The 922,746-nt window shown below is 39.2% G+C and carries 835 protein-coding genes, 22 tRNA genes, 3 rRNA genes, 1 other RNA gene, 14 pseudogenes, 11 riboswitches and 2 other annotated features (1 of these 888 running past the window's edge); of the genes and pseudogenes, 252 read left to right on the top strand and 623 right to left on the bottom strand.

Annotated elements, in window-relative coordinates; translation table 11 throughout:
- The 10 genes from RRV45_RS17275 to RRV45_RS17320 all read right to left on the bottom strand — a co-directional run.
- Positions 1–699 carry the 5' portion of a phosphotransferase family protein gene (locus tag RRV45_RS17275; protein WP_315669071.1) on the bottom strand. The gene continues 90 nt to the left of window position 1, outside the view, so 699 of the gene's 789 nt are visible here — the first part of the coding sequence; the start codon lies at positions 697–699; its stop codon lies off the left edge, out of view.
- A gap of 521 nt (positions 700–1,220) precedes the next feature.
- The gene (gene pulA / locus RRV45_RS17280) at positions 1,221–3,386 is read right to left on the bottom strand and encodes a type I pullulanase (RefSeq protein ID WP_315665923.1); all 2,166 of its coding nucleotides are present in this window, start codon (positions 3,384–3,386) and stop codon (positions 1,221–1,223) included.
- Positions 3,376–4,350: a diacylglycerol/lipid kinase family protein gene (locus RRV45_RS17285; protein ID WP_315665924.1), complete on the bottom strand. Its 975-nt coding sequence runs from the start codon at positions 4,348–4,350 to the stop codon at positions 3,376–3,378. The genes pulA and RRV45_RS17285 overlap by 11 nt, the downstream gene beginning before the upstream one ends.
- 11 nt (positions 4,351–4,361) lie before the next feature.
- Positions 4,362–5,363: a nuclease-related domain-containing protein gene (locus tag RRV45_RS17290; RefSeq protein ID WP_315665925.1), complete on the bottom strand. Its 1,002-nt coding sequence runs from the start codon at positions 5,361–5,363 to the stop codon at positions 4,362–4,364.
- Between the two features lie 87 nt (positions 5,364–5,450).
- Positions 5,451–6,023: an RNA 2',3'-cyclic phosphodiesterase gene (gene thpR / locus RRV45_RS17295; RefSeq protein WP_315665926.1), complete on the bottom strand. Its 573-nt coding sequence runs from the start codon at positions 6,021–6,023 to the stop codon at positions 5,451–5,453.
- A 58-nt stretch (positions 6,024–6,081) separates the two neighbouring features.
- Positions 6,082–6,936: a D-amino-acid transaminase gene (gene dat, locus RRV45_RS17300; RefSeq protein WP_315665927.1), complete on the bottom strand. Its 855-nt coding sequence runs from the start codon at positions 6,934–6,936 to the stop codon at positions 6,082–6,084.
- Positions 6,937–7,000: 64 nt separating this feature from the next.
- Positions 7,001–8,416: a dipeptidase PepV gene (gene pepV, locus RRV45_RS17305; RefSeq protein ID WP_315665928.1), complete on the bottom strand. Its 1,416-nt coding sequence runs from the start codon at positions 8,414–8,416 to the stop codon at positions 7,001–7,003.
- A 94-nt stretch (positions 8,417–8,510) separates the two neighbouring features.
- Positions 8,511–9,704: an ABC transporter permease gene (locus tag RRV45_RS17310; RefSeq protein WP_315665929.1), complete on the bottom strand. Its 1,194-nt coding sequence runs from the start codon at positions 9,702–9,704 to the stop codon at positions 8,511–8,513.
- Entirely contained in the window at positions 9,697–10,410 is a 714-nt protein-coding gene (locus RRV45_RS17315) for an ABC transporter ATP-binding protein (protein WP_315665930.1), read from the bottom strand. Before RRV45_RS17315 ends, RRV45_RS17310 begins: the two co-directional genes overlap by 8 nt.
- Positions 10,411–10,508: 98 nt before the next feature.
- Positions 10,509–11,783: a M48 family metallopeptidase gene (locus RRV45_RS17320; RefSeq protein ID WP_315665931.1), complete on the bottom strand. Its 1,275-nt coding sequence runs from the start codon at positions 11,781–11,783 to the stop codon at positions 10,509–10,511.
- 426 nt (positions 11,784–12,209) lie between these two features.
- Between RRV45_RS17320 and RRV45_RS17325 the strand changes: the two genes are divergently transcribed.
- Positions 12,210–12,431 (top strand): DeoR family transcriptional regulator, encoded by a 222-nt coding sequence (locus tag RRV45_RS17325; protein ID WP_315665932.1) that lies wholly within the window; start codon positions 12,210–12,212, stop codon positions 12,429–12,431.
- Positions 12,432–12,470: 39 nt separating this feature from the next.
- Here RRV45_RS17325 and RRV45_RS17330 read toward each other — a convergent pair whose 3' ends face one another.
- Complete coding sequence (locus tag RRV45_RS17330; protein ID WP_315665933.1) at positions 12,471–13,190, bottom strand: pseudouridine synthase; 720 nt, start codon at positions 13,188–13,190, stop codon at positions 12,471–12,473.
- 15 nt (positions 13,191–13,205) lie between these two features.
- Positions 13,206–14,822 carry a putative polysaccharide biosynthesis protein gene (locus RRV45_RS17335; protein WP_315665934.1) on the bottom strand — a complete coding sequence of 539 codons (1,617 nt, stop codon included), beginning with the start codon at positions 14,820–14,822 and terminating at the stop codon, positions 13,206–13,208.
- Positions 14,823–15,066: 244 nt separating this feature from the next.
- Here RRV45_RS17335 and RRV45_RS17340 point away from each other — a divergent pair, with 244 nt between their 5' ends.
- Complete coding sequence (locus RRV45_RS17340; RefSeq protein WP_315665935.1) at positions 15,067–16,335, top strand: BaiN/RdsA family NAD(P)/FAD-dependent oxidoreductase; 1,269 nt, start codon at positions 15,067–15,069, stop codon at positions 16,333–16,335.
- A gap of 24 nt (positions 16,336–16,359) precedes the next feature.
- Here RRV45_RS17340 and RRV45_RS17345 read toward each other — a convergent pair whose 3' ends face one another.
- The 6 genes and pseudogenes from RRV45_RS17345 to RRV45_RS17370 all read right to left on the bottom strand — a co-directional run.
- The gene (locus RRV45_RS17345; RefSeq protein ID WP_315665936.1) at positions 16,360–16,542 is read right to left on the bottom strand and encodes a sporulation protein Cse60; all 183 of its coding nucleotides are present in this window, start codon (positions 16,540–16,542) and stop codon (positions 16,360–16,362) included.
- 132 nt (positions 16,543–16,674) lie between these two features.
- Positions 16,675–17,358, bottom strand: a complete 684-nt coding sequence (locus RRV45_RS17350) for a phosphoribosylaminoimidazolesuccinocarboxamide synthase (RefSeq protein WP_315665937.1) — start codon at positions 17,356–17,358, stop codon at positions 16,675–16,677.
- A gap of 215 nt (positions 17,359–17,573) precedes the next feature.
- Positions 17,574–17,882: a rhodanese-like domain-containing protein gene (locus tag RRV45_RS17355; protein ID WP_410489305.1), complete on the bottom strand. Its 309-nt coding sequence runs from the start codon at positions 17,880–17,882 to the stop codon at positions 17,574–17,576.
- 134 nt (positions 17,883–18,016) lie between these two features.
- The gene (leuS, locus tag RRV45_RS17360) at positions 18,017–20,437 is read right to left on the bottom strand and encodes a leucine--tRNA ligase (RefSeq protein WP_315665938.1); all 2,421 of its coding nucleotides are present in this window, start codon (positions 20,435–20,437) and stop codon (positions 18,017–18,019) included.
- 69 nt (positions 20,438–20,506) lie between these two features.
- Positions 20,507–20,727 (bottom strand) — a binding site (T-box leader).
- Positions 20,728–21,028: 301 nt separating this feature from the next.
- Positions 21,029–21,805 carry a 3-hydroxybutyrate dehydrogenase gene (locus tag RRV45_RS17365; RefSeq protein WP_315665939.1) on the bottom strand — a complete coding sequence of 259 codons (777 nt, stop codon included), beginning with the start codon at positions 21,803–21,805 and terminating at the stop codon, positions 21,029–21,031.
- 98 nt (positions 21,806–21,903) lie between these two features.
- A pseudogene (locus tag RRV45_RS17370) lies at positions 21,904–22,515 on the bottom strand (GntP family permease); the annotation flags it as partial.
- A 156-nt stretch (positions 22,516–22,671) separates the two neighbouring features.
- Between RRV45_RS17370 and RRV45_RS17375 the strand changes: the two are divergent.
- Complete coding sequence (locus tag RRV45_RS17375; RefSeq protein WP_315665940.1) at positions 22,672–22,989, top strand: hypothetical protein; 318 nt, start codon at positions 22,672–22,674, stop codon at positions 22,987–22,989.
- Positions 22,990–23,032: 43 nt separating this feature from the next.
- Here the strand turns inward: RRV45_RS17375 and RRV45_RS17380 are convergent, their stop codons facing one another.
- The 3 genes from RRV45_RS17380 to RRV45_RS17390 all read right to left on the bottom strand — a co-directional run bounded on the left by RRV45_RS17380 (position 23,033) and on the right by RRV45_RS17390 (position 24,876).
- Positions 23,033–24,214: an MDR family MFS transporter gene (locus tag RRV45_RS17380; RefSeq protein ID WP_315665941.1), complete on the bottom strand. Its 1,182-nt coding sequence runs from the start codon at positions 24,212–24,214 to the stop codon at positions 23,033–23,035.
- 221 nt (positions 24,215–24,435) lie between these two features.
- Complete coding sequence (locus RRV45_RS17385; protein ID WP_315669074.1) at positions 24,436–24,597, bottom strand: glycogen biosynthesis protein GlgD; 162 nt, start codon at positions 24,595–24,597, stop codon at positions 24,436–24,438.
- 15 nt (positions 24,598–24,612) lie between these two features.
- Positions 24,613–24,876: a YtzC family protein gene (locus RRV45_RS17390; protein WP_315665942.1), complete on the bottom strand. Its 264-nt coding sequence runs from the start codon at positions 24,874–24,876 to the stop codon at positions 24,613–24,615.
- A gap of 177 nt (positions 24,877–25,053) precedes the next feature.
- Between RRV45_RS17390 and RRV45_RS17395 the strand changes: the two genes are divergently transcribed.
- Both RRV45_RS17395 and RRV45_RS17400 read left to right on the top strand, forming a co-directional pair.
- Entirely contained in the window at positions 25,054–26,022 is a 969-nt protein-coding gene (locus tag RRV45_RS17395) for a TIGR01212 family radical SAM protein (protein WP_315665943.1), read from the top strand.
- Positions 26,019–26,591 (top strand): tRNA (mnm(5)s(2)U34)-methyltransferase, encoded by a 573-nt coding sequence (locus tag RRV45_RS17400; RefSeq protein ID WP_315665944.1) that lies wholly within the window; start codon positions 26,019–26,021, stop codon positions 26,589–26,591. Before RRV45_RS17395 ends, RRV45_RS17400 begins: the two co-directional genes overlap by 4 nt.
- Positions 26,592–26,660: 69 nt before the next feature.
- Here the strand turns inward: RRV45_RS17400 and RRV45_RS17405 are convergent, their stop codons facing one another.
- Positions 26,661–27,755, bottom strand: a complete 1,095-nt coding sequence (locus RRV45_RS17405; protein ID WP_315665945.1) for a tetraprenyl-beta-curcumene synthase family protein — start codon at positions 27,753–27,755, stop codon at positions 26,661–26,663.
- A gap of 46 nt (positions 27,756–27,801) precedes the next feature.
- Positions 27,802–28,605 carry an alpha/beta hydrolase gene (locus RRV45_RS17410; protein ID WP_315669075.1) on the bottom strand — a complete coding sequence of 268 codons (804 nt, stop codon included), beginning with the start codon at positions 28,603–28,605 and terminating at the stop codon, positions 27,802–27,804.
- Positions 28,606–28,766: 161 nt separating this feature from the next.
- On the opposite strand from RRV45_RS17410, the gene RRV45_RS17415 reads away from it, so the two are divergent.
- On the top strand, positions 28,767–29,279 hold the full coding sequence (locus tag RRV45_RS17415) for a gamma carbonic anhydrase (RefSeq protein WP_315665946.1): 513 nt from the start codon (positions 28,767–28,769) through the stop codon (positions 29,277–29,279).
- Between the two features lie 53 nt (positions 29,280–29,332).
- Here RRV45_RS17415 and asnB read toward each other — a convergent pair whose 3' ends face one another.
- The 3 genes from asnB to RRV45_RS17430 all read right to left on the bottom strand — a co-directional run bounded on the left by asnB (position 29,333) and on the right by RRV45_RS17430 (position 33,377).
- Positions 29,333–31,147, bottom strand: a complete 1,815-nt coding sequence (gene asnB / locus RRV45_RS17420) for an asparagine synthase (glutamine-hydrolyzing) (protein WP_315665947.1) — start codon at positions 31,145–31,147, stop codon at positions 29,333–29,335.
- 184 nt (positions 31,148–31,331) lie between these two features.
- Positions 31,332–32,531, bottom strand: coding sequence for a methionine adenosyltransferase (gene metK, locus RRV45_RS17425; protein WP_315665948.1), 1,200 nt, complete (start codon positions 32,529–32,531; stop codon positions 31,332–31,334).
- A 183-nt stretch (positions 32,532–32,714) separates the two neighbouring features.
- A riboswitch (SAM riboswitch) is annotated at positions 32,715–32,908 on the bottom strand.
- 94 nt (positions 32,909–33,002) lie between these two features.
- Positions 33,003–33,377 (bottom strand): thiol-disulfide oxidoreductase DCC family protein, encoded by a 375-nt coding sequence (locus RRV45_RS17430; RefSeq protein WP_315665949.1) that lies wholly within the window; start codon positions 33,375–33,377, stop codon positions 33,003–33,005.
- A 234-nt stretch (positions 33,378–33,611) separates the two neighbouring features.
- Between RRV45_RS17430 and pckA the strand changes: the two genes are divergently transcribed.
- A complete protein-coding gene (gene pckA / locus RRV45_RS17435; protein WP_315665950.1) occupies positions 33,612–35,198 on the top strand; it encodes a phosphoenolpyruvate carboxykinase (ATP) in 1,587 nt (528 codons plus the stop codon).
- Positions 35,199–35,291: 93 nt separating this feature from the next.
- Here pckA and RRV45_RS17440 read toward each other — a convergent pair whose 3' ends face one another.
- Complete coding sequence (locus tag RRV45_RS17440) at positions 35,292–36,065, bottom strand: alpha/beta hydrolase family protein (RefSeq protein ID WP_315665951.1); 774 nt, start codon at positions 36,063–36,065, stop codon at positions 35,292–35,294.
- Positions 36,066–36,365: 300 nt separating this feature from the next.
- Here RRV45_RS17440 and RRV45_RS17445 point away from each other — a divergent pair, with 300 nt between their 5' ends.
- The 3 genes from RRV45_RS17445 to RRV45_RS17455 are packed head-to-tail and all read left to right on the top strand — an operon-like array spanning position 36,366 to position 38,954.
- On the top strand, positions 36,366–37,364 hold the full coding sequence (locus RRV45_RS17445; protein WP_315665952.1) for an ABC transporter substrate-binding protein: 999 nt from the start codon (positions 36,366–36,368) through the stop codon (positions 37,362–37,364).
- A 23-nt stretch (positions 37,365–37,387) separates the two neighbouring features.
- Entirely contained in the window at positions 37,388–38,167 is a 780-nt protein-coding gene (locus RRV45_RS17450) for an ABC transporter ATP-binding protein (protein ID WP_315665953.1), read from the top strand.
- Positions 38,145–38,954 (top strand): ABC transporter permease, encoded by an 810-nt coding sequence (locus RRV45_RS17455; RefSeq protein ID WP_315665954.1) that lies wholly within the window; start codon positions 38,145–38,147, stop codon positions 38,952–38,954. Before RRV45_RS17450 ends, RRV45_RS17455 begins: the two co-directional genes overlap by 23 nt.
- A gap of 63 nt (positions 38,955–39,017) precedes the next feature.
- On the opposite strand, the gene ytkD is transcribed toward RRV45_RS17455, so the two are convergent.
- Positions 39,018–39,485 carry an RNA deprotection pyrophosphohydrolase gene (gene ytkD / locus RRV45_RS17460; protein ID WP_315665955.1) on the bottom strand — a complete coding sequence of 156 codons (468 nt, stop codon included), beginning with the start codon at positions 39,483–39,485 and terminating at the stop codon, positions 39,018–39,020.
- A 168-nt stretch (positions 39,486–39,653) separates the two neighbouring features.
- Here ytkD and RRV45_RS17465 point away from each other — a divergent pair, with 168 nt between their 5' ends.
- Positions 39,654–40,526 (top strand): DUF6612 family protein, encoded by an 873-nt coding sequence (locus RRV45_RS17465; RefSeq protein ID WP_315665956.1) that lies wholly within the window; start codon positions 39,654–39,656, stop codon positions 40,524–40,526.
- A gap of 52 nt (positions 40,527–40,578) precedes the next feature.
- Here RRV45_RS17465 and RRV45_RS17470 read toward each other — a convergent pair whose 3' ends face one another.
- Entirely contained in the window at positions 40,579–40,905 is a 327-nt protein-coding gene (locus tag RRV45_RS17470) for a hydrolase (RefSeq protein WP_315669076.1), read from the bottom strand.
- Positions 40,906–41,158: 253 nt separating this feature from the next.
- On the opposite strand from RRV45_RS17470, the gene RRV45_RS17475 reads away from it, so the two are divergent.
- Together RRV45_RS17475 and ytzI are read left to right on the top strand one after the other, a co-directional pair.
- A complete protein-coding gene (locus tag RRV45_RS17475; RefSeq protein ID WP_315665957.1) occupies positions 41,159–41,416 on the top strand; it encodes a DUF6154 family protein in 258 nt (85 codons plus the stop codon).
- A gap of 143 nt (positions 41,417–41,559) precedes the next feature.
- Positions 41,560–41,733 (top strand): YtzI protein, encoded by a 174-nt coding sequence (ytzI, locus tag RRV45_RS17480; RefSeq protein WP_315665958.1) that lies wholly within the window; start codon positions 41,560–41,562, stop codon positions 41,731–41,733.
- A 75-nt stretch (positions 41,734–41,808) separates the two neighbouring features.
- Here the strand turns inward: ytzI and RRV45_RS17485 are convergent, their stop codons facing one another.
- The gene (locus RRV45_RS17485; protein ID WP_315665959.1) at positions 41,809–42,282 is read right to left on the bottom strand and encodes an S-ribosylhomocysteine lyase; all 474 of its coding nucleotides are present in this window, start codon (positions 42,280–42,282) and stop codon (positions 41,809–41,811) included.
- A gap of 168 nt (positions 42,283–42,450) precedes the next feature.
- On the opposite strand from RRV45_RS17485, the gene yidD reads away from it, so the two are divergent.
- Positions 42,451–42,681, top strand: a complete 231-nt coding sequence (gene yidD, locus RRV45_RS17490) for a membrane protein insertion efficiency factor YidD (protein ID WP_315665960.1) — start codon at positions 42,451–42,453, stop codon at positions 42,679–42,681.
- A gap of 47 nt (positions 42,682–42,728) precedes the next feature.
- Here yidD and RRV45_RS17495 read toward each other — a convergent pair whose 3' ends face one another.
- A complete protein-coding gene (locus tag RRV45_RS17495; protein WP_315665961.1) occupies positions 42,729–43,292 on the bottom strand; it encodes a beta-class carbonic anhydrase in 564 nt (187 codons plus the stop codon).
- Between the two features lie 202 nt (positions 43,293–43,494).
- Between RRV45_RS17495 and RRV45_RS17500 the strand changes: the two genes are divergently transcribed.
- A complete protein-coding gene (locus RRV45_RS17500) occupies positions 43,495–44,472 on the top strand; it encodes a metal ABC transporter solute-binding protein, Zn/Mn family (protein WP_315665962.1) in 978 nt (325 codons plus the stop codon).
- A 142-nt stretch (positions 44,473–44,614) separates the two neighbouring features.
- Positions 44,615–44,773 (top strand): DUF1540 domain-containing protein, encoded by a 159-nt coding sequence (locus tag RRV45_RS17505; protein ID WP_315665963.1) that lies wholly within the window; start codon positions 44,615–44,617, stop codon positions 44,771–44,773.
- Between the two features lie 79 nt (positions 44,774–44,852).
- Here RRV45_RS17505 and RRV45_RS17510 read toward each other — a convergent pair whose 3' ends face one another.
- From RRV45_RS17510 to RRV45_RS17530, 5 genes are all read right to left on the bottom strand, one after another.
- Positions 44,853–46,328: an o-succinylbenzoate--CoA ligase gene (locus RRV45_RS17510; RefSeq protein WP_315665964.1), complete on the bottom strand. Its 1,476-nt coding sequence runs from the start codon at positions 46,326–46,328 to the stop codon at positions 44,853–44,855.
- Between the two features lie 82 nt (positions 46,329–46,410).
- Positions 46,411–47,232: a 1,4-dihydroxy-2-naphthoyl-CoA synthase gene (menB, locus tag RRV45_RS17515; RefSeq protein ID WP_315665965.1), complete on the bottom strand. Its 822-nt coding sequence runs from the start codon at positions 47,230–47,232 to the stop codon at positions 46,411–46,413.
- Positions 47,233–47,306: 74 nt separating this feature from the next.
- Positions 47,307–48,143 carry a 2-succinyl-6-hydroxy-2,4-cyclohexadiene-1-carboxylate synthase gene (menH, locus tag RRV45_RS17520; protein ID WP_315665966.1) on the bottom strand — a complete coding sequence of 279 codons (837 nt, stop codon included), beginning with the start codon at positions 48,141–48,143 and terminating at the stop codon, positions 47,307–47,309.
- Positions 48,143–49,894, bottom strand: a complete 1,752-nt coding sequence (menD, locus tag RRV45_RS17525) for a 2-succinyl-5-enolpyruvyl-6-hydroxy-3-cyclohexene-1-carboxylic-acid synthase (RefSeq protein ID WP_315665967.1) — start codon at positions 49,892–49,894, stop codon at positions 48,143–48,145. The genes menH and menD overlap by 1 nt, the downstream gene beginning before the upstream one ends.
- The gene (locus tag RRV45_RS17530; protein ID WP_315665968.1) at positions 49,891–51,297 is read right to left on the bottom strand and encodes an isochorismate synthase; all 1,407 of its coding nucleotides are present in this window, start codon (positions 51,295–51,297) and stop codon (positions 49,891–49,893) included. Before RRV45_RS17530 ends, menD begins: the two co-directional genes overlap by 4 nt.
- Before the next feature lie 301 nt (positions 51,298–51,598).
- On the opposite strand from RRV45_RS17530, the gene RRV45_RS17535 reads away from it, so the two are divergent.
- Both RRV45_RS17535 and RRV45_RS17540 read left to right on the top strand, forming a co-directional pair.
- Positions 51,599–52,528, top strand: coding sequence for a 1,4-dihydroxy-2-naphthoate polyprenyltransferase (locus RRV45_RS17535; RefSeq protein ID WP_315665969.1), 930 nt, complete (start codon positions 51,599–51,601; stop codon positions 52,526–52,528).
- Between the two features lie 187 nt (positions 52,529–52,715).
- A complete protein-coding gene (locus tag RRV45_RS17540; RefSeq protein WP_315665970.1) occupies positions 52,716–53,468 on the top strand; it encodes a TraR/DksA C4-type zinc finger protein in 753 nt (250 codons plus the stop codon).
- Positions 53,469–53,521: 53 nt separating this feature from the next.
- Here RRV45_RS17540 and RRV45_RS17545 read toward each other — a convergent pair whose 3' ends face one another.
- The 5 genes from RRV45_RS17545 to glgB form a co-directional block, all read right to left on the bottom strand.
- Positions 53,522–55,906, bottom strand: a complete 2,385-nt coding sequence (locus RRV45_RS17545) for a glycogen/starch/alpha-glucan phosphorylase (RefSeq protein WP_315665971.1) — start codon at positions 55,904–55,906, stop codon at positions 53,522–53,524.
- On the bottom strand, positions 55,896–57,347 hold the full coding sequence (glgA, locus tag RRV45_RS17550; protein ID WP_315665972.1) for a glycogen synthase GlgA: 1,452 nt from the start codon (positions 57,345–57,347) through the stop codon (positions 55,896–55,898). The genes RRV45_RS17545 and glgA overlap by 11 nt, the downstream gene beginning before the upstream one ends.
- Entirely contained in the window at positions 57,344–58,372 is a 1,029-nt protein-coding gene (locus RRV45_RS17555) for a GlgC family sugar phosphate nucleotidyltransferase (protein ID WP_315665973.1), read from the bottom strand. Before RRV45_RS17555 ends, glgA begins: the two co-directional genes overlap by 4 nt.
- 95 nt (positions 58,373–58,467) lie before the next feature.
- Positions 58,468–59,613: a glucose-1-phosphate adenylyltransferase gene (locus RRV45_RS17560; RefSeq protein WP_315665974.1), complete on the bottom strand. Its 1,146-nt coding sequence runs from the start codon at positions 59,611–59,613 to the stop codon at positions 58,468–58,470.
- A complete protein-coding gene (gene glgB / locus RRV45_RS17565) occupies positions 59,543–61,495 on the bottom strand; it encodes a 1,4-alpha-glucan branching protein GlgB (RefSeq protein WP_315665975.1) in 1,953 nt (650 codons plus the stop codon). Before glgB ends, RRV45_RS17560 begins: the two co-directional genes overlap by 71 nt.
- Before the next feature lie 419 nt (positions 61,496–61,914).
- Between glgB and RRV45_RS17570 the strand changes: the two genes are divergently transcribed.
- Positions 61,915–62,112 (top strand): hypothetical protein, encoded by a 198-nt coding sequence (locus RRV45_RS17570; RefSeq protein ID WP_315665976.1) that lies wholly within the window; start codon positions 61,915–61,917, stop codon positions 62,110–62,112.
- 87 nt (positions 62,113–62,199) lie between these two features.
- Here RRV45_RS17570 and RRV45_RS17575 read toward each other — a convergent pair whose 3' ends face one another.
- From RRV45_RS17575 to RRV45_RS17690, 24 genes are all read right to left on the bottom strand, one after another.
- Entirely contained in the window at positions 62,200–62,817 is a 618-nt protein-coding gene (locus tag RRV45_RS17575) for an HAD-IA family hydrolase (RefSeq protein ID WP_315665977.1), read from the bottom strand.
- Between the two features lie 170 nt (positions 62,818–62,987).
- A tRNA-Glu gene (locus RRV45_RS17580) sits at positions 62,988–63,059 on the bottom strand.
- 6 nt (positions 63,060–63,065) lie between these two features.
- Positions 63,066–63,156: transfer RNA gene (locus RRV45_RS17585), tRNA-Ser, on the bottom strand.
- A 4-nt stretch (positions 63,157–63,160) separates the two neighbouring features.
- A tRNA-Asn gene (locus tag RRV45_RS17590) sits at positions 63,161–63,235 on the bottom strand.
- Positions 63,236–63,265: 30 nt separating this feature from the next.
- Positions 63,266–63,342 (bottom strand) — tRNA-Ile (locus RRV45_RS17595).
- A 5-nt stretch (positions 63,343–63,347) separates the two neighbouring features.
- Positions 63,348–63,421 (bottom strand) — tRNA-Gly (locus RRV45_RS17600).
- A gap of 172 nt (positions 63,422–63,593) precedes the next feature.
- Positions 63,594–63,669, bottom strand: a tRNA-Phe gene (locus RRV45_RS17605).
- A 168-nt stretch (positions 63,670–63,837) separates the two neighbouring features.
- Positions 63,838–63,914, bottom strand: a tRNA-Asp gene (locus RRV45_RS17610).
- A gap of 3 nt (positions 63,915–63,917) precedes the next feature.
- Positions 63,918–63,991: transfer RNA gene (locus tag RRV45_RS17615), tRNA-Met, on the bottom strand.
- A gap of 166 nt (positions 63,992–64,157) precedes the next feature.
- A tRNA-Ser gene (locus tag RRV45_RS17620) sits at positions 64,158–64,250 on the bottom strand.
- Positions 64,251–64,265: 15 nt separating this feature from the next.
- Positions 64,266–64,342: transfer RNA gene (locus RRV45_RS17625), tRNA-Ile, on the bottom strand.
- A 6-nt stretch (positions 64,343–64,348) separates the two neighbouring features.
- Positions 64,349–64,425: transfer RNA gene (locus RRV45_RS17630), tRNA-Met, on the bottom strand.
- A 29-nt stretch (positions 64,426–64,454) separates the two neighbouring features.
- Positions 64,455–64,530, bottom strand: a tRNA-Ala gene (locus tag RRV45_RS17635).
- Between the two features lie 17 nt (positions 64,531–64,547).
- Positions 64,548–64,624: transfer RNA gene (locus RRV45_RS17640), tRNA-Pro, on the bottom strand.
- Positions 64,625–64,647: 23 nt separating this feature from the next.
- A tRNA-Arg gene (locus tag RRV45_RS17645) sits at positions 64,648–64,724 on the bottom strand.
- A 15-nt stretch (positions 64,725–64,739) separates the two neighbouring features.
- Positions 64,740–64,828 (bottom strand) — tRNA-Leu (locus tag RRV45_RS17650).
- A 5-nt stretch (positions 64,829–64,833) separates the two neighbouring features.
- A tRNA-Gly gene (locus RRV45_RS17655) sits at positions 64,834–64,908 on the bottom strand.
- Between the two features lie 13 nt (positions 64,909–64,921).
- Positions 64,922–65,003, bottom strand: a tRNA-Leu gene (locus RRV45_RS17660).
- Between the two features lie 9 nt (positions 65,004–65,012).
- A tRNA-Lys gene (locus RRV45_RS17665) sits at positions 65,013–65,088 on the bottom strand.
- Positions 65,089–65,252: 164 nt separating this feature from the next.
- Positions 65,253–65,328, bottom strand: a tRNA-Thr gene (locus RRV45_RS17670).
- A 163-nt stretch (positions 65,329–65,491) separates the two neighbouring features.
- Positions 65,492–65,567, bottom strand: a tRNA-Val gene (locus RRV45_RS17675).
- 9 nt (positions 65,568–65,576) lie between these two features.
- A 5S ribosomal RNA gene (rrf, locus tag RRV45_RS17680) occupies positions 65,577–65,693 on the bottom strand.
- A gap of 119 nt (positions 65,694–65,812) precedes the next feature.
- Positions 65,813–68,747 (bottom strand): 23S ribosomal RNA (locus RRV45_RS17685).
- Between the two features lie 457 nt (positions 68,748–69,204).
- Positions 69,205–70,754 (bottom strand): 16S ribosomal RNA (locus RRV45_RS17690).
- Together the 16S, 23S and 5S rRNA genes with 20 tRNA genes alongside form the textbook arrangement of a ribosomal RNA operon.
- Positions 70,755–71,258: 504 nt before the next feature.
- Here RRV45_RS17690 and RRV45_RS17695 point away from each other — a divergent pair.
- Complete coding sequence (locus RRV45_RS17695) at positions 71,259–71,651, top strand: DUF488 domain-containing protein (RefSeq protein WP_315665978.1); 393 nt, start codon at positions 71,259–71,261, stop codon at positions 71,649–71,651.
- A gap of 467 nt (positions 71,652–72,118) precedes the next feature.
- Here the strand turns inward: RRV45_RS17695 and RRV45_RS17700 are convergent, their stop codons facing one another.
- Together RRV45_RS17700 and RRV45_RS17705 are read right to left on the bottom strand one after the other, a co-directional pair.
- The gene (locus RRV45_RS17700; RefSeq protein ID WP_315665979.1) at positions 72,119–72,682 is read right to left on the bottom strand and encodes a GNAT family N-acetyltransferase; all 564 of its coding nucleotides are present in this window, start codon (positions 72,680–72,682) and stop codon (positions 72,119–72,121) included.
- Positions 72,683–72,693: 11 nt separating this feature from the next.
- Complete coding sequence (locus RRV45_RS17705) at positions 72,694–73,632, bottom strand: DMT family transporter (protein WP_315665980.1); 939 nt, start codon at positions 73,630–73,632, stop codon at positions 72,694–72,696.
- Positions 73,633–73,862: 230 nt separating this feature from the next.
- Here RRV45_RS17705 and RRV45_RS17710 point away from each other — a divergent pair, with 230 nt between their 5' ends.
- Positions 73,863–74,558, top strand: a complete 696-nt coding sequence (locus RRV45_RS17710) for an MgtC/SapB family protein (RefSeq protein WP_315665981.1) — start codon at positions 73,863–73,865, stop codon at positions 74,556–74,558.
- 62 nt (positions 74,559–74,620) lie between these two features.
- Positions 74,621–74,693: transfer RNA gene (locus RRV45_RS17715), tRNA-Ala, on the top strand.
- A 103-nt stretch (positions 74,694–74,796) separates the two neighbouring features.
- Here the strand turns inward: RRV45_RS17715 and RRV45_RS17720 are convergent.
- The 4 genes from RRV45_RS17720 to RRV45_RS17735 form a co-directional block, all read right to left on the bottom strand.
- Positions 74,797–75,240, bottom strand: a complete 444-nt coding sequence (locus tag RRV45_RS17720) for an SRPBCC family protein (protein ID WP_315665982.1) — start codon at positions 75,238–75,240, stop codon at positions 74,797–74,799.
- Between the two features lie 322 nt (positions 75,241–75,562).
- The gene (locus RRV45_RS17725; RefSeq protein ID WP_315665983.1) at positions 75,563–75,961 is read right to left on the bottom strand and encodes a VOC family protein; all 399 of its coding nucleotides are present in this window, start codon (positions 75,959–75,961) and stop codon (positions 75,563–75,565) included.
- Positions 75,962–76,048: 87 nt separating this feature from the next.
- Positions 76,049–76,546, bottom strand: a complete 498-nt coding sequence (locus RRV45_RS17730) for an SRPBCC family protein (protein ID WP_315665984.1) — start codon at positions 76,544–76,546, stop codon at positions 76,049–76,051.
- A 21-nt stretch (positions 76,547–76,567) separates the two neighbouring features.
- The gene (locus RRV45_RS17735; RefSeq protein WP_315665985.1) at positions 76,568–76,939 is read right to left on the bottom strand and encodes an ArsR/SmtB family transcription factor; all 372 of its coding nucleotides are present in this window, start codon (positions 76,937–76,939) and stop codon (positions 76,568–76,570) included.
- A gap of 322 nt (positions 76,940–77,261) precedes the next feature.
- On the opposite strand from RRV45_RS17735, the gene RRV45_RS17740 reads away from it, so the two are divergent.
- Positions 77,262–78,110, top strand: a complete 849-nt coding sequence (locus RRV45_RS17740) for a DUF2935 domain-containing protein (RefSeq protein WP_315665986.1) — start codon at positions 77,262–77,264, stop codon at positions 78,108–78,110.
- 257 nt (positions 78,111–78,367) lie between these two features.
- Here RRV45_RS17740 and RRV45_RS17745 read toward each other — a convergent pair.
- The 13 genes and pseudogenes from RRV45_RS17745 to RRV45_RS17805 all read right to left on the bottom strand — a co-directional run.
- A pseudogene (locus tag RRV45_RS17745) lies at positions 78,368–78,451 on the bottom strand (thiol reductase thioredoxin); the annotation flags it as partial.
- Between the two features lie 35 nt (positions 78,452–78,486).
- Positions 78,487–79,491 (bottom strand): proline racemase family protein, encoded by a 1,005-nt coding sequence (locus tag RRV45_RS17750; protein WP_315665987.1) that lies wholly within the window; start codon positions 79,489–79,491, stop codon positions 78,487–78,489.
- Between the two features lie 125 nt (positions 79,492–79,616).
- Positions 79,617–81,299, bottom strand: a complete 1,683-nt coding sequence (locus RRV45_RS17755) for a peptide ABC transporter substrate-binding protein (RefSeq protein WP_315665988.1) — start codon at positions 81,297–81,299, stop codon at positions 79,617–79,619.
- A 53-nt stretch (positions 81,300–81,352) separates the two neighbouring features.
- The gene (locus RRV45_RS17760; protein WP_315665989.1) at positions 81,353–82,420 is read right to left on the bottom strand and encodes a M24 family metallopeptidase; all 1,068 of its coding nucleotides are present in this window, start codon (positions 82,418–82,420) and stop codon (positions 81,353–81,355) included.
- Between the two features lie 24 nt (positions 82,421–82,444).
- Entirely contained in the window at positions 82,445–82,798 is a 354-nt protein-coding gene (locus RRV45_RS17765; protein ID WP_315665990.1) for a DUF3899 domain-containing protein, read from the bottom strand.
- A 32-nt stretch (positions 82,799–82,830) separates the two neighbouring features.
- Positions 82,831–84,831 carry an ABC transporter ATP-binding protein gene (locus tag RRV45_RS17770; RefSeq protein WP_315665991.1) on the bottom strand — a complete coding sequence of 667 codons (2,001 nt, stop codon included), beginning with the start codon at positions 84,829–84,831 and terminating at the stop codon, positions 82,831–82,833.
- A 12-nt stretch (positions 84,832–84,843) separates the two neighbouring features.
- On the bottom strand, positions 84,844–85,860 hold the full coding sequence (gene opp3C, locus RRV45_RS17775; RefSeq protein WP_315669077.1) for an oligopeptide ABC transporter permease: 1,017 nt from the start codon (positions 85,858–85,860) through the stop codon (positions 84,844–84,846).
- Positions 85,860–86,786 (bottom strand): oligopeptide ABC transporter permease, encoded by a 927-nt coding sequence (opp3b, locus tag RRV45_RS17780; protein ID WP_315665992.1) that lies wholly within the window; start codon positions 86,784–86,786, stop codon positions 85,860–85,862. Before opp3b ends, opp3C begins: the two co-directional genes overlap by 1 nt.
- A 327-nt stretch (positions 86,787–87,113) precedes the next feature.
- On the bottom strand, positions 87,114–88,604 hold the full coding sequence (locus RRV45_RS17785) for an aldehyde dehydrogenase family protein (RefSeq protein ID WP_315665993.1): 1,491 nt from the start codon (positions 88,602–88,604) through the stop codon (positions 87,114–87,116).
- A gap of 21 nt (positions 88,605–88,625) precedes the next feature.
- On the bottom strand, positions 88,626–89,519 hold the full coding sequence (gene dapA, locus RRV45_RS17790) for a 4-hydroxy-tetrahydrodipicolinate synthase (protein ID WP_315665994.1): 894 nt from the start codon (positions 89,517–89,519) through the stop codon (positions 88,626–88,628).
- A gap of 212 nt (positions 89,520–89,731) precedes the next feature.
- Positions 89,732–90,685: a proline racemase family protein gene (locus tag RRV45_RS17795; protein WP_315665995.1), complete on the bottom strand. Its 954-nt coding sequence runs from the start codon at positions 90,683–90,685 to the stop codon at positions 89,732–89,734.
- A complete protein-coding gene (locus RRV45_RS17800; RefSeq protein ID WP_315665996.1) occupies positions 90,682–91,722 on the bottom strand; it encodes a proline racemase family protein in 1,041 nt (346 codons plus the stop codon). The genes RRV45_RS17795 and RRV45_RS17800 overlap by 4 nt, the downstream gene beginning before the upstream one ends.
- 174 nt (positions 91,723–91,896) lie before the next feature.
- Positions 91,897–93,081, bottom strand: coding sequence for an NAD(P)/FAD-dependent oxidoreductase (locus RRV45_RS17805; RefSeq protein ID WP_315665997.1), 1,185 nt, complete (start codon positions 93,079–93,081; stop codon positions 91,897–91,899).
- A gap of 232 nt (positions 93,082–93,313) precedes the next feature.
- On the opposite strand from RRV45_RS17805, the gene RRV45_RS17810 reads away from it, so the two are divergent.
- The 9 genes from RRV45_RS17810 (at position 93,314) to RRV45_RS17850 (ending at position 102,234) form a co-directional block, all read left to right on the top strand.
- A complete protein-coding gene (locus tag RRV45_RS17810) occupies positions 93,314–94,936 on the top strand; it encodes a sigma-54 interaction domain-containing protein (protein WP_315669078.1) in 1,623 nt (540 codons plus the stop codon).
- A gap of 72 nt (positions 94,937–95,008) precedes the next feature.
- Positions 95,009–95,284: a (2Fe-2S)-binding protein gene (locus RRV45_RS17815; RefSeq protein WP_066291766.1), complete on the top strand. Its 276-nt coding sequence runs from the start codon at positions 95,009–95,011 to the stop codon at positions 95,282–95,284.
- The gene (locus RRV45_RS17820; RefSeq protein ID WP_315665998.1) at positions 95,277–95,609 is read left to right on the top strand and encodes a (2Fe-2S)-binding protein; all 333 of its coding nucleotides are present in this window, start codon (positions 95,277–95,279) and stop codon (positions 95,607–95,609) included. The genes RRV45_RS17815 and RRV45_RS17820 overlap by 8 nt, the downstream gene beginning before the upstream one ends.
- Positions 95,606–96,850 (top strand): NAD(P)/FAD-dependent oxidoreductase, encoded by a 1,245-nt coding sequence (locus tag RRV45_RS17825; protein ID WP_315665999.1) that lies wholly within the window; start codon positions 95,606–95,608, stop codon positions 96,848–96,850. The genes RRV45_RS17820 and RRV45_RS17825 overlap by 4 nt, the downstream gene beginning before the upstream one ends.
- A 628-nt stretch (positions 96,851–97,478) precedes the next feature.
- The gene (locus RRV45_RS17830; protein WP_315666000.1) at positions 97,479–98,633 is read left to right on the top strand and encodes a branched-chain amino acid ABC transporter substrate-binding protein; all 1,155 of its coding nucleotides are present in this window, start codon (positions 97,479–97,481) and stop codon (positions 98,631–98,633) included.
- A 204-nt stretch (positions 98,634–98,837) separates the two neighbouring features.
- Complete coding sequence (locus RRV45_RS17835; protein WP_315666001.1) at positions 98,838–99,743, top strand: branched-chain amino acid ABC transporter permease; 906 nt, start codon at positions 98,838–98,840, stop codon at positions 99,741–99,743.
- 2 nt (positions 99,744–99,745) lie between these two features.
- On the top strand, positions 99,746–100,723 hold the full coding sequence (locus RRV45_RS17840; protein WP_315666002.1) for a branched-chain amino acid ABC transporter permease: 978 nt from the start codon (positions 99,746–99,748) through the stop codon (positions 100,721–100,723).
- A gap of 27 nt (positions 100,724–100,750) precedes the next feature.
- A complete protein-coding gene (locus tag RRV45_RS17845) occupies positions 100,751–101,521 on the top strand; it encodes an ABC transporter ATP-binding protein (protein ID WP_315666003.1) in 771 nt (256 codons plus the stop codon).
- Positions 101,518–102,234: an ABC transporter ATP-binding protein gene (locus RRV45_RS17850; protein ID WP_315666004.1), complete on the top strand. Its 717-nt coding sequence runs from the start codon at positions 101,518–101,520 to the stop codon at positions 102,232–102,234. The genes RRV45_RS17845 and RRV45_RS17850 overlap by 4 nt, the downstream gene beginning before the upstream one ends.
- A gap of 138 nt (positions 102,235–102,372) precedes the next feature.
- On the opposite strand, the gene RRV45_RS17855 is transcribed toward RRV45_RS17850, so the two are convergent.
- A complete protein-coding gene (locus tag RRV45_RS17855) occupies positions 102,373–103,479 on the bottom strand; it encodes a M24 family metallopeptidase (protein WP_315666005.1) in 1,107 nt (368 codons plus the stop codon).
- Between the two features lie 61 nt (positions 103,480–103,540).
- Positions 103,541–104,620, bottom strand: coding sequence for a M24 family metallopeptidase (locus RRV45_RS17860; RefSeq protein ID WP_315666006.1), 1,080 nt, complete (start codon positions 104,618–104,620; stop codon positions 103,541–103,543).
- Positions 104,621–104,910: 290 nt separating this feature from the next.
- On the opposite strand from RRV45_RS17860, the gene RRV45_RS17865 reads away from it, so the two are divergent.
- Positions 104,911–106,605, top strand: a complete 1,695-nt coding sequence (locus RRV45_RS17865; protein ID WP_315666007.1) for a peptide ABC transporter substrate-binding protein — start codon at positions 104,911–104,913, stop codon at positions 106,603–106,605.
- Positions 106,606–106,766: 161 nt separating this feature from the next.
- On the opposite strand, the gene opp4C is transcribed toward RRV45_RS17865, so the two are convergent.
- The 5 genes from opp4C to RRV45_RS17890 form a co-directional block, all read right to left on the bottom strand.
- A complete protein-coding gene (gene opp4C, locus RRV45_RS17870; protein ID WP_410489391.1) occupies positions 106,767–107,636 on the bottom strand; it encodes an oligopeptide ABC transporter permease in 870 nt (289 codons plus the stop codon).
- Between the two features lie 83 nt (positions 107,637–107,719).
- The gene (locus RRV45_RS17875; protein ID WP_315666008.1) at positions 107,720–108,670 is read right to left on the bottom strand and encodes an ABC transporter permease; all 951 of its coding nucleotides are present in this window, start codon (positions 108,668–108,670) and stop codon (positions 107,720–107,722) included.
- 85 nt (positions 108,671–108,755) lie between these two features.
- Entirely contained in the window at positions 108,756–110,429 is a 1,674-nt protein-coding gene (locus RRV45_RS17880) for a peptide-binding protein (RefSeq protein WP_315666009.1), read from the bottom strand.
- 14 nt (positions 110,430–110,443) lie between these two features.
- Positions 110,444–111,478, bottom strand: coding sequence for an ABC transporter ATP-binding protein (locus tag RRV45_RS17885; RefSeq protein ID WP_315666010.1), 1,035 nt, complete (start codon positions 111,476–111,478; stop codon positions 110,444–110,446).
- Positions 111,479–111,489: 11 nt separating this feature from the next.
- On the bottom strand, positions 111,490–112,452 hold the full coding sequence (locus RRV45_RS17890; protein ID WP_315666011.1) for an ABC transporter ATP-binding protein: 963 nt from the start codon (positions 112,450–112,452) through the stop codon (positions 111,490–111,492).
- A gap of 608 nt (positions 112,453–113,060) precedes the next feature.
- On the opposite strand from RRV45_RS17890, the gene RRV45_RS17895 reads away from it, so the two are divergent.
- The gene (locus RRV45_RS17895; RefSeq protein ID WP_315666012.1) at positions 113,061–115,103 is read left to right on the top strand and encodes a prolyl oligopeptidase family serine peptidase; all 2,043 of its coding nucleotides are present in this window, start codon (positions 113,061–113,063) and stop codon (positions 115,101–115,103) included.
- Between the two features lie 92 nt (positions 115,104–115,195).
- On the opposite strand, the gene RRV45_RS17900 is transcribed toward RRV45_RS17895, so the two are convergent.
- The 8 genes from RRV45_RS17900 to RRV45_RS17935 form a co-directional block, all read right to left on the bottom strand.
- Positions 115,196–116,524 carry a purine-cytosine permease family protein gene (locus tag RRV45_RS17900; RefSeq protein ID WP_315666013.1) on the bottom strand — a complete coding sequence of 443 codons (1,329 nt, stop codon included), beginning with the start codon at positions 116,522–116,524 and terminating at the stop codon, positions 115,196–115,198.
- A gap of 88 nt (positions 116,525–116,612) precedes the next feature.
- Positions 116,613–117,053: a DUF3830 family protein gene (locus RRV45_RS17905; RefSeq protein ID WP_315666014.1), complete on the bottom strand. Its 441-nt coding sequence runs from the start codon at positions 117,051–117,053 to the stop codon at positions 116,613–116,615.
- A gap of 147 nt (positions 117,054–117,200) precedes the next feature.
- Positions 117,201–118,856, bottom strand: coding sequence for a hydantoinase B/oxoprolinase family protein (locus tag RRV45_RS17910; protein ID WP_315666015.1), 1,656 nt, complete (start codon positions 118,854–118,856; stop codon positions 117,201–117,203).
- Complete coding sequence (locus tag RRV45_RS17915; RefSeq protein WP_315666016.1) at positions 118,853–120,889, bottom strand: hydantoinase/oxoprolinase family protein; 2,037 nt, start codon at positions 120,887–120,889, stop codon at positions 118,853–118,855. Before RRV45_RS17915 ends, RRV45_RS17910 begins: the two co-directional genes overlap by 4 nt.
- Positions 120,890–121,029: 140 nt before the next feature.
- Positions 121,030–121,575: a helix-turn-helix domain-containing protein gene (locus tag RRV45_RS17920; protein WP_315666017.1), complete on the bottom strand. Its 546-nt coding sequence runs from the start codon at positions 121,573–121,575 to the stop codon at positions 121,030–121,032.
- 254 nt (positions 121,576–121,829) lie between these two features.
- The gene (locus RRV45_RS17925) at positions 121,830–123,128 is read right to left on the bottom strand and encodes an arsenic transporter (RefSeq protein ID WP_315666018.1); all 1,299 of its coding nucleotides are present in this window, start codon (positions 123,126–123,128) and stop codon (positions 121,830–121,832) included.
- A gap of 42 nt (positions 123,129–123,170) precedes the next feature.
- Entirely contained in the window at positions 123,171–123,497 is a 327-nt protein-coding gene (locus tag RRV45_RS17930; protein ID WP_315666019.1) for a YnfA family protein, read from the bottom strand.
- Between the two features lie 66 nt (positions 123,498–123,563).
- Positions 123,564–124,433, bottom strand: coding sequence for a cation diffusion facilitator family transporter (locus tag RRV45_RS17935; RefSeq protein WP_315666020.1), 870 nt, complete (start codon positions 124,431–124,433; stop codon positions 123,564–123,566).
- Between the two features lie 358 nt (positions 124,434–124,791).
- Between RRV45_RS17935 and RRV45_RS17940 the strand changes: the two genes are divergently transcribed.
- From RRV45_RS17940 to RRV45_RS17950, 3 genes are all read left to right on the top strand, one after another.
- Positions 124,792–126,033: a Zn-dependent hydrolase gene (locus RRV45_RS17940; protein ID WP_315666021.1), complete on the top strand. Its 1,242-nt coding sequence runs from the start codon at positions 124,792–124,794 to the stop codon at positions 126,031–126,033.
- Positions 126,034–126,171: 138 nt separating this feature from the next.
- Positions 126,172–127,029 carry a manganese catalase family protein gene (locus RRV45_RS17945; RefSeq protein ID WP_315666022.1) on the top strand — a complete coding sequence of 286 codons (858 nt, stop codon included), beginning with the start codon at positions 126,172–126,174 and terminating at the stop codon, positions 127,027–127,029.
- Between the two features lie 461 nt (positions 127,030–127,490).
- The gene (locus RRV45_RS17950) at positions 127,491–128,360 is read left to right on the top strand and encodes an alpha/beta hydrolase (RefSeq protein ID WP_315666023.1); all 870 of its coding nucleotides are present in this window, start codon (positions 127,491–127,493) and stop codon (positions 128,358–128,360) included.
- A 124-nt stretch (positions 128,361–128,484) separates the two neighbouring features.
- Here the strand turns inward: RRV45_RS17950 and RRV45_RS17955 are convergent, their stop codons facing one another.
- The 6 genes from RRV45_RS17955 to RRV45_RS17980 form a co-directional block, all read right to left on the bottom strand.
- Positions 128,485–128,940, bottom strand: coding sequence for a nucleoside deaminase (locus RRV45_RS17955; protein ID WP_315666024.1), 456 nt, complete (start codon positions 128,938–128,940; stop codon positions 128,485–128,487).
- A gap of 48 nt (positions 128,941–128,988) precedes the next feature.
- A complete protein-coding gene (locus RRV45_RS17960) occupies positions 128,989–130,530 on the bottom strand; it encodes a xanthine permease (RefSeq protein ID WP_315666025.1) in 1,542 nt (513 codons plus the stop codon).
- A 510-nt stretch (positions 130,531–131,040) separates the two neighbouring features.
- Entirely contained in the window at positions 131,041–132,210 is a 1,170-nt protein-coding gene (locus RRV45_RS17965) for an ankyrin repeat domain-containing protein (protein ID WP_315666026.1), read from the bottom strand.
- Between the two features lie 138 nt (positions 132,211–132,348).
- Positions 132,349–133,776: a YlbE family protein gene (locus RRV45_RS17970; protein WP_315666027.1), complete on the bottom strand. Its 1,428-nt coding sequence runs from the start codon at positions 133,774–133,776 to the stop codon at positions 132,349–132,351.
- A 2-nt stretch (positions 133,777–133,778) separates the two neighbouring features.
- A complete protein-coding gene (gene fdrA, locus RRV45_RS17975) occupies positions 133,779–135,329 on the bottom strand; it encodes an acyl-CoA synthetase FdrA (RefSeq protein WP_315666028.1) in 1,551 nt (516 codons plus the stop codon).
- Positions 135,326–136,210 (bottom strand): oxamate carbamoyltransferase subunit AllH family protein, encoded by an 885-nt coding sequence (locus RRV45_RS17980; RefSeq protein WP_315666029.1) that lies wholly within the window; start codon positions 136,208–136,210, stop codon positions 135,326–135,328. The genes fdrA and RRV45_RS17980 overlap by 4 nt, the downstream gene beginning before the upstream one ends.
- Before the next feature lie 346 nt (positions 136,211–136,556).
- On the opposite strand from RRV45_RS17980, the gene RRV45_RS17985 reads away from it, so the two are divergent.
- The 3 genes from RRV45_RS17985 (at position 136,557) to RRV45_RS17995 (ending at position 139,805) form a co-directional block, all read left to right on the top strand.
- Positions 136,557–138,266 (top strand): PucR family transcriptional regulator, encoded by a 1,710-nt coding sequence (locus RRV45_RS17985; protein ID WP_315666030.1) that lies wholly within the window; start codon positions 136,557–136,559, stop codon positions 138,264–138,266.
- A gap of 211 nt (positions 138,267–138,477) precedes the next feature.
- A complete protein-coding gene (locus RRV45_RS17990) occupies positions 138,478–138,681 on the top strand; it encodes an aspartyl-phosphate phosphatase Spo0E family protein (RefSeq protein WP_315666031.1) in 204 nt (67 codons plus the stop codon).
- A gap of 131 nt (positions 138,682–138,812) precedes the next feature.
- Positions 138,813–139,805, top strand: coding sequence for a potassium channel family protein (locus RRV45_RS17995; protein WP_315666032.1), 993 nt, complete (start codon positions 138,813–138,815; stop codon positions 139,803–139,805).
- Here the strand turns inward: RRV45_RS17995 and RRV45_RS18000 are convergent.
- The 4 genes from RRV45_RS18000 to pruA all read right to left on the bottom strand — a co-directional run bounded on the left by RRV45_RS18000 (position 139,802) and on the right by pruA (position 145,089).
- Positions 139,802–140,209: a YugN-like family protein gene (locus RRV45_RS18000; RefSeq protein ID WP_315666033.1), complete on the bottom strand. Its 408-nt coding sequence runs from the start codon at positions 140,207–140,209 to the stop codon at positions 139,802–139,804. The genes RRV45_RS17995 and RRV45_RS18000 overlap by 4 nt on opposite strands.
- A 219-nt stretch (positions 140,210–140,428) precedes the next feature.
- A complete protein-coding gene (locus tag RRV45_RS18005; RefSeq protein WP_315666034.1) occupies positions 140,429–141,778 on the bottom strand; it encodes a glucose-6-phosphate isomerase in 1,350 nt (449 codons plus the stop codon).
- A gap of 301 nt (positions 141,779–142,079) precedes the next feature.
- Positions 142,080–143,270 carry an ornithine--oxo-acid transaminase gene (locus RRV45_RS18010; protein WP_315666035.1) on the bottom strand — a complete coding sequence of 397 codons (1,191 nt, stop codon included), beginning with the start codon at positions 143,268–143,270 and terminating at the stop codon, positions 142,080–142,082.
- Between the two features lie 271 nt (positions 143,271–143,541).
- Positions 143,542–145,089 (bottom strand): L-glutamate gamma-semialdehyde dehydrogenase, encoded by a 1,548-nt coding sequence (gene pruA / locus RRV45_RS18015; protein ID WP_315666036.1) that lies wholly within the window; start codon positions 145,087–145,089, stop codon positions 143,542–143,544.
- 223 nt (positions 145,090–145,312) lie between these two features.
- On the opposite strand from pruA, the gene RRV45_RS18020 reads away from it, so the two are divergent.
- Entirely contained in the window at positions 145,313–146,758 is a 1,446-nt protein-coding gene (locus RRV45_RS18020; RefSeq protein WP_315666037.1) for a sigma-54 interaction domain-containing protein, read from the top strand.
- 121 nt (positions 146,759–146,879) lie between these two features.
- Here the strand turns inward: RRV45_RS18020 and RRV45_RS18025 are convergent, their stop codons facing one another.
- Both RRV45_RS18025 and yugI read right to left on the bottom strand, forming a co-directional pair.
- The gene (locus RRV45_RS18025; RefSeq protein WP_315666038.1) at positions 146,880–147,245 is read right to left on the bottom strand and encodes a group I truncated hemoglobin; all 366 of its coding nucleotides are present in this window, start codon (positions 147,243–147,245) and stop codon (positions 146,880–146,882) included.
- Positions 147,246–147,362: 117 nt separating this feature from the next.
- Positions 147,363–147,767 carry a S1 domain-containing post-transcriptional regulator GSP13 gene (yugI, locus tag RRV45_RS18030; RefSeq protein WP_315666039.1) on the bottom strand — a complete coding sequence of 135 codons (405 nt, stop codon included), beginning with the start codon at positions 147,765–147,767 and terminating at the stop codon, positions 147,363–147,365.
- A 338-nt stretch (positions 147,768–148,105) separates the two neighbouring features.
- Between yugI and RRV45_RS18035 the strand changes: the two genes are divergently transcribed.
- The gene (locus RRV45_RS18035) at positions 148,106–148,939 is read left to right on the top strand and encodes an alpha/beta fold hydrolase (RefSeq protein ID WP_315666040.1); all 834 of its coding nucleotides are present in this window, start codon (positions 148,106–148,108) and stop codon (positions 148,937–148,939) included.
- Between the two features lie 23 nt (positions 148,940–148,962).
- Here the strand turns inward: RRV45_RS18035 and RRV45_RS18040 are convergent, their stop codons facing one another.
- Complete coding sequence (locus RRV45_RS18040) at positions 148,963–149,223, bottom strand: DUF1871 family protein (protein WP_315666041.1); 261 nt, start codon at positions 149,221–149,223, stop codon at positions 148,963–148,965.
- A gap of 82 nt (positions 149,224–149,305) precedes the next feature.
- Here RRV45_RS18040 and RRV45_RS18045 point away from each other — a divergent pair, with 82 nt between their 5' ends.
- On the top strand, positions 149,306–150,475 hold the full coding sequence (locus tag RRV45_RS18045; RefSeq protein WP_315666042.1) for a MalY/PatB family protein: 1,170 nt from the start codon (positions 149,306–149,308) through the stop codon (positions 150,473–150,475).
- A gap of 236 nt (positions 150,476–150,711) precedes the next feature.
- Here RRV45_RS18045 and RRV45_RS18050 read toward each other — a convergent pair whose 3' ends face one another.
- The 5 genes from RRV45_RS18050 to RRV45_RS18070 form a co-directional block, all read right to left on the bottom strand.
- Entirely contained in the window at positions 150,712–152,226 is a 1,515-nt protein-coding gene (locus tag RRV45_RS18050) for a CoA-acylating methylmalonate-semialdehyde dehydrogenase (RefSeq protein ID WP_315666043.1), read from the bottom strand.
- 89 nt (positions 152,227–152,315) lie between these two features.
- Entirely contained in the window at positions 152,316–153,668 is a 1,353-nt protein-coding gene (locus RRV45_RS18055) for an aspartate aminotransferase family protein (protein ID WP_315666044.1), read from the bottom strand.
- 251 nt (positions 153,669–153,919) lie between these two features.
- A complete protein-coding gene (locus RRV45_RS18060) occupies positions 153,920–155,503 on the bottom strand; it encodes a PucR family transcriptional regulator (RefSeq protein ID WP_315666045.1) in 1,584 nt (527 codons plus the stop codon).
- A 379-nt stretch (positions 155,504–155,882) separates the two neighbouring features.
- Positions 155,883–156,404 carry a superoxide dismutase family protein gene (locus RRV45_RS18065; protein ID WP_315666046.1) on the bottom strand — a complete coding sequence of 174 codons (522 nt, stop codon included), beginning with the start codon at positions 156,402–156,404 and terminating at the stop codon, positions 155,883–155,885.
- 147 nt (positions 156,405–156,551) lie between these two features.
- A complete protein-coding gene (locus RRV45_RS18070; protein WP_315666047.1) occupies positions 156,552–156,764 on the bottom strand; it encodes a hypothetical protein in 213 nt (70 codons plus the stop codon).
- 389 nt (positions 156,765–157,153) lie between these two features.
- Between RRV45_RS18070 and RRV45_RS18075 the strand changes: the two genes are divergently transcribed.
- Positions 157,154–157,534, top strand: coding sequence for a kinase-associated lipoprotein B (locus RRV45_RS18075; protein ID WP_315666048.1), 381 nt, complete (start codon positions 157,154–157,156; stop codon positions 157,532–157,534).
- Between the two features lie 40 nt (positions 157,535–157,574).
- Here RRV45_RS18075 and kapD read toward each other — a convergent pair whose 3' ends face one another.
- Complete coding sequence (kapD, locus tag RRV45_RS18080; protein WP_315666049.1) at positions 157,575–158,195, bottom strand: 3'-5' exonuclease KapD; 621 nt, start codon at positions 158,193–158,195, stop codon at positions 157,575–157,577.
- 325 nt (positions 158,196–158,520) lie between these two features.
- Here kapD and RRV45_RS18085 point away from each other — a divergent pair, with 325 nt between their 5' ends.
- On the top strand, positions 158,521–160,383 hold the full coding sequence (locus tag RRV45_RS18085; RefSeq protein WP_315666050.1) for a transglycosylase domain-containing protein: 1,863 nt from the start codon (positions 158,521–158,523) through the stop codon (positions 160,381–160,383).
- Positions 160,384–160,419: 36 nt separating this feature from the next.
- Here RRV45_RS18085 and RRV45_RS18090 read toward each other — a convergent pair whose 3' ends face one another.
- The gene (locus RRV45_RS18090) at positions 160,420–160,977 is read right to left on the bottom strand and encodes a DUF5366 family protein (protein ID WP_315666051.1); all 558 of its coding nucleotides are present in this window, start codon (positions 160,975–160,977) and stop codon (positions 160,420–160,422) included.
- Between the two features lie 246 nt (positions 160,978–161,223).
- Positions 161,224–161,490, bottom strand: a complete 267-nt coding sequence (locus RRV45_RS18095) for a hypothetical protein (protein ID WP_315666052.1) — start codon at positions 161,488–161,490, stop codon at positions 161,224–161,226.
- 430 nt (positions 161,491–161,920) lie between these two features.
- Between RRV45_RS18095 and RRV45_RS18100 the strand changes: the two genes are divergently transcribed.
- From RRV45_RS18100 to mnhG, 8 genes are all read left to right on the top strand, one after another.
- Positions 161,921–162,937, top strand: a complete 1,017-nt coding sequence (locus RRV45_RS18100) for a DUF1646 family protein (RefSeq protein ID WP_315666053.1) — start codon at positions 161,921–161,923, stop codon at positions 162,935–162,937.
- 111 nt (positions 162,938–163,048) lie between these two features.
- Positions 163,049–165,436, top strand: coding sequence for a Na+/H+ antiporter subunit A (locus tag RRV45_RS18105; RefSeq protein ID WP_315666054.1), 2,388 nt, complete (start codon positions 163,049–163,051; stop codon positions 165,434–165,436).
- Positions 165,423–165,845, top strand: a complete 423-nt coding sequence (locus RRV45_RS18110) for a Na(+)/H(+) antiporter subunit B (protein ID WP_315666055.1) — start codon at positions 165,423–165,425, stop codon at positions 165,843–165,845. The genes RRV45_RS18105 and RRV45_RS18110 overlap by 14 nt, the downstream gene beginning before the upstream one ends.
- Positions 165,845–166,186: a Na(+)/H(+) antiporter subunit C gene (locus RRV45_RS18115; RefSeq protein WP_315666056.1), complete on the top strand. Its 342-nt coding sequence runs from the start codon at positions 165,845–165,847 to the stop codon at positions 166,184–166,186. Before RRV45_RS18110 ends, RRV45_RS18115 begins: the two co-directional genes overlap by 1 nt.
- On the top strand, positions 166,179–167,660 hold the full coding sequence (locus RRV45_RS18120; protein ID WP_315666057.1) for a Na+/H+ antiporter subunit D: 1,482 nt from the start codon (positions 166,179–166,181) through the stop codon (positions 167,658–167,660). Before RRV45_RS18115 ends, RRV45_RS18120 begins: the two co-directional genes overlap by 8 nt.
- Positions 167,661–167,665: 5 nt before the next feature.
- Complete coding sequence (locus tag RRV45_RS18125; protein ID WP_315666058.1) at positions 167,666–168,142, top strand: Na+/H+ antiporter subunit E; 477 nt, start codon at positions 167,666–167,668, stop codon at positions 168,140–168,142.
- Entirely contained in the window at positions 168,142–168,426 is a 285-nt protein-coding gene (locus tag RRV45_RS18130; RefSeq protein WP_315666059.1) for a Na(+)/H(+) antiporter subunit F1, read from the top strand. Before RRV45_RS18125 ends, RRV45_RS18130 begins: the two co-directional genes overlap by 1 nt.
- On the top strand, positions 168,410–168,766 hold the full coding sequence (gene mnhG / locus RRV45_RS18135; protein WP_315669080.1) for a monovalent cation/H(+) antiporter subunit G: 357 nt from the start codon (positions 168,410–168,412) through the stop codon (positions 168,764–168,766). The genes RRV45_RS18130 and mnhG overlap by 17 nt, the downstream gene beginning before the upstream one ends.
- A 112-nt stretch (positions 168,767–168,878) precedes the next feature.
- Here mnhG and RRV45_RS18140 read toward each other — a convergent pair whose 3' ends face one another.
- From RRV45_RS18140 to RRV45_RS18155, 4 genes are all read right to left on the bottom strand, one after another.
- A complete protein-coding gene (locus tag RRV45_RS18140) occupies positions 168,879–169,688 on the bottom strand; it encodes a protein phosphatase 2C domain-containing protein (protein ID WP_315666060.1) in 810 nt (269 codons plus the stop codon).
- Positions 169,681–170,136: an HIT family protein gene (locus RRV45_RS18145; protein ID WP_315666061.1), complete on the bottom strand. Its 456-nt coding sequence runs from the start codon at positions 170,134–170,136 to the stop codon at positions 169,681–169,683. Before RRV45_RS18145 ends, RRV45_RS18140 begins: the two co-directional genes overlap by 8 nt.
- 258 nt (positions 170,137–170,394) lie before the next feature.
- A complete protein-coding gene (locus tag RRV45_RS18150) occupies positions 170,395–170,832 on the bottom strand; it encodes a GNAT family N-acetyltransferase (RefSeq protein WP_315666062.1) in 438 nt (145 codons plus the stop codon).
- 64 nt (positions 170,833–170,896) lie between these two features.
- Positions 170,897–171,280 carry a hotdog fold thioesterase gene (locus RRV45_RS18155; RefSeq protein WP_315666063.1) on the bottom strand — a complete coding sequence of 128 codons (384 nt, stop codon included), beginning with the start codon at positions 171,278–171,280 and terminating at the stop codon, positions 170,897–170,899.
- A 130-nt stretch (positions 171,281–171,410) separates the two neighbouring features.
- Here RRV45_RS18155 and RRV45_RS18160 point away from each other — a divergent pair, with 130 nt between their 5' ends.
- Positions 171,411–171,797, top strand: coding sequence for a hypothetical protein (locus tag RRV45_RS18160; protein WP_315666064.1), 387 nt, complete (start codon positions 171,411–171,413; stop codon positions 171,795–171,797).
- A gap of 140 nt (positions 171,798–171,937) precedes the next feature.
- On the opposite strand, the gene RRV45_RS18165 is transcribed toward RRV45_RS18160, so the two are convergent.
- The 3 genes from RRV45_RS18165 to ald all read right to left on the bottom strand — a co-directional run bounded on the left by RRV45_RS18165 (position 171,938) and on the right by ald (position 175,398).
- The gene (locus tag RRV45_RS18165) at positions 171,938–172,159 is read right to left on the bottom strand and encodes a hypothetical protein (protein ID WP_315666065.1); all 222 of its coding nucleotides are present in this window, start codon (positions 172,157–172,159) and stop codon (positions 171,938–171,940) included.
- Between the two features lie 262 nt (positions 172,160–172,421).
- Positions 172,422–173,852, bottom strand: a complete 1,431-nt coding sequence (gene proS, locus RRV45_RS18170; protein WP_315666066.1) for a proline--tRNA ligase — start codon at positions 173,850–173,852, stop codon at positions 172,422–172,424.
- A 111-nt stretch (positions 173,853–173,963) separates the two neighbouring features.
- Positions 173,964–174,178 (bottom strand) — a binding site (T-box leader).
- 104 nt (positions 174,179–174,282) lie between these two features.
- Positions 174,283–175,398 carry an alanine dehydrogenase gene (ald, locus tag RRV45_RS18175; protein ID WP_315666067.1) on the bottom strand — a complete coding sequence of 372 codons (1,116 nt, stop codon included), beginning with the start codon at positions 175,396–175,398 and terminating at the stop codon, positions 174,283–174,285.
- 284 nt (positions 175,399–175,682) lie between these two features.
- Here ald and RRV45_RS18180 point away from each other — a divergent pair, with 284 nt between their 5' ends.
- Positions 175,683–176,210, top strand: a complete 528-nt coding sequence (locus RRV45_RS18180; protein WP_315666068.1) for a MerR family transcriptional regulator — start codon at positions 175,683–175,685, stop codon at positions 176,208–176,210.
- A gap of 97 nt (positions 176,211–176,307) precedes the next feature.
- Here RRV45_RS18180 and RRV45_RS18185 read toward each other — a convergent pair whose 3' ends face one another.
- Complete coding sequence (locus RRV45_RS18185; protein WP_315666069.1) at positions 176,308–177,807, bottom strand: leucyl aminopeptidase; 1,500 nt, start codon at positions 177,805–177,807, stop codon at positions 176,308–176,310.
- Positions 177,808–177,867: 60 nt separating this feature from the next.
- The gene (locus tag RRV45_RS18190) at positions 177,868–178,245 is read right to left on the bottom strand and encodes a DUF309 domain-containing protein (RefSeq protein WP_315666070.1); all 378 of its coding nucleotides are present in this window, start codon (positions 178,243–178,245) and stop codon (positions 177,868–177,870) included.
- Positions 178,246–178,441: 196 nt separating this feature from the next.
- Here RRV45_RS18190 and RRV45_RS18195 point away from each other — a divergent pair, with 196 nt between their 5' ends.
- Entirely contained in the window at positions 178,442–178,918 is a 477-nt protein-coding gene (locus RRV45_RS18195) for a divergent PAP2 family protein (protein ID WP_315666071.1), read from the top strand.
- 39 nt (positions 178,919–178,957) lie between these two features.
- Positions 178,958–179,746, top strand: coding sequence for a cobalamin-binding protein (locus RRV45_RS18200; RefSeq protein WP_315666072.1), 789 nt, complete (start codon positions 178,958–178,960; stop codon positions 179,744–179,746).
- Between the two features lie 63 nt (positions 179,747–179,809).
- Here the strand turns inward: RRV45_RS18200 and RRV45_RS18205 are convergent, their stop codons facing one another.
- The 4 genes from RRV45_RS18205 to RRV45_RS18220 form a co-directional block, all read right to left on the bottom strand.
- Positions 179,810–180,526 (bottom strand): 3D domain-containing protein, encoded by a 717-nt coding sequence (locus RRV45_RS18205; RefSeq protein ID WP_315666073.1) that lies wholly within the window; start codon positions 180,524–180,526, stop codon positions 179,810–179,812.
- A gap of 199 nt (positions 180,527–180,725) precedes the next feature.
- Positions 180,726–181,049, bottom strand: a complete 324-nt coding sequence (locus RRV45_RS18210) for a YuiB family protein (RefSeq protein WP_315666074.1) — start codon at positions 181,047–181,049, stop codon at positions 180,726–180,728.
- A gap of 93 nt (positions 181,050–181,142) precedes the next feature.
- The gene (locus RRV45_RS18215; protein WP_315666075.1) at positions 181,143–181,628 is read right to left on the bottom strand and encodes an NUDIX hydrolase; all 486 of its coding nucleotides are present in this window, start codon (positions 181,626–181,628) and stop codon (positions 181,143–181,145) included.
- Between the two features lie 147 nt (positions 181,629–181,775).
- Complete coding sequence (locus RRV45_RS18220) at positions 181,776–182,993, bottom strand: NAD(P)/FAD-dependent oxidoreductase (protein ID WP_315666076.1); 1,218 nt, start codon at positions 182,991–182,993, stop codon at positions 181,776–181,778.
- Between the two features lie 364 nt (positions 182,994–183,357).
- Here RRV45_RS18220 and RRV45_RS18225 point away from each other — a divergent pair, with 364 nt between their 5' ends.
- Entirely contained in the window at positions 183,358–184,353 is a 996-nt protein-coding gene (locus RRV45_RS18225) for an NAD(P)/FAD-dependent oxidoreductase (protein WP_315666077.1), read from the top strand.
- 52 nt (positions 184,354–184,405) lie between these two features.
- Here RRV45_RS18225 and RRV45_RS18230 read toward each other — a convergent pair whose 3' ends face one another.
- On the bottom strand, positions 184,406–184,768 hold the full coding sequence (locus tag RRV45_RS18230; protein WP_315666078.1) for a HesB/IscA family protein: 363 nt from the start codon (positions 184,766–184,768) through the stop codon (positions 184,406–184,408).
- 267 nt (positions 184,769–185,035) lie between these two features.
- Here RRV45_RS18230 and RRV45_RS18235 point away from each other — a divergent pair, with 267 nt between their 5' ends.
- Positions 185,036–185,734: a DUF2225 domain-containing protein gene (locus tag RRV45_RS18235; RefSeq protein WP_315669081.1), complete on the top strand. Its 699-nt coding sequence runs from the start codon at positions 185,036–185,038 to the stop codon at positions 185,732–185,734.
- Positions 185,735–185,819: 85 nt separating this feature from the next.
- Here the strand turns inward: RRV45_RS18235 and RRV45_RS18240 are convergent, their stop codons facing one another.
- Positions 185,820–186,059, bottom strand: coding sequence for a YuzB family protein (locus tag RRV45_RS18240; RefSeq protein ID WP_315666079.1), 240 nt, complete (start codon positions 186,057–186,059; stop codon positions 185,820–185,822).
- A 401-nt stretch (positions 186,060–186,460) separates the two neighbouring features.
- On the opposite strand from RRV45_RS18240, the gene RRV45_RS18245 reads away from it, so the two are divergent.
- Entirely contained in the window at positions 186,461–187,528 is a 1,068-nt protein-coding gene (locus tag RRV45_RS18245; RefSeq protein WP_315666080.1) for an NAD(P)/FAD-dependent oxidoreductase, read from the top strand.
- A gap of 111 nt (positions 187,529–187,639) precedes the next feature.
- Here the strand turns inward: RRV45_RS18245 and RRV45_RS18250 are convergent, their stop codons facing one another.
- Positions 187,640–187,963, bottom strand: coding sequence for a YuzD family protein (locus RRV45_RS18250; RefSeq protein ID WP_315666081.1), 324 nt, complete (start codon positions 187,961–187,963; stop codon positions 187,640–187,642).
- A 165-nt stretch (positions 187,964–188,128) separates the two neighbouring features.
- On the opposite strand from RRV45_RS18250, the pseudogene RRV45_RS18255 reads away from it, so the two are divergent.
- Positions 188,129–188,359 (top strand): annotated as a pseudogene (locus tag RRV45_RS18255) (NifU family protein); the annotation flags it as partial.
- A 46-nt stretch (positions 188,360–188,405) separates the two neighbouring features.
- Here RRV45_RS18255 and thrB read toward each other — a convergent pair.
- The 4 genes from thrB to yutH all read right to left on the bottom strand — a co-directional run bounded on the left by thrB (position 188,406) and on the right by yutH (position 192,918).
- On the bottom strand, positions 188,406–189,332 hold the full coding sequence (gene thrB / locus RRV45_RS18260) for a homoserine kinase (RefSeq protein WP_315666082.1): 927 nt from the start codon (positions 189,330–189,332) through the stop codon (positions 188,406–188,408).
- Positions 189,329–190,393, bottom strand: coding sequence for a threonine synthase (gene thrC, locus RRV45_RS18265; RefSeq protein WP_315666083.1), 1,065 nt, complete (start codon positions 190,391–190,393; stop codon positions 189,329–189,331). Before thrC ends, thrB begins: the two co-directional genes overlap by 4 nt.
- Positions 190,390–191,688 carry a homoserine dehydrogenase gene (locus RRV45_RS18270; protein WP_410489306.1) on the bottom strand — a complete coding sequence of 433 codons (1,299 nt, stop codon included), beginning with the start codon at positions 191,686–191,688 and terminating at the stop codon, positions 190,390–190,392. Before RRV45_RS18270 ends, thrC begins: the two co-directional genes overlap by 4 nt.
- 225 nt (positions 191,689–191,913) lie before the next feature.
- On the bottom strand, positions 191,914–192,918 hold the full coding sequence (gene yutH / locus RRV45_RS18275; RefSeq protein WP_315666085.1) for a spore coat putative kinase YutH: 1,005 nt from the start codon (positions 192,916–192,918) through the stop codon (positions 191,914–191,916).
- 207 nt (positions 192,919–193,125) lie between these two features.
- Between yutH and RRV45_RS18280 the strand changes: the two genes are divergently transcribed.
- On the top strand, positions 193,126–193,626 hold the full coding sequence (locus RRV45_RS18280) for a phosphatidylglycerophosphatase A family protein (RefSeq protein WP_315666086.1): 501 nt from the start codon (positions 193,126–193,128) through the stop codon (positions 193,624–193,626).
- A gap of 56 nt (positions 193,627–193,682) precedes the next feature.
- Here the strand turns inward: RRV45_RS18280 and RRV45_RS18285 are convergent, their stop codons facing one another.
- The 25 genes and pseudogenes from RRV45_RS18285 to RRV45_RS18405 form a co-directional block, all read right to left on the bottom strand.
- Positions 193,683–194,351, bottom strand: coding sequence for a PIG-L deacetylase family protein (locus RRV45_RS18285; RefSeq protein ID WP_315666087.1), 669 nt, complete (start codon positions 194,349–194,351; stop codon positions 193,683–193,685).
- On the bottom strand, positions 194,348–195,313 hold the full coding sequence (locus RRV45_RS18290; RefSeq protein WP_315666088.1) for a methionyl-tRNA formyltransferase: 966 nt from the start codon (positions 195,311–195,313) through the stop codon (positions 194,348–194,350). Before RRV45_RS18290 ends, RRV45_RS18285 begins: the two co-directional genes overlap by 4 nt.
- Positions 195,314–195,341: 28 nt before the next feature.
- A complete protein-coding gene (locus tag RRV45_RS18295; RefSeq protein ID WP_315666089.1) occupies positions 195,342–196,487 on the bottom strand; it encodes an aminotransferase class I/II-fold pyridoxal phosphate-dependent enzyme in 1,146 nt (381 codons plus the stop codon).
- A 27-nt stretch (positions 196,488–196,514) separates the two neighbouring features.
- A complete protein-coding gene (locus RRV45_RS18300; protein WP_315669082.1) occupies positions 196,515–197,582 on the bottom strand; it encodes a GNAT family N-acetyltransferase in 1,068 nt (355 codons plus the stop codon).
- Positions 197,565–198,146: pseudogene (locus RRV45_RS18305) on the bottom strand (sugar transferase); the annotation flags it as partial. The gene RRV45_RS18300 and the pseudogene RRV45_RS18305, both read right to left, overlap by 18 nt.
- A 48-nt stretch (positions 198,147–198,194) precedes the next feature.
- Positions 198,195–200,006, bottom strand: coding sequence for a polysaccharide biosynthesis protein (locus RRV45_RS18310; protein ID WP_315666090.1), 1,812 nt, complete (start codon positions 200,004–200,006; stop codon positions 198,195–198,197).
- 131 nt (positions 200,007–200,137) lie between these two features.
- The gene (locus tag RRV45_RS18315; protein ID WP_315666091.1) at positions 200,138–201,370 is read right to left on the bottom strand and encodes a glycosyltransferase family 4 protein; all 1,233 of its coding nucleotides are present in this window, start codon (positions 201,368–201,370) and stop codon (positions 200,138–200,140) included.
- 13 nt (positions 201,371–201,383) lie between these two features.
- Positions 201,384–202,034, bottom strand: a complete 651-nt coding sequence (locus RRV45_RS18320) for a WbqC family protein (RefSeq protein WP_315666092.1) — start codon at positions 202,032–202,034, stop codon at positions 201,384–201,386.
- Positions 202,035–202,054: 20 nt separating this feature from the next.
- Positions 202,055–202,690 carry a PIG-L deacetylase family protein gene (locus RRV45_RS18325; RefSeq protein ID WP_315666093.1) on the bottom strand — a complete coding sequence of 212 codons (636 nt, stop codon included), beginning with the start codon at positions 202,688–202,690 and terminating at the stop codon, positions 202,055–202,057.
- A gap of 39 nt (positions 202,691–202,729) precedes the next feature.
- Positions 202,730–203,437: an acyltransferase gene (locus tag RRV45_RS18330; RefSeq protein WP_315666094.1), complete on the bottom strand. Its 708-nt coding sequence runs from the start codon at positions 203,435–203,437 to the stop codon at positions 202,730–202,732.
- Between the two features lie 54 nt (positions 203,438–203,491).
- Entirely contained in the window at positions 203,492–204,565 is a 1,074-nt protein-coding gene (wecB, locus tag RRV45_RS18335) for a non-hydrolyzing UDP-N-acetylglucosamine 2-epimerase (protein WP_315666095.1), read from the bottom strand.
- 15 nt (positions 204,566–204,580) lie between these two features.
- A complete protein-coding gene (locus RRV45_RS18340) occupies positions 204,581–205,693 on the bottom strand; it encodes a DegT/DnrJ/EryC1/StrS family aminotransferase (RefSeq protein ID WP_315666096.1) in 1,113 nt (370 codons plus the stop codon).
- A gap of 18 nt (positions 205,694–205,711) precedes the next feature.
- On the bottom strand, positions 205,712–206,809 hold the full coding sequence (locus RRV45_RS18345) for a glycosyltransferase family 4 protein (RefSeq protein ID WP_315666097.1): 1,098 nt from the start codon (positions 206,807–206,809) through the stop codon (positions 205,712–205,714).
- Positions 206,810–206,825: 16 nt separating this feature from the next.
- Positions 206,826–208,181 carry a polysaccharide deacetylase family protein gene (locus RRV45_RS18350; RefSeq protein ID WP_315666098.1) on the bottom strand — a complete coding sequence of 452 codons (1,356 nt, stop codon included), beginning with the start codon at positions 208,179–208,181 and terminating at the stop codon, positions 206,826–206,828.
- A complete protein-coding gene (locus tag RRV45_RS18355; protein WP_315666099.1) occupies positions 208,178–209,131 on the bottom strand; it encodes a GNAT family N-acetyltransferase in 954 nt (317 codons plus the stop codon). The genes RRV45_RS18350 and RRV45_RS18355 overlap by 4 nt, the downstream gene beginning before the upstream one ends.
- A gap of 16 nt (positions 209,132–209,147) precedes the next feature.
- Positions 209,148–210,431: a lipopolysaccharide biosynthesis protein gene (locus RRV45_RS18360; RefSeq protein ID WP_315666100.1), complete on the bottom strand. Its 1,284-nt coding sequence runs from the start codon at positions 210,429–210,431 to the stop codon at positions 209,148–209,150.
- A gap of 21 nt (positions 210,432–210,452) precedes the next feature.
- On the bottom strand, positions 210,453–211,787 hold the full coding sequence (locus tag RRV45_RS18365) for a nucleotide sugar dehydrogenase (protein WP_315666101.1): 1,335 nt from the start codon (positions 211,785–211,787) through the stop codon (positions 210,453–210,455).
- Positions 211,784–212,806: a Gfo/Idh/MocA family protein gene (locus RRV45_RS18370; RefSeq protein WP_315666102.1), complete on the bottom strand. Its 1,023-nt coding sequence runs from the start codon at positions 212,804–212,806 to the stop codon at positions 211,784–211,786. Before RRV45_RS18370 ends, RRV45_RS18365 begins: the two co-directional genes overlap by 4 nt.
- Positions 212,807–213,325: 519 nt before the next feature.
- Complete coding sequence (locus tag RRV45_RS18375) at positions 213,326–214,525, bottom strand: O-antigen ligase family protein (RefSeq protein ID WP_315666103.1); 1,200 nt, start codon at positions 214,523–214,525, stop codon at positions 213,326–213,328.
- A gap of 94 nt (positions 214,526–214,619) precedes the next feature.
- Positions 214,620–215,384 (bottom strand): tyrosine-protein phosphatase, encoded by a 765-nt coding sequence (locus RRV45_RS18380; protein WP_315666104.1) that lies wholly within the window; start codon positions 215,382–215,384, stop codon positions 214,620–214,622.
- A gap of 54 nt (positions 215,385–215,438) precedes the next feature.
- Positions 215,439–216,131, bottom strand: coding sequence for a CpsD/CapB family tyrosine-protein kinase (locus RRV45_RS18385; RefSeq protein WP_410489392.1), 693 nt, complete (start codon positions 216,129–216,131; stop codon positions 215,439–215,441).
- Positions 216,101–216,871: a YveK family protein gene (locus tag RRV45_RS18390; protein WP_315666106.1), complete on the bottom strand. Its 771-nt coding sequence runs from the start codon at positions 216,869–216,871 to the stop codon at positions 216,101–216,103. Before RRV45_RS18390 ends, RRV45_RS18385 begins: the two co-directional genes overlap by 31 nt.
- A gap of 220 nt (positions 216,872–217,091) precedes the next feature.
- Positions 217,092–217,859, bottom strand: coding sequence for a TIGR01457 family HAD-type hydrolase (locus RRV45_RS18395; RefSeq protein WP_315666107.1), 768 nt, complete (start codon positions 217,857–217,859; stop codon positions 217,092–217,094).
- Between the two features lie 154 nt (positions 217,860–218,013).
- Positions 218,014–218,451, bottom strand: coding sequence for a type VII toxin-antitoxin system HepT family RNase toxin (gene hepT / locus RRV45_RS18400; RefSeq protein ID WP_315666108.1), 438 nt, complete (start codon positions 218,449–218,451; stop codon positions 218,014–218,016).
- 19 nt (positions 218,452–218,470) lie between these two features.
- Positions 218,471–219,775, bottom strand: a complete 1,305-nt coding sequence (locus RRV45_RS18405) for an EAL domain-containing protein (protein ID WP_315666109.1) — start codon at positions 219,773–219,775, stop codon at positions 218,471–218,473.
- 209 nt (positions 219,776–219,984) lie between these two features.
- On the opposite strand from RRV45_RS18405, the gene RRV45_RS18410 reads away from it, so the two are divergent.
- Together RRV45_RS18410 and RRV45_RS18415 are read left to right on the top strand one after the other, a co-directional pair.
- Positions 219,985–220,251, top strand: a complete 267-nt coding sequence (locus RRV45_RS18410; RefSeq protein ID WP_315666110.1) for a DUF3055 domain-containing protein — start codon at positions 219,985–219,987, stop codon at positions 220,249–220,251.
- Positions 220,252–220,357: 106 nt separating this feature from the next.
- Complete coding sequence (locus RRV45_RS18415) at positions 220,358–220,651, top strand: cytosolic protein (protein ID WP_315666111.1); 294 nt, start codon at positions 220,358–220,360, stop codon at positions 220,649–220,651.
- A gap of 49 nt (positions 220,652–220,700) precedes the next feature.
- Here RRV45_RS18415 and RRV45_RS18420 read toward each other — a convergent pair whose 3' ends face one another.
- The 3 genes from RRV45_RS18420 to RRV45_RS18430 all read right to left on the bottom strand — a co-directional run bounded on the left by RRV45_RS18420 (position 220,701) and on the right by RRV45_RS18430 (position 225,203).
- Positions 220,701–221,225, bottom strand: coding sequence for a DUF2179 domain-containing protein (locus tag RRV45_RS18420; RefSeq protein ID WP_315666112.1), 525 nt, complete (start codon positions 221,223–221,225; stop codon positions 220,701–220,703).
- Between the two features lie 44 nt (positions 221,226–221,269).
- Positions 221,270–222,778, bottom strand: a complete 1,509-nt coding sequence (locus tag RRV45_RS18425; RefSeq protein ID WP_315666113.1) for a BCCT family transporter — start codon at positions 222,776–222,778, stop codon at positions 221,270–221,272.
- A 379-nt stretch (positions 222,779–223,157) separates the two neighbouring features.
- The gene (locus RRV45_RS18430; protein ID WP_315666114.1) at positions 223,158–225,203 is read right to left on the bottom strand and encodes a CocE/NonD family hydrolase; all 2,046 of its coding nucleotides are present in this window, start codon (positions 225,201–225,203) and stop codon (positions 223,158–223,160) included.
- 338 nt (positions 225,204–225,541) lie between these two features.
- On the opposite strand from RRV45_RS18430, the gene RRV45_RS18435 reads away from it, so the two are divergent.
- Positions 225,542–226,231, top strand: coding sequence for a TetR/AcrR family transcriptional regulator (locus tag RRV45_RS18435; RefSeq protein WP_315666115.1), 690 nt, complete (start codon positions 225,542–225,544; stop codon positions 226,229–226,231).
- Between the two features lie 81 nt (positions 226,232–226,312).
- Here RRV45_RS18435 and RRV45_RS18440 read toward each other — a convergent pair whose 3' ends face one another.
- On the bottom strand, positions 226,313–226,588 hold the full coding sequence (locus RRV45_RS18440; protein WP_315666116.1) for a YutD family protein: 276 nt from the start codon (positions 226,586–226,588) through the stop codon (positions 226,313–226,315).
- Positions 226,589–226,822: 234 nt separating this feature from the next.
- Between RRV45_RS18440 and RRV45_RS18445 the strand changes: the two genes are divergently transcribed.
- The gene (locus tag RRV45_RS18445; protein ID WP_315669083.1) at positions 226,823–227,440 is read left to right on the top strand and encodes a YhcN/YlaJ family sporulation lipoprotein; all 618 of its coding nucleotides are present in this window, start codon (positions 226,823–226,825) and stop codon (positions 227,438–227,440) included.
- Positions 227,441–227,481: 41 nt separating this feature from the next.
- Here RRV45_RS18445 and lipA read toward each other — a convergent pair whose 3' ends face one another.
- Positions 227,482–228,399, bottom strand: a complete 918-nt coding sequence (lipA, locus tag RRV45_RS18450; protein ID WP_315666117.1) for a lipoyl synthase — start codon at positions 228,397–228,399, stop codon at positions 227,482–227,484.
- 194 nt (positions 228,400–228,593) lie between these two features.
- On the opposite strand from lipA, the gene RRV45_RS18455 reads away from it, so the two are divergent.
- Positions 228,594–229,574, top strand: a complete 981-nt coding sequence (locus RRV45_RS18455) for a M23 family metallopeptidase (RefSeq protein ID WP_315669084.1) — start codon at positions 228,594–228,596, stop codon at positions 229,572–229,574.
- Between the two features lie 50 nt (positions 229,575–229,624).
- Here RRV45_RS18455 and RRV45_RS18460 read toward each other — a convergent pair whose 3' ends face one another.
- The 7 genes from RRV45_RS18460 to RRV45_RS18490 all read right to left on the bottom strand — a co-directional run bounded on the left by RRV45_RS18460 (position 229,625) and on the right by RRV45_RS18490 (position 237,902).
- Positions 229,625–230,332: an ABC transporter ATP-binding protein gene (locus RRV45_RS18460; protein WP_315666118.1), complete on the bottom strand. Its 708-nt coding sequence runs from the start codon at positions 230,330–230,332 to the stop codon at positions 229,625–229,627.
- Entirely contained in the window at positions 230,325–231,113 is a 789-nt protein-coding gene (locus RRV45_RS18465; protein ID WP_315666119.1) for an ABC transporter ATP-binding protein, read from the bottom strand. Before RRV45_RS18465 ends, RRV45_RS18460 begins: the two co-directional genes overlap by 8 nt.
- A gap of 1 nt (position 231,114) precedes the next feature.
- On the bottom strand, positions 231,115–232,050 hold the full coding sequence (locus RRV45_RS18470; protein WP_315666120.1) for a branched-chain amino acid ABC transporter permease: 936 nt from the start codon (positions 232,048–232,050) through the stop codon (positions 231,115–231,117).
- 12 nt (positions 232,051–232,062) lie between these two features.
- A complete protein-coding gene (locus tag RRV45_RS18475; protein ID WP_315666121.1) occupies positions 232,063–232,938 on the bottom strand; it encodes a branched-chain amino acid ABC transporter permease in 876 nt (291 codons plus the stop codon).
- A gap of 341 nt (positions 232,939–233,279) precedes the next feature.
- Complete coding sequence (locus tag RRV45_RS18480; RefSeq protein WP_315666122.1) at positions 233,280–234,479, bottom strand: ABC transporter substrate-binding protein; 1,200 nt, start codon at positions 234,477–234,479, stop codon at positions 233,280–233,282.
- Positions 234,480–234,854: 375 nt separating this feature from the next.
- Positions 234,855–236,420 carry a Na+/H+ antiporter NhaC family protein gene (locus tag RRV45_RS18485; RefSeq protein WP_315666123.1) on the bottom strand — a complete coding sequence of 522 codons (1,566 nt, stop codon included), beginning with the start codon at positions 236,418–236,420 and terminating at the stop codon, positions 234,855–234,857.
- A gap of 121 nt (positions 236,421–236,541) precedes the next feature.
- A riboswitch (Lysine riboswitch) is annotated at positions 236,542–236,747 on the bottom strand.
- Positions 236,748–236,813: 66 nt separating this feature from the next.
- On the bottom strand, positions 236,814–237,902 hold the full coding sequence (locus RRV45_RS18490) for an HD-GYP domain-containing protein (RefSeq protein ID WP_315666124.1): 1,089 nt from the start codon (positions 237,900–237,902) through the stop codon (positions 236,814–236,816).
- Positions 237,903–238,517: 615 nt separating this feature from the next.
- Between RRV45_RS18490 and RRV45_RS18495 the strand changes: the two genes are divergently transcribed.
- The gene (locus RRV45_RS18495) at positions 238,518–239,660 is read left to right on the top strand and encodes an IS110 family RNA-guided transposase (RefSeq protein ID WP_315668941.1); all 1,143 of its coding nucleotides are present in this window, start codon (positions 238,518–238,520) and stop codon (positions 239,658–239,660) included.
- Positions 239,661–239,819: 159 nt separating this feature from the next.
- Here RRV45_RS18495 and RRV45_RS18500 read toward each other — a convergent pair whose 3' ends face one another.
- The 20 genes from RRV45_RS18500 to RRV45_RS18595 form a co-directional block, all read right to left on the bottom strand.
- Positions 239,820–240,122: a YunC family protein gene (locus tag RRV45_RS18500; protein WP_315666125.1), complete on the bottom strand. Its 303-nt coding sequence runs from the start codon at positions 240,120–240,122 to the stop codon at positions 239,820–239,822.
- A 102-nt stretch (positions 240,123–240,224) separates the two neighbouring features.
- Positions 240,225–241,070: a DUF72 domain-containing protein gene (locus RRV45_RS18505; protein WP_315666126.1), complete on the bottom strand. Its 846-nt coding sequence runs from the start codon at positions 241,068–241,070 to the stop codon at positions 240,225–240,227.
- Between the two features lie 105 nt (positions 241,071–241,175).
- Positions 241,176–242,573, bottom strand: a complete 1,398-nt coding sequence (sufB, locus tag RRV45_RS18510) for a Fe-S cluster assembly protein SufB (RefSeq protein WP_315666127.1) — start codon at positions 242,571–242,573, stop codon at positions 241,176–241,178.
- 91 nt (positions 242,574–242,664) lie between these two features.
- Complete coding sequence (gene sufU / locus RRV45_RS18515; RefSeq protein WP_315666128.1) at positions 242,665–243,096, bottom strand: Fe-S cluster assembly sulfur transfer protein SufU; 432 nt, start codon at positions 243,094–243,096, stop codon at positions 242,665–242,667.
- Positions 243,086–244,315 carry a cysteine desulfurase gene (locus RRV45_RS18520; protein WP_315666129.1) on the bottom strand — a complete coding sequence of 410 codons (1,230 nt, stop codon included), beginning with the start codon at positions 244,313–244,315 and terminating at the stop codon, positions 243,086–243,088. The genes sufU and RRV45_RS18520 overlap by 11 nt, the downstream gene beginning before the upstream one ends.
- Positions 244,315–245,622, bottom strand: a complete 1,308-nt coding sequence (sufD, locus tag RRV45_RS18525; RefSeq protein WP_315666130.1) for a Fe-S cluster assembly protein SufD — start codon at positions 245,620–245,622, stop codon at positions 244,315–244,317. Before sufD ends, RRV45_RS18520 begins: the two co-directional genes overlap by 1 nt.
- A gap of 18 nt (positions 245,623–245,640) precedes the next feature.
- The gene (gene sufC / locus RRV45_RS18530) at positions 245,641–246,426 is read right to left on the bottom strand and encodes a Fe-S cluster assembly ATPase SufC (RefSeq protein ID WP_315666131.1); all 786 of its coding nucleotides are present in this window, start codon (positions 246,424–246,426) and stop codon (positions 245,641–245,643) included.
- Between the two features lie 328 nt (positions 246,427–246,754).
- Positions 246,755–246,949, bottom strand: coding sequence for a hypothetical protein (locus RRV45_RS18535; RefSeq protein ID WP_315666132.1), 195 nt, complete (start codon positions 246,947–246,949; stop codon positions 246,755–246,757).
- Between the two features lie 247 nt (positions 246,950–247,196).
- A complete protein-coding gene (locus tag RRV45_RS18540) occupies positions 247,197–248,060 on the bottom strand; it encodes a MetQ/NlpA family ABC transporter substrate-binding protein (RefSeq protein ID WP_315666133.1) in 864 nt (287 codons plus the stop codon).
- Positions 248,061–248,072: 12 nt separating this feature from the next.
- Positions 248,073–248,741 carry a methionine ABC transporter permease gene (locus RRV45_RS18545; RefSeq protein ID WP_315666134.1) on the bottom strand — a complete coding sequence of 223 codons (669 nt, stop codon included), beginning with the start codon at positions 248,739–248,741 and terminating at the stop codon, positions 248,073–248,075.
- Positions 248,734–249,765 carry a methionine ABC transporter ATP-binding protein gene (locus RRV45_RS18550; RefSeq protein WP_315666135.1) on the bottom strand — a complete coding sequence of 344 codons (1,032 nt, stop codon included), beginning with the start codon at positions 249,763–249,765 and terminating at the stop codon, positions 248,734–248,736. The genes RRV45_RS18545 and RRV45_RS18550 overlap by 8 nt, the downstream gene beginning before the upstream one ends.
- A 126-nt stretch (positions 249,766–249,891) precedes the next feature.
- Positions 249,892–249,997, bottom strand: a riboswitch (SAM riboswitch).
- A 144-nt stretch (positions 249,998–250,141) separates the two neighbouring features.
- A complete protein-coding gene (locus RRV45_RS18555; protein ID WP_315666136.1) occupies positions 250,142–251,458 on the bottom strand; it encodes an O-acetylhomoserine aminocarboxypropyltransferase/cysteine synthase family protein in 1,317 nt (438 codons plus the stop codon).
- 117 nt (positions 251,459–251,575) lie between these two features.
- Positions 251,576–251,675, bottom strand: a riboswitch (SAM riboswitch).
- A 92-nt stretch (positions 251,676–251,767) separates the two neighbouring features.
- Entirely contained in the window at positions 251,768–252,097 is a 330-nt protein-coding gene (locus RRV45_RS18560; protein ID WP_315666137.1) for an SCP2 sterol-binding domain-containing protein, read from the bottom strand.
- Between the two features lie 270 nt (positions 252,098–252,367).
- Positions 252,368–252,676, bottom strand: a complete 309-nt coding sequence (locus RRV45_RS18565; RefSeq protein WP_315666138.1) for a thioredoxin family protein — start codon at positions 252,674–252,676, stop codon at positions 252,368–252,370.
- Positions 252,677–252,682: 6 nt separating this feature from the next.
- On the bottom strand, positions 252,683–253,039 hold the full coding sequence (locus RRV45_RS18570; protein ID WP_315666139.1) for a toprim domain-containing protein: 357 nt from the start codon (positions 253,037–253,039) through the stop codon (positions 252,683–252,685).
- Positions 253,040–253,323: 284 nt separating this feature from the next.
- Positions 253,324–253,707, bottom strand: a complete 384-nt coding sequence (gcvH, locus tag RRV45_RS18575) for a glycine cleavage system protein GcvH (RefSeq protein WP_315666140.1) — start codon at positions 253,705–253,707, stop codon at positions 253,324–253,326.
- Between the two features lie 89 nt (positions 253,708–253,796).
- Positions 253,797–254,156, bottom strand: coding sequence for an arsenate reductase family protein (locus RRV45_RS18580; RefSeq protein WP_315666141.1), 360 nt, complete (start codon positions 254,154–254,156; stop codon positions 253,797–253,799).
- A 237-nt stretch (positions 254,157–254,393) separates the two neighbouring features.
- Positions 254,394–256,178: an acyl-CoA dehydrogenase family protein gene (locus RRV45_RS18585; RefSeq protein WP_315666142.1), complete on the bottom strand. Its 1,785-nt coding sequence runs from the start codon at positions 256,176–256,178 to the stop codon at positions 254,394–254,396.
- 140 nt (positions 256,179–256,318) lie between these two features.
- On the bottom strand, positions 256,319–257,494 hold the full coding sequence (locus RRV45_RS18590) for an acetyl-CoA C-acetyltransferase (RefSeq protein WP_315666143.1): 1,176 nt from the start codon (positions 257,492–257,494) through the stop codon (positions 256,319–256,321).
- A gap of 55 nt (positions 257,495–257,549) precedes the next feature.
- Positions 257,550–259,934: a 3-hydroxyacyl-CoA dehydrogenase/enoyl-CoA hydratase family protein gene (locus tag RRV45_RS18595; protein ID WP_315669086.1), complete on the bottom strand. Its 2,385-nt coding sequence runs from the start codon at positions 259,932–259,934 to the stop codon at positions 257,550–257,552.
- 376 nt (positions 259,935–260,310) lie between these two features.
- On the opposite strand from RRV45_RS18595, the gene RRV45_RS18600 reads away from it, so the two are divergent.
- The 3 genes from RRV45_RS18600 to RRV45_RS18610 are packed head-to-tail and all read left to right on the top strand — an operon-like array spanning position 260,311 to position 261,164.
- Positions 260,311–260,445, top strand: a complete 135-nt coding sequence (locus RRV45_RS18600) for a YuzL family protein (protein WP_315666144.1) — start codon at positions 260,311–260,313, stop codon at positions 260,443–260,445.
- 54 nt (positions 260,446–260,499) lie between these two features.
- Positions 260,500–260,775 (top strand): hypothetical protein, encoded by a 276-nt coding sequence (locus RRV45_RS18605; RefSeq protein ID WP_315666145.1) that lies wholly within the window; start codon positions 260,500–260,502, stop codon positions 260,773–260,775.
- Positions 260,776–260,831: 56 nt separating this feature from the next.
- Complete coding sequence (locus RRV45_RS18610; RefSeq protein WP_315666146.1) at positions 260,832–261,164, top strand: spore coat protein; 333 nt, start codon at positions 260,832–260,834, stop codon at positions 261,162–261,164.
- 148 nt (positions 261,165–261,312) lie between these two features.
- Here the strand turns inward: RRV45_RS18610 and RRV45_RS18615 are convergent, their stop codons facing one another.
- From RRV45_RS18615 to RRV45_RS18630, 4 genes are read right to left on the bottom strand one after another with little or no spacing between them, the layout of a single operon-like run.
- Complete coding sequence (locus RRV45_RS18615; protein ID WP_315666147.1) at positions 261,313–262,140, bottom strand: IucA/IucC family C-terminal-domain containing protein; 828 nt, start codon at positions 262,138–262,140, stop codon at positions 261,313–261,315.
- Positions 262,109–262,960, bottom strand: coding sequence for an ABC transporter ATP-binding protein (locus tag RRV45_RS18620; RefSeq protein WP_315666148.1), 852 nt, complete (start codon positions 262,958–262,960; stop codon positions 262,109–262,111). Before RRV45_RS18620 ends, RRV45_RS18615 begins: the two co-directional genes overlap by 32 nt.
- Before the next feature lie 31 nt (positions 262,961–262,991).
- Positions 262,992–264,047, bottom strand: a complete 1,056-nt coding sequence (locus RRV45_RS18625) for a FecCD family ABC transporter permease (RefSeq protein ID WP_315666149.1) — start codon at positions 264,045–264,047, stop codon at positions 262,992–262,994.
- Positions 264,047–265,048, bottom strand: coding sequence for a FecCD family ABC transporter permease (locus tag RRV45_RS18630; protein WP_315666150.1), 1,002 nt, complete (start codon positions 265,046–265,048; stop codon positions 264,047–264,049). Before RRV45_RS18630 ends, RRV45_RS18625 begins: the two co-directional genes overlap by 1 nt.
- Positions 265,049–265,227: 179 nt before the next feature.
- Between RRV45_RS18630 and RRV45_RS18635 the strand changes: the two genes are divergently transcribed.
- The 4 genes from RRV45_RS18635 (at position 265,228) to RRV45_RS18650 (ending at position 270,089) form a co-directional block, all read left to right on the top strand.
- A complete protein-coding gene (locus tag RRV45_RS18635; protein WP_315666151.1) occupies positions 265,228–266,196 on the top strand; it encodes an ABC transporter substrate-binding protein in 969 nt (322 codons plus the stop codon).
- Positions 266,197–266,425: 229 nt separating this feature from the next.
- The gene (locus tag RRV45_RS18640) at positions 266,426–267,913 is read left to right on the top strand and encodes a spore germination protein (protein WP_315666152.1); all 1,488 of its coding nucleotides are present in this window, start codon (positions 266,426–266,428) and stop codon (positions 267,911–267,913) included.
- A gap of 14 nt (positions 267,914–267,927) precedes the next feature.
- Positions 267,928–269,019 carry a GerAB/ArcD/ProY family transporter gene (locus tag RRV45_RS18645; RefSeq protein WP_315666153.1) on the top strand — a complete coding sequence of 364 codons (1,092 nt, stop codon included), beginning with the start codon at positions 267,928–267,930 and terminating at the stop codon, positions 269,017–269,019.
- Positions 269,016–270,089: a Ger(x)C family spore germination protein gene (locus RRV45_RS18650; RefSeq protein WP_315666154.1), complete on the top strand. Its 1,074-nt coding sequence runs from the start codon at positions 269,016–269,018 to the stop codon at positions 270,087–270,089. Before RRV45_RS18645 ends, RRV45_RS18650 begins: the two co-directional genes overlap by 4 nt.
- 30 nt (positions 270,090–270,119) lie before the next feature.
- Here the strand turns inward: RRV45_RS18650 and RRV45_RS18655 are convergent, their stop codons facing one another.
- From RRV45_RS18655 to RRV45_RS18665, 3 genes are all read right to left on the bottom strand, one after another.
- Positions 270,120–271,295 carry an FtsW/RodA/SpoVE family cell cycle protein gene (locus RRV45_RS18655; protein WP_315666155.1) on the bottom strand — a complete coding sequence of 392 codons (1,176 nt, stop codon included), beginning with the start codon at positions 271,293–271,295 and terminating at the stop codon, positions 270,120–270,122.
- Between the two features lie 108 nt (positions 271,296–271,403).
- On the bottom strand, positions 271,404–272,165 hold the full coding sequence (locus RRV45_RS18660) for a DUF4931 domain-containing protein (RefSeq protein WP_315666156.1): 762 nt from the start codon (positions 272,163–272,165) through the stop codon (positions 271,404–271,406).
- Positions 272,166–272,292: 127 nt separating this feature from the next.
- Positions 272,293–273,039 carry a FixH family protein gene (locus RRV45_RS18665; RefSeq protein ID WP_315666157.1) on the bottom strand — a complete coding sequence of 249 codons (747 nt, stop codon included), beginning with the start codon at positions 273,037–273,039 and terminating at the stop codon, positions 272,293–272,295.
- A gap of 239 nt (positions 273,040–273,278) precedes the next feature.
- Between RRV45_RS18665 and spoIIP the strand changes: the two genes are divergently transcribed.
- The 4 genes from spoIIP (at position 273,279) to RRV45_RS18685 (ending at position 276,805) form a co-directional block, all read left to right on the top strand.
- Positions 273,279–274,430 carry a stage II sporulation protein P gene (gene spoIIP / locus RRV45_RS18670; protein WP_315666158.1) on the top strand — a complete coding sequence of 384 codons (1,152 nt, stop codon included), beginning with the start codon at positions 273,279–273,281 and terminating at the stop codon, positions 274,428–274,430.
- Between the two features lie 231 nt (positions 274,431–274,661).
- Positions 274,662–275,408: a (S)-benzoin forming benzil reductase gene (locus RRV45_RS18675; RefSeq protein ID WP_315666159.1), complete on the top strand. Its 747-nt coding sequence runs from the start codon at positions 274,662–274,664 to the stop codon at positions 275,406–275,408.
- 196 nt (positions 275,409–275,604) lie between these two features.
- Positions 275,605–275,733 (top strand): hypothetical protein, encoded by a 129-nt coding sequence (locus RRV45_RS18680; RefSeq protein WP_315666160.1) that lies wholly within the window; start codon positions 275,605–275,607, stop codon positions 275,731–275,733.
- Positions 275,734–275,947: 214 nt separating this feature from the next.
- Positions 275,948–276,805, top strand: coding sequence for a LiaG family protein (locus RRV45_RS18685; RefSeq protein ID WP_315666161.1), 858 nt, complete (start codon positions 275,948–275,950; stop codon positions 276,803–276,805).
- A 98-nt stretch (positions 276,806–276,903) separates the two neighbouring features.
- Here the strand turns inward: RRV45_RS18685 and RRV45_RS18690 are convergent, their stop codons facing one another.
- The 9 genes from RRV45_RS18690 to RRV45_RS18730 all read right to left on the bottom strand — a co-directional run bounded on the left by RRV45_RS18690 (position 276,904) and on the right by RRV45_RS18730 (position 287,021).
- A complete protein-coding gene (locus tag RRV45_RS18690; protein ID WP_315666162.1) occupies positions 276,904–277,590 on the bottom strand; it encodes an ABC transporter ATP-binding protein in 687 nt (228 codons plus the stop codon).
- Positions 277,587–279,233, bottom strand: coding sequence for an ABC transporter permease (locus RRV45_RS18695; protein WP_315666163.1), 1,647 nt, complete (start codon positions 279,231–279,233; stop codon positions 277,587–277,589). Before RRV45_RS18695 ends, RRV45_RS18690 begins: the two co-directional genes overlap by 4 nt.
- A gap of 2 nt (positions 279,234–279,235) precedes the next feature.
- Entirely contained in the window at positions 279,236–280,318 is a 1,083-nt protein-coding gene (locus RRV45_RS18700; protein WP_315666164.1) for a Fe(3+) ABC transporter substrate-binding protein, read from the bottom strand.
- Positions 280,319–280,586: 268 nt separating this feature from the next.
- The gene (aes, locus tag RRV45_RS18705) at positions 280,587–281,549 is read right to left on the bottom strand and encodes an acetyl esterase (protein ID WP_315666165.1); all 963 of its coding nucleotides are present in this window, start codon (positions 281,547–281,549) and stop codon (positions 280,587–280,589) included.
- Positions 281,536–281,691 carry a hypothetical protein gene (locus RRV45_RS18710; protein ID WP_315666166.1) on the bottom strand — a complete coding sequence of 52 codons (156 nt, stop codon included), beginning with the start codon at positions 281,689–281,691 and terminating at the stop codon, positions 281,536–281,538. The genes aes and RRV45_RS18710 overlap by 14 nt, the downstream gene beginning before the upstream one ends.
- 30 nt (positions 281,692–281,721) lie before the next feature.
- A complete protein-coding gene (locus tag RRV45_RS18715; RefSeq protein ID WP_315666167.1) occupies positions 281,722–283,284 on the bottom strand; it encodes a BCCT family transporter in 1,563 nt (520 codons plus the stop codon).
- Between the two features lie 104 nt (positions 283,285–283,388).
- Positions 283,389–284,477 (bottom strand): tartrate dehydrogenase, encoded by a 1,089-nt coding sequence (locus RRV45_RS18720; protein ID WP_315666168.1) that lies wholly within the window; start codon positions 284,475–284,477, stop codon positions 283,389–283,391.
- A gap of 19 nt (positions 284,478–284,496) precedes the next feature.
- Complete coding sequence (locus tag RRV45_RS18725; RefSeq protein WP_315666169.1) at positions 284,497–285,939, bottom strand: aldehyde dehydrogenase family protein; 1,443 nt, start codon at positions 285,937–285,939, stop codon at positions 284,497–284,499.
- Positions 285,939–287,021, bottom strand: coding sequence for an aromatic ring-hydroxylating oxygenase subunit alpha (locus RRV45_RS18730; protein ID WP_315666170.1), 1,083 nt, complete (start codon positions 287,019–287,021; stop codon positions 285,939–285,941). The genes RRV45_RS18725 and RRV45_RS18730 overlap by 1 nt, the downstream gene beginning before the upstream one ends.
- 390 nt (positions 287,022–287,411) lie before the next feature.
- Between RRV45_RS18730 and RRV45_RS18735 the strand changes: the two genes are divergently transcribed.
- Entirely contained in the window at positions 287,412–288,749 is a 1,338-nt protein-coding gene (locus tag RRV45_RS18735; protein ID WP_315669087.1) for a sigma-54 interaction domain-containing protein, read from the top strand.
- Between the two features lie 491 nt (positions 288,750–289,240).
- On the top strand, positions 289,241–290,203 hold the full coding sequence (locus RRV45_RS18740; RefSeq protein WP_315666171.1) for a DMT family transporter: 963 nt from the start codon (positions 289,241–289,243) through the stop codon (positions 290,201–290,203).
- 122 nt (positions 290,204–290,325) lie between these two features.
- Here the strand turns inward: RRV45_RS18740 and RRV45_RS18745 are convergent, their stop codons facing one another.
- A complete protein-coding gene (locus RRV45_RS18745) occupies positions 290,326–290,598 on the bottom strand; it encodes a DUF2277 domain-containing protein (protein ID WP_315666172.1) in 273 nt (90 codons plus the stop codon).
- A 196-nt stretch (positions 290,599–290,794) separates the two neighbouring features.
- Complete coding sequence (locus RRV45_RS18750; protein WP_315666173.1) at positions 290,795–292,030, bottom strand: MFS transporter; 1,236 nt, start codon at positions 292,028–292,030, stop codon at positions 290,795–290,797.
- Between the two features lie 468 nt (positions 292,031–292,498).
- Between RRV45_RS18750 and RRV45_RS18755 the strand changes: the two genes are divergently transcribed.
- Both RRV45_RS18755 and RRV45_RS18760 read left to right on the top strand, forming a co-directional pair.
- On the top strand, positions 292,499–292,921 hold the full coding sequence (locus RRV45_RS18755; RefSeq protein ID WP_315666174.1) for an SRPBCC family protein: 423 nt from the start codon (positions 292,499–292,501) through the stop codon (positions 292,919–292,921).
- Positions 292,921–293,256: an ArsR/SmtB family transcription factor gene (locus RRV45_RS18760; RefSeq protein ID WP_315666175.1), complete on the top strand. Its 336-nt coding sequence runs from the start codon at positions 292,921–292,923 to the stop codon at positions 293,254–293,256. The genes RRV45_RS18755 and RRV45_RS18760 overlap by 1 nt, the downstream gene beginning before the upstream one ends.
- A 148-nt stretch (positions 293,257–293,404) precedes the next feature.
- Here the strand turns inward: RRV45_RS18760 and RRV45_RS18765 are convergent, their stop codons facing one another.
- From RRV45_RS18765 to RRV45_RS18785, 5 genes are all read right to left on the bottom strand, one after another.
- Positions 293,405–294,172 carry a MerR family transcriptional regulator gene (locus RRV45_RS18765; protein ID WP_315666176.1) on the bottom strand — a complete coding sequence of 256 codons (768 nt, stop codon included), beginning with the start codon at positions 294,170–294,172 and terminating at the stop codon, positions 293,405–293,407.
- Positions 294,173–294,292: 120 nt separating this feature from the next.
- Positions 294,293–294,943, bottom strand: a complete 651-nt coding sequence (locus RRV45_RS18770) for a TetR/AcrR family transcriptional regulator (protein WP_315666177.1) — start codon at positions 294,941–294,943, stop codon at positions 294,293–294,295.
- A gap of 18 nt (positions 294,944–294,961) precedes the next feature.
- Positions 294,962–295,759, bottom strand: coding sequence for an ABC transporter permease subunit (locus tag RRV45_RS18775; protein ID WP_315666178.1), 798 nt, complete (start codon positions 295,757–295,759; stop codon positions 294,962–294,964).
- Positions 295,760–295,774: 15 nt separating this feature from the next.
- Positions 295,775–296,647, bottom strand: a complete 873-nt coding sequence (locus tag RRV45_RS18780; RefSeq protein WP_315666179.1) for an ABC transporter ATP-binding protein — start codon at positions 296,645–296,647, stop codon at positions 295,775–295,777.
- A 174-nt stretch (positions 296,648–296,821) separates the two neighbouring features.
- The gene (locus RRV45_RS18785; RefSeq protein ID WP_315666180.1) at positions 296,822–298,120 is read right to left on the bottom strand and encodes a HAMP domain-containing sensor histidine kinase; all 1,299 of its coding nucleotides are present in this window, start codon (positions 298,118–298,120) and stop codon (positions 296,822–296,824) included.
- A gap of 278 nt (positions 298,121–298,398) precedes the next feature.
- Between RRV45_RS18785 and RRV45_RS18790 the strand changes: the two genes are divergently transcribed.
- From RRV45_RS18790 to RRV45_RS18800, 3 genes are read left to right on the top strand one after another with little or no spacing between them, the layout of a single operon-like run.
- Positions 298,399–298,959, top strand: coding sequence for an IMEF encapsulin system ferritin-like cargo protein (locus RRV45_RS18790; protein WP_315666181.1), 561 nt, complete (start codon positions 298,399–298,401; stop codon positions 298,957–298,959).
- A gap of 21 nt (positions 298,960–298,980) precedes the next feature.
- Positions 298,981–299,820: a family 1 encapsulin nanocompartment shell protein gene (locus RRV45_RS18795; protein ID WP_315666182.1), complete on the top strand. Its 840-nt coding sequence runs from the start codon at positions 298,981–298,983 to the stop codon at positions 299,818–299,820.
- Between the two features lie 12 nt (positions 299,821–299,832).
- Positions 299,833–300,210 (top strand): 2Fe-2S iron-sulfur cluster-binding protein, encoded by a 378-nt coding sequence (locus tag RRV45_RS18800; RefSeq protein WP_315666183.1) that lies wholly within the window; start codon positions 299,833–299,835, stop codon positions 300,208–300,210.
- A gap of 36 nt (positions 300,211–300,246) precedes the next feature.
- On the opposite strand, the gene RRV45_RS18805 is transcribed toward RRV45_RS18800, so the two are convergent.
- The 12 genes from RRV45_RS18805 to RRV45_RS18860 all read right to left on the bottom strand — a co-directional run bounded on the left by RRV45_RS18805 (position 300,247) and on the right by RRV45_RS18860 (position 309,833).
- On the bottom strand, positions 300,247–300,720 hold the full coding sequence (locus RRV45_RS18805) for a hypothetical protein (protein ID WP_315666184.1): 474 nt from the start codon (positions 300,718–300,720) through the stop codon (positions 300,247–300,249).
- Positions 300,721–301,001: 281 nt separating this feature from the next.
- Positions 301,002–301,778, bottom strand: a complete 777-nt coding sequence (locus RRV45_RS18810; protein ID WP_315666185.1) for a sulfite exporter TauE/SafE family protein — start codon at positions 301,776–301,778, stop codon at positions 301,002–301,004.
- Between the two features lie 50 nt (positions 301,779–301,828).
- On the bottom strand, positions 301,829–302,059 hold the full coding sequence (locus RRV45_RS18815) for a sulfurtransferase TusA family protein (protein WP_315666186.1): 231 nt from the start codon (positions 302,057–302,059) through the stop codon (positions 301,829–301,831).
- Positions 302,060–302,118: 59 nt separating this feature from the next.
- Entirely contained in the window at positions 302,119–303,246 is a 1,128-nt protein-coding gene (locus tag RRV45_RS18820; RefSeq protein WP_315666187.1) for an MBL fold metallo-hydrolase, read from the bottom strand.
- A gap of 786 nt (positions 303,247–304,032) precedes the next feature.
- Entirely contained in the window at positions 304,033–304,608 is a 576-nt protein-coding gene (locus RRV45_RS18825; protein WP_315669088.1) for a sulfurtransferase TusA family protein, read from the bottom strand.
- A 51-nt stretch (positions 304,609–304,659) separates the two neighbouring features.
- Positions 304,660–304,956 (bottom strand): rhodanese-like domain-containing protein, encoded by a 297-nt coding sequence (locus tag RRV45_RS18830; RefSeq protein ID WP_315666188.1) that lies wholly within the window; start codon positions 304,954–304,956, stop codon positions 304,660–304,662.
- A 14-nt stretch (positions 304,957–304,970) separates the two neighbouring features.
- Positions 304,971–305,330, bottom strand: a complete 360-nt coding sequence (locus tag RRV45_RS18835; protein WP_315666189.1) for a rhodanese-like domain-containing protein — start codon at positions 305,328–305,330, stop codon at positions 304,971–304,973.
- A gap of 19 nt (positions 305,331–305,349) precedes the next feature.
- Positions 305,350–305,826, bottom strand: coding sequence for a DsrE/DsrF/DrsH-like family protein (locus RRV45_RS18840; RefSeq protein WP_315666190.1), 477 nt, complete (start codon positions 305,824–305,826; stop codon positions 305,350–305,352).
- A gap of 84 nt (positions 305,827–305,910) precedes the next feature.
- Entirely contained in the window at positions 305,911–306,174 is a 264-nt protein-coding gene (locus RRV45_RS18845) for a metal-sensitive transcriptional regulator (protein ID WP_315666191.1), read from the bottom strand.
- Between the two features lie 14 nt (positions 306,175–306,188).
- Positions 306,189–306,545: a hypothetical protein gene (locus RRV45_RS18850; protein ID WP_315666192.1), complete on the bottom strand. Its 357-nt coding sequence runs from the start codon at positions 306,543–306,545 to the stop codon at positions 306,189–306,191.
- A 151-nt stretch (positions 306,546–306,696) separates the two neighbouring features.
- Positions 306,697–308,634, bottom strand: a complete 1,938-nt coding sequence (locus tag RRV45_RS18855) for a CoA-disulfide reductase (RefSeq protein WP_315666193.1) — start codon at positions 308,632–308,634, stop codon at positions 306,697–306,699.
- A 152-nt stretch (positions 308,635–308,786) separates the two neighbouring features.
- A complete protein-coding gene (locus RRV45_RS18860) occupies positions 308,787–309,833 on the bottom strand; it encodes a YeiH family protein (RefSeq protein WP_315666194.1) in 1,047 nt (348 codons plus the stop codon).
- A gap of 118 nt (positions 309,834–309,951) precedes the next feature.
- On the opposite strand from RRV45_RS18860, the gene RRV45_RS18865 reads away from it, so the two are divergent.
- The 4 genes from RRV45_RS18865 (at position 309,952) to RRV45_RS18880 (ending at position 314,775) form a co-directional block, all read left to right on the top strand.
- On the top strand, positions 309,952–310,839 hold the full coding sequence (locus RRV45_RS18865; RefSeq protein WP_315666195.1) for a LysR family transcriptional regulator: 888 nt from the start codon (positions 309,952–309,954) through the stop codon (positions 310,837–310,839).
- 367 nt (positions 310,840–311,206) lie between these two features.
- The gene (locus RRV45_RS18870; protein ID WP_315669089.1) at positions 311,207–311,794 is read left to right on the top strand and encodes a TetR/AcrR family transcriptional regulator; all 588 of its coding nucleotides are present in this window, start codon (positions 311,207–311,209) and stop codon (positions 311,792–311,794) included.
- Positions 311,795–311,897: 103 nt separating this feature from the next.
- Positions 311,898–314,009, top strand: coding sequence for an MMPL family transporter (locus tag RRV45_RS18875; RefSeq protein ID WP_315669090.1), 2,112 nt, complete (start codon positions 311,898–311,900; stop codon positions 314,007–314,009).
- Positions 314,010–314,148: 139 nt separating this feature from the next.
- Entirely contained in the window at positions 314,149–314,775 is a 627-nt protein-coding gene (locus RRV45_RS18880; RefSeq protein ID WP_315666196.1) for a TVP38/TMEM64 family protein, read from the top strand.
- A 7-nt stretch (positions 314,776–314,782) separates the two neighbouring features.
- Here the strand turns inward: RRV45_RS18880 and RRV45_RS18885 are convergent, their stop codons facing one another.
- Entirely contained in the window at positions 314,783–315,895 is a 1,113-nt protein-coding gene (locus tag RRV45_RS18885) for an MGDG synthase family glycosyltransferase (RefSeq protein ID WP_315666197.1), read from the bottom strand.
- Between the two features lie 144 nt (positions 315,896–316,039).
- On the opposite strand from RRV45_RS18885, the gene RRV45_RS18890 reads away from it, so the two are divergent.
- Positions 316,040–316,882 carry a metallophosphoesterase gene (locus RRV45_RS18890; RefSeq protein WP_315666198.1) on the top strand — a complete coding sequence of 281 codons (843 nt, stop codon included), beginning with the start codon at positions 316,040–316,042 and terminating at the stop codon, positions 316,880–316,882.
- A 46-nt stretch (positions 316,883–316,928) separates the two neighbouring features.
- Here RRV45_RS18890 and RRV45_RS18895 read toward each other — a convergent pair whose 3' ends face one another.
- From RRV45_RS18895 to RRV45_RS18905, 3 genes are all read right to left on the bottom strand, one after another.
- A complete protein-coding gene (locus RRV45_RS18895) occupies positions 316,929–317,486 on the bottom strand; it encodes a YkoP family protein (RefSeq protein WP_315666199.1) in 558 nt (185 codons plus the stop codon).
- A 168-nt stretch (positions 317,487–317,654) separates the two neighbouring features.
- On the bottom strand, positions 317,655–318,062 hold the full coding sequence (locus tag RRV45_RS18900; RefSeq protein WP_315666200.1) for a hypothetical protein: 408 nt from the start codon (positions 318,060–318,062) through the stop codon (positions 317,655–317,657).
- Positions 318,063–318,145: 83 nt separating this feature from the next.
- Positions 318,146–318,850, bottom strand: a complete 705-nt coding sequence (locus RRV45_RS18905; RefSeq protein ID WP_315666201.1) for a DUF421 domain-containing protein — start codon at positions 318,848–318,850, stop codon at positions 318,146–318,148.
- A gap of 277 nt (positions 318,851–319,127) precedes the next feature.
- Here RRV45_RS18905 and RRV45_RS18910 point away from each other — a divergent pair, with 277 nt between their 5' ends.
- Positions 319,128–319,919 carry an alpha/beta fold hydrolase gene (locus tag RRV45_RS18910; protein ID WP_315666202.1) on the top strand — a complete coding sequence of 264 codons (792 nt, stop codon included), beginning with the start codon at positions 319,128–319,130 and terminating at the stop codon, positions 319,917–319,919.
- Positions 319,920–319,962: 43 nt separating this feature from the next.
- On the opposite strand, the gene RRV45_RS18915 is transcribed toward RRV45_RS18910, so the two are convergent.
- A complete protein-coding gene (locus tag RRV45_RS18915; RefSeq protein ID WP_315666203.1) occupies positions 319,963–320,559 on the bottom strand; it encodes a cell wall hydrolase in 597 nt (198 codons plus the stop codon).
- 263 nt (positions 320,560–320,822) lie between these two features.
- On the opposite strand from RRV45_RS18915, the gene RRV45_RS18920 reads away from it, so the two are divergent.
- From RRV45_RS18920 to RRV45_RS18935, 4 genes are all read left to right on the top strand, one after another.
- Positions 320,823–320,981, top strand: a complete 159-nt coding sequence (locus RRV45_RS18920; RefSeq protein ID WP_315666204.1) for an ATP-binding protein — start codon at positions 320,823–320,825, stop codon at positions 320,979–320,981.
- A 7-nt stretch (positions 320,982–320,988) separates the two neighbouring features.
- Complete coding sequence (locus RRV45_RS18925) at positions 320,989–321,114, top strand: hypothetical protein (protein WP_315666205.1); 126 nt, start codon at positions 320,989–320,991, stop codon at positions 321,112–321,114.
- Entirely contained in the window at positions 321,104–321,655 is a 552-nt protein-coding gene (locus tag RRV45_RS18930) for a TVP38/TMEM64 family protein (protein ID WP_315666206.1), read from the top strand. The genes RRV45_RS18925 and RRV45_RS18930 overlap by 11 nt, the downstream gene beginning before the upstream one ends.
- 145 nt (positions 321,656–321,800) lie before the next feature.
- On the top strand, positions 321,801–322,037 hold the full coding sequence (locus RRV45_RS18935) for a PLC family EF-hand domain-containing protein (protein WP_315666207.1): 237 nt from the start codon (positions 321,801–321,803) through the stop codon (positions 322,035–322,037).
- Positions 322,038–322,171: 134 nt separating this feature from the next.
- On the opposite strand, the gene RRV45_RS18940 is transcribed toward RRV45_RS18935, so the two are convergent.
- The 4 genes from RRV45_RS18940 to RRV45_RS18955 all read right to left on the bottom strand — a co-directional run bounded on the left by RRV45_RS18940 (position 322,172) and on the right by RRV45_RS18955 (position 326,026).
- On the bottom strand, positions 322,172–322,900 hold the full coding sequence (locus RRV45_RS18940; protein WP_315666208.1) for an urease accessory protein UreH domain-containing protein: 729 nt from the start codon (positions 322,898–322,900) through the stop codon (positions 322,172–322,174).
- A gap of 37 nt (positions 322,901–322,937) precedes the next feature.
- A complete protein-coding gene (locus RRV45_RS18945) occupies positions 322,938–325,367 on the bottom strand; it encodes a heavy metal translocating P-type ATPase (RefSeq protein WP_315666209.1) in 2,430 nt (809 codons plus the stop codon).
- An 84-nt stretch (positions 325,368–325,451) separates the two neighbouring features.
- On the bottom strand, positions 325,452–325,658 hold the full coding sequence (copZ, locus tag RRV45_RS18950) for a copper chaperone CopZ (RefSeq protein WP_315666210.1): 207 nt from the start codon (positions 325,656–325,658) through the stop codon (positions 325,452–325,454).
- 14 nt (positions 325,659–325,672) lie between these two features.
- A complete protein-coding gene (locus tag RRV45_RS18955; RefSeq protein ID WP_315666211.1) occupies positions 325,673–326,026 on the bottom strand; it encodes a metal-sensitive transcriptional regulator in 354 nt (117 codons plus the stop codon).
- A gap of 261 nt (positions 326,027–326,287) precedes the next feature.
- Between RRV45_RS18955 and RRV45_RS18960 the strand changes: the two genes are divergently transcribed.
- The 3 genes from RRV45_RS18960 (at position 326,288) to RRV45_RS18970 (ending at position 329,566) form a co-directional block, all read left to right on the top strand.
- Positions 326,288–327,115 (top strand): serine/threonine protein kinase, encoded by an 828-nt coding sequence (locus tag RRV45_RS18960; protein ID WP_315666212.1) that lies wholly within the window; start codon positions 326,288–326,290, stop codon positions 327,113–327,115.
- Between the two features lie 709 nt (positions 327,116–327,824).
- Positions 327,825–328,415 carry a DedA family protein gene (locus tag RRV45_RS18965; protein ID WP_315666213.1) on the top strand — a complete coding sequence of 197 codons (591 nt, stop codon included), beginning with the start codon at positions 327,825–327,827 and terminating at the stop codon, positions 328,413–328,415.
- Positions 328,416–328,483: 68 nt separating this feature from the next.
- Positions 328,484–329,566 carry an AI-2E family transporter gene (locus RRV45_RS18970; RefSeq protein WP_315666214.1) on the top strand — a complete coding sequence of 361 codons (1,083 nt, stop codon included), beginning with the start codon at positions 328,484–328,486 and terminating at the stop codon, positions 329,564–329,566.
- A 102-nt stretch (positions 329,567–329,668) separates the two neighbouring features.
- Here RRV45_RS18970 and RRV45_RS18975 read toward each other — a convergent pair whose 3' ends face one another.
- From RRV45_RS18975 to RRV45_RS19070, 20 genes are all read right to left on the bottom strand, one after another.
- Positions 329,669–331,126 (bottom strand): DUF4153 domain-containing protein, encoded by a 1,458-nt coding sequence (locus tag RRV45_RS18975; RefSeq protein WP_315666215.1) that lies wholly within the window; start codon positions 331,124–331,126, stop codon positions 329,669–329,671.
- A 71-nt stretch (positions 331,127–331,197) separates the two neighbouring features.
- Positions 331,198–331,836: an HAAS signaling domain-containing protein gene (locus RRV45_RS18980; RefSeq protein WP_315666216.1), complete on the bottom strand. Its 639-nt coding sequence runs from the start codon at positions 331,834–331,836 to the stop codon at positions 331,198–331,200.
- A complete protein-coding gene (locus RRV45_RS18985) occupies positions 331,817–332,164 on the bottom strand; it encodes a PadR family transcriptional regulator (protein ID WP_315666217.1) in 348 nt (115 codons plus the stop codon). Before RRV45_RS18985 ends, RRV45_RS18980 begins: the two co-directional genes overlap by 20 nt.
- 114 nt (positions 332,165–332,278) lie before the next feature.
- The gene (locus tag RRV45_RS18990) at positions 332,279–333,256 is read right to left on the bottom strand and encodes a 5-oxoprolinase subunit C family protein (protein WP_315666218.1); all 978 of its coding nucleotides are present in this window, start codon (positions 333,254–333,256) and stop codon (positions 332,279–332,281) included.
- Entirely contained in the window at positions 333,257–334,141 is an 885-nt protein-coding gene (locus RRV45_RS18995) for a 5-oxoprolinase subunit B family protein (RefSeq protein WP_315666219.1), read from the bottom strand.
- Positions 334,142–334,159: 18 nt separating this feature from the next.
- The gene (locus RRV45_RS19000) at positions 334,160–336,199 is read right to left on the bottom strand and encodes a sigma 54-interacting transcriptional regulator (protein WP_315666220.1); all 2,040 of its coding nucleotides are present in this window, start codon (positions 336,197–336,199) and stop codon (positions 334,160–334,162) included.
- 99 nt (positions 336,200–336,298) lie between these two features.
- Positions 336,299–336,928, bottom strand: coding sequence for a nucleotidyltransferase family protein (locus RRV45_RS19005; RefSeq protein WP_315666221.1), 630 nt, complete (start codon positions 336,926–336,928; stop codon positions 336,299–336,301).
- On the bottom strand, positions 336,925–337,746 hold the full coding sequence (locus RRV45_RS19010; protein ID WP_315666222.1) for an XdhC family protein: 822 nt from the start codon (positions 337,744–337,746) through the stop codon (positions 336,925–336,927). Before RRV45_RS19010 ends, RRV45_RS19005 begins: the two co-directional genes overlap by 4 nt.
- 20 nt (positions 337,747–337,766) lie before the next feature.
- Positions 337,767–338,093: an XdhC family protein gene (locus RRV45_RS19015; protein ID WP_315666223.1), complete on the bottom strand. Its 327-nt coding sequence runs from the start codon at positions 338,091–338,093 to the stop codon at positions 337,767–337,769.
- Positions 338,094–338,185: 92 nt separating this feature from the next.
- Positions 338,186–339,043 (bottom strand): FAD binding domain-containing protein, encoded by an 858-nt coding sequence (locus RRV45_RS19020; protein WP_315666224.1) that lies wholly within the window; start codon positions 339,041–339,043, stop codon positions 338,186–338,188.
- Between the two features lies 1 nt (position 339,044).
- Entirely contained in the window at positions 339,045–341,390 is a 2,346-nt protein-coding gene (locus RRV45_RS19025) for a xanthine dehydrogenase family protein molybdopterin-binding subunit (protein WP_315666225.1), read from the bottom strand.
- On the bottom strand, positions 341,390–341,902 hold the full coding sequence (locus RRV45_RS19030) for a (2Fe-2S)-binding protein (RefSeq protein ID WP_315666226.1): 513 nt from the start codon (positions 341,900–341,902) through the stop codon (positions 341,390–341,392). Before RRV45_RS19030 ends, RRV45_RS19025 begins: the two co-directional genes overlap by 1 nt.
- Before the next feature lie 83 nt (positions 341,903–341,985).
- Positions 341,986–342,432, bottom strand: coding sequence for a CoxG family protein (locus tag RRV45_RS19035; RefSeq protein ID WP_315666227.1), 447 nt, complete (start codon positions 342,430–342,432; stop codon positions 341,986–341,988).
- 143 nt (positions 342,433–342,575) lie between these two features.
- Entirely contained in the window at positions 342,576–343,340 is a 765-nt protein-coding gene (locus tag RRV45_RS19040) for a LamB/YcsF family protein (protein ID WP_315666228.1), read from the bottom strand.
- 4 nt (positions 343,341–343,344) lie between these two features.
- Complete coding sequence (locus tag RRV45_RS19045) at positions 343,345–344,700, bottom strand: acetyl-CoA carboxylase biotin carboxylase subunit (protein WP_315666229.1); 1,356 nt, start codon at positions 344,698–344,700, stop codon at positions 343,345–343,347.
- A 29-nt stretch (positions 344,701–344,729) separates the two neighbouring features.
- Positions 344,730–344,978 (bottom strand): acetyl-CoA carboxylase, encoded by a 249-nt coding sequence (locus RRV45_RS19050; protein WP_315666230.1) that lies wholly within the window; start codon positions 344,976–344,978, stop codon positions 344,730–344,732.
- Positions 344,971–345,969 carry a 5-oxoprolinase subunit C family protein gene (locus RRV45_RS19055; protein ID WP_315666231.1) on the bottom strand — a complete coding sequence of 333 codons (999 nt, stop codon included), beginning with the start codon at positions 345,967–345,969 and terminating at the stop codon, positions 344,971–344,973. Before RRV45_RS19055 ends, RRV45_RS19050 begins: the two co-directional genes overlap by 8 nt.
- A complete protein-coding gene (locus tag RRV45_RS19060; protein ID WP_315666232.1) occupies positions 345,966–346,835 on the bottom strand; it encodes a 5-oxoprolinase subunit B family protein in 870 nt (289 codons plus the stop codon). Before RRV45_RS19060 ends, RRV45_RS19055 begins: the two co-directional genes overlap by 4 nt.
- A 441-nt stretch (positions 346,836–347,276) precedes the next feature.
- The gene (locus RRV45_RS19065; RefSeq protein WP_315669091.1) at positions 347,277–348,680 is read right to left on the bottom strand and encodes an aldehyde dehydrogenase family protein; all 1,404 of its coding nucleotides are present in this window, start codon (positions 348,678–348,680) and stop codon (positions 347,277–347,279) included.
- An 83-nt stretch (positions 348,681–348,763) separates the two neighbouring features.
- Positions 348,764–350,098: an aminotransferase family protein gene (locus tag RRV45_RS19070; RefSeq protein ID WP_315666233.1), complete on the bottom strand. Its 1,335-nt coding sequence runs from the start codon at positions 350,096–350,098 to the stop codon at positions 348,764–348,766.
- 610 nt (positions 350,099–350,708) lie between these two features.
- Between RRV45_RS19070 and RRV45_RS19075 the strand changes: the two genes are divergently transcribed.
- From RRV45_RS19075 to RRV45_RS19110, 8 genes are all read left to right on the top strand, one after another.
- A complete protein-coding gene (locus RRV45_RS19075) occupies positions 350,709–351,011 on the top strand; it encodes an urease subunit gamma (RefSeq protein ID WP_315666234.1) in 303 nt (100 codons plus the stop codon).
- A gap of 17 nt (positions 351,012–351,028) precedes the next feature.
- The gene (locus RRV45_RS19080) at positions 351,029–351,352 is read left to right on the top strand and encodes an urease subunit beta (RefSeq protein ID WP_315666235.1); all 324 of its coding nucleotides are present in this window, start codon (positions 351,029–351,031) and stop codon (positions 351,350–351,352) included.
- Positions 351,349–353,061, top strand: a complete 1,713-nt coding sequence (ureC, locus tag RRV45_RS19085) for an urease subunit alpha (RefSeq protein WP_315666236.1) — start codon at positions 351,349–351,351, stop codon at positions 353,059–353,061. Before RRV45_RS19080 ends, ureC begins: the two co-directional genes overlap by 4 nt.
- Positions 353,062–353,071: 10 nt before the next feature.
- The gene (gene ureE, locus RRV45_RS19090; RefSeq protein ID WP_315666237.1) at positions 353,072–353,527 is read left to right on the top strand and encodes an urease accessory protein UreE; all 456 of its coding nucleotides are present in this window, start codon (positions 353,072–353,074) and stop codon (positions 353,525–353,527) included.
- Positions 353,520–354,206, top strand: coding sequence for an urease accessory protein UreF (locus tag RRV45_RS19095; RefSeq protein ID WP_315666238.1), 687 nt, complete (start codon positions 353,520–353,522; stop codon positions 354,204–354,206). The genes ureE and RRV45_RS19095 overlap by 8 nt, the downstream gene beginning before the upstream one ends.
- Before the next feature lie 32 nt (positions 354,207–354,238).
- Positions 354,239–354,850 carry an urease accessory protein UreG gene (gene ureG / locus RRV45_RS19100; RefSeq protein ID WP_315666239.1) on the top strand — a complete coding sequence of 204 codons (612 nt, stop codon included), beginning with the start codon at positions 354,239–354,241 and terminating at the stop codon, positions 354,848–354,850.
- Between the two features lies 1 nt (position 354,851).
- Positions 354,852–355,676, top strand: a complete 825-nt coding sequence (locus RRV45_RS19105) for an urease accessory protein UreD (RefSeq protein WP_315666240.1) — start codon at positions 354,852–354,854, stop codon at positions 355,674–355,676.
- A gap of 133 nt (positions 355,677–355,809) precedes the next feature.
- Entirely contained in the window at positions 355,810–356,280 is a 471-nt protein-coding gene (locus RRV45_RS19110) for a hypothetical protein (RefSeq protein WP_315666241.1), read from the top strand.
- A 52-nt stretch (positions 356,281–356,332) separates the two neighbouring features.
- On the opposite strand, the gene RRV45_RS19115 is transcribed toward RRV45_RS19110, so the two are convergent.
- The 4 genes from RRV45_RS19115 to RRV45_RS19130 are packed head-to-tail and all read right to left on the bottom strand — an operon-like array spanning position 356,333 to position 361,274.
- Positions 356,333–357,898: an ABC transporter substrate-binding protein gene (locus tag RRV45_RS19115; protein ID WP_315666242.1), complete on the bottom strand. Its 1,566-nt coding sequence runs from the start codon at positions 357,896–357,898 to the stop codon at positions 356,333–356,335.
- Positions 357,891–359,480, bottom strand: coding sequence for an ABC transporter ATP-binding protein (locus RRV45_RS19120; RefSeq protein ID WP_315666243.1), 1,590 nt, complete (start codon positions 359,478–359,480; stop codon positions 357,891–357,893). Before RRV45_RS19120 ends, RRV45_RS19115 begins: the two co-directional genes overlap by 8 nt.
- The gene (locus RRV45_RS19125) at positions 359,473–360,309 is read right to left on the bottom strand and encodes an ABC transporter permease (protein ID WP_315666244.1); all 837 of its coding nucleotides are present in this window, start codon (positions 360,307–360,309) and stop codon (positions 359,473–359,475) included. Before RRV45_RS19125 ends, RRV45_RS19120 begins: the two co-directional genes overlap by 8 nt.
- Entirely contained in the window at positions 360,306–361,274 is a 969-nt protein-coding gene (locus RRV45_RS19130; protein WP_315666245.1) for an ABC transporter permease, read from the bottom strand. Before RRV45_RS19130 ends, RRV45_RS19125 begins: the two co-directional genes overlap by 4 nt.
- A gap of 461 nt (positions 361,275–361,735) precedes the next feature.
- Between RRV45_RS19130 and RRV45_RS19135 the strand changes: the two genes are divergently transcribed.
- A complete protein-coding gene (locus RRV45_RS19135) occupies positions 361,736–361,933 on the top strand; it encodes a hypothetical protein (RefSeq protein ID WP_315666246.1) in 198 nt (65 codons plus the stop codon).
- Positions 361,933–362,130 (top strand): YwbE family protein, encoded by a 198-nt coding sequence (locus RRV45_RS19140; RefSeq protein WP_315666247.1) that lies wholly within the window; start codon positions 361,933–361,935, stop codon positions 362,128–362,130. Before RRV45_RS19135 ends, RRV45_RS19140 begins: the two co-directional genes overlap by 1 nt.
- Before the next feature lie 38 nt (positions 362,131–362,168).
- On the opposite strand, the gene RRV45_RS19145 is transcribed toward RRV45_RS19140, so the two are convergent.
- Genes RRV45_RS19145 through RRV45_RS19155 form a run of 3 tightly spaced genes read right to left on the bottom strand, consistent with a single transcriptional unit; the run spans position 362,169 to position 364,299 of the window.
- Positions 362,169–362,534 (bottom strand): VOC family protein, encoded by a 366-nt coding sequence (locus tag RRV45_RS19145; protein WP_315666248.1) that lies wholly within the window; start codon positions 362,532–362,534, stop codon positions 362,169–362,171.
- A complete protein-coding gene (locus RRV45_RS19150) occupies positions 362,531–363,568 on the bottom strand; it encodes an S-adenosylmethionine:tRNA ribosyltransferase-isomerase (protein WP_315666249.1) in 1,038 nt (345 codons plus the stop codon). The genes RRV45_RS19145 and RRV45_RS19150 overlap by 4 nt, the downstream gene beginning before the upstream one ends.
- Positions 363,565–364,299 (bottom strand): SDR family oxidoreductase, encoded by a 735-nt coding sequence (locus tag RRV45_RS19155; RefSeq protein WP_315666250.1) that lies wholly within the window; start codon positions 364,297–364,299, stop codon positions 363,565–363,567. Before RRV45_RS19155 ends, RRV45_RS19150 begins: the two co-directional genes overlap by 4 nt.
- 456 nt (positions 364,300–364,755) lie before the next feature.
- Between RRV45_RS19155 and RRV45_RS19160 the strand changes: the two genes are divergently transcribed.
- Positions 364,756–365,979, top strand: a complete 1,224-nt coding sequence (locus tag RRV45_RS19160) for an eIF2A family protein (protein ID WP_315666251.1) — start codon at positions 364,756–364,758, stop codon at positions 365,977–365,979.
- A 148-nt stretch (positions 365,980–366,127) separates the two neighbouring features.
- Here RRV45_RS19160 and RRV45_RS19165 read toward each other — a convergent pair whose 3' ends face one another.
- From RRV45_RS19165 to RRV45_RS19175, 3 genes are all read right to left on the bottom strand, one after another.
- Positions 366,128–366,592, bottom strand: a complete 465-nt coding sequence (locus RRV45_RS19165) for a cupin domain-containing protein (protein ID WP_315666252.1) — start codon at positions 366,590–366,592, stop codon at positions 366,128–366,130.
- 239 nt (positions 366,593–366,831) lie between these two features.
- Positions 366,832–367,284, bottom strand: coding sequence for a GNAT family N-acetyltransferase (locus tag RRV45_RS19170; RefSeq protein ID WP_315666253.1), 453 nt, complete (start codon positions 367,282–367,284; stop codon positions 366,832–366,834).
- Between the two features lie 283 nt (positions 367,285–367,567).
- Positions 367,568–368,569: a cation diffusion facilitator family transporter gene (locus RRV45_RS19175; protein ID WP_315666254.1), complete on the bottom strand. Its 1,002-nt coding sequence runs from the start codon at positions 368,567–368,569 to the stop codon at positions 367,568–367,570.
- 348 nt (positions 368,570–368,917) lie between these two features.
- On the opposite strand from RRV45_RS19175, the gene RRV45_RS19180 reads away from it, so the two are divergent.
- Together RRV45_RS19180 and RRV45_RS19185 are read left to right on the top strand one after the other, a co-directional pair.
- The gene (locus RRV45_RS19180) at positions 368,918–369,253 is read left to right on the top strand and encodes a L,D-transpeptidase (RefSeq protein ID WP_315666255.1); all 336 of its coding nucleotides are present in this window, start codon (positions 368,918–368,920) and stop codon (positions 369,251–369,253) included.
- A gap of 51 nt (positions 369,254–369,304) precedes the next feature.
- Entirely contained in the window at positions 369,305–369,835 is a 531-nt protein-coding gene (locus RRV45_RS19185; protein WP_315666256.1) for a GNAT family N-acetyltransferase, read from the top strand.
- A gap of 51 nt (positions 369,836–369,886) precedes the next feature.
- Here the strand turns inward: RRV45_RS19185 and RRV45_RS19190 are convergent, their stop codons facing one another.
- The 3 genes from RRV45_RS19190 to RRV45_RS19200 all read right to left on the bottom strand — a co-directional run bounded on the left by RRV45_RS19190 (position 369,887) and on the right by RRV45_RS19200 (position 372,403).
- Positions 369,887–370,426: a DUF1572 domain-containing protein gene (locus RRV45_RS19190; RefSeq protein WP_315666257.1), complete on the bottom strand. Its 540-nt coding sequence runs from the start codon at positions 370,424–370,426 to the stop codon at positions 369,887–369,889.
- 79 nt (positions 370,427–370,505) lie between these two features.
- A complete protein-coding gene (locus RRV45_RS19195; protein WP_315666258.1) occupies positions 370,506–371,066 on the bottom strand; it encodes a histidine phosphatase family protein in 561 nt (186 codons plus the stop codon).
- 272 nt (positions 371,067–371,338) lie between these two features.
- The gene (locus RRV45_RS19200; RefSeq protein WP_315666259.1) at positions 371,339–372,403 is read right to left on the bottom strand and encodes an NAD(P)/FAD-dependent oxidoreductase; all 1,065 of its coding nucleotides are present in this window, start codon (positions 372,401–372,403) and stop codon (positions 371,339–371,341) included.
- A gap of 294 nt (positions 372,404–372,697) precedes the next feature.
- Between RRV45_RS19200 and RRV45_RS19205 the strand changes: the two genes are divergently transcribed.
- The 4 genes from RRV45_RS19205 to RRV45_RS19220 all read left to right on the top strand — a co-directional run bounded on the left by RRV45_RS19205 (position 372,698) and on the right by RRV45_RS19220 (position 376,631).
- Positions 372,698–373,543: an ABC transporter ATP-binding protein gene (locus RRV45_RS19205; protein WP_315666260.1), complete on the top strand. Its 846-nt coding sequence runs from the start codon at positions 372,698–372,700 to the stop codon at positions 373,541–373,543.
- Positions 373,494–374,420 carry an iron-hydroxamate ABC transporter substrate-binding protein gene (locus RRV45_RS19210; RefSeq protein ID WP_315666261.1) on the top strand — a complete coding sequence of 309 codons (927 nt, stop codon included), beginning with the start codon at positions 373,494–373,496 and terminating at the stop codon, positions 374,418–374,420. The genes RRV45_RS19205 and RRV45_RS19210 overlap by 50 nt, the downstream gene beginning before the upstream one ends.
- Before the next feature lie 196 nt (positions 374,421–374,616).
- The gene (locus RRV45_RS19215; RefSeq protein ID WP_315666262.1) at positions 374,617–375,627 is read left to right on the top strand and encodes a FecCD family ABC transporter permease; all 1,011 of its coding nucleotides are present in this window, start codon (positions 374,617–374,619) and stop codon (positions 375,625–375,627) included.
- Positions 375,624–376,631, top strand: coding sequence for a FecCD family ABC transporter permease (locus RRV45_RS19220; RefSeq protein WP_315666263.1), 1,008 nt, complete (start codon positions 375,624–375,626; stop codon positions 376,629–376,631). The genes RRV45_RS19215 and RRV45_RS19220 overlap by 4 nt, the downstream gene beginning before the upstream one ends.
- Before the next feature lie 119 nt (positions 376,632–376,750).
- Here the strand turns inward: RRV45_RS19220 and RRV45_RS19225 are convergent, their stop codons facing one another.
- Positions 376,751–377,548, bottom strand: a complete 798-nt coding sequence (locus RRV45_RS19225) for a hypothetical protein (RefSeq protein WP_315666264.1) — start codon at positions 377,546–377,548, stop codon at positions 376,751–376,753.
- A 202-nt stretch (positions 377,549–377,750) separates the two neighbouring features.
- Between RRV45_RS19225 and RRV45_RS19230 the strand changes: the two genes are divergently transcribed.
- Positions 377,751–378,956: a quaternary amine ABC transporter ATP-binding protein gene (locus RRV45_RS19230; RefSeq protein WP_315666265.1), complete on the top strand. Its 1,206-nt coding sequence runs from the start codon at positions 377,751–377,753 to the stop codon at positions 378,954–378,956.
- A gap of 2 nt (positions 378,957–378,958) precedes the next feature.
- Positions 378,959–380,680 carry a glycine betaine ABC transporter substrate-binding protein gene (locus tag RRV45_RS19235; RefSeq protein ID WP_315666266.1) on the top strand — a complete coding sequence of 574 codons (1,722 nt, stop codon included), beginning with the start codon at positions 378,959–378,961 and terminating at the stop codon, positions 380,678–380,680.
- Positions 380,681–380,843: 163 nt separating this feature from the next.
- On the opposite strand, the gene RRV45_RS19240 is transcribed toward RRV45_RS19235, so the two are convergent.
- The 3 genes from RRV45_RS19240 to RRV45_RS19250 all read right to left on the bottom strand — a co-directional run bounded on the left by RRV45_RS19240 (position 380,844) and on the right by RRV45_RS19250 (position 384,258).
- A complete protein-coding gene (locus RRV45_RS19240; protein WP_315666267.1) occupies positions 380,844–381,716 on the bottom strand; it encodes a YitT family protein in 873 nt (290 codons plus the stop codon).
- A gap of 203 nt (positions 381,717–381,919) precedes the next feature.
- On the bottom strand, positions 381,920–382,714 hold the full coding sequence (locus RRV45_RS19245; RefSeq protein ID WP_315666268.1) for a carbon-nitrogen hydrolase family protein: 795 nt from the start codon (positions 382,712–382,714) through the stop codon (positions 381,920–381,922).
- A 110-nt stretch (positions 382,715–382,824) separates the two neighbouring features.
- Positions 382,825–384,258 (bottom strand): MocR-like pyridoxine biosynthesis transcription factor PdxR, encoded by a 1,434-nt coding sequence (locus RRV45_RS19250; protein WP_315666269.1) that lies wholly within the window; start codon positions 384,256–384,258, stop codon positions 382,825–382,827.
- 709 nt (positions 384,259–384,967) lie between these two features.
- Here RRV45_RS19250 and RRV45_RS19255 point away from each other — a divergent pair.
- Positions 384,968–385,273 carry a hypothetical protein gene (locus RRV45_RS19255; protein WP_315666270.1) on the top strand — a complete coding sequence of 102 codons (306 nt, stop codon included), beginning with the start codon at positions 384,968–384,970 and terminating at the stop codon, positions 385,271–385,273.
- Between the two features lie 143 nt (positions 385,274–385,416).
- Here the strand turns inward: RRV45_RS19255 and RRV45_RS19260 are convergent, their stop codons facing one another.
- The 6 genes from RRV45_RS19260 to RRV45_RS19285 form a co-directional block, all read right to left on the bottom strand.
- Complete coding sequence (locus RRV45_RS19260; RefSeq protein WP_315666271.1) at positions 385,417–386,862, bottom strand: UDP-N-acetylmuramoyl-L-alanyl-D-glutamate--2,6-diaminopimelate ligase; 1,446 nt, start codon at positions 386,860–386,862, stop codon at positions 385,417–385,419.
- 250 nt (positions 386,863–387,112) lie between these two features.
- A complete protein-coding gene (locus RRV45_RS19265; protein ID WP_315666272.1) occupies positions 387,113–388,756 on the bottom strand; it encodes an amidohydrolase in 1,644 nt (547 codons plus the stop codon).
- 90 nt (positions 388,757–388,846) lie between these two features.
- A complete protein-coding gene (locus RRV45_RS19270; RefSeq protein ID WP_315666273.1) occupies positions 388,847–390,313 on the bottom strand; it encodes a sodium:solute symporter family protein in 1,467 nt (488 codons plus the stop codon).
- Positions 390,313–390,534, bottom strand: a complete 222-nt coding sequence (locus RRV45_RS19275) for a DUF3311 domain-containing protein (protein WP_315666274.1) — start codon at positions 390,532–390,534, stop codon at positions 390,313–390,315. Before RRV45_RS19275 ends, RRV45_RS19270 begins: the two co-directional genes overlap by 1 nt.
- A gap of 71 nt (positions 390,535–390,605) precedes the next feature.
- Complete coding sequence (locus tag RRV45_RS19280; RefSeq protein WP_315666275.1) at positions 390,606–391,889, bottom strand: Zn-dependent hydrolase; 1,284 nt, start codon at positions 391,887–391,889, stop codon at positions 390,606–390,608.
- Between the two features lie 527 nt (positions 391,890–392,416).
- Positions 392,417–393,688 carry a RidA family protein gene (locus RRV45_RS19285; RefSeq protein ID WP_315666276.1) on the bottom strand — a complete coding sequence of 424 codons (1,272 nt, stop codon included), beginning with the start codon at positions 393,686–393,688 and terminating at the stop codon, positions 392,417–392,419.
- 1,038 nt (positions 393,689–394,726) lie between these two features.
- On the opposite strand from RRV45_RS19285, the gene RRV45_RS19290 reads away from it, so the two are divergent.
- Entirely contained in the window at positions 394,727–395,227 is a 501-nt protein-coding gene (locus RRV45_RS19290) for an LAGLIDADG family homing endonuclease (protein ID WP_315666277.1), read from the top strand.
- Between the two features lie 324 nt (positions 395,228–395,551).
- Here the strand turns inward: RRV45_RS19290 and ssrA are convergent.
- From ssrA to secG, 5 genes are all read right to left on the bottom strand, one after another.
- Positions 395,552–395,887: a transfer-messenger RNA gene (ssrA, locus tag RRV45_RS19295) on the bottom strand.
- Positions 395,888–396,168: 281 nt separating this feature from the next.
- Positions 396,169–396,636, bottom strand: a complete 468-nt coding sequence (gene smpB, locus RRV45_RS19300; RefSeq protein ID WP_315666278.1) for an SsrA-binding protein SmpB — start codon at positions 396,634–396,636, stop codon at positions 396,169–396,171.
- A gap of 172 nt (positions 396,637–396,808) precedes the next feature.
- Positions 396,809–399,145: a ribonuclease R gene (gene rnr, locus RRV45_RS19305; RefSeq protein ID WP_315666279.1), complete on the bottom strand. Its 2,337-nt coding sequence runs from the start codon at positions 399,143–399,145 to the stop codon at positions 396,809–396,811.
- Positions 399,146–399,178: 33 nt separating this feature from the next.
- The gene (locus tag RRV45_RS19310) at positions 399,179–399,925 is read right to left on the bottom strand and encodes an alpha/beta hydrolase (protein WP_315666280.1); all 747 of its coding nucleotides are present in this window, start codon (positions 399,923–399,925) and stop codon (positions 399,179–399,181) included.
- 171 nt (positions 399,926–400,096) lie between these two features.
- Positions 400,097–400,330, bottom strand: coding sequence for a preprotein translocase subunit SecG (secG, locus tag RRV45_RS19315; protein WP_315666281.1), 234 nt, complete (start codon positions 400,328–400,330; stop codon positions 400,097–400,099).
- A 165-nt stretch (positions 400,331–400,495) separates the two neighbouring features.
- Between secG and RRV45_RS19320 the strand changes: the two genes are divergently transcribed.
- Entirely contained in the window at positions 400,496–400,999 is a 504-nt protein-coding gene (locus tag RRV45_RS19320; RefSeq protein WP_315666282.1) for a nuclease-related domain-containing protein, read from the top strand.
- A gap of 677 nt (positions 401,000–401,676) precedes the next feature.
- Here the strand turns inward: RRV45_RS19320 and eno are convergent.
- From eno to rpoN, 8 genes are all read right to left on the bottom strand, one after another.
- Positions 401,677–402,972 carry a phosphopyruvate hydratase gene (gene eno, locus RRV45_RS19325; protein ID WP_315666283.1) on the bottom strand — a complete coding sequence of 432 codons (1,296 nt, stop codon included), beginning with the start codon at positions 402,970–402,972 and terminating at the stop codon, positions 401,677–401,679.
- A gap of 79 nt (positions 402,973–403,051) precedes the next feature.
- Complete coding sequence (gpmI, locus tag RRV45_RS19330) at positions 403,052–404,587, bottom strand: 2,3-bisphosphoglycerate-independent phosphoglycerate mutase (RefSeq protein WP_315666284.1); 1,536 nt, start codon at positions 404,585–404,587, stop codon at positions 403,052–403,054.
- Positions 404,580–405,329, bottom strand: a complete 750-nt coding sequence (gene tpiA / locus RRV45_RS19335; RefSeq protein ID WP_315666285.1) for a triose-phosphate isomerase — start codon at positions 405,327–405,329, stop codon at positions 404,580–404,582. The genes gpmI and tpiA overlap by 8 nt, the downstream gene beginning before the upstream one ends.
- A 14-nt stretch (positions 405,330–405,343) precedes the next feature.
- Positions 405,344–406,528: a phosphoglycerate kinase gene (locus RRV45_RS19340; RefSeq protein WP_315666286.1), complete on the bottom strand. Its 1,185-nt coding sequence runs from the start codon at positions 406,526–406,528 to the stop codon at positions 405,344–405,346.
- Between the two features lie 453 nt (positions 406,529–406,981).
- Positions 406,982–407,989: a type I glyceraldehyde-3-phosphate dehydrogenase gene (gene gap / locus RRV45_RS19345; RefSeq protein ID WP_315666287.1), complete on the bottom strand. Its 1,008-nt coding sequence runs from the start codon at positions 407,987–407,989 to the stop codon at positions 406,982–406,984.
- Positions 407,990–408,022: 33 nt separating this feature from the next.
- Positions 408,023–409,045, bottom strand: coding sequence for a sugar-binding transcriptional regulator (locus tag RRV45_RS19350; protein ID WP_315666288.1), 1,023 nt, complete (start codon positions 409,043–409,045; stop codon positions 408,023–408,025).
- 136 nt (positions 409,046–409,181) lie between these two features.
- Entirely contained in the window at positions 409,182–409,427 is a 246-nt protein-coding gene (locus tag RRV45_RS19355; RefSeq protein ID WP_315666289.1) for a glutaredoxin family protein, read from the bottom strand.
- A 38-nt stretch (positions 409,428–409,465) separates the two neighbouring features.
- The gene (rpoN, locus tag RRV45_RS19360; RefSeq protein ID WP_315666290.1) at positions 409,466–410,803 is read right to left on the bottom strand and encodes an RNA polymerase factor sigma-54; all 1,338 of its coding nucleotides are present in this window, start codon (positions 410,801–410,803) and stop codon (positions 409,466–409,468) included.
- Positions 410,804–411,355: 552 nt separating this feature from the next.
- Here rpoN and RRV45_RS19365 point away from each other — a divergent pair.
- Both RRV45_RS19365 and RRV45_RS19370 read left to right on the top strand, forming a co-directional pair.
- Positions 411,356–412,969 carry an L-lactate permease gene (locus RRV45_RS19365; protein WP_315666291.1) on the top strand — a complete coding sequence of 538 codons (1,614 nt, stop codon included), beginning with the start codon at positions 411,356–411,358 and terminating at the stop codon, positions 412,967–412,969.
- Positions 412,970–412,985: 16 nt separating this feature from the next.
- Positions 412,986–413,243: a hypothetical protein gene (locus RRV45_RS19370; RefSeq protein ID WP_315666292.1), complete on the top strand. Its 258-nt coding sequence runs from the start codon at positions 412,986–412,988 to the stop codon at positions 413,241–413,243.
- Between the two features lie 223 nt (positions 413,244–413,466).
- On the opposite strand, the gene RRV45_RS19375 is transcribed toward RRV45_RS19370, so the two are convergent.
- Positions 413,467–413,538 (bottom strand) — tRNA-Arg (locus tag RRV45_RS19375).
- 507 nt (positions 413,539–414,045) lie between these two features.
- Here RRV45_RS19375 and clpP point away from each other — a divergent pair.
- On the top strand, positions 414,046–414,651 hold the full coding sequence (gene clpP, locus RRV45_RS19380) for an ATP-dependent Clp endopeptidase proteolytic subunit ClpP (RefSeq protein WP_315666293.1): 606 nt from the start codon (positions 414,046–414,048) through the stop codon (positions 414,649–414,651).
- A 43-nt stretch (positions 414,652–414,694) separates the two neighbouring features.
- Here clpP and RRV45_RS19385 read toward each other — a convergent pair whose 3' ends face one another.
- The 7 genes from RRV45_RS19385 to RRV45_RS19415 all read right to left on the bottom strand — a co-directional run bounded on the left by RRV45_RS19385 (position 414,695) and on the right by RRV45_RS19415 (position 421,668).
- Positions 414,695–414,952, bottom strand: coding sequence for an HPr family phosphocarrier protein (locus RRV45_RS19385; RefSeq protein ID WP_315666294.1), 258 nt, complete (start codon positions 414,950–414,952; stop codon positions 414,695–414,697).
- A 30-nt stretch (positions 414,953–414,982) separates the two neighbouring features.
- Complete coding sequence (gene whiA, locus RRV45_RS19390; RefSeq protein ID WP_315666295.1) at positions 414,983–415,924, bottom strand: DNA-binding protein WhiA; 942 nt, start codon at positions 415,922–415,924, stop codon at positions 414,983–414,985.
- Between the two features lie 351 nt (positions 415,925–416,275).
- The gene (locus RRV45_RS19395) at positions 416,276–417,259 is read right to left on the bottom strand and encodes a gluconeogenesis factor YvcK family protein (protein ID WP_315666296.1); all 984 of its coding nucleotides are present in this window, start codon (positions 417,257–417,259) and stop codon (positions 416,276–416,278) included.
- The gene (rapZ, locus tag RRV45_RS19400) at positions 417,256–418,149 is read right to left on the bottom strand and encodes an RNase adapter RapZ (RefSeq protein ID WP_315666297.1); all 894 of its coding nucleotides are present in this window, start codon (positions 418,147–418,149) and stop codon (positions 417,256–417,258) included. The genes RRV45_RS19395 and rapZ overlap by 4 nt, the downstream gene beginning before the upstream one ends.
- 27 nt (positions 418,150–418,176) lie before the next feature.
- The gene (locus RRV45_RS19405) at positions 418,177–418,635 is read right to left on the bottom strand and encodes an NUDIX hydrolase (protein ID WP_315669092.1); all 459 of its coding nucleotides are present in this window, start codon (positions 418,633–418,635) and stop codon (positions 418,177–418,179) included.
- A gap of 463 nt (positions 418,636–419,098) precedes the next feature.
- Positions 419,099–420,049 (bottom strand): thioredoxin-disulfide reductase, encoded by a 951-nt coding sequence (trxB, locus tag RRV45_RS19410; RefSeq protein ID WP_315666298.1) that lies wholly within the window; start codon positions 420,047–420,049, stop codon positions 419,099–419,101.
- A gap of 116 nt (positions 420,050–420,165) precedes the next feature.
- Positions 420,166–421,668 (bottom strand): tetratricopeptide repeat protein, encoded by a 1,503-nt coding sequence (locus RRV45_RS19415; RefSeq protein WP_315666299.1) that lies wholly within the window; start codon positions 421,666–421,668, stop codon positions 420,166–420,168.
- A gap of 274 nt (positions 421,669–421,942) precedes the next feature.
- Here RRV45_RS19415 and RRV45_RS19420 point away from each other — a divergent pair, with 274 nt between their 5' ends.
- Genes RRV45_RS19420 through RRV45_RS19445 form a run of 6 tightly spaced genes read left to right on the top strand, consistent with a single transcriptional unit; the run spans position 421,943 to position 428,372 of the window.
- Positions 421,943–422,932: a beta-ketoacyl-ACP synthase III gene (locus tag RRV45_RS19420; protein ID WP_315666300.1), complete on the top strand. Its 990-nt coding sequence runs from the start codon at positions 421,943–421,945 to the stop codon at positions 422,930–422,932.
- Positions 422,922–424,043, top strand: coding sequence for an ATP-grasp domain-containing protein (locus RRV45_RS19425; RefSeq protein WP_315666301.1), 1,122 nt, complete (start codon positions 422,922–422,924; stop codon positions 424,041–424,043). The genes RRV45_RS19420 and RRV45_RS19425 overlap by 11 nt, the downstream gene beginning before the upstream one ends.
- Positions 424,043–425,035 carry an NAD-dependent epimerase/dehydratase family protein gene (locus RRV45_RS19430; protein WP_315666302.1) on the top strand — a complete coding sequence of 331 codons (993 nt, stop codon included), beginning with the start codon at positions 424,043–424,045 and terminating at the stop codon, positions 425,033–425,035. The genes RRV45_RS19425 and RRV45_RS19430 overlap by 1 nt, the downstream gene beginning before the upstream one ends.
- Positions 425,025–425,876, top strand: coding sequence for an MBL fold metallo-hydrolase (locus RRV45_RS19435; protein ID WP_315666303.1), 852 nt, complete (start codon positions 425,025–425,027; stop codon positions 425,874–425,876). Before RRV45_RS19430 ends, RRV45_RS19435 begins: the two co-directional genes overlap by 11 nt.
- Positions 425,869–427,197, top strand: coding sequence for a F390 synthetase-related protein (locus RRV45_RS19440; RefSeq protein WP_315666304.1), 1,329 nt, complete (start codon positions 425,869–425,871; stop codon positions 427,195–427,197). Before RRV45_RS19435 ends, RRV45_RS19440 begins: the two co-directional genes overlap by 8 nt.
- Positions 427,194–428,372: a hypothetical protein gene (locus RRV45_RS19445; protein ID WP_315666305.1), complete on the top strand. Its 1,179-nt coding sequence runs from the start codon at positions 427,194–427,196 to the stop codon at positions 428,370–428,372. The genes RRV45_RS19440 and RRV45_RS19445 overlap by 4 nt, the downstream gene beginning before the upstream one ends.
- A 52-nt stretch (positions 428,373–428,424) precedes the next feature.
- Here the strand turns inward: RRV45_RS19445 and RRV45_RS19450 are convergent, their stop codons facing one another.
- The 17 genes and pseudogenes from RRV45_RS19450 to hprK (RRV45_RS19530) form a co-directional block, all read right to left on the bottom strand.
- A complete protein-coding gene (locus RRV45_RS19450) occupies positions 428,425–429,054 on the bottom strand; it encodes a class I SAM-dependent methyltransferase (protein ID WP_315666306.1) in 630 nt (209 codons plus the stop codon).
- Positions 429,055–429,098: 44 nt separating this feature from the next.
- Positions 429,099–429,614, bottom strand: a pseudogene (locus RRV45_RS19455) (DinB family protein).
- Between the two features lie 505 nt (positions 429,615–430,119).
- Positions 430,120–430,521: a hypothetical protein gene (locus tag RRV45_RS19460; protein ID WP_315666307.1), complete on the bottom strand. Its 402-nt coding sequence runs from the start codon at positions 430,519–430,521 to the stop codon at positions 430,120–430,122.
- 287 nt (positions 430,522–430,808) lie between these two features.
- Positions 430,809–430,994 carry a hypothetical protein gene (locus RRV45_RS19465; protein WP_315666308.1) on the bottom strand — a complete coding sequence of 62 codons (186 nt, stop codon included), beginning with the start codon at positions 430,992–430,994 and terminating at the stop codon, positions 430,809–430,811.
- Between the two features lie 711 nt (positions 430,995–431,705).
- Entirely contained in the window at positions 431,706–432,347 is a 642-nt protein-coding gene (gene hisIE, locus RRV45_RS19470; RefSeq protein ID WP_315666309.1) for a bifunctional phosphoribosyl-AMP cyclohydrolase/phosphoribosyl-ATP diphosphatase HisIE, read from the bottom strand.
- Complete coding sequence (gene hisF / locus RRV45_RS19475; RefSeq protein WP_315666310.1) at positions 432,344–433,102, bottom strand: imidazole glycerol phosphate synthase subunit HisF; 759 nt, start codon at positions 433,100–433,102, stop codon at positions 432,344–432,346. The genes hisIE and hisF overlap by 4 nt, the downstream gene beginning before the upstream one ends.
- A 1-nt stretch (position 433,103) precedes the next feature.
- Entirely contained in the window at positions 433,104–433,832 is a 729-nt protein-coding gene (hisA, locus tag RRV45_RS19480) for a 1-(5-phosphoribosyl)-5-[(5-phosphoribosylamino)methylideneamino]imidazole-4-carboxamide isomerase (protein WP_315666311.1), read from the bottom strand.
- Complete coding sequence (gene hisH, locus RRV45_RS19485; RefSeq protein WP_315666312.1) at positions 433,829–434,467, bottom strand: imidazole glycerol phosphate synthase subunit HisH; 639 nt, start codon at positions 434,465–434,467, stop codon at positions 433,829–433,831. Before hisH ends, hisA begins: the two co-directional genes overlap by 4 nt.
- Positions 434,468–435,055, bottom strand: coding sequence for an imidazoleglycerol-phosphate dehydratase HisB (gene hisB, locus RRV45_RS19490; RefSeq protein WP_315666313.1), 588 nt, complete (start codon positions 435,053–435,055; stop codon positions 434,468–434,470).
- Between the two features lie 173 nt (positions 435,056–435,228).
- Positions 435,229–436,506, bottom strand: a complete 1,278-nt coding sequence (gene hisD, locus RRV45_RS19495; protein ID WP_315666314.1) for a histidinol dehydrogenase — start codon at positions 436,504–436,506, stop codon at positions 435,229–435,231.
- A gap of 199 nt (positions 436,507–436,705) precedes the next feature.
- Positions 436,706–437,353: an ATP phosphoribosyltransferase gene (hisG, locus tag RRV45_RS19500; RefSeq protein ID WP_315666315.1), complete on the bottom strand. Its 648-nt coding sequence runs from the start codon at positions 437,351–437,353 to the stop codon at positions 436,706–436,708.
- Positions 437,350–438,534, bottom strand: a complete 1,185-nt coding sequence (locus tag RRV45_RS19505; RefSeq protein WP_315666316.1) for an ATP phosphoribosyltransferase regulatory subunit — start codon at positions 438,532–438,534, stop codon at positions 437,350–437,352. Before RRV45_RS19505 ends, hisG begins: the two co-directional genes overlap by 4 nt.
- A 422-nt stretch (positions 438,535–438,956) precedes the next feature.
- The gene (locus RRV45_RS19510) at positions 438,957–439,493 is read right to left on the bottom strand and encodes an acyltransferase (protein ID WP_315666317.1); all 537 of its coding nucleotides are present in this window, start codon (positions 439,491–439,493) and stop codon (positions 438,957–438,959) included.
- On the bottom strand, positions 439,490–440,143 hold the full coding sequence (gene ppaX / locus RRV45_RS19515; protein WP_315666318.1) for a pyrophosphatase PpaX: 654 nt from the start codon (positions 440,141–440,143) through the stop codon (positions 439,490–439,492). The genes RRV45_RS19510 and ppaX overlap by 4 nt, the downstream gene beginning before the upstream one ends.
- Positions 440,127–441,080: a nucleoside recognition domain-containing protein gene (locus RRV45_RS19520; RefSeq protein WP_315666319.1), complete on the bottom strand. Its 954-nt coding sequence runs from the start codon at positions 441,078–441,080 to the stop codon at positions 440,127–440,129. The genes ppaX and RRV45_RS19520 overlap by 17 nt, the downstream gene beginning before the upstream one ends.
- A gap of 134 nt (positions 441,081–441,214) precedes the next feature.
- Complete coding sequence (gene lgt / locus RRV45_RS19525; protein WP_315666320.1) at positions 441,215–442,033, bottom strand: prolipoprotein diacylglyceryl transferase; 819 nt, start codon at positions 442,031–442,033, stop codon at positions 441,215–441,217.
- 211 nt (positions 442,034–442,244) lie between these two features.
- Positions 442,245–443,171, bottom strand: coding sequence for an HPr(Ser) kinase/phosphatase (gene hprK, locus RRV45_RS19530; RefSeq protein ID WP_315666321.1), 927 nt, complete (start codon positions 443,169–443,171; stop codon positions 442,245–442,247).
- Between the two features lie 518 nt (positions 443,172–443,689).
- Here hprK (RRV45_RS19530) and nagB point away from each other — a divergent pair.
- Together nagB and RRV45_RS19540 are read left to right on the top strand one after the other, a co-directional pair.
- Positions 443,690–444,415, top strand: coding sequence for a glucosamine-6-phosphate deaminase (gene nagB, locus RRV45_RS19535; RefSeq protein ID WP_315666322.1), 726 nt, complete (start codon positions 443,690–443,692; stop codon positions 444,413–444,415).
- Positions 444,416–444,569: 154 nt separating this feature from the next.
- Positions 444,570–445,292, top strand: coding sequence for an N-acetylmuramoyl-L-alanine amidase (locus RRV45_RS19540; protein ID WP_315666323.1), 723 nt, complete (start codon positions 444,570–444,572; stop codon positions 445,290–445,292).
- Positions 445,293–445,334: 42 nt separating this feature from the next.
- On the opposite strand, the gene RRV45_RS19545 is transcribed toward RRV45_RS19540, so the two are convergent.
- From RRV45_RS19545 to RRV45_RS19575, 7 genes are all read right to left on the bottom strand, one after another.
- Positions 445,335–445,694: a phage holin family protein gene (locus RRV45_RS19545; RefSeq protein WP_315666324.1), complete on the bottom strand. Its 360-nt coding sequence runs from the start codon at positions 445,692–445,694 to the stop codon at positions 445,335–445,337.
- A 34-nt stretch (positions 445,695–445,728) separates the two neighbouring features.
- Complete coding sequence (locus tag RRV45_RS19550; RefSeq protein ID WP_315666325.1) at positions 445,729–446,844, bottom strand: DUF4097 family beta strand repeat-containing protein; 1,116 nt, start codon at positions 446,842–446,844, stop codon at positions 445,729–445,731.
- A gap of 35 nt (positions 446,845–446,879) precedes the next feature.
- Positions 446,880–447,200 carry a DUF4870 domain-containing protein gene (locus tag RRV45_RS19555; protein ID WP_315666326.1) on the bottom strand — a complete coding sequence of 107 codons (321 nt, stop codon included), beginning with the start codon at positions 447,198–447,200 and terminating at the stop codon, positions 446,880–446,882.
- A gap of 200 nt (positions 447,201–447,400) precedes the next feature.
- Positions 447,401–447,745, bottom strand: coding sequence for a hypothetical protein (locus RRV45_RS19560; protein ID WP_315666327.1), 345 nt, complete (start codon positions 447,743–447,745; stop codon positions 447,401–447,403).
- Positions 447,746–447,988: 243 nt separating this feature from the next.
- Positions 447,989–450,868: an excinuclease ABC subunit UvrA gene (gene uvrA, locus RRV45_RS19565; protein ID WP_315666328.1), complete on the bottom strand. Its 2,880-nt coding sequence runs from the start codon at positions 450,866–450,868 to the stop codon at positions 447,989–447,991.
- A gap of 7 nt (positions 450,869–450,875) precedes the next feature.
- A complete protein-coding gene (uvrB, locus tag RRV45_RS19570; protein ID WP_315666329.1) occupies positions 450,876–452,855 on the bottom strand; it encodes an excinuclease ABC subunit UvrB in 1,980 nt (659 codons plus the stop codon).
- Between the two features lie 407 nt (positions 452,856–453,262).
- Positions 453,263–453,946 carry a GntR family transcriptional regulator gene (locus RRV45_RS19575; RefSeq protein ID WP_315666330.1) on the bottom strand — a complete coding sequence of 228 codons (684 nt, stop codon included), beginning with the start codon at positions 453,944–453,946 and terminating at the stop codon, positions 453,263–453,265.
- A gap of 448 nt (positions 453,947–454,394) precedes the next feature.
- Between RRV45_RS19575 and brnQ (RRV45_RS19580) the strand changes: the two genes are divergently transcribed.
- Positions 454,395–455,741 (top strand): branched-chain amino acid transport system II carrier protein, encoded by a 1,347-nt coding sequence (brnQ, locus tag RRV45_RS19580; RefSeq protein WP_315666331.1) that lies wholly within the window; start codon positions 454,395–454,397, stop codon positions 455,739–455,741.
- Positions 455,742–455,812: 71 nt separating this feature from the next.
- Here brnQ (RRV45_RS19580) and RRV45_RS19585 read toward each other — a convergent pair whose 3' ends face one another.
- Positions 455,813–456,046, bottom strand: coding sequence for a CsbA family protein (locus RRV45_RS19585; protein WP_315666332.1), 234 nt, complete (start codon positions 456,044–456,046; stop codon positions 455,813–455,815).
- Between the two features lie 183 nt (positions 456,047–456,229).
- On the opposite strand from RRV45_RS19585, the gene RRV45_RS19590 reads away from it, so the two are divergent.
- Together RRV45_RS19590 and RRV45_RS19595 are read left to right on the top strand one after the other, a co-directional pair.
- A complete protein-coding gene (locus RRV45_RS19590) occupies positions 456,230–456,505 on the top strand; it encodes an alpha/beta-type small acid-soluble spore protein (protein WP_315666333.1) in 276 nt (91 codons plus the stop codon).
- 157 nt (positions 456,506–456,662) lie between these two features.
- Positions 456,663–457,217, top strand: coding sequence for a hypothetical protein (locus RRV45_RS19595; RefSeq protein ID WP_315666334.1), 555 nt, complete (start codon positions 456,663–456,665; stop codon positions 457,215–457,217).
- Positions 457,218–457,445: 228 nt separating this feature from the next.
- On the opposite strand, the gene RRV45_RS19600 is transcribed toward RRV45_RS19595, so the two are convergent.
- Positions 457,446–459,026 carry an acetolactate synthase large subunit gene (locus tag RRV45_RS19600; RefSeq protein WP_315666335.1) on the bottom strand — a complete coding sequence of 527 codons (1,581 nt, stop codon included), beginning with the start codon at positions 459,024–459,026 and terminating at the stop codon, positions 457,446–457,448.
- A gap of 225 nt (positions 459,027–459,251) precedes the next feature.
- Here RRV45_RS19600 and RRV45_RS19605 point away from each other — a divergent pair.
- Positions 459,252–459,422 (top strand): annotated as a pseudogene (locus tag RRV45_RS19605) (helix-turn-helix domain-containing protein); the annotation flags it as partial.
- 84 nt (positions 459,423–459,506) lie between these two features.
- Here the strand turns inward: RRV45_RS19605 and RRV45_RS19610 are convergent.
- From RRV45_RS19610 to RRV45_RS19650, 9 genes are all read right to left on the bottom strand, one after another.
- On the bottom strand, positions 459,507–460,595 hold the full coding sequence (locus tag RRV45_RS19610; protein WP_315666336.1) for a metallophosphoesterase: 1,089 nt from the start codon (positions 460,593–460,595) through the stop codon (positions 459,507–459,509).
- Positions 460,596–460,776: 181 nt separating this feature from the next.
- A complete protein-coding gene (locus tag RRV45_RS19615) occupies positions 460,777–460,989 on the bottom strand; it encodes a DUF2187 family protein (protein WP_315666337.1) in 213 nt (70 codons plus the stop codon).
- A 133-nt stretch (positions 460,990–461,122) separates the two neighbouring features.
- On the bottom strand, positions 461,123–461,344 hold the full coding sequence (locus RRV45_RS19620) for a hypothetical protein (RefSeq protein WP_315669094.1): 222 nt from the start codon (positions 461,342–461,344) through the stop codon (positions 461,123–461,125).
- Between the two features lie 151 nt (positions 461,345–461,495).
- Positions 461,496–461,579, bottom strand: a riboswitch (cyclic di-GMP riboswitch).
- Positions 461,580–461,839: 260 nt separating this feature from the next.
- The gene (locus RRV45_RS19625; protein WP_315666338.1) at positions 461,840–463,033 is read right to left on the bottom strand and encodes a PDZ domain-containing protein; all 1,194 of its coding nucleotides are present in this window, start codon (positions 463,031–463,033) and stop codon (positions 461,840–461,842) included.
- Positions 463,034–463,332: 299 nt separating this feature from the next.
- Positions 463,333–464,790: a S41 family peptidase gene (locus tag RRV45_RS19630; RefSeq protein ID WP_315666339.1), complete on the bottom strand. Its 1,458-nt coding sequence runs from the start codon at positions 464,788–464,790 to the stop codon at positions 463,333–463,335.
- A gap of 352 nt (positions 464,791–465,142) precedes the next feature.
- Positions 465,143–466,036, bottom strand: a complete 894-nt coding sequence (ftsX, locus tag RRV45_RS19635; RefSeq protein WP_315666340.1) for a permease-like cell division protein FtsX — start codon at positions 466,034–466,036, stop codon at positions 465,143–465,145.
- Positions 466,026–466,712, bottom strand: coding sequence for a cell division ATP-binding protein FtsE (gene ftsE / locus RRV45_RS19640; protein ID WP_315666341.1), 687 nt, complete (start codon positions 466,710–466,712; stop codon positions 466,026–466,028). Before ftsE ends, ftsX begins: the two co-directional genes overlap by 11 nt.
- A gap of 262 nt (positions 466,713–466,974) precedes the next feature.
- Positions 466,975–467,325 carry a cytochrome c551 gene (cccB, locus tag RRV45_RS19645; protein ID WP_315666342.1) on the bottom strand — a complete coding sequence of 117 codons (351 nt, stop codon included), beginning with the start codon at positions 467,323–467,325 and terminating at the stop codon, positions 466,975–466,977.
- Between the two features lie 54 nt (positions 467,326–467,379).
- Entirely contained in the window at positions 467,380–468,246 is an 867-nt protein-coding gene (locus RRV45_RS19650; RefSeq protein ID WP_315666343.1) for a YitT family protein, read from the bottom strand.
- Positions 468,247–468,481: 235 nt separating this feature from the next.
- Between RRV45_RS19650 and RRV45_RS19655 the strand changes: the two genes are divergently transcribed.
- Positions 468,482–468,718: a hypothetical protein gene (locus RRV45_RS19655; RefSeq protein ID WP_315666344.1), complete on the top strand. Its 237-nt coding sequence runs from the start codon at positions 468,482–468,484 to the stop codon at positions 468,716–468,718.
- Positions 468,719–468,889: 171 nt separating this feature from the next.
- Here RRV45_RS19655 and prfB read toward each other — a convergent pair.
- From prfB to sda, 34 genes and pseudogenes are all read right to left on the bottom strand, one after another.
- Positions 468,890–469,991 (bottom strand): peptide chain release factor 2 gene (gene prfB, locus RRV45_RS19660; protein WP_315666345.1). Its coding sequence is split into 2 segments (ribosomal slippage): positions 468,890–469,918 and positions 469,920–469,991, totalling 1,101 coding nucleotides; the frame shifts between segments, so codons are not numbered across the junction.
- A 970-nt stretch (positions 469,992–470,961) separates the two neighbouring features.
- A complete protein-coding gene (gene secA, locus RRV45_RS19665; protein ID WP_315666346.1) occupies positions 470,962–473,475 on the bottom strand; it encodes a preprotein translocase subunit SecA in 2,514 nt (837 codons plus the stop codon).
- A 513-nt stretch (positions 473,476–473,988) separates the two neighbouring features.
- Positions 473,989–474,834 carry a DUF1028 domain-containing protein gene (locus RRV45_RS19670; protein ID WP_315666347.1) on the bottom strand — a complete coding sequence of 282 codons (846 nt, stop codon included), beginning with the start codon at positions 474,832–474,834 and terminating at the stop codon, positions 473,989–473,991.
- A 27-nt stretch (positions 474,835–474,861) separates the two neighbouring features.
- Positions 474,862–476,472, bottom strand: coding sequence for a gamma-glutamyltransferase family protein (locus RRV45_RS19675; protein ID WP_315666348.1), 1,611 nt, complete (start codon positions 476,470–476,472; stop codon positions 474,862–474,864).
- Between the two features lie 132 nt (positions 476,473–476,604).
- Positions 476,605–477,156 (bottom strand): ribosome hibernation-promoting factor, HPF/YfiA family, encoded by a 552-nt coding sequence (hpf, locus tag RRV45_RS19680; protein WP_315666349.1) that lies wholly within the window; start codon positions 477,154–477,156, stop codon positions 476,605–476,607.
- 295 nt (positions 477,157–477,451) lie between these two features.
- Positions 477,452–477,637, bottom strand: a complete 186-nt coding sequence (locus tag RRV45_RS19685) for a hypothetical protein (protein ID WP_315666350.1) — start codon at positions 477,635–477,637, stop codon at positions 477,452–477,454.
- 391 nt (positions 477,638–478,028) lie between these two features.
- Positions 478,029–478,370, bottom strand: a complete 342-nt coding sequence (locus RRV45_RS19690) for a flagellar protein FliT (RefSeq protein WP_315666351.1) — start codon at positions 478,368–478,370, stop codon at positions 478,029–478,031.
- Positions 478,370–478,771, bottom strand: coding sequence for a flagellar export chaperone FliS (fliS, locus tag RRV45_RS19695; RefSeq protein WP_315666352.1), 402 nt, complete (start codon positions 478,769–478,771; stop codon positions 478,370–478,372). Before fliS (RRV45_RS19695) ends, RRV45_RS19690 begins: the two co-directional genes overlap by 1 nt.
- Positions 478,772–478,910: 139 nt before the next feature.
- Positions 478,911–479,264 carry a flagellar protein FlaG gene (gene flaG, locus RRV45_RS19700; protein WP_315666353.1) on the bottom strand — a complete coding sequence of 118 codons (354 nt, stop codon included), beginning with the start codon at positions 479,262–479,264 and terminating at the stop codon, positions 478,911–478,913.
- A gap of 164 nt (positions 479,265–479,428) precedes the next feature.
- On the bottom strand, positions 479,429–480,976 hold the full coding sequence (fliD, locus tag RRV45_RS19705; protein ID WP_315666354.1) for a flagellar filament capping protein FliD: 1,548 nt from the start codon (positions 480,974–480,976) through the stop codon (positions 479,429–479,431).
- Between the two features lie 919 nt (positions 480,977–481,895).
- Positions 481,896–483,281, bottom strand: coding sequence for a group II intron reverse transcriptase/maturase (gene ltrA, locus RRV45_RS19710; protein ID WP_315666355.1), 1,386 nt, complete (start codon positions 483,279–483,281; stop codon positions 481,896–481,898).
- 482 nt (positions 483,282–483,763) lie between these two features.
- A pseudogene (locus RRV45_RS22130) lies at positions 483,764–484,015 on the bottom strand (flagellin); the annotation flags it as partial.
- 457 nt (positions 484,016–484,472) lie between these two features.
- A pseudogene (locus RRV45_RS22135) lies at positions 484,473–484,733 on the bottom strand (flagellin); the annotation flags it as partial.
- Between the two features lie 345 nt (positions 484,734–485,078).
- On the bottom strand, positions 485,079–485,591 hold the full coding sequence (locus RRV45_RS19725) for a JAB domain-containing protein (RefSeq protein WP_410489307.1): 513 nt from the start codon (positions 485,589–485,591) through the stop codon (positions 485,079–485,081).
- A gap of 220 nt (positions 485,592–485,811) precedes the next feature.
- Complete coding sequence (locus RRV45_RS19730; protein WP_315666358.1) at positions 485,812–486,096, bottom strand: hypothetical protein; 285 nt, start codon at positions 486,094–486,096, stop codon at positions 485,812–485,814.
- 106 nt (positions 486,097–486,202) lie between these two features.
- Positions 486,203–487,432 (bottom strand): flagellin lysine-N-methylase, encoded by a 1,230-nt coding sequence (gene fliB / locus RRV45_RS19735; protein WP_315666359.1) that lies wholly within the window; start codon positions 487,430–487,432, stop codon positions 486,203–486,205.
- 101 nt (positions 487,433–487,533) lie between these two features.
- The gene (gene hag, locus RRV45_RS19740) at positions 487,534–488,355 is read right to left on the bottom strand and encodes a flagellin Hag (RefSeq protein ID WP_315666360.1); all 822 of its coding nucleotides are present in this window, start codon (positions 488,353–488,355) and stop codon (positions 487,534–487,536) included.
- Positions 488,356–488,496: 141 nt separating this feature from the next.
- Complete coding sequence (gene csrA / locus RRV45_RS19745; RefSeq protein WP_315666361.1) at positions 488,497–488,712, bottom strand: carbon storage regulator CsrA; 216 nt, start codon at positions 488,710–488,712, stop codon at positions 488,497–488,499.
- 4 nt (positions 488,713–488,716) lie between these two features.
- Positions 488,717–489,157 carry a flagellar assembly protein FliW gene (fliW, locus tag RRV45_RS19750; protein WP_315666362.1) on the bottom strand — a complete coding sequence of 147 codons (441 nt, stop codon included), beginning with the start codon at positions 489,155–489,157 and terminating at the stop codon, positions 488,717–488,719.
- Between the two features lie 44 nt (positions 489,158–489,201).
- Positions 489,202–489,762, bottom strand: a complete 561-nt coding sequence (locus RRV45_RS19755; protein ID WP_315666363.1) for a DUF6470 family protein — start codon at positions 489,760–489,762, stop codon at positions 489,202–489,204.
- A gap of 50 nt (positions 489,763–489,812) precedes the next feature.
- Positions 489,813–490,697, bottom strand: a complete 885-nt coding sequence (gene flgL, locus RRV45_RS19760) for a flagellar hook-associated protein FlgL (protein WP_315666364.1) — start codon at positions 490,695–490,697, stop codon at positions 489,813–489,815.
- A 15-nt stretch (positions 490,698–490,712) separates the two neighbouring features.
- Positions 490,713–492,380, bottom strand: coding sequence for a flagellar hook-associated protein FlgK (flgK, locus tag RRV45_RS19765; protein ID WP_315666365.1), 1,668 nt, complete (start codon positions 492,378–492,380; stop codon positions 490,713–490,715).
- A gap of 87 nt (positions 492,381–492,467) precedes the next feature.
- Complete coding sequence (locus tag RRV45_RS19770; RefSeq protein WP_315666366.1) at positions 492,468–492,938, bottom strand: flagellar protein FlgN; 471 nt, start codon at positions 492,936–492,938, stop codon at positions 492,468–492,470.
- Between the two features lie 122 nt (positions 492,939–493,060).
- Positions 493,061–493,498 (bottom strand): YaaR family protein, encoded by a 438-nt coding sequence (locus tag RRV45_RS19775; protein WP_315669096.1) that lies wholly within the window; start codon positions 493,496–493,498, stop codon positions 493,061–493,063.
- Positions 493,499–493,579: 81 nt separating this feature from the next.
- Positions 493,580–495,439 carry a flagellin N-terminal helical domain-containing protein gene (locus tag RRV45_RS19780; protein ID WP_315666367.1) on the bottom strand — a complete coding sequence of 620 codons (1,860 nt, stop codon included), beginning with the start codon at positions 495,437–495,439 and terminating at the stop codon, positions 493,580–493,582.
- A gap of 2 nt (positions 495,440–495,441) precedes the next feature.
- Positions 495,442–495,894 (bottom strand): flagellar export chaperone FliS, encoded by a 453-nt coding sequence (gene fliS / locus RRV45_RS19785; RefSeq protein WP_315666368.1) that lies wholly within the window; start codon positions 495,892–495,894, stop codon positions 495,442–495,444.
- 61 nt (positions 495,895–495,955) lie between these two features.
- A complete protein-coding gene (locus RRV45_RS19790; RefSeq protein ID WP_315666369.1) occupies positions 495,956–496,252 on the bottom strand; it encodes an EscU/YscU/HrcU family type III secretion system export apparatus switch protein in 297 nt (98 codons plus the stop codon).
- Positions 496,249–498,531 carry a hypothetical protein gene (locus tag RRV45_RS19795; protein ID WP_315666370.1) on the bottom strand — a complete coding sequence of 761 codons (2,283 nt, stop codon included), beginning with the start codon at positions 498,529–498,531 and terminating at the stop codon, positions 496,249–496,251. The genes RRV45_RS19790 and RRV45_RS19795 overlap by 4 nt, the downstream gene beginning before the upstream one ends.
- 88 nt (positions 498,532–498,619) lie before the next feature.
- Positions 498,620–498,886 carry a flagellar biosynthesis anti-sigma factor FlgM gene (gene flgM, locus RRV45_RS19800; protein WP_315666371.1) on the bottom strand — a complete coding sequence of 89 codons (267 nt, stop codon included), beginning with the start codon at positions 498,884–498,886 and terminating at the stop codon, positions 498,620–498,622.
- A 91-nt stretch (positions 498,887–498,977) separates the two neighbouring features.
- Positions 498,978–499,406 (bottom strand): TIGR03826 family flagellar region protein, encoded by a 429-nt coding sequence (locus tag RRV45_RS19805; RefSeq protein ID WP_315669097.1) that lies wholly within the window; start codon positions 499,404–499,406, stop codon positions 498,978–498,980.
- Positions 499,407–499,495: 89 nt separating this feature from the next.
- Complete coding sequence (locus tag RRV45_RS19810; protein WP_315666372.1) at positions 499,496–500,104, bottom strand: ComF family protein; 609 nt, start codon at positions 500,102–500,104, stop codon at positions 499,496–499,498.
- Positions 500,105–500,189: 85 nt separating this feature from the next.
- A complete protein-coding gene (locus RRV45_RS19815; RefSeq protein WP_315666373.1) occupies positions 500,190–501,686 on the bottom strand; it encodes a DEAD/DEAH box helicase in 1,497 nt (498 codons plus the stop codon).
- 63 nt (positions 501,687–501,749) lie between these two features.
- Positions 501,750–502,592, bottom strand: a complete 843-nt coding sequence (locus tag RRV45_RS19820; protein WP_315666374.1) for a DegV family protein — start codon at positions 502,590–502,592, stop codon at positions 501,750–501,752.
- Positions 502,593–502,731: 139 nt separating this feature from the next.
- Positions 502,732–502,887 carry a sporulation histidine kinase inhibitor Sda gene (sda, locus tag RRV45_RS19825; RefSeq protein ID WP_315666375.1) on the bottom strand — a complete coding sequence of 52 codons (156 nt, stop codon included), beginning with the start codon at positions 502,885–502,887 and terminating at the stop codon, positions 502,732–502,734.
- A 229-nt stretch (positions 502,888–503,116) separates the two neighbouring features.
- Here sda and RRV45_RS19830 point away from each other — a divergent pair, with 229 nt between their 5' ends.
- Positions 503,117–503,401: a hypothetical protein gene (locus RRV45_RS19830; protein ID WP_315666376.1), complete on the top strand. Its 285-nt coding sequence runs from the start codon at positions 503,117–503,119 to the stop codon at positions 503,399–503,401.
- A 214-nt stretch (positions 503,402–503,615) separates the two neighbouring features.
- On the opposite strand, the gene RRV45_RS19835 is transcribed toward RRV45_RS19830, so the two are convergent.
- On the bottom strand, positions 503,616–504,302 hold the full coding sequence (locus RRV45_RS19835) for a response regulator transcription factor (RefSeq protein ID WP_315666377.1): 687 nt from the start codon (positions 504,300–504,302) through the stop codon (positions 503,616–503,618).
- A gap of 185 nt (positions 504,303–504,487) precedes the next feature.
- The gene (locus RRV45_RS19840; RefSeq protein ID WP_315666378.1) at positions 504,488–505,630 is read right to left on the bottom strand and encodes a sensor histidine kinase; all 1,143 of its coding nucleotides are present in this window, start codon (positions 505,628–505,630) and stop codon (positions 504,488–504,490) included.
- Between the two features lie 892 nt (positions 505,631–506,522).
- Between RRV45_RS19840 and RRV45_RS19845 the strand changes: the two genes are divergently transcribed.
- The 5 genes from RRV45_RS19845 to RRV45_RS19865 all read left to right on the top strand — a co-directional run bounded on the left by RRV45_RS19845 (position 506,523) and on the right by RRV45_RS19865 (position 513,125).
- Positions 506,523–507,161 (top strand): YigZ family protein, encoded by a 639-nt coding sequence (locus tag RRV45_RS19845; protein ID WP_315666379.1) that lies wholly within the window; start codon positions 506,523–506,525, stop codon positions 507,159–507,161.
- 102 nt (positions 507,162–507,263) lie between these two features.
- On the top strand, positions 507,264–508,301 hold the full coding sequence (locus RRV45_RS19850; RefSeq protein WP_315666380.1) for an LCP family protein: 1,038 nt from the start codon (positions 507,264–507,266) through the stop codon (positions 508,299–508,301).
- A gap of 368 nt (positions 508,302–508,669) precedes the next feature.
- The gene (locus RRV45_RS19855) at positions 508,670–510,949 is read left to right on the top strand and encodes an N-acetylmuramoyl-L-alanine amidase (RefSeq protein ID WP_315666381.1); all 2,280 of its coding nucleotides are present in this window, start codon (positions 508,670–508,672) and stop codon (positions 510,947–510,949) included.
- 129 nt (positions 510,950–511,078) lie between these two features.
- Positions 511,079–511,795, top strand: a complete 717-nt coding sequence (locus tag RRV45_RS19860; protein WP_315666382.1) for an SH3 domain-containing protein — start codon at positions 511,079–511,081, stop codon at positions 511,793–511,795.
- Between the two features lies 1 nt (position 511,796).
- Positions 511,797–513,125 carry a SpoIID/LytB domain-containing protein gene (locus RRV45_RS19865; protein ID WP_315666383.1) on the top strand — a complete coding sequence of 443 codons (1,329 nt, stop codon included), beginning with the start codon at positions 511,797–511,799 and terminating at the stop codon, positions 513,123–513,125.
- A gap of 868 nt (positions 513,126–513,993) precedes the next feature.
- Here the strand turns inward: RRV45_RS19865 and RRV45_RS19870 are convergent.
- The 14 genes from RRV45_RS19870 to RRV45_RS19935 all read right to left on the bottom strand — a co-directional run bounded on the left by RRV45_RS19870 (position 513,994) and on the right by RRV45_RS19935 (position 530,658).
- Positions 513,994–515,235, bottom strand: a complete 1,242-nt coding sequence (locus tag RRV45_RS19870; RefSeq protein WP_315666384.1) for a glycosyltransferase family 4 protein — start codon at positions 515,233–515,235, stop codon at positions 513,994–513,996.
- Positions 515,236–515,249: 14 nt separating this feature from the next.
- A complete protein-coding gene (gene galU / locus RRV45_RS19875; RefSeq protein WP_315666385.1) occupies positions 515,250–516,113 on the bottom strand; it encodes a UTP--glucose-1-phosphate uridylyltransferase GalU in 864 nt (287 codons plus the stop codon).
- A complete protein-coding gene (locus RRV45_RS19880) occupies positions 516,110–517,192 on the bottom strand; it encodes a glycosyltransferase (protein WP_315666386.1) in 1,083 nt (360 codons plus the stop codon). The genes galU (RRV45_RS19875) and RRV45_RS19880 overlap by 4 nt, the downstream gene beginning before the upstream one ends.
- 35 nt (positions 517,193–517,227) lie before the next feature.
- Positions 517,228–518,334 carry a glycosyltransferase family 4 protein gene (locus RRV45_RS19885; protein ID WP_315666387.1) on the bottom strand — a complete coding sequence of 369 codons (1,107 nt, stop codon included), beginning with the start codon at positions 518,332–518,334 and terminating at the stop codon, positions 517,228–517,230.
- A 12-nt stretch (positions 518,335–518,346) separates the two neighbouring features.
- Positions 518,347–519,729, bottom strand: coding sequence for an O-antigen polymerase (locus RRV45_RS19890; protein ID WP_315666388.1), 1,383 nt, complete (start codon positions 519,727–519,729; stop codon positions 518,347–518,349).
- Between the two features lie 10 nt (positions 519,730–519,739).
- Positions 519,740–520,798: a non-hydrolyzing UDP-N-acetylglucosamine 2-epimerase gene (gene wecB, locus RRV45_RS19895; RefSeq protein ID WP_315666389.1), complete on the bottom strand. Its 1,059-nt coding sequence runs from the start codon at positions 520,796–520,798 to the stop codon at positions 519,740–519,742.
- Complete coding sequence (locus RRV45_RS19900; RefSeq protein WP_315666390.1) at positions 520,795–522,387, bottom strand: asparagine synthase C-terminal domain-containing protein; 1,593 nt, start codon at positions 522,385–522,387, stop codon at positions 520,795–520,797. The genes wecB (RRV45_RS19895) and RRV45_RS19900 overlap by 4 nt, the downstream gene beginning before the upstream one ends.
- Positions 522,388–522,406: 19 nt before the next feature.
- The gene (locus tag RRV45_RS19905; protein ID WP_315666391.1) at positions 522,407–523,834 is read right to left on the bottom strand and encodes a lipopolysaccharide biosynthesis protein; all 1,428 of its coding nucleotides are present in this window, start codon (positions 523,832–523,834) and stop codon (positions 522,407–522,409) included.
- 1 nt (position 523,835) lies between these two features.
- Positions 523,836–524,567, bottom strand: coding sequence for an acyltransferase (locus RRV45_RS19910; protein WP_315666392.1), 732 nt, complete (start codon positions 524,565–524,567; stop codon positions 523,836–523,838).
- 371 nt (positions 524,568–524,938) lie between these two features.
- Entirely contained in the window at positions 524,939–526,252 is a 1,314-nt protein-coding gene (locus RRV45_RS19915; protein ID WP_315666393.1) for a nucleotide sugar dehydrogenase, read from the bottom strand.
- A gap of 168 nt (positions 526,253–526,420) precedes the next feature.
- The gene (locus RRV45_RS19920) at positions 526,421–527,431 is read right to left on the bottom strand and encodes a Gfo/Idh/MocA family protein (protein ID WP_315666394.1); all 1,011 of its coding nucleotides are present in this window, start codon (positions 527,429–527,431) and stop codon (positions 526,421–526,423) included.
- A complete protein-coding gene (locus RRV45_RS19925) occupies positions 527,424–528,167 on the bottom strand; it encodes a hypothetical protein (RefSeq protein WP_315666395.1) in 744 nt (247 codons plus the stop codon). Before RRV45_RS19925 ends, RRV45_RS19920 begins: the two co-directional genes overlap by 8 nt.
- 170 nt (positions 528,168–528,337) lie before the next feature.
- A complete protein-coding gene (locus RRV45_RS19930) occupies positions 528,338–529,450 on the bottom strand; it encodes a DegT/DnrJ/EryC1/StrS family aminotransferase (RefSeq protein ID WP_315666396.1) in 1,113 nt (370 codons plus the stop codon).
- A 149-nt stretch (positions 529,451–529,599) separates the two neighbouring features.
- Positions 529,600–530,658, bottom strand: coding sequence for a glycosyltransferase family 4 protein (locus tag RRV45_RS19935; protein ID WP_315666397.1), 1,059 nt, complete (start codon positions 530,656–530,658; stop codon positions 529,600–529,602).
- Between the two features lie 382 nt (positions 530,659–531,040).
- Here RRV45_RS19935 and secA2 point away from each other — a divergent pair, with 382 nt between their 5' ends.
- Together secA2 and RRV45_RS19945 are read left to right on the top strand one after the other, a co-directional pair.
- Entirely contained in the window at positions 531,041–533,395 is a 2,355-nt protein-coding gene (secA2, locus tag RRV45_RS19940) for an accessory Sec system translocase SecA2 (RefSeq protein WP_315666398.1), read from the top strand.
- Positions 533,396–533,513: 118 nt separating this feature from the next.
- A complete protein-coding gene (locus RRV45_RS19945; RefSeq protein WP_315666399.1) occupies positions 533,514–534,356 on the top strand; it encodes an accessory Sec system S-layer assembly protein in 843 nt (280 codons plus the stop codon).
- A gap of 191 nt (positions 534,357–534,547) precedes the next feature.
- Here the strand turns inward: RRV45_RS19945 and RRV45_RS19950 are convergent, their stop codons facing one another.
- The 14 genes and pseudogenes from RRV45_RS19950 to RRV45_RS20010 form a co-directional block, all read right to left on the bottom strand.
- The gene (locus tag RRV45_RS19950; protein WP_315666400.1) at positions 534,548–535,279 is read right to left on the bottom strand and encodes a C40 family peptidase; all 732 of its coding nucleotides are present in this window, start codon (positions 535,277–535,279) and stop codon (positions 534,548–534,550) included.
- A gap of 428 nt (positions 535,280–535,707) precedes the next feature.
- Positions 535,708–536,115, bottom strand: a complete 408-nt coding sequence (locus RRV45_RS19955; protein ID WP_315666401.1) for a hypothetical protein — start codon at positions 536,113–536,115, stop codon at positions 535,708–535,710.
- Between the two features lie 398 nt (positions 536,116–536,513).
- Positions 536,514–538,988, bottom strand: a complete 2,475-nt coding sequence (locus RRV45_RS19960) for a phosphodiester glycosidase family protein (protein WP_315666402.1) — start codon at positions 538,986–538,988, stop codon at positions 536,514–536,516.
- Positions 538,989–539,290: 302 nt separating this feature from the next.
- Entirely contained in the window at positions 539,291–539,887 is a 597-nt protein-coding gene (locus RRV45_RS22140; RefSeq protein WP_410489393.1) for an anthrax toxin lethal factor-related metalloendopeptidase, read from the bottom strand.
- Positions 539,867–540,136 (bottom strand): annotated as a pseudogene (locus tag RRV45_RS19965) (bifunctional 2',3'-cyclic-nucleotide 2'-phosphodiesterase/3'-nucleotidase); the annotation flags it as partial. The pseudogene RRV45_RS19965 and the gene RRV45_RS22140, both read right to left, overlap by 21 nt.
- Positions 540,137–540,649: 513 nt before the next feature.
- Positions 540,650–544,111 carry a S8 family peptidase gene (locus tag RRV45_RS19970; protein ID WP_315666403.1) on the bottom strand — a complete coding sequence of 1,154 codons (3,462 nt, stop codon included), beginning with the start codon at positions 544,109–544,111 and terminating at the stop codon, positions 540,650–540,652.
- Positions 544,112–544,212: 101 nt separating this feature from the next.
- Positions 544,213–545,412, bottom strand: coding sequence for an efflux RND transporter periplasmic adaptor subunit (locus RRV45_RS19975; RefSeq protein WP_315666404.1), 1,200 nt, complete (start codon positions 545,410–545,412; stop codon positions 544,213–544,215).
- A 17-nt stretch (positions 545,413–545,429) separates the two neighbouring features.
- Complete coding sequence (locus RRV45_RS19980; RefSeq protein WP_315666405.1) at positions 545,430–546,092, bottom strand: hypothetical protein; 663 nt, start codon at positions 546,090–546,092, stop codon at positions 545,430–545,432.
- A gap of 582 nt (positions 546,093–546,674) precedes the next feature.
- Complete coding sequence (locus RRV45_RS19985; RefSeq protein WP_315666406.1) at positions 546,675–547,814, bottom strand: glucosaminidase domain-containing protein; 1,140 nt, start codon at positions 547,812–547,814, stop codon at positions 546,675–546,677.
- A gap of 262 nt (positions 547,815–548,076) precedes the next feature.
- A complete protein-coding gene (locus RRV45_RS19990) occupies positions 548,077–549,930 on the bottom strand; it encodes a bifunctional metallophosphatase/5'-nucleotidase (RefSeq protein ID WP_315666407.1) in 1,854 nt (617 codons plus the stop codon).
- A gap of 920 nt (positions 549,931–550,850) precedes the next feature.
- Positions 550,851–551,981: a plasmid pRiA4b ORF-3 family protein gene (locus RRV45_RS19995; RefSeq protein WP_315666408.1), complete on the bottom strand. Its 1,131-nt coding sequence runs from the start codon at positions 551,979–551,981 to the stop codon at positions 550,851–550,853.
- A gap of 324 nt (positions 551,982–552,305) precedes the next feature.
- Positions 552,306–554,120, bottom strand: a complete 1,815-nt coding sequence (locus tag RRV45_RS20000; protein ID WP_315666409.1) for an ABC transporter substrate-binding protein — start codon at positions 554,118–554,120, stop codon at positions 552,306–552,308.
- An 85-nt stretch (positions 554,121–554,205) separates the two neighbouring features.
- A complete protein-coding gene (locus tag RRV45_RS20005) occupies positions 554,206–555,720 on the bottom strand; it encodes an ABC transporter permease (RefSeq protein WP_315666410.1) in 1,515 nt (504 codons plus the stop codon).
- A 16-nt stretch (positions 555,721–555,736) separates the two neighbouring features.
- A complete protein-coding gene (locus tag RRV45_RS20010) occupies positions 555,737–557,197 on the bottom strand; it encodes an ABC transporter permease (protein ID WP_315666411.1) in 1,461 nt (486 codons plus the stop codon).
- A gap of 246 nt (positions 557,198–557,443) precedes the next feature.
- Here RRV45_RS20010 and RRV45_RS20015 point away from each other — a divergent pair, with 246 nt between their 5' ends.
- Positions 557,444–559,153, top strand: coding sequence for an ABC transporter ATP-binding protein (locus RRV45_RS20015; RefSeq protein ID WP_410489310.1), 1,710 nt, complete (start codon positions 557,444–557,446; stop codon positions 559,151–559,153).
- 452 nt (positions 559,154–559,605) lie between these two features.
- Here the strand turns inward: RRV45_RS20015 and RRV45_RS20020 are convergent, their stop codons facing one another.
- Positions 559,606–560,115 carry a hypothetical protein gene (locus RRV45_RS20020; RefSeq protein ID WP_315666413.1) on the bottom strand — a complete coding sequence of 170 codons (510 nt, stop codon included), beginning with the start codon at positions 560,113–560,115 and terminating at the stop codon, positions 559,606–559,608.
- 377 nt (positions 560,116–560,492) lie between these two features.
- Between RRV45_RS20020 and RRV45_RS20025 the strand changes: the two genes are divergently transcribed.
- Both RRV45_RS20025 and RRV45_RS20030 read left to right on the top strand, forming a co-directional pair.
- Positions 560,493–563,051 (top strand): Ig-like domain-containing protein, encoded by a 2,559-nt coding sequence (locus RRV45_RS20025; protein WP_315666414.1) that lies wholly within the window; start codon positions 560,493–560,495, stop codon positions 563,049–563,051.
- A gap of 303 nt (positions 563,052–563,354) precedes the next feature.
- The gene (locus RRV45_RS20030) at positions 563,355–564,629 is read left to right on the top strand and encodes an erythromycin esterase family protein (RefSeq protein WP_315666415.1); all 1,275 of its coding nucleotides are present in this window, start codon (positions 563,355–563,357) and stop codon (positions 564,627–564,629) included.
- Positions 564,630–565,521: 892 nt separating this feature from the next.
- On the opposite strand, the gene RRV45_RS20035 is transcribed toward RRV45_RS20030, so the two are convergent.
- On the bottom strand, positions 565,522–566,892 hold the full coding sequence (locus RRV45_RS20035; protein ID WP_410489311.1) for a sigma-54 interaction domain-containing protein: 1,371 nt from the start codon (positions 566,890–566,892) through the stop codon (positions 565,522–565,524).
- A 184-nt stretch (positions 566,893–567,076) separates the two neighbouring features.
- Here RRV45_RS20035 and RRV45_RS20040 point away from each other — a divergent pair, with 184 nt between their 5' ends.
- From RRV45_RS20040 to brnQ (RRV45_RS20050), 3 genes are all read left to right on the top strand, one after another.
- Positions 567,077–568,063, top strand: a complete 987-nt coding sequence (locus RRV45_RS20040; protein ID WP_315666417.1) for a proline racemase family protein — start codon at positions 567,077–567,079, stop codon at positions 568,061–568,063.
- Between the two features lie 177 nt (positions 568,064–568,240).
- Positions 568,241–569,188: a proline dehydrogenase family protein gene (locus tag RRV45_RS20045; RefSeq protein WP_315669099.1), complete on the top strand. Its 948-nt coding sequence runs from the start codon at positions 568,241–568,243 to the stop codon at positions 569,186–569,188.
- A gap of 129 nt (positions 569,189–569,317) precedes the next feature.
- Complete coding sequence (gene brnQ, locus RRV45_RS20050; protein ID WP_315666418.1) at positions 569,318–570,664, top strand: branched-chain amino acid transport system II carrier protein; 1,347 nt, start codon at positions 569,318–569,320, stop codon at positions 570,662–570,664.
- 513 nt (positions 570,665–571,177) lie between these two features.
- Here brnQ (RRV45_RS20050) and RRV45_RS20055 read toward each other — a convergent pair.
- Positions 571,178–571,429, bottom strand: a complete 252-nt coding sequence (locus tag RRV45_RS20055; RefSeq protein ID WP_315666419.1) for a hypothetical protein — start codon at positions 571,427–571,429, stop codon at positions 571,178–571,180.
- Between the two features lie 141 nt (positions 571,430–571,570).
- Positions 571,571–571,676, top strand: a riboswitch (SAM riboswitch).
- Positions 571,677–571,813: 137 nt separating this feature from the next.
- On the opposite strand from RRV45_RS20055, the gene RRV45_RS20060 reads away from it, so the two are divergent.
- Positions 571,814–573,019, top strand: a complete 1,206-nt coding sequence (locus RRV45_RS20060; RefSeq protein WP_315666420.1) for a homoserine dehydrogenase — start codon at positions 571,814–571,816, stop codon at positions 573,017–573,019.
- A gap of 873 nt (positions 573,020–573,892) precedes the next feature.
- Here the strand turns inward: RRV45_RS20060 and RRV45_RS22145 are convergent.
- The 3 genes and pseudogenes from RRV45_RS22145 to RRV45_RS20070 form a co-directional block, all read right to left on the bottom strand.
- Positions 573,893–574,843, bottom strand: a complete 951-nt coding sequence (locus RRV45_RS22145; protein ID WP_410489394.1) for a methyl-accepting chemotaxis protein — start codon at positions 574,841–574,843, stop codon at positions 573,893–573,895.
- A pseudogene (locus tag RRV45_RS22150) lies at positions 574,841–575,887 on the bottom strand (cache domain-containing protein); the annotation flags it as partial. The gene RRV45_RS22145 and the pseudogene RRV45_RS22150, both read right to left, overlap by 3 nt.
- 497 nt (positions 575,888–576,384) lie before the next feature.
- A complete protein-coding gene (locus RRV45_RS20070) occupies positions 576,385–576,543 on the bottom strand; it encodes a hypothetical protein (RefSeq protein WP_315666422.1) in 159 nt (52 codons plus the stop codon).
- Between the two features lie 98 nt (positions 576,544–576,641).
- Between RRV45_RS20070 and RRV45_RS20075 the strand changes: the two genes are divergently transcribed.
- Entirely contained in the window at positions 576,642–576,866 is a 225-nt protein-coding gene (locus RRV45_RS20075) for a hypothetical protein (protein WP_315666423.1), read from the top strand.
- A 15-nt stretch (positions 576,867–576,881) separates the two neighbouring features.
- On the opposite strand, the gene RRV45_RS20080 is transcribed toward RRV45_RS20075, so the two are convergent.
- Together RRV45_RS20080 and RRV45_RS20085 are read right to left on the bottom strand one after the other, a co-directional pair.
- The gene (locus tag RRV45_RS20080; RefSeq protein ID WP_315666424.1) at positions 576,882–577,166 is read right to left on the bottom strand and encodes a hypothetical protein; all 285 of its coding nucleotides are present in this window, start codon (positions 577,164–577,166) and stop codon (positions 576,882–576,884) included.
- An 18-nt stretch (positions 577,167–577,184) separates the two neighbouring features.
- Positions 577,185–577,604 carry a hypothetical protein gene (locus RRV45_RS20085; RefSeq protein WP_315666425.1) on the bottom strand — a complete coding sequence of 140 codons (420 nt, stop codon included), beginning with the start codon at positions 577,602–577,604 and terminating at the stop codon, positions 577,185–577,187.
- Between the two features lie 475 nt (positions 577,605–578,079).
- Here RRV45_RS20085 and RRV45_RS20090 point away from each other — a divergent pair, with 475 nt between their 5' ends.
- On the top strand, positions 578,080–578,337 hold the full coding sequence (locus tag RRV45_RS20090) for a hypothetical protein (protein ID WP_315666426.1): 258 nt from the start codon (positions 578,080–578,082) through the stop codon (positions 578,335–578,337).
- A gap of 1,369 nt (positions 578,338–579,706) precedes the next feature.
- Here the strand turns inward: RRV45_RS20090 and RRV45_RS20095 are convergent.
- A complete protein-coding gene (locus RRV45_RS20095) occupies positions 579,707–580,252 on the bottom strand; it encodes a helix-turn-helix domain-containing protein (protein ID WP_315666427.1) in 546 nt (181 codons plus the stop codon).
- Positions 580,253–580,496: 244 nt separating this feature from the next.
- Between RRV45_RS20095 and RRV45_RS20100 the strand changes: the two genes are divergently transcribed.
- The 11 genes from RRV45_RS20100 to RRV45_RS20150 all read left to right on the top strand — a co-directional run bounded on the left by RRV45_RS20100 (position 580,497) and on the right by RRV45_RS20150 (position 595,226).
- Positions 580,497–582,218 (top strand): thiamine pyrophosphate-binding protein, encoded by a 1,722-nt coding sequence (locus RRV45_RS20100; RefSeq protein ID WP_315666428.1) that lies wholly within the window; start codon positions 580,497–580,499, stop codon positions 582,216–582,218.
- Positions 582,219–582,341: 123 nt separating this feature from the next.
- Entirely contained in the window at positions 582,342–583,292 is a 951-nt protein-coding gene (gene nikB / locus RRV45_RS20105; RefSeq protein WP_315666429.1) for a nickel ABC transporter permease, read from the top strand.
- Between the two features lie 15 nt (positions 583,293–583,307).
- Entirely contained in the window at positions 583,308–584,207 is a 900-nt protein-coding gene (locus tag RRV45_RS20110; RefSeq protein ID WP_315669101.1) for an ABC transporter permease, read from the top strand.
- Positions 584,208–584,229: 22 nt separating this feature from the next.
- A complete protein-coding gene (locus RRV45_RS20115) occupies positions 584,230–585,243 on the top strand; it encodes an ABC transporter ATP-binding protein (RefSeq protein WP_315666430.1) in 1,014 nt (337 codons plus the stop codon).
- A complete protein-coding gene (locus tag RRV45_RS20120; RefSeq protein ID WP_315666431.1) occupies positions 585,224–586,219 on the top strand; it encodes an ABC transporter ATP-binding protein in 996 nt (331 codons plus the stop codon). The genes RRV45_RS20115 and RRV45_RS20120 overlap by 20 nt, the downstream gene beginning before the upstream one ends.
- Positions 586,220–586,245: 26 nt before the next feature.
- Positions 586,246–587,457 (top strand): M20 metallopeptidase family protein, encoded by a 1,212-nt coding sequence (locus tag RRV45_RS20125; protein ID WP_315666432.1) that lies wholly within the window; start codon positions 586,246–586,248, stop codon positions 587,455–587,457.
- Between the two features lie 50 nt (positions 587,458–587,507).
- Entirely contained in the window at positions 587,508–589,076 is a 1,569-nt protein-coding gene (locus tag RRV45_RS20130; RefSeq protein ID WP_315666433.1) for an ABC transporter substrate-binding protein, read from the top strand.
- Positions 589,077–589,169: 93 nt separating this feature from the next.
- Positions 589,170–590,510, top strand: a complete 1,341-nt coding sequence (locus tag RRV45_RS20135) for a hypothetical protein (protein ID WP_315666434.1) — start codon at positions 589,170–589,172, stop codon at positions 590,508–590,510.
- A 915-nt stretch (positions 590,511–591,425) separates the two neighbouring features.
- Complete coding sequence (locus RRV45_RS20140; RefSeq protein ID WP_315666435.1) at positions 591,426–592,010, top strand: helix-turn-helix domain-containing protein; 585 nt, start codon at positions 591,426–591,428, stop codon at positions 592,008–592,010.
- Positions 592,011–592,243: 233 nt separating this feature from the next.
- Complete coding sequence (locus tag RRV45_RS20145; RefSeq protein ID WP_315666436.1) at positions 592,244–593,782, top strand: Na+/H+ antiporter NhaC family protein; 1,539 nt, start codon at positions 592,244–592,246, stop codon at positions 593,780–593,782.
- A 16-nt stretch (positions 593,783–593,798) separates the two neighbouring features.
- Positions 593,799–595,226, top strand: a complete 1,428-nt coding sequence (locus RRV45_RS20150) for an amidohydrolase family protein (protein ID WP_315666437.1) — start codon at positions 593,799–593,801, stop codon at positions 595,224–595,226.
- 74 nt (positions 595,227–595,300) lie between these two features.
- On the opposite strand, the gene RRV45_RS20155 is transcribed toward RRV45_RS20150, so the two are convergent.
- The 7 genes from RRV45_RS20155 to RRV45_RS20185 all read right to left on the bottom strand — a co-directional run bounded on the left by RRV45_RS20155 (position 595,301) and on the right by RRV45_RS20185 (position 603,360).
- A complete protein-coding gene (locus RRV45_RS20155) occupies positions 595,301–596,293 on the bottom strand; it encodes an ABC transporter ATP-binding protein (RefSeq protein WP_315666438.1) in 993 nt (330 codons plus the stop codon).
- On the bottom strand, positions 596,283–597,287 hold the full coding sequence (locus RRV45_RS20160; RefSeq protein ID WP_315666439.1) for an ABC transporter ATP-binding protein: 1,005 nt from the start codon (positions 597,285–597,287) through the stop codon (positions 596,283–596,285). Before RRV45_RS20160 ends, RRV45_RS20155 begins: the two co-directional genes overlap by 11 nt.
- A 40-nt stretch (positions 597,288–597,327) precedes the next feature.
- Positions 597,328–598,188 (bottom strand): ABC transporter permease, encoded by an 861-nt coding sequence (locus RRV45_RS20165; RefSeq protein WP_410489312.1) that lies wholly within the window; start codon positions 598,186–598,188, stop codon positions 597,328–597,330.
- Between the two features lie 12 nt (positions 598,189–598,200).
- Positions 598,201–599,151, bottom strand: coding sequence for an ABC transporter permease (locus tag RRV45_RS20170; RefSeq protein ID WP_315666440.1), 951 nt, complete (start codon positions 599,149–599,151; stop codon positions 598,201–598,203).
- A gap of 25 nt (positions 599,152–599,176) precedes the next feature.
- Positions 599,177–600,748: an ABC transporter substrate-binding protein gene (locus tag RRV45_RS20175; RefSeq protein ID WP_315666441.1), complete on the bottom strand. Its 1,572-nt coding sequence runs from the start codon at positions 600,746–600,748 to the stop codon at positions 599,177–599,179.
- Between the two features lie 74 nt (positions 600,749–600,822).
- Positions 600,823–602,250, bottom strand: a complete 1,428-nt coding sequence (locus tag RRV45_RS20180) for an amidohydrolase family protein (RefSeq protein WP_315666442.1) — start codon at positions 602,248–602,250, stop codon at positions 600,823–600,825.
- 126 nt (positions 602,251–602,376) lie between these two features.
- On the bottom strand, positions 602,377–603,360 hold the full coding sequence (locus RRV45_RS20185; protein ID WP_315666443.1) for an ornithine cyclodeaminase family protein: 984 nt from the start codon (positions 603,358–603,360) through the stop codon (positions 602,377–602,379).
- Between the two features lie 204 nt (positions 603,361–603,564).
- On the opposite strand from RRV45_RS20185, the gene RRV45_RS20190 reads away from it, so the two are divergent.
- Entirely contained in the window at positions 603,565–604,119 is a 555-nt protein-coding gene (locus RRV45_RS20190) for a helix-turn-helix domain-containing protein (protein WP_315666444.1), read from the top strand.
- A 17-nt stretch (positions 604,120–604,136) separates the two neighbouring features.
- Positions 604,137–605,303, top strand: a complete 1,167-nt coding sequence (locus RRV45_RS20195) for an MFS transporter (protein WP_315666445.1) — start codon at positions 604,137–604,139, stop codon at positions 605,301–605,303.
- Positions 605,304–605,777: 474 nt separating this feature from the next.
- Here the strand turns inward: RRV45_RS20195 and RRV45_RS20200 are convergent, their stop codons facing one another.
- Positions 605,778–606,470 (bottom strand): SDR family oxidoreductase, encoded by a 693-nt coding sequence (locus tag RRV45_RS20200; RefSeq protein ID WP_315666446.1) that lies wholly within the window; start codon positions 606,468–606,470, stop codon positions 605,778–605,780.
- Positions 606,471–606,758: 288 nt separating this feature from the next.
- Positions 606,759–606,830, bottom strand: a complete 72-nt coding sequence (locus tag RRV45_RS22155) for a LacI family DNA-binding transcriptional regulator (RefSeq protein WP_410489395.1) — start codon at positions 606,828–606,830, stop codon at positions 606,759–606,761.
- A 119-nt stretch (positions 606,831–606,949) separates the two neighbouring features.
- On the opposite strand from RRV45_RS22155, the gene RRV45_RS20205 reads away from it, so the two are divergent.
- From RRV45_RS20205 to RRV45_RS20215, 3 genes are all read left to right on the top strand, one after another.
- On the top strand, positions 606,950–607,504 hold the full coding sequence (locus RRV45_RS20205) for a helix-turn-helix domain-containing protein (RefSeq protein ID WP_315666447.1): 555 nt from the start codon (positions 606,950–606,952) through the stop codon (positions 607,502–607,504).
- A 164-nt stretch (positions 607,505–607,668) separates the two neighbouring features.
- Complete coding sequence (locus RRV45_RS20210) at positions 607,669–608,976, top strand: uracil-xanthine permease family protein (protein ID WP_315666448.1); 1,308 nt, start codon at positions 607,669–607,671, stop codon at positions 608,974–608,976.
- An 18-nt stretch (positions 608,977–608,994) separates the two neighbouring features.
- Positions 608,995–610,359 (top strand): amidohydrolase, encoded by a 1,365-nt coding sequence (locus RRV45_RS20215; protein ID WP_315666449.1) that lies wholly within the window; start codon positions 608,995–608,997, stop codon positions 610,357–610,359.
- Between the two features lie 314 nt (positions 610,360–610,673).
- Here the strand turns inward: RRV45_RS20215 and RRV45_RS20220 are convergent, their stop codons facing one another.
- The 5 genes from RRV45_RS20220 to RRV45_RS20245 form a co-directional block, all read right to left on the bottom strand.
- The gene (locus RRV45_RS20220; protein WP_315666450.1) at positions 610,674–610,796 is read right to left on the bottom strand and encodes a hypothetical protein; all 123 of its coding nucleotides are present in this window, start codon (positions 610,794–610,796) and stop codon (positions 610,674–610,676) included.
- Positions 610,797–611,310: 514 nt separating this feature from the next.
- The gene (locus tag RRV45_RS20225; RefSeq protein ID WP_315666451.1) at positions 611,311–613,251 is read right to left on the bottom strand and encodes a choice-of-anchor I family protein; all 1,941 of its coding nucleotides are present in this window, start codon (positions 613,249–613,251) and stop codon (positions 611,311–611,313) included.
- A 1,188-nt stretch (positions 613,252–614,439) separates the two neighbouring features.
- Positions 614,440–615,507 (bottom strand): SGNH/GDSL hydrolase family protein, encoded by a 1,068-nt coding sequence (locus tag RRV45_RS22160; RefSeq protein ID WP_410489313.1) that lies wholly within the window; start codon positions 615,505–615,507, stop codon positions 614,440–614,442.
- Between the two features lie 530 nt (positions 615,508–616,037).
- Positions 616,038–616,316, bottom strand: coding sequence for a hypothetical protein (locus tag RRV45_RS20240; RefSeq protein ID WP_315666452.1), 279 nt, complete (start codon positions 616,314–616,316; stop codon positions 616,038–616,040).
- A 204-nt stretch (positions 616,317–616,520) separates the two neighbouring features.
- Positions 616,521–618,206 carry a peptide ABC transporter substrate-binding protein gene (locus RRV45_RS20245; protein WP_315666453.1) on the bottom strand — a complete coding sequence of 562 codons (1,686 nt, stop codon included), beginning with the start codon at positions 618,204–618,206 and terminating at the stop codon, positions 616,521–616,523.
- Positions 618,207–618,480: 274 nt separating this feature from the next.
- Between RRV45_RS20245 and RRV45_RS20250 the strand changes: the two genes are divergently transcribed.
- From RRV45_RS20250 to RRV45_RS20265, 4 genes are all read left to right on the top strand, one after another.
- Positions 618,481–619,560, top strand: coding sequence for a M24 family metallopeptidase (locus RRV45_RS20250; protein WP_315666454.1), 1,080 nt, complete (start codon positions 618,481–618,483; stop codon positions 619,558–619,560).
- Between the two features lie 526 nt (positions 619,561–620,086).
- Positions 620,087–620,302 carry a hypothetical protein gene (locus RRV45_RS20255; RefSeq protein ID WP_315666455.1) on the top strand — a complete coding sequence of 72 codons (216 nt, stop codon included), beginning with the start codon at positions 620,087–620,089 and terminating at the stop codon, positions 620,300–620,302.
- Positions 620,302–620,667: a type II toxin-antitoxin system PemK/MazF family toxin gene (locus tag RRV45_RS20260; protein WP_315666456.1), complete on the top strand. Its 366-nt coding sequence runs from the start codon at positions 620,302–620,304 to the stop codon at positions 620,665–620,667. Before RRV45_RS20255 ends, RRV45_RS20260 begins: the two co-directional genes overlap by 1 nt.
- Before the next feature lie 144 nt (positions 620,668–620,811).
- The gene (locus RRV45_RS20265; protein ID WP_315666457.1) at positions 620,812–621,030 is read left to right on the top strand and encodes a hypothetical protein; all 219 of its coding nucleotides are present in this window, start codon (positions 620,812–620,814) and stop codon (positions 621,028–621,030) included.
- A gap of 149 nt (positions 621,031–621,179) precedes the next feature.
- Here RRV45_RS20265 and RRV45_RS20270 read toward each other — a convergent pair whose 3' ends face one another.
- Positions 621,180–621,743, bottom strand: a complete 564-nt coding sequence (locus RRV45_RS20270; protein ID WP_315666458.1) for a DUF7713 domain-containing protein — start codon at positions 621,741–621,743, stop codon at positions 621,180–621,182.
- Between the two features lie 852 nt (positions 621,744–622,595).
- Positions 622,596–622,734: riboswitch (SAM riboswitch) on the top strand.
- Positions 622,735–622,857: 123 nt separating this feature from the next.
- Between RRV45_RS20270 and RRV45_RS20275 the strand changes: the two genes are divergently transcribed.
- Complete coding sequence (locus RRV45_RS20275) at positions 622,858–623,310, top strand: OsmC family protein (RefSeq protein WP_315669103.1); 453 nt, start codon at positions 622,858–622,860, stop codon at positions 623,308–623,310.
- A 931-nt stretch (positions 623,311–624,241) separates the two neighbouring features.
- Here the strand turns inward: RRV45_RS20275 and RRV45_RS20280 are convergent.
- From RRV45_RS20280 to RRV45_RS20290, 3 genes are all read right to left on the bottom strand, one after another.
- A complete protein-coding gene (locus RRV45_RS20280; protein ID WP_315666459.1) occupies positions 624,242–625,156 on the bottom strand; it encodes a nucleoside hydrolase in 915 nt (304 codons plus the stop codon).
- Between the two features lie 28 nt (positions 625,157–625,184).
- Positions 625,185–626,132 (bottom strand): nucleoside hydrolase, encoded by a 948-nt coding sequence (locus tag RRV45_RS20285; protein ID WP_315666460.1) that lies wholly within the window; start codon positions 626,130–626,132, stop codon positions 625,185–625,187.
- 676 nt (positions 626,133–626,808) lie between these two features.
- Positions 626,809–626,937: a hypothetical protein gene (locus RRV45_RS20290; RefSeq protein WP_315666461.1), complete on the bottom strand. Its 129-nt coding sequence runs from the start codon at positions 626,935–626,937 to the stop codon at positions 626,809–626,811.
- Positions 626,938–627,204: 267 nt separating this feature from the next.
- Between RRV45_RS20290 and RRV45_RS20295 the strand changes: the two genes are divergently transcribed.
- Complete coding sequence (locus RRV45_RS20295; protein WP_315666462.1) at positions 627,205–629,757, top strand: Ig-like domain-containing protein; 2,553 nt, start codon at positions 627,205–627,207, stop codon at positions 629,755–629,757.
- Between the two features lie 321 nt (positions 629,758–630,078).
- On the opposite strand, the gene RRV45_RS20300 is transcribed toward RRV45_RS20295, so the two are convergent.
- Positions 630,079–630,192: a putative holin-like toxin gene (locus RRV45_RS20300; RefSeq protein ID WP_315666463.1), complete on the bottom strand. Its 114-nt coding sequence runs from the start codon at positions 630,190–630,192 to the stop codon at positions 630,079–630,081.
- 576 nt (positions 630,193–630,768) lie between these two features.
- Between RRV45_RS20300 and RRV45_RS20305 the strand changes: the two genes are divergently transcribed.
- The 5 genes from RRV45_RS20305 to RRV45_RS20325 all read left to right on the top strand — a co-directional run bounded on the left by RRV45_RS20305 (position 630,769) and on the right by RRV45_RS20325 (position 636,458).
- A complete protein-coding gene (locus tag RRV45_RS20305; protein WP_315666464.1) occupies positions 630,769–631,629 on the top strand; it encodes a hypothetical protein in 861 nt (286 codons plus the stop codon).
- A 273-nt stretch (positions 631,630–631,902) separates the two neighbouring features.
- On the top strand, positions 631,903–632,394 hold the full coding sequence (locus tag RRV45_RS20310; RefSeq protein ID WP_315666465.1) for a sigma-70 family RNA polymerase sigma factor: 492 nt from the start codon (positions 631,903–631,905) through the stop codon (positions 632,392–632,394).
- Between the two features lie 296 nt (positions 632,395–632,690).
- Positions 632,691–632,942 carry a helix-turn-helix domain-containing protein gene (locus tag RRV45_RS20315; RefSeq protein ID WP_315666466.1) on the top strand — a complete coding sequence of 84 codons (252 nt, stop codon included), beginning with the start codon at positions 632,691–632,693 and terminating at the stop codon, positions 632,940–632,942.
- A gap of 39 nt (positions 632,943–632,981) precedes the next feature.
- Positions 632,982–633,503 carry a competence protein ComK gene (locus RRV45_RS20320; protein WP_315669104.1) on the top strand — a complete coding sequence of 174 codons (522 nt, stop codon included), beginning with the start codon at positions 632,982–632,984 and terminating at the stop codon, positions 633,501–633,503.
- A 1,146-nt stretch (positions 633,504–634,649) separates the two neighbouring features.
- Positions 634,650–634,743: riboswitch (cyclic di-GMP riboswitch) on the bottom strand.
- Between the two features lie 356 nt (positions 634,744–635,099).
- Positions 635,100–636,458 carry a Kelch repeat-containing protein gene (locus tag RRV45_RS20325; RefSeq protein WP_315666467.1) on the top strand — a complete coding sequence of 453 codons (1,359 nt, stop codon included), beginning with the start codon at positions 635,100–635,102 and terminating at the stop codon, positions 636,456–636,458.
- 137 nt (positions 636,459–636,595) lie between these two features.
- Here the strand turns inward: RRV45_RS20325 and RRV45_RS20330 are convergent, their stop codons facing one another.
- Positions 636,596–637,288 (bottom strand): hypothetical protein, encoded by a 693-nt coding sequence (locus RRV45_RS20330; RefSeq protein WP_315666468.1) that lies wholly within the window; start codon positions 637,286–637,288, stop codon positions 636,596–636,598.
- 229 nt (positions 637,289–637,517) lie between these two features.
- Here RRV45_RS20330 and RRV45_RS20335 point away from each other — a divergent pair, with 229 nt between their 5' ends.
- Both RRV45_RS20335 and RRV45_RS20340 read left to right on the top strand, forming a co-directional pair.
- Positions 637,518–638,852: a hypothetical protein gene (locus RRV45_RS20335; protein ID WP_315666469.1), complete on the top strand. Its 1,335-nt coding sequence runs from the start codon at positions 637,518–637,520 to the stop codon at positions 638,850–638,852.
- A gap of 171 nt (positions 638,853–639,023) precedes the next feature.
- Positions 639,024–639,485, top strand: a complete 462-nt coding sequence (locus RRV45_RS20340) for a hypothetical protein (RefSeq protein WP_315666470.1) — start codon at positions 639,024–639,026, stop codon at positions 639,483–639,485.
- Positions 639,486–639,672: 187 nt separating this feature from the next.
- On the opposite strand, the gene RRV45_RS20345 is transcribed toward RRV45_RS20340, so the two are convergent.
- From RRV45_RS20345 to RRV45_RS20455, 23 genes are all read right to left on the bottom strand, one after another.
- Positions 639,673–640,866 carry a hypothetical protein gene (locus RRV45_RS20345; RefSeq protein ID WP_315666471.1) on the bottom strand — a complete coding sequence of 398 codons (1,194 nt, stop codon included), beginning with the start codon at positions 640,864–640,866 and terminating at the stop codon, positions 639,673–639,675.
- 291 nt (positions 640,867–641,157) lie between these two features.
- The gene (locus RRV45_RS20350) at positions 641,158–641,580 is read right to left on the bottom strand and encodes a hypothetical protein (protein ID WP_315666472.1); all 423 of its coding nucleotides are present in this window, start codon (positions 641,578–641,580) and stop codon (positions 641,158–641,160) included.
- A gap of 444 nt (positions 641,581–642,024) precedes the next feature.
- Positions 642,025–642,753 (bottom strand): hypothetical protein, encoded by a 729-nt coding sequence (locus RRV45_RS20355; protein ID WP_315666473.1) that lies wholly within the window; start codon positions 642,751–642,753, stop codon positions 642,025–642,027.
- A 78-nt stretch (positions 642,754–642,831) separates the two neighbouring features.
- Positions 642,832–643,803: a UDP-glucose 4-epimerase GalE gene (galE, locus tag RRV45_RS20360; protein WP_315666474.1), complete on the bottom strand. Its 972-nt coding sequence runs from the start codon at positions 643,801–643,803 to the stop codon at positions 642,832–642,834.
- Positions 643,804–644,135: 332 nt separating this feature from the next.
- Complete coding sequence (locus RRV45_RS20365) at positions 644,136–645,047, bottom strand: glycosyltransferase family 2 protein (protein ID WP_315666475.1); 912 nt, start codon at positions 645,045–645,047, stop codon at positions 644,136–644,138.
- Positions 645,048–645,075: 28 nt separating this feature from the next.
- Positions 645,076–645,918: a dTDP-4-dehydrorhamnose reductase gene (gene rfbD / locus RRV45_RS20370; RefSeq protein ID WP_315666476.1), complete on the bottom strand. Its 843-nt coding sequence runs from the start codon at positions 645,916–645,918 to the stop codon at positions 645,076–645,078.
- Complete coding sequence (gene rfbB, locus RRV45_RS20375; protein ID WP_315666477.1) at positions 645,915–646,928, bottom strand: dTDP-glucose 4,6-dehydratase; 1,014 nt, start codon at positions 646,926–646,928, stop codon at positions 645,915–645,917. Before rfbB ends, rfbD begins: the two co-directional genes overlap by 4 nt.
- Entirely contained in the window at positions 646,925–647,488 is a 564-nt protein-coding gene (rfbC, locus tag RRV45_RS20380; protein WP_315666478.1) for a dTDP-4-dehydrorhamnose 3,5-epimerase, read from the bottom strand. The genes rfbB and rfbC overlap by 4 nt, the downstream gene beginning before the upstream one ends.
- Before the next feature lie 15 nt (positions 647,489–647,503).
- Positions 647,504–648,391, bottom strand: a complete 888-nt coding sequence (gene rfbA / locus RRV45_RS20385) for a glucose-1-phosphate thymidylyltransferase RfbA (protein ID WP_315666479.1) — start codon at positions 648,389–648,391, stop codon at positions 647,504–647,506.
- Positions 648,392–648,400: 9 nt separating this feature from the next.
- Positions 648,401–649,582: a DUF6418 domain-containing protein gene (locus RRV45_RS20390; protein ID WP_315666480.1), complete on the bottom strand. Its 1,182-nt coding sequence runs from the start codon at positions 649,580–649,582 to the stop codon at positions 648,401–648,403.
- A gap of 144 nt (positions 649,583–649,726) precedes the next feature.
- Complete coding sequence (locus tag RRV45_RS20395; protein ID WP_315666481.1) at positions 649,727–650,656, bottom strand: polysialyltransferase family glycosyltransferase; 930 nt, start codon at positions 650,654–650,656, stop codon at positions 649,727–649,729.
- A gap of 81 nt (positions 650,657–650,737) precedes the next feature.
- Positions 650,738–652,045 carry a lipopolysaccharide biosynthesis protein gene (locus tag RRV45_RS20400; protein ID WP_315666482.1) on the bottom strand — a complete coding sequence of 436 codons (1,308 nt, stop codon included), beginning with the start codon at positions 652,043–652,045 and terminating at the stop codon, positions 650,738–650,740.
- A gap of 14 nt (positions 652,046–652,059) precedes the next feature.
- Positions 652,060–653,112, bottom strand: a complete 1,053-nt coding sequence (gene pseI, locus RRV45_RS20405; protein WP_315666483.1) for a pseudaminic acid synthase — start codon at positions 653,110–653,112, stop codon at positions 652,060–652,062.
- A 10-nt stretch (positions 653,113–653,122) separates the two neighbouring features.
- Complete coding sequence (locus RRV45_RS20410) at positions 653,123–653,692, bottom strand: formyltransferase family protein (RefSeq protein ID WP_315666484.1); 570 nt, start codon at positions 653,690–653,692, stop codon at positions 653,123–653,125.
- Positions 653,693–653,709: 17 nt separating this feature from the next.
- A complete protein-coding gene (gene pseG / locus RRV45_RS20415) occupies positions 653,710–654,795 on the bottom strand; it encodes a UDP-2,4-diacetamido-2,4,6-trideoxy-beta-L-altropyranose hydrolase (RefSeq protein ID WP_315666485.1) in 1,086 nt (361 codons plus the stop codon).
- A gap of 5 nt (positions 654,796–654,800) precedes the next feature.
- Entirely contained in the window at positions 654,801–655,538 is a 738-nt protein-coding gene (locus RRV45_RS20420) for a glycosyltransferase family protein (protein WP_315666486.1), read from the bottom strand.
- Positions 655,539–655,557: 19 nt separating this feature from the next.
- On the bottom strand, positions 655,558–656,739 hold the full coding sequence (gene pseC, locus RRV45_RS20425; protein ID WP_315666487.1) for a UDP-4-amino-4,6-dideoxy-N-acetyl-beta-L-altrosamine transaminase: 1,182 nt from the start codon (positions 656,737–656,739) through the stop codon (positions 655,558–655,560).
- Between the two features lie 34 nt (positions 656,740–656,773).
- Entirely contained in the window at positions 656,774–657,736 is a 963-nt protein-coding gene (gene pseB / locus RRV45_RS20430) for a UDP-N-acetylglucosamine 4,6-dehydratase (inverting) (protein WP_315666488.1), read from the bottom strand.
- A 111-nt stretch (positions 657,737–657,847) separates the two neighbouring features.
- Positions 657,848–658,501, bottom strand: a complete 654-nt coding sequence (locus RRV45_RS20435; protein WP_315669105.1) for a sugar transferase — start codon at positions 658,499–658,501, stop codon at positions 657,848–657,850.
- A 27-nt stretch (positions 658,502–658,528) separates the two neighbouring features.
- The gene (galU, locus tag RRV45_RS20440; protein ID WP_315666489.1) at positions 658,529–659,422 is read right to left on the bottom strand and encodes a UTP--glucose-1-phosphate uridylyltransferase GalU; all 894 of its coding nucleotides are present in this window, start codon (positions 659,420–659,422) and stop codon (positions 658,529–658,531) included.
- A gap of 292 nt (positions 659,423–659,714) precedes the next feature.
- Positions 659,715–660,479, bottom strand: coding sequence for a tyrosine-protein phosphatase (locus RRV45_RS20445; protein WP_315666490.1), 765 nt, complete (start codon positions 660,477–660,479; stop codon positions 659,715–659,717).
- Between the two features lie 106 nt (positions 660,480–660,585).
- Complete coding sequence (locus RRV45_RS20450; protein ID WP_315666491.1) at positions 660,586–661,281, bottom strand: CpsD/CapB family tyrosine-protein kinase; 696 nt, start codon at positions 661,279–661,281, stop codon at positions 660,586–660,588.
- On the bottom strand, positions 661,271–662,011 hold the full coding sequence (locus RRV45_RS20455; protein WP_315669106.1) for a YveK family protein: 741 nt from the start codon (positions 662,009–662,011) through the stop codon (positions 661,271–661,273). Before RRV45_RS20455 ends, RRV45_RS20450 begins: the two co-directional genes overlap by 11 nt.
- Before the next feature lie 226 nt (positions 662,012–662,237).
- On the opposite strand from RRV45_RS20455, the gene RRV45_RS20460 reads away from it, so the two are divergent.
- Positions 662,238–663,029 carry an SGNH/GDSL hydrolase family protein gene (locus RRV45_RS20460; RefSeq protein WP_315666492.1) on the top strand — a complete coding sequence of 264 codons (792 nt, stop codon included), beginning with the start codon at positions 662,238–662,240 and terminating at the stop codon, positions 663,027–663,029.
- Positions 663,030–663,607: 578 nt separating this feature from the next.
- Here RRV45_RS20460 and RRV45_RS20465 read toward each other — a convergent pair.
- The 4 genes from RRV45_RS20465 to RRV45_RS20480 form a co-directional block, all read right to left on the bottom strand.
- The gene (locus tag RRV45_RS20465; RefSeq protein ID WP_315666493.1) at positions 663,608–667,708 is read right to left on the bottom strand and encodes a hypothetical protein; all 4,101 of its coding nucleotides are present in this window, start codon (positions 667,706–667,708) and stop codon (positions 663,608–663,610) included.
- Between the two features lie 193 nt (positions 667,709–667,901).
- Entirely contained in the window at positions 667,902–670,496 is a 2,595-nt protein-coding gene (locus RRV45_RS20470; protein ID WP_315666494.1) for an S-layer homology domain-containing protein, read from the bottom strand.
- A gap of 242 nt (positions 670,497–670,738) precedes the next feature.
- Positions 670,739–672,769, bottom strand: a complete 2,031-nt coding sequence (locus tag RRV45_RS20475) for a WD40 repeat domain-containing protein (protein ID WP_315666495.1) — start codon at positions 672,767–672,769, stop codon at positions 670,739–670,741.
- 420 nt (positions 672,770–673,189) lie between these two features.
- Positions 673,190–675,577, bottom strand: a complete 2,388-nt coding sequence (locus RRV45_RS20480; protein ID WP_315666496.1) for a hypothetical protein — start codon at positions 675,575–675,577, stop codon at positions 673,190–673,192.
- A 745-nt stretch (positions 675,578–676,322) separates the two neighbouring features.
- Here RRV45_RS20480 and RRV45_RS20485 point away from each other — a divergent pair.
- Genes RRV45_RS20485 through RRV45_RS20495 form a run of 3 tightly spaced genes read left to right on the top strand, consistent with a single transcriptional unit; the run spans position 676,323 to position 678,313 of the window.
- Positions 676,323–677,309 carry an Ig-like domain-containing domain gene (locus RRV45_RS20485; RefSeq protein WP_315666497.1) on the top strand — a complete coding sequence of 329 codons (987 nt, stop codon included), beginning with the start codon at positions 676,323–676,325 and terminating at the stop codon, positions 677,307–677,309.
- The gene (locus RRV45_RS20490) at positions 677,310–678,041 is read left to right on the top strand and encodes an Ig-like domain-containing domain (RefSeq protein WP_315666498.1); all 732 of its coding nucleotides are present in this window, start codon (positions 677,310–677,312) and stop codon (positions 678,039–678,041) included. It begins immediately after the preceding gene.
- Entirely contained in the window at positions 678,041–678,313 is a 273-nt protein-coding gene (locus tag RRV45_RS20495) for a hypothetical protein (RefSeq protein ID WP_315666499.1), read from the top strand. Before RRV45_RS20490 ends, RRV45_RS20495 begins: the two co-directional genes overlap by 1 nt.
- 255 nt (positions 678,314–678,568) lie before the next feature.
- Here the strand turns inward: RRV45_RS20495 and RRV45_RS20500 are convergent, their stop codons facing one another.
- Entirely contained in the window at positions 678,569–680,497 is a 1,929-nt protein-coding gene (locus RRV45_RS20500; RefSeq protein WP_315666500.1) for a hypothetical protein, read from the bottom strand.
- Positions 680,498–680,732: 235 nt separating this feature from the next.
- Complete coding sequence (locus RRV45_RS20505) at positions 680,733–682,115, bottom strand: S41 family peptidase (RefSeq protein ID WP_315666501.1); 1,383 nt, start codon at positions 682,113–682,115, stop codon at positions 680,733–680,735.
- Positions 682,116–682,496: 381 nt separating this feature from the next.
- Here RRV45_RS20505 and RRV45_RS20510 point away from each other — a divergent pair, with 381 nt between their 5' ends.
- The 3 genes from RRV45_RS20510 to RRV45_RS20520 are packed head-to-tail and all read left to right on the top strand — an operon-like array spanning position 682,497 to position 685,643.
- Complete coding sequence (locus tag RRV45_RS20510; protein WP_315666502.1) at positions 682,497–683,690, top strand: DUF262 domain-containing protein; 1,194 nt, start codon at positions 682,497–682,499, stop codon at positions 683,688–683,690.
- Positions 683,677–684,774: an AAA family ATPase gene (locus RRV45_RS20515; protein ID WP_315666503.1), complete on the top strand. Its 1,098-nt coding sequence runs from the start codon at positions 683,677–683,679 to the stop codon at positions 684,772–684,774. Before RRV45_RS20510 ends, RRV45_RS20515 begins: the two co-directional genes overlap by 14 nt.
- The gene (locus RRV45_RS20520) at positions 684,771–685,643 is read left to right on the top strand and encodes a hypothetical protein (RefSeq protein WP_315666504.1); all 873 of its coding nucleotides are present in this window, start codon (positions 684,771–684,773) and stop codon (positions 685,641–685,643) included. The genes RRV45_RS20515 and RRV45_RS20520 overlap by 4 nt, the downstream gene beginning before the upstream one ends.
- Positions 685,644–685,798: 155 nt before the next feature.
- Here the strand turns inward: RRV45_RS20520 and RRV45_RS20525 are convergent, their stop codons facing one another.
- A complete protein-coding gene (locus RRV45_RS20525; RefSeq protein WP_315666505.1) occupies positions 685,799–686,548 on the bottom strand; it encodes an NUDIX hydrolase in 750 nt (249 codons plus the stop codon).
- Between the two features lie 398 nt (positions 686,549–686,946).
- Between RRV45_RS20525 and RRV45_RS20530 the strand changes: the two genes are divergently transcribed.
- From RRV45_RS20530 to RRV45_RS20540, 3 genes are all read left to right on the top strand, one after another.
- Positions 686,947–687,567 (top strand): hypothetical protein, encoded by a 621-nt coding sequence (locus RRV45_RS20530; RefSeq protein ID WP_315666506.1) that lies wholly within the window; start codon positions 686,947–686,949, stop codon positions 687,565–687,567.
- A gap of 206 nt (positions 687,568–687,773) precedes the next feature.
- The gene (locus RRV45_RS20535; RefSeq protein WP_315666507.1) at positions 687,774–688,658 is read left to right on the top strand and encodes a helix-turn-helix domain-containing protein; all 885 of its coding nucleotides are present in this window, start codon (positions 687,774–687,776) and stop codon (positions 688,656–688,658) included.
- A 47-nt stretch (positions 688,659–688,705) separates the two neighbouring features.
- Positions 688,706–689,218, top strand: a complete 513-nt coding sequence (locus RRV45_RS20540) for a ribosomal eL19 family protein (RefSeq protein ID WP_315666508.1) — start codon at positions 688,706–688,708, stop codon at positions 689,216–689,218.
- A gap of 124 nt (positions 689,219–689,342) precedes the next feature.
- On the opposite strand, the gene RRV45_RS20545 is transcribed toward RRV45_RS20540, so the two are convergent.
- Positions 689,343–689,528 (bottom strand): hypothetical protein, encoded by a 186-nt coding sequence (locus RRV45_RS20545; RefSeq protein WP_315666509.1) that lies wholly within the window; start codon positions 689,526–689,528, stop codon positions 689,343–689,345.
- A 245-nt stretch (positions 689,529–689,773) separates the two neighbouring features.
- On the opposite strand from RRV45_RS20545, the gene RRV45_RS20550 reads away from it, so the two are divergent.
- The gene (locus tag RRV45_RS20550; protein WP_315669107.1) at positions 689,774–689,992 is read left to right on the top strand and encodes a DUF1659 domain-containing protein; all 219 of its coding nucleotides are present in this window, start codon (positions 689,774–689,776) and stop codon (positions 689,990–689,992) included.
- 54 nt (positions 689,993–690,046) lie between these two features.
- The gene (locus RRV45_RS20555) at positions 690,047–690,265 is read left to right on the top strand and encodes a DUF2922 domain-containing protein (protein WP_315666510.1); all 219 of its coding nucleotides are present in this window, start codon (positions 690,047–690,049) and stop codon (positions 690,263–690,265) included.
- A 130-nt stretch (positions 690,266–690,395) separates the two neighbouring features.
- Here RRV45_RS20555 and RRV45_RS22165 read toward each other — a convergent pair whose 3' ends face one another.
- Positions 690,396–691,343, bottom strand: a complete 948-nt coding sequence (locus RRV45_RS22165) for a methyl-accepting chemotaxis protein (RefSeq protein WP_410489396.1) — start codon at positions 691,341–691,343, stop codon at positions 690,396–690,398.
- Positions 691,335–692,339: pseudogene (locus RRV45_RS22170) on the bottom strand (HAMP domain-containing protein); the annotation flags it as partial. The gene RRV45_RS22165 and the pseudogene RRV45_RS22170, both read right to left, overlap by 9 nt.
- Positions 692,340–693,139: 800 nt before the next feature.
- Between RRV45_RS22170 and RRV45_RS20565 the strand changes: the two are divergent.
- Positions 693,140–693,700: a 3D domain-containing protein gene (locus RRV45_RS20565; protein ID WP_315666512.1), complete on the top strand. Its 561-nt coding sequence runs from the start codon at positions 693,140–693,142 to the stop codon at positions 693,698–693,700.
- A gap of 58 nt (positions 693,701–693,758) precedes the next feature.
- Here the strand turns inward: RRV45_RS20565 and RRV45_RS20570 are convergent, their stop codons facing one another.
- A complete protein-coding gene (locus tag RRV45_RS20570; RefSeq protein WP_315666513.1) occupies positions 693,759–694,232 on the bottom strand; it encodes a CarD family transcriptional regulator in 474 nt (157 codons plus the stop codon).
- Positions 694,233–694,486: 254 nt separating this feature from the next.
- Between RRV45_RS20570 and RRV45_RS20575 the strand changes: the two genes are divergently transcribed.
- Both RRV45_RS20575 and RRV45_RS20580 read left to right on the top strand, forming a co-directional pair.
- Positions 694,487–696,103: an SWIM zinc finger family protein gene (locus tag RRV45_RS20575; protein ID WP_315666514.1), complete on the top strand. Its 1,617-nt coding sequence runs from the start codon at positions 694,487–694,489 to the stop codon at positions 696,101–696,103.
- On the top strand, positions 696,096–698,909 hold the full coding sequence (locus tag RRV45_RS20580; RefSeq protein ID WP_315666515.1) for a DEAD/DEAH box helicase: 2,814 nt from the start codon (positions 696,096–696,098) through the stop codon (positions 698,907–698,909). The genes RRV45_RS20575 and RRV45_RS20580 overlap by 8 nt, the downstream gene beginning before the upstream one ends.
- A 631-nt stretch (positions 698,910–699,540) precedes the next feature.
- On the opposite strand, the gene RRV45_RS20585 is transcribed toward RRV45_RS20580, so the two are convergent.
- Positions 699,541–699,957: a hypothetical protein gene (locus RRV45_RS20585; RefSeq protein ID WP_315666516.1), complete on the bottom strand. Its 417-nt coding sequence runs from the start codon at positions 699,955–699,957 to the stop codon at positions 699,541–699,543.
- Positions 699,958–700,202: 245 nt separating this feature from the next.
- Between RRV45_RS20585 and RRV45_RS20590 the strand changes: the two genes are divergently transcribed.
- Positions 700,203–700,607, top strand: coding sequence for a helix-turn-helix domain-containing protein (locus RRV45_RS20590; RefSeq protein WP_315666517.1), 405 nt, complete (start codon positions 700,203–700,205; stop codon positions 700,605–700,607).
- Positions 700,608–700,708: 101 nt separating this feature from the next.
- Here RRV45_RS20590 and RRV45_RS20595 read toward each other — a convergent pair whose 3' ends face one another.
- Positions 700,709–700,903, bottom strand: coding sequence for a hypothetical protein (locus RRV45_RS20595; protein WP_315666518.1), 195 nt, complete (start codon positions 700,901–700,903; stop codon positions 700,709–700,711).
- A gap of 3 nt (positions 700,904–700,906) precedes the next feature.
- The gene (ssb, locus tag RRV45_RS20600) at positions 700,907–701,266 is read right to left on the bottom strand and encodes a single-stranded DNA-binding protein (RefSeq protein ID WP_315666519.1); all 360 of its coding nucleotides are present in this window, start codon (positions 701,264–701,266) and stop codon (positions 700,907–700,909) included.
- Positions 701,267–701,558: 292 nt separating this feature from the next.
- Here ssb and RRV45_RS20605 point away from each other — a divergent pair, with 292 nt between their 5' ends.
- A complete protein-coding gene (locus RRV45_RS20605) occupies positions 701,559–701,993 on the top strand; it encodes a YwpF-like family protein (RefSeq protein WP_315666520.1) in 435 nt (144 codons plus the stop codon).
- Between the two features lie 63 nt (positions 701,994–702,056).
- Here RRV45_RS20605 and RRV45_RS20610 read toward each other — a convergent pair whose 3' ends face one another.
- A complete protein-coding gene (locus RRV45_RS20610; protein WP_315666521.1) occupies positions 702,057–702,374 on the bottom strand; it encodes a hypothetical protein in 318 nt (105 codons plus the stop codon).
- 160 nt (positions 702,375–702,534) lie between these two features.
- The gene (fabZ, locus tag RRV45_RS20615; RefSeq protein WP_315666522.1) at positions 702,535–702,957 is read right to left on the bottom strand and encodes a 3-hydroxyacyl-ACP dehydratase FabZ; all 423 of its coding nucleotides are present in this window, start codon (positions 702,955–702,957) and stop codon (positions 702,535–702,537) included.
- Between the two features lie 116 nt (positions 702,958–703,073).
- Here fabZ and RRV45_RS20620 point away from each other — a divergent pair, with 116 nt between their 5' ends.
- Entirely contained in the window at positions 703,074–703,238 is a 165-nt protein-coding gene (locus tag RRV45_RS20620; RefSeq protein WP_315666523.1) for a hypothetical protein, read from the top strand.
- Between the two features lie 40 nt (positions 703,239–703,278).
- Here RRV45_RS20620 and RRV45_RS20625 read toward each other — a convergent pair whose 3' ends face one another.
- The 59 genes and pseudogenes from RRV45_RS20625 to RRV45_RS20910 form a co-directional block, all read right to left on the bottom strand.
- Positions 703,279–703,551 carry a DNA-directed RNA polymerase subunit beta gene (locus tag RRV45_RS20625; RefSeq protein ID WP_315666524.1) on the bottom strand — a complete coding sequence of 91 codons (273 nt, stop codon included), beginning with the start codon at positions 703,549–703,551 and terminating at the stop codon, positions 703,279–703,281.
- Positions 703,552–703,564: 13 nt separating this feature from the next.
- On the bottom strand, positions 703,565–704,407 hold the full coding sequence (locus RRV45_RS20630) for a flagellar hook-basal body protein (RefSeq protein ID WP_315666525.1): 843 nt from the start codon (positions 704,405–704,407) through the stop codon (positions 703,565–703,567).
- Positions 704,408–704,453: 46 nt separating this feature from the next.
- Positions 704,454–705,275: a flagellar hook-basal body protein gene (locus RRV45_RS20635; protein WP_315666526.1), complete on the bottom strand. Its 822-nt coding sequence runs from the start codon at positions 705,273–705,275 to the stop codon at positions 704,454–704,456.
- A gap of 321 nt (positions 705,276–705,596) precedes the next feature.
- A complete protein-coding gene (locus RRV45_RS20640; protein ID WP_315666527.1) occupies positions 705,597–706,598 on the bottom strand; it encodes a rod shape-determining protein in 1,002 nt (333 codons plus the stop codon).
- Positions 706,599–707,470: 872 nt separating this feature from the next.
- Positions 707,471–707,743 (bottom strand): sporulation transcriptional regulator SpoIIID, encoded by a 273-nt coding sequence (gene spoIIID / locus RRV45_RS20645; RefSeq protein WP_066296878.1) that lies wholly within the window; start codon positions 707,741–707,743, stop codon positions 707,471–707,473.
- A gap of 571 nt (positions 707,744–708,314) precedes the next feature.
- Positions 708,315–709,172 carry a M23 family metallopeptidase gene (locus RRV45_RS20650; RefSeq protein ID WP_315666528.1) on the bottom strand — a complete coding sequence of 286 codons (858 nt, stop codon included), beginning with the start codon at positions 709,170–709,172 and terminating at the stop codon, positions 708,315–708,317.
- Between the two features lie 298 nt (positions 709,173–709,470).
- Positions 709,471–710,502 carry a stage II sporulation protein D gene (gene spoIID / locus RRV45_RS20655; protein WP_315666529.1) on the bottom strand — a complete coding sequence of 344 codons (1,032 nt, stop codon included), beginning with the start codon at positions 710,500–710,502 and terminating at the stop codon, positions 709,471–709,473.
- Positions 710,503–710,689: 187 nt separating this feature from the next.
- The gene (locus RRV45_RS20660) at positions 710,690–711,079 is read right to left on the bottom strand and encodes a hypothetical protein (protein WP_315666530.1); all 390 of its coding nucleotides are present in this window, start codon (positions 711,077–711,079) and stop codon (positions 710,690–710,692) included.
- A gap of 167 nt (positions 711,080–711,246) precedes the next feature.
- A pseudogene (gene murA, locus RRV45_RS20665) lies at positions 711,247–712,553 on the bottom strand (UDP-N-acetylglucosamine 1-carboxyvinyltransferase).
- Positions 712,554–712,586: 33 nt separating this feature from the next.
- Positions 712,587–713,330: a YwmB family TATA-box binding protein gene (locus RRV45_RS20670; RefSeq protein ID WP_315666531.1), complete on the bottom strand. Its 744-nt coding sequence runs from the start codon at positions 713,328–713,330 to the stop codon at positions 712,587–712,589.
- Between the two features lie 434 nt (positions 713,331–713,764).
- Positions 713,765–714,010 carry a DUF1146 family protein gene (locus RRV45_RS20675; RefSeq protein WP_315669109.1) on the bottom strand — a complete coding sequence of 82 codons (246 nt, stop codon included), beginning with the start codon at positions 714,008–714,010 and terminating at the stop codon, positions 713,765–713,767.
- 701 nt (positions 714,011–714,711) lie between these two features.
- Positions 714,712–716,232: an NADH-quinone oxidoreductase subunit NuoN gene (nuoN, locus tag RRV45_RS20680; RefSeq protein ID WP_315666532.1), complete on the bottom strand. Its 1,521-nt coding sequence runs from the start codon at positions 716,230–716,232 to the stop codon at positions 714,712–714,714.
- 6 nt (positions 716,233–716,238) lie between these two features.
- The gene (locus RRV45_RS20685) at positions 716,239–717,750 is read right to left on the bottom strand and encodes a complex I subunit 4 family protein (RefSeq protein ID WP_315666533.1); all 1,512 of its coding nucleotides are present in this window, start codon (positions 717,748–717,750) and stop codon (positions 716,239–716,241) included.
- Positions 717,747–719,609 (bottom strand): NADH-quinone oxidoreductase subunit L, encoded by a 1,863-nt coding sequence (gene nuoL / locus RRV45_RS20690; protein WP_315666534.1) that lies wholly within the window; start codon positions 719,607–719,609, stop codon positions 717,747–717,749. Before nuoL ends, RRV45_RS20685 begins: the two co-directional genes overlap by 4 nt.
- A gap of 207 nt (positions 719,610–719,816) precedes the next feature.
- Entirely contained in the window at positions 719,817–720,131 is a 315-nt protein-coding gene (gene nuoK, locus RRV45_RS20695; RefSeq protein ID WP_315666535.1) for an NADH-quinone oxidoreductase subunit NuoK, read from the bottom strand.
- On the bottom strand, positions 720,128–720,649 hold the full coding sequence (locus RRV45_RS20700; protein WP_315666536.1) for an NADH-quinone oxidoreductase subunit J: 522 nt from the start codon (positions 720,647–720,649) through the stop codon (positions 720,128–720,130). Before RRV45_RS20700 ends, nuoK begins: the two co-directional genes overlap by 4 nt.
- Entirely contained in the window at positions 720,646–721,065 is a 420-nt protein-coding gene (nuoI, locus tag RRV45_RS20705) for an NADH-quinone oxidoreductase subunit NuoI (protein ID WP_315666537.1), read from the bottom strand. The genes RRV45_RS20700 and nuoI overlap by 4 nt, the downstream gene beginning before the upstream one ends.
- 38 nt (positions 721,066–721,103) lie before the next feature.
- A complete protein-coding gene (gene nuoH, locus RRV45_RS20710; protein ID WP_315666538.1) occupies positions 721,104–722,111 on the bottom strand; it encodes an NADH-quinone oxidoreductase subunit NuoH in 1,008 nt (335 codons plus the stop codon).
- On the bottom strand, positions 722,111–723,211 hold the full coding sequence (locus tag RRV45_RS20715; protein WP_315666539.1) for an NADH-quinone oxidoreductase subunit D: 1,101 nt from the start codon (positions 723,209–723,211) through the stop codon (positions 722,111–722,113). The genes nuoH and RRV45_RS20715 overlap by 1 nt, the downstream gene beginning before the upstream one ends.
- Positions 723,212–723,214: 3 nt before the next feature.
- Positions 723,215–724,468 (bottom strand): NADH-quinone oxidoreductase subunit C, encoded by a 1,254-nt coding sequence (locus tag RRV45_RS20720; protein WP_315666540.1) that lies wholly within the window; start codon positions 724,466–724,468, stop codon positions 723,215–723,217.
- Between the two features lie 3 nt (positions 724,469–724,471).
- Positions 724,472–724,984: a NuoB/complex I 20 kDa subunit family protein gene (locus RRV45_RS20725; protein WP_315666541.1), complete on the bottom strand. Its 513-nt coding sequence runs from the start codon at positions 724,982–724,984 to the stop codon at positions 724,472–724,474.
- The gene (locus tag RRV45_RS20730; protein WP_315666542.1) at positions 724,975–725,349 is read right to left on the bottom strand and encodes an NADH-quinone oxidoreductase subunit A; all 375 of its coding nucleotides are present in this window, start codon (positions 725,347–725,349) and stop codon (positions 724,975–724,977) included. Before RRV45_RS20730 ends, RRV45_RS20725 begins: the two co-directional genes overlap by 10 nt.
- A 1,253-nt stretch (positions 725,350–726,602) precedes the next feature.
- Entirely contained in the window at positions 726,603–727,514 is a 912-nt protein-coding gene (locus tag RRV45_RS20735) for a nuclease-related domain-containing protein (RefSeq protein ID WP_315666543.1), read from the bottom strand.
- 525 nt (positions 727,515–728,039) lie between these two features.
- Positions 728,040–728,747 carry a DNA alkylation repair protein gene (locus RRV45_RS20740; RefSeq protein ID WP_315666544.1) on the bottom strand — a complete coding sequence of 236 codons (708 nt, stop codon included), beginning with the start codon at positions 728,745–728,747 and terminating at the stop codon, positions 728,040–728,042.
- A 1,019-nt stretch (positions 728,748–729,766) separates the two neighbouring features.
- Positions 729,767–730,174: a F0F1 ATP synthase subunit epsilon gene (locus RRV45_RS20745; RefSeq protein WP_315666545.1), complete on the bottom strand. Its 408-nt coding sequence runs from the start codon at positions 730,172–730,174 to the stop codon at positions 729,767–729,769.
- 22 nt (positions 730,175–730,196) lie between these two features.
- Positions 730,197–731,618, bottom strand: a complete 1,422-nt coding sequence (gene atpD, locus RRV45_RS20750; RefSeq protein ID WP_315666546.1) for a F0F1 ATP synthase subunit beta — start codon at positions 731,616–731,618, stop codon at positions 730,197–730,199.
- A 174-nt stretch (positions 731,619–731,792) separates the two neighbouring features.
- Positions 731,793–732,650, bottom strand: a complete 858-nt coding sequence (locus RRV45_RS20755) for a F0F1 ATP synthase subunit gamma (protein WP_315666547.1) — start codon at positions 732,648–732,650, stop codon at positions 731,793–731,795.
- 103 nt (positions 732,651–732,753) lie between these two features.
- Positions 732,754–734,265 carry a F0F1 ATP synthase subunit alpha gene (gene atpA, locus RRV45_RS20760; RefSeq protein ID WP_315666548.1) on the bottom strand — a complete coding sequence of 504 codons (1,512 nt, stop codon included), beginning with the start codon at positions 734,263–734,265 and terminating at the stop codon, positions 732,754–732,756.
- A 24-nt stretch (positions 734,266–734,289) separates the two neighbouring features.
- Positions 734,290–734,826, bottom strand: a complete 537-nt coding sequence (locus RRV45_RS20765; protein ID WP_315666549.1) for a F0F1 ATP synthase subunit delta — start codon at positions 734,824–734,826, stop codon at positions 734,290–734,292.
- A complete protein-coding gene (gene atpF / locus RRV45_RS20770; protein ID WP_410489397.1) occupies positions 734,823–735,335 on the bottom strand; it encodes a F0F1 ATP synthase subunit B in 513 nt (170 codons plus the stop codon). The genes RRV45_RS20765 and atpF overlap by 4 nt, the downstream gene beginning before the upstream one ends.
- A gap of 137 nt (positions 735,336–735,472) precedes the next feature.
- A complete protein-coding gene (gene atpE / locus RRV45_RS20775; RefSeq protein ID WP_019153961.1) occupies positions 735,473–735,685 on the bottom strand; it encodes a F0F1 ATP synthase subunit C in 213 nt (70 codons plus the stop codon).
- Positions 735,686–735,761: 76 nt separating this feature from the next.
- On the bottom strand, positions 735,762–736,475 hold the full coding sequence (atpB, locus tag RRV45_RS20780; RefSeq protein ID WP_315666551.1) for a F0F1 ATP synthase subunit A: 714 nt from the start codon (positions 736,473–736,475) through the stop codon (positions 735,762–735,764).
- 23 nt (positions 736,476–736,498) lie between these two features.
- Positions 736,499–736,873 (bottom strand): ATP synthase subunit I, encoded by a 375-nt coding sequence (locus tag RRV45_RS20785; protein WP_315666552.1) that lies wholly within the window; start codon positions 736,871–736,873, stop codon positions 736,499–736,501.
- A gap of 6 nt (positions 736,874–736,879) precedes the next feature.
- Positions 736,880–737,101: an AtpZ/AtpI family protein gene (locus RRV45_RS20790; protein WP_315666553.1), complete on the bottom strand. Its 222-nt coding sequence runs from the start codon at positions 737,099–737,101 to the stop codon at positions 736,880–736,882.
- Between the two features lie 270 nt (positions 737,102–737,371).
- A complete protein-coding gene (locus RRV45_RS20795; RefSeq protein ID WP_315666554.1) occupies positions 737,372–739,609 on the bottom strand; it encodes a S8 family serine peptidase in 2,238 nt (745 codons plus the stop codon).
- 706 nt (positions 739,610–740,315) lie between these two features.
- Complete coding sequence (gene upp, locus RRV45_RS20800; RefSeq protein WP_315666555.1) at positions 740,316–740,945, bottom strand: uracil phosphoribosyltransferase; 630 nt, start codon at positions 740,943–740,945, stop codon at positions 740,316–740,318.
- A 462-nt stretch (positions 740,946–741,407) separates the two neighbouring features.
- Positions 741,408–742,649, bottom strand: a complete 1,242-nt coding sequence (gene glyA, locus RRV45_RS20805; RefSeq protein WP_315666556.1) for a serine hydroxymethyltransferase — start codon at positions 742,647–742,649, stop codon at positions 741,408–741,410.
- 268 nt (positions 742,650–742,917) lie between these two features.
- Entirely contained in the window at positions 742,918–743,493 is a 576-nt protein-coding gene (locus RRV45_RS20810; protein ID WP_315666557.1) for a TIGR01440 family protein, read from the bottom strand.
- 269 nt (positions 743,494–743,762) lie between these two features.
- Entirely contained in the window at positions 743,763–744,203 is a 441-nt protein-coding gene (rpiB, locus tag RRV45_RS20815) for a ribose 5-phosphate isomerase B (RefSeq protein WP_315666558.1), read from the bottom strand.
- Between the two features lie 157 nt (positions 744,204–744,360).
- Positions 744,361–745,308 (bottom strand): methyl-accepting chemotaxis protein, encoded by a 948-nt coding sequence (locus RRV45_RS20820; RefSeq protein ID WP_410489398.1) that lies wholly within the window; start codon positions 745,306–745,308, stop codon positions 744,361–744,363.
- Positions 745,300–745,656: pseudogene (locus RRV45_RS22175) on the bottom strand (HAMP domain-containing protein); the annotation flags it as partial. The gene RRV45_RS20820 and the pseudogene RRV45_RS22175, both read right to left, overlap by 9 nt.
- Positions 745,657–745,684: 28 nt before the next feature.
- The gene (locus RRV45_RS20825; protein ID WP_315666560.1) at positions 745,685–746,119 is read right to left on the bottom strand and encodes a low molecular weight protein arginine phosphatase; all 435 of its coding nucleotides are present in this window, start codon (positions 746,117–746,119) and stop codon (positions 745,685–745,687) included.
- Between the two features lie 302 nt (positions 746,120–746,421).
- A complete protein-coding gene (locus RRV45_RS20830) occupies positions 746,422–746,973 on the bottom strand; it encodes a manganese efflux pump MntP (RefSeq protein ID WP_315666561.1) in 552 nt (183 codons plus the stop codon).
- A 284-nt stretch (positions 746,974–747,257) separates the two neighbouring features.
- Entirely contained in the window at positions 747,258–748,295 is a 1,038-nt protein-coding gene (locus tag RRV45_RS20835) for an L-threonylcarbamoyladenylate synthase (protein ID WP_315666562.1), read from the bottom strand.
- A 167-nt stretch (positions 748,296–748,462) separates the two neighbouring features.
- Positions 748,463–748,906 carry a GNAT family N-acetyltransferase gene (locus tag RRV45_RS20840; RefSeq protein ID WP_315666563.1) on the bottom strand — a complete coding sequence of 148 codons (444 nt, stop codon included), beginning with the start codon at positions 748,904–748,906 and terminating at the stop codon, positions 748,463–748,465.
- 187 nt (positions 748,907–749,093) lie between these two features.
- Complete coding sequence (gene spoIIR / locus RRV45_RS20845) at positions 749,094–749,762, bottom strand: stage II sporulation protein R (protein ID WP_315666564.1); 669 nt, start codon at positions 749,760–749,762, stop codon at positions 749,094–749,096.
- A gap of 234 nt (positions 749,763–749,996) precedes the next feature.
- A complete protein-coding gene (gene prmC, locus RRV45_RS20850; RefSeq protein ID WP_315666565.1) occupies positions 749,997–750,869 on the bottom strand; it encodes a peptide chain release factor N(5)-glutamine methyltransferase in 873 nt (290 codons plus the stop codon).
- Positions 750,862–751,935, bottom strand: a complete 1,074-nt coding sequence (gene prfA, locus RRV45_RS20855; protein WP_315666566.1) for a peptide chain release factor 1 — start codon at positions 751,933–751,935, stop codon at positions 750,862–750,864. The genes prmC and prfA overlap by 8 nt, the downstream gene beginning before the upstream one ends.
- Positions 751,936–752,536: 601 nt before the next feature.
- The gene (locus RRV45_RS20860; RefSeq protein ID WP_315666567.1) at positions 752,537–753,190 is read right to left on the bottom strand and encodes a GntR family transcriptional regulator; all 654 of its coding nucleotides are present in this window, start codon (positions 753,188–753,190) and stop codon (positions 752,537–752,539) included.
- 74 nt (positions 753,191–753,264) lie between these two features.
- Positions 753,265–754,242 (bottom strand): DMT family transporter, encoded by a 978-nt coding sequence (locus RRV45_RS20865; RefSeq protein ID WP_315666568.1) that lies wholly within the window; start codon positions 754,240–754,242, stop codon positions 753,265–753,267.
- A gap of 397 nt (positions 754,243–754,639) precedes the next feature.
- On the bottom strand, positions 754,640–755,083 hold the full coding sequence (locus tag RRV45_RS20870) for a hypothetical protein (RefSeq protein ID WP_315666569.1): 444 nt from the start codon (positions 755,081–755,083) through the stop codon (positions 754,640–754,642).
- Between the two features lie 223 nt (positions 755,084–755,306).
- Positions 755,307–755,924, bottom strand: a complete 618-nt coding sequence (locus tag RRV45_RS20875; RefSeq protein WP_315666570.1) for a thymidine kinase — start codon at positions 755,922–755,924, stop codon at positions 755,307–755,309.
- Positions 755,925–756,020: 96 nt separating this feature from the next.
- Positions 756,021–756,230, bottom strand: coding sequence for a 50S ribosomal protein L31 (rpmE, locus tag RRV45_RS20880; protein WP_315669110.1), 210 nt, complete (start codon positions 756,228–756,230; stop codon positions 756,021–756,023).
- Positions 756,231–756,568: 338 nt separating this feature from the next.
- Positions 756,569–757,837, bottom strand: coding sequence for a transcription termination factor Rho (gene rho, locus RRV45_RS20885; RefSeq protein WP_410489314.1), 1,269 nt, complete (start codon positions 757,835–757,837; stop codon positions 756,569–756,571).
- 505 nt (positions 757,838–758,342) lie between these two features.
- Complete coding sequence (gene glpX, locus RRV45_RS20890) at positions 758,343–759,305, bottom strand: class II fructose-bisphosphatase (RefSeq protein ID WP_315666571.1); 963 nt, start codon at positions 759,303–759,305, stop codon at positions 758,343–758,345.
- Between the two features lie 163 nt (positions 759,306–759,468).
- A complete protein-coding gene (locus RRV45_RS20895; protein ID WP_315666572.1) occupies positions 759,469–760,755 on the bottom strand; it encodes a UDP-N-acetylglucosamine 1-carboxyvinyltransferase in 1,287 nt (428 codons plus the stop codon).
- A 322-nt stretch (positions 760,756–761,077) separates the two neighbouring features.
- On the bottom strand, positions 761,078–761,719 hold the full coding sequence (fsa, locus tag RRV45_RS20900) for a fructose-6-phosphate aldolase (RefSeq protein ID WP_315666573.1): 642 nt from the start codon (positions 761,717–761,719) through the stop codon (positions 761,078–761,080).
- Positions 761,720–761,863: 144 nt separating this feature from the next.
- Positions 761,864–762,721 carry a class II fructose-bisphosphate aldolase gene (locus RRV45_RS20905; protein ID WP_315666574.1) on the bottom strand — a complete coding sequence of 286 codons (858 nt, stop codon included), beginning with the start codon at positions 762,719–762,721 and terminating at the stop codon, positions 761,864–761,866.
- A 266-nt stretch (positions 762,722–762,987) separates the two neighbouring features.
- On the bottom strand, positions 762,988–763,362 hold the full coding sequence (locus RRV45_RS20910) for a response regulator (protein WP_315666575.1): 375 nt from the start codon (positions 763,360–763,362) through the stop codon (positions 762,988–762,990).
- A 246-nt stretch (positions 763,363–763,608) separates the two neighbouring features.
- Between RRV45_RS20910 and RRV45_RS20915 the strand changes: the two genes are divergently transcribed.
- Positions 763,609–764,133 carry a DUF2529 domain-containing protein gene (locus tag RRV45_RS20915; RefSeq protein WP_315669113.1) on the top strand — a complete coding sequence of 175 codons (525 nt, stop codon included), beginning with the start codon at positions 763,609–763,611 and terminating at the stop codon, positions 764,131–764,133.
- Between the two features lie 419 nt (positions 764,134–764,552).
- Here RRV45_RS20915 and RRV45_RS20920 read toward each other — a convergent pair whose 3' ends face one another.
- The 3 genes from RRV45_RS20920 to RRV45_RS20930 all read right to left on the bottom strand — a co-directional run bounded on the left by RRV45_RS20920 (position 764,553) and on the right by RRV45_RS20930 (position 767,543).
- A complete protein-coding gene (locus RRV45_RS20920; protein WP_315666576.1) occupies positions 764,553–766,154 on the bottom strand; it encodes a CTP synthase in 1,602 nt (533 codons plus the stop codon).
- Between the two features lie 307 nt (positions 766,155–766,461).
- Complete coding sequence (rpoE, locus tag RRV45_RS20925; protein ID WP_315666577.1) at positions 766,462–767,034, bottom strand: DNA-directed RNA polymerase subunit delta; 573 nt, start codon at positions 767,032–767,034, stop codon at positions 766,462–766,464.
- Positions 767,035–767,351: 317 nt separating this feature from the next.
- The gene (locus RRV45_RS20930) at positions 767,352–767,543 is read right to left on the bottom strand and encodes a hypothetical protein (protein WP_315666578.1); all 192 of its coding nucleotides are present in this window, start codon (positions 767,541–767,543) and stop codon (positions 767,352–767,354) included.
- A gap of 209 nt (positions 767,544–767,752) precedes the next feature.
- Here RRV45_RS20930 and RRV45_RS20935 point away from each other — a divergent pair, with 209 nt between their 5' ends.
- Positions 767,753–769,972, top strand: coding sequence for a M14 family zinc carboxypeptidase (locus RRV45_RS20935; RefSeq protein ID WP_315666579.1), 2,220 nt, complete (start codon positions 767,753–767,755; stop codon positions 769,970–769,972).
- Between the two features lie 168 nt (positions 769,973–770,140).
- Here the strand turns inward: RRV45_RS20935 and icmF are convergent, their stop codons facing one another.
- From icmF to RRV45_RS20970, 7 genes are all read right to left on the bottom strand, one after another.
- A complete protein-coding gene (gene icmF, locus RRV45_RS20940) occupies positions 770,141–773,407 on the bottom strand; it encodes a fused isobutyryl-CoA mutase/GTPase IcmF (RefSeq protein WP_315666580.1) in 3,267 nt (1,088 codons plus the stop codon).
- Between the two features lie 203 nt (positions 773,408–773,610).
- The gene (locus RRV45_RS20945; RefSeq protein WP_315666581.1) at positions 773,611–774,249 is read right to left on the bottom strand and encodes a TetR/AcrR family transcriptional regulator; all 639 of its coding nucleotides are present in this window, start codon (positions 774,247–774,249) and stop codon (positions 773,611–773,613) included.
- Positions 774,250–774,349: 100 nt separating this feature from the next.
- Positions 774,350–775,489, bottom strand: a complete 1,140-nt coding sequence (locus RRV45_RS20950) for an acyl-CoA dehydrogenase (protein ID WP_315666582.1) — start codon at positions 775,487–775,489, stop codon at positions 774,350–774,352.
- A 209-nt stretch (positions 775,490–775,698) separates the two neighbouring features.
- Positions 775,699–776,829 carry an acyl-CoA dehydrogenase gene (locus RRV45_RS20955; RefSeq protein ID WP_315666583.1) on the bottom strand — a complete coding sequence of 377 codons (1,131 nt, stop codon included), beginning with the start codon at positions 776,827–776,829 and terminating at the stop codon, positions 775,699–775,701.
- Between the two features lie 50 nt (positions 776,830–776,879).
- Positions 776,880–777,731, bottom strand: coding sequence for a 3-hydroxybutyryl-CoA dehydrogenase (locus RRV45_RS20960; protein WP_315666584.1), 852 nt, complete (start codon positions 777,729–777,731; stop codon positions 776,880–776,882).
- Positions 777,732–777,965: 234 nt separating this feature from the next.
- Positions 777,966–779,153 (bottom strand): acetyl-CoA C-acetyltransferase, encoded by a 1,188-nt coding sequence (locus tag RRV45_RS20965; protein WP_315666585.1) that lies wholly within the window; start codon positions 779,151–779,153, stop codon positions 777,966–777,968.
- 437 nt (positions 779,154–779,590) lie between these two features.
- Positions 779,591–781,702 (bottom strand): (Fe-S)-binding protein, encoded by a 2,112-nt coding sequence (locus RRV45_RS20970; RefSeq protein WP_315666586.1) that lies wholly within the window; start codon positions 781,700–781,702, stop codon positions 779,591–779,593.
- Positions 781,703–781,942: 240 nt separating this feature from the next.
- Between RRV45_RS20970 and cls the strand changes: the two genes are divergently transcribed.
- A complete protein-coding gene (cls, locus tag RRV45_RS20975; RefSeq protein ID WP_315666587.1) occupies positions 781,943–783,145 on the top strand; it encodes a cardiolipin synthase in 1,203 nt (400 codons plus the stop codon).
- Positions 783,146–783,476: 331 nt separating this feature from the next.
- Here the strand turns inward: cls and argS are convergent, their stop codons facing one another.
- The 4 genes from argS to speE form a co-directional block, all read right to left on the bottom strand.
- Entirely contained in the window at positions 783,477–785,147 is a 1,671-nt protein-coding gene (argS, locus tag RRV45_RS20980; protein WP_315666588.1) for an arginine--tRNA ligase, read from the bottom strand.
- Complete coding sequence (locus RRV45_RS20985; RefSeq protein WP_315666589.1) at positions 785,144–785,590, bottom strand: YwiB family protein; 447 nt, start codon at positions 785,588–785,590, stop codon at positions 785,144–785,146. Before RRV45_RS20985 ends, argS begins: the two co-directional genes overlap by 4 nt.
- Before the next feature lie 231 nt (positions 785,591–785,821).
- On the bottom strand, positions 785,822–786,694 hold the full coding sequence (gene speB, locus RRV45_RS20990) for an agmatinase (RefSeq protein ID WP_315669115.1): 873 nt from the start codon (positions 786,692–786,694) through the stop codon (positions 785,822–785,824).
- Between the two features lie 412 nt (positions 786,695–787,106).
- On the bottom strand, positions 787,107–787,934 hold the full coding sequence (gene speE / locus RRV45_RS20995; RefSeq protein WP_315666590.1) for a spermidine synthase: 828 nt from the start codon (positions 787,932–787,934) through the stop codon (positions 787,107–787,109).
- Positions 787,935–788,355: 421 nt separating this feature from the next.
- Between speE and RRV45_RS21000 the strand changes: the two genes are divergently transcribed.
- Positions 788,356–790,416: a transglycosylase domain-containing protein gene (locus RRV45_RS21000; protein ID WP_315666591.1), complete on the top strand. Its 2,061-nt coding sequence runs from the start codon at positions 788,356–788,358 to the stop codon at positions 790,414–790,416.
- Between the two features lie 303 nt (positions 790,417–790,719).
- Here RRV45_RS21000 and RRV45_RS21005 read toward each other — a convergent pair whose 3' ends face one another.
- Complete coding sequence (locus RRV45_RS21005; protein WP_315666592.1) at positions 790,720–791,232, bottom strand: YwhD family protein; 513 nt, start codon at positions 791,230–791,232, stop codon at positions 790,720–790,722.
- Positions 791,233–791,264: 32 nt separating this feature from the next.
- A complete protein-coding gene (locus tag RRV45_RS21010; RefSeq protein WP_315666593.1) occupies positions 791,265–791,921 on the bottom strand; it encodes a site-2 protease family protein in 657 nt (218 codons plus the stop codon).
- A 174-nt stretch (positions 791,922–792,095) separates the two neighbouring features.
- Between RRV45_RS21010 and RRV45_RS21015 the strand changes: the two genes are divergently transcribed.
- Positions 792,096–792,281 carry a 2-hydroxymuconate tautomerase gene (locus RRV45_RS21015; RefSeq protein ID WP_315666594.1) on the top strand — a complete coding sequence of 62 codons (186 nt, stop codon included), beginning with the start codon at positions 792,096–792,098 and terminating at the stop codon, positions 792,279–792,281.
- 43 nt (positions 792,282–792,324) lie between these two features.
- On the opposite strand, the gene RRV45_RS21020 is transcribed toward RRV45_RS21015, so the two are convergent.
- From RRV45_RS21020 to RRV45_RS21030, 3 genes are all read right to left on the bottom strand, one after another.
- Positions 792,325–792,834: a YwgA family protein gene (locus RRV45_RS21020; protein ID WP_315666595.1), complete on the bottom strand. Its 510-nt coding sequence runs from the start codon at positions 792,832–792,834 to the stop codon at positions 792,325–792,327.
- A gap of 22 nt (positions 792,835–792,856) precedes the next feature.
- A complete protein-coding gene (locus RRV45_RS21025) occupies positions 792,857–794,170 on the bottom strand; it encodes an HD domain-containing protein (protein ID WP_315669116.1) in 1,314 nt (437 codons plus the stop codon).
- 230 nt (positions 794,171–794,400) lie between these two features.
- A complete protein-coding gene (locus RRV45_RS21030; RefSeq protein WP_066296587.1) occupies positions 794,401–794,625 on the bottom strand; it encodes a YuzB family protein in 225 nt (74 codons plus the stop codon).
- 400 nt (positions 794,626–795,025) lie between these two features.
- Between RRV45_RS21030 and RRV45_RS21035 the strand changes: the two genes are divergently transcribed.
- Positions 795,026–795,772 carry an RsfA family transcriptional regulator gene (locus RRV45_RS21035; protein WP_315666596.1) on the top strand — a complete coding sequence of 249 codons (747 nt, stop codon included), beginning with the start codon at positions 795,026–795,028 and terminating at the stop codon, positions 795,770–795,772.
- A 315-nt stretch (positions 795,773–796,087) separates the two neighbouring features.
- Here the strand turns inward: RRV45_RS21035 and RRV45_RS21040 are convergent, their stop codons facing one another.
- Together RRV45_RS21040 and pta are read right to left on the bottom strand one after the other, a co-directional pair.
- Positions 796,088–796,915, bottom strand: a complete 828-nt coding sequence (locus RRV45_RS21040; protein WP_315666597.1) for a lipoate--protein ligase family protein — start codon at positions 796,913–796,915, stop codon at positions 796,088–796,090.
- Between the two features lie 178 nt (positions 796,916–797,093).
- The gene (gene pta / locus RRV45_RS21045; RefSeq protein ID WP_315666598.1) at positions 797,094–798,071 is read right to left on the bottom strand and encodes a phosphate acetyltransferase; all 978 of its coding nucleotides are present in this window, start codon (positions 798,069–798,071) and stop codon (positions 797,094–797,096) included.
- A gap of 245 nt (positions 798,072–798,316) precedes the next feature.
- Between pta and hemQ the strand changes: the two genes are divergently transcribed.
- Positions 798,317–799,063, top strand: a complete 747-nt coding sequence (gene hemQ, locus RRV45_RS21050) for a hydrogen peroxide-dependent heme synthase (RefSeq protein WP_315666599.1) — start codon at positions 798,317–798,319, stop codon at positions 799,061–799,063.
- Positions 799,064–799,463: 400 nt separating this feature from the next.
- A complete protein-coding gene (gene gerQ, locus RRV45_RS21055) occupies positions 799,464–799,973 on the top strand; it encodes a spore coat protein GerQ (RefSeq protein WP_315666600.1) in 510 nt (169 codons plus the stop codon).
- 178 nt (positions 799,974–800,151) lie between these two features.
- Here the strand turns inward: gerQ and RRV45_RS21060 are convergent, their stop codons facing one another.
- The 6 genes from RRV45_RS21060 to RRV45_RS21085 all read right to left on the bottom strand — a co-directional run bounded on the left by RRV45_RS21060 (position 800,152) and on the right by RRV45_RS21085 (position 803,750).
- Complete coding sequence (locus RRV45_RS21060; RefSeq protein WP_315669117.1) at positions 800,152–800,523, bottom strand: DUF423 domain-containing protein; 372 nt, start codon at positions 800,521–800,523, stop codon at positions 800,152–800,154.
- Positions 800,524–800,564: 41 nt separating this feature from the next.
- Positions 800,565–800,846 (bottom strand): YwdI family protein, encoded by a 282-nt coding sequence (locus RRV45_RS21065; protein WP_315666601.1) that lies wholly within the window; start codon positions 800,844–800,846, stop codon positions 800,565–800,567.
- 476 nt (positions 800,847–801,322) lie between these two features.
- On the bottom strand, positions 801,323–802,342 hold the full coding sequence (locus RRV45_RS21070; protein WP_315666602.1) for a MoeB/ThiF family adenylyltransferase: 1,020 nt from the start codon (positions 802,340–802,342) through the stop codon (positions 801,323–801,325).
- 6 nt (positions 802,343–802,348) lie between these two features.
- Positions 802,349–802,582, bottom strand: coding sequence for a molybdopterin converting factor subunit 1 (moaD, locus tag RRV45_RS21075; protein ID WP_315666603.1), 234 nt, complete (start codon positions 802,580–802,582; stop codon positions 802,349–802,351).
- A complete protein-coding gene (locus RRV45_RS21080; RefSeq protein ID WP_315666604.1) occupies positions 802,575–803,042 on the bottom strand; it encodes a molybdenum cofactor biosynthesis protein MoaE in 468 nt (155 codons plus the stop codon). The genes moaD and RRV45_RS21080 overlap by 8 nt, the downstream gene beginning before the upstream one ends.
- A 102-nt stretch (positions 803,043–803,144) precedes the next feature.
- Positions 803,145–803,750 carry a molybdenum cofactor guanylyltransferase gene (locus tag RRV45_RS21085; RefSeq protein WP_315666605.1) on the bottom strand — a complete coding sequence of 202 codons (606 nt, stop codon included), beginning with the start codon at positions 803,748–803,750 and terminating at the stop codon, positions 803,145–803,147.
- A gap of 255 nt (positions 803,751–804,005) precedes the next feature.
- On the opposite strand from RRV45_RS21085, the gene RRV45_RS21090 reads away from it, so the two are divergent.
- A complete protein-coding gene (locus tag RRV45_RS21090) occupies positions 804,006–804,944 on the top strand; it encodes a c-type cytochrome (RefSeq protein WP_315666606.1) in 939 nt (312 codons plus the stop codon).
- Positions 804,945–805,091: 147 nt separating this feature from the next.
- Positions 805,092–805,781 carry a response regulator transcription factor gene (locus tag RRV45_RS21095; RefSeq protein ID WP_315666607.1) on the top strand — a complete coding sequence of 230 codons (690 nt, stop codon included), beginning with the start codon at positions 805,092–805,094 and terminating at the stop codon, positions 805,779–805,781.
- Here the strand turns inward: RRV45_RS21095 and RRV45_RS21100 are convergent.
- Both RRV45_RS21100 and RRV45_RS21105 read right to left on the bottom strand, forming a co-directional pair.
- Positions 805,763–806,185, bottom strand: a complete 423-nt coding sequence (locus tag RRV45_RS21100) for an ABC transporter permease (RefSeq protein WP_410489315.1) — start codon at positions 806,183–806,185, stop codon at positions 805,763–805,765. The two genes, RRV45_RS21095 and RRV45_RS21100, sit on opposite strands and share 19 nt — an antisense overlap.
- A 79-nt stretch (positions 806,186–806,264) precedes the next feature.
- Positions 806,265–806,462 (bottom strand): annotated as a pseudogene (locus RRV45_RS21105) (response regulator transcription factor); the annotation flags it as partial.
- A 150-nt stretch (positions 806,463–806,612) separates the two neighbouring features.
- On the opposite strand from RRV45_RS21105, the gene pdxK reads away from it, so the two are divergent.
- From pdxK to RRV45_RS21125, 4 genes are all read left to right on the top strand, one after another.
- Positions 806,613–807,443, top strand: a complete 831-nt coding sequence (gene pdxK / locus RRV45_RS21110) for a pyridoxine/pyridoxal/pyridoxamine kinase (protein ID WP_315666609.1) — start codon at positions 806,613–806,615, stop codon at positions 807,441–807,443.
- Positions 807,444–807,871: 428 nt separating this feature from the next.
- Positions 807,872–808,216, top strand: a complete 345-nt coding sequence (locus tag RRV45_RS21115) for a YojF family protein (protein WP_315666610.1) — start codon at positions 807,872–807,874, stop codon at positions 808,214–808,216.
- A 178-nt stretch (positions 808,217–808,394) separates the two neighbouring features.
- Positions 808,395–809,060 (top strand): bacillithiol biosynthesis deacetylase BshB2, encoded by a 666-nt coding sequence (gene bshB2, locus RRV45_RS21120; protein WP_315666611.1) that lies wholly within the window; start codon positions 808,395–808,397, stop codon positions 809,058–809,060.
- An 18-nt stretch (positions 809,061–809,078) separates the two neighbouring features.
- Complete coding sequence (locus RRV45_RS21125; RefSeq protein WP_315666612.1) at positions 809,079–809,435, top strand: rhodanese-like domain-containing protein; 357 nt, start codon at positions 809,079–809,081, stop codon at positions 809,433–809,435.
- Between the two features lie 206 nt (positions 809,436–809,641).
- Here RRV45_RS21125 and RRV45_RS21130 read toward each other — a convergent pair whose 3' ends face one another.
- Together RRV45_RS21130 and RRV45_RS21135 are read right to left on the bottom strand one after the other, a co-directional pair.
- A complete protein-coding gene (locus RRV45_RS21130) occupies positions 809,642–810,091 on the bottom strand; it encodes an SRPBCC family protein (protein WP_315666613.1) in 450 nt (149 codons plus the stop codon).
- Positions 810,092–810,155: 64 nt separating this feature from the next.
- Entirely contained in the window at positions 810,156–810,866 is a 711-nt protein-coding gene (locus RRV45_RS21135) for a Crp/Fnr family transcriptional regulator (RefSeq protein ID WP_315666614.1), read from the bottom strand.
- Positions 810,867–811,109: 243 nt separating this feature from the next.
- Here RRV45_RS21135 and RRV45_RS21140 point away from each other — a divergent pair, with 243 nt between their 5' ends.
- The 3 genes from RRV45_RS21140 to RRV45_RS21150 are packed head-to-tail and all read left to right on the top strand — an operon-like array spanning position 811,110 to position 813,568.
- Positions 811,110–811,835 carry an ABC transporter ATP-binding protein gene (locus tag RRV45_RS21140; protein ID WP_315666615.1) on the top strand — a complete coding sequence of 242 codons (726 nt, stop codon included), beginning with the start codon at positions 811,110–811,112 and terminating at the stop codon, positions 811,833–811,835.
- Positions 811,832–812,860, top strand: a complete 1,029-nt coding sequence (locus tag RRV45_RS21145; protein ID WP_315666616.1) for an ABC transporter permease — start codon at positions 811,832–811,834, stop codon at positions 812,858–812,860. The genes RRV45_RS21140 and RRV45_RS21145 overlap by 4 nt, the downstream gene beginning before the upstream one ends.
- 60 nt (positions 812,861–812,920) lie before the next feature.
- Positions 812,921–813,568 (top strand): TetR/AcrR family transcriptional regulator, encoded by a 648-nt coding sequence (locus RRV45_RS21150; protein ID WP_315669118.1) that lies wholly within the window; start codon positions 812,921–812,923, stop codon positions 813,566–813,568.
- A gap of 208 nt (positions 813,569–813,776) precedes the next feature.
- On the opposite strand, the gene RRV45_RS21155 is transcribed toward RRV45_RS21150, so the two are convergent.
- Positions 813,777–814,133 carry a general stress protein gene (locus tag RRV45_RS21155; protein ID WP_315666617.1) on the bottom strand — a complete coding sequence of 119 codons (357 nt, stop codon included), beginning with the start codon at positions 814,131–814,133 and terminating at the stop codon, positions 813,777–813,779.
- A 237-nt stretch (positions 814,134–814,370) separates the two neighbouring features.
- Between RRV45_RS21155 and RRV45_RS21160 the strand changes: the two genes are divergently transcribed.
- Positions 814,371–814,643 (top strand): hypothetical protein, encoded by a 273-nt coding sequence (locus RRV45_RS21160; protein WP_315666618.1) that lies wholly within the window; start codon positions 814,371–814,373, stop codon positions 814,641–814,643.
- A 30-nt stretch (positions 814,644–814,673) separates the two neighbouring features.
- On the opposite strand, the gene RRV45_RS21165 is transcribed toward RRV45_RS21160, so the two are convergent.
- Together RRV45_RS21165 and RRV45_RS21170 are read right to left on the bottom strand one after the other, a co-directional pair.
- On the bottom strand, positions 814,674–815,747 hold the full coding sequence (locus tag RRV45_RS21165) for a PQQ-dependent sugar dehydrogenase (protein WP_315666619.1): 1,074 nt from the start codon (positions 815,745–815,747) through the stop codon (positions 814,674–814,676).
- Between the two features lie 363 nt (positions 815,748–816,110).
- Positions 816,111–816,767, bottom strand: a complete 657-nt coding sequence (locus RRV45_RS21170; protein WP_315666620.1) for a DNA alkylation repair protein — start codon at positions 816,765–816,767, stop codon at positions 816,111–816,113.
- A gap of 314 nt (positions 816,768–817,081) precedes the next feature.
- On the opposite strand from RRV45_RS21170, the gene RRV45_RS21175 reads away from it, so the two are divergent.
- Both RRV45_RS21175 and RRV45_RS21180 read left to right on the top strand, forming a co-directional pair.
- Positions 817,082–818,401, top strand: a complete 1,320-nt coding sequence (locus RRV45_RS21175) for a short-chain fatty acid transporter (RefSeq protein WP_315666621.1) — start codon at positions 817,082–817,084, stop codon at positions 818,399–818,401.
- Positions 818,402–818,591: 190 nt separating this feature from the next.
- Complete coding sequence (locus tag RRV45_RS21180; protein ID WP_410489316.1) at positions 818,592–819,950, top strand: YjiH family protein; 1,359 nt, start codon at positions 818,592–818,594, stop codon at positions 819,948–819,950.
- Between the two features lie 106 nt (positions 819,951–820,056).
- Here RRV45_RS21180 and RRV45_RS21185 read toward each other — a convergent pair whose 3' ends face one another.
- From RRV45_RS21185 to RRV45_RS21200, 4 genes are all read right to left on the bottom strand, one after another.
- Positions 820,057–820,515, bottom strand: a complete 459-nt coding sequence (locus tag RRV45_RS21185; RefSeq protein ID WP_315666622.1) for a hypothetical protein — start codon at positions 820,513–820,515, stop codon at positions 820,057–820,059.
- A gap of 174 nt (positions 820,516–820,689) precedes the next feature.
- Positions 820,690–821,787, bottom strand: coding sequence for a PRK06851 family protein (locus RRV45_RS21190; protein WP_315666623.1), 1,098 nt, complete (start codon positions 821,785–821,787; stop codon positions 820,690–820,692).
- Positions 821,788–822,053: 266 nt separating this feature from the next.
- Positions 822,054–822,533, bottom strand: a complete 480-nt coding sequence (gene ybaK / locus RRV45_RS21195) for a Cys-tRNA(Pro) deacylase (RefSeq protein WP_315669120.1) — start codon at positions 822,531–822,533, stop codon at positions 822,054–822,056.
- Positions 822,534–822,580: 47 nt separating this feature from the next.
- Positions 822,581–824,254: a glycoside hydrolase family 13 protein gene (locus RRV45_RS21200; RefSeq protein ID WP_315666624.1), complete on the bottom strand. Its 1,674-nt coding sequence runs from the start codon at positions 824,252–824,254 to the stop codon at positions 822,581–822,583.
- A 426-nt stretch (positions 824,255–824,680) separates the two neighbouring features.
- Here RRV45_RS21200 and RRV45_RS21205 point away from each other — a divergent pair, with 426 nt between their 5' ends.
- A complete protein-coding gene (locus tag RRV45_RS21205; protein ID WP_315666625.1) occupies positions 824,681–826,105 on the top strand; it encodes a PAS domain S-box protein in 1,425 nt (474 codons plus the stop codon).
- A 36-nt stretch (positions 826,106–826,141) separates the two neighbouring features.
- On the opposite strand, the gene RRV45_RS21210 is transcribed toward RRV45_RS21205, so the two are convergent.
- On the bottom strand, positions 826,142–826,627 hold the full coding sequence (locus RRV45_RS21210; protein ID WP_315666626.1) for a PaaI family thioesterase: 486 nt from the start codon (positions 826,625–826,627) through the stop codon (positions 826,142–826,144).
- 311 nt (positions 826,628–826,938) lie between these two features.
- Between RRV45_RS21210 and RRV45_RS21215 the strand changes: the two genes are divergently transcribed.
- Positions 826,939–828,429: a peptide MFS transporter gene (locus tag RRV45_RS21215; RefSeq protein ID WP_315666627.1), complete on the top strand. Its 1,491-nt coding sequence runs from the start codon at positions 826,939–826,941 to the stop codon at positions 828,427–828,429.
- 234 nt (positions 828,430–828,663) lie between these two features.
- The gene (locus tag RRV45_RS21220) at positions 828,664–830,154 is read left to right on the top strand and encodes a peptide MFS transporter (RefSeq protein WP_315666628.1); all 1,491 of its coding nucleotides are present in this window, start codon (positions 828,664–828,666) and stop codon (positions 830,152–830,154) included.
- A 444-nt stretch (positions 830,155–830,598) separates the two neighbouring features.
- Here the strand turns inward: RRV45_RS21220 and RRV45_RS21225 are convergent, their stop codons facing one another.
- Genes RRV45_RS21225 through RRV45_RS21240 form a run of 4 tightly spaced genes read right to left on the bottom strand, consistent with a single transcriptional unit; the run spans position 830,599 to position 834,829 of the window.
- Positions 830,599–832,110 carry a tripartite tricarboxylate transporter permease gene (locus tag RRV45_RS21225; protein WP_315666629.1) on the bottom strand — a complete coding sequence of 504 codons (1,512 nt, stop codon included), beginning with the start codon at positions 832,108–832,110 and terminating at the stop codon, positions 830,599–830,601.
- 15 nt (positions 832,111–832,125) lie between these two features.
- Positions 832,126–832,596 (bottom strand): tripartite tricarboxylate transporter TctB family protein, encoded by a 471-nt coding sequence (locus tag RRV45_RS21230; RefSeq protein WP_315666630.1) that lies wholly within the window; start codon positions 832,594–832,596, stop codon positions 832,126–832,128.
- 42 nt (positions 832,597–832,638) lie between these two features.
- The gene (locus RRV45_RS21235) at positions 832,639–833,622 is read right to left on the bottom strand and encodes a Bug family tripartite tricarboxylate transporter substrate binding protein (protein WP_315666631.1); all 984 of its coding nucleotides are present in this window, start codon (positions 833,620–833,622) and stop codon (positions 832,639–832,641) included.
- 46 nt (positions 833,623–833,668) lie between these two features.
- Positions 833,669–834,829, bottom strand: coding sequence for a 2-methylaconitate cis-trans isomerase PrpF family protein (locus tag RRV45_RS21240; RefSeq protein ID WP_315666632.1), 1,161 nt, complete (start codon positions 834,827–834,829; stop codon positions 833,669–833,671).
- A gap of 157 nt (positions 834,830–834,986) precedes the next feature.
- Here RRV45_RS21240 and RRV45_RS21245 point away from each other — a divergent pair, with 157 nt between their 5' ends.
- Complete coding sequence (locus RRV45_RS21245) at positions 834,987–835,862, top strand: LysR family transcriptional regulator (protein ID WP_315666633.1); 876 nt, start codon at positions 834,987–834,989, stop codon at positions 835,860–835,862.
- A 128-nt stretch (positions 835,863–835,990) separates the two neighbouring features.
- Here RRV45_RS21245 and RRV45_RS21250 read toward each other — a convergent pair whose 3' ends face one another.
- Positions 835,991–836,980, bottom strand: coding sequence for an ornithine cyclodeaminase family protein (locus RRV45_RS21250; protein ID WP_315666634.1), 990 nt, complete (start codon positions 836,978–836,980; stop codon positions 835,991–835,993).
- Positions 836,981–837,470: 490 nt separating this feature from the next.
- Between RRV45_RS21250 and RRV45_RS21255 the strand changes: the two genes are divergently transcribed.
- The 4 genes from RRV45_RS21255 (at position 837,471) to dapA (RRV45_RS21270) (ending at position 841,186) form a co-directional block, all read left to right on the top strand.
- Positions 837,471–838,244 (top strand): amino acid ABC transporter substrate-binding protein, encoded by a 774-nt coding sequence (locus RRV45_RS21255; RefSeq protein WP_315666635.1) that lies wholly within the window; start codon positions 837,471–837,473, stop codon positions 838,242–838,244.
- A gap of 69 nt (positions 838,245–838,313) precedes the next feature.
- Positions 838,314–838,970, top strand: a complete 657-nt coding sequence (locus RRV45_RS21260; protein WP_315666636.1) for an amino acid ABC transporter permease — start codon at positions 838,314–838,316, stop codon at positions 838,968–838,970.
- A gap of 14 nt (positions 838,971–838,984) precedes the next feature.
- Positions 838,985–839,728, top strand: a complete 744-nt coding sequence (locus RRV45_RS21265) for an amino acid ABC transporter ATP-binding protein (RefSeq protein ID WP_315666637.1) — start codon at positions 838,985–838,987, stop codon at positions 839,726–839,728.
- Positions 839,729–839,830: 102 nt separating this feature from the next.
- A riboswitch (Lysine riboswitch) is annotated at positions 839,831–840,010 on the top strand.
- Between the two features lie 291 nt (positions 840,011–840,301).
- On the top strand, positions 840,302–841,186 hold the full coding sequence (gene dapA, locus RRV45_RS21270) for a 4-hydroxy-tetrahydrodipicolinate synthase (protein ID WP_315666638.1): 885 nt from the start codon (positions 840,302–840,304) through the stop codon (positions 841,184–841,186).
- Positions 841,187–841,228: 42 nt separating this feature from the next.
- On the opposite strand, the gene RRV45_RS21275 is transcribed toward dapA (RRV45_RS21270), so the two are convergent.
- From RRV45_RS21275 to RRV45_RS21300, 6 genes are all read right to left on the bottom strand, one after another.
- The gene (locus RRV45_RS21275) at positions 841,229–842,650 is read right to left on the bottom strand and encodes a tetratricopeptide repeat-containing diguanylate cyclase (RefSeq protein WP_315666639.1); all 1,422 of its coding nucleotides are present in this window, start codon (positions 842,648–842,650) and stop codon (positions 841,229–841,231) included.
- 182 nt (positions 842,651–842,832) lie between these two features.
- Positions 842,833–844,119: an NCS2 family permease gene (locus RRV45_RS21280; protein WP_315666640.1), complete on the bottom strand. Its 1,287-nt coding sequence runs from the start codon at positions 844,117–844,119 to the stop codon at positions 842,833–842,835.
- A gap of 362 nt (positions 844,120–844,481) precedes the next feature.
- The gene (locus RRV45_RS21285) at positions 844,482–845,432 is read right to left on the bottom strand and encodes an ABC transporter permease (protein ID WP_315666641.1); all 951 of its coding nucleotides are present in this window, start codon (positions 845,430–845,432) and stop codon (positions 844,482–844,484) included.
- Between the two features lie 3 nt (positions 845,433–845,435).
- A complete protein-coding gene (locus RRV45_RS21290) occupies positions 845,436–846,506 on the bottom strand; it encodes an ABC transporter permease (RefSeq protein WP_315666642.1) in 1,071 nt (356 codons plus the stop codon).
- Positions 846,499–848,028, bottom strand: a complete 1,530-nt coding sequence (locus RRV45_RS21295; RefSeq protein WP_315669121.1) for an ABC transporter ATP-binding protein — start codon at positions 848,026–848,028, stop codon at positions 846,499–846,501. Before RRV45_RS21295 ends, RRV45_RS21290 begins: the two co-directional genes overlap by 8 nt.
- A gap of 89 nt (positions 848,029–848,117) precedes the next feature.
- Entirely contained in the window at positions 848,118–849,152 is a 1,035-nt protein-coding gene (locus RRV45_RS21300) for a BMP family lipoprotein (RefSeq protein ID WP_315666643.1), read from the bottom strand.
- A gap of 171 nt (positions 849,153–849,323) precedes the next feature.
- Between RRV45_RS21300 and RRV45_RS21305 the strand changes: the two genes are divergently transcribed.
- Together RRV45_RS21305 and deoD are read left to right on the top strand one after the other, a co-directional pair.
- On the top strand, positions 849,324–850,040 hold the full coding sequence (locus RRV45_RS21305; RefSeq protein ID WP_315666644.1) for a Crp/Fnr family transcriptional regulator: 717 nt from the start codon (positions 849,324–849,326) through the stop codon (positions 850,038–850,040).
- Between the two features lie 176 nt (positions 850,041–850,216).
- Positions 850,217–850,921 (top strand): purine-nucleoside phosphorylase, encoded by a 705-nt coding sequence (gene deoD / locus RRV45_RS21310; protein WP_315666645.1) that lies wholly within the window; start codon positions 850,217–850,219, stop codon positions 850,919–850,921.
- Positions 850,922–851,053: 132 nt separating this feature from the next.
- Here the strand turns inward: deoD and RRV45_RS21315 are convergent, their stop codons facing one another.
- From RRV45_RS21315 to RRV45_RS21325, 3 genes are all read right to left on the bottom strand, one after another.
- A complete protein-coding gene (locus RRV45_RS21315; protein ID WP_315666646.1) occupies positions 851,054–851,443 on the bottom strand; it encodes a GNAT family N-acetyltransferase in 390 nt (129 codons plus the stop codon).
- Between the two features lie 293 nt (positions 851,444–851,736).
- Complete coding sequence (locus RRV45_RS21320; protein WP_315666647.1) at positions 851,737–852,336, bottom strand: hypothetical protein; 600 nt, start codon at positions 852,334–852,336, stop codon at positions 851,737–851,739.
- Between the two features lie 9 nt (positions 852,337–852,345).
- Positions 852,346–853,518 carry a ParM/StbA family protein gene (locus tag RRV45_RS21325; protein ID WP_315666648.1) on the bottom strand — a complete coding sequence of 391 codons (1,173 nt, stop codon included), beginning with the start codon at positions 853,516–853,518 and terminating at the stop codon, positions 852,346–852,348.
- Positions 853,519–853,938: 420 nt separating this feature from the next.
- Between RRV45_RS21325 and RRV45_RS21330 the strand changes: the two genes are divergently transcribed.
- Positions 853,939–854,241, top strand: a complete 303-nt coding sequence (locus RRV45_RS21330; RefSeq protein WP_315666649.1) for a YciI family protein — start codon at positions 853,939–853,941, stop codon at positions 854,239–854,241.
- Between the two features lie 68 nt (positions 854,242–854,309).
- Here RRV45_RS21330 and msrA read toward each other — a convergent pair whose 3' ends face one another.
- The 10 genes from msrA to RRV45_RS21380 all read right to left on the bottom strand — a co-directional run bounded on the left by msrA (position 854,310) and on the right by RRV45_RS21380 (position 869,664).
- Positions 854,310–855,272, bottom strand: coding sequence for a peptide-methionine (S)-S-oxide reductase MsrA (gene msrA / locus RRV45_RS21335; protein ID WP_315666650.1), 963 nt, complete (start codon positions 855,270–855,272; stop codon positions 854,310–854,312).
- A gap of 88 nt (positions 855,273–855,360) precedes the next feature.
- Positions 855,361–855,552: a hypothetical protein gene (locus RRV45_RS21340; protein WP_315666651.1), complete on the bottom strand. Its 192-nt coding sequence runs from the start codon at positions 855,550–855,552 to the stop codon at positions 855,361–855,363.
- A 76-nt stretch (positions 855,553–855,628) separates the two neighbouring features.
- Positions 855,629–856,837 carry an MFS transporter gene (locus tag RRV45_RS21345; RefSeq protein WP_315666652.1) on the bottom strand — a complete coding sequence of 403 codons (1,209 nt, stop codon included), beginning with the start codon at positions 856,835–856,837 and terminating at the stop codon, positions 855,629–855,631.
- Positions 856,838–857,115: 278 nt separating this feature from the next.
- The gene (locus RRV45_RS21350) at positions 857,116–858,390 is read right to left on the bottom strand and encodes an MFS transporter (RefSeq protein ID WP_315666653.1); all 1,275 of its coding nucleotides are present in this window, start codon (positions 858,388–858,390) and stop codon (positions 857,116–857,118) included.
- A 156-nt stretch (positions 858,391–858,546) separates the two neighbouring features.
- Complete coding sequence (locus tag RRV45_RS21355; protein WP_410489400.1) at positions 858,547–860,679, bottom strand: MMPL family transporter; 2,133 nt, start codon at positions 860,677–860,679, stop codon at positions 858,547–858,549.
- Positions 860,680–861,219: 540 nt separating this feature from the next.
- Complete coding sequence (gene hprK, locus RRV45_RS21360) at positions 861,220–862,155, bottom strand: HPr(Ser) kinase/phosphatase (RefSeq protein ID WP_315666655.1); 936 nt, start codon at positions 862,153–862,155, stop codon at positions 861,220–861,222.
- A gap of 351 nt (positions 862,156–862,506) precedes the next feature.
- Positions 862,507–865,686 (bottom strand): DEAD/DEAH box helicase, encoded by a 3,180-nt coding sequence (locus RRV45_RS21365; RefSeq protein ID WP_315666656.1) that lies wholly within the window; start codon positions 865,684–865,686, stop codon positions 862,507–862,509.
- Positions 865,687–865,867: 181 nt separating this feature from the next.
- A complete protein-coding gene (locus RRV45_RS21370; RefSeq protein WP_315666657.1) occupies positions 865,868–866,713 on the bottom strand; it encodes a VOC family protein in 846 nt (281 codons plus the stop codon).
- Between the two features lie 272 nt (positions 866,714–866,985).
- Positions 866,986–869,283, bottom strand: a complete 2,298-nt coding sequence (locus RRV45_RS21375) for a N,N-dimethylformamidase beta subunit family domain-containing protein (RefSeq protein WP_315666658.1) — start codon at positions 869,281–869,283, stop codon at positions 866,986–866,988.
- A 27-nt stretch (positions 869,284–869,310) separates the two neighbouring features.
- Complete coding sequence (locus RRV45_RS21380; RefSeq protein ID WP_315666659.1) at positions 869,311–869,664, bottom strand: hypothetical protein; 354 nt, start codon at positions 869,662–869,664, stop codon at positions 869,311–869,313.
- 451 nt (positions 869,665–870,115) lie between these two features.
- On the opposite strand from RRV45_RS21380, the gene RRV45_RS21385 reads away from it, so the two are divergent.
- Complete coding sequence (locus RRV45_RS21385; protein WP_315666660.1) at positions 870,116–873,004, top strand: transporter substrate-binding protein; 2,889 nt, start codon at positions 870,116–870,118, stop codon at positions 873,002–873,004.
- 61 nt (positions 873,005–873,065) lie between these two features.
- Here RRV45_RS21385 and RRV45_RS21390 read toward each other — a convergent pair whose 3' ends face one another.
- Positions 873,066–873,665 carry an SET domain-containing protein gene (locus tag RRV45_RS21390; RefSeq protein WP_315666661.1) on the bottom strand — a complete coding sequence of 200 codons (600 nt, stop codon included), beginning with the start codon at positions 873,663–873,665 and terminating at the stop codon, positions 873,066–873,068.
- 81 nt (positions 873,666–873,746) lie between these two features.
- Positions 873,747–874,628, bottom strand: coding sequence for a LysR family transcriptional regulator (locus RRV45_RS21395; protein WP_315666662.1), 882 nt, complete (start codon positions 874,626–874,628; stop codon positions 873,747–873,749).
- Between the two features lie 132 nt (positions 874,629–874,760).
- Between RRV45_RS21395 and hutG the strand changes: the two genes are divergently transcribed.
- Both hutG and gltS read left to right on the top strand, forming a co-directional pair.
- Positions 874,761–875,714: a formimidoylglutamase gene (gene hutG, locus RRV45_RS21400; RefSeq protein ID WP_315666663.1), complete on the top strand. Its 954-nt coding sequence runs from the start codon at positions 874,761–874,763 to the stop codon at positions 875,712–875,714.
- 19 nt (positions 875,715–875,733) lie between these two features.
- A complete protein-coding gene (gltS, locus tag RRV45_RS21405) occupies positions 875,734–876,933 on the top strand; it encodes a sodium/glutamate symporter (protein WP_315666664.1) in 1,200 nt (399 codons plus the stop codon).
- Positions 876,934–877,147: 214 nt separating this feature from the next.
- Here the strand turns inward: gltS and RRV45_RS21410 are convergent, their stop codons facing one another.
- The 3 genes from RRV45_RS21410 to RRV45_RS21420 form a co-directional block, all read right to left on the bottom strand.
- Entirely contained in the window at positions 877,148–877,486 is a 339-nt protein-coding gene (locus RRV45_RS21410) for a zinc ribbon domain-containing protein YjdM (protein ID WP_315666665.1), read from the bottom strand.
- 302 nt (positions 877,487–877,788) lie between these two features.
- Complete coding sequence (locus RRV45_RS21415) at positions 877,789–878,997, bottom strand: phosphoglycerate dehydrogenase (protein ID WP_315666666.1); 1,209 nt, start codon at positions 878,995–878,997, stop codon at positions 877,789–877,791.
- Positions 878,998–879,116: 119 nt separating this feature from the next.
- Positions 879,117–879,197, bottom strand: a riboswitch (glycine riboswitch).
- 168 nt (positions 879,198–879,365) lie between these two features.
- Positions 879,366–879,445: riboswitch (ZMP/ZTP riboswitch) on the bottom strand.
- 56 nt (positions 879,446–879,501) lie between these two features.
- Complete coding sequence (locus tag RRV45_RS21420; protein ID WP_315666667.1) at positions 879,502–880,398, bottom strand: LysR family transcriptional regulator; 897 nt, start codon at positions 880,396–880,398, stop codon at positions 879,502–879,504.
- A 118-nt stretch (positions 880,399–880,516) separates the two neighbouring features.
- Between RRV45_RS21420 and RRV45_RS21425 the strand changes: the two genes are divergently transcribed.
- Positions 880,517–881,710, top strand: a complete 1,194-nt coding sequence (locus tag RRV45_RS21425) for a coenzyme F420-0:L-glutamate ligase (RefSeq protein WP_315666668.1) — start codon at positions 880,517–880,519, stop codon at positions 881,708–881,710.
- Between the two features lie 97 nt (positions 881,711–881,807).
- Here the strand turns inward: RRV45_RS21425 and RRV45_RS21430 are convergent, their stop codons facing one another.
- The 5 genes from RRV45_RS21430 to RRV45_RS21450 form a co-directional block, all read right to left on the bottom strand.
- On the bottom strand, positions 881,808–882,587 hold the full coding sequence (locus RRV45_RS21430) for a 2-keto-4-pentenoate hydratase (RefSeq protein WP_315666669.1): 780 nt from the start codon (positions 882,585–882,587) through the stop codon (positions 881,808–881,810).
- A 21-nt stretch (positions 882,588–882,608) separates the two neighbouring features.
- A complete protein-coding gene (locus RRV45_RS21435) occupies positions 882,609–882,794 on the bottom strand; it encodes a 2-hydroxymuconate tautomerase (RefSeq protein ID WP_315666670.1) in 186 nt (61 codons plus the stop codon).
- Between the two features lie 64 nt (positions 882,795–882,858).
- Positions 882,859–883,290, bottom strand: a complete 432-nt coding sequence (locus RRV45_RS21440) for a DoxX family protein (RefSeq protein WP_315666671.1) — start codon at positions 883,288–883,290, stop codon at positions 882,859–882,861.
- Positions 883,291–883,353: 63 nt separating this feature from the next.
- Positions 883,354–884,133 carry a DODA-type extradiol aromatic ring-opening family dioxygenase gene (locus RRV45_RS21445; protein ID WP_315666672.1) on the bottom strand — a complete coding sequence of 260 codons (780 nt, stop codon included), beginning with the start codon at positions 884,131–884,133 and terminating at the stop codon, positions 883,354–883,356.
- A gap of 29 nt (positions 884,134–884,162) precedes the next feature.
- The gene (locus RRV45_RS21450; RefSeq protein WP_315666673.1) at positions 884,163–884,807 is read right to left on the bottom strand and encodes an alpha/beta hydrolase; all 645 of its coding nucleotides are present in this window, start codon (positions 884,805–884,807) and stop codon (positions 884,163–884,165) included.
- A 280-nt stretch (positions 884,808–885,087) separates the two neighbouring features.
- Between RRV45_RS21450 and RRV45_RS21455 the strand changes: the two genes are divergently transcribed.
- The gene (locus tag RRV45_RS21455; protein WP_315666674.1) at positions 885,088–885,627 is read left to right on the top strand and encodes a helix-turn-helix domain-containing protein; all 540 of its coding nucleotides are present in this window, start codon (positions 885,088–885,090) and stop codon (positions 885,625–885,627) included.
- 258 nt (positions 885,628–885,885) lie between these two features.
- On the opposite strand, the gene RRV45_RS21460 is transcribed toward RRV45_RS21455, so the two are convergent.
- The 4 genes from RRV45_RS21460 to RRV45_RS21475 form a co-directional block, all read right to left on the bottom strand.
- Complete coding sequence (locus RRV45_RS21460; RefSeq protein ID WP_315666675.1) at positions 885,886–887,109, bottom strand: amidohydrolase family protein; 1,224 nt, start codon at positions 887,107–887,109, stop codon at positions 885,886–885,888.
- 150 nt (positions 887,110–887,259) lie between these two features.
- Positions 887,260–887,931 (bottom strand): CoA transferase subunit B, encoded by a 672-nt coding sequence (locus tag RRV45_RS21465; RefSeq protein ID WP_315666676.1) that lies wholly within the window; start codon positions 887,929–887,931, stop codon positions 887,260–887,262.
- A gap of 20 nt (positions 887,932–887,951) precedes the next feature.
- On the bottom strand, positions 887,952–888,641 hold the full coding sequence (locus tag RRV45_RS21470) for a CoA transferase subunit A (protein WP_315666677.1): 690 nt from the start codon (positions 888,639–888,641) through the stop codon (positions 887,952–887,954).
- 273 nt (positions 888,642–888,914) lie between these two features.
- Positions 888,915–889,388 (bottom strand): low molecular weight protein-tyrosine-phosphatase, encoded by a 474-nt coding sequence (locus RRV45_RS21475; protein ID WP_315666678.1) that lies wholly within the window; start codon positions 889,386–889,388, stop codon positions 888,915–888,917.
- Positions 889,389–889,558: 170 nt separating this feature from the next.
- Here RRV45_RS21475 and RRV45_RS21480 point away from each other — a divergent pair, with 170 nt between their 5' ends.
- Positions 889,559–890,971, top strand: a complete 1,413-nt coding sequence (locus tag RRV45_RS21480) for a UDP-N-acetylmuramoyl-tripeptide--D-alanyl-D-alanine ligase (RefSeq protein ID WP_315666679.1) — start codon at positions 889,559–889,561, stop codon at positions 890,969–890,971.
- Between the two features lie 107 nt (positions 890,972–891,078).
- On the opposite strand, the gene RRV45_RS21485 is transcribed toward RRV45_RS21480, so the two are convergent.
- From RRV45_RS21485 to RRV45_RS21500, 4 genes are all read right to left on the bottom strand, one after another.
- On the bottom strand, positions 891,079–892,074 hold the full coding sequence (locus RRV45_RS21485) for an SPFH domain-containing protein (RefSeq protein ID WP_315666680.1): 996 nt from the start codon (positions 892,072–892,074) through the stop codon (positions 891,079–891,081).
- A gap of 200 nt (positions 892,075–892,274) precedes the next feature.
- Entirely contained in the window at positions 892,275–893,069 is a 795-nt protein-coding gene (locus RRV45_RS21490; RefSeq protein ID WP_315666681.1) for a TPM domain-containing protein, read from the bottom strand.
- Positions 893,066–894,094 (bottom strand): TFIIB-type zinc ribbon-containing protein, encoded by a 1,029-nt coding sequence (locus RRV45_RS21495; RefSeq protein ID WP_315666682.1) that lies wholly within the window; start codon positions 894,092–894,094, stop codon positions 893,066–893,068. The genes RRV45_RS21490 and RRV45_RS21495 overlap by 4 nt, the downstream gene beginning before the upstream one ends.
- A 229-nt stretch (positions 894,095–894,323) precedes the next feature.
- Positions 894,324–894,998, bottom strand: a complete 675-nt coding sequence (locus RRV45_RS21500) for a PspA/IM30 family protein (protein ID WP_315666683.1) — start codon at positions 894,996–894,998, stop codon at positions 894,324–894,326.
- 251 nt (positions 894,999–895,249) lie between these two features.
- Here RRV45_RS21500 and RRV45_RS21505 point away from each other — a divergent pair, with 251 nt between their 5' ends.
- The 7 genes from RRV45_RS21505 to kynB all read left to right on the top strand — a co-directional run bounded on the left by RRV45_RS21505 (position 895,250) and on the right by kynB (position 902,289).
- Positions 895,250–896,731 (top strand): SpoIIE family protein phosphatase, encoded by a 1,482-nt coding sequence (locus tag RRV45_RS21505; protein ID WP_315666684.1) that lies wholly within the window; start codon positions 895,250–895,252, stop codon positions 896,729–896,731.
- Positions 896,724–897,179, top strand: coding sequence for an ATP-binding protein (locus RRV45_RS21510; RefSeq protein WP_315666685.1), 456 nt, complete (start codon positions 896,724–896,726; stop codon positions 897,177–897,179). The genes RRV45_RS21505 and RRV45_RS21510 overlap by 8 nt, the downstream gene beginning before the upstream one ends.
- 1 nt (position 897,180) lies before the next feature.
- Positions 897,181–898,863: a methyl-accepting chemotaxis protein gene (locus RRV45_RS21515; protein WP_315666686.1), complete on the top strand. Its 1,683-nt coding sequence runs from the start codon at positions 897,181–897,183 to the stop codon at positions 898,861–898,863.
- Between the two features lie 27 nt (positions 898,864–898,890).
- A complete protein-coding gene (locus RRV45_RS21520; RefSeq protein ID WP_315666687.1) occupies positions 898,891–899,202 on the top strand; it encodes an STAS domain-containing protein in 312 nt (103 codons plus the stop codon).
- Between the two features lie 153 nt (positions 899,203–899,355).
- Positions 899,356–900,639 (top strand): kynureninase, encoded by a 1,284-nt coding sequence (gene kynU / locus RRV45_RS21525; RefSeq protein WP_315666688.1) that lies wholly within the window; start codon positions 899,356–899,358, stop codon positions 900,637–900,639.
- 91 nt (positions 900,640–900,730) lie between these two features.
- Positions 900,731–901,585 carry a tryptophan 2,3-dioxygenase gene (gene kynA, locus RRV45_RS21530; protein ID WP_315666689.1) on the top strand — a complete coding sequence of 285 codons (855 nt, stop codon included), beginning with the start codon at positions 900,731–900,733 and terminating at the stop codon, positions 901,583–901,585.
- A 74-nt stretch (positions 901,586–901,659) separates the two neighbouring features.
- A complete protein-coding gene (gene kynB / locus RRV45_RS21535) occupies positions 901,660–902,289 on the top strand; it encodes an arylformamidase (RefSeq protein WP_315666690.1) in 630 nt (209 codons plus the stop codon).
- Positions 902,290–902,382: 93 nt separating this feature from the next.
- Here the strand turns inward: kynB and proC are convergent, their stop codons facing one another.
- From proC to RRV45_RS21570, 7 genes are all read right to left on the bottom strand, one after another.
- Complete coding sequence (proC, locus tag RRV45_RS21540; protein ID WP_315666691.1) at positions 902,383–903,219, bottom strand: pyrroline-5-carboxylate reductase; 837 nt, start codon at positions 903,217–903,219, stop codon at positions 902,383–902,385.
- Between the two features lie 80 nt (positions 903,220–903,299).
- Complete coding sequence (locus tag RRV45_RS21545; RefSeq protein WP_315666692.1) at positions 903,300–904,241, bottom strand: TRM11 family SAM-dependent methyltransferase; 942 nt, start codon at positions 904,239–904,241, stop codon at positions 903,300–903,302.
- 82 nt (positions 904,242–904,323) lie between these two features.
- Positions 904,324–904,680: a nucleotide excision repair endonuclease gene (locus tag RRV45_RS21550; protein WP_315666693.1), complete on the bottom strand. Its 357-nt coding sequence runs from the start codon at positions 904,678–904,680 to the stop codon at positions 904,324–904,326.
- 243 nt (positions 904,681–904,923) lie between these two features.
- Positions 904,924–906,423 (bottom strand): malate:quinone oxidoreductase, encoded by a 1,500-nt coding sequence (locus RRV45_RS21555; protein ID WP_315666694.1) that lies wholly within the window; start codon positions 906,421–906,423, stop codon positions 904,924–904,926.
- A gap of 385 nt (positions 906,424–906,808) precedes the next feature.
- Positions 906,809–908,863: a HAMP domain-containing sensor histidine kinase gene (locus RRV45_RS21560; RefSeq protein WP_315666695.1), complete on the bottom strand. Its 2,055-nt coding sequence runs from the start codon at positions 908,861–908,863 to the stop codon at positions 906,809–906,811.
- Positions 908,850–909,536 (bottom strand): response regulator transcription factor, encoded by a 687-nt coding sequence (locus RRV45_RS21565; protein WP_315666696.1) that lies wholly within the window; start codon positions 909,534–909,536, stop codon positions 908,850–908,852. The genes RRV45_RS21560 and RRV45_RS21565 overlap by 14 nt, the downstream gene beginning before the upstream one ends.
- A gap of 217 nt (positions 909,537–909,753) precedes the next feature.
- Positions 909,754–910,992, bottom strand: a complete 1,239-nt coding sequence (locus RRV45_RS21570) for a pyridoxal-phosphate-dependent aminotransferase family protein (protein ID WP_315666697.1) — start codon at positions 910,990–910,992, stop codon at positions 909,754–909,756.
- A 232-nt stretch (positions 910,993–911,224) separates the two neighbouring features.
- Between RRV45_RS21570 and RRV45_RS21575 the strand changes: the two genes are divergently transcribed.
- Positions 911,225–911,746 carry a DinB family protein gene (locus RRV45_RS21575; protein ID WP_315666698.1) on the top strand — a complete coding sequence of 174 codons (522 nt, stop codon included), beginning with the start codon at positions 911,225–911,227 and terminating at the stop codon, positions 911,744–911,746.
- Between the two features lie 116 nt (positions 911,747–911,862).
- On the opposite strand, the gene RRV45_RS21580 is transcribed toward RRV45_RS21575, so the two are convergent.
- Complete coding sequence (locus RRV45_RS21580) at positions 911,863–912,042, bottom strand: hypothetical protein (protein WP_315666699.1); 180 nt, start codon at positions 912,040–912,042, stop codon at positions 911,863–911,865.
- A gap of 369 nt (positions 912,043–912,411) precedes the next feature.
- On the opposite strand from RRV45_RS21580, the gene ahpC reads away from it, so the two are divergent.
- From ahpC to RRV45_RS21605, 5 genes are all read left to right on the top strand, one after another.
- A complete protein-coding gene (gene ahpC, locus RRV45_RS21585) occupies positions 912,412–912,981 on the top strand; it encodes an alkyl hydroperoxide reductase subunit C (protein ID WP_315666700.1) in 570 nt (189 codons plus the stop codon).
- 12 nt (positions 912,982–912,993) lie between these two features.
- Complete coding sequence (ahpF, locus tag RRV45_RS21590; protein WP_315666701.1) at positions 912,994–914,523, top strand: alkyl hydroperoxide reductase subunit F; 1,530 nt, start codon at positions 912,994–912,996, stop codon at positions 914,521–914,523.
- A gap of 459 nt (positions 914,524–914,982) precedes the next feature.
- Positions 914,983–916,185 carry an MFS transporter gene (locus RRV45_RS21595; RefSeq protein WP_315666702.1) on the top strand — a complete coding sequence of 401 codons (1,203 nt, stop codon included), beginning with the start codon at positions 914,983–914,985 and terminating at the stop codon, positions 916,183–916,185.
- Between the two features lie 107 nt (positions 916,186–916,292).
- Complete coding sequence (locus RRV45_RS21600; RefSeq protein ID WP_315666703.1) at positions 916,293–917,312, top strand: alpha/beta fold hydrolase; 1,020 nt, start codon at positions 916,293–916,295, stop codon at positions 917,310–917,312.
- Positions 917,313–917,766: 454 nt separating this feature from the next.
- Entirely contained in the window at positions 917,767–918,669 is a 903-nt protein-coding gene (locus RRV45_RS21605) for an EamA family transporter (RefSeq protein WP_315666704.1), read from the top strand.
- A 248-nt stretch (positions 918,670–918,917) separates the two neighbouring features.
- On the opposite strand, the gene RRV45_RS21610 is transcribed toward RRV45_RS21605, so the two are convergent.
- Both RRV45_RS21610 and RRV45_RS21615 read right to left on the bottom strand, forming a co-directional pair.
- Positions 918,918–919,352 (bottom strand): hypothetical protein, encoded by a 435-nt coding sequence (locus RRV45_RS21610; protein ID WP_315666705.1) that lies wholly within the window; start codon positions 919,350–919,352, stop codon positions 918,918–918,920.
- Positions 919,353–919,714: 362 nt separating this feature from the next.
- A complete protein-coding gene (locus RRV45_RS21615; protein WP_315666706.1) occupies positions 919,715–920,077 on the bottom strand; it encodes a hypothetical protein in 363 nt (120 codons plus the stop codon).
- A 179-nt stretch (positions 920,078–920,256) separates the two neighbouring features.
- Between RRV45_RS21615 and RRV45_RS21620 the strand changes: the two genes are divergently transcribed.
- Positions 920,257–921,276: a GNAT family N-acetyltransferase gene (locus RRV45_RS21620; RefSeq protein ID WP_315666707.1), complete on the top strand. Its 1,020-nt coding sequence runs from the start codon at positions 920,257–920,259 to the stop codon at positions 921,274–921,276.
- A gap of 102 nt (positions 921,277–921,378) precedes the next feature.
- On the opposite strand, the gene RRV45_RS21625 is transcribed toward RRV45_RS21620, so the two are convergent.
- Positions 921,379–922,719, bottom strand: a complete 1,341-nt coding sequence (locus RRV45_RS21625; protein ID WP_315666708.1) for a cyclic 2,3-diphosphoglycerate synthase — start codon at positions 922,717–922,719, stop codon at positions 921,379–921,381.
- Positions 922,720–922,746: the final 27 nt, after the last annotated feature.

The raw sequence follows: 922,746 nt of genomic DNA on the forward strand, positions 1-922,746 counted from the left end.
GAATGTGAGAGTTTGCGCAATGGCATACCATTTCATTCTTAAAAGTAATTCATCCGTCAGAGTTCGACCATATCGGCTGACCCAGTCTGACCATTCTTTCTTAGGGATATACCAGTAAAGCAGCATGCCTAGATCGATCGCTGGATCCGCAATCATTGCCCCATCCCAATCAATTAAATACAGCTGGTTGCTTTCTGCAAGCAGCCAGTTGTTATGATTGACATCGCAATGGCAAACCGTTTTCTCATCACATTGTATATTCAATAATTCTTTCCTGAGAAACTCCAAGGAGTCTTTAACTGTTTGATTCTGTCTAAGCTCCCCATCTATTTGCTCTTCAATCATGCGCAATAGCATATTTGGATAAAGCGGTGATTTGCCCAATCTTTTTAACATCCCAAGCAAAGGTTTTGAACTATGGATTTTTTTGAGCAGCTTTGCTACTCGTTCATTATTCATCTCTGCCTGTTTGAGCTCTCTTCCATTTAACCATTGCTGAGCGGTAATAACATCGCCGGTTTCAAGCCTTTTCGTCCAAACAAGCTTAGGAACGATTCCCTCGGCTGATAATACTGCGAGAAAGGGAGATGAATTCCTTTTCAGGAACAATCTTTGCTCCTCATGCTTGGCAAAAAAAGCCTTCCCCGTTGCACCCCCAGCAGGGACGATCTCCCATTCTTGTCCAAATAATTCTTCCAACATTGTTCACCTGCAATTTAGTAAGCCATTTATGCAAATAGCTGTTATAGAAAAGCGTAGGCGGCTTGCCAAAGGAACATCGATTAAAAACCGCCACGTCCTGTGGCGAACATCGATGTCAGCACATCCTGTGCAAGTCCGACAAGCATAAGACAGGCTAGTGAGAAGGTTGTTCTTTAACCTTCTTGCTAGACTGGCTTATGACCTCGAGGGGCTAGCCGCCGAAGCTAGACAATAGAAAAGCGTAAGCGGCTCTTAAACCACTGAAGCTAGACAAAAAGCGTACAAGCCTCATCATGATGTACATAAAGGCTACCAACTGCTTTCAAAGAAAAAATGTTAAATATGCTAAAAAGAAATAGAAGGCGGACTAACAGCAAGCCCGCCATTACCTATATTACTAATCATTATTGTACAAAAAAGCTGCTAAAATAAAGAAAAAAGCTATTGATCTATAATTCGCCCAATAGCTATCTTTTTAAATTTTATCTCTTCCCGCCTTTTTTCGTCAAGTCTATTTATTAGTTCGACAAAGGCCAATTGACGAGAACATAGGAACTAACTGGGAAAAAGGTAACAAAAGAATTTTTTATTCTCCTAATTGTTTCCGTTCCTGCCTGATTTTCATCTGCCAGCACATGCCAAACACCTTTTGGAAGCTGGACTGTTTGCTCGCACTCAAAAGGATTGAATATCATGATAATACGATCCCACTGTCCAAACTCCCCGACATCTTCTAAAATAATTCCGATTACCTTATTGTCAAAGGGCAAAAAACGTAAATGCTTTCGAATTAATTCCGCATTTGAAAACCTAAAAGCTTTATGTGATCTGCGTATCTTAATTATACCCCTAAGATAATCGACATTATCTGAAAATAATGCCTTTCGATCCCAATCCAAATAATTAATCTCATCCGGAGAACGATAGCTATTTCCAATCCCTTTTTTTGTCCTAAAAAATTCTTGGCCGCTATGCAAAAAAGGAATGCCTTGGGCAAGAAGCACCATGACCGTTGCCAGTCGATGCTGACGCTGGATCATAGCATTCTTTTTTTCAGAAGAACATACTATTAGTTTATCCCACAATGTATGGTTATCATGGGACTCCACATAGTTAACAGATTGACAAGGTGATTGGAATAATCCCTCTTCCCTCTTTTCTAACCCTACACTGCCTGCCAAAACCTTTTTAGCTGCCTCATAGTAATGACTATTACCTAGAGCATAGCCCTTATCATATAAATTAAAGGTGCTGCCTTTTATTGTATCCCTAAACCAATCATTAAATTGTCCGATCCCCGGAAGATATGCCTGATTGCCAATGTTCGCTTTCGTATGTGCAGGTAAAGGTGTGTTTAAATCCCATCCTTCTCCAATAATTATTGCTGAAGGTTCTACTGAATCTACTGCCTTTCTTACCTTATTCATTGTCTCAATATCCAAAATGCCCATTAAATCAAAGCGAAAACCATCTATCTGATACTCATTTAGCCAGTACATCACTGAATCGAGAATAAATTTTCGCGCCATCAAACGCTCAGAAGCAAAATCATTCCCGACACCAGTTCCATTGGATGGCATCCCAAATTGGTCATGACGAAAATAGTAGCCTGGGACTATTTTTTCAAAAGCGGATGTTTCTCGTATATAAACGTGATTATACACAACATCCATGATGACTCTGAGACCTTGGGAGTGAACAGAGTGAATCATCGATTTCAATTCTTTAATCCTTGCATAGGGGTCCCAAGGGTCGGTAGAATAACTTCCTTCTGGTGCATTAAAATGCAGTGGATTGTAACCCCAATTGTATTCTATTTTTAGTCCACTTTCATTCACACCTTCAAAATCATGTACCGGAAGGAATTCAATATGGGTTATGCCGAGTTCCTTCACATAGGATAAACAAGTGGAAAATCCGTCTTTACCTTTTGTATTTAATTCCCCCGCTCCTAAGTATGTTCCTTTGTTAAACACTCCGCTGTTTGGATGAATGGTGAAATCTCTAATGTGGGTTTCGTAAATGATCGCATCTGTAGGCTGTTCAAGAGGCGGAAGTGGGGGTTTAGCGGTTTTGGTTTTATTTATATCTATGATGGTGCTATACTCACCATTGATGCTGACAGCCGTGGCATATGGATCAGCGGCTTCTCTCCATTCTAAATTCACACAAAGGAGGTAGCAGTAATGGTAATATTCTAGGTCACGGCAGACTGACAGCTGCCAGACTCCTCTATAGCCTCTATTCATTTCTAGTATTTCTGGCTCCTTGCCTCCCATAGGCATCAGCTTTACCTTAACCATAGTCGCAGTCGGTGCCCAAACTTTAAAGCTAGTTTTCTCTTTCATATAGGAAAAGCCTAGTGCACCTTCATAGAAAAAGTCTTCATCAAAGGCATCCGTTCGAATAACTGCTCCTATCTGTAAATCTGTTTTTCCTCCGAATGCATCCATTATCCAATATTGCTTGCCGATAATGGGCTTAGCTTCTAACTGACAAATATATTTCATTTCATTTTTCAAAGGTATGCGACTGAGGATGACAACTTTGGAAAATGGCTCGTAATTGTCATCCATAATCAAAAAGGAAGCGGAAACCCCTCCATGATAATCAAAAGGAAGCAAGACTGTTACTATTTGCATTTCGTCTAAATAGGCGGAAAAATCACGCTTATTAGTAGTCAATAGTGCTTACCTCCTTTTCGCTCATTCTGCTATTCAAGACAACGGGCAGTTTCTTTTGACAAGCTGTGGTTATGACAGGGGTAGAGCCGATATCCTCTCCGTCTGCATGGACATGCAGAGGGGTGTCAGAATTAATTTTAATATTTTTGCCGGTTAATAAAGAAACCTCTTTAAATCCCGTATGCCCTCCCCAAAACACTGTAATGAAAATGAGTAATAGTTTTATTCTTGATAGGTTATTAACAACGGTTATATTGAATGTCCCATCATACGGTGAGGCATCAGGGGAAATTTTCATTCCGCCTCCATAATAAGGCTGGTTGGATACCGTCACAAACCAGGCTGAAGGAAAGGAGTAGTCGTTGCCATCAATATTAATATCAATTTGTGTTCTTTTATAAGTAAACAAGTTTTTAAACAAAAAATATACATAGACAAATTTTCCGAGAGAGAGACGGTTTAATATTCCCTTTATCCTGGAATGGTTAACCTCTTTGGAAATAAGAGCATCAAAGCCAGCACCCATATTATTAATAAAAAATAGTTCTTTTTTGTCTTCTATTGTTATTTTTCCGATATCAACAAAGTCTGTACTTTCTTGTTCTAATTGTTGCAGTAAGGTAATAAGCGCCTTAGACGGGTTTTTGGAAATGTTAAATCCTCTCGAGAAGTCGTTGCCTGACCCGCCTGGAATAAAAGACACATGCACATGGTGGAATGGAGCAGCACCGTTAATTACCTCATGCATTGTGCCATCGCCGCCGACAGCAATAATCATAACTTGACTTCTTTCAGATTTAACGGCAATGGATCGGACAATATCCTTTGCATGACCACGGTATTCTGTAAAAAAAGCCATGTATGGGGTTTTTTGTTCAAGAAGAATCAGTTCCAGCTTTCTCCATACTTTTTGACAGTCCCCATTTTTCGCTTGTGGATTAATAATAAAATAGATATTTTTCATAACATCAGCCTTTAATCGACATTTTTACTTTCGTCATTTAGCTCCCATTCTAACCTTCTTATGGAAGTCGTTTGGCAATACTGTAGCAATGCCTGTGCTCCTTTAAGCTGGTTATGCTTTAACGGTGAGCGAAGGTTTCTCATGCTATTAAACCATTCATCATAATTTCTTTTCTCAATTAACTGCACATCAAACGGAGATGCTGGATAATCAATATAGCCGTTTCTGCATATTACTGCTTTATAAATAGGAAAGTCAATTTCATTCATGGTAAAAATTTGCTGAACAATTTTTCCTGTACGATTTAATGCTAAAATTGGGTTTAAGATCTTCTTTTCCTTGCCTTTCACACGCTTAAGCCAAAATCTTTCTTTTGATCCTATGAAAACAGATAAATCCTCTTCCTCTACAAAGCTGATACACCATACGCCAGTGGGATTGATGATGATTGTTTCTAATTCAACAGGAGCCTTTTTTATTAAAAAAAGCGGGTGATACAGAACTAGAAATGTATCCGGAAAGCGCTGGAGAAAATATTTAAGTCTTTCATCGTAATAATACCTTTTATCGAAAAAGGATTTTTCCGTTAAGGTAGAACTTGCCCATTTCATCTGAAAACGAAAGATTTGATCGAGAAATTGATATTTTAAATCCTCTAATGTATCGGGTCTGTAGGTAAAGCTTGTATTGAAGTCGAGAGACTCTTCCTCCGATTCCTCCTCTGTTTCCTCTAGTTCTGAATCGAATAATGTTTCGTCAATTGTTTCGCTTTTTCCAAATTTTAATAAACCCTTTAACTTATCCATCAACGGCTGCTTTTCGTCCTCAAGCCAATCGGTACTCACTTGATGGGTTTGAAACCCTTCTTGAAAAATGGAAGAATCTCCATTTTCCCAGCCAATCTTCAATTTATCCCATTGCTGTTTTTTAAGTCTAACAAAACGTGAAGGATATAAATAAATATTCTGTTCATACCGCGAAACGTAATCCTGCAATTTTATTAACTGTCCCATTTTACCTGCCTGCCTTGTTAGTACTTTATTTCCCCATTTTCAATTTAATAATCTTAAAAGTTCCTTTTTTCTAATTGTATGCCTAATTCATTCATCCGCCAATGGAAAGATAGAGATTCTTTCATATTTTGGTGATTTGTCTAAATGAGTTTGATAAAGAACAACTTCATTAGCTGTGAAGGATAGAGGTGAATCTTTAAATGGATTATTTTCATTTAACATGCTTATGTGAAATGGTGAATCGCCTCTCCATTTTCTAGCTAGAGTGATATGGGGCTTAAATGACCTTGTCTCTAATTTAAACCCTGCTTCAGTACATGCTGAAAAAACGATATCCCGAATGGTATAAAGCTTCTCTTCCTTTTTTGTATCTGCCCAAAAAATTCTTGGTGAATCCCCTCTCCCAAACATACCAAGTTCATGAATTTGAAGATTAAAAGCCCTTTGGTCTTTTAATCCTTTTTTAACGAGAGCCTGTGAAGCTAGAAGCATTTCTTTTTCAGCTGACCCGAGAAATGCTAATGTAATATGTAGATCCTCATGGTGTACCCAGCGCTGAAATGGAAGATTCTTCTTTATTATCGAACATTCTTCCTTTATCTTTAGCTTTGTTTCGCTCGGCAAGCTTAGAGCGTAGAAAAAGTGTGTTTTCTTTTCCATCAAATCCCTCCATAATCGAAAAAAAGAACCAGCATAGCTATACCGGTTCTTTCCTATTTTATAGACTGCCGCATTCCTTTTCAATGGCATGATTAAATAACTCCTGAATATGCTTTGTTACAGCACCAGGTGCACCATTGCCTACTTTCTCTCCAGCAATTTCAATAATGGGAGTGACCTCAACAGTCGTACCTGAAATAAAAGCTTCATCAGCCTGTTTTAGTTCTTCTAATGAGAAGGCTCTCTCTTCAACAGGAATATCATTATTGCGGCAAACTTCTAAAACCTTTTGTCTCGTAATCCCATTAAGAATGAGGTTGTTGGCTGGATGTGTAATCACTTTTCCGTCCTTAATTATGGAAACATTCGATGAGCTTCCTTCTGTCACAGTATCCCCGCGGTGCTGGATAGCCTCAAAACAGCCTGCTTCTGCAGCCTTTTGCTTTGCCATTAAATTTCCGAGAAGATTAAGACTTTTAATATCGCAAAGAAGCCAGCGTATATCCTCCAGCAGAATTGTTTTCACACCTGTTTCCATATTGTCAACAGGTCTCCCGACTGCTCTAGTATTCGCTACAAAGGTTTGTTGAACATCATTACTTGGAAAAGCATGATTACGTGGAGCGATTCCTCTAGATACTTGCAAATAGATTGTACCCGTTGTCAGTTGATTTCTTTGCATCAATTCGGTAAGCATACTCTTTAATTCCTCTACGGAATAAGATATCTTCATATTAATCTTTTTTCCGCTTTCAATCAGACGTTCTAAATGCTCTTTTGCTGTAAACATCTTCCCGTTGTAAACCCGAATGACTTCGTAAACTCCATCGCCAAATTGATAACCGCGATCCTCGATATCAATCTTAGCCTCAGTACGGTTAACAAATTCCCCATTTATGATGACATACTCCATACATGTCGCCTCTTCCTCATCCTAATATCTAGTAACTTCGGAGCAATTTTAACAAAGATTTCCCTTACTTGGCAAGCTCATATATAGCCTCTGCATATATCGCAGTTGCTCTTAACATATCTTCAATATAAACATATTCATCCTTTTGATGAGCTACATCTTCTCTTCCGGGGAATAACGGTCCAAATGCAACACCAGATTTTAAGGAACGGGCATATGTGCCGCCCCCGATTGAAAGAAGCTCAGCTCTCGAGCCTGTCTGCTCTTCGTATACCTTTTTTAATGTCTGTATTAAGAAGTCATTCTCATCCACATGGTGGGGCTTAGAATTTGTAAAATTCTGTATTAAAAAGTTTTTTTCCATAAGAACGCTTTCAAGCTTGTCCTTTGTTTCCTCTATTTTGTTTGTTACCGGATAGCGCAGATTTAGACCTAGTCTTCCGCCCTCCTGCTTAGAATAGATAAGCTTCCCTACGTTAATTGTTAAATCTCCTGTAATATCATCCCTGTATTCGATCCCAAGCTTACGGCCCCGAGAATCATCCCAAAAATATGCAGATACAAATTTGAAGAATTCCCCTGACTTTGAGTCTATATTCAATTGTGTAAGAAACTCAGCCAAATAAAGACCCGCATTTTTCCCGTAGTCAGGTTCCATACCATGGGCAGAAACTCCTTCTGTTTCCAATATTAATTCACCATTATCGATGTAATACTTCCCTTTTAGCTCATACTGATTTAGAAAGCGGGTATATTTTTGAATGACTTCTGTTGATTCGTATTGAACGTCTAGAGCAGCCTTTGCAAAATCGGGGACCATATTATATCTTCTTCCTGATAGGAAGCTTAACACTTCCACTTGAAAATCCTTTTCTTGAATCTTCGCAGATCCTTGAACTAAGTCAAAGTCAGAAATCCCTTTCTCTGCATAAATAATCGGGAAATCAGCATCTGGGGCAAAGCCCATCGTTGGCATTTCTTCATGCTCGAAATAATGCTCAACACAGCGCCAATCACTTTCTTCATCTGTGCCGATAATCATACGTACTCGTTTATTCAACGGGAGCCCGAGATCCTTCACAATTCTCATCGCATAATAAGCTGCCATCGTTGGCCCTTTATCATCAATTGCTCCCCTTGCATACATTTTTCCTTCACGAATTTCTGCGCCATATGGATCACTCGACCAGCCGTCTCCTTCAGGCACAACATCGACATGGCAGAGAATCCCGACTATTTCTTCCCCTTGGCCAAATTCTAAATGGCCGGCAAGATTGCCGACATTTTTTGAAGTAAATCCATCCTCCGCACCAAGCTTCAGCATAAAGTTAAGTGCTTCCTTTACTCCTTCACCTAAAGGAGCTTCCTCTGTTGAGTTTTCTTCATCTAACACACTTTTTATTTGTAACAGCTTTTTTGTGTCCTCGAGCAGAGCTTCTTTTCTGTTTTCGACTTCCTGCTGCCAATTAATTGAACTCATAGCATTTCCTCCTCTGTTTTTTGCTAAGAATATGTATCATTGTATAATTTCTGTTTTATTATATCTCTCTTTTTAATAGAACACACTTGTGGAATTAACGACTAAGCATCCCTGGTCGAAATCCAAATTGTGATAATATCACAAGCCAACAAGTTATAAATATTCCTAAAATTAAAATTGCCAAAATGAGGAGAACTGTAACTGCCCTTTTTCTCGCAGCAAAATAAAAGGTACTTTCACTGTATTTCTTGCTGATCGGATTGGAACCCGTAATTCTGTCCCAAACTAATGAAAGCCATGAATACATCATTATAAGAAAGCCTATGAAAATAAGGAATTTTATCCAAAAAGGCGGGATTATGACGATTGCTGCTGTTGTCACGGATAGGATTTGTAAATATCCCCCTACATATGAATAGTTTCTAATAAAGATTTTTATGAACAGCTCAAGAAACCCGTTAATCCCTTCCCGTTTATTAAAAATGCGTTTTGAACGGCGGAATAGAAGGGGTTTTGTTCTTTTAGATACGATTACCGGCTTTTCTATATCATGTGAAAGTTTAAAGATTAAGTCTATATTCTTCATTTTCGCTTCATTTCCCAGGGAAATATCGTGATCGATAGACGATATTTTTTTGATCGACCGCAAGCTTTGATAAATAGAAATAATCATTAAAAAGGCACTGCACATATAGATTGGATAAAGCAAACCTTTTACCCAAAGTGAAAATATGAATTGACTAAACCAGCTTAAAAGAATGAATAATAGAAATATGGCCGCAATCCTTTTTAGCCTTGTCTCTATTTTTCTCATTAAGTGCTTTAGAAGCAAAATGGTTGTATTCAACGCTACAAGGAAAATGAATAGCGTTATAATATGCTGCCAATCTAGAAGATAATGTTTTCTTAAAAAGGGAAGAAAAACAAAGATGGAAATGGCTATTTGCATTATCCCTGTAATTATTGAATAGGCATAACCCCATTTTTTCATTCCAAGGAAGATTGGCTGAAATTTTATTAAAAATACTTTGTCTGCTTCCTGTACGAACGTACGAATGTTGCCGCTCCATGAAAATAAATAAAGGACGAAAAACAGTAAAAATAATGGAATATTTTCAATCCAATCAGGGGTTTCTAGCCACCATGTGCGGTACATTATAAAAAAGATTGCATTTGCCGGGATAATTAAGTAAAGGATGATCGTCCAATCGGCAATCGACCGGATGACACCATATTGATATTTCCATCCTCTTACTAACCGATCTGCAAATATGTTCCAGCTATTCATCTTCATGACCTTCCGCAATTAAATGAAAGCAATCATAGAGTGACCCATTAGGAAGATGACATTGAGTTCTAATTTCATCTAAAGTCCCGGCCGCTCGGAACTCCCCCTTATGGATGATTAAAAAACGGTCACATATCTTCTCAGCAGTATCCAAAACATGGGTAGACATAAGAATCCCTGCTCCTCTTTCACGTTCACGCTGAATCGATTCAAGAAAAAGCTTCATTGCATTTGGATCCAATCCAATAAAGGGCTCATCTATGATATATACATCTGGATTTGAAATCATAGATAAGATTAACATAGCCTTTTGCTGCATTCCCTTGGAGTATTTACCAGGAAACTCATGGGCATGTTCAGCCAATTTATATTGCGCTAGTAATTCCCTTGCCTGATCTTGATACTTTTTATCATGTAAACCTTCCACAGATGCAATAAAGTCTAAATGCTCCCATAAGGTTAACTCGTCATAAAAGAGTGGCCTTTCTGGAATATATGAATATTTAGCTCCTTGCTGGAAGGCTACCTCTCCCTTTATATTCTCCAGTAACCCAAGAATCGCCTTGATAGTAGTACTCTTCCCTGCTCCATTCGGACCAATAAGCCCGATAAGTTCCCCCGCTCCAACGTCAAATTGAATATTATATATGATCGCTTGATCCTTTTCATAGCCTGCCTGTTTTATATCTACGTTTAATAGGTTCATTCTTTCTCCTCCCATTAATTTAGTACGAATTATTAATGGAAAAAGTTTCTTATTAACATAACAAAAACTGCTCTCCGAATGAAGAGCAGTTTCGAAATTTATTGTTTTAAAAGTTTGATTAAGTCTTCGCTGTCAAAATCAACCGCATAATCATAGGCTGTATAGCCCTCTGAATCCTGATAACTAGGATCTGCTCCATTTCGTAACAGCAGCTCAGCCATTGCGACATCATCATTATATACTGCATTAATAAGCGCGCTAGATTCATAGGTATCAATTATATTCGGGTCGGCTCCATGTTCTAGAAGCATTTCAGCGGCTTCAAGGCTTCCATTATATACAGCCCAATGAAGTGCCGTTGAACCTTCTGAATCCTGAGCATCGATTTCCACTCCATCCGCTACTAGTGATTGAATGGTATCTGTATCATTTTCACTTGCAGCATTCATGAGAGGGGTAGCCCCTTCAATTCCTGATGCCATTTCAGACCAAAAATCCATTTTCTCGATTGCTTTCATTCCGACAAAAATACATGCGGACAAAATGATAACAGCCACACCTGCACCGACTATACCTACCCATACCTTACCCTTAGGTTCCTTTAACTCATCAGTTGAATCCTGAGAGAAAAAACGGGATAAAGCATAAATTCTCTTAGGCAAATGAGGGTGCGTGGATAATTTCTCATTTAGCCAGACAAAAAAGCCATGTTCCGTTTGAAGCTGTTCCATATAGGCCTGCTTATTGACCTTTGAATATAATTCTTTGCCGATCGCAAGCATCGTTAAAGCATCCTTTGCCGCATCTAATGACTGAATGTAAAAAGCCGCATAACGGTCACAAGTATATTCACAGGCTCTTAAATACGCATTTCCTAGAAAAGGAACCCACATCGCCGGCAAAAGCAGAAAGCTAATGATTACATGCTTCCTTTTTAAATGGGCAAACTCATGTGCAAGGACAAATAAAACTTCCTTTTCAGCACTTCTTTCTATTAATTCGAATATTCCAGAGTAAAGAACGACCATATTTTTTCTAAAGAAACGGGTTGCGAAGGCATTTAAGACTCCTTCCGATTCAATAACATAAATATCAGGCATCACTGTAAGTCCCATATCCTTTGCTGTCATTACAGCCTTTTCATAAAGCTCAGGAAATTGATTCTCACTAATTTTTACACCGTTCCGTCTAATGCCGCCTATCATAATTCCATGGAGCACAACAGATAGGAGAATAAGAATGAGAATAAATAGAATTCCAACAATCGAAAATGCTAAAAAGATATACGCGAGAATACTAAATAATGCAACAAAGGCAAAATATATATTTTCTTTCGGATACACCAATTGATCCCGCAAAGCTTGTTCTTGCAAATGCCTTCCATCCTTTCTTGGACATGGAGTCAGGTTCATTGTCCCATTAAATTTTTGAGGAATTAAATACAAATTCCTTTCCCACAAGCTTTGATTATATAGGAATTTAAACTGACAGGAAACGGGAAGTTAATACCATTTCGAATTTTCTAAACATAGGACAAACCCATAATGCCATAAGGTATAGTAATAATGATAGGAGAGGGGCGGATTTATTAATCTTTCGTAAATTTTGTAATAAAGTAGAAATTATCAAAAAATACGGGTACAATGAATGTAAAGGATGATATTTTGGAAAAATGTTAATGAAAAGGAGATGGCTGCGGAAAAGAAAACTACATTTGCTTGAAGGACATGTTTCTTCAAACGAAGCTGTCGGTTGCAGGTAATTGCCATTGGTTTGAAAAAAGGATAGGGAGTGGTTCTTTGAAACCTTCAACTAACCGGATGTTAAACCGTATCAAATCCGTCTACATGTTTATTAATAAGCGCGGAACTGTAACAACTCAAGAGCTTGTAGAGGAATTTGGTATTACTCCTCGCACCATTCAAAGAGATCTAAATGTTCTTGTTTATAACGACCTTGTCAAAAGTCCAACTCGTGGAAAATGGACAACGACTAAACGAAAAGTGAAATTGTCATCCTAATATAATGCACATAAAAAAATCGCCTATCAATGGCGATTTTTATTTGACTTCGTATTCCATTAGCTGCGTAATTTCCTCATCTGTTAATTCCCGATATTCTCCAAGTTCCAATGATTCATCCAGCTTGAGCGGCCCCATGGAGAGCCTTTGTAAATACATAACCCGCTTCCCCACAGCTTCAAACATCCTTTTGACTTGATGAAATTTTCCTTCAGTGATCGTAAGCTCAATATCGGAAGTCATTCCAGACTTAAGTATTTTTAGGTCCCCAGGTTTCGTTTCGTATCCGTCATCTAGGATTACCCCCTTTTTAAAAGCAACAACATCATCTTCCGTAACTTCACTATTAATAACAGCAAAATAAGTTTTCGGAACATGTTTTTTTGGCGAAAGAAGGCGATGGGCCAGCTGCCCATCATTTGTTAGCAGCAGAAGGCCCTCTGTATCTTTATCGAGACGCCCGACCGGAAAAGGCGAGAATACGAGATCCTCCATTTCTAATAAATCTAAAACCGTTTCATGCTCAGAATCTTCGGTTGCCGAGATGACGCCTTGAGGCTTATTCAGCATTAAATAAATGAATTCCTTGTATTCTACAACTTCTCCGTTTATCGTTACCATATCTTTATATGGGTCAACATGTTGTTTAGGGTCCTTCACTTTTTGATCATTCACCTCAACAACCCCATCTTTAAGCAGCTTCTTAACATCCTTTCTGCTTCCGTAGCCTAAATTGGCTAGCATTTTATCGATACGCATATGCTCACCTCCATTTTAAGCTTTTAGTCTTAGCTTTCTTAAAATACGATCAACCTTTTCCCCTAATAAGAAATAAATTAATCTTGTTTTTACACTTAAATAGAAGTAGATGCCTGCACCAGCTGCTGCACTAATAATGACAATAATTAAAGCAGACAAGTTTGATGCTGGCGATAAAAATAAAGTAAGAAGTTTATAGACAATTCCTGTGCCGATAAACATAACAAGTGTAAACAGGACGATTAACAAGCTTCTTCTGAACACGAGCTTGAATGGATACCCAGCAAAAGTTTTGATCACGAATAAATTAATTAATATCGCCGCTGCATAGCCAATGGCTGTTGCAATAATCGCGCCTTCCGTTTCCATTAGCTTAATAAGCGGAATATTTAAGCTTAATTTTATTAATAATCCTACAAGCAAGCTTAATACAGTGAAACGCTGTTCATTAATCCCTTGTAAAATCGCTGCAGTTACTAAGAAAAAAGCAAACAGTACAGCAACTGGGGCATAGGTTCTTAATACTTCTGTTCCTAGTTCGCTATGCTCATAAAATAATGTAAAAATAGGTTCTGCTAACATCGAAAGGCCGACAACTGCCGGAAGCGTCAAAAATAAGACGACTTGAAAAGCTTGATTTAATTGATGATTTAAACTCGTACGGTCCTCATTCACAAATGCTTTTGTAATAGAGGGAACCAATGTAAGTGAAAAGGCAGTTGCTAATGCAACTGGAATAATGACAAGCTTATGTGTTTGCATAGTTATCACAGCAAAAGCATCTCTAGCGGAATCATCATCATACCCAATCGATTGCATCGTTTTAATAAACGTAAACTGATCAATAAATTGAAAGAGCGGGTTTGCAATTCCAACAAAAACGAAGGGTGCTGCGTAAACTACAATTTCTTTATACATCTCTGTTAGAGAAATATTCATTGTACCCTTATCATGTAAGAGCAATTCATTTAAATACACTCTTCGTTTATACCAATACCAAATTAAACTGAATAATCCCCCAACCGCCCCAATAAAGGCAGCAAATGTTGCTACACTGACGGCCTGAGAAATCGTTCCATTCATAAAGTGCATAACAATATAAGCACCTGCAAGTACAAATGTAATTCGAACAATCTGTTCAATTACTTGTGAAACAGCTGAAGGTCCCATTGATTGATGCCCTTGAAAAAAGCCGCGAATTAAACTCATAATTGGTACTAAAATAAGGGCAAAACTCACTGCCCGAATAACAGTTGTTACATCCTCAATATCTGAACCTACATTTGAATTTGTACTCATTGCTGCTATATATGGGGCTAGAAAATATAATGCAAGAAAAGACATTATACCTGTGCACAGCATAATTATGAGCCCAGATTTAAAAAGCTTTCTCCCGACAGCGTATTCTTCAAGTGCATTATATTTGGATATGTATTTAGAAACCGCTAACGGAACCCCAGCTGTTGCAATACTTATAAATATGGTGTATGGAATGTATGAGAAAGCATATAATGCCTGTCCGCTGCTTCCCACAATATGATAAAAGGGAATGACATAAAATAACCCAAGCATTTTTGATATCATCGTACCTAATGTTAAAATAAACGTTCCCCTTAAAAGCTTAGATGACATAAATAATAATCCCTTCCTTTAAAAGAAAAAGCCTAAGCGCTGATGCTAGACAATAGAAAAAGCGCAAAATAATTTTTGCACACTATTTGTAGTTTACTCTTCTTTAAGAAGGATTGCTACCTAGAGATAGTTTATGGCAAAAATTTTTCGCAAATAAGTCCCTATTGTTGTAGGGTTATGAAACTGCCCACATTTCGTATATAATGAATAAGATTTTAAGTCTGAAGGTTAAGTTGGTGAACAAATGAAATATGATGTAATTGTGATTGGCGGCGGACCGTCCGGCTTAATGGCTGCGATTGGTGCTGCTGAACAGAAGGCTAAAGTGCTGCTTATCGATAAAGGGGACAAGCTTGGAAGAAAGCTTGCCATTTCAGGCGGCGGAAGATGTAATGTAACAAACCGACTTCCGATTGATGAGATTATTAAACATATTCCAGGAAATGGACGCTTTTTATACAGTGCCTTTTCTCTTTTTAGCAACGAAGATATTATTAAGTTTTTCGAGAATCTGGACATTAAGCTAAAGGAAGAGGATCACGGGCGGATGTTTCCTGTGACAGACAAAGCGCAATCCGTTGTCGATGCTTTACTTTCAAAACTACGCGAATTAAGGGTAGATATAAAAACAAACAGTCCTGTTAAAGATGTCCATTATTCAGATGGTTCCGTAAAGGCGGTGGAGCTTAGAAGCGGCGAAACCTACGAGGCAGACGCAGTCGTGATGGCGGTTGGTGGAAAATCCGTGCCCCATACAGGTTCAACTGGAGACGGATATGCGTGGGCTGAAAAAGCGGGGCATACGATTACTGAGTTATTTCCGACAGAGGTCCCTGTTACTTCGGCAGAGCCATTTATTAAGGATAAATCTCTGCAAGGGCTGTCTCTTCGCAGCGTTGCATTAAGTGTGTTAAATCCTAAAGGAAAAGCATTAATTACTCATAAAATGGATATGATTTTTACCCACTTTGGCGTTAGTGGACCAGCAGTTCTCAGATGCAGTCAATTCGTTGTGAAGGCGATGAAAAAGTGGAATTTGAAAGAGGTCACCATGAGCATCGATGCCCTCCCAGAAAAAAAAGAAGAGCCTTTATATCAGGAAATTCTAAAAGATTTGAAGGCAGAACCGAAAAAAAGCATAAAAAACCTTTTAAAGGGGCTTCTTCCTGAAAGATATCTGCTTTTCTTGCTGGAAAGGAGCGGGATTGATCCTTCTGCACAGGGAGCTAATATTTCCAATGAGAAGGTAAGGAGCTTTGTGAAAAGCTGTAAATCGTTTCAAATTGCAGTCAATGGCACCCTTCCATTAGATAAGGCATTTGTTACTGGTGGTGGAGTTTCTGTAAAAGAGGTTGACCCGAAAACAATGGGTTCTAAATTTACGAACGGATTGTATTTTTGCGGTGAAATACTAGATATACACGGCTATACAGGCGGATATAATATTACATCTGCACTCGTTACCGGGAGGCTTGCCGGCACGAATGCAGCATTGACTGTAAAACTCTCTTAAAAATTATTAGAGCCTGTGTCTTAATCAGGCTCTATAAATAATCATCGCTGAGAAACAATAAACTTGCTCATCTTCATCCTCGTGAATAGCTGCAATATTGTACTTAATATCTAGCAGTTTTTTCTCTTCGATTCTTTCTAAGAATCGATTCATCTCAAGTTCAAGATCCTTCTCATGTTCATGGTCGAATAACTTCACTTTAATCATGAGAATCCATCCTTTCTGTATTTTTCAACATTATTGACAGAATTATCTGTTTTTATAATAGAAAATAATTTATATTCATATTTCTGGCAAAAAAGAAGTGGCTGACACCAATAGGTCAGCCACTCTTGTTAATTAAACTAACATTAATTTTTCTAATTCGAGCGGTTCAATATAGACGCCATTTTTATAAGCTCTCATATTTCCGCCTGAGATTTCATCGATTAGAACGATTTGTTTATCTTCTCCAACTCTGCCGAATTCGAATTTAATATCATATAATTCAATGTCTTTTTTTGCCAGCTCATCTTTTACCACTTGGCCGATTTGCTTTGTTAAGTCCTTTAGTACAGCATATTCCGCTTTTGAAAGGACTCCTAGCATATCAAGTGCATCCTCACTAATTGGAGGGTCCTGGCGTTCATCGTCTTTAATCGTTACTTCAACGAATGCATCAAGAGCTTGTCCTTCCTCAGCGTACATCCCATAGCGGCGAAGGAAACTTCCAACTGCCTTATAGCGGCAAATAACTTCAAGGCCATTGCCAAAAACGGTAGCAGGCTTCACAGTCATCGTAGCCTCTTCAATGTTCGCATCAATATAATGAGTAGGAATTCCTCTTTCCTTTAATATTTCGAAAAAGTATTTTGTCAGGCTTAATCCCGCGCGGCCCGCTCCCTCCAGTGTTAAACCTACAGTATTGGCACCTGGATCAAATACGCCATTTTCTCCTGTTACATCATCTTTAAACTTTAATAAATAATTTCCATCCTCTAGTGCATATACATCTTTGGTTTTGCCTTTATAAATAGGTTTCACTGTTAGTCCTCCTTAAAGCTTCTGTACGTCTTTAACTATAAGTTATTCTTAAAAAAGGAATCAACATTTATTTTTCTAAAAAACAATTCACCCCCCGTATTCAGAGGCGAACTCGCTCTATTGCAGGTTTTAGACAATGTAAGGAAATGTTTAGAAATCCAAGTTTCTTGGACAGCTTTTTGGAAAACAACCAAACCTGTCCAAAAAGTCACGTTTTATTTAAATTCAACCTCGCCTGTCCAGTCCAGCATGCCGCCAACCATGTTGCGGACTTTGTAGCCTTGGTCCTGCATGTAATGGCATACATTTTGACTGCGGTTTCCTGACCGGCAAATAAAGATGTATTCTTTTTCTTTATCGAAATAGTCCAGGTTTTCAGGGATTGTCATCATCCGGATATGTTTAGCTCCAGGAATCATCCCTTGCGCAACCTCTTCATCTTCTCTAACATCAATAAGCTCTAGCTTTTCGCCAGCAGCTAGCTTTTCTTCTAATTCTTCCGTAGTTATAATCTCGATACTCATCAAAAACTCCCTTTCTTCCACAACCTTAAGTTTTTCCCCTATGCTTATATTAAAAAACATCCTCCAAAAAGGCAATCGGAGGATGTTTTTTTTATCTTTAAGGAACTTGGACAAGAACCTGTCCCCATGTCCCGTTAATTAGCAACAATATTTACTAGTTTTCCTGGAACAGCGATGACTTTGCGTATAGTTTTTCCATCGATTTGCTCTTTTACGGTTTGGTCATCCATAGCGATTTTTTCAAGTGCATCCTTTTGGGCATCTGATGGGACAAGTAATTTCGCTTTCACTTTCCCGTTAATTTGGATAACAATTTCGATTTCATTATCGACTAGCTTTGCTTCATCGAATGCTGGCCATGCCTCGTAAGCAATTGTTTCACTATGGCCAAGCTTACTCCAAAGTTCTTCAGCAATATGAGGAGTAATAGGTGAAAGCAATTTAACAAATCCCTCCATGAAGTGTTTCGGAAGAACTGATGTTGTTTTATAGGCTTCATTAATAAATACCATCATTTGAGAAATAGCCGTATTGAACCGTAAACCTTCATAGTCCTCTGTTACCTTTTTCACTGTTTGGTGATAAACCTTTTCAAGATTGCTTGCTTCTTCGCTATCTTGAATTTTCGGATTTAGACTTCCATTTTCTTCAATGAATAAGCGCCATACACGGTCAAGGAATCTTCTAGATCCGTCTAATCCATTCGTAGACCATGCAATAGATGCATCAAGTGGTCCCATAAACATTTCATATAAACGAAGAGTATCTGCCCCGTGACTTTCAATGATATCATCAGGATTGACAACATTTCCTTTTGATTTACTCATTTTTTCATTGCCTTCGCCAAGAATCATTCCTTGGTTAAATAGCTTCTGAAATGGTTCTTTCGTATGAACAACACCGATATCATATAATACCTTATGCCAGAAACGAGCATATAGAAGGTGAAGAACCGCATGCTCTGCTCCACCGATATAAATATCAACTGGAAGCCATTCCTTCAATTTTTCTGCATCCGCAAGTGCTTCACTATTATGCGGATCAATATAGCGTAAGTAATACCAGCAGCTGCCCGCCCATTGCGGCATTGTGTTCGTTTCCCTGCGGCCTTTTTTGCCTGTAACAGGGTCAACGACATTTACCCACTCTTCAATATTGGCGAGCGGTGACTCACCTGTACCTGACGGCTTTATTTCAGTTGTTTTCGGAAGAATTAATGGAAGCTGGTCTTCAGGGACAGCTGAACTTGTGCCATCTTCCCAATGAATTATTGGAATCGGCTCTCCCCAATAGCGCTGGCGGCTAAATAACCAATCGCGCAGGCGATAAGTTACCTTTTTTGTGCCAAGTCCTTTTTCTTCAAGCCATGCAATCATATTTGCAATAGCCTCTTCCTTATTCATGCCATTTAAGAATTCAGAATTAACATGCTCACCATCGCCAACATAAGCCTCTTGCTCCACATTTCCGCCAGCAACAACTTCTACAATCGGCAAGCCAAATTGCTTTGCAAATTCATGGTCGCGTTCGTCATGAGCAGGTACTGCCATAATAGCACCGGTACCGTAGCTTGCTAATACATAATCTGCAATCCAAATTGGCATTTTTTCGCCATTTGCCGGGTTAACAGCATAGGCTCCTGTGAAAACACCTGTCTTTTCTTTTGCTAAATCTGTTCTTTCAAGGTCACTTTTCATCTTAACCTTATCTAAATAGCCTTGAACTGCGGCACGCTGCTCTTCAGTCGTAATTTCATCGACTAAATCATGCTCTGGAGCAAGTACTGCATAGGTTGCACCAAAAAGCGTATCAGGGCGAGTCGTAAATACTTTAAATGTTCCTTCATGACCCTCAATTTGGAAGGTTACTTCTGCCCCTTCTGAACGGCCGATCCAGTTACGCTGCATATCTTTAAGGCTTTCCGGCCAGTCTAGTAAATCAAGATCCTCAAGTAAACGATCTGCATAGGCAGTTATTTTTAATACCCATTGTCTCATTGGTCTGCGCTCAACTGGATGGCCGCCGCGCTCACTTTTACCGTCAATAACTTCTTCGTTTGCTAAAACTGTTCCAAGTGCTGGGCACCAGTTCACTGCTACTTCATCAATATAAGCAAGACCTTTTTCATAAAGCTTTAAGAAAATCCATTGTGTCCATTTATAATACTCAGGATCAGTCGTATTCACTTCACGATCCCAATCATAAGAGAATCCTAGTGCTTTAATTTGACGGCGGAATGTATTGATATTCTTTGCCGTAAATTCAGCTGGATCGTTTCCTGTATCTAATGCGTATTGCTCGGCAGGAAGACCGAATGCATCCCAGCCCATCGGATGAAGGACATTATAGCCTTGCATCCGCTTCATGCGCGAAAGGATATCCGTTGCCGTATATCCTTCTGGATGGCCGACATGAAGTCCAGCTCCAGATGGATATGGAAACATATCAAGTGCGTAAAATTTGCGCTTTCCTTTATCTTCACTCGTCTTAAACGTTTTACTTTCTTCCCAGACCGTTTGCCACTTTTTCTCAATCTCTTGATGATTGAAGCTCATCACATGTTCCTCCTAAATGAAAATTATAGAAATATTTCGAAAAAAAATCGAAAAAACCTCCCATCCCAATAAAGGGACGAGAGGATTATGTATAATCTCCCGCGGTACCACCCACATTAGTGACAAAGTCACTCGCTTCATTATCCTTAACGCGGAGTACGGCAAGCATTACTATCAGTTCACACTTGCTGCTCAAAGGCGAGTTCATGGTTTCCCCGGTTGACTTGCACCACCCGTCAACTCTCTACCATCAGGTTCAATCCATTACTGCTCCTTTTCTTAGCATATAAATATATATTAGTGCTATTGTATTAAATTTCCCGCCAAGATGCAAGTAGATACGAAAAGCGGAGGTGCCTTGTCAGCCCCGACAAGCATAAGGCAAGCTGGCAGGAAGGTTGTTCTTTAACCTTCTTGTCAGATTGACTTATGACCTCGAGGGGCTAGGCACTGGAGCTAGACAATTCCCTAATTCAAGAAAGGTATACTTAATTTCGAAAATTTTAATATGTAGGATATGTGGGAAATAAGAATATGTGAATGAATTTTAAAAAAATTAAAGGGGACATCACACAACTGTCCCCTCATAATCTATTGAACTGTATATCCCCCATCAATCACGATGGCCTGCCCAGTCACCCCTCTTGCAGATTCACTTGCTAGGAAAATAGCATAATCCGCTATCTCTTCAACAGACAAAAGCCTTTTTTGAGGCACTAATGGAAAAATTACTTCCTCTAACACCTTTTCAAGTGGGACCTTTCTTGTTTTTGCTAAATCATTTAGCTGATTTCGGACAAGAGCTGTATCAACATAGCCGGGGCAAATCGCATTGACTGTAATGCCGTGAGCTGCTGTTTCCAAAGCTGCTACTTTCGTTAAGCCGATAACTCCATGCTTCGCACTATTGTATGCCGCTTTTCCCGCAAATCCTACAAGGCCATTGATAGAGGCCATATTAATAATTCTCCCAAATTGCTGCTTTTTCATAATTGGCAAAGCATGTTTAATGGCAATAAAAGGTGCCGTGAGCATGACTTTTATCATAAATTCAAATTTCTCGGTTGGAAAATCCTCAATATAGGATACATGCTGCAAGCCTGCATTATTTAATAGAACATCTAATCTTCCATAATGCAGTACCGTTTCCTGAAGGCATGATTGAATCTCACTTTCTATCGTCACATCACATTTCAGGCCAATTGCTTCAAATCCTTCTTTTTGCAATGCCGATGCCGCTTTCTTCACCAGTTCTTCTTGAACATCAGTTAAGACAATTTTCGCTCCAGCTGCACCAAACTTCTTTCCAATCTCAATGCCGATTCCTTGTGCTGCACCTGTTATAAAGACTACTTTTCCCTGAACCATAAAGAGACTCCTTTCAGTTGCTAAACAGTGTGTGACAGAAGGACAGGCTGATTGTCCCTATATCATTTAGGGACAATGAACCTCTCCCCTAGACCCCGCTATACTCCTAATCCTAGCGAGAATAAGATAATGGCAATCGCAACTCCGATTGTCGGAACAATAACGGTTAATGCGCCAACTCCCCAATAGGCATCCTGATGAGTTTCACCACAAATGGCACGGACTGTTGTAACAACATAGCCATTATGAGGGAGAGAGTCCAATGCTCCAGAGGAAATGGCAGCCACTCTGTGCAATGCCTCTGGGTTAACTCCCATATCCATATAGTGCGGAGCCAACAGCGGCAAGGCAATCGCTTGGCCTCCAGAAGCTGATCCTGTCATACCCGCAATGACACTGACCGCGATTGCTCCACCAATTAATGGACTGCCTGGAATACTTGTCATAAAGTCAACAGCTGTCGTAAATGCAGGAACTGCCTTTGCTACTCCACCAAATCCAACGACTGCAGCTGTATTTCCAATTGCGATTAATGCACCCAGTGTTCCCTCTGATACTGCATTCCAAAAGTTTTTGAAATATTTTCTGTTTAATATATACGTTGCGATTACTCCGCCTAATAACGCAATAATAAGTGCTGATTGTTTCAATGAATCATGGAAAATGAATGAAATAATTAATACGACTACTAATGGTACGATCCCCATAAGGCAAGCTACTAATTAACTGTTCCAGATTTCCAGAAAAAATGTTCACAAAAATTTTATAATCATTCATCCTAGGCCTCATTTTATCACAATTATTAGATAATTTAATTCCATATGTATTATTTTTCTAATTTTCGTCAAAGAAAGAAGTAAAAGGAAGTGTGTAAACTGAAAGGTGTTTACTTGATTAATGAAAGACAGCATCAGGGGACTGAAAGGATCTTTCACTGCAAAAGCGCGGTTAATTCATTTATGAAAGCAAATCAGATCCAAGCTGTAAAACTTAATTCCAACCAGTTAAATGATTATTACACCATCCCTCATGCTCTTTTATACGATTTAAATCAGGCAAAGGTGCAATTGGATTATTTGGTAGTCTATTCGAACCAGGATGTGAATGAATTTATTTATATGTATCCTGCTAAATGGGTATTATTGAAAAGCTATTTTTCGGGAGTGGTATTTGTAGAGGAATAGTGGCTAATGCTAGAAAAAAGACCTGCAGGCTTAGTGCAGATCTTCAGTTTGCGTGGGCAACGCTTTTTAATTTTCTAATTTTTTTATCATAGATGAAAGTTGTAAAAATAGAAATCACGAGTAAAACAATAATGATTGAAAATAGCATAGACATCCCGTAAATATCAACAAGGACTCCCCCTAAGAGCGGACCAACCATACGCCCTCCAGTTGCCATACTATTTATGATACCCTGGTAAAACCCTTCTCTTCCTTTTGGTGCGAGATCATTGGCGATTGTAGGAACAGCAGGCCATACTAACATTTCGCCAATTGTTAATATGATCATTCCGGCAAGAAAAGCAGCAAATTGATGGGCTACGGAAACAACAGCATAAGAGACAATAAAAATAATAATGCCAATATTGATCTGTGTCTTCAAAGATTTAATTCGGGACACAAGGAGGCTCACTGCCGGCTGACCAAGTACAATCAATGCACCATTAATCGTCCAAAGCAAACTATATTGTCTTAAAGAGATATTAAGCTCTTGTGTAAAGGAGGCAATTGTTGTTTGCCATTGAACATATCCGACCCAGCATAGGCTGTAGCCTATACATAAAATTAATAGGGCATATAGCTTTGTATTGTCCTTCACAAAAGACTTTTTCTTCCGAGCAGATGTGGGAGCAACTGACTCAATTTGAATTCCTTTATATCCGAAAACAGCAATGAGAAGAAAGACCAAATACATAAACGTATTAGCGATAAATATAAGCTGAAAAGAAAAAGAAGCTACAAATCCACCGAGAGCTGCTCCGATTGCTACACCTAGGTTTTGAGATACATATAAAGCATTAAAGGATTTTCTTCCGCCTTCCTTCCATACTGAGCCGGCCATTGCATACATCGGTGGGAAAATAATTCCTGCTCCAAATCCTACCATCGTTAAAAAGACAACATACATCGGCCAGTCATGCCAAAAGGTTAAACCGATTAAAGATGCTAAAGATATTCCCGCTCCTAGAAGGATTGATTTATAGCCGCCAATTTTATCAAAAAGGATGCCTCCAGTTAAATTGCCGATTACACTTGCTCCTGAGTTTAACATGAGAGCAATCCCAGCAACTGATAATGATTTACCTAAATGATCGTGAATATAGATTGTGTTTAAAGGCCATAAAAAAGAAGAGCCTGTAACATTCACCACCATCCCAATTATTAAAAGCCATAAGGCACGTGGCATGATAAACCCTCCTAAAGCCTAAAATATTAAAAATAGTCATCGCCAAATATTTCGATTACCAAAGCAATTTTATTTCTTTTTCACTGTCCTTGCAATAGGTATTTACATATGCAGCCAAACAAAAAATACACAATTTTTTCAGAATAACAGAAGCTTCAATGGAACAATTAAAAACCCTCCAAAATTGGAGGGTTTGGATTATGTCTAGCTTCCGCTTTTCTTTATTCAGGATGGAATTTTGATTTAACTGGCTGACCCTTTTTTTCATACAGCTTTTTTGCTTGCTTGACGATGTCGAAATCCTGCCCTATCTCTAGGTCTTGATTATTAATGCCATTGCGGTTTTTCTGCTCAGGGTTATTTTGTTTAGAACGTTTTTTCACCATGAAAATCACTCCTTAATGAGGATTAACAATCATTCGATTTTGAAGTTGCTGCAGCTGCAGCCTCATACGGTGAAGCTGTTCCCTCTGCTGGGCGTTGGCACTTAAAGCAATTTTTGCTAAGTCATTATACGCACTCTCAAGAGAATATAGCGCATCTGTATAGCCAGCATCATTATAATGCTCTTGGGTTCTTCCTTCCTGAAGCTGATCATTGGCGAATCGGATAGCATCCTCACATTGCTGCATTAGGTTATCAACGGAATCACGAGTAGCCATAATATCCCTCCTGAAATGAATCGGTCTTTTCAGAAGCAAAATGCTTCATTGATTAGTTTGCTCAATATTTCTTTTTACTATTTCAAGATTTTACTGGCAAAATCCGCTCATAGCCATTACATTTGGAATAGGTTTTTTCTTTGTTATTTTTAAAATGCTTTAAGGAGGGTCACAATTATGACTCAGATTAACCCTTTTCACTTTGCGTCTGATAATAAACGCTATCATACATGGAATTACCATTTGAGAAATCAATTTGGCCATAAGGTTTTTAAGGTCGCTCTTGATGGCGGCTTTGACTGCCCGAACCGTGACGGTACGGTTGCTCACGGCGGCTGTACATTTTGCAGTGCATCTGGTTCTGGTGATTTTGCCGGAAATAGAACAGATGATATCGAAACACAGTTTTATGAAATTAAAGAAAAAATGCATCAGAAATGGAAAGATGGCAAATATATGGCTTATTTTCAGGCATTTACGAATACACATGCACCCGTAGAGGTATTAAGGGAGATGTACGAAAAAGTTTTACAGCTTGATGATGTTGTAGGGCTTTCAATCGCTACAAGACCTGACTGTCTTCCTGATAATGTTGTTGAATATTTGGCAGAACTCAATCAAAGAACTTATTTATGGGTTGAGCTAGGTTTGCAAACTGTTCATGAAAGAACTGGATTGCTAATCAATCGTGCTCATGATTATCAATGCTATGTGGATGGGGTCAACAAGCTTCGTAAACATGGAATTCGCGTTTGTTCTCATATCATTAATGGACTTCCTTTGGAAACACCAGAAATGATGATGGAAACTGCTAGAGAGGTCGCGAAGCTAGATGTTCAAGGAATCAAAATCCACCTTCTTCACCTTCTAAAAGGAACACCTATGGTGAAGCAGTATGAAAAAGGAATGCTTGAATTTTTATCATTTGACCAATATGTTAGCTTAGTCTGTGACCAACTAGAAATTCTGCCTCCCGAAATGATTATTCATCGAATTACAGGGGATGGACCTATAGAGCTGATGATTGGACCGATGTGGAGTGTTAACAAATGGGAGGTTCTAAACTCTATTGATGCTGAACTAAAAAGACGGAACAGCTGGCAAGGGAAATTTTATACAGCGGGCAGTGTGGAGGTAAAACCATGAAGCTAGATGGAGTTTTACCTTTTGCGAGGCTGCTGCTTGAAAAAGCGGTTGGTTCCGGTGACTTTGCAGTCGATGCAACATTAGGTAATGGGCATGATACATTATTTTTGGCAAAATTAGTTGAAGATTTCGGTCATGTATTTGGATTTGATATTCAAGAAGAAGCAATTATCAGCACAAAAAAACGGATAGAAGACCAGCAACTTTCTGACCGTGTTACTTTATTTCATAAAGGTCATGAACATATATTATCCAGTATACCTGGGGAGAACTACGGGAAAATTAAAGGCGCCATTTTTAATTTAGGTTATTTGCCAGGCGGTGATAAGACAATTGTTACTGTCCCAGATACAACCATTTCCGCGATTGAGCAGCTTCTTGAAATTATGGCCCCTGAAGGGATTATTGTGATTGTCGTTTACCATGGGCATGAAGAAGGTGCAATAGAACGTGAAGCACTCCTTCAATTTGTAAAACACCTAGATCAGAAAAAGGCTCATGTTCTTCAGTATCAATTTATTAATCAGAAGAATAACCCTCCATTTATTGTGGCAATTGAAAAGAGATGACAGCAACAAATTTAGATTGATGTAAAAAACCTGCATAATTGCAGGTTTTTTTCACAAACTAGCTTTAATTTACTTTATAAATGCCCTCATAAGACTTGCTGGCTTCCATTTTTGCATAGTACGATAAGCTCGACCATTCAAATAGAAGAAAAAGCTGATCATCCCGCCAGTTTTAATCATCCCTCGAGCTAGTTTTTTTACATTTTGCTGCTTTCGGACCTTTTCATCTGATAAATAAATCCCTAGCAGTCCACGGTTAATCAATTGATGAAATCGTTTATGAGGCAGCTGTTCTGTATGCTTGTCTGCCTCTTGAACAAAATACTTCAGCCTGTCAAAAAGCTTCTCTTCACTTTCATAATAAAAGCAAAAGTTCAAATCTCCGCCAGCACGATCCTCTTCCTGGTCAATAAAGTAATCCAATAATATATGCAAACCTTGTATGTAAGGAAAATAGCCATTCCGAATATTTTCTGCGTCTGCCAGCTTAAAATCATCTCTCATGGCATAAGATACAAGGCAGAAAATACCTAATGTTGATCCAGAGCAGGCTGAAAACTCATACCACTCCATCTCTGGTATTTGTTCCTTGTTTTCATCAAACCAGCCTTGAAGCCGTGGTACGCGTTCCTCCACTTTTACATGTTTATGAATCTGCAAGTCACAATAATACCGGCATAATTCTATTAAATGACCGCTGATTTCTTCATAATTACTTAATTCAGCCAAAACTTCTCTGCAGGCTGCAGCAAGGTCAGCTAAGTAATTTCCATCTTCCTGTTCTTCTCTAAATCGGTAATAATTTTTCGGTGCAGCATCGACCATTAAAGAATCAATCATTGATTCATGTAAGGCTCCAAAATCTTTTGGATCTAGTGATGTACTTCGATCACATAAATTATCCAAATAATCACTGATTGTTTGATAAGCAACTATAAATTTAATCGCTTTTTCATATTTTTCTTTTGCCATTAACGCCATAATGGCGCCGCCTTCACAATGAAAGGTTTTATGTTTTATGCTTGCTAATGCTTGTTTTCTAAGCTCTGGATTAGGAATTTCTTCAGCTCTCTTCTGCCAATAATCCAATTCCTTATGAGCTATTGGCAAGACCTTACGATAAACATTTGACATTAGACTGATAGGCATAGATGGAACACCCATAGGTAAAACTCACTCCTTAGAAAAGCGAAAGCGCTGTAGCTAGACACTAAACGATATAGCCTATAGCCTTTAACTGGCTATAAACGAAATCCTTCGCATACTCAAATACTTCTTCCCTCTCAGGCTCATTAAATATTTCATGATAGCACTTAGGCCATTCTTTAAATCGTTTTTCTGAGAAGGGTGCAAGGTTGAACCAGTCGCTAACTGTCTTCTTATTAACAATTAGATCCTCCCCTCCTTGCATTACAAGCAGTGGGATATCTTGAATTTTATCAAGATTTTCAAAACCTAGCTTAACCGCATGTATAAGTTCACGATACCATCTGATTGACACTCTTGTCACATATAAAGTGTCATTCGCATCGGCATCACGAACATCAATATTCCTTGTCGCCATATCTACTGTAAGTCCGGAATTTAATCGCAGACTTGGAACAGTTTTATTTAAAAGAAATGAAAATACATTAAGTATTTTGTTAGGCATCTTTACCAAGCCCAAGCAAGGGGATGACAGGATCACTCCGGCTAATTTCAATCTCTCTTCCTGCAAAAGTCGAATAGAGATTAAGCCGCCCATGCTATGACCCAATAGAAATACAGGTAAATCGAATTGGTACGCTGCCTGTATCCAATCCTTCACTTCATGTAAATATTCATCAAATGTATCAATATGACCTCGCCGTGATCTAGTAGTCATCCCTTGGCCTGGAAGATCTCCCATAATGACATGAAAGCCTGATAAACGCCACATTTCAATAAGCCAGCCGTAGCGGCGATGATGCTCCATCGCTCCATGAACCATCACTACGACACCTTTAGCCTCTCCCTCAGCTTCCCATTTCCACATCATATATCCTCCTAAACCTTATGTTGAAAACGAAATCGTTAGTATAAATTATAGCCTAGAAACATTTTTTCATCATTAAATTAAGCGTAGGTTACCACTAAAGAAGATTGTAGCCTTCTATGGTAAAATTACGTTATAAAACATTTCAAGGAGAATCAAACATGATCTATCCATATAAAGATAAACAACCCAAAATAGCTGACTCAGTTTTCATTGCAGACTTTGCTACCGTTACAGGCGATGTAGAAATCGGGGATGAATCCAGTGTGTGGTTCAATACGGTTATAAGAGGGGATGTCGCCCCTACTATTATCGGTAAAAAGGTTAATATTCAAGATAATTCAGTATTGCACCAGAGCCCTAACAATCCTCTAATTCTTGAAGATGAGGTGACAGTAGGACACCAAGTTATTTTACATAGCTGCATTATTCGGCGAAAAGCATTAATTGGCATGGGCTCGATTATTCTTGATCAGGCTGAAATTGGTGAAGGAGCCTTTATCGGTGCAGGCAGTCTTGTTCCACAAGGTAAAAAAATTCCACCTAATACACTTGCCTTTGGCCGTCCAGCTAAAGTAATTCGGGAATTGACTCCAGAAGATATTCAAGATATGGAAAGAATAAGCAGAGAATACGCTGAAAAAGCCCAGTATTATAAATCACTTCAGAAATAATTAAGATATTTTTTAACATGTCCTTTTACTGATAACTTATTCTTTCCTATAGTTTATATACCCATCGGCAGGAGCGTATTCATTGAACTTAGTTCATTTTCATACTTTTTTTCAATAAATACGGCATACCATAACATAAACATTAATACCGTCCAAAGCTTTCTGCTGTTATCGTATTGATCCTTATAATGGCCATCAAGAAGCCTATAAAAATAATCTTTGTGAAATAAATGATCTGTATCGCTTTCACGAATTATTGTTCTCGTCCAATCATACATTTCACTCTTTAACCAAAATCTGATCGGAACAGGAAAGCCCAATTTTTTTCGGTCTAAGACATGAGCTGGTACAATTCCTTCCACTGCTTTTCGCAAAATATACTTAGTTGTTCCATTGGCGATATTTAAACTGCTCGGTATTTGAGAGGCAATCTCAAATACCTCTTTATCTAGAAACGGGGCCCGCAAATCTAATAAATGGGCCTCAGTCATTTTATGTGCTTTTAATAAAATATCTCCCCTTAGCCAAGTATGGATATCGATGTACTGCATCTTGTTAATCGCATCATATAAAGCACTCTCTTTGTATAGGGGAGCTGTAATATTCGTATAACTTAGGACATCTCTATATTCTCGGAAAAACATACGTTTCTCTGCTTCGGAAAAAATCTTAGCATTCCCAATATATCTTTCTTCCAAGGGGGTAACCCCACGCTCAATAAAGCTTTTTCCCCTAATCCCTTCTGGCAGAAAAAAAGCCAGCGTCCTCAAAACTCTCTTAATAAAATTAGGTATATATTGAAAAAGCCTTAAGGAGTGTGGTTCACGATAAATATTATAGCCGCCGAATAATTCATCAGCTCCCTCTCCTGATAGAACAATCTTTACATGCTTACTTGCCTCCTTAGAAGCAAAGTAAAGCGGAATACAGGCTGGATCTGCAAGCGGATCTTCTAAAGAATAAACAATATTCGGCAACTCCCTAATGAATTCTTCAGGATTAATGATCCTGCTAATATTTTCGATCCCAAGCCTTTCAGCTGTTTTCTCCGCAATGTCAATCTCACTAAATCCTGCTTGCTCAAATCCAACAGAAAATGTTTTTAAGTCTGGATGATATTCCTTTGCGATCGCAGCAATAATAGAGGAATCAATGCCCCCAGAGAGGAAGGACCCAATCGGCGCATCGCTTTGCGTATGCGATTGAATAGACTGATAAAGGGCTCCTTTTATCTCTCGAATAAATTCAGCTTCTTGTTTCAATACTGGATGAAAGGAAGCTTTCCAATAGCAAATAATCTCCATCGGGGTATCGATTTTCTTTATAAAATAATGCCCAGGCTCAAGCTTTCGGATCTCATCTGTCATCGTATCTGGCTCCGGGACAAACTGATAGGTTAAATATTGCTGTAAAGCATCTTTATTCAATACTTCAATTTGAATAATTTCTAAAATGCTTTTCTTTTCAGTGGAAAAGTATATCCCTTCAACTCCTTCATAATAGTAAAAAGGTTTAATCCCAAAAGGATCTCTGGCACCAAACAGAACCTTATCCTGATCATCCCAAATAACAAGAGCATACAATCCACGGAGCTTTTCCACTATTTTTGCTTTTAATTGTCTGTATAAGATTAATAATATCTCCTGAACAGAATTTGCACATTCAGAAAGTTCACCTTTAAGCTCATTTATATTAGTAATTTCTCCAGTAAATACAATCCAATATCGGTCATGTTGATAGGGACAAGGTTTCTCATCACACCTTAAATAATGGAAAATAACATGCTCACCGTCATAAAAACTTGATTCACTTTTCAAGGTATCTACATTGTCATTTTTTCGTTTTACAAATCCACTAAAGCCGCTCATTCATTTATCACCCATTTACACTTTTTTAGATGATGAGTGCTAATTTATTAGTTTATTGATTAGAGAAATAGAGGAAGGTGTTTGTAAGGAATGGGGAAGAATAGAAATTTAAAATCATCTTTAACATAAGACGAATAAAAAAAGCGGAAGTTACATCAAAAATGTAGCTTCCGCTCTATTAATATTATTTTAAAGCCTCTGCACGTAATGCATCTGCTTTATCTGTACGCTCCCAAGGAAGATCGATATCGGTGCGTCCGAAATGACCGTAAGCAGCAGTTTGCTTATAAATAGGACGGCGCAGGTTTAGCATATTAATAATGCCAGCTGGACGAAGATCAAAGTTTTTGCGAACTAAGTCAACTAACACGTCTTCTTCTACTTTACCTGTTCCGAAAGTATCAATTGAAATAGATACCGGCTGTGCTACTCCGATTGCATAAGCAAGCTGAACTTCAACTTTATCAGCTAGACCCGCAGCAACGATGTTTTTTGCCACATAACGAGCGGCATAAGCAGCGGAACGGTCAACCTTTGTAGGATCCTTTCCAGAGAATGCTCCACCGCCGTGACGAGCGTATCCACCGTAAGTATCAACAATAATTTTGCGGCCAGTTAAGCCAGCATCCCCTTGTGGTCCGCCAATTACGAAACGGCCTGTAGGGTTGATAAAGTATTTTGTATTCTCATCAATTAGTTCTTTAGGAACAACTGGATTGATGACATGCTCTTTAATATTACGCTGAATTTGCTCTAAGCTAATTTCAGGATGATGTTGAGTAGAAATAACAATGGTGTCAATGCGTACAGGCTTGTTATTTTCATCATATTCTACAGTTACTTGTGTTTTTCCGTCTGGACGAAGGTAAGGAAGGATTTCTTCTTTACGAACTTCAGTTAAACGGCGAGCTAATTTATGAGATAAGGAAATCGGAAGCGGCATAAGCTCTTTTGTTTCGTTACATGCAAACCCGAACATTAAACCTTGGTCACCTGCACCAATTGCTTCAATTTCTTCATCAGTCATTTGGCCTTCACGAGCTTCTAAAGCTTGGTCAACCCCCATCGCAATATCTGGTGATTGCTCATCAATAGAAGTTAATACCGCACAAGTTTCTGAGTCAAAACCGTATTTGGCACGAGTGTAGCCAATCTCTTTGACAGTTTCACGAACGATTTTTGGAATATCTACATAAGAAGATGTAGTGATTTCTCCTGCAATTAGAACTAAACCTGTTGTAACTGACGTTTCTGCAGCTACACGTGCATTTGCATCCTGTGCTAAAATGGCATCTAAAATGGCATCAGAGATTTGGTCACAAATTTTATCCGGATGACCTTCAGTAACTGATTCAGATGTAAACAAACGACGTTTTGTTGACATGCTGATGTTCCTCCTTTATATAAAAACATTTGATACGGAACTCATTCCCTAAGTAGTATGAAATAAATTTGGAGTTTTTATTATAAAGCGTGCTGGCTTTTCGAAAGCCATTCATCAAATTGCAAAATAAAAAACCTTTTCATCCATGTGAAAAGGTTGAAGCAAATCGATTCGCGCCTTTCACTCTTATCGTTCAAGGAATAAATCCTTGCGTCAGGTTAGCACCTTTGCTAATCAAATTTGCCTTGGCATATTTACGCCAAAAAATCTAAGGCATCCGCCGGAGGCTTAACTTTAATCAACTAAAATAAAGTTAATTCTAATAGCAGGTTGCTGGGCTTCATCGGGCCTGTCCCTCCGCCAGCTCGGGATAAGAGAGTATCCGTTCAAGGATAAATCATAACTTAATATATAAAAAGAAGTCAATAAAATTCTTAATTAATTTTGGTGTTTTTTTTGTGTCCATGTACATCATAAGGAACAACTGCCATTGTCGCATTTTTTCCTTAAAAACTTATGTCTATTCTTAGCTATCCATTTATATATAGGATTACCTGCAAACGACATCCCAGGAAGAAATAAACATAATCCTAATAGGTTTAATGGAGGAGAAAGCAAGAGTATATATCTCACTGCATCAAAGCCTTTACGGACTTTTCCACTGGAAGAAATAATATGAAGCTCTCTTCGTAAGCTGATTTTATCGAACAGTAATGGATGGCCGTTTCTTTCATATTCCTGTAATGAAACCCAGCTAATTTTTTGAAAAAAATCAATTTTTTCAAAAAATCGTTTAGATTCCTTGCATAAACTGCATGTTTCATCGTATAATGCAATCGTTTTCACCTAACACCACCCCCATCATATAATTATATGTTAGTTTAACATATTTTATCTCTATAAAATTGGTGTGGTACATAACGAGCTTCTGCATTAATCGAAGTTATTATTGTTCAAACAGAGAAAAATATTTAATGAAAAAAACCACAATTAGTATAGATTAATCATCCAAATGTGTTATACTATTCGTAAATTGAAATGTCTTTCATAAATTTAATGTAAAAGGAAGGTATTCTTCAGATGAACTCTGTTAGCATTCCGAATAAATTAACTGAATTATTAAAGGGAAATAATATTCAAGTACAATTATCTGTTCCGCAGCTTGTGGAAAAGGTATTAAATCGTAAAGAAGGTTCACTCACTTCGACTGGTGCAGTTTGTGCAACTACCGGAAAATATACAGGACGTTCCCCTAAAGATAAATATATTGTTGAAGAAGCTTCTTCGAAAGATAAAGTGGATTGGGGAAATGTCAATCAGCCAATTTCAGAAGAGGCATTTTCTAGCCTATATGATAAGGTAATAACCTATTTAAAAGAGAAAGATGAAGTTTTTGTATTTAAAGGATTCGCCGGTGCTGACAAAAAACATCGCCTTCCCATTCAAGTTATTAATGAATATGCTTGGCATAATTTATTTGCTCATCAGCTTTTCATTCGCCCAACAGATGAGGATTTATTAGATCATCAGGCAGAATTCACAGTTATTTCCGCTCCAAATTTTAAGGCGGACCCAGCTGTAGATGGCACAAATTCTGAAACATTCATTATTGTTTCCTTCGAACGCCGTACCGTATTAATTGGCGGAACAGAATATGCTGGCGAAATTAAAAAGTCTATATTCTCTGTTATGAACTATTTATTGCCAGAAAACGGAATATTACCAATGCACTGCTCTGCAAACGTTGGTCTAGAAGGAGATGTAGCACTATTCTTCGGACTTTCAGGAACTGGTAAAACAACATTATCTGCTGACCCTAATCGCCGTCTTATCGGTGATGACGAGCACGGGTGGTCTCCTAATGGCGTATTCAATATTGAAGGTGGATGCTATGCAAAAACCATTGGGTTAACTCGCGAGAAAGAACCGCAAATTTTTGATGCAATCCGTTTCGGTTCTGTGCTTGAAAATGTTGTAATTAACAGCGAATCTCGTGTTGCTGATTATGATGACAACACCCTAACTGAAAATACTCGTGCTGCATACCCGCTGCAAGCAATCGATAATATCGTTGACCCGAGCATTGCTGGTCATCCGAATACAATTGTATTTTTAACAGCTGATGCATTTGGCGTATTGCCTCCAATCGCTAAATTATCAAAAGAGCAAGCGATGTACCACTTCCTAAGCGGATATACGTCAAAGCTTGCTGGTACAGAGCGCGGAATTACTTCACCACAAGCAACATTCTCAACATGCTTTGGTTCACCATTCCTTCCGCTTCCTGCAACAGAGTATGCTGAAATGCTTGGCAAGAAAATTGATGAGCATAATGCAAAAGTATTCCTTGTAAATACCGGCTGGACTGGCGGCGAATATGGCGTTGGTAACCGTATGAAGCTTGCTTACACTCGTGCTATGGTACAATCCGCTCTAGAAGGCGAATTAAATAATGTAGAGACGATTAAAGACGAAATCTTCGGTCTTGAAATTCCTTTACATGTTCCAGGTGTTCCTGATGAAGTTCTTCAGCCAAGCAAAACATGGGCTGACCAAGCAGCTTACGATGAAAAAGCAAAGGAATTAGCTTCTAAATTCCGTGAAAACTTCAAAAAATTCTCAAACGTTTCTGCTGAAATCGAAGAACAGGGCGGACCAATTGCTTAATATAGTATAAAAATTAGGGTGTCCCGAGTGGACACCCTTTTTATCGCAAATTAACGGGCGGTAAGACCCCCACTTTTTGAAGTTTCACTTATATTAAGACCTTTCTTGCTGGCTTTTCATCCAATTTGTTAAATCCCTTACAACTCTCCGATTTACAGCTGGTGGAAAAAAATGTGTAAACTCTCGAAAATACCAGCTTTCTACTTCCTTTCCTAATGATCTTAATCTTTTCTCAAGCCTGTAAGCATGTTCAACGGAGACATTATGATCCTGTTCACCGTGAATGATTAATGTCGGGGTCTCAAGCTTTTCCAATTGAAAAAGCGGTGTCCGGGATTCATATCTTTCCGGAAATTTCGTTGGGGTTCCACCAATAACCCTTTTCATCATTCTCCGCAAGTCCTCTCTCTCCACATAGGTTAGGAACATATCACTAACTCCACCCCAGGTAACAAGCGATTTTGTCTCTGGAAATTGAATGGCCGTTAATAAAGCCATAACGCCTCCTCTTGAAAAGCCAAAAATATGTATGTCCTTAATACGCGGATGGGATTGCAATAGTTTGAAAGCTGAAAAGGCGTCCTCTCGATCTTCACCAGCAAAATCTTCATTACCCTCCCCTCCATGGTTCCCTCGATAAAATGGAGCAAAGACAATAAACCCTTCCGAGGCAAACTGAACAATTCGACCAGGACGTACCTGTCCAACACTTTTTATGCCCCCACGCAAATATAGAAACCCATCATAAATACCTTCATCCTTCGGTTCTGCAAGCAGGCCTTTAACTTTCAGTTTTCCTGATAAATAAGTGATAATGGATAATTCAATTTTCGGATGTGGGGAAGGAAATTTCTGTTTACTTATCATGTGGCTCAACTCCTTTAATTATAAGATTTCTATGCTATTCTACCTCGGAAATTTTGAAATGACCGATATATTCAAAATCTGACCGATATTTGGACATAAGTGGCCGATATATTTGAAATCTGACCGATATCTAGTCAAAAGTGACCGATAAACGAAAAGGGCAAATCGAAACAACCAACTAATTTTTCGCAGCTTTCACCCAATAAATTTTTCATATAGGCATTCACACATTTTTTGCACACTCATACGATAATGTAGGCTTAAAAGCTTATAATTTTCCTATTTCGGGAGGTCCTATCTATGAAAAAGTGGCTAAAAATTAGTTTTTCACTTCTGATCATTTCCATTCTAATTATACCATTGGCAGCATGCGGAAAGGATGAAGTTCAAAATGTTCGGATCGGTGAAGTAACTCGTTCCATTTTCTATGCACCACAATATGTAGCAATTGAAAAAGGTTTTTTTGAGGAAGAAGGGCTAAATGTTACGCTTACAACGACAGCTGGCGGGGATAAAACGATGACCGCTCTTCTATCAGACAGCATTGATGTGGCTCTTGTCGGATCAGAGACATCGATTTACGTTTCTGCTCAAGGCTCCAATGATCCAGTCATAAACTTCGCACAGCTCACGCAGACAGATGGAACATTTCTAGTATCGCGAAACAAGATTGAGAACTTTTCATGGGATATGTTAAAGGGAACGACCTTCCTAGGTCAGCGTAAAGGCGGTATGCCGCAAATGGCTGGGGAATTTGTTTTGAAAAAGCATGGTATTGATCCTCATCAAGATTTAGATTTGATTCAAAATGTGGATTTCGCTAATATTGCTCCTACTTTTGCTTCCGGTACAGGTGAATTTGTCCAGCTTTTCGAACCAACAGCAAGCGTGTTTGAAAAAGAAGGAAAAGGTTATATTGTCGCCTCTTTCGGAACAGAGTCTGGGCACATTCCATATACTACTTTCATGACAAAACAGAGCTACATTAACGATAATAAAGAAACTGTTGAGAAATTTACTAGAGCGGTTTATAAGGCCCAGCAATGGGTGGATACGCACAGCGCCAAGGAAACGGCTGAGGTTATTAAAGGCTTCTTCGATAACACAGAGATCGATATTATTGAAATGGTTGTCGAGCGCTATAAGAGCCAGGGCTCCTATGCAACCGACCCAATCTTAGATAATAAAGAATGGGATAACTTGCAAAACATTATGGAAGAGGCTGGCGAGCTGCCTAAACGAGTAGATTACAATAATCTTGTAAACACGGAAATTGCAGAAGGTGTCATGAAAAAATAGGTAAAAATAAATGGAGGGCTTGTATGGATTTCTTAAACGTTCATGGTATACAACATACGTATTTCACGAAAAACTCCGCCACAACAGCCCTCTCCGATGTTTCGCTTACTGTCGGGGAGGGAGAATTTGTTTCCTTTCTAGGTCCAAGCGGATGCGGAAAAACAACCTTGCTTTCGATTATTGCAGGCCTGCTAAAGCCAACAGAAGGTTCTGTCATTCTTGAAGGCAAAAAGGTTGAAACGACAGGCCAGAGCATTGGCTATATGCTTCAACAGGATTATCTTTTTCCATGGAAGTCGATTGAAGAAAATATTTTGCTTGGTTTAAAGATCAGTAATCAGCTTGATGCCACCAAAAAAGCGTATGCTTTATCCTTACTTGAACAGATGGGGCTTAGAGGTGTAGAAAATCAATATCCAAAGCAGCTGTCAGGAGGAATGAGACAAAGGGTTGCACTTGTCAGAACTTTAGCAACTGAACCTAAGCTTCTCATGCTTGACGAACCCTTTTCCGCTTTAGATTATCAAACAAAATTAAAGCTTGAGGACCTTGTCTCGAATACGCTTAAATTTTTCGGAAAAACAGCCATTCTGGTCACACATGACATAGGGGAAGCCATCTCTATGAGTGATCGAATTTTCCTTTTTTCCTCAAGACCGGGAAAGCTTCACAAAGTCTTTACAATGCCTAAAGGACTTCGAGATGAGACCCCATTCAACGCACGCAACCATGAAACTTATTCAAGTATTTTTCAAACTGTTTGGAAGGAGCTGGAGTCCCTTGAGCCTGCAGACAAACGTTGATCTCCTTCACGAAAAGTATCTGAAATCATTGAAACGCGAAAAGAAATGGGTCCGTTTTTACCAGCTCATTATTTTTATTGTCTTTTTCTCTGGATGGGAGCTTGCCAGTCAAAAACAGTGGGTGGACCCATTAATATTTAGTTCCCCCTCAAAAGTATGGGGCTTGCTCCTGGCCAAAATTCAGGACGGAACATTATTCATCGATTTAAGCTATACATTATCCGAAACAATATTTGGTTTCATCCTTGGTACCTTAATTGGAACACTTCTTGCTGCTTTGCTGTGGTGGTCTCCTATGCTTTCCAAAATACTTGACCCGTATTTAGTCATTCTCAATTCCATGCCAAAAGTGGCCCTTGGTCCAATACTAATCGTTGCTTTGGGTCCTGGCTTCACGTCAATTGTCGCTATGGGTGCGATCATTTCCATCATCATCACAACCATTGTTGTATATACTGCGTTTAAAGAAGTAGACCCTAACTATATAAAGGTTTTGCAAACGTTTGGTGCCACAAGGCTCCAGGTTTTTAAAGAATCGATTTTGCCCGCATCCTTCCCTGTCATTATTTCAACCTTGAAAGTCAACGTTGGCTTATCCTGGGTTGGTGTCATTGTCGGAGAATTCCTCGTCTCCTCTAAAGGTCTTGGCTATATGATTATCTATGGATTCCAAGTATTCAACTTCACTCTTGTAATGCTTTCTCTCCTTGTCATCGCTATCTTTGCAACCGTCATGTACCAGCTCGTTGAACTGCTGGAGAGAAAGTTAATAAAAAATGGCTCATAAGAAAAGCATATAAACGCTTCTCTTATGAGCTTTTCTTTCTTTTTATCAAATGACGTGTTTAAATTATAGTAATTCCGCTATCTTCAATATACTTTTCTCAATGACACGGTCCTTCATGATGAAGCTAAACTGAGGATTCCATCTTAATGTTACAAGATCCCCCTCAATCAATACAGGACCATCAGTTTCAAAATAATGTTCTTTGCTTTCCAATTTATCTATGGCTGCATAAAAAATAGCTTTTACGAATGAACTATCCTTGTCTGTAACTTCATATTCTCCGATAAATTGCAGTTTATTAATCGTTGCTCCCGTTTCTTCAAGTACTTCTCTTCTGGCAGCCTCCTCGAGAGATTCTCCCTGTTCCACTTTCCCCCCTGGAAACTCTAAGCCTCTTTTGGAGTGATTAGTTAGAAGCCAGTTATCACCCATTTTACAAATGACTAGAACATGTGCTGGCTGCTTATTAAATGTATGACGACCAAAGGAAAGCTTCACTGTTCCGCCATTCGCATCTGTAAAAATTTCCATATAATCCTCCTCTAATAAATTTCTATTTTTAAATTATATCTCGAATCTAGTTTCTGTTACTAATTTCATATACCTGTTGGATAATAATGTGAATAAAGTATGAATATTCATTTTATTGAAACCACTGGCGAAGTTTCCCGTATATAATAGGTGAATAACAAAAAGGGAGTGTCTATTTTGAAAAAATCATTGTCCATTTTTACGGGCTTTCTCCTGATTTTCATGCTTGCTGCATGTAATCAGACTGCTGAGCCTGTTAATGAACCTGCAAAAAACAACGAAACCCCTGCAGCTGCTGAAAAGCCATCCCAATTAACATTAGAAGAAGTTCTCGAAAAATCAACAGAAGCCTCTAATAATCTGGAAAGCTTCTCTGTAAAAATGAATCTCGATCAAGATATGACTTCTGACCAAGAGGAGATGAATATGCAAACTCAATCAGTGATTGAAATGGATGTTGTACAAGATCCAATGGCCTTCTATCAAAAAATGACAATGTCTTTAGGGGATACAGGAGAAGAATTTGAAACAGAAAGCTATTTTACTGAGGATGGCATGTTCTTTTTTGAACCGTCTGGGAAGCAATGGATGAAGTTTCCACAAGAGATGACAGATGTATTCCTGCAAATGTCAGGAAAGCAATCGAATCCTGGAGAAGAGCTTAAGAAATTACAGCAATTTGTAGAGGATTTTACTTTTGAGCAAGATTCAAAAAATTATATCTTAAATTTAAAAGCTTCCGGTGATAAATTTAATGATTTTATTAAAGAAACAGCTGCAGAAGCACTTCCTCCTGAAATGGCACAAGAGGATCTTATGAACAGCATGAATATTAACGCCGTAGAATATAAATTTCTTATCGATAAAGAATCATTTTTACCAGTTGCTCTCGATATGAATATGGAAATGGAATTGACAGTTGAAGACCAAACCATTATCATGAATCAAAAAATGAACGGCCAATATTCAAACCACAATAACGTAGATGCCATTACTGTACCTCAGGAAGTGATTGATTCAGCCGTTGAACTGGCGATGTAAACATAATTTTTGTCAGACCCAAGCACGTAAAGTGAAGGGTCTGACCTTTCAATTAAAAGCTTTGATCGTGAGTTTCATCTAAAATCCCCATGCTTTTAATATGGCTCTTTGCTTCTTCATCTCCTAGCTGATAAATCATTCCAAATACTTTTCTCATTGTCTCATCATAAGCATCATTTTCTTTATCATTATGATATTCTACGAAAGGAACATGAGCTCTGAAGAAGTTTTTCCATTCATTTGAATAATTGTAATCAAAGAACTCCCGCAATGAAATAATCTCCTCGTCTGTTGCCTCTATTTTAAAGTCCCAAGCCGAATCAGTTGCACTTTGTGTAATTTCGCCAGTACTAACCTTTATATAATACGTTTTCTTCATTTCATTCAATCTAGTCAACCCCTTATGATAAAATAGCGACCGGCTGGTGCCATACGCATATATTCATTCTTATCTTTTCCATATTCAATTTAAAAATAATGACGAAAAACATTATTCTTTGTAAAGTCACATATTATGTTAAAAAAAAAGGAACCTTAATGACAAATATAGAATATTTTTATCATCAAGATTATTCAATAAGTATAAAATATAAGAACTAACTGTCTCAAACATTTACATTGGGGGTGTCAAGATGAAAATCGTGGATGAACTGTATGAGCTTTATCGGCATAAGCTTACTGGAGATGAAGAAGATATTGATATGCTGACCTTTGCTTTTCTGGAGGAAATGAGCCGGGAAGATTTATTGAATATTATCCAAGAATTAAATAATCAGGAGCTATATGATTTGATGGGACTTTATTTAATTGAAAGCTTGAAAGGAAAATTTGCAAGTGAAGACTACAGACCACAGCGCAACCCAAATATTCAACATCGCAACATACACTGAAATATTTTTAATACATAATTCCACCAGGGAAATGAGAACGTTTTCATCAATAAAAACATTCACTTCTCAGCAAATTTAACGGCTTTCCTCCCTCCTTCCCATTGATTTTCATGTTAAACTAATTAAGAAGAGGGGGATTTTTTATGATTACTGTTTTAGCCATTTCGGTGATTATTGTTGCCATTGTTATTGTTTTGGCAGTTGTCACAACTTCTAAAGCTTATATGTTTAAGCATACTGTTGATTCTATAGATTCCATTCCCACTAACGATGACCAAAAGGAATTGGAAAATAAGTCAGATAAAGAAATTTCCTAGAAAATGAATCGTAATATAAAAAAGCTAAGAGTACACACATTGGCAGCGTACACTTAGCTTTTTGTTTATCATTACTTATGCAAAAACCTGTTTCAAGTCTTCCTTTGATTGTTGTAGCCAAAAACGCATTAATCGCTTAGCTCCTTCTAAATCATGCAGCTTTGCTTGGCCGCATTGCTTCTCATTGGCTGCAGGAATTTCAGTAATCTCTACCGCATCCTTCATCGTATCTTCAAGCAAGTCAATAATTTCCTCAATGGTCGGCTCTCCGCTTACAACTAAATAATACCCCGTCTGGCAGCCCATAGGGGAAATGTCAATAATATCAAAGTGATCATATTTCTCTGAATGCTTGCGAATATTAAACGCAAGAAGATGTTCCAAAGTATGGATAGCCTCTGGCTTCATCGCCTGTTTATTTGGCTGGCAAAATCGGATATCATATTTATTTACTACACCATCTGAACCGACCTTATGGACTCCACAGTGTCTAACAAATGGTGCTTTTACAGCATTATGATCCAATTCAAAGCTCTCTACTGAAGGCATCAATCATCACTCCTAATGTATTTCTTCCATTGTAACGCATATTCCGAGTATCTTCATCAACTTTATATTATATGCTGTTTGCCCGAGTGCTGACCCTTACTTTCGACTATTGCAAGATAATATGCTATCTTTTTATCAATAACTATGTAATAGAATGGATTGTTGTTCATGTTAAAAAAAATACTGCTTGGTCTGATTCGCTTTTATCAAATAGTCATCTCGCCGTTAAAACCGCCAACTTGCCGATTTTACCCTACATGTTCTCATTATGGACTCCAATCAATCAAACGTTTTGGGGCTATAAAGGGAGGATGGCTAACAATTAAACGAATTGTTAAATGCCACCCCTTCCATCCAGGTGGGTTTGATCCTGTTCCGGAAAAACAGCTGAAAAAATAGAACAGCTTATCCTTTTTAAAAAATGATAAGCTGTTCTTTTTATAAATCTAGCCTTCATACCCGTTCACTACTACTTCTAATTTTCCTGTTCCTGGTTCAATGACCAGTCCATGTACGGGGATATCATTCGGCATTAATGGATGCTTCTTTACCATACGGACACTGTGGGCAACACTTTCTTCAACATTATCGAAGCCTTTTAGCCATTCCTTAACATCTACTCCAGCGTAAGAAATTGTGTCTAAAGCCTGTTCAGACTTGCCGCGCTTTCTCATTTTTTCCAAAATATAGTCAGGCTTCATTCCGCTCATCCCGCAATCATGATGCCCGATAATTAAAACTTCTTCTGCTTGAAGCTCATAGACAGCTACTAGTAAGCTTCTCATAATACTCCCAAACGGATGGGTAACAAGCGCTCCAGCATTTTTAACAATTTTTACATCCCCATTGCGCAAATTCAGCGCTCTTGGCAGCAGCTCTACGAGGCGCGTATCCATACATGTTAATAAAACCATGCGCTTATTGGGAAATTTAGTTGTCGTAAATTCTTCATACTGTTTTTCATCTACGAATTGCTGATTAAAGGTTAAGATTTCATCAATTAATCTCATTTGATTCACACCTCTGAATTTTCATTGCTTTTTTAAGAATATCAAAAAACTTATCGCATAACCAAATATTTATGATTGATTTTTATATTTTTATTTTGTAAAATTACATTTGTAATCGTAATGATTACGGATTATGCAATATTAAGAAATTTTTTTATTATACAAATCGTAACGAGTACGTTTTAATTAGAGAGGAGAAAACATGAAAAAAATATTTTTATTCTTCCTAACCCTTAGTTTATTATTATCAGGATGTGCGGCAGGTGAGGAAAAGGTAAAGGAAAAAGAAAGCGATACATTAACAGTTTATACAACTGTCTATCCCTTACAATATTTTTCTAAACGGATTGGCGGAAATTACGTTGAAACGAAAACCGTGTATCCACCGGGATCTGATGAACACACATTTGAACCTACACAAAAGGATATGATGAAATTAGCAGATGCAGACTTATTTATTTTCATTGGACTCGGCTTAGAAGGCTTTGTAGAAAAGGCAAAGGAGATTTTAAAGGGCGAGGACGTTCAAATGGTCGCAGCTGGGGAAATTGTGCACCTAGATCCTACTATCAAAACAGATAACGATCATGAAGACCACCATGATGAGGAAGGAAATCACGAAGAGCACCACCATGAAGATGATGGTCATAACCATGGGGATATTGATCCGCATGTATGGATTGATCCTGTTTATGCAAAGGATCTAGCGGAAGCAACAAAAAATGCACTTATTGAAAAGATGCCTGAACACAAAGAAGAATTTAACGATAATTATGACGAACTAATTAAAGAGCTAGATCAATTGGACAATGACTTCAAAAGAATTGTTGATCAAGCAAAGCATAAAGAAATAATTGTTTCACATTCTGCATTTGGCTACTGGGAAAAACGCTATGGGATTGAGCAAATCAGTGTATCAGGGTTAAATTCGTCTAACGAACCTTCTCAAAAACAGCTGGAGAAAATTATTACTAAAGCTAAAGAACATGATTTAAAATATGTGTTCTTTGAACAAAATGTAAGCTCTAAATTAACGGAAATCATTCAGAAGGAACTCGGTGCTGAGCCACTTTATTTACACAATCTTTCTGTCCTGACAGATAAAGATATCAACGATAATTCAACTTACTTTTCCATTATGAATGAGAATTTAAAGGCACTCGAAAAAGCACTAAATTAGCCCTTTTTCCCTCCATTTGGAGGGTTTTTCTTTTACAATAATCCCTTAATATGGGAGGGTTAAAGGTGAGGTCAGCTTCACAACCTATAATAGGGTTGCAAAAAGGGGCCCATTTTTTTGAACTTAGAAGGAGTGAATCCTAGTGGCTAAAGACGTATTATGTGAAGTTAATAACTGTTCATACTGGGAAAAAGGAAATAGATGTGCAGCAGAGCAGATTTATGTAGTCAGCCATAAGGGGAAAACAGCTGATAATAGTCAAGAAACCGATTGTAAAACATTTGAACCATCGTTCGAATAACTTAATGAAGTAATTATGGAAAAGAGGCGCATTCAGTTTTTAGATTAGCGCCTCTTTTTATATAAAGGCTTTTATGCCTTTAATCTTCTATTAATTTTCGCAGTTCTCTTCTTAATATTTTTTTCGAGGCATTTCTTGGTATAGCTTCGAGGAAATGGATTTTTTTTGGTACTTTATATTTTGCAAGCTTTTGGTGGCAAAATTCCAAAATTTCTTCAGCAATCATTTCTTTATTTTTCACAACAAAAGCAGCAGGAACCTCTCCCCATTGCTTATCCTTTATTCCAATCACTCCCGCATCCGTTATATTAGGATGAGAAACAAGCACACTTTCAATTTCAGCAGGATATACATTTTCACCACCGGAAATAATTAAATCCGATCGGCGATCCAACACATATAGAAATCCTTCTTGATCCAATGTGCCGATATCACCTGTGGACAACCAGCCATTGACTAGCTTTTTCTTTGTTTCCTCTTCTCTGTTTAAATAGCCGATCGTGACATTGGGCCCCTTTACTAGGATTTCTCCTGCTTCATTAGGTTCCGCTTTTTCTCCATCTGAACGAATAATTTTCAACTGTGACGGAAATAACACCTTCCCCGCTGAGCTTAGTTTACTCATGCTGTACTCTGGAGAAAGGGTTACAATCTGGGAGGATGTTTCTGTCATGCCATATGTTTGGTAAACGGGTATTTGCTTATGTTTGCATTTTTCGAGTAAAGCTTTAGGGGCAGGTCCTCCCCCTAATAACATGCAGCGAAATTCTGTAGGCAGCCTTTCATCTAATAGCTCTTCTTCCAACCGGGAAAGCATCGTGCTGACAATGGACATAATCGTTACATGTTCACATCGGATGGTTTCTATTGCCTTTCTTTCATCAAAGGCTTCCATAATCACCATCTTCATTCCATAGATGATGCTGCGCATTAGAATCGAATAGCCGCTAATATGAAATAACGGCACTGCACACAGCCAACAATCCTGCTCAGAGAGCCCAAGATTTAGCGCTGAGCCGATTGCACTCCACCAATGATTGCCGTATGTTTGAAGCACACCTTTTGGATGCCCTGTCGTTCCTGAAGTATACATAATCGTACATATATCGTTTAAATTTATTTCTTCAATAATACTTGGATCAGAAGCAGGTGAATTAAACAGCATCTCTTTTTCAATAATCGTTACATCTGAAAGAATCCCTTTCATCAGATTAACCGTATTCGAAAATTTCTTTTCCGTAATCAGAAATTCCGATTCCGAATCCTGCATTTGCCATTCTAATTCTGAAGGGGTTAAACGATTATTTAATATAACCGCCTTCACACCAAGTAAATGTAAGGCTAAATAAATGAAAACCGTGTCTACATGGTTGCTTAGCAATACCCCTGCAAACTGTCCTTTTTGAAGCCCATGAGTCGTTAATTGACCTGCTATTGTATAGGCTTTATCATAAGCTTCGGAAAAGGTGTAAGTTCTTTCTTCAAAATGAAAAGCAGGCCTATCTGGTGTTAAAAAGGCCCTTTTTATTAAAATATTCTGCATCTTATCCATCATTACACCTCATTAAAAAAGCATTAGCCAAAACAGCCTGATGGCAATTCCATCAGGCTGTTTCTCAATATAGCTTGTCCAATCCTTAAGGAAAACGAGGGAATTGGCCAAAATCTGGCTTGCGCTTTTCTTTAAAGGCATCGCGGCCTTCTTTTGCTTCATCTGTTGTATAGTAAAGCAATGTTGCGTCACCAGCAAATTGCTGAATACCAGCAAGACCGTCAGTATCTGCATTAAACGCAGCCTTTAGGAAGCGAAGAGCAGTTGGGCTCTTTTCAAGCATTTCTTCACACCACTTAATTGTCTCTTCTTCCACTTGGTCAAGCGGAACAACTGTATTAACAAGCCCCATATCTAAAGCTTCTTGAGCATTATACTGGCGGCATAGATACCAAATTTCACGTGCCTTTTTATGACCGACAATTCTTGCTAAATAGCCTGAGCCATACCCAGCATCAAAGCTTCCAACCTTCGGACCAGTTTGTCCAAAGACGGCATTATCTGCAGCAATGGTTAAATCACAAACGATATGGAGAACATGTCCCCCACCAATCGCATATCCTTTAACCATAGCAACAACTGGTTTTGGAATGACACGAATTAAACGCTGTAAATCAAGAACGTTCAAGCGCGGGATTTGATCATCCCCAACATAGCCTCCATGACCACGTACAGACTGATCTCCACCTGAACAGAAAGCTTTATCACCTGCACCTGTTAGAACGATAACCCCAACATTTGCATCATCACGTGCATAAGCGAAAGCATCAATAAGCTCGGATACTGTTCTTGGCGTGAAAGCATTATGCTTCTCTGGACGGTTAATAGTAATTTTTGCAATTCCATTGTATGTTTCATAAATAATTTCTTCATACTTGCGTCCGGCAATCCATTCTACTGCTGACATGACGGAATCCTCCTTTTATGTATAGAAAAAATATATTCAGCGCTAAAGCTAGCGGCTGTTTTTCTTCAAACGTATCAATAAGGATTGTTTTTTGGATCCTTTTCATACGATAAGAATTCATTTACTATTGTACCAAATAAATCCGGTTTCTCCACATGAATTGCATGGCCACTTTTATCAATGGAAAGCAAATTTCCATCTTTTAATGTCTTATGCATTTCTTTTGCTATTCGGCAGAATTTAGTGTCCAACTCACCTGTTATTAAAAGGACTGGAAAGGAGAGCTCATGAAGCCTCTCCCACCACGAGGATTGAGTGCCTGTCCCCATTCCCCTAAGACTGTTAGACAAGCCTAATACAGAGTTTCCCAAACGTTCATTTCTAATTTGTTGCCTAATATCTTCTGAGAGCATTTTCTGGCTTTGAAAAAGGGGAATATTCTCCCAATAATCTACAAATTCCGCAATGCCGTTTTCTTGAATTCGACAGGCAAGCTTCTCATCCTGAAGGCGCCTAGCTTCCCTTTCACTTTCAGACTTTAGCCCAGGTGTTGAGCTTTCCAGAATGAGTTTTCTAACCAGTTGAGGATATTTCAGCGAGAATGTTAGCGCTAATCTTCCACCCATGGAATAACCTAATAAATTAGTATGAACAATTCCTAGCTTATGCAAAATAGTTTGTAAATCCCCCGCCACTGATTCTATATCATATTTTGATACATCTTCTGGAGAGTCAGTTTTGCCATGACCTATTATATCAACTGCAAAAACATTGAAATTTTTCCAATAAGGCTCGAATCTTTTCCATGAAGCACCACTTCCGGTGAAACCATGAAGCAAAATTAAGGGGGTCCCATCTGGGGAGCCCCACCTGTCTACATAATATTGAATGCCATTGATAACAAAATTCATCAGCATTCGTCCTCCAGCATTCGACTTATTTCCCGGGAAACCGCGTCCCATAGCTCTCGATGCTCGAGAATATTTTTCTCACGGTTAGTTGTAATTTCCATTACCTTTAATCCAGATCTATCTTTATTTTGATTCATAATGGAAGAAAGATGCTCCCAATCTGAAATTAAATCATATTGCCCTCCGTACATTTCTACAGCATATTGAAACTTCAAATCCAATGGGGTTCCAAATAGCTTCTCAAAATTTTTCGGATGGCTGGCTTGTGGAAGAAAAGAGAATATTCCCCCGCCATTATTATTGATTAATAGGATATTAATATCAATGTCATATTGTTTAGCAGCAATTAATCCATTCAAATCATGGAAAAACGTTAAATCACCTAGGACTAAATAAAGCGGCTGCAGGCATGTCCCTGCTCCAAGGGCAGTTGAAATCACTCCATCTATGCCATTTGCGCCTCGGTTAGCCATAATTCTAATCGACTTATCATTAAAATGGAAGAAGGTGTCTAAATCTCTAATAGGCATGCTATTTCCTACAAATAATACGGCTCCTTCAGGAAGCACATTAGCAAGCTGATAAAATAATTTTCCTTCACTTAATTCTTCTACTTCTTCTATTTTTGCTAAGCAGCTGCGGGTTAACTGATTGACCTTCACCCACTTCTCAAGGAAACTCCTATCTTTTACAGCTTTTATGTATGGGAGAATAGCTTGGCAAAACCTCGTTTCCTGGCAATATATCATTTCAGAGGATACCATCCCCGGATCCCGCCATCCTGCACCGCCATCAATAACGAATTGGCGCACATCATGATTTTCTTTTAAGAATATGGTTAATGGCTTAGAAACGGGCATGGCTCCAAAACGAATAATGACATCAGGCTTTAGTACTCGCTTTGCTTTATCATTTTTCAAAATCGTATCATATGTATCAATAATTTGTGCCCCATTATGCGATCCGCTTCTTAGCTGGGAAATCGGGTCTGCAAGAATTGGAAACTGAAGTTTTTCAGCAAGATTAATAACTGCAGCCTTAAACCCATCTGTCTCAATTGGTCCGCAAACGATGATCCCTCTTTTATATGACTGGAGACTTGCTCCCAACTCTTTAAATTGTTCATTTAAAAGGGTCCGTTCACTTGGCTGAATCCCGACATACCCCCCGGCTCTTTCCGTTACCTCAAACAAGTCTTCCCTGTCCAATATCGGAATGAGCGGCTCCCTAAAAGGAAAATTCAAATGAACAGGACCTTCTGGGGATTGCAGAGCAGTAGAAGCTGCCCTTGCACATACAGTACGTGCATATCTGATCATTTCTATAGTATTTTCAGGAGGTGCCATTTCTACAAACCATTTTACATGGTTTCCGTACAAATGAATTTGATCGATTGCCTGTGGTGCGCCAACATCTCTTAATTCATGCGGTCTATCAGCCGTGAGAACTATTAATGGCACCCTTGATACATTCGCTTCCACAATAGCAGGAAAATAGTTTGCTGCGGCTGTGCCGGAAGTACATAATATCGCCACTGGCCTTTTCGAAGCTTTAGCAATCCCTAACGCAAAAAAGGCAGCCGAACGTTCGTCTACATGAATATGTACACGAAGTTCAGGATGCTCAAGTATAACCATTGCCATTGGGGTAGATCTAGAACCAGGACTTACGACAACATCCTCTACCCCATTATTTACTAGCTCAGTAACAAATGCGGCAATATAAGAGGTTAGTGCTTCTTGATGATTCATTTATTTATTCCTCCTAATGCCCTTAGCATTGGTCTAAATTTAATCTTCGTTTCGATATACTCACTATCTGGATCCGAATCTATTACAACTCCACAGCCAGCAAAAATTGAGGCTTCATTCTTTTGAATTAAGCCGGAACGAATAGAAACAGCAAATTCGCCGTTACCTTTATAGTCAAGCCAACCTAGCGGTGCACCGTAAAAACCCCTGTCCAAATCTTCAACTTCTCTAATTTTCTCAACTGCTTCTTGCTTTGGCAGTCCTCCTAAAGCAGGTGTTGGATGCAGACGATCAACTAGTATAAGTAAAGAGGTATCTTCCTTCGCCTTTCCAATGACAGGCGTATAAAGATGCTGAATATCTCTCGTTTTTAGAAGCTGTGTTTTTTCAGGCAATAATACTTCCTCACATGATTCCTCCATCGCTTCTTTAATCATTTGCACAACATATTGGTGCTCAATTAAATTCTTACGGTCATTTAATAATTCTTCCCCAAGCTGCTTATCTTCTGTTTCCGACTTGCCTCTTCCAATTGATCCAGCAAGACATGTCGTAAAAAGGCTCTTTCCGCTCTTTTTGATAAGCCTTTCTGGAGATGCCCCAATAAAGCAATCGCCATTAGATTCAAATGCAAAAATAAAGCTCTCTCTTTGCAGATTAAACAGTTGTGAAAGTACTTGTTCCACTTGAACATGTTTGTCAAAGAATAATCTTGTTTCCCTCGCCAGGACAACCTTTTCTATTGAGCCTTGTTTTAATTCCTCCACAATGGAACGAACGGTTTCCTTCCATTTTTCAGGATTAATTTCTAACTCTTTATTTAATTGATGGCCTTCATCATTTCGAATGTCTAATAGAGATGTGAAAAGGGCCTGCCTCTCTGAGTGAATCACATCAATAAGAGACTCATCATCATTTTGAGTACAAAGCACATTCGTTGTTAAATAGGCCTTTCCTTTTATTTCACTGTACATAAAAGTCGGAATATGAAACAGTGAATCCGAAAATTTCTCCCAGAGCTTTGATTTCTCTTTAATAGGATCAAAAGAAAAGCCGCCAAACATTAGAGGACCAATTCCATCCAATTCAAACCGGTTATATATAATGGCATTTTGAATAAAACGCTTCCACTCCTTCTCAACATGAAAAAAGCGGCCAGCTGCCTGATCCGATTGAATTTGATTGCATATTCCCATCCCAATAATGAACGTTTCATCTGATGGATCTTTCCAAAAAAAACGTTCACCTAAAAAAGCTTCACGGCCTGCCGTGAAAAAAGTAAGAGGATCTATAGGATTAATCTGCTGTACTTCACTTACTAATACTGGTTTAGATAAGGCCTTTGCCTTATCAATCGCTTCAAGGATCCCGTCTTTTAGTTCCGTTTCTGTTATGGTAACCAAAAAAATCCCTCCAACAATACCTATTAACCGTTTTCCTTTAATATAAACTTATTTTAACATACACTTATTCTCATTCATATGTCAATTATAGTCATGTTTAGCTCAGGTTTTTCTAATATAATGAAAAGAAGAAATATTCATCTATATCGCCTTTCATTTTGTACCATTGACACCAACGCTTTTCCCACTTAGACTGATGGTGAAGCGGGCTATCTTTGGGCCTTCTTTGACAGTTATTGTCCTATCCTTTATAATAAATAGGTTTGATATTATAGATTTTTTATGACAAGGGGAGAGTTTTATGCAAACACAGATGCATACAAGTATTCCACCTACCAATTCTAGGGATTGGAAGGTTTGGTGGCAGCTGACAAGACCTCATACTCTTACCGCTGCTTTTGTACCAGTATTACTTGGAACGGCCTTAGCTCTTCAGGATACAAGCATTCATTTTGGATTGTTTTTTGCCATGTTGATTGCTAGCTTGCTAATACAAGCTGCAACGAATATGTTTAATGAATACTACGATTTTAAAAGAGGTCTCGATAATGAAGAATCTGTTGGGATCGGTGGAGCTATTGTTCGCGATGGCATACAGCCAAAGACAGTTCTTAAGCTGGCCCTGGGTTTATATGGTGTTTCGATCTTAATTGGAGTATACATTTGTATGAACAGCAGCTGGTGGTTAGCTTTGATCGGGATCATTTGTATGTTAGTAGGCTATCTTTACACAGGAGGTCCATTTCCAATTGCGTACACCCCATTTGGTGAAATTGCAGCTGGATTTTTCATGGGCATGCTGATTATTCTCATTTCGTTCTTTATTCAGACTGGAACGGTAACGGAAACAAGTATTTTAGTGTCGATCCCTATTTTGATTCTTGTCGGTGCTATAATGTTATCTAATAATATTCGTGATTTAGACGGCGATAAAAAGTTTGGCAGAAAAACACTGGCGATTTTATTAGGAAGAAAAGGCGCCATTCAATTGCTTGCAAGTATGTTTATTATTTCTTATGCATGGGTTTTCATTCTTATTGCCATGAACATCGTCTCACCTTGGTTAGCTATTGTTGTTCTAAGTGCCCCGAAAGCGATTAAAGCAACGAAAGGTTTTATTGGTAAAACAATTCCTATCCAGATGATGCCTGCAATGAAGTCAACTGCCCAAACGAATACGATTTTTGGATTTTTATTATCCATCGGTTTATTTATTGGTTATTTTTTATAAGAAAATGCTTTAACCCTTGTACATGACAAGGGTTTTTTTCATGTTTAAAAAGGGAAGGATCACTATGGGGCTTCATCCATTTAAGTAATTATTTTTTCAGGTAAAGCTCATACTAAACCATATGATTGTCAACTGCATGCTGTTTTAAAATAAGTCTAATCGAATTTGATGAGGATGTGATATTGTTTTGTTATCGTCTGAACAACTCAACCAATTAATGCGTCAATTAGAAGAGGAGAAAACATCTTTAGAATCACAGCTTCATGGAAATAAGGAAGGCAGTCTTGAAGGTGTAAATGCAAGAGAAACAGTTGGAGAGTTATCTGCTTATGATAATCACCCTGCAGACATGGGAACTGAATTATTTGACAGAACAAAGGATTTTGCTCTTGAGGAGCATCACGACTCCCAGGTAAATAAAATAAATGCCGCCTTAGAGGCTATTAGTTCAGGTTCTTATGGGAAATGTACAGTATGTGGCGAGGACATCCCATTCGAAAGGCTAGAGGTTGTCCCTTATACCCTATATTGTAAGGAACATAGTCCAGAACAAATTGTGCCAGGTGACCGCCCAGTGGAAGAGGATGTACTTGAGCCAGCACACGGAAATACCTTTCAGCATCACCAGTTCAGAGAGGTTGTCGATAATGAAGACAGCTTCCAGGAGGTTGCCCGCTACGGCACTTCTGAAACCCCGTCCGATCTTAGAGGTGATTATGAAGATTATAATTCCCTTTACAACGAAGGGCATGATGACGAAGGCTTCACAGAGGATTATGAAACCTTTATTGGTAATAACATTGAAGGGACAGACAGGATCATTTATCCTTCGAAAAAGCATGAAGAATACGAGGCCATGCTCGATGAAGTCGGCACCGATACACCATATGGTGATTTGCACTACCGGCGTACAGATGGATATGTAGCGGATGAAGAATAAATAACAAAAGGGGCAACCTCAAACTATTGAGACGCGCCCCTTATTTTTATTGACTAAATCTTCCAAATCCCTTCCGCATACTCACGGATTGTGCGATCGCTGGAAAAATAACCTGAGGCAGAAATATTTCTCAAGCTCATTTTAAGCCATTTTCTTTGATCTTCATAAGCTAAACCAGCCTGCTTCTGAATTTTTACATAAGAGTCAAAATCCCGCAAAACGAAATATTGGTCATTTTCCGTTAGCAATGAATCAAAAATCGGTTCAAATTCATCATCAGCTTCTGGGAAAAAGCCGTTTATTAATTGATCGGCTACTTGTCGAATTCTTTTGTCATGATGGTAGTAATCCATCGAATTGTAGCCACCATTTTGATAATAGTTAAGAACTCTATCGGCGGTAAGGCCAAAAATAAATATATTCTCCTTACCGACCTTTTCCATAATTTCAACATTTGCCCCGTCTAGAGTTCCTACAGTTAGGGCGCCATTCATCATAAATTTCATGTTTCCTGTGCCGGAAGCTTCCTTACTGGCGGTAGAAATCTGTTCACTTATATCTGCCGCTGGAAAAACCTCTTCCGCGATAGAGACACGATAATTCTCGAGGAATATGACCTTTAACTGTTCATTAGTCCTGGCATCACGATTAACTTTATCCGCTACTGTATTGATGAGCTTAATAATTTTCTTTGCATAATAGTATCCAGGAGAGGCTTTGGCTCCAAAGATAAAAGTGCGCGGGTGCATATGGAAACTTGAATCCTCTTTTAGCTGATTATATAAATACATCACATGCAAAATATTGAGAAGCTGTCTTTTATAGGCATGAAGGCGTTTCACGTGAATATCAAAAATCGAAGAGGTATCCACCATTATACCGGTCTGATCGTTAATTCTTCTAGCGAGCCTTTCTTTATTTTGCTGTTTAACGTGGGCTAACTTTTGAAGAAAAGCTTGGTCATCTTCAATTTGGTTTAATTGGCTAAGCTGGGCTGGTTCTTGGACCCATTTATCTCCGATTCCATCTGTAATAAGCCTGGAAAGAAGGGGATTAGCTTTTAACAGCCACCTTCTATGTGTAATTCCATTTGTTTTATTATTAAATTTTTCCGGGAATACGTGATAAAAAGAGCTCATTTCCCGCTTCTTCAAAATTTCCGTATGTAGGGCGGCTACCCCATTTACGCTATAACTGCCGACTAGGGCGAGGTGGGCCATCCTTACTTCTTCATGAGCGATAATAGCCATGCTTTCGATCTGCTTCCATTCCCCCGGATATAAATCCCAAAGCTGCTGACAAAACCGCTCATTGATTTCTTCTACAATCAAATAAATCCGCGGCAGCAGGGGCTGAAATAAACGGACAGGCCATTTTTCCAGCGCTTCTGACAAGGTTGTATGATTCGTATACGAAATCGTGTTCACGGTAATATGCCATGCCTCATCCCATCCCAGGCACTCTTCATCAATTAAGACCCGCATTAGCTCTGGGATAGCGAGAACAGGGTGTGTATCATTAATATGAATACTTACATATTCGTGAAAATCATGTAATGTCGCATGCTGCTTTTTATAGGAGCGAATAATCGACCTAATGCTTGCTGAAACAAGGAAATATTGCTGCTTTAACCGGAGTATCTTACCCTCATCATGTGTATCGTCCGGATATAGGAATTCAGAAACGGACTCTGTTTCCCGTTTATATTTTAAAATGTCTTTATGAATAGGGTAGGGCGAGGGTTCTGCATTCCAGAGTCTGAGGGTATTTACCGTTTCCGTCTTGTATCCGACAATTGGCAAATCATAAGGAACAGCCGAAATCGTTTCAGCTTTCTCGTGCCGAAATACGAGCCGTCCATTTTCTTCCCTAGCTTCAACGCTCCCCCAAAAAGGAACCTCAATCGCTAAATCTGCTCTCCGAACCTCCCACACATGCCCATGCCGCAGCCATTGCTCTGGCAGCTCAATTTGATAGCCATCAACAATCTTCTGCTCAAATAAACCGTGCTTATATCGGATGCCTAAGCCATGCCCCGGCAAATTCAATGAGGCTAGAGAGTCCATGAAACAGGCAGCTAGTCTCCCAAGCCCTCCGTTCCCTAATCCTGCATCAGCCTCGATCTCATCCAATTCATATAAATCTATGCCTAAATCCTTTAAACCATCCTTTACAACGTTCTCTAGCCCTAAATTCAGCAAATTATGATGGAGCAGCCGGCCCAGCAAGAACTCAATGGAAAGATAATAGACTTGTTTGCCTCTATTGCTTCGATATCGTTCATTCGTGTTAATCCAGCTAGTACTGACATATTCTCTAATCATGTTCCCAATCGTAAAGTAATGGTCTCTTTTCGTGCTTTCTCCAAAGCTTTTTCCACATATCATTTCCAGCCTTTGCAAGAAAGCTTCTTTAAACTTTTCCTTATTAGAAAACATGACTTTCACTCCTAGAGATGATTTCGGAATATAGCCCATTATATTTTTCAGCAGACTGCGCCCAACTAAAATCCGCCGTCATGGCATTTATGACAATGTTTCTCCAATACAATTCATCCCGATAAAAGCGAAGTGCCTTTTGCACAGTAAACAGCATGTCATGAGCATTAAAATGGCCAAATGTAAAGCCGTTGCCTTCACCAGTAAGTTCATTAAAGGAGTGGACTGTATCATTTAATCCTCCTGTCTCTCTGACGACAGGAATGGCGCCATATTTCATCGCGATCATTTGTCCAAGACCACATGGTTCAAATTTAGATGGCATTAGGAATAGATCAGCTCCAGCGTACAGTTGGTGTGCCACCTCCTCGTCAAACCCAATATAAGCTCTGCATTTTTCTGGATAAGCCCATTCCATCTCTCTGAAAAATTGCTCAAACTGTGCATCACCTGTTCCCAGTATAATCAATTGGATATCTTCCGAAATGAGTTCCTGAAAAACACCGCGAACAAGATCAAGCCCCTTCTGCTCTGTTAACCTCGTAATCATCACAACTAACGGAGTATTTATCTGACTCGGAAGTCCAAATTTCTCCAGGATATATCTTTTATTAACCTGCTTCCTTTCGACTGCCTCTGGATTATATCTCTCGAAAAGGCAAGGATCATTCTTCGGATCATAAAGGGCTGTATCTATGCCATTTATGATCCCTTCTAGATCATCTTTCCTTTTCTTTAACAACCCGTGCAGCCTTTCCCCGTAGTGCTCCATTTGAATCTCTTGCTTATATGTCGGGCTCACAGTTGTGATCTTATCCGCTGCAACAATGGCACCCTTCATAAAACTAATTTGCCCATAGAATTCCAGATGATCGATATGAAAATATTGATTGCTCAGTCCAAATAAATCCTGCAGAGCCTCACGAGGCATAATTCCTTGAAACTTTAAGTTATGAATAGTAAACACCGTGCGAATGTCCTTATACCTCTCTATTGCCAGATACTGAGTTTTTAATAGAAACGGAATCATCCCTGTATGCCAATCATGACAATGAATAACGTCTGGGAAGAAATCGATAAACCCGAGACAATCCAATACAGCCCTATTAAAATAGGCAAACCGCTCCCCATCGTCAAAATAACCATATAAATTTTCCCGAGAGAAATAATATTCATTTTCTATAAAGTAATAGGTTATCCCATCAAACTGAATTTCTTCGATTCCGCAATACTGATTTCTCCATCCTACCTGTACTGAAAATTCTGCAGTTTTTTTCATTTTAACTTTATATTCTTCATTAATAGATTGGTATTTCGGGAGGATAACTCGGATATCAGCCCCAAGCTTTTTGATCTCCTTTGGCAGAGAACCAGCAACGTCAGCCAGTCCTCCCGATTTTACAAATGGAACACATTCGGATACAACAAACAACACTTTCACGAATTCATCAGAGCTCCTTGCACGGTTCCTTTTTGAATAACATAAGGAGATTGCCTTGAACCAGCTAAAACAGTTCCAGATGCTACCTTCACATCTTTATCTATAATAACTGAATCCAAATGGCAGTTTTCTCCTATTTGGCTTTTTTGCATAATAATGCAATTGTTAATAACCGAGCCTTTTCCAATCTTAACACCGCGGGATATTATGCTATTCTTGATATTCCCCTTAATTTGGCAGCCATTAGCAATCATGGAATGCTGCACAGATGAGCCTTCGAAATACCTTGCAGGCGGTTCATCCTTCACTTTTGTAAAAATCGGTTGGTCCTGAGGAAATAATTCTCTCCAAATATGTGGCTGTAGAAGCTCCATACTTACTCGAAAATACGTTTGAATAGAATCAATCCTTTCGGCAAATCCATCATATTCATAGCTGCAAATAACGTAGGAGTGGTTTAGGTCATTGACGACATCATTCATGCAAGTATAACCAGTATGTTCACGTGACTTAATGAGTTCAATTAGAAAAGAGGTCTTTACTAAGTACATCTGCAGAGATCTGCCTTGCTGGCGAATTTCCGTAATATCACACCCTGCCTGAATATGAAGGTCAAGAACTGGGCGAAAATCCATATTAAAAACCGTAAAGCAGTTAGCAATTAGTGCGTATTCCTGCTTACTTAGGTAAAAATAATCTAAATTTGCAGCAAAATGATTAAATGAGCCTATTCCATTCCTTACCCCTTCAATCATCGGTGATGGAAAAAAGAATAGGCCATCTCTTTTTCGATTTAGATCCCAATTTTTACCGGATCCTAAATGATCCATTAAGGAACGATATTGAAATTTAGGGAAAATAGCTACACTTTCTATATCAGAATTCACCATATTTGAAAGAACAAAGTCGATGAGGCGGTACCTGCCGGCAAAAGGCACCGCACCAAGCGATCGATGAATCATCAGTTCCCCCAATTCTTCGTGATAAGTTGTCGCATCAATAACACCAAGCAAACGATTCTTCACAATCTTTCCCTCCCACATTCAATCGCCTCTGCATCTTCTTATAAAAATCACATTCGTTCCTTTAGTACATCCTACAAAACATTATTTACTATTTTTTAAGAAACATATTTTTGCAGCATTTCTTCTGAAACTAAAACAATCTCATCATCCTCCATTGACCCACTTATCATCATTCCATCAGGTATATGGATATTGGAAGGAATAATGGCTTTTTCTATCACAACGTTTTTACCAATTTTGGCATTTGGCATGATCACAGCTTCCCGTATAAATGATCCCTTCCCGACTGTTACCCCTTGGAAAAGTACTGACTTATCAACATTTCCTTCAATGGTACAGCCTTCATTAATGAGTGATCCTGTAATTTTTGCCTCGGTTGAAATATATTGTGGTGGATGATTAGGGTTAACAGAGTAAATCCGCCAATTATAATCAAATAAATTTAATTCGCATGACTCATCTAACAAATCCATATTAGCCTCCCATAGGCTTTTAACGGTTCCGACATCCTTCCAATAGCCTTTAAACGGGTAGGCAAATAACTGCTTTTCTTCTTCTAAAAGTAACGGAATAATATCCTTGCCAAAGTCATGGCTGGAATTAGGATCTTGTGCATCCCTTTCTAAATATTCCTTTAGAAGGGACCAATTGAATATGTATATGCCCATGGAAGCCAAATTATTTTTGGGCACATCCGGTTTTTCTTCAAATTGGGTTATCACCATATCGTCACTTGTATTCATAATTCCAAAACGGCTAGCTTCCTCCCAAGGAACTTCAATAACTGATATCGTTGCATCCGCACCTTTTTCGATATGATAGTTAAGCATGAGCTCATAATTCATTTTATAAATATGGTCACCTGAAAGGACCAATACATATTCTGGGTTATATTGCTTTAAATAATTTATATTTTGATAAATGGCGCTCGCAGTTCCCGTGTACCACTTGACCTCAGATGATTCACTGTAAGGCGGGAGGACGGTAACCCCACCATTTCTTCGATCTAAGTCCCAAGCACTGCCGATTCCTATATACGAATTCAATACAAGTGGCTGATATTGCGTCAGCACCCCAACTGTATCAATGCCTGAATTCGTGCAATTGCTCAAAGTGAAATCAATAATCCGATATTTCCCTCCGAAGGGCACTGCAGGTTTAGCTAGGTTGTCAGTTAATGTATGGAGTCTGCTCCCTTTCCCTCCTGCCAATAACATGGCTACGCACTTCTTCCTTCCCATTTCCTTTCCTCTCCTTTCGATGTTTAACTGGACGTAGTATCGATACCCCAAAGGGGGCTACCGTCATTTTTACCGAGTATGACTTCCCATGATACGGTTCATCTTCTGTCTTTAAAACCTTCTTATTTACAAAGCCAGACCCTCCAAATTCGGCTTTATCACCATTAAATATTTCCCTGTAGGACCCCTTTTGAGGAACACCTACCCGATAATCTTCATATACACGATCTGTAAAATTACAGATGACAACAAGATGCTCGCCATCCCTTCTTCCTTTGCGGATAAAGGAAAAGATCGATTGCTGATTGTTATTCACATCAATCCACTCAAATCCCTCTTGAAGAAAGTCCATCTCAAAAAATGGCCTGGATCGCCGATATAGCTTCAGCAATTCCTTTACAAAAACATTTATTTTCTTGTGCATATCATACTCGAGCAAATGCCAATCAAGCTGCTCTTTAGTCTTCCATTCAGAAAATTGCCCTAGTTCTGCCCCCATAAATAAAAGCTTTTTTCCCGGGTGGGCAATCATATAGCCTAACAATAACCGCAGCTGTGCAAACTTGTTCAAGTAATCTCCAGGCATCTTATTTAATAGAGACCTTTTCCCATGGACGACTTCATCATGTGAAAAGGGCAAAACAAAGTTTTCATTAAAGGCATACAGCAGTGAAAAGGTCATTTTTCCATGAACATCCGACCGTGAATCTGGTTCTGTTTCCATATAGCTTAGGACATCATTCATCCAGCCCATATTCCATTTGTATTGAAAGCCAAGGCCACCGTAATGTACGGGTGAGGTCACTTGCGGCCATTCACTTGAATCTTCAGCCATTACCAAGAATGAAGGATCCTGCTCATAAACGGCATCGTTTAATTTTTGCAAAAAATGGATGCCCAATGGATTTTCTGTTTCTTCATACCGATTCGGCCAATAAATGATATTGGACACGGCATCAAGGCGAAAACCATCTATATGATAGGTTTCCATCCAGAAAAGCGCATTTGAAATTAAAAAGCTATGTACTTCATTTTTCCCAAGGTTAAAGTTTGCTGTGCCCCAGACAGCATTTTCACTGTCCCAAGAATTTTCATATTCGTACAAATGCGTTCCATTAAACTCATATAGTCCGTGGGCATCCTTGCAAAAATGTCCAGGCACCCAGTCAAGAATAACCCCAATGCCATTTTGATGGCATTGATCAATAAAATACATAAAATCATGTGGGGTACCATATCTGCTTGTAACAGAATAATAGCCTGTTCCCTGATAGCCCCATGATTCGTCGAGCGGGTGCTCGACAATGGGTAATAGCTCAATATGAGTAAATCCAAGCTCCACTATATGAGGAACTAATTCAGCAGCTAATTCTCTGTAAGATAAAAAGCGGCCATCCTTTTTCTTTCGCCACGATCCTAAATGGACTTCATAAATGGCCATAGGCTCTGACAGAGTATTCTTTTTCTCTCTTTTCTGCATCCAATGATCATCATTCCACGAATATCCATCAAGTGAATATACAATAGATGCTGTACCTGGCCTAGTTTCCGAATAAAAGCTAAATGGATCCGATTTTAAGAAATGTTTACCCTCCTTAGTAATCATTTCGTACTTGTATAAACATCCCTGTAAATCCATATCAACATTAATCATCCAAATTCCTTCATTATTTACTCTATGTAAGAGGTACCCCTCTCCATTCCAATCATTAAAATCACCGACTAATCTGACAATTTCTACATTCGGCGCCCAGACACAAAACCGTGTAATTACCTTGTCATCCTTTTTTATAATATGTGCACCAAAGAGGCGATAACTTTCAAAAAGAGTTCCCTCATGAAATAAATGCATTTGATAATCTGTTGGAAAAACTGTGTTCATTCCAATCTTCTCCTTCTAATCCCAGTGGCTTCCATGATTATATTCGAGTAGTTTTAGAAAAGACCTTGTTAAGATTTTCTAAATTTTTTGACAACAACTTTAACAATGTGTCAATTAACATCAAGATATAAAGGTAATCTTGAAATTTCGACATAATTTATTGTCGTGATTGACAAAATAAAACAAGCAACAATTTGAATTCAGAGCTCCACTTTATTTTGAACAGTAGGCTTTTTACGTGAATGGGCATTAATAAGTCGAGCTGATGATGACCGTTCCTCGCTTATTGCTGTTGGGGCGTGTAACTTTGGTGGGGATTGGTTACCGAGGTTGACTCTTTTGGGCTGAAACAGACACCAAAATGAATTGACGGTTCTCGCTTCTTACACATATCTATTAGTTAAAAGGAGACATTTAAATTGAGTAATAAAGAAGAAGAGTTTTTAATTAACGAAGCTTCTAAAGATGAAGTGAAGGTCCCCCTATTCGGACCGCCAGATGGAAAGATTCTTGCAGTTGGAGAGATGTTCCGAGGTCCTTCCACCGGAATAACATCGGAATTCGATCTGGATAACCCCGGAATAAAATTGCACGAAAAAGATGAAAGGTTTGACTAGCGGAAAAGCTTGTAATAGAAAACGCTTGGAGCGTTTTATTCCAAGCGTTTAAGCATGACTAAATTTTTTGATAAGATTAAAGGAGATTTAAACGATTTGTAAGATTTCATCTGGAGTTTGAATCATATAGTCAGGATTTTCAGATTGTACCACTTCGATACCGTCATAGCCCCAACCAACCCATATAACTTTTACATTACACTTTTTGCAGGCAACGATATCCCGATGCTCATCTCCGACATAAATAACCTCTGAAGGCTGCAAATTGTGAGATTTCAAGAATTTTTTTATCACTTTATCCTTACCAAAAATACGGCTGGAACAAAGAATATCAGTTACCTTAATCCCATTACGATTTAAAAACTCTCTAATATTATCCTCTGTATTAGATGAAATAATGGCTGTATGGTAACCTCTGATTTCTAATTCACTTAATAACTCCTTCATACCTTCAAATAAAGTCACGTCCAATATTGATTGTCGATAGGCTGTGTAGAGCTCTGGCATCAAAATGGGCAATTTATACATAGGAAAATTTAATACCCTGCTGCGTTCTTTAATAGTTAGCTTTTTTAAATCCTCTAGGCTCTCGTGCTCTAGTTTTTTAAATCGGTGCTTTTCCGCCAGATGATTCCAAGCAGAAACAAATGCATATTGAGAATTGGCAATCGTTCCATCAAAATCAAAAATAATATACTTAATCATCTACTATTTCTCCTTATGGCTATTATTAGTTTATTCGTCTCATATAAATTAGATATTTTTCCTATATACAAAAAATACCACAGAACCTTAGTCTGTGGCATCTTTTTACATCGTTACTTTTAATTGAATAAAAAAAAGCTGCCAACACAATTGGTTGACAACCTTTTTTATGACCCGTACGGGATTCGAACCCGTGTTACCGCCGTGAAAGGGCGGTGTCTTAACCGCTTGACCAACGGGCCAAATTATGGCGGAGAAGGAGGGATTTGAACCCTCGCGCCGCTTACGCGACCTACACCCTTAGCAGGGGCGCCTCTTCAGCCTCTTGAGTACTTCCCCATAATGGCTCCGCAGGTAGGATTCGAACCTACGACCGTTCGGTTAACAGCCGAATGCTCTACCACTGAGCTACTGCGGAATAGTTAGTATAATTTAATTAATATAAAAATGGTGGGCCTAAATGGACTCGAACCATCGACCTCACGCTTATCAGGCGTGCGCTCTAACCAGCTGAGCTATAGGCCCATCATTGGAGCGGGTGAAGGGAATCGAACCCTCATCAACAGCTTGGAAGGCTGTGGTTTTACCACTAAACTACACCCGCATTTTAAGTGAATAAGGAATTATTTATTTTTTACGAACTTTCATGCCTCTTCCTCTTCTAGCAAATTCAGGGATGAGAATGCGTCGAGGCAACTCGAAGTTTACTCATGGATGTTTTTGCTCGTGGCTGTGGTTTTACCACTAAACTACACCCGCATTAAGTAATAATTAAATGGTGGCTCAGGACGGAATCGAACCGCCGACACAAGGATTTTCAGTCCTTTGCTCTACCGACTGAGCTACTGAGCCATAAAATATATTGCTTCCTAAAGTTTGAATAGCTTAAGAAATGTGTTCCAAAGTCCTTCGGTCTTTGTCACAGATTTTAAACGCTTGCCATTCGGTGAAGGTTTGCTTCGAAGCTACAATCTTTTAAAATCCTCTACCGACTGAGCTACTGAGCTACTATTGAAATAATGGCGGTCCGGACGGGACTCGAACCCGCGACCTCCTGCGTGACAGGCAGGCATTCTAACCAACTGAACTACCGGACCAGATTGCGGGGACAGGATTTGAACCTGCGACCTTCGGGTTATGAGCCCGACGAGCTACCGGACTGCTCCACCCCGCGATAATAATATTTATATGATTTTTACTATGCTCATATAAAGCATAAGGACTGTCCCGATTTCAGGATGCTTAATCAAGCAGCGGCTCAATCGGTACAACTCGCAGTTGATTCATGGAGTAACGCTCGTTGCTCCACCCCGCGATAATAGTATTTATAATAAAAATAATGGAGGAGGTAGAGGGATTCGAACCCCCGCGAGCCGTTAAGCCCCTGTCGGTTTTCAAGACCGATCCCTTCAGCCGAACTTGGGTATACCTCCAAATAATAAACAAAATGGTGGACCTTGTAGGACTCGAACCTACGACCGGACGGTTATGAGCCGTCTGCTCTAACCAGCTGAGCTAAAGGTCCTCAATTTGGTAGCGGCGGAGGGGATCGAACCCCCGACCTTACGGGTATGAACCGTACGCTCTAGCCAGCTGAGCTACACCGCCAAATTAAAGTATCTTATTATTATTGATATTGGTGGAGCCTAGCGGGATCGAACCGCTGACCTCCTGCGTGCAAGGCAGGCGCTCTCCCAGCTGAGCTAAGGCCCCATAATTAATTATTAATATGGTCGGGAAGACAGGATTCGAACCTGCGACCCCTTGGTCCCAAACCAAGTGCTCTACCAAGCTGAGCTACTTCCCGTAAATACTTATTATTTGATATAATGGCGCGCCCGAAAGGAGTCGAACCCATAACCTTCTGATCCGTAGTCAGACGCTCTATCCAATTGAGCTACGGGCGCATTAGTTTATATCAATGGTGCCGAGGACCGGAATCGAACCGGTACGGTAGTCACCTACCGCAGGATTTTAAGTCCTGTGCGTCTGCCAGTTCCGCCACCCCGGCATGTTTGGAGCGGAAGACGGGATTCGAACCCGCGACCCCCACCTTGGCAAGGTGGTGTTCTACCACTGAACTACTTCCGCTTATCTTTATGAATGCGGGTGAAGGGAGTCGAACCCCCACGCCTCGCGGCGCCAGATCCTAAGTCTGGTGCGTCTGCCAATTCCGCCACACCCGCATATATAAATGGTGAGCCATGAAGGACTCGAACCTTCGACCCTCTGATTAAAAGTCAGATGCTCTACCGACTGAGCTAATGGCTCGGGATAAAATGTTATTTCCTAAAACTTGATAGTGGTCATACTGTGCTTCAAAACCCTACGGTTTTTGTCGCAGATTTTAAAAGTTTGCCATTCGAGGATGATGAGCTTCGGTGCTGCAAGCTTTTAAAATCCTCTACCGACTGAGCTAATCGCTCTGAACTACGTGGTGCCGGCCAGAGGACTCGAACCCCCAACCTACTGATTACAAGTCAGTTGCTCTACCAATTGAGCTAGGCCGGCATAATTAAATAATCATTTTTAAATTTAATTGTTGCTAGTAACTGTGCTCCAAAGCCCTACGGTCTTTGTCGCAGATTTTAAAAGTTTGCCATTCGAGGAGGTAAAGCTTCGTTGTTGCAAGCTTTTAAAATCCTCTACCAATTGAGCTAGGCCGGCATAATTATGGTGGAGGATGACGGGATCGAACCGCCGACCCTCTGCTTGTAAGGCAGATGCTCTCCCAGCTGAGCTAATCCTCCAGTTATTAAGCCTAGCGACGTCCTACTCTCACAAGGGGACAGCCCCTAACTACCATCGGCGCTGAGAAGCTTAACTTCCGTGTTCGGGATGGGAACGGGTGTGACCTTCTCGCTATCGCCACTAGACTTTTATTAAGGACAATATTTATTATATCGTCTTTTTTACTTTTTTCAAGAGAAAAATTAATTTTATTCCCTCAAAACTAGATAATGTTGAAGAAGTTATTCGAGTAATCATACTAAATGTGGTTAAGTCCTCGACCGATTAGTATTTGTCAGCTCCACGTGTCGCCACGCTTCCACCTCAAACCTATCAACCTGATCATCTTTCAGGGGTCTTACTAGCTTGACGCTATGGGAAATCTCATCTCGAGGGGGGCTTCATGCTTAGATGCTTTCAGCACTTATCCCGTCCGCACATAGCTACCCAGCTATGCCTTTGGCAAGACAACTGGTACACCAGCGGTGCGTCCATCCCGGTCCTCTCGTACTAAGGACAGCTCCTCTCAAATTTCCTGCGCCCACGACGGATAGGGACCGAACTGTCTCACGACGTTCTGAACCCAGCTCGCGTACCGCTTTAATGGGCGAACAGCCCAACCCTTGGGACCGACTACAGCCCCAGGATGCGATGAGCCGACATCGAGGTGCCAAACCTCCCCGTCGATGTGGACTCTTGGGGGAGATAAGCCTGTTATCCCCGGGGTAGCTTTTATCCGTTGAGCGATGGCCCTTCCATGCGGAACCACCGGATCACTAAGCCCGACTTTCGTCCCTGCTCGACTTGTAGGTCTCGCAGTCAAGCTCCCTTATGCCTTTACACTCTTCGAATGATTTCCAACCATTCTGAGGGAACCTTTGGGCGCCTCCGTTACTCTTTAGGAGGCGACCGCCCCAGTCAAACTGCCCACCTGACACTGTCTCCCGCCCCGATCAGGGGCGCGGGTTAGAATTTCAATACAGCCAGGGTAGTATCCCACCAATGCCTCCACCGAAGCTGGCGCTCCGGCTTCCAAGGCTCCTACCTATCCTGTACAAGCTGTACCGAAATTCAATATCAGGCTACAGTAAAGCTCCACGGGGTCTTTCCGTCCTGTCGCGGGTAACCTGCATCTTCACAGGTACTATAATTTCACCGAGTCTCTCGTTGAGACAGTGCCCAGATCGTTACGCCTTTCGTGCGGGTCAGAACTTACCTGACAAGGAATTTCGCTACCTTAGGACCGTTATAGTTACGGCCGCCGTTTACTGGGGCTTCAATTCAGAGCTTCGCTTGCGCTAACCCCTCCTCTTAACCTTCCAGCACCGGGCAGGCGTCAGCCCCTATACTTCGCCTTGCGGCTTCGCAGAGACCTGTGTTTTTGCTAAACAGTCGCCTGGGCCTATTCACTGCGGCTCATCCGGGCTATTCACCCAAATGAGCACCCCTTCTCCCGAAGTTACGGGGTGATTTTGCCGAGTTCCTTAACGAGAGTTCTCTCGCTCACCTTAGGATTCTCTCCTCGCCTACCTGTGTCGGTTTGCGGTACGGGCACCTTTTCCCTCGCTAGAGGCTTTTCTTGGCAGTGTGGATTCAGGAACTTCGGTACTATATTTCCCTCGCTATCACAGCTCAAGCTTAACGCAAGCGGGATTTGCCTCGCTTGCACTCTAACTGCTTAGACGCGCTATTCCAGCAGCGCGCTTACCCTATCCTCCTGCGTCCCCCCATTGCTCAAACGGTAAAGAGGTGGTACAGGAATATCAACCTGTTGTCCATCGCCTACGCTTTTCAGCCTCGGCTTAGGTCCCGACTAACCCTGAGCGGACGAGCCTTCCTCAGGAAACCTTAGGCATTCGGTGGATGGGATTCTCACCCATCTTTCGCTACTCATACCGGCATTCTCACTTCTAAGCGCTCCACCAGTCCTTACGGTCTAGCTTCAACGCCCTTAGAACGCTCTCCTACCACGGACATCGCAGATGTCCATCCACAGCTTCGGTGATACGTTTAGCCCCGGTACATTTTCGGCGCAGAGTCACTCGACCAGTGAGCTATTACGCACTCTTTAAATGGTGGCTGCTTCTAAGCCAACATCCTGGTTGTCTAAGCAACTCCACATCCTTTTCCACTTAACGTATACTTTGGGACCTTAACTGGTGGTCTGGGCTGTTTCCCTCTTGACTACGGATCTTATCACTCGCAGTCTGACTCCCATGGATAAATCTTTGGCATTCGGAGTTTGTCTGAATTCGGTAACCCGATGAGGGCCCCTAGTCCAAACAGTGCTCTACCTCCAAGATTCTAACAACATGAGGCTAGCCCTAAAGCTATTTCGGAGAGAACCAGCTATCTCCAAGTTCGATTGGAATTTCTCCGCTACCCACACCTCATCCCCGCACTTTTCAACGTGCGTGGGTTCGGTCCTCCATCCAGTGTTACCTGGACTTCAACCTGGACATGGGTAGGTCACCTGGTTTCGGGTCTACGACCACATACTCATACGCCCTATTCAGACTCGCTTTCGCTGCGGCTCCGTCTATTCAACTTAACCTTGCATGTAATCGTAACTCGCCGGTTCATTCTACAAAAGGCACGCCATCACCCGTTAAAGGGCTCTGACTACTTGTAGGCACACGGTTTCAGGAACTATTTCACTCCCCTTCCGGGGTGCTTTTCACCTTTCCCTCACGGTACTGGTTCACTATCGGTCACTAGGGAGTATTTAGCCTTGGGAGATGGTCCTCCCTGCTTCCGACGGGATTTCACGTGTCCCGCCGTACTCAGGATCCACTCTGGAGGGAACGAAGTTTCAACTACAGGGCTTTTACCTTCTCTGGCCGGCCTTTCCAGACCTGTTCATTTACCTCGTTCCTTTGTAACTCCGTATAGAGTGTCCTACAACCCCAAGAGGCAAGCCTCTTGGTTTGGGCTAATCCCGTTTCGCTCGCCGCTACTCAGGGAATCGCGTTTGCTTTCTCTTCCTCCGGGTACTTAGATGTTTCAGTTCCCCGGGTCTGCCTTCAATACCCTATGTATTCAGGTAAAGATACTGTTCCATTACGAACAGTGGGTTCCCCCATTCGGAAATCTCCGGATCAAAGCTTACTTACAGCTCCCCGAAGCATATCGGTGTTAGTCCCGTCCTTCATCGGCTCCTAGTGCCAAGGCATTCACCGTGCGCCCTTATTAACTTAACCTTGTTCGGTGAATGATAAGCGGCGCATCTCTGCGTCAGCTCCGTCACTGTGCTCCTCGCGTACCAACTGCGTACGCTCCGGTGCTCGTTCTGTCGCTTCCTTGATCTGCTTGCTTCTCATCCCCCTCACAACTCTTCTGAATTGTGATTTGGTTTTAAACTCTATATATAATAGAGAGAATAACTAAAATGGCGATTACTCGGTTATTGCTTCTTCATTACATTATCTAGTTTTCAAGGAACAAGGCTACTGATTTCAATCACAACGTGATTTCGCATCGTAGCATTACTTCATGCTGCCTTGCGACGAGCTGAGGGGTTACTTCCTCGAATCTCTGCGGCGCAGGAGCAAATATTGAGAAATTAAAATCATTTTAAAAATGATGATAATTCCCTCAAAACTGAACGAACAAGTAACGTCTTTTATTGAAGTATCAAGTACTTCAAATCTTCCTTAGAAAGGAGGTGATCCAGCCGCACCTTCCGATACGGCTACCTTGTTACGACTTCACCCCAATCATCTGTCCCACCTTAGGCGGCTGGCTCCTTACGGTTACCCCACCGACTTCGGGTGTTACAAACTCTCGTGGTGTGACGGGCGGTGTGTACAAGGCCCGGGAACGTATTCACCGCGGCATGCTGATCCGCGATTACTAGCGATTCCGGCTTCATGCAGGCGAGTTGCAGCCTGCAATCCGAACTGAGAATGGTTTTATGGGATTGGCTAAACCTCGCGGTCTTGCAGCCCTTTGTACCATCCATTGTAGCACGTGTGTAGCCCAGGTCATAAGGGGCATGATGATTTGACGTCATCCCCACCTTCCTCCGGTTTGTCACCGGCAGTCACCTTAGAGTGCCCAACTGAATGCTGGCAACTAAGATCAAGGGTTGCGCTCGTTGCGGGACTTAACCCAACATCTCACGACACGAGCTGACGACAACCATGCACCACCTGTCACTCTGTCCCCCGAAGGGGAAAGTCCTATCTCTAGGATTGTCAGAGGATGTCAAGACCTGGTAAGGTTCTTCGCGTTGCTTCGAATTAAACCACATGCTCCACCGCTTGTGCGGGCCCCCGTCAATTCCTTTGAGTTTCAGCCTTGCGGCCGTACTCCCCAGGCGGAGTGCTTAATGCGTTTGCTGCAGCACTAAAGGGCGGAAACCCTCTAACACTTAGCACTCATCGTTTACGGCGTGGACTACCAGGGTATCTAATCCTGTTCGCTCCCCACGCTTTCGCGCCTCAGCGTCAGTTACAGACCAGAGAGTCGCCTTCGCCACTGGTGTTCCTCCACATCTCTACGCATTTCACCGCTACACGTGGAATTCCACTCTCCTCTTCTGCACTCAAGTCCCCCAGTTTCCAATGACCCTCCACGGTTGAGCCGTGGGCTTTCACATCAGACTTAAAGGACCGCCTGCGCGCGCTTTACGCCCAATAATTCCGGACAACGCTTGCCACCTACGTATTACCGCGGCTGCTGGCACGTAGTTAGCCGTGGCTTTCTGGTTAGGTACCGTCAAGGTACCGGCAGTTACTCCGGTACTTGTTCTTCCCTAACAACAGAGTTTTACGATCCGAAAACCTTCATCACTCACGCGGCGTTGCTCCGTCAGACTTTCGTCCATTGCGGAAGATTCCCTACTGCTGCCTCCCGTAGGAGTCTGGGCCGTGTCTCAGTCCCAGTGTGGCCGATCACCCTCTCAGGTCGGCTACGCATCGTTGCCTTGGTGAGCCGTTACCTCACCAACTAGCTAATGCGCCGCGGGCCCATCTGTAAGTGATAGCCGAAGCCATCTTTCAGCTTTCCTACATGAGTAGAAAAGAATTATCCGGTATTAGCTCCGGTTTCCCGAAGTTATCCCAGTCTTACAGGCAGGTTGCCCACGTGTTACTCACCCGTCCGCCGCTAACTTTTGGGAGCAAGCTCCCGCAAGTTCGCTCGACTTGCATGTATTAGGCACGCCGCCAGCGTTCGTCCTGAGCCAGGATCAAACTCTCCAATAAATTGTGAGTTGATTAGCTCATAAATATCTTTTTTTAAAAAAGACTAAAAGTTAAACGTTGACGTTTTTGTTCGTTCAGTTTTCAAAGAACTATCTTGTCGCTCAGAAGCGACTTTATTAATTTAACATATTCCCTCAGTACTAGTCAATAACTTTTTCAAAAAACTTTTTTTGTTATCTAAGCTATTTCCTAAGGACGAGTTCTAATATAACACGAATAAAAAGTGTTTGCAATATATTTTTTTAGTTTTTTATTTGATCATTCCTGATTACTATCTCTACATTAAAATAAATTATTTGTTCTTTTTAATTCCATTGTTTACAACAGTATCAATAATTGTTCCTCTCAATAGAAACATCAATTTCATATAGTTAATTTCTATGGGGCTCTATTCTCGTTTTATCTGAAAAATTCGTTTTTGAAATTGGCAAAACAAAATTTAATCTTATACAATTTGAAGAGAATAGTCTTGTCACTAAAGCAATAAGAAATTAGGTGTGTTTTATGTCTAATATTTTTATTAAAAGGATTTATGATCCTTGCGAAGAAAACGATGGCTATCGGATCCTAGTCGATCGACTATGGCCGCGCGGAATTTCAAAAGAAAAGGCGAAATTGTATTACTGGGCTAAAAATTTGGCACCAAGCCACGAACTGCGGAAAAGTTTCTCTCATAATAAAGAGCTTTTTGATGAATTTCGAATTCGGTATTTAGAGGAATTGCGAACTAACGATTTAATTAAAAACGAAATAAAACAAATAAGTAAACTAAGCCTCAATCAAAACATCACACTTTTGTATGCTGCAAAAAATACTATTTATAATAATGCCATCGTATTAAAAGATGAAATTCTCATGAATACAGGCGATGATAATCTACAAAAGATGAATAATTAACAAATGAGGTTGATAACTTGCGGATTCCTCCACATATCCACAAGATTATCCACAAAAAATAAGACTATTATGTTTATGGTTACCGTAATTGTTCCACAACCTGTGGATGGATTAATCCCCTTTATCCACAAACAACTTAATTTCGAATATGCTACACCCAACTACTCTACCTTAATTTATTTAAGACTCGGCATATTCATATTAAATAAACCCCTTTCATATAATCTATTATCTCTATATATATATTGAAAGGTGTGAATCATACTGGAGAACATCGCACTATACTTATCCTTTTTCATGGCAATCTATCTATTCTCTTATTCATATATAGAGGGCATAAGAATTGCCAATTCAGAAGGTAAGATTTACGGAGGAACCTTTATTTTTTCAGTGACATCCGGTTTTCTATTCTCTGCATTGACTTATTTATTTGTTTAGCACAAAAAATCCCCCATACTTTGGGGGGATTATGTTTCCTCATCTTCTTTTAATATCGCGGCAATAACACCGTCTACAAACTGCCCTTTTTTTAAAAATTTTTTCTTTAAGAGTCCTTCAAATTCAAACCCGTTCTTCTCTAATACTTTCTTTGATGAACTATTTCTTGGATCAAAGATTGCTTCAATTCGATTTAATCCAATTTCTATTAAACCGTATTGTACGACAGCATGAATCACCTCGGTCATGATCCCTTTTCCCCAGTAATCAGGATGAAGTTCATACCCAATTTCGGCTTTCCAATGTTCTTCCTCAATTTCATGGAAGCCACATGTACCAATGAACTGCCCTGTTTCTTTCAAAACAATTGCCCAGCGAATTTGTTTTCTATTTTCGTATTTATACAGCAAGCTTTCTATTAAATCTTCCGCTTGTTTTTCAGAAGTAAAAGTAGCAAGATCATAAAACTTTGTCACTTCTTCTTTTGAAAAATAACTAAACATACCTGGAGCATCATTCATTTGAAGCTTTCTTAATATAACTCTTTCCGTTTCCAATCTCGGAAAATTTGTAAAAGCTTTATTAAACCCCATTTTTTATCTCCTTAATTTCGTACATTTTCTTTAAGTGTACTATTAAGAGATGTTTTTTTCTTTAATTCCCTTAAGTTAAGTCTTCGTTCATCTAATAAAAATAATGAAACCCCGATAATAATAATGCAGCCTCCAATAATTTGAGACCAGCTCACAGATTCTTGTAATAGATAATATGCTAAAAGAGCCGCACCAACCGGTTCGAATAAAATGGCCATCGAAATAGTAGAAGTACTCAGCCATTTTAATGACCAGTTAAATATCGTATGACCCATTAGTGTTGGAAAAAGCGCAAGAAGGATAAAATAAACCCAATCACTTGTCGGGTATGGCAATAATGGTTCCTGTTTGATGATTACATATATAAACAATGTTATAGTACTTATACTATAAACAATAAAAGTATAGGTAACGAGCGACAGTCTTTTTCTAACGTCTTGACCAAACAATAGATTCGCTGTAATTAATGCACAAGCAATCAAGGCCAAAATATCTCCAAATAATGCAGATCCGCTAATTTTAAAATCTCCCCAGCTGATTACTACACTTCCTAATACAGCAATAACACTGCTTATTATTGCTTTCAGAGAGAACTTTTCCTTAAAGAAAAAATATGTTCCTACAAAAGCAAATAATGGCTGAAGTGTTACTAATACGGTTGAGCTGGCAACTGACGTGTAATTTAATGATTCAAACCAAAGAATAAAATGAAAGGCTAGGAATACACCAGCGATTATAGAAAATAACCAATCCCGCCTTGTAATAAGACGAAGTTCTGGAACATACTTTATTAGAAAAATAGGCAACATAAATAAAACCGTAAATAGTAAGCGGTAAAAAGCGATAACACCAGAAGGAGCCGATGAAACTTTTACAAGAATAGCAGATGTGGAGACTGACAATACGCCGATAGCAAGAGCCACATAAGGATTTATTTTGATGTCTGACATAGATGCAACTCCTTAATTCAATAATTTTAAGCCACACCCTATATTACATCCAAAGAAATATTTTATCTATTATTTTACTATATTATTCTTTAGGGAGTTTTAGGAATTGATTTAAAGGGTATGTCATATTTAACATAAATTGATGTTAAAAGAACTAGGTATAATCAGAAATGGAGCCGCGCCAGCTCTTATCCCCTATCATCCAAAAATTTTTAGGAAGCAGGGATATTATGAGTGAATTAGAATTAGAAATATTAATGAAACTTGGAATATCCGCCGTTCTTGGGCTGGTTATCGGAATTGAGCGGGAATTAAAAAGAAAACCAGTTGGCCTTAAAACAAGTCTCGTTATTTCCATCGTGAGCTGCTTATTAACAATCGTATCCATTGAATCAGCCTACATATTTCCCGGAAAGGAAGGCGTTAATATTCAAATGGATCCTCTGCGACTGGCTGCCCAAATCGTATCTGGCATTGGGTTTCTAGGTGCGGGTGTTATTTTAAGAAGAGGAAACGATAGCATATCCGGTTTAACAACTGCTGCATTAATTTGGGGGGCAGCTGGGATTGGAATTGCGGTAGGTGCAGGCTTCTATCTGGAGGCTATGGCAGGCGTTGCTTTACTCATCATCAGTGTTGAAGTCATTCCATTTTTCATGGCCCTTTTGGGACCTAGGCAATTAAGGGAAAAAGAAATTACCCTTCAGCTTAAGGTGACCGATAAGGAAAACATTGCCGATATTCTTTCCGCTATAAAAGACATAAAAATCTCTATCAAACGCGTAAGAATTAAGGACTTGGAAGGAGGAAAGCACCTAATCCAGCTGGTTGTAACGGTAAATAAAAAGAAAAGCATAACTGATGTCTATTACAGCGTCTCTCAATTAAGCGGGGTACGCAGTGTCGAAATTGAAAGTTTGCAGTAGACAAAATTACCTCTTGCCAAAAACCCCGAATGCGGATATAATTTTTCTTGTACCGTTCAATCGGGGAATTAGCTCAGCTGGGAGAGCGCTACGCTGGCAGCGTAGAGGTCAGGGGTTCGAGCCCCCTATTCTCCATAATCGGAAACCCTTGTGTAGCAAGGGTTTTTCTTTTTTAGCTTTTATCAAACCTTATGTACATTACTTTTCGAAGATTCCGTAAACCAAATAACTTCAAGAATTATAAATCCTGTTTATAGACAATTCCATACTCTAAGTATATCTTTAAAAGTGTTAAAGCTTCTCCCCAACCTACAGCACATCCAATACAGGCTTTTAAGTCTTTTTCTGAATTAGTATAGCCTGTCTCATTAAGAACTACTAATGTTCCGTCTTTATAAGGCTCAAGTTTAAAGGTTACTGTTGAATTTTGTTCTCCTGGTGACCATTGAAAAACAAATCTTTTGTTTGGAGTTGCCTCAAGTATCTTCCCCCCATCTTCAATATTTATATTTTCACTACCGAAATTTGTCCATCTCAAACGTATCTCACCAGTTCCATCTGGGTTTATCTCTAGCGATGTGTCATCTGTAAACCAAGCATTCCAACCTTGAGATGTTGAAACTGTTTTATACACTTCTTCTAAAGGTACTTTAATGTAGGTTTTATGGTGTATGTCTGGCATTTTCACTATCCTCCATATCCCTTAATTTTCTTTATTCAATAACCTCTACTAACTTTTTTAGTTCAGCAATCCTGCATAGTTACTTTAAATACATCTTTCAAGATCTCTACTTATTCACATATATACCCAAATCAATTTCCAACTGTTATTCAAGAATATTGCCAATTACATAAAGAAAAAGCACAATTCTTGCTGCAGAATTGCGCCCATTTTTATGGAAGTTCAAAATAGTGATTAATGCCTTTTGATTGCTAACTAAAGCATCCATTAGTTTAAGTACAATACTTCACAAAATGAATTTTTATGAAACCACTTAAGACTTTCACGAAGGAAGATTTAGTTGCCACGATACTCCAAACCGATCATTTAGCCAACCAAACTTTTGACTAAAACCATAATTACCAATTGGCATAAGTGCTTGCCCACCCTCGATGAGTTTCTGATATAGGTTGTTAATTTCTTCTTCTGTATCACAAGTAACAAAAATAGAGAATGAAGGAGTAAAGGAAAACTGATGCTTCACATTACTGTCAATGCACATAAATTCTTGCCCTTTTAAAGAAAAAGTAGCTTGCATGACAGTTCCTTCGTCTCCAGTTTCATTCGCTCCATAGCGAACAATACTTGTAATTTCTGAATCGTCAATGATTGATATGTAATAATTCATCGCTTCTTCTGCTTTACCATCTTGAAACATTAAGAATGGTTTAACCTTTACCATTAAATACCAACTCCTTGATTCTTAATTAAAGCATACATTAATTAATATAATGAATGAACGTAAGGTGACTTTAATTTAATATGGACATCAACCTTTATAGCTGATATCTCCAGTTTCAACTAGTTCTTTGAGTCCCATAAACATTAAGTTCCAACCATGTTCAGACCCATCATGATACTCTCCTAGAGCTTTTTCAATATCTGCTTTTGTCCAGTTTTCTTCTGGAGAAACGTGGATGAGCTGGGTAAAAGTCATTTCACATCCTGTAGAAATTTCTTTTATCTCAACAGTTATTATATCTTCTAACTCACTAAATTGAGGCATTTTAAAAGTAAATACCAATTTTTTTGGCGGATCAATTTCAAGGTATTCTCCTACTGCTCGATAATCTTTCCCCTCTCTATGGTCCACGATCTCCCAATCTCCTCCTACTTTGGGGTCATTCCGTGCGACCTTGTTCGTCCCTTCTAATGTAAAAAACCACTTTTTCATCATTACAGGATTCAACCATGCGTCAAAAACTCTTTCAGGTTCTACATTAAATTCTCTTATCATTTTTAATGTTGTAGTTGAGATGTTATTCATTAAATTCTCCTTCCGAGCGATTTAGTGTTCTTTCTTCTTGGCTTTCAATAACTCACTTTCCAGAAGATCAAAACGATTGCTCCAAAATTTCTCATAAAATTGGAGCCATTCCTTAGCTTGAGATAATGATTCAGTATTTAAGCGACATATGTGAGTTCTTCCATTTACACTCCTTTCCACTAATTTTGCTCCCTCAAGAACCTTAATATGCTTTGAAATCCCAGCCAGGGACATATCAAAAGGCTCTGCTAATTCGGAAACTGTTCTTTCTTTTTGCGCCATCATATGAACCATTTCTCTTCTTGTTGAATCAGCTAAAGCATGAAAAATTTTATTTAAATGATCATTATTATGGTTAACCATGTAGTTAAATATAGCAGATATAATTTCCATATTCAACTATTTGGTTAAATATAAAAACAACTTAGTGGACCTTTAACTCATCAGCCTTCACCTGTTGATGTTTATTACCTGAACATTCCGTAAAAATCGTGTGTTTATAGTACAAATAAACATACAATTGGATTAGCCACGGAATATTCTATTTCAAATTTATTAATTATTACTTAGTGAATCGGAAAAAGAGGTGTACCAAATTAATTTGGCAGCACCTCTTTTTCTATTATTTTTGATTCTTATTTTAATAGGACAATGTATATTCAACAATTTAGATAATAAGTTTTAGAGACAAATAATTATTTAAAGGGGGATTAGTATGACTATGTATGAGCAATCTCCACAACAACAGACACAAATTTCTCCAGTTATGTTTGTTTCACGCTCTTTAGACGAGATTCGTTTTTGGTCGAGGATTATGAAGGAGCATTCACTATTTCTTCGATTGGGTTTTAGAGCTGAGGATACGCAATTAATTGCGGAGGCAAATCAGTTTTTTCAAGTGTTTGAGCAAATTGAACAGCAGGCCCATGCTTTTACTGATCAAGCGGCTCCTGAACAAATACGAAGGTTTAATACCGAAGTTATGCAGGCAGCAACCAATATTTTTGCTTTTAAGCGAAAAGTATTAGGCTTAATCCTATCCTGCAAAATGCCTGGTGCAAATAATTTCCCTTTATTAGTTGATCATGTTAGCAGAGAAGCCAATTACTTTAGAAAACGGTTAATTGAATTAAATGAGGGAAAACTGAAGCCGCTTCCTGATGCAATTATTAAGGAGAATATTTTCTTCTTAAGGATTATGGGGGATCATGCACAGTTTATCGGACATCTTCTTGATCCTTCAGAAAGAAAGCTGATTGACTTAGCACGGAATTTCAGTCATGATTTTGATCAATTAATTTTCCAAGCAAGAGACTTAGATTCTATGAGGCCCCAGTCTAATACTGTACCTCTTTATGATCAGTTCCTAGATCAGAATCGTGTGTCTGTCGTTTCTCTAAGGGACTTTAAGAAAACAGCAAGGGAATTAATCGAAGAATGTAAAATCAAAAGCATTATTCACCCTCTGTTGGCGGACCATGTCTTCCGAGAAGCTGAAAGATTCCTAGAAATTATTGATATGTTCGAAGCACATCTCACAGGAGCAAAACCTCGAATTATTTAATTTATGAAATTCGGAGCGAGTTTCAAGCAATTCTAACGGCCTTATTAGTGTAATTGCTAGTCGGTTAGACTTTTCATGATTTTTGATTTAGTTCCTTTGGCTCAGTTGATGCAAATGTTGATTACAAAGACTATATTGGAAAAAGAGATGTGCCATATGAAAGCTCAGCACCTTTTTTACTTATGAAGGCTACCCTTTTATTAAACATAAATGAACAAAAAAGCTAATCGAGGGACTTCGATTAGCTTTTTCATTTTCTACAGATTGTTTAAGAATTCTTTTACTTGCATTGGCGTTTTTGCATTGGCACTATGTAAATGGGCAAGCTTTTCGCCATTTTTGATCTGCTAAACTCGAACACTGCCAAATTCAAGCATCAAGCCAATAAAAACCCCTGTTTCAATGGATCCCTTGGGTCTACCACAAATTGGTGGAACCCTGTAATGTATGCCTGACCGGATACTCTTGGAACAACGGCGTCATAGTCCCCTACTTTTGTAAGTGATAATACTTCACCAATAAATTGTCCATCCGTAATACATTCATGAACAAAGCTTTCTCCCTCTTTTAACCGGCCTTGCTCTACGAGGGTCGCAGCTCTTGCCGATGTGCCTGTTCCGCATGGGGAACGGTCCACTTGCTCATCCGCAAAAATAGTAACATTACGCAGATCTGCCCCTTCTTTATTAGGCTCATCAGAAAAGATTACTCCATAGATTCCCTTTAATCCTGGCTCAAGCGGATGTTTGACCTCCATCTGACTCTCGATATAATGTTTAATTTTACCTCCCCATGTTTGAATAGCTGCTATATCCTTAAAGTTCACCTTTAAATCCATTTCTTTACTGTCAACTACTGCATAGAATGCGCCGCCAAAAGCGATATCGACATTAAATTCATAACCGTCAATTTTCACGGGAACATCCTTCTTATATACAAATGAAGGTACATTTTCGAAAGAGACTGATTCTACTTGGTTTCCACTATATTTTGCATAGGCAATCACTTCGCCCGCAGGACTATCAATAATAAACTTCTCTTTTCCGCCAGACAGATCAAACATTCCGGTCTCAATTCCAACGGTCATCACTGCTATAATCCCGTGTCCACACATCGTACTCCATCCTTCATTATGCATAAACAGCACACCGAAATCAGCATGCGGACTTGCTGGAGGAGTAATGATACAGCCATACATTCCATGATGGCCGCGTGGTTCGTACATTAATGTCTCACGTAAATGGTCTAAGTGCTCCATGCAGTATGCGCGTCTTTCCAATTGAGTGTTACCTTTTATTTCAGGAAATCCGCCAGTAATAACACGTAATGGTTCTCCTGCAACATGCAAATCAACAGTTGTAAACATTTTGCTGAAGTTCATGGAATTACCTCCAATTAAAATAATTTTTATTCGAACGAGTATTATTAGAACTTAAATCATATTAAATCCTTTTTTATATTCTTAGTCCGTTCCATAGAATGGACTAAGAATATGAATATATAAAATTATTTCTCTTCAATATAAGTCCACTTATAAGAAGCAAATACTCCGAATGGGTGAGCTACATATCCTTTAACATATGGCTTTTTCAACTGGGCAAGACCCGATTGGTACATCGGAGAAATGGCTGCATCCTCTTCGATGAGGATTCTTTCAGCTTCCTGCATATTTTCCCATCTTTTTTGAACATCAGTTGGATTTGTTTTTGCTTCTGTTATGAGACCATCGAATTTCTCGTTCCCGTAATTTGACCAGTTATATGGGCCATCAGATAGATAAAGATCCATAAATGTAATTGGGTCTTGGAAATCCGGGCCCCAGCCAGAATAAGTAAGATCATATTGCAGGCTTGATTCTAAGGCTAGCTTTTGCTTATTAGGCTGCTGATTGATCTTAATCGTTAAGCCAGGCAAATTGGTCTCTAACTGATTTTTGAAATATTCGCTGACGCGTTTTCTTTCCTCGCTGTCGTAGCTTAAAAACTCCAACTCAATGCTTTCAACACCAAGTTCTTCTAACCCTTTTTCCCAATATTCCTTCGCTTTCTCTACTCCGTCCCCATTAAAACCAGGATATTTTGCACGGAAGTCATTCCCGCTTTCATCAAAGGCAAATTCTTTAGGAACTAAATAATAAGCAGGCACAGATCCGTTATTTAACAGGCTTTCTGCAGCAGCTTTCTTATCCCACCCCATATCAATTGCCTTACGGATATTTACATTAGCTAAGTATTTATTCTGTTGATTCATTCGGATAAAGAATACTTCTGGCTTCAGCAAAGTATGGAAATCTGGTGTACTTGCATATTGGCCAATAAATTCAGAAGTAATCTCTGTTAGATCAATTTTTCCTGTGTCATACAGGTTTACCCTTGTTCCTGCTTCTTTAACAACTTTTACATTGATGGTGTCTAGCTTAACTGTCGCAGCATCCCAATAGGTTGGATTTTTCTTATAAGTCCAGCCAACCTCATGTTCCCAAGAATCCAAAACGAAAGGACCGTTATAAAGGAGATTTTCTACTTCTAGTGCATATTGGTCGCCTTCCGCTTCAACAAATTCCTTATTTTGCGGGAAAAATACTGGATACGTAATGAGACTTAAAAAATATGGCACAGGATGATCTAATTCAACCTGTAAGGTACTGTCATCAATTACCTTTACCCCTAGTTCATCGACTTTTCCATACAAACTATTTTCAGAGTCCTGAATGGCTGCAGCATTCTTGATGTCGTTAAATAGATAAGAATAAGTAGATAGAGTATCTGGATTGATCGCTTTTTTCCATGCATACTCAAAATCCTTTGCTGTTACAGGTGTTCCATTACTCCATTTTGCATCAGATCGAATATGAAAGGTAAAAACCTTTCCATCCTCACTTACCTCATGACTTTCGGCCATTCCTGCCACTGGGGCATGAGATTCATCTAATCTGTAAAGTCCTTCAAAAATATTATTCATAGTTCTGCTTGATAGGGCATCAAATAAACCAAGAGTGTCAAGAGTCGGGACTTCCCCGCCCTCCACTAGATTTAGAACTTGCTCACTTGGCGCTTCGGTTGTACCATCACTGGATTGTTGCGGTTTTTCTTCTGTGGCTGTATTTTTACTTCCTCCTCCGTAGCATCCTGTTAAAAAAGAACTTAATAGAAGCATCAAAGCAAGAATAAACGTACTTTTCATTTTCATAAAACTTCCCCCTAGTTAGATGTGTGTATTAGGATAGTTGGCTGCAACTATTTCTATAAAACAATTAATTCCTTCGGTGATTTCGTGATAATTTCATTCCCATCTACGGTTATTAAAATATCATCCTCAATTCGCACACCGCCAAGATTTGGTATGTATATTCCTGGCTCAACAGTCAAAACCATGCCTGATTCTATAACGATTTCGCAATTCACATTTTTGAATGGTTCTTCATGGATATCCAATCCAATGCCATGCCCGGAGCCATGACCGTATTGTTTTCCATATCCTTTTTCGGTGATGAAATCCCTTGAAAATGCATCTGCTGTTTTGCCCGTTATGCCTGGTTTAATTCCATCCAGAGCTTTTGTTAGCGCTTCAAGAACAATGTTGTAAATTCCTTTTAAGTCCTCACTCGGTTCGCCAACTGCTACCGTTCTCGTAATGTCTGAACGATATCCTTTGTAATAGGCGCCATAGTCAAGTGTCACCATATCGCCTTTTTCAATCACTTTTGAACTTGCCACACCATGTGGAAAGGCACCGCGGTGTCCTGACGCAACGATCGTATCAAATGCTGACGAAGTTGCCCCAAGATTCCTCATATATGCTTCTAACTCATTGGAAACTTCTATTTCTGTGATTCCTGGCTTGATAAACTCGAGAATATGTGTGAAGGCAGCATCCGCTATTCCCGCCGCTTCTCTAATAATGCTTATCTCCTCTTCATCCTTAATCATCCGAAGCTTTTCAATCGCTCCTGTTAGAGGAACCAATTCTGCACGTAATTTTTTTTGGTATTCGGAATAGGAATAAAAGCTGACATGAGTTTGTTCGAAGCCAAGCTTCGATATATTTAGTTGCTCTGTTTGGCGAACTATTTCAGCAAGCAATTCCGCTTTCGTGCTTACTTGAATAATCGAAAAATCTTTAGCCTGCTCATTTGCTTGTTCTACATAGCGAAAATCTACTACTAGCAATGCTTCTTCCTTCGTAATTAATACTAATCCGGCCGATCCAGTGAACCCTGTCATGTATCTGCGGTTTTGATCATTCGTAATCAGCATTGCATCAATTCCAAAACTATCGAACATTTCTCTCAATTTTTCCAGTCTTTTCATTTGTATAGCCTCCAGTTGAATTGATTACATATAGGCAGCAATAAGTGAAAAAAAGAATAAGGCAGCACCAGAAATGATAATTGGGTTAATTGATAAACCTTTCAAACTATTTTTGGGGGCATTTTGTAATTCACCTGTTTGTTCAGACACATAGTTTTCAAGCTTAGAAGTTCGTCTGTATAATCGCCGGAAACTATAAAACATCCCATCAAACATACCGCCTTTTAGCACGATGAGCGTTCCACCAAGCATGAGCAGCAGAATGGAGATAAAAAACAGAAAATTAATAAAGCTAATCCATTTTCCATCATCCGAAAAAAATGAACCCGCGAATGAAATAATAAGCGCAATTAGAATCAATTGAATCGATCGTTTCATTGTTTTCCCTCCAGACTGCTTCCACATTTAGCCTAAATAACATCCATGTTTTGAATTTTGTATTCCTCATATTCCTGTTGAGTGCATGCCACCCAATGTCCATCCTTTACTTCCCTAAGAATGGGTTCCTCACCCTTCCCATCCCAAACGAAACTTTGATCAAATTTTAATCTCGTCCGGGTTTTCTCTGTTTCTGGATCAGGCAGCGGAATGGCTGATAGCAGTGATTTTGTGTATGGATGCAATGGATTATCGTAGAGTTCATCACTTTCAGCTAATTCCACCATTCTACCTTTGTACATGACGCCAATTCGATCACTAATATATTTCACCATAGAAAGATCATGGGCAATAAAAAGATAGGTAAGGCCTTTTTCCTTTTGCAGCTTTTTCATTAAGTTAACGACCTGCGCTTGAATCGAGACATCAAGAGCAGAGATCGGCTCATCAGCAATAATAAATTCAGGGTCAACCGCTAATGCCCTTGCAATACCAATTCTCTGACGCTGTCCACCGCTGAATTCATGTGGATACCGGTTAGCATGTTCGCGATTTAATCCGACAGTTTCTAGTAATTCGTATACTTTTTCTATTCTTTCCTTTTTGCTTAAAGCGAGCCCGTGAATATCCATGCCTTCAGCGATAATATCTGCAACAGTCTGTCTAGGATTCAATGATGAATATGGATCTTGGAAAATCATTTGGATTTTTCGCTTTAATATTTGTGCTTCGCTAAAAGTTTTTTTAGTTGAAATTTTTTCATTATTGTAGAGAATATCTCCATCTGTCGCATCATAAAGCCCGATAATGGTTCGTCCTGTTGTTGATTTTCCACATCCCGATTCCCCTACAAGTCCAAATGTTTCTCCTTTATAAATATCAAAATTAATTCCATCCACTGCCTTTACAATATTGGATCCGGATGTAAAATACTGCTTCAAATTTTTAATTTCAAGAAGCTTTTCTTTAGTCTCTCTCTTTTTAGCTAAACGTTCTTTTTGTTTTTCTTTCGGACTTTCTTGTCTATGCTTTTTTAGAACATCAGGAGGCATCATCTTTGGCGCCTTTTCATGAAGGAGCCATGTTGCCGCATAATGTGTATCTGATACTTTAAACATTGGCGGCTCTATTTGAAAATCAATATTCATCGCATATTTATTCCTATTCGCAAAGGCATCTCCAATCGGCGGATTTAATAAGTCAGGAGGTGATCCTGGAATTGTAATGAGCTCCTCTGCCTTTTCATTAAGATTTGGCATGGCCCCTAATAGCCCCCATGTATAGGGATGCTGGGGATTATAAAAAATTTCATCGACCGTTCCAATCTCAATAATTTTTCCGGCATACATCACTGCCACACGGTCCGCAATATTAGCGACTACCCCTAAATCATGAGTAATAAAAATAATGGATGTATCTAATTTTTTCTGTAAATCTTTTAACAGTTCGAGAATTTGCGCCTGGATTGTCACGTCAAGTGCCGTTGTCGGCTCATCGGCTATTAAAACTTTAGGATTACAAGAAATAGCCATCGCAATAACAACCCTTTGTCTCATCCCGCCGGAAAATTGGTGTGGATAGGAAGCTAACCTTTTTTCTGCATTAGGGATTCCTACCATATCCAAAAGCTCAATCGCCTTATCTTTTGCCTGTTGCTTTGTAAGCTTTTGATGTTTTATGATGCTTTCCATTATTTGTTTTCCAACCGTCATAGTCGGGTTAAGGGAAGTCATTGGGTCTTGAAAAATCATGGCGATTTCTGATCCGCGAATTTTCTGCATTTGCTTTTCAGAAAACTCAACTAAATTCTTGCCTTCAAACAGGATCTCTCCCCCTGTAATTTTTCCTGGAGGATTCGGAATCAATTTCATTAAGCTTTTTGACGTTACCGATTTTCCTGATCCTGACTCGCCAACGATGGCAAGTGTCTCACCTTTATTAAGATGGAAAGAAACTCCCCGAACCGCCTTTACTTCCCCCGCATACGTATTAAAGGATACTTGCAAATTTTTTACATCTAGTATTTTTTCCACGTTATCAACCTCCTATTTGCGCATTTTAGGGTCTAAGGCATCTCGAAGGCCATCTCCGATTAAATTAAAGCTGATCATAATTAAGCTGATAATAATAGAAGAGAATGCGAGCATATGCGGATAAATTCGCAATAGTTTATATCCGTCATTGATTAGTGTCCCTAATGAAGCGATCGGAGGCTGAAGCCCTAAACCGATAAAGCTTAAAAAAGCTTCTGTAAAAATAGCAGTTGGGATTGTGAACATCGTTGTGATGATGATGGGCCCCATAGTATTAGGGATTAAATGCTTCCAAATTAATCGATTATCCTTTGCTCCAAGTGTTCTTGATGCCAAAACATATTCTTGTTCCTTTAGCTTAAGTATTTGGCCGCGGACAATTCTGGCCATTCCCACCCAGCCTGTTATTACCATCGCAAGTGTGATCGATATGATCCCCGGCTGTAAAACGAGAATTAATAGAATAACAACAATTAAGCTCGGAATTCCTACTAAAACTTCAACAATTCTTTGCATGACATTATCAATTCGGCCGCCATAATAAGCGGAAATGCCCCCATATGCAACACCAATGATTAAATCAATCGTTGCTGCCAAAATGGCAATGTATAGGGATATCCGTGTTCCTTCCCAAACCCTTGTCCACAAATCCCTGCCTAAGTTGTCTGTACCAAACCAGAAATATTCCTTAACACCACTTGCTTCATAGCGATCGACCCCTTGAATGTCGGTTCCATTAAAGCCGAGCCAGGGAATATGTTCTAATCCAGGAGCTTTCGGCGGCAAATTCGCTCTCGTTAGATTTTGTTCATCATAGCCATGCTCGTTTGCAAATGGGCCAAGTATAGCTAAAGCTAGAATAATAGTAATTAATATGAGCCCTGTAAAAGCGGCTTTATTTTTTCGAAAGCGCCTCCAAACTTCTTGCCAATAAGTGATCGTTGGGCGTGAGATAGTCTCTGGACTTTTTTCTGAAGCTGCTGGCTGGAACATTTCATCTGTGACTATGATTTCTTTATTGTTTAACATCATTTTGTCCCCCCAGATAATCTGATCCTTGGATCAATCACTCCATATAAAATATCAACGAGTAGCACCACGCCAATAAATAATATGCTATAGAACAGGGTGACTCCCATAATAACAGGAAAATCATTCGTCATAATCGATTTAACAAATTGTTCACCGAGTCCGGGAACACTAAAAATCTTTTCGATAACCAATGTACCCGTTAAGAGGTTAACTGTAAGCGGACCTAATATCGTGATAATTGGAATCGCTGCATTTCTAAGCCCATGCTTTAAGACGATGGCAAATTGATTTAACCCTTTCGCTTTAGCGGTAATAATATAGTCCTGCCCTAATACTTCAAGCATTTCAGTTCTCATGAACCTTGCAATCGTTGCAATAACAAAAACTGATAATGCAATGGTTGGTAAAATGGAGTACTCAAAGCCTTCCCAAAAAGCTACTGGCAGCCATTGCAATCGAACGCCAACCCAATATTGCAAAAGGCCAGCAAACACAAAATTAGGAACTGACAATCCGATAACGGCTATTACCATCGCCATATAATCAATGGCTGTATTATGTTTTATTGCTGCAATAATTCCAAGTATCATTCCTATTAAACAGCCCACAAGCATAGATTGCGCTCCGAGGACGGCAGATGCACCAATTCGCTCTCCAATAATATTTGTTACCGCCCGGCCATCATATTGAAAGGAAACACCAAAATCTCCTTTAACAATATTTGTCATGTACTTTACATATTGAATTGGTACAGGCTCATCCAATCCATACCGCTCATATAATCTTTCTTTTTGTGACTCGGATAGTCTCTCATCATTAAACGGCGAGCCAGGCAAAGTTTGCATTAGAAAAAAAGTAAAGGTTGAAATAACAAAAAAAGTAATAATCATGTAGCCAATTCTTCCGAAAACGTATTTCCCCATTTCTTAACACCTCCATTTTTATGTAGAATCCCTGGCGAGTGATTTGGATTTACTATTAATATGCAATTTTTATACCAACTTCGACAAAATTAGGTAAAATTCCAAATATAATAACTGTACTTACTTTTTTGAATAATACTTTTATTTTGTTTGTATAATTTTTTTTACACAAGATTGTATAATTTTTTTTAATGGTGTAAAAATTTATTTTAATGAGAGTGTAAATCAAAATCATGGGGACAGTTCTCGTGATTCATTATGAAAATAAAAAGAACGGACAGCTTTTTCAAAAAAGCTGCCCGTTCTTTTTTAAACATTATTTTTAATTTACTGCTTAATATTAACAAAAACACTTTTCACTTCTGTATAATTTTGCAAGCCGTACTCTCCACCCATTTCACGGCCGACTCCTGATTGTTTGTATCCACCGAAAGGCATCGTTTCCCATTCAAGACCAAAGTCATTAATCCATACTGTACCTGATTGAAGCTTTCCTGCAATGTAGTGAGCTTTCTTGATATTCTCTGTCCAAACACTTGCAGCTAAGCCGTAATCACTGTCGTTCGCACGTTTAATGACTTCCTCAATTGTGTCGAAAACGAAAATTGACATAACTGGACCAAAGATTTCTTCACGGGCAATGACCATATCATCTTCTACATCAGCAAAGATGGTTGGCTGCACAAAATAGCCTTTATCAAATGCTTTTTCACCGCCTGCAACAAGGCGTGCCCCTTCTTTTTTCCCTTGCTCGATATAATTAAGAACAGTTTGCTGCTGTTTTGCTGAAACGAGTGGTCCCATATCAGTTTCAGGATCCATGCCAGGACCAACTTTCAGTGCGTTCGCTCGCTCTGCTAAAGCTTCTACGACATGATCATATTGACTTCGATGTACAAATACACGTGTGCAAGCACTACAGTTTTGTCCATGATTGTACATCGTTCCGTTAAATGCGCCTTCTATTGCTTCCTCGAGATTGGCATCCTCTAAAATAATGGCTGGTGATTTCCCGCCAAGTTCTAGTGTTACACCCTTTATTTGCTCAGCAGCTTTTTTCATCACTTCTTTTCCTACAGCTGTTGAACCAGTGAATGCGACTTTATCGACATCCTTATGCGTGATAATCGCTTCGCCAGCAATTCTGCCCGATCCTGGAACGATATTCACAACACCATCTGGAAAGCCTGCTTCTTTAAACAGCTTTCCTACATAAAGCAGGGATAATGGTGTTTCGCTTGCCGGCTTAATGACGACCGTACAGCCAACAGCAAGTGCTGATCCAAGCTTCCATGCTGCCATCGCAAGCGGGAAGTTCCAAGGAATAATTTGGCCCACAACACCAACTGGCTCATGAAGAGTATAGGTGACATAATCTTTCGAAATATTAGTTGTCTTCCCAAAAACCTTCGTTGCCCAGCCAGCGTAATATCGGAAGTGCTGGATGGTTCCGTCTACATCATCCGAAAGCGCGACTTTGTATGGTTTTCCATTATCCAATGATTCTAGCTGTGCAAGCTCTTCGCGGTTCTCTTCTAATAGATCCGCAAATTTATAGATGAGATGGGAGCGCTCGGCTGCATCCATTTTTGTCCATTCGCCTTCATCAAATGCCTTTCTTGCCGCAGCTACTGCAACAGCAACATCATCCTCTTGTGCTTCGCTTACTTCCGCAATGACTTCTTCGTTAGCTGGATTGACGACAGTAAATGTTTTACCACTGGCAGCTTGCACATATTCACCGTTGATATAAAGGCCTTTTACACCTTCTAAAAATTCCTGTACTTTCGGTTTCAACGTATAATTTGTCGCTTGCATGTTCTCTCTCCTCCAATAAACTTAGTTTTTGATAGTTTCTAAACTTGCAAGAAGTTCTTTTAGCTTTTGCTCTTCCTCTTGTGATAAGCCTAAACGCGGATAACGTGCAGGCCCGCCAGCCAATCCTTGCAGGTCCATAGCTCTCTTAACGATTTGTACATATTTGCCTGAGCCTTCTAAGAATGAGCAAAGCGGAAGAATACGATCATTAATTTCCCATGCTTTTTCAATTTCTCCATTTTGGAAATGGTTGTACATATCTGTTACAAGCTTAGGAACGATATTCCCAGCAACTGAAATCCAGCCTGTTGCGCCAACAAAATAAGATTCCATAACAAGCTCTTCTGCTCCGCAGAACACTTCGAAATCACCTTTTCCTTGTCTAGCAAGGTCTCTTACTTTGCCAATTTCTCCACTTGATTCTTTAATATGTGTAACGTTTTTGCATTCTCTTCCGATTTGCAGCATTAATTCCGTGCTCATATTCACACCAGAAGTGAATGGATTGTTATAAAGCATGATAGGAATATTAACAGCATCTGAGACTTCTTTGAAATGGTAGTAGATTTCATTTTCCTTTGGCTTCATATAATATGGATTAATAATTAAGGCACCGGCAGCACCATGTGCTTCTGCCTGCTTCGTATATTCGATCGTTTCTTTTGTTGTTTCTGCTGCAGTTCCTACGATAACCGGGATACGCCCGTTAACCTCTTTTAATACTGTTTCTACCATTTGAAACTTCTCTTCTTTTGACAAGCTTACAAATTCTCCAGTACTTCCGTTAATAACAAGACCTGAAACACCTTGGTCAACGAAGTAGTTCACATTATTTTTTACTCCGCCCCAGTCAATTTCCTGTGCCTCTGTCATTGGTGTAATTAATACTGGGTAAGCTCCTCTAATTGTTGTCATGTTTAATTTCCTCCTTTAAATGTTTAAATGTGTATGCTCAAACCTAAAAAGTGCGGTAAAATAGCACTTTTTGAGTGAGTCTGAATAATTTCAAAAGCTAAATTTAGGTTTGTCAGCCAAATTGAGGTGGTTATCAGCTAATTTCGGCTATTTGTCAGCCAAATCGGCCGTTTATCAGCCAATCTACCAAACAACACCTTTTTATAAGAATGCTATTTTAATAAAAATCCTGCTGCTAACGGATCGGTTGGATCTAGCAGATATGTTTGCATACCTGTAATGAAACCGCGGCTTGTAAATGTAAACGTAACACCGCTATCTCTTTGATTTGCTAATTGGGCAGTTAGTAAGCTATTAAAAATACTTTCATTTTCGAGCGGCTGTTCCTTAGAAATTCCTCCACTAGAAAGGAGGCTTGCATAACAGGCTGCAGTTGTCCCAAAGCCAGGTGAACGTACGATGAAATTATCTCTCCGGAAGGTAACGGTCTTTATTCTTCCTGTATCTATTGCAGAGTCATCCAATAAAACGATCCTCTGAATGGATTCGTTGGACGCAAGTGCTTCATTCACAGCCTGCCCCCAGCTTTGCACATCGGCTAGATCATCCATATGAAGCTGGAACGGGACATCCTTTTTATTAAAAATGGCATATAAATGGTCTGCCTGTATAAGGGCATAATGTGCTTGTAGCTCGTTATGGTTCAACGGAACATTCGATTGAACAACAGAACTAGGTTTCGTTTCTAACTTAACGGAAACAACTTCATCATCCTTCATAACTGCGTTAAGCCTAATGGGACCGCTTATGGTTTCTAATGTGTACTCATTTGATTCTTTTCGTGATAAATGACCGCATTCTAATAAAGCAGTAATCACTGCCACTGCACCAGCCTTGTGCAATGGCACTGTTTGTTCATGATTAAAAAAGACAACTGCAGCATCCGCTTCCCTGTTAAATGGCGGAAGCACAAGACAGCCGTTTAAGCCAGCAAATCCACGGGGCTCATTTAATAAAAGCTTGATTTCATCGGCATATGCATGAAAAAACTGTTCATCTAATTGCGCCAAACTTTGATAATGAATAAATGGCACATCTTTGATAATGCGAAAAGCTTCACCGGCTACGTGAACATCTGTTGCTGTATAAGACTTTTCAATTTTCATTTCACGTCCTCCATTTCATGTTCCTCCATTGGGGGAATGAGGAGAAATCCTTCTTTAAGCGGATCATCTTCGTTATAAAAGAATTTATGCATGCCCATTAACCAAGCTGATCCAGCAATCCTCGTCACTACAGCGGATACTCCATTGACATCTGTTGTCTCTAGAACACACCCACGGAACAATGAACCAACAATACTTTCATGCACAAATTCCTCATCAATGCCAATTTCTTGTTTTGAATAAAGCACGGCAAGTTTGGCTGATGTGCCAGTTCCACATGGAGAGCGGTCAATTCCTCCTGGAGGAACAATCACCGTATTTTTCACATCTGCTTCTGCATGGGTTGGTTCAGTGAAAAACTCAACATGGGTTAATCCTCTAATGAATGGATGTTCTGGATGAACGATTTCAGTTTCTTCGTTAATCGTATTTCTAATTTTGATTGCTTTTTCAATAATTTTCGATGCATTTTCTGGTACTAATTCTAATCCAACCGATTTTGCATCGATAAGGGCATAGAAGTTGCCCCCGTAGGCTATATCTGCTTCCACTTGGCCGATGCCCTCGACATCAACGGTAACAGTTTTTAATAGAAAAGCAGGAATATTGCAGAAAGAAACCTCTTTTGCTTTGCCGTCCTCAACCATAATTTCGACTTCTACTAGCCCCGCAGGTGTATCCAAATTAATGGAGGTAACCGGCTCTTTAACGGGAATTAATCCCGACTCAACTAGTGCTGTACACACACCAATTGTGTCATGCCCGCACATTGGCAAGTAACCGCCTGTTTCTATATAGATCACACCAATATCAGCATCAGGATGACATGGATCTGTCAGCAATGCTCCAGACATGACATCATGGCCCCTTGGTTCATTCATTAATAATTTGCGAATCCAATCATACTCTCTTTTCATGTGGAGCATTTTTTCAGACATCGTTTCTCCCTTGAGTTCTGGAAGACCGCTAATCAATGTCCTTGTTGGATTCCCACCTGTATGTGTATCGATCGTTGTAAAGACTCTATTTGCCTTCAAATGGTCAACACCCTTTCTATCAAATCTGCCTTGGCAGATTTGCGCCAAGATTTTATCGGGCATCGCCCGATCATTTCCATTAAAAAATCTGAGGCATCCGCCGGGGCTTAACTTTATTCAGCAAGGGTATAAACCCCTGTTGAAATATTTATCTATTTTGCATTTATCTCTAACTTAAAGAACAGGAGAAGAATGCTGAATAGAGTTAAACCTGTGATAACTTAGCGGTTCAACAGGGATACATGTTTCCTTATTATTAATTAGCTCTTCAATGACTTTTCCTGTAACAGCTGAAAGGCTAATTCCATCTCCCTCATGACCAGCAGCTATGTAATAGTTTGGAATATGCTCCACTTTAGAAACGATTGGCAAATGGTCCTCTGTCCATGGACGCAAGCCTGCATAGGAACGGATAACCATCATATCCGCCATTTTCGGATAAAAGCGGATCGCACGATTGGCAATGCATTTAAGAATTTCATTATTTACTTTTAAATTGAATCCGGCGAACTCCCTGCTGCTGCCAATAAGGAAGTTTTGGCTCTCTGTTGGTTCAAAGACAAGTGCCACCCCATATTTTTCTGTTAAAGGGTCAACCCGGCGCTGTCCGCCAAATTTAGAAATTAAGTAACCAAACTCCATGACCTTTCGGGAACCTACGTGCTCCTGCCTTGATGCCACAATAATATGCCCTTTTCTCGGCTCAATCGGAATACGAAGATCAAGCATTTCTCCCAACTTTGGAGCCCATATCCCAGCTGCATTGACAACATGATTAGCGGTAAAAGTGCCATTTGTTGTTTCCACAGTGAAAGTTCCGTTTGCTTCTTTTTTCATTGATTTCACTTCTGTTTGCTTATAGGCTTTGGCCCCTAATTTCTTTGCTGCGTCTAGCAGAGAAAAAGCGAGCATATAAGGGTTAACTGTGGAATCAGTAGCACATTCTAAACCTCCTAATAAATCATCTGCAAAAAACTTGGAGTCCTGGCGAATATCCTGGCGGTCAAGCATACGGAATGGCAGACCAGCCTCTTTTTGGCTGTTAACCCATTTCTGTGCCGCCTCCATTTCCTCCTCAGACTCGCAAACAAGAATGCTACCTGGTGCACGGTATTCAAATTTATGCTCTAATTCTCTGCTTAACTCATCAACTAACTTCTGGCTGACTAAAGACATTTGACTGTCAAAACCTGGATCTTTATCAATGGCAAGGATGTTCCCGTCACATCTTGATGAAGTTCCACTGACGAATTCTCCTTTTTCAAGAATCGTTACGTCTTTTCCAGATTTAGAAGTATAATAGGCAATGGAGCAGCCAATAATTCCGCCGCCAATTACCAACACATCAGAATGTTTCACATACCCAATCTCCCTTCGCTTAGTTGCCTTTCCTTTTCTAATGCAAGTAACGTGCCAAAAAGCCGTTTTTAACAAAATCGACAATCTCTGCTCATTTTTATAAAATTCAGTATCAACATATTTAGAATTTCAAAAAAATTTGATAAAGTAATGTATAATATCTTTTACAGTGTTTATATTTTTTTACACGTTTGGAGGGGAAGTTGTGTTTTCAATACCGCCGATAAAAAAAATGATCGAAAATAATTTAATTAAATTAATAGTTGGCGAAAATATTATTGAAAGAGCTGGTGAGTATTTTGTTGATGAAGCCCGCAGTACGGCAGTCAGTATCAATGATTCATTTGAAGCTTTATTACCAGCCGATTCTCAAGTATCAACAGTTGTTGTTCTAGATTCAGATAAACAGCCAATTGGCTATATAACTGCAGCCGAAATTATTTATTTCCTCAATAATTCTTATAATCAACTAAAAGCTTTCTATGAAACTGTTACGAGAACAATGGATGCCTCTGTCACGGTAATAGATGATCAAGAGCGTGTATGTACATGGACTGAAGGTGCCGAAAAAATCTTTTCTGTGAAAGAAAGGGAAATTTTAGGACAGCCCATTACTAATTTCTTCGAGCATAAGGATCTTGAAATTCTGCAGTCGTTACATAGGGGAAAAAGAATTTCCAGACAGCATCATCAGCCCCGATCGGATTTATTCGTCCTGATTAATTCAAATCCAGTATATTTCAATGATCAAATCATTGGCGCAGTTGTGTCGGAGACAGATGTAACAAATCAGGTCGTACTTAACGAAAAACTATTCAATATGTCAACAGAAGTTCATCGTTTGGAACAGGAGGTTGCGAAATATAAACATTCCGTTGACCCGTTTAGCTTAATTAAAGGGAACAGCACTGCGCTTAAGCGAACAGTCCAAATGGCAAAAAAGGTGTGCTCCGTTAAATCAACTGTTTTGATACTGGGAGAAAGCGGTGTCGGCAAAGAAGTGTTTGCTAAAGCCATTCATGAAGTGAGCGAAGGAGCGGATTCACCATTTATTTCGATAAACTGTGGCGCTATTCCTGCTTCATTATTTGAAAGTGAATTTTTTGGATATGAACGCGGAGCTTTCTCTGGCGCTGATCAAAAAGGAAAGAAAGGCAAAATTGAATTAGCAAAAGGCGGCACACTGTTCCTGGATGAAATTGGCGAATTGCCGCTTGAAATGCAGGTTAAACTGCTTCGAGTCCTGCAGGAGAGGAAATTTTACCGAGTTGGCGGGGAAAAAGAAATTGAAACGGATTTTCGTGTAATTGCAGCTACAAATAGAAATTTAATAGAATTAATGAACGAAGGGCAATTTCGCGAAGATTTGTATTACCGGTTAAATGTCGTTAGTTTGCAGATCCCCCCTTTAAGAGAAAGACGGGAAGATATTATTGAACTCACTCATTATTTTTTAAACGATTTTTCGGTTCTATATCAGAGACCGATTCATCAGTTCTCACAAGAGGTTTTGCAGGAAATGCTGCGCTATGATTGGCCAGGGAATATTCGTGAGCTTCGGAATGTTGTTGAACGTCTCGTTGTCTTTGCAACAGATGGATCAATTAAAAAGGAATATTTGCCTTTTCACTCTCATCCAATTGATAACCATATAGATACAATGACTGAACAAAGGGATTCCTTTGAAATGGACAATACTATCCTGCCTCTGCAAGAAGAAATGGATCAGCATGAGAAAAGAGTGCTAGAAAAAGCACTTCAAATTGCGAATGGAAATAAACTTGAATGTGCCAAAAGGCTCGGTATTACAAGAGCTACCTTATATAATAGACTAAAGCGTCTCGGCCTTAGTTAATGCCCTCCCTCTAAATTTGGTACGATTTTTGCATAGTATTTTTCATAGTTTGAAAATAGAGGAGGTTTCCAAATGAACAACAAAGAGGCCATTGTAATCTGCCGCTGTGAAGAAGTTACCTATGGCGATCTGCGTTCCACGGCAGAGGAACATCAATGCACAGCTAGGGAATTAAAATTGCGAACAAGAGCAGGTATGGGTTTCTGCGGCGGTCGCACATGCAGAATTCCTTTAGATAGAATCATTGAGGATGTCATTCCTAATATTTCTCAAGGTGACATTCCATTAAAATACCAGCCGCCGATTCGCCCGGTAACATTTGGAACAGTAGGTGAAAACAATGACTAGAATCATAGATCACCCTATTTTAGGGAAATTAGAAGATAGAAAAGCCATCCCCTTTACATTTGATGGGAAAACGATTGAAGCATTTGAAAATGAAACGATAGCCGCTGCGCTATTAGCAAATGGTATTCGCAAACTGCGGGTTCATGAGGATTGTGGGACACCTCGGGGATTTTACTGTAATATTGGCCACTGCATGGAATGTCGAGTCACAGTTAATGATCAAGCAAACGTAAGAGCTTGTCTAACTGTTGTCGAAAAAGACATGGTCGTTGAAAGCGGAAAACATCTCCCTAATATTGTTAGAAAGATGGTGGAGCAGCAATGATTGATGTCATTATTATTGGAGCAGGGCCAGCTGGATTAGCTGGAGCCATTGCAAGTGCTTCTTCAGGGCTGAAGGTAACCGTCATTGATGAATTTGTAAAACCCGGAGGCAGATTACTCGGCCAGCTTCACCAAGAACCGTCTGGCGAATGGTGGAACGGCATAAAGGAATCAGAGAGACTTCATCAAGAAGCGAAAAAATTAGCAGTCGACATTCGATGCGGAGTATCTGTCTACAACTTGGAAAAGAACGATGAATTATGGAATGTACATACGAGCATTGGTACTTTGACAGCTCCTCATGTACTAGTAGCGACTGGGGCTGCAGAGTACCCAATTCCTCTTCCAGGCTGGACTCTTCCTGGCGTTATGTCCATTGGCGCAGCTCAAGTCATGACAAACGTTCATCGTGTCCAAGTAGGTAAGAAAGGGATCATTATTGGAGCTAATATTTTGGCCTTTGCCATTTTAAATGAATTACAATTAGCCGGTATTCATGTAGATCGAATTATACTTCCAGAAAAAGGCCCATTGAGCGGGAAAGCAGGCGAACCAGCTGAGGTTATGAAATCACTGCTAAATGCTGCACATCTTGCTCCATCTCCTCTTCTGCGAATGGGAAGCCGTTTCATGAAAAATGATTGGTTCCGTAAAATGGGGATGAAATTTTTCCCTAAAAATGGGGTAAAAGTAAATGGGACACCTCTGCTACTTAAAAAAGCTGCTTTAGAAATTATCGGAACCGAACAAGTAGAAGGGGTTCGAGTAGCTGATACTGATGAGTATGGAAACATCATTCCTGGCACGGAAACTATATATGATGCCGATTTCGTCTGTATTGCAGGCGGTTTATATCCACTTGCAGAGCTTACTGCTGTTGCCGGCTGCCCATTCCAATACATTCCTGAGCTTGGAGGCCATGTTCCCCATCATTCAGAAACGATGGAAACCCCGCTTGAAGGTCTTTATGTTGCTGGAAATATTACTGGAATTGAAAGTGGAAAAATCGCCATGGCCCAAGGCACAATCGCTGGTTTTTCAATTGCTAAACATGCTGGTAAAGGCGGTTCAGCCATTGAAGAAAAACTGGACCAAGCCGTGCAAAATGTCCATATAGTCCGCGAACAAGCAGCTATTCAATTCAACCCGGAAATTAATAAAGGCAGAAGAAAAATGTATGACCTGTGGGAAAGACTTTATGCAAACAAAGTTAATGAAAGTTCAAATATAAAGATTAGCTGATCAAAAAAAGGGGGATAGTGTGCATACTATCCCCTAAATATATTATTTCACCTTTTTTATTCGTATGAAATCATTCCAAAGATAGTTAACTATTTTATATAGGAAATTACTTATCGAATTCTTTTTTTAAAACAACCAATATCACTTTTACAAGAAAAATTTTGTTAAATTTCATTGTAAAAATATTTTTACACATTCCTCTAATGGATGTCTGAATTATTTGACAATAGGGTATAAAAAATTAAAATATTATAACCAATTTCCTATAAACTGTCTATAATCTTTGACAAATGCAATGGCATAAATCGAAAAACACGTAATAAGAAAGTCACACTTTATCAAAATTTATACTAGTAATTATTTTCCGAATATTATACACTTTCAGACATACACTAGTTTTTCTATCATTCACAATTCCTCACACACATCATCGCAATAGTGAAGAAAGGGCTAAATCAATAACATCTTAGCACTCCTCACACCAAAGAACAGAAAGCTTTCCCTTTCCTTTGAAGCAAGGAAACTATTTTTAAAGGAGGTGAAAGTCCGTTCCAATCCTTTATTTTTTAAATCATCCAGAATAAAACTAGCCGGAAAGTACAGTAAGTGTAAAAACTATTAAAAAGGGGTGTTTCATTTGAAAAAGTATTCCATTATAGCAATTGGTATGCTGCTCATTCTTTCTCTTTTCTTAAGCGCCTGTTCTAGTGAAGGCAGCTCAGGAGGAAACAGCAGTTCTGAGGAGATTTTAGTCGGTGTTCTTTTACCAGTTACAGGAAATAACGCTACTGACGGAAAAGATATGTTAAACGCTATGGAAATGGCGGCAGAGAAAATAAATAATGATGGCGGAGTTAACGGGAAAAAATTAAAGCTTGAAGTGGCTGACGATGCCTGTGATCCTCAAATGGCCACAACAGCTGCTAATAAGCTTGTTTCTATGAAAGTAACTGCAGTTGTTGGAGGCTATTGTTCTGGATCTACATTGCCAGCATCAGGTGTATTCAATAACGCCAAAATCCCTATGATTGTTGCGGCAGCTAATTCATCAGAATTACCAGCACAGGGCTATGAGGGCCTATTTCTAATTAATGGTTTAGTTCCTGATCAGGCTAAAACAGGGGCTGACTATTTCAAGGACAAAGGCGCTAATAACATTGTCATTATACATGATAACTCAGCTTATGCAAAAAACTTAGCTGATTTTGCTCAGAAATCTGTTGAAGAAAATGGCGGTAAGGTTATTGGCTTTGAAGCCATTAATCCGGAAGAAAAGGATTTTGGCTCACTTATGACAAAGCTAAAATCACTGAATCCTGATGGAACATTCTTTACTGGTTATTATGCAGCAGGCGGACTTATGCTGAAGCAATTTAAGGAAAAGGACGTTCCCGGATTTTTCATGGTTGGAGACGGTAGCTATTCACCAGATATTATCGATATCGCCGGAGCTAATAATGCAGACGGCTTATTAGTAACAGCTACTCCTACAGCAAACTTTATTCCTGGAGCCGATGAATTTGTTAAAGAATATAAGAGTAAGTACAACGACTTATCACCTGGTCCATTCTCAGCTTTATCTTATAACGGGATGAATCTATTAGCTGATGCATTAAAAAGAGCCAACTCAACAAATAGCGAAGACGTGAGAAATGCATTAAAGGAAACGAAAGGCTTCGAAGGCATCGGCCAAGTGATTGAGTTCAATGACCAAAACTCTCTAAATCAATCGAACTACCATGTGATGAAAGTGGTAGATGGAGATTTTACTTTAGAAAAATAATTAAAAATCACTGGAACGTTTAAACCTAAGTTTAGCGTTTTACATTCCTCTTACATGCATAGGGCTGTCTTATACATAACAGGGGCCGACATTCAATTGACTATCCTTAAGTGATATACATTGAACAGTCGCCCCTTGTGGGACAGCACCAAATTCACTTCAGGCATCCGCCAAATTTACGCACAGAGGAGAGTCGGAATAACAATGGATATATTCTTACAAATATTAATTGATGGATTGGTAATAGGTGCCTTTTATAGCTTAGTTGCTTTAGGGTATACGATGGTATATGGAATTATTAAGCTGCTAAACTTTGCCCATGGTGATCTTTATATGATAGGCGCATTTATCGGGTTTACCCTCCTCTCTTTATTTACGGGTGATGGCGGGTTTAATACTGGAATATTAGGTATTGGCATTGTTTTCATTGCTACGATGGTAATTGTTGGACTGCTAGGGATGGGTGTTGAGAGAATTGCCTATCGGCCGCTATTGCTTGCCCCTAGACTATCAATCTTAATTACGGCAATTGGTGTGTCCTTATCACTGGAATATACATCAATGATCGGATGGGGTGCTTCTTACAAGGTATATCCTATTAAACTGCCAAATGATGGACTTCAGTTTTTAGGAGCTCAGATCTCATTTGCTCAGATAGGTATGATTGTCCTTTCTGCACTATTGATGCTTGGTCTACGCTTATTTATTGATAAAACCATTTACGGTAAGGCGATGCGCGCAATTGCTTTAGATCAAACAGCCTGCAGCTTAATGGGCGTTAACGTACACCGAATTATTGCCCTTACATTTTTTATTGGTGCATTCTTGGCTGCCGGAGCCGGAATCATGTCAGGCGTCTACTACGGAACGATTAACTTTATGATGGGATTTATCATTGGCCTTAAAGCCTTTACAGCAGCAGTTCTAGGTGGAATTGGAAATATTACTGGTGCTATGCTTGGAGGTCTAGTTCTTGGGATTATCGAAGCTTTCGGCACCTTTTACCTTGGCGGATCATGGAAAGATGTTCTTGCATTTGGAATACTCATCCTGTTCTTAGTATTTAAGCCTACTGGCATACTTGGAGCAAAAGAAATGGAGAGGATGTAGTGATGAAAAAGTACAGAAAACAGTCTATATTGCTGCTCATCATTGTCCTATTCATTCTTCCTTTTTTCTTGAATAGTTATTGGTTAGATGTCTTAACCCTTGTACTTTTTTATGTTGTACTGACGCAAGGATTGAATATCGTAGTCGGATACACTGGCCTCCTTGACTTAGGCTATGCGGCATTTTTTGCGGTGGGAGCCTATACTACTGCCATACTGATGACCACTTATCATTGGCCTTTCTGGCTAACGCTTCCTGTCGCCTTTATATGTGCAGTTATCTCGGGAGTCATTATTGGAACTCCTACTCTTCGATTAAGAAGTGATTATTTAGCCATTGTAACCCTTGGATTCGGTGAAATTGTAAAAATATTAGCTACCAATTTAGAAATTACTGGGTCTGCGTCAGGGATTTATGGTATTCCTAGACCATCCATTGGCAGCTATATTTTATCATCACAAAAGGACTTTTATTATTTAATATTAGTTGTCGCCATCCTTTCCATCATTGCCGTTTACAGATTAGGGCGTTCAAGAATCGGAAGGGCATGGATATATATTCGTGAGGATGAGGATGCTGCAGAAGCTATGGGTATTAATCGAATTCGCTTGAAATTGCTTTCGTATGCTTCTGGAGCCGTTATCGGCAGCTTCGCCGGTTCAATTTTTGCTGTAAAAATGAGTGCAATCGCCCCTTTAAGCTTTAGCTTTCTACAATCAGTTATGATTCTTCTTGCCGTTGTATTAGGAGGACTTGGAAGTATTCCAGGTGTTGTGATTGGTGCTGTATTAGTCATCGTTCTTCCTGAGCTTCTGCGCGGTGCAGATGATTGGCGCTATTTAATATTCGGGGTTTCCTTAGTTGCTATGATGATCTTCCGTCCGCAAGGAATATGGCCATCTAAAAACGGAACCGAGGATGTGGCCGATTTAGATGAGGATGAAAAAACGAATGACCCAAAACATACCATATCTATTTAGTTTTACTTCGAAAGAGAGGGGATCGAGATGTCTTTATTAACTGTAAAAGATTTAAAGCTACAGTTTGGAGGTTTACTTGCTGTAAATGATTTATCCTTCAATGTTGAAAAAAACTCCATATCCAGTATTATCGGACCGAATGGAGCTGGAAAAACTTCAGTATTTAATATGATTACTGGCTTTTACCGGCCGACTAGCGGAGAAATTACATTGGACGGGACAAGCTTAATCAAAAAGAAGCCCAGTCAAATAACAGCTTTAGGAATGGCCCGGACTTTTCAGAACCTACGTTTGTTTCCAAACTTATCTGTGTTGGATAATGTAAAGTCTGGAATGCATTGCCGGACGAAACAGGCCGTTTGGGGTGCCCTGTTTCAAACAAAAAGCCAAAAAGAAGAAGAAAGATTAATAGAGCAGGTTGCCTTAGATTGCATTGAATTTGCAGGAATCACCAAGTATATGAAAAGATCAGCAAAGAATCTCCCTTATGGTGCCCAACGCTATTTAGAGATTGCCAGAGCCCTAGCCACCCAACCAAAGATATTGCTATTGGATGAGCCGGCTGCAGGGCTAAATTTCGAAGAAAAGCAATATTTAATTGGGCTGATTAGAAGAGTTCGTGACGAATTTAATATTACGGTTTTAATGATTGAGCATGATATGGCATTGATTAAAGAAATCTCCGAACATATTACGGTTATTGATTATGGTTGTAAAATTGCAGAAGGGACCCCTGAGGAAGTGCTGAAAAACGAAAAGGTCATTGAAGCATACCTAGGGAAGGAGGAAGTCGTGTGAAGCCTCTACTAAAACTGACGGACGTAAATTCTTACTATGGGAAAATTCATGCACTAAATAATATAAATTTGGAAATTAATGAAGGGGAAATTGTTGCTTTGCTAGGAAGCAATGGAGCAGGAAAAAGTACCACCCTCAAAACGATATCCGGATTGATTAAGCCAAAATCAGGTAATATTGAATGGAATAATCAGAGTATTGTCGGTGTTCCACCGTATAAAATTGTCGAATCAGGAATTATTCATGTTCCAGAAGGGAGACGTATCTTTGGCGGGCTCACAGTTACTGAGAATTTAGAGTTAGGCGCCTTTACATATAGAAAGGATAAGAAGTGGATAAAAGAAGGAATTGAACGATCTTTTGACCTGTTTCCTCGACTAAAGGAACGATCCAAGCAGTTAGCAGGCACACTCAGCGGAGGAGAACAGCAAATGGTTGCAATCAGCCGCGGTTTAATGGGAAATCCAAAGCTGTTGATGCTTGATGAGCCATCCATGGGGCTTGCCCCGATTATCGTTCAAGAGATTATGAAAATTATCCAGGAAATTAACAAGCAAGGAACGACCATTCTATTAATTGAGCAAAATGCAAAAGCTGCTCTTCGTCTTGCCAATAGAGGTTATTTAATTGAAATTGGGAATATTGTAATGCATGATACAGCTGAAGTTCTCCGGGAGGATGATAAAATTATTAAAGCGTATTTGGGAGCGTGATTATATCGGATTACTTTTTTTGATATATCAGTGATTTTTCGAATTTATCAGCGACTTTCCGAATTTATCGGCGACTTTCTGGATATAGGTAACTGATAAGCAAAAAACCAGCACTATGCTGGTTTTTTGCTTTGGACCTTAGCCAATCCGAATCAATTCAGTTGGAAATGAAGTTAGTTGCTTTCCATTTCCTTCTTCATCAATATAAACATTTTCCTCTATACGCACTCCGCCATAGCCTGGAATGTAAATTCCTGGCTCAATTGTAAACAGGAGGCCACTTTCTACGATTAAATCATTATTTTCATGGACTGAAGGCTCTTCATGCACATCGATCCCCAAACCATGTCCGACACGGTTATTGAAATATTGCCCATAACCAGCTTCTTTTATTACGTTGCGGGCTGCAATATCAACTTCTCCAATACGAATACCAGCTTTACAAGCATTTACGCCAGCTTCCGTGGATTTTCGAACAATTTCATATATTTCTCTCTGCTTCGCAGTTTCCTCACCAATGACAAAAGTTCGAGTTATGTCAGAGCAATAACCATCCACAATGACACCCATATCAATCAGTAAAAAGTCGCCTTGATTGATCGTTTTCTGATCTGGACTTCCATGTGGCAATGAAGCTTTCTCGCCTGAAAGAACAATCGTTGAAAATGAAGGACCAGCTGCCCCAAACTTTCTCATTAAAAACTCTAGCTCTGCAGTAAAGTCTTGCTCTGTCATACCTGCTTTTACCTTCTTAATTCCTTCGGCCATTACTTTTTCAATGACATGAATGGCAGTCTGAATCTTGCTGCATTCCTCTTGAGACTTTTTCATTCTTTGCTGGGAAATAAAATCCCCAATATTTTTATAGTTTAAATCAGTGAAAAAGAGATTAAGCTGTTCATGCTGATATAAAGAAATTACTTTTGTCTCTAAACCGATTGTTTGAACACTTTCACCAATCGTGTCTTTTAAAACTTTATATGGATTCACTTCATCTGAAATCGTTACAATCTTTTTTACAAAAGAATCATTTTCTGCAATTTCCTGATCTAAGGCAGGAACAAATAAATATTGATTTCCCTTATTAAGATCCATTACTAAAGCCATAAATCTTTCATGAGGATTAGAATTGAAACCTGTGTAATAGAAAACATTTTTTGGATCCTTAATGATCGCTATATCAACATTTTGATTTTCTAAGTATTTCTTTAACTCATTTAATCTGTTTTGATACTGTTCTTGCATCTGATGTCATCCCTTACATAAATTATTAGTAGTTTCACAGTTCTATTGTACATTTAAGCTATTATAAAATAATTAACTCTTTCGTTGATGGTGTCAATACTTCACGGCCATTTTCGGTAATTAGGATCATATCCTCTACTCTCGCGCCGCCTAAGCCTTTTAAATAAATTCCAGGCTCAACTGTAATAACCATGTTTTCTTCCAATACTTTTTCTTTTAATACTGAGAATAGTGGCGCTTCATGTACCTCAAGCCCAATGCCATGCCCGGTACCTGTTCCAGATTGTTCATTAAACCCATGTTTGATGATATTTTCACGCATTAAAAAGTCAACTTCTTGATCAGTTAGCCCAGGACGTAAATTAGCGACACAATTTTCGAATGAAGTCAGCACAATATCGTGTAGCTTTCTTAATTCTGGCGCCGGCTCGCCTATCGAAACAACCCTTGAAATATCGGCCCAATAACCTTGATAATTGGCTCCAAAATCAATTGTAATCATATCGCCTTTTTCAATAATTTTATCGCTTGCCCGGCCATGTGGCATAGAAGAGCGGTAGCCTGAAACAACAGTCGGAGAAAAAGTCGCATTCGTACAATCATTCTTTTTAATAAATAATTCAAGCTCTGCTGCGACATCCAATTCTGAAATGCCTGCTTTTATAAAGTTTAAGATATGCAGGTAGGCTTTATCTGTAACTTCTGCCGCAACTCTTAACTTTTGAATTTCTTCCTTTGATTTAATCATTCTAAGTTTTTCTATTACATCATATGTAGGGACTAGTTTTGCACTAAAAAGTGGCTCATTTCTCTTAAATAATCCATACGATAAATGTTCCTGTTCAAAACCTAACTTGCTAATATTCATTTCTTTTGCTTGAACAATAACTTCCTCAAAAATCTTCCCTTTATGCCCCGTATGTCCTGCATGTAAAACAATATCAAAATTTTCCGCTTGATTTTGTGCCTGCTCAAAATAACGATAATCAGTTATCAGTTTTGCTTCTGTTTCAGAGATTAGAATAACTCCATTGCTGCCTGTAAAGCCAGAAATATATAATCTGTTCCATGGATGAATAATCATCATCCCGTCCACACCTAATTCATGAAATCTTTCTCGGAGTCGATTAATTTTTTCCATTGTACTCCACCTCGCTTATTTTTCTCATAATTAAATCATGCAATTTTTATGCCATAGATATAGTCAATCATCTTAGTATTCTACTAGTATCTATCACAATACATTTATCAATATATTTTACACATTCTAAATATTTTTACAATTGGTGTAAATCTTTTTAAACACTAAGTGGAATTCCATTTCAATTATAAAACTATTTAATACCAAGAGCAGTGCTAATAATAGAATCACTATATGGCACAATTCTTGCAACTATGTATTTTGAATATTCTAAAAAGAGGGAATCTAATTTGATTAAACAAAAACCTGCAATAATTGTACTTTTTTCTCTTCTCATCGTTTTGGCCCTTACAGGCTGCTATGGAAAAAGCAATGAAACGAGCAAGCAATCATCAACACCAGAAACAAAAGGAACTGAAAATAATCAGCCTTCTACTTCTGATGTAGAAGATCAAACATTAAATTTGTATGCAGCGAATGAAATTCCTACATTAAAAACAAATGGAGTAATCGATGGTATTTCAGGCACGATGATGTTAAATCTTTATGAAGGTCTGTACCGAGAGGACCAAGACCAAAAACTCGTACCTGGAATAGCGAAGGATCATGAAGTTAGCAATGATGGTAAAACATACACTTTTCATTTACGGGATGATGCAAAATGGAGCAATGGTACACAAGTAACAGCTCATGATTTTGTATTCGCCTGGCAGAGAGCACTCCATCCAGACACCCTTTCACCACACTCCTATGAAATGGACAGTATCGTGAACGCAGTAGAAATTCAAGATAAAGACAATCAACTTTATGGTAAAGTAGAAACACTCGGTGTAAAAGCGATTGATGACTTTACACTTGAAGTTCAATTAAAACATGCGATTCCTTATTTTCTAGATACTTTAAACAATACTCTTTTCTACCCGCAAAATGAAGAATTTTTGAATTCCCAAGGCGACAATTATGCATTAGAACCTGAATACTTAATTTATAATGGTCCATTTATTCTTGATTCTTGGAAACATGAAGAAGGATGGGTTCTTAAGAAAAATCCTACCTACTGGGATGCAGGAAATGTAAAAATTGAAACGATCAATTTCAAAGTCGTAAAAGACGTTTCAACTGGTGTAAATCTGTATGATTCTGGTTCTGTCGACATGACAAACTTGTCATCAGAATTTATTGATCTTTACCAAGGTAATCCAGATCTTCAATCTTTAATAAAAAGGGAAATGTATTTTATCCGCTTTAATCTTCAAAACAAATATTTAAGCAATGTGAATATCCGAAAAGCAATCGATATGGGCTGGAATAAGAAAGAAGCCGCAGAATTGATTCTTAAAAACGGCTCGATCCCTGCTTACTACTTAATTCCTGAAAAAATGGTAACCGTTACAGATGGAAGTGATTTCAGGAGCAAACACGGAAACTTTAACGATGAAGGAATAGAAAAAGCACAAGAATATTGGCAAAAAGGGCTAGATGAGCTCGGCACTGACAAAGTTGAACTAGAATTTTTAAGCTATGATGATGGCCAGCGCAAATCCGTAGCAGAATATATTAAGAACCAGCTCGAGAAAAACCTGCCGGGATTAACTCTCAAAATCAACCAACAGCCGAATAAACAAAAGCTTGCGTTAGAAGGCAAACAGGAATATGATATGAGCCATTCCGGCTGGCGCAGCGGGATTGCCGATCCAACTGATTTTATGTCTATTCACCTTTCAGATGGTCCATACAACTGGCAAAGCTATGTAAGTGCTGATTATGACAAGCTAGTGAAAAAAGCTCAGGTAGACTTTACTAATATTGAAGAACGATTTAACAATCTCCAAGATGCTGAACAAATTCTAATTGAAAAAGATGTAGTTATTTCACCGATGTATCAAGCAAGTGAAGCGTACCTTTTAAAACCATATGTTAAAGGATTCGTCACCCTTCCAAATACAACGTACAGCTATAAGTGGACGTATATTGAAGGTAAATAATATGAACGAAACAAAACGCTTGAATCTAGGCGTTTTGTTTTTTTGTGCAAAAAAACAAAAAAAACGGGCATACAACTTGGTATGCCTTTCAAATGAAAAGATAGGGGGTAATATATCAATATTAAGAGATAATCAATTGTTAAGGTTTTTTCCATCGGATGTTATTTGATTTTTGGGTCAAATGCATCCCTTAGGCCATCTCCAACAAAGTTAAAGGCCAAAACGGTAAGTAATATGGCAACACCGGGGAACAGTGGATACCACCATGAATTAAGCATGATAGGCAAAGTTTGAGCACTTTGTAAAATATTTCCCCAGCTTGGAGTAGGAGGCTGGATCCCGAGCCCTAAATAGCTTAATGCAGATTCAGCTAAAATAACTCCTCCAACACCTAGAGTGGCTGAAACAATAATCGGCCCCATGGCATTCGGAAGAATATGTGCAAATATGATCTTATAACTTGGTATACCTATAGTCTTGGCTGCAAGTACATATTCCCTTGAACGAAGTGATAGAAATTCCCCTCGAACCAATCTCGATGTACCAGTCCAACCAAAAATGGCAAATACAAATATAAGTGTAGTAATACTTGGCTCAAACATAGTAACTAAGATGATTAGTAGAAAGAGTGATGGGAAAGAAATCATTACATCTACAAATCTCATCAAAAATGCATCTATCTTTCCTCCATAATAACCTGCAACTGCTCCAACAACAGTTCCAATAAATATGGATCCGCCAACCGAGACAAAACCTACGATTAATGAAACTCTTGCTCCGTATAATAATCTGGTAAGTGTATCCCTTCCTAAATTATCTGCACCTAATATGAATTCCCCTCCAGGCGGAGAAAGCTTTTTTAGCAATTGCTGATGATTTGGATCATGCGGGGCTAGAACATCAGCAAAAATGGCTGCAAATATAAGTAATATGAGATAAATCGCACCAATTACAGCTAATTTATTTTTAATAAACTTATTAAATATAATAGCCGACATTTTCTCAGGTTTTTCACTTTTTGAATCAATCATTGGTATATTATTATTCATTTCAATCGTTTCTTTTTCTTTGAGCTGCGGCATTATACACCCTCCTTAAAGCAAGCTGCTCATTCCTAATACTCTATTCTCGGATCAAATACAGCATATAATATATCTGCTATTAAATTCCCGATAACAACTAGTGCAGATCCAATCACTGTTATTGCCATAAGTACTGGATAGTCTCGTTGAAATGCTGCATCAAAGAATAGCAAGCCTATTCCAGGCCAAGTAAATATTTTTTCAATAACAACAGAGCCGCCAATAAAAGAAGGAAGCATAAGTCCAAATATTGTAATGACAGGAATTAATGCGTTTCTAAGACCATGTTTATAAATAACTTTGTTTTGTCTAAACCCCTTCGCTCTTGCCGTCCGAATATAATCCTGGCGAAGCACTTCTATCATGTTTGACCTAGTATATCGTGTTAAACCTGCCATATCTGCTGTCGCTAAAACAAATGCAGGTAATATTAAATGGTGTGCCCGATCCCAAAGGCTAAATTCTGCTCCTAGCGTTGCGACACCACCAGTTGGGAACCAGCCTAGATGAACAGAAAATACCATGATTAGAACTAAACCAAACCAGAAGTTAGGAGTTGCAACTCCTAAAAAAGAAATAACAGTAATGACATAATCAGTAAACTTATTCTGCTTTGTTGCTGATAAAATGCCTAATGGGATTGAAATAAGAAATGCGATAATGGTGGAGACAACCATTAGTAGGAGCGTGTTTGGAAGTCTAGCCAAAATCAATTCACTTACCGGTGTTCCTTGACGAATAAGAGATTCACCGAAGTTTCCTTGCAGCATATTTCCTAGCCACTTAAAATACTGCACATAAATTGGATCGTTCAAGCCGTACATTTCTTTATAAGCTTCAAGGTCCTGCTTCTTAATCATGGGATCAATCATAAATGCAGCAGGATCACCAGGTGCAATCTTCATAATAATGAACGATACAACTGTTATTCCAAAAAGAAGCGGAATAGCCAAGAGTGTACGACGTATTATATAGTTAAGCATGATTAACCCCCTGATTTTTCCTAGGTAACCCTAGAACAGATCTAATTCTACCGATCTGTTCTATTAGGGATAACTAAGAAATCTATTATTCTTCTAGCCACCATTTATGAATATCGTAGTAGCTATTAGCCACTGAGAACTCTGGTCCATGTAATTTAGGTGAATGACCTATATAGCCCATCGGATTATAGAGGAACGTATATGGCTGTTCTTCAGTAATAATTTTTTCTGCCTCCGATATAACAGCTTTTCTTTCATCAATATCAGAAACCTTCGTATTCATATCAAGCAATTCATCGACTTTTGGATTTGAGAATGCAAAATAGTTTAACCCTTGTTCGATTTCTTTAGAATGCCAGAAGTAAGTTGGATCTGGGTCACTTCCTATTGACCAGCCGGCGACAATAGCATCAAATTTCCAATTTGGCGGCTGTGTTGCTTCTAAATAAGCACTCCACTCCAATAATTCAATCTTCACTTCAATTCCTACTTCTGCAAGCTGCTGCTGAACTACTGTAGCAATTTGCTGATAAGTTTCACTTGAACTTGTCGTAGTTAATGTAAAACTAAATTTCTTTCCATCCTTTTCAAGAATTCCATCTGCCCCTTTTTTCCATCCAGCTTCGTCAAGCATCTGACTTGATTGACTTGGATCGAATTCAAACTTTGGAACATCTTCAGTGAAAGCCCAGTTTGCCGGACTTCCAGGGCCATGCGTTACTTGACCTGCTCCATCTAAAACCGCTGCTACAATGGATTCGCGATCAATGGCATGAGTTAATGCTTGACGAACTGATTTATCTTGAAATAAAGGATTTCGCAAATTATAACCAATATAGTCCCAAGCGTTTGAAACGCCAGACTTTAATTCTAATTTCCCTTCATCAGCCATTTTCTGTGCAATAGGCACATTAGAAGGTGTAATGCCAGTGTATGTGATATCGCCAGCTTGTAATTGAGCAATGATCGCATTAGCATCAGGAACAATTTTATAAATGATAGAATCTAAGTATGGTCTTCCTTCGTAATAATCATCAAAAGCGTCTACCTTTACATACTGTCCATCTTTCCACTCTGAAAATTTAAATGGCCCAGAGCCGATTGGATTTTTCGTATTGAACTCATGTTTTCCGAGTTCTGCCACTGGAACATCTTCTAAAAGATGTTTAGGCAGTACTCCCATTGTTGCCGTAATCGTTATAAATGGGGCATACGGCTCAGTTAGAACAAACTCAACAGTATAGTCATCTACCTTGTTAATTTCTTTGATTACTTTAAAAGGCAATCCATATGGACCTGTATAATCTTCATTTAACGGAAGACTATAGGAAAAAATAACATCATCAGCTGTTAAATCATGACCATCATGAAACTTCATTCCTTGTCTTATTTTAAAAGTCCATTTTAGTCCATCGTCTGTTACATCCCAGCTTTCTGCTACATCGCCCTCAGGTTTGAATTCACGATTAATCGTTACGAGTCCGCTAAAGATTAAATTTTCGATCACTCTGCTTGCGCCGTCTGTTGAATAGTACGCATTGAATAGTGTTGGAGATCCAGTAGTACCTAAGACAAGACTTCCACCTTGACGCGGCTCGTTACTTGCCTTTTCCTCTTGTTTTTGGTCTTGATTCTGTCCTGCATTGTTATTACTTTCAGTCGTATTAGTACTCTGGGTTGAGCTATTCGAACAGGCTGCTAACATTCCTAAAATGAGTGAAAATGCAAATAAAACCGATAATAATTTTCGCTTTTTCAAATGAATTCCTCCAATTATTGTTCTTTAAAAAGATGGCATGATACAAAATGGTTAGGGCTTACTTCTTCTAAACTTGGCATCACCTCCATACAATGCGGCATAGCAGCAGGACATCTCGTATGGAACACACAGCCGCTTGGAGGTGAAGATGGACTTGGCAAGTCTCCTTTCAGAAGGACTCTCTCCCGCTTTTGTTCATCTTCTCCTAAATCCATTTCTGGAACAGCTGAAAGCAAAGCCTGAGAATATGGGTGGAGTGGGTTATCAAACAGATCATCCCGATTTGCCAATTCCATAATCTTACCTAAATACATAACAGCCACTCGATCAGAAATATGTCGCACTACACTTAAATCATGGGAAATAAAAATATAAGTAAGCTGTAATTCGTCTTGTAAATCTTTTAGCAGATTGATAATTTGTGCTTGAATAGACACATCAAGAGCTGATACAGCCTCATCGGCAATAATAACATCTGGATTTAAAGCAATCGCTCTGGCAATTCCAATTCTTTGCCTTTGTCCCCCTGAAAATTCATGCGGATATCTATTAATGGCAGAGGCATCCAGACCGACTATTTCTAGCAATTCTATTATTCTTTTTTCATAGTCTTCTTTTTTGTCATATAACTTATGTGTCACTAATGGATCCAATAGAGTTTTTCTAACTGTTCTCCTAGGGTTTAAAGAAGCATAAGGATCTTGAAAAATCATTTGAATTTGTCTGCGAAAGTCTCTTTTTAATTGCCTTTCGGATAGGGTCGAAATATCCTTACCTTTAAATTCAATCGATCCTTCAGTTGGGTCATATAAACGAATGAGCGTCCGCCCCATCGTTGACTTCCCGCATCCAGACTCACCCACTATTCCTAAAGTTTCACCTTTTCTAACCTCTACACTAATATCATCAACCGCTTTTACATGGCCTACTGTTTTTTGAATAATTCCCGCTTTTATGGGGAAGTACTTCTTAAGATTTTTGATTTTTAAGATAATTTCTTGATCCTGATATTCTACTATTTTTTCCTCTTGTTCCTTAGCAAGTGTCATACTTTTACCTCCTATTCATACAAGAAACATCTAGCAGTATGTGAATCTTCTACTTGTGTCAGAGTTGGCTTTTCTACGAAGCATCTAGAAAATGCCTTCGGGCAACGTGGAGCAAATTTACACCCAGATTGCATTTTTTGTGAGGAGGAAACACTGCCTGGTATCGAAAATAATCGGTTAATTTCGCCCCGAATTGATGGAACTGAGTTGATAAGACCTTCTGTATATGGATGAAGCGGTTTTCGAAAAATATCCCTAACCTTCGCTTCTTCGACAACTTGTCCTGCATACATAACAATGACACGATCAGTTAGTTCTGAAACTACCCCAAGATCATGAGTAATAAGGAGGATTGATGTATTGAACTTTTCCCTAATACTTCTCATCAAGTCCAGGATTTGAGCTTGAATGGTTACGTCTAGTGCTGTCGTTGGTTCATCTGCAATTAACAGCTTAGGATTACAAGACATGGCAATAGCAATCACCACCCTTTGTCTCATACCTCCCGATAGACGATGAGGGTATTCTTTTAAAATCTCTTCAACCCTCGAAAAACCAACAAGCTCCAACATTTCCCCTGCCTTAATTTTTGCCTGTTGCCGGTTTAATTTTTGATGGTATTGAATTACCTCAATTATTTGCTCGCCAATCGTAAGAACTGGGTTTAGAGAGGTCATAGGTTCCTGAAATATCATCGAAATGTCTTTCCCGCGAATCCCGCACATTTCAGCCTCAGATAACTGAACAAGATTTTTTCCTTCAAAAATAATTTCTCCGTCTGAAATTTCTCCTGGAGGCGGGAGCAGTCTCATGATTGAAAAGGAAGTCATACTTTTTCCACATCCGGATTCTCCTACGAGTGCAACACTTTCTCCAGCTTTAATATGAAAATCTACCCCGTCCACTGCAAATGTCGCTTTTTTCTTAGAAGGAAAGGATGTTTTTAAATTTTTAATTGTTAGTAAATCTCCCAAAAGAACACCTCCTTTGTTTGTCCATTTGAACCTCATGCAAGAGTTATGCCAATTTGGGGAATTATCTGAAATCCATAGTAAAATGTTGCAAAAAAATGATAAAGATATGCTCTGACGTGATTATCTCCATCTTATTTACAATACTTGCAGTGAAATTTTGTAAAATTATTTATACACTTGTTTCAAAATTGTAAAAAAATTTAGAAAAACTTCATAAATCTGTAGATAATAATTTATATAGTGGTCATAATGAATATCCACTTGATTGTATAAAGTTCCAAAAGATGTATCGCTTAATATTGAACCTGTACAGATACAATTTTCTGTAAAAGGACATGCTGCAGGGCTTTGTAAGGCAGATTAACTTATCATGTTTGGTACACCATGTAAATGGTGGATATACATAAATTTGTGCATATCCTATACGGCATTTTTTAAATGACAACAAGAAAAAAAATGACTAAAACTTGCACACAATTATTACAAAAACATACATTTTTCGCCATAAAATTAAAAAATATGTAAAAAAAGTTAAACAGAATCATTATCACTATTTGGCATGTAAATTGCATTATTTGTAAGTTGATATGAAAAAGGAGGATTCACGTATGACATCGATAAAAACCGAAATAGAAGAAAATTTTCACGGTACTATTGTGAAGGACCCTTTCCGCTGGTTAGAGAATTCTGATCTGGAAGAAACGAAGGAATGGGATACAGAACAAATGGCCGCCACGGTGCAGTATATGGAGGAAATCCCAGAAAGGAGTAAAATTTATAATAGATTGAAGGATCTATGGAATTATCCGAAATATTTTGTTCCAAAAAAGCATGGAGATTTCTATTATTATTTAAAAAATATCGGTTCGAATAACCAGCCTACTCTTTACCGTGCGAAAGATTTAAAGGCAGTTGAAGAAACAGAGGAAGTCATTCTTAATGTTAATTCTTTAGCTGATGATGGGACAATCGCCATTACGAATCTTTCATTTCATTCAGATGGAAAGCTGCTCGCTTATGCTCTTTCTGAGAAGGGGAGCGATTGGCAGGAATTTAAAATATTAAATTTAGAAACTATAGAGCATTATCCCGAAAAGATTTTATGGTGCAAGTTTTCTAGTATTGCTTGGTCGGAGGACGGGAAAGGTTTCTTTTATAACCGTTACCCAGAAGCACAAAATGAATTAAATGACGAAAATCATTTTAATAAAGTGTATTGGCATACATTAAATACGGAGCAAACAGCAGATGAGGTTGTATTTGAATACCCAGAAGATGAGCAGATGGTGTTTTATCCAACGATCACAAGTGACAACTCTTATCTAATTCTTTATGCGGGCAGAGGCACCGAACATTTAAGCAGATATCTTTATAAAGATTTAACCGTGCCAAACAGCGAGTTTAAGTGGCTATTACAAAATGGAGATGCCCTCTATTCCTTCATTGGCATTGAAGATAAGCAATTTTATTTTTTCACAGATAAAGAAGCGCCAAACGGTAAAATCATTAGTTTTTCAATAGATGCTCTAGAGAGTGAGAATTGGACCGTAGTTATTCCCGAGACCGAGGAGTCCATTTCTACTATTAAAATGATCGGAGGGCATTTAGTCGTTTCTTACATTCGCCATGCTTCCTATGTATTAAAGCTTTTCACTCTGTCAGGTGAGTTTGTTAAGGAAATACCACTTCCAGAATTAGGAACAATCGTGGAGATTGGTGGAAAAAAAGAAGGGAATGAGCTTTATTTTAGCTACACATCTTATCTATCACCAACTTCGATTTATAAATATAGCTTTGAAACTGATCAAGTTGAGACTATATTTTCACCTTCTCTTCAACTCGATCTTTCCGATTACAAAACGGAACAGGTCTTCTATGAATCTAAAGACGGTACAAAAGTGCCGATGTTTTTAACTTATAAAAAGGGTATGAAACGTGATGGGCAAAATCCAGTTCTGCTTTACGGTTATGGCGGATATCATATCTCCTTAACCCCTTCATTCTCTGCTTCCAATTTATTATGGCTTGAGAATGGAGGCATTTACGCTGTTGCAAACATTCGCGGCGGGGGTGAATATGGGCTTGCCTGGCATGAAGCTGGCATGAAGGAAAAAAAGCAAAATGTATTTGATGACTTCATTGCTGCGGGGGAATACCTTATCTCTGAAGGTTATACGACCTCAGCAAAATTAGCCATCATGGGCGGCAGCAACGGGGGACTTCTTGTCGCTGCTTGCATGATTCAGCGCCCGGAACTTTTTGGTGCGATTATTTGTAATGTGCCTGTTTTAGATATGCTTAGATTCCAAAAGTTTACAGTGGGCAGATTTTGGGTTACGGAATTTGGAGATCCAGAAGGAACGAAAGAAGAATTTGAAGTTCTATATGCATACTCACCATTGCATAATATCCAGGAAGGGCTTCAGTACCCGCCAATTTTAATTACAACAGCTGATTCTGATGACCGCGTTGTTCCCGCACATGCACGGAAATTTGCTGCGGCGCTTCAAGATGCCAATCCACAATCATCTAACCCAATATTATTGAGAATTGAAAAAGGGGCAGGACATGGATTAGGTAAACCGGTTGGAAAAATTATTGGAGAACATGCTGATATATATGCTTTTCTTTTTAAACACTTATATGTATAAGAGTAAAATCGGGGCTGGAATAATCCGCCCCGATTTATTTTGTTCTATGAATTTTTTAGGTTTATCTTTTCATCTTTTATCATTCATTAAATTTAATTATTAACTGCTTCATTTGTATTTTCGTTAATAACATCATCAACCTTAGTAAACTGATCCGGCTTGACCCTTGCTTTTAATTTCATAACTGAAAGATAGACAATTCCTGAAATAACTAGAGATTGAACAGCAGGTATTCCAAGTGGAAATTCATATTGGGTTAGATAGCCTACTAAAGCACCTATTAATAGTGCAAGGGTTGCTACCCAATTCCAGCCGCTTTTGTCAACCCATTGTTTGTTTCGGATAAAGAAGAAATCAGCAAACATCACTCCTGCAATGGCAGGGTATATGACCCCTAATAAGATTAGGAAATCCATAAAGAAGTTTAAAATTCCCGCTAAGGCTAATATGATTCCTGCGATTGATCCACCAATAGTTAACCAGGCACGTCCTTTCCCGGAATCAATATTAAACATATTGGCTGCTGCAAGGCCTGTTGAATAGCTGGCTACGATTTGACTTGTCCAGAGTGCAAGCCATAATATTAAAAATCCCCAGAACGGAAAACCTAAATCTTGCATAACTGCAACGATATCAGCACTTCCGACCCCAACAGACATGATTGCACCTGTAAGGAAAAAAACAAATCCAATTACGATAATTCCAAGTGGGATTAATGCTTGATCTTTAATTTTTGGCTTCGAATATCTAGTATAATCAGATGCAATTAACCATTGGGCAACATTTGCTCCTAATATAAGGCTGACTCCCCCCAAAAAGGTCATAGAAGGTTCAGGATTCCATGATGCGATTTTTTCCCAGCCAGCGCCTTTTAATGAGTAGAATACACCTGCAAAAATTAATAGCAATCCTGCTGGTACTGCTAAATAATCTGTCCACTTCATGGAATTATAGCCAATAATGGCTGGCAATGAAAAAAGAATGCCTGCAACTGCAGTTAATAATGCCCAAAGCATCCACTGTTCTTTGTAATCAACACCGAGAACGGCTGAAATCGCGTTTCCAGCAACTGCTGTATTCACAGCAAACCAGCCAATATTTAAGATTACTAGAGCTAAGCCGATTAAGAATCTTGCCTGTAAAGAACCAAAGCTCGTTCTTGAAATAACAGCAGAAGGCAGACCTGTCTTAGCTCCAAGATATCCTTGGAGTGCGTTCCCGATCCACTGAATTACCACAAGTCCTATTATCAGAATTAATAGTACCTTTGACAAACCAAAGCTTCCCGCAAGTGCCGCTCCTATCATGATGACTGGAACTGAAAATTCCAATCCCCCAAAAATGGTTGCCGGCACAATCCAGTGCTGCCTTTCTCCTTCCGGAACTTTTGCCAAGGCCTTATCATCATTCATTGATGCCATATACCTTTCCCTCCTCATTATTCAAAAAATAGATTATTATTTTTTACTAGGTGAATGACCTAGGAGTAACCCTTCTTCCTTTCGTGTGCTATCTCTCACACCTCTCTATAAAAATTTTCTCTTTTCCCTCAAGCCAGATTCTTTCACCGATCTTTAAAAGTTTCTCAAAATCACTATAATCCACTTGAGCGAAAACATTTACTGGCTCATGCCCTTTGTGACTTCTTGCCATTTCCGCTCCATAATAGATCGCTAGTACTTGAGGTAAAGTGCTCTCCTCTTCCCAGTTCCAATCTCTCCAATAGCAAACTTCTCCAATACTTGTATAAATGGTTTGATTTTCTCTAGGGGGCAAATCTGTTTCTTTATAAGCAAAGTTGAATTCCCGCCCTGACCACCGGGATTGTGTAGCAACACTTTCAAAAGGTAATGAATTCCATACTTTTTCACATGTTAATGGAGCTTTTTCCTCGAGCAATGTTGCGTAAACCTCTCCTCCACCTTCAAAGCTGAATTTAATTCTTTTCAAAATCAATGCACATCCTCTAAAGTGTGAAATCTTCTAAATTATCAGTCTAATATTATTAAAAAAGGAGGAAGGTATTCCTCTAATCATTTTTTAAGAATATCCTTCCACATTGCTGTAATATTAGGGTTTTAACAGTACGTAATATTCTTATTCTGCTGTAACATACTGATTCTTCTTATCATTTTCCTTATCTTTAGCGGCTCTTTCTGATGGCTCACCGAAGCCCCCGCCTCCGCCAGTCATGACTTTGACGATATCGCCCTTGCGGATCTTTCTGCCATTTACCTTCAGTAAATGTTCAACTTGGCCATCAGAAGTAATTTCCACATCAGGCTTCATACCAGGCTGCCCTCCAAAAAGTCCCCAAGCTGGTGTCTTAGATCTTTCAAACCACAGAGAAACAGTCGTGTCCTCACTAAGAATCTCGTATTCTCTTACAACGCCAAGACCTCCGCGATACTGACCAGCACCGCCTGAGTTTTGTCTTAGTGCATATTGATTAATTCTAATTGGATACTTAGATTCAAATACCTCAATAGGGAGATTTTTAAAGTCCCCGCTTACATGATTGATTAAGGCTGATTGACCGTCACCGTTATGGAATGCGCCCCATCCTCCTGCTGTTGCTTCTACACTTAAGAATGACTCGCTTGTCCTTTCATCAATCCCTGCAAATGTGACAACCATTGAATCCCCATAATGAGCTCCTGCTGCCTTATCCTTCATTACTGGAGAAAGTGCTTTAATAATTAAATCAATAAGTAAGCCAAGCGGAGTGAAATACCATCCGCATGGAGCAGGCTCTACTGCATGGAATATCGTAGCTTCCGGTGCAATAACATTCATCGTTCTAAAGTTTCCTCCAGTTACTGGGGAACTTGGGCTAATTAAATCTTTAAAAGCCACACGGCAGGCTGAAATGGTCTGAGCATATCCACAGTTTGTTTGTCCGAAGCGCTGTTTGCTTGAGCCAGTGAGATCAATAGTAATATATTCTCCTTTAACCGTTACCTTAACCTTCACTAGGATTGGCTCATCCTTTACCCCATCATTATCAAGATAGCCTTCCGCTTCATACTCGCCATCTGGAATATTGCGGATGACACTACGGTCCATTTCCTCTGATTGCTTAAAGATGTCATGGATACAGCGATTAATTCGGTCAATGCCAAAGCGCACAATTAATTCCTTAAATCTTTTCTCACCTGTTCTGCATGCAGCTATTTGTGCATTTAAGTCCCCAAGAGCCGCTTCACGGAAACGATTGTTAGAAACGATAAGTCGAATAACATCTTCAATGGGCTTTCCATTATCATAAATTTTTGTAGGAGGAATTCGAATTCCTTCTTGATAAATACTTGTAGCATCCATCGGATATCCAGGATCCTTCGAACCAATATCCAACCAGTGGGCACGGTTTGCTGTAAAACCAACAAGCTCACCTTCGAAGAAAATTGGAGAGAAAACTGTGACATCATTTAAATGAGTTCCGCCAATATATGAATCATTTAAAATATATACATCTCCATCTTTATACCTTTCGATGCCGCCAATGACATTGGTTGTTACCTTAATACACTCATCGATATTTCCTAGAAAAATAGGCAACCCTGCAGATTGTCCCAACAGCTCTACATCGCGGTTAAAAATACAAACACTGCAATCCTTCATTTCATAAATAATTGGTGAAAAAGCGCTTCGTGCCAGGCTCGCGTTCATTTCATCAGCTGCCGAAATAAGTGCATTTCTCACAATTTCTGTTGTAACCGGATTCTCCAAGTAAACTTGTTGTTGAGTGCTCATACTAAAACCTCCTGTTCTGCTGTTTCCTTCACAATTTCAATATTTAGATATTCATCGATAGAAATATAGTGTTTTGGTGGTATAACGAGTGTTGAGTTTTTATCTTCTACAATGGCAGGTCCACTAAAATAGTTTCCGTATGATAAATCATCTGTTGAATATACATTTGTTTCTTCTTCAACATTATTCCATACAACTTTGCGTTTAGATGCTGGAACCGCTTGTTGTTCTAAGCGATTGTTGGACTTTACATATTCGGCTTTTTCTAGATCTCCAAAAGCTGTTACACGAAGATTCACGATTTCAATTGATCCTCTTGGATTATTATGACCGTAAATATCTAAATGGGCTTTATGGAAGTCCTCTTCAATTTTCTTAAGATCATTCGTTTCGTTCACAATATTAACGGTATACTCCTGTCCTTCATAGCGGACATCTATACTATTTTGGAATCTAATTTCATCTGTTTGAATGTTCTGCTGGTTTAATACCGAAATACTTTCTTGTTTCATTTCTTCATAAAAAGAGTCCACTTCAGCATAATTGACTTGGCTGACGCTTGCGACATAATTTCGAACCGTATCAAAACGGATATCTGTTTGCAGCATTCCCCATGCAGAAAACGTTCCAGAAACGCTTGGAACAAACACTTTCTTCATATCTAATAAATCTGCAATTAATACGGCATGCATTGGTCCCGCGCCGCCAAAAGCTACTAGTGTAAAGTCACGAGGATCAATACCGCGTTTAACGGTCAATGTTCGGATTGCATCCGCCATTTTGGCATTAGCGATATCACAGATACCTTCTGCAGTTTCTTGTATCGACAAGCCAATCTGGTCAGCAACTGATTTTACTGCTTGGATTGCAGCTTGTTTGTCTAGCTTGATATCTCCGCCTAAGAAGTTATTTTCATCAATTCGACCAAGCACTAAGTTGGCATCCGTTACAGTTGGCTGCTTTCCTCCTTTTCCGTAACAAGCAGGTCCTGGAGAAGAACCAGCACTTTTCGGACCAACACGCAATCCGCCTGCCTCCACCCAAGCAATCGAGCCTCCTCCCGCTCCAATCGTATGAATATTAACCATTGGCGATAGGATAGGGAAGCCTTCCATATTTATTTCTGCTGTAATATCTGGCTGTCCATCGATAATCATACTTACATCAAAACTAGTACCGCCCATATCTACACAAATCAGGTTAGAATCACCTGTAAGCTTTGTTAAATTCATTCCTCCAATTGTTCCTCCAACTGGACCGGACATAAGAGTCTGCAAAGGCAAACGTTTAGCAATTTTTGAAGTCATAACTCCGCCATTGGACTGCATAATATAGATATCCTTTTTGAAGCCTCTTTTTTCGACTTCTTTTTCAAGAATATTTAAGTATTTTTTTACAATTGGGGCGATGTATGCATTAATGACCGTTGTACTGACCCTTTCATATTCCCTCCATTCTCTTGCAATATCACTGGATAGTGAAACAGGAATATCCAGTTCCTTTTCAATTATTGTTCGAATTTGATCTTCATGATCTGGATTACGGTAAGCATGCATTAGGCACACAGCCACAGCATCATAGTTTTTTCCCTTTAATTCTCCGATGATTTGCTGAAGATTTTCCTCATCTATGGGTGTAACGATTGAGCCATCAAATGTCACTCGTTCACGAATTTCGTAAATATGCTCCCGCTCAACAAGGGTTGCTGGTTTGTTAAATTGAATATTATACATTTCCGTACGATTGGCCCTGCCAATTTCATAAACATCCCTAAATCCTTTTGTTACAATTAGTGCAACATTCGCTCCCTTTCTTTCTAAAAAAGCATTTAAGCCAGAAGTCGTTCCATGGACAAAGTATTCTATTTCGGATAAGTCTTTCACATAATGACCAATAGCCTCTAGCACACCTTCAGCTAAATTATGTGGAGTCGTTAATGTTTTTTTCGTATGATAGACATTTTTTAATCGATCATAAACAACCAAATCAGTAAAGGTACCTCCAATATCCACTCCAAGACGATAACGCGACATTCATGTTTCCTCCCCTTCTAGTTCACTTAAGCGATTAATTTTGTTGTAAACCTTTCCAAAACAATATAAAACCATAATCGTTAACTAAGACTCCAGAATGACGGGACATTCCTCCCTTCAAATGAGGTAATCTATTTTATTTAATTAAAAATAACTGGAGTGATGACCGAAAGTAGTATCGTTTCTTGATCAAGCGGATTCTCCCACATATGTGGAAGAGTCGATGGAAAATGAATGGCTTCTCCTTCTCGCAAGTAATATTCATTTTGATCCACCGTGAGCAGTACCGCTCCTTTTAAAACATAATAAAATTCTTCTCCAGGATGTTTTACAAGCTCAATATCCCTTTGACGAGGCTGCATAGTTACAAGGAATGGCTCTATTTTTCGGTCTGCAAAATTATGGCTTAACCGAAGATAAGTAGAATCTGAGCTTTCTATTTTAAATGGTTTTTGATCTTGCTTTTTTACTGCATAATTTAAGCTCTCTGGTTCCTCAAAAAAATGAATCATCTTAACCCCAAAGGCATCGGCAATTTTCTTTAAAGATGTAATAGCAAGTGAAGATGTCCCTCTTTCTATTTGCGACAAAAAACTAACAGAAAGATCTGTCTTTTCGCTTAGCTCCTTTAATGTCATTCCCTGTTCAAACCGTAATTGTTTGATTTTTTGAAAAATTTCTTCCATAGTTGAATCCCTTTCTTCTATCTGAGGAATAATTACTGTATGACTGTAATTGTTTATGATTTTATCATAATTATTTTTGTTGTAAATAAATTTTTAAAATATTTTATATTTTAAGGCAAGATTTTATTTTTAATATTTTCATAATATAATAACTCCACATCTATTACTGACCTATATCAAATAAAAAATGCACCTATTAGATAGATGCATTTAACTAAATTACTATTTTCCAATTTCAGCAAATCTCTTAACTTTTAATTAATAAACAACAGCCAAATATATAAACCAGCAAGTGTGATGAATAATGTCGGAATCGTTAAGACAATCCCCGTTTTAAAATACGTTCCCCATGAGATTTTTACACCTTTTAAGGAGAGGACGTGCAGCCATAATAATGTTGCCAAGGAGCCAATTGGCGTAATTTTTGGACCTAAGTCTGAACCAATGATATTAGCATAAATGAGTGCTTCTCTTATAATTCCCGTTGTGTTTGTTTCTGAAATTGCTAGGGCATCAATCATAACAGTAGGTAAATTATTCATTACAGATGAAAGCAGTGCAGCAATGAACCCCATCCCGATTGTCGCGGTAAATAAACCTTGATCAGCAGCTGATTGAATGACATCCGCTAAAACATTCGTTAACCCAACATTTCGCAAGCCATAAACAACCACATACATTCCAATTGAGAAAAAGACGATAGCCCATGGAGCCCCTTTCATGACTGTCCTTGTATTCACCGCATGGCTTCTTCTTGCCATGAAGAGGAAGAAAATCGCTACTATGCCCGCAATGATTGAGACGGGAATCCCAGTAAATTCACTAGCAAAATACCCCATAAGGAGGACAGCCAGTACATACCATGACAATAAAAACATTTTGTCGTCCCGAATCGCTTCTACTGGTTCTTTCAAATTAGATAGATCATAATTCTTCGGTATGCTCTTACGAAAGAAAAGATATAATACCAAAATACTAGCTGCAAGTGAAAAGAAGTTTGGAATGATCATTCTTGATGCAAATTCATTAAATCCAATTCCGAAATAATCCGCGGAAACGATATTAACAAGATTACTGACAACTAATGGCAGGGATGTTGTATCCGCTATGAATCCACTGGCTATAATAAATGGAAAAACCATTTTTTCTTTAAAATGCAAATTGCGCACCATCGCTAACACAATTGGCGTCAAGATTAGTGCGGCGCCATCATTAGCGAAAAATGCGGAAACAATCGCTCCGAGAATACTGACATACACAAACATTTTTACCCCATTGCCCTTGGCTGCCCTAGCCATATGTAACGCCGCCCACTCAAAAAAACCAATTTCATCTAATATAAGCGAGATAATAATAATGGCAATAAACGTTAAAGTGGCATTCCATACGATCGAAGTCACATCCATGACATCTTCAAAATCAACCACCCCAACGAGTAATGAAAGGATTGCTCCTCCACATGCTGACCATCCGATCGATAAACCTTTGGGTTGCCAAATAACTAAAATAAGTGTTATTAAGAAAATCGCTGATGCTAACATGACTGATATCAATACACAAATCCTCCAATTACTCACATGATTAGGCTCTGCCCCTTACTGGCGTGGTGCAAACAACATTACTGAAACACCAACTAAACAAATAGATGCACCAAGCCAGTCATACAAATCTGGTGTTTTTTTATCAATACCCCATCCCCATAAAACAGAGAGTACGATAAATACCCCTCCATACGCTGCATAGACTCTGCCGAACGAAGGAAATGTTTGAAATGTAGCAATAACCCCATATAAAGCTAGAGCTATCCCTCCGAAAATACCCCAGTAATAAGGCTTCCCTTCTCTTAGCCACAGCCAAATTAGATAACCTCCGCCAATCTCAGCTATTCCTGCAAAAATAAACAAGAAAATAGCAGTAAACATATACACACTTCCTAAACTAATAATATTTGATAAAGAGTGCCATCAATGGTATGACTTATTATTAAATTAATTCGGTTCAACATGGACATGAACATCATATACACCATGTTTGATGGCTAGTGCCTGTTCCACCTCAGTAGAAATATTATGGGCACCTGTAATATCTAATTTCGAATTTACAAGGATAACGACATCTACCACCTTGTTATTGCCATAACTTCTTGCCTTAATTTCTTTGATTCCTTTCACGCCATAAATGTTTTGAATCGTTTCTCTAAAAGATTGAATCTCATTTTCGTCAAAGCCATCAGTCAATTGATGAGAAGCCTCTCTAAAAATATCCCAGGCTGTTTTACAAATTAATAATCCGATGATAACAGCAGCCACGGGATCAAGCCATGCCAGTTGAAATTGAGATCCTATAATTCCAACTGCTGTTCCAATACTAACCCACGCATCTGAAAGATTGTCCTTTGCTGCTGCCATGACTGATTGACTATTAATTTTGTTTGCTAATTTTTTATTATAGCGATACACACCATACATGACGATGGCACAAAAAATCCCCGTCCATGCTGCAATCAAATCAGGGGATGTATGTCCGCCCTTAAAAATAGTAGAAATCGCTGTATATAAAACTTGAATCCCAACGGCCATCATGATAAATGAAGCTACCATTGAAGCAACTGTTTCAGCTTTCCAATGTCCGTAGGGGTGGTTCAAATCAGCTGGTTTTTGAGAAAGTTTTAGACCAATTAATACTGCAATAGAAGCAACAATATCAGTTGTATTATTTAAGCCATCAGCTTTTAAGGCTTCTGAATCTGCCATATTTCCAATCACTAACTTTAAGACAGATAAACATATGTAGGCAATAATACTAATAATAGCTCCACGTTCCCCAAGCTTTAAATCATTATATTTTTGTTGATCCATAGGTTCTACCTCCATAATTATCCTTAACAATACTATCAGGAAGAATCTGGGTGGGTCTATAGAAACCTTTTTTCACTATTCTATAAAAGTAACGTCTATAAAAATATGTTGGCTTAGGCTATATTTATTTTATAATAACAATCATTAAAACAGCAGGTGACAGCAACTTCTTCCCGCGAAAAAAGCCCATATCTTCTATTCGGTGCTTATGTTCCAGTTATATATGAAAACATTATAATTGATTATTCATGAAACAAAACGCAGCTTCATGTTACGTTTTTTCTTTTAGAATCAGTAAATAATAGATATAATCTATGTATTAATCATTCGCTAAAAAATATTTAATAGGAGATACATTATGGATTTGAGGGAACGGTATGAAGCACTTTTTAATAAAATGAATCAGTACAATTCGGGTGATATCGGTATAACGCGTGTTGCCTATACAAATGAGGAGCAGGCAGGTACTCATGCTTTCATGAGGCTTTGTATGGATGAAAAATTAGATGTTCGCCTTGACCCATGCGGAAACTTAATTGCCAGAAGAGAAGGAAAAATAAGAGGCCTTCCTCCAGTTGTGATCGGGTCTCACTTAGATACTGTGTATCAAGGCGGAAAATATGACGGTTTAGTTGGTGTGACAGCGGGGTTGGAGGTCATTTCGCGTTTAAATGCTAGGGGCATCTTGACAGACCATCCGATTGAAGTCGTTTCCTTCGCTTGTGAGGAATCCTCCCGATTTGGTGTTTCTACCTTTGGAAGTAAGGCAATGGCCGGAATCCTAGATAAAGAAAAATACCGGCATCTGAAAGACCGCGATGGCATTACGATGGAAAAGGCATTAGCCTTATGTGCTCTCGATTTTAATAGTATTGATGAAGCAAGCAGAGCAAACGAGGGATTCAAAGCATACTTCGAGCTGCATGTCGAGCAAGGCCCTGTCCTAATAAATAATCAGAAAAAAATCGGAATTGTTACGGGGATTGCAGCACCTGCGAGGCTTCTTCTTAAAATATTTGGGAAAGCCTCACATTCCGGTACAACTCCAATGAATATGCGAAAAGACGCCCTTCTTGGAGCCTCCGAGATTGCCTTAGAGGTTGAAAAAGCTGCAAAGCTTGAACTGGCTTATGGGACAGTTGGAACTGTAGGTGTTTTGGATGTTCCTTCTGGAGCTATGAATGTGGTGCCTGGTTTGGTTGAACTTAAAATCGACATCCGTTCTACCTCCACAGAGTCAAGGGAGCGCGTGTTAAATCATGTCTATGAAACGATTGCTTCTGTAAAAGAAAAGAGACAGCTTGAGATTGAAAGTAATATTATAAGCCTAGAAGAGCCTGTTATTCTTTCTGAAGAGCTTGTAGAAGGGATCAGAAACATCTGCGAAGAGAAGGAGCTTTCCTACGAAGTCATGCAAAGTGGTGCTGGCCATGACGCGATGAACATGACAAGGCTCGGTCCAGTTGGGCTGATTTTTGTACCATCTGTTGACGGATTAAGTCATCATCCTGATGAATTCACAGAACTAGATGACATTTTATTAGGAATTGATGTTTTAGAAGATGCTGTTTTACAGTATGCGAAAGCTGAACATATATAATATGTTGAAACTAAGGTATCGTCAAATTCCTGTTGGCGGTGCCTTAGTTTTTTTAAAAAAAATATAAGTATGAATAAAAAAAACATAAAGTTTAATGATATTAATTGAAACTAATTACCTAATGAAAGTGTGTGAGCAATGTACTATTACAAAGAGGAATTAATTAATTTCATTACACCAGATCAACCAGATCCAGAAGCGGCCAAGGTTATGCAAGAAATATTAGGCGGACACTTTGGTGAAATGAGAACAATGATGCAATATTTCTTTCAAGGTTCAAATTTTAGAGGCAAAGACACACAGTATCGAGATTTGCTTCGAGGAGTTTTTCTAGAAGAGATCGCCCATGTCGAGCTCGTTCAGAATACAATTAATCAGCTATTAAATGATTCAGGTAAATCCGATGTTCCAGGCAACGCGGGGGTTGACCAGGCGCCTCTTGACGATGCCGTTAGACATGCCAATCCACATCATTATATTGTCGGAGCACAAGCTTCACTCCCAGTTGATGCAGCTGGAAACCCATGGAATGGTTCTTGGGTTTATAGTCATGGAAATCTAATAAGTGATTTACTTGATAATTTAGTTCTCGAATCCACTGGAGTTCTCCAAAAAACACGTATATATGAAATGAGCTCCAATAAAACATTCCGTGAAACACTAGCTTTTCTTATTGTAAGAGATAATACCCATCAAAACGCTTTTGCAAAGGCACTTGAAACATTAGGTGTGAATTGGGGGAAGATTTTACCTATACCCAACTACGATATAAATAAATATCCAGAATGCAGGAAATATGTAGAATTGGGCTATCATAATACTCAATTTAATTTTAGATTGGATCCAACCAGAATTGGAGAGATCCTTCAAGGGCAAACACCAAGCAGAAATGGTGAGCCTTTTACAGTATCAGCTCCTCCTCAGGGTTTCCCAGTTCCATTAATGCCTGAAATGCCAAATGAACACAGTCCAGGCTTAAGCGATATGAATAATTAATGATTAACAATGTTGTACTATTAATTTAGAGCCTATTTAAACTAACAGGGCAAGTATCCTCTCCGATTTCAACTATTGACTTGCCCTGTAATAGAATTATTTAACCACCATGAAGGCTCCATAGTTGGCATTTTCTAAATCTTTCAGCCAAAACCCGTACCATGTAACTTTCATAGTTAGCGTTTTCGAACTCTTTCAGCCAAAATCCGCACCATGAAATGTTCATGGTTAGCATTTTCGAACTTCACCATCCAAAACCTGCACTATGAATGAGCTTTCCTTTAATAACTTCCAAAACAGGCAACATAAGTGAATCACCTTTTTACTTGGGTAAATATTCATCCCTGCATTTCCAGCATTCTTAAAATGACCATCTCTCTTCTTTTTGGTATACTGTATATCGTCAAATTCACATACAGAAACTATCAAAAGACTACTAGAATGGACGTGAAATCAGTAAAATGAATACAATTATATACAAAGAAGGAAATGGCTATACTCTAAAAGCGGATTTCCATAAAACAGATCGTGAAAATGCTCCTGTAGTTGTTTATATTCATGGAGGCGGGCTTCTGTGGGGCACAAGAAAAGAGCTTACAGAGGAAATGATTCAGGTTTATACAACTAATGGCTTTGCTGTGTTCTCTATCGATTACAGACTTGCTCCAGAAACAAAGCTATCGGGCATCCTCGATGATGTTCAGGATGCATTAAACTGGATTAAATTAGAAGGACCAAAGCAATTCTCTGTTAATGGGGATAGAATCGCAGTTATTGGCGGCTCAGCTGGTGGATTTCTAGCATTGTCTACTGGTACATTTACTACCAAGCCACGTGCAATCGTATCCTTCTATGGATATGGGGATATAGGTGCTAATTGGGCAACTACCCCTAACAGCTTCTACCTCCAAAAAGATAGAGTGCCAAAAGAAATTGCCGACCGGCTTGTATCCAATGGAATAATCACTGAGGCTTCTGTTCAAGCTAGATTTCTATTATATTTATATGCCCGACAAACCGGACATTGGATCCAAGAGGTAACTGGAATTAACCCGCATATGAATAAAGAGGAAATACAAAAATATTCTCCCATTTATAATATTACGAAGGACTACCCGCCAACTTTATTTTTGCACGGTACAAAGGATGTGGATGTCCCTTACGAACAATCCGTATTTATGCGCGGAGCACTTGTTAAAGAAGGAATTGAGGCAAAGTTAATTACCATCCCAAATGGAGAGCATGTATTCGATAAAGACTTCCATAACCCAACCGTACAAGATGCACTTACACAAGTAGTAGAATTCCTTCAAACTCATTTATCCGAATAATATATTAAAAAACCTTCTCCCATAAACCATAAATTGGAGAAGGTTTTATTTATTTACAAATGACAAAATCCGGCACCTAAAAAGTGCCGGACAAGTCATTTAGTACTCACATTTTTATAGATCATTACTTCTCATCATTTAACTTATGGAAGTGCTCCCATAGGTAGTCACAATCTTCTCTGTTTTCAACTTTAATCATGTTAACAACACTATCGTCTTCACCTTTTAAATATGCGCGAAGGTGTTTGTCAGAAAAACCATGCGTAGCGGCATCTTCATTCGTGCTGCAATAGTACACATTTTTAATACCAGCCCAGATAATCGCTCCCATACACATTGGGCAAGGCTCGCAAGTTGCGTAAATTTCGCAGTCTGATAAGTCAAATGTTCCTAGTTTTTTCGTAGCTTCACGAATAGCAACCATTTCTGCGTGTGCTGAAATATCCGTGTCTCTCATCATTGTATTTCCAACAGCTGCAATTACTTCACCGTTGCGAACGATTGTAGAACCGAATGGGCCACCGTGTCCTTTATTCATACCTTCAATCGTTGCGTCCACAGCTAATTTCATGTAATCCATCGTAAAAGCCTCCCAGTAATATCAATTTTTAATTCACAAGCTTCTATTTTATTCTGTAACAGGACCAATATTTTCTTTCTTATTAACATAGAGTTTATATGCTAAGAATAATGCAATTAGTAGATATCCCCAAACGAAAGGCATAGCAGTTGCTTGTGCAAATCCGATCGTGGCTGTGTGAATGGCACCCATAAAAGATAAACCAGCTGCCAGCACTGCAGCTATGATGCCTCCAATAGGCGTGTTACGGATTGTAAATACTGCGATACAACCCCATAGAACACTGGAAATAGGTGCACCATTACCTAGAGCAACCAAGCCATCGTAGAAAAGTCCAGCATTATTCATATCAAGTGAAGAAACTTGACCTGCAGCATTCCCCGCAGATGTACCAGCAGCTGAAAGTGCATTATTTACAGCAACAAGTGCCCAGTTAGCAACCCATGGGAAGAAACATACAAAGATTGCTGGAGCTTCAAATGCCGGACTTTCTTTAACAACTTGATGCCCTGTTACAATCGCAATAAATACAAGCATCGGAACAATAGCGGCAATTGGGACAACAGCTAGCAACAGACCCATTAGACTGAAAATCGATAATAGGAATATGGCAGCAGAGCTGGCGATAGAATAACCTAAACCTGCACCAACTTCCTTCCAACCAGCGTGACCTACATAGACTGTTACTGGGAATGGGTTTCCACAAAGACCACCTATTGCGGTAGCAAAACCGTTTGCAAGCATAACATCTCTAGTTTTGTATTCATCTCCACTAACTGCTGCAGCTTCAACGTTTTCAAGGTTAAAAATGTAGTTTGCTAACCCTAAAGGAATAGCAGTTAATAAATATGGCAAAGCTGCGCTAAAATGTTCGACAAGTCCATTTAAATGCAACATAGGAGGATTAAAGCCAAATGTTTTTAGAGCTGCAGTAACATCAGCAGGGTTTTGATATCCAGCTATCCAAGCAATTGCAGTTCCGACAACGATCAGTAATAAACCAGTGGGTATTCTCTTAAATATCGGATGTTTACTTAACCAGTTCATAAAGATGATGATTAGTGCAACAAATGCCACGATTGGCATTTCAAAGGATTGAAGCATTGGGTTCATACCTAAGAATACAAATGCTAAACCAGCCAGGGCTGCTAGTAGTACAGTTCTAGGGACAATCTTTCTAATCGTTTCACCTAGGAATGCTCCAAGGAATAAAATGGAGGCCTCAACAAAACCCCAAATCACTGCAACTGTTGTTGTGAAAACAGCATCCTGTGTTTGATGATAAAGGGGAAGCATAATAACAAATACGATAAGAAAAATACCAGGTGAACTAGAACCTGATGGTAGTGCAGTAACATCTGTCCTACCTGTTTTCTTCGCTAATTGATAGGCAAAATAAGCAAAAATAATACCAGATATCAATACAGCAAGTCCAAAACCAGGAACAATTCGTTTAAAAACAAACTCAGATGGCATACCAACTACACCAATTAATAATGAGATCATAACCAAAAAGTCTGTCAAAACGTTAACGAATAAACCGAAGGCAGCAGCAATGTCTCCCTTTTTCCAGAACGCTACTTTTCCCATGTGAATTCTCCTTAATAATGTATTATTTTTCTCACTAGCGAGGATCCATTCGCTTGTGAGCGGTTTCAACTCGCACAAAAGTTTCAAATGCGTGCCTATAGGTTTCTAAATATAGCTTTGAATTAATTAATTCAGCATTTTGCAAGGCTCATTACGATGCCTCAGATTGGAATAAGTATTTAGGCATTTACACTAAACCCTACATGCTTAGTTTATACAAATTGCACAAATCCGTCATTGTGTACAAAATCCAAAAATGGGCGAATGTTATTAGGCAATTTATACAATGTATTTTGTACGAAATGACACAGAATATACTAGATATGGATTAGTATATACAATAAACTCTTAACATATTTAAGCGGCCACCAAAAAATGGTGGCCACTCTAGAAATTTTTAAGCATTTAACAATATGTGTACAGCTTTTTCCTTAATTACCTCATTCAAGTCTTTTCGGATCTGTAATGATTACTTTAGAACCGCTTTTCTCCATGCTTCCGAATTTAAGTTTATTTTGTCTTTTTTAATAATTCCAACGATTGCTCTTTATGCAAATGATACAGAGGATTTGTTGGATCATGGGAAATTGCATTTTCAATAGCTGCAATGGCCTCCTCATGCTTACCTAATGATCTTAAACTGTTTGCCTTATGAAATGAGAAATCGTATCTATGAGGCTGGAGAGCCAACAGCTTATCCATCTCATTGACAGCCTCCATATGTCTGCCTAATTCTCTTAAATAATTCGATTTATGATAACGATAAAACGTTTCATTTGGATCTAGACTACAAGCTTTATCATATTCATTAAGGGCATCCTCTGGCTTTTTCCATAATCTATAGCAGTTAGCTGTATAGAAATAAAAATCCAGATCATTTGGATCCAGGGCTAAAGCCTTGTTGTATTCTTGTAACGCCTCTTCAAACTTCTTTAATTCTTGTAAGAAATAGCCTTTATAATAAATGAGATCAAGGTCCTTATTACCTGTTTCTATAGATTTATTAATTTCTGCAATCGCTTCTTCATACTGATCGTTTTTCGCAAGATGTTTCGCTTTAGTAATAGCTTCGTTTTCCTCTATAAATTCCTTACGAAGAATTTTTAATACTTTATCCTGTTTTAGCTCTACAGCGTGCTGAACAGAGGACTTCCCATCTCTATCCGGTAAGTTTACATCTGCTCCTGCATCCACTAGCGTTTGAATAATATCGGAATATAAACGGCCGCCATTCCCTAATATGACCGACTCTAACAGAGCAGACCAGCCTAGGTTATTGGCGTGATTTACAGGAACTCCTGCATCAATACATACTTGTACAGTCTTTAAATAACCTTTTTCACTAGAAGGGAGCAAAGCAGTGCCGCCAAAGCGATTAACACTTTTTAAATCAGCACCAGCAGCAATCATTAAACGTGTAATCTCATAAAACCCATTTGCAGCAGAAGCAATAAAAGGGGTAAGTTGAGTGATATCTCTTGTATTTACATCGCTTCCAGCATCAATTAACTTTTTGGCGGCAGCCACCTGGTTCTTTTGTGTTGCTGCCATCAGTGCTGTTCGTCCATCGGCATCTTTATAATCAACACTTGCTCCATCATTTAATAGATTCTCAATACCTATTAGATCTCCCCGTTCACTCGCAAGTAGAAGTTCTGAATTCAACGATTTATTATCCACAATTTTCCTCTCCTTTAAAAAAAGGGCCAACTTCACATTTCAATAAAAATTGTATATAAAGAAGGATGACCTAGGATATATACAATATTTTATTGTGTGCGAAATCAGACCCTTCTATTATGATCATTCAAAGTTGTCTTACTGAATATTTTCTGCAAGTGCAAGCATTGCTTTTTCAAACGCTTCTACAGGTGGGTTCGTAATACCTGCGCCAATCATTCCAATTCCCGGATCCTTATGAGCAATTGCAGTATTGATGATAGGCATAATTCCTGTTTGAATGACTTTACGAACGTCAATTCCAGTTGGGACACCCATGAAATCTAACATAGGGATAGTCACATTTGGGTTCTCAGTTGTTGTAATTTCTTTCATTTTCGTTGAATAACCAATCGCATCTTCTACTGTTCCACCAACTAGAGCAACGATTGCTGGAGCAGTCGCCATCGCGAATCCGCCAATACCATATGTTTCAGTGATAGCACTGTCACCAATATCTAGGCCAGAATCTTCAGGCTTGTAGCCAGCGAACATTGGGCCAATTACTTTTTGTGCTGGACCTGTAAACCAAGTGTTTCCAGCGATTCCGCTTACACGAATACCAAATTCAACACCATTACGTGCCATTGTTGTCACAACTGTACTATTCTCAATGCCATGTGCAGCATCTAGAGCACATTTAGCCATTGCCATCCAAGTTGGGCCTGAGAAATAGTCACTGCTTGCAACGAATTCAAAAACTTCACGCTTTTGGTCTATCGAATAATCTGTTTGAAGAATATATGGAGTTAACGCTTGAATTAATAAAGTTGTTCCCGCAACATTACGGTTATGACATTCATCACCCATATGAAGTGCTTGAGCAAGCATTAAGCGAAGATCAATGCCGTTCGGATTTAACTTCATAGCATCTCTTAAAATAGGACCAAAAACATCACGCATCCAATTTAAGCGATTAATTACACTCTCATCATTCGCACCCATACGAAGAATCTTTGATAATTGCTCACTTAGGTTTGTATAAGCAATATTTCCGTATGTTTTGTTTTCAACAATATGCATAAACATAGACGCAGATGTTACCCCTGCCATTGAACCAACACAGTTATGCTCATGACACGGAGCAAAAGTAATTTCCCCAGAAGCTGCTACTTTCTCTGCTTCTTCAATTGTTTTTGCTAAACCTTCAAATACGATTGCACCAGTAACGGCACCCCTCATTGGACCATTCATTTTATCCCAAGTGATTGGAGGGCCAGCATGGAGGATTGTTGTCTTCGTCATGCCGGGTACACAATTGATTGCTTGGTCATAGCCAATTAACACTGGCTGTGAGTTAACAATTCTCTCAGCTGCTAATTTGTTAGCTTCTTCAATTTTCGCCATAATAGCAGGATCTTCAAGCTTATCAAGTGCTGCAATCAAGCTCGGATTTCCTCTGCCTGGAGGTGTCCAATCCAAATGGGCGACTTCCGCATTTTGTTCATGCATGTCATCTTTAAAAGATTCAACCCCTACATTAATAACATTAAGTTTACTATTAAAAAGTTCGTTAATTTTACTCATGCCTATTCCCCTTTCACAACGAATTCTCTAGCTAATAGACCAGCATTCTGACTGCTGCTTGCATGTGTTACTCCAGCAGCTAAAAGTTTATTCACTTGATCATCAAGGTTTTGACGGTCTAATTCTGTTCCAAGTACGTAACCTATAATCTCCAAATGTCTGCCCTCTGCCTCAGCATTTTGCTTTGCTTCAATCATAGCAGGCAGCATTGCGCCCACTGGATCTTCGTGTGCACCATAGCCTAATACGAAGTCCATCACAATTACGCCCACTTCTGGGTCTTTTGCTTCTTGGATAAATCTTTCGATACGAGTAGCTGGATCAATCATTGGATGTGGCTTACCTTGAGTAAATTCATCATCACCGAAATCAATGAAAGTGTGCTCTATGCTAGTGTTTCTATCTTTTAAGCGGAATTCTGGATTTTTAGCAATATTGCTGTAAACATTATCAAACTTTTCCTTTGCCGCATGCATAGCTTCATCACAAAGCGTCCCACCGCTGAATAATCCGCGAATATATTTTTGTTCTGGCTTTAACTTCGTGCGAACCTCTTCAATTAACGGGATGTTTAGTGCACGCTTGTTTAGCTTGCTTTCGTCTGCACCAGCGAGTACAACAGCCTTAATCGCAGCGTCTTTAGACATTTTTGCATAATGTCCTCCAGCTTCTGTTACTGCTGCTTCATCGCCGCCAATGAACCATACGACAACTGGTTTCTTGCATTCCTTAATTTTTGCTAGAACCTTTTCTTGAACACTTGGTGCAGGTGGCTTTGAAACAAGGACGATCACTTTTGTAGCCTCATCGTCTTCAAGAGCTTGAATACCGTCAAGCATCATAATTCCGCCGATTTCTTCCTTCAAGTCTCTTCCGCCGGTACCGATTAATTGCGAAATACCGCCGCCAAATTCATGAATACGAACACTTACTTCCTGGCTTCCTGTTCCGGAAGCAGCTACGATACCGATATTGCCTTTTCTTACTTTATTAGCAAAGCAGAGAGCAACATTTCCAATAATAGCTGTTCCGCAGTCTGGCCCCATCATTAGTAAGCCTTTTTCATGGGCTAGTTGTTTTAGTGCTAATTCATCTTCAATGCTCACATTATCACTGAAAAGCATTACGTTTAAGTCATTTTCAAGTGCTTTTTTAGCTTCTCTTGCTGCATACATACCATTTACGGCAATTACGGCTAGGTTCGCATCTGGAATGTTTTCCGCTGCAGAAGAAATTGTAGAAAATTTAACTTCGCTATTTCCACTTTTCGAAGGGCTCTTCTTTTTTGTTAATAGATCATTAATGCCAACGAAAGCGTTTTCGCATAATTCATCAGTTGCAGCTTTAACAACAATAATTAAATCACTAGATCCTGCTTCTTCGATTTCAGGTGTTAATAGTCCAACATTTTTCATTACTTCTTTATTCATTTCAGTACCCATTGCAATAATGGCTTGCTCAACGCCTTCAATTTGGTTGGCTTTTGTTGATAAAGACATCAGTGACACTGAATCGAAATATGTGTTTGGCTTGATAACAGCTTGTACAGTCATAATTTACCTCCAGCTTTTATATTGGCCTCCATTCCGCTGACAAGCCCTAAGGCTATATCTGTACCGGAAGAAGATCCTATGTGTAATACTTTATTTAAAGAGAGAATTAATTCATCGCGGTTCCCTTTTAGCATGGAACTGACGAGTTGAATAATGGATTCTCGAACTTTACCAATAGACGCTTTTTTTAATGCCATAAAGCTTATGTTGTTTGTTAATGTCTTTGCTTTTTGCACTACTTCTTCGCAAAGGGATTGATATGATGATAGAGGGCTATTCCTTACATTTAATGCAGTAAAAAGACCAACTAGGAAATCATCTCCAGATGGTGTTAAGCCAGGACCTAGTCCAATTAACGATTGCGCATACTTTAACGCACTTGAGCTACTGCCATTCAGCAATGCCTGTTGTAGATGTTGAGATCTTTCAGCAATCATTCTTGAAACTTCTTTAGCAAAGAAATGATCGGAAGCGATATCTATTTTGGCTCCTCCGCTTCTTCCATGAACTTCAATATAGTCCTTAACAAAAGATAAATTCCTGTTGACGATTTCTATCGTATTAGGATATTCAGGTAATTTGCTTTCCCACCTTCGTATGTTTTCAAAAGAGATAGTGAGCTTTTTACCAATATACATACACTTGCCGGAAATACAAACTGGTTCATTAACATTAATGCTGGTGTTATGAAGGTTTTCTAAATCAATAATAATTGTATTTGGTCCATTATCTAGTTTCTTACACGCAATCGTGAACAGCTCATCACAATCATGATTTTGTATGTTGAGAGTGCTATTGAAAACACTATGAATAATACCGCGAAAACTCGAAGCTTCTACTAAGTCAACGAATTCTCCATCTCCAGATATCGCTAATTTCAATAGAGTCACCTCTTAAGTCTAGATTATTTCCCTACAAGCTTGAAACTATGCAAAGATAAATCTTTACTACAATACCTACAATTTAAATATAGTAATCGAAAAAAATATGTTATTTTTCTAAAAATGAGTAATGTACTTCGATCTTACCTCTGTCTGGACTATTTTTAATCTGCAAAATCAGCCCCTACTCTCAGATTACTATTTGACAATGAACCGGCCTTACGAGATTATTTTATATAAAATGCCTATATGAGTCATCGTGTATAAAATCCAAAAAAAAAACATTTCCCTTGTGCATCATGCACAAGGACCTGTGTGTAATTTATGTCATTAGGAGCTGAGAAAAGTGCTAACAGTTAAAGATCTATTAGAAATTAAAGCGATCGATGGGATTAAGGTTGTTGCTGGGGAGCAGGGAATTAATAATGTTATTTCTATCGTAAACATTATGGAAAATCCCGATGCCTTTGATTGGCTATCTTCAAATGAACTCCTCTTATCAACGGGATATATTTTCAAAGGTAATGAAAAGCTGCAAAATCGAATAATTAAGGAATTATCTGAAATTAATTGCTCAGGACTAGTAATTAAAATGAAACGTTATTTCGATAAAATCCCAGAAAATATGATTAAACAAGCAAATAAGTATGGATTGCCATTGTTGGAGCTGCCGCTTGAATACACTTTGTCCAAAGTCATTTCGATTATCAATGAAAAGGCTTCTGGCAGATACGATTTACTAAACCGTAAAACGCTCGATATGCATAATATTTTATTTAGAATAGCGTTGGAGGGTGGAGGAATTGAAAAGATTTCTTCAATGTTGACGGACACAGTAAACAATCCCATTCTTATCATGGACAAGGAATGGAGATTGCTCCACTATACAGATTATGTTGAAAACAAAGTACCTTTAGCCTACTGCCTTGATTTAGTAAAGAATCGGCCCGCTTTCAAGAAGGAGTTTACCGATTTAATTCCTCAGGATTTTAGTCTAATGAAAAAGTTGATTAAGCGCATTTATCATGTGGAAGATTTTGAGATAAGATGCCGCATTCTGCCTATCGGCGTTTCAAATGAGATTCTTGGCTTTATTGTGGTTTGGCAAACAGTTCGCGAGCTAACAGAATTTGATTACATTGCCTTAGAACAAGCCACAACCATTATTGCTCTTGAATTAATTAAAGAAAAAGAGATAGAAGATGTTAAATTAAAAATCAGACAGGATTTTTTCGATGATTTACTAACCGGGAAGATTACATCTTCTGAAACCATTCAGACTTTGTGCAACTTACACGGGTTGAACCCTAACTATAAATATCACTGCATCGTGATTAATATTGAATCTAATGAACTAAATGAGTACGAAGACATGATCGCGAGAAAATATAGATTGGAAGGTATACTAAAAAGATGTGTGCAGTTAGTTTACGAAAATTCGGGTAATGCAAATGGGGAAATTACATGCTTCTATCGCAACAACCGCATTATTATTTTATTTGGTCAAAACGAAGCAAAACCTTCAATAACCATTAATGAAGCTAAACAATATACTCGTGATATTCAAGAAATACTAACTAGCAATATTGTTAATACGAATTTTTTAATGGGGATTGGCAGACAGTATAACTCAATTCATTCACTCCATAAAAGTTTCTCAGAAGCAAATGAAGCGGTTAGACTTATGCAGAAGTTTGAGGATCGGGACGGAATTGCCCATTTCGAGGATCATTCTGTCTACCATTTTTTAGACTCCAATATTAAGGACTTGGTACTAGAAGAGTTTTTCGTTAAATGCCTTGGCAAATTATATGAGCAGGATTCCTTACATGGCACAAGCTATATTGTTACTTTAGAAAATTTCTTTATTAATAACCAGAATATCAGCGAAACTGCTAAAGCCATGTTTTTACACAGGAATACACTCATTTATCGCATTGAAAAAATTAAGGAAATCTTGAACAGCGATCTAAAGAATTCAGAAGAGCTACTTAGGATTCAATTATCACTTAAAATCTTTAGACTATTAAATAAAAATTTGCAGCTAAATTCATAAAGAATGGGTCACCCATAATAGTATAGCCATGTCATCTACATAGATGGTATGACTACTTATTAGGACTTTCGCTCTAGTGACACTCCCAAATTTATGTAAAAAATGAAGTAAAATGTCTTTTTCTTAGAACCTTTGTCGAATCTATTTCGAAATATGAAATATCTCCTATAATAAAGATATACTTGAAAAACATAAGTAGGTGAAGATGAAGATGAACAAGTATTCACTAGAGCAATTAGTCCTCAAGCGAATTAATGTAATGAGAAACGAAATGATCCAAATCGCACATGAAACCGGAATGAATAGTGCTGAAACGATAAATTATAGCCAGAAACTAGACCGTTTGATCTACCTTCACCTTTTGCACTTTTCAATAAGTGAACCAGCTATCCATACTGGTCATTCAGCAAGTTAATTGACCTTATATTCTTTTCTAAAATTGAGCTAGAAGATCTAGCTCTTTTTCTATTTTATAAGAGTTAAATTTATGAAATCCCCCTAATTCGTCCATACTGAATACAGATTCTTTTTTAGGGGTGTCATATTTTGTCATACAATTTATTTACTAGCTTTGCGCGTCTACCGCTAATTTTTAGAGTATTAATTATTTCACTTTTGCTGATTTTTACATTTGGAACGATTATTCACTTACTAGAACCAGAACAATTTACAACTATTTTCGAAGGTATTTGGTGGGCTGTAGTGACAGCAGCTACAGTTGGCTATGGAGATTTTGCACCGAAGACTGTTCTCGGGAGACTTACTGGGATAGCCTTAATCATGGTCGGAGCTGGATTTTTAGCCTCCTATTTTGTCACATTGGCTACTGTTGCAGTAACACGACAGAATGATTTAATTGAAGGGAAGCTTGCGTTCAAAGGGAAAAACCATCTGATCGTTGTTGGGTGGAATGAACGTTCACGTGAAATTCTTCAGGCACTGTGCAAAAATTATAAAGATATGACCATCACCTTAATTGATGAATCACTTGAAAAAAATCCATTACCTAATAGGAATGTGCATTTTATTCAAGGTCGTTCTAACGTTGATGATGTGTTAATAAAAGCAAACATCCTAGAAGCTAGTAAAGTGATTATTACCGCTGACCCAAATAAGGGAGAGCTTCATGCTGACATGGGATCCATTTTAACCCTGCTTGCAGTAAAGGGGCTTAATCCCCATGTTCCATGCATCGTTGAAATTTTAACATTAGAGCAGGTTGCCAACGCAAAAAGAGCTGGCGCAGATGAAGTAGTCCAAACAAACATTTTAACAAGCTTCGTTATGATTAATAGCATCTTCTCTCAAGAGCTCGTAACATCCTTTTTAGATCTATTACGGCAGCTGGATAACCGAAAATTAACGTTCCAGCAGGTCACTTCAGAAATATTAGACATGTCCTATATGGAGCTTAGCCAATTACTCATTAAAAACGGAACCTTATTGCTTGGAATAAAAAGAGGGGAGGAAACTATATTAAATCCTCCGAACCCCTTTATTATTCATGCTAATGACCAGTTAATTATTATTACAAATTAACCATTCAAGAGCACAGCCTCCAGTTCCTTGACGAGTGCTTTCCCATTATCCATGAATTTTTCCGGGAATTCAGCATCCTTTTCGGTTGGCTCCGAAAATTGATTAAATGATCCGGATATGACCGCTGTATGTGCATGGTCGTCCAAACCATCCTCATATAGGTGTGAGAGCAGAAACGGGCGCCCTAGCTCAACAGTACAGCCTCTGGCATCAAGCTGCCCGTCTATCGCCATAAAAGGAAGCCTTAAAAACTGATAGCCCTCCTTGTTATCGATCTTATAATCAAAGAAACCTTTATCATAGTCCCAATTGCCGCCAATTGAATAGCCAATCGGTTTTAACTTCTGTTCTAATTTATACAAATCAAAGTTTTTACCCTCTAATTCTGAAGGAATTTCAATCATTTATGATTCTCCTTTCCATACTTTTCATTAGTTTTCCCGAAAGTAAAGTTTTCATTAAAAAAGGAGTGTTCGCCGTGACGAACACTCCTTTTCCTATTGTCTAGCTTCAGCGCCTACCCCCTCGAGGTCACAAGCCAATCCTCCCAGAAAGGTAAAGAACACCTTTCCGGGAGGATTGGCTTGTGCTTGTCGGGGGTGACCGAGGCGCTTCCGCTTTTCTTATTTAAGCCGCTTTTCTAGCTCTGCTTTCTTATCTTCATACCCCGGTTTTCCTAAAAGAGCAAACATATTTACTTTATAAGCCTCTACACCTGGCTGATCGAATGGGTTGACACCTAGTAAATAGCCACTCATCGCACAAGCTTTTTCAAAGAAATAAACGAGGTAGCCAAAGGTGAAGGCATCTAATTTAGGAATGGATAAAATTAGGTTTGGAACTCCTCCATCCGTATGTGCAAGCATGGCACCTTGGAAAGCTTTATCATTTACAAAATCAATTGTTTTTCCAGCCAAATAATTTAGACCGTCTAAGTCATTATCTGCTTCTTCAATTAGTAATTCATGGCGTGGTTTTTCTACCTTTAACACCGTCTCGAAAAGGTTGCGCCGCCCATCTTGAATATATTGACCAATAGAATGCAAATCTGTTGAAAAATTGGCAGAGGCAGGGAAGATTCCTTTGAAGTCTTTCCCTTCACTTTCCCCAAAAAGCTGCTTCCACCACTCTGAAAAGGATTGTAGCGCTGGCTCATAATTTATGAGCATTTCTGTCGTCTTTCCTTTGTGATATAAAATATTGCGGACAGCTGCATATTGATAAGCTTGATTATCCAACAGTTCAGAGCTGCTTTGCTCTTCACGGGCGTGTGCCGCACCTTTTATCATTTCATCAATATCGGCTCCACTTACAGCAATAGGCAGAAGCCCTACAGCTGTTAATACGGAGTAACGCCCTCCTATATCATCGGGAACAACAAAGGTCGCATAGCCCCTTTCATCGGCGAATGTTTTTAATGCACCTTTTTCTTTATCTGTTGTTGCATAAATGCGTGTGCGCGCTTCATCGACCCCATATTTTTCCTCTAATAGCTTGCGGAAAATACGAAAAGCAATGGCCGGCTCAGTCGTTGTCCCTGATTTAGAAACTACATTAATCGAAAAATCCTTATCTTCTAGAAAATCAATTACATCCTTCATATATGTAGAGCTTAAATGATTGCCTGCAAAAATAATTTGTGGTGTGCCTCTTTTTCCTTTTGACAAAGAATTATAGAAGCTATGATTAAGCATTTCAATAGCCGCCCGCGCTCCTAAATAGGAACCGCCAATTCCGATCACAAGTAAAACATCGGATTCACTTTTTATTTTTTCTGCTGCTTGTTTGATCCGTGTAAACTCTTCTTTATCATAATGAACTGGGTAATCCAGCCATCCTAAAAATTCATTTCCTTGACCTGTATGCTCATGTAAAGAATGATGGGCAACCTTTACAGCATCCTGTAAATAGGTGAGCTCGTGTTCACTAAAAAAAGATAGTGCTTTCGAGTAATCAAAACGAACATATGCCATCTCCGATCCTCCCAAATAGATAATTGTTAAAGAATACAAATCAGGAATTATTGCCAAAAAGCGTCCTATTTAAACCTGTTGCTTTATTCTCTCTATCACTTTAACGAAAAGCCTTTCTTTAATCAAGAAACATCAGACATTATTAATCGTAATATATTGACATTTTTTTCATTTATAATAAAAATCTGTCGAGTTTTTGGTTTAAATATTGACGCAAAAAAATCCTTGCACATACCGTACAAGGATTTTTTCATAACATTAGAATGGTATCATTATTTTTGCTTTCCTTTATAATAAAAGATTAGCCCAAAATTTTGTTAATACGTTCAATAGCCCAATCTAACTCTTCCTCTGTAATCACAAGTGGAGGAGCGAAGCGAATGACTGTATCATGCGTCTCTTTACATAATAAGCCTTCTTCTTTTAACGCTTCACAATATTTACGGGCAGGTTCCGTTAATTCAACACCAATAAATAAGCCACGTCCACGAACTTCTTTAATCATTGGGTTTTTGATTTCTTTTAATTTGTTTGCGAAGTATTCACCAAGCTTTAAAGAACGCTCAGCTAAGTTTTCTTCAACAAGAACCTCCATTGCAGCAATGGATACAGCACAAGCCATTGGATTTCCGCCAAATGTAGAGCCGTGAGAACCTGGATTGAATACACCTAGGACTTCTTTGTTTGCAACGACACAGGAAATTGGGAACACTCCGCCTCCCAAAGCTTTTCCTAAAATGTACATATCTGGGTTAACATCTTCCCACTCACAAGCAAACATTTTACCAGTACGAGCAAGACCAGCCTGAATTTCATCAGCAATGAATAATACATTGTTTTCTTTACATGTTTCATAAGCCGCTTTCATGAAGCCTTCTTCAGGAATGATGATTCCAGCTTCGCCTTGGATTGGCTCAATTAAGAATGCCGCAGTATTTTCAGTGATTGCCGCTTTCAATGCTTCTAGATCTCCGTAAGGAATTAATTTAATGCCAGGAAGCATCGGTCCAAATCCGCGCTTATATTCTGCTTCTGAAGAAAGAGAAACAGCTGTCATTGTACGTCCGTGGAAGTTCCCAATACATGCAATAATCTCAGCTTGATTTTCCGCAACGCCTTTTACATCATATGCCCAGCGGCGAGCAGCTTTAAATGCTGTTTCAACCGCTTCAGCACCTGTATTCATTGGAAGAGCCATTTCTTTATTTGTTAGCTTACAAATCATTTCATACCATGGTCCAAGCTGATCATTATGGAATGCGCGTGAAGTTAGTGTTACACGATCTGCTTGATCCTTTAATGCTTGAATAATTTTCGGATGTCTATGTCCTTGGTTTACTGCGGAATAAGCACTCAGCATATCCATATATTTATTGCCTTCTGGATCCTCAACCCAAACACCTTCTGCTTTTGAAATAACGATTGGAAGCGGATGGTAGTTCTTTGCGCCGTACTTATCAGTTTGTTCAATTAATGTACTTGATATAGTCATTTAAATAAGCCTCCTATTTTCCGATTAATCCTCTTCATTGTACATTTAAGCTGTAACACTTTAAACCCTGAAAGGGAAATTTTATTTATCAAATTCGCCTTGGCGTATTTGCGCCCAGATTTTTATCGAGCTGGCTCGATAAATTCCTTTAAAAATCTGAGGCATCCGCCGGAGGCTTTAACTTTATTCAGCAAGGTTTATTCCTGTTGAATTGGAACTTCGTTTACATTTTATATACCTTTTAGAAATTCAAGATTAATGCTGAATAAAGTTAGAACATTTCAGATGTTGTTTTTGCTTGCATGTGAAGAAGCAGATAATCAGGTCCGCCTGCTTTAGAGTCAGTTCCTGACATATTGAATCCGCCGAATGGCTGGTAGCCTACAATAGCACCTGTACATCCACGGTTAAAGTATAGGTTTCCAACATGGAAATCTTCACGTGCTTTTTCTTGGTTCATGCGGTTATTAGTAATAACTGCACCAGTTAAACCGTATTCTGTGTTGTTAGCAATGTCAATTGCATCATCGAAATCTTTAGCCTTTGTAAAGCCTACCACTGGTCCAAAGATTTCTTCCTTCATGATGCGAGATTCTGGTGAAAGATCAGCGAATACAGTTGGTTTGATGAAGTAGCCTTTCGAATCGTCTCCTTCGCCGCCTGTCATCAGCTTGCCTTCTTGCTTGCCGATTTCAATATAGCTCATGATTTTGTTGTAGGCACTTTGGTCAATAACCGTTGCCATGTAGTTGTTTGGATCTGTTGGATCACCTTGTGTTAATTCATTTGTTAATTCAACAACACGGTTTAATACTTGATCGTAAACATCTTCCACAACTACTGCACGAGAACATGCAGAACATTTTTGTCCTGAGAATCCGAATGCAGAAGCAACAATAGAAGTTGCAGCTAGCTCAAGGTCTGCCTCTTTGTCGACAACAATCGTATCTTTTCCGCCCATTTCTGCGATGAGACGCTTCATCCAAATTTGACCTTCATTGATTTTTGAAGCACGTTCGAAAATACGAAGACCTACATCACGAGAACCTGTGAAGCTGATGAAACGAGTGTCTTTATGGTCAACTAAGTAGTCGCCCACTTCTGCACCGCTTCCTGGAACGAAGTTAAGAACACCTGCTGGAAGTCCTGCTTCTTCCATAACTTCAACGAATTTCGCTGCAACAATTGGCGTTGTTGAAGCTGGTTTTAATAATACAGTGTTTCCTGTTACGATGGCTGCCACTGTCGTACCAGCCATAATCGCTAACGGGAAGTTCCAAGGAGAGATAATGATTCCTACTCCTAATGGAATGTAGTCATAACGGTTGAATTCGTTTGGACGGCTGTTCACTGGAACACCATCTTTAATTCGCAGCATTTGAAGAGCATAGTACTCTAAGAAATCAATTGCTTCAGCTGTATCCGCATCCGCCTCATTCCAAGGCTTTCCTGCTTCTTTTGTTAGAAGAGCGGAGAATTCATGCTTGCGGCGGCGGATAATTGCAGCTGCTTTGAAAAGAACGTCTGCACGAATTTCCGGCTTTACTTTTTTCCATGTTTTAAACGCTTCAACTGCAGCCTGCATTGCTTTTTCAGCTAGCTCTTGACTTGCCTTGGATACACGTCCAATAACTTCTTCTTTATTAGCAGGATTATAAGAAACAATTTTTTCTTCAGTAGAAATACGCTCTCCGCCAATGACTAAATCGTAATCTTTTCCTAAATAGCTTTCAACCGTTTTTAGACCTGTTAAATAAGCCTCGCGATTTTCATCTAACTTAAAATTTGTGAATGGCTCATGTTTATAAGCTTGTACCATGATTCCTTCCCCCTTAATACATTCTTATGCTTTTTCATTCCTCCATTTATGATTGCAAGAAATGTGCCAAATATGTATACTGCGTCAAATGTTGATTTTTCTTTCGCAGCAGCAAAACAATTTTGCGCTTTCAGTTATTAATCCTGGTTAAAGAGCAAAAATATATTGCACCCCTCCTATTATTTTCATAAAATGAAGAGAAGAATGATGAAGGAGCAAAGTAATGAATAATCAAAACCTCTCTCAATTGCAATTAATTAATAAATTTTTTCAACAGATACTTAAGGAAATAGATATTGGCGTTCACGTAATCGATCACGAAGGCAAAACGATTATTTATAATAAAAAAATGGCTGAGATGGAGGGAATGGATTACTCAGATGTACTCGATAAAGAGCTATTAGATGTATTTTCCTTTCACAAGGACGAGGCCAGCACCCTTCTGAGAGCTTTAACCCATGGAGAAAAAATCATTAATGCTAAGCAAACCTATTTTAATAATAAAGGACAGGAGATAACAACAATTAATAACACCTTTCCTGTTTCTGATGGAGGCGTTCGAATTGGCGCAATGGAAATTGCCCGCGATGTGACAAAACTAGAAAAACTGATTAGAGAAAATATGAATAAAAAAGGGAACACCCGCTATACATTCGATAGCATTATCGGAAGCAGTGAGGAAATTAAGAATGTGATTGAGTCAAGCAAGAGAGCGACGCGCACCAGTTCATCTGTTCTTATCGTTGGGGATACAGGAACAGGAAAAGAGCTATTCGCACAAAGCATTCATAATGGAAGCCATCGGTCATCAAAGCCTTTCATCTCTCAAAACTGTGCCGCTTTGCCTGACAGTTTAATTGAGGGGCTGCTTTTCGGGACAAAGAAAGGTGCTTTTACAGGTGCGATTGAACGCCCTGGTCTTTTCGAGCAGGCGGAAGGCGGAACCTTGTTGCTTGACGAAATCAATTCTTTGAATCCAGCCTTGCAGGCGAAACTTTTAAGGGTTTTACAGGAAAGAATGGTTAGACGAATAGGAGACACCGTGGATCGAAAGGTTGACGTCCGAATCATTGCAACTATAAATGAGGATCCTATCGATGCAATTTCCGATGGAAGGCTGCGAAAAGATTTGTATTACCGATTGAGTGTTGTTTCTTTGTTCATCCCCCCATTGCGGGATAGAAGGAAAGACATTCAAGATCTTGTCCGCTTCTTTATTGAAAAATACAATCACCTTTTTGGCATGAAGGTTCAAGGGATCGATGATCATGTTTTAAGCGTATTTGAACAATATGATTGGCCTGGAAATGTACGGGAGCTTGAGCATGTCATAGAAGGTGCGATGAACTTGATTGTTCATGAGGAGAAAATTGGTTATCTTCATTTGCCGATCCATTTCCGTAATAAGCCGCAATTTAAAAATGATGATTTTACTCCGAAGTTTCCTGCAGATCATCTAAAAGAATCAAGCAAGCAAATTAAGTCCTTGGACGAGTATATGGATGAAGCAGAGAAGAACTACTTAGAAAAAGTACTGCAGCGTCATCAATATAATATTACTCAAGCCGCAAAATCTCTTTGCATGAGCCGGCAAAACCTGCAATATCGGCTTAAAAAGCATCAAATTAGGAAAGAAGAAACCATAGAAAGGGGAAATATTCATTTTTAAATAGGCTATCCTACAAGGTGCTTGGCTCCACCATAACACCAATATCTAGTTCATACTCCTTGACATTAGATATTGTATTGTGGTTCCTGGCACCTTTTCTTTTTGGACAGCCCCATGTTCCTTATTGATGGAGAATATCGTCTTTAAGTGTATTTACTTTATTTAAAGCCTTGGCGATATCTTCATCAGGAACCCCAAAATGAGCGAGAGCCTCTCCTAGATGAGTGGCAATGGCATCAAAATGCCCAGGCTGCAGATTCATCCCTTTATGAGCCTTTGCCATCGAATTTCCCGAATATTGATTTGGTCCACCCAAGGCAAAGCTAATAAACTTCGTTTGATGGCTCCGCTGCTTTTCCATATCGGTATTCTCAAAAAAATGACTAACAGTTGGATCCTTTAATACTAATTCTGAATAAAAGTAATCGACAACCTTTCCAATTGCCTCTTCGCCGCCGACCTTTTCATAAAGTGTTTGTTCCGCCATGTGAAATTCCCCCTTATTAATAGTAAACAAAGGTTATTATTTGACAGAAATTATGCAAATATCCAAATCCCTATAACCAATAAAAGTAAAAAACCGAGCTAAGCTCGGTTTCCATTCTTATTTCTTAATTAGATCATCACGTTGAGATTGGTCAATCCACTCTTGAAGCTTATCCTTAAGTGTATTAAATCCTTGTGCAGAATCGTTCTCCACATGGATTGGAGCTGCTGGGCGAGGTTTACGAGGCTTTTTCGCCTTTACTTCTGCTTCAACTGGCGCTTCTTGTGTAGCACGGATAGATAGTCCGATTTTTCCAGATGCTTCATCTACAGATAAAACTTTAACTTCTACTTCATCTCCAACTTTAAGATGTTCGTTAATATCCTTTACAAAACCATGGGTAACCTCAGAAATATGAACAAGCCCTTGAGTATTCTCATTCAGTGCAACGAACGCACCATATGGCTGAACTCCTGTCACCTTACCTTTAATAACACTGCCTACTTCGATTTTTTCAGACATGGAAACACTCCTAATTTCTATTAATTTTATCGTTTTTATTCGCAATTAAAAATTATACCACAGTTTAAGCTTTTTTTCAAAATTAATTATTTCGCAGGTGATATTCTCTATTTTGCTCGTTATTGATATTATTATTTAATATAAAAAGCAAGTTTTTTGGGGTAAGTTTTTTTATCGTTTGATGTTTGAAAGCATGGTTTATTGGGCATGATAGTCTTAAAGACTTTCTAGTATTCCCCCTTTTTGAAGTGACAATCCTTTGGGTTGTCCTTTTTTTGTTTGTTTGATTTCAATTCCTTCGGTGAAAATAAGGTATACTAACGATTGAGGGGATTTACATGGAGAAAATTATTGAAAAACAAGTCTTACATATTAATGGAAATAATATTTACTTTGAAAGCTTTCGGCAACACCCTTCCTCAAAGGAAACCATTGTCCTGTTACACGGTTTTCTATCCTCAAGCTTTAGCTTCCGGCGGCTAATCCCATATTTAATAAATGAATATAATGTCATTTCTATTGACCTGCCCCCTTTTGGGCAAAGCGGAAAATCTCGCCGTTACAAATATTCATATAAAAATCTGGCGATGACCGTTATTCAGCTCGTTGAAAAGATGCACTTGAATAAGATTATATTACTTGGCCATTCAATGGGTGGACAAATCTCCTTATACATCGCTCATTTACGTCCAGACCTTATTGAAAAAGTGGTTCTCCTTTGCAGCTCAGGCTATTTAAAAAAATCAAAGCCCCATCTTGTTCTAGCATCTTACCTTCCATTTTCTCATTTATTTGTCAAGAGGTGGCTGGAGCGTTCAGGATTAGAAAATAATTTACGAATTGTTGTATACAACCAATCAATAATCGATGAAGAAATGGCTGACGGATACTTGGCCCCTTTTTTAAAAGATGATATATTCTTAGCCCTAGCAAAACTGATCCGTGACCGTGAAGGAGATTTAAGTGCGGACATCATAAACAAAATCCAGGTGCCCTGCTTACTACTATGGGGAGAACAAGATAAAATCGTTCCACTACAAACAGGCAAACAGCTGCATAAGGATTTAAATAATTCGAAGCTCATTGTTTTAAAAGAAACCGGCCACCTCCTACCAGAGGAAAGACCGGAGGAGGTTTTTTTTTATATTAAGGAATTTACTAAGAAAGGGTGAATCTGCAATAGATTCACCCTCCCCTAAATTGTACACACTCCGTCATCTTTTATAGAAAGGAGTTTGGCTGCCACTTCCACACACTCCTCCAGTGGAAGAAGTTTTTCAAAAGAAAATTCAAATATAGATTGAATCATCATGGCAAGCTTATTCTGATCCTCTATATCATGAACCGCCTGTACAATATCAGCAATTTCCGTCTCATAATTGCCGTCACCCATTCCAAAAGGATCCCACTCATTTATTGTATTGACTAGCTGTATGTTTACCTGTTGAATTTGCATATAATCACCTAATTGTTTTTACTTTTTGTTTCCATCCCTTATTATAGAGGAAAGACTATATGATTGAAAAGGCGGGGATACAATGAAGAAATTTGACTTTGATCAAATTATTAATCGGGAAAACACCTCCTCTGTTAAATGGGGATTAACAAAGGAAGTGTTTGGAACGAACGATGTATTGCCAATGTGGGTAGCTGATATGGACTTCGAGCCCCCTTCAGAAGTGAAAAATGCTCTTCTGGATCGAGTTCAACATGGCGTTTTCGGCTATACATATCCTTCATCCTCTACTGCTGATAGCATTAAGCAATGGCTTCAGAATAGACACAGCTGGAAAGTTGAGAGTGACTGGATTCAATATAATTTGGGAGTCGTTCCTTCAATTGCTGCCGCAATTGAGGCCTATACTGCCCCTGGAGATAAGGTGATGCTCCAATCACCTGTTTATGCTCCTTTTTTCGAAATGGTTAAGAAAAATAATCGGGAAGTAGTAAATTCTCCATTAAAATTAGTAGATAATCGATTTGAGATCGATTTTACTGATTTTGAAAATCGATTAAAAGAGGGAGTTAAATTATTCCTTTTATGTAATCCGCATAATCCTGGAGGCAGAGTATGGACAAAAGAAGAATTACAAAAAATCGGTGAGCTATGCTATCAATATAATTGTCTTATTCTTTCCGATGAAATTCATTCTGACCTTGTTTTTAAAACAAATAAGCATATTCCAATAGCTTCATTGAATAACAAATTCAATGAGATTACGATTACTTGCATTGCGCCAACAAAAACATTTAACCTAGCAGGACTGCAGGCTTCCGCTGTTATCATATCCAACAAAGAGCTTCGGAATGATTTCCAAAAAGTTTTACAGCGTCAAGGCTTCTATTCATTGCCAACCTTTGGAGCGATCGGAATGGAAGCTGCTTATCAGCACGGGGATAGCTGGTTGAATGAGCTTCTTGAATACTTACATGAAAATATTGCAACAGCAAAAAGCTTTATCGAAAAACACTTGCCTTCAATCAAAGTCATGGAACCTGAAGGCACCTATTTATTATGGTTAAATTGCCGTGAGCTAGATTTAGGCGATGAAGAAATTAGAGAACGGTTATTATATAAAGGAAAGCTGGCGTTAGAACCAGGGAAAAAATACGGTCCTGGCGGCGAAGGCTTTGTTCGCATGAATATCGCCTGTCCGCGTGAAATGCTGTTAGATGGTTTGGAGAGATTGAAAAAGGCATTTGATTAATAAGTGGATAACGCTGTGGATAGTGCTCAATTTCTGTTCCCCAAATAATACTTTGTGGATAACCTTTTTGAGGTGAAATCAGCAATAAGCCTTGATATAACACTTTTTGTCTTAGTTTAATAAGTAAACAATTATTGGCGAGTTCGCTCCCTTACAAAGAAGCGAACTCGCCAATCAGACATAGACAACAAGCATGATCTTTCCCTGTTATTGATTCTGTTTAATAAAAATATTATTTAATTATTACTTGGGAATGCAAATGATAGACTTTTATCTTCACTTGTTGAAAGCCAGCGTTCAGAAATCATCTTTGATTTTGTATAAAATTTTGCTTGATCTGGACCAAACATTTGGCCATCACCAAATCTTGAGCCCTTAAAACCAGCAAAGTTATGATAACCAACCGGAATTGGAATCGGAACGTTTACACCGACCATTCCTACATCAATTTCAGTTGTGAATTTTCTGGCTGCCAGTCCATTGTTTGTAAAAATCGTTACGCCATTTCCTAATTCATGCTGATTGATTAATTTAATCGCTTCCTCTAAGGTGTCTACACGTACAATATTTCGAACGGGCCCGAAGACTTCTTCATCGTAAATTTCCATGCCCGGTTTTACATGATCAAGCAAAGTTGGTGCCAGGAAGAAGCCTTTGCTATTTCTTGTAACGGCTTTATCGCGTCCGTCACAAATGATTTTTGCTCCTTCTTCTTCACTGCGGTCAATGGCTTTCAAAATATTTTCTTTTGCTTGCGGAGATATTACTGGGCCGTAATCTACATTCTCTGTATAAGCCCCCACTTTTAAGCTATCAATCTTTTCTTTTAAAATTTCTACTAACCGATCTGCCGTTTCTTGTCCTACTGGCATTAATGTAGAAATGGCCATACAACGTTGGGATGCTGCCCCATACCCTGCACTGATGAAAGCATTCGCTACTTGTTCTAAATCTGCATCTGGCATGACTACCATATTATTTTTGCCTCCGCCTAATGCAACGACACGTTTTCCATATTTAGCGCTTGTTTCGTAAATATAATGTGCTACAGGTGTGGAGCCAACAAATGAAACTGCCTGTACTGCTGGATTTTCAAGGAGTTCATTAACCGCCTCTTTATCTCCATTGATGACTGTCCAAATACCATCCGGAAGCCCCGCTTCTTTCCATAATTCACTCATAAATAAGGCTGTCATAGGCACTCGCTCGGAAGCTTTTAAAATAACAGCATTTCCAACTGCTACCGCCATGCATGTCTGGGCTAGCGGCACCATGATTGGAAAGTTGAATGGAGAGATTGCTGTAACTACACCTAGCGGATATTTAGCGGAATAAGCATTGATTTGACCGCCTACATTTACAGAATATTCGCCTTTCATTAAATGAGGAGCATTTATAGCTAAATCGACAGATTCGATCCCGCGGGTGATTTCACCAATTGCGTCTTCTTCTGTTTTTCCGCTTTCCGTACAGATTAATTCAACTAATTTATCTTTATTTTCCGTTAGCAAGTGCCGGAATTTCATTACAACTTCTGCGCGTTTAGCTACTGAGATATCACGCCATGCAGGAAAAGCGGCCTCTGCTTTTTCAATTGCATCTTTCACTTCCTCTTTGGAAGCTAATGGCACTTTGGCAATGACCTCTCCTGTTGCAGGATTGAACACTTCTGAAAAACGGCCGCTTTTACCAGCAATCATTTTTCCCTCAATAAAATGTGTAAGTTCTTTCACTTCTGTAATGTTTGTCATCTTCGTATTCTCCTTTCAATAATTAAGCAGCAAGTTTTATATAAAGAACATGACTTCATCCGCGCGTTTCTACTTTTTGGGATGAGCACTTATAAAGTTTCAATGGCTTGCACTAATCTTTCAAGAATGAAATCCTTTTCTTCCAAGGTAATGTTTAATGGTGGGGAAAGTGCTAATATATTGTTATAACCCGCAACTGTTACACCGTTTTTCCCAATAATCAGCCCTTGTTCTTTACATTTTGCGATTACTTGATTGACTTTCTCTACAGCTAAAGGATTCTTCGTGCTCCGATCCTCTACTAGCTCGATTCCTATAAGCAATCCTTTTCCTCGAATATCTCCAACATAAGGGCAGTGTGATATTTTATCTTTTAATTCAGTAACTAAAATCTCACCCATGATTGAAGATTGTTCAAATAAATTTTCACGGTCCATAATTTCCAGGTTTTTCAATGCAACTGCACATGCCGCAGGAGAACCCCCAAATGTATTAACATGGCGGAAAAAGTCATAGTTTCCACTTTTAGTGAACTCTTCATAAATTTCTCTCTTTACAGCTGTTGCAGAAAGTGGCATATAAGCGCTCGTAAGCCCCTTTGCCATCGTAATAATGTCAGGCTGTACTCCATAATGCTGGTGTCCGAAGGCTTTTCCTGTACGTCCGAAGCCGCAGATTACTTCATCAACTATTAATAAGGCGCCGTGCTTCTCACAAACTTCTTTTACACCTTTTAAATAATCATCAGGAGGCATAATGACTCCTCCGCCTGTAATAATCGGTTCCAAAATCATTGCAGCTATTGTTTCGGAGTGTTCCCATGTCATGACTTCGTCAACTGCCTTAACAGATGGCAAATCGGCGGCATTCTTATATCCATCCTCATTGTAACGGTACTGATCCGGCGCTTTAACATGAATAAATCCAGGCGATAATGGTTCGTATTTGTATTTCCGTTCTGCTTGTCCTGTTGCCGCGAGTGCGCCCATAGAGTTACCGTGATATGCGCGATAACGCGAAACAATTTTATAGCGAGTTCCTTGCCCTTTTTGCTGGAAATATTGGCGAGCAATTTTAAATGCTGTTTCATTAGCCTCTGAGCCGCTGTTTGAGAAAAACACGACATAATCTCCGCCTAATAATTCACTGATTTTTTCGGCAAGTAAGATCGCCGAAGGATGACTAACACTTAAGGGAGTATAATTGTTCTCTAGAAGTTGGTCATATGCGGCTTTTGCAATTTCTTCTCTTCCATAACCAACGTTTACACACCATAATCCTGACATGGCATCTAAATAACGATTCCCTTCAATGTCCGTTAGCCAAGCTCCTTTCGCTTTTTCAATAATGGTCGTAGCTTGTGGGTTATATGGCTTCATTGCATTCCAAAGATATTTCTCATCTTTTGTGACTAAACTTTCAGTAATATGAACATTCCCCATTTGAGTCACTCCTTTAGATATTTGTTAATTCTGCCTTAATTGTGACGTTTAATAGCATGATTATCATCAGACACAATGTAAAATGTTTACTAAATACCATTTCACATATTGACACTTTTTGATGAAAGCTCCGGATCAGAGCTCCTTTAAAAGAAACGAATTTAGCGAAATAAAAGGAATGAACATCTAATAAAGAATCAAACCGCAAGCAATAATCACTGAAGATTCAAAACCTTTGATTTAAAATCCTGCTACTTGAGACTTTCCAAGTCTGTAGTCTGGAAGTTAGATTGAGTTGCAAGCAGCATTAATTCAACAGCAAGGCGCTTAGGTGGAAGCATATAATCACTTCCTATTAAACTTTCAATTTTGGATAAGCGATGATATAAAGTTTGGCGGACAATAAATAGCTTCTTTGCAGTCTCGTTTTTCAGACAATTACATTGCAGATAAACTTGTAATGTTACAATTAGTTGTCCATTATTTTTTGCATCGTAATCATAGAGGGGCTTTAAATAATTTTTAGCTAAATCCATAATTGCTTTGTTTTTTTGAATTTGAAGAACTAATTGATGTATGTAAAGATCTTCATAAAAATAAGATAGCTGAAGAGCGTTTTTGCGGATTAATAAAGTATCACGTGCAGTTTCACAGCTTTGATGGACTAATTTATAATCATTCATAATCTGCCCAACGGCAGTAGTGACCGATAGATTTATATAATTATTATTCTTTCTAAAGTTTCTGATTTTCTCAATGCAGTCTATAATACGCTGTTTTGTATCATGTCCATATATATCTGCAATAACATAAATCAGCCTTTGATTTTCTTCTAATAAAAATAAAACGAACCCTTTATTTTCAAAAATGTTGCGGGAGTATAATTTATAATAATTTAAATCATATTCTTTTTTTGTATTCATTATTTGATCGATTAATACAAAGTAAGAGCAATTTAATAAATTATGAAAACCCTGTTCCTGTAAGAAGTTAGTAATCACAGAATCTTCAACTGTTCCATCTAACCAAGACTCCAGTAATAGACGGGAGTGAATGTTTTGTTTCTCTTCTATATATAGACTGCGCAGCAAATATTGCGATAACGCAGTAACAGTTCGATCCAGTATTAATAATTCAAACTCATTTATTGTTCGATTATTCGTGAAAATACAAACTTCTCCATAGCTTTCCTCTAATATATTTACTTCACATTTGGCAAATTGACTTCCTTCCCCTTTCTGTTCATATTTGTCCCTTAAGTTCTTATATACTTCATGTTTTTCATTTGGAATAAATAATGGCTGCTGCCCATTAATAATAAATGCGACGTTAATGTTTAAATATTTGTAAAGCTTCATTAAGATATGTTCATAATGTGTAATTTTCAATGTTAATTTGTTTATTTCTTGTGAATAATTTTCAAGCCGTTTGATCATTTCATACTGTTGATTTATTAACATACTATGTATTTCTTGTGTTATTTCAATAAATGGAACTATTTCATTAAACACAATAATCGGTAAATTATGTCGATTAGCCAACTCAATTACATTCTTTGGAACAGATTGAATATGTTCAACAAGTTCAATACATAAGGCAGCTGCTTCTTTTGTGATGAGCTGTTTTACAAATTTAAATAGATTCTCTTCCGATATTAGTTGTATTCCCGTTGTTAATATTAATTCATTTCCCTTAATTAATGTCCCTATCTCTTTCGTTTCTAGTATATGAACCCACTTAATAGTATTCAACATCCCGCCATGACCAGCTACCACTTTGACATTTTGGAAATGGTTTCTATCAAATAAATCTTGAACGGTAAGCGAATAAGACATATTTTCCCCTCCCCGGAGTTTATCATGTTTTATACAGAGAATATAACATAATGTAAAACGTCAAAGGGAACTTCTTTACTTTATATTATATAAGGCTGTTAAAAAGCAATGTAATATTTTTATAGATTTATTTATGTCAGGGAGGATGAGTAAATGCCTCCGATCCTATATTAATAAACAGCTTTTTTAAAACTGCAAACATTAACGCACCTTAATTGCCAATACCCCAATTAGTTCAATTGAAGAGCCGCTACATAAATTTGATGCCACTTTTAAAAAGACTAAAGACGGACAATTTCTTTATATTTAAATGTGCGAATTATCCATTCTTAGCTTTTGAAAAAGACCTTTCCCATTATCCGGAAAGGTCTTATTTATTCTATTTTTTCTTATCCTTAGAAATAGACCCACACGCAATCCGATCACCGGAATCACCTGCCGGCTGTGTCATTCCGTCATCCTTGCCATCATGAATCACAATAGAGGTTCCGTCTTTCGTTAATAATGATTGTTTCCCTTCCTTAAGTGAAACTTGTGGAGCCATAATCTCATCCTTTACCTTTCCATCCTCCCCTACAATAAGGTTGGGAAGGTCACCAGCATGGGCCCCTTTAGGGTGAAGCAGACCGTGCTCCTTTTCTTCAGGATTAAAATGATTTCCCGCGGACTTGAAATCCGGGGGTTCACATTTCGAGTTTTCATGAATATGCATAGCATGCTCACCTGGAGGCAAGCCCTCCAAATTCAAAGTTAGTTTGACCCCTTTTGCCTGCTCCTCCAAGTTGATCGTTCCCAAAGAGTCTCCAACAGCATTAAACATTTCAACATCCAAATTTCTGATATTTTCTTCTCCACACCCTGTTAAAATAAAAAATGGGAGTAATAACCAAGCTTTTTTCATGTTAAATAAACTCCTATCAAACAAATTCTTCCACTAGTATCACCATATACGCCCTTTGATAAACAAATAAACGGCAGGTCAATCCATTTCAAATTTAATCGAAAAAAATAACCAAATCATAGTCGATTTGGTTATTCCCTACTTTTATTAAATTTTCTCGTCAGTGCTATTCACTTGGTTCATAATTCGATCCTCAAGTTCCTTCGCCTTGACCGCTTCACGTTTTGAAATCCGTAAAATGAATCGAAAGGTTAAAACGCATAAGATAAAGAAAATCGTAAAGCTGATGGCAGCAGGAAAATATTCTGATTTATCTTGAGGGAAATATAGAAACGTGGACATAACATACCATTGCAACATATCAACTATCCTTTCTGCAAAAATGCAGTGGTTCAATAATTAATTATAACAACATTAACGGCATGTTCCAACATTTTTGCCATAGGAAGGAATCTCCTTATTTTTAACAAGCTTCTCACTTTCAGGAAAAATCCCCCCCCAATTACATAATTGACTCAAGCATTCACCCGAAATGTCCATAATAGCTTCGATGACGGACATTTTGACTCAAGAATACAACTGAAATGTCCGTTATAGCCTCGATGACGGACATTTTGGCTCAAGAATACACCTGAATTGTCCGTCATAACCTGAAGGACGGACATTTATCTATATCTTTTTACTTTGTTTTTCCAATGAGGTGAGCCATAATGAATATACTAAGATCTATTAGGAAAGGAGAATTTTGTATGGGAGATTTAACCGTTGGTGATAAAGTAACAGCAATTTATAAAACTGGAAAATATATTGGAGAAATTACAGACATTCGGCCGCAGCACTTTCTTGTTCGAGTTCTAGCAGTGGCTAAACACCCGATGCAGGGTGATTTACATAATCCTAAAGATGCAAATGTTCAAATGTTTCATGAACGCCGTGCTTTAGCGTATCGGGAACAAACAAATGTTCCTAAACAAATGGTTAAACCTTTTGACGGCGAAGTCCCTGAATTTACAGCTTCTTTAAGAGAAGCATTAGATAAAATGAAACAGGACCTTCTAGAAGATGCCTCCCCTTGGGCAGAGCGCAGCTTAAGCAATATTGAAGCGCTAGAGAAGGATTATTTTAAATAAAAAACAAAAGCCAAATCGTTTCATATGCGATTTGGCTTTTTTATGCAAATTTATTTAATAGCTTGGAAAAATCTACCCGGTCCCCGATCGTAGTCGGTTCAGGCTTTCCAAGGTATTTCTTATCTTTTTCTACTAATCTGAAAATATTATAAGTAGTCATGGCATCATCGAGAGCACGATGATGTTTTCCGGTGCCTTCCTTGCCATATTCCTGGACGGCCTTCCATAATCCTGTTTGATTCTGATCACCAAAAAAACGTTTGTATTCCATTGATAAATCCACTTCCTTCCCTTTAAAAGGAAAAGGAATGCCAACCTGTTGACAATTATTTCGAAGAACCCTCATATCCATATTCCCCCATGTAATGATAGGACATGGCTGGTTTCCACTCATTTCCTTCATCTTTTTGACCAGTTCTATAAAGGAAATCCCTTGATCTACCTGCTCTTGTGAAATATGAAGGAATGATTTACACCGTTCTGATAACTTTGGAAAGCGAACTGGAGAAACGAAGGAAGAAAATTGATCAAGAATTTGGTCATTGGTTACTGAAACAATTCCGGCTTCAATAATTTCTGGATAGAAGCCTTTGTATCTGCCATTCTTTTCAGGCATGGTAAATTCAAAGTCAATAAATAAATAACGACACTCTTCCCCCATGTTTACACCTTCTTTCTTAAGAAATGCGGAAGCGCCTTGATCAGCCCCGACAAGCATAAGACAAGCCGGCTGGAAGGTTGTTCTTTAACCTTCTTGACGGATTGGCTTATGACCTCGAGGGGCTAGGCGCTGGAGCTAGACAGTTCTCTAACTCGAGATAACTTTTTACCTTCCTAATTGAAATAAACGCACGTCATTTCCACTATTATACCATGGAATTTTTTAATTTTTCTGGGTAATTTCATTTTTAAAGAATTTTTATTTGTGTGATTCTGCTGTAGAATAGAGTTGAAAATCGGTAAGTGCTTTAGGAGGGAGATGGGCATTGCGTACATTAACCGGATATTTGATCATAGCTGCCTTGGTTCCTTGCTTCCTTTTGCTTATTTTTGCATCTGGTTCTGAAATAACCAAGGTAAAAAGCTTTCACCACGTATTAGAAGAAAAAATCAATATTAAGGAGATATCCTTGTCGCAAGCCTCCTATATGAAAGCACAGAACGGCACCATTATTTCGGAAATTCATCGACCGTATAACCGAATAAACCTGGAATTTACGGAGATTCCTCCCTTCCTAATTCAATTATTTATCGTTTCTGAGGATCAGCATTTTTACGATCATGTTGGCTTTGATTTAACATCCATTGGACGTGCCTTGGCGATTAATATGAAGTCAAATGAGATTGAACAAGGGGCAAGCACCATTACGCAGCAACTGGCAAGAAACCTTTTTCTTAACAATGAAAAATCCTATAACCGCAAACTTAGCGAGCTTCTTTACTCTTATGAGATTGAACGGAAATATACAAAGGAAGAAATTCTAAAGCTATATATAAATGCCATCTATTTTCAAAATGGAGCCTATGGCATTGAAGCTGCCTCCGAGCTTTATTTTCAAAAAAAGACGAAGGAGCTTTCGAAAGCAGAGCTTGCATTTTTGGCTGCAATCCCAAATAATCCTTCTCTTTATAATCCGGTAAATAACTTTGAGCAGACGAAAGAGAGACAGGAAAGATTAATCGATCAACTCAGCAATCACCAAGTGATCACAGCACAGGAAGGGGAGAAAATCAAAAGTGAACCTATACTATTAAGTATGAAGGAACGAACTGATTTATTTCCTGACTACGTTACATATGCAGAGGCCGAGCTAAAGGAATTGATCGGGCTGCAGGAAGGATTTACGAGTAAATTATTATCAGCTAAAACGGAGAAAGAGAAAAATGAACTGGATATAAAGCTCGATAAACGGCTGGAGGAAGTTGTAGCATCAGGCATTATTATTGAGACAGCCCTGGATACAGCTATCCAAAATCGCGCAAAAAATGCGGTCACTCGAAACTTGCCCTACCCTGAAATCCAGGGGGCTGCAGCAGTCATAGATCATGAAACCCATCAGCTTGTTGCACTTGTAGGGGGAAAGGAATACAAGAAACATGATTTTAATAGAGGATTTCAAGCCTACCGGCAGCCAGGCTCTGCGATCAAGCCACTCCTTGTCTATGCACCTTATTTCGAAAGAACGCATGCATCATTAGGGAAAAAAATTAATGCAAATTCCTTTTGTAAAAATGGTTATTGCCCGCAAAATTATGGAGGCGGCCAATATGGCACCGTCACGTTAGAACAGGCATTTATACACTCTTATAATACTCCTGCTGTTAGAATCTTAGATACTATCGGAATTTCAAATGGATTTAAAGACCTAGCAAACTTTCATTTCCGCATGGTGTCTAAATCCGATTATACTCTAGCTGCAGCAATTGGGGGATTTTCATACGGGATGACTCCACTTGAGCTTACGTCAGCTTATACAGTGTTTGCCAATGACGGTCAGTATCAGTCTGCAAGAGCCATTAAAAAGGTAACGAATACGAATGGCGAGCTTCTCTATAGCTGGAGTGATCCAAAGATTCAGGTGTGGAACAAGGATACGACTGACAAGGTGAGACAGCTACTGAGAAAAACGGTTCAAAACGGGACGGCACGAAAAGCCTATTTATCTACCGGATATTCAGGTGGAAAAACAGGAACAACAAATGATTATAAAGATTATTGGTTTATCGGATTAACTGATCAATACACTGCTGGCGTATGGGTTGGAAAGGATATGCCCGAAAATATTGCTTATCTGGAATCAGCTGCCCCTCAGCAGCATATTTGGAAGGAAATAATGTCAGAACACTGAAGAGGCCTCCTTTCTCATGAATGGGGCCCTTCTCTTTTATATTGGTAAGCTTGCGATAAGGCTGTTATACACCTTAACAATAAGGTAGATAACACCAGAAATAAAACTAGACCAGAAAAGCACCTGGAAAAAGATAAGTCCGACAAGATCCAGATAAGATAAAGATGAGCTGACCTTGTAGACAAAATACAAGAAGTAAAGAGCCGTTGTAGCTGCAAAAATAACGCCAATCCCAATAAAGCTGTTCATACTTATTAATGATAAGAAGCTTCCCACAAAGAATATTACTGCCCCGCTCCGAATTTGCTTCAAGCTATCCCCTTCTGAGTCTTTAGAAAAGAATAAAAGAGATAGCTCGTTTATTGTATCCGCAATCAGCTTCAAAGCAGAAAATACCATAAAAAATAAAAGCAAAAGAAGAATAATCAGCGAAAGCTTAATCCCGCCATCTGAAAAAAACTCCAACATTCCTGTGTAGATTCCAGATTTCTTAAGAAATTCAATTAAAACCTTTTCAACCCTTATCGAAAGAGAAAGACTAAACAAAATGATGGAAAGGAGCGGAAAATAGCTCATAAAGTATGTATTTCTCATGTATTCACCTTCGCTTAGTTCCTTCTAAACAGACTGCACAAGGAACGATTCTTCATCCTTCATTATTACGGAACCCATGCATTTAGACAATAGCAGGAATTTTACAATATTCATAATTAAATAGATTTCCGTACATTCTTAAATTAACAGGCATCCATTTAGTACAAGATTCATTGAATCATATCATTAAGAAAGGAAGATTCACCTCAATGTATATGGAGGAATAGCTAGGAGGATGAGTCTATCTCATCCTCCTACTTTATCTACTGGCTTAATCCTGATATACTCCCTTGGACCAAAAGGCTTATTATTAAAATACTTTCCTGGACCAAAAGGTTTGGTCTTATCCTCATTCACTCCATTATTGAGATTGCTAATTGGAAGTGTATTAAAATTTCCTTCTGGATATAAAAGTGGATCATTGATGTGCCGCTCTCCGTTACCATTTATTAACCATGCACTTATAAAGAGGATGATGAAGATTAAACATGAAGTGAAAATTTTTCTAGTCAAAATTGCACACCACCTTAAAATCTAGGATGTGTATTCTTTAGGAGAATTATTCACGCAACAAAATAATGAATAAAAAACACACTGAAATCTCTTGATTTTATTTTGTTTCCGAGTAATGAAAGAATGATTTTCAGCAGATCAATTCCAAGTTTAAACTCCCAAATACTGCTAATTTTCCCTAGGTAATTTCCCCCTGCTTAATAAAAAGCTAAGCATTTTATTAAATTTTTTTCCTCTTTTAGACCTGTTTCTACCTATTTAATAATTTTTTAATAAAAAATAGAATATTGAAAATCCACGCAAAAAATGTCGATATTCATGATATAATATAAAAGAAAAATGTCCATCGGCTGGTTTTAGGTATTCTCAAAAGTGGTCCCTTAGTCTATTTAATCGGATATACTATAATAGAATAGGATTGACAAACCTTATGATACTAGGATTAACAATTATCTTAATATTAGTATTATTTTTGCCGTTCACGGTGAAAAAAGTAGAACATAATCTGGAAGCCTTTTTGTTTATTATGGGTTTAGCGGCAGCTGCTATTAGCCAAGTTTTAGATGGTGCTTTATTTATCAAAGCACTCGAAGATCCTATTCATATTACTTTCGCAGTTCTGATAGCTGGTTTAGTATTTAGATGGTGCCAAAGCCCTATTGAAAAAGGAATTCTCGGATTAAGCAATATGATGCCGCTTCGCTTGTTTTTAGCATTAGTTACGGTCATACTAGGATTAATTTCAAGTGTGATTACCGCAATCATTGCAGCGATTGTTCTAGTCGTAATTGTAAGTGTCATTCGTCTGGACAGAAAATCTGAGGTAAGACTCGTTGTACTAGCCTGCTTCTCCATTGGCCTTGGTGCTGCTTTGACCCCAATCGGTGAACCGCTTTCAACCATTGCCATCAGCAAATTAAATGAGGAATTTTTTTATTTATTTAAACTTATTGGTGTCGATGTCATTGTAGCAATCCTTATCTTTGGCATGCTAACAGCAGTCATCATTAAGCCTCAAAAAGGGGTAAAAGGATTAAATGGCTCCCTCGAAAAAGAGAGCTATAAAGAAATTTTCATCCGTGCTCTTAAAATTTATCTTTTTGTCATGGGATTGACCCTCCTAGGTGCCGGGTTTGAACCTTTTATTGAAAAATATTTACTAGGCCTTAACCCGCTTATCCTATATTGGATCAATATGATTTCAGCGATTCTGGATAATGCCACACTTGCAGCTGCAGAAATTAGTCCATCCATGGACGAACCAACGATTAAGGCGATTCTGCTTGGACTTATGATTAGCGGTGGTATGTTAATTCCTGGGAACATCCCCAATATTATCTCTGCCGGAAAATTGAATATAACGAGTAAAGAATGGGCCCAATTTGGCGTTCCTGTTGGTTTAATTACAATGGTAGCTTATTTTTTTGTCATTCTTGTTATTGGCTAGGAAAAGCTTTAAACATAATATGAAAGTTAAAATGGGGTGACGAAATCCTCTAGCCATTATGATAAATGGTATGGATTACGTCACCTTTTTACAGTATAAGGGGGTTTTGTTTTGTCACTGCTTCATTTGGCTATACTATCACCATTTCTGCTTGCCATCCTTGTGCCTATTCTGTACAAGTTCTTTAGGCAAGTCCATACGGGTTGGTTTGTTCTTCCGTTACCAATCCTTTTGTTCAGCTATTTCCTTTCGTTTCTATCCATTCAGGAGCCTATCGTAAAATCGGTTCCTTGGATCCCGGCTCTTGGAGTTGACTTTGTTGCGAAGCTGGATGGGCTAGGATTATTATTTGCCTTGCTTATTACAGGGATTGGCTCATTAGTCGTTTTATATTCCGTTTATTATTTAGAGAAGGATAAAGAGAAGCTGAATACCTTCTACGTATACTTATTGCTTTTCATGGGAGCGATGCTCGGAGTTGTTCTATCGGATAACTTAATTGTTCTGTATACGTTCTGGGAATTTACAAGCTTTTCATCCTTCTTATTAATCGGATACTGGTATCATAAAGAAAGATCTAGATATGGCGCCCAAAAATCGATGATTATCACTGTATTTGGCGGTTTGTCTATGCTTGGAGGAATTATTCTCCTCTACATTATGACTGGTACCTTTAGTATTTCTGAAATCGCCGAATTGGCACCTGCTATTTCTGGTCATGCCCTCTTTATTCCTGCTTTGCTTTGTTTCTTATTAGGTGCATTTACAAAGTCAGCACAATTTCCTTTTCATATCTGGCTGCCAGACGCAATGGAAGCACCTACACCGGTTAGTGCTTATCTACATTCAGCAACTATGGTAAAGGCAGGGATTTATTTAGTTGCGAGAATGAGTCCAGTTTTTGCTGAACAAGGGCTTTGGCTATGGCTAGTCGCGGGCTTTGGGATTGTCACTTTATTCTGGGGTTCCTTTAATGCGGTGAAACAGACCGATCTTAAAGCGATTCTTGCTTTCTCAACGGTCAGTCAGCTAGGAATGATCATGTCCCTTCTTGGAATTGGAGCAGCTGCTCTACATTTCGATGGCAGTAATAAAGATTACTTTGCTGCAGCTACGACAGCAGCGGTGTTCCATTTAATCAACCATGCAACCTTTAAAGGAAGTCTGTTTATGGTTGCCGGTATTGTCGACCACGAAACTGGCACCCGGGATATCCGCAAACTGGGCGGTCTTATGAATTTTATGCCGATTACGTTTACATTAGCGATCATTGGCACATTTTCAATGGCAGGACTGCCTCCATTTAACGGTTTCTTAAGTAAAGAGATGTTCTTTACAGGTATGATTCGTGTAATTGAATTAGATATTTTTAATTTAGAAACATGGGGAATTTTATTCCCGGTTATTGCCTGGATTGCAAGTGTTTTTACTTTCCTGTACAGCATGGTTTTGGTCATTAAAACCTTCACAGGAAAATACCAGCCTGAGAAGCTTGAGAAAAAGCCGCATGAAGCCCCAATGGGAATGCTTATTTCTCCTATTGTTCTAGCTTCATTAGTAATCATCTTTGGCTTCTTCCCAAATATTTTGTCGAATAGTCTAATAGCACCAGCTATTAGTGCCATTATGCCTGGCAATAAAGCTGATGTTGAAATTTCATTCTGGCATGGTTTTACACCAGAACTATTTATGACAATAGGTGTGATTGCATTTGGAATACTTCTTTTCATCACACTTCCAAGGTGGAGAAGAATGTATGATTTCTTCCCGAAAAAGCTGACTCTAAATCGTCTTTATGACAACAGCTTAGAGGTAGCTCAAAAAGGCTCATACAGCATAACGAAAACATTCATGAACGGATCGATCCGTACGTATCTCGTCTATATCTTTGCTTTTTTCATTATCATCCTAGCAAGTACTCTTGCGATTAAAGATGCCTTTAAGCTGGATACAAGTAATGTTTCTTCAGTTGGCTTCTATGAAGTATTGCTAGCTCTTGCAATTGTAGTTGCCGCCATTAGCATCTTATTTGCTAAGTCCCGATTAACCTCAATTATTTTGCTGGGATCAGTCGGTTATACGGTATCTCTATTCTTTGTTTTATTTAGAGCACCTGATTTAGCTTTGACTCAGCTCGTAATCGAAACGATATCTGTTGCTCTATTCCTTCTATGCTTCTACCACTTGCCGAAGAATAGCAAGAACGAGGAACGAATTGGGTTTAAGTTGACAAATGCAATTGTTTCGATTGGAGTCGGTGCCATTGTTACCCTAATTGCCTTGTCCGCTCATAGCAATAAGGTGTTCGATTCAATCGCTCAATACTATGTAGAAAACACGTATACAGAAGCAGCTGGGAAAAATATGGTTAACGTAATCTTAGTCGATTTCCGTGGGTTTGATACGATGTTTGAAATTACGGTTTTAGCAATTGCAGCACTCGGGATTACAACGATGATTAAATTGCGGAAAGGAGGAAAGAAGAATGAAAACAAATGACCTTATTCTGCAAACCACAACAAAAGTAGTATTGTTTATCATTATTCTTTTCTCAATTTTCATTTTTTTCAAAGGGCATTACACACCTGGTGGAGGCTTCGTTGGAGGGTTATTAACCTCCGGAGCGATTGTTCTGCTCCTGCTTGCTTTTGATATGAAAACAGTGGCGCAAATATTGCCGATTAATTATATGTTTATGACAGCAACTGGACTGCTTTTTGCGGGCTCTACAGGGGCTGGAGCGTTATTTTTCGATGTGCCTTTTCTTACCCATGCATTTGGAGATGTCCACCTTCCTATCCTTGGAGAGGTAGCACTTCATACTGCAACATTATTTGATCTTGGTGTTTTCTTAGTAGTTGTCGGTGTAACGATGACCATTATTCAAACAATAGGGGAGGATGAATAATGGAAATAGTAATGTCTATTGTAATTGGTGTTTTGTTTATGTCCGCCACTTATCTAATGCTTTCGAAAAGCTTGCTGAGAATTATTGTAGGGACTGGGCTATTAAGTCATGGTGCCCATCTTCTCATTCTTACGATGGGCGGGTTAAAGCGCGGAACTGTCCCACTGCTTGGGGAAGAAGCAAGCTCCTATACTGATCCGATTCCACAGGCTTTGATTTTAACAGCGATCGTTATTAGCTTTGGGGTAACCGCCTTTTTCTTGGTGCTTGCCTACCGAGCTTATAAAGAACTAGGAACGGATAATATGGAAAGATTGAGAGGGACTGAAGGAAATGATTAACTTTTTGATATTACCGATACTTATTCCATTTCTTGCAGGAATCCTATTAATCTTTGTTGCCAAGAACGTTCTGCTTCAGCGCTGGATTGCTGGTATTTTTGGCCTCATAGCCATTGTCGTTTCAGCATTACTTGTTCAGAAGGTCAGAACAGATGGAATTCAGACACTTGATGTTTCAAACTGGAAAGCGCCATTCGGAATTACACTTGTTTCGGACATGCTTTCTGCCTTACTAGTATTAACAACTAGTATTATCCTTTTTGCTTGCGTGCTATTTTCTTTCAAATCTATTGAAAAAGAGCAAGAGAGATATTATTTCTATGCAGCAATGAATTTCTTGGCAGTTGGTGTGATTGGTGCCTTTACAACAGGTGATATTTTTAACCTTTTCGTCTTTTTCGAGGTATTGCTCATGTCTTCCTATGTGCTGCTCGTCCATGGCGGATCGAAAATCCAATTGCGTGAGTCGTTGAAATATATATTGGTAAATGTGATTTCATCAGCATTATTTGTTATTTCTGTTGCTTATTTATATTCAGTTGTGGGAACTTTGAATATGGCTCATATTTCTGCCCGTTTGGGTGAAATTGGCCAATCTGGCCTCATTACTGTAATTGCTGTTCTATTTTTAATTGTGTTTGGATTAAAGGGAGCCATTTTTCCAATGTTTTTCTGGCTGCCAGGCGCCTATAATGCACCGCCTGCACCAATTATGGCACTCTTTGGTGCACTGCTGACGAAAGTCGGTGTGTATTCGATTATGCGAACCTACACATTATTCTTTTTAGATGATCAGGGCTATACACATCAGCTTCTTAGTATTCTTGCGATATTGACAGTTATTGTCGGTGTGATTGGTGCCATTGCCTATTCAGATATTAAGAAAATCATTATTTATAATATTATTGTGGCGGTAGGAGTCATTCTGTTCGGAGTTTCAGCCATGAATCCAGAATCATTAGCAGGCTCCGTTTTCTATCTCATTCATGACATGATTATTAAAGCAGCACTTTTCCTGCTTATCGGGATCATTATTGCCATTACAGGGACAAGCGATTTAAGGAAAATAAGCGGATTGATCAAACGTTATCCAGGCTTCGGCTGGACCTTCTTTATTGCAGCCCTAGCCCTTGCCGGCATTCCGCCATTCAGCGGATTTATCGGAAAGATTTTAATCGTTCAGGGTGGTTTTAAGGCTGAGGATTATTGGGGTTCAGGCATTGTTTTAATGTCCAGCCTGCTCGTTTTATTTTCAATCATGAAAATCTTTATTAATGGCTTTTGGGGAACACCTAAGAGCTTTGAGGGTGAAGAGAAGGTTCCAGTGCGCAAGCTTCTCATTGCACCGGTCATTCTTGTGGCACTTTCGGTTCTTTATGGTGCGGGATCTGAATTTGTATACCCGTATATCTCACAGGCTGCTGAAACACTAAGTAATCCAAGTATCTACATTGAAGCAGTCTTAAAGGAGTAGTGAGTATGGCCTTTCAAATATTATTAAATGTGTTTCTAGGGTTTCTATGGATGTTTTTCACGGTGTCCTACGAGCCGGTTACCTTCTTAAAAGGCTATCTATTCGGGATTGTGATTATTTTCTCATTCAGAAGGTTTTTCCAGTCCCGCTTCTACCTTTTAAGAGTGTATGCGGTTATCAAGCTTACTCTTATCTTTATTAGGGAGTTAATCCTTTCCAATATCTCTGTAGTTAAGCTTGTATTAAAACCAAAACTTAATATTCGTCCTGGAATTTTTGCCTTGCCAATCATTTTGGAAAAAGATTGGGAAATCACCATTCTTGCCAATTTAATTACGTTAACACCAGGTACACTAGTTGTCGATATATCAGAGGACAATAAGCTCCTTTATATTCATGCTGTTGATATTGACGATGTTGAGGATGCGATTGTCTCGATTAAGGATTCATTCGAAAAAGCGATATTGGAGGTGAGCCGATAATGATTGAAACGATCGTCAAAATTGCTGTTCTTTGCATAGCGGTTGCTATCCTCGCCTTATTATATCGAGTGATTAAAGGGCCTTCGATTCCAGACCGAATCGTTGCCCTTGATGCTATTGGCGTCAACCTTGTTGCTGTTGTTGCTTTAGCCTCTATTTTTATGAAGACAAATGCGTTTTTGGAGATTATTTTGCTCATTGGAATCCTCTCCTTTATCGGCACAGTTGCCTTCTCCAAATATTTGGAAAAGGGGGTTATCTTTGATCGTGATCGAAATAATTAGAGTTCTCATCGCTTTGTTTATTATCATAGGAGCATTTTTAAGCCTTGTTGCTGCTTTCGGAGTTCTAAGGTTTCCTGATGTATACACAAGAAACCATGCAGCATCTAAGGCGGCCACTTTAGGCGTTATGTCCATTCTTCTTGGGACCTTTCTCTACTTTTATGTTGAAGAAGGTCATTTTAACTCGAGTGTGATTCTTGGAATTTTGTTCATCTTCATGACATCTCCCGTTGCTGGTCACTTAATAAGCCGAGCCTCATACAACTCAGGTGTCAAGCTATGGGATAAGAGTGTACAGGATGATTTGAAAATGGTGGCTAAGGCGAAAGAGAAGAAATAATTTCAAATTTCACAAGCAAATTGAACTGTTTCGCAAATAAGCCATCTCGTATTACAAATAAACCGCCCAGTTTCGCAATAGAATTTGCGGATGGGCGGTTTCATTTATTTTTTTACATACTAGGCAGGGTAGCATCCGATTCAATTTCTACAAACCAGGATATGATTGTTGTACTGTCACGAACATTCTTTTCTTGAATTTCCTGTAACAATTGCTTTACACCACCATCATTTGAATATATCTCAAATGATTTTAATATTTCTTTAGGATTTTTAAAATCAGTATTTGGACATTCAATCAGCCCGTCAGTTGTAAGAAACAAATGATTTTTCCCTTTCCTCAGTTCTTTTCTACCTTCACAGTAGCAGGGAACAGGTAAATCGAATGTATTCACTCGCCCAACCCATTCATAGAAACTTCTATGATTTTGCTGATATTCGTTTAAAACAGATAATTCTGGATGAAAGAGATAAAGTACACAGTCACCAATAGATAGCCACCAAAGAAACTTCCCTTTCCTCACGGCAAACAAGCAAGCAGTCTCTCCCTGAATATTTTGACAAGCCTCTTTGAACCTTTTGCTTTTGAATATAGTTAATATTAGTTCACTTATTCTATCAAAGGATTCGTTAATAGACAGAGATAAAATGTTCTTTATGACTTCTTTCTGGGTTTCAAAAGCGGAAATAACAAATTCTGCACTCTCAGCCGTTTGATGGGCGTCTAGGAGGATAACAAATTCCCAATCCTTTTTTTCATCCACCCAAATAACACATCCATCTTCGTTCTTAATCTGACCCGCTGCCTTATTTCCTCCAAAACGCCCTAAGACAATATGCTGGAGCTTATGAATATTTATTTTATCAATAAAATTCTCTTGGCTTCCAACCCAACTAAATTCATATACACCTGGCTTATTCAAAAGAATTCATCTCTAAAAAAGACTTTATTCTATTGCATACAGCTATTACCTCGCTATTATCACCCATTCGAGCATTTGGAGAATCATATACAGCAAATGGCCCCCAATATTCTTCAGGCGTGCCAGGGTAACGGGCGACAAGATGCATATGCAAATGCGGAACTGCATTACCAGAAACAACAGCGTAAATATGCTCAGCTTCTTCAGTTTCTTTAAGAGCTTTACTCACTCTCGCCATCATCATCCCAAAAGCTTTAGCTTCATCTGGATTCATTTCTGCCAGAGTAGGAACATGTCTCTTTAAATCGATCATAAGATGTCCTAAATAATTGGGTTTCCCATCACTATCAATGTGTCCCACATATACATACTCGTCCTCATAAATCTGAACTCCGGATGATTGCAGTTCTCCCTTATGCTTTCTACAGATAAAACAAGTTTCACTCATTTCTATCTCTCCCTAAAAATAATAAAAAAGCCCTACGCCTCATAATGAGGCGGCAGGCTGACTCTAGTGTAGTAGCTCATGGAAAACTTTAGCTTATCGTATAATCATTAAAATATTCTGTCAACTAAAAATACATGCATGAAAAATGGAGATGATCGGATATGAAGGGCTGGCGGCGTTTTGCCGGCAGCCTTAATACTTTGAAGAAAATAACCCATTTTTGTTGAGTTTTATGTATCGTTTCAGAGTATCTTTGTATTATAACGAAAAATAATAAAAATAATTTGTTTCTTTGATAAAGCCTAGTTTTTCATATAGCTTTTGTGCTCCAAAGTTATCTGTAGCTGTCTCAAGGAGAACACCTTTAGCACCTGTTTCTTCTGCAAATGCAATAGCTTTCTTCATTAAATTCTCGCCTAAGCCTTTTCCGCGTACACTTTCTTTTACATACAGATCATTTAGCACCCATAACCGTTTCATGCTTACCGATGAAAATGACGGATATAATTGAACAAAACCAACAGGATTTTCATCTTCAAAAGCTATAAAAATAACTGAATCCTCACTAGTTAATCTTTCCTTAATGAATTCTCTCGCACCTTCAATGTCTGAGTTTTGCTTATAAAAAATCCTATACAAATCAAAAAGTTCCGTTACAGATTCCAGGTCATTTAAGGTTGCTTTTACGATACTCATATTTTAATATCTCCCCTTAAATTTCATAGATTATTTGTGTTTGAAAATTCAGCCCTATCGTTTTCTATTTCTTTTTTATAACTGCCATTGTACACCTTGATACACAAATAAGTTTGTCATTTTCATCGACAATTTTAATATCCCAAACCATTGTCGTTCTTCCTTGATGAAGAACAGCAGCAATGGCAGTAACCTTTCCATCTCGTTTTGCTCTTATATGGTTGGCGTTTATTTCTAGCCCCGCAACTGATTCCGTTTCATGATCGACCAGTTCGTATGCACCAATGCTTGCTACAGTTTCTGCAAGGGCCACAGAGGCTCCTCCATGCAGCACGCCAAACGGCTGTCTTGTTCGCTCATCAACAGGCATGGTGGCTACAACCTTCCCTTTTTCAAGTGAGATGATTTCTATCCCCAGTGCTTCAATCAATGTATTTTTCAGATTCATATATGTTCTCCCCTTTACGCCTTTTACTATTATAAATATAACAGAGTTTTCATCCATTATCATTCTGAAAGAAACACAGGAAAAGCTTTCTTCGCATATATAGGATTAAAAAGAAAGGGGGCCATTTGGAATGACTCCCTATTTTACTTATGGACAAAATTTTTATTGTACTACATCTAATCAATTTTCCTATTACCCTTTCTACGGTATGCCCAATCGGCAATATCCAACTGTAGACCCGGCGACCTTCATGAGCTCTGCAAAGGATATGGAGAATATTATGAGAGACGTCAGCCTATTATTAACAAAGATGGCTTCTTCCAGAACCTTTTCATTTCAATTAATGAGTGCGGCACAAGCATCACAGCAGGACAAGGTTAGTACAATAATTAAATCAACTGGAATCAAACATATCCCAAAAGTTAGATACACACCAGATGGATTGGTCTTAGAGTTTGAATCAGCCAATCAACTTCAAAACTGCTGTAGTTTATTATTAAAGTTAAGATGGAAGTAAGGGAATATTCCCAATTGAGCGGCATGGACTTGGAGAAAACAGGGGGTATTACTCATTTTTTTAGCAGTCCCTTTAGGCCATAAAGAAAAGCTCTCTTAATGAGAGCTTTGATTTTTAGATTATACAGGATTCCAAACATTTTAATAATATGGCGGGAATCCAGAACCGCCATACGGTCCATATGGTCCATAGGCTCCATAGGGTCCAGGTCCATACGGCCCATACGGTACGAACGGTGGATAAATCGGGCGCGGATAAAATAATGCACTTCCGACTAAACCACCAAGTAAGCCGCCTATAAATGGAGCAGCGAAGAAGAATCCTCTCTCCCCGCGGTACGGTCTTCCTCTATAATAATACATATTGGGTAACCTCCTAATTTTTTTACCTACACTACTTAATATGCAATTTCTGCAACTTTGAGTGGGCTTCTATTAGGTTAAGGAGAAACTGAAAAGAGTAAGACACTATTCGTAACCTCGGGAAGTGGCTTAAGCTGGAATCCAATTTCACTTCTGATGACCGCGAACACTGATTTTATGCCGGAGCGGGCATCTAACTCCACTTCTGGTGACCCTCCCAGCCGAATTTTCTCAAACACGGTCAACATGAAGCACTTTTTTATTAATAAGCCTTCGCCCAATAAACTAGCTCCTTCGCTTCACGTCCACAGCAGACGCACTCAGATGAAACAACTTCTTGTTCAAATGGGATACATCTTGAAGTAACGCTTGTTTCTTCTTTAATTTTTTCTTCACATTCAAGCTCTCCGCACCACATTGCTTTTACGAACCCTGATTTATTAGCGAATGTATCTTTGAATTCATCATAAGTTGTAGCAACATATGTTTTTTGTTCGCGAAGCTCTTTTGCTTTATTATATAGATTTTGTTGAATGTCATCTAAAATCTCTGTTAGCTTTGTCTCTAATTGATCCATGCTAACAATCAATTTTTCCCCAGTATCGCGGCGAGCAAGTACGACTTGGTTATTTTCGATATCCTTCGGGCCAACCTCTAAACGAAGTGGAACACCTTTCATTTCATATTCATTAAATTTCCAGCCTGGCTTTTTATCGCTTGCATCAATGCCCACACGTGCAAGCTTAGAAAGCTTCTCTTTTAAGTCATAGGCAAAATCAAGAACGCCTTCTTTATGTTGAGCAATTGGAACAATCATCACTTGTGTTGGAGCGGCTTTTGGCGGAATCACAAGTCCTCTGTCATCTCCATGGACCATGATCATGGCTCCAATGATGCGGGTCGTTAATCCCCATGATGTTTGATGTACATATTGCTGTTTTCCTTCTTTATCTAAATATTGAATGTCAAACGCTTTCGCAAATCCATCTCCTAAATGATGAGATGTTCCAGATTGCAGTGCCTTTCCATCATGCATTAAGCTTTCAATTGTGTACGTAAACTTAGCTCCTGCAAACTTTTCTTTATCAGTCTTTCTGCCCCTTACCACTGGTATAGCGAGGATATTTTCGCAAAGATCCGTATATACATCGAGCATTTGCTTTGTTTCTTCATGTGCGTCTTCATCCGTTGCATGACAAGTATGACCTTCTTGCCACTGGAATTCCATCGTACGCAGGAACGGTCTTGTTGTTTTTTCCCATCTCACAACGTTTGCCCATTGATTGTATAACTTTGGCAGATCACGATAAGAGTGGATAATATTACTATAATGCTCACAGAAAAGAACTTCAGATGTAGGGCGAACAACTAAACGTTCTGTCAGCTCCTCTGATCCCCCGTGCGTTACCCAAGCTACCTCTGGAGCAAATCCTTCAACATGGTCTTTCTCCTTTTGAAGCAGGCTTTCTGGAATAAATAGCGGCATATACACATTTTCATGACCTGTATCTTTAATGCGCTGATCCAGTTCATTCTTAATATTCTCCCATAATGCATAACCGTAAGGGCGCATAATCATACATCCGCGCACACTTGAATAGTCGATTAAATCTGCCTTCGTTACAACATCTGTGTACCACTGGGCAAAATCATCATCCATTGCTGTAATATCTTTAACAAATTCTTTAGCCATTTTTTACACCTCTTTTTAATTTTGAGAGACAAGGGGACGGTTCTGATGTCTCATTTAGCTGAGACACTAGAACCGTCTCCCTATCCCTTATTAAAAAAAGCTATACTTCAAATTAGGGACCAATGCATGGCGGTACCACCCTAATTTAAAGCATAGCTTTACTCTCGAATCATGATAACGGATTTGGGCCCGCTTGTATCTTCATTAATATCCGATACAGAACTCAGAGGCAGGTTCAAGTGGCCGTTTATAGAAGCCTTTCAGCAAATGGCTTCCTCTCTAAGATAAACTAGAATCACTTTACTAATCCTCGTCAATGTATTTACTCTATTTTTGGAAATTATATAAATAAAACGATCTAATGTCAAATTTAATGATGAACCCCCTCAGCCACTGGGCCAAAGGGGTAACATTCATTTCTTAATATATCTTAGTTTTCGAAAGCTTGATCAACAGACACATACTCGTAGCCAAGGTCTTTAGCAACTGCTTGGTAAGTAACATGTCCGTTAAGAACGTTAACACCAAGCTTTAACGATGCGTTGTCTTCAACTGCTTTCTTAACACCTTTGTTAGCAATTTGTAAAGCATAGTTGATTGTAACGTTTGTAAGTGCAATTGTAGAAGTTCTAGGAACAGCACCAGGCATGTTAGCAACAGCATAGTGAACAACGCCGTGCTTTTCATATGTTGGGTTGTCATGAGTTGTAATATGGTCAACTGTTTCGAAGATTCCGCCTTGGTCAACAGCCACGTCAATAACAACTGAACCAGGAGCCATTGTCTTAACCATTTCTTCAGTTACTAATTTAGGAGCTTTAGCACCTGGAATTAGAACAGCACCAACTACAAGGTCACTTTCTTTAACTGCTTGAGCAATGTTGAATGGGTTAGACATTAATGTTTGGATACTGTTGCCGAAAATATCATCTAATTGGCGAAGACGCTCAGGGCTAAGGTCGATAATTGTAACTTGAGCACCAAGACCGATTGCCATTTTCGCAGCATTAATACCAACTACTCCACCGCCGACAATTGTAACTTTTCCGCGTGATACGCCTGGAACTCCTGCAAGAAGGATTCCTTTTCCGCCGTTTGTCTTTTGTAAGAATTGTGCGCCAATTTGAGTTGCCATACGGCCAGCAACTTCACTCATTGGTGTAAGCAATGGCAATGTACGATTCACTTCTACTGTTTCATATGCAATCGCAGTAACGCCTGTTTCTATTAAAGCTTTAGCTAATTCAGGCTCAGCTGCTAAGTGTAAATAAGTGAATAATACTAATCCCTTACGGAAATATGTATATTCAGACTCAAGCGGTTCTTTAACCTTCATAACCATTTCTGCAGCCCATGCTTCAGCAGCTGTAGGAACGATTTCGGCTCCAACCTCTTTATAATCTTCGTTTGTGAAGCCGCTTCCAAGGCCTGCATCTGATTCTACTAATACTTGATGACCCGCTTTAACAAGTGTATATACACTAGCTGGTGTTGCAGCCACACGGTTTTCATTGTTTTTTATTTCTTTTGGTACCCCAATAATCATAGAAAATATTCCCCTTTCCTAACATTCAAAAAATTATAAGCACCTTAAGTATAATAACTGAATTCAGATTAATCAACATTATTCGAGCACTTGTAATTAATTCGTTAGTTTTTGCAGTATTCCGATAACTACTTACTTTAAATCACCCTTTATCCATTAATAGATAATGATAAAAATGATGTAGCATCTCCACTTTCTTTGCCGAATATAAACTAGTTTTGTCATATGGGAAGGAGTTTATTTTTATTGGAAGAATTCATAAATTAATGAAGGAGGGGATCAGTGTGAATACAAGTGCTGTTGCAAAGTTGTTAGGGGTTTCGCCAAGCACAGTACAGCGTTGGGTAAGACAGCTGGGGCTCCAAATGGAACGGAACGAGCTTGGTCATTATTTGTTCAAGGAAGAAGATATTCAAATGCTTAAACACGTTCAAGATCAGCTTAATAAAGGGATTATTCTGCAGAATGTAACTGTAAGCGAAGGGAAGCCAAGGAAAGGAAGTATAAAAACAACCGTGAATATCAGTGACAAATCTACTGAAAAGCTACTGGAGAAAGTCGAGCTGCTGGAACAAAGATTAAACGGGAAAGCGGATGATGTGGTAACCTATCAGCTGCTGCAGCACCGCCGTGAGATTGAGGATCTCCAAGGCATTATTAAGAATTTAACTGAACGGATCGAAACACTTGAAAATAAGCAGAGCAGTCTAAAAAAAGGGCTGCCCCCAGAAAGTCTATTAATATTTGATAAAGAAAAGCCCAAAGAAAAATTAAAAAGAAAAAATATTATTACATCCCTTTTTGGATTTTAGGTTAAGCGAAAGAATCGCTTAACCTATTCATTAAAAAAGGAGACTCGGGTCAAGGGAACATTCCTTGACCCATTTCCATTCAGACTGGAGAAGTGTCCTATACTTCAAATCTTTCAACAAGCAGAGCCAGTGTACGTACCATTACGCCTGTTGCACCGGATGGGCCAAGATTATGTTCTTTGCGAGTCGTTGCTGTTCCAGCGATGTCAAGGTGCACCCAAGGTGTACCTTCAGCAAATTCTCCCACAAACCCTCCTCCCATAATTGCATGTCCTTCTCGTCCTGGAGAGTTATTTAAATCAGCAATCTTGCTGCTTCTTATTCTTTGTTTATCCTTTTCAAACAACGGGAGTCTCCAGATAGGCTCTCCTGCTTCATATGATGCTTCAAGTACTTGTTCCCATAGTGCTTCATTATTAGTTAAGGCACCTGTCGTTTCATTTCCGAGAGCAACAATGACTCCTCCCGTTAATGTCGCAACATCCACTAAATAGTTAGCCCCATGAAACTTCGCATACGTTACCGCGTCTGCTAAAGCAAGGCGGCCTTCAGCATCTGTATTTAGCACTTCAATCGTTTTGCCGCTCATAGAGGTGATGACATCATCAGGCTTAAGCGCATTTCCGCTAATCATGTTGTCAGTTGAAGGGATAACCGCGACAACATTCTGTTCTGGCCTAAGCTCACCTATAATTTCCATAGCTCCAAGAACAGCAGCGGCACCGCCCATATCCGATTTCATGCCAACAATTCCATCTTTAGGCTTAATTGAATAGCCTCCTGTATCGAATGTAATACCTTTTCCGACTAAACCAATGACGTCCTTCCATTCTTCTTTCCCTTGATATTTGAGGACAATCATTTTAGGAGGTTCAACAGAGCCTTGGTTAACTGCTAATAAAGCTCCCATGCCGAGCTTAAGCATATCTTCCTTTTCAAGGATTTCTGCTTCAAAGTCATATTTAGCCGCTAATTCTAAAGCATAGTTGGCCATATCTGTAGCAGTCAGCATATTGCCCGGCAGATTAACAAGAGTCCGGGCTGAATTCGTTGCTTTACCATATGTATAGCCGACCGTTAAAGCTGCTTTAATTTCCTCTTCCTCTAAAGAATCGCTATATACAGTAACGTGCTCAATGGCTTTTTCAGGCTCATTCGATTTTTGTTTATAGCCTGCGAAGGAATACGTTGATAATGTAAGTGCTTCACCTACAGCGTGTGCTGCATCTAATGCATCTACATTCTCGTTTACTAATGATGGGAGAAGCACTGCTGCATCCAGAAGCTTATCTGCTTTTACAGCTTTAAACGTTTTCCCAAGCGCCTCACGCAAACTTTCAAAGCTATAATCAGTTTCGCGGCCAAGACCGACCACATATAATCTTTTTGCCCCGATTTTCCCAAATGTATGTACTTTTGAAACAGCCTTCTTCTTAGCAGATAAATCACCGTTTCTGACAAGATCTGTTAATTGGCCGCCAAATTCATTGTCCAGACTCGAAAGAACTCCATCGAATTTATTGGGCTTTTCGAAAATTCCAAGGATGAGGCATTCATGTTCTTTTGCATAATTTAATTCCTTTAATACTGTAAACATATTTCCACCTCCATATTTGATGCTCTCATTATAGCGAAAAAAGGAAATTATTTCGACTATCTAATCATTTAATAACAGTATTAATTGTGGTAATTTGGGAAGAGTACCAACTTCTTCAAAGGGAACTCTATCAATATCCTGTGGAAAAAGTGCAAGACATTTCTCAATAAATGAATAGACCTGTTCAAGATCAATCCCCCAATGCATTGGGCGATAATCCTGTAAATAATCATGTGCGGCCTTCATCATAAGCCTTGCACCTTTAATATTGCCGTATTCATAATGATAAATCGCTACACTCATTTGCAGCAGCCCTTTAAAAAATAAATTTCCCTTATCAGTCATCCACATTTCTTCAAGAAGATCATGGCAAGTATAGTAATCCCCTTCGTTAAACTTGATAAAAAACTCATAATATTCTAGTGGGTAATCCTGCATTCGAATCACTCCCTTGTAAGAGATTTACATAAACTATACATTTCCCCTCCGCTTTTCCTTCTAAAACCATTGCACTATCAGAAAATTATTATTATCATTTTAACAAAAGGATTTAATTCTGCGCAAAGTTGTCGAAATTTTTCTAAAAAATCTGTAGAGTTAAATATGTTTCCTTTGTTTAAAAGGTGGTTAATAAATGGATTTATTATTGAATTTTCCTCTTTGGTCAGCCATTGCGGCTATCTTCTTTGCTCAATTTGTTAAAGTCCCGATTCACTTTATTGCTACAAGGAAGGTTAATTGGGCATTGCTTACGAGCACAGGCGGGATGCCAAGCTCTCACTCTGCAGCCGTAACCGCACTTTCAACTGGTGTTGCGCTAGAAACGGGTTTAGACTCACCAGTGTTTGCAATTTCTGCTGTATTTGCCATAATCACAATGTTTGATGCGACAGGAGTTCGTAGACAAGCAGGAGAACAAGCCATTGTATTAAATCAATTAATGTCAGATTTTAACCATTTTGTGGAAGAAGCAAAGGTTTGGCAAAAAAAAGGTGAACAAGAGAAAAGGAAGGAATTAAAGGAATTGCTTGGCCATAAACCAATAGAAGTTTTTTTTGGCGGCTTAACCGGCATTCTGTTAACACTTTTTCTACATTATATTATTTCTTAATAAATATCTGCTTAATGTTAATCAAAAGGTGTGAATTCATTGAGAATCGTTTCTATATGTCCAAGTAATACAGAGCTAGTGGAATATTTAGGTTTAACTCATCTTCTTGTAGGGGTTGATGATTTTTCTGACTGGCCAGAACAAATTAAGCATTTGCCCCGGCTAGGGCCAGATTTATCGATTCATATGGATAAAGTGGAAGAGTTGCAGCCAGATTTAGTTCTGGCATCTTTGAGTGTGCCTGGGATGGAAAAAAACATTGAAGAATTAGAGAAAAGAAACATCCCCCATATCATTCTAAATCCACAAAGCCTAAAAGATATTGAAAATGATTTAATTATTACCGCAAAAGCATTAGCTCAGCCTGAGGCCGGCGAAAAAGCTTCTTCGGTATTCCAATCACAAATCGAAGAATTAATAAAGATAGCAGCGAATATAGAGAAAAAGCCTTCTCTTTATTGGGAATGGTGGCCGAAGCCTGTCTTTACCCCAGGTCAAGTCAATTGGCTAACAGAAATTAGTCAACTTGCTGGAGCAGTTAACTTATTTAAAGATGTAGAATTGGCGAGTGTTCAAACAGATTGGGATGATGTATATCGCCGAAACCCCGATTATATTTGCCTTGCATGGGTTGGTGTTCGGAAGGAAAAAGTCAATCCTGATATAGTTAGGAAAAGACCGAAATGGGATCAGTTGGACGCTGTTCGAAATCAGCATATACTCGTTTTGGAGGAAGAACTATACTGCAGGCCATCTCCCCGTTTGATTGAAGGAGCGATTAGGCTTGCGAAAAAAATTCATCCTGAAGCTTATGCATCTATTCAATAGACCGCAAAAAAGGCAGTTATAAAAAACAGGCAAATTCGTTTTTAATGAATTTGCCTGTACTTTTTATTTTCGCTCTGATTTAATATATTGTTGACGAAAAACCTGCATGGATTCATTTTCATTTAAAGCATGTAATTCTTCTTCTGTAAGAGTTCCGTCACCCATCTCAACAACATAAACATCAATTGTCTTTTTTCCCCATTCATTATAAACATCATCAACTGTTTCAAAATATAGGTCAACCTTATTTCCTTTTATCGCTCCACCTTTGTCAGCAACGACTCCATACCCATAATCAGGAACAAAAATAATCGTTCCAATTGGGAATACATTCAAATCGGCTGCCACTGTTGAATACAAATCTCTTTTCACCTTCACGCCTGAATATGTAATACCGAATCCAGGATGACCAGGATTTTTTCCTGTTGATTCATAGAAAGCGGTATAGCCCGTAGCTATTACCTTTTTCACCGGATATTGTGACCAATCAATAGCTTCCTCTAATTTTGGCGGCGTTCCAGATACCGCTCGGCTAGAGGATATTTTTAAATCTACATTTACAATCTGCTTTAAATATTTATAGGCGATTCCCACACTCTTAAATGTATGACTAAAAGGATGGTCATCCGAATTCTTACTTTGACGAAAATCATCACTATTAAAATAATTGACAATAGATTTAGCCTGTACTCCAGATATGGATTGAAAGGTTGTTAATAATGCTGCTAAAAACAAAGTTGACATTACTAAACGTCTTGTCCAAGTTTTAATTCTATTCATTTAAATTTTCACTCCTCCCAAGAATATTCATTTCCAACTTTCATGAGAATATTCACAGAAGAGCCAAAAAAATAAATTAAATTATCTGAAAAAAGACTTTTATGATCCAAAAAGCCTGAATTATATAGGTTTTTCTTGATTTTTTTCAAATAAAAAAATCCCTGCTCAATACAGAGATTTCCTACTCATAGAAATTAGTCTAAAACATTTGATACCCTTTTTTACGAAGAACTTTAATCGTAATGCCGGCAACAATGGCACCTGCCATCCCACTGCTCAAAATCAGTACATCCGCTGTGGCAAGCTGGGATAGTTCACTTCCCAGACTAGAAAACGATTCTTTAGCATTTTGAAAATACTCGATAAAACGCACCTTATCAATTATTAGTATTGCAACAATTGGATAAATAATTGCCATGATCCATGACATTCTTAGCAGCATATTTAAAATAAATCCAATTCCAAAAAATAACACAAAGAACAGCAGCATGGAAATTGGCAATACGAAAATAGTCATCTGCATTGATTCCGTTCCTCCCTCAGCACATCAATAAATAGTTTACTGAATGTAGATTTGGGAGTCAATTATTATATTTAGTTAAATTGCCCTATTAGATTATAAAAATAACCGATATGCTGTATAGCCAAACTGATCTCCAGGGTTCATTCCATCCATTAATGGCTTTGCCGACGAATCCGAACGATTAGCTAAATATTTGAGTAGTATGGACGCATTTTCATCTTCAGCTAATTCTAGCGGATCGATAAACTGAACATCATAAAGCTCTCCATCCTGCACTTGAATTGTCTGCTCAGGCAAGGCTTCAAGCACGAAAATTATCATATTATCGCTAATCTCATCTTTAATAACTCCCGTCCTTAGACCAATCATCCCTTTAACAGTGCACTTAATTCCCGTTTCCTCTTCTACTTCCCGAATGACTGCTTCATCAGCAGTTTCGCCTGGGTCCACAAAGCCAGCTGGCAAGGACCAGCTTCCCTTTAGCCCTCCATATTTCTTTTTGACTACAAGCCATTTACTATCTGGTGAAATGACAAGCCCGGAAACCGCCAGCCAAACCTTTCCCCTTTTTTGGCTCATATTCAATCCCCCTTTTTGATTCTAAATTGATAGTACCATAAATTTTTTTGATTATATGCACGTTAAATCTTTTTATTTGCAGGTTTACTTTTATAAAAAAATAAAAAGCCTAAGAAATGTTTCCTCAGGCTTTTTATTTTATCGATTTTATAATAGATTAAATTTTCCTTTTTTCATTACTAGTGATGGGCCGCCAATCATATATAGGGCACGGTTGTCGACCATTTTCTTCATAAATGAAGCTTTCGCCCCAAACATTTTCTTCCCGAACGCAACACCAATTGCATCGTCTTCCCCTAGTGAACATACAGTTCCTTTAATGTCTGGCTTGAACGATTCAAGCTCGGTTTTATTGCGAATAAGAGCTGTAATGTTTCTAGCACAAACCTCTCCCTGCTGCATGGCAATTTGTGCAGTTGGAGGGTAAGGACGGTTAATTTCTTCGTTAATGATAAGGGAGCAATCCCCAATAATGAATACATTTTCATGACCAGGTGCTCTTAAATCTGGCTGGACTTTTACACGGCCTCGCATAGCCTCAAAGCCTGATTTCTCAATTAAAGAGTTTCCGCGAACACCCGCTGCCCAGATCACCGTACCTGCTTTAATTTCTTCTAACTCATCCTCGCCTTTGCTTACGAATATTCCTTCAGGTGTACATTCCTTAATCGCTGTGCCAATGCGGAATTCTACGCCCTTTTTCTCCAAATGTGCCACAGCATACTCCACTAGCTCTGGGTCAAACCCAGGCAGAACCATTGGTGCTGCTTCAACACAGATGACCTTTACCTTCTGAAAATTAACGTCATACTCACTGCAAAGCTCCGGAAGGCGGTTTCCTAATTCACCAAGAAATTCGATTCCAGTGAAGCCAGCTCCCCCAACAACAATCGTTAGACGCTCATCCTTCTTCTCAGCTTCCGTATTATAAGTAGCAAATTGATATTCGATATGCTCACGGATTTGTCGTGCCGAGTTCACGTTCACAATTGAAAAGGCATACTCTTTCAAGCCCTTTATGCCAAATGTTTCAGATTCACCGCCAAGAGCAACGACTAAATAATCATAATCAATCTCGCCATTTGCAAGAATGACCTTTTTCTCTTCCGTTTTCACTTCCACTGCGGTATCTATAATAAAATCAACTTTGTTTTGATCAATAACCGTTTTAATATCATATCTCACTCGATCATGGTGAAGAGTACCTGCAGATGCCTCGTGCAGCCACGTTGTTTCATAATGATAATCATTTTTGTTAACTAAAACGATATCAGCTTCATTGACTCCTATTGCCTTTTGCAACCGAGTCGCAGTCATTAAACCACCATAACCTGCACCTAATATAACAATCTTTTGCTTTCTCAATGTATATCTTCCACCTTTTAGAAAATTTTATTTATTATTATCTGTTTTCAATTACTCTTAATACATTAAGAATATCAAGAGTTTGTGATGTAATTCACTAAAGATGTCAAAAAAAATTAAGAAATTTGTCACAAAAAATTAACATTCTATCTACCATCATATTATTCGTTTTTTATTTGGATTTCAAGCCTAAAAACGGCAGGGGGAAATATTCGGAAAATTCAGTTCATAATTAACAAAATGTATTGTGATAATGGTAAAATATTTGTTTATTCATAATATTTTTAACAAGGAAGTGAGCTTTGTAATATAATATGTTATTATATACTGTGAAATTGCACTATTATAGATGGGGGGAGATAAAGTGAAAGAAGATAAAAAAGTGTATGATATAACGATTATTGGCGGAGGTCCTGCTGGTTTATTTACTGCTTTCTATGGCGGAATGAGACAGGCTTCTGTTAAAATTATAGAAAGCTTGCCACAGCTTGGCGGCCAATTATCAGCCCTATATCCAGAGAAGTACATATATGATGTAGCAGGATTTCCTAAAGTTCGCGCCCAAGAATTAATTAATAATTTGAAAGAGCAAATGGCCAAATTCGAACCGGCAACAGCACTTGAACAATCTGTAGAGAAGCTTGAGAAGCAGGAAGACGGAATTTTTAAGCTAACAACGAATAAAGAAATTCATTATACTAAAACAGTAATTATTACGGCAGGAAACGGTGCCTTCCAACCGCGACGCCTGGAATTAGAAAGTGCTGCACAATATGAAGGGAAAAACCTTCACTATTTTATTGATGACCTAAAGCAATTTGCTGGTCAAAAGGTTGTTGTATTTGGCGGAGGGGACTCTGCAGTTGACTGGGCGCTTATGCTAGAGCCGATTGCTGAAAAGGTAACCATCGTTCACCGTCGGGATAAATTCCGTGCCCATGAGCATAGCGTTGAAAATCTTCATAATTCTAAAGTTGATATAAAAACACCATTTGTCCCAGCAGAATTAATCGGAGATGACAAGGGTATTAAGCAAGTTGTGCTAGAAGGTGTTAATGATAAGTCAAAAGAAACGATTGATGTAGACGCGGTCATCTGTAACTACGGTTTTGTTTCTTCCCTTGGTCCAATTAAAGAATGGGGCCTTGACATTGAAAAGAACTCCATCGTTGTCAATTCCAAAATGGAAACAAATATTCCAGGCATTTATGCAGCAGGAGATATTTGCACATATGAGGGGAAAGTAAAGCTAATCGCATGCGGCTTTGGTGAAGCACCAACAGCGGTCAACAATGCAAAGGCATATATTGATCCAAAAGCAAAAATCCAGCCAATGCATAGCAGCTCCATGTTTGATTAAATCATACAAGGGTGCTTATAAGGCAAGGGTGCTTATAAGGCACCCTATTTTATTAACATTCCTCTGGCGTACCAGCTGCTGTTGCCGTACGGAATGATGACCCGCACCCGCATGATGCAATCGCATTCGGGTTATCAATCGTGAACCCGCCACCCATCATCGATTGCTTATAATCAATTTTCGTTCCATTCAGGATCGGTGCGTCCTCTTTGCTAACAACAATCTTGATCCCATGCTGCTCAAATTGGCTATCATTTTCTTCTACTTCATGGGCAAAACCCATTCCATAAGATAATCCGCTGCATCCCCCGCCTTTTACAGAAACCCTTAATAAGGCATTTTCCTCTTCATTAGCCTTCATCATTTCCTTAATTTGCGAAGCAGCAGCATCTGTCAAAATAACAACATCACTCATTTATCTTCACTTCCTTAATTCATTTATTGTTGAAATCTTATTTTAAACTTTTTCACGGTATAAACTATGAAAACTCCCTCTTTCTATAATAGTATATACACTACAGTTCGTGACCTCAACTAATCAGTTTTATTCAAATTTCATTTCAATTGATGTACCAAGGTTAGATGAATTAGTGCTTTTATCATGCAACGGAGGATATTTTTAGTTATAATGGTATATATATCTTGCAGCACACCTAATTCATTTTTCCTAGGAGCGATCATGATGACTGAAATTGAACCCATCTTCGACAAAAAGTGCGAATGTAGAATGTGCAAAAAATCGTTTACTAGTAAAAAGCTGCGTTCCAGGTTTACAAAGGTAAAGGACTATGATACTGATTTCTGCCCTAATTATACCTCTGAGGAAGCAAATCCGATTCTTTATCACGTTGAGGTATGCCCTCATTGCGGATATTCTTCAACAAGCGATTTTTCTCCTTATTTTCCACCCGGAACCATTGAAGTCATACAAGCTAAGGTCTGCGACCAATGGAATCCCCATGATCTTGGACAGAAGCGAAAATTAGGAGATGCTATCAAAACATATAAATTAGCCGTCTATTGCGGCTTGCTGAAAAAAGAGAAGTATATCACTATTGCTGGCATGTACATGAGGTTAGCGTGGATTTATCGGAGCCTGCAGAATGAGGAACAGGAGCAAAGATTTTTGAAGCTGGCTTCAAAAACATATGTAGACTCTTATATGGCAGATGATTTTAGAGGAACACAAGTATCTGAAGTTAAGCTTATGTATTTAATAGGCGAGCTTTCTAGACGCACCCATCAAAATGATCAGGCTGTTAAATTCTTTTCCAAGGTGATTGAGCAGCAAAACCGGTCCATCGAATCGGGTATTATCGAAATGGCTAGAGAAAGATGGTATGAAATGCGTGACAGCCAGAAGACAGCGAACCAAGCATAAAAAAAGGGGGATAAGAAGAAATGCCAACCTTTTCATGACATAATGAAAAGGCAAAATCTTCTTTTCTCCCTATTTGTTTAATATATTAAAACATTGGATTTCCCTCTAAATATTGATAGATATTTTGAACTAGCTCATCAGGAGTCTCTCCTGTAACGACCTCGCCATTTACGAGAGCAAATAAAGTAGATGCACATTTCCCGCAGTAGCCTAAACATCCATATTCAATAACATCAAGGTCATAATCCTTCTCTAGTATTTCCAGCGCCTTTTGAGATCCACTTGCTAAATTGCTGACACAAAACTCAATGATGGGCTTTATCACTACGATCACCTCAGTCTGAAGCTATCAATTCGAATACTTCTTTTTAATCATGAACCCTTTTCCATGCTACCTTTTTTCATCGATTTCTGCAATATTTTCACTTTAATAATGGTTAACCGCCATCTGCTCACATATTCTAGAATGTTTTTGTCCCGAATAAAATCCGTTCCCATGTATGTATAGGGCTAGAAATCAATAGTATTGCTGATATAGCCTTTAATAAAGAAGGAACAATATAAAGATTTTCATCAATACATCATATGGCTATTATTGTCAAGCTACAATGTTATTAAGGTTGTGATTTTATGACATTTTAGATATACTTTCTATGGGATAAGCGATTTATATATACTATTTCAGCACAGTTTTTTTTACAGAGCGGACATAAAAGGGGATACAATATGAAAAAACTTGTAATACTTGGCGGTGGCTATGGGGGAATGAGGGCACTTGAACGTCTTCTTCCTAATCAGCTGCCAGATGATGTTTCCATTACTTTAATCGATCGGGTTCCTTATCATTGTTTAAAAACAGAGTATTACGCATTAGCAGCTGGGACCATCTCTGATCAACAAGTACGGGTGGCCTATCCCGAGCACCCAAGACTCGAAATAAAATTTGGCGAAATCACCGGCATTGATCTTGAAAACAAAAAGGTTACCTTGCTTGACAACACATCGGTTCGTTATGATGATTTAATTATCGGTTTAGGCTGTGAAGATAAATATCATAATGTACCTGGTGCAAATGAATTCACACTAAGTATTCAAACCATTGAAAAGTCTCGTGCAACATACCAAGCTTTAAATAACTTATCTCCAGGGTCCGTTGTTGGTATTGTCGGTGCTGGATTAAGCGGGGTTGAGATTGCATCAGAACTTTACGAAAGCCGTCCGGATTTAAACATTAAATTATTTGATAGAGGGAATCATATCCTTTCTGCCTTCCCTGAAAGATTAAGCATGTATGTTGAAAACTGGTTTAACAGCAATGGGATAGAAATTATTAGTCATTCAAATATTACCCGTGTAGAAGAAAATGTTCTTTTTAATCATGATGAGCCGATTCCATGTAATGCAATCGTTTGGACCGCTGGCATTCAGCCTAATAAGATCGTTCGTGATATGGATGTGGAAAAAGATCCACAAGGGCGGGTTGTGCTTACTAAGTATCATAACCTCCCCTCAGATGAACATGTGTATGTTGTTGGGGACTGTGCAAGCCTTCCACATGCACCAAGCGCCCAGCTGGCTGAAGGACAGGCTGAGCAAATTGTTCAAGTCCTATTGAAACGATGGAAAAGTGAAGAACTTCCAGAATCACTGCCAACGATAAAGCTAAAAGGGGTACTTGGCTCCCTTGGCAGTAAGCACGGATTCGGAGTCGTAGCCGATCGAGCCATTACAGGCCGAGTAGCAAGACTTCTGAAATCAGGAATTCTTTGGATGTATAAATTTCACCGGGGATAAGACCATAGAATCACATTCGGGATATCTTGTATAATTGATACTTTTTTTAAAAAAAAAGGTGGATACGCCTTGAAAAAAATGAGCATCTCCCTCGGGAAATGCTCTTTTTTTCTACTCTGCTTTATATCCGTGTTTTTCCATTACTGAATAAATGGTTTTTAGCTTTGGATTGCCTTCCCCAACTACCTCATCTTCAATTAGGACGACCGGGTAAAACATATCCTCTTCAATTACCCTTTGAGCAAATTCCTGTTTCTCAGCTTCTTCAGGTGGATTGTGGATGTCCACATACGTAATTTTGAAAGGCTGGTCTGGATACTTTCGGCTTAGCGCAGCTTGAAGCCACTCATATGTTTCCTTTGAGGAAGGAAGGTTTACACAGCTTGGACATAATACCTCTGCTCCATAAACAGTTAATTCCACTTCTCTTTGCATTCCCTTTTCCCCCTTTAAATGAATCTTATATTCATTTTACATGATAATGACGTTAGAAACCTTACTAAATTTCGATTTGAGCGGAAATCCATTTCTTTAAATAGATTTTTCAACTCATAATGATTATAATAAATATAAAGAAAGGAGTAGATTTAAATGGCTGAACAAACAACAATGATTGAGCAAGTTCAAGAAGTATTAGATAAATTGCGTCCATTCCTTCTACGCGATGGAGGAGACTGCGAACTAGTTGATGTAGAGGATGGAATCGTAAAGCTGCGCTTACTGGGCGCATGCGGTACTTGCCCAAGTTCAACGATCACACTAAAAGCAGGTATCGAACGTGCATTATTAGAAGAAGTACCTGGTGTTGTAGAGGTTGAACAAGTATTCTGATGCTTGATATGGTAAAAGCGATGTCTCGTCTGACATCGCTTTTTTATTATTTACATAGAAGACCGTTTCGTGATTCAGTATAGACCTGACTGCCGACCTGATCAATTTTCAAGCTGCGGCAATCCATTTCTGGAAACAGCTTAGATAATCCTTCTGCAACAGCTTTCCCTTTGCCTTCCTCCGCCAAACATAGCACGGTTGGACCCGCACCACTCAAAGCTACCCCAAAAGCGCCAAGTTCAATTGCATTTTCCTCAATAATGGCCATATGAGGAACTAGCTCTTTCCGGTAAGGATGATGATATAAATCTGCCTTCATCATTTTTCCAGCAAGCTCAAAATTGCTGCTGAATAGAGCTGCAATGAGAACATTCCCGATGGCCCCTGCTTGTACCGCTTCACTATAGGAAAGGCTGCTAGGCAAAACGCCCCGGGACTCCTTCGTTAAAAGCTCATCTTTAGGAACAACGGCAATTACATCAAGTGCTAAATGATTAAAGACTTCAGCACTTACATCTTCTCCTCTTTGACAGCCGACTACTAATCCCCCTAAAAGGGAGGCGCCGACATTATCAGGATGACCTTCGATTCGAGAAGCCAATTCCAATTTCTCCTGCTCTGATAAATGAAGATTGCAGAGGGCATCCGCTAATTCAATTCCAGCGACAATAGCTGCAGCACTAGAGCCTAAACCTCTTGCGAGAGGAATATCGCTGCTTACGCTAATTTTACAGCTAGGCAGCTTTTGATTATATGTTTCTGCTGTCTTCATAGCAATTTGAATTATATAATTTGTTTCATCATTTGGAAATACATTCAAGTGCTCAGATAAAGGGACAACCTCCCAATGATCTGCTCCTTCAACCTCAAGAGTTAAATATACATTTAGTGCAAGCCCAATTGAATCAAATCCAGGTCCTAAGTTTGCGGAGCTTCCCGGGACTTTAATGATGAGCATTTCCCCTTCGCTCATACATGGACAACTCCCTTAATATGTTCAGCCACCGCAACCTCATCATTTGGAAGCACAATAGGCTTAATAGGGCTGCATTCGATCGCCACATTCGGATCCTTCAGGCCATTTCCTGTAAGAATGGCAACCACTCTAGAATGCTGCGGAATTTCTCCATTTCGCAGCTGTTTATAAATACCCGCTAATGAGGCACATGATGCCGGCTCAGCAAAAATTCCTTCAGTAGAAGCAAGCTTTCTATACATATAGAGAATTTCTTCATCACTTACTTCATCAATCTTTCCATTGGATTCTTCTAAAGCTGCATTAGCTAAGCTCCAGCTTGCAGGATTGCCGATTCGAATTGCAGTCGCAATGGTTTCAGGATCTTCAAATACTTTATTATGAACGATCGCAGCTGCACCTTCTGCTTCAAATCCATGCATTTTTGGCAGCCCTGTTTGCTTCGCTTCATTGTATTCCTTAAAGCCCTTCCAGTACGCACTAATGTTGCCTGCATTTCCGACAGGAAGTGCAAGAATATCCGGTGCTTTGCCGCCAAGCTGATCACAAATTTCAAAGGCGCCTGTTTTCTGGCCTTCAAGGCGGTATGGGTTCACAGAGTTTACGAGAGTAATAGGCTCTGTTTCACTGATTTTTCTAACCATCGCCAATGCTTGGTCGAAGTTTCCTTCAATTGAGATAATCTCTGCACCATACATAACAGCCTGCGCTAGCTTGCCCATCGCAATTTTCCCCTCTGGAATAACAACAATGCAACGAAGCCCAGCTCGTGCCGCATATGCTGCTGCAGCTGCCGATGTATTCCCTGTGGAAGCACAAATGACGGTTTCACTCCCCTCTTCCTTCGCTTTTGCTACAGCCATAACCATCCCACGGTCTTTAAAGGAACCAGTCGGATTTGTGCCTTCTGTTTTCACATATAGGTCAATTCCCCATTCATCAGAAAGCTTATCAAGTCTAATTAATGGTGTATTACCTTCATTCAATGTTAGTAGTGGTGTGTTTTCGTTAATTGGCAAATACTCTTTATATGCTTTTAGTAATCCTTCCCATCTCATACACTTGCGCTCCCCTCAACTCGATACGAGCTTTCGATTGTTTGTACAGCCTGTAAATCTCTTAATTTAACTAAAATATCTTGATAATCTTGTAATGAAGCCTGATGAGTAACCAGAACGATCTCTGCAAGCTCTTTATTTTTCAGCGGCATTTGAAGGATTTTTTCAAAGCTCACATGGTGTTCTGAGAAAATCGAAGTAATATTCGCGAAAACGCCTACTTCATCTTTTACATGCAAGCGTAAGAAATACTTCGAGAAAATTTCATTTGGACCCATCAGCTGCTTTTCGAATTGCGGAGTAACAGCGCTTTTTCCAGTTACACCTAAACGCATATTTTTCATCACAGCAACTAAATCTGAAACTACAGCTGTAGCTGTTGGCAAGCTTCCAGCTCCTGGTCCATAAAACATTGTTTCGCCTACAGCTTCTCCATGAACATAAACAGCATTGAATTCATCATGAACAGATGCAAGTGGATGTGTGTCAGCTAACAAAGTCGGCTGAACACTTACCGCCACTTTATCCCCATCTCTTTCAGCCATCCCGATAAGCTTCATCGTATAGCCAAGCTGGCGGCCATACTGCAAGTCTTCCTCTGTGACGTTAGAAATCCCCTCAGCCTTAACATCATCTAAATCTATTTCCATGGAAAAACCAAGCGTTGCCAGTATAGCCATTTTTCTTGCGGCATCTAGTCCCTCAACATCAGAAGTCGGGTCAGCCTCTGCATAGCCAAGCTCTTGTGCTTCTTTTAGAACATCTTCGTAGGCACTGCCGTTCTTGCTCATCTTTGTTAAAATAAAGTTCGTTGTTCCGTTTACAATTCCCATCATTTTCGTAATTCTATCTGAAGCCAAACCATCCACAAGGCTTCTTAAAATCGGGATTCCCCCGCCAACACTCGCCTCGTAAAATAGATCACAGTCATGCTCTGAAGCAATCTTTAAAAGCTCTGAGCCATGTACAGCCATTAAATCCTTGTTTGCCGTTACGACATGCTTTCGATTTTTCAAAGCCTTCATAATATAATCCTTCGTTTCACCAACGCCGCCCATTACTTCAATAACGACATCAATTTCAGGATCATTAATGATATCTTCCGGATCTATCGTTAACTTTTCTGCAGATATTTCTACTGATCTTGCTTTATTTAAATCCTTAACAAGGATCTTCTTCACTTTTACGGGACAGCCTATTTGGTGCATAAGCTTATCCTGATGATTTTCAATAATCGTGACGACACCTGAACCAACTGTTCCTAACCCTAATAATCCGATCGAGATTGCGTTCACTTTCATTCCCCTCTCAAGTTGTTCTTTCTGTATGTACATTTGTATTTGTATAGTAGACATTATAGAGGGAAATATCCATTTTTACAATAGTTATTTTCAGACTAATATGGATGTAATCGCTTACTACTGCGGATTTACAGAAAAAATTTTTTATAAAAAAAAAGCGACTCAAATGAAGTCGCTTAGAAAATTGGCATTGGGACAATGAACAGTTCCCTTATCACATTATTTTTTCAGCCAGCCGATCAGGGGTATTCTAAACTTTTGTACAGGCACTTCGGCAAAATCATAGAAGCTTCCTAAAAAGCGCTCATGCTCATCGGATTGCTGGAGAAACTTATGCAGTCTTTCTTCGAGTGTGTTTTTCTCTTGCTCTGAGCTAGATCCATAATACGTTTCAATGCAATAAAAATAATGAAGCGGAAACAAAAGACGGGCAAAATATAGTCTCCAAGAGAAAGGGGTTAATGGAACGATACTTTGATAATCCTTCATAAACTGCCGGAGCACTGGCTCGTACGTTTTAATATTGCGGAAATATTTCTCTCTCGTCCATTCTGCAAGATCTCTTGACGAATGATCAAAGACCCAATCAAATGGATTTTTCATATAATAAGTGTGGTCCCATATTTTTTCCGTGAATCGTATATGGCAAATCGTGCCACTATCCGTTGCGCCCGGGTTATCATCAATTTCTGTGTCCACAATATATTGAATGGCATTTTCAGCAATCCCCCTATAATAAGGAAATGATTCTAAAAACATCTGGTCAAATTCATGTTCTGGCTGTTGAAAGAGCATTTCATTCCATACTTTTTCCATTTGATCTAATCTTGTTTCCCACAATTGCTTCCACTGACCAATCCTGCTAACCTTTTTTACTGGAAACGAAACCGACCTGCCCCTGAAATGAAACTTCGCTAGCTTTCTTCCGCTTCGCTGTAATTTTCGATTTTGCACCTGTTTATTCATAAGAACACAATATCTTCCGTTTTCCCATTCACTAAATTGTTTTCCTTCCTTTGTCTTAATGATAGTACCGCAATATTTTTCACCGCTCTTAACTAGATGATCTGTGAGCATATTTAATTCACTAAGCTCGTCTTCCGTCATACCGCCAATTGGGACAAGAATATAAATTTGTTCCTGACTCCTGTATGCTTTGTACTTTCCAATTCTGACTTCATCATCAGCCTGTAGTCCGTATTGCGATTTAAGCAGTTTTAACATTTCACACCGCCTTATAAAGGTAATGAACTCCTTAACGAAATATATGTATAGAAATAGCAGAACTTGTGCTTTTCTTGAATAACTAGTTGTATGAAGGCAAAAATGAGAAGGATGTCCATTTTTCGACTCCTAAACATAAGGACGATGGAATAATTTCTATAAATAGGTTATATATATATTGAAACTAACAGGAAAAAGGTGGAGCCGATGAACGAAGAAAAAAGTGTAGATTTGATTGAGCAAACAGCGCGCAAATGGCTGCAGGAACGGGGAGTATCAATTCAGGATATTGCAGAATTAGTCTTTTTCCTCCAAGAAAAATATCACCCAGATTTACAAATGTCAGTTTGCATTGAAAATGTGGAACGTGTCCTATCCAAAAGGGAAGTCCAAAACGCAGTCTTAACTGGCATCCAGCTAGATGTCCTTGCTGAAAAGAAACAACTGTCAGAACCGCTTCAGCATGTAGTTGAAATTGATGAAGGTCTGTATGGTGTGGACGAGGTACTAGCCTTATCTATTGTGAATGTATATGGATCGATTGGCTTTACTAATTTTGGCTATATTGATAAGTTAAAACCCGGAATATTAAAAGATCTGAATGATAAATCCTCTGGAAAAGTCCATACCTTTTTAGATGATATTGTTGGAGCGATTGCAGCGGCTGCATCTAGCCGGTTGGCACATAGGGCGCATGGGGCAAAGTAAAAAAGATGGAGAGCAAGCTCTCCATCTTTTTTACTGATTCATTTGTTTTTTTCACTTTATCTAATCTCTCTAACGAGCATAAACGCTTCTGCTGCTTCCACACCAATATGGCTTCCCCAATAATTAGCATGAATTTTAATAGCTTCAAGGGATCTTGGATGTGGGTACTTTCTCATTTCACTCTTGTATTCATTAAGTGCCTTCAGCTTTTTTTCTAAGAAACTAGTAATATCTACATACATATTAGGCATAAAAGCCGTATGTCCCTGCTGAACATTCCATTCTGTTGAAGAAGGAGTATTATAGCAGATTACTTTCTTAACGGCAAAATCTGCTGATGGGCGAACAGCAACCATTGTAGAGTCAAAAATGACTCGATGGTCTTTGTTAACATCACCATAGAAGTGTGTGTATACCACTTCGGGCTGAAGCTTATGAATCGCTTTTGTTATTGGATTATTGACTTCAATATGTGCCAGTGTATCCAGCCTCATGTCAGGGAAATTGACGAAATGTATGTTCCCAATATTCAAAATATCTTTAACCTTTGACATTTCCTTTTTCTTTTGTTTAATCATTTCTGGCCGATCTTTATATTGAGTAGAAGAGCCTTCTGTTACCATTAAAATGTGCACTTCATCGCCTTGGCTTGTATGCTTGGCAATCGTTCCGCCGAGACCGAGTATTTCATCATCCGGATGTGCCGCAATCACTAAGACTCTCATGATAACAACTCCTCAATTAATTCTGCCAGATTAATTCCTAGCTTATATCCAATTAAACTAATGAAATCACCACTTATTCCATTATTGCCTTCATATGATACTTCCTTAAGTTCAAGGACGCCATCAATTGTCTTTATCCACACTGTCTGACTCTCTGTAACTTTTAGAATTTGTCCTGGAATGGCAATAAATTCAGTTGATTTCACTATAGATGCTTCCCAAATGATAAGCTTTTTCTTCTTATAATAAGTATAAGCTCCCGGATACGGGTATGTTGTCGCTCGGATTAGCCTGTCAATTTCATGTGTACTCATTGTCTCCCAATTAATAAAGCCGTCAGTCGGAATACGTTTTGTCGTGTAAGTCGCCAGATTCTCACTTTGAGGAGTGGCACTGACTGTTCCTTTTTTTACATGTGGGGCAATTTCTTTTAATATGTCTCTAAGACTGCAAACAGCCTTATTATAGAGAGTCTTGGATGTTTCATTAGGATGTATAGTAAATTGCCTTTGAGATATAATGGCTCCTGAGTCTGCACCTTCCTCCAAGTAGAAAACACTCATGCCACTTATTTTATCTTCATTTATGATTGCCCACGGTAACGAGGCTCTTCCGCGGCCTTTTGGAAGTAATGATGGATGAGCGCCAATACACCCTAAAGGTGGAAGGTCCAAGATTTCTCGCTTTACTAGTTGAGAGAGGCCAATAACAAAAATATAATCTGGAGCCATTATTCTTAGTTTATGAATGACATGCTCATCGTTTACATTTCTGAAGGTGTAATATGGCACGAAGAACCTTTCACAAAGAGGCTTTAAATCTGCATAATCTGAAACACCTTTCGAATAGGCCTTATCCAGCGTAAAAACACCTGTTATACCTACCTGATTCTCCAATAATTCTTCCAAAGCTTCATAGCTAGACATAACCGTCCCAATAAATGCTGCCTTCTTTATTGTCATCACCTGCTTTTATGATGATGGGCCCCATTCATAAACCTAATTCTAGGGCTATTTTAAAATTTTCAATCACTCGATACTGATCCTCTAAAGTTAGATTCGATCCTGAAGGAATGCAAATCCCACGATTAAATAAGTCGATAGAAAAGTTTTTATTTTCAAAATGATTATAGCAATGATAATCCTTGAATACTGGCTGCAGATGTAATGGTTTCCAAATGGGTCTAGCCTCGATATTTTTTTCACTTAAAAATTTTATCAATTTATTTGGGCTAATTTTGATTATTTTGCTATCCATTGTAAGAGCAGTTAACCATCTATTTGACTTTGTCTCCTTTAATTCAGGCATAAATTCTATACCTGGTATATTTCCTAATTCCGACATGTATCTTTCGAATACTTTCCTTCTTAAATGTATTCGCTCTTCCAGCCCTTCAAGCTGTGCTCTGCCTACCCCTGCTAATAAATTACTCATTCGATAATTATAACCAACATATTTATGTTCATAATGAATTTCCGGTTCTCTTGCCTGTGCCGCTAAAAACCTTGCTCTTTTTAATTCATCGAGATTGTCTGAAACGAGTGCCCCTCCACCTGATGTGGTAATGATTTTATTGCCATTAAAAGAATAAATTCCAAATTCACCAAAGGTTCCAGTTTGCTTTCCTTTATATAAACTTCCCATTGATTCTGCAGCATCTTCAATGATCGGAATGCTATAATAGCCGCATATATTTAGGATTTCGTCTAATTTAGCAGGCTGGCCAAATAAATGAACAACAATTACCGCTTTAGGTAATTTATTATTTTTCTTTGCATCATCCAAAGCTTTTTCTAACGCTGCAGGAGAAATATTCCATGTATCTGGTTCGGAATCTATAAAAATAGGAGTAGCACCTTGATATACAATTGGATTGGCACTTGCAATAAAAGTTAGAGTCGAACAAAAGACGGTATCCCCTTTACCTACCCCGAGTAAATTAAGTGCCAAATGTATGGCAGCTGTGCCAGAACTTAATGCTACTGCGTCCTTAGAACCAACATACTGAGTGATTTCCTTTTCAAAGTGATCAACATTTGGTCCGAGTGGAGCTACCCAATTAGATTCAAAAGATTGATTAATATACTCTTTCTCCTTCCCAGTCATATGCGGAGTGGAAAGATAGATTTTTTTCATCTATTTACACCTCTTATATCTATAAATTCATATCACACTTCGATAAGGCGGAAAGTAATTAGGATTATAGGAATCTTGTTTCTTGGCCAGCTCATTTAATTGTTGGAAAATATTCTCATTATATATTTTTGTTCCTAAATAGTAAGAATAGTATGGGATATTAGAAAAGGATGATTTAAATCGAAATAACCCGTCATCTCCTCCGTATCCTCCACCGAGATGAAGCAGTTTTGCTCCTCTTTCCTGAGAAAATTTAATCATAAAATCAAATAGGTAATTATTCGGTCTTAAGTGCAAATAATCGCTATCAGAAGCTCCAAATTGATAGTGGGCAAATTCCTTACCAATTAATAAAACCACTGCTGCAATTACTCGTTCTTGATAGTGTACGAATAAAAGATATGACTTATATAATGGATCTTCTGCTAACAATTCACTAAAAAAGTCTCTAGAAAAATAGTAGTTTGCATTTGCATTATTTCTCTTCATCGTTTGTTCATATAATTGATGAAAGATAGCCATATTATCTGGTGTTTTAGGAACTGAATTTGCACTCATCCCCATTTTTTGTGCTCTTTTAATATTTCGCTGATTATTAGTAGAATATGCTTTCCATATATCCCAATATGGTTTTTGAAGATCAACGGCAGCAGTATTCATAAGGAACCGAATGTTTGCCACGTTTTTAACATATTCCTGATTGTCGTTTAAAGGATGTAGCCGGATTGTCTCTGTAACAATATGATATTTATTGCAATATTGAGAGAATAAAGAGTAAAAGTCATCAATCTCCTGAATATCTCCTTCCATAATAGGACCTCCGTACCCATATGGAGTAACTATATCTTTATATTGATTATCTAAAAACGGAATATCTCGCAAAATGAACGGGTATAACATTTTTGTATGATGACTCTCGTAAAATGCAGCTTTCGCTTTTCCTTTTTCAATCTTGGCAAAAGCTTGAGCGTACTTTGGAGAATAAAATATATCTAAATCATTAAACTTGGCTATTGCTTCCTTCCATTCTGCCTCCGACTCTAAAATTCTAAATTTGCTCACGTCTGGAGTCTCTGTTCCTGTAAAATAGTACATAGTCGCATGGCCTTCATAGTTAATGCCCTCTTTCTTTAGGACTTTCTTTAAGGTAAGAAATAGAATCTTTAAATCTAACAAAAGACTTTGATTTTCCACATACCATACATCTAGTTTAAACCTTTCGTCCCATGGTACATTATTTCTGCCATTTACTTGTGCCCACCCAGTAATGCCTGGACGGACTAGATGCCTTTTTGCCTGTTCGGAATTATAGAGTGGGAGGTATTCCATTAGTAAAGGTCTTGGACCAACTAAACTAAGGTCTCCCTTTATGACGTTAATGAGCTGTGGCAATTCGTCCAAACTATATTTCCTTATCCATTGGCCAAAAGGGGTTATCCGCTCTTCATCAGGCAATAAGTTGCCATTTTCATCCTTCAAGTCTGTCATGGATCGAAATTTATATAAATAAAATGGCTTTTCCAGATAACCCGGCCGAAGCTGTTTAAAGATGATCGGAGACCCTAATTTAACATAAACCATCATAGATAGAATCATTAATATGGGGGAAAGGATGATGAATAAGAAGACAGCCATTAGAAGATCTATACATCTTTTCATAATTTCAATCTCCATTATAATTAAAATTCAATGGGCAGAGCTCAGGCCTTAGCCTTTACTTGATTTCTGCCTAACGATTCTTAATAATTGCTTTCTAATTTCCTCTTTTGTCATATGTTTATATTCTAATATTAGCTTTTCAATCGGTTTAACATTGAAGAAACTGCCTTTGCCAATATAAATATTCGAATGTACCTGTCTATCAATTATTTCATCTGATGCGAGAAGTTCCTCAAATAATTTTTCACCCGGGCGTATCCCTGTAAAAGTAATTTCGATATCTTCTGTCTTATAGCCTGATAACCGGATTAAATTGTGAACAAGGTCAACAATTTTCACCGGATGGCCCATATCAAGAATAAAAATTTCTCCGCCCTTTGCTATCGCACCTGCTTGAATGACTAATCTTGCAGCTTCTGGGATAGTCATGAAATACCGCACCATATCGGGATGAGTCACGGTTATTGGACCGCCATTTTTGATTTGCTTGATAAAAAGCGGAATCGCACTTCCTCTGCTTCCTAAAACATTGCCAAATCTCACTGCCACAAATTTCGTCTCGCTTTTTGCATTAAAATCTTGAACAATCATTTCCGCCAGCCTCTTTGAGGCGCCCATTACTCCTGTTGGATTCACCGCTTTATCTGTTGAGATCATAACGAAAATACCAACCTTATGAACATGAGAGGCTTCAGCTACATTCTTTGTACCAATCACGTTATTTTTCAAAGCTTCATCAGGATTCCTTTCCATTAGGTGGACATGTTTATGTGCTGCAGCATGGTAAATAATATCAGGGTGATATTTACCAATAATTTCAAATATCTTTTCGCGGTTCTGAATATCAGCTATTTCAGCAATACAAGTTAACTGGTCCCCAAACTTTTCCTTCATTTCTAAGTCAATGTTATAAATGCTATTCTCCCCGTGCCCTAACAGAATCATTTTTCCTGGTTTAAACTTTGCAACTTGCCTGCAAATTTCTGATCCAATAGACCCCCCTGCACCCGTTACTAAAATCACTTTCCCAAATATTGAATCACTAATACTCAAATCATCTAGAATAACAGGGTCTCTTCCTAATAAATCTTCGAACTGGATATCATGGACATCATTAAATGACCGTTTTCCTTCAATGATATCTTCAAGCATAGGCATTTTTTGTGTTTTGATATTTGTTTTTACACATTTAGTAAGAATTTCATTTAACTGATGTTTCTTTAAAGAAGGAATCGCAATAACAATCCGATCTATATTGAACTTAGACACGACTGTTTCAATATCATTCGTTGTCCCTACTACCGGGACGCCATAAATATCAAGCTTTTGTTTATCAGGATCATCATCAATAAAAGCAACAGGGTGAAATCTGATGGAACTTGTTGTAATTAAATGTCTAACTAACATCGTCCCAGCTGAACCAGCACCGATAATGAGCGTTCTTTTATAATTTAAATGATCCCAATCAATTGGGGTTAACGATACTTTCCAAAGAAATCGAACTCCGCTATTGAACAATGAAAACACAATTGAAAATATGAAAAGCAAACGAAAACTAATCAATGAATTTGCAAATAATTGGATGAACATTATGCTGACCATCGTTAAAGCAGTTACAAGAAATAGGAGTGAAGCATCTTTTATATTGACATGCTCCCACGCTTTTCGATGAAGCTTAAACAAGTATAAGAATACAAAATATATAAATGTGAATAGCACGATGGCTATAGATTCTTCTTTCCCAATCAGCATTAAGGAAAGCGGCTGTGCCATTATCAGCCAAACACTTAAAGCAAATGAGGCGAAGATTAAGAAAAGGTCCGCTAGAATAAAAAATGACAGTCGTTGCCTGTATGACAATGGTGTAATCCTCCAATCGATAACTCTAAATTCTGAAGGCTTTATGTTGGATAAGCTATTAGGTGTATGGCGGGGAATTGTGCGGGATATAGTGTTATAGAGTAATTTAATACTAACAGGAATTCAGGTCCTTACTTAACATCCTTCTCTAGTGCGTCTATAAGCCTTGTGGATAGTATTTCCCATGTATAGTTTCTTTCTAAGAAATCTCTCCCTATCATTCCTAATTGTTCACATTGGTCTTTGTCATTACTAAGGGTTTCTAATGTATCGGCAAACTCATTATGGCTTTTTGCCCATTCGATATTGCCGAATTTAGCTAATTCAGGCAAAACCCTTTTGCTGTTTAAAACAATAGGAAGTTTTGCCGCCGTATAGTCATATAGTTTATTAAAGCTCATGCCCCATTTATAAAGCTCTGAATCATGCATTGATAGAAGTCCTGCATCACAGTTTTCCAATAGTTTCGGAATATATTCTTTCGGCACAGGAGGAAAAAATAAAACATTATCGAGTTTTTCCGCTTCCTTCATTTTTATTAATTTCTCTTTCTCGGGTCCATCTCCAAAAAATAGCATACAAACGTTGCTTTCCTTTTCCATCAGCCTTTTGGCTGATAATAGGACGGGCTCCAAATGATCTGTGACCCCATGAGATCCAATATAAATAGCTTTAAAATGATCTTTTAACTGAGTATTAAATAATTCATTTAATAAAGGGGGCAATTCTTTTGGACGATTATACCTCTTCAGATCTACACCATTTGGTATGACAAGTACCTTTTCTTTGCTGATTCCCCTGCTCTCTATATAGTCCTCAGCTTCCTTGAACAAGATAATAATGCGATCTGCCTTTTTATATAAAAAAAGCTCAAGCCAGCTTAATAGTTTTACAGCTGGATGTCTTTTGGAGACTAGGCCTAAATCTATTAATGTTTGCGGCCATAAATCACGCTCTTCAAAATAAAACAGGCTCCCTTTCATTCGAGAAATAATATAGCCTAAGAAAGCAGCAAGCGGGTGTACGAGGGAACCTACTACTACATCCGGATTCTCCTTTGTTTTTATAGCTGCAAAAAATGATCTCCATGTGTAGCCAATCATATTCCAAATCCTTTTTATATCATTCTTCTTATACTTGACTGTCTTAATCCATTTGTAGGTGATCCCGTCAATGGATTCCGTTTTCACTTTTTCCTTAGGACCTGTAATATTAGGATCCGTTCTGGATTGGTGCTCAAATGAAGAGGCAAATATCGTAACTTGATAGTTTCGCTTCACAAGTTCACTTGCCAGATCATAGTGACGGGTACCCCCGCTTGATTTAGGGGTAATGGCGTAATGATTGAATATCCATATATTCATATAGCTACCTCACTTATACATTAAACATATAGTCAAGAGTAGATAGACCCCCTACAAAATCATTATATTTTTGAGGATATATTTCTTCTTGAAATTCATGATATTCTACTTTGACATTTTCGTTCTGAAAGATTTGCTCATCTAAGTAATTTCTTCCGCTCGGACCAGATAAATAAACGGTCCCACCGACTTCTTTTACAAGATTCGTGATGAGCTGGGAGTTGCTTCCCTCTGCGTTTAAGGAAGATCCATAAATCGTCTTCGTTTTTATACTAAGATTCTCTTGAATCAGATGAATGCCCTTTGTCGTAAAGTCTATTAGCCTATCGGCATCGTCTTGATATAAATCATGTAACTGTTTGAATACATCATCAAAGTTTTTTGTTCCCCGGTATAATAATTCCAATGTCACCAGATGATCCTTTTTCCATTCTCTACTATTGTCAATTTCCACTTCGTTCGTAATCTGATAAGCCCTCCCCTTCGAGATAACAGGCACAGTTAGCCACTGACCGCCATGCGGGCTTTTCACCTTTACTCTATTTTGATACCCGCGCTTCGTAAATTGAACATTATCCAGGAAAATGAACAAATCGGCTTTAGCCATCTTGTCGAAAAAACCTAGCCAAGGAAATAGGTTTGGCTGATGAACCGTTACGATCAATTTAATTCACATCCTTTAATTTATAAATGAACACGCAGAACTTCAAACGCCTCTGCCCACTCTTTATTAATCTGGGTCCCTCTTACCTTAGCAAGTCCCTCTATAAATTCCTTAGTAAAATAAGGCTTTTGTAATTTAATTTGCGATGAATATGACTCGAGAGCCTTCCATTTAGCCTCAATATGCCTGTATTCAAGCTCCATAAATGAATGGGTTGAAAAGGTAATATGATTCCACGGAAGCTCGTAGCCTAATATCGATAAATTTTTGAAGGCCCTAACTCCTTCTGAATGGATGACTTGATGGTCCTGATGAACATCTTGCCCTGAAGGCAACAGCACTAAATCTGGTTGTATTAAACTTCTAAGCTTAACCATTTCTTCTAAAATATCCTGTCGATAATAGGACAGTTTTCTAACTTTATATTTATAAACAAACAAATTCTTTTTAGGAATTTTCATCGTTTCCATCGCCCGATAGAACTCTTTTTCTAATATATCTAGTGGCGAGCCCTCTGGAACTGATTCCTCTGCTGTCGAAAAGACAGCTACAAAAACCTTTGAACCATCTTCCAAAAATTTAGCTATCGTGCCCCCGCAGCCTAACTCTGCATCATCCGTATGTGGAGCCAGAACTAAAATCTTTTTGTATTTCAAAATCAATCATCCTTATCCTAGTAATCAGACAAATAATTATTATTCTTGATTTTTTAACAATTGATCTTCTGGTACACTTCTGATCTTTTTTGCTGGTGAACCTACGACGATTTCTTCTTGCAAAACATCCTTTGTCACTACACTTCCGGCTGCCACTGTCCCATCCTCATTGATCGTTTTCCCCGGAAGAATCGTGGCATTGGCTCCAATTCGGCCGCCATCCTTAATTGTGACTCCTTTAAACTTTCCAAATCTCTCCTTGCCCCTTGCCATATAATTATCATTTGTTGTCACGACACATGGTGCAACAAAGACATAATCTCCTAATTCAGAGTAGGCTGTAATATAGCAGTTCGTCTCGAGCTTACAGTTCTTTCCGACTTTACAGTCATTCTCAATGGCTGCCCCGCGGCCGACAATGGTTCTTTCTCCGATTGTCACCCGCTCTCGAATGGTTGCTAAATCAGCTATATATACATCATCTTCTATTTCTGCCTGCGCATAAATAATCGATGATGTGCCGATTGTTACACCTGAACCGATTTTTGCCGGGGGAAGCTGTTTAGTTTCTGGCAGAATTGAGGCTTTGGCACGAGTTGGTTGTTTACCTATAACGGCATTGTCCTGAATAATCACGTTATTGCCAATTTGAGTTCCGCCGTAAATGACCACATTGTTGCCAATGATCACATTTTCCCCGAAAGAAACATTATTGCCAATCACGACATTTTGACCTTTTTCTACCATACTTATCCCCCTAAAAAAGTATAGCCACCTGTTACTCCAGGCGGCTTTTCATCCTTATTGAAAATATTTCAAGATTTCTTTTACTATTTTCTCAGATGCCTTTCCGTCACCAAACAGCTTTTTAGAATAGTCCCCATTAGGAATAATCTCTTGAATAACAGCTGATAAATCTTCGTTTAATACATTGACAAGGTGGTTGCATCCGGCTTCAACGGTTTCTACCCATTCGGTTTCAGAGCGCAGTGTGATGCAAGGAACTTTGGCAAAGTATGCTTCTTTTTGAACACCGCCTGAATCCGTAATAATGGCTTTAGCCTTCTTTTCTAGCAATAACATTTCTAAATATGAAATAGGGGAAATCAACTGAATATGACTGGATTGATACAGCCGGTCGTACAAGCCGAATTCTTCCAGCCGTTGCTTTGTACGCGGATGAACGGGAAAAATCACCGTTTCCTGCATTTTTTCAAATGCGTGAACTATAGCTGTTAGTTTATCTGGAGAATCCGTATTATATGGCCTATGAATTGTGGCTAGTATATAGTTTTTTTCGGTGACCCTAAATGGCTTTAAAGTATATTTTTCTTCAGCTATCGCGGTGTTATATAGGACAGCATCATACATAACATCGCCTGCGTTTATGACGTTGTTGGTAATGCCTTCACGTTTCAAATTTTCTACCGCTGCCTCAGTTGGTGCAAATAACAAACTGGAAATATGATCGGTTAGTACCCGATTAATTTCTTCCGGCATTTTTTTATCAAAGCTTCTTAATCCCGCTTCAATATGAATAGTCGGGATATGAAGTTTACTTGCCGCAAGTGCCCCGGCAAGAGTGGAATTCGTATCGCCATAAACAAGGACGGCGTCTGGACGTTCATCCATCATCACTTCTTCAATTTTCTGTAACATGGCGGCGGTTTGCTTGCCATGTGAGGCTGAACCACAACCTAAATCATAATCAGGCTTAGGGATGTTCAATTCATCGAAGAATACTCCTGCCATATTGTAATCATAGTGCTGGCCAGTGTTGATTAATACTTCCGTCACAAGCTGACGAAGCATACGAGAAACAGGCGCCACTTTGACAAGCTGTGGCCGAGTGCCAACTACCGTTAAAATTTTCAATTGCTATTCTCTCCCTTACCTTTTGTAAAACTCGATCATCCTCTCTATGATATAATCCTGCTCCTCAAATTTTAGTTCAGGATACATCGGTAATGAAATCACTTCTTTCGCCGCTTTTTCTGTTTCAGGAAGATCCCCTTCCTTATACCCCAATCCTATAAATACAGGCTGTAAATGCAAAGGAATTGGATAATAGATCATTGTTTCAATACCACGTTTCTCTAAGTATACCTTTAATTCATCTCTGTTCGGCACACGTAAAGTATATTGGTGAAAAACATGATAATAGCCATTTACTTGAACAGGCGTCTGGACAATATGATCAAGCTTTTCATGTATATTTTGTGTATAGTAAAACGCCCTTTCTCGGCGTGCTTCTGTCCACTTATCGAGATAAGGAAATTTCACATTTAATATTGCTGCCTGTAACTCATCAAGCCGGCTGTTATACCCTAACACATGATGGACATATTTCGGCTTGCTTCCATGAACCCTAATTATTCTAGCTTTTTCAGCCAAGTCTAAATGATTTGTCACAATCATACCCGCATCCCCATAGGCGCCAAGATTTTTTGTGGGAAAAAAACTGTATGTGGCTGCCTTTCCTAATTCCCCTGCTTTTTTTCCTTTATACATAGCGCCTATTGCTTGAGCTGCATCCTCAATTATGACTAATTGGTATTTGTCAGCGATTGCTTTAATGGTCTCCATATCAGCCATCTGTCCATATAAATGGACCGGAATAATAGCCTTTGTTCTTTCAGTAATCGCCGCTTCTATTTTCGTTGCGTCAATATTAAATGTGATGGGATCGATATCCACATAAACAGGTGTAGCTCCAGCACGCATGACAGCCCCGCTCGTTGCAAAAAAAGTAAAGGCAGTCGTAATTACTTCATCTCCTTCACCAACATTTGCAGCTTGAAGAGCAATATGGATGGCATCACTGCCATTTCCAACTCCAATCCCATGTGCCACATGACTATATGCAGCTAAATCTGCTTCAAGCTTCCTTACATTATCCCCTAAAATAAAAAAAGAAGAGGTCATCACTTCATCAAGCTTTTTTATGACTTCTTCCTTTATCAATTGATATTGTTCTGATAAATCCAACATTCGAATTTTCATCTTGAACTCCTTATCGGTTTAATCAGCGGAAAGCTTTTCATAGATAGAGATTAAATGGCGGCTTTCAGCTTCCCAATTATATTCAGCCTTAATTGCTTTTTGTCCATTTTTCCCCAGCAAGGCTGCAGTTTCCGGATTTGTAAGAAAATAATTAATAGCATCGGCAATTGCTTGCGAATCATTAGGATCGACACAAATACCACATTTATGTTTCTCTATTATTTCCTTCCATTTAGGAAAATTAGAGCAAATAACTGGTATTCCAGCTGACATGTATTCAAACATTTTGTTAGGCTGAGAATGAATATGATTAGGTTCTGGCAAAAATGTAACGATGCCTGCAACTGACCTAGAAAGAACGCTTTTCACTTCCCCTCTATTTAAGGTTCCATGATATTGAACATTTTTTTGGGAATGTAATATTTCCAATATATCTTCTGAACCAACACGGCCCGCAAACTCTATTGTGCCTTTAATATAATTGGCTGCTTCTAATACTTGTTTTACTCCCCTGATATGACTAATGACACCAATGTAACAGACTGAATTTGTTTTGGTGAGTTCTACATCAGCCCGGGAACCCGCAAATTCATTTAATAAGGGAAAGTTGTTCACATTAATGGTATTAGGATTTATGTTGTTGAACCGTTTGGTGATATATGGTGTCGCTGTAATGAGAAAGTCAAACTTTTTAGCGCTATAGTTTTCATAAGCTTCAAATACAGCAGCTACTGGTTTACGAATAATAACAGGAATCCAATATTTAGACATAATGGCTCGAGGCATATCTTCATGAATATCATAAATGACTTTTTTCCCAAGTTTCTTTAACTTCAACCCAATTGGAATCAGCTCTGGATCATGAAAGTGATAGATTTGTGCATCAATCTGAATGGCTTTTTTATAAACACGGTCAACTGTTTTTGTCATTCGCCTAAAACGGCTGCCCTTTTCTTCCGTTACCCCATGCAAATGAATACCATCAATTAATGCATCCTCTGTCCCCGGTACAACGTAATGCACTTCATAACCTGCCTGGGCCAATGAACGGCATTCTTTATAAAAAACTCTAATATCAGTATGGGTGTGTACTGACGTTAAATGACAGATTTTCATTAGAACTCCTTCATGTTTAGAGATTAAGACTCTTAAAGTTTTTTAACGTATTTTCATAAACGACATCTATGTTTTTCCAATACTCCGTATTAAAACTGGAGTTATGCCATAAATAAACGAAATTCCCTTTATACTTTTTCGTCATGTCTACTAAGCTCATAATCTTCTCTTCCATTTTCTGCGGTGAGAAATGCTGATACCCATATAGGCTCCCTTCCATCACAATGAGCGGGAACTCTTTTAATCCCAGCGCCTTTTTCTTTAAAAAATCATAAACTGTATAATCATAACATGTTCCACAACGAAACCCTTCCCGATCGGCATAGCCCACCGTGCAATCCATTTCCATCCCATTATCATTCCAAATATTCCATGTAATAGGCGCTTCAAATCTTAAGTAATGCTGGCGCCCTTCTTTTACACTAGAGCCCAGTACTTCTTCTAACAGCTCTTTTTCTTTCTGCCACTGCACTCGATCATTGTAAGCATTATAGCTTGGATGAAAACCAATAATATGTCCTCTTTCCTTTACTTTCTTAATACTATTTAACGCGGCCGGTTCATTAATACGGTAATCATTATCAAACTTAGTGACGCCCCCGCTCATATAATAAAATCGGGATTTTATGTTAGCTTCTTCAGATAGATTCATAATATAGTCAAACGTATCATATGGGTCATGTTGCTTTCCTAATCTGACACGGGTCAAACCTGCAATATTTCTTAGGAACATAGGAAAATTTCTTCTTTTTAATAAATCCGCTCCCAGTACTTGGAGTGAGCGAATGGCTCCCTTCCAATAGGAAAGATGATCTACATCGTGTGTTAATATGATTTCAAATTTCCGTTCTTTTCGCTTCTGTTCAATCCCAATATGGACAAGCATATTCCAGAGCATTTCCACATATTCATTGACTATAGGCCGGTCTAAAAAATTATTTTGAAAAGCCAAGCTGGCTGAGGCAGGAAAACGATTGTGCACGTCTCTTTCTTTGATTACATATTCTTCCCAGCGGGTGAGCATAAAAAAAGCGGAAGCGAATAGATCGATTCCACAGGTAATACCTTTTTGATTTATTTCTATCTCATCATTTCCATAAAGAATTGGGATGTTGTCTTCAACGATAAATTGATTGACTCCATAGCTTATTTGAGTAGGAATGTTTTCTGGATTTAAATAACTTTCTTCCTTCTGGCGGTTAAAAAACGAATCTCGAATAACTAGGATTGAGTGATTTTCTAACACAATTTTGTAATCATTTCCTTCATAATCTGCTGTTTTATAAACTAATCCGAGAAATTCACCAAACAGAACTTCAATGATATAAGCTCTCTCCGACATAAAGCTTCTAGGATAATATATGGTTATCATTTTAATAACTCTTTCCAAGCAGTGTGGATTTTTATTACTGCCGAATTTGTTTTAGATATATGGAAATAAGGCTTCTGAATAGCGCCAAATGCACTGAAAAATCGCTCAATGGACTGAATCATACTCCCTTCAAAATTGAAATTAGCGGTAACAGTAGATGAAAACTTAATCGCTTCCCACATCAGCAGTGAGGTTGCACCGCTGTTTCGAAGTTCCGGATCTCCTCCGCCCATAAGGTAATAGGCAGATTGTGAATCCCAAATAATAAAAATGGCACTATGAACCTGATTTCCTTCATCCGCAGCAAAAAAAATTTTACGGCATTTCTCTTTTGTACAAGCAGCATCAATTTTTCTTAATAACTCTAAATCGTAAGGGATCGGCTGATTTTGCCGGTCAAAAGTCTTCTTAACCATTAGAAAAAAATCCTCAATTGAATCACTGTTATAAACCTTGACTTTCTTTTCAGCCTTTCTAATTTCCCGTCTTATATTTTCCTTGAACTGAGTGAACAACTTCTGATGATCTTTAAGATTTTCTAATATATACGTATAGAAAGTAGTTTGATTAAATCCTTCCCAATAAAAAGGAAGCCAATTCGTAAATGAGTAATGGAAATTTTGAGAGAAAGCATCTACAGATGGTAATTTTTCTATAATTTCCTTGCAAACTTCCCGTTCAAAGGAAATTTTATTCGCGTATTTTTGCCCATCAGGATATTTCATCCATATACCGGCTGTTTGTGTTAATTTTGGCATGGAAATATATCGAAGAAAGAATTTTTTCTTGATCACGTAAGGAAGACTTGCGACAATATCATCACCTTTTTCAATTAGAACAACATCCCAGTTCTCTTCCCCGGCAACAGCATCCAGCCACCAGTCCTTTGAGAAAATGGGGATCATTGGCTCCACTTTGCATAATTCTCTATACTTATCTTTGTTATTCAAAAAAAAGTCACCATCTTTACTTATCACGTATGTTTTCAGATCTTCCGGTAACAGCGAATCGATAAGTCATTAATCCGTCGATTATATACATAACGCTGTATGCAAACGTGAATAGAATAATACTTATCTTAATAGAACTGAAAATTTTATACCCAATTACTAGGCTGCTGGTTGTTGAAAGGAAGAGAGCTGTTTGCCAAATGACCTCGTATTTATTCTTCTCTAAAATGACAGATAACGTACTTAATGGGCTTGTTATAAATTGAAAAAATAACATCGGCATCATTAAACGGGCATATTCTCCTGCAACACGCCATTCAGCACCAAAAACAAATGAAAAAAGCCACGGGCTAATAAAATATAAGACTGTGAACGGAATAATGGCCAGTAAAAATAATAGTTTAAACGTTTTAATGTATAGCTCTTTACAATTACCTTTTGTTAGTAAATCTACAGATGCCTCTTGCCTGAAAACATCGGAAATCGCACTGCCGATCAATGAAACAGGAAGCCCTAATACTCTTTGGGTCAGTGTGAAATATCCCACTGTTACAGAATTGAAAAAACTTGAAAATAAAATTTGGGCCAGATTTCTTGAGGATACATTTAATGTGTGTGCAAACATAAAGAACTTTGGAAAATTAATAAATCTTTTTGCTTGGTGGACCATGTCCTTTTTTGAAATTTTATTAATAAAGTCTTTTTCTTTTATGAACAGCTTCTTTACAATTAACAATAGAGCAAAAAGCTGTCCAATTAGTGTTCCTAATATGAGTCCGATTCCATTGTTTACATATCCTATTGAAATATTAGCGGTACCTATGCCTGCCTGCTGAATTACTTTATTGACGGACATATCTTTATACATTTTCCTTCTATTTAACCAATAGTAGATTATTTCATAAAATCCCAATATGACTAAGGAAAGGGGGATAAAATATACCCAAAATCCCAATGCTTTTACACCAAAAAAACTTGAAAGCTTTTCTCCGAAGACTAATAGTAATAAAAAGAGAAGAATGGAAATCGTTACATTTATATAAGCGGCTACACCTGCAATATTAATAGCTTCATAATCCTTCTTTGGAATCATAATGGCTAATTCATATCTGCCTGTTGAAATAACAGACAGGATAGATATTATTGCCATATATAAAGCCAATATTCCAAACTCGTTTGGCCCGTACATTCTAGTCAAAATGGGAGTGATGGCAACAGGCAAAAATTGTGCAATCGCTGTACCTGTAAATAAGGTTAATATATTTTTAATAAAGTCATTTTGAATTCGTTTTTTTAACATACATATCTTCTTTCAAAAAATTTAAAGCTTAATATAGCTTTTTATTTGAAGGTTACCTAAGTTCGTATTTCTTGTGTCAAAAATAATTCTTGAGTTGTTTATAACCAGCTCATAATTAAACGCGCTATGATTTGTAGCAATGACCGTTATATCTGCTTGCTCAACAAGCTCCTTAGTCAGCACTTCAGTTGTATAAATGACCTCGTTTACCTTAAAATCCTTTATATGAGGATCTACAACGACCCATTTAGCCCCGTATTCCGTAAACCTTTGCAAGATCGGCAGCACTGGTGATTCCCTGTAATCATCAATATCTTTTTTATACGCAACACCCAGTACAAGAATATTTGCGCCTTTTAGTGCTTTTCCTTGATCATTTAATATTTCGATGCAACGCTTCACTACGAAGTCAGGCATGCCATCATTTATTTCACCGGCTGTTTCAATTAAACGAGTATGATAATTGTATTCCCGTGCTTTCCATGTTAAGTACCATGGGTCAATCGGAATGCAATGACCACCTAAACCCGGCCCTGGATAAAACGGCATAAATCCATATGGTTTTGTTGCTGCTGCATCGATCACTTCCCATACATCAATGCCCATCTTATTACAAAGAATAGCCATTTCGTTCGCTAAGGCAATGTTAATATTTCTAAATGTGTTTTCAAGAATTTTTTCCATTTCAGCAACTGCAGGGCTTGAAACTTTGTAAACAGTTCCTTCTAAAACATTTTCATATAAAGCAGCAGCTACTTCTGTACATACCGATGTCATGCCTCCAACTACTTTTGGAGTGTTTTTTGTATTATAGACTTTATTTCCCGGATCCACACGCTCTGGAGAATAGGCAAGAAAAAAATCTTTACCGCATACTAATCCTGATTCCTCTAAAATGGGCTTAATTAATTCTTCTGTTGTTCCCGGATATGTGGTACTTTCCAGAACTACTAATACTCCTTTTTTAAGATAATTTGCAATCGCTTTTGTCGAGTTTTCTATATATTCCATGTTTGGCTGTTTGTAAATATCCACTGGAGTCGGTACACAAATGGCTACAGCATCTACATTTTTAACAAATGAATAATCTGATGTAGCTACCAATTTCCCATTATGCACTAAGTCTTGTAAATCTGTTGGAATTACATCGCCTATATAATTCTCACCTTTGTTAACTTTTCTTACTTTTTCTTCCTGTACATCGAAACCGATTACTTTATATCCTGCTTTTGCTTTTTCAACGGCAAGTGGCAGACCTACATAGCCTAGTCCAACTACTCCGACTGTGGCAGTTTTATTCTTAAACATTTCAATGAGTCGAAGAGCTACTGGATTTTCTACCGATTTTCCTGTCATGGCATTTCTCCTATTGTAATGGGGCTATTCTTCTGTGCTGATTCATAAAAGGCTAGAACTAATTCGAGTGCTTTTTTTCCCTCTTCACCTGTTATCGATGGTGATTTATTCTCCCTAATCGCGTTTATCAAGTCTTCCATTATCATCTGATGACCGGGTACTCCCCACGGGTTAAGGTTAATTTTCTTCTTCAATTGTTCCGCTTCCTCATTAGACATTCCTTCCAATTGTATATGTTCAAAACGGATTGCATTCTTTCCGCCGATTTTTATCGTTCCTTTTTCTCCAAAAATCGTTATGGATTCTTCAAAGTTGGATGCATACACAGTGGTTGAGGCTTCGACTGTACCGAGTGCACCCGACTCAAAGCGAATAACACCAATAGAAACATCCTCTGCCTCAATGTTACGTAATCTTGTCGTTTCCATACTGAAAACTTGTTTTGGCTGACCCATAATCCAAATTAATAAATCTAGCATATGGATTGCTTGATTCATTAAGACTCCACCATCTTGATGTTTTGTACCGCGCCAAGGTGATTGATTGTAGTAATCTTGATTACGATTCCAGTTTACCTTTACACTAGCGTGACTTATTTTTCCAAGAAGTCCTTGATCGATTATTTTTTTTAATTCCTGTACGGCTGGCCGGAAACGGATTGGGTGAACCACTGTTAGTTTGACATTGTTCGTTTCAGCCTTTTGAATGATTCTATTTGCTTCTTCAAGCGTCATGGCCATTGGTTTTTCTAATACAACATGTTTTTTTGCAGCAGCAGCTGATTCAGCAATCATTGCATGAAGACCACTTGGCGTACAAACACAGATTATATCAATCGATGAATCATTAAGCATTTCAGCTAAATCTGTAAACGGCTTTGCTTGAAATTGTTTTACATAAGGTTCCATTGTCGATTCCACCATGTCACAAACAGCTATTAATTTAGCATTTTCTAATTTCTCTATAGCATCTGCGTGCTTCTTGGCAATAAATCCGCAACCTACTATTCCAAAATTCATGTTGAGATACCTTCCTTTATGATTCGATACCCTATTCAATAATAGGAGGCAGCCATAGCCATATTGTCTTGCTTCGGCTATTTACCAGTTAGATAATTCTAGGGAATCCTTCATATAGATGTTAAACGTACGATTAGTAATCTCATTTAATGGTTCTTTGTTATGAATAAATTTACCATTTCACATGGGGAACTTAAGTAATGGGCATCAAACCCGTCCTCACATCACACTTCTGATGACTAGCACCTAAGGTCTTTATACCCACAGCATGACCGAGTGCCTCCATTGATATTGGTAAGGAGGCATCACCAATGGTAAATTTTTTCTATCTTTTACAAAGTATGGCTTTAGAAAAAAAACGTTCCATTACATTTTGTTTATTTACAAATTGAAAATTAAGCCTAAGTATATATAAAATCAATAAATTCTCATAAAATGACTCTGTACCCACTTTTTTATTTACAATGAACATTAATTCGTCATAAAGCACAAAAAAAACGCTGAAATCAGCGTTTTTCATTAATTATTTCTATTCTTAGATCCAAAACAATAATTTGTAATAAGACCCGTAAAAATCCAGAAATTGATATCTGTTAAATATGAACCACTTACCATTAGATGAACGAAACCTAAGCTTATCCAGATAATAGCCATATTATATTTTCCTTTATCTTTCGCAAATAATATATTTAAAATCAATAATATTAAAATAAATAATATTAAACTCCCGAAAAATAGCCCAAAATTAGAAAATACCTCTAGGAAGAAGTTATGAGCATACAAACCATCTTCTCCATTAACTCTTCGATCCCCGCCTATCCCAATTCCTAAAATGGGACTATCTAATATTTCCCCCACTATATTTTGGTAAATATGATCTCTCCCGCTTAGATGGTTTATATCTATAAGAAATAATTCTAATGTTCTGCTTCTTATACCAAAGCCTATAAAGAAGTTATAGATAAAAATAAAAATTTGATTCAAATTAAAGATAGACAATATTCCAATACATATTGTCATGGTGTAAAAAAAAACCCTCTTAAAATTCATTGTTGAATGGGGTCTAATGATCTTAAGTACAACAAAAGTGATGATACAAATGATTGCTCCCCTTGAACCTAGAGCGAGTATTATAAATAAGGAGACCAGCGTACCTACCGTTGGTATAAAAGCCGGTTGATCCATGAGTTTGTCTAAATATATGATGGCTGGCAGCAGCATATAGTAGGATAATGCCATGCTATAATCACCTATATTCGCCAGCCCTATAAGCACTAGAACCCCGCTGGCTGTACCAAAAATAAAGACTATGAGTCCAGCTTTTCTCAGAATCTTTCTAAAAACGTCCCAGTCATTCAGGCTTAAACTATAGACAAACGCTGGCAAGCACATAAAAAAAAACAGAAATAGAATTCCAATTATATATGGCTCATTATCTGGAAAAAGGACGAAATGGCTTAAGAGAATAGCTGTTGCTATTAAATAGGTGCAAATAAAGGTAACTTTTCTCCTTTTTAAAGCAACAGGCATCACATAAATGAACATAATTGCTACCAGCACTTTTGAAGCAGTCTGTATAGTTAAGCTATTTATGATCCCTAATAGGTCATTAATAAGTAAAAAAAAGTACTGTGCCGTAAGAACAATACAAGGAGCCACCAGTACCCAGCTTATTTTTTCATCTTCTAATATATGGATTCTGCTTTGATTCTTATTCACCCATACTTTCATGGTATCCCCCAATTCTGTTCAAACAAATATGGGATAATGTTATTTAAATGTATAATTATATACTGTGGATCGTTTTTTTGATTTAAAAACCAAACCATCTTCTTGTTTTTATTTCACTAGGATTTTCTCTAATGATTTCATTTCCATTCAAAATTGATCTAGCATTCTCTTGAAAGATATGGACATAATCCTTTCCAAACTCCCGATTTATGAACTCGTATGCTTCAGGCAATTTAAATGCATTCCTAGATAAGCGGTGTGAGTCGGATGCAATAAAATGTGTTAAGTGATGCTTAATTAATTGTTTAGAAAACCTTTTAAAAGTCCTGCCTTTTTCACCTAATAGGCTTGAAGCGGTAATTTGAGTAGCTGACCCATTCATCACGAATCGATACAAAATATCAGGATTTTTCCTTATCTGAACATTTCTTTCTGGATGTACAATAATGGGAGTGATTCCTTCTAATTGTAAATTAAATAATAATTCCCCCGCATAAGCAGGTACATGTGAATCTGGTAATTCGATTAGTAAATATTTATGCTGATTATTAAGAGTTAGTATTTTTCCGGCTTTATAATCTTCAACAAGCTCTCCATAAATACGTGGTTCTTGACCAGGCAGAATTTCAATAGGAATTTTTCTCCTCTTTAATTTTTTGTTAAGTTTATTGACTCTTGCAAGAATTCCTTTTGCCTTATTATTATGCCAGCCATTTTTGTGATGAGGTGTTGCAAAAATAGTCCGTATTCCTTTACTAGCTGCATGTTTTGCCATACCTATACTTTCGATATATTCTTTTGCCCCATCATCAACTCCAGGGAGAATATGACAATGAATATCAATCATCTTCCTCCCCTCCCATAGGAAAATTTTCATAGTATTTAAGTTTATTCGTGAGTATTAGTAATAATCACTGTAATAGTAATCCTGAAAATGATCCTTAGTATTATTTAGAACTGCCCCAATAATCTTGGCTTTTGCATTTAATAATAAGGACTTTGCCTTTTCTGCCTCTTGTTTCTTTGTCTTTCCGTAATTTATGGCCAATACCACACCATCACACTGATTAGCGAGTATTTGTGCATCAGTTACAGGAAGGACTGGTGGTGTATCAATAATGATAAAATCAAATTGGTTCCGAATGTTTTTTAATAATTCACTCATTGATTTAGAACTAAGTAACTCTGAGGGATTAGGAGTGATTGGTCCGCTAGTCAATACATAGAGATTATTAATTCTTGTATTATCTATAGCTTCCTTTAAAGGCTTTTGTTTATATAAAACCGATGTTAGGCCTGTAATATTCCTTTTCCGAAATACTTCATGAACCCTTGGCTTACGAAAATCGGCATCTATTAATAGTACTTTTTTTCCTTGTTGGGCAAACACAACTGCTAGATTTGCGGAAGTAATGGTTTTACCTTCACCTGGGTTTGAAGAAGTAATCATGATCAAACGGTTTTCCCGATCAATATTAGAGTATTCAATATTAGTTCGGATCGTTCTATATTGCTCGGAAATTGGAGAATTTGGATTAGTAAGCGTAATTAGTTGTCTTATATTTATTTTTTCTTTCTTCCTAAAGAATGCCAGAAACCCCACAGGTTCTTCCTCCCCATCTTATCAGACTTTTTTTTGTTTTCTTTTTCAAAGTCACGAACTGTTTGTTTCGGGATCGATCCTAATACTGGCAACTCTAAAATTAATTTAATATCCTGTTCTGACTTTATTGTGTCGTCTAAATATTCAAAGAGAAATATGAGTCCAATTACCATTAATAAACTCAATGTAAAAGTTATTAACATATTTAAAATTAAACGTGGCTTAACAGGTTCGCTGCTGCTCTCCTCATTTGCCAGTGATAGGATTGTAACATTGTCTATATTCATAATGTTTTGTATTTCGTTCATAAATACACTTGCTATCGAATTGGCAATCTCCACAGCAACCTTTGGTTCCGGATCTTCTACTGTAATCGTTACAACTTGTGAATTTTGCTCACTAGATATACTGACTTGTTCACTGAGTTCTTTTACTGATCTATCTAAATTCATTTCTGCTCTTACTAAATCTAAAATGACGGGACTTTTAATGATAACTCTATACGTATTTATTAATTCCAGATTTTCTTGAACATTGATCGAGTTGCCGGATTGTTGATCGGTCTTTTTTTGGTTAATTAACAACTGAGTGGAAGATTCGTAAATAGGAGTTAACCAAAAGTAACTGACAACTCCACTGATAAGAACTGACAGAGATGTGATACACACAATTAGAAATACCCGCTTCTTGATAATATTTATTATATCTTGTATCTGTATGTTCTCTTGCATCAAATTGTACCTCCACTCCAAGATTGAATAACATGAAGTACCTCTAAGTATAAAAAAGCATCTTTCATCATATTAAAATATGCATTGAATATCCAAAAGGTACTTTTATTTATAAAAACAGAGAAGCCTCCAATAAAAAGGATGCATGAGCAAATCCTTTTTATTGGAGGCTTCGTTTACATAAATAAAGAAATGATCGAAACTTTAGTAATATTTATACTTATAAAAACTCCCAAAAATCTAATGAGTCCAAAACATACGTCGGCCTCTTCTCATATCCTGCAAGCAATTTCTTTGTCGTTACCCCAGTGTGGACGAGCAATGTGTCAAGTCCGGCATTCATCCCTGCTAAAATATCGGTATCATAATTATCCCCGACCATTAGTGTTTCTTCCTTAGTCGTTCCCAAAACTTGCAGCGCCTGTTCCATAATAATGGACTCTGGTTTGCCAATAAAAATCGGCTGTGTTTGTGTTGAGACAGTAATAACCGATGTTAACGAACCATTGCCTGGCAGCAGTCCTCGCTCTGTTGGGATCGCTATATCCCCATTTGTCGATATAAAGGTGGCGCCGTTTCTGACTGCTAAACAAGCAGTGGCTAGCTTCTCATAACTAATGGAGCGGTCAATCCCAACGACAACATAATCTGCATTCTCTTCCACAAGTGCCAATCCCCTGTCTTGCAGGGCATGTCTTATGCCTTCTTCTCCTATACAATAGACCGTGGCATCCTGCTTCTGCTCATAAATGTAATTAGCCGTTGCCATACTAGTAGTAAAAACCTGCTCGTCCTGAGCCGGTATCTTGAATTGGCGTAGCTTCTCTGCCACCTGTGCAGGCGTTCTCGAGGAATTGTTCGTGACAAAAAGATAAGGAAGGCCACGCTCACGAAGCTGGTGAACAAACTCTGCCGCTTCCTTAATTAATTCCGTTCCACGATACATTGTCCCATCCAGGTCAATTAAGTAGCCTTTATATTTAACCATAGTTCGTCACTCCTATTAGAAATGCGGAAGTGCCTCGTTTAGCCCCGACAAGCATAAGACAAGCCGGCAGGAAGGTTGTTCTTTAACCTTCTTGACGGATTGGCTTATGACCTCGAGGGGCTAGGCACTGTAGCTAGACAATGCATCTTAGTTCTTAGTTCCGAAACGCTGATACTGGGCCAAGCTCATGAAGTAAGTATAACCTGACCTTCTCAGGAAATTGCTTCAAAACGGATAAATGGTTGCTAAATTCCGCCTTCACTTCTTCATGATTTACCTCAGTATAGTTTTGTACAAGCATTTTCCGGTACTTAATAATATGTTTGCAGCTTTTGGTTAACTCATCATGAATGACCTTTTCATCATCCAATATGTCCACAATATCATCGTAGCTACCTGGATCACGCATAATAAAACCATCAATCATGGCATTCCCAACATCAAGAATTGCTTCAATAATTAACTGACATGTCCGTTCCATCGCTGCTTTTTCAAGCTGTGATTGTAGTTCCTTAATTTCTTCAAAAAATGCAAATTGCTGCTCTAAAAAAACAAGAGTTGTTTCGATTTTTTCCCGATCAACAAAATACATATTTCTCACCTTTCTTCCATTACGATAGCTTTAATCCTTTGTCTAGAAAATCTGGACGAGCATAATAATAGCCTTGTGCTAAATCAACTTTATTTCGAGAAAGGACTGAGGCTTCTTCTTTATTTTCGATTCCTTCTGCTACTACTAATGAGCCTGCCTCCTTCGCAATAATGAGCAATCCTTTTAACATGGACTCTTTTACTGAATTTTTATCTATATCCTGGATAACAGAGCGATCAATCTTTATAATATCAGGCATAATTTCACTTATGGAGTGTAAGCTTGCATATCCCGCGCCTGTATCATCAATGGCCACTCGGAAGCCAAGCATTCTCAGCACCTTTATATTGTATAAAAAGTTCTCCATCCCTTCAATCGCATCACGTTCGGTAATTTCAAGAGTAATTTGTCTTGGAGAGATATTTTTATACTTTGCAAGCATATTCTTAATATCACGAATAAATCGTTCATGTCCTAGCGTAATAGGTGTAAAATTAATAAAGATATCCTGTTTACATCCCGTTTTATAAATTTGTTGAAGGGTTTTCTCGAAAACGATCATCTCAAGGTCATATAGCATCCCCGTCTGCCTTGCTATAGAGAAGAGATGAAGCGGACTTTCCAATACCGACCCCTTCGGACCGCGGGTCAGCATTTCCCATGCTCTCACCTCACCAGTAGCAATATCTATAATCGGCTGAGCAAGCAGATATATATCTTTTTGTGCCACTATTCGACTAACCATATACAGCATTTCATTATACTCTGATTGAACTCGCTTCTCTGCCATAGAAAGTGCATGCTGATTTGCTTTTAATATGGCTTCTTGGATCGAATAATGCCTTTTCTCAATAAACATATAGCCGGTTTCAAATACTGGTTTCGCAAGAGGAACCTGTTCAGCTAGCCTTTTTTCAGAAAATCTTAATATTTTTTTCATTTTTTTATCTATATCTGTAACTGAATGACTATCATGGTTAACTTTCATAAACAGTGTTAATCCATCGCTTGAATAATCATGAAGAGCCATAATCTCTTCCGACTTAACTTCTTCTTCGATCACATCTTGAAAAGTCAGCTTTAGTAATTGAATAAAACTTGTATACCCCTGTTCTCCAAGCTGTTCCGGCAATTCCCGCAAATTTTTTATGTTAAATACAATTACAGCCACTTCATAGCCACCATCAAATGCTTTACTTACTGCTTTCTTAATCGGATCACGAATAATAAATTGCGGAGGATAAAATTTAAGCTTGTCTTCTGGCAGTAAGATTTTTATCCATTTGTTCAAATGATTGAACCTTTTTATGTTATGGCGGGCCATGGTCTCATTCCTCTCAGATGCAGCGTCAGAAATTACATATGACACCATTTTATCACAAAATCCGACCATTTCCTCCAATATTTGAAAGATTAATCGGTCAAAATAACTGATAAACCGCTAGAGAAACGGTGAGAATTATGATTATTTCTGTTATGATAGAATTAACATGGTTTACTGAAAGTAATGCAAATAAAGGAGTATTAAATAATATGACAGAACGATTTTTTTTATATGATGATTTGGTAGATACAAAAACACGCTTCGTCAGCTTTATGGGTGATAATCAACGCTTTGATTTGGCTATCGTTCAATCCGATCGCTATTACGGAAAGCATATAGTTCTTGACATACAGGGAAGCCGTTTTGCAATCATTGGACCCGATGATTTAAAGGAAGAAGGCTATTTAGAGTATGCCTTTAATCTTTCTGAAGAAGACGCAGAGGAATTGCGCTCCTTTCTATATGAATTAATTTAGCATTAATATTCTTTCGTTTATTATCACCATAATCACAAATAATAAAGGAGAACCTTAGTAAGGCTCTCTTTTTTCTTTGCAATTTTTTATAAAGAGGTGATATTCATTGGATAATAAGGAAGAGCGTGAATATACGGATTTTGCGAATGTTGAAAAGCGAAGAAACTATGTGACGGCAGAGGACTTTCCGGATGGAGCATATGGGTCGCCTTTTCGAAAGCATGAGCCTGTAGAGCTAAAAAGTACTCCTTTCCGTGAAGAACAGCGCAGGTATAGTGCCTTTAATTACGAAAATAAAACCTTACATGAAGACATGCCTCGGCAAATGGAAGGAGCACATCCTACCCACGATGATCCCGAAAGAAGCATGGAACCGCCTTATGATGATTATCAAGACTAAATAAAACTCCTAAAAAAAGCAGCAGAAGAAAATTCTCTTCTGCCGCTTTCTATTTTCGCATGGAATGAAGACCCTTTAGTAAGAATCCACCGTTGAACTGATTAGGCTCATAGGAAATGATGAATGCTTTTGGAGCGAATGAAAGAATAAGGCTTCTAAGGCGATGCTCAGAATTACGTTTCGCCAAAACTTTCATAACAAGGCGTTTTCCATCCTTTCCGTCAGCCACCCAAGACGTTACACCATAACCTTTTTCTCTGACTTTCATTGGAAGGTCACACTCAATTGAATCAACGATTACTTCAAAAACGATATAACCGAGTGCTAAATAAGATTCAATTTTGCTACCAAGAAATACGCCTATCCCCCATCCAAAGCAATAGGCTGCGATATTAATCGGCTTGTCCAAATTATCAAGAACGATTGTCAATCCCATTAAGTAAACAAATACTTCACCCATCGAAAGAATTGACGCTACGAGACGGTAGCCTTTAATAACTAGGATCACTCGCAATGTAAAAAGAGATACATACACGATATTAATAGTAATTATAGTGAGTAATATTGATAACATGATTTCTTCCTTAGCCATTCAATGACGTTTATTTTTTTGATTTCTTAATTCTCAGTTTTGGGAAAGTCTTTCTTCAGCCATCTTAGTAACGATACAATAAGCAATAAATAAATGATAAAGATTGGAACAGAAACGATGACTGCCGAAGTTTGAATGACCCGCAGTCCTCCGATCAGCATTAAAGATACAGCGATAACTGCCAACATCGCTCCCCAAACCATGCGATGCCATCTTGCCGGGTCCTGATCATCTCTAAGCTCTTTAGTCGCAATTGCCGCAATAATATACGTAGCTGAATCTAAAGAAGTTGATAAGAAAATAATCCCCAGTACAAGGAAGAATGGGAGAACAATTGCACTTAACGGAAGTGATTTTAGAATTTCAACAACTGCCGCAGGTCCGCCCTTTTCATTAAGAATATCTTTGACAGGTAAAATATCATTTAATTGCAGATTCATGGTATAGCCGCCAAACACCATGAAGTAGATCCATCCTCCAATCGATCCCCATAATAATACGTGTGTAATCAATTCGCGGATTGTCCGGCCTTTTGAAATTTTTGCTACAAACAAGCCTAAAAATGGTGCTGTCGCTGCAAACCAGGCCCAATAGAAAACAGTCCAGCCTTGAGGGAAACCGCTCTTATTAATCGGATCTGTATGAAAGCTCATAAATAGGAAGTTTTGCAGCATTAATCCAAAGCTGTTCGAAAAATACGATAAAATAAACAAGGTCGGTCCAACAAGGAATACAAATATCGCTAAGGCAAGCGCCATATAAACATTGATGTCAGCTAATCTTTTTATTCCTTTATGAAGCCCCAGATAGGCACTAGCAGAATAAATAATTGTAATACAGATTACAATAACAATGTTAAGTCCAAGGGATTCTTGAATACCGAATATTTCTCCAACTACACTAGACATCATCGGAACCCCTAAACCTAAAGATGTTCCAAGTCCACCGACAAGACTCCAAATCACAAGAACATCGATTAACTTTGCTAGCCACCCATTTGCATACTTGCCAAGCGCCCCGCTAAGTGCAACACTCATTTTCAATGAAGGAGTCTTTTTCACAAAATACGAGTAAGCGATTACAACAGTAGGAAACGCATATAATGCCCAGGCTGAAATTCCCCAATGGAATAAACCATACGTCACTGCCCATTCAGCAGCTTCACTACTTTCAGGCTCAATTCCAAACGGAGGTCCCATAAAGTAATAAACAGGTTCCATCATGGACCAGTACATGATACTTGTTCCCATTCCAGCTGTGAATAACATCGCTCCCCAGCTAAAATTAGAAAACTCCGGTTTCCCTTCGCCTAATTTTATTTTTCCGTATCGGCTAAAAGCAAGCCAGATAAGTAGAATAAATAAGCCTATAGTTAAAAACTGGAATGACCAATCCATTTTATATGTGATTGAGCTCATTAAGCTATCTAAATAAGGCTCCGCCACTTTACGGTTTAAAACAAGCATAACGGTTGCTCCGAAAATGACAACGAGCGATGTCCAAAATACCATTGGATCAATTCGTACTTTCCCCATTTTTTTCCTCCCCAAATTCTAAAAAGATAGACATTTGATAATTAACAGAAAATTATCATGATTATTTTTTATAATATGACTATATTTTTTAGAAAGATTATTTTTTTCTGTATGATTATATTAACACAATCAAAATAAGAGAACAATAAATATTCTAATAATTAATAATATAAAATCAGTTTAATATAAGAGAAAAAAACAACTTAGAATAACGTTGGAATACTTTAAAAAACCGTAAAAATTATTGAATTGTATACATGGATTGCCAAAAAAGTAATGCTGAATAAGTTAATTACATAAATAAACGAATTGGGCCCCATGGAGTCACGAAACTGACTTCATGGGGCCAGCTGCCCCTTAAAGTAAATTCACTTCAGCTTTACAGACCAAAACGTTCAATCTTTTTATCCCACTTTTTGTTAAATACTGGTTGATCGTTTTCTTTAACATCCATTTCTCCAATAATCATAAAGTTTTCCTTATCGGAAGTTTGCGTTACGATAATATCAGCTTCAATCCACCAGCCTTCGCGGCCCATTTTCATTTTCTGTGTAATCGTATATTTGGCTGAGAGCGGATCCGCATTACTTAATGTTAATTCACGTTTTAAATTGTGTTCAACCGTCACATCAATGTCATCAAAACGATAAACGCCTTCGCCAAAAACTCCACCAACACCATCAGTTATACTAGTCCAAGTATCTGTTAAAATATCGTATGAAATAGAACGGTCTACCTTTCCAGGAGCCAGGATAGTTGTCGGCGTTAATGGCGCACTTTGAGGATTCATGTTTGGTCCAGCTGCCTTACTTCCCTTAAAGATCGGCAAGAAGAACTTAGCAGTCTCCAGATTCAGCGTAAGAGTTGCATCCTCAGGCATTGGCCAAAACATTGGCCAGAAAGAAGTCGCTATCGATAAACGAACTCTGTGTCCAGCCTTAAACTGATGTCCGCAACAGTCTAAATCTACAAATGCTTTAACCTTTTCGCCGGGGATTAGCTCATTTACTTGATCATGTCCGTTTAAATGAGTTAAATTCATGACTCCATAGGAAACACGAGTTACAGATCCATCAGGTGCCACATCTGATAGCTGTGCAAAAAGCATGGCATGTGGTTTATCACTTGCTAATTCTACTTCAAATCTAGGGTACCCAACGATTTCTAGTGGACTTTCTAACACTTCTCCTTCAAAAACCATCGCCATTCCATCATCCATTCGTTGGTCTGCAGGGCTTTCGCCAGGTACGCCAGCACCCATCCATTCACCTGCTAATAGGCCATGATTTAATGGAGTTTTTAAGAGTACTTGCTCTTCCTTCTCATCTCGTTCTTCTACTAATTGACCCTTAGTTATTTGATATGCTTTTGGAACAACTTCATCTGTTGGCCATGATTGGAGACCTACCCAATATCCTTTACTTACTGGTTTGAAGACAGATGGTGGCATGCTTTCTTCCACCCACACATTTACCATTGGTCCATCCATTACGTCATTTTCTATTCCTTTAAGCCAATGATCCCACCATTTAACAGCTTCTTGTAAAAAGCCCATCGCAGGTCCTGGAACGCCATCATGAGGATAAACGTGAGCCCATGGTCCAAGAATTCCTTTTCTTGGTACAGATAGTCCCTTTAATAAACTTAGCACTGTATTCTGATAAGAATCTTCCCAGCCGTCAATTGCTAGAACAGGCACTTCAATATCATCATAGTTTTCACAAACAGAACCATGCTTCCAATACTCATCCCTTGTTTGGTGCTCCATCCATAGAGTCATCCATAAAGGCATATTTTCTAATCTTTCTAGCCATTTTTCTCGCCAAACATCTCCAACAATATTTGGATCAAGCGGACGTGCCTGATAAGCTAACATAATGTTGCCCCACCAGAAATTATCATTTAGCAGGCAGCCACCTTTATAGTGAATGTCGTTGTTATATCGATCATCTGTAAAACCAATTGCAATAATTGCTTTTAAATGTTTTGGTTTTCTAGCTGCAACTTGAAGAGAATTAAAGCCACCCCAAGATTTGCCCATCATCCCGATATTTCCATCACACCAGCTTTGATTCGCGATCCAATCAATCACTTCTAGTGCATCATCCTGTTCTTGCTTTAAGTACTCATCTTTTAGCAGACCATCTGATTCCCCTGACCCTCTCATATCAACTCTAACAACTGCGTATCCGTTTCCAGCAAAATAACCGTGCATAGGTTCATCTCTAGCCCTTGTGCCATCTGTTTTGCGATAAGGAATATACTCTAAAATAGCCGGTACCTTTTCCCCTTCCTCAACTTCCGGCAGCCAAATTCGACTGGATAGTTTAGTACCGTCTTCTAAAGTAATCCAAGTATTTTCAATTGCTTGATACTTAAAAGGAAACTGAGTAATAATTTCTTTTTCTTTGTATTCTGTTGACATTGTTGCATCCTCCTCCTCTATCATTTGCATAGCTTTAGAACAAAGCGGCCTTTTTTTCACCACTTTAAGCGCTTTCAACTAAAGTTAAAAAACAGTCATAATTATTTTATAATCACGATTATAAATTTATGTGCGTTTAGTATAGCATTCGAAAATATGTTTATCAACTTAAAATCTTCAAAAAACTCCAAAATTAAATGATTGGCAAGTATTTTACTATGGAAATAATATTGTTATAATATAATCATGATTAAATTTGTAAGTATTGGAAAAATCCAACTATCGTAATTTGAGGATTATTTGAAATAAGAGCTTATAAATTGAGGGGGAGAATTGATTTGAATAAAAAGGAAATTCAAATGGGACGTATGTGGAAATACTTTGTGGACGCAACTGCCGAAATTATCGAAGAAGAAGGTTTAGAAAATGTAACAATAAGGAAAGTGGCAGATAAAGCAGGCTATAATAGTGCAACGATTTATAACTACTTTTCTGAGATATCCCATTTAATTTTTTTCGCTTCAATGAAATTTATGAAAAACTACACAGATGAGGTATCTCTTTATATTGAAAAAGGGAAGGATCCGCTCGAAAAATATTTATTAGCATGGGAATGTTTTTGTAATCACTCGTTTAAACAACCACAAATTTTTCATGCGGTATTTATTATGGACTTAGGAGATCAGCCAGAAAAACTGCTTGAAGACTATTATAAAATCTACCCTTCTGATTTAATTAATATCCCGGAGGAACTAAAGACAATCCTATTTGAACGTAATGTGTCAAAAAGAGGAAGATCCTTTTTGGAAATTGCCCTAAAAGAGGGATTTATTAAAGAGGAAAACGTTGATTCAATTAATGAATTAACGATTTTAATATGGCAGGGAATGTTCACCAACATCTTAAATAATCGTAAAAGCTACGAGTTTCAAGAGGCTGTAAAAATTACGATGGACTATATATCTGAGATCGTCAACAATGCAAATTTATTTAATTTTCAAAGGTCTAAATATGAAAATCAACGATAGCAAGCAGATTTTTTAAAGCAAAAAAGCGAGGAATCTTCTGTCACCTTTTGGAAGACCGAGATACTTCGCTTTTTTTCTTCTTTACTTATTTATTTTTTTCGCCACAAAATATGCACAGCCAAAATTGCAGAATTCATATAAGTATTCCGATAATGTACTGATTTTCGTATCAAAGGTAGCTTTCTGATTTTGGTCGTCAAAGAAGCCGCGGAGCCTAAGCTGACCGTAGCCCCAATCCCCAACAATATAATCATACCGGGTTAAAATATCACTATACCTGCCCCGGAATGCATCTTCATTAAAACCATTTCTTATATCTTCTATTACCTCATAGCAAACGTTATTAACACAAATCAAATCAATCACCTCAGTTTAAAAACAGCGTCCTCATCCCCATTATATTGGAAATGTTTGTATTCTGAAAGTATTTCTTACTTTATTTAAATTATAACTGATAGCCCATCAATTTCTAAGAGAAAAAAATAATCGGCTGGTTATTCTATAAACAAGGAGGTGCTTCACATTAGAAAATCATTGATCATCTTAGGAATATGCGGCCTCACAGCCTTAACAGCCTGTCAAAACAATAATATGGCAAATGAAAGCGATGGAGTTTACGAAAGAAGCGGTAACACCCTGAATGTAAATACTCAGCGCCCTGAGTTAAATAATCAAAATAATAATGGCAACAACGCCAATAACAGGGGTTTCATGAACACGAATAATAATGGAACAGAAAATAACTTTGGTTATGTCCGCCACCAAAAGAGCCCCATTGCAGGCGAAAGGGTTTCAAATGTTAATAATGGAACCATTAATCGGGAGCAAGTGGCTGATATGATTTCCGGCTATTGTACGGATATTCCAAATGTAGACGATATATCCACACTTGTGACAGATGAAGAAGTGCTGATTATTTATCACACGGATTCAAATGACCGCAACATGATTGCAGACCAGGTGAAGAAAACAGCCATGTCTGTCGTCCCTAGATGGTACCATGTTTATGTAAGTGATAATACGGCTCTGCGCCCATATATTGAAAACTTTGCTACGAACAGCCCGAACACAGAAAATGTAAATACTGGCCTTAACAAAGTAATAAAAGAAATGCTAAAATCTCCACAGGGGAAAAAGATGGGGAATGGCGAAAATGAAAATGGAGAATTACAGGGCGAGAGGAATAATAACAACAATCGAAATCGATGAAAACAAAGGGTTCAGTATCGGCTGCTGAACCCTTCTTTTTATTATGCTTCTTTAAGCTCGATTTCTCCAAGCTCCTGCTGACGCTTAGCCGCAGCATTAACTTGTTCATCAGCGTGGTAGGATGAACGAACAAGCGGACCTGCCTCACAATGATTAAAGCCCTTGCTTAAGGCAATTTCCTTTAGCTCTTGGAACTCATCCGGGTGGTAATATTTTTCTACCTTCAGATGCTTTTTCGATGGCTGTAAATATTGGCCAATCGTCATAATATCAACATTATGCGCTCTTAAAGCGTCCATTGTTTCAATGATTTCCTCTTTTGTTTCTCCCAGACCTACCATTAAGCTGGATTTTGTCGGAATATCTGGCTGCAGTTCTTTCGCCCTGCGCAAAAATTCTAACGAACGGTGATATTGAGCCCGTGCTCTCACTCTTGGAGTAAGGCGCTCAACCGTCTCAATATTATGGTTTAATATATCAGGACGTGCATCCATCAATGTCTTTAAATTTTCATATACTCCGCCCATATCTGACGGCAATACTTCAATACTTGTGAATGGGTTCTTTCTTCTAATTGCTCTTACGGTTTCTGCAAAAACAGCTGCTCCGCCATCTTTTAGATCATCCCTTGCCACTGCTGTCACAACAACATGCTTTAAGTTCATCAGCACAACGGAGTCTGCGACTCTTTCCGGCTCCTGCCAGTCCAATTCAGTAGGCAATCCTGTTTTGACCGCACAGAAACGGCAGGCACGTGTACAAGTATCCCCTAGAATCATAAAAGTAGCCGTTCTTCTTTCTGCCCAGCATTCATGAATATTTGGACATTTCGCTTCTTCACATACTGTATGAAGACCATTTTCCCTCATCATTTTCTTTAAACCGGTATAGTTTTCATTCGTGTTAAGCTTTATTTTTAGCCACTCCGGCTTACGTATGTATTCCTCTTTTTTGCTCAAAACTCTCCACTCCTTTTTGAAAAGGCAAGGTGCCTGAATACCTAAATTACACTCATATGATGCAACTTTAACACATGGGGTTACAAAAGGACAAGTTGCAATATTTCGATTACCAATAATTGATATAGATTTATTTTTTCAAAAATCACAAACTAAACAAGCATATGAGTGAGGAAGGGAGGATTACTTTGAGGATTAAATTAATTGTTATTCTAACATTGCTTCTTTCTTTATTTTACCCTTGGAATGGAAATGCCCAAACTGATATGAATGAAGTATACAAAAGCCGTATGGAATTATATAAAAGGATTGAAGCTGTCACTCACATTCCTTGGTATTATCTTGCCGGAATTGACCAATATGAACGTAATGTAAGGCAGGCTAGAAGAGACATCCCAAAAGCTGAGGGGCTAACTGGAATTTATTTCAAGCCTGAAGAATGGGCAGGACCTTTAAATCTTGATCCGACTGACGATAACCTATTATCCTTACAGCTTTTTAACGGAAAGGGCATGGATGGCGATGGGGATGGAAAAGCAAGTTTAACAAATGATGTAGATGTTCTCTATACGTTTGCCCATCATCTTCTTTCGTACGGAAGGGATCATGATAATATCAAAATAGGCTTATGGGATTATTATAAACGGGATAAAACGGTTAGCATCATTGTTGGAAAAGCTAGACTTTATAAGCATTTTGGAAGATTGGATCTAGATGATCGTGTATTTCCGCTTCCATTAAGAAGCCACTATACTTATAAAAACACATGGGGTGCTGCCCGTGGCTGGGGTGGAAGAAGAATCCATGAAGGAACGGATATTTTTGCTGGCTATGGTGTCCCTGTTAGGGCAACCGCATATGGAATTATCGAAATGAAGGGCTGGAATCGCTTCGGCGGCTGGAGAATTGGGATTCGGGATATTAATAATAATTACCATTATTTTGCCCATTTAAGCGGTTTTGCGAAGGACTTGAAAATAGGACAAATTGTCGAGCCCGGGATGTTAATCGGTGGGGTTGGAAGTTCTGGTTATGGACCGCCTGGCACCTCAGGAAAATTCCCGCCTCATTTGCATTATGGTATCTACAAAGACAATGGCTTTACAGAATGGTCATTTGATCCGTATCCTCACTTACGATTATGGGAAAGACAGGAACGAAACAAAAAAAAATAAAAGAAGGGGACTGACTCTTGGAGTCGTTCCCCTTCTAAAAAGCTTTATTTCTAATGTCCACCCAAGTAGGCTTTCTTGATATCTTCGCTTGCCTGCAGTTCAGCTGCAGTACCAGAAACCGTTACACGGCCTGTTTCAATTACGTAAGCACGGTTAGCAATAGATAAAGCCATATGCGCGTTTTGTTCTACTAGCAGAACTGTTGTACCTTCACGGTTAATATCCTCAATAATTTGGAAAATTGTTTTAACCATTAATGGAGCAAGACCCATGGAAGGCTCGTCAAGTAAAAGAAGCTTTGGTCTTGCCATAATCGCTCTTCCCATGGCTAACATTTGCTGCTCCCCGCCAGATAGTGTTCCTGACAACTGTTTTCGGCGCTCTAGCAATCGTGGAAAAGTTTCATAAACTTTTTCGATATCCTTATGAATTTCTTTTGAATCTTTTCTTAAAAAGGCTCCTAGTTCTAGGTTTTCCTCAACGGTCATGTTTGCAAATACACGCCGTCCCTCTGGTACATGTGAGATCCCCGCCTTCACTATGCCTTGAGCAGCCTTTCCGCCAATAGAATCACCTAAATATTGGATGGTTCCATTTTTCGGCCTAAGAAGTCCGGATAAAGTTTTCAGCAGCGTACTTTTCCCAGCTCCGTTCGCACCAATAAGGGTAACAATTTCTCCCTCATTTACTTCTAAAGAAACCCCTTTAAGGGCTTGTATATTCCCATAAAATACGTCAATTTTATCTACTTTAAGCATTGTCGACAGTAACCTCCTCACCTAAGTAAGCCTCGATGACTTTCGGATGATTACGAATTTCTTCTGGTGTGCCTGCGGCAATTAGCTGTCCATGGTCCAGCACATAAATTCTTTCACAGATACCCATAACTAAGTTCATATCATGCTCAATTAATAAAATCGTCAGATCAAATTCATTACGGATAAACGCAATTAACTCCATGAGCTCATGCGTCTCTTGCGGATTCATTCCAGCTGCTGGCTCGTCAAGCAATAGAAGCTTTGGTCCTGCAGCTAGTGCTCTCGCAATTTCCAATCTCCTTTGCTGACCATAAGGAAGGTTTTTTGCCATTTCGTCCTTAAAATTTTCTAATTGGAAAATTTTAAGGAACTCAATTGACTTTTCTTCCATTTCCTTTTCTCCCGAGAAGTGAGAAGGAAGACGGAAAATGGAGCTTACAATTGAGTGCTTTGCTAAAGAATGATAAGCAACTTTAACATTATCCAGAACAGAAAGCTCATTGAAAAGACGGATATTTTGGAAGGTACGGCTAATCCCAAGACGTGTTACCTTATATGGAGGCAGCCCATTTAGACGTTTTCCCTCTAACAGAATGTCTCCTTCTGTTGGCACATAAACACCAGTCAGTAAGTTAAAGCTTGTTGTTTTTCCTGCACCGTTCGGTCCAATTAGCCCAACTAGCTCACCTTGATTGATTTCCATGCTAAATCCTTGAACAGCTTTTAATCCGCCAAATTGAATGCCTGCTTCTTTAACCTGAAGTAAGGGTGTATGGGCCATTCTAGCTACCTCCTTTCGCGCTTTTCCACTTGAATAAATCAGTGATTTCACGAGTACCCATTAGTCCTTGAGGACGGTATAACATCACGATAACTAAGACAAGACTGTACATAATCATTCGAGTTTCCGGATAATCCTGCAAGAATGTAGAAACTAATGTTAATAATATCGCTGAAATAACCGCCCCTGATAAGCTTCCTAGCCCGCCAAGTACAACAAATATTAAAATATCAAAGGATTTTAAGAATCCGAAGTTCGTTGGCTGAATAATATAGAAGTTATGAGAATACAAGCCGCCCGCAATGCCGGCAAAGAACGAGCCGAGCGCAAACGCGATAACCTTATAATAGGTCGTGTTGATCCCCATCGCATCCGCAGCAATTTCATTCTCACGAACAGAAATACACGCACGTCCATGTCTTGAATTTGTAAAGTTCATAATGACCAAAATCGTTACAAACAGACAGATGAACGTATAGGTCCAAGTTGTTAAATGGGAAACCTGCATACCAGCAGCTCCACCTACATAATCAATATTCAGGAATACAATCCTGATAATTTCTGCAAAACCTAAAGTTGCAATGGCCAAATAGTCACCTTTTAAACGAAGGCTCGGAATCCCAACGATAAGTCCCGCTACTGCTGCCATGATTCCGCCAGCAATTAAAGCAATTGGAAGTGGAAGATGAAGCTTCATCGTAAATATTGCTGAAATATAAGCACCAACAGCTAAAAATCCGGCATGTCCAATCGAAAACTGCCCTGTAACCCCGATCACTAAGTGCAGGCTGACTGCCAAGATGATGTTAATGCCTATAAAGATGAGTGTATTTGAATAAAACGCGTTTAAGATTCCAGCACTAATCAGAAATTGCGCAACTCCGTAGACGATGACCGATAAAATTAAAAATAGCCAAAATCCTTTTGCCTTTTTCATAGATTCTTTCACCTACACTTTCTCTCTAGCATTCTTACCGAAGATGCCCGATGGTCTAAATAATAGGATTAAAATGAGAATAATAAATGCTGCTGCATCTCTCCATAAAGAGAAACCGAAAGCGCTAACAACAGTTTCAACGACTCCAAGCACAAGTCCTCCAACCATCGCTCCTGGTATAATCCCTATTCCCCCTAGAACGGCGGCAACGAATGCTTTTAATCCAGGAATAATTCCCATTAGCGGTTCAATTTTTGTATAATAGACACCAAAAATAACACCTGCAGCTCCTGCCATCGCTGAACCAATTGCAAATGTAGCAGATATCGTATTGTTTACATTAATCCCCATCAAACGAGCTGCGTCCATATCGTGTGATACCGCACGCATCGCCTTACCAATTTTTGTTTTATGAACAATGAATTGCAAAATAATCATTAGAATAATTGAAACGGAGAGAATTAATAGAGATTGACTGCTGATTTGAGCACCAAATACATCAAAGGATTTATTTGTAAAAACATTTGGATAAGCTTCTGGCTGCGCACCTCGAATGTAAATTACTCCATATTCGATAAGAAGGGAAACCCCGATTGCCGTAATTAAAGCGGCTATTCGAGTTGCATTGCGGAGGCGCTTATAGGCAATTCTTTCAATGAGAACCCCAAAAATTGCACAAACTGTCATCGCGAGTAATAATGCTGGGAAAAATCCTAATCCCCATCCAGCGATGGCATAAAACCCAATAAACGCACCGATCATAAAAACATCGCCATGTGCAAAGTTTATTAATTTAATAATTCCATAAACCATCGTATAGCCTAATGCAATTAATGCATAAATACTGCCGAGTGAAATACCGTTTATTAATTGCTGTAACCATTCCATGAATACTCACTCCCTTATTAGAAAAGCGTATGCGCCTTGATCCTTGAAGGAACGCAGACTAAAAGCGCCACGTCCTGTGGCAACGTCTGCATGCCCCGGATCCTGCTGGCCTCAAGCACAAGACAAGCCATCGGGAAGGTTGTAGTTTAACCTTCTTCGCGGATTGGCTTAGACCCAAGAGCCCCTAGGCGCTGAAGCTAGACAATTTTAGAAAAGCGTATGCGCTAAGGCTGGACATTTAAAAAAAGCTTAAGCGCTATGACTGCTTTTCGACAAAATTTTTACCATTAGGAATGGAAAATGGGAGGATAGGATAATCCCCCCATTTCCTGTGGTTAATCTTAAGGATTAACTTTTGTTTTGAATTTTTGCTTACCATCTACATATTCTAGAACGGATGCAGATTTAATTAAGTGGTGATTCTCATCAACTGTAATTGTTCCTGTGATTAAAGCTAAATCTTTAGTAGCAGCAAGAGCATCTTTAATTTTTTCTGAATCAGATGTAGTGCCAGCACGCTTCATTGCGTCTACAAGAAGGTAAACTGTGTCATAACCAAGTGCGTTGAAGGCATCTGGTGATTTGCCGCTATTTTTATCCCCGTAAGCTTTAACAAACTTTTGAATTGTTTCATCTGGATCTTCAGCAGAATAGTGGTTGATAATGAAAGTATTGTTTAATGCATCTGCACCAGCTAATTCAACTAGTTTAGGAGAATCCCAGCCGTCTGCTCCCATTAAAGGAACTGTAATTCCCATTTCTCTAGCTTGTTTAACGATAAGACCTACTTCTTCATAATATCCAGGAATGAAAATGAATTCTGGATTAGAAGCTTTAATACGAGTTAATGTTGAACGGAAGTCTGTATCCTTAGCAACATATGATTCTTCTGAAACAATTGTACCGCCAGCTGCTTCAAAAGTTGATTTAAATGAAGCGGCAAGACCTTTTGCGTAATCACTAGCATTGTCAGCAAAGATTGCTGCATTTTTGACGTTAGCATCGTTTAGAGCAAAGTTCGCTGCAACTGTTCCTTGGAATGGGTCGATAAACGCAGTACGGAAAACGAACTCATTTACAGATCCATCTTCACGTACAGTTACAGTTGGGCTTGTACCAGATGGTGAGATAAGAACAGTCTTATTGTCGTTAGCAATTTGCGCTTGTGCTACTGTGTTACCACTTGTAGCAGCACCGATGATTGCTGTAACTTTATCTTGGCTTGTTAATTTAATGGCAGCATTTGTTGCTTCAGCTGCATCTGATTTATTATCAACTTTGACAAGTTCAATTTTCTTTCCATCTACACCGCCAGCTGCGTTGATTTCTTCAACAGCAAGTTCCACTCCAGAAGCAATTCCTGATCCATATGATGCTACTTGACCTGAAAGTTCTAAGTTAGCACCGATTTTAATTGTATCCCCCTCTTTAGAACTAGAACCGCCTGAACCTGCTTCCTTACTGCCACTACATCCAGCAAGGATACCAGCCATTAATGTTGTAGCCATTAAGACTGATGTGATTTTTTTCTTGAAAACCATTTAGTTTTCCCCCTTTTTTCTATTTCTGTTTGTTCAAATATTTTAAAACATAGAAAGGTATTTTTGAGCTAGATTAATTAGTATAGAATAATCTATCTGCAACCTTCTATTACTAGTCAGTCTATTTTCCTAATTTAAGCAAATAGATTAGGAATTAAAATATTTCTGACTATTTATTTAATATATTGATAGTATATTATTTTTCGATTAGTCTGTCAAAACAATATTTTTGAAATAGTATTTTTTTAGGAATAATCTAGTACACTTCTTAATATAAGAGTATTTTCACGTTTAAAAAGGAACTTACATGAAAATTTTATTAGTGAAAAAAAGACCTTCCCGTATTCGGAAAGGTCAAAATAAATATTATTCAAATTACAACGCAAGGTTTTTCTGTTTTTTCCCAGCAACTATTATCACTATTAATAGCATGAAAGCTACTGCCAATAGAGCAAGTAAAGAGCTGCCTGTAAAACCTAATATTAAATAGCCTACAGCTGAGATAGCTGCGCTAATTAGAGCATAAGGCAGCTGTGTCATGACGTGATCAATGTGATTGCAGCCAGCACCAGTTGAAGAGAGTATTGTTGTATCGGAAATAGGTGAACAATGGTCGCCAAAAACAGCTCCAGCTAAAACGGCTGCCATAGCTGGCAATAAAAGATTGATGTCTGTTGCTGCAGCAATATGGCCAGCAATCGGGAGCAATATACCAAAAGAGCCCCATGATGTTCCAGTACTGAATGCCATAATGCCTGCTAATATAAATAAAATAAACGGCAATAAGGCAATATTCATGTTGGAGTTTTCAACGATGTTAGCCATATATAGTCCTGTTTCCAATCGTCCGATTAAATCTGATATGGTCCAGGCAAACAATAGAATATAAACCGCCGGCAGCATCGATTTCATGCCAGATAGAAGTCCTTTGCCTAAAATGCCGCCATCTACCCCTTTTAAAACAAAGGCTTGGCGGAAAAACATCGCCATAGTTACAAATAAACCTAAAAGCCCGCCGATCATAAGGGACTTCGAAACATCTGTGTTTTCAAAAATCTTGATAATAGTTGCTGTCCCTTCTGTAGCTTCATACCCCGTCCAAAACATCATTCCAACAGTGCCCAATATTAACGTTATAATTGGCCATAGTAAATCACCGACAGTTCCCTTTGTGCTTGTTGGGAGATCATCTTTTAATTCTCCAGCAAGCGGTTTATCCGGGTCATAGACTAAACCCTCTTTCACGGCGCGAATCTCATGAATTCTCATTGGACCAATTTCGAAATTTCTTAAGGCTACAATGAATACCATTGCTAACGTGGTCCAAACATAGAGATTCATTGGAATCATTTGCAGAAAAGCCGAAAAGGCTGAGTACTCTGTTACATGATTCGCTGTTAAAATAGTTCCGATTAGCGTAATAATATAAGCCCCCCAGCTCGAAACTGGTGAAACGACACAAACAGGGGCAGAGGTTGAGTCAATTAAATAGGCAAGCTTTGCCCGGGATACTTGTTGCCTATCTGTAATAGGCCGGGATATTTGCCCAACAGCCAGTGCGTTAAAATAATCATCAATAAAAATAATAATACCTAAAACTGCCCCGACAATTTGCGCACCTGCACGAGTTTTCACCCGTTTCATAGCCCATTCTCCAAATGCACGGCTTCCGCCAGTTATAGAAATAAAAGCTGTGATCATTCCCAAAATGAGCAGGAACATAATGATATATACATTCCATGTATTTAGCTTTCCATCTGCAACGAAAATCCCCTTAACAGAATCATAAATAATTGCTAAGGTGTTTGTAATGCGAAACTCACCTAATATAAAAGCTGCTGATACTATCCCCACTCCTAATGAAAGCAATACCCGTCTAGTCATAATAACCATAACGATAGCCAGCAGCGGGGGTATCAGTGAAAAAACTGTGTTCTCCACAATGTTTTTCCTCCTTATTTTTTGTGGGAGGGAATCATGAAAGGTGATAGAGCCAAATAAAAAAGAGTAACGATAGAGAAAAGTCTACCATTACTCATCATAAGCAATTAGTTTCTCCATCACGATCTGTAGCTCCCCAATATGAAGGCTGTTTCAGTTTACGAATACTTTTCCCTCATAATGACAGTGTTACTCTTGTTCAAAGTAACCCCAGCAAAATAATGGTTGACACCATTTATTTTACTTCGGCAAAATTCCCTTTTAACTGTAGTCATCGTTGTCATCCTCATACAGTCTACTCTTGAATTTGGCACCTCTACCTCACCGGACTTGATAAGGTTTATTTGAATGTCTCTACAAATATATCAAAATAGTAACTCTGTTTCAAGCTGATCATTTAAAAGCAGTATCACAGCTAATAATAATGACGTTTAACTCCTGCTTTAAATCAATATCATAAGGAATTACTTTTTCTCCATGATGCTCCATGATTCGAATATGGGGCCGGTCTCCTAAGCCAGTATTTTGTCCTGAAACAATTCCTTTTCTTCCATCATTTAAAACAACCGACAAACCAACTGGATAAATAGCAACCGCCAGTCGAAAAGCTTCTACCACTTTTTGATCAAATAATGATCCCGAACCAGCATAAAGAACTTCGAGTGCTTCACTTGGGAGCATCGCTTTTCTATAAACTCGATTAGAGGTGATTGCATCAAACACATCTGCTACAGCAATTATTTTTCCAAAATAATGAATGTCAGGTCCTAGCAAACCTCTAGGATAGCCTGTTCCATTCAGGCGTTCATGATGCTGATAGGCACAATGGGCTACTAAGAGGGGAATCGTATGCACTTTCCTCAAAATTTGGAATCCCTCATCTGCATGCTGTTTGATTGCCTCATACTCAATATCCGTCAGCTTTTCGGGCTTAAGCAAAATATCTAATGATACTTTTAGTTTGCCTATATCATGAAAAATAGCGCCAAGCCCTAGTATCTCAAGTTCTTTCGTTGAAAGTCTTAACTCCATACCGATTGCCAATGAATAAAGTGTTACATTCAGAGAATGGGTAAAAATATAATTATCGTATGTATATGCATCTGCTATTAAATTCAATAATTCCGATTTCTCTTTTATTTCAGTTAAAAGATACCGAATTATTTCAGAAAATCGCTTGGAAGCCTGTTCTACCACAAACGAATTGGTTATATCAAGATCATTTTGTATTTCCTGAAATGTAGAGCATATCGTTTGTATTGCTTCCCTGCGCATGGAATCCGAAAGTGTGCCCTCGTACTCTATATCCTCAGTTTCACTGTCTTTAATAAAAATATAAGTTATTCCCAAATCTTGAAGACGCTGTATCATTGAATCTTTTAAGATAATTCCTTTATTTAGCAATATTTGACCTTTTTCATTGTATATCGCTTTTGCAAGAATTGTTCCGGCGTCAACTGATGCTGTCCCGACTAGTCTCATGTAATACACCTTTTCGTTGCATAATTTACTATCATATTTTTGTTGGAAATTTATGTACTATTTTTTCTATGTTAAACTAAATTGTCGTTGGATTCATTGAACAAGCCTTGATGTACGGAGTAATCACCAGCGCAGAGAAATGAAGCCAATGACATTTACATTCTGGGTTGAGATTTTGCAAAATCATGAATTTATCTAGAATATTATTCTTGTTTTTGCGACATTTTTCCTATTATTTCTACATTAACCTTTTATCGAGGGAAATTTCAACTGACATAAGTCCTAAAATTTCTTTTGTAATTATTAATGAAGAAAATTGGACACTAATTTCGAAAATCGTGACTGTAGCTCTTATACAACAAAAACTAACATGATTAAATTTTACTCCCAACCCAGGCATGAAAATGTTTAAACCCCGTCCATACTGATAGATGACATAAGCAGGTTCAGTGCGTGTCTTTTTTTGGTGACCTCGATCCTGTAACAAAAACTGCTTGAATGAGTTTGGAGTTCAACCCTTTGTGAGCACCTGCAATCGGGTGACTACGGACAGAAAAATACTTATTGTCAAACTCGTTCCCTGTTTATGATCTTGTTTAAGAATAGGTGGTTATGATGGAAGTATTGTTGGAACGTTGTGCAGGTTTAGATGTTCATGCGGAAAGTATTGTTGTTTGTGTACTTAAAGGGAACGATGATAACGAGTTAACAACTGAGATTGAGACTTTCCCTACCTTTACAAAAGATTTATTTCGTCTCTTAAAATGGCTAGAAGAAAAACAAGTTACACACCTTGCGATGGAAAGTACAGGTGTTTATTGGAAGCCAGTGTTTAATATTCTGGAAGACTTTTTTGATATCACCTTAGCTAACGCCCAAAGGATTAAGAACGTCCCTGGTCGTAAGACCGATGTAAGTGATGCAGAATGGATAGCCAAGTTGTTAAGGGTAGGTTTGATAGAAAAAAGTTTTATTCCACCCTCAGACATACGTGAGCTTCGGGATCTTACTCGACTTCGAAAAAAGTGGATAGGACATATCACTTCTGAAAAGAACCGTATTCAAAAAACTTTTGAGAGTTCGAATATTAAGCTAAGTTCCGTCATCTCCGATGTCTTTGGAGTGTCTGGCCGAAAGTTGCTTGCACGTCTTCTAGAAAAAGGCTATATAGATGAGGAAGAAGTAGAATCCTCTATTCATGGACGGATGCAACACAAAAAACAAAGTATTTCCGATTCCTTATTTGGAACGATTAACAATCATCAACTTTTTTTAATCAGACAGTCTTGGAAGCATATTGAATACTTGGAGTCTCTGACCGATGAAATTGACCAAAAAATTGACCAGATACTTAAAAGCTACCAAGAGGAAGTAGCTATCCTAACGTCTATACCAGGTATAAGTAAAAATACCGCTTCGGTAATTATCGCAGAAATCGGGGTAGATATGCGCCAGTTTCCTTCATCTGAGCACCTTGCTTCTTGGGCAGGATTATCCCCAGGAAATCACGAGAGTGCAGGAAAGAGAAAGAGTACACGTACAACTAAAGGGAATCCTCATATTAAATCTGCTTTATGTGAAGCTGCTTGGGCTGCATCGAGAAGTAGAAATAAATGGTTCGCACTAAAATATTGGTCTACTGCAGCAAGAAGAGGAAAGAAAAAAGCACTCGTAGCCACAGGCCATCGAATGCTTCGTACGATTTACTCTATGTTAATCAACAAAGAGCTATATAAAGAACCGCTACAAACTAGTTAGTATAGCCAAGTCCACAATAATATATACGAGATACCTCTCCACAAGGTAGCTCAGCTTTCTTATTGTCAAATTTAGGATGACCACTCAAGTAATGATCTATACCTACTAACAGATAAAAGATTATTTTCACAGAAAAAAGGCAGCCTAATACCGGCATGCCTAAACCATTTTTAGCAGCGCTTCTCTTCCAGCCATCCCTTTATGGATTCCTAGAGCCTCAGCTTCGTAAGTGACTGATTCAAGTGGTGCATCGAGAAGCTGATCAATCGTTTTCACGCCTACTGCTCTTCCAGCGATGACTTTCCGGTCTTTAAGCTTCTCATTTAATAATGCCACATCAAGAGCACCGCACATAATATATCCTTTATCGTTTGTCACAACAAGTAGATTTGTTTTTGGCAATTGCACCGAGACACATAGAAACGAGTGTCCCTGAATGTCAATCGGCTTTAAATCAATCAATGAATAAACACTCCTTTCCCTTCCCATATCAAAATATGCATGGCTAAGGGAAAGCGTGTATTACTTACTAGACTAGTTTGCGGAATTATTTATAACTGTCAGCTAAAAAAGATTTAATTGCCGCGGGGCTAATTCCTTGTATTCTATATTCAATAAATCAATAAGCTGTAAGGCATTGTCCGCTGCGTCTCCACCAGAATTATTATTAAATACAACATATAGCGTTTTGCAGGCGTCTTTTAATTTCTTAAGATGCTTAGCCCATTCGGAAAGCTCTTGATGATTATAGCGATATAAGTATCTGACTTCTCGCCAGTTTTCTGCGTTTTTCTTTTGCCATCCATGAACATTTCTTCCATGAAAGCGAATGAGCACTTTCTCATTATTTACTGTTTCTAACACAGTTGGTATAGATCCCTCTCCAGCCTGTGGTTCATCACAAATAGAATGAATCCAATTTTCTTCTTTCATAAATTGAATCGTTTTTTCCTTATACTCAGGTTTAAACCATGATTGATGCCTGAATTCTAGTGCACATGGAAGGTCCCCCATCTTTTCTTTGCACCAGCGTAAATAATCTACATTCTGCTTCTTACAGTCGAACCATGGCGGAAATTGAAATAGGACCATAGCTAATTTATTTCCTTCAATATAAGGCTGTAAAGAGCCTTTAAAAGCAGCGAACATTTCTTCCTTATCTTTAAAAGGAATTTCGCCTCTTTCATGCCCCGTCATACCTTGGTAGGCTTTTACGATAAATTGAAAGGATTCAGGAGTGTCTCTCACCCATCTTTCTGAGTTTCTTTTTGGCTGTACAGCATAGAATGACGCATCCACCTCAACCGCAGGAAAATAGCCGCTATATTCCTTTAATTTATCCCGTGGAGAAATATTTTGAGTATATAAGCTGTCATGATCTCCCCATCCTGCTACTCCGATTAGAATCATAGGGAACACCTCCTTCAGAAACATATTAGCATATTTTGAGCTAAGACAATTTAGTTTTAAAAAATCCGCTCACCAAATTGGCAAGCGGATTTTCCTATTCATATATTAACCAATTGAACCTTCCATTTCGAACTTAATCAATCTGTTCATTTCAACCGCATATTCCATTGGAAGCTCTTTCGTAAATGGCTCGATGAAGCCCATTACGATCATTTCAGTTGCTTCTTCCTCGGAAATACCGCGGCTCATGAGATAGAATAATTGTTCTTCAGACACTTTAGAAACCTTTGCTTCGTGCTCTAAAGAGATGTTATCGTTCATGATTTCATTGTATGGAATTGTATCAGAAGTTGATTGATTATCCATAATTAACGTATCACACTCGATATTGGCACGTGCGCCATCAGCTTTACGGCCGAATTGAACGATTCCGCGGTATGTTACTTTACCGCCCTGTTTAGAGATCGATTTCGATACGATTGTTGAAGAAGTGTTTGGAGCAAGGTGAATCATTTTTGCTCCTGCGTCTTGGTGCTGACCTTTGCCTGCTAATGCGATGGAAAGTGTCATTCCACGAGCGCCTTCTCCTTTTAAAATAACTGCTGGGTATTTCATCGTTAATTTGGAACCGATATTTCCATCAATCCATTCCATTGTGGCATTCGCTTCACAAACAGCACGCTTTGTCACAAGGTTATACACGTTGTTTGCCCAGTTCTGGATCGTTGTATAGCGGCAATACGCATCCTTCTTAATGATGATTTCTACAACAGCACTGTGAAGAGAGTTTGTTGTATAAACAGGAGCTGTACAGCCCTCTACATAGTGAACATGTGCGCCTTCATCCACAATGATTAAAGTACGCTCAAACTGACCCATGTTTTCAGAGTTGATACGGAAATAAGCCTGTAATGGCGTTTCAACCTTAATTCCTTTAGGAACGTAGATGAAAGATCCGCCTGACCAAACAGCAGAGTTTAGAGCCGCAAACTTATTGTCTGTTGGAGGAATAACCTTCGCCCAATGCTCACGGAAGATGTCTTCATTTTCACGTAAAGCGGAATCCGTATCTTTAAATACGATCCCTTGTGCTACAAGATCTTCCTGCATGTTATGGTAAACAACCTCTGATTCGTATTGAGCAGAAACCCCTGCTAAATACTTTTGTTCCGCTTCTGGAATTCCAAGCTTATCAAACGTTTGCTTGATTTCTTCAGGAACTTCATCCCAAGAACGCTCAGTTTTTTCAGATGGTTTAACATAATACGTAATTTCATCAAAGTTTAATGACGCTAAATCTCCGCCCCATTGCGGCATAGGCATGTTGTAGAAATGCTCTAATGATTTCAAACGGAAGTCAAGCATCCATTGTGGCTCTTCCTTCATTTTTGAAATTTCTTCAACAATTTCTTTCGTCAAACCGCGTTTTGATCGGAAAATGGAAACGTCTTTGTCGGCAAAACCATATTTATAATCGCCGATTTCAGGCATCTTTTTTGCCATCGTCGTATTCCTCCATTCATTGCAATAGGAGAGGTAGATTCCCCTATTACAAATATATTTTAAGCCCAAGACATCTTGTTTAATAGCTATTTCAATTCTCTTTTAGGCCTTTTTCCATGGCCTTCCACGCTAAGGTTGCACATTTAATTCGTGCCGGAAATTTGGCAACACCCTGCAACGCTTCGATATCCCCGAGGTCTAAATCAACATCATATTCTTTTCCCTGCATAATATGTGAGAAAACCTCTGAAAGCTTCAATGCATCATCAATATTTAAGCCTTTTATTGCTTGAGTCATCATGGAAGCAGAAGACATGGAAATCGAGCAGCCTTCCCCTTCAAATTTTGCATCCACTACTTTTCCCTCATCTAACTTTAACGTTAACTGAATTCGGTCCCCGCATGTCGGGTTATTCATATTAATCGTTAGGCTATCATCTTCTAGGATCCCTCTATTACGGGGATTTTTGTAATGGTCCATGATTACTTGTCTGTATAGAGTATCTAAATTATTAGAAGACATCGCTGAAATACTCCTTTGTTTTGACAAGCCCTTTAACAAGCTTATCAATCTCTTCTTCTGTATTGTACAGATAGAAGCTTGCTCGCGCTGTCGCCGAAGCTTTCAGCCATTTCATTAGCGGCTGTGCACAATGATGGCCAGCACGGACAGCAATTCCTTCAGCATCCAATACAGTGGCAACGTCATGTGGATGAACATCATCAAGGTTAAAAGTTACAACACCCGTACGCTTCGATACTTCTTTCGGACCGTAAATCGTGATGCCTTCAACCTGTGACATTTTTTCCAATGCATAAGCTGCAAGCTTATGCTCATGAGCCTCAATATGATCTAAACCAATCTCTTGCAGAAAATCAATGGCAGCCCCTAATCCAATTGCTCCAGCGATAATCGGCGTACCGCCTTCGAACTTCCAAGGGAGTTCCTTCCAAGTTGATTCGTATAATCCGACAAAATCAATCATTTCCCCGCCAAATTCAATCGGTTCCATGTTCTCAAGAAATTGTTTTTTGCCATAAAGGACGCCAATACCTGTAGGGCCACACATTTTATGTCCTGATAATGCAAAGAAATCACAATCTAAATCTTGCACATCCACTTTTAAATGTGGTGCACTTTGTGCGCCATCCACAACCATGACTGCCCCATTTTCATGAGCAATTTTCGCAATTTCCTTAACTGGATTCACAACACCAAGTACATTGGAAACATGCATAATCGATACAATCTTCGTATTACTTGTAACGAGCTCTCTCACATCTTCTAGAGAAATCGTTTCATCCTCCTGAAGAGGTATATACTTCAAAATGGCACCTGTATGTTTCGCTACTTGCTGCCAAGGAATGATATTACTATGATGCTCCATATAGGAGATAACAATTTCATCGCCCTCTTTAAGGTTTGCTCTAGCATAGCTTGAAGCAACTAAGTTAAGGGCTGTTGTTGTTCCTCTAGTAAAAATAATTTCTTCCGTTGATTTCGCATTGATAAATTTACGTACCTTTTCTCTAGCACCTTCAAAGCCGTCAGTTGCTCTCGTTCCAAGCGTATGAACGCCTCTGTGTACATTAGAGTTATATTCACGATAATATTTATCTACCGCTTCAATAACCTGAACAGGCTTCTGTGATGTAGCAGCACTGTCCAGATAAACAAGCGGGTTCCCATTGACTTCCTGATGTAATATTGGAAATTGTTTGCGAATATCCTGGATATTCATTATCTTACTTTCCTTTCGATTACTTCCACAAGTTGCTTGCTAACTCCCTCAATCGGAAGTGCATTTACAACCGGTGCAAGGAATCCATGAATGACAAGACGCTCTGCTTCAGCCTTTGGAATTCCGCGGCTCATTAAATAATAGAGTTGAAGCGGATCTACACGTCCGACAGATGCTGCGTGTCCAGCTGTTACATCATCTTCATCGATTAATAAAATTGGGTTCGCATCTCCGCGAGCCTTTTCATTCAGCATAAGAACGCGAGATTCTTGTACTGCATTAGATTTAGATGCACCGTGCTCAATTTTTCCAATTCCGTTAAAGATGGATGTAGCAGAGTCCTTCATCACACCATGCTTTAAGATAAAGCCTTCTGTATTTTTTCCAAAATGAACAATGCTTGTTGTAAAGTTTTGCGTTTGATCTCCTCGACCAACTACAACTGTTTTCGTATCTCCGAATGAACCATCGCCCATTAAGTTTGTTACATTTTCATAGATCGTATTGCTATCATTCATTAATCCAAGAGCCCAATCAATACGAGCATCTCTTCCAGCAACACCACGGCGGTTTACATATCCAGTTAATCCTTTAGCTAGTGTATCAACTGCACCATATTGAACCTTGGCACCAGATTTAGCTAGAACCTCCGTTACGATATTAAATACCCCGCTAGCTGCTTCCATAGTGGATACATAGTTTTCAACATAAGTAACAGAGCTATTATCCTCAGCAACAACAATCACGTGATTGAAAAGAGTTGCCTTTTCATTATCATGAACAAAAACTGCCTGAATTGGTTTGGCAACCTCGACATTTTTTGGCACGTATAGGAAAACTCCGCCATTCACTAAAGCTGCATGTAAAGCAGTCAACTTATGCTCATCTGCTTTAACGCCTTCAGTCATAAAATATTTTTGGAGTAAATCACTATGCTCTCTCGCTGCTGTAAAGATGTCAGTGAAAATAACACCCTTATCCTGCAGTTCTTTTGAAACAGAAATATATGTTGGTCTATTGTTACGCTGAATATATAAATTTTGTTCAGCAGCTTCAAGCTCAATTAATGTTTTCACATCTTCCGGAAGCTCATTTAAAGAAGTGTAGTCTTCACTGCCTACAATATGCTGCTCAAACTGTGTTAAGTTCCAGTTTTTTATACTCGTTTTATCAGGTTTTGGCATTGGCAGATTTTCAGAGTTTTCAAGGGCTTGCAAGCGAAACTCTGTCAGCCATGCTGGTTCACCCATATCTTTTGAGAAGGAGCTTACATACTCCTTACCAAATAATTTTGTTTCTGTCGACATAAAGGATCCTCCTAACAATTACGCTTCTTGGCCAACCGTTTCATCTTCAATACCTAGCTCTTGCTTAATCCAGTCATAACCTTCTGCCTCAAGGCGCTGTGCTAGCTCAGGACCTCCTGATTTTACAATGCGTCCTTGCATCATAACATGTACAAAGTCTGGAGTGATGTAGTTCAGAAGACGTTGGTAGTGTGTAATAATTAAGCAGCCGAAATCTTCTCCACGCATTTTATTGATTCCATTAGAAACAACCTTTAATGCGTCAATATCAAGACCTGAATCGATTTCGTCTAAGATAGCAATCTTAGGCTCTAGCATCATAAGCTGAAGAATTTCATTACGTTTCTTTTCTCCGCCAGAGAATCCTTCATTTAAATAACGCTGTGCCATATCCGGATCCATTTCAAGGAATTCCATTTGGCTGTCCATTTTACGAATGAACTTCATTAAAGAAATTTCATTTCCCTCTTCTTGACGGCTATTAATAGCTGAACGTAAAAAGTCTGCATTCGTCACACCATTAATCTCACTAGGATATTGCATAGCTAAGAATAGGCCTGCACGTGCACGCTCATCTACTTCCATTTCAAGAACATCTTCATCATCTAAAGTAACGCTTCCTTTTGTTACTTCATATTTTGGATGACCCATAATTGCAGAGGAAAGTGTAGATTTACCCGTTCCGTTAGGTCCCATGACAGCGTGGATTTCTCCGCCCTTAATTTCAAGGTTTACCCCTTTTAATATTTCTTTGCCTTCAATCTCAACATGAAGATCATTAATTGTTAATTTAGAACCTGCCATTACAATACCTCCATCAATAAAAGAAGATTTTATCTTACGGCAAAGTGCCGCAACCCTCTATTCTCATTTTATTCTCATTACAATCTTATAACAAATGAAAAGTATTAGCAACTCTTTCAATCAGTTAACACTCTCTAGATGGTGTAAACCTAATACTATTTTTTAAGGTGAAAGAACTACTATTTTTCGATTCCACTTATTAATGTTACCCTTAACCATTATGTTCATGTACAAATGAAATTGCCATGCTTTTTCGCACTTATTTGTAAAAAAAGAGGATCAGCAACAAATACTGACCCCCCTTTTCTTCATTAATATATGTTTTAATCTAAGAATGAATCTTTCTTTCAAAATCTGCGAGCATGCGCTGACTCTTTACATATTCTTCCTGACGCTTTTTTTCAACCTTCAGTCTTACATCGTGTTTTTGGCTATACAATGCATATCCGACTCCATGGGCACCGCGCATTGCTTTCTCCATACAGCTCGTATAATTTAAATGCAGCTGGTTAATAAAAACCAATCCTTTCATCTTTCACGGATTTATAATTCACGTTAAGATTTTACACCGATATTTCCCGAAATACAAAAGGCAAAATCAAGAAATTTTTATCGAAAATAGTTGATAGGCGGCGATTAAAACGCTTACATCCTTTTCATACTTAAAATATTGTGGTCATACGCTTTAATTTTATTATCCGTTCATTTTTTCAAAAATAAGCAATAAAAAAACTCGCCTATCAGCGAGTTTTTTCCAATTACATTTATTATTAGAATGCAGGAACAACTGCACCCTCATATTTCTCAAGAATAAAGTTTTTAATATCCTCAGAGTGAAGGACTTCTAAAAGAGCTTTAATAGCATCAGTATTTTCATCACCATTACGTACAGTAATAATATTTACATATGGGGACTCACTGCCTTCGATAGCAATTGAATCCTCTAATGGATTTAAGCCTGCGTCAATCGCGAAGTTTGAGTTAATGACAACAGCATCACCTTCATTGTTGTTGAAAATTTGCGGTAATAATGAAGGCTCATAATCTGTATCAAATTGAACATTCTTTGGATTTTCAACAATGTCTTCGATTGTAGCTGCAGATTTATCAACGCCTTCTTTTAACTTTAAAAGACCTTCAGCTTCAAGAATAGCAAGGACACGGCCGTGGTCAGCTACTGAGTTACTAATAATAATATGTGCATTTTCAGGAAGTTCACTTAGATCTTTATATTTTTTAGAATAAACACCCATTGGCTCAATATGAACTCCGCCTGCATTAACAAAATCATAGTTATTTTCTTTAATTTGCAGCTCAAGATACGGAATATGCTGGAAGTAGTTTGCATCAATTTCTTTTGATTCTAAAGCTTTGTTAGGTAGAACATAATCCTGGAATGGGATAATTTCTAAATCAAACCCTTTTTCTTTTAAAAGAGGCTTTGCTTCTTCAAGAATTTCAGCATGCGGAACATTGGAAGCTCCAACTTTTAATGTTTTTACTTCTTCTGTTTTCTCGTCTTTCCCTGCATCACTTGCATTGCCGCTGTCTTTTTCTTCATTTTTTGTACCACATGCAGCAAGCACAAGTACTAAAGCAAATGTTAGTAAAAGTGATAACCATGTTTTTTTCATTTTAATCTCCCCTTATCGTTTGTCTAATTTATTTGTTATTAAATCACCAATAAATTGGATGATAAATACAATGATCAAAATAATGATTGTTGCCATAAGCGTTACGTCATTTCTCGTTCTTTGGAAACCTTCCAGATAAGCCAAGTTCCCAAGACCGCCAGCACCGATAACACCAGCCATCGCGGTATAACCTACTAAAGCAATTGCCGTAACGGTAATCCCTGAAACGAGTGCAGGCATCGATTCTGGTAATAGGACCTTAAAGATAATTGTGCTTGTTTTGGCACCCATTGATTTGGCTGCTTCAATAACACCTTTATCAATTTCCCTTAACCCAATTTCTACCATTCTTGCATAAAATGGCGCTGCCCCAATGATTAGTGCAGGTAGTGCCGCATTTTCACCTATCATCGACCCAATTAAGAAAATAGTAAATGGAATTAATAGCACAATTAAGATTAGGAAGGGAATGGATCTAAAAATGTTAACAATAGCACTGATAATTTTATTAATAAAATTATTCTCCCAAATATTGCCCTTCGAAGTTAGAAAAAGTAATAGACCTAGAATAATGCCAAGAATGAAAGTAGCAATGACCGAAATGCTCGTCATATATAATGTTTCTACAGTTGCTTCCCACATCTTATCCCATTTAACATTCGGAAACCATTCACTAAGCATTCGAAATCACCTCCACCCCGACCTGCTTGGCCTTGATGAAATCAATTGCTTTTAAAATTTCAGGCTTCTCCCCATCTAAATGGATAAAAAGTGTTCCATAAGAACCGTTTTGCGTTTGTGATATTTTCCCGTGAAGAATATTAACGGTTATATTAAAATCACGAATTAGATTCGTTATTAACGGCTGCTCAACGGACTTACCAACAAAGCTTAATTGGACAATTTGCCCGTGTGGATATAATTGAGTAATTTGTTCAATCGTTTCCTTCGTTTCATCTGGATCAGACTCTGTTATTTGATGAACGAAGCGCTTTGTAATTTGCTGCTGCGGATTTTTGAACACATCGATAACTGGTCCCAGCTCGACAATTCTTCCCTCTTCCATTACAGCCACGCGATGACAGATTTTACGGATAACCTGCATTTCATGTGTGATGAGCACAATCGTTAAACCTAGACGCTCATTAATATCCACTAATAATTCTAGGATGGAATTAGTTGTTTCTGGATCTAATGCAGATGTGGCTTCGTCACATAACAACACTTTCGGGTTGTTTGCCAATGCTCTGGCAATTCCGACACGCTGTTTTTGCCCTCCGCTCAGCTGAGAGGGATAAGCATCCTCTCTTCCATCGAGACCAACAAGCTTAATGAGTTCATCCACACGTTTTAATCGTTCCTCTTTGGCAACACCCGCAATTTCAAGTGGAAATGCAATATTTTGCCGAACAGTTCTAGACCAAAGCAGGTTGAAATGCTGGAATATCATACTGATATCCTGTCTAGCTTTCCTTAAGTTCTTGCCTTTTATATGTGAAACTTCATTATTAGCTACAACAACATTTCCGCTTGATGGTATTTCAAGTCCATTTAGCATGCGGATTAATGTACTTTTCCCAGCACCGCTATAGCCAATAACACCAAAGATTTCTCCCTCGTTAACTTCTAAATTAACGTTGTCTACTGCGGTGACTTGACCCTGCTTAGAAGCATATATCTTTTGTACATTTTTGATTGAGATCATAATTGCTCACCCTCTCTAAATCCCATTTACAATATCATAATAGATGAATAAAGAGAAATAGTAATGCTATAAAAAAGAAAAATGCCTTTCTGTTATGAGCAGAAAGGCATAATGAATTTATCCTTCCCCTCATCTTCCAAAGCAAATCTGCTTTGTGTGAATTGGCACCATTTCATAAAATGACGGTTGCCGGGTTTCATCGGGCACATCCCTCCACCTCTCTTGATAAGAGCATTACATCTATATTCAATTAACACTTTACTTTAATTAAGCATTCTTATATTCACGATTGATATCGTATCATGGGATAAAGATAGCGTCAACGGTAAAAATTTGGAATTATATATCTTTTTACTCATGAAAAAACCTTAATTAATTATTCTTTTACTAATAGCGAGGCAATCCCTGTTGCTGCCTCAATTGCTTGCTCTAAATCTTCAATAAGGTCCTCAGCATTTTCAATTCCGATTGATAGACGAACTAGATCCTCAGGAACACCTGCAGCCTTCAGCCCTTCTGTATCAAGCTGCTGATGCGTTGTACTTGCCGGGTGAATAACTAAGCTTTTCGCATCGCCAACGTTTGCAACATGTGCCCACAGCTCAAGATTATTAATGAAAGCCGCTCCTGCTTCTCTTCCGCCTTCGATTCCAAATACGACTACAGAACCTGCGCCCTTCGGCAAATACTTATCCGCTAATACTTTATCCGGATGATTGTCACTTCCAGGATACAGGACCCAATTAATAGCTGGATGAGCTTCTAAGTACTCTACTACTTTCTTAGTATTGGCAATATGCTCCTTCATCCGCACATGAAGTGTTTCAAGTCCAAGTGTAAATTGGAAGGCATTTTGCGGGCTTAATGCAGGACCAAAGTCTCTAAGAAGTTGAACTCTAGCTTTAATAATATAGGCAACCGCACCTAATGCCTCACTATACACAAGGTTATTGTAGCTTGGGTCTGGCTGAGTGAATCCAGGGAACTTAGGAGAATTCCAATCGAACTTTCCGCCGTCTACAATGATTCCTCCAGTTGTTGTTCCATTTCCCAGCAGCCATTTTGTAGCGGAGTGGACGACAATATCTGCTCCGTATTCTATCGGTCTGCATAAATATGGAGTCGCGAATGTATTATCAATAATTAGTGGAACCCCATTCTCATGTGAGATTTCCGCTACCTTTTCGATATCTAACACCTTTAAGCTTGGGTTTCCAATCGTTTCAGCAAAGACAGCCTTCGTTTTTTCCGTAATGGCATTTCGGAAGTTTTCAGGATCTTCGGGATCTACAAATTTCACTTTAATGCCGTATTTCGGCAATGTCACAGCAAACAGATTATAAGTTCCCCCGTATAGGTTAGAGGCTGAAACAATTTCATCCCCAGATTCAGCAATATTCAGAATCGCTAGTGTAATGGCGGCCATTCCGCTAGCAACCGCTAAGGCACCAACTCCCCCTTCTAACAGGGCAACTCTTTCTTCAAAGACTGTAGTAGTTGGGTTGTGAATACGAGTATAAATGTACCCAGATTCCTTCAAGCCAAATAAATTAGCTGCATGTTCCGTGTCTTTAAATTGGTAAGCATTGTTTTGGTAAATTGGCACAGCTCTTGCTCCTGTTACAGGATCCGGCTGTAATCCCCCATGTACACCTAATGTTTCAAATCGATAGTTTTTTTGTTTTTCTGACATGTTTCTTCTCTCCTTTTTAATCTGCAATAGTTTGCATTTTTTTGATTTGCTGATTCCTTTTGCTTAAAAGAAGAATTTAAAAAACCCTCTTCGCAAGAAGAGGGTTGATATCATCTCTTCTTATCTATCAGAGCAAATGCTCTGCTGGAATTGGCACCGCGTAAATACCGGTTGCCGGGCTTCGTAGGGCCAGTCCCTCCACCTCTCTTGATAAGAATATTTAATTGTAATGATCAAGTTATTAAAGTGATACTATCATATAGATTTTATGCAGTCAAGGTATATTTTAGAAATTTCAGATTTAAATAATTATTTTTTACAGAGAAAGAAAAGAGATTCTAACAGTAATAGCCTACGGAATGTCGAGTCAACGGATACCTTCTTCCACCTTATCGCCTCTCTCAACTTTTCTCTTCCCGTTAAAATGGCATGAATACTTTCTTTAGATCCTGAAATGATTGCATCAAATTGTTGTTTCTGATCGTCAGAATTAATGGAAATATGGCCTTCCCGAAATATTAATGGAATCTCTAAATCTCCGGATTTTATACAAATTGAAAAAGAGGAGTCTGCCAGCAATGTCTGTAAATGCGACTTACTCTTAACTTCTTCAATAAAAACAACTGCCATATTTTCCATTTCCTTCACCTCTAAAAACGAACAGATTATTTTTCTTCAGTATCTACATTCAACATAAGCAAGGACATCCCTCTTATTACTGTTCGACAAGATAAAAGCAAAAAAAAGACAATGCCTCGACTATTTTCAGCATTGTCTTTCATTTCCCGAGAAATACAACTTTTATTTTCATATATTAAACCGTTTTTATGGTGGATACTTCTTTTTTTGTCTTATTATGGTTTATGAAAAACTAAATAATAAAATGCCAGGTGTTATTAACCTGACATTTTAAAGGAAACTTTTCATTTTATCTAGTAGGTAGGGAACTGAGTGGAAAGCGTATATTTTTTCTTGGATATTTCCATCTTTTACGATAATGAGGCAAGGCACACTTTCTATCCCAAGCACCTCGGAAAAAGCAGACAAATAATTTAAATCGGCTTTCCCAATTGGCTGTTCGGGCATAAGTTCTTCTATTACCGAAAGCATTTTACTCGCTAGCTGACACGTTCCGCATAATGGGGTGTACAGATATAGGAAGCCTGATTTATTTTTATTGAAAAGCTGTTCAATTTCCTCCCGCGAAAGTTCTTGCAATGATTCTCATCCTTTATCCAAAAACTCTGTGTATACGTCTATATTGGCAGATAATAACACGGTGGCCAAATGATGTTCTGGAGCCGTAGCAACTTCGCGATACATACGATCGATATAAAGGTGCTCAGCCTCGGGAAATTCTCGTTTAAATTGTTTCCGAAGCTTTTCTCCTGCTGCATCTGCATCAACCAATATAAAAACATCTTTATCATAAAGCATATCGATCAATTCATCCAGTTTTGTGACGCCGATCGTTCCGTTCGTGCAAATAATCTCAACAGGCTCACTTACTATCGCCTGTACCTTTCTTTTATCTGTCGTACCCTCTACAATAATAACCTTTTCCGTTACCGCCTCATCCATTATAATCACCTGAGCTGAGTTGTAGTTTTACCCATAGGGCTAATAAATCTCCTTAACAAGGAGGTTTTATATACCATACCATATTCAATATTCTTGATGTTGGTGTTGGACTCCTGCTTTTTATATTTATTATGAGTTTGGCACATGTCTTTATGCTTTTTATACTCAACGGGTTATTATTTACAGAGCTAAAAATGAAAAGAGAGCTTCCATAATACGGAAACCCCTCTCATTTCTATGCAAACAGACCTATGTAAACTGTCTAAATGCAAACTAAATATTAATTAGTCTTCTTTAACCATTTCTTCATATTGTTCAGCTGTCATTAAGTTATCAAGTTCGCTAGTATTTGAAAGCTCAACAACAATCATCCATGCTTTTTCGTATGGAGATTCGTTTACGAACTCAGGATTATCGCTTAAATCTTCATTTACAGCGACAACCTTTCCGCTTACTGGTGAGTAAAGCTCAGATACTGTTTTAACAGACTCTACGCTTCCGAAAGGCTCGTCCGCAGTTACTTCGTCTCCAACTTCTGGAAGCTCAACGAAAACGATATCTCCAAGCTCTGATTGAGCAAAGTCAGTAATTCCAATACGTACTTGCTCGCCTTCTGTTTTTACCCACTCATGCTCTTCTGAATAACGTAATTCTTTTGGTGTGTTCATTTTAACCCCTCCATTATTATTCTTAATTGATCGTAAAATCGATCTCTTCCTTCATCATGACAAAAACAAGGACGTTTTTCAATCCTTTTTTAAACAAGCCATGCTTTTTCATAATCCTCTTCCTTAAAACCAACGGTAACCTTTTGGCCATCAGAAAGAATTGGACGCTTAATAAGCATTCCATCGGTAGCCAGCAAATCAAGCAACTCATCATCAGACAAAGTTTTGACCTTATCCTTTAAACCGAGTTCACGGTATTTCATGCCGCTCGTGTTAAAGAATTTTTTTATGTCCAAACCGCTCTTTTGGTAAAGGTCCTCAAGATCGCTGCGGGAAGGAGGATTATCAGCAATATGTACAGCCTCATAGGGTAATTGGTGATCATCTAACCACTTCTTAGCTTTTCGGCAAGTACCACATTTCGGATACAAATAAAATGTTAAAGCCATTTTTTCACCACCAAAATTATCATTCCAATATTTTCACACGTTAATCAAATACTACCATATTTTTTTTAGTAATCATAACTTTGGCTACGAAATGGTTAATTCGACAGTTTCCTCCATAGTCCTTCTTTAATAGAGAATTATTTTTAAACTATTTAATATGTTGATTTATTACCAACTAGCATAGGGTCTGACACTATCGCTAGAAGCGATTGCGCCAAACCCATTAATATTTTTTTCCTATGATACAAAACGCTCGGCTTCAATTAATTTTTCAGCTGCTTCACGTTTCTTCGCGATCACATTAATTGGTGTGTGGCGGGTAAATTTACGCAGAGCTGAAATCATCATTCTTAAAGCATCACCAGTTTCAACAGCCACAAGGGTTTCTTTTGCATCCTGTTCAATTTTATTAAAGGCTTCCTGACAGAAGATTTGCGTATAAAGAAGCTTTTGCTTGCTCTTCTCTAAGCCTGCTTTTTCAATGGCTTTCTCTGTACGAAGAACAGCTGATTCCATAGCATAAGCATTTGAAATAATGTCTGCGATATTAACTAGTACCTCTTGTTCTTTTTCTAAAGCCTTGCCATATTTTTGAGCCGCTAATCCTGCAGCAAGCAAGCCAATTTTCTTCGCATTTTTCACTAAATATTTCTCTTGAGCTAGTGGCTCATCACCCGGTTCTTCAGGCATAAGCATCATGAGCTCTTCTTGCAGAGCCATAGCTTTTTCAAATAATGGCAGTTCGCCCTTGAAAGCTTTACGGATATAGGTGCCAGGAACTAATAGACGGTTAATTTCATTTGTTCCTTCGAAAATGCGGTTAATACGGGAATCACGGTATGCTCTTTCAATTTCGTATTCAGCCATGAATCCGTAGCCGCCATGAATTTGAACGCCTTCATCCACTACATAATCAAGGACTTCTGTAGAGAAGAATTTATTTAATGAGCATTCGATTGCATATTCCGCAATGGATTTCGCTACTTCCTTGCCATCCTTAACTTCCTCTTCTGATAACTTGCTCATGCGGTCCTCAAACAGGCCAACCGTACGGTAAACAGAGCTTTCTGCAGCATAAATCTGGGAAGCCATTGTCCCGAACTTTTCCTTTGTCAAATTAAATTGAGAAATTGGCGTTTTGAACTGCTGGCGCTGATTTGCATACTGAACTGTAATTTCAAATGCTCGTTTCGAGCCTCCAACAGCCCCAACCCCTAATTTATAACGGCCGATGTTTAAAATGTTAAAAGCGATAATATGGCCTCTGCCTAGCTCACCTAGTAAGTTTTCCTTCGGCACAAGTGCATCTTCAAGAATTAAAGTGCGAGTAGACGAGCTCTTAATTCCCATTTTCTTTTCTTCCGGACCGACAGATACCCCTGGAAATTTTCTTTCTACGATAAAGGCTGAGAAATGCTCCCCGTCCACTTTTGCATAAACAACAAATACGTCAGCAAATGCAGAATTCGTAATCCATTGCTTTTCACCGTTTAGAACATAATGGGTGCCTTCCGCATTTAATTTAGCTGTTGTTCGTGCACCAAGTGCATCTGAACCTGAGCCAGGTTCTGTTAAAGCGTAGGCCGCTAACTTTTCACCGGTAGCTAAGGACGGTAAATATTGCTGCTTTTGCTCTTCAGTACCGAAAAGAACGATTGGAAGGGATCCAATTCCTACATGTGCCCCGTGGGAGATAGAGAAACCGCCCGCACGAGCCATTTTTTCAGCGATGAGCGCCGAGCTTACTTTATCTAACGCTAAACCGCCGTATTCTTCAGGAACGTCAGCACCTAGAAGACCAAGATCTCCCGCTTGCTTTAATAATTTGACTGAACGATCAAATTCATGATTTTCTAAATGCTCTACTTCTGGAAGAACTTCATTTATTACGAATTCCTCTGTCGTTTTAGCAATCATTTTATGCTCATCTGTGTAATCCTCAGGTGTGAATACGCGATCAGCGGAAATATCCTCGATTAAAAAGCTTCCACCCTTAATTAGTTTATCTGTTTGGTTCGACATGATTATCTTCCTCCATTCAATTATCAATTGACTGTTTTGTTATATAATGGCCTTTGATTCTAAGAATCGGACTGAAGGGGATTTAGAACACTTTACACGGCCTCCAGACAATGAAAATCACTATGAATGATGTTATGTTCCTATAGGAGTTCGAATACTCCTGCTGCGCCCATTCCTCCGCCGATGCACATGGTAACGATGCCGAATTGCTGATTGCGGCGTTTCATTTCATGGATGAGTGAAAGAGTTAGTTTTGCTCCTGTACAGCCTAGCGGATGACCTAGAGCAATTGCGCCGCCGTTTACGTTAACCTTTTCTTCATCTAATCCCAGCTCACGAATAATCTGAATGGACTGAGATGCAAATGCTTCATTTAGTTCAAATAACCCTATATCTGAAAGTTCAAGTCCCGCTAGTTTTAACGCTTTAGGAATAGCGACAATTGGGCCAATTCCCATAATTTCAGGAGGCACTCCGCCAACTGCGAATGATCTGAATTTCGCCATTGGCTTTAAGCCAATTGATTCTGCTTTTTCACGATCCATAACCATGACTGCTGCTGCCCCATCACTAGTTTGGGATGAATTCCCTGCAGTTACTGTTCCTGTAACAGAAAAAGCTGGACGAAGCTTAGCCAAGGTTTCAAGCGTAGAATCCGCTCTTACACCTTCATCTTGACTGAACGTAATCATTTTTTCGATCAATTTATTGTCTTTACCAACTGATCGCAAAGTTACGTCAACAGGAACGATTTCATCTATAAACTTTCCTTCTTGAATCGCTATGGCTGCTCTTTGATGGCTTCGAACAGCAAAAGCATCCTGGTCTTCGCGGGAGATACCGTATTTTTTCGCAACCTCTTCAGCTGTGTGCCCCATCCCCATATAATACTCAGGGGCTGTTTCTGCTAACTTAATGTTCGGACGAGTCACATGGCCCATCATCGGGACAAGGCTCATGGACTCAGCTCCACCGGCAATGATTGTATCCGCATGTCCGATCATAATTTTCTCAGCTGCATAAGCAATGGATTGTAAGCCTGATGAACAGTAGCGATTAATTGTAATCGCCGGAACTGTATGAGGAAGGCCAGCCAATGCCCCAATATTTCGAGCCATATTTAAGCCCTGCTCTGCTTCGGGCATGGCACATCCAATAATTAAGTCATCGATATTTTCTTCATAATTTCCTGCTCGCTTTAACGTTTCCTGCACAACGAGGGCACCTAAATCATCCGGTCTTACATTGGCGAGCGTCCCTTTCTTTGCCTTGCCAACCGGAGTACGGGCTCCTGCAACGATAACCGCTTCTTTCATTGTATTCCCTCTCTTTCCTTTTATTAAAAATCAAACCTATTAATTTTTTACTATATTAATTACGCAGTGGTTTTCCCTTCAGAAGCATATGCTGCATGCGCTGCAGCGTCTTTGGCTCAGCAAGCAGGCTAAGGAATGCCTCTCTCTCTAAATCTAGTAAATATTGTTCATCCACTTCTGTTCCAAAAGGCACTTTTCCACCTGCAATGACATAAGCTAATTTCTTCGCGATTTTCAGATCATGTTCAGAAATATAGCCGGAATAAAGCATGGCCTGTGCTCCTAAAAGTAAAGTTGCATAGCCCGTTTCCCCGACAACTGGCACCTTTTTGAGGATTGGCGCCTTATAGCCTTTTTCATGGAGGGCAAGTACTGCCTGTTTCGCATCATAAAGTAAGTGATCCCCATTCACACTAATACCATCAGCAGCATTAAGGAAATTGTTTTCACGTGCTTCTTCCGCTGATGTAGAAACCTTTGCCATCGCTATCGATTCAAATACCTTGTTGGCAACCTTTTGAAGATCAAATTCTACCCCATTAGGCAGGCTATTGAGATGCTTTAAATAAAGCTCTTTATTACCGCCTCCGCCAGGAATTAGCCCTACCCCAACTTCCACAAGCCCCATATACGTTTCGCTTGAAGCCTGAATATGTGCAGTTGGGAGACAAACCTCTGATCCGCCGCCAAGGGTCATGCCAAAGGGAGCAGCAACAACTGGCTTAGAACTGTATTTAATTTTCATCATCGCCTGCTGGAAGTGACGGACAACCATATCAAGCTCGAAAATATTATCGTCCTGAGCTTCCATTAGAATCATGGCAAGGTTAGCACCAACGCTGAAATTCTTGCCATGGTTACCGATGACAAGACCTTTGAAATTCTTTTCTACTTCATCGATGGAATAGTTAATCATTTGGATACTGTCCAAACCAAGCGCATTGCTCTTCGAATGAAACTCAAGCAAAGCAACACCATCGCCTAGATCAATTAGGCTTGCACCGCTGTTCTTTTTAATAACTCCTTTTTGCTTTTTTAGTCTTTTTATATTTATATTCTTCGGATTTTCAACTACTGGCTTATATTCACCATTTTGATAGAAAAAGAGATTTCCATCCTCAGCTTCTTTATAGAAAGAAGAATGACCGTTATTGAGCATTTCCTTTACCCATGCCGGAACCTCTAAACTAGCCTCTTCCATTTTCTTCACGGATTTTTCTACACCAATAGCATCCCAAACTTCAAAAGGACCTAATTCCCAGCCGAAGCCCCATTTCATTGCTTGGTCAATTGCAACAACATCATCAGCAATGTTTCCTAATAATTCTGCTGAATAAAGCAGAGCCGGACTTAATATATTCCATAGTAGCTGGCCTGCACGGTCATCAGCATATATTAGCGCTTTCATTTTGTTGGCTATGCCTTTTTCCTGCTTGCTTAACTCTGTTGCCGCTGTTTTCAGTTTCTTGCGGGGCCCATATTCAAGGGTTTTGGGATCAAGCTCCAAAATCTCTTTCCCTTGTTTTAAAAAGAATCCTTGGCCTGATTTGCTTCCTAGCCAGCCCTTATTAAGCATTTCTTTCATAAAATCTGGCACTGCGAATACTTCCTTTTCCTTGCCATCCACTTGCTCGTAAACATTATTAGCAACATGGACAAATGTATCTAAACCGACAACATCAAGTGTTCTGAAGGTTGCGCTTTTTGGCCGGCCTATTAATGGGCCTGTAATAGAATCCACTTCTCCAACACTATATCCGCCCTTGAGCATTTCCTGTAAAGTGACTAACAGCCCGTACGTACCGATGCGGTTTGCAATAAAGTTTGGCGTATCCTTCCCTTCAACGACACCCTTGCCCAGCTTATCTTCGCCAAATTGCTTCATAAAGGCTAAAACTTTGGCGTCCGTGTTTTTTGTAGGAATTACTTCTAACAGCTTTAAATACCGTGGTGGGTTAAAAAAGTGGGTCCCAAGGAAATGCTTTTGAAAATCCTCTGAGCGTCCTTCTGACATCGCTTCAACTGAAATTCCGGATGTATTTGAACTTACGATACTGCCAGGCTTTCTATAGCGATCTACCTTTTCGAAGACTTGTTTTTTAATATCGAGGTTTTCTACCACAACCTCAATGATCCAATCGACATCCTTTAAACGTTCCATGTCATCATCAAAATTACCAGCTTCTATTAATGCCAAATTCTTTTTAGACGTAAGTGGAGCCGGCTTTTGCTTTAACAGCTTTTGGCGACCTGCCTCACTAATACGATTTCGAACTGCCTTATCATCAAGGGATAGCCCTTTCGCTTTTTCTGCTTCATATAATTCCCGAGGTACAATGTCCAGCAATAGCGTTGGGATTCCAATATTCGCTAAGTGAGCTGCAATACCAGAGCCCATTACTCCAGAACCAAGAACTGCTGCTTTTTTGATTTGTTGGATCAAGTTTATTTCCCCCTCTTATACACTTTGAATGAACACTCATTCATTTTTGCGCCAAAAAAATATCTCTTGAATGAGTCTTATTATTTATAACTATAAAATATTTGAAATATTTAATCAATATTTTTCAAGCAATTAAAGAAAATTTTTGTTTTCATATTTTCTTAAATCGTTCCCATCAAGACTAAGAAAAGCTAATATAATCTAGATTATTCACCTACTTGAGTGCTCATATCTATTTATTTTACAGTTTTTTTCATAAATATAGCTATGTTTCCCCCAACCCTGTGTAAACATTCAACATTTTCCTTGGCGGCTAATTTTTGCTAGTAAAAAAATTGATATTGGGTACGCTACTAATGGAGGTGATGAGTAAATGGCAAAAAGAAAAAGGAACCCTTCAAAGGCTGGGGTTAGTGCTGCAAGTATAAAGGGGAATGCAGGACCAACAGTTGAGGCAGACGGCGGAGGGAAAGTGAACAGCCAAAATAATCAGTTTAAAAAGAGCTAATCTATCTAACCATCGCCAAAATAAATCCAGGACAAAGGATCGGAGGTATCATTCATGCAACAACAAAACATGAATATTAATATGCAAAATCAGCAAGGATTGATGCAGCAGCCGCCACCTATCATTTCAACGAAAGACTCCTTGTACCTATCTGATATGCTTTCATGGAATTTATTAGCTGTAAAGAAGGCCCATTTTTATGCACAGCATTGTCAGAATGAGGAATTGAAAATGGCGTTTGAAAAATGCGGGCAAATGCATCAGCGCCATTATGAGCAAATACTTACCCATTTACAGCCTCAAAATCAATCTTTTACCGGATTGCAGTAAGTTTTGGAAACATCACATGAACTGGAAAATGCTTTTTAAGGAGGCATATTTATTATATGAATAGCAATCAGAATCAAAACTCAATTCAAAACCCAGAAACTCAAATTTCCAAAACTCCGAAAATGAATGAACGCGATTTTGCCAATGATTTATTATCTACTGAAAAATATATGACCGCTTCTTATTGCACGTATCTTAATGAAGCAAGTCATCAGTCCCTTTATCAGGATGTATTAAACATCTTCACAGAGACCCAAAACCAGCAGCGTGAATTGTATAATCTTATGTTTAGAAACGGCTGGTACAAGCTTGAAGCTGCTGACCAGCAAAAGATGCAGCAAACATATCAGCAATTTCAAGGCTACACAAACCAGCTGCCCTATCAATAAAAAAATAAGTCGCCTGTCCAGAAAGTTAGATTTTCCTGACTTACTGGACAGACCCTTCAAATGGACCTTCCGATACTAGGGTGGAACTTTCCTTTAACTTCTCGTTTGAATCACCAATCAACAGGTCCGTATATTTCTCAAGCAAGCTTCAAGCTTGTCCTTTAATTCCTGAGTCAAGAGCTTGTTCCTCCTGTCTAGTCATTTCGCTAATAAGCGGGCATGGCGCACACGTATGCGGACAGGTGACACAACGCTTCTTTGCCTTTGTTAAATAAGAATAGCAGCATGTACTTCTTGGTCTTACCTCTCTTTTTAGTTCTTCTAAATAAATTTGCTGATTATAATACCTTTTTAGCGGATTTTCATTATAGCTGCCAAATAAGGAACCGGGTGCTTGAAAAATAAGATAATGAAAATCCTCTTGTGAACGCCCAGCCACGCCCTCCATCACATCTTCTTTACTTAAAACCGTCTCGTACAACCAGTAAATATAAACAGCAATATTTTCCCAAAGAATCAGCTTCGATACTTTAGTAATCTTCGTCAGGCTTTTGATTAGCGGATATAAGTGATCGTGAAAAAGAATCTTCACACCCTTTTCACGCCATTTTTCTCGATCACCCTCAACCCTTTCCAAACAAACTTCGTTAAAATAAAAACGCGGAAGCCATAATTCATCTTGAGAATTGCTTTCCAATGACACATTCTCAATTGAAATATCGAGTCGTCTATTCCAAGCTGTCATCGCATACAGGTAAATGACTGCTAAAAAAGCATATCTTTTCATAAAAATCGAAGCCGTAACCTTCTCATTTGCGGCCCCTATATGCTTGCCAAGCTCCTCTAAGTAATCGCGCAACGCTTGTTCATCCTGCAGCAAATTCATAGAAATGGACAATGGTGATGGGGACTGTTTCGTTGTAAAACGAAATGAAAGAAGCTCATTAATCTGCGATTCTGAGAGCTTTTGAACCATTATCAGTCCCATCCTTTTTTAGTATACATCTGCCCTTTCCATAAGGAATGCATAATGGAGTTCCAAACAAAGGGTCTATTGTTACTTCACAGTCCATCCCAAACACGTTTTTTACTAAACTGCAGTTAATGACATACTCCGGCTTCCCTTGTGCAAATATTTTTTGATCTTTAATAGCCACGATATTGTGGGCATAACGGCAGGCTAAATTCAAATCATGCAAAACCATTACAATGGTTCTCTGCTCTTTTTCATTTAATTCAAACAACAAATCAAGGATTTCAATTTGATGTGTCATATCTAAATAAGTAGTCGGTTCATCAAGCAGAATCGTATCCGTGTCCTGTGCAAGCGTCATCGCAATCCACGCACGCTGCCTCTGCCCCCCAGAGAGTGAATCCACATTCCTATCCTTTAATGACTCAAGGCTTGTCGCCTTTAACGCAGCATTCACTTTTTTCTCGTCTTCGTCTGACCATTGCTTTAGCCACGTTTGGTAAGGGTAGCGCCCCTGCTTGACAAGCTGTAGAACCGTTAATCCCTCAGGTGCCGATGGGGATTGGGGAAGGATCGCCATCTTTCTGGCAACTTCCTTTGTTGACAATTTAGCAATTGCCTCACCTTCTAGTAGAATCGAACCTGATTTAGGCTTAAGCAACCGGGCAATTGATCTGAGCAGAGTTGATTTACCGCAGCCATTTCCCCCAATAAAGACCGTCACTTCCCCTTTGGGAATCTTTAAATCAAGCTCATTGATGATAATCGTATCCCCATAGGATAAAGTCAGTTGATTCGTGGCAATCGCCTGTGCACTTACCATATACCGCTCCTCCTTAATAATATTGAAAACTCTATGAGTTCCTTGTTTTAAAAAGTAAATATATGAAATACGGGGCTCCAATACTGGCCGTGAACACACCTGCCGGGATCTCAAGCGGCGAAAACAGCGTCCTGCCAATTAAATCAGCTGCCATCACGAGTATGCCTCCGATTAATGCCGAAACGGGAAGCAGCGCCCCGAAGGCAGACCCTACTAATCTTCTTGCCATATGCGGTGCCATTAAGCCTACAAAGCCGATGCCGCCAGCAAATGCAACGGAACCGCCAATCAATGCTGTGCTAATCATTAGCAATAGAAAGCGGTACCTCTGAACATGGCTTCCTACTCCAGTAGCAATATCATCTCCAAGCTCTTGAATATTCACATTTCGGGCTGAAATAAAGGCAGCTATACATAGAATCAGTATCCAAGGAACAAGGATGGTCACATGGCTCCAGTTAGAACCATAAACCGTTCCTGTAATCCAGATATTTGCTTGACTCGCCTGATATATGGGACCGAGAAGCATCATTAAAGTAGTGAGGGCTTTCATAAGACTATATAATCCAATCCCGATTAAAACTAAGCGAATCGATGAAACCCCATCTTTCCAGGCTAAGAAATAGACTAAAAAAGCAACAACCGTTGCACCGATAAAAGCAGCGACAGGGAGCCATTCAATGCTGACAGTCAAAGCATTGCTTTCATCACTAAAAAGAGCGAGAAAACCAACAACCGCAACAGATGCACCCCCGGTAATCCCTAAAATATCTGGAGAGGCAAGAGGATTGCGAATAATCCCCTGAAGAATCCCTCCCGCAACGGCGAGTCCAATTCCTACCAATAAGGACACAATGATTCTCGGCAGCCGGAAAGATTGAACGACAAGTCGTTCCATGTCTGTACCGCCGCCGAAAAACACCTTCACCACATTTAATGGGCTAATCTTCATCTCTCCAGTTCCGGTACTAATGATAAATACTCCTGCTGCAGTACCTAATAGAATAAGAATTAAAAATAAAGCCTTTCGGTCAATTAAAAAAGATACCTTATCTTTAAATACACGAAAACTTTGATATTGACGCATTATTTATTGAACCCCTTTCTCGCGATATAGATGAAAAAAGGAGTTCCAATCACAGCTGTCATTACACCTACAGGCACTTCCTGCGGCATGATGATATACCTTGAAGCGATGTCAGCCAAAAGAAGCAGCATGCCTCCGAAAAGTGCCGAAAACGGGATGACCCATCTGTGATCAATTCCAACAACAGCACGTGTAATATGAGGGATCACAATCCCAATAAAGCCAATTGGGCCTGCAACCGCAACTGCTCCACCAGATAAAAGAATGATAGCTATTCCTGCTCCTAGTTTAAGGAGCCCTGTTTTCAACCCTAATCCTTTAGCCACATCTTCTCCCATTGATAGAATATTCATCTTGTTGGAAATGGACAAGGCCAGTATCCAGCCAACAACTAGATAAGGCAGTACGGCTAGTAAAGTGTCTAGCTTTCTCCCGGATACAGATCCAGCCAGCCAAAAGAGAACCTGCTCCAAAGCCGTTTCGTTAATAACAAGAAATCCTTGTGTCATAGAAGCAAACATCGCACTTATGGCGGCGCCAGCAAGAGTTAGCTTCATTGGAGTTAATCCTTCTCTTCCTATTGAACCAATCGCATATACACAAACAAAGGCAATGGTAGCCCCTAAAAAAGACACCCACGTAAAGATCTGTAAATTACTAAGGGAAAACAGTGTCACTACAATGACCACCGCAAACCCAGCACCCGCATTTATACCGAATATTTCAGGTGCGGCCAATGGGTTTTTCGTTAAGGTCTGAAGCAAAACACCTGCGACAGCGAGACTCGCACCAACTGCAGCAGCTATCATCGCTCTTGGAAGCCTAACTGACTTTATAATAAGATGCTCGTTCGACCCGTCAAAATCCAAAAAGGCATCAATCGCCATGTTCCAAGTCGTATTCGTATAACCATATACAATACTTAGGCACATAAGAAAAAGCAAAAGAAGCAACGATAAAATAAAACCCATCCATCTTAAGGAATTATTTTTTAACAGCATAACCCTTAAACCTTTCATCAATAAAAGTTCATTCATATTCAGTCTATTGGATGAAAAAGACCATGTCAATGATTCTGATAATCATTTTCATTTATCTATTGACAACCCTTTTAAACCATCTTATTATGATATTAGAAATGAAAATGATTATCAGTAGCAATTAGGAGGTTACATAAGGAATGAAAGCTTTTAAATTAGCACTTACGATTATTTGTATGATGTCCCTTTTCGTTTTAGCTGCATGCGGAAATAACAATGACGAGCAGGCTGACAAGGAAAAAGGAACCGATAACGCCTCAGATGATGCAGGTTATACCGTTCAGCATGCAATGGGAGAAACTCCAATTAAGGAAACACCTAAGAAGGTTGTAATCTTAACAAATGAAGGAACAGAGGCCCTTCTTTCAATGGGAGTAACACCAGTTGGAGCTGTTCAATCTTGGACAGGGGATCCTTGGTATTCACATATCGCAGATAAATTGGCTGATGTTAAAGTCGTAGGAACGGAAAGTGAAGTAAACGTTGAAGCGATTGCAGCATTACAGCCTGATTTAATTATCGGAAACAAAATGCGCCAGGAAAAAATCTATGACCAACTGAATGCGATTGCCCCTACTGTTTTTGCTGAAACTTTACGCGGAAACTGGCAAGAAAACTTTAAACTTTATGCACAAGCATTGAATAAAGAAGAAAATGGCCAAAAAGTGATTGCTGATTATGAACAGCGCATTAAAGATATACAAGAAAAGCTTGGAGATAAAGTCAATCAAGAGGTTTCCATCGTCCGTTTTATGGCTGGAGATGTACGAATCTATCATAAGGATTCATTCTCAGGTGTTATTCTAGAGCAAATTGGATTAAAAAGACCTGAAAGTCAGAACGTAGATGATTTTGCAGAAAGGAATGCAACGAAAGAAAGAATTCCTGCCATGGATGGGGATATTTTGTTCTACTTTACTTATGAAACTGGAGATGGCGAGGCAAGCAGTCTTGAAAAAGAATGGATTGAAGACCCATTATTCCAAAATCTAAGTGTTGCAAAAGCAGGCAATATTCATAAAGTAGATGATGTAATCTGGAATACTGCCGGCGGAGTAATCGCTGCAAATTTAATGCTTGATGATATTGAGAAGTATATTGTGAAATAAGATCGTTTTCACTCAAAAAACCCGCAAATTTTTGCGGGTTTTTTCATTTCGAATTAACCATTTTTAGGATTTGGTTATGCCTTCCTTCGCTCAAGCTTCTCCTATAAAAGAAGTTCAAGAATTCTTGCTCCGAGGGAAAGAGAGCTCATTAGTAAATTTGACCCAAAGATTCATAAACACACCATTTCCGGTAACAATAATGTTAATGCCAAAAAATAATGGTGATTTTATGAAAAAATGGATTAGCACAAAGAAAAGTCAACAAAAACAAAGCAACTGGGAGAAAGAGCTCAAAAAATCACATGATTTCACGCAATCCTATCATACAAGTCAAAAGACAAATATTCAATTTTGCATAACCTTTATGTCAACTTTAGTAGATGACAAAATTATTCAACAAAGTATTCTTCCTCATTTACTTGAAGATGATATTCATACAATCGAAGATATTAAGAAGCTGATACCCATTGCAGATATGGAAATATCAAGTGATCCCACTCAAATTGAGCAAAAATTATTTAATGGCTATTTGATTCTGACTATTGGAAATAATGAAGAGCAGTTTGCTTTTATTGCCGTACAAAAGGAAATTGTCCGGGGAATCACTCCTCCTGAAATCGAATTCTCTGTTATCGGGCCAAAAGAGGCCTTTGTTGAATCTTTAGGGCAAAACATAAATTTAATTAGAAAAAGATTACCAACGAAAGAATTAATTATTGAAGAATATACGTTAGGGAAGTTATCTAAAACAAGAATTGCGATTTTATTTATGGAAGGCATTACAGATGATGAAAATGTAAACACGGTAAGACAGCGGATTAAAGATGTTGAGTTTGACGCAATTACGGACAGCTCCTACATCGTTCAGCTTATAAGTGATAATTCAAACTCGCCATTTCCGCAATTACTGGATACGGAAAGGCCAGACCGTGTAGTTGGGATATTAGCAGAAGGGAAAATTGCAATTATCGTTGATGGATCACCGCACGTCCTTATTACCCCAACAACGCTTGTCGAGTTTTTCGGCTCGTTTGAGGATTATTTCTTGAATTGGCTCTTGGCCTCGTTTTTTAGGCTTATTCGGGTTTTTGCTGTCTTGTTTTCAATCCTTATTACACCGATTTATGTCGCTGTCCTGACGTATCATTATGAACTTATTCCGCAAGACTTAGTGGGAACATTAATTACATCAAGAAGAATTGTACCCTTCCCGCCCATTCTTGAAGCCATATTTCTTGAATTAACAATTGAACTTTTAAGAGAGGCGGGAGCAAGGCTGCCGACAAAGGTCGGGCAAACGATAGGTATCGTAGGTGGAATTGTAATTGGGACTGCTTCCGTTGAAGCTGGTCTTACAAGTAATGTACTGCTTATACTTGTTGCCTTGGCTGCTCTTGGATCCTTTACGACACCCGTATACAAAATGGGCAATACAATCCGCTTGCTGCGGTTTCCGTTTTTGCTTTTTGCCGAGCTTTGGGGATTGCTCGGGATTGTTTTCTGCTTCAGTATTTTATTAACACATTTAATTCGGCTAACCTCACTCGGACGGCCCTTTTTAGAGCCTATTTATCCATTAAGGGTGAAAGACTTGAAAGATACAATTGTTCGCCTGCCATTTTCAAAGGATACAAGAAGGCCATATCTATTGAGAACCGAAAATTCAGTTCGTTTTAATAAGGAAAAAGCGAATGTCAAAAAAGACATCGATGAGTAACAGGGGGGAATAGTATGCAGGAACAAACTATATCTGAAGGAGCAAAAATATCCCCTTTTTTCGTTTTTTATTTAATCATTTCTATGCAAATCGGGATTGGGATTCTCGGATTTCAGCGCGTAGTCGTCGGCTATTCAGGGAATGATTCTTGGATTTCTGTTTTGTTTGCAGGACTTTCCCTCCATATCATCATGTGGATGATTTATAAAATCACGGAAACTGTTAATGGAGACATTGTCACAGCACATAAATATATTTTCGGAAACATTGTCGGCAAGATGCTTAGTTCCATTTTTATCATTTATTTTTCCCTAAACGCATTAACAGTTGTACGCACATATGTCGAGGTTGTTCAAGTTTGGATGTTTCCCAATCTCAGTACTTTCTGGTTTTCCTTGCCGTTTTTGCTGCTTTGTACGTATGTCATTTTTGGTGGTTTTCGAACGGTTGTGGGCATTTCCTTTTTCTCAGTGCTCCTGCCTGCTTATGTTCATTTTACTTTTGGCTTTAATTTGAAGTTTTCCAATTACATGCACCTTTTTCCAGTTTGGGATCATTCTCTAAAAGAAATCCTTTTAGGTTCCTATCACATGTCTCTTACTTATCTCGGTTTTGAAATTATTCTATTTTGCTATCCATTTATAAAGGAACCGCAAAAATCGAAAAAATGGGCCCATTTCGCCCTTTTATTTACTACTTTTATTTACACAAGCTTTATGATTGTGACGATTGTTTATTTTTCTGAAGAACAGCTTAAAAAATCGATATGGGCATCATTAACGATGTGGAAAATTGTGAAATTGCCGTTTGTCGAGCGGTTTGAATATATCGGAATTGCTAATTGGAATTTAGTCATTCTCCCAAATGTTTGTATCGCTCTTTGGGCTGCGTCACGACTGTTAAAACGGGTGATAAATATTCAACAAAGAAAAGGAGTTTTATTCATTGCGTTCATTATTTTAGTCGTCAGCCCCTTTTTTGATACGCGTGAAAAAGTAGAGCTTCTAAATGATCTAACTGGAAAAGCAGCATTTGCTTTTAATTTTATTTATATTCCTATTCTATTCATTTGTATCTTGATTGCAAAGAAGGTGAAGAAGTCATGAAATTTTTGGGAAAGCTTTCTATTCTTTTGATCCTCTCTATTTTATTAACAGGCTGTGTTCCCAAGAAAATCATTGATAATATTAATATTGAATCTGCAGCTGCATTTGATAAACTCGCAGAAGACAAATTTATCGGTACCTTACTTACCCAAGAATATCTTCCCGACAAATCAATTAAAAATAATACATTTACTTCCAAAGCTTCATTAAGACGGGATCTTATGTTGAATCTCCAAAAGGAATCATCTAAACCAATTGTCACAGGTGGTGTATTAGTGTCTATCTTTGGAGATAAACTTGTAGATGACGGAATTATTGAATTTGTCGATACTTACCAACGAGATCCAGGCATCGGGGCAAGAAATTTCTTAGCCACTTCACACGGCAGTGCTTTAGAAATATTGAAAGGGGATTATGGGCCACAGGGAAATTCATCCTATTTAAATGATCTGATCGAGCATAATATAGAGCGTGGAGATGTACCTGTTACAAATTTACACATTTTTTTACGCGACTATTATATGAAGGGAAAGGATCCCTATCTTCCAGAGATAAGACAATTAGCGCCAAATAAAGTAGAAATAAGCGGAATGAGTATGTTTAATGGGGACAAAGAGGTATATATCCTGCCAAAAAAGAAAATGTTCTATTTTAAGATGATGGTCGACAATCATACAGAGGGGAGCTATAGAGTCCATTTAAGCAAAGGAATTGATGCAGATGTCAAAAGCATATCATCCAAACATAAATATAAACTATCAAAAGAAAATCCCGGTCATGTCACCATCGAACTTAAATTAGTTGGGGTCATTAAGGAATATACAGGATCTAGACTAACACCAAAAGCGGTAAAGAAGATTGAAAAAAAGCTTGAAGAAGAAATTAAAGAAGAATGTTTAAAGTTAATTGAGACCTTTAAAAAAGAAAACACAGACCCTGTCGGATTTGGATTCTTGCATCGAAAGTATATTCGCGGATATGATTTTAAAAATTGGAAAGATGATTATCAAAAATTAACGGTTAAAATTAACTGCAAGGTGCGGATTGCTGAAACAGGGGTAATTGACTAAAAAAAGCGAGGAGGAGAATGCCCCGCTTTTTTAGTCATTATTTGAAAACATGTACTTTTTATAATGGTATCGAATGGAGAAAATTAAGCTAAGCCCAAGCATATTCCCCATTAATGAACTGCCTCCGTAGCTTATAAACGGCAGCGGGATTCCTGTAATCGGAAGAAGACCAATGGTCATGCCAATATTCTGAAAGACATGGAAGGTGATCATACTAATGACCCCTACACAAATATACGAATAAAAGTCATTTTTCGTTTCCATTCCAATCTTGGTGATCTGGTATATCAGCAGGAAGAATAAGCTAACTAATACACTTGCGCCGATAAAACCAAACTCTTCACCCACTATACTAAAAATGAAGTCTGTGTGACTTTCAGGCAAATAGACTTCTCTCGTTCCATACCCTTTCCCACTCGTTTCCCCTGATCCAATGGCAAGGAGGGACCTTGTTAATTGGAAGCCTGCAGAGCTCTGGTAATTATATGGATCAAGCCAAGAATAGATCCGGCCAAATTGATATTCCTTCACCCCTAAATATTTCTCTAAAATCTCAGGATGCCACAGAACAAAGTAAAAGATGACTGAAATCAACGTAATCCCTGTTCCAAAAATGGGCGCAAGCAGCTTCCACGTAATCCCCGAAATAAAAATCATTCCTAGAAGAATGGAAATAAAAACAAGGCCTGTCCCAAGATCGGGCTGCTGCATCACAAGCAGTAATGGGACTCCAGTCAATCCGCCGAGCTTTATCAGCAACTTGAAGTCAGTTTGGATCGTTTTGATCGGGTTCTTTTGATGATGCTCATCAATCACTCTTGCTAGAACAAGAATGAGAAAAACCTTAACAAGCTCAGAGGGCTGTAATGAACCCATTCCTGGCACTCTGTACCAAGCTTTTGCTCCATTAATAACAGGTGCAATGCTGCTCGGAGCTACGATTAGAAAGCCCAGCAAAAATAAACCAAAGCCAAAGGCATACCAAGAAATCTTTCTCAACTGCTCCGAATCAAGCGAAATTACTGCAGCAATAATACCCGTTCCAACCATATACCAAATAATTTGCTTTAAAAGAAAGTTCTCTTTATATTGCCCTGTCGTCTGGGCGCTATAAATCGAAACACAACTCACTAAAAACAATAAAAACAAAATTAACACTAAGTTTAAATCTATTTTAGGAGGGGTTGTAGTTTTATTTGTAGACATAACAATGGCAATCTCCTTATTAAAAAGCACCCAAAAATAACAACACTTCATTATATTTTTTTATCAGCTAAATAACAACTTTAGTAGGCCGAATGGGTTTATTTCCCTTTATCCAAAATAACGCTCCCGTACATCATTCTTCATCCACTCTATATTGTTTGGAACTTGAGGAATAAAATACCCTATAAATAACGGTGTTGTCACTGAACGCGGCACTACCTTTGCATAAATGCTTCCCTTAAACTCGTAAAAGAATAAATTATAGCTCGTACAAGGGAACGGAAAATGATTCAGTATATAGTGGGCTGCTTTCTGGATATATTTCGCAAATGCCGTAATATCCTGAATATCCCCCAGCTTCACATTGAACTCATAAAAACCTACTCTTGGAGCAGTTGAAATGGAAAAAATCGTCCCATTTTCCTCATGAATAGGTATGCCTTCGAAATCGCTCGCCCGCACCTTTTCGCCATAATCAATATCCTCTAACCCAATAATCTGCATATGCGGATGGGCAATCGTTCCGCCCGATAATGGTCCATGATTCTTAAAAAAGATTACAGACTTATACTTTTCCGCCCCAATCATTTCCAGCCAATGTGTCAAACCAAATCGTATAAGCTTGATTAGATGCTCCTCTGGATAGACGGAAAGTTCACTATGACAATCATCCGTTTCAATTAAGACCGTTTGATAAGTATGTTCTAGAACAGGAAATTTATTTTTCAATAAGATAATTGAACCGTCTGTCGCTAGAATATCTGTCAGCTTCTCCCTTTCACAAAACGGACAGCTCTGCTCTTTATTCCGGATGCTATTAGGCTTTTGCCTTCCGATTCCTGTGTTAAAAAATAGATGAGTATCTCTCATTTTGTGTGCACCTGCTTTTCTATCTGTCTACTCTCTATTTTATTAATTTTTCTCCTTTTTAGCGAGAGGAAGCTCTTATGAAATTTTTTCAAAAAAAAGCGCAGCTGACGGGCTGCGCGCTTATCTTTTATTCAACTGTTACCTCCACCTCTGTATGTTCATGGAGTCCTTCATCATTTTCCACATGGACTCTGACGATATAATCACCACTTGCAGGAAAACTATAATCCGTTTTATATTCTCCATTGGTGCCTTCTGTCATATTCACCCAAGATGGGTTTTGACCCTTTTGAAAAATTTCAAGTCTTACTTTTGCTTTTAATAGGGGCTCATTGGATTTTTGCAAATGAACAGCTAGGGATGTTTGCTCTGCTGCTTTCAATTGATCTGGTTTCTGCAGTTCTATGGAAACGTCACTATTATGATGATCGTGATCAGCATCGCTTTCTTCTTGATGTTCATGATGCACAGCTTCTACTTCACCAACTTGAATCGTTTTTGTTGGCATTGTATGCATATCCCTTGCTGTTACATGGGATTGAACATTAAATAAACCATTTTCAGAGAAGGTATAGGCAGCCTCATACTTCCCTTTTTCCGTATGCTCAGCTACTACGAGCTCACTGGAATCCTTTTCTCCTTCCTTCCAGATTTCAAATTTTACCTCATTTGCATCTTCAACTGTCTCGTTACCCTGCGTAACTGTAACAGTTAAATTTACCTCTTCCCCTGTTTCCGCTTTTTCTGGAACGGCTAAATCCGCTTCAATGATTTCAGGCAATGCCGCCTCTTCCTGTTTATCTTTTTCTCCGGTTGTCCCGCAGCCAGCTAATAATAAGAAACTAGTACAAATAATGGCTATCCACTTTTTCACGTATTTTCCCTCTTTCATTTAATGAATATCATCTAAATAGAACTATAGATGTTAATTGTGATAAAAAAATGAAGTTTTCTAGTATTTAAAAGGAACTCTCATTTAGCAAGACTATTGTTATCATAGCAAAAAAATGATTAAGAGCCTTCATTAGTTTTCCCTTCATGACATTTCCTAAACGAAATCTTCTTCTATTCTTTTTGGTACGGGCATACATATGACAGATAGGAGGGATCGTGATGAGAACTAAATCAGCGGCACATACTTTAATTGTCTATTTTCACGGGTGGCTTTTGAGCATTCTTTCCGTCTTTATTTTAGCAGGAGTTTTAACTTCACCCCCCGCTGCCTTTACCTCTGAGCATATGAATTCATTATTAAAAAATATAAAGGCTGACCAGCTTTTTATTTATCTTCTAAAGTCCGAGAATCATTATTTCTATCCTAATGATCCAGGTTTAAGCTTTTCCAATTTATCAGAAAGTACTTTCAGGCTTGCCACCAATATTAAGCCGACAGATATTCGCACCTTTCTGGGGCGAGAACTTCCAGGGTATTCGATCTTCGATACGGGGATTGAGGTAGCTGGTGAAGGAACGGATTATACGAATTTGCCTTTCGAATCTGCGCCTCCGATTGACTTTCTTTTAAAAGAAAAAGAGATTGCCAGTGAAAATCTAGCTGGCGAGGATACATCCGATAATACAGCAGCACCTCCTCCCTTAGATGGAAAAAAGAGTGTGTTTATCTATCATTCTCACAGCTGGGAGTCCTTCACTCCGTTGTTAAAAGGAGTCAATCATCCTGATGAGGCCGTAAGCTCCAATGAACGAGTCAATGTAATTGCGGTTGGCAAAAGGCTCAGTGAAAAATTAGCATTAAAAGGGATTGGAGTGGAGCATGACAAAACAAATATGGCCTCACTCCTTAATCAAAAAGATTGGAACTATAACCAATCCTATCTTCTATCCCGTGAGGTCGCCAAAACGGCTATGGCTTCCAATAAGAACCTCAATTTCCTAATAGATATTCATCGGGATTCGCAAAGGCGAGAGTTGACAACAAAAGAGATAAATGGCAAGAAATATGCGCGGATGTTTTTTGTTGTTGGAAAGGAACATAAAAATTATCAGAAGAATTTACAGTTAGCTACAGAGCTTCATCATCGCCTTGAAGCTAAGTTTCCAGGAATAAGCAGAGGTGTATTTAAGAAAGGAAAGAGCGAAGGAAACGGAATTTATAATCAAGATTTATCAGAGCGGGCACTCTTAATTGAATTTGGCGGCGTTGACAATGATTTAATTGAGCTCTATCATTCAATAGATGCTTTTTCAGACGTTTTCAGCGAATTTTACTGGGAGGCAGAGATGGTACATGGCGAAGGTTCTTAATGCTTCTTTCTACTGTCTGCTTTGGACCTTTGTATCGACTTTTATATGTTACTGGTTATTCGGGCTTTCAATTCTCACCGTGGTCTGTTTTAGTGCGGGCATTATCCTGTCTATCATAAATTTTGTCGAGGACGAAATGAAAAAATATGAGCGGAAAAATGGCGAATAAGTGGTATTCGGGCCCTTCATTCTGCTTTAATAGATTATAGAAACCTTTATTGGAGTGATTTGATGAAGTTCGCAATTATTACTGGGGCATCTAAAGGTCTTGGCGCCTCGATTGCAGAAAGAATGATCAATGAAAAGATTGGGGTTATTGCTGTTTCAAGAACCGATAGTTCAGAGCTAAAAGAGAAGGCTTCCGTAAACGAAGTTTTCTATCAGCATTTCTCATGTAATCTTGCTTTTCCTGAAGAAGTAGAAAAAAGCGTCCATGAAATTCTCTCACTGCTAGAATCAAAAAAAGCTGAGGTCATTTATGTGATTAATAATGCTGGTGTGATTGAGCCGATCGCAACAGCAGGCGCACTTGATCATCAAGCATTGATTGCAAATGTCCAGATTAACTTAATTGCACCAATAATGATCACAAATATTGTATTAAAAAATGCAATTGCTCCGCTTAAAATCGTCAATGTATCATCAGGTGCCGCTGAAAGGCCTATTCAAGGCTGGAGTGCCTACTGCGGTACAAAAGCAGGTCTGAATATGTTTACAGAAACGGCCGCAGCCGAACAAAAAACAGCCGGGGCACCTCATGAAATCATCGCCTTCAGTCCAGGTATTATGGACACGGATATGCAGGGAACCATCCGCGCCTCCGCCAAAGAGGCATTCAAGGATCTTGAAAAATTCAAGGAGTATAAGGAAAAAGGGATGCTTCGTCCAGCTAAAGTAGTCGCGGATGCGTTAGTCAACTTGCTTTTGGAGGATCAAATAGATAGCGGGAAGATTTATCGCGTAAATGATTTAATATAAATGTATAAAAGTTTTCATAATGGGAACAATATGTATTACAAAGTGTATTTCCCCCTTATTTAGTGCTTCCAGTTGGAGGCATTTTTTTTGCTCTTAAAATATATGAGTTACATAAATTAGAGCCTTATGACAAATAATAGAATGGACCCTCTTTAGGGTATCCCAACTACATATCAATTCATAAAGGAGCTTTAAGATGACTAAAAAGTACAACAAAGGCAGTAAAAATCAAAACTCGCCTACCGCTAATCAGGCAGATATTGTGAGTGGAGATAATAGCAAGGGGAATAAGAGAAATAAGGACCAGAGCAATAAGACAGAATAGCCAAAAGCTCTCCTTTATCATTTTCATAAAGGGGAGCTTTATATTTTTTTAGAATATACTATCCTAAGTAATCTAAGCTATCTGTTTTCCCTGTTTTTTCTAACAATCAGACTCAAGTCTTAGATATAATTAATTCTAGGGCTCAATGATTTCTTTCTAAACATTACATAAAATGAGTGTATGAGAAGGATAAAAACTGAAAGCAGGGATTACTTTGAAAAGAATATTAATCATTTTCTTGATTTTGATTGGACTATATTTATTGGTGACATCGAATGTGGCCAGCCTTTTTCCTTTTGGAAAAGGGGAAGCCGAAGCTAAAGTGACAAAGAATATTGATTCGATAGACATTGATGCTTCTTCTATAAAAACGGTCATCATACCTGAGAAAAGAAACGATATTAAAGCGGAGCTTGATGGAAAAGGGGAAGTGTCCATTAAGAAAAGCGGGAACAGTATTCAAGTTGAATATAAAAGGAGTTGGTTTAGCAGCTTTACCTTTTTTAATAATAAGTCCGTTCTAAATATCTATATTCCGGAAAGTTATGATCGCAGCATGGATATTAATGTAGGCTCTGGATATTTAGTCTTTGAAGGAAAGTCGAAAAATCAGCCAATGAAACTTGAAGAACTTGATATCAATCTTGGTTCAGGAAAAATAGATCTTAAACATTTGAATGTAGAGGAATTCCGCAATGATGTTTCCTCGGGTATGATTACAATCGATTCCTTAATAACCAAGGAAGGCTCGGTTGACGTTAACTCGGGAATCGTTAAAATCCGCCAATATGAAGGAATGCTAGCTGCCGATGTTTCATCAGGACAGTTAGATATCCAAATGGACAAAGTGACAGATCATATTGATGTCGAGGTTAGCTCTGGACACTTAAAGCTTGATCTTCCAGAGGATGCTGATTTTACGCTAAATGGCAAAGTGAGCAGCGGAATCATTAAGTCCGATATTCCTCTTCAGGATAAAATTCAAGATAAAAATAAAATCAGCGGCAAATCAGGTAATGGAAAATATCAATTAAATGTCTCTGTTTCAAGCGGGCTTGTGAATATTTATTAATAGAAACTCTAAAAAACTGGATTAACCATATCCAGTTTTTTATTTTTAAAACAGAAAACGAACTTGCACACAAGCAAGTCCGAATATAGATTTACATTCTATAATGTTTGAAATTTCTCACCTGCTGCTCCTTGTTCGACTACGAGCGGGCACATGGTGATGCTGTAGTTGCAAATGGCCTCAACATCTTGGCGGTCATGGGTTACTATCATACAGGTCATATTTGCTTTTTTCAAGATTAAGAGTAAGTCTTCACGGATAGATTCTTTCAAATCGGCATCTAAATTACTAAATGGTTCATCCATTAATAATACTTTTGGTTTTGGGGCAAGCGCCCTCGCCAATGCCACCCTCTGCTGCTGGCCGCCGCTCAGTTCATGAGGATAACGATCTCCGAAATCCTCTAAATAGACAAGTTCGAGCATTTCCTGTACACGCGGCTTCCGATCCTTTCGAGCCATTCGCGATAAGCCGAATAGGATATTTTCTTTTACAGTCATATGAGGAAATAAGGCATAATCTTGAAAAACCATCCCAACCCCTCTGTCCTCAGGCTGAACAAATATACGATCATCGACAACCGTTTTACCTCCAACGGTTATAGTCCCTTTTGCAGGCATCTCTAAACCCGATATTAAGCGCAGTAATGTACTTTTTCCGCTTCCACTCTGACCTAATATACCAACAATTTCCCCCGTATCCATCGTAAAGGAAAAATCATCAATAATCGGTGTTCCTGTTCGCGTATAGCCAAATTCAAGATTCTTTATCTCTACTACCTTCATCGCTGCACCTTCTTATCAATCATTTGAAATACTACAACCGACAAAACACTTATGCCTATAATCATCAAGGATGAAATCGATGCCTCATAGATTTGTTCATCCTTTGCATACTGAAAAGTCTTCGTTGCCAGCGTATCAAAATTAAACGGTCTTAACAATAATGCTAACGGAAGCTCCTTGCAAATTTCAACAAATGTTAAAATAAATCCGCTGACTAAAGCTCCCTTAATTAATGGCAGATCTACTTTAAAAAACGTTTTCGTCATACTAAGACCAAGCATTCTCGATGCTTCAGAATACTTTGTACCGATTTTTTCAAAGCCTACTTCAACCGCATTAAATCCTGTCGCCATAAAACGAATTGCATAGCCGACAATCAGCATCACTAACGAGAGACTCAAGATCAATGGTGCCCGTCCTAAACCTATTAATGAGTAAACAGGAGCAAGCCATTTATCAAGTGTAATAAACATCGCAAGGACGCCTATCGCGATAATCGCACCCGGAATGGAGTATCCTGTTGTTGTTAATTTTGCTAATACATAGGAACCTGTTGTGTGTTTTCGGCATACATTAGCAACGATCACTGAAAGAATAAGAATAATAAAGGTTGAAATAGCCGCCACATAAACCGTTTGCAAAAATAATGTATAAAAAGTATCGTTCCAAACCTTACTAAATGTCAGCTTTGCCCATGCTATTAACTGTATCAATGGAATGAGAAATCCTAGTAAAAACACGATTCCGCAATAGGCAAAAGCAGCAGCAGCCTTTATTCCCCTCAGCTTCATTGGCACAAGCGGTCTTGATTTATTATTTAGATTATAACGGCGTCTTTGCCTCAACAGTCTTTCTAAGAAAAACAATCCAACAATAACGACCATTAGCCATGCCGCAAGCCTCATCGCTGAATCAATATCATACATCCCAAACCATGTCTGAAAAATCGCTGTTGATATCGTGTGGATGCCAAAATAGCTAGTGACCCCATAATCACTTAGCACTTCATAAATGACCAAAACGGCGCCCGCCACAATGGCCGGTCTTGAGAGCGGCAGCACAACCTGAATAAAAATTGCGAGCGGTTTTCTTCCAAGCAATCTCGCATTCTCGAAAAAGGAAGAACTTTGGCTCTCTAGAAAAGCCCTCGTCATAATATATACATAGGGAAAAAGAAATAATGTAAATATAAAGATCGCTCCGCGCATGGATGAAATCGAAATGAGCTCTGGATCAATTTGATAATCAAAATGGTTCCGGAAGGTTGATTGGATCACACCCGTATAGCTGAACATCGTCCGATACGTATAAGCAGCGATATAAGGCGGGATGGCTAACGGCAATAATAAGCCCCAGCGAAAGAAACGCTTAAGCGGAAAATCATATGCTGAGGTGAGCCATGCGAGGGTAACCCCCAATAACGCAGTAAAAATCCCTGTTAATACGACAAGGATTACCGTGTTTGCTACATATGTTTTTAATAAATATTGGCGAATTTGAAACCAGTTATCATTAGGCTCGTGAAATAGAGAGAAAAAGATAAACAGGATGGGCAGCAGAATAACCGCCGCCCCCATCATGCTGATGACCCACCAGCTATTAAAATCTTTTTTAAAGAATTGTTTGATTTGGTTTATACCCATTTTTACTTCCAACCTGTTTTATTAAAGATTTCAATGGCTTTATGATTATGTTGCCCTAAAGTATCAAAATTTAGCTCCTGCATTTTAAAGTCGCCCCAAGTTTGAAGAATCTCTGGTTTTTTTGCTTCCGGATTCACTGGGAATTCGAAGTTATTTGCAGATAAGTATTCCTGTGCTTCAACACCTGTCATGTATTCGATTAGTTTTGTCGCATTCTCAGGATTTTTGCTATGCTTTGTTAAACCAATTCCACTAATATTTACATGTGTTCCATTTGTTTCTTGATTCGGGAAAAATACGCCGATGCTTTCTCCAACTTTCTTTTCTTCAGGATCTGCAGAATTCACAAGCAATCCAACATAGTAAGTGTTCATGATCGCAACATCACCAGTTCCAGCTGCAATCGCTTTAGCTTGGTCACGGTCACCGCCATCAGGCTGGCGAGCAAAGTTATTCACAATTCCTTGCGCCCATTGTTCAGCCTTTTCTTCGCCGTTTAACTCAATGAAAGAAGCTAGTAAAGACTGATTGTATAAACTTGTTGAAGAACGAGCCAATACTTTCCCATTCCATTTATCTTCCGTTAAAGCTTCATATGTAGAAAGCTCATCTGGAGATACGCGGTCTTTAGAGTAGACAATGACACGTGCTCTAGTTGACATGCCGATCCAGTTGTTATCTGTATCACGAAGGTTCTCAGGGACATTTTTATTAATAATGTCAGATTGAACAGGCTGAAGAACATCATTATTCTTCGCATTCGCTAGAACTCCGCCATCAACTGTAATGAATAAATCGGCCTGGGTGCTTTCGCCCTCACGCTTTAAGCGCTCAATTAGTTCTTCCGCTTCCCCTTTAACCACATTCACTTGGATACCAGTTTCTTCTGTGAAGTTTTTATATACTGCTTCGTCAGCCTCATAGTGTCTAGCTGTGTAAATATTAACGACTTGATTCTCTTCTTTTTTAGGTTCCTGGGCTGCCTTATCTCCCTCTGAGCTATTGTTATTTGCTCCACAGCCAGCTAAACCAACCGTTAGTAATACACTTGCAAGGACGGGCTTAAATACTTTAGATAGTTTCATTTGTCGGTCCACCTTTTTCAATTTCTGCCATTTTGATAATGATAATTATTATCACTTGTACGGTTTTAATTTTACTAGCCCTCCCCTTCCCAGTCAACACTATTTTTTTATTTTTTAAAAAAATTATGTACAATTAGTGAAAAAAAAGCAGCCCTTTATCACACAGGCTGCTTCGCATTATTTAATTCGCGCTTCTTTATCAATATTTATTTTCTTTACTAGTAGGGTGGTACCTAAAAAAAGATTTGTGAAGAAACTAGATAAGTTACTAAAATTCAGCTAATGATTTATAGAAATTTGCACCATGTTGAATTGCCTTTAAGGATTCTGGAAGAATCCGAGAATGGTGTAAGAAAGCATGGATTACACCATTAAACTCTTCTAATTCTGCTTTTATATTATTATATGTCAAAATATCATATAATAATTTACTGTCATCCATAAGTGGATCTAAATTTCCATAAGCAATATAACAAGGTGGCACTTCTTTCGTTAAATCATTTGAGAAACAGTCAAAATAACGTAAATTTGTATTTTCCTCACCTATATACATTTTTGTATATGTCATTAAATCTTTACGACTTAATCCATCGTAATCTCCGCCAAATAAACGCATGGATTTCGAATCAGTTAGTCCATAACCACCGTAATAAAGCAATAAACAACGTATATAAGAAACATCTTTCTTTTGATCTCTTAAATATAAAGCCGTAGCTAATGATAAGTTGGCTCCACCTGAATCCCCAGCAAGCGCAATATCATTCTTATCGATATCATATTCTTCCGAATGATTTTTTAACCACTCTATTAAGAAAGTACATTCTTCTACTTGTACTGGGTATTTATATTCAGGAGCTAAGTGATAGTCAATTCCGATGACAACTGAACCTGTTTCTTCCGATAATAAGCGCATAATTTTACTATGTGTGTCAAGATTTCCTACTACAAATCCACCTCCATGAATATAAACTATTGCACCCTTTCCTGACCTCTGTACGGGGTAATGGAAGCGAACATCAAATAGTCCATGTGGTCCTTCTAACTTTAAATCAATCGTTTTTTTCGGTTCAGGACCACCTTCATTCCAATACTTTCTTTCCTTAATATAACTTTCACGCATTTCCTCAAAGGTTACATCCGTTGAAAATGCATCCTGAACAAGTTCATTTTGTTTTGCTAATGTTTCAAGCATTTTAGGAGTCATCATTTTGTATGCATTAAATTTGTTCATTTTTATCTTTGTTATCTCCTTCTATATTGTTATTTTTTTCGAAAAGCAATAGCTTTACGTTCCATATAATAAAAAGTAACATTCCAACTTGTAAAACCTTTTCAGCAATAAGTTCCCAGCCATGCAAATAATAATATTCCATCTTTATTCATACCCTCCTCAACATAAAAAGTTATATTTGATGTTTATCTTTCATTAACTGTTTAATAAATGCAGTTATCATTAATATGAAGAAAAATAGATAAGGATACGATAGAGTAGTGGCCAAAGATTTCACCGCATTTAATGCATCATTTCCACCTAAAGTAGTAGAGAAAATACCCGTTAACGCGATTATGGTCATGAGTATAACCCATACTGCACTTCTAACAGGGGCAGCTTCTTTCCCTTCTATATCTGTCATTCTTGCTAATGATAAGGCTGCACTTGTCACTGTCGTTGAAATAAACATAATCAATAGCACGATTGTTGCAATGGAGGTTAATTTAGACCAAGGCATAGTCTCAAGAATTGCAAAGAATGTAACTTCTGGACTTTCTAAAGCGTTTTTAGCGATATTTCCAGTTCCTAAAACAGCATCTAAAAGAGCAATTCCGCCAAAAGCAGCATGCCAAAATAACATAAATATTACCGGTATTGTCATAGTGGCAAAAGCGAATTGGCGAATCGTTCTGCCTTTTGAAATAGATGCAATGAATACCCCCATAAAAGGTGTCCATGAAATCCACCACATATTATTGGCAACATCCCATGTCGTCGAATAGGTAAGATCATTACTAAATAAAAACATGTCAAAATTTCTTGGGATCAGTTGATCAATATATGTTCCTAGTAATTGCACAACTTGGTTTAATATATAGCGTGTCGGTCCAAATAACATAGCAAAAACCAAAATGGCGATGGCTAAATAGACATTCCAATCCCCTAAAACTTGCATCCCTTTGCCGACTTTCTTCGTAGTTGATGCAAAAAAACATACAATAAGTAAAAGGAATAGCACAAAATACGGGAGAATTCCCTTCAAAGAAGAACCTGTATTAATCACTTGATTAATCCCAGTAGATATTTGCACACTTCCTAATCCCATTGTGGCTGCTATTGTCATAGCAGAGCATACAATAGCTAAAACATTCATCATGTTTTTTGTTAAAGGTACCCACTTTCTCCTGCCAAAACTTTTTTCAATGACATCACCAGGTAAATAGCGAATGTTGTGTTTTGAAACAAAGTAAGCCATAACTAAACCGACAACACTAAAAATTGCCCATACAGATACACCCCAATGATAAAGGGCGGTGCCCATTGCTTCTCTAGCTGCTTCCATTACATTGGGAGCCTCTGTGCTGCTCGGTGCTAAATAATAAGCATAAAGTGGTTCATTTACACCAAAGTAAATGATTCCTATACCAATGGAAGATGTAAATAGCATCGCTAGCCAAGAAAAAAGATTATAATCCGGCTTGGCATCTTTGCCGCCTATGACGATCTTCCCGTATTTAGAAATTCCTAATACAACTAAAAATCCCATGCATATAACAGGAATCAGCATAGCCATCCACCCGTACTGCGTTGCAAATAAGGTCTGAATAAACGTCATAATTTTTGCAAGTGCACTTGGGTTAATTAACGAAAAGATAGAAAAAAATGCGGTAATTAAAGCAGAAATAATGAAAATAATAGTGAAGATTTTAGGTTTTTTTACAATACTTTCTTTAACAATAGTCTCTCCTTGCATAATTTCATCTCCTATATTTAAGTCTACTCAGGACTAAATATTAGTAATTTTCAGTTAATAATTTCAATAATAACACATAAGCTTTTTGCTTATGTGTTATCTTTTCATGACGTTAGCCTAGACCCAATTAAAGCTTTAATCTGTTCAGCAACTAGAGTTCCAACTTCCTCCGTAGTAGCCGTTCCGCCCATATCAGGAGTCAGGCTTTTTCCTTCAACCAAGATTCGTTCAATGGCTTCTATTATTAAGCTACCATAATTTTCGTGTCCAAGAAAATCCATTATTTGGCTAGCAGACCAAATGGTTGCCAACGGATTAGCTAGACCTTTACCTGCAATATCAGGGGCAGAACCGTGAATAGGTTCAAACATAGACGGATATTTTCTTTCTGGATTTACGTTTGCACCAGCAGCCAAGCCAATTCCGCCAGCTAGGGCAGCTCCTAAATCTGTCAAAATATCTCCAAATAAATTTGAAGTAACCACTACTTCAAATCGCTTTGGATCTTTAACCATGAGCATCGCGGCAGCATCAACAAGATAGGATGCAGTCTTCACCTCAGGATAATCCTTACTTACTTGCTCAAAAACTTGATCCCAGAACACCATCGAATAATTTAAAGCATTGGCTTTGCTAATACTCGTTAAGGTTTTCCCTTCTTTTTTGGCTACCTCAAAGGCATACCTGATAATTCGTTCTGTTCCTTTTCTAGAAAATACAGCGTTTTGGAGAACAACTTCATTTTCTTGACCTTCAAACAGCCAATCTCCAGCTCCAGCATATTCTCCCTCTGTATTTTCACGAATGAAAAGCATATCAATATCTTCTCGATTCACACCTATTAGAATATGTGGGGCTCCTTTTAACAGCTTAATCGGTCTAATATTTACATATTGATCAAAGCCTTTGCGAATTTTCAGCAATAAATCCCAGAGTGAAATATGATCTGGGACACCAGGATAACCGACTGCCCCTAGGAAAATTGCATCGAATTCTTTTAAAATTTCCATTCCGTCTTTGTCCATCATGACACCATGCTTCGCATAATACTCGCATCCCCATGGAAAATAGGAGAATTCGAAATGAAAGGATGAATCATGTTCAGCGATCGTATTAAGAATTTTGACCCCTTCTTGAATGACCTCAGGCCCGATTCCATCACCTGGAATAACAGCAATTTTATAATGTTTCATTCTTAATCTCCTCGCATTCTTAGCCTTGATTCACTACTATTAGTTTCATTTCAGTCATTTCTTCTACAGCGTACTTAAGTCCTTCTCTGCCTGTACCGCTGTTTTTAATCCCGCCATATGGCATTTGGTCAACACGGAACGTTGGAACATCGTTAATCATGACAGCCCCGACCTCGAGATGGTCAGCCGCTTTAAAAGCTTCATGGATATTTTCAGTGTAAATTCCTGCTTGAAGCCCGAACTGTGAATCATTCACATAAGTAATCGCTTCTTCAATAGACTCAATCTTGTTTACGATAACAACCGGTGCAAAGACCTCTTGACAGGAAACCTTTTGTTTTGGATCCACATCTACAATAACGGTAGGCGCCAGAATGCCGTTTTCAGTTTTTCCTCCTGCTAGAATCTTAGCGTTATTTTGCTTAGATTCCTCAATCCAGCCTAATGCACGATCTGTTTCACTTTTTGATATTAAGGAAGAAATATATGTTTCAGGATCTAATGGATCACCGATTTTTAATTTTTGTGCCGCTGTTGTCAGCTTTTCTACAAGCTCATCATAAACGTTTTTATGGGCATAAACCCTCTGCAATGAAATACATACTTGGCCTTGATTTGAGAAAGCCCCCATCACGAGACGATCAACAATTTTATCGATCTCGATTCCTTTATCGATGATGACAGCTGCATTTGAACCAAGCTCTAACGTTGTTTTCTTTAATCCTGCACGGTTACGGATACCAATTCCAACAGCTGGGCTACCAGTAAAGGTAATCATTTTGACACGATCATCTTGAATAATGGCCTCTCCAACAACGCCCCCAGGTCCTGTCACTACATTTAATACACCGTCAGGTAAACCGGCTTCTTGAAATAGATCGGCAATATATAAAGCAGATAGTGGTGTTTGAGAAGCTGGTTTTAGCACAATGGAATTGCCTGAAGCAATCGCAGGCCCTACTTTATGAGCAACTAGATTCATTGGAAAGTTAAAAGGAGTAATAGCCCCGATTACGCCAATTGGTTTGCGTACTGTAAAGCCAATTCTTCCGACACCGCCGACAGCAGCATCAAATGGAATCGTTTCACCATGAATTCTTTTTGCTTCTTCAGCAGCGAATTTATAGGTTTCAATGGTTCTAGCTACTTCTGCTTTCGCAAATGTAATAGGCTTAGCAGACTCCAATGAAATCACTTCAGCCGCTTCTTCAGCTCTTTCTTTCAAGAGCTCCACTACTTTTTCCAAAATTTCTGCCCGTTGATAAGCAGGCATAACAGAAATCACTTTAAAGGCTTCCACAGCGGAAGAGATCGCATCTTTCGTAAGCTTTTCATCTGCTAGAGCAATTTCAGCTATCATTTCTCCTGAATATGGAGAATACAGAGGAGAATAGTTAGCTGTTTCCACTTTTTTCCCATTGATTAATAAATACTTCTTAGATGTTTCAATTATTTTATTCATTATTTATCTAGAGCCTCCAATACTAAATCATGGAATTGAACAATGGCCTTTTCAGATGAAGAGTATACGCCTTTATTAAATGCACGTGAGCGGAAACCAATTTGCTCTAGTTCAACTAACTCGACATCCTCTTGACGAACCTGTTCAGCAAAAGTAACAAGATCTTTTTCTTCCTGTGATAAATTTTCATCTCTAAAATAGTAAGTATAGACGCCTAGAGTTGTTTCATGGTCAATCGGAATCATTTGTATGGTTGCAATATTTCCTGGGCCTGGGTAGATGGTCATCATAAGGTTAGGCCACAACCAATAGAATTCTCCACCTTTGACTTCAGCTTGATTTAAATCCGTTTCACCCATCATCTTATCTGGCTTTATATCACTAAATTGCAGGGAGTAATTTTCACATGTGATGATTTGGTAATTCTCCATATCTAGAGTTCCTACAAAGCTAGGGTGAGCGACATAGCAGTGGTCACACTCTAAATAATTATCAATGAACGCTTTCCAGTTCGCTTTAATTACACGTGTTTTGGAATTGATTCTTTTTAATTCTTTTAGGAAAGGGAACTTCTTCAATCTCTCTGCAAAATCACCGTAAGATTCATTTAGAGGCTTACAATTATCATCTAAATTTACGAAAATGAAAGATTCCATGATTTCCATTCTTACCGCCCTTAAACAACGGTCGCTTACACAATGAGCATCTTCGCCTTTAAAGTTCGGCGCTTTGTTTAACTGGCCATCTAAATGGAATGTCCATCCATGATACCCACATTGGAAAATTTTCTTCTGACCTGCTTCGCTTTTTTCAAGGACTGTTGCACGGTGAGGACAAACATTATAGAACGCGCGGATTACTTCGTCTTTTCCTTTCGTCACAATAATCGGTTCTCCATTTACTTCGGTCGTGAAGAATTGACCCACGTTTTGTACTTGACTAATATGGCCCACTAGCTGCCATGATTTTGAGAAAATTTGCTCCTTTTCTAATTCAAACACTTTAGGATCTGTATATAAATCATAAGTTAACGTTCTTTCGTAAGTTCTGCTCGCTTCGTTTAGGACTGGTCTATAAGCCATTTGTAATTCCCCCTAATAAAAATTTTATTTTTTGGACTTGAATAATCCTTTTATCCAAGCTAATATTTTCTACTCTTTAAATCTACTAAGCCTTGAATGATTTCAAGACTTAAGCATTTACAGTAATTAACCGGTTTACATAGAATACTTTCTATTGTTAAATAGGCTTAATCACTTCCTTTTCAGAATTATAAAGATTCACTATATTTCAATTATTTATTTATCTAATGCAATTACCGTGCCAATAGTGGAAACGTTCAGAATATAAGTGATTTATATCATACTTAGTACAATAGCTAAGGAAAAGTGAACAGGTCTCAGTTCAACTGAGTTGATATCAACTCATTTTTTAGTTATAAGGAGGGGTTACCTTTGTTAAAGTTATCCGAAATGTCTGATCCTTTTGAAATCACAGGGGAAACCCTAAAGAAGATTTTAGATTATTCATCTGATGAAATTTTTGTTCTGGACAGTGAAATGCGAATTATATTTGTCAATAGTGTGTGTGAAAAGCATTATGGACTTAAACCACATGAGGTAATGGGGAAGTATAATGTGGAATTATTCGAAAAAGGCTACTGGAAACCATCGATTGTTCCTATTGTCTTTAAGGAGAAAAAGCCCGTAACCATTAAGCAGACTACTTATATCGGTGCAGAACTTTTAACGACAGCCGTTCCCATTTTAAATGCTCAAAATGATATTGAACTTGTTGTGATTACTTCTCAAGAATTACAAAATTACAAAAGTGTAAAATATGATAAAGATATTGAAGGTCAAGGTCAGAATGATGCTGAGTGGAGTTTAATTACGAACTGCAAAAAAATGAAAGATATTTTGAAAATGTGCCGAAAAATCGCCAAAGTGGATTCAACCATTTTAATTCATGGGGAATCTGGAACTGGTAAAGGGGTGCTTGCCCAATATATTCACCAAATTAGTAATAGAAAAAATAACACATTTATGAAAATTAATTGTGCCGCTCTTCCGGAAGATTTGCTGGAATCGGAACTTTTCGGGTATTTAGATGGAGCTTTTACAGGAGCTAGAAAAGCTGGCAAGATCGGATTAATAGAAGCTTCAGATGGGGGCACATTATTTCTGGACGAAATAGGAGAGGTGCCATTATCCGTACAAGCCAAACTCCTTCAAGTCATTCAAGAAAAACGATTTATTCCCATTGGCAGCCATATAACGAAAAAAGTTGATATTCGTATTATTGCTGCAACTAATCGGAATTTAGTTGAGATGGTCAAAAACGGTGAATTTAGAGAGGATCTCTACTATCGATTAAACATCATTGATGTGAAAATTCCCTCCCTTCGCGAAAGAAGGGAAGATATTATTCCGTTAACCTACCATTATTTATATAAATTTAACAAAGAATATGAAATGAATAAATTGATATCTCAGGAATGTCTAGAAATATTTAGCCGTTATTCTTGGCCAGGCAATATCCGTCAGTTGGAAAACTTAATTGAAAGGCTAGTCGTTACTAGTGATTCTGTTATTCAACTCGCTGATCTGCCGGAGTTAATATCAGAAAATGTCAGCATACAAGACCAATCGATTCTACCTTCAGACTTAGACGAGGCTGTCAATTATGTAAAACAAACGTTAGTTACAAAATCCTATCAAAAGCATAAAAGCTCCAGAAAAGTCGCAAAGGACTTAAATATAAGTCAAACAAGGGCCGTTACACTAATAAACCAATATTGTAAGCTTTGAAATTGCAAGACTAGTAATTGATAATGAAACACTTTGAGCATCAGGACCAATAACCTCTCGAGATTAAATGATTTGCATTTGGCTAAGGGGCATGGATTAGATCCTGCCCCCATATCTTATTAATTTTTCAAGAACGTATTTGTCGGACAGAGAATCCTTTATTTCCTTGAAATTTGCAATTTCATCGAATGGAAAGGACACAGAATCCGTTAATTTTGAAAAATATGAGAAAATAGCTTCTTTTACATGCAATAGCGGAATCAGAGTCCATTACCCCTAGAAAAACTACCTTTTGTGACAAATAACGGAACCATGATCCTCCAAAATCATTTAAAAGGTCAAAATTTAATTAATCTAATCCGAAATACTGGTTCCTTTATTCCTTATTGACTAAATTAGAAGCACACTGTAAGATACATCTTAAAATTCAATCTAATTTAACTGATAATCTAGTAGAATAATGACCAATTACATGAATGCGAGGAAATTTTATGAGTTCCAGTAGTGCTGTATTAATAAATTCACGAAAAAAGGGGATTATCCTTGTGCTGATCGGGGCAATCCTTTGGGGAGTTTCCGGAACCGTTGCCCAATTCCTATTTCAGCATCAAGGTTTTAGTCCAGAGTGGCTGGTAGTTATTAGGCTATTAATATCTGGAACTCTTTTACTAGGCATCGCCTATAAAAGAGAAAAACATAGAATTTGGGGTATATGGAGGGTCAAGCATGACGCATTCAGTATTATCCTCTTTGGGATCCTTGGAATGCTTGCTGTTCAGTACACATTTTTTGCGGCCATCCATCACGGGAATGCAGCGACCGCTACGGTTCTTCAGTATTTAGCTCCAGTTCTGATTATGTGCTATTCGGCCTTTCGTGCGAAACGAATGCCTACTCTAATAGAAGGAATTGCATTAATTTTCGCCATTTCCGGCACGTTTTTGCTTGTAACGCGAGGGAGTCTCCACACACTTTCTATATCCGGCCTAGCCCTTTTTTGGGGTCTGACCTCTGCTGTTGCTTTAGCCTATTATACGCTCCAGCCTCTTAAGCTTCTTGCTAATTGGGGATCCACCATAGTGGTAGGCTGGGGAATGTTAATTGGCGGCATTTTCTTTAGCTTTATTCATCCTCCATGGGATTTTGTTGGAGAGTGGACTCTTCCGTCTGTTTTTGCTGTTATATTTATTGTGGCTTTCGGAACAATCATTGCGTTTTATTGCTATTTAGAAAGCTTAAAGTATATAAGTGCTTCTGATACGAGTTTACTTGCCTGTGCAGAGCCATTAACAGCGGCATTCTTAGCTATTGTTTGGCTTCATGTTACATTTGGCTTTGCTGAATGGCTCGGAACCATTTGTATTTTAAGTACGATTGCGCTGCTGTCGGTTAAGAAGGAAAAAAGTACATTGATGGTAAGTGAGAAAGTGGAATATAAAGTAAATCAATCGTAGAAGAAAATAATAGTAGAGACCGACCATGTTTTTGGGACGGTCTTTATTAATTGGACAGGGTTAGCTCTTTTCCCCGAAACCTGTCCAATAAACAAATCCTTTTGGGCAACTTTAAAAGAAGATTAATTTGTTCCAAACCTTTTTGCTGCCCTGGCACGAGCTCGCTCAGCCTCGATTTCACGATTGCGTGGCTCGGCACTTGTTTCAAGTGAGTTAAATAAATTTCTTGAAACCATTGCTACTTCTTGGACTGCATGATTAAACGCTTCTTCGTTCACCTTTGAAGGCTTGTTAAAACCTGTAATTTTCCTTACATACTGTAGAGCCGCTGCTTGAATTTCCTCTTCGGAAGCTGGCGGGTCGAAATTATATAATGTTTTAATGTTTCGGCACATACGCTTCTCCTTTTGGTTTCAATATCCTCAATTACATTTTCTAAGATTGTTCCTCCTTCAATATTTTACATTATATATTCCTATCTTTTAAATGGATGATTGGTAATTAGAATAAAAGGTCAGTAACTTTACATTATTAAATGATATTAAATAAGGCAGACACTATATTAGTTTGTGTCTGCCCTTTAATATTTTTTTATTCTTTTGCCAACATTCCTTCGCCTTGGTTTGGTGCTTTCATGTTGTAAATCGGCAATATCACAACTAAACCAATTACGAATAAGACCGCTGCAATCTCGAACATTGTAACAATCGATGTCATTTCTTTTAGGATACCTGCCAAACTCATTGTTACTACCATAGCCCCACTGAAAAGTGGACTTAACGTTCCATTAACTCTTCCAATGAATTCCGATTGTGTATTTTGAAGGATTAGTGTATTAATCCCAATTTGGATGCATGGAAAGAATAATCCGTTGACAAATTCTGCCCCAAGCGTGAGCGGCAAATTAGTTGAAAAACCAATGACGCTCATCCCGACTGCATTTGCAAGCATACCAATAACTAATAGCTTTTGCGGCGGAACTGACTTAGAGAACATAACTGAGATCGCTCCACCTACTATCATTCCGATTCCGTTTGCCATTAGCAGCCATTGTAAGCTTTCCTTTGCTAATTCCAATCGTTCTGTCACGAGGAAAATGGATAAAGGATGGATCAGCCCAATAGCAAGCCCTGCAGCCATAAAGCATAGACCAAGGAGCTTTAGCTCTTTTTTTCCAAGAACATAGCGAATTCCGCTTTTCATTTCTTCCAGCAAAGACGACTCTTTCTTTTCGCTTTCCATCGAATGATCAGCAGGAATAAAGGCTAGCATTACTGCCGAAAGCAGGAACGCAACGCCAGTAATGGCAATGGACACATCTATTCCAAATTGCTGGAATACAAATGTTCCAAGCACGGGTCCAAAGACCATGAAAACGGCAAAAATTGTTTGATAAATGGACATGGCAGATTGAATCAATTTTTCATCCAAATGCATTTTAAATAATTTCATCCCTGAAGGCTGAGAAAATTGTGATAAAATGGCAGAAATCAATGTAGCGAAAAAGATGATTTTCCATGAGCCGATTACAAGGGTAACTAATACTGCAAATACGGATACCGCACTTAAGATATCACACCAAATCATTGTTCTTTTTGGACGCCAGCGATCTGCGAATGTTCCTCCAATGAAGGAGAAGATAAAGATTGGTGCAAACTCAGCGACCGATATCATCGAAACAGCAAATGCATCTCCATTTGTTTTTTCCATAACGAATAGAAGGACAGCAAAATTCCGAACCCAAATTCCGATTTGAAGGAACAAGGACGAAAGGAATATAGCCTGAACAAAACGATTTTTAAATAATTGCGACATAACATTCCTCATTTCTAGAAGTGAGAGGTAGGATAGGAGGAAAACGGCGAAAGCACCGATTTCTTGATTGAAACCTCTTTTTCAACATTTACTTAAAGACACAAAAACTCCCATCCGTCATTTTTGGATAGGAGTTCATCTAAAACCATAGAAAAAGACATAGTACGGCTGTACTACTGCAACGATCATCTGTTTCTAAAAAAGTATAGACTAATCCCATTCCAATATGACTTCGCAAATTTACGAATGTACGTTAGAAAACAGGATTAGCAGATCATCGCCCTATGGTCACCCTCTCGTGTAATGTGTTAATATCGTACACAATTTCATACTAGGTTTCAAGCACTATTTTAACTTTTTTACAGAAAAAGGTTAAAATGTTTACGATGGGGCTTGCCTTGACATGAAACTAAATGGTTTTATATAATCCAAAAGAGAAACCAAATGGTTTTATATAAACTAGAAAGAAGGATTATAACTATGGAAACTAAAGTAGCAGATATTAAGAAGACAATTGTATTTGATGCGCCTATTCAAAAAGTATGGAATGCTGTATCAACAGCAGAAGGCATTGCCTCTTGGTTCATGCCAAATGACTTTCAGCTAGAAGTGGGTCATGAATTCCATATCCAATCTCCTTTTGGCCCATCTCCGTGCAAAGTATTAGAAATAGATGCTCCGAATCATTTATCTTTTTCTTGGGACACAGATGGCTGGTTTGTTTCTTTCGATTTAAAGGATTTAGGAGATAAAACTGAATTTACAATGATTCATGGCGGTTGGAAACAGACAGATGAAATTGTTCCTAAAGCCGGAAGAAGTGCTTCCGAAATCCGCGATACGATGAACGGCGGCTGGGAAGCGCTTGTTAAACAAAAACTGCGCAAAGTTGTGGAAGGGTAATGTCAGCTTTACAAAAGTATGACGTTTTCCAGGCGATTGCTGATCCAACTCGCAGAGAAGTGCTTAAATTATTGGCTGAAAAAGAACGGCCGATTTCCGAAATTACTGCTCATTTCTCGATGAGCCGAACGGCTATTGCCAAGCATCTTCACGTGTTGTCAGAAGCTGAATTAGTCAGTGGACGAAAGGTAGGCAGAGAAAGGCGGTATCTCCTGCAGCCTGAATCGTTCACAGAGCTAAAACAATGGCTTGCCTATTTCGATCAGTTCTGGGATAATAAGCTTTCGATTCTGAAGCATGTTGTGGAAAATTCTGACACATCGGAAAGTCGCTGATATAACTCGATAGTCGCCGATATAACTCGATAGTCGCTGATATAACTCGATAGTCGCTGATATAACTCGATAGTCGCTGATATAACTCGATAGTCGCTGATATATATGGTTAAAAACCCGCTTTTAAATCTAGCGGGTTTTTACCTATTTAAGACTTTTTCATCCCCGTGTAAATAAGAATTGCATCTCTCAAAAACTCCGCTGTGCCTGGCTGCTCCTTATCGTAATATGCAGTAAACCTCTCATCATCCACATACATTTGGGCAAGACCTGCATGCGCTTCCTTACTGTATTCTTTCCAATAATAGCATAGCCATTGTTTATGCAAATCTGCTGCTTTTTGGGCTAGGTCACCTGCTGGATCTCCTATTGCGAACGCTTCGGCTAAAGTATCAGTAACCTCTTTTGCCAGATTGGTGACCTTTTCATAGTCCTCTTCTGTCATATTCATCAGCTTTGCATTGGATTGGTCTACTGTATCTTCCCCATACTTTTCACGTATTTCCTTGCCGTATTTCTTCTCGTTATCGTCTATCATCTTCTTCTTAAATCCGTTGAATTTCTCTTTATCCGCCATTTGAATTCTCCCTTCCGTTTGTTTAATCGTTTTATCCACATTGGCAATTAGCAAATCAAGCTGATTTCTTCTTTCTAGGAGTTTTTCGCGATGCTCCTTTAGCGCACTAGCTCCATCAAAGGCTGGAGAAGTCATAATCTTTTTTATGCTGTACAAACTTACATCTAATTCCCTGTAAAAAAGAATCTGCTGCAATCTATCAACTTCCGCCTTCCCGTATATCCGATATCCAGATGAATTCATTCTTGCCGGCTTAAGAATGCCAATTTCGTCATAATATCGTAAGGTCCGGGTACTGACCCCAGCTAATTTGGCCAATCCCTGCACTGTGTACTCCATTCGCTCACCTCCATAATTCCACTCTACACCTTGACGCAACGTTAAGGTCAATAGCTTTTATTCATATATTTTTTTGAAAAAGAAAAACCCTGCACTATATTGCTGCAGAGTCTCTATTATTTATTTATATACCCCATTTTTCACAATTTCTAGATAGTCATTTAACTCCTGAGCAAGGGGATCGGGCTCAGTGAAAAAATCATAATGCTTATTTTTATAGAGGGTTTGATATTTATTTCCTAATTGTTCTCCAATAAACATTGTCATATTAATAACGGTATCAACAGAAATACCTTCCCTTAACCTATTTGTTTGAATAAGCTCTTTAAGATAAATATGTTCAAGCATGAATTCCTTTTGATAGGCTTCTAAATGTTTATTTAAAATCTCCTGCATTTCCTTACTCACTGCCACAGGCGGATTTAATAAGGCATCTGTGATAAGCAGCGTTTCCTGCATATAGGACGCAAGGATTTCATGCTTCAATAGAAAAATTTCTTTTACCCTCTCGAAAAAATCATCTGATTTCACCTTTTTTAATGCGTCCATTGTTATTTCTGTGAGTAGATCGACACAATAACTTACTAGATAAACATATAAATTTTTCTTGCTTTTAAAATAATGAAACAGAATCCCCTTAGATATGCCTGCTCTGCTCGTAATTGTGTCGGTAGACGTTTTTTCGTAGCTATTTTTCACAAATTCCTCAATTGCCACTTTCAAAATTAAATCCTTTTTCTCCTGTGGCTGTTTTTCAAAAGCTGAATACAAGAATGAACACCTACTTTTTCAGACTGAAATGTCCTTCTTTTTATATATCATAAATGAGACGGAGACACTAATAAGAATAATCGCTCCGATTAGGATCAAGTAAATCGGTTCAATCATCTGGTCATTAATAATGTTAGCAGCGTCAACAAATTTAAACGGGCTGAAATATTTAAGGATATCCAATTCCTCGGATAATCCCGACATGATATTGATAAAGTAAGATACAATCACAACCGCTAGTGATACCGAGAGAACATTCCTTGTCTTTCTCATAATCGAAGAGAACATAAAGGCAATCGCTGCAAAGGTTACATGCAATAACAAGGTTGCTATTGTTAGCAATGTAAAAGTGTCCCAAGGGATCGCTTCATCCTTGGCAAACTGAAAACCAATGATACTCGAGAGTGTGGAAACGATATTTAAGATGAATAAATTGACAATCACAGCCATAAGCTTTTCCGCTACAACCTGGCTTCTTGATACAGGCTTTGATAGTAAGAATTCAATTGTTTTTTCATTTTCTTCTTTAGCAAGAATGTTTGAGGCGAGCAAGGCCGCATAAATACTTCCTAAAAGGGTTGTCATCATGTAGACCTCAATGCCGTAAAAACCAATTAATGTTCCCAAATTAAGCTGATCCATCCTAAACATTTGCTTCATGGATTCTGGATAGGCATCGAACAAAGACTCCATTGATTTCTGCCCCTCGGCAAACTGAGGAAAAATGCTTAAAAGCCAGATAATTAATCCAGCAAGAACCAAGCTCCAAATGATTAGTGACTTTTGTCCCCGTCTAAACTCTCTTTTAAATATCATGGATCTCCCTCCCTGCTATTCGTAATAGTGCATGAACACTTCCTCAAGAGTCGGCTCCTCAATCAGCACATCTTGAACTGGCAAATCAATTAGATGCTGAAGCAGTGATTTAATGTCCCCGTTATAAAGCAAGGCCACTGTATTTCCATTTACTTCTTTTTTAATAACTCCTTCAAGTTCTAATGAAAACTGTTCAGGCTGTTCAAATGTAATCTTAATATTTTTCACTTTATTTTTCGTCAGTTGTTCAATGGTTTCAACTGTCACAAGCTTTCCTTCTTTAATAATAGCCACTCGATCACACATTTTCTGAACCTCACTTAATATATGGGAGGAGAAAAAGATCGTTGCCCCCTTATCCCTTTCTTCAGTAATGAGATCGAAGAAGTGATTTTGAATTAATGGATCGAGCCCGCTCGTTGGCTCATCCAGAATAATCAGCTTTGGTTCATGGAGCAAAGCTTGAACAATTCCCACCTTTTTGCGATTTCCAAAGGATAGGTCTTCAATTTTTCGATTAATATCAAGATCAAGTCTAGCAGCCAAATCCATCATTCTTGTACTGTTAAGCTTTTTATGAAACTGAGCTGAGTATTTTAATAAGTCAATGACCTTCATATCATCATAATAGTGAACCTCAGATGGCAAATAACCAACGTTCTGCCTAATTTCGTGTGTATGTTTAATGGTATCCTTCCCAAAAATCGTAGCACTCCCGCTCGTTGGATAGATAAGATTCAATAGAGTTCTTATTGTTGTACTTTTCCCTGCACCATTCGGACCAATAAATCCAAATATCTCTCCTTCTTCAATGGAGAATGAAATATCCATAATCCCCCGATTTTTTTTGTAGGACTTCGTTAAATTCTTCAGCTCTACAATAGACAAGTTTAACCCCTCCTTTTGGGTGTAAACATTCATTGACTAACTAGTCAATTTCATTTTAATCCCAATTGACTGATGAGTCAATATTTTTTCCATACACTATGTAATTTCCATTAAATGCAAAAAGTGAGCTCGCAATTGTAAAATCATTTGCGAACTCACTTTCATTGAATGGGATTAACCAACATTTGGGGCTATTATCTTCATTTTTTCATACGAGGGTGTTTGGAACTCCAGGATGACCTCCGTTCCTATCCCTAGTTTACTTTTTATATTTATTTTTCCGTTCATGCTTTCAATAATTCTAAAAACGACCATCATACCGAGACCAGTACCATTGCCTGTCATCGTAAAGTAAGGTTCTCCTAATTTGCCAAGGGTGGTTTCACTCATTCCAGCACCATTATCTATTATTGAAATTATGCATAAATCTTCTTTTATTTCAGTGCTTACTTTTATTTGCCCTCCAATTGTCGAGGCATCTATGCTGTTTTTTAATATATTTACTAAAGCTTGTACAAATTTGGAGTGATCTCCAGAAACATGACAAGGGCAAAAGCTGGATATATCAAGTTGAATTTTCGCCTGTTCTGCCAGAGGCTTTATGATATCAATAGACTCAGATAAAACCTTTTCGATTGATATCTGTTCAATCTTATCTGGATATGGCCTAGCAAACGTCAAATAGTCTGAAACTATTTTGTCAATTTTATCAATCTCATCGGCGGCAATCTGGAAAAAAGCTTCTCTTTTTTCATTCGGAAGGGACTGGTCCTCTTTCAGTAAATGCATCATACCGCGAACTGTCGTCAAAGGATTCTTCACCTCATGATTAACAGCTGCCGCCAAATGCCCCAAAACATCTAGCTTAGCGGAATGGAGAATCTTCATACGCAGTAAATAGTTTCTTCTAATTGCCTCCAATGATAGATGGACAAAAATAATTCCTATCAGATTGGTAAGCAAGAAGCCCGACCAAAGTTTAAATGAAAACAATTCATTATTATTAATTGAAACCGTTGCTAAAATGATAATGGAAAACATCGTAATCATCGCTGATGCGATCAGTACTTTATTAAAAGTTCTCAAACGAAAATAAAAGGGCCGAATTAAGATCGTAATCGCGGTAAAAAGAATTGAAGTGATTAAAGTAATAATCAAACCTGTGGCTCCATTAGTTCCTCCGGTAAAAAGACGTACGAGAATCGTTTCCACTGTAAGTATAATCCCTACCATTGGACCACCATAAATAGTTCCGAACCAAAGGGGTACTCTTCTCAGATCAAATTGGATGCCCCCTTCTACATAGAAGGAAAAGACCATACATAGAAGAATAGCTGCAGCGGATGTAAATAGGATGGCATATTTTTGGACAATGGTACTGTTTGGTTTACTTTCTACCCAAAATTGATGAACAGTCAGTGTAATAATAATGACTAATAAGTTTAAGAGTAAATTGCTGCTTCCATCAATCATTACGCTAATTCCTCCTCCAATAAAGTTTGAATTCCAACTCAATTTCCTGCAGCGACTTACATTTCCCCATTTATTTAGAGTTGGAACCGACTCCAAATAAATGGGAAAAAGGTAGGAGGGAAATAAATTTGAATATTAAAATAATAGCACGGACAGAAAAAAATGCCTATAAGGAAATTCCCTGAAACATTCATTTAATCTTTACTTCCGTATGTATGAATTCCTTCCGTCATGGACCATAATGAGTAACAGTACAAAGCTCGGGAGGTGTTAAGGTTTTGAGAGATGAGTTAACGATATTCTATCGGATTTTTTCAACAACAAAGGAAGCGATTGAAAAATTTATGAGTATGCTGGATCCTGTCATAGAGTTTGCCAAGGATGATCATGAGCGGCTTTATTACCATCATATATATGAGGAAGAAGAACAAAGACTTTCTCGGCTGGAAGTACTAATTCCCCTTATTGCTAAGTTCGAAGACTCGAAGGACGAACATGCATTTTCACCGGTGAATAATGAATTTAATCGACTTCTACAGGAATTAAACCTTGAAAAGTTTGGTTTACATAATTTTGTTGAGCACCTGGATTTAGCACTCTTTCAATTTACCGATGAAGAACGAAGTACATTGCTAAAAAAATTACGAACGGATGCCTATGCTGATTACCAGCAGGTAAAAGAAATGCTGTTGGGAATTAATAAGCGGTTTGATCATGATTATGTGGACCCTCATGCCCACCATGATGAACATCATGATCATCTTGCCCCACCTGTTACCGTACAAGAGAAGAAAATCAGCTCAGGGAAAAAAGGGTTTACCGTTGGAAGTTTGCGATAATGTATAAAGTGAGGGAAAGAAATGAGTTATTCACCAGATTTGCCTTTTTCTAGTTCAGAGTATAGTCATCTTCAGGGGATTGTGATTGATGCTGCTCGAAGACAGTTAGTTGGGCGCCGATTTATCGAATTATATGGACCGCTTGGCAGAGGCGTGCAAAGCATTTTTAACGATATTTACACAGAAAGCCATGAAGCGAAAATTGATTTCCAAGGATCATTTGACACAATTATAGAATCAAGCAAACGCGTTAATTATACGATCCCTATGCTCTATAAGGATTTTGTCCTTTATTGGCGTGATATTGAGCAGGCAAAGGTGTTGGATATTCCCATAGATTTTTCCAGTGCGGCCAATGCCTCACGTGATGTGGCGATTTTAGAGGATCAGATGATCTTCCACGGGTCAAAGGAATTTGATATTCCGGGATTGATGAATGCGAGAGGACGGCTCACCCATTTGATAAGAAATTGGTATGAGTCAGGAAGTGCCTTTCAGGATGTCGTGGATGCAAGAAATAAATTGCTTGATATGAACCATAATGGACCTTATGCACTTGTCTTGTCCCCAGAGCTTTATTCACTTTTGCACCGTGTTCATAAGGATACAAATGTATTGGAAATTGAGCATGTACGAGAGCTTGTCACGGATGGTGTTTTTCAATCTCCAGTCTTAAAAGGAAAAACAGGCGTACTTGTAAACACTGGCAGAAATAATTTAGATTTAGCAGTCTCTGAGGATTTTGATATTGCGTACCTTGGTGATGAAGGCATGAACCATCCGTTCCGAGTTTATGAAACAGCCGTTCTAAGAATTAAACAGCCATCCGCAATTTGCACTCTAGATAATCCGGAGAAATAAGGAGTAAGGTTTTTGAATAGAAGGATGCTGACGGTTGGCTCACTTATTCTGAAAGAAGCGGTAACGGACTCTGTCGTTCAAACGAAATGCTTAGACTTTAGTGAAAGGAAAATACTAAGTGCGGACTTAACGCCAAAGGTTTTTGTCTTACAAAATGGACAAAGTTTTCCTATTCGTTCAGTGAAAGGAAGGCTCCTTTTGGATGCTGCCCTAGAGCAAGGACAAGCTATCCAATATAAATGCCGCAAAGGAACCTGTGGTCAATGTTTGGTGAAAATTGATGCTGGCTCCTCCTTTTTGCAGTCGCCGAATGAACTGGAGCTTAAGAAATTAAAGAGTTCCTTGAGCGAAGGATTTCGACTTGCTTGCCAAGTAGAATTCAGGCTATAGAAAAAACGAGGTGACTGACCTCGTTTTTTTTCGCATTTAGGCAAATTTTCTATTGAATTGAATCAGATTATCATCAATTGAAAAAGGTAATATGACATTTTCCTTTTCAAGCTCTTTCACACTAATATCCCGAACTAGAACCAATGCTTCTTTTTTGAATGTTGGTGTAACAAAACCATCGTTTAGCTCACATAATCTTTGCAAGTATTGTAATGTATCAGTTAGCATAAGCTGCTTTACACGCTCGTTGTTTAATTGGCAGATTAATTTATATTTTAAGCCCTTCATAATGGCTATTTGGTCTACATGAATACAAACATTCATTCCTTCTACATCAATGAAACAAAGGGAGACATACTGCCCTTTTGACTTGTCGATATTCGTAAATACTGGATGATGGAATACTTCACCTGAAGTTAACTTCAGCATTGCGGCTTCCGCTGCTCCACCAATTTTACGCTTATTAGAGATAACCGTTTCAATATCCTTCAAGCCATGCAGCATACTCATGTTGTTCCCCCCAAGAGTGAATTAACTTATTTTTATTGTAGAGAAAATGATAATCATTGTCAATAAGACTCGAACAATAAGATTATATGAAAAAAATACCGGAAAACTTTGACCGGTATTTGGTGCAAGTTATTCTGTATACGGTTAAACTTTACGGAGCTAGATATTATTAGTTCGATTATTGGACAGGTTGGAGCGATTTCACAAATTCCTGCCCAAATAACCACTTTTCTGGACAGGTTTTGACGATTTCTCGGATTCCTGCGCTTTTTATCACAATATTATAATATATCAACCCATATTTTTAACGCAGTTGCCGCGATTAATAACGCTAGCATGATTTGTAATATTTTAGTATTTACTTTTTTACCAGCTATGGCGCCTAGTGGGGAGGCAATTAAACTTGCGGCCACCATAATGAGTGCCGGGCCATAATCCACTTGGCCAGTTGTAATTTTTCCAACTGTTGCTCCGATTGAAGAAATAAATGTAATCGCTAATGAAGAAGCAATAGTCATTCGAGTAGGAATTTTTAGTACAACCAGCATAATGGGCACTAATAAAAATGCACCAGCAGCACCTACAATTCCCGCTCCCAGACCCACAATTAATGCAAGTATGGCGGCTAACCATTTATTAAATTCAACTTGCTCCAAAGGGATTTCATCAATTCCCTTCTTAGGAATAAACATCATAATAGCTGCAATTAATGCTAATATCCCATAGATCACATTAATGCTGCCCTCTGACATATGCTTTGAACCGAATCCACCCACAAAGCTTCCTATTAATATACTAATACCCATATATCCAATTAAGGTTTTATTTAAGTAGCCACCCTTACGATAGGCCCAAACACCGACGATTGTTGCGAAGAAAACCTGTACAGCACTGATCCCCGAAACTTCGTGAGCACTAAATGCAGCAAGCCCAAAAAAAGGCGGGATGTATAGCAGCATTGGATATTTAATAATCGAACCTCCTATTCCAAGCATCCCAGAAATATAGGAGCCGATAAATCCAATGAGAAAGATGGTTATTATAAAAGATAAGTCCATGTCTAACACCCCTTAAATAAAGGGAACCATTTTGGCTCCCTTTTCGTTTTTTACTCTCCTTTTCTAATCCAGAACTTAAACACTCCGTTTTCTTCTTCATTTTTCACCAATTCATGCCCACCTGATTTTGACCATGCCGATATGTCATTGACAGAGCCTTTATCTGTTGTATGAACCTCAAGAACTTCTCCAGCCTTGAGATCATTCATCGCCTTTTTCGTTCTAACAATTGGCATTGGGCATGCTAATCCTTTTGCATCTAAAATTTTTGCTGTTTCCATATAGTCATTCCTCCTGATATTTTTATTGTCTAGCCGCAGCATCAAGGCACTTCTACTTGTTATCTCACTGCACAGCGGTTTGGTCCAATTTCCATTTCACGCTGCTCTTCTTCAGAAGGGCTGATTTTCCCCATGTTAGTTTTACGAATTTCTTGATAAGCATTCGGCTGAGGCGGTAAGTTTTCCGTTACAAGCTTTCTAAATTCTTTTTCATCTTTAATATTAAGTCCGTGGTTTTTCGCGAATAATGTACCAAGTTTTTCTGCAACACTGCCGTCCTCATTTAATTCGTCAATGATCATAAAGTGTGCTGGAAGAACGATTAGCTCTTTTGATAGTTCCCGATAGCGTTTATATAAGCTTTCACGCAAATCACCTACCCAATTTTCCGCAAGCCCAGCTAGATCTGGTCTTCCGATAGAGTCAATGAATAAAATATCCCCTGAAAGCAAATATTTTTCATCAATTACAAATGATGTTGAGCCGATTGTGTGACCTGGTGTATATAGAGCGTGAACATGAATTGCTGTATTTCCAATTGTCACAACATTGCCGTCTTCTAATGGCATGTACTTAAAAGTAACTTCTGTTGCATCTTTAGGAGGCAGCCAGTAAGTCGCGTTTGATTTTTCAGCAATCATGCGTCCTCCTGAGATATGGTCCGCATGCAAGTGTGTATCGAAAACATGGGTGATTTTAGCGTTCTTGCTTTTTGCAAAGTCCAAGAACACATCTGTCATCCGTGTTGCGTCAATGATGATCGCTTCACCGTTTGAAATAACCATGTAAGATAAGCATCCCTTCCCAATGCGGACAAACTGATAAATCTCCCCTCCGTCATTTAAATTCCCGATTTTGACGGGTTCTAAATATTCGCTCCATGCCTTCATTCCTCCTTTTAGATAAGATACTTTTTTGCCGGCTTCAGAAAGCATTTCTGCTACAAAAATGGAGGAGCCTTCTTTTGCACAAACTACTAAAATATTTTTCTCAGCTGGAATTTTATCAAGGATCCCCTCCACCCCATCAAGCAAATCAAAATATGGGATGTTTAAGTATTCGAACTTTTCCCCTTCAATTTTCCAATCTTGATAAGCATCAGCATTGCGGACATCCAAGATAAATAATTCTTCTTTGTTTATAACTTTCTTTGTGACCTCTTTTGCAGTCATTGCATTTACAGCCATCCTAGTTACCCCCTATGGTATTATTTTAGTTAAAAAATTTTCTAACGCTTCATAGTGAACATTTTGCCTTGAGATTTTGAAAAAAGATCACTATGAACAACTCATAGTAAGCGTTTTGCTTTGAGTTTGTGTAAAACGATCACTATGAACAACTCATAGTAAGCGTTTTGTCTTGAGTTTGTGTAAAACGATCACTATGAACAACTCATAGTAAGCGTTTTGACTTGAGTTTGTGTAAAACGATCACTATGAACCGCTCATAGTAAGCGTTTTGACTTGAGTTTGTGTAAAACGGTCACTATGAACAACTCATAGTAAGCGTTTTGCCTTGAGATTTTGAAAAACGATCACTATGAACAACTCATAGTAAGAGTTTTGCTTTGAGTTTGTGTAAAACGATCACTATAAACACCTCATAGTAAGCGTTTTGCTTTGAGATTTTGAAAAAGGATCACTTTGAACAACTCATAGTAAGTGTTTTGCTTTGAGTTTGTGTAAAGCGATCACTATAAACACCTCATAGTAAGCGTTTTGACTTGAGTTTGTGTAAAACGATCACTTTGAACAACTCATAGTAAGCGTTTTGTCTTGAGTTTGTGTAAAGCGATCACTATGAACAACTCATAGTAAGCGTTTTGCCTTGAGTTTGTGTAAAACGATCACTTTGAACAACTCATAGTAAGCGTTTTGCCTTGAGTTTGTGTAAAACGATCACTATGAACCGCTTTTCACCTTGATTCCTTCTTATTCAATGCCATGACTTAATAGCTGCGTAGGCCCCTAGCTTTATTTTTGAATACCCGCAACCCTCCCAGACCATTCACTCATCCCTGGTACAACATTAAATACTTTTGAAAATCCCTTTTCAGCTAGCTTTTGTGCAGCGAAGTCACTGCGGTTTCCAGTACGGCACACAACATAAATTTCTTTTTCCAGCGGCAGCTCTCCCATTCGTTCATCCAGTTCGCCTAAGGGAATGGAAATTGCATCAGGAATATGGTTAAAGACAAATTCCTCTGATTCTCTTACATCTAGTACCACAATGCTACCATCTCCCCCAAGATTTTGATCAAGTTCCTCATTAGACACAACATTTGGATGTTTTCTATCAGCCGCTTCCTCTCCTGCCGATTTTCTTAAGTAATGATTTAGTACATCCCCATCTTCTAAAGTTCCTAAATATTGATGACCCGAGCTTTTAGCCCAAGCTTGAATATCCGCTTTCGAACCTTTGTCTGTTGCTTGGACCTCAAGCACCTGACCTGCCTCAAGATTTGTCATTGCCTTCTTTGTTTTCACAATCGGCATTGGGCAAGCAAGGCCTTTAGCATCTAATACCATGTCTGCTTTAACTGAATTCATCATTAAACCTCCTGCACTTTACCCATACGGGTATCATTTTGTGTAAAAAAATTATTCCGTTTCGCCTTCCCACTCAAGCATGCCGCCAGACATATTAATTACGTTAAACCCATAACTTTCAAGGTGCTGGCACGCACGTCCGCTTCTTCCACCAGAACGGCAGACCATAATATATTCTTTCGATTTATCGAGCTCATGCATACGGAATTCCAGTAACCCTAATGGAATATGCTGAGCTCCAGGAATTTTCCCCATTGCAACCTCATCAACTTCTCGAACATCAATAAGATTCAATGATTGACCATTCACTAGTAAATCCTTCACTTCATTTGCAGATAGCTGTTTCATCTCATTCACTCCTTCTATCTCCAGGCACTCATGCCGCCTTTAACATTTGTAATGTTTGTAAATCCTATTTTTTTTAATTGCTTGCTGGCCTGTTGGCTTCTCATTCCGCTTTGGCAAATGACTACTACCTCTTTTTCTTTGGAAAGTTCATTCGCTTTTTGAACAAGCTGGTTTAAAGGAATGTTTTTAAACCCCCTTATATGATTCCCTTTAAATTCGCCTGGTGTGCGGACATCAACAAATTGCTTCGACTTATCCTGTAAATAATTTTTCAATTCACTAGTTGTAATCTGTCTAACGCCCTTGGTCGGCATCATACGATTAATTAAAAGGATGATTAGAAGCCCTATAATTATATAATTTACATATTCCATCTATAAAACTCCTTTTTCATTAGATAAACAGGTTCACATTTCCATTCTCTGCATCAGCCAGGTAGGCTGCAACACCTGCATATTCAACATTGCCCAGTAATTCTTCTTCCTTTAATCCGAGTAAATCCATTGTCATCGTGCAGGCAACAAGCTTTACATCTAATTCTTGAGCCATTTCAATAAGCTGCGGCAATGTCATGGCATTATGCTTTTTGATCACACCCTTTATCATTTTGGGTCCAAAGCCGGCAAAGTTCATATTAGATAATCCCATTTTATCTGCCCCTCTTGGCATCATCTTAGCAAACATCTTTTCGATAAAACCCTTGTTAACCACCATATTCTCATCTTTTCGTAACGCATTTAATCCCCAGAAGGTATGGAAGATGGTTACCTCATGATCATATGCCGCTGCACCATTTGCGATAATATAAGCTGCCATTGCTTTATCATACTCTCCACTGAATAGGATGATATTTGTTGTCTTCTTCATCATTAAAATCCTCCTCTTTTTATATTACGGTTACCCCTATGGGTATAATACTATTAAAAATAAAAAAGAGTGTCAACCCTTTTTTATCTATCTGCTTTTTACAAGCAGATTTACTGCTTCCTTTACTAATTCTTCAGTATTTTTTTCTCCATTTTCTTCTGCATTTTTAACACATTCCACTAAATTTGAACTAACAATGACTCCGATTGTACGATCGATCGCAGATCTGGCTGCAGAAAGCTGTGTAATTACATCCTTACAATCCTTTTCTTCTTCCATCATCTTTAATATTCCGCGTAGCTGTCCCTCAATGCGCTTGACTCTGTTTTTCATTTGATCATTATATTCCACTGAAATTCTCCTTTCTAAAAAACTGTTTTCTCTTTGCACTCACAATCAGTTAATGTATAGCCTATGATCTTATAGCCTCTTTTTCTTAAAAAACGAATGCTCATATTTTTTTCTAAATAATCAGAAGCGATGACATGGATGTCATTTCCAGATATATCAGTATAACGTCTTTTCATATAGGCAAAGGGAATATTAATTGCTCCTGGAATCGGATCTCTATATGATTGATTATAATCTCTTACATCAACAATTTCTATTGAATCTATTGGATGATTAACTGTTTTGGTACACTTAACATTTCCTACTGGACAGTATCTTATATACATGAATCCTAAAATGATGCTAAGAATCAAGATGTATAAAAAAAGCATATATCTACCTTCCTTAATATATTTACTGTACTAATACGGTTGATTTTATACCCATATGGGTATTTAGTCAACCACAAACAGCTTCTTCATTTTTCCACGGGCCATACATAAAGAGAGATCCCCCAGTAAATAGCAGGGGACCTATCCTTAATTATTTCTTTTTAACCCAAAATTTAATTAAGCTGCCATTTTGCTCTGTTTTTATGACTGTGTGCCCCGCATTTTTTGCCCAAGCTGGGAGGTCATTTAATACACCTTTGTCTGTCGCATGCAACTCTAATATTTGCTCGCTTTCTAATAAATCGATGCCTTTTTTTAATTTAATAATCGGCATTGGGCATGTAAGTCCAGTAACATCAACGACTGAATCTGTCTTGACTTCTTTGATGACAACTGTTTCGCCAAGATCGTTTGCCGCCGTTTCAACATCTTTGTTAATATTGCTCCCATAGACAGAAGAATATGTTTTCCAGCCGCCATCGACATTTTTAACGTTAAATCCATTGTTCTTTAAAATCCGGCTTGCTAAATAACCCCTTAACCCTACTTGACAGCTAACGTAGATCGTCTGATCCTTCGGAAGTTCATCTAGTTTATTTCTAAGTTCATTTAATGAAATATTTCTAGAGCCTTCAATATAACCAAATTCACGCTCCATTGGTTCTCGAACATCAATTAATAGTCCGCCATCTGCAATAATTTCATTCACTTCATGCCACTGAATATGTTCTAATTCTCCATCCATAATATTGGCAGCCACATAGCCTGCCATATTCACAGGATCCTTTGCAGAAGAATATGGAGGGGCGTAAGACAATTCTAGATGGGTTAAATCTTCAACCGTTAACCCGCCTTTAATAGCAGTTGCAATCACATCCATTCGCTTATCAACGCCATCCATTCCAATAGCCTGTGCTCCAAATATTTTTCCTGATTCTTTATCGAAAATTAGCTTTAATGCGATGGGAGACGCGCCTGGATAATAGCCTGCGTGTGAACTTGGGTGTATATGAACGACTTCATACGGAGCGCCCAAACGTTTTAATGTTTTTTCATTATTTCCAGTTGCAGCAACAGTGAAGTCAAATACTTTTGCAATGGAAGTTCCAAGAGTGCCGTGATATTTTTCTCTTTTCCCCATCATATTATTTGCTGCTATACGCCCTTGTCTGTTCGCAGGTCCTGCAAGCGGAATCATTGCTTTTATACCGCTAATATAATCGACAACCTCTACAGCATCTCCGACTGCATAAATATGCTCATCGGATGTTTGCAGGAACTCATTTACAATGATGCCTCCACGCTCGCCCAAGTCGAGTCCAGCTGTTTTGGCTAATTCATTTTCAGGTCTGACACCGATAGATAGAATCGTCATATCTGTTTCGATTTCTTGTCCATCTGATAAAATTACTTTACGGCCTTTTTCAGAAAAGGATTGAACACCATTTTCTAATATTAGCTGAACACCCTTATCTTTTAAGTGAGTGTGTAAAATGCTAGCCATTTCGAAATCAATAGGTGCCATTATTTGATTGGCCATTTCGATTATGGTTACTTCAATTCCTCTATCCACTAAGTTTTCAGCCATTTCTATTCCAATAAATCCGCCGCCAATGACAACCGCTTTTTTTGGATGTTGATGATCAACATAGTTTTTTATTTTATCCGTATCAGGTATATTTCTTAATGTAAAAAGTGTTTCGTTTTCCTTGATTCCTGGGATTGGCGGTACAATCGGTCTGGCCCCTGGAGACAATAATAATTTATCATATGTTTCTTTATATACCTTGTTTGATTGCAGGTCTTTTATCATTACTGTTTTGTTTTCAGGATTTATACTCAATACTTCGCTTAAATTTCGGATATCCATGTTAAAACGTTCTGCCATTCCTTTTACCGTCTGAACTAATAGCTTGCTTCGATCCTTGATAGTTTCGCCGATATAATACGGCAAACCACAATTGGCAAAAGAAATATGCTCTCCACGCTCAACTAGAATAATCTCTATATCTTCACTAATTCTTCTTAATCTCGCAGCAGCAGTTGCTCCCCCAGCAACTCCGCCAACTATAATTATCTTCTTTGTCATTGTAATCACTCCCATTATTATAAAATACTAATTTCATGTTTTTCATAACACCTTACCATTACCCCTATGGGTATAATAATACTTAAAAAAAGAGATGTCAACTGAGCTATTTTAGAATTAGAAAAAGTCCATGATATCATGGACTCATCAAATTAAACGATAAAATAAGCAATAACCGAAAGAACTATAGAGGTAATCCCCATCGCTATCAGCGGTTTCAATGCTTTCGTTCGGAGATCACGCAGGCTGACATTCAACCCTAATCCGACCATGGCTGCTGTTAGACACCATGTAGTTAAATTGGCGACTCCGTTCATAAAGCCCTCTGAGACAAGAATTTTCGGACCGAGCACATAGCTCCCGATTACACTCATGATGATAAAACCGATTAAGAACCATGGAAATTCAATTTTCGCATTGTTTTCTCCAGTGTTTTTATTTTTCATCAAATACATGAAAATAAAGCAGAGTGGAACTAGGAGGAATACCCTACCCAGTTTCGCTAATAATCCGATGGCAAGCGCGTCCTGACCACCAGGTGCAGCGGCTAATGCAACATGAGCAATTTCATGTAGACTAATGCCTGACCAAATGCCATACTCAACATCTGTTATAGGCAAAATGGGACGCAAAATCGTATAGATAATTGCAAAGATTGTACCGACTAAAGCAATTATTCCTACGCCAATAGCAGTTTCTTCATCTTTCGATTTAATAATCGGAGCAATAGCAGCAATAGCAGCGGCTCCACATACCCCCGTCCCTACCCCAACTAGAAGGGAAATGTTCTTATCTGCTTTCATTAAACGGGCAAGCCAAACGGTTAAGAGAATAGCAAAAACAATGACACCTGCATCACGAATGAGCAAGCCTAAGCCATCACTCAGCACCGTTCCAATATTTAGCTTGAGCCCATATAAAATGATGGCAAAGCGCAATAATTTTTTTGAAGAAAATGTTATTCCTGCACGAAGTATCTCCGGATAACCTAAAATATTTCTGTACAAAACCGCAATTACAATGGCAGATGCTAGCTGTCCAACATGATCAAACCCAGGTGCTTTTGCCAATATGAAACCTAATAAGGCAATTAGAAATGTAAAAGCGATTCCGCCTGCCCAATTTCCCAATGAAGCCGTTTTTTTTTCAGGCTGAATTGGCTCCTTACTAGTTGTAAGGGCTCTTGCGTGTGCTCCCATAATTTCACCACCAAATATAATATGTTCATTCAGCATAATACTTTTTATACAATAAGAGAAATAATAATTTATAATGGTAATGATAAGTAAACTCTTATAGTAAAAGGGTGGTGTGAAGATGGACCAGCAGTTAGCGGTTTTTGTGATGGTCGCGGAAAAGCAGAATTTCTCTCGGGCAGCAGAAGAATTGCATATGACACAGCCGGCAGTAAGCCAATATATTCAAGCATTAGAGCGAACAATGGGAACTATTTTATTAGAACGAAGCAATAAATATGTCCGATTAAATAAAGCGGGGGAAATTGTTTACCATCATGCAAAGGAAATTATCGGGCTCTATTCAAAAATGAACTTTCTTATTGATGATTTGACAAATAAACCTAGTGGCTCACTTTCAATCGGAGCAAGCTACTCATTCGGTGAGTATATCTTGCCGCATTTGATAGCCAAAATGCAAAAAAAATACCCTTTGATCAACCCTTCCATTACGATTGGGAACACAAAGGAAATTGCTGAATTGGTTCTCGGACACCAATTAGATATTGGGATTGTTGAAGGGGAATACAAAAATAACAGCCTAGTGATTGAACCATTTGCTGTAGATACGATGAGTATTGTCGCTTCTTCACATAATAGGCTTGCCCAATTAAAAGAAGAAGTGTCCCTTGCTGATTTAGAAAATGAAACGTGGATTTGTCGGGAAAATGGTTCTGGGACAAGAGAAGCGGCAGAAAAAATGTTTTCTAACTATGAAATAACTCCTAAAAAACTTTTAGTGTTTGGCAGTACACAAATAATCAAGGAATCGGTTGAAGCCGGTTTAGGTATTAGCTTATTATCTGATTGGACAATTCGAAAGGAAGTTTCACTCGGGACATTAAAAGTACTAAAGGTGAAGGACATTTCCATTACACGTGAATTTTCAACTGTTTTAAGTTCCCCATTTGAGACAAAAGCATTGAAGGTTTTCCTAGAAATCATTAAAGAGAATACGAAAATAGCATAATAAATTTTTTTAAAGGACATGCAGCGAGGGATTTCATGATTCTATGTCCTTTAACCGTGATTTAAAGGACATACAACGAGCATATTCTTGATTCTATGTCCTTTAACAGCGATTTAAAGGACATACAACGAGCATATTCTTGATTCTATGTCCTTTAACCGTGATTTAAAGGACATACAACGAGCATATTCTTGATTCTATGTCCTTTAACCGTGATTTAAAGGACATACAACGAGCATATTCTTGATTCTATGTCCTTTAACAGCGATTTAAAGGACATACAACGAGCATATTCTTGATTCTATGTCCTTTAACCGTGGTGATGTTATGTTGTGTATTTAGCTTTTTGTTTTATAATAACAGAGAGGTGAACAGCTTGGCACGGGAGCGTAAATTTTCTATTGATGAACTGTATAGAACAACGAAGGAGTTGCTTCTCCTTCATGGATATGAGGGTTTTACCATTAGTCTTTTAGCAGATCGCCTAGACATTTCTAGAGGCACTTTATATAAATACTACGAAAATAAAGAAGAACTAATTACCGATTACATGCTCGATGAATTGGAAAGGTTTCTTTTGAAGCTGCAGAAGATTAACGAGTTCGATGGCTTCGAATCTCAATTTAATGCGCTGTTTGAGCTTATTTTTGAGCATTCGGAAATCTACCAGATTATTACCATTGCACTGCAAATTCCTGCGAAGATCTCTAAAAAGGTAACATTAAATAAAGCAAAACTGGATGTCCAGCACCTTGATATGTATAAACATTTACAAAATTTTATTGCTTTAGGGAGATCGGAAAATATATTAAAGTCCCAAATTCCGGACGGCCTTATTCTCGGCTTTATTTTCCAGACTATCGCAATTCCGAATCACACAAGAGTTCCAGAGGAAGAATGGAACAGCTCAATTAAAGAGATTATTTGTCACGGAATGTTTACAAAAAATAATTGACACTTCTGTCACCTTTAAAAGATAATATTGATGACAATAGTATCTTTTATTTTTCATCAAAGTGACACATGTGTCACTTAATCAAAAAGAAAGGGTTGAAAAAATGAAAGCCTTCCTGCAATTCATTACAGACCGTGTAACAACGAAAAGGGGCATGTGGATTACCCTTGCCATATGGTTAGTATTGACTATAGGTTTAGCTGTATTTGCTCCAAGCGCAAAGGATTATCAAGTTTCCTCACTTGATACACTGCCAAAGGATGCACAATCGGTTATTGCCCAGAATAAATTGGATACTTATTTTAAAAACAATGATGGCCTGCCTGCTATATTAGTCTTTCAATCTAATGAAGGGGAAGTTGAATATCAGCAGCTTGCCGATCTTTTTGACAGGATTGCTGGGGAAAATATTAAAGGTATACAGCAAGTTATTCCTTTATCCTCCATTCCCCCTCAAGCAGCTGCCGGATTTTTCTCGGATGATAAACAAACAGCTGTTGTTCCGTTAATATTCGATTCTTCGTTTGAAATTAAAGAAATTAAACAATCGAAGGAACAAATCGAGAAGATTGTTAAAGATCATTCGGATTTAACTTTATATGTAACAGGCCCTGCTGGTATTGGAATTGATACGCTTGATTTATTCTCAAGGGCCGATGTCGTGCTAATTTTATCAACAGTGGGATTGATATTAGTGCTTTTGGTTATTATTTATCGTTCTCCATTACTGGCTCTCATTCCGCTTCTTGCAGCCGCCTTCGTCTATGAAGTGGTTATGCAAACGCTTGGATTAATGGGTGCAGCCGGGCTCATTATGAGTAACCAAACACTTTCTATTATGACCATCCTTTTATTCGCAGCGGTTATTGATTATTCCCTATTCGTATTTTCTAGATACCGTGAAGAGCTAAAGAACTACGAAAGTAAGTATAATGCGATGCAAGCGGCAATGCGTGAAACTGGAATGCCTGTCTTCTTTTCAGGTGGGACGGTATTAGCAGCAATGCTCGTACTATTCTTTGCACAATTCGGAGATTATAAAAACTTTGCTCCAACCTTTGGAACGACAATGGTGATCATAATGCTAGCGTCAGTTACCCTTGTCCCCGCCCTCTTCACACTTTTTGGAAGAAAATCCTTCTGGCCAAAAGTTCCTCGCGTTGGGGAAACCATCGTTCAGAAGCATTCTTTCTGGAGCCGTGTTGGCCGATTTGTTGTTAAAAAGCCGGGGCTTTCTGTTGCAGTTATAGGAATTTTCCTTCTCGTTTCAGCTAGCAATATGTTCAATATGCAATACGAATTTGACACAATGAAATCCTTCCCAGATGATATGCCATCACGGGTAGGCTATGACATTCTTGAGGAAAATTTCCATAAAGGGGATCTCGCGCCTACCACTGTATTATTTGAGTCACCTGACATCGTGGCCGATGAGCAGCAGGAGGCATTGAAAAAAGCGTTAGAAGATCAGCCGTTAGTAAATAATGTTCGCTTAAATGGAATGTCAGATGACCAGAAGGTAATTAATTATAGCCTAACTTTCGATGAAAGCCCGTATGCTATTGAGACAATGGACGCCTTAGAGAAAATTAGAGATGACGCTATGGAAATTGTGGCGAATAGCCAGCTGACAGGAAACCTTTATTTTGCTGGGGAAACGGCTTCAAAGGTTGATGAGCGTGCGATTAATGATCGCGATTTGATTGTTATTGTAGTATTAGAAACAATACTCATCTTTGGCTTACTAATCCTTTTAACAAAATCAGTTAAAATGCCCATTTATATGATGGGGACCATCTTAATCTCCTTCCTGGCTGCTTTAGGTTTAGGAATGTTTCTAACCAATCTTTTCTTTGATATCAATACAATAAGTGACCGTGTTCCACTTTACTCCTTTGTTTTCTTAGTCGCGCTCGGAATCGATTACAATATTATTTTAATCTCAAGGTATCAGGAGGAGAGACGAAAACATTCAGTGAAGGAAGCAGTTGAAATTGCCGTTGCAAATACTGGGGGCGTCATATCTTCAGCAGGTATCATTCTAGCGGCAACCTTTGCGGTCCTAATGACTCAGCCGGTTGAATTATTATTTGTCTTTGGATTTATTGTTGCTGTTGGCATTTTATTAGATACGTTTTTAATCAGAGGTATATTGCTGCCTGGATTAATTGTTTTATTTGAAAAAGAAAAAGCAAGTAAAAGTAAGGCTAATTAATTTTTTCACAGCCGGTATCTACAGCTGAAAGCAGATGCCGGCTTTCTTTATGCCAATTTTTTCACATTAAAATTCTTAGGAATTTCATCGTCCATTATGAGGAAAATAAAATGTAAATACATAGGGACGGAGCTAAATAATGAAAAAATGGTGGGTTCTTTCGTTTTATTTAGTGATCTTAATTATCGGTATTTTAAATAAAGATTTGATTTTTGCCTGGATACAAAAGAGTGATTCTAATGACCTTCCCATAATGTTTTTTCTATCCGTATTTTTAGCTGCAATCCCGTTCATTCCCTTTACTTTATTTGCAGGAGTAATGGGCGCTAAATATGGCGTATTGATCGGAACGCTGATTAATTGGTTTGGTGGAACTACAGCTGCGATTCTTTACTTTCTTTTAGCACGTATTTTCTTTCGGAGCTTTTTTAGCGATTATATAAAGCGCATGAAAGGGATACAAAGATTTCAACATATGCTTGAAAAGAATGCATTTATTGCCATCCTGCTCGCGAGGTTAATAGCCATTTTCCCTCCTCCTGTCATTAATATTTATACAGGGGTCAGTAAAATTTCCTTCGGGACTTACTTAATTGCAACAGCATTTGGTCTAGTACCGCCTATGTTTATGATTGCATTCAGCGGAGAGCAAATTTTCTCTTCCATCCTTCATCTATCAATAGGAATATTTGTTTATCTATTATTTCTGCTCTCCATCTTTTTAGTATACAAATTTTGGTTTATGCAGAGCTCTAAATTAAACTAGGTTTTAGTCACATTAATATGTCCATTATTATTTCAGATGGATCCTTAGAATGAATATATGTGTGGAAATGTGCTACTTGATTTTGATAATGAATTAGAGCCGTTCTGTTTTGAAAAACTGTAAGGATTTGCTTACGAATTTCCCCCTTGTTTAGATGAAAGACCAAACCTAATTCATTTAAATGGTGCAGGTTAATTTCTTCTTGACCTGGTAGTGCATGATAGATAAAAATAGGTTTACGCTTAAAAAGGCTTTCACTTACTGTCACACCTCCAGGCTTTGTTATAATGGCATCCATTTGATCATAAAGCTCGTTCATTTTTATCTTACAGTCGATATATGGGTAAGGAATAAGATTATCTATTTGCCTATCATTAAGTTTTTTATATAATTTCTTGTTTTTACCACATAACACATAAAACTGAATCTGTTGGGTAGATTTATCATCTCTAACCATTTGGATTAAATCCTCGATTGCCCCCACCCCTAGATTTCCACCAGAAATTAACACCGACAATACAGTCCCATTGGGTGTTTCTGGTGTTTGTTTCTGTTTTTTAATGTTTGAATGGATCGGTATTCCTGTTACAAATATTCGTTCATCACTGATGCCTTTTTCGTTCAAGAATTTTTTCATTGTTTGAGAGGGAGCAAAATGATAGTCGATATGCTCCACTCCCCAAAAACGATGGATAAAGAAATCTGTGTATACGTTAATAACTGGAACCCTTAATTCACTTCTCTCTTTTAAGCAATTTAACATATAGGCAGGAAGAGCATGTGTGCACACAATGAGATCGGGTTTCTTTTCCTGAATGAGCCTTTTCATAAAAGAAATAAATAATAGTTCATACAAACGATAGCGTTTTTTTTCTTCAATATTTTTATAGACTGAAAATTGGTAAATAGAATTATAAATTTTAGGAAACTTCTTTATCCAGTAGAGATACGTCTTAGAAACAAGAGACTCCATTTTTCCATAACTGTATGCTAGAATATCAACCTTTTCACACTTTATCTGTGGGTGAGTTTGCATAATTCTTTCTATTAATGCATTTGCGACCTGATGATGACCAGACGGGATCTGCAAAAAGGGTAGGAATAATACAGTTTTTTTCATTTGACACCTCGTTCAGTTCTCCATCGTTTTTATCTTCCTAACAGATACTTGGGACTTTTCACCATGGGACAGATACCATCAATTACTTGTAAAAATGGTGAAGTTTTTCATGTATAATCTTTGTTATGGAAGGAGTGATTGAATTTGAAAATATTACTTTTTGCTGCATTAGCCTTGGTGCTTTTTTATATTCTGAAAAAGGCAAATAGAAACACAAAGGATATTGTGATTAATAAAATCAAAATTAATGAATCATCAAATATTCCAAAATTAAATATACTTCACTTATCTGATTTACATCTCGAAAATATTTCCATTTCCCCTGCCGAACTTTATCAAAAGCTCAAAGACGAACCCATTGATCTAATTGCTCTTACAGGAGATTTCCTCGACCGTAAACGTACGATTCCTAAGCTGATTCCATATTTAAAAATACTAAATCAATTACAAGCAAAGTATGGCATTTATGCTGTGCTCGGAAACCATGACTATGTTCTGCGTGACCAAAACCTACAAACATTAATAGAAACTCTCGAAAAATATAACTGCAAGGTTATGCAAAATGATCATGACGTCATTATGGTTGATGGCTATCCGGTTAATATTATTGGTATCGATGACTTTAGTACGAAAAGAAGCAACTTGGACGCTTCTTACAAAGGGATTAAACATGGTACGAACTTAGTATTGACACATGATCCAAATATTGTCCTCCACATGAAGAAATATCATTTTGATTATTTACTTGCCGGTCACTTTCACGGAGGTCAAATCTGCTATCCAAAAGCTTATCACCTTGTGAAAATGGGTAAGCTCGCAAGAATGAATATCATTAAAGGATTTCATCTACAAGATGGGAAACCTTTCTATATTAGCGAAGGGCTTGGTCAAACAGGAGTCAATATCCGTGTCGGCAGCCGCCCGGAAATTACAATTCATGAATTATCACTGGCAGCTGCTGATAATAGAGTAGTTAGAGCGATATAATTATTTAAAGCTGTTAGTTTTAACAGCTTTTTTGTTTATTACACCATTAACCTTTGTACATTCTTGATAATTTATTGCTAGACATAAATAAATAATTTGGCTTTCTATTTCTAAGGCCAGTCCAGGAATGATTTTGGCTGGATAGTATCTCTATCGGCAAGAAGGCAAACCATTTAAACCATTTGTATATCGGATTGTTTATAGCAACAATCTCAAAGCCAAGACGGTCACAACCTTTATTTAACATGGTTATGCCGATAATCCCCTTTATTTTAGAAGAATGGCTGTTATTCCGAATGTAATGTTCTAACTCGGGCAAGGATTTTTGGACGTGACGGTATATGATCTTCGCTTTTTTAAGCTCACTCCTAATGTCCTTTAATTCTTTTAGCAATTTGGCATTATGAAGATGAATCTTTACTAATATGTCGTTTTTGTTTATTTGTGTTCCATCGGAAAGGATAATATTCCTTCCTTTATATTTTGTCAGTCTAATCCTAAAAATACTCCCTTGTGCCCCTTCACAAGGAAGATATGTAAGTCGTGTAAAGAAATAATAAATAGGATCGATAATACTCCAAATTGAAAGAACATATCCTCTCATATTTCCTGACTCTCCTTCTGTTTCCTCTTTCATTTTATTTTTTATCTGAATTTACAATATTATTTGTGGAAAAAATTCGGATGGAGAGATGCATGTTCCAAATCAGCCGTTTTTGTCTGAATTAAAAAAGTGACCTTCTTAACGAAGAGTCACTTCGATGTATGAAAATCAAGGCACAAATTCTGTAACTCCTGTTAGTTCTTGTTTAATAATCCCAATTCCGCCTATTACTTCTATTTGTGCACCAAATGATTGGAAAAAGTCCCCTGCCACGGCTATCCTCTGCGCATTAAGAAATTCTTCTCTATCCAGCGCTGACAATTCATTTGTAACCCCTAGTGCTTCTAACATTTGTCCTATGGCTTGCACCCATAAACCAAACACGAGCTTTTTCTCCGGCTCTGAATTATGTTTGTCGTCTGATATACTAAATAGCTTCGATACCAAAATGGCTTTACTAAATGCTGCCATTGCTTGAAACCAAACGACCGCCTCAATTTGCTCTTCCAGCTGGAGTTTTAAGCTCTCATTATCTGAATTTGATTGATTTTCCTCTTTTGTTTGATTTTCAGTCATATTTATCCACTCCATTACATTAACGGGCTTATGTTCATTACTATTCGAGCTAGAGTGTTTTCGTGAGTAACGGTAAAAGCACTTTACTTATATAAAAAAACTTTTAATTGGCTGCTCTTATCGATAGTTGCTAATAAAACCTCGCTGATCTCAACATTATGATTGGTTTTCAAGGCAGTTAGAAGCCAACTTTCCTCTTTACCTGCTTCCCGTAAAACTGACTGCTCAACATTCCCTTCCTTCACAACGGTTTTTGGGAAATCAAATGGCTCCGTTATTATATTCAAATCTCCCCGAGTAACAGTTTGGAAATTGGGACTAACGAAAAAGGAGATGGTTCCATCTGGCTCCCATAATGCCAGGGCTATTTTTTTAACATCATCAATCTTTTCTTTTCTTGCTTGGGATAATATATAGTCCACTGAGATTCTTGCTCTAGTTAAATTTTTAATAATGAATTGTCCATTTTTAATTAATGGAAATGGGTTAGGCAAAACAAATTGTCTCAATTTTTTTGATTTTAATACAAAGAAAACACTTGATACATATAAAATGACGAGTACACTCATCGTAATCATTGATCCTTTTAAACCTAATTGTTCATCTGACAGAGGGTGAGCAATGATATTGCCAATAACTACAGCAATAGCAAAATCGAGCAAATTCAGCTGAGAAATAGAGCGCTGTCCCATTAATTTTGCAATAATAATCATAAAAACATAGCCTACAACAGCTCTTAAAATCCATTGTATGGCTGTGAGAGTTTCTTGACCATGAAAAAAGTCCATTTGACCTTCTCCCTTCGGACATTAGAAAATATAAAGACATGGATAATATGCCCGAAAAATATTAGACTGATTACCTATCTGGGAAGCAGTTCGAGGTATATCATATTTATTTGTTTAAATCATAAGCATTCCTTAACCTTACTTAAAACAACGATTACATTTTAGTCACTATCCTGCTGTAATTGAAGAATGAAATGAAGTAGTTCTGGTCTATACTAATTAGGAACTTGAACCGTTTATTTTTGTTCCTAAAAACTCCTTAGGGGTGATTTCCATCATGCCAATGCTAAAACTGGATAACGATGTAAATCTTTATTATTCCATTAACGGTAAAGGGACGCCCATTGTTTTTATTCATCCCCCTGTCCTCACTTCCGTTAATTTTACATACCAAATGGAGGATTTATCTCAGTATTTTCAAATCATCACTTTTGATATGCGTGGTCATGGTCAGAGTGATTTCTCCTATCAACCCCTTACATACCCGCTTATTGCAGAAGATATTAAAGCTTTATTAGATCATTTGCAAATAGAGAAAGCCTATATATGCGGATATTCTACTGGTGGTTCGATTGCTCTGGAATACTTGCTGACTTTTCCTGATCGGGCATTAGGCGGAATATTGGTTAGCGGTATGCCTGATGTGAATGATGAATATTTAAGAAAAAGGATTTCTATGGCCATTAAACTAGCGGAGGCTGGGGCGAAAAAGGTATTAGCTTGGACGATTTCCATTGGCAATGCCGACACAAAAGACTTATTTAAAATTATGTTCACTGAAGCTTGCAAAGGGGACATTAGAAATATGGAGCAATATTTTCGGTATAGCTTGCAATATAACTGTACGCATCGGCTTGAGGATATTCCAAATCCAATCTTACTCATATTTGGCAATAAGGATAAATCCTTTCATCAATATGCCCAGCTTCTACATGAAAAATTGCCGAACAATGAAATAAGGTTTATTGATGAAAATCATCGTATTCCTACAAAGGCAGCTAAAGAGCTAAATGAATTAATCACGCAGTTTTGCCAAGCACACCTTCCAAATCAAGGCCTAGACAATTAAAAACACCAATCAGCTTAACCATTGATTGGTGTTTTCTAATTCCTTATTTTGCAAATCGATGTTTTCCGATCGTGACAGTAACTTGTCTTGAAAAAATCCATTTGCTTGTTGATGTTTTGGGATTAAAGAAATACAACGAACCTCTTCCTTGCCCTCTAAATGCTAAAGCCTCATCGACTGCTTTCCTTGAGGACAGGTCAGCCTTTTGGTTAATCGTTCCATTTTGAACAGGTGTAAAGGCATAGTGCCCGCTTACTTTTTCATAGATAACACCAGAAACCGTATTCGGGAAGAGTGAACTATCAAGACGATTTAATACAACTGTTGCCACTGCCACTTTTCCTGCGTATGGCTCACCCTTAGCTTCAGCATGGACAAGACGAGCGATTAGTTCTTTTTCTGCAGCAGTAATTTTTGAATTGGGGATCAGGATTTTCTCGCCAGCATAAAGTAAATCACTAGTCCTGTTATTTACCTTTTTCAAGTGAGGCACGGAAATTCCATATTGATTTGCAATCGTCCAATAGGATTCTCCTTTATGTACAAGATGGGTATTCGTTGCTGCATTCGACTCAGCTGCAAATCCAAAAAGTGATAATGATAGTGCACCCGCGATTAATATCTTCTTCATTTTTTTCATGCTAGTTTCCCTCCTGCTTCCGTAAAGAATCTCTAATTAAAGGCTAGCACATGTAACATTATGAATCCTCGTCCAAAATGTGGCACCTAAGGAAACGGCTGATTTGTGCCTATGGTTACTAAGAAGAGCTATACAGTGGTAAAATGTTGAAATATTATCTGAAGTGCACCGATTACAAAACATGGATGATATATGACATTATTATTTCGTGTATGTTACAGAGGTGATTTTATTAATGAACCAGAAAATTGAATTATCCCAGATTGGAGCAAATCATCCTAAATCTTTTAGATAATTTAATGAAATATTCCTTTGAGGGTGCCGAAACAGGAATAATTGTATCAAAGGATAAACAGTCTGTTCGAATTACTGTCAGAGAAAATGGAAAAGAGGCAGAATTCACACTTACTTTTAAGGGGTAGAAGAGCGATGAAAACGATTATATTAGTCGATGACGAACCACTTATGCTTGATTTACTTTCTTTTTATTTATCGCCTGCCGGGTTTGGGGTGTTGGCTATAAATGGGCTAGTTAGTGATAATTATGAGAGATGAATTACTGGAATGGTTTCCTGCTGATCCTATACTCGCTGTCGTCTTTAGTTTAATTATAAATATCGTTATTGCCATATCAGGCATTTTGCCCAGTGCTTTTATCACTGCAGGAAACATTGCCTTTTTTGGCTTTGAAACGGGGCTTTTGGTCTCTATTGCAGGAGAAGCAGCTGGGGCCATTGTTAGTTTTATTTTATACAGAAAAGGTTTAATAAAGCTTTCGCCCACATTAAATAAATCAAAGTCCAAGCTTTTATTCAAGTTGAAAAATACAGCCGGAGCAGAAGCGATATTTCTTGTACTTGCCCTTAGAGTTTTACCATTCATTCCTTCGGGCGCTGTTACACTAGCAGCAGCATTCAGTAAAATGGGGCTTTTATCGTTTAGTGTTGCAAGTACAGTAGGGAAAATTCCCTCTCTACTCATAGAAGCTTTTTCTGTTAATCACGTATTATCCTTAAAAATAGAATGGCAAATTTCTACCATCATCCTTTTCTTATTGACATGCATATTTTTTCTTATACGGAAAATGAAAAAGTAATCCACTTGCCTAAACAAGAAGGGAGGAACACCATGAACTGCTCTTCCCCTTTTTATTTTAGGCTTTTAGACACAACTTCTACATATGCTCTGCATAATTTCTCGACTTGTTTATAATAATCTAGACATGAAAGGAGAGGATGATCATGAAAAAACTAGCTATCGGAATTTTAAGTGCTACATTTATTTTGGGAGCGGGAACTTATGCATTTGCACAAGGGAATGGGGATGGTATTTTAAACTTTGAACAAATGAAACCGTATATGCAAAAGATGCATCCTAATTTCTCTGAAAATGAATTGAAAGACATGTATGAATCTTGCCATGGGAGCGAGGGTAAGTTGGAAAACAAAAGCCCCGATGAAGTAATGAATAAACTTTAACAAGCGGTGATATGCAAAGTTCTTTCATCCAAATTTAATTTTGCCAGGTTAATATCTGCCGAATTTTAGTAAGCGAGAAAAAAGCCACCATCTATTAATTATAGATTCGTGGCTTTTTTCGTATAAATCCTAATTTAAAACCAGTAAGTCACTATATCAAGGATTCCAAACAAAATTAGAACAATTCCAGCAAATCTTTGTACCCCACGACCAATATTTTTGCTTTTTTTTAATAATGCACCGCTGAGTCCAAGAAATGATATAGCCCCAATGATAACAAGGACAGGAATCGAGGTGCCGATTCCAAATACGGCAGGAAGGAAAAAGCCATATGACGATGTTAAAACAACGGGCATCAGTGTGACAAAAAACAATACAAACATGGTTGGACAAAAGGCAATTGAAAAGCTTGCACCCATAATAAAAGAACCTGTTCGCCCACTCTTAAATTTAAGTGGAATTCGATTTGAAATTTTACTAATTATGTTTAGCTTGATGTAACTAAGTAAGAATAGACCTAGCAACACAAGAAACGGTCCGATAATTTTTCGAAAGAATGGAAAAATCATTGTTATATTCTGTTGAAAATTCTGGCCAATCATCCAAACTAGTAGCCCAAGACCGGTAAAGACAGCAATTTTTCCAAGAATAAAGAAAATAACATCGCCCCAGTATTGGGATGTTTGCAAGCTCCTATTTCCATAGAAGGTGATGGCGCTTATATTTCCTGTTAACTGGCAGGGTGCAAGTGCACCTATTAAACCAAGCAGAAAAGCAACGGCAATAGGCGCCTGTGCACCAGAGTATAATGAAAAAAATGGCTCACTTAAAAATTGGCTTATTTTGCTGATTTCCTGATACATATTAATCTACCTCAGATTATCTAGTTTACTGCTAACTCTATAATTTAACCCTTTGAAGGCGAAGTGCATTTAATACAACCGAAACAGAACTGAATGCCATTGCTGCTCCTGCAAGCCAAGGTGCTAGAAGACCAATAGCAGCAAACGGAATTCCGAGCGTGTTATAAGCAAAGGCCCAGAATAGGTTTTGCCTTATATTACGAATTGTTTTCTTACTCATAAAAATGGCATCCGCAATACTGTTTAAATCGCCGCGGATTAATGTAATATCCGCTGCCTCCATTGCCACATCTGTTCCCGTTCCGATGGCCATTCCTATATCGGCAATTGCTAATGCAGGTGCATCATTAATTCCATCACCAACCATCGCTACCTTCTTGCCTTGCTGTTGAAGTTTTTTCACTTCCTCAGCTTTACCCTCTGGAAGCACCTCGGCAATCACATGATCTACTCCTGCCTGGCCGGCAATTGTTTTTGCAGTCTGCTCGTTATCACCAGTAATCATGATGACGTCAAGACCCATCTCTTTCAAGCGTTTAATGGCCTGTGCAGAAGTATCTTTAATTGTATCTGCCACAGCAACGATCCCTGCATATGCACCGTCTATCGCTGTTAACATCGCTGTTTTCCCTTGTTTTTCAAGTGCAATCATATCATGTAAAACATGCTCAATTTCTATATTGAACTTCTTCATTAAACGCCGTGTCCCAATTAAAACTTCTCTTCCATCCACAATTGCTTTAATGCCATAGCCAGGAATAGCCTCAAATTCATGAACATCCTTTAGATCAATATTTTTCTCACGGATTCCTTCGACGATTGCTTGTGCAAGCGGATGTTCAGACTGTTTTTCTGCAGACCCGACCAATGATAAAAATTCTTCTTCGGAAAGATCAGTCATGACATCCGTTAGGACTGGCTCCCCATTCGTGATGGTGCCAGTTTTGTCTAAGATGACTGTATCAATATGGTGTGTCTGTTCAAGATGCTCCCCGCCTTTAAAAAGGATGCCCTTTTCCGCTGAACGGCCCGATCCCGCCATGATTGAAGTTGGAGTAGCTAGACCAAGTGCACATGGACATGCAATCACAAGAACGGCAATCGCTGGCTCTAGTGCTAGTGCAAAGTCTCCAGGTGAGACAAATAAATACCAAACTAAGAAGGTAATGATGGCAATCCCAACAACAATAGGTACGAAAATCCCAGAGATTGAATCAGCAAGTCGTTGAATCGGTGCTTTTGAACCTTGTGCCTCTTCCACAACTTTAATTATTTGTGCAAGGGCTGTATCTCTCCCTACTTTTGTTGCCTTCATTTTAATAAAACCATTTTTGTTAATCGTAGCTCCAATTACTGTATCTCCTACTGTCTTGTCAACTGGAACGCTTTCGCCTGTAATCATCGATTCATCAAGAGCGGATCGTCCTTCTAAAATTTCACCGTCAACTGGAATCTTTTCACCTGGTTTTACTAACACGATATCTCCAGCCATCACTTCTTCAAGCGGAATTTCTACCTCTTGCTCATCACGAATGACCGTTGCCGTTTTTGCTTGTAAGCCCATTAGTTTCTTAATAGCTTCAGAAGAACGCCCCTTCGCTTTTGCTTCAAACAGCTTTCCAAGAATGATTAATGTAATTAGAACGGCACTTGTTTCGAAATAAAGGCCAGCCGGATCGGTGTTCCTTCCGATTGCCTCAACCGTTAAATACACGCTGTAAAAATAGGCGGCAGATGTTCCTAATGCAACCAGCACATCCATATTGGCACTCTTATTCCTTAATGCTTTATATGCCCCAACATAAAATTGTTTTCCGATTATAAATTGCACAGGTGTCGCTAAAGCCATTTGCACCCATGGATTCATGAGTATCTCTGGAACGTAAAGGAAGGATGTAAAGCTGAAATGGCCGACCATCGTCCAAAGGAGCGGAAGGGAAAGAATCGTTGAAATAATAAACTTCCTTTTTTGTTTCTCAATTTCTTTGAGTCGATAGTCGGATTCTTCTTTTTCATTTCCTTCACTTTTAATACTTGCCCCATATCCCAGCTTTTCGACTCTTTGAATCATATCTTTTGCTGAAACAATTGCTGGATTGTACTCTACTGTTGCTTTTTCGAGGGCAAGATTAACTGTTGCACCCATGACCCCCTCCATTTTATTAAGGCCTTTTTCAATTCTGGTGGAACATGCCGCACAGGTCATGCCAGTCAAAACTAACTCGGTTTTATCGGTTACAACATCATATCCGAGATCCCTAATTTTTTTCTGTATGTCTGCATCTCCCATTGCAGCTGCATTGAATTTAACTGTCGCTTTTTCAAGGGCGAGGTTGACGTTTGCGTCTGCAACACCTTCCATTTTCTTTAATCCTTTTTCAATCCGGGTGGAACACGCCGCACAGGTCATGCCAGTTATTTGAAACTGACTTTCTTGTAATTGTCCTTCTAGAGCTTTTTCGCTCATATTAAATCCCCCTTATACCTATACAGGGTATATTTTTTCTAAAAAGAGAACGTGCCAACTAAGCACGGTCTCCTTTAAAGTATATTAATTAACATCGTATCCTTGATCATCAATCGTTTCTTTGATTTTATCAACAGTTACTTCTGAAGAATTAAATTCGATATCTACTTTTCCATTTTTCAAATCAACTTTTACGCTTTCCACACCGGCTAATTCTCCCACACTGCCTTCAACTGCTTTAACACAATGTCCGCACGACATACCAGCAACATGTAAAGTGATTTTTTCCATGGTTAAACCTCTCCTTATTTTTTCATTAATTTTTGGATGGTAATTAAAACCTCATCTAATACTTCTGTGTCCCCCTCATTAAGCCGGTCAACGACACAAGTTTTTAAATGTCCTTCCAACAGAATTCGAGCGACACTATTTAATGCAGATTGAGTAGCAGAAATTTGTGTAATGACATCATCACAATAAGTGTCTCTTTCGATTAACCCTTTGATTCCACGAATTTGCCCTTCGATCCGATTCAAACGTGTCACAAGGTTTTTCTTCACTTTATCGGAATGATGGCTTTTTCTGTCACTCATCGCCCCACAGCAAATCTCTTCTTCATCTTCTCCCAGTAACGAATTATTTTCTAGATTGGATTCCATTTGGTCCCCTCCCTCAATCACATTATATTATACCCCTGTATGGTATGTAAAGAAGGATTTCAATTTTTAAAAAAATCTCTTCCATACCCCGCATCCTAATTATTTAAAATAAGGAACACTCATCCTTCATATATTTTTTCTATTTATTTAACCTTTTATAATTATAAAAGGGAATAAAACTATGAAAGAAATATTCGGTAAAACAAGATTAATCTTTACTGAACAAATTCCTAATAAAGATACGCAATGATAAAATAAAGGATGCACATTTTAATAGAGGTGAGAACCATTTCAATATTACGTTCCATTCGAAAAATCTATCAGTTTTTTGTGGATATACCTATTAAAGATGGGACAGTTTTGAAAGATCGCTATCAGGTGTTAAGTTTTATAGGTGCTGGAAGCTACGGGATGGTATATCTCTGCAGAGATTTGAAAACAAATGAAAATAGAGTGATTAAACAGCTTCGACCAAGTAAGCAGCGATATAAAAAAGATGCAGAGATGTTTGAAAATGAAATCTCAGTTTTAGGTAAATTAAACCACTGCAATATGCCAGTATTATATGAGGCTTTTTCAAGTAATGGACAACTTTTTTATGCAATGAGGTTTATAGATGGGAATAACCTTGAAGACGAGTTATTTATTAGTAAGAAAACGTTCAATGAGAAAGAATCGCTCTTAATTATTGTCCACTTACTCGAATTAGTAGATGACCTTCACAATAAAGGCATTTATCATCAAGATTTGCGTACTGCTAACATTCTTCTAAAAAATAAGGAACCCTTTTTGATTGATTTTGGTTTATCTAAGCAAGGAGCCTCGATGCATCAACAAAATAAACAAGAAGTTATTCTAGAGATGAGACATCAGGATTACTATGATTTAGGGGACTTGCTTTTATATTTGCTTTATTCAACGTACTCCTCCAAAAATAAAAAAGCCCTCCCCTGGACAGAAGAACTTTCTTTAAAAACGGAAACCGTTCATTTACTGAAAAAACTATTAGGAATACATGAACCTTATACAAGTACTAGTGAAATTTCAACGGATTTATATGCCGCAATAAAAGCGCAAGAAAAAGGATGATAACTGTATGGAGTAAAATTAGCTGCTGCTTCGGCCCTTTCGTTTGTAGCGGTGGCTTCCACTCATTGGAAATGATTTGTAGCGTCTGCTGCTACTGCTGCTGCCGCGGCGATGTCTTCGTTCACTGCTGCCTCGGGAAAGGTGTTTGACCATTTTCAATATTTTTTTAAGCATTTTTTACCTCTTTTCACCTTTTTTAGTAAAGCTTGTGGGACAAGCGTTCAAAACTTAATATCCAAAGGATAGTCTAAAAATTTTGCTCGCATACCCCACAGGCAATTTAAACATAGATTTGAATAACTCATCTCTAATTTCACCAACAATTTTCTTCTTTAATATCTTCAACGGTAACTAAACCACTAACGACAACATGCACGAAGATACCTAAAGCAAATGCAATACCAAATGATAATACATGTGTAACCGATTCATTTAATTAGAAGTAAGAAAATAAGGGATGTAACAACTTATTATCAAGTATTACGTTTCACATTTTGAATATATTTAAACAGTAAAATTATTAATAACACATCCCTAAAAGATTATGTGGTATAATTTTTCTTTCCTGTTTTATATTAAAACCTATTTACATTATGAAGTAACTCCCTTAAGTTCGTTTATAGAGAGGCTTTATAAATCTTATGTGGATAAGATGTTTGTGATGTTCTTCTGTAGTTTTGAAAATAAAAATAAGGAAGGTAATTTTTTCATGGAAGCTCTAATCATAGAAATGATCGAGGCTTTTAAAGAGCTATCTTATTTAGGTATTATGCTTGCGCTAACTTTTGAATTTATTCCAGCAGAACTCGTTTTACCATTGGCTGGCTATTGGGTATATGAAGGCGATATGAATTTATACGGAGCCATATTTGCAGGTTCTATTGGCGGTGTACTTGGACCGCTAACCTTATACGCGTTAGGCCGCTATGGGGGCAGACCTGTCATAATGAAATTTGGGAAATATTTCTTTATTAAAGAAGAGCATATTAATAAATCAGATCTTTTTTTTGAAAAATACGGTGGCAGTGTGGCATTTTTAGGTCGATTTATTCCAGGGGTTCGGACAGCCATTTCGATTCCATGTGGGATGGCCAAGATGAATGTGTGGAAATTTATGATCTATACTTATATAGCAATGCTTCCGGTTACGGCCATTTACGTTTATTTAGGTTATAGACTTGGACCTCAATGGGAGAAAGCTGGGGAATTATTTGGCCAATATGCAAACTATTTGTTAATTCCAATTGCCCTGCTTATTATATGGATGATCGTAAAAAGAAAAAAACTAAAAGTACAGTAGCTTATTGCTCCAATTTGCTCATTCTATACAGAGGAATACTAGCTAAATTTAGGATGTGAGAATGGTACATGTCATTGTTAGAAAAAAGATGGTTTAAAAGTATGGTTGCCATCATCTTATTTTTATTAATTGTGTTTTTATTAAATAAGAATCAGTTTATTTTAACTCCAATCGCTGTTTTGATAAAAACGATCTTTTTACCTTTTGTTGTAGCTGGTATTTTGTTTTATTTATGCCGGCCTTTAGTAGCGTGGCTAGAAAAGAAGAAAGCACCTCGATGGATTGCCATTTTAGCTGCTTATTTTGCCATCATTTTGTTTATTTATGGCGTTATAAAATTGGTTGGGCCAGTCATCAATGACCAATTAGAACGATTTGTGGATAATTTGCCAGCGATGGTTTCCACCGTAACAGATTGGATAAAGTATGTTCAGGAAAATCGGACAACTTTTCCAGACTTCGTTCAAGAAGCTTTACTATCTGCAAGTGCAGATTTAGAATCTCGAATTGAATCCAATGTAGGGAATATTGCAAATGGAATCCTTAGTGTTTTTGGATTGATTGGCGGATTTATCAATACGATTTTCTATCTTGTGCTTGTTCCATTTATTTTATTTTATATGTTAAAGGATAGTCATCGATTTGCACCAAGTGTGGCTGTTTTGTTCCCACAGTCTAAAAAGGAACATGTGAAGAACATATTAAAAGAAATGGACAAAACCATCTCTACCTATATTCAAGGTCAAATGCTCGTCAGTGTGATTGTCGGCTTGCTTTTGTTTATTGGCTATTTAATTATCGGACTGAACTATTCACTTGTTTTAGCGATGTTCGGAATGTTTACAAACGTCATTCCATTTTTAGGTCCATATATCGCAGTCATTCCTGCATTTTTAGTAGCATTATTTCAAGATCCTATAATGGCTCTTTACGTAGCCATAATCATGTTAGTTGCCCAACAAATTGAAGGCAATATTATTTCACCCAATATCATGGGGAAAACGCTAAACATTCATCCATTAACAATCATTGTGTTAATTTTAACAGCCGGAAACCTTATGGGTATTATTGGAATTATATTCGTCATTCCAGCTTATTCCATCGCAAAGGTTCTCGTAGTAAATATCGTTAGGATTTTTAAAGCAGAATAGTAAATAAGGAAAAAGCCGACGTTCTTACGTTCAAGAATGTCGGCCTTTTAATTCATTATAGATAATACACACTACACAATTTTGAGCAGAATCTATGACTTTTTAAAAATCCAACTCCCCCAGCATTTCATAAGCGCTGTCTCTTGCTAGATTATGGGACTGCCATGAACGGCTTTTTACATGCTCTCTTTCTTCCTTACGCTGCATAAGCAGAGTTTCTAGTCCTTGAACGTCAGGATTCCTTTCATAAAGCTCAATTAAACCCATTATTCCTGTTGAAGACAAGCTGTTCAAATACTGAATATCTATTTTCCCTGTCGTATCAAAGCGAGCCATATTTTGATCCACAACAATTCTATCAATATTAGCGATATTAATCCCTGCATAATAAATAAGTGCTGCAATAAAATAAAAACGGATTAACGATAACCTCTCAATCCAGATTTTTACAAGAGTATAAGCAAAGATAACCATTAGGAAAATCATAAAGGAATGTGCGAGAACCCGTGTTAATGTGAATCCATAAGCATCCTCATACATCGTTAATCGCATGAAAGCTGACGTCAGAAGGACCCCACTCGATAGGATAAGGATGGTTAAAGCGGAATTAATTGTTTTTTTCAACATGCCTTGAATTTTTTTTGTGAAATTGATAACCCCAGTTATAACAGTCAAGTTGATCAATGTGACAAAAAGCAGTTCAAAAAACCCGCGACGAGCATATTCAGCATACGTGAAACCTTCATCCAGCGTACCGCTGAAGAAGTACTTGAACTGTACGGCAACGAATATTACATATACAACATCAAGGAGCAGCAGTACAGTAAGTGCAATGATTCCATCCACCCCAAAAGGCTTAAAGAGGCCTTCTTTTTGGATAATATGGATATTCTTTCGAAAAAGAACTTGTAGGAATCCAAAGAAACTGAAAGTATATATGAGAATGATGACCAATCGGAAGACATATTCTCCATTAATGTTGAACAAACCCGGGATACTACTTAAAAGTCTTTCAAATTGAGTATCAGCAGACATCAGCAAATTTAGAATGACAAACAAAAACGGGAAAGAGATAGCTACTCCAATCAGAACCTTTTTCCAAATATCATTTTGTTTTTCGGTGCTGCCACGCCTTGTCAGATTAACAGTATATTTAGTGAAAAGGGCACTATACCGAATTCCGTCAATCAAGCGTAGTAAAGTGTAACTAATGAAATATATGCTGCTCCACTCTATTTTCTTTGGGGAAGTAATCAATGCAAGATGGAAGATAACAAGTGCCGGTATCAAAAGAATATTTAACGCATAAAAAAGTGCAGTGTCATACAGATAATAACTTGCGGCTAAAAGCCATATTACGATTAATATTAAATAGCCAAACCGCTGATGCGAAAAGGAAAATGTCCGAAATCTCCAGAAAAATAGGGCGTAAAATACAGCAATGAAAAGAAAGTAGGAGATGCCAATCTGATACCTGAAGAATGCTTCTTCTGCCATAATCCCCATTAAAAAACACAAGAAGAAGAAAATCCAATCAATCCTTTCGATTTTGATTTCCATTAATAAAGCCTCCTTTTATATATAGAGTTTCTATATATGTAGATATTCTATGTATCAGTGCAAAAAAAAGCTTATACTGAAGCTTTTTTTCCCCATCTGTAGCTAATCAGGCAAACTGGGTACAAAAGTAACGTCATTAGAATACAGATCCCGATAAAGGTTTCTGTCAGCAATGGACTAAACCATTCATGGGGAATGATTCGAAAAATGGTTAAAACCATTAATATTAAATTTGGTACTAAAGCCAAGAAGAATGTCGTTTTCATCAGCGATTTGCCTTTATGTCCAAAGCCTCTGCCAATTTCGTATCCAAGCAATGCCCAGAAAAACAAGTAGATGAGCGCAATTAAGATGGGAAAAGAAGTCAATTGAACCCACAAGCTTGTGAGCCAGCTCCAATCAAGCAGATTATGCGCAAGAGTAAGGACAGAACCCGCAGCGAAAAATAGAATATTAACCGCAATAAACAGCCATTTCATATTGCTCGGCGTAATAGAAAGCTCCTCTTTCCAAATCGCGGCAATCTCTTCAGGAGTTCCGAACCTTGAGTAAACTTGATCGCGTATCTCAGATTCATCTTCCAATTTGAAGAGTTCTACAAGGAGATTATCGAGATGTGCATCATATTCCTTTAAGATTGACTCTTTTTCACTATGATTGTAGAGATGCTTTGCAAGTTCTTCTAAAAATTCATCCTTCAGCCGGTCCATGCTTTTTTCTCCCCATCACCTTGTTCATGACAGAAACAAAGTCGTTCCACTCACGGGTTTTTTCTAGAAGCATTTCTTTCCCTGCCTCCGTAATACGATAATACTTCCTGGCAGGTCCCTTCTCCTGCTCTTGCCAATAGCATTCAATGTATTCCTGCTTTTCAAGCTTATGAAGAGCCGGATACAATGTGCCTTCCTTGAAGGAGAACTCATTTTCGCTGCGCTTCTCCAGTTCTTTAACAATCTCATACCCATACATATCCCGATCACCAAGCATTTGAAGGAGCAACAGGGATGAACTTCCTTTGACCAATTCACGATTAAACATATTTTCACCTACCTAGAATTATTAGGTATGTAGAAATTCTACACCTCTCAAAGATAAATGTAAAGCATAGAATATAATTTTTTCCAGTTCGCTCTCGTGCTTTCACACTAAATCCTAACCTCTAATCATTTGTATCAGTTCCTCCAGCTTCTTCCTTCTTTCTGCACGTGCTTGCATGGCCTGATCAATCGTTACGGTGATAAAGCGGCACTTGGATAATGGTCTTGATTGTGCGATTAGATCCAGGTCTTGGCTAATAACCGTGCCAATCGTGATAAACCCCCCGCCCGTTGTTGCATCATTTTGCAGAACAATTAGTTCTTCCTCGTTTGTAAATAAAACGGAACCAATTGGATAGGCAATATCAACGACATTGGAAAAACTATTCCCTGCACCGAATGGCGGATTCTGCTCGGTAAATTCCACTTTTGGACCCTTATAACGGTAAGCAACTCGATTCGATTCGTGTGATACCGTCCATTCTGAATTGAGAAAGGTTTTTAGAGCAAGATCATTCATTAAATAACCCGTAATCCCCATCATCACTCGTAATTCTTGAAAATCGCTAAAGGACGGGATATATTCGATTGGGATCGTTTTTCCGATTCTCTTGAAGGCATCGGGTAATGGCTCATTTATTTGGATCCTATCTCCAGCGGCTAATTTTCTGCCTTGAAAACCGCCAATTCTACTTAATTCATAGGTTGATTTACTGCCCATAACATCAGGTACATGAATACCGCCAGAAATACACAGATAACTTTTAACCCCTTTAGGGCAAGCTTTTATTTTTAAAATATCTCCTTCTTTTACTTGGTGGTTTTCCCAGAAGGAGATCGGCTTGTTATTTAAGTAGGATTCCATTGGGGCACCTGTTAGGGCGATTATGCAAGTTTTATGAAACACAAGTTCCCCGCCAATTAACGTCATTTCAATTGCTGCAAAATCCTTCGGATTTCCGACAAGCAGGTTCCCGATCATATACGAGTATTTATCAGCCGCTCCCGATGGCGGAACGCCCAAATGATATTTTCCAACTCGTCCCATATCCTGTACGGTTGTCCATAGCCCCGGCTCCCTTACCTCTATCATTTAAAAGTCCTCCATTAACTCTTGGATATATTGTTTGCCCTTCTCAGCATATTCAAGTGGAGATAGGTCAATTTCTTTCATTTTAAGGCGATACTTACCAGCCTTCTCCTCACTCGTAATCTTATGATATTCAGATTCATTTATTGGACGGTATTTCCAAATATCACCTGGCCTAGCCAAAAAAGACGTCTCTTGTAATTCTTCTAATTGATTATGCTGATTGACTACAGAAACGGCAGACCGGCCGATAAGCTGATAGGTGCCTGGTCCGCTTACAGGGTAAATTACATTGAATGCCCCGCCAAGGCCCATGCCTCTTTCCGGTGTTTCCGCTCGGGGACTATTGTATTTAGGTGCTTGAATGATTTCGTTTGGCTGTAATCCAAGAGGGAAATGCCAGGCCGTTCCTGGAAGAAATCCGACCATCGTAATTAAATAAGGAGTTTCTGAATGAGTTTGAATAAATGCTTCCTTGTCTGTAAAACCATTTACTTTCATAACAAATTCGAAGTTAGATAAATCGGGTGAAGGGTGTCTATTTCGAAAGCGATGAGAAAATTCCTTCGATACAGGGTCATCGTACCATGCTGGAATTTCAACTATTCGGACTGAAAAATGCAGCTTTGTTGGATCGCTTTTCGTTAAATCAATATCTTTTAATAAATCTAGCAAATCTTTTGCCAAGATGATATCCGGGTTGTAGCGAACTAAATAGGACGAATTGGATGGAACAATTTCCATAATTCCAGGGATATTTCTTTTTCTTAGTTCGTCTGTTACGGCCAAAGCTTTAAAGTTACTCTCAATCCTCATATCACGGGATATTTCAGCATAAATATATTCATCCCCGCCGAAATTAAAATGAGTTTCAGGCAAATTAAACATTAGGAGTCACTCCTCTCATTATTTCAGCTTTTTGATCCGCCTGCTGATCGTAGCCGGACTAACTCCGAGTACTTTTGATAATTTGTCGGCCGTTCGATATTTCTGCATTCCCCGCTCAATTAATTGAGTTTCTAATTCTTCAACAGCCTCTTTCAGCGGCATCAGCTCTAAAACAAATAACTGTTTTTTCTTCTTCTTCACTTCGCCGTATAAATATTTTAATGCGTGCTCCCGTTGAATCCATTCACCATCTGTCAGCAGAATAAGCCGCTCCACAATATTTTGGAGCTCTCTTACATTTCCAGGCCATGCATACGTCTCTAATACTTCAATGGCTTCTGGGGTGAAGCTTTTTTTAATATCATACATTTGTTTAAATTTCTCCAAAAAGTGAATCGACAAAGGCAGGATATCTTCCTTTCGCTCGCTTAAGGCAGGGATTCGAAAGGGAATGACATATAATCGATAGTATAAATCCTCTCTAAATTCGCCTTGATTGACCATTTCTTGCAAATCCTTATTTGTCGCCGTAATAATCCGAACATTTACAGCAATCGGCCTGACCCCGCCTATCCTCGTTACTTCTCGTTCCTGCAGCACACGCAATAGCTTAACTTGCATATTTAATGGCAGCTCCCCAATTTCGTCAAGAAAGAGCGTGCCATTATTAGCCATCTCAAATAGACCTGCTTTCCCATTTTTGTCTGCACCCGTAAATGAACCTTTCTCGTATCCAAATAATTCACTTTCAATCAGGTTTTCCGGTATTGCCCCACAGTTTATTCGTACAAACGGCTGCTTACTTCGCGGACTAGCTGTATGGATTTTATGGGCAAATACTTCTTTTCCGACTCCTGAATCGCCTTCTAGTAAAATAGTTGAATTAAATTGGGCCACTCTTTTAATCTCTGTAACTAATTGCTCGATTTTTTTTGAACGGTATACAAGCCTTTTTTCATTATGATTATTTTCAAGTCTATTATGTAAAGATTGATCCGTATCGTCATCTTTAAGGGAGCTGCTTTGCTGGGTAATATCCCTTGAGAGGACAACGACCTTCTCTAATTTTCCTTCGTGGTAAACAGGGGTTGCTACTGACCATACCCTGCTGCTTCCAGCGGAATCCTGAATCGCAGTTACCTTTTTCTTTTGCTTTTGGCATAACTCAAAAACATTCGGCTGAAAAATGTTCCTTTTCGAAAATTCATCAATATTTTTCCCGATGATATTCTCAGGCTTTTCCACCTTCCAAAAGTCTCCGAGAAACATGCCAGCGACACGAATGATTTTTCCGCTACCGTCAATTACGAGTATTTGTTCCTGAGAAGACGCGTAAACAGCCTGTAAATCGGAATTCAAATTTCGTACAAAATCAAGTTCATGTACGGCTTCCTCAAATACCTCTCTCGAGAAAAAAACATGAACAAGCCCAGTTATAATCCCATCTACCTGTAACGGATAAAAATTCCCACTTAATTGTTTGAAATTAATTGATGAATTTACACTGACAAGCGTTTCCCCGTTCAACACCTTATCAAGGTCTTTATCATTCGTTAAAAGAGTTTTATAGTTTCGAAGCATCAGAAATGAGCTCGGAATGCCTAAAATATTTTCAGCCGTTTCATTAATAAATTCAATTTGATAATTGATATTTGTCCTGACAATCCCTACACCCGCTCCATGCAATAGCAGATTGATATCCTTTAACCGCAGCTCACTTATTCCATGCCGTGCCTGTTCAATGGTCGTATAGCCAACAATTTCTTCCTTCTCATTAATTCCAATTATTAAAGAGACATTATGATAAAATTCAACCGGAGAAAACTGTGGGACTTTTAAAATATCATTTCTATACGTAATCATCTGTTTAAGATCTGAGGCTTTTGCGATTTGATTCAACAGAAGCTCCTTCGTACAATAACCTACTAGAGACCCTTGATCTGTTACTAAAACAATATCCGCATCTTGATTTGAAAAGTGGTGAATGACGGATTCAATCGTACTGTGAACATCAACAAAGATTGAAATCGGCTTCAGAATATCCTTCCAAATAATCAACCTATCCGATCCCTCCTATTTAGCAAGAATCCCATATAAGGCTATTATACTTTTTCAATGAACGAATTGGAAATTAATATACTGAAAATATAAACATTTCTATTTATTCAAATTCCTGGCTTTTTCATATACTTCAGGTGTATCAACATCGAATAATATACCGCTATCTTCCACAGAAATGGATTGACGGGTAGAGATTTTACTAATAATCGCTTTCGCACCTTGATCCCCTTGAATCTGCATAAATAGATTTCTATCAAGATGTCCAAAAAAAACAGGGTGCCCTGTCATTCCATTGAATTCGGGCCGTATAACAAAGCTTTCGTCTTGATTTTTTAGCATGTCTTTTCCTATTTGAAAAATGGTTTGAACAGTACTTTGAGAAATAAATGGAAGGTCGCCAAGGAATACCATCACTCCTGAATGCTGGCTTCCTGCCTTTGCAATGCCTGTTTTTAATGAGGAGCCTTGCCCAGATAAATAATCTTTATTGACAACCCAGCGAAATCGCGGATCCTTTATTGAAATAGTTTTTTGTATTTTATCAGCTTCACAGCCGATGACCGTTATAATTTCGGAAAAATTTGCGGTGGATGCCGATCGAATAACATGCTCTAAAAGCGGCCGCCCCTTTAATTCTAGTAATTGCTTTGGCTGCCCCATACGAGAAGACGTACCGGCAGCAAGAATAATAGCACAAATAGATGGGTTCATCGTATGCTCATTCATACCGGTTCCTTCGTGCACGCAGCTCTATGAATATATTCAGATCCTTGTAAAAATCCGCCCGAATGGCCATTCTTTTTCGCAACGACCTCCGCTAGAATACTAAGGGCGATTTCTTCAGGCGATACAGCTCCAATATCTAAACCAATTGGACTGTACATTCTATTAAGTTCAATTTCATCGAAAAAGACACCGCCTTCTTCTAGTCCCTCTATCATCCGAATGCGGCGGGAGCGTGGGCCAAGAACACCAATATATGGCGATGGGGAGCGCAAGACAAATTTCAATGTTTCCTGGTCTCTTTCAATATGGTGATTCATGACAACAATATACGTTCTTCGGCCGATCTTAATTTTTTCCTGAAATTCAGACGTTTTGGCAATAATTCTGTTAGTTCCCGGAAAACGATCCTCATTATTATAAAATTCACGCTGGTCTACAACTGTTGTTTTAAACCCTAAAGAAACTGCATATTTGGCTACTGGAATGGCATCGTGTCCGGCACCGAAAATCATCAGTTCCACTGGAGGGATATACACATCTATGAATACATGAATCTCATTTCCATCTGGCAGTGTGAATACTCGAGTCTCCGATTTCGGATTTGTTTCATTTAATTTTCTTCTTGCCAGTTCTGTTATCCTTAGATTAATGTCCTCATCGCCAAGGTCGCCAATCGTTTCATGGCTTCCAGAAATAAATAAACGGTAAGGCTCTTTTGATTGATGTGATGGATTGATTGGCAGAATGGTTGCCAGAACACACTCCCGCTCTTCTTCGAAACTCGTTAACCATGCTTCAAATGGTGATAGGTTTAACATATTACCCCTCCATCAATTATTTAATAAGGCTCGACAGGTTCAATGTAAATTTTCACCGTGCCTGGGCAGCCCAGTCCGAGTCCCCATACTAGATCCTCGTCTAAATCGTATGTCCTCAGAATAGGAGTTCCTGACGCCATCACAGATTTTGCCACTTCTGCAACATCCGACTCCAGACATCCTCCAGAAATCATCCCGATCATGTTATCTTCCTCATCAACCAGCATCTTCGCCCCTTCTCTTTTATAAGCAGAACCCGCAACACTTACAACAGTGGCTAATGCTGATTTCCGACCTGATTTTCGTGTGTTGTTAATGGCTTCAATAATTAATTCATTATCGGTCATCCTTTTACCTCCTAAGAATTACGAATTATCCCAATTTAAAAAGGGGGCATTTCTCAATTAAGATGCGCCCCCTATTCTATTAAACTATTTTTTTAATAAAATACTGACTTTAATGCCCTTTCCGTATACACCTTGCACAGGTTTCTTCTATACTCTTCAGATGTGTATAGATCGCTTGCCATTTCCCCTTCATCGGCTGCCAATTGTGCAGCTTCTTTAATCACCGATTCAGACAAGGTTTGGCCCAGAAGTTTATCCTCTACAGAGGTCGCACGATATGGAACATCCCCGACACCAGTAATAGCAATTTTAATGTAATCAATGACATCATTTTCCCCAACTCCAGCAACAACGGCGACTCCGATGACCGGATAACCTGATGCCGGGTGGAAGAATTTGAGATAGGTTGATTTCGTATGCTTAGGTGGAATGGCAAATGAAACACTCGTTAACACACTATTTTCAGGCAGCATTGTAATAAGCGGTCCTACGATGAAGCTATCAATATTCATCGTTTCAGGACCTTCTTCTCCATGAAAAGCGATTTCTGCATCGAGTACGTAAGCTGCTGCAGGCAAGTCTGCAGCTGGATCCGCATGAGCGATATTCCCGCCAATCGTTCCCCGGTTGCGTACCTGCAGATCGCCAATTTGACGAACAGTTTCAGATAATACAGGAATATGTTCTTTTACAATTGGATCATTCGCAACTTGGAAATGGGTCGTGAGTGCACCAATAACGATGCGGTCTCCATCCTTTTGAACCCCTTTTAGCTCAGCAATGCGGCTAATATCAATCAGAGCGCCTGGTTCCGATAATCTGAATTTCAAAAGTGGAACTAAGCTATGTCCTCCAGCAATCAGCTTTCCTTCACCGTTACATTGCTGTAATTGCTGAATGGCCTCATCAATCGAATTTACGCGAATATAATCAAATTTAGAAGGTATCAACTCACTTGCCCTCACTTTCAGAAATCGCCCGCCATACTTTTTCTGGTGTTAGCGGCATTTCAATATCTTGTATCCCGTATTGCTCAAGCGCATCCATAACCGCGTTCATGATCGCTGGGGTTGATGCAGTCGTTCCTGTTTCTCCAACCCCTTTTGCACCTAGCTGATTTACAGGGGATAGAGTCTCTGTAAAGGCTGTTTCGATTTTAGGGAAGAAACGTGCTTTCGGCAGTACATAGTCCATAAAGGTACCCGTTAATAACTGGCCATCCTCGTTATACACAGCGCCTTCCCAAAGTGCCTGACCAATCCCTTGGGCAATACCGCCATGCACCTGACCTTCAGCATTGAGCGGATTAATCACACGCCCTACATCATCGACAGCAATATATCGTTTGATTTCAATTTGACCCGTTGCTTTGTCGACTTCTACAACCGCAATATGTGTGCCAAACGGATAGACGAAGTTTTCAGGGTCATAGAATGCCTGCGCTTCAAGAGATGGTTCTAACCCTTCAGGCAGATTCCATGCCATATTGGCTGATTTGGCTATTTCTTGGAAAGTACGTTCAAAGCCTGGAGAGCCATTAACAGAAAAGATTCCGTTTTCAAATGTTAATTCTTGTACATTTACCTCTAGCTCATGAGCAGCAATTTTCTTTGCCTTCTCGACAACGCGGTCAGTCGCAATGGCTACTGCCGTACCTCCTACAGCTATTGAACGCGACCCATATGTCCCCCATCCCATTGAAACCGCCTGTGTATCACCGAAAACAAGTTCAATGTCATCTATCGGGATGCCTAGTTTTTCAGAAACGACTTGACCAAAAGCAGTGGCATGTCCTTGACCATGCGGCGATGTTCCGCAATAAACCGTTACTTTTCCAGACGGATGGACGCGTACGGTTGAGTTTTCCCAGACTCCCCCTTGGAATCCGATTGCACCAGCCACTTTAGACGGGCCAAAACCACATAATTCTACATACGTGGAGAATCCAACGCCAACAAGTTTTCCTTGCTTGCGCAATTCCTTCTGTTCTTCACGGAACTTATTATAATCAAACATTTCTAATGCCTTTGCCAGCGGCTTTTCATAATCCCCGCTGTCATATACTAAGCCTTGTGCATTCGTAAAAGGAAACTCCTCTTTCTGGGCGAAATTTTTCCTTCGAAGCTCTAAAGGATCCATCCCGATCTCTTTTGCGAACAAATCGATAGCCCGCTCAATCTGATAAGTCGCTTCAGGCTTACCTGCCCCGCGATAGGCGTCAGTTGGCGTGGTATTTGTATAGACACCGAACGTTTCGCATGCCGCATAAGGAATTTTATAACAGCCTGTAATCATCAATCCAAAATCGATCGTTGAAACTCCTGGTCCCATCGTTGATAAATATGCGCCGACATTATGAGTATTTTTTACTCGGATGGCACTTAAAGTTCCATCCTTTTTCCCGTATAACTCAACATCAATGACTTCGTCACGTCCGTAATTAGAGGCAGTAAAGTGTTCATTTCTCTCCTCAATCCATTTCACAGGACGGCCTAAATCTCGTGCTGCATATCCAACAAGTGCTTCATCAGGATAGACACCGATTTTTCCGCCAAAGCCGCCTCCCATATCCGGAGCGATTACCCTTAATTTTGCTTCGGAGATTCCGAGCACTTCACATAAAACCATCCGATGAATATGCGGATTTTGGGATGTGCACCAAAGTGTTAAGTCTCCGCTTCCTGGATTGTATTGGCCGATAGCTGCCCGGGTTTCAATCGGACTTGGCGCTACCCGCTGCACATAAAAGCTTTGCTTAATAGCTACTTCTGCGTTTTCACAAACCTCTTCTGGCACTGCCCCCGCTTTCCAATGGAACGCAATATTATTTTCAATATCGTCATGAACTAGTGGGGCGTTATCTTCCATCGATTTCTTCTGCCCTACTGCAGGAGCAAGAGTTTCGTACTCTACATCGATTAAGTACATGGCATCACGAACCGCATAGCGGCCTTCAGCAATGACAAGTGCAACACCATCACCCACATAACGAACTCGATCAATCGCTAGTGGATACTGCGGGGCTTCCTTCAAATCACATCCAGGGACAAGCCATGAAGAAGGGATGCGGCCAATTTTACCTTCAAGATCTTTCCCGGTATAAATCGCGACAACCCCTGGTGCCTTTAATGCTTCCTCCACATTAATGCTTTTGATCATGGCATGAGCATGCGGGCTCCGTAAAATAGCAGCATGCAGCATTCCTGGGAGTACAATGTCATCTGAAAAACTACCATTACCTGTAATCAGCTTAGGATCTTCTTTCCTCTTCAGCCGAGCACCAACAACCTTTGTCATTATGAGCGCTCCTCTCCTACTAATTGAATTTCCGATTCTCTCATTAGCTGTGCTGCATGCTTGACTGCCTCAACAATAAATTGATAGCCGGTACAGCGGCAAATAACCCCTTCAAGGCCTTCGCGAATTTCCTCATCAGTTGGATTTGGATTTTGCTTCAGCAGGCCAACCGCTGCAATCATAACCCCAGGTGTACAATAGCCGCATTGCAGCCCATGCTTTTCCCAAAAGCTTTGCTGGATTGGATGCAAATTACCTACTTGCCCCAAACCTTCTACCGTTGTAATTTCGGATCCATCCGCTTGTACAGCCAACATCGTACATGATTTTACCACTTCTCCATCCACCATTACCGAACATGCGCCACACTGACTCGTATCACAGCCAATATGTGTCCCCGTCAAACCTAGATCATCACGGATATAGTGAACAAGCAGCGTTCGCGGCTCTACATCTGCACATCTTTCTTTTCCGTTGATTTTCACCTTTACATTTACATTTTCGATTGCCATCCAGTGCACCTCCCAATTAGTACCTTTAAACCATTCGCTATGAATACACTCCCGTTACAATAAACAACGCTGAATAAAGTTACCTAAACGAGCTGTTTCGCTTCTTTATCTATATCTTTAAAAAATTGACCAATGACAACCTTCGCTACTCCACTCATGACTCGCTGGCCAACCGAAGCGAGAATACCTGTCAATTTCACATCTGCCCTGCATTCAAGAACTGTTCCTTCTTCTGTTTCAACTAAAGCCATTTCTGCATCCGCATCAATTTCACCAGGCTTGCCCTTCCCGGTAACAAGCAGACGGTAAAATTCAGGCTCCTTCTGATCAACCTGACGGACATCTCCTGTAAATACTCCCTTTACAGGACCAATACTAATGCCTAGCTCAGATTCAAAAACATTAGCCTCCACCTCAACAAATGACTTACAACCTGGTAATGACCTTTTCAACACCTCCTTATCTTGAATGGTTCTCCATAGCACTTCTCTTGGGATACCCTTGAAAGTATATGAATGCTCAATTTTCAAAGCGACCTCTCCTTTAAAACTGTTTTGACTTCTAGGTCCGTTTTTTTCTAATATTCTAATAATTAACGTTAAGACTTTCTATTTCAGAGCTTTATCCCTTCCCGAACAAGGAAGGGAGCTCCAATCTGGACAATTGGTTTTATTTAAATTATTTTCTTGATAGGAACAATCTCGACTCCGCTCGTTTTTAATGCTTCTACAATTTTCTTGGCCAATATAGGAGCACCTGGTGTATCTCCGTGTATGCAAATCGTTTCAGCTTTTATGGAAGCATCCTTACCATCATGAGTAATGACTCGTTCCTCTTTTACCATTCGCACAACTCGTTGGGCCATCGCTTCGTAATCGCTGATTTCTGTACCTCTTCTCGTTAATACAATCGAGCCGGTTTCTGTGTGCTCCCGATCAGAATAGACTTCTTTTGCAACCGGGACGCCCATTTTTATTGCTTCTTCCAGCAATTCGGACTGATTAAGAGCAAAAATAATCATTTGCGGGTCCATTTCGTGCAGTGTTTCTAATATGGCTCTTGCTAAGGTCTTATCCTCCGCAGCCTTCATAAATAAAGCTCCATGCGGTTTACAATGCTGAATGCTCACTTTTTCTGCAGAACAGAACTCCCTTAAGGCCCCTACTTGATACATGACATAATCTTTAATTTCTGCTGGTGTACAAGTCATGTAGCGCCGGCCAAAGCCCAGTAGATCAGGAAATCCGGGATGCGCGCCAATTCCAACATCATATTTCTTCGCAAGCTCCACCGTCTTCCTCATTACATGAGGATCCCCGGCATGAAAGCCACAAGCAATGTTGGCAGAGGTAATGTACTGCATCATTTCTTCATCATTGCCTAACTCGTAAAGCCCAAAGCTTTCCCCCATATCACAGTTCAAATCTACTTTAAACATTGTGTCACCTCTTTTGCAGTTCTGCTTTATGCTCAGCTAGAAATTCAGTCGTATAATTTCCACTTATAAACTGCTCGTTTTTCATTATCTTTTCTAGGAGCGGCAGATTCGTTTTAACTCCCTGAATATCCATTTCTTCAAGCACTTTTTGCATTTTACTAATCGCGTGATCACGGGATATGCCGTGCACAATAATTTTTCCAATCATTGGGTCATAGAAAGGTGTAACTGCACTTCCATTGATAAAGCCGAAATCATATCTGACATTATCACCAGGCAGCTCCAGGCTAGAAATAACTCCGGGACTCGGGAAGAAGGTGACTGGATCCTCAGCATAAAGCCTGCATTCAATCGCATGACCAGTTTTTGTGATATTATCCTGGGTAAAAGGCAATTGTTCCTTTGCAGCAATCTTTAGCTGCAGCTCGACTAAATCCAATCCTGTTATTTCTTCCGTTACCGGGTGCTCTACCTGCAAACGGGTATTCATCTCAAGAAAATAGAAATTTTTATTTTCGTCAAAAATAAATTCCATTGTACCTACATTCGTATAATCAATTTGCTTTACGCCACGAATGGCAGCTGCCAGCAGCTCATTTCTAAGGGTCTCATCCAAAAACGGGGACGGACTTTCTTCAATCACCTTTTGATTCCGCCGTTGGACTGAGCATTCTCTTTCAAATAAATGCATCACATTTCCATAGGCATCAGCAACAATTTGAACTTCGATATGGCGAGGCTTTGAAATCCACTTTTCCAGAAAAACAGTGCCATCATTAAAAAATGAGTCTGCTTTCTGCTTTGTTGCATCAAACACCTTTAGTAACTCTTCTTGGTTGTGTACGAGCTGCATTCCGATACCGCCGCCGCCCGCACTCGCTTTTAACATAAGCGGATAGCCAAGATCGTTCGCAATCTGTATGGCTTCCTCTACAGATTCAACGCTTTTATCTGTACCCGGAACAACGTTCACACCGGCTTTTTGCATTTGTATTCGTGCTTCAAGCTTGCTTCCCATGAGGCGCATCGTTTCTGCAGAAGGACCAATAAAAACAATATCTTCCTCCTCGCAGCGGCGGACAAATTCCGGATTCTCCGATAAAAATCCATAGCCTGGATGAATCGCATCCGCTTTCGTTTCTTTTGCTACCTGTATTACCTTTTCAACATTTAGATAGCTTTTTTTCGCCTGGGCTGGACCGATGCATACAGCCTCTGTAGCCTCGCTAACATGGGGAGCCTCAGCATCTGCCTCAGAATAGACTGCAACGGTATCGATGCCAAGCTTCTTACAGGTGCGAATAATTCTCCTAGCAATTTCCCCTCTGTTTGCAATCAGCACCTTTTTAAAATAGGCCATCCGCCTAAACCTCCTCTTCAGAAAAAAATTTACTGTTCAATGATGACTGCTATTTCCTGACCTGCATCGAGAAGGTCCTCATCCTCAACAAAGAATTGCGCAAGAACTCCTTCATTCTCTGCTTTTATTTCATAAAAATTTTTCATAACCTCTACAAGGCCAATCACATCGCCCACTTTTACTTGGGCTCCTTCCTTTATATACACATCTTTATCTGGAGCTGGTTTGCGATAGAATACCCCCGGGATTGGTGTTAGTACTGTTTTTTGTTCAGCCATTTTTTAATCCTCCTGCTTGAGCTAATACTTGCTGCTTCATTTGATTGATTTTATTCTGATAATCTTTGCGGATCTCAAGTGCTTCGTGGATATCAACTGCTACAAATCGAACTTTTTCATTCGTTTTGATTTGTGCCATTTTATTTAAATCGGTACTGATAATCGTACAAATCGTTGCATATCCTCCGCCTGTCACAGCATCGTTTAAGAGGGCAATCGGCTCTACGCCATCAGGCACCTGAATGGATCCAATTGGATAGCCTAAATCGACAACATTGGATGGATTGCTTCCAGCTCCAAACGGCTGCTCACGCTCAACGAAATTTAAACGCTCTCCTTTAAATCGATAGCCCACACGATTCGCTTCTGGTGTAACAGTCCATTCCATAGAGAAAAATCGCTCTTTACTTTCCTCAGTCAACCGATAACTGCATAGTCCTAAAACAACACGGACTTCATTTGTTTTCGAGAATGTCGGAATAAGTTCATCACTAATGCGGGTTCCGGTGGCTATTGCAGTTTCGTGATCATTGCCAATTTTCAATTCATCCCCAGATTGAAGTGCGCGGCCTTCGTAGCCTCCAATGCCACACAATGTATAGGTAGAGCGTGATTCCATGATTAGCGGCACGTCAATTCCTCCTGCCACTGCCAAATACACACGTGCACCTTGTTTGATAAAATCGAATGAAAGAACATCTCCAGCCTTTACTTCAAGCGTTTCCCACATCGGCACAGGCTCGCCATTGATTTTCGGCGGCATCTCGCCACCCGTAATGGCAACGGTTGCATTTTGCTGAAATTCTAAGATTGGGCCCATATAGGTAATTTCAAGAACGGCCGCATTTTCCTTGTTCCCAACGAGTAAATTGCTCGCAAAGTAAGAATATTTATCCATGGCTCCTGACGGCGGCATCCCCACTTCATAATGGCCAATTCTGCCGGAATCTTGAACGGTCGTTTGCAGTCCAGGATTGATTACTTTAATCATGCATACAACCTCCTTAACACGGAATCTGAAAATGCTTTCGGATTTTCGAGCACTTCTTGAGGCTTAAATGTAATTTCCTTTGTTAAATAACGGAACTCTCCACTTTCCACTTCTTTTCGAATATCCTCGTATTCCTCCATCGTAATGCTTCGATATCGGAAAACATCTCCCTGTCTAGGGAAGGTCATCGACTCTTTGAAATCATGCAAGCGCTGTTCTTTTTCATAAATTGGGGCTGCTGCAGTTCCGAAGAGTTGGTAGCCGCCAGCTCCCTGCACAGGGTATATAACGGCAAAGGCCCCGCCAAATCCAAATGCTCTTTCTGGTGTAAACGTACGTGGGCGAACATATTTTGGCGCTTCGATTTGCTGTTCACGGGGCACCATTTGATAGCACCATGGCAATCCCGGAACAAACCCGATCATCGAAACGAGATACGGGCTATCTGTAATCGATTTAATGAGTTCTTCTTTAGATTGAAAGCCATTTGTACGGGCCACATATTCAAGGTCTGTTGCTGTCGGGTCCTGATGCCTGTCCCTGAAACGCATTAATGCCTCATGTGTCCAAGGATCTTCGAATAATATCGGCACATCCACAGCACGGGCTGTTATTTCAAAGCTTTCTAAGGAAACCGTCTGTTCTAGTTCTTTCAATTTTGAAATTAATTCATCTGGGTGAATGATATCTGGATTAAAACGAATCATATAGGATGCATTGGAAGGACAGATATCCAGAATTCCCGAAAGGTTTTCCTCTCTCAATGTCTTTGTAATCGCCATAGCCTGAAAATTCGTTTCTAGGCTCATCGCCTCAGATAATTCAACAAAAATAAACTCATCACCGCCATATTCATAACGGGCCAAAGGACTTCACCTCACTGAAAGTATTTATCTACTAATCTTGCAAATTCCATGCCAAGATAATATTTATTGATTTTTCAGATTACTAGTTCTCGGGTGCTGAAAAGTGCGGTGAAATCTTTCAGAATTGAAAGATTGTTTTTCAGTATTGAAAGTGTTTGGTAAGGTTATTTTCGAAAATAGACTAGAAGCGGGATGATTTGCAAAATGGTAGGTATGTTAGGGAATTGGCTTATATATCTTGAAATTCACTGATATATCTCGAAAGTCGCCGATATATCTCGAAAGTCGCCGATATATCCTGAAAGTCGCTGATATATTCCGAAAGTCGCTGATATATCTTTAAAAGCTACGCCATATAACTCAAATAAGCCCCGAAATTTTGAAAGTGAATAAAAAAAGGACTGCATCATCTTTTATTAAAAAGATTTGCAGTCCTCTTTCTTAATTTCTATTAAAAACAACTAGCTTCTGCTCAGTCATTTCTTCAATCGCATATTTTATACCTTCCCGGCCAACTCCACTTTCTTTAACACCGCCGTATGGCATGTGGTCCACTCGGAAGGTTGGAATGTCATTGATCATGACTCCTCCTACATGTAGCTGCTGTGCTGCAGTTAGTGCGGTATGGACGTTATCCGTATAGATACCAGCCTGGAGCCCATACCGGGAATCATTCACAAGCTCAATGGCCTCATCCACAGATTTCACTTTATTAATCAGCACAATCGGGGCAAATACTTCCTGACAGGATACCTTTAGACAAGGATCAGCATCTAAGAGAACAGTCGGCAATAAAATATTCCCCTCCGATGTTCCACCTACAGCCACCTTAGCTCCCTGCTGTTTCGCTTCCTCCAGCCAATCAAGCGTCCGCTGTACATCTTTTTCCGTAATTAAAGCGGAAACATCTGTCGCCGGATCAAGCGGATCGCCAATATTCAGCTTCTTCGTTGCTTCAACAAATTTGTCAACAAAAGCCTCATATAAATCTTCATGAATATATACACGCTGCAAGGAAATGCAAACCTGGCCTTGAAAGCCGAATGCGCCTGCTACACAACGCGAAATAATTTTATCAATATTAATCTCTTTATCAATAATGACCGCGGCATTCGAACCTAACTCCAGCGTAACACGCTTTAACCCCGCTTTATTCCGGATTCCAATCCCCACCGCAGGACTTCCGGTAAATGAAATCTTTTGGACCCGGTCGTCTTTCACAAGCTTTTCACCAATGATCGATCCACTGCCTGTTACAACATTCAAGGCACCAGCCGGCAATCCCGCTTCTTGGAATAATTCAGCAATGAAAAACGCCGATAACGGAGTTTGACCAGCAGGTTTCAAAACAACAGTATTCCCTGAAGCAATAGCTGGCCCTACCTTGTGTGCGACTAAATTCATTGGAAAATTAAAAGGGGTTATCGCGCCAATCACTCCAATTGGTTCCCGCACGGTGTAGGCCAGTCTTCCTTCCCCGCCAGGTGCCGCATCAAGCGGAATCGTTTCCCCATGAATACGCTTCGCTTCTTCAGCAGCAAATTTATATGTTTGAATCGTGCGGGCTACTTCCGTCCTTGCCGCAGATATTGGCTTGGCAGCCTCAGTGGCAATAACTTCAGCTGCCTCATCAGCCCTCTTCTCTAATAGGAATACTACTTTTTCTAATATTTGCGCTCGTTGATGGCTTGGCATAGCCGCCATTATTTTTCTTGCGTTAAAAGCAGCCTCTAATCCTCTATCAATCTCTTCCACCGTTGCTGCTGGAATCTCGGCAATCACCTTTCCACTGTAAGGAGAGCTTAGTGGTACATACTGACTTGCCTCGATCCATTCACCATTCATGAATAATTTCTTCTTCAATTAGATCTCCCCTTATTCATTCTTATCTTAATAGTTTTATATTCTTCATTATCACCCAAAACCCTTTATAACTTTAAAACCTCAGCTTCAATTGCCGCAATCGCATCATGTAGGATATCAAGCATTCTTGCCATCTCTTCTTTATTGATAATTAACGGCGGCGCAAATACAAGCGTATCCTGGCCATCAAACACGACAGATCTGCAAATCAGGCCCCGCTTTGCCGCTTCGGTTACAATCATTGGTGCTAATGGAGCCGAAAATTTCTCATTTGTCTGTTGATCTTTTACAATTTCAATGCCGCCCATCAATCCAAGGCCCTTTACTTTACCAACAATTTTACGCTCGCCTTGAATCCATTTAAAGCCTTTTAGCATTTCGTCTCCCATGATTTCAGCATTCTTAATAAGGTTTTCCTCTTCAATAATTTCGATATTTTTCAATGCAACTGCACAAGCCATTGGGTGCCCGCTGTACGTATAGCCATGCAACAGTGTCCCTGTCGAGAGCTCAGTAAAATCTTGGTGAATTTTTTCAGAAATCATTACGCCGCCTAATTGGGCGTAGCCACTCGTCACACCTTTTGCAAAGCACATCATATCTGGCACAACCCCATAATGCTCAATCCCAAAATATTTCCCTGTCCGGCCAAATCCTGTAATCACTTCGTCTGTTATAAATAAAATGCCATACTCATCACAAATACTTCTAACTTCCTTAAAATAGCCATCTGGTGCGACATGCAGCCCTCCTGCTCCTTGCACAGGCTCTGCAATAAACGCCGCAATGGACTCTGGACCTTCCGCTTCAATCACATCACGCAAATCTTGAGTTGAAAAGTGATCTGCGTAGCAGTAATCTGGATCAAATGAGTTTGTAAAGTCACGGAACGGCTTCAAGCCAGTTGCATTTGTCGAACCCATCGCGACTCCGTGATAGGACTTCGTTCGCGAGATGATCTTTTTTCGATTCGGCTGCCCTTTTAAAATCCAATAATGGCGTGCCAGTTTATACGCTGTATCATTTGCCTCTGAACCGCCGGAAGTAAAGAATGTGGCCTTTAAATCCCCAGGTGCAATCTCGGCCAATTTTGCAGCCAAACGAATCGCAGGTTCATTGCTAAATGTAGCAAAGCATGAGGAGAATGCTAGCTTGGACATTTGTTCCATCGCCACTTTCCCCAATTCCTCTCTCCCATGCCCAACATTCACATTCCATAGAGAAGACATGCCATCAATGACTGTATTCCCCGCCATGTCGTGAAGGTGTACCCCTTTCCCTTCTGTAAAAATAAACGATGGCCCCTGATCTTGCTGCTGCTTTATAGGAGAGGTTGGATGCAGAAAATGTTTCTTATCAAAGTCCATTAATTCTTGAATGCTACTCGTATTCTTTATCATAATTTAATTCCTCCTAGAAAAATTTAGCTTCGTTCTTATATAATTTGTAAATGCAAATTTTATGCCAACTTTTTATTAGAATCTTTCCTCCATCTTGACGCTTAGAAATTAAGCGGACATGAAATTCGCTATTTCCATTAAATGACCCTAATTTAAGGGCTAAGCGGACACGGGGGTACTTTATTCACGAAATAACACAAGGATATCAATGCTTTTCTACAAAATAACGTACCCTATGTCCACAAAGATACAGAATTACCTCATTTCCGTCCAAATAACGGCCCTGATGTCCGCAAAGATAACAAAGTTTATGATCTGCGTTCACCGTATGTGTGGCCTACATTTATTATTGACGCTTGTCGCCATAGCCTAAAATATCCAACACTCAGATTTAATCTTTACCTGGATTGGGTATACTTTAGCGGGAAAGTCCCTTTTTTTCCCTCGAAAATATTGTTTTATATATATAAAAGGGTTTATCTTCACCTTCAAATTTTTTTATGCTAGAATCCTTCTAGTAGGGGGACATGCCGCGATTTTTCAATGGAAATTAATTGAGAAATAGGACCCTGAAATTTTTAAATATTAAATGATAGAAGGGGGTTATATTATGCATCTATTGCCACGGGAAATTGACAAGCTCATGATTGTAGTGGCTGCAGATCTTGCCAAACGCCGGAAGGATAGAGGATTAAAACTAAACCATCCGGAGGCAGTAGCTCTTATTACCTATGAGGTAATGGAGGGGGCAAGAGATGGAAAAACAGTCGCCGAGCTTATGGAGTATGGAGCAACTATTTTATCAAGAGAAGATGTTATGGACGGAATACCAGAAATGATTAATGATATTCAAGTCGAAGTGACATTTCCAGATGGAACCAAATTGGTTACAGTACACAGTCCTATTAGATAAACAGGAGGGAGCGTTTAATGCTGCCAGGAGAATACGTCTTAAAAGATGAAGATATTATCATTAATGAAGGAAAAGAAGTCTTTATTATTTCTGTTACAAATACGGGTGACCGCCCAGTTCAAGTAGGTTCACACTTTCATTTTTACGAAGTGAATGATGCTCTTAAATTTGAGAGGGAAAAAGCTTACGGGAAAAGATTAAATATTCCTGCCGGAGCAGCTGTGCGTTTTGAGCCAGGTGATGAAAAGGAGATCCAGCTTATACAATTTGCTGGTGAACGCCGCGTTTACGGTTTCAATAATAAGGTAGATGGCTCTTTAGAAAGTGAGGATAATAAATGAGTTTTAAAATGTCCAGAAAGCAGTATGCTGAAATGTACGGGCCAACAACAGGCGACTCCATCCGTCTAGCAGATACTGACCTATTTATTCAAATTGAGAAAGATCATACAACATATGGAGAAGAAGTAGTCTTTGGCGGCGGGAAAGTAATTCGTGACGGTATGGGGCAGCACCCTCTTGCAACACGCGGGGAAGGTGTAGCAGATACAGTCATCACAAACATCGTTATTTTTGATTACACAGGAATTTACAAAGCTGACTTAGCTATTAAAGACGGCAAGATTTTTGGCATCGGCAAAAGCGGCAATCCGCTCATTATGGATAATGTCGATATTATCATAGGTGCAGCTACTGAAATCATTGCTGGAGAAGGCTTAATCGTGACAGCCGGAGCCATTGATACGCATGTGCATTTTATTAATCCAGAACAAGTGCAAACGGCTCTAACATCTGGCACAACGACATTAATTGGAGGAGGAACAGGACCTGCAGCTGGATCACGGGCAACAACAGTAACTCCTGGAGAATGGAATATTCACCGGATGCTAGAAGCTGCGGAAGGTTTGCCGATTAACGTTGGCTTTACAGGCAAAGGACATGCGGCATCCATCGCGCCTTTAGCAGAGCAAGTGAAAGCTGGAGTTATTGGACTAAAAGTACACGAAGACTGGGGAGCAACAGGCTCATCCCTAGATTATGCACTAAGGGTTGCAGACGAATATGATATTCAAGTGGCCCTGCACGCAGATACTTTGAACGAGAGCGGATTTATGGAAACGACAATGGCTGCAGTGAAAGACCGTGTTTTGCATATGTATCATACAGAAGGAGCTGGCGGAGGACATGCCCCCGATTTAATCAAATCTGCGGGATACCATAACATCCTGCCCTCATCAACAAACCCAACCCTCCCTTATACCGTTAATACAATTGACGAACATCTTGATATGGTCATGGTTTGCCATCACTTAAACCCTTCTGTTCCAGAGGATATCGCGTTTGCCGATTCAAGAATCAGAAGAGAGACCATTGCCGCGGAAGATATTCTTCAGGATATGGGTGTGTTTAGTATGGTCAGCTCTGACGCTCAAGCGATGGGCCGAGTAGGAGAAGTCGTTTTGCGTACTTGGCAAGTGGCTGACAAAATGAAGAAACAAAGAGGGATTATGTCTGGCGATAGTCAATATGCAGATAATAATCGTGCAAAACGCTATATTGCGAAATATACAATTAACCCAGCGATTACACATGGAATTTCCAACCATGTCGGTTCAATCGAAATTGGGAAAATTGCAGATTTAGTTCTTTGGTCTCCGAAATTCTTTGGAGTAAAGCCTGAAATGGTTCTTAAAAACGGACTTGCCGTAACAGGATTAATGGGGGATGCCAACGCTTCTATCCCGACTCCACAGCCTTATATTTACAGACCAATGTATGCCCAATTCGGAAAAGCCTTATCGAAAAGCTCGATTACTTTTATTTCTCAGGCTGCCTATGATGATGGTGTTCACGAAAAGCTTGGTTTGAAAAAAATAATTCTTCCTGTTGGCGGGATCCGGACCTTATCGAAAAAAGATATGAAATTAAATTCGGAAACTCCGGATATTACAGTCGATCCGCAAACATATGAAGTAAGAGTTAACGGTGAGCTGCTGACATGTGAACCAGTAGATACGGTACCAATGGGACAGCGATATTTCTTATTCTGAGGTGAAAAGATTGATAATTGAAAAGGTTGTTACAAACTTAGAAAATATGGATCAAGAAGAAATAAAGAAACGCCATATCGAAAAGGTTTACTTAGAAAGCGCACATTTAATGAAACGTATTCAGAGAGTAAAAACGGATCATGGCAACGAGCTTGGCATTCGCTTAAAAGAACCACGAGACCTTTTGGCAGGCGATGTGCTATACATGGACGATAAAAATATGATTGTTATCGATGTGCTCACAGACGATCTGCTCGTCATCAGCCCACGAAGCATAAAGGAAATGGGAACAATCGCCCATCAGCTTGGAAACCGGCATCTTCCAGCTCAGTTTGAAGAGAATGATATGCTCGTTCAATATGATTATTTAGTTGAAGAACTGCTGCAAGAGCTTGGTATTCCTTATACCCGCGAAGATCGAAAAGTGAAGCAAGCATTCCGCCATATAGGTCACAGCCATGGATAATAGAATTCTCTCTCTGTTTCAGCTATGTGACTCTAATTTTCCTACAGGAGCTTTCAGCCACTCCTTCGGTTTAGAGAGTTACATCCAGGAAGAGAAAGTGAAAGACTCAGAGACTTTTTTCCAGTGGCTGCAAGTATATTTGCATGAACAGCTCATTTATACGGACGGTCTTGCTTGCCGTATGACTTATGACGCTCTTGTAATTGAAGATTTTCAAAAAATCTGGAAACTCGATCGTTTAGTTACTGTCCAAAACTTGCCAAGGGAAACACGCCAAGGCACGAAAATGATCGGAACGCGAATGCTAAAGCTCACGGAATCTTTATATGAGCTGGAAATTCTCTCGCAATATAGAGAGAGAATTACAAAGAAACAGTCATTCGGTCACCCATCCATTGTTTTTTCCATAGTTGCACATGGCCTTGGGGTGACGAAGCAGGATGCCATTCTTTATTATTTGTATTCGGCTATTTCCAGCCAGGTTCAAAACGCAGTACGGGCTATTCCGTTAGGCCAAACAGCGGGACAAGTCATCACACATAAATTTCAAACCGAATTAGCCCAGGCAGTTGAAAAAATCCTTCAGCTCCCCGAAGATGATTTCGGCATCGTGTCTCCAGGTCTTGAACTAGCTCAAATGAACCATGAACGAGTAAATATTCGAATTTTTATGTCTTAATTTTTTATAAACGCAGTAAAGGAAGTGTTTGAATGGAAGCAATTAAAATTGGAGTTGGAGGACCTGTTGGAGCAGGAAAAACAATGCTGATCGAAAAATTAACCCGTCATCTTGCTGATGAAATTAAAATGGCGGTCGTAACGAATGATATTTACACAAAAGAGGACGCAAAGTTTTTAATTCAGAACGGTGTTTTGCCTGAAGATCGTATCATCGGAGTTGAAACAGGCGGATGCCCTCATACGGCTATACGCGAAGATGCTTCGATGAATTTTGCTGCCATTGATGAGTTAATCGAGCGCCATCCAGATGTCGAGCTTATCTTTGTGGAAAGCGGCGGGGACAACCTTGCAGCCACTTTTAGTCCAGAACTAGTAGACTTCTCTATTTATATTATTGATGTTGCACAAGGCGAGAAAATTCCGCGCAAAGGCGGACAAGGGATGATTAAATCTGATTTATTCATCATTAACAAAACAGACCTTGCTCCTTTTGTTGGTGCCAGCCTTGAAGTAATGGCTCAGGATACGAAGGTTTTCCGCGGAGAAAAGCCATTCTTTTTCACTAATTTAAAAAAGGATGAAGGTCTCCCTGAAGTGATTGACTGGATTAAGAAGAATGCTTTATTAAAAGGATTAGAGTAAGATGACAGACTGGACTGGCGTGTTATCTTTAAATCTTGAAAACAGACACGGGAAAACCGTTGCTAAAAATGTGTATTTTCAAGGCGCATTCAAGGTCATGCGGCCGGTTTATCATGATGATTCCGGACAGGTTTGCTATTATCTTTTAAATCCTGGCGGCGGCTATTTAGACGGCGACCGGTACCGAATGGAAATAACAATCGATGAAGGCGCCAAAGCGACTTTAACAACACAGTCGGCAACAAAGGTTTATAAGACGCCAAATGACTATGCCTATCAAGAGACGGAGATTTCACTAAAGAAAGGCAGTTATTTAGAATATCTTCCTGATCCTTTAATTGCTTATCAACATGCTCGTTATAAGCAGAAAACAGTCATTCATATGGAAAAAGGGGCAACGTTCCTTTATACAGATATTTTAACCCCGGGCTGGTCTCCGAATGGGGAAAAGTTCACCTATAATTCTATTCAGTTAATCACAGAGATCTATTTGGATGATCAACTAGGTGTATTTGATCACATTAAATTGATCCCCGCTCAGCAAAAATTAACTGAGTTAGGGTTTATGGAAGGATATACGCATCTAGGATCGATGATCGTAATAGGCGATCAAACGGATAGCGGTCTTCTGGATGAACTTTATGAAACGATTAAAATGGCAGAGGGAAACATTAAATTCGGCCTATCTAAACTTGAAGTGCCGGGATTTAGTATACGAGTTCTTGCAAACTCTACCCAAATAATAGAACGAATTTTCGCCAATTGTCATCGTCTCATTAACGAAAAATGGTTCAATCATACTCCTAGATCATTAAGAAAATACTGAAACTAAAGTCCCGGATTAGAAAATAGGAATCCGGGCTCTTTTTTTGTGGAATTGATTTACTTCCCTTGAAATAAATGAATATATAGTTTAAGCTAGGAAAAACTTTAGCTGAGACCTGTAGAGGAGGTTAAGTATGCCCGAGGAAAAAAAGGGAAAGCCAGTAATTGAAGATTTTGAGGTTGAAAAACTTTTCGAAGACCGCCCACATGAGCGACACGCATTCTCATTTAAGGTACAAGGTGATGAATATAAAGGACATTATCACGAGGACGAAATTATATGGCTTCATCCACACCCAAAACAAATGATTGGCGAAAGTAAAGTTGACACGATCGAAGCGACTATACAGTCATTAATGAGACAATATGGGATTTCAAGCGGGATTGAGGATTTAGAATTAATGCCAGCATTTGAAGATCGAATCCACGAACGGCAAGCATTTACGTTGCAAGTCCAAGGCGAAGAATTTAAAGGCTTTGTACACAAAGGAGAGATTCAATGGTTCCATCCACAGCCACAGCAAAAGCTTGAAGAAGAACATATTGAAGCGATTGAATCAGAAATCCATGAAAAAATAGCAGAGCAAACAAAGAGTGAAGAATAGCAAAGGGACGGTTCACGTGCTTCGAAAAGCACAAAAACCATCCCTTCTTTTCTTATTTTTTATCCCACTCTTCAATATTCCATAATACACCGAACCCGTGATGTCCTAACGTCCGGGTGCTGATGCCAGTTACGTCTTTATTAACTCCATACAGTGCCTCCAGATAGACTAGAAAATTATATGGCGGATCAATTGCCAGCTCTTCCTGGAAACTTTTATAGTAGGATTCTCTTTCATCGATATTCGTTGCTGTACGAGCATTCATTAGAAGTTCATCGACCTTTTCGTTTTGATAGGCCCCAAAATTATATTGCCCATCGCCAATTTCACTGCTATGGAAAAGACGGAATGTGTGATCATCTGGATCAAACTCACTTCCCCAGCCAATAATTAATGCCTCTTCTCCATCATATTTCACCGCATTCCGGTCAACAGGTTTCGGCACCGCCATTATACCAAGCGGCTTTAACTGTTCAGAAACGACATTCGCAAGTGCGACACGAATTTTATCTTGGATCGGGGAAACGAGTTCAAATTCAAATCGTTTTCCGTCTTTTATTAAGACCCCATCTGATCCTTTTACCCAGCCAGCTTCAGCTAAAAGCTGCTTCGCTTTTTCAATATTGTACGAATACCATTCTTTTTGCGGGACTCCTGCCCAAGATTTCTGCAACGGTCCCCATGCAGGATCTCCCTTCCCAGCTAGTACCCCTTTGACTAAATCTTCCCGATTTACCGCAAGATTCATCGCCTGGCGGACACGCTTATCTTGAAATAGCGGCAAACGCATATTATACATAACGGCCCGATAATCCGCTGTCGATACTTCATGCACAGCATAAGGGTCTGTTTCTTTAACACCTGCCAGCTGATTCGGCTCCAATAATGCTAAATCGATTTCTCCCGTTTTCAACTGTAAAGCGCGTGTATTGGCATCCGGTACAGCTTTGAAAACCACTTCATCTAACTTCGGCGCTTGTCCGTAATAACCATCATTCCGTTCCAGCACAATCGTATGATCGTTTTTCCATTCCTTTAGCTTGAATGGACCATTCCCAATTGGGTGCTGATTAAAATCAGTTTCATTTAGATTCTCATCACGCAAAAGATGCGCGGGAACGATGCCGATTTTTAGCTTATCCAAAAGAGGCGGAAAAGGACGATGCAGAGTCATTTTTACTTCAAACTCTCCTATAGCTTCAACTGACTTAATTTCATTAAATTCACCTGAAATAGGTGTATTTGTTGACGGATCTTTAATTTTATTAAAGGTAAAGGCAACATCCTCAGCCGTTACCTGATTTCCATCCTGCCATTTAGCGTCTTCACGGAGTTTAAATGTATAGATTAAATTGTCCTGAGAAATCTCCCAACTCTCCGCTAAATCAGGTTTTACGTTGTTATTTTCATCTGGCTTAGTTAAGCCGCGGAAAAGAAGGGCATCAATTTCCTGGCTTTCATCTAGAACAGGATTCACTTTTTCAATTTCTGAATCCGTGCCATAAACGAGCTTCTTCTTTTTGGAAGATTGGGCTTGTTCTGAATTGCCTCCGCTGCAGCTCGTTAAAACAATAAGACTAAAAATAGAAACAATCGCTAAAATTAGTTTTTTATACATGAATCTCTTCCCTCTCATTTCTTCTCAACCCTCTTATAGGTATCGGCATATAAGACAAAAGTGCTTGTGTGTATTCGTTCTTAGATTGGCAAAGCTTGTCTGAAGGCAATTCTTCAACAATCCTTCCTTCATTCATGACAAAAATACGCTGACAAAGCGCCATCGCAGCGCGAATATCATGTGAAATAAAAAAAATAGCCATTTCGTCAAGTTCATTCAATGATCGGATTAATGAAATCATTTTTGCTTGTGAGCTCATATCTAGATTGGCAAATGGCTCGTCTAACACAATGAGCTCTGGTTCCACTAAAAGTGCCCTGGCAAGTGCAACACGCTGCCTCATCCCGCCAGAAAGTTCATGAGGATATAGTGACATAGCAAATGTAGGGAGCTCTACTTTTTGTAAAACAGCTGCTACTTCCTCTTTTTTATTTCCTTCGCCTTTTTTCCAGTAGTCGAATCCTTCGCCAACAATTTTCTCCACTGTCCAGCGAGGATCAAAAGAGGCTATTGGATCCTGGTGTACCCATTGAATACCTCTTCGCAGCTCTTTTTGGCCATACCATGAAACCGTTCCCCTGCTGCATGTCTCAAGGCTCAGCATGAGGCGGGCAAGAGTGCTTTTTCCTCCACCGCTTTCGCCGATTAATCCAACTATTTCTCCAGGATGGATTTGCAGTGTCACATCTCGGACAGCCTCGAATTTATCTGATCGAAACCACTTTTTCTTGTAAAATGTTTTAGAAACATCTTCTACTCTCATTATTGGATTTTCTTCTTTGACAGGATAAACCATAGATGGGTTTGATAGTAACTGATAATCTTCCAGCAGTTTTTTGGCTTGATCCGACTCAGGGTTTGCAAATAATTCTTCAGCTGATGCCTGTTCAATGACCTGGCCATTGCTCATCACAATCACATCATCGGCCATTTCAGCCACCACACCTAAGTCATGTGTAATAAATAGAACAGTTCCGCCTGATTCCTCCTGCCATTCACGTATAAGTGATAGAATGTCAAACTGAATTTTCATGTCAAGGGCAGTCGTTGGTTCATCAGCTATTAACAGGGTTGGATTCAATGCAATAGCTATAGCCAATTGCACACGCTGTCTCATGCCGCCCGATAATTCGTGTGGGTAGGAACGGAAAACATGCACAGGGTCCTTCATTTTCACTAGCCGCAAAAGTTTTATCGCTTCTTCATTTGCCTCCCTTTTCTTTAGGGAAGTGTGGGTCTTGAAGAGCTCCTTAAAATGGGACCCAATCGTTCGAAGCGGATCGAAGGTTTGCCATGTATCCTGAAATACAAAACCTAGACTTTTGCCGCGGTATTCCCGTTTCCGGTTACCACTCATCATTTGCACATTTTCCCCTAAAAATGTCACAGAACCTGAAGTAACCGTTACTTCCTGAGGCAGTAAGTCAATAACTGCCCTTGCAGTTAAGCTTTTACCAGAGCCGCTCTCTCCAATGAGTGCGGTGATCTTTCCTTTCCGGATGCGAAAAGAAGCATTTGCCACTAAATCTATGTCAGGAAGAGAGATTGTAAGATTTTCTGCTTCAAGAAGATAATCAGTCATATTTTCCTCCATTTCTGAACTGTGGACCGGTTAAGCGATCTTGCAACTCATCTCCTGCAAAATTAATAAATAGTACAGTTAAAGTTATACAAATCCCTGGAAATAAAGCCATCCACCAAGCACCTCCCAGTAAATAACTTTGTGCACCCATCAGCATATTTCCCCATGATGGTTCATGTGGAGGAATACCAATTCCAAGAAAGCTTAGTGTTGCTTCGGCAAGTACGGCATGGCTGATTCCGCCGACAGCAAGAACCGCGATGGTCGGCCAGCATTGCGGCAGCATATGCCGGTGCAATAATTGCAAAGGTGTAGCGCCAATTACAGTAGAAGCTTGAATAAAGATATCATTCTTCATCGTCATTATTTCTGTACGGACTAGACGAGCAATAGTCATCCAGCTTGTTAGGCTAATCACTAGAATGATGGACATCAATCCTTTAGGCAATAGGAGCTGTAGGATAATCATGAGCAGCAGCGAAGGGAAGCTTAGGGCAGCATCCACAATCCGCATCATGATCCGGTCCATGACACCACCAGCAAAACCGCTTATCGCTCCATAACTAACCCCTATTACGATTGAAACTGTCATAGCGGCAGCACCGACTAAGAGAGAAACACGCCCTCCATACAAAAGACGTGTTAAAACATCCCGTCCAAGTTCATCTGTTCCAAATAAATGTTCTGATCCAGGGGGCAGAAGAACCTGATCCATCTTGATAGACATCGGGTCATAAGATGTAAGAAAGGGTGCCATCCAGACAGAAAAAATAAGAAGCAAAAAAGAGGAAGTTGCCATAATAAGCTTCCACTGACGTTTTATTCTCATTTCTTTCCCTCCTCAAGCAGCTGCGAACGCAGGCGTGGATCCATCCATGCACAAAGGAGATCAACTAACAAGTTTATCGCAATGACAAAAACCATACTCAATAAAATGACGGCCAATAATACAGGGTAATCATGTGCTAGGGCAGCCTTTAATGAAAGTCTGCCAAGGCCTGGCCACGAAAAAATAGTTTCTATGACTACAGAACCCGCAAGCCCTACAGCAAGTGACATTCCTGTATAGGATAGAAAGGGGATTGAAGCATTTGGCAGCAAATGATTCAGCAAAATTCTTCGTTCCTCAATACCCCGAGCTTTTAAAGCAAATATAAATCCATTATCTTTCGTTATGTTTATATGATTTCGAAGGAGCCTGATATAATAACCGGCATGTGATAAAGCGAGGACTAATGAAGGCATAAGTAAATATCGAAGTTGTTCGCCCCATCCTCCTTCCCCCATTCCGGAAGTCGGCAGTACGCCTAAATAAACGGAGAAAAAAAGCATTAGCATAAGTGCGAACCAAAAAGGCGGTATGGACATAAATAATAAGCTTACCCATGTAATCACTTGATCAAAAAAAGATCGCCGAAACAATCCAGATATGACACCAAACACGCCAGCAAGCAGAAAAATAATCAAATGGGATGACATCATGAGAATAAATGTAGGCTGCAGCGCTTGGATAACCAATAAGGTTACATCTTCCCCGGAAATGAAGGACTGCCCCCATTCGCCGTGTAATATTTGGGAAAGCCACTTTCCATATTGGACCGGGAGCGGATCATGAAGTCCAAGGTTTTCAGTGATGCGAAGCCTGTCCGCCTCACTCATTTTCTGAAGCTGTTCCCCATAAAGTGCAGCTGCCGGATCCCCTGGCAGCATCCGAATAAATAAAAAGCAAAGCATGCTGCCAATGAGTAAAACTACGATTGATTCAGCAAGCCGCTTCAAAATAAATAGACCCATTTACATCCTGCTTTCTATAAAGTGAAACTTCAATCAGTGGGGGTTTTCTTCCATCCCCTACTGATTGTAAGTTGAACTAATCGGGCTTTTACGGGCTGTTGATCCCCATTTAGAAATTTTTATTTTACTTAACTTCTTGAATAGGGGGTCTTACAGCCCGTTAATCTGCGATAAATAAACCTATAGTTACGGAAACACATACTTGAGTTTTCATCTTGTATCTTACCATATTTTCATTCATATATTAATAGATATAAAAAGCCTCAACTACTATTCTTTCTATTAAAAACTTTCCCGTTTTCCCCCAGTATCTCTGCAGATGTTTGCAAGGAGACTAAACGCTCTTAATACAATTTTTATGTTTTAAAGCCACTGACAAATTTTTTCTATTTTCAATTTCACAAACCACTGAAAATAGATTATACTGAGTTCACTATCATATTCAAATGGAGGAAATTTCTATGTCTGAAAATAATCAATCTGAAGCGCCTAAAAAGAAAATCAGCCTGCAGGAAGCAATGAAACAGCAGCTTGAAAAGAAAAAAAATCAGGCCAACGCTTCCGGCAAAGGTGCAACAAATGGAGATTTATCTACTAAAAAGCTGAAGAGCCAGCAATCAAAGAAACCAAGCAATACCCGCAGAAAAATGGGTGTCTAATGAACGGACAAAATCGGAAAGATGTATTGCCTGGCAAGACTGTTGACATCGTCCTTAAAGCCGATCAAAGAACAGGAAAGCTTACTAGAGGCATTGTAAAGGATCTGCTCACAAAATCGAGTACCCACCCCCACGGCATTAAAGTCAGACTAACAGATGGACAGGTTGGACGTGTCCAAAAAGTCCACGCTGAATAAACAGTGGAAAAAGCATTCAAGGCTATCCCTGAATGCTTTTATTTATTCCCTTCACCAACTTGAATTAATTCTATTACTTCATTATTAAGTCCTTCGTAAAAGACAACATCCCAGCCATTTTTCAGCTTGTAAGGCCCTTCAGACAATTCCAGTCCATTTACACTCAGCTTCTTAACCCACTCCTCTACATCCTCCACCTGCCACGATAGATGAATAGTGCTGATGGGGACAGGAGCTTCCTCTGACTCAATTAATTCGATTCTTACCTCTCCTTTTATAAGAAAGGCTATTTTTTCACCGAGCAGTGTAAGGTATTGTTCGATTTTAAAATCAAAAACAGTTTCATAGAATTCAATGGCTTCTTCTAAATTTCGAACTTGAATGCCTCCATGATGCCATTTCATTGCTGTTTTTCCATTGGCAAAATCAAATTCATATCGCCAAACTCATGCCAAAGGTATCCGTTTGTTAGTGCCTCATTGTAAGCTTTCATTAGAAGAGGCTCTTGAATAAATGCTGTGAGAAGGTCCAAATGACTGGCTTCGGGTTCATGAAAACCGGTTATGAGGCCATCTACTGCTTTAAGCGGGTACCCTTTTTGAATATATAAATTTGTTAGCCCTTCCTTTGCTTCAACAATTCCATCTGTATTAACAGCTGTTTCTAGTGCGCGGACGACAGTGGTTCCTACTGCAATGACACTACCGTTATTTTTTTTCGTTATGTTTACCAAGTCGGCTGTTTCCTCAGGAACGCAATATGCTTCAACATGTTTACTTGGATTTGGCCAGCGATCGTTTCCATAATAGCTTAAGCCTGTATGAAGTTGAAGAAAAGCAATGTTTATACCCTTTTTCTTCAGATTATTTAGGAGCTTCCAAGTAAAAGCCCTTCCAGCAGAAGGCATTTCCACGGAGCCCGGAACAGAAGCATAAACGGTTTGATACATTTCTAACGGCCAAGGTGTTTCAATATATTCATAGTGAAGCGGCTCTCCATATTGATAGATCGTATCGTATAGTTCGATTCCACTCTTTGAAAATGCGAGAATAATTAACGGGGCTTCATTTCCCTGCCAAGTAATAGTCGCTGTTAGATTTCCTGGTAAATCTATCTTTTCACCCACCTTCAATATCCCTACTGTTACAAGTGCCTCCCATTCGAATTCAGATATTTTCCGAGATAATCGAATTTCAATATTTTGGTTACCTCTTTTCCCTTTTAACACAGCTGGAAGTGTACGGCTATTATTTAGGACAAGCAAATCTCCTTCATGCAAGTAAGACCCTAGCTCGTAAAATGGATTATGGAAGCTGTCTCCCGTTTTTGTATCGAGCGCCATTAAACGGACATGATCCCGCAGTATTCCTCTGTATTCAGCCGGCGTATTTGCATTTAAATCTTCAAGGATTTGGAATGGACGAGCAGCTATCATCATAGGAGCGGCCCCCTTTTTTCATTTAAAATGGATTGTGCCTCAAATCTCTTTCCGTTCACGTCTACTGATTCATTTAATGCGAGATAAACAAATGCCTTTGCCACATCATGAGGGTTACCAAGCTCATAGTCACAATCAGGAACGGCAATTGCGTGCATCTCAGTATCCATTTCTCCAGGATCAACCATCCCTATACTTACACCTGTATCCTCTAGCTCATCAGCCCAAGTTTGTGTCAAGCCTTCCACCGCGAACTTTGAAATCCCATAAGCACCCCATTCGGCAAATCCTGTTTTTCCAGCTTCCGATGTGACATTCAGAATTCTCCCGTTATTTCTAATTAACATGCCTGGCAATACACGCTTCGTTACAAGGAAAGGATTAACTACATTCATCCGTATCACTTCCGTAAAGTCATGATCTGGATAATCGGCCAGCAGCGCAGGACCCGGTCCAAATACGGATGCATTATTTATTAAAATATCTACCCGTCCGAATGTTTCTTCTGTAATCGAGACGAACCGATTTACATCCCTTACATTCGTAACATCCGCCTCCACTGCAATGATCTCTGCCCCCAGCTCCCTCGCTTCTTGCTCAACCTTGCGCAGCATCCCTTCCCCTCTCGCACAAATCGCAAGCCGTGCTCCTCTTTTAGCAAATGCCAATGTCAGCGCCCTTCCAAGACCTTTCGATGCCCCTGTAATCATAACAACCATTTTATTTTTCATTTGAATCACTCGCTTTCTTTTGTTTTCTTACTTTTATTTTAGAAAAAGAAAGCACTAGTGGCATCGGAAGCTTGGAGGAAAGCTCTTACGCAAATCGATTGAGGAAGATCTACGACTTTCGGATGAGGAGCAATTTTTCATTGAGTATCACGACCTTTGTTTCCCTATTTTTGGGGATTTCATAAAAAACGGGAAATTTAAGGCTATTTGTTTCCCACTTTTTACGGATTTCAAAAAAACCAGGAAACTTAAGGCTGATTGTTTCCCACTTTTGATGGATTTCAAAAAATACAGGAAACTTAAGGCTGATTGTTTCCCATCTTTGATGGATTTCAAAAAACACAGGAAACTTAAGGCCCTTTGCTTCCCTATTTTTATGGATTTCACAAAAAACAAGGAACATAAGGCTGATTGTTTCCCCTTGAAAGGACATCCTATGAAAGGGAGGTATGATAAATGGCATTGAGGATTTTTTTAATAATTTTATTCACAAGTTTTCATTTTACAGTGGATGCTTCTGCTGAAGTTACGCTTAAAGCTGCTTATATAAGAGACCATCAGCTATGGATAAAAGAAGGCGATAAAGAAATTCAACTGACAACAGGTAGGTATATATTAAATCCACAGTGGTCAAAGGATGGGCGGTTTATTGCCTTTTTAGATGGCGATGAGCATCAAGAAAAAACATATTTGTATATTTATGATTCACAGGAAAAGGAGATATACCAACCATTTGAAATGATAGAAACGAGAAATTTTAAATGGTCGCCCATATCCAATCAGCTAGCCTACAATGCAGGCGGTGTCCTAAATGTGACGAAAACAAAGAATGGACGGCCACAAGGTTTTGAGAACGTTTCACTAGGTGTAAGTGATTTTGCATGGTTCCCTAACGGAAAAGAATTTATCGTTTCATCACAATCAAAATTGCTTCCAACTGGATGGGAGCCTATTCATCTTTTTAAAGTGGCAGCAGATGCCAATTTGAATGCAAATAAAATAGAGCCTTTTTATACCATTGGGACAAATGATCAATTATTTGCCATCGATGCTGTTTACTTTAAGTGGAGTTCAGACGGGAAATGGGTTAGCTTTCTAGCCATGCCGACTGCGTCTTTATCCAATGACAGCAATACATTATGCGTCCTTTCATCAAAAGGAGATCAATTTCAAGTGGCAGGAAAGATGCTTTGGTATAAAAACTGGATTAAATGGGCTCCAGCAAAAAATCAACTAGCCTTTATTTCGGGGGAAGGAAGATTTCTCGTTGAAAACAAACATGCAACGATTGCCGATATTCCTGTCATGACTAAACGAAAGGAATATACACCGAAAGGATTTGTAGACCTTGATATCGAATGGTACTCTCCAGATCAAGTCATTGTCGCCCGCGCTAAAGAAAATAAAGAATGGAAAGAGGGACCCGTTCCAACGATGTTTACAGCTCTATATGTCATTAATCTAAAATCAGGAGAACAAAAGCAGATTACCTTTCCAAACAAAAATGAATTAGATCATGCACCGCAAGTCATTGGATCAACAATTACTTGGTATCGAAAGACTGAAAAGGGTCACCAAGGGGATGTATGGGTGAAAGAAGGAATGGATGGGAAAGAATATCTGTGGTTAAAAAGCGTGGATTCTGCTCCGGTATTTTTATATAAAAATCGAAATTTTTAACAACATGTTCCTCATATCACTGATGACGAACTTTTCGTCTCTAAATTGCACTATTTCCGTTCTTTGTGTGTTTTTGTGAAAAACAAACAAAGGAGCTGTTCAGAAAGTCAGCATTTCTGAACAGTCTCCTTGATTTAAATGCAATTTATTAACCCATTATTCTATTAAAGATTTCATTCCAAGTCAGTGGGCTATCACTTTCAACAGGTGGGGTGCCAATAACTTTTTGGTTAATGGGCATTAGAGGCTCAACAAATGTAGACACCACGTTTGGACTCGAAAAAAAGCCGATGACTTTTAAAGTTTCTGAACCAATGTTTCGAACATTGTGAGGAACCATGATAGGAATAAGTGCCATTTCCCCTTTAGTTAATTCCCCTTTTTCATTGTTGACAGTTGCTTCCGCTTTTCCTTCTAAAACGAGAATAATTTCTTCTGCACTATCAGTATGAGTACCGAGACTATTTCCAGGTTCGATCTCAAAGTAAACAACGGAAAGATTCTTTGTTCCTGTACTTTTGTAAAGCGGAAATGCTGCCTTTTGTCTTGTCGTTGGATCACTCTCAAACCATCCTTCTAAAAGCTTCAATGAGTTAAGATTTGCTGTAATCATGCCCAACCTCCAGCCCCATATTTTCATTTAATCATATGAGAAAAGACCGTAGTTTCGAACAAGATGTCTCCGACAAAATAACCCTTTTTTAATAAAATGTCATTGATTTTTACTTTTTGATCCACCGTTATTTTCTCAATACTGGAGAATTCCGTTTTAAATAGCCTGTAGGTAGATATAAAACCCACCAAATATGGCAGCTAATTGTCACTTTTAGTTTTATAGATTTTCTAATTCATCTACAAATTCTGAGATAACCGAACCATGTCCCTGCAAAGTATCCCATTTTCAATAATTTCTTCTGGATAGTGCTTGGTGAAAAAGTCTAGATCAATACCAATCATTCGAAAACCACATTTTTGATAAAGAGCTAATTGCCCAATACTTGAATTTCCGGTTCCCACTTCTATCGTTTTGTATCCCTTTAAATTAGCTGTCTGGATTGCATGCATGATAAGTTTTTTCCCGATTCCGCAGCCATGGCGGGTTTCGTTCACTGCAATATTTACCAACTCCACCATTTCAGGCCTTGTCGGCAGCAGTACATATACCCCTACAATTTGGCCAGCCATTTCAGCTACAAAGCATTCTCCTCTTTTTATATATTCCTCAACTAATTTTGAAGAAGGATCTGCCAAAAGCAATAAATCCATAGGCGGTTTTTCATTCATATTCAGTTTACGTATATGCAAATTGCTCTCTCCTAGGGCTTTTATCAACCACTTTACCATATTAACCCAATGCAATCTTTATTGATTTCCCTTCATCCAAGAAATTGTTGTTTCTTGAATTCCCTGTCTATAAGAAGTACGAGGCAATGAATTTATTTCATTTTGATACTTTTCCCCGCTAAGTTTTTTTCTAAATTTCCTAATTTATGCACCCAGAAAAAGGGACAGTGCCCCTGTCCCTGGTGATCCCATCTTCATATTTTGTATTGTTGTATCGATGGATTGTTTATTAGTAATTTACTGATCATGTCAATCCATCCAGTCTATCAGTGGACCAACTTTTAATATCGTCATCCTCAATAATTCCGAGTGTTACATCTGTAATATCTGGATCACTCATGATCTTATCCTGCACCCTGAACTTTATATCATCAGCAATTGATAGGGAGAGTCCTTTTCTTAGTTCAATAAGTCCCTCGACATGATAGTACCTTCCCTCTTGTAATATTCGGAGTCTTCTTATATCTGCGACTTCCTTATCACTAAAGATAGCATTTTGAACTCTTTCCACTATTTCCTGTGGGGCGGCTACTCCTATTAGACCGACCATATTATCAAATCCCACCCGAAAAGCGACTCCAACCATCAGGATACCGATAAGAATAGTTGCAATCCCGTCTAACGCATTGAAGTTCGTAAAAGTAGTAACAACAATCGCAATTAGCGCTAATAATGCACCCAAACACGCAACAATATCCTCGTAAAAGACTAAGCGGGTAGGAGGGGCTGCTCTGCCGACATTTTTCAATGCTCCAGATACAATCCCCCATCCCTTTATATTTTCAACTCTTGCTTCTTTTAAAATTTCTTTCATCGCTTTAACTAAAATTGCCCCATCTATCACAAGGTTAATGATTAAAACAATGACGCTCAGCCAAAATCCACCTGTATTACCTACGGGGTGTTGAAGTAAATGCCAGCCTTCTTTTATTGTTTCATAAGCCATAATGGTCACAACAATGACAGCGATCATACAGAAAATATTGATCACCCTGCCAAAACCAGCCGGAAACCTGCGTGTCGGTTTTTTTTCTGAAAGCACACTGCCGACAAAAACAAACCCTTGATTTACTGCATCAGCGAGGGAATGCATGGTAGAAGCAAACATAGCACCATTTCCACTTATGACATAGGCAATTCCTTTGGCACCTGCTATGACTGTATTTCCAATCGCTGCTACGGCAGAGGATTTATTTCCCTTCTTTATAAGTGTTAATAAATTATCTTGTTTTGTTTCATTTCCCACTTTATCTCCTCCAAGAACCTTTCATATTTAATATTGTTCTAAAAAAAGTGGACATTATTTATAAGGATCATAAATAATTTTTGTTTATTTACGGGAACGTCTTTTTTATCATGGATGAATATTGCTGGTAGGATTTTTCTCACTATATAATTGAAGTCCACTTCCATCAGTTCAATCGTTCTATTCCTTCTTCCCGAGTTATTTGGTTGTTACTTGACATATTCCATCATCATTTTCACGCGTAATGAGTTTATTGTTTGTAAACCATTTCCTTTTTACTCCAAAAACTCCTCATTAACAACTGCCTAAGCTACTTCATACAATATTCAAAAAACGGAGTTGATCTTCATGGTGAAATGGATCGATGTCTCTACCTCAAAGCATCAATTAAAATTATTTGATGGAAGGAAATTAATAAAAACCTATCCGATTGCCGTAGGAAAAATGCTGACTCCAACACCTACCGGAACATACACGATTATCAATAAACAACGTAATCCCGGCGGACCATTTGGAGTACTTTGGATGGGATTGTCGAAACCCAGTTATGGAATTCACGGTACAAATAACCCTGCATCAATCGGAAAGAATGTCTCAAAAGGATGTATTCGAATGTTCAATCATGATGTTCTAGACCTATCATCCAGAGTTCGGGTTGGGACTAGTGTTTATATTCATAAATGAGTTACTTTTGTTTATAATTGGAGAAAAAACCTTAAGTTGATGGTGACGCTGATGAAAATCTTTATTGAAAAATTATGTGAAACAGATTTTGAAAGGTTATTTATATTTGATTTAGAAAACAGACATTTCTTCGAAACCATGGTTCCCAGCCGCGGAGATGATTACTATGAGTATGACAACTTTAAATTGAAGAATGAAGCTTTGCTAGAAGAACAAAGTCGGGGGATATCTTACTTTTATTTAATTAAAGATGAAAGTGACTCTATTCTAGGAAGAATCAATTTAGTCGATATTGACCCAGTTGAAAGGGTTGGATCTGTTGGTTATCGAATTGGGGAAGTACACACTGGCCAAGGCATTGCTAATCATGCGCTCAAAATGCTGCTAGAGGAAGTATCTGAGTTAGGGGTGAAGCACATTAAGGCCATGACCACGACAGATAATGTTGCTTCTCAAAAAGTACTGGAAAAGAACAGATTTGTGCTAATGGCGGCAAGAGAGGAAGATTCGAATTTGAATGAGGAAAATGGATTCATTTATTATAGTTGGAGCGAAGAAGATTCGCTTACAAAAGCCGATTAAAAGTAAACGTAACATTATTTAAAAGAGCTTTAGGATTCCAAAGCTCTTTTCCTATTTCGCTTGATGTTTTTCAAGCATTTCTTTCAAATATTCTTCCGATTTTCCTTTTGGGATACTAAGACTCTCCCATTTTTCACCTTTAACCTGTTTACCAATATAAACAATTTGTCCCACGTGATAAGCATAATGTGCCATTTGCCTTTCAATTGCTTCTAGAACCATATGACTTTCTCCACGAATTTTTATAGTTTTTAATAAATCTTGCTCACTTAAACCAGTTAATGTATCGATTAAAGTTTTCCAACCCTTTTCCCAAACTATTATAAGCTCTGATTTTGAAGAAATATCATCTATGAATTCTTCATCACGATTTCTATTTTCCTTTTCCCCGTCTGAAGTTAAAAAGTCGGTCCATCTTGAAACCATATTTCCGCTCAAATGCTTTACTATTATGGCAACACTATTTGACTCGTTATTATATGACCAATATGTTTCTTCCTCAGACAATTGATTTATCGTTTTATCTCCAAGGCTTTTTACACTTTTAAATCTTTCAATGACAATCTTCAAATATTCGCTTCCAATATTCATAATCATCCCTCACAAAACACATGATTTATCGAAAATATTGATCAATAGCAATTAAAATACTTTGTAAACATAAATAACCTTATCCACTGGTTTTCCATAACCTTGTTACATTTCTTAACTCTCTGCCGTCAAAGGTTAGTTTATAAATATCTGGCATATCGAGTTTTTTCCAGAATAAAAAATCATATTGCTGATCAAAGTAATTCATTATTAGAACCATAATGTTACCATGTGTACCAATAACGATATTTTTACCTTCGTACTTATCTAATATCTGAAAAGTGGCAGCCACGCCTCTTTTTTGAGCGACAGCATTGGATTCTCCGCCTTCCCATGAGAATGATTCATCTTCCCAAACCTTTGTTATCGCAAAAGTAAAATCCTCCACAGGGCCAGAAGTTAATTTACGCTCTCTAAACCCTTCTACAATTTCTATCTCTCTATTAAAATAATTTGCAGCCGCTTCAACTGTTTGAACTGCGCGACTATATGGGCTTGAAATAACAATATCGATTTGCTCTACTTTCAATATTTCAGTAATCTCATATGCATCAACAAATCCTCTTTTCGATAATGGTCTGCCTAACTCGTCAGGTGTATATGTAGAATGGGCATGTCTGACAAAATATAAATGGGTCATACAAAAACCAGCTCCAAATTATTATGTTCATTTAGAAAGCGTATTGGACCTTATATGCTATCTATTTGTATTAGGGATTACTTATATGTGAATAAAACTACCTTACATGTATTGCATATATAATCAGAGATTTTTTCTATGTATCAATATTTAATATTGGTAAGTGTTAGTTTTCCGGATGAGGAGGATACCGCTATGGACGGCATCCCATTGACTTTTGTGGGATAAGTTTTACTCGTGAGGTTCCCATCACGACCACTTGTTTTTATAAATTAAAGAGATGGAGCTTTCATCATCATTTCTTTCACTAATTCTCGATTACGCTTTTGAAAGACTTCATTGTGTGACGAAACCATGGCATATTTATTTGCTGTAGGTTGGATATATTGTTTTGCTTTGTTAACGGCGTTTGCTGCATCTTGAAAACAGCCAGCTATTAAATTTACTTTCCCATCATAGCTTAGAATATCTCCAGCAGCATAAATTCCTTCGATCGAGGATTCGCTTGTCGAATTCCCAGCAATATAAAAATCATTCACCATTGCTATATTCAATTCACTATTCTTTAGTAAACTCGTATCCTGTTCATAACCATGATTGATGATGACTTCATCAATGTTTAAGTATGTAATTTCTCCTGTTTCTTTATGTGTCAGCTCCACACTTTTAATTCTTTCATGATTTTCACAAGCAAGCAGCTTTGTAATGCCCGTTTGTGAGAGACAGATAACGGAACTATTCATTAACTGTGTCACCTGTGCTTCATGACCTGATAGAGTTTCTTTCCTATAGGTTATATAAACCTTTTTAGTAATCGGCTCTAATTCATTAGCCCAGTCAATCGCCGTATTTCCTCCGCCCGAAATAATCACTGTTTTATCTTTAAACTGCATAAGAGATTGTACTGTGTAATGAATATTTGTGATTTCAAATCTATCTGCCCCTTCAATATCTAACTTTTTAGGGTTCAAAATTCCACTGCCTACAGCTACAATGACCGTTTTCGAGTAATGCGTTTGTCCTGATTCTGCATTAAGTATAAATATTCCATCTTGATTACGTGAAATTGATTCTATTTTTTCGTTCAACACGACTTCTGGATCAAAGGTTAACCCTTGCTCTACTAGCTGCTCGATTAGCTTTGCCCCAGGAATAGGTGTTAATCCCCCGACATCCCAAATCATTTTTTCCGGGTAAACATGGATTTTTCCACCTAGATGAGGCTGATATTCGATGAGTTTTGTTTTCATTTCCCTTAGTCCACTGTAAAAAGTAGAATATAACCCTGCTGGTCCGCCCCCAATTACCGTGACATCGAATAATTCCTCTTGATTCATCTCCATCCACTCCCTTAACCAATCGTAATTGATTATCATTATCAATAAGGATAAGGGATATACACTTAATTTACAATATCAATTTTCCTAATATTGACTTGAATCTCATATTCTTGACGCTAAAATAGGTGAAAATCCATATCGCATAGAGGGAAATGAAAATAATCTCTCTGCATTTTTTTCAAAATGCATTAACATGTTTATTTTCTGTTGACATTCCACAAAGGGCGATTTATATTTAAGCCATGAACGATATTGATAATCATTATCATTTTTAACAGGAGGTCATACATAGTGGTTCGCCTATATACAGATGACTTAAGCATTGGTTATGGTGAACGGTTAATTGTCAAAAATCTCAGTGTAGATATTCCGGATAAAAAAATCACAACCATTATTGGATCCAATGGCTGCGGGAAATCAACATTATTAAAGGCGATTACTCGTATTATTTCCCATCAATCTGGTGCAGTCCTTCTTGATGGAAAAAATTTTTTTAAAGAACATACAAAAATACTTGCTAAAAAAATGGCCATCCTTCCTCAAACACCAGAAAGTGCTAGCGGTTTAACCGTTGGGGAGCTAGTATCCTATGGACGCTTTCCCTATCAAACTGGATTTGGAAGATTAACAAAAAAAGATTATGAAGTAATTGATTGGGCGCTTGAAGTGACAGGCACAATTGACTATAAGTATCGTCCAGTAGATGCCCTTTCCGGAGGTCAGCGTCAACGAGTATGGATTGCCATGGCTCTTGCCCAAGAAACAGAAATCATTTTTCTTGATGAACCTACGACCTATTTAGATATGGCTCACCAGCTTGAGGTTTTAGAATTATTACAGAAATTAAATCGAGAACAGGATCGAACGATTATTATGGTTCTTCATGATTTAAACCAGGCTGCACGTTTCGCTGACTATATCATTGCCCTTAAAGATGGTGAAATTGTGAAAGCAGGAGCCTGTGAGGAAGTCATCGTCCCAAATGTACTCCGAGACGTTTTCCAAATCGATGCACTCATTGGACGAGATCCGAGAACCAATAAACCAATGTGTATAACTTACAATCTATTAAAAGGAGAGCATCAACATGAAAAAACTATTAGTCCCGTTTATGCTACTGCTAGTTCTAATTATTAGTGCCTGTGGAAAAGAAGAAGCTTCAGTAAAGGACAACAGCTCCACGTCAAAGGAAGAAACACCAGAATTCATTACATACCAATCTGAAACGGGGCCAATTGAAGTTCCCGCTGATCCACAAAGAGTTATTTTACTTTCTGGTTTCACTGGAAACGTCATAGATTTAGGTGTCAATGTGGTTGGTGTCGATGTATGGTCTAAAAATAACCCAACTTTTGCCCAACAATTAAAAGATGTTGAAGAAGTATCAGATGAAAACTTAGAAAAAATTATTGAATTAGAACCAGATTTAATCATTGGATTATCGAATATTAAAAACGTTGATAAATTAAATGAAATTGCTCCTACTGTAACCTACACATGGGGAAAATTAGATTATTTAGCGCAACACTTGGAAATTGGCAAACTATTGAACAAAGAGAAAGAAGCACAGGCTTGGGTTGATGACTTTAAAGTTCGTGCAGAAGCAGCTGGCGAAGAGATTCGAGCAAAAATTGGTGAAGATGCAACCGTATCCGTCATTGAGAGTTATGGTAAAGACCTTTATGTTTTCGGCGATAATTTTGCACGTGGAACAGAAATATTATATCAAGCGATGAAATTGAAAATGCCTGAAAAAGTAAAGGAAGTCGCATTGGAATCTGGTTTCTATACTTTATCAGCTGAAGTGCTTCCAGATTATGCAGGGGATTATGTCGTCCTAAGTAAATATTCCGATGCAGATACTTCTTACCAAGAAACAGAAACATACAAAAATATTCCTGCCGTTAAAAATAAACATGTATTTGAAATGAATGGTCAAGGTGCATCATTCAGTGATCCTGTTACACTGGAAAAGCATTTACAATTTTTTAAGGAATCATTTCTAGACAACTAAAACTCAAAGAGGAATTCTAACATTAGAATTCCTTTTTCCCTATTTTATCAAAAAACATTCATGGGCGTCTGTTCACAACCCAGAATGTAAATGTCATCGACTTCATTTCTCTGCGCTGGTGATTACTTCGTACATCAAGGCTTGTCTAATGAATCCGATGACAATTTAATTTCACATTAGAAAAGATGAGTGAATAATGACAACAACAAATATTCAATCTGCCAGATTCGTATACAAATTAATAATAGCTGCCCTTATATTTGTAGGCATGTTTGTAGTCGCAATGGTTTTTGGAGCAGCAGATATCACGTTGAAAGATGTGTGGTTAGCTCTTACATCTTCTACTTCTGGGGATAAACTTTCGATTATCCGTGAAATTCGTTTGCCTCGTGAAATAGCTGCTATCTTTGTTGGCGCGGCACTGGCCGTATCTGGTGCCATTATGCAAGGAATGACAAGAAATCCACTTGCTGATCCAGGATTACTTGGATTATCAGCTGGGGCTTATGCGGCACTGGCTATAACCATTGCCTTCCTTCCATCTGCCAATTACTTTATGACGATGATTGCCTGTTTTATTGGTGCATCGCTTGGGGCTATAATGGTTTTTGGAATAAGTGCTGTGAAAAAAGGGGGATTCTCCCCTCTTCGAATTGTATTAGCTGGATCGGCGATTTCCGCTTTCTTATTCGCGATCGCAGAAGGGGTCGGCCTTTATTTTAAAATTTCAAAAGATGTCTCCATGTGGACAGCAGGGGGAATGATTGGGACGACTTGGAAGCAACTCCAAATCATTGTTCCCTTTATTATTATTGGGATAATCGTTTCCTTTTTCCTTGCAAGACAACTCACGATTCTCAGCTTGAGTGAAGAAGTGGCTGTAGGATTAGGTCAAAAAATCAAACTAATTAAAGCTGCACTTTTTATTGTTATTATCATTCTTGCAGGTGCATCTGTTGCCCTAGTTGGGAATATGGCCTTTATTGGTCTCATGATTCCACATATCGTTCGTGCATTTGTTGGAACCGATTATCGGTTCATTTTACCAATGTCTGCTATTATTGGCGCCACGTTTATGCTGTTTGCCGATACACTTGGCCGTACCATTCATGCACCATATGAAACACCAGTCATAGCGATTGTAGCCATACTTGGTTTACCATTCTTCCTGATCATCGTTCGAAAAGGAGGAAGAACATTCATATGATACATCCAACATTAATCAAGAAACAGCGAATAATCATTTGTATATCTCTATTACTGATTTTAGCTACCATCATTATTGGAATGGGAATGGGATATTCTTCACTTTCTTACGACAGATTAATTCCAACTCTTTTGGGTCAAGGCACGTTTAAAGAGGATTTTGTTTTGTTCTCTGTCCGATTGCCACGAATTTTTATTACATTATTAGCCGGCATGGCACTTGCTTTATCTGGTGCTATTTTACAAGGAATCACAAGGAATGATTTAGCAGATCCAGGCATTATCGGTATTAACTCCGGTGCAGGTGTTGCCATTGCCATTTTCTTTTTGTTTTTCCCGATTGAGGTAGGATCATTTGTCTATATGATTCCACTAGTTGCGTTTGGAGGTGCACTCCTTACAGCATGCTGCATTTATTTGTTAGCCTATAAAAAAAATACTGGTCTGCAGCCAGTCAATTTAGTGCTCATCGGGGTCGGATTCTCCATGGCTCTTTCCGGTGCTATGATTGTCCTAATTTCATCAGCAGACCGCACAAAAGTGGATTTCATCGCCAAATGGTTAGCCGGAAATATTTGGGGCACTGATTGGCCTTTTATTTTGGCTCTCTTACCTTGGTTACTGATTCTTATCCCCTTTACTTTATATAAAGCAAATCGATTAAATCTGTTAGGCCTAAGCGAACCTATGGCGATTGGAGTTGGGGTTTCTATTGAAAAAGAACGGATTGTTTTACTATTAACAGCTGTTGCCTTAGCAGCTTCGGCCGTATCTGTCACAGGAGGAATTACCTTTATCGGACTGATGGCCCCACATATTGCAAAAGCTTTAGTAGGACCTAGACATCAACTATATATCCCCATCGCTATTCTGCTCGGCGGCTGGTTATTATTATTTGCCGACACAATCGGTCGTAATATCATTGAACCTAGTGGAGTACCCGCTGGTATAATGATCTCACTAATCGGCGCACCTTACTTTGTGTATTTATTATTAAAGAAATAAGAAGAATAGTAATTAATTTTGTAATAGCATAATTAAACCCTTGAAATTTTTCAAGGGTTTAATTTAAATAAAAATCTAACGAAGTGTTTTTAAGGAATGATAAAAGGTGGAGGAGTTCATTATATTTTAAATTTTGTAATAAAATATAATTCACTTTGAAACTTTTCTAGAAGCTCGTTGAAAGAGGAATTTATTAATAGTGGAAAAAGGTTCTCTAGTGCCTCGCTGTAGTTCTGACCTAATGCTTCCCGCATCACAATAAATTTATGAAAGAGCAGAGCTTTTTCAAAATCAATACCTAGTTCATATAAGCCTTTGTGCAATTCTTCTTTCGGAATTTGTTTAATTTTCTTATAGACTTTTTCATTTTTTTCGATAAATTTCACCTCTAAATAATGGGTAGCGTAATCTGTGTATACCATTTGGCCAATATCATTTGCTTCTTTTTTTGAATAATTAAAGCCAATAACCCGGCCATCTTTATTTTCACGGATGATAAAAGGGGTATTTCCTTGCAAATGCTTAATAAAATTTTTTACGTTTTTATCAAAGATTTTATTAAATTGAATAATTTGATATAGTTTGACTGCAAAATCTTTATGTTCTTCACCGACAACAAATAATCTGTCAACAATTGGCAATAGTTTTAATACACCCTCGGAAAGCTGACTAGATGCATCATATATAATAATATCGTACTCTTTCTTCATCTTTTTAACTTTGCTTTTTTGCTCTGCTAAAGTTAACTTTGAAAATTCGTGAATAAAATCCTCTGAATTCTCTTCTTTTTCTAAAGTCCCATAGGAAATAAATGCCGCAGATAAAGACGTGTTGATCTTAAGCCATCTAAAAATTGATAAAGACAATTCCGTTACACCTGATTTTGCTTTTGGTGAATAAAAACCTACTAAATACATTTACCTCACCTGCCTTTTATTAAAATAATATTCAAAAAGGAAGTTAATGTCAGGGACAACCCCCTACATCTCTACTTATCTTTAATTAAAAGTTTTATCCTCCCAGCAGGACTACGAGAACCCTGCATAAAAACAACATATAACTATAAATAATCGGCAAAACTACATATGATTTGGCAACTTAGAGAATGAGGTGTTTGGATTGAAGCCATATGTAGAGGTTAGGAATGTATCGAAGATTTTTGGCAAATCGCCTAAAGCTGCCATTGATTTATTAAAGCAAGGCAAAACAAAAAAAGAAATATTGAAAGTAACAGGACAGACAGTTGGTGTTAATAATGTGAATTTCGAAATATACCCTGGTGAAATTTTTGTCATCATGGGGTTATCCGGTAGTGGAAAATCTACCTTAATCCGCATGTTTAACAGGCTGATTGATCCTTCAATTGGAGAAATTCTAATTGAAAATGAAGACATCGTGAAGATGAATGCAGCACGACTTCGGGAAGTTAGACAAAAGAAGATTAGCATGGTCTTTCAGAACTTTGCCTTATTTCCTCATAAAACTATTTTGGAAAATACTGAATTTGGACTCGAGATCAAGAATGTCCCTCCTGATGAACGCCGAGAAAAAGCGATGAATGCCCTTGAAGTGGTCGGGTTAAAAGGCTATGAAAATCAGCTGCCATCCCAGTTGAGCGGCGGAATGCAGCAGAGGGTAGGTCTTGCGCGAGCTCTTGCAAGCGATACAAAAATCTTATTGATGGATGAGGCTTTCAGTGCTTTAGACCCGTTAATTCGTAAAGACATGCAGGATGAGTTGCTGGAAATTCAAGAACAATACAAGAAAACGATTATTTTTATCACCCACGACTTAGATGAAGCACTTCGAATCGGGGACAGAATTGCATTAATGAAAGATGGCAGTGTCATTCAATTAGGTACTCCTGAACAAATTATGATGAATCCTGCAAATGAATTCGTTGAGAAGTTCGTTGAAGATGTTGACCTATCCAAAGTACTAACGGCATCCCATGTAATGAAACGACCTGAAAAAATCAGTCCAGATAGAGGCCCAAGGGTGGCTCTGGAAATTATGAGAAAGCAAGGTTATTCCAGCATATTTATCGTTGATCGAAAGAATAAGTTATTAGGTGTGTTAACGGCTGAACAAGCACGTCAGGCCATTGATCAAAACCAATCGATTTCCGAAGCAATGACAACCGACATCCCCACTGTTTCAGAAGATGCATTGCTTGTCGATTTTATGGATGATATGGCAACTTCAAGTCTGCCCTTGTCGGTTATTGATGAAGAGAAAAGATTGAAAGGAATCGTTATTCGCGGAGCCCTTATAGGTGCATTAGCGGGGAATAAAGATTCTTTGAACGATTTGGAGAGTGATTGAACATGCCGAAAATCCCATTAGGAGAATGGATCGATACGCTCGTTAGCTGGGTAACCGTTGCATTTGCTGGATTATTTTCAATAATAACTAGTTCGGTTGAAGGTCTGTTAAATATTTTAGTTGATGTATTAAGTGCAGGACCGCCTATCGTATTAATTATCATCTTAACCCTTCTGGTCACCTATACGAGCAGATGGCCGTTAGGGATTTTTACGCTGATTAGCCTACTGTTGATTGATAATCTTGGTTATTGGGAATCAAGCATCCAAACACTGGCCATTGTCATTTTATCAGGATTGCTTACTATAGTTATTGGGATCCCAATTGGAATCTGGTGTGCACAAAGTAAAAACGTTCAAAACATCATTACACCCATTTTAGACTTTATGCAAACGATGCCAGCATTTGTTTATTTAATTCCATCTATTTTATTTTTTGGAATTGGAGTCGTACCAGGAATAATTGCTTCGTTTATTTTCGCAATTGCCCCGACCATCCGGATGACCAATCTTGGCATTCAGGAAGTGCCGAAAGATTTAATTGAGGCCTCGGATGCTTTCGGATCTACGACTAGCCAAAAATTATTCAAAGTCCAATTACCATTAGCCACTCCAACGATTATGGCTGGAGTGAATCAAAGTATCATGCTTGCCCTTTCAATGGTTGTTACAGCTTCATTAGTTGGAGCGCCAGGACTTGGAGCGGATGTTTATCGAGCTGTCAGTCAAATAAACGTGGGACAAGGCTTTGAAGCCGGATTATCCATCGTCATCATTGCCATCATTCTCGACCGGATCTCGCAAAACTTTCGCAAGCCTGCTTATGAGAATATCGTAAGACCAAAAATTGTCTTATCCATTTTAGCGATCCTTCTAGTAGTCACCGCATTCACTTTAATATTTACAAAAAGCAATGCAGTCGATGAAAATGCGAATGGGATTGGTGCCCAAACGGATTATGAAATCATCGGAATTGAGCCTGGGGCAGGAATCATGATGCAAGCTAATCAAGCAATTGAGGATTACGGATTAGATAATTGGCAGCTTGTCGAAGGCTCCTCAGCAGCAATGGTTGCTGTTTTAAAGAAAGCAATTGATAACAAAAAACCTATTATTGTTACTGGATGGTCACCGCATTGGATGTTCTCCTCATTCGATTTGAAGTATCTTGAAGACCCGAATGGATCCTTTGGAGGGACTGAAGATATAAATACAGTCGTAAGAAAAGGCCTTAAAGAGGATTCTCCCGGTGCTTATAGGATCCTTGATCAATTCTTCTGGGAAACGAGTGACATGGAAAATATTATGGTTGAAATTGAAGGAGGCATGGATCCAGCTGAAGCTGCTGAAAAATGGATTAATGCTAATCAGGACAAAGTGTCTCAATGGACAAACGGTGCTCAAGCGGGTAATGGTGAAAAGCTCAAGCTTGTCTACGTTGCCTGGGACACAGAAATAGCGAGTACAAATGTAATTAGTAAGGTGCTTGAACAGAATGGCTACGATGTAACGATGAGCCAAGTCGAAGTCGGTCCCATGTTTGCTGGAGTTGCAAACGGAAGCGCCGATGCAATGGTCGGTGCATGGCTGCCAAGTACCCATCGTGAATATTATAACACCTATAAGAATGATATCATTGACCTTGGTCCAAACCTTCAAGGCACAAAAAATGGCCTAGTTGTGCCAGATTATGTTGGGATCAATTCGATTGAGGAAATGAAATAAGAAAGAGTGCAGGTCAAAATGTCCGTCAGCAGCGTTATGATGACATTTTGACTCTTTCTTTTTTATAATGTTCTTTATAGTGCCTCCCTTAATCAAATTAATGACTCTTTTTTTAAAATAGGAGGATGAATCAGATGGCACTATTACAATTTCTCAAATTCTATTAATGAATATCATGCTTTTTAAAACTACCGCCCTTCACTTCTTCTACTTCGTAAACCGTAACAAAGGCATTTTCGTCAATTTCTTGAATGATTTCTTTCATTTTGCTATCTTCTAACCTGTTAATCACACAAGTAATTTCTTTGAATTGTTCATTTGAATAACCGCCTTGTACTAACTTATACGTTGTTCCACGCCCTAAGCGGTCACGAATGGTCTCCGCCATTAACTCAGGTTTTGTTGTGATAATTTTATAGGTTTTAGATCCGCTTAAACCTACTTCAACAATGTCAATAACTTTGGAAGCAATAAAGTAAGCAATTCCTGATAGAAAAGCTCCTTGAAGGCCAAATACTGTTGAGACAACAATAAAAACAAACATATTTAAGAATAAGATAAGATCACTTGTTCCAAAAGGCAACTTTCGGGAAAAGAGTACAGCTAACATATCAATTCCATCTAATGCGCCGCCATTACGTAATGCTAGCCCCATCCCAAAACCGATGATTATGCCACCAACAACTGTTACTAACAATGTATCACCATGAATAATGGTTGGTACATGTTGCATAAGGATAGTACCAGCTGCTAGTGAAGCAATCCCGATAACCGAATAAATAGCAAAGCTCTTTCCAATTTGTTTATACCCTAAAAATACGAATGGAATATTCAATACTGCAATGAGAAGCCCTAAAGGTAATCCAATTAATTGAGAACCAACGATGCTTAGTCCTGTTACACCGCCGTCTGATACATTGTTTGGAATTAGTACCGATTCCAGGCCGTAAGCTGTTATAAAGGCACCAATAATAATTAATAATATTCGTGAAACTATTTTGATTTTATTAGGTTTTTGCTTTGGATTTGTACTCATTTTAATTTCCTCGTTTCAATTTTCTTTTTTTCACTTTTATATTTTCTTAATCATAGATTAATGGTATTTTTTACACTTTCAAATGTCAAATGTCGATCTGCAGGATAAATTTATTATTGCTAAAGCACAAAAGAGGCTGCCCTCAAAAGAGGCAGCCTTCTCCAAAAAAACTGACAATCTCCCTATCACAACCAAGTACCGCTTTAGCTGTAAAATTCCGGTTTTCGGTCTCTTACGCTTGGCAGTTTTTCCCGCACCCGGCGGATCCGGTCTAAATCTAGATCAGCGAAGAATAACGTTTCTTCCTCACCCGCGCTAGCTAGGACAATTCCCATTGGGTCAACAATCAGACTGCGTCCGGAAAAAATATCGCCAACAAGGTCGGCGCCGCAAACGAACATCGTATTTTCAATCGACCGTGCGCGAATCAGCGTCTGCCAATGCTCCTCTTTCATCGGGCCCGCTACCCATCCGGCAGGAACAAACAGGACATCCGCTTCCTGAAGTGCAAATTGTCTAGCGATTTCTGGGAAACGCAATTCATAGCATACCATTAAGCCAATTTTTCCAAACTCTGTTTCTACTACTTTATATTGATTATCTCCTGCAATAATCGTATCTGATTCTTTATAACTAAAAGCATCATATAAATGTGTTTTTCGATAATAATGGATGAGCTCACCTTGACGGTTAATAAACACGGTAGTGTTATAGGCGCGTTTTTGATCATCCGCTTTTGGTTCATACATCCCGCAAACGACATAGATTTCATTTTCACGGGCAGCCTGTGCAAGGCCGGAAACAAACGGACCATCTAGCGGTTCCGCTACCTCAACAGGCAATACACCAGACTTTGGTGTGGCAAGCGCCATATAAAATTCCGGAATAATGACAAAGTCTGCGCCTTTACTTTTTGCTTTCTCAATGTATTGGATCGCCTTCTCTAAATTAGAGGCCTTATCAACACTTGTGGATAATTGTGCAATTGCGACTCTCATGAAAGTGAGTACCTCCTAAAAATGATAGTTTTCATCTATTTTAATCTATTTTACTGTTATATTGGGGACTTTTTTAACAATTTGTAATTATGAACTAAATGATGATTCACTTATCTTGTTGAGTTTAGTGCATCCGCAAACCTTTTTATTCCTTCCTTTATGGTCTCTTCATTCTCTCTAGCAAAGGTGAATCGTGCATAATATTTTTTCGAGCCCATCATTGACCCAGGAACATAGATTAATCCTCGCTTTATAGAGTTTTCCAATAGCTTCATTTCATCTACATCTCTTTTTAATTTGATCCAAATATGGATTCCACCTTGGGGAATTGTAAACTCCACTTGATCTTTTAGAAAATCATTAAAACTTAGTACAATTTGATTGCGCCGACTTTCTAATTCCTTCACTAAATTCTTAATATGAGAATGGAATTGCGCTGATTCTAAAAAGTCATTAGCGATCCACTGGGTAAAACTTGCATGTCCAAAATCAATTTGTTGTTTGGCATCAGATAATCTCTCTATTACCGATCGCGGTCCGATAATCCAGCCAATTCTTAAACCGGAAGCAACGACCTTTGATAAAGAGCTAATGTATAGGACATTTCCGTGTTTGTCCAAGGATTTTAATGTTGCAATTTCTTCTCCTTTAAAAGGGGTTAAACTATATGGATCGTCTTCCACAACAGGAATTCCATGTTCTGATGATATTTCTAAAATAGCTTTTAACTGGCTCTCTTTTAGCAAAGTACCTGTTGGATTTTGAAAAGCAGGATTTAAAAATATCATTCTTATCCGATGCTTTTTATGTAATTCTAGTAACTCACTTGGATCTAAACCATCGTCATTTACTGGTAAATAGAAAATTTTCAAACCTGCTGATTTAAATATTGGCAGATTATAATGATAGGATGGATCTTCAATCACCACTGCATCACCGGGTTTTAATAAGCATTGAACAACTAGGTGTAAAGCTTGTTGTGCACCGGATGTAATAAGTATGGAAGATGGATTCGTTTCAATATTGCGAAGCTCTTTCACATGCTTTGTAATGGTAGTCCTTAATATTGCATTCCCCTGTGGATGATCATAGCCTAACCTCCCGATAAAAGACCGTGTTGAAGTAATCTCCCTTAAAGTGTTCACTGGAAAGAGGTCCTCCGATAATTCACCACTAGCTAAGTTGATTAACTTTTGCTCTTCCATCTCTTTACGTATTCTTTGCGCAACCGGCAGATTAGGTAAAAATGAACCTGCTTCAATATATCTGCTCCAACTAGGGATACGTTTTTTTGTGATCCCCCATATATCTTTACTTATAGTCGTACCGCTTCCACGATTCCGTTGAATGAGGCCAATTGATTCGAGCTCATCATATGCAGCGACAACCGTACTCCTATTTATATTTAACTCTTTTGCTAAGTATCTCTCCGAGGGCAGTTGTTTATCTGGCGGAAAAGTTCCATCAGCAATGCCATTTTCAATAAACTCAGCAATTTGTTTATAAATCGGTTTCTTAGCTTTTCGATCAATATTCCAGTCCATTTATTTGCATCCCTTTTTACATACTCTTTTTATTATTGTAACCTAGGTTTCCTATTTATCTTTGATAAAAAAAAAATAACCTATTAAGCCATTGGGGCCAATAGGTTTTTTGCGTTAATTTCATTATACGGAAGTGCTAATATACATACCAAGTGCAATGACAGACAATAGAATTACGATAATATATATGATTGATAAGTTTGCAGTATTTTTTTTAGCTGATCCGCTATAATTTTTGTCACTTTTACTTACTGCCATTATTGTCCCTACCACAGCTAGTATTGAAGTAATTACGACAAAAGCAATCAACAAATTCATAATCCACCTCTTTACTGTATTTTTTGTAAAAAGAATATTAGGGGATATTCTTGTATAATATTCGTTCAATTAATCACTATAAAATAAATTGCAACATTTGTACCCATCCACTTTTTAATAAATTTCACCATCCACTTTAGCGTACTACACATTTTCCTCTTATTTGGACAATTGGAAAAACTGAATACCAAATGGATGATGGATTAAAAGCGTTGTGAATGTTCAGCAAGTGCATATACCCCGAATGACAAATTCGTTTTTAATAAACCCGAGTGATGCCAGGATTTTTTTTATAAACAGAATTTGAATACTCAATTTTAAGATTAAAAAATCGCTAAAGGTACATATTAAAATTGAATCATTACATTTATGAAAAACGGAGGTTACATCAATGAAATACAAATGGCTCATTTCTATTTTCTCTGCTTTTCTCTCGGTAAGTCTTTTATCGGCATGTAATTTAGGAAATAACGAGATGAATGATCAAGATGGCGGTAATTATCGTCCTGTTCGATATGACCCCAATATGGATAATAATCGAATAGACGGCCCTTTGACTCCTGATAGAGGCTTTGATAGGAACAATAATTTAAACAGAGGCCGAGATATAGATATAGAACCGAGAGATGTACCTCAACCTGGTCAGCCTGAACCAGATACACCATTTAATATGGATGAAGAACGAAGAGGTTTTTAAACAATCATTATAAAAAAACGCCAATTTTCCCCAGTAACGCTGAATAACAGAAAAAGAACCGATTTTCTTCATAAGGAAGGACAATCGGTTCTTTTATTTAAAATACTCCTTCATTTAAATGAAAACTAGAAAAGCCCTCGTCATTAAGTTTTGCCGCATAAATACCGAATCGTTTCCTCGTCAGAAGTAGCGGGTAAAACAAATTGCTGATGATATTTCTCTCCACCCTTCCCCGTAATTATGATCCAATCCCCTTTTTCGGCATTGTCAACGGAATATTGAATGGCTAAAGTCCGATCGGGTATGATCAGTGCTTTTTGGGGATTATTTAATCCATGAAGTGTTGTAACCATCTCTTCATAAGAAATATGGTTCAAATCATCTAAAGTTAAAATGATCTCATCACTTAATTCGTAAGACATATTCAACATGCCCATTCTCTTACTTTCATCCCGGTTTCCCCTAAATCCAAAAACATGGAAAATACGCCTCGCTCCATGTTCTCGTGCCGTACTTAGACAGTGAAAGAAAGCATCAGATGTATGAGCATAATCAATAACAACTGTCGCTTCTTTTGGATGCTCAATAATCTCAAAACGACCCGGAACTCCCCGAAACGTTTGCAACGATTGGATGATTTCTTCACCAGGAATGTTAAGGTTTTTTATTGTTAAAAATGCCATAGCGGCATTGTATAAATTATGTCTCCCGAAGATTTTCAAATTTAGTTGATATTTCTCATCTCCTTCGGCTAAAACAGCATTCGCAGGTTCCCCTGTTTTACAGCGAGTAATTTGCAAATGATTGTTCCCTGCTTCTCCCATTGCAATAACATTTTGTACTTTGCATTTAAGGGAATGAAAGAGCTTTTCTCCCCAACTATTATAACTATTGATAATAGCTTTTCCGTCCGGTTTCAGTTGGTTAAATAAACTTGCTTTTACAGAGAAGTAGTCGTCCATACTTTGATGATAATCAAGATGTTCATGGTCAAGATTTGTAAATAAGCAATAATCGAACTCTATTCCTTCTATTCGAAATTGCAGCAAACCGTGAGAGGAAACCTCTATTATAACGATATCATCTCTACTTATTGAAAGTAGTCTATGTAATTCAAGGGCATCTATTGTTGTATTAGGAGAAGTTGAAATTTGCCCGTTAACGATGTTATAAATCGATCCAAATAAAGAACAAGAAAAACCAGCATCTTCAAGGATATGTTTTAGCATAAAGGAAGTAGTCGTCTTTCCATTCGTACCTGTAATTCCAATTGTGATATGCTTTTTAGAAGAAGTCTGATAAAATGCACTGGCAATTTGAGCAAGAGCCAATCGACTGTTGGAAACTCTGACATAGGGTACATTTAACTGTTCAATTTCTTTCTCTCCTACTACAGCACATGCACCAGCTGCTATTGCATCATCTATATAATTATGACCATCTTGCTGATATCCTGAAATAGCTATAAACAAGTCGTTTTGACCAATTTTAGATGAGTTGGCTGAAATTCCTTTAATCTCTATATGATTTAACGATTGCTCAAGTTTGTCATTACCTACGATGTTTTCCAGCAGTTGACTTAATTTCATTATTCCTTTCTCCTTTTAAATGCCGCATAAATAAATAACATTTTTTACGGTATATTAATCGGTAGCTTTTTTAATATGTCCTTTGCCGGTGTCATCCTATACAAAATTAGACATTGGAAAAATGTTAAGCGTATTTTTTCAAGAATTCTGCAAACATATTTTCTTGTAAAACAGAGTTAGAAGAACCACTTTAAGGAATAAAAAAACCCCCTACTTGAAAAAAGAAAAGTAGGGGAGAAAATTTAAACCTTCAATTTGTTTGCTTGATTCTTTTTCCACAAATATGGTTTCGGTCATATAACACTTCGCCGTTAACCATCGTGAGTTCGATTTTGACATCCTTCAATTTTTCTTGATCCACATGTAAAATGCTTTCACTTAAAATTGTTATATCTGCCAGTTTCCCCACTTCAATGCTTCCTTTTATATTTTCCTCGAAGCTTGCATACGCACCATTCCATGTATAGGCACGAATCGCTTCTAATACGGAGATGCATTGGTTTTCGCCGACAGCTTGGCCGTCCGTTGATTTTCGGTTTACAGCTGCATGAATACCTAGCATCGGATTTACGAATGTTACAGGGGCATCTGAAGCAAACGCGGCAATAATGCCTTTGTCAATATAATCCCGGGCTGGGTACATATTTTGCACGCGATCACCGTAATATTCAAGATAACGGTCACCGTTTACATACATAAACGCCGGATTAGGAATCGGTACGACGCCAAGCTTTTTCATCCGCTCTTGTAAATCAGGTGAAGCAATACCAGCATGCTCGATGCGATGACGGTGGTCTTCCCTTGGATGTTCGTTTAAAGCCGTTTCAATGCAATCCAAAATCATTTCTATGGCACGGTCACCTTGGGCATGTGCCGTAATTTGAAATCCCTTTTTATGTGCTGTGCCTAAAATCCGATTTAATTCGGCCTGGCTATAATAAATAATTCCATAATCATCTTGCTTATGAGAATATGGCTGACGGGTAGCGATGGTTGGCCCGACACTGCTGCCATCCGTGAAAAGCTTCGCTGGGCCAATTCTAAATCGATCATCTCCAAGACCTGTAATCGGGCCTGCTTGTACCATTCTTTCAACAAAATCATGTGAGTTTGTTAAAGAGCCGATTAGTGCATACACGCGCACCTTTACTTCTCCAGCATGAATGGCCTGCTGCATAATTCTTAATGAATCTGCTCCATCCCCATATGCACCAGCATCGTGAACACTTGTAATCCCCGCTTGAATAAATTCATCTGATGCAAGTTTCATCCCTTTACGAATTTCTTCCTCCGTATAGGCAGCATATTCAAATAACTGCATATGCGCATTTTCAATTAGCTTGCCTGTGAGCTGGCCATATGAATCCCGTTCAATAATCCCTCCATCTGGATCAGATGTTTTTTCTGTAATACCTGCTATTTCAAGGGCTTTACTGTTGGCTATTGAGAAATGATTACATGTACGGATAATGACAATTGGATGTTCGGTTGAAATCGCATCTAGTTCTTCTTTTGTCGGGAAACGGTTTTCCACTAATGAAGATTCTTTAAAGCCCCAAGCCCGAACCCAATTTCCTTTAGGCGTTTCTTGACATTTTTTTCGTAAATCAATAAAAATGTCCTCAAGGCACTTTATATGTGGAGCAATACAGCTTACGCCTAATAAATTGGTCCCATAAATCGTTAAATGCAAATGGGCATCATTGAATCCCGGAATAAGGCTTTTTCCATTTAAATTTATAATCTCAGTGTCCTCTGTTTGATAAGTTAAAACCTCTTCGGTGGATCCAACGGCTATAATTCGATTTCCCTTTATGGCTACAGCTTCTGCAACACTGTTATGTGGATCGACGGTTATTACCTCGCCATTAATAAAAATCTTATCTGCCTTCATTGTTTCTGTCCCTTCTGTATAAAATCAGACCTATGAAAAAGTGCCGGGCCTCATTGAAGAATGAAGACACCGGCGAAAAATCTTGCTACCCTAAGCAGCATCAACATATTTTTCAACATCTTGTTTCGCTTGTGGTTTTGTGATGAAGCTAATCGTAACCATAATAACGATATTTGCCATCAATCCCATAATTCCAGCATGGATTCCAAATGGCGTGGATTCTGCTACAAGCTGATAATAATAGTTTACAAATGTCCCAACTGCAAGACCTGTAACTACTCCCGGGGCTGTGGCTCGTCTCCAATATAGGGCACTATAAACACCAGGAGCGAATTGGACGATTGAACCGTAGGCACCTAATAATAGGGCAACTAACCCTTGACCGCCGAAAACTGTAATATAATAAGCTAATGCCCCAATGACAAATACACCAGCACGCATAATAAATAGTGTAGTTTTGTCAGAAAGGTTCTTCCAGATATTCTTAATGACACCATCTGTAACTTCTAAGGAGGCACTATGCGTAATGGCATCTGCAGTTGACATGGCAGCTGCTAATGCGCCAGCCCCAACAAGGCCATACAGCCACCCAGGGAGATTCATGACTGTTGTAATCAAAAACGGCAGGACTTGGTCAACGCTTGTGAGCTGCTCTGAATCAATAACCCCTTTGGCAGCGAACCCGACTAATAGGAGCGGGACAAGGAATAAAGCAAACACAGGGTAAGCAAGAACGGTCTTTTTAATTGTTTTTGGATTGGATGCGTATGATTTTGAGAACAGATGCGGCCACATTAAGAAGCCGATACAGGAAACGAGAATGGTTGTTGTGTAAGCGACTTTGCCCATATTAGAGCCTTCTTTGCCTATTTGTAAAAACTCCGGCGTTTCACGAGCGATAGCAGCAAACATTTCAGTTGTGCCGCCATGTAGCTGATAAACAATGGCTAACCCAACAGCCCATGACACAATGATCATTAATAAGCCTTGAAAAACGTCTGACCATGCAGCAGCACGAAGCCCTCCTGTTGCAACATAGACAACAACAATTCCATATGAAATAAGAGCGCCTAACCAGAAGGGAATTCGTCCTTCTGTCATAATGTCAAAAATGATTGCCATTCCAGACATTTGTGTGGCTAAATATTGCACAGATGCAAATAAGGCAATTAACCCAACAATAATAGCTAATAAAGGACTTTGATATCTTCCTTTAAGAAAAGCTGAAATCGTGAAAAACCGATATTTTTTCCCGATTTTTCCGATTTTCGGACCTATAATATACCATGGTAAAATTGCAAACGCTGTATAAGCTATAATATAAAGTGCAGGCGCTCCTTTTGAATAAGCCCAGCCAGGCGCACCTAGGAAAGAGAAAGCACTAAAGACAGCTCCTCCCATTAAAAACCACATAACAAATAAGCCAAGCTTTCCACCCGCAACAGCGAATTCATCAAGGGAACTGCTATCCCTTCCTCTTCCAGCCATAATTCCAACGATAAGAGCGATCACCAAGTAGGCAATCATCATGATTAAAGCAACTTGCCATCCGGGCATTACACGTCCTCCTCTTCATCTTTTTCTGGGTCAAGTCGGTATAGAATGATTAATGCAACAAATGTAATCACAATCCACAATAAAACCCAAAAAAACGAGAATGGCAGTCCCATAATAATGGGGGTTGCCCGATTGCCTAATTCAAAGCCTGGAAAGACTAACATCAAAAACGGAATAATACCAATAGCAATGTAAAGCGTATTAAATGTTCGTTTACTCATGTTTCATCTCCTTATCGTGAAATTTTTATCAAAAAGTGCTGAGTTTTGCCCAACACTGTTCCTAAAAGTGGTTATTGATGTTTGGCTAGCAGGGCAATGACCGTTTCAAGAAGGACGTTTACTCCTTTTTCACAATCTTCCCATGTCGTAATTTCATCTTCACTATGGCTCTTTCCATTTATACTTGGAACAAAAACCATTGCAGACGGCATCATTCCCGCAATAAATTGGGCGTCATGTCCAGCTCCACTTACCATTCTTCGATAGGAATAGCCTAACGATTTAACAGCCTCTTCAATATGGGCACAGACTTCTTCATCAAACCAAACTGTTTTGCGGTCCCATAATTTTTCTTTATGGATCGTACAGCCTTCGTTATTAGATGATTCCCCTAAGTTTTGAATGATTTCTTCAACCTGTTTGATGACAGCCGGATCTTTATGTCTAGCCTCAAGTGAGAACACCACTTTATTTGGAATCACGGTGTGAATATTCGGAAAGACATTCATTCTTCCGATTGTAAACACGAGTTCATCATCTAAAGGACCAAGTTTTTCTCTGATTTCAGAGATAAGATGATTAACAGCAAATAGGGCATCTTTTCTCATATTCATTGGAGTTGTTCCAGCATGGTCGGATTCTCCTAATACTTCAATTTCATAACAAACCATTCCAACAACACATTCTACAACCCCGATCGAAAAGGCTTCCCTTTCAAGGATTGGCCCTTGTTCAATATGCAGTTCCAAAAACGCTGTCCCGTTATTGAGGCGGGCCTCTTCATTCCCTGCATAGCCGATTTGCTGTAAAGCCTCCTCAAACGTAATGCCGTCAGAGTCAGTTTTTTTCATCATGTTCTGTTTGTCAAATTTTCCTGACAGAACGCCTGAGGCCATCATTGATGGTTCAAATCTAGCTCCCTCTTCATTGGTAAAATTAACAATCGTAATAGGAATCTGTGGTTGTATGTTATTTTCCACGAGCGTACAAACGACTTCTAAACCCGCAACAACTCCTAAAATTCCATCAAAGCGGCCACCTCTTTTAACTGAATCCATATGGGAACCTATAACAATCGGCGGCATGTCGAGAGCGCCTTCGAGGGTGGCATATATATTTCCCATGTCATCCATTTTGACAGTCAATCCTAACTCTTGGCAGCAGGCACAGAAATAATCACGTGCCGCTCGATCCTCATCTGATAAGGATAAGCGTGTAACGCCGTTATTTTTCGTTCGTCCAAAGTTTGCAAATGACTCTAACGTATCCTTGAGCCTTTTTCCGTTAATCGCAACCTTCTGCTGTTTTAAAATAAAAATCTCCTCCTTTACCAAAAGATAATTTGAGTTGTCCAATCTATTTTTCACTAAAAATATTGCTAACCTATTCAATAGAATGCTAGCTTTTCCCTTTTATTACTGTGAAAATAATTCTAAAGTCATTTCTTTGTAGAAAGCGAAATACTATTATTAGTTGGATGATTATTAGAAGAATAATTCAATTTTATCCGAATTATCAGATATTATCTTTGGACAAAATGTAAAATGTGAATCGTAATAATTTTTATATTATGTAACAAGGTGATGGCATATAGGGGGATTAAGTACTAATTAGCAAGAGTCAGACCTGTTGTTCATTGAGTCATCCATTAATCTGATTCAAATAAGGGTGTGAAGTTGGTCGGTTTTTAGTACGGACTCTATATTGGTCCCATGGGCTGTTCCTTCACTTCTACTATAAAAAAAATAGTAGCACAAACCATGGCCTTGGTCTGTGCTACTAATGTTAGTATGTTTCTTATGAATAGGATATGCGATTTCGCATTCACCATCGGCATTTACAAGTAACGTTGATAGTTCCTGTATTTACAGACAAATGCCTGTTATGCTTTGGGAGGTGTTCCTTCAGCATTTGATACAACTGCATCGATTTGGATTAAAGCATCTTTAGGTAATGCTGATACGCCAACTGTTCTTCGTGCTGGAACACCGCTTGGGAAGAATGTTTTGTAAGCTTCGTCTACAGCATCCATATCTTCAATATTCTTAAGGAAGATATTTACTTTAACTACATCGTCCATAACGTGGTTGATACTTTCTACAATTGCCTTAATATTTGTCAAGCATTGTTCAGCCTGCTCTTTTACACCACCAGCTACCAATTCGCCAGTTTTTGGATCTAAAGGCAATTGAGCTGAAAGGTGATTGTAATGAGAGAACGCTACAGTTTGTGTAGATAGGGAACACTTTGGTGCATTATCAGTATTGTTCGCCCATATAACGATTCCATGTCTGTCTTCAATAGCTTGTGGTGGTGTACCATCTCCGTGTGACACCACTGCTTCGATTTGTACTAAAGCATCCATAGGTAGAGCTGAAGCTGCAACTACTGTCCGTGCAGGAACATATGCTACGGCTCTGGCGATAGCCGAGTCTGGGAAGAATGTTTTATAAACTTCATTTACGGCTTCAGTATCCGATAGGTTTTTAAGGAAGATATTAATTTTAACAATATCATCAAAAGGAACATCGATACTTTCTAAAATTGCCTTGATATTTTTCAAGCACTGTCCAGCTTGCTCTTTTACACCGCCAACTACTAGTCGGCCAGTTTTCGGATCGATCGGCAATTGAGCTGAAAGATTATTGTAATGAGAGAAAGACACAGTTTGTGTAGATAGAGAACATGTTGGTGCATTTGCCGTGTTATTTGTAAGCTTAATGAGGTCGCCTGCTTGTGGCGCGTTTGGAATTGTACCTTCACCATGTGAAACAAGTGCTTCAACTTGCACCAAAGCATCCATAGGCAAAGCTGCAACTGCAACTGTTGTACGTGAAGGAACATAGGTTGGGAAGAACGTTTTGTAAACTTCATCTACAGCGTCAACATCTTTGATATTCTTAACGAATACAGTGATTCTAACGACATCACTCATAACATGATCAATGCTTTCTACAATTGCCTTGATATTTTTAAAGCACTGTTCAGCTTGCTCTTTAATGCCGCCTGCTACCAATTTACCAGTTTTAGGTTCGATTGGTAATTGAGCTGAAAGATTATTGTAATGAGAGAAAGCAACAGTTTGTGAATATAGACCGTTACCGTTTGGAGCATTTTCCGAATTTCTTCCTAATACTGCGTTATAACCGCTCATGATAGTATCCCCTTTTAGATGAATTTTTTAATAGATATACTCATGTTTCGAAACGAAAAAACCGGTCTATACCATGGTTCCGTGATTACAAAGACGAAAAACGGATTCGCAGTGAGAATCGTGTTCGTACACAACTGCAACTAGCAAAGCGAATGGCTGGCTGCACTCAGTACCGATACAACTCTTTGCGATATAGATTTGAAGACTGCTTTGGCTCAACCGATGGCGTTCTTCACTCAGTTGAAAAAACAATTCTTACTAGACACAGACTTCGTTTTTGAGCAAGCTTCAATTATAGCAAGCTTTCTTCGCTTTGACTACTTGTTTCTTATGAATTGCTTTTTTGAGTTGAGTTTTTTTCTGGACAACAACAGTTAAGGGCTTCTCGATTGTGTTATGAACAATATCCCCCTAGGGTCCTGCAAACAAAACCTGAAAGATGACAGTTCTGATTCTTGCCGTTTCACTTTTTCTTTACCAGTCTCGACACACACTCCAAGTGACTTGGGTGGTGGTCGCAGACAGATGGTGAAGAGTGTTTACCATTTCGATCCCGTGCTGACAAATGGATGAATGGCCAACACTAAAAATAGTGACTATTTTAGGGCAATCTTACAATAATTAGATCTTCTCCTCCCTCGTCTATTACTAACTCTAAATTCATACTTTATTTTTTATTAATTTGATAATTATTATTCAACAAATAATTATTCTTACTTAAATGTAAACGAATGTCTTTATCTTAGCAGGAACCTTGTTCCTATGATGCTAATATTACTAGAAATTAATTTGGATACTTCTTTTGCAACCTGTACAATTCTTTCAACCAGGCAGTAAAAGTTTCAATATCTAGATTTTGTTGTCTAGGCTCATCCTAAGTAAATAAAACAGGATGATAGGTAAGGTCAATGGCAAATTCTATTATCGTTAACCGGCATGGAAAGCGTTTTGCAAATGAAGGACATCGAATATGGATTTCCCTAAATCTTTCTACTAGTACAACGAGGCAGCCCTGTCTTTACCGAACGAACCACCTGTTTGGTTAAATCTAATCTATTGTTGGGAATCTATGCTATAATAAACAGAAACGTATGTTCCAGTTTATTTAAAAATATGAGGGGAGAAATTAATTTGGAAGCCTGGGAAGCTGCTTATCTAGCAGGAATAATTGATGGGGAAGGATCCATAACATTAACTAGAATGCACGAAAGTGAACATAGGCGCCCATGTATTACTATTTCTTCAACAGATATGGAGCTTTTGGTTTATATTCAATCCGTAACAGGGGGAACAATTAATAATAAGAAAAATTACAAACCGGGTTATCACAAAGACTCCTATACTCTAAACATAAAAACTAAAAGTATTGTGATAAATCTATTAAATCATATTTATCCCTATTTAAGGGTTGATAAAAAAAAGCGCCGTGCACGATGGATACTAGACAATTATGAAAAGGTTACTCCGAGAAACGGAAAATATAATACAGATAGACTTAAAAAGAAATTACAGTTTGAGGAAGCATTTTTTAATTTATAAAGACAAATAAAAAACCACCAAATATGTATTTGGTGGAGACGGTGGGACGTGTATTTCCATGCTTTCGTCATGGCACTGACTATATCTTGAACCTGTAATGATCAGGTCCCTCGGCGTATTATACGAAATATATATTTCCCTGTGATCAGGCAGAATTTCGTATCCTAGTACTACCATTTTTGATGGCAGCCTATAAGTCGATACACAGCTGTTGGATTGCTCCACATACTGCTCGGTATTGCCGTGCCGCTATATGTGCGGTTTAGGTTTCACCGATAAAGCCGAATTTTCACTTATGTGTTACCACATAAGGCGACTAATAATTAATCGAACCCACGTCCAGAAACATCGGCACTTAAGCTTCTACGAGTGTAGTCGATATATTCGCGCTTCGCTGATCCTTATGCCTATCGACAGGCGTCCGGTCAGCTAGTCTGGTTGTGCTCTTCCTTCTCCCTCAGACGGCGAGATCCGGCGTAGCCCACTTAGAGTGAGTCCGCTACCCTACCACATGGGCGATGGAGGGGCGAACCGCTAAGCGCTATTAAGCAGCTAAAGCGAAGTTGTTTTGTTGTTTGCCAGTTATAGGCTTTGACGTTTTAACGAGGCCGATCCCCTCGACTCGCGACCTAAGCTCGAACTATCCCTGTCGAATCCGTAGCGTCCCCATTGTAAAAAAATCGGCGGCGAATCTCTGCGTCAACTCACTCGTCAACATCCTCACGTACCAACTACGTACGCTCCGGTGTCTCCTCGCTTGTTTCCTTGACCTTCTTGCCGCTTTTTTTCCAATGAAGTGTAGTAACGATCTAATTCGCATACTAACAACTTCCGGAATGCTCAAGTTTAGCTGAGCTAAAGTTATGTGTCACTGCCTCGTGACATTTATTATTATAACACACCTTGCCTTAAATTCAATTGTAAGGTTTTGTAAAACCAACCTACATTTTCTGTCTTTCGCGGAAGGCACGCTCGACTTCACGTTTCGCTTCTTTCTTTTTCAGATCTTCACGTTTATCGTATTTCTTCTTCCCTTTTGCGAGGCCAATTAAAACCTTCGCAAAGCCATTTTTTAAATAAAGCTTCAATGGAACGATAGAATAGCCGATTTCCTTCGTATCGCCTATCAATTTGCTGATTTCTTTTCCGTGAAGAAGCAGCTTCCTTTCACGCAACGGATCATGATTGTAGCGGTTTCCCTGTTCGTATGGACTGATATGCATTCCGATTAGGAAAATTTCCCCTTTATCAATTCTGGCATACGAATCCTTTAAGTTTACTTTACCAGCACGAATAGATTTAATCTCTGTTCCTTGCAGGACAATCCCTGCTTCATATGTTTCTTCTATTGCAAAATCATGATAAGCCTTTTTATTTTGGGCAATCATTTTTCCTGCGCCCTTTGGCATGACATTTCCCCCTTACATTCTTTTCTGCAAGAACAAAACCTTTTGGGGGCTAACTAGCAGAAAGAAATTTTTCGATAACCTTATTGTAGCAAATTTACAAGGCTCACTCAATTAAGAGCCTATGCAGATTGAAAAAGAGAGCCTAAAGTTTGAAGGCTCTCTAATAGATTAATTAACGCTTTTTACTTTTTCTCTTTGCCTTTGGAGCATTGTCGTAAAACTTCTTTTTCTTTCTTGGGCTTTTACCTGAATCATTGCCATTTTTATTTTTCCCTTGGCCCTGTTCTGATTTCCCTTTTCGAGGCTTTCGTTCACTGCTGCCTGTGCGGATAATCTTCGGCAATTCTTTGGAATCCCTTCTGCGAGGGGTCCCCTTCATCCCGACAATTTCAAAATCGATCGAGCGTTCTTCTTTATTAACCTTAATCACTCTAACCGTGATTTCGTCCCCTATTCGGAAAACATTGCCTGTACGTTCACCAATCATTGCTAGATGGCGCTCATCATAACGGTAGTAATCATCCGTCATATAACTAACATGAATCAAGCCTTCAATCGTATTTGGCAGCTCAACAAACATTCCAAAATTCGTGACAGAGCTAATGATCCCGTCATATTCCTGGCCAATCTTATCTTCCATATATTCAGCTTTTTTCAGCTCGTCTGTTTCCCGCTCCGCGTCCACTGCTCTCCGTTCCATATTTGAGGTGTGCTCGGCAATATCCGGTAAAAGGACATTCCATTTTTCTCTAGTCGTTGCGTCCAACTTACCCTGAATTAAATACGTTCTTATTAATCGGTGGACAATTAAGTCAGGATAACGGCGAATCGGTGAGGTAAAATGCGTGTAAAACTCCGTTGACAACCCAAAGTGTCCCAGGCTTTCTGGGTAATATTTCGCCTGCTGCATCGAGCGAAGCATCACGGTTGAAACAACCATCTCTTCCGGCTTTCCTTGCACCTCTTCAATAATTTCCTGTAATGCACGAGGATGTACAGCATTGGCCGTCCCTCTCACTAAATAACCGAAGTTCGTAATAAACTCGAAAAATCTTCTTAGCTTATCCTCTTTCGGATCCTCGTGTATACGATAGATGAACGGAACATCCAGCCAATGGAAATGCTCAGCAACCGTTTCGTTTGCTGCAAGCATAAATTCTTCAATCAGCCTTTCAGCCGTAGAGCGTTCACGAAGAACGACATCATTTGGCTTTCCGTCTTCATCGACAATAACTTTTGCTTCTTTAAAATCAAAATCGATGGCACCGCGCTTCATCCGCTTTTCCCGTAAAATTTGAGCAAGCTCGCCCATTAGCTGAAACATTGGAATTAGAGGCTCGTAACGCTTCAGCAGCTCCTCATCCTGATCCTCGAGAATTTTATTCACGTCTGAATACGTCATCCGCTCAGTTGTCTTTATCACACTCTGAAAAATCTCATGTGATACTACTTCCCCACTCGAGGTAATTTCCATTTCGCATGATAAAGTCAATCTGTCCACCTGCGGATTCAATGAACAAATGCCATTCGATAGGCGATGCGGAATCATCGGGATCACCCGATCGACTAAATAGACACTCGTTCCACGGTCAGATGCTTCCCGGTCGATAGGAGAATCCTCCGTCACATAATGAGAAACATCTGCAATATGTACACCGAGCTTATAATTTCCGTTTTCTAATTTTGTCACGGTAACGGCATCATCCAAATCCTTTGCATCTGCCCCATCAATCGTCACAATTGTTTCATTTCTTAAATCGCGGCGGTTTTCAAGATCACCCTCCGCAATAGTATCAGGCGTACTATTTGCATGACTAATCACTTCATCAGGAAAAGCCATTGGCAAGCTGTGTTTATGTATAATTGACAAGATGTCTACACCCGGGTCATTTTTATGACCGAGAATTTGAATGACTTCTCCTTCGGCACTTTTCCGTCCTTCTGGATAAGTGGTCAGCTTCACTACCACTTTATGGCCTTCCACCGCACCTAAGGATGCATTTTTCGGAATGAAAATATCACTTGTAAACTTCTTATCATCAGGCAGAACAAAACCAAAATGCTTACTCTCTGTGTAAGTTCCCACAATTTGCTGAATACCGCGTTCCAAAATGCGGACAATGGTCCCTTCTCTTCTCTGTCCCGAGCTTTCTGAGCTGACTCGTGCTAGAACAATATCTCCATGCATCGCGTTGTTTGTTTCATTTGGTGGAATAAAAATATCATCCATCCCTGGCTCCTCTGGTATCACAAAGGCAAAGCCCTTTGCATGACCAGTTAACTTACCGCGGATCAGATTCATTTTTTCCGGCAGTCCGTAACGATTGCTTCTTGTTCTTACAACAAGCCCTTTCTCTTCCATTTGTACTAATGCTTTGACGAAGTCCTTGAAATCGGATGAATCCTCAATTTCAAATGCAGCCTCCATTTCTTGAACAGTCAAAGGCTTATATGCCTCATCCTTCATATAATAGAGGACCTTATCAATAATCTGTTGAATATTTTCCATTTACTTTTCCCTCCTTCTCGAGGTTCGTTTCTACTATTCTTCCCAATTAAGCTTTTCTAAAAACTCGTACACGTCCTCATGAAGCATATCTTTCTCTTTATCGAAAGTAATGACATGCCCTGATTCTTCGTACCACTTCAGCTGCTTTAAATCTGTTTCAACTGCGTTATAAATAATATTGGCACTATCTGTATTAATCATATGATCATGGCGTGCTTGAACAACAAAGGTCGGTGAATACACTGTATCCACAAGATGGCGGACGTCAGAGATCTGATTTTGCAGAGCCTTTAATGTTTTCATAGGCGTCTTGCGGAATTCAGTCATTTCCTGCTCAATGATCTCTTCGTTTTTTCCTTCCAGTCTTTTATATTCCCGGGCATATTGCAAAATTCCTTCATACATCACTTCTTCACTTTTAATATACATCGGTGCGCACATTGTAATAATTCCCTTTATAGGTACAGTGTAACCCAATTTTAGTGAAAATACGCCGCCTAATGACAGGCCGCATACAGCTATTTCCTGATGGCCTTTATTTTTCAAAAACTCATACCCATCCATGACGTTTTTCCACCAGTCATCAGGTCCCGTAGAAATCAGCTCCTCAGGCGGTACCCCATGACCTTTATAAAGCGGGGCATGACACGTATACCCTTTTCCTTCAAGATAACGCCCAAGCATTCTCACATCCGCCGTGTTTCCTGTAAATCCATGCAACAGCAATACCGCTCGTTTTCCCTGTCCAAAGGTAAAAGGCTTCGGTGTTACAATTTTCATCTATGTAAGACTCCTTTTTTCTAAGTGTAATTTTATGGCGATTCAAACGTTTTTTGATATATAACTAAACGTTTGATTAACTCTATTTTTAACAAATCTAGGAGTTCCATTCCAATAAAAAGGCCTCTAACAAACGAAAAAACCTGACCTTTCGTTAGGCCAGGCAATTTTTTATAATGCGAAATAAGAAACTAAAATAGTTAGGACAAAGAATAGAACAGAAAGAACCACTGTGATGCGGTGTAAAACTAAATCAAGACCGCGTGCTTTTTGTTTCCCAAAAAGCTGTTCCGCTCCACCTGAAATGGCACCGGAAAGACCAGCACTTTTACCAGATTGAAGTAGCACGACAAGAATAAGTGCAACGGAAACAATCGCTAATAAAACAATAAATAATGTATGCATAAAGGCCACCTCCTGAAAACGCACAGCTACAATATTTTAAATTTATCATATTTTTGTAAGATGTACAATAGGAACAATTTATTTGGCATTTCAATCCTGAAAAGCAGGATTTACCCGATTAAAATCGAACAATACCGGTATACCAAGTATAAAGGAGTGAACTTATTGATTGCTAAGGAACGTTCCATCCCTATCAAAGTTCTTGCAAATGAGGCTTTATTGAGGAGGATATCTCCCCATTTGGAAATTTGGCAGGTTATTGAAAAAGATTTAGCCAAGAGAAAAGCAGGCCACCGTGGTGAAGTGGCTACAGATTACTACATTAATAAACTCCCCGACAAGGAATTTACCATTCTCAAAGGCCTTCGCATATGGAACGGACAGGAATACTTCCAGATAGATACCTTAGTGCTTTCCCCCACATTTGCCCTCATCCTTGAAACAAAGAATATTAGCGGGACCCTCTTTTTCGATTCCAAATTCAAACAGCTTATCCGATATTTGAATGACAATGAAGATGGATTTTTGGATCCCATTACACAAGCTGAAAGGCAGAAGAGAGAATTTAGAAATTGGCTGCACCAGCGAAACATTTCCATTCCTATTGAATATTTAGTTGTAATTAGCAACCCGACTACCGTCATAAAAACAGATCCAAAAAATCATTAAGCCTTTAAAGTAGTGTTACATGCCCATCAATTATTGGATCGTATTGAAAAAATTCAAAAATCATTTACCGGAGAGAAATTAACAAAGCGAGAGATAGAAAGAATAACCAAGCTTCTAGTTAATAGCCACACCCCTGAAAAAGTCAATGTACTGGAGAAATACAAAATTTCTGTATCCACCTTAATAACAGGTGTTCAATGCCCAAATTGTAAGGCTTCTCCAATGAAACGTATATACGGAACATGGTTCTGTCCTGTATGTAAGCTCAAAGATAAGTCGGCCCACCATCAAGCTTTATTAGATTACTGCCTTTTAATAGATTCTTCGATTACAAATAAGCAATTTTGTAGATTTCTTCAATTATCTTCAACGGATGTCGCAAAAAGATTGCTAATTTCAATGAATTTACCCTTTTCTGGTTCAAACAAAGGTCGAAAGTATCATCTAGTCTCCCTTTTGAATGGCGATTTCAACCTACTTCACTGACATATCGGCGACTTCTTTAATATATCAGCGACTTCCACGATATATCGGCGACTTTCTCAATATATCAGCGACTTCCACGATATATCGGCGACTTTCTCAATATATCAGCGCCTACCTTGATATATCAGCGACTTGATTGTAACTCCGCCTCTATACAAAAAGGTGACTGCCTCAGCAGTCACCCCATTATATTACTTATTCAAATTATAAAAACTCTTCAATCCATCATATACCGCTAAATCGCCAAGCTCATCCTCAATTCGTAGAAGCTGATTATACTTAGCAATCCGATCCGTACGGGACATAGACCCAGTTTTGATTTGGCCGGCGTTTGTTGCTACAGCGATGTCAGCGATTGTTGCGTCTTCTGTTTCGCCTGAACGGTGGGAGATAACAGCTGTGTAGCCTGCGCGCTTTGCCATTTCGATCGCTTCGAAAGTTTCTGTTAATGTACCGATTTGGTTCACTTTAATTAGAATTGAGTTGCCAACGCCTTGCTCGATTCCTTGTGCTAATTTTTTCGTATTTGTAACGAATAGGTCGTCTCCAACCAACTGAACTTTGCCGCCAATGCGCTCTGTTAACAGTTTATGACCTTTCCAGTCGTTTTCATCTAAGCCGTCTTCAATTGAAATGATCGGGAATTCATTTACTAGCTCTTCGTAGAAATTCACCATGTCTTCAGAAGTTAAGCCTGTGCGGCCTTCGCCAGCTAAATCGTATTTGCCTGTATCTTTATTGTAGAATTCAGATGAAGCAACATCCATTGCAAGGTAAATATCTTTCCCAGCTTCATATCCAGCATTGCGGATTGCTTCGATAATCACTTCTAATGCTTCACGGTTTGAGCCAAGGTTTGGTGCAAATCCGCCTTCATCCCCAACAGCCGTGTTTAGGCCTTTACCTGAAAGAACTTTCTTCAATTCATGGAAAACTTCAGTACCCATGCGGATAGCCTCTTTAAAAGTAGGAGCTCCAACAGGCATAATCATGAATTCTTGGAAATCTACATTGTTATCAGCGTGAGATCCGCCGTTAATAATGTTCATCATTGGTGTTGGAAGCTGCTTCGCATTGAAGCCGCCAAGATAGCGATATAAAGGTAGACCAACAGACTCAGCAGCTGCGTGTGCAGCAGCCATAGATACGCCCAAAATCGCGTTCGCACCAAGCTTGCCTTTATTTTCAGTTCCGTCTAATTCGATCATCGTGCGGTCAATGCCCACTTGATCTGTCACATCCATGCCGACAAGGGCTTCTTCAATAATGTTGTTCACGTTATTTACTGCTTTTTGAACACCTTTTCCAAGGTAACGGGATTTATCTCCGTCACGAAGCTCAACTGCTTCGTATTCACCTGTTGATGCACCAGATGGAACAATTGCACGTCCAAAGAAACCGGACTCTGTAATTACTTCTACCTCTACAGTTGGATTACCACGGGAATCAAGTACTTCACGAGCGTAAACATGTTGGATATATGGCATATTATTTCTCTCCTTTAAAAATAATTTTAGTTACAAAAACATCTATCTTTCACAGTCACTGTCACTTACGAAAAAAAATCTATCTTTTCACAAGCGTCTTCCCTGTCATCTCAGCAGGTTTTTCAAGTCCCAGCAAATCAAGCATTGTTGGCGCCAGATCGCCTAGGATTCCGCCTTCACGAAGCTCAATTCCAGCTTCTGTCACAATAACAGGGACAGGATTGGTCGTATGAGCGGTCATCGGGTGGCCATCAAGTGTAACCACCTCATCTGCATTTCCATGATCGGCTGTAATAATCGCTTTACCGCCTTTTGCAATAATAGAATCTACAACTTTTCCTAAACATTCATCAACGGCTTCCACAGCCTTAATCGTTGGCTCAAGCATTCCCGAATGACCGACCATATCTGCATTGGCAAAGTTTAAAATAATTGCATCAAACATATCCGCTTCAATTTCCTTCATCAAAGCGTCCGTTACTTCATAAGCACTCATTTCCGGCTTCAAGTCATATGTGGCAACCTTCGGCGAATTAATCAAGATTCTCTCTTCACCGGGGAACCCTGCCTCACGACCGCCGCTCATAAAAAACGTCACATGAGGATACTTTTCCGTTTCTGCAATTCGCAGCTGCTTTAAGCCATTTTGAGATATAATCTCTCCTAGCGTGTTATCTAAGTTGTTCGGCTCAAACGCCACATATCCGTCTACAGTTTCACTAAAATGAGTTAAACAGACGAAGAAAAGATTCTCAGGATGCTTAGGACCCCGGTCAAAGGAACGGAAATCCTTATTCGTAAAGGTGTTCGAAATTTGGATCGCTCGGTCTGGACGGAAATTATAAAATACAACCGCATCATTGTCTTGAATCGTGGCAACCGGCTCCCCATTTTCCTGTGTAATAACAGAAGGAATGACGAATTCATCAAAAATCCCATGACTATAATTGTCAGCAACTAAATCGATTGCATTAGAATAAGCAGGACCCTCACCATACACCATGGAACGATATGATTTTTCCACCCGCTCCCAGCGCTTATCCCGATCCATCGAGTAATAACGACCGGATATCGTGGCAAATTTCCCAACGCCGTATTCCTTCATTTTTTCCTCTGCTGCTTTTATGTAGCCTTCAGCAGTTTGCGGGCCAACATCACGCCCATCCAGAAATCCGTGAACATAAACGTTCTTTACGCCTTCTTCTGCTGCAAGATGAAGGAGTGCATATAGATGGCTAATATGACTATGCACGCCACCATCTGAGAGAAGACCCATAATATGTAAATTATTACCATTCTTTTTCACATGGTTCATCGCTTTTAAAAAAGTTTCATTTTTATCAAATTTGCCTTCGCGAATGGCCACGTTGACTCGAGTTAAGCTTTGATACACAATCCGGCCTGCTCCAATGTTTAAGTGTCCCACTTCTGAGTTGCCCATTTGCCCTTCAGGCAGACCAACCGCTTCTCCGGATGCCGTTAACGTGGAATGCGGGTATGTATTCCAGAACCGTTCGAAGTTCGGCTTCTTCGCCTGATAAACCGCATTTCCTTTGTGTTCCGCCCTTAAGCCGAAGCCATCAAGAATAATTAGAGCTATTGGAGATTTACTCATACTTTCCTTCCTCCAATAATTGCAGGAAGGATTGCGCCTCAAGACTTGCTCCGCCTACTAAAGCCCCATCAATATCAGGCTGAGACATATATTCTTTAATATTAGCGGGCTTCACACTGCCCCCATATTGAATGCGAATCGCCTCAGCAGCAGCCTGTGAAAATTGGACTCTCACTACTTGGCGAATATGGGTACATACTTCATTCGCATCCTCCGCTGTTGAAGATTTCCCTGTACCGATTGCCCAAATAGGTTCATAGGCAATGACTGTTTGTTTGACTTGTTCTTCTGACAAGCCCTTTAATGCATTTTCTACTTGAGAGCCAACAAACGCCATTGTCTCTCCGTTCTCACGTTGTTCCAGCGTTTCACCGACACAAACGATTGGAGTTAGATTGTATTTGAAAGCGGCCAAAGTCTTTTTGTTTACAGCCTCATCTGTTTCATTGAACATTTCACGGCGCTCCGAATGGCCGAGAATAACATAAGTGACGCCGATATCCTCAAGTGCTGCAGGGCTGATTTCTCCTGTAAAAGCACCGCTTTCCTCAAAATGCATATTTTGAGCACCAATGCCTACACCATAGCCTACTAACGCCTCCAAAAATAGAGCAGGTGCACACACTACTGTTTCAACCTTATCTTGGTCCGGAATGGAGCCATCAATTTCTTCAAAAAATGCTTTCGCCTCCGGAAGGGTTTTATGCATTTTCCAGTTTCCCGCTATAATTGGTTTACGCATGCTGGCACATCCTTTTATTTATCATTTAAAGCAACAACACCTGGTAAAGCTTTGCCTTCCATAAACTCTAGAGAGGCTCCGCCGCCTGTTGAAATATGGCTCATGCGATCAGCAAGGAAGAACTTTTCAACCGCTGCTGCAGAATCTCCGCCGCCAATCACAGAATATGTTTCATTTGCTTCTGCTAACGTTTCTGCCACAGTTCTAGTCCCATTTGCAAATTTTGACCACTCAAACACACCCATTGGTCCATTCCAAATGACTAGCTTGGAGCCATGAATGACATCGCTATACATGTCCGCCGTTTTTGGACCAATATCAAGAGCCATCCATCCTTCTGGAATCTCGTCAATTTCTACGGTTTTAGCATTTGCATTTTGTGAAAATTCATCAGCCACCACCGCATCAATTGGCATATAAAATTTAACGCCCTTTTCTTCTGCCTTTTGCATAAAAGATTTGGCTAACTCAATTTTATCCTCTTCTAAAAGTGATTTACCGATTTCATGCCCTTTTGCCTTAACAAAAGTAAAAGCCAATCCGCCGCCAATAATTAAATTATCCACTTTATCAAGAAGATTTTCGATCACATCAATTTTATCCTTTACCTTGGCTCCGCCGATAATGGCAGTGAACGGACGTTCAGGATTCGATAAAGCTTTTCCTAGAACATTCAGTTCTTTTTCCATTAATAGTCCTGATACGGCAGGCAAATATTGAGCAATTCCTTCTGTTGAAGCATGAGCGCGGTGGGCGGCACCAAACGCATCATTGACATAGATATCTGCTAATTCTGCAAAAGCTTTTGCCAGTTCAGGATCATTTTTTTCCTCACCAGGATAGAAACGGACGTTTTCTAAAAGAAGCAGATCGCCTTCCTCCATGGTATTAATTTTTTCCTTAACGGTGTCTCCATAAGCTTCATCCGCTTTCATCACTTCTTTACCTAAAAGTTCTGATAAGCGGCCTGCAACTGGAGTCAGGCGTAATTCCTCAACAACTTGACCTTTCGGGCGTCCAAGATGGCTAGCTAAAATTACTTTAGCTCCTTGGTCCATTAAGTATTTAATCGTTGGAAGGGCTGCGCGAATTCGAGTTTCATCTGTCACCTTGCCACCCTCCATTGGTACATTAAAGTCGACACGGCAAAAAACTCGTTTCCCTTTAAGCTCCACATCTTTCACACTTTTTTTGTTCATCGAAATGGATCCTCCTGATTTCTTAATGAGCTGGTTTCTATTTTATAGGCAATTACGTCAAATCAGCATTGTCACAGAATGCGTTTCATCAAAGTTGCAGCAGATTTTCAACAAGCCTACTATCTCACAGATAAAACATGTTATGTATCCAGCAAATGTTATTGCAAAAATTCCTTATAACAAAAAGAAGAGTGGTATTAATCCCAACTCCTCTTTTCCCTCTATCATTATAGTCGTTTACCGTTTTAAATTCCAATATGTTTGGGCCATTTTTAAGAATAAAAATCAAGTGGAAGTTTCTGCTTTTTTTGTACAGGTTTTCGGATTCCGGCCTATTCCAGTCCAAATAACTACATTTACTGGACAGGTTTTTGGTTTTCACGCTTTTCCTGTCCGAGTAACTTACTTTTTCGGACAGGTTTTCGGATTCCGCGCTATTCCTGTCCAAATATCTTAAATTCCTTTTTGCGCAATATAATCAACTAGGTCTACCACTCTGTGAGAATAACCAGTCTCATTGTCATACCAAGAAATTACTTTAATCATATTGCCTTCTAAGATCATAGTTGATAGGGCATCAATCGTAGATGAGCTTGGATTTCCATTATAATCTCTAGAAACTAAAGGCAGTTCACTGTAGCTTAAGATCCCCTTAAGTTCACCTTCTGAAGCTTCCTTAAATGCGGCATTTACTTCTTCAGCCGTTACTTCTTTTTCAAGTTCAGCCACTAAATCAACTAAGGATACGTTAGGAGTCGGAACGCGTACAGCGCCGCCATTTAGTTTACCCTTTAATTCTGGGAGCACAAGTGAAACGGCTTTTGCAGCTCCAGTCGTTGTTGGAATCATGCTTTCAGCTGCTGCGCGGGCACGGCGGTAATCCTTATGTGGCAGATCAAGAATCTGCTGATCATTTGTATAGGAGTGAATCGTTGTCATCATCCCGCGTTTAATGCCAAATTTGTCATTTAACACTTTCGCAAATGGAGCTAAGCAGTTTGTTGTACAAGATGCATTTGAAATCACATGGTGATTAGCTGGATCGTACTTATCATGGTTTACTCCCATAACAATCGTGATATCCTCATTGGAAGCAGGTGCTGAGATAATTACCTTTTTCGCACCAGCTTCTAAATGCTTCGCTGCGTCCTCGCGTTTTGTAAAGCGTCCTGTGGATTCGACAACCACTTCTACACCAAGGTCTCCCCAGCCAAGATTTGCCGGATCACGTTCTGCAATCACCTTAACCTTGTGTCCGCCTACTACTAAGTACTCTCCATCGACTATCACTTCTTCATTTAGGGTTCCATGAACGGAATCGTATTTTAAAAGATGGGCTAGCATGTTTGCGTCAGTTAAATCGTTGACAGCTACAACTTCTACATTTGGATTGTTTAAGGCTGCACGAAATACAATCCGGCCAATTCTTCCAAAACCATTAATGCCAACTTTTACTGTCATGATATTTCCTCCCAAAAATGTGTATTTATATATTTAATTCTTTATTAACTCATTTGCAGCTCCCTCATCTGTTATAAGAACAGTAGATGACGGCGCTTGTTTCAAATAGGATGATATTGCTTTTGCCTTAGAAGCCCCGCCTGCCACAGCAAGAATATGGGGAATATTGATTAAGTCCTGAAGCTGAAGCCCAATGGTCTGTACCTTATGAACGACCTGGCCGTCTTCATTAAAGTAATACCCAAATGCCTCTCCTACAGCCTTTTCTTTAACTATTAAATCCATGTCATTTTCATTTGTTTTTCGGCGCTCTGCCATTACCATAGCGTCCCCAATTCCATGTAAAACCATGCTGGCAGACTTAATTAATCCCAAGACTTCATTAATTTCAGGCTCTCTCATCATAGTGTTATACATCTCTTGGCTGACCTGGTCAGGAACATAGAGAACTCTGTGGCTGGAATTCGTGCGGTCTGCCATTGCTGCACAAATCGTATTAGCTTGATTTTTTACATCCTCACCGATACCGCCTCTTGCCGGTACAAAAAGCAAATCAAACTCAGAGAAATCTGGCGTTAACCTATCAGCAACAGCCGCCATTGTCGAACCGCCGGTAACCGCGATAGCATCATTTCGTTTAATGTTTGATTTCATATAAGCAGCCGCAGCTCTGCCAAGTTCGCTTTTTACCCATGGGGAGTGTTCGCTGTCACCTGGCACAATAATAATTTTTTGAATGCCCAGCTTTCTGTGAAGCTCCTCCTCCATTGCCTGAATACCTGTTATGTCTCTAATTACTTCTCGAAGCTGACTAAGAAGGTCTTTGCCATCAGAGGTTAAACTCATCCCTGAACTAGTGCTTACTATAAGACTCTGGCCTTTTAAAAATTCAACCTCACTTCTAAGCACTCTTTCTGTCAAGCTAAGGCTAACAGCTAAACTCCTTCTCCCTACTGGCTCCATTAAGCCGATATAATGCAGGATTTGATACCTTTTTTGCATAATGGTCAGTAAATCAGGTAATAATCTTTTTTGAATATCGATAATTGAGTTCATTTTTTTGCCCCTTTTACTTCTTGTGGACATTATACGTCCCTCATAGTCATATTGTGTCCCACTTAGGTAAAAAAAAATCACCCCTGCTCTAATTTTATTTTAGCAGGGGGAATCGAATAGTTCAACTATTTAGGGCTTAATTTCCTTTGAGGGCCTCTTCTATCGTCCATTTATCAATTTGCCCGTATTGAACCTCGGACCCATCAATTTCAACAACCGGGATCATCAATCCATATTTTTCGGTCAAATCATCACTTGTATCAATGTCCTTTTCTTTATAAATGAAATTCCATTCTTCTTTTAATTCCATAATTATCGATTTTGCTTTATCACATAAAGGACAGCGATTTCGTGTATAAAGCACGAGAGTACGATTGTTCATCCCAATTCTCCTTTTCCACTAAACATTCTGCATTCGTTTCAATCATATCGTTTTCGTTTTGAGGATGACGGGATTCCCAGCTGGTCCCGGTACTTCGCTATCGTTCTTCTAGATACAACCATGCCTTCCTGATCCTTCAACAGCTGAACTAATTCCTGATCAGACAGTGGCTTTTGTTTATTTTCGCCATCAATCAGCTTGCTTATAATCGTTTTAACCTGTTTGGATGATGTATTTTCGTCAGAAGTTGTCTTAATCGTGCTTGAGAAAAAAGATCTTAATTCTAAGGTGCCAAAAGGTGTTTGGGCATACTTTTCCCTTACTGCCCGGCTTACCGTTGATTCATGTATGTCAAGCTCATCCGCAATCTCCTTCATGATCATCGGCTTTAAATAGGCAGGGCCTTTAATGAAAAATTCCTGCTGCTTCTCGACAATTTTCAAGGAAACCTTTGTTAATGTCTCTTTTCTTTGCTCAATGCTCCTCATAATCCAGAAATAATCCTGTTGATTATCCTGTAAAAATCGTTTTACCTGTTTATCTTTATTGGCTGAAAATCTCTTATAATAATCATTATTAAAGCTAATTTTCGGCAAGGCTTCATCAAAGACACTTACAGAAAAGGATTCCCCATCCCAATCAATTATCACATCCGGAACAATATAGGCAGACTTCTCATGCTGAAAGGAAGCTGCTGGTCTAGGATTTAACGTTTGTATGAAGTCAAAGACCTCTTGAATCTCTGACATCTTCACCCCTAGTTCTTTGGAGATGTCTCTCCATTTTTTATCCGCAAAACTATCAAAATATTTCTCTATTATTTCCTCAGCCAAATCATTTCTCGGCTGTTTTCTTTTTAATTGCAATAGGATGCATTCCTGCAGATTTCGTGCACCGATCCCAGCCGGTTCTACTCCCTGCAATAAGTTAATGGCTTTATCAACCGCTTCATCGGAGATGCGAAAACGAGTCGCTACTTCACTCATCTCCACTCGCAAGTAACCGTTTTCATCTAGGCATTCAATAAGGTAGTCAAAAACCTTTTCCCCGTTTGCAATGGACTGAATAAGCTTAAAGTCCAGCTGAGATTTTATATGCTCATCTAAATAAGGTTCTATTTTTCCAATCTGTTCAATCCAATGTTGTTTATCTTTTTCTAACTTTTTCCTAGCTGGCTTTGTTCGGTCAAAGCGGGGGTCCATCGCTTGAACGTTCCCTGATTCAATTTGCAATAAAGGATTTTCCAATGCTTTATTCTCCAGAAATTCAGAAAGCTCCTGCGTATTATACTGCAACAAGGCAATCGCCTGAGTCAGTTCTTGCGTCATTGTTAACTTTAATGTTTGCTGCTGCCATAACCCAGCTTGTAACTTCATATCACAACCCCCCCTTACCATTCTACAATAAGGAGGACGAATGGTGAATGGGAATATACTGGCTAAAGAAGGGACTAGAACGTAAAAACACTAATCTTAATGAGTTAAACCATTGATGTGTCTTGAATTTTTAATATTTTCAGAACTCTATTATTTAGGATAATAATTTCTTTTTTTTAAAAAATACGCAAACCTCCATAAAAAATCCCCGTTCAACAGAAGCGCCTTCGGCAGGAAACGAATATGAAATTCATCATTCTTGCTTCATATTTTTCAGTACAAAAACGAGCCTTAATAATAAATTTATTTTTGTACATATTAAAGTTATTCAGTATGCCCCCTAAACGTCTTTTTATATTCCATCAATGCTATTAGGTGGGTGTCCAAAGGGATTACAAAATTTTCCGAAATAGGTTTATTACATATTTTTCAAACTTCTTCTTTTGAACAACACGCACAATCCATCATTGGTTTTTTGTACATTATGACTGTTGAAGAGAAATTAAGAAAAAGATATATTTAATGTTGTTATCATAAGGAGGAAATCGTAATATGGAACTACCTGTAAATATTTTGATGTGGCTAATGGCCGCAGTACCTATAATAATTCTTATTTTACTAATGGTGAAGTTCAATTGGGGAGCTGCAGAAGCTGCACCTATCGGACTCTTAGCTGCATTTATCATATCCATCGTTTTTTATAAATCAGATCTACAACTATTAGGATTAGAAAGTGCAAAGGGCATATGGACTTCAGTAATGGTGATTGTCATTATTTTGCCAGCCATTCTAATTTATGAAGTAACAAGTGAAGCAAAAGCATTTGATTCTATTCGGGACGGATTAAAAAAGTTCACATCGAATGAACTTCTTCAAATCATGGCGATTGGTTGGGTATTCGCCAGCTTTTTACAAGGAATCACTGGCTTTGGCGTACCAATCGCAGTTTGTGCTCCATTATTAGTAGGACTCGGAGTAAGACCTCTATGGGCTGTCGTCATTGCTTTATTAGGACAAGCATGGGGCAATACGTTTGGAACATTAGCTGTCGCTTGGGATGCGTTAGTTTCACAAACAGGTATTGAAGGCTCAACTGTCATTGAGGCTGCTATCTGGGCTTCTATATTTATTTGGATTATCAATATCGCTACAGGTATCACTATCAGCTGGGTTTACGGACGCTGGGCAGCTGTTAAGAAGGGACTACCGGCAGTAATCATTATTTCTCTAATCCAAGGTGGAGGACAAACGATCTTATCACCAATGAATCCTGCAATATCAGCATTCATTCCATCATTACTGTCACTCGTAGCTATATTATTTATCGGCAAACTAAAAATGTACAAGGAATCATGGAATATTCAAGATAGTAAACTAATGCTTCGTCAAGGAGGAGAAAATAAGGATGCCGAAATGAGCTCCAATAAATCTCTTTCGATGAATCAAGCATTTGTCCCATTTTATGTTTTAACCGGAATTACATTACTTGTTTTACTCATCCCACCTTTAAAGGCATTTTTGAATCAGTGGCAATTCGGTCTAAGCTATCCTGAAACAATGACTGGATTCGGTATAGCAAATCATGCTTCTGATCTATATTCACCTGTCATGCCTTTAACGAATTCTGGGTTATTCTTGCTTCTATCTGCCATTATTGGTTATGCCTACTTTAAAAGCAAAGGAAGAATTGAAAAAGGCGGAGGATTACGGGCTATTAGAAGAACAATCGAAAAAACGATTCCTTCTACAATCGCCGTCATTGCACTAATTATTATGTCTAAAATCATGGGTGGAACTGGACAAACAACCGAACTTGCAATGGGAACTGCCGGGGTTATGGGCCAGACTTATGTATTCCTAGCTCCAGCCATTGGCCTTCTCGGGTCATTTATGACGAGCAGTAATATGTCCTCCAATATCTTATTTGGCGGATTCCAACAAGCAACTTCTTCACTATTGAAATTAAATGAAGCAGCGATATTAGGAGCTCATACTGCAGGTGGCGCAATTGGATCGGTTTTAGCACCAAGTAAAATCATTCTTGGGACAACAACAGCAGGAATCCTTGGTCAAGAAGGTATAGTCCTTAAAAAGATTTTGCCAATTTCCATAGTTATTGCTCTTTTGATAGGTATCATACTTACAGTTTCTACACTGATTATTTAAGAGGAGGATGTTAAAAATGAAGGAATTCTTTACATCTAAAATAGGACTTCAAACGATTGCTTTTCTTGTTACTCTTGTTTCCTTTCCTTTTCTCTATGTGGGAGGCACTCAAGGTAACGCTAGCCTTTTGAACGTTGGATTAGTATTAATGCTTGCAGGTATGTTGGCAGCACCAGCTATAACGTTTATCCACGGAAAGAAAGCGACTGAAAAAGCAACCAAAAAAGACGTTTACAGAGGAGTTACAAAGCTCAAAACGAGGGAAGAGCAGTAATAAGGGACCCTCTCAAACCATGTGTGTACGTTTCCAGTACCACGGTTAAATAACTTAGTATTAACGCTCATATAATTGGTTAAGTTCTTTATACCCCAATTAGTGAGCGTTTTTTTAATTACATATGTGTTTCATGGTATTCGCAATTAAAAGCACCTAAAAAAAAAGTTCCTATGCTCGTAGAAAAATCTCTACAAACATAAGAACTCTTTGAGTTTCATGACGCCCTCGGCAGGAATCGAACCCACATCTTAAGAACCGGAATCTCACGTGCTATCCGTTGCACCACGAGGGCATATCAAAAATAATAAGGTACGATGGGGCCTAATGAATTAATGCACCTTTTATTATGCTACAATTATATATTATATGATATTTTTCGAAACTTTGCAAGCCTTCCTTTGTTTAAAAACTGTACCAGCGGGTATGATGGATATGAGAGAATTTTACAGCTAAAGCGAGCAAACGGTGTCGAAAGATTAGTTTCGGTAAAGGAAGCGAATTGTTTGACCTTTATTGACCATCAGTGTATCATAATATTACATAGAAAAGCGGAAGCGCCTTCGGAACAATCAAAGGACAATTGTTCCTGCGATGAATATTCGCAGATGCTTTCCTTTGTGCTCACCCCCGACAAGCACAAGACGATTCTCACGGAAAGGTGTACTTTACCTTTCTGGGAGGATTGGCTTGTGACCTCGAGGGGGTAGGCGCTGGAGCTAGACATTTCTCTAACTTGAGAAAAGTTTTTCTGATTTATGGACTTTGAATGTTTACCTTACCTTGAAGGAGGAATTTAAAGATGAACTTAATCCCTACAGTTATTGAACAAACAAACAGGGGAGAGCGTGCGTATGATATTTACTCCCGTCTTTTAAAAGACCGTATAATTATGCTTGGAAGCGCGATTGATGATCATGTGGCAAACTCTATTGTCGCTCAATTGCTATTCCTTGAAGCAGAAAACCCTGAGAAGGATATTACCTTGTACATTAACAGCCCAGGCGGAAGCATTACAGCGGGCATGGCGATTTATGACACGATGCAATATATTAAAGCTGACGTATCAACAGTATGTATCGGAATGGCAGCTTCTATGGGTGCTTTCCTGCTTGCAGCAGGTGAAAAAGGCAAGCGCTACGTACTTCCAAATAGTGAAGTGATGATTCATCAGCCACTTGGAGGCGCACAAGGGCAAGCGACTGAAATTGAAATTGCTGCAAAACGCATTTTATTCCTGCGTGACAAGCTTAACACGATTCTTTCTGAGCGCACAGGTCAGCCGCTTGAAGTGATTGCTCGTGACACAGACCGCGACAACTTCATGACTGCTGAAAGAGCTCTTGAATACGGTTTGGTCGATAAAATTATTACTCGTTTAGATGAGAAAAAGGATAAGGATAAGTAAAACAAAAAACAACTCGCAATTTTAATGGCGAGTTGTTTTTTTATTAATGCTCCTGCTGGATATAGTCAGCAAGCTCTTCAATGGCTTGGGCTTCATCTTTGCCATCGACAATTAAAGTAATAACCGTACCTGAGCTAACCGCTAGGCTCATTAAGCCCATGATGCTTTTCGCATTTACCTTTTTACCGTCTTTTTCAAGGAAAACATCTGATGAAAATCGGTTTGCTTCCTGTACGAATAATGCTGCTGGTCTTGCCTGTAAGCCTGTTTTCAATTTCACTTCTACCTGTTTTTCTAACATTTCTTTCTTTCCTCCCCTATAGAATCTTTTTCAAATAGATTCTCCTGCTCTCAATTTATCTGCTATCTCGTCTATTTTCCTTAATCGGTGATTGATGCCTGACTTGCTAATTGTACCGCCAGAAACCATTTCGCCAAGTTCTTTTAATGTAACATCTTGATACGCCACACGCAGCTCTGCAATTTCTCTTAATTTATCCGGTAAAATGTGAAGTCCGACTGTTTCGTCTATAAATCGGATATTCTCTACCTGTCTTAAGGCGGCACCAATCGTTTTGTTTAAGTTCGCTGTTTCACAATTTACAAGGCGGTTAACGGAATTTCGCATATCCCGCACAATTCGAATGTCTTCAAATCTAAGCAGAGCGTTGTGAGCCCCGATGACTCCTAAAAAGTCTGTAATTTTCTCTGCTTCCTTTAAGTATGTGATAAATCCTTTTTTTCTTTCTAGTGTTTTACTATTTAGGCCAAAAGTATTCATCAATTCACAAAGAGAATCATTATGTTCTTTATAAAGCGAAGAAATTTCAAGGTGATAGGACGAAGTTTCTGGATTATTCACCGAACCCCCTGCTAAAAAAGCTCCTCGTAAATAAGAACGCTTACAACATTTCCTTTTAATAAGCTCTTCAGAAATATTATGTGTAAAAACGAATCCTTCACTTAGGATTTTTAAATTATCCAGAATCTCGCTTGCTTGTTCAGACAATCTGACAATGTACACATTGTTCTTTTTCAATCTCATTTTCTTGCGGACAAGGAGTTCTACTTGGACATGAAAGTTCTTCTTAATAAGAATATAGATTCTTCTCGCGATCGCTGCATTTTCAGTTTGAATATCGACAATTAACTTTCTGCTGGAAAAGGAAAGGGATCCGTTCATTCGAATCAGTGCCGATAATTCAGCCATCCCGCAGCAATCCTTTACCTCCAGATTCGTTAATTCCTTTTTCGTTTCTGAAGCGAAAGACAACTCCTTCACCCCTTTCTAGAAAAGCGTAAGCACCTTCGAAACAATTAAAGGACAAATTGTTTCTGCGATGTATATTCGCAGAAGCCTTCCTTTGTGGTCACCCCGACAAGCACAAGACGAGCCTCCCGGAAAGGTGAGCTTTGCCTTTCTGGGAGGATTGGCTTGTGACCTCGAGGTCGACAAAAACGCAACGTCCTCCCAAAAGCTCCGCATTTGGTCGTGCGATGTATCGCTGACGTAGCCTTCCTTATCCTGTTGCATTGTCGACACTAGTACGTCCTTGTACGTCGGGGGTAGGTGCTGAAGCTAGACAACTATGAGAGACAAGCGCAAAAAGCGCTACCACTAATATTATTTTTTATTATATCTTTGTTTTTCATCTATTAGAATAGAGTATAGCATGGATGCCACCTCTTTAGTATCATGACGAATAGCCCCATCTTTCAGGCTGACGATTTCTCCCGGAATTACTTCAAGCCCTAATTGATGAAGTCTCTCAATATCAAAGATGACCGGCTGGGACTTTTCTTCATTATAGCGCTCCCGAACCTGGGCAGGAATATCCTCACTATTCACAAGAATGGTGTTAATGAAAGCACAGCTCATATGATCATAGATGGCCTGAACATGATCGCTTGCAGAATAGTTATAGGTTTCTCCCGCTTGAGTCATTAAATTACATATATATACCTTTTTTGCTTTTGCACGGCAAACCTCTGCCCCAAGTTTAGGAACGAGAAGATTTGGCAAAATGCTTGTATATAAGCTGCCTGGCCCAATTATGATTAAATCTGCTTTCCTAATAGCTGAGATCGTTTCGGGAAGAGGTTTAATATGTTTGGGTGTAAGAAATACCTTTTTGATCTTTTTCCCAGAGTACGGGATTTTTGATTCGCCTGAAACAACCGTTCCATCCTCCATTTCGGCATGTAAGACGACACTCTGATTCGCAGCCGGCAACACCTTGCCCCTTACATTTAAAACCTTGCTCATTTCCTGAATGGCATGCACAAAGTTTCCTGTAATAGAAGTCATAGCTGCCAAGATTAAATTCCCGAGAGAATGTCCCGATAATTCATTTGACGTTGTGAAGCGATGCTGAAACATCTCCTCAATCAGCGGCTCTACATCGGATAGGGCCGCCAATACATTTCGAATATCACCCGGAGGAGGAATATGCAAGTCGTTTCTAAGCCGTCCAGAGCTTCCCCCATCATCGGCAACTGTCACGATCGCAGTGATATCAACGGGGTACTGCTTTAATCCCCGTAATAGGACAGGTAATCCAGTCCCCCCGCCAATGATGACGACTCTCGGCTGTCGGTTCGTCTTCATTTTCCATTTTCCTTTCTCCTCTGAATATCACGGTGCGTTATTCGCGTATGATAATCATCCTTGAAGTAATTGGCAATGTACTCAGCTAACGCCACAGAACGGTGCTGTCCGCCTGTACATCCAATCGCAATAACGAGCTGAGCCTTACCTTCTCTTTTATAATGAGGAAGCATAAAGCTTAATAGCTCTGTAACCTTCTCAAGAAATTTAGTTGTTTCCGTCCATTTATGAACATAATTGTATACTTCTTCGTCAAGCCCAGTTTTCGGGCGCATATGATCAACATAATGGGGATTTGGCAGAAATCGAACATCAAAAACTAGATCAGCGTCAATCGGAATTCCATGTTTAAAGCCAAATGACATGACATTGACAGTGAACATCGTAGTTTTATTTATAGAGAATTCCGTTAGAATTTTTTCACGGAGCTCTCTTGGCTTTAACTGTGTCGTATTATAAATAATCTGTGCTCTCCCTTTAAGCTCCTCTAATAGGTTGCGTTCAAGCTTAATCCCTTCCAGAGGCAGGCCTGAAGGAGCAAGAGGGTGAAATCTCCGAGTTTCTTTATATCTTCGCACTAATGTCGAATCATCCGCATCTAAAAAAAGAATTTGCGGGGTTACCCATGAGGTTTCGGAAAGATCATCGAGTGCTTTAAACAGGTGATCGAAAAATTCACGTCCCCGTAAATCCATGACTAATGCCACCTTATTCATTTTATTCCCTGAATCCTTCATAAGTTCAAGAAATTTTGGCAGCAGTGTCGGCGGCAGATTGTCAACACAGAAAAAACCAAGGTCTTCAAAGCTTTGAATCGCCACCGTTTTCCCTGCACCCGACATTCCTGTAATTATCACAATTTGAGTTTCATTCACAGCACCCGTACTCATACTAATTTCCCCCTGACACTTTCTAACTTAGCTTGGATCTAATCGGTAACCAATCAGCTCAAAATCTGGTGTATAGGTGAAAGTCCCGTAAATAATGCCTTTCCCATGAATCATATATTCAAGAATATGGTAATCCCCTGCAGCCATTGGCAGTTTCTTAATTTCCTCAAGCGAATGCCAAAGAATTTTCCCTTCTTCGGACTCATCCACATTTAAGCCATCTGCTTCCGTTGCCAAAAAGGTAAACATCATCCATTCAGAGAGAACCCGGTCTCCTTCTTTCATGATAAAGGTGAAAATCCCCTTTATATTCGGGTTACGTAAATAAATGCCTGTTTCCTCTCTATATTCACGAATGCAGCAGTCCCTAACCGATTCCCCCGGCTCCATCTTGCCGCCAGGAGCTACCCACCAGCCTCGTCTCGGCTTTTGCAATAACAGCACTTGATTATCCTTTATTAATACACAGTTGGTGACTCGCTGCATCATTCTTCACCTCAATTTATCCGTTCTGACTTCCTCAATCACTTACTCAGCATATGTTACTTCATTATACTATTTTTGTTATAAGGTAACAATAAAGTGAAACTTCCATTAGTATGTATTCAAAGGATATACATCTTTAAAGTTGTCATAATTAAAAACTAAAGCATTCTCAACCTTCACACTACTAATGGTTAGTTGAACCAATCGGGCCTTTACGGGCAGTTCCCCATTCAAGCCCCATATAGAACAATAAATACTTTATTTGGGGATTACTGCCCGTTAATCTGCGACGAATTGAAAGCTTATGATATGGAAGAGCTCCTTTTTAAAACAAAAAAAAGAGCACAGACGAATCTGTGCTAAAAAGGGTTATATCTTTAAAAGGGGGTCAATTTCTATTTCTATAATACCCGACTTTTATTTCACTACTGTTACAGGAAAATTAAAACAGAGTTACTTTTTGTTAAGCTTTGATTTTTAATTTTTCCCTTAGTTCTTCCACATAGTGCTGGACAGTTTGGGCGGCGATGCTGCCGTCTCCTGTTGCTGTAACGATTTGACGGAGTTGTTTTTCACGGATATCGCCTGCTGCGAAAATGCCTGGGACCTTTGTTTCCATATTCTCGTTCGTTTCGATATATCCGTTTTCGTTTGTAATGCCAAGATTTTCGAAAGGTTTTGATAGCGGAAGCATACCTACATAAACAAATACACCATCTGCATTAAATTCTTGCTCTTCTCCAGTTTTTGTAGATACAAGTGTTAGGCTCCCTACCTTGCCGTCCTTCTCGTTGATTTCCTTAACCGTATGACTCCAGATAAATTCAATTTTATCATTGTCGAAGGCGCGCTTCTGTAAGATTGATTGTGCACGAAGCTCGTCACGGCGATGGATAATCGTTACCTTTGTAGCAAAACGAGTCAAGTATACACCTTCTTCAACTGCGGAATCTCCGCCTCCGATTACGACAAGCTCTTTCCCTCTAAAGAAAGCACCGTCACAAACCGCACAATAAGAAACGCCGCGGCCGCTTAATTCTTTTTCGCCTGGGGCACCCAGCTTCTTATACTCAGCACCGGTTGTAATAATAACAGCGCGAGCTTTGTATTGCTTAGAGCCTGCGACAACAGTTTTATACTCTTCCCCATCGATTATTTCCTTAATATCGCCATATGCGTATTCGGCACCGAATTTTTTAGCGTGCTCAAACATTTTTGTTGATAGGTCTGGGCCTAGTATATGATCAAAGCCCGGATAGTTTTCAACCTCTTCTGTGTTTGCCATTTGCCCGCCTGGAACACCGCGTTCAATCATCAGAGTGGACAGGCTGCCTCTTGATGTATATACAGCCGCGGTCATCCCAGCTGGACCCGCTCCGATTATGATAACGTCATAAATTTTTTCCTCAGACACGTTGCTTCACTCCTTCAATAAAATAGCCTACTTCGACATATTTTCGGCTAGATCAATTAGACATATTTTTATTATGGCCTTCCTACATTCATCCTATAAAAATTAGGAGAATATGTCTAAAAATCTGCTCGTGAAGAAGATGTTGTTTTTAGAAGTTTCACATATTTGCCCAAAGTGGATGAAGAAATTCCATATTTTTCAGCTATATGCTGCTGAGATACTTTTCCCTCTCTCGCTTTAAGCCACGTATATTCAACAGCTGCTGCCCACGCTGCATCATTTTTTATGATCTGATTTTGATTTACGGCCGCAACAAAAACAGTAAACCACATTAGAAATAATCCTGCTTCGACCGTACCGATTGGGTGGTAGCTATCATACAATAATGAGGCAACATTATGAACGGGAGTCGATTTTCCTCCCTTTCGGATAAAAGAAACATATTCCCTCTCCAAATGGGAGAATCTATTATTTTGGTTCATTTCCTTTGAAGCTAGCAGTTGTCCTTTTCCATCTGACATGGCTGTTAAGAACAGGGCAAATAAGCGCTCTTCAATATGTTCGCTTTCTAGCTTTTTAAGGATGGAAGCATGATGATTTTCAAACCCGCTGTTTTGCGCCTTTTCATCATTCCAAGGCTCGAAGCCAGCTTTATCCGGATTTAATTCAACTGCTTTTTCCCAGGCTGATTTGGCGATTTTTTCTCTTCCGGTAAAATGGGCTGCATATGATAGCCAATAATAAAAAGCCCCATCTCCATCAAAGCCCTTTTTCTGAAGCCTTCTAAGCCAAGAAAAAGCGGATTCGTACTCGCCAATTAATGCTAGAGTTGCCCCAAGCTTAAACTGGTGCTCAATGGATAATGGATTGATTTTTTTCAGGACCTCTTTAAGCGCCTTCACTTCCTTATATTCGCGCTCGTAAAAGGCGAAAACAAGCTTATTGCATAAGGCGTGCAGGTTCCCGGGATTTTCTTCAAAAACCTTATCTAGAATATCTGCAGCTTTTTGGATTTCTCCGAGATAAAAATAGGCAAGGGCCAAATTATTATAAGCCGACCAATATTCTGGATATTCATCAATAACCGAATTAAGAAGTTCAACCGCTTTCGGAAAATGACCAGATTCAAGAAGTTCTCTGGCCTCCTCCTGTTTCGTAATGAGATCATCCTGCTCGTAAAGCTTCTCATCCATCTCTTCTGCTTCCATCGTCAGCAATTCGAGAAGATCGATTGTTTCATCGGCAAATTCCCCATCCTCGTCTAAATCCAAATATAAATTCGCATGATGATAAGCGTCCTTAAAGTAACCAAGATGAGCATAGTTATTGGCAAGAAAATAATGGCATTCCACCATATCTGCATCAAGCTCTTCGATAATTTCCAAAAAAAGCTGGTTCGCCTGTTGATACTCACCTAATTCCGAACAAATAACAGCTAATTGGCAGACAATCATGGGCTCATTTGGCTCTAGATGCACCGCGCGCTGTAAATATTTTTTTGCTTTATAAAGATCCCTTTTGTGGTAAGCCTTTAAGCCTTTTGCAAAATAATACTCACCTGTCGGGTTAAATAATAGTAATTTTCCTGTTGTTTTTCTAGCTTTAGAGTCTTTGCTCATGAAATCCTCCACCTTCATATTAACTCAAGTAGTATATCATAAGAACAAGCTGTTGGAGAAGGGATTGGAGAATATTAACTTATTTCGCAATCACCCTCTTGATTACTTGTTTTAAGTACAACAAGGAGACCCTTCGCATACAAATAGCAATAGTGCCTATTAATAGGAAGGCACTAACTTAAAAACAACATTTTTTTGAAAATTTTAAAGTAATTTCAAGTTGTATCTGTTATTTTATTTTTATATGAATGATCTTAACATGAGGTGTGACATCATGAGACGAAATGTAAAGATACAGGGAATCGGGTCCTATTTGCCGAAACGGTTAGTAACAGCATCAGAAATTGATGGAATGATTGGTGCACAGGATGGCTGGTCAGAAAATAAATCAGGGGTGAAGCAGCGGCATTTTGTAACGGATGAAACGGCTTCGTTTATGGGAGCACAAGCAGCTAAGCTTGCTTTACAGGACGCATGTCTATCGTTTTCCCAAATCGATTGCATCATTAGCGGCAGCGGAACAATCGAGCAGGCTATTCCGAGCAATGCTTCCTTAATTCAAGAACAATTGGGCTTACAGCATTCTGGAATTCCTTGCTTTGATGTAAATTCAACATGTTTGAGCTTTGTGACGGCATTAGATATGATTTCCTACGCTATGGCTGCAGGCAGATATGAACATGTTCTCTTAATATCCAGTGAGATTTCCTCTGTCGGGATTAATTGGAAGCAGGATGAAAGCAGCATTTTGTTCGGGGACGGGGCGGTTGCTGTTGTTTTGTCTAGAACGGACGGTTCTTCTGGAATTCTTGCCTCCCATATGGAGACATATAGTGCCGGGGCGCATTTATCGGAAATCCGCGGCGGCGGTACGAAAATTCACCCTAGAGAGCATCGTGAGGAAACAAAGGAAGACTTCCTATTTTATATGGATGGCCGGGCAATTTTCAAAATGTCTTCAAAATTAATTCCTAGTTTTATTGAAAAATTGTTTAGGCAAACCGATTTGACGATGGAGGATATTGATATGGTTATTCCCCATCAGGCAAGTGCAGCTGCCATGAAAATTATTAGAAGGAAATTAAATGTCCCTGAAAGCAAGTTCATGTCCATAATCGAAAACTATGGAAATATGATTGCTGCTTCCATTCCGATGGCTTTATATGAAGCTATTAAACAAGGAAAAATAAAACGGGGCGATCGATTATTGTTATTAGGTACATCTGCGGGGCTTTCCATTGGAGGAATCATCCTTGAGTATTAAAGTTTTAGTAACGGGAGCACGTGCCCCTGTTACGTTGCATTTATGCAGAATTCTGAAGGATAGCGGACATGAGGTGTATGCGGCTGATAGTATCTCATATGCTTTAACGAAGTCTTCTACATCCATTCAAGGTTACTTTCTCTATTCTTCTCCAAAGTTTCGGACTGAGGATTTTGTTGCGGAGCTTGTAGAATTTATTCAAGAGAATAAAATTGGTCTTCTCATTCCGACCTGTGAGGAAAGCTTTTATATTTCAAAATATAAGGATGCAATTTCACCTTACTGCGAGGTTTTGGTAGGTGATTTTGCACAAATGCTGCTGCTTCATAATAAGTTTGATTTTATTGAGTATGTAAATGCGCTTGGATTTAAGGCGCCTAAAACAGTAAAATGCTCTGCTAATAAAGAGATGCCCGATGGTGAATTGGTTTTAAAACGGGTGTATTCCCGATTTTCGGATCATGTTGTTTTCCTTCATAAGGATGCGTTTAATCCATCTCTCTTTGACTCGTCATGGATTGCACAGGAAAAAATTGATGGGGTGCAATATTGCTCTTATGGCATTGCTCGAGATGGGAAACTGCTTGCCCATTCTGTCTATGAAACTACTTTTACAGCGGGGATCGGCGCAACGATTGCTTTTAGTTATTGTGAGCGGAAGGATATTGAACATTTTGTTAGAACGGTTGTGTCGGATTTGAAGTTTACGGGGCAAATATCCTTTGATTTTATCGTGAATTATGAGGATGTTGCGATTCCGATTGAATGCAATCCTCGAGCAACGAGCGGGCTGCATTTATTTGATCATCAAGCGGCGGAGTGTTTTTTTGACGATACCGAAAATACTCTTTACCCCGATCTAGAAACAAAGATGGCTATTTGCCTCGCTTTGCTGGCTTATGGCTTTGATAATTGGAAGCGAGGCCGTGGGTTTATGAATTGGCTTAAAACCTTGCTCACTTATCGGGACATTACGTGGAGTTTACAGGATCTTACGCCATTTTTCTTTCAATTCTATAGCATGTATGCACTTTGGCAGGAAAGTAAAACGAATGGCACAACGATGATCCAGCAGTCAACATCAGATATTAGTTGGGATGAGGAAGATTAATGAAAATATTAGTAACGGGCGGAACTGGTTTTTTAGGACAAAAACTGGCTGTACGCTTACAAAAATTGGGGTATGATGTGACAGCAATCGGAAGGAATCAGGCGATTGGCAAGCAGCTGAACAAGCAAGGCGTTCGGTTTATTACGTGTTCCTTGGAGGACAAGGAGAGCATTCTCGCCTTATGTCACGGACAGGATTATGTTTTCCATACCGGTGCCCTTTCCTCTCCATGGGGAAAATATGATGATTTCTATAACTCCAATGTTATCGGCACTAAGAATATTATTGAAGGCTGCAAGCAAGCGAATGTAAAGCGGCTTATTCATGTGTCGACTCCAAGCCTGTATTTTCATTATGACGAAAGATTAGATGTAAAGGAATCGGATCAGTTCCCTGAAACATTCGTCAATCACTACGCCAAAACGAAATACTTGGCTGAACAGGAAATGGATCAGGCCTTCCAGGACGGGCTTCCGGTCGTGACGATCCGTCCGCGGGCAATCTTTGGCCCAGGTGACAACGCGATTCTGCCTCGTTTAGTAAAAGTTTGTGAAAAAGGCATGTTTCCGAAAATTGGCGATGGTACAGTTGAAGTGGACATCACCTATGTTGAAAATGTCGTGGACGCCTTAATCCTGTGCATGAATTCAGGGGAGCAGACACTTGGACAGAAATACAATATAACAAATGGTGTTCGCGTGAATCTGTACGAGATGATTGAAGAAGTTATGGGGCAGCTTGGAAAAACTTTTTCCTATAAAGATATTTCGTTTAAGAAGGCATTTTTCATTGCAAAGGTCCTCGAGCATGTGTCGTCCATTTTTCTTGGCGGGAAGGAGCCGATTCTTACCCGCTATACAGTAAGTGTCCTGTCCAAATCACAAACATTAAACATTGAAAAAGCAAAGCAGGAGCTTGGCTACCATCCGCGGGTCAGCATCGAAGAAGGGATTCAGCATTTTGTAGATTGGTGGAAGAAAAATGAGCATTAAGATGTTAAAGTTATACGAATGTGGCTATTGTACACATCCTGAAAAAATTGTGAACCCGGACAAAGGATTTAAATCGATTGAATTTCCAGCGATTGTTGGGCTCTTGGAGCATTCAACACACGGTTATATTTTGTTTGATACAGGATACGCTTCTCATTTTCTTGAGGCAACAAAAAGGTTTCCATACTCGGTTTATGCGAAGCTCACACCGGTTTATTTTTCCGAAGAGAAGTCGATTAAAAATCAATTACTGAAGGATGGAATTTCACCGGACGAAATCAGCATCATTTTTCTCTCGCATTTTCATGGGGATCATACTGCTGGGCTAAAGGACTTTCCTAAGGCACAGGTATATACATTTGAAACAGCTTACGAGAATATTCGCCATAACAGCAAATTCAAGGCGCTGTCAAAGGGCTGCTTACTGGATTTACTGCCAGTAGATCTTGATGAAAGGCTCACTTTTATTGACTGTTTAACTCCAATTGACTTAGATGAAAGTTTTGGTGAATTTGAGAAAGGGTACGCTGTGTTTGGTGATGATTCGCTTGTCGCGGTTGATTTAACAGGGCATGCGGTCGGGCAGTTCGGCATTTTCATTAAGCTGATGAGCGGAAAACGCGTTTTTCTATGTGCAGATGCAGTATGGGTGAGCGAGGCTTTCGAGCAGCTGATTTATCCACTTAAAATCGCCAACCTGCTTATTGCTGACAAGAAGCAATATGTCAGCCATATTCAAAAACTTCATCATTTGTCAAAGGCTCAACCAGAAATTGATATCTTGCCAACTCATTGCTCCATTACTTGGGAAAAGGCGAAGAGGGGATTTATTTATGAATAAAATGTCCATTTTGAAACAGTATATTGTGACTAAATTTGGACGAAAATTTGCATCTCGTCAAGAGCTTGAGGCATACCAGAAGAAAAAAATAAAGAAGCATTTGGAATTTGTGCTTGCATCCTCCCCTTTCTATCGGCAGTTTTACAAAGGTTACGAGGAAAAAATTACACACAATCGCTGGGATCAGCTGCCAATGATAGATAAGTCCGTCATGATGGAGAATTTTGATTCCCTTAATACGGTCGGGATCAAAAAAGAAGAAGCTCTTCAAGTTGCATTTGAAGCGGAGAATTCAAGGGATTTTTCACCTAAGATTGGGGATATCTCTGTAGGCCTCTCATCAGGGACAAGCGGGAATCGAGGGATTTTCCTTATATCTGATCAGGAAAGTGCACTTTGGGCAGGAACAATTTTGGCGAAGGTTTTGCCGGGCAGTATTTTGGGAAAGCACCAGATTGCTTTCTTCTTAAGGGCTAATAATAATCTCTATACTTCTACAGAAAATGGCCGAATTGCTTTTCACTTTTTTGATTTATTGGATGATTTCGCGGAGCATATCCGGAAATTAAAAGCGGTTCAGCCTACCATTGTGATTGGCCCTCCCTCTATTTTACGAAAAGTGGCGGATTGGCAGGCAAATGGGGACATTGGGATTCATCCTAGGAAAATAGTTTCGGTGGCTGAGGTGCTAGAAGATATTGATAAGACCTACATAGAAGGGGTTTTCCAGCAAACTCTGCATCAGGTATATCAATGTACAGAAGGTTTTTTGGCGGCAACCTGTTCCCATGGCACCTTGCATATGAATGAAGATCTTGTCGTTATTGAAAAGGAATATTTGGATGACGGGGTTTTTGTTCCGATTATTACCGATTTCAGCCGTACGACCCAGCCGATTATTCGCTATCGTTTGAATGACATACTCGTTGAGAGAGTAAGCCCTTGTCCATGCGGCTCCCACTACCTTGCATTGGAGAGGATTGACGGGCGCTGCGATGATATTTTCTATGGGAAACAGGCTGACAGCGGCGAGCTTTCTCCCCTTTTTCCTGATTTTATCAGAAGAGCAATTATGTTTTCCTCTGAAGATATTTTAGAATATAAGGTCATTCAAAAAAATTGGGAGGAGCTTGAGGTTAAGGTGAAGTTTCGAGGGAATGAGAAGCGTGTTCAAGAGAAGATTGAGCGCGAATTGACAAAGCTTTGGGCTGGAAAAGGCCTGTTAATACCAATTGTCCACTTCACACCTTATGATATTCTTCCGTCTGAAAAAAAATTAAAGCGGATTGAAAGTCAAATGAAAGGCAGCATCCCAACATGATCAGTCTTCATGACAAATCATCATTGGATCAAATTAATTGGGCGAGCAAAAAGGATGGCGCCTATGTCCGTGATTATTTTTCCCCGATTCTTCGTGACGGTGTGGAAAAGTATATTACAAATGTTCGTGCAGACGTGTATCTATTAGAAATCGATGATCTTGTTATGCCTGTAACAGTGAATGATAAGGAATTTGATAACTCTTATGTCTGCTCCCCTTATACGCACTATATTTCTTATGCGAAAGAGGAGCTGTGGGAATTAAAAAAGCCGCGACTGGAAAAATTCCTTTCGAAAGGTCTTGATTTCATTGGATTTGTTTTTTGGCAGACTGCGATTAATAAAATTGTATCGGTAAATAATTGGTTTCTTTCGACTAATTTGTATTTTCCTCTAAGCCATTCACAGATAGACCGGATTACGCAATTTCTAATCGGGCGCTTTCCTCATCATACGATTCAATTTCGGTCGATTGTGAAAGGGCTTTATCCTGGGATGTTCGAGGCTTTTGAAAGAAATTCGTATGAGCGAATTATGTCTCGGTCAGTTTATTTGCTGCAACCCTATTACTTTAGAGAGTTAAGCAATAGGAGGAGAAGAGACTTTTTTAGAGATAAAAAATTCATGGAACAAAGCTCATATACGGTTATTGAAGGCAAGGACGTAACTGAAGCACTCATCCCGATTATTAAAAGCCATTATGAGCAGCTTTATATAGATAAATATTCAAAACATAACCCACAGTTTACTTGGCATTATTTTAAAAATATATTGGACCACCGATTGATGCATTTTAAGTTGCTTAAACAAATAGCTAATCATGTTGATTTCGATACTTCCCAAGAGAACACCTATGATGGAGTGATCGGCTATTTTCATCGTGATGGCGTTTTAACCACCCCCATTTTCGGCTATGAAATGGATAAAGGACAAGCGAATGGGTTATATCGCCTATTGTCTTATTTAATTACTGATGAAGTGCTTGAAAAGAATTTTGTTGGCCATTTTAGCGCTGGAGCCGGAAACTTTAAAAGAAACCGCGGGGCTGTTCAAGAAATTGAATACACGTTCTTCTATAATAAGCATCTTCCACTGAAATCTAGATGGATTTGGACCTTTTTGAAGAGGTTAATGGACTGGGTTGTCGTACCGATGGCGAGGAAGATGAAATTTTAATTTAATAAAGGAGCAGCAATGATCCGTTTGCCACTCCTTTATTATTTTTACTCTATCGCTTTGTTATGACAAATACTCCACCACAGTGAGAAATCGGATAAAATTCACAATGGCAATCATTCTTTAATGAAGATTCTATCTCCTCATATACAAAATAAAATTCATCATGGTCCCAGTAATCAATACTTTCTTTCCGGCATTCTTCAAGATGCTCCCTTGCTTCGAAAGAAATATCGCCAATAAATATTTTTCCTTCCTCTTTAAGAAGGGGTATCAGAGTTTTTATGAATGATATTTTCTCTTTATCTGTTAAATGATGTAATGTATACGTGCTGACGATCGCATCGTACTTTTTGTTTAGATATTCGGCAGGGATTCCATTCGAAATATCCCATTCTATTAAATTTGCTTTCGGCATTTTTAATTTAGCTATTGAAATCATTTTGGATGAAAAATCTAAACCATCAATTTGATGTCCAGCTTCATATAGTTTACTTGTTAATACGCCTGTCCCAAACCCAATGTCTAATACTTTAGAGTTAATTTTTTGCATCACTTCATTAAAAATAGTGTTAAGAATTTTTTTATATCCAGCGAAAGGATAAAGGTTGTTTTCTTCACTAACCTGAACCGTCTTATCATAATTATCCGCCCATAAATTAAATCCTTGATTGTTTAGCATGTATGCCCCTCCAATTAGCTTAAAATTTTACGAGCTCAGTTTGTTCAATTGAATTTCCCGTATTTATCCCCAATGAAGTCCAATTTCCTCCCAATAAAATTTGCATGGACAGGAACTAAATTTAATTCCCTTGACCAAACAGAAAGTTGGCCAATATGATGAATTTCGTGGGCGACAACATGGTGTAAAATTTCATCAGTTGTATACTTGTCTTGGTCCCACGGAACACTCACAAGATCATCCTTTATATAGGCAATTGTCTCTAAAAAATCTCTTATTTCACTTCGAAGTTCATCCTAGAGAGATTTAACTTTTCTAAGGGTACCGTAATCACTAAACTTGAATACCCTATCCTCTTTTTCTTGAATCCCCCGAACCCAGCTATATTCCACATCAATAATGTGAAAAAGTGTATATAAAATACTTTCTACACCCCCAATACGTTTTTTAGTTAATTCCTCTGCCGTCAGCTGCTCACACCATTGAAACCATTCATCTCTTATCTCCCAATTGTACTCAAAGAATTTTCTTATTTTAAGCACCTCAATATATTTCCTCATTTACTTATAGGGATTAGCTTTTCAGTCACAAATTCCTCTTTTTGAATGTAATTCTTTTCAGCATAAATGCCCTGTTGCGCAAAATCAGCACTTTTAAGTAATTTTCTTTTCAAACTTTCTAAATGACAAAAACGTTCCCCAATAAATTAAGGAACGCCATTCTACACAATATATTTATCTTGATTAGTTCATTTATTTTTCTATGGTGAGCGTTTTGATGTGAGTTTATGTAAAACGAGCGCTATGAACTCTTCATAGTAAGCGTTTTGATGTGAGTCTTTGTAAAACGAGCACTATGAACACTTCATAGTAAGCGTTTTGATGTGAGTCTTTGTAAAACGAGCACTATGAACACTTCATAGTAAGCGTTTTGATGTGAGTCTTTATAAAACGAGCACTATGAACACTTCATAGTAAGCGTTTTGATGTGAGTCTTTGTAAAACGAGCACTATGAACACTTCATAGAAGCGTTTTGATGTGAGTTTGTTTTAAACGAGCGCTATTTTAATCTTCCGTAATAGAAGGTTTTGGTCTTCTCTCTAATATTCTCATAAAATTTTTTCTATAACAAATCAACAAATAACTATAAGTGATGATTAGCACTACTGCTAAAAGAAGTAATGAATGGTCTATGAACAAGTGGAGTAAGAAAATGTTTACTACAATTGGAGACAATATTGCAATGGCCAATGGGATGAATTGATTGATCAAGAGTAAAATTCCACATATAATCTCTAAAGTTTTTTCCACAATTAATAGATATTTAAATTCGAATAATGCCATAGCCTCGGGGCTTGTTGGTACAAATGGATCGAATCCAAAAATAACCACATAACCATTTAGACCTGCCCCCAAGAAAACAACACCTAAAAAATATCTGCTTACTTGCATAAGAATTTTATTCAATTTGCACACCTCCAAGTAAAGTGTATTCGATTAAAAACTATGTAAGTATTAAAATAGGGCACTTATTAATATATTAACTTTCAAAGTTACAAAAAGACCGCCACCTATAAAAGTAAACCGTTCCGTTTTAAAGTGTATTTCATTAAAATGACAATAAAAATAGGGTGAAAACTGACAACAGTTTTGACACGCCTTTTTTTATTGTTTATGGAGTTTTTTTGAAACTGCAAATCTAAAATGTCTTATTAAGCACTTGTTAATTGAACAAGACACCTAAATAAATAATTTCAATTATTGACTTCGTTTTTACTCTTTTTAGTCCTATATATTAGAATAGCAGAGATGATAATTACAATTGCTCCAATTACCCCAACTAATATCGCTATCGATTGCGACATAATAGGGAATCTCGATAATGCTACTAATATTAACCCTAAAACCAGCAAAATGACATTCTTTGTGTCTCTACTCATTTAATACTCCCCCTATAATTACTATTTCGCAAACTTAATTGACGCTATATTTAATGTCCTATTTAAAGCGTACAACAATCAATGTTCTTTAATTTCATTATGTCATTTCATCTGTCAATTTTATATAAAGTTTTAATAACCTTTATATAAATGGAAAACGGCACAGGTCAATTCCTGTGCCGATTAGTATGCCATTTTATCAATATAAACCTCAAAACTGAACCCTTTATTATATAAGGCGCCGTCTTTTTTACATAGAACGGGCAATGAGATGGCGTGCTTTTACCAAGGATCGACTTTTTAACTTTGAACGGGCAATGAGACGGCGCTTCTTTTACCGAGGAACACCTTTTTAACCTTAAACGTGTAATGAAACGGTGTTCCTTTTACCGAGGATCGACTTTTTAACTCAGAACGGGTAATGAAACGGCGCTTCTTTTACCGAGGAACACCTTTTTAACCTTGAACGGGTAATGAGACTGCGCTTCTTTTACCGAGGAACACCTTTTTAACCTTGAACGGGTAATGAGACTGCGCTTCTTTTACCGAGGAACACCTTTTTAACCTTGAACGGGCAATGAGACGGCACTTTTTCTAGTTTTCCCCGTAGGAGCTCATTTTTTTGCTTCACCTTTCAGAAGTACTCGAAATTAAAGAAAGTAAACTAAAAAAACCAAATCAATCATGTGATTTGGTCTCCTCATTCATATGCTATTCAGCCGATTTCTTTTCATGTCTTTTATCCAAAACGCTTAGCACTTCTTTAAACGGAAGCTCCTGCTCTCTAAGCAACACAAGTAAATGATAGAGCAGATCGGCCGCTTCCCATTTCAACTCTTCTTTGTCGCGGTTTTTTGCGGCGATAATTACCTCGGCCGCTTCTTCGCCGACCTTTTTCAAAATTTTATCTACGCCTTTTTCAAATAAATAGGTCGTGTAGGCTCCTTCCGGTCGTTCCGCTTCCCGCTCTTGAATCAATTTTTCAAGGGACAAGAGAATGCTATAGTCTGAGAGGCTGCCAGCAGATTCGCCCGATGGATAAAGGCTCTCCTCAAAACAGCTCACTGCCCCAGTATGGCATGCAGGTCCAGCAGTATCAACGAGCACCACAATTGCATCTTTGTCACAGTCGAATTTCATTTCGACAATTCGCTGGGTGTTCCCGCTTGTCGCTCCTTTGTGCCAAAGCTCCTGTCTAGAACGGCTGAAAAACCACGTTTCGCCTGACTCGATTGATTTTTCAAGAGATTCCCGGTTCATGTAGGCTAATGTCAATACTTCACGTGTTGTCGCATCCTGAACGATGGCCGGGATGAGGCCTTTTTCATCAAATGTCAATTCTTCGATATTCATCGGACAGGCACCCCTTTTTCCTTTAAATAAGCCTTCACTTCGGCTACAGACGTTTCTTTATAGTGGAAAATCGAAGCTGCTAACGCGGCATCTGCTTTCCCATCAATTAAGGCCTCGGCAAAATGCTCAGCATTCCCTGCCCCTCCAGAAGCGATGACCGGAATCGATACCGCTTCACTGACCGCTTTCGTTACAGCGATATCAAACCCATTCTTCTCTCCATCTGAATCCATGCTTGTTAGCAGGATTTCGCCAGCACCAAGCTGAGCCACTTCCTTCGCCCACTCGATGACTTCCCATTCGGAGGGTGTCCGGCCCCCATGAGTATATACACGCCATGACCCAAGCTCTGAATCGTACTTGGCATCAATCGCGACAACGATACATTGTGAACCGAAAAACTTGGCTCCCTCTGTAACCAAATTCGGATTGTTAACCGCAGCTGTATTCAGAGAAACCTTATCTGCCCCAGCTCGTAAAATTCTTTTCATATCCTCTAATGAGTTGATGCCGCCGCCAACTGTAAATGGGATCGCCAATTCAGAAGCAACCGAACGAACGACCTCAACCATCGTTTTTCGGCCTTCAACGGAAGCAGATATATCTAGAAAAACAAGCTCATCCGCCCCCTGCTCATCATAAAAACGGGCAAGCTCCACTGGATCACCAGCATCACGAAGCTGAACAAATTGAATTCCTTTCACAACGCGGCCCTCTTTTACATCAAGGCATGGAATGATGCGTTTTGTTAGCATGTTACTTCACCTCTCCCAATGCTTCCTTCACGGTAAAACGTCCTTCGTAAATGGCTTTTCCGACAATAGCACCTGTTACCCCATCATCGTAAAATTCTTTTAAACTAGTTAAATCAGAAAGCTTGCTGACTCCCCCAGAAGCGATAACACTTTTTCCTGTTTCTTTTGCCAGTTGTCTGACTGCCTCTATATTTGGACCGGACAGCATGCCATCTGTTGCAATATCGGTAAAAATAAACGACTCTGCTCCAGCATCCGCAAAGCGTTTACCTAACTCAACCGCCTTCACTTCGGAAGTGTTCAGCCATCCATGCGTTGCTACATAGCCATCTTTTGCATCCAAGCCTACTGCAATTTGATTGCCATATTTCCTGATCATTTCAATCGCGAAATCTGGCTTCGAAACGGCAATACTTCCGATGATCACACGTGAAACACCATTTTCCAAATAATGAGCAATATCGGTTTCGGTCCGAATGCCGCCGCCAATTTGAATATGAGCCTTCAGCTCCTTGGCTGCCTTTATTACAGATACGTCATTGACTCTTTTTCCATCCTTTGCTCCGTCTAGGTCGACCATATGGATCCAGCTTGCTCCTTCATCTGCAAACTTTTTTGCCATATCAAAAGGAGAATCCCCATATACTGTTTCTTGATTATAATCTCCCTGTAGCAAGCGGACACACTTGCCGCCTCGCATATCAATTGCTGGATAAATGGTAAAGCTCATTTTTCGGTCATCCTTTCCCATACAATTCCAGTAAAATTACTTAAAAGCTCCATCCCTAATTGTCCGCTTTTTTCTGGATGAAATTGCATCCCAAATATATTTTCTTTACCGACAACAGCCGGAACTTTTACATCATAGCTGCTTTCTGCAATAACAATGCTCTTATCGTCTGTATCTACATAATAGGAGTGAACGAAGTATGCATAATTTTCATGTACTGATTGAAGAAGCTCCGAGGGCTGAACAAAAGTGAGACGATTCCAGCCCATATGCGGGACTTTATACGGCACTCCGTCCACTGAAACTCCAGGAAATCTTCTTACAGAACCCGGCAGCAGCTGAAGCCCCTTTGTCAGCCCGTTCTCTTCACTTTCTTCAAATAATAGCTGCATGCCTAAGCAAATCCCAAGCAGCGGTTTCCCGAGCTGTACGTATTCTTTTATCAGGCTCGCTAATTCCAATCTTTCTAAAAGCTCCATCGCATCCTCAAAAGAGCCAACACCTGGAAGAATCAGCCCATCTGCCTTTTGCAGTTCTCCTCTTTTTTCAGAAATAAAGTAAGGGGTGTCTAATCGCTCAAGTGCCTTGCTGACACTAAAGAGATTACCCATTCCATAGTCAATAATCCCGATCATTTACAACAGCCCTTTCGTAGATGGCACTCCTTTAATGTTAGGGTCAATCGTTGTCGCCTCATGTAAAGCACGTCCTAATGCTTTAAAAATCGCTTCAATTATATGATGTGTATTTTGACCATAGTGAACAATCACATGCAGGTTCATTCTGGCTTCAAGGGCAAGCTTCCATAGGAACTCATGCACAAGTTCTGTATCAAATGTGCCTACTTTTTGGCTTGGAAACTCTGCTCTCATTTCTAAGTGAGGACGATTGCTTAGATCAATGACAACCTGCGCCAGCGCCTCATCCATCGGTACAAACGCATTTCCATAGCGTTTAATTCCTTTTTTGTCGCCAAGAGCTTCCCTAAATACTTGTCCAAGGCAAATACCGATGTCCTCCGTTGTATGGTGATCATCCACTTCAGTATCACCTTTTGCATCGACTGTTAAATCAAATTGCCCATGCTTTGAAAAAAGGTCAAGCATATGCGTCAAAAACGGTACTCCCGTTTCCAGCTTGCTCTCCCCTTGTCCATCAATATTTAAAGACAAATAAATTTCTGTTTCATTCGTTTTCCTTTTAACCTCTGAAGATCTTGTCATGTTCTCTCCTCCTGGGACATAGGGACGATTCTGGTATCCCACTTTGTTTTCGGTGCGTTTCGTCAGGGATATGAGGAGGGTTCTCCTGTCCCGAATTGTGATAAAACCTGGGACAAGGGACCTGCCCCGTGTCTTTCTGAAAAATCCGAGACAAGGACGTCCCTCCTTGACCTTTACTTCTTCAATCTTATGTCAATTGCCCGCGCATGGGCTTCTAATCCTTCAAGCCGTGCAAATGCCGAGATTTTCTCTCCATTTTCTTTTAGGGCTTTTTCACTGTAATAAACGATACTGGATTTTTTTTGAAAATCCTCCACATTAAGCGGACTCGAAAAACGGGCAGTGCCGTTCGTTGGCAATACATGATTCGGTCCAGCAAAATAGTCTCCGACTGGTTCGGGACTAAAGCGTCCGAGAAAAATCGCTCCAGCATGTCTGATTTTTCCTAGAAGCTCCAGCGGATTTTCAGTTACAATTTCTAAATGCTCGGGAGCAAGGCTATTAATGGTTTCAACCGCTTCTTCCATTGTATCTGTCACATAAATCGCTCCGAAATTTTCAATGGATTGTGCGGCGATTTCCTGACGGGGAAGTGAAGCCAATTGCTTCTCCACCTGTGCTGAAACAGCCTTTGCCAATCTCTCTGATGGAGTGACGAGGACACTGCAGGAAAAAGCATCATGCTCGGCCTGAGACAATAAGTCCGCAGCCATTTCATCTGGTCTTGCCGTATAATCCGCCAAAATCGCAATTTCACTTGGCCCAGCGATCATATCAATATCGACATCCCCAAACACTTCACGTTTTGCCAAAGCAACAAATATGTTTCCTGGGCCCGTGATTTTATCAACAGGGGCAATCGTTTCCGTTCCATAAGCCAATGCCGCAATGGCTTGGGCACCGCCTACTTTATAAATTTCCTCCGCTCCTGCCTCCTGTGCGGCTACTAGGACGGCTGGTGGAAGCTTCCCTGTTTTTTTATCAGGGGGAGAAGTGATGACTATTCGTTTGACCCCTGCAACCTTGGCAGGCAGCACATTCATGAGCACGGAGGATGGGTAGGCAGCTGTTCCGCCTGGCACATATAGGCCGACTGAATCCAGCGGAGTTACCTTTTGCCCAAGAATCGTGCCATTTTCATCTGTTGTCATCCATGACGGGCGCAGCTGTTTTTCGTGGAAGGAGCGAATATTGGCTGCTGCCTCTCTAATAATGGCCAGAACCTCATCATCGACTTCCTCATAAGCTTCCCTTTTTTCATCGTCCGTAACAGCAAAATTAGATAAGGTGATCCCATCGAATTTTTCCGTGAAGGCTGATAATGCTGCATCCCCATCTGCTCGAACCTGCTCAATAATTCCCTTCACAATCGCCCGCTGTTCTTCTGTTCCGCTATCGACAGATCTTTTAATGGACTGGGAGGCCCCATCATTTATTTTCAAAATCCGCATTCTTTTCACTCCTTCTTAGAAAAGTGGAAGCGCCTTCGGAACAATCAAAGTACAAATGTTCCTGCGAAGACTAATCGCAGAAGCTTTCCTTTGTGTTCAGCCCCGACAAGCACAAGACGAGCCTATCGGAAAGGTTGATCTTTACCTTTCAGATAGGGTTGGCTTGTGACCTCGAGGGGCTAGGCGCTGAAACTAGACATTAGGGGGCATCAAAGCTCTGCAATCTTTTCACTTCACTTAAGCGTTCGACAAGCTCACTGATCCGTTCATCCTTCATTCGGAAGCTTGCTGGATTAACGATTAATCTCGAGGTGATATCGACCATCCGCTCATATTCAATCAAGCCGTTTTCCTTTAACGTTCTCCCTGTGGAAACAATATCAACAATCCGGTCTGCCAAGCCAATTAGTGGCGCGAGCTCAATTGAACCGTTAAGTTTAATAATCTCAACCTGCTCCCCTTGCTCACGGAAATAAGCCGCCGCTGCATTCGGGTATTTCGTTGCCACCTTAGGAGCTACATTATTCATTTTCGCATTAGGCAAGCCTGCGACAGCGAGGTAGCACGCACTAATTTTTAAATCAAGGAGTTCGTAGACATCACGCTCTTCCTCAAGCATGACATCCTTACCTGCAATCCCAAGGTCTGCAACACCATGCTCCACATAGGTAGGGACATCCATAGGCTTTGCTAAAATAAACCGAAAGCTTTCTTCCGGCACATCAATAATCAGTTTTCTTGAATCATCAAACTCCGGAGGGAGACGAAATCCAGCTTGGCGGAGCAGTTCAACCGCATCTTCAAAAATTCTCCCCTTTGGCATCGCAATGGTTAAAATTTCTTTCATATCCCTGTCTCCCTCCCCGCTTTGCCGACTAAAAAGGTGATGTCTTCATATTGATTCGTACATTGATCAATATCCTTCACCCCATTGATATCTTGTAAAACCACTCTCTTACCAACGCTACGCTGCTCCTTAGCAACCTGATACGCTTCCTTTCGCCTTTCCGGGCTAAATAAAATACAGGAAGCTTGTGATCCCACTTCTTCGTCCTTAAGGGCCTCAAGCAGGCGATCAATTCGAATGGCAAAGCCAGTGGCTCCAGTTTCTTTCCCGAATTTTTGCAGTAACTGATCATAACGGCCGCCACTAGCAATTGGAAAACCAACATTCCCCGCATAGACCTCGAAAAGAATCCCTGTATAATAGCTCATATGGCTGACGAGCGTTAAGTCAAACTTCACTTTTTCATCAAGCCCATAATCACCCATCATTTCAAATAACTGCTGGAGCTGCAGGACGTCCTCTCTGCCTAAGTCATTCTCAAGCAGGTTAAATGCCATTTCAATCACTTCTGCTCCGCCTCTGAGCTTTAGAAAATCTAGCAGCCGCTGTTTATCAATCGAAGAGAGACCAAGCCCCTTTACATGCTCCCGGTAGCCGACATAGTTTTTCTCATATAAGAATCTCGTCAACGCATCGGCTCTTTCCTCTGTTCCTAAAATTTGCAGAAATAGAGTGCGGGCAAATCCGATATGGCCAACAGAAAGCTGAAAATCTTCTAGCCCTGCTTCCTGTAAGGAACTAATAATTAATGCGATCCCTTCAGCATCCGCACTAATCGTGTAATCGCCAATGCATTCCACTCCAATTTGTTCGAATTCCGCCGGCCGGCCGCCCTCTCTTTGCTGGGCGCGAAACACATTGGCTGTGTAAGCAAGGCGGATGGGCAAATCATTTTTTAATAAACGCGAAGCGGCAACCCGGGCAATCGGGGCTGTCATATCTGGACGAAGGACAAGTGTGTGCCCTTCTTGATCGAGCAGTTTAAATAATTGCTGATCCAATATCGCTGAAGCCGATCCTACCGTTTCATAGTATTCTAGTGTTGGAGTTTCAATAAACTGGTAGCCCCAGCGCTCCATTTCCTCTTCAATCGAAGCCCTTACCTTCCGCTTTCGATTAAACAAATCTGGCAGTGTATCTCTCATCCCTAAGGGTTTTTCAAACATAAACAAGCGGCTCAAATCCGTTCACCTCATACTTTATGTAAAATTTCGAGTTTCATTTTGTTTTTGTGATCCTTATTTCGGGTTTAAGGACATGCTTTCATGCTTTGAGTTGTTTTGTGTCCTATAAAATGGGTTTAAAGGACATGCTTTCATGCTTTCGGTTGTTTTGTGTCCTATAAAATGGGTTTAAAGGACATGCTTTCATACTTTCCGGTGTTTTGTGTCCTTTAAATAAAAATATCTTTGCTTACTCAGGCTTCTTACCTTCAAATAGTTAAATTCACAGAATCCTTTAGTTCGCTAATATGGTAGTAAAGTAAAGTTGTGTTTTATTTTAACCCTCTTTTACATATCCGTCAACAAATAATTCTGAAAATATTTGAAGCATAAAATAAATAAAGCCCTGTTAGCTTTACACTAACCAGAGCTTCTATGTATTATTCTTTTTTCATTCCATAAATCGGATCCTCGGCCCAGCGCTCAGCTAATTCTTCTTTTGAATAAATAACACGCATTGGATTTCCGCCGACAAAGGTGCCTGCTGGAACATCTTTATGAACGAGCGTACCTGCAGACACGATGGCTCCATCGCCTATCGTTACACCAGGCAGGATCGTGGAATTGGCGCCGATCATCACTTCACTTCCAATTTCCACCGGACCCAGCCTATACTCTTTAATCAAATATTCGTGTGCGAGAATCGTTGTGTTGTAGCCGATAACCGTATTCCGGCCGACACTGATTTTTTCGGGGAACATAACGTCAAGCATCACCATGAGGGCAAATGACGTCTGTTCGCCAACCTTCATTTTCAGAAAGGTGCGATAAAGCCAATTTTTCATCCCTAAGAAGGGGGTGTATCGGGCTAGCTGGATGACAGCGAAGTTTTTTACTACCTTCCAGAACGGAACGGTTTTATACACATGCCAAAGGGAATTGCCTCCCTCTACTGGAAAACGTTCCGTTCTCCTCATCCTTTATCAGCCTTCAAAATATCGAGCAAATCAGCCATATGATCAATTATATAATCTGGATCAAATCCTTCTAAAAACTGTTTTCCTTTTAAACTCCACGCAACGGCAACCGTTTGGGTGCCCGCATTTTTCCCTCCTAAAATATCATGGGAATTATCGCCAACCATCATCGCTTCTTCTGGTTTTGCTTGGAGCTGCTCTAATGCTTTTAAAATCGGCTCCGGATCAGGCTTTGGATTTTGAACATGATCTAAAGCAACGACCACATCGAAAAATTGATCGAGCTTAGTTAGAGCAAGGCCCATTTTTACTGTTATCATACCCTTCGTTGTGACAATCCCGATTTTGTAGCCTGATTCCTTTAAAGTGCGAATCGTTTCAAAGACGCCTGGAAATTCCTTTACGTGCAGGTCATGATTCGTGATATTGAATTCTTTGTAGGCTTCAATCATTTCCTCCACTTTTTCAGGATTAATCGATTCAAATGTTTCCCTTAGTGTAGGTCCCATAAAAGGCAAAACATCCTCCCGTGTATACCGATCCGGATAATAACTTCCTAACACATGCAAAAAAGAGGTAATGATTAGTTCATTCGTATCGATTAATGTTCCATCTAAATCAAATAAGATTGTATTAACTTGTGTGCTCATATGCGGTTTCCTTTCTTTTATCCAAATCAATTCGGTTCCAGATGAATGAAACAATTAATGTTAATAAAATAGCAACTCCTAATCGGATGAGCAGAAGTGGAAGCACTGGTATTCCTAATGGGACAAATATTAACGTATCTTCCACAACAGCATGACAAGCAACCAGGAAGATAAAGGCAATCGTAACATCCTTTTTGCTGACCCCATCCTCTTTTACCGCCTGAATCATGACTCCCGCTCCGAAGGCTAAACCGATTAATAATCCAGCCGCTAGCGTGGTTGAGGTATTTTCTTTCATCCCCAGCGCTTTCGTGACAGGTGCCATCCATTTTGAAAAAACAGCCAGCCAGTTTAAATCCTTTAAAAATTGAATGACGACCATGAGCGGAATGACGATGATCGCCAGCTGCAATACGCCAAGTCCCGCCTTTTGCAGCGCATCAAGCAGAATGGATGCCCAGCCGGAAAGCTCCTCTTCCTTTGGCGGAATAATCCCATATTTCGCTATTTCTGAGCCGCCATGCCAAACCAAATTGATAACAATGGCCGAGATCAGCGCTAATCCAAGTCTAACAGCCACAATGACCCAGAGCTTCACACCCACTTTGACAGCGACACTGGACTCAATCAGCAGGTTATGCGAAAAGGAAAGCATAACAGCAATAATAAACACTTCCTTGACTGTTAATTCCAAAGTTAAAATGGCTCCGATTCCAGCGTAGAGATTCAGAATATTCCCCAAGACGATAGGAATCGCTGCATCACCTGACAAGCCGATGAGATTCATCAGAGGCGTGATCAGCTTGATGATCCATGGCAAGACAGGCGTATGCTGCAGAATGGCGACAATTAATGTGACGGGAAAGATGACTTTACCCAACGTCCAAGTTGTCTTAAAGCCAACCTTTATCCCCTTTTTGGACGATTCAAGCAACATTTCTCTTCTCCCTTTTTGTTTATGGTTAATAAATTGGTCACTTTTCAACTTTATCTATTCGTTCTCGAAAATATCGGTAACTTTTCCGTTTTATCGGCCAGTTCCGCTTCTCCAAAAATCATAAAACGTTAATACTATGCACCATTATCTAAATAACGCACGTTCGCATAACCCTTCATCCGTCTTAATACTAGCAAAATAACAGCACCCACGATAAGGACAATTGATATGCTTTGTGCCACTCTCAACTGCTCAGTAAGCATTAAACTGTCTGTCCGCAGGCCCTCGACAAAAAAGCGGCCGATTGAATACCAGATAACATAACTGAGGAAAAGCTCGCCGCGGCGCAGGTTGACTCTTCTTAATAATAAGAGAATAGCAAATCCGGCAAAGTTCCAAAGTGATTCATATAAAAAAGTAGGATGATAGTAAGTTCCATTAATATACATTTGATTAATAATGAATTCCGGCAAATACAAGCCTTCAAGGAAAGAACGGGTAACTTCTCCGCCATGGGCTTCCTGGTTCATAAAGTTCCCCCATCTGCCAATAGCCTGCCCTAATATAATACTAGGAGCTGCAATATCCGTGAGCTTCCAAAATGACACGTTCCGCTTTTTAGCAAATACGTATGCTGTGATTACAGCTCCAATCAAGGCCCCGTGAATGGCGATGCCGCCTTCCCAGATTTTGATAATATCGCCTGGGTTTTGACTATAATAGCCCCATTGAAAAATAACATAGTAGATTCGCGCCGATATAATCGCAATCGGAATGGCCCAGAGCATTAAATCGGCAAATAGATCCTTCTGCAATCCCCTTCTCTCTGCTTCCCTCATTACTAGTAACAGGGCTAAGGCAATGCCGACACCGATAATAATCCCGTACCAACGAATTTCAATCGGCCCTAGAGAAATGGCAATCGGGTTAAGTGGCTGTATCATTGATTCCATAGTCATTGCTCCTTTAACTGTTCTTTTTTTGTTAAAACTAAATCATAATAAGTGCGGGAATCCTTTAGGTTTCATTCTTTACAATAATGTTCATCCAAAAAAACTGTACACGAAGGGTGTCTGATACCTAGCCAATATGTCCACCACTAAAATACAAATTCATCAAAAATGTCCACGAACGGTGCCTGGCACCAGTACTAGGGCACAAGTACTATTCTTTGCTGTCATCCATAACATCTGCGAGGCGGTTTGTGAATTGCTCTGCGGCATTGACGCCCATACGTTTCATGCGGTAGTTCATCGCTGCCACTTCAATAATTACTGCCAGGTTCCTCCCGGGGCGAACTGGAATGGTGAGCTTAGGAACATCCAAATCAATAATTTTCATTTTATCTTCATCCAGTCCTAGACGTTCATATTGCTTTTTCGGATTCCAAATTTCTAGATCCATGACAATAGAAATGCGTTTATTGCTTAGAACAGCTCCCGCTCCAAACAGCGTCATCACATTAATAATCCCAAGACCGCGAATTTCCAGTAAATGCTCGATTAATTCTGGCGAAGTGCCAACAAGCGTATACTCATCCTCCTGTCGAATTTCCACACAATCATCAGCTACTAACCGATGTCCACGTTTTACAAGTTCTAAGGCCGTTTCGCTTTTTCCGACCCCGCTTTTCCCCGTAATAAGTACTCCAACCCCGTACACATCGACAAGTACGCCATGGACGGCCGTTGTCGGAGCTAGCTTACTTTCAAGATAATTCGTTAGCAAACTAGAAAATCTCGTTGTTTTTTGGGTCGTTCTTAAGAGAGGGACTGATTCGCGCTTCGAAGCAACAATTAACTCTTCAGGAACCTCAAGGCCTCTCGAGATGATAATTCCGGGTGTAATATCAGTGCAAAGCCTTTCAAAGCGAAGCTGACGCTCGATCACTCTTAATTTTTCAGTAAACGTGAGCTCTGTTTTTCCAATCAATTGTATTCTATCTGCAGGATAGAAATCGAAATATCCCGCTACTTCAATACCAGGCCTGGAAATATCGCTCGTAGTAATCGGCCGGTTGATCCCCTCTTCCCCGCTAATTAACTCAAGGCCAAATTTATCTACAACGTCTTTAGTACAGACCTTTGCCATTCCCATTACCTCCTATTGAAAAGGGTGGAGCTTCAAAGCATGTAACCCCCATTTCAACATAAAAATTAACTAGCCTACATCGTCTTATTCAAAAATTTAGATACTTATGGAGAGAAATTTTTAGCATATCATCTATTTTAGCACTTTTTATTAAAGAACCAAATTCTTCAACCCCAATCACGAAAAAAAGTGAGGGTTCAAGCTCATTTTTCCATTTCAAAATAGACAGCATGATATAAATGATTTTATAATAAAATGAATATGATTAATGATAGATATTTTTATTTTCTATATAAACATTCATGTGCGGCTGCCCGCAACCCAGATTGTAAAAGTCGATGACTGCATTTCTCTGCGCTGGTGATTACTCTGTACATCAAGGCTTGTTCATTGAATCCAGCGGCAATTTAGTTTTTCACAAAAAAGATGAATGAAAGCGATTCTTGGTGGCAGCCTTCCTAGTATACACAGAATCAAGAATATTGAATGAGAATAAATGACATCAGAGGAGGACCCGAATGAAAATTATCAGAACCGCCAACTATGAAGAAATGAGCAAGAAAGCTGCGGAAATCATGATTGACCGTATCCGAAATAATCCCGAAATCACACTTGGTCTTGCTACAGGCAGTACACCTAAAGGGGTTTACCAAAAGCTGATCGAGGACCATGTGCAACACATGACTTCCTATAAAAAAATCACTACCGTTAATCTGGACGAATATGTAGGAATTGATGAACATGATCCGAATAGCTACCATTATTTTATGAAAGAACAGCTTTTAGACCATATTGATATCCCGGCTTCCCAAACTCATCTTCCAAATGGGATGGCAGAGAATTTGCATGAAGAATGCTCAAAATATGAGGCGTTGATCGATTCCTTTGGAGGGATAGGATTGCAGCTGCTTGGCATCGGTGAAAATGGGCATATTGGTTTTAATGAGCCTGGTACGCCGTTCTCTAGCAAAACCCATATGATTAAGCTTGAGGAAGATACACGACGAGCCAATGCAAGATTTTTCAATTCTCTTGAGGAAGTTCCTACTCATGCCGTAACGATGGGGATTGCGACCATTATGGCTAGCAAGGAAATTATTCTGCTTGCTTCAGGAAAGTCGAAAGCCAATGCGATTCACCAGCTAATAAACGGTGAGATTCACGAAAGCATTCCAGCTTCTGCACTTAAAAACCACCCGAATTTCACGATTATTGCGGATGACGAAGCACTAAAACTAATTTAGAAATCATAAAGAGATGGCATCATTAGCTGTCTCTTTTTTCGTTTTTTCCCGTACTCCCATGTCCTTTTCCATCCTTTATTCATATTATAAGGGTGGATAGCTTACTTTTTTCAGGATGCAGCTGATTCTAGAAAAAATTGAAAGGAGCAAGCATATGAAAATAATGCTGGATGCGGGCCATGGTTTTAATACGGCCGGAAAACGCAGCCCGGATGGCATGAATGAGTATGAATTTACGAGAGCTGTTGCCAATTTTGCACGGCCCCTATTGGAAAACCATCAAAATACCACTGTCTATTTTGCTCATTCAGACGAACGGGACGTCCCCCTGCAGGAGCGGACAAATAAAGCCAATAGTCTAAAAATCGATGTTTATGTGGCGATTCATGCAAATGCTTATGGATCTACCTGGAATGCAGCAAATGGGATTGAGACCTATGTTCATGTTGGAAAGCCAAAGGAAGCCTATGAACTCGCACAGAAAATCCAAAGGAATTTAGTGGTTGCTACAGGATTAACCAATCGCGGGGTCAAAACCGAAGATTTTCACGTTCTCAGGGAAACCAACATGACCGCTGTTTTAACGGAATGCGGTTTTATGACAAACCGTCATGAGGCTGCCTTAATGCGAACTGAAACTTACCAGAGAACCTGTGCCGAGGCAATCGTAAAGGCTCTCAAAGATCAATACAGCCTTAAATCAAAAGCTAATAGCAGTACCAATAAGGCAAGTGCAAGTATAAAAACACCTCAACCATCATCGAAAAAAGGACTTTATAAAGTCCAGGTCGGTGCCTTCAAAGATAAGAAAAACGCAGAAAATCTAGCAGAGGCTTTAAAAAAGCTGGGATATTCACCTTTTGTTTATTTTGAATGAGGAAAAAGAGGCTGACCCAATTAAATGGGCCAGCCTCTTTGTTTACTTTTCTTTCGCATGCTCGAGCACTGCTTTTTGAATGATCAGATTTGCAATCGACATAATCACGGCCATAAATAAAGCCGTTCCAAAACCTGCGATTTCAAAGGAGCTTCCCATAATGTCGTCCGTAATCATCAGCGTGACTGCATTGATCACAAACAGGAATAACCCTAAAGTCACTAAAGTCACAGGCAATGTTAAAATAATTAAAATCGGCCGAACGAGGATATTTAATATCGAGAGGATCGCACTTGCCCCAATTGCCGCACCGAAGCTCGATACATAAAAGGATTCATTTAAAAAACCTGCTATAGCCACAAATAATATGGCATTAATTAGTATTCCTGCAACCCATCTCATATTAAAACACCCCGTAAATTAAGCTCTCAACATTTTAAAAATCAACTGATTTTGCTTTATTGATATGAATAGCACCCGTTTTTGTTTCAGCTGTCAGCCTTAAAGACTGTTCTGAATGACTTACGGATTGGAAACGCAGTACCTTTTGGATCACTTCACTCTTATCCTCGACAATTTGGATTCCATCGAGATTAACATGCAGGCTTCCGAGATTTGTTTTTAACTCCCCGTTAACTGTTAAATGATTCGGAATCTGCAATTCAACTTTGCCAGCCACAGCCTTCGCATCAATGACATCACATTTTCCATCCTGAATAGCGCAGAAAACATCGCCATTAAAAGAGTGAAGATCAATTTTTTGGTAACTACCATCCACATGGATCGCTCCATTCAGCGTTTCTGCCTCTATTTGTTCAATATGGCTCTTTTGAATAGAAATCTGTCCATTAGCGGTTTCCAACTCTGTATACTTGCCAACCATGTTTTGAATTGTAATTTTTCCATTAGCCGTTTTTGCCTTAAAGGTATCAGCCTTTAATTGCTGGCTGTCGATGGCCCCATTAAACATGCGGATTTTCACCTTATCATATTCCGTTTGCGGAATGTAAATAGCCGCATCCACCTTCATCCACTTTTGCTGTGTTGCGAAACGTAGCTTTTGTCCTTCAATCGCAAATGTAACATCATTTAAAAAGTTCCGCTGGGCTTCTTCCTGGTTTTCTACCCGGTACACCTTTGCCTTGCATTCAATGCGGACGTCCTTCTGCTCCCAAGGCAGAACCTCTATTTTCCCATTTGCGACATCCACATCTACATCCTTAAAGGAGACATCCCCTTGTTGGAATATATGCGTTATTTCTACAGATTGACCAAAGTTAAAGTCCAAATCCATATCTTTGATTTTTTTAAAGGCTGAGTCTACAAAGTCTATAATTTTATCCTTTGCAGATTGGAACTTGTAATTGAAAGGCTCTTCCTTTTTGGCTTCCTCAAATTTTACAGTCGTGGAAAGCTCCTGAACAAGGTCTTCCTTCTTTCCTTCCGCCGTTTTACTTGTTTTCTCAAGCTCTTCTAATAGAAAAAGAGCCTCATCCACAGTCAATTTTCCATCTTCAACCATTTTAAGTATCCGCTTGCGTTCAGCTTGCATATCGTCCCCTCCAGCTAAATATGTTTATTTTTAAGCTAAAAAGTGTTTCCCATAAAAATCTGGATGCCTTTAATAATATTCCAAACTGCAACAATAAGACTAAGGACAACTGTAAATAGGACACTTCCGATGAACAGGACCGGAAACTCTATTTGATTCATCCCAATCCCTGTGATCGCTGCGTAAACAATCACTGGAACCGGGATCAACATGATAAGATGGGATAAAAACGCCTTCTTCGCATGATGCTTTGTTCTTTGATCCTCTGTTGCAAAAAACAACACAAGTGGAAAAAGAATCCCAGCAAACAAAACACTCAAATAACTTAGTCCTGACAATACCTTACTCGTCTCCATTGTCAACAGCTCCCTTTACCATTAATTACGAAAATGGATAAAGAAGGTTTCACTTTTAGGGAAGGTCCTTTTATTTATTTTTTCAATATGGATGTTAGTGGATTTTTTAAGTCGATTTCTGACCCTCCTTTGAACATTCAACTGCGGAGCAAAATAAAAACCGTCTATAATTAGACGGCGCAGTTTTGTTAACCTATGGACTATTTAAAGGCAGCAACTAGGTCGATTCGTGGCGCTTCCTTTCTCTTTACCTCATCAATCTTATTAACGAACATTTGAAACACCTTTCGCTTTTCATCAAGGTCCTTTATGTACTCTCGCAGCTCGTTGTATTTTTCTTCAAATGGCTTATGATATCTTTCACGGATATTTTCAATAATTTCTTCGTTCACAGTCGATTGAATGACCTGCTTCGTGATGCCATATTTATACGTATAAACCTTTAATTCCTTCGCAACTTCTTCATACTCCAGATTGATCTGATCAAGAACCTCCGAAATATCCTCTTTCCACTCTTCTAAAGATTTCTCTAAATATGCTTCCAAGTTAACCCTCCTCAATATATTTTCATTATGGATAGAGTTGTCCTTGGTAAGATTATAACGTAATAGATTTACACCAACGTTTCTATTCGATTACAATGCGTTATCATTGGATTGTTTTGTTTTTTGCGCATGAAAAAGTTTATGATGAGCGTTATATGGGAGCTAATTGGAAAACAGGCGCCACCCCCCACCCCACATCAATAAAAAAAGCAGCACTGATAACAGCACTGCTTTCTTAACTAGTTATACGTTCGAGACACTAGCTTCCTTCTCTTCGATTTGCTTTTGCATTCTTAGTCGATCGCGTTCTAAGACTGGTTTTAAATATTTTCCTGTATAAGAAGCTGGAACTTCGGCTACCTGTTCAGGAGTCCCGGTAGCGATGATGGTTCCGCCTTTGTCTCCGCCCTCTGGTCCAAGATCGATGATATAGTCGGCCGCTTTTATGACATCTAAATTATGTTCAATGACAAGTACAGTATCTCCATTTTCTACGAGACGCTGCAGGACAACGAGCAAGCGAGAAATATCATCTACGTGAAGACCGGTTGTCGGCTCATCCAGAATGTAGAGGGAACGGCCAGTTGAACGGCGATGAAGTTCAGATGCTAGCTTGACACGCTGAGCCTCACCACCGGAAAGAGTGGTTGCAGGCTGCCCGAGCTTGACATAGCCTAGGCCGACATCATAAATCGTTTGGAGCTTGCGGCTGATTTTCGGAATATTTTCGAAAAATACTACCGCATCCTCAACCGTCATGTCGAGAATTTCAGAAATGTTTTTACCCTTATACTGAACCTCCAGCGTTTCCCGATTATACCGTTTGCCATGACAAACCTCGCATGGGACATATACATCAGGCAGGAAATGCATTTCAATTTTGATAATTCCATCTCCGCGGCAGGCTTCACAGCGGCCGCCTTTTACGTTAAAGCTGAAACGCCCTTTTTTATAGCCGCGGACTTTTGCTTCATTTGTTACTGAAAAGACATCACGAATATCATCAAACACGCCCGTATAGGTAGCCGGATTTGAGCGCGGAGTCCGCCCGATAGGTGATTGATCAATATCGATGACTTTATCTAAATGCTCAATCCCCTTTATTTCCTTATGCTCTCCAGGCTTCGTTTTCGCTCGATTTAGCTTTTGTGCTAATGTTTTATGAAGAATCTCATTAATCAATGTACTTTTTCCCGATCCGGATACTCCTGTGATAGAAATAAAAGTACCGAGCGGAATTTTTACACTAACATTTTTCAGGTTATTTTCCTTTGCCCCTTTAATTTCAATAAACCGGCCATCATTTTCTCGGCGTTCGACTGGAAGCGGAATGAACTTTTTCCCTGAAAGGTACTGGCCCGTTAATGATTGAGGATCATTCATAACCTCCTCGGGCGTTCCGGCAGAAACAATTTTACCGCCATGAACGCCTGCGCCAGGACCAATATCAATTAAATAATCAGCCGCAATCATCGTGTCCTCATCATGCTCAACGACAATGAGCGTGTTTCCGATGTCACGCATATTTTTCATCGTTTCTATTAAACGGTCATTATCACGCTGGTGAAGGCCAATCGATGGCTCATCTAAAATATAGAGCACCCCTGTTAATCGAGAGCCGATTTGGGTAGCCAGCCGAATCCGCTGGGCTTCCCCACCTGATAGCGTTCCCGCTGCACGACTTAAAGTGAGGTATTCGAGCCCAACATTGACTAAAAAGCCTAGCCGTTCTTTAATTTCTCGAAAAATCTGATCAGCTATCTTCTTTTCTTTTTCGGATAGATTTAGATTATCGAAGAATTTATAGGTTTCCTCAACTGATAGCTCCGTTATCTTTCCGATATGCTGACCAGAAATGAGAACCGCAAGTGTTTCCTTTTTTAAACGGTAGCCTTTACATGCTGGACATGGGCGCTGCCCCATATATTTTTCCATTTGCTCGCGAATATAATCAGAGCTTGTTTCTTTGTAACGACGCTCCACATTTCGGATAACCCCTTCAAATTCAATAAGCCCTTCTCTAACTTGGCCAAAATCATTCTCGTAATGGAAAAAAATCTTTTCTCCATTGGAACCATATAAAATTTTATCCAGAAGATGCTCAGGAATTTCCTTTACAGGGATATCCATATCAATCCCATAGTGGGTGCAAACGGCCTCGAGCAGCTGAGGATAGTATTGTGAACTTGTCGGCTCCCAAGGGGCAATGGCATGCTGACGCAAAGATAAATCCGGATTAGGAATGACTAATTCTACATCCACCTCAAGCTTAGACCCAAGCCCATCACATTCATTACAAGCTCCGAACGGGCTGTTAAAGGAAAACATCCGCGGCTCAAGCTCCCCAATAGAAAATCCGCAATGGGGACAAGCATGATTTTCACTGAATAGAAGCTCCTCTTCGCCTATGACATCAATAAGCACTTTTCCGCTTCCAAGCCTCAAAGCTGTTTCAATCGAATCAGCCAGACGAGCAGAAACTCCTTCTTTAACGACAATTCTATCCACAACCACTTCAATAGAATGCTTCTTATTCTTTTCCAGCTCAATTTCCTCGCTAAGATCAAGCATTTCGCCATCCACTCGGACCCGGACAAATCCTTGCTTTTTTACATCATCTAAAACTTTGACGTGTGCGCCTTTTCTTCCGGATACAATAGGGGCAAGCACTTGAAGCTTTGTTCGCTCCGGGTATTCAAGAATACGGTCCACCATCTGTTCGATCGTTTGTGAAGAGATTTCAATTCCATGATTTGGACAAGTGGGACGCCCAACTCTTGCATATAATAATCTTAAATAATCATATATTTCTGTCACAGTTCCTACGGTCGAGCGAGGGTTTCGACTCGTTGTCTTTTGGTCAATAGAAATCGCAGGTGACAAGCCTTCAATGGAATCCACATCTGGCTTGTCCATTTGTCCAAGAAATTGGCGTGCATAAGCAGACAAGGATTCAACATATCTGCGCTGTCCTTCTGCATAAATCGTGTCAAAGGCAAGCGAGGACTTCCCAGATCCAGAAAGCCCTGTCAGCACTACTAATTTATCTCTCGGAATGGTGACATCAATATTTTTCAAATTATGTGCTCTGGCGCCTTTTACAATTAAATTTTCCATCGCCATCTTTACGTCATCCTTCCGCTTTCAGCTCTAAAATTAAATCACGAAGCTCAGCAGCACGTTCGAAATTAAGTGCTTTTGCTTCTATCTTCATTTCTTTTTCCATATTTTCAATCAATTTTTCTCTTTCTTTCTTATTTAACTTGCCAATTTTCGCTGATACTTTATATTCTTCCTGATCTTCCGCCGCAATAGTAGCACGGATGACATCACGGATTTCCTTTTGGATCGTTTGAGGGGTAATGCCGTGTTTTTGATTATATTCTTCTTGAATGGAACGGCGCCGCTTTGTCTCGCTAATCGCTAATTCCATTGAATTTGTCATTTTATCAGCATACATAATCACATGGCCGTTTGCGTTACGAGCTGCCCGGCCAATCGTCTGGATAAGAGAACGCTCTGAGCGGAGGAATCCTTCCTTATCTGCATCAAGAATAGCCACTAGGGATACTTCTGGAATATCAAGTCCTTCTCTTAAAAGATTGATTCCAACTAGAACATCATAAGTACCTAGTCGCAAGTCGCGGATAACTTCAATTCTTTCTAAGGTTTTAACCTCAGAATGCAAATATTGCACCTTAATGCCAATTTCCTTTAAATAATCGGTTAGGTCTTCTGACATTTTTTTCGTCAAGGTTGTAATAAGCACGCGCTCACTCTGCTTGATTCGGTCATGAATTTCTCCAATTAAATCATCAATTTGCCCTTCAATCGGCCGGACTTCGATGATTGGGTCGAGCAGACCGGTCGGACGGATGATTTGCTGAATCATTTCTGGCGTGTGCTCAATCTCATATGGGCCAGGAGTTGCAGATACATAGACAATTTGGTTAATATGCTTTTCAAATTCATCAAACGTCAAAGGTCGATTGTCTAATGCTGAAGGCAGGCGGAAACCATGCTCCACAAGCACTGATTTCCTCGCTTGGTCCCCATTATACATTCCGCGAATTTGCGGGAGGGTGACATGTGACTCGTCAATGACGATGAGCAGGTCCTCTGGGAAAAAGTCCATTAATGTGTATGGAGTAGAACCTGGTGGCCTTAGTGTTAAATGTCTTGAGTAGTTTTCGATTCCTGAGCAAAAGCCCATTTCTCTCATCATTTCCAGGTCATACCGAGTCCGCTGTTCCAAGCGCTGGGCCTCAAGCAGCTTATCATTTTCTCTTAATTCCTTCAGCCTAACTTCCAATTCTTCCTCGATGCTTTGAATGGCCACTCGCATTTTTTCCTCACGAGTAACGAAGTGGGATCGTGGAAAAATCGCCACATGCTCGCGGTCCCCAATAATTTCCCCTGTCAGTGAATCGACCTCGCGAATGCGGTCAATTTCATCTCCGAAAAACTCCACACGAATACACCGCTCATCCTTGGAAGCCGGGATAATTTCCACAACATCGCCACGCACACGAAAAGTCCCGCGCTGAAAGGCGATATCATTTCTTTCATATTGAATATCTACGAGTCTGTGGAGAAGCTGATTTCTTTCGATTTCCATCCCTGTTCGAAGAGATAAAACGAGCTCTCTATATTCTTCAGGCGAACCTAAACCATAAATACAAGACACACTGGCTATAATAACAACATCTTTCCGTTCAAATAATGATGACGTAGCCGAGTGGCGCAGTTTATCAATCTCATCATTAATACTTGCATCTTTTTCAATAAATGTATCTGTCTGCGGAACATAAGCTTCCGGCTGATAATAATCATAGTAGCTGACGAAATATTCAACTGCATTATTAGGAAAAAACTCTTTAAACTCACTATAAAGCTGGCCCGCAAGTGTTTTATTGTGAGCAATTATGAGAGTTGGCCGGTTGACCTCTTGAATCACATTAGAAATTGTGAAAGTCTTTCCGGTCCCAGTCGCTCCTAGTAATGTTTGATGCTTCTTGCCGGATTTGAGCCCCTTTACAAGCTGCTTTATGGCTTCTGGCTGATCTCCTTGGGGAGTATATTTTGAGACTAGTTTAAATTGGTCCTTCATAAAAAGCCTCCCATTATTTCTTCTCTATTAAAAAACCTAACATCCTTTAAGCGGATGCAGGATTATGTATTTTCTATGCTGACTAAGTATACAGATTAATAAACATTTAACGTAATACATTCTATAAACATTCTACCACAAAGCAATGAAAACTAACCACTAATATACGAACGGATATTCGATTGTTTTTCAACATTTATATAAGGAAGATACTTGTTGCTTGAAATAGGGGAGAGATTTTTGCGAGGAAATGGGTTATTCAAACATTTAGTTAAACACAGTTTTTCGGGGTTTTTATAAATTAAACCAATTTTTTAGGAGATTTTGTTCATCAATCGATTAATTAGATGTTTTCACCTAATTAACACAAACAAAACCTGCCAAAACAACGGCAGGCTTGTAGCTTTCTAACTTTCTTCATTATTTTTTTCAGTCTCTTGCTTTTCATAAAATATATCAATGGCATGGACGACATTCATTCGTGCAATTCGGGCGGCTTCTTCCTTATTTTTCTCCTCAAGGGCTTTCAATATGGCTTCATGTTCCTCAATAGACTTCGGAGTCAGAATGATTGAGTTATGAAAATAAAGTCTGCGTACATGTGACTGAAGTGTAGAAACAGTGCTAGAGATATACGAATTTTCGGTTACATCTACTATGCTTTGGTGAAATTCCTCATCCAGCTTTAATGCCGTGTAAGAATCACCTGTTATTACAGCCTCTGCAAATTGATTATTAAGTTCACGGAGAGATTTAATCTGTTCCTGACTAATAATCGGTGTCGCTAATTCAGTGGCTAAAGCTTGCAGCACACCTAATGGCGGCAGTATTTTGCTAATATCCTCTTTATTGACAGAGGTAACTTGAGTTCCCACTCCAGGATACATTTCAACGAACCCTTGAAAGCTGAGCAGCTGCAAAGCCTCTCTAATGGGTGTTCGGCTAACACCTAATGCTTGAGCAAGATCAGCATCATGCAGCTTTTCTTTAGGATGCAGAGTCCCGTCAATAATCCATTCTAGAATTTGAGAAAAGGCACGCTTTTTTGCGGACATCCGAGTGGGAGTGGAATAATTAGCAGGGATCGGCATAGGAAGTACCCCCTTCGTCATTTAGTAAAGTTCATCCTGCATAAGTAAAACGCTTACATTTACCCGACAATGATTTTATTATATTAGACTAATAATAAGAATACAATATATTACAATTAAAATGAAACTATTTTCCCTATTAATCTTTTAATAATATTTTCATATAACTTTATTTTCAGAAATATATTGCATACGTATAGCTCAATATGATATATTCTCCTTATCAACATTATTAGTTTTTAAATTTAATTAGGAATTAAAAGAATATTTGAATAATTTTTTTCCTTTTTAAGATAAAACTCCAATGTTTGAATTATCTGAATTAACAATAATGAAAATATTATAATAATTTACTGATCGGATTGGGGATTCAGAGATTAATAGAAAAACAATCTCCCTATCAGAGCTGCAGTTGATTATTTTAAGTAAAAACAGGAGGGAAAACATCATGTCATCAAGAGGGTCATTTTCATTTATGATTGCTGCAGGTTTTATGCTATTCGCTTTATTCTTTGGAGCAGGGAACTTAATTTTCCCAGTTATGCTAGGGCAAATGGCTGGTGAAAATGTGTGGGCAGCTAATGCCGGATTTATTGTAACGGGAGTAGGTTTGCCATTACTAGGAATTCTAGCTTTAGGTTTTTCAGGTAAAAGTGATTTACAATCATTAGCAAGTCGTGTAAATCCAGCTTATGGAATATTCTTTACAGTAGCTCTATATTTAGCAATTGGTCCATTATTTGCAATACCAAGAACAGCTACTGTTTCTTATGAAATTGGCATTAAACCATTTATAGGTGAATCGAACAGTGTTATAGCGCTATTAATTTTCTCGATCATCTTTTTCGGAATTACTTTATTCTTTTCATTAAAATCTTCTAAGCTTGTGGATATTGTTGGAAAAGTTTTAACGCCATTATTATTAATTTTTATTGGAATTCTTATTGTAGCAGTTTTTATTAACCCAATCGGACAAATTCAAGCTCCTACTGAAACATACATGGAAAATGCCTTTTTTAAAGGATTCCAAGAGGGCTATATGACGATGGATGCGCTTGCTGCATTCGTATTCGGAATTATCATTATCAATACAATGAAGGATAGAGGCGCACAAACGAAGAAACAAATTATGACTTCTAGCATGAAGGTTGCTTTTATTGCAGCTGCTCTATTGGCTATTATTTATTCATCCCTTGCCTATATGGGAGCATCAAGCGTTGAGGGAATTGGGGCTCTAGATAATGGAGGGGCGATTCTTGCAGCCGTTTCTTATCATTATTTCGGTTCATTCGGAAAAGTGTTATTAGCTCTTATTGTTGTTGCCGCATGTTTAACAACTAGTATTGGTCTGATTACAGCATGTGCTTCTTATTTTAACAAATTGGTTCCTAGTGTTTCCTATGCGAAGTGGGCCGTTATCTTCTCGATTTTTAGCGCGGCGATTGCAAACTTTGGATTATCCACTTTAATTTCCATTTCGGTACCGGTATTAGTGGCACTTTATCCATTAGCTATTTGTTTAATGGCTTTAACATTCTTACACCCTCTTTTCAAGGGAAAAACAGCGGTCTATCAAGGCAGTATTTTAATGACTTTCATCGTTGCCCTATTCGATGGATTAAACGCAGCTGGTATTAAAATTGCAGCGATCAATGATTTATTTACAGCGATCCTTCCTGGATATTCAGTAGGAATTGGCTGGATCATCCCTGCTATCATCGGTGGAATTATCGGTTATGCGTTAAGCTTTGCAAAAAAAGAAGGCTACCAAGCTTCAGCTGTTGAGGGAAAGTAAATTAATACCTTGCTAACAATAATAAAGGCGATTCTTCTCTCTATCATGAAGAATCGCCTTTTTTGCATTATTTAAGCATTATTCTTTGTCTCAGGCTTCATCCGATTTGCATACCAAAATCCAACAGTCAGTGAAAACGCATCGACAACAATGAGCCAAATTGAATCTGTGTAGCCTTTATAAACAGAAGCTGCAATTAATGCTACTGTCAATACAAGTCCAATCACCCGATTATATGCCACTCTCGTAAACAGCACCACTAGCAGACCGGGAAGCAGCAGAGCTGAAAGGTATTTTAATAACAATGATTACACCTTCTTTTTCATTTGATCAATTAGAAAAGCCAACGGCACCATTCTTTTCTATAAGATATCATAGAATCCCCTATCATGATAGGTTTTACAAGATTATTCCTCCTGGAAGTGCCGGATAAATCGTTTATTTCCGCACACACTAATTGTAAAATGGCCTATCAAGGAGGATACTGAATGGCTAGAAGAAAACGTCGCCCTCTCGTACCGGATTCAAGAGGGGCTTTAGATCAGTTCAAGAATAAGGTTATGGCCAATGAAGGCTATCAAGTTGACAAAGAAAACCCTGACCAGGTGAAGTTTGAAGTAGCTAATGAGGTAGGGGTTTCCTTGAACAAAGGCTATAATGGCCGGTTAACCTCAAGGGAAGCTGGAAAAGTCGGCGGGAAAATTGGCGGGAGCATGGTGAAAGAGCTTATCCGCATGGCTCAGGAACAGATGAAAAATAAGTGAATGGCGGGAGAAAAAAACCCCCTTAATATCTAGCTCAGATATTATAATGTAGTTTTGCTTTTTGGCAAACGAGAGTCACGCCCATTCCCCCCTTGGCAAGCCCCATTAATAAAAAGGTTCCACCGTGCATATAGTGGATGGCATAGGGGGTCCTGCTATGCACTTTTTAAAAAAGGAAATGAATGAGATACAAACTGCATTTGAAAAATGGCCCAAAGCGAGAAAGATTATACTTGTTTCTCTTTTGAGCAGCATTGGGGCCATTTTTCAATCCGCAGGAGGATTTTTACCGGGTGTTGGTTATTTTATTAGCCCCTTGTCCACTGCACCTATTATTCTTTGTACAATTTTTTCGATCCCTCTTGGTCTTGCTTCGTACGTCTTAACAGCCCTGTTACTTTTGATTTTACAGCCAGCCGAGCTGATTATTTTTCCATTTACAACAGGTCTTCTTGGACTATTTATAGGTACTTCCTTTCACCTGTTTCGAAAAAAACTAAGTCATATCATGAGCGGAGCAGCCGGATTAACATTTGGGATTTGCCTTTTATTATATGGATTGAAATTTCCCGTATTAGGACCTGCCGTTTCCCATCAGTTTAGCGTTCCGGTTAGTAGCTTAATTATTATTTTCTCTATTTTTTACAGCTGGATCTGGGTTGTGTTAAGCACTAGACTTGTAAAAAGAATCTGCGGAATTGTATTTTCATAAACTTCAAATAATACCCATTTCAGGGAGTTTCTCGAATGCACCAAAGTTAGAAATATACATTATCTGTAAGAAAGCTCCGCAGTTGATGACTGATCGGAGCTATTTTCAACACTAATGAGCATCAGGATGTCCACTCAGTATGATGTCATCGATGACAGGCTTCATTCAGGCCAGACTTGTGGCCTCCTATGGTGATATTCCCCAGCAGCGTATTTATACCCACGGCATTTATCCATCCCCTAGCTTCATTTCAATAAGAGTAAGTTCACTCTTCGTTAACGCCTCATCAAGCATGCCTTCGAACTCAAGTAAATCAGCAGGCCGCACTCCTTTTATACCAAAGCTTTGTGCGAGCAGGACAAAATCAGGATTGCCAAAATAGGTTCCGTAATCATTCGAAAACGATTGCAGCATCATTTGTTCTTCCAATTTCAATTTCGAATCATTAAGGACAATGATGACAAATGGCAATCCCAATCTTGCTGCTGTCTCGATTTCCGCAAAATTCATCAAGGCTCCCCCGTCACCCGTTATGCAAATAACTTGATGGGCTGGGCATGCCAATTTTGCCCCAATAGCTCCGGGAATAGCTATCCCCATTGAAGCTAATCCATTAGACATAATGAGTGAACCCGGCTTTTTTGGCTGATACGTCCGGGCTATGGAGACTTTATGTGAACCTACATCCGAAAGGACAATCGTCTGATCACTGACCCTCTTTTCAATGGCTTGCAACATCGATGTAATAGATAAGGAAGAATAGGTTTCCTCATTTAAATGGTAAGCCTGTTTTATTTTTTCGCGTAAATTTCCGGACGGCTGCCACGGTTTAGGCTCGATTTTCAACACATTAAAGGCTTGTAAAGTTCGCTTTATGTCCCCAACCAATTCGCTTTTGATAGGGTAATATTCATCCGATTCAGCCGGAACAGCGTGGATATGGATAACCGGCACTTTCTTTTTATTCCATTCTTTAGGGAGCCGCTCCACAAAATCAAATCCAAGGACAATTAGCAGGTCAGCTTCCTCGATTCCCGGCAGCACCTCATCCTGTTCATTAAAACCAAATGTAAAATAATTGTACGGATTGCCTTTCGGCAGAATTCCCTTTGCTTTCATGCTATGGGTAGCTGGTGCTTGGAGACGAGCAATGAGTTCCTGCACCTCTTCTGCAGCATTTCCCCTAATCGCCCCGTTACCTACTATGATAAAGGGCTTTTGACTATTGTTTATCTGGTCAATGGCCTCTTGGATTTGTTCCTTGACGGGCATACAAGCTGGCAGAGGTGCGTCAGCCATTGCATTATCAGTAATTTTTTGAGCAGCTAAATTTTCCGGTAACTCAATGATCACAGCACCTGACTTTTCCATTTTTGCCGTCCGGAAGGCTTTATGTACTACTTCTGCGATCGTTAAAGAATCCTTGATTTGGACGCTCCACTTTGTTGCTGGCTCAAACATTTTAACCAAATCCAAATATTGATGTGATTCCTTATGCTGCCTTTCCAGCCCAGCCTGTCCAATAAACGCCACGACAGGTGAGAAATCCAAATTTGCACTCGCAATGCCCGTTAATAAATTCGTTGCCCCTGGCCCCAAGGTAGACAAGCATACACCTGCTTTATGAGACAGCCTCCCATAAACATCAGCCATAAAGGCAGCCCCTTGCTCATGCCTCGTATTCACAAACTGAATTTTGGATCTGGAAAGGGAATCAACGAGATCCAGCGTTTCCTTTCCCATGATGCCAAAAATATATTCCACACCTTCATTTTCTAAACATTGAACAAGAACATCAGTCGCTTTCATATGATCCTCCCTAAATCATTTTTTCTTAGTTTTGCCTATTAATCCGAAATCATTAATGGCGACTGAAATACATTCTAGAATGTAAATGTCAGCAGTTCCTTTCACTGCGCTGGTGTTTACTTCGTACATCAAGGGCAAATTCTGCTGAATCCAACGATAATTTCGTTTTAAAAATAAAAAGAGGAAAGGAAATATCAGCATCTCCCTTCCTCTTACTCTTATAACGAATATCAATTTCAAAAGAGCTTAAATTTACTGCAGCAAGGTGATCTTAATGTGACTGAAGTTGTTCATCAAGTGGGGTTTAATAGTACAAGCTATTTTATTGATATATTTAGAAGTTCTATCAAAATGACTCCATTTTCATACAAAAAATGTAAGATGAGTAATCGATAACGTGGAAATGAACGCAGGACAACGAAACTACCTTAAGAAATTACATAAATAAAAAAGAAAGTAAAAGAACTATAGGCGACTGACCTATAGTTCTGATTTGAATGTAAGATTGATAACGACTACCTCAGCTCGACTGCCAATCCGCAGTGGCGGACCCCATGTTCCAAATCCTGAAGAAACGATAGAATGGAGACTTTCCTTTTGCAGATGCCCCCAGTCATTTTCAAAAATCATCTCTGTAATCAAATTTGCTGGGGCCATTTGACCTCTGTGTGTATGCCCGGACAATACCAAATCTATTCCAGACTGCTCGGCAATATCTAGTTCTTTTGGCTGATGGTCCAGCATGATGATTGGTTTCTTATGATCCAGCCCCTTAACAAGCTCCTTAACCTCTTTCCGATTATCATCTGTTAAATCGTTTCTTCCAACGAGATAAAACAGATCATGAACGAAGACTGTTTCATCCTCTAACATATGAATGCCAGCTTTTTCAAGCTCTTTACCCAAAACTTCAAGATCACTTCCATAATAATCATGATTACCTGGAACAGCATAAACACCTAGAGGTGCACGTAGATTCGCCAATGTTTTCCCCATATTCTTCTCAAGGTATGGGTCAATAAAGTCATCAATGATATCACCCGGGATTAATATAATATCTGGTTGTATGTTTTCCGCAAGATCTACTAACCGTTGAAGATGTTTTTCCCCAACAATTTGACCAATGTGGAGGTCAGAAGCCATTAAAATCTTTACATTCTCTTCTTTTCCCTCTTTATCTATCTGAATATCATATGTTTTCACAACAGGGGACCACGCATTAAATAAACCGTACGCAAAAATAAAAATAAATATGGCAATAACCGTTAATCCAATCCAAAAGATCCCTTTCTTTTTTAGGAGATAGATAAGAAGATTAGCTACAGGCAAAAGGATCAAGCCGTAGCCGATGATGACAAGCCAGAGGTATCCAATTAGTTCCATTGGTGAAAAAAGGCTAAAGCGGCCGATAAACATTGAAATAGAAACAAAGACAATGACACCTATGTAAACGAATTTATTCACACGAAGTCTGGTAGAATTTAACCAAACCCATCCATTGTAGCCAACATAAAAAGAAATGGCTGTATAGATGGCAAAAAAAATGACAATAGCAGAAATAAAAGACATTGATTGTTACCTTTCCAAAGAAATCATTAGTTACCTGTATTATATACCGTGGAAAAATTGTAAGAAAACGAAATGCATTGGCCTAGTAAGAAAAACTGAGTGAGGAATCCCCCACTCAGTCTTTGTGTCTAGTTTCTATTTTAAGTATAAACTAACTAGATAAAAATTTGATTTTCGGAACTCACACTAGAGAATATTTCCCATGCTGAACAACTGTATTTGGCATTTCGTATCCTAAAGCTTTTGCATCCTTACTTGAAATTTCGACTAATACACTATTAGCCCTAACAAGAAACACTTTACCTTCATATCTGTTACTTTTTCTCTCAAAAAGAATAATATCCCCTGCATTCGCCCTTTTTTTATCGGAAAATTCACTCTTTTTTTCATGCATTTTCTGCTATTACGCTCCTATTTATAATATTCAAATGGCTGATTTCTTTTGACTATTAAAGAAGAAAATTCTGTTTAGATGTTAAAAAGATATGATATTTTTTAAAAAATCACCCTTCTAAAATTATCTAAACTCAGACAGCTTCCTTACTTTGTGTTATCATACGAATTGCATATTTAAGATTTTCTAAACATTCTAACCGAATTCTTTCATCGCAAACAAAATCATATAAAAGTTCTTTTTTGAGTTTTGAAGTAACGACAGATAGAGAATCTTCACTTATTTCTTTTAATTGATTCTCATTCAGATAGTTGTAAATTTCTCTTTCAAAGTATTCAACTGTACCAAATAACACAGTCAATTAACATTCCACCTCCATTATAATTTTTTCCATTTACTCAGATAGTCAAAAGATTCTCTAAAACTACCTCAAAAAAAGCCCACCAAAAAGATTGGTGGACTTGTATGATAAAGGCTATTCTATCATAGGTAACAGTATCCAATCATTTGGTAACCCGACGATCATAGCTAATCACCTTAGACTCGTGGCTTTGCGTCCTTATCTTTCAATAAGTTTGCCTTTATCAAACTGATACTTTTATAATAAAGCTTTAGCATGATAATTTCCAATAAAATTCGTCATTTTCCAACATGTTTTAACAAAAATAGTAGTTTTTTACCATTTAAAATAAAAAAAATGATACCAAAGTCCTTTTAAAAAGTGATGTACGAGAATTTTATTATTTGATTGAATTTTTTCTTATAAGGTATTTATTAACTAAAGAAAAAAGCTATCCTTTTTGTTAAAGAATAGCCAAATGATTCTCACGAATTATGAAAAATCACATTATTACACCGCTTCACTGCCCTTTTTCTTCTCATCCTGCACAAAAAGAATCCCAAGCTCATGGTGGTCCCCTTCATATAAGGCCCTTTGAGCAAAGCGGATTTGACCGTTCACATCGAGCACCTCCAGCTTACAATGTGCACGGTTTTTCAATAGTGCCTGATAGAAGCTGTTTCGGTCATGGACAGCGAGACCGTTTACCTTCGTAATGAGCTCTCCAACCTGTAAAGCCATATTGTTCGCTGGGGATCCAGGGATAATCCCAAGAACAAGAACACCATGATTTCTTTTTGAAAAATAAAACGGGAGATTCTCTTCCGCTATTCTCTGTCTTAACGTAATCATCTCGCGCCCAATAATCGCAAGCGTCACCACTGCGATCGAAGCAAGCGGATACCAGTAGCCTGAAATGGATAGCAGCGCTGTAAAAATACCGAGTGTGATGACTTTTTTACCGACTGCCTTCACCGCCTCGGCTGGCAAATTACCTTGAATCTGCTGAAAGAAGCCTACGGCAAACGGGACGAGAATAAGGGAATACGTGCTGCCTCCAAACGTAAAGACCGGCCACCATTCAAAAGGAGTCTGCAGTGCCTCCCCCGGAATAAGAAGAAACACCGGCAGCATCCATAGCCTCTTCACTTCATGAATACCCACTCTCTGGCCACGTTTACTGTTGATCAGCTTAGGAGAGGAACCCTTTTTGCCATTCCTTGAAATAAGTATGCCTTCCCCAATCAGAAGAAGCGCAAGCAGGGCAGCAATCGATGGAAAAATCGTCTGTTCTGAATCCGTTATGGAAGTTAAAAACGCCGGCAGCTTCCATGGGAGTTCAGCCGCAAAAATAGTCACAAAAAAAGCAAAGCCAAGCGTATAGGCTGGCGACATCCAGCGAACTCTTGTCGTTATGCTCCAAACGATAGTTAAGATCGCCGTAAATAGGATTGTTTCCATTGGAATGACAAGACCTGCCGCAATGGATACGAGCGAAAGCCCCAGTCCTGCTAAAATGCCCAATGGAAGCAGTTGCCTCAGCTCAAAATAAGCATTCTCCGCGCGAACATGGAAATTTCTTCTCTCCCGCTTAACCCGAGAAACACCCAATACCGCAGCCATAAAGAATAGAAAATAGAAAACAGGATGAAGAAAAAGCTTTCCCGTCCCCTTTAAAATTTCAAAAAGCCATTCCAGAGCCAACTTAGCCACCTACCTCTATTAGAAAAATACTTGAGTAAGTATGTAGAATATCTATTCGTGTATGCACCCTTCTCGGTGTGCAGCATCCAAAATAAATACTGAATCAAATTGTGAACAAACCTATTACTCTATATTCTATCAAAATGTCCTCTTAAAGCCTATTGCTATATTTTTTGAAAGGAATTCTAGTTGGGTGTTATTAAATATTTTATATAAATTTAGGCGGTTGAAAAGATCTATGTTAGGGTTTTTCAAATCAAAAAAAATCACCGTTTATCAAAAACGGTGACCATCATGTATTATCTAGCTAGAAACCGCAATGCCATTTGCAGTTGCATATCATTCTCTTCTTTTTTCATTTCGGCGATAACCGCTTGTTCAAGTGAGAAGGCTGTTTTTTTATCAATGGTTCCGGTTGGTTCGAGATCATGCTGCTGTTGGAAAGCACGTACAGCCGTTTCCGTGGATTCACTGAAATATCCATCGCTGCGACCGGGTCCATAGCCTAGGCCCTCGAGCATTTCCTGTGCGTTTTTCACCTGTTCATTGTTCATATCCTTCTCAAGGGCTTTATTAATTTGGAGCGGATGTGTATGGAAAATCTTCGGCTGCCTTACCTCCAATGTCGGCTTGATCCCTTCATTATGAATCCAATTTCCATCCGGCGTCAGCCATTTATATAAAGTTAATTTAATGTTGCTGCCATCTCCCATCGGTACCGGCTGCTGAACAGTCCCTTTGCCAAAGGTGTTCTCCCCGATGAGTGCATATCCTTCCGCCTCTTTTAGGGCACCTGCCAGAATTTCGGAAGCAGAAGCGCTGCCTTTATCGATCAGAACAGCAATCGGGTATTTCTTTTTCTCCTTTAAACTGGAGTAATACCTTTTCTTTTCACCTTCGCGTTTTTCTATTTGAATATAAGGCTTTTCACCTGTGACAAGCTTTTTCAGAATTTCCTCTACCGATATTAAAAGTCCACCAGGATTGCCGCGCACATCAATTACTAAGCCTTTCATGCCTTTTTTCTCTAATGACTTAAGTCTTTCTTCAAACTCAGAAGCTGTCTCATTTGAAAAGGATGTTATTTCGATATAACCAATATCCTTCCCATTTTGCCTTTTCAATTCTGAAAATACCGTAATCTGAGGGATTTCATCACGCTTTACTTCAACAATTAGCGGATCCTTTAATCCATTGCGCGCAATTTCCAGCTTCACCTTTGTGCCTTTTTTTCCGCGAATTTTGGAGGTTGCTTGGAAAAGATCCAGTCCCTTTACACTCTCCCCATCCACCTTCAAAATTTGATCACGCGGCTTTAATCCCGCCTTTTCGGCAGGAGATTCTTTAAAAGGTGATATAATGATGATCTTTCCATCCTCCATCCCTACTTCTGCTCCGATTCCTTCAAAGGAGGATTCGAGAGTCTCATTAAATTGTTTGACCGTCTCCTTGTCCATATAGATGGAATACGGATCGGAAAGAGTCGCAAGCATGCCTTGAATGGCTCCTTCTACTAGCTGCTGTTCCCCAACTTTTTCAACATAGCTATTAAGAATGAGACTATACGCCTGCTCAACCTTTGTTAAATCACCATTTCCAGTTGCCGTTGGGAAATTCCCCTCTTCCATTTCGGAAGATTTATTTTCTAATCGTTCCAGCACGGTACCTTGGCTTAAGAATTTCATACCCACATATGTACCGCCAGCCCCTGTCAGAAGTGCACCAGTCATAAATAACGCCATCCATTTTCTATTCATCCCATCTTCCTTTCTATTCGCTACACACTAAGGGTGATCAATTCCGCTTATGGGAAGGCGAATCCTTTCGCTTTTTTTACAACTTTTTTTAAAATATTGACGCCTTTTTGAATGATTTGGGATGTCTTAATAATTCAATATATGACCAAGGTGGACGGGTTATGAGAATTTTATGAGAGATAGGGTTTTAGCGGATCTAATTATGCTTCATGATGCAGTTTCGGACTCGGTATGTTTGATAGCCTTATTGCACATTTTTGAGGACTATCGGAAAAATCACGGAAAACTTAGAACACGGATTCAAATCAACGCAAAAAAGGAAGAAGCCAATGGCCCCTTCCTCCGTAAATTCCTATACTTTTAAAAACTTTCTAACAGACATCATACTGCCCCAAATTCCAATCAATGCGCCCATGAGGAGCAGTAAACCAGAAACTTGGTAGACAAACGGGTTAAAAGCGAGAATCTCGATAAAATTCCCTTTAAGCTTCGGTGCAAGGAAATCATAGAGATAATAGTAGGATGTCGTAACGAGAACGATAGGCATAATGGCCCCAATGATACCAAGCCATAAGCCCTCCAAGAAGAATGGCCATCTGATAAAAGCATTGGTGGCCCCTACTAATCTCATAATCTCAATTTCTCTTCTTCTAGCGACAATAGTAATTTTGATCGTATTCGAAATTAGGAACATGGCCGTAAACAATAATCCTACGATGAGAACGACCCCAACATTACGGCTGGATTTGATGAAGGAGAAGAGCTTTTCAATCTTCCCTTGGCCATAATTAACCTTTGCCGCATATTCCATTTTTTCAATCTTTTTCGCGACCATCATCGTGTCAGCAGGTTTCTTTGTTTTAACAACAAAGACATCATTTAACGGGTTGTCCTGTTCAAACAGCTTGTAGGCTTCCCCTTCTTCTCCAAAGCTTTCAATCAGATTATCAAGCTCCTGATCTTTCGGAGAATAAACTACAGATTTCACCTCTGAAATTTTTTCAATCTTTTGCCCTAATATCTTCTGATCCTCTTCATTGGCGGCCACATCGATATGGACGCGGATTTCCACTTGCTCCTCAAGATCTGTTGCCACTTTATTTAAATTCATCATGATAACGAAGAAAACACCGACCAAAATAAGCGTGACCGTTACAGCACTGGCAGAGGCAAAGGTCATCCAGCCGTTTCTCGCAAGACTCTTTAAGCTCTCTCTTAGATGACGGCGTAGAGTTCTAGCTTTCATAGCCATAATCACCTCTCTGCTGGTCACGAACAATCTTTCCGCCCTCAATGGCGATTACGCGGTGCTTAATTGTATTCACGATTTCCTTATTATGTGTTGCCATCACGACAGTCGTGCCCCTTGTATTAATTTCGTCAAAGATATTCATGATTTCCCATGATGTGTCAGGGTCAAGGTTTCCCGTTGGCTCGTCAGCGATCACAACCTTAGGGGCATTGACGATGGAACGCGCAATTGACACACGCTGCTGCTCCCCTCCGGACAATTCAGTTGGCAGCATCCGGGCTTTATGCTTTAAATTCACAAGCTCTAGCGTTTCCATAACCTGTTTCTTAATATACTTAGGCTGTTCCTCTGTCACTTCAAGCGCGAATGCGACATTCTCATAAACAGATAGAGTTGGCAGCAGCTTGAAGTCCTGGAATACAACCCCAATATTACGGCGTAGGAGAGGGACCTTATTCGCCTTTAACTTCCCAAGGTTTACGCCATTTATTGTAATGGTTCCGCTCGTAGGCTTCTCTTCTCTATACATCATTTTGATAAAAGTTGATTTCCCGGCACCGCTCGGACCTACAACATACACAAACTCACCTGGCTTGATATGTACATCAATCCCATTTGCGGCAACTACCCCATTTGGGTACTTTTTATATACATCTTGCATTTCTATCATTTACATCACCTAATATTTTCATAAAGTTTCGATTGAGTGGCCGCTCACTTTGGGCCTTTATCAAACAACATTCGTTAAAATTCGACAGCAAAAAAACGTAAAACAAGACACCTCATTCATTCATACTTTTTTATTATAACATCATAGGTTGTCTAATTACCTTGAAAAATTATTACATTTTCTTTTCATAGTGTAATAAGTGGGTTAAGAGGGAAATAAAAAACGCTCTGTCATCAAAAACAGAACGTTTCTCTCGTATATTTTACTTTTTAGCAGCTAACCATTCTGAAACCTGTGCTGCTTCATCGCCTTTAAGAAGACCTGCAGGCATTGCACCTTGTCCATTCGCAATGATACCTTCAATTTCTTCCTTAGTGAAGTGAGCCCCAGCATCAGAAAGTTTAGGACCTACAGTACCTTCAAGGTTAGCACCATGACAGCTTGAACATTTTTGATCATATAGCTTTTGAGCATCTCCTGCTCCAGCAGTTGTTGTTTCACCGCCGTTTGTCGTGCCTGTATCCTTCTCATCAGCCGCATTGTCGTCACCGCCGCCACAAGCAGCAAGAACTAGGGATGTACCCATTAATAATGCAAGAAGTTTCTTTTTCACCACAATATCCCCCTCTGGTAAAATTACATACTACAGCTATATTATACCAACATCTTACACCCGTTTGAAACCCTCCCCAAGAACCTCAGAGGCGTCAGAAACCACGACAAATGCAGTCGGGTCAATGGTTTTGACCAATTGTTTCAACTTTGTGAATTCTGTCTGATCGACAACACACATTAGAATTGGGCGTTCATTATCGGTATAACCACCATATGCTGTTAGTTTTGTCACACCTCTATCAATTTTATTCAGGATTCCTTCACGAACTTCATTTTCTTTTTCCGTAATAATTAACGTCATCTTTGAACGTTTCATCCCAATTTGAATAATATCAATCGTCTTACTCGTCACATAGAGTGCCAACAGCGCATAAAGCCCTCTTTCAATATCAAACACAATCGCTGCAGTCAGCACAATTAACCCGTCAATAATCGCAACACATGTCCCCAATGTCAGGCCTGTATATTTATTAATAATTTGTGCAGCCAGATCTGTTCCGCCAGTTGATGCCTTTCCTCTAAAAACAATACCTAGCCCAAGCCCCACTCCAATCCCGCCAAATAGCGAGGCTAATAACGGATCATTCGTCCACGGCTCAAACCCCTTTGTCAAAAAAACGACAAACGGCAGAAAAATCGTCCCCACTAGCGTTTTTGCCCCAAATTGCTTTCCAAGAATCACAATACCGGCAATAAAGAGCGGTATATTAAATGCCCACTGTACGTACGCCGGCTCCCAGCCCACAACTGCCGCCAAAATCGTACTAATCCCGCTTACCCCGCCAGACGCAACCTGATTCGGAAGCAAAAACACATTAAACGTAATCGCTATGATTGCGGCGCCGATAAGTATATTTAGGTATTCCTGCATGGTTTCCCATAGTGTGTTATGTGAAAAATCTCGTCTCGCTTGTCTCATAGGAAAACTCCTTTAGTAAAAAAATCAGAAATTCCAACTAATGCCGTCAGTGAGTATAGCATGAGGTTATCGTTGTGTAAATGCCATTAGATTGCTGTTTTAACGCGGTAAAATGATCTAGGGGGGTTCTTTTATAATAGGTTGTGGATGATTGACTAAAACTATGAATGATTAAAAGGCTAAAGGCCTTTTTACCTAATTCTGTGATATAATCACGAAAAGGAGGTGGACAAAGATGGAGAAAATTCTTTATGAAATATTAGATCAGCTAAAGGATCATTCTAAGAGATTTGATAAACTTGATCAGAGATTCGATGCCGTTGATGAAAGATTGGATACGATTGATCATAGACTTTTCAAGCTTGAGGAGATAGTTCAAAATAATGCTACAGAGTTTAGAAGCCATTTCAAGCATATCCATTCTAAATTGGATCAGCATGAAGATGCCATTCGAATTCTTTCTAACAATTAAAAGATAACTCGGCTGACTTCTTAGTAAGAAAAAAGTACGCATTAACGAAATCGAAGGAAAGAATCCACGTTAAGTAATTTCCTCAATTATCAACAAAGGCAAATGCCAAAATTCCAAATAAAACAAAAAAGGCCTTTGCTGATAGTAAAATCGAGCAAAGGCTTTTATTTATTAACTTAATTTTGACCTAAGGAAGGCATCAATAAATGAATCCAGCTCCCCGTCCATGACGGCTTGCACATTTCCAGATTCAGTGTTTGTCCGGTGATCCTTTACCATTGAATAGGGATGGAATACGTAAGAACGAATCTGGCTTCCCCAGCCGATTTCCTTTTGCTCCCCGCGAATATCGGCCATTTGCTGCTCCTGCTCTTCAATTTTCTTCTGGTAGAGCTTCGCTTGAAGCATTTTCATAGCACGCTCACGGTTTTTAATCTGTGAACGCTCTGTTTGACACGTCACAACGACTCCTGTTGGAATATGCGTGATCCTTACCGCCGAGTCTGTTGTATTGACGTGCTGACCGCCAGCTCCGCTTGACCGGTACGTATCAATCTTCAAATCCTCGGTACGAATGTCGATATCAATCTCATCATTAAATTCCGGCATAACCTCACATGAAACAAAGGAAGTATGACGACGGCCTGATGAATCAAATGGCGAAATACGGACTAAACGGTGCACCCCTTTTTCCGCCTTTAAATAGCCGTATGCATTGTGGCCTTTAATACCCAAGGTTACACTTTTGATCCCGGCCTCGTCTCCTGGCAGGTAGTCAAGTGTCTCAACCTTAAAGCCTTTCTTCTCAGCCCATCTCGTATACATGCGAAGCAGCATGGAACCCCAATCTTGTGATTCCGTTCCGCCCGCACCTGGATGCAGCTCAAGAATGGCATTATTTTTATCATATGGTTCGCTAAGAAGAAGCTGCAACTCAAACTCATTGAAGCGTTTAGACATTTCATTCAACTCCGCCTCAAGCTCTTGCCGAAGCTCCTGGTCATCCTCTTCCTTAACGAGCTCATACGTTAACTCCAGGTTTTCATACGTTTCATTCAAATCATACAGCTCATGGACCTGATCCTTCAATCCATTAAGCTCCCCAATCACCACTTGAGCCTGCTGCTGATCATCCCAGAAACCAGGCTGAAGCATCGTATCATCAAGCTCTGCAATTCGTGCCTCTTTGTTTTCTAAGTCAAAGAGACCCCCTAAAGTCCGCCAATCGCTTAGCTGCTTTTTCTAACTCATGTCGAATATCTGCTAATTCCAATTTCGTCACCTCATATTAGTATTTTTAATTTTATTTTTGGATTTGTTAAAAACAATTTTGATTTGTAAACTGCCAAATGCGCATATGTTCTCGAGTGTTTAGCCACGAATAAATCCGTTCACATGCATACATATATCTCACTATGAAGAGTTCATAACAATCGTTTTGGCGGTTCCTCATGCTAAACGCTCACTATGAAGGGTTCATAGCACTCGTTTTGGCGGTTCCTCTTGCAAAACCCTCACTATGAAGGGTTCATGACAATCGTTTTGGCGGTTCCTCATGCTAAACGCTCACTATGAAGGGTTCATAGCACTCGTTTGGGTGATTCCTCATGCTAAACGCTCACTATGAAGAGTTCATAACAATCGTTTTGGCGGTCACTCTTGCAAAACGCTCAATATGAAGAGTTCATAGCACTCGTTTTGGCGGTTTCTCATGCTAAACGCTCACTATGAAGAGTTCATAACAATCGTTTTGGCGGTTCCACATGCAAAACGCTCACTATGAAGGGTTCATAGCACTCGTTTTGGCGGTCCCTCATGCTAAACGCTCACTATGAAGGGTTCATAGCACTCGTTCTGGCGGTCGCTCATGCAAAACACTCACTATGAAGGGTTCATAGCTCTCGTTTTGGCGGTTTCTCATGCTAAACGCTCAATATGAAGAGTTCATGGCACTCGTTTAGGCGGTTCCCCATACAAAACGCTCACCATGAAGAGTTCATAACAATCGTTTTGGCGATCCCCCATGCAAAACGCTCAATATGAAGAGTTCATGACACTCATAAAACAACAATCACTTATTTAGCCCTTATTTTAAAAAACATGATACTTATTATACTGTTTCCAATTAAAAATTTCACACCTATTTTATTAAAATTGCCTTTAATAGGCTAAAAAAACCGCAAGAAGGCCGGCATAGCTGTTCTGAACGGCTCGCCGGCCCTTATTAGTTCTTCTGTGGACAGTTATGCATTAACCCCACAGCAGTTTTTATATTTTTTGCCGCTTCCGCAAATACATGGATCATTTCGGCCTACACTAATTTGCTTAACCACTGGCTTTTTCTTTACCTTCTCGCCATCTTCTTTAGGGTTTACAGCCTGCCCCTTTGCTACCTCTTGGCGCTCAAGGTTATTACGAATTTCAGCTTTCATGATGTATTTCGCAACATCCTCTTCAATCGCAGCAATCATGTGCTCAAACATCGCAAAGCCTTCATGCTGGTATTCTCTTAATGGATCAATTTGACCATACGCGCGAAGGTGAATTCCTTGACGAAGCTGATCCATCGCATCAATATGATCAATCCATTTTGAATCTACTGCACGGAGTACGATAACTTTTTCGAATTCACGCATTTGCTCTGGCTGTAGGATTTCTTCTTTTTCATCATAGCGTCCTTTTACTTTTGTAAAAATCGCATCCACGATTTCATCCGATTCCTTGCCGCGAAGGTCGTTAACCGTGATATCTCCTTCATGCAGAAGGTTTCCATTCACATAATCGATCAGACCTTGGTAGTTCCAATCTTCATCGTCCCCAGAGTTAGGAGCAAAAGCTTCCACATTACGTTCAAGGGAAGTCATGATCATTTTCTCAACGATCTCACGAAGATTTTCTGATTCCAACACTTCATTACGCTGCGTGTAAAGAATTTCTCGTTGCTGACGAAGGACATCATCATAGGAAAGTAGCTGCTTACGAGCATCAAAGTTATTGCCTTCCACTCGCTTCTGCGCAGATTCAACCGCTTTAGAAACCATTTTACTCTGAATTGGCTGTGAATCGTCCATGCCAAGACGCTCCATCATCGACTTCATATTGTCAGAGCCGAAGCGGCGCATAAGCTCATCTTCCATGGAAAGGTAAAATTGCGTAACCCCCGGGTCACCCTGACGGCCAGAACGTCCGCGGAGCTGGTTATCAATCCGACGGCTCTCATGGCGTTCCGTTCCGATTACAGCTAAGCCGCCCAATTCTTTTACACCTTCACCAAGCTTGATGTCTGTACCACGACCTGCCATGTTTGTCGCAATCGTAACAGAACCCTGTTCACCCGCATTGGCAATAATTTCAGCCTCACGTCCATGGTTTTTCGCGTTCAATACGTTATGGCGAATGCCCTTTTTCGTCAAATATTTCGAAATCACTTCGGATGTTTCAATCGCAACTGTACCAACAAGAACAGGCTGTCCTTTTTTATAGCGCTCAGCAATATCCTCCACAACCGCACGGAATTTCCCATCGATCGATGAATAAATCAAATCGGCACGGTCATCACGAGCAATCGGACGGTTTGTCGGAATCACAATAACATTCATATTGTAAATATTGCGGAATTCCTCTTCCTCTGTTTTCGCTGTACCCGTCATCCCAGCAAGCTTCTCATACATACGGAAGTAGTTCTGGAAGGTAATCGTTGCAAGCGTCATGCTTTCATTTTGAATTTCGAGACCTTCTTTTGCCTCGATAGCCTGGTGAAGCCCGTCACTATAGCGGCGCCCCTTCATCAAACGGCCAGTAAATTGGTCAACAATCACAATTTCGCCTTCTTGAACGACATAATCCACATCAAGATGCATGCTCGAATGAGCTTTTAGCGCCTGTGTAATATGATGATTTAAGGTTACATGACTGATATCAAACAGGTTTTCAATGCCAAAAGCACGCTCAGCCTTCGTCATCCCTTCTTCTGTCAGCTGAACCCCTTTTGTCTTTTCATCAAACGTATAGTCCTCATCTTTTTTCAGCGTACGTACGAAAGCATTCGCCTGAATATAGAGGGCCGCTGACTTTTGCGCAGTACCGGAAATAATTAACGGCGTACGGGCTTCATCGATTAAAATCGAGTCAACCTCGTCAATGACCGCATAATAAAGCGGACGCTGAACCTTTTGCTCTTTGTAAAGAACCATATTGTCACGAAGATAATCGAAGCCGAGCTCGTTATTCGTGCTATACGTAATGTCAGCAGCATATGCAGCCTGCTTCTCTTCCTTTGTCAGGCCATTTAAATTCAATCCTACTGTAAGCCCTAAAAATTCATACAGCTGGCCCATTTCGTTCGCATCACGGCTCGCCAAATATTCGTTTACCGTTACAACATGAACCCCTTTGCCTGATAAGGCATTCAAATACACCGGCAACGTAGCGGTTAAAGTTTTACCTTCCCCCGTCTTCATCTCGGAAATATTCCCATCATGCAGAGATGCTCCCCCCATGATTTGAACAGGGTACGGATACAAGCCAAGAACACGGCGCGCTCCTTCTCTTACAACCGCAAACGCTTCTACAAGCAAATTATCCAATGACTCGCCTTTTTGGTAGCGGGCTTTAAATTCATCCGTTTTCCCGCGGAGCTCATCATCTGAAAGCTTTTCCATATCTGCAGCATAAGCCTCTACTTGTTCGGCTATTTTCGTCAGGCGTTTTAGTTCGCGTTTATTTTGATCAAACACTTTATTTAAAATTCCAAGCATTAAAAACGCTCCTTTATATTGGATATGAGAGGAAATGTGAAAGCCTTTAGAACCCTAATAATTTTCAATCTACATAAATCTCAGCTTATCGTTCTCTCTAGCTTTAAAAAAAGATTCGCTCCTAATCGGCTGAATCCTCCCATGAAATCGTATATTTATACCTATTAATATTAACACTTTCACTGGGGAGTGACAACTTATGGGGGGGAGGGCGGTGTTGTTTGATTGTCTGTAATTGTAAATATGGAGTAAGCTTCCTGGTTTTTATGCTATTCGCGGAAAAGTGGAAGGATTGAGTGGGTTGTTTCCTGTTTTTAAAATATTCATTTAAAAAGTGGAGACAAAGGGCGGTTTGTTTCCTAATTTTAAAAGTTTCCATAAAAAGATGGAAACATCGGCCCTTTAGTTTTCCGATTTTAATATTATTCGTTAAAAAGTGGAAACATTGAGTGATTTGTTTCCTTATAGAATTGGAAGCAATCTATAGCAGAAAAAATAGCGGAATCACTCCCGCTATTTTCCTTGCTTCTTCATATACTTCAAAACATCCAAATCAATTTTTCCCGTAGCCTGCTCCCGGGCTTCAAAGTTTTCCGTATGAATATAAGTGGTCAAAGCTTTAAAAAGCTGTTCATCATCATGCTTAGCATCCAGATATTGCAAACGGACCAATTCCTGTGCAACAGTTTCCTTCACTTCCCCCTCAACATCCACAATATTCTCCGCTTTGGCTGGAGAGAAGTAAAGCTGTTGAAGCTGGTAAATGCGGATAAGCTCCTTAATCGGCTCCGGATGATCATCAACCCGAAGATCAATGTACCGATCATTAAATCCGCCATAGCCTCCCTTATCTTTTACAACAAGCAGTGCCGCAGATTGCTGGCCCCGGCTATCCCCACCTGCTGACTGTCCGGCATCAAGTGCCGCAAGCAGCCGTTCAGCCAATGTACCTTCCGTGCTCTGAAAGGTGTCTGCCATCGCCTGCACCGTTTTTTCATCAACCAAAATATTTCCCTGTGCCGCAAAATGAGGACCTGTGACTCCCCCAGCCCAGTCATAACAGCCTTTTCCCGTAAAGGTTGCCGCATTCCCCTCTGCATCAATGATTCCAACCTGGCGCAAACCCTTTTGCGGATCCTCTTCCGTAATGATGTCCATTACCTCCTGTGCTGTTTTCCCTTCAGCAAATAATTCAAGTGCCCTCGGGCCATAGGAAGTATTCGCATACGATTGAGTGGCTACCGCGCCAACCCCGGCTTTGGCAAACGGCACAACAGCCCCTACACCAAGAAACTTAGACTGAACAGCAATTCCCCACTCCTTCTCCTTTGGATCAAAACCGACAATTGAAAACGTCACTGAAATGCCCCCTCTTTTTAAAAATATTCACCAAACCGCAATTGCCCCGTCTGTCCGAGACTCGGTTCCTCCCATAAGCACACCAGTCTCTAAATCACGCCAAATAATTTGTCCGCGGCCAAAACCGCCTGAGTCCACCATCATTTCTATTTGATGCCCTTTTCTTATCAAGGCTTGTGCAAGCGATAGCGGAAAATGCGGCTCAACCCGTACCTTTTTATCCTCCATCCACTGCCACCTTGGCGCGTCAAGAGCAGCCTGCGGATTAAGGTGAAAATCAATCGTGTTCATGACAATTTGCATATGTCCCTGAGGCTGCATAAAGCCGCCCATGACGCCAAAAGGACCAACAGCTTGATTCCCTTTCGTTAGAAACCCCGGAATAATCGTATGAAATGTCTTTTTTCCAGGCTTTAAGGCATTATGATGACTTGGATCGAGCGAGAAATCATACCCCCGATTTTGCAGAGCAATGCCTGTCCCCGGAACGACCAAACCGGATCCAAACCCCATATAGTTGCTCTGGATAAACGACACCATATTGCCCTCAACATCAGCAGTTGCCAGGTATATCGTTCCACCACTTGCTGGCTGATAAGGCGCCGGCATCATCGCCTGCTCGCTTATTTCCGCTCTCCTCCGTGCCCCATACTCCTCAGACAGCAGCTCACTAATTTGAAACCTCATCTCTTTCGGATCAGTAATATAAGCTTTTCCATCTGTAAAAGCGAGCTTCATCGCCTCAATTTGTTTATGTATCGTGTCCACCGAATCTCTGTGACTAAAAGAATAGCCGTTTACAATATTTAACCCTAATAATGCAATCAGCCCCTGGGTGCTCGGCGGGATTTCCCACACATCATACCCCCGGTAATTTACCTTGATGGGTGTTACCCATTCAGCTTTATACCCTGCTAAATCTTCTTCTGAAAGAAAAGCGTTGTATTTTTTAGAAAAAGCGGCTATTTTATCAGCTAATTCGCCTTTATAAAAACTCTCACCGTATGTATCGCCAATAGACCGTAATGTGGCCGTATGATCTGCAGAACGCCACATCTCTCCAATCTTTGGTGCCCTTCCGCTTGGAGCGAACGTCTCAAACCAATGCTGAAATTCCTCCCCCTTCAACACCTGCTTAAATCTCTGATAGGCAAACTCCCAGTACTTACCTAAGATTGGGGTCAAAGGATAGCCGCTTTCAGCATAGTCAATCGCTGGCTGCAGAACTTCCCGGAAAGAAAGCCGGCCAAATCTTTTCGATAATTCAGCCCATCCAGAAGGAGCACCCGGCACCGTAACCGGCATCCACCCGTGGACAGGGATTTTTTCATATCCTCTTTCTTTCAGTGCTTCAATGGAAATGCTTCGCGGCGCTGGACCACTCGCATCTAGACCGTAGAGACTCCCATTTGCCCAAACAAGTGCAAAAGCATCTCCCCCAATGCCATTCGAGGTTGGCTCCAAAACTGTTAACGCCGCTGCTGTGGCAACCGCGGCATCAATCGCATTTCCGCCTTTTTTGAGCATATCGAGCCCAGCCTGAGCAGCAAGCGGCTGAGAAGTCGCCACCATCCCCCTCTTGGCCATCACCGTCATTCTTTGGGAAGGATAGGGATGAAACTGAAGATCCACATTCATTGGCAACACCCTTTTAGTCATATTATTCTAATTATACCAAATTATTAAAATATATGGATTTTTACTAGAATAATTTTTAAAAAGAAACCCACTAAAAAACCCCGCACAGTGGCGGGGTTCTCAATCTTATCATTATTGCGCTTCAATCAAGCCATAACGGCCGTCTTTACGCTTGTATACAACATTCGTTAGACTGGTCTCAGCATTTGTAAACACATAGAAACTGTGACCGAGCATATTCATTTGAAGGATCGCTTCCTCGCTATCCATTGGCTTCAAATCGAAGCTCTTTTGACGGACCACTTCTAGATCTTGCTCCTCATCTACTGGAGTTCTTTCAGAATCGTCCAGCGTCACGAACATAGCTGGAGCATGGCCCTTTTCACGGAACTTACGGTTAACCTTTGTTTTATGCTTACGAATTTGACGTTCTAGCTTATCAGTGATCAAATCAATCGCTGCATACATATCATCATGAACTTCCTCCGCACGAAGCACAAGATTCGGCATCGGAATTGTAACTTCTACTTTAGACTTTTTATCTTGATACGTTTTCAAATTCACATGTACAGTTGATTCAGGAGTTTCAGTAAAATACCTTTCTAGCTTAGCAATTTTCTTCTCGACATAGTCTCGAATTGCTGGAGTTACCTCAATGTTTTCACCACGAATGTTAAAATTCATAAGTGAGCTCCTCCTTTTCATTTACAAATGCTACGCTTTTTGGGCTGGCCATTTTGAAATAAAAACGGCTGTTTAAAAAGCGCTAAGTCTTATTAAAAAGACTATATATTACATTTCTATTTTACCCTATAAAATTCCTGCTAGTACAGGAAAAAAGTTTGTGGAAAGTGTCGATAATGTGAATAATCAATTACTTTTGCTTATATCTAAAATAATTGTTATATACAAAAACTTCACCCTTTTTTAATGGGTATAAACCTAGTGGCGGGAGTATTGGGGTTTAACGGGTGAGATATTAAGCATACTTGTTTCTAATCTGCCTGGTGCCTCTAACTAATTCTTCGCAATCATATTCATTCACACAATCTTCCCAGTAGCCATACCTCAGTTGTAAAATCCTCAAGCATAACGTTCGTATGATTTCACTTCTTTCATAAAAACTTAGAAGCTGTTCAAAAATCGACTTCATTTCTCTTTCCATCTTCATTCATCCCCTACTTCAGCTCACTGCGCTCGTAATATCCGCATTGCTCCGTACAAACCCATGCTGGGAAAGCATCCACAATCATATCCCCATTTTTGTCAAACAACACTTCTTCAATGGCATCTTCATATAAGAGAACCACATTTGGGGCAAAGCTTTTTATTGGTCAAAATAACAACTCCTTAAATTGTAACGTTCATCGCACCAGGAAGTGTGTTTGTTCATATACGTTGTTTGATTGGGGAATTCCGGCATAGTCTTTGTCAACACTACTGCTAAAAAAAGTAAAAAACTAGCCTGATCTAAGACAAGCTAGTTACTAATTTACTTAATTTATTTACATACCCAACTCATCAAGTCTAAAGACATTCTTTATTAAACCTAAGCTTTAATTTCTTTTATCATAAAATATCCCATCGGTCGAAATTGACTCGTATGAATGTATATATTTTGAGGATGTTTCTTTCTTCTGATTAAAGGTTTTTATATCGTGTTGAATAGATAACTTTTCTTTTAAAAGCAGCTCCTTTAATTGCTTGCTTAGTTCAATTACTTGCTTTCCAGCTGCCATTTCTTCTTGAGAATAAGGGGACTCTAATTGTTTTAACAACCCCTCCCTCTTCTCTAACAGGTGATCTACTTTCATTATCTTCTCATCACGGTCAACTTCATCTTGAAGAGTATTTATTAATTGTAATGTAACCTCAATAATTTTATGAACGGGCCCCACTATACACGACCGCCATCAGAATATTGTTTTTTTCGATTTAGTTGAATAGCTTCTTTCCATGTGTCGCGGAACTCTGTTACTAATTCTTCTACCTCAGATAAAATATCAATATCATTATTAATATTTGCTTCTACCAATCTATTGTATAAATAATCATATAAACTCATCATATTTTTGGACACTTCGTATCCCATATTAAGAGTAACCATTAACTCTTGGATAATTTTTTCTGCCTTTATGATATTCGTGTTTTTTTCTTCGATGTTTTTTTCTATGATTGCTTTTTTGGCAAGTGTAATAAATTTTAAACAACCATTATAAAGCATTAATGTCAGCTCACCAGGAGAAGCAGTATTCACTGTGTTCTGCTGATAGGATTTGTAGGGATTTTGAATTGCCAAAGCCGCACATCCTTTCTACTTACTAAATTATTCCGTTCAAGAAGCTGTTTGTTTTATCAACATATTCGATCCAAAAATTGAGACTAGTCACGGATACTCGATTTGGAAAAAGCGATCTTCAAAATGAATAATAAGCTCATTAAACTTTCTTATCAACCATTAAGCCCAGAAATTCGGTCATCGCTGCATACATATCGAGCATTTTTTTAGATGGAATCTCTTTTATCACTTCTTTTGTAACATCATCAGTAATTGTGACGTAATATTCACCTAATTTATCATGGAATTCAAATTTCAAAGAAGTGTGAGCGGGCTGAATAAAATCATTCATGCTTTGCACGACTTCTTCTACCTTTTGTTTCGTTAGTTTAGGTTGATTGATATCAGTAATTTGAATATTTTCATTTATATTCTTTTGATTAGTAGTTTTATCTATTATCTCTGTAGTTCTAAGCTGCGAGGAAAAGCTACTTGCCGAAAGACGGTCAATCATAATAATTTCCTCCAGAATATTTGAGTAGTTAAGTTTTACATCGGTTGATTACATATTTAATTAATTATTCTCGCTAGGTATGTACAGTTATTCAACTAGGCCTTGAATAACTAACTTTTTTCCAAAAATCTATCTAGTAAAGTGTGTACTACCACTTCGTTTTTTTACATTCCGCCTCCAAACTGTTGCATTAGCCATCCGCTTTGTGAGTTAGCTCTTTGAAGAGCGGATTCCATCGCTTGAAACTGCCTCCAATAGCGGGCTTCCACTTGAGCTAATCTCTGCTCTTCTCTAGTAATACCACTGTTTATATTTTTCAGCTCTTTAGCCATCAAACTATTAACATCAGTAGCTGAATTTAGAGAGCCAGCTTTAGAACTTAGTTCAGATACACCCCAATTTATTCTTTCGTACAATCTGCGTCCAATTCCGCTTTCATCATGCTTCAGTTTACTCGTTATTGTAGTACCATTTTCAGAACTAGTCGCGGTAAATAGCTTTATAACACTTTCTAAATTGTTTTCAATTGCCGCTTTTAGCTTTGTTTCATCTATCTCTAATTTCCCATTATCCCTAAATTCTTTACTAGTTGTAATTCCAATATTAAATAGAAACTTAAATCCTTCATCGCCAGTTTCAACAGCAGCGCCTAAACTAGATCTAAGATCAGTGAGGAATTTGGAAATAGTTCTATCCCCATTTAACATACCACTTTTTGCTTTATCTTCCCATAACTCTATTTCCCGGTCCTTCATTTCACTCTTTTGTTCTTCAGTTAAAGGCGGAAAGTCCCGATAGCGTTTTTCTGTAATCTTAGAGTTCAGTTCAGCAATGAGCTCATTATACTTTTCAACAAAATTTTTAATATTGTCAAATGTTGATTGTGTATCTCTTTTTATTTCCATAGAAACCGGCTGGTCTGATGTTATCTTAGATTTTAAATCAAATTTAATACCATCATATGTGAAGCTATTGCTTGTAGGATTAATTGTCAAACCGTTAATTACTACTGATGCAGGAATTGCATTTGCACCTTTAGCTGCAGATATACCTTTAGGAGAAAAATCATCTAAACTGTCATTTACTTTTCCGTTAACGACCCCCAACTTATTTGCAGTAGAAACTGTATCACCGTCCACAGTTAAATCTGTTATCGAGATTTCGGAGTTTTCAGCCTTATTAGAGCTTGTTAAAATTAATGAACCCCCATCTTTAAAGTAAGATGCCGTAACTCCTGCACCAGCTCCATTTATTTTAGTAATAGCAGAAGATAACGTATCATCCGTACCAATAGTAATAGCCTTACCATTTAGTTTAAAAGATATCTCCTCTCCTATTGCTCCCTCTGCTAAATCTAATTTAAAACTTACCGATGCAGCTCTAGCGTCAGTAGCCAAAGTAGCTTCACTAATTATGTAAGTTGAGGAAGAAGGATTGCCAGTTACTGTTGCTCCTATCTTCTCGGTATTTGTTACAGATGCCATCTTTTTGTTAAAAGAAGCCTGAAGTCTTAGATTCTCTGTTTCTGTACGAAAACTGGCAAGCTTAGCATTTATTTCACGATAAGAATCTGTTTTCCACATATTAATTGTTTTAGATTGTTGTAATTTTATTAACTTGCTTTTTTCAGCATTAACTAGCTGTTTTATCATACTTTCAGTGTCTAAACCTGAGGCTAGACCAGAAAATCTTATAGTAGTATTATTTATCATATTTTACCCTCCGTAATTGAATTGCATATACACGTCTTAAGTAAATTATGGCAGTTTATAATATCAAATTCTAATATTCTTAATATCGGCTTGATTTTTTAAAAATTGAGAGCTTAACTAGAGAATTTTTATAGACTTGAATTCAATGGTCCCTTCACTCACTAATGAATGACAGTTGGTTTTGTTTTTGATATCTAAGATTAAAAGCATAAACTTTTCACTATTAGAGTCTGCTAGAGCTTTAGTAGCTGAGAAGCATCCTTTTGTGACTTAATCTTATGGTCCTCTTACACCAAACTCGATTACCTCACCATCGCGAGTGAAACAATGTTCACTCGCTTCGCAAGCTCTTGCTTCTTTTCCTTTACAACATCAATCAATGGCAAATATAACTGTATTCTGTAATTATACTTTTCCATTTATACATTCCTCCTAAAATTGAAATAGCCCCTACTCCCACAATAGAAGTAGAGGCTTGTGTAGCTTGTTTCTTGAACATTTAGCACTCATAGAACAAATGTACGTTCCTTTCTATAATAGATATCTCGATAACTAGTTATTACTATTTATGCAAACTGTTTCCTCTTCTATGTTTCTTGTTTTGAAGGAGATCAATGCCTAGATTAATTACATTATTATCGGTTCATCATTAATTCTATCTTTGTTGCACTTTCACACTTATCCTTCGCTTCCTCTATAGTATTTCCAGCACCATCCACATTTAAAGAACTGACTGCATAATAAGGATATAGTTTATTGGGATAGTGATTTACAATTTCCTTTAGATTTTACCTTGAATTTCTTTTTCGTATTCTTCAATAATAGGCATATTATCCTTCCTCCCTTACAATCGAGTAGGAGGGAGTAATTAACTCCCGACCTCTCACACCACCGTACGTACGGTCCCGTATACGGCGGTTCAATAACTTGAGTATCGACGTTGATATAAGTGGTTAAGGTCTTTTAGACCCCATTTAATGAGCGTCTTTATTTTAATTGCATTATGAAGCGTTCCGCAGCCTGAAATCCTCCAATAACCCTTTCGGGTATTGGCTACTTTACAAGCCTCATCATGTTTGATTCCTAATCTCCTTAGTTGCTGATACCGTGTTTTAACCCTCTTCCATCTTTTCCATATAATCTGTCTTAATCGATGATTCAACCATTTTGTAACGTCTTCGATAAACCTTTTCATCAAGCTGATTCCATAGTAATTTATCCAACCAACTGTCGCTTGGTTAATTTCCTTGGCTATTTCCTCAAATTTACCTGGGCGATTCCGTTTTGTTAGATTCTTTAGTTTAGTTTTAAACCTCTTCTTAGCTACTTGGTGCGGTCTGCAACTAACACCTTTAGAGGTAGTGTGTATACAGAAACCTAGAAATTTCAATTTTGTTGGACTTCCTATTTGACTCTTAGTGCTGTTAACTGTCAGTTTTAAATCCTTTTCAAGGAAGTAGGTGATACTTTCCATTACACGTTGTCCGGCTCGTTTGCTTTTAACATAGATGCAGAAGTCATCCGCAAAGCGCACGAATTTGTGTCCACGTCCCTCTAATTCCTTATCTAGTTGATTTAAGTAGATATTACTCAGTATTGGCGAAAGAACGCCACCTTGAGGAGCACCAGAGTCCGTTGATTTCGTTAGTCCATTTTCAAGGATTCCACTCTTAAGAAATTTCCAGATTAACTTTAGGACTATATTGTCTTGTATAAATATCTTTAGATATTCCATCAGCTTTTGGTGATTTATTGTGTCGAAGTAACTCTTTAAGTCACAATCTACAACCACTTTATATCCTTGTTCGTAGTATTTGATGGATTGTTCAATAGCTTGATGTTGATTTCTGTTAGGTCTGAATCCATAACTCATTTCCGAGAAATAAGGGTCTATTATCCCACCGATTACTTGATAGATTGCTTGTTGGACCATACGGTCCCTTACACATGGTATGCCTAACTTACGTTTAGACCCATCCGGTTTGGGTATTTCAACTCGTTTAACAGGTAAAGGGTTATAAGTGCCATCCTTCAATTTTCTTTTAAGATATTTGTGGTATTTTTGCACATGACCAAAAAGTTCATCTACTTTCATTCCATCAATTCCGGGTGCACCTTTATTTGCTTTAACCTTTTCACAAGCCCTAAGTAGATTTTCGTCATCAATTATCTTGTCAATTAAATCGATACCATCTTGGCGTCCTACTTCTGTATAGACAGAACTACACGCTTTCGCATACTCTTCAGTTTCCAACCTATCCATTTGCGAATAGCCATCTTTCGATGTATTCTGTGGTCTATGCACTGCCTTTACCTCCGTATTTTCCCAAGATTGTTATTGTTCAGCCCTTCATTCCGATGGAACTACTATGGCTTCTGCTGACTTCTTACAATTCAGTCTATCATCACTAACAGACTTGTTCCTGTGAGATATTCCATCTCTCTTGTCGAGAACCCTTGTAAGACCTCCCCGGGTAAGAGCTATAACCTTCCTCCCATGTAACTGCTATATTTACTGTATAGGATTCGTGCAGTATTGGACTTTGTTTTGTTATGCAAACTCGTCCGTCCTAATTCAGCCTTATATATAGTTTCTGTCCGTCAGTTCGGGATTTTGCCTCCGGCTTCCTTCAGATTCCACCTCACGGTGGACACCCTTGCCATTAGCTAACAGTTCCTACTGCCAAGCCTGTAGTGGACTTTCACCACCAAGTTATAGCCCATGCCGGGCGCACATAAAATAGAGACCCTAGCAAAACTAGAGTCTCCCTTAAGTTGAATATAAAATTAACGAAGTAATTGTAATACAGCTTGTGGCTGTTGGTTAGCTTGAGCAAGCATTGCTTGAGAAGCTTGGTTAAGGATGTTGTTTTTAGTGAAATTCATCATTTCTTTCGCCATGTCAACATCACGGATACGAGATTCAGCAGCTTTTAAATTTTCAGATGAAGTATCTAGATTTTTTATTCTATGTTCTAATCTATTTTGAGCTGCACCTAGTTTAGATCTTTCATCTGAAACTGTTTTAATGGCAGCATCTAAACTTGAAATCGCAGCTGATGTGTCAGTTGAAGGTGCCACATTATTACCATTAACAGCCAATCCAGTGGCACTCATATTAGCAATTCCTAATGTCATAGTCTGACCATTATTTGCTCCTGTTTGGAACGTTCTTTCCCCATCACCAGTTATTTCAATTGCAGTGCTATCTAAACTTGCTGCAACAAAATCACTATTCGTTACAATGGTGATATCAAATTGATCAATTCTAATTGTTTGTGCTCCATCAGCCATTTGTTCCACCAGCAATGATTACTTCATTTCCATCAGCATCTGCAATAACAAAATTAGTACCGCCATCAGTAATAGTATATGTTCCAGCAGCGCCACTTCCAGTGATAGACACAACTCCATCAACAGCTAATGCAGTTGAAACACTATCATCTAGGTCTACAGAGTTACGAAAATCTCCATTTAATAACTTCATTTTATTAAATTCAGTTTGACTTGAAATATCATTTAATTCAGTTTTAAGTTGTGTTCTATCTTCATCAGTATAAGTATCAGATGAAGATTGAACAGCTAATTCTCTCATTCTTTGAAGCATTGCATGAGTCTCATTTAGTGCCCCTTCAGCCGTTTGGATTAAAGAAATTGCATCTTGTGAGTTACGAGATGCTTGATCTAAACCACGTACTTGAGCACGCATTTTTTCAGAGATTGCTAAACCTGCTACATCGTCACCTGCACGGTTAATGATTTACCAGTAGCGCCAACGTTAATCCCCATCTGACGATGAACAACCACTCGTTTTCTACCAAATCTCTCACTCTTCTAATTCCCTCAAACCCAGCAGTAGCAAGCAATCCCACAATCCTAGTTGAGCAACATTAGTGCAAAAAAATAGAACGGAAAGTTCCGTTCCCAAAACATAGAATGCCTCAATAGTTTGGAAGCATAATGCTCAAAAGATAGGTTTCCATTAGAACACCAAATGGTAGACAGACAATACCAAGTAGCTCAAGAGGTTGGTCTCCCTAACTGTTTGTGACTCTTTTCCATGAAACCCTTCTCTAGTAGCTCTATCCATCACAATTCCCCCTTAGATGTGTCCTTTTTCTTTGAGCGAAACAAACTTGTCCTCGCAGATGATCAAATGATCAATCAGTTCAATGCCTAGTATCTTACCAACCTCAGCTAAATGCCTTGTCACTTCCACATCTTCCCTTGATTCAGATGGATCTTGACTGGGATGATTGTGCGCTACGATGATCGAAGCAGAATTAGCTAGAATGGCAACTTTCATCACCTCCCTTGGATGTACGAGACTTGAATTCAATGTTCCTACACTAACCGTATGAATGGCAGTTGGTTGGTTCTTCGTATCTAATGTTAGAAGCATGAGCTGTTCACAATCTGAGTCCACTAGAAATGACTTTAGCAGCTGGTATGCATCCTCTGGTGACTTAATCTTACGATCCTTGTACAACAAACTTGACTCCCTAACCATCTTTAGACTAACAATGTTCACTCGCTTAGCTGGCTCCTGCTTCATTTCCTTTACTACATCAATCAATGGAAACTGTAACTGTGTTCCGTAATCATACCTTCTCACCTTAACATTCCTCCTAAAATAAAATAGCCCCTACTCCCACAATGGAAGTAGAGGGTTAGGTCGCTTGTTTCTTGAACATTAGTACTCATAGAACAAACGTACGTCCAATTTTATAATATATGTCTGAAGTTTTAGTTGGTACTGTGTGTATCATTACAGTTATTTAGAGCATCAATTACAGGTACATTGGCTTTCGGCAGTGATACTTACTAAACATAAATTACTTCTGAAAACCATTAATTTTTCCGAAATCACCTTTTGCAAAAATCTCAATATCAGCTATATTTAGGACTCTTCTCTGTTCCTTATTAGCACTTGAGCAAAATCCAACTATGCGATAACTAAAATCAATGTTTTTTAAAACTATTCTTATTGCTTCAACTGCTTCATCTAGAGTTTCTTTCAGCTCAAAATCTGAAATACCCGAAACGGCAAAAGGACCAATAATATTAATTGAAGGTTCATATGAGCCATCAATGTATTCAATTTCAATAATCATATCCATAGTTTTCACACCTACTTTTTTTGCTAATAAAATGAAATACATCATGTTAAAGCTATTTGAAAACTTATCTGTCATTAAATAAAATATTGAAATAAATCAATACGGTTTAATCTTTAAGTATACTTGCTATATAATCTAAACGTAGTTGGTTATCTTTTTCTAGTAAATCGTAAACTTGTTTTAAGTATTCATGATTATGCTCAATGGTTTTAGAAAATGATTGTATTGCCTTAATAATTATATCTCTATTTAATTCTTTAAAATGTGAAGCTAACCCTATTAAATGTAATTTTAATAATAGAAAATGTACAACCATCATATAATAATTTTTTATAAGGGAAGCCGATTTATCTAATGATAACGGGAATGTATTCTTAAATACATAGTTTACCAAATAGTTTTCCATTATATGTTCATTCTTTAACATATAGGGTTGATAATATAGATTATTAATTTCGGTGAACCTCTCAACAAAGTTTTCCACAATTGTGGTTTCATTAAATTCAAAACCTTGTACAACTTGTTTTAGAATTTCATAATACCTTGTATTGATATGACTAGCATCTTTTAATTTTTTACTTATTAAATTTAGAAATTTTAGTATAGTAATAGAATTTGAAGGTATATCATTTAATGTATCTTCAAAGTGTTTATTAGCGAGTAAATATTCAAATTGCTTTTCTAATAAGTCAACATTATCTAACTGATTTTTGTTTATTAAAATCTCGATCTCTTGACAAAAAAACCCTAATATAATTAACCTTTCGGATATACTATACTGTCTACTTTGAAGTATCTTAATTGTGAACATGCGAATAGCCCAAAAATGTTGCTCTATTGAGACATCTGTTTTTTTTGTTTTTATCTTTTTTCCAACTCTGTTTCTAAAGCCTTTCTCACTTCTTTCTTTAACATCAAACTCCATTTTATCGGGGTTTAATAGTACTAGACGCGCCATTTCAGGACAAGAAATTGATCCAGACTCTTCAATATAATTATCAACCTCATTATAATTTCTCGGATAAATCGCACATGTATTCGAAAGATATGATTCACCAAATTTTAGCTGTATATTACATAACAAATCTTCTGACAACATGGTACAACGAATATCATTGTCTAATCTCATATATGCATATACTTCCTCATTCTCACTTTTTTTATCACGAAGTATATTCTTGCTAAGGTTTTTTTTGAAATCTGAATCTTTTATATTTCGATACTTCTTATAAGTTTTTTTATCAACTGATATTCTCCAACCAGTACAGCAAGTGTCTTCACATTTAGAACCAATACATTGAAATTTCTCCATATACTTAGGACTTAAAGTCTGCATTAAAAGAACTCCTTTATTTAGGTTTACGTAATTTTATTAAATAATAAATTATTTAAAAAGAGACCTAAAATAAAATCCTAGGTCTCTTTTTAAATAAACTATTAACGTAATAATTGTAATACCGCTTGTGGTTGTTGGTTGGCTTGAGCAAGCATAGCCTGTGATGCTTGGTTAAGAATGTTGTTTTTAGTGAAATTCATCATTTCTTTTGCCATATCAACATCACGAATACGAGATTCTGCAGCTTGTAAATTTTCAGCAGCGTTATCAAGGTTTTTAATTGTATGTTCTAAACGGTTTTGGTAAGAACCAAGCGTTGAACGAGTAGTAGAAACTAACTTTATAGCTGTATCTACAGCATCAATATCTGTGTCATGTTTAGCTTTTGTACCATCAACAGCAACAGCACTTGTAGCAAGGTCTCCTGCAGCACTCAAATTCTTATCTAATTTAAGATTTAATTGTTGAGTTTTATTAGCTCCAATTTGAAAATCTTTATCAAATGAACCATTTATTAATTTCTTACCATTGAACTCTGTACGCGTTGAAATACCTGTTAATTCATCATTCAACTGTGTAATTTCAGCATTAATTGCTGCGATATCATCAGCTTCGAGTGTACCGCCATTTCCACCTTGTACTACTAATTCACGCATACGTTGAAGAATAGCGTGTTGTTCATTAAGTGCTCCCTCAGCTGTTTGAATGAGAGAGATTGCATCTTGAGAGTTACGAGATGCTTGATCCAAACCACGAATTTGTCCACGCATTTTTTCAGAAATTGATAGACCAGCAGCATCATCACCAGCACGGTTGATACGAAGACCTGAAGATAATTTCTCCATAGACTTACCTGCTGAATTAATGTTCATGCCCATCTGACGGTGAGAGTTCATTGCATTTAAATTGTGATTGATAATCATTTAATTTTCCTCCTTGAATGTCGTGTTCACGTCCTTGTGAACAATCTTTTTAGAGAGAAATCTAGGTCGGCCGCCCTATTTTCTCTTACATTCTTTTTATCGACAATGTTTTCAATTATTTAATAGGTTTTATTAAATATTTTATTTATTTTTTAATATTGTTAGTAAAGAGATGTCTTGTGATGCTTCCTTGTTTTCGGACAGAATTTGTTCATAAATTTCGGTTCTTAATATTTCTACATTTTTAGGAGCATTAATGCCTATTTTTACTTGGTCATTTTTAGAAGAAACGATCGTTATTTCTATGTCTTCTCCAATTTTTATGGATTCGCCGCTTTTTCTTGTAAGTACTAGCATGCTGTCACCCCTTGCTCACATATGCTGGAGTGAGTAAATGCTTTGTTTGATAGCTGCTGTCGCTTAAGATCAGCTGTTTGGCATACTTGTTTTTTTTGTTGAAAATAAGAGGTGCTTGTAGATTGGCCGTTGTTTGATCGAACGGTTCTTGGACTGTAAGAATGACATAAGAGAGCACATCACCATCTGTTTCAATTTCTAATTGCTTAATTGAAAGGTCATCAATTGAAAATTGATAGTCTTGGAAAAATTGAAATGGATTTGTGATGACGAATGCAAGGTTTGGTGTTGTAACAGATTGCATGATTGAAAAAACATCGTTTTCTGGAAGATTCAAGATAACAAATCGTTTTTCACTTAAGAATCCAGGAATACCTTTTTCAAAATGCCAAATTTCCTCTTCACTGATTTCTATTACATCATGATATTTTGTGTCAATGTTCATAAGCCACATTCCTTTTTAAGCAATTTTTATACATCCTAACTTATTTATGGTATGTTCACAACATCGATCTTTAATGAAGGCTGCTGCTTCATTTGGTATGTAATATCGCCTTTTTGATAATCTATCATCGGCTTTCGTGCAACAGTGTTATTCACGACTTTTTGGGGCTCCGCCTGTATATCCAAATGACCTGGCTGATAATTGATTTTCACACTGAATGGAGGAGGAGTGAAACCAATATTGTAATTATAGTTAAATAACTCACTATTCCGTGCAGCTTGACTTGCAATTGCACCGCCTCCATGCTCAATCCTCATCAACTCGTCTCCCTCTGAAGCAGTTCTTGCAATTCCACTTAGGAGGTCATTATATCCCTTTTGGGCATGCTCCTCAATTCTTCGAAAAATATGCTTAATATCCATCGATTCCCAGGCAATCGTTTGATCGATTGACAGCTGCCCTTGCGATCTATGAATAATCATTTCTGCTTTTGGCTGCTGTAAATCAAGCTGTGCCTTAGGCTGTTCAATCGTTTGCTGTGCGAGAGTGCCGGTTATATTAATCTTTGCAAATGCTGACTCCATCCGTATTTGCGGTATCTGCATACTTGTCACCTCATCATATAGAAAAAGCTATCTAAATAGATAGCCAATTTTTATCTGAGAAAATCCATTAAAGTTGGTTGAATTATACGAGAACCAACTGAAAGTGCTGCACGATGAACACTTTCCTGAGCGAGCAGCTCCGTTACGACCTTCTCGAAGTCAATATCTTCATTATCTGACATGACCTTCTTTGAGATGATCTCCTGCTGGTCAATTCTTTCCTCCATTAATTCTACACGATTAGCACGGGCACCTAGATTGGCGCGCGCATTAGTTACATTGTCTAGGTGACCTTCTATTTTATCTAAATAAGGGCTTATTGAATTACTATCAGAATTAGGATTTTCTAATGAGAGGATTAGTCCTTCTACATCCTTAAATAAATCCTCAGTAAACACAACTTGCGGATTTACATTAACTGGAATAAAAACACCCTTAGATAGCTCAAATTGTATCGGATTACTATTATTAGAAACCTTAATTGGTGAAGCACTTGCATCTACTGGTTTACTAAGTGTGTCTGTTCCATTAAAAATATATTTGTCACCGACTTTTGTGTTGGCAATCTCTACTAAGTGCTCTTTTAATTGCGAGATTTCTTCACTAATTGATTTACGTTGACCTTCATCATATGTATCTGTGCTTGATTGGACGATGAGCTCACGAATTCGATGAAGAGCCTGACCTGCTTTATCTAGCGAAGCATCGGAATTGTCCATCCAGTTGTAGGCTTCTGAAAAATTCCTTTTAAACTGTTCTACCTCTTGTAGGTTGCGACGATATGTGACTCCTTTCATCGCAACAACCGGATCATCTGAGGGACGGGATATTTTCTTCTGAGTGTTCAATTGATCTTGATATTTTCCTAGTCTTTCATAGCTTGTACTTAAATTCGAGAGCATATTTCTTGAAAGCATCGTTTGTGTTACACGCAAAGCCTATTCACCATCCTATCTTCCAACGACACCCATACCGTTGATAATTTTATCAAGCATTTCATCAATGACTGTAATTTGGCGTGCTGATGCATTATATGCATGCTGGAATTTGATTAAATTCGTCATTTCTTCATCCAAAGAAACAGAGCTTACCGAATTACGGTTATTTTCAACAGATTCTCTAAGAATTGTACTGTTATTCGTTAGACGATTCGCCTGCATTGACTCTACTCCAAGCTGTCCGATCATTCCTTCGTAGAAGAAATTAAGTGTCCCAGTTTTAACTACACTAAGAGCTTGCAAATCAATTGTTACATTTGGTAACCCTTCTAGTTCGTGTGCTGTGTTTGTTAAAAGCATATTTGAAATATTAGCTAAGTTAAGGGCATTCTTCCCATCACCAGCATCTACACCGATTGGATTTCCATTTTCATCGAATTTCTGCTTAGTTGAAGCAGCGATTTCACTTGGTTTTAAATTCCCAAGGATAATATCTTTTGCAGCGCCTTTATATTTCGTTAAATCAGTAAAATCAACATTAGAATCTGCTACTGTAGTGAAGAATTTATTCGAGCCCTGATCTCCATCTAAATTATAGCCCTTCGAATGAATCTCATTAAAGATATTAGCAAAGGAAAACGCAAGCTTATCTAAATTATCCAGCATATCTGGGTAAGTCCCTTTTATACCAGTCGTAGTTTCATAACCATACGATTCTATTAAGGCACGCAGCTTACCAGTTCCAAACGCTATTTCATCAGATGAATCAACAAAATCCATCGTCCCCAGCTGCTGCTTTCCACTATCGTCAAATATTGAAATCGTGTTAATTTTATCAGGAGGAACATCATAGGAAAGACCATTACTTCCAGCAAAACCAAGCTGAACATAATCATCAGCAGTCACTAGATTTCTCTCTTTACCGTCTGTACCTACGAGCTTAATATTGTATTGTCCCTCTGCGATTTCCTGAGGCTTTCCTCCAGACTTTGTTTTCACAACTCTAATATTTAAGTGATTTGATAACTGATCAACCATTAAATCACGCTGATCGTATAAATCATTTGGTAAATAACCATGTGGTTCAATCTCACCAATTTGCTTATTCAAGTCAGCAATTTGCTTAAGAAGTGAGTTAATTTCTTTCAGGTTAACACTTACCTCATTCCCTAGGTCATTCTTAATCGTTGTTAAGGAATCATTAAGGAAATGGAAAGTGTCTGCGACAGCCCTTCCGCGTTCAAGCACAACCTGCCTAGTTCCTTCATTCTCTGGATATGTTGCTAAATCTTGAAGGGATTGCCAAAACTCACCCATGACGGCTGATAAACCATTGGTGCTTGGTTCATTCACAATGTCTTCCATCTTGCTTAAGGATTTTGCCTTCGATTCCCAATATCCTAGCTTGTTCTGCTCGTTACGGTATTGAACATCCAGAAACGCCTCACGGATCCGTTGAATCGATCCTGCTTTCACCCCTGTTCCCATTTGTCCAGGAATTTGCGGTCGGTTTATAGCCGGAGCAGGGAATGGCTCTGTTTGCACGAAATTCACTCTTTGGCGAGAGTAGCCAGGTGTATTAGCATTCGCAATGTTATGTCCTGTTACGAATAAGGCGTTTTGTTGTGTAGACATTCCACGCCTTGCCGTTTCCAAACCATGAAAAGTAGAAATCATCATTCTACCTCCAGTTCTACAAATTTTAGCTTCGCTTGTTTTATTTCTATGGCTTATGCCCACTTTTCTGAAGTAATAGACCCAAAAAGGTTAAGCCTTTGAGTCAAATAAGGTCACACTTGGTCTATTTGCTTCCTCATCCTTGGAATAATTAGTTGGGCTTTCTGGAATAAGTAGATCTATATTTAAAGAGACAAACTGTAGAGATTGCTCTAATAATTGCTGGTTAAGCTCGTTGATGGTTTTCAATTCAAATAATTGTTCCATCAGGCTTTCTTGGAGAGATTTTATTTGTTCGGCTTCTGCTTTTTCAAATAGAGGCAGACAATCCCTCAGTGTCGGGTCTTCATGATCAGGTAATAACTCAGAAATCATCTTTACCCGTTCATCCTCAATCTTTCGAATGGCAATAACATGAGATTGTTCATTTTTCATTAATGTTTGTAAAGCTTCCAAATCTCCTTTTTTCAAAACTTCTGTTTTTTCAAGAGCAAGCTGATACAGGCTTTTATGGAGCTTTAGTAATTTTTCTAGCAAAACGAATAATGGCTGGGCCGACAAAGTTACCTCACCTCTCTATGTTAGGCTAACACCCCAAATAGCCAGTTCAAAAAATAAAATCAGTACGTTACTGATTTTATTTTTTCATCATATTATTATTATCGGTTGAAAAGTGAAGTTCTTTAAGTATAAACGTTAATCAAAAGCCCTTTGATTTCACCAACTAAATTTAAAATGTCCAAGCCCTTCTTTTCTTTTTCTAGTACCGCATTTGTTAGATCAAGAAGCTTTTTATCGACTTCCTTCACAATTTTGTATACCTTCGTTCTCCCGCGCCGATTAAAGCCTCGCTGGTCTTCAAGTTTTAACCCGTTATTTACCGCATCCTCCATAAATTCCTTAACGAGTTTCTTATATTTTTTTAAATCCTCAATCGTTCTAGATTCAACTAGCAATTTCCCTTGATCTTCGATGTCTTGCATCATCTTTATCATTTTTTCATGAATCAGATTCTCTCGCTTCTTGCCCATAACTTCAGTAAATGAAACGGATGCACTTGCAACCTCTTCCTTCTTCTCCATCCGATTCATTCCCGTCTTTGAGACTCTATTGACTTCCATCATTACACCACCCATGCTTCAATAGTTCCATTTTAAAAGAAAAAAGAGGAGAAGCCAACATGACTCACTCCTCTCGAACGTTTATTTTAATAACTGAAGAATCCCTTGCGGAAGTTGATTTGCTTGTGCAAGCATCGCTTGACCAGCCTGATTTAAGATGTTATTCCTGGTAAAAGTTGTCATTTCCTCTGCCATATCAAGATCACGTATGCGTGATTCTGCAGAGGTTAAGTTTTCATTAGCAGTTTGCAGATTATTTGTTGTATGCTCCAAGCGATTCTGGAATGCACCAAGCTTACTGCGTTCAGCTGAAACTATTTTAATCGCATTTTCAAATATATTGATTGCGGCACTTGCAGCTGTTTCAGACATAACGTCAACACCTTGAACCGCATTCACTCCAGTAACTGTAGGGGATCCGTCAGCATTTCGTCCAATTCCCAAGCTACCCGCATCCATCACTCCTAGCGTAACCCCTAATGTTTCAGAGCTATTAGCACCAATTTGGAAATTTAGAGTAAGCTCTTTACCTTTGTTGGCTTCGAAGTCGCCGTCAAATAAAGCAATTTCAAGACCATTTGATCCAGAATCGTCAAAAACATCGCTAGTTTGTGTACGATTAGATGATAGCACGAGCGTTGACCCTACTACATCATGAGAGCTTAGTGCTGTAAGAACGCCATCCACATCATTGTTCTTAATATCGCCAATTGCACTGTCTATATCTGCTAATATAGTAAAAATATCTTTTCCTTCAATATCAATCGTTAGCGTACCTTCTTGGTTTGGGCTACCGTTAAAGGTATTTAATGCATCAGGTCCATGAGAATACCCAGCAGAAGCTCCTTTTTTGAATAAGATTGTCAGATTATCAATCTTTAACTGGTCTCCATCCTTAGGTAAATCAGAGAATGTAAGGTTAAACGAATTTGTATAGTTAGCTGTGTCAGAAGCTACCAAAGAAACTGGAATTGCTTTCACACTTGAATCAACTGGATCTAAAACATTAACCGTACCAGGTTTACCATCTATTTTTATAGCTTCAGCATCTTTTGGTGACATAGGATTTGTCGTTACAAGCTTAAGAATTCCATTTATGATATTATCATCATCAGCGTTAGTAGCATCTTCTGCAGCAGAAGTCTTTACGAACGCTGAAGTGTTGAATGTTCCACTATCATTCTGACCAATAGCCAAAGTCAATTTATCTATTAAATTATTGATATTACTGATGGAGTTCCCATCAGTTCCACCATCTTGCCAATCTGCGGTTAAGTCAAGAACAATGTTGCCATTATTAGGAGCTGTCGCAGTATTATCAGAATAGATCTCGTAAGTTAAATTATTGATTGTAAACGTTTGACCATTAGCTACAGCCTTCGTCTGTTCTCCAAATGCATTTGGAAACTCTAATACAATCTCCGCTGGCTCTGTCGGGTCTGCCGTCACAACACCTTTCCAGACCCCATTAGCATCATAAGCAACCTGACTGGAATTTACGTCCGCAAATGCACGTCCTTCCGTCGAACCACTAAAGAGCTTCTTCTGGTTAAATTGAGTCGTATCTGCAATTCGATCAATTTCAAATGTTAATTGGTTAATTTCATCTTGGATGGCTTGTCTATCTTGGGTCTCTAGAGTTCCATTGGCTGCCTGTACAGACAGCTCTCTCATTCTTTGAAGGATGCTATGTACTTCGTTTAGGGCTCCTTCACCTGTTTGAATAAGAGAAATTGCATCCAAAGTATTTCTTTCAGCCATATCTAAACCACGGATTTGCGAACGCATTTTTTCTGAGATTGCTAGTCCTGCAGCGTCATCTGAAGCTTTATTAATCCGTAGACCTGATGATAGCTTCTCTAAGCTTTTCGATGTACTGTTCATCGTTTGCGATAAGTTGCGGTATGCATTTAATGCTTGTATATTATGATTAATTCTCATTCTTATTTCCCCTCTTCCACCAGAGTATTCTCCCGCTCAAGCACCATAACATTTTGTTCATAGGCTCTCGTTTTTCTTCGATGCAGCATTTGTTTTTCATTCGGCTTGTTTTTTAATGCCTCATTCCATGAACTTGCTAATCTTTCGGCAATTGATAGAACCTCTCCAATCACGGAAGCATCCTTCTTTTTATTGCCTTCGATAACCCGTTCTGCCATATAGTTATAGAGAGTATCTAGTTGATCAGCTATAATTCCTGCCTCATAATTAAGACCGGCACCTAGTCTATAAAGGATATCGTTTATTTTTTGTAATTTTTTGTTCGCATCTATAAACCTTTTTTCTTCTATATCCTCAATCGATCTATGAAGCTGTTCGATCATCGCTTCGTATAGAAGGGAGGTAATCTCCTGTGAGCTTTTTTTATAGATAAATTCCTCAGTTAGAAATTCCACGATTCGCTTGCCCCCTGTGGTTTACTTACTCTATTAATTTATCGACCATTATTTAAATATATTAATATCGTTTTTCCATTTCCTCGATCATAAGAAGAATTTCTGCCATCACGGAATAAAGCTGTGGGGGGATATTATCTCCTAAATCGATATCTAGAAGATTTTGCACTAATACTGCATCCTCTTCCATTTGCACGTTATGCTTCTTAGCCAGCTCGATAATTTTCGAAGCTAACTGTCCTCTTCCTTGAGCAACCACGGTTGGACTACTGCCAGTTTGCTCATCGAAACGTATAACTGCAGCAGAGGGACCATTAATTTGCTTGCGATTTTTCTGATTGAAATATTGCCTGTTCATACGGTAAAATCGTATCCTCTCTCAGTAAACTTCGGAATATTGGATTTTGAAGGTTCTTTCTTTTCTTCCACTGCTCTTTTTTCCTCTGTAAAGTTCGTAAATTGAATCGAACCAATGTTATAGCCGATTTCCTTCAACCTTTCTTTCGCCATTAATGCTATAGGCTCGATTTTTTCCTTAAAATCGGCCTTATCATTTTTTACCGTGATTGAGAGCGTTCTTTCGACAGAAGAAAGAAGTATTCCGACATCTCCAAGCTTTTTCGTTTCAATGAGAAAATATAAGCTGCAATTTTCCCAATCGACCTTTTGCTGTTCATTTTTCGAATTAATGAACACCTTCACTTGCTCTGCTTGGTCTTTAAGCAAAAATGGCAATGTAAACATCATGCTTTGAAGAGAAGATGAATCGGTTTTACTAAGAAGCTGCTGCCCTGTTAATTGCGTTATTGTTTGCTCTGCCTTTTGTGATAAGGGTTGCTCCTGACTAGATTGTGCTAATCTTAGCAACGCATTCTTTAAAGAGCTATCCGCTCCCTCATCCGCTTGACCCTTTGATAATAATGAAAATGCCTGTTCAGATTCATAGGTCATTCCTAATGATCGCAGGTGCTCAAATACTTGTCTTCCAGTGGCATGCTCTCGAACAGCTGTCATGGATGAATCTAATGATTTCGCCAGTTGTGACGATAAAGATGGCTGCTCAAGCTGAAGAAGCTCCTTTGATACAAAATGCTGCATTCTAGTATCCGATGGTTTAAAAATAAGTTTTTCTATCCCATCCTTCACTTCATGGACGACTCTAGACGCTTGATTGTAATCCCCTTTTTCGAGCAGCTTCTTAGCTTCAGCTAATTGAGAGCTAGCCTTAAGCAGCTTCTTCTCTGTCGCCATATCGGTATACAGCATCATGTCACTTTTTAAAATTGCATTATCTAGCTGCTTAATTGTAGATTCTAACAATGGCTTTACTTGTGTACGTGCCAGCTGTTTATGTTGAGTGATTAAGGTTTCAACCGCTTGAAGATTCCTTGTAATATCCCTTTTAGTATTTTTAAAATCAATGGCCATTTGTGAAAGCTTTTCAGTAATTCTAGAAACAATATAATCCTTAGATTGAATCGGTAGTGTGGCGATAAAATCATCATTAATCTGGTATGTTTCCTTTGCACTCTGGACTTCTTGCTGTAGAAAAGTTCCTTCTTTGGCAACTTGGTTTAACATGCTTAAAAGCTCTTGTCTAGCAGCCAATTCGCGACCTGCATCTGCAAGCTGCTCCGCCCTTGATAATGCTGTTAGAATGTTATTCTTCTGATTAGGAGGGAATGAGTCTTCCACATCTTTCCTTAACATCATAATAATCTTTTGTATATCTGGTTCTTTATTAATTGCTTTTTTAATAGCTTCCAAATCAGTTGTCTGCTTAGGCTGATCATCTATATTATTGAGACCATTTAAAAGGGAGGACGCTGTTGATGCTTCTACCTTTGTAGTACTTTCCGTTCCAGCTAACACTTGATTCGACAGGATTCCTTCTTGTAAAAATCTTCCTTTAAGAAAATGGACGATGCTTTGAATAGATTCTCCTTTTTGAAGCATAGCTTTTACCTTAGTTGCTTCTTCGATATTAGAGCTTTGCAGCGCTCGTCTGATTTGATTGATCATTTCTTGAGAGGAAGCGTTCTCCTTCAAGATATTAGGAATAGATGAGTTTGTCTGACCTCTTTTTGTTACAACTTCATTTATAAAATCACTTATTTTAGCCTTTCCATGTAGTGCTTCATGGACCGATTTTATATGAACAGCTGTAAATTCCAACTTTTTCTTTGCCATGGAGGCAATGGTTTCAAGCTTTTGATTAATCGTTCCCGAACCTTTTTCGATAAATGCCGAGAGCTGCATAAGCGTGTTTTTTGAAACTGGCATATTATTCATTTTTAATATGGCTATTGCTTTTTTAAGAATGGCTTTCGTATCTGAATTTATATTTAATCCTTCAGGTAAAGAACTCGTTTTAGGGGGTATTATGTTTTGGTTAGGAATTTGTTTGACTATAGGGAGCTGCTGAGTTGTGTCAGTAATCTCAACGGCTATTCTGCCATTTGATGGATAGGATCCTTGAAACTTTGCTCTCAGCTCCTGCCCTTTAATCTGTAGAATCGCTTCATTGTTAGGGAGCTTCTCCTTCACTATTGCTTGAAAAACATCTCCCTCCTTTAGCGAGAGTGGAGTTTCATTTTGTATCGATACTGGAATGGTTGACTGATTGTTTACTTGCATAATTTTTCACGCTCCGCCAATTTCTAAACACTAATCCGCTTTTATTGATCCGCACAAAAGAAAAAATCAATACTGCTGTCGTATTGATTTACTTCTTATAAAACTGAAGAATTCCTTTTGCGATCTCAGTTGAATTTGGTTTATAAGTTCCGTTCTCTACTTGTATCTTTAATTTTTCTACTTTTTCCTGTCTTTCATTTTCAATAGATGAAATTGATTGAAGGTCTTTAGCAACCGTAGAAATTTCGACTTTATCCAATTTCTTGTTAGCTATCGATTCTATTTGATCAAGCTTGTTTTGCTGTCTTTTGTATGGATTTATACCAGATGGGCCTATATTATTGATTTTCACCATTTATCCCTCACTTTCTATCCGATACATTTTGATCTATTCCTATTATCGGTTAAAAGTGTCTTTTTTTTAACATTATTTTTAAAAAGAGAGACTACCTCTTCCGAAACTTCTCATCCACCGCAAAGTAAGTCCCTTGCTTCTCTCTTCGTTCTATTTCCCTCCTGCGCTCTTCTTCGGATGCATGTACTTGTAAATCCTTTCTGAGCTCCTCTGTACACTTATCACAGATTTTCCCTGTTCGAATAATTGCTCCGCATTTGTCACATGGGTATCCTAGATTCGGAAACTGGGTCAGCTGAAGTCTACCGGCTTTGATGAATTTTAAAATTAATTCTTCTTCGACTCCTGTTGCTTCGACAACCTGGTTCATCGTTGCGGCGCGGTTTTCGCGTTTGCGCATGAATTGGTAGACGGTTTCGTAGGCTTTTTCTTCTTCTTTCCAGCATTTATCGCACACATCGCGGAATTTATTTTTTACAAAAATACTATCGCAGTTCGGGCAATTTGTTAGCTCCATTATTTCTCCCCCTCATGTTGAACATGTCTCTTTATTTCCTCCATTATAGCCAAAGTTCTCCATTTAAGAAATGACGGATTCGCGAATTTTCTTTAGCCGCGGGCAAAAGTAAGGGAGCAAACTGAACGTGCACCCGCTTCCTTTAAACATTTAGCTGCATGCCGGAGTGTGGAGCCTGTTGTATAAATATCGTCGATTAACAGGATATTTTGATCGGAGATGGGTTCTTTTATTTGAAAGACTTGCTCTAGATGGATTCGTTCGGAGCGGGATTTCTTCGATTGTTTTTCGGTGTTGATTCTGGTAAAAAGATCGCTTGGCTCAAGGCCACAAGCCCGAATTAATGCCTCTGACTGGTTAAAGCCGCGTTCATAAAGCCGCTCGTCACTTAATGGAATCGGAACGATGAGGTCAAACGTGATTGCTGTAAGCCTCTTCCTCATAAAGGAGGCAAAAACATTCGAAAGGACATAGTCACCTCGGTATTTATATTGGGCCATGACCTCTTTGGCAAAATCATTGTACATTACAATAGAATAATTTTTCTCCAAAGTTCCTGCCCATTGCGGATCCCCCTCCCAGCGGACACAATCTAGGCATTGGTCATGTAGCTTAAATTGTGGTTCTAGATTATCTAACGGGCGGACACAAGTTCGGCATGTTTCGCCAATAATGATGGAAAACTTTTCGTGGCAGGACACACACACTGAAGCCTCTTCCACTTTGGAAAATAAAGCGTTCCAGCCTATTTGAGGGGTTATTTCTGCGAAACAAATAAGACAGTTTTCAATAATCAACCAATCCTTTCTTTCTAGCTTCGGCATTCATTTTTTGGATTTGTTTTTTTGCACGGATCATTGCTTCGGTTTTTCCGTAATGAAAAAATACAATATCACCGCCTGGAGCAAGCGAGCTTCTTCCAACACGGCCAGCAATTTGCACTAAAGCGCTTTCGGTAAAAATCCGATCCTCTGCACCAAAGACAGCGACATCAATATTAGGAAAGGTAACTCCCCTTTCTAAAATAGTGGTCGTGAGTAGCATCGGGATATCCCTACTTCTCATCGACAGAACCTTTTCTTTTCTCTTAGTGTCTTCCGCATGGACTGCTTCGATTTTTGGGTTTAATTTTTGTACGAGAGGAAGTATTTTTTCCATCTTATCAATCTTTGGGACAAATAATAGACATTGCTTGTTGGAGTCTAGCCGGTTTTTGATCCATTGGATTACGTTAGGCGGGAGCTGCTCTTTTTTGAGTCGCTTTTCCCAGTTGCCGCACCATTGAAAACGCGGTACCGGGAGAGGGTGTCGGTGAAAACGTGCAGGAATGGTGACAAAATCTCTTTTTCCTTGGCGGCAATCTCTATGCCATTTTTCATTCGGGGTGGCGGTTAGGTAGATCATCGAGGATGTAGGTTTCCGCGATTGGCGGACAGCATATTGGAGTGTTTCTTCAACTGAATAGGGAAAGGCATCGACTTCATCAAGAATGACAGTATCGAAAGCATGGTAGAAACGAAGTAGCTGGTGGGTGGTGGCGATGGTGAGCGGCGCATTGAGGTGGCGGTACTCGCTGCCGCCGTAAAGAGAGGCAACAGGGATATTCGGAAACACCTTTTTCAGCCGGGGAGTAAGCTCGAGGACGACATCGGTTCTAGGTGTTGCGAGGCAAACTCTTTTTTCGGCTGTGAGTGCCGCGTTAATTCCTTCGAAAAGCACCTCGGTTTTCCCCGCGCCGCACACCGCCCAAACGAGAAGCTCCTTGTCGCTGAGTACTGCTTCCACTACCCGCTTTGATGCAATTTGCTGTCCATCGGATAACGTACCATCCCAAGATAGCGGCGGACCTTTACATTCTAATGGGGGCACTGGACCTATCCAGCTTATTAGGGGCGTGCATGTGCTCACTCTTCCCATCATGATGCATTTTCGGCAATAGACACACTCTTCCCCGCATCTTGCACATGGAAACGTGGAGAAAAAATGCTTATCTTTGTTACCGCAGCGCTGGCAAAAACTTTTGCGGCCTTCTGTTAAAATCCCCTTTCGATAAAGGAGATACCCATTTTCATAGTGCTCCTGGATTACTTGTATGGGGTCGTTTAGGTCATCCAGCAATAGCTGCATTCCGGATAGTTGCTGCTGGAGTTCTTGTGAGAATCGGTAGGCTGGATATAGATCTTGGTGAGGAATGCTTTCTATGGAGGAGATTTGATGAGTTTTTGCAGGGGATGGCAGGAGTTTGTCTGGAGTCATTTTCCCTTCGATTACGGCAAATCGCATTTGAACACCTCTTTTATTGAAAATTATTAGGACCCTCCCCTTGATAGAAAGGGTCTTTCATATCTACTTCTTCACCCACCCAAGCCCCATCGAACCCTCGCCAAGATGTGTGCCGATGACTGGACCGAAGTAGCTAATCATAAATTCCACATTTGGGAATTGGTCTTCTAGCTCTGTCTTCCATGCCACTGCTTCTTCCTCCCGGTTAGCATGAATTATAACCGCTCTATATGGTTCACCCGATGCAGCGTCTTCACCCAATAGATCGACCAAACGCTTTAATGCTTTTTTGCGGGTGCGAATTTTTTCGAAAGGGACGATTTTCTTGTCTACAAAATGGAGAAGTGGTTTGACTTGGAGCAGGCTGCCAATGAGTGCCTGGGCGCTGGAAAGCCGTCCGCCACGTTGCAGATGAGAGAGATCGTCCACCATAAAATAAGCGCGGATGGAGTTCTTCATTTCCTCCAGTCGAGAGATGATTTCATAAGGGGGTTTGCATACTGCCGCCATTTCAGCCGCTTCTAGTACATAGAAGCCTTGCACCATGCAGCTAACTTCTGAATCGAATGGGTAAATCTCAATTCCCTCTGCCATCTTGCCTGCTGAAACAGCTCCTTGGTACGTGCCGCTAATCCCGCTTGAGAGGTGGATGCTGATGACCGCATCATATTCATTTGCCAAATCGTTAAAAAGCTCAACAAATTGACCGACAGAAGGTTGAGATGTTGTTGGAAGATCTTTTCGCTTAACCACTTGAAAAAATTCCGAAGCGGAGATTTCGATTTCCTCCTGATAGCTTTCATTTCCGAAGATGACACTGAGAGGGATCATATGAATTTGTAGTGATTCACGTAATTCCTTCGGGATATAGGCTGTACTATCCGTGACAACGGCCGTTTTCTTCATTTGATTACCATCCTTATTTTCTACTCATATCTAAATTACATTTTATCCGAAATCAGCTAGGAATGCATTAAATATAGGTAGAAAGGCTGGGTTAAAATGGTTGGCCGTATAACAAGCACATATTTTATGAATAAATTTTTTAAAAATATATGGCTCGGCTGTCCTCTACCTTTAGACCTCTCTCTTCTATTTCAGCAAGTAATAGTTGAATAAAGTAGGGATCAAGTTTTTGTTCAATTGCTTTAAGGTACGTATTAATAAGAATGGTATCTGTCAAATAAGCTAAACTTTCCATAGGCCATACCTCCTATAACTATACTCCTATATTGCATAAAATTCCAAGTCTTGTAAATAGTTGTAAGATAAATGTCACTATTTTAACAAATTTGATACAATTTGGCGATTCATTTCGATTATGATAAAGTGAAATTCAATAAGTAGAGGGTCTCACTGCTAGTTAATCTGCGATAAAGTGTTTTTTATCATAACAAAGAGCCCTCGATTACTTTAAAGGGAAGATGAGAATGGATAAAAGATTCACAGTTAACACTTGTCCGGGAAAGTTTAAAATAAAAATACCACAAGAATATAAGATCAATATATTAAAAAATGAGCTGGGCCGACACAAGTCGATCAAGGTGCCGAATGTGAACCACTCTATTAGCGGGGACGAATTAGCAGACTGGTTACTCGAGGTTTCCTCTCCACGGGAAGTAGATGAAATAGTTCTGATGATACAATCTGCACGAAGAAGAGGCTCCAGAATCATGTCACTTCTTCAAACGATTGCAGCCGCGTTAATAAAATAAAAAAAACACGTGATGGCATTCCGTTCAATAACGCCATCACGTGTATTCTAGTTCTTCCCTATAGATATTTGGTTTTCAATAACCCGGCTGTCCACCCTAAAAGAACAAACAGCACAGAAATGTTCTTTTTAGGTGCCAGGCACCATCAAAAGACAAATCTTGCGAAAGTGTCCTTTTTGGGTGCCTGGCACCTAAAAAAGGACACAGACAAAATTTATCGGACTTCCACCCAGCCATTTTTGATCGCTACGACAACGGCTTGAGTACGGTCGTTAACATTCATCTTTTGAAGTATGTTACTCACGTGGTTTTTAACTGTTTTTTCACTGATGAAGATGGCTTCGCCGATACCGCGGTTGCTTTTTCCGTCAGCAAGCAGCTGAAGAACTTCGCATTCGCGGCGAGTTAGTAAGTGAAGCGGGCGGCGAATTTCTACTCTTTGTGTGTAGCCCCCACCCTTACCTGACTCTTCAAGTGCGAGACGGCGATATTCATTCACCAAATTATGAGTAACCTTTGGATGCAGGTAGGATCCGCCTTCCGCGACAACCTTTACAGCCTCGATTAATGCATCAGCATCCATTTCTTTCAATAAGTATCCACTAGCGCCAGTTTTTAGGGCATGTGAAACATAGTTTTCATCATCGTGAATCGATAGAATAATGACCTTTGATTCTGGATATTTCTCAATTAACTGTCTCGTTGCTTCTACTCCGTTTGTTGTAGGCATATTAATATCCATGATTACAACGTCTGGCTGATGTTTTTCTACAAGTGCTAACGCCTCGCATCCGTCATCGCCTTCAGCAACAACCGTAAACGATTTTTCAAAATCTAGTATTCTCTTTACGCCTTCTCTAAACAACTGGTGGTCATCGATTATGACAATCTTTGTAGTCAATTGTGTTCCCTCCCAAATAAATCCCAATTTGTCTATTTCTATTTTTTCTCTTATAATTCTACATTTTCTATTTAAATACCTGTGGGTCGATTCTACTATTGTAGAGTAGCATCTCTGTAAAAGCAGCAATCCCGCGGCAGGAGCCTCATTTTTACACAAAAACCTATGTAGGAAAAAACAATGGGCTACATATTTAATGGAACCTGTATGATGACAATGGTCCCTTTTCCAACTGCTGAATCGATGGCCATCTGACCTTCGAGCAGCTCTACTCTTTCTCTCATGCCCATTATCCCAAAAGAATTATGTTTCTTTTCTTGAATATCGAAGCCTTTTCCATCATCTTTAATGACTACCGTTACCTTGGACTTATCAATCTCTAGTCTGACTGTAATTGTATTGGCGTCAGCGTGCTTTAAAGCATTTTGCACGGATTCCTGAATGAGGCGGAAAAGAGCAACTTCATATTTACCAGGCAGACGTTTTTCCTCTTTTATATTTGAAAATTCTATTCTAATAGATTTATGATATTCTTCGATGGTCGCCAAGTATTTTTTGAGGGTCGGGACTAAGCCTAAATCGTCAAGTGCCATTGGGCGCAAATCATAAATAATCCTGCGAACCTCATAGAGAGCGCTGCGGACCATTTTCTTAAGATCACGGATTTCCCCAATTGCAGCAGGACCCCCACGCTCCTTATATACTCGTTCAATTAAATCGGAACGCATCATCACATTCGCCATCATCTGTGCAGGACCATCATGGATTTCACGGGACAGCCGCTTACGCTCTTCTTCCTGTGCTTCGATGATCTTCAAGCCAAATTCCTGCTTCAGCTTGGCGTTTTCCAGCATTTCTCCAACCTGTTTCAGATCACTCATTAAATAATTCATAACCACTGAAATTTGCGAAATCAAATGCTCGGCTCGTTCAATCGTTTCACTTAAGCCCACAAGCCTTCTCTCAATATCATCCCGCCTGTCCCGGAGCTGCTTTTCGAGCTGCTGATTCATGGAATAATCCATTTGCAGGCGGTGAGCCTTTTCATATGCATCCCGAACCTCAGCCTCAGAATAGTCCTTGAAGTGCTTGCTAACCTCAGATAGCTTCTTTCTGGCAAAACGGGTTTGAGCTTCAAGCCTGTCCCCTTCGTCAATAGACTTCTTAACAAGCGCCTTCACTTCTTTTAGCTCATCGGATAATGTTAAATGCTCCTTGCGGCATTGCTCACCAATTTGAAACACTTCGTCCTTGCTCGAACCAACTGCTTCAACCATTTGCTCTAATATCATGTCAAGTGTTTTCGTATCAAATTTCTTATTACTCACAAGATTGTCCTCCAATGATTAGACGCCTAAATAATCACAGAAGTTTCATTAGGGTCTAACTCAATTTGGCGGGCTAGCAAGAACTGATTACAATTTTTTTTGCCTTGCAGCGATCGGAAGAGTACTAACGGCATGTTTACAATGAATAATAAAACTAGGTACCTTCTTATAAGCCCATTACCTATATCCATTATATTAGTTTTATTTAACAAGAGATACTATCATTCCGCCCATTAAATTATACTAATTCTTGAAAAAATCGGTAAAAAGCCTCATGCTTGAGTTTTTCCTCTATGTCTTATATCCTAGTATAATGACCATACGTGTGGAAAAATCCTGAATTTTTCATTCTATCTATTTAATTGCTTAGTAGCTAACATATAGCACCACCAATTTCCCACTACAGGAATAGTGTTATTATATCATGGGACTAAAATTGCTATATTAAGATTTCATTACAAAACAAGATATATTTTTCAAATTTATTATATTTTAGGGAAAGGCGTAACTTTTACCATTATTCATTGATGTAAGATAGGTGTCGAATTATAATAAGGAAAGCGGAAGCGCCTTCGGAACAATTAAAGGACAATTGTTCCTGCGAAGAATATTCACAGAAGCGTTCCTTTGTGTTTAGCCCCGACAAGCATAAGACAGGCCGTCAAGAAGGTTGTTCTTTAACCTTCTTGACGGATTGGCTTATGGCCTCGAGGTCGACAAAACGCGACGTCCTATCGCATTGTCGACACTAGTACGTCCTGTACATCGGGGCTAGGCGCTCATCCTAAAATCTACGCTTTTACTCGTGCGATGGTTATGCTGCCGAAGCATTCCTTGTGGAGCTAGACAGTGAAGAAAGGCGATTCAATGTTTTAAAGAAAGGAGCGGTTATATGCTGCCCCGTTACTATACAGTCAAAGGCTACGGCGAAAACGAAATCGTCATCCAAAAATCACGATTTATTGCCTATGTGACAAGAGCGGAAACAGAAGCAGAAGCACAGGACTTTATTCAGCAAATAAAGAAGAAGCACTGGGATGCTACTCATAACTGCTCTGCTTATATGATTGGCGAAAATGATCAAATTCAGAAGGCAAACGATGACGGTGAGCCAAGCGGCACTGCCGGAGTCCCAATCCTTGAGGTTTTGAAAAAAAAGCATCTAAAAGATACAGCGGTTGTAATTACCCGTTATTTCGGCGGAATTAAACTTGGTGCAGGCGGCCTGATCCGTGCGTATGGAAAAGCCACCTCCGAAGGCATTGATGCAACTGGTATCGTTGAACGAAAATTAATGCGAGTCATGCACACTAAAGTCGATTACACCTGGCTTGGCAAGCTTGAAAATGAACTCCGCTCTTCCGTTTATACGATTAAGGACATCCATTATCTTGACAATGTCGAGTTTGAAACGTATGTCGAAGAGGAGCAAACGGAGAACTTCATTAACTGGATGGTTGAGCTTACGAATGGACAAGGTGTTATGTCGAAAGGTGACAAGGTGTATTTGGAGGAAGAAGTGGGAAAATAATTATATTTACGATTGCCTATTATTTATGTAAAATTAACTATTGTCTCAATACTTTTTCCTAATTCAAAAAAACACTAAATTAATAAATAAAGTAGGGATAGAATGTCTAAATCTAGGTCAAATAGGAGAAAAAACAGAAAAAAACGCTTTTGGCGAATGACTGTCTCCCTTTTCCTGCTCCTCCTCTTAGGTGGCGGATCCTATTTTGCTTATAACGTATTTTATCATGCAAAAATCGCCGGTGAGAATATTTATAAAGAAATCGATCGGGATAAAGTAAAAAATCACCGTACAGAAGAAGTTAAGATTACGAAGGATGCTTTTAATATTCTTTTACTAGGGATAGAAGAGCAAGGTGGCGGCGAAAGATCGGATGTTGTTATGCTAGTAACTGTCAGTCCGCAAACTGGAGAAGTATCCATGCTCAGCATTCCTCGGGATACTCGAACGATGATTCCAGCAGCCGGGTTCAAGACAAAAATCACGGAATCATATAGCTATGGCGGCGTAGAGTCCACTATAGAAACAGTTAATCAGTTATTAGATGTGCCGATTGATTACTATATCACGACAAATTTCGAAGGCTTTGAAGATATCGTTGATACCCTTGGCGGCGTACAGGTGAATGTTCCTTTTACATTTAAAGCCCAATTAACCGGCAGTTTAAAATGGAAAACTTTCTACGAAGGTCAAATGGACTTAAATGGAAATGAGGCACTTGCCTACGTTAGGATGAGAAAAACGGATCCAGCAGGTGACAAAGGACGTAATGAAAGACAAAAAGAAGTCATTAAAGCGATCATTGACAAAGGCACTTCTTTTAGTTCGATTACAAAAATTGATGACCTATTAGGGGATCTTGGTGAGAATGTAAAAACAAACATCCCTCCATCTCAATTTGCTAGTTTTGTTAAACTTTATGCGAAACTAAAAAGTTCAGAAATTCAAACCCTTGCTTTAAGAGGAACAGATGGTAAATATAATGGGATTTCTTACTTTTTCCCAGAAGATGAATCCATCGAAGAAATTAGCACGATTCTTAATAACACACTCAACAACACGACTACCAATAACCTGACGGGAAATCAATCATCCGATTCGAGTACTACTGAACAGGCATCAACTGGTGTAGAATACTAATTTCACTTTTTAAAAGAATCCTAACTTAATAGATACAATTAAAGTTGCCGATGCTGATGCTGAGGCAGCTTTTTTTCTGTGGAAAACTAAATTGTCGTTGGATTCTTTGAACAAGCCTTGATGTACGGAGTAATCACCAGCGCAGAGAAATGAAGCCAGCGACATTTACATACTGGGTTGAGATCGCTAAATCATGAATGTTTTTTGCTTTCCACTAAAAAATGAGATGTGAAGTTAGTTCCATTCCCCCTCTTACATTTTTTTCATAATTATAAATGCCTAAATTTGCTTTTACGGGTTGGAACCTTAGACAAAATTCGCTAGAATAAGATGGTATCTATTATTTTTTGACGACGGAGGGAAGAAACTTGAAAAAACTCATTGCCTCTTCTGTTCTTGCCACTGCTGCATTGTTTCCTGCCATCGTACAAGCGGAAAACCTAGCTGCTCCAACTAGTATGTTAGTAGATCAAAAAGTTGAGATTAGAAAAGGGGCTACAACAGCCTATCCTCTAGTAACATCTCTTCCTATAGGAAAAAGTGTGACAGTTATTGATGAATTCATCAACTCAGCCGGTGAAACATGGTATCGAGTTGATTTAGGCAGCAAACAAGGATGGGGATTAGCGAGCAGATTTACCGAGAATTCTACTAATCAATCTCCACTGCAAACTGGGAGTTTAGCAACCATTACAGGAGATCAAGTAAATGTTAGAAAAGGGGCAACTACCTCTTATGCAGTAGTGACGAAGCTATCAAAAGGCACTAAGGTAAAAGTGATTGACACTTTTAAAAATAGTAAAGGGGAGTTATGGTACCGAATCGAAGTTGGTTCTATTAAAGGATGGGTCATTCAAAGCTACTTAACCCCGGTAACCGATTCTAAACCTGCCCCCCCTTCGATAGAAAGCAAGACTATTCAATCCGAAAAGGCCGCAGTTAGAAAGGGAGCCACTGGATCCTACAGCATTGTTACATACGTTTATAAAAATCAGAAGATCACTATTATTGACACATTTAAAAATGCTGCAGGTGAAACCTGGTATCGTGCAGACTTAGGCACAGTTAAGGGCTGGATTCACGAGGATGCGTTTAAGCCTACTGCCAATCTGCCGAGCCCTCCTGATACAGAGACTCCCTCCCTTCCAGAGGTTGGCAGCTATGTATACAGTAGTCAAAACGGAATTGATGTTAGAAAAGGGGCAACTGACTCCTATGCATCTGTAGCCAAGCTATCAGTGAACCAAAAAGTAAAAGTCGTTGATCAATTTATACATACGAATGGAACTGCTTGGTTAAGAGTTGAGGTTACCCCAACATTATTAGGCTGGGTCCCAGCTAATACAATCAGTGCAACTGAGTCAATCAATATTGATTTATATGTAAGTGTGGCAGTAGCCAATTTAAGAAGCGGTCCATCAACAAATGATTCGGTTATTGACCAAGCGACAATGGGAACTTTGTTAACAGCTATAGACAAGGCATACGACACAAGTGGTGATCTATGGTACAAAGCCCTCAACAGTTCTAATCAAACAGTATGGGTGCATGAAACGGTCGTATCTACTCAGCCAACTTTTAGTAAAGGGGCTACCCTTATTGTAGGAGCGAGCAATATTTCTTTACATTCCGGCGCTTCGACCCAATATAAAGTGAAGGAAGTTCTAAAAAAAGATAGTAAAATAACCTTCGTTGGCGACTTTACAAATTCACTTGGGCAGTATTGGCTTCAAGTAAAGAGCTCAACTGGAAATACAGGCTGGATTCAGGATACACACATGAATTCCCTTCAATTATTAGAGAAGAAGCTTCTTTCTCCTGAAGTAACTAGTTTGGATGGGCATCAATACTTAAACTGGAAAAAGCCTAGTAAATATTCAATCTCCTACTCTACTTTATCGTCCAATCGATTAAAGCTTTCAGGAGGATTAACAGATGTTGATTTGCCGAAGGGGAACATTCCAGGGATTCAATCCGTTGAGACTATTGCGTCCGGCAGTGAAAAATCTGTTATTGTTACATTTGAGCCAGGCTATTCTTTTACCATCCGCGATTATAACGATAAGTTATCGATCAAAATTGTCCCATTAGGATTGCTTGGCAAGCATATTATTGTCGATGCAGGGCATGGCGGAAAAGACTCTGGCGCTGTCGGTCCGACTGGGCTAAGAGAAAAAGATGTGAATCTAGGCACTGCTTTAATCCTTAAAGAGGAACTGGAAGCATATGGTGCTATTGTCACTTTAACTAGGAGTACAGATATCTTTTTAGAGCTATCACAAAGAACCGATATCGCAAATCGTTCACAGGCTGATGCCTTTATTAGCATTCATGGGGACTCCTTTTCTTCAACATCTAATGGTACGACTACCTATTATAATTCAACCGTTAACTTTAACGGCCCTAGAAGTAAAACGCTCGGAACAGCTATTCAAAAAAATATGGTTTCCTCTATGAATACGTATAATAGAGGTGTCAAGGAACAAGTATTCTATGTAAATCGTATGAATGAGCTTCCAAGTGTTCTTGTTGAACTAGCATTCCTGTCTAACCCGAAGGAAGAAGCATTACTAAAAACAACAGAATTCCGCAAAAAAGCGGCTGTCGGGATCACAAAAGGCTTAGAGGAATACTTTAACAATTTCTAAAAACTAGCAACCTATTTCCTGACAAAAAAAATTATGTTAATCTACTATATGTAAGTGAATTTGGGTATTTTTTAAATAATACCCAAATTTTTTTTATAAAACAAAAAAATACATAGGGGGAAAAAATAAATGAACCGGTCTAAAAACTTAATTATTGCTGGAGCATTGACACTAAGCATTGGAGCGGGCGCTGTTTTGGCAACTCCCCAGGCGATGAACGCTTCTAGTAATGTTGTATTAGCAAGTGTGGATTGGGTAACCTCTCAATTAAATCCAATGAAGACAAAAATGACTGAGCTTGAGAATAAGATTAATTCCCAACAGCAAGAGATTAATAGTCTGAAAGCTCAAGTTTCTCAACTAGGATCAAATCCTGTAACACCACCGCCAACTACGACTCAGCCGCCGGCAAACGGAGAGCTTCCATCAGCTGTTTATGTAGCCAATGCATCAGTAAATATTCATTCTGGCGCAACGAAAAGCTATAAAGTCATCGCTACAAAAACACAAGGCACATCCTTGAAGGTCATTGATCAATTTACATCCTCAACTGGCCTTTGGTATCGTGTTGAACTTTCAGCTACTGTAAAGGGCTGGGTATTTTCGAATGAGGTTTCTGTAACAAAACCGAGCACTAGCGGTCCGACACAGGTCGTTACATTTGGGGATGTTCATCTGCGTAAAGGTGCTACGACTAGCTATGCCGTCATCGAAACGCTGAAAAAAGGGACATCATTGAAATATATTTCAACATTTACTAACGCAAAAGGAGAAGTTTGGTACAATGTTGAAACTTCTGCTGGAGTAAAAGGATGGGTATCCGGATCTCTTAGCGAGGTGAAATAAATTGAAGAAGTTCATTTCTATCATTGCTAGTTTCCTATTGCTCTTAGTCTATCTTCCAACAGACTCAAAAGCATCTGAACTAGTAAATTATCTGAAGGAAGTAAATGTATCTGTACATCTGGCAACGAGTGTTACTCTAACCGCAAATGGCAATTATCAGTTAAGCAACAAAGATACTGCTGAAATTACAGAGATTCCACAAGGTACGGTTCTCACCGTTAAAAAGGACAGTTCAAATGTAAACGTCACTTTCAATGGGACAAGCTTGAATTCTGTAACAGGCTTTGATTTACAGGAGAAAATCAGCAGCAGTACATCACTTGTAAGAGTCAGCAATGGCATCACATACAGAGGCAGCTTCTTTTTAAAACCAAATGGAAGCAAGGTCGAAATCATTAACATTCTTGATATGGAAGATTATTTAAAAGGTGTTGTCCCGAGTGAAATGCCTGCCTCCTTTCATAAGGAAGCACTAAAGGCTCAAGCGATATCAGCAAGAAGCTATGCTGCCAACACCTTAATGCTGACAAGCACCGCAGCTAGCCAAGTATATCGAGGATATTCTGGTGAGGATGCAAGAACGAATGCGGCTATTAAAGAAACAGAAGGAATGCTAGTCAAATATAACGGCAAGCCGATCCAAACATTTTTCTTCTCCACAAGCGGCGGCAGAACAGCAAATGTTGGTGATGTTTGGAACTCAAAGCAAGAGCACTTCCCATATCTTGTTTCTGTAGATGATCCTTATGAATCATCCCCATTCAGTAACTGGACTGAGTCATTTCCTGCTGAAACTCTGCTGAAATCTTTCGGATTCACAGATCTATCAGCACAAATCTATGACATTACTTTATCAAAAACAGGTGCAAATGGAGAAGTAAGAGGTGTTACGGTTAAAACCTCTGCAGGGGATAAAACAGTAACAGGAAATGAATCGATTATTCGAAACTATTTTCCACTGAACAACCCACAGCTTTATAATAAATTGCAAACCAACTGGTTCGATATTCAGCTCAATGGCTCAGCTTCGCAAAATCTATCTGTACAGACTTCTAGCGGAACGTCTGCTATTGGAGATTTGAAAGGTCAAAAAGTGCAAACAGCGAGCGGTGAAGTCACGCTTTCGGATTCTAAAGTTTCTATCCAGACAGCGAACGGTGTCATGACGAATGAAGGAACCGGAAACATTACTTCAGTTACCCTAAATGGAAAAGGCTGGGGCCACCGAGTCGGCATGAGCCAATACGGTGCAAAAGGCTTTGCAGAAAGAGGCTGGACTGCCGAGCAAATCCTTACACATTACTTCCAGGGGACAACTGTTTCCAAGTAATAATGTATTTTTACCTTAGGTCGTCCATTTCGCTCACTATGAACCTGTCATAGTGAGCGTTTTTAGTTTTAGTCGCCCTTTTCGATCACTATGAGCCCGTCATGGTGAGCGTTTTTACCTTGGGACACCCTTTTCGATCACTATGAACTCGTCATGGTAAGCGTTTTTACCTTGGGGCACCCTTTTCGATCACTATGAACCTATCATGGTGAGCGTTTTTACCTTGGGACGCCCTTTTCGATCACTTTGAACCCGTCATGGTAAGCGTTTTTACCTTGGGACGCCCTTTTCAATCACTATGAACCTGTCATGGTGAGCGTTTTTACCTTGGGGTACCATTTTCGATCACTATGAACCTTTCATAGTGAGCGTTTTTACCTTGGGGCACCATTTTCGATCACTATGAACCCGTCTTAGTGAGCGTTTTTACCTTGAGGCACCATTTTCGATCACTATGAACCTTTCATGGTGAGTGTTTTTACCTTGGAACACTATTTTCGCTCACTATGAACCCGTCATAGTGAGCGTTTTTACCTTAGGACACCATTTTCGACCACTATGAACCTTTCATGGTGAGCGTTTTTACTTTAGGCCAACCTTTTCGATTACTATGAACCCGTCATGGTGAGCGTTTTAACCTTGGGGCACCATTTTCGATTACTATGAACCCGTCATAGTGAGCGTTTTTACCTTGAGGCACTATTTTTGATCACTATGAGCCCGTCATCGTGAGTGTTTTTACCTTGGGACACCATTTTCGATCACTATGAACCCGTCATGGTAAGCGTTTTTACCTTGGGACGCCCTTTTCGATCACTATGAACCAACCCGCAAGTTTTTAAAACAAAACTAAAGCCAATTCCCTCGTTTAGGAATTGGCTTTTTCTTTTCGCTTCATATCAATATTAGCCAAAATATCATCCACAATGCTTTTCCATGAATACTGCTCAATTGCGAGCTTGCGTCCATTTTCACTCATGGCTTGATACTCATCATCAGATACTGACATTAGCTTCTCAATGGCAGCTGCAATTCCTTCTGGATTCTCCGGCGGCGCAATTTTACCGCAGTGGTATTCCTCCAGAATCGCAGCACTTTCTCCATCCCCGCAGTATAAAACGGGTTTCCCTGATGAAATGGCAGGGAAAATCTTCGATGGCCTTGCCCCTTTAAACAGTTCAATATTTCTCAACGACACTACACTATAATCACAAATTGAGAACATCCTTGGCATTTCCGATACAGGAACGGAACCGTAGAACGTCACATTATCCAACTGGAATTCCTCTTTCATGTTCACAAGCTTTTCTCGCTCCTGCCCGTCTCCAACGAAGAGAAAATGTACATCTGGAAGCTTGTCCTTTAATAAAAGAGCCGCCCCCAATACAGAATCTAATCCTTGAGCATAGCCCAAAGCTCCTGCGTACATAAATACCTTTTTCCCCTGAATGCCGATTTTCTCTAGCAGTTCATGATCCTTTGGAAGTGGCAAAAAGGTATCTGTATTTACACCATTCGGAAGAAGAAACACATCTGATTCACTCTTCCCCTTTTTAACCATATAATCCTTTATGCCTTCAGTAGCTGTCGCAATTTTCCACGACTTCTTATACAAGAACCTTTCAAGTATCTCCGCCAAGCTGATAAAGCTTTTGTTTTTCAAAATGCCAAGCTCCACCGCTGACTCCGGCCAAATATCTGCCACGTTGAAGACAAACTTAGCCCGTTTCATTTTCGCACCAAGATAGCCTGTAATCCCAAGAAATAACGGCGGGGAGTTACAGATGATCACATCGGTTGGCTTGGATTTCATAATGGAATAAAAGGCACTAAAGGTGAAGGAAAAATAAGAAGCAAGCCGCTTCCAAAAGCTTCCCTTTGGAGATGGGTAAATCCAAGAACGATGAACAGGGATCCCATCCCATTCTTCAAACATATAAAACTTTCCTCGATATTCCTCTGGGATGATGCCATGAGGGTGATGAGGAAAAGCGGTAATCACTTCCACCTGATGTCCTCTGCTAATTAGCTCTTTACTCACTTCGTATACACGAATTTGCGGAGCACCTGTTTCAGGGGGAAAATGCTGACATAAATAAATCACTCTCATTTTCCCATCTCCAATTAATTCACTTTTAACTGTTTTATATACGCTTCTAGCTTATCTTTAAGATCTGGACGCTTTAAAGCATAATCAATCGATGCCTGTAAGAAACCAAATTTATCCCCAACATCGTATCGCTTTCCTTGAAGAATATAGGAATAAATCGACTCTTTTCCCAATAAGCGATCAATCGCATCTGTAAGCTGAATTTCACCCTTTTTATCAGGGGCAACCTCTTCAAGCAATTCGAAAATCGCCGGTGATAAAATATAGCGCCCTACTATCGCTTGTGTAGATGGAGCCTCTTCAATCGCTGGCTTCTCAACCAGGCTCTCTACCTTATAAAGGTCCCCCGATTTTTCTGAATAATTCACAATTCCATACTTATTAACCTCAGAACGCGGAACCTCGTTACAACCCAAAATACTAGAATGAACTTCATTATACTGATTAATCATTTGTTTAAGAGCCGGAACCTCACTATCAACGATATCATCACCTAGCAATACCGCAAAAGGCTCGTTTCCGATGAATTTCTTCGCACATAACACAGCATGTCCCAAGCCAAGCGGCTCTTTTTGACGAACATAATGAATATCAACGAGATTGGAGATATTCTCGACAACTTCGAGCATATCATGCTTACCCGTTCTTTCAAGCAGCATTTCTAACTCTACGGATTTATCAAAATGGTCCTCAATCGCCCTTTTGCTTCTTCCCGTTACAATAATAATATCCTCAATCCCTGACTCAACAGCTTCTTCGATAATATATTGAATCGTTGGTTTATCAACGATTGGAAGCATTTCCTTCGGCTGTGCTTTTGTTGCCGGCAAAAATCTAGTCCCCAACCCTGCAGCAGGAATTACCGCCTTTTTAATCATGATTTCATCCCCTCTTTCAAGGTTTTTTCATATAGATCTAGCATTCCATTGGCATTATCTACCCAATTATAATGAGCTTTCACATGCTCTATTCCTGCTAGCCCCATTTCTCTGCTCTTTTCTTTATTTTCAACTAAGGAAAGGATCGCTTTTGCTAACTCTTTAGGATTTTCCTTCGGCACGACATATCCTGTCTTTCCTTCAACAACTACTTCCGGCAATCCGCCGACATTAGAAACGACAACAGGTACTCCGCACGCCATCGATTCAACCGCGGCGACACCAAAGCTCTCGCTGTCCTCCGTTGAAGGAACAGCAAAAACATCCATTTTATTGATATATTCCGGAACCTTGTCATTTGGAACCCGTCCAGTAAAAGTAGTGACATCATCGATTTTCAAATCGCGGGTTAATTGGATATATTCATCCCTCTGACGGCCATCCCCTACGATGAGCAGACTGGCATTGTTTTTACTCTTATAGATGTCCGCAAAGGCATGAATTAAATCCGCAATCCCATATTTATCTTCGAGTGCCTTTACCGTTCCAATCGTAATATGGTCCTCAGATTTTAATCCTGGCAGAGGTTTAAACTTCGCCATATCTACTCCAAATGGCGTAACAAAAATGTTTTTATCCGTATACTTATTCGTTTCTTTAGCCATGATATGACTTGTAGAACCAATCACATCCGTTTTCGACAAAGTATATTCAACCATTTTCCGATTTAAACTGCCCTGCTGCGGAAACTGGAATACATCTCTTCCCCATACAGACAAATAAAAAGGCTTATAATTCGCAAGCGCTCCAACAAAGCCATAGCTTGAGGCGTAATGGGCATGAAAAATATCGGGCTTAAATTGTTTTAACACTTTCTTAAGGGCAAAAACGCTTGAAAAATAAGATAGCTTCCCCGGTAAAAGCTTAGGAAGTGTTATCGTGTCAATTTCCTTCGCATTTTCTTCAGAATAATGGTCCGCAAAGGTAATAACCTTAACCTCTATCCCGTTATTTTTGTAAAATAAGGCCCACTTATGCGTGTGTATCGACCTGCTTGGAGCCAAAATTAATACTTTCATAAATCCTCCTGTAAATGCGCTTTAGCGCCTCGAAACTACTCTTTTACTAAGGCATTCTTAATTTTTTTCACCCTGGCAGTCCATGAATGCTTTTGCAAAAAGGTTTCTTGAATGTTTTCCCGATATCCTGAAGCCTTTTTGGCCATCTCTTTAATGGCTCTTGCCATATCCTCGGGGTTATCCTCACAAATAATTCCATATCCATCTGACTCTATTATCTCTCTTTGTGCCTGACAATATGTGGCGACCACTGGCAGTTCATTAGAGAGATACTCAACAAGCTTAACAGGAACAGCGAAATCATTGTACGTGCTCCGATATCTAGGAATAAAGGCAAAATCCATTTCACGATAAAGATCATTTAATGCTTCACCGCTTACGTGCTGAATGGTTACATCCATCTCTTGCAGGCGAGCCTTTTTCTCTTCGGGCAATTGCTTGTATTCATCCTCACGGCAAACAATCGTCAATTCGGACACTTTTTCCTGCTTGTTCGCAATTTCTAGTGCATCCAGCAGCAAAAATAATCCGTAATCTTCATTATTAATCCCGCCGACATAAAGACCTTGCGCGAACCTAGTATCCTTTTCCTTCTTCACTACGTTCACTTTTTTGCCGCCTGGAGGGAGAGAAATCTTCTCTCTTCCAATGTCAACATACGACCCCATCGCATCGCTAGGCAAGAAAATAACTTGGCAATACTTATTGTAAAACCTTTCCTCCATCCGATAAATGGTTTGCATAACCGTTTTTTTAACACCTTTTAACGGATAAAGCTCATCAAACTTCCAATATACATCACGATAGAAAACGCCAACAGGCACATGACGCTGCTTTAAATAGCTCATCACCTTTTTATCAATAAACGGCTTCTTCGGAACATGCCCTTTATCTGTCAGCCAGAAAGGAATCGTTTGATTTTCCATATAGCAAAACCAAATATTTTCAAGCTTCCCTTCTGCCTTCCATTGTTCAAAAAGGGCTTCCCGCGCAGAAGAATTTCCTGACAAAAGCAGAATTTCAATATTCTCCTTCGCTCCCCATTCCTGAAATGCCTTATACATTTCCTTAGGTCGGAGCTTGGAGCCGCTATTCGCATTTTCAGCTATTTCAAAAGGATAATAAAGCAAAACTGATTTCATTATATGTTCTCCTTATGATTCGTTCCCTGCAGTTTTTCTTTTTTGAAGATAAGCAAACAAATCCAAACGAAGTCTAATAAACAATAGAATTCCCGCGAATAAGCAAGTGATGAAAATCCAAATCGGATTGAATAGAAAATCCGTAAATCCACCTACTAATGTCCGCGGAATATTAATGGAAAAATAAATAAACAGGCATAAAAAGACAGGATTCTTTGGCAGTCTGATAAAAATGATATAGATAAGCTGAACGAGTACCCCCACGTAAATCGTGCCAAGAATAATCCCCAGATATCCGAAATTCGCATAAGCTTCAGCAATAAATAACGTATTCAGCACTCCGCCAGTCCCATCTTCAATCCGGTTCGGGAAAGCATTGGCCATCACCAATCTCGCGGAACGGACCTGCTCCATATCAAACCTTTCGATAATAATGGACGGGAGGCTCCTGCCATTAAGAAATGGGATGGAATGGCCAAAAAGATCCAAATGCAAGAAAGTAGGCGAAATTTGCGCAAGAATAATTCGTCCGATTGGTCCGGATGAATAGTTAAGAAAACTGCCCAGATCTTTTACACCTTGGATAAAGACATACATAACAACAATGACTGCTGCTCCACTAATCGTGTAGCCTACTATTTTCTGCCACTTTAACACTAGTTTGCCAACATATAGTCTGACAAATATAAACATAATGATGTAGAAAATAATCGGTGATTTCGATAAGTCATATACGCTAATCACTAATGCACTGACAAAAAGGGCGAAGAATAAAAAGATCCATTTCAAACGCCCTGTTTTTACCGCATATACATAGGCAATTAACGAAAGCAGCGGTGTCAAAGCAATCGCGAAAATATTTCTTATTAATACATTCCCGCCAAAATTCCTTGCTGCTTCAATCCGCTGTAACCCTAATTCCGAAAGATTCCCTTTTAAAAGGGAGAAGATCGGTACTTGATTCGTCTTTAAAAGCGTATAGGCAACGGCCAGCATACAAATCATTGAGAGGCCTAGAAATAACAAGTAAAATTCATTTTTTTGACTAAACGTTTTTTCAATTGGTTTTTTCAAATACTCATTGAATTCCTTTTTCGCATCAAATCCAGCCAGCTTGCTGACAAGAAACATCGTAAGCGGCAGCATAATCATGACAAAGGATACCGCTCCGAAGCCGATATATCGATAAACATCATGATCAAGCTTATTAATCATATAATAATGATCGATGTCTAAAGCAATCAGAAGGCTTCCGATATAACTGGAAACAAACAAGGAGTAGTAAAAGATTAATGAATTTAAATTGGGTTTCGTAAAGGAAAGGCTCCCAGACACGCTAGAAAATAGCTTGATGGAAACAATTAATACGATCACCCATATCGTGAAAGCCAACATTCGTCAGCACCTACTTTTTGTTAAGAAGTTCAACAATTTTTTCAGAAGCCTGGCCATCACCGAACACTTCTTTGTATTCTGGATTTACTTCTTTTTGAACAGCAGCCAATATTTTTTCTGTATCCGTTCCTGTAAGGATATTTGCTTCCCCAGTCAATGTCTCTACCCATTCCGTTTGCTCACGGATTGTCACACATGGCACTTTCATGAAGTATGCTTCTTTCTGAACACCGCCAGAATCTGTAACAATTTTCTTCGCATTCGCTTCTAAAGTTAGCATATCTAAGTAGCCAACTGGATCAATGACCTTTAAGTTTGGAACATCATCCAAGCTTAAGCCATAATCAGCCAGTTTATGCTTTGTTCTCGGATGGATCGGCCAAACTTTAACCTCATCAATCTTTGAAAAAGCTTCTAAAATATTCTTCATATTTTGCAGATCATCCGTGTTTTCCGCTCTATGAATTGTAATTAGATGATAATTTTTCGAAGTTAATCCAGCTTCAGCTAAGATATTCGATTTTTCCTTCGCAAGCTCGCGATTATACAGAACAGCATCGTACATCACATCCCCAATGTTAAAAACACCGCGGGTAATATTTTCGTTTGTTAAATTTTCCACCGCTGTGTCTGTTGGACAGAAAAGGAATTCTGAAACATGGTCTGTCATAATGCGGTTAATTTCTTCCGGCATTTTCTTATTAAAGCTTCTGAGACCTGCTTCAATATGAATCACAGGAACGTGCAATTTAGCAGCCACTAATGCGCCCGCCAAAGTAGAGTTCGTATCCCCATACACCATTAAGTAATCTGGCTTCTCGCTTAATACGATTTCTTCGATTTTCGCAAGCATTTCACCTGTTTGCTTGCCATGGTTGCCAGATCCGACACCAAGATGATAATCCGGTTTTGGAATATGAAGCTCTTCGAAGAAAATATCAGACATATTTGCATCATAGTGCTGACCTGTATGAATGATTTTCTCATCCATATGCTTTCTTAAAACCCTTGATACCGGTGCTGCTTTAATAAATTGTGGCCTTGCGCCAAGAATCGTTAATATTTTCATTTAAATTCACCTTTCAAGCTTTGAATATAGTCTTTTGCTAAAAATGAATTAATATTATAAGGCTGTGAATATTTGTGCCCATTATGTTTGAAAGACAGTGCCATCACGTACTCAGGATAAGTCTTATAAATTCCATACCATTCCATAGGCTCTGTATAGTATTGCTGGTAAAGCTTTTTCTTGTTATAGAGCTTTTTCGCCGTATGATAGAAGACACCGTATTTCTGTTTTAAAGATGTCTCCTTCCCAACGGGCTTTACAGGCTCAGGGAAATAATCCGGATACATTTTGTTCAATGTGTAATCATATAAGTACTTTTTGAAGCGATATTCAACAGGGACTGTTTTGAAAAATTCCATTAACCGGTCATCCCATAACGGAATATCCCATCCCTTTTCGTAAAACTCATACACACGAATGGAGTTAATAATGAACTTTGCCTGCCGCTCTCGCCAATCCCAGTATTCAAAGAGGGCACTTGCCTGCTCATTTGTTTGATACGGGAGGTCTTTAAACGACCTTTTCATCTCAGCTATAACGTCTGTGGCAGATGATTGAAGCCCTTGTCCCATTTCCCATAACTTGTGATGCTTATTAAAGTTAAACTGCACAACATCGTCAGCCGTAAATTCACGATCCACCGTGATTTCATAGGCTAAGTGGCTGCCTGCTACAAAGTCGCCAGAATGCCCTGGAATGAAAACATAATCTGCATCCTGTTTGGTAACGATCTCCCTTACTGCCGGCCAATCCTGAAGATGGGCCATGGACGAACCATTCACAGCAAAATCAACATAGTCCTTCCATTCCTGAGAATGGTACCAGCGATGCCAATCATCCTTTTTGTACTCAATAAAGTCCCACTTTAACCCAAGTCGCTGGGCGATATCACGGCTTACCTGTGCTTCTTTATTTTCCCTTTTTCCATATGTGAAGGAAGCTATATGTTCAATCCCATATTCCTTCAGCAAAATGGCAATAATCCGCGAATCATATCCGCCGCTCAATGGCAAAATCGGAACCTTATTAATCAAACGTTTGATTAAATCATTGAATACCGCATGGAATACCGCCTGAAGCTCTTCACTGAATTGCTCGAGCTCCTTGTTTTCTGGATGGTGGTAAAATTGGTAGTATTCCTGATTATCGACTGTTCCCGCTTCATCGATTTGAATATAAGACCCGGCTTCAATTTGGTATACCCCTTCATAAAGCGTTTTTTCATTCGCGGTAAACCCTGTAAGAAGAAACTCTTTTGCAGCGGTCTTCTGGAGCATCTGATCTTGCTGATGCGCAATTTTATCTGTCACAATCCAGCGAGATCCTTCTTTATAGTAGAAAAGAGGAATACTGCGCTTCCGATCGACAATCGCTGTTAGTACCTTTGGATCAGCTTGAATAAAAACAAACTCCCCAATTAAATCTTGTAGATGTTTTTCAAAGAAATTCGCCTCTAGAATTTCTTGAATATTATCCTGATGATAATATTTTCCCTGATAAATCACATAGCCGCCAAAATAGGCTTGGCCATAAGGAGAAGGAATTTCTTTTATGAGCCTGTTATTGGTAATTCTAACTTCATAGAACAAACGGATCACCTATTTTACATTAAATTGCCCTAGATCTTTTTTTCAATAAATCTTTGTCCACCCGCGATAACAGGATGGCCACGATAAATCCAAGCCAAGCAAAAATGATATTGAGATCAGGGATGCTGCTCTCTTGAATATAGACAATCGCGATCACAGCTAATAAAGAGGTTATGAATAAAAAAGTCATTTTGCCAAATGAAACAGGCACATGGTATAGCTTTTGGCTTTTAAAGAAAATATACGTAATGGCCACGATATAGGAAATCAAATAGGCCGCAACGCTTCCCCAAATCGAAAACGATGGGATTAACACGATGTTTAAAATAATATTCACAACGGCTGCCATTCCAAACGCATACGAAATAATCTTCGTTTGTTTTGTAAAGAAAATGCCAACTGAAATAATCATATAGAAAAAATTCAAGAAAGTAACAGCCGACAAAATCGCTACATACTGGTAGGCCTCATGATAGTTGCTGCTTAACATGCGAATAATCCACGGCATAAGTGTGGCAACCATTAAAACACCAATGGTTCCTACTAACAGGATACCATAGTAGAGCTTCGCAAATAAAACGGGACTGTCCTTTTTGTCCTTTAAGGACATAGAAAACGGTCGCCAAGCCATTTGCACCCCGCTCGTAAGAAGCGTTATTAAAGAAGCAAACTTTACCGCTGACCCGTAAATACCTACTTCATGAAAAGAAGTAAACTTTTCTAATAGTAGTGAATTCGCGTTGACGATCACCCAGAATGCGAGAGATGCCGGAACGAGCGGTGCCGCATAGATTAATATTTCCTTTAATAGCTTTTTATTAAAAGTAAATTTAATGAATTTCAATAAAGGCTTGATTAACAACACGGCAACGATGGCCACACTGATCAGCCGGCCATATAAAATGCCGTCGATTGTAGGGCTGACATAAGCCAAAAATCCGTAGGAAAAGACTGCAATTAAAAGCATTTTCAATATCGTAAAGGTAACAACCTTTTTTGTGAAAAAGTCATATCGAAGAACCGTTAAGATTAAGGCGATGACAGTATCCAAAGCCATAACCCCAATGGCAATGTAGAGCAAATAATAGAGGTTGGCATCATCTAATAGCAGTTGAGCCAGCCACTGACCGCCGATAAGAAAGACGATAGAGATAATAAGAACAATCAGCAGTCTAAAGGTCATGACAGACCGGACATAATCAAGCTTCTTCTTTTTATCCTTCGATTCGAAGTAGTAAAAAGCGAGAGCTGAATCGGTGCCAAAGATGACTAGGAAGGTAAGCATCGAGGTAATCCGATCCAAATAATCTAATACCCCATATTCCGCAGGGTCAGGAAGAAAGGAAGTGTAGATAGGAAGCATGATAAAGGCAATCAGCTTCGTACCAACGTTCATAAATGCGTAAAGGAGCGAATCCGCTCCTAAACGCTTAATTTGGGCGAACACCCTATAACAGCTCCCGCTCGTCTACCATTTTGGTGAATTTAGCAGGAACCCCTTTTATTAATGTCTTTGGCTCGGTATCCTTCGTTACTAATGCACCTGCAGCCACAAATGTTTCTTCCGCCAATGTGATTCCAGGCAAGATAATGGAGGCTCCGCCAACACGAGCTCCTTTTTTCACATGGGCACCTTTAATCTTATCAAAGCGCTCTTCCGTTCTGCCCATGAAATTATCATTTGTTGTTGTTACACATGGAGCAATAAATACTTGCTCTTCAAGAGTCGTGTAAGCCGTAATATAAGAATTAGATTGAATTTTTGTCCGGTCGCCGATTTTTACGTAATTCTCAACGGTTACCCCTCTGCCCACAATGACAAGATTACCGATTTCAACATTTTCTCTCACGCTTGCAAGGTCCGCAATCAGCGTGCTTGAACCAATTTTAGCGCCGCGATAAATCACGCAATTCGCCCCAATTGTCACTTCTTCCCCGATTTCAAGTGCTGGGATGGAAGCAGAAAGCTTAACCGTACTAGTCTTTGCAGGCTTTGGCGGCTTCCCAACAACAGCTCCATCGGCAATAGTCGTGTTGTCGCCAATGATTGTACCTTCGTGAATCGTTACACGGTTGCCGATGATGACATCTTTACCGATTTTCACATCTTTTTCAATAACCGAAAAATGTCCAACTTGAACGGATGGATCTACTTGAGCGGAAGGATCAATATAATTCATATTCGAAAGTCTCCCTTTACCTTTTTAATTATGAGTTGTTGATATATTAGCTAAAGTGGCGGATATCTTCGGAAAGTAGCCGATATATCCCTAAAGTCACCGATATATCTCGAAAAATCGCCGATATATCCCTAAAGTCGCCGATATATCCTGAAAGTCGCCGATATATCCTGAAAGTCGCCGATATATCTCGAAAGTCGCCGATATATCTCGAAAGTCGCCGATATATCCCGAAAGTCGCCGATATCCCGAAAGTCGCCGATATATCCCGAAAGTCACCGATATATATCCCGAAAGTCGCCGATATATCCCGAAAGTCACCGATATATTTCGAAAAGTCGCCGATATATCCGGAAACCCGCCGATATCTATTACAATTTAATATATTTATTCGGTTTTTCAATACCTTTTAATGCATTACGCGTATCAAAAATGACTTTGCTCTCTTGTGCAATCATGTTGTAATCGAAGTCTGTGTGATCGGTCGTTACTAATACGAGGTCTGCCTCGTTTAATAGCTCTTTTGACAGCTCAACTGTTTCAACTTGCTGATCACATGATCTGAATGATTTTACATATGGATCCACCACAGTATAATCAGCGCCGTGATGCTCTAAAAGCTCAACAATTTTAAGAACTGGCGATTCACGAACATCGTCAATGTCCTTTTTGTAAGCTACGCCAAGAACAGCGATTTTCGCGCCGCGAAGGGCTTTGCCGTCTTCATTTAGAACTTGCATAGAACGTGTAATAACGTATTCTGGCATGCTGTTATTAATTTCGCCAGCAAGCTCAATTAATTTTGTATGGTAATTATATTCGCGCGCTTTCCATGTTAAATAGAACGGGTCGATTGGGATACAGTGACCGCCTAAACCAGGACCTGGGTAGAATGCCATGAATCCGTAAGGCTTTGTTTTTGCTGCATCAATTACTTCCCATACATCGATACCCATTTTATCGCATAAAATTGCCATTTCATTTGCTAAGGCGATGTTAATGTGACGGAAAGTGTTTTCAAAGATTTTTTCCATTTCAGCAACAGCAGGAGAAGATACTTCGTGTACATCCCCTTCAAGCACATTACGGTAAAGGGCAGCTGCCACTTTCGTACAATTTTCGGTAATCCCGCCAACAACCTTTGGTGTATTCTTTGTTTTAAATTGCTTGTTACCTGGGTCAACACGCTCTGGTGAATACGCAACAAACACGGTTTCTCCAACTTTAAAGCCTTTTTCTTCAAGGGCTGGCTTTACAATTTCCTCAGTTGTTCCTGGGTAAGTCGTGGACTCTAAGACAACAAGCATGCCTTCATGTGCATACTTCGCAATCTCTTTGGACGAGCTTTTCACATAGGAAGTATCCGGCTGCTGATAAATATCAAGCGGTGTAGGCACGCAAATAGCTACAGCATCAACCTCTTGAATTCGAGCGTAGTCCGTAGTGGCTTCTAAGTGACCATTTTTGATCATATCTGCTAAGTCCTGATCAACAACGTCACCAATATAGTTAATTCCCAAATTTACTTGCTCAACACGTGCTGCCTGTACATCAAAGCCGATTACTTTATAGCCGGCTTTTGCTTTTTCAACTGCTAGTGGCAGACCAACATAACCTAGTCCGACTACCCCAATGACAGCATCTTTTTTTTCAATTTTATTTAATAATGATGAGTATACGTCCATCTTTATTTTCTCCTTTTTTATAGGCTCTGTTAAAGTATGATGTTGATAATTGATAAGGAGCGGGGCGATTTTACCTGGAGAAAACCTTTTTTGCGAAAGCAAAAACCGCTTTTCGGAAGGTAAATCGAACCCGCGGGTCTATTGACAATTCTGTTTAACAAAGCTTTTTTATAGAACGACTTTTTTCCCTGTTTCGGCTGATTCTAAAATGGCCAGTATTAATTTTACAGGAGCGAGACCGTCTTCGCCAGTTACAATTGGATTACGGTTTTCTTGCACAGCCACCACCATATCTTCGATGATGCATTGATGCCCTGGCTTCCCAAATGGATCTGCTTTAATTTCATTTTTTATTCTATCCGCTTCTTCTTCAGATACTCCCTCGATGTCCCATGTTTCAATGAAATTAGCATTTCGTCCGCTAATTTTCACAGATGCGGTTTCACCGAAAATCGCAATGGACTCTTCCAGGTTCTTCGGATAAATAGTCGTAGCGGCTTCAATGACACCTAATGCGCCATTTTTGAATTGGACGACAGCTGCGGCTACATCCTCTGTCTCAATTTTTCGCAGACGGGTTGCTGCCATAGCCTGAACAGATTCAACAGGGCCCATTAGCCAAAGCATTAAATCAAGATCATGAATAGCCTGATTCATTAGAACACCGCCATCAAACTCCTTCGTTCCTCTCCATTCAGCTTGATCATAATAAGCTTGATTGCGATTCCAGCGTACGGTTGCATTCGCATGGCTTAGTTTCCCGAAGGCACCTGCATCCATTTGCTCTCTTAATTTCTGAATCGCTGGTCTGAAACGGTTTGGATGAACGACAGCTAGCTTCACACCGTGGTCATTCGCGTATTGAATCATATCTTCAGCATCCTGAAGCTTTAATGACATCGGCTTTTCTACAATAATATGTCTTCCGTTTTCTGCCACAATCTTCGTCAAACGGGCGTGCAAGCCGGAAGGGACACAAATATTGACTACATGGATTTCCGGATTTTCTTCCAGCATTTTTTGAAGATCGGTATACTTTTTCACATTTGGAAGGTCCATGTCCAAACGTGCTGGATTTGTATCACAAATGGCAAATAAATTTGCATTCTCCGCTTTTTCAATTGCCTCAATATGTTTGTTCGCTATATGCCCCATTCCTACGATGGCAAAATTAATCATGTTTGTAATACCTCCGGGCCTCGTTAATATAGTTCCAAAGCATAAGGATTAGAAAAGTTGCAAAAACTCCTAAAATTAGACCTGCTAATGAAAACTCCAATTTATAGGTGTCCACTGTCTTCACGTCTTGACTAACAATGGAAGGCGGCTCGAAAAATTCTAAGTCAGCGGTCATTTTTGCAATAGAAGCTGTAGTTGTAGCCATTTCAAATTCTGTGTATTCAAGTAAACTAGTAATATTTGATGTTTCGTCAATTGTCAGGTTATTGCTTTCTAATTTCGTACTGCTTGATTCTAATACACCTTCAAGTGCCTCATTCTTGTTGACATTAAGGGCTATAGCATCTTCTGTCGCTTTATATCTTCGGTCATAATTATCTACTAGCGCCCTTTCAACACCTGACGTCATCTTTTGAAGATCCTGCTCCAGGCGTTCTTTATTATCATCGTAAATTTTAATTTTTATATAGCTTTCACTGGATACATAAGAATCAAGGACACCATGCACATGCTCTCCAAATTCCTTATTAATATTGATTGGGTTCGTTAGCCCCTTTAATTTGATAGATCCAGTAAAAACCGTTGCACTCCCTACATATTTTCCCTCTTTAGGAACTAAATATGAACCTCCAAATCCTAATAGAGTAAAAATCAGCGGAATAATTAAGAAGAAAACCTTCTTTTTCCAAAAGAATACGAGGTATTCATATAATACAAATCTTTTCTGTTCTGCCAACAGGACCACCATTCCTTTTAAAATTTAATATACGTTTATTGACTCCCGCTTTTTATGAAATTGCTTATGATATGGGAGGTCGAATTCTCACTTAATTTTTCAATACGTAATCCCTTACTTACAAGCAAGTAAAGAAACGCCCCCTTTTCGGCGACGTTTCATTCGGTTTTTTATTTGTTGTAAAACTCCTTGATTTTAGCTACAACATATTCCTGCTGCTCCTGTTTTAGTTCTGGGAACATTGGAAGCGATAATGCTTCTTTTGCAGCCTTTTCAGATTCAGGAAGGTCCCCTTCTTTATAGCCTAAATCTTTAAATACAGGCTGAACATGAAGCGGAAGCGGGTAGTAAATCATCGTTTGTACGCCTTGTTCTTTTAAAAACGCTTGAAGCTCATCACGTTTTTCTACACGGATCGTATACTGATGGAAGACATGATAATTTCCTTCTTTTACAATTGGAGTTTTAACTAGTTCACCTAATTGCTCATTAAGAAGCTGTGTATAGACAGCAGCTTTTTCCCTTCTAAGCTCACTCCATTTATTTAAATGAGGGAATTTCACATTTAGGACAGCCGCTTGAAGCTCATCCAGACGGCTATTATAGCCTAATACATGATGGTAGTATTTTGGTTTACTTCCGTGTACACGGATCACACGGCAGTTCTCAGCTACTTGATCGTCATTAGTCACGATCATTCCAGCATCTCCGTAAGCACCAAGGTTTTTTGTCGGGAAGAAGCTGTATGTAGCAGCCGTTCCTAATTCACCGACCGTTTTTCCATTTTGTTTTGCGCCAATTGCTTGGGCCGCATCTTCGATAATGGCCAGATTATGCTTGTCCGCAATTTTGCGAAGTGCTTCCATATCTGCCATTTGTCCATATAAATGAACAGGAATAATCGCTTTTGTCTTTTCTGTAATGGCCTGCTCCACTTTGGCAGGATCGATATTAAAAGTAATCGGGTCAATATCTACGTATACAGGTGTCGCACCTGCACGAACAATAGAACCGCCAGTAGCAAAGAATGTGAATGGAGTGGTGATCACTTCATCCCCAGACTTAATGCCAGCTGCCTGAAGTGCAATATGTATTGCATCACTGCCATTTGCACAGCCAATGCCATGACTGACATTACTAAATTCAGCTACATCAGCCTCAAGTTTTTTAACATTATCACCCAAAATAAATCGGGAAGAACTCATAACCTGATCTAAAGCTGTTAACATTTCTTCTTTTAATTCTTGATATTGTTCACTTAAATCTAACATTGGAATGTTCATACTCATTTCCTCCAGCTTTCTAGATGAAATACTAAATTATATTATCACATAATAGACGACAAGCAGACAAATTTCGTTACTTTTTTATGACATTTTTCGATATTTCCTTTCAAAAAAAGCCGTTTGCGGGCGTCCACAAACGGCCTATCCTATTGTCGTCCAGTAACCTTACGATACATTTTAATAACAGGCTTATACTTTTCATGGACTAATCCAATCGCTTCAGCCAGCAGTTCAAAAATTAGCAGCAGGCCGAAGATAAGAAAAATACTTACCCAAAGTGTTGCTGTTGAGAATAGTATGGCACTTACGCTAAAAACAATTCCAAATCCGTAAATACATAATACAGTTTTTCTATGGGATAGCCCTAATGCAAGCAGACGATGGTGTAAATGAGATTTGTCTGGAGCCGAAATTGGCTTTTTATTTACAATCCTTCTAATGATTGCATAAGTTGTATCGAAAATAGGAACACCTAATATCATGATCGGAACAATAAAGCTAAACAACGTTACACTTTTGTATAGCCCCAGTAAAGAAAGAACGGAAATTGAATAGCCCAAGAATAAGGCTCCTGTATCTCCCATGAAGATCTTTGCTGGATGAAAATTATGGAACAAAAAGCCTAGCGTACTGCCTAATAAGATAAGCGATAACATTAAGATCATCGGTTTACCTGCAACTCCAGCCATAAAAGCAATCGTTCCAATAACAATGGCTGAAATTCCGGCAGAAAGACCGTCAAGCCCATCAATTAAATTGATCGCATTTGTGATGGCCACGATCCAAAAGACCGTAATTGGATAGGTCCACAGCCCAAGATCATACGTGCCGACAAACGGGATCGTTAAATGGTCAATATTTAACCCGCTTCCCACGACTGCACCGGCAGCAAGCAGCTGGCCAAGAAGTTTATACTTTGCTGATAATTCATATTTATCGTCAAGAATGCCGGTAATTACAATAATAATGGCACCAACTGTAATTCCGGTAATTTTTTCATTGTAAAGTCCACCGACAAAATAGCCTGCAACAACCCCGCCAAATATGGCCAAACCGCCAAGTCTAGGCATGATTTTTGAATGCACTTTTCTTTTGTTCGGTTTGTCTATTGCGCCAATCTTAATGGCTAACTTTATGACAAGGGGTGTTATAAGTAAGGACGTAACTATAGCCGCTAGAAAGGCAGCGATAAATTTAATATCCAATCGTATCACCTTGTATTCGTAGTAATCCTGCTAGGGGCAAGTATTATCCCTCGAAAAAGCAAGTTTTATTCTATACCAATCCAAATTAATCCTAACATATATACAAAAGAATTCAATTAATTTCACTTTTACAAATATTACAAATGAGCAACATTTGATATAACTTAGTTATAGTATCACCTCTATCATTAAAATGTCTTTATAATATTTCAACCTAAAATGGCAGTATCCTCTAAAATTGACGAATATTCTCGAAAAAGGTTTCATTTAATAGAGATTAATAGAATCTGTAAAAAATTAACTGCCGTTTTCCAACCAAAATATATTATACTACATTATATGTTATAATTTAGCTAGAAAAAAAGTTTTAGGAGAGAACAACATGCTATCTTTAATGAAGCGAGTATTTAATGAAGATTCTGCCGAACTAAAACGTCTATATAAACATGTTTCAAGCATTAATGAGTTAGAGGAAAAGGTCTCAAAACTTAGTGATGACGAACTTAAAGAGGCTACCCAATATTTTAAAGAGAAAGTCGCATCAGGCGTATCGATTTTTAATTTAAAGGAAGAAGCCTTTGCGATTGTCCGTGAAGCATCCAAACGCGTTCTCAACCTTCGTCATTATGATGTGCAATTACTCGGGGGACTTGTCCTCTTAGATGGCGGCATTGCTCAAATGGCAACAGGTGAAGGTAAAACTCTTGTCGCCACACTTCCAAGCTACTTAAAAGCACTTGAAGGAAAAGGCGTTCATGTGATCACCGCCAATGAATACTTAGCAAATCGTGACTTTGAACAAATGGGAAAGGTTTTCAATTTTCTTGGACTGACAGTTGGGTTAAACATTTCCCAAATATCTGAATCTGAGAAGAAAGATGCCTATAATGCAGATATTACATACGGAACAGGCACAGAGTTCGGATTTGACTATTTACGGGACAACATGGTCACACGTCTTGAAGATCAGGTGCAGCGACCATTACATTATGCAATTGTCGATGAAATCGATAGTATTTTAATAGATGAGGCTAGAACGCCATTAATTATTGCTAGTAAATCTGATGTTGCTACTGAACTCTTCCAAATTACATCTGAGATTGTCAGAGACTTTGAAGATAGCAATCACTATGAATTTTACCCGGAAACGAAGCAAATCGTATTGGCTGATAATGGAGCGAATGTATTTGAAGAAGCTTTCGGAATAGAGAACCTATATGATGCTGAGCACCGTGAACTGCTCCATAACATTATGCAGTCATTAAGAGCACATGTGGTCATGCGCAAAGACGTGGATTATATCGTTAAAAAAGATGAAGTCATGCTTGTCGATCAGTATACAGGCAGAATTATGGAAGGCCGTACCTTCAGTGACGGACTTCATCAGGCAATTGAAGCTAAAGAAGGCGTAACAATTAAAGAGGAAAATCAAACACAAGCTTCGATTACCGTTCAAAATTACTTCAGAATGTACACGACCCTCTCCGGCATGACAGGTAGTGCAATTCCTGCGAAGCAAGAGTTCTGGGAAACGTATAACTTAAGGGTTGTTGCAATTCCAACGAATAAACCAAATGCTCGCCAGGATGAAGAACCATTAGTCTATAATGATTACGAATCTAAAGTGAAGAAGATTGTTGAAGAGGTAAGCAAGCATAATAAATTAGGCAGACCAGTCTTAATTGGTACATCATCAATTGAACAATCTGAGCGTTTATCTTCTTATTTAAAGAAAGCAGACATTAAGCATAAGATTTTGAATGCCAAAACCGAAGAAGATGAAGCCCTTATTATTTCTCAAGCTGGACAAAAGAATAAAGTGATGCTTTCCACCAATATGGCTGGACGCGGAACCGATATTCTTCTTGGCGAAGGTGTACGGGAGTTAGGCGGTCTTCAAATCATCGGAACGGAACTGCATGAAAGTGCTCGTATCGATATGCAGCTAAGAGGACGTGCAGGCCGACAAGGTGACCCCGGCTCCACTCAATTTATTATTTCAATAGAAGATGATATTTTCCATAGCTATGATAAAGAGGAAATGGATAGATGGAAGAAAAAAATGAAGTTCGATGAAAACGGATTAGTCCTGTCACCGAACCCTGTAAAATTCGTTAAGAAGGTGCAGGAAACGGTTGAAGGCGCCCATTTCTCATCCAGAAACCATTTATTGAAGCTCGATGATATTGTTGACGAACAAAGAAAAATTATTTACAAGAAGCGTAATGACTTATTAACAATTTCTAATTTCAATGACCTTTTAAAAGAATCGTTAAATAATCATTTACAGAAGCTCATTGAAAAATATTGTCCAGACCATATGTTAGAGGAAGACTGGCCAACTGAAAGTCTTTATGAAGAGCTAACACTCGTTTTCGGAACCCTTCCCTTCCCAGCTTCCGAATTAAAAGGAGCCGAAAAGCAAGTCATCCAAGGCAGAGTAGACGAGCTTTATAAAATTCAGCTAGAACTATTAGATAAACTAGAGGCAAACGAAGACTTCCAAGTTCAAATTAAGAATATGTACTTGCAGACTTTAGATCACTCTTGGATTGTCCATATGGAATTGCTGTTCCACATGAGAGAGGATATCGGCGTTCGCGGCTATGGACAGGAAGATCCTTACCGACTTTATGCTCGTGAGGCATACGAAGAATTCCTACACTTCATATCAGAATTGGATGCCCAAATTACTAAGCAGGCCAAATTGTATATTCAACATTTTTTAGCCCAGTAAATACAGTATTCTAGCGGTGACCTCATTAGGGGCCACCGCGCAATTCATTTTATCGCAGATTAACAGGCTGTAAGACGTTTCACTTTACACAAAATACTATTTTAAAGGTGGCTTTTTAATGGGAAAAGAAAATAAAACGGCAGAAGGTATTAAGACGAAGCTATCCTACCATCCTGATTGGGATTTAACTGTTCAAGAGAAATATGTATTTCAATATAATCATCAGAAGCTTCCAAGCCTTCAGCCGAACCAGCTATCGGTGAGCGGAATCAATCTCTATGAATATGATGATGGCTTTGTGGTGACAGCTTTCTTAAGCAGCTCACTGCCACAAGCAATTTCTTTTGAAGTCATTGACCTTGTGCTCGTCAATGAAAATAATGAACCACTAGCAAGAAAAGGCTTTGAAATGGACCTATTTGGAGAACTCCCTCCCAATACTAGCAGACCATGGAGATTCCTATTCGAGAATGACAATAAATTAGTAGAAGAAATTCCGAAAAAAGGCTGGAGACTCGTTTTTGAATTAAAGAAAAAGCAAGTAAACGGGCTCACTCTTGATTTAGAGGATAGCTGGAAAGAAACATTAAGCGATGAGCAAAAATCAAAGCTTGAAGAGATTAACAAAAACCTTCCGCCGCTTCGGGATGGAGAAGTTAATTTCATGGGGCTAGAGGCTAATGTTGTTGAAGGAAAAGGCTTGGCCGTTACATTACTTATTCGCAATGCTAGCAACCGCAGTATTTTCATTGAAAATATCCCTCTAGCATTCGAAGACGCCTCTCAGGAAGTGGTAGCGCAAGCAGGCTTCCAGCTAGATAATTTAGAAGTTAAGAGTCAAACATGCAAGCCATGGACATTTGTTTTCCCAGAGTCCTCTATCACGAAGGAGAACTTGGATTTATCCAGATGGAAAGCGTATGTACCACAATCAGCAAAAGTGGATGTTAAGCAATCATAGATGGTGATTATACCCGCCTATTGTTAAAGCGCCATGTCATTGGCGCTTTTTTTCTTCCGATCTGTTAAATCTAAAAACCGTCATATGATCACAAGGTTTGGTACTGAATAAATCCCGTACACATAATCACTATTTTTGTCTTTTTCATGAAAAAGAGGTCTGAAGCAACTGAGCTTCAGACCTCTTTTGTATTATTTATAAGCATCTAGTGCATAGTAGTCAATATGTGTTTTCATATCTGTAATAAAGGTTCCACCTAGGCCGTACTGTCCGCCATGGTTTGAATCATATGTATAGACGCGGAACTTATCGCCAGGCTGAAGCACGCGAACCATTTCCAATTCATTATTGCTATCGCGCTTCCAAAGATTAATCGGCTTCTTAATTTCAACGACACCAATTTGGTTTTCCTTTAAATCAAGGCCCATGAACTTTCCATCTGCCGGAGGAGCTGGCGGAGACTCAAGCTCTACGAATCTTTTAGCACCTGCGTAACGATTCTTCCAATACTTTTCTGTATTTAAATTGCTAATTTTGATACCCTTTGTTGAATCTGCATGAATAAACTGGTTATCACCAATATAAATGCCTGAATGTGAGACACGATTACCAACTGTGATAAAGAAAACCGCATCCCCTGGAATTAGATCTGCCTTATCTACAGGTGTACCTGTATGATATTGATCAGTTGAGATTCTTGGCAGATTTACACCGAACTCGCTGTATACGTAAGATAAAAATCCTGAGCAATCAAAACCATTTGTGGAATCTCCACCATATACATAAGGAATACCAATTAATTTTTTGCTATATTCTATGATATTTGAATTTGTATTTTGTTCTGCTGCACTCGCTTGACTAACCCCAAAAATGGTAGGAAATAGCAATGAGGCTGTGATGACGACTTTCGCTAAATTTTTCATGTAGGCCTCCTGAAATCAAGAAAAATGTCATTTCTTATCGCTTACTAATATGATTTTACATTATTTTCTGTCAGTTTTACGTTTCAATTCTATTAAATTATAGTCGTTATATTACAATCATGTTACAAAAAAGACTATTTTACTAGGATAAGAGAAGGAGGAAATATAATTGTAAGGATTTTTAATGAATGTGCCTTGTTTGGCCAATGTATTGAGGGTACAAGCTTAATAGAGAAAATGAGTGAGGTTGACGGTTGGACATGATGGGAGCGATACAAGCTGGTATGGGAACTTAGTTGGGGGTCCTCTGGAGTGAGTTATGCTTATTCGACAGGAATTGGGGTTGGTGGAAAGTTATTATCACAATAATAATTTCCACCAACAAAAACCCTGACAAAAGCAGGAAAACCTTCTTGCAATAAGAAGGTTTAGGAAAAATCCGGCCAATTTTTTTGGAATTGGTCTCCTTTAATTTTTACAAGTGTTCTATATCGGAAAGGCATTAATTCGCTTGCATCTTTATCAATAAATTCCAGAGCGAGCTCCAAAGGAATGAGATGAAATTGATCCTCTACTTCAGAAAGAAAGAAAGCGTCCTTAATTTTTCCGCTTTTCTTCGTGTCAATCAGTAAAAAAGCTGGATAATAGCTGCCATCATTAGCTTCGAGAATTGCCTTTGCCGTTACAAACCCTTTCGGCTCTTGCTCAATATCATCATTTGCTGTTTTATCTAAAGTTTTCTGAGCCCAGCCTTGTCTTTTATATCCCCCAATAATTTTCGGAGGATTTTTTTCAAACTGTTTTCTAATTTGATCATATTCGGAACTAAATGACATTCTTTTCCCTCCAACGAAAAGGGTCTTTAAGGATTTCCCTATAAATAGGAACAAAATTAAGATTGCATGTACTAGCGTATCATATCATAAATGACAAATCAAACAGATGTCTATAACAATTTTTAGCACAGTCAGAATTTTATAACTCCCAATACATTATTATCTTATATTTTTCCCACTAAACCACTTAAATTACTTTTATTTTTTCTTTCATTGACTTTTCATGCATATGAACGGGTTTTATTCATGACGTAAACGATAAAGATCAAGTATGCATAGGGCATAATCGCTAACATTATTTTCTAACAAAGCCTTAAATAAAAGGGCCAATTTCTCTGCAATATCGGTGAACAGCAAGCATGTTCTGTATTGAGAGAAATTTGCCCCATTAAAAATAATTACTTGTAAACAGCCTGAATCTGATCGATATAGATGATTCCGCTATTTTTATTAGCGTCATCTACTTCCATATAACGGACTGGTACGTCAATGATTAATGGCGTTTTAATTCCTTCAGGAACAACTGCCTCCACATACTTCCAGCCTGTCCAATCTAAATTCTTCGTAAAATCAAGTTGGATTTCTTTATTATCCGCATCTTTCAGCTGCATTCTTAACCAATGTCCTTGCCCATCGCCATACACCCACATGCCTATTTTCTTAGGGGAGCCCTTAATGGCAAGTGGCTTGACTGCATCAACATAAGCACCAGAAGTACCTGTTGTTCCTGAAAAATCATAGCTTAGCTTGATTGAATTTTTCCCAGTTTTGACGATAGAAGTTTCATTTTCAATTTTCACGTTGTTGTATCTTGCACCTGAAGCTTTGTAATTAGCGATTCCACCCTCAAACCCTTCTAGCAGAATCGGTTCAGGTGTTCCAACGGTTACATTCACTTTTGCGGAAACTGCCCCATGCGTGATCGTAATGGTGCCTGTGCCATCCGCTGCACCTGCTTTAAATTCACCTTTATTATTGATGGTGCCAATATTAGGTGTGACACTCCACTTAAATAAAGTTGGGTCGGTAATGACTGTTTTTCCTTTATAAATTCCCTTTGGCTGGATTGTATAAATATTATTTTTCTCAACGATAATATCCTTCTCATCAACATGTATACTTTCCAGTGTATTGATAATATTAAGCTTAACCTTGCTGCTTATATTTCCTGCCGAAACGGCAATTTCACTTTGATTTAGTGTAGTTGCCACTGTATAGCTTCCGTCTGCGTTTTTCTTTAATGCTGGTGAAGAGAATGCGATAGGCTGCGTGACAGGAACTGCATTATAGAACTGATCCATTCCTTTTACAGTAATGCCTAAGTCTTTGTATGTAGCCCCTGCGAAAAGTGTAACATCAGCCGGGTTAACGATAAGCTGTTGAAGCGGACCTTTTAACCATTGGCTAATAAAAAGCAGTGCATTCGAAACTGACCGTGGTGCTCCATCCGAAGGCTTGTTAACTATAGAGACTTTCTCATCCCCATGGTCCCTTGTTACGAGGGTGGATGACCCGCCTCCATCAAAAGTAAATGCATGAATAGCACCAAGATCCTTCATAACAGATGCCATTTCCTGTAAAGTCAGACCTGCACTTTGCGTGCTGCGCCCATCAACTACAGCTGTAACGATTCCGCCATCTGCTTTAATTCCAATGGCAGATCTAGGATGAACACCAGGAACATCCTGAGGAACGATGGCACCATTTTTAACGAGATGATAACGACCGCTAATGGCCTCTGTTACATCATTCCATTCACTTGGAGAAAACTGAGCCCTAACCTCGACCTTGTCTCCTTCGTTAACAGTTTGTAAAAAGTCGCTGGCAAAATGATGTCCTGATAAAACAAATTCCCCATCGTTCAATCGTTCATTTCCTATGCTGCTCACAACTTTTGACACCGTACCTGTTAAAACGCTATGCCCGTTCAGCTGCCCAGAATCAATTTTCACAACCACCTCAGTGCCAAGCTCATTCGTTCTTGTCGAGCTTGCAAAAGAAGGTGTGTAGAGCACAAGATGATTCGCTGATCTATTTCGGTTCACAGAATTAATTTTATATGGCTCTTGTCCATTTATTTGAACTGAAAGTGAAAGTTCCGGACTGCCAATGATCGGCTTCCCCGCACTCGTTAGCCCAAAAACAGCTAATTGATTGATAGGCGTTTGACTGGTTGAAACGATATTTCCCTTTTGAATCATTAAGTCAATCGGATGACCGTTTTTATCAAAATAATCTCCGTTGATGCCTGCAACAACATGCTTATTTTCCGTTTGTGCCTTGTTTGCTTGACTCGCAACGGTTTCAAATCCAAATAATTGTCCATTGGCTAGTGCTGTTTCCAAGCTTATTTTTTCTGTTTTCCCATCATACTCAACAGTATAAATTTTCTGTTTCCCACGGTTACTATCAACTGAAAGCTGTGTTTCCGTTACCCCAGGAGCAATTTTTTTCGATTTCTGCTCGGTTACAGCCCCGATCGAAAGATTCCCGATAGGCTTAGTGGGATTACTTCCGCCATAAGCTGCTTCAAGCTCAGCAAGCTTTCTCTTAGAAGGTGTCCGATAATCCACATAGCCTGCTATTTTCGTAATATAATAGCCTCCGCCAAGTCCATACTGACCCCCATGTAGATTGTCATAACGATAGACTCGATATTGCTCGCCAGGCTTTAATATGCGAGTAAAAACCAGTTTGTTTCCATCTCTTTTCCAAAGGTTAATCGGCTTGAGTACCTTAATTTTACCCACTTGCCCTTTCACCATTAGCAGGCCGTCCCAATATACCTTAGGCTCACTTGCCTGAGCCGGAGATTGAAGTCCAAAAATCAATGCTGCCACAACTGCTAAGTTAATAATCCACTTTTTCCCCATTTTCCCTCTCCTTCATTATACTATTCTATTATTATATGACATTTTCCCAAAAAATTGGACAAATATCCACATAAAACGACTATTGGACTATGATATTGTTGGATTTTGTTAATTTTGGGGTAAGAACCTACATAAGGCTTTGTTAATGAATATTGGTTGGCGATCAGAGCGCCTTATGCATACCTGCTCTCTACGTTATTCGTCCCGAATAAAACCCGTTCGCATGCATGCATAAGGCTGATAATCCACAATAATCACTATTATGTAAAATAAAAACCCCTCGAATAATCGAGGGGAACTTGCTATTTAATATTTTCAATAAATTGATAGGTTTTTGGTGCAAGGGTCTGCAGTTTTTTTCTTGTATCTTTGTCACGGTAATACATGGCAAAGCATTCCGCGAAATACTCCTCTGGATAAAGGTTAAAATATTCTTCATTTGGGAATAGCTTTTTCTTTTCTAAATTCCAGATAGCGCTAAATCCAGAGGAAGTTGATAAATGGTTTTTTAGTATATTATCTATGGTGTGGGCTAGCTCGTGTAATTCAAGATTAATCGAGCCATGTCCGTTCCCTTTTTCACTATATCCAATTCGAACAACGACCGTTTTATTTCCGCCAATGCCAGGGACATCATCCCATGTTTTATTGAGATTCTCCCAACCTCGTGGAATAACTCCTTTTAAGTATGCATATTCTTTTGTTTCTGTTATGGGCCCGTTCACTAGCAGCATGCGAATATTCTGCTGTATTAGTTGAACCAAAACAGACTCAGGCAGAGATTGTAAACGTCCTTTTATTTGGTTAACAGAAGTTGAATCATAAGAATCCTGCGGTAAAACAATTAGCGTTTCTACTAAACATTCTTGATTGCATTCTAGTAATTTTCTTTTTGACAAAGAGGGAGTTTCATAGATCACATGATCAGACACTTTAGTAATATAGTAATCTCCGCCTACTCCATACTGACCGCCATAGAGGTCATCCATTCGATAAACCCGGTAGACTTCTCCTTGCTGAAGGATTCTTTCAAATTGCAAGCCATTCTCTGTTCTTTTCCATAAATTAATGGGCTTCACAACAGTAACACGGCCAATTTGCCCTTTTTTAAGCTCCACTCCATCCCAGTATACGGTTGCAGCCTGTGACTTCTCAGGGCTCAATGAAATAAATAGAATAATAGCGGCAAAAATAAATAAAAGCCTTCTCACAAACATCCCCCCTATTAGTCTTATTTTAACGCAAATGAAGGAGCGGTCATAGCCCTTTTGGGTTTGTTAGCTAAATGATGTAAATTCTTTGTCAATTGTGTTGGTATGGCAGCGAAATCATACAGTTGATTGACCATTTCTAGCGATTTACCGATAAAATCATGCATTTTATCAGCCAGTAATACAGCTTTGTAAATTTGTCAGCCAAATCTAGTGGTTTGTCAGCCAGATTTAGTAGTTTATCAGCCAATTCTAGTGGTTTGTCAGCCAATTATGCCAGTTTGTCAGCCAATTCAAACTTTGGTGGCCCATTACCACCAGTTTGTCAGCCAATTCACGTTTTGACGACCTTCTCCATCAACTCATTACCAACTCACATCAATTCAACCACCCAACACTTTTACCAAAAATAAAGCCAGCCCACTATCCAAAATGAGCTGGCCCTGATTCTTATTTATACACATTCAAAGTATATGGAGTTAATGTAGCATTGCCGTTCACGTCACGAACCTTAATATGATACGTGCCTTTTGTTAAGTTAAAGTTAAGAACTTCGTTATCCCCTTCTGGGTAGTAATCGACAGTGGCAACGAGCTTGCCATTTTTATATAGAGAGATGACGCCATCAATCTCTATGCCGGATTGAAGCTCGATTTTACCTTTAGCCGCTTTATCTAGCTTTAATACATACCAGTCTTCATCTCCGTAAGGGATGCCTGCATTTAAATGGCCAACCGCTTGCAGATGCTTGGCGGAAACGGCTTTGAGGGCAATTGGCTTAGATGGGATGTTGTTTTTAACAACGGAGCCTTTGTCCTCGTCATTTTTGTTTACAGGATTGATCGATAACACATACGGGAGAAGCGAGAAGCTATTTGGCCATTCAAAATAGGCAGATACTGAGAAAATATAATTTTTGCCTTTTTCTGTTTTAAATGAGCCAAAGGTTTTTCCGGACATGGCTCCTTTTTCTAAGTACTGGGCCGTTCTCATTTCTTCATCATCCAGCTTACGGTTCTTGTTCGTATCCTCGTAAACGACAAACATTCCATAGAAAGGACTGAGCAGTTCTTTCGGATATTGGGCTTTAAACTGATCGCTAACTTGCTTTCTTTCCAATGTCATGCCATAAATTTCATCATTCTTGCTTTCAAAATAGAAGTTATCCTGGTCGTATGGCATAGAGAAGTTACCTTCAATTACATTCGCTGGGAGATTCTTAACCTCTTCCATTTTGTCATTATCCTCATATTTATCTTGAGGATTTTTCACAGTCAGCTTTGAAGTAAACTTATATGGATCAAAAGAAATAGCCCCATTATAATAGTTTGTATTTACTTTTATATAGTAGGTTTCATTCTTTTTGAATCCTGCGAACAAACGGTTTTCTAGGCTGCCTGTTAACCAGAAAGAATATTCGTTTGAAGCAATCTGTTCCATATAGGAGAACTCTTTTCCATCACGATCTTTCTCTGTTCTTACTTGATAGATTCCAAACATCGGAACAGTTGCATTGTTCTTTTCCAAAGTGAATTCGTATATGCCATTCTCCTCTGATGTGACACTGAACCAGTCCTCATCCTCCAATGTTTGCAAATAACCTGTCGCTTCATCGTTGATATTATAAGGCTGCGCGCCATCCTTAATCATTTGAACATAATCAAATTCTTCTGCTGGCCGTTCTATTAATAGAAGTTCTCTCTGTTTCTCAATCGAGCTGTCTTCATCCATGATATGCATCATTGGCAGTGAATCTTCGTCTGGCGGAAGAACCTTACCTTGTACCTTCAGCTCGTATGGAATGGCTGATGATTCAGGGGTTTGCTTTTCATCAATCATCCCCCAGTTAATGAAAAAGTCGAAAATCCCAAAGTAGTTGCTCACTTTATTTGAGACTTTAATGGAATAATCCATTCCTGGCTGTGCCAAAAACGATAAGGATTCGCCTTCGCTCTTCCCCTTACTATTGGCATAGAAGTTTGGTTCACGCTCGTCTTCCTTTAAAGCAGGAAGCTCAAATTCACCTTCCATTCCTCCTTCTTCAGGCGAAGGCATCTTGAAAATCTCGTAAACACTTAAACTTGTATCAACTCCCGGTATTCCTGACAGGTCAATTTTAATAACCTGCTCTTCCTCAACAGTAAAAGTAAAGTAATCATTGTCTCCTTCTTCACCAATTAAAGTATACTTTTCCTTTGATGTATCGTATGGCAGCTCGATATTAATCGGTTCATCGAAGGTAGATTCATCTGCTGGAAGAACTGGGTGCTTTTTAACGGAAATTGTATACTTAGATTGCTGCTTATTTGAATCATCATAGCTTCCATTGACATCCTTCACACCGAATGAAAGTGTTCCAGTATAAGGAACTTTATACAATTTTCCTTCTGTCTTCCCGTCCATCACATGATTCACTTCAAGCTTATCTTTGCCCTCTTGGGATTGGAGGTTAAGCATTAATTTGTAATCAAATTGTTTAGAGCCTTCTAGAGAAAATTGGATGTACTCACCTTTTTTCACTTGGGCTGAATACCACTTTTCTTCGAATGGCTTCGTAATAGCTCCCTTTACTTCGCTCGTTTTCGCTAAATCTACAGGGACTGCATTTTCTTCAATTTCCTTATCAGTCCAAGGCTTGCTCGTAAAGGAAGGAAGCTTTTTAATATCAAAGTTGAGAGCTGCGACAGGATTGACAAGTCCATTTCCGTATTTAATATCAAATCCAGGGTCACCAAGATCCTGTGCCGTATGCTCTAAAATATATTCCACCTGTGATGGTGTTAAGTTAGGATGTTTTGATAAAAGCAGTGAAGCTGCCCCAGCCACCATTGGAGAGGCCATCGATGTACCGCTCATCTCACGGAAGCTTGATAATTTCTCAGGTTCATAGATAGGAGCGTATACTTCATCACCAGGTGCAACAATATCTACGGACGGGCCATAGCTCGAAAAGCTTGAGAGTTTTTTAGACTTATCGACTGAACCAACACTAATGACACCCTCGAATGCAGCAGGATAACTAACCATTGTATCCCCTGTATTGCCGGCAGCAGCGACAATCGTAATATTTTTCTCTAACGCCTTTTTGATGGCTTCTTCAATTAGTGGCGACTTCATTGGTCCGCCTATGCTCATGTTAATCACTTTCACGTTCTTTTCTACCGCATGCAAAATCCCTTGTGCAATCGAATAGTCATAAGCTCCCCAGCTGCGATCAAATACGTCAATCGGGAGGATCTTTACATTCGGATTAACCCCAAAGCCACCGATGCCATTATTTTTATTTCCAGCAATAATCCCTGTCACATGCGTCCCATGATAGTCAGGTGTTCCTTGATTCATCGGGTTAACGGCATTGTAACTTGGGAGCAGTTTCCCCTTTAATTCTGGATGGTGCACATCCACACCCTGGTCAATGACGGCAACCGTTACTGTATGCTTGCCAGCCAGCTTATGGGCTTGATTTAGGTTAAGCAAGTCAATGTGATATTGCTCGTTCACCTTCGGATCAGGTACGCTTAATGGCTTGTACATTGCACTTGGATTGACTGAGTTCACATGGCTTAGGCCTTTATACTTTTGCATAACCTTTTGCAAATCTTTTTTATTCTTTACCTTTACTACGGCATAATTTAAGGCTGGTATATTCGTAACAAGCGTACCGCCTGCCATTCTATGCTCTGCTGGAGACAAAGGCTTCGTATATTTTATAATGAATGTATCTTCACTCAAAGCCTTTTCCTTATACTGATCAAGCTTGCTTTGAAGCTGAGGATTGTTCACTTGAATAGCCGAGACATTCTGTAATTGTTTAGGAGACTCCGCCGATGCTATCATGGAAGTTCCTAGATTACTAGAAAACAAGCCAAGCCCTACAGTAATTGTAAATGCATTCCTAACCCATTTCTTCATATGATCCCCCTTCTCTTTTATAACCCTATAGTACATATATCTGTAAAAAAATAGCAAGAATTTCCATAACCAATCTTTTTATGAAATTCGACAACTACCATCTATCTTATTAAAATCCCTTTTACGATATGTTTAAAAATATGTTTTTTTCTCATTTGCTCGATTTCAGATCGCTCTATGTTTGATAGATTCAGAGGAATCATGATTTTTGGGCCCTCGCCTTGTTGTATTGAAGCAGGATTGTTTACAATGAGCTCTTCCTTTTCAACCCCAGATTCGATCTGTAGTTTATTGCCTGACGAGATTCCGGTTTGGATTTCTCGTTTTTCCAGGATTCCGCCTGATGCAATAACCCAGACAAAGGATTTCTTTTTCTGTTTGATAACGCTTTGATTCGGAACCACGATTGCTCCATTTACTTCTTTTGTAATTAATGTGACTTCGACATGGGATCCTTGGAGCAGGTCAGGGATTTCTTCATCCAACTGAACAGAAAATGGGTATAGACTTTCCTTTTCTGATTCGATGCGATCTGGTAATTTGTCGGCTTTCGTCAGTGTACCTTTTCCATTTATATGTTTAGAAGAAATGACGGCCGGAATCCCAGTTTCCACCTTCACTCTTTCATCCTCATTTAACTTTCCTTCAATCGTTGGAATAGCAGAACTAATCGTGATCAGCGGGTTATGCAGTCCGACATTGATTTCTTTGATGATCCCTTCAAACTCACTGACAACCGTTATTTTCCCTTCATTCGCTTGAATGGTCTTCAGCTCCTGCTCATGCTTATCAGCTGACTGCCTTAACAGGATAGCCTGTAATTCTTTTTCAAAAATATCCTGCTCAACACTATGTAAAATGGAAAGCCCAACAGCCTTTTCCTCATCATCAAAATGTAAGGAATCCTTGTAATAGCGGAGCTCACTTATATGTCTATCTAATACTTCGATTTGATTTTCAATTTTGGCTTTCTCCGCTTCTATTCTCGCCATATCCCCTTCTAAATCAGCAGAAATATACTCAAATAACGGAGTCCCAGCTTCAACGGTTTCCCCCTTCTTTACAAAAAACTGCTTAAATGCCCCCATTTTTTGATCATAATAATAATGATAGTCTTCCTGAGGAGCCACAATCCCTTTTTTATGTAAAGTTTCCTTGATGTCTTTTTCAACTGCCATTGAATAGCTTTTAATAAAGGCAGTGCGTTCAATTTTCGAATGATCTTTTACTATTAAAAACAAATTAACCAAGACTAATAGGAAAACACCAGCTGCTAAAACCATTTTGATCCGTTTCTTCATTTTGCATCACCCCCGCCTTAAATGAGCTTCTCAATCTCAAGATAGGATAACAAGGCAGACACAAGCCAAATGACAAGATGAGCGAGAATGATAACTAGCAGGACTGTCTTCGGGCTTCTTTCACTCAATCCTTTTAACGCCTTATATTGGAAAAAAATCGCCCAAACAGTGAACAGTGAAATCTGGGAAAAGAAATAAACTAAAATACTGCTGGATGTTAAGTAGGCAGCTATGACACCAAAGGAAAAAGGAGAAGCCTCCGGACCAATTCCAAGCCAAATATGAAATGGTAGTAATACGGCCTTTTCCAATAAAAGAATACAAAGTACAAATAGCTGAACGACGACTATTTTCTTGTAAGACATATCGAGAATAGCCCAAAGAATCACAGAAAATCCAAAAAGGACTAGCATCGAGAAGATCATTCCCCATATTAGACGACCAACTGTGGCAAAAAGTTTCTCCATTTCAAATTCTTGCCTGCTTAAATCTGTTATTTCTTTTGTCAGGAAATCCATACCGATCCCCAAATAGCCGCTAAACGTAAACAAAATTGTACTTAGCAAGGTCAGCAAAATAACCTTTTTCCACAACCCTCTTATCGCCTCAGCCCTCATGATTTGATAGGAGAATGTGTTTGGGGACAAAAGCCCCTTCAATAGGTGCACGTAATAAACCATGGGCGTACCTCCAAATATAAGCTACCTATCATTCTAGCTGATTAACGGAAACAATTCCCCTAATAACCCCATAGTTTGAAAAAAATGGGTATAAAATCACAGTGCTATTACTTCTGGTATATTTTGAAGATGAGTTTGAAGGATTTATCAGTCGAATTGAGGAGAATGCGGCCAATTTTATTAATTTTTGATCCAGTTTAAGAGGTGTTGTCAGTCGATAAAGAAGATTGCGGTCTACTATTAAGTTGTCAACCAGTTTAAGTGGTTTTTTATTCGAAAATGAGGATAGTAGGCCTACTATATTAATCTTTGTCAGCCAGTTTAAGTGGTTTTTTATTCGAAAATGAGGATAGTAGGCCTACTATATTAATCTTTGTCAGCCAGTTTAATCGGTTTTTCATTCGAAAAAGTGGATTGGGGCCAACTAATTAATCTTTGTCAGCCAGTTTAAGTGGTTTGTCAGCCAGTTTGGGGCATTTGTCAGCCAATTCGAGGAGGTTGTCAGCCAAATTTGATGGTTTGTCAGCCAATCGGATATTTCCCCCTTAAAAAAGGAAAACCACTGGTAAAAGCCCCGTGGTTTTAATGATTAGAATAAGACTGTTTCTGCTTATCATAGTTTAAATAATAACCGCCGCCTAGATCCAGCTTATTATTTTGGATCGCATAAACTCTAAATACTTGACCCCTTTTCAGCGTTCTCGCTACACTCCCATTAGAATCATAGAGCGAGCTATCGGCGTTGATTTGAATCGTCCCTTTATAGAAGGAAACCCCTGCATTCCTTTGAATATAATAGCCGCCGCCAACATAATAAGCATTGTTATCAAAGCTAAACACTTTAATGAGCTCACCTGGTACTAACTTTCGATGAACTTTCCCATCTGGACGGTACAAATTGATATCTTTATTTTTAATATGCAATCTTCCAATATAGACACTCATTTTACTGCTGTTAGCGGCAATATAATAATTTCCGCCCAGATTATAGTTGTTTCCTATTGTTCCAAACACTTTATATGAATACCCTTTTTTCAGCGTCTTAGCAACGGATCCGTCAGGACTGATTAGCGGCATATCCGCTTTCAAATAGACGGCAGCTGCAGGTAGCTTGGATGTCCATTGACTGCCTACATTTGGAATTTCTAAGTTAATTCTCTTCATCTCTGAAAAAATTGCTAGAATCCGCTCTCCGTAAAATTCTCCTGGCACCGCCCAGCGATTATTCAAATCCGTCCAGTATGGAGCAATTCCCCGCTTTACATAATCAAAACGCGGATCAATTTTTTCTGTTACAAGAGGGTCGTTATTTGCATAGGCCTTCAAATGCTGAATCTGTGCTCTTACCCCTTCCTCAGGTTTGTTGAAATAGGCCCCTTGTGCACCGCCCCCAACTGCCCCAATCCCAGAGTAGTTATTTTGCTCAGGCAGAACATCTTTCCCATATTGAAAATAGCCTGTTTCCAGAATCGCTTGGGCAAAAGCAATATCCCCGCGAATCCCCTCTTGGCGACCTAAAGATAGATATAAATCTGCTAATCTATAAATATCAACAGTCGTTAATTTAGGTTCAGGATACTTTAATAGGACAAAATCGCCCATTTGTTTGGCGGTGAGGATGGAGCTTCCGCTTATGGATACCTTTTCATCAGAAGCTTGTACCGGAGCATATGAGACGAAGCTTAACAGTAAAACAAACAGCAAAACATAAACTTTTTTCATCACTTTCTCCCTTAAAAACTATTTTTTCATTTCGTAGTTTCTATTTTACACTTTTGACAGTAGCAGTAAAGGGAATTGGAGCTTTATTAAAATAGGGAAATTTAGACTATTTGTATAGTGTTTCCTTTTTTTGAAAAAATGCAAAATTGGGAAACTATTTGACCTTTGTTTCCACTTTTCCCTAAAAAACCGTAAAATTAGGAAACTATTTTATAAAGCAAAAAGCAGAGAGCCGCTGCACCCTCCGCTTTTACTAAGCGCCTTACTTATTCAATTCTGCTAATTTCTTCTTAGAAGGTGTTTCATATTTAACAAAGCCTTCCATCTTCGTCACATAATGACCTCCGCCAACTCCGTACTGGCCGAAGTGCTGGCTGTCATAGTTGTAAACTCGATATTTTTCACCTGGGTTTAATACACGGACAAAAGTAAGCTTGTTGTTTGCATCTTTCTTCCATAGATTAATTGGCTTTTCAATGATCACTCGGCCAATTTGACCTTTTTTCATTAATAGGCCATCCCAGTAAACTTTTGGAGCTGGGTTTGTTTCTTCTTTTGGTTCTTCTTTTTCAATCGGCTTTGCCACAATACGGGCTTCGTATTTTGTATTAACCGTTCCAAGCTTTTGGATATAAGCAATGAGCGCCTCATCTAGAGCAGGGAACTCATTTTCGATTGGGCTGTCTTTAAAGGAAGTATACTCATCGCCGCCTGCAGCCATGAAATCGTTAGTTGCAACAACATATTGTTTACTCATATCAACAGGCTGCCCATTAATTTTCATAGAATGAACACGCTCGCCCACTTTTTGTGCCGTATCAATTGCAAATGACAAACCACTGACGTGAGGGAATGCACCTTTTGACTCTGGATATGAATCGACTCCATTTTCAAGTCCAGCTTTAATTTGTGCTCCTGTTAACTTTTTCGTAACGATGTAGTTTCCGAATGGCAATACTGTTACGACTTCGCCTTTCGTAATATCTCCTTCATTGATGGATGCTCGAATCCCACCACCATTAGTAATCGCTACATCAGCACCTGTCATATCGACCATCGCATCAGTAATCAAGTTTCCAAGATTCGTTCCGCCTGTACGAACTTGTTCACGTTCGCCATCCAGCTTCACTGCTGTCTTTCCGATTACTTCTGATAAAATTTCTTCTTGTGCTGCTTGAATATCTTTAATCACCTTTTCCACTTCTGGATCTGGTTTTACATCAGCTGTTTCTTCTTTTTTGATTAATCTTGCTTTTTTGCCAGTTAATTTCTTACCTTCAAATGTTAGCTCAACAACACCAAGATTTTTCGTATACTCACCTGAGCTTACGATTAACGTATCATTTTCACCTTGTAATCCCTCTACAAGAGTAGAGTGGCTGTGACCATCAACAATCAAGTCGATTCCAGGTGCACCTTTAGCTACTTTAATAGATGTATCTGTACTGGATTCATCGATACCTAAGTGTGTAACAGCAATGATCATATCAACATTTAGACCTTTTAATTCTTTTACCATTGCCTGAGCTTCAACAACCGGATCTGTAAAAGTTAAACCCTCAACATTCTTCGGGTGTGTTTTATAATGTGTTTCTGGAGTGGATAAGCCAAAAATCCCTAGTTTAATGCCGTCTACTTCCTTAATAACATAAGGCTTTAATAGCAATGAGCCATCCGCTTTACGAACGTTCGCACTTAAAACTGGGAAAACTACTTTCTTTTCTAACTCTAGCAGTCTCTCATATCCATAGTTAAAATCATGGTTACCTGCAGCCATTCCATCATAGCCTACTTTATTCATCACTTCTGCAACGCTCTCCCCTTTGCTAAGGGTGGCAAAAGTTGTCCCGTGAAGTGTGTCCCCAGCATCTAATAAAAGAGTGTTTGGATTTTCACTTTCAAATTGCTTCACAAGAGTCGAAATCTTTGCGAACCCCATTCCATCAAGGCTGCTTTCCTCTACGCGTCCATGTGAATCATTCGTATGCAAAATCGTAATTTTCTTTGTGTCCGCATTCGCAGTTCCTTCCGCGTTAACGTGAAACTGTCCTCCAAATCCGGACCAGACTACTAATGATGAAACTAATACAGCAAAACCCTTTTTCAACCTTTGCATGGCTTACCTCCTATTAGTTTTTACTTCTTCCATAGTATTATATATTAATATTATTAATTAATGGTAAGTAATTTGTAAATTTAGTATATTTTTCCTATAAATCTATCTAACTAAACGTTTGATTAGTTTTAATTAAACGATTGATTAATAAAATATAATTACCAAGAATGCTGACGGGCAAACTTAAAGGCGGATGAAAGAATCCATCCGCCTTTGAAGACTACTATATTTCTTTTACACTTCTAAAACTTTTACCTATTTTAACTCTTTATAACGAACAGTTTGGTTTTATCATATACGATAAATTTAAATAGCCAAATTATAGAAATAGTTCTCAATGAAGTGCGCCAAACCTCATCTACCCGGACATTGGTTCCGTTGATATCAAAAAAGGTTGTTTTTCAAGGCGGTAACGGACACTGGTTCCGCTGATACATGAAAAGAACGCTATTTTTCTCCTATTTTTTATAATTAACGGATTCTGTGTCCTATTCATCCGATGAAGATATGATTTTTATAGAAATAAAGGAATCTCTGTCCGCTAATGATAAAAATCCAGTGCGACAATCTGTTCAACGCTCAAGGCTCTCTAATCGATTTCAGGTGTTCATTGATTTTGGTTCTAAATGGGTATTTCATAGTTTTATACACTTTATCAGAGTTATTTATTCGTAGAGTAACCTTTAAATTAGGGAAGGCCCTCCTGCTCAGAATGCATGAGAGCCGTCCCTATGCTTTAATTTTAATTCTCCACACCCATATCACTCTTCTTCACAAATTCCAAACGATGAGGAAAGAATAAGAGCATTTTAACAAATTCCGACTTTACTTTTTCCTGTACAATTGGACAGCAATTCTCTAGTATAACTACTTATCAAGAACAACTCTGGCTGCCAGCAATCCAGCTCGTCCATTTAAAGTCATATATCTTTAAGTAATCTATTTACTCCCTCAATATCAAAATTCTTATAGCCTTGAATTCTCCCCCACTCAACCATATATTTATGGTCAGGATGCAGGGGATCGGCTAAAATTTTTAAAAACTCTTCAAATCCATAATTCCCTCCAACATCTTCTGGAGGTGTGTTTCCTTCACCTTTAAGGCAAACAGGATAGTTGGCATGGTAATTGTCAATGACTTTTTCCACCTCAACATCATGCTGCCAATTATCCCCAAAATCGTAGTTATATTTCAGACTTTTATATGCTGGGATATATTCAGATAGCTCTATATCAGTGTCAAGCTTCATATCCACTTCATTCGGATAGGCAAAGGCTTCTTCATTACATACAAGATTTATTACTGGCTTATACCCCTCCTGATGATAAGCGGAATGATTTTTGGATAAAACATGTCCAGATGTTTCACTATTATAAATGTAAAATTCATGGAGATGATAATTCCGCCAACCGAAGGCTGCCTGTAAAATGTCGTGGAGGTTGTTAAATGTTTTATTGATTGGAACGAGTATTCTTCGCCAAACATGACCCTTTTCAAGCCTTAGTGTGACTTTAAGCTGAACCGCATTCATCATAAAAATAGGTTTACCTGCGAATACCTCGAGGTCCTTATACAACTCTTCATTCGGCAAAATATATTTATTTTTCCCATCACCCATAAGAAAGCGGCTGACTCGCATACTCATCCTTGTATTGAAGATAGAATCGTTTTCCAATAGCTCCTCTAAAAAATAAACATATTCACAAGCCTTATTCATTCTTGCAACAGAGGTACGGTCCTTTGTTTTCGTATAGGTTACTTCCTTTGAATGCAGGAGATATTTATCTATCACCTCTTCCGTGATTCCCTCTTCTATTAAAGTCTTACGGATTCCTTGTAATACAATTTCATCAAGATTTTTAAAATCCTTCGCTTTCAGTCCATGCAAAACGACCACATACCTATTTTTATCATTCACAAGAACGAGAGTCTTCCTGCGATTTAGAGTGATTAAATGGGCATGCCATGAAAAAAGCGGTTCTTCCTCTTCCTGGGTTTCAGGCTTGATTCCAAGCTGATCTAATAGTTTTTTTGTACATTGAATGAGCATTGGTTTGACTCTCCTTTACAGATTTCCTACAAATCCTAATTTAGATTATACAGGAATACACTAATTAACTAAAAAACGGAAACATTGCATCCTTTTACGATTAATAATCATCTCATTTCATGTTAAAAAGCATATTGTCAGCCAATTTGGATGGTTTATCAGCCATTTTAGCAGTTTGTCAGCCAGATTAGCCTGTTTATCAGCCAAATCATGACGTTTATCAGCCAATTTGTCAAATCCAAAAGTGATTCGATTAATTTTTCCTAATTAAGCACACAGCAAAAAAAAACGGATCAGCGCCATCGCACCGATCCGTTTTCAACATTATTTACTAGATTGATATTTTTCCAGGAGTTCTTTCACCTTAGCAGGATCTGCTTTCAGCTCGTTACCAGTTTTAACAAGCGGGCTTACTGTAGATACCGCTTTGACTTTCTTGCCATGGTAGTAGCTAAGAATTTCATCTTGGTTAACCGAGTGTAGAACTGCTTTTCTTAAGTCTTCATTCTTAGCCACTTCACGATTAGCAGTGTTGAAAAGCAGGTAAGTTACACCGTTGCTTTCCATGCTTTGAAGCTTTAACTTGCTGTCGCTTTCAACGGTCTCATGCTTGTTTTCTGGAACCCCGTATAATACGTAAATTTCGCCGTTACGTAAGGCAGATAAGGAACTATCCATATCTTTGATGAAGCGAAGTTTAATATTTTCAATCTTCGGCTCGTGCTCTGTTCCCTTCATGTAGCCAGGGTTTTTGTAGAAAATGGCTTCATAATCGTTCTTATGTGAAAGAATGTACGGGCCGCTTGTGTATAAAGTGTTGTTGTACTTGTCGCCTTCCGTTACTGTGTTTTGGTCACCGTACGGAATGTCTTTGTTAACATCAAAGGTTGCTACATCGTAAGTGTTAATGCTTTCAACTTGCTTTTTAGAAACGATCCCAGCTGATTGGTGTGCTAAATAGTTAAGCACTTGCGGGAAAGGTTCAGTTGTTGTTACTTTCACAACTTGATATTTACCTTCTTTATTGTTGGCTTGTGTTTTATCTGCAACAAGTTCAGAGATTTTCGTATCTAGACCATTTTCAAGAGCTGCTCTGACAGAGTCGCTGCCGCTTGATTGTTTTACTTGATCAAGCACGCTTAAATCAGTAACAACTTCAACATCCTTAATGTGCTCATGCAAACTGTATGTGCGGTGATCCGGCACGGAATCTTTATTTTTCGCACGGTCTAAAGAGAAAATAACATCGTCTGCACCGACACGTTCGCCTGAATCCACTGCTTTTTTATCAGTGATTTTCGCAAAATTAATATCATCTCTTAAGATGAAATAATACTCTTCATTTCCTTCTGCAATACTATGGTTAAGAGATAGGGATCCGTCAGATGTAATTTTGTCATCATCTGTTAAGTTAATTAAACGAACATACATATTAGTGTTAATCATGTTAATAGATCCATCATTACCCTTAATTGGGTCAAGTGATGTTAAAGTCGGCATTGTTTGTGATAAAACAAGCGGGTCTGTTCCACGCTTTGATTCGTCAACAAAATCAATCGGTTCCCATGCAAGTGCACGAGATTTAGAAAGTCTAACAGATTCAGGCTTTAAGACATCTTTGTTTACAGCCTGTGATTTTAAAGAAATGTATAGTGGTGCAATATAAGCCTTATCAAATACAAGACGCTGTTCTAATTGCTTATACGTTTCTACATATTCTTCAGGTGTTTGCGTGCTTGCTTTATCAATTAGATCATCAATTTCAGTATCAGCTAAGATGCTATAGTCTCCGCCTGTTTTAAATAGAGAGCGGACAGCATAATCTGGATTTCCAGTAACAGTTGTCCAGCTGGATAATGCCGCGTCAAAGTTTCCCGCATCTTGTTGAGCTTTAAAGCTGCCATAGTCAGGTTGAATATTAAGCTTTACTTTGAAACCATTTTTAACGAGCTGGTCGCGAAGAATATTTAGATCTTCCTCCCCGCTGCTCATGCCAAGTAATTCAATTTCAACTTGCTCGCTAGCACTACCGCCAGATTTGGAATCAGATCCAGCTTTTTCATTAACATCCGATTTAGTTTTCACACATCCTGCCAGCATTAAGACAAAGGCAAGAAGCAGTGGAAATAGTTTCTTCATTATACTTTCCTCCTAATAATTTGTTTATATTAGCAATTATTATTGAAGACTGCTCGCCAACAATATTGCTAATCATTTCTTTATATTAATCAAGCTTCGGGTCAAGAGCGTCCCTAAGCCCATCTCCCAAAAAGTTAAAAGATAAAACGAGAGCAATAATCGCTAGCCCCGGATAGATGGCTAGATACGAATGAGTTTCGAGATAGGTACTGCCTATCTTCAATATATTTCCCCATTCCGGAATATGCGGCTCGACACCTAGCCCCAGATAGCTTAAGCTGCTTGTGGCAATAACCGCACCGCCAATGGTTAGTGTAGATTTAACAATCATAGGGGCAAGTGAATTAGGAACGACATGCTTAAAGATAATCGATAGATTGCTAGATCCGAGTGCACGGGCAGATTCAACATATTCATAGTTTGAAACCATCAAAACGTTGGCACGCATCGTTCTCGCGTATGTTGGAATGGACCCAACACTAAGAGCAATCACAAGGGTTACAGCGTTAGAACCAAACGCGGCAATAATAACAATCGCCAGTAAAATTCCTGGAATCGCGTACAATATATCAAGCAAACGCATAATAATATTGTCTGTGCGGTTTCCATAATAACCAGAAATAGCTCCTAAGAATCCTCCAATCAAAAAAGGAATTGCGGTCGATAATACCCCAACAATGAGAGAAATCCTTGCCCCGAAAACAATTCGAGAAAACAAATCCCTGCCAAAATTGTCTGTTCCAAGCGGATAAGTAAGACTCGGAGTCTGCAGAATGGCACCATAATCATTATCCACTGCCATGCTATAATCAAAGGTCAAATAACTGCAGATGGAAATCGAAAAAATAAAGATGATAAAAAACAACCCTAGCATGGATGTCGTATTCGCTGAAATTTTCTCCCAAATTTTATACCACTTACCGATACTAGTTTCGTTGTTTCTCCATTTTTCTCTAATAAAATGAATGCCTATTACTAGTGCAAAAAGATTGCCAGTAATAGCAGTCAATACTAAAGGTATACCCAAAAAGAACTTCAATCTCGCCTTGCCACTGCCTCCTCGATCCTTTGCAGTAAAAATAAGGACCGCCAAATAGAATACGGCCGTAATAATTAGGAAGCCCATTGATGGCAGAAAGGTATCAGAGACATAGGGCTTGAATAGATTCAGTGCTGACACAGCAATAATGAAAAATTGCGTGAGCAGCATGTAAACAGCAAATATATATTCGGGTGACTTTTCTTTTCTAATTAATTGAAAGGCAAAAGTAGCCACGAATACATTTGCAGTTAAAATACTTAATAGCTGAAAGTACCCTAGAACTCTAGTTGACTTTCGTATTTCGCCAGACTTTTTAAGGTCTAGCTTAATTTTCAACGTAATGACTATTTGTACAAGCGTAAACAGCGCATAGGCGATAAAAACGCCAAACACAAACGGCTTTATCGTATTAGCAGCAAAGTTAAAACTGCTATATAGAAATATGACAGTCAAAGCAAGCGAAGTGATCGATGTAAAGCTTGCCTGCCTGTATTCTGGTGAAATTTTTAGCGCGTGCTGTTTAAAATAGCTTTCATTTTCCCTCATATGAGTAGACATCTTCTATACACCTGCTTTAATATTGTTTCATTTTTGATCGGATTCGAGGGTCAAAAAACGCATACAGGATATCGATCAATAAATTAATTAAAGAAATGGTAATCGCAATATAGACAACTCCACCCATAATACTCGGGATATCAGGTATAAATTGCTTATCAACAATATAGCTTCCAATCCCGCTAATATTAAATACCTTTTCTGTAACGGCCGCTCCGCCAAGCATGCCGCCAAACATGAGTCCAATAACCGTAATAACAGGAATCATCGCATTGCCCACCGCATGCTTCCATAATACTTGGCGCTTATTCAGTCCCTTGGCTTTCGCCGTAATAATATAATCTTCATTAATCACTTCAAGTGTAGCCGAGCGGGTCATCCTAGCGATTGAGGCAGTTAAGCCCGTTCCTAGAACAACGGCTGGCATAATAATGGACAGCCAGTTTTGCGGATTGAAGGTGGCTGGCAGCCATTGCAATTTAATCGAGAAATTCAGAATAAAGATAAGCCCTTGCCAAAAGTTAGGAATGGATAATCCGATAAGGGCAATAAACATAAACGTATAATCAAAAAATGAATTTGGCCTTGTTGCTGAAATAATTCCGATCGGAATAGAAATAACAATGGCCATAATTAAGGCTATAAGTGTCAGCGTTAATGTGATTGGGAATTTTCTAGCGATACTTGCAGCAACCTCTTCATTACCAGAATAAGAGGCTCCCAAATCAAAGGTGAAAATCCCTTTCATCGCATTCCATAATTGTGTCAGATAAGGCTGATCAAGACCGTAAATCTGATTAAAAGCTGCAATTTGTTCCTTTGTTGCCGTTTCCCCGAGTATATTAGCTGCTGGATCAAAAGGTGAAATATACAAAATAGTAAATACGAAAAACGCGACACCAAATATAACAAATATACTCATAACTAATCTTTCAAATATATATTTCAAATAAGGGTTGCTATGTATGAAAATTAAAAGATACATAGGCAATCCAGGTAAAATTGTTAATAGTAGAAACAGAGGATGCTTCACGAGCGACTGAAAAATGGATTCATAAGTTAATCTTTCATGCCCTTGCTGTTCTAAGAGCTCAGCTGTTCTTGCAGCCACTAACTTTTGAAACTGTTCTTCAGCCCAAATTGCCGCTAGCTGATCTGTTTTCGTTTCCTCTTGATTTTGTCCGAAAAACGCTTGTTTCCGTAATATCTGCTCCTTATACTGCTGCTTTAACTGTTCCCTTAGACCAGATTCAGCCAGTTTGTTCTCATTTTCCTTAAGCAGAGAGGAATATGTATCTCGTTTTCTATTATTGAGGTATATAATAAAAACAATGAGATGCACCGGAAGACCCAGAATATATATAAGCCATTTATAGGCAGGATGCGGCTGCATTTTCTTGTAAGATTGGCTTAAGGTTTCTGAAAAACTTAAGCTTTTCCTTAAGCTTTTTGCATCAGTACCCTTGATAGCTTCCATGGGGATTTCCTCCTTCCCAGATATATTGCATTATTCCGACCAGTATAGTATATTTTAATTCTAATATTAAAGTCAATATCTAGTTATTATACAACTATAGTTATTCTTACTAGAATGTGTAGCTGATTTACATAACTTTTGTCAGAATATATCTATATTACCCTTATATAAATAGGCAATTTTGAATATGGGCAGGTGTGAAGTGTGGAACAAATATTGAAGATAAACAACTTACGAGTATCCTTCATGTCCCGAGATCATGAGTTTGAAGCAGTAAAAGGTGTGAGCTTTGAAGTCAGAAAAGGAGAGACTTTAGGAATTGTAGGGGAATCGGGAAGCGGGAAAAGTGTAACTGCTAGGTCCATTATGCGACTGCTCCCCTCTCCGCCCTCTTTTATGAAAGATGGAGAGATCCTTTTTCAAGGAGAAAATCTTGCACACAAAACGGAAAAGGAAATGGAAGAGATTCGTGGCCGCGACATCAGTATGATCTTTCAAGACCCGATGACTTCCTTAAATCCAACCATTCGTATTGGAAAGCAAATAGCGGAAAGCCTGATCAAGCATCAAAAATTATCGAAAAAAGAAGCGAAGAATCAAGCAATAGAATTATTAAAATTAGTCGGCATCCGCGATAGTGAAACACGCTATAACCAGTACCCTCATGAATTTTCAGGAGGTATGCGGCAAAGAGTGATGATCGCCATTGCACTTGCCTGCCGTCCAACGCTGTTAATTGCCGATGAACCGACAACTGCGCTAGATGTGACCATTCAGGCCCAAATCTTAAATCTAATGAAAAATATGCAGGAACGATTTGGCACATCAATCATACTTATTACTCATGATCTTGGTGTCGTTGCGGGTATGTGCGATCGTGTCGTTGTCATGAAAAACGGTGAAATTGTAGAGACCGGAACGACTGAGGAAATCTTTGAATCGCCAAAGCACCCTTATACGCTTAAACTGCTAAATGCACTGCCTAGACTGAATGAGAAGAAGAAACCAAAGCCTGCCCCACTCATCTTGCCAGGCATAGATTCAAGTAAATCATTACTTGAAGTCCATGGACTAAAGCAATACTTTGATTTAGGCAAGGGAAATGTTCTGAAAGCAGTAGATAATATTAGCTTTCAGATTAAACCAGGTGAAACATTAGGGCTTGTAGGAGAATCTGGATCCGGTAAATCTACAACAGGCCGAGCGATTTTACGGCTTCATGAGCCTACAGGAGGCGAGGTTTTATACCAAGGGATTCCAGTTAATCGGCTAACACAAAACGAAATGAAGACCATGCGCCGGCATATGCAGATGATCTTCCAGGACCCTTATGCATCACTGAATCCGCGCTTTAAAGTTCTCGATATTATCGGACAGGCTTTGGATATTCATAAACTGTCAGACAGTAAAGAAGCACGGAAGAAAAGAGTGGAAGAACTGCTTGATATGGTTGGACTAGAACCATCACATGCTTTGCGCTATCCTCATGAATTTTCAGGCGGCCAGCGTCAGCGGATTGGCATTGCCCGTGCCCTAGCTGTGGAGCCAAAATTCATCGTATGTGATGAACCACTATCGGCACTTGATGTGTCCATTCAATCACAAGTCGTCACCTTGTTAGAAGATTTACAGCATCGACTGGGATTAACCTATTTATTTATTGCCCATGATCTTTCAATGGTCAAGCATATTAGTGACCGTGTCGCTGTTATGTATCGGGGGAAAATTGTCGAGCTGGCTGAAAGTGAGGAGCTCTACTCCAATCCGCAGCATGCCTATACAAAGTCCCTGCTCTCTGCCATCCCAATTCCGGATCCGAAAATAGAAAGACAGAAAAAAAGAGTTTTAATGGAAGAGCAAACAGAGGAAGATAAATATCAACTTAGCACATCTGAGCTAGTTGAGGTTTCAGAAGGCCATTGGGTGGCCATGCCGAAAGTTCCGGTTAGCTATTAAGATTTCCTGCCCGTCCCTGATTGAGGGGCGGGCTTTTTTAACAGTATTAATAGAAAGAAGCTGTCCAGTAGTGGCGAATAAGTTCCATAATTTTATGGGATTCAGGAAAAGGTGGATTGTTTCCTTAATTCCGGGGGATCATAGAAAAAATGGAGACATATGATGATTTGTTTCTCAATTTTCGTGAGATCATAAAAAAAATGGAAACAAAAGGCGAGTTGTTTCCCAAAATTCTATGAAATCATAGAAAAAGTGGAGACATATGACGATTTGTTTCCCAAAATTCCATGAGATCATAGAAAAAGCGGAGACATATGACGATTTGTTTCCAATATTCCATGAAATCATAGAAAAAGTGGAAACAAAGCTCGAGCGGAAACCAAATTTTAAAAATGAGCCTATCCAGTAAGTCAGGATAAACCGACATTCTAGAGTGGCTCAAAACAAGTTATCTACTTATATTCTGATCGAACGATTAATTGAACATCTATCACATTTTCTTCCACATCTGCAAAATCGTAATCATCGGCCACATATTCATGGCCATCAGCTGATATAAGCATAACCCAATTCCCTGATAATACGCTGAAAAGAATATCGGCCTGCTCAACGGATAATTTCAATTGAGTAAATTTTCCGGGACTGAAAAGATAATCACGATCGGCCTCTAAGCCAAACCGCTCCTTTAACCACGTCTGGATGCCGCCATTTGTATTAAACTTCATTTGGTAACCATTTTTTATAGCTGCCTCTAAATCTTCACCATGTTCTTCTGCATAGGTGAAAAATTCGTCATAATGATAATATTCTTCCTCAGCTATTTTTAACGGTGTAATATCTCCTGTTATCTTACTAGCTAATATTACATCATCGGCTACACCAAATCTCCGCACACGTTCTAGCAAAATAGCCGTTTTTTGTGAAATTTTCGCCCTTTCACTCATAGGAATACCTTCTTTCATTAGATTTATATTCTCCTAGTAAATTATATAGCAAATTTTTGAAAGATGTATGGCGAGATTTGCGTTACCTTACCGTTTATACCTATTTTTAAGGGTGCAGCAGTCTAATTTTCTGTTAAAAATAAGTTTGTCAGCCAATTGGGATGGTTTATCAGCCAGTTTAGTTAGTTTGTAAGCGAATTACGCCTATTTGTCAGCCAATTCGTGTACTTTGTCAGCCAATTAATTAAAACACCCTCCTCCCCCTCTCAAAAATAGCATCTAAATGCCCGCCACCTGCTTCTGATGCTCATGCCTTTTTATCTATTTATCTATTATTAATAATCTTTTAAAATAGGAATATATTTACATTAACTAGCAACAAAGGAGGCAAATGAATGAAGAAAAAGAAGGTATTTTATACAGGAAGTGCTTCTATATTGGCTGCTTCTGCATGTATCACGGCAACCCCAGCTGAGGCAGCTTCCGTGAGCGAAGTGGAAAAACTGGTGAAAGCTGCAAGGGATGCGGGGACAATTTTAAAATGGGCGATTTCAATTGAAGGAAGTGCAGATGGGAAAACCCGGCCATGGGCTGCCTATAATAATGCAAAGGCCGCCTATGATCAAGCAGTCAAAGCTGCCAGCACATTACCAACAGCACAAAAAAATCGGTATTTAGCTGAGCTTGACGAACATGTCAAACTCCATATTAACCGGACCATGTATTATATCGATGCCATTACGGCCGGAGAAAAAATTAAAATCAAGCAGCAGGCATTAACCCATCAACTAAACTTAAACCTTATTAATGATCAAACGGAATTGGCCTATCACGAGCTTTCGAGAGAAATCCGCAAGCAAGCGATTATGCTGGACCGTGTTTACGGAAAATCCACTCGTGACCTGATTCGCTCCCACTATAAGCAGTCTGCGGAGAAAGTTCGGGACAGCGCGATTTATGCGGTTACTATTAAAATTGAACTTGATTTAGCCCAAAGAGCCATATCCAGCGGCAATTTTTCAAAAGCGGAAACTCATCTTCGTGAAGCTCGAACCTACTTGCCATATGTCAGCAATCCGGTTATTAAAAAGACATTAACAGATCGCCTAAACTCTATCTCTGTAACGGTCACCCCAAAAGTCGATAAAGTCAGTGCTGCCGAGCCAAAGCGGATTAAGATCACATTCAGCAAAGCTATGTTAGCTGGCACAGGGTCAAACGGGGCCGAAAATTTGTCCAACTACTCTGTATCTGGACGCGCAATAAAAAGCGTTAATCTCTCAGCTGATAAAAGAACAGCCGTTATCGAACTATACGAGCCGCTTTATACCAATTCTTCTTACACGGTAACAGTGAAGAAAAATATACAAACAGTCAACTACGAGACATTAGGGCAAAACGATTACGTTACCACATTCACCTTTTCTGACAAGATCAAACCAACTATCACGACAGTAAAAACCCAGACAAATGGGAATGTCGAGGTAAGCTTTTCCGAGCTAATCGCCTATAATTCACCTATTGCGGTGACAATTGACGGCAAAGCAGTGAAATACAATCAATTGTACAGTGATACAGACATGATAGTAATCCCTAAATCTGAGCTTGACCGGATCAGCCTGCGAAAAGGACGCTCCTATTCAATGGTCGTAACAGGCGCTCGAGACTTAGTAGTCAATTCTCCTAATATGATGGACACCTACAGAAGCAGCTTCCTTTATAACCCAGCAGCCGACACCACACCTCCAGAAGTGAAATCTCTACTAGTAAAAGACGAAAAAACATTCACCGTTGAATTTACTGAAACATTATCCAGCTTTATAGCTTCCAGCCATCTTACCATCAAGAAAGGCAACACAACGATTAAACCTGCTTCTGTAAAAGATATTTCAGACGGAAGCAAAACTAAATTTGACATTGAATTGCCGGCATCTGTATATGGAACGAATGAAATATCCGTTAGATTAAACATCTCGGTCAAGGGATATAAGGATCTAGAGGATAACACCGGAAAGACATATGACCGAACAATTACAATCAACAAGGATCTATCACCACCGCAATTTGTTCAAGCGGCTTACGATAAAAATAAAGATGAAATTCATATCACTTTTAATAAAACGCTAAAAACAGGGCTGCCAACTGGCAGCAAAATTAAAGTAACCGACCAAAACAATAAATCCGTTCAGACAACAGTCAGATCAAACGTAGATAACAAAATGATATTAGATGCAAAAGATTTGCCAGACGGAATCCTGACCATTTCAGTCGCGGAAGGAGCCGTAAAGGATAATACGCTTTCCCAAAATAACAATCGAGCCTTTACTACTTCAATTACGAAAAAGTTCGATCAAGAAAAGCCAAATGTTACCTTTTATGAAACATCAGCAAATGGGCAATTCAAGGCATTATTTGATGAACGTGTCCAAGCACAGTCAGCCACTTCAGCAGCAAATTACCTATTGGATGGCAGGCCGATTCCCCTTGATTCTGTATTTACGATTAACAATGATCTAACGCAAGTCACCATAACATTCCCGGAAGGCACGATCCCTTCTACAAAGAAATACAACATTACAGCAAGCGGCATAAAAGATTTATCTGATAATACGATGAATCCTTATACAGCCCCGATCACACTTGGCGATAATACGGAACCCGTCTTGACCGGAGCCGTCCTGAACAATAATAAGATTCACCTCACCTTCTCTGAATCCATTTTCATAGAAGACAGCCATGCAGATTTTATTATTATTTTAAAAGAAAAGCCAATACCCTTAGAAAATTACTCGATTACAAGAGGGGCTAATCAAAGAGAATTAACCATTATTCCAGAAAAAGGAATGACCTTTGAAGGGGGCAGCCTAATCATTCAAACAGCTGCCAAAACTACTATTAGAGATGAGGCATCGAATAAGCTTAAAGCCGGTACGACGATTACAGTGAGGCAATGAATATTTTAAAGGGTTTGTTCATATTAAGAGCAGACCCTTCTTTATTTGAAAGTCGTTATTGCTTTCTGCTTTTCCTGAAAACCTGTCCAAATAAACGGGCTTTTCTGGACAGCTTTCGGCACTTTTTCAAAAACCGGTCCAAATAAACGGATTTCTGGACAGCTTTCAGCAATTTTCCAATAACCTGTCCAAATAAACGAACGTTCGACTAGAACTTTTTCGGAACATTCCAGCGCTGTAATAGATCCTATCTTTTAGGAGACAATATCCTTATAATTTGCCTATAGATATCGAGGGATGAAAATGAACGAACAATTAATTCAAGCTATTCAAGAGCACGCGCGCCCATTAAATGAACTGGAGGATTTAGACATTCTCATTCAAAGAATCAACGATGAAAAGTATGTCCTGCTCGGTGAATCTTCCCACGGGACCTCGGAGTTTTATAAAATTCGGGCTGAGCTTACTAAGAGATTGATTGTGGAAAAGGGATTCACGTTTATAGCGGTTGAGGGTGATTGGCCGGCCTGTCAGCAGGTAAATCAATATATTAAAGGCTGGGACAACACATATTCCCGCGCTAGAGACGTTTTGCAATCTTTTAACCGCTGGCCGACCTGGATGTGGGCGAACGAGGAAATGATTGATCTGATTGAATGGTTAAAAGACCATAATCAAAAGCAGCCTCGGGAAAAACAGGTTGGTTTTTACGGGATTGACCTTTATAGTCTTTGGGAATCGATGGATGAAATTATGAGGTTTTTAAAGGAAACAAACTCCCCGGATATTGAGGCTGCACGGGAGACTTTTGCCTGCTTCGAGCCATTCAATCGTCAGCCCGAAAAATATGGAGTCTCAGCTGCCTTTTACGCAGAAGACTGTAAGGAGGAAGTGATTAAGCTATTAACCAAAATCTCTTCCAAAAGAAATACCTATCCTGATCATGAAGAGAGCGGATTAAATCTCGAGGTGAATGCACTGATTACGGCAAATGCGGAGAATTATTACCGGACGATGATTGTCCATGATAATGAATCGTGGAACATCCGTGACCGCCATATGGTCGAGGTTCTGAATCGAATGATGTCCTTCTTCGGAAATCAGGCAAAGGGGATCGTTTGGGAGCATAACACTCATGTGGGCGATGCCCGGGCCACTGACATGGCGAAAGCTGGAATGGTAAATGTCGGGCAATTATTAAGGGAGCAGGAAGGCGAGGAAAACCTCTTTATTGTTGGCTTTGGCACACATCGAGGTTCCGTCATAGCCGCTGACCGCTGGGGCAATAATTTTAGAAAAATGATGACGCCTCCTCCTAAAGACGGCAGCTGGGAAGATCTGATGTACAAGGCCGGGGCACACGACAAAATAGTATTGTTCAATAATGAGAACAGGCATTTATTTAATCAAACGATTGGACATCGCGCGATTGGCGTGGTTTATAGTCCGGCGGATGAACATTATGGGAACTATGTGCCGTCAAGAATGTCGGAGCGGTATGATGCGTTTGTTTTTGTGAATAGTACGAATGCCCTGAATCCGCTCCATGTTAAGGAAGGCGCGGCGTCTTATAGCTAAGGCGGGTGGGACAGTATTTAGTCCCACCTGTCCGTGAATTAATTCTTTCTTTAAGGAAGGGCAGCCTTGAACGGATTTTATGGCAATTGTTTGGGTTAAATCATATTAATCAAACGTTTAATTAAAGTGTCTATAGTCCTTGTGCGGCATGCGTTTGCGGCTGTTCAATCAATCGTTTGATTAACACCTTTCCACGGGATCTTGGGAATGGGAAACCAATGCGAACATACATATCAATCAAACGTTTAATTAAAGTGCCTCTAGCCCTTGTGTGGCAAGAGTTTACGGCTGTTCAATCAATCGTTTGATTAACACCTTTCCACGGGATCTTGGGAATGGGAAACCAATCAAACGTTTAATTAAAGTGTCTATACCCCTTGTGCGGCAAGCGTTTGCGGCTGTTTAATCAATCGTTTGATTAATAGAAATTTCATCTATATAAAAATCTAAAGGAAGTAGTTCCAATCATTTAGGGAAAAATTATAGAACAGATAAAAATTAGTAAAATAACGATTGAAGACTTTGAATGTGTAGCGGAAGAAATTCATGCGGACATTGAATCCGTTATTATCAATAAATGACACTAATTTTAGGACTAAGCGGACACCAAGTGCGTTATTTACGAAAAAACATAAGGAAATCACTGCTTTTTAGCGAATAACGGAACCTAGGTCCTTAAGCAAACAGAATTAGCCCTTTTTACCGCTTATAACGGAACTGATGTCCGCCAAGCTCAGATAGACTAGAGGGTTATTTCATTTGACTAACATCCAAGGAAGTTGAGAGAAAATTGCATAATAAAAACCAAACGGAAATCCGTGAAGGACATAGAATCAAGGTTTTTGTCCCAATATCATATATCAACTAGGCCGCAGTTCTTGGCCCTTCCCCGTCAAACCTTAATATCATACTGTTTTATTTTACTGTAGAGGCTTACCCTCGAAATGCCTAATTTTTTGGCGGCGGCACTTTTGTTGCCATATGTTTCGATTAGGACTTCCTTTATTCTATCTTTTTCTAAGGAAGCTTTCTCCTGGGCCAAGCCTTCTTTGTTCATATTTTCGTGTTGAATAATTGGAAATATATTTAAGACATCCTCTGCAGTAATCGCAGATTTATCGATGAAGATAATCATTCTTTCTACAACATTTCGAAGTTCTCTTATATTTCCAGGCCATTGATAATTCGTAAACACTTCCAGGGCGCTATTCGTAAGCGTCGGAAGTTCCTTTTGGTATTTAACAGCAAATTCCCCGGCAAAATGATTGACCAATACCGAAATATCATCAATTCTTTCTCGAAGCGGTGGAACTTTCAATGTAACCACATTTAAACGGTAATATAAATCTTCTCGGAAAGTTCCCTTTTTGACCATATCTTCCAGATCGCTATTTGTCGCTGCAACGATTCTAATATTCACTTTAATAGAAGCATTTCCGCCAATGCGATAAACTTCTCTTTCCTGAAGAACCCTTAATAATTTCACTTGCATATCAAGTGGAAGCATACCAATTTCATCTAAAAATAAAGTACCGCCGTCAGCCATCTCCACTTTTCCCGCTTTCCCATCCTTATAAGCACCTGTAAAAGACCCTTTCTCATAGCCAAAAAACTCACTTTCAAAAAGAGCATCCGGGATAGCACCGCAGTTAATCGGAATAAAAGGCTGGTTCTTTCTCAAGCTGGCTTCATGAATGCCCTGGGCAAAAAGCTCTTTCCCTACTCCGCTTTCACCTTGAATTAATACGGTGGCATCCGTTTTTGCCACTTTAAGAGCTAAGCCCTTTGCACGTTGTAAAGCATCGCTATGTCCTTTAATTTCTGATAATGGACCTATTTGTTCGTGCAAATGATACTGCTGCTTTATTTTTTGTAATTGGGTTGTTGTTAATGTTAACTTCTCATTTAATTTCACAATGTTGGTGATGTCTTGATCGATAGAGATGGCTCCGATTAAATTTCCCTTTTTATCAAAAATAGGAGATGAGCTGATCAGCACATGCACATCAGGTCTTGGCTGATGATACACGTTCGAAACAGCTTTCTTCGTCTCCAGTATTTCTAGTATCTTTAAATCTTCTATTTTAAAAAACTGGCTGATTTTCTTCTGTTTTATATCTTTAAGCGGAACTCCATAAATTTGCTCAGCTTGTGCACTCCAATATTGCACTTCACCTAATGCATTAATAATCGTGATAGCATCAGAGCTTGTTTCCATTAAAGCATTTAAATAGTTGAAGGAAAAATCCCTCATTCTTCGCACCTCCCGCTGTCAACACTGTAAATGTAAAGTTGTATTTACAATAGTGTAAACTTTATGAACACTCTTATTGTACAGCGGCTAGAAAACGTTTGCAATATTAGAATTCCCCTGACTATTCAAGTTGGCACAAGATTTGCATATTAACAACATAGTCACAATTAATATCATCAGGAGGTATGCAAACATGATGTTAACTATAGAAAAGTATATTGAAACCATTGATGCCCATACGATGGGAGAGGCAGCGAGAATTATTGTTGACGGTCTTCCAGAGATTCTAGGAAATACAATGATGCAAAAGAAGCAATATTTAGAATCCCAATTGGACCATATTCGCAAGCTTCTTATGCATGAACCAAGAGGCCATTTAAATATGTTCGGTGCCATCTTAACACCTCCTTGCAATCCAAATTGTGATCTTGGTGTGTTATTTATGGATAGCGGCGGTTATCTGAACATGTGCGGTCACGGGACGATTGCCTCAGTCACAGTTGCAATAAATAATGGCCTTATCGCTAAAAAGGACAAGGTATTTCTTGATACCCCTTCTGGAATCGTGGAATGCCATGTAGCGTACGAAAACGATAAGGTGAAGGAAGTTTCCTTTATTAATGTTCCAGCTTTTTTATATAAAAAAGATGTAAGCGTTTTAGTAGAAAACTTCGGATTAATTAAAATGGATATTGCGTTTGGCGGAAGTTTTTTTGCCATCGTAGATGCAGAGCAATTCGATTTAAAACTAAACATTGATGAACAAGATCAGATTACAGCAATCGGCATGGCCATCAGGAAAGCAGCGAATGAGCAATTGGTAATCGAGCATCCCGAAATTCCGGAAATCACGACCATCGACCTGGTTGAATTCAGTCTTCAGCTAGGTGAAAATCACTTTAAAAACACCGTTGTTTTTGGAGATGGCCAAATTGACAGATCCCCTTGCGGAACAGGAACATGCGCAAAACTATCAACATTGAAGCTTGAACGTAATGAGCAAATTATTCAAGAAAGTATCATTGGATCTCAGTTTAAAGGGGAGGTCGTTGATTTTACGAATGTAAAAGGCTATGAAGCCATTATTCCAAAAATTACAGGATCAGCATGGGTAACGGGAGTTCATAAATTTTTATTAGATGCGACAGATCCTTATGCGGAAGGGTTTCTATTAAAATAATTTAACGTTAAAAAACATTCATGATTTTGCAATCTCAACCCAGTTAATAAATATCATTGGCTTCATTTCACTGCGTTAGTGATTACTTCGTACATCAAGGCTTGTTCAACGAATCCGATGAAAATTTAATTTACAAAAATGGAGGGAATTACTTTGAGTTTAACGAGAGACTTTTTTATGATGCTATCCCAAAATAAAGTTCTGAACAGCGGGGCTAAAAGATGGGGATTAAAGCTAGGCGCACAGTCAGTTGTTGCTGGAACGAATATTAAGGAAATGGTAGAAAGCGTCAAGGAATTAAATAAAGTTGGTATTTCTGCAACGATCGACAATCTTGGTGAATTTGTTTTTGAAAAAGCAGAAGCAACTGAGGCAAAGAAACAAATTTTAGGCGTGATTGAGGCCATTCATGAACATCAATTAAATGCTCATATTTCCTTGAAGCCTACCCAGCTTGGCTTGGATATCGAATACGGCTTCTGCTTAGAGAACTTAAGGGAAATCGTTGCAAAAGCATACGAGTATAACATCTTTATTAACTTTGACATGGAGGATTACGGTCATCTGCAGCCATCCTTTGACATAATCGATGAGCTTTCGAAAGAATATGATAATATCGGCACCGTCATTCAAGCGTATTTCTATGAAGCTGAAGATATATTGAAGAAATATGAAAACTTTCGCTTAAGAATCGTAAAAGGCGCTTATAAGGAGCCTGAAAACTTAGCCTATCAAAACAAAAACGATATAGACCAAAACTATATCAAGTTAATTGAATATCACTTGCTGAATGGCAAATTCACATCGATTGCCACGCATGACCATCGTGTTATCGATCATGTGAAGAGTTTTGCGAAAAAGAATCAGATTCCACAGGAGAAATTTGAATTTCAAATGCTGTATGGTTTCAGAAAGGATTTACAGCTTAAACTTGCAAAAGAAGGCTATAATTTCTGCACATATGTCCCATTCGGAAATGATTGGTATGGCTATTTCATGCGCCGCTTAGCGGAACGCCCACAAAATCTCAATCTCGTTGCCAAACAGATGTTTACTAAAAAAACAAATACACTCATTGGACTTGGAGCTGGCGCCTTTTTATTAGGAAGGTTAAGTAAAAAATGAATGGTATGAAAATTTGGATGACTGAAATGTTATAATTCTACTATAATATTTTTTAATAGAGTGGATGGTCGATCTCCATCCCTCCTTATTAATAGTCATCCTCGATTTATATATTAAGGAGGAAAATCAATGGAAAAGAAGGTATCATTTTCACAAGTAATCGCAATTGGCTTCATGCTCTTCGCTATGTTCCTAGGTGCTGGAAACGTAATATTCGCTCCAATGGTAGGCCAACAGGCAGGAACAAATATATGGATTGCCATGGGAGGATTTTTAATTACAGGTGTTGGTTTGGTTTTACTCGCAATCATAGCTTTAACCCGCGGAGGAGGAACAGTTGAAAAACTTTCAGGAAGAGTTCACCCCGTGTTCGCTACGATATTCTCAATTTTACTATTTTTATCGCTTGGGCCGATTTATGTCATCCCGAGAACAACTTCTGTCGTCTATGAAATCGCTATCAAACCGTTAGTCCAAACGAACTCAAACGGCAGTCTTTATTTGTTTATTTTCTCTGCCGTATTTATTTTTCTAACGATTCTGCTATCATGGAATACAACAAAATTTGTCGACCGTCTTGGGAAAATAATCACTCCAATTTTTGCAATATTGTTATTATTACTAATTGGAAAGTCAATTTTTACACCAATGGGAAGTATTGGACAACCTCAAGGAGAGTATATTCAAAGCGTTGATGCGTTTTTGAAAGGGTTTATACAAGGATACTACACAATGGACGTTCTCGCTGCATTTGTATTTGGGGGAATTTTCATTAAATCAATCAGTTCCTTAGGGATAAAGTCTGAAAAGGAAGTATCGAAGCTATTTATTAAGGCAGGTATGGTCACCATTATCGGCTTGGTCGGACTACAAATCTCAATGGCATGGATCGGTGCTTCAAGTGTTGATGCTATTGGATTTAAGGAAAACGGAGGCGAAGTATTAGCACAAGGCTCAAAAGTTTTATTCGGGCAGATCGGAATTTATATCATCGGAACTATTATATTCTTAACTGGGGTCACAACAAATGTAGCCTGTTTAGCAGCTGTTTCCGAATATTTCGAAAGAATTGTTCCTTCTATTTCTTATAAAAAGTGGCTAATTCTCTTTTCCATTTTAAGCTTAATCATTACAAACTTTGGTCTCAACAAAATTTTGACAATGGCATCACCTATTTTACTATTACTCTATCCTTTAGCCATTGCTTTAATCGTTTTAATCTTTACAAATAATTTGTTTAAAGGTCATCAATCCGTTTATATTGGAACAATGATCGGCGTTGGGTTTGTTGCCATTCTTGATGCTCTAAAGGATGGCATTATTGCACCGGAAGCTATTAACAATATCTTCGGATTCATCCCCTTATTTGAAAATGGCGCCGGCTGGATTATCACAGGCCTTATCGGATTTGTAATCGGCTTGATTGTAGCTAAATCGAGGAAAGAAACTGACGCGATGATTGAGATGGCTAGTTAGGACCTCATTTATTTTTATCGATAGAGTACCTCCTTCTGTTATGAAGGGGGTTTTCTTATCGACAGGAACATGAAATATACTATTGGTGACGAGTGGGATGATCGCATTTTTATAGGCTCTTGCAGCATTATCAACTATCAAGCTTAGATTTTTATATGGTCATCCAAAACGATAAGTGAAACATGACTGTGAAATAAGATTATTCGAGAGGTGATAGACACGTAGAGATTATGAGGATTTTCATAGCTGGTGTTGATGCTTAAAACCTTTTATATAGCAAGTTCTCCTATCCTTTGAAAAAGAATAGTACACTTTATATTTATCGACTAGAATCCTATAGTTTCCTTGCCATTCGGGCTCATTCGCTGGCGTAGACTCCATAATCGAAAGTATTTTATTTTGAATATTAATCAACAATCTTTTTTTATAATCTTTTGTCTCAATAGAACTAAAATAGGGGCTATTTATTCGAGCGAAGCTGCTCCTTGCTTCTGCTGTCCATTTCAATTCCACTTAAATATCACCCTTCTCAATTGCTTCCAATAACTCATCTGAGGAATAAAGTCTCCCATTCAATATATCTTTATCTGCTCTTTCAAGCATATCTTTTAGCTCAATGTCTGTTTCAATATCCGATAAAATCGTATCTTCTTTTAATCTTTGTATAACAAAAACTTCCCCTTCAACATCTATTACTGCTTTCGACTTTTTATTTAGTATTTTTTTTATGATTACAGCTTCAATACCCTCAATTTTTTTTGCCATTGAAATCCCTCCTTTTATTAACCTATTATACACGGAAAAAAAAGATATTCTACAAATCATATTCGATTGCCAAACCAATTAAAGTATTGACGTTGCTCCATTTAATCTATATGATTATAAATAATTTCATAATTGCTAATCTTCTTATCAAGAGAGGTGGAGGGACTGACCCTGCGAAGCCTCGGCAACCAGCATTCGCATGCACGGTGCCAATTTCAGAGGAATGATCACATTCCGAAGATGAGAAGGTGGAACGGATTTTGTAATTTCATTCTTGCTCCCCTTCTGTCTTTATATGCAGAGGGGGTTTTTTATTTTTTCACCTGTGGGGTTGCCCGCTCACCAGTTAACAAATCGAAAAACAATAACAGGAGGAATGAATACATGTCAGCCATTCATATTGCATTATTAGGATACGGCACTGTTGGGAAGGGTGTCTATCAGACCGTAAAATCACATCAGAAGAAGCTCCAAGCCCTTTTTGGAAAAGAAGTGAAGATTGTTGGAATTCTTGTGAAAAATATTAATAAACACACTAATCCGGATGAAGATGTTCTTTTAACAGACGATTTCGAAAAAATCATTACACTAGAGCAGCTTGATGTTGTGATTGATGCCATTGTTGGAAAAGAGCCATGCTTTTCCTACTTGCAGCAGGCGATTAAACGGGGCTGTCATGTCATTACGGCGAACAAGGAAATGTTTGCCCATCATGGCGGGCAATTAAAACATTTAGCAAGTGAATATGGTGTTTCACTCGGCTTTGAAGCAACGGTCGCTGGCGGGATTCCTGTGATCCAAACACTAAAGCAATTGCTAAATGTCAACAACATCGAAAAAGTCCAGGGTATTCTTAACGGCACATCTAATTTTATTTTGACAAAGATGAGAGAAGAAAACTTACCATTTGCATCAGCATTGAAGCTGGCTCAGGAAAAAGGCTATGCCGAAGCGGATCCGACAAATGATGTAGACGGCTATGACGCCTTCTACAAAGCGGTGATCTTAAGTGAGCTTGCATTTGGGGAGGCGCCGAACTGGGATGAGTCGATCAGAGAGGGAATTCGGGGAATCACACCCGAACAAATTGAAGTTTTTTCATCATTAGGCTTTCGGTTTAAGCATGTCGCTTCGATTGAACGGACTGCTAGTGGAATTCTATGCACCGTAAAGCCTGTGCTTGTGAATGAACAGCATCCCTTTTACCATGTGGAAGGTGTCCAAAATGCTGTTTCCATTAATGGGGATATTGTTGGGAATATTAGCCTACAAGGCCCGGGAGCAGGAATGCTTCCAACAGCAAGCGCGATGATCGAGGACTTGGCACATATTCATACAAAAAGCGTAACTCGGCCATATACCGAACAAAACCTAGAAGGAAATGAGGCTTCTACTCTTTCTTTTTGGGCAATCGGTGGGGATGTAAATGCCACGACTCTGCCAACCCCTATACAAGTGATTGAAAGAATTCATCCGAACGTGCTAATCGTCCGGGCACCAGAGGAGACCATGTATGCTATTCATTTGCCGAATGTACATGTCTATCAAATTCTGGGAGAGGTGGCGTTTAGGGAAGTGGTTTTGAGTTAGCAATAGATGAATTTTGAATGAAAAACAGGAGGAAAAAAGTTTATTCATTTCCTCCTTAAATTTTTTCTTGTTTAGTGAGATGAAATAACACTTTGACAGAGGAGTTGAAAGTTTGTCAGCCAATCACAGCAGGTTGTTGGGAATGGAAGCCAAGTACGAACATACATATTAATCAAACGTTTTAATTAAAGTGCCTACAGCCCTTGTGCGGCAAGCGTTTGAGGCTGTTTAATCAAGCGTTTGATTAACACCCTTCCCCAGGATTTTGGGAATGGGAAACCAATACGAACATACATATTAATCAAACGTCTAATTAAAGTGCCTACAGCCCTTGTGCGGCAAGCGTTTTCGGCTGTTTAATCAATCGTTTGATTAAGAACATTTTTATCTTTATAAAATAAGAGACTACTCAAAGGAAGTAGTTTCGATTATATAGGGAAAAATTAATAAACATATAGAATAGATACAAGTTTGTAAAATAATAATTGAAGACTTTGTATTTGTGTAGTGAGAGAAATTAATGCGGACATTGTGAATCCGTTATTTTCATTAAATGGCGCTAATTGAAGGGCTAAGCGGACACCGAGTGCGTTATTTACGAAAAAACATAAGGAAACCGGTGCTTTTTTAGCGAATAACGGAACCTATGTCCTCAAGCATACAGTATTAGCCCCTTTTACCGCATATAACGGAACTGCTGTCCGCCAAGCTCAGATAGACAAGGAGATTTATTTCAGGTGCCTTATTTTTATTCGATGTTAATGCTAAAAAAATAAGGCCAAATCAGTATCCGATTTGGCCATCTAATTAGTATGCGATTTACAAAGTTCCCCAACAAAATCTTTTCAAAGAGTGACTATCCCTGTACCCTACCTACTCCAGCTTAAATTTAGCCACTGCCTTTTGAAGCTCGTCACTCAGTTCTGTCAATTGTTCTGCTGATTCGGCTACGGACTGAATGGCTGTGACCTGCTCGTCCGTTGAGGCACTGACTTCTTCACAGGCGGCCGCTGATTGCTCAGCCATCGCAGCCATTGAATGAATACTGTTTAGAACGTCCGCTTTCCCTACGGCAATATGGTCCATTTCATCATGAACTTGGAAAATCGACTGCCTTAATTTCTCGACAATTTCCGAAATAGAATGGAAGCTTGACTCTGTTGTGTTGACGGCATCTGCCTGCTGGGAGAAGTTTTCCTTCGTTTTGTTCATGGATTCAACAGCAAGAAGTGCTCCACTCTGGATGGTTGTAATCGTCTGTTTCACTTCATCTGTTGCCACTACCGATTGTTCAGCTAGCTTTCTAACCTCCTCAGCAACAACAGCAAATCCCTTGCCATGTTCACCCGCTCGTGCGGCTTCAATGCTAGCATTTAATGCAAGCAGGTTTGTTTGAGAGCTAATGTCGGTAATCGTTTTAATCACGAGCTCAATTTGTTGAATTTTTTCCTCAAGATCATGAATGACTTCTTCCATTGAATCAAGGTATTTATGTGATTCAGTAAATGAACCCTTTAAATGATTTACTTGGTGAATACCCGACTGATTCATTTCATCCGCTTTTTCTGCTAGATTAGTCATGTCTGTGGCATGTGCACTAATTTCATTAATTTTATTACTTAAATGTTCGGATAATTGATTAGCCGCCTCCGCCTCTTGTGCCGCAGTTGTGGCACCCTTGGCTACTTCAGTAATGGCCGCCGCAATTTCCTCACTGGATGCATTCGTTTCCTCTGATATGGCACTTAAGCTTTCGGCCGATTCCTTCACATTATTCACTGAGTAGTTCACGAACATTAATACCGATTTCATGTTGCCTAACATATGATTGAACTGCGAACTTAATTCACCAATCTCATCATTTGTCGTAACGGCTGCTGATACGGTTAAATCCCCATTAGCCATTCGATTGACAGCTTGTTTTAAAGAAATAATTGGCTTCGTAATTCTTGACGCCACAAAGTATGTAACAGCGCTAGCAATCAACAAAGCGACTAACGAGATAATAAAAATATTCATTCTAATCTGTTTTGCACTTACTAACAGATCATCGTATGTAAAGGCGGCTCCTATTTTCCAAGATGTACTTGGAATTGTATTATAAACTAACAGCTTGTTTTCACCTTCATCACTATATGAAGAAACACCAGCAGCTTCGTTGTACATCTTTTTAATATAAGGCTGGTCCATTAAGTTTTCACCTTGTTTTTCCGGGTGGACAATGGCTACGCCCTCCTTAGAAAAAACAAATGAATATCCGTTATAGCCAATTTTAGCCTCTTCAACTATTTTTGTAATAGCTGTCAATTTCATATCTAGGCCAATCACGCCAACAATGCCGCCACCTTTTTCAATGGCATAGGATGACGTGACTACAAGCTCCTTCGTAGCTGAATCAATATATGGCTCACTCCAAACGGCTTGACCCGGATTTTCTACCGCGAGTTTATACCAGCCCTTTGAGGTCGGATCAAAATCATCCCCTAAATCAGCCTTAGGCATAATCTGCAAGTCTTTCTTTGGAGTTGCTACGTAAATAGAAGTTACATCTTTATATTTATCTAAAAAGTTATGTAAATTTCTGTCTAATTCATTTTCAGCATCTATTTTTTCCGCTGTTCCGGACAGTTCCATATAATCCTCCACTTCCCTTGAATCAGCCACAAATTTCATGCCCAATTCATGTTGGCTCATAGCCAGTTGAAGGGAGTGTGCCATTTCGGCAACAATACTATTTGTTTGCTCAACTACACTTTTTTCTATTGAACTTTTTGTTTGATGATCAACAAAAACACTAACAGCCAACACTGTCAAAGCTAAAAGAATGACAAAAAGAGCAATCAACTTCCCCTTTATAGATTTAAACATAACTACTGACTCCCCCTGATATAATAAATTTTACCTTTTACACTTTACCACATAAAACCCACTTTACTTTTAATTAAGATAGTTAACATTTTTCAAAAAATTGATAAGGGATGCGTCCGGTGGATTGGAGATTGGGTGAAAAAACTATAGAGGGATTAGAAGTAATTTCGATAGTAGGGAGAAAACTTTAAAAACAATAAATTACAGTAATGCGGACATTAGGACCGTTATTTTCATTAAATGTCCCTAATTTGGGGGCTAAGCGGACACGGAGTACGTTATTTATGAAAAACACTTAAAAATCACAGCTATTTTACAAAATAGCGGATTCTATGACCGCAAACATAAGGAATTAGCCCGTTTTATCACAAATAGCGGCACTGGTGTCCGCCAGGCCTGATCTCAGTGGATTGAACTTTGTCCAACAGCCCTTTCTTTAACCAATAAGGTCAAGGAATCAAACCAACCTTGACCTATCAATTCACAAGCTCCTTTTATTAACCAAGCGGATACCTCAGCATCGGTTTTGAATCTTTCTTTTGAATTTCTACATTTTGAGGACGTCTAGGAAAGGATCCCTTCCCTTCGTCAGGGCCTGTTATGGTATTTCGCACGTCAAGCTGATTCCCTGTTACCTCAATTGGTCTTTCATCCATTCGGAATTCCTCCTTAGTTGTGTTACTGCATTTTTAGTATTCCATTGGCAACAGGAATTAGTACATGGATTGAAAAGGAGATTATCTTGAAGAAATGAATGTGGACATCAGGTTCGTTATTTTCATTAAATGCCCCAATTTCAGGGGCTAAGCGGACACAGAATGCGCTATTTACGAAAAAACACAAAGAAATCACTGCTTTTTTACAAAATAGCGTCACCTATGTCCGCAAACATAAGGAATTAACCCATTTTGTCACATATAACGGCGCTGGTGTCCGCCAGGTTCGGATAGATAAGATTAGAAATCGCGGCTTTCTGTAACGAAGGCGTCTTCTCCTAATTTAAATCTTTTCCCATTGAATTTTTGCTATTTCTAGTTTGATTCAACCTCTGAACACTAGGCCAAATCCCAACAAGGAAAAAGCACACTCCCGCCAAAAATGAAGCAAATATCCAGAAATTCATCCCAAAGCCAATTAATTGGTGTGCCCCTTCAAAATAAGTAACCTCTGGCGTATTGATGTACGAAGACATAATAGCAGCCGTTATATGTTTCGAAGCGTACAAAAACGCGGCAATAGCTATGAAAAAGCAGCCTACAGCCGCAAAAGGCTTGTTCATGATTTCACCTCTTTTTCTCTATTTATATAGCTCTTTATAGGCAATCACCTTTAATGCCAGGATTTCTTCGTCTGTTAATTTCCCCTGAATCTCCTGAAGGATTTCTTCTTTTGAAATGGTCCCTTCTTGCACTTGTACTCGAATATCATTCAGTTCAGAGATGCCAACTTTTTTAATGAGAACCTTTGTAGCCTCTTGTTTTGTCGTAAAAGGCAATTTGCTGCTGTCAGCCGTTTCAGCCTCTTCTATGAAGGACTTTAAATCAGGATCACTTTCAATTGTCTTCTTAATCTCCTCTATTTCCCCACTGTTCTCAAGCTCAGAGGAAATAGTCGACACGAGTTCATCCGAAGCCACTTTAGTACCAAAATGATAAACACCATAGCCTATGGCCCCTAGCAAAATAACCGTTATCATTAAAAATTTTAAAAATCTCATTTTCTTACACTCCTTTTGGGGGAAGATACCCCTCACTTTAGTGGGCACCATTTATAATACTAAACAAAAGTCACTTTGCTTTGAAAGTGACTTTTGTTCCCATTATACGTTATATTAGGTAAAATCGGCGAAAAAGTGATGTGCCTAACCACTTTCAGTTAATCCGCTCCGCCTTCCCCGAAATGATACTTTTTATAGGAAACCTCGTCATTGAACCTTTCATAATTACCATTTGAGACGCCTCCTTATCAAAACGCGTTCAATTATCATAAACTATTTCCTTTTACCACCGAAATGCAATATTAAGTTTTAGCTTACAAAATCACCTTTTTACCCATTTTCGTTATTTCTCGAATATCCCTCTTTGTTATTATGGTAATAGCGAAACAGAATTTGAAAAATGGACTGCAAAACGTACGAAATAACATGTAATATCTCAAAAATATCATTTATTAAAACAATCACTGGAGAGTCAATGATGAGTAAAAAAAGAAAAACCAAACACAAGAAAAGGAAGCAAACAGAGGACTTTGGAACCTGTTCATTTTACTGCAAACCTTGCAATTACACATTTGAGATCGCGTGGCAAACGATATGGGACATACAAGAAATGACCCATGGCTATGTGGGCTTCCATACGACCGATACGTATATTTCCTGTCCGAAGTGTGAAAGAATAATCGATGAGAATGATGAAGTGGATCCTTTTAATGATGACCCTTTATTTAAGTAGTCCTCACCTGCTGTCTTTTTTTAATTAGCGATGGCACACATTCGTTAGAACAAACGTAATAGCAGAGCCTGTCTAGAAAATAAGATTTTGGGCAGGTTTAGATTAATTGATTAGAACCTGTCCAGTAAACTAGCTTTTTTGGACAGGTTTTGATGAATCCCCAAAAAACTAGCCTAGTAAACTCCCATTTTAGATAAGATTTAATCGGGGTTGAAAGGTTTATCACCCAATTGAACAATAGTAATTAGCGATCAAACTTTACGGTTGAGCTGAATTCATTTGTATGCCAAATTATGCCGCATGGAGACATCTTCAGTCCGGAGACTAAGAACCATTCATTGTGAAGTTTCATCAGATCGCAATTAAATGAGGTGGTTTCGCAAATAAATTGAATCGTTTCGCAAATAAACTCCCATGTTTCGCAAACAACGCCTGTATTTTCACAAATAAGAGAGAAAAAGAAACATTTTTACTCGTCAGAATCCATTCCTTGGTGAAGTTTCATCAAGGTTCGCAAACAAGCGAGGTGGTTTCGCAAACAAATTCAATCGTTTCGCAAATAAACTCCGAAGTTTCGCAAACAACGCCAGTATTTTCGCAAATAAGAGAGAAAAAGAACCATTTTTACTCGTAAAAATCCATTCCTTGATGAAACTTCATAAGGTTCGCAAACAAGTGAGGTGGTTTCGCAAACAAATCGAATCGTTTCGCAAATAAACTCCGAAGTTTCGCAAACAAATCTTGTATTTTCACAAATAAATTCGATTTCTCCGGGAAAAAGGCGCATGGATTGGAGTAATTACAGATCATTAGGTTATTTATAAAATTTTATAGCGACTTTCAACAAGAACCACATATTAATAAAACATTCGATAATTAATTATGATAAAATACCTTTGTGCAGGAGGTTAATTTATGTTATATATACTGATCGTGCTGTTAGCTTTTTTAACGTGGGCTCTACCGGTACCCGGAAAAATAATTTTATTAGGTATTAACTTTTTCTTACCAGATCCTTTACCTTTCGGGGATGAAATAATTCAAATTTTAGGTTTCGTAAAAACTAGTAAAAAAGGATACAAAATGATTTCTAAACGGTAGCTACTATTAATATTTTTCGTTAAAAGCCTATTAATCTAGGCTTTTATTTTTTCAGGAAAATTGTCCTGTTTAAAAGATAAAACTTTGATTTCCCCACTTATTGGCAGACCTAAATTATTTTCTCCAAATTGAAAAGAAGGCGACTCAAACGATCTCCATGAACAGTCATAGAGTGCTTGATATCCCCTTCTTTATACATTTCCCCAATAATTCTCTCTTCCGCTATTAGGTAGATGACCTACATTGACTGCACTGTATTCTCAGCTTTTTACATCTTAGTCAAAGATGAAAAAACATAAATGAGTCTTACAACCTGATTGGTTTTGTTGAACCAAGTGTGTGGGGTTGTTGAGTCCATGTGAAAGCTGTCCCCTGGTTCTAGTTCATATTCATCTTCTCCGTGAACTAGTGTGAGATTTCCTTCTAGTACATAGACAAACTCCTGTCCTTCATGAGTTGATGAGGTTACCTTCTGATTATTCGGGAGTAACACAACTAGCATGGGCTCAAATAAAGGTGTTGGCAATCCATTTGATAGACTTTGGTAAATAAAGTTTGACTGATTTAAAGTGAGGTCGCCCTTCGATTTCTTTCGTACAAAGCTTGGCGGCTCGGGTTCAGGGAAAAAGTAACTTCTACTCACTTCTAGCGCATCGGAAATTTTTGATAACGATTGAAGAGTAATGGAGGATTTAGAATTTTCCACCTGGGATAAAAAGCTTGTGGAAAGTCCTGATTTATCAGCCAAATCCTTTAACGTTAATCCTTTTTTATATCGTAAATCTTTAAGTAGTTTTCCAATATTCTTCTCCATACAAAACTCCTTTTATATCGAAATGTAATAATGAATCCTTATCTTATTTTACTTGTATAATACCATATTCTCTAAAAATGTCATTTAATTTTTTTAAAAGGTAGCAACAAAAATTAAGTGGCACTAAATTTTTTTTATAAATATTTAATAAATTTGTTGACTACTTAATATTTTTATTATAAATTCAATCTTAAAGATAAAACATTCAATAAAATCTGAATATTTTAACGGAGGGATTGTTTACATGAGAGCAGCAGATGCTATCGTAAAAATTTTAATCGCTAATGATGTGGATGTAATATTCGGGGTGCCTGGTGATACAAGTATGACTTTTCATAATGCAATAGAGGCCCATAGTGACCAGATTAAATATATCCAGTGTAGAGATGAACGACACGCTACTTATATGGCCGACACATATGCACGGGTATCTGGAAAACCAGGTGTAGTTGACGTTCCAAGTGGGGGCGGGGTTTTATACGCAACTCCGGGAATTAGTGAAGCAAATTCATCATCTGTTCCCATTATTTGTTTCTCCTCTGACATTTCGATGAGCAGTGAAGAAACCGGGGCACTAACGGAGCTAAAGCAAGTCGAGCTTCTACAATCCATTACGAAATGGAATACGAAAATAAAACTTGCTTCAAAAATTCCACATATGTTAAGAAAAGCCTTTAGAATGGCTACTGGAGGAAGACCAGGAGCTGTGCATATTTCTGTCCCTGAAGATGTTCATGAGGAGCATTATGATTATACGGATGAGGAACTCTATGCGTCCTTTCATAAGCCCTTTAAGAGTTCACCTAATAGAGAAGATGTCGAAAAGGTATATAAATTATTAACTCACTCTTCACGTCCTGTCATTATTGCTGGCGGCGGGGTCCACCTTTCGGCAGCGTACGAGGAGCTAGAAAGCCTTGCAAGTGACTTCTCTATTCCTGTCGGAACATCAATAAACGGGAAAGGAAGTATTGCTGAGAATTTACCGCAAGCAATTGGGGTCATTGGGGTGAACGGCGGAACAGATGAAACAAACAGCATTATCAAAAACGCTGATTTTGTCCTTGTTCTAGGTTCAAAGCTTAATAATGTAACAACGGTGGCTAAAAGCATTTTCAGTCATTCCCCTGTTGTCGTTCAAGTAGACATCAGTGAAGAAATATTGGATCAGAACATTCGAACAGATGTAGCTATTATGTCAGATATAAAGGCATTTCTAAACCACTTAAATTTACTGATGAATAATAGAAATAAAGACTTTTCAAATTCTTTAACAGAATGGAATAAATTTTATCAAGACATCTTAAATAAGAAGGTTAATAGAGTAGCAATAGAGGTGCAAGAGGACACAAAATTCGTCAACCCAGCGAAAATAATTGATCTATTAAATAAACATACAAATGAAAACGCTCTATTTGTTATTGATGCTGGCACTCAAAATCCATATATGGCTTCAGATTATGTCACTAAAAAAGCAGGCAGGAGAACAGTTTTTGACCGTGGTCATGGAAATTTAGGCTACGCTTTATCGGCTGCAATAGGCGCAAAAGTGGCAAGCCCACAATCAAAAGTATTCTCTATGTTTGGTGATGGAAGCTTCGCCATGTCTGTTGGGGAACTAGAAACTGCAAGCAGATTAGGGCTGCCAGTTGTCTTTCTTCTCTTCCAAAACAATAGTTACGGATGGATCAAAAAATTACACCAGCTTTATTATGATGAGCGCTATATCGGAGTTGATTTTAGTCAAATTAATGGGGCGAAAATTGCAGAGGGCTTTAATATTAGCAGCTTAAGAATTGATTCGAACGAAAAGCTAGAAGAAGGATTAAAGTGGGCAATCGACCAGCAAGGACCTGTGTTCTTGGATATATTAATTGAACCGATTACAGATATTGTCCCGCCAGTGACAAATTGGAGAGAAGACAGCAAGCTTGATCCTTCCGAAAGAGAGGCACTTACTTACTAATCCGTTTTGGTCCTTTACTAGATGGACAGGGCCGCCTGAACATTCTATGTAAGGGACTTTTTCTTCATTATCTATACCAGGAATGTTTAACAGATGTATAAAAAACAAGGGGGTTAAACTTATATGATTTATTACATATTAAAGCGAATATTTTCTCTCATCCCCGTCCTATTCGTTATTTCAGTAGTGATCTTCATGGTTATTCACTTAACACCTGGCGACCCTGCTTCTATTATGCTAGGTGAAGAAGCTACAGAAGAACAAATTGATAAAATGCGTGAAGAACTTGGCCTTAATGCTCCTTTAATTCAGCAATATGCAGACTGGGTTATTAATGTTTTTAAAGGTGATCTAGGAACATCATATTTTATGAAAGAGCCAGTAACAAGCGCAATCTTAAGTCATCTTGGACCAACCCTTTCACTTGCTATATTAGGTCAAGCTGTGGCGCTCGTGATTGCCATTCCCGCTGGAATAATTGCAGCTAATCGAAGAGGATCCCTTACAGACCAGTCCTTAATGGGATTTTCATTACTAGGCATGTCAGTTCCTAGTTTCCTGCTTGGATTATTTCTAATCTTAGTCGTTGGCGTTAAGTTACAATGGCTGCCTATTGCAGGGTATCAGCCATTAAGTTCTGGACTATGGAACAGTCTGCAATACCTTATCTTACCTGCCATCGCATTAGGCGCCATACAAGCAGCACTAATTGCTCGTATGACAAGGACATCAATGTTAGAAGTTCTAAATTCGAACTATATTAAAACAGCTCGAGCAAAGGGTGTAAAAGAACATATTATCGTGTACAGACATGCATTACGGAATGCATTCCTTCCTATTTTAACAGTAATTGGCCAGACATTCGGAACCTTAGTAGCTGGGGCAGTCGTTACCGAAACGATCTTTAACATCCCTGGTATTGGGCAAATGATCATAAATTCTATTGAAAGACGCGATTATACAGTCATTCAAGGCGTGGTCTTATTTATTACCATTTCCTATGTTGTCATTAACTTAATTGTAGATTTGTTATATGCCTATATTGATCCTCGTGTCCGATTAGAGCGCAAGTAGGAAAGGAGTTTTGCTATTGTGGAAATTGAAAGCGTTATAAAACACTCTACTATCAAACACAAACTTAAAAGACAACAAAAACAACTATTTATGCGGCGACTTCTATCGAACAAACAAATACTTACCGGTGGCATATTGTTACTCATCTTAATCATAATAACGGTCATTGGACCGTTGCTAGTTCCATATAGCCCATATCAAATGGAAGTAATGGATCGCTTAAAAGCTCCTAATGGTTCACATCTTCTAGGAACGGATGAATTTGGCCGTGATCTTTTAACCCGTATTATTTATGGAGGCAGAATAACAATTGGTGTGGGCCTCTCGGTAGCATTAATATCTTCAGTCTTAGGATTAATTGTTGGGTTATATGCAAGTTACTATCGAGCGTTAGATCAAATTCTAATGAGAATCTGTGATGGATTAATGGCTATACCGGCAATTTTATTAGCAATCGCATTAATGGCGGCATTAGGTCCAAATACTTTGAACGTTATTATTGCTCTAAGTATTGTTTTTACTCCATATATTGCACGTGTCATTCGTTCATCAGCCTTAGTCGTTCGTGAACAAACTTATATAGAAGCAATGAGAGCACAAGGGGCAAGCAACTTAAGAATAATCTGGCGTCATATTATGCCTAATACCATCTCTCCGCTTGTAATTCAAGCAACGTTTATTTTTGCCGAAGCTATTATTATCGAGGCTGCTCTAAGCTTTTTAGGTGCTGGTGTCCCTGCTCCGGAGCCTAGTTGGGGAAGTATTTTACATGATGGAAAAACAGTAATATTTAATGCGTGGTGGATGACCGTTTTCCCTGGGATCACCATTGTGATGTCGGTTCTTGGATTAAATTTACTAGGGGATGGTCTCAGAGATTTAATTGATCCTCACACAAATCATGCAAAAAAATAACGATTCATAAGGGGTGATCACTATGTCAGACGAACAGCATCTTTTACATGTACAGGATCTTAAAACCCATTTCCATACAGAACGAGGCCGGGTCACAGCCGTTGATGGTGTCTCCTTTCATGTGAAGGAAGGAGAAATATTAGGTGTAGTCGGTGAATCCGGGTGTGGGAAGAGTGTTACCTCCCAATCTATTTTAAGATTATTTGATGAAAAAAACACCGTTCAATATGATGGTACGATCAATTTTAAAGGTAAAAATCTATTAAATCTATCACAGTCAGAAATGCAGGAGATACGTGGAAATGATATAGCCATGATATTTCAAGATCCGCTTAGTTCATTAAACCCTGTTTACACGATTGGATTCCAAATTGTAGAGGCCATTCTTTTACATCAAAAAGTAACAAAGAAAGAGGCCTATGAAAAAGCGGTTGAAATGTTGAGATTGACTGGTATCCCCTCTCCAGAGAAACGCGTTCATGAATATCCTCACCAATTATCAGGAGGTATGCAGCAACGCGCTATGATCGCAATCGCCTTATCATGCCAGCCACAATTATTAATTGCTGATGAACCTACTACAGCTCTTGATGTGACGATTCAAGCACAAATATTGGATCTGATTGTGAATTTAAATCGTGAGCTGCAAATGGGAGTTATATTCATAACCCATGATTTGGGAGTAGTTTCAGAGATTTGTACAAGAGTGGTTGTAATGTACCTAGGGCAAATAGTGGAAGAAGCAGATACAGTAAGTCTCTTTGAAAATCCGCTTCACCCATATACAAGAGGATTAATTAAATCTATTCCTCACCTGGATAGTGATCGATCAAAGGACCTACATGTCATTAAAGGGACAGTTCCTGCTTTAGATAACATTCCAAAAGGCTGCCGGTTCGCCCCTCGCTGCCCGCATGCCGATGCATTATGCAATGAAAACATGCCGGAGCTTACATCTTATCAAGGTTCCCAAAAGGTAAGATGCTGGCATGCAGATCAAATTATGGAGGGAAGTTATGTTAGTACAGGAACATGAAAATAAAACACCGCTTCTAGATATCCAAGGACTGAAAAAATATTACCCTGTTAAAGGATCTTTAAAAAACTTTGGAAAGGCAAAGGAACAAATCAAAGCGGTAAATGATGTCTCCTTTCAACTATTTGAAGGTGAGACTTACGGTATGGTAGGAGAATCTGGGTGCGGGAAAAGTACGACCGGAAGAACCATTTTAAGATTACTAGAACCAACTGTGGGAAAAGCCTTTTATAAGAACCAGGATATTTTTCAACTAGATAGCAGAAAGCTGAGAGATTTGCGCCAAGAAATGCAAATGGTCTTTCAAGATCCTTATTCATCTTTAAATCCAAGAATTAGAATTGGACACATACTCGAAGAACCGCTAACGATTCATCAAATTGGAAATAAAAAGGACCGTACCGAAATGGTTATGAACATCCTGGAAAAGGTAGGATTACGCGAGGATCAATATTATCGGTATCCACATGAATTCTCTGGTGGACAACGACAACGTATTGGGTTAGCAAGAGCACTTATTATCAATCCGAAAATCGTTATTCTAGACGAGCCGGTTTCTGCGCTAGATGTGTCCATTCAATCACAAATTATTAATCTATTAAAAGAACTGCAAAGAGACTTAAAGCTCACCTATATCTTTATTTCTCATGACATCAGCGTTGTTCGGCATATTTGTGACCGAATCGGAGTTATGTACTTAGGAAAAATCATGGAAGAGGCACCAACGGATCAGCTTTTTGCAAATTCAAAACATCCTTATACCCAAGCTTTATTATCAGCAGTTCCACAGTCTAATCCAAAATATAAAAAAGAGAGAATCATTTTAAAGGGAGATATCCCCTCTCCTCTATCTCCGCCATCGGGATGTGTGTTTCATACACGCTGCCCTTTTGTGAAAGATATTTGTAAACATCAGGAACCAATTAAAAAGGAAATTGGCGACCGTCATTTTGTTGCTTGCCACCTCCATTCCTAAAAATAAAAATCTTGGGAGAGGATTAAATGGATATAAACAAGCTTTATACAGAGTTGGAATCGATATACCCAACATTAGTTGACATACGTCGTGACCTGCACAAACACCCTGAACTTTCATTTCAAGAAGTCCGCACTCCAAAATTAATTGCAGAGTACCTAACAGAATTAGGTTTAGAAGTAAGGACAAATGTTGGAGGAAGAGGAGTTGTCGGTCTCTTAAGAGGAAAGCATAAGGGAAAAACAGTGGCTCTTCGCGCTGATTTCGATGCCCTGCCCATTCAAGACGAGAAAAATGTCAGTTATAAATCCCAAATACCAGGAGTCATGCATGCATGTGGTCATGATGGTCATACAGCAACCTTATTAGGAGTAGCAACGGTTTTAGCTAAATATCGTGAAGAATTATCAGGAAATGTCGTTTTTATTCACCAATTTGCAGAAGAATTAGTACCTGGTGGAGCTAAAGCAATGATTGAGGATGATTGCTTAAAAGGGGTCGATGTAATCTTTGGCACACATCTTCAAGGAGCTTTGCCGTTCGGAAAAGTTTATTATCGTGAGGGCTATGCAATGGCAGCTTCTGATTTCTTTGAAATAAAAGTATTTGGGAAGGGCGGACACGGGGCCTCCCCTCATCTAACAGTAGACCCTTTAGTAACTGCAAGTCAAATCGTCCTAAACCTTCAGCAGATTATTAGCCGCCGAGTAGACCCAGTAAAGCCTGCTGTTCTGACTGTAGGTAAATTACATGCTGGTACAGCGATGAATGTGATACCTGAAACAGCCGAAATATCAGGAACAGTAAGATCCTTCGACCCCGAGACTAGGGATTTAATAGAAATAGAATTAAAGAATGTCGTTAATGCTGCCTGCCTCCAAAGCGGAGCAACATGTGAAATTTCCTATATTCGCGGTTATGACGCAGTTTGGAATCATCCAAAAGAAACACAATTTATTCGAAATATGGCCGTTGAGGTTGTTGGGAAAGAAAATGTGATAGAAAGGGATTTAGCTATGGGCAGTGAGGATTTTGCTTATTATCTTAAAGAAGTACCTGGTACCTATTTCTTTGTAGGTGCAAGTTTAAGTGATTCAGCAAAGGTTTTCCCACACCACCACCCGCGTTTTGACTTTGATGAAAAAGCCATGCTAACGGCAGCAAAAATATTAGTAACTTCTGTTATTAAGTTTAATAAGGAAACTAGCAACCAGATTAATAATCCAATAGAGATTTAGACTTTTACAGTTTTATAAATTTAAAAACAATTTTTAAAGGGGGCTATTAAATGTTTAGAGCAAAGAATTGGATGCTAGCCATAATCATGCTAGTAGTTTTCATGTTAATTGGGTGCAGTTCGGAAAAGACAAGTGAAACGAATGATGGAGGTTCAAAAACAGGCGGACAACTAAAGGTTGCATTGGTTACACAGCCGCCAACACTAGACCAGCCAACAACAACAGCTACTGTTAGTCGTGATACATCAAGAGTTATGTTTGAAACTCTTTTAACAACGAACTCAGAGTACAAAGCCGTTCCTATGCTAGCTGAGTCAGTTGAATCAAGCGAAGATAATAAATCCTTTACCTTCCATTTAAGAAAAGGCGTTAAATTTCATAATGGAAAAGAAATGAAAGCAGAGGATGTTGTAGCATCCATGAACCGATGGATGGAGAAATCATCGATAACAGGAAAAATTTTCGATGGTGCTGTGTTCCAAGCAAAGGATGATTATACGGTTACATTGGAGTTAGCCCAGTCTTCCCCGCTTGCTTTAGATACGATGGCCTCTGCCAAGATGGCGGCTGCTATTATGCCAAAGGAAATTGTAGAATCTGCCTCTACTGAAGGAGTTTCTGAATACATCGGAACAGGTCCATATAAATTTGTAGAATGGAAACAGGATCAGTATATTCATTTCACTAAATTTGAAGATTATTCCCCATCAGAATCAAAGTCTGATGGATTAGCAGGAAAGAAAGAAGCATTGGTGGACGATCTTTACTTCTATATCGTTCCAGATGCCTCCACAAGAATGGCTGGACTTCGTTCAGGTCAATATGATTTCGTCTATACAGTTCCTTTTGACAACTACACGCAATTAAAAAATGAAAAGAATCTTTATCCTGTTTTTGATACTTATGGGGAAATGCTAATGATTTATAATGAAAACCAAGGTTTATCAGCAAATGCAAAGATGCGCCAAGCAGTAAATGCAGCCCTCGATATTGACAAAATTATGCTTGCCTCCTTTGCCGATGAAGATTTGTACTGGCTGCACCCAGGATATATGACTAATGTTGTAAGTAATTGGCACAGTGAATCTGGAAAAGAGTTCTATAATCAAAAAGATTTAGATAAGGCAAAGAAATTATTAGGTGAAGCTGGCTATAACAATGAGGAATTCAGAATTATGACAACTCGTGATTATCCTCAATTCTATAATGCGGCTGTTGTTATACAAGATCAATTAAAAGCAATAGGATTGAATGTTAAATTAGAGTTTTATGATTGGGCAACCCTTTTAGATAAACAAAATAATCCTGGGGATTGGGATGCTGTTGTAACAGGATCCTCTACTGTAACAACTCCATCGCAGCTCGTTTCCTTAAGCCCTTCTTTTGCTGGCGGGATGCACGACCCTAAGATTACGGAACTGCTGCAAACTTTAGAAGCCTCTTCCAGCCAGGAGGAAGCAAAACAGATTTGGGATCAATTACAACAATATGCATGGGAAAATCATGTTCCTGTAACCATTTTAGGCGGTTACAATAATTTATACGGAGCGGCCAATAAGGTAAAGGGAATTTCAACTCTTTCTGGACCTATTTATTGGAACACATCAGTGGAAAATTAATCAATTAAAAGGGTTAACCATATGGATTTAACAATCTATATGGTTAACCTAATTTTTTTAATACTATGAGGTATTACGTAAGGAGTTATAAAATTGACGAAATTAGGAAATATACTAACTTTATCCTTACTACTACTATTTGTAATTTCAAATTTTGCAGCATTTCCCTATCTTGACTTTGTTATTGGCTGTTTGACTCTCTTAGTCATTCTTGTTTGCCTACCCTATTGTACAAAGCTAAATAAGATTATTGGCGGAGTCATGATCAGCATTAGCATTTTTATTATCATTATTAATCAGTACACCTTATCAGAGATGTCCATTGCCATTTCTAAGAACTTGCCACTGATGAGTTTAATTGTTTTGGTACCTATTTTGTCAATTCCGATCATACTTGGAGACTACCAAAAAAATATTATGGATCTAGCTGTAAAGTTTGCTAAGAAGCCACAACAAATTTACTTTTTTATTTCTGCCTCTTTTTTCTTTTTGGCGCCAATCATTAATTTAGGTTCAATTTTTATTATTCATTCAATGGTAAAAGAAATGAAGCTTCCCACATCCCTTTTAGGCAGAGTATATATGAGAGGTTTTATACCCGCAAGTACTTGGGCCCCCTACTTTGCATCTGTTTTACTAATTGTAAATTATTACAACATACAAATACATGAATACTTGCATTTTGGCCTTTTCCTAGGAATCATACAATTAGTCATATCAAACCTGCTTTTTTCGTTAAGAGAAAGTAAAACAGTAAGTTGGCACACCGAAAAAGGAAAAGAATTCATTAATCTTAGAAAACCATATGAACTATTAATTGTCATTACCCTACTAACTGTCTCAATCGGCCTTTTGGAGTTCTTTAGCTCCTTAAATATTATCCTTATGGTGACCTTTACCGTTATTATTTTTTCTATTCTCTGGTCAGCGTATTTAAAAAGGAAAAAGGATTTTTTACTAGAATCAAAAAAATTCTTATTACAAATCTTCCCTAATAAAGCAAATGAAATTGTACTATTTTTAACAGCTGGCTTTTTCGGCTCTATTGCCTCAGGAACTACTGTTGGTAATAATCTAAACATTTTATGGGTTAGCATGGCAGATTACTCCATATTACTCATGATTTTCTTTACAATAGCATTTGTTTCACTATTCTCCTTCTTAGGCATACATCAAATCGTGATGATTAGCATAATCCTAGCAAGTGTTTCAAATGAGGCAATCGGGATCAATAATATCATTATGGCACTAACCCTACTCAGCTCTTGGGCTGTAGGCTCTACTATTTCAAGTGTCTCACCACCGAATATTGTGATCTCCAATTTATTGAGGGTTAGTATTTTTGACCTTGTATTAAAGTGGAATCTTTTATATGCAATCATTGTAGCTTGTGTACATTCATTGGTTATTTATTGGATTTACCTAATAATTTAAAGTTGCAAGAGGGTGAATGGTGATGACCAACCACCCTCTTAAAAATTTATGGTAATACTCGTATTATCCTCCCTACTAAAAAACAGAGCAATAGCCCTGGTTTCTCTCCCCATGTTCAAACTAAAAACCGGCAAAACTCTTTCCTAAATTACAAAATCACTCTTAAAGGGGTGCATTAAGTTATCTTTTTTGTACTTAATCCAATTTAGACCTCTCAAACCGCGAATAGTGAGATGAAAATTGCACTTTGACAGTGGGTTGGAAGGTTTGTCGGCCAGATTTGGTAGTTTATCAGCCAAATTCAATAGATTGTCAGCCAATTCCCTCAGGGTGCTTAATCACTGAACTGGAACAGGCCACTACCTTCCAGTTTTTCCTTTGATAAAACTCTACTAGTCTTTCCTATCAGAAGCCTCAATGAATCCATCACATTTTAAATAGTATGATAAAATCGAAAAGCAATCATGCAATTCTCATAACAAATGCCCTTCATGGCACGGGTTTTGGTTCCATCCCACGAAAAACGCTTACCATGAAAGCTTCTTGATTCGCAGAGTTGTGCTTCCACATCCTCACAATAATGGCCCATCGCCACATCCATGGAAAAGCCCATAATAAAGTACTTATCTACTTTGACTCTACAAAATTTAATTTTATTATAAAAATTAGTTGAAACATTTTATATAATCCTTTAAAAAACGATGGAATTTTAAAAATTTATCGCCTTTTAAAGGATTAAATCTATAAATTAAATCACACCTTGTTATATTATCTCTTTTTCGAAACTGTATGGTATACTCATTAAGAATATTTAAAATACTAAAGATCGATTTTCCTTAAGTGGTTAATCACTATAATAAACGTTTGTGTCAAAGATAAACCTTCAGAATAGTTACCGGAAGGGCGGAATAAATAATGGATAGTAGTTTAATTCGACCTGAACTTCCGGTCGGAATGATAGGAGAGAAAATTCGTTCTATAAGGAAGAAGTCCCTTTTAACTGTAGACGATGTTGCAGAGAAAATTGGCTTAAGTCAAAGTATGGTTTCTCAATTAGAAAGAGGAAAAGCAAAACCTTCACTTGATACCTTGTGGAAATTAAGTATTTTATTTGATGTTTCTCTATCCTACTTTTTTGAGGATATAGAAAAACAATCGGTTATCATATCTAGACGGGACGAGCAAGAGATACTCAAGATGAGACATAAAAATGTTCAATACAGAGTGTTAGCTCCTCTTACTGGACGGAAACTTGAGTTTTTTGAAATTACTGTTAGCCCAGATCAGGGAGAGGAACTCCAATTTTATCCTCATAATGGAGAAGAAGGCGGAGTTGTCATACAGGGAGAATTGGAGGTCCTTATTGGAGACAAAACGTATCTGTTGAAACAAGGTGATAGTATTTACTTCGACAGTACGCATCCCCACGCTTTTCGAAATCCAGGAAATCTCCCCGCAGTTGCCATTTGGACAGGCACTCCTTGGGAACCCATTAATTAAAAAACAGAGAAGGCTGCTGAAACATTTTTCGGCAGCCTTCTCTGTTTTTTTTCACTTAATTCCCTGAATATCAAACTGAAACCGCAACAAGGTTTAATAAAATATAAATATAGTTAATATTTTCATTGAATTTAGTATGCATTATGTTATATATTTTGTATAGGCTAAAATTTGCAAATATTCAGCATGATTATGAGGTATTTTAAAAAAACATTAAAAAAGGGGGAAAATGTATGGAATTTGGAGCTTTATCGCTATTGCCGCCATTAGTTGCCATTGTCATTGCTTTACTAACAAGACAGACCATTTTATCTCTATTTATTGGAGTATGGGTAGGAGCCACCATAATTAATTCTTGGAATCCTTTGTCAGGATTTGCAAAAAGTATTTCTGATTATATGATTCCCTCCATTGCCGATCCGTGGAATGCCGGGCTACTAATTTTAGTCAGCTTAGCAGGAGGATTTATTCACATTTTAAGAGTGACTGGGGCTGCCCAAGCCTTTGCTCAAGTGGCTACGAAAAAAGTAAACACCCGAAGAAAGGCACAAAATGTAACATGGGGAAGTGCATTTCTATTCTCTTATACGGAGCCAGTTCTTATCCTAGGAACGATTATGAGGCCATTAACAGATAAACTTAACGTTTCCCGAGTTAAGCTAGCATATATTTTAGACTCAATGGGCAGCTCCCTAGCATCTATGTCACCTATTAGCAGTTATGGTCCTTTCATAACGGGACTTATTGCAACTCAAATTACGGCGCTAAGTTTAACGGACAACCCTTGGACCTTATTTATTCAAATGATTCCTTATAATCTATATGGACTATTTGCGATGATTGGTGTGTTATATGTCATCAATACTGGACTGGATATCGGACCTATGTATCATGCAGAAAAAAGAGCGATTGAGACTGGTAAAGTGATAGGAGAAAATGACAAGCCATTGGTAGCTACTGAAAAGTCGGACGAGTTTCCAGAAGGACATACATTTAAATTCTATCAATTCTTAATTCCAATGCTGCTCCTATTTATCACGATTTTTACCGTTATTTTTTGGACAGGAAATCTAGTTGAAAATGGATTTAGAGGCGCATTTATTAATGCAAACATAGTATTAGCCATTTCATGTGGGTTTTTAGCAGGTTCGATTGGTGCAGGTGTGATATCCGTTGCATCCAAGCTTCATACAATTAAATCTGCTTTTGATGAGTTCACCCAAGGAATCATTAATTTAATGATTGTACCGATGATTCTTGTGTTGGCATGGTCCATTGGGAAAATTGCAGGTCAAATGGAGTTAGGTGCCTATATGTCCTCAGTTGTCGGTGACTACTTGCCTTCATTTATTGTCCCTGCTTTAATCTTTTTACTGGGCTCTTTAATTGCCTTTTCAACAGGAAGCTCTTGGGGAGTATTTGCAATTATGATGCCAATTGCCATTCCAATGGCCGTAACGATGGATATTCATATCCCTCTTGTCATTGGGGCTGTTATTAGCGGCGGTTTGTTCGGCGACCATTGCTCACCTATCTCAGATACAACTATTCTAGCTTCAACTGGTGCTGCATGTGATCACATTGAACACGTAAGAACTCAGCTTCCTTATGCCATATTAATCGCGTTCTGTACCTTAATAGGTTTTATTGTAGCCGGTGCAACTGTCGGCTGGTTAGGAATCATTACAACGGCATTTACAACATTTATAGCTCTCTATCTCCTAAATAAGAAAGCTAAGCACTCACGAAATTCATTGAATATAAGTATGTAAAAAGGAGAGATATAGATTGAAAGTTGATCTGATTATACAACATGCGCATATACTCACAATGGAAGGAAAAGGTGTAGGGTTTATAGAAAACGGTTCCATTGCTATTAAAGGAAACCTTATTCAAGAGGTCGGGAGTACCGATGAAATAAAAAGAAACTATCAAGCTGATAGAATCATCGATGCTACAAACAAATTAGTGATACCTGGTTTGATCGATGCCCATATTCATACGGGAATTGCTATTTTCCGGGGAGTCGCTCAGGATATGTCAAACTGGATGCAAAAAGGACTTTGGCCGTTTCAAAAGCATTTGCAACCAGAAGAAAGTGTCAAAGGATCAATGGTTAATATAATTGAAGGGATTAAATCTGGAACAACAACCTTTTGTGATTACGATGGAAGAATGGATCTAATTGTTGAAAATTACAAAAAGATTGGTGCCAGAGCACGACTTGCTGAACTCGTAAATGAAATCCCCGATAACGTGGGTGATTTACCTGTTGGGGAATTATACCCTTTCGATCCATCTATCGGAAATACAAAGCTGAAAAGAAACCTCGAATTGTTTGAGAAGCACCACGGAAGTGAAAATGGGAGAATTACAGCGATTTTAGGTCCGCATGGTCCTGATATGATGAGTCTGGAATTACTTAATGAAATCAAAGAGTATGGAGAGAAATTCGATACTAAACTTCATATGCATGTAGCACAAGGTGATAGAGAAATTGATCAAATAAACAAACGTTATGGCAAAAGATCCATCGATTTCCTTGAAGAGCATGGGTTTTTAAATGATAGATTAATTGCTGTACATTTAACGGAAGCGACAAATGAAGAAACGGCAAGGGTTGCTAATAGCGGCGCCGGCATGGTTTATTGTTCGGGCAGTATTGGGATCATTGATGGACTAGTCCCTCCTGTTTACCACTACTTACAGTCAGGCGGTGTGGCTTGCTTAGGTTCCGATCAAGCTCCAGGAAACAATTGTAATAATATGTTTAATGAAATGAAATTTGCAGCGATCTTAAACAAAGTAAAATTAGCGGATCCAAGGGTGTTTAATGCCACGATGGCTATAAGAATGGCAACCATTGAAGCAGCTAAAGTAATGGGAATCGATCATGAGGTCGGATCGATCCGAAAAGGAAAAAAAGCGGATCTGGTCATTATTAATTTACAAGACCCATCCTTCTTCCCAGTCTACACAAAGCCGATTAGAAATATCGTTCCAAACCTAGTCTATTCTGCACGAGGACACGAAGTAGAAACTTCCATTATAGATGGACAAGTGATTATGGAAAATAGAAAAATCCTTACCATTGATGAAAAAGCTGCAATTACTGAGGCGCAACAGGCAGCCGAACAAATCGCCATTAGAGCCGAAAAGGACATTTTACAAGCGGAAAGTGATATTTTAACGATGGTGAATGAAGGATTGCTATAATACTATGAAGGGGCTTCCGAAAGTTGATTTTCTGGCTTTGGATGCCCCTGTATAGTCTCTCACTGAGACGGGAATTAATATAAATGACATAAAACCGAATGAATTGAATTAACTTGCTTTCTCTCAGGAACCTCTAACTTGCAAATATCCATGGCGTGTGGACATCTTGTATGAAAAACACAACCTTTTGGAGGATTTAGCGGTGATGGGATTTCACCTTCTAGGCGAATTCTTTCTCTTTTTTTAGTTGGATTTGGTATGGGTATTGAACTTATTAGGGCCTGGGTATATGGATGTTTTGGAAATCTAAATAGATCATCCGTATTAGCTTCTTCTACTAAATTCCCAAGATACATGACTCCTATTCGATCAGATATATGGCGTACAACACTTAAATCATGAGCAATAAAAATATATGTTAGTTTATATTGCTCTTTTAATTCCTGTAAGAGGTTAATGATCTGGGACTGTATTGAAACATCCAATGCAGATACAGGTTCATCACAGATAATTAGCTTAGGATTGACAGCTAGCGCGCGGGCGATACCGATACGTTGTCTTTGTCCCCCAGAAAATTCATGGGGATAGCGGTAATATGAGTCTTCTGAAAATCCAACTCGATGTAATAGATCCATCACCATTTCTGTACGTTCCTTTTGATTTTTCCCGATATTATGAATAATCATCGGCTCTTCTATGGATTTGCCAATGCGTTTCCTTGGATTTAAGGAAGAATATGGATCCTGGAAAATCATTTGCATTTCCTTCCTAACATTCCTGAAACTATTGTCATTTTGTTTAAAAATATCCTGCCCTTGAAAGATTGCTTCACCTTCTGTCGGGTCAATCAGCCTTAAAAGCGTTCTCCCTGTTGTACTTTTCCCACAGCCCGATTCCCCAACAAGCCCGTAAACCTCCCCTTCATAAAGATCAAAAGTGAGATTTTGTACAGCTTTAATTTGCTGCTTTTCCCCGAACAGAACCCTGCGAACAGGAAAGTATTTTTTCAAACCCCTTACTTGCAGAAGAAGGTTCTGATCCTTAGCTCTAATTTCATTATCCAACATGAATGGCCCCCTCCTCCTTGAGGATTTTTTCATAATGCCAGCACTTTACATTGTGGCTATCAGAGTAAGCTTTTATTGGCGGGTCCTTTTTACATTGATCATCTGAATAGGCACACCGTGCTGCAAACGGACAGCCTTCTGGGACATCATGCAGACTTGGTACTTTGCCTTTAATAACATGCAGTTTTTTTGTGCGGTCACCATCCAGCTGGGGGATGGATTGCATTAATCCCCGTGTATATGGGTGTAATGGTGTTTTAAACAAGGATTTCACATCGGCCTCCTCGATAATTTGACCGAGATACATCACTGCCACCCTATCACAAATTTCTGCCACTACCCCTAAATCATGGGTTATCATAATAATTCCCATATTATATTTCTCTCTCAACCCGTCCATTAGCTCAAGAATTTGTGATTGTATAGTAACATCTAATGCAGTTGTGGGTTCATCTGCTATTAACAGACTCGGATTACAAGAGAGTGCAATGGCAATCATCACTCTCTGTCTTAATCCACCAGACAATTCATGCGGATAATCATGTATTCGCTTTTCGGGGGAAGGGATTCCTGTTAAGCTAAGGATTTCTACTGCTTTTGCATAAGCCGCTTTCTTCGAGACTTTTTGATGCAGCATGATCGCTTCCGCAACTTGGTTTCCAATTGAATAGACAGGATTTAAGGAACTCATTGGGTCCTGGAAGACCATCGATATTTCATTGCCCCTAATTTTCCTCATTTCTTTTTCCGAGAGTGTTAATAAATTTTTTCCTTTATAGCGGATTTCACCTTCATATCTAGTTGTCTCTTCATCTAGCAGTCTTTGGATGGATTCAGCAGTTACGCTTTTTCCACAGCCTGATTCCCCGACAATCCCGAGTGTTTGACCTTCATCTATTCGAAAAGTTATGCCGCGTACTGCAGTAACCTGTCCCTTTTCCGTGGCAAACTTAGTTTTTAAATTTTTCACTTCCAGTAATGGAGGCTGTGACATGTATTCATCACCTTTCTTCTACTAATATTGAATAACCATACTACTTAAAATGTTTCGTATGAGGGTCAAGAATATCACGCAATCCATCACCGAATAAATTTAAGGCTAACACTAAAGTGATAATGGCTGAACCTGGGAAAACAGTCATCCACCATGCTTTTGTTATAACATTTTTACCATCATATAATATATTTCCTAAACTAGGATTTGGAGCTGGTATACCTGCACCTAGGAAACTTAACATTGATTCTATTATTAAGGAAATGGCAAAAATAAAGGTTATCTGAACGATTAGTGGTGAAAGTGTGTTGGGTGCAATATGCAGCCATATGATCCTCCATGATCTTGCCCCCATTGACTTTAATGCTTCTATATAGGTTTGCTCACGGATGACTACTGCAGATGAACGGACAACCCTTGCAATCGATGGAAAAAAGACAATGGATAGTGCAATAATTACATTCATCAGTTGGGGGCCTAGCGCTGCTACAAGAGCTAATGCCAACAATACGGAAGGAAAAGCCATCAAGCCATCACAAATTCTCATTAATATATGATCCAATGTACGGTAATAGGAAGCATACAATCCTACGATTGTTCCTATGAGTCCAGAAATAATGGCTACCGAAAATCCGACTAACATGGAGGCTCGTACCCCATATATAACCCTGCTGAAGACATCTCTTCCAAACGTATCCGTTCCAAACCAATGTTCCTTGCTTGGCGGTTGTAACCTGTTGACTGGATTCATTTCAAGGGGATCAAATAAAGTGAGTACTGGGCTAAAAAGAGACGCAAATAATGCGACAAAAATAATGATACAACCTATGACTGTCATCCTGCTCTTTTTTATCCGCCGTATCATCATCTGTCTGCTTTCTTTTCTGACTATATCTGACAAAAGGATCCCCCCCTATTTCCGATTTAACCTTACTCTTGGGTCAACCACCCCGTATAGAAGGTCAATGATTAAATTGATAAATACATAAGCTATTGCAATAAGTAAGACGGAGCCTTGAATTAATGTAAAATCTCTTCTTCCGATTGAATTGACAATTAACTGTCCTACCCCTGGAATGTTGAAAACAAATTCAACAACCACAGCACCAGCAAGCAACGTTGTAAAACTATGCCCGATAACCTCTAATATGGTGACAAACGCATTCCTTAGGGCGTGTTTATAAATAACAATGCTCTGGCTTAACCCTTTTGAGCGTGCCGTTTTAATAAAATTTTGCGATAATGTATCAAGCATCGATGATCTTGTCATACGGGTTATAAGTGCTGATTGCATAAATCCTAGAGCTACCGCAGGAAGGACTAAATATTCTAAATGGGTGAAAAAGCCTGCAGACAAAGGTTTATACCCGGAAACAGGAAACCACCCTAAATTGACGGAAAACACCAAAATGAAAAATAGCCCTAAAAGGAAGCTTGGAATCGAAATCCCCAATAAAGCTGTACTCATCACAAATTGATCCGTTGCTTTCCCCCTCTTCCTCGAGGCCAAAACACCTGATGGAATGGCAATGAGGATGGCGATAATCTGAGCAAAAATACTTAAGGATAATGTAGGACCCAAATGGGATAGAAAAACCTCACTAACTGGTTTGTTCATAAAGATCGAACTGCCTAAATCTCCCCGTACGACATCCAGAATCCAGAAAATAAACTGTTCAGGCAATGGGCGGTTAAGCCCGAGCTCCTCCCTGAGCGACTCTAATTGCTCAGGGGAAGCTTCAGAACCTAAAATAGTGGTTGCTGGATCACCGGGGGTTAAATGAATAATCGAAAATATCGCAATCGCAACTACGAGTAATATAGGAATGATAGATACTAATCGTTTGAAAATATAAAGCATCATTTAAACCACCCCCTAGAGAATAGGACTACTTTAACGAAATATTCCAAGGAATCAGCCCACTATTGAAAAATTGATAACCGCTTACATTTGAAGTCGTTGCATTAAACACCTGTCTGTTACTTGGCTTAATGACTGGAACATAATCATAAAAAGCACTCTGCAGTTCTTCAGCAAGTTTCGTTGCTTCTTGCTGGTCCTTAGCATTTTGAATACCTGCTAATATTTCTTGGATTTCAGGACTATCTGTCCAACCAGCCCAGCTTGGATTAAAGAATAAATAATTTGTTGGAACAGGCTCCGTAGCTAAGTCCACAATATATAGGTCCCAATTACTTGGATCATTTCGATATTCTAATAGAGTAGCAAACTCATATGTCTCCAATTCTACATTCATCCCTAATCCTTCCAACTGTTGCTGAAGACCAATGCCAGTAAAACGATGTGATTCAATATTACTCGCTACAATCGTAATTTTTTCGCCATTGTATCCAGCTTCTGCTAGCAATTCCTTCGCTTTTTCTTGATTGTTCTGATTATAAAGCTCCTTTCCTGCATCACTATACCAATTCACCTGTTCAGGAATACTTAGTGAATGATTGAGATCAAAGAATCTCTCCTCTGAATAAATCCCAATTGATAATGCATTCAGGTCTAATCCTGCTAAAATCGCTTGTCTAGCTTTTTGGTTACTGAAAATCCCTTGCTTTTTATTGAATACAATAAAATCAGCACCCGCTTCATGTGTGTAAGTTGTTACATTTTCATCCCCATCCAATTGGTCGAAATTATCAAATGGCAAGCTTTTCACAATATGGTATTCCCCTGTGATTACACTTGAAACACGTGTTGATGCATCACCTACAAAATCTAATTTAATTTCATTAATCAGCGCTTCCTTTTTTCCAGCAAGACCATCTGCAGCTTCTTCACGTGCTTGATAGTCAGCAAATTTCTCTAAGTGGACGAATTGGTCAGAGACATATTCTTTCACCTTATATGGGCCAGTCCCTATGAATTCAGTTACTGCTCCTTCTCCTGCACCTTCAACAATTTCCTTAGGCATAATTCCAGGAAACTGTGCTGGAGAGGATAAAATATTTAAAGTCAGAAAGGAAGGTTTTTCTAATGTGAATACTATGGTATAGTCATCCTTTGCTTCAAATGTTCCCGGGCCTAAGATTCGTTCGGCGGTAGCATTCAGCTTTTTCCAGCGAGTCATCGAAGCAACGACATCTTCTGCCTTCATCTCTTTCCCGTTATGGAATTTGATCCCTTGTCTTAGATGAAAAGTATAGGTCTTCTGATCATCACTTACCTCCCATTTTTCGGCTAACATGGGCTGCGGCTCGAATTTGCTATTAAACGCTACTAAAGGTTCATAAACAGGTCTAGCGATTTCCATTGTCATATAGGACCCAGTAATATGTGTATCTAATGCTGGGGGAATACCTTGCATGGCCACCTTTAATGTTTGCTCTGTAATTTCTTTTTCTTTTTCTTTTTCTTGGGAAACATCCGTTTTATCTGAACTACATGCAGCCATTGTCAATAGAGCAACAAGTAATAAACTCAGTAATCCAAGACCTCTTCGGGACATATTTCTCCCTCCCATGTTAATATTTGGTTGAAAATTGAATACATTTTTTCTCATTAGAGAGTATCCTTAAGCCTTTACAACTTTCCTTCAGCCATCAATTGTTTCGTATTTGTAATGCTGAACTTTTCATCAGTAACGCTTTCAGTTACTTGTGTGGCCAATCGTTGACAGTCCTCCATAATTTCCTTTTCATTCACAGTTAAAAACTCACCGTTTAAGTACAATGTTTTTCCATCTACCATCACTCTTGCTACTTCATGACCTCTTGCGGAATATACAAGATTTGGCACATGATTTCGCATCGGTTTTTTAATGACCGGCTGCATTGCTTTTGAAGTCAAATCAATAAACGTAATATCTGCCTTCTTACCTTCTTCAAGCGAACCAACCTCATCTCCTATGCCGATTGCCTGTGCACCTTCAATTGTTGCCATTCGCAGAACTTTCCAAGCTGGCATGACCTCTGCATCATTGTATTTAATTTTATTGAACAATGCGGTTAACTTCATTTCATTAATCATTTGATTGCAATTATTCCCAGGCGCTTGATCGGAGCCGAGTGCAGCTTTACCGCCAGCTTCAATAAAAGGCAATACAGGTGGAGCAATTCCTCGAATAATGCCAATACTCCCTGAACAAAGGACCATGGAGGCACCACGTTTAGCTAAGAACCTAGCTTCTTCGTCTGTCGCATCTGTTAAATGTACAGCCAGGAGTGACTCATCTAAATAACCCAATTCATCAAGAAATGGAATGGATCGGATATTATATCTTCCTACCATTTGCTTCGTTTCACGAATAGCCTGGGCGACATGCATATGAATCATCACATTTTTTTCTTTGGCGAGCTCCTTAACTTTCTTCAGAAGATCTACACCCATAAAATCCGGTCCCTGTGGTCCTAGTAAAGTTGTAATCCGGTTATTTTCTTTGCCATTCCATTTATCGATGAGCTCCAAGTTCTTCGCTAATGTCCGTTCCCCAATTGCAGGTTCGAATGGATACAGATCACCCTCTTCTAAGCCATCCAATACATCCGGCACCTCTCGAATAAATCCTGTCAGTCTAGCCCTGGTTCCAATTTTTTGATAGAATGGAGCAAGTTCATTTACAGTTGAACCATAGTCACCAAATGTTGTCGTACCCGCTGCCAAGGCTTCCAATATGTTCATCTTAGACCCGGCGATCTGAGCTTCATGTGTCAAAAAATGCTGATAGGGCCCTATCCCTTTATGCATCCATACATTATTATCTTGGGCAACTCCTCTTAAGACTGCCCAATGAGTATGCATATGAGCATCTATAAATCCAGGCAGAACCATCATATTCGTAGCATCGATGACTTCCCTGGCTGCAAAATCTTTACGTAACTCTTCCGTAATCCCAACACCTATAATTTTTCCAGAATCGATAGCAACTGCCCCATCATCGATATACCCAACACCATCACCTTGCATTGTAAATAAGTCAGCATGAACAATCAGAGTATCAATCTTCAACATTTCTCTCTCCTTTTCCATCGTTTCACTAGATTTGTATTGATCGTAGTAGCAAAAAATACAAAGTAATTAATTACTTTCAAAATATTCAATCTATTATAATCAAAAAAATAGTTTGCTTTCATATAACTATAAAATGACCTCGATACCCACTCCTTCCTCTTTTGCCTTTCGATACACTCCTAATGCAACAATAAGATCAAAATATGCAGCACCAACAGATTTGAAAAATGTTATTTCCTCTGATGAGTCCCTTTGTAACTCATCATTTATCAAAGTGTCGCTAAGTTCGGCGAACACATCAGAAAAACTCCAGTCACTTACTTGATTAGCGAAGATAAGCTCTCCCTCTTCTTCCTTTACACCTTCAAGGTCATCCACAATGATTTTCGAACTACGATGGACGGTTTCCAAATCTACCTCCCTCATGGATGGTAAATATGAACCAATCCCATTGATATGTGTTCCCGGTTTCAGAAGCTTCCCATTAAAAACAGGATCATTTGACCTCGTACTGCAGCATATAATATCAGCTGTTTCAACAAGCTCATCCACATTATGTTCAATCGAAATATCTAGCATAACCCCAAAGTCTATCAGTCTTTCTTCGAATTCCTCCGCCTTTTTCCGAGTCTTATTGTACAGCATTATCTTTTTTATTTCCCTTACTTGCAATACTCCTAAAACCTGTTCAAATGCCATTGCACCTGTCCCAATTACACCTAAAACGCTTGAATTAAGCCTTGAGAATTTACTAGTTGCAATCCCGCTAAGTGCCCCCGTTCGCAACCTAGTTAAATAGGAAGCATTCATTAAACAAATATGCTCTCCCGTACTCGCATCTGTAAGCAATAATACCCCTTGTGTTGTTGGTCTTTCCTGAGAAGGATTATTGGGAAAGATGGATACTATTTTAATAGAAACAACTTCCTGCGTGCGATTCGCACTGGGCATATACAAAGCTGAAGCTTCGTACTTTGGAAAAGTAAGAACAGTTCGTTGCGGATTTTCAATTTGGTTTGTATTTTTTAAAAATAGATTATCCTTTAAGTCTTTAATCGCGTCATTCATATGGTAGATATTTTTTATTGTGTTTTCATCTAGAATTAGCACGAAACCATAGATCCCCCTTTCAACCTATTTCGAATTTCATAAGAATAATAGGTTGTTATATTGTATTAGCTATAACCGATAATATTCTTTAATTTTTTAAGTAATATTTAAATTTTTTATTTAGAGGCTGATGAATATTTAAACGGTACTTAAATATATATGTTTAATATCCTAGCTTTAATCATAGAAAGGAAATGAATCTCGATGTATGAAAACTTAGGAAGTAAAATCAAGGAGCTTAGGAAGGATAAAAGGCTCACCTTAAAACAAATCGCTGAAAAGACAAATCTCTCCATAAGCTTTCTATCACAACTGGAACATGGTAAAACATCAGCTACCCTAGAATCGTTGAAAAAAATCTCTGAATCTTTAGATGTATATCCGAGCTACTTTTTTTCAAAACCGGAAACAAAATCGAATTCCAATATTGTTCGAAATATAATGAATGAAAATGACTTGCAGGAAAATAAGTTTATTTATCGAGATTTATCAGGCAGAATGGAAAGACCGCTCTTCTATCCGAACTTAATCATTCTAAACCCAGGCGATAATTCAGGGAAAAACTTTTCCCATCAAGGGCAGGAGTTTCTCTATATTTTGGAGGGGATATTAACAGTCCTAATTGATGATAACGAATACGTATTGAAACCCTATGATTGTATTTTCATAGATTCAGCAAGGCCGCACTATTGGTTAAATAAAACCGAAAAATCGGTTAAGTTTTTGTGCATTTCATCTTCAGAGCGTTTTAATAGCTAATAGAGGAGAGAACACGTGTGGCCAAAGAGGAGTCACTGTTATCACTTAAATTGCATTTGTTTATTTTTAATGCAACAAACACCATTATTATTAGCTTTTTACCAATATACTTGAAATATAAGGGATTGATGAGCACAGAAATTGGATGGGTGCTTGCCACTGGACTACTTGCATCCATCTTTTCACAAGTATTTTGGGGATATATAAGTGATAAATATAAAGTTGTAAAACGAATACTCTTGATTTGTACGTATGGCTTTCTGGTAAGCAGTTTCATATTCTTTCAATTGACTGACGTGGTAGCTATTCTTATGGTCGGGGCAGTATTCTACTTTTTTTCAACCCCTATTGGAGCACTTATAGACAGCCTTGCCCAGCGGAAAGCAATTAAAAATGGTGTGTCATTCGGCTCAATCCGAACTTGGGGGTCCATTGGTTTTGCAGCTTCATCACTTATTGTTGGAAAAATACTAGCCTTGATCGGTATTCAACATTTAATATGGCCGTTTCTGTTCCTTGGATTCATGACGCTTTTTTCGACATATAGGCTAAAGGATGTAAAAGCAGCAACCGATAAGGTTCGGTTACACAATGTTCAACAGCTTATCAAAAATAAACCTTTATTAATCTTTTTACTGCTAATTCTTTTATTATCAATTTCACATCGAACAAATGACAATTTTATTAGCTTATACATTATTCAACTCGGTGGCAGTGAAAATCTAGTGGGTATATCATGGTTTATTGCTGTTTTAAGTGATGCGATCATTTTTGCATTTGCTGGTTTTTGGTATAAAAAATACCACCCTATGCTTTTTATTATCGTTGCCGGGGTACTATATAGTTTACGATGGTTCACATATAGCATTATTAATGAGCCTATACTTATAGTTTCATTACAATTCTTAAATGGATTGACATTTGCCTGTTTCTATATTGCAGCATTTGACTACATTTCTCGTCTAATTCCAAGCATACTTAAATCGACCGGCCATCTACTTTTTTATGCGATCTTTTTTGGATTATCGGGTATCATTGGATCTATTTTGGGTGGTATACTGTTTGATACTTTTGGGGGTGGCACCCTCTATTTTGTGATGGGTTGTTTGGCCTTGGTTGGGACTACTTTAACAACAGTCCATTATACTCCCTCATTCAGGAAGAATATTGAATCCGGTATCTAACAGTTGTAAGCTTATAACCCATTATCCGAGGGATATTCAGTCTTTGACTGTAGTGTGTGTGGAAAATAAAAAGAGGTAACTGCCCTATAGATTAGTGAAGGGGTTACCTCTGTCTTTTAATTTCAATAATCAACTTTTGTTTTTATGTAGAAGACGAAATTTAAAATCTTAAGCGGACAATGGATCAGCTATTGTTATTAAATGAGCCTAATTTAATGTCTAAGTGGATGATGTCCATAAGACTCATATAAAAACCTAGTGTACGGGACAGCATCCAGTTTAACAACACATACAGAAATGCTTTGTATAAAAGTAGGCACCTTTGCCCTTACAACCTGATGGATACCCGTCTAACATCTTACACTCAGAATGTTGTATCTTGAAAGCAAAGCCCGCTACTATGTTAGGGATTATTCGCCCCCTGAAGCGGGCAGCCAAATACCTTAGCAGAACCCACTCTATACCCAAGCCCCACTAAATTTTATTTTTAATAACAACTTCCGTGACAATCAGATTTTTTCGAAGTTTAGCGTTATCAATGATTATATCTGCTATATCATCTGGATCCATCAAGTCCTTCATTTTCTCTTCTGTTAAAATGCCCTCCCAGAAAGGTGATTTCATTCCGCCCATATAGGCACCGAACACCCGAATGCCCGTGTCATTTAGTTCGAGGGCAAGGCTCTCTGTGAATCCGCGCACACCGAATTTACTCGCACAATAAACGGACTCAGTGACTTTTCCTTCAATTCCAGCCGTTGACACAACATTTACAATAATGCCTTGATTACGCTCTTTCATACTTGGCAGGACTTCTTGTGTGCAAAAAATCGTTCCCTTTAAATTAATATCAATCATGCCATGCACATGTTCTTCTGATAAATTTTCCGCCAAATCAAATACACCGAGTCCAGCATTATTGATTAATAAATCAATGGGCCCCACTTCTTCCTTTATGGACCACATCACCTTTTCTACCGAACTTTTGGACGTAACATCCAACTCGTAAATAGAGTAGCTGTTAGTTAATTGTTTAGCTGTTTCCTCAAGTTTTGAAGCCCTTCTTCCTATTAAACATACATGGCAGCCCATAGTAGAATATTTTTTAGCGAGAGAAGCACCTAGTCCGCTGCCAGCACCTGTAATAACAACAACTTTTAGATCCAAAGCTTATCCTCCTTCTATTTTTCTCCGTCAGAATCCAAGGCGCCATTAGCACACTCTTGAACCCCTAGATAATCAATGGCTAGGGCAATATAATATTGAATGGAGTCGAGGTATTTTTGAATTTCAACCCATTCATCACGCTGGTGGGCTTATTTAAGTTCTCCCGGTCCATAAATTAAAATAGGAACTTTAGGCAGGTGTGCCTTGTAAATTCTGTATAATAGTTTACCCCGCCCGGCTTTAATATTTCCTTACACTCCAATTTTTGAGCTATTTGAATCTCTAACTTTAATTATACCTTGAAACTGTTGCCACAGATACTCCCGATAATTTCGCAACATCTCTTATTGTGGTTGTCAAACTAAGTCACCTCTTTAAAGAAAAAAGGGTTTCCGCACAAAATCAAGAATATTTCCAATATAGAATAATAAGTTTTGAATGTAACCTAACTAAAAAATTTATTAATAAAAGGTGATCAATTGAATATTGGAAATGCGGTAAAGGCACAAAGAATTTCAAAAAACCTATCTGTTCGGGAATTGGCGGCACGGACGGGATTGTCCCCCGGGTCGATTAGCAAGATTGAGAATGGGAAAACGATTCCTAATGTCATGACTTTGAAAAATATTGCGGATGCAATGGAAGTACCGGTTGCTTATTTTTTTCTAGAAGAGGAGGAACAGCTAGTCCAGATCATACGAAAAAAAGACAGGCCTGTATTAACAAGAAATATTAGTGAAACGGGGGAAGTGACAGAGGAAATGCTTTCTAATGGAAAGGACAATTTAATGCAGCCGTGCATTATTACCTTTTCAGGAGGAAGCCATTCAGGTGAAGCCATTTCACATAAGGGAGAAGATTTTATTTATGTTTTAAAAGGAAACCTATTATGTGTTTTAGAAGGATTGGATCGTTATGAATTAGAAGAAGGCGATTCGATGTACTTTCCTAGCACAATCCCGCACAGGTGGGAAAACCTATCAAAAACGGAGGAAGCTAAAATAATGGTTGTCGCCTCCCCTGCTAGTTTTTAAAATTGATCTGCAACTTCGAGTGGAGCAACTCTGAGCCAAATGGCTTTAGGATTGCTCCACTCTTTTTTCCAAAAAAAAACATTTATTTTCTATGCATCGTTTCCTTCTAGAAACAATATATATTTAAGGAAACATAAAATAACTTTTGACAGGGGGTTTACTTATTGGAGAAACAGAGTGAAATTCAGCTGGTGGCTAATGTAGATGACAAAATACCCGCAGGACAAGCCATTTTTCTAGGGTTTCAGCATGTACTCGCAATGGATCTTTATATTGTTCCTATTATTTTGGCGGGCGCACTTTCAATGGGAGTGAGTGACAAGTCTTTCCTTATTCAGATGACTTTTTTAGCTGCAGGCATTGCGACCATTATTCAAACGAAATGGGGGCTTAAACTCCCGGTTGTTCAAGGACCTTCTTATATACCGTTAGGAGCGCTCGCTTTTATCGGAGGGACTCTTGGTTTATCAGCCATGATTGGCAGTTTAATACCTGGTGCCATCCTATTAGCGGTTTTAGGATATTTTAAGCTGATTGGAAAAATTATTGAAAAACTAATCCCACCAATTGTTGCTGGGACGGTCATTCTTGTGATCGGTGTCGCGCTAATGCCAGTGGCTATGAAAAATGTTTTCTATTCTCCTGTTGGTGACCCAAAGGCAAATTTAATCATCGCAGGAACATCGGCATTGTTATTAGTCATCTTCCTCATATTAGGCGGCAGGACGGGAAGGACATCAAAAATCATCAAATTACTTTCCGTTTTACTTGCTCTAACAGGTGGGACCATTGTTGCTGCAGCATATGGAATGGTCGACTTTTCACCGGTGAAAGAGGCTTCGTGGATTTCGTTTCCTAAGATTTTTTCTTATGGAATGCCTACATTTGATATCTCTGCAGTATTAACGATGGTCTTTATCTATTTTGTTATTTTAATAGAAAGTACTGGAACTTGGTTTGCGGTTGGAGCTGTTTCTAATAGCGAGATTACAAAGGAAAGGATAAACAGCGGAACGGCTGGAGAAGGACTTGGCTGTGCTATTGGCTCCGTCATTGGGGGCATGCCAGTCACAGGATATTCCACAAATGCCGGGATCATCGCTGTCACCGGTGTGGCAAGCAGAACAGCCATTCTAGCTGCAGGAGGAATACTCGTCATTCTCGGATTAATCCCTAAATTAACAACATTAATTTCTTGCATTCCAGAGGTTGTGATTATGGGTGTCTTCGCCATCGTGACGGTCATTATTGCGATGAACGGGCTAAGGATTATAAAAAACATTGATTTTACTGAAAGAAATATGATTGTCGTTGGGATTCCAGTCCTGTTAGCCATTGGAGGGATGGTCATTCCTGCTGAAATCGTCTCGCTGTTTCCGCAATTTATTCAATATTTAATTTCAGCCGGTATGGCGATTGGGGCTATTTTTGCAGTGCTACTAAACTTAGTTTTGCCTAAAGATGCAAAGTGAAAATTAGGAGGATCATGAATGTCGCAAATTTTATTGAAAAATGCCTATCTCGTTACAATGAATAAAGACAAACAAGTTTATGAAAATGGAGATATTTTAATAGAAAACAACAAAATCGTTAAAGTCGGAAAGGTAAATCGGGAAAGCGTGCAAAATCATGCGGAGGTCATAGATTGTACCGGAAAAATGATATTGCCCGGCTTGGTCAACACCCATGTTCATACAACACAACAATTGGGGCGCGGCCTTGCTGATGATGTGGATCTGCTCACCTGGCTCAGAAAAAGAACTTGGCCATATGAAAGCAGTATGAGTAAAGAGGAACAATATTTGTCCGCCATCGCTTGCTGCATAGAATTAATTAAATCCGGCGTCACTTCTTTTGCAGAAGCAGGAGGTTTCCATGTCGATTCAATCGGAAAAGCAGTAGAAAAAATGGGAATTCGCTGTGCTTTGGCAAGATCTACAATGGATGCCGGCGAAGGCCTCCCTGAAAATTGGATTGAACAGACGGATGAAACGTTAAATATACAATTAGAAGCATTTGAAAAATGGAACAATCGAGCAAATGGGCGCGTTAAATACTGGTTTGGTGTTCGAACTATTTTTAATGCAACGGAGGAACTTCTCCTAAGAACGAGAGAAATAGCAGATAAACTATGTACGGGTGTTCATATGCATATAGCCGAGATTCCTGAAGAAAATGAATTTTCAAAGGAGAAATTTGGTTATTCGACAGTGGAGTATTTGTCAAATATCGGCTTTTTAGACAAAAACCTGATAGCTGCACACACGGTTTGGCTAACAAATAAGGAAGTTGATTTATTTAGAAATCATGATGTGAAAGTATCCCATAATCCAGCCGCAGCGATGAGAGTGCTCGGTTTTGCCAAGATCCCTGAAATGGTTTCAAAAGGAGTCACTGTTTCGATTGGGACAGACGGGGCACCTTGTAATAATCGAATGGATATGATCGATGAAATGCATCTTACCGCTCTCATTCATAAAGGCAGAACGTTGGATCCAAAAGTAATTCCTGCTGAGACAATTCTTGAAATGGCAACCATTAATGGAGCGAAGGCGATTCTGCAGGAGAGTGAAATCGGAAGCCTGGAGGCTGGAAAAAAAGCGGACTTGATTATTATCAATCCGCATTCAATCGGCAGCCTCCCCCTTCACGATCCCGTTTCTAATCTAGTTTATGCCATGCATTCATCGAATGTTGAATCGACAATGTGTGACGGCAAATGGATTATGAAGGATCGGAATATTTTAGTTGTGGATGAGGAAGAAATCTTAATAGAAGCGCAGAAAATGGCGGAAAGTATAAGAAAAAGAGCAGGCATTCATTTGCCTGAACGGTTTCAGACGATTAGGTACTAAAAATTATTTTACCAAGGGGGCCTACACGGGTCCCCTAATTATTTACCTCCAATCTGTAAAAACCCTTGTACCGCTTGAGAATATTTTTTTACTTTTGAAGAAATAATCTTAAGCGGACATTGAGTCCTTTATTTTAATAGAATGACTATATTTTTCATCCAATTACAAGCTTAGACATAAAATTGGTTTTATTGCACATTATCCGCCAAATGTTCATTTACCCTATGGAAAAGAGTACTTAATTTAGTTGTATATAATCTAGGTTGTACTTATCCCTGTTTTGACCACTCAAAATACATAAATTGAGATAAAAATTACACTTTTACAGGGTGAGTGGAAGGTTTGTCAGCCAGATTTGGTTGTTTATCAGCCAAATTGAGGAGTTTGTCAGCCAATTTCAGGTAGTTGTCAGCCAAATTGACTGGTTTATCAGCCAATCCTCAAAACTGCCACCCATCGCTTGGATACCAGCTAATTCCTGAGTTTGAATTAGTTAAAGCACATATTGTTTTACTGCACATTCCCTCCAACTGCGTAATAAAAATCCGGCATTTCTGCCAACTTCAACATATTATTTTTCCTCAATTATTTTATATTAGTGATATTGGAAATTGGGATAGCGTTAGCAGTGAAAAGCATTTTTTCGGGACCCTACTAACCAAACAATTGATTAGCCTTTTTTCCTTAAAATTTATTTCGAGACTCTACTGATCAAACGTTTGATTAAACTTTTTACCGAATATATATTTCGAGTCCCTACTGACCAAACGTTTGATTAAAACTTTTGAGCAACGATGTAGATGAATTTTGTAAGTTGAACAACAAAAAACCCACCATCGGTTAAGATGATGAGCTAAATTGGACTAATTTCTTCTGCTGTAAAAACCCGACTTTTCTATAACTCTATATCCCTTTTTGGATGAAAACACTAAATCCGTCCCCGTTTTTTGTTTATTTCAATTGCTCCAATTTATGTTTAGATGGAGTTTGGTAAGATACATGGCCATCAATTTTTGTCACATAATGTCCATCGCCAATCGAATATTGGCCGCCGAATTCGTTGTCATAGCGATATACGCGGTATTTTTCACCGGGATTAAGGACTCTTACGAATTGGAGACCCTTATCTGTTCGTTTCCATAGATTGATAGGTTTTTCGATGGCAAGTCTGCCAATTTGCCCCTTTTTCAAGATAACGCCATCCCAATAGACAAGCGGTGTTTCCTTGGCAGGGACTTCGACTTCGGGCGCAGCCATGTCTTTTCTGCCAAATTCATAGATTGCAACCGTACCGGATACTTCATGAGTCGCAGCTAAAAGGGCATAACCTGTAGGACTTTTATCAGCTGAAATAAAACGTAAACCTTCAGGTGATACATCCCCTTTAATATCCTCACTGTAATCTCTACTTGAAATAAATGTAACGAATTCAGGCTTCAGTGGATTCGCAAGGTCATACACCATAATTCCGCTCACTCGCTCCAATGCGATAAATGCATACGTTTTCCCATCAATTTCCCCACTAACAACAGTTTCTGGTTCTGGTCCTTTTGCAGAACTCCGTTTGTCATACGCGATTTCCTCGTTATCCGTGTTAAAGAACTCAGGGAGTGCTTCCGATGTGATTTTTTCAAAGTCACTTCCGCTATCATACACTAGCTCCATTGTTTCAGCGTCAAAGATCGAGAAACTGCGCCCACCATACGAATAAAGCGCTTCATAAGAACCATCCGTTGCCATCCCTTGTTCGAGTGTGATTTTTGTTTTCTTCATCTCATCGAATAATCCATCGGCAACTTTTTGATCAAGTTCTTCTTGCGTGAAACCTTTATAATGATCGGCATTCAATTTAATCTTGTCGGCGATATCACCGATTTCTGCCTCTTCGGAATACGCTTCGTAATCTCGGGTGTCACCTTCATTAGGTGTCAAAATATATGTTTTACCTCCGGCTGTAAATGTATCAATGGCATCTGGCATGTAAAAACCTAAAAGAGGAAGACGTTCAATTGTTGTTTCTTTGTTCCGCTTCCCATCTAGTTCATTCCCTGGAAGAGAGTGATCTTTTACACCAAGTCCTTTCACATGAAGGATTTTTTCTGCCACAAGGTCAACTGTCGCGATTGCGTTGTTTTCTTGCATCGATACATACGCTACTTTACTATCTTGAGAAACCGCTACATACTCAGGTTCCAATTGTTGAAGAGCTGTCCCTTTAGAATTTAAACGGACTTTTTCATCAATTTCTACATCCTTAAACGAAAGTGTATTTGCTGTAAATTTACTTGGCTCTTTCGTGACGTCAATGATTGAAATCGTCCCTTCCGGATCAACTGCGTAATCATCACTTGGCTCTCCTTCATTTGCAACGATCGCTTTCGTTCCGTCTGGTGTAAATGTCACCATGTCAGGCAACGAACCCACTCGCACTTTCGACATATATTCTCCGTCTTTTGATAGAAAAACAATATAGCCTGGGTCTGTCTTCGGATTGCTAACAACAGAAAGAGCAACTAAATCTTTTGTCGGATGGGAGGCAACACTTGTAATATCTGCTGCGTTTTCAATTCCAAAATCCGCTAATAATACGCGTTTTAATGATTTTACTTTTTTAAATTCACCTGACGTTAGTTGTTCAAAAGAAAGAATATCAATTCCAGAAGCAGCTCCATTTGTGACAAAAGCACGCTTTAGTGTCTCATCGTAAGCCATAATCTCAGTGCCACCAATGCCTACACCACTGTCATATTGACCAATTTGAGTAACCTTTAAATGGTCCTCTTTATATTGAAAAAAAGATGATTGTTCCGCGAATACATTGTACGGCTGGCTTGCACCAAAGAGAATACCTGCTGCCGCAATTCCTGCAACTATGTTCTTTCTCAATTTCATCTGCTAGACCCCCAAAATATATTATCTATCAGAAACCAATTCTAGTTGTCTATTATTAAGAAAGTATGAATGTATTGTATTTTATCTGTATTTTTCCAGTAATTTTGGGTGCTAGGATTGGTGGAGACTAAAATTTCAACAGAACCCTTCCTTCATAACTATTTGACAAGAAAACTTTCTAAATTACCATTTGTGTATTCGCTTATAAAAACTGGTTGCTTTGACATATATAGCTCCACTTTTCCAAATATCGGTATACTAAACTAGCATATCGAGAGTATATTATTCATCCAATTTCAAGCTTAGGTATAAAATTGGTTTCATCGCACATTATAATCGCATTATTACAATGTGGTTGGAAGTTTATCAGCCAGATTTGGTAGTTTATCAGCCGAATTGAGGAGTTTGTCAGCCAATTTCAGGTGGTTGTCAGCCAAATTGACTGGTTTATCAGCCAATTCCCACAGGTTACCCCCAAATCGAACGGATACCAGCTAATTCCTGAGCTTGATATCAGTTAAAGTACATATTGTTTTACTGCACTTTCCCTCCAAATGCGTAATAAAAATCTGGCTTTTCTGCCAACCTCAATATATTATTTTTCCTTAATTATTTTATTCCAGTGATATTGGGAATTGGGATAGCGTCAGCAGTGTAAAGCATTTTTTTATTTCGTGACTCTACTGATCAAACGATTGATTAAACTTTCGACCTAATATTTACTCCGAGTCTCTACTAACCAAACGTTTGATTGAAACTTTTGATTAACGATGTAGATGAGTTTTGAAAGTTGAGCAACAAAAAAACCCATCATCAGTTAAGATGATGAGCTAAATAAGACTAGTTTCTTCTGCTGTATAAACCCGACTTTTCTATAACTCTAAATCCTTTTTGGAAGAAAACACTAAAACCATCCTATGTTTTGTTTATCGCAGATTAACGAGCTGTAAGACCCTCACTTCAAGAAGTTGAATAAATCAAAAATTTCTAAGTGGGCGATCAACAGCCTGTAATGGCCTGAATTTAGGAACACAGACTTAGAACGCGATGTCCTGTGGCAACATCTGTGTGACCCACATCCTATGGGCCGCAACTAACAATCAGTGGGGGATGAAGGCAGACTAAGTACGCAACGTCTGCACCAGCACTTCCTGTGCGTCGAAAACCCCAACTGATTGAATTTTCACTTTATTTCAATTGCTCCAATTTATGTTTAGATGGAGTTTGGTATGATACATACCCTTCTATTTTTGTCACATAGTGTCCATCGCCAACCGAATATTGGCCGCCGAATTCGTTGTCATAGCGGTATACGCGGTATTTTTCACCGGGATTTAGGACTCTGACGAACTGGAGACCCTCGTCTGTGCGTTTCCATAGATTGATAGGTTTTTCGATGGAAAGTCTTCCGATCTGGCCCTTTTTCAAGATAACGCCATCCCAATAAACAAGCGGTGTTTCCTTGGCAGGCACTTCGACTTCTACTTCCTCTTCTGGTGCAGCTGGTTTCATCACATTCCAGAAAAGCTCCGATATCGCCTTGTAGCCGTCTTCGCTCAAATGAATATCTTTTGGGTTTGGTAAAAAAGCAATATTTTGTGCGATGACATCTGCAGTTGGAACGTAGGCAGAGACGGATTGGGTCGCAATTTGCTCAATCATTGAATTTAGTGCAGTTAATAATTGGTTGAGAGCAGGCTGGTGCTCAGCCGGCAAATGCGGATATGGATTGTAGTAGCCCATGATATAAAGCTTTATATCTGGATTTAACGATTTTACAGCAGTAATAATTTTAACAAGGTTTTGTTGAATTTCCGCAAAGGTTTGCTTAACCTCTTCCTGATCAAAAGAAACGGTTTGATTTTCCGGGTCAATCTTAATCTTCTTTAAAATATCATTGGCGCCGATATCTAGAGTCACATGCGTGGCTTGGCTCAAAACAGCTTGGATTCCATCGTTGTCCCCTTTGGTCACGTTATTGGCAATGTCTTCAAGTACATTTGTTGTCGTATAACCTGGTACGGCGTAATCCCTGACAAATGTTTGGAGAACCTCAGCGCTCTTGAAGTTTTCCGCAATAAAGTCAGGATAGCCCTTGCCAATCTCGCCATACGGCGTTAGGCCGGCAGCCAGGGAATCCCCAAGACTAACATAATAAACATTATTTTCTACAGCAGCTGAGCTGGCAATTGGCTGCGCCACCATCCCAAATAAAAGCGCAAACACGAATAAAACCTTTGCAAAATACTTAGACAAATAGACCTCCTACTTTCATAACAATTTAGAATATTCAAACAACACTCTATTAGTCTACCTTAATTAAATAGGAAAAAACAACTAGAAAAATTAGCGATGTGGGTAATATTTGTTGACATTTTTCGCTATTAAGTGGAAGCACGGGAACGTTACTTTCACTTCCTTTTGTGGATAGGAGGGCTTTCTCTTATAATTTCCAAAGGTTGTTTGCAATTTAAGTCATTGCTCCATATGTCGTCATTTTCCTATCTACTTCCTATCCGGAGATGGTGGACGGCCCATCAGCTTTCAGTAGTTGCTAGATCAATATTTTCATACTTCCTTTGAAATAACTAGAAATATATGAACAAATGTTTTTGTTGTGACCTTCTATCTGAGCTTGGCGGACATCAGGTCCGTTATTTGCGGTAAAAGGGGCTATTTCCTTATGTTTGAGGACATACATTCCTTTAATTTGTAAGAAAGCAGTGATTTCCTAGTGTTTCTCAGCAGATAACGTACTCAGTGTCCGCTTAGCCCTTCAATTAGCGTCATTTTAGGAGAAAACTAATAATTTCGCTTCTAATTTTGTGGTTTGACGCCAATTTTGGCCGGTTGTCAGCCATTTCGAGGCGTTTATCAGCCATTTCGAGGCGTTTATCAGCCAATTCGTGGCGCTTATCAGCCAATTCATGGCGCTTATCAGCCAATTCACGGCATTTATCAGCCAATTCACGGCATTTATCAGCCAATTCACGGCATTTATCAGCCAATTCACGGCATTTATCAGCCAATTCACGGCATTTGTCAGCCAATTCTCCAACCTCCATGTTTTTTCCCACCCGAACAAGTTTCCTCTACAATTTTAATAAATAAAAGCATCCACAGTAAAAAACACTATCCATATGGAGTAGTGATCACGGTAAAGATTTTAGGTGAGATTCCTTCCAACTGTAGTCGGAAGATCATTTACAAAGTAACCTCAAGCTGAACAAAAACAAAACGCCTGGGTTTGACCCCAAGCGCTGTATTGCCTATTTCCCCTCAATATATGTCCATTTATAACTGTAGGTTGAATTCGGATGAGCAACAAAACCTTTTACATATGGCTTCACAAGGAAGGCTTCACTTGATTGATACATCGGTGAAATGACTGTATCCTGTTCGATTAGAATCCGTTCTGCTTCCTGCAAATCAGCTAAGCGACCATCTAGGTTAGAAAAATCAACTTGCGCTTTTTTAACCAGTTGGTCAAACTCAGGATTTTGATAGCTTTGCCAATTGAATGGACCATCTGAAAGGTGAAGGGACATTAGCTCAATTGGATCAGGATAATCAGTGCCCCATCCGGAGTGGGTCATATCATAATTTTGTTTTGTTTCCAGATCGAGTTTTTGTTTATTTGGCTGCTGGTTAATTTTAACCGTAAGTCCAGGCAAATTCGTCTCAAGTTGGTTCTTAATGTATTCTGCAACGGACTTTCGCTGTCCGTCATCATAGCTCAAAAATTCCAGTTCAATTGAATCAGTACCTAATTCCTCTAGGCCTGTTTGCCAATATTCCTTTGCTTTTTCCACTCCCTCAGAGTTTAAATCTCCATATTTATCTCTGAAATCTCCTCCATCGGAAGTTGATACTAGGTTTTCAGGGATTAAAAAGTAAGCTGGAAGAGATCCGTTTTTGAGAATAAATTCAGCAGACTCTTTTTTATTCCAAGCCATATCAATCGCTTTACGTATATTTGTATTACTTAAGTACTCATTTTCTAAATTAAAGCGTATAAAATATACCTCAATTTTCATAGTTGTTTGGAAATCTGGATGATCATGATATAAATCAACAAATTCTGATGACAGGCTCGTGACATCTACAGTATTTGTATCATAGAGATTTACAGCAGCTGAAACTTCCTTTACTACTTTATAATTAATGGCTTCAAGCTTTACAGCATTAGCATCCCAATAGGTTGGATTTTTTTTAAGCACCCACCCTTCTTCATGTTTCCATGAATCAAGTACAAACGGACCGTTATAAATTAAGTTTTCCGGCTCTAAAGCATATTTTTCCCCTTGGGAATTAATAAATTCTTCATTCTGAGGATAGAAAACAGCATTCGTTAATGTGTCAATGAAATATGGGATGGCATTTTCAAGCTTAACTTCTAATGTAAAGTCATCTAGAGCTTTAACACCTAATTCCTCAACCTTTCCGTAGAGCTCATCGTCCTTATCCTGTATTTTTGTTGCATTTACAATCGAATCTAATCTAAAGGCGTATGGTGAGAGAGTATCTGGGTGAAGTAATCTTTGCCAGGCGAATACAAAATCATGGGCGGTTACAGGTGATCCATTGCTCCATTTTGCGTCTTCTCTTAAATGGAATGTATAAGTTTTCCTGTCTTCACTGACTTCATGATCCTTTGCCATTCCAGGGGTAAGCTTGTGATTTTGATCTTGACGGTAGAGTCCCTCCATAATATTCATCATGATGGTGGCAGAAAGTCTGTCAATGACTCCATTTGTTTTTAATGAAGCGATTTCATATGGTGCGAATAGGTTTAAAGTTTGTGATTCCGAGCTGGTTGATGGATTATTTTCTTCTTTTTCAACGGTTGAATCTGTGGGTTTAACAGTTTCACTCCCTTTTCCATAGCAACCTGCCAAAGCTAATACGATTAAAATAGTTAGCAAGGCTCTTAAAGTCATTCGCTTATTTTTCAAATAAATCCCTCCATATTAAAATTAAATATAATATTTGCAAGTTGTGTGCCAATGTATTTAAAAGCCGGAAAGCGCCCAGCCTATATACCTATTTATCAAAAATATTCAGAAGTGTATAATTATTTTGAAAACCGAGTCAAAATATTTTGAATGTGTAAAATTGCTTTGAAGCTAGAATAGCAAAATAATTTTGCAAAGCCCGTTTTAAAAGGGATTATACAATGGCATAAAATTTGCAATGACCTTTATTGATAAAAATAAGAGGAGGTTACATATGGAAAGGATTCGTAGGCTAAGAGAAAGATTTCATGATTTAGGTGTAAATGGAATGATGATTATCAATCCATGGAACATGATATACATGTCTGGTTTTACGGGAAGCAACGGTGTGATTCTTATTTCTGAAACGGAAGCCAAACTCATTACAGATTATCGTTATTTTGATCAAGCTCGAGAACAGGCTGAGGATTATGAAATCGTGTTACATGCCGGTCACACTGGCCATAAAGGGAGAATTTATGAAGAAGTGGCTGTGCAAGTGAAAGAAATGAAGATTAGCAAGCTTGGTTTTGAGCAGGATCATCTAACATATGGTTTATTTAGTAAAAATAAAGACAACCTGTCAGCTGAATTAGTTCCTACCAGCAAGGTAGTAGAAAAGCTTCGAAAGATTAAATCAAAGGATGAGATTGAAAAACTAAGGTTTGCAGCAGAAGTAGCGGATAAAGCATTTGAACATATTTTAACAATTGTTCGGCCTGGAATAAGAGAGCTTGATATTTCAGATGCACTTACATCCGTTATTAAGGAGCATGGCTGTACGAATACAGCTTTTCCTCCAACGGTTGCTTCGGGTTATCGCGGCGCATTGCCTCATGGCCGTGCAAGTGAAAAAATAATTGAAAAAGGCGACATGATTACGATTGATTTTGGTGCGAATTATAAAGGGTATTGGTCAGATATCGCAAGGACGATTGCGGTTGGAGAGCCTACACCCGAATTAAGGAAAGTACACGATGTGGTACTGACCTCATTCCGAAATTGTGTAGCCAACATCAAACCTGGTTTAACCGATCAAGAGGTTGATGCATTAATGCGGGAAAACATCATTCAGCATGGCTATAACGATTATTCCGGACCAGGGACAGGACATGGCATTGGCATTGAAATCGGCGAGGATCCCTATTTCTCTGTTTTAAAAGACCAAGTATTAGAGGAAAATATGGTGATTACGGTCGAGCCTGGAATTTATTTAAAAGGTCTAGGCGGTGCAAGGGTTGAGGATGTCCTTCTTGTTACTAAAGATGGCTGTGAAAGTTTTAATCCATCAACGAAGGAACTGTTAATTTTATAGATTGTACTAAAATCCCGAAGGAGCTGCATTAAAAGTCTAATTGTACTTTTAAGGCAGCTCCTTTTAGCATGGATTTCGTTTGCATGGACATGGTTGTGCCACCCTAATAAATCGTAAACCCTATGCTTCCCTCTGGGTTTATTGGAACTCTACAAAATTTTGAAGCTACCCTTTCAGCGCCAACACTCCACCAGAATATGGATATTGAACACCATCAATTTTTTGTCATTATTAAATGTCAGTAATAGATATAGGTATCACTGCCCCTGAAATGTGGTATAAACGAAAAAATTCATTTTTTACCCTTTAGGAAGTTTTCCCTGTAAAGTTTTATCATAGCCGGGATCAAGCCCCAATGCTTGGAAGGCTTGCCGAAACATTGACTATCCCCACATAGCTTGGGTAATATATAAATAGGAAAAGTTGGAAATACAGTTTTTCTTTAAATTTCTTGCATATACTATCCTTGACCTTAACGATTAACAGCAGAGGAGAGTTGCAAGTGAAAAAAAGGAGGAAAAATAAAATGACTAAAACATTGAAGGCTCGAGTAAAGACTGGTAAAGCTTTAGGAATGCGTGGAAGGAAACCAAGTTTGGAAACTAAGAACGCTATCATGTCGAAACAAATAGAAGAATTACACCTTCAAGAAAAACAACCCATTCTAAAAGTAAATCAAAATGGAGTAGTGACAAATTTAGATTACAACAATCCACAACACATGAGGTGGCTAGAAGACTAATGAAAGCAGGAGAAATTTACGACCTTTATTTTCCATTTAAACCACCTATCAAGCCGGGCGAAGCTGCAGGTAAGACACGTCCGGCTTTAATTTTGTCTATTTCAACCGATGGAACAACAACCGCTATATTAGTAAAAATTACGGGCTCTAAGCCATCAAGCTCATTTCCTAATCGAATTCAAATTGTTCATTGGAGAGCAGCTGGATTAGAGAAACAATCATACGCTGAAATTAATTCCTCTTTGCCTTTTGATTTTAGCACAGTCCCACATACTTATAGAGGTGAACTGCAAGAATCAGATTTTAATAGAGTTCTATCTTCTTATTTGAAACTTAGAACTGGTGGTTCCCAAACCACAAGTTAATTAGAATTACATATTGCTATAAACCGAGACGTTATTAATTCTATTTAAAAGATAACAAACTAATGTCGAAGAAACCTTCATCCACAGATGCCCTCAGAAAAAGATTGCTTTTTTATACCTCAAGAAGCAAGGAGAGATACCATAATGGACACCCCTAAATTTATAAAGAATCACCAGGAGCATTTACAATTGATTAAAACCGCCATAGAAAAACAGGAAGCCTATCTTTTTATAGGGGCTGGATTTTCACAAAATGCTGAGCCTAAATCCGTTAAGCAGGAACATTATTCCAGAGGAAAACCACCTTTTTCTATTAGAAAGTCAGCCAAATTTACTGGTTTGTCAGCCAATTCCCGCAGGTAGTACCTAAATCTCTCTACATTGAAAAAGTCTTAATATAAGTGATATTTTCATATCGCACTTCCTAAAACTGAACATAAAAAAATAGACCTCTTGCAGATACTATAATGTATCTGTATTCCGTGATTCCTGAGTGTGATGTGTCTATTTTTTCAATCAACATCATCCGTTACATCATACATCTTTACTTTAATCTGAAAGCCCTCGTAAGTCATAAGCATCTTTCCAACTTCTTCCCATGCAAAAGGTTTTCCATCAATGATAATAAGGGGTACGCCGTCAGATGATTCATCATATTCAATAATGCCTGTGAACTGATCATGAATAATTGAATTGTATGCTTGTCCATTAGGGAATAGCTTTGACTTAACTTGTTGCATATGGATACCTTTTCGAGTCTTTTCAATTAGCTTAGTAAGTAATTCTGTCTGATTGGAATCCAATTCACCATGGATAGCAAATTTGTAACCATACTTTATGTCCTCCGCAGCCTCCAAGTAAAGCCCGACTGGATGCAGTCGCCTTTCCACATAGAAAGTTCTGCTTACACCTTGATAATCCTTCAATGAAAAGCTTTCTATCAACTGCTCTAGGTCTACCCCTAGCTCATCGGACATAATCTCGTTGTAGCAATTGTTACATAATCGCTTACTAGTTGCCCCGTCTTTCAATATGATTTTTACTTCATTCGTTCCGCAGCGCTCACACTTGTCCATATGCTCACCTATTTAGTTTTTCTTCTATTTTATCATAATGACAATTGGATTAGAAAAATGCAAAATTGCAATAGCATGTTCATTGCTTTGTACGCCAGCCTATCAAACACCCCTTTTCTTACAGGGAGCGTCAACCGTCCATCCGGTTTTTGTAGTTGCTAGATTGATATTATCATTTTCAATTCAAAAAATTAGCTAAATCCGATCATTTGCTCCGCGTTCTTTATTACCACATAGTAAAACCTTCAATTTATTCATACAACAAATTAAGCTTAAGATTGGCTTTATTGCACATTATCCTTCGAAGATTCATCTCCCCTTCAGAAAATACAAAATCACACAGAAAAAGGTACTCTAATCTATCAGTTCTGTAATCTAAGTTGTACCTAAGCCTGTTTAGGCCACTTAAACGACATATTGTTAGATAAAAACTTCACTTTGACAGAGAGGCTGAAGGTTTATCAGCCAAATTGGGCAGTTTGTCAGCCAGATTTTGAATTTGTCAGCCAATTCCAGGTAGTTGTCAGCCAAATTGACTGGTTTGTCAGCCAATTCCCACAGGTGGCACCTAAATCTCTCTACATTGCTTATATAAGTGAACTTTTCATGATCTCACTTCCAAAAATTACATCCCTGAACGTGGTAAAAAAATACAGGATTTCCTCCTGGAATAAAGTGAATAGGCGCATCTAGATTATTGTGCTTGATTACAATTAATATCCTAATAGACTTTTTTCCAAACCCTTTATCAACGCGGATCGGTACTAATTTCACAAAAAATAATTTGACTTAATTGAATTTTGTGATAATATAAATACAATAATTCCTATTGTTATACTACGAATTAAACTCTTTTTATCCAGATAGAGGGTGAGACTACCCCCGCGAACTCTCGGCATCCAGGTTTTAAAGCGAGGTCAGACATCACTCAGATTGCGAAGAACCCTGGTGCCAAATTCAGAAGAGTGGCTGCTCATTCCGAAGATAAGAAGGTGTTGGCAAAATGGCTTCACGTTTCGTAATGCACCCTTCTATTATCGTAAAGAAGAGTTGTCGTTTTTCCAAAGCTGTAAAGCAAGTAAATGAAATCCAAATTGGAAAGGGAGAGAAAAAGATGGCCATTTCAACATTTAAAGCAAAAACAGTTTTAAAAGAAAACGTATTAGTGGAAACAGAATCGAGAGGGCATAAAGTGATTGTGGATGAGCCAGCAACCTTAGGAGGAACTGATAAAGGAATGAATCCGGTGGAACTACTTCTGTCCGCTTTAGGTGCGTGCCAGTCAATCGTAGCGAGAACATATGCGAAGCAATTCAATATCGATCTTAAAAAGTTTTGGGTTGAATTAGAAGGAGATATTGACCTAGACGGGTTTTTTAACAAATCTGATGTAAGACCAGGATTCTTATCCATACTGTATACGTTTCATATCGAAACGGATGCCCCAGAAGATAAAGTCGAAGCATTTAAAGCATTCGTTGAAGATCATTGTCCTGTCGGCGACACGATTGCCAATCCTGTGAATCTTGTTTCTTCAAAAATGGTTGTTCATCAGCCTGTTAAATAAAATACGGCCGCAAAGATAAAAATACGAATATATAAACTAATAAGAGACACACAGGAAAATTAAATTCTTGTGTGTCTCTTTTAATATACGACTAATGTGAAACAGGATTTTCCCGGGCGTCACTGCGACGAAATGATCCTTTATTCCGCTAATACTTTTCAGGTCTCTATTAATCAAACGTTTAATTAAATCCCCTTAAATCCAGACAGGACAAGGGATTGAGACTGTTCAATCAAACGTTTGTTTAAAGGCCAGCTTGCACCGTGACAGGATCTCACTAAGTTTGTATCATAATAATTATTAAAATTTGGCCATTGCTTTAAATTGATATATAAATACGAACATACATATTAATCAAACGTTTAATTAAATCCACTCAAAGCCATACAGGACAAGGGATTGGGACTGTTCAATCAAACGTTTGTTTAAAGGCCATCTTGCACCGTGACAGGATCTCACTAAGTTTGTATCATAATAATTATTAAAATTTGGCCATTGCTTTAAATTGATATATAAATACGAACATACATATTAATCAAACGTTTAATTAAATCCCCTCAAAGCCAGGCAGGACAAGGGATTGGGACTGTTCAATCAAACGTTTGTTTAAAGGTCCTCTTGCATTGATCGCACAGGATCTCACTATGTTTGTATCATACTAATTATTAAAATTAGGCAATTACATATTAATCAAACGTTTAATTAAATCCACTCAAAGCCAGGCAGGACAAGGGATTGGGACTGTTTAATCAAACGATTAATTAGACCCTCTAGGTATAGATAATAGCAAAGGTCTATCTAACGATTGTTGAATATCTTCCCAGTATCACTGTGACCATTCGGTTAACGAAAAAAAGAACCCCCCAGAAAAGCGAATCAGTCCGCTTTTCTGGGGGATCTAGTGTTGGTATGTGGAAGAATTCAACTTAAATCATACAACTCTACTTAGAAAATGTTCCAAAAATCGATCGGCTTCTACTTCTGTACAGACGCGAATCTTAGGTTCACCTTCAGGATGACCGATGGTTCTCCCTACCTCTTCTCCTTCTAAAACAACCTTTACATTCATCGTTTCCGTCTTTACAAAGCTTGGATCAATGGCAACTCCCACGGCAAGTGGATCATGAAGACCACAACCGGCGATCCCTGGATAATATTTCTCATAATATCCGATATAAAACTCAGTCATATCCGCAAAAAAATGAGCCGTTTCTTTTCCAGTCTCACGCCATTCATTCACCCTTGATAGTGGCAATAATGTTTGCAAGGTTACATCTAATCCTACAAGAGTCACGTTTAAACCAGATGAGAAAACATAGTCAGCTGCTTCAGGGTCTGCGATGATATTCGCTTCAGCATACGCATTTACATTCCCTGGTACTTTTACAGCCCCACCCATCACAACGACCTCTTTAACGAGCGGGATGATTTCCGGTGCTTTTTGGATCGCTAAAGCAAGATTTGTCAGTGGTCCCACAGCAATGATCGTTATTTCATGCGGGCGATTTTTCACCTGTTCGATCATAAAATCCGGGGCAAATTGACTCATCGCTTGAGTCGTCGGTTCGTTCTTCAACGTATTGCCTATTCCATCCTCTCCATGGACATGTCTCGCCCAAACCTCTTTTTCGCCGCGCACGAATCGTTGAGCAGCCCCTTGATAAACAGGTATTCCCGCTCCTACTTTTTCCAGAACGGTAAGTGTATTACGAGTCGCTTCTTCTACGGGTACGTTACCGAAACAGGTCGTAAAACCAAGCAGCTCTAGTTCTGGAGAGTTTATGGAGTAAGACATCGCTAATGCATCATCAATTCCCGTATCAACATCAAATATAATCGGTTTCAAAACAAATCCCACCATTCAACAATTTAAATTATTTTTTAGTATAACTTTGAAGTGCCTCAGTGACCATATTCCAAAACTTCGCATGGTCTAGTTTCAAGGCAACATTGACATTTGGTTCACGGTCGGTTACACCGTGCATATCTACTAAGGTCATTCCGTAAGTATGAACCCCGGTTGTCTCCACATCCACACGCAACTTTTTCGTCTCAACAACAGAAGGATCGATACAATACGCTACACAACAAATATCATGTACAGGTGGATGTTCGAATCCAAATACCTCTAAATACGTTTTGCGGAAAAACACCAGTAGTTCGTTCACAAATTGCGCAACGGGATTGTCAATCGCAGCAATGCGTTCGCAAACCTCGTGAGTCGCTAAAGCTTGATGAGTAAGGTCAAGCCCCATCATCGTAATCGGAGCGCCACTCTCAAAAACAACCTTTGCAGCCTCCGCATCCACATAAATATTGAATTCTGCTGCTGGAGTCCAGTTGCCAAACGTTCCTCCACCCATGATGACAATTTCCTGTATTTTAGAAAGGATAGCCGGTTCACGTCTCATAGCCATCGCAATATTCGTTAGCGGGCCAGTAGGAACGAGTGTAATATCCCCATCTGATTCCATTAGCTTTCGAATAATAAAATCAACAGCATGTTCCTCTTCAATCGTTTTAGTAGCCTCTGGCAGGACCGGTCCGTCCATTCCGGAATCTCCATGAATATCGGGAGCAGTTTCGCGTTTTCTGACAAGCGGTTGACCGCTTCCTTGGAAAACAGGTACATCATACATGCCAGCAATCTCACAAACTTTTAGGGCATTCGCTGTTGTTTTCTCCACTTCAGCGTTCCCTGCTACAGTTGTAATACCGACTAATTCGATGTTTGGATTCCCTGCTGCGAGCAAAATAGCAATGGCATCATCATGACCTGGATCACAATCAAGAATAATTTTGCGTTTCTTGTTTTCTAGCATAGAAAAATACCGTCCTTTTCATTACTTTGTAAATGCCACACATAAAGAATCTACTATTTATTATGCTTTCATAGGGCATATATCAATCGAGCTAAAATGGTGATTTAAGAATAAAACCACTTGATTTCAATTTGCATATCCTCCCTTTTGATTGAAAGCGATGACAAAAAAGAATGCTCAACATAACACAATCTTATAATATCAAATTTTCACATAAAAAAGAAAAACGATCTCAAAGGTAAATGAGACCATTTCAACATTCCTTATATAAAAGAACACAGACCGACAGCATTGGTATCTACTAAATTTGAGTGCTTTATTTTTGGGTCATACCTATCATAGCAATGCCAAAGCATCCATAAACTTTCTCGCTCTATCTTCCTGCCCTTCTTAATTAATCGTTTGATTAACACCACATGCCTTGCCACACAAGGCTTCTCGGCATTCAATCAAACGATTGATTATATGAAACATACTGTAAAACAAAATTTTTCAGGTTGTCACTGTGACCGTTCCAAATGAAAGCACATTTTAATCAAATGTTGTAAACACATACACATTATCCGCCAAATGTTCATTTATCCTATGGAAAAATGTGCTTTTATTAAGTTGTTTTGTAATCTAAGTTATACTAATCCTGTTTTGACCACTCAAAATACATAATGTGAGATTAAAATTAAACTTTTGCAGGGGGAATGGAGGGTTTATCAGCCAAATTTGGTAGTTTGTAAGCCAGATTGAGGAGTTTATCAGCCAATTCCAGGCGGTTGTCAGCCAAATCGACTGGTTTGTCAGCCAATTCCACTTGTGGCGCACCCCCCCACAGACACCAGCCCATATTAATCAAACGATTGTTTAAATATTATGAACACATACACATTCCCATCCAAATATTTAAAAAAGCTGACATTAACATGGCTTTGACCTTTGAAAATAGCATTCTCTAGCAAGGAAAAGCCCCACCTAGCCCACTTTTTCCTATTTATCTCCCCCCAAAAATCTCTTAAAATGGTACTATACGTATATAAACACTACCAAAAATCCCACTTTTTTGAATTAAGGAGAATAGCTAATGAGGAAACAAAAAGCACTTAAAGTAGTGAGCGCTTCAATGATAACAAGCTCTGCATTTGTCGCTTCTTCACCTGTTGGGGCGGCTGCAGCCAGTAATGTGGACAAGCTGGTGAAGGAAGCCAAGGAATTAGGAACGATTTTAAAATGGGCAATTTCTATTGAAGGAAGTGCAGATGGGAAAACGCGCCCCATGGCAGCTTACAATGCAACTAAGGAAGCTTATAATAAAGCTGTAAACGCCGTTAAAACACTGCCTGCTGCTCAAAAGAATACATACATGGCTGATCTGGAAAAAAACGTAAAGCTGCATATCGACCGAACCATGTCGTATATTGACGCGCTTACGGCTGGAGAAAAAATTAAGGAGAAACAGCAAGCTCTAGCCAATCAACTAGATCGAAATTTAATAAATGACGACACCGAAAAGGCCTACCATGAACTGACAAGAGAAATCCGCAAGCAAGCACTGCTTTTAGACCGTGTTTACGGACAGACAACTCGAGAATTAATCCGCTCTCAATACAAGTATTCTGCGGAGAAGATTCGCGATAACACCATGTACGCCGTCACAGTAAAAATGGCAATCGACAAGGCTTCAAAAGCATTGACCGAAAAGGATACCCGAACGGCTGAAAGATATATGAACGAGGCTAAGAAATACCTAAACTATGTAGAAAATTCAAATATAAAAAACACGCTAAACAATCGCTTCAATTCGATTGCACAAACAACAGTCCCAACGATCATTAAGGTAACAGCTTCCGAACCAAAACGAATCAAAGTTGAATTTAATAGTAAAATGCTATCCGAAAATAGTACAAATGGGGCCGAAAATACAGCCAATTACTCGGTTAATGGCAAAACTATTAAACAGGTAAAGCTAGTAGATGATAAGAAAACGGCCATTATTGAATTATATGAACCCCTTAATACGAATTCAAGCTATACCGTAACGATTAAAAAGAACATTCAAACGGATAATAATACCGCGCTTGGTTCTGCGGATATCGTTACTTCCTTTGTATTTTTTGATAGCGGAAAGCCGACAGTCAATTTTGTTACAGCCGATCCAAATGGAGGCATTGAAATCAAGTTTTCTGAATTAATCTCGGCAAGTTCACCTATTGCCATTACGATAGAAGGAAAAACGGTTTCCTATTCTTCTATCTATCAGGACACAGATACAGTCGTTGTGCCAGGTTCAGAAATGAAGCGACTGGGTTTGCAGAAAGGGAATTTCTATTCCATCGTTTTTACCGGTGCAAGGGACCTCGTTTCCCCGAGTGCAAATACGATGGATACTTATAGCGGAAGATTTCATTACAATGCAATGGCTGACACCATGCCACCAGAGGTTCGAAGCATTCAAGCCAAGGATGAGAGAACTTTTACGCTGGAATTTAGTGAACCATTAACAGATCTAGCTGCTGCGAATCTTGTCATAACGAAAGGGAGTACAGCGATTAGACCAACATCTGTTAAGGATGTTTCAGGCGGGCTCAAAACAAAGTACGAAATTGAACTGCCTGCAACGATTTACGCTGCCACTGATTCGTCAGCGTTCTTAAATGTCCAAATCAAATCGTTTAAGGACACAGCTAATAATATGGGGAATACAACTGATCGTACGGTTACCATGATCAGGGATCTAACTCCACCACAATTTGCGGGCATACGATATGATGTTTCAAAAAATGAAATCCAGATCACGTTCAGCAAAACATTAAAAACGGGAACACCATTTATTAATAAAATGACCATGTATGACCATAAAAATGACCCAATTAGACCAGTTGTGAAGCAAAACAACGGCAATATGATGATTATCGATGCAAAAAACTTAATAGATGGAAATTATGTCATTAATGCTGACGCAGGATTGGTGAAGGATACATCAACCGCTCAAAATGATAGTCTGCCGTTTAGGGTAGCCGTGACAAAGAAGGCGGACATTGTTAAACCACAAGTAACCATCGTCCAAGGACCAAAAAACGGACAATTTAAAGCGGTATTTAGTGAACCTGTTACAATGGATTCATTAATAAATCCGGCTAACTATTTAATTAATGGGGCAATGCTTCCTGCTGGCACAGATTTTACCGATATCACCGACCAAAAAATAGTAACGATTACCCTACCAGAAGGGGCCATTCCAACTACAACTAGTTATTCTATTACAGTAAGAGGGGTAAAGGATTTATCTGATAATGAAAATAACCTTCATCATGGAACGGTTACGATTGTTGACAATACTCTACCTGTCTTACAATCAGCAACGTTAAATAACAACAATGATTTGATTTTGACATTCTCTGAAAATATCGTAATCCCAACTAACCAACAAATTATCCTAAGTTTGATAGTCGGTGGTCAAGGTTTAGATTCTACTAAGTATTCTGTAGGCGGGATTAATGGAAATGAGTTGACTATTACACCTCGAAACGGGGCTTCTTTTTCTGGGAATAATATCTTCGTCGAAACAAATACAAATTCAAAGATTACTGATCAGGCTGGAAATAAGACTAAACAAAGCAGTGCGTTGATTCCGTGATTCATGAAGAATGAAAATGATAAAAAGTAAGCTATCAAAGCTTCTTGAAAAATGGGGCAGTCAAGAACGTCAGCTTCTTAACTTTCTTGACTACCCCGATAACTAGAGGGGGAAAATCTTAATACGTTCCTTTCTAATATCCATCTTTTTGCATTTTCAGGTATAATAACATATAATAATTTATATAATAAAAATGATCGAGTGCTGCTAACACCCGATCAATGCAACTACATGCCGCATGAAGAGCGGCTGACCAACTGAAATATGAAGAATTACAAAAAGAAGTTAATTACCCTACTCTTTGGTCGGAGCGGCGGGCGATTACTTCTTTTTTCTTTTGGTGACGACTGCGATGATTGCTACTATCGCTGTTAAAGCTGTAGCCAGAAAAATGCCAAATTGAATTAGCATGTTCATTGCTTCGTATGTCACCATTTAAACACCCCCTTTCTTTCAGGGAGTGCCAACCGCCCATCCGCTTTATGTAGTTGCTAGTTTCATATTATCATTTTCAACTCAAACAAACTAGCCACATACGAACATTCGTCCCCATTTTATTCACTTTCAAAAGTCCTTCTATTCATTGAAGATTGGTTTCACTGCATGTTACCTGCCAAATACTCATTTTTCCACCGATAAAGGTGCGGCATTAATTTAGCTGTTTTGTAATTTATGCTGTACTTAACCTCATTAAGGCCTCCAAAACCACATATGGAGAGGTGAAAATTCACTTTATATAGGAGTTTGGTAGTTTTATCAGCCAGATTGACTAGTTTATCAGCCAAATTGATTAGTTTATCAGCCAATTCCAGGTGGTTATCAGCCAAAACGACTGGTTTATCAGCCAACTCCCCAAACTGGCACTCAACTCAAGCAAACACCATCTAAATTCTGCTGGATCACACTTTTCGAGTGGTCCGTTTCAAAGCTTACATTTTAAAAAGAATTCCCCACCCCCTGTCCTTTCCCACCCTAATTCCATATGTAACAAGTAAAGGGTGGTGCATTTAAATGAATTTAAAATCTGGCAATATCAAACAGTTCCAGTCATTTTCACAGTTTAAGAGTTTAGAAGAATTTAATTCTCATATTGAAATGTGGATGTCGGTTCATAAGGACAAGCTTTCGAAGGGGGAGCTTGTCGGATTGAAGCGGCTTATTCGCTTTGCGGCGAAAGTGCCGGGTGTGTGTAATGCGAAAATCGGGACGGTATTAAAAGCGATCCACGAGGAGTTCAACGGCAACGGAATTTCCCGCTCTACCTTCAAAAGAATGATTGCAAAGGCCACAGAACATGGCATCATGTCAGTCCATGAAACGGAGAGAAAAAACGGTTCACAGTCCAGCAACCTATATGTGTTCAATCGTTTTCCTAACAGTGAACCACCTAAGAAGGAAAAATTGGACTCCCCTATTAAAACTAGCAATCTTTCTAAAACTAATAATAAAAACAATAAAAAACGTAACGTGTACGATACGTGTCTCGATCACACCTATACAAGTGACCGTGTGCCTAATGACTTTGTTCAAGTGGTTAAGTACTTTTTTCCTGAAGCCAAAAGCATTGAGGAATTCTGGAAAATGACTGGCATTGCTGCTTATCGCCATAACCGGGAAACCGACAAGGAGAGAGTGCTATCCATAGCCAATCAATCCATGAAACAGCTCATTCGAAAAATGAAAACAGCTGCCAAGGTCACCAAGCCTATTGCCTATTACTACGGAATTCTAGATAAAAAATTTCAGGAGCTCTATTTCGAAGAGCTTTACGAAATGGACTTTCCCGCAACAATACAAACGGATAAATCTCTGGCTCCATCCCAAATGGGCGAGCTTTTTAGGGACGTCATATTTGGTTCTACAGCGACATAATCAGTTTTTCTGCCCATAATACTGTTCCACTATCGACTTTTCCATTAAGCAACTGGGACAAGGAACCCGTCCCTCAGACCCAATTTTGCACAAAAAGGGACCAAAATCCATATTTTACGTTCAAAATTCCTTTTTGATGCTGTTTTTCGACTTTTCACCCCCTGTTTTGCGTTCAAATTGGATTTTGATCGGGTCGATGGTCAAGTGCTTTCCAAGTATGCTCTAGATAACCCGGGAATACATGGTAAAGCGCGCTTTCTGAAGGGATTTCTGATGGAAAGCTTTGAACAGGTCACAGATCAATATACGCCGATGATTTACAAGATTATTTCGTCTTTAAGCATCTATACGAACAAGGATGAGTTTTTTCAGGTTGGTCTTATTGCGTTATGGGAAGCGTATGAGCGTTTTGATGCAGAAAAAGGAATCTTCACGAGTTTCGCATATGCCTATATTAGAGGACGATTGCAGACGGAAATGACGAGAATGAATCGGCATGCGGATAAAACGGTGCACGTGCAGGAGAAGTTTTTAGAGGATATCGAGGACGATTTCAACTTCTGTACTATGGACGAAGATATTCTTCTTTCCTATTGCCAGGCGGGGAAGTTAACAGAGAATCAGACAAAATGGGTTCTATATACATTTTTAAAAGAACTAACAGTCTCAGAGATTGCTGCCATTGAACAAGTATCTTTATCTGCCGTGAAAAACTGGCGAACGGGAGCGAAAGAAAAGCTTAGAATAGCGAATACTATATTATAAGATTCAAGGTGCCTGGCTCCACATAATACTAACATCTTGTATCGTGGCGCCTGGCACTTTTCTCCGAAAAATGATTATTCACAATAATGTAACATTTGTTCATTTCGTATGAATTCTTATCCTTTTTTCTACATAACCCTGATATACCAACGTTTCATGATTGATAGATTTATCATTTCTCCATCGATTCTATCGCCGGATTTTATAAATTTTTCCTTAGGGAAACAAATGGGAACTACTCTGCATGGTGGAAAGTGTCTCTTTATAATCTAATAGGTTTAGAAAGGAGACTAGCAGTGAAAACTTTAAATTTGAATTACATAGGTCACACCTTGAAAAGGCTAAGAAAATCAAATCTTTTACGTCAGGAGGAATTTGCCAATCAGTGTAACGAGCTAGATCGAAAAACAATCAGTTTACTAGAAAACAATAAGCAAGTGCCGCTCCTAAGCACGATTAGTTCACTAGCAAAAGGATTACAAATGACCCCGTCTGAACTGCTAAAAGAAATTGAAGATGATTTACTTAAAGGAAGGTATGAAAATTAATAGGCATGTTGCCTGCCAAAGGAGCCGATTCACTTGTTTATGAGATCCCGCTATACGATAACGAAACAATTGATGAGCATGACAGGTTATTTTGATCGCTATGGAAAAATGTGCACACTTGTCACAGAAACTAGGAAAACATTTATGGTCGATCAATCCCCACTAGAAATTCTTGATGAAAGCATTCGCTGCATCGGCTATGATCTAAAAGGTGCTATGATAACATCCAAGCGACTGTTGGGCAATGTCCATCATTGCCCCGTTCTGGTCAACCCCATCCACAGAATTGTCTTGTTCCCGACCAAATCAGCTCTACACGAAGAGTGCACCTGGTTTAACCCCGTTCACATCAAGAGAACAATCAGCCTCAACAACCAAACAACAATCACGTTCAGTAACGGCCAAACCATAACCATCCCAGCGAAACTATCCTCTTTCAACTGCAAAATCAAAAGAGCAGAACATTTAGAGGAAATGACGAGAGATTCTATATTCTTTATTATAAATGGTCATGATCATCGTATGAAGAAACGAAAGAAGAAAGGCAACCACTTGCCTTAGTGGGACGGAGGGATAGACTCTTTAGGCCCAGGTATTACAGACCAATACGAACATACATATTAATCAAACGTTTGATTAAATCCTTCAAAACCATGAAGGACAAGGGATTGTGACTGTTCAATCAAACGTTTGTTTAAAAAGTTGGCGCTGAGCCTTATGGAAAACATAAATGCATACCTAATATTAATCAAACGTTTGATTAAATCCCTCAAAACCATACAGGACTAGGGATTGAGACTGTTCAATCAAACGATTGTTTAATCCGCTCTTGCACTAACAGGACAGACTCTCCCTAAGTTTAAATCATGACATTTATCAAAATTAGTCAATTGGTATACGTTGATATAAAAATACGAACATACATATTAATCAAACGTTTGATTAAATCCCCTCAAAGTCATACAGGCCAAGGGATTGAGTCTGTTCAATCAAACGTTTGATTAAACTTTTTAGGAATGGGAAAGTACCTTAGCTACAACCTAGTCCAAAGATTAAAATTTCCAATGGATAAATCAATTTTTTGATGACTATTATCATGTTTATTGTTCCTTAAAAAAAGGAGGAAATTATTAACATCCCTGATTGTTTGCTTAAAGGAAATGATTTCAAAATTGAGGGATCGATGATATTTTATATAAGCGATCAAGATCTTCTCATTAACAAACGAAAAATAATGAACGTTAGTATGGTTGTATAAATAAAAGCAAAGTCTATCTAACGATTGTTGAATTTCTTCCGTGATACTCTCATATTGAAATTGGCGTAACAGAAAATCGTAGCGTGATACTCCACCTATGGAATCTAGCATTTAACATTACATCCTTTTCTATATAATAAATGCTTATAAAATAATGACACATGAAAAATTTGATTCTACGCTTTAAATCTATTTATTACTTACTATAGGTTTTGAGCCATTGTAATCAAAGTTTCCGCTGAGGACGATATTTCTTCCATGAAGGTATTTGTTTCTTTGCTGAAGCAGCCACATTTTGTGTATTTCCTCGGCCTGTTCAGCAATATAAGCTACATCTTCTATCATTTCCGCCATATTTTACGAATAAAATTCACTTGTCCTAAAATCGTTGCACAAAAATAGCCGTCCCTGATAAAGAGAGCAGCCATCACTTTACTTATATAAAGTTAATTGGCAACCTGGCGATCATAGTTCAATAGCTAAGCGAACGACAGACCCATGGCTTTGCGTCCTCATCTTTCAATGAGTTTGCCTTTATCAAATTTTTAAAAACAAAGTTACCATTACTTTTTACAATTTATATAGTAATGAACATAAAATAAATAGTCAATAAAACTTATCTAAATTTTACAAAAATGTTACATAATACGACAATTATCCTACAACAATAACTTATCAATTAGGGGAGCGCTATTCCTAATCCTTTTAAAAGAGAAAAAATGCAAACAAATCTGAACAAGCTAATATTACCCCTCTAAACCCCAAAAATGCAAATAACCTGATGCTGCTAGAAAAGGAGATAAATAGGGGAATACAAGATTGATATAACTTCAAAATAGTAGTCTTTTCTCCTATCTAAGTAGTAAAATATAACTTTAATGATAAAAGGAGGAAGTATTATGAAAAATCGAAAGGTCATATTGATAAGTTTTTTAACTGTCTTTTTATTATTATTTTCGGAAAATGCAGTTTCAGCAAAAGTAATGTGGGGGAAAACTGAATTAAAGGAAGGACAAATAGGAAAGGTAACCATACTAACCAATGTCAACACAACTAAGATAGATGGTGACACGCTAACACAGGGTAAGGGGCTTAAAAAAGGTGAAGAGTTTAGAGTATACTCAAACAAAGTTGTAAATGGGAGCCAATATTACGGTTTAGGCGGAGGACTCTTTGTTCAAAAATCTGATCGGATCAAATATGAAACACCCTCTAAGGCTAAATTAGCACAATTGAAGAACGAATCTCAATGGAAAAAGATTAATCCAAATATAGATATTAATAAGGGAATATCAACTCAGACGACTATTCAATTAAAAGACGGAAAAGTCATGATTATAGATGATCAAAGTTCCTTTATTTATGACTACAATACAAATAAATGGTCTAAAGCTGCACCAACGATTCAAAAACATGACATCGTTTCACCAGTTTTACTTCCGGATGGCCGCGTTTTAGTATTTACTGGATTTAACGGAACTTTTCCTGCCACTTACTTTCAAAGAGCTGAAATCTATAATCCAAAAACCAATAAGTGGAGTTTAACAGGCAATTTGAATATTCCTAGAGGGATCTCTGTTCAAGCAGTTGTATTAGAAGACGGCAGGGTTTTGGCAGCTGGAGGAGAGAATCATGGAGAGACTGTTGTAGAAATCTATGATCCAATGACGAACAAATGGTCTAAAGGGGCCATTATGGAGTATTCTAATAACTTTGGCGGTTTCTCTTTCCTTCCTCTGAAAGATGGAAAAATACTTTCGATCGGTGGACGTGTACCTTTAAATGAAAGTACTTTTATGGGCAGAAAAGTAGCCTCAGCATTAGAAATTTATGATCATAAGAATAACACATGGTCTGTACATGATATTCAATCTGAATTAAATGTATCTGAAAAATTCTTTTATCTGTCCGATGGATCAATTTTCTCTATCACTCAATTTAGAACTGGTATTTATCATTTTGATACTAAAGAGTTTAAACCATTTACATTCGGTCATTTAGGATTAGCAGATGCTGTAGAAATGCAGAATGGACAGGTTTTAATTACTGGTGTTATTGATGACAATAAGCCAAATGGATATTTGTATTCTCTTAAAACAAAAAAGCTAGAACAAATAAAGATTCCATCTAATGCCCCAAAATTATTTATGCTTCCAAACGGTAAGGTATTGGCTTTGGGTTCAGAAACCTACAATAATGCAAGTAATGCTTTCATGATAGATTGGAATGTAATGTATTTATATACACCTTCAAAGTAAATACATATAGCATAACTTAACTTAATATTCGCTAAAAAACCACCTAGAATTAAAGTAATGAATATACTAAACGCATGGACTTAGAAAAGATCCATGCGTTTATTTTGGTCGACTATAACATCTATCTAATAATAAACTTACAGAACCGCCATAGCCTTCTTCATTATCGCAGAACGTCTTGCTTCTTTTGCCTTATTGTAAGCTTGACGGTATTCTTCAGCATGTTCAACACTGTAGCCACTTGCTTTCAATTCTTTTTGAAGCTGACTATATACAGCGTTAAAGGCTTCATCTGTTTTTGCCTCAAGTGATTTTCCAGCATTAGAATACTTCACATAAAAATAACTGAAGGAGATTTCTTCCCCATTGCCTTTCTTCCCGCTATACTCACTATATGCCCGTCCAATTAATGCATCGACCCTGCCGGTTGCTTGGTCTTCAAGCTGCGCAAATGCGTATTCGTATCTCTTTTTAATGGATTCAACAGATACGGTGCCTGTAGGTGTTTTTTCTGATGTTTTACTAGAGTTCGTGGTGGTTTTCTGTTGAGTACCGGTACTATTATCATCGTTTGAATTTGCACTTTCGAAGCTAGACTCTGTACTTGACGTACTTGCGCCATTTCCCTTTTCATCCTCATCAACTGTTTCTTCATTGGACTCGATTTCCTCAAGTGTCGGGATTTCTACTTTATATTCAGTATCTGTTAATTCATTCACTTCTTCGTCAGCCACATCATATTCCTTAATGTTAATAAAATAATAGGCAGCACCTGCACCGCAAAGTAAAATAACAACAAGTGAAATGAGTACAATTTTCCATTTTTTCATTCGATTTGTTCTTCCCCTCATAACTCATACTTCTACAAATTCTATCATATCTTGTTATATCCAGACATATATCTTCGCAATTTTTTACAATTTTTCACCAATTATCGGAAATTGTGTATTTTGGAGGTATTTAAAATGATATAATAGTTTACTAGAACGACCAATACATATGATAAAGGTCCCCTTTTTTCATAATGGTCAGAATAGTATAATTTTAGGAGGATGTAGTATGTCACTTAAGAAAAAATCTTTAGCGGCTATTTTAGCTACGACAACATTAGCTGCTAGCGCTGCAGTAGTAACAGTTAACCCTACTGCTTCGAGCGCGGCCTCTAATGCCGAAAATTTAGTAAAGAAGGCAGAAAACCTTTCTGGTGCTTTAAAATGGGAGATTTCTGTTGAGTACCGCAAAACAGCTTATCCTAAAAATGTAGTGGATTATCCAAACATGAAGTTGTTTAACGACACGAAAGCTGCCTTACAATCAGCAAAAACGGCGGTTTCCAAGCTTTCTGGCAAAGAGAAAACAGTTCTTTCAGCTAGACTTGATGAAGTAAACAAGTACTACACACGTTCATTAAATTTAATTGATGCCATTACAGCTGGTAAGAAAATTGAGAAGCAAAAAGATGAATTAACAAATGCGTTGGCAAAAGGTGTAGATCAGACAACAGTAAAAGCTTATCATGATCTTTCAACAGCTATTCGTAAACAAGCGATCATCCTTGATCGTGTATACGGCCAATCTACTCGTGATTTAGTACGTGACGAGTTCAAAAAATCAGCTGAAACGGTTATTGCACAATCATTATATCCAGTTAGTACAAAAATTGAATTAGATCGCCTACAAAAAGGATTAGACAAGAACATTGACAAAGAAGTAGAAACTCGTGTGACAAACGCAGTTAAATTCTTGAAAAAAGTTGAAAATGCTAAACAAAAGTCAGATTTAGCCTCTCAATTAAACAAAGAATTAGAAGCTGTACTAGCTAACTCAAACAGCGCAGAAGCTGTAAAGGTTGCATTAGAGAACTATGGTTTCGATTTAACAGCTTATAATAAAATTACTGTAGACTCTCGTAAAGCAGCTATTGCTGGAGACGTTATTGTAAATAGAGGGAACGGCTTTAACAAAGCGGAACTTCAAAACGTTCTAAATGCAAGTGCTGCTGTGAGAACAGCCTTTGAAGAAGCAACTCAAAAAGTGAAGGCTGGCAATACAACAGTTGAGCAATTCCTTGGTGGAGTAGTTACAGCTGTTGATGCAAACAAAGCTTCTTTAAAAACAGTACAAGGTAAAGAAACAACAGAATTCCTTCGTGGAATTACTTCCCTTCTAGATCAAGGCTTTACTTTAACAAAAGAAGAAACAGACCAAGTTAACACATTATTAGGTGCAAAGGTTTTAGAAGATGGCAAGGTTTATAAATCTTACAAACAACTTTCTCCTAACGGCCAAAAAGCTGTAGATGAAGTGCTAAATGCAACATTAGATGCTAGCAGCTTCTCTGTGGTAGTACAGGTTGTTGTTATGGCTGTGCTGGAAAATCAATTGACACAATAATTGCAAGTAAACGCTGTTCGGGTATGCCGGACAGCGTTTTTTAATTTCGGTAACCTTTAGAAGAGAAAAGAAAGGTAAGAAAAAAGAGAGTCACAAGACTTCCATACTAAACAACCCTCTAACGGAATATACTTGAGCAAGCAGCTTTTTTCCAAGGGGGGTTATTTGTTCATGAGGCGATACGGTCATAGAATAGCAATTTTTATCCCCCTATTTTTAATAGTTGTGATACTTTGGCTTTTCCTGAACGGTCTTTTTCGATCGTCAAGCGTTCAGGCATGGAAAGCAGTAGATAAATTTTATCAATATGAGCAAGAGGGGAATTTCGCTGGGTCATGGGAAATGTTCCATCCATTTATGAAACAGAAGTTCCCAAAAGGGCATTATTTGCAGGATCGAGCGCATGTATTTATGAATCACTTCGGAGTGGAAACGTTCACATATTCAATGGGAAAGCCAGAGAAGGAGAAGAAATGGCAGCCTTCTAACGAAAAGCAAGAGTTCAATGTTGTCTATAAAGTGCAGGTCATTCAGGTTTACAAAGGGAAGTATGGAAACTTTTCGCTTCATCAGGATGTCTTTGTGGTGCAAGAAGAAAAGGACTGGATGATTATATGGGATTATTGGAAATAACCTGATTTTTTGAAAAACAGGGCATCTTTAGGTCCCTTTGATACCCGTGATTAGCATAAATAGCCATTCACGGGCACCATTATCATTCAGCTTACTTACTTAATCTCCGATACTTGTTATATCTGCAAACTCTATAAATCACACTATACACTATACAGACCAATTCCTATTTATATCAACTCGACTTTTATAGCTCAATATCCTTTTTGACTTTCTTACTAATAAACTGCACATACTCTTTTATTGGATAAGACATGATTTTTTCAGATTGTTTGAACTCAATTCCTTGCCCTTTTATTTTTTGCAGTAACTGTGGGATTGATATCTTATTGTGATAAATGAGCTCAAAAGAATTTAACACCGTTTCTTTCCATTTCCTTTGGTCCCCGATAAAATAAGCTTCACCATTTACATAATGATTTAAAATCTCTTCAACCTTCCTACTTGGAAGTCTGGATGCTAAATTGTTTCTTGCTTCGCGAGTTTGATCATTTTCTAAAGTATCTGAAGCTGCCGCTGTTTCATTTTTTTGACCGTTTTCAATACGCTGTAGATCTTTCTCGACCTCACCATCTACTCCATAATGTTTCGACATATGCTGTATCACTTGTTTATACCAATAAGGACTGTCAGATGAATTTTTCCTTTGTAAGGATTCCATATCCCTTTTCAAGTCTGCATCCATCTGCTGCTGGCTGCGTCCTGTAAAGGGAACATCCAGTGTGCTATCATAATAATCCATTTTATTTTGAACTGCTCTTTTCTTTCGTTCTTCTTCCCAAGCTCTGGCAAACTCTCTTTGTTTCCGTTCCTCTTCTTCCTTTTTAGCTCTTTCAGACTCTTCTTGCTTTCGAAGAATTTCCTGTTGTTGATGGATCAGCTCAAGTTGTCTTTTAAACTCTTCCTGATACCCATCTTCATTCTCGTCAGTATAAATAAAATTAGATTGTTCATGATTAATTGTTAAGGCTTTTTCCAATGGTACTTTTATTGGTTTGTACACGGTCCTGGTCTTCTTGGGGTTATCATTCTCTTGCAAAAATCTGATAATATTAATTTCGCGTTCGTGAGGAGCAAAGTAAAACATGCTTTTTACTTGAAGATTAAAAGGACGATGATTCAGTAAAGCATTTTTCAGATTCGGTTCCAATCCTCTTATAAATTCGGTCCATAAGGAATCTTGCCTCGTTTGACTGACACACAATAATTCTCCGTCTACTAGAGAAACATGGTTAATTTCAGATTCATAAGCTAACCAATAACTATCGAATAAAAAAATTGGGGTGAAATGATGTTCATTCCGTTCATAGCCCAGCTCTTCTAATTCTGTACCTAATCTCTCGATGTCAATCTCGTAATCATTTAATAATGCAACATTCATTCCTTTCTCCCCCTATTGTACAAATACTTTAATTATGTAGAGCCAATACTTGATTCAAAGGGTTGTTTGCAATTTAAGATATAGTACCAAATAATCATTATTTAATATAAATGATTGAGTTATGAGAACACCTTATCAATGCAACTACATGCAGCAAGAAGAGCGGCTGACCAATTAATATTGACGCTTGTTAAAAAGAAGTTAACTTCCCTACATTCTTTGGTCGAGAGCGGAGGGGGTTACCTTTTCTAACATTATGGCTAGGGAATTTCTGTGATGGAAATCTAGTGTTCAATCCTTTAATTTTTTTATTGCCCGTTTTGCCAAAGCCCTTGGACTACTAATATCAAGCATTAGGTTCGCTGCATCTAATAGATAATTTTTGTTTTCTTTTATGTAAGTTACGAATGTTTTTTTTGAAGTTTCCACTATTTGTTTATAATTATTTTCTTGGTGAACCTGTTTAAAAGGATCCATATCTAAAAAAATCTTACCATCTTCTTTGCTGATAATTTTTACAATTACTCTTTGTCCTATTTTTAAGTTAAAATTCTTAAAGTCACCTTTTGCTATTCCAATAGTACCATCACGCAATTCAACATAGGCTCCAAATTTCATAAGTCCAGTAATTTTCCCTACCATTTCCTTATCAGAGAAGTAGCTGTCGTTAGAAAATTCAATACCACAATTATTACAAAATTTTGTTTTCCTCAATTTGTACTTCTTCACAATTTTGACAGTAACTCATTATTCTCTCTCCCTAATAATCTTGAAATTGGAATTTATTTTAGTGACCACGCTAAACAAATCGCTATTATTTTAGTCTTTTCCTCTTAATTTTGAAATAAGATTTGGGTGTACTTGCTGATCAAATGATGATGAATCTAATGTGCTTTAATTCCCGACACTCTATATCGAGCTAGTACTTGAATGCATCAATTTCAAAATGTTTACTAAAAATTTTATAAAGATAAATATAACCTATTGTGTAAATTTCGCTTCCTCTTCCATAACGAATAATAGATTTTCAGTTCCAACTTATTGAGCTAATTGTCTCCATTGACTTTCTTTTATACTCTGCTAGTCACCTTGGACAAAAATCTTTCAACTTAGTATGGCAATGATTAGGCACCAAAAACAGAGACTCCCCACTCCATTTTACAATTTCCGATAATATACTAGATCTTCATCTTTTATATGTATTAATTCCTTTAACTTAAAGTATGTTTCGGTTAAATGACCTCTTCCTCCTGTGTAACCAAAATAAGCACCTGTAATTGCTGTATAACATCCTGTCCTTTCAATTCTTGTTAAAAAACCTTTTAACTCGGCAGGAGATATATTTAATACCTGAGATGTTTCTTTTTCAAATTCGTTCCAAAAAGAGTCAGCTCTTTGCAATTCATTTTCATTTTCTTTGATTTCATTCCTACTTTCATATGTATCAAGAAGATATAAAATTGTTAATTCACGATTTGTTAAATCATCTAAAATCTTTAAATAATCATCATATTCATCTGCTTTACTTATAATTCGAGAATACATGCCGTTTTTAAGTAACCTTGCAAAAAATCGGATTTTTTCTCTTTGCTTAGTAAAAAGAGCCGCTTTATATGTGGAAAAATATGAATGTAGGAAATCCTCATTTTTAATTAAATCAGGAGTTAATTCAATTCTCCCCATCCCTAATTCATCATAGAAAATTTTTGCCCTATCTAGTAATATATTGTTATATGAAACAGTTAATAAGTTATCAACTACCGCTCCATAAGGGACAGCCTGAATTAACCCTCTAATTACTGTGTTCTTACTATATTTCTTTAACAAATCATCTTGAATTGAATTCTTTATAATTTTATCTGGAATAGATAATTCATTTTTATCCATACTCATCACCCCAACAATCTAATCATTTGTAAAATATCCAGAGCAAAAAATTATTCAATAAACAACAGTGAAGTATACTTAATACTTCTGATTCCGTTGCCAATTCCAAGCACTCTCAATTATCTCCTCTAAACCTTTCTCCGCTTTCCAGCCAAGTTCTTTGTAGATCTTCTGTGCGGAAGCAACTAATCTTGCTGGATCTCCTTCACGTCTATTAGCCATCACAACATGTGCGTTTACCCCTGTAACCCTTTCACAAGTCTCAATGACCTCTTTAACAGAATATCCTAGTCCATTGCCCAAATTATAAGTAGCAGTATTCTTTTTCCCTTCAAATAAGGAGTCTAAAGCCAATACATGTGCTCTGGCCAAGTCTGTAACATGGATATAATCTCGGATACATGTTCCATCAGGCGTATCGTAGTCCGATCCAAATACAGAAACTTTCTCTCTAGCATCTGCTAAATGCTGAAGTACGATTGGGATTAAATGTGTTTCTGGATCATGACTCTCTCCAGTTTCAGCTGATGCATGAGCCCCAGCTGCGTTAAAGTAACGTAATACAACGTAATTGAGGTCATATGCTCTCGCGTAATCAGCTAGAATCTGTTCAATCATCAGCTTTGATCTTCCATAAGGATTAATTGGATTCGTTTCACAAGATTCATAAATTAATTCTACATTGGGAACCCCATACGTAGCTGCCGTTGAAGAAAAAATAAAGTTCTTCACGTTATGTTTTAACATCACTCTCAAAAGAGTAAGAGTGGCTGCCACATTGTTCTCATAGTATTTGATCGGATCAACAACAGATTCTCCTACTAAACTATTAGCTGCAAAATGCATAACGGCATTAATTGGATATTTGGAAAAAACCGCTTCAAGATCTACTGCATTCCCAAGATCACCCATTACAAAAACCGCGCGCTTATCTACTGCTTCCTCATGTCCCGTTGAAAGATTATCCAAAACGATAACTTCTTTTGATTCTACTAATTCTTTAACAAGATGGCTGCCAATGTAGCCAGCTCCGCCTACTACTAATATCATTTGCTATCATCCCCATTTCATGACAAGTTAAATAAACCTTGCTGAAATTAATATCTGCAAGGATTTTCTTATAAGATACTTTCCAGCTTTATATTAATGGTCATGAATCACAGGCCAAACATGTGAAACCGTATTTTCTTAATGAGTGTCTTGAATGAGAATACTCAGTCTGACAATCAGCAATAATTTACTTGCACTTGGTAATATTCTCAATAAAAAACTTTAGCTTAATTACATAACTGAACTTAGGCTAAAACCATGAAACAAAATAATTCGAGTTTTGCACAGACACTCAAATTATGAATTCCAGGACCTCGATCAGATTCAATATATCAATTGTAGTTCCAATAAGATTTATACATACTAATTTTCCTCCTCAATGCGGGGGACAATTTTTTATGATTTCTTCCCATCTTGTAGCCCACAAGTTTGGCACCATTACGCAAAATAGATAACGGTAATAAGTGAAGCTTCCTGATTTCTTTTAAATATCGCCATTCAGTCAATACGAATTTCAAGCCTTCTCCTTCTGGACTTAAAAATTCATCTAATATCCACTTCTCACGATCATGAAAAACACCAATATCAAAGTTTCTTTGAAATTCCTGCCTGACTGTATAATCATGTGAGTGGAACACTTTTGCCTCTGCCATATAAGCAATAGAATACCCAGCTAAAGCTGCTTTTGCTGCAACATACATATCTTCTCCCAAGATTATGTTGATTGGGAAACCCCCTATCTCATCTAATATGCTCTTCCGATAAGCTGCAAACGAATTCGATGTAAATACCGTTTTCAATCCATATTGTTTTTTATTTTCTAGCCTCTTTATTAAAGTTTGTTCTGGATAATTAAAGGTACGTGCAAAGCTTCCGAAAACTTGTGCATTCTTATGGGGTAATTGCCTTCCATAAGCAATTCCTACATTCTCGTCTGCAAAAGCACTTATTAATTTATCAATGCTTTTATCATCAAACAAAATAGCATCTTGGGTCAGGTAAACAATAATTTCCCCTCTTGCTTCTTTTGCTGCAAGATTTCTTGTTCCACCATGATTAAAATTCCTTCGTTCAACCTCAATAACCTGAGCACCGTAAGATATAGAAACATCCTTTGTATGGTCGTTAGAAGAAGAGTCTATAACAATAATTTCAATATCTTCTCTTTTAGGAATTAAAGGAAGCAGATTCTTAAGATCCTGCTCCGCATTTAGAGTGGGAATAATAACCGAAACAGTCTTCATTTCATTCTTCCTTACTATTAAATTACTTTTAATTACTTGTCATTAAGAATTTCTTTAACGAATCTCGCCAAAATGGCATTTCTTTAAAACCGTTCAATCTCAATCCCATATGATCTAACACTGAGTAGCTAGGACGAGGTGCGGGTCTCGGAAAGTCTTTTGTTGTACAAGGCACCACCTTTACATCAATTGCCGACTCTTCAAAAATCGCCTTTGCAAATTCAAACCACGAGCATTGTCCTGAGTTGGAAATGTGGTAAACACCGTACTTTTCTGTCTGTATTAAGTCGATAATTCTTTCGGCTAGATCCACTGTATAAGTCGGTGCCCCAATTTGATCGTCAACTACTGATAACTCTTTCTTTTCCTCACCCAATTTTAACATTGTTTTCACAAAGTTATTTCCATACTTGCCGTACACCCAAGATGTACGGACAATATAGAATTTCGAGTGGAAATTTCGGACAAATTTCTCACCGGCTAGCTTTGACTCTCCATAAACACCAAGTGGATTCGATAGTTTAAACTCATTGATTGGGTCACTTGCTGTTCCGTCAAAAACATAATCTGTACTAACATACACTAATTTTGCGTTAATTTTTTCTGCAGCTACTGATACATTTCTTGTTCCGATAGCATTAACCAAAAATGCATGATCTGGTTCTGACTCCGCTAAATCAACTTTTGTGTGGGCAGCTGCATGAATCACTACGTCAGGGGTTATATTAATAAAGACCTCATTTACCTGATTGATATTCGTAATATCCAGATCTTCTCTCCCATACCCAAATACTTCATAGCCATTACTCTCAAGCATCCATACTAAATCAGTACCCAGTTGCCCTTTTGCACCTGTTACAATGACCTTCATTTATTTTCACCATACTGTTTATTGTAGTAATCCATATATGATCCAGTTTTGATATCCTTCCACCATTCTTGATTATCCTTGTACCATTGAATCGTTTCTACAATTCCTGTATCAAATGTATATTTCGGTTTCCAACCAAGTTCATTCATAAGCTTCATTGGGTCAATGGCATAGCGGCGGTCATGGCCGAGACGATCTTCCACATACTTGATTAACTGATTTGAAGCACCAAGCTTTTCAATTATTAGGTGAACAATTTCATTATTCGTCCGCTCATTATGTCCTCCAATATTGTATACCTCGCCTGGAACCCCTTTGTGTATCACTAAGTCGATGGCTGAACAATGATCCTTTACATGAAGCCAGTCACGGATATTTTTGCCGTCTCCATAAATCGGTAGCTCTTTTCCTTCCATTGCATTTGTTATCATTAATGGAATCAATTTCTCTGGAAAATGATATGGCCCATAATTATTAGAACAGCGTGTAATATTCACGTTCATCCCGTATGTTTCATAATAAGATCTTACAAGCATGTCTCCTCCAGCTTTGCTAGCTGAATATGGGCTGTTCGGCGCGAGTGTTGTTTCCTCAGTAAAATAACCGCTTTCACCTAAAGAACCATACACTTCATCTGTAGAAATTTGTATATACTTTTGTACCCCATTTGCTTTTGCTGCGTCTAAAAGAGCCTGAGTACCAAGTACATTGCTTTTCACAAAAACATCTGGTTCAGTAATACTTCGATCAACATGAGACTCAGCTGCAAAGTTAACGAGTATATCAATCCTATGTTCCTTTAGAATATGTTCAACAAGTTTACGATTGTTAATATCACCTTTGACAAATGCATAGTTTGGATTTCCCTCTAAACTTCTTAGGTTTCCTAAATTCCCTGCATATGTAAGTAAGTCATAATTAACAACTTTATAGTCGCTATATTTTTCAAGGATAAAATGAACAAAATTACTTCCTATAAATCCAGCTCCACCTGTTACTAAAAGATTCATTTGTGACTCTCCCATACAAAGTTATTTTCGGCTTCTTCAAGCACTGGATGGATTTCATCCTTCCCTGATAAAATTGGTGTAGCTGTAGGCCAATCAATCGCCAAAGTTGGGTCATTCCAAGCAATCCCACGATCATGCTCTGGAGAATAAAGCTCATCCACTTTATATTGAACCTCTGTATTTTCGACTAACGTACAAAAACCATGAGCAAATCCTTTTGGCACTAATAATTGACGATTATTACTCGCAGATAAAATAAATCCTTGCCACTTTCCATAGGTAAGGGAACCTTTACGAATGTCAATAATTACATCGTAAATTGCTCCACTCGTCACACGCACAAGCTTTGTCTGGGATTTAGGTTCCAATTGATAGTGCAAGCCGCGAAGTGTTCCCGCTGGCTGTGATAAAGAGTGGTTATCTTGTACAAATTCAATATTAATCCCTAATTCATTAAATATCTGCTTATTATAACTCTCAATAAAAAAACCGCGGTGATCTCCGAACACTTTTGGTTCGAAAAGATACGCCCCCGGTAATTTTGTTTCTATTTTTTTCATAACCAAACCTCCCAATTAAAACTGATAAATTGGCTGCTTTCGATTAGCTAAACGAATTAAATACTCACCATATTGATTTTTCTTCAAAGGCTCAGCAAGTGCTAGTAACTGGTCTTTATCTATATACCCCTTAATAAACGCAATCTCCTCTAAACAGGCAATCTTCAAACTTTGTCGTTTCTCTATTGTTTCGATAAACTGAGATGCTTCTAATAAAGATTCATGTGTTCCTGAATCGAACCACGAAAATCCACGACCTAAAATTTCAACATGTAGATCCCCAGATTCAAAATAGGCTTTATTAACATCCGTAATCTCAAGCTCACCACGAGCAGAAGGCTTAATATTTTTGGCAATATCAATCACTCGATTATCATAGAAATAGAGACCTGTTATTGCATAATTCGATTTCGGCTCAACTGGTTTTTCTTCGATTGATCGAACAATACCATACTCATCAAAGTCAACTACACCAAATCGCTCCGGATCATTCACATAATAACCAAACACCGTAGCTCCACTTTCTCGCTCAGCAGCACTCTTGAGCATGCTAGTGAGCCCATGGCCATAATAAAGATTATCTCCTAAAATCAATGCAACATGATCATTCCCAATGAATTCTTCACCAATCAAAAAGGCTTGGGCTAAACCATCTGGAGAGGGCTGTACAGCGTAAGATAATGAAATACCAATATGCGATCCTTCTCCCAGTAGCTGCTCAAAACGCGGAGTGTCTTCAGGAGTTGAGATAATTAAAATATCCTTGATTCCTGCTAGCATTAAAACGGAAAGTGGGTAAAAAATCATTGGTTTATCATATATAGGTAGTAATTGTTTTGATATTGCTTTTGTTAGTGGGTACAGTCTTGTTCCACTGCCTCCCGCCAATATAATGCCTTTCATTTTTTATTTTCACCCCAAATCTCTTATTCCCCTAAATTTCACATATCTTTTTTTGGCAGATATTAAATACAGAAGAAGAACAATATATAATATAAGAAGAGTTTTTATTTCAAAGAAAACTTTAAAATTACCTATTGAAATAAAATTGTAGAAAGTTATATAAAGATAAGCAGACAAAAAATAAAAATAGACTCCATTTTTTATACTGTACAACACAATATAAATAACCACATAAAATAGAAAAGATAGAAAAATTAATATGATCAAGCTATTTAAATATCCAAAATTCATTATCAAGCCTGGATATAAACCAAACGTAAAATTCACACCTCGTTCGATAGCAGTTTCGACATCGTTATTTCCAATAGCTAACATAATACCTTCCATCATATTAAAATTAAATTTACTTGAAACAAAGTATTCATTGTTAGCCATTAATTGATTATCTATACCCCACCACGTATGCCCCTGCAATCCTAAAGCTCTATATAGAATAAAGGCAAGAGGGCCACCAAACTGTTCAACTAATGCATAGTTTGAATAGTGATAAACAACTAATGAAAATGCCAATAATATGGTGCCTAATAATATTAATATATTTTTTTTTGTGATTACCTTTTTATTGTTTATAATAAAATAAACAAATGTTGGTATACAAAAATAATATACACCAAATATTATACCCCCGAATTTTTGTCCTATTAATATTAGATATATTAAATACAAAATCAATAGGAAAATTTGGGAGTTAGCAAATGTCCTTTTATTACTCATTTTTGATATTAAGAAAATATATCCACTTATTATTGGAACCATAACAACTGTAGAACCAAAAGGAGCAAGGAAATTCCAAAAAACAGTAGTTTGTAGATAATCAAATCTAGATATATAACCTGAGCTAAAGATAGGGATATTTCCGGTAATAATTATATTAATATAGCTTAATGAAATTAATAATAAGCTTATAAAAAATGCACTTTTGATATATATATTATTAATTAATCTATTCGGATTTATTTCATTTAAACTTATAGTCATTTTTATATTAATTAATTTTCCCCTAAAAAAGTGATCAATTTTTCTCAAAAACACTGCATGGAGAATTAATAGAACATTTAATCTAAATGCCGCTCCAGTAAAATAAGAATATTCCCCTTGTTCAATAATATAAATTCCTTTTTCAATATACAAAACTGATAATGATCCCAATATATTAAAAAACACAAACAAACTAAAAAAAACAAAAAAGAAGTTATCTATTTTCCGCAATATAAAAACATATACCACTAATAAAATCACATTGACTAAACAATAAATTATAAACATTTGAATTCATCACTCATAAAAAAGTACTCCCTTTTGTTGAAAGTGCCCAATAAGTTCTTCCCTTCCGATTTCCTTAAGTATTTTTTCACCAGTAATTGAAACTGTTATTAATTTTTCATCAATGTCTTTTAGATTCATCAAAGGACTCGAGATAAAAGAAATTACCTCCTCAACTGGATATTCTTGTATTACCGATTCTATTGGGGAAGGATCGTCAATTACTTCTAGTTCTATGTCGGTTAGTTTTTTTATTTTATTAATAAAAATATTATTTTCATTATTTACACTTGGATGAGACTTATAAAATATCTTTTTGAATTTTCTTTCAACTAAATATTTTACTGCTTTATCATAAAAACATTCTATTTTATCATTGAGATTTAACTTAGACAAATCTTGATCCAAAAATAAGCAATCATCTGCCGAAGCATTTTGATATATATCCATTTTTTGTAAATATAATGGTATTTGTTCTTTGTATTTAATATATTCTTTTCCTGTTAAACCCCCAAAATATATTTTGTAATTTAGACCTAATAATATTGATATTATTTTTTTTATAATCATATAAATTATATCTTTGTAATTTATTTTTTTTTCTGAGTAATTTAAAATACCATCTGCAAGCAAAAAGGTGTTTTTAGGATTTCTAAAAAAAACAGTATAATTTGCTGCTTGATGAAAAGGGTGAGGAATATATAAATTAAAATCTCTATTACTTAAAATCTCATTAAGTTTTATTTTAAACCTCACTAAAGATTTTATATTTCTAATAATATTCGAAGTATCATAATAATAAACCTCTGCATTATCTATTTGTAGTATTGATTTGTTAAGTTTTTTTGAAAAAATAAATACATAATTGTTATCATGGTTTTTTTTAATAATTAAAGGTATTTGATATAATTGTATTGGTGCTACTCCAATAAAAATATTCATAATTTCCTCACTATCTTCTTTCCATCTTTACTCTTTTTAATTTTTTAAATAATAAACTTATGCGAACGTTAATTTGTTCCATTAATTATTTTTAGAGTTTATAACGGCAGATATCTTGCTATTTATTACCTCATCAACATTCACTTTTTTTATAAAGACTATATTCATTAATAGAAAATATAGAGAAAAAGAAAAAGCTGTTGCAAGAGCGATCACATTAATAGAAAAATCAATTCTTAGCAAGAATAAACTTAATACTGCATTGGATAAAATTGATACTACCTGTATCGAAAGGTATACTCTTTGATTGTCTGTAGAATTAAAATAATTAGCCGCAAATCCTACTAGAGTAAGCGGATAAATACCTAACATTAATATTTGTGCAGATTGAATACCTTTTACATATTCAGGCATAAAGAATTCAATAAAATACGGAATACATAAATAACCCACAAAAACAATAAGAGCCATAACCAAAGCTAGAATTTTATTTATTTTCCAGTAATAATCTTTTATCTCTTTATATTGCTTCTGACTAACTAACCCAACAATCTTAGGGTATAAAACTTGTCCGATAACTTGGGGTAGCAACATCATTGAACTAAAAATTAGCATGCCTATCCCGTAGTTCCCAACATCTTCTGGAGTCATCATAATAGCTATGATAATCCGATCACTGGCAATCATTATACTCCAAACAAGACCTACCAATAAAATAGGAAAACCCGTTTTCACAAGATCTTTATACTTTTCAAAATCAAAAATTAATTTTACTTTTTGAAATGACTTACGTCCAACATACACTTCTATAATAAGTGCTAGTAGCATTCCGATAAATAATCCTTCATATCCAATACATAAAACCAAAATAAGTGTTAATATAGATTGCGAAACATTTTTTATGAACATAAGTTTTGAAGCAACCCTAAAGTTTTGTTCTGATTTATAAAACATTTCCACATAACCAGATAAGAAAAGGAAAATTGAAATAAGTGCAGTAAGTAAAATACCTGTTTGATATTCCTGATCAATATCGAAGAAAAATAAAGATATACTTGCCAATATAAACAGCACAACTGAGAACAATGGAAGTGTAAATAAAAAGGAGAAAGTCAGATTTCTTATTTCCTGTACTCTTTCTCCATTCTGACGGGCCAAATAAAAAGGCACTTCACGGTTCATCGCATTAAGGGTTCCTAACTGAAAAAGAGGAATAAATGTAAAAGCTAAAGAAATAGCTAAATAATATCCATACTGCTTCGGTCCTAGAATATTTCTTGTAGCCACTCCTACCAAAAATGTAAAGATCGCTGAAAGTAATGTAGCCGAACCAAGTGATAGGATATTTTCTATCGTTTTATTTTGTTTAATTTTTTTAAAAAATGGCATATAAATTACTCCACTTAATAGAGCTCTTCTAATGATAGAGGTATACCTGCCATTAAATTCTTATTAGCTGTAGTATTCAATAATTGCTCATAATACTTTGGCTCAAGCCCATAACCAGGACGAATAACTTTTATATTTTCTTTGGTAAATCTTTCTCCAGCTTTAATATCTTTCGCAACATAAATAGATCTTCTAAATTTTAAAGAAGCTTTTTCTTTTTCTGTCGGTCCATATGTCACTTTCCCCAGCGCCTGCCATGCACGCTTAGTCTCAACAACAAGTGCTTTCATTTCTTCAGGCTCCATCGAGAAAGCAGAATCCACACCTCCATCTGCACGAGACAGAGTAAAATGCTTTTCTATGACTGTTGCACCTAAAGCGACACTCGCTACAGCTACACCGGTACCCATAGTATGATCAGAGAGTCCTACCTGTACATTAAACATTTCTCTCATATGAGGAATAGTAGAAATATTCGTGTTTTCTGGAGTTGCTGGGTATGTGCTTGTACATTTTAATAAAATCAAGTTCTTACAACCAGCTTCTTGTACTGCTCGAACGAGTTCATCCAATTCTGCAACTGTTGCCATTCCAGTGGATACAATCATTGGCTTTCCAGTTGCTGCTACTTTCTTTATCAAAGGAATGTCCGTGTTTTCAAATGAAGCAATTTTATAAAGAGGGACATCTAATTCTTCTAAAAAATCCACAGCCGTTTCATCGAAAGGAGTACTGAATGGAATCATTCCAAGTTCACGTGCTCGGTCAAATATCGGTTTGTGCCATTCCCATGGAGTATAAGCTTGCTGATATAACTTATATAAAGAATTACCCTTCCACAAGCTGTCTTCATCACTTATTACAAAATCAGGGTTTTCAATATTTAAGGTCATCGTATCAGCTGTATACGTTTGTATTTTAAGAGCATGAGCTCCCGATTTTGCAGCAGCATCTACAATCTCAAGGGCACGTTCTAATGATTGATTATGATTCCCTGACATCTCAGCTATAATAAAGGGGCGATGAGATGCACCAATGTTTATCTTTCCTATTGCTATATCTTTCATTTCATCTTCCTCATTTCGCTGCCCTTATTATTCTGTTAATTGGTGTGTCCCAACCGCCATGTAATAAGTGCATAAATTTATCCTTTTCTTTTGAATTGTGATAACTTCCTTTTCCTATTTGAGTGAATCTGATACTTTTCCCCATCCGAATATCAGGCCATACTTTTTTGAAAAGTGACTCAATCTCATTTGTTAGTTTTTGATATGACGAAGACAATGTTTCATCTTCTAAAAAATCCACTCTTTGCTGAGCAATAATATCTCCTGTATCTAACCCTACATCAATGTAATGAATGGTGACTCCCTTTGGTGTATCTTCTAAAAAACTCCACAAATTAGGATCTGCTCCCCTATTCCATGGTAGAAATGAAATGTGAAGATTTATAATTTTACCTTCATAAAGATTGACAACACTTTTTGGTATAATATAACGATAACCGTAGCTAATAATGTAATCAACGTTTTCTTTAATTAACTCGTGTTCTTCAATTTTTTCTTCTTTATGAATCACTACATCGTTAAATGTATTAAGAAATTCGATTATATTTTCTCTATATGGTCCTAATAATAAGACTTTCATTTTTAGCCACTTCCTTACTAGTTCCCATAAATAAAATTCCTAATGTTTTTCATTGTTTCATGTCTTTTTACCTTATGAGGATTCAATACAAATAAACAATTAGATGACACTTCAACTACTTTTTCCGATGTAGCAAGTAGTTTTAAAACCTCTTCTTGAATATTATTTTTGGTAACTTGATCGCTTTCCCCTAGCCAAATAGTTGCTCCTCTTTTTGCAACATCATGCGCAATATCACGTTGATTTTCTGCTACTGTAACTGTAATAGAAGGTAGCTTTAAATAACATCTTTCCCATGTAGTCGAACCACCAGCCCCAATAGCAAGGTCTGCATCCACCATTAGTTCAGCCATATTACTTATCTGACAATGAAATATTACATTTGACATTTTATCGCATATTTTCTTAATTACTTCTTTCTGTGGATTTGCCGATCCCACTATAACGTTGAATTCAATATCAGGTCGCTTTAAATCCTGAATGGCATGAAGGGTTTTCATCGTTTCTCTAGTTGGATCAGTTCCTCCAAAAAAAACAAGAATATTATTTATATCTCCATCACGCTTTATTTTCTGAGGATCAATAGAAAGAAATTCATCACGAAGCAAGACATGATTCGGACCCAATAATTGAATACAGGAATCCGGCACTAGTCCTTTATAGCGATTTTGCATTTCAAGATAATAATTTTGGTCAAGGAGTATATCACAATCATGATAGCGATCAGCAAGGTCATCGATAACCATGATATGTTTAACGTCTGAACGAAGCTCTCTTTCCCATTTTGCATCAAGACCATAATGATCAACAATGAGTAAGTCGGTTTTCACACTTAACTTTTTTAATATCTGCTTTGTTTCTTCAACATCGTGCTTCCAGTTTTCTCGTGTCCATTTCCAATTGCTCTGATCTTCATGTGAGACCAGAGTATAAACACGAAACCCCAGATTCTGTATGAATAAAATACTGTTACCTGGAAAGTTTCTACAAACAAATGTAATATTTGCTCCTTCTCTTTCAAGCTGTTTTGCCAATGTTACACAACGCATAACATGGCCTGTTCCAATTTCAAGAGAAGCATCTGTTCTAATAACTACATTCATTTTATTCACACCAACAGCTTCTTTTGTTCGATATGGGCATTAATCTCATTCCACTCTGGATAATCATTTAATAGTTTAATTACATCCTCTAAATGAAACGTCTTATTAGGATTATATAGTTCACCTAGAATTAGCCTGATCAATTCAAAATCTTCCTCCGTATCAACTGTCCATCGATAGTTTCCATAGTCTTTCTCATTTTTTAAACCTTGGAGTTTAAAAAGATGGGGATTGGTATAGAAATATGCTGTTACATGTTCCTTGTCCCTTGTTAGAACAGCTTCGTGATAAGCTTTGTTTAATGCTTCAAATGAGAATACTTCTGTATCAAGACCACGAGGATACGTTCTTTCTAGTGTGTTTGATACATAGTCGAACGATGATTGGTTATTCACGTATTTGTTTACTACCTTATCAATCACCTTAGGATCAATAATTGGACAATCGGATGTTAGCCGTACGATAACATCAACATCAAATTTTTGAGCAGCTTCATAATAGCGTGATAGCACATCTTCCTCCGAACCTCTATAATAATTGATGCCCATTTTTTCACACAAATCCACAATCGGTTGTTCACTTTCCTTTGTCGTCGTTGCAATGATAATTTGGTCAATTGCTTTTGCTTGTTTTACTCGTTCAATTTGATATTTAAGCAAGGGTTTTCCTTTTACGGTTTTTAATATTTTTCCTGGGAGTCGTGTCGATCCCATACGGGCCTGTATAATAGCTGCTACTTTCAATGACTCACCTTCTTTTGTTTTATTTTGCATAGGTCTCAATAGTACGCTGAACAGCAGTGATGACATCTGATATATCCTGTTCAGTCATGGCTGGAAATAGTGGCAGTGATATAATTTCTTCATAGAGCTTTTCCGCGTTTGGCAGTGTTCCTTTTTCGTAACCCAGTTCATGATAGTACGGAAGCAAGTGGACTGGAATGTAATGGACGTTTACGCCGATGTTTTGTTTCTGTAGTGCTTCAAAAACCTCTTTTCTACCTACGGTTAATTTATCAAGATGCAGGCGGATAATGTATAAGTGCCAACTTGAATCTACCTCTGGATTTTGAAAAGGTGAAGTAATTTGGTATATATTTTGAAATGCTTCATTGTATTTAGCTACAATCTCTTTTCGTTTTTCAATAAACATATCAAGCTTGTCCAATTGGCTTGAACCAAGCACTGCCTGAATATCCGTCATCCGATAGTTATAGCCGAGAAACTGCATTTCATAATACCAAGGACCATGATTTTCAAGTAGCTTATCAGCATCTCGCGTAATTCCATGAGAACGGAATTGAAGAAGCTTTTCATAATACTCCTTACTATTTGTTACGATCATTCCACCTTCACCGGACGTTATATGTTTAACTGGATGAAAACTAAGCATTGTCATATCGCTCAATGAACCGACTTTTTTACCCTTATATTTAGCACCAATCGCATGAGCGGCATCTTCAATAACGATTAAGTTGTACTTTTTAGCTAGTTCATATATTCGATCTAAATCAACAGGCTGACCTGTAAAATCCACTGGAATAATCGCTTTGGTCTTAGGAGTAATTTTCTTTTCAATTTCTTTTACATCAATATTATAGGTTTTTTCATCAATATCAGCGAATACAACTGTACCACCTTGATAAAGTACACAGTTAGCACTCGCAGCAAAAGTCATTGGTGTAGTAATCACTTCATCCCCTTCACTGATGCCCGCTGCGTAACAAGCACCGTGAAGAGCTGCAGTACCATTCGAGAATGCCACTGCATATTCTGCTCCAACAAATTGAGCAATTCTTTGTTCAAATGCTGAAATAGCTGGCCCGGTTGTTAAGTACTCTCCCCTTAACACATTGACTACTGCTTCAATATCCTTTTCATCAATCCACTGTTTTCCATAAGGTAAGTACCTATCCCTAATAGGTTCAAATATACTATTCTTCATTTTCTCCTCCAATTGAAAGAAATGCAGCTTGTAGCTACATCCCCTCCACTAGCGCCTTCAATTCTTCAACTGTCAACCATTCACTATTTGAATCGCTTGTATATTTAAATCCGTCTGATAATGGTTTCCCACCATTTGTTGACCACCACGGGAATTCTGGCTGAATAACATAATAGGTATCATATTCCACCGTCCGGCGTGCATCATCTTCAGTAATCATTGCTTCATGAAGTTTCTCACCAGGTCGAATCCCTACAATTTCAATCTCACATTCTGGTGCTATCGCTTGAGCTAAATCTGTTACTGTCATACTTGGAATTTTAGGCACAAAAATTTCTCCGCCATGCATGCGTTGGAGGTTATCCAAAACAAATTGAACTCCTTGATCTAATGTAATCCAGAACCGTGTCATACGCTCATCAGTAATTGGTAATTTACCCGTTTCTTTAATCTTTTTAAAGAAGGGAACAACACTTCCACGGCTGCCGACTACATTTCCGTAACGAACTACTGCAAATCTAGTTTTCTTTTCACCGACATAAGAGTTTGCTGCTACGAATAATTTATCAGAAGCTAGTTTTGTTGCTCCATATAGATTAACTGGACTTGCTGCTTTGTCAGTACTTAAAGCAATGACTTTTTCTACCCCACGATCAATTGCAGCTTCTATTATGTTTTGTGCACCATGAATATTTGTTTTTACAGCTTCAAACGGATTGTATTCACAAGCACCAACATGCTTTAATGCTGCTGCATGGATTACAACATCTACCCCGTCAAACGCGCGGTATAAGCGATCCTTATCACGAACATCACCGATGAAGAATCGAATACGAGGATCTGTAAACTCTTGTGCCATTTCATATTGTTTTAATTCATCTCGGCTAAACACTATAACTTTTTTAATATCTTGCTTTAATACTCTCTTTATAAACTTCTTACCGAAAGAACCAGTTCCCCCAGTTACTAGAATAGTTTTACCATTTAAATTAAACATTATATGTTCCTCTTTCTTTTGTAGGTTTTAAAATGTGTACATATGAAAATTTAATTTCAAAAAACTTTTTAGTTTAACATTCGATTTTATTCCCAATAACAAAATATTAAACTAATATGCCCCTCTTCTTAATAATACGTGAATAATTGTTTTGAACAAGATTGTTATATCTAATAGTAATGATTGTTTATATACATAGAACAACTCAATGTCGACTCTCTCAGGGTATCCTATATCACTTCTTCCACACACTTGCCAGTATCCAGTCAATCCTGGCTTTACTGCTAAAAAATCACGCTTCCTGAAACCATATTCTTTCAATTCTTCTTTAACAATCGGCCTTGGCCCTACTAAGCTCATTTCACCTTTTAGAATATTGACAAATTGCGGTAATTCATCTAAGCTTGTTTTTCTTATAAATTGGCCAAATTTCGTAATTCTTGGGTCTTCATGCTGCTCTAGCTTATAATTATTTTTAAGATATTTATGATATAATACCTTATCTCGCTTTAGCTTTTCCTCTGCATTTACAACCATTGATCTAAATTTATAAATATAAAACTCTTTCCCATCTTGACCCAATCTTATTTGTTTAAAAAACATCGGACCTTTATTTTGCCCTATTGAATAAATGAATAAGAAAATAAGTGAGGTTGGTATTAATATACAAAGTCCGATTAGTGCCCCAAGTATATCGATGGACCTCTTGGCTACTTTACTTATAAAGCTTAATTGTTTTACTTCCGATCTCTCTTTTAAATACAAATCCGCTTCATACTGAGCCTTGCCCACTTATCGCACCTCTATTTTCGATTCATTTTTTTCTATTTTATGTTTCATAAATTCAATAACACCTTCTCTTATATCTGGGTATTTAAGTGCAAATTCAATAGTAGTTTGAATAAATCCTAGTTTTTCCCCCACATCATACCTCTGCCCCTCAAAATCATAAGCAAACACCCGTTGAATCTCATTCAACTTCTGTATCGCATCCGTTAGCTGAATTTCCCCACCAGCTCCAGTCTCCTGTTTATCCAAAAACATAAATATCTCCGGTGTAAGTATGTATCTCCCCATAATGGCCAAATTAGAAGGTGCCATGCCTGCCTTTGGTTTCTCTACAAAATTACTTACCTGATATCTTCTTCCGTTCTGACTTTCCGGATCAATAATTCCATAACGATGTGTTTCTTCTTCAGGAACTTGTTGAACCCCTATAACAGAAGAATGAGTTTCTTCGTACTGATTAATCAACTGTCTCAGACAAGGAGTGTCACTCTGAACAATGTCATCTCCCAATAACACTGCAAATGGCTCATTCCCAATAAAGTTCCTTGCACACCAAACAGCATGTCCAAGTCCTTTTGGTTCCTTCTGCCTAATATAATGAATATCCGCCAGATTCGTAGAGTATCGAACCTTGTCTAGTAAATCAAACTTTTCCTTTTCTAATAAATTCTGCTCTAATTCAAGTGCATTATCAAAATGATCCTCAATTGCACGCTTTCCCTTACCGGTAACAATAATAATATCCTCGATCCCAGAAGCAATCGCTTCTTCTACTATGTATTGAATAGTCGGCTTATCCACAATTGGCAGCACTTCTTTTGGCATCTCCTTCGTAGCCGGTAAGAATCTCGTTCCCAATCCAGCAGCTGGGATGATCGCTTTACGAACCTTTTTCAACTCTCTTACTCCTTCCGTTTAGGACTAATCAGAATAAAAAAATAAATACCTAAAGATAAAACACAGAAACCATGTTCTATCCTTAAATATTTATAAAATTAGATTTCTCGCTCAGATAATTAATTTTTCGGGCATCCAACCCACCCTCACGCCACACCATTGACAACATTCGCGTCTAAGGCAAAGACTCTGCTCTACCCACAGCATAGCCGAGTGCCCCCATCGATACCGGCAAGGAGACATTGCCTGAAAATATTATTTTAAAAAAACTTCTGCTTATAAAAAAAGAGAACTAAAAAACCCCTAAAAACTTTCTCTTCTTAACTCTTTCAGGTAAATCCGTATAGACTGACAGCCCTTTGACCAATAACTCTGAATTCTCAATTAATTGATAGGCCATATCAACCCCATATCTCTTTTCAATGACATCAAATGCCTCTTTCATCTTAAATGACCGTCTTGATAAGTTATGAGCATCTGATGAAACAAAATGGGTTAAGTTTGCGTCTATTAATTGAAGAGAAAACTTTTTAATATTTTTCCCAAAGTACCCAGCTATACTGGATGCTGTCACCTGCGTAAGTGCGCCTTTTTTCACAAGCTGGTAAAGCTTCTCTGGACGTTCCACAAATTCCTGGTTCCGTTCAGGATGAACAATAATAGGAGATATCCCCTTCATTTGAATATCAAATAGGAGCTGTTCTGTATACCGAGGAACATGACTAGAAGGAAGCTCCACAAATAAATATTGGCTTCCATTAAGGGTCATTATTTCATCTTTTTCAAAGTCCTCTAGTAGATCTCCATATATTCTTGTCTCTTGACCTGGCAGAATCTCTACAGGTATGGCTTCTTGTTTCAAGATTTCATTAAGTTCTTCTACTTTATCAATAATAGTTTGTTTCGTATTTTCATAGACTCCGTTTTTATGATGTGGGGTTGCGATGATTGTTCTGATGCCTTCATTCAAAGCGAGCTTTGCCATCGCAATGCTTTCTTCTAGATTAACAGCTCCATCATCCATACTCGGCAAAATATGACAATGTATATCAATCAACACAGCAACCTCCTAATATCTACTAATTTTCTGTGACTTTATACATAGTATCATAATTTTCGCTTTTTATATATAGCGAGAAAGGTCGATTGCTGTCGAATGGGGGTTATTTCGCACTATAATAATAGTAGTATTGGGAGTCCTTTACTTTTCTATTATTTAGCACAGCACCCATCAGCTTTGCTTTTGCAGCTAGCAGCATTTCCTTCGCCTTACTTGCCTCTTCCATCCCCGTTTTTCCACTGGAAACGACGAGAATAGTTCCATCGCATTTATTAGCTAAGATTTGGGCATCTGTCACGGCTAAAACCGGGGGAGTATCAAATAAAATGATATCGAATTCTTCCTTCGCCTTTTTCAATAAATCATCCATTGCCCTGGATCCTAACAATTCTGCCGGATTCGGAGGAATGGGCCCGCTTGGCAAGATGTAGAGATTATCATCAACTAATTTAGCCGCTTCCGCTAGATCCATTTGCTTCGTTATCACATTCGTCAGCCCAAATGTGTTCGTAATGTTAAAGGTATGATGAACAGTTGGTTTTCTCAGATCTGCATCAACGAGTAGGACCTTTTTTCCCTGTTGTCCAAAGACAACCGCCAAGTTGGCTATTGTAGTGGACTTTCCTTCACTCGGGCCAGCTGATGTCACTAATAACGATTGAAATTCCTCATCCACTGTTGAGAATTGAATATTCGTTCTAATTGTCCGGTACTGCTCCGCGATTGGAGATTTAGGATTTAATTTTGCAATAAGCTTTCGTTTATGTTCAAATGATTTCTTCTTATTTCTAAGACCCAACTGTTTCCCCTCGCAATCTGCTCTTTCTATCCGCTCTCGCACTTTGATCACCCTGTTCCTCGATGACGGTAATCACACCTAGTACGGGAAGCCCAAGAACCTTCTCAATATCGTTTTCTGTTTTAATCGTGTTATCCAAATATTCTAACAGGAACGCCAAACCGACACCCGCCATTAACCCAACCACTAACGCAATAGCAATGTTTAATAATGGCTGCGGCTTAATAGGTGATTGACTCTCTGAAACAGTCGCTTTCGCTAAGATACTCACATTATCAACATTCATAATTTTTACAATCTCATTTTGAAAAATTTCTGCCGTTTTATTCGCAATATCAGCTGCGATTCCAGGACTAGGATCCTGAACAGATACGTTAACAACCTGTGAATTCTGCGCGCTCTGAACAGTGATCTTTTCACTCAATTGCACCCCCGTCATATCCAAGTCCAGATCCTTCACTACTAGGTCTAGAATTGCCGGGCTTTTGATGATGACATTATATGTATTGATCAACTGGAGATTCGTCTGAACCTCACTATAGTTATACATAGCCTGCTCATTCTTTGATTGATTCACTAGCAGCTGTGTCGATGATTGATAGATTGGCGTTAAGATGAAATAACTAATAATGCCGCTTGCCATAACGGCTATGATGGTAATGATTAATATTAAACTCAATCTCTTTTTTAATGTCAGAAATAATTCTCTTAAACTTATAGTCTCTTCCATCATTTCCTCCTAGAAACCCTTTATTAAAACTCGGTAGTATTATACCATATATGTATTGCCAGAATTTGTTTTTGTTGTCATAATTGCAGTGAATTTATCATTTCTTGTCATTTCTTCTACATATAATTAAACATCATTTTCTCTCTTTTTAATAGTACCATTTGCTGTTTCCCAGCAATTGTCGATAACTGGATAAAATTGAAATTCTCTGGGGGTTTTTAGAAAAATGAAAGCATTCTTTGTAGCTCTATTAGCCATTTGCTGTGCCACTTTATTAGTAATAGGTAATATACATTGGGATAAGAAAACAACGGTAGCTGGACAAACAGAGGCTATTAAAATTGATAATAAAGAGTATGAGGAAGTTGAAAGTGCTGCTGCAAGCATCAATCCAAAGGAACTGTTAGTATTTGCAAATAACTGGCCAGAAAAGAGCAAAGAGCAATTTCGTAAGGCATTAGAAGAAGAGAGACCTTTTCATATTCTAATAGTTGGATCTGAATCCATGGGCGTTGAAAAAAATGGTTGGCATAACTTGGTTCGTGCTGCTGTTAAAGAGACATACGGAGAAACAGTTACTATAGAGACACTTGAATACGAAATGAACTCACATCAATTTGTGCAAGAGAATAAACAGAAGGACCTTATTGAACAAAAGGCTGATATGATCATTATTGAACCTTTTACTTATAAAGATAATGGAAAAGTTCGTATCGAGGATTCACTAGCCAACCTGACAAGGATCAGAAATGATGTAAAAAATGAAAATCAGAATGTTGAATTTGTTATTCAACCTCCACATCCCCTATTTAATGCAAGATATTACCCAATACAGGTAGAGGAATTGAAGGAATATAGCGAGAAGCGTGGTATCACCTATCTTGATCATTGGACAGCGTGGCCGGATTGGCATACTGAAGAAATAAAGGATTATTTATTGGAGGATAGCAGCGGGCCGAGTGAGAAGGGGCATGAGGCTTGGGCAGAGTATTTGGAGAAGTTCTTGGTTAGTAAGTAGTGGGAAGCACTTTGGGGTGCTTCTTTTTTTGCGAAAAACTAGCATCGAACCGTTTTACATACTTGGTGAGCTTTCCTTGCCGCCTCATTGTCATATCGTGTCTTAGGCATTCAAACCGCTTTATTATGATATAAAAATGTACCTTAATCTAAGAAGGTGAAGCGTTGTCAGCCAATACGCATGTTTGACAGCCAATTCCTGTCGGGAGGTGCTGCACAAACCAACATCTCAACTACTCCTCTTTTTCTCTCTATTAATGATGAATAACCTAGTGGCAACACCCGGAGTTTCACTCCTGATTTTCACATAAAAGATATATAAAACGATTGATATTTTGCTGCACTCTGGTAAACGTAAAATAAAAAAAAGTGAAGGAAAATCATTCAATTTTTCTCCACTTCTTTTTTTCTTAGTATAGTTGGCAAAATTCGAACAAAAAAGGGGCACCAGAAAGTCAGTTTTCTCCTAACTCTTTGGACTGCCCCCTGTCTACAAATATTTTACGATTTGACGCCAAGGAATTCTCTTATTTCATAATAAATAGCCGATAATCTCTGGATTTAAAAATAAAAAGTTAATTAAACAAATTTAACAGTGCCATTCTCTAGAATAAAGTGTGCACCTAAATCTACCGATTCGCTGTTTTCTGTATCTGCTTCAATGATAAATGTATAAGTAATTGTAGATTTTACATCGTTGCTTCCTTGTTGTAATGCTTCAACAGTTACAGTGTAGACTCCAGGTGTTAAGCCAGTTTTAGGAGTTAATGTCATATTAATTGTTCTGCTGTCTCCAGCCGAAAATCCTACTGTTTTAGTTCCATAATCAGCATGCTGAATCAGACCATAAAAAACATAGTTACCATCGTTTGGTAAGTTTGTCTTATATGAATTAAATCCTTCAACTCCCCAGTCAGCTTTTTCACGATTGGATCCATCCATATCGTTAATTCCACCAACAATATCTCCTACATTTGTTTGAAGAGTCATACCACCAATGGTATTATTACCATCAGCAACTGTTTCGAATATGTCAGCAAACTTAACTACTTCATTATTTGCATTTTTAACTTGAAATCTTAAATAAGATCCATCATCGTAATAGTTATAATTCCCGCTTTGTCTGGCACCTGCAGTACCAATTCCGTTTAAAGATTTCCATGTAAAGCTAGTTGATATCTTACCTTCTATAACAGCTATTTCCCCACCTAGCCCGTCTAGCACTGTATCTGGAGTTGTGTCTGTATCAGCTACTGATGTAAAAGTTGCGGATACTTCTTCTGCTTCGTTTCCTGCTTCATCTGTCACTGAGTATGTTACTTTTACTGTGTTTCCTTCTGTTTCAAGATGAGTTCGAGCCGATTCTAAGTCGGTTACGTCGCTTCCTTCATCGTCACTTGAGTACGTTACAACAATTTTATCATTTATATCTCCATCTACATTATCAGTTGCTGTTGTTTGTGGCGCTACCCAAGTTGCTACATCTGATATGGCTACATCTCCACCAATAACATCAGCAATTACTGGTGGTGTTGTATCAATTTCAGATACCGATGTAAAAGTTGCGGATACTTCTTCTGCTTCGTTTCCTGCTTCATCTGTTACTGAATATGTCACTTTTACAGTGTTTCCTACATTACCAAGGTGAGTTCGAGCTGATTCTAAGTCTGTGACGTTGCTTCCTTCATCTTCACTGGAGTACGTTACAACAATCTTGCCACTAATATCTCCATCTACATTATCAGATGCTGTTGTCGATGGTGCTATCCAAGTTGCTACATCTGATATAGCTACATCTCCACCTACAACATCAGCGATTACTGGTGGTGTTGTATCCACTACAGTCTGCTGGATTCTTAAACTTTCAAAAGTGTTTTTTGCTAGTGCTAACTTCTTAATAGCCTTAACTAATTCTGGTAGCTCAGTCGATGTAACTAATTTTACTTCATCAATCACACCTTTGAATGCCGCTATTGCTCCTTCTTGATATTCACCTGGTTGCGTACCTTCCACAGCTTCATCTACCAGCTGGTCCGAAATAGTAACCATAGCCTCAAGAGATTGTTGTGGTTGAAGATACCATTGATATTGCTCAGTTTGATTTAAATAGAAAATATTCGCTTCTTCCATTAGGTTAATAGGTAACACATTAATGTCTTGTCCATTATTACTAATATCCATAGCGAACACTACCCAATATACCTCTGATCCTTGACCAGTTGGGACAGTAAATGTATGACTAGCCGCTTGTTGATTTCCTTTGAAAACTTGTACCATAGCATTTGATGTTTTAAGAGTATCTGTACCGGATCCGCTTGTTCTGTCATTTGTCCAGTCATGGACATAGAAAATATATCTGCCGTCTGTCAACTTACGAAGGGATGTGGTTTCTGGTCCATATGATTCTGTATCATCCCAGTCTAAATCAACAAAGTTAATTCCATCAAAGTTATAGATTTTATCTCCGAAGAACGTATGGAAACTATCTTCACTGCCACCAGGGCCTACTAGATGAGAATCTAAATCCCAAGGATGCTCATCCCACGTTAGCATTATTTTGACTTCACTTGATGCAGCAGCGCGGATAGCTGTTTCATTATAATTATCTCTAAAGCGATCTGTAAGAGAAGAACCGATAATATAGGATGTAACTAAATGATTTCCAGAAATTTCACCTGTATATTGACCTGGTTCAACATATACTTGGTAATATCCATATTGATCTGTAACCGCTTCTGCTACGATTGTGCCCTCTCTATTATCAAATCCATTTCTAAATTTAATAACCGCATCGGCTACACCAACATAAGAAACATCAGTAATACGCCCTGCAAATCCATGTTTTATCTGAGTACTTGCTGTAACAGCGTTTCCTGATAATTTTGTACTTTCATTTGCAGGTGCAACCGTAACAGTAAGAGTTTTCCCAATGTTTTCGGCAAAGTTAGGGATTGTATAAGTTAATCTTTTATGATTGCTGTTATATTCTAAGTGATCTAGGGTTACATCTTGCCCATCAATCTTTGCAGTAACCCGTAAATCGTTTAATGTAATTCCTGAAACAAAATCTCGGAATCCAAGACTAACACTTGAAGGCGTTGCACTAGCAGATGTTAAAGTCGTAAGTTGAATATTAGAACTACTCTCGGTAATTCTTTCCCCATCTACCACTACTGCTGCACCATTATCTAAGACAATATTTTGTGGCACAGAAGAAATCGTTGAACCATTTGCATTTACTTCTGCGGTTGTAATTCTTCCTGAACCAAGAACAGTTGCTGCTGCATTTAAAATCAATGTCCGAATATCAGTACTTTCCGCCAAATTGATTCGAACCTGAGTAGCCCGAGAGTTAATTGTTTCAAATGAACCTATTAATTCCACAGAAAGATCTTCATTTATTGATTGTACAGTTTCGGATACAGTTACGCTAGTAAAGCCATCCGCGCCAATACTTAAATTTCTTTCTTCAATTCTTACATAGGACTCCAATTGAACTTCAACAACATGGGTGTTTCCAGTTGCTACAATACGGATAGCCCCGTTATTCTTATTAACAATAACTGTTGCAAGTACACTATCCTCAAAATAAATACTGTTTTCTCCACCACCTTTAACAAGTGTTTGACCCTCAACTTTAACATTCTTAAGTCTTACGTCCCCTTCTGCTACAGCCTCTGAGATTAGTAAGTTCCCTTTAATCACCACGTTTTGTAGAGTCACATCACTGCTTGAAATGGTCACATCGCCATTTATTACTTGAACACCAGAATTTGGTCCGTGTATACCAGGTGTATCATATGTAGCACTTGGTATGGTAGGAGGCACATAGCTCCCTCCGCCAGAATAGCTCGGTTCACTAGAAGAAGTACTTTGGTTTGCCTTTGCCACTTCAGTATTATATTTTTGTTCTGAGAGGGTAATCTTACTTGTTAATTGATTTAACAAGGCACTCCCTTTATTAACATACCCTTTCTCAAGTGCAACCTTTAAAAATTCATCTGCTGCCTTTATTCTTTTATTCGCTTCTACTAAATTACCATTTGCTAATGCTGCATTTGCTCGATCAAGCTCAATTTTAATAGTAACTGGGTAAAGTGCAGCCTCTTTAACACTTTCCGCGGATTTTTTATAGTGATCTCTAATCATATTTCTTGTACTTTGGCCGTATACACGATCTAGTAAAATAGATTGTTTTTTAAGTTCCCAAGAGAGGTTATGGTATGCCTTTTCTGTTGCATCGTCAATTTCGTTATTATTGAGCTTTTGCTCCAATGCAGCCTTCTTCTCTTCAATCTTCTTCCCTGCTGTAATGGCATCGATGTAAGCAACAACTCTACCAACTTTCCCAGGCGTTGTACTAATATACAAATCTACATTTTCTTGTAATCTTGCTTCCAAGATTGTTCTTTCTTTTTTAGGCAAAGTTTTGATGGCTTCCAAGGCCATGGTCTTTGCCTGTTTCGTTTGATTATATAATGCCCAAGGAATTTCTGGTATGCTTTCCTTTCCTTCTATAGATATAGCCCATTTTAATGCTCCTGCTAAATTTTCTGCTTCCTTTACCCATTTTTCTGCAGATGTATTTTGGGCAGCATCCACATTAATAGTTGAAACGAAAGCACTTGTTACTAAAGTAGTAGATAGTAAAAGTTTTGTCTTACTGTATTTTTTACCCATTTTTACCTCCAAATATACTATTTTATAAGACCATTATACTACTTCAAGTAAGTAAATGGTACCAAGTAATTGGAAATAACTTATTTTTCAGTAAATATAGTTTTACATTAAATCTAAAAACAAAAAGAGAGCTACTGCTATCTAAGCAGTAACTCTCCCAATTAAATTAGTATAGTAAAATAACTTACTAAAATTACTTTGTAATAACTCCGTCTTGAACTTTGTTGCCATTAGCATCAACTAGGTTAGTTGACTTAAATTCAACAGAAATGCTATCAGTTAAAGAGAAGTCTTTTTCAGTTGTTACAGTTAATTTACCGTTAGCTGCAGCAGCAGAAGCTTCTACTGTTGTACCAGCAATTTTAACAGTTAGACCAGTAGCAGATGCTTGGTTTGCAATAGTTTCAGAGAAATCTACAGTAAATGACTTGCTGTTAAGAACAGTAACTTTTGTTGCTGTTGGAACAACACTTTCTTTCAATTCAACTTGAGTTGAAAGTTTTCCATCTACTAAAGTATTTCCTTTTGTATCTACAACGTTTTTAACTTCTAATACATATTTTCCATTTGCAGTAATCGAACCAGCTGGTAATGTAACTCTAACCTTTTTAGTTCCATCTACAAATTGAAGTTGAGTTCCAGCAGGTAATGCTTTGCCGCCAAGAGTATAGTTGCTAGCTGAAGTTGCAGAAGCTGTAACGTCTGCAGCATATTCAACAGTGAACACATTGTTGTTTTCAGCAGATACTACAACTGGAGTTGCAGCAAATGCTAATGATGCCTCAACTTTTCCAGCTTCTGCTTGGAATGTTCCTGTTGTTACATTAATTGTTAGAGTATCAGCAATTGGATTTGTAGCTAAATCCTTTACAGATCCACCAGCAAGTTCAAATGTATATGATGAATTGCTATCTAAGTCAACATCAATTTTAACAGTGTTTTTCTCAGAACCTTCAACTTTTCCATTTCCATCAACATCAAAACCAGCAGCTGCATCAACACTTACAGGAGTAGCATTAGTGTATACAATGCCATTTTTTGATTTTAATGTAAGATTACCTTTAACATTTACTGGTTCATCGAAAGTAAGATATAAAGCATCCACATCATCTGTTTTTGCAGTGTCATCTGCTACAACCATTTTAGTAGAAGCAGAAACAAACTTAGGAGCAGTTGTATCTGTTACTAAAGTTGCATTGAATTCAAATGCTTCACCAGCGTTGCCAGCTTGGTCTTTGTGACCTTCAACTTTTACTTTTGTGTTAATAAATTTGCTAGACCCTAAAGCAGAAGAAGCATCTAAAACAAATTTTGTATTATCTTCTTGATCTTGTTGAGCAGCTTTTAGATAGAAAGTATCGCTTCCTACAGTTACTTTTGCAAACTCATCATCACCAGCTGTTGCATCTAAGTTTTGTAAGCTTAGTTCTTCAGAGAAGTTGAAAGTAATTTCAGTTCCATTTACTGTAGTAGATACAGTAGGTTTTGAGTTATCAACTACAGGTTTTGCAACAGTGAAGTTAACTGCAATTGGGTTTGCAATATTGTTAGCATAGTCAGTTGCACCAACAATATCTACTTTGTATGATTTTTCTGCTGTTAAGCCGTTGATTGTTAAAGTTTTGCCATCTAAGCTTAAGCTAAATCTTTCAGCTGCAAGTTCAGCGCCATCTAAGCTAACTGTTCCTTCAGATTGAACTGGCTCATCGAAAGTGATTACAGCTGTTGTTCCTTTAGCTTCAACTGATTTCACAGCAACAGGAGTTGTATCAGCAAATGTTAATAATGTATTGTAAGCTGTTGTAAGAACTTTCGCATCATCTTTTGTTTTGATAGCTGATACAGTTACTTTTGCGCTTGTTACGTTTAACTCATCAGCAGTTGTTAGAGTAACAGTCTTTCCATCTTTTGAAACTTCTGCTTTAGAAATAACTTCGCCTTCAACACTGTATTTACCAGTTAATGCAGCATCCGTTGCATCTACAGCCTGATTAAAAGTTACAACTAACTCTTTAGCATTTAGTGCACTTACAGATTTAACCTTAGGAGTTACTTTTGCTTCTAACTCATCTAAAGTTTTTACTAGAGCTGTTTTCATAGTTGCATTTTTAACATCAGCTAGGTGTTTTGCAGCTTCTGCTAAATGCTTTTCAGCTTGTTCTTCATTGTTAGCATCAAGAGCTTTTTTAGCTAAGTCTAATTCGATTTTCGCAGATACTTCGAATTTTACACTGTCACGTACTGCTTCAGCAGACTTTTTGTATTGAGCACGGATTTCATCACGTGTAGATTGTCCATAAACTCGATCTAAAAGGATCGCTTGCTTACGGATTTCAGAAGATAGTGCATGGTATGCAGCTTCTGTGTTGTCATCGATAAGGTTTTTCTCGATTTGTGCTTCAAGCGTTGCTTTCTTTGCAGAGATTTTTTCTCCAGCAGTAATTGCATCGATGTAAGCCATTGTACGGTTAATATGTAGAGTTACATTTTGCTCTATATCAGCAAGGTATCCAGCTTTTTGAGCTGCAGGTAATTTGTTGATTGCTGCTACTGCTGCATCACGAGCTGCTTTTGCTGCATTGTATTGTGCATATGGACGAGTTTTTCCATCTGCAGAACCTTCTGTAGAGATTGCCCATTTTAAAACTGTGCCAGCGTCTTTAGCTTTTTTTACTAAAGTTTGAACATCGCTAGCTGCCGCTTCAGTTCCAACTGGAGCTGTTGCTACGAATGCAGATGCAGCGATTGCCGTTGCACTAAGTACTTTAATAGCTTTTTTCTTATTCAAAGTAAGTCCCCCTAAATTAATAGTTATATTATTATATTAATATACCAACGTTATGTAAGGCTGGTGAAACTATCCTTACAAGGAATATCTTAAATTAATTTTCCAGCTAGTTAAATGCAAAAAATATACCAACAGACTATTAATTTGGTTATAGAGGATAATATTTCAAGTTTAAATCGCATTTCTTTCATTATATTGGTAATAAAAAAATCAACCTACCAAAAATAGGTTGATTCATAGTATTATTGATTTATTTCATATTTCCATAGATCTGCTTGATTGCGGAAGTATAGATCTCCTTTTGAATCTTGAGCCAATTCATAAGCTCCTTCTTCCATGAGTGTTTCCACTTCCATTGTCTTCCGGTCAGCCTTGAAAAGCTTTCCTTCTACTGTTCCATAGATATTCCCATCAATACCTTCTATTATTTTCGCATTACGGAAACGTCCTGAAATTAACTCTAGTATTTGCTTCGTTCTTATTTCCTTAGTATCAGGATTGTAAGATACTAATGTTCCATCGGCCATTCCCCAGATTGTACCCTCTTTGTCTGCTATTAAACTTGTAATCATACTAGCATGCAGCGGCAAATGAATATATTCCTTTTCTTCAGGAAAGTCAGGTCTAAATCGGAAAAATCTTGCTCCACGCTCATTCACCTGGTAGTTTGCGTGAATGGAAGTACCTCCGTAAATAAATTCTTTATGATGCAGGAAGGAAACTAGACTTTGATTGTAAATATAGTTTTCATAAACTTCATATTTATCTTCTTTCAAATCATATACTGCTAGTGCTCCACCACCTAAGCTTGTTTCTGGATATGTTCCAACAAACACCTTATTTAGTTTTGGAAGAGCTGTTATTGCTGTCGATCGTTCTTGACCATACTCGCCTAGCCTCATAATCTCTCTTGGATTTAAAGCGCTCCAAGGCTTTGTTAAATCAAGCTCTAGTACACGGGATTTCGGATACGCCCCAATATAAAGCTTATCCCCCATAATCGTCATGGATTCAATTTGACTAATATTCTGATGAAGTACGGATTGATTAGTATTTGTATTATAAATAGCTAAACCACCGGACATGTAGCCATTTATAAAAATATTCTCTCTTTTTTCATCATGAATCATTGTGTATAGCGTTACTGGCTGAGGGGGTAACTCAAGCTTAGTAATCTCGTAATATCCTGTTTCTAAATTGTACTTAAGTATATTTCCAGCATTATCAATTAACCCAACAAGGGTAAAACCCGGATAATTCTCATCATTCAGTTCAACAAAATCTAGTGTCAGCATCTCAGTTCCCATCAACAAAGGAACGCCTAAACCAATATGCTCTTTATTTATTAAATCATACTTATATAGGCTATTATGCTTAGAATAATAAATGGCATCCTCGTTTGGCGATACTAATGAAACGGTTCTAGAATTCAGTTCCATTTCATCAACCTTTTCTAATGTCTCCTTATCAAAAACAACCAATCTATTAGAAGGATCCATTCGAGCATACAATTCGTTTCCAATTAGGCGAATGTCTCGGACATATTTATCATCCTTGTACTCTTCTGGAAGAAATGCAGTTTTCTTCTTTGTTTTTAAATCAAATTTGACTAAATCGGCTTTTGAACCTACACCAATATAAAGAGTATCTTTCTCTTGGTCATAGGCAATCGACTTAGCAAATTCCTTCCTATATAAAACTTGACCAAAATTCACTAGCTCATCCATATGCGAATCATATTTAAATAGAGAACCGCCATAAGCAGTAGAACCGAAAATAACGCCATCCACAGCATCTATATCTTGAATAGCAGTATCCTTCGGCAATGTGAGTTTATTCCCGTGGTCACGGAACTCCCATGTGTTTGGATTGTAGCTATATACGTTCCCGTCTGTCGTTCCCCCGACCCAAACTGTTCCATCCTCATCCACATCTAATCCCCAGGCACTGGTAGAATTAGACAAAGTATATGTATTCACTAATTCATTACTATTTAAGTCCACTACTGCTAAAGCAGAAGGGGTCCCGTGCATAACAAAATACATATAAGGAATCCCTTGGTCATTTGTTCCCGCAGCCGAAGTTAGAGCAGAAGTCTGAAACACCTGTGGTCCAAGTAAAGTCGCTTTACTCTTTTCATTCTCCGTTATTTCTTCATCTTTGCTTTCAAATTCATTCTCGTAGTCGCCCTCGTTCTCAGCAAATCCCTTCGTTTGCCCAAATGACAAGAATAGAGGCAGTATCACTAAGAGCGTTAAAAACTTTCTTCTCATCTAATCTTCTCCCTTCTTGTACATTATAGCAAATATTACCACGGTAGATAGGTTTTTCCCCATGCTATATTAAAAACAAAGGAAGAAAATGCACTATAGAAAATTAGCTTTCCAATGGGCAGTAAAAATAATCTCTATTCTTCTGAGAGCAAAAAGAGGCAATTTCTTTTGGAATGTAATTAGATAACTACTTTAAAATACGGACAAAAAACAAGAGGTTTACATGAAAGGGAAAAAGAAAGGAGCCCACTGGTCAAAAAGGAGCTTTCAACGTTAACTGTTTTGTCACAATGATTAATATTCCTTAATTCAATGGAAAAATTTCATTTAATAAAAGAAAAGCCCCGCAGAGATTTCTCTCCACAGAGCCTTTCTAAATGTCTTTCGACATATTTCGGGGAGTGACAGGCACTTTCCCTATTATTTCAATAAGTTATTAGCTGCAGTAGTGTGTACTTTTAGATCTAACTTATCTTGGTTCTTAATACCAGTTGTTGCAGAAATTTTAGTTCCAGCATTTTTAATATCAGCTAATGCAGTACTAAACCCAGTTGGAACAGATCCAACGATGTTCTTAATAACTAATGTGTTAGTGCCATCTCTTTCAACATTTAATGTTACATATTTGAAGTTTTGCTCTAAAGTAATTGTTCCAGATGTAAAATCTTTAAATTCATGAGTGTAACCAGCAGTGTTATCGAATGTGAATACTAAGGTATCTCCACTTGATAATCCAACGCTAGTGTCTACATCGTTAAATGTAACTGTAGCAGGAGTAAAGCTTTGACGATAAACAGTTTGCAGTGTGCTACCAGTTGCTGTTGCAGAAACATTTGTACTTAATGCTTCAGTGTTTGCTAATGTTCCGTTAGTAGTTGCTGCTACTGCAGAAGAATTAGAAGGGAACTGAATAGCAATATAGTCGTTAGCTGCATTGTTTACAAGGTTATTAGCTTGAACAACCCAAGTTCCATTTGAAGTAACAGTAACTGTTTGACCAACTTGGTGGCTAGCTAATTCTGTTGCATCTAATAGACCGTTGCCGTCGATATCACGGTATAAACCAAGTTTGTAACCTGCAGTACCTTTACCTTCGAAGCGGAAAGTAGTACCTTCATAAGAAACTTCACGTGAAGGGTTAGTAATAGAAACAGCAGTTTCAGTTACGTCACTTGTAATTGTGAATGAAGAGCTGTTTGCAACAGTACGGTTGTAGTTTACGTTTACAATATCTCCAGCAGATAATGCATTTTCGAATGCATCAAAGCTTCCGTTTCCAAAGATATCATTTGAATCGTACTTATATTTAAGAGCTGTGTTAATACCAGCTTCTGTTTTAGTACCATTCCAAGCTACAAAATAGTCTTTGTCTTTAACTGCGATCAATGTATCTACGTTGAAATCAATAACGATTTGACCATTTGGTGCCTCAGCAAATAAGTATGAAGCTCCGCCTTCTACAAATCTTTCAGTAGCATCTGCAGTTTGGTTGTCGTTAGCATCAATAGTTACAACTGGTTTAGCGTAAGTAGATAGTGGTGTTGCAGCATTTAAGTTAGCATCTGTAGATTTAACAACAAATGTAACTTTACCGTCTTTAACGTCACCAGTCCATTGTGCACCCCATGCAGCGCCATTGTTATTTTTTCCATCAACAGTAGCAATTTCAGCTAATGTAGCTGCTCCGCCTGCGATGTTTTCTAAGTCAATTACTGCTGGACCATTGTATGGTTGACCATCAGTTTGTTTTACAGTTACTACATATGTTCTTGTTTGGCCAAGATCTAAGTAAGCATTATCAGCTTGGTCAATGTAGAAGCTGCTATCAGCTGCATTAGCTGGAGTAGTAAAGGAAAGACCAGTATCTACACCTTGGTATGATAATGTATAAGTTTTGCTTGCAGCTTGATCAGATGTAGTTAAAGTAACTGATTTTTTATCATCTGCTACTTTAGCACTGTGTACTAAAAGTCCATTATTAAATGCAAATTGACTTGCTGGTAAAATTGGGTCAATTTGTTTTGAGAATTTTACTACAACAGTATTTTTATCTGTACGTGTTACAGATAGAGCTTTTAATGGTAATGCAGTGTTTACATCATCTACTGATTTTTGTAAAGATGTTTCCCACTTAAGAACATTAGCATCAAGAATAGCTTGAGCTTCAGTTAATTTTTTAGCAGCATCTTCTAATTTATCAGCTTTAACATCAGCTGCTGCACCTTTAGCAAGCATATTAACTGTTACATCATTTTTCAATTCGGCAACTAATTTCTCAATAGCAGGTTTAACTGCATTGCGAATACCGTCACGAGTAGATTGACCATATACACGGTCTAGTAATTTAGCTTGCTTACGGTATTCAGCAGTAGCTGTATGGTAAGCAGCTTCAACTTTCTCAATATCTCCAGATTTAACTGCAGCATCTAGATCAGCAGTTAATCCTTTAATTTTTTCGCTTGAAGTGATTGCATCAATGTAAGCTTGTGCGCGTTTCACTTGGATTTGTGGATCAGTTAATCTAGCTTCGTATTTAAGTTTATCAGAAGCACTTGCACCCTTAAGTGCATTTTGAGCTCCTTCAATTGCTTTCTTAGCAGCGTTGTACGCAGCATAAGGACGTGTTACATAATCAGCTGAACCCTCAACTGAAATAGCCCATTTAAGAACTGTACCTGCATTTTGAGCATCTTGGACTAATTGATCTACGTTCACAGCCGCGTCAGCTTGGTTAGCTGGTGCTGCAGCAACGAATGCTGAAGCTGCGATAGCTGTTGATGTTGCTAGTTTAATAGCTTTCTTTTTCATAAACTTGTATTCTCCCTTCATGCTATGTAGTGCATTTTTTTGTTAGCAATGAATAAACCAATGGTTGTATTTCCCTCTATATCCACCGCTTACCTAACTAGTAAAAAAGTATACCAAACTATTAACTTTTATGCAATAGTTACCAATGTATATTTTTTTTGGCAAGTAAAGATAGGTTTTCCAACTTTGGTTTATATATCTTATGATAATATAAAGCTTGCTAAATTTCTACAATTTTTATCATATTTTTATTAATTTTGTAATATATTTACTGTTTATTAGAAAAGCGGAAGCGCCTTGCCCACCCCCGACAAGCATAAGACGAGCCGACGAGAAGGTTGTACTTTAACCTTCTTGGCGGATCGGCTTATGACCTCGAGGGGGTAGGCGCTGAAGCTAGACATTTCTCGAACTTGAAAAATGTAAATATATTATTTTCCCTAAATGCACACCCTTTAATTCTATGCAAGTATAAAAAAAAATTGCATATAAAATAAAAAAATGGTTCAATTAGAAAATTTTTCATGTATTTTTCCGTATTATTTGGTACACTAGGGGTAAGAAGGTTTTCTCCCAAATGGATGCTTTCTTTAACTTGTATAGTACGCTTGTACTAACCTTCGCTTCAGCGTTCAGGAAAAGCCGCCAATTATGGCGGCTTTTTCCTTTTTTTCGGTAGAGAAATGTCGAATTTCGTTGTATAGTAAGACTAACGAAACATTACATATGAAGGTGGTTAATGACAATGAAGACAGCCAAAGTGATGGGAGTTATGCTCATTTTACTTCTATCTATAATAGGACCCGCGTTTCACAACCATGCCAGGGCCACTACTTATCCCCAGATCGAAAAAAGAATTCCTGAAGCTGGGGATCAGAATGTTCCGATCGATACAGACATTAAAATTGAGTTTAATAGCAACATCGTAAATGTATCCTCACAATATATAAGATTATACGAAAAAACAAATAGCACCTATTATGATTTCCCCATTAAAAATGTGCGGAAAGATGGGCAAACGTTAATTATCGTTCCTGAGAATATGATGGATTTCAACAAAGAATACCTCGTTCAAATGAATGCACCAGCGATAGAGCTGCAAAATGGGACATATTATCAATCTCTTTCGTACTCCTTTCATACGAACTTCATTGATTTCTATGAACTCATGGTCGTAAACGAAAGTAGATTGACAAATTTACTGGATGACTACGCTCCTAGACAAATTAAAGCCTTCGCTCCAGAGAGATATATAAATGAAATTAATATTATACATAAGAAGCCTGGAGCGATGAAGGATGACCAAACTTCCTTTAGCGGTATCACGAATATTGATATTACAACGAAGAGTGATGAAGTCGATACGGTACACGTTGATATTATGAGGAATGGAAAAGTCCTGCAAAAGGGATTTGCTGATATTGTGCCTCCGAAAACAAAAGGGGCAGCCCAAAGGACATTGGTGTTCGATATCGGTTTTTCAAAGGTCCCTGACTTCTTTGATGTTCGTGTAACCGTTCAAAATAAAGATCAGAAAACGATCGACTCTAAAATAATTAAGTTTGCTACTGAAGAAGGCAAAATAATCAACTCCTATAAGGAATCCTTTAAGTACCAAACAGCTGGGAAGGGCTACACCTTATATGAACTCCTGTCCAATGATAAATTGTTCACCACCCTTCTATCTGAAAGCTTAATGCAGGATATTAAAGTTCAGGTTGAGGACAGGTAAATGAGAAGAGCATTCCTTCTTATTAGTATGGTTGCCATTATTGCTGTATTTCCTGGAATTTTGACAGGACAAGCGTCGCTTGAAAAGGTTGTTTTAGATGAACGGACTATTAAGGATCCATTAAAAAGCTGGTCCATTACTTTTACAGCACCAGTAAACAAGGGAACGGTTAAGAAGCAAAACTTCTATATTATAGATAAAAGCCAGAAGAAGCTGCAGACAAAGCTGCGTCTCTCTGATGATGGAACTAAGGTAACGATTACACCTGAAACTTCTTATAAAGAGGGCGTTCAATATTATCTATACATTAAAGGGAATGTAAAAACGGGTAAGAGTACATTTTTGAATGAACATACGGTTTTGCCTTTTAAGCTGGTTACAAAAGAGAGCACCAATAAAGTGACTAGCAGTCCGACAAAAACTGACAATCGACAAGTTTCAACAAACACTAGTAAAGATGACCCTAGTCCTGGCACCCCTCCAAATTCAAACCAGAAAGATACAAAGTTGGTGAGTACCCAGACCAAACGCCATTCACACTTTGTTGAAATCTCCGTTAAAGTTAGTGACCAGGTGGCAAAGGTGAAGGCAGGCAGTAATGAATTTGAGTATAAGGGTAATAACCAATTTGTCCTTTACAAACCAGACCTTAAAAAAGGTGAAAAGTTGACCATTAAAGGGTATAGCCTATCCAATAAGGTGCTGGAGACAAAGGAGATCGTGATCCCATAATGGCAAAAAAGGCTCTTATCAATACATTTATTTTTACCCTGATTATCATTAACCTGATTATCTGGCCGATGCTTTTTAGTGAGTTTAAAGAGGACAATAAAGCAGCTGGTGAGCAAGGCAAGTTTCAAGAGACGGTCATGAATGAGGATTCCCATAATACGACAGAAACCGAGTCTAACAGTGAAGTCACTGAATTAGGTGAGGAAAGTGAAGTTTTACCTCAGTCAAATGATAAAGAAGAAAATATTTTCAAAATTCTTCGGATTGAATGAAACCTTTTTGATAGTCAAAACGTCTTATAGATGGACACTAGTAATGGATTGTTCCAATGGCTAGTGCTTACCTAACTGGGCAGAGTAATCTCTGCCGAACTTTTGTCAGTATCCTGGATTGAGGGTGCTGGCTTTTTTTGTTTTATTTTTAATATACTAGGTAACGAACTTTATCATATAATTAAACCTCTCCAAATTAGAAAAACCCCGGTAGATACAATCCATCTACCGGAGCTGCATATATTATTCAATAACCTAAACCGGACTATGAGTTGCCGTTGTAGCCACTTCCGCTACTGAAGGATGGTCCGTTTCTTCATTTCTCATTTCTTCCTTGTTATCGTCTTTTATTTGAGGTGTCCTTTCATCATTTCCTGACTTTTGCCTTTCGATCAGACCTAACAGAAGATTAATCCCATTTTCCCATTGATTCGAGTTTTCTTTTCTTGCTAACTCTTTATTCCCTTGGTCTATCTTCTCGGAATTATTAACAGGCTTGGGCTCTTGAGGTTTTTGACCTTGGTTATCATTGCCTTCTCCTGGTTTAGTTGGTTCTTCTTTCTTAGGCACTTCTTGCTTTGGTTTATCATCTGGTTTACCTTGCTCTGGCTTTGCAGGATCTGCTTTTTCAGGATTACCCTGACCTGGATTATCTTTATTTTCTTGATCCTTTTCTTTCTCTAGCTCCTGATCACCCTTTTCGGATTCCTCTTCATTTTCTTTTTCGTCTTCCTTTTCATTACCTTCTTCTATCTCTTCTTTATCTTTATCCTCAGTCTCTTCTTTGCCCTCTCCGTCTTCTTCCTTTTCTTCGCCATCTGGCTTTTCTTCTTCTAGTTCTTCTTCACTTTCTCCATCTTCTTGCTCCTGATCAAGCTCTTCTTCTTCTGCTGCTTCTTTAGCTTCCCGATCTTTTTCCTCCTGCTCTAACCGCTCTTTCTCCAGTCTTTCCTGTTCTTCCTTTGCAAGCCTTTCTTTTTCTAATTTTGCTTTCTCTTCTTCTTGCTTAATTTCTTGGTCTAGTTCAAGTATTGCTTTTTCAATGGCGGACATGTCTTTGTTATCAAGAGTTATATTTTCAATGTCTTGGACGACACCTGCTAACTTTTCTAATAATTGCTGGATTTGCTCCTCTGATAAGTCCGTTGACTTTTCCAGGTATTCTTTAAGTGCACCCATTCCTGCAAATAAGCTGTCCTTTTGCTCCTGTAATGCTTTCATGTCAGCGATTTGCTGGTCGATTGCCGCGATTTGTTGATTGATCGCTGCGATTTGAGCTTTTATACTTTCTATGGAAGCTAACAATTCTACATTTGCCTGTTTAAGTTCTTCCATGGCCGTTTGCAGTTCTAGAGCATTATTTTTCAGCTGAGTAATTTCCTCACCGGTAGTAGCTAGCTTCTCTTCTAAATTGCTAATAAACACTTCCGTCTTGTCTTTTTCCGTATTCATTTGCAGTAAGATGTCCTCAAAAAACTGCGGCTCAAAATTACAATCTTTGATGGCTGCATCTTTTATTTCAAGAATGTATTGAATAATTTCATTAATTTCATCTAATTTTTCTTGAATTTGCTCCTGGGCTTTAGGAAAAACAGTTGTAATGATTTCTTCCAATTGCGCAACCATTCCTTCAATCTCTTTAGTAATTTCTTCAAGTGTTTTTATTTCTTCCTCATTTGTTGTAATTGTGTTTTGAAGAGTGGCTATTGTGTTTTCTAGAACGGCGATTTCTGCCGCTAATAGGGCTTGGGCCTCCTGAAGCCCTTCAATTGTTATCACATCTGCACCGGATTCTTGTTCTTGGGAGGGAGCGCCGCCTTCTGTTTCCCCTTCAGCTCCTGCTTCTGTTCCAGCATCTTTCTTCAATCCGGCTAATTTCTCATTCATGGACTCTACGTTCAGTTCCGATACTTTTCCTAAGGCCTCGTCCAATATGGCCTTCGCTTCCTCTTGAAGTTCAACTGTACGATCTCGCATTTGCTCAACCGTCTGAGGAAAAATAAAACAGGCAGAGATATCCACTTCCTGTTCCTTAACTGAATTAAACTCGCTGTATGTAGGCGATACTAAATGCCCGCTTCCTAATAGCAGGGATGAAACAGCTACACTAGACGAAAAAGCCTTAAACATTCTTTTCCTTTGTTTTCTCTTATGACTTCTATGTCGAGAAGACCTTGGCACCAATGTGATGTCCTCCTTTTTCGTTATTCGTTATATAGAACAATTAGGGTAAAAAAATAAGCGGCCTTATTTGCGCTAATAATTATATTTAACATTATACAATATAGATTCTGATTTTTAAATAGAAAACGAACAATTTTTTCTTAATAAAGAACATATAATTCGGTAATGGTCCTCTTCCATGTTCTTAATAACATAAGAAAACCCAGGATTTCTCCCGGGTTTACATAGCCATATCTTATTTAACTGTTACCTCTAAATAGATTCCCTTTTGCATTTGCTTTGCACTCTTGCTCGTCCAATTCGGATGGATCATGAGCAAATATTTGCCCTTCGATTGTAAATGCGTTTTCGGCGTAATGGTCATTTTATAGTCATCCGCTATTTTTACATCAACTGCTACTTCTGTTCCGCCTAGTTGGATCAGCTGAACGTCCGCGGCATTTAATTTAGACCAGTCCATTTGCAAGTTCATTTGAACAGTAAATGTTTTGGTGACCGGAACATCCTTTAGGGCAGGCAGCTTTTGATAGGTTGAGTGTTTGGCAATTAGTTGATCTCTGTGCGAGGTGACTAACTCCTCTCCCTCTGCCGTTTCAATATTGGGAGTAACTCCTACTTCATGAACGGGAATCCCTTTCGGTGAAAAGAAACGGGCTGTTGTTAATTTTAGCATGCCGTTGTCACTCAATGGGAACAGCGACTGCATGGACCCTTTTCCATAGGAAGTTTGTCCGTATAAGCTTGCCCCATTTTGTTCTTTGACAGAGACCGCGACCATTTCGGAAGCACTTGCGCTATATTCATTGATGAGAATATGAGTTGGGTTTGTAAACTTAACCTTTTGCGGAAGAGCCGCGTAAACCTCAGGCTGCTGCGATTTATATCGAAGCTGGAACGCGTTTGTTACATTAGGGAAAAGACCTGCCACTTCCTGGGCAGTGGACACATAGCCTCCGCCGTTATTCCGGAGATCAAAAATCCAGCCTTTTGCACCTGGTAATTTTCCAATAGCATTCGTAATGTCCTCTGTTGCCTCTTGTGAGAAGCTATGAAAGCGAATATAACCAATGTCCCCGCCGAGCATTTTATACTCAACATTTGGAATCCGAATTATTTCTCTAGTTAAGGACTTTGTGACCTTTTCATTTGTGTCGACTGAAATATATTGAAGCGTGACAGATGTGTTCGCTGCGCCCGTTATGATAGAAACTGCGTATTGCACAGACTGGCCTGCCAGGCTTGTCCCATTGGCGCCAATAATTATATCCCCGGCTTTCAACCCCGCCCGATCAGCTGGGCCGCCCTCGATGACGGATATGATCTTGACTCCCTTTGGATCCTCGTCCAGAACGATCCCAACTCCCACTAACTGCTGCTCAATGCCATTCGTAAATCGGTCAAACTCTTGAGCTGACATGTAGACAGAATAAGGGTCCAAATGTTCCGTGATTTCCTTCGCAGTCGGCTTGGATAAAACGGATGCCGGCACGTCCTCTATGTAATATTCCTTAATCAAATCTCGTATTTCTTGGATTGGCTCTGCTGCGGAAACAGAAGTTACATTGGACAAAAGCAATAAAACTAGCAAAAAACTAAAATACTTTTTCAAATTCCCCATTGGTGCTCCCCCCTTGTTGTCAACACCGTTCGCGGTCGTAACTGGAAGATTCGAACACGGACGGCAAATAATGACATCATATATTAAGTTCTATTTTAGTATATTTATGGATGGAATTATAGTTATATTTTCTCCTATGATTCTATATACTTCACTAGAATCGGAGCTAGGTAATCAACCTATAGCTGACTAATGAAATGGTTTTCTTTCTCATTGTTTGAATCTTTCACAATACTAGAACGATATCATTGATATAATTTATCCATTTCTTGGACATACTAATGCTAATAGAATTAAATCAGAATTAATTATTCTCTTATGCTGATTTCATTCACTATACTATATAATAGTAATATCAATGCTTTTAATGGAGGGACACAAATGAATCCATTCCGTTTTAATAGTAACACTAGCGAGGTAGACTCCGACCTAGTACAAGAAGAGATGTTCGGAATTGAATATGAACAATTGATTGATGAAGAGGATCAATCTGAGCTCCCATTTGATGCTGAAAAAATCCGTATAGAACAACGAATGCTTTCATTGAAATATATGAAAGAATTAATTGATTTGGATCTTTTGAATCTTTATCCCGACTTTCAAAGAAATAAGGTTTGGAAAGAGATAAAAAGAAAATCACTTTTAATTGAATCCTTAATGCTAAGAATACCCATTCCCGCCTTTTACTTTTATGAAGATGAAGACTCAGTTCTTCATGTCATTGATGGGTTACAACGTTTATCAACAATCAATGAATTCTTAAATGGAGAGTTTAAATTAAAAGGCCTACAATACCTACAAGATTCTTGTGACGGAAAATACTTTAAAGATTTAGATGCAAAGTATGTGAGTCGAATCTATATGACACAATTAGCTGTTAACGTTATTGATGCAAGAACTCCTTCCCAGGTTAAGTACGATCTATTCAGGAGGATTAATACCGGGGGTGTTTCATTAAATGCACAAGAAATTCGTAATTCGATTGCAAAACCCCGGATACGTGATTTCCTTAAAAGATTAGCTCATTCTTCATCATTTCAAGCGGCAACAGATGGCGGCGTCAATGATATGAGGATGGCGGCTCAAGAACTTGTACTGCGCTTTATTGCATTTTATTTTGCCTACAACTACAAGACCTTTGAGTTAGATTACCACAAAAGCGACTTGGAGCTTTTTTTAGATCGTGCGTTTGATCAGCTAAATGCTATGAATGATCAAAAACTAGTAGAAATAGAAAAAGCTTTTAATAGAGCGATGAATAATGCTCACGAGCTTTTTGGTGAATATGCCTTCCGTAAATATAAATTATCAGAGTTAAGGCAATCTGGGCGCCGAAAGCTTATTAACAAATCTCTATTTACATCTTGGAGTGTGCTTTTAGCTGAACCTGGTCTTGACCTAGGAATCAGCAAGACTTTTTCAGATAATGCGGTTCATGAATTAGCTAAGTTAATTGAAAGAAATGAAGATTATTCAAACGCCTTAACGATTGGGACAAATGCCACGTCCAGAGTAGCAATGAACTTTTATATTACAAGGGAATTTTGGGAGGAATTACGAATTGATATTCGATAAAATTTCATTAACTCATTTTAAAAGCATGAAAAAATCGCATATGGAATTGGCTCCAATTACCTTATTTACCGGAGCAAATGGAGCAGGAAAATCCAGTGTCATTCAATCCATTCTGCTTGCTAAAAATACGTTTGAAAATATTCACCGTTTTAAACGCTGGGAAGTTGAATTAAACGGTAATTACCATTTATCATTAGGGCGAGCAGAAAATGTCCTCTCTTTTATGCATGAAAATAATCAAATCGGAATTATGCTAGGATTAGAGGAACACCATTTGCAATACACGTATGACGTAGACCCATTAAAGCATCCATACAGTTTGCAAATCAACCCCTCGAAGTCATTTGGAGACCTTAGTTTCCAAGATGTTAATCTTCATTATCTTCATGCAGAAAGGTTGGGTCCAAGGAAAAGTTTGCCTTTCAATCCTACTAGTGTGATAACCACTGGATTTCAAGGAGAGTTCGTTAATCATGCAATTGAACGAGCTGACCAACTATCACTAAACGTTCATCCATCTCTTTCAGCGCAATCCGCACTTCCTAGATTTTCTACGCAAGTTGAAGCTTGGATGCAATTATTGATACCTGACTTCCGCCTACAAGTGAAACCACAACCTGATGTTGACATGGTTACAATAAAGTATAGTAATTCTCATCTAGGAGAATTTATTTCACCTACTTCAACAGGGTTCGGTATTACTTATGCCTTGCCAATCATCACTTCCGGTCTATTAGCATCTTCAAATGATAGAGGATTACTTATTGTAGAGAATCCTGAGGCCCATTTACATCCGTATAGTCAATCTCGGATGGGTCAATTCTTAGCATTGGTTAGTATGGCTGGAGTGCAAGTAATTGTTGAAACACATAGTGAGCATGTTGTAAACGGAATGAGACTCCAACTAGCGAAGAATGAAGCAGCTGAAAAAGGGTATGTCTATTTCTTTATGCAAACAAATGGTCTTACGGAGGTTGAAAAGATTGCAGTAAAAAAAAATGGAGAACTTACTTCTTGGCCAAAGGGATTTTTCGATCAAGAAGAGAAGGATTTATTCGAACTTTTGAGGTTAAAACGTAAATGAACATAAATTATCTAATCGTTTCCGAATCCTTTGAGAAAAGTCTTTCCGTAGAAAACACACCCATTGACGAACAGCTACAATGTTTCATTGATGTATTAGAAATGCTTACTGATTATGAATCTACCTCCTATTCAATGGATCTATTTGATCAGATTTTTTATGAAGGTCAATCATTAGCTGAGTGGCTATATAGCAGCGGCGATATGCGGGATGAAAAAAGAATCATTCAGATGAAGTTTAAAAAAATGGTAGAAGTAGAAAAAGCTGTAATTCAAGATTCTATAGGTCAACTACAAAATCGGAATTATCAACAGCACTTTGCTTTAATTACATTTTATCATTGGACTGCTCCAAATTTGGAGGATTATTTAGTTATACAAAACAAGTCAGACTGTTTAAATGCACGTCGTTTTTATTTGCACTTTGCTGATAACATTTCTGTATTTTTGAGAAAATGTGAAGATTGCTTTCCACAGCTTTTTATCAATGACCGTGTTCAACAGACCATCAAAAGATTTAAACCTTTTAGGGATTATCTTGAAGAACTAATTTTACATTTAACGGCACTAAATGATCATGGACTACGTCTTTTTATAGAATATCAAGCTCAAAATGAAACGGTAGTATTACAGCATTTAAGTGTTATTGGGAATATTAACTGTTCAGCTCAAGGTGACCCAGCTTATGAAAAAGCAAACCTATGTTTTGAATTCCCAAGCGACCAAGGAGGAAACATAAATATAGTTTGCGCTCCCCATACAAAACTATTTAGTAAGCATTCAGGAGAGCGTATCTACTTTAACTGGGGGCACCCTCAAGTTAAGAATGGAGAAAGGCTATTAATTGGACATATCGGGGATCATTTGTAACCTGCTTTTAATAGGTTAATATTATAATAGTTTTTATTTATTCATAAAATTCAAAAATGAGTCAATCGTTGCTATAATGATTGACTCATTCTTTCATTAATCTTATAACCAACCTGTGAAAAATTCCTGTGAACAGAACCTTCCCTCTACTTCGCTTATTCAGTATATTTTTCAAGAATGGGAGCTAGGTAATCAACCATCGGGGAAGACTCATTTTGGATGAAGGCTTCTACAGCTGATTTTTCAATAGGGACAAATAGAAGATCATCGAACTCTGGCTGCTGCCCTATTTCTATTAAATGATGATTATGGGTAAGGAATCGGGCATAAACCTCTTCGGCTGTGTACTCAACAGATACCTCATAGATAATTGCCCAAAAATCATGTGTACCTTGACGCTTAATGAATTTAGGGATAAAAGAGCGAGTGGATGATGAGTGAATGTCTAATCCGAGCTCTTCTTTAATTTCTTTGCTGATATTTTTCTCTAAATTAAATGTTGAATCTTCCAGGTCCGACTCATCCAGTCCTCCTCCTGTGAATTGAAGGCGGCCTGGTGTGGAGGTTGTCCTATTCATTCGGCCAATAGCCATTTTCTTGTCGCTTGTTATGACCGCGGCACAGGTATATATGACTTTGCATGGCTCCTCGCAATCTTCATGGTTCAGAGTGTATAGATAATGTTTATAGTCAGTCTTAGCCACCGTAACGACAAGCTCCTCCTGCGTTTGCTCGATATCGGTAATCGAAAAGACTTCTCCGTTTCGTAGGGAGGGGTTTATTTTCGCTTTTTTGTTCCAATAAAGTTCATGCTTGTTTCGGATTTCTTGTGGCAGATTGATAGGGACAGGATCCAGTTTTACTTTTACAATAGCGGGTGCTTTTCCAATGATTATTGGGTTCATGAGGAGGTTCCTTTCTTGGCATTTTTTTAACTTTGGTTATAACTTTATATTACCCGTTGTGAGTGTGTTTGAGTGAATTATTGGCTGATTTTGGTGGTTATAAGTTAATGTAGTTTGTTGGCTAATTTATAAGGGTACCTCTGCTAATTCAGGCAGACATTTAAGCAAGGTTATCAGCCAATCGTTTTGTCATCTTATTAAGCACGAATGGCCTCCGCCAAAAGGTCTCTCTCCATTTTCACTCCTATTCGATAAAATAACAATATTTTCAATTAATATATTACTAAAGTTTCAGAAAAAATTTCCCTGTATCATACCTTTTTCCAATTTTTCTAAGAAAACCTTTTAGAATGCATCAAAATCAATAATCTTAATACAATGTATTAGGGGTGATGGGCATGAAATGGAAACCAGATTGGCTTTTGCATGTTATTCTTGCATATGTAATGGTCAGCGGAATAACTTTCTGGCTGCCAGTGATTCGGGGGCTATTCGATGGCCGCTCCTATACATGGTCAGGCTGGCTGGGAATGGGCGGAAGCGGACTCACCGGGCATTATTGGCTCCTGCTGATTTTCACCGCATTGCTGATTACACTCATTTTCCTCGGATGGAGAGGAGCCCGCAAGCCATTTCATTGGCTATTATTACTGTGGTTTTCCCTGTTAGTCGCTGAATCAGGCTCATGGTTCTTCTCATCAGAAACCGTTCATTTTCGAGGGGACACATTAGGAACAGACATACCGATAGGAAAAATCATTTTCCCTTTCGATCTTCTCTTTTTAGGTTTATCAATACGATGGGTTATCCGGGATATACGGACCCAACACTCCTACTTATATCCTTTATGGAAAAAATCAAACCAAAATTTGCTGCTATTCTCCCTCTGTCTTTTGCCGCTGCAATTCTTTATTCTGAGGTTTTTTGACCAATATCCAATATATGATCAAATCGGGGTTATAGTAACGACCTTTCAATGGATAGTACTCAATCTAGCATTTTATCCATGGAGGAAATGACCCTGAAAAATACTTACAGATCCATACGTCTGTTGTATAATTAATAACTATATTACAATAGGTAATACTAATTCTATAATCGACCGCTTTAAAAATATAATTATCGAATACTATTGAATTTTCGAAATATAGGTCACCCTTCCCTTTATTAAAAGATAAGGAATATGTTACTATCGAATTAGAGATTGTTGAAAAGAGGGATTTATATGAAGCTAGAGAAATACTTATTTGGGGAAATCCTCCAATCCTTTCGGCAATACAAGAATTTAACTGTAGAGGAATTAGCGGAAGGAATCTGCACAGTAGACGAATTAATTTCTTTCGAAAAAGAACGATCCTACCCCACCATAGATGTGCTCTATAAGTTTTCAAAAAAGCTTGATATGGAGCTAACCTATTTTTTCGATATCGCTTCCAAGACAACTGTCCATTACCCAAATGCTGTTATTCAACTAATAGAAAAGTTTAAAAGAGACCGTAATTACGAGGCGATCAACAATATCATTCAACAAGAAGAGGAAAGTCCCTTATTTAATCAGAAATCACTCAAGCAATACCTGATGTGGCATCAGGGGATTTGTTATTACTATTTAGATGGGAATGCTGATAAAGCCTTTGATACTTTGAGTAAGGCAATCTCACTTACCAATCCAAAAAGAATTTCCCTTTCCGAGAGAGAAATAGAGATTTTAACGAGTATTGGTATCATTTTTAGAGAGATCCAGAATCACCGTAGTGCCATTACTATTTTTAATGAAGCTTTAAGCAATATTGATAAACTTCCTCATATTTTAAACATGAAGGGAAAATTACGAATTTTATTTGGACTCTCCCAGGCCTTGACAGGATTAAATGAATATGAAAATTCAATATCATATTGTCAAGAAGGATTAAATCTGTGTATTAATGAGGAATTACTTTACCTTTTTAATGAATTCCATTATCAAATTGGGCATAATTACGTTAAATTGGGTGAAATAGAAAAAGGTAAATACTACCTAGATGAGTGCCTACATCTACTAAAATTGGAAAGAAAAACAAAATTGTTAAGTATAATGGAAAGCGAGATTGATAAACTACTTAACTCTTGATACAATCTATTTATATTTTATGAAAAATATAGGAAAGTTGGTGCAATATGAAAAAGGTACTTAAAGTTTCCATTTTATCTCTTAGTATCCTAGGACTTGGTGCTCTAGGTGCAAATCTCGCAGAATCCGCAGACTATCCTTCTCAGCATAGCGTAGGCGGGGTTAAACTAGCTGACTACCCTTCGCAACACAGCATTGGCGGGGTTAAACTAGCTGATTACCCTTCTCAACACAGCATTGGCGGGGTTAAACTAGCTGATTACCCTTCTCAGCACAGCATCGGCGGAGTTAAGGTAGCTGATTATCCTTCTCAGCACAGCATTGGCGGAGTTAAGGTAGCTGACTACCCTTCTCAACACAGCATTGGTGGGGTTAAAGTTGCTGACTATCCTTCTCAACATAGCATTGGCGGAGTTAAGGTAGCTGATTACCCTTCTCAACACAGCATTGGCGGAGGAGTTAAGGTAGCTGACTACCCTTCTCAACACAGCATTGGCGGAGGAGTTAAGGTAGCTGACTACCCTTCTCAACACAGCATCGGCGGTTCTAAATTAGCTTAATACTTATTACCAAACGAGTGATCTATTCCGATCGCTCGTTTTTTTGTTATGGAAGCCGCCTCTTCAAAAAGACATTAATCTCAAAAAATAAAAGCCCATTATAGGCTTTTATATTAATATGATACTAACGTTTTGAAATCTTTTTATACCCTTTTCTACTAGTCTTTAAAAAGCCTATAATTTGAATGATTTCATCTCCGAAAGGCATGGGGTCTGGTAAAAAGAAGTTAATGCCTAACAAAATTATTTTTCCGGGCAGCGGTAAAAACCATGTTAAAAAAGCTAATACTAAGATTAGTATGTGTAGCATGTACTAACCTCCTACAATATATTTAATTATATTCATATGGGAAATTTCACACACAGGAATATACTATCATATTTTTTTAGAATATGTTTTTTATGGAATAGGAAAATTCGCAACATTAAAGTTCCCTGTTACATCACTTTTCTCCACCAGGCTTCCCATTATAAAAAAATTTTTCATTAAATCATCCCACCCGTGACCTTTCCCCCCTCCCCCCTATATATAAAGGTTGAGAGGAGGTGATCAACATGGCACAGGCATTAATGATCGAGACACGGCTTCGTCTGACGTTCGAAACGGGTGTAAATGAGAAGGGCGACCCGATTTTCAAGTCTAAAACATTTGGGAATGTGAAGAAGGCGGCGACAGCTGAGCAGCTTTTTCAGGCAGCAACGGCAATCGCATCACTTAGCCAGGACTCCCTATCAACCATAGTGAGAAACGACAGCTTTGATATTCTTGGCTAAGCAGAGGATCTGAAACTTCACCCCATATAATAAAATGAAAGGAGGACAAAACCCATGGCAAAATCATTAGAATTAACATTTGTGACAGATTCAGGAAAGCTTTCAAGACTTTCTATCGATAACCCGAAGGAGCCGATTGATCCAGTTGCTGTTAAGCTAGCAATGGAGCAAATCGTGGCTGCGGATGTGTTCCAAACGATGAACGGCAATCTTGTTTCAGCAAAAGAAGCAAGAGTCATCGAGCGTAACGTCACCGCCTATGAACTAGTTTAATTATTATAAGCCCGCAAGCTCCTATTAAAATAAATGAGGCCGGTTCTGCTCTAATGCAGACCGGCCTCTTTGCGTTTTGAAAAAAATCTACAGGGCACGCAGCCAAAAACCGACTAGCACACCCAATTATTTAAATTTTAAATTGCTTAATTATTTCCTGAAGTTCCTCTGCCATATAAGATAGCGAGGAGGCGGAAGCTGTGATTTCCTGCATGGAGGCTAATTGTTCCTCGGTTGCGGCGGAAACATTTTGGCTGTCTGCTGTTGTTTTGACAGCAATTTCTTCAATGCCGTGTACAACGCCAACCACCTGTTCGGTGCCAGCTGAAGTCTCTTTAATAGAGACTGAAATCGTTTGAATTTCATTGTTTACGTGATCGATAAATTGCTTGATTTCATGGAAGGCCTCTCCTGCACTTTGGGCAAGATCCATTCCTTTTTCGATTTCGGTTGTTCCTTTTTCCATCGATTCAACTGCATGGTTCGTGTCAATTTGAATAGAGGAGATGAGTTGCCTGATTGTTTCAGTAGATCTAGACGATTGCTCCGCTAATTTACGCACCTCATCCGCAACGACGGCAAAGCCTTTGCCATTTTCCCCTGCTCTTGCCGCTTCAATTGCCGCATTTAATGCCAGAAGATTCGTTTGGTCGGCAATCCCCGAAATCACATCAATGATTTGATTAATATCGATGGATCTTTTTCTTAAATCCTCAATGACCACGCTAAGCCTGCTGATTGTTTTGTGAATATTGGTCATTTGTTGAGATGTTAGCTGAATCGCTTGATTTCCATTGTTCACAATTCCCACAGCGTCCATGGATGTTTCGCGGACGGCTTGAGAATGGTTCAGCATCCCTTCCATTTCCGCAGACATCGCCATAACAATATGATGGCTATCCTCGACCATTTTGGATTGTCGTTCAGTTCCGGAAGCAACCTCCTGAATGGCATCGACAATTTGCTCAGTCGCTGTATTATTTTGCTCCGCGCTTGCCATCAGCTGCTGAGATGAAGCGGCCAGCATTTCTGATTTCGCATCGACATTTTGAATCAGTTCGCGGAGAGCCCCCACCATTTTATTAAAACTTACGCCCAAATAGCTAATTTCATCATTATTTTTAACATCGAAGGCTTGAGTAAGGTCGCCCTCACTTACCTTTTCCGTTGCTGCAACCAGCCCATTCAAAGGTCTAGTAATCGACCGGATCACAAAATAAGAAAGCAAAGCCCCGATTACTATAAAAAGACCAACGATTAACAGAGTCGTCATCAGAATCGGCTTCGTATCCTGATTGACCTCACCCAAGTCCATTACACCAGCAATTTTTATCCCCGTTCTATCATTTGTTGTAAAATCAATCTGGTTTTGGTTATCAACGACCTGTCCATCCTTCTTTTCTAATAAAGACTGAACCCAACTGCCCTCTTCCTTTGTACCCGCTTCGATTTTTGGATGAACAAGATAGTTTCCTTCAGCACTTAAAAGGATTGGGTAACCCGCTTTTCCGATCTTAATTCCCTCTGTCAGCTTGTTCAAAGCTTGGAGGCTAAGGTCCATCGCAAATACTCCTGAACCATCCTCAAGCGCGTGAGCAATGGTCACGATAACTCCGCCAGTAAAGGCATCGATATACGGCTCTGTAATCAACGGCTCCCCACTCTGCGCCTTAGCACCAATATACCAAGGGCGCACCCTCGGATCATACCCATCAGGCAAATCTTGCTCAGGATAAGCGAGAAAATCCCCATTTTCTTCCAAGGCGACATAAACAACCATCGTTTCTGGATTCAGTACCTGAAATTCCTTCAAATGCGCGATCGTTGTTGGAATCTTTTCTTCCGTAAAAGAAGCCTTGTTAAATAGCCCAGAAAAATAAGTTGCCGCATTCTCTTTTGGCTCAATAAAGCTGGTGATAAACTTATCAATGACTAATACATTTTCTCTTGAACTAATCTGAATTTTTTCCTTAATATTGCTTTGCGCATTTAAATAGGATATGAGCCCAATCGTCACAGACGGCACTAATAAAATCAAAATAAATGATAGAATTAATTTTTTCCTAATAGTCATTGTAAAAATAGGTTTTCTCTTTGGCTTGGTTTTCACGGGTTGGAGGCCTTCCTTTCATATTCAACTTTTCTCCACTTTAATAGAAAAAGGCCACCCTTGTTAAAGTAGCCAAAAGTGACTTTTATTTACATTTCGTAACATGGTTTGATCGAAAATAGATTGCAAGATTATTCTGCTGGTGCGCCCAATGCTATTAGTCGAATAGCACTTTAATCCCCCCATTAAATTGAAATTATGTAAGACTTTTTTATTAAAATTATACCCGCGTATTCGCCAATTTTCAACAAAATTCGGCATATTCACGAAATTCATTTTTCGGGGGTAAGTATTGGTTTTTGTTGGTGATTCTAAAGCGGGAAGGACGTTGCGAGAGGGCGCATGACGGACTTTTTTAGAGAGAAATAGAGACTATTTGTCCGTCATCAACCCTATGACGGACTTTTTAAGAAACAAATAGAGACCATTTGTCCGTCATCAAACCCATGACGGACTTTTTAGGAGACAAATAGAGGCAATTTGTCCGTCATCAACCCCATGACGGACTTTTCGCACCACTTTCTCGCTCAAAATGTCCGTCAGAGGCGCCATGATGTGCTTTTCAAGTGATAACACCGGCAAAATATCCGCTCTCTGCGCCATACCGAACTCTCCAACAGACAACAATCTAACATTTCCCCTATTAATAGATTTATATTACAAACCAAATCTACTTTGTAATAAAAATAGTTTTAATCTGAAACATTCCTGTTATCTTCCTTTGCTAATATACTCCTTAAGAAGAAAGAAAAGGAGATTCTCTCATGAAAAAACTTCTAATCACAATAACGACTGTATTTTTTCTACTAGTTGAATTTTCGACTGCTGCGTCTGCTGCACAACATACATATAAAGTGAAAACTGGAGATACTCTCTGGTCCATTTCTAAAAAGAATCAAGTTACCGTACAGCAATTAAAATCATGGAATCAGCTTAAATCAGATATCATTAAGCCTAATCAGGTGTTAAAGTTGGCTACAGCACCAGCAGCCACAGAGGCAAAACCACCCGCTCCCGCTGCAAAAGCCGCGAGCTATAAAGAAATTACTGTGAAAGCAACCGCCTATACAGCTAGCTGCAAGAACTGCAGCGGCATTACGGCTACAGGCATTAATTTAAAAAAGAATCCAAATATGAAAGTCATTTCTGTTGACCCTAAGGTGATTCCGCTCGGTTCGAAGGTTTATGTACCTGGTTACGGGGAAGCAATCGCTGCTGATAAAGGCTCTTCTGTTAAAGGAAACAAAATTGACGTGTTTATTCCCTCTCACAAGCAGGCCATTCAATGGGGCAATAAAACCGTGAAGATAAAAGTATATAACTAAAAACACAAAGAGAGCGACTCGTATTTTTGAGCCGCTCTCTTTTCTCTTTTTGCTGCGATCAACTAGAATATTTTAATAATTCAGCTGCTTCGTTCTCGCTTATGTCTTTGATTAAACTTAGTTCACTAATGATATTTCGCTGCGCTTGATTGAGTAACTGCCGTTCGCTCGTATTAAGCGACTTTTCCTTGTTGCGATGCAGAAGATCCCGAACAATTTCAGCTGAATCCTCAACCCGACCTGATTTCAGCTTCTCCATGTTCGATTTGTACCTCTCCTTCCAAGGAAGACTGCAGTCTGAATCTACATTGTGAAGATCAAACAATATTTCTTTCATCGCCTCACCGTCTATGATGGAGCGAACACCGGATTCTGACATTGTTTTCAATGGAAGCATGACGTCCATTTTATTCAATGGTATATGAATCACACAGTACTCCTGTGTCTTCCCTAGAATTTCCCGTTCTTCTATGGCCTCAATGATACCTGCCCCATGCATTGGATAAAAAACCTTATCGCCAATTTGAAACATATCATCACCTCCATATTACCTTCATTTATAATGGTAACACACTTGGTTATTTTAATCAAATTTTTAAATATAACACGAAACAATTATTTTGGTCAATACATTTATTGAAATTAATTTTAAAAAATTTAAATGTAATATTTAGGGGTTTTCGGACCAACAATGCTAGAGTTTCCTAACTAAGAAACCGACAAGACACCCGATTCCAAAAAATGATATAATTATTTCTATTGACTATTTGTAAAAGGAGGGTTTCCATGTCTACCATTCCAGAGCATTTCCTCGAGCCGTTGGATTTTGCGGCGAATGAGCTGATGGATATGTTGAGTCCGAAGATCGTGGAGAATGAGCGCATGGTCCAGAAGGGGCTGATGCTTTTTCGGCAGGGGCTAGTTTCTCACGTACGTTTTGATCGGAATGAGATCACAGGTGTCGTTCAGGATGTGACGCCGGCAAAGGTGATGCTTGATCTTGATTTTATCAATTTAAGCGAATGCTCTTGTCCTGCCGATGGATTTTGCCGGCATCAGCTTGCTGTGTTTTTCTATCTTCTTTCGCAGGCGAAGAGTGTGACGGATTGGGTTAATGAGTGGAGACAGCCTTTGCAGGAGAGCAAAACAGTCCAGCTTCTCGGCCTTCAGCGAGCAAAGGATCTGTTGACCACTTCAAGCAGACAAAAGCCTGATTATGACCGGTGGGTAGCCTCCATTCACGAAAGCTTTGACACGATTATGACTGGGAACGGCGAGCCGAAGCCTTATTATATGAATGAGCTATTTCAAATTTATACGAAGCGATGGAAAGCCAACGCGCCTTTTGAGCAGGAATGGAAGCTCCTTTATCACTTGATCGGATACTTCTTTAGCTTTAAAAAACTGATGGAACTGAGCATTCATTTCGGGCACTCGGGAGAAATCATTAACCGTTACTATCACCATCTTTTTCAGGATTTGATGGAGGATATTTTAGATGTGACCCATAAACTATCGGTCCACTCCCTCCCCTTTGCCTTCGATGAATTTATTGAAAAATTAAAAGGGGATTCCACCGATATCCTTCAATATGATTTTCCGCTCGAATTTGAGCAAACCCAATTGTATCGAATTCTGTGGATGAAATTTTTCAAGAAGAAGGTTTGGTGCCAGGAGGAAGTCGTAAAACTGCTGGACATTGAGGATAAAAACTTCCCGATCGTTGTGGCCATTATTCATCAATATATCCTATTGGGGAAAGATGAAGATGCCGTTGATCTTTTGGCGGTTCCAGAAAAAGGGATGACTCCCTATTTCCTGACCTGGCTGGATTATTTGATCCAACAGAAGGAATGGAAACGAATGGGTCCTTATGTCGAGGAGTTTATTAAAAAGCTGCGGGAATACCTTCAACTTTCGGAGAACCATTATATTAATCGTAATTTCTCTAATCTTGCCATAAAAGTGATACAACCTTACTGTTCGGAAACGGGCAGAGACGATTTATATGAAAAAGCTCTCGTTGAAACGCTGCCATTTAGCTTTAATGAATATGAATATCTTCTTTTTGAAAATGGAGCTTTTGACCGCTGGATTGATTTGCAGGGCATCATGAACAATGATATCGATGTGCTTCCTAAGAGCCGAATAAAGGAAATTGAAAAAGAAGCGCCGGCACTGCTTTTGCCGCTTTATCATCAGTCGATCCAAAACCATATTTCCCATAAAGGCCGTGACCATTACCGAATGGCTGTCCGGAAATTGAAAAAGCTCCGGACGTTGTATAAAAAGCTGAAAAGACAGGATGATTGGATTTATTTCCTAGACACCCTGCTCGAAAAAACTAAGCGGCTTCGCGCCTTCCAGGAAGAATGTAAAAGGGGAAAGCTAATCGATGCTTAAGATCAAAATTAACGTCCGACAAATAGATACTGACCTATATTGCCTTTCTGCGCAGAATGATGAGGGGTATTTTTTAAAACCTGAATTCTGGGGTAAGCTGCTGTTTAATCATCATGAGGAGAGCTTTTACGGAACTCTTTTTCAGGATAACAAAGCCGTGGAGGAGAAGGATATTCCCCTTAACAGCTGGCAGCTTGTCTCGCTGTTTGCGAAGGAACGGTTTAATTCATTTATCGAGTGGGATTGGGATGAGCTGGCTCAAATTTGTTTAGCCGCTTCTCTTCCTATTTATGAGGCGATTTCCGAAAAGGAATGGATCCCTGATTTTTCAGCTTGGGAAAACGGTGAGTTTCGCTGGGCGCTGCCTGACCGGGTTGTGCAGGAATTTGGTTCTTCCTTTTGGGAGCAAATGATTGGGGAAACGTCTGTTAAGGATTTTACCCACGAGATGTTTCATCATGCATTGGATTCGTTTTTTGAGCGTAACAGCAAGCTGAAAGCCGATTTAAGTGGGAAAATAAATACTTTACGCGGAAGTGAGCTATCTCCCCGTGATCTCGCGGCCTATTTTGACGAGGAAAGCTGGCAGGAATGGATTGGCCTGAAGGAAAACGATATTCCTTTTACCATTGGACTGAAGCTGGAGGAGCCTGCCGAGATGGATGAATCATGGGAGCTCAGCATTTTTCTTCGTGGAAAAAAGGATCCGGATCTGCTAGTTGATTTGCATGATTATGCGAATTATCCGCGCGGCTGGAGGAAATACGAGGAGGCGATCTCGAAGGAACAGGAAAGATGGGTGAATGTTTTTCCTTGGCTTAAGGGGGATAACGGAATTGCGACCCGCTTAACGGAGGATGAAGCGTGGACATTTCTGACCGAAGCGAGTGAAACTCTCCTTTCTTTAGGGATTGAAATTCTCCTGCCTTCATGGTGGCTGGCAATGAAAAATGCCAGTCTTAAGGTGAAGGCTCGTCTTAAAGGTCAATCCACTAGCCACCGTCCATCCTTTGTCGGGCTTCAGGCGATGCTGGATTATGACTGGCGGATTTCCATGAATGGAGTGGATTTGTCAGAGGATGAGTTCAACAGCATGGTGGAGGAAAAAAGGCGGCTCGTTTATATTCGCGGAAGATGGATTAAGCTCGATCCTGGGTTTGTCCGGCAAATTCAGGATTTAATGAAAAAGGCGGAAAAGGAAGGGCTTCATGTCCGCGATTTAATCGAGCAGGAGCTTCTTTCCAGTGAAACTGAAGAAGAGGACGACCTCGAGAATCCGAAAGCCTTCGCCCGAATTCAAATTGAAATGAACCGCCAGTGGAAACAAATGGTGAAGCAGCTTCGCGATGTTAAGGATATCCCCCTTGTCGAAGTCCCCGCTGCTTTTCAAGGGGATCTCCGTCCGTATCAAAAGCTTGGCATGAGCTGGCTGCTATTTTTGCGCCGGTTTGGATTTGGCGCTTGTTTGGCGGATGATATGGGGCTTGGGAAAACGATTCAGCTGATTTCTTATCTTTTAAAAGTAAAGGAAGAGGAAGCGGACTCCGGCCCCGCACTGATTATTTGCCCAACCTCCGTACTCGGAAACTGGCAAAAGGAAATTGAGCGATTTGCTCCTGGGCTGAATGTGTATCTGCATTATGGGGGGAATCGTCCTAAGGGTGAGGAGTTTGTGGAAAAAGCTTCCGGGGCTGATGTCGTTCTTACCTCGTACGGACTGACGGCTCTAGATGTTGAGGATTTCGAGAGTGTTGAATGGGGCTCGATTAGCATAGATGAGGCCCAGAATATTAAAAATGCGCAAACGAAGCAATCGAAGGCGGTTCGGAGGCTAAAGGGCAAGCATCACATTGCTTTGACCGGCACCCCGATGGAAAACCGCTTATCTGAGCTTTGGTCGATTTTTGATTTTACTAACCACGGCTACTTAGGCAGCATGGGCCAATTTCAAAAACGCTTCGTCCTCCCGATTGAGAAGGATGATAATAAGGAAAAGGTTGGGCAGCTCCAAGCCTTTATTAGACCTTTCCTGCTTCGCCGGACGAAACGAGACGAAGAAGTGGCGCTGAATCTCCCAGACAAGCTCGAGCAAAAGGAATACTGTCCGTTAACAGCGGAGCAAGCCTCGTTGTATGAACAGCTCGTCAAGGACACATTCGAGCAAATTGAACAGCTTTCAGCATTCGAGCGAAAGGGATTAATTTTGCAAATGCTCAGCCGGTTGAAACAGCTTTGCAACCACCCCGCTCTTTATTTAAAAGAAGAGAAGCCTTCGAAGGTAATTGAGCGTTCGGCTAAGCTTGAAAAGCTTAGTGAATTGGTCGACTCGGTTCTCGATCAAGGAGAAAGCTGCTTGATTTTTACTCAATATATCGAAATGGGCAATATTATTCGCGGGATGATTAAGAAGCGATTTGGTGTAGAGGTGCCATTTTTGAATGGAAGTGTTCCGAAAAATGAGCGTGACCGGATGATTGAGCAGTTCCAGGGCGGAGAGTTTCCTGTCTTTCTTTTATCATTAAAGGCAGGCGGAACCGGCTTGAATCTAACGGCAGCCAACCACGTCATCCACTATGATCGCTGGTGGAACCCTGCCGTTGAAAACCAAGCCACCGACCGGGCCTACCGCATCGGCCAAAAACGCTTCGTCCACGTCCATAAAATGATCTGCACCGGCACCCTCGAAGAAAAAATCGATGCCATGCTAGAGAAAAAACAATCCTTGAACGATCAAATCATCCAAAGCGAAAGCTGGATTACCGAGCTGTCTACGGATGAATTGAGGGATTTGGTGTTTTTGACTTAAATTTTGAACAGGTTTCGGGGGGTTTTCCTAAAACCTGTTCGAATTAGCAGGTTGTTGGACGGGTTTCCGCACTTTATCCATAATCCGCCTAGAATTTTGGGAACATAGTACTTTTTGTTTCCACTTTTCCAAGCTTTCATTTGAATTTGGGAAGCTAAACACTCTATGTTTCCTCTTTTTGAGATTTCATCAAAATATGGGAAACTTAGTACCCTTTGTTTCTACTTTTCTCAGGCTTTCATCTGAATTTGGGAAACTAAATACTCTTTGTTTCCTCTTTTTCGAGATTTCATCAAAATATGGGAAACTTAGTACCCTTTGTTTCCACTTTTCTTAGGCTTTCATCTGAATTTTGGAAACTAGACACTCTTTGTTTACTCTTTTTCGAGATTTCATCAAAATATGGGAAACTTAGTACCCTTTGTTTCCTCTTTTCTCAGGCTTTCATCTGAATTTGGGAAACTAAACACTCTTTGTTTCCTCTTTTTCAAAATTTCATCTGAATTTGGGAAGCTAAACACTCTTTGTTTCCAAATTTCTCAGGCTTTCATCTGAATTTGGGAAACTACAGCCTCTTGGACAGGTTCCAGCATTTCACCAAAATCCTGTCCAAATCCATCCCCACCCCATCTTAGCTGCCAATTGTCTTGTCACCATCAAGACTTGGCGGCTTTTTTATTGCGGCTACACTCCTTGGTTCGTTAGGCCGGTAAGCCATGTACGAGACTTTGTTCCCTTCTTTTATTAAAAAACAGGATAAGTAGCGATAATCGGCTATTGTTTCGGGTTTCCGCACCTCAATGGAGCCTTTTTTGAAATCGAATAAATAATCGATGAATTGTTGGATGTTATTTTCTAGGTAGTAAAAACGGAGGATTGTCTTTTTTCTAAGAGGAACTTTTTGATATGATTTCGGTTTTTGGAGGTTAATTAACTTGAGGGCATCAAAAAAACCGGGTTGGTAATTGATATTAAGATGTTCCTTACTGGATCGCTCCCTGCAAAAATAAAATGACGCTGCTAATCTGTTTCCTTTTTTAAATAACACATCAAACCACTCCAATTCTTCCCCAACACAAAATCAGGACTATTTTACTAGTTAGATTCGACAAGATTCACTTATTTCCTTCAATTTCTACCTGCCATTACAACATAAAGTTTATTATTTCGCTCTTTTCCGCCCTTTGTGATTAACTTTCACAACCAACCATGTGACTAACAGGAACACACATCCCTTTCCATGCATTTTCCCGCTAAGTTTAGAGAAAAAGAACTTTGAAAAGCGGTGAGTACATGTCTTTATCTATAAAGCTGAGGCAGCTTAGGGATGAGAGAAATTGGAGCCAGCGGTTTGTGGCAAATTTATTGAATGTACATCGGTCTACCATTAGCAAATATGAAACGGGGGAAATTATTCCGAACTACCAGACTCTTCTTCAGTTCGCCCAAATTTATAAGGTTGATAAATCCTTTTTAATAAATGAATTGGATGAATCACAAAGAAACGAAACTGGGTCGGATACATACATCTTAAAAGAGGGTCCTATTGATCATGATTTGGATTTGATTAAACAGCTGCTCCAAGGCTACCCCGAATTAAAGAAATCACTCTTGGAGCTATATAATTTTGATGAAAAAACAAAAGCCCAAACGATTAAAGTCGTTCAGTTTCTCATACAGGGGATGAAACAAAAGTAAACAAAAAACGGCGCGAGAGGCGCCGGAAATAATGGGGGGGGTTGAGGAAATTATTGATTCTCTCTACGAGGGGAATGGTGAATTGACTACCTGAGGAACGCTCATGAAGGATATTTTGCCGAAATGATTTTTGAATCAGTTTGGTGAATGGGTTGATAGACTGGCAGCAAGGACTCACGGAGAATGACTTCTAATTGATTGACCCGATCCGTTAAGTCATTCACTTTTTCATTGGATTTGCCCAGCATTCTAATTAATGCCTCAACTAAGCTTTCTAATTCCCTCTCTTTGTTCAATTGCTACGCCTCCATTCCTGCGGGGATTAATGCCTCTTCTGAACGCCTTTGTTCAAGAAATCTCACAGAATCTGCTAACACCTCGGTTACATAAACTCTGGTTCCTTCTTGATTGTTATAGTGCCTTGTCTGAATTCTCCCGGTAATTCCGATTAATGAGCCCTTCCGGCAATAACGCGATGTGTTTTCGGCAGTCTTTTTCCAGAGGGTGCATTGGACAAAATCTGCACCAATCTCTCCTTGCTGGTTGCGGTACTGACGGTTCACGGCCACGGTGACATTGGTGACCGCTGTCCCCTCAGGCGTTCTTTTGAGCTCAGGATCCTTCGTCAACCTTCCAACTAACGTTACTTGATTAATCATTCATTTCTCTCCTCTCTTCAGCATGCTCTTATCTTAACCCCTGACTGGCATTAGAGTAAAAAGTTGAAAATTGAATTATGAGAGCGCATTTTGCAGGAAAAAGTCAGTTTTAATTGGAAAAAGGTTTGCTAGAAACCAAAAAATGTTCAAATAATGCAAATTTAGACATTATCAAAAGAAATTTCGACAAACTTTCAAAGGGTTCAAATTTAATTGTGTTTCTGTAAATTCGATTCCCCAAAAGGTCTATGTTATAATTTCAATAATAAGCCAAATGGTCGGGAGGAAAAGGATGAAGACGTTTAAACTCATCTCGTTGCAAGTTGTCGAGGATGATTCATTGGTAGATATCGACCTGATTGACGGGTTAATTATTAATCAAGAGAACGATCCGAATACTTGGTTGCTAGAGGCCTATGTGAACAAAACCTACAATGAGTATTTTCAGAAGCTGTCCCAGCAAGGAGAGGATATCATTGTTCAGGTTGTCATCACGAAGAAGGAAAACAGCCCAGCCGCCTTCCAAACAAAGATTGTAACAATTAAACACGTGACTGATCATATCAGCATTCTTTTTGAAGGCAAACTCATGAAATCAAATTATGATTATGCGGAAATTGTTTTGAAAAAGCTCATTGAGCAAGGCTTAACAGGGGATAAGCTATTGAAGGAATTTAAAACCATACTTCGCGGAAAACCACAGATTACTGCCGCTAAAGGCGATTAATATTTTTATGAATAAGGGGCAACACCAAGCCAACAAATTGACTTGATGTTGCCCTTTCAGATATTATTTATCTTTATTATCATTATCATTTAGGTCAAGATTATCCTCAATCATATCTTCACCAGGATCGTTATTGTCATTCATGATATCTCCATCGTTATCTGTGTTGATATCATTGTTATTGCCGTTGTTGCCGTTAGTACCGTTATTGCCGTTATTGCCGTTCATTTCATTGTTTCTGTCTAAATTGTTGTCCTCATTGATGACGCCATTGTTATCGTTATTTTCCGGAGGGGGTTCTTGATCATTGGTCGCACAACCGGCTAAAAGCAACGCAGCAAGAACAGAGCCGCCAATAAGGTTTAAAAGCTTTTTGTTCATTAGAAAAAGCTCCTTTCAAATATGTTTTTGGGTTGACCGTTTTTACGGGTCTCCTGTTATAATTCCCAAATTCGTCTGCAACTTGCATGAAAAAAAAGAAAGCCAGCAATTTATGTGCTGACTTTCGGTTCGAAAATATTTCGACAATATTCAACAAGATTTACTGTAAAGCAAACATGATTTCGGTTTCGCAGACAAGTTCTCCATCAACCGTGGCAATTCCTTTACCTTTGCCCATTGGCCCCTTAAACCGAGTCATCTCAACCTCAAGACGCAATTGGTCACCTGGCTTTACTTGTCTTTTAAAACGGCATTTATCAATTCCCGCAAAAAGAGCTAGACGTCCGCGATTTTCTTCTTTTTTCAGCATCGCAACAGCTCCCACCTGAGCAAGCGCCTCAATGATCAAAACGCCCGGCATAACCGGATAATCAGGAAAATGCCCATTGAAAAACTCCTCATTCGCGGTTACGTTTTTAATTCCGATGGCCTTCTGTCCTTCCTCCACCTCAAGAATTCGATCTACAAGTAAAAAAGGGTAACGATGAGGAATGATTTCCTTAATTTGATTAATATCAAGCATAATTAGTACCTCCTCCTAATATTAGGTTATAGTTAATTGTACTAAAAAAAGTAGCATACGGGAAGTTTGAAAGGGAGGTTGGCGCCAAATTTCGGATTGTATCGGCTAATTCGATTTTGGTATTAGCTAAAATAACAGTTATCGGTCAATTCTACACTTTGTCAGCCAAATACGGTGTTTGTCAGCCAATTCCAGCACTTTATCAGCCAATTATGGCGTTTGTCAGCCAATTCAACCCATTTGTCAGCCAATTTTATGGTTTATCAGCCAATCCCCAGTAAGCCCTCAACAAATCCAAAAAAAGAGGCCCATGGCCCCTTTTTACTCTCTTTCTACAAGGTCAACAATATGCGTCCAGGTAGATTTTTGGAAAATATCTTTTGCATTGCCGCCGCCCATTACACCATATCCGAAAGCAGCTCCTGCTATACAGCTTATAAAAATTAAAACAGCAACAATGATAATCCGCAGCCAAATCGGAATCATACGCACTCGAATACGGCGATTGCGTCTCTTTTCCGCCATGGTTGTGCGTTCTTTTTTTAATTGTTCACGTGATTTCGCTGCTTCTTGATTATTGTTGTTTACCGACATGTTAATTCCCCTTTTAACGAATTCCGTTGATGAGTCCCATCATTTGGTCAGCGATGGAGACGGATCTGGACTGGAATTGATAAGAACGCTGAAGATTAATGAGCTCCGTCATCTCCTTGGACATATCCACATTTGACTGCTCCAAGGCGCTCTGCTGCATGGAAATTTGATTTCTTAAAGGACCATTAAGTTCCGTTAAAACATCTTCCACCGGCGTATTTAATTCCGCGATATTTTCCGGCAGACCTAGGAGATTATCTCCTTTTTGCTCAAGAAATTGCGATTTCTTAATATGAACGACACCAAGATTAATCGCACTTGTACTGCCATCATTCATAGTAGCCAACAGTCGTCCTTGGTCCTGTAAAGCAAAGTCCTTCACATCGCTGCCAAACGTTATCGGATTATTATTTTCATCCAAAATCGGATAGCCATTGCTTGTGACAAGCATGTTTTCATTTGCTGATAATGGCGTTAAGTAAAAGGCACCATCCCTCGTATAGCGGACAGCCGAGCCATTCTCCCCCTGCTCGAGCACTTTAAAGTACTGGCCCTCTGCGGTGATCGCCATATCAAGCGATCGCTCCGTATTCTTCAAGCTGCCCTGGCTCCCTACGATTTGCGATTGAGCGAGCTTTGCCCCAACTCCTTGACGAATTCCGTTAGGTGTTAATCGATTGACCTCTAATTGAGGGATTGTCTGATTATTAAACTGCTGAAAAAGCAAATCGGTGAAATTTGCCTCTCTGCGCTTATAGCCTGTTGTATCTATGTTTGCCATATTGTGACTGACAATATCCATTTGTTTTTGCAGCTGGGTTAATGTATTCTGCGCCGTAATCATCGTTCTGTTCATCGTTCATCCCCCTTTGCCGGAAAAATTTTATTAAACCTGAAAAAAATTATCCGATACGCCCAATTTCATTCGCAGCCTTTTCCATACTCCTGTCATAGGCTTGGAGCACCTTCTGATTCGCCTCAAACGATCTGTAGGCAGATAGCATTTCTGTCATCGTTCTCCCTACATCCACATTAGAACGCTCCACAAACCCTTGCTGAAGCTTAAATTGGGCTCCTGCGGCATTATAAGCATTAGCTAGCGGGTTGCCGTCCTCTGTCCGAAATAACCCGTCTCCTTGCTTCATAAGGCGGTTTGCATCCTCAGCGAAGGCGATTCCAAGTCTGGCTGTTTCCCCGCCTTCTCCAGTTAACATACCATTCTCATTTAGCGTAAAACGATCGCTCGCCAGCTGAATTCGATTCCCCGCTTCATCTAATACAAAATGGCCACTCGCAGTCGTTAAAAAGCCTTGTCCATCCACAGTAAAATTCCCGTTTCTCGTATATTGCTGTTCCCCATTTGGACCCGCCACTGTAAAAAAAACACTGCCGTTAGCTGGCATAGACACATCGATTAACGCGATGTCCGTTTTAATGCCTGTTTCTTTTAAATCGCCCTGCAAAAATGCCGGCATTGTTTCCTGCATATAAACCCCAGTATTCAAAGCGCCAATTCTCCGGTTGAACGGCAGACGGAGCCCATTTTCCGTTGGGATCACTTCCTGATCAAATCGCTGCAGCAGCATTTCCGGAAATGCACGCAAGGCTGATTGATCCGCCTTAAAGCCCGGTGTATTCGCATTCGCCATATTATTCGTCAACATTTCTGTCCTTTTCTGCTGCGCCACCATCCCGGAGGCTACCGTATAAAACCCTCTGAACATAAGTTCACCTCATTAGAAAACTTTGAAAAATATGTATAAGCATCCCGTTTTGGAACGGGATGGATTTTTAAACGTCAACTCTATTATAGAAAATATCGGCAAAATAAAACATTTTTAAATAGCCATTTTTTGCAGACATTCTTATTTTACCATTTTCTATAGCTGCTTACAGAATTATTTTTAGGAAAGGCTATATTAGCGATTTTGTTTATTCCTAGAGGCATTATGTTCACTAACAATATTAAGCCTTAAAAGAAATAAAAAACCGAGTATAAAACCTTGATGATTTCATACTCGGTTATTTTTCAAGTTGAATGCAAATTATCCAAGCTTACGTTTTGGAAGCTTGTCAATATTATCAAGCATAATGCCTGTTCCAATCGCTACGCAATCCATTGGGTTTTCCGCTATCAGGACAGGCACTTTCAATTCTTCTGCAAGAAGAGTGTCAATGCCGTGGAGAAGAGCGCCCCCACCCGTAAGAATAACGCCGCGATCGATAATGTCAGCAGATAGTTCTGGTGGCGTACGTTCAAGCACACTCTTTGCCGCCTGTACGATGACCGCAACAGATTCCCTTAAAGCACGTTCAATTTCATCTGAACGGACTGTGATCGTTCTTGGAAGGCCAGAAACCATATCGCGCCCGCGAATATCCAATTCCTCACTCTTCGATCCCGGGAATACAGTTCCTATGCTTGTTTTAATATTCTCAGCGGTTCTTTCTCCGATTAATAGCTTGTACTCACGCTTAATGTATTGCAGAATCTCACTGTCAAAGGCATCTCCAGCCATTTTAATCGAAGAAGAGGTTACGATGTCACCCATCGATAAAACCGCGACATCTGTCGTTCCTCCACCAATGTCAACAACCATGTTTCCGCTTGGCTGGAAAATATCCATACCGGCGCCAATCGCTGCTACTTTCGGCTCTTCCTCTAAATAAATCTTCTTGCCGCCGCTCTTTTCTGCCGCTTCTTTGATCGCCTTCTGCTCCACACTTGTAATGTTCGTTGGGCAGCAAATTAAAATCCGCGGCTTCGATAAAAAGCCTTTTACATTCAGTTTGTTAATAAAATGCTTCAGCATCGCTTCTGTTACATCGAAATCAGCAATGACTCCATCTCTCAGCGGGCGAATAGCAGCAATATTGCCAGGTGTCCGTCCGACCATTCTGCGGGCTTCCTCTCCCACAGCCAAAACCTTATTCGTATTTCGATCAATTGCCACCACAGACGGTTCATTCAAAACAATTCCGCGGCCTTTCACGTGAATCAGCACGTTAGCCGTTCCTAAGTCGATTCCAATATCCCTTGCAAACATTCTATCATCTTTCCTCCTTGACTACTGGCCTGCATTGTCCGCCACCTGCTCATGGACATAATTAAGCACCAGGCAGGACAGCCCAGCACACCCCTTATGTATTTAGCTATATCAAGCGAACCTCGCTATGTTTTCATTTTTTTCAACTTATGCTCCACTGAAAATGAAGCACTCCACTTACCTTCACTCACCTAGTTGTAGACATTTTTGATTATACGAATCAAGTTCTATCCTAATTCTATATTCTACCACACTCAAGGCGAATTAAATAATTTTTTGTCAGAATATGAGAGGGTTTTTGAAGAATTTTGTCGGAACGGGACAGGGACAATTCCAAATGGGTTTTTTATAAAAAAAACCGCCTAATTGATTAGGGTTTATGGGGGATCGTTGTAAATAGCATACTGATGTATCGCTGAGCATTAAACTCGCAAAATCAAGGAATTTGGCGGACACTGGTTCCGTTATATGTGACATAATGAGGTAAATTCTTATGTATGCGGACTCAGATTCCCTTATTTGTAAAAAAGGCATGATTTTCTTGTGTTTTTTCTTAAATAGCGCACCGGGAGTCCGCTTAGCCCTTAATTTTGGCGCTTTTTATTAAAATAAGGGATTCATTGTCCGCTTATAGCAAGCTCAGTACAATCGCAGGTTAATTTGATAAGTCTGTTTCATGCAAAGCGATAATACTGACCGTTTGTTTGTTTTTTTCTTCTCATTACCGCCACTAAAAAACAACCAGCTATTTAAATGGCTGATTGCTTTTTTTAAAGATTTTATTGGTCTTTAGAGCCCTTGGCTGCTTCATGCTGATGAATTTTTAAATCTCTTTATGTTATATCAATCTTTAAATCCAAATGATTCTTTTTTTATTTTATTACCTCCCCTTCAACTTCTTCTTTCTTATATTTCATTTTTGTGGCTTCTCCCCCGCGTAAATGTCGGATTGATTTATGGTAATCTAGAATTTCCTTCACTTCATTCGCCAGTTCAGGGTTAATCTCAGGAAGTCTTTCTGTTAAGTCTTTATGGACTGTACTTTTGGATACGCCAAACTCCTTCGCGATAACGCGAACTGTTTTTCTCGTCTCCACGATATACTTTCCAATCTTGATAGTTCTCTCTTTGATGTAATCGTGCACACCACTCGCCCTCCCTAAATTGGATGTGAGAAGTGCGAAATGAGACTCGCTTTTCGCTCTGATCTATACTCTGTTCCGCATGGCGGCAATGTTTGAATAATTCTCCATACGGCAGAAAGCGTTTACTTTCTGAGCTTGCGGTGAATAAACATGTCCTAAGGCACATTCAATACTATCTGCAAAACGACTCCTCACCTCAACCACTCTCTTTGTCAGGTTTGTAACAGTCTATTAGCTTGGTTGCTGATATATGCACGAAAAACACATTAGGGACAAGGTATCGCTAAAGTTTTTTGAAGATTTAGTATTATTAGCCGAATTTTACCTGAAATATTGTTTTTTTAGTAAAGGGGCTGCGAGGTATTGAAGGAAAAGTTATTTTTAAAAAGTCAGAATGAAATGCAGTTTTCGTAAAACCAGACATTCCTCAAAAGAAGTGACTTTTTGTAGGAAAATGAGTTTTTACCGGCTATTTCCCGAGAAATTGTCGATTGGGGAAATTTCCTGTCGGTGAATAGTCAGCGGTCATTCACGCCAAAAAGCCCGCCGAATCGGCAGGCTTTGGCTTATATTATGCGTTTGAAGATTTCTTAGAATCTTGTTCTGTTTCGTTATTCGTGTCTTCTTCGGAATCTTTCTCTTCATCGCTTGTATCTTGGTCTGTATCTTCCTCAGAGGCTTTTTCATCTACTGCATCTTGATCATCAGATGCTTTCGTTCCATCTTCCTCACTAAGCTCCTGTAATGTGCTTAATGGCTTTTGGAAGTAATCATGCGGGTTAAGAGCAACGTTATCCTTGCGAATTTCGAAGTGTACATGGACACCTGCTTCCGCATCAAACATGCTTTCACCAGCTTTTGCAATCACTTGGCCTTGCTTAACCTGATCGCCAACCTCGACACTGATCTCTTTAACAGATTGATACTGTGTTACAATTCCTTTGTCATGTTCAATTTCAATGACATTTCCCAACAGCACATCTTCTTCAACCTTCGTAACCGTTCCACTTAATGATGCAACAACATCAAATGTCTCGCCGTCCTTCATCCCAATATTGATACCTGTGTTTTGGTGATATTGGTTTTGGTAAAGGACAAGTGCGGCTTCCTGTTCTTCCGCTTTTGCACCTGCGTCATAGAAATGTCTTTGAATGACTGCTGCATCGGCATCTTTTACAGGCATCAGAATGTTTTCCATAGATCGGTTTACTTCGATTGCTGGTTCATCAAACTTTTTCCCCGGTACATCTGTAGCGGTGTTATCCACGCTATCTGGATTCGCTGTATTATTTGCGTTTTGGTACCAAAGAACCCCGGTTAGAATGATTGCTGCTGCTGCAATGTAGATCGCTGGGAATGCCCAACGCTTCTTTAAAAAGCGCTTAAAGCTGGAATTTTGAGAAGATCGTTTCTTTTCTTCCTCTCTCATTTATCATCACCTCAGCAATCATTCTGAACAGATTAGAAGAATTATATACATCCCCGCAAAAATATTTTTTTGGATTATTTTTCGACAAAGTCAGAGAAATTATTCATTTTTTAAAAATAAATTTTTATTGGGATAAAATGCGCTCTTTTGGGCATAAAAAAAGAGCTGCCCTGGTATCGGCAACTTGGTTTTTCCAAGTGAATGTCCTCTCCAAAAACACAAACTGTCCTTTTAAGGTGCCAGGCACCCCAAAAGGACAAATCACTTAAAATGTCTTTTTACAGTGCCTGGCACCATTTTATTTTCTGGCTAAGACCTTTGTAAGGTAGTTTTCACTGTTTGTGATTTCTACGCCCTTATAATAGTAGGAGATGATGTCTTTGTAGGTTTTGCCTTCTGAGGCCATCCCATTTGCCCCGTATTGGCTCATGCCAACACCATGGCCATAACCCCTTGTGTCAATGACAATCTTGTTACCCTGACGCTTCCACGTGAAGTCTGTTGACTTCAGTCCGAGCTTTTCTCGAATGACCTTTCCAGTAAGGACCTTGCCATTGATTTCAACCTCGCCTACACGCTTGCCGGCAGTTCTTTCTGTTATAGTGCCAATCGTGTTATCGGAAGGAAGCTTAACCCCTAATCGGTTCTCGAATTCAGAAATCGTAAAGATTTTTTGGTCACTGAACTCTGGCGATTTTATATCCCATGGACTTTCAACGCTTTTTAAATAAGGAACGGCATTTAACCAAATCGCCTCAGAATTCTCTGTATGCCCATTGCTTGTTGAAAAAAAGCTGGCGTCAATTGGGGATCCTTCATATACGATAATTTGCCCGCTCGTTTCCTTGACGGCTTCTGTGATTTTTTCAATGGCCCACTTGTAATCCGCTCCAAAAGTTTTTCTTATCTCATCCATATCCTTATAAACCTGATGCTCTACTGTGTCCGTGACAAGCGCTCCACCAGGCAGCTCTGACTTATTTTCACGAATCATTTGATTTACAATATACGTTCTTGCAGCTAAGGCTTGAGCCTTTAACGCCTCTTTTTCAAAAGCTCTTGGCATTTCCGATGCTACTACACCGACAACATAATCCTCTAGCGGAAGCGTATCGACCTGCTTGGTTTTCATTCGAAATACAGCTACTTCAACAGCTGGCTCATTAGATGTTTCCGCTGTAGGCTTCGTGTCGTCCTCCTGTTTTAACCGCTCCCCTAGCTTTCCTGTCACCCGATCGTCTTTAAAAGGGAGGACTAATAAAGAAGGAATAAGTAGAGTAATGAAAACAAGCAGTGCTCCTAGTACGATGAAAGGTTTAAATTTTGTCATGACTATGCCTCCATAATAATGTTATCTGAGACCTCTTTGAAGTCTGTCTCTTCTCATTCTTATGGTTGTGGACAGGCTATTATGACAAGAATTTTGTGCTGGAATGTTTAAAGGTGGAAGGCTCTTTAGGGATTCAATGGGGTAATTATTATATGAGGAAGTTAAGTACAACTTGTTTCTAATTTTTCTAGGTTTCATCAGGATTTGGGAAGCAAATCACCCTTTGTTTCCACTTTTCCAAAATTCCATCAAAATCTGGGAAGCAAATCTCCCTTTGTTTCCACTTTTCTAAAGTTTCATCAATATTTGGGAAGCAAATCACCCTTTGTTTCCGCTTTTCTAAAGTTTCATCAATATTTGGGAAGCAAATCAACCTTTGTTTCCACTTTTCTAAAGTTTCATCAATATTTGGGAAGCAAATCACCCTTTGTTTCCACTTTTCTAAAGTTTCATCAATATTTGGGAAGCAAATCACCCTTTGTTTCCACTTTTCCAAAAATCCATCAAAATCTGGGAAGCAAATCTCCCTTTGTTTCCACTTTTCTAAAGTTTCATCAATATTTGGGAAACAAATCACCTTTCGCTTCCTTTTTTCCAAGCTTTCATCAAAATTCGGGAAACTTCACGCCCAAAAAAGAAAAAACGCAACCCCCAGTCGTCAGAGGTCTGACGAACGGATTCTGCGTTTCATCTCAAAATTCGTTTTACCAAGCAAAATCACTCACAAAAAGAGATTTTGCAAAATTATGCATTCATATCCGAAACATATCGTTCCACTGGAGCAACGGTTTCGTCCATTTCATTCACACGTTCAATATCAGCACCTAGAGCGCCGAGCTTTTCATGGAAATTCACATAGCCACGGTCTAAATGCTTCAATTCAGTCACACGGGTAACGCCATCTGCCACCAATCCAGATAATACGAGTGCCGGCAGCGCGTAAATCTGTTGCCGCTACTTCAGCGCCTTGGAGATTGGATGGGCCATTCATAATAACAGAGCGGCCTTCGATTTTAATATCAGCGTTCATACGGCGGAATTCCTCCACATGCATGAAGCGATTTTCGAACACTGTTTCTGTGATCACACTTGTACCGTTTGCATGGAGTAATAACGCCATCATTTGGGATTGCATATCAGTCGGGAAACCAGGATGAGGCATCGTTTTGATATCAACTGCCTTAAGTTTCTCTGGACCGATGACACGAATGCCTTCTGCTTCTTCAACAAAATGAACGCCCATTTCTTCCATTTTTGCGATTAGTGAAGTAGAATGCTCAGGAACAGCGCCTTTAACAAGCACATTTCCGCCTGTAATCGCAGCCACCATAAAGGTGCCAGCTTCAATTCGGTCAGGGATAATATGGTGCTCCGCTCCGAATAATTGGTCAACACCTTCAATTCGGATCGTGCCGGTTCCGGCTCCTCTTACCTTTGCACCCATTTTATTGAGGAAATTCGCTAAATCCACGATTTCCGGTTCTTTTGCTACGTTTTCTAAAATAGTTGTGCCTTTTGCAAGGGTCGACCATCATAATATTTTCCGTTGCTCCGACACTTGGAAAATCAAGATAGATTTTTGCCCCATGAAGGCGGCCATTTGTCGCTTCTGCCTCGATAAATCCGTTGCCAACCTTCACCGTAGCACCCATCGCTTCGAAGCCTTTTAAATGCTGATCAATCGGGCGAGATCCAATGGCACAGCCGCCAGGCAATGCTACACGCGCACGGCCATTACGGGCAAGCAGGGATCCCATTACCAGAACAGAAGCACGCATTTTACGTACATATTCAAAAGGTGCCTCTTCTCTTAATTCTCGTGATGCATTAACAGTGACTTGATTATTATTAAACTCCACTTCGGCGTTTAAATAGCGTAATACTTCATTGATGGTGTATACATCGGAGAGTGTCGGTACATCACGAATTACGCTTTTGCCATCACTTGCTAATAGTGTTGCGGCGATAACCGGTAAAACAGCGTTTTTTGCTCCTTCAACTTTGACAATACCGCTTAACCTATTTCCGCCGCGGACGATGATTTTTTCCAAAGTGTATTCCCCTCCGCGTCCAATTTCTCTATATTAATATTCAATCGTAATGATGGGTGTGCCAACTACAAGGGTAGTCTTTCCGCCCAATCCATGATTTCTTATTCCTATTTGCAAATTCATATCCTTGCCTTTTGTTTGAAGAGTGTTGTCAAACAGTGTCGAATAGACGGATGCCGATATGAAATTTTCCTCATGTAAACCTTCTATTTTTTTCGCATTAAAGGCAGTTAATAAATGGTTTATTTCATCAGGCAAAGTCTTATCAATTTTATCATTGAATTCGCCTTTCAAACAAGAGAAAATTGTGGTATTTTCATGGAAAATGTCAGAAATTCTGCCATTTAAGAGAGATTGGATCTCTTTTTCAGATTCAGCCTTCCAGCCATTCCCTTTTACTTCATAAATGACATACGTTTGAACTTTATTTTTTGTGGGGGTCGATAGAATCTTTATCGTTTCCGTCTGAGAATCTTTATTTAAAACCGCCACGGTTTCAGAAATTTTTTCCGAATCGTTACTCGTCCATATCCAATTCGGGTATTGTTTCTTGAGGTTATCTGTATATTTTTTTACCTCATCCACGCTTTGAAGATTTTCCATAATTTCTCTTGCATGTAAAGACCATTCAATGATTAAAATATCTTCGTCTTGTAAAATTGAGGATAGCTTCATAAGTTCGAGTTCGTTTTTGGCCACAGTCGTTTTATTCCCAAAGTTTAAGACCACAAAACTAAAAATGCTAACAATTGCCAAAATTATCTTCAAGTATTTCATATATGCTTCCTCCCCCTTACTACCATTGTTACCAAGGAGAGATTCTGCATACTTAGGAATTGTCGTCACTTTTTGACAATTTGAAAAGCTTGAGTTTTAGCATTAATCTTTGCCACAGAACTGGGCGTTCACAGCAACTGAAGCTTTGTAAAATTGAGGATATTGCCCAATTTCTTTATATCCTATTCAATTTCATCAAATTTGGGATTAACTATTTAATGCCAATTTTTAAACATGCAAAAATAGAGCACAACAAATAGAATTGTACTTAAAAACAAGATAATTGAAAACATGTACGAAGACCCATATTATCTACTATTTTGTTAAAATCTATTTTTTTGGCTGTGTTAAATACTATTGTTGATGTTTAAACCGCCTGAATGTGCACATATGCTCGAACAAAAACCTGTTCACATGCACAAATATGCAATTTTTTAAAGTATAGTTTGAAGAATGAGCGGCAATTGCCTCGACCATAGAAGATAATCAAGGAAAAAGTTACTTACCGCTGACCCGATGGCAATCGATAATAGTATGTAGAGTACTCTTGCCTGAATAACACGGTTGGGCCGTAAAAGCTGATCAATGCGCAATGCCTGAAGAGCCCACCAGGCTAAAGCAATAAAAACCAAATGTGACATAATGCTAAGCAACGCCTGTTGTCCAAATCCTGGAACCATGTGTACAACTCCCATCTCCATCGCCGCCATAGGAAAAAATAATTGGGCATGTTTTTTAAAAAAAGCTATTGTTCCACTTCATTACTAACCGTAAAAATTGGCAATCCGCCTATAATCATAGCATGGTTTATGGCTTTATAATAGGGAATAGCTCTTTTCATACAAGAATCTCTCAATTTTGGTCAAAAATCGGGTTGGTCAACCAAATACGGGGAGATCAAATATGTTTATCAGCCAAATCTATGAGGTTGTCAGCGAGATTTGGCAGTTTGTCAGCCAATTTCGTGTTGTTGTCAGCCAGATTTCCGCTTTGTCAGCCAAATTCGTATGGTTGTCAGCCAGATTTCCGCTTTGTCAGCCAAATTAGTGCCGTTGTCAGCCAGACTCCCGTTTTGTCAGCCAAATTAGTGCCGTTGTCAGCCAGACTCCCGTTTTGTCAGCCAAATTAGTGCCGTTGTCAGCCAGACTCCCGTTTTGTCAGCCAAATTAGTGCCGTTGTCAGCCAGACTCCCGTTTTGTCAGCCAAATTAGTGCCATTGTCAGCCAGATTCCCGTTTTGTCAGCCAAATTAGTGCCGTTGTCAGCCAGACTCCATTTTTCAGCCAACCATACCCCCAGTCCAAAAAAAAGAAAGGGGACCCCTCCCCTTTCTCAAATAATATATATTTCTACCCCTTAGATTAACCCTTTACAAATTCCCCTTATTGAAAAAAGTCGCTGAACTGATTGAAGTTCCCTTGTAAGAAGTCGAATGCGATGCTCGGCGCGACTCCAAACAACACGGTGGCAAATACGCAAACGCCGATAACAACACCGAGACCTACAGGAAGCTTGATTTTCGCCTCTGGGTCTGCAGCTGGTCGGAAGAACATTTGCACAAGCACACCGAAATAATAGAAATAGGATACGACTGTTGTCGCGATCATAATGGAAACTAGCACATAGCGTGCAGGCTCAACGGCGAGCGCGCCCATGAAAATGTTAAGCTTCCCGATAAATCCGGATGTACCTGGTATTCCAGCCAAGCTGAGAATAAATACAGCCATGGAAACCGACAAAATCGGTGCCTTACGGTATAATCCTGCAAATTGGGAAATATCCTCTGATCCTGTTTTTTGTGTGATCAGCTGGATAATCGCAAATGCCCCAAGGTTCATAAACAAGTATGCTCCAAGATAGAACCAAAGTGTATCAAAGATAAATACCGATAGGGATGCAACGACAACAAGCAGATAGCCCGCCTGTGCAATACTTGAGTATGCGAATAGTCGCTTAATGTTTTTCTGTCTTAACGCTACCACGTTTCCAATAATCATCGTTGCTGCAGCTAGGAAGGCAATGTAATCCTGAACCTTCATAAAGAGCGGCATTGAATTTGGAATGTCTGACGATGGCGTGCTTAAGAAAACCACAAGCATAATTCGAATGAGAATGATAAAACCGGCTGTTTTTGAAACGACACTCAAGAAAGCCGTAACAGGTGTCGGTGCGCCTTGGTAGACATCAGGTGCCCACATATGGAACGGCGCCGTTGCCAATTTAAATGACAGCCCGACAAAAATCATAAATAAAGCAAGACCCATTAGGTAGATGTGCTGCGGGTTCGTTAATGCCAGTAGCCCCCGAGCCATTTCAAGTAAGTTCGTTGTCCCTGTAAGCCCGTACACATAACTCATTCCGAAAAGAGTAATCGCTGTTGAAATTCCACCATTAATGACGTATTTCATAGAAGACTCGTTCGACAGAGTATTTTTCTTGTGAAGGCCGGCAAGGATATAAGATGGAATTGAAAGCAACTCCAGGCCGACAAACAGCGTAATTAAATCGCCGCTTGAAGACATAATCATTGTGCCGAGTAAGGCAGCAAGGAATAAATAGAAGAACTCTCCTCGATAATCAGCAAAGCCTTCCTTCGGCTCATAGCTGGTTGCTAGAATCATAACCAGCGCTGCTCCCAAAAGCAATAACAGCTTAAATGCCTTCGCGAATGAATCTAGTCTAAACGTATCATAAAGAATCGACTCCGCCCCTTGCCCGAACAAGCTGAATAATGAAACAAGTGCAGCTAGAATACCTGTAACTCCAATCCAGCCAAGGATTTTCCGGTTCACCGTCTTCGGCATAAATAAATCTAATAATGATAGTAAAGTGGCTACACCTAGGATGATGAACTCAGGTGTCATGATGCTCCATTTATATGACAATAATTCTGTAAGATCCATCCTTCATCACCCTCCTATCCCAAGCATAATCGTTTCAAGTGTGGAAGTTAGCGGCTCGCTTAGTACACTTGGGTACACACCAATTAACACAATAATCGCAAGTAAAACTAATGCTGGAACCCATTCTCTGCCGCGAAGATCCGTTACACCCGCGAATTCACGATGGGCTTTTCCATAAGTAATGCCAAGAACTGCGCGGAGCAGGTAAACAGCTGTTAAAATAATTCCCAGTGCCCCTACCGCTGCTAAAACTGGCATTTCTTTAAATAGACCAAGGAACGCCATAAATTCACTCACAAATCCGGACATTCCAGGCATACCTAGTGATGCCATTGCCCCAGCTAGCAGGAAACCAGCTGTGATCGGCATTCCTTTTGCCAATCCGCCAAGATTGCGGATGATGGACGTATCCAGACGCTCGTAAAATACGCCAACAAGGAAGAATAGGAGTGCAGCAATCAAACCATGTGAGACGACTTGGAAGATAGCCCCTTGAATTCCTGCCTCGTTCATCGCGCCTAATCCAATCAACACAATTCCCATATGGGATATTGATGAATAAGCTAGGACCATTTTGAAATCTGTTTGAATCAAAGCTAAGAATGCACCGTATAGGAGGTTCACAACTCCGAGAACAGCGATTAATACTGCTAATTCTTGGAACTGTACAGGGAAAATTCCCATCCCAAATCGGATAATCCCGTAAGCCCCAATTTTCAGTAAGATACCGGCATGCAGCATAACAATTGATGGTGCTGCCTGTACGTGAACGCGAACCATCCAGCTATGAAGCGGGAAGATTGGCAGCTTAACCCCAAATGCAATTAACAGGGCGATGAGCAAGCCCATTTTAGTCCCTTCCGAGAAAACGGCATGATTAACGTCAGCCTTTAAGATCGCCATAAGCGCGTCAATATTAGACGTTCCTGTTCGGGAGAATAACACCATAATCACAATCAGAAGCACTGCAGATCCTAATCCGTTATAAATTAAGAAGCTGAAGGCTGCTTTTTCTTTTTCAAAATAACCCCATTTTCCAATCAGGAAGAAGGTTGGAATTAATGTAATTTCGAAAAAGATGAAGAATAGAATTAGGTTTTCGGCAGCGAACACCCCAAGCATTCCTACTTCTAATAGAAGGAACAGCATGAAATAGCCTTTCCATTCTTTTTTAATATACATAGAAGCAATGGCTGCAAGGGTGGACAGAATCGCTGTCAGCACGATCATAATGAGGGAGAATCCATCTACCCCAAGCTCGTAATTAATCGAGAACAAGTCCCCCAAACGGTTCGGGTCGCCAAACTGAACCCAGTGCACTCTCTCGCTTATATCGGCTAGCGATACACCGGCACGATATTGAAAAAATGCTACTAGTGATAGAATCAGTGCTGGAAGAGTTGCTAGGAAACCGACCGTCTTAATAACCGATTCCTTTGTATTCGGAATCAATGATAAAACTAAAACACCAACTAAAGGGGAGAACACTAAGATTGATAAGAAATAAGCGATATTCATCTTAAATACCCCCCTGTTACCGCAAATACGACTACTAAAATAGCTAATCCAACAAAGGCAACCGTTCCATATCTTTGAACTTGGCCATCCTGGAATTTCGAGCCTAGCCTTCCAAGAGCGACCACTGTTCCCGATACTCCCTTTACAACCCCTTCAACAAGGAAGGTTTCGATGTAGCGAAGGAAAATACTGAAGAACTTCGTCACCTTTAAGACAGTTAGCTCGTAAAATTCATCGATAAAATATTTGTTATATAAAATATTGTACATCGTTTCAGCACCAAGCCAGTCGCGTGATAGCGAACGCTTACTGTAAATCATCCAAGCCAGGTAAATACCAAGAAGGGATACGACAGTTGCGACAATCATAATCCACGCTGGACCTTCAATATGTCCATGTCCGAGCGCCGGATTTCCGTCTGCTAACCAATCTCCAAGGAATGTTCCAAACCATGGTGTATTGACGTAACCTGCAACCACTGCAAGGACTCCGAGAACCATCATCGGCACCGTCATTACACTTGGCGACTCCTTCGCATGGCTCATATCGCTACGCGATTCGCCCGAAAACACCATGAAGAACAGACGGAACATATAGAAAGCTGTAAAGAATGCGGCAGCAACTGCAAGCCAGAACAATACTGTATTGCCTTGTACCCATGCTGCAATTAATATTTCATCCTTACTGAAGAAACCTGAAAATAACGGAACCCCGCTGATCGCCAATGTTCCAATTAAGAACAGAGGGCCTGTGACACGAAGCTTTTTCCATAATCCGCCCATTTTCTCAATATCCTGTGTATGAACGGCATGGATGACACTTCCTGCAGCAAGGAAAAGCAATGCTTTAAAGAAAGCGTGAGTCATTAAGTGGAATACACCCGCTACATAGCCGGCAGATCCAAGTGCAAGCATCATATAGCCAAGCTGGCTGACGGTTGAGTAGGCTAGCACTCTTTTAATATCCGTTTGCACAAGACCAATGCTCGCTGCAAAAATCGCGGTAATCGCTCCAATCACAGCTACGGTCATAAGCGCGGTTTCGCTTGCTGTGAAAAGCGGGAACAAAGCAGCTACTAAATAAACCCCTGCTGCAACCATTGTCGCGGCGTGGATTAATGCTGAAACTGGTGTTGGACCTTCCATCGCGTCCGGAAGCCATGTGTGAAGGGGAAATTGACCCGATTTCCCAATAGCTCCAACAAAAATCAAGATAGCTGTTAACGTAATCATTGTTGTTGAGATCGATCCAGCTGCTACAGCCGCAAAGATTTCATCATATTCAAAGCTGCCAACCTGCCAGAATAAGAGAATCATTCCGATTAAAAGGCCCACATCCCCAATACGCGTCATGATAAATGCTTTTTTCGCAGCCTTCTTTGCTTCTTCTTTATAAAAGTAGAAACCAATCAATAGGAATGAGCCTAAGCCGACAAGCTCCCAGAAAATATATGTTTGCAATAGGTTAGGAGATAGTACAAGCCCTAGCATCGCAAAGGTAAATAAGCCTAAATATGAATAGTAAACATGAAGTCTCTCATCCCCGTGCATATATCCCTTTGAATACGTATGAACAAGGAAACTGACGAGTGAGACGATCACTAGCATTAATGCATTTAACTGGTTTACTTCAAAACCCGCTGTTAACTGAACATCCCCTATTGTCAGCCAAACAGCTTCTGCCTTATGGGTTGGTGACGTAAATCTTTCGAACAGCACCAACAACGAGTAGACAAGAGATGCAAGCGAAAGCAGAATTCCTATGTAAGCACTCGCATCCTTAAGCCGTTTGCCGAAAAAGACAAGGAATAAGAACGATAAAAGCGGGAAAAGCGGTATGATCCATGCATTCTCCATCAATATCACAATCCCCTTTTTTGAACACGCTGGTAAGTTTTGTCCGTCTGTAAGTGCAGCGTGTTAGATTGAGAGCAGGTTATACTTGATGCGGTTTATTTTGCGCCAGGAAATAGTTCTGTGAATTATTTCCTGTAAAACCACGTATTATTTCCCGGAAAAATATTTTACTAGTATAACGAACAGCCTCTTATTCGTGCAAAGCATTCCTTAATGCTTCAATGTGTTCATTTCATCAATATTAACCGTTTTACGATTGCGGTAAAGGGCCATCAAGATCGCTACGCCAACAGCCACTTCTGCTGCAGCAACTGTCATGACAAATAAGGCGAAGATCTGACCTGTAATGGCAGGCGCCACACCAAATTTACTGAAGGCCACTAGGTTGATATTAACTGCGTTTAGCATTAGCTCAATCGAAATTAAGACGATCACTGTGTTTCTCTTCGTCAAAGCACCATATAAACCGATACAGAATAAGATTAACGCTAAGGCAAGGTACAGTGAAATGGGAACTGAACTCATTCCTTCTCCGCTCCCTTCTCATCATCTTTCCTCGCTAAAACAATTGCGCCAATCAAAGCTGCCAATAGTAATACAGAAGTTAACTCAAATGGAATGATGTATTTGGAATATAGCGCTATTCCAATTTGCTCTGTATTATTTTCATGCAAAGTATTCGGCAATTGTCCGAAATCCAGGTTGTAAATACCGATGTAAACGGCAAATCCGAATCCTAAAACCCCCAGAAACAGCAATACCTTGCGGACGATTCCTGTTTTTGGCTCACTCACATCGTTATGACGGGTCAGCATAATTCCAAATAACATAATGATTGTAACGGCACCGGAATAAAGCAAAATTTGGGCTGCAGCAAGAAACTCTGCAGATAATAACACAAAGATCCCCGCTATACTGATAAAGGTAAACACTAGCGCCACTACCGTATGCACAACTTTGGAAAGGTTTAATAAAAGCACGCCGCCCATGATTGCCACTACTGCAAGTGACATAAACGCAAGAAATTCACCTGAAAACGTCATGCTTTATTCTCCTTCCGTATATTCTCATCATTTTCATCCAGCCATTCGAGGTTTTTAAACAACTCATCTCTGCTGTATTCTGCCAGTTCAAAGTTATTCGTCATAATAATGGCCTCTGTTGGACAAACCTCTGTGCATAAATCACATAGAATACAAATCTCAAAGTTAATATCATACGTATCAATAATTTTCCCTTTTTTCGCCGGATCCGGATGCTTTTTACCTGTCAGCTGGATACAATCAGTCGGGCAAATGTTCGCACACTGATTACAAACAATACATTTTTCAGGATAGAATTTTTGAATTCCGCGGAATCGATCAGGCAGCGGAAGCGGCTCATTCGGATATTCATATGTGACCTTTTTGCGGGTCAAGTTTTTTAGGGTATATGATAAACCTTTCGCTAATCCAAGCATGTTTTTTCACCCCTTGAGTTTTAAAAGTGTAATGCTTTTTAAAATAGGTTGAGCAGTTCTTTTAATAGTGCGGTTAAGAAAATATTGGCTAAGGCAATTGGCAGGAGAACCTTCCAGCCAAATTCCATTAATTGGTCTGCACGCACACGCGGGAATGTGGAACGGAACCACAGCAGTATGAAGATAACTAATGTGAATTTAAGTGCGAACCATATGGCTCCCGGGATAAATCCTAAGAACGGAAGAGGCAGCCATCCGCCTAAGAACAACACAGTTGTCAGAGCAGCCATCGCAAATAGGTACACATATTCTGCTAGCATGAAAAATGCCCAGCGGAAGCCGGAATATTCGACATGGAACCCGGAAATGAGCTCAGATTCTGATTCAGGCAAATCAAATGGAACACGGTTTAATTCGGCAACAGATGCAATGAAGAAAACGATAAAGGCAATTGGCTGCCAGATGATGAACCAGCCATTTCTTTGTGCATCCACGATATCATTTAAATTTAAGCTTCCTGATAGAAGGATGACGCCGACAACAGACATAACGAGCGGGATTTCATAGGAAATCATCTGTGCCGCTGCACGCATTCCCCCAAGGAGAGCATATTTATTGTTTGAAGCCCACGCTCCTGTTACAATTCCTACTGTAGTGATACCGGAAACGGCGATATAGTAAAGCAGACCCACTCCGATATCAGCAAATTGAAATTTATCGGTAAAAGGAATCGCTGCAAGCACCATGAATGACGGTGCAAACGCGATGACAGGTGCTATTATGAATAGCGGCCGGTCCGCAAGCTTAGGAATAATGTCTTCTTTTAAAAGCAGCTTTAGAACGTCAGCAACTGTTTGTAATAACCCCCAGCGTCCACCGACTTGGTTAGGACCATGGCGCATTTGCATATATCCCATTACTTTACGCTCTGCTAAAATGCAGTAAGTGACGAAGCCTAGAACGACTAATAGTAAAACGGTAGCTAGTAAGAAGAAAATTCCGAAATTCATTAATCCGGGACTAGAATGCAATAGTTCTTCTACCATTAACCGTCCACCTCCCCGAGGACAATATCAATTCCTCCTAAAATGGCAATCATGTTTGCTATGTTTTCGCCTTCAAGCAGCTTAGGGAGAATTTGCAGATTATAGAAGGACGGTCTTCTGAACTTAAGTCGATACGGTTCTTTTTTCCCGTCACTGTATATATAGCAGCCAATTTCTCCACGTGGAGATTCGATTCTGACAAATGCCTCTCCTTTTGGAGCCTTAATAATCTTTGGTACCTTGGCCATGATTTCTCCCTCTGCCGGGAATTGTTCACACGCCTGTTCAAGAATTTTCAGCGACTCTTCAATCTCTTCTATTCGAACATGATAGCGTGCCCATGCATCCCCTTCTTCACGGGTAATCACGTTAAAATCAAAGCGGTCGTAAATGGAATAAGGCTCATCCTTGCGAAGATCCCATTTCACTCCGGTACAGCGAAGTGTTGGTCCGCTTAATGAGTATTGGATGGCATCCTCTTTCGTATAAAAACCTACACCTTTTACACGGCTCATGAAAATTTCATTTCCCGTTACAAGCTGATGATAACCGACCAGCTGTTCACGCATATAAGGAATGAATTCTTTTACCTTCTCAACCCAGCCCTCTGGTGCGTCCCATTTCACCCCGCCTACACGCATGTAGTTAAAGGTCAGGCGCGCGCCCGAAAGCTCGTTCAGCATATTAATGATCATTTCCCTTTCCCGGAATGCATATAGGAAGGGACTTGTTGCCCCAAGGTCCAGTAAAAAAGTACCCCATGAAACTAAGTGACTGGCAACCCTGCCAAGTTCCATCGCCATGACACGAAGGTATTCAGCCCGTTCCGGAACCTCGATCCCCATCATCGTTTCCACCGCGTGGCAGATGACATAGTTATTGGTCATTGCCGACAGATAATCCATTCGGTCAGTGTAGGGGATGATTTGTGTATATTGGAGATCTTCAGCCAATTTTTCCGTTCCGCGATGCAAATAACCGATGACTGGCTTTGCTTCTTTTATGATTTCCCCATCAATTTTGACAACGAGACGAAATACACCATGCGTACTTGGATGCTGAGGACCCACATTTAAGACCATTTCTTCAGTACGAATCACTGGTTACACCTCCACATCATACGGTTCGTAGTCTTTTCTTAACGGATGGCCAATCCAATCATCTCCAAGGAGAATCCGATGCAGATTCGGGTGACCTGTAAATTTAATGCCTAATAAATCATAGGTTTCACATTCAGGCCAATTTGCCCCTGCCCATAATGGCACCAGTGACTCAATGGTTGGTTCATCACGATCAATCTTTACTTTTAACGCAACTGATTGTCTATTTTTATATGAATATAAGTGAACATACACTTCCATATGTGTTTCAAAATCTGTCCCATGTGTTTCAGATAAGTAATCAAAGCCCAGCTGCTCATTGTATTTAAGGAATTCAGCAAGCTTGAAGTATGATTCTTTATTTGCCACTAGGGTCGGAACATCTTTGGATAAACTATTGATATAGTAATCTTCCAGCACATCTTGTCCGAGGTGCTCTCCAATAACCTTTACATACTTATCGAGATACGGCTGATTTGGTGATGGTTTCTTTTCCTCTGCAGGCTCAGCTGCGGCTTTTCCACCTGCTTTTGCCTTCGCGGCTGCGGCTGCGGCGGCTTTTGCTTTTGCAGCGGCGATCGCCTTCGCCTTTTCGTCATCACCAGCTCCGGCTGCTGCCTTCGCTTTGGCTGCAGCGGCAGCTTTTGCTTTTGCGGCTGCAATTGCTTTTGCTTTTTCATCATCACCAGCTGGGGTTTCTCCCGATTGCTTTGCCAGTGCAGCAGCTTTCGCTTTGGCGGCTGCGGCGGCCTTTGCCTTCGCGGCTGCAATCGCTTTCGCCTTTTCATCGTCACCGGCTGGAGCTTCTCCTGATTGCTTTGCCAATGCTGCAGCTTTCGCCTTAGCTGCTGCAGCGGCCTTGGCTTTAGCAGCGGCGGCGGCTTTTTGCTTCGCTATATCAAGGTCTTCCGCGGGAGTTTCCTCCTTTGCTTCGCCCTCTTCTTTTGCTTTCATTTTCGCTAGTGCGGCGGCTTTCGCTTTGGCGGCGGCGGCAGCTTTTTGCTTCGCTATATCAAGGTCTTCCGCGGGAGTTTCCTCCTTCGCTTTGCCCTCTTCTTTTGCTTTCATTTTCGCTAATGCAGCGGCCTTCGCTTTGGCGGCGGCGGCAGCTTTTTGCTTCGCTATATCAAGGTCTTCCGCGGGAGTTTCTTCCTTCGCTTCGCCCTCTTCTTTTGCTTTCATTTTCGCTAGTGCAGCGGCCTTCGCTTTGGCGGCGGCCTCCTTTTTTAACTGTTCCAGATCCTTTTCCCCGCTCATAGGTTAGATCACCTTCTTCCCAGTTTTAGCCTCGTAGCGGATTTTTTCCTTTAATTTATTAATTCCATATATTAATGCTGCCGGATTCGGAGGACATCCTGGGATATAAACATCAACAGGAACAATTTGGTCGACACCCTTCACAACGGCATAGGATTTCACATATGGTCCTCCCGCTGTTGCACAGGAACCCATTGCAATAACCCACTTCGGCTCTGGCATTTGATCATACAAACGGCGAACAATTGGCGCCATTTTTTTCGTAACGGTACCTGAAACAATCATGACATCGGATTGACGAGGGGATGTCCGGAAAAACGAACCAAAACGGTCTAAATCATAGTGAGCACCACCGACACCCATCATTTCAATGGCACAACAAGCAAGCCCGAAGGTCATTGGATACAATGAGTTACTCCGTGCCCAAGCTTTTATTTGTTCCAAAGTTGCCATAAATACATTTCGCTGCAATTCTTCCATTTCTTTAGGTGAAATATCTTCCAATTTTAAGTCCATTTTAACACCTTCTTCTTCCATGCATAAATGAGACCGATGACAAGCATAAATACGAAAATCAACATTTCTATTAATGCAAAGATTCCGAGTTTTTCATAGGCAACAGCCCACGGATACAAAAATACCGTTTCCACATCAAAAATAACAAACATGAGTGCAAAAACATAATAGCGGATATTAAACTGCACCCATGAATCATGGAATGGCTCAATCCCACTCTCGTACGTGGTATACTTCGTCTCATGCGGCTTGTATGGCCGCAGCAGCTTCCCTAAAAACAAAGCTACCACAGGTAACAAAATTCCAAGACATAGGAACACAAACACTATCAAATAGTTATTTTGATATAAATTTAGAGTCTCCATGTCCATCCCCCCCAATATTATGAATTTTCTCTACCCAGTTGTAACCGTAACCATTATAGCACTCTTACCAATTTGTGTCGATAAACCCAGCTATTTTACTGGAAATTCTCTCGACCCACAGAAAAAGCTTTTGCAGCGTTAAGAGCAGGCTCTCTTAAGCGGAAAAAGCTTTGTTCTGTGGGGGCAGCAGCGGAGCTGATGCCAGAGGTGCGGATGCACCTCGCAGAGAGAAAATTTCCAGAAAGCCGCCACATTATCGACACAAATCCCTCCCCCTGAGCATTTGCGTCATCCCAGAATCAACTCACCCGAACTACATCAAAGATGACGCAAATGCGAACTGCCAACTTCATATTTAAACTAATTTTTATAAGGGAAGAACCCCTCCATGTCCTTTAAAATGGGGGTACAGCTTAAAAGGTGCGTCCACACCGCTGGGATAACACTTCATACAGAAAATTATCCAGAAGTAATTTTTCAGAAAAACCCAACCCAGATTATTTCCCACTACCCATTAAACATGAAAAAAGCAAGATTTTCAGTGAGAAAAATCATTTACAGCCTCTTTCCTCTAACTTCAATTTCACTAAATCACAATCTTACTTAATACTACTCTTATTAAACTATCCCCCAAAAAATAACCAAGCTTTTATTTTTATAAAAGCACCCCAGATCTGAAAATACCCAATTGTGCTTTATTAAACCTTTATAGTGAACTTTATACGTTGCGGAGGTCCTAACACGTTCCATGAACCTATCATAATAAGCGTTTTGCATGGAGAGACTCATAAACACACACTATAAACCTCCCATAATGAGCGTTTTGCATGAATAGACTCATAAACACGCACTATGAACCCTCTCATAGTGAGCGTTTTGCACGGATGGGCCCATAAACACGCACTATAAACCTCCCATAGTATGCGTTTTGCACGGATAGGCCCATAAGCACGCACTATGAACCTCTCATAGTAAGCGTTTTGTATGGATAGACTCATAAACACGTACTATAAACCTCTCATAGTAAGCGTTTTGTATGGATAGACTCATAAACACGCACTATAAACCTCTCATAGTAAGCGTTTTGCACGGATAGACCCATAAACACGCACTATAAACCTCTCATAGTAAGCGTTTTGCACGGATAGACTTATAAACACGCACTATGAACCTCCCATAGTGTGCGTTTTCCTTGAATAAGCTACTAAACACGCTCTAAAAACACTCGTTAGCTACCCTTAAAATGATAATCTTTATAATTTCACATAATAAGTGTATTTACCCCGCCCCATTTGTTTAAAATTTTGCGCAAGCAGCCTTCTCATGGTTATCCTCGACTCAATAACTTTAAACCATTCCATCATGTCATTTGTGGTAATTTTTCTATCTGGAAAAAGGAATGTAAATTCCTCCACACCCCGTAGGAGTGCAGAAGTAATCCTCTCCTTATACTTACACTCCTTACAAATTAATACATTTCCTTTAAGTTCAACATTAAACGAGTGGCAGCTAACACAAGTTATTCCCTTTTTCAACTCGTCATAGCTATAGTCAGGTAAACGTAAATAGGGTGACTTCTCAACATGCATCGATACTAATTGTTTTGCAAGCTTTAAATGGTTATCTTTATATTTTGCAGGATATTTGCTTAGTTGTTTAATAAAACGGTTAAGCTGCGTTGGAAAAATAATCGGAAGGTCTAATGAGGCCTGATATAAATAAAATTCGGGGTTGACGAAAATGAGGCATGTTTCGATGGGGATGGTAATGCCAAGCTCCTGAAGCAACCTCCTAAAAATGGATTCACTTCGCTCTACCTGGTGCAACGGATTCCTAATTTCTGTTTTTGACAATGTATACCACTTATCATCTTTGAGAAAATAATCACCCTCGTAATTTTTTATTTCAAAAATAAATATTTTCTCAGTTGAAATGAGCAGTGTATCTATTTGAAAAACGGTATGATTATATTCAAGCATCAAGTCATTAATGATCAGCCAGTTTGTGGAGAGGGGTTCTGATATAGCATCAAACATGAGCTCCCCCTGATATCCCTTCTCAAGGGTCATATAATAATTCCGCTCCTTATCTGATAACTTCGTTCGTATATTTAAATATCTATAAAGCTTTAACTCTACTGATTCCTTGCGTATTTTAATTATCACCTTATTTACACTCCATTCATTATTCTCTTTTTAAAGGATTCCGAAAAAGACATTCAACATCATGCCATATACATCAAATCCTTTAATTAATTGGATTTACAACAGATTTAGGTGGAAGATCGCTGCACAATTGTGGTGTTAATTTTGAGGTTTGATTTTGAGGTGGTCGGGGGATCGCTCGCCTTAATTTTAAAACCATTTACAAAATTGTCAAGCAATACTTAATAGTAAAAATAGTAATTGAATAACCGTCTATAAAAATCTTAGCAAATGCTACATTCTTTTTATATTAGGCATTATATACCCTTTAATTAGAAATCCAATTTTACACTCCATTGAAAGCCAATGTAATTAACAAAAACATTCATGATTTTGCAATCTCAACCCAGATTGTAAATGTCTTTGGCTTCATTTCTCTGCGCCGATGATTACTAAGTACATCAAGGCTTGTTCATTGAATCCAACGACAATTTAGTTTTACACAGAAAAAAACAGCTCTGCAAAGTTCGCAAAGCCTCCATTTTTTTAACAAATACAAGTCTTTCTTTTTAATCCTACACGATCCTTATCTTCAATTTTTTTAATATACTCAGCTGCCAGTGGTACTTTACATGCCGTATTCCCAACGTCTACGTGCACCTTGCCAATATGTGACGCAACTTTTTTCGCCTCTTCCGATAAGGATTGGACATAGGTTCCAACGGAAATGACAAAACCGTTCATAACGTACCGCACCCTGTTTCTTTCTTCATGAATCGTTGTCTCTACCTGTTTTAGTAATTCAGCAATTTCATTTAGGTCCAAACTTTCATCTGGGGTAATGGATAAGTGGTTTGCATAGGTATTCCACCCACAGACAGCTATTATTTCATCATCAGATTTTATCCATTCTCTCGCCAACTCCAAAGCATATTCACTTTCTGCAGCCACTCCGGCAACAGTGTATTCCGCAGGTGCATACCAAGATGCTTTCTTAGCCCACTCCTGTAAAATTTCCTTTGTCATCAATTTTGGATTCACCGAAAGACCCGCTAAATACATAGCGTCATAGTTCCCTGATCCATACAGAGCCAACGCCAAATCCTGATCCTTTTTCACAAATTTCACTAGTTTTTTCATATCCCCAATCTTTACACCAAAGAGCGGCTCCACCGCCCCATGACGCATCAACGTCTTTTTCGTCTGCTCCGTCCCTAATTCTTCAAGCCTTTTCATTATTTCTTCATAGGTCATATTTATCCCCCTTCCACTAATCACAAACCTAATCCTTATCATCATTTTCTCTTATAAAAATAAATTTAATTCTTTTATTCTTTAATTTTTGTAAAAATCCTGCCATTATCGCTCACGCTGATTAATTTCCTTTAATAATTTTTAAATTTAGGGTGCATAAAAATCTTATGAGAATCGTTTTAGACTGGCTTTAATAAAAACACGCTTTATGAACCTTCCATAGTTATCGTTTTCCATCTCCCTCTACCAAAATACGCACTATGAACACTCCATAGTTATCGTTTTCCATCTCCCTCTACCAAAACACGCACTATGAACACTCCATAGTTATCGTTTTACATCTCTCTCTACCAAAACATGCACTATGAACCTTCCATAGTTATCGTTTTACATCTCCCTCGACCGAAACACGCACTATGAACACTCCATAGTTATCGTTTTACATCTCTCTCTACCAAAACACGCACTATGAACACTCCATAGTTATCGTTTTACATCTCTCTCTACCAAAACATGCACTATGAACAGCCTATAGTTATCGTTTTCCATCTCCCTCTACCAAAACACGCACTATGAACACTCCATAGTTATCGTTTTACATCTCCCTCTACCAAAACACGCACTATGAACACTCCATAGTTATCGTTTTACATCTCTCTCTACCAAAACACGCACTATGAACACTCTATAGTTATCGTTTTCGCTCTCTCTCTACCAAAACACGCACTATAAACACTCCATAGTTATCGTTTTCGCTCTCTCTCCACCAAAACACGCACTATGAACACTTCATAGTTATCGTTTTCGCTCTCTCTCTACCAAAACACGCACTATGAACACTCTATAGTTATCGTTTTCCATCTCTCTCCACCAAAACACGCACTATGAACACCCCATAGTTATCGTTTTCCATCTCCCTCCACCAAAATACCCACTATGAACACCAATTATATAGCCAATCTCCTCCCAAAAAACAAAAACACCCCCCAGCCGCAGCTGAGGAGTGTTTGGTAACTTGATTAGAAGTTTCTTTCTGAAACTTTGATTCGATTGATGGCACGTTGAAGAGCGAGTTCAGCACGTTTGAAGTCAACGTTGTCGCGCTTTTGGTCGTTCAGGCGCTGTTCGGCGCGTTGTTTGGCGCGGACGGCACGGTCGACATCAATGCTGTCTGCTTGTTCAGCTGATTGTGCTAAAATCGTTACTTTGTCAGGACGAACTTCAAGAAAGCCGCCGCTAACTGCTACGAATTCTGTGTTTCCGCCGTTTTTCAAACGGACGGCTCCAATTTGTAACGGTGCAACCATTGGAATATGGCCGGGTAAAATTCCTAGCTCACCGCTAGCCGCTTTCGTGCTTACCATTTCCACATCTGATTCATACACCGGGCCATCGGGAGTAACAACACTGACTTTGATCGTCTTCATTTTTTACCCTCCTGGTCCGAAATTAGACCTCTACGCCCATTTTCTTTGCTTTCTCGATAACCTCTTCGATTCTGCCGACGAGACGGAATGCATCTTCTGGAAGGTGGTCATATTTTCCTTCAAGAATTTCTTTGAAACCATTAACAGTTTCTTTAACAGGTACGTATGATCCTGGCTGACCAGTAAACTGTTCAGCAACGTGGAAGTTTTGTGATAAGAAGAACTGGATACGACGCGCACGGGCAACGATCAGCTTGTCTTCGTCTGCAAGCTCATCCATACCAAGGATCGCGATAATATCTTGTAATTCTTTATAACGCTGTAATGTTTGCTGTACTTGAGTAGCCACTTGATAGTGCTCATCTCCAACAATATCTGCTGACAACGCACGAGATGTTGAAGCTAGTGGATCCACAGCAGGATAGATACCCATTTCAGAAAGCTTACGCTCAAGATTCGTTGTTGCATCTAAGTGAGCGAAAGTTGTTGCTGGAGCTGGATCCGTATAGTCATCGGCTGGTACGTAAATCGCTTGGATCGAAGTTACAGAACCAACGTTTGTTGAAGTGATACGCTCTTGTAATTTACCCATTTCAGTTGCAAGAGTCGGCTGGTAACCTACCGCAGAAGGCATACGGCCTAATAGGGCAGAAACCTCAGAACCTGCTTGTGTGAAACGGAAGATGTTATCCATGAAGAAAAGAACGTCTTGTCCTTGGTCATCACGGAAATATTCAGCCATTGTCAAACCAGTTAAAGCAACACGCATACGTGCGCCAGGCGGTTCGTTCATCTGACCGAATACCATCGCTGTTTTCTTAATAACGCCTGAATCTGTCATTTCATGATAAAGGTCGTTACCTTCACGAGTACGCTCACCTACACCAGCGAATACGGAAATACCGCCGTGCTCTTGAGCGATGTTATTGATTAATTCCTGGATTAAAACGGTTTTACCTACACCGGCACCACCGAATAGACCGATTTTTCCACCTTTAATATATGGTGCAAGAAGGTCTACTACTTTAATTCCAGTTTCAAGAATTTCAACTTCAGTTGATAGCTGCTCGAATTTCGGCGCTTCTCTATGGATGGAATCGCGGCGTGCATCTGCAGGAATTGGTGCATCAAGGTCAATATTTTCACCCAATACGTTAAATACACGACCAAGAGTTACGTCCCCAACAGGAACAGAAATAGGAGCACCCGTGTCTATTACTTCACTGCCGCGCGTTAAGCCGTCAGTTGAAGACATCGCAATGGTACGAACGGTATCATCACCTAAATGAAGAGCAACTTCAAGGGTTAAGTTGATTTCAACTTCAGATTCGTTACGCGCTTGATTTGCGATTGTCAATGCATTATAGATCTCAGGAAGTTGACCGCTTTCGAACTTTACGTCAACAACTGGACCCATAACTTGAAGAACGCGTCCTTTGTTCATCTTTTTTCCCTCCTAGCAAATTCTAGAGGTGAGAGGCCAGATGTCGGATAATTAAATGTCAGCTTCTCAGTTGACCTCGTTTCCAACTCTATTATCTCAACCACTTGGTAAAAGCATATTCTTAAGAGAAGCACAGGGTTTTTCTAGCCCTGAGCTTCATTAGCAAGTTTAAAATTATTCCAACGCAGCTGCTCCGCCAACGATCTCTGTGATCTCTTGCGTAATCGCTGCTTGACGAGCACGGTTGTAGCTTAGGCTTAGAGAGTTAATAAGCTCGTTCGCATTATCCGTGGCACTCTTCATAGCCGTCATCCTTGCAGCATGCTCAGAGGCTTTACTGTCTAAAAGGGCTCCATAAATTAAGCTTTCTGCGTATTGAGGAAGCAACACTTCTAGAATTTCTTCAGCTGACGGTTCGAATTCATAAGATGTAAGCTTAGAGGAAGTAGCAATATCCGTAAGAGGAAGAAGCTTCTTCTCTGTTACATCCTGTTGAATCGCACTGACATAGTGGTTATAGTACATATATAATTCATCAAATGTTTCATCTGTAAACATGCCAACCGTTTTGCTCGTAATGTCCTTAATCTCAGCAAACTCAGGCTGATCCGGAACGGCAACAATGTCAAGAACGACATTCATGCCGCGCTTTCTAAAGAAATCTCTTCCATTACGGCCGATCGCAATGATTGCATATTCATCATTTGATTTATGGCGTTGTTGAATGGTTTGGTATACATGCCTTAAGACGTTACTGTTAAAAGCTCCCGCAAGACCACGGTCAGACGTGATAACTAAATATCCAGTCTTTTTTACAGGTCGGCTTGTTAACATCGGATGGTTTACATCCTTGCTTCCAATCGCGATGGAGGCAGTAACTTCTTGAATTTTTTCCATGTAGGGAACGAATGATTTCGCATTCATTTCTGCACGGCTCATTTTCGCAGCAGATACCATTTGCATTGCTTTCGTAATTTGGCTCGTTTTCTTCGTAGAAGTAATACGAGATTTTATATCGCGTAATGATGCCACAGGTTCTCACCACCCTTTTTCAAAGAATGTCCAGCAGAGAGCACCCAGATATTTCCGGGCACTGTCTGCTTTCCTATTGTCAGACCCTTATAATAGAGAAATTCTATTTTTCAGATGCTGCGAATGTTTTCTTGAATTCATTGATAGCAGCACCCATATCGTCATCTGCAGGAAGATCCTTTGTTGTAACGATATGGTCTAACAAATCTTTGCGGTTATGGTCTAACCATGCATGGAACTCAGATTCGAATCGACGAATATCATGTACAGGAATATCATCTAGGAAGCCGCGAGTAAGTGCGTAAAGAATCGCAACTTGCTTCTCAACTTTTAACGGCTTATTCAGATCCTGCTTAAGAACCTCAACTGTACGGGCACCACGGTTTAATTTCGCTTGTGTTGCTTTATCAAGGTCAGAACCGAATTGGGCAAATGATTCTAGCTCACGGTAAGATGCAAGGTCAAGACGCAGTGTACCTGCAACCTTTTTCATCGCTTTAATTTGTGCGGATCCACCTACACGTGATACAGAAAGACCTGCGTTGATCGCTGGACGAACACCTGAGAAGAATAGGTCAGACTGTAAGAAGATTTGTCCATCAGTAATGGAAATAACGTTTGTAGGAATATAAGCAGAAACGTCACCTGCTTGAGTTTCGATAAATGGCAATGCTGTGATAGAACCAGCACCCTTTGCGTCACTTAATTTAGCAGCACGCTCTAATAGACGGCTGTGTAAGTAGAATACATCCCCTGGATAGGCTTCACGGCCTGGAGGACGGCGTAATAATAACGAAAGCTCACGATAAGCAGATGCTTGTTTCGTTAAGTCATCATATACAACAAGAACGTGCTTGCCGTTATACATGAACTCTTCACCCATTGTTACCCCAGCATATGGTGCTAAGAATAGCAGTGGAGCTGGCTGTGATGCAGAAGCTGTTACAACGATTGTGTAATCTAATGCACCATTTCTGCGAAGCATTTCTACTGCATTACGAACAGTAGATTCCTTTTGTCCGATTGCCACATAGATACAAACCATATCTTGATCTTTTTGGTTCAAGATTGTATCGATCGCAACAGATGTTTTACCTGTTTGACGGTCACCGATGATTAACTCACGTTGTCCTCGTCCGATTGGCACTAATGCGTCAATCGCTTTAATTCCTGTTTGAAGCGGCTCGTGTACGGATTTACGATCCATAACACCAGGAGCATTTGCTTCAATAGGACGTGTTTTTGTTGTATTAATTGGACCCATGCCATCTACTGGCTGTCCAAGTGGATTCACCACGCGGCCGATTAGTTCTTCCCCAACCGGAACCTCCATGATGCGTCCTGTACGGCGTACTTCATCCCCCTCACGGATTTCAGTGAAAGGTCCAAGAATAATAATACCGACGTTACTTTCTTCAAGGTTTTGTGCCATACCCATAACGCCGTTTGAAAATTCAACAAGTTCTCCAGCCATGACATTGTCGAGGCCATGAGCACGAGCGATACCGTCACCCACAGAGATAACCGTACCTACATCACTCACTTGAATTTCCGACTGATAGTTTTCGATTTGCTTTTTTATCAGCGCACTGATTTCTTCAGCTTTGATGCTCATGAGTTTCACCCCTATCTACGAATCTTAGCCTAATAATTGACGTTCTAGACGATCTAGCTTACCGCGCAAGCTGCCGTCGAAAATCCGGTTTCCGATTCGAAGCTTGATGCCGCCGAGTAAATTAGAATCAACAATATTTTCTATACGAAGTGATCGTTTTCCAACTTTAGCTGCAAAAGATGCAGATAAAGCGTTTTGTTCCGCTTCTGTTAATGGGCGGATTGAGTATACTTTCGCCTCTGCAATGCCTCTTTCATCATTAGCAAGGCTTATAAAATGATCAGCTACATCGGAAATATGATCTTCACGATGACGCTCTATTAAAATCATAAGTGTGTTTAACACATATTGATTTGCAGATGCAAACGCATCCTTAATGATCTCTTTCTTCTTCTCAATTGGAAGTTTTGGAGATTTCAAAACCGCATTTAATTCGGAGTTATGGTTGACTACATCCTTAACTACACGAAGCTCTTCTTCCATTTGGTCAAGAAGCTGGTGTTCATTTGCAAGCTGGAAAAGAGCTAACGCATAGCGTTTTGCTACTGTTGAGCCTATCATCGCTCTTCTCCTGCCTCTTGAATATATTCGTTAATCAGCTTTTCTTGATCTGCTGCACTTAATTCTTTCTCAATGACTTTAGAAGCAATTAAGACAGATAGAGATGCAACCTGTTCGCGAATAGCTGCAACCGCTTTTTCTTTTTGCTGCTCGATTTCAAGCTTGGCAGATTCCTTAATACGTTCGGATTCAGTACGAGCTGCCGTAATGATTTCCTCACGTTGCAGATCGCCTTGCTTCTTAGCACCTTCGATTAGGCCTTGTGCCTCTTCACGTGCTTGTTTAAGCAGATTTCTTTGCTCTTCTAAAAGCTTCTTCGCTTCTTGACGGCTTTGTTCAGCTGCTTCAATCTCACCTGCTACATGCTCTTCACGCTGCTTCATGATGCCCATTAGCGGACCCCATGCAAACTTCTTGAGCAGAGCTAGTAAAACGATAAACATCACAAGCTGGAATAAAATATCTCCGCCGTTAAAAGCAACCCCAAATACTAAACTGCTATTTAACACCATCGATTCACTCCCTTCAAGAGTCTCTCAAGTTTCTGTGTATATGAAAACGATTTTCTCAGGAATATAGGACATAAAGGAAAGGCGAAGGTTCTCATAGAATGATCTTCGCCATTTTGGAACATTTTAACTCGTTATTAGCCACCAATAACCATGAACGCAATAACTACAGCGATGATAGGAATCGCCTCAACTAACGCAACCCCGATGAACATTGTAGTTTGAAGCATACCGCGAGCTTCTGGCTGACGAGCGATACCTTCTACTGTTCTTGATACGATAAGACCGTTACCGATACCAGCACCTAGTGCTGCTAAACCAATTGCGATTGCTGCTGCTATTAGACCCATTATTAAGTTCCTCCTTAAAATTGTATAAAAGTGTATTATTTAAAAATGGTTTGTTCAAAATGAACAGGTATATATATTAATGGTCCGAGCTCACTTTGTGAGCTAAATAAACCATTGTTAACATGGTAAAAATAAATGCCTGGATACCGCCGACAAAGATCGAGAACCCTTGCCAAGCAAGTGTTGGAATAATGGCAGCTAACATACCGCCAAATCCTGACATAGCTAATCCGCCTGCAAGAAGTCCAAGTAAAATCTCTCCGGCAAAAATATTACCGTAAAGACGTAGACCAAGTGTTAAGGTGTTTGCAAATTCCTCAATAATTTTAAGAGGAAATAAGAACGGCATTGGTTTGAAAAAATCACGGCCGTACTCCTTCACACCTTTAATTTTAATTCCATAATAATGTGAAAGTGCTACAACCATTGTTGCTAGTGTTAATGTTATAACCGGATCGGCTGTAGGTGATTTCCACCAAAGTGTATCATTAATTACAACAGCAAACGGCAACCCTAAAAAGTTTGAAATGGCAATATACATAAGTAATGTAATCCCTAATATATGGAATCTGCCACCTGTCTTCCAATCCATCGTACTACCAATAATGCCTTTAACAAAATCCATGATCCATTCGAAAAAGTTCTGCATTCCAGTAGGCTTCATGGCTAGACGGCGGGTTGAAATTACTGCAATAATGAAAACAACCAAACTTGCAATTGTAATCATCAATATGTTTGCTAGGTTAAAGCTTAAGCCTAGAAAATCAACTATTGGATTTTCATGATGCATATGTGTTTCACCTCTCTTCCCCACTATTTACGTAAATGAAAAGATTGAAGAAAATAATCTATCATAATGACAATGTAGGCTGTCATTAATCCAAAAACAACACTAATCAGGTGCAGCTTTTCCGGATATTTCATCGCGATCATCACTGCTAGAACAGCTGATGCCATCCTGGAAACCATCCCTAAGGAACGCACCTTTTCTCCCTTTGCCACCGCTTGTCCGAATTTATCTACCCTTCTTGCCATCAGCCATAAATTAAATAAGCTTAAAGATGTTCCTAAGATAAGCCCAAGAAAAATAGATTGATAAGAGGTAAATCCCCAGCCAAGAACATAAACGGACAACAGTAAAAATATGTATTTTCGTTGCCTAATAAACATCAGTTTCAATTCCGGCATGGTCTTTTATTCTCCTGTGAAAAAATGTTGGATTAATCGGGTCATGGCAAAAATTCCTGTTGCCAAGCCGAGAAATAATCCTATAATAAGGAATAGCGGTTCGGTACCAGCCTTACTGTCCAGCCATCTTCCTGCAAAAATGCCAATTAAGACAGATCCAACTAATTGTGAAAGAATAGCAGACATTAAGCCCATTGCGATAAATGGACTGCGGTTTTTTTGACGCATGAAAACGCATCCTCTCCAGATAAGAGAACGGTAAAAAGATTGCTAAAAAGTCTTATTATAACGGGATTCATGACTGCTTTTTCATTTTGAAAACCCTGCCATTTACATCCTTTGTAAGCATACAATAGGCACTTGTCAATGTCAATGTGTTTGTAGTGAAAAAAGTCACATCCAAAAAGACTATAATATGGTAAGTTCACAATCTTTTCACAATTTAATTTAGGCGAAATCTATTGAAAAAAGAGCGTATTTTTGCTACGCTCTTTTTATTTAGCTATTTTGCACAACCCATTGGCCATTTGGCTGGATGAAAAGATATGACTCAATAGAATCTTCTTTTCCCGCCTTTTTGGCAAAAACTTTGATTAAATAAAGACCTGGATCTGGAAGCTGTTGACTATCGATCTCCTGCAAAAGCTGTCCTTTTCCAACGTTCCTTTTCCAGTCCAAAAATCCAATAAAGCGTAGACTTTCTGCATTAAACATGGCGATTCCAAATTCCTCCGCTCCTCCTGGCAAATACACTTCATAGCGGTACATATCCTTTTTATCCCCTTTGCCTATCCCAAACCCCATTACCCGCGGATAATTCGGTTCCTCAAGGACATAAAGATAGGGCAGGGTGATTGTTTGTGACCCGGCATTTAATTTAATATTGCCATCATAAATCTTTTTGTTCAGCAGCTCCGGATCAACAGAAAGCTTGATTTCCACTCTCTTTTTCTCTCCTGGCTTTAAAAAGAAGGATAAAGGAAATTTCCAGCTCAAGCCGTTTTCTGCGGGCGGGATCGAAAATGAATAAGATTGACCTTTTGTGCTGATATTTTTAATCGTCACATAGCTTGTATGCTCATGTAGACTGTCTGCGAGTTGGAACTTCCCGAATTGAAGGGACGCAGGGATAGCCAGCGTATTGGTCTTTAGCGCCTTTTCGATTTGAATTCTCCCAGAGCCTTGCTCGAATGTCCGGTACAGCTTTCCCTTTTGATTGAAAATGGGTTTTGCCGTATTCATAAGAGCCGCCTTAATTTCCTCAGGTCCCCAGTCGGGATTCGCTTGCTTAATTAATGCACAGGCCCCCGCGACATGCGGCGCAGCCATACTTGTCCCCTGTAATGGCAAATACCCGCCAGGCACAGTACTGTTAATCGCGACCCCAGGCGCAACGACATCAGGCTTTATTTCCCAAGTGGATGTCACTGGACCGCGGGAGCTAAAATCTGCCAAGACATCCTTTTCTTTTACAATATGGGTTCTGGCAAATACTTTGTTCTCCGCTAAAGCTTTTTTGATTTTTTCACCGTTTTCTTTTGACAGGGCTGTAACCGGAATCGAGACATCCGTCTCTAAATTTCCAAAAAAGGCACCTTTCGTATTATTGTAAATCATGACGGCAACCGCACCTGCCTCATGGGCATTTATCGCTTTTTCGGTAAAAGTAAGCTCCCCTCTTTCCAGAAGAACAATTTTACCCTCGGCCTCCTTCAATTCTTCCTTTTTCCCTAATCCAGCTTTGACGATTTCATAGGATTTATTAAAATTCCATTCCACCGATCCTTGAAGGGGCTCAAGCCTTATCCTTTGGCCAGCAATATCCACATAAGGAATGTTCAGGGAAGGGGTGGAAGCGCCGACCGAGATCGCTTTGGAGGCTGTTCCGGGCGAACCGACTGTCCAGCTATTCGGACCCGAATTTCCCGAGGACGTTACAGCCGTAATCCCTTTTTCCACAGCTTTATTTAAAGCTAAGCTAATTGGAAGATCAGGACCGTTCACATTATTTCCGAGCGATAAGTTTAAAACATCCACCTTATCCTTAATGGCACGATCAATGGCTGCAATCACCTGCTCAGTAGTGCCGCTCCCCCCTGGCCCAAGAGCGCGGTAGGCAATAATGGTGGCTTCCGGAGCAACCCCGCGAATTTTTCCATTGGCGGCAATGATCCCAGCGACATGAGTCCCATGGAGGGTGCCCTCCCCTTGCGAAGACAAGGTTTCCATCGGGTCGTGATCTCCGTCAACTAAATCATAGCCACCCCCATAATTCACTCTTAAATCAGGATGGGTATAATCGATCCCTGTATCAATGACGCCAACCCTAACGCCTTTTCCAGTTAACCGCTGATTCTTAGCATCAAATAAGCCCCTGACCTCTTCTCCCCCAATCATTTTCACACTTTCGTCCGCATGAATTTTGTATGTGTTTACTGGTGAAGTAATTTTTGCATTGGCCAACTTGGAAAGCCGATTAATATCATCTTGCTTTCCCTTTACGGAAAATCCGTGAAAAGCGTATTTGTAAATATGCCGTAATTCCAGCTGGGGGATGGAATGGATAAGTCTCTTGATTTCCTGCTCGCTTTTTTCTTCCTCAAGAATAATAATCGATACCTTTTCGCTCTGTAAAGATTCCTTTGGGATGGGAGGGTGATGCAGTGATTGGGCATATGCGGTTGAATGAAAAAACAGCATGAGGATGAGGGGTAAAATTATTTTTAGTTTTTTCATATTGGTCATCACCCTTTTTTCAAATAGGGTTTTCTTTGGAAAGCAGAAATATGCTAGGGGATTATTGGTAGTTTGGTTTGGCTTATGAAAATTGCGGGTTTTTGCCTTCCGTATTAGCGTTTTTAGTCTTACTTCATAAAAATACTTACCATGAAGCCATTATAGTAAGTGTTCCTACTGCCGCTTCTCTAGAACGCTTACCATGGACCCTTTATAGTGGGCGTTTCTATGCCACTTCGCTAAAACACACTTAACATGAACCCTTTATAGTGAGCATTTCTACTGCCACTTCTCTAAAACACTTATCATGAACCCTTTATAGTGAGCATTCCTACTGCCACTTCGCTAAAACTCTTACCATGAACCGCTCATGGTGAGGGTTTCTATTACAATTTCTGAAAAACGATAACATGAACCACTCATAGTGAGTGTTTTTCATCTAGTTTCTTACAAAATCATGACATGCCAAGAACTAAAAAAACCGGCCCCCTCGCAAGGACCAGTCTTATTTCATTATTGCCAAAGAAAAACAAACCACAATCCGCCAATTGTCCAAAATGAAAACGGATGGCTTCGTAAATTCTTCCTAAGCCTTCTCCATCGCCAAAATCAGATTAACGGTCTCAGCCTTTTAGCATCTTTGCACTTTTTCAAAAGGGCATTGCAAAACTAAAAGCAAAAGGAGTAGTATTTACCCCAAAAGCTCTTACTTCGTCCCAAACAATCTATCTCCCGCATCTCCTAGTCCAGGAACGATATAGCCGTGGTCATTTAACTTTTCATCTAGGGCTGCGATATAAATATCTACATCCGGGTGAGCTTGTTGAAGCGCCTCGACTCCTTCTGGTGCGGCAACTAGGCACATGAATTTAATATGTGTTGCACCACGCTTTTTCAAGGAATTAATCGCTTCAATTGCGGATCCGCCTGTTGCAAGCATCGGGTCAATGACGATGAAATCTCTTTCCTCCACATCGCTAGGCAGCTTTACATAATACTCTACCGGCTGCAATGTTTTTGGATCGCGGTATAGTCCCACATGACCGACCTTTGCCGCTGGGATTAGCTTTAAGATTCCGTCCACCATTCCAATTCCGGCACGTAGAATCGGGATAATTCCGATCTTTTTCCCAGAGAGGACTTTCGATTTTGTCATGCTAATCGGCGTCTCGATTTCAACGTCTTCTAATGACATATCTCTCGTAATTTCAAACGCCATCAACGTTGCCACTTCATCTACAAGCTCGCGGAAATCCTTCGTCCCTGTAGATTTGTCGCGAATGTATGTAAGTTTATGCTGGATTAGTGGATGATCGAATACGAATACTTTTGCCATGTAAAAATCTCTCCTTTTTTATATTTTAGACATGCTCCTATGAATGAAGAATTTTCCTGCCAACCTCACGAAAAAATCTGCCCATTTCTCCAATAGGGTTAGCAACAATAAGGAAGCTATTCTCTCTTCGACAATTTTCTTCATCTTGCACTTCGTCTAATTTTACAGAAAAACTTTTCCTACGGCAACTTTGATTTAAAATTGTTATGGATTCGTCATAATGTGCGGAAAAACAATCTGGGATTAGCAGGTTTTTGAAATTGGCTGACAAACTGTATGATTTGGCTGACAAATCAAATATTTGGCTGACAAAGTAACTAATCTGGCTGATAAACTATCATAATTGGCTGACAACGTAACAAATTTAGCTAACAACATCTTTTTTGACTAATTTCCCCTTGGATTTTACGCAAAAAAGGGCCAGACCCCTTCCAATAGGATCTGACCCTAGCTTTTTATTGATTAATATTCAGGATATAATGTAAAGTTGCTTGTTAAAGCTTCTACGCGATTTCTTGCTTCCTCAAGCTTGCTTGCGTCTTCGTGGTTTTTCAGTGTAAGAGCAATGATGGATGCAATTTCTTGCATTTCTTTTTCACCGAATCCACGGGATGTTACAGCTGCTGTACCGATGCGGATACCGCTTGTTACAAATGGGCTCTGTGGATCGAATGGAATCGTATTTTTGTTCACAGTGATGCCGATTTCATCAAGCACATGTTCAGCAATTTTTCCTGTTAGGCCTAGAGAACGCAAGTCAACTAGAAGTAAATGATTGTCTGTACCGCCAGAAACAAGGTTGATTCCTTCTTTTTGAAGGGCTTCCCCAAGAACCTTCGCATTGGAAATGATATTGCCTGCATATGTTTTGAAGTCTTCTTGAAGCGCTTCGCCAAATGAAACAGCTTTCGCCGCAATCACATGCATTAATGGACCGCCTTGAATGCCAGGGAAGATGGATTTATCAATTTTCTTCGCATATTCTTCTTTACAAAGAATCATACCGCCGCGCGGGCCGCGAAGTGTTTTATGAGTAGTTGTTGTCACAAAATCTGCATAAGGAACTGGGTTTTGATGTAAGCCAGCTGCGACAAGACCAGCGATATGAGCCATATCCACCATTAAAATAGCTCCCACTTCATCAGCGATTTCACGGAAACGTTTAAAATCAATCGCACGTGGATAAGCACTTGCGCCCGCTACGATTAGCTTCGGTTTATGTTCGCGTGCTTTTTCAAGAACCACATCATAGTCGATCATTTGAGTCTTTTCGTCTACACCGTACTCAACAAAATTGTATAGAACTCCACTGAAGTTTACAGGGCTGCCATGTGTTAAGTGACCGCCATGGGATAAATTCATACCAAGAACCGTATCGCCTGGCTCTAAAATTGTGAAGTATACAGCCATGTTCGCTTGAGCACCAGAGTGCGGCTGCACGTTCACATGCTCTGCTCCGAAAATTTCCTTCGCGCGGTCACGAGCTAAATTTTCCACAACATCGACATGTTCGCATCCGCCATAATAGCGGCGGCCCGGATAGCCTTCTGCATATTTATTTGTCAGCACAGATCCTTGTGCTTCCATTACTGCTTCACTCACAAAGTTCTCAGAAGCGATTAATTCAATTTTTGATCTTTGGCGTCCTAACTCATCTTGAATGGACTTGAAAACTAGCTCATCTTGCTTTGCTAAATGCTTCATCTAATAGGCCTCCCTTTTCCTTCACTTTTTTTCAAAAAAAGTATGTACACTCTTCTATTTTTGAAAATTCTATTATATATTATCACGTTTTGTTTGTGAAAAGAAGATTATAAATTCTTTAACGATTTAGTGCAGTACTTTCCAAGAGAGTTCCGCACCTACAGTTTCAATCAACTAAGTAAACAATGCACTATAACATAGTCAACGATTTTAAAAGGAAAAGCCCTGCATGATGCAAGACTCTCCTTTTTATTGCCCGACAACAGTTTTATAGGCAAGATTCATTTTCTGCTTTTCTTTCGTATACAGCTCTTGCGCCGCCGACCAGCTTTGGTCTCGTTTTGGCTAATGTCACATGTGCATCGCCAACCGTTTTCTGAGCGGTTCTAATCGGTACAGCCACATGTTTAATATGCATGCCGATGAAAGTATCACCAATATCGATTCCCGCGTCTGCCTTAATATGTTCAACTACAACCGGATCCTTGAAATGCGCAAAAGCATACGTTGCCATGGCGCCGCCAGCCGTACGAACCGGAACCACAGTGACTTCCTCAAGACTTTTCTCCTCCGCTGTATGCCGCTCTACGACTAAAGCGCGGTTCAAATGCTCGCAGCATTGAAAAGCGAGAGCTACGCCTGTATTTTCACTAAAGCCTTTTAGTCTGTTAAAAATCATTTCGGCTACCTGCTCAGTGCCGGCTGTTCCGATTTTCTTCCCGGCCACCTCACTCGTGCTGCATCCGACCACTAAAATATGCCGATGATTGAGGGGCACTTGCTCACTAAAATCTTGAATAATATCTGTTAGCTGCTTTTCCCAAGCATGAATGTATTCCGACATAAAAAGCTCACCCTTTCGGAAGCTTCATTTTTTTGTTATTGATAAAACGGGCCTTCCCCCGCTGCTGAATGTATCGGACAGGTTTCATTGTCAGAGGAACCTGTCCAGGTTTTCTGGACAGGTCTCAACGGTTTTCCGACAACCTGTCCAAATTATCAAGCTTTCTGGACAGGCTCCACGTTCTCCCGAAAGTCTGTCCAATTAATCAGGCTTTCCTTACAGGTCACATCATTTTCCCAAAAACCTGTCCATCTACCGGAAATTCCACCCTATTTATTTTCGTAGTTCTTAATTTTTCCAACTCGGTTTTCGTGGCGGCCGCCCTCGTATTCAGTTGTCAGCCATACCTTTGCGATTTCACGTGCCAGTCCTGGACCAATAACGCGTTCACCCATTGCCAGCATATTGCTGTCATTATGCTCGCGTGTTGCCTTCGCACTGAAAAGATCGTGCACAAGCGCACAACGGATGCCCTTCACCTTATTTGCCGCAATACTCATCCCGATGCCAGTCCCGCATACAAGAATCCCTCTATCAAATTCACCATTCGCTACCTTTTCAGCAACAGGCAGCGCATAATCTGGATAATCTACCGATGTTTCACACTCACAGCCAAAGTCCTCAAATTCAATGCCCATTTCTGTCATGAGCCCTTTAATTTCCTCGCGAATGTGAATGCCGCCGTGATCTGAAGCAATTGCTACCTTCATTTGTAATCCTCCTATTTGTCTAACAAACAATTTTTAATATACTTTCATTTTGCACAATAATTGAGATGTGTGCAAGGTGGCAGTGTTTGATTTTATTCGAAAACCTCATGACACGTACAAAAAAGAGAGCCTTCCCATCAAGAAGACTCTCCCCTTATTAAATCTGAAATCTCGTAATCGTATTCTTTAATTTTTCCGCTTGTTCTTTTAGTTCACTTGCAAGATTTTCGACATTCGACATGACCTCGTTTTGCTGGTCTGTAGCTGTTGCCACTTCCTGAGCGCCTGCGGAGGTTTCTTCCGCAATCGCTGCGACCTCCTGAGATTGGGTGGATGTATGCTGAATGCTTTCCATTTGACGGTCAACCAAATCGGTAATAGCAGAAACAAAGGAAGCCATTTCGTTAACTGTTTTCGTCATTTCCTCAATGACTACATTAGTTTCTGTTCCCTTTTTCGCTTCATTGTTAGCGGTCTCGACTTGCTCGGAAATTTGCTTAACGACATTTTGAACCTCAGCTTGGATATTCGAAATTAATTCTGAAATTCCTTGAACAGCGGTCGCACTTTCATCTGCCAGCTTCCTTACTTCCTCAGCAACAACGGCAAAGCCTTTCCCATGTTCGCCAGCACGTGCTGCTTCAATGGAAGCATTTAATGCTAGAAGATTCGTCTGGGCAGCAATGTCACCAACAAGCTGGATAATCTGTTCTACTTTTCTCGCATTCTCTTCTAAGCGGATAACCGTTTGCAAAGATTCCTGATTTTCATTGGCAAGCTTTTCAATCCCTGATACGAGAGAGTGAATCACCTTTTTCGAATCATGGAGATCCTGAACCATTTCACTAGAAACGGCTACAGAAGCCTTCGCTTTCGCTTGAACCTCTTCCGCTATGCTAATTACATCTTCAACAAGTTCCGCTGTAGACTGAATCGCAATCGCTGAATTGTCAGCTCCAAGTGAAATTTCATTGATCGTTCGGGCAATGGAATTGGCTTGTTCAGCCGCATAGGAGGATTCCTTGGAAATCGCGATTACCTTCTCATTTGTTTCACGAAAGTTCTCATCAATCTTTTGAACCATTTCTCTTAAATTCGCAAGCATGTCATTGAAAGCAACACCAAGTGAGCGAATTTCATCATCGGATTTCGCTAATTCCACATCCTCTTGAATATCCCCTTGCGCAGCTTTTAAAGCCATTTTCTCTAGTTTTTGTAATGGCTTTATAATGAAGCCCGCAGCGAAAAAGGCTAAGACCCCAGACCAGATGATTCCTAAGCTTAATGTTATAACGCTGAAAAGAACCTCATTGACAGGCAGTGAATCTTTGATCATTGGGTATAGGAAATAAATAAAGAGTGCACTTGTCGAATACGTTATGATAGCTAAAATCGTAATAAAAAATACAAGTTTCTTCCTCAAACCAAATTTATATCCTTGCTTCTCTCCCATTCATGCTCCCCCTGAAAAAATATTTGCTTTATAGTTTTTTTATTATTTCTGATATTGCTATTTTCATCTCATTGAAGGTTTTTCGATAAATTTCAGCGGGTCCCCCGAAAGGATCTATAATATCTAGGTCCCCTTCAATCCCGGCAAATTCCTTCAACGTGAATATTTTCCCCGCGGCATTTGGAAACATCCGTGTGACTGCAGCCTTATGGCTTTCCGTCATGGTCAAAATACAGCTTGTCCAATTAACTAGGCTTTCGTTGATCATAGAAGCTTGATGATCGATATCGATTCCTTCTTCCGCGAGAACCGTTCGTGTATGTTCTGACGCATCGCTTCCATCTTGTGCATAAACGCCTGCTGATTTCACCTCTACACCAGGAATTCCCATACTCCTCAAAATGGCCTCAGCCATAGGGCTCCGGCATGTGTTCCCCGTACACACAAATAAAATTCGAGTCATAGCTGCGCCTCCCTTCATCCCATTATAAGCCAAAGTTCCCAGATTCAATAGTATTGTATGTAAAAAATTATTAAAATAATTTGAAAATCCTTACATTGAATGCGGCTATGTTGGCGTTTCTCTACCTTCACCCTTCTAATCACTCACATTGAATGCTCATATGTTAGCGTTTTGCTGCTTCTTACTCCCAAACGCTTACATTATACAATCTTTTTATGTTTTCATAGACAACAAAAAAGAAAGGACAGCCACCATCCTTTCCGAAAACTCTTAAAATTGTTACACACATGAATCCAACGGCGCTACCCCAATAGCAGCTTAATCCCGAACGCAAAAAGGATGCTGCCGCCAAGAGCTTCACTATAGGAGCCGAGCCAGCTCTGGACCTTTCTGCCAATGAGCAGGCCGAGCCACGTAAGGACGGTGGCAGTTACGCCGAAGCTAGTCAAAACCAACAATGTTTTAGCCCCGTAAATTCCTAGAGTTAAGCTTACGGAAAAGCTGTCTAAGCTTACGCTGAAGCCAAAGAGCATTAAGCCTAATCCCACTGGCGTAATCATGCTCTCTTTTTCCTTCTGGAATCCGGACCAGACCATTTGTATACCTAATATGAGCAGGAGCCCGCCGCCGACATAGGTGGCAATGGCACCGAATTTTTCAGATAATATTCTTCCTGCAATCATTCCAATGAGGGGCATCCAAACATGGAAAAAGCCGATGGTCACGCCAATTTTGAATATTTGTTTAAGGCGGAGCTTATACATGCCCATTCCCAAGCCCACTGAAAAAGCATCCATTGCCAGAGCGAATGCCATGATTGTGAGTGTTAGTATTTCTCCGATTAAATCTGCCATCTTTTCTCCTCCTTGGACTTGCTATTTCAACATATGCACGTCCAAGAGGATTTAGAATCGAAAAAACAAAGGGTCGGATCTGTATCTCCATATCCATTGGGACAAGAGACCTAATCATTGACATCCTAAAAAAGACGAACATCGACTCAACTCCCCAATGAGCAACAGACCATTTTCCAAACCAAAATGGGTCGGGTGATTGCTACCTACCGAGGGGGCATATCTAAGTAAAAGTGGATGCTACGTCCAAAAAAAGTGAGACAAGGCACCCGCCCCTCATCCCATCAGATCACACGATGTCCCGCTGCCTTCATAAGGCGGTTCATGACAGCAACGCCGACTCCTTCATTCGGGAACATTTCGCTATAAATAATATCTGCGTTTGTATTGTTGAATTTCCTTAATGCCTCATATAAATAGGTCGCAACGGTTTCAAGATTTTCACGTTGTCCACAAGGTACGACATAATCCGCTTGATAGAAGTTTTGGTTTTCCACAGTTGTTAGCACACCAACGGTCAAACCCTCTTCCTTCTTCTTATCCACAAGCTTCTGGATAAACTCTCTTGACCCATCCACTAAATAAAGCGGTGCATCTGGAGCATAGTGTCGGTATTTCATTCCAGGGGATTTAGGCGCCTGAGTCTCATCTGTGAGCGCGGCGTCAACGGAAACCTCCCCAATCACGGCTTCAAGCTGTTCCTTTGTCACTGCACCCGGCCTCAGGATAACAGGGATTTCTTCCGTGCAATCCAATACGGTCGATTCCACACCCACTCCCGTTGGTCCACCATCCACAATTCCCGCAATCTTCCCGTTTAAGTCCTCCCACACATGCTCGGCTGTTGTCGGGCTTGGCTTTCCTGAGCGGTTTGCGCTCGGTGCCGCAATCGGAAGTCCACATCTCTTCAGGATGGCTAACGCAACCGGATGATCCGGCATGCGCACAGCAATTGTGGATAAACCCGCTGTTGCCTGATCCGACAGCTTTCCTTCTTTCTTTTTAAAAATGAGGGTAAGCGGGCCTGGCCAGAATTCCTTTATCAACAGCTTTGCTTGATCTGAAATGTCCTCCGCAAAATCATCAAGCTGATGTTCCTCCGCAATGTGGATAATCAGCGGATTATCGCTCGGCCTTCCTTTAGCTGCGAAAATCTTGCCTACAGCCTCACTGTTTTCTGCATTTCCACCCAAGCCATAGACGGTTTCGGTAGGAAATGCCACCACTTCATTATTTATTAAAAGATCCGCAGCCTGTGCAGTTTGTGGATAACTTTCGAGATCATCCACAAATTTATCCACTGACCATCTTTTCGTATTCATGATGCTCCACCTTCTTTTTGTCACCTTAATATCGTAATAAAATCCTTTATTCACATGTTAATTACTTTTGAAAGTATAAAAGAAGATGGAGGATAACTCAAGCATTATCCACAATTTGTGGATAGATAACTCACATTTGTGCATAACTTCGCCAATATATCCACATTTTACAGGGATAATGTCAAAAAGAATGAGTTGTCCACAGTTAAAATATGTTTTACATGGTCAGAACCATAGAGTTCCTCCGGCAAGTTCAGCCTATTCATCTCTTTAAAGCCCAGCAGCTGAAAAAAAGCCAGCGAGGTTTTTTTATTAGAAGAAAGGTAAAGAGATTGCAGCTGCCTGTCCTTCGCCAACATTAGAATCTGCTCGAAAAGGATGAATAACTCGTTTTCAGTCATTTCCTTTGTCACCGCAAGGGAACGGAGCAATCCCATTGTTCCTAGTGGCTCAATTCCAAGCGTGGCTTTTACATTACCCTGGTCATTTTCCATAATTAAGAAGTAATCGATGGATTCCGCCAATCCATCTGTATTAAGTTTGGCCTCTGCCAAAAAACTTGTTAATCTCTCAACATCCTCCGCCACTGCACCTCGTATGAAAGCAGCCATCGTTCCACCTCATTCTTCATAGTCTATTAGTAAATTTCATTCCATTCTGTTCTATTAAGTATGTAGAAACTTACTATATTCATATGAAAAAATAGAGATAGTAGAACTGTCCTGTGGAAAATAAAATTGTCGTTAACAAACCTTTATGTGCAAAGAAATCATATTTTTGAACAAGATACTCAGTTCCTTATCCGAAAATTTTCTCCCAAAGCTCGACTAGAAAGAACTTCACCTTTACAGGCTGTTCATCTTCTTCCGTATAGACAGGTGGTGTCTTCTCTTCTTTCTCTTGCTTGTTATCGGCAGCTGCCGCAGTTTCTTTCGTTCCCTCTTCTTCAAATCCATCACTTACCGCTACCCCATTTGAGAAATCGAGAAAGCATAGCGGCGGGAATAATACACACCACCAGTTAGCCCCTTGCGCGTCACCAAGTGAAATCAAGATTGCTTCATACTCACCTGCTGGATAAAGGAATTGCCCGTAAAGCTTCGTTGGAAAGTCTACCTTGCTGAAGTTAACCTTCACCTCTTGTTCCGATTGGCTTTCTGCTACTACTTGTTCTGCAATTTCTTGAATTTCCGGCAGCTTGGATTGAAGTAAATTTCTTGCCTCATCAATAGAGGTTAACTCTTCTACCCAATTAGTAATTTCGGCATTTACCGCATCTCTCACCTGGCGTTTCAGTACTTGATCTGCTTCTCTATCACTATTTGCTAGAATTCTAAGACGGATCGCTTCATTTGGAATGACGAGCTGATCTTCCGCCAATGTTTCATTTTGTGGTATATATAAACTTAAAATAGTTCCTAAACATAAGATAATTATATATAATTTTACCGCTGTTTTTGTTTTCATATTCTTCACGCCCCTTCACTAACTCATTGTGGTCAAGGAGGCAGAATCTTAAACTAGTAAAATTAAAAAATTCTATCTTCACCTGTAATAGAAAAAACGAATTTCTGCAAAGTTTAGCGCCTAAAAAAAAGAATAATTGAATAGGAATAACCCTTAGAGATTTTCTAAGGGCTATTGGGATGGCGATATTCTCTTTGATTGAACAAAACTCTCATTATGAGGGCATCCTATTTCCTAAAAACCAATCTCCGCAAACACCATTCGGTCCTTCCCATTTATATCAAAAACCATCTCAACTTTCGCCTGTGGAAAGGCTTGCCTCAGCAGACTGACAACAGCTTCACTTTGACCTGCCCCTACTTCAAAACCAATTAGCGCCTGTTCGCGGACTACAAGCGGAAGCTCCTCCGCTAGCCTTTTATAAATATTCAAACCATCAACTCCAGCAAAAAGTGCTCGGTGCGGCTCATGCTCAGTCACAACTTCTGACATCCATTCAATATCCCCATCCGGAATATACGGAGGATTGGAAAGAACAATATCAAACCTCTCGCCGCTATCAATAAAAGGCTTCAGTAGATCGCCTTGGATAAACCGAACGTCAGCACCAAGATGACGCGCATTTTCCCCCGCTAAAAGCAGAGTTGGTCCATAAATATCTGTCGCGGTTACAGCTAAATCAGGGTTCTCCAGCTTCAACGTGACAGCAATGGCCCCGCTCCCCGTCCCAATATCCGCCAATTTAAGGCCTTCCCGATTTCCAAAAAGCTTCCCGACCCTCTGTAGCGTATGATAAACCAGCTCCTCCGTTTCGGGACGAGGAATGAGAACATCCTCATTCACTTTAAAATCCCGCCCATAAAAGGATTCGGAGCCAATAATATACTGAACTGGCTTACCTTCACTATGAAGAAGCACCGCCTTCTTAAAATCCTCGAAAACCTGCGCCTCAAGCTCTTCTCGCAGGCTAGCTAAAAATATTGACCGGTCCATTCTCATATAATGCTGCAATAGTATTTCTCCCGCATTGTCATCTCGATTTTTTTCTTTTAAAAAAGAAGAAGCCCACTGGAGGGCTTCATAGACTTTCTTAGCTTGATTACTCATTGGATGCACTTTCCAGCTTTGCCGATTGTTCTTCAACGATTAACGCATCAATCACTTCATCCATTTTCCCTGAAAGAATTTGATCAAGCTTTTGGATTGTTAATCCAATGCGGTGGTCTGTCACACGATTTTGCGGGAAGTTGTACGTACGAATCCGCTCAGAACGGTCACCTGTACCGACCGCAGATTTACGTACCTGATCATACTCAGCCTGTGCCTCTTGCTGGAATTTATCGTAGACACGCGCACGTAATACCTTCATGGCTTTTTCTTTATTCTTGATTTGAGATTTTTCATCCTGACAGGACACAACTGTCCCTGTCGGTAAGTGGGTAAGACGAACAGCTGACATGGTCGTGTTTACGCTCTGTCCGCCTGGTCCGCTTGATGCAAACGTATCAACGCGAATATCTTTTTCATGAATTTCGATTTCTACTTCCTCTGCCTCTGGTAAAACAGCAACCGTTGCCGTAGAAGTGTGGATACGGCCGCCAGATTCTGTTTCCGGTACACGCTGTACGCGGTGAGCACCATTCTCAAACTTTAATTTTGAAAAAGCGCCGTTTCCGTTAATCATAAAAATGATTTCTTTGTAGCCGCCTACTCCAGTAGAATGTGACTCAATCACGTCTGTTTTCCATCCCTGCGATTCAGCAAAACGGCTGTACATGCGGTATAAATCCCCAGCAAACAAGGCAGCTTCATCTCCGCCTGCTGCTCCACGAATTTCCACAATTACGTTTTTATCATCGTTCGGATCTTTCGGGATTAAAAGAATCTTCAAACGAGCTTCTAATTCCTCAACCTTGTCTTCTAGCTCATCAAGTTCTTCCTTTACCATTTCACGCATTTCCGCATCTAGCTTTTCATCAAGCATGGCTTTCGCATCTTGATACTGCTCACGAACATCCTTATATTCACGATAAGCGTCAACAGTCTCTTGAATATCTGACTGTTCCTTCGAGTATTCGCGCAATTTTTTTGGATCATTAACAATTTCCGGATCACTTAAAAGCTCATTTAATCTTTCATAGCGGTCCTCTACAGATTGAAGACGATCAAACATAGCATTTCACCTCTTATTTCCATTACACTTCGGACTATTATTTCCGAGCCAAATCTATTCAATACGTTTACGCTTAAAAGCAGCTTTTCACGCTTATTTACCGATAGAGTCCATAACATTATAATTATAGTATAGGTGGAAGATGAGGTCAAAAATAATTTAAAATCGAAATAGAAAAGGCTGCTGCTTTGAAAAAAATGAATACCTTTTTAATTTTATTATTTTTATAATGGGGAATTTTAGCTATGAAGACCCATTTTTATTTTTTTAATGAATCACTAAAAGGACTTATCGGACACGAAATGCAGGAATACACCTATTCATGTCCTTTAACTGCTATTTATAGGACACAAAGTGCAGGAATACACCAATCTATGTCCTTTAACTGCGATTTATAGGACACGAAATGCAGCAATACACCAATTTATGTCCTTTAACTACGATTTATAGGACACGAAATGCAGCATTACACCAATCGTATGTCCTAACACTGGAGCCACCCGTTTTTGTCCTCTTGAACCAGTTAATGAACTAGAAATACTCATTCTCTTTGAAAAAAGCAAAATAAAAAGAGTACAACAAATGTTATACTCAAAAAGTGTCATTCAGCATCTCCAACTAATAGCCTTCCTAAGCTCAGCCAATTCTCCTCAACAAGGAAGTAAGCTAGGGTTGTATTTTTAGAACGGCAGGCGGATATTATTTTATTATGCTCCTCAATCGATTTCATCCCATCAAGAGAACTAAACTTTGAAAATTCCAATCTCCGAACTTTAGACATTATTCGTTCTAATGCCAGACTTATTTCCTGATTCCCGGAAGCTAATAAAAGAATCGCATGAAATTGGTCGTCCGCTTCTACTGCATCCAAAACATTTTTATTTTCTAACGCCTTTTTCAACTGAGCGTTGCTTTCTTCCATCAATTGGATATCTTCTTCCGTAATAGACGGTACCGCCAGACGTGCAGCTAACCCGTGCAGGGCTGCAACAACTGTAAACGCGTTCTTCGCCTCCTCTAAATGAATTTGCGTAATTCGAGTTTGCGAACCGGGCAAGGATTCAACAAGGCCTTCATCCTCCAGCCTTTTGAGAGCTTCTCTCACAGGCGTTCTGCTAACACCAAACTGTGTGGCTAAATCCTTATCCATAATTCGTTGACCAGGCTCTAATTCCAATGTCACAATGGCTTTTTTCAATGACTCATACACTTGATCTCTTAAGGCTGGGCGCGCAATCGTTTTTATCATCTTCATAAAATCAATATATCAACCTTGTAATTGTCTGTCAATTTCCGTATGGCTCCAACTACTATTCCTTTTATCAGTACTTAGCTAGATTTATATCTTACAGCCTCAACCTCCAATGGCTTTTCCCTATTGGAGACATAGCTGTGCAGAATCAAACCTGCAATGACCATTAGAATGCCCACCCAAGATACAATCGATGGAACGGGTGCCGATAAAATGAGCAGCTCCCCTGCCACGGCAAATAAAACTTCAAATGATTGTGTCGCTTCAACTGCTGCTAGTTTTTGCATATCCCCTTTTACTAAATCCGTTGCCTTGAAAAACAGTACCGTAGCAATTACTCCGGAAAACAGCGCTACTAGAAGTGATTGAAAGGTTTGTCCCGTGCTGGGCAGCCCAACAGTGGCAACCCCATATAAAGATAAAAGCAGCCAAAATGGCAGGCTAGCTAAAGTCATCCCTAACACCCGCTGATACGCATCTAACCGATTGCCGCAAACCTCCATCATTTTGCGATTCCCTAACGGATAGGCAAATGAGGCAAGAATGACAGGCAATACTCCAAGCATAAGCATTTTTCCTGAAAGATTGTTTGCCTGTTCCATCTGCATTAATGCTACTCCTAGCAGAATGATTAATGACATCGAGAGACCGATAAACGGAATTTTCCCTCTTACTTTAATAGGGCCGTTTGGCGTTTGTTTCGTTTCGAAAAATAATGGAGCGAGAAGGGAACCCGATATAATCGTCACTTGCCATGTTCCGGCAATCAGCCATCCAGGCCCATAGGCCGCTGCAAAGCTTAAAGGAGCGTAGAAAAGTCCAAATCCGATCAAACTCCATAAAAACCAGGCGCCCGGATTCTTTTTCATTTCAATCAAAAGCGGCTTTAAATTCCTTCTGCTCATCACAATGGCAATTAGAAATGGGACCATAAATATATATCGTAACGAGGCACTCCAAATCCAGCTTCCCCCTGAAAGCTCCATTGATCGATTCAAAACAAAAGTAAAAGCAAAAAAGAATGCTGCAAAGATCCCTATTATAATCGGACGCATGATGTTCTCTCCCCAAAATTTGAAATATTATGATAAATTCATATAACTAATATATCGCATTTCGGTTTTTTATCAACTGTTTTTTTAAATGTGGGATTTGTATAAAACAGGACTCATAAAAATGAACTTACTTTTTACACTAAGCGCGATAGTTGAACAACCTCGCGGACCCTAAAGCCGTTATCCTCATAAAATGACCCATTTTAATGGTCCTAGTGGACACTAAGTCCTCTATTTACAAAAAACACTTAAATTATCACTGTTTTTTAGCAGATTGCGGAACTGGTGTCCACTAACATAAGGAAATAACCCGTTTTGCCGCAATTAGCAGATCCAGTGTCCGCCCAGTCCCAGCTTAAACCAACAAAAAAATACCCTGCTGCAACAGCAAGGCATTTTACCTTCGATCCTCTTGAATTTTAATCTCAATATGATAACGAGGCAGCGCATTTTCTAGCTTATTTCGCAGCTTAGACCTTTCTTTTGATCTTTCGCTTTCAGACAGCATGCCCTTTTTATAAGCCGTAACCCACATATCATCACCGTTGATCCATACAGGACCAGAACGGTAGCCATCTATCGCATTGATGACCTGGCGTGCTTGATCAATTTCTGCCTGTTGATTAACCCTGTTCGTTCCTGGCGTATTAGGAAAATTAGGATTTTGTTCATCCATTGTCCAAGCCCTCGTATTATATTCCTGTTCATCATTTCGGGTAGACACATTTCTAAATCCATCCTGATCCTCATTCGGACCGTAAAGCTTTTCAACTCCACGATTAAAATTGGTACAGCCTGCCGATAAAACAAGAAGCATAATAATAACAAACCATCTTTTCATCGCTTACACCTCCATTTATAGCTTGTCCACTATAACGGAGATTCCACCGTCCAAATTCAGCCAAAACGCAGTTGTTTTTAAAGAATTCGCCTTTAAAAATTTGGCCAAAGTCAGGATATCCGCAAGATGTGCCACTATATCCGCCACTTTGAACCATATTTCCGTCACCGCCTTCTCCATAAAACAAAAAACTGCCTGAATCTCTTCAGACAGAAAAAGTATTTTATAAAAGCTGTGTTTCCTGCTCTTCACCCAAAATCATCGGTGACTTTGGCACTTCATGATGATGGCGGCACCGTGCTTCGTACGCTTCAGAAGCACCAACCAAAATAACAGGATCATCATAGGAAGCGGGCTCCCCGTTAATTAATCTTTGCGTACGGCTAGCTGGTGAGCCGCATACCGCACAGACTGCTTGGAGCTTGGTCACTAATTCGGCAATGGCCATAAGGGCTGGCATTTGACCGAATGGCTCGCCGCGGAAATCCTGATCGAGGCCTGCTGCAATGACACGATGGCCGCTATTCGCTAGATGCTGTATCACCTTTACAATTTCCGAGTCAAAAAATTGAACCTCATCAATAGCAATAACATCGATATCAGAGTGAATATGTTTAAAAATCTCTGTAGAATTAGAAATCGGTATAGCTGTAAAGGCTGTCCCATTATGGGAAACGACCGCTTCTTCACTATAGCGGTTATCAATTTGCGGTTTAAACACGACCATTTGCTGTTTCGCAAATTGGGCTCTGCGTACCCGACGAATCAGTTCTTCCGATTTTCCAGAGAACATACTCCCGCAAATAACCTCTACCCATCCATGATGCTTCATGACATACATAGAAGGCCTCTCCTCCTTAAAAAACAGTGCAAAATATGCTTAAAATTGAAATAAAAAACAGGCAAGAAAGAAAACTTGCCTGTTTTGGTTGTTGTATTATTGTTGTTGCTTAATGCCGTATTTTTTGTTGAAACGGTCAACACGTCCGCCAGCTTCAGCGAATTTTTGACGTCCTGTATAGAATGGATGGCATTCTGAACAAGTTTCAACACGGATTTCTTTTTGAACAGAACCCGTTTCAAATTCATTACCACATGCACATTTAACGATTGCTTTATTGTAATTTGGATGAATTCCTGCTTTCATTCTTTTCATCTCCTTCCGCCCTGAATCATGCTGAGACAGAGTTATATATTACGGGTCATTATTGGATGACCGTATAATCTAAAACACACTGGAATAATTATAACAAGGTCAACTTCATTTTGCAATATTTGATTTCCTATCAAAAAAGGGAATTTTTTCTTGTTTTAAAAATAGGCTTTTTTAATGAATTTTGTTGCCGATCAGACCGCCTTATGCATACCTGCTCTCTACGTTATTCGTCCCGAAGAAAACACGTTCGCATGCATGCATAAGGCTGGTTATCAATAATAATCGCAAATATATCCTAAAAATAAAATTCCAGGAATGCACACGCTCTACTAGTGAGAACGCTTCGTCTTCATTTCTTCTGCCAGGTTTGCAAAAAAGTCTTCATTTGACTTCGTTTGTCTTAGCTTACGAAGGAACTTCTCGGCAAAGTCTGGTGAATCTGACATGGATTTTCGAATCGCCCATAGCATGTCAAGCTGATCCTTCTGGATGAGAAGCTCTTCTTTACGCGTTCCGGAGCGGCGGATATCAATCGCTGGGAAGATTCTTCTTTCCGCAAGTGAACGGTCAAGATGAAGCTCCATATTTCCTGTCCCTTTAAATTCCTCATAGATAACATCGTCCATTCTGGAGCCTGTATCGACAAGGGCGGTTGCTAAAATGGTTAAGCTGCCGCCTTCTTCAATATTACGCGCTGCACCGAAGAAACGTTTTGGACGGTGGAAGGCTGCCGGGTCAATCCCCCCTGACAGAGTTCTGCCGCTCGGCGGAATAACAAGGTTATAGGCCCTTGCCAATCTCGTAATACTATCCATCAAGATTACAACATCGCGCTTATGCTCGACTAGGCGCATCGCACGTTCAAGGACAAGCTCCGCCACCTTGATATGATTTTCAGGAACCTCATCAAAGGTTGAGCTCACAACATCTCCCGCAACAGAGCGTTCAATATCGGTTACCTCTTCCGGGCGCTCATCAATTAAGAGGACGATAAGCTCCACTTCAGGATGGTTCGTTGTAATGCTATTGGCAATTTCTTTTAAAAGCATCGTTTTACCTGCTTTAGGCGGAGCGACAATTAAACCGCGCTGTCCAAATCCAACGGGTGCCAGCACGTCCATAATTCTCGTAGAAAGATGCCTTTGCGTTGTTTCCAGTTTCATGTGACTGTCTGGATATAACGGCGTTAAGGCAGGGAAGTGCACGCGCTCCTTCGCGGTTTCCGGGTCGTCCCCATTAACAAGTTCTACTTGAAGCAAGCCAAAATAACGTTCATTCTCTTTCGGAGGACGAACCTTACCGGACACTTTATCTCCATTCCTTAAGTCAAAACGGCGGATTTGCGAAGCCGAAATATAAATATCCTCTGAGCTTGGAGAATAATTGATCGGTCTTAAAAATCCAAAGCCCTCTGATTGGATAATTTCCAGGACACCTTCCATAAAGAAGTATCCTTCCTTCTCTGCTCTCGCCTTTAAAATCGCAAAAATTAATTCTTTCTTTGTTAATTTGCTGTAATAAGAAACTTTATATTCGCGGGCAAGTTCATAAAGCTCTTTTAACTTCATATTTTCTAAACTGGATATATTTAATCCCATAATGACACCACACTTTTATTTTTTCAAACTCTTCCCCTAAAAAATTGAAATCAGTCAAACTAAAAAACAATAAAATAAAACGGGAAAAATATGATTGGGGTAAAACGAAAACTACTATTATATATAATTAACTTGAGGATAAATCAAAAAAGGAGCCCATTTTAATCCTACAACTTTGAAAGGTTATTTTTTGAGGTTAGCTTTATTGGAAAAAAACTTAAAAGCACTCCCCATAGGGGCCTGTATTAACTATATTTTATTTACAAATAGGAAACAAGTTAATTTTGGCAGGAAATAAGAGGATACGGTCTGACAACTTCATAGCCAGACCTTTTTATTTCTTTATCCTCTTCATTTTTTACTTGGAAATGTTACTTCCCAAATGGAATGAACTAGCATTCTGAAGATATTATCGCAGATTAACGGGCTGTAAGACCCCCACTTCAAGTAGCTGAGTAAAACAAAAATTTCTAAGCGGGGAATCAACAGCCCGTAAAGGCTCACTTTATCCAATGACTAGGTTTGGTTTTTTTGTTAGACTATGACGTCCTTCAATGAAACGGACTGTTCCGGATTTTGCACGCATGACAACCGTATGAGTTGACCCGTAGGTTCCTTTAAATTGTACTCCGCGAAGCAGCTCTCCATCTGTTACACCCGTTGCAGCAAAGATGGCATCATCGCCTTTTACTAAATCCTCCATAAGAAGAATTTTGTTTACATCAAGGCCCATTTTTTTGCAGCGCTCGATCTCAGCATCGTTTTGAGGAACAAGCTTTCCTTGAATTTCTCCGCCTAGGCATTTAAGTGCTACAGCGGCTAAAACGCCCTCCGGTGCACCGCCAAGACCGAAAAGAATATCGACTCCGGTATGATCAAATGCCGTGTTGATGGCACCAGCTACATCGCCGTCATTTATCAATTTAATTCTAGCTCCCGCTTCACGGAGCTGAGCCACGATGTGACTATGACGATCACGATTTAGAACAGTTGCTACGACATCTTCAATATCTTTATTTTTCGCTTTTGCAACAGCTTTTAAGTTATCGATGACTGAAGCATTTATATCAATTTTGCCTACAGCTTCAGGGCCCACCGCGATTTTGTCCATATACATATCAGGGGCGTGAAGCAAGTTGCCATGATCTGCTACAGCTAGAACAGCAAGTGCATTCCAGCCTCCAGATGCAACAATATTCGTGCCTTCAAGCGGGTCTACCGCCACATCAACGCGCGGTCCGTAGCCAGTACCAAGCTTTTCCCCGATGTAAAGCATTGGCGCCTCATCCATTTCTCCTTCACCAATGACTACGGTTCCCTTCATAGGTACGGTATCAAACACGTTTCTCATGGCTGTTGTGGCTGCATCATCTGCTTCGTCCTTTTTCCCGCGTCCCATCCAGCGGGCTGATGCTAAGGCTGCCCCTTCTGTCACACGGACAAGCTCCATTGTTAAACTGCGTTCCATCCTTATTTCCCCCTCAAATCTCTGCTGTTCATCATGCATACATCCAAAAACCTATGGGGCAAGCCCCTTCCGCTTTTCTATGTTCAAAAAGTGGTCCAAAGTACGGATCAAAAATTCGCCCGCATACCCCATAGGCAAATTTATCAAATTACTTAGTTTTTACCTATGCATTTTTCATTTGTTCCTGTTCTTCTTTAGTTAAATTTTCTCGCCAGATGGTTGCTCCGAGGCCATTTAATTTTTCAACTAGGTGGCTGTAGCCGCGGTCAATATGCTCAACTCCGGTTACTTCCGTTATTCCGTCCGCCATTAGCCCAGCAATCACAAGTGCGGCACCGGCTCGTAAATCACTGGCCTTCACTTTGGCACCTTGAAGCTTGACAGGACCATGAATAATTGCCGAACGGCCTTCTACCTTAATATTCGCATTCATTCTTCTTAATTCATCAATATGTTTAAAACGGGCACTATAAATGGTGTCCGTCACCATACTCGTCCCATCTGCACTCGTTAATAAAGTGGTAAAAGGCTGCTGGAGATCTGTTGGGAAACCTGGATAGACAAGTGTCTTAATATCAACGGCTTTTCTTTTTCCAACCGGATGAATATAGACATGGTCATCCCCAGTTTCAATCACAGCACCCATTTCTCTTAATTTCGCAATCAATGACTCGAGATGCTGAGGGATCACATTATCAATGGTCATTCCTTCACCAACAGCTGCACCAAGTAACATATACGTACCGGCTTCAATCCGATCCGGGATAATGGTGTGCTGGCAGCCATGCAGCTGGTCTACTCCATCAATCCGAATGACATCTGTTCCGGCACCTTTAATTTTTGCTCCCATATTTGTCAGCAAAGTCGCTACATCAATAATCTCCGGCTCTTTTGCGGCATTTTCAATGATCGTTCTTCCTTTAGCTCTAACAGCTGCAAGCATTATGTTGATAGTCGCCCCAACACTGACAACATCCAGATAAATTCGAGCCCCTCGCAGTTCATCCGCACGCAGGTAAATGGCTCCCTGCTCATTCGTTACGGTTGCGCCAAGAGCCTCGAAGCCTTTAATATGCTGGTCAATCGGTCTCGGTCCAAGATGGCATCCGCCTGGCAGACCAATCACCGCTTTTTTGAATCGGCCTAGCATGGCCCCCATTAAATAATAAGAGGCACGCAGTTTCTTTACTTTTCCATTCGGCAAAGGCATGGAAATCATCGATGAAGGGTCAACTTTCATATCTCCTTCAGCAAAGCTGACGGTCCCTCCAAGTTCTTCAAGCAGTCCTTTTAAAATTTGCACATCCGAAATATCTGGCAGCCCTTCAATTGTGACAGGCGAATCAGCTAGAATCGTAGCCGGAATCAATGCCACTGCACTATTTTTTGCTCCGCTAATTCGAACAGTTCCTTTTAAAGGGTAACCGCCTGCAATCATAAGCTTTTCCATTTTTAGCTCCCTTCTACGCCGTAAAGTATATGAAAAACGCTGCGTGGGTAATGAAATGTTTGCATCCATCTTGAACTATGTAGGAATTATTTAGCTTGTCCTTTGCTTCACTAATAGAACTGACAACAGGTCGCTTCCTGTTTATTCCGACATGATCCTTATCTTCTAGTTTACACGAAAATGCCATTCCCATGTGTGGTTATGAAAATAAAGTTCCGATTCGTTCAATGTCTGCTATTGCTTGCTACTAACACTTTACCCCAAATTAGCCATTGGTAAAACCCAAACTTATACAAAAAATGGATGCTTTTCCATTTAACTTTTAGCGAGCATTCCAGTCAGCAAGAAATGCTTCAATTCCTTTATCCGTTAGCGGATGTTTAAATAATTGCATAATCACTTTATAAGGGATCGTTGAAATATGAGCACCTCTTAAAGCGGCATCTGTTACGTGCTGAGGGTGACGAATGGATGCTGCAATAATTTCCGTTTTAATGTCATGGATAGCAAATATTTCAGCAATCGTAGAAATTAAATCCAGCCCGTTATGGCCAATATCGTCTAATCGGCCAAGGAAAGGAGAAACATACGTTGCCCCTGCTCTTGCTGCCAGCAATGCTTGGTTAGCACTGAAAATTAACGTCACATTTGTTTTGATTCCTTCTTTTGAAAAAGTATGAACGGCCTTTAATCCGTCAGGTGTCATTGGGACTTTAACCGTAATATTAGGCGCAATGGCCGCTAATTCGCGTCCTTCTTTAATCATGCCTTCTGCGTCTAAAGCGATAACCTCTGCACTTACTGAACCTGGAACAAGCTCTGTAATTTCTTTAAGTCGATCATGGAAAGAAACATTCTTCTCCTTCGCCACCAAAGAAGGGTTAGTAGTAACCCCATCTAAAATACCTAAAGCATGTGCTTCTTTAATCTCATCCATATTCGCTGTATCGATAAAAAATTTCATAATAAAATCCTCCTCAAAAAAAATAAATTGTACTTTTATGGAAGCAGGCTTAAACCTTCCTGCCCGAAAATTTCCTGTTAGCCAAGAAATGAATCAAAACCGCCTCTATCTTAAAGGCGGTTTCCTAAAAAAATCTCACTGCTATTAAGCCTTTCCAGAAGAACCAAACTCACGCATTTTTCCAATAACGGTTTCCTTAATGGCCTCTCTAGCAGGCCCTAAGTATTTGCGCGGATCATACATTTCTGGGTTGGCTGCTAACACCTCACGAACTCGCTTGGCAGAAGCAATCTGATTCTCTGTATTCACATTAATTTTTGCTGTTCCTAACGAAACCGCTCTTTGAATATCCTTCGTTGGAATTCCCGTGCCGCCGTGCAGAACAAGCGGTACGCCTGTCAGTTGGCCGATTTCTTCCATCTCAGCAAAACCAAGATTTGGCTCACCTTTGTAAGGACCATGAACGGATCCTAATGCAGGAGCTAGACAGTCAATTTTCGTTCTTTTTACAAGCTCTTCACATTCTTTTGCATCCGCGTAAATCACGCCATCCGCAATAACATCATCCTCTTGTCCGCCGACCGTTCCTAATTCAGCTTCAACTGAAACACCGCGGGCATGTGCATATTCCACAACCTTTGAAGTAGTGGCTACATTTTCTTCAAAAGGATCATGAGAAGCATCAATCATGACTGAAGTAAAGCCAGCATCGATCGCCTCTTTACATTTATCAAAGCTTGAACCATGGTCTAAATGAATGGCTACAGGTACTGAAATTTTATAATCTTCAAGTAAGCCTTCCACCATTTTTACAACGGTTTTGAATCCGCCCATATATCGTGCGGCCCCTTCGGACACACCAAGAATAACAGGGGATTTTTCTTCCTCTGCTGCTTGAAGAATCGCTTGAGTAAACTCAAGATTATTTAAGTTAAATTGACCTACTGCATAACCCTCCGCTTTTCCCTTGTTCAGCATGTCAGTCATTGATACTAAAGGCATATTTCTTCCTCCTTCATCATCATCGCTTCTAATTTTCACAGGATAAGTCTTCCCTTGTTACTTGTGTTTATGTATTCTCCTGTTTAAACGGAACCGATCCAATAGAATTCATTTGTATCATACCAAAACGGAAAAAGAAATGCCATTACTCCGAAAGAATTTTCATGAGAAAAACGGGGCGTGACAAGAAAAGCCTGTGAGGCGATAGCGTGCAGAAATTTTACAGGTGAATTCTGCCGTTGATCGCCCACAGGCTAGTTGTTAAATTAAAACGAATTAGCTATTGGCACATGCTTTTTAACGGCTGCCCTAATATCATCAATATCAAAAGGCTTTGCGAAGTGCGTTAATGCCCCTAAATCGCGTGCTTCCTGAATCATATCCAGCTCACCATAGGCTGTCATAATGATGACACGAATTTCTTTGTCAATAACCCTCATTCTCTTTAAAATTTCGATTCCATCCATTCCAGGGATTTTCATATCGAGAAGTACTAGATCAGGCGAATGCTTGGAGACAATGTCAAGTGCCTGAATCCCATTTGCAGCTTGGTATGTATCATAGCCTTCCTTCTGTAAAACTTCATTTAGCAAAATGCGAATACCGAATTGATCATCAACGATTAATATTTTCCCCTTCAATCTACCCACCTCTTCCCTTCGTCTCAAAAACTCTGTCATTTGTTGTTATTGTATCTACCCAATTAGAATTCCCCTTCCCTTTAATTCTATCAGCTTACTCAAAATTCCTGCCTCTTCTAAAATTTTGCCTGCTGCATTTTTTTTATACTATGGAAGGCCATTGTTACTGTGATCCCATTTTACCTTTTGGTTTGCATTTCATATAATTGATCTATCGAATCTTTGAATACAGATAGGAGAGACATGATGTTAAAAATGTTTTCTACACAGCTTTCCGGGCTGTTTAAAAGAATCCAGGAAAAAGAAGAATTTGCGATGGAAGACGGTGCCAGACTACTAGCCCAGGCGGCTGTCGGAAATGGTAATATTTATATCTTTGGGGCCAATGAGATGAATGCCGTTGCTTATGAAGCAACCGAGGGACAAGAGCCATTAAAAAATGCAGCTCTCTGGCCATTGGATCGTCCGTTGGATGATCTTTCAGAGACAGACAGATTTCTAATCGTCACCCGAAATTCTACAGATGATGAAGCTGTGAAAATGGGTGAAATTCTTGTTGAAAAGCAGATTCCATTTGTAGGAATTTCGACAATTCTAGAAGGTCACGGCCTCGATGATTTGGCTGATGTACATATTGATTTAAAGCTTACCAAAGGGCTGCTGCCAGATGAAACTGGCAATCGATTTGGCTATCCTTCCTCGATGGCTGCGCTTTTTGTATACTATGGGATCAAATTTACATTGGATGAAATTTTGGAGGAGTATGAATAAAGGGTTTTAAGAATTAATCTTAAAAAAACGTGCCTTCGCCGTTTACTGACCTCTTTATTCATTCATGGCTGCTGTTGTCACTAACTTTTAGGATTGATGGTAGCCATGAACTATTCATAGTTAGTGTTTTTATACCAACTCCTGTAAAACACGTTCCATGAACCTTTCATAGTCACCATTTTTACACCTACTCCTGCAAAACACGTTCCATGAACCTTTCATAGTGATCGTTTTTACACATGCCCCTGCAAAACGCGTTCCATGAACCCTCTATAGTTACCGTTTTCACACCTACACCTGCAAAACACGTTCCATGAACTCTCCATAGTTGCCGTTTTTCAAAATCACAAAAAAGGAAGACCCCACAAAGCACCAGCCCCCACCGTCGGGGACTGATACTCAGCAGTCTTCCTTTCCTCTTATTCGCTAAATTTTAATGCTGCTCCAACAAAGTCGCGGAATAATGGCTGTGGACGTGTTGGTCTTGAGATAAATTCTGGATGGAACTGGGATGCTACAAACCATGGATGGTCTTTAATCTCAATAATTTCGACAAGGCGTCCATCAGGGCTTGTACCAGAAAAGACAAAACCTGCATCTTCCATTTCTTGGCGGTAATGATTGTTAAACTCATAGCGATGGCGATGACGCTCATACACTACTTCATCTTGATAAGCGGCATAAGCATTCGTATTCTCATTTAGCTTACATGCCTGAATACCTAATCTTAACGTTCCGCCTAAGTCCTCAACATCTTTCTGTTCAGGAAGAAGGTCGATAATTGGGTGCTTCGTAGACGGATCAATTTCCGCAGAATGCGCGCCTTGTAAATTTAATACATTGCGTGCAAATTCTACTGATGCCAATTGCATGCCTAGGCAGATACCAAGGAATGGCTTTTTATTTTCACGGGCATATTTAATTGCAAGGATCTTCCCTTCAATCCCACGGTCGCCAAAGCCGCCAGGAACGAGAACCCCATCCACATCACCTAATAGTTCTGAAGCATTATCCACATTTACATCTTCAGCATTAATCCATTTAATATCAACATCAGAATCATGTGCATAACCTGCATGTTTTAAAGCCTCTACGACTGAAATATAGGCGTCTTGAAGCTCAACATATTTTCCAACAAGTGCGATTTTTGTTTTCTTAGATAGATTTGTTACTTTTTCAACGAGATGCTTCCATTCCGTCATATCGGCATCGCCACAAACAAGTTTCAAATGATTGCAGGCAATGCTGTCAAGGTTTTGATCTTGAAGTGAAAGCGGAATAGAGTACAATGTGTCAGCATCTCTACATTCGATAACCGCTTCTTTATCAATGTCACAGAATAAAGCAAGCTTGTCCTTCATCTCTTGAGAAATCGGCATTTCTGTACGGACTACGACCACATTTGGCTGAATCCCTAAGCTTCTTAATTCCTTTACACTATGCTGTGTCGGTTTTGTTTTCATTTCGCCAGCGGCTTTAATATAAGGAATTAATGTGCAATGGATGTACATCACATTGTCACGGCCAATGTCACTTTTAATTTGGCGAATCGCTTCAAGGAATGGAAGGGACTCAATATCTCCAACCGTTCCGCCAATTTCGGTGATTACGACATCTGAATTGGTTTCATGTCCCGCACGATAAACTCTATCTTTAATTTCATTTGTAATATGAGGAATCACTTGAACAGTACCGCCATTGTATTCGCCGCGGCGTTCCTTTCTAAGTACAGTGGAATAAATCTTACCAGTCGTCACGCTGCTGTATTTAGTTAGATTCACATCAACAAAACGCTCGTAGTGACCTAAATCTAAGTCGGTTTCCGCGCCATCACCAGTTACGAACACTTCACCGTGCTGATAGGGACTCATTGTCCCTGGGTCCACATTAATGTACGGATCAAATTTTTGAATCGTTACGCTTAATCCTCTGTTTTTCAGAAGGCGTCCAAGGGAAGCTGCGACAATCCCTTTCCCGAGCGATGAAACTACGCCACCTGTTACAAAAATATACTTTGTCATTATAATTCCTCCTCATTACAGTTTGTGCATATTCTTCTTTAATTAATGAATAAAAATAATGAATTTTACTTAATGCCTGCCAAAAAAAATAAATAGCGCTCCACTTACTTTCAACAAGTAAGGGAGCGCTATACGCGTCTAATGATTCGTTCCTTTTTAAGGAGCCCAAAAAGTATTCTACAAGCCTATAAATAAAAAGTCAAGATAGCACGATTAATTTCGGCTTGGTAAAATTGCGTCAGATTTTTTCGAGCGAAGCTAAATAATTTCCCACCAAAAATCTGAGGCATCCGATAGGAATATAAAATTAATCTAATTCTTCCTCGTCTAATTCCAGTTCTTCATCTTCTTCTATATCCTCATCCTCATCTCCAAGGTCATACTCCTCATCCTCGTCAATCAGGTCATCGTCCTCATCTAGATCCTCGTCATCAATTATTTCATCGTCTTCAACGATTTCATCTTCCTCTTCAAATTCATCATCTATGTCATCGATATCATCATAATCGATATCTTCATCGTCCAGATCATCGTATTCAAGATCTAGATCGTCCTCATCCTTCGCCTTCTTCGCCTTTTTCTTCTTCGGCTTAATTTCCGTTACGACATCCTCTTCCTGCTGCTCAATTGGGTACCAAACACGAAGTCCCCAACGATTGTCTCCTAAGCCTAAAAAACGGCCATCAATGTTTAAATCTGTATAGAATTGAGCAATTTTTGATTTCACCTGATCCTCTGTAAGATCAAGAAGGGTAGTCAATTCATTCATTATATCCTTAAATGCCATCGCATCTTTTCTGCCTTTTAATAGTTCATAGGTGACTTCAATGAATGACATTTCCTTTAATTCTTCTTTTGTAAGTTCATATAAACTCAACATTAGCACGTCCCTTCACTATGTAACGCTTTTTTAAAAGGCTTTGTTAATGAATTTTGTTGGCAATTAGACCGCCTTATGCATACCTGCTCTCGCATTTTTTTGTAACGAATAAAACCCGTTCGGCATGCACACATAAGGCTGGTAATCAACAAAAAATCGCTAATATAGCCTTTTAAAAAGCGAAAAATAAACAGCTTATTCAAAATTAGTTTTATTGATAATTTGGGCACCATTTTAAAACTTGGATTTTTAAGCCTTTAGGCACCCTCAAGAATACATATTCTCCATTATAAACAATATTTTGGTGTTTATGCTAGCTATATCTTTCGCCCTTTATCTTTTTCATTTTTAGCTGAATCATTCGTTTTTTGCGAGAGCTGGCTATAGGCGAGAGAAAATAATAAAATCGATATTAAAAAGAAAGGAATCGCACCTAACTGCTTTTGGTAAAGGTAATAAAATCCGATACTAATTCCGATGGTCGCTGCAAATAAAAAAATTCGCTTCACTTTTCCCCACATCCTGCTTTATGATCCTTGAAGAAACAAACCAGCTCTACGGTTCTAATCTGATTATATCGAATTTAGCGAAGAATTGTATAAGCTTGAATTAATTTTATTGCTTCTCCTATTTAACGAGTCTAATCATCCCTCTTTTTATAAGAATAAACTAGTAAGGACAAAGGATAGAGCTCAAGAAGGAGGGAATAGCAATAGAGATGGCCTATCAGCAATTGGAAGAAAAACTAAAGTCGCTTGCCAAACAAAGCCCGTATATTTCTTTAGAAACCATTGGAAAAACAGCATCTGGCCTCAACTTGTATTGTGTCATTATTAGCAAAGACGCGGCCACATATAATTTGGCGTACTGTCAAACTCAGGCCCATCAGATGATCACCAGCCCTAAAGAATTTTTGCAAGGCGAAAAAAAGGTTCCGATCATGATTAATGCTTCCCTTCATGGGAGTGAATTATCTGGGACAAACGCTGTACTTCATTTAATCGAACGAATCGCGATAAAGAAAGATAAGGATATTTTGCGTCTATTAGAGAATATTATTTTGTTATGTGCCGTTTGTGCTAATCCAGAGGGAAGGAAACAAAATACAAGGTATAACGGAAACGGGTTTGACTTAAACCGCGATTTCATTACACAGTCCCAAGAAGAAACAAAAGCAGTTGTACAACTGATCTCAAGCTGTAATCCTCTTGTTTTCCTAGACCTTCATGGCTACGTGAATAAAGATGAGAAAAAAATTGGCCTTATAGAGCCTTGCACTCCCCCACACAATCCTAACTATGAATACGATTTATATGAAAAATGGGCTTTTCCGATGGCACAATCTATTGAATCCTATCTTTTAAATAGAAAAGACAGCTTCCAATCCGATCAGTATAAAGGCATGACAGGAACTTTTATTCCCTTTCGAGACAGCACTAAAGGGTGGGATGATTATGGCGCCTATTATGCAGCGATGTACGCGATGCTCCATGGAACACTCGGCGTAACGATCGAGGCCCCTACTAGAGGAAATGATGGGGAACTCTGGCTATATTATGTCATGCTTGCGGCTTGTGAGTTTGTTCGAGTCCAAAAATCAGAGTTGCTACAAAACATTCTTTCCTTTTTTTACCGCGGTACCGAAAGCAACCATCCCCATCACGCAGCCGGATTTTTTCCAGAAGCGTATATCATTCCAGTTCCGAGGGACGATGCATCTCCAGCTTATCAAGTAATTGATCACCTCATAAAAAATGGAGTAAGTGTAGAAATCGCTGAAAAAGGCTTTATTTACGAAAAAAAAGTATTTCTAAAAGGCACATTCATCATACAAATGAATCAACCGAAAGCTGTGTTAGCCAACACCTTTTTATGGACAGGAGAAAATCTCTCAAATGGCCCGATGAAAATAACGAATTTAAGTGCATGGAGCTTGCCGCTTCTTTGGGGTGCCGAATGTATTCCTGTTAAAAAAGGGAGTCCATTAGCTGTAAAAACAACACCTGTTTCTCGTTTAGTGAAGAAATATTATGTTAGTGGAGATGGTCCTTTTATCCTTAATAGCCGTTCCATTGAAGGCATTGCCTTCATTCAAAAGTTATTAGCACAGGGTATTTCGGTCAAGTGCACAAAGTCAGGAGAATTTCTCATTGAAAATAAGGGAAAAAACTGGCTCAGGAAACAAGCAAGAGGAACAGGACTTACATTAAGAACCGGATCCTCTTCTAAAAGCCTCACTATTTTACAAATAAAAAAGGCTGCTATTATTCAAGATAATGGAATATTCCATGCACAATCCCATGCTGGAACAAAAGAAGCACTAAAGAAAATGGGTTTTCAAGTAAAAGAAATCCACCCAAGAAGTTTAACGGATGAAGCCCAATTAAAAGACGTTGACGTTTTAATCTACAGCGGTGTAGAGCAATTATTCTATCTTCCATCGAAGGTTTCGTCACGTTACCATCACGCAATCCTAAAGTCAGAAGAACAGCTGGCTCAATGCAAAGAAACAATTATAGCTTTTATCGAACGGGGCGGGCGCTTTATCGGAATAGGTGCAGGAGCAGCCAGAGCTGCTAAAAAATCTTTAGGTGTAACGAATGTCGGCATTCAAACAGACGGCTCCACTAACCACGCAATCTTAAATATCAATTATTTGCCAAGCCCACTCACATACGGATATTCATCTGGCAGCATTGGATTTGTCTATCGTCCCGTTTGGTTTACGAATACAAAAGGGGCTGTAGTAGCAGCAACCTACTCTAAGGCTTCTGATTCTCTCATTTCCGGTTATTGGCCGGGCTACGAAAAGGCGCAAGGGCAGCCGGTTATTATAGCGGAAAAAGACAATCGGGTGATTCTGATCGGTATGGACATTGGCTTTCGGCAGTATCCGTCTTATCTTTATGGCTTGCTGGCTAATGCGATTTATTTATAAGCTTTATTTATAATAAGAAAAGCCTATGGGCAAGCATTCAGAAAGTGATCCAAAGTCCAGATCAAAATTTTGCCCGCATGGGGGTCCTATGGGCGATTTCCAAAATAACCACAGTCAACTAAAGCCCGCTGAAATCATTTCAGCGGGCTTCACTTCTCACTTTTAAACCTACATATTTCTTCTATACTGCCCGCCTACTTCATACAGGGCTCGTGTGATTTGGCCAAGGCTTGCCACTTTTACGGTTTCCATCAGCTCAGCAAAAACATTTCCGCCTGATACAGCTGTTTCTTTTAAGCGTTTGATCGCTTCTTCTGTTTTGTCTTTGTTGCGCTCCTGGAAGCTGCGCAAATTTTGGATTTGCGTTTCTTTTTCTTCTTGTGTGGCTCTTGCAAGCTCCATATTGTTCACTTCTTCTTCAGAAGGAGGGTTCGGATTTAAATACGTATTAACCCCGATAATCGGCAGCTCGCCTGTGTGCTTTTTCATTTCATAATGCATGGATTCATCTTGGATCTTTCCGCGCTGGTATTGCGTTTCCATTGCACCGAGAACACCGCCGCGGTCATTAATGCGTTCGAATTCCTGCAGCACTTGCTCTTCAACAAGGTCTGTTAGCTCATCAATAATAAAGGCACCCTGCAGCGGGTTTTCATTCTTCGTGAGACCGTGCTCCTTAGTAATGATCATTTGAATCGCCATCGCGCGGCGCACAGACTCCTCTGTCGGTGTTGTAATGGCCTCATCATAGGCATTCGTATGAAGGGAATTACAGTTATCATGCAGCGCCATTAAAGCCTGCAGAGTCGTACGAATATCATTGAAATCAATTTCCTGCGCATGCAGTGAACGTCCAGATGTTTGAACATGATATTTTAGCTTTTGGCTGCGCTCATTTGCTCCATATTTGTCTCTCATGACAGTCGCCCAAATACGGCGTGCCACACGGCCAATCACCGTATATTCCGGATCAAGCCCATTTGAGAAGAAGAAAGAAAGATTAGGTGCAAAGTCGTCAATATCCATGCCTCTGCTCAAATAGTACTCCACATACGTAAAGCCGTTCGCCAATGTGAACGCTAATTGTGAAATCGGATTCGCTCCAGCCTCCGCAATATGATAGCCCGAAATCGAAACAGAATAATAGTTACGCACCTTTTGGTCGATAAAATACTGCTGGATATCTCCCATCATGCGAAGAGCAAATTCGGTTGAGAAGATACAAGTATTTTGTCCTTGATCTTCTTTTAAAATATCAGCTTGAACAGTTCCTCGCACGGTTTGAAGCGTACGTGCTCTGACTTCTGTAAATTCTTCTGCCGTTAGGATACGGCCGAGTTCTTTTTCCTTTGCTTCGATCTGCTGTTCAATAGCCGTATTCATAAACATCGCCAAAATAATCGGAGCTGGGCCATTAATGGTCATCGATACAGAGGTAGATGGATGACAAAGATCAAAACCGTCATAGAGCTTTTTCATATCGTCCAACGTACAGATGCTGACTCCGCTTTCACCAACTTTTCCGTAAATATCAGGACGGTAATCCGGATCCTCTCCGTAAAGGGTGACAGAGTCAAAGGCAGTACTTAAGCGTTTAGCTGAATCATCCTTTGACAAATAGTGAAAACGGCGGTTCGTTCTTTCCGGTGTTCCTTCCCCAGCAAACTGTCTTTTTGGGTCCTCCCCTTCACGCTTGAACGGGAATACGCCAGCCGTATAAGGGAATGAGCCTGGAACATTTTCTCTATAAACCCAGCGGATAATTTCGCCGTAATCCTTGTATTTAGGAAGAGCAACCTTAGGAATAGACAAACCGGAAAGGCTCTTCGTTTTTAACACTGTAATAATCTCTTTATCACGGATTCTCGTGACAAACTGATCTCCTGAATATTTTTCCTTAAGTGAGTCCCAGCCCTCAAGGATTTTCTTCGTTTCAGCAGTCAGCTTGGCTTCCACATTGGACTTGATAGCCTCTAATGAAGCGACCACTTCCTCATTTGCCTCCTGCTCCTTGACAGCAAGAATCGCTCCTTCAAGCTGGAAAAGCTTGCGGGCAAGATTCGCCTGTTCCTCTGCCTTCTTGTGATAGCCGCGTACCGTTTCCGAAATCTCTCGTAAATAATAGCGCTGCTCATTCGGGATAATCACATTTTGCTTTTCCACAAGTGCATGTTTGGAAAAAGTAGTACTCCATTCCGTGCCTGCTTTTTCGTTTAATTTTTCAATAATAGCCGCGAAAACAGCATTTGTTCCTGGGTCATTGAACTGGCTGGCAATCGTGCCATAAACAGGCATCTCATCTAAATCTTTTTCAAAAAGCATGCGGCTTCTTTGGTATTGCTTCTGCACTTGGCGCTTCGCATCCTCAGAACCCTTGCGCTCAAACTTATTGATCACAATTAAATCGGCATAATCGATCATATCGATTTTTTCAAGCTGGGACGGTGCACCGAATTCACTCGTCATGACATACATCGAAACGTCACAAATTTCAGTAATTTCCGCATCCCCTTGCCCAATTCCGCTTGTTTCCACAACAATTAAATCAAATCCGGCTGCTTTGACAACAGAAATCGCGTCTTTAATCGCAAGTGATAGCTCACTTTTCGAATTTCTTGTCGCTAAGCTTCTCATATAAACACGCGGGTTAAAAATCGCATTCATGCGGATTCGGTCGCCAAGAAGAGCTCCGCCCGTCTTCTGCTTTGTCGGATCTACGGATAAAATGGCTACTTTTTTCTCAGGAATTTCATTAATAAAACGGCGAATCAATTCATCGGTTAATGAGCTTTTTCCAGCCCCGCCTGTACCGGTAATTCCTAGAACAGGAACAGACTTTTCCAATGATTTCACTTTTTCCATAACAGAATCAAGTGCGGCTGCCGTTTCTTTTTCAACATTGACATGGTGCTCAGCAAGGGTAATAAGCTTGGCGATTGCATTCGTATTCCCTTCCTGAAGCTTTTCAATCTGCTCTGTAGCTTCCGGAGTAAAAGTCGAGAAATCACATTCTTCAATCATGAGATTGATCATGCCTTGAAGCCCATGCTGACGGCCATCCTCAGGTGAAAAAATTCTCGCAATTCCGTAGTCATGCAGCTCTTTAATTTCCTTTGGAATGATGACACCGCCGCCGCCCCCATAAATGCGGATATGGGAAGCGCCTCTTTCCTTTAACAGGTCATACATATACTTAAAGTATTCCACATGTCCTCCCTGATAGGAAGAAATTGCAATACCTTGAACATCCTCTTGAATAGCCGCATTGACCACTTCTTCCACAGAACGGTTATGGCCTAAATGAATGACCTCCGCCCCGCTTGCCTGGATGATTCTTCTCATAATATTAATCGATGCATCATGCCCATCAAAAAGACTGGAGGCCGTCACAAAACGAATATGATTCTTTGGCTTATATACTACTGGATTACTCATTTTTCTCCCCCTGTTCGTATTAAAGCAGGTTCTGTAATACCTTTTTTATTGAAAAGTTAATTATTTGGACAAGTATTCAGGGAAACCCCTTTACCTGTCCAGATAAGTGGGTTATTTGGACAAGTATTCAAGAAGCCGCCAAAACCTGTCTAGAAACTAGAGTCGACCATTAGTTTTAAAAGTTCCCACAGGACGTGGCGTTCTTAGTAGGACCGCACTTCCGCTTGTTTAATTCCTTGAAAAAGCAATTCCGTTTGAAGCTGGATATACTCGTCTAGCGTGTACATTTTTTTCAATGACCAGCGGCGGAAGGCCCACATTTGTCCCTGTACAAAAATATTATGGGCAATCATTTTGATCTGGTCTTCGGTTAAATCCAATTCTTTATTTTCCACGCATCTCGTTACGATTTGCTCAAACATCTCAACCATTTCGATTTCTTTCTTCAGCACATATGGAAGGGCATCCTTTGTTAATGATTTCACTTCCTGATACATAACAAGGACTTCATCCTGCAATTCATCCACAACACGAAAATAATCAGCAATCCCGCGCTTTAGGCTTTCAAGCGTACCTTGATCGGTATTGAGATCCTTTTGCAGACGGTCACTAACCTGGTCGTAGATGCTGTCACAAACGAGATATAGGACATCCTCTTTTGTGCGGATGTATTCATATAGTGTTCCGATGCTAAAGCCTGCCGCTTTCGCAATTTCTCTTGTCGTTGTGCGATGGAAGCCTTTTTGAATAAACAGGGTCACAGCCCCTTTGATCATCTGGTCCCGTCTTTTTTTAACAAGGCGCTCGTCTTTGACAGACGCCTGTACTTCACGTTTTTTCATTTTACCTACCGTCCTTCTATATTCGGGGTGCAGAGTCGAGACCTTAGGCCAAGTCTCTCCTCTGCAAAAACCTTTTTTTAATAGAATAAATGATAGGAGCCTATTTTGTCAGCATACGAGAAATAACGAGGCGTTGAATTTCCTGTGTGCCTTCATATATTTGGGTGATTTTCGCATCACGCATAAAGCGTTCAACTGGATAATCCTTTGTATAGCCATAGCCGCCAAAAATTTGAACAGCATCTGTCGTAACCTTCATAGCAGTGTCTCCAGCTAATAGTTTGGACATCGCAGACTCTTTTCCATATGGAAGTCCTTCAGATTCAAGCCATGCAGCTTGGTAGGTTAATAGTCTAGATGCTTCAATGCTTGTTGCCATGTCCGCCAATTTGAAGCCAATTCCTTGTTGAGCCGCAATTGGTTTGCCAAATTGAACGCGTTCCTTTGCATATTCAATGGAGGCATCTAATGCACCTTGCGCAATTCCCACTGCTTGAGCAGCGATTCCATTTCGACCGCCATCTAGGGTCATCATCGCAATTTTAAAGCCTTCTCCCACATTGCCAAGAACATTTTCTACTGGAACCTTACAATTATCGAAAACAATTTCCGTTGTTGGTGATGAACGAATGCCGAGTTTTTTCTCTTTTTTGCCGACTGAGAAGCCTTCAAAGTCAGCCTCAACGATGAACGCGGTCGTTCCTCTATGTTTTTCTGCCGGGTCTGTTAAGGCAAAAACAACATAAATATCCGCAATTCCGCCGTTTGTGATGAAGATTTTTGAACCATTCAAAACGTAGTGATCCCCTTCAAGACGAGCCGTTGTTCTCATTCCGCCTGCATCTGAACCACTGCCCGGCTCTGTTAGGCCATATGCGCCGATTTTCGTTCCTTCCGCCATTGGACGCAAATATTTTTGCTTTTGCTCTTCACTGCCGAATTTGAAAATCGGCCAGCCAGCTAATGATGTATGCGCCGAAAGGGTTACACCTGTTGAAGCACACACTCTCGAAAGCTCCTCAACAGCAATACAGTAGGCAAGGTAGTCACTGCCAATGCCGCCGTATTCCTCAGGCCATGGAATTCCAGTCAGTCCAAGCTCCGCCATTTTGTCGAAAATTTCACGGTCAAAGCGCTCTTCCTCATCACGCTCAGCAGCCGTTGGGGCCACTTCATTCTTTGCAAAATCGCGTACCATTTTTCTAATCATTTCATGCTCTTCTGATAATTGAAAGTTCATGTCCCTATCCCCCATTAAATTTAGCGTAATTGATATGATTGTTGAATTTCTTTGAAAACTCGCACTATAAAGCGGTTATGATTAGCGTTTTGGGTGAGGCCCTTTCGAAACACGCACTATGAAGCAGTCATGGTTAGCCTTTTTGGTGGGTCCCTCTCAAAACACGCACTATGAACCCCTCATGATTAGAGTTTTAAGTGAGTTCGCTACTACAGATGTTTACTGATGACCAATCGCTGAATTTCGCTAGTACCCTCGTAAATCTCGGTGATTTTCGCGTCCCGGAAATAGCGTTCGACCGGATAATCCTCGGTGTAGCCATAGCCGCCAAATACTTGGATAGCATCTGTTGTTACTTCAACTGCTGTTTTTGAAGCAAACAGCTTTGCCATAGATGCTTCCATTCCGCATTTGATTCCTTTTTGGCGAAGATTAGCTGCACGGTAGATTAATAGCTTCGAGGCTTCAACAGCCGTGGCCATATCAGCTAATTTGAATCCGATCCCCTGCTGAGCGGCAATCGGCTTTCCGAATTGGACACGCTCTTTCGCGTATTCCGCCGCCGCTTCCAGAGCCGCTTCTGCAATTCCGAGAGCCTGAGCAGCGATGCCTATTCGCCCAACTTCCAGGTTGGCCAGGGCAATCTTAAAACCATGTCCTTCCTCACCAAGAAGATTCTCTGCAGGAACTTTCATATCCTCGAAACTCAGCTGAAGCGTTCTGGAACCATGCAAGCCCATCTTTTTCTCGTCTTTTCCGATCACAAGACCAGGTGTATCTTTGTCAACAATAAAAGCGGAAATCCCTCTGCTTCCGAGCTCCAGATTATTCGAAGCGAATACAATATATACATCCGCTTCCCCGCCGTTTGTGATAAATACCTTTGAGCCGTTAATCACATAATGGTCACCTTTTTTTACAGCCTTTGATTTCAAGCTTCCCGCATCAGATCCTGCACTAGGCTCTGTTAAGCAGAAGGCGCCAAGATACTCTCCTGAGGCAAGCTTCGGAATATACTTTTGCTTTTGTTCCTCAGTACCGAAATAAAGGATCGGATTGGTCCCTACAGAGGTATGGACGGAGAGGATGACGCCGATGGTCGCACTCACCTTTGACAGCTCATTGATGGCAATGATGTAGGAGGTAAAATCCATCTCCGCACCGCCATACTGTTCCGGAATGGGAATTCCCATTAGGCCAAGCTCTCCCATTTTCCGTAAAATTTCACGAGGAAACTCCCCCTGCTCCATTTTTTCAATAAATGGTGCTATTTCGGCCTGGGCAAAGTCACGCACCATTTTTCTCATCATTTCCTGCTCTTCTGTAAATCTCAGGTTCATTTGCAGCCCTCCGTTATTCCGATCGGATGATTTTTTTAAAAAGAATATGCCTATTCGTACGTATAAAAGCCTCTGCCTGTTTTACGTCCGAGCCAGCCGGCCTTCACGTATTTCCTTAACAGCGGGCATGGGCGGTACTTATCGTCACCAAAGCCCTCTTGGAGCGTTTCCATGATATATAAACAAGTATCGAGCCCGATAAAATCTGCCAAAGTAAGCGGCCCCATCGGATGATTCATGCCAAGCTTCATCACTTCATCAATGGCTTCCTTAGAAGCCACCCCTTCATATAGGGTAAAAATGGCTTCGTTAATCATCGGCATCAGCACTCTGTTTGACACGAAGCCTGGGAAGTCATTGACTTCTACCGGTACTTTTTTGAGCGTTTTTGTTATGTCCTCGATTGTTTGATAGACTTCATCCGTTGTTGCAAGGCCACGGATAATTTCTACTAGCTTCATAACCGGAACTGGATTCATAAAGTGCATTCCAATCACTTTTTCAGGTCGCTTTGTGGCAGCTGCAATTTCTGTGATTGGCAGGGATGACGTATTACTTGCCAAGATGGTGTGTAAAGGTGCAATTTCATCCAGCTGGCTGAAAATTTTCGTTTTAATTTCCATATTTTCCACGGCTGCTTCGATAATGAGATCCACAGCTTTGGCATCCTGCAGATCAGTTGATGGTGTGAGATTATTGAGAATCTCTTCCATTTGCTCAGCTGTCATGCGTTCTTTTTCAACCTGGCGGGAAAGGTTTTTCTTGATCACACCTAAACCGCGATCAACAAACTCCTGTTTTAAATCATTTAAAAATACGCTGTAGCCTGCTTGTGCACAAACCTGGGCAATCCCTGAGCCCATTTGACCGGCTCCGATTACCATAATTTTTTGTACGTTCATTTTTATTCCTCCGATCGGTTGGATGTATATATTGGCTGATGATTATTAACCTTGGTTTGGCTGATAAATTCATTATTTAGCTGATAAACATGCAAATTTGGCTGACAAACCTAATGATTTGGCTGATAAATACAGTGAATTGGCTGATAAATTCAGCTTTAGTCGTTATTCAATCAAAATTTGACCGTTATAACGATGAATTCTGCCTGTAAACTAATCCTCTAGGTCATTCATTTAGTTTTTCGGAACCTCAATCATGATGGCATCCCCTTGGCCACCGCCGCTGCAAATGGCCGCGATGCCGATGCCGCCGCCTCTTCGCTTTAACTCATGCATTAATGTCAAAATAATTCTCGCCCCGCTTGCCCCAATCGGATGTCCAAGCGCAACAGCACCGCCATTCACGTTCACCTTATTTTCATCAAGGCTGGCTATTTTTCCGCTCGTTAGCGCGACAGCTGCAAATGCCTCATTAATTTCAAAAAGATCAATTTCCTCAATGGATTTCCCCGTCTTTTTCAAAAGCTCGTTGATCACAAGTCCTGGTGTTTTCGGGAAATCCTTCGCTTCCACCGCAATGGCCGTGTGACCAAGAATAACCGCTGCAGGCTCTTTTCCTTCACGGGCAGCCCTTTCCTCACTCATTAACACGAATGCTGCCGCTCCATCATTCACTCCAGGCGCATTGCCGGCCGTGATCGTGCCATCTGGACCGAATGCCGGGCGCAGCTTTGCCAATTTATCAATGGATGTATCCTTTCGAGGAGATTCATCTTCGGAAATTATGATGGGCTCTCCTTTTCTTTGCGGAACCGAGACGGGAACAATCTCTTCTGCCAGCCTTCCAGCTTCTATTGCGTCAATAGCCAGTTCATGACTTCTAAGTGCCCAGCGGTCCTGCTCTTCCCGGCTAATGTCCATTTCTTCCGCTGCCTCATTTCCGTATGTCCCCATATGAACACCTGTGAAACTGCAGCTTAATCCATCATGTGTCATTAAATCCTTAACTTGCGCATCTCCCATACGGAATCCCCATCGAGCAGTTGGCAGGAAATAAGGCGCTTGGCTCATGGATTCCATTCCGCCAGCCACGATTACCTCTTCATCACCGAGGCGGATGATTTGATCCCCTAATGTGACACTGCGCATGCCTGAAGCACAAACCTTATTAACGGTTTCTGTTTTCACATTCCACGGGATCCCTGCTTTTCTTGCAGCCTGACGGGAAGGAATTTGGCCTTGCCCACCTTGGAGTACCGTTCCGAGAATGACTTCACCGACCTCCTCCGGTTTCACACCAGCACGAACTAAAGCCTCTTTCACAGCGAAACCGCCAAGGTCTGAAGCAGAAAAGCTGCTTAATCCCCCAGCAAACTTACCAAATGGCGTTCTTGCTCCACCTAAAATTACGGTTCTTCCCATCAGAATCTCTCCTTTGTTTAATGTGATTTTTTCAATGTGCTTGCCTAATGGATTCATTGCGGCCAGGCATTTGACTGAACGCTCGCTCAATATCCATTCAAAAAAATAACCCCTAAATTGTAAGCGCTTTATCTATAATTCTATTTTACTTTAAAAATAGTAAAAATTAAAACAATTTGCGAAAAATTCATATAGTTCAACTCAATCCGCAAGGAATGCGGATTGTTAGTTGAACTTAATCACGCTTATAGCGCCACGTCCTGTGGCTTTCGCCTGACTAGGACATCCTGTCCGTCGTCGGGCCTTTACGGACTGTTAATTCACTTTAGACTTTTTTAACATTTACTATCTTATAGTGGATTTTACAGTCCGTTAATCTGCGATATAGTTCAACTTCAATTAGCGAAAATACCAATTGAAGTTGAACTAAAAATTTATTAAGAAACTAAAGTTTGTTTTTCCCCGATGACTGATTTTTCGAGAATTTCTGCTACATCATACGTATGAACGGTTTCTTCCACTTCTTTCGCCTTCGTTCCGTCCGATAGCATCGTTAAGCAGTATGGACAGCCTGAGCTAATGACGGATGGACCTGCGGCTAATGCTTGTTCTGTACGAGATACGTTAATGCGGTGTCCGGTTTCTTCCTCCATCCACATTAAGCCGCCTCCTGCTCCACAGCACATGCCGGTCTCACGGTTTCTCTCCATTTCCACAAGCTTCACACCAGGAATGGATTTCAAAATTTCGCGTGGCGGATCATAAACCTCGTTATAGCGGCCTAAATAACAAGAATCATGGAACGTAATCGTTTCATTTACCGGATATTGCGGCTTCAGCTTGCCTTCCTCAACAAGCTGCGCAAGGATTTCTGTATGATGGTAAACCTCTGCTGTAAGCCCGAAATCAGGATATTCATTTTTGAAAATATTGTAGGCATGAGGGTCGATTGTGACGATTTTCTTCACTTCAGCCTTTTCAAATTCCTCAATATTTTTTGTAGCTAACTCCTGGAATAAGAACTCATTTCCAAGACGTCTCGGCGTATCTCCAGAGTTCTTCTCCTTGTTTCCAAGAATGGCAAACTTCACGCCAGCTTCATTCATTAATTTTGCAAAAGAAAGAGCAATCTTTTGGCTGCGGTTGTCAAATGAACCCATTGATCCTACCCAGAATAGGTACTCAAACTCTTCCCCGGCTTTATTCATTTCTTTTACAGTTGGTATATGAACATCCTCGCGGGCTTCACGCCAGTTTTCCTTCTCCTTGCGGTTTAATCCCCAAGGATTTCCTTGACGCTCAATGTTCGTCATAGCACGCTGAGCATCTGCATCCAGCTTCCCTTCTGTTAAAACTAAATAACGGCGAAGATCAATAATCTTATCTACATGCTCATTCATAACCGGGCATTGATCTTCACAATTTCGGCAAGTTGTACAAGCCCAGATCTCTTCTTCTGTAATGACATCCCCAATTAAACTTGGGCTGTAAGCTAATCCAGCAGCCGCTTCCTCTGCCGCTTTTCCCGCACCAGCTAAGGCAATCTGATTGCCCATTGTATTCGAAAAAGCGAAGGTTGGCACCCACGGCTGTTTGGAAGTAACGGCTGCCCCATGATTCGTTAAATGATCACGAAGCTTTAGAATTAAATCCATTGGTGACAGCATTTTGCCTGTTCCCGTTGCTGGACACATATTCGTACAGCGTCCACATTCCACACAAGCATAGAAATCAATCATTTGAAGCTGAGTGAAATCTTCAATTTTTCCGACTCCAAAGCTCTCCTGTGTTTCATCTTCGAAATCAATTTTTGTTAATTTACCCGGCTTTTCAAGACGGTTGAAATAGACATTGGCTGGCCCTGCGATTAAGTGCGCATGCTTCGATTGCGGCACATATACAAGGAATGCTAATAGGAAAATTAAATGGATCCACCAAGCAATATAGAACACAACAATGGAGGCTGTTTCGCCCATCCATGAGAAAGCTCCTGCAATGACTGATACAACTGGTTCTGTCCATGCTGCTTCATGTCCGTGCCAGATCATGCTCATCCCATTTCCAAGTAAAACGGAAAGCATTAATCCACCGATAAAAATAAGCACAAGACCTGATTTAAAGCCTCTTTTTAAACGAACAAGCTTTTCTACATATCTGCGGTAGAAGGCCCAAATCACAGCAACAAGAATCATTAAAGTAACAAGTTCCTGGAAAAACGTAAATCCTGAATATAAAGGTCCAAGCGGCAAATGTGCACCTGGTTTGATTCCCTTAATGATGAAATCAATCGCACCAAATTGGACAAGAATAAACCCGTAGAAAAACATGACGTGTATAATCCCACTTTTCTTATCCTTCAACAGCTTCTTTTGGCCAAAGACGTTCACCCAAATTTTATTTAGACGTTCCTTAACATTGTTATCAAACTCTACCTTCTTTCCGAGTTTGATATATTCAATTCTCGTTTTAACAACATACACAAACAAACTGACTGCGTAAGCGGTTACAAGGAGAAATCCAATTAGATTCACCCACAACAATCCTGTCATTATCGTTAGCTCTCCCCTCTTCAAATGGATTGTCCAGCTTATAATTCTAAAATTTTCAACACAATGAAATTTTCAGAAATTATTCTTTGTCTCTATTATATTATGAATGAGCATTCAGTCAACACATTTTATTTTAAAAATTTTTCAGTTGACCAACTTACTGCTATATGCTAAGAAAATCATCATATAAATGATTGATCTGGAGATAATAATTGGAAACCATCACGAGGAGCAGATACGATGAAAGTAACCTCCATCCTTTTTGTAATCTTACTTTTGATCGCTCTTTGGCTGATACTTGATTTTTACTTTGGGAGACGAAATCAAATAAGCAAACTGACTAAAAAAGAATATCCTTATTGGAACAGCAGCCTAGATTTTTTTGCAAAGGGGCCAGATTTGTTCGAGGATCTCTTTTCGGAGCTGCAGAAAGCAAAACATCACATTCACATACTATTTTATATTGTAAAGGACGATCGAATTAGTACAGAATTTTTAAATCTCCTGAAGCAAAAGGCGCGTGAAGGGGTTGAGATCCGCCTCCTTCTGGACTGGCTGGGGAGCCATTTAATTGATAAAAAAACGATCCAATCTTTAGAGAGTGAGGGTATTCTGTTTTCTTTTTCCCAGCGGCCTAAGTTTCCTTTCCTCTTCTATACGCTGCAGGCTCGCAATCATAGAAAAATTACAGTTATTGACGGGAAGATTGGGTATATCGGCGGTTTCAATATCGGCAAGGAGTACATCGATTTAGATCCAGTCTTGAGTCCTTGGCGGGACTATCATTTGAAAATAGAGGGTGAGGGTGTAACTGGGCTGCAAAAGGAATTTCTGATGAATTGGCACCATGACAGCAAGGAGGAATTACTGGATCAGCCAAGCTATTTTCCCACACTCCCTCAGGGACCGTGCAGACATCAGTTAATTCCCTCGAAAGGTGCATTTCTGGAGGATACCTATACCTCGCTTATTCGGAAGGCAGAAGCGAATATTACCATAGGAACACCTTATTTTATTCCGAGCCGAAGACTGCTGCATGAATTGTCCGATGCCCTTGCAAGAGGAGTCAGCCTTACCGTACTTATCCCAAAGACACCGGACCATCCTCTTGTAAAGGAAGCTTCGTATTATTTCTTTAGAAAATTAATCAGGCAAGGTGCGGTCGTTTACAAATTTAAAAATGGCTTTTATCATGCTAAGACCCTTATTATTGATGATCAAGTATGTGATATTGGCACAACTAATTTTGATCTTCGAAGCTTTTTTTTAAACTATGAAATTAATTGTTATATCTATGATTATGACTTTATCCAGAAGGTGCGTCAGGTTATTCAATCAGACATTCGCCAATCCGAACGAATGACACTGGCAGAACTTAATCAATTCAACCCCATCCGGTCGTTTAAGGAATGGGCGGCGCACTTGATTATTTTGTTTTTGTAATATCCTTTGATTCCTGTTTTTCTTGGATTCGTGGAAATTTTGGAAACAAACATGTTTTCATTCCCGATTTTCTCGAAATCGCTAAAATTTGGGAAACATAACTTGTTTTCTTTCCCGTTTTTCCAGTAATCATTAAAATTTAGGAAACATATCTTGTTTTCTTTCCCGTTTTTCCAGTAATCACTAAAATTTAGGAAACATATCTTGTTTTCTTTCCCGTTTTTCCGAAAATCGCTAAAATTTAGGAAACAAACAAAAAAGCTGGCATGTAATTGGGAGGGAGAGCCCGCTCGATGGGGCTCTCCCTCTCTTTTACATGCCAGCAATCTTTTTACATTTTCTCCGGAGCCGATACTCCAATTAATGCAAGTGCGTTTTTCAATGTGGTTTTTACTGCTTTGATTAATGCCAGTCTTGCTTGCGTCCGTTCTGGGTGCAAGGTATCCAATACTTTCTCAGCGTTGTAGAAGCTGTGGAACGCAGATGCCAATTCGAAAATATAATTGGTGATTCGGTGCGGTAACCGTTTTTGTGCGGCTTCACCGACTGCTTGTGGGAATTCACCCAGCTTCTTCAAAACGTCAATTTCCTTTTCAGCTGAAATCAAGGAGAAATCTGCTGAGCTGCTCACCGTTAATCCCTGCTCTTCGCCCTGTCGTAAAATACTGCAAATCCGCGCATGAGCATATTGCGCATAATAAACAGGGTTTTCATTAGACTCGGAAACGGCTAAATCTAGGTCAAAGTCCATATGCGTATCCGCGCTTCTCATTGCAAAGAAATAACGAGTTGCATCTAAGCCTACCTCTTCCACTAGATCACGCATCGTTACCGCTTTTCCTGTCCGTTTACTCATTTTCATTTTTTCGCCGTTTTTGTATAAATGAACGAGCTGAATAATTTCTACTTCAAGTGCATCACGGTCATAGCCTAATGCTTGAATAGCTGCTTTCATACGCGGAATATAGCCGTGATGGTCAGCTCCCCAAATATTAATCAGCTTTTCAAAGCCGCGCTCCAGCTTATCCTTGTGGTACGCAATATCTGGTGTTAAGTACGTATAAGAACCGTCATTTTTGATCAAAACGCGGTCTTTATCATCGCCAAATGTGGTCGAACGGAACCATGTTGCCCCTTCTTCCTCATAAATATGGCCGTTGTCCTTTAATTTTTGTAAAGCCGTATCAATTTTTCCATTATGATATAGAGATGTTTCAGAATACCACACATCAAACGGCACACGGAATTCTTCTAGGTCAGCTTTTAGCTTTGCCATTTCAATCTTTAATCCATATTCACGGAAGAAGTTGAAGCGCTCTTTTTCGTCAGTATGAACGTATTTGTCGCCGAATTCCTCAGCAAGCTTTTTCCCAATTCCAATAATATCCTCGCCATGGTAGCCGTCAGCAGGCATTTCTTTTTCCAATCCTAATGCCTGGAAGTAACGGGCTTCAACTGAATACGCAAGATTATTAATCTGGTTTCCCGCATCATTAATATAATATTCGCGTGAAACATCGTAGCCAGCTTTCGCTAAAATATTGCACAAAGAATCCCCTACAGCCGCACCACGCGCATGCCCAAGGTGAAGGTCCCCAGTCGGATTGGCAGATACAAACTCAACCTGAACCTTTTGATTTCCTCCGACATTCGTTTCCCCGTACCCATCGCCTGCTTCAAGTACAGCAGGAATTAAGTTCGTTAAATAGCTGTTGTCCATGTAAAAATTAATAAATCCTGGACCTGCAATCTCCATTTTTTCAATTGAGGCTTGCGATTTATCAAAATTTGCAATCAGGGCCTCCGCAATCATTTTCGGCGCCTTTTTCGCTACGCGTGCAAGCTGCATCGCCATATTCGTGGAATAATCCCCATGTGCCTTTTCCTTCGGCGTTTCCAAAATAACGTTTGGAATTTGTTCTTCAGTCGCTAAATTCGCTTTGATGACAGCTGCTTTTATTTCCTGTTTCAGCTTTTCTTGCATTTGTTCTACACTGTTCAACTTTCTTCCTCCTCTTGGAAATGAATAGATAAATGATATGTACCTGTGCTAGCGCCTTGCATTTTCATTTCATATAAAAGATCGATAGACCCGGTCCCCGTTTGCTCGTCAAACTGGTGATCCAGCCTTTTTGTCATCGTATCGATTTCAAACACGCCATAAGGTGTATGGTAGCTTCCTTTAAGCCTTTTATTCATGATAAAAGGGAGCCTCATTTTCACTGCACCGCTTCGCAATATAAGACCTTCTTTATCAGATACTTTGATAATCGTTTTTGCCATTCCTTCTTCCATGGCTTCTTCATATTGAAGAAAGCGGGCATTTTCTTTTATATAGTATCGACCAAATGCGATGAGTTCAAAAGTATCTTTGCTTTGCCCATCCCGAATATCTGTCTTCACGTTAATTTTAACAGGCATTTGCTCCGCTGGTCTAGTAGACAACGGCCACACATCCTTTTCGTAACATTATAGTAGACTTTTGCAAAAGGTTCTACTTTTCCCTGTATGAAGGCTTGGTGATAAGTCTTATGCATACCTGCTCTCTACGTTATTCGTCCCGAATAAAACCCGTTTGCATGCATGCATAAGACTTAATATAGCCTATTTTAAAAATGGAAAAAACGGAGACCCCTGTCTCCGTCATCGTTTTTTAAAAAAGCGCCGCCACTTTTCTTATTTCACCCAGCCCAAAATCATTTCCCGAATAAGCTTGCTTGCTGTGTTAGCTGTTTGCTCGGACGGGTCGTAGATAGGTGCAACCTCTACAAGATCGCAGCCCACCACTTTTACATTAGAGCGGGCAATTTCATGAATGGAAGCTAAAAGCTCCTTCGAAGTAATGCCTCCTGCGTCCACAGTGCCAGTTCCCGGAGCATGTGCAGGGTCAAGCACATCAATATCGATTGTTACATATACCGGACGTCCCGCAAGCTTTGGCAGGATTGCTTTTAACGGCTCTAACACATCAAATTTCGAAATGTGCATGCCGACTTCTTTTGCCCATTGGAATTCTTCCTTCATACCGGAACGGATGCCAAAGGAAAATATATTTTGAGGCCCGATTAGATCACATGCTTTGCGGATTGGCGTTGAGTGGGATAATGGCTCCCCTTCGTAATTCTCACGCAGATCCGTATGTGCATCCATATGAATAATTGCTAAATCGGGATATTTTTTATACATTGCTTTAAAAACCGGCCATGAAACTAAATGCTCTCCACCCATGCCAATCGGGAATTTTCCCTCTGCTAAAAGCTGGTCAATAAATTCCTCAATTAAATCCAAGCTTTTTTGCGGATTTCCGAATGGAAGCGGAATATCACCGGCATCATAGTATTTCACTTCTTCTAATTCGCGCTCTAAATAAGGGCTATATTCCTCGAGCCCAATAGACACCTCACGAATGCGGGCAGGGCCAAAACGGGAACCCGGACGGTAACTGACGGTCCAGTCCATCGGCATTCCGTAAATGACCGCTTCACTTTCCTCGTAATTCGGATGGCTTTTTATAAAAACATTGCCAGAGTATGCTTCATCAAAACGCACCACTGTCATCCCTCGTTCGTATTTAATTTGGGGTCACTAGCCCCTTGATCGTGCTAAAATCAGCGATATTTTTGAATGATCGCTGAATCCCATGTGCTTTTTTATCTAGACTTTTGTTAATGAATTTTGTTGGCGATCAAACCGCCTTATGCATACCTGCTCTCTACGTTATTCGTCCCGAATAAAACCCGTTCGCATGCATGCATAAGCCTGGTATCAACAAATAATCGCTAAAATACTTTATCTGAAAAACAGTTTATCAGCTAAATTTACTCATTTATCAGCCAGATTACCTGTTTTGTCAGCCAATTTTTCAGTTTATCAGCCAATTTGACGGTTTTGTCAGCCAATTTTTCGATTTGTCAGCCAATCGGCATTTTGCTGCCAATTAACATACTTCTAAAATTAGAATTTACTCCACTAAATCCTTCACAAATTTCGGCAATACAAAAGCAGCCTGATGAAGTTCTTTCGTATAATATTTTGTTTCGATTTCATGGAAACGCTCTTCACTTACCTCTAGTGGATCATACTTTTTAGAACCGATAGTAAATGCCCATAATCCGCTTGGATACGTAGGGATGTTTGCCACATAAAGACGTGTAATCGGGAAAATTTCCTTAACGTCCTTTTGAACACTGCGAATTAAATCAGCTTTAAACCAAGGGTTGTCTGATTGCGCAACAAAAATTCCGTCTTCCTTTAAAGCTTTGGAAATCCCAGCATAGAATCCTTTTGTAAAAAGGTTCACGGCTGGACCAACAGGCTCAGTGGAGTCAACCATAATCACATCGTATTCATTTTCACTTTCAGCAATGTGCATGAAACCATCGCCAACCTGAACATCTACACGCGGATCATCTAGCTTGCCAGCGATTTCTGGAAGGTACTTTTTAGAATACTCAATGACCTTTCCGTCAATATCAACAAGCGTTGCTTTTTTCACGCTTGGGTGCTTAAGAACTTCGCGGATTACCCCGCCGTCCCCGCCGCCAACAACTAACACATTTTCAGGGTTTGGATGTGTAAACAACGGTACATGTGCAACCATTTCATGATAGACAAATTCGTCTTTCACAGAAGTCATCACCATGCCGTCTAGTAAAAGCATATTGCCCCATTCTTCTGTTTCTACCATTTCAAGCATTTGAAAATCTGTCTGTTCTGTATGTAAAGTCTGCTTAACCTTCATTGTGATGCCAAAATTCTCTGTTTGCTTTTCAGTAAACCAAAGTCCCATTTATCTAACCATTCCTTCCGTAAAAATCGATTATTATTACATTTCTCTTTCCCGAGTTTGAGAACTGTCTAGCTCCAGTGCCCAGCGCCTATTGGACTTCCTTCCCCCTCCCTACGATAAGTCAACATCGAATCGCTCTCGCTCTTCGTGTTTCCTTTATCTCAGTCGCGGTCAGTCCAGTCCATACGGCGCTAAGCGGGGCACTTCCGCTTTTCTTTTTATAGTCCCCAATCTAAATAATTACAAACATGAGAAAAAGTATAGATGAATCTAGCAAAAAAGCAAGAAAAAATTGAATTTTGCTTAAGAGAAATGTTTAAAACGAAAGGTTTGTTTCAATACTATTGAGAGATGGAATTTTTACCAAATTAGAAATATATAAAACCTAGTAAAAAATTTTGGAGAGGTGGTGGTTTTCACAATGGAGATTATGACGAATCAACGTTTTAAAAAAGCTGGTAAGTATTTCCGCGCCATTTTTATTTTAAGTTTAATTGGTTTTGCCTTGGCTGCTATTATCATGGCTGGTATTTTGATTTATGCAAAGGTTCTTGGACCGCCTCCTCTAGCCGTTCCGCAGTCGACCTTATTCTATTCTGATGATGGAACCGTGATAGGGGAAAGTCATAATGGCCAAAAGCGGTATTGGGTAGAGCTCGATGACATTAGCCCATACTTAGTGAATGCCACCGTATCGATTGAAGACCGGAAATTTTACTCCCATCATGGATTTGATTATAAGAGAATTGCAGGTGCCATCCTTGCCGATATTAAGGCAATGGCCAAGGTGCAAGGGGCTAGTACCATTAGCCAGCAGTACGCCCGAAATCTATTTCTTGAACACGAAAAAACATGGAAGCGTAAATTGAAGGAAGCCTTCTATACGATTCGGCTTGAAATGAATTATTCAAAGAAAGAGATTCTTGAAGGCTATTTAAATACTATTTATTATGGGCATGGCGCTTACGGAACAGAAGCAGCAAGCCAGTTTTATTTTGGGAAGCCTGCTCGTGATTTAACCATTGGAGAGGCTTCGATTTTAGCTGGAATTCCAAAGGGGGCTGGCATTTATTCCCCACTCGTATCACTCGAAAATGCGAAAAACCGGCAAAGGATTATTTTGAACACGATGGTCGAAAATGACTATATTGATAAAAAAGCGGCCGAAGCAGCAGTGCAAGAACCGTTGACCTTTGTAGGGAAGCATCTCCATACTAAAGCAAAAACAGCCCCTTACTTTCAGGATGCGGTTCGCCAAGCATTGAAAACAGAGCTGAAACTGGATGACCGGATCATTGAATTAGGGGGACTAAAGGTTTACACCACTTTGGATATGAAACAGCAGGAAGTCGCGGAACAGACAGTTGATCAATTAATCTCAAAGGAATCTGAAATCCAGGTTGGAATGGTTTCGATGAATCCGAAAAACGGGCATGTCAAAGCGATGATCGGAGGAAGGGATTACGCGGAGAGTCCTTTTAACCGTGCCGTTCAGGCAATTCGCCAGCCCGGATCTACGATGAAGCCTGTGCTCTATTACGCTGCCTTGGAAAATGGATTTACTCCTTCCTCTTTAATGCGAAGTGAGCCAACCACTTTCCGATTCGATGACGCAAGACCTGACTATACACCGAAAAACTTTAACAGCCAGTATGCGGATGGCGATATCACCATGGCTCAGGCACTAGCCCTTTCGGATAATATTTATGCTGTTAAAACCCATCTTTTTTTAGGAATTGATACACTCGTTAACACAGCTCAGAAATTTGGACTCTCTACAAAAATGAACAGAGTCCCTTCCCTGGCGCTAGGCACATCTGGTGTTCGGGTGATCGAAATGGCAAATGCTTATAGTATATTTGCGAACGGCGGAAAAAAAGTGGCACCTGTCTTAATTACAAGGGTTGAGAACCATAAGGGAGAAATCATTTACGAACAGGAAAAAGAGGCCCTCCCAATATTGCGCCCCGAATTAGCCTATGTGATGACCCAAATGATGACGGGTATTTTTGACCCGAAGCTGAACGGATACACTAGTGTCACGGGGCGATCCGTTATCAATGATATGACTCGGACCTACGCGGGGAAATCCGGCTCAACGGATACCGACAGCTGGATGATCGGCTATTCCCCGCAGCTTGTTTCCGCCGTTTGGACTGGCTTTGACAAGGGAAAAACGATTCATAAAACCGCAGATAAATCATATGCAAAAAACATCTGGATTCGCTTTATGGAGGAGGCACATCAGGGCTTGCCGGTCAAAGGCTTTAAACCGGTAAAAGGAACAGTCGGCGTCTATGTAAATCCAGAAAACGGCAAATTAGCCACCGATGAATGCCCTGTTAAGCGTCTAACGTATTTCGCCAAAGGCACAGAGCCAACCGAATATTGTACAGCTCACTTGTTATATCAAGAGGAGAAACCAGATGGAAATGAGCAGCCAGCGAAGAAGCCTTGGTATAAGCGGTTGTTTAATTGGTAAAATAGAACCAGTATTGTATGGGACTTAAGCTTTTGGACAGTTTTCAGGGATTTTACTAAAACCTGTCCGAATCAGCTCGGTTTTTGACAGCTTTCTGGGTTTTCTACTAAATCTGTCCAAATAAACTCGCTTTGACAAAGTGAAAAACCTCGTGCCAAAAGGCCCGAGGTTTTTCGTGTCCTAGTTCTATACAGTGCATTCACACTGTTAAATAGTGTACTATTTTTTATTGGATTTGGGCAAGTAGTTAGAAATTTAAGTCAGTAATCTGTCACAATTTCGTCATAAATTAAAAAGATTATTTTAATTTTCTTGCAAACCATCCTTCAGTTGTTGTAGAGAGCGTTCCCACATGCCTACATCGTGATTTTTCAGAAAATCGCTTAGAACTTTCTTCGATTTGGCATCCATATGATCAACCATAATATGGCGTTTAATCGACTTATCCATGCGGTTCACATGTTCCGGCAAAGATTTATAACCCCTGCGAATTTCTCGATCTACCGTCATTTCACAAGCCGTCACACCTGCATAATAAGGACCGTCCTCTTTGCGGTCAATCGTTACCCATATCAGCCAATACGGCTTTCCATTTGGCACATCTTTCTTATTGGGCAGGAATTTAATACCCTTTTCTACTGGACTGCGGGCATGCAACGCACCCACTTCAATCGATGCCTCCCCCGCCTCCACGTCAATGATGACAGGCGAAACATTATCCAAACTTAACGCCCCCGAGCCAAAGCCTCCATGTCCGTCAGTCGGATCACTCTTAATAATATTGAATGCAATATTTTTCTTCTTTTTTTCTTCCAACTTGAAGTTCCTCCTTTTTTCAAAAAAGCTTTTTATAAAAATATCCCGCCAAAGAAGTTAGCTAACCCATCTGCAACGACTGGTAAAACGTAACGAAAAATTGGCTGAATCGTATATTGGTCGAGCGGCGTAATGACTAGTATTAAGAAAATCACCGACCCGTATGCCTCATACTGAGTTAAACGCGGTCGAATCGATTTTGGCATTAAATCCTCCACAATGCGATATCCGTCCAAAGGCGGGAGCGGGATTAAGTTAAAAATAAACAAAACTAAATTGAGATGGATAAAAATATTTAAAAAATCAGGGACAAAAGATGGTAATCCAGCCGCGAGACCCATTCCGACCATAGCATACCAAATGAGAAACCCTAGGCTCGCCATGATTAAATTGCTGATAGGACCGGCAATGGATACCGAAATTCCTGCTAAACGCGGATTTTTAAAGAAGAATCTGTTAACCGGAACAGGTCTTGCCCAGCCAAAGCCTGCAATAAAAATCAGAATGGTTCCAATTGGATCTAAATGCTGAATCGGATTTAACGTCAGCCTTCCTTGATTTTTCGCTGTTGGGTCGCCGAATTTATAGGCGACAAACGCATGAGCAAATTCATGAACGGTAAAAGCAATCATTAATGTAATCGCCACATAAGGAATTTCCTTTAAATTAAAGGCTAAAAATTGTTCCAAGGCCAAAACCCCTTTAATTACAACTTAAAAAAAATTATACACGATATCGAGGATAAAAGGAAAAAGAACAAACCACTTGCACATTTTTCTGAAATATGGAAAACTACAAGCATTAAGGAATCCGCCTGTAAAATCAAAGCGGAATGCCCCAGCTCACAAAAAGGAGAGATCCCCATGCCATATGTAACAGTTAAAATGCTAGAAGGCCGCACAGAGGAACAAAAGAAATCACTCGTTGAGAAAGTAACAGACGCAGTAAGCGAGACAACAGGAGCACCGAAGGATAAGGTCGTTGTGTTTATCGAGGAAATGTCTAAAAATCATTACGCTGTTGCTGGCAAGCGACTAAGCGATCAATAATTTATGCAGGGGTGCGGTCATGTACCCCAAAAGCCGGGCTTACTCAATGCCCGGCTTTCTTTTTCAAGCTTTCAATATATTGATAAGCAGCCTCCACTTCTTCCTCCGTATAGCGCTGCTTGCTTTTTAACGTAAAAACCTTCTCCTTCACTTCTTCTTTCGGCAGGTTTTCAAAAAATAGTACGGTTGAAACAAGCTCAAGGAATCTTGCATTTTGACTATTCATATCAGTCAAGCAATCTTGAAGATTAGGCATTGAAACCCCTTCATTCAGGCTTAGGAACTCCTTGCCATTGTCCGTTAACGTGTACCGGTACTGATAATAGCCGCCCTTCTTCTCCTTTAATTCATTAAGGAAGCCCATATTGCAAAGCTCCTCCACTCTCAAAGTCAGCTCCTCTGAATAAGGTCCATAAAAATGAAATTGAAATCTTTCCTGGAAAGGGAATTCTAGTTTTTTTGCGATATAGACCATTTTCTGAAGCCTTTTCCGTCCAATAATTTCTTCAGAGGCAGCAATGGCATGAATGATTTTAGCATGATCTTTCAACAAGATACGTCAACTCCTACTCCACTTAATACCGTGACACGTCTATTTCAAGCAGCTTGCAAATGTCCTTTTTTAAGGCTGATTCCGTTGAAAAGTCTTTTAGAAAATCTGCTGGATAATATAATTTATGGTCGGTCCTTCTTTTTCCAGAGATCGCATCGACAATTTCAGACTCCCGGGAAAGCTCCCGAATCTCCCCATTTTTCATTAGCAAAGAAATCGGCAGCCGTTCTTCCTCTTCCCCCGGCCGGTAAAAATCATACGGGAGATCGGATGAGGAATCGACAACCAGATAATATTCAGGATCAATTCCTGCCTTCTGAAATAGATTGGACAGCTCCGCAAGCTTTTTATATTCCTTTGCTGGATCAAATTCAGCATATTTAAATAGATTTCGATTCATAAAGCGGCGGCAAAGGTCCCGTATAATAGGATCGTCTTCCTCCTGCCACATTTGAAAATAATAAAGAATGATTGCTTCATCAAGTTTAATATAATCTTCAAGTGTAATTTTCCCATCGAACATCGAAAAGAAATGATAAGGATGTGATTTAAAAGAATAGCCCTGCTTATGTAAGTCTTTGGCACGGTGCAAAATTTTCGTCAAAATCACTTCGGCACTTCTCGTCACAGGGTGGAAGTATACTTGCCAATACATTTGGTACCGGCTCATAATATAGTCCTCAACAGCGTGCATGCCGCTATGTTTAAAGACAACCTGGTCTTCCCCCGGCTGCATGACGCGCAAAATCCGCTCCATATCAAAATGGCCATAGCTGACCCCTGTATAGTAGGCATCTCTTTGCAAATAATCCATACGGTCGGCGTCAATCTGGCTGGAAATCAGGCTTACAACTAGTTTGTTTTTTGAGGTTTTCGCGATGACTTCTGCTACCTTCATAGGAAAATCAGCACTTATGGTAGATAGAACGTGGTTGACTTCCGTTTTTCCGAGAATGATAGCTCTTGTATAGTGCTCATGGTCGAGGTCAAAGACTTTTTCAAACGAATGGGAAAATGGGCCATGTCCTAAATCGTGGAGTAAGGCTGCGCATAGGGAGAGGAGGCGGTCATCTTCATTCCATTCCGGCCTGCCCTGAAAAAGATCATCTGCAATTCGACGAATAATTTCGTAAACCCCTAGGGAATGATTAAAACGGCTATGCTCGGCCCCATGAAATGTTAAATAAGTAGTCCCGAGCTGCTTAATTCGTCTAAGGCGCTGAAACTCCTTCGTCCCAATTAAATCCCAGATTACCCGATCCCTCACGTGAATATAGCGATGGACAGGGTCTTTAAATACCTTTTCTTCACGTAATTTCTCCACCGGATATGCCATCATTTACCTCCGATTTTCTAATGTGTCTCTATTATAGCCCGTTTCCTTCCGCAATTCACTACAGAAAATCTGCTAATTCTGCAGAATTCAACGAAAGCCTTGATGTGGACGGGTTTGAAAAGTTTTCGCTTGAAATGTCCGCTTCCACTCCTCTTTCGGACACTTCGCACCTTTCTTGTCAAATAACCGAAAAAAACAAAAATCACCTCAAGGCGATCTGTAAGGTGATTTTATTTCTTTAGCTTTTTATTAACTTTTTCCATTAATTCCTCTTCTGTTAATCCAGCGAGCGGACGATTATTAACGAAGGCAAATGTTTTCTTACGGCCTGGTCCACAATAAGATTGGCAGCCTATTTCGATCTTCGCTTCTGGATCTATTTCCTTCAAACGGGGAATTAAGGTTTTTAAATTAACACCCTGACAATCGTCGCAAACACGAAATTCGTTTGCCATATCTATTACAACCCTTTCTATGGTCTATCTTAAAAAATATTTATACAAAATGGGGCAAACGCCGCCTTAACTTTAAGATAAAATGAAATATTAAACAGCAGCGGTCCTGCAGTTTGTTAAACGCTATTTGATAAGTAAGTTAACAGTCTAATTAAGGCGCTTCCGCTTTTCGATTCTCTTGCTGTATTTTACAGCTTCTTTCCTTCTAATGCAAGCTGTCGCCTATATCAAGCACTGAAAAAAGGCAAATAAACATATGAATCTAAAGTGTTTACAATACCTATCTATTGAAAAAATAAAAAAATCTACTATCCTTTTAATTCACTTTGTATATTTTTCTTCTGAAATGTCCATCCTTATATTAAGAATAAAAAATGTAAATGAATTGGGAGTTGAAGAAATGAAAGTTCGTCAGGATGCATGGACCGAAGAAAATGATTTATTACTAGCTGAAACCGTATTAAGACATGTAAGAGAGGGAAGTACACAATTAAATGCTTTTGAAGAGGTGGGCGATCGACTCGACCGAACTTCTGCGGCATGTGGATTTCGCTGGAATGCTGTTGTAAGGCATCAATATGAAAAGGCTTTGCAGCTCGCTAAGAAACAGCGGAAGCAAAGACAGCGCTTGCTTGGAAAAGATCAGGGCGGAAAGAAAAAGCTGCTATATGCACCGCCAGTACCATCCATTTCAGAGGTTGAATCCGTACCCGCAGCGGCAATGATGTTATCAGCACCTGCAGAACAGGATGATTCATTGGAAATTATCGAAGCAAGGCCTGTTCCTTCCTATATCGAGGAACCGAGCTACACAAGCGGAACTCACATTGGCGCCAATGATTTAAATCTTGATCGCGTCATTACTTACTTACAATCTTTAAAACACTCGAGTATTCAATTAGATATTTTGAGAAATGAGAATGAAAGATTGAAGCGTGAGAATGCACAGATTAAGAGCCGAAACGATGAGCTGGAGGGTAAGATTAACCAGCTTGAAGAAAATACGGAAACGATCCAAGAAGATTACGAGACGTTAATGAAGATCATGAACCGTGCCCGCAAACTCGTACTCTTTGAGGAAGAAGAAAGACCAGCGACTAAGTTCAAGATGGATCGAAACGGAAACCTAGAAAAGGTAGCAGAATAACAAGAAAAGCGGAAGCGCCTCGCCCACCCCCGACAAGCACAAGTCGAGCCTTCCGGAAAGGTGTTCTTTACCTTTTTGGGAGGATTGGCTTGTGACCTCGAGGGGGTAGGCGCTCCTCCTAAAAGCTAGCGCTTCTACTCGTGCGATGATTATGCTGTCGAAGCGTTCCTTATGGAGCTAGACAATTCTCAAACTCGAAAAATGTTTAATTTATTCTTTAAATATAAAACTTCCAATTTTGGGAGCAGGAGAAGGAATTACATCCTCGATTTTTTAAAAAAGCCGTAACGCTGCCGTTTACGGCTTTTTCATATTTCACCGGAGCACCTTTTCATTTCGCTCGACCATACGCTGATAATACCCTTCAAACAGCGAAATCTCCTCACCCTGCAGTTCACCTGAAAATAAGTGGTTGGAACGATTCTTTAATGCTTGCAAAAACCGAAGCATTACATCCTGTATTGAAAGTTTTTGCCCCAGCAATTCAGATAAAGAGGCCATCACCTCAGGCTTTATTTCAGGAAAAAGGAATTTAGAGTCTGCATCCTTCTTGGAAGTTGCATAAAAACGTTCAATTTGTTCAGCACGGGCACTCCCGCTTCCTTGTACACAGAGATAAATCTGTACAGCTACCCCATTTCGCAGGCGCCTTTGGGAGATACCAGCGAACTTTTTTCCGCCTATACTTAAGTCATAGCTGCCCGGACAATAGGAGCCAACAATCTCCCTTGCCTCTATTTCCTTATTAAAATCGGAAAACATTTCCTTAACGAGCATCCACATTGCATCATAGCCGCGATTAATATCAATACCCTTATCACTTTCGGAAAAAACTAGAGTTAAATTTAAGACCCCTTCATCCAAAACAACGGCCAATCCGCCAGAATTTCTGACAATGACATGATAACCCTCGTTTTGCAAATAGCCTATCCCCTCTTCCAGAAAGGGAAGCTTTGTATCCTGGATGCCTAAAACAACTGTATCCCGGTGAACCCAAGCCCTTGCCGTTGGTGGAGCCATTCCGCTCCCAACCGATGCACAGAGGGTATCATCCATTCCGAATGAATATAAAGCATGTAAATGGACGGCTGCTGACGACTGATCAATCACTCTCCATTGATCTTGCTGTAGTAAATCATTCATATAGTGGTTCTCCTTTGAGCGAATCCTTTCAATATAACGCTAATATGAAATAGTTCTATATTATGGTTTTCATCCTTCTCTTCCAATAACACTTATTTCTCAACCAAAGGACATTATATCAGCAAAAATCGCGAAAAAAAAGAGACCGACTTAAGTCCGTCCCTCACGTCTAGCCTAATTAATCTCTCAATGCCTGTGCGGCGGTAATTAAGGCTAGTTTATAGACATCCTCTTCATTGCATCCGCGGGAAAGGTCGTTAACTGGCTGGTTCAACCCTTGTAAAATAGGGCCGATTGCTTCAAACCTCCCAAGACGCTGAGCTATTTTATAACCAATATTTCCTGCCTCCAAGCTTGGGAAAATAAAAACGTTCGCATCCCCTTGGATCGGTGAATCCGGTGCCTTCTTCTTAGCTACAGATGGGACAAATGCTGCATCGAACTGAAATTCCCCATCAATTAATAATTGCGGATTCCGTTTTTTTACCTCTTCAACGGCCGCAATGACCTTTTCGGTTTCCGGGGACTTCGCTGATCCCTTTGTTGAGAAGCTTAGCATCGCTATCCGCGGCTCGATATCAAACATTTTCGCTGTTTTGGCACTTTCAATGGCGATCTCCGCCAAATCCTGACTGTCCGGAGCAATATTTATGGCACAATCTGCAAAAACATACTCTTCATCCTCCCGAACCATGATGAAGACACCCGATGTTTTCCTTACACCATCAATTGTTTTGATAATCTGCAATGCGGGACGAACGGTATCAGCCGTTGAATGAGCAGCCCCGCTTACAAGTCCATCCGCTTTATTCATATATACGAGCATGGTTCCGAAGTAATTTTCATCGAGAAGAATTTTTCTTGCATCCTCTTCAGAAGCTTTTCCGTTTCTTCTTTCTACAAAGGCAGCCACCATTTCATCAACTAATGCATTTTTGTTTGGATCATAAACTTCCGCACCCTCTAGTGAAATGTTCATCTCCTTCGCCTTTTCCTCAATTTCGGTAAGCCCGCCAATTAAGATAGGCGTCAGTATTTTCCCTTCCGCCAGCCTTCCTGCAGCTGCTAGTATTCGATTATCCGTCCCTTCCGGAAAAACAATTTTTATATTCTTCCCCTTGACCTTTTCCTGTAACTTTCTAAATAAATCAATCATTACTTACTCTCCTTTAGCTGGAAAAAGTTAGTCACAATTTTAATCTACGGCTTAATACTATTATCGTCAAATTCAATCATTCAATATTTGGCTCTTGTAACAAAGTATCCACAATTCTGCCATACTATACGGCTTTCCTCTGCCTTTTCAAGTTTTATAAAGTGGTTAATTGGAGAAACTGTGATATAGTAATGGTGTAATTTAGGCGCTTCCGCCTTTCTAAGTACATAATAGGAGTGATAGTTATGAGTGAAGCAGCAAAAACGCTCGAGGGCTGGTATAGTTTACATGACTTCCGTGCTATTGATTGGACGTCTTGGAAGATGCTTTCTAGTGATGAGCGCCAAGCAGCTATCCATGAGTTTGTAACCCTGGTTGACAAATGGAATGGGGTTCAGAGTGAGAAAAAAGGCAGCCACGCATTGTATACAGTTGTTGGCCAAAAAGCCGATTTTATGATGATGGTGTTACGACCAACTTTAGAAGAATTAAATGAAATTGAAAATGAATTTAATAAAACTAAGCTAGCTGAATATACGGTTCCTGTGTATTCCTATGTGTCCGTTGTGGAACTAAGCAATTACTTGCCTTCCGATCAGGACCCTTACCAAAGCCCAGAAGTACTTGCCCGCCTATATCCAATTCTGCCTAAGGCTAAGCATGTATGCTTCTATCCAATGGACAAACGCCGTCAAGGCAATGATAACTGGTATATGCTTCCGATGGAAGACCGCCGCAATATGATGCGCAGCCATGGGATGATAGGCCGCCAATATGCAGGCAAGGTGAAACAAATTATTACTGGTTCTGTCGGTTTAGATGACTACGAGTGGGGCGTTACGCTATTCTCTGATGATGCACTTCAATTCAAAAAGCTTGTATACGAAATGCGTTTTGACGAAGTAAGTGCTCGCTATGGAGAGTTTGGCTCCTTCTTCGTTGGAAATCTGCTTGAGGAAAATCAAATTAGCAAGCTGCTGCATGTCAATTAACTGTTTTAACTCCTAGATTTGATCTAGGAGTATTTTTTATTGAAATCCTTCTTTTTCCCCTCCCCCTTATTGAGGCTCTTCTTTTTTATTCATAAAAGCATAAAGGAACAAGCATGAACATACTAATGAATTAGTGAGCGGTTATCCAATCCTTTTTATGAGTTTTTCCTAGTTTCCTTCATGGCGTTTATGAGGGAAAAATCTCTGATAATCTATTAATTATGATCCACTTCCCTTGAGAAAAAATTCTGCGATGCTTCAAGGTTCTTTTTTATGAAGGAAATGGAGTGGGAGCTCACATATTTAAGTGGGATACATAGCTCCGCTCACACCGCCATTTTGAATAATAGTTCTTAAAAATGGGGTACTGTTTAACTATTTAAGCTTGGGAGGGGAAAAAATGAGTCAATCAGGTTTTAATCCATATGGAACACCTTATTATGGGTTTCAGCAGCCTATGGCAGGTGTGCCGGGACAAAAGCCTTCAATGAGTGCCCAGCCTGTCATGCCACAAATGCCAACAGTTCAGCAAACAATGGGGATGATGCCAACTGGCGGGATGCTTCCTCCGCAAACCACTGGAATGAGCCCACAAACAACTGGCCCGCAGGTACCTGGCATGCTTCCGATTGAACAATCTTATATCGAGAACATTCTGCGCTTAAACAAAGGAAAGCTTGTCACCGTTTATGCAACCTTTGAGAACAATAGAGAATGGAATACGAAAAAATTCGAGGGAATCATTGAAGCTGCTGGAAGAGACCACTTGATATTAAGTGATCCTCAATCAGGCATGAGATTCTTAATTCCAATGGTGTATGTAGATTATGTGACATTCTCCGAAGAGATCGAATACGAGTACCCAGGGTTCACACCACCTGGAATGTTATCGCAATTTAGCCCTAGATAATTACGAAAAGCGGAAGCGCCTTCGGAACAATCAAAGGGCAATTGTTCGTGCGATGATTATGCTGCCGAAGCGTTCCTTGTGGAGCTAGACAGTTCTCTAACTCGAGTAAAGTTATTCTTTCTTATCTACAGCCAAAAGAAGCTTTGACAAACTAGTCAAAGCTTCTTTTGGTTTTCACTTATAAATATTTCACAGCAGCTACAATCAATAGCACCCAAGCTGCCAAAAAGGAAACCCCGCCTAAAGGTGTAATTGCGCCAAGGATACTGATTTGAGTAACGGTTAAAGCGTATAAGCTGCCTGAGAAAAGAACAATCCCAATGAGCATCATCCAGCCAGACCACGATAATAGGGCATTTGCCGGCATTTTACCAAGCAGTACTCCTATAACTAACAGGCCAGTAGCATGAAACATTTGATATTGAACACCTGTCTTCCAAATTTCCAGATACTTTGGTTCTACCATTTTTTCAAGCCCATGAGCACCAAATGCACCCAAAGCCACAGATAAAAAGGCATTTAGCGCCCCGAGAATAATAAATAATTTCATCATACTTCCCTCACAAAATGTACTTAGACTTCTATTAAATTTTAAAAATCAAATAAAGATTCCCCGTTAGCACTATCATCCATTTCCATTCGCTTCGGCTGCTGAATGGGAGCTGCTGGCTGAACGTCCTGTACAGCTGGAGCCATGTAAGAATTTATTGAAGGGGTTAAGCCCTTTTCCTGTGCCGGCTCGTCAAGAATTAACTCACATAAAGATTTAATCGCATGAATTCTTTCACGTAGCCTTGCCGTTGTTGAACTATCTTTTGCTTCCTTCAATTCTTTTTCCATCTTCCCTAAAAGCTGCTGGACAGAAATGTTCAACACAATCAACTCCTTCGTGCCTATTTGTTAAAAATATGGAAAATCCCTAGACAGCTATTTATCTCCCTTTCTTTCAAAACGTAAGCACGGTTGCCCCGATGCGCGCAATACCTCCATTGAAGGAAGCTTTGCTGTTTTGAATTGAAAAGCTTTACAGCCTTTAGGAAATCTTTGATCCCACGTTACATAGAAAAATTTACACTTAAAACAATCTACTCTCTTTGCCTTCATTTTCATTCATTCCCCAATTAATCATTCTACATTATACATGATAGCAAATGAATTTTCGATCACACTGTATTATTGAGAGGCCCCTTTTGCCAAATCCTGTCTGTTTCACGTGAAACAAGGCGAATGATGTAGAAATCACCAAAATAGAACCTTAAAAAGGGTCCTACTCATTACAGATTAGGACCCTCTTTTATCATTATCTTTTAGGCTTTGTAAATGTATCGTTTTACTTAGCCACTAATTCCTTATCCAAGCAAACGCTGATAAATCGCTTTAGCCTGTGTTAAATCATTTGTGCCATGAATGAGCGCCCGGCCATCATTAAAAATAACGAGACGCTGCTCATCCATTTCAACAGAAAGTAAATAAGGATTTCCCTTCACCTGGTAGCCGAGCGTTCTTAACTGACGAGATAAATCACCTAACTGAATTTGCTGCTGTCTTGGCGGACGAATTTGCACGGTATCCCTTCCACAAAGAACTGTTGATTTCATCATGTTTTCGCTGTCAAGGTACGGATAGGTTCTCATTTCTCCACACGACAAACAGCCTGTATCCTTTGCCTTCGAAACCTTCATACTAGTATATTGATTTCTCCATAAATCAAAGCTGACAAAGGAGGTTCTAACAGCATCCCAGTCTTCCACAAGAATTTTCAAAGCTTCTGCGGCTTGGTGTGAAATGGCCATCTGTACAGCTGGTCCAATGATTCCGCCCGTATCACAGGTCATCCCTTGAACAGGAATCGTTTTAAGCAGGCAATTCAAACAAGGAGTCTTTCCAGGTATAATGGTCAGGCTCATGCCAAAGCTCCCAACGCATCCCCCATAGATCCACGGGATATGATGCTTTTGTGAGATATCATTGATCATCATTCTTGTTTCGAAATTATCCGTTGCATCGATGATTAAATCTACACCTTGAATTAGGTCCTCCATCATTTCTGGATTCGCATCCGCAATCACAGCTTGGATGTTAACGTCTGAATTAATGGCTTGCAGCCGCTTCGCAGCCGCTGCCGCCTTCGGAAGTTTCTCTTCCACATCCTGCTCCGTATAAAGCTGCTGGCGCTGCAGATTGCTTGCCTCCACATAATCGCGGTCGATGATCGTTAATTTTCCAATGCCCGCTCTGGTTAAAATTTCAGCATTGCCTGAACCTAAAGCACCCGCTCCAATCATCAATACATGCTTGGAACGGATTTTCTCCTGCCCCTCTTTCCCTATGAACGGAAACAGGGTCTGCCGGGAGTATCGATCATCCATAGTACATCAGCCTCCACTGACCGGAGGAATAAACGCAACTGTATCCCCAGCTTGAGTAACCTCTTCATTAGATGCAAACTCTTCATTAATAGCCGTCATGACATTTTCCAGATTAACGGACTCATATTTTTCAGAAATAAGCTGTTTCAGCTCGGCAACGGTTTTTCCGCTCACATCCAGCTGGACAGATTCCTCTCCAACGGCGTCACGCAAATGAGCAAAAAATAAAACTTTAATCATTTAGGTCACTCTCCTCCGGTTTTCCTTTTGGATAGGCAACCGTTTCAAGCTGGTTGCCAATCCATTCCTCTCCATCCTCCCAATGCTCCTTTTTCCAAATCGGAACAATCTCCTTAATTCGTTCAATTGCATATCGATTTGCTTCATAAGCATCAGCTCGATGAGGGGTTGAAACCGCAATAACAACGGCAATATCAGTAATATCAAGCTTCCCGACACGGTGAGTAATCGCGACTTCTGCCCCGCTCCAGCGCTCCTTTATTTCATGCCCAATCTGTTCAAGCTTCTTTACTGCCATTGCTTCATAGGCCTCATAAATTAAGTACAATGTCTTTTTTCCATGAGTTAATTCGCGCACTGTACCGATAAAGGTTGTAATGGCCCCCGCCTCACGCTGGACCACTTTATCGATCACTTCTTGAATGACAATCGGCTCCTTAGAAATCTCGTAAAAATTCAAGTAATCCCCTCCCGATTTAATGTAGGTAGTTTATTTGTTTTCAGTAAAAGTTTATTACTATCAACATATCAAATTTCTGGACAGATTCCAAAGGGGATGCCTTTATTTAAGCTTAAAATCAGACTCCATTTTTACTGCCCTTTCAAAATCTTCTTGATGATTCATGTTGAAAAAGTGCTGTTCCTGATAATGGTATTGAAGCTTCTGAAGACAAGCTTCTGTAACGAATTTCGTCTTAGTATGTTTAAAAAACTGCCTGATTCGCAGTTCCTGATTTTGCAAGGATTGATGTACTTCTCCAATAGTATCCTTCCGGTAGGCAGCAAACAATGGATGAAGCTGGCCTGAAATATGAGGGACAGCGACTTGATAATCATCTAAAAGGGTCAGCAAAATCCCACCTAATTGAGATGAAATAAACGGCATGTCACACGCCACGATAAGATTTTTTTCTGTGCTGGAGGCACTCAAGCCAGCATGGATTCCAGCCAGCGGCCCCATGTCCTTCCATATGTCCTTAACCATTGGGAGCCTTAAAAATTGATAGTCCTCAAAAGTATTAGTGACAATGACAATGTTTGAGACTATCTTATTTAGCTCCATCACAATTCGTTCTATCACTGTTTTTCCACCGATGGGCAACAGCGCCTTATTCGTCCCCATTCTGCTCGACTTGCCGCCAGCCATGATAATCCCTGTTGATTGCATTTCCTCACCTGCCTATCTTTGAAGGAACCAATAGTCCCTAGCTTCCTATCATTCCATTTTCTCAACATCTTCCCTTAAGTATACCCTTTGCTTTGCCATCAAGCATGTATTTCTTAATCACTCATATAGGCAAACAATTTGAAGGATTTGTGTCTTCACAAAACGTTCAAATTAAAGTCTCGTGTTTATTAACCGAATCTTAACAATCCAAATTTATACTGAGGGCGAAATCATAAGAAAGGAAGGAAGATATAAATGAAAAAACTTTTTCTATCCTCTGTTCTTGGAATCATTTCATTATTAGTGCTGGGCTTTACATTGACTTATTTCATTGTAAAAGATCCAGATAAACATATGGCAGCAGATTCACAGCCAACAAATGCAAATCAAGAGCAAACAGGGGAAACTGTTAAACATCCGTATGCCCCGCCAAGCCTTGACGATGTACCCGTGGGAGAAGAGGGAGAATTAATTAAGCTCGGCCACAAATATGCAACTGAAACAAGCACCGCATTGGACGGATATGTTGGAAACACCTTAAGCTGTGCAAGCTGCCATGCCAACGGAGGATATGAAGGATCCCTTGATCTAGTAGGAATTTCAAAAACTTACCCGCAGTATAATCCCAGAGCTGGGAAAGAGGTCACAATTGAGGATCGAATCAACGGCTGTTTCAAAAGAAGCATGAATGGAAAACCACTGCCAAAGGATTCACAAGAAATGAAAGCGATGGTTGCATTCTACGATTATATTTCGCAAAATGTTCCTGATGGCACAACAGAAAGACCGTGGGCTAAGTTAAAAAGGTCGGAAGCGGATATTGAAAATGTCGATATTGAAGAAGGCCGAGAGCTTTACAATAAAGCCTGCATAACCTGCCATGGTGAAAATGGCGGTCAAGGTACACCTCTAGCTCTTTGGGGTGACGATTCATATAATATCGGAGCTGGGATGGCTAGACTAAGAACAGCCGCAGGCTTTATTAAAGAATATATGCCCAAGGCGGAAGTTGGGGGTTACTCACAAGGTTCTCTTACCGATGAGGAAGCTATGAATATAGCAGCCTATATTAATGCCCAAATGCGTCCTGACTTCCCTGACAAAATTTATGATTGGCCAAACGGAGATGCCCCTGACGATGCTGCATACGAAACCATTGCCGGGAAAAAGAAGGATAACACCGCGAAAAAGTAGGCCTAAAAACTTTTACAGAACCCGGTTTTATCCGGGTTTTTGATATTTTTATGAACAATTCTCGGACTCTTTCAAATGGAGAATGGATTTCTATATAATAAAACGAGAGACCAGATTGAATCATTCGCAAAGGGGTGTGACTTTTTGATGGAGAAGCTTAGGGGAAAAACGATACTGATTGTTGAAGACGAGGAAAGAATTAGAAGGTTAATAAAACTATCTTTACAAAGAGAAGGCTATGAAATATTAGAAGCAGCTAATGGCTATGAAGCAAAGGAACAATATTTAAAATATGACCCGTGCTTTATTATTCTAGATATGATGCTTCCCGGCTTAACCGGAAACGAGATTTGCACCTGGCTGCGTGAAGACTTGAACAGCAATGTGCCTATTATTATTCTTTCAGCCAATCACAGTGAAAGAGACCGGATTGAAGGTTTGAAATTGGGTGCAGACGACTATATGGCTAAACCCTTTAGTTTAGAGGAATTAACGACCCGAATTGAAACGGTTTTAAGAAGAACAGCGAACCGGTGCAGCAAAATCAGCTATCGCGGGCTCACACTTAAACCGATCGTTGGCATGGCCAAATTTGTAGATACACCCCTAGACCTAACCCTCTTTGAATATAAATTGCTTTACCTTTTTATGACTCATCCTGATCAAGTATTTTCGAGAGAACAAATTATTTCATTAATCTACAATCATGAAGAAAAATTAATTAACGAACGCACGGTTGATGTGCACATTAAAAACCTTCGTGAGAAAATTGCCCATTACTCAGACTACCCTTTTATCCAAACGGTTCGGGGAATTGGCTATAAATTCACAACATAGAAGGAAAAACATCCCCCAATCAGAAGGATGCTAGATTTCTTTTCTTTGAAAATAGGTAAATCTTGATAGAAAAAATAAAACAAGCTGCCGATGACAACGATAAACAATGTTTCGAACGATACATTCAACGCGCCAAAGCTTTCTCCTTGTCCAGGCATCATAAGCAGAAATGGCTGTGCCCACGGATAATAAAGACCGAATTTCTCTGAATTCACGATTAGAATATTGGGCAATGTAAAAATCACATTAATCGCTAGTGGTGCTGCAAAGCTTGACCAGGCAGTTGACACAAAAAGCTGTAAAGCAGCAAGTGGCATACAGGCAACCCAGCCTCCGATTACACTAATCGCAATGATTTTCCATGGAATGGCTGCTTCATAGCCTTTAAGCTGCCCGATAAGCAAAAGCCCTCCCGTAAAAAGATTTTGAGTCAGTGCAAGTAACCCCATCACGATGATGAATTTCGCTATATAGACATTGCCCCTTAAACCGCTGGCCAATCGTAAAGCCATCAAGACCCGGCAGCAAAACATCTAATATGACGAGGTCATGATCTGAGACCATTTTTTCAGCTCCATCACCCGATTTTAACCATTCAACCTTATATCCCCTTTGCTCTAAATCTTCTTTTACCCAGCTGCCAATCTCCAAATCATCTTCTATATATAAAATTCTCCTCATTATTCATCACCTAAGCTTATAATAGAGAAAACGAACTGGAAATAAAAGCCTATAATAATAAAGTTTCAGCTAATAATAATTATTGCTATAATTAAAAATGGATAAAAAATTAATCAAATCGAAACCTGAATTTTGGGAGGAAGGTATCACATGACAATGAAAAAAGTTCTAACAATTGCTGGCTCAGACACAAGCGGGGGTGCCGGAATTCAAGCTGACCTTAAAACATTCCAGGAGCTTGGCGTATATGGAATGACGGCTCTGACTACTATCGTAACGATGGATCCGAAAAATAATTGGAACCATAACGTGTTTCCAATTGCGCTCGACACTCTTGAGACTCAGCTGGAAACGATTCTTTCAACAGGCATTGATGCAATGAAAACAGGTATGCTTGGTTCAGTCGAGATCGTTGAGCTTGCAGCCAAAACAATTGATGAGAATCAATTAGATAAAGTAGTCATTGATCCGGTTTTAGTTTGTAAAGGAGAAGATGAAGTTCTTCACCCTGAAACAGCAGATGCGTTAAGAAACATTCTTGTCCCTCGTGCAACAGTTGTGACACCTAACCTTTTTGAAGCGTGGCAGCTGGCACAAACAGGACCAATCAAAACAGTGGACGATATGAAGGAAGCCGCTGTGAAAATCCATGAACTTGGAGCAAAATATGTTGTAATCAAAGGCGGCAGCAAGCTAAACCATCCTACAGCCGTTGATCTTTTCTACGATGGAAAGGAATTCAAGCTTTTGGAATCTGAGTTGGTCAACACAACCTATACACATGGGGCAGGCTGCACATTCGCATCAGCCATTGCAGCTGAGCTTGCGAAAGGCAAAACGGTTGTTGAAGCCGTTGAAACAGCAAAAGATTTCATTACTGCTGCTATTAATCATGGCTTTAAATTAAATCAATACGTGGGGCCAACGATGCACGGTGCATACCGTCTGTTTGGCGCTGGGCGATCAGGAGCAACTGAATAAGTTTTTTTACTGTAATTTTACAGGGCCTTTTTGGCTCTGTTTTTTTGCAAAAATGCTCCATTCATTGGTACGTTCACGCTATATCTCATCATATAAGCGTTATTTTCGCATTTATTGTCTATTTTTAGTAATATAAATGGGGAAAATTAAATTACGTGGTTCATGAGTCTTTCATAGTGAGCGTTTTTATTGAAGACACACAAAATCGCAGCCCATGAACCTTTCATAGTTAGCGTTTTGATTGGGGATACACTAAAACGCATTCCATGAACCCTTCATAGTTAGCGTTTTGATTGGGAACTCACTATAACGCGTTCCATGAACTTCATGGTGAGTGGTTTTCAAAACTCAGTAACAAAACACTCCCTATTAACACTAAAACCGATGTTGTCAAATAACCATAATATAAATTGGAAAGGAGGCCCATTATGGAATCAGTAATAATCGAGAAGGTGCAAAAGGAAATAGACCGCTTTGCTAAGAAAGATGTATATATTCATTTGGAAACGACTAACGGGGCCTATGCTTCCCATTTTGATAAGTCTTTTTTCTCTTCGGGGGCCTATATTCGAAATGCTCTTCTGCAATATGAGCACGGAAAAATAGTAGGAAATGGACCTTATCGGGTTGGGCTCAAAATGAGCTTTGGCTGGGTATATGCTGAAGGAATCACCCATTTTGAAATCGATGAAAAGGGGCGTCTCCTTTTAGCCGGACATGATAACGAAGGCAGGCTCGCTGTCGCGCTGCAAATTAGCGAGACACCTTTTTAAAGTGAGAATATTGACTTTTACTAAGACTAAATTAGTGATTGTATTGATTTAGCTATATGTGTGCATGTGAACGGGTTCTTTTAGGGACGAATAACTTAGAGAACATGCGCACATATGGCGGTTCTACATCTACAATATTATTTAACATAGCCTTTACTATAAGAAAGGAGACATCACAATGGAAAAAGAAAGACATATTCTTGTCGTATTCCCCCATCCCGATGATGAGGCATTTGGTGTATCTGGAACGATTTCCTCCCATATCGAAAGTGGGACGCCTGTAACATACGCCTGCCTGACTTTGGGTGAAATGGGGCGAAATATGGGAAATCCTCCTTTTGCCACAAGAGAATCCTTGGCCCATATTCGCAAAAAGGAATTACAGGATGCTGCGAATATTCTAGGGATTACTGATTTAAGAATGCTTGGCTACCGAGATAAAACAATTGAATTTGAAAATGAGGAAGTGGTCGCTGCCCATATGGCGTCCATTATTAAAGATGTAAATCCTTCTTTAATCATCACATTCTATCCAGGCTATGCTGTGCATCCAGACCATGATGCCACAGGTGCAGCCGTCATTCGGGCGGTTAGGGAAATGCCTGCTGAAGAACGTCCAAAGGTTCATTGTGTGGCCTTTTCTCATAATTGTGAGGAAGAACTGGGCCAGGCAGATGTCGTCAATGATGTATCCGCCTTTGTTCATAAAAAGATCGCCACCATTAAAGCACATGTATCGCAAACCCAGCTGGTCGTAAGTCAAATGGCGATAAACCTAGAGAACCAGGATCCCGAGTATTTAGCCAGATTTCATAACGAGCGCTTTTGGACCTATTCGTTCTAGACGAAGGAAGTGGCTAAATTGAGGAAGTTATTCTTATTTATACTTTTGGCTAGTCTATTAACAGTTGCAGGCTGCAGCTCAAAAGCATCCTTTGAAACTGTCAGCATCGAAAAGGCGAAAGAATTAATTAACGAGGGAAAAGTAACTGTTATTGATGTCCGTTCCCAGGATGAATATAACGAAGGGCATATCCCAGGGGCCACATTAATTCCCCTTCCTGAGCTAAAAGATCGTACAGATGAGCTTGATAAGGATACCCATTACTTAATTGTTTGCCGCAGCGGAAACCGCTCTGCACAAGCAAGTGAAATCCTAGTTGATAACGGCTTTAAGCACATCTATAACCTCGAAAAAGGCATGAATGAATGGAAATAATTCGAAATGCGGAGAGTGCCTGCTTATCGGCGACAAGCATAAGACAAGCCAGCAGGAAGGTTGTTCTTTAACCTTCTTGATGGATTGGCTTATGACCTCGAGCCGATGGCACTCGCAGCTAGACAGTTCTCTAATTCGAGAAAACTTATACTTTCATTCTTTAAACAAAAGCAGCTTACCCGAAACAGTTGGGAAAGCTGCCTTTTTCACGAATCTTCCTTTTTTCCCTCAAGCATTTCTTTTAAATACTCAAGCTGAAATCCGTCTTCTCTTTTTATCATTTTGACAATTAAGCGTTTCGTTAATTTCATCCTAAGGCCGCTCGTTTTCACAAAGGCATCCATCTCCACCTGGGTTCCTTCCTCAATCTCATGGAAAGCGTAAGCATACTCGGTGATCAACCCGTTAGAGTTGCTCCTAGTTGTGAATGCTTGATCCTGTATATATTGAATCATCTCAATGTCTGCATTAACGGTATTTCCTCGAACGGATCGGCTTTCCTTGAATCTTGTTCCTTTGCCAATCGGCCCTTCTGTGAGCTTTTCCATTTTCACGACATTGGGCATGAGTTCGGGAACATTCTCCATACTGGCCATGTAATGAAAGACTTCTGAAATTGGTTTATGAATAATTACACTAGAACGGAAATCTGCCATAGCTAAAGCACCTCTGCACCCTTTTAAATACCTTTATTATACATAACTCTATTAAAATAAACTATTAGAGTTTATTGTGAAATAGGGAGCAAAAGCGGCACCAATCTGTAATAATAATGTTCTTCCCGCTAACTTCAAGAAGTCCATCCTTTTTGAGCTTTGAAAAAACCCGGCTGACGCTTTCTCTCGTTGTTCCAACTAGAGTAGAAAATTCTTGTACGGTAATCGGAAGCTCGATATGCATTCGGTTACAATGATTGGCACCAAACTTTTCAGCCAAACGTTCTAATGCCCGGATCGTTTTCATATAAACATCAAGTAAAGCAATATCCCGCAGAATCGAAGTAAAATCACGTAGCTGCACACTCATATAGCGAATCATCTGAACCGCCAACTCTGGGGAAACTAGAAACTCTTGCTCCAAGTCTTCCGTTTTCAAAAAATACACTTCTCCGTCCTGAATCATGGTCGCGGTTGCTGGATAGCAAGTTCCCTCCTCATTAAATAAGCATGCCTCAGCGAAGAGCTCCCCCTTCTTCTTAATACAAGTGATCATCTCATTCCCTTGATCGTCCTGCTTCGTCAATTTGACAATGCCTGAATGAACAAAGAATATTCCTTCTGCCTTATCATATTCTGAAATAACTTTTTCTCCTTTTTTAAAGGGTTTCTTACTAATTCTTTTATGAAGCAGCTGATAAGATTGTTTTGGGAGATCCTTAAATATCTCAATTTTTTCTAAAAAATGTTCGATGTCTGATTGATGTGCTTTCATACTGATACACCCCCGATTTCATTTACACTTACTATCATTGTATCGGAGGGGTATGCCATAAAGTGTGAGCAATCGCACACTTTTACCAACTTCAGAGTAATTGGACTAAACACCTTAATTTGTTCATAAAGCCTTATTAAATAATACATATTACAAAATGAGTGATTACTCACTTTACAACTTGCAAAATTTCACATAAACTATTAGTGAGTGATTACTCACTTTAAAAAAGAGGTGACAATAGTGGAAGATAATATTGTTTCAATTCGAAATGTGTCTAAAGCTTTTGGCAAACATGACGTACTGAAAAACATCAGCCTTGAGATTGCACCCGGAGAAATTTTTGGCCTTCTTGGCCCTTCTGGCGCTGGAAAAACGACATTAGTTAAACAGCTAGTCGGACTTGATCTCCCAACTAAGGGAGAAAACTTCATTTTTCAAGAGAAAATGCCTAAACTCAATCTTATTGAAAAGATCGGGTATATGGCCCAGTCAGATGCTTTATATGGAGAGCTTTCTGCTAAAGAAAATCTTGAATTCTTCTCTGCCCTTTACGGTTTAAAAGGGGAAAAACGAAAGCTTCGGATTCATGAAGTAATGGAGACGGTCTCCTTATCTGAACATGTCAACAAGCTTGTTTCGGCGTACTCTGGCGGAATGAAACGGCGCCTTTCGCTGGCTATCTCGCTTTTACATCAACCGAAGTTGCTGATTCTTGACGAACCGACAGTCGGCATCGATCCTGTTTTAAGAAAGAGCATTTGGGAAGCTTTTTATAAGCTTAAGGATGACGGCACAACCATTATTTTGACGACCCATGTAATGGATGAGGCAGAGAAATGTGACCGGCTTGGCATGATTCGAAATGGAAGGCTCATAGCAGTTGGCACGCCAGACGAATTGAAGGAAAAAACAAATTCCCATAATATTGAGGAAGCTTTCCTTGTGTATGGAGGTGCTGAAGGATGAGGATTTCCGCTCTAGTTATTCGAATTCTGCGCCAAATTGTCCGGGATAAGCGGACAATGGCCCTCTTAATTTTTGCGCCCATTCTAGTCCTGTCTATGCTCTATTTAGTCTTTAATGGCGATGATTATGAACCGAAAATTGGTTTAGTAGATGTGCCTGAGCAAATAGCAGATGTGCTAGATTTAGATCATGCTGAGGTTACAAGATATGACTCTATTCAAGAGGCTAAGAAGGATTTAGCAAATAAAGCATTAGATGGGTATATCATGTTTGAAAATCAGCAGCCTGCTGTATTCCTTGAAGGAAGTGATCCAGGTGCGAACGGCTCTGTTATGAAATGGTTACAGGATGCACTAAAGCCTTTACAACAAGGCGGGCAACAAGAGGCGGCAGAAATTAATTATTTATATGGTTCGAGCGAAATGGGTCAGTTTGATTATTACGGTCCGATTCTCCTAGGTTATTTCGTCTTCTTCTTTGTATTCCTAATTGCTGGCGTCTCCTTTTTACGGGAAAGGACGACAGGAACGCTGGAAAGGCTCTTATCAAGTCCTCTTAGGAAATGGGAAATCGTTGCTGGCTATGTTTTCGGCTTTGGAATATTTACGGTGATTCAAGCAACGATCATTGCTTGGTATTCCATCTATGTGCTAGGTATGATAATGGAAGGCGCCTTCGGCTATGTTCTTCTTATTACATTACTCGTTTCTCTTACGGCCTTAACGTTAGGAACTTTATTATCATCCTTTGCCAATAATGAGTTGCAAATGATTCAATTTATCCCGCTTGTGATTGTTCCGCAGCTGTTCTTTTCCGGTTTATTTAACCCTGACACCATTTCAAAGTGGCTCAGCTGGATTGGTCCTTTGACCCCTCTTTATTATGCGAATGAGGCGTTGCGAAATGTGATGATCAGAGGGTTTGGCTGGGATATGATTTATCAGGACTTGCTTATATTAGCGGGATTTTCCCTGCTATTTATGATGCTTAATGTTGCTGCACTAAGAAAATACAGAAAGCTATAAAAGCGAGATGCATTTATTTATAATAGATAAAGAAGATGTCGAAAAAAGGAGCTGTTCACCATATTTGAGCAAGATTCATTGATTACCCAACTTTTCGATGATGAAAAAGAGTTAACAGATAAACAGAAAAAGATTATTCTCGCCGCGATTGACTCCTTTTCTGAAAAGGGCTATGCTGCTACATCAACAAGTGAAATTGCGAAGAAAGCAGGTGTAGCGGAAGGGACGATTTTCCGGCATTATAAGACAAAAAAAGATTTGCTATTAGGTATTGTTGCTCCTACAATGGCTAAGCTGCTTGCCCCTTTTGTCATTAAGGATTTATATAAAGTGCTTGATACGAAATACGAGAATTTTGAAGACTTTCTAAGAGCCATGATTGAAAACCGCGTGGCCTTTGCGAAAAAAAATATGCCTCTCTTGAAAATTTTGATTCAGGAAATCCCGTTTCACCCTGAGCTTAAAGAGCAATTTTTCGAACATATTGCCAAAAAGGTATTTGAACGCTATGTGAAAGTAACGGAGCATTATCAAGAAAAAGGGCAGATTATCGATATTCCTCCACAGCAGGTCATCCGCTTAACGGTTACAACCATCATGGGTTATCTTATCGGACGGTATATTCTGTTCCCTGATGCTACTTGGAACGATGAGGAAGAAATTGAACTTACCATTAAATTTCTTATGCGAGGTCTAGCCCCTAATTAGCATCTGACATCTCTTAAAACTTGGTGCCAGGCACCGTTCATGGAAAAACGCAGGTAATTGTCCATGTGTGGTGGACATTTTAGTTTATCTAAAAAAGAGAATTGTCCTCTCTGTTATGATTATCAGAAGGGACAATTCTCTTTTCACTTTTAACTTAATTTAACAAATATCTGCTATATGAAAATGTAAAGCTAGTGCTCGGCCTCTATTAAAAAGTACTGCCAATTGTACGCTCGTCCTCCTGAACAAACAACAGGATCTTTCCACGATCCAGTTTCATTTCGTACACATCCGCTTCTTCTTTGGAAAGCCCCATCTCTTGTATTTTATGACGGAGGACATCTCCTCTGCCTTCAAATAAATTCTTAACAGCTGTACCAAGGCCTTCTTCCTTTATACCAATTGTATTAATGCCCAATTGCCCTGCTAACTCATCCGTCCGACTTTTTTCATGCGCCAACACATACATATCATCTGGCTGGACTCCACTGAATTCAAATGCTTTAACCTCATTTAAGACCTGGACCACATTATCACATTCTCTGACAATTAATTTTGTATTCATTGAATTCCCTCCATTAGTAATTTATTTCGGTTGCTCACTGCAACCTTGCTTAATATGTACCACCGTCTATTAAATCTAAAACTCTTATTTTTCCATTTAATATTTTTGTAACAGGATTGAAAAGAGAGATTACTAGATAACATGTTTTGAAAGAAAAGATGAAGGGTATACATATGAAAAATAGCAGGAGGTGAAATGAAGAAGGCTCAAACCAAAACTTTTAGAGGAGGAGTTACAATGAGACAAGCCTTACGTATGACATCCGTAGTGGCGGCAGGGGCAGGTGTATCAGCTGCTGCAGTATGGTTATCTTCTAAATCTAATAGATTAAAAGCCGGAAATGTATTAAGAGACTGGAAACGAAAAATCAAGCCATCTCCATTAGATAAAAGTAAAATTCTCCCGATTGAAAAGGCGGGAAACCCACACCCACAAGATATTGAGGACAATAAAATGGTTGATGAGGGAGCCTTGTATTCGGTTAAATATTATAATCAAAAAATGCAATAAAAAGGTTGGGCCTCGGGGCCCAACCTTTTTTTATTGAGATGCCAACGGGATTCGATATAATTTATCATCCCTATCAAGCGGATTTCCGCGACCATCCGTATTATTGCTAATAAAATAGAGAGTATTATCCTTGATGAAAACATCACGTATTCGCCCGAGTCCTGAAATGATTTCTCGCTGCTCCCCCGTTTGCAGATTAAATTCCATTACAGCATTCCCTCTTAATGCCGCAACATAAAGCTTTCCGCTGGCATAAGCCATACCTGAGGGTGCCCACGTATGGTTGGCCCCAGAAGTAAACAATGGCGACTCCATGCCTGCTCTTTTCTCTGTCCCTTTGATGAGCGGCCATCCATAATTTTTTCCAGCCTGTATGACATTAATTTCATCATTGGCTGAAGGGCCATGCTCACTTTCATAAAGGGCACCATCTGCAGTCCAAGCAAGCCCTTGAGGATTACGATGTCCATAGCTATACAGGTATGAATTCGGAAGTGGGTTATCATTAGGGATAGATCCGTCCAAATTCATTCTTAAGATTTTTCCGCCTAAAGAAGCGAGATCCTGAGCGATTTCCGGATTAGTAGCAGCATCCCCAGTTGTTGCATACAGTTTGCCATCCGGCCCAATTTTTAGCCTGCCGCCATGATGAAATTGTCCACTCGGTATTTTATCCAGGAGCAGCCTCTTTTCACGCCAAACATTATTCTCAAGCTGGAGCACGACAATCCGGTTAAATTGGCCAGCCTGATCCGCGTAGGTATAATAGGCAAATGCCTCATTGGTTTGTAAAAAATCAGGTGAGAGTACAAATCCTAAAAACCCAGCCTCTGCAGCCGTAGCAAGCGGTTTTTCAAATTCAACCTTTTGCCGCTCTGTTCTTCCCTCTTCCACTTTCACAACTGCCCCAGGTCTTTCAGATAGATAAAAGCTGTCGCCAACTGAAGAAATCGACCATGGAATTTGCAGCTCATCGGCTATAACTTGCGGAGCAGATACTGGAATGCTTGCTTCCTGATCCTCAGCATCCCGCTTTCCTTCATTTGAACACCCAATCATGACCATACTTGCAAGACATATCATCGTTAGTAAACGTTTCACCATATCCCTCCCTTTCCAAAATTCCCATCATTCAAATATTAGTGTTTTCGCCATTTGATTGGATTCTTAAACATATTCTATTTAATTTCCATATGAAAAACAGGGAAAACATACTAAGATTAATAGTTCATAAAATTTATCAACCAATTTGAGATCATTTATCAGCCAATAATAGGATTAGGTCATGTTTATTAGGAAAGTATTACATTTATTCAACGGTATTTATGTTTTTAGTGTATGGAGCGCGTTTCCACATAATATCATCAATAACGATCACCATGAACCACTCATGGAGTGCGTTTCCACATGATTCCAACGAAAACGATCACCATGAACGCTTCATAATCTCAGCCAATGGTTCATTTCCTAAATATATTTACTTCCTTCCCTAACACTTAAGCTTGCCAGCGAAGTCGATTCGATAAATCCTTTAACCGATTCCGGATTAGTTTTGGAGTATTCCCTTAAAGCCCAGCCAATCGCTTTTTGTATAAAGAACTCTTTGCTGTCTTTATTTTGCTCGATGCAGCGGTATAAGAGATCCTTATCTGTTTGGCCCTTATATTTCAACTGAAAAAGGATGGCGGTTCTGCGGAGCCAGAGGTGATCCCCAAACGCCCAGCCTTCAATGGTTTCAGCAATAACCTCTGGGTACTTTTCAGCTATTGTCCCTACAGCTTTTGATGCGAGCAAATCAACTGTATCCCACCAAGACTTTGTCGTAATTAATTGCTCCATCAATGAGAGATGCTGCTTGTCTAGCTTTTTCAAACTCCTCTCTATATAATCCATGGCGGCATATTGGTATTCTCTTTCTTCCTTTTCCCATAAAGCTAAGACAAATTCCGGTTGAAATTCTTGCTTTAGCAGCCCGCTTTCTTGAAAAAATTGCCGGACTAATCCCTTCCGATCAGGCGACTTAATCCCGAGAAAGGAGAAATGGTTTTTCATGTAGGCTTCCATTGGTCCGGCTTTCTCGAGATCCCGGTTCTGTTCAAAAAGTTCAACTAATAATTCGATCATATTATGTACCTCAAATTCTTTTTACTATTATTTTAGCTTATTCATTCAGAAAGAAAACAGCACAACCGCTATTTCAAAAGTTTTGCTTGCATCTTACGTAACGGTCCCTTCTACCGAGAGTTGGCAAAACAGCAGTTTGAATATAAATACTAAATGAAAGGGCCTGCCGTCTAAGATGGCAGCCTCTACATCCGCATTCTATTCGGGAAAACTAGTATTCCGCCTCATTTATTCAGAATTAAAGGAATATAGCGAATTTTGTAGAATGTATACTAAGTTGAAGGAATTACTTTTACAAGAAAGGGGTTTTTTGGATGAAATCATTAGTATCTTTTTTTAACCGGCTTATGCAGCGGTACTTGCCTGATCCATTTTTATTTGTCATTATTCTTACCTTTGTCGTTTTTGGATTGGGGCTCATTTTCACAGACAGTGGACCATATCAGATGGTTCAGCACTGGGGTTCAGGGTTTTGGGGATTGCTTACGTTTTCCATGCAGATGGTTCTTGTCTTAGTGACAGGACATGTTCTAGCTAGCAGCCGAATTTTTAAAAAGGGGCTTGGAGCACTAGCAGGAACTGCTAAATCACCAGGGCAGGCTATTATTATTGTAACTATTGTTTCTATCATTGCTAGCTTAATTAACTGGGGCTTTGGCCTCGTAATTGGGGCTTTATTTGCAAAGGAATTAGCGAAAAAGGTTAAAGGCGTAGATTACCGGCTATTAATTGCAAGCGCTTACTCAGGGTTTATCGTTTGGCATGGGGGGATTTCTGGCTCTGTTCCATTAACGATTGCGACAAATGGACATTTTACTGAGGATTTAATTGGGGTTATTTCAACTGATCAAACTATATTTGCAGGATTTAATTTGATGATCATTGCCATAATGTTTCTGATTCTGCCATTTGTCAATCGTTTGATGATGCCATCAAAGGAAGAAACCATCACAGTAGATCCCGCTGTATTGCAGGACGATGTTCAGGCAGCTTCGTTGGAAAAAGGGGCTATGACCCCTGCTGAAAGGCTTGAGAACAGCCGGGTCGTTTCTTTACTCATCGGGATTTTCGGACTAGTTTTCTTATTCTATTATTTCGCCACAAATGGATTTAAATTGAATCTAGATATCGTCAATTTCTTATTCCTGTTCTTAGGCATTCTATTCCACGGAACACCAAAGCATTTCCTTGATGCCGTGCTGAATGCTGTAAAAGGAGCAAGCGGAATTATTGTTCAATTCCCTTTCTATGCGGGAATTATGGGCATGATGACAGCTTCCGGATTAGCTGCTGTCATTTCAAATGCCTTTGTATCGATTTCCAATGATTTTACGTTCCCATTCTTCGCTTTTATTAGTGCGGGAATTGTGAACGTCTTCGTTCCATCCGGGGGAGGACAATGGGCTGTTCAAGGACCGATCATGCTTGAAGCGGCTCAAGTACTGAATGCCTCCATTCCGAAGACAGCCATGGCTGTCGCATGGGGAGACGCGTGGACGAACTTAATCCAGCCGTTCTGGGCCCTTCCTGCTCTGGCAATTGCCGGGCTGCGTGCAAAGGATATTATGGGCTATTGTGTGCTTACACTTGTTGTTACGGGAGTTATTATTTCAATTGGACTGACATTTTTCTAATAGATTTTAAGGAGGATGAGCGATCATCCTCTTTTTTTCTGTGTAAAACTAAATTCTGGGTTGCTGGTAGCCGCACATGATTGTTTTATTTAGTTTGATAATTAAGACTTTGGGGTAAGTTATTGTTGTATTTACGGTTTTGCATTAAAATAAGCTTCTGTTAATAAATATTTAATAAAAGGTGATAGTTTTGAACGGTACAGCTAGAAGAAAAACAGCTCCTGCAGATTATATAAAGTTCTTGATCCCATCACTTATTGGTATAAGCTTATTCATGGTACCGATTAAATTTGAGGGCGATATTACAATTCCAATTGCCATTTTATCCGGGTGGATTCAAGGGGTTCTTGGTCCATACCTTCCGGCCATTATGGTATTTATTATCGTGTTTACGTTAATCGGGACATTGGCAGCTAAGATATTTCAGCCATTATTCATTGTTAAAAGTCCCTTTCTAAACAATTTATTAAACGTCCCGAAAGTATGGGCTATTGCTAGAATATTAGGCGGAATTTTCGCAGTTATGACCTTGTTTAAAATCGGGCCGGAATTTATTTGGTCTGAAAATACAGGGGGATTATTATTAAATGACTTGCTTCCTATTCTTTTTTCAGTCTTTTTGTTTGCTGGGTTATTTCTCCCTTTGCTATTAAACTTTGGACTGCTTGAGTTCTTTGGAACAATGTTTACGAAAATTATGCGTCCCATTTTTAAGCTTCCCGGGAGGTCTTCCATCGATTGTGCAGCTTCATGGCTTGGAGACGGGACGATTGGCGTTTTGTTAACGAGTAAGCAGTATGAAGAAGGGTATTATACGAAGAAGGAAGCCGCGATTATTGGGACAACCTTTTCTGTCGTATCCATTACATTTAGTTTAGTTGTCATTTCACAGGTAAATTTAGCTCATATGTTTGTTCCTTTTTATGCAACTGTGACACTATCTGGGCTAATAGCTGCGATTATCTGCCCGAGAATCCCGCCTCTTTCCAGAAAGCCGGAAACGTTTTACAGGGAGCAGGTGAAGGAGCTTGATGAAACGGTCCCTAACGGCTATACGTCATTTAGCTGGGGACTCCTCCAGGCAGTAGATAAAGCCCGAACGAATCAAAGTGTAAGAAGCTTCTTTGAACAGGGATTAAAGAATATTCTTGATATGTGGATGGGTGTTGCGCCGATTGTCATGGCACTTGGAACGCTGGCACTCGTATTGGCAGAATACACTCCTGTTTTTAAAATTCTAGGATTGCCTTTCATTCCATTGCTTGAACTTATGCAGGTTCCTGAGGCAAGGGCGGCTTCAGAAACATTGGTTGTCGGATTTGCCGATATGTTTCTTCCTTCAGTCATTGGAGCGTCCATTGAAAGCGATATGACCCGCTTTATCATTGCAAGCGTCTCTGTGACTCAGCTGATTTATATGTCCGAGGTCGGAGGATTGCTGCTCGGTTCTAAGATTCCAGTTTCACTTAAGGATCTGTTCATTATTTTCTTAGAAAGAACACTTATTACCTTGCCAGTGATTGTTCTGGCTGCTCATATTATTTTCTAATTGAAAAGACGGACCTGTGGAGGTCCGTCTTTTTTGCCCTTCAAATGTCCTTTCCAGGCGTACAAATTCAATTATACTATCCACAGATGGTGCCTGGCACCGGACTTTAGAAGCACTGGAAGGAGCGGATGCTGCGCAGGTCTGTTCCGTAGTATACCCAGCGGTTGCGTCTCCAGCGCCAGCCGGCAACGGAATTCCGTCCGACAAAGACTGGATAGAACCAGAAGCTCCGGCCATTTTCAAGCCAAATATAAGTATAACGGAATAAACATCCTCTTATTCCTCCTGGATCCACTGCAAATGTAGTAAATTGCTGCATTTGCGGTGTGAAGGATGGCGGCGGGGATGATGGAGGGCCACCTTGCTGGCCTGGCGGGAATCCTGGCTGTTGACCTGGTGGAAATCCCGGCTGTTGGCCTGGTGGAAATCCTGGTTGCTGGCCTGGTGGGAAACCTCCTGGCGGGTATCCCGGAGGTCCAAATCCCCCGCCCGGAAATATTCTGTCATCAATAGCATATGGCTCTACATTGTAAGGAAATGAATAGGGATAGTATCTGTAATCCATAAATTTTGTATCTCCTCTCATTTTACATTCCTTTTAATGTATGCAAAACGCCTACTTTGGTGTTTGACTCTTTAGTTCATTTGTAAGTGAGCCTTAATAAAGCAACAATCTTAGCATTTAGGGGATTAAATGAAAAGAAGGAATAAATCAAAAAAACTATTAACCTCACAACTTTTATTTTCCTTTAGACATTTGTAGAATTTCAGCCCTGATATCATTACGCAGCCGGTCAACTATTTTAAAGTCCATGGCACTAATATATATTTTTTCTAATTCCTCACGCTGTGCTTTTGCCTGAGCTAAATAGGAAATGGCCTCTTTCATTTTTGCCTTATATTGTCCGCTAATTTCTTTAATTTGTTCAGCAAAAATTTCATCCGTTCCCGGTGTGACAATGATTTCATACGTATCGATGATTTCATCTCCTGACCGATCTGGAAAGTATTCATGTGGACTCGTGCTGTCGAAAATCGCCAGACCTAGCTCGCGAAATATCAACATATCAAGACTGTGCGGGTCAAATCCGCAATGGTAAATTTCAAGATCGAACCCTCTTTTTTCACCCTCAGCAGCCAGTTTCCTTAGCATAGTAGACTTTCCAGTACCCGCGCGCCCCTTTACGAAATAGCGTTTAGGAAGGCCCTCTGTCAGATTTTGGACAAAATCAACTGCCCCAATGGGAGTGGCTGCTCCAAGGAAGCGATGCTTAACATTGGAAGCCTTATTTAATTGCATGTTTCCAAAGAATTCCTTTAACAGCTTATTTGTAAGCTGATCCGCTTTTGCAAAATCCATATTTTCTATATAAATGTTTTCCCATTTATCATGAATTTTCAGTGCTTCTGCCAATTTACTATACGCCATTTCAAAGGAACGGCTTACTCGCTCATTGATTTGTGTAATTTCCTCTTTTCGCTCTGCCAAAGCCTTTGAATCCCAGGCCTCACCTAGATTGACATATTCCTCCACGGCACCCGGTGTATTCGGTTCAATGACATGAGGAGCTGTTCCATCAACAATTCCCACCTTCAGAGCGGGAATAATGACACCATCAATCGAGTTATTGTCCGATGAGCAGTGGATATACTCCAGATCATATCCCTTCTCTGCCCATTCCGACCCAACGGCTTTCATAAGAGAGGACTTTCCCGTTCCAGGACCGCCTTTTAAGATGAATAATCGTTCAAGTCCTTGCAGGTTAGACTCAAACAAGCTGTAAAAACCACGTGCTGTATTTCCGCCGCCATAGTAATTTAAAATTTTTCCAGCCACAATTACACGTCCTTTCCCGTTCATTAGCCTGAATTGTTTTCACCTTTACCATATGCAATTGGGGGGTGATGGGTGAATGCCTATAGAGAGTAGAGCAATTTCCCATAAGTTAGAAGTTCAAAGGGGATTTCTCTAACGGAGCTTGGGGGTTCTTAGCCTCTAAACACTTACATTGAACAGCTCTATGTTAGGTTTTTTCTCTCCCTCGATAAAAAAACACCACAGCAACATGTCTGTGGGAAAAATTATTAAATCATTATAAGATTTCATTCCTTACCAATATCCACTAGCTTTGCTTGAATGACCTTGATCAAATCCTCAATCCCAATTTCTATCTGAGCACCAATTTTGCCTCCGCTCACAATAATTCTCTCTAACCCGGATGCTTGAATATCAATAAAGCTTGGATATTGCTTTTTCATGCCAACAGGTGAACAGCCGCCGCGGATATAGCCTGTCAGTGCTTGAATATCCTTGACGGCAATCATTTCGATTTTCTTTTCTCCTGCTGCTTTGGCAGCTTTCTTTAAATCTAGCTCTGCCTCGACCGGAATAATAAACACATAAGTTTGTTTGCTGGTCCCATGTGCGACCAGTGTTTTATAAACTTCTCTCGGCTTTCTATTAATTTTCTGCGCTACTGCGACACCGTCAATTTTTCCATCTTGATTATCATAGGTGATTAAATCGTATTTTACTTTTTTCGAATCGAGAATGCGCATGGCATTCGTTTTCCCTTGTGCCATCATCGTGCTCCTTACGGAAGTTTTTCCTCTATTTTATCACTTTCGCCTCAAGAAACGGAACAAACCAAATACACGCGCGCTTCATATGGTTTAAAGGAAAACAAGTATTGCGGGCCGTGATTTTCCACTGAATAATTTTGCAAAAGAAGCTGATCCGATCCCAGAATCCATTTATCAATCTGAAAATTCGCCTGCTGATCTGACAAATTTGTGAGAACCACCGCTTTTTTATCCTTATACGTCCGTGTATAGGCAAAAACTTGCTTATTCTCCTCTAAGATTAAGTCATACTGACCATAACTAAACACATCATTCTGTTTCTTCAACCGAATCATTTTTCTATAAAAAGAAAGAACCGACCCTTCATCCCGCAGCTGCGTCTCTACATTCAAATCTTTATAATTTGGATTAACCTTCATCCATGGCTGTACAATGCTAAATCCGGCATTGTCACCCGCTGACCACTGCATCGGTGTGCGGCTATTATCACGCGAGGAGGCCCAAATGAGCTTCATGATTTCCAGGTGACTGAATCCCTCACTTTGCTTCTTTTTATAGAGGTTTTTCGTTGCCACATCATCATAATCATCAATGGAAGAAAAACAAACATTCGTCATGCCGATTTCCTGCCCTTGATAAATAAATGGCGTCCCTTTCATGAAGAAATACATTGCTCCAAAGGCTGTCGCACTTTCACGCCAGTATTTCCGGTCATCCCCCCAGGTTGAAACCACACGCGGTTTATCATGGTTTTCAATAAACAACGCATTCCATCCATCCTTCTCTAAACTCTTTTGCCATTTCGTCAGTACCTTTTTCAATTCAACAATATCAAGCTTTGCATCCTTTTCTTCCGGGTCCCAAAGTCCAAGATGCTCAAATTGAAAAACCATATCCATGACGCCCTGCTTTGATCCTACCCATTCCCCCGCATCCCCAACCGTCACTCCGTTTGCTTCCCCAACTGTCATCACATCCCATTTTCCATAAGTCCGCTCCTTAAACTCCTTCAAAAACGCATGAATCCCCTTTTGATTCAAATGCATCGGGAAAGACGGGACATACTTTAATTTCTTTGGATTAGGCAAATTGGGTAGACCCGCTCGCTTTTTAATATGGCTAATCGCATCAATCCGAAAGCCATCAATCCCCTTCTGAATCCACCAATTAACGATTTCATACAGTGCTTCGCGAACTTCCCTATTCTCCCAGTTTAAATCTGGCTGCTTAACTGAAAATAGGTGGAGATAGTATTGCTTTGTCTTATCATCATATTCCCACGCCGAACCGCCAAAAACACTTTCCCAGTTATTCGGCTCACGCCCATTTTTTCCATCACGCCAAATATACCAATCTCTCTTCGGATGACTTTTTGAGAACCTAGATTCAATAAACCAAGGATGTTCATCACTTGTATGATTGAGAACAAGATCAATGATTAACTTCATGCCTCGTGTGTGTACCTCTTCCAGAAGCTGATCAAAATCACTCATTGTCCCGAAGTCTTCCATAATATCCTGATAATCTGAAATATCATAGCCATTATCATCATTTGGCGATTTAAACATCGGACATATCCATACGGCATCCACACCTAATTGCTGGATATAGTCAAGTTTTTGTATGGTCCCCTGCAGATCGCCAATCCCATCACCATTCGAATCCTGGAAGCTCCGCGGATAAATTTGATAGACAACTGCTTCCTTCCACCATTCGTTCATGCTGTAGCACCCTCTCTTTCCATTAGTTTAACCAAGAGAGTTAGATAACTGTAACCCCTTCTTAACCTTTTATTCTTTGATTTAAGCTATGATCTAAAGAGGTGCGGTTTAGATTCTCCTTAACGCCACTTTCCTGGCGTATTGGTATATATTTTTAAAATAAAAATCTCCTTACCTATTTTATTGAAAAGATCTGGGTTTATGATTTTCCTATACGTATAAAGGATCATTAAATTCTTAGCATAGAAAAGGAATAGTGGCATTTATATGATTCCCTTGTAAAAAATGGTATTATATTGTTGTGTGGCTTTTGTACTAAAAAGCAAATGAATGCAACCAAGAGTTTCATCTTCCTAATCCTTTCATTACCTACATAAAATCCTGTAACTATTGAAGGAATGAATAAATCATTATTAAGGAGTATTCATGATGATGAATCAAATTAATTTAGATAATCAGTTATTATTCATCCATGCCTTTGAACATGCAGGAATAGGAATGGCACTCATTTCATTGGATGGAAAAATAGTAAAAGTGAATCAGTCTTTATGTGACAGTTTGGGTTATGAAGAAAATGAATTTTTACAATTAAATATTTTGGACATCCTTCCTCCAGAGGAAGCTGAAATAGATCATCATATTGTTCGAGTCCTTTCCGAAGGGAAAAGAAATTCCTATCAAATAGAAAGACGTTATATCCATAAGAACCAACATTATATTTGGGCTATAATGAGTGTTTCATTAGTGAGGGATAAGGACGGCAGCCCTCTATTCTATATCAGTCAGATTCAGAATATCTCTGCCCGAAAGTTAGCCGAAGAAAAGCTGCGTGAAAGTGAGGGCAGATATCACCGCTTAGTGGAGGAATCACCTGATGGCGTTATTATATTAAAAGATGAAAAATGTATGTTTATTAATTCAACAGGGATCGAGATGCTTGGACTGCAGCATAAAGAAAGTATTATCGGGAGATCCATTTATGACTTTATGTTATTTCAGGACCATGAGCGTTTTAAAAAGCGTAATCTGCATATTCATTCTGTTGGCCCTTTTGAAAAGAAATTCATTCGCATGGATGGAAAGATCATACATGTTGAACTAAAAACAATTCCAACGATCTATGAAAATAACCAGGCAGTCCATATGATTATGCGCGATATCAGTGAAAGACAAAAAACCCAGGAACTAATGATTAATTCCGAAAAGCTCACAATCGCTGGCCAATTGGCGGCCGGAATTGCACATGAGGTCAGAAATCCTCTAACAGCTATTAAAGGCTTCTTTCAAATGATGGAAGGCGATTTAAAGAAAAATAAAATATACTTCGATGTCATCCACTCAGAAATTAATCGAATTGAAACCATTCTAAATGAGCTATTATGGCTGGCTAAGCCCCAAGAATCAAAATTTGTTCAGAAGAATATTGGGGTTGTACTAAACCATGTCCTCACCTTATTAGAAACCCAAACGAATTTAAATAACATCCAAATCATAAAGAATATTGAACAACATCTGCCCGCTATTAATTGTGATGAAAACAAATTAAAGCAAGTGTTTATCAATTTTCTCAAAAATGCAATTGAGGCCATGTCCCAGGGCGGCACCATACATATTGATATTCGAAAGCAGGATCCAGACTGGATTATGATTCAGATCACCGATGAGGGGTCAGGTATCCCCGAACATTTACTTACACGAGTCGGGGAGCCATTTTTTACAACGAAGAAGAAGGGAACGGGGCTAGGCTTAATGATCTGCAAAAATATAATCTCTGAACATAAAGGAGAAATAATGATCGAGAGTTCACCCAAAGGAACCCTCGTCAAAATCCTATTGCCGTATACTAGATAATTAAAGCAGGAGGTCTCCCCCTCCTGCTTCGTTTATTTATTCCGTTTTGGCAAAAGTGCTGGGCATAACAACTGCGACAACTTCACCGCGAGCACATACAGTATCATTTGCAAACACTTCGATGTCAACCTTCCACTTTTTCGGATGTATTTCTGTTACAGTCCCTATTGCTTTTAACGGGATGCCTTGAGGGGTCGGTTTAAGAAAATCAACCTTTAAGGAGCCCGTTACAAATCGCGGCGGCTCCGCTCCATCTCCAACCTCATGGCCATTTTTACGGTGCAAAGCCAATGCGGCAGATCCTGTTCCGTGACAGTCAATGAGGGATGCAATTAAACCTCCATAAACAAACCCCGGAATGGCAGTATGTTCTTCTTCAGGTGAATACACTGTTACTGTCTTTTCCCCTAGCCAGCCCGTTCTAAAATGGTGGCCGTTCTCGTTTAAGCGGCCACAGCCATAACACCAGGCAAAGTCATCCGGATAAATATCTTGAACTGCTTGAAGTACATTATCTTCCATTCCTTCTCCCCCTTTTCACAATATTATATAGTATAAGGCAATATCAAGGAAGCGCTTACAATTCATTGCTGTAGGAATATCTAATTCTGGGAATGAGCGCGAGCTTGCTCAACTTTTAACAATCTTCTTAAAATACCTCAGTTCCGTCAGAATTCATTTATTATTTTAAAAAAACTTTTTTATTCTAAATAAACTTTGGAATTGATTGATTTTATGCGATTTTCATTTGAGTTTCCTCATTTTACAAAAAATTGTTTTTGACAGTTTTAATTTCTAAAAAGTATTATGGTATAACATAAGGAGGTTTTTTTATGTCCAGTTTTGATAAAAGAAAGATTGTTGAAAGCGTCCCCCAAAAAGGATTCTTTGGTCATCCAAAGGGACTGCTCACTCTATTCTTTACTGAATTCTGGGAGCGTTTCTCTTATTATGGAATGAGAGCAATCCTTGTTTTTTATATGTATTATGAGGTTTCTAAAGGCGGTTTAGGGATTGATGAACCTACAGCCCTCGCCATTATGTCCATATATGGTTCACTCGTATACATGTCTGGAATTATCGGAGGCTGGCTAGCAGACCGAGTTTTCGGAACGTCTAATGGTGTATTCTATGGCGGAGTACTAATTATGCTTGGTCATATCGCCTTAGCTGTACCAGGCAGTATTACTTTATTCTTTATTTCCATGGTTCTCATTGTACTTGGTACAGGATTATTGAAGCCAAACGTTTCAAGTGTGGTCGGTGAAATCTATAGCGAAGAAGATAATCGCCGTGATGCAGGCTTTAGTATTTTCTATATGAGTATTAACCTTGGAGGATTTATCTCTCCACTAATTGTTGGAAGTGTGATGAAATATAGCTTCCATTTAGGATTTGGAATTGCTGCTGTCGGAATGTTTTTAGGATTATTAGTATTTATTTTTACTAAGAAAAAAAATCTTGGTCTTGCTGGAACGATTGTTCACAACCCGCTTTCACCAGATGAAAAGAAGAAGGTATTCACAAGATTTGGACTAGCTGCCGTTATTATTGCTGTGCTAGTTGCGATTGCCATCCCAAATGGGCTTTTAACCTTTGATAGCTTTATTGCACTTGTAGGGATATTAGGTATTTTACTCCCAACAGCTTATTTCATTGCGATGTATCGCAGCAAGAAAACAACGGATGTTGAACGTTCACGTCTCATCGCTTATATCCCGCTTTTCATTGCTTCTGTTATGTTCTGGGCGATTCAAGAGCAAGGGTCAACGATTTTAGCTAACTATGCAGATAAACGAACACAGCTAGACTTTGCAGGCATTCATATTTCACCTGCTTGGTTCCAATCATTGAACCCATTATTTATTATTTTCTTAGCACCAGTTTTTGCGTGGATGTGGGTGAAGTTAGGAAAACGCCAGCCATCTATTCCAAAAAAATTCTCACTCGGTCTATTGTTCGCGGGCTTATCATTCCTTGTGATCCTGCTGCCTGCTTACTTTGGCGGTTCCGATTCATTGGTTAATCCACTATGGCTCGTTCTTAGCTATTTTATCGTTGTGCTTGGTGAATTATGTTTATCACCAGTTGGTCTATCAGCTACGACTAAATTAGCGCCTGCAGCCTTCTCAGCACAAACGATGAGCCTATGGTTCCTATCAAACGCAGCTGCTCAGGCAATCAATGCACAAATCGTTAAATTCTACACACCTGCAACAGAAATGACTTACTTTGGTGTCATTGGTGGCGCATCCATCGTGCTTTCCATCATTCTTTTTGCTTTATCGCCAAAGATTCAAGGCTTTATGAAGGGTGTTCATTAATAGATATTTCGTCTCTTATATGCCTTAAAAAGAAACAAGGACTTCCTTGTTTCTTTTTTTATATATTATTCTAACAGAATATATAAACTATTCTGAAAAACAGCAATATTACAACTCTGTCAGACAAACACTGTATTACCAACACTAAAAATTATTTATATGCATTCTTAGGAAATTTCCTTTTGACAATTCAAAACTTTCAAAAGTATTATAGAATAATAAGGAGGTAGTCTTATGTCTAAATTAAATATGAAGAAGGTTTATGAAAGCGTTCCCCAAAAAGGTTTTTTCGGCCATCCTAAGGGATTATTTACCCTTTTCTTTACAGAGTTTTGGGAGAGATTCTCCTATTACGGTATGAGAGCTATTCTTGTCTTCTATATGTACTATGAAGTGTCAAAGGGCGGTTTAGGATTAGATCAGTCATTAGCGCTATCGATTATGTCGATTTACGGTGCACTCGTTTATATGTCGGGAATAATCGGCGGCTGGATGGCCGATCGGCTATTCGGGACATCTAAAGCTGTATTTTACGGCGGGATCTTAATTATGTTTGGCCATATTGCTTTAGCTATACCCGGAAATACAACATTGTTCTTTATATCTATGGTGTTGATTGTTCTTGGTACAGGGTTATTGAAACCGAATGTTTCGAGTATTGTCGGTGACATGTATAGCGAAAATGATGATCGACGCGATTCCGGTTTCAGTATTTTCTATATGGGGATTAACCTTGGCGCATTCCTTGCTCCATTAATTACGGGCAGTGCTATGGGGTATAGTTTCCATCTAGGATTCGGTTTTGCTGCTATTGGGATGTTCTTAGGACTACTCGTTTTTATTTTTACTAAGAAAAAAAATCTTGGACTTGCAGGAACAATCGTTCCTAACCCACTATCACCAGAAGAAAAGAAAAAAGTTTTTAAGATTTTTAGTTTATCTATTATTGTAATCGCTGTTATATGCGCAGCGGCCATTCCAGCAGGATATTTAACATTCGATGTATTTATTGCGTTCATTGGTGTTCTTGGTATTTTAATACCAACTTTATATTTCATTGTGATGTACCGCAGTAAAAAAACAACGGATGTGGAACGTTCTCGAGTCATTGCCTATATTCCGCTTTTTATTGCTTCTGTCATGTTCTGGGTTATTTATGATCAAGGGGCTACTATTCTCGCAAACTATGCAGATAAGCGTACACAATTAGATTTTGCAGGCATTCATATTTCACCTGCTTGGTTCCAATCTCTGCCTGCATTATTTATTATCATCTTTGCACCTGTATTTGCTTGGCTTTGGATAAAGTTAGGGAAGCGCCAGCCAACCATTCCGCAAAAGTTTTCAATCGCTCTATTATTAGCGGGATTATCCTTTATCGTCATTCTATTGCCAGGGTATTTGAGTGGCGGAGATTCGCTAGTTAGTCCAATTTGGCTTGCACTAAGCTATTTAATTGTCTCTCTTGGCGAGCTATGCTTATCACCTGTAGGACTTTCAGCTACAACGAAATTAGCACCTGCTGCCTTCTCAGCACAGACGATGAGCCTATGGTTTTTATCAACTGCTGCTGCAGGAGCCATTAATGCACAAGTCGTTAAGTTCTATTCACAAGAAACGGAAATGCTTTACTTTGGCGTCATTGGCGGGGCCTCCATCGTGCTCTCCATCATCCTTTTTATGTTATCTCCGAAAATTCAGAGCTTTATGAAGGGGATTCGTTAAAAAAGGACCCTGGTTCCGCTATTTATCTGAATTGCTTGTTTTTTTAAAGTTTATGGACTTAGGTTCCGCTAATGGGCGAAAATAAAGCTATTTTCTTATAGATTTCATTCATTAGTGGATCCTGTGTCCGATTCATTCGATAAAGTTGCGAACTTTATGGAAATAAGGGATTCTCTGTCCGCTAAAAATAGGAAAAAGTGCAAGGGGCATCTAATAAGTCGATTTTTCGACTATTGGATGCCCCTTTTCATATCAACACTATTGATTTTTTCAAATCCTTATAAACTATCTTCTTATATTTCTACTTTGCTTCCTAAAACCCGCTTTGTTTTTTACCTCTGTTTTTATATCCGTGAGGCAGAACTCATTAGATGTATCTTATAAAAAATAAAAAAACTAATATCAGAAACATTAGAGTGTTCTGATATTAGTGAGCAAACTAATTTATACTGCCTTTTTTTCATCGGGTGTTACTGGTTTTCTCTTGTTAATGAATTTTGCAATTACTGGATATAACAGGGTCAAAGCAGAGAATAATAGAATAACCCCTGAGATTGGTTGAGTGATGAATGATAAATAGTCTCCACTAGTAACTAACAAATGTCTTCTGAAGTTTTCCTCCATCATTGGACCTAAAACAAGTCCTAAAACCATTGATGCCGGTGAAAAATGATACTTTTTCATAAAGTAGCCAAAAACCCCGAAAAGTAACATAATCCAAACATTAAACATCGAATTTCCTACGGCGTACGATCCAACCATAGATAATAAAACAATTAAGGTGCCTAAAACTGAATACGGTAGTTTTAAAATAGCAGCAAATGCCTTTACTCCTAAACGCCCACCAATAAATACAGCGACACTAGCAATTAACATGGAGAAGAAAATACAATAAAGCATTAATGGCTGGTCAGTCATTAGCTGTGGTCCTGGCTGTAATCCTTGAAGAGCAAGTGCTGCCAAAATAATTGCTGTTGTAGGACTTCCAGGGATACCCAATACAAGCGTAGGAATCATTGCGCCTCCAGCTGCAGCATTATTAGCTGTTTCTGGTGCAAGGATCCCTTCCTCTTCCCCTTGTCCAAAGTTTTCTTTGTTCTTACTTGAACGCATTGCCTCACCGTAACTTACAATTGAAGCGATAGAACCCCCTGTTCCAGGAAGAATACCAATAACGGTCCCAATTACAGCTGATTTTAATAGAACCCATTTATGCTTAATTAGTTCGTAAAGCTTAATTGTTTCAAGAGAAACCTTCTTAGTCATATCTAAATTTACTTGCCGTTCTGTAACTTGATTTAATACCTCTGCTAAAGCAAAAGCACCAATCATAATAGGAATCATTTCTAGACCATTCATGAGCTCAATATTACCGAAAGTAAAGCGGTCTGCCCCTACAATAGGGTCCATTCCTATCATAGCTATCATAATACCAATCAAACCGGAGGTGATTGCTTTAACAGGTGATTTCGTACCAATAGATGAAATGACCATTAACCCTAAGACAGTTAATGCGAAATATTCAGCACTTTGAATTTTTAAAGCAACACTAGATAGTGGAGGAGCCAAAAATAACATAATTAAAACAGAGAATATTCCCCCAAACGCAGATGCACTAATGGCAAGACTCAGTGCTCTGCCTGCTTTCCCCTGCTTCGCCATTGGATAGCCATCAAAAGTTGTAGCAACAGCTTCAGGTGTCCCTGGTGTATTAAACAAAATGGCTGTAATGGACCCCCCATAGGCCGACCCTGCATAAAGAGCAACTAGTAAAATAATCGAAGGAAGTATCCCCATATAGTATGTAAAAGGTAACATTAGGACAATTCCCATTGAGGAGCTAATTCCAGGCAACGATCCGAAGAACACCCCTATTAGCATCCCTGCAAATACTAGAGCTAAATTACCGGGAGTCAATGTTGTTAATAAGCCTTCCACTAATAGTTGTAAATCCATTATTCTCCCCCCTTATCAATATAAGAAATAACTAAGTTCTTTAATAAAACCAATTCCTCTTGGCAGTGGAACTGACAAGACTTTTCCAAATATTAGCGTAAATGCCCCTGCGATAATAATTGAATTAATAGACATTTTTAAATACTTTTTTTGCCCTAGTAAATAAAATAACAGGAAACAAAATGCAATAGAAGCAAGAGTAAAACTAATAAAATCATTTAATACAATAAATACTACAATCCCAATTATTAGGCCGAAGTAGGCCACATTGATATTCAGTGCTTCTTTTCCTTCCCCTGCTTTCATTTTTCTAATTGAATTAAATAAGGAAATAAGAAGTAATATTAAGATGATTCCTATTAATACTTGTGGAAATCCCGCCGGGCCAATAGGGTCAGCAGATCGTCCTGTTGAAATAGCGAAGGACTCTTTCCCGAAAAGTCCCATTATAACTATAAGAACAACATGAAAAATAACTTCACCCATATGAAAACCTCCAAAAAAAGGCGGCTAAAATGCCGCCAATATTTATTTAAGCCCAATTTGTTTCGCTACTTTATCAAACATCTCAAAGTCTTCTAACATGGAAGCTTTAAAGTCCTCAGGACCTAAAAATCCATCGCGGATATTTGTCAAAGATTCCTCGTTAAATTTCTGGTACTCTTCCGTTTCATATGCCTTTTTCATTTGGTCTATTAGATAGTCTTTAACTTCCTGCGGTGTGTCCTTTTTGACAACAAAGCCTCTCCAAGAACCAATAGTAATGTCGAATCCTTTTTCAACAGTTGATGGTGTATCCTTTAATTCATCAATTTGCGTAATTCGCTCATCATTTAAAACAATAATAGGTCTTACCTTTCCATCTTTAATATAACTAACGGTGTTAATGAGTTTGTCTAGATAAACATCTACTTCCCCACCAAGAACAGCAGCCTTTACTTCAGAGCCTGATCCATAAGGAATGAATTTTACCTTTAATCCCGTAGCATCTGCTAGTGCACTCAATGTTAAATCATCTAGACCACCCGGACTAACCCCTGCAAATGTAACCTCTTTTTCCTTGCCAATTTCTAATAGTTTGTCAAAACTATCAATCTCACTATTTGCTGGTACTGATAAAACATAGATATCTTCTTGAATTCGAGCTAGGGGCTCAAATTCTTCAAGAAACTTTAGATTCTTTCCTTTTTCTAGAACATCCGCAATAACATGTGAAGGCGTTACTTCCAACACTGTATACCCGTCATTCGATTGTCCATGAGCATAAACCATACCAACTAATCCACCACTACCATCTTTATTTACTGGCTGAAAAGGCTTTGCCATGTTTTTAGACATAATCTCCGCAAATTTTCTAGCAAAGGTGTCACTCGCACTTCCCTCACCAAATGGCACGACAAGCTCAATTGGGCGTTTTGGATAGTCTGTACTGACCGAACCAGATTCCTTGGAACTACATGCGGATAATATTAAGCTAATGATGATAACAAAAGTAAGCAGTACTTTTCTCATTATAAAAATTCTCCTCCTTTGTAAACGCTTTAAAAATATTTGATAATTATTTCCCCATTAACTCAATGGGTACATATGAATTCCCTTCCATAATCCTTCTAGCTGTTCGGCCAATTCCACCTTTAACTAGCTTAAAAGATGAATTGTTTTTTTCTATATTAACATTTACTAGAATTGTCCCAGTTGGGTGTCCAATTGTAATCTGATTTGTATGATTGGTTGAAATTAATGAATTTGGGATAGTCCCAGGTATATTGCAGGCAGTTCCTAAACCAATCGCTCCACTTACCGCAAAAGCACGGTGCAAAGTACCCATTGCAATATATCTTCCTACAATGTCAATTTTCTCTTTTTTAACGAGTTCTCCATTTTCATCTGTAAAATCTTGTGCCTGTGAAACAATCACTATCTTAGGCAATGCATGTGTTTCAGGGGTTATTGTTTCCCCTTCATGAAAGAGGCCAATAAGTTTTCCACATTTCACACGTATATTTTCAATATTCCGCCTATTCACTTTGTTATTTATCTCACCCGAAAGTTCAGTTCCCATTAAGCCTAAATCAGATGCCTTAATGAAGACCAGTATATTCCCCACATCAATAATGGTAACTTCGATTTCCTTATTATCCCCTAAATCTATTAAATCGACAATATTTCCTGTTGGAAATAATTTACCTGTAAAGGCTCCACCAAAGTCGAGAAAGTTTACCATAATACAAGAACCAGTTCCAGATACCCCTGAAATAGAGAAATCACCATCATATACGATTTGCCCATTAAAAACAGGGATTTCAACTTCCATAACACGCATTGTATTTGTATTATAAATTTTAACGGTTGTATGGCCTTCAGTTATTTTTACTAATCCTTCTTCAACAGCAAACAATCCCACAGCAGATGCCATATTTCCGCAAGTAACGTTATAGTCAATATTTTGGCTGTTTGTACTCACCTGACCAAAAGTATAATAAATGTCACAACCTAGCTTATCTGTAACTCCAACAATGGCTACTTTACTTGTTAAAGGGGTTCCTCCACCAACGCCATCTATTTGACCATTTTTAGAACTCCCATAAATTTTTGTTATAACTAGATCTCTTTCTTCCGGATCTTTTGGTAAATCGACATCCTTTAGTATTAATCCTTTGCTCGTACCTCCCCTCATTAAAACGCTTGGCAACTTGTATAATTTACCGTGAATGTTCACCGGGTACACCTCTTAATAAATATTGATACCATGGTATAATCAGAGTATATTAAATATTAAGAAATAAATAAAATATTGGTTTTTTATAATAACCGATAAATTTTTTTTATTCCTATAGAAATTTCTTATGTATCTACTCTTAAATGGAGGAGAAATTATGGATCATCTGGATTGGCATTTACTTACTACTTTATTTGAGTATAAAAATATTACGAAAACTAGTGAGGTATTAAGAAGCTCTCAACCCGCTATTACATATAGATTACAAAGAATAGAGGATGAGTTTGGGGTAAAAATTGTTTACCGCGGTCATCGAGGAGTTTCCTTTACACCACAAGGGGAATATCTAGCAGAGTACGCTGCGCAAATGCTTAAAGAGCTCAGAAAGGCTAAGGAAGAAGTCCTGAATTTTGAAAATAATATACAAGGAATTTTAAGAATTAGTGCATCCAGCATCTTTTCAAGATATAAGTTACCACCCATCCTAGGAAGGTTTAGCGAAAAATATCCATTAGTAGAGTTTCATGTGGATACTGGATGGAGTGAGGAAGTAATTAACGCTATTTTTAAGGATCAGTCACACTTAGGCATTCTTCGAGGAAATTATAATTTTTCACATGAAAAGCAATTGCTTATGGAAGAAAATTTACTTTTAGTTTCAAAGACCCCGATTGATTTAAAAAAGCTTTCAAAGTTACCACGAATTTATTACAATACAGACACCTCTTTAAAAACTTTAATTGATAATTGGTGGACCGAAAATTATGTTTCACCTCCCACAATTACGATGAGAGTAGATAATATGGAAACCTGCAAAGAAATGGTACTAAATGGTTTAGGTTATGCAATTCTTCCTAATATTTTATTAGAAGGCGATGAAAAATTATATAAAACTCCTTGTTTAACGAAAGATGGCCAACATGTTAAAAGAAAAACATGGTTAATTTACAAAAAGGAATATTCAAACAATGTTTTAGTAAAGGCCTTTTGTGATTTTTTAAAGGATTGGGATTTTAAGCTAGGAAGTTCATAAAGAGATAGATAATTAGTAAATGGATGGGGAGTTATGCCCTTTGGTTGATTTTCACACCAAGAAAAGACCTCCCCTTGGAAAACAAGAAAAGGCCTTTTATAAATCTATAACTACTCTTCTTACCTGCTTTATATATCTACTTCACTTCCCACACCCTGTTTAATAGCCTTTTCATAGGCAGCCGATGCAACAGCCAAATCAAAATAAGCAATCCCAACTGATTTAAAAAAGGTGATCTCCTCATCCGATTCCCTGCCAGAGATTCTCCCTGCTGCCAGCTCTCCAATTTCCCCATGAAGGTCTGAAAAGCTCCATTCCCCTCTGTTAGCTGGAATAATAAAGTCACCAGCCTCATCTTTTACGCCTTCGATCGTATCAGCAACAATTTTTGAACATTTTTGAAGAGTTTGCACGTCTACCTCTTGCATATGCGGGAGATACGATCCAACACCATTAATATGTGTTCCAGGCTGCAGCGCTTCCCCTGAAAAAACAGGAGTTTCTGATCTCGTGCTGCAAATAACGATTTCTGCTTTCGAAACAGCTTCATCTGCATCATCCATAATCGTAATTTCTCCTTCATACTCTGGACTAAGATCTGCTATGCGACCTGCAAATGCATGTGCTCTTTCTTTCGTTCGATTATAAAGCATGACTTTCTTAATATCACGAACCTCCAGAACAGCCTGAAGCTGCTCCTCTGCCATTCCGCCGCAACCTATCACTGCTACTGTTGATGCTGTTTCCTTCGCCAGATACTTCGTTGCGATCCCGCTAACCGCCCCCGTACGAAGCCTTGTTAAATAAGAAGCATTCATACAAGCCAGATGATCCCCATTGTCGGTGTCACTTAAAATAATAACTCCCTGCGTGGTCTTTTTCCCTACTGATGGATTGTTTGGAAAAATGGTGACTACCTTGACAGCTGTTTTTCCGATTGGCTCCATTGCACTGGGCATATAGAGGGCCGATGCATTTTTTTCGGGGAATTCTAAAACTGTCCTGTGCGGACTAAGAATTTTCCCTTCTATGTAATGCAGTAACGCCTGTTCCAAGTCCTGAATAGCATCCTTCATTGTATACATCGATCGTATTTGTTTTTCTGATAAAACTAGCAAAATCAATACCTTCTTTCTGAAAATAGGAACCATTTTCTTCGATCCCTTTTTTATTTTTCAAGCTGCTTCTGAATCCAATACCTCATTCCTCCGGCTACGCACCGTAGAAATCACTGTTTAATTGCATACTATATTACCTGTAAAATTAAGACTTAACAACATTATAGTATGACTATTTTTATATTTCAAAATATTATACTTGCGGCTAGAGTTTTTCTCCCCTTCCAAAAAAGCATATCTTCATCATTTTTCCACTCCAAAGGATATCTGGCTAAACGCTCCTTTACAGTCCTAATGATGGACATAAGGGTTTTGATTGGTCTCAGCTAATAACGCAACATAATGTTGATTGGTCTCAACAATCTCTACAACAATACTTTCCTACTAAAATAAATCTCCTAATATTTCTATTTACTTTTTAATTTTATCTTGTTATCATGATAACATGGTAACGTACTAAAGGATTATGACAAAAGGTGGTCTACTACTAATGAAACGATTTTCAGCTATTATTCTAGCAATATTAACTGTGTTTGCAATTTTAACAGGCTGTTCATCAAGTGCTGATACGAAAGACAACGAGATAATTATTGGGATTGATGATAAATTTGCTCCTATGGGCTTCCGAGATAAGGATAATAATCTTGTAGGATTTGATATCGATTATGCAAAAGCTGCAGTCGAAAAAATGGGGAAAGAAGTTAAATTCCAGCCAATTGATTGGAAGACAAAGGAATCTGAATTGAGCAGCGGACGAATTGACCTTATCTGGAATGGGTATACCATTACTGATAAGCGTAAAGAAATGGTTCTTTTCACAAAGCCTTATTTAGCGAATGCTCAGGTTATTGCAACGAAAGCAGATTCTGACATTAGCGCTTTAGCTGATTTAGATGGGAAGGTAATTGGCCTTCAAGGACTTTCCTCTGCATCTGATGCCTTAAATGCCAACCCGATTAAGGACAGCATCAAGTCTGTTTCTGAATACGCGGATAATGTCCTTGCCCTAAGTGATTTAAAGGCCGGCCGTGTGGATGCGGTTATCATTGATGAAGTCGTGATTGATTATTATATGGCCCAAGAAGAGGGTACATTTAAGGTCCTTGACGAATCATTAGCACCAGAGGAATACGGTGTAGGTGTGAAAAAAGGCAACGATGAATTATTAAAAGAACTGCAAAAAGCCCTTGATGAGTTAAGCGCAGACGGTACCGCTGCTGAAATCTCAGAAAAATGGTTCGGTGAAGACAAAGTTCTAAATTAATCGTACAAATTATAGAAGCAAACAGGGTTTCCCTCGGAAAGCCTGTTTTGTTTTTGGAGGAATTCTTTCATGATGGAATACATTCTGACAATTATTAAGCCCATGCTTGAAGGGGCTCAGATGACCATTCTTTTATTTATTATTGCCATCGTTGTGTCCATTCCATTAGGCTTTCTTTTGACTCTAGCTGTTAAAAGTTCGATCAAGCCGCTTTCATGGTTGGCACAAGGCTATATTTATGTGATGCGTGGAACCCCGCTCCTATTGCAATTATTATTTATTTGTTTCGGGCTTCCTTTAATACCTGTAATTGGGGAATATTTAGTGCTTGATCGTTTTGTAGCTGCCTGCTTGGGCTTTATCTTGAATTATGCTGCCTATTTCGCGGAAATTTTCCGTGGAGGCCTTTTGGCTATTGATAAGGGACAATATGAGGCTTCCCAGGTGCTTGGCTTAAGCAAATGGCAGACAACGACACGAATTGTCCTGCCGCAAATGTTCCGAATTGCGCTCCCTGCTGTTTCAAATGAATCGGTGACACTTGTTAAGGATACGGCATTGCTATATGCTGTCGCTGTACCGGAGCTTTTACACTTTGCCCAGACAGCTGTTAACCGCGACTTTACGATTGTGCCGTTTTTCATCGCCGGTATTATTTATTTAGGTATTACGCTTATTTTAACAGTGCTATTTAAATGGCTAGAACGGCGCTATAAATTTGAATAAGAAGGATTGATATTATGGCTATCATAGAAGTATCCAACCTAAAAAAATCATTCGGTCATTTAAATGTCCTAAAGCAAATTACATTTGATGTTCAAAAAAATGATGTTATCGCTGTCATTGGCCCATCCGGTTCTGGAAAAAGCACTATGCTTCGCAGTCTGATTCATCTTGAAAAAATTGATGATGGCAGCATTTGTATTGACGGTGATTATCTAGTGAAGAACGGCGTGTACTCCAAACCGCAGGAACTGAATCGGATTACTTCCAAAATGGGTATGGTTTTTCAGCACTTTAATCTATTTCCTCACCTAACGGTAAAAGAAAATTTAGAAATTGCTCCTAAGATGGTAAAAAAGGAAACGGCGGAATCCCTTCAGAAGCGCAGCATGGAAATTCTCGAGAAGATTGGGTTAGCTGATAAAGCAGGCGTGTATCCTGGAAACCTCTCAGGCGGACAAAAACAAAGGGTTGCTATTGCTAGAGCCTTAATGATGGAGCCTGAAATTCTTCTGTTTGATGAGCCTACGTCAGCTCTAGACCCTGAATTAACTGGTGAAGTGCTGCAAGTAATGAAAAAACTTGCTGAAGAGCAAATGACGATGATAGTCGTTACTCATGAAATGGGCTTTGCTAAAGAAGTCGCCAATCAAGTTCTGTTTATGGATAACGGAGAAATTGCGGAGTCCGGCCATCCGGATCAACTATTCTCCAACCCTCAATTTGATCGGACAAAAGCATTCTTGAATCGAGTGCTATAGTAAGCTTCTGGAAAAACATTTCTAAATATGTCTTGCAATTAAGGAAACTTTCAGTTAACATGGAATACAATTAAATAATTTCTTATTTCAAGAACTTTTTGAAGTGAGGATAGAGGCGCAAAGACCATCAGTACACAATCGGAGGATAATGAGACCCTATGATGATTGTCGAAAGGGGAATTTGCCGAAGTTTTAGGAATCTCATGTTCTTAAAGCTGGGCCTGTGTTGAATAAATACAGGACTGTCATATAGGAGAGACTATATGGAGGGCTATCGCACAAGAAACGGTGAATTTCCACACTATTGTTTCTATAGCAGCAGCGAGTCCCTCGTTGTTGCTTTTTTGCGTTTAGTTTTAAATAGGCCCTATCACCTCTACTTTTTAATAAGAAAAGCGGAAGCGCCTTGATCACCCCCGACAAGCATAAGACGATCTACACGGAAAGGTGTACTTTACCTTTCAGGGTAGATTGGCTTATGACCTCGAGGGGGTAGGCGCTGGAGCTAGACAGTTCTCAAACTCGAGAAAACTTAAACTTTCTTATCATTTTAAAAAAAGGGTGTGTGAAGTTATGAATTTTGGTCAAGTACTTACAGCAATGGTTACGCCATTTGATCATAACGGTGAGGTTGATTTTGAAGCGACAAAAAATTTAGTTAACTATTTAATCGAGAATGGGTCTGATGGGTTAGTTGTCGCAGGTACGACTGGTGAGTCGCCAACTTTAACAGAGGAAGAGAAAGTGGCTCTATTTAAGTTTGTTGTTGAGGCAGCTAACGGCAGAGTTCCTATCATAGCTGGTACAGGATCGAATAATACAAGAGCTTCCATTAGCCTGACTAGAAAGGCTGAGGAGGCTGGAGTGGATGGCATCATGCTTGTTGCTCCATACTATAACAAACCATCTCAAGAAGGCATGTATCAGCATTTTAAAGCGATTGCTGAAGCAACGTCTTTACCGATCATGCTATACAATATTCCGGGACGAAGCGTTGTGAATATGTCAGTTGAGACCATTGTAAGACTTTCAGAAATTCAAAATATCGTGGCCATTAAGGAAGCTAGCGGTGACTTAGACACTATGGCCCAAATCATCAGCGAGACGCCAGCTGACTTTACTCTATACAGCGGGGATGATGGCCTTACACTACCGGTCCTGGCTATTGGAGGAGCAGGGATTGTTTCTGTAGCTGCCCATATTATCGGGAACGAAATGCAAGACATGATTAATAGCTTTAAAAACGGTGAGCTTCAGAAAGCCGCAGCTGCCCATCGCGAGCTTCTTCCGGTTATGAATGCTTTATTTAATGCTCCAAATCCAACACCGGTAAAAGCTGCTCTTAATCTGCAAGGCATTCAGGTTGGCGGAGTCCGGCTTCCATTGGTTCCTTTAAATAATACGGAAATGACTGCATTGCAGGAAGTATTGCAAACACTTCAGCCAGTAAATGCTTGATCATTAGAAGAGCCCGCACCTTAGGTTAGGAGCGGGCTTCTGTTATTCCTTATCGGCTAACTTAACACAAACGTTATTTTTTCCGCTTTTTTTGGCCTCGTAAAGTCCGAGATCTGCATGATGGAATAGTTCTTGAAATGATCGTACTTTTCCGTCTAAGTTATCCGTAACCCCCATACTGGATGTTATGGATACACTGTTTCCTCCCATTTCAATCTTTACATTACCGATAATCCCCCTCATTTCTTCAGCCCTTTTCTTGCCACTTTCAAGTGAAGCGCCCCTTACCAATACGACAAATTCATCCCCGCCATAGCGGGCGAATAGCTCATTTTCCTTCATTGTTTTTGAACAAGCATTACTTACTTGCTTAATAACCTCATCACCAAAAAGGTGACCGTACTGATCATTAATGATTTTAAAATTATCGATGTCAAATAAGATACAGACAATATTTTCATCTTTGACAGATGCTTGTTCTAACCACTCTTTTGAGGTGGTTTCTAAATAGCTTCGATTAAAGATACCTGTTAAAAAATCGGTATTGGCTTTCCTTTTAAAATCAGACATACTATGTTTAATTTCAAGCTTTAAAGCCGTTAATGCTAATTCTTGTTTATTAATTTCGTTTAACAAGGATATATATTCCTTTTGAACACGATACCCTAACTGAACATCCTCCATCTGCTCACATAATTGGCATCGCTCTTCTTGAATTGATTTTAATAGGTATAAATCACGATAGCTTTCCACTAATTCCTTTGCAACAGTTAAAGAGTCAAATGCTTCCTTAAATATTTTTTGCTTCCTATACCAGCTGCCTTGTAAATGATAGCATTGAGACTTTTCCCTTATAAAGGATTCTAAAATGGGGTCATGGATCATTTCATTAATTAGTGCTTTGGAAGCATGAAAATGATTGAGCTCAAGATAAGCTTTTGCAATGTTTAGCTTTACTCTCAGTTCAAGAATAGGACTGGCAGGTTTGTGTAATTTAGACGCCTCTAGTCCCTTTTGCCCCGCTTCTAAGGCTGCCCCATAATTGCCTTCCTCCATCAAAACATGACTGATATTGCTATATCCATTGCTAACTATATTATATTTCTCTAATTTCTTTCCTAACCCAATGCAATTCTCCAGTGTCGCCTTGGCCTTCGCAAAATCCTTATTATATTCATAAAGCAAAAACAATACATTGTACTGATGTAATAGATCTGCTTCGTCTCCAAAACGGCTGCAAACTTCAACATAGGCTTCAATACTATTAAAAGCTTCCTCTGTATCACCAATACAATAATAGGAAGCAGCGTGATTTATATGGGCAGTTAAAATAGATTTAAAATCATTGCATTCTTTTCCGCTCTTCAGAAGATGATAGCATGCCTCAATCGTTTCCTTATATTTTCCCTCGGCCCTAAGTTTGGTTACTTTTTGCTGTAATAGCTTTAAATCTTCTTTCTCCATATTTCTGCTCCTTAGTATATGAGTATAAATATGTATAAGTTATTTCTTTATATGATGTATTAGATTATACCTCATAAACTAGAGTAGAGCCTGTTTTTTCCTTGTAAAAAAACTTTATTCACAAGAAAAAAGAGAAGTGATAATCACTCCTCTGCACTGGGCCGTTTTTAGAACATAATTTATTATAAAGCACCTAATATAAAATACAGGAGAAAGAAAAACGCAATAACATACATTGTTCCTGTAACTTCTTTTTTTCTGCCTGTTGCCCATTTTAAGATCGGGTAAGCAATAAAGCCAAAAGCAATTCCGTTAGCGATATTAAACGTTAGCGGCATGATGGCCAGCATTAAATAAGCCGGGAAAGCCTCTGTAAAATCGCTAAAAGGAATTTCTTTTATGGATTGGACCATAAGACATCCAACAATAATCAATACGGGTGCGATCGCGCTATTAGGAATCACTTTAAAAATCGGTGTGAGAAATAGTGCCGGTATAAACAGCAATCCAGTTGTTAATGAGGTTAAGCCAGTTCTACCACCCGCGGCAATACCTGTTGCGGACTCAGCAGCAGTCGTTGTTGGGCTGCAGCCAAATAGGCCCGCACCGATAACTGAAAAGGAATGCGCTTGAAAGGACTTGCGAAATTTCGATTTATCTGGGAGCATGCCAAGCTGGGCACCCATATTTTGAAAAATAATGACCATCGATAAAGAAAATACGGCTGTCCAAAAATGAAACGTTCCAATTTGGCTAAAATCAAAAGCTAAAAAAACCTCTTGATAGCCGTTAAATGAAAGTTGGAAATCACGCAACTTTGAAAAGTCGACAATACCAAATAAAGCTCCAATAACTGTCCCGATCAAAATTCCGATCAAAAAGTTCCCTTTAACATTTTTCTGAAACAAGGCCACAAGAATAAGCAGAGTAAGCAGGGTCGTTAAAGCATGGGGATCGCTAATTTTCGCCAGCGCTACAAAGGTTCCCTCATTTGCTACGATCACACCGCCATTTTTCAAACCTAGAAATGCTATAAATAAGCCAATCCCTGCCGTCATGGCATGAATCATAGACATCGGAATAGAATTTGATAAATAATCAGCAACTTTCGAAGTTGTCGTTATCACAAAAACAATTCCTGCAATAAGAACAACGGCTAAAGCCTGCTGCCAAGTTAGACCGAAAGATAACACAAGGGTAAATACAAAAAAGGCATTGTCCCCCATCCCTGGAACGATGATTAGTGGAGAATTTGCCCAAAAGGCTAATAACATACAGCCTATGAAGGAGCAAATCACCGTGGCAAGAGTGACCGCTTCATAAGGCATGCCGGCAATATTCAAAATCGCACCGTTCACAACTATGATATAGGCTACCGTAATAAATGAGGTCAGACCAGCAACCATCTCTGTCCGGACACTCGTATGTTCTTCTTGAAGGTGAAACCATTGATTCAATTGTTTTAACAAGAGTCAATCACTTCTTTCTAAAAAAAGCCAGTATTAAGAAAAGCGCAAGCGCCTTCGGAACAATCAAAGGACAATTGTTCCTGCGATGTTTATTCGCAGAAGCTTTCCTTTGTGCCCACCCCCGACTAGCACAAGACGAGCCTCACGGTAAGGTGAGCTCTACCTTTCAGGATTGGCTTGTGAGCTCGAGGTCGACAAAAACGCGACGTCCTGTCGCATTGTCGACACTAGTACGTCCTGTACGTTGGGGGTAGGCGCTGGAGCTAGACATTTCTCAAATTCGAGAAAAGTTATACTTTCTTATATTCTAAAAAAGCTGGATGTCTATCCGACCTCCAGCTTTCAATTATAATTTATATTGCTTAACGTTTTCCAACATCATAAGGTTCCCCTAATGCCTTCGGTGCACGTGCTTTTCCTGTAAAAACAAGAACAAGCAATGTCAGCAAATAAGGAAGCATGTAGAAAAACTCGGTTGGAACCTTAGCAGCAAACTCTAATATTTGGAATTGGTCCTTTACTGCCTGGGCTAATCCGAAGAATAAGGCAGCGAGCATCGCCCCTACAGGATGCCATTTTCCAAAAATAACAGCGGCAAGAGCAATATACCCTTGACCTGAAATCGTATTAAAGGCAAAGTTGCTGTTAGACGTCAGAACAATGGTCGCTCCGCCTAGAGCAGCAAGAGAACCGCTTAACAACACCGCAGTATAACGGATCCGGTTCACTTTAATTCCCGCTGTATCAGCAGCACTAGGATGCTCACCCACTGCACGCAGCCTCAGACCGCTTGGTGTCTTAAATAGTATTAAGAAAATAACAATAACTAATAGAATGGCAAGATAAGTTGTTGGATAGGCAGAAAAAATCACTTTCCCGATAAAAGGAATATCGCTTAAATAAGGAATCCTTATCTTATGAAAAACATTTGCTAACATTGGTGTTTCTGCTGAACCAAAGAAAATCATTTTCACAAAAAAGAAGGTTGTGCTTGCCGCAAGAATATTAATAACTACCCCGCTCACAACTTGATTGGCTTTATATTTAATCGTAGCAAGGGCATGAATAAGCGAGAAAATGACCGTAAAAACGAATGCCCCTACTAAGCCAATCCAAGGAGAAAGAGATCCTAATCCTGCCGTTTCGGCATAGTAAGCGATAATCGCTGAAAAGAAAGCACCTGATACCATGAATCCTTCAAGTCCAATATTAATGACACCTGATCGTTCTGATATGAGTCCTCCTAGTGCCGCAAAAATAAATGGTGTAGAAAAGACCAACATTCCACTAAGGAGATTTCCGATGACTTCCATATGCTACGCCTCCTTTTTAGACTTCTTTTTCACTGAAGGGAAGAATGTCTTCACAATTCCCGGTGCAGCAACGAAGAATATGATAAATCCAATGACCATACGAATAATTTCTCCAGGTACATTTGCCCCGAAGCTCATTCCTTGAGATCCGTAAGTGAGTGCCCCTACTAAAATACCAGATAGCAGTACACCAAGAGCGGTATTGCCGCCTAAAATAGCAACAGCGATTCCATCAAAGCCGATACCTGAAGTAGTTGAGCTAATGGCAACATATTTAAAGACGCCTAACACTTCAAAGGTGCCAATTAAACCGCCAAACACACCAGAAATAAACATCGCCCGGACAACGACATTCGGCACTTTCATCCCTGCATAAAATGCGGCATGCTGACTTTGGCCAACCGCGCGAAGCTCATAGCCCCACTTCGTTTTATTTAAATAAACAGAATAAAAGATAACAGCAGCAATCATAAGCACAAAGCCCCAATGCATCCTTGCGCCGCCCATCAATTGAGAAAGCCAGCTAATCTGAATGCTTGCAGATTCTTTAATCATTTCAGAGCGCTGTGTGCCTTCTTGCGCCATAAATAAACGAATAAAGAATTGGCTAATGTATAGGGCAATAAAGTTAAACATGATGGAAGTAATAACTTCATTAATCCCTCTTTTCGCCTTAATATATCCAATTAAAGCACCCCATAGTCCGCCAAGCAACGCACCAAATAACACCGATAATGTTGCATGTAAAAAAGGAGGAAGATTCAGCTGCGTCCCAATAATAAGCGCCCCTAGAGCCCCCATGACAATTTGCCCATCGACCCCGATATTAAACAATCCTGACCGAAAGGCGATTCCAACAGCTAAGCCGCTCATGACAAGCGGAATGATTGTCCGAATGGCTTCGCCAATATCGTAGCTGCTTCCAAAAATCTTTGTTACTAAAGATTGGTAAGCTAAGACAGGATCATAGCCGCCGATTAACATGATGATAGCACCAAGGAGTAAGCCCACAATAATGGCAACGAAAGGGATCAATAATGATTCACTTTTGAGTCCTTTATACAATTTATCCATTCATGCTCCCTCCTTCATGTTTTCCTGCCATCATTAAGCCTAATTCTTGGTCACTCGTTGTTTCAGGAGTCGTCTCGCCAACAATTTCACCATCGAATAATACGAGAATTCGGTCAGCTACATTGAGGATTTCTTCTAGCTCAAACGAGATGAGAAGCACCCCTTTCCCTTGATCGCGCTGGGAAATAAGCTGCTTATGTACAAACTCTATCGCGCCTACATCGAGACCACGTGTTGGCTGTGCGGCAATTAACACTTTTGGCTGTCTCTCAATTTCTCGGGCGATGATAATCTTTTGCTGATTTCCACCCGACATCGAGCGAACCTTCGTCTCAATTCCAGGTGTGCGAATATCAAATTCTTTCACTAACCGTGTAGATAATTCATCCATTGCCTTCTTATTAATAAATCCATTTGGACTCATCTCTTTTTGATAATACGTTTGCAGGATCGCATTTTCGCTAACGCTGAAATCAAGAATAAGTCCATGTTTATGCCGGTCCTCAGGAATATGCGATACACCTGCCTCGGAAATCGTGCGAGGCGATTGATTGACCATACTTTTGCCTTCTAAAAGAATGTCTCCAGATTGAATCGGTCGCATGCCTGTCAGAGCCTCGATTAACTCTGTTTGGCCATTCCCGTCTACACCTGCAATTCCGACAATTTCGCCCTCGCGCAGAGAAATGGAAAGATGGTTTATAGCGTTTCTTCCTTTCTCTCCAGCTACAACTAGATCTTTCACATCTAATAAAACATCTTTAGGAATAGCTTTTTGTTTCTCTGTTTTAAAATTAACAGCTTTTCCAACCATTTTTTCCGCTAATTCCTGCGGATTTGAATGGGCTACTTGCAGGCTTTCTATCACTTTTCCTCTTCGAATAATCGTACAAGCATCGGCAATTTCCATAATTTCCTTCAATTTATGGGTAATTAAAATAATGGACTTTCCTTCTGCTACAAGGCGTCTCATAATCTCAAGCAATTCACCGATTTCTTGAGGAGTCAGAACAGCGGTTGGTTCGTCAAAAATTAAAATATCAGCACCACGGTAAAGAGTTTTAATGATCTCGACACGCTGCTGCATCCCCACGCTAATGGACTCAATGGTTGCCATTGGATCCACATCAAGACCGTATTTTTCAGAGAGCTCTTTAACCTTCTTACTAGCCCCTTTAATATCAATCTTTGCGCCATTCTTCGGTTCCATCCCTAAAATGATATTTTCAGTTACCGTAAAGGGCTCAACGAGTTTAAAATGCTGATGGACCATTCCGATCCCCAGCTCAATCGCTTTATTGGGGTTATCCATGACGACAGGCTTGCCATTTACATAGATTTCGCCCTCATCAGGCTGATATAATCCAAATACAATGCTCATTAAGGTAGATTTCCCCGCACCATTTTCCCCTAGCAAGGCATGTATTTCGCCGCGTTTTAATTGAAAGCTGATGGAATCATTGGCAACCACTCCTGGAAAACGCTTCGTGATCCCCTTCAATTCGAGTACACTATCAGTCATTGTCAAACGGATACACTCCCTAAAAAATTTTGGGGCTGTCTATGACAGAGGCTGACCCTCTGCTTTTAAGACAACCCTAAAAATTGCTTTTATTTTTCAGGCACGACAATCTCACCATTAATAATTTTTTGGCGATATTCCTCTACCTTTTCAAGTACTTCTGGGGCTACGTTTTTATTAGAGGTTGGGGCGATATCCACACCATTCTCTTTTAAACCCATTAACGTCACTTTTCCGCCTGGGAAATTGTCTTCAGCTAAGCTTTTTGAAACTTGGTAAACGGCTTCATCAACCTTTTTAATCATTGAAGTTAATGTAACATCGTCTCCAAATGTTAAGCTTTGGTCTTTATCTACCCCAATAACCCAAACGTCCCCGCCTTTGCTTTTGCGTTCCTTTGCTTCATTAAAGACACCATTTCCTGTTAGCCCTGCCGCGTGGAAAATAATATCGGCGCCATCGTTATAAATCGTTGATGCTGCTGATTTCCCCATATCAACACGGTTGAATAAACCTGTATAGTTCACAATCAATTTCGCATCTGGATTAACAGCTTTAATTCCTTCTCTAAAACCAGCCTCAAAACGTTTGATGACCGGAATTTCCATCCCGCCGACAAAACCAATTTTATTTGTTTTTGTTGTCAGACCAGCAATTACCCCTACAAGGAATGCCCCTTCTTGTTCCTTAAATGCTACTGCTGCCACATTCGGCACAATGATATCCGAGTCAACGATCCCGAATTTAGCATCAGGATTCTCGTTAGCCAGCTGTGTAACCGCATCTGCCAGTGTAAAGGCTGTTGCCCAAGTTAAGTCATAACCGCCTTTAACAAATTGCAATAAGTTTGGCATAACATCAGCATCGGTTTTTGGCTCTAAGTATTTCACTTCAAATCCGTAGTCTTTATTTAATTTTTGCAGCGCTTCCCAAGCGCTTTGGTTAAATGATTTATCATTTACACTTCCTAAATCAGTAACCATCCCAACCTTTAGCTTTTTTACTCCCTCATTATTACCATTTTCTGTGCCATTATCGTTTGCATTATCCTTTTGTCCACATGCTGTAAGAACAAGGGTAAGAATTAATATTAATGGCAGGATTTTACCCATAACTTTTTTCATTTTACTTCCTCCTTTAGTTTTGAAAATACTCTCGATTATTTTGTCCAACTCATTGGTCTAAATCCAAAGTATTCTTCCCTTTTCAACAAATTTTTTATTTTAATTCCCATGGTATAATGTTCATTATCATTCAAAAAAAGCAGAAACAATGAACTGAAAGGTTGGATTTCTTTGATTACCAAAATCACAGACTGTGCCATTTTCTCAGATATTCCCGAGAATGAATTATCTAAAATCACTCCTTTATTTAAAGAGCGTCTTTTCAAAAAAAACCATGTTCTAATGTTTGAAAATGACCAAAGTGATGAGATTTATATCATTCGCTCAGGAATGGCAAAAGTCTGCCGTATACATGAAGGCAGGGAAATTGTCCTTGGTATAACAATGCCTGGAGATATTATTGGTGAGACAGAAGCACTTTCCAACGATCAACACCGGATCTCATCGATTGAAGCTATAGAGAATGTTTCAACCTGGCTTATTTCCAGGAATGATTTCTTAAATATTGTGGAAAAATACCCATCAGTCCTCAGAAAAGCCTATATGATTCTTGCCGAGAGGACCCGTGTCCTGAATCGGCTCGTTCGATATTTAACCTTCTATGATGTCCGCACGAAGGTTGCAAATTTACTCATTGATTTATTTTACAATTTTGGAAAACCGTGTGATAACGGTTACAAAATAGACCTGAAAGTAAATCAATCCTTACTAGCAAACATGCTTGGTGTGACAAGAGAATCCATCTCCAAAACCCTAGGTGATTTTCAAAATGAGGGCCTTATTGATGTACACGATAAGTATTTTTATCTCCTTGAAAAAGACAAACTAGAATTGATATGTAATGAAACTGAAGAGACCCCTTCACTTCGCAAGTGGAATTCTCTTTAGTCTAGCAGCAAATCAAATATAGCAAATGAGTAATAGTAATTCAGTTATGCGTTTAACGTTTTTTTTGTGAACTGGCTCACATTTTTGTCGTTACCCTTTTAACAGAACGCAAAATTTTATTATGTTATGATTTTTTGGAATCGCTTTCGAACGAAAGAATTTTGGAGGGAAGATATATGAGTTTTCATATCGAGGCAAAAGTTGGAGAAATTGCAGAATCCGTATTACTGCCAGGAGATCCGCTTCGTGCCAAATACATTGCTGAGACTTTTCTAGAAAATGCCGTTTGCTATAACCAAGTGAGAGGTATGCTCGGCTTCACTGGAACATATAAAGGGAAACGTGTTTCCGTACAAGGAACAGGGATGGGTATGCCATCAGCATCCATTTACATTCATGAATTAATTAAAGATTATGGCGCAAAGAATCTTGTTCGCATTGGCACTTGCGGAGCCATTCAAGAGGATGTAAAAATTCGTGATGTCATCATTGCTCAAGCGGCTGCAACAAACTCAGCAATTATCCGCAATGATTTTCCTGGATATGATTTTCCACAAATCGGGAATTTCGAATTAATAAAAAGCGCGTACGAAATTGGCGTTGAAAAGGGCCTTAATCTTCATGTGGGAAATGTTTTATCTTCTGATCTTTTCTATACAGACGATACGGAAACATTTTTAAAACTGGGAAAATTAGGTGTTTTTGCTGTTGAAATGGAAACGGCTGGACTTTATTATTTAGCAACCAAATTCGGCGTAAAAGCTTTATCTATTTTAACTGTAAGTGATCACATCATTACACACGAGCAAACAACAGCTCAAGAAAGACAAACCACCTTTAATGACATGATTGAAGTGGCTTTAGAGGCGGTAACAGTCTAAAATGTTTTAGAAATTTTTTTCTAAACCTTAACTCGACTGATTATTCTTAAACCAAAGCATATCGAGCCGTACATTAAGATTTTCGTACGGCTCTTAAATAAAACTGACACCCTCTTAGAAATCGTCTTCTATCTATATTGGCTTTACCCTTTCAACATAAGTAACTTTCTTCAGCTTTCTAATTTCTTTAAATCCATTATTTAAATAATAACCTAGAGAATATTTCGTACAATACGCGATTACTGTTTTTGACCCAAGCTTTGATACAAGCCTGTCCCTTTCAGCAAACAACAGCTTATAAATCCCACGCCCACGATAATTCCTTTTCACAAAATCTGTTCTGTATAAAATAACTTCGGGGTAAACCGTGTAACCAACTACACCAACGAGCTCATCCCCATTTTTAGCCGCAATCCAGCTTGTATTTTCTGTATACCCGATTTTCATTTTTGCTTGCTTAATATACGGAATGATTGGGGTGATTTCGCGGAAGGTCACTTGAGAAATTGTAATATCCATCATTCTCATCTCCTATTGCCAATAAATTCTCCCTTCTTAGAGCTTGTCTATTCCTAGCAAATGAATCGCCCTTTTTCAGTGTTTTATGACAACTTTACATATTCATATGGAAAATTGATATTGATTGATTGGATGACTTTACTTATTTAATAGTCCATTCATGCTTAAAAGAGCCTGATTTTATGGCAACTTGAGGGTTTTTGAATATGAGAGGCAAAAAATCTTCACGTATAGCTGTTCAATTAAAAAAGCAGTGCCATTTTTCTAATAGGCACTACTTTTTAAAGGATAGTATTCTACTTATTCATCTTAGCAAGGAAATCACCAAGCAGATCATCAAGGTCGAAATCGGTTTCTGGAGTCTCATCCACCCTATCCGGCTCCTGATTTTCCTTGGCAGTTTCCCAATCAAACGCCATTAAGTCATCGTCCATTGCTTCTTCTAAAGCTGCTGCTGATTCCTGTTCATATGTTGAAAGATTAGCCTTTTCCTCATCTACATTAGAAATCTCGGGCCCTTCTTGCAAATACAATGCCTCATTGATATCGACAGATTTGCTATTCATGGATGCCAATAATGAGGTTGACCGAACAGGATCGATTAACAGCTGATAAATAATATTGCCTATGAGGGCTTCGGAATGCTCATGCTTTAACCAATCTCGCTGGGATTTACTTAATCGCTGAGGAAGAGGAATGGTGATCGTTTCCCTTTCTTGGGAGTATGATTTTCCAACTCCCTCTAGAACAAACTCAGCCATTTTGCTTGAGAAATTTCTTCGTTCCGTTTCCTTAAGCTTTTGCAGATGCTTTAATAAGTGGTCAGGTGTATCTGAGGGGACACGAAAGGATATCGCTTGCCCCCTTTTAATCGTACCTGATTTTGATTTTTCCATAGAATCACCTTAGCCCTTCACAGGCGCTTTGACCGCTTTTACCTTCTCCATTTTTCTTTCATAGTCCTTAATTAATTTATAATAGGCATTGGCCATCATCCAAATGCTCTCTTTTTCATTTTCAAAAAAATCAATGTTATACCCATCTAGATTATTGTTTATTGTTTTTATATATTCCTTGAGTACATTCGCCCCGCCGCCGACAAAATAACAGATCTCTGTCTGCGAGTTTTTTTGCCACACATTCCGCAATAAACGATACTGCTTCTTAGCCAAATCAAGCAGGATTCGATCTGTAATGTCATGGACACTTGTCCGGCTTCCTTTTACCATAATATGATTGCGGTCATTTTTCTTCGTTATAATTTCAACCACATCTCTGCGGCTGTCGAGTTCAATGCCATGCTTCGATCTTATTTCTTCTCTAATGGCTTCTAGTGATTCGGACACACCAAGATTAAACCCTTGAGCCTTATCATCATCAACATTTCGGTTCTTAATAACCGCAATATCGGTAGACAAACCCCCGATATCCTGGATAATAATTCTTTTGTCAATAAGATCCTTATTAATAACTTTCAAGTCATTATCCATGACTAGATTAATATAAGCAGCAAATCCTTCAGGATAAACCTTAATCTCATCGAACCTTAAATTTACCTTTAATCCTTGGTATTTAGGCGTCACAAGAAATTCCACCTGATGGACAGACCCTATTAATTTCGAACGGTATCCGGCATCCTTTCCCTCCTTAACCTCACGAAGAGGGAGTCCCGTTCCGAGTGTATAGGCAGCATCAATGATATTTTTTGTCCGCTGGAAGACATCTTTGTTTTCTGACCTTACTGCATCTAAAGCCAGTGTTGCAAAAAGCATAATTAATGTTTGATCTTCCTCTGATTTACTGCTCCCAGGGTCAAGCTCTGATGCGCTGTTGCTTTTAGTTGCCAAGTTTCCAACCCGGTAAATGACGTTATTCTCCTTTAAAGCAGGTGAATGGACCTTTATATGTATGCCATCAAGCGGGTTTTTCTGATCCAGCTCTTCGATTCCTATAATAGGACGATCCTCTGTGTCCCTAGCAATAATATTAGGAATATTTAATTCGTACTCTAATTCCCCGAAAATAGCCTTAACCGAGTCATTTCCAACATCAATAGCTGCAATTCTGGATCTAGTCATTTCATCTTCATCCCTTTTCTATTTAATTGTTTTATATGTATTAAGCAGTTTCTACTTTTAAGGTTAAGGGGTATGATTGAAATCTTCAATGGACGCAGCCGAAATAAAATACAACTGTAAATCAGTAAACATCTTGTAAACTAAGTGATTTTCTGTAAACAATTATGTATACTTGTGTAACAAATTTGTATACCTATTGCCACTAAAGGATGTATACGAATTTGTAAACAAGTAAACGTGTTTGTGCACGAACTGTTTACAATTTGTATACAAGTAAACAGCCAATAAATGATACTAGCAAGATTCATTTTTAGTTTATTCTTTGCCACTAGTTTGAAACTTCCACCCTCTCATTCCTTATGTAAAAAGAAATCAGATCCTGCATCTTGAATGATTTTAATTAAAAAGGAGATATGTTTCATGGGAAAATTACAATTTCTATATCAACTTAAGCTCATCCCATCGTTATTGGATGAAGACAATTGGACTGACAAGGAGCATAACATTGTTCAGGAGCATTTTGAGGTGTTACAAAGCTTAGAAAAGGAAGGGAAGCTTATAATGGCAGGCAGAACATTAGATACTGACCCATTAGGGCTAGTTATTTTGGAAGTAGATACGGAAGATGAAGCAATAGAGCTTATGGAAAATGATCCTGCTGTTAAGGAAGGAATTATGGAAGCAAAGCTTTCCCCTTATCGATTGGCCATACTAAGGAAATAAAAAGCTAGGAACAAAGACAAGAGTATATTAACCTTTGTCTTTGTTCCCTTTAACAATCATCATATATATTAATGCTGTTCAAATAACTGCAAAAACTCGCCATACCCTTCATCCGCAAGTTTATTCTTAGGAATAAATCGGAGTGCGGCAGAGTTTATACAATACCGGGCATGGTCTGGACCGGGTCCATCATCGAAGACATGACCCAAATGGGAATCGGACGATTTTGCGCGGACCTCTATTCTCCTCATTCCGTAAGATGTATCTAGTTTTTCCTCGATTTCTGTTCTTCGCAATGGCTGTGTAAAGCTCGGCCAGCCGCAGCCAGCATCGTATTTATCCTTCGAACTAAACAACGGCTCGCCTGAAATTATATCTACGTAGATGCCCTCCTCTGTATGATCCCAAAATTCATTTCGGAACGGAGGCTCTGTTGCGTTATTTCGTGTGACTTCATATTGAATCGGAGTTAACTCTTTCCTCAATTGTTCTTCACTTTTGAGGTTTTTCCAGTTCTCGCGAATAAACCGCGCACGTCCTGATCCTTCTTTATAAAGATTATAGTGAAAAGAATTCTTTTTATAATAATGCTGATGCTTATCCTCGGCAGGGTAAAAACGGCTCGCTGGCAGAATTTCAGTTACGATTGGTTTTTGAAAACGGCCGCTAGCAGCTAGTTCATTTCTTGAAGCCTCTGCCAATTCTCGCTGTGCTTCATTATGATAAAAAATCGCTGTTCGATAGGAAAGCCCACGGTCATTGAACTGCCCTCCCTCATCGGTTGGGTCAATTTGCTGCCAAAACAGGCCAAGTAATTTTTCATACGGGAAAATGGCAGGATCGAATGTAATTTGGACAGCCTCATAGTGACCAGTTTTATCGGAACAAACCTCTTCATAAGTTGGATTTTCCTTATGACCGCCCGTGTAGCCTGAAATGACTTCCCTTATCCCAGGCTGCTCATCAAATGGAGATACCATGCACCAAAAGCATCCTCCAGCAAACGTTGCCAGTTCTAGTTTCTCTGACATTCCAAATCAGCTCCTTCACATACTTTCTTATCATTATACTGCATTAAAATAGACGAGAGCCAATTACTCCCGTCTAGCTTAATAATAATTATAAAGGTTTGTTCGGCTCATAGGTTGGCTGTTGATTTTGCGCCTGGTAAGCCTGGCTTTTGGCTATCGCCTGTTGGACGCTTTCCTCTATGGAAAATTCCGTATCGGCCTTGTCAAAATGCCCAAATTGATTTTGAGCTTCTACTACCCGCTGCTGTTCCTTTGCTTGATCCAGCTTTCGCTTTAGCATGCGCACCACTCTCCTCTATGAATAAAATACATCTATAGAGTTTCCAAACATTCACGCATTATTCGAGCAGCAGCTCTTAAAAGGATACGGCTTTTTTCCGGTCTTCATGACCTATGTGACGCTTAAATTGAAGATAGAAAATAGCAGTTAATCCTGCCGAGATGATTCCGAATATCACGACCATCATCTGCATCCCAACTAAATCCAGCAAAAATCCTGTTCCTAATAGTACTACCTGGAACATCACTCGATCTAACATACTGCGGAAGGAGAAAAAGCGCCCATGGAATTCTTTCGGCATTCTTGTTTGAAAAATGGTTGCAGCAGTCGGATAGAAGCACCCGACTGAAAACCCAACAACCGCGAAGGCAGCAATAGTCACTATTTTTGAGTCTACGAAGAATAATGAAATTTGCGCAAACCCTACAATAAGCGAGAAGAAAAACATAATGCTATAAGGTGACCAGCGATCACTCATTTTCTTCACAGCAAAAGCCCCTATCATAAAGGCAATGCCTTCAGCTGCATATATTATCCCCTTCAGCAATTGATCATCATGAATTTCGCTTATTTTTATCACAAGAAGATTAAAGCCGCCTAAGAATAAAAGCGGAACAAGTGATAAAACAAGTGTCATTAATACAATCGGCAGCCCTTTAATGACAGGTAATACCTCTTTAAAGCTGCCCTTTGACTTGGACGTGCCCGTGTTTTTCTGCTTAGCCGGTTCATCAATTTTCAAAAATAATGTAAATAAGAATAGGAAGAAGTAAGCAATAAATGATGTAAGATATAACATGAACAATGACATAGCTACAAGCAGAATGCCCGCTAAGGATGTGCCTAAAATCCGTGCAATCGTGGCAACATTCATATGGACTCCGTTCATTCTCAATAAATCTTTTCCATCCACAATCAATGGAATGGCTGCTTGAAGTGCCGGGAAATAGAACGAGGCGGCAACTTGAATGCTGATGACAAAAACTACGAGCCAAAGAATGGAGCCAGTCTGCAAAGAAATAAACATAAAGAGTACACTCACCATTCTCCCTAGACCTGCATAAATCATCACCGTTTTTTTCCTCTTTTGGTCTGTAATCCTTCCTGCAATGGGACCAGCCAGTATGCCGGCTAATAACCCAATCGCCAGAATAACGGATTTCATAAAATCAGATGGCACCTTTTCCTGCATAAATTCAAGGTTCCCAATAATCCCCATCCACAACCCTAACCCAGCAATTAATTCCCCGCATAAAATAATCCATACATTTTTATTTCGCCACATATCCAAATTTCCCCTTAAATTTCATTCGATAATCGAAATATATATGATTATATCCTAAAGAATATGTATTTGGCATTAATAAGTCTTTGAAGAATTTGTTTAAGTTCACATTAGGCATATCCATAAATATTACTCAGAGTTATGCAAAAAAATGAGGCTGTCATATAAAGGTACCTTGCTCCACAATACTATCTAGAGCTTACTCAACAATTTGAACCTAGATATAAAAATTGTGGTGCCTGCCACTTTTCCTATAGGACAACCCCTTGACCAATTATTTAAGCAAGTGCTTTCTTAGGCTTCTTCGCTTCCCGACGCTGTTCCTTAATTAGGATTCCCCCGATTAAACCGACAAGCGAAAATATGACAGGAATGAGGAACCCGTAGTGGTACCCCACATCAGTAGTATGATAATGATCTAAAACCTTTCCAAAGATACTTGGCAACAGAACAGCGCTCAAAAATCCGCCTGTATTCGCAAACCCTGAAACAAATCCAACATCCTTAACATCAAAGGATTTACGGACAACCGCAAAGGTGAGCGTGTTCGCTCCATTGCAAAGCCCGATGATAAGGAATAGCAGAATGAGTATGGAAAACGGAGGATTCCCGCCTAATACAAAAAATGTGACCCAACACATGAAAGTGATGAAATGGATAACTACATAGGGACGTTTAATCACCCCAAGCCGATTAGCCATCCAGCTCGAAAAAGGAGCTCCAATAATCGCACCCATCAGACCAATCATAATAAGCTGGCTCGCATCGGACCTCGTCATTCCATACATATCCATCCCATATGGCACAGCCCATGAGCCGATAAAACCTATATATGTTCCGACAATTCCGAAGTGACAGCAGAAGGTCGCCCAAGCTTGGCGACTTGTAAGGATGCGATGGAGCAAATGTAAAGTCTTTTCACGTTTCTCCCTTATTTTTGGAGAGGCAGATACGGAAGTGAAATCGGTTTTAAACATCTGTTTCGGTTTATGAACGAGGATGAAATAAAGAATGAACCCACACAGGCATAGAATAATACCAGTTGTAAAAAATGGTTTTCTCCAGCCCCATAACGTGATCCACTCTGAAAAAGGAACCGTTGCCATCAGGAAGCCGAGGCTCCCAACCATCCCCGCTACTCCAATCAAAACAACAAATTCATTCCCTTTAAACCACAGACTTAAAATTAGCACCAAATTGACCCAAATGGTCGCATCCCCTATACCGACTAGTAATCTGGCAAGCAGGAGAACATTTGCATGCTCTGCCAGACTATATATAAGCGTGCCTGCACCATTTAATAAAGTACCAGCAATGAGGAATATATTAGGTCCGAAGCGATCAGACAAAATCCCAATGGGAATTTGTAAACTTGCATAAGCCAAAAATTGAATACTCGTCAGCAACCCAATAGTCGAAGCCGTTAAACTAAAGTCTTTCATAATTTGATTTGTTACTAATCCGGGCGCTGTTCTTTGACTCGCAATTACACAATAGATAAATAAGACTGCGGCAAACACAACCCACCTATACTTGCTATTTTGTTTTTCCAATGGCTTCTACCCCTAATAATTTTTAAATGATCTCTCCATTATACTCCAGATTCTTCGTGTGCCGAACGTTTTTTTCTCCAATATATGGAATTTTGCAAAAAAAAGCCACGGAGCACATTTTGGGGGTGTACTCCGTGACTTTTTAGCGATATTTTATTAATGCCAGTTCCCCGCTTTATAGCTCCCTTTTCGAAACGGCAACCACCAATTCCATTTTCCAAAAAGCTTCATTAAGCTGGGGACGAGCAGAAGCCGAATAATCGTTGCATCAATGGCCACGGCAACTGCAATTCCTACCCCAATTTGTTTCACCGGCATTACATCCGTAAAGGCAAAGGCCCCTGTTAAAACAATCATAATCAGTGCAGCTGAAGTAATAATTTTACTAGTTGTGGCAAGGCCCTCCACAGTTGCCCGGTCATTATCCAGAGAATTGGCATATTCCTCCTGCATTCTTGAGATTAGAAAAACCTCATAATCCATGCTTAGCCCAAAGACAAGACTAAAGACGAGAACCGGAATAATGAGTGCAATTGTTCCAGCCTGCAAGCCAAAATGTCCATATTGGAAGATGTATACTAGGATTCCAAATGTTGATGCTAATCCAATGATATTCATCAGGATTGCCTTAATTGGAATAAGAATGGACCGGAAAGCAAGCATCAGAATGAAAAAGGTCGAAACAATGATAACGGTGAGAACGAGCCAAATTTGATTCGAAATTTCATCAAAGATTTCCTGATTGAATTTTGGCTGTCCACCAATGAGTAAATCAAATTCTGTTTCTTTTTCCGATAATTGGCGAGCCCAATCCTGTGCTTTTGTCGAGGCTCCAGAAGCCTTTAAGGTAACAGGAATGAGCAGTTTTTCATCCTTAATGAATGATTCTGTCAGCGGTTCGAGTTTGGCCTTCATTTCAGGTAACGCCAATGCCTGTTCCCATTCCCCCGGCGAGTGAATCCCGCTTAAAGCATAAATGGTTTTGACCTCTTCAACTAGCGGGTCTTTTAACAGATCCTCTTCTAATTTCTTCATCTGCTCTAAACCATCCGTATCCTGCCAGCCATTTTCGCGTGTGGCCACAACAAAAGCAGAGGCTTTTTTTCCAAGGCCAAATTCATCCTCCAGCAGCTCATAGGCTTGACGGGAATCATACGATTCAGGCAATGAATCAATTGTCGGAATCGTTAAATTCATGTTTTTTGCAGGGATAAGGGCAATCCCTAATAAAATGAGAGCGATTATCGTAATAAACACAGGACGCTTGATGACTGCATTGGCGAAAAAGCGCCAGCGGTCCGTCCCGTTTGGATTTACTTTTAGCAGCTGCCACTTATCAATTTTATCCCCTAAAGCGATTAGTACAGATGGCAGCAGCGTGATGGAGCTGAGCACTGCCATAGCAACAACAATCATCCCGCCAATAGCGATATTTTGAAAAATCTCGACCCGAATCAACAGCATGGCTCCTAAACCGATAAACACACAGAAGGCCGAAAAAACGACTGAACGTCCAGCTGTCCGAATGGTTGTGGAAACAGCCTCAAACGAGTTTGATTTTTTCCGCTCCTCCCGATACCGGCTAATAAACAATAGAGCGAAATCAATGCTCAGTGCGAGCCCAAGCATCGGAATGATGTTCATGACAAAAATGGATAATTCCACATGACCGCCTAGTACCGTAAGCGTTCCAAAGGAAACAAGTATCGTTGTAATTCCAATAATTAACGGAATCGTTGAAGCGATAACCGTTCCAAAGGCAAATAGGAGCACGATCACAGCAATAGGAAGTCCAATCGCTTCAGCAATCATTAGATCCTTTTGGCTGGCAGTATTGATATCCTTGGAAATCGCAGGAGCTCCTGTCAGAACAATTCCCTCTTCATCGCCGATCGTTTCACGTATGTCAGTTACGACCTGGGCCATATCCAGATCCTTATTATCAAATTGAAGGATGGCATAGGCTATGTGACCTTTATAGAGTGTGGGGTCTTCTAAAGGTGAAGTTATTGTAGAAGCAACGCCAAGCTCCTCTACTTTATTTACCATAGATTCGATTTTTTTATCACTTATTTCGTTGAAGACGAGGAACATCGTTTCCACAGGCATATTAAAAGTATCTGCTGCGATATCCATGACCTCTGAATGCTCCCCATTCATCCGAAACCCATCGCCCTGCAGCATAGCCGGAAGCCGAATAGCGAAAAACGACATAACAACTGTCAGTACTACCCACGCCAGAATGATATATTTATAAGTTTTCGTTACAAAACGTGCTAGTGTCCGAATAATCCCGTTCCTCCTATCTTAACAAGTATTTTCCCCCTTTTAGTTTAGCCGATAAGGAAGGAAATGTCTCTTGAAAGGTGGTGGAATTAGGGAATTTAGAGTGGATGGAAAGTGTGAATTTTTATGGTTAGTGTTTTTTCGTGGAGGGCCGCTAAACGCGAGTCATGAACAATTCATAGTGAGCGTTTTGGCCGAGGGAACCCCTAAACGCGAACCATGAACAATTCATAGTAAGCGTTTTGGCAGGGGTGACTCCTAAACGCGAGCTATGAACACTTCATAGTGAGCGTTTTGGCAGGGGTGACTCCTAAACGCGAGCTATGAACACTTCATAGTAAGCGTTTTGGCCGGGGGAACCCCTAAACGCGAACCATGAACATTTCATAGTGACCGTTTTGGCAGGGGAGAACCCTAAACGCAAGCCATGAACACTTCATAGTGAGTGTTTTTACCGAGGTGACTCCTAAACGCGGGTCATAAAGCCTTCTAAAAACCCCCTACCTTATTAATCAGGCAGAGGGTCAACAATTCATTAAAAATTCATTTCCAGCTCGAATCCGCACTGTCCCCTTCAAGGCGCTTCATGAATTCCTCCGCGGCGCTGTAGCCTTGCTGCTTTAAGTACCAGTTATTGGCGGCAGCTTCGATTAATCCGGCCACATCCCGTCCTGGCTGGAGCTGAATTTGTATGTGAGGGATCTGAACACCCATGTATTCCGTAAACCTGGACTCAAGCTCAAGCTCGTTATTAAGATCATCCTTTTCCCACTTCGTTAATTCAATATCGAGCGCGATCCGGGTTTCTTCTTGGAAAGCCTTTCTTCCATATAGGCGCACCACATTTAATAGCCCAATGCTGCGCAGGGCGAGAAATTCTTTGTTCATCCCATTATGGGAACCAAGTAGTGTTTGGGGGCTAAGTTTTTTCAGGACAACGATGTCATCGGCGATTAGGCGGTGTCCGCGCCCGATTAGCGTATGGGCGGTTTCGCTTTTTCCAACGCCGGATTTCCCCCTCAGCAAAATGCCGATTCCCGAAACGTTCACACAAACACCGTGAACAGCAATCTCGGGTGCCAAAGTTTTGACCATATAGGCATCGAGCTTTGCAATAAATTCATAAGTAGATGCCTCAGTTTGCAGCAAAGGAATCTTCTCTTCGTTGCAAAATTGAGTTAAGTACTTCGGTTTTTCCTGATGGGCAGTCACAATTATACATGGAGGATTATATTTAACAATATTGCCTGCACGAAGCTTCCTCTCATCATCATTTAACGTCTTTAAATAATTAACTTCATGCTTCCCGAGAATCTGAACATTTTCCATCGGTAAAAAATCAAAGAAATCGATAAATTCTAAGCCAGGTCGAACGGTTTTCGGTTTGGTAATGATCCGGTCCAATTGACTCTCTCCAGCTAAAACCTCTAATTTAAACTGCCGAACCAATTGTTCTATCGTAATCGAGTTTCCACTCATCACACTCTCCCCCCCGTTTCTTAAATCTAATAATCTTTTGTTAAATGAGCTTTGAAAATCGAGCTTTCAAAAATGGAGCCAAAGGGCTCTCTTTCTGCGGCCATTTGAGCAATTTTTTAAATAGAATATAATAGCGCTTTCAAAATGGGTTGCTGAGCCCTATTTATATTAAAATTTAAATTGTGGTTTCATATACCAACTTTCAAATTCCTGCATTTCCCTATGATACTAATTACAAAAGGACGTTACAACACTATTATGCAATCTGTTATAAAGTTGTTAAATATTTGGGCAATTAACTAAGTGACTTATTTACGTTTTAATGATGTGAAAAGTTTCTTATATTCGCCATTAAACCCCCAATATCTCCCTAATATCCTCATCCGTAAGAGCAGACATCACGCCCTCCTTGGATTCAATGACCTCTTCTATTAAATGGCGCTTTTTCTCTTGCAGTTCATTTACTTTTTCCTCTATGGTCCCGCGGGATATGAGCTTAATGACCTGCACCGTTTTCGTTTGCCCAAATCGATGAGCCCGGTCTGCAGCCTGCTCCTCAACAGCCGGATTCCACCAAAGATCATATAGAATAACTGTGTCAGCCCCGGTCAAGTTGAGCCCTGTGCCGCCAGCTTTCAAGGAAATAAGGAAAAAGTGACGCTCCCCTGCATTGAATTGATTGCATAAGTCCACACGTTCTTCTGATGGAGTTTGACCATCCAGATAAAAGAAAGGGAGCCCCTGCAACGTCAGTTCTCTGCCAATAAGTGAAAGCATTTTTGTAAATTGGGAGAAAATCAGCACCCTTCTTCCAGAAAGCCTTGCCTCCTCGATGAGTTGCATAAGCTGCAAAAATTTCGCTGAGCTTCCTTTATAGCCGTCCACAAACAAGGCTGGGTGGCAGCAAATTTGTCTTAATCTAGTTAATCCCGCAAGAATCCGAATGCGATTTTTCCTGAGTGTGTTCTTATCCAAATGCTTTAGCGTATCATGACGAAGCTTCGCCAAATAGGCTGCATATAATTTCTTCTGATCCGGGAGCAGCTCCACTGATTCCACCGCCTCAGTTTTCTCAGGAAGCTCTGCCAGGACGTCCTCCTTCAGCCTGCGAAGCAAAAACGGACGAATTCTCCTGGATATGATCTTTTTTGATAGGTGACTGTATTCTTGTAATCCCATAAATAATTCCGGAAAGACTACATGAAAAATCGACCAAAGCTCCTCGAGGGAATTTTCAATAGGTGTCCCGGTGAGTGCAAAGCGGTAATTCGCCTGTATTCTTTTCACCGCTCTCGCTGTTTGTGTGATCGGATTTTTAAAGGCCTGTGCCTCATCGAAAAATACAGTATGGAAGGTCTGTTTTTCGTACCATTTCATATCCCGGCGCAGCAAGGGGTATGAGGTAATAATGACGTCCATATCCATGCAAGCCTTTTGCAATTGGGCCCTCTCTGCTTTGCTTCCATCCATCACCAAGGCTTCTATTTCCGGAGTAAATTTCATCAATTCGCTAAGCCAGTTATAGGTTAATGAGGATGGACACACGATCAGGACAGGCTTCCTCTTCTCACGGATATCCGAGAGCTCTGATAAAATAAAGGCTATGCTCTGCAGTGTCTTCCCTAAGCCCATATCATCGGCAAGAATCCCTCCGAACCCAAAGCCAGCAAGAGTTTTCATCCATTTAAAGCCTTGTTTTTGGTATTCCCTCAAAATCGGCTCTAACCGCTCTGGTACTTCATACTCCAAACTCTCTGGATTTCGAAGACTTTCTAAAAACTGCTTAAACGATTCCTCTATTGTTAATGCCTTGCTTCCCTCTGCCGAATCCAGCAGCCGAAGCCCCTGAACAATCGGGACATTCAATCCGCTTTCTAGATCCTCATCTTGGGCAGGAACAGCACGCAGGAAACGTTGTATTTCTTTAAACTCCCGTGTCTCCAATGAAAGCAATGATCCGTTTCGTAAACGATAGTACCTTCTTTTTTCCTCTAAAGCTTGTAAAATATCGCGGATTTGCTGTTCAGGTATGCCGTCCATTTCAAATTTAAACTCCAGCCAATTGGTGCGTTCCTTCTTGACCCTCACCCTAATTTGCGGACGGGCGTTCTCTCTGAAAATCCGATTTCTTACCGCTGTTGTGGCATAAATCTGCACAAGCTTCTCCAGCTTCGGAACCGTGTAGCATAAAAACTCGAACTCTAGCTCTTCATTTTGCAAAAAATAACCGCCATCTGTTTTACCGAAGGAGCTAGCCTCCATCAGCTGAAGGATCGCCTCTTCCTTTTCTTCGTCCCTTATGAGCATAATGCTTGCAGGCGGTTCCCGTCCCTCTAACGGGTTGATGACGATTTTTTCATAATGAAACTCAAGCCCGGCAAGCAGACGATTTTTTACCCGATCCAAATAAAGCTTCGCGATTAACGGGGCCCTTACAAGTCGATTAGCAATGGCTTCTGAAATACGGACATTCCCAACTTTTTTTAAGCCCGGAATCACTTTTTCCAGGAAAAAATCGACCTGATTGCTCGAAATCGGGATTTCATCCGTACCGGTCGTTTCAAGCATTTGTTTTAATTCCATTAGACGCTTGCAATCTTCCTCTTTCAGCTGAATGTATCGTCCGTCAAATAAGACAGCCCTGTATAATTCCATCACAAGCAAACGGTCCATTCCGTTTATACGTAACCGATAGCTGCTTCTTCCACTTTCTTCAAAGTCGAACTGTAATGGGAGGATCTCTATAGAAACCCTTAGACCGTCAAACATAGTTCCGCCGTAAACGAGCTTTACAAACGGAGCCATATTAAGATGTGGCAACAGTCGGTCCCAAGAAGAAGATGGAATCAGAAGCATGTATTCGTCCGAATGGTCTGACACTGTCCTAAGAGAAGTTTTTTCATCTTGTCTTACCTGAATAAGCTCCTGAATCACATCATCGGTTTCTTTTTGAAAACAATGAATCTCCGGATCATACGTAAATAGTGTTGAAAGCTCGCATGAACGACCAGCCTCCACCCTTTCCAGAAATCCCCGTATATCCTGGACAAGAACAGGACCTATTTTTACCCCGACCCCCATCATCCATGAACCCATGCCCATATCCACTGGCTTACAGATAAACTCGGCAGCAAGAACTTGTCTGTTTTCAAAATGAAGCTGCTCTCCACTCGAACGAACGGGCTGATCATTGAAAAGTCTAAGCAGCCCTTCCGTCAGCACATTATTCTGTTTCAGCTCTGTCCTTTGACGCTGCCGCTCGTAAATAGCTAGCAAAACAGCCGCAATATGCTGGCAATCATTTTTAACAGAAGCAAGCTTTGGACAGCTGCATGCGATCTGTATACCGCCACCCTCATCCTTATCAATTGTCACATAGAAGTTTTCCGTGCCTTTAACCGTTGCTTCACAGCGATTATCATTATATTTATTGATTTTTACCTTTCCCGCACGATAAAAAGAGTCTCCTCTTTTGAAGGAGACAGCACCACACATGTCTTTTATCATTTTTTGAGTTAAATGCAGTTCCACATGGCCCGCTCCTTTCCGAGGATACGTTTCATACATAATTTAATCATACTCTGCAAATAGAATAAAAGGCAAAAACGGAGGGAATTTCTTCAACAACGAAGAAACAATAGTCTTTGTAAAAAAAAAGAAAAGCAAGCCGTAGAATGGTTGTCTTCCCCATCTCTAAGCCTGCTTTATCTGCTTAAACCACCAACCGGATCCAATTCCCGGCTGGATCACTAGTAACATAGTAATCCTCTTCTATTTTTACCGATGCACCTATTTCTTTTAACTGCGCAACCACGTTATCCCTTGCTTCGCTATTCGGAAAAACAAGTGTGTACCAGTTCAAACCTACACTATTTTCCGGAGGGGGTGGTGCTCCCACTCCCTGCCAAGTATTGATGGCGATATGATGATGGTAGCCCCCGGTTGATAGAAAGGCAGCTTGAGGATAGTAGCAAACGGTCTGGAAACCAAGGCCTTGTGTATAAAATTCCTCAGTCTGCTGGAGATCAGCTACATGAAGGTGAATATGCCCCATTAAAGTATCAGCAGGCAAACCTGTCCATTCCGCATTACTTTCAGCCAAAATTCCTTCCCCATCCAGCTGTTCCGTTGCCATATCCACTAACCCATTCTTCCAATTCCATTCATCAGACGGGCGGTCACGATATACTTCGATTCCATTGCCATCTGGATCATTGAGGTACAAAGCTTCACTAACATAATGATCAGCCGCTCCAAACCGGTAGCCAGTCTGAAGCAAATGCCGTAAAAAGACGGATAAATCAGCTCGGGTTGGCAGCAGAATGGCATAATGATATAAACCTGACGTACGGCCTGTTTTCGGGATAACATCTGCAGGCTGCTCAAGTGTAACCAAGGGAGTTTTCCCATCTGTTGTTAAGACTGCCGTGTGACTAGATTCTTCCAATACTTTAAACCCCATCAGATTTTGATAAAAAGTAAGCGAGGTTTTTAAATCCTTTACTTTTATATTCACTTCTCCAACATAAACATTCGGTTTCTTATGGAAGCTGCTCATCCTCATACCCCTTTATAAACGTTTTTATTATTATATGCCTGATACATACAAACTAACGTATTGATAATTATTTTGAATTAAAGATATTTTATTTTAAAATATAAATAAAGTAAAGGGAATAATAGGAATCATTTAAAGAGTAGTATTTTATGTAGGTGTAGTTGAGAAAACAGACAAAAGGTAAGCCCTGCAGGTGTTTGTCCTTAGGAGCTTACCTTTATATACCTATTAAACTAATGAGCTAAAAATTGCCCTATCTTTTTAATTCACAATTATTTTACAGTTTCAGCCTTCTTGCTTAAATCCGGAAATGGAACCGGTTCATCTGATAAGAAACGTTTCAAAACATTCTCTGTTAGACGAGAAATATTATTATCGTAATTATTGTGGGATAGGCTTCCGCAATAGGCAATGGAGCTTGTTGAGAATACCGCACCACCATTTGGGGTCGGATAGTAAACCATATCAGCCCTTACTCTTGGATTCTCTTCCCCGCCTAGGCCTGGAATGTTAAAGTACAATTCTTCTGCTACCGGCACATAGACATTTGTGTGGCCTACAGATGAAGCAACAATGACGGCATGTGAAGGGGTTCCAAGCTCCTCATCATAAATATCTAATTCTAATCCGGCTGCTCCTCCACCTACTAAACCAAAGTCACCGATTTTTTCGTCTTTTCCAATTCCTTCGAATATCCACTCTACTCCTGGTTCAAAGCTATCTTCTGATCTGAGATAATAAGAGGATACTTCAAAGCCCTCCGCCATATATCCTACGCCGCAAACCTTTTGAGGCGCCCTGCCGCGGTGCTTCCAAATACTGCCCTGTTCGCCCGTAATACTTAAATGAATTTCGCCCGGCTTAGATTTCCAGCCTTGGTTTCCATAATTCTTTCGAACTTCCATGAGGTTTGGATTTTTTGGATCAAAGGTAACAACCCAATAGAATCCATTTGAGCCCATATACATGAAGCGTCCCCCATTAGCTTGGTAATCCTCTACAGCATCCAGCATTTGGCCCGAATAGTATTCTGGGTGAGAGCCTGTAATGGCCACTTGATAATGGCTTAACAGCTCATATCCTTCAAAATGCAGGTCTTGATCCGTAATGACATCAAAGTCAAAGCCCTTTTCAGTCAGCCAGTCGATTAAGTGTAAGTCAGCGTTAAATTGCCATAAAGAAGGAGATAAATTGTGACGGTATTTTGGTCTCATATTTAATATTGGACGCAAGCTTGATGAGAAGCAAACCCCTGAACCATCATTATGGTGATCATATGTGGATAGACCAAATTCCGCATGCTCTCCCAAATACATATCTTCCTGCTGAACAACTGGGGCTCTTCCAAACATAAGCTGAGCAAGCGGGATGTCCTGGAAGCGATTATTGGCGTATGCTAAGTAGCTGGCAGTAGGAATAATAAGAGCTGTTTTCGCAGTTGGCTTCCCCTTCTTCGGTCTAACGAAGAATACGATGTAATCCTCATCATCTCCAGCATACACATGGGCAGCATATACACCGCTTTTTAGCGTATCAGGAACTGTCCATTCAAAGTCAACATCCCATTTCGCATCAGTCATATCATCATCATGGAAATGAATAGCTCCATATTGTTCTGGAGCATGGGTAAAGTTTTGCTCCTCTGATGTCCAATTATATCCGGTCATCGCACGGGTAGGGTGATTAACTGCTTCACCGTGAATTTGATTTGGTCCCTTATCATATATCTTCTCAAGATCCTTAATGCCCTTCTTCGTAATCCCCTCAGCAAAGTCCCATGCGGCTACAACACGATTTCCAGAAGGATTTTCAATCCATGCAGACATTTCTTCTTTCGTTAAAGCTGCATTCGCGATACGCGGACGGTCAATTTTTCCATTGAATCGCCATATTACCTTTTGTTTACCATCTGCCCTTTGAAAAATACTAGCTATGATGAATTCAGCATCGTTTGAAGCATGAGGCTTTACTACTGTTTCTACTTCATTATTTGCGTTCATCTCTTCAATGCCGTATGGAAGTGAAAATCTCCCATTTGTTTTACTAATAACCGCTTCTTGGAAAACTGTTACCCTTCCCGTTTCTGCATCAAAGGATCCCCCAACAAAAAACCATGTGCCTTGTACGAGTGGCTTGTTAGTGCTTACCTTCTCAACGTTCCCGTTTTCATCGCCAATCCATAAAGCCAGGCAGCCTTTTTCATCAATGAAAAGGCCATAGCCTGAATTTTGATCAGGGGACCATTTTGTCAGAATTCCTTGCACGCCTAAATCAGGTGTTGTTGGGAATATCATGGCCTGCAGAGAAAAACTGTTAACGCTTTCAAAATGAGACTGGGAATCGAACTTGATATAGGACCCCATATGTATGGCCTGCTTCCTGCCATCATATTCCTTATTCACATCTGCATCTACACTATAAATCTTTAGTCCCGGCCCTTCAGGATTGGAATCTCCATGGACAAGATGGACAATTTCTGTTTTATATTTTTTATGATCACTGTTTACCATAAATTTAATATTTTGACCGGGCTGAACACTTAATCGATCTGTATAACCGTTAATTGCCAATAGAATCCTCTCCCTTTTTGATAATTATTAATCTACTAATCCATGTTTTTTGAGTCTTTTAAGGAATAAGGCATGCTCCGCCTTCTCACGTGTGTCAAAGCATTGATCTTCAAAAACTTTATAAGGAACTCCGCGCTTCCCCGGATGTTCCCCCAAACACCATTCTTGATGGGGCTTTGTACAAACAATTAGATCTTTTCCTTCAATAATTTCGTGATTTCTTCTTAGGAAATTGAGAACCATACTCAGATTATAGCTATGTCTGCCAACAGGCTGCTTTCTATGTTCTTCAATTAACTCCTCTGTAATAAGGGGCTTAATGTTATTCTCAAGGATGTATTTATCTGTACTTAAATAAGCTTTCTTTGCTTGTGCATTCAAAATAAACCCTCCTTTATTTTCACCATTGTAATGTTTCTGACTTACCAAAGTAGCGGATGAAATTTTAAAATAATCAGTTAATTAATTTCGACTTTCGGGTGACATTTGTACAATACCCAAACAATCACTCACTTCCTTTCTTTGGTAAGCACCCTTCACTTTAAGTGTTGCAAAATCCATGCCAAGTTTCATAGATAATAGACTTAAAGGTTTTTCCCATGAAATGAAGAATATAATACCTTGATGTTGTTAACCTTTTGAGAGTCAACTTACTTCCTTTTATACAAAGTGTAATTTTTTCATAAAAAACTTTTCCCACACAAAAAATATTAACTATTTGCCAAATTGTAAAGCATTTGTACACCTAAATCTGTAAAGAGGTTGTTCAACTGTCAAAATAGTGTACTGAACAATAAATGAACAATTTTATAAAAGAAAGGAGCCAATATCATTGGAGAAACAGGAGTTGAAAGTGGGAATTCTCTTTTCATTAACAGGGACAACCAGTATTACTGAACGGGGACAGTATCAAGCATGCTTATTAGCAATTAAACATATTAATGAAAGCGGCGGCATTAATGGAAAAACACTTATCCCGATTGTCGAGGATGCGGCTTCCGATCCTGATATAACTCGCCAGAAGGCTGAAAAGCTTATCGTTACCGATCAAGTCACGGCCATTATTGGCTGCTACACTGCCGCCTGCAGGAAAAGTGTCATTCCTGTCTTAGAAATGTATAATAATCTATTATTCTATCCGACCATAAATGAAGGCGGAGAAATGCATCCCAACATCTTTTATTCCAATTCAACGCCTAATCAACAACTGCTTGACTTTATTCCTTGGCTCATTCGCCATGTTGGGAAGACCTTTTACCTCCTAGGTTCAGACTATATTTATCCTAGAGAGATAAACCGATTCGTACGCCAACTTGTTGAGTATCATGGGGGATCTGTTTTCGGAGAGCAATACGTTGCATTAGGAAACCAAGTTTTTGATAAGCATTTAAATGAAATCAGACAGATGAATCCAGATATTGTCTTCTCGACCTTGGTTGGCGACAGTACTATTAGCTATTACCAGCAGCATGAAAGACTTGGCTTGCAGCAGCCCATTGCTAGTAATGTGACAGCAGAAACCGAAATTAAAGCGATTGATCCTAAAGGAAAAACCGAATTTTACTCCAGTTTTTCATATTTCAGTACTATTGATCGTCCCGAAAACAGAAGATTCATAATGGAATTCCAACGAATTTATGGGACTGATATTATTAGTTCTGTTATGGAGAGTGCCTATAATAGCATGATCCTGCTTGCAGAAGCACTCAAAAGGGTAGATACTTTCTCAACTAATGCCATTCGAAGTGCCTTGTCTGGTCTATCCATTGAAGCCCCACAAGGGAAAATCATGGTTGATCCGATCAATCAGCATGTATGGCTAAATTCGCGAATTGGAAAGGTCAATGAATCCGGTCAATTTCATATTTTATGGGATTCAGATAATCCAATTAAACCGATTCCTTTGATGGAAGATGCCCTGCCATTACATCGTAAGGATACTATCCCTGACAAAAAGAATGAACAATTCCAGCCTAAAATAAATCAATTCCAGCCCCTTCTTTCTGAACTCAAAAAGAATTTATCAAGGCTGCCCTTTCCGTTTGCCTATTTTGATAAGGAAGGTTTGCTGATAGAAATCATTAATACTGGCTCTCCCGCAGATACCTCCCCTCTATTAAATTTGAAGACGGGAGATACGGTAAATAGCACACTATTGAAAAACAGTGGAATTGCCGCTGCTTTTAGTGGGAAAACATCCACATATGAAGTTACAAATGAATGGGATAGGAAATCAAACAATACATATGTTGTTGCAGGGTTCCCTATCATTGGATCATTTGATGAACTTAAGGGTGTATTGGGCGTTTATATGCCAAAGACATCATCTGAGTCAACCGAACAGCTGCTGGAGAGCATTAGGGGTATCATCCATCTAAGTTTTAAGCTAGTTGAAAGTCAAGAGAAACAGTATATTCTAAATAACGCCCTTGGTGAAATTACAGACCAGCAACCGGGAGGTTTGTTTATCATAAAAGAAGGGCATATTCATTTTCAAAACAAAAAGGCAGTAGAATTATGGAGAAATAAACAAAGCCTAGTACAAACTGTTTTACAGGAGATTTCTTTGAATAGGGCGGATAGAGAAAAAGGTGAGGAGCGTATTTTAAGGCGTAAGGATAGCGAAGAAAGCTACGAGATTAAAGTACAAAAGAAAAATTCGTTGATTTTTATTCATTTTAAATCCCTTCCTCGCCATCCGTATCGGTTTTCCTTGAATGAAAGAAAGAACTTAACCACTTATGATCTAGTCGGCTCCAGTGATTTATTTTTAAAAACAATTGAATTGGCACGCTCTGCTTCGAAAATACAAGCTAATACTCTTTTACTAGGGGAAAGCGGGACTGGCAAAGAGATGTTTGCCCGTGCTATCCATAATGAAAGTGCACGGAGGAATAAGCCATTTGTAGCGATAAATTGCGGTGCAATTTCAAAAGACCTAATCAATTCGGAACTTTTTGGATATGTGGAAGGGGCTTTTACTGGTGCCAAAAAGGGCGGCAGCCCGGGTAAATTTGAGGTTGCTAATGGGGGAACTCTTTTTCTTGATGAAATTGGTGAAATGCCTCTTGAACTGCAAACAACCTTATTAAGGGTTTTGCAGGAAAAGGAAGTTGTTCGCGTTGGCGGTCACAAGCCTATTCCATTAGATGTACGAATCATTGCAGCAACGAATAAGGATCTTTTCCAGGAAATTGCCTTCAATGGTTCATTTCGGAGTGACCTATACTACCGTCTAAATGTTTTCACTATCGAACTAATACCTCTTCGCAAACGACCTGAGGATATCGTCCATTTCAGTTATCATTATTTAGAAGAACTCAATGCTCTTACTAGTCAAAAGAAGGAACTATCAAATGAAGCCCTGATACTAATGAAAAAATACAATTGGCCTGGAAATATCCGAGAGCTTTGCAACGTTATAGAAAGAGCCTATTACTTAGCAGGGAACTCATCAATTATTGAACAAGAGCATCTTCCTCAAGAAATAGCTGAAAATATCCAAGCATTGAAGCAGGAAGATACTTATTCCCCCTATAATATTAAGAGCATTTCAGATATTAAGGAAAAAAACTATGAACATGAACGCCAATTTTACATTCAAACATTAATGAAACACAAGGGAAATATAACTAGAACAGCCAAACACCTTAGCATCTCCCGTACAACCCTTTACCAGAGACTTAAAGAATTCCAAATTGAAATTAAAAGAGTTAAATAGATGCCCAGAGAAGCATACATCCTTGATGTAGAAGGTGTATGCTTCATATTTTTATAAACCATTACCTATGTTTATTTCGGTCATAATAGATGCATTTGATTGAGTCAAAGAGAATCTGCTCGGTGGCTGTGATTTTTACTTTTTCCATGAATTCGCATGGAATAAGGTGGATCAGCGGTTGTTTAACTTCATAGAAGTGTTCAAGAGCATTAATTACCTTCTGATCCCATTCCTCTGAGTAATATAGAAGATCATCTGGGTACACTTTCTTTCTCTCTGTTCCATCTTCCGGGATACATTCAAAGGGTTCATCTACATTCAAAGATCCATAATCATCCGTTAATTGCTCTCCTGGATAAATGTCCCGAACAGCTACTTCAAATTCATAAGCTGTTCCCATACAGTTTGCATGGAAACTATGATTCACATACCTGCCGAGATCCCAGCAAAGAACATATTTTCCTTCTTGATTGCGGTAGGAGTATTTCTTTAGGAGGTCCCTCCTGTATTTATCTAGATTTTTAACATAGTCTGGCTCTAATATTTGATCAAGCCCATCCAATGCCCACGTTATTGTCCCTTTTGGAATAAATTCAGTTGCAAATACACCAAAACCTATCTGCTCATTAATAAAGCGCAGTTCCGTATGCGGATGAATCATGTCGAGCAATCCCCTTTGTATAGTTGGTTTTATCCATAATCTATGCAAAAGACGTCTGCTTGTTGATTTTTAAAATGATTGTTATTTAAAAAAACCTTTAATTTCTTCTAATAAATCACAAACAGCTGGAGAAAGATAACGGTCTTTTAAATAAGCCAGATAGACTGTACGCTTTAAATGCTCAGATTCAATCATATGCATCGTAATATTGGGGTTTGGCGTATATTTAATATAGCTTTCAGGCAGAATCGTGACGCCGAGGCCTTGTTCAACAAAACTGTAGGCGGTTTCAAACCTTTCAATCTCATACATGATCTGGGGAATGATCTTTTCCTCTTCAAATGCTTTTAGAATATCCTCTCTAGTTCGTAATCCAACCTTACTAATAATAAAATCCCTTCCTTTTAGATCATGAAGGGTAATTCGCTCCTTTTGATTAAGAATATCGTCCTTATGAGTTAGGAGAATTAAATTTTCATCATAAAGGGGGATGAGATGAATCTCTTTTTTATCAATTGGCTGATTTGTAATGGTGAAATGGACATCATATTGCATAAGGGATTTATAAACTGTTTCTTTTCCAAGTATCTCGATTAATTGAAACTGTATATTTGAAAAACTCTTTTTAAACTTATTCACTGCTTTAGGAAGCCAGAATTTAGTGGATTCAATCATGCCAATAGTTATTTTTCCGGTACCATGTTGTTTGATTGCATCAAGATCTTTAAGCATATTGTCAAAGTTTCTAATTAGCTGCAAAGACCTCTTATAAAAAATTCTTCCTGAATCCGTTAATGCCAACCGGCGAGTATTTCTTTCGAGCAGCTGAAAACCAACTGCCGTTTCCAGCTTTCTAATGGCGTTACTTAAAGAAGGCTGGGAAATATGAAGAATGCTGGCAGCTTTAGAATAGTTTTTTTCCTGAACGACGGTAACAAAGTAACGAAGCTGACGAATATCCATAAAACCTCCTATTTGATTTATAGCTTAAAGCTATGCAATTATAATATTTCAGTATTGGTTTTTTATATATTAGCACCTTTATAATAGGATTACACGTATAACTCAGAATTTTTTTAAAAAGGAGGAGAACCTATGTACACAGAACCGTCCAAAGAGCATTGGTTTGGAAGAATTGATAGCCACACAGACTCCTTAAGCTTTCGATATCATCAAGTAGTTAATTTGTCTGGAATCCCTTCATCTTCTGTAAACCAAAAAACTTTTGGCATTATTGGATTTAAGTGTGAGGCTGGGGTAAAACGCAATAAAGGACGTTTAGGTGCAGCAGAAGCTCCTGATAAAATAAGGGAAGCTCTTGGTAAGCTGCCGTGGCATCTATCTAAAGAGACAGGGCTGCTGGATGCTGGTAACGTTTCTTGCATAGGCGACCAAATGGAAGAGGCTCAAGCTGAATTAGGCCATGCCATTACAAGCCTATTAAACAAAAATGTAAGCCCCATCATTCTCGGCGGCGGTCATGAAACCTTTTATGGCCATTATCTCGGAGCTAGACAATTTATCGGCAAAAACGCAAAGCTTGGCATCATTAATATAGACGCCCACTTTGATATGAGGCCGTATGATGAGCAAACATCATCTGGTACGATGTTTAAGCAAATTTTAGATAACGATGCTCAAAGCAGTTATCTATGCTTAGGGATACAAAAATATGGAAACACTTTGTCCCTTTTTGATACGGCGGACAAGTATAACGTTCGGTATTTGCTAGAAGAGGATTTATCTCTTTCTAATATGGATCCTGTTAAACAGAAAATTGAGAGTTTTATTAAAGAACATGATCATGTCATTCTTACTTTATGTACCGATGTGATTGATTCATCCTATGCTCCTGGAGTTAGTGCACCTTCGCCTTTTGGTCTTGAGCCAAAGATTGTCCGTTCATTGATTCGCCATATCATTTCAAATGATAAAATCCTTTCATTCGATATTTCCGAAGTAAATCCAGCCGTTGATGAAAACAATAAAACCGTTGCACTAGCTGCCCAGTTAGTCAATGAAGCCATCATGAACTTTAATATAAAATAGGCATCTTAGGGGGTAACATATGAATTTGGAACTCAATCAAATCACAACTGTCTTTCTTGCCGTAGCTTTGTTAATGATAGGCGGAATGCTGCTTAATAAACTTCCATTTTTAAAACGATTCTGTATTCCAGCACCAGTTGTTGGCGGATTATTATTTGCAATTCTTGTAACCGTTTTAAAACAAACAGGAATTCTTACGATTACCTTAGATACCTCACTGCAAAGCCTTTTCATGCTAACATTTTTCACAACGGTTGGTTTAGGCGCAAGCTTCAAACTAGTAAAGCTTGGGGGGAAACTCCTTGTAATTTACTGGATTGCCTGCGGCTTTCTAGCCTTGGCTCAGAATTTTATTGGGATTTCTCTTGCTAATGTACTTGGTTTAGAACCGCTGCTTGGCATTATGGTTGGGGCTGTTTCCATGGAAGGCGGCCATGGGGCAGCAACAGCATTTGGCGGAACCCTGGAAGAACTAGGAGTCAACTCAGCTCTATCAATCGGGCTTGCTGCAGCAACATTCGGTCTTATTGCCGGAGGATTAGTCGGCGGTCCTACTGTTAAATATTTAGTGACTAAGTATAAATTAAAGCCTACTGAGTCGGATGAAATGGATGAAGTGGCAGCTGCAAAAGAAATGGGAGATACAGATAGCATGAATTCACAAAAATTCATGACCCAAATTCTGATTATTACATTGTGTATGGCTGCAGGCTCTTACTTAGGCGAGCTTTTTTCAAAGGCAACGGGCTTTGTGCTGCCAAGCTATGTAGGTGCAATGTTCTTAGCCGTTATCGTCAGAAACATCATTGATAGCATTAAAAAAGATGCGATTGACATGAAGAGCATCAATTTAATTGGGGATGTGACGTTAGGGATTTTCCTTTCCATGGCGCTCATGAGCATTAAGCTATGGGAAGTGGCGGATTTAGCATTGCCAATGCTCATCATCGTCTTTGTACAAGTCATCTTTATCGTGCTTTTCAGCATTTTCGTTTTATTTAAATTGTTAGGCAAAAACTATGATGCGGCCGTTATGGTTGGAGGCTTCACTGGTCACGGACTAGGCGCCACTCCAAATGCGATGGCCAATATGTCAGCGATTACGGCACAATTCGGTCCTTCCAGGAAAGCATTCCTCATCGTTCCGATCGTAGGTGCATTCCTGATTGATGTATTCGCCATGCCGATTATTATAACAAGTATTAATTTATTTAAATAAACAGACTATTGTTACGCTATCACTTTCCTGAAATATGGATACTAAAAAAACGTCCCAGAATTCTGGGGCGTTTTTTAGGGTTTAGTCCTAGAAAAGGCTATGGATACAATGCAGTAGATAAAATTAAGGTTAAGATAGAATAGATTTTTATTTAGTAAGAGGGCAGGAGTGTATTTTCCCCGCCCTTTATTACTCAGCCTAGATTAAAATATTTTTATACTTTTTTAACAAATTCGGACTTTAATTTCATAGCACCAAAGCCATCAATTTTGCAATCAATATCATGATCGCCATCCACGAGACGGATCCCTTTAACCTTTGTTCCAACTTTGATGACGGATGAACTTCCTTTCACTTTAAGGTCTTTAATGACTGTAACTGTATCCCCATCGTTTAAGATGTTTCCATTCGCATCTTTATAAACCTTGACGTCTTCATTTTGGGCCTCAGATTCTAGGTTCCATTCATAAGCACATTCCGGACAAATAAACAGACTTCCATCTTCGTATGTATATTCTGAATTACATTTTGGACAATTTGGCAAATTCGACACTAGCCATTTCCCCCTTCATTATTATTCTAAATACTCTTTGGTTTCATCGCCTACAAGTATATTGGATAATTAGTAAAGTTTCCACTAAACTTCATAAATGCTGTTCTTAGTATGTTATTATCACCGGCCTTAAATACCATGAACCTTTTCATGACTACTGTTTTCCATCTTAAACTACTAAAACAAGCCTCATGAACCATTCATGGCTGCTGATTTCCAACTTAACCAGCATAAACGAGATTCATGAACCCTTTCTGGCAAAAAAAGACCAACCCCCGCATTAAGAGGGCTAGTCTATTAGCTTATGGAATCATTCGAACGGTCACAATTCCATCGATTTGGTTAATGATATCTTCCAGACTCATAATAACTTCATTATCTACTTTATTATCAATATCAATAATCGTATAAGCAAAATCGCCACGGCTTCTATTGACCATGTCAGCGATGTTTAAGTGATAGTTTGATATAGCAGATGTAATCTTTCCGACCATGTTTGGAATGTTTTTGTGGAATGCCGTTACACGCTGTTTTCCGGTATAAGGAAGGGTAGCATTTGGGAAATTCACAGAGTTTTTAACATTCCCTGTCTCTAGGAACTCCTTTAGCTGGCGCGCTGCCATAATCGCACAATTCTCCTCTGACTCTACTGTTGAAGCACCAAGGTGAGGGGTAGGAATCACGTTTTTCATTTTCATTACATTTTCATTTGGGAAATCTGTCATGTACTTTCCTACTTTTCCGCTTTCAAGGGCAGCTGCCATATCCTTTTCATTCACTAATTCACCTCGAGAAAAGTTCAAAATATAAACATCGTCCTTCATTAAGCTAAAGGTCGCTTCGTTGAACATTTCTCTTGTATCTTCCGTTAATGGAACATGGACGGTAATATAATCAGATTCTGCAAAAAGTTGTTCAATAGTCATCGCCCGCTGGACTTTGCGGGATAACTTCCAGGCAATATCAACAGAGATAAATGGGTCAAACCCAATGACATCCATGTCTAACTCAATCGCATCATTCGCCACAAGGGCGCCGATCGCTCCCAACCCAATGACGCCTAGAGTTTTCCCCTTAATTTCCTTCCCAACAAATTGCTTCTTGCCCGCTTCCACAAGCTTTGGAATTTGTTCACCTTCTCCTGCTAACGTCTTAACCCAGCTCACACCGGCAAAAAGATTACGAGATGCAGCCATTAATGAGGTCAGTACCAATTCTTTCACCGCGTTGGCATTAGCACCTGGTGTATTAAATACAACAATCCCTTGCTCCGTGCACTTATCAACAGGAATGTTATTCACGCCCGCTCCTGCTCTTGCAATAGCCTTTAATTGATTACCCAACTCCACTTCATGCATGTTAAAGCTGCGAACGACAATTCCATCTGGATTTACACTGTCATTATCGATTGTGTAATGATCATGATCATTTTTAAATACCTTTAATCCGCTTTCTGCAATATTATTCAACGTCTTGATCGTTTTCACTTTGTTTAACATCGTTGTGCTCATCTTCATATCTCCTCTTTTTTTAATATACTTTTAATCTATTAACAAAATGGGGAAAAAAAAAGAGACTGGTGTTCTCCAATCTCATCCGACGTCAAAAATAACAAATAGCACGATTCATTTGTTATTCTTCTGTCCTTTTGCCTGAGATTTTGAACCCTTCGGCGCTGCAGTCAACCTGCAGTCTCTCCAGAAGCTGCTCCTGTTATAGTGCAACCCATAACAATCATAGCCTTCTTCATATTTAATTATTAATAATTTTTCGAAAAATCCGTACATCTACAATAATCGAAATTAAAGACATTATCAACTATTTTTTCCTGAGCCATCCCCCCTGAATATACACAAAGAGGTAAGGGATTAGTTTCCCTTACCTCTGCCCAGGCGAACGGCTAATCGATACTATGTGCTCCCCCACGGTTATCCGTTTTCGCCAGTTACACATAGCCTTTGAAATTGATTACAGGATATCAGATTTTACAGAATCCTTCAACCATTAATTTCACGCTAACGCCCTTTGCTCTGATTTTTTTCCAAAATCCCCACAAATTTAGTGGAGGCTGGCGATAGTGGAACACTTTTTAGAAAGCAGACACCTATATCCCGTTTTGGTATTTCCTCAGTAAGCTGAACCTCAAACAATAGCCCTTTATTTAAATATTCCAGAGAAAATTCTTTCGTCACACAGGCAATCCCTAAATTTATTTTTGCAAATTCCAAAAGTAGTTCATGTGAACCTAATTCGAATTCAGGCGATATTTGTATCCCTTTGGAAAGCAAATAATCCTCAACATAGTTTCTGGAATTTGATTTATCTAGAAAAATTAAAGGCAACTTGACTAGTTTCTGAATACTGACAGCTTCAGATAATAGACCCTTATATTTTTCTCCGCAAACAAAGATATCGTGGACTTCAAGGCATGGCCTTAACTCTAGCGCAGGATCATCAATCGGAAAATTACAAACAGCTACATCGACCTCTCCCGATTTTAGCAAAGAGCAAATTTCTAATGTCGTACCATTCACAATCTTAAATTTAATATTGGGATAATTACTGTGAAAAGCCTCTAAGTACGGAAGTAAAAAATATCTGGAGATCGTGTCCCCAACACCAATCTTTAATTCTCCCGTAGTTAAATTCTTAAATTCAAGTATTTTTTCCTCTCCCACATCTATTAAATTAATGGCTGAATGAATATATTCAAATAAAATTTTGCCCTCAACAGTGAAAGTTACCCCTTTAGGAGTTCGATTGAAAAGGCGTGTATCCAATTCTTTTTCTAATTGCATGATGGATTGACTAACTGCAGGCTGTGTCATGAAAAGCTCTCTCGCCGCCTTAGAAAAACTTTTGCACTTTCCAACTGTACAAAAAACCTTATAGAAATCTAATTTACTTACCATATAACCACCCCTTATATCCACTATTAGATATATTAATTTTACTTATATCACTAAAGAGGTGTATAGTACAAGAGGATAATATGGAAATTAAGCCTAACAGTTATAAGGAGCGATTATATTGGAAAGAGTAGTTGGAACTGTTGTTAGAGGCCTTCGTTGCCCGATCATTAATCAAGGAGACAATATTGAAGAAATTGTTGTTGATAGTGTGCTAAAGGCTGCGGAGGTTGAAGGCTTTAACATTCAAGATAAAGATATCGTGACGATTACAGAGTCGATCGTTGCCCGCGCTCAAGGGAATTATGCGACAATCGATCATATTGCACAGGATGTAAGTTCAAAATTTGGTAACGAAACTGTTGGAGTCATCTTCCCGATTTTAAGCCGTAATCGCTTTGCTATATGTCTTCGCGGGATTGCAAAAGGGGCGGCAAAGAAAGTTGTATTAATGCTTAGCTATCCGTCTGATGAAGTAGGCAATCACTTAGTTGATATTGATTTACTTGATGAAAAGGGCGTTAATCCATGGACAGATGTTTTAACCGAGAACCAATTCCGTGACCTTTTTGGCTATAATAAGCATACTTTTACTGGTGTTGATTATATTGATTACTATAAATCGTTAGTGGAAGAATACGGAGTTGAATGTGAAGTCATCTTCTCTAATAACCCGAAAACGATTTTAGAATACACAAAAAATGTTCTGACTTGTGATATCCATACAAGATTTAGAACGAAGAGAATCTTAAAAGCGAATGGCGGAGAAAAAATCTACAGCCTTGATAATATTTTGGCGGAATCTATTAATGGAGCTGGATTCAATGAAGAGTATGGTCTTCTTGGATCCAATAAGGCAACAGAAGACAGCGTGAAGCTTTTCCCACGTAATTGCCAGCCAGTCGTTGATAAAATCCAGCAAATGCTCAAAGACAAGACAGGAAAAGTTGTTGAAGTGATGGTATACGGAGATGGTGCTTTCAAAGATCCTGTTGGTAAGATTTGGGAGCTTGCGGATCCAGTTGTTTCACCTGCATACACATCCGGTCTTGATGGAACTCCTAATGAAGTAAAGCTAAAGTATCTTGCTGATAACAACTTTGCTGATTTAAAAGGGGAAGAGCTTAAAAAGGCAATCTCCGAATTCATTAATAACAAAGAATCTGACCTTGTAGGATCAATGGAATCTCAAGGAACGACCCCAAGAAAATTGTCTGACCTGATTGGCTCACTATCTGATCTAACTTCAGGCAGCGGGGATAAGGGAACACCGATTGTCTTTATCCAAGGGTATTTTGATAACTATACAAAATAAGACTAATTAAATTTAAACTAGATGCCAAGCAGTTTACAGCATCTAGTTTTTTTCATTATTAATGCATCAATTTTTTTAAGCTCTCCCTGTATCATGATTAACGAATATAAAGTGATATTTCACCCATTCCCTCAAATTTTGAAGTCAAATGATCGCCTTTCGTTAACAAGATCGCCTCTGTGATTCCTCCAGTGAAGATGATAGAGCCTTTCGGGATTTTGCCCTTTCCTTGGCAAAATAGCATATTGGCTAACATCGCAACAGAGTTGGCCGGATTGCCTAACACATCCGCACTTGTCCCGCTAGCTTTTATTTCCCCATTTATAGATAGTGTTACCCCAATCTTTTCAAGATCGAATTGTTTAGGATCGAAAAAGTCATTTCCAATAACAACCCTAGAGGCTGATGTATTATCTGCAACTACATCTGGCAGCTTAAACTTAAAATTTTCATACCGGCTATCTATGATCTCAAAAGCAGGCAGAATTCCCTTCGTTTTTGCCATCACTTCCTCGCCTGTAACTGCCGGTCCTTCAATATCCTCAGCAAGTATAAAGGCAATTTCCGCCTCCACTTTCGGATGAATAAATTCCTCTATGAAGATTTCCCCTTTTTCATGTACTCTCATATAGTCAAACACAGCCCCATAGATCGGCTGGTCTATATTCATTTGCTTCATCTTTGCTTCACTGGTTATGCCCATTTTATAAGCAAAAAAATTACTTCCCTGATTCTTCTTTATTTGGATTAGCTCGTCTTGAACAAGATAGCCCATAGATAAATTAAACTCAGGAATTTGAGAAGTAATACAGGGAACTGCATAATTGTTTTCTTCTGCTTTTACTAGCATTTCAGCAAGCTGTTTGTAATTTATCAAAAGAATCCTCCTATCCCAATTCTACATCTCGCTTTTTAATTGGTCTCCGACTGCATAATAATTTTTAGGAACTTCGTTTACGTAAACACGAATGGTCGATAAAGGGGCACCAAGTGATTCATGAACCGTACGGGCGACATCGCGAATGCATTGTTCAACTGCTTCTGGTTCTCTTCCCTCGAGCAGGGTAATTTGAATAATCGGCATCTTGCTTCCTCCTTCTATTAAAAAAGACGGCATTACCTCCATTTGAAGTAATGCCCATCCATTATTAAGCGGCTTTGCTATTTTGACTATTATTTTTTGACCTATTAAACATTAATTGATCAAGTGCAAACATTTTACTGCCGTTGATTGCAAGGAATACAGCCATCGCTAAGAAAGCTAAATCTAATTCATAACCTGCCATTTGGCCATTGCCTAAAAAACCAACAGCTAGCTTCACTTTGAAGATCGCACCAACCATTAATAGTGATAATAAAATGGACACGATTTTAGTGCCTAACCCGATGACTAATGCGATTCCGCCGACCAACTCTATGAATGCTACTGCATAAGCGAGCGCCCCTGGTAAGCCAATACTATCAAACCATCCAACAATATTTTCAATGCCTCCCTGGAATTTGACTAACCCGTGTATAAAGAAACTAATCCCTAAGATTACTCGTAACATCAACGTACTTGCTTCAATTTTATTTGTCATTTTATTTCCTCCATTTTTTCAATTTATCTATCGCTTCATTCTGACTTTTTTCGTAAATATGTCTCAGCCAAATTGCCAAACACTATGACTAAGATTTCCATATCGGTAGCTGCGATGTAATAGTTTTGCTGTTTGCTGATCATCTGCCGCACCCATTGCGTAGAAGATCGGCACAAAATGCTCATTGCCATAAGGCGGAACTGCTAAACTAGCGGCAGGTGCTAATGACTGATACTTGTAAAGTGATGCTAGGTCCCAATTTTTTAAATGACTTGCCAGCCACTCTTCAAAATTTAATGCCCAATCATCCACTTCTCCATTATCTGCCCAATTCAGCGCTCTTAGATTATGAACCGTTCCCCCACTGCCGATGATTAAAACATCCTTCTTCCTTAACTCCACTAAGGATTTCCCAATCTTATACTGTTCCTCTGGTGAAAGCGACGGATTAACTGACATCGAGATGACAGGAATGTCGGCATTTGGGTACAGTAATCTCAGAACTACCCATGCTCCATGATCTAAACCGCGATTGGCATCAACTTCATAAGAGATCCCCTGTTTCTCAAATAACTCTTGAATTTCCTTCGCAATCTCCTGATCTCCCTTTGCCGGATATTGAATGCGAAACAATTCTTCAGAAAATCCGCCAAAATCATAGATTGTACTATATTGATCGACATTGCTCACTTGTTGAGCACTTGACTCCCAATGAGCTGAAAATAAAATAATCGCCTTTGGCCTTGGCCATGTGCTGCCTAAATCATTTAAAAACTGCGTATATTCATTTGTCTCAATGGCTATTAATGGCGCTCCATGAGCAATAAAATATGACGGAAGCATAAAAAATCATCTCCATTGTGTGTAATCTGTCATTTCTTTAATGAATCCTGCAGCCACTTCATGTAATCCTGAAAGTTTTGCAAAGATACGGTATGTCCTTCTTGATACGTTTTAAACGTGACACTTGCACCTAATGCTTGAAAATACTCTTTATTTGCGACTCCCCACTCATATGGCAGTATTTGATCCATTTCCCCATGAGAAATAAATAGGGACATATGATGCACTGGTTTTACGTTATAATCCTCTTTGACGAATCCGGGAATGTATCCGCTTAAGGCAATAATCCCCTTGATTCTCTCCCCTAATGTCAAACCGAGTGTCATCGAAAGAATTGCTCCCTGGCTAAAGCCCATTAAGTAAAGCTGGCTTGAGTCTAAAGGATACTGATCGGCTGCATAATCAATAAAACTTGTCACTTTACTAATCGCTTGATCAAATACCTCTCTATGCGGTCTTCCATAGCCTTGAATCGTAAAGAAAGCAAATCCGGGCGGATGCTCCAAATGACCCCGAAGACTAAAAATAAAATACTCTTCTTCTAACCCCTTTACCAATGACAGCATGTTTTGCTCGTTGCTTCCAATTCCATGCATCACAAAAAGGGCAGGATAAGTTTTATTAGGAGCAATCTCTTTCGGTCGATGAAGCTCATAAACCATCGGTGAATTCAACTCTCATCATCCATTCTATTTATTTTTATATTTCTAGTAGCTTCCCTCTATTGCTCAGCCCTAATCAACAAATTGATGTTAATTGCTTTTGTTTCTAAATAGATATATTAGATTCATATAAGAATACATATAGATAAAAAAATAAAACTAAACAAGTTTTTGTATTCCTATATGAATATTAATTATTCATAGGATAACAACCTCTATAGTAGATTGTCAATTATTTTTTTGCTAAGATAGAATTATGTTTTTTATTAGGAAACATTAGAGGGTGGTTCATTTGGAAATTGGATCAAAGATACGTGCCATACGTAATAGAAAAAAAATTACCATAGCCCAAATGTGTGAGGGCACCGGATTATCTAAAGGATTTATAAGCAATGTGGAAAATAATAATACATCTCCATCCATAAGTACTTTGCAAACCATTGCAGGCTTTCTTGGGGTACCTTTACCTTACTTATTACTAGAAAAACAGCAGCATATGAGAGTAGTAAGGAAAAATGAAAGAACGTATTCTACTTATAACAATCTGAAAATAGAGCATGTGACATCCAATGGCGGTCTAAGAATGATGCTGGTGGAATTTCCTCCGGGAGCTTCGATGGGGGAAGCAAATGCCCATGAAGGGGAGGAAAGTCATTTAGTACTGGAGGGAAAAGTTCTTGCTGAGCAGGGTGAGGACTCAATCATCGCAGAAGAGGGAGATTCCTTCAGTTGGAATGCCAGCTGCCCACATTTTGTGAAAAATATTGGAGATGGAAAAGCAGTTGTTCTAATATCTATCTATTCCGATACTGAGCTCAATGATATTTTCTAATTATTGCGGTCAGTTTCTATATTAGCGATTAATAATGATTACCAGCCTTATGCATGCATGCGAACGGGTTTTATTCGGGACGAATAACGTAGAGAGCAGGTATGCATAAGGCGGTTTGAACGAAACTAAATTCATAAACAAAGCCAATAAAAAAACTGCACCTCCAGTTGTTAGTTTCTGTGTCTAACAATTGGGGTGCAGTTCAATAGCGGTCACTTTTTTTCCATGATTGCAAAGTAACCTATCTGTAATCAATTTTCATCGATGAATGGTTACTGTTTTCGTTGTTTCAACTGTTACTTTTCCACTCTTAATCACATACAGCCTTGTTGGGATATCTATAATTGCATTTGTAACAGACTCGGTATCAAGTAATATTAAATTGGCTGTTTTTCCAACTTCTATTCCATAGTCATCTAAACCCATAGCCTTGGCCGGATTGGTCGTAATCATAGGCAAAACAGTAGGAAGATCCGATGCACCGCCTAAATGAGCTGTCGGAATGGCAAGCATGGCTGTTTGAATCAAGTCACCTGTTCCATAGGGTGTGAATGGATTACGAATATTATTAGTTGCAATACACATGTTCACGCCGCCGTCCCGCAGTGCCCGAATAGGCGTTAAAGTACGGCGAACATTGTGTTCATCGTGTCTTCCACCTAAATGAAGGTCTGTCGCAGGTAAACTCATGACACTTATTTGTGCCTCCGCCATTTTTGCAATAATCGGTTCCAGCCTCTCCTTAGGCAGTGCCCCAAGAGCTGTTAAATGTCCAACCGCCACTCTGCCAACATATCCTTCAGCAATTGTTTTCTCACAAACATATTCAATCGAAATCCCATCTGCATCATCTTTAAAGTCTTGATGGAAGTCTATCGGCTTATTGTATTTTTTTGCAATTTCAAACACAAGATCAATATGCTTATCCCATGGTGTATCATTATAAGGAATTCCGCCGACTACATCGGCCCCCATATCCATTGCCTGATACATCATTTCCTCTGTTCCAGGAGCCTTTATTATGCCTTCCTGGGGAAAAGCAACTACTTGAATATCGACTAAATCTTTATACTTATCCTTAAGCCCCATGATGACTTCAAATCCAGTCATACCTTGTGAAGGATCAAATTCAGAGTGTGTACGAATATTTGTCGTTCCGTTTTTGATCAGCAATTCAAGAGTTCTTTCAGCCCGATCAATAATATCTTCCTTTGTAAAGGTGGGTTTTAATTGGGCAGTCACCTGAAGGGCTTCCTGTAAAGTTCCTGATTTATTGGGGAGCCGATCCGCAATAAGGGCTTTATCTAAATGAATATGACTTTCCACCAGCCCGGGAATTAATACCTTTCCGTTAGCCTCAATAACACGTTCTGCTTCTGCATTTATCTGATGCTCAATTGCTGTAATTTTTCCATCCTTAATCGCGATATCCTTAGTCTCTTGTCCATCTTGAAGCTTTGCCTTTTTTATTAAAAGATCCATTTATTTAAACCTCCAAAATTGCTATTTAGAAACTTGACGAAAGTGCCTGCATGGTCATTTTAACAAAGCTTAGCTGACTTCCCAAGCCAAATTCCCCCATAGCTAAAAAAAAAAGAAAGGGGTTTTTCCCTTTCTCCATCTTACATGCTATTAAAATGCATCTAGCTTCACACCTTCAGATATTTCAAGCTGAGGCTCCGTTACGGCGATAATATCATCAACCGTGTATCCCTTTGCTACTTCAACTAATTTCAAGCCATCTTCAGTTACATCAATCACAGCACGGTCTGTAATAATTCGGTCGACAACTCCCATACCTGTTAACGGCAAGGAACACTCATTTAGAATTTTCGGATCCCCATCTTTGTTTACATGGTCCATAATGACGATAATTTTTTTGGCTCCATGCACAAGATCCATAGCTCCGCCCATCCCCTTAATCATTTTCCCGGGGATCATCCAATTGGCAAGGTCCCCCTTCACGGAAACCTCCATCCCGCCAAGAATGGCAACATCAACGTGTCCTCCGCGAATCATCGCAAACGATTCCGCACTAGTGAAATAAGAAGCCCCTTTTATCGCTGTAACTGTTTCTTTTCCGGCATTGATTAAATCTGGATCTACTTGATCTTCCGTTGGGTAAGGCCCAATACCCAATAACCCATTTTCAGATTGTAAAACAACTTGCTTTCCTTCTGGGATATAGTTGGCAACCATGGTTGGGATTCCAATTCCTAAATTCACGTAGAATCCGCTTTCAATTTCTTTTTCAGCACGTCTCGCAATTTTTTCCCTAATTAAGGATTTATCCGTTTTGGTCATGTTCCTCTCTCCTCTCTTTTTTACTTTTGAACTGTTAATCTCTCAATCTTCTTCTCTTGATTGCCGACAATTAATTTTTGAACATAAATACTTGGTGTGTGAATGTGATCTGGGTTCAGCTCTCCAATTTCAACTAATTTTTCCACCTCAGCTATCGTTACTTTTCCAGCAGCAGCAATCATCGGATTAAAGTTTCGGGCTGTCTTGTTATACACAAGATTGCCCATTTTATCCCCGATTGACGCTCGAACGAGAGAAAAGTCTGCTGTCATTCCTCTTTCCAGCAAGTAAGCTTTTCCGTCAAACTCGCGGACCTCTTTCCCTTCAGCAATCGGTGTTCCCACCCCGGCAGGTGTATAGAAGGCTGGAATTCCTGCCCCGCCTGCACGAATTCGTTCAGCCAAGGTTCCTTGTGGGACAAGCTCTACTTCAATTTCGCCAGAAAGCACCTGCCGTTCGAATTCCTTATTTTCCCCAACATAAGAACCAACCATCTTTTTGATCTGCCTATTTTTTAAAAGTAAACCAAGACCCCAATCATCAACTCCACAGTTATTGGAAATAACCGTAAGATCCTTTACTCCTGTTTCGACCAATGCCAGAATTAAATTCTCAGGAATTCCAACTAATCCAAAGCCACCAACCATTATGGTTGCCCCATCTTTAATATCTTTTACAGCATCAGAAAATGATGTAAGAATCGTTTTCATTACTTCTCAGCCCCTTTAATTTATTTTTCTATAATAGGTGCTACCCTTAATCCACCTTCAAATACGTATGATTGAATAACATTTATTTGAAAATTCAAAATTAATCCATACCTCCACTTTACAGTCTTCCCACCTATAAGTAAAATGAATAAACGGAATAGATATTATGAAAATAGCGAATAAATTAAATTGCATAAAAAGGCTGTCCAACATTAGGGTAAAGTCATGTATGAAAAATAATAGCTTTGAATTTTTCCATTTATCCCCTTACTCTTAATTCTTATCTAACTCTTCACATTTAATGATATGAAGCAGCAGTTTATCGCAGCCTTTTACTAGCAGGTTATAAGTCTCCATGTAGTTGCCGGTAATGGAGGGGTCTGGGACATTTTTATTTTCCACTTCTGGCACGTAATTGAGTAAAAATGGAATTTGACAAGCTTGTCCAAAACGTTCTGATAACACATTTACATTCTCTTGATCCATAAGAACGATATAATCAAAGGCCGAAAGATCATCTTCAGTTACTTGACGTGAACGTATCCATTTATGGGGAATTTGCATTTTGTCTAGAAACCTTCTTGTTGGTGGAAAGGGCTTCCTTCCAACATGAGAACTATCGGTAGCCGCTGAATCCACCTTAAATCTTTCACTTAATCCTTTCCTTTCTAATATCTGACAAAAGATTGCCTCTGCCATCGGTGATCGATTAATATTCGCTTTGCAAATAAAAAGGACTTTAATCATTTCAAACTCCCTCCCATTCGATTGATAGACACATATTATGTTATGTCGGAAGTTGGAAAGTGCTTTTTGATAACTAGGCCAATATAAAGAATGTGACAAAATTTGGTTAATATTCCTAAATCAATATTTTTTATAAAACATAGTATGAGACATAAAGGAGTGAGAAAACAGTGCCTAATTTAAACTTGCAGCAAATCTCCTCTGCCATGCCTTGCAGAGTCGCAACCTGGCAGACAAGTCAAGTGATCAAAGGTTTTACAAAAAAACATAAAACCCCTTTTCCATTTAGTTTAGTATTTATATTTAACCGTGTTGTAAATGAGGACAAACTAATTCAAAGATTAGTCATGGGAAAAGCAACTGGGGTTGTCGTTAGCAGCAATCACCATCTCGAACTTGATAAATTCGCTAAAGCTGGAATTGGTGTTCTTGAAGTAAAGAGGATCAAACAGGCCTATTTCCAAATGGCCAAGCTATACCGGAGGCAATTCCCGATACCGATCGTACAAGTGATTGGAAGTTCTGGCAAAACAACAACAAAGGAGATGATCGGCAGCATTCTTAAACAGGAGTATTCCACTTTAGTCAGTGCCTTGAATTTAAATGGCCTTACCGGGGTCCCGTACAATCTGTCTAAATTAGAAAAAAACCATGAGGCTGCTGTTTTGGAGGTTGGAATGAAAGCGTTTGGCACCATGGATTTATTAAGTCAAATGACTCAGCCTCAAATTGGAGTCGTTACAGGCATTCACCGGGCACATTTAACGAGACTTGGGTCAATTGAAAATATTATTAAAGCTAAGGCAGAAATGATTAAACATTTATCCCCGGATGGAGCTCTCATTATTAATGGGGATGATCCGAACTGTGCTGAATTTCTAAAAATAATAAAGTACCCTGGTAAAATTATTACATTTGGTTTTAATAGAGGAAACACCATTCGGGCAAAAAGAATTCGATACAAAAACTTCCAATGCTTTTTTAAAGTAAAGGGAAAAGGCTTTAAATTTAACTGTATGTTAAATACGTTTGGAAGCTATAATATCTCGAATGCATTAGCAGCTATTGCGGTAGGCATAGAGCTTCGTGTACCACATCATAAGATACAACAAGGGCTTGCTGAATTTTCCCCCGTAAAGGGCCGGATGCAGGTCATTTCTTGCACAAATGATATTACTCTTATCCATGATAATTTCAATGCCAATCCCGATTCTACCAAACTCTTATTAAGCCAAATCCCACATTTGCCTAGAAAAAGACCGGTTACATTGGTCTTAGGAGATATGGAAAGTCCAGAAACAAACGAAGCATACGCCAAAATGGTACATTACCAGATTGGTAAAAAAACCGGCTCCTTAGCTATTGATAAATTAATTGCAATCGGCAAATGGGCTGAGGAATATTGCCAAGGAGCCAAGGCGATGGGCATTCCAACGAAAAAGCTATATTATTACAAACAAGTCGATGATGCAATGAAGGACATGCCCCATCTTGTTCAGCCTTCTTCTATCGTTATCTTTAAAGCTTCGGTCACCTACATTGACCAAAAGCCGCTTATTCGCTTATTTAGTAGGAATACGTAGGGACATGTTCAGCATTAATTTTTTCAAACACTGAAGGAAGGGAATGGGGGGCGGTCCTCTGCCCTATTATAGCCATGAAGCTAAGAAAACTAGACGGGCCCTCCCCGTTAAACAAGTTTATGCCCACAGTTGGAGCAGAAGTTACCTTCACCTGTTTTTGTCCCGCAATTAGGGCAGAAATTAGGTCTCTTTTGATTGCCTGCATTTTGTTGGGCAGGAGGCTGCGGATTTTGTGAGGGCGCAGGTTGATTGTCGGCCTGCTGATTCATTTGATTCAGCATTTTACCCGCGATATTCATCCCCATCATCATCCCAGCCATATCGGAGGCCGCTCCTCCTCCACTCATTTTTCCAGAAGCCATTCCATCCGTTATGGAGATTTGCTGGTATCGATCCACGTTACCGACCATTCCGTGTGAGGCATTTTTCGTAATCATATCTTGAATCTCTTTTGGATAGCTGAAGCTCATGACATTAAATCCCGTGATCGTAATGCCGCTTTTAATCAACTGCATATCTAAATCCTCTTGAATCCCTTTAGATATTTCGAAGGTGTTCGACTGGAGATTGAACATATCCTTCCCTTCCCTTGAAATCCATTTCATCAAGAGCTGATCAAGGATCGAGGTAATCCTTATTTTGACATCCTCTACAACATATTGCTCGCGAACCCCAGCTATTTGGTCAATTAAGGCCACATAATCATTTACTTTAAAATTAAAAGTTCCGTTCGCACGAATTGGCATACCGCCCGGAAGTCCAAGTGTCGGGATATTAATCGCATTTTTCGTTCCCCACTTCTCAATAAACTCCTTCGTGTTCACAAACAGCACTTCGACACGCATGCCGCTGTTAAACCCAAACTTGAACCCCTTTAATGTCGATAAAAAAGGAATAATTTGCGATTCGATATCATACTCCCCTTCATCACGAAATACCCCTTCGATTTTCCCATTATTGAAGAAGACCGCATCCTGACCAGGTCGAATGATCAATCTGCTCCCCTTTTTAATCTCCCGGTTGCTCCATTTGTAAAAAATCATATCATCTCTAAATTCTTGCCATTCCACTACATTTGCAAATTGGTTTCTGAAAAAAGACATTGATTATTTGCTCCCTTCTATCAAATACGCCTTGGCGTATTTGCGCTCAGATAATACCTGCGCTTGCTCGATAAATTTCCTTTGAGAATCTGAGCATCTTCCGGAGGCTTTAACTTTATTCAGCTGGATTTTACTTTTTAATTGAATTGTTAATTAGCTTGCATTCTTCATTCCAAGTGTCGGAAATCTACTGAATAAAGTTAAAACTTGCCTCTGCTTCCGCTATGCGAGTGACCGCCGCTAGAAATTCCGCCGCCTCCACCGCTGCTATTTTTGGAAGATGGCTTTTTCTGCTTCGTTACGGTTTTTCTCACAAAGTTATCATATTTATTGAGCACTCCCGATTTAGCACTATCCATATAGGTCCCGGCATGGACTGTGACCCTGCCGCCGGAGCGATAGCCCATAATCATAACTATAATGGCAGCTGTCAATAAGGCTGCCGCTAATTGAAACCACCATTTAAAAAGCAGGTTTTCCGGATTCACGCCCGGCTCATATCCCATGTAATGATGGGCCGTGTAGATAAAGCCGGAAAAGGCTCGAGAATACTGGCCTTCCGATAGGTCAGGGGTTATTTTATTGCGGATCCTATCAAGCCGCCCGTTATCCAAATACTGCTCTGCCTTTTTAAAACCCGCCAAATACACATCTCTTTCTTGCATATCGATCGTTAATATCGCGGTATTTCCATGCGGCTGGTCATAGCCTGGAGCCTGTTCATCATAGAAATCCTCTACGTATTGAACGATGTCCTTCCCTTCCGTTCCATTGGCTGTGATTACGAGGAATGCGGTGTTTCTTTCTTTGCCTAATTCGCTTGCTAAGGATTCTAGTTCTGACACTTCTTCTTCCGTTAGCAGCTTAGCAAAATCATAAATATATTGCTTCTGATTAAGCGAATCTGCTTTGGCTGGTACCCCCCATGGCAACAGTAGCAGGAATGCGGCGACAAGGAAAAAGAACCCTCGTTTGTTTACCCAACTTCCGCTCACCAAAAGCCACCTCCCATCAAATAGGAGGCACATTTAAGGGCGAAAAAGGTTCCGGCTGCAATCCCGCTAAACCACATAGCTATTTTGCCCGAACTAATTGGCGGTTTGCCAACCACTTTTCCTGTTTGCCCATTCATCGCAAAAACATGCTCGGCTTGATTGAAATCATAGCTCACCATCCACACAGGCAGTAAAACATAGTAGCTGTTTACATTTCTCGTATCAATTTGCTTATTCTTATAATTGACTGATTGATAGCCCGAAAATGTTGAACGAATATAGGACTCAACATAGTCATCTATTTTACCCTTCGCCCGCGGAAGCAGTTCTTCATCCGTATAATTATATTTTTCTGCAATAAATCCAGCCAAATAAGGAGTTTTAAAATCCTTTAGTTGATCATACGGGTATGGCTCCAATCTATCCATTAAGTCATCATGCATTTTTTCCGATGCATCCACTGGGATTTTGACATAATCAAGGTTAATATCACGGAAGGCATCATAATAACTTGTTTCCGTATAAATATACTCCCCTTTTGTATAGGTTCTGACCTTCGTGCAAGTGGCATTTACTTGCACCTTGCTATTTAAATCAAACAACCAAAAAGGCACATACATGCCTGTGATGCTTTTGATTCGGTCTGCAGTCATAAAGCCTTTTGGAGTAAGCAGCCCTTTTCTGCACCATTTCTTAAAGGCCTCTATTGCCTCTTCTTTACTGATTGTAAAAGGAATAACCTTGGCAGGGGCAAGAAGGCCAGATACCCGATCTGCAATGACCACACCCGCCCCGCAAAAACTGCAGCTTGTTGCAGCTGTTTCAGCTGTTGTGATTAAAATTGCTCCACAGTTCCCACAATGATATTCATTTGCCTCATCCTCAGAAAAAGCCGCTGTCTTCAACTCTTCAGGATAATTTTCGATATTTTCATGACTGCCGCAGCTCTGACAGGATAACTCGCCTGATTCCGCATCAAAGCTCATATCACTCCCACAGCTGGGGCATTTATAATGAAAAATCACGCTCTCTCACCTCTTTTAAGGACGGTTCCTTGTTCTCCTCCTATTTACTCAAAAAGGAAAAAGGAGGAACATATGGGCATTAAAGATATTGTTCATTTACCGTAAAAGTTAAATTAGAGTTCTTTCGGGTAATGTAGATGCCGTTCTTTTACCACATAAAGCAAAACAGAGCTTTTTGGGCAATGATGGGACAATTCTTATGTGGGACGGGGTTCCTGCCCCCACATCCTTATTTCTTCATTCTCTTTTTCAAAGCGGCAAGTTCATCTTCAATATCAATGCTTCCCTCATCATATTTAGCTGTTAATTCCGCGAGATTATCTTTCGGGCCAGCATTTAGTTCTGCCATGGCATTCGCTTCATCTAATGCGCGATTTACCTTTTCTTCCATCCGCTCAAATGCTGATATGGACTGGCCTGAATGGGCAGCAGGTGCCCCAAGCTTATTCATCCGTTCCTGGGTCTTTGCCACAGACCATTTTGCCTTCAGCATATTTCTGCGGAATTCCAATTCGCTGATATCCGCGACAAGCTTATCATGCATTTGCTTCATTTGCTGGGAGTTCGTTGAAGCCAATTGATTAGACGTCTGCAATTCAGCTAACCTTGCTGCCAATTCTGCTTTCTTCTCCAGAAATCTCCTCGCGTCCCCTTCATTCCCTGCCTCTAATGCCTTTATCGCATAGCGTTCCATCTTCTCCATATCCTCTTGGCACTCATTTAAGACTCTTTTTGACCGCTGCTCTTCTGCCATCACTGATGCCGTTTCCGATTTTACCTTCCCTAAATCCTTATTTAGACTTCTTAAATATTGATCAATCATCTTCTCCGGATTCTCTGCCTTATCCAACAATGCATGAATATTGCTTGCCATAATATCTTTAAATCTTTTGATCATACTCATCTGTTCTGCTCCTTCCTTAAAGGTCATTTTGGAAAACATTACTACATTATACTGTGCAATATTCAATAAAGTTTCACTTTTTGCCGTGGTATTTATGGGACAGGCTAAACACCCCTTTTATCCCACCGTTCTTACACTAGACACACCTTTATGACATGATTGTGAACGTGTGATTTTTTACCTAGTAATCATTTTCTAATTTCTATACAATTTCTCTGAATTCTAATTCTCATAATGAAAGTGTTGGTCAAATGAGCGTAAGGGAATGTAATGAGGATAAAAAGGGGATTGCTTCATACCATAATGAAACACCTGAAGATTGGCATAAAATTTACTATGCTTTAAACGTTTCTTCCATACTAGCTATTACTGATAAGAATGGAATTATTACATATGCGAACGATAAATTTTGTGAACTTTCAAAGTACTCAAGGGGAGAACTAATCGGACGTACCCACAGCATTCTCAATTCAGGCTATCACTCAAAGGAATTTTTCTCTGAATTATGGAAGACGATTTCAAAAGGTGAAATCTGGGAGGGTGAAATCCAAAATAAAGCAAAAGACGGCAGTTACTATTGGATTGAAACGGTCATTATTCCTTTAAAGAATAAGGAAAATAAAGTTTACCAGTACGTATCTATTCGAAAGGACATTACCGAGAGGAAAGAGCTCGAAATAATATCCCAACTATCCACTCGCATTTTCCAAAAAATGAATGAGGGAATTGTCATTACGGATACAAAAGGAAAAATTTTGAATGTCAATGAAGCCTATTGTTCTATTTCCGGTTATTCCGTTAATGAATTGTTAGGAAAAAATCCCCGTGTTTTAAAATCACATGTCCATGATCAAACCTTTTATCAAAAGCTTTGGAATAGTTTAATCACAACGGGCAATTGGGAAGGAGAGGTATGGAACCGGCACAAGACCGGAAGATTATATCTTCAAAAGGTTTATATTATTGCCATCCGTGATGAAAGAAATAAGATTATTTTTTATGTAGGAGTTACTACAGATATATCAGAAGAAGCTAAAATCCGCAAAGATATAATTAGAACTGGAAAACTGCAAAGGTCTTTACTTCCTCTCCCCATACAAGAAGATCAATTAGAGGTTCATACGATCTATACGCCATCTGATTATGTTAGTGGCGATTTCTTTGATTATTATTGGGATAAAGAGCAAGGAACTCTTTCGGGCTATATCATCGATATCATGGGACATGGCCTTACGGCAGCTTATCAAAATTCAATTTTAAGAGTTTTATTTAAACAAAATTTCGACAAGAATCGTTCACTTGTTGATGTGCTAACAACTATTAATAAGGAATCCATGAACTACTTTTTCGAGGATACATTTGCTGCAGCACTTTGTTTCCGTTTGGATGTGAATAAGCGGATTTTAACTTATGCCTGTGCAGGCATAAATAAATTTTTGATCGTAAATACGGATGGGGAAAGGAATATTGTCAAAATGGCAGGTTCCTATTTAGGAATATTAGAAGAGTCCCTATTTGATGAAATAACCATTCCTGTCGAACAAAATGAGTCGATCTTTTTTTTGACTGACGGTTTAATGGATCAGATTGATATCGTAAATACCATCCCTTTAAACGGAAATTTCCAAAGCAATGTAGAGCAGTTTAAAAAAATGACTTCAGATGAATTAAAGGATGATGCCACTCTAATTGGAATTTACCTAAAACCTTTTGGAGGACAATTCGATGATTGAATACCAATTAAAGTTTAGGACAGAGGAAGAATTTTGGGAATTAAGAGACTCGGTGCAAGAGGATATTCAAGCAATTCTTAGTGAAGAGTCTTTTCTTATGGAGATAGCTATTAATGAAGCTGTAAACAATGCCCTCCGTTCCAATGGCTCTGAAAAGCCAATTACCTTAAAGGTACGGGTCACACCAGGTAAACGCCTTATTGTTAGAGTAAAGGATAACGGAGAAGGGTTCAACGCTCTTGAGGCATTAAAAAAAATCTCCTATTCTCCTAATCTTGCGTTTGAAGAAAGACTATATGAGGAATCTGGAAGGGGACTATCCATTATGAACGCGGCTTCTGATAAATTGTATTTCAACCAGAAAGGGAATGAAATTCTCCTTATGAAATTCGTCAGAGCAAAAGGGACAGAACAAATTAGTTCGAGCAAAGATGAGGTGTTTTGTTAAGATGTCAAAACTAACAAAGAAATTATTGTTATCCTATTTAATAATCATCGTTCTAATGGCTGGACTTGGTTTCTGGGCAATCCTTTCATTATCTGCCGTAAATAAAAATGGTGAAGGGCTATATCATGATCGCCTCATTCCTCTAAGCCTAATTGCAGAAACCGCCAAGTTTTCTGAGAATACTCGCGTGCAAATGTTAAATTCTGTCATATTTAAGGAAGATTCAACAAAAATTGCACAGGAAAATATGGAACATATTGATAAACTCATTACAGATTATAAACACAAAAGTATGTCTGAAGAAGAAAGTGAAGAGTTTAATCATTTTGTCGAAAATTGGAATAAATTTGTCTCACAGGTCGAGAAAAATATATCCTTTATCCAAAATAACCAATTTGATGAAGCCTTGGCTGGTATACAAATAGCTCGTGAACCATTTTCAAATGCAAGTGAACATTTAAAACAACTGCTTGAAATCCATAAAAATCAAGCTAATGATCTGCTGCTTGAAAACCAACAGAAATATGAGCAATCTAGATTGATTTTAATGATTGTTATCGTTTTTGCAATTATTCTTGCTGTTGGAATTGGACTATTTATAGGGAAAGTGATTACTCGACCAGTCATGGCCATTTCCGAAAGAGCTCGTCAAATTGCAGAAGGGGATTTAACAGGGGATGAGATTCTCGTTAAAAATAAGGATGAAATAGGGGAACTGGCAAGCTCCTTTAATCAAATGATGACAAACTTAAAATCGGTCGTTTCTTCAGTCCATTATTCTGCTGAGGAATTGACAGCCGTATCAGAGGAAATGGCTGCTTCAAGTGAGGAAGTGGCTTCATCTGCTAATGAAGTTTCAAGAGCAATGAACCATGTAGCGGAAAATACGGAAAAAGGCAATCAATCAGTCATTGATGTAACTTCAGTTTTATTAGAGCTTTCTTCACTCATTCAGATTGCAAAAGGAAAAGCCAGTTCTGCACTTGAAAACTCGAATACTACTTTTCATACGGCAAATGAGGGGAAGGAAATTGTCAATGAATCCATTAATAAAATGGAATTAATTTATAATCGAACTGTTAAAACAGAGGAATTGATCCAAAGGCTAGATCAATATTCTCAAGAGATTGGCCATATTACGCAAATGATTACCAGCATTGCTGATCAGACAAATCTCCTTGCTCTTAACGCTTCCATTGAAGCAGCAAGGGCTGGGGAACACGGAAAGGGCTTCGCTGTTGTAGCCAGTGAGGTGAGGAATCTTGCTGAACAGTCAAATGATGGAGCTAGGCAGGTTGCAGAACTTGTAAGGAAAATTTCCGGAAGTACGACTGAAGCCGTTCAAGCGATGCAGCAAAATAGATTAGAAGTGGAACAAGGGGTGCAAATTGTCGCGAGCGCGGGACATGCCTTAGATCGAATATTAAGGGATGTATCTACAACTTTAAAAGAGGTAGATGGGATTTCGAATGTAACCGATGAAGAAGTGGCCAGCTCTGACAAAATTGTAGCGTTAATTAATGAACTTGCCACTGTTATGGAAAATACCGCAGCCAATACAGAAGAAGTAGCTGCTTCGACAGAAGAAACGACAACAGCTATGGAAACCGTATCTAGCAGTGCTGAAGAAGTAAGCGCAATGGCTCAAGAGTTAAGGTCTGCAGTTGAAGTTTTTAAAATTTAATTTAAGAAAATAAGGGGATTGAGAACCATGATTAAAAAGATGGAAATTTCTGCGACCCAACCAAATATGATTAAAGTAGAATTAGAAGGCAATTTGTATGTCGAAGGCGCAACAGAATTGCGTGAACGCCTCCTTCAGCAAATTGACAAAGGCGTCCATACAATGGAGTTTGATATGAATGGACTTAACTATATCGATAGTTCCGGGCTCGGTGTTCTGATTGCTATTCATAAAAGATGTGTTCAAAAAGGCGGAGCCCTCAAAATCTTTGGGGTAAAAGGGAATATTAAAGAACTCTTCGAATTAACTAGATTAAATAAGGTGTTTGATTTGGAATAGGAGGATAAGAGAATGGGGACAGGTCAAGATCCAAAAATAACAAGTTGGGACTAACCTGCCCCCTTTTCCCATTAAATGTTTACATAATATCAATTAAGAATTTCATCATGGATATTAGATTGAAATTTCTCATAAAAAGGGGAGTTAGTTCATATGAGTGAGAAGGAGTTTTTGAAAAAGGAATATGCCCAGAAGCTTGATCTTGAAGATGAACTTAAGCAGTATCGTGATGAGTTTTATTTGCAGCCAGAAACGATTTATTTTGACGGTAACTCCCTAGGTCTGCTTTCAAAGAGGGCTGAGAAAGCACTGCACAATGTACTCGAGTCTTGGAAGACGTATGGAATTGATGGCTGGCTTAAAGGTGAACATCCCTGGTTCTATTTCCCTGAAAAGCTCGGTAAGATGACTGCACCGCTTATCGGGGCAGATCCTAAGGAAGTAATTGTAACCGGTTCTACGACAGTTAATTTACACCAAATTGTATCGACTTTCTATAAACCAGAAGGAAAAAGGACAAAAATTCTTGCGGATGAATTGAATTTTCCATCTGATATTTATGCATTGAAAAGCCAGCTAATGATTCGTGGACTGGATCCTGAGGAACATTTGATCCAAGTAAAGAGCAGAGATGGTATTACCATTTGTGAAGAGGATATTATTGAAGCCATGACAGATGAGGTGGTCCTGATTGTCCTTGCAGGCGTTCTCTACCGGAGTGGACAAATATTGGATATAAAGCGTATTACAGAGGAAGCACATAAGAGGGGAATCTTAGTTGCCTTCGACCTATGCCATTCTATCGGGTCCATTCAGCATTCATTGAGTGAGTGGAGTGTAGATTTTGCTTTCTGGTGCTCCTACAAGCATTTAAACGGCGGACCCGGAGCAGTTGCAGGTATGTATGTAAACGAGAAGCACTTTGGAGCGAAACCGGGACTTGCTGGCTGGTTCAGCTCTGATAAAAACAAACAGTTTGATATGGAGCATAACTTAACGCCGGCTCAAACTGCAGGAGCCATGCAAATGGGCACACCGAATTTATTAAGCGCGGCACCGCTATTAGGATCATTATCAATGTTTGAAGAGGCTGGCATGGACAAAATACGTGCAAAATCCCTGAAGATGACAGACTACATGATTCAACTCATTGACACACAATTAAGCGCATATCATTTCAAGATTGGAAGTCCGCTTGATAGCTCACAACGAGGGGGGCATGTGCTCCTTGAGCATCAAGAAGCAGCCCGGATTTGCAAAGCACTGAAAGATAACGGAGTCATTCCTGATTACCGTACACCAAACGGCATTCGGCTTGCACCTGCTGCCTTATACAATACCTTTCAAGAAGTATGGGAGGTTGTTCAGATTTTGAAAAAGATTATGTCAGAAGAGCAATACAAGAAATTTGAGAATAAGCGTGATGTTGTCTCTTGAAATGTAATCGCTTTCTTAGACTAGCACTCGTAACTGATATGAGTGCCTAATCTTTTCGATGATACGAACACTTCAAAGGGGGAGAAGTCGCATGTCAAAATCCATATCAGATCTCTATAAAAATCTTGAAAGAGAAAAGGGAATCTTTACTGATTTCAAAGACAATATGACCTATGGCGAATATTTACACCTCGATAAAATTCTCACAAGCCAAAAACGGCTTTCCGACCATCATGATGAAATGCTATTCATCATTATCCACCAAGTCAGTGAGCTTTGGATGAAGCTGATTTTGCATGAGCTTTCATTAGCTATTCATGAAATTGAACAGAATGAACTGCATTCTGCCTTTAAAAAGCTTGCACGTGTATCGAAAACCCAGACGCAAATCATACAGGCTTGGGATGTTTTATCCACTTTGACGCCTGCTGAGTACTTGCAATTCCGTGACACTCTCGGAAAGGCTTCGGGCTTCCAGTCTTATCAATACAGACTGATCGAATTTGCTTTAGGCTACAAGTCTACTCCTATTTTAAAAATCTATGAGAAGGATCCGATTGTTCATGCTGCGCTGGAAACAGCCTTTAAAGAGCCAAGTATATATGATGTTTCGATTAAAGCGCTGGCCCGCGCTGACTTTAAAATTAATCCAGAGCTCCTCAATCGGGACTTTTCAAAGGTATATGCAGGGGATCCGAGTGTAGCAGCAGCATGGCGGGAGGTTTACCGAAACGTTGACAAATACTGGGACCTATACGAATTAGCTGAAAAGCTTGTTGATATTGAAGACTGGCTGCAACAATGGCGTTTCCGTCATATGAAGACTGTGGAACGGATCATCGGTTATAAAGTGGGAACAGGGGGTTCTTCGGGGGTCCATTATTTGAAACAAGTGCTTGATCACAGGTTCTTCCCTGAGCTTTGGGATTTGCGCACGGAACTATAGACTTGATCACCTATCAGCGGTAATTGAGAAGAACGGGTTTTGTAAAGAAAACTTTCTACATGGTGGTGTTTTTGATGAAAGAAAGGAAATGGATCGATATTTCACAACCTTTGACTAATGGCATCGCAATCTGGCCAGGGGATATTCCTTTTTCATTCAAGCTAAGTTTCACGAAAGAACAGACAGGGTCCGTCAATATTGGCCAGATCCACACTGGCGTCCATACTGGAACACATATTGATGCCCCGTATCACTTCGATGAGAAAGGTGAGAGGATCCATGAGCTAGATGTGAATATTTTCGTTGGGAAGGCTCGTGTCATTGATGTAACGGGACATAAAAAAATCGGAAAAGAAGAATTGGTAATGCACGACCTAGAGGGAGTGGAGCGACTCCTTCTCAAAACATGCAGGGGGAGAAACGTGAATCAATTCCCTGAAATGTTCACAGTCTTTCGGGAGAATATCGGTCCGTTTTTTAAAGAAAAGGGCATACGATTGCTCGGTACAGACGGACCTTCGGTAGATGCAGCCGACAGTAAATCAATGACAGCACATCACTCATTGAATCAGAATGGCGTATATATCCTAGAGAACATCGTCCTGACTAACATCGAACCAGCCGATTACGAACTTATTGCACTGCCGCTCGCCATTGAAGGCGCGGATGCCAGTCCAGTGCGCGCTGTGCTGCGGATGCTTTAATCACCGTGGGACATGGGGTCAGGTCCCTTGTCCCAACAGCGTGGAATATTCAATTTTCGTTTGTGGAAAATCAGTGTTGAATGGTCTTTACTCTCAATTTTTCATTAATTCCTCATCTCTTTTAATTGTAGCATCGACACCCTTGATTACGGTTGAGATGAACGCATGATCTTCTAATGCTACTAATCCGGCTACTGTAGTCCCGCCTGGAGAGCAAACTCTATTAATGTGCACCCATGGATCCTCGTCACTTTCAAGAATCATCTTGGCGCTGCCTAAAACAGCTTGGGCAGCAATCTTATTGGCTAAATCTTTCGGCAATCCATTTTTCACAGCACCACGGGCCAAGGAATCAATAAATAAATACGCATAAGCGGGCGAGCTGCCAGCAATAGCGGTAAAAGTACTGAAGTGATGTTCAGGTAATTCAATTGCCATACCAATCGCATTAAACATGTCTAGAACAAAGTTTACTTGTTCCTGACTAGCAGCTTTATTTCCGCAAACAGCTGCCGCCCCTTCACCAATCATGGCATTGACGTTCGGCATGACCCTAATTATCGCGAGATCACTTTCTGCCTCTGTGAGCTGTTGAATCTTTTCAATTGAAGTACCTGCTGCGATGGAAACAAGCAGCGGGTTCTTTGCTTTAATACATTCTTTCAATGAGGTTAAAACTGCCTCAAATTGATTCGGTTTCACCGCTAAGACCAATATATCTGCATATTCTACTAACTCTTCACAAGATGCACATGTATTCGTTTCAGTTTCACTAGCAAACAGATGCATCTTTTCCATATCTACATCAAACAGAAAAATATCCTTCGCTTTTGTATGTTCTGTATGAATCATCCCTTTAATGATGGCACTCGCCATATTCCCTGTCCCAACAAATCCTACTTTCATCATCGAAAACTCCTTAGTGTTCATTTTTATGAAACTTAAGAATCGCTATAGATGCTTTTTTCTTAATTATAGGGAAATTGAGGTAAAATAACTATGATAAGAATTTACTTACATACAATTACTTCGCGGGAAAATGAACCTTTCCTAACAACAGCTCGGTCAATCATAACAAACCCCGTATTGACAAGGATTTCATCGATTGGCTCAACAGTTACCACTACAACTCTTTTCGCAAATCTACGTGCACTTTGAAGCATTTCGGTTTTCTCCTCTTGAGTGATGACTGAACATAAATTATAAGGTAAATCAATAATCGCTACATCATATTGATTTTTGATGTCACGGATATCCGCTAGTTTCACTTCTCCAGAAAGTCCGAAATGTGCAATATTTTCTCTAGCTCCCCCAAGAACCAATGGATTCCTATCGCTCCCCACTATATCTATCCCCATTGATAAAGCCTCCACTAGTACGGTCCCAATTCCACAGCAAGGATCAATGGCCTTGATCCCAGTTGGATTTGGTATGGCGATATTAACAATGGCTCTTGCCACACGTGTATTAAGCGCTGTAGAGTAACTATGCGGCTTTTGCTGGTGCCGAAACCAAACAGGCTCACCTTCAACATAATCGCCGAAAATCCACCTTCCGTTTACTACAATAACACCAAACAATCGATCTGGGTGATGGAGATCAGCCACTCCATTTATATGTAGTCCAATTTTCCTCTCAACAGAACGCCGATTTTCAAAGCCTGCTTTTTCCGTCTTTGAAGGAGCGCCATTTTTTACATAAATCACTTTAAATGTTTCACCCATTACTTGTAAGGCTGATACTTGCTCGAGTAGATGATCTAGGCTATCCGCCGTATACATAACAGAAACTCTTTCCTTCATAAATGGACTTCGGCTTGGGTCTATCTTTATATTGCTTTCTACTATGCCGAATTGAGGCTCAATCCCAAATAATGAGCGCATTTCCAAAGCACATAATGAACGCTCTTCTTCGTAACAGTTGTAAGTATAAATATATTTACTAACCACCATTCTCATCCTTTAATTTCTAAAATGATAAAAGGCAATAGGTATGATCTGATCTGACTGTACCTATTGCCTCTTTTAATAAGCTTTATCTAAAAAACACCTTGTCTATATTGTACTTCGACTTAAGTTCATTAATGATATACGTCTCGTAAATTTCTCTATGTACAGGATCTTCAATCACACAAACTTCGATTTTTGTAACTTCATCTCTATGCATTTTGATTGGGGATACAGTATCCTCAAAATGCTTTTTAATTCTTGGTCTCAGCTTCCTTGCTTTCCCAACGAATAATAACTCTTGATTACTGTTATAAAACATGAAAATACCACCCTTATCTCTAGGGATAAGATGAAAATCAGTAAATCCATAAATATGACTGAGCTCAGGATTCTTTTGTTTCGTAATGGTTACAGTTGGTTTTGGAATCGTTATGTTTATCACTTTGGTTCAGTTCCTCCTTCAATATCACTTTTAACTTTTACATATCTCTCTACAATAGTCAATTTACCTCCATTTTTATAAAAGATACTACCCGGTTGAAAAAAGAATGACGGTATGAATCGTTATGAATACTGTCCCCCTTGAAATGTCCGCTTACATCAATCTTTCGAGTTTTAAAATAAAAAAGAACCCTCAATCTATAGATAGATCAAAGGTTCTATATTTTATTCTACGTTCTTAGAATTAGCTATGAACTAGCTCTTTTTCGCTTAAGCCAAGCACCTCTGCTGTTGAAGTATGAATTTCACGCAGAAGCTCTGGATTTTCCATTAGTGACACGCCATAAGAAGGAATCATTTCTTTAATTTTTGGTTCCCACTCTCTCACATGTTGCGGGAAGCATTTATTTATGACTTCAAGCATCACATGGACTGCAGTAGAAGCGCCTGGAGATGCGCCTAGTAATGCTGCAACCGAGCCGTCAGCGGCATTAATGACTTCCGTTCCAAATTGAAGCGTCCCTTTGCCAGCTTCAGTATCTTTAATCACTTGCACACGTTGACCCGCTACTACTAATTCCCAATCCTCAGTTTTAGCGGTCGGAATAAACTCTCGTAATTCTTCCATCCGCTGTTCTTTCGATAACATCACTTGCTGGATCAGGTATTTGGTCAATGACATCTCTTTTGCACCTGCGGCCAGCATGGTTAAAACATTATTTGGTTTTACTGAAGTGATTAAATCCATATTTGAACCTGTTTTTAAGAACTTCGGTGAGAAGCCTGCAAATGGTCCAAAAAGCAACGATTTCTTTTTGTCAATAAATCGTGTATCAAGATGCGGAACAGACATTGGCGGCGCGCCAACTTTAGCTTTTCCGTACACTTTTGCATGATGCTGTTCGACAACTTCTTGATTATTACATGACAGAAAGATTCCGCTTACAGGGAATCCCCCAATATGTTTGCTTTCAGGAATTCCAGTTTTTTGCAGTAAATGCAGGCTCCCGCCACCACCACCGATAAAAATGAATTTTGCAGTATGGCGTTCAATGGTGCCGGTATCCATATTCCAAATTTTCAATTCCCATAAACCATCACTTGTCCGTTTAATATCTTCAACTTGATGTTTGTATTTGACTTCAACGTTTTGATTTTTTAAATGGTCAAATAACATGCGTGTTAAAGCGCCAAAGTTGACGTCCGTTCCATTGTCAATTTTTGTCGCTGCGATTGGTTCATTCGATGTACGGCCTTCCATAATAAGCGGAATCCATTCCATTAATTTTGCTGGGTCATTAGAAAATTCCATCCCTTGGAACAAAGGATTATTTGAAAGCGCTTCAAAACGTTTCTTTAAAAACGTTACATTTTCTTCCCCTTGTACCATACTCATATGAGGCAATGGCATGATAAAGTCCTGCGGATTATTGATTAGCTTTCTATTGACAAGATAAGACCAAAACTGCATGGAAAGCTGAAACTGTTCATTAATTTTGATAGCCTTGCTAATATCTATAGATCCGTCTGGTTTTTCGCTTGTATAGTTAAGCTCGCACAATGCTGCATGCCCTGTTCCTGCATTATTCCATTCGTTAGAGCTTTCTTCTCCTGCATTTTCGAGCTTTTCAAATACTGAAATTTCCCATTCCGGTACTAATTCTTTCAGAAGTGTCCCTAAAGTCGCACTCATGATTCCGGCACCAATTAAGATGACGTCAGTTTTAGTTTCGCTGTTGCTCATTTTAACCATCCCTTATACCGTAAAATTTGCAGAAAGGATGCAGGCATTCCTTCTTAAGCGCCACACCAAGCAAGGCGCGACCTAGTCCACACCGATTCTGTATCAATAATAAACTTATCGCAGTGTATCACATTTTATTTAAAGTATATCACAATTGATTATAAGTATAACACATTTATTAATAGATTAATACATTTACTATTATATGATAATTTTAAGCTATTTAAAAGGTGAGAAAAAATGAGAAGTTCATCAAATATCCCCAGGAACACACAAACAGCCAAAGCCTTAACCCTTCTTTTTTGCTAGGATTAAAGCTTTGGTTTACTGTTACTTCCCCTTATATATCCAATTCCCATTCACTTTATATTTTTCTAAAGATCCATCAATCACTATATTTAGGCATATAGATCATCGTCTTAAACAAGTCTCCATCAATTTGAATAATAAATTTGCCTTTTTGTATGTCGGTCAGGCTTTCCGCAATGGATAATCCTAAACCGCTGCCTTGGCTGGATCTTGATTCATCCCCTCTTTTAAAACGCTCCATTAATTCGTCTGCAGAAATGTTAAGCTCGTAGGCTGAGATGTTCTTGAAGGTGAGAAGGATTTCGTTGCCTGCATCCTCGATATCGATATAGACTCTCGATCCATTTAGCGCATATTTGAATATATTGGATAGTACATTTTCAATGGATCTCCATAATAGTTTTCCATCGGCTTTCATATATACCTTTTCCTTAGGATAGTTGAACTTAAATTCTAAACCTAACTCCTCAATTTTGTCGTTAACTTCCCCTAGCCCTTGGTTTATTAGTGATTCAATATCGATTCGCTCAAGATGAACCGGAATATTTCCGCTAGATGTCTTTGCTGCTTCAAATAAATCGTCAGTTAGTATTTTTAACCGTTTCGATTTTTGATCCAATACTTCAATATATTCCTCCACCTTTGCTGGGTCCTTTTCCTTTTTCAGTAGATCCACATAGGTAATAATGGAAGTTAAAGGTGTTCGAATATCATGGGATACATTAGTGATTAGCTCTGTTTTTAGCCGCTCACTTCTTAATTCACTGTCCACCGCTTTTTTCAATCCATCCGTGATGCTGTTTATATTTGCTGCTAGTTTCGCAAACTCTCCTTTTCCGCCAACATCAATGCTATGATGAATATCCCCATCCTTTATTCTCTCTACCCCTTCCTTTATGGCATTAAATGACTTGATTCTTCTTAAGGAAAACCAAGCAGCAAGACCTAAAGTGATCGGGAACATGAAAAATGTTAATGCAATCAATATTGGATAGCCGATAACGATTAATACCGTCTTTACGGCAACATTTCCGTTTTTATATACATCTCCTATAAACTTACCTAATGCGTAAATAATTTGATAGATTAAAGTATGCTTGAAAAACGTTCTATTTTTGCAATGCCTTACTAGGGATAGAAAGAGCATAAACCCTGCTGCTGAAATCGGAATCGTGATCGGAATGACTGCTTTGTGGATGTTTGAAAAAGTCACAGATTCCATCATGGCAACCCATATCACCGTAAGTCCTGAGAATAGGAAAATATTTATATCAACATATAATTTATCTATTGCGTGTAAATGTACCTCTTCATCCTTAAATGATTTCCTGCCAGCCACAGTGATCAAATATAGAAATAAAAGAATAAATCCCGAAAAAAATCCAACTAATCTATAAAAGTCCTTTGTAGCTATTGCTTTATTTTCTTTCCACTCTTTTATTTTGTTATTTATTAATTCGTCCGTAAAAGCAACATAAATAACCTGACCTTTCTGATCAAATTCCTCTTCTGTTAACGAATAGAAGGATTCATTTTCTTCTATTTCTTCTGGGTAAATTTCACTTGAATAATCCTCAAACACTAAATAAGCGGGATATGTTTTAAACTGTCCTTTTTCTGTCTGTGTACTGTTCTTATATACATTTTCACCATCACTAGCATAATACAAAGGACCTTTAACCTCTTTTATATTTTGCAATAATAAATGAAATTCTCTTAAATCATTCTTAATCAGCCTGTCCCTTGCATGAGAGATCTTATCCGCATATTCTTCTTTAAAATTTCCATAGTTTTCCGCTTCACTTAAATTCGGATTAAAACTTTTGGAATGGAATTGATAATCTTCAAATAAGTTTTCTTCTTCGTTTCTTAATTCATTCTCCCTGATCGTTCCTCCATTTAAAATATGTTCCTCATTCTTATATTCGCCGATTAGTCGAGAGAGGTTGAAAATGAGAGGTTCGCTTTCCCGAACAAATGAATGGCTGCGAAAGTAGTTGTCTTCAAAAACGATTCCAAAATGATCATTTACATCTAAATCTACAGATGCTTGGATGGCACCTGTAAAACATGTAATCATCATGATAAAAACAATGATTTTTGTTGTCATTAAGTGGCTATATTTTTTCAACTTTATATCCAACTCCCCACACTACCTTCAAATATTTTGGCTCTTTCGGATTGATTTCGATTTTCTCTCTAATTTTTCTTATATGGACGGTGACAGTATTTTCCGGACTAAACGCCGTTTCATTCCATACCTTCTCATAAATTTCCTCTATAGAGAACACTCTCCCGGCGTTTGCTGTTAGAAGCTTTAGTATCTTATATTGCACCGGTGTAAGGTGGACCGCTTCTCCATCGACCGTTATTGTTTTACTTTCATCATCAATCACAAGTCCGCCCGTTTTAAATACATTTTTCTTTGTTTCCAGCCCGCCCAATGTTGTGTATCTTCTCAGCTGGGATTTAACTCTTGCAATAAGCTCTAAAGGATTAAAAGGCTTGGTTATGTAGTCATCCGCCCCAATATTTAAACCTAATATTTTGTCGTAATCCTCCGATTTCGCGGAAAGCATAATTAATGGAATTTTATTAGTTTCTCGAATCTTCATGGTCGCTTTTATCCCGTCCATCTTAGGCATCATAATATCCATGATAATCAAATGAATCTCCTGATGATCGATAAAATCGATCGCCTCTATTCCATTAAATGCTTTGAAAATTTGATAGCCTTCATTAACTAAGTAAATTCCTATCGCATCGACAATGGCTTTATCATCATCACAAACTAATATGTTCATGTACGTTCACTCCTGAATTTAATAACCTATCTCCCCTTTATTATTCATCTAAAATCATCATACCCGTCAAATCTTAACAAACCCTTTATATAAATCTTAAGGTTTTCTTATTTTTAGAAGTAGAGAAGCACAAGAAAAAGGCGCCATTCTTAAAATAGCACCTTCATTAGATATTAATAATTGGAATTAAACCTCAAGTTCCGATCATTAAATGTATTTAAGTTGTCTGCTTTTTGGATTCATCATATACGTTCAATGCTGCCTGTAAGCTTTCGCCTTTATTCACATTGGCGCCTTTCCGGATAAGGGCTGCTTCTAATGCCGAAAGAACATGAAGGATATTTTTCTTACGGGAGCTATATCCCATTGTCCCGATTCTCCAAATCTTTCCGTGAAGCGGGCCAAAAGAGCTGGCAATCTCCACCTCAAAATCTTCTAACATCATGGCGCGTACCTCATCGCCATCAATCCCTTCCGGAATCTCAATGGCGGTCACGACAGGTAGTTTGTTCTTTTCATCACCAAATAACTCAAGGCCCATCGCTTTAATTCCTGCAACTAATGCTTTTTCATTTAGCTTATGGCGGGCGAAGCGGTTTTCAAGTCCTTCTTCAAGAATAATACGAAGCCCTTCTCTTAAAGCATATTGCATGCTCGTTGCTTCCGTATGATGATTCAAGCGGACCGGACTCCAATAATCCTGAAGCTGTGCTAAGTCAAAATAATTGCTTGTAATTCGGTTATTAGATGGCTCACTCTGGAATTTCCTCAAGCCTAATTCGATGCTTTTACGTTTATTAATTGCTTCTTCAATTCGATCGTTATAAGTAATCGGAGCTAATCCGGATGGAATGGATAAGCATTTTTGCGTACCGCCAATAACAGCATCAAGCTTGAGTTCATCCACCTTGATGTCGACTCCTCCTAATGAAGCTACTGCATCGACAACTAACAAAACATCTGCATTACGGCAAGCTTCGCCAATTTCTTTTAGCGGCTGCATGCATGCAGTCGATGTTTCTCCATGAACAATGGCAACCATTTTTGGAGAAATCTCATGAATCTTATTAATAACAACCTCCGGATCAAACACCTCTCCCCAAGGAACCTCCATTGTTGTCACCTCTGCCCCATAGCGCTGGCAGATTTCAGTTAAAAGGTAGCCAAATCGGCCGTATATCGGAACTAACACTTTATCTCCTGGTTCAATGATACTGCATAGGACCGCTTCGATCCCCGCTCTCGAAGTTCCGTCAATCGGGAATGCCCAGTGATTATCTGTTTGAAACACGTCTCTCAGCATTTCCATCGTTTCATTCATGATATTCGTAAATGCAGGATCAAATTGTCCTAAAATCGGGGTAGCCATCGCCCTTAATACTCGCGGATCGACCTCAACCGGCCCTGGTGTCATAATTGTTCTGAGTGGGACATTCAAATCTTTGTATTTGGTCATAGTTTTAACTCCTATTATGAATAAATTTTAAAATATATGAATAATTATAAGTTTATGTCCATTAAGCGGTACTGTATTAAGAATGAATAATTAGATTTTAACAGCATAAAGTAGTTGAATCAACGGACAATTCGAAAAACTTTTATGAAAATGTTTCTAATCCCCTTGAGGGCTTATGTGCTATTGTTTATTAAATATACATATTTTATTAAAAAATAAAAGGAGATATCATATGAATTTTAATATGAAAGAAACCATTGAAGTTCTGGAGCGCACCCCACAAACTTTAGAGGTTTTTTTAGGTGATTTATCTGCTGACTGGCTGTCATGTAATGAAGGCGAAGGGACATGGAATGCTACTGAAGTGATTGATCACCTCATTGAATGCGAAAAAAACAATTGGGTACCCCGATTAGAGGTCATTCTTCAGGATTGTGAAAATAAGCTCTTCCCACCATTTGACCGCTACTCACATTTAAACAAAAAGTCTGAAGAATCGATTAAACAAAGACTGCTTGAGTTTAAAATGATTAGAACACAAAATATAAACAAACTAAAGATTCAGATTAAACCTGAATTACATCTTGAATTAACTGGATCACATCCTGAATTTGGCGCTGTGAAATTAAGAGAATTGCTTTCTACTTGGGTTGTTCACGACTTAACTCATATTGCCCAAGTCGTCCGGATCATGGCTACAAGATACAAGGAAGACGTCGGTCCGTGGAAAGAATATTTAAGCATATTAAAATAATAATATTTCCGTTAGGAAAATAGAATAATCCTAATGTTCTTGGTGACCTTTGTATAAAAAAGTGCCAGATACCAGTAAAAGTCTGTTGCTCTGAACGGTATCTGGCACTTAAAAAATCAAAGAGTTTTTTCGACCGTGGCCGCTGTCTTAATTATCCCTTTTTCTACCCATGATTCAATTTGCTCCTCCGTATAGCCCAAGTCACTAAGAATCTCTTCGATATGTGCCCCGCTATTAGGACCCGCCAAATTTACCTCACCTCGTGTTTCACTTAGTTTCGTAACAATGCCCGACATGACAATATCTCCTTTTCGTTCATTACTGTACGTTCCTTTTCAATACTCCTCTTTTTTCTGAAAATATTGGTTAATTGATAAATATCAATAGTAAATGAAAAAATAAACTCCCATGCAAAATCATAGTAAATCCCTTTTTACAAGATAAGACTAGACCCATCATATAAACAACTTCCATAAATATCCCAACGTATTTCAAAAAACTTAAGTATAATTGTTGACAAAAAGTAAATTCTATATAATAATCAGTGTTGTATTAGAATTATTTTAATTAAGGAATAATGATTAAATCATTTTTTCCTTTTAAAATTATGGCTTTATGCCCAAACTATCTAAGATTTAAAAACATATATAGGAGGAAGATTTAATATGTCTCTAATCGGAAAAGAAATTCTACCATTCAAAGCACAAGCTTATGATGCAGGCAGCGGCGAATTTATTGAGGTTACTGAACAAAGCATGAAAGGACAATGGAGTGTTGTTTGCTTCTATCCAGCTGATTTTACTTTCGTTTGCCCAACTGAGCTTGAGGACCTTCAAAACGAATATGCTACTCTAAAAGGCCTTGGAGTGGAAGTTTTCTCTGTTTCAACAGATACACACTTTACACATAAAGCATGGCATGATCATTCAGAAACTATTAACAAAATCAAATATGTGATGATTGGCGACCCTTCACAACAACTTTCTCGCAACTTCGATGTGCTAATCGAAGAAGAAGGTCTTGCAGATCGCGGTACTTTCATCATCGACCCGGACGGTGTTGTTCAAGCAGTTGAAATTAACGCAGGCGGCATCGGACGTGATGCAAGTATTCTTGTAAATAAAATTAAGGCAGCACAATACGTGCGTAACAACCCAGGTGAAGTATGCCCGGCAAAATGGCAAGAAGGTTCTACTACACTTAAGCCAAGCCTTGACCTTGTAGGGAAAATTTAAGGAGTGTCATCCATGATACTTGATGCAGATATAAAAGCACAATTAGCCCAATATCTTCAAATGATGGAGGGCGATGTACTTCTCAAAGTAAGTGCGGGATCTGATGAAGTTTCTCGCGACATGCTGGCTTTAGTCGATGAATTAGCCACTATGTCACAAAATATAAAAGTTGAGAACACAGAATTACAAAGAACGCCGAGCTTTAGTGTGAATCGTATCGGCGAAGACACCGGAGTAACGTTTGCGGGTGTCCCTCTTGGCCATGAATTTACTTCATTAGTGTTAGCTCTGCTTCAAGTAAGTGGAAGAGCTCCGAAAGTTGATAAGAAAGTCATTGATCAAGTGAAAAGTATTAAGGGCGAATATCACTTTGAATCATACATCAGCTTAAGTTGTCACAACTGTCCTGATGTTGTACAAGCATTGAACGTGATGAGCGTTCTTAACCCTAATATTTCACATACGATGATCGATGGGGCTGCATATAAAGAAGAAGTAGAAAGCAAAGACATTCTGGCTGTACCAACCGTGTACCTGAATGGCGAAGAATTCGGCGGCGGCCGTATGTCACTAGAAGAAATCCTTGCCAAAATGGGAGGCGGTCCAGATGCGTCCGAGTTTGCTGATAAGGATCCATTCGATGTCCTTGTTGTAGGAGGCGGGCCTGCGGGTGCAAGTGCGGCCATCTATGCAGCACGTAAAGGCATTCGCACAGGTATTGTTGCTGAACGCTTTGGCGGTCAGATTATGGACACGCTTAGCATCGAAAACTTTATCAGTGTAAAGTCCACGGAAGGTCCTAAGCTCGCCGCAAGCCTTGAAGAGCATGTGAAAGAGTATGACATCGATGTGATGAACTTACAGCGTGCTAAGCGTTTAGAAAAGAAAGACCTCATTGAAGTTGAACTGGAAAATGGCGCTGTTCTAAAGAGCAAATCCGTTATCCTTTCAACAGGTGCTCGCTGGCGCAATATCGGTGTACCTGGTGAGGCTGAGTTTAAGAATAAGGGTGTGGCGTACTGCCCGCATTGTGATGGCCCATTATTTGCAGGGAAAAAAGTCGCGGTTATTGGCGGCGGTAACTCCGGCGTTGAAGCTGCCATTGACCTTGCAGGAATTGTCGAACATGTAACCGTTCTTGAATTTAATCCAGAACTTAAAGCAGATTCAGTACTCCAAGACCGTCTTAACAGCTTATCGAATGTCACAGTCCTGAAGAATGTTCAAACGAAAGAAATTACCGGCACTGATAAGGTAAACGGAATTACTTACGTTGAGCGTGACACTGAGGAAGAGAAGCATATCGAATTGGCGGGAGTATTTGTCCAAATCGGTCTTGTGCCAAATACAGACTGGTTAGGTGAAACCGTTGAACAGACTAGAATCGGTGAAATCGTTGTCGACAATCGTGGCGCAACGAACCTCCCTGGCGTGTTTGCTGCAGGAGACTGCACGAACAATCCATATAAGCAGATCATTATTTCTATGGGATCAGGTGCGAATGCGGCCTTAGGCGCATTCGATTATCTAATTCGAAATTAAATCTAAAATTTATGAAAGTCACTGCGCTATCCCAATGGTAGTACAGTGACTTTCTTTTTTATGTGCTAATACACCAATTATAAAATATATATAAGATACTAGACTTATTTCCTAATGGGTAAAAGGTTTAATAAACTTGAATATCGAGAGAACGACAGTCTATATACATCATAGGATCAAATACGGACATTTGGGGTGGTATTCTTCCGTGAGATGTCCGTCATTCAGGCGTTTATGGACATTTGAAGCGGAATTCTGCAGTGAAATGTCCGTCATTCTGGCTTTAACGGACATTTGAAGCGGAATTCTGCGGTGAAGTGTCCGTCATTCAGACGTTAACGGACATTTCGAGTGGGAATCTTCGCTTAAATGTCCATCACTGAAGTGAATACACTTTTTTGTGCCAATGTATGAAGTCGTATTGAAGCATACCCATTTTAAATGACTGGGGAGAGGATTTTGGCGAAAATAAAAGCTTGGGATGAAAAGCATTTGATATTAGCGTTATTATTTGCTGGATGGTCGCTTGGGAATTTAGATCGATTTGTGATGAACTATGCTGTTATTTCCATTACGAAAGATTTGCAGCTCAGTGCGACTTCAACAGGGTTTTTACTTAGCAGTTTTTTCGCGGGGTATGCTTTAATGCAAATTCCCGGGGGCTGGTTAGCAGACCGTTATGGCTCAAGGAAAGTTTTGATCACTGCCATCATCATGTGGTCCATCTTTACAGCCTTAACGGGGGCGGCTTGGTCATTAACTTCCATATTAATCATTCGCTTTTTATTTGGCATTGGCGAAGGAGGCTACATGCCAGCTGGATCAAAGCTGATTGCCCAAATTTTTCCGTCATCAGAAAGAGGAAGAGCCATGGCCATCGTTCTTTCATCAGGGGCATTTTTAGGAATTCTCACCCCTATATTTGCAACGACTATGATGGCGACCATTGGATGGCGAGCAATGTTTTGGATAATCGGTGGAATGGGAATTATTTTAGCATTGATTTTTTGGTTTTACATCAAAGATCCTAAATCGGCAGTATACGATGTCAAGGAAGAGTCACAAATTCAACAGCCAAAATCCTTACTTCAGCTATTAAAATATCCTTTTGTTTGGAGCTTGTTCATCGCTTCTTTTAGTGTAAATGCGATTAACTGGGGACTGTTATCATGGATGCCTACCTATCTGGTTAATGTTCGAGGGCTAGAATTGCTTGAATTAGGCTGGATTGCCGCCATTCCAGGATTGTCAGCCATTATTGGGACATTTGGAGCAGGTTATCTGTTAGATAAATTACCAAAGGGAAAAGAATATATTTACGGCATCATCAGTGCCGCTTGTGTTGGTATTTTACTCTATCTCATGTTTAATGCAAATAGTGTCACTGAGTTCATGGTTTATCAAACCATTATCATGATTTTTGGCGCATTTATCATTATTTTTCTCCCTACGAATGTACTAAAGACTGTGCCTACACAGATTGTCGGTTCCACAATGGGATTTGTTAGTTTTGGCGGACAGCTTGCAGGCTTTGTCACACCTATTGCCATTGGGTTTATCGTTGAAGGATCTAAAGGCTCATTTGATGCTGCGTTTTGGCTTCTCATTGGATTCGCCTTCATTTGTACACTTTCGTTTATTTCTTTAGTTGTAAAAAAATAATGGGATTATAGAGTGCCTAACCGATTGTGAGCGAAACTATTAATTGGTATAATTTAACTATTAATTTACTTTTTTAAGGAAAAACAATAGGAGAAAGTAGGGGGAAGATGTTAATTGGAATAATAGGATTGGCAGGTTTACTTTTACTTGGATTGGTATACGAACAAGTTTCACGGCGTAGAGATGGGAGAAGACCCCATACTGGTGAAATGATTGATGTTGGCGGCTACCGTCTCCATCTAACGGATACTGGAAAAGGTGAACCAACGGTCGTCCTTATTCATGGCGCGGGTGATTGCTCTTACTCATGGGTGCATATTCGCAAGGAATTATCTAAGTTTACTAGATTTATTACATATGGCCGTGCAGGGATGGGTTCAAGTGACCCCGGCCCCGAGCCAACTCCGGAACAAACGGTCAAAGACCTTAAAAATCTGCTGAATAAGACCGGAGCCCCTGGACCATATGTACTTGTCGGTCATTCATTAGGCGGACTAATTGTCCGACTCTATGCTTTAAAATATCCAAATCAGGTGGCTGGATTAGTGTTCTTAGATTCAACGCATGAATTTCTCAAGGATGATGCCAAGTTTAAGCAGGGCTTTACCTTCATTGGCTTTATGCTGAAGATACTAAGACTGGTGTCTCCATTTGGTATTCCACGATTCTTCGGCAACGTTCTTGGCGTGATTCCGATGTATGGGAGTGAACTTCCCTATTATAAACAGCAGCTTGATGCAGAAGAATACAAGCAATGGAAAGGGATCGTTTACAGTATTTTTGCAGGGAAAACAGCTGGAGCAGAATTTAAAGGGGCATGGGGACATCTGGAGGCAACTGCGAATTTATTAAATAATAGTATGAATAAACCTCAGTTTGGCGACCTTCCGATTGCTGTTGTAAACAACCCAGGATTTGGTGCCCATTGGACCGAAATGCAAAAGGAATTGGCCTCCCGGTCAACTAACTCTATCCATAAAATTAGTGATCGTAAGGGACACAGTCTACAAATGCCAAGACCCGAATATGTTATTGAAGCAATTCGTCACGTAGTTGAACAAGTACAGGAACGTAACGGTCGAACGCTTGCTGAATCGTATGAGGAACATAAACATGAATTGGGGTAACTTATGCCCTTTTTCATAGACCTAGCCCCCTTTTTGAGGGGTTGTTTTTTATTTTGCTCTATAACTGACTTGGAATATATCCGTTCTCACCTAACAGGAATGAAGTTCACATTCCCTTGTCCCATCTGCGGACAGTGGATCCCTTATTTACATAAAAATCGTATCTTTGTTGGATGAATAGGACAGAGAATCCGTAAATTAGGGAAAAACAAAAGAAAATGGCCTTCATTACATGCCATAGCGGAACCTAAGTCCTTTAACCCTTAGAAAAACCACCTTTTCAGCCAAATAACGGAATCAAAGTCCTCTCGTCTGAAAACCGCTTTTACTCCATCCACTCATCAAATTAATTGATAAAGATGGTTAACTATTATACATCCTATGATAGGGACAGCCAATTGTCTATTTATGCTATAATAGTATAGTTATATTTCTGCAGCAAGGAGGTCTCATAATGAAATTAAATAAAGGTATTTTATTTGTGTTAATAGGTGCTGCTTTTTTTGGGTTTACACCGGTATTTGCTAAATTGGGGTTTAGCTTCGGCTATACACTTGGCCAAATTAATATCGTTCAAATGTTGATTTCCTCTATTTTACTATGGTCTTTTACTCTAATAAAACGTGCTAGTTTTAAAGGTCTTAATAAAAAGAATATTCCTCAAATAATGATGACCGGTTGTTTTACCGGATTAACAAGTATTTTTTATTATGGGGCCATGCAATATTTGCCTGCCTCATTGGCCATCATTTTAATGTTTCAATTCGTTTGGATAGGAATCATGTTGGAATGGATTTTCAGCAAAATCAAACCTGCGCCTGTAACCATATTGTCTATCATTCTAATATTAGTAGGAGTCTTTTTTGCATCGAATGTATTAAATGGGGACATACAGGGTCTGCCTTTCAAAGGTATCCTATTTGGTATTCTATCCGCATGTACTTATGCAGGATTTATTTTTTTCAGTGGAAAGGTCGCTGTAAATGTGGATCCATGGACTCGAACCTCATTGATGGCAACAGGATCAACAATCTTGGTCCTTGTCATTTTCATGCGTGAGATTCCATCAGTACTGCCATTGGAGACAAACTTAATAACCAGTGCTGTTGGAGTTTCGTTATTTGGAGCTGTCCTCCCTCCACTTTTTTTCGCGATGGGCGCGCCTTTAATTTCTGGAGGCATCGCCAATATATTAACATCCATTGAATTACCGATCGCCATCCTATCAGCAAGCATCATTTTATCTGAAACAATAACACCGCTTCAGTGGGTAGGCACGGCTATTATCCTAGCTGCAATTGCTTTAAATGAACTTGGCACAAGCCTTTTTCGAATTAGGAAACGGATTGAGGGGTAGAGTGCTTGGATTGTTAATAATAATCTTGGCAAACCAGGAGAGGCAATCCTCTCCTGGTTTTTATTTATCCGAAGTTTGTTAAAAACCCCATCTAATATTAGGGATAAGGTTCAACTTAATGTTTTTGATTATAAATCATATTAAGCTGTCTAATAAGAATTGCCCAATAGGATTTAGATAAATGCATATTTTGAAACCTCCAAATTTTTAGTAGAGATTATACGGGACCTAGGATTACCGAACAAAGGTTATTCCGAACGTATGTCAACCTCTTCATTAAAAATGGGAGCATTACTATTCCGAATCAACTTTCCATTGTCGTAAAATCTGCCATATTTTTTTACTAATTCAAAGGCTTCGATACTTGTTGGGATTGAACCATTATTTTTATAGGATAAAAAGTAAGCATGGGCATTCCCGCCATAAAAAACCCAGCTGAAAAATCGCATAGCAAATTTATGTGCACCCTTATCTCTAAATTGTCTCATTGATTTAGGCTCCCATACTGTCATGGTCAGTCCGTAACCTTCTTTTATATGACCTTTCATTTCGGCATAAAGTAATTTGGGGGATTTCTTCATTTGCTTCATGACAAATTGACTGACAATCGCATTAACGATCGTTCTCCAAACAGAAAACTTTTCGCCTAAGGTGATAGAAATAAGTGCATCTTCAGGTAACATGATATCTCTTTGGCCATATGTAATAAATCCTTCGTATTTGCTATCTGGATTTTTATGTGTAACAAATACTTTTTTCCTTCATAAAACCTTCCTCCTCAATCAGATCATTTTGGTTATATATATGAATAGGAATTTTGGATTAACACTAAACAAAGTACCCTTTAGGAGATTATAACCAAAATAGGTTTAAAATTAAGATTAAAGTCATATTTAAATTTAAAGTATTTAAATATTCAATTAACTATATAAAATAAAAATCAGAGCCTCAGCCCTGATTCAATTTTTTCTATTAAATTTTTGTCAGCACAATGCCGGCTAGTGCGGAAATAACCCCGATTACCTGGTATATTTTAAGCCTTTCTTTATATAGCCAACAGCTGCTGAGAACGACAACTAAACAATTGCGCTGCGCTTAAAATAGGAATAATCGTATTTGTGCTAATAAGCGGCGATGTTAAACTAGCCGGTCCTTTTTCAAACGCCTTTGACATTTGAATATTCCCATTAGCATTCAATATGCCGATGAACGCCCCTAACACAATGGTCAATCCATTAAATGAGGCAAATCCTGCGAATGTTCCATAGCCAAACATGATTAAAAACGCAATCAGATAAAAGAAAAACTGCAAATGCACCTTTGATAGTCCTTTGCCTGACGTGACCTTAAAAATCATATTATTGATTCCAAAGCACAACATCGTCAGAACTGCTGCTACAATCCACATTAAAAATCCTTCTCTCTCTTTGATAGGATTATTTTAATATAGATTTCTGCCAGTTTAAATGGTTTTATAATGATTAATTCTTTTCCTGAAAAAGGAACTATCTTACATATTGTAGAAATTAATATCAGAAGTTCTGTATTTTATATATTATTTTCGTATTTAATTGGAGGTAATGATAAATGGCCTTAAATAAATCGAGTAAAGTTTCTACAATTGCAAGACTTCGGGATATTAGAATTCCAGAAGATTATGTACAAATTGCAAATCTCTTTAACATGATTGAACCAGGTTCTGCAACAGCTCAATCCATTGAAGAGGAAGATCAGCAAATGCCAATAACATCTAATCTGAAATTAAATGAACATGGCCTCTTGGTTGGTTTTGGAAGAACACGAGTCATAGCGGAGGACGAAAATGGCCAAATAATTGGTTATGGCGCTTCTTATCGTGCTCCTTGGGCCGATCCCGGTCAGTTGGGAAGTGTCTTCTGTGTTCACCCTGAATATCGTGGGCAAGGTGTAGGGGAAATGATCCTATCACATATTGAAAATTGGGCAAAAGAACAACAGGCATCTGTATTATCATCTATTGTAATGGATTGGATTGATGCTTCAATTCCTTTTGTTCAAAACCGTGGCTTTTCGTTGGATGCTCATGTATTTGATTTAGTACTAGATCTCAATCAATTTGACTCTACTAAGTACGTAGAACTAAGAGAACAATTAGCAAAATCAGGTATTCAATTTGTTACGTTAGCTGATCTGCCAGGAGAGGATTCAGAGCATAAATTATATGAATTATGTGTAGAGACATCAAGAGATAATCCAGGTCAATATGAAAGCCTTCCTCCTTTTGCAGAATGGCGAAAAGAGTTTCTACCAGAAGATTCTTCACGTAAGGATTGGGTTTTCATCGCCATAGATGGTAATCATTTCGTTGGAGTGACTCAATTATTCAGCACCGAGGATGCTGGAGTGGTGTATACGAACTATACAGGTGTTCAAAAAGAATACCGTGGCCGCGGGATTGCTAAGGCGTTAAAACGAATATCTATTGATGCAGCAAAAAATGCAGGGGCAAATACTATGACTACTGATTCAGAAGAAAGTAACGCCCCTATGCAATATATTAATAGAAGTATTGGCTATATTCCTGGAAAAGGCCACTACCGAATTCTCAAAAAATTAAATAGTAATTAAATTGTACTTTCCTATCTTAAAGAAATCAGAGATGAGCGTATCTACTATTGAGGCTCACACCTTAAAAAGCCTAGCAACTAATGTCGCTAGGCTTTTTCTACATTACACAAGCTTATGCTCTTGGATAAAGTCTTTTAAAATATCGCTTAGGTTCGGACTGCCGATTTCATCTAAATCGTAGTGTACACGTGTGCACGGTTTATTAATTGAAATGACACGTGATAAATCAATTGGTGTCCCAATAATCACTGCATCACAGTCAGAGTTATTAATCGTTTCTTCAAGATCCTTCAATTGCTGTTCACCGTATCCCATCGCTGGAAGCACGTTTTCAATATGTTGGTACTTGTTAAACGTATCAACTAATGTACCAACAGCGAATGGACGTGGGTCAATGATTTCCTTCACACCCAAACGTTCCGCTGCAACTGTACCTGCACCAAGCTTCATCTCTCCATGTGTTAACGTTGGACCATCTTCAACGACTAACACGCGTTTTCCAGCAATAGCCTCCGGTTGATCAACCGTAATCGTTGATTCAGCTTTTATAATCGTGCTATTTGGGCTAGCGAATTTGATATTATTTTCTACAATTTGAATGTTTTCCTCTGTTGCACTGTCTACTTTGTTTATAATGGCAACATCGGTTGTTCTTAAGCATACTTCGCCAGGATAGTATTTCAGCTCATGCCCAGGGCGATGTGGGTCTAAGACAGTAATGGCTAAATCAGGCTCGAAGAAAGAAAAATCATTATTTCCTCCGTCCCATAAAATAACGTCACAGCCATCTGGATCATTTTCAGCTGCCGCTAAAATATCAGCATAATCAACACCTGCATAGATAATATTTCCGCGTGCCACATGTGGCTCATATTCTTCCATTTCTTCAATCGTACAGTTATGTTTCTTTAAATCCTCCACTGTTGCAAAGCGCTGAACACGTTGTGCGTTTAAATCACCGTATGGCATTGGGTGTCTTACTGCAACAACCTTTAAATTTTGCTCGATAAGGGTTTCAATCACTTTTCGAGATGTTTGGCTTTTTCCAGTTCCTGTTCGCACAGCGCATACTGAAATAACTGGCTTATTACTTTTTAACATTGTGCCCTTTGGACCTAGTAATGTGAAGTTAGCACCCGCTGCATTCACAATCGCACCCACGCCCATCACATCTTCGTAACTAACATCACTATACGCAAAAACACATTCATCCACTTGCAATCCTTTAATCAACTCTGGTAATTGATCTTGTGAATAAATAGGAATTCCTTCTGGATATAGTTCACCCGCTAATTCACTTGGATATTTACGTCCATCAATATCAGGAATTTGTGCTGCTGTAAAAGCAACAACATTATATGTTTCGTTATTTCGGTAGTAAGTATTAAAATTATGAAAATCTCTTCCTGCTGCACCTATAATAATAATATTTTTTCTGTTCATAACACTCTCTCCTATTTACAGTCAACT

Origin of the sequence: Bacillus sp. DTU_2020_1000418_1_SI_GHA_SEK_038, from assembly GCF_032341175.1 — a bacterium.
GTDB lineage: Bacteria > Bacillota > Bacilli > Bacillales > Cytobacillaceae > Cytobacillus.

Coding starts and splice junctions, on each gene's coding strand:
- RRV45_RS17285 (WP_315665924.1), bottom strand. CDS start 4,350: ATGAAAAATATCTATTTTATTATTAATCCACAAGCGAAAAATGGGGAC.
- RRV45_RS17290 (WP_315665925.1), bottom strand. CDS start 5,363: ATGGGACAGTTAATAAAATTGCAGGATTACGTTTCGCGGTATGAACAG.
- thpR (WP_315665926.1), bottom strand. CDS start 6,023: ATGGAAAAGAAAACACACTTTTTCTACGCTCTAAGCTTGCCGAGCGAA.
- dat (WP_315665927.1), bottom strand. CDS start 6,936: ATGGAGTATGTCATCATAAATGGGGAATTTGTTAACCGTACTGAGGCT.
- pepV (WP_315665928.1), bottom strand. CDS start 8,416: ATGAGTTCAATTAATTGGCAGCAGGAAGTCGAAAACAGAAAAGAAGCT.
- RRV45_RS17310 (WP_315665929.1), bottom strand. CDS start 9,704: ATGAATAGCTGGAACATATTTGCAGATCGGTTAGTAAGAGGATGGAAA.
- RRV45_RS17315 (WP_315665930.1), bottom strand. CDS start 10,410: ATGAACCTATTAAACGTAGATATAAAACAGGCAGGCTATGAAAAGGAT.
- RRV45_RS17330 (WP_315665933.1), bottom strand. CDS start 13,190: ATGCGTATCGATAAAATGCTAGCCAATTTAGGCTACGGAAGCAGAAAG.
- RRV45_RS17335 (WP_315665934.1), bottom strand. CDS start 14,822: ATGTCATCTAAGCTTTTAAGGGGAACGTTTATTTTAACATTAGGTACG.
- RRV45_RS17340 (WP_315665935.1), top strand. CDS start 15,067: ATGAAATATGATGTAATTGTGATTGGCGGCGGACCGTCCGGCTTAATG.
- RRV45_RS17345 (WP_315665936.1), bottom strand. CDS start 16,542: ATGATTAAAGTGAAGTTATTCGACCATGAACATGAGAAGGATCTTGAA.
- RRV45_RS17355 (WP_410489305.1), bottom strand. CDS start 17,882: ATGAGTATCGAGATTATAACTACGGAAGAATTAGAAGAAAAGCTAGCT.
- leuS (WP_315665938.1), bottom strand. CDS start 20,437: ATGAGCTTCAATCATCAAGAGATTGAGAAAAAGTGGCAAACGGTCTGG.
- RRV45_RS17365 (WP_315665939.1), bottom strand. CDS start 21,805: ATGGTTCAGGGAAAAGTAGTCTTTATAACAGGTGCAGCACAAGGAATC.
- RRV45_RS17380 (WP_315665941.1), bottom strand. CDS start 24,214: ATGCCACGTGCCTTATGGCTTTTAATAATTGGGATGGTGGTGAATGTT.
- RRV45_RS17390 (WP_315665942.1), bottom strand. CDS start 24,876: ATGGCTACTCGTGATTCCGTTGATAACCTAATGCAGCAATGTGAGGAT.
- RRV45_RS17395 (WP_315665943.1), top strand. CDS start 25,054: ATGACTCAGATTAACCCTTTTCACTTTGCGTCTGATAATAAACGCTAT.
- RRV45_RS17400 (WP_315665944.1), top strand. CDS start 26,019: ATGAAGCTAGATGGAGTTTTACCTTTTGCGAGGCTGCTGCTTGAAAAA.
- RRV45_RS17405 (WP_315665945.1), bottom strand. CDS start 27,755: ATGGGTGTTCCATCTATGCCTATCAGTCTAATGTCAAATGTTTATCGT.
- RRV45_RS17410 (WP_315669075.1), bottom strand. CDS start 28,605: ATGTGGAAATGGGAAGCTGAGGGAGAGGCTAAAGGTGTCGTAGTGATG.
- RRV45_RS17415 (WP_315665946.1), top strand. CDS start 28,767: ATGATCTATCCATATAAAGATAAACAACCCAAAATAGCTGACTCAGTT.
- asnB (WP_315665947.1), bottom strand. CDS start 31,147: ATGAGCGGCTTTAGTGGATTTGTAAAACGAAAAAATGACAATGTAGAT.
- metK (WP_315665948.1), bottom strand. CDS start 32,531: ATGTCAACAAAACGTCGTTTGTTTACATCTGAATCAGTTACTGAAGGT.
- pckA (WP_315665950.1), top strand. CDS start 33,612: ATGAACTCTGTTAGCATTCCGAATAAATTAACTGAATTATTAAAGGGA.
- RRV45_RS17440 (WP_315665951.1), bottom strand. CDS start 36,065: ATGATAAGTAAACAGAAATTTCCTTCCCCACATCCGAAAATTGAATTA.
- RRV45_RS17445 (WP_315665952.1), top strand. CDS start 36,366: ATGAAAAAGTGGCTAAAAATTAGTTTTTCACTTCTGATCATTTCCATT.
- RRV45_RS17450 (WP_315665953.1), top strand. CDS start 37,388: ATGGATTTCTTAAACGTTCATGGTATACAACATACGTATTTCACGAAA.
- ytkD (WP_315665955.1), bottom strand. CDS start 39,485: ATGGAAATTTTTACAGATGCGAATGGCGGAACAGTGAAGCTTTCCTTT.
- RRV45_RS17470 (WP_315669076.1), bottom strand. CDS start 40,905: ATGAAGAAAACGTATTATATAAAGGTTAGTACTGGCGAAATTACACAA.
- RRV45_RS17475 (WP_315665957.1), top strand. CDS start 41,159: ATGAAAATCGTGGATGAACTGTATGAGCTTTATCGGCATAAGCTTACT.
- ytzI (WP_315665958.1), top strand. CDS start 41,560: ATGATTACTGTTTTAGCCATTTCGGTGATTATTGTTGCCATTGTTATT.
- RRV45_RS17485 (WP_315665959.1), bottom strand. CDS start 42,282: ATGCCTTCAGTAGAGAGCTTTGAATTGGATCATAATGCTGTAAAAGCA.
- yidD (WP_315665960.1), top strand. CDS start 42,451: ATGTTAAAAAAAATACTGCTTGGTCTGATTCGCTTTTATCAAATAGTC.
- RRV45_RS17495 (WP_315665961.1), bottom strand. CDS start 43,292: ATGAGATTAATTGATGAAATCTTAACCTTTAATCAGCAATTCGTAGAT.
- RRV45_RS17500 (WP_315665962.1), top strand. CDS start 43,495: ATGAAAAAAATATTTTTATTCTTCCTAACCCTTAGTTTATTATTATCA.
- RRV45_RS17510 (WP_315665964.1), bottom strand. CDS start 46,328: ATGATGGATAAGATGCAGAATATTTTAATAAAAAGGGCCTTTTTAACA.
- menB (WP_315665965.1), bottom strand. CDS start 47,232: ATGTCAGCAGTAGAATGGATTGCCGGACGCAAGTATGAAGAAATTATT.
- menH (WP_315665966.1), bottom strand. CDS start 48,143: ATGAATTTTGTTATCAATGGCATTCAATATTATGTAGACAGGTGGGGC.
- menD (WP_315665967.1), bottom strand. CDS start 49,894: ATGAATCATCAAGAAGCACTAACCTCTTATATTGCCGCATTTGTTACT.
- RRV45_RS17535 (WP_315665969.1), top strand. CDS start 51,599: ATGCAAACACAGATGCATACAAGTATTCCACCTACCAATTCTAGGGAT.
- RRV45_RS17545 (WP_315665971.1), bottom strand. CDS start 55,906: ATGTTTTCTAATAAGGAAAAGTTTAAAGAAGCTTTCTTGCAAAGGCTG.
- RRV45_RS17560 (WP_315665974.1), bottom strand. CDS start 59,613: ATGGGAAGGAAGAAGTGCGTAGCCATGTTATTGGCAGGAGGGAAAGGG.
- glgB (WP_315665975.1), bottom strand. CDS start 61,495: ATGAACACAGTTTTTCCAACAGATTATCAAATGCATTTATTTCATGAG.
- RRV45_RS17575 (WP_315665977.1), bottom strand. CDS start 62,817: ATGATTAAGTATATTATTTTTGATTTTGATGGAACGATTGCCAATTCT.
- RRV45_RS17695 (WP_315665978.1), top strand. CDS start 71,259: ATGTCTAATATTTTTATTAAAAGGATTTATGATCCTTGCGAAGAAAAC.
- RRV45_RS17700 (WP_315665979.1), bottom strand. CDS start 72,682: ATGGGGTTTAATAAAGCTTTTACAAATTTTCCGAGATTGGAAACGGAA.
- RRV45_RS17705 (WP_315665980.1), bottom strand. CDS start 73,632: ATGTCAGACATCAAAATAAATCCTTATGTGGCTCTTGCTATCGGCGTA.
- RRV45_RS17710 (WP_315665981.1), top strand. CDS start 73,863: ATGAGTGAATTAGAATTAGAAATATTAATGAAACTTGGAATATCCGCC.
- RRV45_RS17720 (WP_315665982.1), bottom strand. CDS start 75,240: ATGCCAGACATACACCATAAAACCTACATTAAAGTACCTTTAGAAGAA.
- RRV45_RS17725 (WP_315665983.1), bottom strand. CDS start 75,961: ATGGTAAAGGTTAAACCATTCTTAATGTTTCAAGATGGTAAAGCAGAA.
- RRV45_RS17730 (WP_315665984.1), bottom strand. CDS start 76,546: ATGAATAACATCTCAACTACAACATTAAAAATGATAAGAGAATTTAAT.
- RRV45_RS17735 (WP_315665985.1), bottom strand. CDS start 76,939: ATGGAAATTATATCTGCTATATTTAACTACATGGTTAACCATAATAAT.
- RRV45_RS17740 (WP_315665986.1), top strand. CDS start 77,262: ATGACTATGTATGAGCAATCTCCACAACAACAGACACAAATTTCTCCA.
- RRV45_RS17750 (WP_315665987.1), bottom strand. CDS start 79,491: ATGAACTTCAGCAAAATGTTTACAACTGTTGATTTGCATGTTGCAGGA.
- RRV45_RS17755 (WP_315665988.1), bottom strand. CDS start 81,299: ATGAAAATGAAAAGTACGTTTATTCTTGCTTTGATGCTTCTATTAAGT.
- RRV45_RS17760 (WP_315665989.1), bottom strand. CDS start 82,420: ATGAAAAGACTGGAAAAATTGAGAGAAATGTTCGATAGTTTTGGAATT.
- RRV45_RS17765 (WP_315665990.1), bottom strand. CDS start 82,798: ATGAAACGATCGATTCAATTGATTCTAATTGCGCTTATTATTTCATTC.
- opp3C (WP_315669077.1), bottom strand. CDS start 85,860: ATGTTAAACAATAAAGAAATCATAGTCACAGATGAAATGTTCCAGCCA.
- opp3b (WP_315665992.1), bottom strand. CDS start 86,786: ATGGGGAAATACGTTTTCGGAAGAATTGGCTACATGATTATTACTTTT.
- RRV45_RS17785 (WP_315665993.1), bottom strand. CDS start 88,604: ATGCAAGCGACAAATTATACGTTGAAACCGAAAGTACAGGAATTTTTA.
- dapA (WP_315665994.1), bottom strand. CDS start 89,519: ATGACAACAATTAGAGGAGCTTACCCAGTATTAATTACACCAATGACA.
- RRV45_RS17795 (WP_315665995.1), bottom strand. CDS start 90,685: ATGAAAATTGAAAAGTCTTATACAGCAACAGATGTTCACGTAGCCGGT.
- RRV45_RS17810 (WP_315669078.1), top strand. CDS start 93,314: ATGATCGAAAATAATTTAATTAAATTAATAGTTGGCGAAAATATTATT.
- RRV45_RS17815 (WP_066291766.1), top strand. CDS start 95,009: ATGAACAACAAAGAGGCCATTGTAATCTGCCGCTGTGAAGAAGTTACC.
- RRV45_RS17820 (WP_315665998.1), top strand. CDS start 95,277: ATGACTAGAATCATAGATCACCCTATTTTAGGGAAATTAGAAGATAGA.
- RRV45_RS17825 (WP_315665999.1), top strand. CDS start 95,606: ATGATTGATGTCATTATTATTGGAGCAGGGCCAGCTGGATTAGCTGGA.
- RRV45_RS17835 (WP_315666001.1), top strand. CDS start 98,838: ATGGATATATTCTTACAAATATTAATTGATGGATTGGTAATAGGTGCC.
- RRV45_RS17840 (WP_315666002.1), top strand. CDS start 99,746: ATGAAAAAGTACAGAAAACAGTCTATATTGCTGCTCATCATTGTCCTA.
- RRV45_RS17845 (WP_315666003.1), top strand. CDS start 100,751: ATGTCTTTATTAACTGTAAAAGATTTAAAGCTACAGTTTGGAGGTTTA.
- RRV45_RS17855 (WP_315666005.1), bottom strand. CDS start 103,479: ATGCAAGAACAGTATCAAAACAGATTAAATGAGTTAAAGAAATACTTA.
- RRV45_RS17860 (WP_315666006.1), bottom strand. CDS start 104,620: ATGGAAAAAATTAATCGACTCCGAGAAAGATTTCATGAATTAGGTGTG.
- opp4C (WP_410489391.1), bottom strand. CDS start 107,636: ATGATTGATTCAAAAAGTGAAAAACCTGAGAAAATGTCGGCTATTATA.
- RRV45_RS17875 (WP_315666008.1), bottom strand. CDS start 108,670: ATGCTTAACTATATAATACGTCGTACACTCTTGGCTATTCCGCTTCTT.
- RRV45_RS17885 (WP_315666010.1), bottom strand. CDS start 111,478: ATGACACTTGCTAAGGAACAAGAGGAAAAAATAGTAGAATATCAGGAT.
- RRV45_RS17895 (WP_315666012.1), top strand. CDS start 113,061: ATGACATCGATAAAAACCGAAATAGAAGAAAATTTTCACGGTACTATT.
- RRV45_RS17900 (WP_315666013.1), bottom strand. CDS start 116,524: ATGGCATCAATGAATGATGATAAGGCCTTGGCAAAAGTTCCGGAAGGA.
- RRV45_RS17910 (WP_315666015.1), bottom strand. CDS start 118,856: ATGAGCACTCAACAACAAGTTTACTTGGAGAATCCGGTTACAACAGAA.
- RRV45_RS17915 (WP_315666016.1), bottom strand. CDS start 120,889: ATGTCGCGTTATCGTCTTGGAGTGGATATTGGAGGTACCTTTACTGAT.
- RRV45_RS17920 (WP_315666017.1), bottom strand. CDS start 121,575: ATGGAAGAAATTTTTCAAAAAATCAAACAATTACGGTTTGAACAGGGA.
- RRV45_RS17930 (WP_315666019.1), bottom strand. CDS start 123,497: ATGTTTACTGCTATTTTCTTGTTTATTTTTGCAGGAATAGCTGAGATT.
- RRV45_RS17935 (WP_315666020.1), bottom strand. CDS start 124,433: ATGGATCAACAAAAATATAATGATTTAAAGCTTGGGGAACGTGGAGCT.
- RRV45_RS17940 (WP_315666021.1), top strand. CDS start 124,792: ATGGATTTGAGGGAACGGTATGAAGCACTTTTTAATAAAATGAATCAG.
- RRV45_RS17945 (WP_315666022.1), top strand. CDS start 126,172: ATGTACTATTACAAAGAGGAATTAATTAATTTCATTACACCAGATCAA.
- RRV45_RS17950 (WP_315666023.1), top strand. CDS start 127,491: ATGAATACAATTATATACAAAGAAGGAAATGGCTATACTCTAAAAGCG.
- RRV45_RS17955 (WP_315666024.1), bottom strand. CDS start 128,940: ATGGATTACATGAAATTAGCTGTGGACGCAACGATTGAAGGTATGAAT.
- RRV45_RS17960 (WP_315666025.1), bottom strand. CDS start 130,530: ATGGGAAAAGTAGCGTTCTGGAAAAAGGGAGACATTGCTGCTGCCTTC.
- RRV45_RS17970 (WP_315666027.1), bottom strand. CDS start 133,776: ATGAGTAAAATTAACGAACTTTTTAATAGTAAACTTAATGTTATTAAT.
- fdrA (WP_315666028.1), bottom strand. CDS start 135,329: ATGACTGTACAAGCTGTTATCAAGCCAAACACATATTTCGATTCAGTG.
- RRV45_RS17990 (WP_315666031.1), top strand. CDS start 138,478: ATGAACAAGTATTCACTAGAGCAATTAGTCCTCAAGCGAATTAATGTA.
- RRV45_RS18000 (WP_315666033.1), bottom strand. CDS start 140,209: ATGATTGAAATTCCTTCAGAATTAGAGGGTAAAAACTTTGATTTGTAT.
- RRV45_RS18005 (WP_315666034.1), bottom strand. CDS start 141,778: ATGGCATATGTTCGTTTTGATTACTCGAAAGCACTATCTTTTTTTAGT.
- RRV45_RS18010 (WP_315666035.1), bottom strand. CDS start 143,270: ATGACTATATCAAGTACATTAATTGAACAAACTGATAAGTACGGCGCA.
- pruA (WP_315666036.1), bottom strand. CDS start 145,089: ATGGTACAAGCTTATAAACATGAGCCATTCACAAATTTTAAGTTAGAT.
- RRV45_RS18020 (WP_315666037.1), top strand. CDS start 145,313: ATGAATAATCAAAACCTCTCTCAATTGCAATTAATTAATAAATTTTTT.
- RRV45_RS18025 (WP_315666038.1), bottom strand. CDS start 147,245: ATGGCGGAACAAACACTTTATGAAAAGGTCGGCGGCGAAGAGGCAATT.
- yugI (WP_315666039.1), bottom strand. CDS start 147,767: ATGTCTGAAAAAATCGAAGTAGGCAGTGTTATTAAAGGTAAGGTGACA.
- RRV45_RS18035 (WP_315666040.1), top strand. CDS start 148,106: ATGGAGAAAATTATTGAAAAACAAGTCTTACATATTAATGGAAATAAT.
- RRV45_RS18040 (WP_315666041.1), bottom strand. CDS start 149,223: ATGCAAATTCAACAGGTAAACATACAGCTAGTCAATACAATAAATGAG.
- RRV45_RS18045 (WP_315666042.1), top strand. CDS start 149,306: ATGAAGAAATTTGACTTTGATCAAATTATTAATCGGGAAAACACCTCC.
- RRV45_RS18050 (WP_315666043.1), bottom strand. CDS start 152,226: ATGACAAACATTACAGAAGTGAAAGAACTTACACATTTTATTGAGGGA.
- RRV45_RS18055 (WP_315666044.1), bottom strand. CDS start 153,668: ATGGGGAATGTTCATATTACTGAAAGTTTAGTCACAAAAGATGAGAAA.
- RRV45_RS18060 (WP_315666045.1), bottom strand. CDS start 155,503: ATGTCTTATTCGCTTACCGTTCAAGATTTATTTGATAGAAACCATTTC.
- RRV45_RS18065 (WP_315666046.1), bottom strand. CDS start 156,404: ATGAAAAAAGCTTGGTTATTACTCCCATTTTTTATTTTAACAGGGTGT.
- RRV45_RS18070 (WP_315666047.1), bottom strand. CDS start 156,764: ATGTTGCAATGGTATGTTATGTCCACGTTTCTATATTTCCCTCAAGAT.
- RRV45_RS18075 (WP_315666048.1), top strand. CDS start 157,154: ATGGGAGATTTAACCGTTGGTGATAAAGTAACAGCAATTTATAAAACT.
- kapD (WP_315666049.1), bottom strand. CDS start 158,195: ATGGGGGAAGAGTGTCGTTATTTATTTATTGACTTTGAATTTACCATG.
- RRV45_RS18090 (WP_315666051.1), bottom strand. CDS start 160,977: ATGAGAAATACATACTTTATGAGCTATTTTCCGCTCCTTTCCATCATT.
- RRV45_RS18100 (WP_315666053.1), top strand. CDS start 161,921: ATGATACTAGGATTAACAATTATCTTAATATTAGTATTATTTTTGCCG.
- RRV45_RS18110 (WP_315666055.1), top strand. CDS start 165,423: ATGAAAACAAATGACCTTATTCTGCAAACCACAACAAAAGTAGTATTG.
- RRV45_RS18115 (WP_315666056.1), top strand. CDS start 165,845: ATGGAAATAGTAATGTCTATTGTAATTGGTGTTTTGTTTATGTCCGCC.
- RRV45_RS18120 (WP_315666057.1), top strand. CDS start 166,179: ATGATTAACTTTTTGATATTACCGATACTTATTCCATTTCTTGCAGGA.
- RRV45_RS18125 (WP_315666058.1), top strand. CDS start 167,666: ATGGCCTTTCAAATATTATTAAATGTGTTTCTAGGGTTTCTATGGATG.
- RRV45_RS18130 (WP_315666059.1), top strand. CDS start 168,142: ATGATTGAAACGATCGTCAAAATTGCTGTTCTTTGCATAGCGGTTGCT.
- RRV45_RS18145 (WP_315666061.1), bottom strand. CDS start 170,136: ATGAGTGAAACTTGTTTTATCTGTAGAAAGCATAAGGGAGAACTGCAA.
- RRV45_RS18150 (WP_315666062.1), bottom strand. CDS start 170,832: ATGAGTATCGTAAAAGCAACCTTAAATGACCTGGAATCTGTAACGGAA.
- RRV45_RS18155 (WP_315666063.1), bottom strand. CDS start 171,280: ATGAATCTGAAAAATACATTGATTGAAGCACTGGGGATAGAAATCATC.
- RRV45_RS18160 (WP_315666064.1), top strand. CDS start 171,411: ATGACTCCCTATTTTACTTATGGACAAAATTTTTATTGTACTACATCT.
- RRV45_RS18165 (WP_315666065.1), bottom strand. CDS start 172,159: ATGTATTATTATAGAGGAAGACCGTACCGCGGGGAGAGAGGATTCTTC.
- proS (WP_315666066.1), bottom strand. CDS start 173,852: ATGGCTAAAGAATTTGTTAAAGATATTACAGCAATGGATGATGATTTT.
- ald (WP_315666067.1), bottom strand. CDS start 175,398: ATGATTATTGGGGTACCAAAAGAAATAAAAAACAATGAAAACCGTGTG.
- RRV45_RS18185 (WP_315666069.1), bottom strand. CDS start 177,807: ATGTTTACAGTATTAAAGGAATTAAATTATGCAAAAGAACATGAATGC.
- RRV45_RS18190 (WP_315666070.1), bottom strand. CDS start 178,245: ATGCAGGATTACCCACTAGAATATTATGAGTTTTTTATCAAGTTTAAC.
- RRV45_RS18195 (WP_315666071.1), top strand. CDS start 178,442: ATGGATTTATTATTGAATTTTCCTCTTTGGTCAGCCATTGCGGCTATC.
- RRV45_RS18205 (WP_315666073.1), bottom strand. CDS start 180,526: ATGAATAGAATTAAAACTTGGACAAGACGTTTAGTAATGTCAACTTTG.
- RRV45_RS18210 (WP_315666074.1), bottom strand. CDS start 181,049: ATGCAGATGACTATTTTCGTATTGCCAATTTCCATGCTGCTGTTCTTT.
- RRV45_RS18215 (WP_315666075.1), bottom strand. CDS start 181,628: ATGAGCCAAAAAAGGGGAAAGGTTTGGCTGGCGGTTTCCGGGCTTGTC.
- RRV45_RS18230 (WP_315666078.1), bottom strand. CDS start 184,768: ATGAGTGATGTTGTTATTTTGACAGATGCTGCTGCTTCGCAAATTAAG.
- RRV45_RS18235 (WP_315669081.1), top strand. CDS start 185,036: ATGACTGAAATTGAACCCATCTTCGACAAAAAGTGCGAATGTAGAATG.
- RRV45_RS18245 (WP_315666080.1), top strand. CDS start 186,461: ATGAAAAAACTTGTAATACTTGGCGGTGGCTATGGGGGAATGAGGGCA.
- RRV45_RS18250 (WP_315666081.1), bottom strand. CDS start 187,963: ATGCAAAGAGAAGTGGAATTAACTGTTTATGGAGCAGAGGTATTATGT.
- thrB (WP_315666082.1), bottom strand. CDS start 189,332: ATGAGCGAAGGGGAAATGCTCATCATTAAAGTCCCGGGAAGCTCCGCA.
- thrC (WP_315666083.1), bottom strand. CDS start 190,393: ATGAGATGGGAAGGATTACTAAAAGCATATAAAGAGTATTTGCCAATT.
- yutH (WP_315666085.1), bottom strand. CDS start 192,918: ATGTTAAAACTGCTTAAATCGCAATACGGACTACAGGCTGATGATGAA.
- RRV45_RS18280 (WP_315666086.1), top strand. CDS start 193,126: ATGAACGAAGAAAAAAGTGTAGATTTGATTGAGCAAACAGCGCGCAAA.
- RRV45_RS18285 (WP_315666087.1), bottom strand. CDS start 194,351: ATGAGAGTCTTAGTGATTGCGGCACATCCGGATGATGAAATACTCGGT.
- RRV45_RS18290 (WP_315666088.1), bottom strand. CDS start 195,313: ATGACAATAAAGAAGGCAGCATTTATTGGGACGGTTATGTCTAGCTAT.
- RRV45_RS18295 (WP_315666089.1), bottom strand. CDS start 196,487: ATGAAAAAAATCTATCTTTCCACTCCGCATATGACTGGGAAGGAGAAA.
- RRV45_RS18300 (WP_315669082.1), bottom strand. CDS start 197,582: ATGTACTATTTTACAGGAACAGAGACTCCAGACGTGAGCAAATTTAGA.
- RRV45_RS18315 (WP_315666091.1), bottom strand. CDS start 201,370: ATGAATATATGGATATTCAATCATTACGCCATTACCCCTAAATCAAGC.
- RRV45_RS18330 (WP_315666094.1), bottom strand. CDS start 203,437: ATGGTAGAAAAAGGTCAAAATGTCGTGATTGGCAATAATGTTTCTTTC.
- RRV45_RS18340 (WP_315666096.1), bottom strand. CDS start 205,693: ATGAAAATTCGAATGTTGGATTTATCAGAACAATATCAATTGATAAAG.
- RRV45_RS18345 (WP_315666097.1), bottom strand. CDS start 206,809: ATGAAAATCTGTCATTTAACGTCAGTACACACCCATACTGATATTAGA.
- RRV45_RS18350 (WP_315666098.1), bottom strand. CDS start 208,181: ATGATAACCATATATTATCCTAGAAGCTTTATGTCGGAGAGAGCTTAT.
- RRV45_RS18360 (WP_315666100.1), bottom strand. CDS start 210,431: ATGTTAAAAAAACGAATTCAAAATGACTTTATTAAAAATATATTAACC.
- RRV45_RS18365 (WP_315666101.1), bottom strand. CDS start 211,787: ATGACAGGAAAATCGGTAGAAAATCCAGTAGCTCTTCGACTCATTGAA.
- RRV45_RS18370 (WP_315666102.1), bottom strand. CDS start 212,806: ATGAATTTTGGAATAGTAGGTTGCGGATTTATTGCCAAGAAGCACGCA.
- RRV45_RS18380 (WP_315666104.1), bottom strand. CDS start 215,384: ATGATTGATATTCATTGTCATATTCTCCCTGGAGTTGATGATGGGGCA.
- RRV45_RS18390 (WP_315666106.1), bottom strand. CDS start 216,871: ATGCAAGAGAACATACAGATACAAGATATAATAAATATTATCAAGAAG.
- RRV45_RS18395 (WP_315666107.1), bottom strand. CDS start 217,859: ATGGTTAAATATAAAGGCTACTTAATTGACCTGGATGGGACAATGTAT.
- hepT (WP_315666108.1), bottom strand. CDS start 218,451: ATGTATTTTGTTGATCGGGAAAAAATCGAAACAACTCTTGTTTTTTTA.
- RRV45_RS18405 (WP_315666109.1), bottom strand. CDS start 219,775: ATGGCCCGCCATAACATAAAAAGGTTCAATCATTTGAACAAATGGATA.
- RRV45_RS18410 (WP_315666110.1), top strand. CDS start 219,985: ATGACAGAACGATTTTTTTTATATGATGATTTGGTAGATACAAAAACA.
- RRV45_RS18420 (WP_315666112.1), bottom strand. CDS start 221,225: ATGTTATCAATATTACTCACTATAATTACTATTAATATCGTGTATGTA.
- RRV45_RS18425 (WP_315666113.1), bottom strand. CDS start 222,778: ATGGGGAAAGTACGAATTGATCCAATGGTATTTTGGACATCGCTCGTT.
- RRV45_RS18430 (WP_315666114.1), bottom strand. CDS start 225,203: ATGTCAACAGAATACAAAGAAAAAGAAATTATTACTCAGTTTCCTTTT.
- RRV45_RS18445 (WP_315669083.1), top strand. CDS start 226,823: ATGGCAAATGAAAGCGATGGAGTTTACGAAAGAAGCGGTAACACCCTG.
- RRV45_RS18460 (WP_315666118.1), bottom strand. CDS start 230,332: ATGCTTAAAGTAGATAAAATTGACGTATTTTATGGGAATATACAAGCC.
- RRV45_RS18465 (WP_315666119.1), bottom strand. CDS start 231,113: ATGGCCCATACACCCTTACTTCAGGTTAAAGAAGCAGGCATTCAATTT.
- RRV45_RS18470 (WP_315666120.1), bottom strand. CDS start 232,050: ATGAAAAAGGCAAAAGGATTTTGGCTATTTTTAATTTTATCGGTCATC.
- RRV45_RS18475 (WP_315666121.1), bottom strand. CDS start 232,938: ATGGAATGGTTACAGCAATTAATAAACGGTATTTCACTCGGCAGTATT.
- RRV45_RS18480 (WP_315666122.1), bottom strand. CDS start 234,479: ATGGTTTTCAAGAAAAAAATCACATCAGTCTTAATGGCTACAACATTA.
- RRV45_RS18490 (WP_315666124.1), bottom strand. CDS start 237,902: ATGAGACTAGTCGGGACAGCATCAGTTGACGCCGGAACAATTCTTGCA.
- RRV45_RS18495 (WP_315668941.1), top strand. CDS start 238,518: ATGGAAGTATTGTTGGAACGTTGTGCAGGTTTAGATGTTCATGCGGAA.
- RRV45_RS18505 (WP_315666126.1), bottom strand. CDS start 241,070: ATGATTCTAATCGGAGTAGCAGGATGGGGAGATCATGACAGCTTATAT.
- sufB (WP_315666127.1), bottom strand. CDS start 242,573: ATGGCAAAAAAGATGCCTGAAATCGGCGATTATAAATATGGTTTTGCC.
- sufU (WP_315666128.1), bottom strand. CDS start 243,096: ATGTCTTCTAATAATTTAGATACTCTATACAGACAAGTAATCATGGAC.
- RRV45_RS18520 (WP_315666129.1), bottom strand. CDS start 244,315: ATGAATATCCAGGATATTCGCAAACAATTTCCAATATTACATCAGGAA.
- sufD (WP_315666130.1), bottom strand. CDS start 245,622: ATGTCGACAGAAACAAAATTATTTGGTAAGGAGTATGTAAGCTCCTTC.
- sufC (WP_315666131.1), bottom strand. CDS start 246,426: ATGGCAGGTTCTAAATTAACAATTAATGATCTTCATGTTGAGATTGAA.
- RRV45_RS18540 (WP_315666133.1), bottom strand. CDS start 248,060: ATGAAAAAAACATGGTTATCACTTTTACTAACATTTGCTTTAGTACTT.
- RRV45_RS18545 (WP_315666134.1), bottom strand. CDS start 248,741: ATGCTTAGTGAATGGTTTCCGAATGTTAAATGGGATAAGATGTGGGAA.
- RRV45_RS18550 (WP_315666135.1), bottom strand. CDS start 249,765: ATGATCTCAATCAAAAATGTACAAAAGATATATGCTTCTAAGCAGGGT.
- RRV45_RS18555 (WP_315666136.1), bottom strand. CDS start 251,458: ATGTCAGAAAAACAAAAAAACTATCGATTTGAAACATTAGGTGTACAT.
- RRV45_RS18560 (WP_315666137.1), bottom strand. CDS start 252,097: ATGGAAAATATGGCAGTTGTTTTTATTGAAGAAGTTAAGAGTAAGTCG.
- RRV45_RS18570 (WP_315666139.1), bottom strand. CDS start 253,039: ATGGATGAGGCGGTAACGGAAAAGGTTATTATTGTAGAGGGTACGACA.
- gcvH (WP_315666140.1), bottom strand. CDS start 253,707: ATGAACACACCAAAAGAATTACGTTATTCAGAAGAGCATGAGTGGGTA.
- RRV45_RS18580 (WP_315666141.1), bottom strand. CDS start 254,156: ATGGCTTTAACATTTTATTTGTATCCGAAATGTGGTACTTGCCGAAAA.
- RRV45_RS18585 (WP_315666142.1), bottom strand. CDS start 256,178: ATGTCGAACCAAACAGATAAACTAATTAAGGGTGGAAGCTTTTTAATC.
- RRV45_RS18590 (WP_315666143.1), bottom strand. CDS start 257,494: ATGAAAGAAGCGGTTATCGTTGCAGGAGCCCGTACTCCGGTTGGCAAG.
- RRV45_RS18600 (WP_315666144.1), top strand. CDS start 260,311: ATGGCAAAAAGAAAAAGGAACCCTTCAAAGGCTGGGGTTAGTGCTGCA.
- RRV45_RS18605 (WP_315666145.1), top strand. CDS start 260,500: ATGCAACAACAAAACATGAATATTAATATGCAAAATCAGCAAGGATTG.
- RRV45_RS18610 (WP_315666146.1), top strand. CDS start 260,832: ATGAATAGCAATCAGAATCAAAACTCAATTCAAAACCCAGAAACTCAA.
- RRV45_RS18615 (WP_315666147.1), bottom strand. CDS start 262,140: ATGGTTCAAAAGCTCTCAGAATCGCAGATTAATGAGCTTCTTTCATTT.
- RRV45_RS18620 (WP_315666148.1), bottom strand. CDS start 262,960: ATGGTAAGTGCACAGGCGATTGCCACGAATCAACTGACTTTATCCTAT.
- RRV45_RS18625 (WP_315666149.1), bottom strand. CDS start 264,047: ATGCGTCAATATCAAAGTTTTCGTGTATTTAAAGATAAGGTATCTTTT.
- RRV45_RS18630 (WP_315666150.1), bottom strand. CDS start 265,048: ATGCTGTTAAAAAATAATTCCTTAAGATGGATGGGTTTTATTTTATCG.
- RRV45_RS18635 (WP_315666151.1), top strand. CDS start 265,228: ATGAAAGCTTTTAAATTAGCACTTACGATTATTTGTATGATGTCCCTT.
- RRV45_RS18640 (WP_315666152.1), top strand. CDS start 266,426: ATGAAAAAATGGATTAGCACAAAGAAAAGTCAACAAAAACAAAGCAAC.
- RRV45_RS18645 (WP_315666153.1), top strand. CDS start 267,928: ATGCAGGAACAAACTATATCTGAAGGAGCAAAAATATCCCCTTTTTTC.
- RRV45_RS18650 (WP_315666154.1), top strand. CDS start 269,016: ATGAAATTTTTGGGAAAGCTTTCTATTCTTTTGATCCTCTCTATTTTA.
- RRV45_RS18655 (WP_315666155.1), bottom strand. CDS start 271,295: ATGTCTACAAATAAAACTACAACCCCTCCTAAAATAGATTTAAACTTA.
- RRV45_RS18660 (WP_315666156.1), bottom strand. CDS start 272,165: ATGAGAGATACTCATCTATTTTTTAACACAGGAATCGGAAGGCAAAAG.
- spoIIP (WP_315666158.1), top strand. CDS start 273,279: ATGAGAACTAAATCAGCGGCACATACTTTAATTGTCTATTTTCACGGG.
- RRV45_RS18675 (WP_315666159.1), top strand. CDS start 274,662: ATGAAGTTCGCAATTATTACTGGGGCATCTAAAGGTCTTGGCGCCTCG.
- RRV45_RS18680 (WP_315666160.1), top strand. CDS start 275,605: ATGACTAAAAAGTACAACAAAGGCAGTAAAAATCAAAACTCGCCTACC.
- RRV45_RS18690 (WP_315666162.1), bottom strand. CDS start 277,590: ATGAAGGTAGTAGAGATAAAGAATCTTGAATTTGGCTATACGCGAACA.
- RRV45_RS18695 (WP_315666163.1), bottom strand. CDS start 279,233: ATGGGTATAAACCAAATCAAACAATTCTTTAAAAAAGATTTTAATAGC.
- RRV45_RS18700 (WP_315666164.1), bottom strand. CDS start 280,318: ATGAAACTATCTAAAGTATTTAAGCCCGTCCTTGCAAGTGTATTACTA.
- aes (WP_315666165.1), bottom strand. CDS start 281,549: ATGAACAAATTTAATGCATACAAAATGATGACTCCTAAAATGCTTGAA.
- RRV45_RS18710 (WP_315666166.1), bottom strand. CDS start 281,691: ATGGAATATTATTATTTGCATGGCTGGGAACTTATTGCTGAAAAGGTT.
- RRV45_RS18715 (WP_315666167.1), bottom strand. CDS start 283,284: ATGCAAGGAGAGACTATTGTTAAAGAAAGTATTGTAAAAAAACCTAAA.
- RRV45_RS18720 (WP_315666168.1), bottom strand. CDS start 284,477: ATGAAACATTATAAAATTGCTGTTATTCCAGGTGATGGAATCGGGCCT.
- RRV45_RS18725 (WP_315666169.1), bottom strand. CDS start 285,939: ATGAATAAAATAATTGAAACATCTAAGAAGTATTTATTAATCAATGGG.
- RRV45_RS18730 (WP_315666170.1), bottom strand. CDS start 287,021: ATGGCTTATAGACCAGTCCTAAACGAAGCGAGCAGAACTTACGAAAGA.
- RRV45_RS18735 (WP_315669087.1), top strand. CDS start 287,412: ATGTCTGATCCTTTTGAAATCACAGGGGAAACCCTAAAGAAGATTTTA.
- RRV45_RS18740 (WP_315666171.1), top strand. CDS start 289,241: ATGAGTTCCAGTAGTGCTGTATTAATAAATTCACGAAAAAAGGGGATT.
- RRV45_RS18745 (WP_315666172.1), bottom strand. CDS start 290,598: ATGTGCCGAAACATTAAAACATTATATAATTTCGACCCGCCAGCTTCC.
- RRV45_RS18750 (WP_315666173.1), bottom strand. CDS start 292,030: ATGAGGAATGTTATGTCGCAATTATTTAAAAATCGTTTTGTTCAGGCT.
- RRV45_RS18755 (WP_315666174.1), top strand. CDS start 292,499: ATGGAAACTAAAGTAGCAGATATTAAGAAGACAATTGTATTTGATGCG.
- RRV45_RS18760 (WP_315666175.1), top strand. CDS start 292,921: ATGTCAGCTTTACAAAAGTATGACGTTTTCCAGGCGATTGCTGATCCA.
- RRV45_RS18765 (WP_315666176.1), bottom strand. CDS start 294,172: ATGGAGTACACAGTGCAGGGATTGGCCAAATTAGCTGGGGTCAGTACC.
- RRV45_RS18775 (WP_315666178.1), bottom strand. CDS start 295,759: ATGATATTTAAAAGAGAGTTTAGACGGGGACAAAAGTCACTAATCATT.
- RRV45_RS18785 (WP_315666180.1), bottom strand. CDS start 298,120: ATGATTGATGGAAGCAGCAATTTACTCTTAAACTTATTAGTCATTATT.
- RRV45_RS18795 (WP_315666182.1), top strand. CDS start 298,981: ATGAGTTATTCACCAGATTTGCCTTTTTCTAGTTCAGAGTATAGTCAT.
- RRV45_RS18805 (WP_315666184.1), bottom strand. CDS start 300,720: ATGAGTATGCTGCATGGCTTGAAGGATATTGAAACGGTTATCTCTAAT.
- RRV45_RS18810 (WP_315666185.1), bottom strand. CDS start 301,778: ATGGACTTATCTTTTATAATAACCATCTTTCTCATTGGATTTATCGGC.
- RRV45_RS18815 (WP_315666186.1), bottom strand. CDS start 302,059: ATGGAAACAGCAAAAATTTTAGATGCAAAAGGATTAGCATGCCCAATG.
- RRV45_RS18820 (WP_315666187.1), bottom strand. CDS start 303,246: ATGGCTGTAAATGCAATGACTGCAAAAGAGGTCACAAAGAAAGTTATA.
- RRV45_RS18825 (WP_315669088.1), bottom strand. CDS start 304,608: ATGAATTCAGTTAAAGCAGACATGGTATTAGATGCTAAAGGCCTTGCT.
- RRV45_RS18830 (WP_315666188.1), bottom strand. CDS start 304,956: ATGAAACAGCTATCTGCAAATGAAGTGAAGGATTTACTAGTGAATGGT.
- RRV45_RS18835 (WP_315666189.1), bottom strand. CDS start 305,330: ATGGAATATGTAAATTATATAATTATAGGGCTTCTAATCATCCTTTTA.
- RRV45_RS18840 (WP_315666190.1), bottom strand. CDS start 305,826: ATGATGAAGAAGACAACAAATATCATCCTATTCAGTGGAGAGTATGAT.
- RRV45_RS18850 (WP_315666192.1), bottom strand. CDS start 306,545: ATGCTTTTTTTATACATCTTGATTCTTAGCATCATTTTAGGATTCATG.
- RRV45_RS18855 (WP_315666193.1), bottom strand. CDS start 308,634: ATGACAAAGAAGATAATTATAGTTGGCGGAGTTGCTGGGGGAGCAACT.
- RRV45_RS18860 (WP_315666194.1), bottom strand. CDS start 309,833: ATGGGAGCACACGCAAGAGCCCTTACAACTAGTAAGGAGCCAATTCAG.
- RRV45_RS18865 (WP_315666195.1), top strand. CDS start 309,952: ATGGACCAGCAGTTAGCGGTTTTTGTGATGGTCGCGGAAAAGCAGAAT.
- RRV45_RS18875 (WP_315669090.1), top strand. CDS start 311,898: ATGAAAGCCTTCCTGCAATTCATTACAGACCGTGTAACAACGAAAAGG.
- RRV45_RS18880 (WP_315666196.1), top strand. CDS start 314,149: ATGAAAAAATGGTGGGTTCTTTCGTTTTATTTAGTGATCTTAATTATC.
- RRV45_RS18885 (WP_315666197.1), bottom strand. CDS start 315,895: ATGAAAAAAACTGTATTATTCCTACCCTTTTTGCAGATCCCGTCTGGT.
- RRV45_RS18895 (WP_315666199.1), bottom strand. CDS start 317,486: ATGAGAGGATATGTTCTTTCAATTTGGAGTATTATCGATCCTATTTAT.
- RRV45_RS18900 (WP_315666200.1), bottom strand. CDS start 318,062: ATGACTGAAAATCAAACAAAAGAGGAAAATCAATCAAATTCAGATAAT.
- RRV45_RS18905 (WP_315666201.1), bottom strand. CDS start 318,850: ATGGACTTTTTTCATGGTCAAGAAACTCTCACAGCCATACAATGGATT.
- RRV45_RS18910 (WP_315666202.1), top strand. CDS start 319,128: ATGCCAATGCTAAAACTGGATAACGATGTAAATCTTTATTATTCCATT.
- RRV45_RS18915 (WP_315666203.1), bottom strand. CDS start 320,559: ATGAAAAAAATGAAGAAGATATTAATCGCGGGTGCACTATCATTATCA.
- RRV45_RS18925 (WP_315666205.1), top strand. CDS start 320,989: ATGAAAACGATTATATTAGTCGATGACGAACCACTTATGCTTGATTTA.
- RRV45_RS18930 (WP_315666206.1), top strand. CDS start 321,104: ATGAGAGATGAATTACTGGAATGGTTTCCTGCTGATCCTATACTCGCT.
- RRV45_RS18935 (WP_315666207.1), top strand. CDS start 321,801: ATGAAAAAACTAGCTATCGGAATTTTAAGTGCTACATTTATTTTGGGA.
- RRV45_RS18940 (WP_315666208.1), bottom strand. CDS start 322,900: ATGTATCAGGAAATCAGCAAAATAAGCCAATTTTTAAGTGAGCCATTT.
- RRV45_RS18945 (WP_315666209.1), bottom strand. CDS start 325,367: ATGAGCGAAAAAGCTCTAGAAGGACAATTACAAGAAAGTCAGTTTCAA.
- copZ (WP_315666210.1), bottom strand. CDS start 325,658: ATGGAAAAAATCACTTTACATGTTGCTGGTATGTCGTGCGGACATTGT.
- RRV45_RS18955 (WP_315666211.1), bottom strand. CDS start 326,026: ATGGAATCCAATCTAGAAAATAATTCGTTACTGGGAGAAGATGAAGAA.
- RRV45_RS18960 (WP_315666212.1), top strand. CDS start 326,288: ATGCACATTTTAATAGAGGTGAGAACCATTTCAATATTACGTTCCATT.
- RRV45_RS18965 (WP_315666213.1), top strand. CDS start 327,825: ATGGAAGCTCTAATCATAGAAATGATCGAGGCTTTTAAAGAGCTATCT.
- RRV45_RS18970 (WP_315666214.1), top strand. CDS start 328,484: ATGTCATTGTTAGAAAAAAGATGGTTTAAAAGTATGGTTGCCATCATC.
- RRV45_RS18975 (WP_315666215.1), bottom strand. CDS start 331,126: ATGGAAATCAAAATCGAAAGGATTGATTGGATTTTCTTCTTCTTGTGT.
- RRV45_RS18980 (WP_315666216.1), bottom strand. CDS start 331,836: ATGGACCGGCTGAAGGATGAATTTTTAGAAGAACTTGCAAAGCATCTC.
- RRV45_RS18985 (WP_315666217.1), bottom strand. CDS start 332,164: ATGTTTAATCGTGAATTGGTCAAAGGAAGTTCATCCCTGTTGCTCCTT.
- RRV45_RS18990 (WP_315666218.1), bottom strand. CDS start 333,256: ATGATAGAGGTAAGGGAGCCGGGGCTATGGACAACCGTACAGGATATG.
- RRV45_RS18995 (WP_315666219.1), bottom strand. CDS start 334,141: ATGTTTAATTTGCCTGAAACTCATTTTAATTTCGGCGGGGATGAATAT.
- RRV45_RS19005 (WP_315666221.1), bottom strand. CDS start 336,928: ATGAATGAGCATACGATGAACCCATCTATTTGTGCTATTATTCTTGCT.
- RRV45_RS19010 (WP_315666222.1), bottom strand. CDS start 337,746: ATGTTAAACCTATCACCATTTGAAGCATGGTTAACGAGTTTCGAAGAA.
- RRV45_RS19015 (WP_315666223.1), bottom strand. CDS start 338,093: ATGACCGATAATGAATTAATTATTGAAGCCATTAACAACACACGAAAA.
- RRV45_RS19025 (WP_315666225.1), bottom strand. CDS start 341,390: ATGACAAAGGTTGTTGGTGCTCGGCTGAAGAGGAAAGAAGATCCTAAG.
- RRV45_RS19030 (WP_315666226.1), bottom strand. CDS start 341,902: ATGGCAATCGAAAATGTAAATGTAAAGGTGAAAATCAACGGAAAAGAA.
- RRV45_RS19040 (WP_315666228.1), bottom strand. CDS start 343,340: ATGTTTAAAGTAGATTTGAACTGTGATATGGGGGAAAGCTTTGGGCTT.
- RRV45_RS19045 (WP_315666229.1), bottom strand. CDS start 344,700: ATGGCCTATTTTAAAAAGGTGCTGATTGCAAACAGAGGGGAAATTGCT.
- RRV45_RS19050 (WP_315666230.1), bottom strand. CDS start 344,978: ATGGCTGAACAAAAAACAGTACTAACACCAATCCCGGGGGTATTCTAT.
- RRV45_RS19055 (WP_315666231.1), bottom strand. CDS start 345,969: ATGATTAAAGTAATCAATCCTGGACTGCAAACGACCGTTCAAGATTCC.
- RRV45_RS19065 (WP_315669091.1), bottom strand. CDS start 348,680: ATGAATGGTGAATGGATCGAGGCAAGTCAGTATGTACCACTAAGCTCT.
- RRV45_RS19070 (WP_315666233.1), bottom strand. CDS start 350,098: ATGATAAAGAATACGAGTAGCATTCAAGAATTAATGGACTTTGATAAG.
- RRV45_RS19075 (WP_315666234.1), top strand. CDS start 350,709: ATGCATCTATTGCCACGGGAAATTGACAAGCTCATGATTGTAGTGGCT.
- RRV45_RS19080 (WP_315666235.1), top strand. CDS start 351,029: ATGCTGCCAGGAGAATACGTCTTAAAAGATGAAGATATTATCATTAAT.
- ureC (WP_315666236.1), top strand. CDS start 351,349: ATGAGTTTTAAAATGTCCAGAAAGCAGTATGCTGAAATGTACGGGCCA.
- RRV45_RS19095 (WP_315666238.1), top strand. CDS start 353,520: ATGGATAATAGAATTCTCTCTCTGTTTCAGCTATGTGACTCTAATTTT.
- ureG (WP_315666239.1), top strand. CDS start 354,239: ATGGAAGCAATTAAAATTGGAGTTGGAGGACCTGTTGGAGCAGGAAAA.
- RRV45_RS19105 (WP_315666240.1), top strand. CDS start 354,852: ATGACAGACTGGACTGGCGTGTTATCTTTAAATCTTGAAAACAGACAC.
- RRV45_RS19110 (WP_315666241.1), top strand. CDS start 355,810: ATGCCCGAGGAAAAAAAGGGAAAGCCAGTAATTGAAGATTTTGAGGTT.
- RRV45_RS19115 (WP_315666242.1), bottom strand. CDS start 357,898: ATGTATAAAAAACTAATTTTAGCGATTGTTTCTATTTTTAGTCTTATT.
- RRV45_RS19120 (WP_315666243.1), bottom strand. CDS start 359,480: ATGACTGATTATCTTCTTGAAGCAGAAAATCTTACAATCTCTCTTCCT.
- RRV45_RS19125 (WP_315666244.1), bottom strand. CDS start 360,309: ATGAGAATAAAACGTCAGTGGAAGCTTATTATGGCAACTTCCTCTTTT.
- RRV45_RS19130 (WP_315666245.1), bottom strand. CDS start 361,274: ATGGGTCTATTTATTTTGAAGCGGCTTGCTGAATCAATCGTAGTTTTA.
- RRV45_RS19135 (WP_315666246.1), top strand. CDS start 361,736: ATGTCTGAAAATAATCAATCTGAAGCGCCTAAAAAGAAAATCAGCCTG.
- RRV45_RS19140 (WP_315666247.1), top strand. CDS start 361,933: ATGAACGGACAAAATCGGAAAGATGTATTGCCTGGCAAGACTGTTGAC.
- RRV45_RS19145 (WP_315666248.1), bottom strand. CDS start 362,534: ATGAAATGGCATCATGGAGGCATTCAAGTTCGAAATTTAGAAGAAGCC.
- RRV45_RS19150 (WP_315666249.1), bottom strand. CDS start 363,568: ATGATGATAGCTGCTCGTCCATTCCAAATCCTTGAAGATTTAAATGCA.
- RRV45_RS19155 (WP_315666250.1), bottom strand. CDS start 364,299: ATGAAAAATAAAATGGTTGTTATGATTACAGGGGCATCGAAAGGTCTT.
- RRV45_RS19160 (WP_315666251.1), top strand. CDS start 364,756: ATGGCATTGAGGATTTTTTTAATAATTTTATTCACAAGTTTTCATTTT.
- RRV45_RS19165 (WP_315666252.1), bottom strand. CDS start 366,592: ATGATTACAGCAAATCTTAACTCATTGAAGCTTTTAGAAGGATGGTTT.
- RRV45_RS19180 (WP_315666255.1), top strand. CDS start 368,918: ATGGTGAAATGGATCGATGTCTCTACCTCAAAGCATCAATTAAAATTA.
- RRV45_RS19185 (WP_315666256.1), top strand. CDS start 369,305: ATGAAAATCTTTATTGAAAAATTATGTGAAACAGATTTTGAAAGGTTA.
- RRV45_RS19190 (WP_315666257.1), bottom strand. CDS start 370,426: ATGAATATTGGAAGCGAATATTTGAAGATTGTCATTGAAAGATTTAAA.
- RRV45_RS19195 (WP_315666258.1), bottom strand. CDS start 371,066: ATGACCCATTTATATTTTGTCAGACATGCCCATTCTACATATACACCT.
- RRV45_RS19200 (WP_315666259.1), bottom strand. CDS start 372,403: ATGAATCAAGAGGAATTATTCGATGTCACGGTAATTGGGGGCGGACCA.
- RRV45_RS19210 (WP_315666261.1), top strand. CDS start 373,494: ATGAAAAAACTATTAGTCCCGTTTATGCTACTGCTAGTTCTAATTATT.
- RRV45_RS19215 (WP_315666262.1), top strand. CDS start 374,617: ATGACAACAACAAATATTCAATCTGCCAGATTCGTATACAAATTAATA.
- RRV45_RS19220 (WP_315666263.1), top strand. CDS start 375,624: ATGATACATCCAACATTAATCAAGAAACAGCGAATAATCATTTGTATA.
- RRV45_RS19225 (WP_315666264.1), bottom strand. CDS start 377,548: ATGTATTTAGTAGGTTTTTATTCACCAAAAGCAAAATCAGGTGTAACG.
- RRV45_RS19235 (WP_315666266.1), top strand. CDS start 378,959: ATGCCGAAAATCCCATTAGGAGAATGGATCGATACGCTCGTTAGCTGG.
- RRV45_RS19240 (WP_315666267.1), bottom strand. CDS start 381,716: ATGAGTACAAATCCAAAGCAAAAACCTAATAAAATCAAAATAGTTTCA.
- RRV45_RS19245 (WP_315666268.1), bottom strand. CDS start 382,714: ATGAGAGTCGCAATTGCACAATTATCCACAAGTGTTGATAAGGCCTCT.
- RRV45_RS19250 (WP_315666269.1), bottom strand. CDS start 384,258: ATGGACTGGAATATTGATCGAAAAGCTAAGAAACCGATTTATAAACAA.
- RRV45_RS19255 (WP_315666270.1), top strand. CDS start 384,968: ATGAAATACAAATGGCTCATTTCTATTTTCTCTGCTTTTCTCTCGGTA.
- RRV45_RS19260 (WP_315666271.1), bottom strand. CDS start 386,862: ATGAAATTAAGTCAACTGCTGGAAAACATCGTAGGTAATGACAAACTT.
- RRV45_RS19265 (WP_315666272.1), bottom strand. CDS start 388,756: ATGAAGGCAGATAAGATTTTTATTAATGGCGAGGTAATAACCGTCGAT.
- RRV45_RS19270 (WP_315666273.1), bottom strand. CDS start 390,313: ATGCCCGGATGGCAAGTTGCTTTAATCATGATGATTGCCTACTTGGTG.
- RRV45_RS19275 (WP_315666274.1), bottom strand. CDS start 390,534: ATGAGTAAACGAACATTTAATACGCTTTACATTGCTATTGGTATTATT.
- RRV45_RS19285 (WP_315666276.1), bottom strand. CDS start 393,688: ATGAGCGGTTATAACGCAGTATTAGGAAGAAATTCGGAAAATGCTCCA.
- smpB (WP_315666278.1), bottom strand. CDS start 396,636: ATGCCAAAGGGCGCAGGAAAAATGATTGCCCAAAATAAAAAGGCTTAT.
- rnr (WP_315666279.1), bottom strand. CDS start 399,145: ATGGAAAATATTCAACAGATTATTGATAAGGTCCTCTATTATATGAAG.
- RRV45_RS19310 (WP_315666280.1), bottom strand. CDS start 399,925: ATGAAAATTGTAACACCGAAGCCTTTTACCTTTGGACAGGGAAAACGA.
- secG (WP_315666281.1), bottom strand. CDS start 400,330: ATGCATACATTATTTATTGTTTTATTAGCGATTGTTTCCGTTGCACTT.
- eno (WP_315666283.1), bottom strand. CDS start 402,972: ATGCCATATATCCAACATGTTTACGCTCGTGAAGTACTTGATTCCCGT.
- gpmI (WP_315666284.1), bottom strand. CDS start 404,587: ATGAGTAAATCTCCAATAGCTCTAATTATTCTTGATGGCTTCGGCTTA.
- tpiA (WP_315666285.1), bottom strand. CDS start 405,329: ATGCGTAAACCAATTATAGCGGGAAACTGGAAAATGCATAAAACCCTT.
- RRV45_RS19340 (WP_315666286.1), bottom strand. CDS start 406,528: ATGAACAAAAAAAGTGTGAAAGATGTGGAGCTTAAAGGGAAACGAGTT.
- gap (WP_315666287.1), bottom strand. CDS start 407,989: ATGACAGTAAAAGTTGGCATTAATGGTTTTGGAAGAATTGGCCGGATT.
- RRV45_RS19350 (WP_315666288.1), bottom strand. CDS start 409,045: ATGAACTCAATTATCGATATTCAAAAAAGATTATTACCTGATTTACTG.
- RRV45_RS19355 (WP_315666289.1), bottom strand. CDS start 409,427: ATGAACAATCGTACTCTCGTGCTTTATACACGAAATCGCTGTCCTTTA.
- rpoN (WP_315666290.1), bottom strand. CDS start 410,803: ATGAAGTTACAAGCTGGGTTATGGCAGCAGCAAACATTAAAGTTAACA.
- RRV45_RS19365 (WP_315666291.1), top strand. CDS start 411,356: ATGGAACTACCTGTAAATATTTTGATGTGGCTAATGGCCGCAGTACCT.
- RRV45_RS19370 (WP_315666292.1), top strand. CDS start 412,986: ATGAAGGAATTCTTTACATCTAAAATAGGACTTCAAACGATTGCTTTT.
- clpP (WP_315666293.1), top strand. CDS start 414,046: ATGAACTTAATCCCTACAGTTATTGAACAAACAAACAGGGGAGAGCGT.
- RRV45_RS19385 (WP_315666294.1), bottom strand. CDS start 414,952: ATGTTAGAAAAACAGGTAGAAGTGAAATTGAAAACAGGCTTACAGGCA.
- RRV45_RS19395 (WP_315666296.1), bottom strand. CDS start 417,259: ATGAAGACGAACCGACAGCCGAGAGTCGTCATCATTGGCGGGGGGACT.
- rapZ (WP_315666297.1), bottom strand. CDS start 418,149: ATGAGTACGGGTGCTGTGAATGAAACTCAAATTGTGATAATTACAGGA.
- RRV45_RS19405 (WP_315669092.1), bottom strand. CDS start 418,635: ATGCAGCGAGTCACCAACTGTGTATTAATAAAGGATAATCAAGTGCTG.
- RRV45_RS19415 (WP_315666299.1), bottom strand. CDS start 421,668: ATGAGCAAAGACTCTAAAGCTAGAAAAACAACAGGAAAATTACTATTA.
- RRV45_RS19420 (WP_315666300.1), top strand. CDS start 421,943: ATGAGACGAAATGTAAAGATACAGGGAATCGGGTCCTATTTGCCGAAA.
- RRV45_RS19430 (WP_315666302.1), top strand. CDS start 424,043: ATGAAAATATTAGTAACGGGCGGAACTGGTTTTTTAGGACAAAAACTG.
- RRV45_RS19435 (WP_315666303.1), top strand. CDS start 425,025: ATGAGCATTAAGATGTTAAAGTTATACGAATGTGGCTATTGTACACAT.
- RRV45_RS19440 (WP_315666304.1), top strand. CDS start 425,869: ATGAATAAAATGTCCATTTTGAAACAGTATATTGTGACTAAATTTGGA.
- RRV45_RS19445 (WP_315666305.1), top strand. CDS start 427,194: ATGATCAGTCTTCATGACAAATCATCATTGGATCAAATTAATTGGGCG.
- RRV45_RS19450 (WP_315666306.1), bottom strand. CDS start 429,054: ATGCTAAACAATCAAGGATTTAATTTATGGGCGGATAATTATGATAAG.
- RRV45_RS19465 (WP_315666308.1), bottom strand. CDS start 430,994: ATGAGTAGAGACACAAAGAATGTCATTTTGCTGGTTTTAGGGTTAATA.
- hisIE (WP_315666309.1), bottom strand. CDS start 432,347: ATGAATATCGAAGAATTGACATTTGATGAAAAAGGCCTCATCCCGGCC.
- hisF (WP_315666310.1), bottom strand. CDS start 433,102: ATGCTAACAAAACGCATCATTCCATGCCTTGATGTAAAAGAGGGCCGC.
- hisA (WP_315666311.1), bottom strand. CDS start 433,832: ATGAGCTTTACCATTTATCCAGCAATTGATATGCGAGGCGGCAAGTGT.
- hisH (WP_315666312.1), bottom strand. CDS start 434,467: ATGATCGGGATTATTGACTATGGAATGGGTAATCTCTTTAGTGTCAGC.
- hisB (WP_315666313.1), bottom strand. CDS start 435,055: ATGACAAGATCTTCAGAGGTTAAAAGGAAAACGAATGAAACAGAAATT.
- hisD (WP_315666314.1), bottom strand. CDS start 436,506: ATGCGGATTTTGAAAATAAATGATGGGGCCTCCCAGTCCATTAAAAGA.
- hisG (WP_315666315.1), bottom strand. CDS start 437,353: ATGAAAGAAATTTTAACCATTGCGATGCCAAAGGGGAGAATTTTTGAA.
- RRV45_RS19510 (WP_315666317.1), bottom strand. CDS start 439,493: ATGAGGAGAACGGAACGTTTTCCAGTAGAGGGAGGCAATTCCCTTTGG.
- ppaX (WP_315666318.1), bottom strand. CDS start 440,143: ATGAGCACACAAGTTAATACAATCTTATTTGATTTAGATGGAACATTA.
- RRV45_RS19520 (WP_315666319.1), bottom strand. CDS start 441,080: ATGTTGCTTGAATCGTCCAAAAAGGGGATAAAGGTTGGCTTTAAGACA.
- lgt (WP_315666320.1), bottom strand. CDS start 442,033: ATGGAATCAATGATACAGCCACTTAACCCGATTGCCATTTCTCTAGGG.
- hprK (WP_315666321.1), bottom strand. CDS start 443,171: ATGGCAAAGGTCTGTACTAAAGACGTTGTAGATAAATTTGGCCTTGAG.
- nagB (WP_315666322.1), top strand. CDS start 443,690: ATGAAAATTATCAGAACCGCCAACTATGAAGAAATGAGCAAGAAAGCT.
- RRV45_RS19540 (WP_315666323.1), top strand. CDS start 444,570: ATGAAAATAATGCTGGATGCGGGCCATGGTTTTAATACGGCCGGAAAA.
- RRV45_RS19545 (WP_315666324.1), bottom strand. CDS start 445,694: ATGAGATGGGTTGCAGGAATACTAATTAATGCCATATTATTTGTGGCT.
- RRV45_RS19550 (WP_315666325.1), bottom strand. CDS start 446,844: ATGCAAGCTGAACGCAAGCGGATACTTAAAATGGTTGAAGATGGAAAA.
- RRV45_RS19555 (WP_315666326.1), bottom strand. CDS start 447,200: ATGGAGACGAGTAAGGTATTGTCAGGACTAAGTTATTTGAGTGTTTTG.
- uvrA (WP_315666328.1), bottom strand. CDS start 450,868: ATGGCGATGGAAAATTTAATTGTAAAAGGCGCCAGAGCACATAATTTG.
- uvrB (WP_315666329.1), bottom strand. CDS start 452,855: ATGAAGGACCAATTTAAACTAGTCTCAAAATATACTCCCCAAGGAGAT.
- RRV45_RS19575 (WP_315666330.1), bottom strand. CDS start 453,946: ATGCCGATCCCTGCTAATTATTCCACTCCCACTCGGATGTCCGCAAAA.
- brnQ (WP_315666331.1), top strand. CDS start 454,395: ATGTCATCAAGAGGGTCATTTTCATTTATGATTGCTGCAGGTTTTATG.
- RRV45_RS19590 (WP_315666333.1), top strand. CDS start 456,230: ATGGCTAGAAGAAAACGTCGCCCTCTCGTACCGGATTCAAGAGGGGCT.
- RRV45_RS19595 (WP_315666334.1), top strand. CDS start 456,663: ATGCACTTTTTAAAAAAGGAAATGAATGAGATACAAACTGCATTTGAA.
- RRV45_RS19600 (WP_315666335.1), bottom strand. CDS start 459,026: ATGAAAGCGACTGATGTTCTTGTTCAATGTTTAGAAAATGAAGGTGTG.
- RRV45_RS19610 (WP_315666336.1), bottom strand. CDS start 460,595: ATGTCTTTTATTTCTGCTATTGTCATTTTTTTTGCCATCTATACAGCC.
- RRV45_RS19615 (WP_315666337.1), bottom strand. CDS start 460,989: ATGCATGAAAAAAAGAGTGAATTTTCCGATAAAAAAAGGGCGAATGCA.
- RRV45_RS19630 (WP_315666339.1), bottom strand. CDS start 464,790: ATGAATAGAAAATGGATGGCGTTATTTATGACTGGTGCACTTCTGACA.
- ftsX (WP_315666340.1), bottom strand. CDS start 466,036: ATGAAAGCTAGAACTCTACGCCGTCATCTAAGAGAGAGCTTAAAGAGT.
- ftsE (WP_315666341.1), bottom strand. CDS start 466,712: ATGATAGAAATGCAAGATGTATATAAAAAGTACCCAAATGGGGTAGTT.
- RRV45_RS19650 (WP_315666343.1), bottom strand. CDS start 468,246: ATGAGACAAGCGAGACGAGATTTTTCACATAACACACTATGGGAAACC.
- RRV45_RS19655 (WP_315666344.1), top strand. CDS start 468,482: ATGGAGAAAATTCTTTATGAAATATTAGATCAGCTAAAGGATCATTCT.
- secA (WP_315666346.1), bottom strand. CDS start 473,475: ATGCTTGGAATTTTAAATAAAGTGTTTGATCAAAATAAACGCGAACTA.
- RRV45_RS19675 (WP_315666348.1), bottom strand. CDS start 476,472: ATGAATGTGGATCTTCAGTTTCATCCCTATCCTTCCCAAAGAATGACG.
- hpf (WP_315666349.1), bottom strand. CDS start 477,156: ATGAATTTTAACATTCGTGGTGAAAACATTGAGGTAACTCCAGCAATT.
- RRV45_RS19685 (WP_315666350.1), bottom strand. CDS start 477,637: ATGGAAAGAGAAATGAAGTCGATTTTTGAACAGCTTCTAAGTTTTTAT.
- flaG (WP_315666353.1), bottom strand. CDS start 479,264: ATGATTGACCGTCTTTCGGCAAGTAGCTTTTCCTCGCAGCTTAGAACT.
- fliD (WP_315666354.1), bottom strand. CDS start 480,976: ATGATAAATAATACTACTATAAGATTTTCTGGTCTAGCCTCAGGTTTA.
- RRV45_RS19730 (WP_315666358.1), bottom strand. CDS start 486,096: ATGGATATGATTATTGAAATTGAATACATTGATGGCTCATATGAACCT.
- fliB (WP_315666359.1), bottom strand. CDS start 487,432: ATGCAGACTTTAAGTCCTAAGTATATGGAGAAATTTCAATGTATTGGT.
- hag (WP_315666360.1), bottom strand. CDS start 488,355: ATGATTATCAATCACAATTTAAATGCAATGAACTCTCACCGTCAGATG.
- csrA (WP_315666361.1), bottom strand. CDS start 488,712: ATGCTAGTACTTACAAGAAAAAGCGGCGAATCCATAAAAATTGGAGAA.
- fliW (WP_315666362.1), bottom strand. CDS start 489,157: ATGAACATTGACACAAAATATCATGATGTAATAGAAATCAGTGAAGAG.
- RRV45_RS19755 (WP_315666363.1), bottom strand. CDS start 489,762: ATGCAGATACCGCAAATACGGATGGAGTCAGCATTTGCAAAGATTAAT.
- flgK (WP_315666365.1), bottom strand. CDS start 492,380: ATGATGATTTCTACTTTTCATGGTTTGGAAACGGCAAGGCGTGGAATG.
- RRV45_RS19775 (WP_315669096.1), bottom strand. CDS start 493,498: ATGGAAGTCAATAGAGTCTCAAAGACGGGAATGAATCGGATGGAGAAG.
- RRV45_RS19780 (WP_315666367.1), bottom strand. CDS start 495,439: ATGAGAATTAATCATAATATACAAGCATTAAATGCATACCGCAACTTA.
- RRV45_RS19790 (WP_315666369.1), bottom strand. CDS start 496,252: ATGAACAGGCAATATTTCAATCAGAAAAATCGCAAGCAAATTAATGGT.
- RRV45_RS19795 (WP_315666370.1), bottom strand. CDS start 498,531: ATGCAAGTAAACAATCAGTCAACCATTCCAGTATCGATACAAAATGAA.
- flgM (WP_315666371.1), bottom strand. CDS start 498,886: ATGGTGAAAATCAATAATATAGGCCCATCTGGTATAAATCCATACAAA.
- RRV45_RS19815 (WP_315666373.1), bottom strand. CDS start 501,686: ATGCGATTTGCCGTAATCGAAGGGAAAATGACTCCAGACAAACTCCTG.
- RRV45_RS19820 (WP_315666374.1), bottom strand. CDS start 502,592: ATGAAGAAAACGGCCGTTGTCACGGATAGTACAGCCTATATCCCGAAG.
- sda (WP_315666375.1), bottom strand. CDS start 502,887: ATGGAAAGTTTAGCTTATTTGACAGATACCATTCTTATTAATACGTAC.
- RRV45_RS19830 (WP_315666376.1), top strand. CDS start 503,117: ATGGATAAAAGATTCACAGTTAACACTTGTCCGGGAAAGTTTAAAATA.
- RRV45_RS19845 (WP_315666379.1), top strand. CDS start 506,523: ATGCTGCCCCGTTACTATACAGTCAAAGGCTACGGCGAAAACGAAATC.
- RRV45_RS19850 (WP_315666380.1), top strand. CDS start 507,264: ATGTCTAAATCTAGGTCAAATAGGAGAAAAAACAGAAAAAAACGCTTT.
- RRV45_RS19860 (WP_315666382.1), top strand. CDS start 511,079: ATGAACCGGTCTAAAAACTTAATTATTGCTGGAGCATTGACACTAAGC.
- RRV45_RS19870 (WP_315666384.1), bottom strand. CDS start 515,235: ATGAGAGTGATTTATTTATGTCAGCATTTTCCCCCTGAAACAGGTGCT.
- galU (WP_315666385.1), bottom strand. CDS start 516,113: ATGATTAAAAAGGCGGTAATTCCTGCTGCAGGGTTGGGGACTAGATTT.
- RRV45_RS19880 (WP_315666386.1), bottom strand. CDS start 517,192: ATGAAAGTATTAATTTTGGCTCCAAGCAGGTCGATACACACGCATAAG.
- RRV45_RS19885 (WP_315666387.1), bottom strand. CDS start 518,334: ATGAAATCAGTTTTGCTTTATTATCCTTTTGAAATAGCTGAAAATGCG.
- RRV45_RS19890 (WP_315666388.1), bottom strand. CDS start 519,729: ATGTTGGCTTTCACGATATGGGTGATCGTATTAATTGTTTCCATCAAG.
- wecB (WP_315666389.1), bottom strand. CDS start 520,798: ATGAAAATATTAACGATTCTTGGCGCAAGGCCACAATTTATTAAAGCA.
- RRV45_RS19910 (WP_315666392.1), bottom strand. CDS start 524,567: ATGAATTATATTGATCCTTCCGCTCAAGTAGATCCATCCGTTCAAGTT.
- RRV45_RS19915 (WP_315666393.1), bottom strand. CDS start 526,252: ATGGACGTATACTCATCATTATTAAATAAAATTGAAAAAAAAGATGCT.
- RRV45_RS19920 (WP_315666394.1), bottom strand. CDS start 527,431: ATGATTAATTTTGCCATCGTAGGAATGGGGCATATAGCGAACAAACAT.
- RRV45_RS19930 (WP_315666396.1), bottom strand. CDS start 529,450: ATGAACATTCCAATGTTAGATTTAAGTGAACAATATCAAGAATTAAAA.
- secA2 (WP_315666398.1), top strand. CDS start 531,041: ATGCTATCTTTAATGAAGCGAGTATTTAATGAAGATTCTGCCGAACTA.
- RRV45_RS19945 (WP_315666399.1), top strand. CDS start 533,514: ATGGGAAAAGAAAATAAAACGGCAGAAGGTATTAAGACGAAGCTATCC.
- RRV45_RS19950 (WP_315666400.1), bottom strand. CDS start 535,279: ATGAAAAATTTAGCGAAAGTCGTCATCACAGCCTCATTGCTATTTCCT.
- RRV45_RS19955 (WP_315666401.1), bottom strand. CDS start 536,115: ATGTCATTTAGTTCCGAATATGATCAAATTAGAAAACAGTTTGAAAAA.
- RRV45_RS19960 (WP_315666402.1), bottom strand. CDS start 538,988: ATGGGGAAAAAGTGGATTATTAACTTAGCAGTTGTGGCAGCATTGATT.
- RRV45_RS19970 (WP_315666403.1), bottom strand. CDS start 544,111: ATGAAGAAATGGGTTAGGAATGCATTTACAATTACTGTAGGGCTTGGC.
- RRV45_RS19975 (WP_315666404.1), bottom strand. CDS start 545,412: ATGAAGAAACGGATCAAAATGGTTTTAGCAGCTGGTGTTTTCCTATTA.
- RRV45_RS19980 (WP_315666405.1), bottom strand. CDS start 546,092: ATGGTTTATTACGTGCACCTATTGAAGGGGCTTTTGTCCCCAAACACA.
- RRV45_RS19985 (WP_315666406.1), bottom strand. CDS start 547,814: ATGAAAAAAGTTTATGTTTTGCTGTTTGTTTTACTGTTAAGCTTCGTC.
- RRV45_RS19990 (WP_315666407.1), bottom strand. CDS start 549,930: ATGCAAAGGTTGAAAAAGGGTTTTGCTGTATTAGTTTCATCATTAGTA.
- RRV45_RS19995 (WP_315666408.1), bottom strand. CDS start 551,981: ATGCTCATTCAATGTACAAAAAAACTATTAGATCAGCTTGGAATCAAG.
- RRV45_RS20000 (WP_315666409.1), bottom strand. CDS start 554,120: ATGAAGAAACTATTTCCACTGCTTCTTGCCTTTGTCTTAATGCTGGCA.
- RRV45_RS20005 (WP_315666410.1), bottom strand. CDS start 555,720: ATGTCTACTCATATGAGGGAAAATGAAAGCTATTTTAAACAGCACGCG.
- RRV45_RS20010 (WP_315666411.1), bottom strand. CDS start 557,197: ATGGAAGCTATCAAGGGTACTGATGCAAAAAGCTTAAGGAAAAGCTTA.
- RRV45_RS20015 (WP_410489310.1), top strand. CDS start 557,444: ATGTCCCGAGATCATGAGTTTGAAGCAGTAAAAGGTGTGAGCTTTGAA.
- RRV45_RS20020 (WP_315666413.1), bottom strand. CDS start 560,115: ATGAAAGAAGGTATTCCTATGAGTGAAAGGGCGAAAATTTCACAAAAA.
- RRV45_RS20025 (WP_315666414.1), top strand. CDS start 560,493: ATGAAGAAAAAGAAGGTATTTTATACAGGAAGTGCTTCTATATTGGCT.
- RRV45_RS20030 (WP_315666415.1), top strand. CDS start 563,355: ATGAACGAACAATTAATTCAAGCTATTCAAGAGCACGCGCGCCCATTA.
- RRV45_RS20040 (WP_315666417.1), top strand. CDS start 567,077: ATGATGTTAACTATAGAAAAGTATATTGAAACCATTGATGCCCATACG.
- RRV45_RS20045 (WP_315669099.1), top strand. CDS start 568,241: ATGATGCTATCCCAAAATAAAGTTCTGAACAGCGGGGCTAAAAGATGG.
- brnQ (WP_315666418.1), top strand. CDS start 569,318: ATGGAAAAGAAGGTATCATTTTCACAAGTAATCGCAATTGGCTTCATG.
- RRV45_RS20055 (WP_315666419.1), bottom strand. CDS start 571,429: ATGGCAAAAAAAATTGAGGGTATTGAAGCTGTAATCATAAAAAAAATA.
- RRV45_RS20060 (WP_315666420.1), top strand. CDS start 571,814: ATGTCAGCCATTCATATTGCATTATTAGGATACGGCACTGTTGGGAAG.
- RRV45_RS22145 (WP_410489394.1), bottom strand. CDS start 574,843: ATGTTAGGCAACATGAAATCGGTATTAATGTTCGTGAACTACTCAGTG.
- RRV45_RS20070 (WP_315666422.1), bottom strand. CDS start 576,543: ATGGATGAAAGACCAATTGAGGTAACAGGGAATCAGCTTGACGTGCGA.
- RRV45_RS20075 (WP_315666423.1), top strand. CDS start 576,642: ATGTGGACATCAGGTTCGTTATTTTCATTAAATGCCCCAATTTCAGGG.
- RRV45_RS20080 (WP_315666424.1), bottom strand. CDS start 577,166: ATGAACAAGCCTTTTGCGGCTGTAGGCTGCTTTTTCATAGCTATTGCC.
- RRV45_RS20085 (WP_315666425.1), bottom strand. CDS start 577,604: ATGAGATTTTTAAAATTTTTAATGATAACGGTTATTTTGCTAGGGGCC.
- RRV45_RS20090 (WP_315666426.1), top strand. CDS start 578,080: ATGATGAGTAAAAAAAGAAAAACCAAACACAAGAAAAGGAAGCAAACA.
- RRV45_RS20095 (WP_315666427.1), bottom strand. CDS start 580,252: ATGGAGAAGAATATTGGAAAACTACTTAAAGATTTACGATATAAAAAA.
- RRV45_RS20100 (WP_315666428.1), top strand. CDS start 580,497: ATGAGAGCAGCAGATGCTATCGTAAAAATTTTAATCGCTAATGATGTG.
- nikB (WP_315666429.1), top strand. CDS start 582,342: ATGATTTATTACATATTAAAGCGAATATTTTCTCTCATCCCCGTCCTA.
- RRV45_RS20115 (WP_315666430.1), top strand. CDS start 584,230: ATGTCAGACGAACAGCATCTTTTACATGTACAGGATCTTAAAACCCAT.
- RRV45_RS20120 (WP_315666431.1), top strand. CDS start 585,224: ATGTTAGTACAGGAACATGAAAATAAAACACCGCTTCTAGATATCCAA.
- RRV45_RS20125 (WP_315666432.1), top strand. CDS start 586,246: ATGGATATAAACAAGCTTTATACAGAGTTGGAATCGATATACCCAACA.
- RRV45_RS20130 (WP_315666433.1), top strand. CDS start 587,508: ATGTTTAGAGCAAAGAATTGGATGCTAGCCATAATCATGCTAGTAGTT.
- RRV45_RS20140 (WP_315666435.1), top strand. CDS start 591,426: ATGGATAGTAGTTTAATTCGACCTGAACTTCCGGTCGGAATGATAGGA.
- RRV45_RS20145 (WP_315666436.1), top strand. CDS start 592,244: ATGGAATTTGGAGCTTTATCGCTATTGCCGCCATTAGTTGCCATTGTC.
- RRV45_RS20155 (WP_315666438.1), bottom strand. CDS start 596,293: ATGTTGGATAATGAAATTAGAGCTAAGGATCAGAACCTTCTTCTGCAA.
- RRV45_RS20160 (WP_315666439.1), bottom strand. CDS start 597,287: ATGTCACAGCCTCCATTACTGGAAGTGAAAAATTTAAAAACTAAGTTT.
- RRV45_RS20170 (WP_315666440.1), bottom strand. CDS start 599,151: ATGATGCTTTATATTTTCAAACGATTAGTATCTATCATTCCTATATTA.
- RRV45_RS20175 (WP_315666441.1), bottom strand. CDS start 600,748: ATGTCCCGAAGAGGTCTTGGATTACTGAGTTTATTACTTGTTGCTCTA.
- RRV45_RS20180 (WP_315666442.1), bottom strand. CDS start 602,250: ATGTTGAAGATTGATACTCTGATTGTTCATGCTGACTTATTTACAATG.
- RRV45_RS20190 (WP_315666444.1), top strand. CDS start 603,565: ATGTATGAAAACTTAGGAAGTAAAATCAAGGAGCTTAGGAAGGATAAA.
- RRV45_RS20215 (WP_315666449.1), top strand. CDS start 608,995: ATGTCGCAAATTTTATTGAAAAATGCCTATCTCGTTACAATGAATAAA.
- RRV45_RS20225 (WP_315666451.1), bottom strand. CDS start 613,251: ATGAAATTGAGAAAGAACATAGTTGCAGGAATTGCGGCAGCAGGTATT.
- RRV45_RS20240 (WP_315666452.1), bottom strand. CDS start 616,316: ATGGAGGTTGGAGAATTGGCTGACAAATGCCGTGAATTGGCTGATAAA.
- RRV45_RS20250 (WP_315666454.1), top strand. CDS start 618,481: ATGGAAAGGATTCGTAGGCTAAGAGAAAGATTTCATGATTTAGGTGTA.
- RRV45_RS20255 (WP_315666455.1), top strand. CDS start 620,087: ATGACTAAAACATTGAAGGCTCGAGTAAAGACTGGTAAAGCTTTAGGA.
- RRV45_RS20260 (WP_315666456.1), top strand. CDS start 620,302: ATGAAAGCAGGAGAAATTTACGACCTTTATTTTCCATTTAAACCACCT.
- RRV45_RS20265 (WP_315666457.1), top strand. CDS start 620,812: ATGGACACCCCTAAATTTATAAAGAATCACCAGGAGCATTTACAATTG.
- RRV45_RS20270 (WP_315666458.1), bottom strand. CDS start 621,743: ATGGACAAGTGTGAGCGCTGCGGAACGAATGAAGTAAAAATCATATTG.
- RRV45_RS20275 (WP_315669103.1), top strand. CDS start 622,858: ATGGCCATTTCAACATTTAAAGCAAAAACAGTTTTAAAAGAAAACGTA.
- RRV45_RS20285 (WP_315666460.1), bottom strand. CDS start 626,132: ATGCTAGAAAACAAGAAACGCAAAATTATTCTTGATTGTGATCCAGGT.
- RRV45_RS20295 (WP_315666462.1), top strand. CDS start 627,205: ATGAGGAAACAAAAAGCACTTAAAGTAGTGAGCGCTTCAATGATAACA.
- RRV45_RS20300 (WP_315666463.1), bottom strand. CDS start 630,192: ATGGTGACATACGAAGCAATGAACATGCTAATTCAATTTGGCATTTTT.
- RRV45_RS20305 (WP_315666464.1), top strand. CDS start 630,769: ATGAATTTAAAATCTGGCAATATCAAACAGTTCCAGTCATTTTCACAG.
- RRV45_RS20310 (WP_315666465.1), top strand. CDS start 631,903: ATGGAAAGCTTTGAACAGGTCACAGATCAATATACGCCGATGATTTAC.
- RRV45_RS20320 (WP_315669104.1), top strand. CDS start 632,982: ATGAGATCCCGCTATACGATAACGAAACAATTGATGAGCATGACAGGT.
- RRV45_RS20325 (WP_315666467.1), top strand. CDS start 635,100: ATGAAAAATCGAAAGGTCATATTGATAAGTTTTTTAACTGTCTTTTTA.
- RRV45_RS20330 (WP_315666468.1), bottom strand. CDS start 637,288: ATGAAAAAATGGAAAATTGTACTCATTTCACTTGTTGTTATTTTACTT.
- RRV45_RS20335 (WP_315666469.1), top strand. CDS start 637,518: ATGTCACTTAAGAAAAAATCTTTAGCGGCTATTTTAGCTACGACAACA.
- RRV45_RS20340 (WP_315666470.1), top strand. CDS start 639,024: ATGAGGCGATACGGTCATAGAATAGCAATTTTTATCCCCCTATTTTTA.
- RRV45_RS20345 (WP_315666471.1), bottom strand. CDS start 640,866: ATGAATGTTGCATTATTAAATGATTACGAGATTGACATCGAGAGATTA.
- RRV45_RS20355 (WP_315666473.1), bottom strand. CDS start 642,753: ATGGATAAAAATGAATTATCTATTCCAGATAAAATTATAAAGAATTCA.
- galE (WP_315666474.1), bottom strand. CDS start 643,803: ATGATATTAGTAGTAGGCGGAGCTGGCTACATTGGCAGCCATCTTGTT.
- RRV45_RS20365 (WP_315666475.1), bottom strand. CDS start 645,047: ATGAAGACTGTTTCGGTTATTATTCCCACTCTAAATGCGGAGCAGGAT.
- rfbD (WP_315666476.1), bottom strand. CDS start 645,918: ATGAAGGTCATTGTAACAGGTGCAAAAGGGCAACTGGGTACTGATTTA.
- rfbB (WP_315666477.1), bottom strand. CDS start 646,928: ATGAATCTTTTAGTAACAGGTGGAGCTGGATTTATAGGAAGTAATTTT.
- rfbC (WP_315666478.1), bottom strand. CDS start 647,488: ATGAAAAAAATAGAAACAAAATTACCGGGGGCGTATCTTTTCGAACCA.
- rfbA (WP_315666479.1), bottom strand. CDS start 648,391: ATGAAAGGCATTATATTGGCGGGAGGCAGTGGAACAAGACTGTACCCA.
- RRV45_RS20395 (WP_315666481.1), bottom strand. CDS start 650,656: ATGAATATTTTTATTGGAGTAGCACCAATACAATTATATCAAATACCT.
- RRV45_RS20400 (WP_315666482.1), bottom strand. CDS start 652,045: ATGCCATTTTTTAAAAAAATTAAACAAAATAAAACGATAGAAAATATC.
- pseI (WP_315666483.1), bottom strand. CDS start 653,112: ATGAAAGATATAGCAATAGGAAAGATAAACATTGGTGCATCTCATCGC.
- RRV45_RS20410 (WP_315666484.1), bottom strand. CDS start 653,692: ATGAAAGTCTTATTATTAGGACCATATAGAGAAAATATAATCGAATTT.
- pseG (WP_315666485.1), bottom strand. CDS start 654,795: ATGAATGTAGTTATTAGAACAGATGCTTCTCTTGAAATTGGAACAGGC.
- pseC (WP_315666487.1), bottom strand. CDS start 656,739: ATGAAGAATAGTATATTTGAACCTATTAGGGATAGGTACTTACCTTAT.
- pseB (WP_315666488.1), bottom strand. CDS start 657,736: ATGTTTAATTTAAATGGTAAAACTATTCTAGTAACTGGGGGAACTGGT.
- RRV45_RS20455 (WP_315669106.1), bottom strand. CDS start 662,011: ATGGAAGAGACTATAAGTTTAAGAGAATTATTTCTGACATTAAAAAAG.
- RRV45_RS20460 (WP_315666492.1), top strand. CDS start 662,238: ATGAAAGCATTCTTTGTAGCTCTATTAGCCATTTGCTGTGCCACTTTA.
- RRV45_RS20465 (WP_315666493.1), bottom strand. CDS start 667,708: ATGGGTAAAAAATACAGTAAGACAAAACTTTTACTATCTACTACTTTA.
- RRV45_RS20475 (WP_315666495.1), bottom strand. CDS start 672,769: ATGAGAAGAAAGTTTTTAACGCTCTTAGTGATACTGCCTCTATTCTTG.
- RRV45_RS20480 (WP_315666496.1), bottom strand. CDS start 675,577: ATGAAAAAGAAAGCTATTAAACTAGCAACATCAACAGCTATCGCAGCT.
- RRV45_RS20485 (WP_315666497.1), top strand. CDS start 676,323: ATGAAGACAGCCAAAGTGATGGGAGTTATGCTCATTTTACTTCTATCT.
- RRV45_RS20490 (WP_315666498.1), top strand. CDS start 677,310: ATGAGAAGAGCATTCCTTCTTATTAGTATGGTTGCCATTATTGCTGTA.
- RRV45_RS20495 (WP_315666499.1), top strand. CDS start 678,041: ATGGCAAAAAAGGCTCTTATCAATACATTTATTTTTACCCTGATTATC.
- RRV45_RS20505 (WP_315666501.1), bottom strand. CDS start 682,115: ATGGGGAATTTGAAAAAGTATTTTAGTTTTTTGCTAGTTTTATTGCTT.
- RRV45_RS20510 (WP_315666502.1), top strand. CDS start 682,497: ATGAATCCATTCCGTTTTAATAGTAACACTAGCGAGGTAGACTCCGAC.
- RRV45_RS20520 (WP_315666504.1), top strand. CDS start 684,771: ATGAACATAAATTATCTAATCGTTTCCGAATCCTTTGAGAAAAGTCTT.
- RRV45_RS20525 (WP_315666505.1), bottom strand. CDS start 686,548: ATGAACCCAATAATCATTGGAAAAGCACCCGCTATTGTAAAAGTAAAA.
- RRV45_RS20530 (WP_315666506.1), top strand. CDS start 686,947: ATGAAATGGAAACCAGATTGGCTTTTGCATGTTATTCTTGCATATGTA.
- RRV45_RS20535 (WP_315666507.1), top strand. CDS start 687,774: ATGAAGCTAGAGAAATACTTATTTGGGGAAATCCTCCAATCCTTTCGG.
- RRV45_RS20540 (WP_315666508.1), top strand. CDS start 688,706: ATGAAAAAGGTACTTAAAGTTTCCATTTTATCTCTTAGTATCCTAGGA.
- RRV45_RS20545 (WP_315666509.1), bottom strand. CDS start 689,528: ATGCTACACATACTAATCTTAGTATTAGCTTTTTTAACATGGTTTTTA.
- RRV45_RS20550 (WP_315669107.1), top strand. CDS start 689,774: ATGGCACAGGCATTAATGATCGAGACACGGCTTCGTCTGACGTTCGAA.
- RRV45_RS20555 (WP_315666510.1), top strand. CDS start 690,047: ATGGCAAAATCATTAGAATTAACATTTGTGACAGATTCAGGAAAGCTT.
- RRV45_RS22165 (WP_410489396.1), bottom strand. CDS start 691,343: ATGGTGGGGGCTCTCCGCGAACTGATTCAAAATGTCGATGCGAAATCA.
- RRV45_RS20565 (WP_315666512.1), top strand. CDS start 693,140: ATGAAAAAACTTCTAATCACAATAACGACTGTATTTTTTCTACTAGTT.
- RRV45_RS20570 (WP_315666513.1), bottom strand. CDS start 694,232: ATGTTTCAAATTGGCGATAAGGTTTTTTATCCAATGCATGGGGCAGGT.
- RRV45_RS20575 (WP_315666514.1), top strand. CDS start 694,487: ATGTCTACCATTCCAGAGCATTTCCTCGAGCCGTTGGATTTTGCGGCG.
- RRV45_RS20580 (WP_315666515.1), top strand. CDS start 696,096: ATGCTTAAGATCAAAATTAACGTCCGACAAATAGATACTGACCTATAT.
- RRV45_RS20590 (WP_315666517.1), top strand. CDS start 700,203: ATGTCTTTATCTATAAAGCTGAGGCAGCTTAGGGATGAGAGAAATTGG.
- ssb (WP_315666519.1), bottom strand. CDS start 701,266: ATGATTAATCAAGTAACGTTAGTTGGAAGGTTGACGAAGGATCCTGAG.
- RRV45_RS20605 (WP_315666520.1), top strand. CDS start 701,559: ATGAAGACGTTTAAACTCATCTCGTTGCAAGTTGTCGAGGATGATTCA.
- RRV45_RS20610 (WP_315666521.1), bottom strand. CDS start 702,374: ATGAACAAAAAGCTTTTAAACCTTATTGGCGGCTCTGTTCTTGCTGCG.
- fabZ (WP_315666522.1), bottom strand. CDS start 702,957: ATGCTTGATATTAATCAAATTAAGGAAATCATTCCTCATCGTTACCCT.
- RRV45_RS20625 (WP_315666524.1), bottom strand. CDS start 703,551: ATGTCGGTAAACAACAATAATCAAGAAGCAGCGAAATCACGTGAACAA.
- RRV45_RS20630 (WP_315666525.1), bottom strand. CDS start 704,407: ATGAACAGAACGATGATTACGGCGCAGAATACATTAACCCAGCTGCAA.
- RRV45_RS20635 (WP_315666526.1), bottom strand. CDS start 705,275: ATGTTCAGAGGGTTTTATACGGTAGCCTCCGGGATGGTGGCGCAGCAG.
- RRV45_RS20640 (WP_315666527.1), bottom strand. CDS start 706,598: ATGTTTGCAAGGGATATTGGAATCGACTTAGGAACGGCTAACGTGCTG.
- RRV45_RS20650 (WP_315666528.1), bottom strand. CDS start 709,172: ATGAGAGAGGAAGAAAAGAAACGATCTTCTCAAAATTCCAGCTTTAAG.
- spoIID (WP_315666529.1), bottom strand. CDS start 710,502: ATGACAAAATTTAAACCTTTCATCGTACTAGGAGCACTGCTTGTTTTC.
- RRV45_RS20670 (WP_315666531.1), bottom strand. CDS start 713,330: ATGAAATACTTGAAGATAATTTTGGCAATTGTTAGCATTTTTAGTTTT.
- RRV45_RS20675 (WP_315669109.1), bottom strand. CDS start 714,010: ATGGTTCCAGGATTTGGACAACAGGCGTTGCTTAGCATTATGTCACAT.
- nuoN (WP_315666532.1), bottom strand. CDS start 716,232: ATGGATCTTACAGAATTATTGTCATATAAATGGAGCATCATGACACCT.
- RRV45_RS20685 (WP_315666533.1), bottom strand. CDS start 717,750: ATGAATATCGCTTATTTCTTATCAATCTTAGTGTTCTCCCCTTTAGTT.
- nuoK (WP_315666535.1), bottom strand. CDS start 720,131: ATGAGTTCAGTTCCCATTTCACTGTACCTTGCCTTAGCGTTAATCTTA.
- RRV45_RS20700 (WP_315666536.1), bottom strand. CDS start 720,649: ATGACGTTTTCAGGTGAATTTCTTGCGTTTATGTCACTTGCAGTAGTG.
- nuoI (WP_315666537.1), bottom strand. CDS start 721,065: ATGCTTGGATTAGCGAAAGGTTTATCATATACCCTAAAAAACTTGACC.
- nuoH (WP_315666538.1), bottom strand. CDS start 722,111: ATGGTAGAAGAACTATTGCATTCTAGTCCCGGATTAATGAATTTCGGA.
- RRV45_RS20720 (WP_315666540.1), bottom strand. CDS start 724,468: ATGAGCGGGGAAAAGGATCTGGAACAGTTAAAAAAGGAGGCCGCCGCC.
- RRV45_RS20725 (WP_315666541.1), bottom strand. CDS start 724,984: ATGGACTTAAAATTGGAAGATATTTCACCTAAAGAAATGGAAGAATTG.
- RRV45_RS20730 (WP_315666542.1), bottom strand. CDS start 725,349: ATGGAGACTCTAAATTTATATCAAAATAACTATTTGATAGTGTTTGTG.
- RRV45_RS20740 (WP_315666544.1), bottom strand. CDS start 728,747: ATGACCTATGAAGAAATAATGAAAAGGCTTGAAGAATTAGGGACGGAG.
- RRV45_RS20745 (WP_315666545.1), bottom strand. CDS start 730,174: ATGAAGACGATCAAAGTCAGTGTTGTTACTCCCGATGGCCCGGTGTAT.
- atpD (WP_315666546.1), bottom strand. CDS start 731,618: ATGAACAAAGGACGCGTTCTTCAAGTTATGGGTCCAGTTGTTGACGTA.
- atpA (WP_315666548.1), bottom strand. CDS start 734,265: ATGAGCATCAAAGCTGAAGAAATCAGTGCGCTGATAAAAAAGCAAATC.
- RRV45_RS20765 (WP_315666549.1), bottom strand. CDS start 734,826: ATGATAGGCTCAACAGTAGCAAAACGCTATGCGTTAGCTCTTTTCCAG.
- atpE (WP_019153961.1), bottom strand. CDS start 735,685: ATGGGTCTAATAGCAGCAGCAATCGCAATTGGTTTAGCAGCACTAGGT.
- atpB (WP_315666551.1), bottom strand. CDS start 736,475: ATGCATCATGAAAATCCAATAGTTGATTTTCTAGGCTTAAGCTTTAAC.
- RRV45_RS20785 (WP_315666552.1), bottom strand. CDS start 736,873: ATGCCGGAATTGAAACTGATGTTTATTAGGCAACGAAAATACATATTT.
- RRV45_RS20790 (WP_315666553.1), bottom strand. CDS start 737,101: ATGCGTCAAAAAAACCGCAGTCCATTTATCGCAATGGGCTTAATGTCT.
- RRV45_RS20795 (WP_315666554.1), bottom strand. CDS start 739,609: ATGAAAAAACTAAAAATAATTTTACCCCTCATCCTCATGCTGTTTTTT.
- upp (WP_315666555.1), bottom strand. CDS start 740,945: ATGGCAAAAGTATTCGTATTCGATCATCCACTAATCCAGCATAAACTT.
- glyA (WP_315666556.1), bottom strand. CDS start 742,649: ATGAAGCATTTAGCAAAGCAAGATGAGCTAGTTTTCAAGTCCATTCAA.
- RRV45_RS20810 (WP_315666557.1), bottom strand. CDS start 743,493: ATGTCGGAATACATTCATGCTTGGGAAAAGCAGCTAACAGATATTATT.
- rpiB (WP_315666558.1), bottom strand. CDS start 744,203: ATGAAGGTAGCAATTGCTTCAGATCACGGCGGCATTCACATTCGCGAG.
- RRV45_RS20820 (WP_410489398.1), bottom strand. CDS start 745,308: ATGCTTGCGAATTTAAGAGAAATGGTTCAAAAGATTGATGAGAACTTT.
- RRV45_RS20825 (WP_315666560.1), bottom strand. CDS start 746,119: ATGACTCGAATTTTATTTGTGTGTACGGGGAACACATGCCGGAGCCCT.
- RRV45_RS20830 (WP_315666561.1), bottom strand. CDS start 746,973: ATGGCAGATTTAATCGGAGAAATACTAACACTCACAATCATGGCATTC.
- RRV45_RS20835 (WP_315666562.1), bottom strand. CDS start 748,295: ATGAATACGAAAAGATGGTCAGTGGATAAATTTGTGGATGATCTCGAA.
- RRV45_RS20840 (WP_315666563.1), bottom strand. CDS start 748,906: ATGGCTGCTTTCATACGAGGTGCAGTGGCGGAGGATGTTGAGAGATTA.
- spoIIR (WP_315666564.1), bottom strand. CDS start 749,762: ATGAAAACAAAAACAGCGGTAAAATTATATATAATTATCTTATGTTTA.
- prmC (WP_315666565.1), bottom strand. CDS start 750,869: ATGAGTAATCAAGCTAAGAAAGTCTATGAAGCCCTCCAGTGGGCTTCT.
- prfA (WP_315666566.1), bottom strand. CDS start 751,935: ATGTTTGATCGTCTTCAATCTGTAGAGGACCGCTATGAAAGATTAAAT.
- RRV45_RS20860 (WP_315666567.1), bottom strand. CDS start 753,190: ATGAAGATGATAAAAACGATTGCGCGCCCAGCCTTAAGAGATCAAGTG.
- RRV45_RS20865 (WP_315666568.1), bottom strand. CDS start 754,242: ATGCGTCCGATTATAATAGGGATCTTTGCAGCATTCTTTTTTGCTTTT.
- RRV45_RS20870 (WP_315666569.1), bottom strand. CDS start 755,083: ATGAAAAGATGGTTTGTTATTATTATGCTTCTTGTTTTATCGGCAGGC.
- RRV45_RS20875 (WP_315666570.1), bottom strand. CDS start 755,924: ATGTATGTCATGAAGCATCATGGATGGGTAGAGGTTATTTGCGGGAGT.
- rpmE (WP_315669110.1), bottom strand. CDS start 756,230: ATGAAAGCAGGAATTCATCCAAATTACAATAAAGCAATCGTTAAATGT.
- rho (WP_410489314.1), bottom strand. CDS start 757,837: ATGGGATTAAATATATCCAGTTTAGAAAATATGAAGTTAAAAGAGCTT.
- glpX (WP_315666571.1), bottom strand. CDS start 759,305: ATGGAACGCAGTTTAACAATGGAGCTTGTCCGTGTGACAGAAGGGGCA.
- RRV45_RS20895 (WP_315666572.1), bottom strand. CDS start 760,755: ATGGAAAAGCTTATGATTGCAGGCGGTTACCCTTTAAAAGGAACTGTT.
- fsa (WP_315666573.1), bottom strand. CDS start 761,719: ATGAAATTTTTTATCGATACAGCGAATATGGATGAGATTAAAGAAGCA.
- RRV45_RS20905 (WP_315666574.1), bottom strand. CDS start 762,721: ATGCCTTTAGTATCAATGACTGACATGCTGAACAAGGGAAAAGCGGAG.
- RRV45_RS20915 (WP_315669113.1), top strand. CDS start 763,609: ATGTTAAAAATGTTTTCTACACAGCTTTCCGGGCTGTTTAAAAGAATC.
- RRV45_RS20920 (WP_315666576.1), bottom strand. CDS start 766,154: ATGACAAAGTATATTTTTGTAACAGGTGGCGTAGTTTCATCGCTCGGG.
- rpoE (WP_315666577.1), bottom strand. CDS start 767,034: ATGTTGAGTTTATATGAACTTACAAAAGAAGAATTAAAGGAAATGTCA.
- RRV45_RS20935 (WP_315666579.1), top strand. CDS start 767,753: ATGGCCTATCAGCAATTGGAAGAAAAACTAAAGTCGCTTGCCAAACAA.
- icmF (WP_315666580.1), bottom strand. CDS start 773,407: ATGAGTAATCCAGTAGTATATAAGCCAAAGAATCATATTCGTTTTGTG.
- RRV45_RS20945 (WP_315666581.1), bottom strand. CDS start 774,249: ATGAAAAAACGTGAAGTACAGGCGTCTGTCAAAGACGAGCGCCTTGTT.
- RRV45_RS20950 (WP_315666582.1), bottom strand. CDS start 775,489: ATGAACTTTCAATTATCAGAAGAGCATGAAATGATTAGAAAAATGGTA.
- RRV45_RS20955 (WP_315666583.1), bottom strand. CDS start 776,829: ATGAACCTGAGATTTACAGAAGAGCAGGAAATGATGAGAAAAATGGTG.
- RRV45_RS20960 (WP_315666584.1), bottom strand. CDS start 777,731: ATGAACGTACAAAAAATTATGGTAATCGGAGCCGGTCAAATGGGCTCA.
- RRV45_RS20965 (WP_315666585.1), bottom strand. CDS start 779,153: ATGGGAAGAACCGTAATTTTAGGTGGAGCAAGAACGCCATTTGGTAAG.
- RRV45_RS20970 (WP_315666586.1), bottom strand. CDS start 781,702: ATGACAGGATTGTTGTGGGTGAATCTAATTGGATTTCTCCTTGTAACC.
- cls (WP_315666587.1), top strand. CDS start 781,943: ATGAAAGTAACCTCCATCCTTTTTGTAATCTTACTTTTGATCGCTCTT.
- speE (WP_315666590.1), bottom strand. CDS start 787,934: ATGGGACTTTGGTTTACTGAAAAGCAAACAGAGAATTTTGGCATCACA.
- RRV45_RS21000 (WP_315666591.1), top strand. CDS start 788,356: ATGGAGATTATGACGAATCAACGTTTTAAAAAAGCTGGTAAGTATTTC.
- RRV45_RS21015 (WP_315666594.1), top strand. CDS start 792,096: ATGCCATATGTAACAGTTAAAATGCTAGAAGGCCGCACAGAGGAACAA.
- RRV45_RS21025 (WP_315669116.1), bottom strand. CDS start 794,170: ATGGCATATCCGGTGGAGAAATTACGTGAAGAAAAGGTATTTAAAGAC.
- RRV45_RS21030 (WP_066296587.1), bottom strand. CDS start 794,625: ATGGCAAACGAATTTCGTGTTTGCGACGATTGTCAGGGTGTTAATTTA.
- RRV45_RS21035 (WP_315666596.1), top strand. CDS start 795,026: ATGAAAGTTCGTCAGGATGCATGGACCGAAGAAAATGATTTATTACTA.
- RRV45_RS21040 (WP_315666597.1), bottom strand. CDS start 796,915: ATGAATGATTTACTACAGCAAGATCAATGGAGAGTGATTGATCAGTCG.
- pta (WP_315666598.1), bottom strand. CDS start 798,071: ATGATTGATTTATTTAGAAAGTTACAGGAAAAGGTCAAGGGGAAGAAT.
- hemQ (WP_315666599.1), top strand. CDS start 798,317: ATGAGTGAAGCAGCAAAAACGCTCGAGGGCTGGTATAGTTTACATGAC.
- gerQ (WP_315666600.1), top strand. CDS start 799,464: ATGAGTCAATCAGGTTTTAATCCATATGGAACACCTTATTATGGGTTT.
- RRV45_RS21060 (WP_315669117.1), bottom strand. CDS start 800,523: ATGAAATTATTTATTATTCTCGGGGCGCTAAATGCCTTTTTATCTGTG.
- RRV45_RS21070 (WP_315666602.1), bottom strand. CDS start 802,342: ATGGATGATCGATACTCCCGGCAGACCCTGTTTCCGTTCATAGGGAAA.
- moaD (WP_315666603.1), bottom strand. CDS start 802,582: ATGATTAAAGTTTTATTTTTTGCTCATTTGCGTGACGCCGTTGGAGAG.
- RRV45_RS21085 (WP_315666605.1), bottom strand. CDS start 803,750: ATGCAATCAACAGGGATTATCATGGCTGGCGGCAAGTCGAGCAGAATG.
- RRV45_RS21090 (WP_315666606.1), top strand. CDS start 804,006: ATGAAAAAACTTTTTCTATCCTCTGTTCTTGGAATCATTTCATTATTA.
- RRV45_RS21095 (WP_315666607.1), top strand. CDS start 805,092: ATGGAGAAGCTTAGGGGAAAAACGATACTGATTGTTGAAGACGAGGAA.
- pdxK (WP_315666609.1), top strand. CDS start 806,613: ATGACAATGAAAAAAGTTCTAACAATTGCTGGCTCAGACACAAGCGGG.
- RRV45_RS21115 (WP_315666610.1), top strand. CDS start 807,872: ATGGAATCAGTAATAATCGAGAAGGTGCAAAAGGAAATAGACCGCTTT.
- bshB2 (WP_315666611.1), top strand. CDS start 808,395: ATGGAAAAAGAAAGACATATTCTTGTCGTATTCCCCCATCCCGATGAT.
- RRV45_RS21130 (WP_315666613.1), bottom strand. CDS start 810,091: ATGGCAGATTTCCGTTCTAGTGTAATTATTCATAAACCAATTTCAGAA.
- RRV45_RS21135 (WP_315666614.1), bottom strand. CDS start 810,866: ATGAAAGCACATCAATCAGACATCGAACATTTTTTAGAAAAAATTGAG.
- RRV45_RS21145 (WP_315666616.1), top strand. CDS start 811,832: ATGAGGATTTCCGCTCTAGTTATTCGAATTCTGCGCCAAATTGTCCGG.
- RRV45_RS21155 (WP_315666617.1), bottom strand. CDS start 814,133: ATGAATACAAAATTAATTGTCAGAGAATGTGATAATGTGGTCCAGGTC.
- RRV45_RS21160 (WP_315666618.1), top strand. CDS start 814,371: ATGAGACAAGCCTTACGTATGACATCCGTAGTGGCGGCAGGGGCAGGT.
- RRV45_RS21165 (WP_315666619.1), bottom strand. CDS start 815,747: ATGGTGAAACGTTTACTAACGATGATATGTCTTGCAAGTATGGTCATG.
- RRV45_RS21170 (WP_315666620.1), bottom strand. CDS start 816,767: ATGATCGAATTATTAGTTGAACTTTTTGAACAGAACCGGGATCTCGAG.
- RRV45_RS21175 (WP_315666621.1), top strand. CDS start 817,082: ATGAAATCATTAGTATCTTTTTTTAACCGGCTTATGCAGCGGTACTTG.
- RRV45_RS21185 (WP_315666622.1), bottom strand. CDS start 820,515: ATGGATTACAGATACTATCCCTATTCATTTCCTTACAATGTAGAGCCA.
- ybaK (WP_315669120.1), bottom strand. CDS start 822,533: ATGGCACAAGGGAAAACGAATGCCATGCGCATTCTCGATTCGAAAAAA.
- RRV45_RS21200 (WP_315666624.1), bottom strand. CDS start 824,254: ATGAACGAATGGTGGAAGGAAGCAGTTGTCTATCAAATTTATCCGCGG.
- RRV45_RS21205 (WP_315666625.1), top strand. CDS start 824,681: ATGATGATGAATCAAATTAATTTAGATAATCAGTTATTATTCATCCAT.
- RRV45_RS21210 (WP_315666626.1), bottom strand. CDS start 826,627: ATGGAAGATAATGTACTTCAAGCAGTTCAAGATATTTATCCGGATGAC.
- RRV45_RS21215 (WP_315666627.1), top strand. CDS start 826,939: ATGTCCAGTTTTGATAAAAGAAAGATTGTTGAAAGCGTCCCCCAAAAA.
- RRV45_RS21220 (WP_315666628.1), top strand. CDS start 828,664: ATGTCTAAATTAAATATGAAGAAGGTTTATGAAAGCGTTCCCCAAAAA.
- RRV45_RS21225 (WP_315666629.1), bottom strand. CDS start 832,110: ATGGATTTACAACTATTAGTGGAAGGCTTATTAACAACATTGACTCCC.
- RRV45_RS21230 (WP_315666630.1), bottom strand. CDS start 832,596: ATGGGTGAAGTTATTTTTCATGTTGTTCTTATAGTTATAATGGGACTT.
- RRV45_RS21235 (WP_315666631.1), bottom strand. CDS start 833,622: ATGAGAAAAGTACTGCTTACTTTTGTTATCATCATTAGCTTAATATTA.
- RRV45_RS21245 (WP_315666633.1), top strand. CDS start 834,987: ATGGATCATCTGGATTGGCATTTACTTACTACTTTATTTGAGTATAAA.
- RRV45_RS21255 (WP_315666635.1), top strand. CDS start 837,471: ATGAAACGATTTTCAGCTATTATTCTAGCAATATTAACTGTGTTTGCA.
- RRV45_RS21260 (WP_315666636.1), top strand. CDS start 838,314: ATGATGGAATACATTCTGACAATTATTAAGCCCATGCTTGAAGGGGCT.
- RRV45_RS21265 (WP_315666637.1), top strand. CDS start 838,985: ATGGCTATCATAGAAGTATCCAACCTAAAAAAATCATTCGGTCATTTA.
- dapA (WP_315666638.1), top strand. CDS start 840,302: ATGAATTTTGGTCAAGTACTTACAGCAATGGTTACGCCATTTGATCAT.
- RRV45_RS21275 (WP_315666639.1), bottom strand. CDS start 842,650: ATGGAGAAAGAAGATTTAAAGCTATTACAGCAAAAAGTAACCAAACTT.
- RRV45_RS21285 (WP_315666641.1), bottom strand. CDS start 845,432: ATGGAAGTCATCGGAAATCTCCTTAGTGGAATGTTGGTCTTTTCTACA.
- RRV45_RS21290 (WP_315666642.1), bottom strand. CDS start 846,506: ATGGATAAATTGTATAAAGGACTCAAAAGTGAATCATTATTGATCCCT.
- RRV45_RS21295 (WP_315669121.1), bottom strand. CDS start 848,028: ATGACTGATAGTGTACTCGAATTGAAGGGGATCACGAAGCGTTTTCCA.
- RRV45_RS21300 (WP_315666643.1), bottom strand. CDS start 849,152: ATGAAAAAAGTTATGGGTAAAATCCTGCCATTAATATTAATTCTTACC.
- deoD (WP_315666645.1), top strand. CDS start 850,217: ATGAGTTTTCATATCGAGGCAAAAGTTGGAGAAATTGCAGAATCCGTA.
- RRV45_RS21315 (WP_315666646.1), bottom strand. CDS start 851,443: ATGATGGATATTACAATTTCTCAAGTGACCTTCCGCGAAATCACCCCA.
- RRV45_RS21320 (WP_315666647.1), bottom strand. CDS start 852,336: ATGGAAAAATCAAAATCAGGTACGATTAAAAGGGGGCAAGCGATATCC.
- RRV45_RS21325 (WP_315666648.1), bottom strand. CDS start 853,518: ATGACTAGATCCAGAATTGCAGCTATTGATGTTGGAAATGACTCGGTT.
- RRV45_RS21330 (WP_315666649.1), top strand. CDS start 853,939: ATGGGAAAATTACAATTTCTATATCAACTTAAGCTCATCCCATCGTTA.
- msrA (WP_315666650.1), bottom strand. CDS start 855,272: ATGTCAGAGAAACTAGAACTGGCAACGTTTGCTGGAGGATGCTTTTGG.
- RRV45_RS21340 (WP_315666651.1), bottom strand. CDS start 855,552: ATGCTAAAGCGAAAGCTGGATCAAGCAAAGGAACAGCAGCGGGTAGTA.
- RRV45_RS21345 (WP_315666652.1), bottom strand. CDS start 856,837: ATGTGGCGAAATAAAAATGTATGGATTATTTTATGCGGGGAATTAATT.
- hprK (WP_315666655.1), bottom strand. CDS start 862,155: ATGAGTGGAAACTCGATTACGATAGAACAATTGGTTCGGCAGTTTAAA.
- RRV45_RS21370 (WP_315666657.1), bottom strand. CDS start 866,713: ATGAGCAGCTTCCATAAGAAACCGAATGTTTATGTTGGAGAAGTGAAT.
- RRV45_RS21390 (WP_315666661.1), bottom strand. CDS start 873,665: ATGATTCATCCGCATACGGAACTGCGCTTTATTAATGAGCAGATAGGT.
- RRV45_RS21395 (WP_315666662.1), bottom strand. CDS start 874,628: ATGGATATTCGTCAGCTTCGTTACTTTGTTACCGTCGTTCAGGAAAAA.
- hutG (WP_315666663.1), top strand. CDS start 874,761: ATGTACACAGAACCGTCCAAAGAGCATTGGTTTGGAAGAATTGATAGC.
- gltS (WP_315666664.1), top strand. CDS start 875,734: ATGAATTTGGAACTCAATCAAATCACAACTGTCTTTCTTGCCGTAGCT.
- RRV45_RS21415 (WP_315666666.1), bottom strand. CDS start 878,997: ATGAGCACAACGATGTTAAACAAAGTGAAAACGATCAAGACGTTGAAT.
- RRV45_RS21420 (WP_315666667.1), bottom strand. CDS start 880,398: ATGGTAAGTAAATTAGATTTCTATAAGGTTTTTTGTACAGTTGGAAAG.
- RRV45_RS21435 (WP_315666670.1), bottom strand. CDS start 882,794: ATGCCGATTATTCAAATTACCCTGCTCGAGGGAAGAGAACCAGAAGCA.
- RRV45_RS21440 (WP_315666671.1), bottom strand. CDS start 883,290: ATGACAAATAAAATTGAAGCAAGTACGTTGATGTTACGAGTAATCTTA.
- RRV45_RS21445 (WP_315666672.1), bottom strand. CDS start 884,133: ATGCTTCCGTCATATTTTATTGCTCATGGAGCGCCATTAATAGCCATT.
- RRV45_RS21460 (WP_315666675.1), bottom strand. CDS start 887,109: ATGGATCTTTTAATAAAAAAGGCAAAGCTTCAAGATGGACAAGAGACT.
- RRV45_RS21465 (WP_315666676.1), bottom strand. CDS start 887,931: ATGACCAAAACGGATAAATCCTTAATTAGGGAAAAAATTGCGAGACGT.
- RRV45_RS21470 (WP_315666677.1), bottom strand. CDS start 888,641: ATGAAAACGATTCTTACATCATTTTCTGATGCTGTAAAAGATATTAAA.
- RRV45_RS21475 (WP_315666678.1), bottom strand. CDS start 889,388: ATGATTAAAGTCCTTTTTATTTGCAAAGCGAATATTAATCGATCACCG.
- RRV45_RS21485 (WP_315666680.1), bottom strand. CDS start 892,074: ATGTCTTTTTTCAGAAACCAATTTGCAAATGTAGTGGAATGGCAAGAA.
- RRV45_RS21500 (WP_315666683.1), bottom strand. CDS start 894,998: ATGAGTATGATCAAAAGATTTAAAGATATTATGGCAAGCAATATTCAT.
- RRV45_RS21505 (WP_315666684.1), top strand. CDS start 895,250: ATGAGCGTAAGGGAATGTAATGAGGATAAAAAGGGGATTGCTTCATAC.
- RRV45_RS21510 (WP_315666685.1), top strand. CDS start 896,724: ATGATTGAATACCAATTAAAGTTTAGGACAGAGGAAGAATTTTGGGAA.
- RRV45_RS21515 (WP_315666686.1), top strand. CDS start 897,181: ATGTCAAAACTAACAAAGAAATTATTGTTATCCTATTTAATAATCATC.
- RRV45_RS21520 (WP_315666687.1), top strand. CDS start 898,891: ATGATTAAAAAGATGGAAATTTCTGCGACCCAACCAAATATGATTAAA.
- kynU (WP_315666688.1), top strand. CDS start 899,356: ATGAGTGAGAAGGAGTTTTTGAAAAAGGAATATGCCCAGAAGCTTGAT.
- kynA (WP_315666689.1), top strand. CDS start 900,731: ATGTCAAAATCCATATCAGATCTCTATAAAAATCTTGAAAGAGAAAAG.
- kynB (WP_315666690.1), top strand. CDS start 901,660: ATGAAAGAAAGGAAATGGATCGATATTTCACAACCTTTGACTAATGGC.
- proC (WP_315666691.1), bottom strand. CDS start 903,219: ATGAACACTAAGGAGTTTTCGATGATGAAAGTAGGATTTGTTGGGACA.
- RRV45_RS21545 (WP_315666692.1), bottom strand. CDS start 904,241: ATGGTGGTTAGTAAATATATTTATACTTACAACTGTTACGAAGAAGAG.
- RRV45_RS21555 (WP_315666694.1), bottom strand. CDS start 906,423: ATGAGCAACAGCGAAACTAAAACTGACGTCATCTTAATTGGTGCCGGA.
- RRV45_RS21565 (WP_315666696.1), bottom strand. CDS start 909,536: ATGAACATATTAGTTTGTGATGATGATAAAGCCATTGTCGATGCGATA.
- RRV45_RS21570 (WP_315666697.1), bottom strand. CDS start 910,992: ATGACCAAATACAAAGATTTGAATGTCCCACTCAGAACAATTATGACA.
- RRV45_RS21575 (WP_315666698.1), top strand. CDS start 911,225: ATGAATTTTAATATGAAAGAAACCATTGAAGTTCTGGAGCGCACCCCA.
- RRV45_RS21580 (WP_315666699.1), bottom strand. CDS start 912,042: ATGTCGGGCATTGTTACGAAACTAAGTGAAACACGAGGTGAGGTAAAT.
- ahpC (WP_315666700.1), top strand. CDS start 912,412: ATGTCTCTAATCGGAAAAGAAATTCTACCATTCAAAGCACAAGCTTAT.
- ahpF (WP_315666701.1), top strand. CDS start 912,994: ATGATACTTGATGCAGATATAAAAGCACAATTAGCCCAATATCTTCAA.
- RRV45_RS21600 (WP_315666703.1), top strand. CDS start 916,293: ATGTTAATTGGAATAATAGGATTGGCAGGTTTACTTTTACTTGGATTG.
- RRV45_RS21605 (WP_315666704.1), top strand. CDS start 917,767: ATGAAATTAAATAAAGGTATTTTATTTGTGTTAATAGGTGCTGCTTTT.
- RRV45_RS21610 (WP_315666705.1), bottom strand. CDS start 919,352: ATGTTACCTGAAGATGCACTTATTTCTATCACCTTAGGCGAAAAGTTT.
- RRV45_RS21615 (WP_315666706.1), bottom strand. CDS start 920,077: ATGTGGATTGTAGCAGCAGTTCTGACGATGTTGTGCTTTGGAATCAAT.
- RRV45_RS21620 (WP_315666707.1), top strand. CDS start 920,257: ATGGCCTTAAATAAATCGAGTAAAGTTTCTACAATTGCAAGACTTCGG.
- RRV45_RS21625 (WP_315666708.1), bottom strand. CDS start 922,719: ATGAACAGAAAAAATATTATTATTATAGGTGCAGCAGGAAGAGATTTT.